The organism is Streptomyces sp. NPDC044044 (assembly GCF_056434405.1).
Genome location: NZ_JBWKFG010000004.1, coordinates 55,732 through 878,766, shown reverse-complemented (window position 1 = coordinate 878,766; position 823,035 = coordinate 55,732). Strand labels below are relative to the sequence as shown.

Annotated in this window: 685 protein-coding genes, 15 tRNA genes, 1 rRNA gene, 1 other RNA gene, 6 pseudogenes and 4 riboswitches (1 of these 712 only partly in view); of the genes and pseudogenes, 385 read left to right on the top strand and 323 right to left on the bottom strand. The window is 70.8% G+C overall.

The genetic code is table 11. The features are described from left to right. Nucleotides 1-164: 164 nt before the first annotated feature. Nucleotides 165-281 (top strand): 5S ribosomal RNA (gene rrf / locus AC07AG_RS19530). Nucleotides 282-369: 88 nt separating this feature from the next. On the opposite strand, the gene AC07AG_RS19525 is transcribed toward rrf, so the two are convergent. From AC07AG_RS19525 to AC07AG_RS19505, 5 genes are all read right to left on the bottom strand, one after another. Beyond that, a complete protein-coding gene (locus AC07AG_RS19525) occupies nucleotides 370-1,680 on the bottom strand; it encodes a DUF58 domain-containing protein (RefSeq protein WP_478756278.1) in 1,311 nt (436 codons plus the stop codon). Beyond that, complete coding sequence (locus tag AC07AG_RS19520) at nucleotides 1,680-2,672, bottom strand: AAA family ATPase (protein WP_478756277.1); 993 nt, start codon at nucleotides 2,670-2,672, stop codon at nucleotides 1,680-1,682. The genes AC07AG_RS19525 and AC07AG_RS19520 overlap by 1 nt, the downstream gene beginning before the upstream one ends. Next, nucleotides 2,669-3,778 (bottom strand): DUF4350 domain-containing protein, encoded by a 1,110-nt coding sequence (locus AC07AG_RS19515; protein WP_478756276.1) that lies wholly within the window; start codon nucleotides 3,776-3,778, stop codon nucleotides 2,669-2,671. The genes AC07AG_RS19520 and AC07AG_RS19515 overlap by 4 nt, the downstream gene beginning before the upstream one ends. Nucleotides 3,779-4,179: 401 nt before the next feature. Next, nucleotides 4,180-4,878, bottom strand: a complete 699-nt coding sequence (locus AC07AG_RS19510; RefSeq protein ID WP_478756275.1) for a DUF4129 domain-containing protein — start codon at nucleotides 4,876-4,878, stop codon at nucleotides 4,180-4,182. Between the two features lie 4 nt (nucleotides 4,879-4,882). After that, a complete protein-coding gene (locus AC07AG_RS19505; RefSeq protein WP_478756274.1) occupies nucleotides 4,883-6,190 on the bottom strand; it encodes a DUF7847 domain-containing protein in 1,308 nt (435 codons plus the stop codon). 140 nt (nucleotides 6,191-6,330) lie between these two features. Here AC07AG_RS19505 and mtnA point away from each other — a divergent pair, with 140 nt between their 5' ends. The 7 genes from mtnA (at nucleotide 6,331) to AC07AG_RS19470 (ending at nucleotide 15,435) form a co-directional block, all read left to right on the top strand. Then, a complete protein-coding gene (gene mtnA / locus AC07AG_RS19500) occupies nucleotides 6,331-7,512 on the top strand; it encodes an S-methyl-5-thioribose-1-phosphate isomerase (protein WP_478756273.1) in 1,182 nt (393 codons plus the stop codon). A gap of 404 nt (nucleotides 7,513-7,916) precedes the next feature. After that, a complete protein-coding gene (mtrA, locus tag AC07AG_RS19495; protein ID WP_202121190.1) occupies nucleotides 7,917-8,606 on the top strand; it encodes a two-component system response regulator MtrA in 690 nt (229 codons plus the stop codon). 1 nt (nucleotide 8,607) lies between these two features. Further along, nucleotides 8,608-10,746 carry an MtrAB system histidine kinase MtrB gene (gene mtrB, locus AC07AG_RS19490; protein WP_478756272.1) on the top strand — a complete coding sequence of 713 codons (2,139 nt, stop codon included), beginning with the start codon at nucleotides 8,608-8,610 and terminating at the stop codon, nucleotides 10,744-10,746. Beyond that, the gene (locus tag AC07AG_RS19485; RefSeq protein WP_478756271.1) at nucleotides 10,736-12,583 is read left to right on the top strand and encodes an LpqB family beta-propeller domain-containing protein; all 1,848 of its coding nucleotides are present in this window, start codon (nucleotides 10,736-10,738) and stop codon (nucleotides 12,581-12,583) included. Before mtrB ends, AC07AG_RS19485 begins: the two co-directional genes overlap by 11 nt. A gap of 136 nt (nucleotides 12,584-12,719) precedes the next feature. Next, nucleotides 12,720-13,487, top strand: coding sequence for a ComF family protein (locus tag AC07AG_RS19480; protein WP_478756270.1), 768 nt, complete (start codon nucleotides 12,720-12,722; stop codon nucleotides 13,485-13,487). Between the two features lie 315 nt (nucleotides 13,488-13,802). Next, complete coding sequence (gene hpf, locus AC07AG_RS19475; RefSeq protein WP_478756269.1) at nucleotides 13,803-14,495, top strand: ribosome hibernation-promoting factor, HPF/YfiA family; 693 nt, start codon at nucleotides 13,803-13,805, stop codon at nucleotides 14,493-14,495. A gap of 196 nt (nucleotides 14,496-14,691) precedes the next feature. Beyond that, complete coding sequence (locus AC07AG_RS19470; RefSeq protein WP_361047432.1) at nucleotides 14,692-15,435, top strand: response regulator transcription factor; 744 nt, start codon at nucleotides 14,692-14,694, stop codon at nucleotides 15,433-15,435. Between the two features lie 22 nt (nucleotides 15,436-15,457). On the opposite strand, the gene AC07AG_RS19465 is transcribed toward AC07AG_RS19470, so the two are convergent. Both AC07AG_RS19465 and AC07AG_RS19460 read right to left on the bottom strand, forming a co-directional pair. Continuing rightward, nucleotides 15,458-16,648 carry a winged helix-turn-helix domain-containing protein gene (locus tag AC07AG_RS19465; protein ID WP_478756268.1) on the bottom strand — a complete coding sequence of 397 codons (1,191 nt, stop codon included), beginning with the start codon at nucleotides 16,646-16,648 and terminating at the stop codon, nucleotides 15,458-15,460. Between the two features lie 111 nt (nucleotides 16,649-16,759). Beyond that, nucleotides 16,760-17,341, bottom strand: coding sequence for a GNAT family N-acetyltransferase (locus AC07AG_RS19460; RefSeq protein ID WP_478756267.1), 582 nt, complete (start codon nucleotides 17,339-17,341; stop codon nucleotides 16,760-16,762). A gap of 223 nt (nucleotides 17,342-17,564) precedes the next feature. On the opposite strand from AC07AG_RS19460, the gene secA reads away from it, so the two are divergent. Continuing rightward, on the top strand, nucleotides 17,565-20,405 hold the full coding sequence (gene secA, locus AC07AG_RS19455; RefSeq protein ID WP_478756266.1) for a preprotein translocase subunit SecA: 2,841 nt from the start codon (nucleotides 17,565-17,567) through the stop codon (nucleotides 20,403-20,405). A gap of 68 nt (nucleotides 20,406-20,473) precedes the next feature. Here the strand turns inward: secA and AC07AG_RS19450 are convergent, their stop codons facing one another. Further along, nucleotides 20,474-20,917: an Rv3235 family protein gene (locus AC07AG_RS19450; RefSeq protein ID WP_478756265.1), complete on the bottom strand. Its 444-nt coding sequence runs from the start codon at nucleotides 20,915-20,917 to the stop codon at nucleotides 20,474-20,476. Between the two features lie 377 nt (nucleotides 20,918-21,294). On the opposite strand from AC07AG_RS19450, the gene AC07AG_RS19445 reads away from it, so the two are divergent. Further along, on the top strand, nucleotides 21,295-21,792 hold the full coding sequence (locus tag AC07AG_RS19445) for a DUF6912 family protein (protein WP_478756264.1): 498 nt from the start codon (nucleotides 21,295-21,297) through the stop codon (nucleotides 21,790-21,792). 348 nt (nucleotides 21,793-22,140) lie between these two features. Beyond that, complete coding sequence (locus tag AC07AG_RS19440; RefSeq protein ID WP_478756263.1) at nucleotides 22,141-22,818, top strand: HAD family hydrolase; 678 nt, start codon at nucleotides 22,141-22,143, stop codon at nucleotides 22,816-22,818. Nucleotides 22,819-22,970: 152 nt separating this feature from the next. Here AC07AG_RS19440 and AC07AG_RS19435 read toward each other — a convergent pair whose 3' ends face one another. Continuing rightward, complete coding sequence (locus AC07AG_RS19435; protein WP_249589579.1) at nucleotides 22,971-23,537, bottom strand: DJ-1/PfpI family protein; 567 nt, start codon at nucleotides 23,535-23,537, stop codon at nucleotides 22,971-22,973. A gap of 519 nt (nucleotides 23,538-24,056) precedes the next feature. Between AC07AG_RS19435 and AC07AG_RS19430 the strand changes: the two genes are divergently transcribed. From AC07AG_RS19430 to AC07AG_RS19420, 3 genes are all read left to right on the top strand, one after another. After that, nucleotides 24,057-29,003 (top strand): NAD-glutamate dehydrogenase, encoded by a 4,947-nt coding sequence (locus AC07AG_RS19430; protein ID WP_478756262.1) that lies wholly within the window; start codon nucleotides 24,057-24,059, stop codon nucleotides 29,001-29,003. Nucleotides 29,004-29,156: 153 nt separating this feature from the next. Continuing rightward, the gene (locus tag AC07AG_RS19425) at nucleotides 29,157-32,051 is read left to right on the top strand and encodes a bifunctional glycosyltransferase/CDP-glycerol:glycerophosphate glycerophosphotransferase (RefSeq protein ID WP_478756261.1); all 2,895 of its coding nucleotides are present in this window, start codon (nucleotides 29,157-29,159) and stop codon (nucleotides 32,049-32,051) included. Then, a complete protein-coding gene (locus AC07AG_RS19420) occupies nucleotides 32,048-33,190 on the top strand; it encodes a glycosyltransferase (protein WP_478756260.1) in 1,143 nt (380 codons plus the stop codon). The genes AC07AG_RS19425 and AC07AG_RS19420 overlap by 4 nt, the downstream gene beginning before the upstream one ends. A 43-nt stretch (nucleotides 33,191-33,233) precedes the next feature. Here the strand turns inward: AC07AG_RS19420 and AC07AG_RS19415 are convergent, their stop codons facing one another. Both AC07AG_RS19415 and AC07AG_RS19410 read right to left on the bottom strand, forming a co-directional pair. After that, nucleotides 33,234-33,995 carry an ABC transporter ATP-binding protein gene (locus tag AC07AG_RS19415; RefSeq protein WP_478756327.1) on the bottom strand — a complete coding sequence of 254 codons (762 nt, stop codon included), beginning with the start codon at nucleotides 33,993-33,995 and terminating at the stop codon, nucleotides 33,234-33,236. Nucleotides 33,996-34,077: 82 nt separating this feature from the next. Next, nucleotides 34,078-35,016: an ABC transporter permease gene (locus AC07AG_RS19410; protein WP_478756259.1), complete on the bottom strand. Its 939-nt coding sequence runs from the start codon at nucleotides 35,014-35,016 to the stop codon at nucleotides 34,078-34,080. A gap of 129 nt (nucleotides 35,017-35,145) precedes the next feature. On the opposite strand from AC07AG_RS19410, the gene AC07AG_RS19405 reads away from it, so the two are divergent. Continuing rightward, on the top strand, nucleotides 35,146-35,766 hold the full coding sequence (locus tag AC07AG_RS19405; protein WP_478756258.1) for a TetR/AcrR family transcriptional regulator: 621 nt from the start codon (nucleotides 35,146-35,148) through the stop codon (nucleotides 35,764-35,766). 41 nt (nucleotides 35,767-35,807) lie between these two features. On the opposite strand, the gene AC07AG_RS19400 is transcribed toward AC07AG_RS19405, so the two are convergent. Next, nucleotides 35,808-35,978, bottom strand: a complete 171-nt coding sequence (locus AC07AG_RS19400; protein ID WP_478756257.1) for a hypothetical protein — start codon at nucleotides 35,976-35,978, stop codon at nucleotides 35,808-35,810. 181 nt (nucleotides 35,979-36,159) lie between these two features. Here AC07AG_RS19400 and AC07AG_RS19395 point away from each other — a divergent pair, with 181 nt between their 5' ends. Further along, nucleotides 36,160-37,365: a sensor histidine kinase gene (locus AC07AG_RS19395; RefSeq protein WP_478756256.1), complete on the top strand. Its 1,206-nt coding sequence runs from the start codon at nucleotides 36,160-36,162 to the stop codon at nucleotides 37,363-37,365. Then, complete coding sequence (locus AC07AG_RS19390; RefSeq protein WP_361047395.1) at nucleotides 37,353-37,997, top strand: response regulator transcription factor; 645 nt, start codon at nucleotides 37,353-37,355, stop codon at nucleotides 37,995-37,997. The genes AC07AG_RS19395 and AC07AG_RS19390 overlap by 13 nt, the downstream gene beginning before the upstream one ends. A 50-nt stretch (nucleotides 37,998-38,047) precedes the next feature. Here the strand turns inward: AC07AG_RS19390 and AC07AG_RS19385 are convergent, their stop codons facing one another. The 4 genes from AC07AG_RS19385 to AC07AG_RS19370 all read right to left on the bottom strand — a co-directional run bounded on the left by AC07AG_RS19385 (nucleotide 38,048) and on the right by AC07AG_RS19370 (nucleotide 42,707). Next, entirely contained in the window at nucleotides 38,048-38,215 is a 168-nt protein-coding gene (locus AC07AG_RS19385; RefSeq protein ID WP_478756255.1) for a hypothetical protein, read from the bottom strand. Between the two features lie 274 nt (nucleotides 38,216-38,489). After that, complete coding sequence (locus AC07AG_RS19380; protein ID WP_478756254.1) at nucleotides 38,490-41,066, bottom strand: ABC transporter permease; 2,577 nt, start codon at nucleotides 41,064-41,066, stop codon at nucleotides 38,490-38,492. Then, nucleotides 41,063-41,842, bottom strand: coding sequence for an ABC transporter ATP-binding protein (locus tag AC07AG_RS19375; RefSeq protein ID WP_478756253.1), 780 nt, complete (start codon nucleotides 41,840-41,842; stop codon nucleotides 41,063-41,065). Before AC07AG_RS19375 ends, AC07AG_RS19380 begins: the two co-directional genes overlap by 4 nt. A gap of 157 nt (nucleotides 41,843-41,999) precedes the next feature. After that, the gene (locus AC07AG_RS19370) at nucleotides 42,000-42,707 is read right to left on the bottom strand and encodes an NAD(P)-dependent oxidoreductase (protein ID WP_478756252.1); all 708 of its coding nucleotides are present in this window, start codon (nucleotides 42,705-42,707) and stop codon (nucleotides 42,000-42,002) included. A 119-nt stretch (nucleotides 42,708-42,826) separates the two neighbouring features. Here AC07AG_RS19370 and AC07AG_RS19365 point away from each other — a divergent pair, with 119 nt between their 5' ends. Further along, complete coding sequence (locus AC07AG_RS19365; RefSeq protein ID WP_478756251.1) at nucleotides 42,827-43,582, top strand: TetR/AcrR family transcriptional regulator; 756 nt, start codon at nucleotides 42,827-42,829, stop codon at nucleotides 43,580-43,582. A 36-nt stretch (nucleotides 43,583-43,618) separates the two neighbouring features. On the opposite strand, the gene galE is transcribed toward AC07AG_RS19365, so the two are convergent. From galE to AC07AG_RS19345, 4 genes are all read right to left on the bottom strand, one after another. Continuing rightward, nucleotides 43,619-44,602 (bottom strand): UDP-glucose 4-epimerase GalE, encoded by a 984-nt coding sequence (gene galE, locus AC07AG_RS19360; protein WP_478756250.1) that lies wholly within the window; start codon nucleotides 44,600-44,602, stop codon nucleotides 43,619-43,621. Between the two features lie 101 nt (nucleotides 44,603-44,703). After that, nucleotides 44,704-46,365: a glycosyltransferase gene (locus tag AC07AG_RS19355; protein ID WP_478756249.1), complete on the bottom strand. Its 1,662-nt coding sequence runs from the start codon at nucleotides 46,363-46,365 to the stop codon at nucleotides 44,704-44,706. 47 nt (nucleotides 46,366-46,412) lie between these two features. Continuing rightward, a complete protein-coding gene (locus tag AC07AG_RS19350; protein WP_478756326.1) occupies nucleotides 46,413-48,038 on the bottom strand; it encodes a hypothetical protein in 1,626 nt (541 codons plus the stop codon). A gap of 2 nt (nucleotides 48,039-48,040) precedes the next feature. Continuing rightward, nucleotides 48,041-51,664: a bifunctional glycosyltransferase/CDP-glycerol:glycerophosphate glycerophosphotransferase gene (locus AC07AG_RS19345; RefSeq protein ID WP_478756248.1), complete on the bottom strand. Its 3,624-nt coding sequence runs from the start codon at nucleotides 51,662-51,664 to the stop codon at nucleotides 48,041-48,043. Between the two features lie 169 nt (nucleotides 51,665-51,833). On the opposite strand from AC07AG_RS19345, the gene AC07AG_RS19340 reads away from it, so the two are divergent. Next, nucleotides 51,834-53,930, top strand: a complete 2,097-nt coding sequence (locus tag AC07AG_RS19340) for a bifunctional glycosyltransferase/CDP-glycerol:glycerophosphate glycerophosphotransferase (protein WP_478756247.1) — start codon at nucleotides 51,834-51,836, stop codon at nucleotides 53,928-53,930. A gap of 24 nt (nucleotides 53,931-53,954) precedes the next feature. Here the strand turns inward: AC07AG_RS19340 and AC07AG_RS19335 are convergent, their stop codons facing one another. Together AC07AG_RS19335 and AC07AG_RS19330 are read right to left on the bottom strand one after the other, a co-directional pair. After that, nucleotides 53,955-56,789 carry a stealth conserved region 3 domain-containing protein gene (locus tag AC07AG_RS19335; protein WP_478756246.1) on the bottom strand — a complete coding sequence of 945 codons (2,835 nt, stop codon included), beginning with the start codon at nucleotides 56,787-56,789 and terminating at the stop codon, nucleotides 53,955-53,957. Then, nucleotides 56,786-57,784, bottom strand: a complete 999-nt coding sequence (locus AC07AG_RS19330) for a hypothetical protein (RefSeq protein ID WP_478756245.1) — start codon at nucleotides 57,782-57,784, stop codon at nucleotides 56,786-56,788. Before AC07AG_RS19330 ends, AC07AG_RS19335 begins: the two co-directional genes overlap by 4 nt. A gap of 281 nt (nucleotides 57,785-58,065) precedes the next feature. On the opposite strand from AC07AG_RS19330, the gene AC07AG_RS19325 reads away from it, so the two are divergent. The 7 genes from AC07AG_RS19325 (at nucleotide 58,066) to AC07AG_RS19295 (ending at nucleotide 70,292) form a co-directional block, all read left to right on the top strand. Beyond that, complete coding sequence (locus AC07AG_RS19325; protein WP_478756244.1) at nucleotides 58,066-59,676, top strand: hypothetical protein; 1,611 nt, start codon at nucleotides 58,066-58,068, stop codon at nucleotides 59,674-59,676. Further along, the gene (locus AC07AG_RS19320; protein WP_478756243.1) at nucleotides 59,673-60,845 is read left to right on the top strand and encodes an acyltransferase family protein; all 1,173 of its coding nucleotides are present in this window, start codon (nucleotides 59,673-59,675) and stop codon (nucleotides 60,843-60,845) included. Before AC07AG_RS19325 ends, AC07AG_RS19320 begins: the two co-directional genes overlap by 4 nt. Before the next feature lie 80 nt (nucleotides 60,846-60,925). Beyond that, complete coding sequence (locus tag AC07AG_RS19315; protein ID WP_478756325.1) at nucleotides 60,926-61,666, top strand: methyltransferase domain-containing protein; 741 nt, start codon at nucleotides 60,926-60,928, stop codon at nucleotides 61,664-61,666. A gap of 65 nt (nucleotides 61,667-61,731) precedes the next feature. Further along, entirely contained in the window at nucleotides 61,732-62,556 is an 825-nt protein-coding gene (locus AC07AG_RS19310) for a TylF/MycF/NovP-related O-methyltransferase (protein ID WP_478756242.1), read from the top strand. A gap of 217 nt (nucleotides 62,557-62,773) precedes the next feature. After that, nucleotides 62,774-66,268, top strand: coding sequence for a bifunctional glycosyltransferase/CDP-glycerol:glycerophosphate glycerophosphotransferase (locus AC07AG_RS19305; protein ID WP_478756241.1), 3,495 nt, complete (start codon nucleotides 62,774-62,776; stop codon nucleotides 66,266-66,268). Further along, a complete protein-coding gene (locus AC07AG_RS19300) occupies nucleotides 66,265-69,126 on the top strand; it encodes a bifunctional glycosyltransferase/CDP-glycerol:glycerophosphate glycerophosphotransferase (protein ID WP_478756240.1) in 2,862 nt (953 codons plus the stop codon). Before AC07AG_RS19305 ends, AC07AG_RS19300 begins: the two co-directional genes overlap by 4 nt. Next, complete coding sequence (locus tag AC07AG_RS19295) at nucleotides 69,123-70,292, top strand: glycosyltransferase (RefSeq protein ID WP_478756239.1); 1,170 nt, start codon at nucleotides 69,123-69,125, stop codon at nucleotides 70,290-70,292. Before AC07AG_RS19300 ends, AC07AG_RS19295 begins: the two co-directional genes overlap by 4 nt. A 37-nt stretch (nucleotides 70,293-70,329) precedes the next feature. On the opposite strand, the gene AC07AG_RS19290 is transcribed toward AC07AG_RS19295, so the two are convergent. From AC07AG_RS19290 to AC07AG_RS19265, 6 genes are all read right to left on the bottom strand, one after another. Then, a complete protein-coding gene (locus AC07AG_RS19290; protein WP_478756238.1) occupies nucleotides 70,330-71,247 on the bottom strand; it encodes a class I SAM-dependent methyltransferase in 918 nt (305 codons plus the stop codon). Nucleotides 71,248-71,320: 73 nt separating this feature from the next. After that, the gene (locus AC07AG_RS19285) at nucleotides 71,321-73,576 is read right to left on the bottom strand and encodes a bifunctional glycosyltransferase/CDP-glycerol:glycerophosphate glycerophosphotransferase (RefSeq protein ID WP_478756237.1); all 2,256 of its coding nucleotides are present in this window, start codon (nucleotides 73,574-73,576) and stop codon (nucleotides 71,321-71,323) included. Nucleotides 73,577-73,736: 160 nt separating this feature from the next. Then, complete coding sequence (locus tag AC07AG_RS19280; protein WP_478756236.1) at nucleotides 73,737-74,618, bottom strand: carbohydrate ABC transporter permease; 882 nt, start codon at nucleotides 74,616-74,618, stop codon at nucleotides 73,737-73,739. Continuing rightward, nucleotides 74,615-75,895 (bottom strand): carbohydrate ABC transporter permease, encoded by a 1,281-nt coding sequence (locus tag AC07AG_RS19275; protein WP_478756324.1) that lies wholly within the window; start codon nucleotides 75,893-75,895, stop codon nucleotides 74,615-74,617. The genes AC07AG_RS19280 and AC07AG_RS19275 overlap by 4 nt, the downstream gene beginning before the upstream one ends. A 73-nt stretch (nucleotides 75,896-75,968) precedes the next feature. Next, the gene (locus AC07AG_RS19270; protein ID WP_478756235.1) at nucleotides 75,969-77,363 is read right to left on the bottom strand and encodes an ABC transporter substrate-binding protein; all 1,395 of its coding nucleotides are present in this window, start codon (nucleotides 77,361-77,363) and stop codon (nucleotides 75,969-75,971) included. Between the two features lie 164 nt (nucleotides 77,364-77,527). After that, a complete protein-coding gene (locus tag AC07AG_RS19265; protein WP_478756234.1) occupies nucleotides 77,528-80,734 on the bottom strand; it encodes an FHA domain-containing protein in 3,207 nt (1,068 codons plus the stop codon). Between the two features lie 417 nt (nucleotides 80,735-81,151). Between AC07AG_RS19265 and AC07AG_RS19260 the strand changes: the two genes are divergently transcribed. From AC07AG_RS19260 to AC07AG_RS19245, 4 genes are all read left to right on the top strand, one after another. After that, nucleotides 81,152-82,789 carry a serine/threonine-protein kinase gene (locus tag AC07AG_RS19260; RefSeq protein ID WP_478756233.1) on the top strand — a complete coding sequence of 546 codons (1,638 nt, stop codon included), beginning with the start codon at nucleotides 81,152-81,154 and terminating at the stop codon, nucleotides 82,787-82,789. Nucleotides 82,790-82,931: 142 nt separating this feature from the next. Continuing rightward, nucleotides 82,932-84,170 carry a serine/threonine-protein kinase gene (locus AC07AG_RS19255; RefSeq protein WP_478756232.1) on the top strand — a complete coding sequence of 413 codons (1,239 nt, stop codon included), beginning with the start codon at nucleotides 82,932-82,934 and terminating at the stop codon, nucleotides 84,168-84,170. Between the two features lie 1,257 nt (nucleotides 84,171-85,427). Further along, on the top strand, nucleotides 85,428-86,534 hold the full coding sequence (gene prfB, locus AC07AG_RS19250) for a peptide chain release factor 2 (protein ID WP_249589604.1): 1,107 nt from the start codon (nucleotides 85,428-85,430) through the stop codon (nucleotides 86,532-86,534). Nucleotides 86,535-86,805: 271 nt separating this feature from the next. Next, the gene (locus AC07AG_RS19245; protein ID WP_478756231.1) at nucleotides 86,806-87,459 is read left to right on the top strand and encodes a hypothetical protein; all 654 of its coding nucleotides are present in this window, start codon (nucleotides 86,806-86,808) and stop codon (nucleotides 87,457-87,459) included. A gap of 126 nt (nucleotides 87,460-87,585) precedes the next feature. Here AC07AG_RS19245 and AC07AG_RS19240 read toward each other — a convergent pair whose 3' ends face one another. Further along, nucleotides 87,586-87,777, bottom strand: a complete 192-nt coding sequence (locus tag AC07AG_RS19240; RefSeq protein ID WP_160505338.1) for a hypothetical protein — start codon at nucleotides 87,775-87,777, stop codon at nucleotides 87,586-87,588. A gap of 240 nt (nucleotides 87,778-88,017) precedes the next feature. On the opposite strand from AC07AG_RS19240, the gene ftsE reads away from it, so the two are divergent. From ftsE to dacB, 8 genes are all read left to right on the top strand, one after another. After that, nucleotides 88,018-88,707 (top strand): cell division ATP-binding protein FtsE, encoded by a 690-nt coding sequence (gene ftsE, locus AC07AG_RS19235; protein ID WP_030788113.1) that lies wholly within the window; start codon nucleotides 88,018-88,020, stop codon nucleotides 88,705-88,707. 43 nt (nucleotides 88,708-88,750) lie between these two features. After that, the gene (ftsX, locus tag AC07AG_RS19230; protein WP_249589606.1) at nucleotides 88,751-89,668 is read left to right on the top strand and encodes a permease-like cell division protein FtsX; all 918 of its coding nucleotides are present in this window, start codon (nucleotides 88,751-88,753) and stop codon (nucleotides 89,666-89,668) included. A gap of 78 nt (nucleotides 89,669-89,746) precedes the next feature. Beyond that, the gene (locus AC07AG_RS19225; protein ID WP_478756230.1) at nucleotides 89,747-90,928 is read left to right on the top strand and encodes a S41 family peptidase; all 1,182 of its coding nucleotides are present in this window, start codon (nucleotides 89,747-89,749) and stop codon (nucleotides 90,926-90,928) included. Between the two features lie 18 nt (nucleotides 90,929-90,946). Then, nucleotides 90,947-91,468: an SsrA-binding protein SmpB gene (smpB, locus tag AC07AG_RS19220; protein ID WP_478756229.1), complete on the top strand. Its 522-nt coding sequence runs from the start codon at nucleotides 90,947-90,949 to the stop codon at nucleotides 91,466-91,468. A gap of 119 nt (nucleotides 91,469-91,587) precedes the next feature. Further along, nucleotides 91,588-91,976, top strand: a transfer-messenger RNA (tmRNA) gene (gene ssrA, locus AC07AG_RS19215). 179 nt (nucleotides 91,977-92,155) lie between these two features. Continuing rightward, entirely contained in the window at nucleotides 92,156-92,428 is a 273-nt protein-coding gene (locus AC07AG_RS19210; protein WP_478756228.1) for a hypothetical protein, read from the top strand. Further along, a complete protein-coding gene (locus tag AC07AG_RS19205) occupies nucleotides 92,425-93,240 on the top strand; it encodes a collagen-like domain-containing protein (RefSeq protein WP_478756227.1) in 816 nt (271 codons plus the stop codon). The genes AC07AG_RS19210 and AC07AG_RS19205 overlap by 4 nt, the downstream gene beginning before the upstream one ends. A gap of 105 nt (nucleotides 93,241-93,345) precedes the next feature. After that, nucleotides 93,346-94,938 carry a D-alanyl-D-alanine carboxypeptidase/D-alanyl-D-alanine endopeptidase gene (dacB, locus tag AC07AG_RS19200; protein ID WP_478756226.1) on the top strand — a complete coding sequence of 531 codons (1,593 nt, stop codon included), beginning with the start codon at nucleotides 93,346-93,348 and terminating at the stop codon, nucleotides 94,936-94,938. On the opposite strand, the gene AC07AG_RS19195 is transcribed toward dacB, so the two are convergent. Then, complete coding sequence (locus tag AC07AG_RS19195; protein WP_478756225.1) at nucleotides 94,862-96,124, bottom strand: MFS transporter; 1,263 nt, start codon at nucleotides 96,122-96,124, stop codon at nucleotides 94,862-94,864. The genes dacB and AC07AG_RS19195 overlap by 77 nt on opposite strands. An 83-nt stretch (nucleotides 96,125-96,207) precedes the next feature. On the opposite strand from AC07AG_RS19195, the gene AC07AG_RS19190 reads away from it, so the two are divergent. The 5 genes from AC07AG_RS19190 (at nucleotide 96,208) to AC07AG_RS19170 (ending at nucleotide 103,505) form a co-directional block, all read left to right on the top strand. Continuing rightward, nucleotides 96,208-97,212, top strand: a complete 1,005-nt coding sequence (locus AC07AG_RS19190; protein WP_478756224.1) for a LysR family transcriptional regulator — start codon at nucleotides 96,208-96,210, stop codon at nucleotides 97,210-97,212. 229 nt (nucleotides 97,213-97,441) lie between these two features. Next, nucleotides 97,442-98,143 (top strand): hypothetical protein, encoded by a 702-nt coding sequence (locus AC07AG_RS19185; RefSeq protein WP_478756223.1) that lies wholly within the window; start codon nucleotides 97,442-97,444, stop codon nucleotides 98,141-98,143. Continuing rightward, nucleotides 98,140-100,383 carry a bifunctional polysaccharide deacetylase/glycosyltransferase family 2 protein gene (locus AC07AG_RS19180; RefSeq protein WP_478756222.1) on the top strand — a complete coding sequence of 748 codons (2,244 nt, stop codon included), beginning with the start codon at nucleotides 98,140-98,142 and terminating at the stop codon, nucleotides 100,381-100,383. Before AC07AG_RS19185 ends, AC07AG_RS19180 begins: the two co-directional genes overlap by 4 nt. Continuing rightward, nucleotides 100,380-101,771 (top strand): acyltransferase family protein, encoded by a 1,392-nt coding sequence (locus AC07AG_RS19175; protein WP_478756221.1) that lies wholly within the window; start codon nucleotides 100,380-100,382, stop codon nucleotides 101,769-101,771. Before AC07AG_RS19180 ends, AC07AG_RS19175 begins: the two co-directional genes overlap by 4 nt. 273 nt (nucleotides 101,772-102,044) lie before the next feature. Further along, on the top strand, nucleotides 102,045-103,505 hold the full coding sequence (locus tag AC07AG_RS19170) for an RICIN domain-containing protein (RefSeq protein WP_478756220.1): 1,461 nt from the start codon (nucleotides 102,045-102,047) through the stop codon (nucleotides 103,503-103,505). Here the strand turns inward: AC07AG_RS19170 and AC07AG_RS19165 are convergent. Continuing rightward, nucleotides 103,489-104,136 carry an NAD(P)-dependent oxidoreductase gene (locus AC07AG_RS19165; RefSeq protein ID WP_478756219.1) on the bottom strand — a complete coding sequence of 216 codons (648 nt, stop codon included), beginning with the start codon at nucleotides 104,134-104,136 and terminating at the stop codon, nucleotides 103,489-103,491. The genes AC07AG_RS19170 and AC07AG_RS19165 overlap by 17 nt on opposite strands. Before the next feature lie 67 nt (nucleotides 104,137-104,203). Continuing rightward, complete coding sequence (locus AC07AG_RS19160) at nucleotides 104,204-105,145, bottom strand: EamA family transporter (RefSeq protein ID WP_478756218.1); 942 nt, start codon at nucleotides 105,143-105,145, stop codon at nucleotides 104,204-104,206. Between the two features lie 138 nt (nucleotides 105,146-105,283). Between AC07AG_RS19160 and AC07AG_RS19155 the strand changes: the two genes are divergently transcribed. The 3 genes from AC07AG_RS19155 to AC07AG_RS19145 all read left to right on the top strand — a co-directional run bounded on the left by AC07AG_RS19155 (nucleotide 105,284) and on the right by AC07AG_RS19145 (nucleotide 107,799). Continuing rightward, a complete protein-coding gene (locus AC07AG_RS19155; protein WP_478756217.1) occupies nucleotides 105,284-105,847 on the top strand; it encodes a MarR family winged helix-turn-helix transcriptional regulator in 564 nt (187 codons plus the stop codon). 264 nt (nucleotides 105,848-106,111) lie between these two features. After that, nucleotides 106,112-106,774: a hypothetical protein gene (locus tag AC07AG_RS19150; protein WP_478756216.1), complete on the top strand. Its 663-nt coding sequence runs from the start codon at nucleotides 106,112-106,114 to the stop codon at nucleotides 106,772-106,774. A 53-nt stretch (nucleotides 106,775-106,827) separates the two neighbouring features. Then, nucleotides 106,828-107,799 carry a hypothetical protein gene (locus tag AC07AG_RS19145; RefSeq protein WP_478756215.1) on the top strand — a complete coding sequence of 324 codons (972 nt, stop codon included), beginning with the start codon at nucleotides 106,828-106,830 and terminating at the stop codon, nucleotides 107,797-107,799. Between the two features lie 44 nt (nucleotides 107,800-107,843). On the opposite strand, the gene AC07AG_RS19140 is transcribed toward AC07AG_RS19145, so the two are convergent. Next, a complete protein-coding gene (locus tag AC07AG_RS19140) occupies nucleotides 107,844-108,329 on the bottom strand; it encodes a cupin domain-containing protein (protein ID WP_478756214.1) in 486 nt (161 codons plus the stop codon). Between the two features lie 203 nt (nucleotides 108,330-108,532). Between AC07AG_RS19140 and AC07AG_RS19135 the strand changes: the two genes are divergently transcribed. The 3 genes from AC07AG_RS19135 to AC07AG_RS19125 all read left to right on the top strand — a co-directional run bounded on the left by AC07AG_RS19135 (nucleotide 108,533) and on the right by AC07AG_RS19125 (nucleotide 112,372). Continuing rightward, the gene (locus tag AC07AG_RS19135) at nucleotides 108,533-109,480 is read left to right on the top strand and encodes a hypothetical protein (RefSeq protein ID WP_478756213.1); all 948 of its coding nucleotides are present in this window, start codon (nucleotides 108,533-108,535) and stop codon (nucleotides 109,478-109,480) included. 222 nt (nucleotides 109,481-109,702) lie between these two features. Next, nucleotides 109,703-111,064, top strand: coding sequence for a nitrate/nitrite transporter (locus AC07AG_RS19130; protein WP_478756212.1), 1,362 nt, complete (start codon nucleotides 109,703-109,705; stop codon nucleotides 111,062-111,064). A 132-nt stretch (nucleotides 111,065-111,196) separates the two neighbouring features. Then, nucleotides 111,197-112,372, top strand: coding sequence for a uroporphyrinogen-III synthase (locus AC07AG_RS19125; RefSeq protein WP_478756211.1), 1,176 nt, complete (start codon nucleotides 111,197-111,199; stop codon nucleotides 112,370-112,372). Here AC07AG_RS19125 and AC07AG_RS19120 read toward each other — a convergent pair. Beyond that, the gene (locus AC07AG_RS19120) at nucleotides 112,324-112,899 is read right to left on the bottom strand and encodes an anthrone oxygenase family protein (protein WP_478756210.1); all 576 of its coding nucleotides are present in this window, start codon (nucleotides 112,897-112,899) and stop codon (nucleotides 112,324-112,326) included. The genes AC07AG_RS19125 and AC07AG_RS19120 overlap by 49 nt on opposite strands. 167 nt (nucleotides 112,900-113,066) lie before the next feature. Here AC07AG_RS19120 and AC07AG_RS19115 point away from each other — a divergent pair, with 167 nt between their 5' ends. The 6 genes from AC07AG_RS19115 (at nucleotide 113,067) to AC07AG_RS19090 (ending at nucleotide 119,980) form a co-directional block, all read left to right on the top strand. Then, nucleotides 113,067-113,654 (top strand): CGNR zinc finger domain-containing protein, encoded by a 588-nt coding sequence (locus AC07AG_RS19115; RefSeq protein ID WP_478756209.1) that lies wholly within the window; start codon nucleotides 113,067-113,069, stop codon nucleotides 113,652-113,654. A 95-nt stretch (nucleotides 113,655-113,749) separates the two neighbouring features. Next, nucleotides 113,750-114,334 carry a sigma-70 family RNA polymerase sigma factor gene (locus tag AC07AG_RS19110; RefSeq protein WP_478756208.1) on the top strand — a complete coding sequence of 195 codons (585 nt, stop codon included), beginning with the start codon at nucleotides 113,750-113,752 and terminating at the stop codon, nucleotides 114,332-114,334. Continuing rightward, nucleotides 114,331-115,143 (top strand): anti-sigma factor family protein, encoded by an 813-nt coding sequence (locus AC07AG_RS19105; protein ID WP_249589627.1) that lies wholly within the window; start codon nucleotides 114,331-114,333, stop codon nucleotides 115,141-115,143. The genes AC07AG_RS19110 and AC07AG_RS19105 overlap by 4 nt, the downstream gene beginning before the upstream one ends. 82 nt (nucleotides 115,144-115,225) lie before the next feature. Beyond that, nucleotides 115,226-117,592: a HelD family protein gene (locus tag AC07AG_RS19100; RefSeq protein ID WP_478756207.1), complete on the top strand. Its 2,367-nt coding sequence runs from the start codon at nucleotides 115,226-115,228 to the stop codon at nucleotides 117,590-117,592. Nucleotides 117,593-117,969: 377 nt separating this feature from the next. Then, nucleotides 117,970-119,403 (top strand): NAD-dependent malic enzyme, encoded by a 1,434-nt coding sequence (locus tag AC07AG_RS19095; protein WP_478756206.1) that lies wholly within the window; start codon nucleotides 117,970-117,972, stop codon nucleotides 119,401-119,403. A gap of 295 nt (nucleotides 119,404-119,698) precedes the next feature. After that, nucleotides 119,699-119,980, top strand: a complete 282-nt coding sequence (locus AC07AG_RS19090; RefSeq protein ID WP_016645140.1) for an HU family DNA-binding protein — start codon at nucleotides 119,699-119,701, stop codon at nucleotides 119,978-119,980. A 71-nt stretch (nucleotides 119,981-120,051) separates the two neighbouring features. Here AC07AG_RS19090 and murA read toward each other — a convergent pair whose 3' ends face one another. Continuing rightward, nucleotides 120,052-121,395, bottom strand: a complete 1,344-nt coding sequence (gene murA / locus AC07AG_RS19085) for a UDP-N-acetylglucosamine 1-carboxyvinyltransferase (RefSeq protein ID WP_478756205.1) — start codon at nucleotides 121,393-121,395, stop codon at nucleotides 120,052-120,054. 245 nt (nucleotides 121,396-121,640) lie between these two features. Here murA and AC07AG_RS19080 point away from each other — a divergent pair, with 245 nt between their 5' ends. The 12 genes from AC07AG_RS19080 (at nucleotide 121,641) to AC07AG_RS19025 (ending at nucleotide 133,721) form a co-directional block, all read left to right on the top strand. Further along, on the top strand, nucleotides 121,641-122,249 hold the full coding sequence (locus AC07AG_RS19080; protein ID WP_478756204.1) for a YqgE/AlgH family protein: 609 nt from the start codon (nucleotides 121,641-121,643) through the stop codon (nucleotides 122,247-122,249). A 166-nt stretch (nucleotides 122,250-122,415) separates the two neighbouring features. Next, entirely contained in the window at nucleotides 122,416-122,730 is a 315-nt protein-coding gene (locus AC07AG_RS19075) for a hypothetical protein (protein WP_249589637.1), read from the top strand. Next, on the top strand, nucleotides 122,727-124,025 hold the full coding sequence (locus AC07AG_RS19070) for a putative T7SS-secreted protein (RefSeq protein ID WP_478756203.1): 1,299 nt from the start codon (nucleotides 122,727-122,729) through the stop codon (nucleotides 124,023-124,025). Before AC07AG_RS19075 ends, AC07AG_RS19070 begins: the two co-directional genes overlap by 4 nt. A 12-nt stretch (nucleotides 124,026-124,037) precedes the next feature. Further along, the gene (locus AC07AG_RS19065; RefSeq protein WP_478756202.1) at nucleotides 124,038-124,619 is read left to right on the top strand and encodes a hypothetical protein; all 582 of its coding nucleotides are present in this window, start codon (nucleotides 124,038-124,040) and stop codon (nucleotides 124,617-124,619) included. Then, nucleotides 124,616-125,380, top strand: a complete 765-nt coding sequence (locus AC07AG_RS19060) for a hypothetical protein (protein WP_478756201.1) — start codon at nucleotides 124,616-124,618, stop codon at nucleotides 125,378-125,380. Before AC07AG_RS19065 ends, AC07AG_RS19060 begins: the two co-directional genes overlap by 4 nt. Continuing rightward, nucleotides 125,377-125,928 (top strand): hypothetical protein, encoded by a 552-nt coding sequence (locus tag AC07AG_RS19055; protein WP_478756200.1) that lies wholly within the window; start codon nucleotides 125,377-125,379, stop codon nucleotides 125,926-125,928. Before AC07AG_RS19060 ends, AC07AG_RS19055 begins: the two co-directional genes overlap by 4 nt. Before the next feature lie 91 nt (nucleotides 125,929-126,019). Then, entirely contained in the window at nucleotides 126,020-126,328 is a 309-nt protein-coding gene (locus tag AC07AG_RS19050; RefSeq protein WP_249589642.1) for a DUF3039 domain-containing protein, read from the top strand. 130 nt (nucleotides 126,329-126,458) lie between these two features. After that, on the top strand, nucleotides 126,459-128,084 hold the full coding sequence (locus tag AC07AG_RS19045; RefSeq protein ID WP_478756199.1) for a beta-N-acetylhexosaminidase: 1,626 nt from the start codon (nucleotides 126,459-126,461) through the stop codon (nucleotides 128,082-128,084). A 297-nt stretch (nucleotides 128,085-128,381) separates the two neighbouring features. Beyond that, a complete protein-coding gene (locus AC07AG_RS19040) occupies nucleotides 128,382-129,284 on the top strand; it encodes an FAD binding domain-containing protein (protein ID WP_478756198.1) in 903 nt (300 codons plus the stop codon). Then, nucleotides 129,281-130,876 carry a (2Fe-2S)-binding protein gene (locus AC07AG_RS19035; protein WP_478756197.1) on the top strand — a complete coding sequence of 532 codons (1,596 nt, stop codon included), beginning with the start codon at nucleotides 129,281-129,283 and terminating at the stop codon, nucleotides 130,874-130,876. The genes AC07AG_RS19040 and AC07AG_RS19035 overlap by 4 nt, the downstream gene beginning before the upstream one ends. After that, the gene (locus tag AC07AG_RS19030; protein WP_478756196.1) at nucleotides 130,873-133,185 is read left to right on the top strand and encodes a xanthine dehydrogenase family protein molybdopterin-binding subunit; all 2,313 of its coding nucleotides are present in this window, start codon (nucleotides 130,873-130,875) and stop codon (nucleotides 133,183-133,185) included. The genes AC07AG_RS19035 and AC07AG_RS19030 overlap by 4 nt, the downstream gene beginning before the upstream one ends. 2 nt (nucleotides 133,186-133,187) lie before the next feature. Beyond that, nucleotides 133,188-133,721: an AAA family ATPase gene (locus tag AC07AG_RS19025; protein ID WP_478756323.1), complete on the top strand. Its 534-nt coding sequence runs from the start codon at nucleotides 133,188-133,190 to the stop codon at nucleotides 133,719-133,721. Between the two features lie 65 nt (nucleotides 133,722-133,786). On the opposite strand, the gene AC07AG_RS19020 is transcribed toward AC07AG_RS19025, so the two are convergent. Both AC07AG_RS19020 and AC07AG_RS19015 read right to left on the bottom strand, forming a co-directional pair. Then, complete coding sequence (locus AC07AG_RS19020) at nucleotides 133,787-133,960, bottom strand: hypothetical protein (RefSeq protein ID WP_478756195.1); 174 nt, start codon at nucleotides 133,958-133,960, stop codon at nucleotides 133,787-133,789. Between the two features lie 77 nt (nucleotides 133,961-134,037). After that, nucleotides 134,038-134,109: transfer RNA gene (locus AC07AG_RS19015), tRNA-Cys, on the bottom strand. A gap of 185 nt (nucleotides 134,110-134,294) precedes the next feature. On the opposite strand from AC07AG_RS19015, the gene AC07AG_RS19010 reads away from it, so the two are divergent. From AC07AG_RS19010 to AC07AG_RS18995, 4 genes are all read left to right on the top strand, one after another. Further along, on the top strand, nucleotides 134,295-135,764 hold the full coding sequence (locus tag AC07AG_RS19010; RefSeq protein ID WP_478756194.1) for an MFS transporter: 1,470 nt from the start codon (nucleotides 134,295-134,297) through the stop codon (nucleotides 135,762-135,764). Nucleotides 135,765-135,875: 111 nt separating this feature from the next. Next, a complete protein-coding gene (locus tag AC07AG_RS19005; RefSeq protein WP_478756193.1) occupies nucleotides 135,876-137,672 on the top strand; it encodes a DEAD/DEAH box helicase in 1,797 nt (598 codons plus the stop codon). Between the two features lie 347 nt (nucleotides 137,673-138,019). Then, nucleotides 138,020-138,661, top strand: a complete 642-nt coding sequence (locus AC07AG_RS19000) for an IclR family transcriptional regulator (protein ID WP_190080202.1) — start codon at nucleotides 138,020-138,022, stop codon at nucleotides 138,659-138,661. Between the two features lie 37 nt (nucleotides 138,662-138,698). Next, on the top strand, nucleotides 138,699-139,505 hold the full coding sequence (locus AC07AG_RS18995) for a S16 family serine protease (protein ID WP_478756192.1): 807 nt from the start codon (nucleotides 138,699-138,701) through the stop codon (nucleotides 139,503-139,505). Nucleotides 139,506-139,650: 145 nt separating this feature from the next. On the opposite strand, the gene AC07AG_RS18990 is transcribed toward AC07AG_RS18995, so the two are convergent. The 6 genes from AC07AG_RS18990 to AC07AG_RS18965 all read right to left on the bottom strand — a co-directional run bounded on the left by AC07AG_RS18990 (nucleotide 139,651) and on the right by AC07AG_RS18965 (nucleotide 144,763). After that, on the bottom strand, nucleotides 139,651-140,250 hold the full coding sequence (locus AC07AG_RS18990; protein ID WP_478756191.1) for an ArsR/SmtB family transcription factor: 600 nt from the start codon (nucleotides 140,248-140,250) through the stop codon (nucleotides 139,651-139,653). A gap of 101 nt (nucleotides 140,251-140,351) precedes the next feature. Beyond that, complete coding sequence (locus tag AC07AG_RS18985; RefSeq protein ID WP_478756190.1) at nucleotides 140,352-141,323, bottom strand: glycine betaine ABC transporter substrate-binding protein; 972 nt, start codon at nucleotides 141,321-141,323, stop codon at nucleotides 140,352-140,354. Continuing rightward, complete coding sequence (locus AC07AG_RS18980; protein WP_478756322.1) at nucleotides 141,320-142,228, bottom strand: ABC transporter permease; 909 nt, start codon at nucleotides 142,226-142,228, stop codon at nucleotides 141,320-141,322. Before AC07AG_RS18980 ends, AC07AG_RS18985 begins: the two co-directional genes overlap by 4 nt. Before the next feature lie 5 nt (nucleotides 142,229-142,233). Continuing rightward, nucleotides 142,234-143,523, bottom strand: a complete 1,290-nt coding sequence (locus AC07AG_RS18975; RefSeq protein WP_478756189.1) for a betaine/proline/choline family ABC transporter ATP-binding protein — start codon at nucleotides 143,521-143,523, stop codon at nucleotides 142,234-142,236. Next, entirely contained in the window at nucleotides 143,516-144,163 is a 648-nt protein-coding gene (locus tag AC07AG_RS18970) for an ABC transporter permease (protein WP_478756188.1), read from the bottom strand. Before AC07AG_RS18970 ends, AC07AG_RS18975 begins: the two co-directional genes overlap by 8 nt. Before the next feature lie 129 nt (nucleotides 144,164-144,292). Beyond that, nucleotides 144,293-144,763 (bottom strand): Lrp/AsnC family transcriptional regulator, encoded by a 471-nt coding sequence (locus AC07AG_RS18965; protein WP_160505290.1) that lies wholly within the window; start codon nucleotides 144,761-144,763, stop codon nucleotides 144,293-144,295. A 133-nt stretch (nucleotides 144,764-144,896) separates the two neighbouring features. Between AC07AG_RS18965 and hppD the strand changes: the two genes are divergently transcribed. The 4 genes from hppD to nthA all read left to right on the top strand — a co-directional run bounded on the left by hppD (nucleotide 144,897) and on the right by nthA (nucleotide 147,349). Next, entirely contained in the window at nucleotides 144,897-146,066 is a 1,170-nt protein-coding gene (gene hppD / locus AC07AG_RS18960) for a 4-hydroxyphenylpyruvate dioxygenase (protein ID WP_478756187.1), read from the top strand. An 83-nt stretch (nucleotides 146,067-146,149) separates the two neighbouring features. Next, on the top strand, nucleotides 146,150-146,491 hold the full coding sequence (locus tag AC07AG_RS18955; protein ID WP_478756186.1) for a hypothetical protein: 342 nt from the start codon (nucleotides 146,150-146,152) through the stop codon (nucleotides 146,489-146,491). After that, nucleotides 146,484-146,762, top strand: a complete 279-nt coding sequence (locus AC07AG_RS18950) for an SH3-like domain-containing protein (RefSeq protein WP_283779111.1) — start codon at nucleotides 146,484-146,486, stop codon at nucleotides 146,760-146,762. Before AC07AG_RS18955 ends, AC07AG_RS18950 begins: the two co-directional genes overlap by 8 nt. Further along, a complete protein-coding gene (nthA, locus tag AC07AG_RS18945; protein WP_478756185.1) occupies nucleotides 146,762-147,349 on the top strand; it encodes a nitrile hydratase subunit alpha in 588 nt (195 codons plus the stop codon). The genes AC07AG_RS18950 and nthA overlap by 1 nt, the downstream gene beginning before the upstream one ends. A gap of 614 nt (nucleotides 147,350-147,963) precedes the next feature. Here the strand turns inward: nthA and AC07AG_RS18940 are convergent. Continuing rightward, on the bottom strand, nucleotides 147,964-149,514 hold the full coding sequence (locus AC07AG_RS18940) for a tetratricopeptide repeat protein (protein ID WP_478756184.1): 1,551 nt from the start codon (nucleotides 149,512-149,514) through the stop codon (nucleotides 147,964-147,966). Nucleotides 149,515-149,612: 98 nt separating this feature from the next. Between AC07AG_RS18940 and AC07AG_RS18935 the strand changes: the two genes are divergently transcribed. After that, complete coding sequence (locus AC07AG_RS18935; protein WP_478756183.1) at nucleotides 149,613-150,983, top strand: FAD-binding oxidoreductase; 1,371 nt, start codon at nucleotides 149,613-149,615, stop codon at nucleotides 150,981-150,983. A gap of 46 nt (nucleotides 150,984-151,029) precedes the next feature. Here AC07AG_RS18935 and AC07AG_RS18930 read toward each other — a convergent pair whose 3' ends face one another. Beyond that, nucleotides 151,030-151,509 carry an SsgA family sporulation/cell division regulator gene (locus AC07AG_RS18930; protein WP_249589665.1) on the bottom strand — a complete coding sequence of 160 codons (480 nt, stop codon included), beginning with the start codon at nucleotides 151,507-151,509 and terminating at the stop codon, nucleotides 151,030-151,032. A gap of 231 nt (nucleotides 151,510-151,740) precedes the next feature. Between AC07AG_RS18930 and AC07AG_RS18925 the strand changes: the two genes are divergently transcribed. Then, entirely contained in the window at nucleotides 151,741-153,309 is a 1,569-nt protein-coding gene (locus AC07AG_RS18925; protein ID WP_478756182.1) for an RDD family protein, read from the top strand. Nucleotides 153,310-153,568: 259 nt separating this feature from the next. After that, complete coding sequence (locus AC07AG_RS18920; RefSeq protein WP_478756181.1) at nucleotides 153,569-154,225, top strand: RDD family protein; 657 nt, start codon at nucleotides 153,569-153,571, stop codon at nucleotides 154,223-154,225. A 98-nt stretch (nucleotides 154,226-154,323) separates the two neighbouring features. On the opposite strand, the gene AC07AG_RS18915 is transcribed toward AC07AG_RS18920, so the two are convergent. Then, nucleotides 154,324-154,617: a hypothetical protein gene (locus tag AC07AG_RS18915; protein WP_478756321.1), complete on the bottom strand. Its 294-nt coding sequence runs from the start codon at nucleotides 154,615-154,617 to the stop codon at nucleotides 154,324-154,326. A gap of 474 nt (nucleotides 154,618-155,091) precedes the next feature. On the opposite strand from AC07AG_RS18915, the gene AC07AG_RS18910 reads away from it, so the two are divergent. Together AC07AG_RS18910 and AC07AG_RS18905 are read left to right on the top strand one after the other, a co-directional pair. Then, on the top strand, nucleotides 155,092-157,506 hold the full coding sequence (locus AC07AG_RS18910; RefSeq protein ID WP_478756180.1) for an immune inhibitor A domain-containing protein: 2,415 nt from the start codon (nucleotides 155,092-155,094) through the stop codon (nucleotides 157,504-157,506). A gap of 157 nt (nucleotides 157,507-157,663) precedes the next feature. Next, the gene (locus AC07AG_RS18905; RefSeq protein WP_478756179.1) at nucleotides 157,664-158,056 is read left to right on the top strand and encodes a hypothetical protein; all 393 of its coding nucleotides are present in this window, start codon (nucleotides 157,664-157,666) and stop codon (nucleotides 158,054-158,056) included. Here the strand turns inward: AC07AG_RS18905 and AC07AG_RS18900 are convergent. Continuing rightward, nucleotides 158,053-158,637, bottom strand: a complete 585-nt coding sequence (locus AC07AG_RS18900; protein WP_478756178.1) for a nicotinamidase — start codon at nucleotides 158,635-158,637, stop codon at nucleotides 158,053-158,055. The genes AC07AG_RS18905 and AC07AG_RS18900 overlap by 4 nt on opposite strands. 135 nt (nucleotides 158,638-158,772) lie before the next feature. Then, a complete protein-coding gene (locus AC07AG_RS18895; RefSeq protein ID WP_478756177.1) occupies nucleotides 158,773-160,101 on the bottom strand; it encodes a nicotinate phosphoribosyltransferase in 1,329 nt (442 codons plus the stop codon). An 80-nt stretch (nucleotides 160,102-160,181) separates the two neighbouring features. Here AC07AG_RS18895 and clpS point away from each other — a divergent pair, with 80 nt between their 5' ends. From clpS to AC07AG_RS18845, 10 genes are all read left to right on the top strand, one after another. Next, complete coding sequence (gene clpS / locus AC07AG_RS18890) at nucleotides 160,182-160,496, top strand: ATP-dependent Clp protease adapter ClpS (RefSeq protein WP_160505277.1); 315 nt, start codon at nucleotides 160,182-160,184, stop codon at nucleotides 160,494-160,496. 11 nt (nucleotides 160,497-160,507) lie between these two features. Next, nucleotides 160,508-161,104 (top strand): DUF2017 domain-containing protein, encoded by a 597-nt coding sequence (locus tag AC07AG_RS18885; RefSeq protein ID WP_478756176.1) that lies wholly within the window; start codon nucleotides 160,508-160,510, stop codon nucleotides 161,102-161,104. Nucleotides 161,105-161,456: 352 nt separating this feature from the next. Continuing rightward, nucleotides 161,457-162,929 (top strand): amino acid permease, encoded by a 1,473-nt coding sequence (locus AC07AG_RS18880; RefSeq protein WP_478756175.1) that lies wholly within the window; start codon nucleotides 161,457-161,459, stop codon nucleotides 162,927-162,929. 123 nt (nucleotides 162,930-163,052) lie between these two features. Then, nucleotides 163,053-163,475 carry a M67 family metallopeptidase gene (locus AC07AG_RS18875; RefSeq protein WP_478756174.1) on the top strand — a complete coding sequence of 141 codons (423 nt, stop codon included), beginning with the start codon at nucleotides 163,053-163,055 and terminating at the stop codon, nucleotides 163,473-163,475. 1 nt (nucleotide 163,476) lies between these two features. Beyond that, nucleotides 163,477-163,594: riboswitch (cobalamin riboswitch) on the top strand. A gap of 43 nt (nucleotides 163,595-163,637) precedes the next feature. After that, nucleotides 163,638-164,618 carry an ABC transporter substrate-binding protein gene (locus tag AC07AG_RS18870; protein WP_478756173.1) on the top strand — a complete coding sequence of 327 codons (981 nt, stop codon included), beginning with the start codon at nucleotides 163,638-163,640 and terminating at the stop codon, nucleotides 164,616-164,618. Beyond that, on the top strand, nucleotides 164,615-165,670 hold the full coding sequence (locus AC07AG_RS18865) for a FecCD family ABC transporter permease (protein ID WP_478756172.1): 1,056 nt from the start codon (nucleotides 164,615-164,617) through the stop codon (nucleotides 165,668-165,670). The genes AC07AG_RS18870 and AC07AG_RS18865 overlap by 4 nt, the downstream gene beginning before the upstream one ends. After that, the gene (locus AC07AG_RS18860) at nucleotides 165,667-166,449 is read left to right on the top strand and encodes an ABC transporter ATP-binding protein (RefSeq protein WP_478756171.1); all 783 of its coding nucleotides are present in this window, start codon (nucleotides 165,667-165,669) and stop codon (nucleotides 166,447-166,449) included. The genes AC07AG_RS18865 and AC07AG_RS18860 overlap by 4 nt, the downstream gene beginning before the upstream one ends. 69 nt (nucleotides 166,450-166,518) lie before the next feature. Beyond that, nucleotides 166,519-166,620 (top strand): putative leader peptide, encoded by a 102-nt coding sequence (locus AC07AG_RS18855; protein WP_336605789.1) that lies wholly within the window; start codon nucleotides 166,519-166,521, stop codon nucleotides 166,618-166,620. 138 nt (nucleotides 166,621-166,758) lie between these two features. Beyond that, the gene (locus AC07AG_RS18850; protein WP_478756170.1) at nucleotides 166,759-167,037 is read left to right on the top strand and encodes a MoaD/ThiS family protein; all 279 of its coding nucleotides are present in this window, start codon (nucleotides 166,759-166,761) and stop codon (nucleotides 167,035-167,037) included. 6 nt (nucleotides 167,038-167,043) lie between these two features. Further along, nucleotides 167,044-168,006 (top strand): PLP-dependent cysteine synthase family protein, encoded by a 963-nt coding sequence (locus tag AC07AG_RS18845; protein ID WP_478756169.1) that lies wholly within the window; start codon nucleotides 167,044-167,046, stop codon nucleotides 168,004-168,006. Between the two features lie 95 nt (nucleotides 168,007-168,101). Here the strand turns inward: AC07AG_RS18845 and AC07AG_RS18840 are convergent, their stop codons facing one another. After that, entirely contained in the window at nucleotides 168,102-168,563 is a 462-nt protein-coding gene (locus AC07AG_RS18840) for a type II toxin-antitoxin system PemK/MazF family toxin (protein ID WP_478756168.1), read from the bottom strand. A 226-nt stretch (nucleotides 168,564-168,789) separates the two neighbouring features. On the opposite strand from AC07AG_RS18840, the gene AC07AG_RS18835 reads away from it, so the two are divergent. Further along, complete coding sequence (locus AC07AG_RS18835) at nucleotides 168,790-169,542, top strand: MBL fold metallo-hydrolase (RefSeq protein WP_478756167.1); 753 nt, start codon at nucleotides 168,790-168,792, stop codon at nucleotides 169,540-169,542. A gap of 12 nt (nucleotides 169,543-169,554) precedes the next feature. Here the strand turns inward: AC07AG_RS18835 and AC07AG_RS18830 are convergent, their stop codons facing one another. The 3 genes from AC07AG_RS18830 to AC07AG_RS18820 all read right to left on the bottom strand — a co-directional run bounded on the left by AC07AG_RS18830 (nucleotide 169,555) and on the right by AC07AG_RS18820 (nucleotide 173,404). Then, a complete protein-coding gene (locus tag AC07AG_RS18830; RefSeq protein WP_478756166.1) occupies nucleotides 169,555-170,469 on the bottom strand; it encodes a DUF7916 family protein in 915 nt (304 codons plus the stop codon). Between the two features lie 89 nt (nucleotides 170,470-170,558). Continuing rightward, the gene (locus AC07AG_RS18825) at nucleotides 170,559-171,824 is read right to left on the bottom strand and encodes a PTS transporter subunit EIIC (RefSeq protein WP_160505266.1); all 1,266 of its coding nucleotides are present in this window, start codon (nucleotides 171,822-171,824) and stop codon (nucleotides 170,559-170,561) included. Between the two features lie 266 nt (nucleotides 171,825-172,090). Next, complete coding sequence (locus tag AC07AG_RS18820) at nucleotides 172,091-173,404, bottom strand: PTS transporter subunit EIIC (protein WP_478756165.1); 1,314 nt, start codon at nucleotides 173,402-173,404, stop codon at nucleotides 172,091-172,093. 154 nt (nucleotides 173,405-173,558) lie between these two features. Here AC07AG_RS18820 and AC07AG_RS18815 point away from each other — a divergent pair, with 154 nt between their 5' ends. The 5 genes from AC07AG_RS18815 (at nucleotide 173,559) to rdgB (ending at nucleotide 176,437) form a co-directional block, all read left to right on the top strand. Beyond that, entirely contained in the window at nucleotides 173,559-173,861 is a 303-nt protein-coding gene (locus AC07AG_RS18815) for a PTS sugar transporter subunit IIB (RefSeq protein WP_478756164.1), read from the top strand. A gap of 105 nt (nucleotides 173,862-173,966) precedes the next feature. Then, on the top strand, nucleotides 173,967-174,716 hold the full coding sequence (gene rph / locus AC07AG_RS18810) for a ribonuclease PH (RefSeq protein ID WP_478756163.1): 750 nt from the start codon (nucleotides 173,967-173,969) through the stop codon (nucleotides 174,714-174,716). 132 nt (nucleotides 174,717-174,848) lie between these two features. Then, complete coding sequence (locus AC07AG_RS18805) at nucleotides 174,849-175,241, top strand: hypothetical protein (protein ID WP_478756162.1); 393 nt, start codon at nucleotides 174,849-174,851, stop codon at nucleotides 175,239-175,241. A gap of 165 nt (nucleotides 175,242-175,406) precedes the next feature. Then, on the top strand, nucleotides 175,407-175,802 hold the full coding sequence (locus tag AC07AG_RS18800; protein ID WP_478756161.1) for a hypothetical protein: 396 nt from the start codon (nucleotides 175,407-175,409) through the stop codon (nucleotides 175,800-175,802). A gap of 29 nt (nucleotides 175,803-175,831) precedes the next feature. After that, nucleotides 175,832-176,437 carry an RdgB/HAM1 family non-canonical purine NTP pyrophosphatase gene (gene rdgB, locus AC07AG_RS18795; RefSeq protein ID WP_478756160.1) on the top strand — a complete coding sequence of 202 codons (606 nt, stop codon included), beginning with the start codon at nucleotides 175,832-175,834 and terminating at the stop codon, nucleotides 176,435-176,437. 62 nt (nucleotides 176,438-176,499) lie between these two features. Here rdgB and AC07AG_RS18790 read toward each other — a convergent pair. The 5 genes from AC07AG_RS18790 to bcp all read right to left on the bottom strand — a co-directional run bounded on the left by AC07AG_RS18790 (nucleotide 176,500) and on the right by bcp (nucleotide 180,158). Then, nucleotides 176,500-176,583: transfer RNA gene (locus AC07AG_RS18790), tRNA-Leu, on the bottom strand. 20 nt (nucleotides 176,584-176,603) lie between these two features. After that, on the bottom strand, nucleotides 176,604-177,284 hold the full coding sequence (locus tag AC07AG_RS18785) for an HNH endonuclease (protein ID WP_478756159.1): 681 nt from the start codon (nucleotides 177,282-177,284) through the stop codon (nucleotides 176,604-176,606). A 2-nt stretch (nucleotides 177,285-177,286) separates the two neighbouring features. After that, entirely contained in the window at nucleotides 177,287-177,922 is a 636-nt protein-coding gene (locus AC07AG_RS18780) for an HNH endonuclease signature motif containing protein (RefSeq protein ID WP_478756158.1), read from the bottom strand. A gap of 148 nt (nucleotides 177,923-178,070) precedes the next feature. Then, nucleotides 178,071-179,567 (bottom strand): glycine betaine/L-proline transporter ProP, encoded by a 1,497-nt coding sequence (gene proP, locus AC07AG_RS18775; protein ID WP_478756157.1) that lies wholly within the window; start codon nucleotides 179,565-179,567, stop codon nucleotides 178,071-178,073. A gap of 123 nt (nucleotides 179,568-179,690) precedes the next feature. Then, nucleotides 179,691-180,158, bottom strand: coding sequence for a thioredoxin-dependent thiol peroxidase (gene bcp, locus AC07AG_RS18770; RefSeq protein ID WP_478756156.1), 468 nt, complete (start codon nucleotides 180,156-180,158; stop codon nucleotides 179,691-179,693). Nucleotides 180,159-180,312: 154 nt separating this feature from the next. Between bcp and AC07AG_RS18765 the strand changes: the two genes are divergently transcribed. The 3 genes from AC07AG_RS18765 (at nucleotide 180,313) to AC07AG_RS18755 (ending at nucleotide 181,559) form a co-directional block, all read left to right on the top strand. Further along, complete coding sequence (locus AC07AG_RS18765) at nucleotides 180,313-180,642, top strand: DUF3618 domain-containing protein (RefSeq protein WP_478756155.1); 330 nt, start codon at nucleotides 180,313-180,315, stop codon at nucleotides 180,640-180,642. Nucleotides 180,643-180,739: 97 nt separating this feature from the next. Next, nucleotides 180,740-181,042: a GroES family chaperonin gene (locus AC07AG_RS18760; RefSeq protein WP_107101836.1), complete on the top strand. Its 303-nt coding sequence runs from the start codon at nucleotides 180,740-180,742 to the stop codon at nucleotides 181,040-181,042. Nucleotides 181,043-181,119: 77 nt separating this feature from the next. Then, nucleotides 181,120-181,189, top strand: a riboswitch (guanidine-III (ykkC-III) riboswitch). Nucleotides 181,190-181,238: 49 nt separating this feature from the next. Continuing rightward, a complete protein-coding gene (locus tag AC07AG_RS18755) occupies nucleotides 181,239-181,559 on the top strand; it encodes a DMT family transporter (protein WP_160505255.1) in 321 nt (106 codons plus the stop codon). Between the two features lie 9 nt (nucleotides 181,560-181,568). Here AC07AG_RS18755 and AC07AG_RS18750 read toward each other — a convergent pair whose 3' ends face one another. Next, complete coding sequence (locus AC07AG_RS18750) at nucleotides 181,569-184,109, bottom strand: transglycosylase domain-containing protein (RefSeq protein WP_478756154.1); 2,541 nt, start codon at nucleotides 184,107-184,109, stop codon at nucleotides 181,569-181,571. A 202-nt stretch (nucleotides 184,110-184,311) separates the two neighbouring features. Here AC07AG_RS18750 and AC07AG_RS18745 point away from each other — a divergent pair, with 202 nt between their 5' ends. The 4 genes from AC07AG_RS18745 to AC07AG_RS18730 are packed head-to-tail and all read left to right on the top strand — an operon-like array spanning nucleotide 184,312 to nucleotide 187,672. Further along, nucleotides 184,312-185,133 carry an ABC transporter permease gene (locus AC07AG_RS18745; protein ID WP_478756153.1) on the top strand — a complete coding sequence of 274 codons (822 nt, stop codon included), beginning with the start codon at nucleotides 184,312-184,314 and terminating at the stop codon, nucleotides 185,131-185,133. Nucleotides 185,134-185,143: 10 nt separating this feature from the next. After that, complete coding sequence (locus tag AC07AG_RS18740; protein WP_478756320.1) at nucleotides 185,144-185,968, top strand: ABC transporter permease; 825 nt, start codon at nucleotides 185,144-185,146, stop codon at nucleotides 185,966-185,968. Between the two features lie 6 nt (nucleotides 185,969-185,974). Beyond that, nucleotides 185,975-186,940, top strand: coding sequence for an ABC transporter ATP-binding protein (locus tag AC07AG_RS18735; protein WP_478756152.1), 966 nt, complete (start codon nucleotides 185,975-185,977; stop codon nucleotides 186,938-186,940). 9 nt (nucleotides 186,941-186,949) lie between these two features. Then, complete coding sequence (locus AC07AG_RS18730) at nucleotides 186,950-187,672, top strand: DUF1707 SHOCT-like domain-containing protein (RefSeq protein WP_478756151.1); 723 nt, start codon at nucleotides 186,950-186,952, stop codon at nucleotides 187,670-187,672. 77 nt (nucleotides 187,673-187,749) lie between these two features. Here the strand turns inward: AC07AG_RS18730 and AC07AG_RS18725 are convergent, their stop codons facing one another. Beyond that, nucleotides 187,750-189,069, bottom strand: a complete 1,320-nt coding sequence (locus AC07AG_RS18725; RefSeq protein ID WP_478756150.1) for an SGNH/GDSL hydrolase family protein — start codon at nucleotides 189,067-189,069, stop codon at nucleotides 187,750-187,752. A 223-nt stretch (nucleotides 189,070-189,292) separates the two neighbouring features. Between AC07AG_RS18725 and AC07AG_RS18720 the strand changes: the two genes are divergently transcribed. The 3 genes from AC07AG_RS18720 to AC07AG_RS18710 all read left to right on the top strand — a co-directional run bounded on the left by AC07AG_RS18720 (nucleotide 189,293) and on the right by AC07AG_RS18710 (nucleotide 192,348). Continuing rightward, nucleotides 189,293-190,711 carry a DUF445 domain-containing protein gene (locus AC07AG_RS18720; RefSeq protein WP_478756149.1) on the top strand — a complete coding sequence of 473 codons (1,419 nt, stop codon included), beginning with the start codon at nucleotides 189,293-189,295 and terminating at the stop codon, nucleotides 190,709-190,711. Continuing rightward, complete coding sequence (locus tag AC07AG_RS18715) at nucleotides 190,695-191,687, top strand: GlxA family transcriptional regulator (protein WP_478756148.1); 993 nt, start codon at nucleotides 190,695-190,697, stop codon at nucleotides 191,685-191,687. Before AC07AG_RS18720 ends, AC07AG_RS18715 begins: the two co-directional genes overlap by 17 nt. 148 nt (nucleotides 191,688-191,835) lie before the next feature. Continuing rightward, nucleotides 191,836-192,348, top strand: coding sequence for a hypothetical protein (locus AC07AG_RS18710; protein WP_478756147.1), 513 nt, complete (start codon nucleotides 191,836-191,838; stop codon nucleotides 192,346-192,348). Between the two features lie 77 nt (nucleotides 192,349-192,425). Here AC07AG_RS18710 and AC07AG_RS18705 read toward each other — a convergent pair whose 3' ends face one another. Beyond that, entirely contained in the window at nucleotides 192,426-192,728 is a 303-nt protein-coding gene (locus tag AC07AG_RS18705) for a hypothetical protein (protein WP_478756146.1), read from the bottom strand. A gap of 177 nt (nucleotides 192,729-192,905) precedes the next feature. Here AC07AG_RS18705 and AC07AG_RS18700 point away from each other — a divergent pair, with 177 nt between their 5' ends. Together AC07AG_RS18700 and AC07AG_RS18695 are read left to right on the top strand one after the other, a co-directional pair. Continuing rightward, entirely contained in the window at nucleotides 192,906-194,168 is a 1,263-nt protein-coding gene (locus tag AC07AG_RS18700) for an FAD-dependent oxidoreductase (RefSeq protein WP_478756145.1), read from the top strand. 156 nt (nucleotides 194,169-194,324) lie between these two features. Next, nucleotides 194,325-194,618: a hypothetical protein gene (locus tag AC07AG_RS18695; protein ID WP_478756144.1), complete on the top strand. Its 294-nt coding sequence runs from the start codon at nucleotides 194,325-194,327 to the stop codon at nucleotides 194,616-194,618. A 316-nt stretch (nucleotides 194,619-194,934) separates the two neighbouring features. On the opposite strand, the gene AC07AG_RS18690 is transcribed toward AC07AG_RS18695, so the two are convergent. The 4 genes from AC07AG_RS18690 to AC07AG_RS18675 form a co-directional block, all read right to left on the bottom strand. Beyond that, complete coding sequence (locus tag AC07AG_RS18690; RefSeq protein WP_478756143.1) at nucleotides 194,935-195,426, bottom strand: hypothetical protein; 492 nt, start codon at nucleotides 195,424-195,426, stop codon at nucleotides 194,935-194,937. Next, entirely contained in the window at nucleotides 195,423-197,615 is a 2,193-nt protein-coding gene (locus tag AC07AG_RS18685; RefSeq protein ID WP_478756142.1) for an RNase A-like domain-containing protein, read from the bottom strand. Before AC07AG_RS18685 ends, AC07AG_RS18690 begins: the two co-directional genes overlap by 4 nt. A 191-nt stretch (nucleotides 197,616-197,806) precedes the next feature. Beyond that, nucleotides 197,807-198,028, bottom strand: coding sequence for a DUF397 domain-containing protein (locus AC07AG_RS18680; RefSeq protein WP_478756141.1), 222 nt, complete (start codon nucleotides 198,026-198,028; stop codon nucleotides 197,807-197,809). Further along, complete coding sequence (locus AC07AG_RS18675; protein ID WP_478756140.1) at nucleotides 198,028-198,873, bottom strand: helix-turn-helix domain-containing protein; 846 nt, start codon at nucleotides 198,871-198,873, stop codon at nucleotides 198,028-198,030. Before AC07AG_RS18675 ends, AC07AG_RS18680 begins: the two co-directional genes overlap by 1 nt. A gap of 217 nt (nucleotides 198,874-199,090) precedes the next feature. Here AC07AG_RS18675 and AC07AG_RS18670 point away from each other — a divergent pair, with 217 nt between their 5' ends. Together AC07AG_RS18670 and AC07AG_RS18665 are read left to right on the top strand one after the other, a co-directional pair. Next, nucleotides 199,091-199,714, top strand: coding sequence for an ATP-binding protein (locus AC07AG_RS18670; RefSeq protein ID WP_478756319.1), 624 nt, complete (start codon nucleotides 199,091-199,093; stop codon nucleotides 199,712-199,714). A 107-nt stretch (nucleotides 199,715-199,821) separates the two neighbouring features. Further along, nucleotides 199,822-200,745, top strand: coding sequence for a YDG/SRA domain-containing protein (locus tag AC07AG_RS18665; protein ID WP_478756139.1), 924 nt, complete (start codon nucleotides 199,822-199,824; stop codon nucleotides 200,743-200,745). A 74-nt stretch (nucleotides 200,746-200,819) separates the two neighbouring features. Here AC07AG_RS18665 and AC07AG_RS18660 read toward each other — a convergent pair whose 3' ends face one another. After that, nucleotides 200,820-201,842 carry an SEC-C metal-binding domain-containing protein gene (locus AC07AG_RS18660; RefSeq protein ID WP_478756138.1) on the bottom strand — a complete coding sequence of 341 codons (1,023 nt, stop codon included), beginning with the start codon at nucleotides 201,840-201,842 and terminating at the stop codon, nucleotides 200,820-200,822. Between the two features lie 243 nt (nucleotides 201,843-202,085). Here AC07AG_RS18660 and AC07AG_RS18655 point away from each other — a divergent pair, with 243 nt between their 5' ends. From AC07AG_RS18655 to AC07AG_RS18640, 4 genes are all read left to right on the top strand, one after another. Beyond that, nucleotides 202,086-202,877 carry a class E sortase gene (locus AC07AG_RS18655; protein WP_478756137.1) on the top strand — a complete coding sequence of 264 codons (792 nt, stop codon included), beginning with the start codon at nucleotides 202,086-202,088 and terminating at the stop codon, nucleotides 202,875-202,877. Nucleotides 202,878-202,970: 93 nt separating this feature from the next. Next, the gene (locus AC07AG_RS18650; RefSeq protein WP_478756136.1) at nucleotides 202,971-203,291 is read left to right on the top strand and encodes a DUF6412 domain-containing protein; all 321 of its coding nucleotides are present in this window, start codon (nucleotides 202,971-202,973) and stop codon (nucleotides 203,289-203,291) included. Nucleotides 203,292-203,476: 185 nt separating this feature from the next. Beyond that, on the top strand, nucleotides 203,477-204,256 hold the full coding sequence (locus tag AC07AG_RS18645) for a YidC/Oxa1 family membrane protein insertase (protein ID WP_478756318.1): 780 nt from the start codon (nucleotides 203,477-203,479) through the stop codon (nucleotides 204,254-204,256). 141 nt (nucleotides 204,257-204,397) lie between these two features. Continuing rightward, on the top strand, nucleotides 204,398-205,255 hold the full coding sequence (locus AC07AG_RS18640; RefSeq protein ID WP_478756135.1) for a fumarylacetoacetate hydrolase family protein: 858 nt from the start codon (nucleotides 204,398-204,400) through the stop codon (nucleotides 205,253-205,255). 50 nt (nucleotides 205,256-205,305) lie between these two features. Here AC07AG_RS18640 and AC07AG_RS18635 read toward each other — a convergent pair whose 3' ends face one another. Together AC07AG_RS18635 and AC07AG_RS18630 are read right to left on the bottom strand one after the other, a co-directional pair. Then, entirely contained in the window at nucleotides 205,306-205,773 is a 468-nt protein-coding gene (locus tag AC07AG_RS18635) for a heme-degrading domain-containing protein (protein ID WP_478756134.1), read from the bottom strand. Continuing rightward, nucleotides 205,770-206,852 carry a Gfo/Idh/MocA family oxidoreductase gene (locus AC07AG_RS18630; protein ID WP_478756133.1) on the bottom strand — a complete coding sequence of 361 codons (1,083 nt, stop codon included), beginning with the start codon at nucleotides 206,850-206,852 and terminating at the stop codon, nucleotides 205,770-205,772. The genes AC07AG_RS18635 and AC07AG_RS18630 overlap by 4 nt, the downstream gene beginning before the upstream one ends. 56 nt (nucleotides 206,853-206,908) lie before the next feature. On the opposite strand from AC07AG_RS18630, the gene AC07AG_RS18625 reads away from it, so the two are divergent. The 14 genes from AC07AG_RS18625 to AC07AG_RS18560 all read left to right on the top strand — a co-directional run bounded on the left by AC07AG_RS18625 (nucleotide 206,909) and on the right by AC07AG_RS18560 (nucleotide 220,915). Continuing rightward, a complete protein-coding gene (locus tag AC07AG_RS18625) occupies nucleotides 206,909-208,123 on the top strand; it encodes an ROK family transcriptional regulator (RefSeq protein ID WP_478756132.1) in 1,215 nt (404 codons plus the stop codon). A gap of 151 nt (nucleotides 208,124-208,274) precedes the next feature. After that, a complete protein-coding gene (locus AC07AG_RS18620) occupies nucleotides 208,275-209,039 on the top strand; it encodes a MerR family transcriptional regulator (protein ID WP_478756317.1) in 765 nt (254 codons plus the stop codon). Nucleotides 209,040-209,333: 294 nt separating this feature from the next. After that, on the top strand, nucleotides 209,334-210,134 hold the full coding sequence (locus AC07AG_RS18615) for a hypothetical protein (protein ID WP_478756131.1): 801 nt from the start codon (nucleotides 209,334-209,336) through the stop codon (nucleotides 210,132-210,134). Between the two features lie 124 nt (nucleotides 210,135-210,258). After that, complete coding sequence (locus AC07AG_RS18610) at nucleotides 210,259-211,053, top strand: GntR family transcriptional regulator (RefSeq protein WP_478756130.1); 795 nt, start codon at nucleotides 210,259-210,261, stop codon at nucleotides 211,051-211,053. A gap of 148 nt (nucleotides 211,054-211,201) precedes the next feature. Beyond that, nucleotides 211,202-212,326: a TIGR03364 family FAD-dependent oxidoreductase gene (locus AC07AG_RS18605; protein ID WP_478756129.1), complete on the top strand. Its 1,125-nt coding sequence runs from the start codon at nucleotides 211,202-211,204 to the stop codon at nucleotides 212,324-212,326. Nucleotides 212,327-212,343: 17 nt separating this feature from the next. Further along, complete coding sequence (locus AC07AG_RS18600; RefSeq protein WP_478756128.1) at nucleotides 212,344-213,078, top strand: phosphonatase-like hydrolase; 735 nt, start codon at nucleotides 212,344-212,346, stop codon at nucleotides 213,076-213,078. Continuing rightward, complete coding sequence (locus tag AC07AG_RS18595; protein ID WP_478756127.1) at nucleotides 213,075-214,181, top strand: ABC transporter ATP-binding protein; 1,107 nt, start codon at nucleotides 213,075-213,077, stop codon at nucleotides 214,179-214,181. The genes AC07AG_RS18600 and AC07AG_RS18595 overlap by 4 nt, the downstream gene beginning before the upstream one ends. A gap of 106 nt (nucleotides 214,182-214,287) precedes the next feature. Continuing rightward, the gene (locus tag AC07AG_RS18590) at nucleotides 214,288-215,160 is read left to right on the top strand and encodes a 2-aminoethylphosphonate ABC transporter permease subunit (protein ID WP_478756126.1); all 873 of its coding nucleotides are present in this window, start codon (nucleotides 214,288-214,290) and stop codon (nucleotides 215,158-215,160) included. Continuing rightward, on the top strand, nucleotides 215,147-215,944 hold the full coding sequence (locus AC07AG_RS18585) for an ABC transporter permease (RefSeq protein WP_478756125.1): 798 nt from the start codon (nucleotides 215,147-215,149) through the stop codon (nucleotides 215,942-215,944). The genes AC07AG_RS18590 and AC07AG_RS18585 overlap by 14 nt, the downstream gene beginning before the upstream one ends. A gap of 32 nt (nucleotides 215,945-215,976) precedes the next feature. Further along, a complete protein-coding gene (locus AC07AG_RS18580) occupies nucleotides 215,977-217,053 on the top strand; it encodes a 2-aminoethylphosphonate ABC transporter substrate-binding protein (RefSeq protein WP_478756124.1) in 1,077 nt (358 codons plus the stop codon). Between the two features lie 194 nt (nucleotides 217,054-217,247). Further along, nucleotides 217,248-218,744, top strand: coding sequence for an alkaline phosphatase family protein (locus AC07AG_RS18575; protein WP_478756123.1), 1,497 nt, complete (start codon nucleotides 217,248-217,250; stop codon nucleotides 218,742-218,744). A gap of 81 nt (nucleotides 218,745-218,825) precedes the next feature. Further along, nucleotides 218,826-219,605 (top strand): HAD-IIA family hydrolase, encoded by a 780-nt coding sequence (locus AC07AG_RS18570; RefSeq protein ID WP_249589729.1) that lies wholly within the window; start codon nucleotides 218,826-218,828, stop codon nucleotides 219,603-219,605. Nucleotides 219,606-219,682: 77 nt separating this feature from the next. After that, nucleotides 219,683-220,222, top strand: a complete 540-nt coding sequence (locus AC07AG_RS18565; protein ID WP_478756122.1) for a hypothetical protein — start codon at nucleotides 219,683-219,685, stop codon at nucleotides 220,220-220,222. Nucleotides 220,223-220,237: 15 nt separating this feature from the next. After that, entirely contained in the window at nucleotides 220,238-220,915 is a 678-nt protein-coding gene (locus AC07AG_RS18560) for a class F sortase (protein ID WP_478756121.1), read from the top strand. Here AC07AG_RS18560 and AC07AG_RS18555 read toward each other — a convergent pair. From AC07AG_RS18555 to AC07AG_RS18545, 3 genes are all read right to left on the bottom strand, one after another. Continuing rightward, entirely contained in the window at nucleotides 220,896-221,732 is an 837-nt protein-coding gene (locus tag AC07AG_RS18555) for a CbtA family protein (RefSeq protein WP_478756120.1), read from the bottom strand. The two genes, AC07AG_RS18560 and AC07AG_RS18555, sit on opposite strands and share 20 nt — an antisense overlap. Before the next feature lie 20 nt (nucleotides 221,733-221,752). Next, nucleotides 221,753-221,974: a CbtB domain-containing protein gene (locus AC07AG_RS18550; RefSeq protein ID WP_478756119.1), complete on the bottom strand. Its 222-nt coding sequence runs from the start codon at nucleotides 221,972-221,974 to the stop codon at nucleotides 221,753-221,755. 31 nt (nucleotides 221,975-222,005) lie between these two features. Next, nucleotides 222,006-222,127, bottom strand: a riboswitch (cobalamin riboswitch). Between the two features lie 335 nt (nucleotides 222,128-222,462). Continuing rightward, nucleotides 222,463-223,218, bottom strand: coding sequence for an ANTAR domain-containing protein (locus AC07AG_RS18545; protein WP_478756118.1), 756 nt, complete (start codon nucleotides 223,216-223,218; stop codon nucleotides 222,463-222,465). A 161-nt stretch (nucleotides 223,219-223,379) separates the two neighbouring features. On the opposite strand from AC07AG_RS18545, the gene AC07AG_RS18540 reads away from it, so the two are divergent. Next, a complete protein-coding gene (locus tag AC07AG_RS18540; RefSeq protein WP_478756117.1) occupies nucleotides 223,380-224,414 on the top strand; it encodes a glycoside hydrolase family 6 protein in 1,035 nt (344 codons plus the stop codon). Between the two features lie 103 nt (nucleotides 224,415-224,517). On the opposite strand, the gene glxA is transcribed toward AC07AG_RS18540, so the two are convergent. From glxA to AC07AG_RS18520, 4 genes are all read right to left on the bottom strand, one after another. Next, nucleotides 224,518-226,458 (bottom strand): radical copper oxidase GlxA, encoded by a 1,941-nt coding sequence (gene glxA / locus AC07AG_RS18535; RefSeq protein WP_478756116.1) that lies wholly within the window; start codon nucleotides 226,456-226,458, stop codon nucleotides 224,518-224,520. Further along, nucleotides 226,455-228,446: a glycosyltransferase family 2 protein gene (locus AC07AG_RS18530; protein WP_478756115.1), complete on the bottom strand. Its 1,992-nt coding sequence runs from the start codon at nucleotides 228,444-228,446 to the stop codon at nucleotides 226,455-226,457. Before AC07AG_RS18530 ends, glxA begins: the two co-directional genes overlap by 4 nt. Before the next feature lie 304 nt (nucleotides 228,447-228,750). Then, entirely contained in the window at nucleotides 228,751-229,482 is a 732-nt protein-coding gene (locus tag AC07AG_RS18525) for a FadR/GntR family transcriptional regulator (RefSeq protein WP_249589738.1), read from the bottom strand. 78 nt (nucleotides 229,483-229,560) lie between these two features. Further along, a tRNA-Lys gene (locus tag AC07AG_RS18520) sits at nucleotides 229,561-229,634 on the bottom strand. Nucleotides 229,635-229,889: 255 nt separating this feature from the next. Between AC07AG_RS18520 and AC07AG_RS18515 the strand changes: the two genes are divergently transcribed. The 9 genes from AC07AG_RS18515 to AC07AG_RS18475 all read left to right on the top strand — a co-directional run bounded on the left by AC07AG_RS18515 (nucleotide 229,890) and on the right by AC07AG_RS18475 (nucleotide 238,884). Continuing rightward, nucleotides 229,890-231,215 (top strand): peptidoglycan-binding protein, encoded by a 1,326-nt coding sequence (locus tag AC07AG_RS18515; RefSeq protein WP_478756114.1) that lies wholly within the window; start codon nucleotides 229,890-229,892, stop codon nucleotides 231,213-231,215. A 224-nt stretch (nucleotides 231,216-231,439) separates the two neighbouring features. Next, nucleotides 231,440-232,618 (top strand): SPFH domain-containing protein, encoded by a 1,179-nt coding sequence (locus AC07AG_RS18510; protein WP_478756113.1) that lies wholly within the window; start codon nucleotides 231,440-231,442, stop codon nucleotides 232,616-232,618. Continuing rightward, on the top strand, nucleotides 232,605-233,294 hold the full coding sequence (locus tag AC07AG_RS18505) for a nucleoside/nucleotide kinase family protein (protein ID WP_478756112.1): 690 nt from the start codon (nucleotides 232,605-232,607) through the stop codon (nucleotides 233,292-233,294). Before AC07AG_RS18510 ends, AC07AG_RS18505 begins: the two co-directional genes overlap by 14 nt. 115 nt (nucleotides 233,295-233,409) lie before the next feature. Then, nucleotides 233,410-234,012: a lytic polysaccharide monooxygenase auxiliary activity family 9 protein gene (locus AC07AG_RS18500; RefSeq protein ID WP_478756111.1), complete on the top strand. Its 603-nt coding sequence runs from the start codon at nucleotides 233,410-233,412 to the stop codon at nucleotides 234,010-234,012. A gap of 163 nt (nucleotides 234,013-234,175) precedes the next feature. Beyond that, complete coding sequence (locus AC07AG_RS18495; RefSeq protein ID WP_478756110.1) at nucleotides 234,176-234,631, top strand: hypothetical protein; 456 nt, start codon at nucleotides 234,176-234,178, stop codon at nucleotides 234,629-234,631. 43 nt (nucleotides 234,632-234,674) lie between these two features. Continuing rightward, nucleotides 234,675-236,369, top strand: coding sequence for an AMP-binding protein (locus AC07AG_RS18490; protein WP_478756109.1), 1,695 nt, complete (start codon nucleotides 234,675-234,677; stop codon nucleotides 236,367-236,369). Between the two features lie 180 nt (nucleotides 236,370-236,549). Beyond that, entirely contained in the window at nucleotides 236,550-237,851 is a 1,302-nt protein-coding gene (locus AC07AG_RS18485; protein ID WP_478756108.1) for a sensor histidine kinase, read from the top strand. After that, nucleotides 237,812-238,489 carry a response regulator gene (locus AC07AG_RS18480; RefSeq protein ID WP_478756107.1) on the top strand — a complete coding sequence of 226 codons (678 nt, stop codon included), beginning with the start codon at nucleotides 237,812-237,814 and terminating at the stop codon, nucleotides 238,487-238,489. The genes AC07AG_RS18485 and AC07AG_RS18480 overlap by 40 nt, the downstream gene beginning before the upstream one ends. Nucleotides 238,490-238,602: 113 nt before the next feature. After that, entirely contained in the window at nucleotides 238,603-238,884 is a 282-nt protein-coding gene (locus AC07AG_RS18475) for a hypothetical protein (protein WP_361047002.1), read from the top strand. Here AC07AG_RS18475 and AC07AG_RS18470 read toward each other — a convergent pair. The 12 genes from AC07AG_RS18470 to ehuB form a co-directional block, all read right to left on the bottom strand. Beyond that, complete coding sequence (locus AC07AG_RS18470; protein ID WP_478756106.1) at nucleotides 238,859-241,048, bottom strand: MMPL family transporter; 2,190 nt, start codon at nucleotides 241,046-241,048, stop codon at nucleotides 238,859-238,861. The genes AC07AG_RS18475 and AC07AG_RS18470 overlap by 26 nt on opposite strands. Nucleotides 241,049-241,292: 244 nt before the next feature. After that, on the bottom strand, nucleotides 241,293-241,964 hold the full coding sequence (locus AC07AG_RS18465; protein ID WP_478756105.1) for a response regulator: 672 nt from the start codon (nucleotides 241,962-241,964) through the stop codon (nucleotides 241,293-241,295). Continuing rightward, entirely contained in the window at nucleotides 241,897-243,138 is a 1,242-nt protein-coding gene (locus tag AC07AG_RS18460; protein WP_478756104.1) for a sensor histidine kinase, read from the bottom strand. Before AC07AG_RS18460 ends, AC07AG_RS18465 begins: the two co-directional genes overlap by 68 nt. 190 nt (nucleotides 243,139-243,328) lie before the next feature. Next, nucleotides 243,329-243,973, bottom strand: coding sequence for a response regulator transcription factor (locus AC07AG_RS18455; protein WP_478756103.1), 645 nt, complete (start codon nucleotides 243,971-243,973; stop codon nucleotides 243,329-243,331). Then, on the bottom strand, nucleotides 243,925-245,097 hold the full coding sequence (locus AC07AG_RS18450) for a sensor histidine kinase (RefSeq protein WP_478756102.1): 1,173 nt from the start codon (nucleotides 245,095-245,097) through the stop codon (nucleotides 243,925-243,927). The genes AC07AG_RS18455 and AC07AG_RS18450 overlap by 49 nt, the downstream gene beginning before the upstream one ends. A 29-nt stretch (nucleotides 245,098-245,126) precedes the next feature. Then, nucleotides 245,127-245,801, bottom strand: a complete 675-nt coding sequence (locus AC07AG_RS18445; protein ID WP_478756101.1) for a DedA family protein — start codon at nucleotides 245,799-245,801, stop codon at nucleotides 245,127-245,129. Nucleotides 245,802-246,042: 241 nt separating this feature from the next. Then, a tRNA-Lys gene (locus AC07AG_RS18440) sits at nucleotides 246,043-246,116 on the bottom strand. A 49-nt stretch (nucleotides 246,117-246,165) separates the two neighbouring features. After that, nucleotides 246,166-246,924 (bottom strand): IclR family transcriptional regulator, encoded by a 759-nt coding sequence (locus tag AC07AG_RS18435; protein ID WP_478756100.1) that lies wholly within the window; start codon nucleotides 246,922-246,924, stop codon nucleotides 246,166-246,168. A gap of 187 nt (nucleotides 246,925-247,111) precedes the next feature. Continuing rightward, nucleotides 247,112-247,882, bottom strand: coding sequence for an ectoine/hydroxyectoine ABC transporter ATP-binding protein EhuA (gene ehuA, locus AC07AG_RS18430; protein WP_478756316.1), 771 nt, complete (start codon nucleotides 247,880-247,882; stop codon nucleotides 247,112-247,114). Nucleotides 247,883-247,913: 31 nt separating this feature from the next. After that, a complete protein-coding gene (gene ehuD / locus AC07AG_RS18425; RefSeq protein ID WP_249593012.1) occupies nucleotides 247,914-248,531 on the bottom strand; it encodes an ectoine/hydroxyectoine ABC transporter permease subunit EhuD in 618 nt (205 codons plus the stop codon). 44 nt (nucleotides 248,532-248,575) lie between these two features. Continuing rightward, a complete protein-coding gene (gene ehuC / locus AC07AG_RS18420) occupies nucleotides 248,576-249,322 on the bottom strand; it encodes an ectoine/hydroxyectoine ABC transporter permease subunit EhuC (protein WP_478756099.1) in 747 nt (248 codons plus the stop codon). Beyond that, nucleotides 249,319-250,269, bottom strand: coding sequence for an ectoine/hydroxyectoine ABC transporter substrate-binding protein EhuB (gene ehuB / locus AC07AG_RS18415; protein WP_478756098.1), 951 nt, complete (start codon nucleotides 250,267-250,269; stop codon nucleotides 249,319-249,321). The genes ehuC and ehuB overlap by 4 nt, the downstream gene beginning before the upstream one ends. Nucleotides 250,270-250,366: 97 nt before the next feature. Between ehuB and AC07AG_RS18410 the strand changes: the two genes are divergently transcribed. Continuing rightward, nucleotides 250,367-250,867 (top strand): DUF3830 family protein, encoded by a 501-nt coding sequence (locus AC07AG_RS18410; protein ID WP_249589757.1) that lies wholly within the window; start codon nucleotides 250,367-250,369, stop codon nucleotides 250,865-250,867. Between the two features lie 25 nt (nucleotides 250,868-250,892). Here the strand turns inward: AC07AG_RS18410 and AC07AG_RS18405 are convergent, their stop codons facing one another. Together AC07AG_RS18405 and AC07AG_RS18400 are read right to left on the bottom strand one after the other, a co-directional pair. Continuing rightward, nucleotides 250,893-252,296: an amidase gene (locus AC07AG_RS18405; protein WP_478756097.1), complete on the bottom strand. Its 1,404-nt coding sequence runs from the start codon at nucleotides 252,294-252,296 to the stop codon at nucleotides 250,893-250,895. 82 nt (nucleotides 252,297-252,378) lie between these two features. Beyond that, on the bottom strand, nucleotides 252,379-253,335 hold the full coding sequence (locus AC07AG_RS18400) for a D-2-hydroxyacid dehydrogenase (protein WP_478756096.1): 957 nt from the start codon (nucleotides 253,333-253,335) through the stop codon (nucleotides 252,379-252,381). Between the two features lie 343 nt (nucleotides 253,336-253,678). On the opposite strand from AC07AG_RS18400, the gene AC07AG_RS18395 reads away from it, so the two are divergent. The 3 genes from AC07AG_RS18395 (at nucleotide 253,679) to AC07AG_RS18385 (ending at nucleotide 257,304) form a co-directional block, all read left to right on the top strand. Further along, nucleotides 253,679-254,515: a maleate cis-trans isomerase family protein gene (locus AC07AG_RS18395; RefSeq protein ID WP_478756095.1), complete on the top strand. Its 837-nt coding sequence runs from the start codon at nucleotides 253,679-253,681 to the stop codon at nucleotides 254,513-254,515. Between the two features lie 12 nt (nucleotides 254,516-254,527). Next, nucleotides 254,528-255,265, top strand: coding sequence for a maleate cis-trans isomerase family protein (locus AC07AG_RS18390; protein WP_478756094.1), 738 nt, complete (start codon nucleotides 254,528-254,530; stop codon nucleotides 255,263-255,265). 941 nt (nucleotides 255,266-256,206) lie between these two features. Beyond that, on the top strand, nucleotides 256,207-257,304 hold the full coding sequence (locus AC07AG_RS18385; RefSeq protein ID WP_478756093.1) for an LLM class flavin-dependent oxidoreductase: 1,098 nt from the start codon (nucleotides 256,207-256,209) through the stop codon (nucleotides 257,302-257,304). A gap of 3 nt (nucleotides 257,305-257,307) precedes the next feature. On the opposite strand, the gene AC07AG_RS18380 is transcribed toward AC07AG_RS18385, so the two are convergent. Then, the gene (locus tag AC07AG_RS18380; RefSeq protein WP_478756092.1) at nucleotides 257,308-259,119 is read right to left on the bottom strand and encodes a putative bifunctional diguanylate cyclase/phosphodiesterase; all 1,812 of its coding nucleotides are present in this window, start codon (nucleotides 259,117-259,119) and stop codon (nucleotides 257,308-257,310) included. Nucleotides 259,120-259,446: 327 nt separating this feature from the next. Between AC07AG_RS18380 and AC07AG_RS18375 the strand changes: the two genes are divergently transcribed. Beyond that, nucleotides 259,447-260,727 (top strand): M6 family metalloprotease domain-containing protein, encoded by a 1,281-nt coding sequence (locus tag AC07AG_RS18375; RefSeq protein ID WP_478756091.1) that lies wholly within the window; start codon nucleotides 259,447-259,449, stop codon nucleotides 260,725-260,727. Between the two features lie 89 nt (nucleotides 260,728-260,816). Here AC07AG_RS18375 and AC07AG_RS18370 read toward each other — a convergent pair. The 7 genes from AC07AG_RS18370 to AC07AG_RS18340 all read right to left on the bottom strand — a co-directional run bounded on the left by AC07AG_RS18370 (nucleotide 260,817) and on the right by AC07AG_RS18340 (nucleotide 267,451). Next, a tRNA-Lys gene (locus tag AC07AG_RS18370) sits at nucleotides 260,817-260,890 on the bottom strand. Further along, nucleotides 260,881-261,513 (bottom strand): bifunctional DNA primase/polymerase, encoded by a 633-nt coding sequence (locus AC07AG_RS18365; protein WP_478756090.1) that lies wholly within the window; start codon nucleotides 261,511-261,513, stop codon nucleotides 260,881-260,883. The genes AC07AG_RS18370 and AC07AG_RS18365 overlap by 10 nt, the downstream gene beginning before the upstream one ends. 305 nt (nucleotides 261,514-261,818) lie before the next feature. Beyond that, nucleotides 261,819-262,184, bottom strand: coding sequence for a hypothetical protein (locus AC07AG_RS18360; protein ID WP_249589766.1), 366 nt, complete (start codon nucleotides 262,182-262,184; stop codon nucleotides 261,819-261,821). Nucleotides 262,185-262,305: 121 nt separating this feature from the next. Next, entirely contained in the window at nucleotides 262,306-263,661 is a 1,356-nt protein-coding gene (locus tag AC07AG_RS18355) for an AAA domain-containing protein (protein ID WP_478756089.1), read from the bottom strand. Further along, nucleotides 263,658-265,253: a hypothetical protein gene (locus AC07AG_RS18350; protein WP_478756088.1), complete on the bottom strand. Its 1,596-nt coding sequence runs from the start codon at nucleotides 265,251-265,253 to the stop codon at nucleotides 263,658-263,660. The genes AC07AG_RS18355 and AC07AG_RS18350 overlap by 4 nt, the downstream gene beginning before the upstream one ends. Before the next feature lie 94 nt (nucleotides 265,254-265,347). Beyond that, nucleotides 265,348-266,472: a hypothetical protein gene (locus tag AC07AG_RS18345; protein ID WP_478756315.1), complete on the bottom strand. Its 1,125-nt coding sequence runs from the start codon at nucleotides 266,470-266,472 to the stop codon at nucleotides 265,348-265,350. Then, complete coding sequence (locus AC07AG_RS18340) at nucleotides 266,423-267,451, bottom strand: phosphatase PAP2 family protein (RefSeq protein WP_478756314.1); 1,029 nt, start codon at nucleotides 267,449-267,451, stop codon at nucleotides 266,423-266,425. Before AC07AG_RS18340 ends, AC07AG_RS18345 begins: the two co-directional genes overlap by 50 nt. Nucleotides 267,452-267,716: 265 nt before the next feature. Between AC07AG_RS18340 and AC07AG_RS18335 the strand changes: the two genes are divergently transcribed. Further along, the gene (locus AC07AG_RS18335) at nucleotides 267,717-268,310 is read left to right on the top strand and encodes a histidine phosphatase family protein (RefSeq protein WP_478756313.1); all 594 of its coding nucleotides are present in this window, start codon (nucleotides 267,717-267,719) and stop codon (nucleotides 268,308-268,310) included. Between the two features lie 72 nt (nucleotides 268,311-268,382). On the opposite strand, the gene AC07AG_RS18330 is transcribed toward AC07AG_RS18335, so the two are convergent. After that, nucleotides 268,383-269,828: a tetratricopeptide repeat protein gene (locus tag AC07AG_RS18330; RefSeq protein ID WP_478756087.1), complete on the bottom strand. Its 1,446-nt coding sequence runs from the start codon at nucleotides 269,826-269,828 to the stop codon at nucleotides 268,383-268,385. Between the two features lie 270 nt (nucleotides 269,829-270,098). Between AC07AG_RS18330 and AC07AG_RS18325 the strand changes: the two genes are divergently transcribed. After that, nucleotides 270,099-270,590: a hypothetical protein gene (locus AC07AG_RS18325; protein WP_478756312.1), complete on the top strand. Its 492-nt coding sequence runs from the start codon at nucleotides 270,099-270,101 to the stop codon at nucleotides 270,588-270,590. Between the two features lie 66 nt (nucleotides 270,591-270,656). Next, nucleotides 270,657-271,517 carry a spermidine synthase gene (locus tag AC07AG_RS18320; RefSeq protein WP_478756086.1) on the top strand — a complete coding sequence of 287 codons (861 nt, stop codon included), beginning with the start codon at nucleotides 270,657-270,659 and terminating at the stop codon, nucleotides 271,515-271,517. A gap of 24 nt (nucleotides 271,518-271,541) precedes the next feature. Here the strand turns inward: AC07AG_RS18320 and AC07AG_RS18315 are convergent, their stop codons facing one another. Beyond that, entirely contained in the window at nucleotides 271,542-272,084 is a 543-nt protein-coding gene (locus AC07AG_RS18315) for a hypothetical protein (protein WP_478756085.1), read from the bottom strand. Nucleotides 272,085-272,171: 87 nt separating this feature from the next. Between AC07AG_RS18315 and AC07AG_RS18310 the strand changes: the two genes are divergently transcribed. The 3 genes and pseudogenes from AC07AG_RS18310 to AC07AG_RS18300 all read left to right on the top strand — a co-directional run. Beyond that, nucleotides 272,172-272,861 carry a response regulator transcription factor gene (locus AC07AG_RS18310; protein ID WP_249589774.1) on the top strand — a complete coding sequence of 230 codons (690 nt, stop codon included), beginning with the start codon at nucleotides 272,172-272,174 and terminating at the stop codon, nucleotides 272,859-272,861. Further along, nucleotides 272,858-274,243: a sensor histidine kinase gene (locus AC07AG_RS18305; protein ID WP_478756084.1), complete on the top strand. Its 1,386-nt coding sequence runs from the start codon at nucleotides 272,858-272,860 to the stop codon at nucleotides 274,241-274,243. Before AC07AG_RS18310 ends, AC07AG_RS18305 begins: the two co-directional genes overlap by 4 nt. Nucleotides 274,244-274,616: 373 nt before the next feature. After that, a pseudogene (locus AC07AG_RS18300) lies at nucleotides 274,617-275,507 on the top strand (chitinase); the annotation flags it as partial. 89 nt (nucleotides 275,508-275,596) lie between these two features. Here the strand turns inward: AC07AG_RS18300 and AC07AG_RS18295 are convergent. The 7 genes from AC07AG_RS18295 to AC07AG_RS18265 form a co-directional block, all read right to left on the bottom strand. Then, nucleotides 275,597-277,246 carry a bifunctional aspartate transaminase/aspartate 4-decarboxylase gene (locus AC07AG_RS18295; RefSeq protein ID WP_478756083.1) on the bottom strand — a complete coding sequence of 550 codons (1,650 nt, stop codon included), beginning with the start codon at nucleotides 277,244-277,246 and terminating at the stop codon, nucleotides 275,597-275,599. A 51-nt stretch (nucleotides 277,247-277,297) separates the two neighbouring features. Next, nucleotides 277,298-279,001, bottom strand: coding sequence for an aspartate-alanine antiporter (gene aspT, locus AC07AG_RS18290; protein ID WP_478756082.1), 1,704 nt, complete (start codon nucleotides 278,999-279,001; stop codon nucleotides 277,298-277,300). A gap of 24 nt (nucleotides 279,002-279,025) precedes the next feature. Further along, nucleotides 279,026-280,705, bottom strand: coding sequence for an aspartate-alanine antiporter (gene aspT, locus AC07AG_RS18285; RefSeq protein ID WP_478756081.1), 1,680 nt, complete (start codon nucleotides 280,703-280,705; stop codon nucleotides 279,026-279,028). A gap of 111 nt (nucleotides 280,706-280,816) precedes the next feature. Then, complete coding sequence (locus AC07AG_RS18280; protein ID WP_478756080.1) at nucleotides 280,817-282,238, bottom strand: GH1 family beta-glucosidase; 1,422 nt, start codon at nucleotides 282,236-282,238, stop codon at nucleotides 280,817-280,819. Between the two features lie 122 nt (nucleotides 282,239-282,360). Then, nucleotides 282,361-283,245 carry a carbohydrate ABC transporter permease gene (locus AC07AG_RS18275; protein WP_478756311.1) on the bottom strand — a complete coding sequence of 295 codons (885 nt, stop codon included), beginning with the start codon at nucleotides 283,243-283,245 and terminating at the stop codon, nucleotides 282,361-282,363. Between the two features lie 11 nt (nucleotides 283,246-283,256). Next, entirely contained in the window at nucleotides 283,257-284,261 is a 1,005-nt protein-coding gene (locus tag AC07AG_RS18270) for a carbohydrate ABC transporter permease (RefSeq protein ID WP_478756079.1), read from the bottom strand. A 5-nt stretch (nucleotides 284,262-284,266) separates the two neighbouring features. Continuing rightward, nucleotides 284,267-285,580, bottom strand: a complete 1,314-nt coding sequence (locus tag AC07AG_RS18265) for an ABC transporter substrate-binding protein (protein WP_478756078.1) — start codon at nucleotides 285,578-285,580, stop codon at nucleotides 284,267-284,269. 337 nt (nucleotides 285,581-285,917) lie between these two features. Between AC07AG_RS18265 and AC07AG_RS18260 the strand changes: the two genes are divergently transcribed. Continuing rightward, the gene (locus AC07AG_RS18260; protein ID WP_478756077.1) at nucleotides 285,918-286,973 is read left to right on the top strand and encodes a LacI family DNA-binding transcriptional regulator; all 1,056 of its coding nucleotides are present in this window, start codon (nucleotides 285,918-285,920) and stop codon (nucleotides 286,971-286,973) included. 264 nt (nucleotides 286,974-287,237) lie between these two features. On the opposite strand, the gene AC07AG_RS18255 is transcribed toward AC07AG_RS18260, so the two are convergent. From AC07AG_RS18255 to AC07AG_RS18240, 4 genes are all read right to left on the bottom strand, one after another. Further along, nucleotides 287,238-287,310, bottom strand: a tRNA-His gene (locus tag AC07AG_RS18255). A 247-nt stretch (nucleotides 287,311-287,557) separates the two neighbouring features. Beyond that, complete coding sequence (gene orn, locus AC07AG_RS18250; protein ID WP_478756076.1) at nucleotides 287,558-288,160, bottom strand: oligoribonuclease; 603 nt, start codon at nucleotides 288,158-288,160, stop codon at nucleotides 287,558-287,560. 10 nt (nucleotides 288,161-288,170) lie between these two features. After that, nucleotides 288,171-289,406, bottom strand: coding sequence for a GlxA family transcriptional regulator (locus tag AC07AG_RS18245; RefSeq protein ID WP_478756075.1), 1,236 nt, complete (start codon nucleotides 289,404-289,406; stop codon nucleotides 288,171-288,173). Nucleotides 289,407-289,856: 450 nt separating this feature from the next. Then, a complete protein-coding gene (locus AC07AG_RS18240; protein ID WP_478756074.1) occupies nucleotides 289,857-290,156 on the bottom strand; it encodes a hypothetical protein in 300 nt (99 codons plus the stop codon). 522 nt (nucleotides 290,157-290,678) lie between these two features. Between AC07AG_RS18240 and AC07AG_RS18235 the strand changes: the two genes are divergently transcribed. Together AC07AG_RS18235 and AC07AG_RS18230 are read left to right on the top strand one after the other, a co-directional pair. Beyond that, on the top strand, nucleotides 290,679-291,203 hold the full coding sequence (locus AC07AG_RS18235; protein WP_135333169.1) for a universal stress protein: 525 nt from the start codon (nucleotides 290,679-290,681) through the stop codon (nucleotides 291,201-291,203). Nucleotides 291,204-291,356: 153 nt separating this feature from the next. Beyond that, the gene (locus AC07AG_RS18230) at nucleotides 291,357-291,926 is read left to right on the top strand and encodes a GPR1/FUN34/YaaH family transporter (RefSeq protein ID WP_478756073.1); all 570 of its coding nucleotides are present in this window, start codon (nucleotides 291,357-291,359) and stop codon (nucleotides 291,924-291,926) included. A 106-nt stretch (nucleotides 291,927-292,032) separates the two neighbouring features. Here AC07AG_RS18230 and glmS read toward each other — a convergent pair whose 3' ends face one another. The 3 genes from glmS to AC07AG_RS18215 form a co-directional block, all read right to left on the bottom strand. Further along, nucleotides 292,033-293,850, bottom strand: a complete 1,818-nt coding sequence (glmS, locus tag AC07AG_RS18225; RefSeq protein ID WP_478756072.1) for a glutamine--fructose-6-phosphate transaminase (isomerizing) — start codon at nucleotides 293,848-293,850, stop codon at nucleotides 292,033-292,035. A gap of 10 nt (nucleotides 293,851-293,860) precedes the next feature. Next, nucleotides 293,861-294,118: a hypothetical protein gene (locus tag AC07AG_RS18220; protein WP_249589789.1), complete on the bottom strand. Its 258-nt coding sequence runs from the start codon at nucleotides 294,116-294,118 to the stop codon at nucleotides 293,861-293,863. Between the two features lie 87 nt (nucleotides 294,119-294,205). After that, nucleotides 294,206-295,093 carry a DUF4429 domain-containing protein gene (locus AC07AG_RS18215; RefSeq protein WP_478756071.1) on the bottom strand — a complete coding sequence of 296 codons (888 nt, stop codon included), beginning with the start codon at nucleotides 295,091-295,093 and terminating at the stop codon, nucleotides 294,206-294,208. A gap of 130 nt (nucleotides 295,094-295,223) precedes the next feature. Between AC07AG_RS18215 and AC07AG_RS18210 the strand changes: the two genes are divergently transcribed. Continuing rightward, entirely contained in the window at nucleotides 295,224-296,849 is a 1,626-nt protein-coding gene (locus AC07AG_RS18210; protein ID WP_478756070.1) for a beta-N-acetylhexosaminidase, read from the top strand. 75 nt (nucleotides 296,850-296,924) lie between these two features. Here AC07AG_RS18210 and AC07AG_RS18205 read toward each other — a convergent pair whose 3' ends face one another. The 9 genes from AC07AG_RS18205 to AC07AG_RS18165 all read right to left on the bottom strand — a co-directional run bounded on the left by AC07AG_RS18205 (nucleotide 296,925) and on the right by AC07AG_RS18165 (nucleotide 309,025). Beyond that, nucleotides 296,925-298,691: an IucA/IucC family protein gene (locus tag AC07AG_RS18205; RefSeq protein WP_478756069.1), complete on the bottom strand. Its 1,767-nt coding sequence runs from the start codon at nucleotides 298,689-298,691 to the stop codon at nucleotides 296,925-296,927. Further along, entirely contained in the window at nucleotides 298,688-299,239 is a 552-nt protein-coding gene (locus AC07AG_RS18200) for a GNAT family N-acetyltransferase (RefSeq protein WP_478756068.1), read from the bottom strand. Before AC07AG_RS18200 ends, AC07AG_RS18205 begins: the two co-directional genes overlap by 4 nt. After that, nucleotides 299,236-300,510, bottom strand: coding sequence for a lysine N(6)-hydroxylase/L-ornithine N(5)-oxygenase family protein (locus AC07AG_RS18195; RefSeq protein ID WP_478756067.1), 1,275 nt, complete (start codon nucleotides 300,508-300,510; stop codon nucleotides 299,236-299,238). The genes AC07AG_RS18200 and AC07AG_RS18195 overlap by 4 nt, the downstream gene beginning before the upstream one ends. Continuing rightward, nucleotides 300,494-301,942, bottom strand: coding sequence for a pyridoxal phosphate-dependent decarboxylase family protein (locus AC07AG_RS18190; RefSeq protein ID WP_478756066.1), 1,449 nt, complete (start codon nucleotides 301,940-301,942; stop codon nucleotides 300,494-300,496). Before AC07AG_RS18190 ends, AC07AG_RS18195 begins: the two co-directional genes overlap by 17 nt. 180 nt (nucleotides 301,943-302,122) lie before the next feature. Then, a complete protein-coding gene (locus tag AC07AG_RS18185) occupies nucleotides 302,123-303,160 on the bottom strand; it encodes an ABC transporter substrate-binding protein (protein ID WP_478756065.1) in 1,038 nt (345 codons plus the stop codon). 123 nt (nucleotides 303,161-303,283) lie between these two features. Further along, the gene (locus AC07AG_RS18180) at nucleotides 303,284-304,438 is read right to left on the bottom strand and encodes an acyl-CoA dehydrogenase family protein (protein WP_478756064.1); all 1,155 of its coding nucleotides are present in this window, start codon (nucleotides 304,436-304,438) and stop codon (nucleotides 303,284-303,286) included. Between the two features lie 6 nt (nucleotides 304,439-304,444). Then, entirely contained in the window at nucleotides 304,445-305,398 is a 954-nt protein-coding gene (locus tag AC07AG_RS18175) for a hydroxymethylglutaryl-CoA lyase (RefSeq protein WP_478756063.1), read from the bottom strand. Beyond that, complete coding sequence (locus tag AC07AG_RS18170; RefSeq protein ID WP_478756062.1) at nucleotides 305,395-307,341, bottom strand: acetyl/propionyl/methylcrotonyl-CoA carboxylase subunit alpha; 1,947 nt, start codon at nucleotides 307,339-307,341, stop codon at nucleotides 305,395-305,397. The genes AC07AG_RS18175 and AC07AG_RS18170 overlap by 4 nt, the downstream gene beginning before the upstream one ends. Before the next feature lie 67 nt (nucleotides 307,342-307,408). After that, complete coding sequence (locus AC07AG_RS18165) at nucleotides 307,409-309,025, bottom strand: carboxyl transferase domain-containing protein (RefSeq protein ID WP_478756061.1); 1,617 nt, start codon at nucleotides 309,023-309,025, stop codon at nucleotides 307,409-307,411. 87 nt (nucleotides 309,026-309,112) lie between these two features. Here AC07AG_RS18165 and AC07AG_RS18160 point away from each other — a divergent pair, with 87 nt between their 5' ends. The 4 genes from AC07AG_RS18160 to AC07AG_RS18145 all read left to right on the top strand — a co-directional run bounded on the left by AC07AG_RS18160 (nucleotide 309,113) and on the right by AC07AG_RS18145 (nucleotide 312,961). Next, entirely contained in the window at nucleotides 309,113-309,703 is a 591-nt protein-coding gene (locus AC07AG_RS18160; RefSeq protein ID WP_478756060.1) for an SACE_7040 family transcriptional regulator, read from the top strand. 128 nt (nucleotides 309,704-309,831) lie between these two features. Further along, nucleotides 309,832-310,989: an acyl-CoA dehydrogenase family protein gene (locus tag AC07AG_RS18155; protein ID WP_249589800.1), complete on the top strand. Its 1,158-nt coding sequence runs from the start codon at nucleotides 309,832-309,834 to the stop codon at nucleotides 310,987-310,989. Between the two features lie 54 nt (nucleotides 310,990-311,043). Beyond that, nucleotides 311,044-311,913 carry an acyl-CoA thioesterase gene (locus AC07AG_RS18150; RefSeq protein ID WP_361046876.1) on the top strand — a complete coding sequence of 290 codons (870 nt, stop codon included), beginning with the start codon at nucleotides 311,044-311,046 and terminating at the stop codon, nucleotides 311,911-311,913. A gap of 58 nt (nucleotides 311,914-311,971) precedes the next feature. Beyond that, nucleotides 311,972-312,961 (top strand): cation diffusion facilitator family transporter, encoded by a 990-nt coding sequence (locus AC07AG_RS18145; protein WP_478756059.1) that lies wholly within the window; start codon nucleotides 311,972-311,974, stop codon nucleotides 312,959-312,961. Nucleotide 312,962: 1 nt separating this feature from the next. On the opposite strand, the gene AC07AG_RS18140 is transcribed toward AC07AG_RS18145, so the two are convergent. Together AC07AG_RS18140 and AC07AG_RS18135 are read right to left on the bottom strand one after the other, a co-directional pair. Beyond that, the gene (locus AC07AG_RS18140; protein ID WP_478756058.1) at nucleotides 312,963-313,751 is read right to left on the bottom strand and encodes a phosphatase; all 789 of its coding nucleotides are present in this window, start codon (nucleotides 313,749-313,751) and stop codon (nucleotides 312,963-312,965) included. A 164-nt stretch (nucleotides 313,752-313,915) separates the two neighbouring features. Then, entirely contained in the window at nucleotides 313,916-315,445 is a 1,530-nt protein-coding gene (locus AC07AG_RS18135; protein WP_478756057.1) for a PucR family transcriptional regulator, read from the bottom strand. A 168-nt stretch (nucleotides 315,446-315,613) separates the two neighbouring features. On the opposite strand from AC07AG_RS18135, the gene AC07AG_RS18130 reads away from it, so the two are divergent. The 7 genes from AC07AG_RS18130 (at nucleotide 315,614) to AC07AG_RS18100 (ending at nucleotide 326,991) form a co-directional block, all read left to right on the top strand. After that, complete coding sequence (locus tag AC07AG_RS18130) at nucleotides 315,614-317,080, top strand: sodium:solute symporter family protein (RefSeq protein ID WP_478756056.1); 1,467 nt, start codon at nucleotides 315,614-315,616, stop codon at nucleotides 317,078-317,080. A gap of 87 nt (nucleotides 317,081-317,167) precedes the next feature. Further along, nucleotides 317,168-318,166 carry an agmatinase gene (gene speB / locus AC07AG_RS18125; protein WP_249589806.1) on the top strand — a complete coding sequence of 333 codons (999 nt, stop codon included), beginning with the start codon at nucleotides 317,168-317,170 and terminating at the stop codon, nucleotides 318,164-318,166. After that, the gene (locus AC07AG_RS18120) at nucleotides 318,163-319,848 is read left to right on the top strand and encodes a thiamine pyrophosphate-binding protein (protein WP_478756055.1); all 1,686 of its coding nucleotides are present in this window, start codon (nucleotides 318,163-318,165) and stop codon (nucleotides 319,846-319,848) included. Before speB ends, AC07AG_RS18120 begins: the two co-directional genes overlap by 4 nt. A 225-nt stretch (nucleotides 319,849-320,073) precedes the next feature. Beyond that, nucleotides 320,074-321,012 carry a serine hydrolase gene (locus AC07AG_RS18115; RefSeq protein WP_478756054.1) on the top strand — a complete coding sequence of 313 codons (939 nt, stop codon included), beginning with the start codon at nucleotides 320,074-320,076 and terminating at the stop codon, nucleotides 321,010-321,012. Between the two features lie 100 nt (nucleotides 321,013-321,112). Further along, nucleotides 321,113-324,886, top strand: a complete 3,774-nt coding sequence (locus AC07AG_RS18110; protein WP_478756053.1) for an ABC transporter ATP-binding protein — start codon at nucleotides 321,113-321,115, stop codon at nucleotides 324,884-324,886. A gap of 96 nt (nucleotides 324,887-324,982) precedes the next feature. Next, nucleotides 324,983-325,378 carry a hypothetical protein gene (locus tag AC07AG_RS18105; protein ID WP_478756052.1) on the top strand — a complete coding sequence of 132 codons (396 nt, stop codon included), beginning with the start codon at nucleotides 324,983-324,985 and terminating at the stop codon, nucleotides 325,376-325,378. Nucleotides 325,379-325,563: 185 nt separating this feature from the next. Continuing rightward, complete coding sequence (locus AC07AG_RS18100; RefSeq protein ID WP_478756051.1) at nucleotides 325,564-326,991, top strand: S28 family serine protease; 1,428 nt, start codon at nucleotides 325,564-325,566, stop codon at nucleotides 326,989-326,991. A gap of 89 nt (nucleotides 326,992-327,080) precedes the next feature. Here the strand turns inward: AC07AG_RS18100 and AC07AG_RS18095 are convergent, their stop codons facing one another. From AC07AG_RS18095 to AC07AG_RS18085, 3 genes are all read right to left on the bottom strand, one after another. Continuing rightward, nucleotides 327,081-327,692, bottom strand: coding sequence for a hypothetical protein (locus tag AC07AG_RS18095; protein ID WP_478756050.1), 612 nt, complete (start codon nucleotides 327,690-327,692; stop codon nucleotides 327,081-327,083). Between the two features lie 122 nt (nucleotides 327,693-327,814). Next, entirely contained in the window at nucleotides 327,815-329,653 is a 1,839-nt protein-coding gene (locus AC07AG_RS18090; RefSeq protein ID WP_478756049.1) for a glycoside hydrolase family 3 protein, read from the bottom strand. A 389-nt stretch (nucleotides 329,654-330,042) separates the two neighbouring features. Beyond that, a complete protein-coding gene (locus AC07AG_RS18085) occupies nucleotides 330,043-331,053 on the bottom strand; it encodes a LysR family transcriptional regulator (protein ID WP_478756048.1) in 1,011 nt (336 codons plus the stop codon). A 124-nt stretch (nucleotides 331,054-331,177) separates the two neighbouring features. Between AC07AG_RS18085 and AC07AG_RS18080 the strand changes: the two genes are divergently transcribed. After that, nucleotides 331,178-332,161 carry an EamA family transporter gene (locus AC07AG_RS18080; protein ID WP_478756047.1) on the top strand — a complete coding sequence of 328 codons (984 nt, stop codon included), beginning with the start codon at nucleotides 331,178-331,180 and terminating at the stop codon, nucleotides 332,159-332,161. On the opposite strand, the pseudogene AC07AG_RS18075 reads toward AC07AG_RS18080, so the two are convergent. From AC07AG_RS18075 to AC07AG_RS18060, 4 genes and pseudogenes are all read right to left on the bottom strand, one after another. Beyond that, a pseudogene (locus AC07AG_RS18075) lies at nucleotides 332,115-332,831 on the bottom strand (sugar phosphate isomerase/epimerase family protein); the annotation flags it as partial. The gene AC07AG_RS18080 and the pseudogene AC07AG_RS18075 overlap by 47 nt on opposite strands. After that, on the bottom strand, nucleotides 332,828-333,778 hold the full coding sequence (locus AC07AG_RS18070; RefSeq protein WP_478756046.1) for a bifunctional helix-turn-helix transcriptional regulator/GNAT family N-acetyltransferase: 951 nt from the start codon (nucleotides 333,776-333,778) through the stop codon (nucleotides 332,828-332,830). The gene AC07AG_RS18070 and the pseudogene AC07AG_RS18075, both read right to left, overlap by 4 nt. An 86-nt stretch (nucleotides 333,779-333,864) precedes the next feature. Further along, on the bottom strand, nucleotides 333,865-334,437 hold the full coding sequence (locus AC07AG_RS18065; protein ID WP_478756045.1) for a Uma2 family endonuclease: 573 nt from the start codon (nucleotides 334,435-334,437) through the stop codon (nucleotides 333,865-333,867). 41 nt (nucleotides 334,438-334,478) lie between these two features. Then, nucleotides 334,479-335,555: a LacI family DNA-binding transcriptional regulator gene (locus tag AC07AG_RS18060; protein WP_478756044.1), complete on the bottom strand. Its 1,077-nt coding sequence runs from the start codon at nucleotides 335,553-335,555 to the stop codon at nucleotides 334,479-334,481. A gap of 121 nt (nucleotides 335,556-335,676) precedes the next feature. On the opposite strand from AC07AG_RS18060, the gene AC07AG_RS18055 reads away from it, so the two are divergent. From AC07AG_RS18055 to AC07AG_RS18045, 3 genes are read left to right on the top strand one after another with little or no spacing between them, the layout of a single operon-like run. Further along, complete coding sequence (locus tag AC07AG_RS18055) at nucleotides 335,677-336,843, top strand: Gfo/Idh/MocA family protein (protein WP_478756043.1); 1,167 nt, start codon at nucleotides 335,677-335,679, stop codon at nucleotides 336,841-336,843. Further along, nucleotides 336,840-338,000: a dihydrodipicolinate synthase family protein gene (locus tag AC07AG_RS18050; protein WP_478756042.1), complete on the top strand. Its 1,161-nt coding sequence runs from the start codon at nucleotides 336,840-336,842 to the stop codon at nucleotides 337,998-338,000. The genes AC07AG_RS18055 and AC07AG_RS18050 overlap by 4 nt, the downstream gene beginning before the upstream one ends. After that, nucleotides 337,997-338,833: a sugar phosphate isomerase/epimerase family protein gene (locus tag AC07AG_RS18045; RefSeq protein ID WP_478756041.1), complete on the top strand. Its 837-nt coding sequence runs from the start codon at nucleotides 337,997-337,999 to the stop codon at nucleotides 338,831-338,833. The genes AC07AG_RS18050 and AC07AG_RS18045 overlap by 4 nt, the downstream gene beginning before the upstream one ends. Before the next feature lie 253 nt (nucleotides 338,834-339,086). Here the strand turns inward: AC07AG_RS18045 and AC07AG_RS18040 are convergent, their stop codons facing one another. Then, nucleotides 339,087-339,626, bottom strand: a complete 540-nt coding sequence (locus AC07AG_RS18040) for a DUF937 domain-containing protein (protein ID WP_478756040.1) — start codon at nucleotides 339,624-339,626, stop codon at nucleotides 339,087-339,089. A 337-nt stretch (nucleotides 339,627-339,963) separates the two neighbouring features. Between AC07AG_RS18040 and recD2 the strand changes: the two genes are divergently transcribed. Together recD2 and AC07AG_RS18030 are read left to right on the top strand one after the other, a co-directional pair. Further along, complete coding sequence (gene recD2, locus AC07AG_RS18035) at nucleotides 339,964-342,267, top strand: SF1B family DNA helicase RecD2 (protein WP_478756039.1); 2,304 nt, start codon at nucleotides 339,964-339,966, stop codon at nucleotides 342,265-342,267. A gap of 124 nt (nucleotides 342,268-342,391) precedes the next feature. Further along, complete coding sequence (locus AC07AG_RS18030) at nucleotides 342,392-343,738, top strand: citrate synthase (RefSeq protein WP_249589823.1); 1,347 nt, start codon at nucleotides 342,392-342,394, stop codon at nucleotides 343,736-343,738. A 455-nt stretch (nucleotides 343,739-344,193) separates the two neighbouring features. Here AC07AG_RS18030 and AC07AG_RS18025 read toward each other — a convergent pair whose 3' ends face one another. The 5 genes from AC07AG_RS18025 to AC07AG_RS18005 form a co-directional block, all read right to left on the bottom strand. Beyond that, on the bottom strand, nucleotides 344,194-346,431 hold the full coding sequence (locus AC07AG_RS18025; RefSeq protein WP_478756038.1) for a heavy metal translocating P-type ATPase: 2,238 nt from the start codon (nucleotides 346,429-346,431) through the stop codon (nucleotides 344,194-344,196). An 82-nt stretch (nucleotides 346,432-346,513) separates the two neighbouring features. After that, the gene (locus AC07AG_RS18020; RefSeq protein ID WP_478756037.1) at nucleotides 346,514-346,834 is read right to left on the bottom strand and encodes a heavy-metal-associated domain-containing protein; all 321 of its coding nucleotides are present in this window, start codon (nucleotides 346,832-346,834) and stop codon (nucleotides 346,514-346,516) included. 180 nt (nucleotides 346,835-347,014) lie between these two features. After that, the gene (locus AC07AG_RS18015; protein WP_361046820.1) at nucleotides 347,015-347,212 is read right to left on the bottom strand and encodes a helix-turn-helix transcriptional regulator; all 198 of its coding nucleotides are present in this window, start codon (nucleotides 347,210-347,212) and stop codon (nucleotides 347,015-347,017) included. A gap of 481 nt (nucleotides 347,213-347,693) precedes the next feature. Next, nucleotides 347,694-348,653 (bottom strand): helix-turn-helix domain-containing protein, encoded by a 960-nt coding sequence (locus AC07AG_RS18010; protein WP_478756036.1) that lies wholly within the window; start codon nucleotides 348,651-348,653, stop codon nucleotides 347,694-347,696. Between the two features lie 4 nt (nucleotides 348,654-348,657). After that, on the bottom strand, nucleotides 348,658-349,557 hold the full coding sequence (locus AC07AG_RS18005; protein WP_478756035.1) for a sugar phosphate isomerase/epimerase family protein: 900 nt from the start codon (nucleotides 349,555-349,557) through the stop codon (nucleotides 348,658-348,660). A gap of 136 nt (nucleotides 349,558-349,693) precedes the next feature. On the opposite strand from AC07AG_RS18005, the gene iolC reads away from it, so the two are divergent. The 9 genes from iolC (at nucleotide 349,694) to AC07AG_RS17960 (ending at nucleotide 362,615) form a co-directional block, all read left to right on the top strand. After that, nucleotides 349,694-350,692, top strand: coding sequence for a 5-dehydro-2-deoxygluconokinase (gene iolC / locus AC07AG_RS18000; protein WP_478756034.1), 999 nt, complete (start codon nucleotides 349,694-349,696; stop codon nucleotides 350,690-350,692). Beyond that, on the top strand, nucleotides 350,685-351,566 hold the full coding sequence (locus tag AC07AG_RS17995) for a Cgl0159 family (beta/alpha)8-fold protein (protein ID WP_478756033.1): 882 nt from the start codon (nucleotides 350,685-350,687) through the stop codon (nucleotides 351,564-351,566). The genes iolC and AC07AG_RS17995 overlap by 8 nt, the downstream gene beginning before the upstream one ends. A 9-nt stretch (nucleotides 351,567-351,575) precedes the next feature. Further along, the gene (gene iolB, locus AC07AG_RS17990) at nucleotides 351,576-352,391 is read left to right on the top strand and encodes a 5-deoxy-glucuronate isomerase (RefSeq protein ID WP_478756032.1); all 816 of its coding nucleotides are present in this window, start codon (nucleotides 351,576-351,578) and stop codon (nucleotides 352,389-352,391) included. Continuing rightward, nucleotides 352,388-354,262 carry a 3D-(3,5/4)-trihydroxycyclohexane-1,2-dione acylhydrolase (decyclizing) gene (gene iolD, locus AC07AG_RS17985; protein ID WP_478756031.1) on the top strand — a complete coding sequence of 625 codons (1,875 nt, stop codon included), beginning with the start codon at nucleotides 352,388-352,390 and terminating at the stop codon, nucleotides 354,260-354,262. The genes iolB and iolD overlap by 4 nt, the downstream gene beginning before the upstream one ends. A gap of 17 nt (nucleotides 354,263-354,279) precedes the next feature. Beyond that, the gene (gene mmsA / locus AC07AG_RS17980) at nucleotides 354,280-355,782 is read left to right on the top strand and encodes a CoA-acylating methylmalonate-semialdehyde dehydrogenase (RefSeq protein WP_478756030.1); all 1,503 of its coding nucleotides are present in this window, start codon (nucleotides 354,280-354,282) and stop codon (nucleotides 355,780-355,782) included. Between the two features lie 253 nt (nucleotides 355,783-356,035). Next, nucleotides 356,036-358,690 carry an alpha/beta fold hydrolase gene (locus tag AC07AG_RS17975; RefSeq protein ID WP_478756029.1) on the top strand — a complete coding sequence of 885 codons (2,655 nt, stop codon included), beginning with the start codon at nucleotides 356,036-356,038 and terminating at the stop codon, nucleotides 358,688-358,690. Continuing rightward, on the top strand, nucleotides 358,687-359,562 hold the full coding sequence (locus AC07AG_RS17970; RefSeq protein WP_361046795.1) for an ABC transporter permease: 876 nt from the start codon (nucleotides 358,687-358,689) through the stop codon (nucleotides 359,560-359,562). Before AC07AG_RS17975 ends, AC07AG_RS17970 begins: the two co-directional genes overlap by 4 nt. Before the next feature lie 95 nt (nucleotides 359,563-359,657). Further along, the gene (locus AC07AG_RS17965) at nucleotides 359,658-360,809 is read left to right on the top strand and encodes a pentapeptide repeat-containing protein (RefSeq protein ID WP_478756028.1); all 1,152 of its coding nucleotides are present in this window, start codon (nucleotides 359,658-359,660) and stop codon (nucleotides 360,807-360,809) included. 93 nt (nucleotides 360,810-360,902) lie between these two features. Beyond that, a complete protein-coding gene (locus AC07AG_RS17960) occupies nucleotides 360,903-362,615 on the top strand; it encodes a vWA domain-containing protein (protein WP_478756027.1) in 1,713 nt (570 codons plus the stop codon). Here the strand turns inward: AC07AG_RS17960 and AC07AG_RS17955 are convergent. The 3 genes from AC07AG_RS17955 to AC07AG_RS17945 all read right to left on the bottom strand — a co-directional run bounded on the left by AC07AG_RS17955 (nucleotide 362,602) and on the right by AC07AG_RS17945 (nucleotide 366,182). Next, entirely contained in the window at nucleotides 362,602-364,326 is a 1,725-nt protein-coding gene (locus AC07AG_RS17955; protein WP_478756026.1) for an arabinofuranosyltransferase AftB family protein, read from the bottom strand. The genes AC07AG_RS17960 and AC07AG_RS17955 overlap by 14 nt on opposite strands. A gap of 128 nt (nucleotides 364,327-364,454) precedes the next feature. Next, nucleotides 364,455-365,678, bottom strand: coding sequence for an acyl-CoA dehydrogenase family protein (locus AC07AG_RS17950; protein ID WP_478756025.1), 1,224 nt, complete (start codon nucleotides 365,676-365,678; stop codon nucleotides 364,455-364,457). Between the two features lie 33 nt (nucleotides 365,679-365,711). Then, entirely contained in the window at nucleotides 365,712-366,182 is a 471-nt protein-coding gene (locus AC07AG_RS17945) for an SCP2 sterol-binding domain-containing protein (RefSeq protein ID WP_478756024.1), read from the bottom strand. 69 nt (nucleotides 366,183-366,251) lie between these two features. Between AC07AG_RS17945 and AC07AG_RS17940 the strand changes: the two genes are divergently transcribed. The 3 genes from AC07AG_RS17940 to AC07AG_RS17930 all read left to right on the top strand — a co-directional run bounded on the left by AC07AG_RS17940 (nucleotide 366,252) and on the right by AC07AG_RS17930 (nucleotide 369,920). Then, the gene (locus AC07AG_RS17940; RefSeq protein WP_478756023.1) at nucleotides 366,252-366,914 is read left to right on the top strand and encodes a TetR/AcrR family transcriptional regulator; all 663 of its coding nucleotides are present in this window, start codon (nucleotides 366,252-366,254) and stop codon (nucleotides 366,912-366,914) included. 261 nt (nucleotides 366,915-367,175) lie between these two features. Further along, nucleotides 367,176-369,095 carry an AMP-dependent synthetase/ligase gene (locus AC07AG_RS17935; RefSeq protein ID WP_478756022.1) on the top strand — a complete coding sequence of 640 codons (1,920 nt, stop codon included), beginning with the start codon at nucleotides 367,176-367,178 and terminating at the stop codon, nucleotides 369,093-369,095. Nucleotides 369,096-369,479: 384 nt separating this feature from the next. After that, entirely contained in the window at nucleotides 369,480-369,920 is a 441-nt protein-coding gene (locus tag AC07AG_RS17930) for a VOC family protein (RefSeq protein WP_478756021.1), read from the top strand. Nucleotides 369,921-370,108: 188 nt separating this feature from the next. Here AC07AG_RS17930 and AC07AG_RS17925 read toward each other — a convergent pair. Next, nucleotides 370,109-370,181 (bottom strand) — tRNA-Arg (locus tag AC07AG_RS17925). Between the two features lie 268 nt (nucleotides 370,182-370,449). Between AC07AG_RS17925 and AC07AG_RS17920 the strand changes: the two genes are divergently transcribed. The 7 genes from AC07AG_RS17920 (at nucleotide 370,450) to AC07AG_RS17890 (ending at nucleotide 379,664) form a co-directional block, all read left to right on the top strand. After that, nucleotides 370,450-372,138: a GTPase domain-containing protein gene (locus AC07AG_RS17920; protein WP_478756020.1), complete on the top strand. Its 1,689-nt coding sequence runs from the start codon at nucleotides 370,450-370,452 to the stop codon at nucleotides 372,136-372,138. Nucleotides 372,139-372,143: 5 nt separating this feature from the next. Continuing rightward, nucleotides 372,144-374,144, top strand: a complete 2,001-nt coding sequence (locus tag AC07AG_RS17915) for a YfjP family GTPase (protein WP_478756019.1) — start codon at nucleotides 372,144-372,146, stop codon at nucleotides 374,142-374,144. Nucleotides 374,145-374,394: 250 nt separating this feature from the next. After that, nucleotides 374,395-374,814: a single-stranded DNA-binding protein gene (locus AC07AG_RS17910; RefSeq protein ID WP_478756018.1), complete on the top strand. Its 420-nt coding sequence runs from the start codon at nucleotides 374,395-374,397 to the stop codon at nucleotides 374,812-374,814. A gap of 389 nt (nucleotides 374,815-375,203) precedes the next feature. Then, entirely contained in the window at nucleotides 375,204-376,658 is a 1,455-nt protein-coding gene (locus AC07AG_RS17905; RefSeq protein ID WP_478756017.1) for a Cys-Gln thioester bond-forming surface protein, read from the top strand. A 204-nt stretch (nucleotides 376,659-376,862) separates the two neighbouring features. Continuing rightward, on the top strand, nucleotides 376,863-378,527 hold the full coding sequence (gene ettA / locus AC07AG_RS17900; protein WP_478756016.1) for an energy-dependent translational throttle protein EttA: 1,665 nt from the start codon (nucleotides 376,863-376,865) through the stop codon (nucleotides 378,525-378,527). 7 nt (nucleotides 378,528-378,534) lie between these two features. After that, a complete protein-coding gene (locus AC07AG_RS17895) occupies nucleotides 378,535-378,981 on the top strand; it encodes an acyl-CoA thioesterase (protein ID WP_478756015.1) in 447 nt (148 codons plus the stop codon). Further along, entirely contained in the window at nucleotides 378,978-379,664 is a 687-nt protein-coding gene (locus tag AC07AG_RS17890; RefSeq protein WP_478756014.1) for a DUF8185 domain-containing protein, read from the top strand. Before AC07AG_RS17895 ends, AC07AG_RS17890 begins: the two co-directional genes overlap by 4 nt. 124 nt (nucleotides 379,665-379,788) lie before the next feature. Here AC07AG_RS17890 and AC07AG_RS17885 read toward each other — a convergent pair whose 3' ends face one another. The 4 genes from AC07AG_RS17885 to AC07AG_RS17870 all read right to left on the bottom strand — a co-directional run bounded on the left by AC07AG_RS17885 (nucleotide 379,789) and on the right by AC07AG_RS17870 (nucleotide 386,869). Then, nucleotides 379,789-380,763, bottom strand: a complete 975-nt coding sequence (locus AC07AG_RS17885) for an ABC transporter ATP-binding protein (protein ID WP_478756013.1) — start codon at nucleotides 380,761-380,763, stop codon at nucleotides 379,789-379,791. Nucleotides 380,764-380,841: 78 nt separating this feature from the next. Beyond that, nucleotides 380,842-383,601 carry an ABC transporter permease gene (locus tag AC07AG_RS17880; RefSeq protein WP_478756012.1) on the bottom strand — a complete coding sequence of 920 codons (2,760 nt, stop codon included), beginning with the start codon at nucleotides 383,599-383,601 and terminating at the stop codon, nucleotides 380,842-380,844. A gap of 1 nt (nucleotide 383,602) precedes the next feature. After that, the gene (locus AC07AG_RS17875) at nucleotides 383,603-386,329 is read right to left on the bottom strand and encodes an FtsX-like permease family protein (RefSeq protein WP_478756011.1); all 2,727 of its coding nucleotides are present in this window, start codon (nucleotides 386,327-386,329) and stop codon (nucleotides 383,603-383,605) included. Nucleotides 386,330-386,455: 126 nt separating this feature from the next. Next, nucleotides 386,456-386,869, bottom strand: coding sequence for a globin (locus AC07AG_RS17870; protein WP_249589865.1), 414 nt, complete (start codon nucleotides 386,867-386,869; stop codon nucleotides 386,456-386,458). 168 nt (nucleotides 386,870-387,037) lie between these two features. Between AC07AG_RS17870 and AC07AG_RS17865 the strand changes: the two genes are divergently transcribed. Continuing rightward, nucleotides 387,038-388,012, top strand: coding sequence for a methyltransferase domain-containing protein (locus tag AC07AG_RS17865; protein WP_478756010.1), 975 nt, complete (start codon nucleotides 387,038-387,040; stop codon nucleotides 388,010-388,012). An 18-nt stretch (nucleotides 388,013-388,030) separates the two neighbouring features. On the opposite strand, the gene AC07AG_RS17860 is transcribed toward AC07AG_RS17865, so the two are convergent. The 13 genes from AC07AG_RS17860 to AC07AG_RS17800 all read right to left on the bottom strand — a co-directional run bounded on the left by AC07AG_RS17860 (nucleotide 388,031) and on the right by AC07AG_RS17800 (nucleotide 405,728). Continuing rightward, entirely contained in the window at nucleotides 388,031-389,347 is a 1,317-nt protein-coding gene (locus AC07AG_RS17860) for an FHA domain-containing protein (protein WP_478756009.1), read from the bottom strand. An 82-nt stretch (nucleotides 389,348-389,429) separates the two neighbouring features. Next, a complete protein-coding gene (locus AC07AG_RS17855) occupies nucleotides 389,430-390,773 on the bottom strand; it encodes a VWA domain-containing protein (protein WP_478756008.1) in 1,344 nt (447 codons plus the stop codon). 92 nt (nucleotides 390,774-390,865) lie between these two features. After that, nucleotides 390,866-392,239 (bottom strand): protein phosphatase 2C domain-containing protein, encoded by a 1,374-nt coding sequence (locus AC07AG_RS17850; RefSeq protein WP_478756007.1) that lies wholly within the window; start codon nucleotides 392,237-392,239, stop codon nucleotides 390,866-390,868. Between the two features lie 2 nt (nucleotides 392,240-392,241). Next, nucleotides 392,242-394,839, bottom strand: coding sequence for a serine/threonine-protein kinase (locus AC07AG_RS17845; protein WP_478756006.1), 2,598 nt, complete (start codon nucleotides 394,837-394,839; stop codon nucleotides 392,242-392,244). Beyond that, the gene (locus tag AC07AG_RS17840; protein ID WP_478756005.1) at nucleotides 394,836-396,155 is read right to left on the bottom strand and encodes a coiled-coil domain-containing protein; all 1,320 of its coding nucleotides are present in this window, start codon (nucleotides 396,153-396,155) and stop codon (nucleotides 394,836-394,838) included. Before AC07AG_RS17840 ends, AC07AG_RS17845 begins: the two co-directional genes overlap by 4 nt. A 39-nt stretch (nucleotides 396,156-396,194) precedes the next feature. Next, nucleotides 396,195-397,205: a glutamate ABC transporter substrate-binding protein gene (locus AC07AG_RS17835; RefSeq protein WP_478756004.1), complete on the bottom strand. Its 1,011-nt coding sequence runs from the start codon at nucleotides 397,203-397,205 to the stop codon at nucleotides 396,195-396,197. Nucleotides 397,206-397,222: 17 nt separating this feature from the next. Further along, the gene (locus AC07AG_RS17830; RefSeq protein ID WP_478756310.1) at nucleotides 397,223-398,686 is read right to left on the bottom strand and encodes a hypothetical protein; all 1,464 of its coding nucleotides are present in this window, start codon (nucleotides 398,684-398,686) and stop codon (nucleotides 397,223-397,225) included. Between the two features lie 328 nt (nucleotides 398,687-399,014). Further along, on the bottom strand, nucleotides 399,015-399,989 hold the full coding sequence (locus tag AC07AG_RS17825) for an N-acetylglucosamine kinase (protein ID WP_478756309.1): 975 nt from the start codon (nucleotides 399,987-399,989) through the stop codon (nucleotides 399,015-399,017). 2 nt (nucleotides 399,990-399,991) lie between these two features. Then, nucleotides 399,992-401,257, bottom strand: a complete 1,266-nt coding sequence (locus tag AC07AG_RS17820; RefSeq protein WP_478756003.1) for a 6-phospho-beta-glucosidase — start codon at nucleotides 401,255-401,257, stop codon at nucleotides 399,992-399,994. Between the two features lie 8 nt (nucleotides 401,258-401,265). After that, on the bottom strand, nucleotides 401,266-402,174 hold the full coding sequence (locus AC07AG_RS17815) for a carbohydrate ABC transporter permease (protein ID WP_478756002.1): 909 nt from the start codon (nucleotides 402,172-402,174) through the stop codon (nucleotides 401,266-401,268). Nucleotides 402,175-402,182: 8 nt separating this feature from the next. After that, nucleotides 402,183-403,118: a carbohydrate ABC transporter permease gene (locus AC07AG_RS17810; protein ID WP_478756001.1), complete on the bottom strand. Its 936-nt coding sequence runs from the start codon at nucleotides 403,116-403,118 to the stop codon at nucleotides 402,183-402,185. A gap of 15 nt (nucleotides 403,119-403,133) precedes the next feature. After that, nucleotides 403,134-404,474, bottom strand: a complete 1,341-nt coding sequence (locus AC07AG_RS17805; protein ID WP_478756000.1) for an ABC transporter substrate-binding protein — start codon at nucleotides 404,472-404,474, stop codon at nucleotides 403,134-403,136. An 81-nt stretch (nucleotides 404,475-404,555) separates the two neighbouring features. After that, entirely contained in the window at nucleotides 404,556-405,728 is a 1,173-nt protein-coding gene (locus AC07AG_RS17800; protein ID WP_478755999.1) for an ROK family transcriptional regulator, read from the bottom strand. A gap of 298 nt (nucleotides 405,729-406,026) precedes the next feature. Between AC07AG_RS17800 and AC07AG_RS17795 the strand changes: the two genes are divergently transcribed. Then, a complete protein-coding gene (locus AC07AG_RS17795) occupies nucleotides 406,027-408,027 on the top strand; it encodes a serine/threonine-protein kinase (RefSeq protein ID WP_478755998.1) in 2,001 nt (666 codons plus the stop codon). Between the two features lie 23 nt (nucleotides 408,028-408,050). On the opposite strand, the gene AC07AG_RS17790 is transcribed toward AC07AG_RS17795, so the two are convergent. Then, a complete protein-coding gene (locus AC07AG_RS17790) occupies nucleotides 408,051-409,133 on the bottom strand; it encodes a mechanosensitive ion channel family protein (RefSeq protein ID WP_361046703.1) in 1,083 nt (360 codons plus the stop codon). 266 nt (nucleotides 409,134-409,399) lie between these two features. Between AC07AG_RS17790 and AC07AG_RS17785 the strand changes: the two genes are divergently transcribed. Next, complete coding sequence (locus AC07AG_RS17785) at nucleotides 409,400-409,936, top strand: HNH endonuclease (protein WP_190080400.1); 537 nt, start codon at nucleotides 409,400-409,402, stop codon at nucleotides 409,934-409,936. 66 nt (nucleotides 409,937-410,002) lie between these two features. Here AC07AG_RS17785 and AC07AG_RS17780 read toward each other — a convergent pair whose 3' ends face one another. Beyond that, nucleotides 410,003-412,963 carry a beta-N-acetylglucosaminidase domain-containing protein gene (locus AC07AG_RS17780; RefSeq protein ID WP_478756308.1) on the bottom strand — a complete coding sequence of 987 codons (2,961 nt, stop codon included), beginning with the start codon at nucleotides 412,961-412,963 and terminating at the stop codon, nucleotides 410,003-410,005. A gap of 372 nt (nucleotides 412,964-413,335) precedes the next feature. Between AC07AG_RS17780 and AC07AG_RS17775 the strand changes: the two genes are divergently transcribed. From AC07AG_RS17775 to AC07AG_RS17765, 3 genes are all read left to right on the top strand, one after another. After that, complete coding sequence (locus AC07AG_RS17775) at nucleotides 413,336-413,572, top strand: hypothetical protein (RefSeq protein ID WP_249589883.1); 237 nt, start codon at nucleotides 413,336-413,338, stop codon at nucleotides 413,570-413,572. A gap of 102 nt (nucleotides 413,573-413,674) precedes the next feature. Continuing rightward, nucleotides 413,675-415,813 carry a 4-alpha-glucanotransferase gene (gene malQ, locus AC07AG_RS17770; RefSeq protein ID WP_478756307.1) on the top strand — a complete coding sequence of 713 codons (2,139 nt, stop codon included), beginning with the start codon at nucleotides 413,675-413,677 and terminating at the stop codon, nucleotides 415,811-415,813. Nucleotides 415,814-415,833: 20 nt separating this feature from the next. Further along, on the top strand, nucleotides 415,834-416,073 hold the full coding sequence (locus tag AC07AG_RS17765) for a hypothetical protein (RefSeq protein WP_160505069.1): 240 nt from the start codon (nucleotides 415,834-415,836) through the stop codon (nucleotides 416,071-416,073). A gap of 152 nt (nucleotides 416,074-416,225) precedes the next feature. Here the strand turns inward: AC07AG_RS17765 and AC07AG_RS17760 are convergent, their stop codons facing one another. Continuing rightward, complete coding sequence (locus tag AC07AG_RS17760) at nucleotides 416,226-416,837, bottom strand: TetR/AcrR family transcriptional regulator (protein WP_478755997.1); 612 nt, start codon at nucleotides 416,835-416,837, stop codon at nucleotides 416,226-416,228. A gap of 134 nt (nucleotides 416,838-416,971) precedes the next feature. Between AC07AG_RS17760 and AC07AG_RS17755 the strand changes: the two genes are divergently transcribed. The 3 genes from AC07AG_RS17755 (at nucleotide 416,972) to AC07AG_RS17745 (ending at nucleotide 420,552) form a co-directional block, all read left to right on the top strand. Further along, a complete protein-coding gene (locus AC07AG_RS17755; protein ID WP_478755996.1) occupies nucleotides 416,972-418,435 on the top strand; it encodes an FAD-dependent monooxygenase in 1,464 nt (487 codons plus the stop codon). Nucleotides 418,436-418,621: 186 nt separating this feature from the next. Continuing rightward, nucleotides 418,622-419,578: a DMT family transporter gene (locus AC07AG_RS17750; RefSeq protein ID WP_478755995.1), complete on the top strand. Its 957-nt coding sequence runs from the start codon at nucleotides 418,622-418,624 to the stop codon at nucleotides 419,576-419,578. Between the two features lie 53 nt (nucleotides 419,579-419,631). Further along, on the top strand, nucleotides 419,632-420,552 hold the full coding sequence (locus AC07AG_RS17745) for a LysR family transcriptional regulator (RefSeq protein ID WP_478755994.1): 921 nt from the start codon (nucleotides 419,632-419,634) through the stop codon (nucleotides 420,550-420,552). A gap of 613 nt (nucleotides 420,553-421,165) precedes the next feature. On the opposite strand, the gene pepN (AC07AG_RS17740) is transcribed toward AC07AG_RS17745, so the two are convergent. Next, nucleotides 421,166-423,733, bottom strand: coding sequence for an aminopeptidase N (gene pepN / locus AC07AG_RS17740; protein WP_478755993.1), 2,568 nt, complete (start codon nucleotides 423,731-423,733; stop codon nucleotides 421,166-421,168). A gap of 282 nt (nucleotides 423,734-424,015) precedes the next feature. Here pepN (AC07AG_RS17740) and AC07AG_RS17735 point away from each other — a divergent pair, with 282 nt between their 5' ends. Beyond that, entirely contained in the window at nucleotides 424,016-425,263 is a 1,248-nt protein-coding gene (locus AC07AG_RS17735) for a flavin-dependent oxidoreductase (protein WP_478755992.1), read from the top strand. A gap of 239 nt (nucleotides 425,264-425,502) precedes the next feature. Further along, the gene (locus AC07AG_RS17730) at nucleotides 425,503-426,015 is read left to right on the top strand and encodes a DUF1203 domain-containing protein (RefSeq protein ID WP_478755991.1); all 513 of its coding nucleotides are present in this window, start codon (nucleotides 425,503-425,505) and stop codon (nucleotides 426,013-426,015) included. Between the two features lie 10 nt (nucleotides 426,016-426,025). Here the strand turns inward: AC07AG_RS17730 and AC07AG_RS17725 are convergent, their stop codons facing one another. Then, nucleotides 426,026-426,892: a LysR family transcriptional regulator gene (locus AC07AG_RS17725; protein ID WP_478755990.1), complete on the bottom strand. Its 867-nt coding sequence runs from the start codon at nucleotides 426,890-426,892 to the stop codon at nucleotides 426,026-426,028. A gap of 94 nt (nucleotides 426,893-426,986) precedes the next feature. Between AC07AG_RS17725 and AC07AG_RS17720 the strand changes: the two genes are divergently transcribed. Continuing rightward, nucleotides 426,987-428,246, top strand: coding sequence for an MFS transporter (locus AC07AG_RS17720; RefSeq protein WP_478755989.1), 1,260 nt, complete (start codon nucleotides 426,987-426,989; stop codon nucleotides 428,244-428,246). A gap of 52 nt (nucleotides 428,247-428,298) precedes the next feature. On the opposite strand, the gene AC07AG_RS17715 is transcribed toward AC07AG_RS17720, so the two are convergent. Then, a complete protein-coding gene (locus AC07AG_RS17715; RefSeq protein WP_478755988.1) occupies nucleotides 428,299-429,315 on the bottom strand; it encodes an aspartate-semialdehyde dehydrogenase in 1,017 nt (338 codons plus the stop codon). A gap of 197 nt (nucleotides 429,316-429,512) precedes the next feature. On the opposite strand from AC07AG_RS17715, the gene AC07AG_RS17710 reads away from it, so the two are divergent. The 3 genes from AC07AG_RS17710 to AC07AG_RS17700 all read left to right on the top strand — a co-directional run bounded on the left by AC07AG_RS17710 (nucleotide 429,513) and on the right by AC07AG_RS17700 (nucleotide 431,942). Further along, on the top strand, nucleotides 429,513-430,067 hold the full coding sequence (locus AC07AG_RS17710; protein ID WP_478755987.1) for a sigma-70 family RNA polymerase sigma factor: 555 nt from the start codon (nucleotides 429,513-429,515) through the stop codon (nucleotides 430,065-430,067). A gap of 2 nt (nucleotides 430,068-430,069) precedes the next feature. After that, nucleotides 430,070-430,921 (top strand): hypothetical protein, encoded by an 852-nt coding sequence (locus tag AC07AG_RS17705; RefSeq protein WP_478755986.1) that lies wholly within the window; start codon nucleotides 430,070-430,072, stop codon nucleotides 430,919-430,921. A gap of 76 nt (nucleotides 430,922-430,997) precedes the next feature. Further along, nucleotides 430,998-431,942: a molybdopterin-dependent oxidoreductase gene (locus tag AC07AG_RS17700; protein WP_478755985.1), complete on the top strand. Its 945-nt coding sequence runs from the start codon at nucleotides 430,998-431,000 to the stop codon at nucleotides 431,940-431,942. 160 nt (nucleotides 431,943-432,102) lie between these two features. On the opposite strand, the gene AC07AG_RS17695 is transcribed toward AC07AG_RS17700, so the two are convergent. After that, entirely contained in the window at nucleotides 432,103-435,405 is a 3,303-nt protein-coding gene (locus AC07AG_RS17695; RefSeq protein WP_478755984.1) for a S8 family serine peptidase, read from the bottom strand. Between the two features lie 205 nt (nucleotides 435,406-435,610). Then, nucleotides 435,611-436,159, bottom strand: a complete 549-nt coding sequence (locus AC07AG_RS17690) for a CGNR zinc finger domain-containing protein (RefSeq protein ID WP_478755983.1) — start codon at nucleotides 436,157-436,159, stop codon at nucleotides 435,611-435,613. Nucleotides 436,160-436,284: 125 nt separating this feature from the next. Here AC07AG_RS17690 and AC07AG_RS17685 point away from each other — a divergent pair, with 125 nt between their 5' ends. The 5 genes from AC07AG_RS17685 (at nucleotide 436,285) to AC07AG_RS17665 (ending at nucleotide 441,506) form a co-directional block, all read left to right on the top strand. Continuing rightward, entirely contained in the window at nucleotides 436,285-436,743 is a 459-nt protein-coding gene (locus AC07AG_RS17685; protein WP_478755982.1) for a VOC family protein, read from the top strand. A 99-nt stretch (nucleotides 436,744-436,842) separates the two neighbouring features. Next, entirely contained in the window at nucleotides 436,843-437,736 is an 894-nt protein-coding gene (locus AC07AG_RS17680; protein ID WP_478755981.1) for a pyridoxamine 5'-phosphate oxidase family protein, read from the top strand. Nucleotides 437,737-437,745: 9 nt separating this feature from the next. After that, nucleotides 437,746-438,201 (top strand): NUDIX hydrolase, encoded by a 456-nt coding sequence (locus tag AC07AG_RS17675; RefSeq protein WP_478755980.1) that lies wholly within the window; start codon nucleotides 437,746-437,748, stop codon nucleotides 438,199-438,201. 248 nt (nucleotides 438,202-438,449) lie between these two features. Beyond that, nucleotides 438,450-440,240 (top strand): TIGR03767 family metallophosphoesterase, encoded by a 1,791-nt coding sequence (locus AC07AG_RS17670; RefSeq protein WP_478755979.1) that lies wholly within the window; start codon nucleotides 438,450-438,452, stop codon nucleotides 440,238-440,240. Between the two features lie 90 nt (nucleotides 440,241-440,330). Further along, the gene (locus tag AC07AG_RS17665; protein WP_478755978.1) at nucleotides 440,331-441,506 is read left to right on the top strand and encodes a serine hydrolase domain-containing protein; all 1,176 of its coding nucleotides are present in this window, start codon (nucleotides 440,331-440,333) and stop codon (nucleotides 441,504-441,506) included. A 51-nt stretch (nucleotides 441,507-441,557) separates the two neighbouring features. On the opposite strand, the gene AC07AG_RS17660 is transcribed toward AC07AG_RS17665, so the two are convergent. Both AC07AG_RS17660 and pepN (AC07AG_RS17655) read right to left on the bottom strand, forming a co-directional pair. Next, on the bottom strand, nucleotides 441,558-442,613 hold the full coding sequence (locus AC07AG_RS17660) for a hypothetical protein (protein ID WP_478755977.1): 1,056 nt from the start codon (nucleotides 442,611-442,613) through the stop codon (nucleotides 441,558-441,560). Between the two features lie 191 nt (nucleotides 442,614-442,804). After that, entirely contained in the window at nucleotides 442,805-445,381 is a 2,577-nt protein-coding gene (gene pepN, locus AC07AG_RS17655) for an aminopeptidase N (RefSeq protein WP_478755976.1), read from the bottom strand. A 163-nt stretch (nucleotides 445,382-445,544) separates the two neighbouring features. On the opposite strand from pepN (AC07AG_RS17655), the gene AC07AG_RS17650 reads away from it, so the two are divergent. After that, nucleotides 445,545-446,183, top strand: coding sequence for a mycothiol-dependent nitroreductase Rv2466c family protein (locus tag AC07AG_RS17650; protein ID WP_478755975.1), 639 nt, complete (start codon nucleotides 445,545-445,547; stop codon nucleotides 446,181-446,183). Between the two features lies 1 nt (nucleotide 446,184). Here AC07AG_RS17650 and AC07AG_RS17645 read toward each other — a convergent pair whose 3' ends face one another. The 4 genes from AC07AG_RS17645 to AC07AG_RS17630 all read right to left on the bottom strand — a co-directional run bounded on the left by AC07AG_RS17645 (nucleotide 446,185) and on the right by AC07AG_RS17630 (nucleotide 450,367). Next, a complete protein-coding gene (locus tag AC07AG_RS17645; RefSeq protein WP_478755974.1) occupies nucleotides 446,185-446,394 on the bottom strand; it encodes a hypothetical protein in 210 nt (69 codons plus the stop codon). A gap of 142 nt (nucleotides 446,395-446,536) precedes the next feature. Then, nucleotides 446,537-447,187 carry a superoxide dismutase gene (locus AC07AG_RS17640; RefSeq protein ID WP_344519972.1) on the bottom strand — a complete coding sequence of 217 codons (651 nt, stop codon included), beginning with the start codon at nucleotides 447,185-447,187 and terminating at the stop codon, nucleotides 446,537-446,539. A 189-nt stretch (nucleotides 447,188-447,376) separates the two neighbouring features. Continuing rightward, nucleotides 447,377-448,813, bottom strand: a complete 1,437-nt coding sequence (locus AC07AG_RS17635) for an amino acid permease (protein ID WP_478755973.1) — start codon at nucleotides 448,811-448,813, stop codon at nucleotides 447,377-447,379. Nucleotides 448,814-448,948: 135 nt separating this feature from the next. Continuing rightward, entirely contained in the window at nucleotides 448,949-450,367 is a 1,419-nt protein-coding gene (locus AC07AG_RS17630; RefSeq protein ID WP_478755972.1) for an amino acid permease, read from the bottom strand. A 265-nt stretch (nucleotides 450,368-450,632) separates the two neighbouring features. Here AC07AG_RS17630 and AC07AG_RS17625 point away from each other — a divergent pair, with 265 nt between their 5' ends. Continuing rightward, entirely contained in the window at nucleotides 450,633-451,211 is a 579-nt protein-coding gene (locus AC07AG_RS17625; protein WP_478755971.1) for a biotin transporter BioY, read from the top strand. On the opposite strand, the gene AC07AG_RS17620 is transcribed toward AC07AG_RS17625, so the two are convergent. Then, nucleotides 451,201-452,556 carry an FAD-binding oxidoreductase gene (locus tag AC07AG_RS17620; RefSeq protein WP_478755970.1) on the bottom strand — a complete coding sequence of 452 codons (1,356 nt, stop codon included), beginning with the start codon at nucleotides 452,554-452,556 and terminating at the stop codon, nucleotides 451,201-451,203. The genes AC07AG_RS17625 and AC07AG_RS17620 overlap by 11 nt on opposite strands. A 143-nt stretch (nucleotides 452,557-452,699) precedes the next feature. On the opposite strand from AC07AG_RS17620, the gene AC07AG_RS17615 reads away from it, so the two are divergent. Continuing rightward, a complete protein-coding gene (locus tag AC07AG_RS17615) occupies nucleotides 452,700-453,749 on the top strand; it encodes a serine/threonine-protein kinase (protein ID WP_478755969.1) in 1,050 nt (349 codons plus the stop codon). Here the strand turns inward: AC07AG_RS17615 and AC07AG_RS17610 are convergent. Then, the gene (locus AC07AG_RS17610) at nucleotides 453,746-455,227 is read right to left on the bottom strand and encodes an amino acid permease (RefSeq protein WP_478755968.1); all 1,482 of its coding nucleotides are present in this window, start codon (nucleotides 455,225-455,227) and stop codon (nucleotides 453,746-453,748) included. The two genes, AC07AG_RS17615 and AC07AG_RS17610, sit on opposite strands and share 4 nt — an antisense overlap. Before the next feature lie 174 nt (nucleotides 455,228-455,401). Here AC07AG_RS17610 and AC07AG_RS17605 point away from each other — a divergent pair, with 174 nt between their 5' ends. From AC07AG_RS17605 to AC07AG_RS17595, 3 genes are all read left to right on the top strand, one after another. Further along, on the top strand, nucleotides 455,402-455,887 hold the full coding sequence (locus tag AC07AG_RS17605) for a ribose-5-phosphate isomerase (protein ID WP_478755967.1): 486 nt from the start codon (nucleotides 455,402-455,404) through the stop codon (nucleotides 455,885-455,887). A gap of 141 nt (nucleotides 455,888-456,028) precedes the next feature. Next, a complete protein-coding gene (locus tag AC07AG_RS17600; RefSeq protein WP_478755966.1) occupies nucleotides 456,029-456,868 on the top strand; it encodes an Fpg/Nei family DNA glycosylase in 840 nt (279 codons plus the stop codon). A 69-nt stretch (nucleotides 456,869-456,937) separates the two neighbouring features. Continuing rightward, a complete protein-coding gene (locus AC07AG_RS17595; protein WP_478755965.1) occupies nucleotides 456,938-457,159 on the top strand; it encodes a superinfection immunity protein in 222 nt (73 codons plus the stop codon). Between the two features lie 7 nt (nucleotides 457,160-457,166). On the opposite strand, the gene AC07AG_RS17590 is transcribed toward AC07AG_RS17595, so the two are convergent. Beyond that, on the bottom strand, nucleotides 457,167-458,396 hold the full coding sequence (locus AC07AG_RS17590) for a GNAT family N-acetyltransferase (protein ID WP_478755964.1): 1,230 nt from the start codon (nucleotides 458,394-458,396) through the stop codon (nucleotides 457,167-457,169). A 129-nt stretch (nucleotides 458,397-458,525) separates the two neighbouring features. Here AC07AG_RS17590 and AC07AG_RS17585 point away from each other — a divergent pair, with 129 nt between their 5' ends. Then, nucleotides 458,526-459,686, top strand: a complete 1,161-nt coding sequence (locus tag AC07AG_RS17585; protein WP_478755963.1) for a SpoIIE family protein phosphatase — start codon at nucleotides 458,526-458,528, stop codon at nucleotides 459,684-459,686. Here the strand turns inward: AC07AG_RS17585 and AC07AG_RS17580 are convergent. Continuing rightward, the gene (locus tag AC07AG_RS17580; RefSeq protein WP_478755962.1) at nucleotides 459,672-460,853 is read right to left on the bottom strand and encodes a cation:proton antiporter; all 1,182 of its coding nucleotides are present in this window, start codon (nucleotides 460,851-460,853) and stop codon (nucleotides 459,672-459,674) included. The two genes, AC07AG_RS17585 and AC07AG_RS17580, sit on opposite strands and share 15 nt — an antisense overlap. A 260-nt stretch (nucleotides 460,854-461,113) precedes the next feature. Between AC07AG_RS17580 and AC07AG_RS17575 the strand changes: the two genes are divergently transcribed. The 3 genes from AC07AG_RS17575 to AC07AG_RS17565 are packed head-to-tail and all read left to right on the top strand — an operon-like array spanning nucleotide 461,114 to nucleotide 464,981. Further along, on the top strand, nucleotides 461,114-461,998 hold the full coding sequence (locus AC07AG_RS17575) for an ABC transporter ATP-binding protein (RefSeq protein ID WP_478755961.1): 885 nt from the start codon (nucleotides 461,114-461,116) through the stop codon (nucleotides 461,996-461,998). A 44-nt stretch (nucleotides 461,999-462,042) separates the two neighbouring features. Beyond that, nucleotides 462,043-464,517, top strand: coding sequence for an FtsX-like permease family protein (locus AC07AG_RS17570; RefSeq protein WP_478755960.1), 2,475 nt, complete (start codon nucleotides 462,043-462,045; stop codon nucleotides 464,515-464,517). A 14-nt stretch (nucleotides 464,518-464,531) separates the two neighbouring features. Continuing rightward, nucleotides 464,532-464,981, top strand: coding sequence for an HD domain-containing protein (locus AC07AG_RS17565; protein WP_478755959.1), 450 nt, complete (start codon nucleotides 464,532-464,534; stop codon nucleotides 464,979-464,981). Nucleotides 464,982-464,990: 9 nt separating this feature from the next. Here AC07AG_RS17565 and AC07AG_RS17560 read toward each other — a convergent pair whose 3' ends face one another. Then, nucleotides 464,991-466,253: an acyltransferase family protein gene (locus AC07AG_RS17560; RefSeq protein WP_478755958.1), complete on the bottom strand. Its 1,263-nt coding sequence runs from the start codon at nucleotides 466,251-466,253 to the stop codon at nucleotides 464,991-464,993. 630 nt (nucleotides 466,254-466,883) lie between these two features. On the opposite strand from AC07AG_RS17560, the gene AC07AG_RS17555 reads away from it, so the two are divergent. Continuing rightward, complete coding sequence (locus tag AC07AG_RS17555; RefSeq protein WP_160505028.1) at nucleotides 466,884-467,078, top strand: hypothetical protein; 195 nt, start codon at nucleotides 466,884-466,886, stop codon at nucleotides 467,076-467,078. Between the two features lie 163 nt (nucleotides 467,079-467,241). On the opposite strand, the gene AC07AG_RS17550 is transcribed toward AC07AG_RS17555, so the two are convergent. After that, nucleotides 467,242-467,312: transfer RNA gene (locus tag AC07AG_RS17550), tRNA-Gly, on the bottom strand. Nucleotides 467,313-467,462: 150 nt separating this feature from the next. Between AC07AG_RS17550 and AC07AG_RS17545 the strand changes: the two genes are divergently transcribed. The 5 genes from AC07AG_RS17545 (at nucleotide 467,463) to clpX (ending at nucleotide 472,271) form a co-directional block, all read left to right on the top strand. Continuing rightward, nucleotides 467,463-467,539: transfer RNA gene (locus AC07AG_RS17545), tRNA-Pro, on the top strand. 126 nt (nucleotides 467,540-467,665) lie between these two features. Continuing rightward, nucleotides 467,666-469,060, top strand: coding sequence for a trigger factor (gene tig, locus AC07AG_RS17540; protein ID WP_478755957.1), 1,395 nt, complete (start codon nucleotides 467,666-467,668; stop codon nucleotides 469,058-469,060). Nucleotides 469,061-469,480: 420 nt separating this feature from the next. Beyond that, nucleotides 469,481-470,086: an ATP-dependent Clp protease proteolytic subunit gene (locus tag AC07AG_RS17535; protein WP_249593023.1), complete on the top strand. Its 606-nt coding sequence runs from the start codon at nucleotides 469,481-469,483 to the stop codon at nucleotides 470,084-470,086. 62 nt (nucleotides 470,087-470,148) lie between these two features. Then, nucleotides 470,149-470,829, top strand: a complete 681-nt coding sequence (locus AC07AG_RS17530) for an ATP-dependent Clp protease proteolytic subunit (protein ID WP_478755956.1) — start codon at nucleotides 470,149-470,151, stop codon at nucleotides 470,827-470,829. A gap of 155 nt (nucleotides 470,830-470,984) precedes the next feature. After that, the gene (gene clpX / locus AC07AG_RS17525) at nucleotides 470,985-472,271 is read left to right on the top strand and encodes an ATP-dependent Clp protease ATP-binding subunit ClpX (RefSeq protein ID WP_361046605.1); all 1,287 of its coding nucleotides are present in this window, start codon (nucleotides 470,985-470,987) and stop codon (nucleotides 472,269-472,271) included. A 90-nt stretch (nucleotides 472,272-472,361) separates the two neighbouring features. On the opposite strand, the gene AC07AG_RS17520 is transcribed toward clpX, so the two are convergent. The 3 genes from AC07AG_RS17520 to AC07AG_RS17510 form a co-directional block, all read right to left on the bottom strand. Beyond that, a complete protein-coding gene (locus tag AC07AG_RS17520) occupies nucleotides 472,362-473,231 on the bottom strand; it encodes a hypothetical protein (RefSeq protein ID WP_478755955.1) in 870 nt (289 codons plus the stop codon). A 98-nt stretch (nucleotides 473,232-473,329) separates the two neighbouring features. After that, nucleotides 473,330-474,316: a hypothetical protein gene (locus AC07AG_RS17515; protein WP_478755954.1), complete on the bottom strand. Its 987-nt coding sequence runs from the start codon at nucleotides 474,314-474,316 to the stop codon at nucleotides 473,330-473,332. 107 nt (nucleotides 474,317-474,423) lie between these two features. Beyond that, a complete protein-coding gene (locus tag AC07AG_RS17510) occupies nucleotides 474,424-475,359 on the bottom strand; it encodes a hypothetical protein (protein ID WP_478755953.1) in 936 nt (311 codons plus the stop codon). Between the two features lie 137 nt (nucleotides 475,360-475,496). On the opposite strand from AC07AG_RS17510, the gene AC07AG_RS17505 reads away from it, so the two are divergent. Then, a complete protein-coding gene (locus AC07AG_RS17505) occupies nucleotides 475,497-478,121 on the top strand; it encodes a valine--tRNA ligase (protein ID WP_478755952.1) in 2,625 nt (874 codons plus the stop codon). Nucleotides 478,122-478,145: 24 nt separating this feature from the next. On the opposite strand, the gene AC07AG_RS17500 is transcribed toward AC07AG_RS17505, so the two are convergent. Further along, complete coding sequence (locus AC07AG_RS17500) at nucleotides 478,146-478,823, bottom strand: hypothetical protein (protein WP_478755951.1); 678 nt, start codon at nucleotides 478,821-478,823, stop codon at nucleotides 478,146-478,148. Nucleotides 478,824-478,943: 120 nt separating this feature from the next. Here AC07AG_RS17500 and AC07AG_RS17495 point away from each other — a divergent pair, with 120 nt between their 5' ends. Beyond that, complete coding sequence (locus tag AC07AG_RS17495) at nucleotides 478,944-480,104, top strand: sensor histidine kinase (protein WP_478755950.1); 1,161 nt, start codon at nucleotides 478,944-478,946, stop codon at nucleotides 480,102-480,104. A 224-nt stretch (nucleotides 480,105-480,328) separates the two neighbouring features. Here the strand turns inward: AC07AG_RS17495 and AC07AG_RS17490 are convergent, their stop codons facing one another. Then, on the bottom strand, nucleotides 480,329-481,336 hold the full coding sequence (locus AC07AG_RS17490) for a rod shape-determining protein (RefSeq protein WP_478755949.1): 1,008 nt from the start codon (nucleotides 481,334-481,336) through the stop codon (nucleotides 480,329-480,331). 132 nt (nucleotides 481,337-481,468) lie between these two features. On the opposite strand from AC07AG_RS17490, the gene folC reads away from it, so the two are divergent. The 18 genes from folC to obgE all read left to right on the top strand — a co-directional run bounded on the left by folC (nucleotide 481,469) and on the right by obgE (nucleotide 505,057). After that, complete coding sequence (folC, locus tag AC07AG_RS17485) at nucleotides 481,469-483,013, top strand: bifunctional tetrahydrofolate synthase/dihydrofolate synthase (RefSeq protein ID WP_478755948.1); 1,545 nt, start codon at nucleotides 481,469-481,471, stop codon at nucleotides 483,011-483,013. A 5-nt stretch (nucleotides 483,014-483,018) separates the two neighbouring features. Continuing rightward, entirely contained in the window at nucleotides 483,019-483,369 is a 351-nt protein-coding gene (locus AC07AG_RS17480) for a DUF4233 domain-containing protein (RefSeq protein ID WP_478755947.1), read from the top strand. Between the two features lie 99 nt (nucleotides 483,370-483,468). Beyond that, nucleotides 483,469-483,882 carry a nucleoside-diphosphate kinase gene (gene ndk, locus AC07AG_RS17475; protein ID WP_249589932.1) on the top strand — a complete coding sequence of 138 codons (414 nt, stop codon included), beginning with the start codon at nucleotides 483,469-483,471 and terminating at the stop codon, nucleotides 483,880-483,882. Nucleotides 483,883-484,207: 325 nt separating this feature from the next. After that, on the top strand, nucleotides 484,208-485,227 hold the full coding sequence (locus tag AC07AG_RS17470; RefSeq protein WP_160505014.1) for a rod shape-determining protein: 1,020 nt from the start codon (nucleotides 484,208-484,210) through the stop codon (nucleotides 485,225-485,227). Nucleotides 485,228-485,457: 230 nt separating this feature from the next. Continuing rightward, nucleotides 485,458-486,411: a rod shape-determining protein MreC gene (mreC, locus tag AC07AG_RS17465; protein WP_478755946.1), complete on the top strand. Its 954-nt coding sequence runs from the start codon at nucleotides 485,458-485,460 to the stop codon at nucleotides 486,409-486,411. A gap of 13 nt (nucleotides 486,412-486,424) precedes the next feature. Beyond that, complete coding sequence (gene mreD, locus AC07AG_RS17460) at nucleotides 486,425-487,096, top strand: rod shape-determining protein MreD (protein WP_478755945.1); 672 nt, start codon at nucleotides 486,425-486,427, stop codon at nucleotides 487,094-487,096. 97 nt (nucleotides 487,097-487,193) lie between these two features. After that, nucleotides 487,194-489,368 (top strand): penicillin-binding protein 2, encoded by a 2,175-nt coding sequence (gene mrdA / locus AC07AG_RS17455; protein ID WP_478755944.1) that lies wholly within the window; start codon nucleotides 487,194-487,196, stop codon nucleotides 489,366-489,368. Next, a complete protein-coding gene (gene rodA, locus AC07AG_RS17450; RefSeq protein ID WP_249589936.1) occupies nucleotides 489,368-490,570 on the top strand; it encodes a rod shape-determining protein RodA in 1,203 nt (400 codons plus the stop codon). Before mrdA ends, rodA begins: the two co-directional genes overlap by 1 nt. Nucleotides 490,571-490,619: 49 nt before the next feature. Beyond that, nucleotides 490,620-492,230: a CYTH and CHAD domain-containing protein gene (locus tag AC07AG_RS17445; RefSeq protein WP_478755943.1), complete on the top strand. Its 1,611-nt coding sequence runs from the start codon at nucleotides 490,620-490,622 to the stop codon at nucleotides 492,228-492,230. Nucleotides 492,231-492,294: 64 nt separating this feature from the next. Further along, entirely contained in the window at nucleotides 492,295-494,217 is a 1,923-nt protein-coding gene (locus tag AC07AG_RS17440; protein WP_478755942.1) for a TIGR03960 family B12-binding radical SAM protein, read from the top strand. Nucleotides 494,218-494,223: 6 nt separating this feature from the next. Next, a complete protein-coding gene (locus AC07AG_RS17435) occupies nucleotides 494,224-494,799 on the top strand; it encodes a GNAT family N-acetyltransferase (RefSeq protein ID WP_478755941.1) in 576 nt (191 codons plus the stop codon). Between the two features lie 37 nt (nucleotides 494,800-494,836). Further along, entirely contained in the window at nucleotides 494,837-496,228 is a 1,392-nt protein-coding gene (locus tag AC07AG_RS17430; protein ID WP_478755940.1) for a hypothetical protein, read from the top strand. Nucleotides 496,229-496,274: 46 nt separating this feature from the next. Beyond that, a complete protein-coding gene (locus tag AC07AG_RS17425; RefSeq protein WP_478755939.1) occupies nucleotides 496,275-497,078 on the top strand; it encodes a TIGR03936 family radical SAM-associated protein in 804 nt (267 codons plus the stop codon). A gap of 236 nt (nucleotides 497,079-497,314) precedes the next feature. Beyond that, nucleotides 497,315-501,199: an Rne/Rng family ribonuclease gene (locus AC07AG_RS17420; protein ID WP_478755938.1), complete on the top strand. Its 3,885-nt coding sequence runs from the start codon at nucleotides 497,315-497,317 to the stop codon at nucleotides 501,197-501,199. A 182-nt stretch (nucleotides 501,200-501,381) separates the two neighbouring features. Then, nucleotides 501,382-502,731, top strand: a complete 1,350-nt coding sequence (locus tag AC07AG_RS17415) for a phospholipase D-like domain-containing protein (RefSeq protein ID WP_478755937.1) — start codon at nucleotides 501,382-501,384, stop codon at nucleotides 502,729-502,731. Nucleotides 502,732-502,895: 164 nt separating this feature from the next. Next, nucleotides 502,896-503,216: a 50S ribosomal protein L21 gene (rplU, locus tag AC07AG_RS17410; RefSeq protein ID WP_160505004.1), complete on the top strand. Its 321-nt coding sequence runs from the start codon at nucleotides 502,896-502,898 to the stop codon at nucleotides 503,214-503,216. 14 nt (nucleotides 503,217-503,230) lie between these two features. After that, nucleotides 503,231-503,485 (top strand): 50S ribosomal protein L27, encoded by a 255-nt coding sequence (gene rpmA / locus AC07AG_RS17405; RefSeq protein WP_160505003.1) that lies wholly within the window; start codon nucleotides 503,231-503,233, stop codon nucleotides 503,483-503,485. Nucleotides 503,486-503,617: 132 nt separating this feature from the next. Next, nucleotides 503,618-505,057, top strand: coding sequence for a GTPase ObgE (gene obgE, locus AC07AG_RS17400; protein ID WP_478755936.1), 1,440 nt, complete (start codon nucleotides 503,618-503,620; stop codon nucleotides 505,055-505,057). A 134-nt stretch (nucleotides 505,058-505,191) separates the two neighbouring features. On the opposite strand, the gene AC07AG_RS17395 is transcribed toward obgE, so the two are convergent. Next, on the bottom strand, nucleotides 505,192-507,282 hold the full coding sequence (locus AC07AG_RS17395) for a hypothetical protein (RefSeq protein WP_478755935.1): 2,091 nt from the start codon (nucleotides 507,280-507,282) through the stop codon (nucleotides 505,192-505,194). A 283-nt stretch (nucleotides 507,283-507,565) separates the two neighbouring features. On the opposite strand from AC07AG_RS17395, the gene proB reads away from it, so the two are divergent. The 5 genes from proB (at nucleotide 507,566) to AC07AG_RS17370 (ending at nucleotide 512,571) form a co-directional block, all read left to right on the top strand. After that, nucleotides 507,566-508,693: a glutamate 5-kinase gene (gene proB / locus AC07AG_RS17390; RefSeq protein ID WP_478755934.1), complete on the top strand. Its 1,128-nt coding sequence runs from the start codon at nucleotides 507,566-507,568 to the stop codon at nucleotides 508,691-508,693. A 242-nt stretch (nucleotides 508,694-508,935) separates the two neighbouring features. Continuing rightward, nucleotides 508,936-509,415, top strand: coding sequence for a hypothetical protein (locus tag AC07AG_RS17385; RefSeq protein ID WP_478755933.1), 480 nt, complete (start codon nucleotides 508,936-508,938; stop codon nucleotides 509,413-509,415). A gap of 74 nt (nucleotides 509,416-509,489) precedes the next feature. Further along, nucleotides 509,490-510,791 carry a glutamate-5-semialdehyde dehydrogenase gene (locus AC07AG_RS17380; RefSeq protein WP_478755932.1) on the top strand — a complete coding sequence of 434 codons (1,302 nt, stop codon included), beginning with the start codon at nucleotides 509,490-509,492 and terminating at the stop codon, nucleotides 510,789-510,791. A gap of 67 nt (nucleotides 510,792-510,858) precedes the next feature. After that, nucleotides 510,859-511,437: an SCO2584 family spore wall biosynthesis protein gene (locus AC07AG_RS17375; RefSeq protein ID WP_478755931.1), complete on the top strand. Its 579-nt coding sequence runs from the start codon at nucleotides 510,859-510,861 to the stop codon at nucleotides 511,435-511,437. Between the two features lie 66 nt (nucleotides 511,438-511,503). Further along, a complete protein-coding gene (locus AC07AG_RS17370) occupies nucleotides 511,504-512,571 on the top strand; it encodes an SCO2583 family membrane protein (protein ID WP_478755930.1) in 1,068 nt (355 codons plus the stop codon). Between the two features lie 47 nt (nucleotides 512,572-512,618). Here AC07AG_RS17370 and AC07AG_RS17365 read toward each other — a convergent pair whose 3' ends face one another. After that, the gene (locus AC07AG_RS17365; RefSeq protein WP_478755929.1) at nucleotides 512,619-513,746 is read right to left on the bottom strand and encodes a M48 family metallopeptidase; all 1,128 of its coding nucleotides are present in this window, start codon (nucleotides 513,744-513,746) and stop codon (nucleotides 512,619-512,621) included. A gap of 99 nt (nucleotides 513,747-513,845) precedes the next feature. On the opposite strand from AC07AG_RS17365, the gene AC07AG_RS17360 reads away from it, so the two are divergent. The 7 genes from AC07AG_RS17360 (at nucleotide 513,846) to AC07AG_RS17330 (ending at nucleotide 518,357) form a co-directional block, all read left to right on the top strand. Then, nucleotides 513,846-514,136 (top strand): hypothetical protein, encoded by a 291-nt coding sequence (locus AC07AG_RS17360; protein WP_478756328.1) that lies wholly within the window; start codon nucleotides 513,846-513,848, stop codon nucleotides 514,134-514,136. An 84-nt stretch (nucleotides 514,137-514,220) separates the two neighbouring features. Further along, entirely contained in the window at nucleotides 514,221-514,382 is a 162-nt protein-coding gene (locus tag AC07AG_RS17355) for a hypothetical protein (RefSeq protein WP_202121161.1), read from the top strand. Between the two features lie 63 nt (nucleotides 514,383-514,445). Beyond that, nucleotides 514,446-515,084, top strand: coding sequence for a nicotinate-nucleotide adenylyltransferase (gene nadD, locus AC07AG_RS17350; protein WP_478755928.1), 639 nt, complete (start codon nucleotides 514,446-514,448; stop codon nucleotides 515,082-515,084). 16 nt (nucleotides 515,085-515,100) lie between these two features. Beyond that, nucleotides 515,101-516,861 (top strand): LCP family protein, encoded by a 1,761-nt coding sequence (locus tag AC07AG_RS17345; RefSeq protein ID WP_478755927.1) that lies wholly within the window; start codon nucleotides 515,101-515,103, stop codon nucleotides 516,859-516,861. A gap of 210 nt (nucleotides 516,862-517,071) precedes the next feature. Next, complete coding sequence (gene rsfS / locus AC07AG_RS17340; protein ID WP_249589951.1) at nucleotides 517,072-517,518, top strand: ribosome silencing factor; 447 nt, start codon at nucleotides 517,072-517,074, stop codon at nucleotides 517,516-517,518. Continuing rightward, nucleotides 517,515-518,156: a histidine phosphatase family protein gene (locus AC07AG_RS17335; RefSeq protein WP_478755926.1), complete on the top strand. Its 642-nt coding sequence runs from the start codon at nucleotides 517,515-517,517 to the stop codon at nucleotides 518,154-518,156. The genes rsfS and AC07AG_RS17335 overlap by 4 nt, the downstream gene beginning before the upstream one ends. A gap of 128 nt (nucleotides 518,157-518,284) precedes the next feature. Next, nucleotides 518,285-518,357 (top strand) — tRNA-Ala (locus AC07AG_RS17330). A gap of 3 nt (nucleotides 518,358-518,360) precedes the next feature. On the opposite strand, the gene AC07AG_RS17325 is transcribed toward AC07AG_RS17330, so the two are convergent. Then, entirely contained in the window at nucleotides 518,361-519,314 is a 954-nt protein-coding gene (locus tag AC07AG_RS17325; RefSeq protein ID WP_478755925.1) for a helix-turn-helix transcriptional regulator, read from the bottom strand. Nucleotides 519,315-519,408: 94 nt separating this feature from the next. Between AC07AG_RS17325 and AC07AG_RS17320 the strand changes: the two genes are divergently transcribed. The 3 genes from AC07AG_RS17320 (at nucleotide 519,409) to AC07AG_RS17310 (ending at nucleotide 521,402) form a co-directional block, all read left to right on the top strand. After that, nucleotides 519,409-520,887 (top strand): MFS transporter, encoded by a 1,479-nt coding sequence (locus tag AC07AG_RS17320; protein ID WP_478755924.1) that lies wholly within the window; start codon nucleotides 519,409-519,411, stop codon nucleotides 520,885-520,887. 86 nt (nucleotides 520,888-520,973) lie between these two features. Then, nucleotides 520,974-521,165, top strand: coding sequence for a hypothetical protein (locus AC07AG_RS17315; RefSeq protein WP_478755923.1), 192 nt, complete (start codon nucleotides 520,974-520,976; stop codon nucleotides 521,163-521,165). Between the two features lie 3 nt (nucleotides 521,166-521,168). Further along, complete coding sequence (locus tag AC07AG_RS17310) at nucleotides 521,169-521,402, top strand: hypothetical protein (RefSeq protein WP_016643127.1); 234 nt, start codon at nucleotides 521,169-521,171, stop codon at nucleotides 521,400-521,402. Here the strand turns inward: AC07AG_RS17310 and AC07AG_RS17305 are convergent. Beyond that, on the bottom strand, nucleotides 521,381-522,640 hold the full coding sequence (locus tag AC07AG_RS17305; protein ID WP_478756306.1) for a glycosyltransferase 87 family protein: 1,260 nt from the start codon (nucleotides 522,638-522,640) through the stop codon (nucleotides 521,381-521,383). The genes AC07AG_RS17310 and AC07AG_RS17305 overlap by 22 nt on opposite strands. A 120-nt stretch (nucleotides 522,641-522,760) precedes the next feature. Between AC07AG_RS17305 and AC07AG_RS17300 the strand changes: the two genes are divergently transcribed. Continuing rightward, nucleotides 522,761-522,833, top strand: a tRNA-Ala gene (locus AC07AG_RS17300). A gap of 104 nt (nucleotides 522,834-522,937) precedes the next feature. Here the strand turns inward: AC07AG_RS17300 and AC07AG_RS17295 are convergent. Together AC07AG_RS17295 and AC07AG_RS17290 are read right to left on the bottom strand one after the other, a co-directional pair. Continuing rightward, nucleotides 522,938-524,533 (bottom strand): NADH-ubiquinone oxidoreductase-F iron-sulfur binding region domain-containing protein, encoded by a 1,596-nt coding sequence (locus AC07AG_RS17295; protein ID WP_478755922.1) that lies wholly within the window; start codon nucleotides 524,531-524,533, stop codon nucleotides 522,938-522,940. Beyond that, on the bottom strand, nucleotides 524,530-525,756 hold the full coding sequence (locus tag AC07AG_RS17290) for a ferric reductase-like transmembrane domain-containing protein (RefSeq protein WP_478755921.1): 1,227 nt from the start codon (nucleotides 525,754-525,756) through the stop codon (nucleotides 524,530-524,532). Before AC07AG_RS17290 ends, AC07AG_RS17295 begins: the two co-directional genes overlap by 4 nt. A 414-nt stretch (nucleotides 525,757-526,170) precedes the next feature. Between AC07AG_RS17290 and leuS the strand changes: the two genes are divergently transcribed. The 6 genes from leuS to AC07AG_RS17260 all read left to right on the top strand — a co-directional run bounded on the left by leuS (nucleotide 526,171) and on the right by AC07AG_RS17260 (nucleotide 537,205). Further along, nucleotides 526,171-529,080 (top strand): leucine--tRNA ligase, encoded by a 2,910-nt coding sequence (gene leuS / locus AC07AG_RS17285; protein ID WP_478755920.1) that lies wholly within the window; start codon nucleotides 526,171-526,173, stop codon nucleotides 529,078-529,080. 141 nt (nucleotides 529,081-529,221) lie between these two features. Next, nucleotides 529,222-529,995, top strand: a complete 774-nt coding sequence (locus tag AC07AG_RS17280) for a hypothetical protein (RefSeq protein ID WP_478755919.1) — start codon at nucleotides 529,222-529,224, stop codon at nucleotides 529,993-529,995. A gap of 99 nt (nucleotides 529,996-530,094) precedes the next feature. Then, nucleotides 530,095-530,940, top strand: coding sequence for a DegV family protein (locus AC07AG_RS17275; protein WP_478755918.1), 846 nt, complete (start codon nucleotides 530,095-530,097; stop codon nucleotides 530,938-530,940). Between the two features lie 1,374 nt (nucleotides 530,941-532,314). Further along, a complete protein-coding gene (locus AC07AG_RS17270) occupies nucleotides 532,315-533,163 on the top strand; it encodes a ComEA family DNA-binding protein (RefSeq protein WP_478756305.1) in 849 nt (282 codons plus the stop codon). Nucleotides 533,164-533,201: 38 nt separating this feature from the next. After that, entirely contained in the window at nucleotides 533,202-535,973 is a 2,772-nt protein-coding gene (locus tag AC07AG_RS17265; RefSeq protein ID WP_478755917.1) for a ComEC/Rec2 family competence protein, read from the top strand. A gap of 266 nt (nucleotides 535,974-536,239) precedes the next feature. Further along, nucleotides 536,240-537,205 carry a YceI family protein gene (locus AC07AG_RS17260; RefSeq protein WP_478756304.1) on the top strand — a complete coding sequence of 322 codons (966 nt, stop codon included), beginning with the start codon at nucleotides 536,240-536,242 and terminating at the stop codon, nucleotides 537,203-537,205. A 46-nt stretch (nucleotides 537,206-537,251) separates the two neighbouring features. Here the strand turns inward: AC07AG_RS17260 and AC07AG_RS17255 are convergent, their stop codons facing one another. Further along, a complete protein-coding gene (locus AC07AG_RS17255) occupies nucleotides 537,252-537,497 on the bottom strand; it encodes a hypothetical protein (protein WP_160504983.1) in 246 nt (81 codons plus the stop codon). Nucleotides 537,498-537,583: 86 nt separating this feature from the next. On the opposite strand from AC07AG_RS17255, the gene holA reads away from it, so the two are divergent. Beyond that, nucleotides 537,584-538,567 carry a DNA polymerase III subunit delta gene (gene holA / locus AC07AG_RS17250; protein ID WP_478755916.1) on the top strand — a complete coding sequence of 328 codons (984 nt, stop codon included), beginning with the start codon at nucleotides 537,584-537,586 and terminating at the stop codon, nucleotides 538,565-538,567. Between the two features lie 310 nt (nucleotides 538,568-538,877). Here holA and rpsT read toward each other — a convergent pair whose 3' ends face one another. Further along, a complete protein-coding gene (gene rpsT / locus AC07AG_RS17245; RefSeq protein ID WP_249589965.1) occupies nucleotides 538,878-539,144 on the bottom strand; it encodes a 30S ribosomal protein S20 in 267 nt (88 codons plus the stop codon). A 290-nt stretch (nucleotides 539,145-539,434) separates the two neighbouring features. On the opposite strand from rpsT, the gene lepA reads away from it, so the two are divergent. Together lepA and AC07AG_RS17235 are read left to right on the top strand one after the other, a co-directional pair. Then, nucleotides 539,435-541,306 (top strand): translation elongation factor 4, encoded by a 1,872-nt coding sequence (gene lepA / locus AC07AG_RS17240; RefSeq protein WP_249589966.1) that lies wholly within the window; start codon nucleotides 539,435-539,437, stop codon nucleotides 541,304-541,306. Nucleotides 541,307-541,536: 230 nt separating this feature from the next. Beyond that, nucleotides 541,537-543,426 (top strand): AMP-dependent synthetase/ligase, encoded by a 1,890-nt coding sequence (locus AC07AG_RS17235; RefSeq protein WP_478755915.1) that lies wholly within the window; start codon nucleotides 541,537-541,539, stop codon nucleotides 543,424-543,426. Between the two features lie 66 nt (nucleotides 543,427-543,492). Here AC07AG_RS17235 and AC07AG_RS17230 read toward each other — a convergent pair whose 3' ends face one another. Both AC07AG_RS17230 and AC07AG_RS17225 read right to left on the bottom strand, forming a co-directional pair. Then, nucleotides 543,493-544,077 carry a response regulator gene (locus AC07AG_RS17230; RefSeq protein ID WP_249593029.1) on the bottom strand — a complete coding sequence of 195 codons (585 nt, stop codon included), beginning with the start codon at nucleotides 544,075-544,077 and terminating at the stop codon, nucleotides 543,493-543,495. A 12-nt stretch (nucleotides 544,078-544,089) separates the two neighbouring features. Next, nucleotides 544,090-548,181, bottom strand: a complete 4,092-nt coding sequence (locus AC07AG_RS17225) for a HAMP domain-containing protein (protein WP_478755914.1) — start codon at nucleotides 548,179-548,181, stop codon at nucleotides 544,090-544,092. A 270-nt stretch (nucleotides 548,182-548,451) separates the two neighbouring features. Between AC07AG_RS17225 and AC07AG_RS17220 the strand changes: the two genes are divergently transcribed. Both AC07AG_RS17220 and hemW read left to right on the top strand, forming a co-directional pair. Next, the gene (locus tag AC07AG_RS17220) at nucleotides 548,452-550,374 is read left to right on the top strand and encodes a SpoIIE family protein phosphatase (RefSeq protein WP_478755913.1); all 1,923 of its coding nucleotides are present in this window, start codon (nucleotides 548,452-548,454) and stop codon (nucleotides 550,372-550,374) included. An 87-nt stretch (nucleotides 550,375-550,461) separates the two neighbouring features. After that, complete coding sequence (hemW, locus tag AC07AG_RS17215) at nucleotides 550,462-551,694, top strand: radical SAM family heme chaperone HemW (protein WP_478755912.1); 1,233 nt, start codon at nucleotides 550,462-550,464, stop codon at nucleotides 551,692-551,694. Nucleotides 551,695-551,839: 145 nt separating this feature from the next. On the opposite strand, the gene AC07AG_RS17210 is transcribed toward hemW, so the two are convergent. Both AC07AG_RS17210 and AC07AG_RS17205 read right to left on the bottom strand, forming a co-directional pair. Next, the gene (locus AC07AG_RS17210) at nucleotides 551,840-552,664 is read right to left on the bottom strand and encodes a DUF3097 domain-containing protein (RefSeq protein ID WP_478755911.1); all 825 of its coding nucleotides are present in this window, start codon (nucleotides 552,662-552,664) and stop codon (nucleotides 551,840-551,842) included. A 34-nt stretch (nucleotides 552,665-552,698) separates the two neighbouring features. After that, on the bottom strand, nucleotides 552,699-553,442 hold the full coding sequence (locus AC07AG_RS17205; protein WP_478755910.1) for an MBL fold metallo-hydrolase: 744 nt from the start codon (nucleotides 553,440-553,442) through the stop codon (nucleotides 552,699-552,701). Nucleotides 553,443-553,642: 200 nt separating this feature from the next. Here AC07AG_RS17205 and hrcA point away from each other — a divergent pair, with 200 nt between their 5' ends. From hrcA to AC07AG_RS17125, 16 genes are all read left to right on the top strand, one after another. Next, nucleotides 553,643-554,659: a heat-inducible transcriptional repressor HrcA gene (hrcA, locus tag AC07AG_RS17200; protein ID WP_249589973.1), complete on the top strand. Its 1,017-nt coding sequence runs from the start codon at nucleotides 553,643-553,645 to the stop codon at nucleotides 554,657-554,659. After that, the gene (dnaJ, locus tag AC07AG_RS17195; RefSeq protein WP_249589974.1) at nucleotides 554,660-555,796 is read left to right on the top strand and encodes a molecular chaperone DnaJ; all 1,137 of its coding nucleotides are present in this window, start codon (nucleotides 554,660-554,662) and stop codon (nucleotides 555,794-555,796) included. Nucleotides 555,797-555,955: 159 nt separating this feature from the next. Then, nucleotides 555,956-557,053 (top strand): nitronate monooxygenase, encoded by a 1,098-nt coding sequence (locus AC07AG_RS17190; protein WP_478755909.1) that lies wholly within the window; start codon nucleotides 555,956-555,958, stop codon nucleotides 557,051-557,053. Next, the gene (locus tag AC07AG_RS17185; RefSeq protein ID WP_478755908.1) at nucleotides 557,050-557,799 is read left to right on the top strand and encodes a 16S rRNA (uracil(1498)-N(3))-methyltransferase; all 750 of its coding nucleotides are present in this window, start codon (nucleotides 557,050-557,052) and stop codon (nucleotides 557,797-557,799) included. The genes AC07AG_RS17190 and AC07AG_RS17185 overlap by 4 nt, the downstream gene beginning before the upstream one ends. A 27-nt stretch (nucleotides 557,800-557,826) precedes the next feature. Next, nucleotides 557,827-558,219, top strand: a complete 393-nt coding sequence (locus AC07AG_RS17180) for a VOC family protein (RefSeq protein ID WP_478755907.1) — start codon at nucleotides 557,827-557,829, stop codon at nucleotides 558,217-558,219. Nucleotides 558,220-558,376: 157 nt separating this feature from the next. Continuing rightward, on the top strand, nucleotides 558,377-558,949 hold the full coding sequence (locus AC07AG_RS17175; protein ID WP_478755906.1) for a hypothetical protein: 573 nt from the start codon (nucleotides 558,377-558,379) through the stop codon (nucleotides 558,947-558,949). A gap of 45 nt (nucleotides 558,950-558,994) precedes the next feature. After that, nucleotides 558,995-562,273 (top strand): S41 family peptidase, encoded by a 3,279-nt coding sequence (locus tag AC07AG_RS17170; protein ID WP_478755905.1) that lies wholly within the window; start codon nucleotides 558,995-558,997, stop codon nucleotides 562,271-562,273. Nucleotides 562,274-562,737: 464 nt separating this feature from the next. Beyond that, the gene (locus AC07AG_RS17165) at nucleotides 562,738-563,091 is read left to right on the top strand and encodes a histidine triad nucleotide-binding protein (protein WP_478755904.1); all 354 of its coding nucleotides are present in this window, start codon (nucleotides 562,738-562,740) and stop codon (nucleotides 563,089-563,091) included. 6 nt (nucleotides 563,092-563,097) lie between these two features. Next, entirely contained in the window at nucleotides 563,098-564,006 is a 909-nt protein-coding gene (locus tag AC07AG_RS17160) for a ribonuclease Z (RefSeq protein WP_478755903.1), read from the top strand. A gap of 13 nt (nucleotides 564,007-564,019) precedes the next feature. Next, a complete protein-coding gene (locus AC07AG_RS17155; protein ID WP_478755902.1) occupies nucleotides 564,020-565,021 on the top strand; it encodes an adenosine deaminase in 1,002 nt (333 codons plus the stop codon). A 158-nt stretch (nucleotides 565,022-565,179) separates the two neighbouring features. Next, nucleotides 565,180-566,370: a macrolide family glycosyltransferase gene (locus tag AC07AG_RS17150; protein WP_478755901.1), complete on the top strand. Its 1,191-nt coding sequence runs from the start codon at nucleotides 565,180-565,182 to the stop codon at nucleotides 566,368-566,370. Between the two features lie 89 nt (nucleotides 566,371-566,459). Beyond that, a complete protein-coding gene (locus AC07AG_RS17145; RefSeq protein ID WP_478755900.1) occupies nucleotides 566,460-567,563 on the top strand; it encodes a carbohydrate kinase family protein in 1,104 nt (367 codons plus the stop codon). A gap of 151 nt (nucleotides 567,564-567,714) precedes the next feature. Then, on the top strand, nucleotides 567,715-568,749 hold the full coding sequence (locus tag AC07AG_RS17140; RefSeq protein ID WP_249589984.1) for a PhoH family protein: 1,035 nt from the start codon (nucleotides 567,715-567,717) through the stop codon (nucleotides 568,747-568,749). A 13-nt stretch (nucleotides 568,750-568,762) separates the two neighbouring features. Beyond that, nucleotides 568,763-569,260 carry an rRNA maturation RNase YbeY gene (ybeY, locus tag AC07AG_RS17135; RefSeq protein WP_249589985.1) on the top strand — a complete coding sequence of 166 codons (498 nt, stop codon included), beginning with the start codon at nucleotides 568,763-568,765 and terminating at the stop codon, nucleotides 569,258-569,260. A gap of 4 nt (nucleotides 569,261-569,264) precedes the next feature. Further along, entirely contained in the window at nucleotides 569,265-570,566 is a 1,302-nt protein-coding gene (locus AC07AG_RS17130) for a hemolysin family protein (RefSeq protein ID WP_478755899.1), read from the top strand. Continuing rightward, nucleotides 570,563-570,919 (top strand): MmcQ/YjbR family DNA-binding protein, encoded by a 357-nt coding sequence (locus tag AC07AG_RS17125; RefSeq protein WP_478755898.1) that lies wholly within the window; start codon nucleotides 570,563-570,565, stop codon nucleotides 570,917-570,919. The genes AC07AG_RS17130 and AC07AG_RS17125 overlap by 4 nt, the downstream gene beginning before the upstream one ends. Nucleotides 570,920-570,923: 4 nt before the next feature. On the opposite strand, the gene AC07AG_RS17120 is transcribed toward AC07AG_RS17125, so the two are convergent. Then, nucleotides 570,924-572,348 carry an MFS transporter gene (locus AC07AG_RS17120; RefSeq protein ID WP_478755897.1) on the bottom strand — a complete coding sequence of 475 codons (1,425 nt, stop codon included), beginning with the start codon at nucleotides 572,346-572,348 and terminating at the stop codon, nucleotides 570,924-570,926. 180 nt (nucleotides 572,349-572,528) lie between these two features. Between AC07AG_RS17120 and AC07AG_RS17115 the strand changes: the two genes are divergently transcribed. After that, a complete protein-coding gene (locus AC07AG_RS17115; protein WP_478756303.1) occupies nucleotides 572,529-573,353 on the top strand; it encodes a helix-turn-helix transcriptional regulator in 825 nt (274 codons plus the stop codon). A gap of 26 nt (nucleotides 573,354-573,379) precedes the next feature. Continuing rightward, nucleotides 573,380-573,733, top strand: a complete 354-nt coding sequence (locus tag AC07AG_RS17110) for a cytidine deaminase (protein WP_478755896.1) — start codon at nucleotides 573,380-573,382, stop codon at nucleotides 573,731-573,733. Nucleotides 573,734-573,882: 149 nt separating this feature from the next. Here AC07AG_RS17110 and AC07AG_RS17105 read toward each other — a convergent pair whose 3' ends face one another. Together AC07AG_RS17105 and AC07AG_RS17100 are read right to left on the bottom strand one after the other, a co-directional pair. Further along, nucleotides 573,883-574,221, bottom strand: coding sequence for a P-II family nitrogen regulator (locus tag AC07AG_RS17105; RefSeq protein WP_478755895.1), 339 nt, complete (start codon nucleotides 574,219-574,221; stop codon nucleotides 573,883-573,885). Further along, nucleotides 574,218-575,531 carry an ammonium transporter gene (locus tag AC07AG_RS17100; protein ID WP_478755894.1) on the bottom strand — a complete coding sequence of 438 codons (1,314 nt, stop codon included), beginning with the start codon at nucleotides 575,529-575,531 and terminating at the stop codon, nucleotides 574,218-574,220. Before AC07AG_RS17100 ends, AC07AG_RS17105 begins: the two co-directional genes overlap by 4 nt. A gap of 169 nt (nucleotides 575,532-575,700) precedes the next feature. On the opposite strand from AC07AG_RS17100, the gene era reads away from it, so the two are divergent. After that, nucleotides 575,701-576,660, top strand: a complete 960-nt coding sequence (era, locus tag AC07AG_RS17095; protein WP_425575203.1) for a GTPase Era — start codon at nucleotides 575,701-575,703, stop codon at nucleotides 576,658-576,660. 6 nt (nucleotides 576,661-576,666) lie between these two features. Here era and AC07AG_RS17090 read toward each other — a convergent pair whose 3' ends face one another. From AC07AG_RS17090 to AC07AG_RS17075, 4 genes are all read right to left on the bottom strand, one after another. After that, on the bottom strand, nucleotides 576,667-577,905 hold the full coding sequence (locus tag AC07AG_RS17090; RefSeq protein WP_478755893.1) for an MFS transporter: 1,239 nt from the start codon (nucleotides 577,903-577,905) through the stop codon (nucleotides 576,667-576,669). Beyond that, nucleotides 577,902-579,278, bottom strand: a complete 1,377-nt coding sequence (locus AC07AG_RS17085) for a GH1 family beta-glucosidase (protein ID WP_478755892.1) — start codon at nucleotides 579,276-579,278, stop codon at nucleotides 577,902-577,904. Before AC07AG_RS17085 ends, AC07AG_RS17090 begins: the two co-directional genes overlap by 4 nt. Before the next feature lie 113 nt (nucleotides 579,279-579,391). Continuing rightward, nucleotides 579,392-579,658, bottom strand: coding sequence for a protealysin inhibitor emfourin (locus AC07AG_RS17080; protein WP_478755891.1), 267 nt, complete (start codon nucleotides 579,656-579,658; stop codon nucleotides 579,392-579,394). Nucleotides 579,659-579,702: 44 nt separating this feature from the next. Beyond that, entirely contained in the window at nucleotides 579,703-580,776 is a 1,074-nt protein-coding gene (locus tag AC07AG_RS17075) for a M4 family metallopeptidase (protein ID WP_478755890.1), read from the bottom strand. Between the two features lie 298 nt (nucleotides 580,777-581,074). On the opposite strand from AC07AG_RS17075, the gene leuA reads away from it, so the two are divergent. From leuA to AC07AG_RS17050, 5 genes are all read left to right on the top strand, one after another. Continuing rightward, the gene (gene leuA / locus AC07AG_RS17070; protein WP_478755889.1) at nucleotides 581,075-582,802 is read left to right on the top strand and encodes a 2-isopropylmalate synthase; all 1,728 of its coding nucleotides are present in this window, start codon (nucleotides 581,075-581,077) and stop codon (nucleotides 582,800-582,802) included. A gap of 196 nt (nucleotides 582,803-582,998) precedes the next feature. Continuing rightward, nucleotides 582,999-583,733, top strand: coding sequence for a TerB family tellurite resistance protein (locus AC07AG_RS17065; protein WP_478755888.1), 735 nt, complete (start codon nucleotides 582,999-583,001; stop codon nucleotides 583,731-583,733). Nucleotides 583,734-583,966: 233 nt separating this feature from the next. After that, entirely contained in the window at nucleotides 583,967-586,057 is a 2,091-nt protein-coding gene (locus tag AC07AG_RS17060) for an MMPL family transporter (protein WP_478755887.1), read from the top strand. A 74-nt stretch (nucleotides 586,058-586,131) separates the two neighbouring features. Next, nucleotides 586,132-587,355, top strand: coding sequence for a sensor histidine kinase (locus AC07AG_RS17055; RefSeq protein WP_478756302.1), 1,224 nt, complete (start codon nucleotides 586,132-586,134; stop codon nucleotides 587,353-587,355). Further along, entirely contained in the window at nucleotides 587,352-588,020 is a 669-nt protein-coding gene (locus tag AC07AG_RS17050) for a response regulator (RefSeq protein ID WP_478755886.1), read from the top strand. Before AC07AG_RS17055 ends, AC07AG_RS17050 begins: the two co-directional genes overlap by 4 nt. Nucleotides 588,021-588,168: 148 nt before the next feature. On the opposite strand, the gene AC07AG_RS17045 is transcribed toward AC07AG_RS17050, so the two are convergent. Genes AC07AG_RS17045 through AC07AG_RS17025 form a run of 5 tightly spaced genes read right to left on the bottom strand, consistent with a single transcriptional unit; the run spans nucleotide 588,169 to nucleotide 594,769 of the window. Continuing rightward, nucleotides 588,169-589,104, bottom strand: a complete 936-nt coding sequence (locus AC07AG_RS17045; RefSeq protein WP_478755885.1) for a dihydrodipicolinate synthase family protein — start codon at nucleotides 589,102-589,104, stop codon at nucleotides 588,169-588,171. Beyond that, nucleotides 589,101-590,150 carry an oligopeptide/dipeptide ABC transporter ATP-binding protein gene (locus tag AC07AG_RS17040; RefSeq protein WP_478755884.1) on the bottom strand — a complete coding sequence of 350 codons (1,050 nt, stop codon included), beginning with the start codon at nucleotides 590,148-590,150 and terminating at the stop codon, nucleotides 589,101-589,103. The genes AC07AG_RS17045 and AC07AG_RS17040 overlap by 4 nt, the downstream gene beginning before the upstream one ends. Continuing rightward, a complete protein-coding gene (locus AC07AG_RS17035; protein ID WP_478755883.1) occupies nucleotides 590,147-592,138 on the bottom strand; it encodes a dipeptide/oligopeptide/nickel ABC transporter permease/ATP-binding protein in 1,992 nt (663 codons plus the stop codon). The genes AC07AG_RS17040 and AC07AG_RS17035 overlap by 4 nt, the downstream gene beginning before the upstream one ends. Beyond that, on the bottom strand, nucleotides 592,138-593,097 hold the full coding sequence (locus tag AC07AG_RS17030) for an ABC transporter permease (protein ID WP_478755882.1): 960 nt from the start codon (nucleotides 593,095-593,097) through the stop codon (nucleotides 592,138-592,140). The genes AC07AG_RS17035 and AC07AG_RS17030 overlap by 1 nt, the downstream gene beginning before the upstream one ends. Nucleotides 593,098-593,131: 34 nt before the next feature. Continuing rightward, the gene (locus AC07AG_RS17025; protein WP_478756301.1) at nucleotides 593,132-594,769 is read right to left on the bottom strand and encodes an ABC transporter substrate-binding protein; all 1,638 of its coding nucleotides are present in this window, start codon (nucleotides 594,767-594,769) and stop codon (nucleotides 593,132-593,134) included. Nucleotides 594,770-594,977: 208 nt separating this feature from the next. Here AC07AG_RS17025 and AC07AG_RS17020 point away from each other — a divergent pair, with 208 nt between their 5' ends. Both AC07AG_RS17020 and AC07AG_RS17015 read left to right on the top strand, forming a co-directional pair. Beyond that, on the top strand, nucleotides 594,978-595,706 hold the full coding sequence (locus AC07AG_RS17020; RefSeq protein WP_478756300.1) for a FadR/GntR family transcriptional regulator: 729 nt from the start codon (nucleotides 594,978-594,980) through the stop codon (nucleotides 595,704-595,706). A 38-nt stretch (nucleotides 595,707-595,744) separates the two neighbouring features. Then, complete coding sequence (locus AC07AG_RS17015) at nucleotides 595,745-597,625, top strand: beta-galactosidase (protein WP_478755881.1); 1,881 nt, start codon at nucleotides 595,745-595,747, stop codon at nucleotides 597,623-597,625. Nucleotides 597,626-597,683: 58 nt separating this feature from the next. Here AC07AG_RS17015 and AC07AG_RS17010 read toward each other — a convergent pair. After that, nucleotides 597,684-597,851: pseudogene (locus tag AC07AG_RS17010) on the bottom strand (GNAT family N-acetyltransferase); the annotation flags it as partial. 61 nt (nucleotides 597,852-597,912) lie between these two features. Then, entirely contained in the window at nucleotides 597,913-598,515 is a 603-nt protein-coding gene (locus AC07AG_RS17005; protein WP_478755880.1) for a hypothetical protein, read from the bottom strand. A 130-nt stretch (nucleotides 598,516-598,645) separates the two neighbouring features. Here AC07AG_RS17005 and AC07AG_RS17000 point away from each other — a divergent pair, with 130 nt between their 5' ends. Further along, nucleotides 598,646-599,158, top strand: coding sequence for a GNAT family N-acetyltransferase (locus AC07AG_RS17000; protein ID WP_478755879.1), 513 nt, complete (start codon nucleotides 598,646-598,648; stop codon nucleotides 599,156-599,158). A gap of 51 nt (nucleotides 599,159-599,209) precedes the next feature. On the opposite strand, the gene AC07AG_RS16995 is transcribed toward AC07AG_RS17000, so the two are convergent. After that, nucleotides 599,210-599,485 carry a DUF397 domain-containing protein gene (locus AC07AG_RS16995; protein WP_478755878.1) on the bottom strand — a complete coding sequence of 92 codons (276 nt, stop codon included), beginning with the start codon at nucleotides 599,483-599,485 and terminating at the stop codon, nucleotides 599,210-599,212. Next, nucleotides 599,467-600,300, bottom strand: coding sequence for a helix-turn-helix domain-containing protein (locus AC07AG_RS16990; RefSeq protein WP_478755877.1), 834 nt, complete (start codon nucleotides 600,298-600,300; stop codon nucleotides 599,467-599,469). The genes AC07AG_RS16995 and AC07AG_RS16990 overlap by 19 nt, the downstream gene beginning before the upstream one ends. 118 nt (nucleotides 600,301-600,418) lie before the next feature. On the opposite strand from AC07AG_RS16990, the gene AC07AG_RS16985 reads away from it, so the two are divergent. From AC07AG_RS16985 to AC07AG_RS16975, 3 genes are read left to right on the top strand one after another with little or no spacing between them, the layout of a single operon-like run. Then, complete coding sequence (locus tag AC07AG_RS16985) at nucleotides 600,419-600,655, top strand: hypothetical protein (protein WP_478755876.1); 237 nt, start codon at nucleotides 600,419-600,421, stop codon at nucleotides 600,653-600,655. After that, nucleotides 600,652-600,873 carry a hypothetical protein gene (locus tag AC07AG_RS16980; protein ID WP_478755875.1) on the top strand — a complete coding sequence of 74 codons (222 nt, stop codon included), beginning with the start codon at nucleotides 600,652-600,654 and terminating at the stop codon, nucleotides 600,871-600,873. Before AC07AG_RS16985 ends, AC07AG_RS16980 begins: the two co-directional genes overlap by 4 nt. A 16-nt stretch (nucleotides 600,874-600,889) precedes the next feature. Next, nucleotides 600,890-601,513: a DUF1266 domain-containing protein gene (locus AC07AG_RS16975; RefSeq protein WP_478755874.1), complete on the top strand. Its 624-nt coding sequence runs from the start codon at nucleotides 600,890-600,892 to the stop codon at nucleotides 601,511-601,513. A 28-nt stretch (nucleotides 601,514-601,541) separates the two neighbouring features. Here AC07AG_RS16975 and AC07AG_RS16970 read toward each other — a convergent pair whose 3' ends face one another. Beyond that, a complete protein-coding gene (locus tag AC07AG_RS16970; protein ID WP_478755873.1) occupies nucleotides 601,542-602,219 on the bottom strand; it encodes an AIM24 family protein in 678 nt (225 codons plus the stop codon). Between the two features lie 105 nt (nucleotides 602,220-602,324). Between AC07AG_RS16970 and AC07AG_RS16965 the strand changes: the two genes are divergently transcribed. From AC07AG_RS16965 to AC07AG_RS16955, 3 genes are all read left to right on the top strand, one after another. Continuing rightward, nucleotides 602,325-603,797, top strand: a complete 1,473-nt coding sequence (locus AC07AG_RS16965; protein WP_478755872.1) for a membrane-associated oxidoreductase — start codon at nucleotides 602,325-602,327, stop codon at nucleotides 603,795-603,797. Nucleotides 603,798-603,861: 64 nt separating this feature from the next. Beyond that, nucleotides 603,862-604,614 (top strand): DNA repair protein RecO, encoded by a 753-nt coding sequence (recO, locus tag AC07AG_RS16960; protein WP_361057986.1) that lies wholly within the window; start codon nucleotides 603,862-603,864, stop codon nucleotides 604,612-604,614. A 35-nt stretch (nucleotides 604,615-604,649) separates the two neighbouring features. Then, complete coding sequence (locus AC07AG_RS16955) at nucleotides 604,650-605,471, top strand: isoprenyl transferase (protein ID WP_478755871.1); 822 nt, start codon at nucleotides 604,650-604,652, stop codon at nucleotides 605,469-605,471. 65 nt (nucleotides 605,472-605,536) lie between these two features. Here the strand turns inward: AC07AG_RS16955 and AC07AG_RS16950 are convergent, their stop codons facing one another. The 4 genes from AC07AG_RS16950 to AC07AG_RS16935 are packed head-to-tail and all read right to left on the bottom strand — an operon-like array spanning nucleotide 605,537 to nucleotide 608,733. Continuing rightward, nucleotides 605,537-605,995, bottom strand: coding sequence for a Fur family transcriptional regulator (locus AC07AG_RS16950; protein WP_478755870.1), 459 nt, complete (start codon nucleotides 605,993-605,995; stop codon nucleotides 605,537-605,539). A gap of 37 nt (nucleotides 605,996-606,032) precedes the next feature. Then, nucleotides 606,033-606,926: a metal ABC transporter permease gene (locus AC07AG_RS16945; protein ID WP_478755869.1), complete on the bottom strand. Its 894-nt coding sequence runs from the start codon at nucleotides 606,924-606,926 to the stop codon at nucleotides 606,033-606,035. A gap of 2 nt (nucleotides 606,927-606,928) precedes the next feature. Then, nucleotides 606,929-607,738, bottom strand: coding sequence for a metal ABC transporter ATP-binding protein (locus AC07AG_RS16940; protein WP_478755868.1), 810 nt, complete (start codon nucleotides 607,736-607,738; stop codon nucleotides 606,929-606,931). 32 nt (nucleotides 607,739-607,770) lie between these two features. Next, nucleotides 607,771-608,733, bottom strand: coding sequence for a metal ABC transporter substrate-binding protein (locus AC07AG_RS16935; RefSeq protein WP_478755867.1), 963 nt, complete (start codon nucleotides 608,731-608,733; stop codon nucleotides 607,771-607,773). Nucleotides 608,734-608,910: 177 nt separating this feature from the next. Here AC07AG_RS16935 and AC07AG_RS16930 point away from each other — a divergent pair, with 177 nt between their 5' ends. Both AC07AG_RS16930 and AC07AG_RS16925 read left to right on the top strand, forming a co-directional pair. Continuing rightward, nucleotides 608,911-610,290, top strand: coding sequence for a glycine--tRNA ligase (locus AC07AG_RS16930; RefSeq protein WP_249590017.1), 1,380 nt, complete (start codon nucleotides 608,911-608,913; stop codon nucleotides 610,288-610,290). A gap of 94 nt (nucleotides 610,291-610,384) precedes the next feature. Further along, nucleotides 610,385-610,591: a hypothetical protein gene (locus AC07AG_RS16925; RefSeq protein ID WP_478755866.1), complete on the top strand. Its 207-nt coding sequence runs from the start codon at nucleotides 610,385-610,387 to the stop codon at nucleotides 610,589-610,591. A gap of 22 nt (nucleotides 610,592-610,613) precedes the next feature. On the opposite strand, the gene AC07AG_RS16920 is transcribed toward AC07AG_RS16925, so the two are convergent. The 5 genes from AC07AG_RS16920 to AC07AG_RS16900 all read right to left on the bottom strand — a co-directional run bounded on the left by AC07AG_RS16920 (nucleotide 610,614) and on the right by AC07AG_RS16900 (nucleotide 616,059). Continuing rightward, nucleotides 610,614-611,195 carry a TetR/AcrR family transcriptional regulator gene (locus tag AC07AG_RS16920; protein WP_478755865.1) on the bottom strand — a complete coding sequence of 194 codons (582 nt, stop codon included), beginning with the start codon at nucleotides 611,193-611,195 and terminating at the stop codon, nucleotides 610,614-610,616. Nucleotides 611,196-611,219: 24 nt separating this feature from the next. Beyond that, nucleotides 611,220-612,236, bottom strand: coding sequence for an aldo/keto reductase (locus AC07AG_RS16915; protein WP_478755864.1), 1,017 nt, complete (start codon nucleotides 612,234-612,236; stop codon nucleotides 611,220-611,222). Between the two features lie 93 nt (nucleotides 612,237-612,329). Next, nucleotides 612,330-612,764 carry a protein-tyrosine phosphatase family protein gene (locus AC07AG_RS16910; protein WP_478755863.1) on the bottom strand — a complete coding sequence of 145 codons (435 nt, stop codon included), beginning with the start codon at nucleotides 612,762-612,764 and terminating at the stop codon, nucleotides 612,330-612,332. A gap of 162 nt (nucleotides 612,765-612,926) precedes the next feature. Beyond that, the gene (locus tag AC07AG_RS16905; RefSeq protein WP_478755862.1) at nucleotides 612,927-614,408 is read right to left on the bottom strand and encodes an MFS transporter; all 1,482 of its coding nucleotides are present in this window, start codon (nucleotides 614,406-614,408) and stop codon (nucleotides 612,927-612,929) included. Between the two features lie 100 nt (nucleotides 614,409-614,508). Then, entirely contained in the window at nucleotides 614,509-616,059 is a 1,551-nt protein-coding gene (locus tag AC07AG_RS16900; RefSeq protein WP_478755861.1) for an MFS transporter, read from the bottom strand. A gap of 101 nt (nucleotides 616,060-616,160) precedes the next feature. Here AC07AG_RS16900 and AC07AG_RS16895 point away from each other — a divergent pair, with 101 nt between their 5' ends. Continuing rightward, nucleotides 616,161-617,084 (top strand): helix-turn-helix transcriptional regulator, encoded by a 924-nt coding sequence (locus tag AC07AG_RS16895; RefSeq protein ID WP_478755860.1) that lies wholly within the window; start codon nucleotides 616,161-616,163, stop codon nucleotides 617,082-617,084. Nucleotides 617,085-617,132: 48 nt separating this feature from the next. After that, the gene (gene dusB, locus AC07AG_RS16890; RefSeq protein WP_478755859.1) at nucleotides 617,133-618,263 is read left to right on the top strand and encodes a tRNA dihydrouridine synthase DusB; all 1,131 of its coding nucleotides are present in this window, start codon (nucleotides 617,133-617,135) and stop codon (nucleotides 618,261-618,263) included. An 87-nt stretch (nucleotides 618,264-618,350) separates the two neighbouring features. On the opposite strand, the gene AC07AG_RS16885 is transcribed toward dusB, so the two are convergent. Further along, a complete protein-coding gene (locus AC07AG_RS16885) occupies nucleotides 618,351-619,625 on the bottom strand; it encodes a cytochrome P450 (protein WP_478755858.1) in 1,275 nt (424 codons plus the stop codon). 84 nt (nucleotides 619,626-619,709) lie between these two features. Next, nucleotides 619,710-621,008 carry a glutamine synthetase family protein gene (locus AC07AG_RS16880; protein ID WP_478755857.1) on the bottom strand — a complete coding sequence of 433 codons (1,299 nt, stop codon included), beginning with the start codon at nucleotides 621,006-621,008 and terminating at the stop codon, nucleotides 619,710-619,712. An 864-nt stretch (nucleotides 621,009-621,872) separates the two neighbouring features. On the opposite strand from AC07AG_RS16880, the gene AC07AG_RS16875 reads away from it, so the two are divergent. Continuing rightward, complete coding sequence (locus AC07AG_RS16875; RefSeq protein ID WP_478755856.1) at nucleotides 621,873-622,664, top strand: acetoacetate decarboxylase family protein; 792 nt, start codon at nucleotides 621,873-621,875, stop codon at nucleotides 622,662-622,664. A gap of 34 nt (nucleotides 622,665-622,698) precedes the next feature. On the opposite strand, the gene AC07AG_RS16870 is transcribed toward AC07AG_RS16875, so the two are convergent. Beyond that, entirely contained in the window at nucleotides 622,699-624,282 is a 1,584-nt protein-coding gene (locus tag AC07AG_RS16870) for an APC family permease (protein WP_478755855.1), read from the bottom strand. Between the two features lie 235 nt (nucleotides 624,283-624,517). Between AC07AG_RS16870 and AC07AG_RS16865 the strand changes: the two genes are divergently transcribed. Beyond that, nucleotides 624,518-625,090, top strand: a complete 573-nt coding sequence (locus tag AC07AG_RS16865) for a MarR family winged helix-turn-helix transcriptional regulator (RefSeq protein ID WP_361057949.1) — start codon at nucleotides 624,518-624,520, stop codon at nucleotides 625,088-625,090. Between the two features lie 71 nt (nucleotides 625,091-625,161). Here the strand turns inward: AC07AG_RS16865 and AC07AG_RS16860 are convergent, their stop codons facing one another. Further along, nucleotides 625,162-625,995 carry a gamma-glutamyl-gamma-aminobutyrate hydrolase family protein gene (locus tag AC07AG_RS16860; RefSeq protein WP_478755854.1) on the bottom strand — a complete coding sequence of 278 codons (834 nt, stop codon included), beginning with the start codon at nucleotides 625,993-625,995 and terminating at the stop codon, nucleotides 625,162-625,164. Between the two features lie 160 nt (nucleotides 625,996-626,155). On the opposite strand from AC07AG_RS16860, the gene AC07AG_RS16855 reads away from it, so the two are divergent. From AC07AG_RS16855 to AC07AG_RS16835, 5 genes are read left to right on the top strand one after another with little or no spacing between them, the layout of a single operon-like run. Beyond that, on the top strand, nucleotides 626,156-627,745 hold the full coding sequence (locus AC07AG_RS16855; protein ID WP_478755853.1) for an aldehyde dehydrogenase: 1,590 nt from the start codon (nucleotides 626,156-626,158) through the stop codon (nucleotides 627,743-627,745). Beyond that, nucleotides 627,738-628,655, top strand: a complete 918-nt coding sequence (locus AC07AG_RS16850; protein WP_478755852.1) for a DODA-type extradiol aromatic ring-opening family dioxygenase — start codon at nucleotides 627,738-627,740, stop codon at nucleotides 628,653-628,655. The genes AC07AG_RS16855 and AC07AG_RS16850 overlap by 8 nt, the downstream gene beginning before the upstream one ends. Next, nucleotides 628,652-629,506: a fumarylacetoacetate hydrolase family protein gene (locus AC07AG_RS16845; RefSeq protein ID WP_478755851.1), complete on the top strand. Its 855-nt coding sequence runs from the start codon at nucleotides 628,652-628,654 to the stop codon at nucleotides 629,504-629,506. The genes AC07AG_RS16850 and AC07AG_RS16845 overlap by 4 nt, the downstream gene beginning before the upstream one ends. Before the next feature lie 26 nt (nucleotides 629,507-629,532). Then, complete coding sequence (locus tag AC07AG_RS16840) at nucleotides 629,533-629,724, top strand: ferredoxin (protein WP_478755850.1); 192 nt, start codon at nucleotides 629,533-629,535, stop codon at nucleotides 629,722-629,724. A gap of 6 nt (nucleotides 629,725-629,730) precedes the next feature. Beyond that, nucleotides 629,731-630,948, top strand: a complete 1,218-nt coding sequence (locus tag AC07AG_RS16835) for an NAD(P)/FAD-dependent oxidoreductase (protein WP_478755849.1) — start codon at nucleotides 629,731-629,733, stop codon at nucleotides 630,946-630,948. Nucleotides 630,949-631,393: 445 nt separating this feature from the next. On the opposite strand, the gene AC07AG_RS16830 is transcribed toward AC07AG_RS16835, so the two are convergent. Then, the gene (locus AC07AG_RS16830; protein ID WP_478755848.1) at nucleotides 631,394-633,358 is read right to left on the bottom strand and encodes an amylo-alpha-1,6-glucosidase; all 1,965 of its coding nucleotides are present in this window, start codon (nucleotides 633,356-633,358) and stop codon (nucleotides 631,394-631,396) included. Next, a complete protein-coding gene (locus AC07AG_RS16825) occupies nucleotides 633,351-634,781 on the bottom strand; it encodes an MGH1-like glycoside hydrolase domain-containing protein (protein WP_478756299.1) in 1,431 nt (476 codons plus the stop codon). The genes AC07AG_RS16830 and AC07AG_RS16825 overlap by 8 nt, the downstream gene beginning before the upstream one ends. Before the next feature lie 137 nt (nucleotides 634,782-634,918). Between AC07AG_RS16825 and AC07AG_RS16820 the strand changes: the two genes are divergently transcribed. Together AC07AG_RS16820 and ppdK are read left to right on the top strand one after the other, a co-directional pair. Continuing rightward, entirely contained in the window at nucleotides 634,919-636,175 is a 1,257-nt protein-coding gene (locus AC07AG_RS16820; RefSeq protein ID WP_478755847.1) for an ROK family protein, read from the top strand. Nucleotides 636,176-636,580: 405 nt separating this feature from the next. Further along, the gene (gene ppdK / locus AC07AG_RS16815) at nucleotides 636,581-639,316 is read left to right on the top strand and encodes a pyruvate, phosphate dikinase (protein WP_361057931.1); all 2,736 of its coding nucleotides are present in this window, start codon (nucleotides 636,581-636,583) and stop codon (nucleotides 639,314-639,316) included. A gap of 178 nt (nucleotides 639,317-639,494) precedes the next feature. Here ppdK and AC07AG_RS16810 read toward each other — a convergent pair whose 3' ends face one another. The 4 genes from AC07AG_RS16810 to AC07AG_RS16795 all read right to left on the bottom strand — a co-directional run bounded on the left by AC07AG_RS16810 (nucleotide 639,495) and on the right by AC07AG_RS16795 (nucleotide 645,804). Beyond that, nucleotides 639,495-640,049, bottom strand: a complete 555-nt coding sequence (locus AC07AG_RS16810) for a hypothetical protein (RefSeq protein WP_478755846.1) — start codon at nucleotides 640,047-640,049, stop codon at nucleotides 639,495-639,497. Between the two features lie 10 nt (nucleotides 640,050-640,059). Next, nucleotides 640,060-644,583, bottom strand: coding sequence for an RHS repeat-associated core domain-containing protein (locus tag AC07AG_RS16805; RefSeq protein WP_478755845.1), 4,524 nt, complete (start codon nucleotides 644,581-644,583; stop codon nucleotides 640,060-640,062). A 146-nt stretch (nucleotides 644,584-644,729) separates the two neighbouring features. Further along, on the bottom strand, nucleotides 644,730-645,236 hold the full coding sequence (locus AC07AG_RS16800; protein WP_478755844.1) for a response regulator: 507 nt from the start codon (nucleotides 645,234-645,236) through the stop codon (nucleotides 644,730-644,732). Between the two features lie 202 nt (nucleotides 645,237-645,438). Continuing rightward, on the bottom strand, nucleotides 645,439-645,804 hold the full coding sequence (locus AC07AG_RS16795; RefSeq protein ID WP_478755843.1) for a cupin domain-containing protein: 366 nt from the start codon (nucleotides 645,802-645,804) through the stop codon (nucleotides 645,439-645,441). Nucleotides 645,805-646,026: 222 nt separating this feature from the next. On the opposite strand from AC07AG_RS16795, the gene AC07AG_RS16790 reads away from it, so the two are divergent. Next, nucleotides 646,027-648,396, top strand: a complete 2,370-nt coding sequence (locus AC07AG_RS16790; RefSeq protein ID WP_478755842.1) for a discoidin domain-containing protein — start codon at nucleotides 646,027-646,029, stop codon at nucleotides 648,394-648,396. Between the two features lie 6 nt (nucleotides 648,397-648,402). Here AC07AG_RS16790 and AC07AG_RS16785 read toward each other — a convergent pair whose 3' ends face one another. Both AC07AG_RS16785 and AC07AG_RS16780 read right to left on the bottom strand, forming a co-directional pair. After that, a complete protein-coding gene (locus AC07AG_RS16785) occupies nucleotides 648,403-648,996 on the bottom strand; it encodes a hypothetical protein (protein ID WP_478755841.1) in 594 nt (197 codons plus the stop codon). Nucleotides 648,997-649,006: 10 nt separating this feature from the next. After that, entirely contained in the window at nucleotides 649,007-650,875 is a 1,869-nt protein-coding gene (locus AC07AG_RS16780) for an APC family permease (protein WP_478755840.1), read from the bottom strand. A gap of 202 nt (nucleotides 650,876-651,077) precedes the next feature. On the opposite strand from AC07AG_RS16780, the gene AC07AG_RS16775 reads away from it, so the two are divergent. Continuing rightward, nucleotides 651,078-651,632, top strand: coding sequence for a hypothetical protein (locus AC07AG_RS16775; protein ID WP_478755839.1), 555 nt, complete (start codon nucleotides 651,078-651,080; stop codon nucleotides 651,630-651,632). A gap of 117 nt (nucleotides 651,633-651,749) precedes the next feature. Here AC07AG_RS16775 and AC07AG_RS16770 read toward each other — a convergent pair whose 3' ends face one another. The 5 genes from AC07AG_RS16770 to AC07AG_RS16750 form a co-directional block, all read right to left on the bottom strand. Further along, nucleotides 651,750-652,526, bottom strand: coding sequence for an SDR family NAD(P)-dependent oxidoreductase (locus AC07AG_RS16770; RefSeq protein ID WP_478755838.1), 777 nt, complete (start codon nucleotides 652,524-652,526; stop codon nucleotides 651,750-651,752). A 122-nt stretch (nucleotides 652,527-652,648) separates the two neighbouring features. Beyond that, nucleotides 652,649-653,233: a TetR/AcrR family transcriptional regulator gene (locus AC07AG_RS16765; protein ID WP_478755837.1), complete on the bottom strand. Its 585-nt coding sequence runs from the start codon at nucleotides 653,231-653,233 to the stop codon at nucleotides 652,649-652,651. 49 nt (nucleotides 653,234-653,282) lie between these two features. Next, the gene (gene nirD / locus AC07AG_RS16760) at nucleotides 653,283-653,606 is read right to left on the bottom strand and encodes a nitrite reductase small subunit NirD (protein WP_478755836.1); all 324 of its coding nucleotides are present in this window, start codon (nucleotides 653,604-653,606) and stop codon (nucleotides 653,283-653,285) included. Beyond that, the gene (nirB, locus tag AC07AG_RS16755; RefSeq protein ID WP_478755835.1) at nucleotides 653,603-656,212 is read right to left on the bottom strand and encodes a nitrite reductase large subunit NirB; all 2,610 of its coding nucleotides are present in this window, start codon (nucleotides 656,210-656,212) and stop codon (nucleotides 653,603-653,605) included. Before nirB ends, nirD begins: the two co-directional genes overlap by 4 nt. A 1-nt stretch (nucleotide 656,213) precedes the next feature. Then, a complete protein-coding gene (locus AC07AG_RS16750; protein WP_478755834.1) occupies nucleotides 656,214-657,431 on the bottom strand; it encodes an NAD(P)/FAD-dependent oxidoreductase in 1,218 nt (405 codons plus the stop codon). A 612-nt stretch (nucleotides 657,432-658,043) separates the two neighbouring features. On the opposite strand from AC07AG_RS16750, the gene AC07AG_RS16745 reads away from it, so the two are divergent. The 3 genes from AC07AG_RS16745 (at nucleotide 658,044) to AC07AG_RS16735 (ending at nucleotide 660,590) form a co-directional block, all read left to right on the top strand. After that, nucleotides 658,044-659,510, top strand: a complete 1,467-nt coding sequence (locus AC07AG_RS16745; RefSeq protein ID WP_478755833.1) for a ferredoxin reductase family protein — start codon at nucleotides 658,044-658,046, stop codon at nucleotides 659,508-659,510. 19 nt (nucleotides 659,511-659,529) lie between these two features. Then, nucleotides 659,530-659,721 (top strand): hypothetical protein, encoded by a 192-nt coding sequence (locus AC07AG_RS16740; protein ID WP_478755832.1) that lies wholly within the window; start codon nucleotides 659,530-659,532, stop codon nucleotides 659,719-659,721. Nucleotides 659,722-659,807: 86 nt separating this feature from the next. Then, nucleotides 659,808-660,590, top strand: a complete 783-nt coding sequence (locus AC07AG_RS16735) for a sulfite exporter TauE/SafE family protein (protein WP_478755831.1) — start codon at nucleotides 659,808-659,810, stop codon at nucleotides 660,588-660,590. Between the two features lie 72 nt (nucleotides 660,591-660,662). Here AC07AG_RS16735 and AC07AG_RS16730 read toward each other — a convergent pair whose 3' ends face one another. The 3 genes from AC07AG_RS16730 to AC07AG_RS16720 form a co-directional block, all read right to left on the bottom strand. Beyond that, the gene (locus tag AC07AG_RS16730) at nucleotides 660,663-661,265 is read right to left on the bottom strand and encodes a class F sortase (protein WP_478756298.1); all 603 of its coding nucleotides are present in this window, start codon (nucleotides 661,263-661,265) and stop codon (nucleotides 660,663-660,665) included. A 318-nt stretch (nucleotides 661,266-661,583) separates the two neighbouring features. Next, nucleotides 661,584-662,144, bottom strand: a complete 561-nt coding sequence (locus tag AC07AG_RS16725) for a hypothetical protein (protein WP_478755830.1) — start codon at nucleotides 662,142-662,144, stop codon at nucleotides 661,584-661,586. A gap of 360 nt (nucleotides 662,145-662,504) precedes the next feature. Then, the gene (locus tag AC07AG_RS16720; protein ID WP_478755829.1) at nucleotides 662,505-663,290 is read right to left on the bottom strand and encodes an aminotransferase class IV family protein; all 786 of its coding nucleotides are present in this window, start codon (nucleotides 663,288-663,290) and stop codon (nucleotides 662,505-662,507) included. A gap of 222 nt (nucleotides 663,291-663,512) precedes the next feature. Here AC07AG_RS16720 and AC07AG_RS16715 point away from each other — a divergent pair, with 222 nt between their 5' ends. Next, on the top strand, nucleotides 663,513-664,181 hold the full coding sequence (locus AC07AG_RS16715; protein WP_478755828.1) for an NADPH-dependent FMN reductase: 669 nt from the start codon (nucleotides 663,513-663,515) through the stop codon (nucleotides 664,179-664,181). Nucleotides 664,182-664,202: 21 nt separating this feature from the next. On the opposite strand, the gene AC07AG_RS16710 is transcribed toward AC07AG_RS16715, so the two are convergent. Next, the gene (locus tag AC07AG_RS16710; RefSeq protein WP_478755827.1) at nucleotides 664,203-665,498 is read right to left on the bottom strand and encodes a sensor histidine kinase; all 1,296 of its coding nucleotides are present in this window, start codon (nucleotides 665,496-665,498) and stop codon (nucleotides 664,203-664,205) included. Next, on the bottom strand, nucleotides 665,495-666,238 hold the full coding sequence (locus tag AC07AG_RS16705) for a hypothetical protein (protein ID WP_478755826.1): 744 nt from the start codon (nucleotides 666,236-666,238) through the stop codon (nucleotides 665,495-665,497). The genes AC07AG_RS16710 and AC07AG_RS16705 overlap by 4 nt, the downstream gene beginning before the upstream one ends. A gap of 154 nt (nucleotides 666,239-666,392) precedes the next feature. Here AC07AG_RS16705 and AC07AG_RS16700 point away from each other — a divergent pair. Both AC07AG_RS16700 and AC07AG_RS16695 read left to right on the top strand, forming a co-directional pair. Further along, nucleotides 666,393-666,834: pseudogene (locus tag AC07AG_RS16700) on the top strand (gamma-glutamylcyclotransferase family protein). Nucleotides 666,835-667,044: 210 nt separating this feature from the next. Continuing rightward, nucleotides 667,045-667,341 carry a DUF6355 family natural product biosynthesis protein gene (locus AC07AG_RS16695; RefSeq protein ID WP_478755825.1) on the top strand — a complete coding sequence of 99 codons (297 nt, stop codon included), beginning with the start codon at nucleotides 667,045-667,047 and terminating at the stop codon, nucleotides 667,339-667,341. A gap of 66 nt (nucleotides 667,342-667,407) precedes the next feature. Here AC07AG_RS16695 and AC07AG_RS16690 read toward each other — a convergent pair whose 3' ends face one another. Both AC07AG_RS16690 and AC07AG_RS16685 read right to left on the bottom strand, forming a co-directional pair. Then, nucleotides 667,408-669,501: a molybdopterin oxidoreductase family protein gene (locus AC07AG_RS16690; RefSeq protein WP_478755824.1), complete on the bottom strand. Its 2,094-nt coding sequence runs from the start codon at nucleotides 669,499-669,501 to the stop codon at nucleotides 667,408-667,410. A gap of 344 nt (nucleotides 669,502-669,845) precedes the next feature. Next, complete coding sequence (locus tag AC07AG_RS16685; RefSeq protein WP_478756297.1) at nucleotides 669,846-670,463, bottom strand: SanA/YdcF family protein; 618 nt, start codon at nucleotides 670,461-670,463, stop codon at nucleotides 669,846-669,848. 307 nt (nucleotides 670,464-670,770) lie between these two features. On the opposite strand from AC07AG_RS16685, the gene AC07AG_RS16680 reads away from it, so the two are divergent. The 5 genes from AC07AG_RS16680 to AC07AG_RS16660 all read left to right on the top strand — a co-directional run bounded on the left by AC07AG_RS16680 (nucleotide 670,771) and on the right by AC07AG_RS16660 (nucleotide 677,938). Beyond that, nucleotides 670,771-671,682: a sirohydrochlorin chelatase gene (locus tag AC07AG_RS16680; RefSeq protein ID WP_478755823.1), complete on the top strand. Its 912-nt coding sequence runs from the start codon at nucleotides 670,771-670,773 to the stop codon at nucleotides 671,680-671,682. A gap of 93 nt (nucleotides 671,683-671,775) precedes the next feature. Beyond that, a complete protein-coding gene (locus AC07AG_RS16675) occupies nucleotides 671,776-673,089 on the top strand; it encodes a deoxyguanosinetriphosphate triphosphohydrolase (protein WP_478755822.1) in 1,314 nt (437 codons plus the stop codon). Between the two features lie 129 nt (nucleotides 673,090-673,218). Next, nucleotides 673,219-674,481 carry an NAD(P)/FAD-dependent oxidoreductase gene (locus tag AC07AG_RS16670; protein WP_478755821.1) on the top strand — a complete coding sequence of 421 codons (1,263 nt, stop codon included), beginning with the start codon at nucleotides 673,219-673,221 and terminating at the stop codon, nucleotides 674,479-674,481. Nucleotides 674,482-674,525: 44 nt separating this feature from the next. Beyond that, nucleotides 674,526-676,433 carry a DNA primase gene (gene dnaG, locus AC07AG_RS16665; RefSeq protein ID WP_478755820.1) on the top strand — a complete coding sequence of 636 codons (1,908 nt, stop codon included), beginning with the start codon at nucleotides 674,526-674,528 and terminating at the stop codon, nucleotides 676,431-676,433. A 185-nt stretch (nucleotides 676,434-676,618) separates the two neighbouring features. After that, nucleotides 676,619-677,938, top strand: a complete 1,320-nt coding sequence (locus AC07AG_RS16660; RefSeq protein WP_478755819.1) for an RNA polymerase sigma factor — start codon at nucleotides 676,619-676,621, stop codon at nucleotides 677,936-677,938. 14 nt (nucleotides 677,939-677,952) lie between these two features. Here the strand turns inward: AC07AG_RS16660 and AC07AG_RS16655 are convergent, their stop codons facing one another. The 4 genes from AC07AG_RS16655 to AC07AG_RS16640 all read right to left on the bottom strand — a co-directional run bounded on the left by AC07AG_RS16655 (nucleotide 677,953) and on the right by AC07AG_RS16640 (nucleotide 683,526). Next, nucleotides 677,953-679,878, bottom strand: coding sequence for an ABC transporter ATP-binding protein (locus AC07AG_RS16655; protein ID WP_478755818.1), 1,926 nt, complete (start codon nucleotides 679,876-679,878; stop codon nucleotides 677,953-677,955). After that, nucleotides 679,878-681,611, bottom strand: a complete 1,734-nt coding sequence (locus tag AC07AG_RS16650; RefSeq protein ID WP_478755817.1) for an ABC transporter ATP-binding protein — start codon at nucleotides 681,609-681,611, stop codon at nucleotides 679,878-679,880. Before AC07AG_RS16650 ends, AC07AG_RS16655 begins: the two co-directional genes overlap by 1 nt. A 116-nt stretch (nucleotides 681,612-681,727) precedes the next feature. Further along, nucleotides 681,728-683,161, bottom strand: a complete 1,434-nt coding sequence (locus tag AC07AG_RS16645) for a xylulokinase (RefSeq protein WP_478755816.1) — start codon at nucleotides 683,159-683,161, stop codon at nucleotides 681,728-681,730. Nucleotides 683,162-683,223: 62 nt separating this feature from the next. Beyond that, the gene (locus AC07AG_RS16640; protein ID WP_478755815.1) at nucleotides 683,224-683,526 is read right to left on the bottom strand and encodes a YtxH domain-containing protein; all 303 of its coding nucleotides are present in this window, start codon (nucleotides 683,524-683,526) and stop codon (nucleotides 683,224-683,226) included. A gap of 180 nt (nucleotides 683,527-683,706) precedes the next feature. On the opposite strand from AC07AG_RS16640, the gene AC07AG_RS16635 reads away from it, so the two are divergent. The 4 genes from AC07AG_RS16635 (at nucleotide 683,707) to AC07AG_RS16620 (ending at nucleotide 684,527) form a co-directional block, all read left to right on the top strand. Next, nucleotides 683,707-683,779, top strand: a tRNA-Asn gene (locus tag AC07AG_RS16635). A gap of 5 nt (nucleotides 683,780-683,784) precedes the next feature. After that, a tRNA-Asn gene (locus AC07AG_RS16630) sits at nucleotides 683,785-683,857 on the top strand. 175 nt (nucleotides 683,858-684,032) lie between these two features. Continuing rightward, nucleotides 684,033-684,106 (top strand) — tRNA-Ile (locus AC07AG_RS16625). 187 nt (nucleotides 684,107-684,293) lie between these two features. Then, a complete protein-coding gene (locus tag AC07AG_RS16620; protein WP_478755814.1) occupies nucleotides 684,294-684,527 on the top strand; it encodes a hypothetical protein in 234 nt (77 codons plus the stop codon). Between the two features lie 6 nt (nucleotides 684,528-684,533). Here the strand turns inward: AC07AG_RS16620 and AC07AG_RS16615 are convergent, their stop codons facing one another. From AC07AG_RS16615 to AC07AG_RS16605, 3 genes are read right to left on the bottom strand one after another with little or no spacing between them, the layout of a single operon-like run. After that, entirely contained in the window at nucleotides 684,534-686,132 is a 1,599-nt protein-coding gene (locus AC07AG_RS16615; protein ID WP_478755813.1) for a GAF domain-containing protein, read from the bottom strand. Beyond that, nucleotides 686,129-686,389, bottom strand: coding sequence for a CBU_0592 family membrane protein (locus AC07AG_RS16610; protein ID WP_478755812.1), 261 nt, complete (start codon nucleotides 686,387-686,389; stop codon nucleotides 686,129-686,131). The genes AC07AG_RS16615 and AC07AG_RS16610 overlap by 4 nt, the downstream gene beginning before the upstream one ends. Before the next feature lie 57 nt (nucleotides 686,390-686,446). Beyond that, nucleotides 686,447-687,484 carry a rod shape-determining protein gene (locus AC07AG_RS16605; protein WP_249590079.1) on the bottom strand — a complete coding sequence of 346 codons (1,038 nt, stop codon included), beginning with the start codon at nucleotides 687,482-687,484 and terminating at the stop codon, nucleotides 686,447-686,449. A gap of 250 nt (nucleotides 687,485-687,734) precedes the next feature. On the opposite strand from AC07AG_RS16605, the gene AC07AG_RS16600 reads away from it, so the two are divergent. After that, the gene (locus tag AC07AG_RS16600) at nucleotides 687,735-688,997 is read left to right on the top strand and encodes an MFS transporter (RefSeq protein WP_478755811.1); all 1,263 of its coding nucleotides are present in this window, start codon (nucleotides 687,735-687,737) and stop codon (nucleotides 688,995-688,997) included. 12 nt (nucleotides 688,998-689,009) lie between these two features. Here AC07AG_RS16600 and AC07AG_RS16595 read toward each other — a convergent pair whose 3' ends face one another. The 4 genes from AC07AG_RS16595 to AC07AG_RS16580 all read right to left on the bottom strand — a co-directional run bounded on the left by AC07AG_RS16595 (nucleotide 689,010) and on the right by AC07AG_RS16580 (nucleotide 696,390). Next, entirely contained in the window at nucleotides 689,010-693,155 is a 4,146-nt protein-coding gene (locus AC07AG_RS16595) for an SAV_2336 N-terminal domain-related protein (RefSeq protein ID WP_478755810.1), read from the bottom strand. Beyond that, nucleotides 693,145-694,161, bottom strand: a complete 1,017-nt coding sequence (locus AC07AG_RS16590; protein WP_478755809.1) for an AAA family ATPase — start codon at nucleotides 694,159-694,161, stop codon at nucleotides 693,145-693,147. The genes AC07AG_RS16595 and AC07AG_RS16590 overlap by 11 nt, the downstream gene beginning before the upstream one ends. An 85-nt stretch (nucleotides 694,162-694,246) precedes the next feature. Further along, nucleotides 694,247-696,028, bottom strand: a complete 1,782-nt coding sequence (locus tag AC07AG_RS16585) for a VMAP-C domain-containing protein (RefSeq protein WP_478755808.1) — start codon at nucleotides 696,026-696,028, stop codon at nucleotides 694,247-694,249. Then, on the bottom strand, nucleotides 696,025-696,390 hold the full coding sequence (locus AC07AG_RS16580; protein WP_478755807.1) for a CU044_2847 family protein: 366 nt from the start codon (nucleotides 696,388-696,390) through the stop codon (nucleotides 696,025-696,027). The genes AC07AG_RS16585 and AC07AG_RS16580 overlap by 4 nt, the downstream gene beginning before the upstream one ends. 233 nt (nucleotides 696,391-696,623) lie before the next feature. Here AC07AG_RS16580 and AC07AG_RS16575 point away from each other — a divergent pair, with 233 nt between their 5' ends. From AC07AG_RS16575 to AC07AG_RS16560, 4 genes are all read left to right on the top strand, one after another. Then, entirely contained in the window at nucleotides 696,624-700,343 is a 3,720-nt protein-coding gene (locus AC07AG_RS16575; protein ID WP_478755806.1) for a S8 family serine peptidase, read from the top strand. Between the two features lie 200 nt (nucleotides 700,344-700,543). Then, on the top strand, nucleotides 700,544-702,928 hold the full coding sequence (locus AC07AG_RS16570; RefSeq protein WP_478755805.1) for a glycosyltransferase: 2,385 nt from the start codon (nucleotides 700,544-700,546) through the stop codon (nucleotides 702,926-702,928). Then, nucleotides 702,925-704,151, top strand: coding sequence for an acyltransferase family protein (locus tag AC07AG_RS16565; RefSeq protein WP_478755804.1), 1,227 nt, complete (start codon nucleotides 702,925-702,927; stop codon nucleotides 704,149-704,151). The genes AC07AG_RS16570 and AC07AG_RS16565 overlap by 4 nt, the downstream gene beginning before the upstream one ends. A 386-nt stretch (nucleotides 704,152-704,537) precedes the next feature. Then, the gene (locus tag AC07AG_RS16560) at nucleotides 704,538-704,915 is read left to right on the top strand and encodes a DUF488 domain-containing protein (RefSeq protein WP_478755803.1); all 378 of its coding nucleotides are present in this window, start codon (nucleotides 704,538-704,540) and stop codon (nucleotides 704,913-704,915) included. 6 nt (nucleotides 704,916-704,921) lie between these two features. On the opposite strand, the gene AC07AG_RS16555 is transcribed toward AC07AG_RS16560, so the two are convergent. Next, nucleotides 704,922-706,619 (bottom strand): serine/threonine-protein kinase, encoded by a 1,698-nt coding sequence (locus tag AC07AG_RS16555; RefSeq protein ID WP_478755802.1) that lies wholly within the window; start codon nucleotides 706,617-706,619, stop codon nucleotides 704,922-704,924. Nucleotides 706,620-706,838: 219 nt separating this feature from the next. Between AC07AG_RS16555 and AC07AG_RS16550 the strand changes: the two genes are divergently transcribed. From AC07AG_RS16550 to AC07AG_RS16525, 6 genes are all read left to right on the top strand, one after another. Next, nucleotides 706,839-707,135 (top strand): hypothetical protein, encoded by a 297-nt coding sequence (locus AC07AG_RS16550; RefSeq protein ID WP_478755801.1) that lies wholly within the window; start codon nucleotides 706,839-706,841, stop codon nucleotides 707,133-707,135. Between the two features lie 143 nt (nucleotides 707,136-707,278). Continuing rightward, the gene (locus AC07AG_RS16545; protein WP_478755800.1) at nucleotides 707,279-707,623 is read left to right on the top strand and encodes a hypothetical protein; all 345 of its coding nucleotides are present in this window, start codon (nucleotides 707,279-707,281) and stop codon (nucleotides 707,621-707,623) included. A 21-nt stretch (nucleotides 707,624-707,644) separates the two neighbouring features. Continuing rightward, entirely contained in the window at nucleotides 707,645-707,863 is a 219-nt protein-coding gene (locus AC07AG_RS16540; protein ID WP_478755799.1) for an HAD family hydrolase, read from the top strand. Continuing rightward, nucleotides 707,842-708,000, top strand: coding sequence for a hypothetical protein (locus tag AC07AG_RS16535; protein ID WP_478755798.1), 159 nt, complete (start codon nucleotides 707,842-707,844; stop codon nucleotides 707,998-708,000). Before AC07AG_RS16540 ends, AC07AG_RS16535 begins: the two co-directional genes overlap by 22 nt. A 103-nt stretch (nucleotides 708,001-708,103) precedes the next feature. Continuing rightward, nucleotides 708,104-708,988: an ATP-grasp domain-containing protein gene (locus AC07AG_RS16530; RefSeq protein ID WP_478755797.1), complete on the top strand. Its 885-nt coding sequence runs from the start codon at nucleotides 708,104-708,106 to the stop codon at nucleotides 708,986-708,988. 219 nt (nucleotides 708,989-709,207) lie between these two features. After that, a complete protein-coding gene (locus tag AC07AG_RS16525) occupies nucleotides 709,208-710,422 on the top strand; it encodes a Cmx/CmrA family chloramphenicol efflux MFS transporter (RefSeq protein ID WP_478755796.1) in 1,215 nt (404 codons plus the stop codon). Here the strand turns inward: AC07AG_RS16525 and AC07AG_RS16520 are convergent. From AC07AG_RS16520 to pgfA, 11 genes and pseudogenes are all read right to left on the bottom strand, one after another. Further along, the gene (locus AC07AG_RS16520) at nucleotides 710,341-710,967 is read right to left on the bottom strand and encodes a hypothetical protein (protein WP_478755795.1); all 627 of its coding nucleotides are present in this window, start codon (nucleotides 710,965-710,967) and stop codon (nucleotides 710,341-710,343) included. The genes AC07AG_RS16525 and AC07AG_RS16520 overlap by 82 nt on opposite strands. Then, the gene (locus AC07AG_RS16515; RefSeq protein ID WP_478755794.1) at nucleotides 710,948-711,787 is read right to left on the bottom strand and encodes an FkbM family methyltransferase; all 840 of its coding nucleotides are present in this window, start codon (nucleotides 711,785-711,787) and stop codon (nucleotides 710,948-710,950) included. Before AC07AG_RS16515 ends, AC07AG_RS16520 begins: the two co-directional genes overlap by 20 nt. Beyond that, entirely contained in the window at nucleotides 711,784-712,011 is a 228-nt protein-coding gene (locus AC07AG_RS16510; RefSeq protein ID WP_478755793.1) for a Trm112 family protein, read from the bottom strand. Before AC07AG_RS16510 ends, AC07AG_RS16515 begins: the two co-directional genes overlap by 4 nt. Continuing rightward, complete coding sequence (locus AC07AG_RS16505) at nucleotides 712,011-712,916, bottom strand: hypothetical protein (protein ID WP_478756296.1); 906 nt, start codon at nucleotides 712,914-712,916, stop codon at nucleotides 712,011-712,013. Before AC07AG_RS16505 ends, AC07AG_RS16510 begins: the two co-directional genes overlap by 1 nt. A gap of 15 nt (nucleotides 712,917-712,931) precedes the next feature. Continuing rightward, complete coding sequence (locus tag AC07AG_RS16500; RefSeq protein WP_478755792.1) at nucleotides 712,932-713,684, bottom strand: class I SAM-dependent methyltransferase; 753 nt, start codon at nucleotides 713,682-713,684, stop codon at nucleotides 712,932-712,934. Beyond that, nucleotides 713,681-714,622 (bottom strand): annotated as a pseudogene (locus tag AC07AG_RS16495) (condensation protein); the annotation flags it as partial. The pseudogene AC07AG_RS16495 and the gene AC07AG_RS16500, both read right to left, overlap by 4 nt. Before the next feature lie 851 nt (nucleotides 714,623-715,473). Then, a pseudogene (locus AC07AG_RS16490) lies at nucleotides 715,474-715,876 on the bottom strand (condensation protein); the annotation flags it as partial. Beyond that, nucleotides 715,873-720,447 (bottom strand): DUF3367 domain-containing protein, encoded by a 4,575-nt coding sequence (locus tag AC07AG_RS16485; protein ID WP_478755791.1) that lies wholly within the window; start codon nucleotides 720,445-720,447, stop codon nucleotides 715,873-715,875. The pseudogene AC07AG_RS16490 and the gene AC07AG_RS16485, both read right to left, overlap by 4 nt. Next, entirely contained in the window at nucleotides 720,444-721,163 is a 720-nt protein-coding gene (locus AC07AG_RS16480; protein WP_361057822.1) for a class I SAM-dependent methyltransferase, read from the bottom strand. Before AC07AG_RS16480 ends, AC07AG_RS16485 begins: the two co-directional genes overlap by 4 nt. Continuing rightward, nucleotides 721,160-722,326, bottom strand: a complete 1,167-nt coding sequence (locus AC07AG_RS16475; protein WP_478755790.1) for a glycosyltransferase family 4 protein — start codon at nucleotides 722,324-722,326, stop codon at nucleotides 721,160-721,162. The genes AC07AG_RS16480 and AC07AG_RS16475 overlap by 4 nt, the downstream gene beginning before the upstream one ends. Before the next feature lie 209 nt (nucleotides 722,327-722,535). Beyond that, nucleotides 722,536-723,570 (bottom strand): cell envelope lipid trafficking protein PgfA, encoded by a 1,035-nt coding sequence (pgfA, locus tag AC07AG_RS16470; protein ID WP_478755789.1) that lies wholly within the window; start codon nucleotides 723,568-723,570, stop codon nucleotides 722,536-722,538. 191 nt (nucleotides 723,571-723,761) lie between these two features. Between pgfA and AC07AG_RS16465 the strand changes: the two genes are divergently transcribed. The 4 genes from AC07AG_RS16465 to AC07AG_RS16450 all read left to right on the top strand — a co-directional run bounded on the left by AC07AG_RS16465 (nucleotide 723,762) and on the right by AC07AG_RS16450 (nucleotide 727,005). After that, on the top strand, nucleotides 723,762-723,914 hold the full coding sequence (locus AC07AG_RS16465; RefSeq protein WP_478755788.1) for a hypothetical protein: 153 nt from the start codon (nucleotides 723,762-723,764) through the stop codon (nucleotides 723,912-723,914). Nucleotides 723,915-723,983: 69 nt separating this feature from the next. Further along, complete coding sequence (locus tag AC07AG_RS16460; protein ID WP_478756295.1) at nucleotides 723,984-725,246, top strand: PucR-like N-terminal domain-containing protein; 1,263 nt, start codon at nucleotides 723,984-723,986, stop codon at nucleotides 725,244-725,246. 39 nt (nucleotides 725,247-725,285) lie between these two features. Continuing rightward, complete coding sequence (locus AC07AG_RS16455; RefSeq protein WP_478755787.1) at nucleotides 725,286-726,134, top strand: SMP-30/gluconolactonase/LRE family protein; 849 nt, start codon at nucleotides 725,286-725,288, stop codon at nucleotides 726,132-726,134. Between the two features lie 172 nt (nucleotides 726,135-726,306). Beyond that, nucleotides 726,307-727,005, top strand: coding sequence for an SCO2400 family protein (locus AC07AG_RS16450; protein WP_478755786.1), 699 nt, complete (start codon nucleotides 726,307-726,309; stop codon nucleotides 727,003-727,005). A gap of 25 nt (nucleotides 727,006-727,030) precedes the next feature. On the opposite strand, the gene AC07AG_RS16445 is transcribed toward AC07AG_RS16450, so the two are convergent. Beyond that, complete coding sequence (locus tag AC07AG_RS16445; RefSeq protein ID WP_478755785.1) at nucleotides 727,031-727,480, bottom strand: MarR family winged helix-turn-helix transcriptional regulator; 450 nt, start codon at nucleotides 727,478-727,480, stop codon at nucleotides 727,031-727,033. Nucleotides 727,481-727,608: 128 nt separating this feature from the next. On the opposite strand from AC07AG_RS16445, the gene AC07AG_RS16440 reads away from it, so the two are divergent. Together AC07AG_RS16440 and AC07AG_RS16435 are read left to right on the top strand one after the other, a co-directional pair. Beyond that, nucleotides 727,609-728,655: an NADP-dependent oxidoreductase gene (locus AC07AG_RS16440; RefSeq protein WP_478755784.1), complete on the top strand. Its 1,047-nt coding sequence runs from the start codon at nucleotides 727,609-727,611 to the stop codon at nucleotides 728,653-728,655. Nucleotides 728,656-728,770: 115 nt separating this feature from the next. Next, nucleotides 728,771-729,199, top strand: coding sequence for an organic hydroperoxide resistance protein (locus AC07AG_RS16435; protein WP_361057810.1), 429 nt, complete (start codon nucleotides 728,771-728,773; stop codon nucleotides 729,197-729,199). Nucleotides 729,200-729,274: 75 nt separating this feature from the next. Here AC07AG_RS16435 and AC07AG_RS16430 read toward each other — a convergent pair whose 3' ends face one another. Together AC07AG_RS16430 and AC07AG_RS16425 are read right to left on the bottom strand one after the other, a co-directional pair. Continuing rightward, nucleotides 729,275-730,456, bottom strand: a complete 1,182-nt coding sequence (locus tag AC07AG_RS16430; protein ID WP_478755783.1) for a serine hydrolase domain-containing protein — start codon at nucleotides 730,454-730,456, stop codon at nucleotides 729,275-729,277. 234 nt (nucleotides 730,457-730,690) lie between these two features. After that, on the bottom strand, nucleotides 730,691-733,306 hold the full coding sequence (locus AC07AG_RS16425; RefSeq protein ID WP_478755782.1) for a M14 family zinc carboxypeptidase: 2,616 nt from the start codon (nucleotides 733,304-733,306) through the stop codon (nucleotides 730,691-730,693). Between the two features lie 155 nt (nucleotides 733,307-733,461). On the opposite strand from AC07AG_RS16425, the gene AC07AG_RS16420 reads away from it, so the two are divergent. Next, nucleotides 733,462-734,292 (top strand): EI24 domain-containing protein, encoded by an 831-nt coding sequence (locus AC07AG_RS16420; protein WP_478755781.1) that lies wholly within the window; start codon nucleotides 733,462-733,464, stop codon nucleotides 734,290-734,292. Here the strand turns inward: AC07AG_RS16420 and AC07AG_RS16415 are convergent. From AC07AG_RS16415 to AC07AG_RS16405, 3 genes are all read right to left on the bottom strand, one after another. Next, entirely contained in the window at nucleotides 734,273-735,559 is a 1,287-nt protein-coding gene (locus AC07AG_RS16415) for a pyroglutamyl-peptidase I (RefSeq protein ID WP_478755780.1), read from the bottom strand. The two genes, AC07AG_RS16420 and AC07AG_RS16415, sit on opposite strands and share 20 nt — an antisense overlap. 60 nt (nucleotides 735,560-735,619) lie before the next feature. Then, complete coding sequence (locus AC07AG_RS16410; protein ID WP_478755779.1) at nucleotides 735,620-736,522, bottom strand: aminoglycoside phosphotransferase family protein; 903 nt, start codon at nucleotides 736,520-736,522, stop codon at nucleotides 735,620-735,622. A gap of 103 nt (nucleotides 736,523-736,625) precedes the next feature. Further along, nucleotides 736,626-737,258 (bottom strand): TetR/AcrR family transcriptional regulator, encoded by a 633-nt coding sequence (locus tag AC07AG_RS16405; protein ID WP_478755778.1) that lies wholly within the window; start codon nucleotides 737,256-737,258, stop codon nucleotides 736,626-736,628. 158 nt (nucleotides 737,259-737,416) lie between these two features. Here AC07AG_RS16405 and AC07AG_RS16400 point away from each other — a divergent pair, with 158 nt between their 5' ends. After that, nucleotides 737,417-739,873, top strand: a complete 2,457-nt coding sequence (locus AC07AG_RS16400; RefSeq protein ID WP_478755777.1) for a glycoside hydrolase family 3 protein — start codon at nucleotides 737,417-737,419, stop codon at nucleotides 739,871-739,873. A 69-nt stretch (nucleotides 739,874-739,942) separates the two neighbouring features. Here AC07AG_RS16400 and AC07AG_RS16395 read toward each other — a convergent pair whose 3' ends face one another. After that, nucleotides 739,943-740,929, bottom strand: coding sequence for an aldose epimerase family protein (locus tag AC07AG_RS16395; protein ID WP_478755776.1), 987 nt, complete (start codon nucleotides 740,927-740,929; stop codon nucleotides 739,943-739,945). 31 nt (nucleotides 740,930-740,960) lie between these two features. After that, nucleotides 740,961-741,881: an SGNH/GDSL hydrolase family protein gene (locus tag AC07AG_RS16390; protein ID WP_478755775.1), complete on the bottom strand. Its 921-nt coding sequence runs from the start codon at nucleotides 741,879-741,881 to the stop codon at nucleotides 740,961-740,963. 293 nt (nucleotides 741,882-742,174) lie between these two features. On the opposite strand from AC07AG_RS16390, the gene AC07AG_RS16385 reads away from it, so the two are divergent. Further along, nucleotides 742,175-742,669, top strand: coding sequence for a DUF3145 domain-containing protein (locus tag AC07AG_RS16385; protein ID WP_478755774.1), 495 nt, complete (start codon nucleotides 742,175-742,177; stop codon nucleotides 742,667-742,669). 60 nt (nucleotides 742,670-742,729) lie between these two features. Here the strand turns inward: AC07AG_RS16385 and fabF are convergent, their stop codons facing one another. The 5 genes from fabF to fasR all read right to left on the bottom strand — a co-directional run bounded on the left by fabF (nucleotide 742,730) and on the right by fasR (nucleotide 747,637). After that, the gene (fabF, locus tag AC07AG_RS16380; protein WP_249590116.1) at nucleotides 742,730-743,992 is read right to left on the bottom strand and encodes a beta-ketoacyl-ACP synthase II; all 1,263 of its coding nucleotides are present in this window, start codon (nucleotides 743,990-743,992) and stop codon (nucleotides 742,730-742,732) included. Between the two features lie 70 nt (nucleotides 743,993-744,062). Next, a complete protein-coding gene (locus tag AC07AG_RS16375) occupies nucleotides 744,063-744,314 on the bottom strand; it encodes an acyl carrier protein (protein WP_190139683.1) in 252 nt (83 codons plus the stop codon). Nucleotides 744,315-744,411: 97 nt separating this feature from the next. Then, a complete protein-coding gene (locus AC07AG_RS16370; protein WP_478755773.1) occupies nucleotides 744,412-745,443 on the bottom strand; it encodes a beta-ketoacyl-ACP synthase 3 in 1,032 nt (343 codons plus the stop codon). A 17-nt stretch (nucleotides 745,444-745,460) separates the two neighbouring features. Beyond that, on the bottom strand, nucleotides 745,461-746,408 hold the full coding sequence (locus AC07AG_RS16365) for an ACP S-malonyltransferase (RefSeq protein WP_478755772.1): 948 nt from the start codon (nucleotides 746,406-746,408) through the stop codon (nucleotides 745,461-745,463). A gap of 89 nt (nucleotides 746,409-746,497) precedes the next feature. Next, the gene (fasR, locus tag AC07AG_RS16360; RefSeq protein ID WP_478756294.1) at nucleotides 746,498-747,637 is read right to left on the bottom strand and encodes a fatty acid biosynthesis transcriptional regulator FasR; all 1,140 of its coding nucleotides are present in this window, start codon (nucleotides 747,635-747,637) and stop codon (nucleotides 746,498-746,500) included. Between the two features lie 185 nt (nucleotides 747,638-747,822). On the opposite strand from fasR, the gene AC07AG_RS16355 reads away from it, so the two are divergent. Further along, nucleotides 747,823-748,485, top strand: coding sequence for a pirin family protein (locus AC07AG_RS16355; RefSeq protein ID WP_478755771.1), 663 nt, complete (start codon nucleotides 747,823-747,825; stop codon nucleotides 748,483-748,485). Between the two features lie 42 nt (nucleotides 748,486-748,527). Here the strand turns inward: AC07AG_RS16355 and AC07AG_RS16350 are convergent, their stop codons facing one another. Beyond that, on the bottom strand, nucleotides 748,528-749,343 hold the full coding sequence (locus AC07AG_RS16350) for a serine hydrolase domain-containing protein (RefSeq protein WP_478755770.1): 816 nt from the start codon (nucleotides 749,341-749,343) through the stop codon (nucleotides 748,528-748,530). 19 nt (nucleotides 749,344-749,362) lie between these two features. Continuing rightward, a complete protein-coding gene (locus AC07AG_RS16345; RefSeq protein WP_478755769.1) occupies nucleotides 749,363-749,851 on the bottom strand; it encodes a GNAT family N-acetyltransferase in 489 nt (162 codons plus the stop codon). A gap of 124 nt (nucleotides 749,852-749,975) precedes the next feature. Here AC07AG_RS16345 and AC07AG_RS16340 point away from each other — a divergent pair, with 124 nt between their 5' ends. After that, nucleotides 749,976-750,533, top strand: a complete 558-nt coding sequence (locus AC07AG_RS16340; protein ID WP_478755768.1) for a MerR family transcriptional regulator — start codon at nucleotides 749,976-749,978, stop codon at nucleotides 750,531-750,533. Nucleotides 750,534-750,688: 155 nt separating this feature from the next. Further along, nucleotides 750,689-751,630 (top strand): aldo/keto reductase, encoded by a 942-nt coding sequence (locus tag AC07AG_RS16335; protein WP_478756293.1) that lies wholly within the window; start codon nucleotides 750,689-750,691, stop codon nucleotides 751,628-751,630. A gap of 110 nt (nucleotides 751,631-751,740) precedes the next feature. Here AC07AG_RS16335 and AC07AG_RS16330 read toward each other — a convergent pair whose 3' ends face one another. From AC07AG_RS16330 to AC07AG_RS16300, 7 genes are all read right to left on the bottom strand, one after another. Then, on the bottom strand, nucleotides 751,741-752,970 hold the full coding sequence (locus AC07AG_RS16330) for an acyltransferase family protein (RefSeq protein WP_478755767.1): 1,230 nt from the start codon (nucleotides 752,968-752,970) through the stop codon (nucleotides 751,741-751,743). Beyond that, entirely contained in the window at nucleotides 752,967-754,184 is a 1,218-nt protein-coding gene (locus tag AC07AG_RS16325) for an alpha/beta hydrolase (protein ID WP_478755766.1), read from the bottom strand. Before AC07AG_RS16325 ends, AC07AG_RS16330 begins: the two co-directional genes overlap by 4 nt. A gap of 175 nt (nucleotides 754,185-754,359) precedes the next feature. Continuing rightward, a complete protein-coding gene (locus tag AC07AG_RS16320; protein ID WP_478755765.1) occupies nucleotides 754,360-755,031 on the bottom strand; it encodes a response regulator in 672 nt (223 codons plus the stop codon). Then, the gene (locus AC07AG_RS16315; protein ID WP_478755764.1) at nucleotides 755,028-756,392 is read right to left on the bottom strand and encodes a sensor histidine kinase; all 1,365 of its coding nucleotides are present in this window, start codon (nucleotides 756,390-756,392) and stop codon (nucleotides 755,028-755,030) included. The genes AC07AG_RS16320 and AC07AG_RS16315 overlap by 4 nt, the downstream gene beginning before the upstream one ends. A 311-nt stretch (nucleotides 756,393-756,703) precedes the next feature. Beyond that, nucleotides 756,704-757,585, bottom strand: coding sequence for a DUF4429 domain-containing protein (locus AC07AG_RS16310; protein WP_478756292.1), 882 nt, complete (start codon nucleotides 757,583-757,585; stop codon nucleotides 756,704-756,706). A 66-nt stretch (nucleotides 757,586-757,651) separates the two neighbouring features. After that, complete coding sequence (locus AC07AG_RS16305) at nucleotides 757,652-758,863, bottom strand: alpha/beta hydrolase (RefSeq protein WP_478755763.1); 1,212 nt, start codon at nucleotides 758,861-758,863, stop codon at nucleotides 757,652-757,654. Nucleotides 758,864-759,108: 245 nt separating this feature from the next. Then, entirely contained in the window at nucleotides 759,109-759,753 is a 645-nt protein-coding gene (locus tag AC07AG_RS16300) for a TetR/AcrR family transcriptional regulator (protein WP_478756291.1), read from the bottom strand. Nucleotides 759,754-759,928: 175 nt separating this feature from the next. Here AC07AG_RS16300 and AC07AG_RS16295 point away from each other — a divergent pair, with 175 nt between their 5' ends. Together AC07AG_RS16295 and AC07AG_RS16290 are read left to right on the top strand one after the other, a co-directional pair. Further along, on the top strand, nucleotides 759,929-761,539 hold the full coding sequence (locus AC07AG_RS16295) for an MFS transporter (RefSeq protein WP_478755762.1): 1,611 nt from the start codon (nucleotides 759,929-759,931) through the stop codon (nucleotides 761,537-761,539). A gap of 260 nt (nucleotides 761,540-761,799) precedes the next feature. Then, nucleotides 761,800-762,216: a peptidase inhibitor family I36 protein gene (locus AC07AG_RS16290; protein WP_478756290.1), complete on the top strand. Its 417-nt coding sequence runs from the start codon at nucleotides 761,800-761,802 to the stop codon at nucleotides 762,214-762,216. On the opposite strand, the gene AC07AG_RS16285 is transcribed toward AC07AG_RS16290, so the two are convergent. Both AC07AG_RS16285 and aceE read right to left on the bottom strand, forming a co-directional pair. Then, complete coding sequence (locus AC07AG_RS16285; RefSeq protein ID WP_478755761.1) at nucleotides 762,197-763,093, bottom strand: potassium channel family protein; 897 nt, start codon at nucleotides 763,091-763,093, stop codon at nucleotides 762,197-762,199. The genes AC07AG_RS16290 and AC07AG_RS16285 overlap by 20 nt on opposite strands. Nucleotides 763,094-763,196: 103 nt before the next feature. Further along, complete coding sequence (aceE, locus tag AC07AG_RS16280; RefSeq protein WP_361046210.1) at nucleotides 763,197-765,929, bottom strand: pyruvate dehydrogenase (acetyl-transferring), homodimeric type; 2,733 nt, start codon at nucleotides 765,927-765,929, stop codon at nucleotides 763,197-763,199. A 413-nt stretch (nucleotides 765,930-766,342) separates the two neighbouring features. Between aceE and AC07AG_RS16275 the strand changes: the two genes are divergently transcribed. The 6 genes from AC07AG_RS16275 (at nucleotide 766,343) to AC07AG_RS16250 (ending at nucleotide 770,974) form a co-directional block, all read left to right on the top strand. Further along, complete coding sequence (locus AC07AG_RS16275; protein WP_478755760.1) at nucleotides 766,343-766,780, top strand: DUF3052 domain-containing protein; 438 nt, start codon at nucleotides 766,343-766,345, stop codon at nucleotides 766,778-766,780. 190 nt (nucleotides 766,781-766,970) lie between these two features. Further along, entirely contained in the window at nucleotides 766,971-767,429 is a 459-nt protein-coding gene (locus AC07AG_RS16270; protein ID WP_478755759.1) for a peroxiredoxin, read from the top strand. 140 nt (nucleotides 767,430-767,569) lie between these two features. After that, the gene (locus AC07AG_RS16265; protein WP_249593057.1) at nucleotides 767,570-768,145 is read left to right on the top strand and encodes a TerD family protein; all 576 of its coding nucleotides are present in this window, start codon (nucleotides 767,570-767,572) and stop codon (nucleotides 768,143-768,145) included. Nucleotides 768,146-768,291: 146 nt separating this feature from the next. Beyond that, nucleotides 768,292-768,867, top strand: a complete 576-nt coding sequence (locus tag AC07AG_RS16260; RefSeq protein ID WP_451203292.1) for a TerD family protein — start codon at nucleotides 768,292-768,294, stop codon at nucleotides 768,865-768,867. A 64-nt stretch (nucleotides 768,868-768,931) separates the two neighbouring features. Beyond that, the gene (locus AC07AG_RS16255; RefSeq protein WP_478755758.1) at nucleotides 768,932-770,083 is read left to right on the top strand and encodes a DUF475 domain-containing protein; all 1,152 of its coding nucleotides are present in this window, start codon (nucleotides 768,932-768,934) and stop codon (nucleotides 770,081-770,083) included. A gap of 147 nt (nucleotides 770,084-770,230) precedes the next feature. Next, nucleotides 770,231-770,974: a TerD family protein gene (locus AC07AG_RS16250; protein WP_478755757.1), complete on the top strand. Its 744-nt coding sequence runs from the start codon at nucleotides 770,231-770,233 to the stop codon at nucleotides 770,972-770,974. 102 nt (nucleotides 770,975-771,076) lie between these two features. Here the strand turns inward: AC07AG_RS16250 and AC07AG_RS16245 are convergent, their stop codons facing one another. Beyond that, nucleotides 771,077-771,979 (bottom strand): TerD family protein, encoded by a 903-nt coding sequence (locus tag AC07AG_RS16245; protein ID WP_478755756.1) that lies wholly within the window; start codon nucleotides 771,977-771,979, stop codon nucleotides 771,077-771,079. A 181-nt stretch (nucleotides 771,980-772,160) separates the two neighbouring features. Between AC07AG_RS16245 and AC07AG_RS16240 the strand changes: the two genes are divergently transcribed. The 4 genes from AC07AG_RS16240 to AC07AG_RS16225 all read left to right on the top strand — a co-directional run bounded on the left by AC07AG_RS16240 (nucleotide 772,161) and on the right by AC07AG_RS16225 (nucleotide 777,064). Further along, nucleotides 772,161-773,327 (top strand): HpcH/HpaI aldolase/citrate lyase family protein, encoded by a 1,167-nt coding sequence (locus tag AC07AG_RS16240; protein WP_478755755.1) that lies wholly within the window; start codon nucleotides 772,161-772,163, stop codon nucleotides 773,325-773,327. Nucleotides 773,328-773,395: 68 nt separating this feature from the next. Further along, a complete protein-coding gene (locus AC07AG_RS16235; protein WP_478755754.1) occupies nucleotides 773,396-775,927 on the top strand; it encodes a phosphoribosyltransferase in 2,532 nt (843 codons plus the stop codon). Nucleotides 775,928-775,938: 11 nt separating this feature from the next. Then, nucleotides 775,939-776,811 carry an HAD family hydrolase gene (locus AC07AG_RS16230; RefSeq protein WP_478756289.1) on the top strand — a complete coding sequence of 291 codons (873 nt, stop codon included), beginning with the start codon at nucleotides 775,939-775,941 and terminating at the stop codon, nucleotides 776,809-776,811. 34 nt (nucleotides 776,812-776,845) lie between these two features. Continuing rightward, nucleotides 776,846-777,064 (top strand): FmdB family zinc ribbon protein, encoded by a 219-nt coding sequence (locus AC07AG_RS16225; RefSeq protein ID WP_478755753.1) that lies wholly within the window; start codon nucleotides 776,846-776,848, stop codon nucleotides 777,062-777,064. Between the two features lie 29 nt (nucleotides 777,065-777,093). On the opposite strand, the gene AC07AG_RS16220 is transcribed toward AC07AG_RS16225, so the two are convergent. The 5 genes from AC07AG_RS16220 to AC07AG_RS16200 all read right to left on the bottom strand — a co-directional run bounded on the left by AC07AG_RS16220 (nucleotide 777,094) and on the right by AC07AG_RS16200 (nucleotide 781,239). After that, complete coding sequence (locus AC07AG_RS16220) at nucleotides 777,094-778,074, bottom strand: sugar kinase (RefSeq protein ID WP_478755752.1); 981 nt, start codon at nucleotides 778,072-778,074, stop codon at nucleotides 777,094-777,096. Then, a complete protein-coding gene (locus AC07AG_RS16215) occupies nucleotides 778,071-778,733 on the bottom strand; it encodes a bifunctional 4-hydroxy-2-oxoglutarate aldolase/2-dehydro-3-deoxy-phosphogluconate aldolase (protein WP_478755751.1) in 663 nt (220 codons plus the stop codon). Before AC07AG_RS16215 ends, AC07AG_RS16220 begins: the two co-directional genes overlap by 4 nt. A gap of 36 nt (nucleotides 778,734-778,769) precedes the next feature. Beyond that, nucleotides 778,770-779,366, bottom strand: a complete 597-nt coding sequence (locus AC07AG_RS16210; protein WP_478755750.1) for a DUF4383 domain-containing protein — start codon at nucleotides 779,364-779,366, stop codon at nucleotides 778,770-778,772. 97 nt (nucleotides 779,367-779,463) lie between these two features. After that, on the bottom strand, nucleotides 779,464-780,936 hold the full coding sequence (locus AC07AG_RS16205) for a hypothetical protein (protein ID WP_478755749.1): 1,473 nt from the start codon (nucleotides 780,934-780,936) through the stop codon (nucleotides 779,464-779,466). 231 nt (nucleotides 780,937-781,167) lie between these two features. Continuing rightward, nucleotides 781,168-781,239, bottom strand: a tRNA-Val gene (locus AC07AG_RS16200). A gap of 246 nt (nucleotides 781,240-781,485) precedes the next feature. On the opposite strand from AC07AG_RS16200, the gene AC07AG_RS16195 reads away from it, so the two are divergent. Next, entirely contained in the window at nucleotides 781,486-781,776 is a 291-nt protein-coding gene (locus AC07AG_RS16195) for a hypothetical protein (protein ID WP_478755748.1), read from the top strand. Nucleotides 781,777-781,852: 76 nt separating this feature from the next. On the opposite strand, the gene AC07AG_RS16190 is transcribed toward AC07AG_RS16195, so the two are convergent. From AC07AG_RS16190 to AC07AG_RS16170, 5 genes are all read right to left on the bottom strand, one after another. Continuing rightward, on the bottom strand, nucleotides 781,853-782,236 hold the full coding sequence (locus AC07AG_RS16190; RefSeq protein ID WP_478755747.1) for a peptidase inhibitor family I36 protein: 384 nt from the start codon (nucleotides 782,234-782,236) through the stop codon (nucleotides 781,853-781,855). Next, complete coding sequence (locus AC07AG_RS16185) at nucleotides 782,233-782,826, bottom strand: hypothetical protein (protein ID WP_478755746.1); 594 nt, start codon at nucleotides 782,824-782,826, stop codon at nucleotides 782,233-782,235. The genes AC07AG_RS16190 and AC07AG_RS16185 overlap by 4 nt, the downstream gene beginning before the upstream one ends. A 9-nt stretch (nucleotides 782,827-782,835) precedes the next feature. Beyond that, nucleotides 782,836-783,222 (bottom strand): hypothetical protein, encoded by a 387-nt coding sequence (locus AC07AG_RS16180; protein WP_478755745.1) that lies wholly within the window; start codon nucleotides 783,220-783,222, stop codon nucleotides 782,836-782,838. 138 nt (nucleotides 783,223-783,360) lie between these two features. Further along, nucleotides 783,361-783,678, bottom strand: a complete 318-nt coding sequence (locus tag AC07AG_RS16175; protein ID WP_478755744.1) for a hypothetical protein — start codon at nucleotides 783,676-783,678, stop codon at nucleotides 783,361-783,363. A gap of 40 nt (nucleotides 783,679-783,718) precedes the next feature. Next, nucleotides 783,719-784,066 (bottom strand): hypothetical protein, encoded by a 348-nt coding sequence (locus AC07AG_RS16170; protein WP_478755743.1) that lies wholly within the window; start codon nucleotides 784,064-784,066, stop codon nucleotides 783,719-783,721. Nucleotides 784,067-784,258: 192 nt separating this feature from the next. Here AC07AG_RS16170 and AC07AG_RS16165 point away from each other — a divergent pair, with 192 nt between their 5' ends. Continuing rightward, nucleotides 784,259-784,528, top strand: coding sequence for a DUF2277 domain-containing protein (locus tag AC07AG_RS16165; protein ID WP_478755742.1), 270 nt, complete (start codon nucleotides 784,259-784,261; stop codon nucleotides 784,526-784,528). Here AC07AG_RS16165 and AC07AG_RS16160 read toward each other — a convergent pair. Next, a complete protein-coding gene (locus AC07AG_RS16160) occupies nucleotides 784,525-785,187 on the bottom strand; it encodes a DedA family protein (protein WP_478755741.1) in 663 nt (220 codons plus the stop codon). The genes AC07AG_RS16165 and AC07AG_RS16160 overlap by 4 nt on opposite strands. A gap of 236 nt (nucleotides 785,188-785,423) precedes the next feature. Here AC07AG_RS16160 and AC07AG_RS16155 point away from each other — a divergent pair, with 236 nt between their 5' ends. After that, the gene (locus AC07AG_RS16155; RefSeq protein ID WP_478755740.1) at nucleotides 785,424-785,981 is read left to right on the top strand and encodes a superoxide dismutase family protein; all 558 of its coding nucleotides are present in this window, start codon (nucleotides 785,424-785,426) and stop codon (nucleotides 785,979-785,981) included. Nucleotides 785,982-786,075: 94 nt separating this feature from the next. Here AC07AG_RS16155 and AC07AG_RS16150 read toward each other — a convergent pair whose 3' ends face one another. The 4 genes from AC07AG_RS16150 to AC07AG_RS16135 all read right to left on the bottom strand — a co-directional run bounded on the left by AC07AG_RS16150 (nucleotide 786,076) and on the right by AC07AG_RS16135 (nucleotide 791,183). After that, on the bottom strand, nucleotides 786,076-786,525 hold the full coding sequence (locus AC07AG_RS16150) for a DoxX family protein (protein ID WP_478755739.1): 450 nt from the start codon (nucleotides 786,523-786,525) through the stop codon (nucleotides 786,076-786,078). A gap of 61 nt (nucleotides 786,526-786,586) precedes the next feature. Then, the gene (locus tag AC07AG_RS16145) at nucleotides 786,587-788,611 is read right to left on the bottom strand and encodes an FAD/NAD(P)-binding protein (protein WP_478756288.1); all 2,025 of its coding nucleotides are present in this window, start codon (nucleotides 788,609-788,611) and stop codon (nucleotides 786,587-786,589) included. Nucleotides 788,612-788,752: 141 nt separating this feature from the next. Then, complete coding sequence (locus AC07AG_RS16140; protein WP_478755738.1) at nucleotides 788,753-790,414, bottom strand: alkaline phosphatase D family protein; 1,662 nt, start codon at nucleotides 790,412-790,414, stop codon at nucleotides 788,753-788,755. A 121-nt stretch (nucleotides 790,415-790,535) separates the two neighbouring features. Then, nucleotides 790,536-791,183 carry an HNH endonuclease family protein gene (locus AC07AG_RS16135; protein ID WP_478755736.1) on the bottom strand — a complete coding sequence of 216 codons (648 nt, stop codon included), beginning with the start codon at nucleotides 791,181-791,183 and terminating at the stop codon, nucleotides 790,536-790,538. A 512-nt stretch (nucleotides 791,184-791,695) separates the two neighbouring features. Between AC07AG_RS16135 and AC07AG_RS16130 the strand changes: the two genes are divergently transcribed. Further along, nucleotides 791,696-792,274 (top strand): TMEM165/GDT1 family protein, encoded by a 579-nt coding sequence (locus AC07AG_RS16130; protein WP_478755734.1) that lies wholly within the window; start codon nucleotides 791,696-791,698, stop codon nucleotides 792,272-792,274. A gap of 217 nt (nucleotides 792,275-792,491) precedes the next feature. Next, a complete protein-coding gene (locus tag AC07AG_RS16125) occupies nucleotides 792,492-793,157 on the top strand; it encodes an HAD-IA family hydrolase (protein WP_478755732.1) in 666 nt (221 codons plus the stop codon). Between the two features lie 92 nt (nucleotides 793,158-793,249). Here the strand turns inward: AC07AG_RS16125 and AC07AG_RS16120 are convergent, their stop codons facing one another. Then, the gene (locus tag AC07AG_RS16120) at nucleotides 793,250-794,266 is read right to left on the bottom strand and encodes a peptidoglycan-binding domain-containing protein (RefSeq protein ID WP_478755730.1); all 1,017 of its coding nucleotides are present in this window, start codon (nucleotides 794,264-794,266) and stop codon (nucleotides 793,250-793,252) included. A 133-nt stretch (nucleotides 794,267-794,399) separates the two neighbouring features. Here AC07AG_RS16120 and AC07AG_RS16115 point away from each other — a divergent pair, with 133 nt between their 5' ends. Beyond that, nucleotides 794,400-796,469, top strand: coding sequence for a DHA2 family efflux MFS transporter permease subunit (locus AC07AG_RS16115; RefSeq protein ID WP_478755728.1), 2,070 nt, complete (start codon nucleotides 794,400-794,402; stop codon nucleotides 796,467-796,469). 40 nt (nucleotides 796,470-796,509) lie between these two features. On the opposite strand, the gene AC07AG_RS16110 is transcribed toward AC07AG_RS16115, so the two are convergent. The 4 genes from AC07AG_RS16110 to AC07AG_RS16095 all read right to left on the bottom strand — a co-directional run bounded on the left by AC07AG_RS16110 (nucleotide 796,510) and on the right by AC07AG_RS16095 (nucleotide 798,679). Further along, entirely contained in the window at nucleotides 796,510-797,076 is a 567-nt protein-coding gene (locus AC07AG_RS16110; RefSeq protein WP_478756287.1) for a GNAT family N-acetyltransferase, read from the bottom strand. Between the two features lie 95 nt (nucleotides 797,077-797,171). Continuing rightward, on the bottom strand, nucleotides 797,172-797,810 hold the full coding sequence (locus tag AC07AG_RS16105; RefSeq protein ID WP_478756286.1) for a LysE family translocator: 639 nt from the start codon (nucleotides 797,808-797,810) through the stop codon (nucleotides 797,172-797,174). 103 nt (nucleotides 797,811-797,913) lie between these two features. Then, nucleotides 797,914-798,240, bottom strand: a complete 327-nt coding sequence (locus AC07AG_RS16100; RefSeq protein WP_478755726.1) for an antibiotic biosynthesis monooxygenase family protein — start codon at nucleotides 798,238-798,240, stop codon at nucleotides 797,914-797,916. A gap of 31 nt (nucleotides 798,241-798,271) precedes the next feature. Continuing rightward, nucleotides 798,272-798,679: a DnaJ family domain-containing protein gene (locus AC07AG_RS16095; RefSeq protein ID WP_478755724.1), complete on the bottom strand. Its 408-nt coding sequence runs from the start codon at nucleotides 798,677-798,679 to the stop codon at nucleotides 798,272-798,274. Nucleotides 798,680-798,804: 125 nt separating this feature from the next. Here AC07AG_RS16095 and AC07AG_RS16090 point away from each other — a divergent pair, with 125 nt between their 5' ends. Further along, nucleotides 798,805-799,197, top strand: a complete 393-nt coding sequence (locus AC07AG_RS16090) for an FHA domain-containing protein (protein WP_478755722.1) — start codon at nucleotides 798,805-798,807, stop codon at nucleotides 799,195-799,197. Nucleotides 799,198-799,221: 24 nt separating this feature from the next. On the opposite strand, the gene AC07AG_RS16085 is transcribed toward AC07AG_RS16090, so the two are convergent. Next, nucleotides 799,222-799,890 (bottom strand): O-methyltransferase, encoded by a 669-nt coding sequence (locus tag AC07AG_RS16085; protein WP_478755720.1) that lies wholly within the window; start codon nucleotides 799,888-799,890, stop codon nucleotides 799,222-799,224. Between the two features lie 135 nt (nucleotides 799,891-800,025). Here AC07AG_RS16085 and AC07AG_RS16080 point away from each other — a divergent pair, with 135 nt between their 5' ends. Further along, nucleotides 800,026-801,177, top strand: a complete 1,152-nt coding sequence (locus tag AC07AG_RS16080) for a serpin family protein (RefSeq protein ID WP_478755718.1) — start codon at nucleotides 800,026-800,028, stop codon at nucleotides 801,175-801,177. Between the two features lie 98 nt (nucleotides 801,178-801,275). Here the strand turns inward: AC07AG_RS16080 and proP (AC07AG_RS16075) are convergent, their stop codons facing one another. After that, complete coding sequence (gene proP, locus AC07AG_RS16075) at nucleotides 801,276-802,634, bottom strand: glycine betaine/L-proline transporter ProP (protein WP_478755716.1); 1,359 nt, start codon at nucleotides 802,632-802,634, stop codon at nucleotides 801,276-801,278. A gap of 609 nt (nucleotides 802,635-803,243) precedes the next feature. Here proP (AC07AG_RS16075) and AC07AG_RS16070 point away from each other — a divergent pair. Further along, complete coding sequence (locus AC07AG_RS16070; protein ID WP_478755714.1) at nucleotides 803,244-805,304, top strand: bifunctional glycosyltransferase 87/phosphatase PAP2 family protein; 2,061 nt, start codon at nucleotides 803,244-803,246, stop codon at nucleotides 805,302-805,304. On the opposite strand, the gene AC07AG_RS16065 is transcribed toward AC07AG_RS16070, so the two are convergent. Further along, nucleotides 805,258-806,880 (bottom strand): glycosyltransferase family 87 protein, encoded by a 1,623-nt coding sequence (locus AC07AG_RS16065; protein ID WP_478755712.1) that lies wholly within the window; start codon nucleotides 806,878-806,880, stop codon nucleotides 805,258-805,260. The two genes, AC07AG_RS16070 and AC07AG_RS16065, sit on opposite strands and share 47 nt — an antisense overlap. 226 nt (nucleotides 806,881-807,106) lie before the next feature. Continuing rightward, nucleotides 807,107-808,351, bottom strand: a complete 1,245-nt coding sequence (locus AC07AG_RS16060) for a cytochrome P450 (protein WP_478755710.1) — start codon at nucleotides 808,349-808,351, stop codon at nucleotides 807,107-807,109. Between the two features lie 282 nt (nucleotides 808,352-808,633). Here AC07AG_RS16060 and AC07AG_RS16055 point away from each other — a divergent pair, with 282 nt between their 5' ends. Continuing rightward, on the top strand, nucleotides 808,634-809,803 hold the full coding sequence (locus AC07AG_RS16055; protein WP_478755708.1) for a steroid 3-ketoacyl-CoA thiolase: 1,170 nt from the start codon (nucleotides 808,634-808,636) through the stop codon (nucleotides 809,801-809,803). Between the two features lie 128 nt (nucleotides 809,804-809,931). Here the strand turns inward: AC07AG_RS16055 and AC07AG_RS16050 are convergent, their stop codons facing one another. The 7 genes from AC07AG_RS16050 to AC07AG_RS16020 all read right to left on the bottom strand — a co-directional run bounded on the left by AC07AG_RS16050 (nucleotide 809,932) and on the right by AC07AG_RS16020 (nucleotide 817,713). Beyond that, nucleotides 809,932-810,411, bottom strand: coding sequence for an aggregation-promoting factor C-terminal-like domain-containing protein (locus AC07AG_RS16050; protein ID WP_425575082.1), 480 nt, complete (start codon nucleotides 810,409-810,411; stop codon nucleotides 809,932-809,934). Between the two features lie 323 nt (nucleotides 810,412-810,734). Further along, nucleotides 810,735-811,589 (bottom strand): ECF transporter S component, encoded by an 855-nt coding sequence (locus AC07AG_RS16045; RefSeq protein ID WP_478755706.1) that lies wholly within the window; start codon nucleotides 811,587-811,589, stop codon nucleotides 810,735-810,737. Continuing rightward, nucleotides 811,586-813,280 carry an ABC transporter ATP-binding protein gene (locus tag AC07AG_RS16040; RefSeq protein WP_478755704.1) on the bottom strand — a complete coding sequence of 565 codons (1,695 nt, stop codon included), beginning with the start codon at nucleotides 813,278-813,280 and terminating at the stop codon, nucleotides 811,586-811,588. Before AC07AG_RS16040 ends, AC07AG_RS16045 begins: the two co-directional genes overlap by 4 nt. Next, complete coding sequence (locus tag AC07AG_RS16035; protein WP_478755702.1) at nucleotides 813,277-814,458, bottom strand: energy-coupling factor transporter transmembrane component T; 1,182 nt, start codon at nucleotides 814,456-814,458, stop codon at nucleotides 813,277-813,279. Before AC07AG_RS16035 ends, AC07AG_RS16040 begins: the two co-directional genes overlap by 4 nt. A gap of 8 nt (nucleotides 814,459-814,466) precedes the next feature. Next, on the bottom strand, nucleotides 814,467-815,153 hold the full coding sequence (locus tag AC07AG_RS16030; protein WP_478755700.1) for an SCO2322 family protein: 687 nt from the start codon (nucleotides 815,151-815,153) through the stop codon (nucleotides 814,467-814,469). Next, nucleotides 815,150-816,370 carry a prenyltransferase/squalene oxidase repeat-containing protein gene (locus tag AC07AG_RS16025; protein WP_478755698.1) on the bottom strand — a complete coding sequence of 407 codons (1,221 nt, stop codon included), beginning with the start codon at nucleotides 816,368-816,370 and terminating at the stop codon, nucleotides 815,150-815,152. Before AC07AG_RS16025 ends, AC07AG_RS16030 begins: the two co-directional genes overlap by 4 nt. 143 nt (nucleotides 816,371-816,513) lie before the next feature. After that, nucleotides 816,514-816,583, bottom strand: a riboswitch (cobalamin riboswitch). Between the two features lie 80 nt (nucleotides 816,584-816,663). After that, nucleotides 816,664-817,713: an MBL fold metallo-hydrolase gene (locus AC07AG_RS16020; RefSeq protein ID WP_478755696.1), complete on the bottom strand. Its 1,050-nt coding sequence runs from the start codon at nucleotides 817,711-817,713 to the stop codon at nucleotides 816,664-816,666. 213 nt (nucleotides 817,714-817,926) lie between these two features. On the opposite strand from AC07AG_RS16020, the gene AC07AG_RS16015 reads away from it, so the two are divergent. The 5 genes from AC07AG_RS16015 to AC07AG_RS15995 all read left to right on the top strand — a co-directional run. After that, entirely contained in the window at nucleotides 817,927-819,393 is a 1,467-nt protein-coding gene (locus AC07AG_RS16015) for an aldehyde dehydrogenase (RefSeq protein ID WP_478755694.1), read from the top strand. Continuing rightward, on the top strand, nucleotides 819,393-819,626 hold the full coding sequence (locus AC07AG_RS16010; RefSeq protein WP_249590179.1) for a ferredoxin: 234 nt from the start codon (nucleotides 819,393-819,395) through the stop codon (nucleotides 819,624-819,626). The genes AC07AG_RS16015 and AC07AG_RS16010 overlap by 1 nt, the downstream gene beginning before the upstream one ends. A 205-nt stretch (nucleotides 819,627-819,831) precedes the next feature. Then, nucleotides 819,832-822,519, top strand: coding sequence for a class III lanthionine synthetase LanKC (gene lanKC, locus AC07AG_RS16005; protein ID WP_478755691.1), 2,688 nt, complete (start codon nucleotides 819,832-819,834; stop codon nucleotides 822,517-822,519). Between the two features lie 45 nt (nucleotides 822,520-822,564). Next, a complete protein-coding gene (locus AC07AG_RS16000; RefSeq protein WP_249590181.1) occupies nucleotides 822,565-822,693 on the top strand; it encodes a SapB/AmfS family lanthipeptide in 129 nt (42 codons plus the stop codon). 138 nt (nucleotides 822,694-822,831) lie between these two features. Continuing rightward, nucleotides 822,832-823,035, top strand: the 5' end (the start) of a protein-coding gene (locus AC07AG_RS15995) for an ABC transporter ATP-binding protein (RefSeq protein WP_478755689.1). 1,530 nt of this gene lie beyond the right edge of the window; 204 of the gene's 1,734 nt are visible here — the first part of the coding sequence; the start codon lies at nucleotides 822,832-822,834; the stop codon falls past the right edge of the window.

Below are 823,035 nucleotides of genomic sequence, written 5' to 3'. Positions count from 1 at the left end.
GTTGATAGGCCAGATCTGGAAGCCCGGCAACGGGTGGAGGTGACTGGTACTAATAGGCCGAGGGCTTGTCCTCAGTTGCTCGCGTCCACTGTGTTGGTTCTGAAACCACGAACAACCCCGTATGTCGGGCCACGACTACGGTGCGGTTGACAGTTTCATAGTGTTTCGGTGGTCATAGCGTGAGGGAAACGCCCGGTTACATTCCGAACCCGGAAGCTAAGCCTCACAGCGCCGATGGTACTGCAGGGGGGACCCTGTGGGAGAGTAGGACGCCGCCGAACTATTATTAACGGGAAACCCCCGCACCCTCTGGGTGCGGGGGTTTTCTGCGTTCACCGCATATAGGCCCTTCAAGGGCCTATTTCTGTTTCAGAGGCGGCCGGCCGCCTTCAAGGACAGGTATGCGTCTGCCAAGGCGGGGGCCAGGTCGGTGGGGGTCGCGTCCACGACTGTGACGCCATGACGGATGAGTTGTTCTGCCGTGCGATGGCGTTCCGCGTGGGCCTGGGCAGCGGCTGCCGCGTCGTACACGGCCTCCGTTGTTCCGCGGGCCTTGGCCATCTGCTCTATGTGGGGGTCGGCCACTGATGCCAGCAGGACCGTGTGGCGCTGGGTGAGTCGGGAGAGTACGGGGAGCAGGCCCTCTTCGATGGGGGCTGCGTCGAGGCTGGTGAGCAGCACGATCAGCGAGCTGCGCCTCGCTGTGCGGAGGGCCGTTGAGGTCAGTCCTCTGGCGTCCGTTTCGACGAGTTCCGGTTCGAGTGTGGCCAGGGCGTTGACCACGGAGGGGAGTACCTCGCCTGCCGCCTTGCCCTGGACCAGGGCGCGTACCCGGCGGTCGTATGCGAGGAGGTCCACCCGGTCGCCCGCTCGGGAGGCCAGGGCCGCGAGGAGCAGGGCCGCGTCCATCGAGGCGTCGAGGCGCGGGGCGTCGCCGACGCGGCCCGCCGAGGTGCGGCCGGTGTCGAGGACCAGGAGGATGTGGCGGTCGCGTTCCGGGCGCCAGGTGCGGATGGCGACGGTGGACTGGCGGGCGGTGGCGCGCCAGTCGATGGAGCGGGTGTCGTCGCCGGGGACGTAGTCGCGGAGGCTGTCGAACTCTGTGCCCTGGCCGCGGGTCAGGACGCTGGTGCGGCCGTCGAGTTCGCGCAGGCGGGCCAGCTTGGACGGGAGGTGCTTGCGGCTGGTGAAGGGGGGCAGGACCCGGAGCGTCCACGGGACCTTGTGGCTGCCCTGGCGGGTGAGGAGGCCCAGGGGGCCGTACGAGCGGATGGTGACGCGGTCCGCCCTGTGGTCGCCGCGGCGGGTGGGGCGCAGGCGGGTGGTGAGGCGACGGCGTTCGCCGGGAGGGATCGTCAACCGGTTGCGGGATGCCTCGACTTCGGTGCCGGGCTGCCAGCTGCTGGGGGGCCAGGCGTCGCGGAGCTGGGCGCGCAGGGGGCGGCCGGAGGGGTTGGTGACGGTCAGCTCGACGTCGGCGGATTCCCCGAGGCGTACGGAGGTGTCGCCTGCGCGGGTCAGGCCGAGGCGGCGTACGGGGGCGGCCAGGGCGAAGTCGCAGGCGCAGGCCAGGGCCAGCGGGGCGTTCACGGCGAGGATGCCTGTCCAGCTGGGGTCCCAGATGCCCACGGGGAGGCTGCCCAGGGCCGCCAGGAGGGCTGTGCGGCCGGTGAGGGCCATCAGCGGGGGACCGGGACGTGGGCGAGGATCGCGTTGATGACGGAGTCGGCCGTCACGCCCTCCATCTCGGCCTCCGGGCGGAGTTGCACGCGGTGGCGGAGGGTGGGCAGGGCGAGGGCCTTCACGTCGTCGGGGATGACATAGTCGCGGCCCGTCAGCCAGGCCCAGGCGCGGGCCGTCGAGAGGAGCGCCGTGGCGCCTCGGGGGGAGGCGCCGAGTGTGAAGGACGGGGATTCGCGCGTGGCGCGGCAGATGTCGACCACGTAGGCGGTGATCTCGGGGGAGATCGACGTCTTGGCGACCGCTGCGCGGGCTGCTTCCAGGTCGGCGGGGCCTGCCACGGGGCGGATGCCGGCGGCGTGGAGGTCGCGGGGGTTGAAGCCTTGCGCGTGCCGGGTGAGGACGTCGATCTCGTCCTGGCGGGAGGGGAGGGGGACGGTGAGCTTGAGGAGGAAACGGTCCAGCTGGGCTTCGGGGAGCGGGTACGTGCCTTCGTACTCGACCGGGTTCTGGGTCGCTGCGACGAGGAAGGGCTCGGGGAGCGGGCGGGGGGTGCCGTCGACCGTGACCTGGCGCTCCTCCATCGCTTCGAGGAGGGAGGACTGGGTCTTGGGAGGGGTGCGGTTGATCTCGTCGGCGAGGAGGAGGTTGGTGAAGACCGGGCCCGGCTGGAAGGAGAACTCGGTGGTGCGGGCGTCGTAGATGAGGGAGCCCGTGACATCGCTCGGCATCAGGTCCGGGGTGAACTGGACGCGCTTGGTGTCGAGTTCGAGGGATGCGGCGAGGGCGCGGACGAGGAGAGTCTTCGCCACTCCGGGTACGCCTTCGAGCAGGACGTGACCGCGGCAGAGCAGGGCCACGACGAGGCCTGTCACCGCGGGGTCCTGGCCGACCACGGCCTTGGAGATCTCGGTGCGCAGGGACTCCAGGGAGGAGCGGGCGCTACCGGAGCTTCCGGAGTTCTCGGCGTTGTCAGTGGTCGGGTCCATCATGAAGTACGTACCTCTTTTTCGAGGGCGTCGAGTTGGTCGGCGAGGTTGATGAGGGCTGCGTCGTTGCCGGGCGGCGGGCCGAAGAGGAGGGGGTGCAGGTCCTGGCCCGGGGTGCGGAGCCTGGCGGTCAGGGCGGGGAGCAGGGTCTCGGGCGCGTGCGCCTGGCCGGGGGATACGCCGATGAGGGGGGCGATGCGGGTGCGGGTGGTCGAGCGGAGGGCGGCGGCCGCGCGGTCGCGGGCGTTCGCCTTGCGGTAGAGGCGGGCTCGGCCTTCGACGGTTTCCGAGGCGCGGATGGCCACGGGGAGGCGTTCGGGGACCAGCGGGCCGAGGCGGCGGGCGCGCCACAGGGCGGCGAGTGCGGCGGCGATGGTGAGTTGGAGGGTGGCCCAGAGCCAGCCGTCGGGGATCAGGTCGAAGAAGTCGCGGTCGGCGGAGTCGTCGGACGCCGCGTCGTCGGCGGGTGAGGGGAGGTACCAGACCAAGTGGGGGCGGGAGCCGAGGAGTTGCAGGGCCAGTGAGGCGTTGCCCTGCTCGTCGACGCGGTCGTTGAAGAGGATGTCGGGGGCGCCGAGCACGACGGTGTCGCCGGCTCCGTCGGCCGCCGGGAGGTGCAGGAGGCTGGGCAGACCGTCGCTGAGGTAGCAGGACTCGGCGTCCGGGGCGAGGGTGTCGTAGCGGAGGCCGCCCACGTCGGCGGAGCCTGCGCGCTGGGCGGCGGGCAGGGAGCAGCGAGGGGAGAGCGTCGAGTCGATGCTGGGGGTGGCATCCGCGGTGACCCCTGGTGCGAGGGTGCTGATCGACGGGGTTCCGGGGGCGAGGAGGACGGTGCGGCCTCGGGAGTCCTCGGTGGCCGTGCGGAGGCGTGACTGCTGGCGCTCGGTGAGCCGGTCGGGGGAGGCCACCAGGAGCGTGGTGTCCGGGCCTGCCGCGGACCTGGCCTCTTCGGAGGTGGTGACCACGCGGGTGGATACGCCGCGGTCGGCGAGGAGTTCGGCTACCGCACGGCTGCCGTAAGGGTCGGCCGAGCGGGGGTCGAGGCGGCCGTGCTGGGCACTGGAGCGGACGGTCGCGATGGCGATGGCGGCTGCCAGGAGTACGACCACGGCGAGGAGGATGCCGCGGGTTCGGGTCCAGAGTTGGCGGGGGGTGGGGGCGGAGGAAGTGGGGGCGGGGGCGAGAGTGAGGGCGGGGTTGTCGGCGTTGGCATTGGCGCTGGCGCTGGTTGGGGTGTCTGGGGTGCCGGTGCCGGTGCTCGTCGAGCCTCCGGAGTTGCCGGGGCTGCTTGGGCCGCCGGTGTTGGCTTCTGGTGTTGTTCCGCTCTCGGTTCCGGATCCGGCCCCGGAACCGAGAGTGGCCCCGGCCCCGGCTTCGGGCTTGGGTCCGGCCTCGGTCCTGGCTTCGGGCTCGGCTTCGGTCCCGATCCCGGTCCCGGGGCTCGTTCCGCTGGCTTCCCCTGGTGCGTTGTCAGCCTTGGGGGAGGTGTCCGTGGGGTCCTGGGGGGCCGTCAATTGGGGGCTCCCTCTTGGGTGCTGAGGGTTGGCCTTGTTTGGGTCAGGGCCTTGTCCAGGGTGGTCAGGCGGCGGTACGTCGGTTCTGTGGCTGTGCGGCCGCCGTACGTGATGGCGTCGAACGACTGGGCTGCCGCGTGGAGTTCCGTGGCGTGTGCCGGGAGGGTGGCGGAGGCCTCCGCGGCTGCTTCGTCCGCGGTGCGGCCGGGGCGGGGGTCCAGGAGGGCGCGTTCCTCCAGGGAGCGGACCAGCGCCCGCATGCGCTCCTGGACGGCTTGGTTCCAGTGGCCCTGGGCGGCGTGTGCCTCGGCGGCGGCGCGGTGTTCCGCGGCGGTGCGCGGGCGGTCGTCGAAGAGGGCGGGGGACGACGTGGGAGCGCGGTGCGGGGTCCCGAGGCGCCACCACAGGGCCGCCATGACGGCGACCACTGCGATGACGATGACCAGGAGGCCAAGGGCGCCGCCCGGGGTTGCCCCCGAGGCGGCGGTGAACAGGTCGTCGACCCATTCCCAGAAGCGGTTCAGGGCGCGCTGCAGGAGGCTCGGGTCGTTCTCGTGGTACGCGGGGTCGGACAGCTCGCGCTCGGCCGCCTCCCTTGCGGGGTCGCGCGGGATCGTCACCGGTGGGTCGTCGTCGCCGGTGCGCGTCAGGAGCGGTGCGAGCGCCCTTGTTCCGTGCAGTACTGCCCCCGTCACCGCATCAGCTCCCGGGGGTTCCGGGGGCGTTGGAGCCGTTGTCGCCCTGGAGGCCCGCGGCGCGCGCGAGTTCGAGGTCGAGCGCCTCGCGGCGGATCCGCTGGTCGATGTAGAGGAGGACCGTGACGCCGGCGGTGATCGGGAACGTCAGCATCGAACCGATGACCGAGCCGACGCCGCTGACGATCAGGAAGGTCCAGCCGAGATCGCCGGTGCCGCTGTCGAGGAAGCCGGTGACGCCGTCGCCGCTCAGCGCGCCCGCGATGAGGGTGAAGGGGATGACGATGATCGACGCCACTACGTTGGCGATGATCGCGGCGAGCAGCTGGATGCCGAACACCCGCCACCAGGAGCCGCGGACCAGCTTCACCGAGCGGGTCAGCGACTTCTTCACGCCCTGCTTCTCCAGCATCAGGGCGGGCGAGGCGAGCGAGAAGCGGACGAGCAGCCAGGTGGCGACGACCAGGGCGGCGAACCCGCCGAGCACGGCGAGGCTGATGCCCGCGTCGGACGCCCCGGCCACCGCGATCAGCACACCGGGCAAGGAACCCGCGGCGACGACCGCCATGCCGATGAGCGGGAGCAGCAGCGTCAGGCCGATCAGTCTCGGCAGCTGTGGCTTGGCGTCCTGCCAGGCCTCCGCCGTGGTGACCGACTTACCGAGGACCGCGCGACTGGTGACCATCGTGAGCAGGGCGGTGGCGACGATCGTGCCGAGCAGGGTGATCAGCAGGATCACGCCGGAGTTCAGCAGGGTGTCGCCCAGGGCGCGGGTCAGTTCGCCGACGGTCGCGCTCGGGTCGTCGAGGACGTCCGTGGTCTCGCTGTCGTCGAGGACGAGCCCCTGCAGCAGGATGACGACGATCTCCGTGAACACGGCCACGGCAAGGGAGATGCCGAGCACCGTGCGCCAGTACGTACGCATCGTGGAGACCGCGCCGTCCAGGATCTCGCCGACGCCGAGCGGCCGCAGCGGGATGACGCCGGGCTTGGCGGCGGGCGGCGGGCCCTGCCATGCGCCCCAGCCCGGGTAGCCGCCGGGACCGCCAGGTCCACCGGGGCCGGGGCCGCCCGGACGTCCGCCGCCCCAGCCACCGCCGGGCGGAGGCGCGGGGGGAGGCGGGGTCTGGCCGGGCGTCGGCGGGCTGGGGGCGGACCACTGGGCGGGCGGCGGCTGCTCCTTGGACCACTTCGAGCCCGGACCGTTCGGCTGGTCCGAGGGCTCGGCGGGCTCGGCAGGTCCGGTCGTGCCGGAGTCCTGTCCGTCGGAGGGGGCAGATCCGGGCGAAGCCCAGCCCGGAGTGTCGTTCATCGTCGCTCCTTCACGGTGCCCGTCCGCGGTCGCGGCGGCCGGTTGGCAGCCATCGTGCCACGGCACACCCTTGCGGTGACCGGGCAGCGTATGGGCTGCACACCTTCAATTGTCCGTCAGGTACGGGGCAGACTGGACGGATGGCTGATCAGTACGCGCAATCCGGCGAGGACGCACGGCCGACCGAGACCCCGATGAGCTCAGCGCACCCAGTGGACGTGAAGACCCCGGCGATCCCCGTGATCCGCTGGGCCGAGCCACCGGAGGGCCCCGTACTGGTCCTCCTCGACCAGACCAGGCTGCCCGGCGAGGAGACCGAGCTGGTGTGCACGGACGCGCCCGCCCTGGTGCAGGCGATCCGCACGCTGGCCGTCCGCGGGGCGCCGCTCCTTGGCATCGCCGGGGCGTACGGCGTCGCGCTGGCCGCCGTACGCGGCTTCGACGTGGACGAGGCCGCGGGCGCGATCGCGGGGGCCAGGCCCACCGCGGTCAATCTCGGGTACGGCGTCCGCAGGGCCCTGACGGCCTACCGCTCGGCCGTCGCGGGCGGGGCCGGCCAGGAGCTCGCGGGCGCCGCGGCGCTCGATGCCGCGCGGGCGCTGCACCGGGAGGACGCCGAGGCGAGCGCCAGGATGGCGGTGAACGGTCTGGCACTGCTCGACGAGATGCTGCCCGGCGGCTGGCACCGGATCCTCACGCACTGCAACACGGGGGCGCTGGTCTCCGGCGGTGAGGGCACGGCGTTCGCGGTGGCCCTCGCCGCGCACCGGAAGGGGCGGCTGCGCAGGCTGTGGGTGGACGAGACGCGCCCCCTGCTGCAGGGTTCGCGGCTGACCGCGTACGAGGCGGCGCGGGCCGGAATGGCGTACACCTTGCTCACGGACAACGCGGCGGGGTCGCTGTTCGCGGCGGGGGAGGTGGATGCCGTACTGATCGGCGCCGACCGCATCGCGGCCGACGGTTCGGTGGCCAACAAGGTGGGGAGCTATCCGCTCGCGGTGCTCGCCCGCTACCACCACGTTCCGTTCATCGTGGTGGCTCCGGTCACGACCGTGGACCCGGACACCCCGGACGGAGCGGCCATCGAGGTGGAGCAGCGGGGGAGTCATGAAGTGACGGAGGTCACGGCGTCCTATGGGCCGATGTCCGGCTTTGAGTCGGGAGGCGGGATCGCGGTGGCCCCTCTGGGGACCCAGGCGTACAACCCCGCGTTCGACGTGACGCCACCGGAGCTGGTGACGGCGATCGTCACCGAGCAGGGTGTCGTGTCGCCCGTGACGGCGGCGGGCCTGGAGGAGCTGAGGTCGGCTCCACAGCTCTAGGCGCTCCGGGCAGTCGTCCCCGGCGGCTCCTGCGCGAAGCCGCCGGGCCGGGCGCGATGTACGGTGCGGCGAGCGCAGGGGGAGCGGTGCGGAGCGATGCGGGACTGGGATGACGGCACCGAGTACCGCGACGCGGTCGGCTGTGGGGCCGACTCATGATCGTGATTGCTCTCGCCTGTATGGCGGTAGTCATCGGTCTGGCGTCGTCGGGCTGTCCGGCGTCTTCGGGGTGACGGAAATGCCGTCGGTCCTATCGGACTGACGCCCGCCGCCGCGCCCGCCCCGACCTTCGTGGCCGATATCGACGGTGGCGGGCGACGGCAGACAGTAGTGACCTCGTACGACTATCGTCACAGGCCAGTGACCTACCTCACCAGCGCCCCGGTCACAGTTACGAGAATGGGATGATGTCAGGCATGAAGGGACGAGTCCTTGTCGTCGACGACGACACCGCACTGGCCGAGATGCTCGGGATTGTGCTGCGTGGAGAAGGTTTTGAGCCGTCGTTCGTAGCTGATGGCGACAAGGCGCTGGCCGCTTTCAGGGAGGCAAAGCCGGATCTTGTACTGCTGGATTTGATGTTGCCGGGCCGCGACGGCATCGAGGTGTGCCGCCTGATCAGGGCGGAGTCCGGGGTGCCGATCGTCATGCTCACGGCGAAGAGCGACACCGTGGACGTCGTGGTCGGCCTTGAGTCCGGCGCCGACGACTACATCGTGAAGCCCTTCAAGCCGAAGGAGCTCGTCGCCCGCATCAGGGCGCGGCTGCGGAGGTCCGAGGAGCCCGCGCCGGAGCAGCTGACCATCGGTGACCTGGTCATCGACGTGGCGGGGCACTCCGTGAAGCGCGAGGGGCAGTCGATCGCGCTGACGCCGCTGGAGTTCGACCTCCTGGTCGCGCTGGCCCGCAAGCCGTGGCAGGTGTTCACGCGTGAGGTGCTCCTCGAGCAGGTCTGGGGCTACCGCCACGCGGCCGACACCCGTCTGGTGAACGTGCACGTCCAGCGGCTGCGCTCGAAGGTCGAGAGGGACCCCGAGCGTCCGGAGATCGTGGTGACCGTCCGTGGTGTCGGTTACAAGGCAGGACCGAGCTGACGTGACCCGGGACAGTTCCCCCGTACCGCCCGGGGCTCCGGGCGGCCGTTCGGGGCGGACTGGAGGGGCCAAGGCCAAGGGACCGGCGCGGCGTGGCTCCACGTTCGGGCGGCTCCTCGACGGCGGTCTGCTGCTGCAGGACGGGGTGCAGGGCAGCCCTGTCCTGAGGCTCTTCGTGCGCTGGGTGCGGCGTCCGCTGCTGCCCGCGCTGCGGCTGTGGCGGCGCAACATCCAGCTGAAGGTCGTCGTCACGACGCTGCTCATGTCGCTCGGGGTCGTGCTGATGCTCGGCTTCGCCGTCATGAGCTCCGTGAACAACGGCCTGCTCAAGGCCAAGGTCAAGGCCTCGCAGAGCCAGGCCGACGGTGGATTCAGGGCCGCTCAGGACGAGGCGAACTCGGCCCGGCCGCGCTCCGGGCAGGACAGCGGCGGCACGTCCGGCGGCGGAGCCACACCGCCCACCGCCGTGTGGATGTCCGACCTGGTGGAGCAGCTCTCCAGTGGCGGCCAGAGCGCGTTCAACGTGGTGACGCTGAGCCCGACGTCCACGTCCGACGGCGCCAGCGTGCGCGGGCCGCGTGCCTCCGGGGGCGTCGACCCGATCCAGAGCGTGCCCGAGGCGCTGCGCAGCAGCGTCGACAAGGGCACCAGGGCGTATCAGAGCAATACGCGGATCGTCTTCAACGACGGCCGCGACGCACAGCCGGGCCTGGTCATCGGCAAGCGCCTGAACGACCTGAACGGCAACCCCTACCAGCTCTACTACCTCTTCCCGCTGACCCAGGAGGAGGAGTCCCTCGGCGTCGTCAGGACGACGCTCGCCACCGCGGGCCTGTTCGTCGTGGTGCTCCTCGGTGCCATCGCCTGGCTGGTGGTGCGCCAGGTCGTCACGCCGGTGCGGATGGCCGCGGGCATCGCCGAGCGGCTGTCCGCCGGGCGCCTTCAGGAACGTATGAAGGTCACCGGAGAGGACGACATCGCGCGGCTCGGCGAGGCCTTCAACAAGATGGCGCAGAACCTCCAGCTGAAGATCCAGCAGCTCGAGGAGCTCTCGCGAATGCAGCGGCGCTTCGTCTCGGACGTCTCGCACGAGCTGCGTACGCCGCTGACGACCGTGCGGATGGCGGCCGATGTCATCCATGACGCGCGCGTGGACTTCGATCCGGTGACGGCGCGGTCGGCCGAGCTGCTCGCCGATCAGCTGGACCGGTTCGAGACGCTGCTCGCGGACCTCCTCGAGATCAGCCGGTTCGACGCGGGCGCGGCGGCCCTGGAGGCCGAGCCGATAGACCTGCGTGAGGTCGTACGACGGGTCGTGGGCGGCGCCGAGCCGCTCGCGGACCGCAAGGGGACCCACATCCGGATCATCGGGGACCAGCAGCCCGTGGTCGCCGAGGCCGACGCGCGCCGTGTGGAGCGGGTCCTTCGCAACCTCGTGGTCAACGCCGTGGAGCACGGCGAGGGCCAGGACGTCGTGGTGCGGCTCGCGGTGGCGGGCGGCGCGGTGGCGGTCGCGGTGCGGGACTACGGAGTGGGGCTCAAGCCCGGCGAGGCGACCCGGGTGTTCAGCCGCTTCTGGCGGGCCGACCCGGCACGCGCGCGTACCACCGGTGGTACGGGCCTCGGGCTCTCCATCGCACTCGAGGACGCGCGGCTGCACGGCGGCTGGCTGCAGGCGTGGGGCGAGCCGGGCGGCGGTTCGCAGTTCCGTCTGACGCTGCCGCGCACGGCGGACGAGCCGCTGCGGGGCTCGCCGATACCGCTGGAGCCCGACGACTCGCGGCGCCACCGCGGCCTGAACGACGCGGGCCTTCCGCTCGGCGGCGGGAACAAGCTCGCCACGGTGCCGGTGCAGCCGTCGGCGGCGGAGCGGGTGCCGCCGCCCGTCCCGCCGAGGGCGCCGGTGGCGCCGCGGCTCGCGCAGTCGGGCGCGACGGCGGACCCGACGGCGTTGCCGGGAAGCGGTGCGCGCGTCGTGCCGCGGCGGCCGATGGACGACGACATGCCGCGCGGCGGGGAGCCCGAGGGGCCCGCGTCCGGGGCGGACCGGAGCACCGGTGAGCCGGCGAAGGAAGCGGACCGAGTGAGCGACACGGAAGCTGATCCCGCCAGGGAAGGGGAGGCCTCTCGTGGGCGCTGACCACGATCGCCGCGCGCACCGGCGCGCACTGCGGGCCGGTCTGCTGTTCGGCTCCTGCGGGGTGCTGCTCGCGGGCTGTGCCTCGATGCCCGACAGCGGCAATCTGAAGGCGGTCGACGCCTCCCAGCGCCCGGACTCGCAGTCCCAGGTCCGTGTCTACGCGATGCCGCCGGGTGAGGACGCGGGTCCTCTTGAGATAGTCCAGGGCTTCCTTGAGGCGCTGACCAGCGACGACCCGGACTTCGCGATGGCGCGCAAGTATCTGACCAAGGAAGCCTCCAAGGGCTGGGACCCGGATGTGCAGACCACGGTGCTCGAGAACGGGCCGAGCGCGGGGTCGGGCAGTGTCGAGGACGGCGGTGACACCGGCCGTTCGTTCCCGCTGACCGGGCGCACGGTCGCCACGGTCGACAAGGAGCACGCGTACCAGCTCGACAACGCCGCCTACAACCAGGTCGTCCACCTCTCCCAGCAGGACGGACCCAACGGCAAGGAGTGGCGGATCGACCGGGTGCCGCCGGGGGTCGTGCTCGGGCAGTCCGACTTCCAGCGGATCTACTGGTCCGTCAACAAGTACTACTTCGCGACGCGTTCGACCGGTGCGGCCGGTGGCGGCCAGGAAGGGCTCGTCGCCGACCCCGTCTACATACGTCAGCGAATAGACCCCGTGACGGAGTCCGTCAAGGCGCTGCTCGACGGGCCGACCACCTGGCTCAAGCAGGTGGTGGGCACGCGCTTCCCGACCGATACGCGGCTCAAGGCGGGCACCAGGACGCTGGCGCCCGACGACCAGGGCAAGCTGACGGTGCCGCTGAACGCGAAGGCCGATCCCATAGGCCAGGAGCGGTGCACCGAGATGGCCGCCCAGATGCTCTTCACGCTCCAGGACCTGACGTCGTCCGGCGTCCAGGAGGTGGAGCTGCAGCGCCGCAACGGCTCGCAGCTGTGCGTCCTGAGCAAGGAACGCGCCGAGTCCGTCGTCGCGCGCCGCACCGCCGATCACCCCGACTACCAGTACCTCATCGACGCCAAGCGGCGCCTGGTGCAGATGCCGGCCGCCCGCAAGGACGATCCGGTGCCGGTGCGGGGGAAGCTGGGCAGTGGCGAGCAGCCGCTGCGGTCCGCCGCCGTGTCGCGGGACGAGGAGCGGGCGGCCGGGGTGTCGCTCGACGGGCGCTCGCTGTACATGGGGTCGCTGGTCTCCGACGGCCCGCTCGGCAAACCCGAGGTGCGCAGCAAGGCCAAGTCGGAGGAGGACGGTCTCTCCACGCCCAGTTGGGACGGCCGCGGCGACCTCTGGGTGGCCGACCGCGACCCGAAGCGGCCGCGCCTGCTCTGGCTTGAGCAGGGCGCGGGAGAGCCGCTGCCGGTCAAGATCGCGAACCTCGACGGACGGATCGAGGCGGTGCGGGTGTCGGCCGACGGCGTACGGATCGCGCTCCTCGTGAAGAAGGACGGCAAGACGTCCCTGCAGATCGGCCGCGTCGAGCGGACGGGCGCCAAGGGTGAGCAGCCGGTCATCTCGGTGGACGGACTGCGCCGGGCGGCACCGCAGATGGAGGAGGTCACCGCCATGTCGTGGGCGGGTGGCAGCCGTCTCGTGGTGGTCGGGCGCGAGTCCGGCGGTGTGCAGCAGATGCGGTACGTCCAGTGCGACGGCTCGGTCCCCGCGGGCGCGACGCTTCCCGGCCTCACCGGCGTGAAGGAGATCGCGGCGTCCGAGGACGAGCGGCAGCCGCTGGTGGCGCACTCGGACGACGGGATCGTACGGCTGCCGACGGGTGCGCAGTGGCAGACGGTGGTCAAGGAGGGGGCGGCGCCGGTCTATCCGGGGTGACGCCTTCCGAAGGGCGGGACAGCCCTTCCCGAGCAACAGCTTTCCCGCGCCGTGGAGTTGTATCAGCAGGCGGTTGTCCACAGGCGGTTGTCCACAGGGGTGGCAGGGCCGTGCGCGCCTTGGCACAGTGGTGGGCATGCCGGGGTGGTGGCGGGACCTCACCGATCTGGTGCTGCCGGCCGAGTGCGGAGGCTGCGGCAGCCCTCGTACGGCGCTCTGCGCGCGGTGCCGCGACGCCCTGTGCGGGGTCGCGCCGTGCCGGGTGAGCCCCGATCCCCGGCCGGCCGGACTGCCGGTGGTGCATGCGGCGGCGCCCTACGCAGACGCGGTGCGGGCGCTGCTGCTCGCGCACAAGGAGCGGGGCGCTCTGGGGCTCGCGGGGCCGCTGGGCGCGGGACTCGCCGGGGCCGTGCGTGCGGGGCTGAGGGGCCCCGGAGCGGGGGATGGTGACGCTCCGGTACTGCTCGTGCCCGTGCCGTCGGCTCGCGCGGCCGTGCGGTCGCGTGGGCACGATCCGATGCGGCGGATCGCGCTGGCCGCCGCGGGTGAGCTGCGGCGGGGCGGGACGCGGGCCCGGGTGCTCTGCGTGCTGCGTCAGCGGCGTGCCGTGGCCGACCAGGCGGGGCTCAACTCCCGGCAGCGGCAGGCGAATCTGCGGGGCGCCCTGGAGGTGACGGCGGGTGGCGGGCGGCTCCTCGCCGACGGTGGCCGGGTCGTGGTCGTGGACGACCTGATGACCACGGGCGCGTCGTTGGCGGAGGCGGCCCGCGCAATACGTGACGTACACACGGAAAGTAAAGGGCGGGCCGCGGTGGTAACAGCCCGTGAAATGCCGTGCGAGAACGCGATCATCGCAGCTGTTGTCGCCTCCTCGCCGGATTCTTTCGGAATAAACCGGAACTGACTGGGAAGTTGCATCGTTGCAGGTAGTGAGAGTGCCAATACACCTGAATGGAGGTATGCGGCGGTAGAGGGTGACGACATCCGTCCGGGCGAGATATGTTCGGTTGTGAGGAATGGCGGACGCCGTCCCTCGCATATCGGAATGCCGGCCGCTGGGTTTTCTGCAATCACCCGGGCCGGTCGGGGTGGAGATCTTGTTCGCGGGGGAGGAGGAGGTGGAAGTCACCGAGTCCGAGGCTCCGGGAGTCACCGGGGCCTGGTGCAAAAGGGAGATGCTCCGCCGCCGAAGCGGGGCGATCCGGGAACGGAGTTCTGCGTGGACATCGTCGTCAAGGGCCGCAAGACCGAAGTAACAGAGCGGTTCCGCAAGCACGTGGCCGAGAAGCTGAATCTGGAGAAGATCCAGAAGCTCGACGGCAAGGTGATCAGCCTGGACGTCGAGGTGTCCAAGGAGGCCAACCCGCGTCAGGCCGACCGTTCCGACCGCGTGGAGATCACACTCCGCGGGCGTGGACCCGTGATCCGCGCGGAGGCCTCGGCAACCGATCCGTACGGTGCGCTGGACCTGGCCACGGCAAAGCTGGACGCACGACTGCGCAAGCAGCACGAGAAGCGCCACAACCGGCGCGGCAACGGCAGGCTCTCCGCCGCCGAGGTTGCCGAGCGGGTGCCGGACGCGGCGACTCTCAACGGAGACGGCACCGTCGCACGTGAGGAAGAGCCGGACGGCGTGCCCGTCAAGAGGATCGGCTCGCTGGAGATCCAGGGCGAAGGCCCGCTCGTGGTCCGCGAGAAGACCCACGTGGCGGCGCCGATGTCGCTCGACCAGGCGCTCTACGAGATGGAACTCGTCGGGCACGACTTCTACTTGTTCGTCGACTCGGAGTCGAAGGAACCCAGTGTCGTCTACCGCCGGCACGCCTACGACTACGGAGTCATCCGTCTGAACACCGACCCCATGGTCGCGCGGGCCGAGTCCGCCGGCGGGGGCGGTGCGCTCGGCGGCTGACCACGGTCGGCCGAGGGCTGAGTTGGTGCCCCTGGAGCGCGTTTGCGCCCCCAGGGGCATCATCATGCGACCCCTGCGCGCACCGCGCGGCCGTCCGGGCATGAAATCATGGGCGGAGCCGGCCAACCGGCGTGCTGTTGCCTCGGGTTGGCGGCAGCCAACGCACAACGGGCCATGGCCTTCAGGGGGAGGAACGATGGCGGACAGCTTCGGACCGATGCGGCACCAGGATGCCGACCAGGGCATCGGCATCGGCACGGACGCGGGCGCACCGCGCAAGGAGCCCATCAGGGTCCTTGTGGTGGACGACCACGCGCTCTTCCGCCGGGGCCTGGAGATCGTCCTCGCCGCCGAGGAGGACATCCAGGTCGTCGGTGAGGCGGGCGACGGCGCCGAGGCGGTGGACAAGGCCGCTGACCTGCTGCCGGACATCATCCTGATGGACGTGCGCATGCCCAAGCGCGGCGGTATCGAGGCGTGCACCTCCATCAAGGAAGTCGCGCCGAGCGCCAAGATCATCATGCTGACGATCAGCGACGAGGAGGCCGACCTCTACGACGCGATCAAGGCGGGCGCCACGGGCTATCTCCTCAAGGAGATCTCCACGGACGAGGTGGCCACGGCGATCCGCGCGGTCGCCGACGGGCAGTCGCAGATCAGCCCGTCCATGGCGTCGAAACTGCTCACCGAGTTCAAGTCGATGATCCAGCGCACCGACGAGCGCAGGCTGGTGCCCGCGCCGCGCCTGACCGAGCGCGAGCTGGAAGTCCTGAAGCTGGTGGCCACGGGGATGAACAACCGCGACATCGCGAAGGAATTGTTCATCTCCGAGAACACCGTGAAGAACCACGTGCGCAACATCCTGGAGAAGCTGCAGCTGCACTCCAGGATGGAAGCGGTCGTCTACGCGATGCGGGAGAAGATCCTCGAGATCAGGTGAGGGCGGCGGTCAGTGACGACGGTCAGGTGAGAGCGCGGACCAGCTCGGCGGTCAGCTCGGGGCGGTTCACCCGCTCCACCCGTACGGAGTCGCAGTTCACCCAGGACGCCGCCTCACGCAGCGCCTGAGCGACCGCGGGCACGGACTTGGGGCTGTCCAGCGACACCTGCTTGGCGACCAGCGTGCTGCCCTCGCGGGCGGGGTCCACGCGGCCGACCAGGTGGCCCCCGGCAAGGACCGGCATCGCGAAGTACCCGTGGATCCGCTTCGGCTTGGGGACGTACGCCTCAAGGCGGTGGGTGAAGCCGAAGATCCGCTCCGTGCGGGCCCGCTCCCAGATCAGGGAGTCGAAGGGCGAGAGGAGCGTCGTGCGGTGGCGGCCGCGCGGGGCCGTCTCCAGGGCCGCCGGGTCGGCCCAGGCGGGCTTGTCCCAGCCCTCCACCGTCACCGGCACCAGGCCCGAGTCCGCGACCACCGCGTCGAACTGCTCGCCCTTGAGGCGGTGATAGTCCGCGATGTCCGCGCGCGTGCCGACGCCCAGCGACTGTCCCGCGAGACGGACCAGGCGGCGCAGGCACTCCGCGTCGTCCAGGTCGTCATGGAGCAGCGTGTCCGGGATGGCGCGCTCCGCGAGGTCGTACACCCGCTTCCAGCTGCGGCGCTCGGTGCAGACCACCTCGCCGTACATCAGCGCGCGCTCGACGGCGACCTTCGCGTCCGACCAGTCCCACCACTCGCCCTTGTTCTTCGCGCCGCCCAACTCCGTCGCCGTGAGCGGGCCTTCGGCGGTGAGCTGCTTGATGACCGTGTCGTACGCCCCGTCCGGCAGGTCGTGGTGCCAGTGCGGGCGGGTGCGATACGCGCGGCGGCGGAAGGCGAAGTGCGGCCACTCCTCGATGGGCAGGATGCACGCGGCGTGCGACCAGTACTCGAAGGCGTGCGGCCGGGCCGGGCCCGCGCCCGCCGACGCCCCGTCCCAGTACGCCGCCTCGATCCTGTCGCGGCCGACCGCGCCGAGACGGGCGTACGGAATGAGCTCGTGGGAGCGGGCCAGGACCGAGATCGTGTCCAGCTGGACCGCGCCGAGATGTCGCAGCACGCCCCGCACACCGGACCTGCGGTCCGGGGCGCCCATGAAGCCCTGGGCGCGGAGCGCGATGCGGCGGGCCTCGTCGGCGGAGAGGGCGGTGGCGGGGCTCGGCAGGCTCGTCATGCCGGAAACGATAGGCGGCGGCACTGACAACGCCTGCGGCCTGCCGGAACGCGTCGGTGGCCGGGGCGGGCCTCGGTCTCGGGCCTCAATTCCGGGCCTTGGTCCAGGGCGTCAGTCCCGGGCGTCCCTGGCCGGCAGGTACGGCTGGCTCGACGACAGGCCGAGGTCGCTGGGGAGCAGGGCGCCCACCCAGCAGTCACGGAGCGTGGACTTGTTCAGGAGGGCGCCGCGGAGGGTGCCCTCGACGGTGAAGCCCGTCTTCTCCACCACCGCGCGCGATCCCGCGTTGCCGACCTCGGCGCGCCACTCCAGGCGGGTGCAGCCCAGGTCGGTGAAGGCCCACCTGGCCAGGGCGAGGACGATCTCCGTCATGTAGCCGCTGCCCCGGTGCTCCTTCGCCGTCCAGAAGCCGACCTCCCAGGCGCCCGAGCGCGGGTGGTGCAGGCTGGCGGCTGCGATCAGCGGGCCGCCGCCCCGGGGACGTACGGCAAAGGTGTACTCCGTGTCGTAGCGCCAGCCGTCCGGCACCATGCGCGTGATGAAACCCTCCGCGTCCGAGCGCGCGTACGGCGAGGGGATCGTGGTCCAGCGCTGGATGTCGGGGTCCTGGCAGGCCGCGTACGTCTCGTCGGTGTCGGCGGGCGTGAAGGTGCGCAGGCTCAGGCGTTCGGTGGTGAGGGTGACGGGCTCCATCCGGTGATTCTGCGGGGGCGAGGGACCCGAGGCCAGTGCTTTTGGCTGACCTTTCACCCGCATTTCGCCGAGCGCTGATCGGCACAACCCGGCACCTTCCAGGCCCCCCGTCCGTTGACGTATCGGCAGACCTCCCGGCGCGGCCCGCTCCTCGCTTACGATGGCCGTTGCCCTATGAGTAAACCGACCATGCCAGGCCCGACCGGCAAGGAGACCAACCCCCGTGTCCGTCCTCTCGAAGATCATGCGTGCAGGCGAAGGCAAGATCCTGCGCAAGCTGCACCGCATCGCGGACCAGGTCAACTCCATCGAAGAGGACTTTGTCAGCCTCTCCGACGCCGAGCTGCGCGCGCTGACCGAGGAGTACAAGGAGCGTTACGCCGACGGCGAGACCCTTGACGACCTCCTCCCCGAAGCCTTTGCCACGGTGCGTGAGGCCGCCAAGCGCGTCCTCGGCCAGCGGCACTACGACGTCCAGATGATGGGCGGCGCCGCGCTGCACCTCGGATATGTGGCCGAGATGAAGACCGGTGAGGGCAAGACGCTCGTCGGTACCCTCCCCGCGTACCTCAACGCCCTGTCGGGCAAGGGCGTGCACCTGATCACGGTCAACGACTATCTCGCCGAGCGCGACTCCGAGATGATGGGCCGCGTCCACAAGTTCCTGGGTCTGTCCGTCGGCTGCATCATCGCCAACATGACGCCGGCCCAGCGCCGCGAGCAGTACGCCAGCGACATCACGTACGGCACGAACAACGAGTTCGGCTTCGACTACCTGCGCGACAACATGGCGTGGGCGAAGGACGAACTGGTCCAGCGCGGCCACAACTTCGCGATCGTCGACGAGGTCGACTCGATCCTGGTGGACGAGGCCCGTACGCCGCTGATCATCTCCGGCCCCGCCGACCAGGCCACCAAGTGGTACGGCGACTTCGCCAAGTTGGTCACCCGCCTCACCAAGGGCGAGGCCGGCAACACCCTCAAGGGCATCGAGGAGACCGGCGACTACGAGGTCGACGAGAAGAAGCGCACCGTCGCCATCCACGAGTCCGGCGTCGCCAAGGTCGAGGACTGGCTGGGCATCGACAACCTGTACGAGTCGGTGAACACCCCGCTCGTGGGTTATCTGAACAACGCCATCAAGGCCAAGGAACTCTTCAAGAAGGACAAGGACTACGTCGTCATCGACGGCGAAGTCATGATCGTCGACGAGCACACCGGCCGTATCCTCGCCGGCCGCCGCTACAACGAGGGCATGCACCAGGCGATCGAGGCGAAGGAAGGGGTGGACATCAAGGACGAGAACCAGACCTTGGCCACGATCACCCTGCAGAACTTCTTCCGCCTCTACAAGCGCCACGACCACGACGGCAAGGAAACCCCCGGCCTCTGCGGCATGACCGGTACGGCCATGACCGAGGCCGCCGAGTTCCACCAGATCTACAAGCTGGGCGTCGTGCCGATCCCGACGAACCGGCCCATGGTCCGCGCCGACCAGTCGGACCTGATCTACCGCACCGAGGTCGCGAAGTTCGCCGCCGTCGTCGACGACATCGCCGAGAAGCACGAGCAGGGCCAGCCGATCCTGGTCGGCACGACCTCCGTGGAGAAGTCGGAGTACCTCTCCCAGCAGCTCTCCAAGCGGGGCGTCCAGCACGAGGTGCTCAACGCCAAGCAGCACGACCGTGAGGCGCCGATCATCGCCCAGGCCGGTCGCAAGGGCGCCGTCACCGTCGCCACGAACATGGCCGGACGAGGCACGGACATCAAGCTCGGCGGCAACCCCGACGACCTCGCCGAGGCGGAGCTGCGCCAGCGCGGTCTCGACCCCGTCGAGCACGTCGAGGAGTGGGCCGCCGCGCTGCCCGCCGCTCTGGAGAAGGCCGAGCGGTCCGTGAAGGCGGAGTTCGAGGAGGTCAAGAGCCTGGGTGGGCTCTACGTCCTCGGCACCGAGCGCCACGAGTCGCGCCGCATCGACAACCAGCTGCGCGGTCGTTCCGGCCGTCAGGGCGACCCCGGCGAGTCCCGCTTCTACCTCTCGCTCGGCGACGACCTGATGCGGCTCTTCAAGGCGCAGATGGTCGAGCGCGTGATGGCCATGGCGAACGTCCCGGACGACGTGCCGATCGAGAACAAGATGGTGACGCGCGCGATCGCGTCCGCCCAGTCCCAGGTCGAGCAGCAGAACTTCGAGACGCGCAAGAACGTCCTGAAGTACGACGAGGTCCTCAACCGCCAGCGCGAGGTCATCTACGGCGAGCGTCGCCGCGTCCTGGAGGGCGAGAACCTCCAGGAGCAGGTCACGCACTTCATGGACGACACGATCGACGCGTACATCTCGGCGGAGACCGCCGAGGGCTTCGCCGAGGAGTGGGACCTGGACCGGCTGTGGGGCGCCTTCAAGCAGCTCTACCCGGTGAAGGTCACCATCGACGAGCTGGAGGAGGACGCGGGTGACCGCGCGGGTCTGACCGCCGAGTTCATCTCCGAGTCCATCAAGGACGACATCCACCAGCAGTACGAGACGCGTGAGGAGCAGCTCGGCTCCGAGATCATGCGTGAGCTCGAGCGGCGCGTGGTTCTCTCGGTGCTCGACCGCAAGTGGCGTGAGCACCTCTACGAGATGGACTATCTCCAGGAGGGCATCGGCCTCCGTGCCATGGCGCAGAAGGACCCGCTGGTCGAGTACCAGCGCGAGGGCTTCGACATGTTCAACGCCATGATGGACGGCATCAAGGAAGAGTCCGTCGGCTACCTGTTCAACCTGGAGGTCCAGGTCGAGCAGCAGGTCGAGGAGGTTCCGGTGTCGGACGCGGCCGAGGGCAGCACGTCGCTGGACAAGAAGGACGCGGTTCCGGCCGGCGGCCGTCCCGAGATCCGCGCCAAGGGGCTCGACGCCCCGCAGCGGCCCGACCGTCTCCACTTCCAGGCGCCGAACGCCGAGGGCGGGGTCGACGAGGGGGACTTCGAGACCGAGGACGCGGGTGTGCGGTCCGAGTCGGACGGGATGACTCGGGCTGAGCGGCGTAAGGCCCAGAAGGGTGGGCGGCGCCGCAAGAAGTAGTGGCGTGACGCTTTAAGCAGTGCTGTGGAGGGCCGGGCGCCGTGAGGTGTCCCGGCCCTCTCGCGTTGTCATGGGGGTGGAGCTCCTACTTCGACCGCCGTGCAGCGCCACCTCTGGTCGTCGCCCAGGTGCAGGCGGAACGCCAGGGCCCTGAGGGCGGAACCCGTGCCGATCCTCGCGAAGACCTCGTAGACCCCGGGGCGGGGTTCGTAGTGGCCGATCCGGTGGACCGTGGGGCGTCGGTTGTTCACGGTGAAGGGTGCGAGTTCGGCGAGGCGGGTCAGGTCGTCGAACGCGGTGTGGGCGATGTGGCGGGCCGCCCAGTGGACCGGCTTCTGGCCGCTGAGCACCAGGAGCAGGCGTTCGGTGAAGAGCTCCGTGGGGTGCGGTGGGGGCTGGGGCGGGGTCCTGAGGGGGCGCGTGGGGGTACGTGGTGCCGCCGAGGGCCTGCGGGGGTCTGTGCGGCCCGGCGGGCGGGTGGTCGTCGCCGGGCGGGGGCGGGGCCTCGTCATTACCTTCTGCATGCCGTGTTGCCTCCGATACCGGGGAGTAACTTTCGTTGGAGATCTTGTACGGGGGCGGAGGCGGGGGTCGCAAGGGGCTGCCGGGTGTGAGGGCGAGGGGTGGAGGAGTCACCTATCAGGGTGATCGGGGGTGCGTTGTTCCTTGGGGGCGCTGGGGTGGGCCGGGTGAAGGGTGGGCGTGGAGGGTGACGTGGGGGGTGGGTGTGGGGCGCAGCTCGAAGGGGGACGCCCGCACGTATTCTGGGGGCCTGTTCTGTGCCTTCGGGTGCTGTCAGGTGCTTGTCAGGTGCTGGCAGGTGTCGTCAGCCTTCAGGTGCCTTCAGTGACTTCAGAAGCTGAGCTTCCGACTGTGAAAGCGGGCCGTCATGCGCGTCTACGTTCCCCTGACCCTGAGCCGTCTCGCCGAGGCGTACAAGGCGGGCGAGCTGGGGCCGGCGCCGCTGACCGCGTTTGCCGTGACGCCGGCTCTGCGCGAGTGGTACGTCTCCGATGACATCGAGGAGCTGGAGTACGCCGCCCTGAACCGGGCCGCGCTTGCTTCTCTGCGGTTGATCGCCGGTGATGCGGGGGCGGCTCGGCGGCGGGTCGTGGTGGCCGTGGATGTGCCGGACGGCGGGCTTGAGCCGGAGCCCGCTTCGGATGCGGCGCTCGGTGAGGTTCGGGTCGCCGGGGTGCTGGGGCTGAAGAAGGTCGCCGCCGTGCATGTGGACGCGGAGGACGCGGAGGGGGATGTCGCTGCGGCGGTGGGGGTGCTGGGGGCTGCGGATCAGGGGGACGATGACGCGCGGTTCACCGTGGACGGGGTCGAGGATCATGAGCTGCTGTGGTTCGCCACGCAGGAGATTCCCGGGTTGATCGGCTGAGGGGCCCTTTCCTGCGGGGCTTGGGCGGGGTGCGGTTGAGGGTTGCGGCTGCGGGCTGCGGGCTGCGACTGCGACTGCGGGCTGGGCTGCGGGGTCGGTCTGGCTGTGGGTGCGGGGCCGTGCCGGTATGTCCGTCCTCGCTATCGTCCGGTGGCCGTGGGGCTGCTGCGCTGCTGGAGCGCAGGGAACCGTGCTCCGGGCGGACATACCGGCACGTCCCCTCGCGTGCGCTCCCGGCTGCGGGTGCCTGCTTGCTCGGGTCAGCGGGTAGACCGGCGGGGAGCGTCCGTCGCGGGGCTGTGGGTGCCGGGGGAGTGGGTTGTCGGTGGGGGCGGGTAGCGTTTCCGTATGGGGAAGCTGCAGCGCGGGGCGCACATCGTGTGGGACTGGAACGGGACACTCCTGCATGACATTCATGCGGTGATCGAGTCGACGAACGCTTCGTTCGCGGAGATCGGGCTCGACCCGATCACGCTCGAGCGCTATCGCGACCTGTACTGCGTGCCTGTCCCGCTCTTCTACGAGCGGCTCATGGGCCGGTTGCCCACGGACGCCGAGTGGGAAGTCATGGACGCCGTTTTCCACAAGCACTACTGGGCTCGGGCCGAGGCGTGCGGGCTCGCCGACGGTGCCGCTGAGCTGCTCGCCGAGCGGCGGGCGGCCGGGCGTACGCAGTCGTTGCTGTCGCTCGCGCCGCACGAACACCTCGTGCCCATCGTGCGGCGGCACGGGATCGAGGAGCACTTCGTGCGCATCGACGGGCGCATGGACGCCTCGCACGCGGGCAAGGCCGAGCGGATGGTGCGGCACCTGGCGGCTCTTGAGGGAGTCGCCGCCGCCGAGCGGGTCGTGGTCATCGGGGACGCCGTCGATGACGCGGTCGCGGCGGCGCATGTGGGCGCGCGGGCCGTGCTCTACACCGGGGGGTCGCACAGCAGGGCCAGTCTGGAGGCCGTGGGGGTGCAGGTTCCCGTGGTCGACAGCCTTGCCGAGGCCGTGGAGGTGGCCGAGCGGCTCGCTGCCTAGGCGAAGTGAAGGGCGTCTCCCTCTGGGTGGCGGGGAAAGCGGCGCAAGGGACAGCTTGGCGGCTCGTGCGTGTGCACTGCATCGGTACCGGCCGGGAGCCCCATACGCATTTCCGGGACCCCGGCTTGATCGGTATACGTACCGACCCTGCTCTACGTCACGGGCGCCTTCGCCCGCAGCACCGTCAGGAACTCCCTCATCCAGCCCGAGTGGTCCGGCCAGGCGCGGGCCGAGACCAGCGTGCCGTCGACCACCACCTCCGCGTCACGGAATGTCGCGCCCGCCGTCTGCATGTCCAGCTCCAGGGCCGGATACGCCGTGACCCTGCGGCCGCTCAGGCCGCCGATCGCCGCCGTCAGGAGCGGGCCGTGGCAGATCTGGGCCACCGGCTTGTCCGAGTCGAAGAAGGACTTGAGGATCTTGCGGAGCTCCGGGTCGTTGCGCAGATACTCGGGGGCCCGGCCGCCCGGAATCACCAGAGCGGCGTACTGGCCGGGATCGACTTCGGAGAAGGCGAGGTCCGCGGGCCAGGTGTAGCCGGGCTTCTCCGTGTACGTGTCGAAGCCGGGCTCGAAGTCGTGCACCACGAACTGCAGCTTCTTGCGGGCGGGGGCGGCGATGTGGACGTCGTACCCCTCCTCGCGCAGCCGCTGGTAGGGGTACAGGACCTCCAGGGACTCCGCCGCGTCGCCGGTCACTATCAGGATCTTGGCTGCCATCGGTGCTCGCTCCCCAAATCGTGGGCGGACCGGGTCCGTCCGTCGCGCGCTGTCCGTCCGTCCCGCTCAACGTGCATCGGCCCGTCCGGTTTGCCAAGAGGGCCCACCGGTTTGCGGGGAGGGTCCATCGCCGACAGATGGCGCGAAAGTCTCTGTGCAGAGTGTCAAAGTTCCACCCCTGCTTTTGTACACATACGGCTCATGACGACTCCCGGGTGGAGGGCGATAGCCTTGTCCCGTGATCAGCGCGATATCCCGCGGGGGCGTGTACGCCCCCGCCCTGCGCCCGGGGAACACGGAGGACATCCGTGCCCGGGGCGTCGCTGACGCTTCTTCGCGGTGCGGCCAGCCAGATCATCCCGGCCATCGGTCAGCGAAACCGCTGAAAATGGCGGATAACCGCCCGCTCATCTCTCACCGCGGCATAACGTCGACTTCGACCGGAGACCCCGCGTCGCGGCGTTACGTCGGATCACTTCCCTACGTCACGCAACGGCGCGCGACAGGAGTCAGAGGACAATGCAGACCAAGCTGGACGAAGCCAAAGCCGAGCTGCTCACAAGGGCGGCCCGGGTAGCTGAGAACAGCCCGGTTGGGGGGCGCCTACCGAATGGGGCACCCACCGGGTCGAAGGGCGACGAGGCCACGCCCGACCAGGACACGGCCCTCGCGTTCCTCCAGCGCTACTACCTGCACACCGCCCCGGAGGACCTTGCCGACCGTGACCCGGTCGACGTCTTCGGCGCAGCCTTCTCCCATTACCGGCTTGCCGAGAACCGCCCGCAGGGCACGGCCAACGTCAGAGTGCACACCCCGACCGTCGAGGAGAACGGCTGGACGTGCAGCCACTCCGTCGTCGAGGTGGTCACCGACGACATGCCCTTCCTGGTCGACTCGGTCACCAATGAGCTCTCGCGGCAGGGGCGCGGCATCCATGTCGTCATCCACCCCCAGGTCGTCGTACGACGGGATCTGACCGGCAAGCTCCTGGAGGTCCTCACCGACCCCGGCACGGAGCGCCCGCACGACGCGGTCACCGAGTCCTGGATCCACGTCGAGATGGACCGCGAGACCGATCGCGCGGACCTCAAGCAGATCAGCGCCGATCTGCTCCGGGTCCTGTCCGACGTACGCGAGACCGTCGAGGACTGGGAGAAGATGCGCGATGCCGCGCTGCGCATCGCCGATGAGCTGCCCTCCGAGCCGACCGCCGACGACCTGCGCGACCAGGAGGTCGACGAGGCCCGCGAGCTCCTTCGCTGGCTCGCCGACAACCACTTCACCTTCCTCGGCTTCCGTGAGTACGTCCTGACGGACGACGACTCGCTCTCCGCGGTGCCCGGCACCGGCCTCGGCATCCTGCGCGCCGACCCGCAGCACGACGGGGAGGAGGACCACCCGGTCAGTCCCTCCTTCAGCAGGCTGCCCGCGGACGCGCGCGCGAAGGCCCGCGAGCACAAGCTCCTGGTGCTCACCAAGGCCAACAGCCGCGCCACCGTGCACCGGCCCAGCTACCTCGACTACGTCGGCGTGAAGCGGTTCGACGCCGAGGGCAACGTCATCGGCGAGCGGCGCTTCCTCGGGCTCTTCTCGTCCGCCGCGTACACCGAGTCCGTGCGCCGTGTGCCGGTCATCCGCCGCAAGGTCCAGGAGGTCCTCAAGGGCGCGGGCTTCTCGCCCAACAGCCACGACGGCCGCGACCTGCTCCAGATCCTGGAGACGTACCCCCGCGACGAGCTCTTCCAGACCCCGCCCGACGAGCTGCGCGCCATCGTCACGTCCGTGCTCTACCTCCAGGAGCGGCGGCGCCTGCGGCTGTACCTGCGCAAGGACGAGTACGGCCGCTACTACTCGGCCCTGGTCTACCTGCCGCGTGACCGCTACACCACCGGCGTGCGCCTGCGGATCATCGACATCCTCAAGGAGGAGCTCGGCGGCGACAGCGTCGACTTCACCGCCTGGAACACCGAGTCGATCCTCTCCCGGCTGCACTTCGTGGTCCGTGTCGCGCCGGGCGGCGGGCTTCCGCAGCTCACCGACGCCGACACCGACCGCATCGAGGCGCGGCTCGTCGAGGCCGCACGCTCCTGGGCCGACGGCTTCGGAGAGGCGCTGACCGCCGAGTGCGGCGAGGAGCGCGCCGCCGAGCTGCTTCGCCGCTACTCGGGCGCCTTCCCCGAGGGCTACAAGGCCGACCACACGCCGCGCGCCGCCGTGGCCGACCTCCAGCACCTGGAGCAGCTCAAGCACGGGCGCGAGGACTTCGCGCTCAGCCTGTACGAGCCGGTGGGCGCGGCCCCCGGCGAGCGCCGCTTCAAGATCTACCGCTCGGGCGGCCAGGTCTCGCTCTCCGCCGTCCTGCCGGTCCTCCAGCGCCTGGGCGTCGAGGTCACCGACGAGCGGCCCTACGAGCTGCGCTGCACGGACCGCACGAACGCCTGGATCTACGACTTCGGCCTGCGCCTGCCCAAGTCCCAGAACGGCAACGGCGACTACCTCGGCGACGACGGCCGCGAGCGCTTCCAGGAGGCCTTCTCGGCCGCCTGGACTGGCGAGGCCGAGGTCGACGGGTTCAACTCGCTCGTCCTGCGGGCCGGGCTCAACTGGCGTCAGGCGATGGTGCTCCGCGCCTACGCCAAGTACCTGCGCCAGGCGGGCTCCACGTTCAGCCAGGACTACATGGAGGACACCCTCCTCAACAACGTCCACACCACCCGGCTGCTCGTCTCGCTCTTCGAGGCGCGGATGTCCCCGGACCGCCAGCGCGCCGGGACCGAGCTGACCGACGGGCTCATGGAGGAGCTGGACGGCGCGCTCGACGAGGTCGCGTCCCTCGACGAGGACCGCATCCTGCGGTCCTTCCTCACCGTCATCAAGGCGACGCTGCGCACGAACTTCTTCCAGGAGGCGGAGGGCGGCAAGCCGCACACCTACGTCTCCATGAAGTTCGACCCGCAGGCCATCCCCGACCTGCCGGCGCCGCGTCCGGCGTACGAGATCTGGGTGTACTCGCCGCGCGTCGAGGGCGTCCACCTGCGCTTCGGCAAGGTCGCGCGCGGTGGTCTTCGCTGGTCCGACCGGCGTGAGGACTTCCGTACCGAGATCCTCGGTCTGGTCAAGGCGCAGATGGTGAAGAACACCGTCATCGTGCCCGTCGGCGCCAAGGGCGGCTTCGTCGCCAAGCAGCTGCCCGACCCGTCCGTGGACCGCGACGCGTGGCTCGCCGAGGGCGTGGCCTGCTACAAGACGTTCATCTCGGCGCTGCTGGACATCACCGACAACCTGGTCGCGGGCGAGGTCGTGCCGCCGGCCGAGGTCGTGCGCCACGACGAGGACGACACGTACCTCGTGGTCGCCGCCGACAAGGGCACCGCGACCTTCTCGGACATCGCGAACGAGGTCGCCCAGTCCTACAACTTCTGGCTCGGTGACGCCTTCGCCTCCGGCGGCTCCGCAGGCTACGACCACAAGGGCATGGGCATCACCGCCCGTGGCGCCTGGGAGTCCGTCAAGCGGCACTTCCGGGAGCTGGGCACCGACACCCAGACCGAGGACTTCACGGTCGTCGGCGTGGGCGACATGTCCGGTGACGTGTTCGGCAACGGCATGCTCCTGAGCGAGCACATCCGACTGGTGGCCGCCTTCGACCACCGGCACATCGTCATCGACCCGAGGCCCGACGCCGCCACCTCGTACGCCGAGCGCCGCCGCCTCTTCGAGCTGCCGCGCAGCTCCTGGGCGGACTACGACAAGGAGCTGCTCTCCGCGGGCGGCGGGATCTTCCCGCGCAGCGCCAAGGCGATCCAGCTGAACGCCCACATCCGCGAGGCACTCGGCATCGAGACGGGCGTCGCGAAGATGACCCCGGCCGACCTGATGAAGGCGATCCTGCAGGCGCCCGTCGACCTGCTGTGGAACGGCGGCATCGGTACGTACGTGAAGTCGTCGGCCGAGTCGAACAGCGATGTCGGCGACAAGGCGAACGACGCGATCCGCGTCGACGGCGCCGACCTGCGCGTCAAGGTCGTCGGCGAGGGCGGCAACCTCGGTCTGACCCAGCTGGGCCGCATCGAGTTCGCGCGCGCGGGCGGGCACATCAACACCGACGCCATCGACAACAGCGCGGGCGTGGACACCTCCGACCACGAGGTGAACATCAAGATCCTGCTCAACGCGGTCGTCGCGAACGGCGACATGACCGTCAAGCAGCGCAACAAGTTCCTCGCCGCGATGACGGACGAGGTCGGGACGCTTGTCCTGCGCAACAACTACGCGCAGAACACCGCCCTGTCGAACGCGGTCGCCCAGTCCCCGTCCCTCCTCCACGCCCACCAGCGCTTCATGCGCCGCCTGGGCCGTGACGGTCACCTGGACCGGGCCCTGGAGTTCCTGCCGAACGACCGGCAGATCCGTGAGCTCCTGAACTCCGGCCGCGGGCTCAGCCAGCCCGAGCTCGCCGTGCTCCTCGCGTACACGAAGATCACGGCGGCCGACGAGCTGATCCAGACCACGCTCCCGGACGACGACTACCTGCGCCGTCTGCTGCACGCGTACTTCCCCCAGGCGCTGCGGGAGAAGTTCCCCGAGCAGATCGACGAGCACGCGCTGCGCCGCGAGATCATCACCACGGTCCTGGTCAACGACACGGTGAACACCGGTGGTTCGACCTTCCTGCACCGCCTCCGCGAGGAGACGGGCGCCTCGCTCGAGGAGATCGTGCGGGCGCAGCTCGCGGCCCGCGAGATCTTCGGTCTGAGCAAGGTCTGGGACGCCGTCGAGGCGCTCGACAACGTGGTGGCGGCCGACGTCCAGACGCGCGTCCGCCTGCACTCGCGCCGTCTGGTCGAGCGCGGCACGCGCTGGCTGCTCAACAACCGGCCGCAGCCGCTCCAGCTCGCCGAGACCATCGACTTCTTCAGCGAGGGAGTCGCCGAGGTCTGGACCGAGCTGCCGAAGCTGCTGCGCGGCTCCGACCAGGAGTGGTACCAGAGCATTCGCGACGAGCTGACGGGCGCGGGCGTCCCCGACGAACTCGCCCAGCGCGTCGCCGGGTTCTCGTCGGCGTTCCCCGCGCTCGACATCGTGGCGATCGCCGACCGCATGGACAAGCAGCCGATGGCCGTCGCCGAGGTCTACTACGACCTCGCGGACCGGCTGCGGATCACCCAGCTCATGGACCGCATCATCGAGCTGCCGCGGGCCGACCGCTGGCAGTCGATGGCGCGTGCGTCGATCCGCGAGGACCTGTACGCGGCGCACGCCGCCCTGACGGCCGACGTCCTTGCCGCCGGGAACGGCGAGGACACTCCCGAGCAGCGCTTCAAGGCCTGGGAGGAGAAGAACGCGGCGATCCTGAGCCGGTCGCGGACGACGCTGGACGAGATCCAGAGCTCGGACGCGTTCGACCTGGCGAACCTGTCGGTCGCCATGCGGACGATGAGGACGCTGCTGCGGACTCACTCGTAATCCGTCGTACGTCGAGGGGGGCGCCCCGGGCCTGATGGCCCGGGGCGCCCCCTTTCGCGTATCAGGACTAGGCCGTTCACACCCCCCTGAAGAGCGCCAATCGGGCATTAGCGATAATTAGTAGGATGAGCTGGCATCTGACTGGAGGGACGCATGGGAGCGATAGGTGAGCGGGGGACGCCGGAGGCGCGACCCGATGTGTCCGTAGTGGTGATCGTCTACAACGACGCCGAGCGGCTGCCGACCGCCGTCCAGTCGGTGCTCGACCAGACGCTGCGCGGCGTCGAGGTCGTCATAGTCGACGACTGCAGCACGGACGGCTCGTACGCGGCGGCGCAGGAGCTGGCCGCCGAGCACCCCGAGCGGGTGCGGGCCTACCAGCTCCCGGAGAACAGCGGCGCGGGCGGTGAGCCCCGCAACGCGGGAATCGGCCACACCGTCGGCCGCCACGTGATGTTCCTCGACAGCGACGACGTCCTGGAGCGCAACGCCTGCCGCAACCTCCTCGAAGCCGCCGAGCGCGACGGCTCCGACATCGTCTCCGGGCTCTGCGTACGGCTGTCCATGGACACCCGCAACAAGAAGCGCGACCAGTGGTACCCCTGGCTCTACGCCACGACGCGCACCCTGGAGTCCGTCACCGAGCTGCCCGACCTGTTCGTCTGGGACACCCTCTCCACGAACAAGCTCTACCGCCGTGACTTCCTCGTCGAGAACGCCCTCCGCTTCCCCAAGGGGATGTTCTACGAGGACCTGATGTTCATCGCCGAGGCCTACCTCGCCGCCGAGCGCATCACCCTCATACCGAACCAGGTCTACTTCTGGCACGTCCACGAGCGCGCCGCCGACGCCGCGAAGTCCGTGACCAACCGGCGCCACGAGATGACCAACTTCCAGCACCGCCTGGAGATCCACCGCCGGATCGACGCGCTGCTCGCGGAGCGCGGCCTCGACGAGCTGCGGCTCGCCAAGGACATCAAGTTCCTCAAGCACGACCTGGTGCTCCACCTGCGCGACCTGCCGTTCCGCGACGCCTCCTTCCGGCGGGAGTTCGCCGGCCTCGCCCGCGGCTATCTCGCCGGGCTCGACCGCGCCGCGTACGCCGAGGTGCAGCCCATCCAGGCCATCTGCGCCTACCTCCTGGAGCAGGGCGACTGGGAGAACCTGCTGCCCGCCGTCGACACCCTCACCAACCGCGACAAGATCTCCTCGCCGCTGGCCGAGCGGGACGGCCACGTGTACTGGTGCGCCGAGCACCTCGACGACCCGTTCGGCCGCCAGGTCCTCGACGTCACCGCGCTCGGCTACCACAGCAAGCGCTTCGACCAGATGTTCCTGCGCAACGTCCTGACGCGGTACGAGGAGTCGGCGGGGACGGTGCGCATGGCGGGCCGCATCACCAACCCGCTCGGCACCGTCGCACCGGACGCCGTGCTCACCGCCGAGCTGGAGTTCAGCGCGCGCCGCCGCAGCCTGCAGTCCTTCCGCTTCCCGGTCTCCGCCGTGCGGTACGAGGGCGACGTCATCACCTGGGAGGCCTCAGCCGACCTCGCCCGGCGCCTTCGCCCGCTCGGCGTCGTCGACGCGGTGTGGGACGTGCGCCTGCACCTCACCGCCGACGGCGTGCGCACCAGGACGCGGCTCACCGCGGGCGACCCGGGGCTCGCCGAGGGGATGCTTCCGGTGCGCCCGAGGCTGACCCGCCTGGTCGCCGACCATCTGGAGCCGGAGGTCTCGCAGCGCGGGCACCTCGCGTTCCGCCTCGTCACGCGGGACGCGGCGGGCGGCCGGATCCAGGACCTGGTGGCGCGTGGCACCCAGGGCGTACCGGGACGGCTCGCCAAGTCCGGCTTCCGCAGGGCGAAGAAGCTGCGGGCGGACCTCACGTCCGGGCAGAGCAAACTGCGCGTGTACGACGAGGTGTTCAGCCGCCTGCCGGTGAAGAAGGGCACGGTCGTCTTCGAGAGCCACCTCGGCAAGCAGTACAGCGACAGCCCCCGGGCGATCTACGAGGAGATGCGGCGCCAGGGGCTCGACTTCGACGCCGTGTGGTCCTACAGCGGCAGCCCTAAGGGCTTCCCCGAGGACGCGACGCTGGTGCGGCGCTGGTCGCTGCCGTACCTGCGTGCCCTGGCGCAGGCCGAGTTCTGGGTCGACAACCAGAGCTACCCGCTCAAGCTCACCAAGCGTCCCGGGACGACGTACATCCAGACCTGGCACGGCTCCGCGCTCAAGCGCATGGGCTTCGACGAGCCCGCATGGAAGCTGCGCAGCAAGCCGCAGCAGGACGAGCAGCAGCGGGTGCTCGACCGCTTCGACCGCTTCCTGGTCCGCTCCGAGCACGACGTGCGGACCCTCGCCAAGGCCCTGCGCCTGAAGGAGAAGGTGCTGCTGCGGGTCGGCTATCCGCGCAACGACGCGCTGGTGCGGTCGAAGAGGCTGGAGGACGCCAGCGGTGTGCGCGAACGCGGGCCGCTGGCAGCGGAATTGGGCATCCCCGAGGACAAGCAGGTGCTGCTCTACGCGCCGACCTTCCGGCGCCACGGCGGTCGGCACGGGCGCTTTGAACTGCCCTTCGACGTGGAGCGGTTCGCCGAGGAGTTCGGCGACCGGTACGTCCTGCTCGTGCGCTCGCACTACCTCAACCACGTGGTGCTTCCGCCGTCCGTGCGGGGCCGCGTCATCGACGTCTCTGCGCACCACGACGTCACACCGCTCTATCAGCTCGCCGACGCGATGATCACCGACTACTCGTCCGTGATGTTCGACTACGCGCTCCTCGTCCGGCCGATGCTGTTCTTCACGTACGACTACGAGGAGTACGTGCACGAGGGCCGCGGAACCTACTTCGACCTGCGGGAACGGGCCCCCGGACCGGTGGTCGACACCGAGGACGAGCTGTTCGGGGCGCTGAAGGCGCTCGACGAGCAGGCCCTTGGGTACGCGGCGGCGCGGACGGCGTTCGTGGCCGAGTTCGGGGAGTACGACCGGGGCGATGCCGCAAAGAGCGTCGTCGATCAGTTCTTCTCGCACTGGAGCGGCAAGTGAACCGGGACATCTTCTTCGTCTCCAACAGCGTCAACGAACTGGGCGGGATCACCAGTTGGTCCCATCAGATGGCCCGCCTCTTCGTCGAGCGCGGCCACCGCGTGCACGTCATCGGCATCACGGACCCCGGAGTGCCGCAGGACGTCGGCACGGACCTGCCGTACCCCACCACGACGCTGTACGACGAGCATCCGCCGCGCGTCGGACCGGTGCGCGGCATCAAGGGGCGGCTCAACGTGGCCGAGCACCGGCTGCGCGCCCGGCGCCAGGAGGGCATGCACGAGCAGGCCGCCAAGATGACCGCGCTCTTCGCGCAGGCCGGGCCGGGAGCCGTCGTCATCGTCACGCAGGTGTGGGCGATGGAGTGGGTCGAACTCGCCGACACCAGCGGCATGTCGGTCATCGGCATGAGCCATGAGTCGTACGCCTACTCGCGGGCGTCCTCGCGCGGCAACCGTGTGCGCAAGCACTACAAGGACGTCGACCGGATGCTCGCGCTCACCCGCGAGGACGCCGACCTGTGGATCAGGCAGGGCCTGGACAACGCGTCCTTCATGCCGAACCCGCTGCCCTTCATGCCCGATGTGCCATCGCAGCGCACGGAGAAGGTCGTCACCAGCATCGGCAGGCTGCACGACCAGAAGGGCATCGACATGCTCCTCGACACCTGGGCGGAGGTCGCGCCGCTGCACCCGGACTGGAAGCTGCGGATCTACGGCTCGGGCGAGGACGAGGAGATCCTCAAGAAGCAGTGCACGTCCCTGGGCCTCGACGGCTCCGTGGAGTGGATGGGGCGGACGAGCGATGTGCCGGGCGCGCTGCGGGGCGGTTCGGTGTTCGTGCAGTCGTCGCGCGGCGAGGGCTTCCCGCTCGCGCTGATGGAGGCGATGGCCACGGCTGTTCCGTGCGCCGCATTCGACTGCGCGCCGGGCGTGCACGAGATCGTGCGGGACGGTGTGGACGGGCTGCTCGCGCGGCTCGGGAACACCGGTGAACTGGCGCGCAGGCTGGACACGTTGATGTCCGACAAGGAGCTGCGGGACCGGATGGGGGAGCTGGCCAGGGTGAACATCCAGCGCTACACGACGGATGAAGTCGTGCGGCGCTGGGAGGAGTTGTTCCTGTTCCTGGAGCGCTAGGGAGGGGCGGGTGGCCCCCCGGGACGGCGGTCCCGGGGGCTCGCTACTTCTTGCCGCCCGTGAACCGCTCGTACTCCTTCAGGACGTCCTGAGTCGGGCCGTCCATGCGCAGCTCGCCGTGCTCCAGCCAGAGCACGCGCTCGCAGGTGTCGCGGATCGACTTGTTGTTGTGGCTGACGAGGAAGACCGTGCCCGCGCGCTTGCGCAGCTCGCGGATGCGGGCCTCCGAGCGCTTCTGGAAGGAGCGGTCGCCGGTCGCCAGGGCCTCGTCGATGAGCAGGACGTCGTGGTCCTTGGCGGAGCCGATGGAGAAGCGCAGGCGGGCCGCCATGCCGGAGGAGTACGTCCGCATGGGGAGCGTGATGAAGTCGCCCTTTTCGTTGATCCCGGAGAAGTCGACGATGTCCTGGTAGCGCTCCTGGATCTGCTCGCGGCTCATGCCCATGGCCAGGCCGCCGAGGCGGACGTTGCGCTCGCCGGTGAGGTCGTTCATCAGCGCCGCGTTCACGCCGAGGAGCGAGGGCTGGCCGTCGGTGAAGATGCGGCCGTTCTCGACGGGCAGGAGCCCCGCGACCGCCTTCAGGAGGGTCGACTTGCCCGAGCCGTTCGTGCCGATCAGGCCGATGGCCTCGCCCTTGCGGGCGGTGAAGGAGACACCCCTGACGGCGTGCACCTTGCGTACGCCGGACTCCTCGCGGCCCTTGCCCCGCTTGAGGATGCGGCCCAGGGCGGCGGTCGCGCTGCCCCGGCCGGAGGGGGAACCGGCGCCGTGCACCCGGTAGACGATGTCGACCTGGTCGACGATGACCGTGGGCGCGGGGGCCGGTGCGGGTGCCGGTGCGGAGGTGTGGGTGGGGAGATCTGCCCTTGGGGGAGTTGCTGTCTTCTCAGCCACGGCCGTACGTCTCCTCTGCCTTCCAGAAGTAGATGAACCCGCCGACCCCGGCGAGCAGTGCCCAGCCGACGGCCCACGCCCAGACGTGGTGCGGGAGCTGGTCCGCGTGGAAGCTGTCGATGAGCGCGAACCGCATCAGGTCGATGTAGATGGCGGCCGGATTGCACTCCAGGAGGACCTGGAGCGCGTGCGGCAGGTGCTGGTCCTTGAGGACCGCGTCGATGCTCCACATCACGCCGGACACGTACATCCACGTGCGCAGCACGAACGGCATCAGCTGGGCGATGTCCGGCGTCTTGCTGCCCAGGCGGGCCATCACCAGGGCCAGGCCCGTGTTGAACGTGAACTGCAGGACCAGGACCGGGACCACCAGGAACCAGGACATGCTCGGCGGGACGCCGAAGCAGAGCAGGATCACGACCAGCGCGCCCATGGAGAACAGGAGCTGCTGGAGCTGCTGGAGGCTGAAGGAGACCGGCAGCGCGGCCCGCGGGAAGTGCAGGGCGCGCACCAGGCCGAGGTTGCCGGCGATGGCGCGGGTGCCCGCCATCACCGAGCTCTGCGTGAACGTGAAGATGAAGACGCCGGTGACCAGGAACGGGACGTAGTCCGGGACGTCGTGCTTGGTGTTCATCAGCACGCCGAAGATGAAGTAGTACACCGCCGCGTTCAGGAGCGGCGTCATCACCTGCCAGACCTGGCCGAGCTTCGCCTGGCTGTACTGGGCGGTGAGCTTGGCGGTCGCGAAGGCGGTGATGAAGTGGCGCCGCTGCCAGAGCTGCCGGACGTACGCCGGGAGCGTGGGGCGGGCGCCGCTGACGGTCAGGCCGTGCCGGGCTGCGAGCTCGGCGGGGTCGACGGCGTCGAGGGCGGGGCCGGGTGCGCCGGCCGCGTCCGCGGGGCGGGATGGAGCGTCCAGGACCTGACTCACGTCCGCTGCTTTCACTCGGGAGCCATGGGGCGCGTACGTCGGGACGGGCCCGTATCGTCGCAACGTCGAGAGTAGGACCATGCGACGTCGGAACGCAACCGTATCGTCGTCACGTTCTATGCTGTCCGCATGAAGACGAGCAGGCCAGGAGATGAACAGCCGCGCCGCAGGGCGCCCGCGGGGGCCGCGGTGCTCCGTGAGGATGTGACCGAGGCCATCAGGGCCGCCGTCTTCGAGGAGCTCGCGGCGGTCGGGTACGCGCGCATGTCCATCGAGGGCATCGCGCGCCGCGCGGGCGTCGGCAAGACCGCCGTGTACCGCCGCTGGCGCTCCAAGCTGCATCTGGTGCTCGACCTGGTGTCGGCGATAGCGGTCCAGGGTCTGCCGATGCCGGACAGCGGCTCCCTGGAGGGCGATCTGCGGCTGCTGTACGAGGTGACGTCGCGCGCCCTGCGGCATCCCGTGGCCTCGCAGGTGATCCCCGATCTGCAGGCGGAGGCGGCACGCAACCCGGAGATCGCGGAGGCCATGCAGAAGGCCTTGCGGGAGGGGCAGCACGGGGTGGCGAACGGCATCGTGCGGGCCGCCGTGGCGCGGGGCGAGGTGCGGGACGGGGTCGACGAGGACCTCGCCCTCGACCTGGTGTCGGGGCCGCTCTACTGGCGGTCCGTGGTGGTGCGGGCCGAGCTGCCCAAGGGGTATCTGGGCAGCCTCGCCACGGCTACGGCGGCGGCGCTTCGGGCGTTGTGAGTTCCGGGCGTCGTGAGTTCCGGGCGTCGTGAGTTCCGGGCTCAGGCCTGGGGGTGCCTTTCGCGCATCAGGAACAGGGCCACGCCCGAACCGAGTGTGGCGACGCCGGTGCAGACGCTGATCAGGACCTGCTGCACCCCGTCGAAGGCGAAGCTGGTGGAGACGTTGGCGACCAGGGCGATCGCGAGGACGAGCCAGAGCAGGGCCTTCATGGCGGGGCCTTTCAAGTCGGGTGCGGACAGCGGGGTGTGTCCCGCTGCGAGATCAACTCTGCCGGGGCGCGGGCCGCGTGACGATGGTGTGCTCTCCCGGACCGGGGGTGTAGCGCGCTACACCTTCCCCCGGGGAGCACTCTCGCCCGCGTGTGCGAGTGGGGTCGCATAGCCTCTGACCATGCGGGAGACACTGCGGCGTACGGAGCGGGCCCTGGAGCAGCTGGGCGTCGCGGCGCTGCTCTCCCTGGCGTCGTACCTCTTCATCGGGGTCATCCTGCTCACCCTCGTCACCACGCTCATCGTCGTGGGCGCGGGCGTTCTGCCCGAGACGGTCCTGATGCTGCGCAGGATGGCCGGCTTCAAGCGGCGGCGCGTCGCCGTGTGGACGGGCAAGGAGATCCCCGAGGCGTACGTGCCGCTGGTCGGCACGCTCGGCCGGCGGGTGCGCGCGGGGGTCACGGATCCGGCGACGTACCGCGATCTGCGGTGGCTGGGCCTGCATTTCTTCTATGGATGGTTGTTGCTGTACATCGCGCTTCCGGTGTTCATCGTCGGGATGCTGGTCGACGGTGTGTGGTGCGGGCTGCTCGGCCGCCGTGCCGTGGTGCTGCCGCTGGTGGCGCGCATCGCCGATCTGGAGGCCGCCTGGTCGGGGGCGCTGCTCAAGGCGTCGCCGGAGGCGGAGCGGGCCGCGCGGCTCACCGAGCGGGTCGAGGAACTGACCGTCACGCGGGCCGGCGCGGTCGCCGCGCACGGTGCCGAACTGCGGCGCATCGAGCGGGACTTGCACGACGGGACGCAGGCGCGGCTGGTGTCGATGTCGATGCGGGTGGGGCTCGCGAGGCGTGCCTTCGACAAGGATCCCGAAGCGGCTCGCAAGCTGCTCGCCGATGCGCAGGACCAGGCGGAGGAGGCGCTGACCGAGCTGCGGCACGTCGTGCGCGGCATCCATCCGCCGATCCTGACGGACCGGGGTCTGGTGGGGGCGGTGCGGGCGCTTGCCGCGAGCAGCGGGCTTGATGTGGCGGTGCGTGCCGAGGGTGTCGAAGATGTGTCGGGGGATGCGGTGCGGGCTCCGGCCGCGGTGGAGGCCGCCGCGTACTTCGTCGTGGCGGAGGCGCTGACGAACGCCGCCAAGCACAGCGGTTCGGAGCGGGCCTCCGTGGAACTTGCGCGGGTGGGCGGGGTGTTGAGGATCTCGGTACGTGACGAGGGGCGGGGCGGGGCCGATGACGCGGGTGGTAGTGGGAGCAGTGGTGGCAGTGGGGGTAGTGGGCTGCTCGGGATGCGGCGTCGGGTCGCTGCGCTCGATGGGACCGTGGAAGTGGTGAGCCCCGTCGGGGGGCCGACCGTGATCGAAGTGGAGCTGCCGTGCGCGTGGTGATCGCCGAGGACAATGCCCTGTTGCGGGAGGGGATGGTGCTGTTGCTGTCTTCCGCCGGGCATGAGGTGGTGGCGGTGGCCGCGAGCGGGCCGGAGGTGCTTCCGGCGCTCCTGGAACACCGGCCGGACGTCGCCGTCCTGGACGTGCGGATGCCGCCGGGGTTCCGGGACGAGGGACTGCGGGCCGCGCTCGCGGCGCGGGTGGAGATTCCCGGGCTTCCGGTGCTCGTGCTGTCGCAGTACGTCGAGGAGACGTACGCCGCCGAGCTGTTGGGCGGGGGCGCGAGCGGCGTCGGGTACCTGTTGAAGGACCGGGTGGGGCGGGTCGACGAGTTCCTTGACGCGTTGGAGCGGGTGGCGGGGGGCGGGACCGCGCTGGACCCGGAGGTGGTCACGGAGCTGCTGACGCGGCGGCGCGACGACCCGCTGGACTCGCTGACGCCTCGGGAGCGGGAGGTGCTCCAGCTGATGGCGGAGGGGCGGGACAACGGGACGATCGCGTCGGCGCTCGTGGTGTCGGACCGGGCGGTGAGCAAGCACATCGGGAACGTGTTCCTGAAGCTGGGGCTGCCGCCGAGCGACAGCGGGCATCGGCGGGTGCTCGCAGTGCTGGCCTATCTCAACAGGGGCTGAGCTCTGGACGGAGGCTGAGCTCTGGACAGGGGCTGAGCTCTGGCGTCAGGTCAGGACCGCTTCTCCCGCTTGACGAACAGGGTCACGCCGCAGGCGAGGGCCAGGACGCCGGTGGCCACGCTGACGAGGGCCTGCCGTGTGTTGTCGTCGATGACGAAGCTGGACGAGATGTTGACGACGAGGGCGACGGCGAGCACGAGCCAGAGAAAGATCTTCATGGGGTCAAGTGTGCCGGTGGGGCGGGGGCGGTCTGTCTTGGGGTGCGGGTCCCGTCTGCGGGTGCGTGTGGGCTGCGGGGTCGGTCTGCTTTGGGGGCGGGGCCGTGCCGGTATGTCCGTCCTCGCTATCGTCCGGTGGCCGTGGGGCTGCTTCGCTGCTGGAGTGCCGGGAACCGTGCTCCGGGCGGACATACCGGCCCGTCCCCTCGCGAGCGTCGCCGACTGCGGGGTCACGGGCGGATGGGCGGGGAGTGGCCGCCCATCCGCAGTGCCGTCAGCGCCCCTGCGAGGGGTAGCGTCCCCGCAGCGCCCGCCAGGCCGGCGGCAGCGTCCCCGCGGCTGTCGTCGCGGCGACCACCAGAGCGATCGACGCCACCTGCGCAACCGCAACGTACGGCAAGGAACGCGCCATCGCCGCCCCGAAGGCGAGCAGCGGGACCGCGGCCACCGCCGTGCCGACCGCGAGGCCGGTCAGCGCCGTGGCCGCCGCCTCCAGGCGCAGCATGCGGCGCAGTTGACCCCGGCCCGCCCCGGCGAGGCGGAGGAGGGACAGCTCGGGGCGCCGTCCGATGGTGATGAGGCACAGCGTGCTCAGGACGGCGATGACGGTGAAGCCGCCGATCGCGCCTACCGCCGCCACGGTCACCACCTCACCCAGCGCCCGGTCCTCCGGTTCGAGCCGCTCGGGCGCGGGGTCCGCCGTCACCTTCGCCCCGGGGGCAGCCGCCCGCAGGGCGCCGGCGGTGGTGCCGGGCGCGGCGACCAGGATCCGGTCCGCCCCCGGCACCGACGTGTGACGGAGCAGTTGTTCCCGGGAGAAGAGGAAGGCGCCGAGCGCCAGTTCGCGGTCGTACGTCGCCACCACCTCGAAGCGTGACTCCACACCGTCCCCGAAGCGCAGCGTCACCGTCGAGCCGGGACGCGCGTCCAGGGCGCGGGCCTGGTCCCGGCCCACCGCCACCGTGCCGGGGCGCAGTTCGCCGATGTCGCCCTGCCGCACGCCGGGGTCCAGGGTCCGTGCCAGGCCGCCGGGGGTGACGCCGAGCACCGGGAGGCGGTCCAGGCGGGGCGAGCCCGTCTCCCGGCGGGCCAGGACCACCGTGCTCTGTGTGATGCCGGTCGCGGACCGCACGCCGGGCACCTCCCGGATCCGCTCCAGCGTGCCCTCGGGCAGGCCGCCCTCCGCCGTCACCGCGAAGTCCGCCCGCGCCGCACCCTGCGACTGCGCCCCCGCGGCCTGCGTCATCGTCGCGCCCGCGGAGAGCTGGACCAGGACGAATGCCGTCACCAGGATGATCGGTGTGATGGCCGCTCCCAACCGGCGTGCTGATGCGATGCAGTTGGCTGCCGCCAGGTGGCCCGCCGCGCCGCCGAAGCGCCGCATCGGCGCCCCGAGCACCCGCATCGCGCCCTCGGCGATCCACGGGCCGAGCAGCGCGCAGCCGATGACCAGGACCACCGCCGCCGCACCGGCGGCCGCCGCCGCGGCCTCCCCGTGCTGGAGCGTGGCGGTGCCCGCCGAGCTCACGCCCAGGAAAAGCAGCACGAGGCCGGTGATCTGGCGGCCCCTGCCCGGCGCCGCCTCGCGCAACGCCTCGGCGGGGCGCACCTTCGCCGTCCTCGCGCACGCGATCAGCGCGGCCAGGCGGGCGGCGAGCAGCGTCAGGCCCGCGGTGACGAGTGGGGTCGGCAACAGCCAGGGAGGGAAGGGGAGTTCCAGACCCGGCGGCAGTGCGTCGCGCGCGTCGAGCAGTGCGCGGAGACCGAAGTACGCAGGGATCGCCCCGACCGCTCCGACCAGCGCCGCCACCGTCGCGACCCGGCCGACCTCCCGGCCCACCGCGCCCCGCAGCTGCCGTGGCGTCGCGCCGACCGCCCGCAACAGGGCCAGTTCGCGGGAGCGTTGCTGGAGTGCCTGCACGATCGTCGACGACACGACGAGCAGCGCGATCAGTACGACGGTGCCGGCCACGGAGCCGAGCAGCGCGAGCATGCCCGCGCGGGCCGGAGCGACCTGGAGGAACTCGGCGCCGCCGCGCCCGTCCCCGGTCAGGACGCGGAGCCCGGCGCCGTCCCCGTCCGCCCGGTGCCCGACGCTCTTGAGGCCCGCTGTGTCCAGGGCGTGCCGCACGCGCGCGTGGAGGGCCGACGTGCTCGTGCCGGGGTCGGCCGTGACGCCGATGGCCGCCACCGATCCGGGGTGACCGGCCAGGCGGCGGGCCTCGGGGGAGGTGAAGTAGACGGCGGCGCTCGGGCCTTCGGCGATCCCGGTGACCTTGTACGTGGCGTCGATGCCGGACGCGCGGACAGTGATCCGGTCGCCGACGCGGGCCGTTCCCTCGCCCACGACGACCTCGCGTCCGCGCCTCGGGGCGCCCCCGTCCCGTAGAGCCTGAGGCGCCAACTGGGCGGCGCTCCATGGCCGTCCGGTGGCCGCGCCTCCCCGCACGCCTCCCCGCACGCCCACCTGGAAGACCTCGTCGGCGATCGCCGCGCGGACCCCGGGGACCTCGCGCACGGCCTTCAGCGCCGCCCGCGGGACCCGCACGCGTTCGGTGAGACCGGCCGTCGCCGTCTCGGGGTCGCTGCCCCACGGCTTGGCCGTGAATCGGGTGCTCTGGTCACCGGTGACGACGAGGTCGGCCCCGTCGTAGCGCTCCACGCGCGCGTGCCCGAGCCCGGCCGACGCGAGCGCAAGGCCGAAGGCGCCGAGGAGGAGCGAGGTGAGGGCGAGCGCGGCGAAGACCGCGGCCCACGCCTTGCGGTGCATGCGGGCCGCGCGCGAGGCGAGAAGCCGGGTGACGTTCGGGGGCGTACTCGTCCGGTGCGTGCTCGTCCGGTGTGTACTCATACTGTCGTCCGCCCCAAGTCCCGCATGATGGAGTGCACTTGGGCGCTGTCCGGCCGGAGGAGCCGGGTGACCACGTGGCCGTCGGCGAGGAAGAGTGCTTCGTCGGCCCAGGCTGCGGCCGCCGGGTCGTGCGTCACCATCACCACGGTGTGGCCGTCCTGGTCGACGGCCTGACGCAGCAGCGCGAGCACGCCGTGCGCGGTGACGGGGTCCAGGGCGCCGGTGGGCTCGTCGGCGAAGACGACTTCCGGGCGGGTGACGAGGGCGCGGGCGATGGCCACGCGTTGCTGCTGCCCGCCGGAGAGTTCGGTGGGGCGGTCGTCGCCCCGGCCGCCGAGCCCGACCTCGGCGAGGCCGAGCGAGACGCGTCCTTCGTCGGGCTCGCCGCCGAGGAGCAGCGGCAGGGCGACGTTCTCGGCGACGCTGAGCGAGGGCACGAGGTTGTGCGCCTGGAACACGAACCCGACACGTTCACGTCGAAGGCGGGTGAGGGCGGCTTCCTTGAGGGAGCCGATGTCCACGCCCCCGATGCGTACGGTCCCCGCGCTGGGCCGGTCGAGTCCGGCGGCGCACTGCAGGAGGGTCGACTTGCCGGACCCGGAAGGACCCATGACGGCGAGGAACCGGCCACGGGGGAGCGTGAGTCGGAGGGGTTCGAGCGCGGCACGGCCGCCGCGCCGATAGGTCCGGGTCACCCCGTCGAGACAGAGCGCGTCGCCCCCGCCCGACGGACCGCCCTCCAGGGTCCCCACCGCGGAACCTTGCCGCCTGAACATCGCTGAACGCTCCCTCTCGCCCGACCGCCACTGCCACCGGAAACGCTAGGCAGCGGGGCCGACGGGAACGAGGGAGCACGGTCCCGGAGCGGGGGTGTAGCTGGCTCCACCAGAGCCAGGAGCCCCGGGACCAGGAGCCTCAGAGCCAGGAGCCCGCTCAGTACCCCACGGTGAACCGCCGCTGCACGAACCGCGGGAGCTCCGTCTCGTCCAGCAGCGCCACCGCCGCGTCCTCCATCGAGATGCGGCTGCGGCCCGTCGCGTCCAGGACCGGCTGGTCGCCGCCCACCCGGAAGCGGCCCGTGCGTTCACCCGGGGCGATGTCCTCGGCGGGGCTGAAGTAGGTCCACAGGCGGTTGGACGTGCGCAGGGTGTCGAGGGCTTCGCGGTGGCCGCGTACCGCCGCGGCGTACTCCCTCGGCAGGCCCAGCGAGTCGAGCGTCCCGTGCAGGTCCTCGTCCGAGTCGGCGCGGACGCGACCCGGCTCGGTCTCCAGGCTGCCCGCGCCGCCGACCACGATGAGCCGGACCCTGGGGCGGCTCTCCAGCGCCTTCAGGAGGGCCTTGGCCGCGATTACGTAGACCGTGGGGTCGGCGATCGAGCGGCGTACCGTGTCGTTGAAATCCTTCGCCGCATTTCCCGGCTGGAAAGCACTGATCATTACGTCGAGGCCCCGGACCGCCACCGCGTCCGCCACGCTGTCGGTGTCCAGGACGTCGAGTGTCCTCCAGGTGATCCCCTCCCTCTTTTCGCTGATGAGGGACGCATCGCGAGTGAAAGCCGTGACCTTGTGGTCGCGGGCCAGCGCCTCGGTGACCACGCGTCGGCCGATATTTCCAGTGGCTCCAATTACCCCTATGTGCATGACTCTCCCCTTGTCCTGCCACGTGTTCTGTCGCGCGTTGAATTCCGCGAACGAGGCGTGACTATACGGTGTGAAGTTTTGATACGGCAAGCAGTGAAGTGACGCTGTAGAGTCGTCGCGTGACAGCAGGCGAGGCAGTGGAGAGCGGCGGCAAAACCGGTACGCGCGGGCGTCGCGCTCGCCTTCGGGCCGAGACCACCGCCGAGATCAAAGAAGTCGCCCTGGGGCTCATGGCGTCCGGCGGGCCCGACGCCATCGCCCTGCGCGCCATCGCCCGCGAGATGGGCATGACGGCCAACGCCATCTACGGGTACTTCGCCACCCGGGACGACCTCATCACCGCGCTCATCGGCGACGTGTACGCCTCGCTCGCCGATGCGGTGGATTCCGCGTGGAGGGCCGTGCCGGGCGAGGACCCGGCCGGTCGCATCCTCGCCTGGGCCTGCGCCTTCCGGGACTGGGCGCTCGCCGACTCCGGTGGTTTCAGGCTCATCTACGGGGCGCCGGTGTCCGGCTACCGTCCACCCGCCGAGGGCGCCGCGCCGGATGCCGAGCACCGGGTCTGCGCCGGGCTCACGCGCCTGGCCGCCGACGCCTGGCCGAAGGCCGAACCGCTGCACGCGGGCGGTGACTTCCGGTGGTCCGACTTCGACCCGAAGCTGGCGGGCGAGGTGCGCGAGGAGTTCCCGGGCCTGCCGCCCGCCGCCGTGGCCGTCGCGCTGCGCATCTGGGGTCATCTGCACGGCCTGGTCTCGCTGGAGATCTACGGCCATCTGCTCAGCCAGACGGTCTCCCCGGACAAGCTCTACCGCGAGGAGATCGCCCAGCTGATCCGTTCGCTCGGGCTCAACCCCGCGGCGGATTCCGGTCGTTGACCGCCCCGGGCCCTGGCCCGAGGCCTTGCGCGCGCTCTACTTCCGCCCCGCCCCCGGATGCAGCCGCACCCACCCGGCCCACGCCGAAGCCACCATCTCGCGTACGTCCCGCTTGGCCGACCAGCCGAGTTCGGCGGCGATGCGGTCCGCCGAGGCCACCACGCGGGCCGGGTCGCCGGGGCGGCGCGGGGCTACCGTGGGCGGCAGGTCGTAACCCGTGACCTCGTTGATGAGGGTGGCCATCTCCAGGACCGAGACGCCCTCGCCGCGGCCGATGTTGAGGGTCAGGTCGGTGCCGCGCGGCGCCGTGGCCAGCCTGCGGGCCGTCGCCACATGGGCCTCCGCCAGGTCGGCCACGTGGATGTAGTCGCGTACGCACGTGCCGTCCGGTGTCGGGTAGTCCGCGCCGAAGACGCGCGGGGCCTGCCCTTCCGTGAGCTTCTCGAAGACCATCGGGACCAGGTTGTGGACGCCCGTGTCGGCCAGCTCGGGGCTCGCCGCGCCCGCCACGTTGAAGTACCGCAGCGACGCCGTCGACAGGCCGTGCGCCCGGCCCGTCGCGCGGACCAGCCACTCGCCCGCCAGCTTCGTCTCGCCGTACGGACTCATCGGGAGGCAGGGGGTCTCCTCCGTCACCAGGTCCACGTCGGGCATGCCGTACACCGCCGCCGAGGACGAGAGGACGAAGGAACCGACGCCCGCATCCGTCACCGCCGAGAGCAGGACCCGAAGGCCCTCCACGTTCTCGTGGTAGTACCGCAGCGGCTGCTCGACCGACTCGCCCACCTGCTTCTTCGCCGCCAGGTGCACGACCCCCGTGACGGCGTGCTCCGTCAGCGTGCGGGACAGCAGGTCCGCGTCCAGCGTCGAGCCGGTCACCAGCGGCACGCCGTCGGGGACGCGCTCGGCGATGCCCGAGGACAGGTCGTCGTAGACCACGGCCCGCTCGCCCGCCTCCGTCATGGCGCGGACCACGTGAGCCCCGATGTAGCCGGCGCCGCCGGTGATCAGCCAGGTCATCGTCAGTGAGCCTTCCGTGTCGTCCTGTGTTGTCTCGTGTCGTCGCGCGTGTCGTCGGCGTTCGGACGTGAAGTGTCGCAGAGCCGCACGTACGGGCGGCGTCAGCGCCCGCCGCCGCCCACCCACCGCGCGAGCCGCCTGCGCGCCACCCCCGCCACACCCCGCATCCCCGGCGCGAGCCGCACCGCCAGGTTCCCCGCCTGCGTCGCGTACGGCTGGGCGAGGAGCAGCCCCCGGCGCGAAGGCAGCGCCGTGCGCCGCAGCAGTCCCGGGCCCGCGACCGCACGCGCCGTCGTCTCGCGCGCCGTCCCGTCGTCGAAGTGGAGGCGCAGCCGCAGGTCCCACACGCCGCCGCCGAGCGAACCCAGGTCGAGGACGACCTCGGTCAGCCAGGTGTCCCCGCCCTTCGTGTCCCCGCCCTCGGTGTCCGCGGGCTCGAACGCCGCCGTGCGGCGCAGCGACGGGCCCTCGCCGTTCCTCGGCGCGAGCTCCACGTCGACCGTCGTCGGGCCCGCGTCCGCCACCCGTCCGTACAGCTCGTGCAGCCGCAGCGTCAGGCGGCTGCGGTGCGCGCGGGGGCGCAGCTCGGCGTCCACCGCGAGGGGGAGGAGGCGGATGGGGCGGACGAGGAGGTGGTCCAGGGTCACCTGGGGGAGGTCCGGGGACCAGATGGGTGTGACGCCGTCCGGCGCCAGCGGATAGGGAGGCGAGAGGCGCGCCGGGCGGGCCGCGACCTCCTGGAGGCGGGGCAGGTCGCGCGGCTCGGGGGACGCCTGGATCACGCGGGCGATGACCCGGCCCGGCGCGGGCGCCGCGTCCAGGTCGGCCGTGTCGAAGGTCGCGAGGTACGCGCGCGTGGCCGTCCACCACTCCTGCCGGTACTCCGGGCTCCGCGTGGTGAGCTCACGCGCGTACATCCGCAGGCTGTGGTCGATGAACTTGGCCCGCGCCGCCCGTGCGAGCCGCTTGCCCGCGGTCCCACTCGCGCTCGGCGCCTCACGGAGGATCTCGACCGACTGGCGGTGGGCCTCCACGCGGGCCTGCCAGTTGGCGATGCCCGAGCGGTCGAGGGAGATCGACAGCTTGGCCGCCGTGCGGCGCACGTTCCACACGTAGACGGGGTCCGTGATCAGCGCGATGCGCGGGCCCGCCGCCAGGACGCGGGCCGTGAAGACGAAGTCCTCGTACGTGAAGCGGCCCTCGGGGAAGCGCAGGGCGTGCCGGCGCAGGAAGTCGGTGCGGTAGAGCTTGTTGACGCAGAGGGTGTCGTGGACCAGGCGGGTGCGCAGCTCCGGGCGGGCGATGAGGCGGGCCTTCTTGTAGAGCATGGGCTGCCAGGGGGTCTCGCGTCCGGAGGGCAGCTCGCGGCGTACGCACAGGCCCGTGACCACCTCGGCGTCGTGCCGCGCGGCGGCCTTGAGGAGGGCGTCCACCGCGCCGGGCGGCAGCACGTCGTCGCTGTCGAGGAACATCACGTACGCGGAGGTCGTGGCCTCGATCCCGTCGTTGCGGGGAGTGCCGCAGCCGCCGCTGTTGGCGGCGCGGCGGATGGGTTTGACGCGCGGGTCCTCCTGCGCGAGCGCCGCGAGCAGCTCACCGCTGCCGTCCGTCGAGCCGTCGTCGACGGCGATCACCTCGCGGACGGCGGGTCCCTGGGCGAGCGCCGAGCGCACCGCGTCCGCGACGTGCGCCGCGTCGTTGTAGCCGATCACGACGACACAGACCTGAGGCGGCGGGGGCGAGAGAGACAGAGAGAGGTCCACGGGGGAAATTTTAGAGGTTGCCAGTAATTATCCGATTAGGGGGTCTTTTACTGGTTCGTGTTGCCCGTCTCCCGTCGGTTCGTGGTCCCGCCACTCGCCTTCGCGTTCCCGCCGCTCGCCTCCGCATTCCCGCCGCTCACCCGCGCGAGCACCTCGCCCGTCCGCGGTCCCCACGCCACCACGACCGCCTCCTTGGGCACCTTCTGGTCGGGCGAGAGCAGCAGCCAGCGCACGTGGTGGCGGCGCACGATCCGCGTGCGTTCGGCGCGGGTCGAATCGGGGGAGAGGTAGTCGCGCACCTCCTGGAGCCGGCGGTTGCGCGTGTCCTCGGCGAGGGAGGCGTCCGGCCAGGCGGGGGCGACGAGGTTGGCGCCGTACGCGGGAACGGACCGGGTGGGGTAGTAGCCGTTGGTCAGGACGACGTCGCCCTTGCGCATCTGGCTCACCGCCCAGCCGTAGCCGGGCCAGCGCGGCGGCTGGTCGAAGCCCACCGGGTCGAGGGCGCGCGGCACGACCGCGCCCGCCTGGAGCGTGAAGAAGCCGATGGCCGCTCCGGTGGCCGCCGCGCCCCCCATCGCCATGCGCCACCGGCGCCAGGGGCGGGGCGCCGCGAGTTCGATGGCGAGGGCGAACTGGAGGGGGACGAGGGTCAGGCCCAGGATGCGGCCGTAGGTGTAGTGGCCGCTGAGCCAGCCGTAGGCCACGACCGCGCAGTCCAGGGCGAACATCAGGGCCAGCGGATCGCGGCGGTTCCTCCGGAACCTCAGCGCGAGCGCGGGCAGGCCGAGCAGCGCGAGCCAGAACCGCTGCGGCATCTCGGTGTAGAGCTGCCGGTGGATCCAGTCGACGCTCTCGTCACCGACGAGGGAGAAGACCGAGTAGTAGGGCCAGCTCGCCGCGGCCACCGCCGCCGTCACGGCGGTCACCGCCCACTTCCACAGCGCGGGGAAGGGGCGCTTGGCCGAGGCCGCGAACGCCACCACTCCGATCACCGCCGCCACGGACGAGATGGGGTGGACGAGCAGGATCACCCCGCACAGCGCCCCGAGACCCACGTACGCCCCGAGACCCGCGTACGCCCCGACACCGCGAGGCGACTTCGCGAGCGAACCCGCCCAGGCCCACGCCCAGAACGCCAGGCCGATCGCGAACGTCGACGGGTAGGCGAGGTTCCCCGTCATCGACATCAGACCGAGGTAGCCGCTCCACCACGCCATCCGCGTGCCCCAGAGCACCACCATCGCGAACAGGGCCAGGACCGGCGCCCATTGACGTGGTGTCAGGACCTTCACGAACCGGCCGAGGCCCGTGAGCAGCACGAGCAGGTTCAGCGGCCCCGCCAGCTTCACGACCTCCCAGCCCGCGAGCCCGGTCGCCCGCGCGAAGACGCCCTGCGCCACCGCGTACGGCGAGTAGTACGGACTGCCCGCGCCCGGCAGGTCCGCCATCGGGTGGCGCGGGTGCAGCAGGTCGTCCTTGAGCCGCTCCACGACCGCCGCGTGCTGCCCGAAGTCGCAGCACATCGGCACCCGCCAGAAGGCGAGCGACATGACGATCCAGAACAGACCGCCGAACACGACGTACGGGCTCGGCCGCCACCGGCCGCGCCCGTGCAGGGCCGTCGCGCCGTGGACCTCGCGGCGCGTGAGGAGGCCCGCTCCCCGCGTGGCCATGCTCATCGCATGAGCCTCTCCGCGACGCGGGCCGAGGCCCGGCCGTCGTCCAGGTCGCAGTAGGCCTCGCGGAACGCCGCGTACGCCTCCGCGTGCCGGGCCGTGATGGAGTCCAGGTCGCGCAGCGCCTCGACGACCTCGCCGGTGGAGGCGAGCAGCGGTCCCGGCGCGCTGGTCTCGAAGTCGAGATAGAAGCCGCGGACCGTGTCGCGGTAGTGCTCAAGGTCGTAGGCGTGGAAGAGCATCGGACGCCCCGTGTGCGCGAAGTCGAACATCAGGGAGGAGTAGTCCGTCACCAACACGTCCGAGATCAGCAGGAGTTCGGTCGTGCGGGGGTGGGACGACACATCGCGTACGAAGGGCGCGCAGGCCCCGGGCAGGCGGCCCGCCGTCAGCGGATGCTTGCGCACGAGCAGGACGTGGTCGTCGCCGAGTACGTCCCGCGCCGCGGCGAGGTCGAGCGCGGGTTCGTAGCGGAAGCGGCCGGGGGAGTAGGCCAGGTGGTCCCGGTAGGTCGGCGCGTACAGGATGACCCGCTTGTCGGGGGCGATGTCCAGCTCGCGGCGCACGCGTTCGGCGACCTTGCCGCGGTCCTCGGAGAAGAGGACGTCGTTGCGGGGCGAGCCCGCTTCCATCACCTCGCCCTCGTAGGCCAGGGCGCGCCCCAGATGAGGTGTCGAGAAACGGTTCGGCGACACGAGCACGTCCCACTGGCGGGAGAGCTTCGGCAGGACGTCGAGGTGGCCGTGGTCGGCGTAGAGGGTGTCCGTGAGGTCGGTGCCGATGCGCTTGAGGGGCGCTCCGTTCCAGGTCTGTACGACGGTCTGCCCGTCCCGCCGCTCGAAGAAGTCGGGCAGATGGCCCGCGGTCACGATGCGCCGGCAGCGGGCGAGCGCCTCGTACCAGGCGGCGCTGTGCTCCTCCACGCCCTTCGCCCCGTCGGGCACCTTCGTCTGCTGGTCCTGCGTCACCCACAGGTGCTCGACCTCGGCGCCGCGCCGCACCAGCTCCTCGTGGACCGCGCGCGGCGAGTCGCCGTCGAAGTAGAGCACCGCGTCCCGCAGCGGCTGTGTGCGCCTGTTCGGATAGTGCGCGGTGCGCAGCCGATGCCGCCGGTAGGCCCCTCGCTCACCGCGGGCGAGCACGGACCCCGCTTCGAGCAGCAGCCGGTCCCCGAACCGCCGGTCGACGGTGAACTCCCGCCCCTCCACGGTCCGGTGGAGCGGAAAGGCGGCGGATACGGAGGCGAGCAGCCGCACGGGCATGCCGTCCTCGCCGTGGGCGGCATGAGCGGCGTGGGACCCGCCTCCGTCCCGCAGACCACCGCGCGCCGCCGCACCCTTGCCAGCGCCGGCGCCGGCGCCGGCGCCGGCGCCGGCGTCCCCGCGCACCGTCCCGCCTCGCCCCGGCGCCGTACCCGCGCGTGACTCGCCGTGCCCTGCGTCCCCGGTCTCGCGCAGGAACGCGTACCACCGCCCCTCCCGCAGCACCCCGCCCCCGGGCGCCACCACTCCCCGGAAGCGCCCGGCGGTGCGCTCCACCGGCACCGTCAGCTCCTCGTCCCTGCCGCTGTGCCGGAGCACCAGCTCCGCCGCGTCCCAGCTCGCGTCGGACACCGTGCCCTCGATCGTCAGCGTGCCGTCCGTGCTCCACGCCACCCGGTCGGCGATCGGCTGCCGGGTCAGTTCGATGACGAGCTGGCCCTGGTCGTTCGCCGACGCGCACAGCTCCCGGCCGCCCTCGCGCGACGCGTAGCGGCCCGGCGGCAGGTCGAGGACCGCCGCGAGGGACTTCAGCTTGCCGTCCGGCAGGACCAGGTTGGCCTGCCAGCGGTCGCCGTGCGGGGGCTCGACCTCCTTGGGGGCCAGGTGCGGTGTCGGCGCGATGTCCTCCAGGTCCGCGAGGCGCACGCGCACGTCGAAGCGGTCGTCGCCGGGCAGCGCCACGGGGTAGTCGAACTCCGCCGACGAGTGCTTGTGCGTCAGGCGCAGGGCGGTCGGGCGCAGATGGCTCGGCAGGTGGCCGCCGAGGACCATCTCGTCGCCGTCCCGGTGATGGGCGTCGACCCGTGCCACGTAGTCCTGGATCTTCAGCACCAGGCGGCCCTTGCTGTAGCCGAGCACCAGGCGGAGCCCGTCGCCCAGTTCGCGTACGACGGACTGGGTGGACGACCCGTCCAGGGGGCGCACGGCGGCCCGGCGCACGGAACCGTGGCCCGCGACGACCACGCCGAGCAGCCAGTTGCCCGGCCTCCAGCGGCCGCCGGTCTTCAGCTGCTCGGGGTCGATGGTCAGCTCGAACCCGGAGAGGTCGTAGCAGTGCAGCTGCTGCTGGGAGTTCTCGGTGGCCTGCGGTGCGGCGACGGTCCGGGTGGCGATTTTCCTCAACTGCGCCCTGCTGTGAGCGGACTTGAGGATGGCCGCCTTGATGGAGTGGCCGGGCCGCGTCGCCTCCAGGTTGCGCACGTACGCGTATCCGCTGATCCGCAGCAGCCCGTCAGCGCCCCAACTGGCCTCCCGCACCCGCGAGATGACCGGAAGCTCGCCCCGCCCGAGCCGGGCCAGCTCCTGCGGGACGCGGATGTGACCGCCCGAGCTCCGCGGGTAGGTGGCGCTGCGCCGCACCACCCCGCGGACCTGGAAGGCGTTCTTGTTGCGCTGCTCGAAGGTGAGCAGGTCGATCAGGTCGGCGGTGCGCCCCTCGCGTACGAGATGCCATTTCACGCGCAGGGACACCGGAAGCCCGGCGACGACGCCCGGATCCGCGCGGCGCAGGAACGCGGCGGCGCCCTTCATGAACGTCGCGCGGTACTCGGGCCCGCCCATCGGCAGGCCCTCCAGGAAGTACACGAAGTCGTCGCGCAGGCAGGACGTGTCGTACGTCCCCCGCATCTCGGGCGCGTGCTCGGCGAGGAACGCGCTGACGTGCGCGCACGCCGCGATCCGGTCGCGCACGCCCTTGACGTCCGTGCGGCGCCGGGTGATCGAGCCCTCGCGCACCCGCCAGTAGTAGACGTGGTCGCTGAGCACGTCCACGGAACCCGCGAGGAAGTGCGCCGGGATCATGACGGGCGTGTCCTCGTAGAGCTTGCCCTCGGGGAAGGTGAAGCCGTGCCGGTCCCAGAAGGCGCGCCGGAAGACCTTGTTCCAGGCGACGCGGTCGGCGAGCAGCTCCAGGTCGCGGCTGATGTGGGTGCGCGAGCGCGGCTCGGTGAGCCACTTGTACTGCCAGGCCTGCTGGCGGCCGCGCTCGTTCAGGCGCCAGACGTTGCCGCTCGCGAAGTCGGATCCGGTCGAGTCCAGGCTCGCGGTCATCCGTGCGTACGCGTCGTGCGGCACGACGTCGTCGCTGTCGACGAAGGTCAGGTACTCGGCGGTCGGGGTCGCGTGCCGCACCCCGGTGTTGCGGGCCGCGCTGAGCCCCGCGTTCGGCTGGCGCACATAGACGAACCTCGGATCCTTCGCCGCGAACTCACGTGCGATCCGCGGACTGCCGTCCGTCGAGCCGTCGTCGACGAGCACGGCCTCCAGGTCGGCCATGGTCTGCCCGGCGATCGACTCCAGGCACTCCTCCAGAAACTCTTCGACGTTGTAGATGGGCACGACGACGCTGAGACGGGGCTGCACGGCGACCGGCCTTTCGTACGCTCCCAGTCATGGGAGTGGGGAGAATCATGGGAGTACGGGCTTATTCATCCCTTTTGCCCCTTCCGGTCAATTTCTTTGCCTCGCTTCATCCCAATGAGTGAGGCGCGGTCTTCGACAGGGCGTGCCCGGCTGGCTACGGTCGGTGTTCATGTCGCGCTTCTCGGTTGTCGTCCCCGCCCATCGCGTCCAGGGCTACCTGAGGGAATGCCTGGACTCCGTGCTCGACCAGAGCCGCGCCGATCTGGAGCTGATCGTCGTGGACGACGCGTCGCCCGACGCGTCCGCCGCGATCGCCGCGGAGTGTGCGGAGCGCGACCCACGCGTGCAACTCGTCCGCGTCCCCGCGCACGCGGGTACGGGTCCCGCCCGCAACATCGGCGCGGACCGCGCCACCGGCAGCTACCTCCTCTTCCTCGACGGCGACGACCTGCTCCTGCCGGGCGCCCTGGAGGCGATCGCGCAGGCCCTCGACGCCGCGGACGACCCGGACGTCCTGGTCTTCGGCCACGACCGCGTCGACTGGTGGGAGAGCGTGCGTACGGGCGGCGACGACCTGGCGGGGGACCAGCTGGCCGTCACCGTCGCCGCCTGGAACCGCGTCTTCAGGCGCGGCTTCTGGCAGGAGCGCCGCCTCGCGTTCAGCGACGGTGCCTACGAGGACGTGGTGCCGGTGCGGCGCGCCACCCTGACGCCCGGCGCGCGCACCGCCGTCCTCGACAAGGCCTGCGTCCGCTGGCGCGAGCGGCGCGGCGGCAGCTTCGCCACCTCGCCGGGCCGCGAGCACTTCGCCGTCATCGGGCGGTACGAGGAGCTGCTCGCCGGCGCGGACCCGGCCGACCGCGCCCGGCTCGTCCCGCACGCGGCCGCGCATCTGCTCGCGGTGCTCGACGACCCCGGGCGCATCGCGCCGCGCGACCGGCGTGACTTCTTCCGCGGGGCGGCCCGCCTCTACCGGACGTACGGACCTGCGGGCCCGGCGCCCACTCCGGGGGCCAAGGCCCTCGCCACCGCCTCGTACGCCGCCTATGAAGCGCAGCGCAAGAGCCGGTCCCGCAGGACGGGCGTCACCCGCAGGCTCAAGGAACAGAAGAAGAAGCTGCGCGCCCGCGCCATGCGCGTCGCCTACCGCGCCGACCTGCGCCGCCCCCTCGACCCCCACCTCGCGGTCTACGGCGCCTACTGGAACCGCGGGATCTCCTGCAACCCGGCCGCCATCCACGCCAAGGCCCGCGAACTCGCCCCGCACATCCGGGGCGTGTGGGTGGTCTCCTCACGGCACAAGCACCGCGTACCGGCCGGGGTCGAGTACGTCGTCGAGGGCTCGCGGCGCTACTGGCAGGCGATGGCCAGGGCGACGTACCTGATCAACAACTCCAGCTTCCCCGGCGGCTTCACCAAGCGCCCCGGCCAGGTCTACCTCCAGACCCACCACGGAACCCCGCTCAAGAAGATGGGCCTCGACCAGCGCCGCTACCCCGCAGGCACGCACGGCATCAGCTTCCAGAAGGTCCTGGACCACACCGACCAGTGGGACCTCAGCCTCTCCGCGAACCCGCACTCCACGGAGGTCTGGGAGCGGGTCTACCCCTCGACGGCCTACCAGGCCCTGGAGGCGGGCTACCCGCGCAACGACGTCTACTTCACGGCGGGCGAAGCGGAAGTGCGCAAGATCCGCGAGGAGTTGGGGGTGGCGGACGGCCGGACGGTCCTGCTCTACGCGCCCACCCACCGCGACTACCAGAAGGGCTTCCTGCCCCGCGTGGACCTGGAGCGCTTCGTGCGCGCACTGGGCCCTTCGTACGTCGTGCTCGTGCGCGCCCACTACTTCTACGGCGCCGACGCGGGCCTGCGCGCCCACCCGCAGCTCGTCGACGTCACCGGTCACGCGCGCGTGGAGGACCTCTGCCTGGCCGCCGACGCCCTCGTCACCGACTACTCGTCGCTGATGTTCGACTACGCCTGCCTTGACCGCCCGATCGTGACGTACGCCCCCGACTGGCAGGCCTACCGCATGGCCCGTGGGACGTACTTCGACCTGCTCTCCGGGCGGCCGGGAGAGACGCCGGGGGCCGTGGCCACCACCGAGGACGAGCTCGCCGGGCTCTTCCTCGGCGGGGAGTGGGACACGGCCGGTGCGGCGGACCTGCGCAAGGCCTTCCGGGCCCGGTTCTGTCCCTACGACGACGGGGGCGCCGCCGAGCGGGTGGTGCGGCGGCTCTTCCTGGACGGTCAGCCCCGCGCGTAGCCGGTCAGCCCAGCTCGTAGCCCGTCAGCCCCGCTCGTAGGGGGAGCGGACCGGGAAGTACGCCGCCAGGAACGAGCGGATGGCCAGCGCCATCTCCTCGTCGGCAAGCTCGCTGTCGGGGGACTCGCCGATGCAGAACGCCGTCTTGTTGCGGCCCTGGAGCAGCTGGCCCAGGCGGGCGTGGTCCTCGCGGCTCCCGATGTCCACGAAGTCGTACGCGATGCCCGCCGGCACGGCGCGCCCCGTGAGGTACGCGTAGTGGTGGTGCAGGGACGACACCAGGGCGAGGTCGCCGTTCGAGCGGAAGCGGCTGCGGGCGGTGGCCTCCAGCTCTTCGGGGAACCGCTCGGTGAGCTCCGCGAGGACGCTGCGGTGCAGGGCGTAAGGGGCGTGGAAGAAGCTGTGCGTCGTCGTCCTGCCGAACTCCCGCTGGAGCAGGGCGCGGTTGTTCTTCGCCGCGGCCAGATAGCCCTCGTCGTCCGGTGAGACGGGCAGCGCGGGCACGGACGCCGACGACCAGAAGAAGCGCGAGATGCCCGAGCTGTGGAAGAACGTGTCCGGGGTGGTGGGGCGGCCGAGGAACATGTCGTCGTTGAGGTAGAGGAAGTGCTCCGACAGGCCCTCGATGCGGTGCAGTTGGCTCTCGATGGAGTGGGAGTTGAAGGTGGGGAGCGCGGCGTCCGGGTCGGCGAAGAGGTCGCGGTGGTCGATCACCGTGACGTCCGGGTGGGCCGCGTTGAGCCAGGAGGGGGTCTGGCCCGCCGTGACGAGGTAGATGTGCCGGATCCAGGGCGCGTACATCGCGAGCGAGCGCATCGAGTAGCGCAGCTCGTCGCGGTTGCGGAAGCGTACGGCGCCGTGGTCGGGCGAGGTGTCGTCGTCGGGGCCGCCGAGGGCCGCCGCGCGGCGTGCGCGCCACTCGGGGTCGGAGTCGTCGACCCAGGTGTAGACCGCGTCGATGGGGAAGTCCACGTCGCCGACGAGGAGTTGGGCGAAGACGTCGAGCGTCGGGTACGTGCGGTCGGCGATGCGGAGGGTCGCCGTGGGGGAGAGGGAGGGGAGCTCGGATCCGGCGAGGGTGGTGCCGAAGGGCGCGCGCCGGGCGTCGCTCCCGCCGGCCCCGTCGTCTGTGACCCGCGGCCAGAACGCCACCGTGCAGGACTGTCCGACGCCGTGCCGCAGGGAGAGCGTCGTCGTGGTCACCGGCTTGAAGATCTTGACGCCCGCGACCTCGCCGATGCCGTCGAGCCGCTCGGCGAGCACGACCCCGGGGGCGGCGTCCCGCGGATGGACCAGCTCGGCGTAGACGGGCTGCCCGTGCAGGGACTCGGCGAGCGCCTTGAGCGCCCCGTCGCGCTCGTCGTCGGCCACGGCGAGGGTGTGCGTGGTGCCGGACGTGCGGACCAGGACGTAGGGAATGTCCTCCGACTCCAGTGCCGTGGCGGTGAGTTCGAGGTTCCAGTCGGTCATGTCGGGCGCGAGGACGTCGTCCCGGCGCTCGGCGAGCCGGCCCACCGAGCGGATGACGAGGCCGCTGGTGTCGGCGGCGGCGATCTCGTCCTCGCGGGCGCGCTCATCGGCGGCGGGCTCGGCATTCAGGGTGTACGGCGTGGTCGGGCGGAACCCGCTGCCGCCGGACGCGACGCCGAGCGCCACCCGGTCCGCGCGGTCGTCGAGCCGCTCGGGGGCGTCGCGCCGGGCAAGGAGCCGGGAGTACAGCTCCTGCCAGCGGGCGGTGACGTCGGTGGAGGAGAAGCGGGCGTAGACGCCTTCGCGGGCGGCGTGCGCGTAGCCGCGCCGCGTCTCGGGGTCGCCCATCAACTCGCTCATGGCGGCGGCCAGTTCATGGATCTCGCCGGGCGGTACGAGCAGTCCGTCGACGCGGTGCCTGACGATCTCGGCGGGCCCGGTCAGGACGTCGTACGCGACGACGGGCACACCCGCGGCGAGCGCTTCGAGCAGCACGAGCGGGAACGCCTCGTTGTGCCCCGCGGTCATCAGGGTGAGCCCCGCCTTGGCCCACTCGGCGGCCATGTCCTGGCAGGGGCCGAGGAGTTCGACGCGGTCCTGCAGCCCGAAGCCGTCGACCAGGCGGCGCAGATGCTGCTCGCGGTGGCCGCCGCCGAAGACGCGCAGGGTCCAGTCGGGATAGGCGTCGGCGACTTCGGCGAAGGCCCGCACGGCGTGGTCGACGCGCTTCTCGCCCGTGAGGCGCGCGGCCATGACGATGACCTTGCTCTCGCCGTCGGCGCGCGGCCGGAAGCCGTCGGGCACGGCGTTCGGGATGACCGCGAGCTCGGGGGCGGTGGCGCCGAGGGACTCCGCGATCCAGTCGCGGGTGCGCTCGGTGAGGGTGACCAGGGCGTCCAGGCGCGGCGCGTGCAGGAGCAGGGGCTCGCCGGAGGGGCCGCGGCGCTGCGTGGGGCGGTGCTCCTGGTGCACGGTGACGACCCTGGCCGGGACGAGATCGACGGCGGCGGCCATCAGGGCGGGCGTCGTGGTGACCAGGACGTCGGTGTCCAGGGTGGTCAGGGCGGCGGCCATCTCGACGTCGGAGAGCCGGTCGAAGGCGGACTCCCAGGCGGGCTTGATCAGTTCGCTGGGCAGCGCGGCGAGGGTGCGGCAGGCGGCCTCGTCCAGGCGCGATGCGCGCACCGGGCGCTCGGGCGAGGCCGTGCGGTCGACGAGATAGCGGACGGGGAGGCTGCGGGCCTCGGGGAAGAAGGGCTCGGGCCGGGTCCTGAAGACGGAGATGACCTCGACGTCGTGCCGGTCCGCGAGGTGCTGCGCCTGGGTGTAGGTGGCCAGCTCGGTGCCGCCCATCTCGTCGCCCCAGCCGAGGAGGTACGTGATCTTCATGAGGTCTCCTTCGAGATGTCCCAGCAGGTCAGCGCGAAGCCACCGGACTTGGTGAAGTGGGCGTGGGCCCGGACCAGGGCGCCGCTCGGCAGGGCGAAGACGCGGAAGGGGGTGGGGTAGGCGGCCGAGGGGTCGCGCACGTCGGAGAGCCAGCGGCCGAGGGGGAGCGTGACGGCATGGCTGTCCGCCTCCACGTGGAAGTCCCACACCCACTGGCCGGGGCTAGCTCCCGCCATCTCCGCGAGGGGCAGCCGGAAGCTGAACTCGGGGCCCTCCCACACCGCCCCGACGGGCACGGTGACCCCGTCCCTGCGCCGTACGGCCTTGGCCCGCCACCGCCGCCGGGCGCCCGTCATGACGAGCCGCCCGTGCACGGTGATGCCGTCGCCGCCGGGCACGAACCGGGTGAGCTCGGCGCGGGGCCTTGACCGCGTCACCTGGAGCACCGCGCGCCCGCTGCGGCACCGGACGACGCGGATGAGGGTGCCGGTGCGGGGGTCGGGGGCGTGGTGGAGGGTGGGCGTGGGCGGCGGTTCGGTGTCCCCCTCGATGCCGATGCCGCGCCTCAGGACGCGTCCGCGGGCGTCGGCGGTGACGACCGTGAGCCGCCAGACGCCCTCGCCCAGGCGGGGGCGGGCAGGGGTGTTCGGCTCGTCGCGTACGTCCGGTACGTCGGGCACATCGCGTACGTCGCGCAAGGTGGCGGTCCCGGACAGGAGCAGTCCGCCGTGGGCGTGCTGCTCGAAGGCGAGCGGGATCCGGAACCGGCGGTGGCCGCGCGAGACGAGCAGATGGGCCCGCTCGACCTGCTCGTCGGCGACGGCGGCGAATGCGACGTTGAGCGTCCGGCTGTCCCGGATCGACAGATGCACGGGCGCCAGGAGCGTCTGCGCCCCACCGCCGACCCGGCCGGCGGCGGCGCGTTCCGCGCGGAAGCGGGTGGTCCTGACGGTGGCGAGGAGCCGCCGGGCGGCGGGCGGCAGGGCCGGGGTCATGGCGTGAACCCAATGTGGTGCATTGGGCCACTTTGCCTGTTGTTCGTTCCCGCGCGGCCTGTTGTTCGCTCCGCCGGGGGGTGTGGCCGCGCCCGGGTCACCCGCCTGGCGGACGGGAGCGTGACCTTGGGCGGTATATGGCGGTTAGCCCCTTAATGATCATTTCTCTCGCGCAGTTCCAGCGCCGTAAGGAATCATCCGCACCACCGGCCGAAGCCCCCTCTTCGGCCCCTACCCCGGGCGCCCTGGCCCGGTGCCGCCGCTGGGCCGACCCGGCGGCCGTGGCCCTCGCGACCGTCCTGATCGCCTGGCGCGCGAGCACGCTGGGCCAGTGGATCGTCGACGACGCCGCCATCACCTTCGCCTACGCCCGCAGCATCGACGAGGGCCTCGGCCCCGTCCAGCAGCCGGGCGCCGACCCCGTCGAGGGCTACTCCAACCCCTCCTGGCTCGCCCTGCTCGTCGTCGGCCGCAGGCTCGGCCTCTTCGACCACGGCGCACTCCTCGGCGTCAGCGACCTGGTGCTCTACCCCAAGGCCCTCGCGCTGCTCTGCACGGCGGGCGTGCTCGCCTGCGTGGCCGCGGCGGCGCGTGCCGTGCTGCCGGGGCGGGCCTGGGCGGTGACCCTGCTGACCGGCGCCGTCCTCGCCGGGAACCTGTCGTACGTGGCGTGGTCCTTCTCGGGCCTGGAGAACCCGCTGTACGCGCTGACCGCCGCCGCGACCGGAGCGCTGCTCGTCCGGGGAGCCGTGCGCGGCGCCCTGCTGCGGCCCGCCCTCGCCGCGAGCACGGGAGTCATCGCCCTGCTCGCCGCGCTGACCCGGCCGGACGGCGCGGTGCTCGCGGCGGCCTACCCGGTGACCGTGCTGCTCTTCCTGCGCCGGGACGGCATCGCGCGGGCCGTGCGGGCGGCGGCGCTGAGCTGCGGCGCGTTCGCGCTGCCGTACGCGGCGTTCCTGCTGTGGCGCCACGCGACCTTCGGGCTCTGGGTCCCGAACACCGCGGTGGCCAAGGCCCAGAAGCCACCGGGCCTCGCCCAACTGTCCTCGGCGGGCGAGCTGTTGAGCTACGGAGGCTGGGCGCTCGCCCTGATCGGCGCGGCCTGCGTCGGCACCGCGATCGCCCGCCGGGGACCGGCCCGCGGAGCCCTGGCCGCGCTGCTCGTCCCGCTGGCCCTGACCCTCCTCGCGTACGGCGTGCTCGGCCGGGACTGGATGGCCCTGTACCGCTTCGCGACCCCCGTGTGGGTGCTCGCCGCGACGGCACTCTCCCTGGCCGCGGTCGCCGTGTGGCAGGCCGAACGCCCTCGCGCGCGTGTCCTCATCGGCTGCGCTCTCGCGGGCGCCCTGCTGCTCTCGGTCACCGGACAGGCCGCGCAGAACGGCAGGTTCGTCCAGCGCCCGACCCTGTCCATGTGCTTCGTGGCCGAGCGCTACGGCCACACCTTCAACGCGTACGCCGGATATCTCGGCCTGCGTGACGCCACCGTCGCCCTGCCCGACCTGGGCGGCACCCTGCTCACCTCGCGGCTGCGCGTCGTGGACGTCGCGGGCCTGACCGACCGCCGCGTGGCCGACGCGTACGCGGCCGCCGACACGGCGGTCCTGCGCGACTACGTACTGAACGAGGTGCGCCCCGAACTGCTCCACGTGCACGCCGCCTGGACGCGCAAGACGGGCCTGACCGTCCCCCGCCTGGCTGCCGCCGGTTATGTCCCTCTCTACCGCGAGGGCGACGGCGGCGACTTCGTCCGGGCCGACGCCGTAGGGAACCCGGCCCGGATCACCGCACTGCGCGAGCGGGTGCGACCGGCCCTGGACGCCATGGTCGCCGCGATGCGCCCGGCGGGCTGCGGCCCGGCGCTGCGCGCGGGAGAGGGGTCCCCGGCATGACGACGGCTCTCCCGCGCCAGACACGCACCCGCCCCGGACTCCCCACCGGCGCCGACACCGCGCCCCGCGTCGACTCCCTCACCGGGATGCGCTTCCTCGCCGCCTTCGCGGTGTTCGTGCACCACTTCACCGGTCTCAGCGCGCAGGGCGGCGTCGCCCACGCGCCGGTGCTCTTCCCGTACTCGACGCTCGGCGCGAACGGCGTGGGGTTCTTCTTCGTGCTCTCCGGGTTCCTGCTCACCTGGGGGCACCGCCCCGGCACCCTCGCCCGCCTCTTCTACTGGCGCAGGTTCGGCCGCATCTGGCCCGCCCACCTGGTCGCGACCCTGCCCTGCATCTGGGTCTTCTACCTCTGGGCCGGTGTGCCGACGGACACCTTCAGCTTCGTCACCTCGCTGCTCCTCGTGCAGACGTGGTTCCCCGGCGTCGTCCCGATGTTCCCCGGCAACGGCGTCGCCTGGACGCTCAGCGTCGAGGCCTTCTTCTACCTCCTCTTCCCGTTCGCCATCCGCGGCGCCCTGCGGCTGCGCACCCGCACCCTGGCCCTGCTCGCCGCCGCCGGACTCGTCGCCATGTGGCTGCTCAAGTGGTGGACGGCCACCCACCTCTCGCCCTTCGCCACCGAGTGGATCATGCGCAACCCGGTGAGCCGGCTCCCCGAGTTCGGCGTGGGGATGGTCTGCGCGCTCGCCCTGCGCCGGGGGTACCGCTTCCCCATCGGTCCGCCGACGGTGCTCGCCTGCTTCGTCGCGTACGCCGTCCTCTACTGCCACCGCACCGCCTGGTTCGGCCCGCACATCGCCGACCAACTCGCCTGGACCCTGCGCCCGTTCGCCGCCCTCTTCTCCGTCCTCTTCATCGCCGCGTACGTCCAGCGCGAGCTGACCGGCCACCGGGGCTGGCTCTGCTCGCGCCCCATGGTGCTGCTCGGGCTCTGGTCGTACGCCTTCTATCTGCTGCACCAGACCCTCAACCGGCTGATCCTCGACACCTGGGGCCGCCCGCAGCCCGGCAACGAAGCGGTGTTCACGCTCCTGGGGGTCGCGGTCGCCGTGGTCGTCCTGTCCTGGGCGCTGTTCACGTACGTCGAGGAACCGGCGAGGAAGTGGTGCGCGCGGCGCACTCCGCGCAGGTGGAGCCGTAAAAGCGCGTCGGTGGAGGCGAGTTGAGCGCGTGACCCTTTGTGTCGATACACGTTGAACGCGAGCAACGCGTGGAAGAGCCTGTGTTGGATGTGTTGGAGGAGAACGTGCACCAGTCCGCGTACGAACAGATGGAACTCTGCGTCGAGCAGTACATGCCCACGGGCAGGCGCCACCGGGTGGTCGATCTCGGCGCCCGGGTCTCCGACGGGCAGAGCCGCACCCACAAGGCCCTGCTCGAAGGGCGCGACACGGAGTACGTGGGCGTCGACGTGCTCGACGGGCGCAACGTCGACGCGGTGATGAAGAAGCCCTACCGCATCCCCGTGAAGTCCTGCAGCGCCGACTTCGTCATCTCCGGCCAGGCGTTCGAGCACATCCCCTTCTTCTGGGCGACGATGCTGGACATCGCCCGCGTCCTGAAGCCGCAGGGCATCGCCTTCGTGACGGCGCCCTCGCGCGGCCACGTGCACGACGCCCAGGACTGCTGGCGCTACTACCCCGACGGGTTCCGCGCCCTGGCCGCGTACACCCGGCTCGAACTCCGCGAGGCCTACACGGACTTCCCGCCCATGAAGGGCATCCGCCACGCCTACGGCCAGATCGACGCCAAGCACGCCTACTGGGGAGATTCCGTCGGCGTGTTCCAGCGCCCCAAGAACTATCCGAGGCTCACCATGGCCCTGGTGCGCTCCACGACCACGTGGTGGGCGAACAGGATCGGTGGGGTCGACGGCGTCCCGCTGCCCGAGCCCGTCGAGGGCCGCGCGCTGTGCGGCAGGCCGAAGGTGGTGGCGCCGCGCACGGTGGACGAGCGGCCCGCCGAGGCACCAAGTAGCGCCAAGTAACGCCAAATGAACCTATGTTGACGAAATGTGACATCAGGGATGAGTTGCGCGTACTGTCCGCTTCCATGGCATGGCGACGCGCTGTGAATGGCGCATTGAAGCAACTGACCGGATATCAGCTGACGCGCAAACCGCTGCCGGCCCAGCGCGCGGCGGCGGCCCCCGCGCCGAAGCCCGCCCCGGCATCGAAGCCGAAGCCCAAGCCCAAAGCCCTGAATCTCCCCGCCGACTACGACGACGAGGCGAAGGAGATCATCCGTGCGGTGAAGCCGTACACGATGACCTCTCCCGAACGGCTGAACGCCTTCATCCTGGCGACCCGGCACGTCGTGCGGCACGGCATCCCCGGCGACATCGTCGAGTGCGGTGTGTGGCGCGGCGGTTCGATGCAGGCCTGCGCCAAGGCGCTGATCTCCGCGGGTGACACCGAGCGCGACCTGTACCTCTTCGACACCTACGAGGGCATGACCCCGCCCACCGAAGAGGACCTGCGCCGGGACGGCAAGTCCGCCGAGGAACTGCTCAAGCTGCAGGGCAAGGACCGTCCGATCTGGGCGGTCGCCTCCCTCGACGACGTCAAGTCGGGCTTCGAGAAGGTGCCCTACCCCAAGGAGCGCGTGCACTACGTCCAGGGAATGGTCGAGGAGACCGTCCCGCGCGAGGCGCCCGAGCAGATCTCCATCCTGCGCCTCGACACCGACTGGTACGCATCGACCAAGCACGAACTCCAGGAGCTGTACTCGCGGTTGGTCAGCGGCGGCGTCCTGCTCATCGACGACTACGGCTACTGGCAGGGATCGCGCCAGGCCGTCGACGAGTTCCTGGATAAGACCGGCGAGCGGCTGCTGCTCCTGCGCATGGACGAGGGACGCATCGCCGTCAAGCCCTGACCGCGCCGGGCGGCCGATCCAACCAACTGAAGACAGCGGGCGTTTGGGCGGGCCCTGTGTCCGGCGGCTTCGAGCCGCCGGACACAGGGCCCGCCCACGTGATCACTCGAATGGCTCTGCGCGGGTGACCCGGAAGGGCGGCGGTTGTTAACCAAGTGGCCCCCAGCAGGACGCGCAGCCGTGCCCGTCAGTTCTCCGGAAGGAATGTGCGCAGCGCATGACACCCCGACTTGCCGTCGTCGTCCCCGTCTACAACGTCGAGGAGTTTCTCGGCCCTTGCCTCCGGTCACTGGCCGAGCAGACCATGCCGGACCTCGAAGTCGTCATGGTGAACGACGGTTCCACCGACGGGAGCCCGCGCATCGCCCGCGAGTTCGCCGCCGATGACGCGAGATTCCGGCTGGTCGAGCAGGAGAACGCGGGGCTCGGGGCGGCCCGCAACGCGGGGGTGCGCGAGGCGCGGGGGACATACCTGACGTTCGTCGACAGCGACGACGTCGTCCCGCGTGACGCGTACGAGCGGATGCTGGCTTCGCTTGAGGAGTCCGGCTCCGACTTCGTCACCGGCAACGTCCACCGGCTGCGCTCCGCAGGCAGGAGCGAGCAGTCGCCGATGTTCCGCAAGGTGATGGAGAAGAACCGCAGCGCCACGCACGTCACGCGCGACTGGGAGCTGCTCGGCGACCGCATCGCCTGCAACAAGGTCTTCCGCAGGGACTTCTGGGACCGGCACGCCTTCGCCTTCCCGGAGGGCGTGCTCTTCGAGGACACCCCCGTCACGATCCCCGCCCACTTCCTGGCCGCGTCCGTCGACGTACTGAAGGATCCCGTCTACCTCTGGCGCGACCGCGACGGCTCCATCACCAGCCGCCGCGCCAAGCCCCGCGCCGTCCGCGACCGCACGGCCGCCGTCCTCTCGGCCAGCGGATTCCTCGCCGAGAAGGCCGCCGGGGCGGCGGGCACACCACAGGCGGAGGTCTTCGCCGATGCCAAGCGACGCTACGACACGACGGTGTTCTCCGGGGACCTGTGGCTGTTCATGGAGGCCCTGCCGCACGGCGACGCCGCGTACCACGACGTCTTCATGGAGCAGGCCAACACCTTCCTCGACACCGTCGACCCCGCGGTCGTCGCCGCACTGCCGCTCGCGCTGCGCGTGCGCTGGCAGCTCATCCGCCAGCGCCGCGTCACCGACCTGATCGCCTTCATGGCGTACGAGAAGTCCCACCCCGAAGCCTTCCGGGTCCGCGGCCTGCGCAGGCGCCGGGCCGACTTCCCCGGGATCGGCGGCCTGCCGCGCGAGACCGTCGCCCTGAAACGTTCCGACCTGCCGCTGACCGCGCAGCTCACCCACGCCGCCTGGGACGAGCAGGGCAGGCTCCGGCTCAAGGGCTACGCCTACATCCCCAACCTGCCCGCCGGGCGGCTCGGGGCGCGCGCCAGGGTCGCCTGGCTGCGGGCCGGGCGGCGGCGGGTCCTTCCGCTGAAGCTGCGCACCGTGCGGGCGCGCGAGGCGACGTACCGCTCCAAGCAGGGCCTGCACAGCTACGACCGGTCGGGATTCGAGACGGTCATCGACCCCCGCAGGACCGTCACCAAGCGGCGCAGCACCACCTGGAACGTGGAGATGGGCGTGGTCAGCGGGCTGCTGCCGCGCACCGGGCCGGTGCGGATGAGCGGCGCGCCGCGGCTTCCCGTGCGGTATCTGGAGGAGTTCCTGCGCGTGGCCGTCACGCTCAGCAAGGGGCGGCTGCGGCTGCGCACGGAGCGGGTGGCGGGGCGGCTCGTCGCGCACGAGGGGTGCGGTGGCGTCATCCGGCTGCACGGCAGGCTCGCGCCGGGGGAGTCGCAGGCCGTCGACGCGCTGCGGGTCGAGAACTGGCACACCAAGGAGGCGCACTACGTCCCCGCCCTGGTCAACGGCCGTGACTTCAGCGCGGACGTGCCGCTCGCCCTCTTCCACGCCGGTGAGGACGAGCGCACCGGCACACCGCGCAAGGCCGACCCGTGGGGCGTCGCCCTGGTCCGCGAGGGCGGGGGCCGCACACCGCTCGCCGCCTGCCCCGATGTGCCGCCGGGGAGGTACGGACTGCTGCCGGGGCGTGAACTCCTCGTCCTCGCCAACGCGGCGGGGAACCTGGAGCTGCGCGACCAGACCGTGCGGCCGCTCGTCTCCAGCGTGACCTGGGACGACGAGCTGCTCATCGAGGGCAGCCACCCCGACGCCGCCGCCCGCGCGGGGGAGCTGGTCCTCGTGCACGCGGGCCACGGCGACGAGGCCGTGGTGCCGGTGCGGATCGAGGGCGGGCGGTTCGCCGCCGCGCTGCGCCCCGAGGCCCTGCCAGGCCCCGGAGGCACCCTGCCGCTCGCCGAAGGACGCTGGAACCTCTTCCTGCGCGAGCCCGGCCGGAGCGACCCCGAGCAGTACACCCCGGTGTGCGTGGCGCCGGGCAAGGACCGCGGACTCCCGCTCGTGCGCACCAGATCCGGCCGTGACATCAGCCTCAAGCGCCACGCCCACGACGGCCTCCACCTGCGCTCGGGCTCCGCGGTGCCCATGACCGACCGGGGCGGCCCGCGCCAGCGCAGGCTGCGCGAGGTGTACGCGGCGCGGCGCGGCGAGCCGCTGCGCGACGCCGTCCTGTACTGCAGCTTCGACGGACGGCAGTACTCGGACTCGCCGCGCGCCGTGCACGAGGAACTGGTCGGCAGAGGCGTCGAGCTGGAGCACCTGTGGGTGGTGCGCGACCAGCAGGTCGCGCTGCCCGAGAGCGCCACGCCCCTCGCCCTGTGGAGCGCCGAGTGGTACGAGGCCCTGGCCCGCTGCCGCTACATCGTCACCAACACCCAGCTGCCCGCCTGGTTCGAGCGCGCCGAAGGACAGTACGTCGTGCAGACCTGGCACGGCACCCCGCTCAAGCGCATCGGCCGCGACCTCGCGGGCCACGCCTCCGGCGACCGCGCCTACATGGCGACGCTGCCGGGACGCGCCGACCAGTGGAGTGTCCTGGTCTCCCCGAACCGCTTCTCGACGCCCCTGCTGCGCGGCGCCTTCGGCTACACCGGCGAAGTCCTCGAACGCGGCTATCCCCGCAACGACCTGCTGCACGCCGCGGACCGCGCGAAGGTCGCCGCATCCGTGCGCGAGCGGCTCGGCATCCCCGAGGGCAAGCGCGTCGTCCTGTACGCGCCCACCTGGCGCGAGAACCAGCCCAAGCAGGGCGGCCGCTACGGCCTCGACCTCCAGCTGGACCTCGACGCCGCGCGGCGCGCCATCGGCGACGACCAGGTGCTCCTGGTCCGCAGGCACTACCTCGTCGGCGGCACCGTCCCCGGCTCGGACTTCGTCCGTGACGTCACGCGCTACCCCGACGTCAGCGAACTGCTCCTGATCAGCGACGTCCTGGTCACCGACTACTCGTCCCTGATGTTCGACTTCGCGCAGACCGGGCGCCCGATGCTCTTCCACACCTACGACCTCGACCACTACCGCGACACCCTGCGCGGCTTCTACTTCGACTTCGAGGCCCAGGCGCCGGGCCCGCTGCTCACCACGGGCGACGAGGTCATCGAGGCGCTGCGCGACCCGGCGGCCGCCACCGCCGCCTACGCCGACGCGTACGACAGATTCCGCGAGGTCTTCTGCGATCTGGACGACGGGAACGCGGCCGCCGGTGTCGCGGACGCCATGCTCGAAGGGGGCCACGCATGAGCACGCCGGAACTGCACGACGTCAGCTGTGTCGTGGTGGCGGGCACGGACGTCGAGGCCCTGCGGGAGTCGGTGCGGTCCGTGCTCGACCAGACGATGGCCAATGTGGAGGCGGTCGTCGTCGACCCCGGGGCGGACGGCCCCGCCCGCGACGCCGCGCGGGAGCTCGCCGCCGATCAGCCGCACCGGGTGCGCCTGGTCCGGGCGGAGCGCGTCATGTCCGTGGCCGCGTCGCGGAACCTCGGGCTCGACGCGGCGCGCGGCCGGTACGTCATCGTGCTCGACGAGGGCGAACTCCTGGAGCGGCACGCCTGCCGGAACCTCTTCGACGCCGCACGCACCTCCGGGGCCGACCTGGTGGCGGGGCGCTGGACGCGGCTCACGGGCAGCGGAAGGAAGGAGCGGGGCCCGAGCTGGCAGGCTCGACTGCACGCGCGGACCAGGGAGATCGAGAACCTCTCCGACGCCCCCGAACTCGTCACCAGGGACTCCCTGATCACCGGGTTCTGCGTCCGCCGTGACGTCCTGGACGGCGCGCGACTGCGGTACGCCGAGGACCTCGACCACAGCGAGGTCCTCTTCGGCGTCGAAGCGGCCCTCGGCGTCCGCGGCATCACCCTCGTGCCGAACCTGATCACCACCCGCCGCGCGGCACCCGCCCCCGCCCGCGAGACCCCCGCCCTCGCCGAGGCCAACGACCGCGTCGCCGGGCTCCTCGTGAGCCTGGGCCGCCTCGACCTGTGCGACCGGCGCGAGCGCGCCTTCCTCACCGACCACGTGCTGCCCTGCGCCCGTACGTTCCCGCAGCTCACCAATGAGGAACGGCGCCGGGCCACGGCCGGGCTCGCCCCGCACCTGGCGGGCCGCGTGGACGCGCGCGCCCTGGACGCGCTCGAACCCGTGGAGCGGGTGTGCGTGCGACTGCTCGCCGAGGGTGACACGGACGGCGTCCTCGCCGCCGCGTACGCGCTGGGGCGGCCGGGGACCGTCGTCTCGGAGCTGACCGAGCGGGAGGGCACGGTCTACTGGCGCGCGGACGGGCTCGACGACCCGCGCGTACGTGAAGTGCTCGACGTCAGCGAACTCGGCCATCAGTACCGGCAGTTGGGCGACGTGCGGCTCCTGAACCGCCTCACCAGGTGCGCCGTCGACGGCGGCAAGGCGGTCCTCGAAGGGCGGGTCGTGCTCCCCGGCCGGCTGGTGCCCGACCGGCCGCCGCTCACGGCCTGGCTGGACGTGCGGGCGCGCGGCGCGGGGCGGCGCGGCTTCCGCGTACCCGTGGAGGAGGCGCACTACGACGGCGGCGCCGTCGTCTGGCGGGCCACGGTGGGCCTCACCGCCGGTCTGCGGGACCTCGGCATCCGCGACCGCACCTGGGAGCCACGGCTGGAACTGACCGCGGGCGACCAGGAGTTGACCACCGAGCTCGTCGCCGAGGCGGAGACCGTGGGGGAGAGCAAGAGCGCCATCGTCACCGGCGCGAACAGGCTGGAGCTGCGCCTGACACCCCGCCACCGCGCCGCGGGCACCCTGCGCGCGGCCCTGCACTACGCCACGCACTTCCGCCCCGCACGCAAGCTCAGGCTCCGGCTGCGGGCCCTGCGCAAGAGGTGGGACAGGCTCAGCGCCCAGCCGTACAAGCTGCGCGTCTACCGCCGTGTGCTGCGGCGGCTGCCCGTCAGCAAGGGCTCGGTGGTCTTCGAGAGCCACATGGGCAGGTGCTACGGCGACAGCCCGCGCGCCGTCCACCAGGAGATCGTCGACCGTGGCCTGCGGCTGCGCTGCACCTGGTCGTACGCCGCCTCGGCCGACGGATTCCCCGACTCGTCCCGCCTGGTGCGCCGTTGGTCCTGGCGCTATCTGTGGGCGCTGGGCCGCGCCGAGTTCTGGATCGACAACCAGGGCTTCCCGCACGCACTGCCCAAGCCACGCCACACCACGTACCTGCAGACCTGGCACGGCTCCGCGTACAAGCGCATGGGCTTCGACGAGGCGCGCCTGAAGACGCAGAACGCCCCGCAGCGCGAGTGGCTCCAGCGGGCCGTCGACCGCTTCGACCACTTCCTGGTCCGCTCCGAGCACGACGTGAACACCCTGGCCCGCGCCTACAACATCCCCGATGAGCGGCTGCTGCGCTGCGGCTACCCGCGCAACGACCGCCTGGTCGCCGCGCGCGCCAGGGACGAGGCGTCGGGCCGCTTCCCGCGACCGGCCGTGGCCGCGGACCTCGGCATCCCCGACCACAAGACGGTGGTGCTCTACGCGCCGACGTTCCGCGGTCTGCCCAAGAACAACAAGGCGGTCCGACTGCCCCTGGACGTCGCCACGTTCGCGGACCGCTTCGGCGACACCCACGTCCTCCTCGTGCGCGCCCACTACATGGAGGCGGCGAGCCTCCCGGTGTGCCCGCCCGGCACCGTCGTCGACGTGTCGGCCCACCACGACGTGAGCGAGCTGCTCTGCCTCGCCGACGTGCTGGTGACCGACTACTCGTCGATCATGTTCGACTTCGCGCTCCTGGACCGGCCGCTGGTGCACTTCGCCCCTGACCTCGACGCGTACGCGGCCGAGCGGGGCAGCTACTTCGCGCTGCGGGACGACGCGGGTGGGCCCGTCGTCGAGACGGAGGAGGAACTGCTGCGCGTGCTCGCCACGCTGAAGCAGGCCGACGGGGCGTGGGCCGAGGCCCGGCAGGCGTTCGCGGCGCGGTTCGGCGCGTACGACCAGGGGCGGGCCGCGGCCCAAGTGGTGGACACGCTCTTCGGGGAGCGGTTCGGGAACACGCAGAAGGCCGCGAGCACGGAGAAGTCCGGGAGCGCGGAGAAGTCCGGGAACACGGAGAAGAGGGACGGCGCATGACCACGACGAAGCTCGCGACCGCGACGAAGAGCCGTGACCTCTTCCTCGTCGCGAACACCGTCGACGAACTCGGCGGCGTCACCGCCTGGGCCCACCAGATGGCCCGGCTCTTCCAGGGCAACGGCCACCGGGTGCACGTCATCGGCGTCCACGAGGCCGAGCTGAAGCTGGTGCTCCCCGACGACCTCGGCTACCCCGTGACCAGCCTCTACCGCGAGCACCCGCAGACCCCGCGCCCGGCGCGGGGCCTCGGCCGCCTCAACGTGGTGGCGCGGCGCCGCGAATCGGTACGGGTCGCCGCCAAGCGCCGCACCGTCGACCGGCTCTCGGAGCTCTTCCGCGCCGCACGCCCCGGCGCGGTCGCCATCGTCACGCAGGTCTGGCCGATGGAGTGGATCAGGGAGGCGGACACCGCGGGCCTGCGCATCATCGGCATGAGCCACGAGTCGTACGCCTACACCCGCGCCTGCCACCGCTACCGCGCGGTCAGGCGCAGCTACCCCTCCGTGGACCGCTGGCTCGCGCTCACCCAGGAGGACGCCGACGACTGGATCGCCGACGGCATGCACAACGTCGGCGCGATGCCCAACGCCCTTGCCCACCTCCCCGCGGTGCCCTCGCCCCGCGACCGGAAGGTGGTGTGCAGCATCGGCAGGCTCGCCGACCAGAAGGGCGTCGACATGCTCGTCGACACCTGGGCGCTCGTGGCACCGCAGCGCCCCGACTGGACGCTGCGGATCTACGGAGCGGGCGCGGACGAGGCCGACCTCAAGCGGCAGTGCACGCGCCTGGGTCTTGACCGTTCGGTCCAGTGGCGGGGGCGCACCAGCGATGTGCCGGGTGTGCTCGCCGAGAGCTCCCTGTTCGTGCAGTCCTCGCGCGGCGAGGGCTTCCCGCTCGCCCTGATGGAAGCCATGGCGAGCGCGGTGCCGTGCGCGGCCTTCGACTGCGCACCCGGCGTACGCGAGATCGTGCGCCACGGCGAGGACGGACTGCTCGCCCCCGCCGGCGACATCGAGGCCCTCGCCGACCGCCTCCTGCGCCTCACCGGCAACCCCCGGCTGCGGGACGCGATGGGGGAGCGGGCCCGGATGAACGTGCAGCGGTTCTCCGAGGCGCGGGTTCTGGAGCGCTGGGAAGCGCTGTTCGAGCTGCTCGAACGCTGAGCGCGGACGGGGCCGCCCACAGCGGCCCCGTCCGACGTCAGGAACGTCCCGAGCGCGCGAGAAGCGACGACAGCAGGCCCCTGGCCCGGCTTCCGGCTCCGGCGCCGGCAGGTGGCGCGGAGGGGGCGGTCGGCCGAGGGGAGGCCTCGTCCGCGTGCCGTGACACCGGCTGCTCCGGCGACTTCGCCTTCTTGCCGCTGATCCTGATCATCGGGAAGCCCGCGACCTCCTCGGCGCCGTGCCACATGTCGTCGCGCCCCTTGAGGAACGCGGCGAGATCGGCGTGGACCGCGTCGTAGTCGCCCCACGTCCCGTAGAACTTGGTGGCCGTGATGCACAGCGGTTTGAGCCCGCTCGCCACCGCGCCCCAGGTCGCCGCGGCCACGCCCGGACAGTGCTCGGCCCGGAAGTCGTCGAGCACGACGATCCCGTCCTGCCCGAGCACCTCACGGGCGGCGGCGATGTCCGCGTGCACGTGCTCGTACAGGTGCGAGGCGTCGATGTGCACGAAGCGGCAGCTGTCCGCCCCCACGTGCGCGGTGATCCCGGACGACGGCTCCTGGACGATCTGCGGCAGACCGTCGTGGAAGGAGCGGTAGTTGGCCTCGAAGGCACGGCGCGTGAGCGTGGCGTACGAGCGGCCCATCTCGGCGGAGTTGGCCTCGTCGGGGGCGGGCGAGTCGAAGAGGTCGCAGACCGTGAAGGTCTCCTCCCCGCGCAGATACGCGCCCATGAAGATGGCGCTCTTGCCCAGATACGCGCCGAGCTCGAGCAGATCACCCCGCTGGCCCCGCTCCAGCTGCCGGCTCAGGATCCAGTCGAACAGCACCTGGTCGACCGGGTGGAACCACCCCTTCACATCGGAGAGCCTGCCCGGCCGCGGCAGCTGACCGGAGTCCTGGCCGGTGGCGGGCGCGGTGGCGGTCGCGGACGTGGTGGCTGAAGCGTTCTGCATATCTGGTCCCGGGGATGGGGGAAGGAGGACAGCGCGGCGGACGCGCAGGGCCGTCAGAAGCACGGTTCGTTCGCTAGAAGCGGGGAGTGGGCCGGGAGGCGTCGGCCCGCGGCAGCGGCTCATCGGCCACCCCCGCGGCCGGCGCCGGGTGCCGGTCCGCCAGTGGCGCCACAGACGGTAGACCCCCTGTCTCACCGAGCACCACATGCCTCACAACTCGTTCAGCGGCCCGCCCGTCGTCGTACACGCAGAAGCGGTCTCGGAACGCGGCGCGCAGCTGCGCCGAGCGTGAGCCGCGCCAGTGGCCGGTGGCGAAGATGTCGGTGAGCTCGTCCTCGCTGCGCGCCACCGCGCCCGGCGGGAACTCGCGCACGTCGAAATAGGTGCCGCGGGCCGCCTCGTACGCCTCCCAGTCGTCGGCGTGCAGGACGACGGGGCGGTCGAGGTTGGCGTAGTCGAACATCAGCGACGAGTAGTCCGTGACCAGGGCGTCCGATGCCAGGCAGAGGGACTCGACGCTCGTGTGGTCCGAGACGTCGATCAGGCGGTCGGTCGAGGACACCAGAGGCGCCCCGTACGAGTGATGGGCGCGGGTCAGGACGACGAAGCGGGGGCCGAGGTTGTGCAGCATCCGCTCCAGGTCCAGGGAGCGCAGCTGCGAGTGGCGGTAGTCGCGGTGGGTGGGCGCGTAGAGGATGGCGATGGCGCCCTTGGGGACGCCGAGGGACTCGCGGAGGCGGGCCACGTCGGCCGAGCTCGCCCGCTGGTAGATGTCGTTGCGCGGGTAGCCGTACTCGAGGGTCGTGAACGAGGCGGGGAACACGCGCTCCCACACCAGGGTCGAGTGCCGGTTCGCCGACAGGACGTAGTCCCATTTGTCGGCGTTGCGCATGAGGACGGCGAAGTCCATGTCCCGCGCGGCGGCCGGGCGGTCCTGGAGGTCGAGGCCCATCAGCTTCAGGGGCGTGCCGTGCTGGGTCTGGATCATGATCTGGCCGCGGCGTTTGACGAGCCTGCGGTCGAAGTTCACGTTGTTCACGAGGTACTTGGAGCGGGCGAGTGCACTCCAGTACGCCGCCGTGCCGGTGCGCAGCCTGCGGGTCGCCGTCGGCAGGGTGTGGTGGTGGGCCGGGTCGGCGACCCACGCGGTGCGGATGTGCGGGGCGTGCTCGCGCAGCGCGGCCTCCAGGGCGCCGGGGTTGCAGCCGTAGCCGCGCCCCCAGTACGAGGAGAAGACCGCGCGGTCGGCGCGCAGCGGCAGGCGCAGCTGGATCCGGTAGTGCAGCTGAAGGACGGCGCCCTTGGCGCGGCGCCGCGCGGTGGCCGCGTACCGCCTGGCCCTCGACCGCACCCGCAGCGCCGTCCACAGGGTGCGATAGGTGCGGTGCGTGCCCAGGCGCACCAGGCCGTGCCGCAGCCGGGTGCGGGCGCGGGTGCCGGGGCGGGCGCCGGGGACGCGGTAGCGGCGGTAGTGGGTGCGGGCCTTGCGCAGGAACTCGGGGCGGCTGCCGCGCGGGAGGCGGTCCCGCTTGGTGAAGACCGTCGAGAGGTGGTCGACCATCCGCCGGAAGAGGAGGGGCCGCCAGGCCGCCGACAGCTCCGGGTGCTCGTCGAGGAACGCGAAGACCCGCTCGTACTGGTCGAAGATCTCGAAGTGCCTGCGGGTCGTGGTGCGCAGGATGCTGCCCCGGCGGCGCTGGAGGTAGTGCACGCAGACCCGGTCGAGGGTGGCGATGGAGCCCGCCTTCATCAGGACCGGGTACGTCCAGGGCGTGTCCTCGTAGAGGCCGGGCGGGAAGGTGAAGTTCTCGCGCTCGATGAAGTCGCGGCGGTAGGCCTTGTTCCAGGCGACCATCAGGAGCCTGAGCAGGCCGGGCCGGTCGCCGAGGCGGAAGGGGACGTTGCCGTCCTCCTTGAGGAGGCTCGCGAACTGGTTGCGCACGGCTTCGCCGGACCAGAACGTGCGCGCGTAGTCATAGATCAGGACGTCCGGCTCGTCCGTCTCCTTGAGGCGGTCGGAGATCGCGTGCAGGGAGTCCGGGGTGAGGGTGTCGTCGCTGTCCAGGAAGACGAGGTAGTCGCCGTCCGCGTGCTCCATGCCGGCGTTGCGGGCCCGGCCGAGGCCGACGTTCTCCTTGAGATGGACGGCTTTCACCCGGGTGTCACGGGCCGCGCATTCGTCGATGAGGGCGCCGCACGCATCCGGTGAGCAGTCGTCGACCACGATCAGTTCGAGGTCCGTGAACGATTGGCTCAGGACGGATTCGAGGCATGCGTGCAGATACGCCTGCACCTTGTACACGGGCACGATGACACTGAACCGGGGCAAGGCACATCCATGGGTCGGCGCGGGCTACTGCCCGGCAACGCCCCGGCGGCCGGTCGAGTTACGCCATATGCGGCATACGGGGGATGGACGCGAGTGAGGCGGCCCAGGTGGCGGGCCGCCTCACTCACCGAACATATGCGCCTGTGCCGTGGACGGCCGGCTACTTGACCGCGCCCGCCATCACGCCGGACACGAACTGCCGCTGGAACGCGAAGAACACGGCCAGCGGGATCACCATCGAGATGAACGCGCCGGGCGCCAGGATCTGCACGTTGTCACCGAAGGACCGCACCTGCTGCTGGAGAGCGACCGTGATCGGCGGGCTCTCGGAGTCGGCGAAGATCAGCGCGATCAGCATGTCGTTCCAGACCCAGAGGAACTGGAAGATGCCGAGCGAGGCGATCGCGGGCGCGCCGAGCGGCATCACGACCCGGAAGAAGAGCCGCAGTTCACCGGCCCCGTCCAGGCGTGCCGCCTCCAGGAGTTCACGGGGGATCTCCGCGAAGAAGTTCCGCAGGAGGAAGATCGCGAACGGCAGGCCGAAGGCCACGTGGAAGACGACCACACCGGCCGTCGTCTCGAAGATCCCGATCGCGCCGAAGATCTTCGACACCGGAAGCAGCGCCACCTGCACGGGCACGACGAGCAGCCCGACGACGCCGATGAACCACCAGTCGCGGCCCGGGAACTCCATCCACGCGAAGGCGTATCCGGCGAGGGACCCGATGATCACGACGAGCAGTGTCGCCGGGACGGTGATCATGATGCTGGACAGGATCGAGTCGGTGATCGTCTCGTCCTTGAGCAGGTTCGTGTAGTTGTCCAGCGTCATCTGCGACGGCGTGGAGAAGACCTTCCACCAGCCGCTCTCCGCCATGTCGGCCGAGCTGCGCAGCGAGCCGAGCAGCAGACCGACCGTCGGCACCAGCCAGAAGAGCGCGACGACGGCGAGGAGGGCGCGTACCAGGCTGCCGCTGAGGACGGAGGCGATCCGCCCGCCGAGCGACTGCTTCGCCTTCACCACTTCGACTTGGGTGGTCATCGCCGAGCCTCCCGCCGAAGTCGCCGCACGTTGAAGAGCATCACCGGGATCACGAGAAGGAAGAGCAGCACGGCGATCGCGCTCGCCACGCCCGAATCCTTGTCGAGGAACGCGGAGTTGTAGAGCTGGAGCGCCAGGACGTTCGCGTCGTCCTTCGAGGAGTTCGGCGCGATGATGAAGATCAGGTCGAAGATCTTCAGTACGTTGATCATGAGCGTGACCGCCACCACCGCGAGTACCGGCGCGAGGATCGGCACCGTGATCCTGCGGAACACCTGCCACTCGTTGGCGCCGTCCACGCGGGCGGCCTCCAGGAGTTCACGCGGCACGCTGGCCAGGCCGGCCGCGATCAGGACCATCGCGAAGCCCACCCAGATCCACAGGTACGAGCCGATGACCGCGGGCGTGATGAGGGAGGGGCCCAGCCAGTCCACGCCGTTGTACGGCTCGCGGAAGTTCGATGCGGGGAAGCGTAGTTGAGCCCCGTCCGCCTCCTTGGGGAGTACGAAGGTGCCGTCGCCCGCGGCCTTGGCCGATGCCACGACCTTGCCGTCCTTGACGGCCTCGACCGTGATCCCGGCATAGCCGAACTCCGCCTTGTCCGGGGCGTTGATCTCGCCCCGGCCCTTGCCGCGGGTGAAGTCCTGCCAGGCCGTGCCGGTGACCTTGCCGGGTTCCGGCTTCGCGGCCGTGGCGGACTCGGCGTCGCCCGGCATGTTGTCCGGCGCGACACCGGTCAGCGGCAGGGCCACCGGAGTGCCCGCGCTCACCGCCTTGCGCGTGATGAAGGCGCCGCCGCCCGCCGACTTCAGCGGCGACTCCGTGCTGGGATGCGCCTGCGGGAAGGCGGACGACTCGGCGAAGGTGTCGTGCACCCCCACGAAGACGGCGTTGGCCACACCCCGTTCGGGGTCCGACTCGTACACGAGCCGGAAGATGATGCCGGCCGCGAGCATCGAGATCGCCATCGGCATGAAGATGACCAGCTTGAACGCCGTGCCCCAGCGGATGCGTTCGGTGAGCACGGCGAAGATCAGGCCGAGACCGGTCGCGACCGTCGGGGCGACCACCACCCAGATCGCGTTGTTCTTGATCGCGGTGAGGATGGTGTCGTCCGTGAACAGGGTCTTGTAGTTGCCGAACGCCGTGAAGTCGCCCGACTTGTCGAAGAAGCTGCGGAAGACGGAGTACCCGATGGGGTAGAGGACGAGCGCGCCGAGCAGCACCAGGGCGGGCGCCAGAAAGAGCACCGCCACGGATTTGCGCGTACCTGTCACGCTCTTGCGCGGTTTCGGATCCGGGGGCAGCGCCACGTTCGGCGTGCCCCCGGCGTTCGCGGACGCCACCGCGTCAGTCCTTGTAGGCCTTGGCGGCGGCCGTCTCCAGCGCCTTCTGCGTGCCCGCCACGTCCTTCGGGTTCTTCAGGAAGTCCTGCAGCGCCTTCCACTCACCCTTGCCCGGCGTGCCGCCGAAGGCCTGCGGGGCCTGGTCGGACATGTCGTAGCGGATGTCGTCGCCCGCCGCGATCAGCGCCTTGGCGATGCCCCGCTGCACGTCGTTCGGGTACGCCGCCAGATCGAGGCTCTTGTTCGGCGAGACGAAGCCGCCCGCCTCCGCCCAGATCTTGGCCGAGTCCGGCGACGCGAGGAAGGTGAGGAGTGCCTGGGCGCCCTTGCTGTCCTTCAGCGCCACCGCGGCGTCACCGCCGACGACCGCGGGGGACTCACTGCCTACCGCCGGGAACGGGAAGACCTTGGCGTCCGTGCCGATCTCGGCCTTCGTCTCCGATATCGGCAGCGAGACCATGTCGCCCTCGAAGACCATGCCCGCCTTGGGCTGGTCGCCGCCGGTGAAGGTCTGCTTCACGGAGGCGGGGAACTCGGTCTGCAGCGCGCCGTCCGCGCCGCCCGCGACGAAGCCCTTCTTGCCGAAGACCTCCCCGAGCGTGGTCAGCGCCTCCTTCACGGAGGGGTCCGTCCACTTGATCTCGTGCTCGGCGAGGTCGTCGTACTTCTCCGGGCCCGCCTGCGAGAGATAGATGTTCTCGAACCAGTCGGTGAGGGTCCAGCCGTCGGCGCCCGCGACCGAGATCGGCGGTACGCCGGAGTCGTACACGGTCTGGGCCGTCTTCGTGAAGTCGTCCCAGGTCTTGGGCGCCTTGGCGCCCGCGTTGTCGAAGACCTGGGTGTTGTACCAGATCAGGGACTTGTTGGCGGCCTTGAAGTACACGCCGTACTGCTTGTCGTCGACGGCCCCGAGGTCCTGCCAGCCCTGCGAGTAGTTCTTGTCGAGCTGCTTCTGCGCCTCCGGTCCGACCGGCTTGGCCCACTTGTTCTCCACGGCCTGCTCGATCGCGCCGACCTGCGGAAGCATCGCGACGTCCGGCGGCTGGCCGCCCGCGACCTTCGACTCCAGGAAGCTGATGATCGGGTCCTGGGCCGGTACGAAGGTGACCTTGGCCCCGGTCCGCTTCTCGAACTCGTCGAGAACCTTGAGGAAGACCTTCCGCTCCGAGCCGCCCCATACGGCGGCGACGGAGACCGTCTGCCCGTCCAGCTTGGGCAGTTGAACGGCGGCGGCGCTCTCCTTGCCGCCGTCCTTGTCCCCGCCGTCCTTGTCGTCGCCGTCGTCACCGCCGCATGCGGTGACGGTGAGCGCGAGCGCGCCCGCGACGAATGCCGCGGCGAATTTGGCTGTGGTACGCCGGTGTTGCGGTGCCTTGCGTGTTCGAAGACTGCTGCGCATCACTGCCCCGTTTCTCTGCCCCGACGTGTCCCGTGCGGCCTGTCTACGCCCGCGTGGGGAGGGGCGGCAAGAGCGCCAACCATGACAACTGGGTGATCGTGATGGCGTTGTGACGTGCCGTCATGAGCTGCGGCGTCATGTCCGGCAACGGCAGGGCACGGGGTTCACAGCAGGGACGGCACCTGATCCGCCGAGACGGACCGCGCGGCCCGCTCCAGCGCACTGGCGAGCAGGGCCAAGTCCGTGGGCCCGTTGCCGAGTTCCCGCACGGGCCGCCGCGCGGGCGGATCCCCCATCCGCTCCCACTCCAGAGGAACAACCGTGGGCCGCACCGTGGACGTACGAGGAATGCGCCCGGTGACCCGCCCCGCCTGGAAGGGGCTCACCCGCCCCTCGGCCGTACGCAGCTCCCCCCGCCCGGGAGCGGGCTCCTCCGGCCCGGGAGCAACGGCGTCCAGCACGACCCGCAGCGCGGCCCGCCGCCCCAGCTCCGTCTCCGGGGTCCGCTCGCTGCGCGCCGTGGTGGCCACCAGATGCACCCCGAGCCGCTCCCCGTCCCGGGCCACAGCTTCGAGCGCCCGCACGACGGACCCCGCGGCAGGCCGCCCCGGTGACCCCAGCGCAGGCGAGAGCAGCGCGTCGAAGTCATCGACGAGCACGACGAGCCGGGGCAACGGCGGCCCAGGCTCCGCTCCCTTGCGGGCGGCAGCGACGGGCCGCAGCCGCATCGTGGAGCTCGGTGGCGGATCAAGATCGCCCCCGCCGCCTCCACCGGTCCCACCGGCCCCGCCACCCCCGCCGGCCGGAGGCGCCTGCGCATGCCACTCCGTGAACCCGAGCCGCCCCAGCAACTCGGCCCGCCGCTTCAGCTCGGCGGTCAGGGACTGGGCGAACTCCCGCATCCGGACAGGGTCGTTGGCGGCGAGATGCGTCGTGACGTGCGGCAGGTCCATGCAGACCGCGAGACCCTCGACGAGCCGGACGTTCCCCCCGTTCGTCCCGCTGCCGCCGCTCCCCGTGGTGTCCCGTCCGTCGATCAGGACCATGCCGAGCCGGTCCGGCCGCTCCGCCGCGGCCAGCGAGGCGGCGATGGAGCGCAACAGCTCCGTACGCCCACTGCCCGAAGGGCCCTCGGCGAGCACATGCGGGCCCTCGGCGGCGAGGTCCACCACCACGGGACCCCGCGGCCCCGCCCCGAGCACCGCCCAGGCCCGCCCGCCCGACGCCTCGGGATCGTCGGCAGCCGCGGCCCACCGCGCCATCAGGGAGGCGGGGGTGGCCCGTGCGAGACCCAACTCGTCCAGGAGTCGTGCCATTTGGGGCAAGGGGGCAGACACGCGCGCGTGGCCGTCGCCGGGCGCCCCGTCCGTACGGAAAGGCGCGAGGGCGCGGGCGAACCGCTCGGCCCAGGCCTGCGACACCGCGTCCACCGCGGCGACGGTGCCGTGCCCCGCGGGGCGCCCGTCCACGGTCCGCAGCAGCCGCAGCGCGGTGGCCACGTCGCCGCTGAGCAGCGCGACGGCGCCGCACGCGCGGAAGGCGGGCGACACGGAGCAGGCCGCTTCGTACGTGGCGGACACCGGCGATGCGGGCGACGCGGCGGGGGTCTCCGCCAGGCAGACGACATGGATCCCGGCGGTGTCCCCTTCGCGCGCGAGGCGCACCACGGCTTCGCGCAGCCCGGCGGAACCGGGGTCGCCGTCCACCACGACGACGGTGCGGGGTCCGGTGTCCGGAGAGATGTCGGCAGAGCCGTCGGCGGCCACGGCCGTTTCCCTGTCCGCCACGTGATCATCGAGGCGCCGCAGCAGCTCTCCCGTGCGCGCGGCCGCCTGCTCGCGGTCGTAGGCGAGGAGGAGGCGGCAGTCCTGGCCGTGCGTGGGCCGCAGGTGGGGGAGCCAGCCGAGCCAGGACCACTCGGCGGCGCGCTCCGGTGTGGGCCGTGCGCGGTCCGTGCTGAGCAGCACGATCTCCAGGGCGTCGGGGGAGTGCAGCGCCGCGAGCTGGGCGACGACGGCACGGGCGAGCCCCGTGAGCCGTTCGCGCGGTCCGGCGAGGCCGAGCGCGCCCGCCTCGCGCAGGCTGACCGTCACGGGGACGGCGGGCAGCAGGCCGCGCTCGTCCGGGGCCGCGCGGTCGACCGTGCCGAGCCGGACCGCGAGCGCCTCGGCGTGGCCCGGGCCCCGCTCCCAGAGCCGGGGGCCGGGACCGAGCGCCGTGAGCAGCAGGGCCGCGGGGTCGGGCCAGGACTCCGGGGTGCGTGCGGCGGCGGCCACCGCGAGGTCCTCGGGGGTGGGGCCCGCCGGCTGCGGGGGCGCGGCCTCGCTCCCCGTGCCGTACACGTCGTCCTCGTGGTCTGCCAGGCCGTGCTCGTCGTCACGGGCGCCCGTGAGCCGCCGGGCCCAGGCCGAGAGGCCGCTTCGCTTGCGCAGGCCGCGCGGCACGGTCGTCCCGCGCGCGGGGGTGCCGGTGCGGGTGCTCTCGGCGTCCGGGGCGCCGCCCTGCTGCGGCACGAGCGGCACGTCGGTGAGGGGCGTCCGGCCGTACGCAGCCGCCTGGCCGCCTTCGCCCGCGGCGCCCCAGCCTGCCGATCCGTACGCATGGTGGGTGCCATCGGAGGGCGTCGTGCGGCCCGCTTCCGGGGGAGCGCTCCTGGGGTCGTTCCGGGCGGCTTCCTGGGCGGTGTCCTGGGGGGCGTCGCCGCTCGCGGTGACCCGCACGCGCACGTGGCCCTCGCCGTCCGGAGCCGTCGGCAGCGCGCCGCCCGTCCCGTCCCCCGCGGTGAGCCGCAGGGCGGACTCGCCGAGCCGCAGCAGGGAGCCGGGCGCCAGTCGCACCGGGCGGTCGGTGATCTCGCGGCCGTCCACCGTCGTGCCGTTCGTGGACCCCAGGTCCGTGACGGTGACCTGGCCGTCCGGGGCGAGCGTCACCGCGCAGTGCAGCCGCGAGACATCCGGGTCGTCCAGCGGGACGTCCGCGTCCGCCGAGCGGCCCACGCGGATCTGGCCGCCGTGCAGGAGGTGCACACCGCCGGCGTCGGGGCCCGCGACCACGTGCAACTGGGCCGCGGCTCCCGCGAGTTCGGGTCCCGGCTCGGCGGGCGAGCCGAGCGAGAGCACCGCGCCGTCGATCAGCGGGGGCTCCCCGAGGGTGCAGCGCTGGGCGTCGAGCCGCTCCGACTCCGCATACAGGACGACGGGTCCGTCGCCGCCCGCGACGGCGGCCGCCAGGCCTGAGGCGACCGTGGCGAGCGCCGTGCCCGCAGGGGCGGTGACCAGCACGTCACAGGCGCCGCGCGGCACGACAGGACGGCCTTGGGGCTCGGCGGTCTGGCCGCTGCGCGGCCCGAGGACGGTCAGCCGGATCTGCATCGCCGTCAGCGGTCCCTTCTGCCCTTGCCGCAGGGCACGGGGACTCGCGCTGTGATTCCCCCCACCGCACACGGCCACGTCGGCCAGTAACAGATAGGCATCTTCGCACCTGCCGCTGACAACACGCCCGGCGGCCACCGGTAAGTGATCTTGATTGGTCGGCTCTGCTCGGAAAAGTGCCTGCTTGGACCGTTGCGATCGCCGGTCTCCGGGGGGTGACGAAGGTCAATTCGCCGTCCATCGGCAACCAACGGCCCCAGCGGGGCGTCTTTCCACCGAACAGCAGTCCGGTCACCCGGCGGCCGGCACGGAATGTGACCGGCCGGTGCCCCGTTCGGCGGCACTACAGTGGGTCGGAACACCTTCCGGCGGGTAGCCGGGTCCGGACAGACCAGCCAGATCAGCAGGGAGCATGACGTGCGGCCGGTAGGCAGCAAGTACCTGCTCGAGGAGCCGCTCGGGCGCGGCGCCACGGGCACCGTCTGGCGAGCCCGCCAGCGTGAGACCGCGGGTGCCGAGGCGGCCGTTCCCGGCCAGCCGGGCGAGACCGTCGCGATCAAGGTCCTCAAGGAGGAGCTCGCCAACGACGCGGACATCGTGATGCGCTTCCTGCGCGAGCGCTCCGTCCTGCTCAGGCTCACGCACCCGAACATCGTGCGGACCCGTGACCTGGTCGTCGAGGGTGAGCTCCTGGCTCTCGTCATGGACCTGGTCGAGGGCCCCGACCTGCACCGCTATCTCCGCGAGAACGGCCCGTTCTCGCCGGTCGGGGCGGCCCTCCTGACCGCCCAGATCGCCGACGCCCTCGCCGCGAGCCACGCGGACGGCGTCGTGCACCGCGACCTGAAGCCCGCGAACGTCCTGCTCAAGCAGGACGCGGACGGCTCGATGCACCCGATGCTCACCGACTTCGGCATCGCGCGCCTCGCCGACTCCCCGGGCCTGACCCGCACCCACGAATTCGTCGGCACGCCCGCGTACGTGGCGCCCGAGTCCGCCGAGGGCCGCCCGCAGACCAGCGCGGTCGACATCTACGGCGCGGGCATCCTCCTGTACGAGCTCGTCACCGGCAGCCCGCCCTTCGGCGGCGGCTCGGCCCTCGAAGTCCTGCACCAGCACCTGAGCGCCGAACCGCGCCGCCCCTCCACGGTCCCGGACCCCCTGTGGACGGTCATAGAGCGCTGCCTCAGCAAGAACCCCGACCACCGCCCCAGCGCCGAGAACCTCGCGCGCGGCCTGCGGGCCGTCGCGGACGGCGTGGGCGTGCACGCGTCCAGCGCGCAGATCGCAGCGGCGGAGGGCGTCGGCGCCCTCCTTATGCCCGACCCGGCGCCCGCCACGGTCCCGGGGACGGCCGGCGCCGCCGACCCCACCCAGGTCCTGCCGAGCAACGCGGGGTCGTACGACCCGAACGCGGCGACGAGCGTCATGCAGAGCACCGGCTCCGGTCCCGGCGCGGCAGACGCGGGCGGGAACCGAGGCGCGGCCGACCCGACGGCCGTCATGCCGCCGGTGCCGCCGAACCAGCCCGGCGCCGACCCGAACGACCCGCACCCCTGGCAGAACCAGATGCGGGCGGCCCGCGACCGCAACGAACAGACGCAGGTCCAGTCGTATCTCGACCCCAACGACGACCCGCTGCGCCGTCGCCGCCCCCAGCGCCAGGTCCAGCAGCCGCAGCCGCAGCAGCGCCCCCAGCAGTACGCGCCGCAGCAGCAGCGTCAGCAGCCCCAGCAGCAGTACGCCCCGCAGCCCCAGCAGCAGCCGCGCCAGTACGCGCCGCCGCAGCAGACGCCGCCCCAGCAGCCGCCCGCAGGACGGCCGCCGCGCGAGCCGAGGCAGCGCGGCTCGAACCCGAACCGGATGAAGATCCCGGGGCTCGGCTGCCTCAAGGGATGCCTCTTCACGCTCGTCATCCTCTTCGTGGCGAGCTGGCTCGTCTGGGAGCTGAGCCCGCTCCAGGATTGGATCGGCACGACGAAGGGCTACTGGGAGCAGCTGACGGACTGGTACGACACCGCCTCCGGCTGGATAGGGAAACTGAGCGGCAATTAGCGGTCCCGCGGTCAGTGATGGGCGAATCCCCTCCCGACTCTGGGGATTTGTCGACACCTGCGGGGTGATTTCTGCTCCTGGAGTGAAGGTTGGCGTCGAGGCCGCGTAGCTTTGTCGCCAACACGCATCCGTAGGAGCAGTCTTGGCACGCAAGATCGGCAGCCGGTACACCGCCCACCAGATCCTTGGTCGGGGCAGCGCCGGCACGGTGTGGCTGGGCGAGGGACCCGAGGGTCCCGTCGCCATCAAGCTGCTGCGCGAGGACCTGGCGTCCGACCAGGAACTCGTCGGCCGCTTCGTCCAGGAGCGCACGGCTCTGCTCAGCCTCGACCACGCGCGCGTGGTGGGCGTCCACGACCTGGTGGTCGACGGCAACGACCTCGCCCTGGTCATGGACCTCGTCCGGGGCACGGACCTGCGCACCCGCCTCGACCGTGAGCGGCGCCTCGCCCCGGAGGCGGCGGTGGCGATCGTGGCGGACGTGGCGGACGGCCTCGCGGCGGCGCACGCGGCGGGGATCGTGCACCGTGACGTGAAGCCGGAGAACGTACTCCTCGACATGCAGGGCCCGCTCGGCCCCGGCGGCTCGCACCCCGCCCTCCTCACGGACTTCGGCGTCGCCAAGCTGATCGACTCCCCGCGCCGCACCCGCGCGACGAAGATCATCGGTACGCCGGACTACCTCGCCCCCGAGATCATCGAGGGCCTGCCACCGCGCGCGGCGGTGGACATCTACGCCCTCGCGACGGTCCTGTACGAACTCCTCGCGGGCTTCACCCCGTTCGGCGGCGGCCACCCCGGGGCGGTCCTGCGCCGCCACGTGACGGAGACCGTCGTCCCCCTCCCCGGCATCCCGGACGAGCTCTGGCAGCTGATGGTCCAGTGCCTGGCGAAGGCCCCGGCGTCGCGCCTGCGGGCCTCGGAGCTCGCGGCACGGCTGCGGGAGCTGCAGTCGCTGGTGGCGGGGATGCCGCCGCTGGACGTGGACGAGCCGGACACGGAGCCGCCGGCGGAGGAGGCGGAGGAGGAGCCCGCGCCGGAGCCGGCGCCGGGTGCTCCGCGCCGTGGCGCCGTCCCTTTGGTCCCCGGCGCGACCACGCCCGACTCGAACCGTGACACCCACACCTCCATGCGTGTCCCGGGCCCCGACGAGCTCGCCGGGGGCGCCCGGGGCACGGCCCGCGCCCCCCGCGCCTCGGGTGCGGCCCGCCCCGGCTCGGCCCGCCACCGCGCATCGGCCCGCCGCCGCAGGATCACGCTCGGTGTGGCGGGGGCGGTCCTGGTGGCCGCGGCAGGCATCGGCACCTGGGCCGCCACGAACGGCGACGACGCGGACGCAACGCCCCAGGACACGAAGAACTCGGCCCCTTCGGCGCCGTGACCCTGCGGGTGGCTGGGGACTGACGCGCCTTGCCCACCACGGGCGCAGCGGACCACCTGTCCCGCCGCTTCGCGCCGGATCCCGCCCGCCCGATTGCCCGATTACCCCGGGTCGAGGGGTGACCCGCCCCTGCGGGGCGGGTTGGTCGTGGCTGCTCGCACCGTGCGCCTAGGAACCCCGTCCCGCCGCTTCGCGCCGGATCCTTCCCACCCGCCCGCCCGATTGCCCCGGGTCAAGGGGCGACCGGCCCCCACTGGGGCGGGTTGGCCGTTGCCGCCCGCGCCGTGCCCCTCGGAACCCTGTCCCGCCGCTTCGCGCCGGATCCCTCCCGCCCACCCGCCCGATTACCCCGGGTCGAGGGGTGACCGGCCCCTGCGGGTGCGGGTTGGTCGTTGCTGTCCGCGCCGTGCGTCTCGGAACCCTGTCCCGCCGCTTCGCGGCGGATTTTCCCCGCCCACCCACCCGATCACCCCGGGTCAACGGGTGGGTGCGGAACAGGGCGGCTGTGGTGGAGCGGCTTCGGCCGGGCGATCGGCGGGTGGCCTGCTCCTACGGTTTCTGGCCGGTGCTGGGTGATCGGGTGGGTGGGCGGGAGAGTTCCGGGGGCAGGGCAGGCTGGGCGGCAGTGGCGCAGGGGCCTCGGCTGGGCGATCGGCGGGCCTGCTCCTACGGTCTTTGGCTGGTGCTGGGTGATCGGGTGGGTGGGTGGGAGAGATCCGGCGCGGAGCGCCGGGACCAGTCGGCAAGGGTCCCAAGCCCGGCCCGCAGAGCCAGGGCGGAACAAGGCGGGGCGGCGCCGACCGGGCGGAGGCGACGAGTCCGTGGGCGTGGCGACCGGGCGGAGGCGACGAGTCCGTGGGCGTGGCGACCGGGCGGAGGCGACGAGTCCGTGGGCGTGGTGACCGGGCGGAGGCGACGAGTCCGTGGGCGTGGCGACCGGGCGTCGTGGTGACTGGGCGGTGGCCGCGATCCGTGGCCGTGGTGACGGGGACGGTGGCCGCGATCCGTGGCTGTGGTGACCGGGCGGAGGCGACGAGTCCGTGGTCGTGGGGACCGGGCGGAGGCGACGAGTCCGTGGGCGTGGTGGCCGGGCGGAGGCGACGAGTCCGTGGGCGTGGCGACCGGGCGGAGGCGACGAGTCCGTGGTCGTGGTGACGGGGGCGGTGGCCGCGATCCGTGGTCGTGGTGGCGCGGCGGTGATCATGGGCCCGTGACCGGGATGGATGACCGCTTGCCCTCAGCCGTTAGGCTGGACCCGTGGCAGTCGTCGATGTATCCGAAGAGCTCAAGTCCCTCTCCTCGACCATGGAGTCGATCGAGGCCGTCCTGGACCTCGACAAGCTGAGGGCAGACATCGCCGTGCTCGAGGAGCAGGCGGCCGCGCCGTCCCTGTGGGACGACCCGGAAGCGGCACAGAAGATCACCAGCAAGCTGAGCCACCTCCAGGCGGAGGTAAGGAAGGCCGAGGCCCTGCGCGGGCGTATCGACGACCTCAGCGTGCTCTTCGAGATGGCCGAGGAGGAGGACGACCCGGACACCCGCGCCGAGGCCGAGACCGAGCTCACGGCCGTCAAGAAGGCGCTGGACGAGATGGAGGTCCGCACCCTCCTCTCCGGTGAGTACGACGCCCGCGAGGCGCTCGTCACCATCCGCGCGGAGGCCGGCGGCGTCGACGCCTCCGACTTCGCCGAGAAGCTGCAGCGCATGTACCTGCGCTGGGCCGAGCGCCACGGCTACAAGACGGAGCTCTACGAGACGTCGTACGCGGAAGAGGCCGGCATCAAGTCGACCACCTTCGCCGTCCAGGTCCCGTACGCCTACGGAACGCTCTCGGTCGAGCAGGGCACCCACCGCCTCGTGCGCATCTCGCCCTTCGACAACCAGGGGCGCCGCCAGACCTCCTTCGCGGGCGTCGAGATCCTCCCGGTCGTCGAGCAGACGGACCACATCGAGATCGACGAGTCCGAGCTGCGCATCGACGTCTACCGTTCGTCGGGCCCCGGCGGCCAGGGCGTGAACACGACCGACTCCGCGGTCCGCTTGACGCACCTGCCCACCGGCATCGTCGTCTCCTGTCAGAACGAGCGCTCGCAGATCCAGAACAAGGCGAGCGCGATGAACGTCCTCCAGGCCAAGCTCCTCGAGCGCCGCCGCCAGGAGGAGCAGGCGAAGATGAACGCCCTCAAGGGTGACGGCGGCAACTCCTGGGGCAACCAGATGCGTTCGTACGTCCTGCACCCCTACCAGATGGTGAAGGACCTGCGCACGGAGTTCGAAGTGGGCAACCCCGAGTCCGTGTTCAACGGCGAGATCGACGGTTTCCTCGAAGCGGGAATTCGCTGGCGCAAGCAGCAGGAGAAGTAAGCGCCGCTTTATCGACAAGGCAACTGCCGCCCATGAGGCGGCAGTTGCCTTTTACGTCACAGTCACATCTCCGTAGGCCGGTCAACTCCTGCTATTTCAGACATCGCGCACGCAACGACCTTGACGTGTCTGGGGAAACTGGAAAGGCTAGCGAGCGGCATGCGTATCTCTGGGGCGCGTGTGATCTGTGGGGGCGGATTCAGCGCTCCTGACGAAACGCAGTCCCGGGCGCTGCCTCACTGACGATTCAGCTACTGGGGGTAGCAGCCAGATGACCAAGAAGACGCGGATCCGCGTGGCACGCATAGCGGCCGGAGCGGTGATCGCCGCCGGTGCTTCGCTGACCGCCGCCGGTGCCGCCTCGGCCCTCGACGTCGGTGTCGACCTCGGTGGTGCGAAGGCCAGCGCCAGCGCCGACGAGAACGGCATCGGTGTCGACGTCGGCATCGGCGCCGACGAGACCGAGGAGCCCACCGAGGAGCCCACGGAGATTCCGACGGAGCCCACCGAGGAGCCGACGGAGCCGACCGAGGAGCCCACGGAGCCCACCGAGGAGCCGACGGAGCCGACCGAGGAGCCCACGGAGCCCACCGAGGACCCGACGGAGCCCACCACGGACCCGACGGACCCGAGCGAGCCCACCGAGGGCCCGAGCGACCCCGGTAACGGCAACGGCACCGGCGGCAACGACAACGACCCCGACGGCGGCTCCAACCCCGTCGAGCAGGGCAAGGGCAAGGACAGCCTGACCGACACCGGCTCCACCCCGGTCGAGCAGGGTGACAAGGCCGACAAGGGCGAGCTCGCCGAGACGGGCGCCGCCGAGACCACGTTCCTGCTGATCGGCGCCGCGACGATGATCGCAGGCGGCATCGGCTTCCGCATTCTGCCGCGCTTCGTCGGCAACCGCGGCGCAGCTGCCTGATCAGCGGTCGCTGACACGAGGGCAGGCGGCGCGGCACGGAGACGTACGCGGCGCATGACATGACAGAAGGGCCCGGAGCAGCCAGCTCCGGGCCCTTCTGGTGTCCTGGCGCGCGCCTCGGGCGCGCTAAGCGGTCTGGTGCGCCAGCAGGGCCACCGCCGCGATCAGCACCACGAGCACCCCTATCAGGGCCGCGGGGCTGAGACCGCCGAACGGTCCCTCCTGCTGCAAGCGCTCACGGCTGGCCCGGCACACGGGGCAGCGGCCCTCACTCACGGGCCCCGCGCAGTTCGCGCACACCAACCTGTCATGGGTCATGCGCTTCTCCTCCCGCACAGTTACAGCCTGCCCAACGCTAGGGGGAACGCAACCGTTCCCCCTACCACTGTGCCAGCTTCCACGAATTTCGGCGCGGCCCGCCCGTCCTCGTCGGTTTCCGACTGTTACGTTCCGTGGTATATCCGCGACAATTCGCGCAACTCAGGACGCTGACTGCGCTCGCGTACCGGCTTCGCGTATGGTCACGCTCACCTACCCCCGGCGACCCGTGGTGCATCCGTGATCCGATTCGACAACGTCTCCAAGGCCTACCCCAAGCAGACCCGGCCCGCCCTCCGGGATGTCTCTCTGGAGATCGAGAAGGGCGAGTTCGTCTTCCTGGTGGGCTCCTCCGGCTCCGGAAAGTCCACCTTCCTGCGTCTTGTCCTCCGCGAGGAGCGCACCAGCCACGGCCAGGTGCACGTCCTCGGCAAGGATCTCGCCCGCCTCTCCAACTTCAAGGTGCCGCACATGCGACGCCAGTTGGGCACCGTCTTCCAGGACTTCCGGCTCCTTCCGAACAAGACCGTCGGCGAGAACGTCGCCTTCGCGCAGGAAGTCATCGGCAAGTCCCGCGGCGAGATCCGCAAGTCCGTGCCCCAGGTCCTCGACCTCGTCGGTCTCGGCGGCAAGGAGGACCGGATGCCCGGCGAGCTCTCCGGTGGTGAGCAGCAGCGTGTGGCGATCGCGCGGGCGTTCGTCAACCGCCCGAAGCTCCTGATCGCCGACGAGCCGACCGGCAACCTCGACCCGCAGACCTCGGTCGGCATCATGAAGCTGCTCGACCGGATCAACCGGACCGGCACGACCGTCGTCATGGCGACCCACGACCAGCAGATCGTGGACCAGATGCGCAAGCGGGTCATCGAGCTGGAGAAGGGCCGTCTCGTCCGCGACCAGTCGCGCGGCGTCTACGGCTACCAGCACTGACGACCCGTACTGATCCACTGCACTGATCCACTGAAAGGGAGCCATGCGCGCCCAGTTCGTCCTGTCGGAGATCGGCGTCGGTCTCCGCCGTAATCTCACGATGACCTTCGCGGTCATCGTCTCCGTGGCCCTCTCGCTCGCCCTGTTCGGCGGCTCGTTGCTCATGCGCGACCAGGTGAGCACGATGAAGGGCTTCTGGTACGACAAGGTCAACGTCTCGATCTTCCTCTGCAACAAGGCCGATGCGGAGCAGGACCCGAAGTGCGCCAAGGGCGCGGTCACGAACGAGCAGAAGGACCAGGTCAAGACGGACCTGGAGAAGATGCCCGTCGTGGACAAGGTCGAGTACGAATCGTCCGACGAGGCGTACAAGCACTACAAGGAGCAGTTCGGCGACTCCCCGCTGTCCAGCTCCCTCACGCCGGACCAGATGCAGGAGTCGTACCGCATCAAGCTGAAGGACCCGGAGAAGTACCAGGTGGTCGCGACCGCCTTCTCCGGGCGTGACGGCGTGCAGTCCGTGCAGGACCAGAAGGGCATTCTGGAGAACCTCTTCGAGCTGCTCAACGGCATGAACTGGGCCGCGCTCGCGGTGATGGCGCTGATGCTCGTCGTCGCGCTGATGCTGATCGTCAACACGGTGCGTGTCTCCGCGTTCAGCCGGAGACGTGAAACCGGGATCATGCGGCTCGTCGGCGCGTCCAGCTTCTACATCCAGATGCCATTCATCATGGAGGCCGCCGTCGCGGGTCTCATCGGCGGCGGTGTCGCCTGCGGAATGCTTCTCGTGGGCCGCTACTTCCTGATCGACCACGGCCTCGCGCTCTCCGAGAAGCTGAGCCTGATCAACTTCATCGGGTGGGACGCGGTCCTGACCAAGCTGCCGCTGGTGCTCGCCATCAGCCTGCTGATGCCCGCGCTGGCGGCGTTCTTCGCGTTGCGCAAGTACCTCAAGGTGTGACAAGACCCGCCTGTGAGGAAGGGCGCTGTACGGTTCAACCGACCGTACGGCGCCCTTCGTTGTCCTAGACTCACCGGCATGTCAGGCCCCGACCGGTTCTGCGACCGGCTCTCCCGGCCCCGCCGTATTCGCCGCGGGGCGACCCTGACATTGGTCTTCGCGAGTGTGCTCGCCACCGGCGCGGCCACCGGCTCCTGGAGCGAGGTGGCCGAAGCGGGCCGGAAGTCGCCCGCTCCCTCCACCCGTTCCGTCGCCGCGTCCGGTGACGCCGCGGACGAAGCCGCCGATGCCGCGGCCGAGGCGATGGCCGACGGCAAGTCCGGCAAGAAGGCCGCGGAGGACGCCGTGAGCCGCAGCGGCGACCGCTGGGGTTCGGTGTACTCCCCCGGGGAGTACCAGGAGTTCGAGCAGGCCCTCGACGGCGCGTACACCGGCGTCGGCCTCTGGGCCAGGCGCGCGGCCGACGGGCGCATCGAGGTGTCCCGGGTCCAGCGCGGCGGCCCCGCGGACCAGGCCGGCATCCGCGAGGGCGATCAGCTCAGGAGCGTCGACGGCAAGCGCGTGGCGGGTCTGCCCGTCACCGAGGTCGTGTCCCTGCTGCGCGGTGCCCGCGCGGGCACCCCGGTCGAGCTCGGCCTGGAGCGGGGCACGCGCGCGTGGAGCGAGACACTGCACCGGGCCCGCCTGTCCACGGACTCCGTCACGGTCACGCAGCTCGCGGGCGGCGCCGTCATGATCAAGGTCGATTCCTTCACCAAGGGCACGGGCGAGCGCGTGCGCTCCGCGGTGCGTGACGCCCCCGAGGGCGCCGGGATCCTGCTCGACCTGCGCGGCAACTCCGGGGGCCTGGTGTCGGAGGCGGTCACGGCCGCCTCGGGGCTCGTGGACGGCGGCCTCGTGGCGACGTACGACGTACGCGGCCGGCAGAAGGCCCTGCACGCCGAGCGCGGCGGCGACACCACCAGACCCGTGGTCGCGCTGGTCGACGGCGGCACGATGAGCGCGGCCGAGCTGCTCACGGGCGCCCTCCAGGACCGTGGCCGCGCGGTCGTGGTGGGCTCGAAGACCTTCGGCAAGGGCTCGGTCCAGATGCCGAGCCGGCTGCCCGACGGCTCGGTGGCCGAGCTGACGGTCGGGCACTACCGCACGCCTTCGGGCCAGGCGGTCGACGGCCGGGGCATCACGCCGGACCTGGAGGTCGAGGACGGCGCCGAGACGCGGGCCGAGACAGTATTGACTGGCCTCGGACCCCCCTCGTAGTGCGAAAATGGCCTGACTATGGCCAAGGAAAAGGTAAAGCGCAAGGCCGCGAAGGCCGCTGAGAAGGCACCCGCCCGCAAGATGGTCGCGCAGAACAAGAAGGCGCGGCACGACTACCACATCATCGACACGTACGAGTGCGGCCTCGTCCTGATGGGCACCGAGGTCAAGTCGCTGCGGATGGGCAGGGCCTCCCTGGTGGACGGCTTCGTGCACATCGACAACGGCGAGGCGTGGCTGCACAACATCCACGTCCCGGAGTACGTGCAGGGCACGTGGACCAACCACTCCGCCACCCGCAAGCGCAAGCTCCTGATGCACCGCGCGGAGATCGACAAGCTGGAGTCCAAGTCGCAGGAGGCGGGTCACACGATCGTGCCCCTGGCCCTGTACTTCAAGGACAGCCGGGTCAAGGTCGAGATCGCGCTGGCCAAGGGCAAGAAGGAGTACGACAAGCGCCAGACGCTCAAGGAGAAGCAGGACCTGCGCGAGACGAACCGCGCGATCGAGGCCGCCAAGCGGCGCCAGCGCAGCGCCTAGCCCGCGGGTCCCCGTGGGCCTTGGCGGGCCGCGCGGGAATTGGCTGGCCCCGGCGTGCGTTGGTCACGTACGATGGGCACTGCCCCGCACAGCCGGGGCGCAGATTGAAAAAACAACATGGGGATGATCGGTTTCGACAGCGGATGTCGAAGCAGGGGAAGCGAGCCGAGGAAGCGACAATGATCTCGTAAACCACCTGTCGCAACCAATAATCGCCAATTCCAAGAGCGATTCCCAGTCCTTCGCCCTCGCTGCCTAATAAGCAGTGAGTGAAGGACCCTTAATGGGTGTCAGCCCGGGGGTGTTCCCGACCCGGACCCTGGCATAATTTAGGGAACTAAACCGTCGAGCCCGGTCACGGGGTTCGACGGGAAATCAAACAGTGACTGGGCCCGTCGGAGACTTGTTCGCGAGATCACCGGGGCCGAGAAAATCGAAGCGAACTGCGCTCGGAGAAGCCCTCCTTTTGCACCGTTGGACGCGGGTTCGATTCCCGCCATCTCCACAATTCCCATGTGAGGTCAAAGCCTCCTGGCCATCGGCCAGGGGGCTTTTTCCGTGTGCGGGGCACCAAGCGTCCGGGCACATCCTCTGGGCATGTGACTCGTTACTGCATCCGAGTGCAGGTTCCCAACGGCCGGGCGGAACAGCAGCCCGGCTGAGTACGCAAGTGCAGGAGGCAGTCGCTTGGATGCCACCGTCACTCTCTTAGGTTCTCTTCTCGCCAGCCTCGGTGTTCTTGGTGCGGCAGTGGCGGCTTATCTCGGCAAGCGCGGTGAGAACGCGCTTACCGGCTACTCCAGCCTCACGGAGAAGCTCCAGACCGAGCGTGACCGACTGGAGCGCCAGGTCGCCGAACGCGACACGAAACTCGCCGAGTTGAACGCTCTGCACGTCCATGACCAGAGCGAGATCGCCCGGCTGCTCATCGACAATCAACGGCTCGGAGGCACTCCGTGATCAAGCTAGAGCGTCTCCTGGCCCGCCGTTGGCGCAGCGTGTTCCTCGTCTGCGTGCTGGTCGCGCTCTGCGGAGTGGCCGCGCTCCTCTGGGCCCGCATCGACGCAGGCGACCGCCGCGCCGACACGCTCGCCACGGAGGCGGACCGGCGGGGCGAGGCCGTGTCCACGCTGGCCCGGGACGTACGGACCCTGCGCGCGCAGGTCCGCTCCCACGGCGACACCCCTGCCGCGCCCGACCCCTCCGACGCCGTCGACGACCTGCTGAACCGGGTGCGGGTGCCCTCGGGGGAGCCCGGTTCGCCCGGTGCCACCGGGTCGCGGGGCGAGGACGGGAAGCCGGGCGAGAAGGGGACGCCGGGGGCGGGCGGCCGGAAGGGGGACTCCGGCGACGCGGGGGAGCCCGGGAAACCGGGAGCGCCCGGCGACGCGGGGGAGCCCGGAGCCGCGGGCGCGGACGGTGCGGACGGTGCGGACGGACAACAGGGCCCGGAAGGACCCGCCGGGGCGGCCGGCCCCCCGGGCGCCGACGGTGCCGACGGCTCCAACGGGTCCGACGGCGCGGGCGGCGCATCGGGCCCTGAAGGCCCCGCGGGCCCGCGTGGTGAGCGCGGCGAGCGCGGGCCCAAGGGCGAGGCGGGCGACGCGGGCCCCAACTGCCCCGACGGCTACAGCCTCCAGCAGCCCTCAGGTGACCCCGACGCCCTGGTCTGCCGCCGGAACGGCGTGACACCCGCCGACCCCGCCCCGGCCGTCCTGCTCCTCGCCTCGCTGCTGCCCCGGTGCCGCCGCACGCCCGACGCACCGGACTGACGGCGGACCGCGGCGCCCCCGGCGGGCCATCCACCCGGCGGCATTACGCGCGTGTCCGGAGTGGGGTCTGTCGCGGGGCGCCGGAGTCCGGGATGCTCCTGGGTCATGAGTAGACCCGTGAGACGCGTCAACGCCCGTATGCGCCACTGGATCTGGCCCGCCGTGCTCGGTGTCGCGGCGGCCACCCTCTCCGCAGGATCGCCCGCCGGGGCCGACTCCGACCGCAGCGGCCTGCCCGAAGCCATCGACACCATCCTCGGCGACCCCCGGATGGAGGGCGGCGCGGCGAGCGTCGTCGTCGCCGACGCCGCGTCCGGTGACGTGCTCTACCAGCACCTGCCCAGCGGGCGCCTGATGCCCGCCTCCAACACCAAGCTGCTCACGTCGACGGCGGCCATGGAGCAGCTCGGCCCCGACCACCGCTTCACCACCGATGTGCTCACCGACGGCAAGCAGCACGGCCGCGTGCTCTCCGGTGATCTCTATCTGCGCGGCACCGGCGACCCGACGACGCTGGCCAAGGACTACGACCAACTCGCCGCGAAGATCGCCGACTCGGGCGTCCGGCGGGTCTCGGGGCGGCTGGTCGCGGACGACACCCGGTTCGACGCCAAGCGCATCGGCGACACCTGGGCCGGGGACGACGAGTTCGCGTACTACGCCGCACAGATCTCCGCGCTGAGCGTCGCCCCGGACACCGACTACGACACCGGGACGGTCATCGTCGAGGCCACGCCCGGCGCGCAGGCCGGGGACAGGCCGAAGGTGACGGTGTCCCCGAAGACGGACTACGTGGACGTCGACATCAGTGCGAAGACCGTCGCCGCGGGCGGCGAGGACACGCTCACCATCGAGCGCGAGCACGGCACCAACACGATCACCGTCACCGGCACCGTCCCCGTCGGGGGTGACGCCACCAAGGAGTGGATCACCGTCTGGGAGCCGACCGGGTACGCGGCCGCGATCTTCCGGGACGCCCTGAAGGCGCACGGCGTGAAGGTGAGCGGGCCGACCAGGGCCGGGCTCGCCACCCCCAAGGGCGCGCGGCAGCTCGCGTCGCACGACTCCATGCCGTTGAGGGAGCTGATGATCCCCTTCATGAAGCTCTCCAACAACATGCACGCGGAGAACCTCACCAAGGCGATGGGCCACAAGGCGACGGGACGGCCGGGCAACTGGACGGACGGTCTCGCGGCCGTCAGCGCCTACTTGAAGACGGCCGGTGTCGATCCCGGCAAGCTGCGCCAGGTCGACGGCTCCGGACTCTCGCGCAAGGACAACGTCCCGGCCGACCAGCTGATCAAGCTGCTGCTGTCGGCGAAGGGCGAGCCCTGGTACGCCGACTGGTACAAGTCCCTTCCGGTGGCCTGCGACCCCGACAAGTTCGTCGGCGGCACACTGCGCACGCGGATGTGCGGGACTCCGGCGGCCCTCAACGTACGGGCGAAGACCGGGTCGTTGACCGGGGCGTCCGCTCTTTCGGGGTACGTGAAGGACGCGGGCGGGCGTGAGCTGGTGTTCAGCATCATCCTGAACAACTACCTGCCCTCTTCGGTGAAGGCCCTGGAGGACGCGATCGTCGTGACGCTCGCCAAGTCGACCAAGGACAAGGCCGTCCTGGTCAAGCCGCGTTCGCAGCGTGGGGCCGAGCCGGGCGGGGACCTGGAGTGCTCGTGGCGCAAGCCTGCGCGATGCTGAGCAGCAGGGCGCAGCACGCGGCGGTGACCGGGACCGCGTAGCCCTGGGTGGCGCCGATGTGCTCCACCACCCAGCCGCCGCCCGAGGCGCCGCACGCGATGCCCCCGAGGAGACCGGTGACGGCGAGGGTCATGCCCTCGTTCAACCGGCCCTCGGGGGTGCGCTGTTGGACCAGGGTCATGCCGGTGACCATGGTGGGGGCCGTCGCCATGCCGGCGACAAGGAGAGCCCCGGCGAGCACCAGGAGCGAGCTGGTGAGCGCGGCGGCCAGGAGCGGCAGCGTCATCAGGGCCGCCATCGCGGTGGCGCACAGGACGTGGCGGCGGTGAAGGGGCCCGCTCGGCCTGACCGTTCCGTAGAGGAGGCCCGCCGCGCAGGAGCCCGCGGCCTGGAGCGCCAGGATCGCACCCGCGGCCGCCTTGTGCCCTTGTGCGTCCGCGTAGGCGATCGTCACGACCTCCATCGAGCCGAACACGGCGCCGGTGGCGAGGAAGGCGGCGAGCAGCACGGGCATCCCGCGCGCGTGGAGGGGTGATTTCTCCTTCGTGGTCGTACGTCCCCGGGGCGGCGGTTCCGTCGAGCGCTGGGCGGCGAGGACCAGGACGCCGGTCAGGAGCAGCACGACCCCGATGAGGGTGCCCGCCTCCGGGAAGAGCGCCCCGCACAGGAACGCCGCGAGGACGGGGCCGAGCATGAAGCACAGCTCGTCCGCCGCCTGCTCGAAGGAGTTGGCGGTGTGCGCGGCCCGTTCGTCGCCCTTCAGGAGGTGGGCCCAGCGGGCGCGGGACATGCCGCCGGTGTTGGGGGTCGTGGCCGTCGCGGCGTACGAGGCGAACAGGGTCCAGTCGGGCGCTCCGTGGTGCACGCACAGGAGCAGCGAGAGCGAGCCGAGCGCGGCGATCGCGGTGGCGGGGACGGCGATCCGCGCCTGGCCGTGCCGGTCCACGAGGCGGGCCGTCCAGGGCGCCACGACGGCGGTCGCGGCGAGGCCCGTCGCGGTGACGGCGCCGGCGAGCGCGTACGAACCGCGCGCCCCGGCGATCATGATGACGGCGCTCACGCTGAACATGCCCATGGGGAGGCGGGCGATGAGGTTGCCGATGGTGAAGGCGGTGGCTCCGGGTATCCGGAAGAGGCGGGCGTAGGGGTTGCGGCGGTGGGGCGTACGGGGTTCGGCGGGCGGCATGGGATCACCCTCACCGGGGCGTGGGCACGGGGTCCAACACCTTCTGGGGCCCGACTCACGCACCTGCGTTGTAAGTTCCCGGGATGACCGCCGAGCCCCGCATACCGACGCGCGACCTGGACCCCCGCCTCCTGCGCGCCTTCGTGGCCGTCTCCGAAGAGCTGCACTTCACCCGGGCCGCCGCCAGGCTGTACGTCGCCCAGCAGGCGCTCAGCCGTGATGTGCGGCGCCTGGAGAGGGAGTTGGGGGCCGAGCTGTTCGTGCGGACCACCCGGCAGGTCACGCCGACGGCCGAGGGCGAGCGGCTGCTGCCGTACGCGCGGCGGGTCCTTGAGGCGCAGGACGACCTGACGGCCGCCTTCACGCGGGGCAGGGGCTCCGGCGGCGCGGCCCGCCCGCTGCTCGTGGACCTGAACAGCCCGGGGCTCATCTGCGGGCGCATCCTGGAGCGGGCCCGCGAACTCGCCCCGGAATGCGAGCTGATGGCCCGCTTCGAGAGCGGGCTCACCCGGGCCGCGGCCGAGATCCTCGCGGGGCGGCTCGACGTCTCCTTCGGGCGGTACGCGGGGCTCGAACCGGCGCTGCGGTCGCGGCTCGCCCAGCAGCCCGTGCGGTACGAGCCGATGGCGGTGCTGCTGCCGCTGGGGCACCCCTTGGCCGAGCTCGACGCGGTGCCGCTCGGCGCGCTCGCGGGGGAGAGCGTGTACGCGGGGGCGGGAAACCCCCGGACGCTGGAGTGGACCGACCTGGCGCACCGCCTTTTCGAGGGACGCGGGATCGCGGTGGCGCCGCCCGCGCCCCTGGCGGTGGGCGTCGAGGAGTTCGGGCGGATCATGGCCAAGAACAGGACCCCCGTGCTCGTCGTGGTGGACTTTCCGGCCATGCCCGAGTCGGTCCTGCGGCCCTTGATCGACCCCGTGCCCCTGTCGCCTGTGTCGTTGGTGTGGAGAAAGGGGCTCGTGCACCCGGGTGTCGACGCTCTGCGTGCGGCGGCGGCCGAGCTCTCTGCCGCCGAGGGATGGCTGCGCAGGCCCGAAGGCGGGTGGGTTCCGGCCACAGATGCACTCATCATGATGAGCCTGGACTGAAGGATTAGTACGACTGTCACCCTCGTGCGCTACATTCATGGTCCGGGCGCAGTGTGATAGGGGGGCGCTCGGATCGGGTGGGGGCCCGGTCCGACGGCAAGTTGTCCGGAGTCGTGCGCGCCCGATTCAGGTTATGTGGGGGTTGTGCGTACGCATGGACAATTGGCGAGAAGATGCCCTACCGGAACACACCCATGATCCGAACGAGGTCACCGTTCAGATCGACGGGGTGGGGCGACAGCTGGCGGATCTTGCCGCCGAGAGTGACCAGGATGCGCCTGACGGGCCGGTTTTCGTCGACGAGACGGGCCGCCGCAGCAGGAGATACCGCCGGATAGGCGTGCTCGTCGGCATAGCCTGCGCCGTGTACGCGGTGATGATCGTGGGCACCCTGCTCTCGGGCAACTCCAGCGCACCCTGGCTGCCGATCGGTCCCAAGGACGAGAAGCCGGCGAGCAAGGTGGACACACCGGACCGTCCCGCCGACTCCCTCGACCCCTCGGCCTCGCCCGGCACGACACCGTCTCCCGGAGCGTCGGAGAGCGGCACCACCGCTCCCGCGACCGGTGACGACGGCACCGCCGACCCGGCAGACCCGGACGACGGCAAGGACAAGCCCGGCCAGACGACCGACCCCGACCCCACGGGCGGCGGCGGCAACCCCGACCCGGACCCGACGGACGACGGCGGCGACCCGGACCCGACCGACGACCCCACGAAGCCCGATCCGGACCCGGACCCGACGGACGACCCCACCACGCCCGACCCGGACCCGTCGACCGAGACCCCGGGCGGCGCGGCCGGAGGCGGCGGCGAAGTCCCCGCGGTGCAGCCCGCCGCCGACACACAGTCCCCGCATGGCGCCCAGGCGGTCAGCAACCTGTCTCCGCAAAGCGCTGGCCAGCAGCCCTCGGAGGGCGCACAGCGATGAACTCCCGCACCAACAGGGGCCGGTCAGCCGGCTCCAGGAACAGTCACGCCCAGCCCCGGGGCGGTGGCGGCCGACGCCGCGCGCAGCCGGCCCGCGGCGCCAAGCGGCGCAGGGTCCCCCTGCGCTATCTCCTGCCCCTGCTGCTCCTGGTCGCCCTGATGGCGATGCTCATGCTGCGCGGCTACACCCACAGCGAGATCCTCGCCGACCACCGCGTGCGCCCGCCCGCGGGCACCGGCCAGGTCCCGGAGAAGGTCCTCGAAGGCGGCCCGGTCATCGACACCCGAGGCGGCCACGAGGAGACGCTGAGCGTCCCCCGCCACCGGCTCGTGCTGACCTTCGACGACGGACCGGACCCGGAGTGGACCCCCAAGGTCCTCGACGTACTGAAGAAGCACCACGCGCACGGCGTCTTCTTCGTCACCGGCACGATGGCATCGCGCTACCCCGACCTGGTCGAGCGCATGGTGGACGAGGGCCACGAGGTCGGCCTGCACACGTTCAACCACCCCGACCTCTCGTACCAGTCCTCCAGCCGCATCGACTGGGAGCTTTCGCAGAACCAGCTCGCCCTCGCGGGCGCCGCGGGCATCCGTACCTCCCTCTTCCGCCCGCCCTACTCGTCGTTCTCCGACGCCATGGACAACAAGTCCTGGCCGGTCACGAAGTACATCGGCAGCCGCGGGTACCTCACGGTCGTCAACAACACCGACAGCGAGGACTGGAAGCGCCCCGGCGTCGCCGAGATCATCCGCCGCGCCACGCCCAAGAACGGCAACGGCGCCGTGGTCCTGATGCACGACTCCGGAGGCGACCGCTCGCAGACCGTCGCCGCGCTCGACACCTTCCTGCCCGATCTGCAGGACAAGGGCTACCGCTTCACGAACCTCACCGAGGCCCTGGACTCGCCCAGCGCGCACGCCCCCGTCACCGGCATAGATCTCTGGAAGGGCAAGGCCTGGGTCTTCCTGGTCGGCGCATCGGAGAACGTCACCGGCGTACTCGTCGTCGCCCTCGCCGTGATCGGCTTCCTGGTCCTGCTCCGCTTCGGCCTGATGCTGCTGCTCTCCGCGGTGCACGCGCGCAAGGTGCGCAAGAAGGGCTTCCGCTGGGGCCCCGACATCACCGAACCGGTGTCGGTCCTCGTGCCCGCCTACAACGAGGCCAAGTGCATCGAGGCCACGGTCCGTTCGCTCATGACGAGCGACCATCCCATCGAGATCATCGTCATCGACGACGGCTCGACGGACGGCACCGCGCTCATCGTCGAGGGCCTTCGCCTGCCGAACGTACGCGTCGTGCGCCAGCAGAACGCGGGCAAGCCCGCCGCGCTCAACCGCGGTATAGCCAACGCCCGTTTCGACCTCATCGTGATGATGGACGGCGACACGGTCTTCGAGCGGTCCACCGTGCGCGAGCTGGTGCAGCCGTTCGGCGACCCGCGCGTGGGCGCCGTCGCGGGCAACGCGAAGGTCGGCAACAGGGACTCGCTGATCGGCGCCTGGCAGCACATCGAGTACGTGATGGGCTTCAACCTCGACCGCCGGATGTACGACATGCTCGGCTGCATGCCGACCATCCCCGGCGCCGTGGGAGCCTTCCGGCGCTCGGCCCTTGAGCGGGTCGGCGGCATGAGCGACGACACGCTCGCCGAGGACACCGACATCACGATGGCGATGCACCGGGACGGCTGGCGGGTCGTGTACGCCGAGAAGGCGCGCGCGTGGACCGAGGCGCCGGAGACGGTGCAGCAGCTGTGGTCGCAGCGCTACCGCTGGTCGTACGGCACGATGCAGGCGATCTGGAAGCACCGCCGCTCGGTGATCGAGTCGGGCCCTTCGGGCCGCTTCGGCCGGGTGGGCATGCCGCTGGTGTCGCTCTTCATGGTCCTCGCGCCGCTGCTCGCGCCCCTGATCGACGTGTTCCTGCTGTACGGCCTGGTCTTCGGCCCCACCCAGAAGACGGTCATCGCGTGGCTCGGCGTGCTCGCCGTCCAGGCGGTGTGCGCGGCGTACGCCTTCCGGCTCGACCGCGAGCGCATGACCCACCTGATCTCGCTGCCCCTCCAGCAGATTCTCTACCGGCAGCTGATGTACGTCGTGCTGCTCCAGTCCTGGATCACCGCCCTGACCGGAGGCCGCCTTCGCTGGCAGAAGCTCCGGCGCACGGGGGTCCTTGGATCGCCGCCCTCGATTCCGCAGCAGCGGACGGGCAGCCCTGACCGGAGGCCCGTCGCATGACCTATCCCACGCAGCCCGTGCATCCCACGCAGCCTGCGCACCCGACGCAGCCCGTGCACCCCACGCAGCAGCTGCCGCAGGTGCCGCCGCCTCCCGGCCTCGCGGTGACCCCGATCGGCCCCGCGCCTGTCCCCGCCCCCGCTGCCCCCGCCGCGCCCAAGAAGCCGGGCCGCGACCGCTACTTCGACGTGCTGCGGTCGCTCGCCCTGGTCCGCGTTGTCATCTACCACCTGTTCGGCTGGGCCTGGCTGACGATCCTCTTCCCCTCCATGGGCGTGATGTTCGCCCTGGCGGGCGCGCTGATGGCCCGCTCCCTGAAGCGCCCGGCGTGGGGCGTGATCAGGGGCCGAATACGCCGACTGCTCCCGCCCATGTGGGCGTTCAGCGCGGTCGCGCTGTTCCTCCTCTTCTACGGCGGCTGGAACGTCACCAAGGACCCGGACCACGGCGACACGTGGGGCCTGGTCAGCATGGTCAACTACGTCTTCCCGATCGGCGCCCCGCCCTTCCCCTGGCACATCGGGGACAAGGCGGGCCTCCTGGAGGACACCTGGCCTGCCCAGGCCGCGGGCCCGCTCTGGTACATCCGCGCGTACCTCTGGTTCGTGATCGCCTCGCCGCTGCTGCTGTGGGCGTTCCGCAAGGTGCCGTGGGCGACGCTGTTCGCTCCGCTCGCCCTGACGGCGGTGCTCGCCACGGAGATCGTCAAGATCCCCGGTGAGACGGGCAACGCGGTCTCGGACTTCGCGGTGTACGGCAGTTGCTGGGTCCTCGGCATCGCCCACCAGGAGGGCGTCCTCGCCCGCGTCCCGCGCTACCTGGCGGTGTCGGTCTCGGCGCTGATCATGGCCTTCGGCCTGTGGTGGGCCTCGGGCCATCTGGGCCCCGACGGCTGGGACCTGAACGACATTCCCCTCGCCCAGGCGGCGTGGTCCTTCGGCTTCGTCGTCATCCTCTTCCAGTACTCGCCGTCGTGGCAGGAGCTGCCGGGCCGCCTGAAGCGCTGGGACAAGCTCATCACCCTGTCCAACAACCGGGCGGTGACGATCTATCTCTGGCACAACCTGCTGATCATGGCCACGGTGCCGATCATCGACATGGCATACGACCTGCCGTTCATGGAGGACGAGCGCTGGAGCTCGGCGCTGGACTCCACGTACATGCTGTGGATGACGGTCCTGGTCTGGCCGTTGATCGGCCTGATGGTGATGGCCGTGGGCTGGATCGAGGACTTCGCGGCGAAGCGCAGTCCGAGGCTGTGGCCGAACGGGGCGAAGTCGCGGCGCTCGGCGGCGGCGCCTTCGCGGGGCGGTTCGAGGGGCGGTTCGCGAGGCGGTTCGAGGGGCGGTTCGCGAGGCGGTTCGAGGGGCGGTTCGCACCGGGGCTGAGACTCCCGGGCTGAGCGTTTCGCAGAGGGCTGACCACCAGGACGACCGGTGGTCAGCCCTCTGCGTTGGGGGTCGGTGCCGTCGTTGTTCCTGGCTGCTGGGGACGTGTGAATCAGTCAACTACCCAATCTTGCGATCGGTGTTGACGTAAACATCGGCCACATCTACGGTCCCTCAACAGACATCAACACGAAACAACAATTAGAAACGCCGGAGAGGCCCGGAGGGCACCTCCACCCGCGTCCACCCCCACCTTCGAAGAAGGGACCTTCGATGTTCCGACGCGCCCGCAGACCTTTACTGGCCGCCATCCTGAGCGTGCTGTGGCTGGTTGCCGCCGGCCTCCCCGCGCATGCCGCACCGGCCACCGTCACCAACGGGACCCAGTTCACGGACACCACGGGAGCCGGAGTCCACGCCCACGGCGGCGGAGCCGTCAAAGTGGGTGACTTCTACTACTGGTTCGGCGAGAACCGTCACGCGGACAACACCTTCAAGGCCGTCTCGGTCTACCGCTCCTCCGACCTGAAGACGTGGGAGTTCAGGAAGAACGTCCTGACGCAGGAGAGCGATCCGGAGCTCTCCGTCGCCAACATCGAGCGCCCCAAGGTCATTTACAACAGTGAGACCCGCAAGTTCGTCATGTGGATGCACAAGGAGAACGGCAAGGACTACACCGAGTCCCGCACCGCCGTCGCCGTCTCCGACACGGTCGACGGCGACTACAGCTGGAAGGGCAGCTTCCGGCCGCCGAGCGGGACCACGTCCCGTGACATGACGCTCTTCAAGGACGACGACGGCACCGCGTACCAGATCTCGTCCGGCAGCGAGAACGCCGACCTCTTCATCTACAAGCTGACGGCCGACTACACGGCCTTCGACAAGGAGGTCGCCAACCCCTGGCCGGCCCACCACCGCGAGTCCCCGGCGCTGTTCAAGCGCGACGGCGTCTACTTCATGCTGACCTCGGGCACCAGCGGCTGGTATCCCAACCAGCAGCAGTACGCGACCGCCACCAGCATCACCGGTCCCTGGTCGGAGATGAAGGAGGTCGGCGACGCGACCGCGTACGGCTCCCAGACCGCGTACGTCCTTCCTGTGCAGGGCAGTTCGGGCACCTCCTACCTCTACATGGGAGACCGCTGGGGCAACTCGATGGGCGGCACGGTCAACGACTCCCAGTACGTCTGGGCGCCGCTGGCCTTCCCGACCAGGACCACCATGAGCCTGCCGTGGTACCCGCAGCTCTCCGTCGACACCGCCGCCGGAACCGTCAAGGGGGTGGGAGGCGGCCCCCACTACAGCCTCGCTGCCAAGCACAGCGGCAAGTGTCTCGACGTCTCCGACGACTCCTCCACGGACGGCGCGGCCGTCACGCAGTACTCCTGCGACGGCGGTCTCAACCAGCAGTGGCGCCTGGAGGACGCGGGCGACGGATACGTACGGGTCCTCGCGCAGCACAGCGGCAAGTGCCTGGACGTGGCGGACGAGTCCACCGGGGACGGGGCCTTCGTGAACCAGTACCGATGCGGCTCCGGCGCGCACCAGCAGTGGCGCTTCGAGGACCGCGGGGACGGTTCGGGAGAGGACACCTACCGGCTCGTCTCCCGGCACAGCGGCAAGTGCCTCGACGTCGCGGACGACTCCACGGCCGACGGCGCCCGCCTGGTCCAGTGGACCTGTGGCACGGGCGCCAATCAGCAGTTCGAGCGGGCGGTCAGTACCCCGCGGTGAAGCGGGTGCGGTGGTGCTTGGGGCGTTCGGCCTCGTCCATGAGCGCCACCGCCAGGTCCTCCATGGAGATGGCGGAACTGCCCTCGGCGTCGACGATCAGCTCGTCGGCGCCGAGCCGGTAGGTGCCGGTGCGCACGCCCGGTTCGAGCAGGGCGGACGGGCTCAGATACGTCCAGTCGACCTCGGTGTCGGCGGCGCGGACGGCGTCGAACTGGTCGTTGGAGGCCTGGGCGATGTGCCGCCAGGCGGTGGGCACGTAGTCGGGATCATCGATGGCGAGGACGCCTCCCTTGCCCGGCACGGTCAGGCTCCCGGCCCCACCGACGATCATCAGGCGTACGCCGTCGACGCGGGCGAGTCCGGCGAGCAACGCCCGGCTGATGGCGGCGTGTTCGGCCTCGCGGCCCGGGGCGGGTCTGGTGGCGTTCACCACGAGGTCCTGCCCGGCGCTCAACTCGGCGACGTGCTCGGGGACTCCGGCGTCGCCGGTGCGGTGGGTGGCGGCGGGGTGAAGCTCGCCGAAGCGTGCGGGGTCGCGGACGACGGCGGTGACCTCGTGGCCGCGGGTGAGGGCTTCGGTGACGACGCGGCTGCCGACGTTTCCGGCTGCTCCGAAGACGGTGATGCGCATGGTGGTTGCTCCTTGGGGTGTGGGGTGTGGGGCGCAGGTTGATGGGTTGACGGGCTGATGGGTTTATCTACGGGTGCTTGCGGGCGGTGCGGCGGCCTTGTCCGACGAAGACGCTCGCCAGGACGAGGACAAGCCCGCCCACCTGCCAGAGGGTGAGGGTCTGCCCCAGGAGGAGCAGTCCGGCGAGGGTGGCGACGACGGGGTTGGTGAGCCCGAGGAACGACACGGACGAGGCGGGCAGCCGCTCGATGCCGCGGAACCAGAGGGCGTAGGCGATCGCGGTGCCGATGATGCCGAGGTAGGCGTATCCGGCGAGGTTGGCGCCGGTGAAGTGGTCGGGGAGGCCTTCGAAGCCGAGGGCGATGGGCGCCAACACGAGGCCACCGGCGGTGAGTTGCCACCCGGTCAGGGCGAGCAGGGAGACACCTTCGGGCCGTCCCCAGCGCTTGCTGAGTACGACGGCGAGGGCCATCAGGGTGGTGGCGGTCAGCATGGCCACGATCCCCGCGAGGTCGACGGAGGCGCTGCCGCGCAGCACGAGAAGCGCGACGCCGACGACCCCGACGAGCCCGGCGGCCAAGGTCCGGCGCGTGGGCCGCACCTTCAGCACGCCGACCCCGAAGCCGGCGACGAGCAGCGGCATGACGGCGCTGACGGTCGAGGCGACGCCGCCGGGAAGGTGGTAGGCGCCGAAGAAGAGGAGGGGGAAGAAGGCCCCGAAGTTGAGCAGCCCGAGAACCCCCGCCTTCCACCACCAGTCACCGGTGGGCAGCCGCCGGGTGAGGGCGAGCAGGATGAGCCCGGCGGGCAGCGCGCGCAGGGCCGCGGCGAGGAGGGGGCGGTCCGGGGGCAGCAGTTCGGTGGTCGTGACGTAAGTGGTGCCCCAGGTGGCGGGCCCGATGGCGGCGAGTCCTGCGGCGGCGAGGGCGCGGCTTCGCGGCGCGGGGCCGGGGTGGCTCTGGCTGCTGGGCCGGTGTGTGGTGCGAACGCGCGGGCTGGTGATGGACATGATGCTGCTCCCCCTCGGTTTCCCCTGAACGCTGTTATTCTCAACGTTGAGATAAATATGGACCCTGGGTCCGCGAACGTCAAGTATCTGAACATTGAGATATCTGGCCGGGCGGGCTGTTGAGAGAGGAGCGTAGGAATGACCGACCCTGAGGTGGTGCCGACGGCGGCTGCGACGGCGGCGACTGCTGCGGACGCCGACGCCATCGACGAGCTGCGCGCCCAGTGGCACCGCGAGCGCCCGGACATGGACGCGGCGGGCCTGGACGCGATGGCCCTGGTGGGCCGCATCAAACGGGCGGACCACCTGCTGAGCAAGGGAATGAAGCCGATCTTCGCCGAACACGGCCTGGAATTTGCGGAGTTCGACGTGCTGGCGACGCTGCGGAGGGTGGGCGCCCCGCACGAACTGACGGCGGGCGGCCTTCTGAAGTCGGCGATGGTGACGTCAGGCGCGATCACCAACCGCCTGGACAAGCTGGAACGCAAGGGCTTCATCGAACGCCACCCGGACCCGGCGGACCGCCGGGCGATCAAGGTCCGCCTGACGGAGGCGGGTCTGGAGCTGGTGGACCGGGCGGTGGTGGATCACGTGGCGAACGAGGAGCGGATGGTGTCCGCTTTGACGGCCGAGGAACGGCTGGCGCTGGATGGGGCGTTGCGGCGGTTGTTGGTTTCGTTGGGGGATACGCATCTGGGGTGAGCCCGGGGCTGCGCGGGCACCTGCCGGCCAAGTGTCCGGCGGCTTCGCGGATTCAAAGGGCGAAGAGGGTGAAGAGGCGTCATGGCCCATGCCTGTTGGTGAGGGTCGGGATGCGCTGAGCGATCAATATGCGCCAACGGTAGTGAGGTGTGGACGCTATGCCCTTCTATGTCCGGCCGGTCGTGACCCTCGACGTGACGTCGCCCTTCCCTCATCGATAGCTTGGTTCACTCCAGGGAACCCTCGTCTCATCAGGAGCTGACCGTGAATCGCCGACCCACCCTGCTCGCAGCGGCCACCCTTACTGCTGCCGCAGTTCTTTCGCTTTCTGCTTGCGGAGGGGGCGATGGCGACTCCAAGGAGAACGACAAGATCGCGGGTGCGGAGTCCGGTGGCGAGAAGAGAGAGTCGCCGTCTCCGACGGCGTCCGACGACGGGATCGATCGGCCGGAGATCAAGCTGCCGAAGGACGTGAAGAACGTCTTCGAGGATGGCAAGACGGGGGACGCGAAGAAGGATGCGGTGTTGGCGGACAACGAGCGGCGGATCACTTCGCTGACAGAGGCTGCCACCGTCGACGCGAAGGAGCACCCGGCGCTGAAGTTCTATTCGACCGGCGACGCATTGCTGTCGGCGGCGGACTACGCCCAGGGCTACTACAAGAAGGGCAAGTCCTTCGTCGGGACCACCCGGTATTACGACCGCGAGGTCACGTTCCTCAAGGATGGCGCAGCCGTGGTGACGTACTGCAAGGACGCCACCAAGACGTACCCCAAGGATCGCAAGACCGGCGCGGTCGACAGGTCGATCCCGGCGTCCGACCAGGATTACTCCTTCTACAACACCCGGCTGGAGGAGAACGAGGACGGCGTCTGGCAGACGGCAACAGTGTTGACCACGACGAAGGCGAAGCGGTGCATGCCGTGAACCAGGGCAGGCTGAGTCGTCGGTACGTTCCTCTTGTCGCGTTGGCCGTCGCCATGGTGCCGAGTACAGCCCATGCCGGTGGTGGTGACGGAGCGGAAGTAGGCGCTCCACAGGCCAAGGCCGGACGTCAGGACCAGAACCTCAGCGTCGAGACAAAGATTCAGACGACGGTCAACGGCGCTCAGGAAACCGCCAAGACGGGCACACTCACACCTGCCAACAGCAACTGGGACCCGCCGGCCTGCTGGTACGAGCCCGCCTACTCCCCGAAGCAGATCCAGGCCACGGTCAAAGCGATCCGGGGGATGAAGGTATTCGGGATCGGCGACGCCGTGGGCGGCGTGTTCGACATGTACTTCAAGGAAGGCCGCCCCTACAAGAACTACAACCTCGACAAGCAGGGTGAGGGACAGTTCTGGGCGGCGGCCATCAACGAAAAGCGCAAGGACGACCCCGAGGCCAACTCCTGCAAGAGGATGCCCTTCTGGGTGCCCACGGGCGACACGCCCAAGGAGCCGCTCGCGGTCTCGCCCAAGATCCTCGCCGAGTACGCCTACGACGAACTGCCCGTCCCCAGTACCGAGATCACGATGGCACCCGAGGGAACGACGAAGGTCAATCTCCCGACCTGGGTCTGGTTGGACAAGGCGAAGTTCAAGAAGGTCTCCGTCACCGCGAGCATCCCGGGCTCGGGGCTTTCCGCGACTGCGACCGCTGAGCCCATGTCCCTCTCCATCAAGCCGGGGACAGCGGACGCCGAGACCTACCCCGCATCGGGAGAGTGCCCCATCGAGGACGGCAAGATCGGCGAGCCCCGCGCCAAGGGCACCCCCGGGGACACGCAACCGCCGTGCGGCGTGCAGTACCTGCGGTCCTCCGGTGACGACTCGTACAACCTCCAGGCAACCGTCACCTGGAAGATCAGCTGGACCAGCACCAACGGCGAGGGCGGCGACCTCCCCGAGGGCGAGTTCGGCGCGGATCAGCCAGTCGTGGTGGAAGAGGTCCAGTCGATCAACCGGTGACCCCTACGGCACGCCGTGGCCTTGCAGCGGTTCGAGGTGCAGCTCTAGAAGATCAGCCCGTGTTTCGTCACGAGCGCCATGGTTGCTTCCATGTCCGTCGAGCAGCCGTAGAGCCCCGCCTTCCGTTGAATGGCCTCCGGGCTCAGCTCCTCGCTCTGCTGGTCAAGCCACCGGAACAGCTCCTCCAGACCGCCTGGAGAGATGATCTCCAGCAACCGGGCCGGGGTGTCACCCGCGTTCCAGAACGTGTGCCACTCGTCGCGCGGCTTGAACACGAGGTCGCCGGGCCCGGCCACGACTTCCTCGTCACCGAACCTCGCGCCGACCGAGCCTTCGAGGATGAAGCTGAACTCGTCCTCGCGGGAGTGCTTGTGCACCGGTGCGGCGAGAACCTTCGGCGGCAGACGGTGCTCGACGAGGGCGAAGCGGCCACCCTGCTCACGGCTGTCGATCAGGAACCGGTCCCCGCACGCCTGCTCGGGCTGATGGAGCTCGCCGTCTTCCGGCCCCAATATCCGATGCTCGCTCACTGGGCGCACCGCCCTCCGAGAGGACTCGACAGACCACCTACGTTCGACGATACGCGTGCGAACTGCCTCGCTCCAGGCGTCCCGGCCGCCGATGGTGGCCCTTGTGCCCCCGATGCCGCGTGGTGGATGTTGGGGGTGGGCGGGGGCAGGGGGTTTCCGCTGGGCTCTGTGAGGAGCCGGACAGTGAGGGGATCCGAACCCATATGACTCAGCCTCCCGGTCAGCCGCCGCAGGATGGGGCCCACGGACCCCAGGACGGATTCGGGCCTCCGCAGCAGCCCCAGCCGCCCATACCGGGGCCGCCCCCGGGTCCTTACGGCGCCCCGCCGCCCCCGCCGCAGCAGCCCGATGGGCAGAACCCGACCCCGAACCCGTATGCGTCGCAGGGGACGCCGCCTGCCCAACCTCCGTACGGCCAGCCCCACCCGGGTCCCTACGGGCAGCAATCCCAGCAGCCCTACGGACAGCAGCCCTACGGACAGCAGCCCTACGGACAGCAGCCCTTCGGCCAGCCCGACCCCCAGTACGCCGGCTACCCGCCGCCCCCTCCGCCCGGCGGCGCCCCCGGCAAGAACAAGGTCGCCCTCATCGTCGGCTCGGTCGTCGTCATCGCCGCGCTCATCGGCGGCGGCATCTTCCTCGCCACCAGCGGCGACAGCGGCGACGACCAGAAGCCGAAGGCCGACAAGGCCGACAAGAGTGTCTCGGCCAGTCCCTCCGCCCCCGAGTCCGAAGTGCCCACCGAAGCGCCCACCGACGCGCCCTCACCGGATCCCGCCACCGAGGATCCCCTCGACGACCCGACCGACGCCGATCCCGATTCCGACGCCGAGCGGCCCGCCGGAGACACCGGCTACCAAGGTCAGTGGCAGAACGACGAGGCCAAGACCCTCACCATCGGCGCCAAGCTCACCTCGGGGCAGGGCAAGGGCAAGCACTCGGTCTCGTACATCGACGCGGGTGGCGACGGGCTCTGCATGGGGCTCGGGCAGGAGCAGGGCAGCAACGGATTCCGCGTCGCCCTCAAGTGCGGCACCGGCGACGACGAGAAGTACATCTCGGCCGACCTCACCCAGGCCAACGACGAGGTGACCCTCAAGTGGGACAAGGGCGGCGGCAGTGACGTACTCCCGTGGGTGAACAAGGCCTGACCTGCGCAGAGCCTCGCGCAGAGCTCCCCCAGAACCCGTTCAGCGCCCGCCCAGATCCCGCGCACACCCCCGCGCACAACCCCCGCCGACGCCTCCCCGCGAAGGGCCCTCACCGTCCCCCCGCCCCCCAGGTGAGAGCAAAGTTCCCCGCCGGTCACCGCGTGCCACAGGACGGAAACCCGCCCTCCCTACGTTCGGGGCCATCAGTCGCCGGCTGTGGAGATGCGGAGGTCTGTCATGTGGATCCAACGGTGGGACCCGGAAGACGTGAAGTTCTGGGAGGAGGAGGGAGGCGAGCGGGTCGCCCGGCGGAATCTGGTGTTCTCGATCCTCTCGGAGCACATCGGGTTCTCCATCTGGACCCTGTGGTCCGTGATGGTGCTCTTCATGGGGCCCGAGTACGGGATCGATCCCGCCGGGAAGTTCTTCCTCGTGTCGATGGCCACCCTCGTCGGCGCCGTCGCCCGCGTCCCGTACACCTTCGCCGTCGCCCGCTTCGGCGGGCGCAACTGGACGATCATCGCCGCCGGCGTGCTCCTCGCCCCGACCATCGCGGCCTTCGTCGTCATGGAGCCCGGGACCTCCTACACCACCTTCATGGTGTGCGCCCTCCTCACCGGCGTCGGCGGCGGCAACTTCGCCTCCAGCATGACCAACATCAATTCCTTCTTCCCCTTGAGGAAGAAAGGGTGGGCGCTCGGGCTCAACGCCGGTGGCGGCAACATCGGCGTACCCGTCGTGCAGCTCGCCGGGCTCGCGGTCATCGGGGCCGGGGGAGGGCCACGTGTGCTGCTCGGGATCTACATCCCCCTCATCTTCGTCTCCGCCCTCTGCGCCGCCCTCTTCATGGACAACCTCGCCACCGTCAAGAACGACACCGGCGCCGCGAAGGAGGCCGTGCGGGACGCCCATACCTGGATCATGGCTTTCCTGTATGTGGGGACCTTCGGGTCCTTCATCGGGTACAGCTTCGCGTTCGGGCTCGTGCTGCAGACCCAGTTCGGCCGTACGCCGCTGCAGGCCGCAGCCGTCACCTTCATCGGGCCGCTGCTCGGCTCGCTGATCAGGCCCGTCGGCGGGCGGCTCGCCGACCGGTTCGGCGGGGCCCGCATCACGCTGTGGAACTTCGTGGGGATGGGCGCGGCCACCGCCGTGGTCGTCGTCGCCTCCATGCGGGAGTCGCTCGCCCTCTTCGTCGCCGCCTTCGTCGTGCTGTTCGTGCTCACCGGGCTCGGCAACGGGTCCACGTACAAGATGATCCCCGGGATCTTCCAGGCCAAGGCCCTCCAGAAGGGGCTCAGCGGGGAAGCCGCCGCGGCCTACGGGCGGCGGCTGTCCGGGGCGTCCATGGGGCTCATCGGCGCCGTCGGCGCGCTCGGCGGGCTCGGGATCAATCTCGCCTTCCGGCAGTCCTTCCAGACCGTGGGGTCGGGGACCGGTGCCTTCGTCGCCTTCCTGGCCTTCTACGCGGCGTGCTTCTGCGTCACGTGGGTCGTATACCTTCGCCGCCCCGCGGCCGTCCCGGACTCCGGGCGGAACCAGGACGCGGAGGCGAAGCCCCAGCTCACGTACGCGGAGGTGTGAGGAAGGGGCGGTCGTACGCTGGTGTAACACGTACGACATCGTGATGATCCGGGGTTGTCATGGGCCGTTGGCAGGCTCGTTCAACCCCGGACCACACCATCGCGCAGTACTAGCGGGACGAGAGCAGCTGCCATGCACGCGACCCCTCAGAACGGTCAGCAGAACGGTCACCGGCACGGTGACCAGAAGGCCCCCCTCGCCGGGTTCACCGTCGGCGTCACCGCCGCCCGGCGCGCGGACGAGCTCGGTGCGCTGCTCCAGAGGCGTGGCGCCACCGTCCTGCACGCACCCGCGCTGCGCATCGTCCCGCTCGCCGACGACAGCGAACTGCTCTCCGCTACCAAGGAGTTGATCGACCACGCGCCCGATGTGGTGATCGCCACCACCGCGATCGGGTTCCGCGGGTGGGTCGAGGCCGCCGACGGGTGGGGGTTCGGCGACGCGCTGCTGCGGTGTCTGCGGGGAGTCGAGCTGCTCGCCCGCGGGCCGAAGGTCAAGGGCGCCATCCGGGCCGCCGGGCTCACCGAGGAGTGGTCGCCCTCGTCCGAGTCCATGGCGGAGGTGCTCGACCGGCTGCTCGACGAAGGGGTCGAGGGCAAGCGCATCGCGCTCCAGCTGCACGGCGAACCGCTGCCCGGCTTCGTCGAGTCGCTGCGCGCCGCGGGAGCGGAGGTCGTCGGCGTGCCCGTCTACCGGTGGATGCCGCCCGAGGACCTGGCGCCCGTCGACCGGCTCCTGGACGCCACCGTCGCCCGCGCCGTCGACGCGCTGACCTTCACCAGCGCGCCCGCCGCCGCGTCCTTCCTGGCCCGCGCCGAGGAGCGCGGCATGGCCATCGAGCTCTTCGCCGCCCTCCAGCACGACGTCCTGACCGCCTGCGTGGGCCCGGTCACCGCGCTGCCGCTGCAGGCCCGCGGCGTCGACACGGTGCAGCCCGAACGCTTCCGGCTCGGCCCCCTCGTACAGATCCTGTGCCAGGAACTGCCCTCCCGCGCCCGTACGTTGCCCATCGCGGGGCACCGCGTCGAGATCCGCGGCCACGCCGTCCTGGTCGACGACGAGCTGCGGCCCGTGCCGCCCGCGGGGATGTCGCTGCTGGGGGCGCTCGCGCGGCGCCCGGGGTGGGTGGTCTCCCGCGCCGAACTCCTGCGCGCGCTGCCCGGTACGGGGCGCGACGAGCACGCCGTGGAGACCGCGATGGCCCGGCTGCGTACGGCACTTGGGGCTCCGAAGCTCGTCCAGACGGTGGTCAAGCGGGGCTACCGGCTCGCGCTCGATCCGGCCGCCGGGTCGAAGTACTCGGACTGACGGCGGGCCTTGTCGTCCCGTCCCCGCAGCACCAGGGCCCGCGCGAGCAGGCCGATCGCGGCGGTGGAGAGCAGGGTCCGCACGACGTTCCAGGCCAGCCACGTGTCCTCGAACTTCTCGCGCACGGCCGCCGGATCGGAGATCTTCGCCGGGTCGCCCGCGTCCGCGAGCTCGTCGTTCAGCGGCACGTTCACGACCGACGTGATCGCGAAGGCCAGAAGATAGACGACGAGCGCCGCGAGCACCCACCGGTAGGAGCTCGTCCCGCGCAGCTGCCACGCCGAGACCGCGGTGAAGATCAGCGCCCCGAAGAAGCTCGCGAAGAAGACCGGATTGTTGAACGCGTCGTTCATGTTCTGCATGACCTCGATGAAGACGCGGTCGTCGCTGCGTGCGAGGCCGGGCATGACGCCGCAGGAGAAGATGTAGAAGGTCCCGGAGATCAGGCCCATGGTCACTACGGCCGCTCCCAGAACGGCCCCGGCGCTGCCCTGTCCCCGCTGGTTCGTCCCTCGGTTGTCTCTCATGGGTCCGAGTCAACCGCCCGAACGGGCCCCGGACCATGGTTCCGAAGCGCACCCCCATAAGCGCGCGTCTCACGTCATGCGCGGTGGCAGGGGTTCCGCGCCCGCCCAAGGCGAGGCACTGTAAGGGGGAGCACTCACCGGTAACCCCACAAGGCGGTGACAGGCGCATGGCACTGGGCATGGACCCGGCCACGTACGAGCTGCGATTCGACTCCGGGCGGAGCTGTCTGGACCTCGTGGCGACGAACCATCCCGTGGAACGGCTCGACTCCGTGGACCGGCTGCTCGCCTGGCTCGCGGGCGCCGGGCTGATCCCGGATCACACGGCCCTGCCGGGAGCGAGGCCGGTCTGGCTCGTCGCCTTCCGTGAACTGCGCGCGCATGTCGGGCAGTTGGTGCTCGACGAACTCGAAGGGCGGTCCGCCGACGCCGCGTTGGCCAGGGTCAACGCCCTCGCCGCGACGGCGCCACCGGCCCCGCGCGCCGTACGGCACCCCGACGGCAGCCTCGTCCGCGCCCTGGACGGCGACCTGGGCTGCGCGGCCCTGCTCGCCGTGGTGGCACGCGATGCCGTCGACCTGCTCACCGATCCCGTCGCCCGCGCCCTGCTGCGCCAGTGCGAGGGCGACAACTGCCCCATCGTGTACCTGGACACCTCACGTGGACGCCGCCGCCGCTGGTGCTCCAGCGAGGTGTGCGGCAACCGCGAGCGGGTGGCCAGACACCGGCGCAGGGCGGCACTCGCGCGGGCCTGATCGAAAACTTTCCGGCACGGCTGAACACAGCCGCTCCCGTGTACGTACATCCCCGGTGAGCCAGCCAAGACGAAGAGCGGACACCGGAGGCAGACGTGCGCAAGGATTCCGCCGTGGCCGATGAGCGCCCGCAGGAACGCCCGCACCGACATCGCCTGGTCCCCCAACGCAACGGACCGGACGAGGAGTTGATGCGCGCCCTCTATCGCGAGCACGCGGGTCCACTTCTGGCCTATGTGCTCCGGCTTGTGGCGGGAGACCGGCAGCGCGCCGAAGATGTCGTACAGGAAACGCTCATCCGTGCCTGGAAGAACGCCGGTCAGCTCAATCGTGCGACCGGTTCGGTACGCCCCTGGCTGGTGACGGTCGCCCGGCGCATCGTCATCGACGGCCACCGCAGCCGGCAGGCCCGGCCGCAGGAGGTCGATCCGTCGCCGCTGGAGGTCATCCCCGCGGAGGACGAGATCGATAAGGCGCTGTGGCTGATGACTCTTTCGGACGCGCTCGACGACCTGACTCCCGCGCACCGGGAGGTACTTGTCGAGACCTATTTCAAGGGGCGTACGGTCAATGAGGCGGCCGCGACACTGGGTATACCCAGTGGGACGGTGCGTTCGCGGGTCTTCTACGCGCTTCGCTCGATGAAGCTGGCGCTCGAGGAGCGGGGGGTGACGGCATGAACGAGTCCTACGGACATGACGCGCGGGGCCATGCGGAAGCGGGCGACGTGCACGAGACCGTCGGCGCCTACGCCCTCGGCATCCTGGACGACGCGGAGGCGACCGCCTTCGAGGCCCATCTGGCGGGCTGCGCGTTCTGCGCGCACCAGCTGGAGGAGTTCTCCGGCATGGAGCCGATGCTGGCCGCGCTCGCGGACTTCCCGGACGCGCGCGGGGTACCGCGCGGCGTACCGGAGATCGGTGAGCAGCTCGCCGCGCGGCCGAGCCCGCGGCTCGCGGACCGGCTCGTGGACGAGGTCTCCGTGAAGCGCGCGCAGAAGCGCAGGCGCGGCATGTATCTCGTGGCCGCGGCGGCGGCGCTGATCGTCGGCGGGCCGCTCACGGTCCTCGCGGTGAGCGACGGCGGCGGTACGACGGACGTGGCGGGCGAGCCGCATCCCACGAGCCCCGCCGAGGACGCCTTCTTCAACCACATGGACGACAAGATCAAGGCCACGGACCCCAAGACCAAGGTCAGCGCCACGGTCGGCACGGAGAAGAAGGCCTGGGGCACGCACACGGTCCTTGAGCTGAAGAACGTGAAGGGCCCGCTCAAGTGCTCCCTGGTCGCGGTCGGCAAGGACGGCGAGAAGGAGACGGTGACCACCTGGTCCGTCCCGAAGTGGGGATACGGCATCGAGGACAGCCCGAACAAATGGGCCCGCAGCCCCCTGTATGTCCACGGGGGAGCCGCGATGGACCGCAACGACATCGACCACTTCGAGGTGACCACCTTCGACGGCGACCGCCTGGTGGAGGTCGACGCGTAGGAGAAGTGCACAGAGGGGTCCCCTTTCGCGTACGGTAGACGGCTGCTCAATAGGGCAGCTGCACGTCCGGAAAGGGGCCTCGGTGGCCGACGTACGCGACCGTGAGATCAGCGTCGAACAAGAACATCTCGACCAGGTCTACCGGCGTCTCGAGGAGAAGATCCACGAGGCCGAGTTCCTCATGACCGACGCGGCCAAGCGCTCCCAGGTCGGCACGCCCGGCGCGCTCGCCGAGCGGGACGCGCAGGTGTTCCGCGCGGGGGTGCATCTCAACCGGCTCAACAGCGAGTTCGAGGACTTCCTCTTCGGGAGGATCGACCTGCTGCTCGGCAAGGACGGCAAGAAGGGCCCGGACGGCGCGTACACGTCGGTCGAGCCCGCCGAGGACGCGGTGAGCGAGAACAACACCGCCCAGATCGCCGAGACCCTGCACATCGGCCGCATCGGCGTCCTGGACGCGGACTACTCCCCGCTCGTCATCGACTGGCGGGCCCCGGCCGCGGCGCCCTTCTACCGCTCGACGCCGGTCGACCCCGGCCGTGTCGTGCGCCGCCGGGTCATCCGCTCCAAGGGCCGCAAGGTCCTGGGCGTCGAGGACGACCTGATGCGCCCGGAGCTCACGGCGACCCTGAACGGCGAGAGCCTGCCCGTCATCGGCGACGGCGCCCTGATGGCGGCGCTCGGCCAGGCCCGCAGCCACACCATGCGGGACATCGTGGCGTCGATCCAGGCCGAGCAGGACATGGTCATCCGTGCGCCCGCCGCATCGGTGACGTACGTCGAGGGCGGCCCCGGCACCGGCAAGACCGCCGTGGCGCTGCACCGCGCGGCCTACCTGCTCTACCAGGACCGCCGCCGGTACGCGGGCGGCATCCTCATCGTCTCGCCGACCCCGCTGCTCGTGGCCTACACGGAGGGCGTGCTGCCCTCGCTCGGCGAGGAGGGCCAGGTCGCGATCCGCGCGGTGGGCGCGCTGGCCGACGACGCGTCCGGCGCGGTGGAGGCCACGGTCTACGACTCGCCCGCGGTGGCCCGGGTCAAGGGCTCGTCCCGGATGCTGCACGTCCTGCGGAAGGCGGCACGTGGCGCCCTGGAGAGCGGGCCGGGGACGGTGGCGAAGGCTCCCGCACAGGACGGCCAGCTGTCCTTCGGGGACTTCGGCGACGAGGACGACGACGAGGGGCCCCGGACCCCCGCCGAGACCCCCACACGGCTGCGTGTGGTCGCCTTCGGCCGCCGCCTGGAGCTTGAGGCCGACGCCCTGGGCCGCATCCGGCGCAACGCGCTCAGCGGCACGGCCCCCGTCAACCTCCTGCGCCCGCGCGCCCGCAAGCTCCTCCTGGACGCCCTGTGGTCGCAGTCCGGCTCCGCCGGGCGGCACAGCGACCCGGAGCTCGCCGCCGAGCTGCGCTCGTCGTTCGACGAGGACATCACCTCCGAGGACGACTTCATCCGCTTCCTCGACGCCTGGTGGCCCGAACTCACCCCGCGCTCGGTGCTCTCCGCGATGGGCGACGAGCGGCGCCTGGGGCGCTGGGCGCGCCGCGTCCTGAACCCGGGCGAGGTCCGCAAGGTCGCCCGCTCGCTCAAGCGCGACGCCCTGTCGGTGCACGACGTGGCGCTCATCGACGAGCTCCAGTCGATTCTCGGTACGCCGCCCAAGCCCCGCAAGAAGAAGGATCTCGACCCCCTCGACCTGCTCACGGGCCTCGACGAACTGATGCCGCAGCGCGAGGAGTCGCAGCGCGAGCGCGCCGAGCGGCTCGCGGCGGAGCGCACCGAGTACGCCCACGTGATCGTCGACGAGGCGCAGGACCTGACCCCCATGCAGTGGCGCATGGTCGGCCGCAGGGGCCGGCACGCGACGTGGACGATCGTCGGCGACCCCGCGCAGTCCTCCTGGTCCGACCCGGACGAGGCGGCGGCCGCCCGTGACGAGGCCCTGGGCAGCCGCCCGCGCCGCCGCTTCACCCTCACCGTCAACTACCGCAACCCCGCCGAGATCGCCGACCTCGCCGCCAAGGTGCTCGCGCTCGCGATGCCCGGCTCCGAGTCGCCGTCGGCCGTCCGGTCCACGGGAGTGAAGCCCCGCTTCGCCGTCGTACGCGACAAGGACCTGGGTGCGTCGGTGCGCGAGGAGGCGGCGCGGCTCCTGGAGCAGGTGGACGGCACCGTCGGTGTCGTCGTGGCGATGAACCGCCGTGAGCAGGCGGCCAAATGGCTCGACGGGCTCGGCGGCCGGGTCGTCGCGCTCGGCAGCCTGGAGGCCAAGGGCCTGGAGTACGACGCGACGGTCGTCGTCTCGCCCGCGGAGATCGCGGACGAGTCCCCCGCGGGCCTGCGGGTCCTGTACGTGGCGCTGACGCGTGCCACGCAGCAGCTGACGGTCCTGTCCGGCGAGCGCGACGACCCGGACGGGGACGGGGTGCCGGACCTGCTCCGAGAATGACTTCAGAGACTTGTCGGGACGGGAATTGCCTTACGGGGATCGTTTGTTACCGTTGATGTGGCACCGGCCCGATCCAAGCCCCCGGGCCCAACCTTCGTCGCTACGAGCGACCACTTGCCGCGAGGCGAGCATGGCGGGTCGGTGTCATCAACGTAGGGAGAGGCCCTCGTCACCACGTGACGAGGGCCTCTTTCGGTTTCAACCACCGGTTTCCGCTTCCCCCTACCGGCGTCCCCCAACTTCTCGTATGGTGGAAACTAGTTTCCGAAAAGCCGGTGAACGAAAAGTTCGCAATCCGAGGCGGCTACCACGTACTCAGTGGTAGGTGCGACGATCGGACGGCAAGAGCAACACGGTGAAAGCAGAGGAAGTCGGCCATGGCAACGGCGCCCAGCGTCTCCTACTCGAACACGGTCCGGTTGGAGGTGCCCGCGAGCGGCACCGCGGTCTCCCAGATCACCACGGCCGTCGAGTCCCACGGAGGCTCGGTGACCGGCCTCGACGTCACGGCCTCCGGCCATGAGGCGCTCCGGATCGACGTCACGATCGCGGCGACCTCCACGACGCACGGCGACGAGATCGTCGCGCAGCTGCGCACCATCGAGGGCGTCACCGTCGGCAAGGTCTCCGACCGTACGTTCCTGATGCACCTCGGCGGCAAGATCGAGATGCAGTCGAAGCACCCCATCAGGAACCGTGACGACCTCTCCATGATCTACACCCCGGGCGTGGCCCGCGTGTGCATGGCGATCGCCGAGAACCCCGAGGACGCGCGCCGCCTCACCATCAAGCGCAACTCCGTTGCGGTCGTAACGGACGGTTCGGCCGTTCTCGGCCTCGGGAACATCGGCCCGAAGGCCGCCCTTCCCGTCATGGAGGGCAAGGCGGCCCTCTTCAAGCGCTTCGCGGGGATCGACGCCTGGCCGCTGTGCCTGGACACCCAGGACACGGACGCGATCGTCGAGATCGTGAAGGCGATCGCCCCCGGCTTCGCGGGCATCAACCTCGAGGACATCTCGGCGCCGCGCTGCTTCGAGATCGAGGCCCGCCTGCGCGAGGCCCTGGACATCCCCGTCTTCCACGACGACCAGCACGGCACCGCGATCGTCGTACTCGCCGCGCTGACCAACGCACTTCGCGTGGTGGGCAAGGGTGTCGGCGACGTACGCGTCGTCATGTCCGGTGCGGGCGCGGCCGGTACGGCCATCCTCAAGCTGCTCATCGCGGCGGGCGTCAAGCACGCCGTCGTGGCCGACATCCACGGTGTCGTGCACGCGGACCGCGAGGACCTCGTGGACGCCGCGCCGGACTCGCCGCTGCGCTGGATCGCCGACAACACCAACCCCGAGGGCGCCCGCGGCACCCTCAAGGAAGCGGTCGTCGGCGCCGACGTCTTCATCGGCGTCTCGGCCCCGAACGTCCTGAACGGCGACGACGTCGCGGCCATGGCGGAAGGCGCCATCGTGTTCGCGCTCGCGAACCCGGACCCCGAGGTCGAGCCCACGGTCGCCCGCCAGACGGCGGCGGTCGTGGCCACGGGCCGCTCGGACTTCCCGAACCAGATCAACAACGTCCTGGTCTTCCCCGGTGTCTTCCGCGGTCTGCTCGACGCCCAGTCGCGCACCGTCAACACGGAGATGATGCTGGCGGCGGCAGGCGCCCTCGCGGACGTCGTCGCCGAGGACGAGCTCAACCCGAACTACATCATCCCCAGCGTCTTCAACGACAAGGTCGCGGGCGCGGTCGCCGATGCGGTGCGCAACGCGGCGAAGGCGGCTGGGGTGGCTGTGACAGGCGCCACGGCCCAGTAGTACGGCGCGTCGCGGAACGCAGGGGTCCTCAAGGCCCTCTAGGGTGGCGTGGAAGCGCGCCCCCGACTGCCACCTTCCAGGGGCGGTGAAGCTTTTCGTGTGACCCCCAGGGGCCCCGGATTGGCTTTCCCGCCGCAGGTGGGGGCAGGATGCCTTTCTGGGCGCGAGGGTCCGGATGACGGACCCGGGTCCGGGGCCTGACCGAGGACCCTGGCAGCATCGGCTTCGCTGTGCCCATCATGCGGCTCCGCCGCGTGGCACGCCTCAACGGCAAGAAGAACACGGGAGTACAAACATGAACCGCAGTGAGCTGGTGGCCGCGCTGGCCGACCGCGCCGAGGTGACCCGCAAGGACGCCGACGCCGTGCTGGCCGCGTTCGCCGAGACCGTCGGCGAGATCGTTGCCAAGGGCGACGAGAAGGTCACCATCCCCGGCTTCCTGACCTTCGAGCGCACCCACCGTGCCGCTCGCACCGCCCGGAACCCGCAGACCGGCGAGCCGATCAACATCCCGGCCGGCTACAGCGTCAAGGTTTCGGCGGGCTCCAAGCTCAAGGAAGCCGCCAAGGGCAAGTAGCCTCAGGCAGTACATAGAAGGGGCGGTCACCCACCGGGTGACCGCCCCTTCTGCGTGCGTGCGAGGCCGCGTCAGCCGAGCGTGGCCCTGCCCGGCAGCTCCACCTTCGCGCCGAGCTCCACGAGCTTGTCCATGAAGTTCTCGTAGCCGCGGTTGATCAGGTCGATGCCGTGGACGCGGGACGTCCCCTGCGCCGCCAGGGCCGCGATCAGGTACGAGAAGCCGCCGCGCAGGTCGGGAATGACCAGATCGGCGCCCTGGAGCTTCGTGGGGCCGCTGACGACCGCCGAGTGGAGGAAGTTGCGCTGCCCGAATCGGCAGTGCGAGCCACCCAGGCACTCGCGGTAGAGCTGGATGTGTGCGCCCATCTGGTTGAGCGCGGAGGTGAATCCGAGCCGGGACTCGTAGACCGTCTCGTGGACGATGGAGAGGCCCGCGGCCTGCGTCAGGGCGACGACCAGGGGCTGCTGCCAGTCCGTCTGGAAGCCGGGGTGCACGTCCGTCTCCAGGGCGATCGCGTTGAGCGAGCCGCCCGGGTGCCAGAAGCGGATGCCCTCGTCGTCGATCTCGAAGGCACCGCCCACCTTCCGGTAGGTGTTCAGGAACGTCATCATCGAGCGCTGCTGGGCGCCGCGGACGTAGATGTTGCCTTCGGTCGCCAGGGCCGCGGAAGCCCAGGAGGCGGCCTCCAGGCGGTCCGAGAGGGCGGAGTGGTCGTAGCCGCCCAGGCTGTCGACACCGGTGACCCTTATGGTCCGGTCGGTGTCCATCGCGATGATCGCGCCCATCTTCTGCAGGACGCAGATGAGGTCTTCGATCTCAGGTTCGACGGCGGCGTTCGAGAGCTCGGTGACGCCTTCCGCCAGTACGGCGGTCAGCAGGACCTGCTCGGTGGCGCCCACGGACGGGTACGGCAGCTGGATCTTCGTGCCGCGCAGCCGCTGCGGGGCCTCCAGATACTGGCCGCCCTCGCGCTTCTCGATGGTGGCGCCGAACTGGCGGAGCACCTCGAAGTGGAAGTCGATCGGCCGGCCGCCGATGTCGCAGCCGCCGAGGCCGGGGATGAAGGCGTGGCCGAGGCGGTGCAGGAGCGGCCCGCAGAACAGGATCGGGATCCGCGAGGAGCCCGCGTGCGCGTCGATGTCCGCGACGTTGGCGCTCTCCACGTGCGAGGGGTCCATGACCAGCTCGCCCGGCTCCTCACCGGGGCGGACCGTGACGCCATGCAGCTGCAGGAGTCCGCGTACGACGCGGACGTCGCGGATGTCGGGGACATTGCGCAGCCTGCTCGGAGCGCTGCCGAGCAGCGCGGCGACCATGGCCTTGGGCACGAGGTTCTTCGCGCCGCGGACACGGATCTCGCCCTCCAGCGGGGTTCCGCCGTGGACAAGCAGTACATCGTCGGTGACGGTCATGAATCTCGCGTTCCGATTGGATGGACGGGTGGACCAAAGGGCAAGCGTAATGGGCGCGTACCCCCCTTCCGTAAGGCTGAGGACGCGCAAACCGCGTCAGGAGTTCGCGACAACACGAACCGTTCGGAACCGGACACTCCGGGTCACCGGCGAAAGTGTGCGCTCCAGACGCGCCTGTGCGCCCCTGAGCTGCATTCACTCCTGTACGGGCATTGCCTCCCCCCGCGGGGCAAAGATGCGGGATCATGTCGTTCATGACCGAGGTGTCCTCGCTCACAGGGCGGCTGCTCGTGGCCACGCCTGCCCTGGCGGACCCGAACTTCGACCGCGCGGTGGTGCTGCTCCTCGACCACGACGAGGAGGGCTCGCTCGGCGTGGTCCTCAACCGGCCCACGCCGGTGGACGTCGCGGACATCCTGGAGGGCTGGGGTGATCTGGCCGGGGCGCCGGGAGTCGTCTTCCAGGGCGGCCCCGTCTCGCTCGACTCGGCGCTCGGCGTGGCGGTGATCCCCGGCGAGGAGGGCGCGTCCCCCGCATCCCGGCCGCGCCCGTCCAGAGGAGAACCGATCGGCTGGCGCCGCGTGCACGGCGCGATCGGCCTGGTCGACCTGGACACACCCCCCGAACTCCTGGCCCCCGCGCTCGGCTCCCTGCGGATCTTCGCCGGGTACGCGGGCTGGGGTCCGGGCCAGCTGGAGGACGAACTCGTCGAGGGCGCCTGGTACGTGGTGGAGTCCGAGCCGGGCGACGTGTCGTCCCCGGATCCGGAGCGACTGTGGCGCGCGGTGCTGCGGAGGCAGCGGAGCGAGCTGGCGATGGTGGCGACGTATCCGGATGATCCATCCCTTAACTGACAGGTCAGCGCCCCAAGACGGTTCCCAGTAGCGCAACCACGAGTCACACGGATAGCGTCCTGACGCGTACTTGACGTCTTGCATACGGGGGTTGACCGTGAAGCGCCGCAATCCGCCCAAGTTGCCTGCCCTCGTGGCGGCTTCGTTCGCGCGGGGGGTCTGAGTCGTGTCGGACAGAACCAGATACGACCTCGACCTCATCAAGGATTGCTCGGAGTCGCTCTACCGCATCCACCGTGAGTTCAAGGAGAACGGCGACCCCTCCGACGGCTACGAGAAGGACTTGGGCAGCGACAAGCTGCGCGAGATCTTCGACGACTTCTCCAGCACCTGGAAGAAGACGCGCAAGAAGCTGAACAAGGACATCGAGAACCTCGCCAAGATCACCGCCGATGCGGCCAAGGCGTACGAGGACATCGACCACGAGCTCGCCAACGCGCTCCGGGACGCGAAGAAGAGCGACAAGAAGGGTGCGAAGTGAGCGGGCGGCCGAGCGACTGGACTCCTCTCTACGACTCCGATCCCGTGCCGGGCGACCCGTACGAGGTCGCGCGCCTGGGCAAGAAGCTGCGCGGCATGGCCGAGGAGATCGACAAGCAGGCGCGGAACATCAAGGCGCTGGCGTCGGTCGAGAGCTGGGACAGCGACGCCGGGCGCGCCTTCCACGAGGTCGCGGGCGACACGGCGGGGCGCCTGAAGAAGGCGTTCGACCGCTATGACGAGGCCGCCGACGCCCTGGGCACCAAGGTCAGGGAAGGCGAGTCCAAGGAGTACGCCAGCGAGCTGCACCGCGCGCAGCGCATGGCGGACAAGGCCCTTGAGGAGTTCCGCAAGGCGGAGGTCGAGCAGAAGGCCGCGCTCAAGGAGCTGGACAAGACCGAGGGGACGGTGCCCTCCTCCAAGGAGGACTCGGTCGACCGGACGAAGCAGCAGAAGAAGCGCGACGACGCCACGACGATCATGGCTCAGCACCGCGGCAAGATCATGGAAGCGGTCGAGATCCGTGACGACGCCGCGAGCGCGGCGGCCAAGAAGATCAAGAACGTGATCCACCACGACGGGGTGCGCGACCCCGGCGGGTTCATGAACTGGATCGCGGATCACGCCGATTGGTTCACGGCCGCGGCCACGGTCCTCGCGGTGGCGGCGCTCGTCGCGGCGATCGTCCTGTCGGGCGGCACCCTGGCGATCGTCCTGGTCGGTGTCGGGGCCGCGATGAGTGCCACGGCCCTGTCCGGCCGGTTGTACGACGTCTTCGCGCGCGGCGGGAAACTCGACCTGCTGGCGATCGGCATCGACGTCCTCGGCATCATCCCCGGGCTCGGCGCCCTGAAGGGGCTCACCGCGGCCGCCAAGGGCGCCCGCCTCGCCGGCGCGGGCAAGGGTGTCTGGGGCGCGTTCACCAACGGCTTCGCCGTGAAGAACATCAACAAGGGCGTCGGCTTCGCCTCCAAGATGCTCGCCAAGCGCGGCATCACCACGCCCAAGCTGCCGGCCGGGGGCTGGAACCCGGAGGTCGTCACCCGCTACATCAAGGGTGCCGCCCTGGGGAACCTGTACGTGAAGTCCATCCTCCGGATGAAGGAGGCCATGGGCCCGGACGACGGCAAGACCCACCCCATCACCCCGCACCCGGGTCCCGGACCGAGGCCGAGCGCCCCGCCGACCACGCCGTCGACACCGGGCACGCCCACGCCCACGCCTTCCCCGAGGCCGGGTCCCAGCCCGAGCCCCTCCTCGTCGTCGTTCCACTCCTCGCTGGCCCCGGCCGGGTAAGGAGCGGGGCGGATGATCGACTACCACGCCCTGGGGCGCGGCACGTTCGTCGACGACAGCGGGACCGAGCACGAGCTGGTTCCGTCGTCGGTCATCTCCGCCGTGCCCGCGGCACGGGAGGCGGCCGAGGCGTACGGGCGTGCCGTGCGGTTCGACTTCCTCGACGACCGGGCCGTGCACCGGCTGATGTTCCAGCGGCGGCGGGACACGGAGAAGGGGAGCCTTGTCGGCTGTTTCCTCGCCGTGCCGCTGCTCGTCTTCGGGGTCGGCGCGTGGCCGTTCTGGGATCTCGTCGCGTCCCTGAGGCCCAGGCCCTTCCAGATCGCCTTCTTCTGCGTGGACGCACTGCTCCTGCTGGCTTCGATCGGCGTGGCCTACCGCCTGCGCGGCCCCGATGCGGCCGATCCGGCCCTGCGGAACATGCGCTGCAGGGTCCGCCTCTACCGGAAGATCGTCGGCATCGCCCGCAGGGGCGGCGCCGACATCCCCGGCCTCTACCCCTACTACGGCATGTACGCCACCTCCCGGAAGTTCTTCCCCGAGGCCCCCGAACTCCCCATACCACCGCTCCCGGAAAGCAACGGCGCCAAGTGACCACGCAATCCCCAGCAGCCACGACGTCCCCGGCGGCCCCTCCCTACGAGCCGTTGCGGTTCGAGGCGACGATCCCTGCGCAGAACTCCGGTCCCGATGCCGAGGCCGGTGCCCGCATCGACTCCGACGGCATCCACGTCCGCTGGGTGATGCCGGAGATCTTCCACGACCTCCCCCTCCACGAGGAGGACGAGGACGAAGGGGCCCGGCTCCTGGAGGAGCTCGCGGCGAAGGCGCTGCCCGGCGCCGAGGACGAGGACATGCTCAAGCTCGCGGTCATCTGCGCGCTCGGCATCGACGACCTGCTGGAGGCCGGGGCCGAGTACGCGGCCATCGCCGTGGGCGCCGTCGGCGACGACCCGTGCAGCGCCACGGTCTACGCGGCCCTGGTCGACAGCCCCGAGGACGAGGACGCGGACCCCCTCGCGGCGATCGCGTCCAGCCTGCGCCGTGACGACGCGGGCGAGGTCAGGGAGATCCTGCTGCCGTGCGGCCCCGCGGTGTCCTGCGTGGGTACGCGCGTCGACAAGGTCACCGGTGAGCTGACCGAGTCCCCGGACGGCATCAGGATCCCGACGTCGTTCATCCGCGTCTATGTCCCGCTGCCGAACGGGACGACCCTGGTGATGGAGCTGGGGACGCCCACGCAGGTCGGCTGGGACGAGTTCTCGACGATGTTCGGGAACATAGTGAGCAGCATCCGCCTGTTCGAGGCGGACGGCGAGCCGCTGATCATCCCGGACCGGGACACGGACGCGTGAGCGACACCGTGGCGCCGCCGTCGGACTACCGGATCCTCGTGCCGCGCGACTGGTTCCGCGTCGACCTGACGCAGGAGCGGTGGCGCGGCCAGCTGAAGACCTTCGTGGACCGCGAGTCCGGGAGCGGGAGCGCGCCCGAAGAGGTGCGGCGGTCCCTGTGGACGACCCTGCGCAACATCGCCGAACGCGGCGCGGCGGACGGCGCGTTGGAGTTCTACCTCAAGACCGAGACGCCCGAGGGCACGGCCTACCCCGCCTCGCTCATGGTCTCGCTGCTGCCCACGCCTCCCGGGCTCGCCCCGGAAGTGGGGGAGTTGGCCCGGACCCTCGCGCGGCGCAGGGGGGACGCCTCGCGGGTCGAGGCGGTGGAGCTGCCCGCGGGCGATGCGGTCCGTGCGACGACGGACACGACGCTGGACTTCCACGTGCGGATGCCGGGCGGTGTGGGCTATCTGCTGCTCGCGTTCTCCGTGCCGCTGAGCGGCACGGAGGGGCCCATGGGGGATCTGTGCGAGGCGATCGCGTACTCCCTGCGGTGGGTGGAGTGACCGGGGCGGGCTGATCCGGGTGGGCGTTCCGCGGGGGCGCCGGGTCCCGGGCGATGCCCGTAACCGTCGGGCGTAGGTACCCTTGGATGCCATGAGCACTCTTGAGCCCGAGCCCGAGCGCGGGGCAGGTACGGGGACCCTCGTAGAGCCGACGCCACAGGTGTCGCACGGTGACGGCGACCACGAGCGCTATGCGCACTATGTCCAGAAGGACAAGATCATGGCGAGCGCGCTCGACGGTACGCCCGTCGTCGCGCTCTGCGGCAAGGTGTGGGTGCCGGGTCGCGACCCGAAGAAGTACCCCGTCTGTCCCATGTGCAAGGAGATCTACGAGTCCATGAGCGCCGGTGGCGACAAGGACAAGGGCGGCAAGGACGGCAAGGGCGGCGGCAAGAAGTAGCCTTCCGCGTCGGCCTCTCGCGCCGACCTGCCACGCCTTCCGGCGCGGTCGACGACCCTCTTCGCGAAGGGGCGTTGCGTGTACCGCAACGCCCCTTTTGCGTTGTGCAATCGCGTGGCAGATTCGCCGCATGACCTTTGAGCAGCTCATCCCCGCGCCCGCCCGCGCCGAAGGACCGCACACCGAAGGCTTTCTCCTCGACCCGTCGACCGTGCTGCGCGCGGCCCCCGGCACCGAGTCCACCGAACGCTGGCTGCGCTCCACCCTCGGCGCGGCGCTCGGCCTGCCCCTGGCGCCCGGCGGGGGCACCGACGCCGGCGCCGTCTCGCTGGAGATCGACGACTCCCTCGCGCCCGAGGCGTACCGCCTCACCGTGGGGGAGCGCGGCGTCGGCATCGTCGGCGGCGCCGCCCCCGGCGTCTTCTGGGGTGCGCAGACCCTGCGCCAGCTCATCGGGCCCGAGGCCTTCCGCCGCGCCCCCCTGCGGCCGGGTGTCCCGATCGCCGTCCCGGGGTGCCTGATCGAGGACAGCCCCCGCTTCCGGTGGCGCGGCATGATGCTCGACGTGGCCCGGCACTTCATGCCCAAGGACGGCGTCCTGCGCTATCTCGACCTCCTCGCCGCCCACAAGCTGAACGTCTTCCACTTCCACCTCAGCGACGACCAGGGCTGGCGCATCGAGATCAAGCGCCACCCGAAGCTGACGGAGGCCGGTTCGTGGCGGCCGCGCTCGAAGTGGGGCCACCGCGCGTCCGAGCTGTGGAACGACACCCCGCACGGCGGCTTCTACACGCAGGACGACATCCGCGAGATCGTCGCGTACGCCCATGAGCGGCACATCGCCGTCGTACCCGAGATCGACATCCCCGGGCACTCGCAGGCCGCCATCCACGCCTATCCGGAGCTCGGGAACACCGATGTCGTCGACACCTCGTCGCTGGGCGTCTGGGACACCTGGGGCGTCAACCCCAATGTCCTCGCCCCGACCGAGAACACCCTGCGCTTCTACGAGGGGGTGTTCGAGGAGGTGCTCGAGCTCTTTCCCTCCACCTTCATCCACGTCGGGGGAGACGAATGTCCCAAGGACCAGTGGAAGGCGTCGCCCACCGCGCAGGCCCGCATCAAGGAGCTGGGGGTCGGTGACGAGGACGGGCTGCAGAGCTGGTTCATCCGGCACTTCGACACCTGGCTGACCGCGCGCGGGCGCCGGCTCATCGGCTGGGACGAGATCCTGGAGGGCGGTCTCGCCGAGGGGGCCACCGTGTCCTCCTGGCGCGGGTACGGGGGTGGCATCGCGGCGGCCAAGGCAGGTCACGACGTCGTCATGTGTCCCGAGCAGCAGGTGTACTTGGACCACCGCCAGGACGGCGGCCCCGACGAGCCCGCGCCCATCGGCTTCGTCCGCACCCTTGAGGACGTCTACCGCTTCGAGCCGGTGCCCCCGCAGCTGACCGAGGACGAGGCGCGGCACGTGCTCGGCACCCAGGCCAACGTCTGGACCGAGGTGATGGAGTACCACGCACGTGTGGACTACCAGGTGTTCCCGCGCCTCGCGGCCTTCGCCGAGGTCGCCTGGAGCACGCTCCCGGCACCCGCCGAGCGCGACTTCGCGGACTTCGAGCGGCGAATGACCCCGCACTACGCGCGACTTGACGCACTCGGCGTCGACTACCGCCCGCCCGGCGGCCCGTTGCCGTGGCAGAAGCGGCCGGGTGTGCTCGGACGCCCGATCGACGGGGCGCCCCCGAACGTGTGAGGCGCACCCGGTCGTCCGTGTGTCGGGCTGCCCGTGCCGGGAGCGTGGGCAGCCGGACGAAAGTCGTACAAGGGTCACCGAAGAGTGGCAATTCCCGCTGACCGCCGAGGGCGTGTGAAAACGGCACATCCCCCAGCTCTGGGGACGAATGGCTCCTAGCGGACCCCCGCGCCGGGGGCCGGGGAAGATGTGCCAGAGTTGCCACGTCCGGGCTGTGAGCACGTACCGTACGGCGGAACAGGCGTAACGGTGAGAACGGCGAGAAAGCCGCCGGGCATCGGGAAGGGGCAGCCGGTTTTGACCACGCACGCACCGCAGGCGGCGCAGACCGCGCAGACGGCGAAGCTGCCTGGGACGTTGGACGAGGCCGTGGAGGCACTCGCCGCGATGCCCGCCGCCGTGCCCGTAGCCGGCGGCACCGACCTCATGACCTCGGTCAACGCGGGCCTCCTGCGCCCCGCCGCGCTCGTCGGCCTCGGCCGCATCAGCGAGATCCGCGGCTGGCAGTACCAGGACGGTCACGCGCTGCTCGGCGCCGGTCTCACCCACGCGCGCGTCGGGCGGCCCGACTTCGCCGCCCTGATCCCCGCGCTCGCCGCGGCCGCGCGCGCCGCGGGACCCCCGCAGATCCGCAACGCGGGCACACTCGGCGGCAACATCGCCACGGCGGGGCCGACCGGTGACACCCTGCCCGTCCTTGCCGCGCTCGAAGCCGTCCTCATCATCGCGGGCCCCGGCGGCGCACGCCGCGAGGTCCCCGTCTCGCACCTGCTCGCGGGGATGGACATGCTCCGCCCCGGCGAGCTCATCGGCTTCGTACGGCTGCCGCTCCTGCACGCCCCGCAGGTCTTCCTGAAGGCGACAGGGCGCACGGGCCCCGGCCGCGCACTCGCCTCCGTCGCGCTCGTCCTCGACCCGGCGCGGCGCGGTGTGCGCTGCGCGGTCGGTGCCGTCGCGCCGATGCCGCTGCGGCCCCTGGAGGCCGAGCAGTGGGTCGCCTCGCTGATCGACTGGGACGGCGGGCGGACGATCGTGCCCGAGGCGCTCACCGCCTTCGGCGAGTACGTCGCCGCCGCGTGCATCCCCGACCAGCCTCCGGCGCAGGACGGCTCCCCGCAGCCGCTGTCGCCCGCCGTACTGCACCTGCGGCGCACCGTCGCCGCGCTGGCCCGACGAGCACTGGGGAGGGCGCTGTCGTGAGCGACGACCAGAACAACAACAACGGCGGCTGGCAGCCGCATCCGCAGGGCGAGTACGACTCGGATGCCACGGCCTTCGTGCAGCTGCCGGAAGGCGCACTCGACTCCTTCGACCACTCGCCGCTCGCCGCGCCCGGCCACGGTTACGTGCCGCCGCAGATAACGGTCACCCCGACGACGGCCGACGCCACGGACCCGGCGGCCACGGGCGTCTGGGCGATGCCGCCCGAGGTGACCGGCATGGGCACCGGCGTCCAGAACGTGCAGTGGCCCGCCGCGGGCGGCGTGCCCGATCCGTCGGTCCACGAGACCCCGGAGGCCCAGGGAGGCCACGGGGGCCAGGAGCACGCGTACGACCCCCGGGCCACCGGGCAGTGGAGCTTCCACGAGGCGGAGGGCCACGCGCCCGCCGCCCCGGCCCCCGCCGATGTCACGGGGGAGTGGTCGATCCCCGTCGCCAATGGTGATCTTCCGGATGAATCGGGCGAGTTCACCACGTCCTCGCTCGCCGCGCAGTGGGGCGGTACGCCGCCCGCGACGCTGCCGGGCGGCGCCGCGGCGCCCTGGGCGACCGGTGGTGCGGGCGCGGGTGCGCCGTGGGCGGAGCCGGCGCAGCAGCCGCACGCCGACCCGTACGCCCCCTTCGAGCCGCAGCCACAGCCGCACGTCGAGCCGCAGCACCACGAGCCCGTCACGCCCCCGGAGGCGTTCGTCCCCGAGCCGCCGGTCGCTCCGGAGATGCATGTGGTGCCCGAGGAGCCCATGGCCCCGGAGGCGCCCGAGGTCCCTGCTGAGCCGGAGCCGGAAGCCGAGGTCGAGGTCGAGGCCGACGCCGTCACCGCGGACCCCGAAGCCGAGGTCGAAGCGGACGCAGAAGCCGACGCCGACGCCGACGCCGAAGCCGACGCCGACGGCGAGACCGACCCCGAGGAGGAGGCGGCCACCGCCACCGCCCTCCCCGACGAACACCCCCTCTGCTCCTACGTCCTGCGCGTCAACGGCGCCGACCGCCCCGTCACCGATGCCTGGATCGGCGAGTCCCTCCTCTACGTCCTGCGCGAGCGCCTCGGCCTCGCGGGCGCCAAGGACGGCTGCTCGCAGGGCGAGTGCGGTGCCTGCAACGTCCAGGTCGACGGCCGTCTCGTCGCCTCCTGCCTGGTGCCCGCGGCCACCGCCGCCGGAAGCGAGGTGCGCACCGTCGAGGGCCTCGCCGTCGACGGCAGACCCTCCGACGTGCAGCGGGCGCTCGCCGCCTGCGGTGCCGTCCAGTGCGGCTTCTGCGTACCGGGCATGGCGATGACCCTGCACGACCTGCTCGAAGGCAACCCCGCCCCGTCCGACCTGGAGACCCGCCGCGCCCTGTGCGGCAACCTCTGCCGCTGCTCCGGCTACCGCGGCGTGCTCGACGCCGTGCAGGAAGTGGTCGCCGAGCGCGAGGCGTCCGCGGCCGCAGCCGAGCCGTCGGCCCAGGGCGACCAGCCGGGCGAGCCGCGCATTCCGCACCAGGCGGGGCCCGGCGCCGGAGGAGTCAACCCGACGGCGCAGGACGGAACGTACGAAGGACCGTACGGCCAGGACGGAGGCCAGGCGTGAGCAACGAAGCCGCGGGGAGCACGAACACCGCGACCGCAGTGGAGTCGCAGCCGGGCCCGGAGCCGCTGCCGCACGGCATCGGCACGTCGCTGCCGTCCGCCGAGGCCCGCGCGAAGACGGAGGGCACGTTCCCCTACGCGTCCGACCTGTGGGCGGAGGGGCTGCTCTGGGCGGCCGTCCTGCGCTCGCCGCACGCGCACGCGCGCATCCTCTCGATCGACACGTCCCAGGCGCGCGAGATGCCGGGCGTGCGGTCCGTCGTCACGCACGAGGACGTGCCGGGCGAGGCACTGCACGGCCGCAAGACCGCGGACCGCCCGGTCTTCGCCTCCGACGTCGTACGCCACCACGGCGAGCCCATCGCCGCCGTGGCCGCCGACCATCCCGACACGGCGCGGATGGCCGCCGCGGCCATCTTCGTCGAGTACGAGGTCATGGAGCCGGTCACCGACCCGGAGAAGGCCTTCGCGGCCGAACCCCTGCATCCCGACGGCAACTTGATCCGGCACATCCCGCTGCGGCACGGCGACCCGGAGGCGGCGGGCGAACTCGTCGTCGAGGGTCTGTACCGCATCGGGCGCCAGGACCCGGCGCCGATCGGTGCGGAGGCGGGGCTCGCGGTACCGCGTCCCGATGGGGGCGTGGAGCTGTACATCGCCTCCACCGACCCGCACACCGACCGCGACATGGCCGCGTCCTGCTACGGCATCGACCCGGAGATCGTGAAGGTCGTCGTGACCGGCGTCCCCGGCGCGACCGCCGACCGCGAGGACGCCAGCTTCCACCTGCCGCTCGGCCTGCTCGCCCTGACCACCGGCTGCCCGGTGAAGCTGACGGCGACCCGCGAGGAGTCCTTCCTCGGCCACGCCCACCGCCACCCGACGCTCCTTCGCTACCGCCATCACGCGGACGCCGAGGGCAAGTTGGTGAAGGTGGAGGCGCAGGTCCTGCTCGACGCGGGCGCGTACGCGGACACCTCGTCGGACGCGCTGGCCGCGGCCGTCTCCTTCGCCTGCGGTCCCTACGTCGTCCCGAACGCCTTCATCGAGGGCTGGGCGGTCCGCACGAACAACCCGCCGTCCGGGCATGTCCGGGGCGAGGGTGCCATGCAGGTGTGCGCGGCGTACGAAGCCCAAATGGACAAGATCGCGAAGAAGTTGGGCATCGACCCGGCGGAGCTGCGGCTGCGCAACGCGATGGCCACGGGTGACATCCTGCCCACGGGGCAGACGGTGACCTGCCCGGCCCCGGTGGCCGAACTCCTCGCCGCTGTACGGGACTTCCCGCTGCCCGAGCTGCCCAAGGACACGCCCGAGGACGAGTGGCTGCTGCCCGGCGGACCCGAGGGCGCGGGCGAGCCCGCAGCGGTGCGCCGGGGCGTCGGCTACGGCCTCGGCATGGTCCAACTCCTGGGCGCCGAGGGCACGGACGAGGTCTCCACGGCCACGGTGAAGGTGCACGACGGCGTCGCGACGGTGATCTGCGCGGCGGTCGAGACGGGCCAGGGCTTCACCACGCTCGCCCGCCAGATCGTCCAGGAGACCCTCGGCATCGACGACGTCCGCGTGGCCCCGGTCGACACGGACCAGCCGCCCGCAGGGCCCAGCTGCCACGGCCGCCACACGTGGGTGTCGGGCGGTGCGGTGGAGCGTGCGGCGAAGATGGTCCGCACGCAGCTTCTCCAGCCGCTGGCCCACAAGTTCGGCATGTCGACCGAGCTGCTCCAGATCACCGACGGCAAGATCACCTCGTACGACGGGGTGCTGAGCACGACCGTCACCGAGGCGATGGACGGCAAGGAGCTCTGGGCGACGGCCCAGTGCCGCCCGCACCCGACCGAGCCCCTCGACGAGGCGGGCCAGGGCGATGCCTTCGTGGGCATGGCGTTCTGCGCGATCCGCGCGGTCGTGGACGTGGACATCGAGATCGGTTCGGTACGGGTCGTGGAGCTCGCGGTCGCCCAGGACGTGGGCCGCATCCTGAACCCGACCCAGCTGAAGGTGCGTATCGAGGCGGGCGTCACGCAGGGCGTCGGCGCCGCGCTGACGGAGAACCTCCGCACGCCGCGCGGCCTGGTCCGCCACCCGGACCTGACCGGTTACGCCCTGCCGACCGCCCTGGACACCCCCGACATCCGCATCGTGAAGCTGGTGGAGGAGCGGGACGTGGTGGCGCCCTTCGGCGCGAAGGCGGCGAGCGCGGTGCCGGTCGTGACGACTCCGGCGGCGGTGGCGTCAGCGGTGCGTGCGGCCACCGGGCGGCCGGTGAACAGGCTGCCGATCCGCCCGCAGGCGGCGGTGGCGACGTGACGGTGCCGGAGGTCAGCGGGGTCGTCGTCATCACCGGCATCATGGCCGCGGGCAAGTCCACGGTGGCGCAGGCCCTGGCCGAGCGCCTTCCGCGGGCGGCGCATGTGCGGGGTGATGTCTTCCGCCGCATGATCGTGTCGGGCGGCCAGGAGTACGAGCCCGGGGCCTCGGACGAGGCGGCGGCCCAACTCCGGCTGCGGTACGGCCTTTCGGCGTCCACGGCCGACGCGTACGCCGCCGCGGGCTTCGTCGCGGTGGTCCAGGATGTCATCCTGGGCGAGGAGTTGAAGACGTACGTGGGTCTGCTGCGTACGCGCCCGGTGCACGTGGTCGTCCTGGCCCCGCGCCCGGAGGCCGTGGCCGCGCGTGAGGCCGGGCGGGGCAAGACCGGCTACGGCGCGTGGACCGTGGAGGACCTGGACACGGGCCTGCGGTCCACGACCCCGAGGATCGGGCTCTGGCTCGACAGCTCCGATCTGACGGTCGAGGAGACGGTGGACGCGATTCTCGCGGGGCTCGACGAGGCGCGGGTCTAGGCCTCCACGACCTGGCGGCCCACCGGAACGGAGCGTCCCGGCGAGCCGCTCGGCCGTACTGCCTTCTACCTTCCGAAGTACGCGTCGTAGATCGACAGCGTGGACTTGTTGTCGTCCTTGTCCGTGATCTTGGCGCGGAACGAGACGCCCTTGCCCGCGGCCGGGGTCTCGACCGAGATCTTCCCGTCCGTGACCGTGGCCCTCTTCCAGCTCTGCCCGTGGTCATAGGACACGTACACGGCAAGGGACTTGAGGTTCCCCGCACCCGCGGCCGCATCAAGGGGCGGCCCCGGACGGGACCACCCCTTGATCGCTGAGGCCGTGGCGGGAATCGAACCCGCGTTACTGGCTTTGCAGGCCAGCCCCTAAGCCACTCGGGCACACGGCCGAGCTGAACTCGACCCCTTGAACCTAGGCGCCCGGAACCGGCCCCTCAAGAGATCGGGCCCGGCCGCAACAGGACTGCCACGCCCCGTTCATGAACCGGCGTGGGTGGTCGTACGACCAAGGGACCAGGGCTCTCCGGTCTCCGGACAGGGGTCATAGCCCACCACGCCCCTTACGCTGGCCGTCATGAGCGCCCTGGAACCCCGCGACACCGGCGTCGCAGCCGCCCCGATACTCCCGCCGTCCGAGCTCAAGGGCGGAGTGCTGCGCCCGCCCTATCGCGCGCTCAGCCTCGGCATCGTCTCCGTGGTCCTGCTCATCGCCTTCGAGGCGACCGCCGTCGGGACCGCGATGCCGGTGGCCGCCCGTGAGCTCGACGGCGTCTCCCTCTACGCCTTCGCCTTCTCCGCGTACTTCACGACCAGCCTCTTCGGCATGGTGCTCGCCGGGCAGTGGGCCGACCGGCGCGGGCCGCTCGGGCCGCTGGCCACCGGGATCGCCGCCTTCGCGGCGGGGCTGCTGCTCTCCGGGACCGCGGGGGCCATGTGGATGTTCATCCTCGGCCGCGCGGTGCAGGGGCTCGGCGGCGGTCTCGTCATCGTCGCGCTGTACGTGGTCGTCAGCCGGGCCTACCCGGAGCACCTGCGTCCGTCCATCCTCGCGGCGTTCGCGGCCAGCTGGGTCGTGCCGTCCGTGGTGGGGCCGCTGGTCTCCGGGACGGTCACCGAGCACCTCGGCTGGCGATGGGTCTTCGTCGGGATCCCCGTCCTGGTCCTCGCGCCGCTCGCCCTCGCGCTGCCCGCGATCCGGCGCACCGCCTCCGGGCCCGTCGACCCCTCGGCGCCCGTCGAGGCCTTCGACCGCCGCCGCATCCGCCTCGCGCTCGGGATCTCGCTGGGGGCCGGACTTCTCCAGTACGCGGGGCAGGACCTGCGCTGGCTCTCGCTGCTGCCCGCCGTGCTCGGCGCGGTCGTGCTGGTGCCCGCCGTGCTCGGCCTGCTGCCGCGCGGCACCTACCGGGCCGTGCGGGGCCTGCCCTCCGTCGTCCTGCTCCGGGGCATCGCCGCGGGATCCTTCATCGCCGCCGAGTCCTTCGTGCCGCTGATGCTGGTCGCCGAGCGCGGACTCACCCCGACCATGGCGGGGCTCTCGCTCGCCGTGGGCGGTGCGACCTGGGCGCTCGGTTCCTACGTACAGTCGCGGCCCCGCATGGAGCCCCACCGCAGCAAGCTGATGCTGGTCGGCATGGTGCTCGTCGCCGCCGCCATCGCCGCGGCGCCCAGCGTCCTGATCCACGCCGTGCCGGTGTGGACCGTCGCCGTCGCCTGGGCCTTCGGCTGCTTCGGCATGGGCATGGTCATCGCGTCCACGAGCGTGCTGCTCCTGCGCCTGTCGCCCCCGAAGGACGCGGGCTCGAACTCCGCCGCCCTGCAGATCTCCGACGGCCTCTCCAACGCCCTGCTCCTGGCCGTCGGCGGCGCCGCCTTCGCCGCGCTCGGCGGCGGCATGGTGGGCGCGACGCACGGCGCGGGCGAGGCGAGCGGTTCGCATCCGGGGGCCTTCGTCGCCGTGTTCCTGCCGATGGCGGCGGTCGCCCTGGTGGGGGCGTGGGTGGGGACGCGCCTGAAGGAACGCACGGACCGGGACGCCGTGTGACACCCGTCGCACCCGCCCCTGACCCCGCATTGTCATCAGCCCCGCGTCAACACATCACCGGTAGGGTGGCCCGGTTGTCGTACGTACCCGAGCTGCCAAAAACCGGAGACCGTGACTACCACCGCCGCCAACTCCGCCTCCCACCACCTCTCTCCCGCCTTCCCCGGCCGCGCCCCCTGGGGCACCGCCAACAAGCTGCGTGCCTGGCAGCAGGGCGCGATGGAGCGGTACCTCCAGGAGCAGCCACGTGACTTCCTCGCCGTCGCGACACCCGGCGCCGGCAAGACGACGTTCGCGCTGACGCTCGCCTCCTGGCTGCTGCACCACCATGTCGTGCAGCAGGTGACGGTGGTCGCGCCGACCGAGCACCTGAAGAAGCAGTGGGCGGAGGCCGCGGCCCGCATAGGGATCAAGCTGGACCCGGAGTACAGCGCGGGGCCGCTCAGCAAGGAGTACCAGGGCGTCGCCATCACGTACGCCGGTGTCGGTGTGCGGCCCATGCTGCACCGCAACCGCGTCGAGCAGCGCAAGACCCTCGTGATCCTCGACGAGATCCACCACGCCGGTGACTCGAAGTCGTGGGGCGAGGCCTGCCTCGAAGCCTTCGAGCCCGCGACCCGGCGGCTCGCGCTCACCGGTACGCCCTTCCGGTCCGACACGAACCCGATCCCCTTCGTCGCGTACGAAGAGGGGAACGACGGCATCCGGCGGTCGGCCGCCGACTACACGTACGGCTACGGGAGCGCGCTCGGCGACGGCGTCGTCCGTCCCGTCATCTTCCTCTCCTACTCCGGCAACATGCGGTGGCGGACCAAGGCCGGTGACGAGATCGCGGCCAGGCTCGGCGAGCCGATGACCAAGGACGCCATCTCGCAGGCCTGGCGCACCGCGCTCGACGCGCGCGGCGAGTGGATGCCGAACGTCCTCAAGGCCGCCGACCAGCGCCTCACCGAGGTCAGGAAGGCCATCCCGGACGCCGGTGGCCTCGTCATCGCCTCCGACCAGGACTCCGCCCGCTCGTACGCCAAGCTGATCCGCGAGCTCACCGGGGAGAAGGCCACGGTCGTCCTCTCCGACGACACCGGTGCCTCGAAGCGGATCGACGACTTCACCGTGAGCAACGACCGGTGGATGGTCGCGGTCCGCATGGTGTCCGAGGGCGTCGACGTGCCGCGCCTCGCGGTGGGCGTGTACGCGACCACCATTTCCACCCCCCTCTTCTTCGCGCAGGCCGTCGGGCGTTTCGTACGGTCCCGGCGGCGCGGCGAGACCGCGTCCGTGTTCCTGCCCACCGTCCCCGACCTCCTCGGCCACGCGAACGAGATGGAGGTCGAGCGCGACCACGTGCTCGACAAGCCGAAGAAGGAGGGGGAGGAGGACCCCTACGCCGAGTCCGAGGCGGAGATGGACGAGGCGAACAAGGAGGAGGACGAGGACACCGGCGAGCAGGAGCAGTTCTCCTTCGAGGCGCTGGAGTCCGACGCCGTCTTCGACCGGGTGCTCTTCGACGGCGCCGAGTTCGGCATGCAGGCCCACCCGGGGAGCGAGGAGGAGCAGGACTATCTCGGCATCCCCGGTCTCCTCGAACCCGACCAGGTGCAGATGCTGCTCCAGAAGCGGCAGGCCCGGCAGATCGCGCACAGCAAGAAGCGGCCCGACGAGGAGGCGGACCTTCTCGAACTGCCCGCCGAGCGGCGGCCCGTGGTCTCCCACAAGGAGATGCTCGAACTGCGCAAGCAGCTCAACACGATGGTCGGCGCGTACTCCCATCAGAGCGGGAAGCCGCACGGCGTGATCCACACCGAGCTGCGGCGCACGTGTGGCGGTCCGCCCAGCGCGGAGGCCACCGCCGGGCAGCTGCGGCAGCGGATCGCGAAGGTCGGGGAGTGGGCCACCCGCATGAAGTAGGGCGCGCCACCTCCCGCAGCTCCGGCGGGCTCTCCGGCACCGGGGAGGAGGGGTGCGTTCCAAGTACGGATGCCGTGTGCGGGAGTCGTGCACACCCCTGCCCACGTGCCCCGCGTATGGGGCATTGCGCCCCTAACAACCGGCCTCGTGCCCGGATTCTGGACGGAGTCTTCCGCTGAGCGGGACGGCCTCGCTACTGTCCCCGCAACGTACACGCCCCGTGGCAGCGCCGCCGCGGAGCGCAGCCGGAGTTCCGACCGGCGGCCTCTGACGCGCGTCGCCCACGGGACCGGCGACGCAACCGCCGCGTCAAGGGGCCGTCGACCCTCACCTAAGGAGTGGGCGTCGTGACCGCGGAGACTTCCCAGACGCTCGACCGAGGACTGCGTGTCCTCAAGCTGTTGGCCGACACCGACCACGGGCTCACCGTCACCGAGCTCTCGAACAAGCTCGGTGTGAACCGCACCGTGGTGTACCGCCTGCTCGCCACGCTGGAGCAGCACGCCCTGGTCCGCCGTGACCTGGGCGGCCGGGCCAGGGTCGGCCTCGGGGTGCTCCGCCTCGGCCGCCAGGTGCATCCGCTGGTGCGCGAGGCCGCGCTGCCCGCTCTTCGCTCCCTCGCCGAGGACATAGGCGCGACGGCGCATCTGACGCTGGTCGACGGCACCGAGGCACTCGCCGTCGCCGTCGTCGAGCCGACCTGGACGGATTACCACGTGGCCTACCGCACCGGCTTCCGGCACCCCCTGGACCGGGGCGCCGCGGGCCGCGCGATCCTCGCAGCCCGGCAGGGACTCGCCACCGACCCCGGCTACGCGCTGACGCACGGCGAGCTGGAGGCCGGCGCGAGCGGGGCCGCGGCGCCGCTGGTCGGCGTGACCGGGATAGAGGGGAGCGTGGGTGTCGTCATGCTGTCGGACTCCGTGCCGGAGCGGGTGGGGCCACGGGTGGTGGACGCGGCCCGTGAGGTCGCGGATGCGCTGAGGTAAGGCCTGAGCTCTTATCCGGTCACGTTAGATTGATCCCGTGTTCTCCCTCTCTCGCCTCACGCGCCCCAAGGCCCTCGCCGTCTGTGCCGCCCCCGTGGTCGCCCTGCTCGCCGTCACGGCCCTTGCGCCGCTGCCGTTCGCCGTGGCCCAGCCGGGGTCGACGGCGAACGTACTCGGCGAGAGCGAGGGCAAGCGGGTCATCACGATCACCGGTGCGCCCACCCGCGAGACGAGCGGGCAGCTGCGGATGACGACGATCGTGGCCACGGGGCCCGACATGGACGTGAGCCTGAGCGACGTGGTGGACGGCTGGTTCCGCACGGACCGTTCCGTGATGCCCAAGGACTCGGTGTACCCCACCGGCGACAACGTGAAGGAAGTCGAGAAGCACAACCTCGGCGACATGAAGAAGTCGCAGGACACGGCCACGCGGTCCGCCCTTGCCTACCTCGAGGCCAACGGCGTGGACGGCACGGACAAGGTGAAGGTCAAGGTCGACCTCGGCAAGATCGGAGGCCCCAGCGCGGGCCTCTTCCTCTCGCTCGGCATCGTCGACCTCCTCGACGGCAACGGCAGCGGAGGGGACCTGACGGGCGGCCGGAACATCGCGGGCACCGGCACGATCACCGCCGACGGCAAGGTCGGCCCGGTCGGTGGTGTCTCGATGAAGACGCAGGCCGCGAAGCGCGACGGCGCGAGCGTCTTCCTGGTCCCGGAGGCCGAGTGCTCGGACGCTCAGGCAGAGCTGCCCAAGGGCCTGCGGCTGATCCCGGTCACGACACTGAAGGGCACGATCGACTCGCTGCGGGCACTGGAAAAGGGCGGGAAGGTTCCGAGCTGCTGACCAGGAGCAGCCCCAACTCCACCAGGGTCCAGCCGAGTTGAGTACGCAGGCGGGGGTGCGGCGGGCGGTTCGGTGCCTCGTGCAGCTCGGTGGCGCGGGTGTGGTGCAGGAGCAGATGTATGTCGGAGTGCATGGCTGAGGCCTCTCACTCGGTGTAGTGCGTCGGGAAGACGTGGGTGTGCAGGCGCACCCTGGCGGAGCCCGGAGTGTCCTGGCCGACCGCCAACGGGCGGTAGCTCTCGATGAGTTCATTGATCTTGGCGCCCAGTTCGGCGGTGATCTCGGGCGTCAGGCGCAGGGTGTAGTCGCTGAGGTCCGAGCTGTCCGACCACTTCTTCGGCCAGTCGTGCTGCGTGCCGATCCAGGTGGAGACCTCCGCGGCGTGGAACGTCGCGACCTCGTGGAGGTAGACGCTGACCGCGCCGCGCACCGTCGGGTCCGGGTCGTTCATGAGCGTCTCGTCGAGACGCGTCCCCTGGTGCGCCGACTGCCACCACCGCTCGCGGCCCTTGCCCCGCTCGGGGGCGTCCTCGACGAAGCCGTGCGCCGCCAGCTGGCGCAGGTGATAGCTGGTCGCGCCGCTGGACTCCCCCAGGCGGTCCGCCAGTTGGGAGGCCGTCGCGGGGCCGTCCCGCCGCAGCGCGATGAGCAACTGCATGCGCAGCGGATGCGCGATGCCCCGCAGCGAGCGGGGGGTGAGGGTGTGGATCTTCCGGGCCTCGGGCTCTGGCGTGCCGTCCGTCATACCGTCAGCGTAGACATGCAAAGACTCCGTTGCAACGGTTTCTCTGCAACGGAGTCTTTGCAACTTTCGGGTGGTCCGGAAGACGGTCCGGACGGAGCGGGCTACCCCTCCTTCACGAACCCCTCCTGCACCATCCACTCCAGCGCCACCTCATGCGGATCCTGACCCTGCACGTCCACCTTGGAGTTGAGCTCCTGGGCCACCGTGTTGTTCAGCTTCTTCGTGATCGGTTCCAGGACCTCCGCCATCTCCGGGAACTCCTTCAACGCCTTGCTGTTGATCTCCGGCGCGGCGTTGTAGTTGGGGAAGAAGTGCTTGTCGTCCTCCATCACCGACAGGTCCATCGCCTTGATGCGGCCGTCGGTGGTGAAGACCTCGCCGAACGTGCACGACCCCTTGGAGACCTGGGTGTAGATGATCCCGGTGTCCATCTTGGTGATGTTGGAGTTGGGGATCTTCATCCCGTACTCCTTCTGCATGCCCGGCAGCCCGTCCTCGCGCGAGGAGAACTCGCTCTCCACGCACAGCGTGACCGCCTTCGGGTCCTTCTTCGAAAGGGCCGCCACGTCCGAGAGGGTCTTCGGCTTGTACTTGGCCTCGTTCTTCTGGTTGATCGCGAGCGCGTAGGTGTTGTTGAGCTCGGCGGGCGGCAGCCACGTGACGCCGTTCTTCTTGTCCGCGTCCTTCACCGCCTGCCACTGCTTCTGCGGGTCGTCGATGGGATCGGAGTTGCCGAGATACGTGATCCAGGCGGTGCCCGTGTACTCGTACATGGCGTCCGCGTCGCCGCCCTTGACGGCCTCGCGTGCGCCGATCGAGCCCTGGATGCCCGTCCGGTCCAGGACGTCCGCGCCGGCCGCCTGGAAGGCGATGCCCATGATCGCGCCGAGGATCAGCTGCTCGGTGAACTCCTTGGACGTGACCGTGAGGTCGGCGCCCTTCAGGGGGAGACCCTTGCCGATCGTGCCCGGCTTGACGTCGTCCACCATCGGGCTGCCGCTGGTGAGCCCGCAGCTCACCAGCAGGGCCCCGCCCACGACACCGACGGCCGCCGTACGCAACGTGACCCTCATGACCCGACCTCCAACCCGCGCGGACGAAGGACCAGTTCGGCAAGTGATGCCAGCCAGTCCACAAGCAGCGCGAGCGCGATCGTCAGGATCGAGCCGAGCATGAGCACCGGCATGCGCTGATTGGTGATCCCGGTGGTGATCAGGTCGCCGAGCCCGCCGCCACCGCCGAAGGTGGCGAGCGTCGCCGTGCCGACGTTCAGGACGAGCGCGGTGCGCACGCCCGCGAGGATCAGCGGCACGGCCAGCGGGAGTTCGACCTTGCCGAGGACTCCCCACGTCGACATGCCGATGCCTCTCGCGGCCTCCAGGAGGGTCGGGTCGTTGGCGTTCAGGCCCGCGATCGTGTTCGAGAGGACCGGCAGGACGGCGTAGATGATGATGCCGATCAGGGCCGCCTTCTCGCCGATGCCGATCCAGATCACCAGGAGGGCGAGGAGGCCGATCGCCGGTGTCGCCTGGCCGATGTTGGCCAGGGCCATCGCCGCCGGCGCGCCCTTGCGGAGCTTCTTGCGGGTCAGCAGGATGCCCAGCGGGATCGCGATGATCAGCACGAAGAAGGTGGAGATCGCCGTCAGCTGGATGTGCTGGCGGAGCCTGAGCCACACATTGCCGTCCGCCAGGGCGTTCTTCGAGATCGCGTCCAGGTCGGCCTGCTCGAACCACCACCAGGTCAGCAGCAGGATGAGCGCGAGGAACGCGGGCAGGACGGTCAGCTTCGGCCAGCCGATCCGGCGCGCACGGCCCGTGGCCGCCGTGGCCGCCGCCGAGGGCGGGGACTCCGGCTCGGCCTCGCCCGTGTCACGGAAGTGATGGCCCTTGACCTCGTGCTCGCCGTCCGGCCTGGGGTCGGGTCCGTCGTCGGGCGACGGCTTGTGGTCGGGGATCCGGGGGTTGCTCCCGGGGATGCCGCTCACGCCTTCGCCGCCCCTCCGTCGCCCTCCTGCTCGTGGTGGGTCACCAGGGCGCGCTGTTCCTGCAGTTCGTGCTGATGCTCCACGGCGTCGAGCCGGTCGGCCTCCAGCATCTCGTGCACGGAGTTCATCAGCGTCTGCATGTCCACGACGCCGGTGAACTCGCCGCGCCGCCCGGTGACCGCGACCCGCCCCGCGTTGTCCGTGAGGACCGCTTCGAGCGCGTCGCGCAGGGTGGCGTCCCGGGTGACCGTGTCGTGGACGAGGGTGCCCGCGCGGGCCAGCGAACCTTGGGCGCGCATCAGATCGCCGCGCCGCAGCCACTTGTAGGGGCGGCGGCGTTTGTCGAGGAGCAGGAGTTCGTTCGTGCCGCTGGAGCGCAGCTTGTCGAAGATGTCCTGCAGCGGGTCGTCGACGGTCACCGTCGCGAAGTCGGCGATCTCCACGTCGCGTACGCGGGTGAGGTTGAGCCGCTTCAGGGCCGCGCCCGCGCCCACGAAACCGGAGACGAAGTCGTCGGCGGGGTTGGTGAGGATGGCCTCGGGGGTGTCGAACTGCGCGATGTGCGAGCGCTCCCGGAGCACCGCGATGCGGTCGCCCAGCTTGATGGCCTCGTCGAAGTCGTGCGTGACGAAGACGATCGTCTTGTGCAGCTCGTGCTGGAGCCTGATCAGCTCGTCCTGGAGGTGGTCGCGGGTGATCGGGTCGACCGCGCCGAACGGCTCGTCCATCAGCAGGACGGGCGGATCGGCCGCCAACGCCCGTGCCACGCCCACGCGTTGCTGCTGACCGCCGGAGAGCTGGCGCGGATAGCGGCCGTGGAACTCGGCCGGGTCGAGCCCGACGAGGTCGAGCATCTCCTCGACCCGGTTCTTGATCTTCGACTTGCCCCAGCCGATCATCTTCGGCACGAGGGCGATGTTCTGGGCGACCGTCATGTGCGGGAAGAGCCCGGACGACTGGATCGCGTAGCCGATCTTGCGGCGCAGCTTCACCGGGTCCATGTCGGTGACGTCCTCGCCGCCGATGCGGATGCGGCCGCTGGTCGGCTCGATGAGCCGGTTGATCATCTTCAGCGTGGTCGACTTACCACAGCCCGAGGGGCCGACGAGGATGACGATCTCGCCCGCCTTGATCTCCATGTTGACGGCGTCCACCGCCGGGTCGCCGCTGCCCGCGTACCGCTTGGTGAGGTTCTCCAGCTCGATCGTCGCGCCCGTGGTGGCGTTCGGGGCCGCCGCGCCCTGCTCCGTCGCCCCGTCGTTGGAAGTCGCGGTGGTCTCAGACACGGATACCCCTCGAAATGGTCAGGCGGCCGATCAGGACGTACACGGCGTCGAAGAGCAGCGCCAGGATGATGATCCCGAGCGTGCCCGCGAGCACCTGGTTGAGCGCGTTCTTGCTGCCGAGCGAGGCGATGCCGCGGAAGATCTCGTTGCCGAGGCCGGGGCCCGACGCGTACGCGGCGATGGCCGCGATGCCCATCAGCATCTGCGTGGAGACGCGGATGCCGGTCAGGATCGGCGGCCAGGCGATCGGCAGCTCCACCTTGAGGAGCCGGGCGGCGCGCGACATCCCGATGCCCTTCGCCGCGTCGACCAGCGAGGGATCCACGCCGCGCAGGCCGACGATGGCGTTGCGCACGATGGGGAGCAGGCCGTAGAGGGTCAGCGCGATGACCGTCGGTGCGACGCCGAGGCCGACGACGGGGATCAGCAGACCGATCATGGCGAGCGACGGGATGGTCAGGAGGGTGGAGGTCGCGGTCGTGGCCAGATTGCCCGCCCACTCGCTGCGGTACGTGATGACGCCGATCAGTACTCCGATGACGGTCGCCACGACCATGCACTGGAAGACTGCGCTGGCGTGCTGGTAGGCATCCGTCAGCAACTGCTGGTGGCGGTTGCCGAGGTAGTCCCAGAAGTTCACTGAACTGCTCACCTCGCCCGGGCGCGGTTCAGACGGCGCCGGGAGTCTCCCGGCGCCCGCGTGCTGCGTACGTCGTGGGGCCGTACTGCGCTGTGTCTGTTCGTCTGTTCGCTTTCCTACCTACCCGCATCAGGTGTCTTCTGACGCCTGTTCGACCAGCGGGATGATCCGCAGCGGAACAGGGTTCTCCATGACGATCGCCGTGGAGGCCCGGACGATGCCATCAAAACCCACCACACGGTCGATCACACGTTGGAGATCGGCGTTCGAACGGGCCACGAGACGGCAGAGCATGTCGCCGTGGCCGGTGATGGTGTGCAGTTCGAGCACCTCGGCGACGGTGGCCAAATGTGCTCGTACGTCGGCGCCCTGGCCTTGTTTGATCTCCAGCGTGGCGAAGGCGGTGACGGGGTAGCCGAGGGCCGCCGGGTCGACCTCCGGGCCGAAGCCGCGGATGACTCCGTTCGACTGAAGGCGGTCCATCCGGGCCTGTACGGTTCCGCGCGCGACGCCGAGGCGGCGGGACGCCTCCAGGACGCCGATGCGGGGCTCGCGGGCGAGCAGCACGATGAGCCTGCCGTCCAGATGATCGATCGTCATGGTGTGCTCTTCTCCGCTCCTGGGGTGGTCATCATGTACAGATAGCCCGCCCATCCTGGCCCCCCACTGGGCAGATTGCCCAATGAATACACGAACTATTGCGCATCTTGCGATACGGCGGGAGCCTGCGGACATGGCAGCTACCGCGAACACCCAGCACACGTCGGCTCCCTCTGGCACCCCCCACACCGCGCGCGAGGCCGATCCCTTCCCGGTCAAGGGAATGGACGCCGTCGTCTTCGCCGTGGGCAACGCCAAGCAGGCCGCGCACTACTACTCCACGGCCTTCGGCATGAAACTCGTGGCGTACGCGGGCCCGGAGACCGGAAGCCGCGAGACCGCTTCCTACGTCCTCACGAACGGCGCGGCCCGCTTCGTCCTCACCTCCGTCATCAAGGCCTCGACGGACTGGGGCCACTTCATCGAGGGCCACGTCGCCGAGCACGGCGACGGAGTCGTCGACCTCGCCATCGAGGTGCCGGACGCGCGCGCCGCGTACGCGTACGCCGTCGAGCACGGCGCCCGCGGCCTCACCGAGCCGTACGAGGTCAAGGACGAGAACGGCACGGTCGTCCTCGCCGCCATCGCGACGTACGGCAAGACCCGCCACACCCTTGTCGACCGCAGCGGCTACGACGGCCCCTACCTGCCCGGCTTCCAGGCCGCGTCCCCGATCGTCGAGCCGCCGGCCAAGCGGACCTTCCAGGCGATCGACCACTGCGTCGGCAACGTCGAGCTCGGCAAGATGAACGAGTGGGTCGCCTTCTACAACAAGGTCATGGGCTTCACGAACATGAAGGAGTTCGTGGGCGACGACATCGCGACCGAGTACAGCGCGCTGATGTCGAAGGTGGTCGCGGACGGCACCCTGAAGGTGAAGTTCCCCATCAACGAGCCCGCCATCGCCAAGAAGAAGTCCCAGATCGACGAGTACCTCGAGTTCTACGGCGGCGCGGGCGTCCAGCACATCGCGCTCGCCACGAACGACATCGTGGAGTCCGTACGCACCATGCGCGCGGCCGGGGTCAAGTTCCTCGACACCCCGGACTCGTACTACGACACCCTCGGCGAGTGGGCGGGCGAGACGCGCGTCCCCGTCGACACCCTGCGCGAGCTGAAGATCCTCGTCGACCGCGACGAGGACGGCTACCTCCTGCAGATCTTCACCAAGCCGGTCCAGGACCGCCCGACGGTCTTCTTCGAGATGATCGAGCGGCACGGCTCGATGGGCTTCGGCAAGGGCAACTTCAAGGCGCTGTTCGAGGCGATCGAGCGGGAGCAGGAGAAGCGCGGCAATCTCTAGGGAACGTCTAGGGAGCCGCTGGGGAACCTCTAGCGAACCTCTATGGGGGCGCGGCCTGGAGGGCTGCTGGCTAGAGTGCGGGAATGGCCAGGATCAACGACGTCGGCGGGATGACGGGCTTCGGGCCCATCGACACCACCGACGACACGGAGCCCTTCCACGCGGACTGGGAGGCGCGGGTGTTCGCGCTCAACAGTGCGCTGGTGCGCGAAGGCGTCTACAACCTGGACGAGTTCAGGGACGCGGTCGAGACGATGCCACCGGCGGAGTACCTGGCGGCTTCGTACTACGAGCGGTGGTTCCACGCGATCCGGGTGCTGCTGGTGCGCAAGGGCGTGGTGACGGCGGCGGAGCTGGACGCCCGGTTGAACGGTGATGGCGGCAGCGGCGGTGGCGGTGGCGGTGGCGGTGAGTCGGATGGCTGACCGTTTCGCCGCGGGTGCCCGCGTCCGCACCGTCCACCACGACCCGACCCACCACACCCGCCTGCCGCGGTACGCCCGGGGCAAGCGGGGCGTGGTGATCGAGCCCGAGGGCAGGCACCCGCTGGCGGACGTCAGCGCGCAGGGGCGCGGGGACGCGCCGGTGGAGCAGGTGTACGCCGTGCGGTTCGCCGCGCGGGAGCTGTGGGGCGAGGGGGAGCACGGGGTGGTGCTCGACCTGTGGGAGAGCCACTTGGAACCGGAGGGCGACTGATGTCCGGTACGCACGCGGATGCGCTGATCTCCCGTCAGATGCGCAACCTGGAAACCCTGTTGGAAGAACGGGGGATCGTGGCCGGTGCCACCCTGGACGAGGCCCTCGACGCGTTCCTCGCCGGGTCGTCGCCGCTGAACGGGGCGCGGGTGGTGGCTCGGGCGTGGACGGACCCGGAGTTCAAGGAACGCCTCCTTGCGGACGGTACGTCGGCGGTGGCGGAGCTCGGTTACGCGGCGGGCGGGGTCCAGCCGCAGCGGCTCCGGGTGGTGGAGAACACCGCCCACTCCCACAACGTCATCGTCTGCACCCTCTGCTCCTGCTATCCGGTACGGCTGCTCGGTCCGTCCCCCAGCTGGTACAAGAGCGAGGCGTACCGCTCGCGGGTGGTGCGGGAACCGCGGGCGGTGCTTGCGGAGTTCGGCTTCGCGGTGCCCCTCGACACGGAGATCACGGTCTGGGACTCCAGCGCGGAGACCCGCTACATGGTCCTGCCCCGCCGCCCTCCGGGAACGGAATCGCTCCCGGAACGGGCGCTGACGGACCTGGTCACGCGAAACGCCCTGATCGGCACGGCCCCGCTGTAACTGGCCGTGGGCCTTGGCCGCTTCCCCCTCCGGCCCGCCACGGCTTCGCGAGGGGTGCCCGTACCCATCCGTGAGCGTGTACTCCTGCGACTGGTGGGCCGACACCCCTGTCCCGCCGCTTCGCGCCGGATACTCCCCACCCACCCACCCGATTACCCCGCGGCGCGGACTGGTGCGGCGGCCCCCTGCCCTGCCGCTTCGCGCCGGATACTCCCCACCCACCCACCCGTTTACCCCGCGGCGCGGACTGGTGCGGCGGCCCCCTGCCCTGCCGCTTCGCGGCGGATACTCCCCGCCCGCCCACCCGTTTACCCCGCGGCGCGGACTGGTGCGGCGGCCCTCTGCCCTGCCGCTTCGCGGTGGGTGTTCCCCGCCCGCCCATCCGATGGCCTGCGGGGTAATGGGTGGGTGGGCGGGAGACATCCGGCGCGGAGCGCCGGGGCAGGGTGTGAGCGGCCCGCAGGCGAAGGGGGCAAGCTGGGCGCTGGTTGCCGACAGGCAGGGGCGGGAGGTCCGTGCCGGTTGGCGTCAGCCGGAGCGAGGCCGGAGCGAGGCCGGAGCGGGGGTCGGAGCAGGGCCGCAGGCGTAGTTCCGCCGCCGACCGTAGGTCAAGATCAGCCCTGCTGGGTCGGCTTCGTCGGCCTGGGGCGGGGCGAGGCCGGGGGTGCTGCCTGGGGTGGCGGGGCCGGGGCGTACATCTGGGCCGGGCCGCCCTCCGGGGGGTCGCCCAGGGACTCCAGCGCCTCCCGCGCGGCAGGAGCCAGCAGCGGAGAGAAGGAGGGGTTGAGGCGCAGCGCCTCGCCGATGTGCCGCCGCGCCGCCCCGTAACGGCCCAGCTCCCGCTCGATCTCCCCCCGGTGGTAGGAGAGCACCGCGCTCCGCGGCCCCTTGTCCGTCGCCCGCGTCGCGTACTTCAGCCCCTCCTCGCTCTCACCGGCCCGATGCAACGCCCAGCCCAGCGCATCCGCCACCTCCGGACTGCCGTGCCGCTTGAACTCCTTGCGCAGGCGCTCCACCGCCGCGTCCGCGTCCCCGTGGTCCGCCTCGAACAGGCCGAGGATCCGCTCGTCGTTGACGCCGTTGACCCCCTCCTGCTTCACCCGGGCCCGCAGCACGTCGTACTGCGCCCGGGCGGCAGGGGCCAGCTTCAGCGACTCGTACAACTCGCCCAGCGCCAGGGCGTACTCCGGAGCAGGCTGCCTCACCAGCGCGTTCTGATAGGAACGCAGCGCCTCCGACGTACGGCCGAGAGCCGCGAGCGCACGGCCCTTCCCGGCGAGGGAAGGGTGGTGGTCGGGGTCCGAGCGCAGCGCCGCCTCGTAGTAGCGCAGGGCCTCCGCCGGCTCGCCCCGCTCCCATGCCAGCTCGCCCACCCGGTACAGGCACACCGCCTTCTCCGCGGAACCCTCCGCCAGCGCCGCCGCGTCCATCAGCTTCGAGGCCGCGTCCTCGCGCCAGCCGCGGTCGCGGTAGACCTGTCCGGAACGGGCCATCACGGCGGGTGCGCCCGAGTTCAGCTCCTGGAGCGTCTCCAGGGCCCTCCCCACTCCCTTGGCGTCGCCCAGACCGCTGTACGCGTCGATCAGGGCGGGATACGTCGACCACCGCTTCGGAGACAGCCTCACGGCGCTCTCGGCCCACTTCTTCGCGCCGCGGAAATCGTGCCGCGCGTTCGCGAGCACCGCCATGCCCGTCAGGGCGTCCGCGTTCCCCTCAGGCCGTGTCTTCAGGGACGTACGGAGAGCCTCCTCGGCCTTGGGGTAGTACGCGGAGTCCGCGGTCCGCAGGCCACGCTCGACGTAGGCGGCCCCGAGCACCGCCCACGACTGGTCGTCCCCGGGATGCTTGCGCACGTGCGCCTCCCGCTCCCCGATCAGGACGGTGAGGTCCGGCAGCGCCGCGGGAGCCCCGGCCCCCGCCGCCGCCATCGCCCGCCCGGCGGGACCGAGGGCGGGCGGCGCCGCCTTGCCGCCCGAGCCGGGCCGCAGCACCAGGACCCCGCCGAGCACCACGCACCCGGCGACCGAGGCGATCAGCACCCGGCGCACGACGGGGGAGCGGCGCGAGCCCCGCGGCGACTCGCTCCACACGGCGGGCGCGGTCGGCGGACGCTGGTCCTTCTGGTCCTTCTGGGTCACGGACTCGGACCCGGTCTCGATCTCCATGCCGCTCACTGTGCGTCAATATGAAGAGCACATCCCGGTACGCGGACCGGCGTCGCACACGGGTTCACACCGATGGCCCCGGGTGCGAGGCTGTGATCATGAGCCGCACACTCATCGAACTCCTCCACGAGGGCCTGCCCGCCGAGGCCGTCCTCACGGACCCCGACATCACGGCCTCGTACGCGAACGACATGGCGAGCTTCTGCGACGCGGGCACCCCGGCCGTCGTCGTCCTGCCGCGCTCCGTCGAACAGGTCCAGCACGTCATGCGCACGGCGACCGAGCTACGGCTCCCGGTGGTCCCGCAGGGCGCCCGCACGGGCCTCTCGGGCGGCGCGAACGCCAGCGAGGGCTGCATCGTGCTGTCCCTGGTCAAGATGGACCGCATCCTGGAGATCAACCCCGTCGACCGGATCGCGGTCGTCGAACCCGGCGTCGTCAACGCCACGCTCTCCCGCGCCGTGAACGAACACGGTCTCTACTACCCGCCGGACCCGTCGAGTTGGGAGACCTGCACCATCGGCGGCAACATCGGCACCGCATCGGGCGGCCTGTGCTGCGTGAAGTACGGGGTGACGGCGGAGTACGTCCTGGGACTCGACGTCGTCCTCGCCGACGGGCGTCTCATGAGCACCGGACGGCGCACGGCCAAGGGCGTCGCGGGCTACGACCTCACGCGCCTCTTCGTCGGCTCCGAGGGCAGCCTCGGCATCGTGGTCCGCGCGACCCTCGCCCTGAAGCCGCAGCCGCCCCAACAGCTGGTCCTGGCCGCCGAGTTCGGCTCGGCCAAGGACGCCTGCGACGCCGTATGCAAGATCATGGAAGGGGGGCACGTCCCCTCGCTCCTGGAGCTGATGGACCGTACGACCATCAGGGCCGTGAACGCGCTGGCCCACATGGGCCTCCCCGAGACCACCGAAGCGCTGCTCCTCGCCGCCTTCGACACCTCGGACCCCGCCGCGGACCTCGCGGCCGTCGGCGCGCTCTGCGAGGCCGCCGGTGCCACCCAGGTGGTCCCCGCCGAGGACGCCGCGGAGTCCGAACTGCTGCTCCAGGCCCGGCGGTTGTCGCTCACCGCGCTCGAAGCCGTCAAGGGCACGACGATGATCGACGACGTGTGCGTGCCGCGCTCGAAGCTCGCCGACATGCTCGAAGGCGTCGACCGCATCGCCGACAAGTACAGCCTCACGATCGGGGTCTGCGCGCACGCGGGCGACGGCAACACCCACCCCACCGTCTGCTTCGACGCGGCAGATCTCGACGAGGGCCGCCGTGCCCGCGAGTCCTTCGACGAGATCATGGCCCTCGGCCTCGAACTCGGCGGCACGATCACCGGCGAACACGGTGTGGGCGTCCTCAAGAAGGAGTGGCTGGCGCGCGAGATCGGCCCGGTGGGCGTGGAGATGCAGCGCGCCATCAAGGCGGCCTTCGACCCGCTCTCCCTCCTCAATCCCGGCAAGCTGTTCTGACACCGGCTCACGTGCGGCTCCGCTCTCGCCCCCGTGGCGGCGGAGCTCACTCACCGTCCTTGGACTCGTCCGAGGGCCAGGGGTCGCGCAGCCAGAGCTCGTCGACGCGGCCCGTGGTCGGCGTGAGCAGCTCGGCGAGGCCGTCGTCGATGCCGAGCCGCTCAGCCTCAGAGCCCGGAGGGACCACCCGCAGCGTGCGCTCGAGCCAGGCGGAAACGGCGGGCGCGGGCGCCTCCAGCAGGGCGTCACCGTCGGGTGAACTCAGCGCCATCAGGACGACGCTGCGGCCCTCGACCTTGGTCGGCCAGACGCGGACGTCGCCGTGGCCGCAGGGCCTGAACACCCCCTCGACCAGAAGTTCGCGGGCGAACGTCCAGTTCACGGGGTGCTCGGTGCCGATGTGGAAGGCGATGTGGACGGCGTAGGGGTCGTCGGTGCGGTAGGTGAGCCGGGCCGGGACGGGGATGGCGCGTTCCGGCGAGAGGACGAGTTTGAGCTCAAGCTCGCGTTCCACCACGGTGTGCATGTCGGTGCGTTCCTTCCTTGTTCGGAGCCCTGGAGCGGGCCCGTGCAAGGAGAGAGCACGGTGGGCGCGGAGCATTACGCGGGTTCCGGAAACTTTTTCCGCACGTAGTCGATACGTAGTTGAACTGTGCCCGGAAAGTGGTCTGTAGGGCAGGAGACGCACAGGGGGACGCAGAGGTCTGATAGATGTGGAACCTCTAAAAGACCCCCGAGCAGATACGGGACGACGGACATGAGCGCCCCAACTCCGGCCCCAGGCGACGACAGGCCCCGCGAAGGCTACTACCCCGATCCGTCCATTCCCGGATATGTCCGGTACTGGAACGGCGCGGCCTGGGTGCCCGGGACCAGCCGTCCCGCACCGACCGACGGCGAATCGCTCCCCGCGCCTCCGGGGGCGGGCCCCGCGTCCGCCTCCGCGCCCGCGGCGGAGGAGACGGGACCGCACTTCTTCGACGAGGAGCCCATGCCGTCGGCGCCGGAGGCGTCGGGCGGTGCGAGCGGTGGCGGCGGTGCGGTCGGTGCGGGTGACGCCGAGGCATCGCAGCACGGGAGCAGGCCCGAACCCGCCTCCGCGTGGCAGGCCGACGCGGCCCGGCAGAAGGGGCTCGGGGGCGAGCAGGAGCGTCGGGTCTCGTGGGGCGGGGATCCGCGTGACCCTCGGGTGCCGAGCGACTCGGCCCCCGGGGACACTCCGTCCGCTTCCGCGTCTGCCTCCCCGGCCGCTTCCCCCGCGCCCGCTCCCACGTCCCCGACTCCGGGGGCGAACGGACCCGGCACGGTGCAGATCCGGGCGATCAAGCCGGGCGGGTCGGGCGGACCGGGCGGGACAGGCGCGCCTCGTACGCCAGGGACTCCGGGGACGTCGGGTACGCCTGCCGCGCCGACGGGGCAGCAGCAGCCCCCGGCCGAGGGCGCGGTGACGTTCCGCAGGCCCGCGGGGCCGGTGCGGCCCGCCGCTGTTGCGCCCGCCACCGAAGGCACCATGGCGATCCGGGCGCTCCGCCCGAAGTCGTCCTCCGGCACGGCGGCGCAGGCTCCGGCGCCTCCGCGGGCCGCCGTGCCTCCCCAGGCCGCCGCTCCCGCCCCCGCATCCGCCCCTGCGCCCGCGCCTGCGCCCGCTCAGCCGGCCGTTCCGCAGCAGGGCGGTGCGCCGGGTGGCGCGGCCTCGCCCGTGACCGCGGGGCCCGGTGGCGGCTCGCCCTCGTGGGCGCAGCAGGTGCACCAGCTCGCCGAGGGCGACGGTCAGCAGCAGCCCGTCGTGCCGTGGAAGCCGGTGGCCAACGACCCCTTCCTGGCGATGGCGCAGAACCAGGCCGCGGGGCGGCCCGCCGGGCTCGGCAGGCGTCTGGCCGCGCGGCTCATCGACACGGTCGTCCTCGTGGCCGTGACCGGGGCCGCGGCGCTCCCGCTCGGCACGAAGGCCGCCGACCACGTGGACAGCAAGATCGACGCGGCGAAGTTGTCCGGCGAGAAGGTCACCGTCTGGCTGCTCGACGGCACCACGGCGGGGTACCTGGGCATGGTCCTGGCCGTGCTGCTTCTCTTCGGCGTCCTCTATGAGGTGCTGCCCACGGCCAAGTGGGGGCGGACGCTGGGCAAGAAGGTCCTCGGACTTCAGGTGCGGGACATGGAGGAGCACGAGACGCCGACGTTCGGGTCGGCGTTGAAGCGGTGGCTGGTCTATGTGGTGCCGGGCGTCCTGGTGATCGGGGTCGTCGGCGTCCTGTGGTGCGTGTTCGACCGTCCGTGGCGCCAGTGCTGGCACGACAAGGCTGCGGGAACGTTTGTGGCGGGTTAGCTTTCTCTGCGTTTCGCGAGCGCGGCCGGGCTGGAGCCATCCAGTCCGGCCGGAAGCGTCCAGCCCGTCCCGCGCCTGACGTCCGGCCCGTCCGGCGTCCGACGTCCAGCCCGTCCGACGTCCGGCCCGTCCGGCGTCCGAGGACGAACTCGGCGGAGCCGGTGATGACGGCAGCCAGGGCCCCCGCGCCGGGAACCGCCTTAACCCAGACAGCCGCTCGCCGGATGCGAACCCGGCCCCCTCGCGGTCGACTCGCCCCATGAGTACCGAACCGCCGCAATACCCGCCGCCCCCCGACGACGACAACGACCCGTTCAGGAAGCAGCCCCCGCAGCCCCCACAGGACAGCGGCTCGGGCTCCCCTTACGGCACGCCCCCGCCACCCCCGCCGTACGGCGGAGGCGGAGACCCTTACGGCGGCGGCGGAGGCGGAGACCCCTACGGCGGAGCCGGTGACCCCCTGGCCGGCATGCCGCCCCTGGCGGAGAGCGGCAAGCGCACACTCGCCCGCATCCTGGACATGATCATCGTCGGCGTGGTCGTCTGGCTGCTCTCCTGGGCCTTCGGCACGAACGAGTTCGACGTGGACCCGGACCAGGTCGAGTACGGAAAGAGCTTCGGCCAGTCCCTGCTCGCCGCCGTGCTCTACATCGCGTACGACACCTTCATGATCTCCAGGACGGGCCAGACCCTGGGCAAGAAGTGGCTGGGTCTTCGGGTCGCGAACCTCAACGACGGTGCGACGCCCACCCTGCAGACCGCGCTCGTCCGCGCGGCTGTTCTGTGGCTGCCGTTCGCCTTCTGCTGTGCCTGCATCTGGACAGCGATCTGTGGCGGCTGGAGCTTCTTCGACAGGCCCTACAAGCAGGGCCTGCACGACAAGGCGGCCAAGACGGTGGTGGTCAGCACCGGCTGACCAGGGCCGACGACGGCTACGACAGATGGCGATGGAAGACCGCTGCTGTGGCGGCAGCAGCGAGAGCGACAGCGGCAGATCCGGCGGGCTCGTGATCCTTACGGGCCCGCCGGTTCGCGTACGGACTCGGCCATCAGGGGAGTGGCGGCGCGCTGGGCCGGGACGCGGCCGTCGGCCGTGCGGGCGGCGGGGGTGACGCGTGCGGCCGGTGAGGCCGCGGGTTTTGGCTGGGGGACCGTCATCGCGACGAGTAAGCCGAGGCCGAGCGCGGCGGCGGCTATCACCGCGACACCGATCCCCGAACTCGTCTGGGAGAGCAGCAGCATGGCGAGCGTCGAGCAGACGACCGTCAGCGTGCCGTAGGTGATCTGGGCGGGGGTCGGACGAGGCAGCGGCATGGGACGAGGCATGGCGTAATCCGTCCTCGGGACAGCGGATGCGGGGGTGGTCGAGCCCAATGTGAAGCTGTATACGAATCAAAGGGTGCTCGGTGGCGCCGACTTGAGAAGTGTCGCCGCGCCCTGTAGCGCACCGTCGATTGACTCTATTCCGCTGCATGCCCGACGGGAACGGGCGGTAAGCGTGACCTAACCCACGGTGCCGCAGCACAGGGGGCGCACGGGTTCATGACGTCCATCAAGTGGACGGTGCAACGCGCCTGTTGACCATGCCGACGGGCGGGCGCGCACGTCCGGATAGCGGATCCGCGGGCCTGCATAGTGTACTTGGCCTGTTCAAGTCAAGGTCTGTCTTTTCTTCCGTATCTCCGGTCCAATGTCGTCACTTGTGACGCGTATCGCGCGCGGACCTCCTCCGACCGGGACCTCGGCCCGCCTTCGCGCGGACGCGGGGGAGGACAGCATCAAGTGACAGTCAGAAGACGGACGTTCAGAGCCACCGCGGCTGCCGTGGCGATGGCCGCGGCAGCCGCCACGTTCTCGGCAGCCACCGCATCGGCAAAGGACAGCGGGCCGACCGGAGCTCCCGCCATCGACCGGCAGGACCCGAGCAGGGCCAAGGCGCAGGTCGACCACGACCTCGACGGGCCCTTCAGCAAGCAGCAGGCCCAGCAGCGCAAGGCGGCCCTTCAGCAGGTCGTCGCGGGCGACGCCAAGGTGCAAAAGCGCGGCGGCTCCCAGGTCGTGAAGCTCGACGACAAGAAGTACGTCGAGCTGGGCCGGGAGAAGACCGACAAGATCTTCACGATCCTGGTGGAGTTCGGGGACAAGGTGGACGACACCACCATGTTCGACCCGGACGGTCCGGACGGCCCCGAGGCGCCGGTCAAGAAGTACGGCGGCAAGCCCGGCCCCGCGCACAACAAGATAGCCAAGCCGGACCGTGCGAAGGACAACAGCACGGCCTGGCAGAAGGACTACAACCAGAAGCACTTCCAGGACCTCTACTTCGGTGAGGGCAAGGACGCCAAGGGCAAGACCAAGCACTCCCTGAAGACCTACTACGAGAAGACCTCGTCGGGCCGCTACTCGGTCGACGGTGAAGTCTCCGACTGGGTCAAGGTCGACTACAACGAGGCGCGGTACGGCTCCAACTACTGCGGCGACACCAACTGCGCCAACGTCTGGGACGCGGTGAAGGACGGCGTCACCGCCTGGACCGCCGACCAGAAGGCCCAGGGCCGCACGGATGCCCAGATCAAGGCGGACCTCGCCAAGTACGACCTCTGGGACCGCTACGACTTCGACGGCGACGGCAACTTCAACGAGCCCGACGGGTACATCGACCACTTCCAGCTCGTGCACGCGGGCGAGGACGAGTCGGCCGGCGGCGGTGCCGAGGGCGAGAACGCCCTGTGGGCGCACCGCTGGTACGCGTACGGCAGCGACGCGGGCAAGACCGGTCCCGGCGAGAACAAGGCGGGCGGCACGCAGATCGGCGACTCGGGCATCTGGGTCGGCGACTACACGATGCAGCCGGAGAACGGCGGCCTCGGCGTCTTCGCCCACGAGTACGGCCACGACCTCGGTCTGCCCGACCTGTACGACACCACGGGCAAGGGCGAGAACTCGGTCGGCTTCTGGTCGCTGATGTCGGCCGGATCCTGGCTCGGCACCGGCAAGGACGCCATCGGCGACCTGCCCGGCGACATGACCGCCTGGGACAAGTTCCAGCTGGGCTGGCTCGACTACGCCAAGGCCAAGGCCGCGACGACCTCCGAGCACAAGCTGGGCGTCTCGGAGTACAACACCCGCCACCGCCAGGCGCTCGTCGTCGACCTCCCCAAGAAGGCCGTCACCACCACGGTGACCAAGCCGACCGAGGGCTCCAAGCAGTGGTGGAGCGACCAGGGCGACGACCTCAAGAACACCCTGACGCGCCCGGTCGACCTGACCGGCAAGTCCAAGGCCGAGCTGAGCCTTGACGGTTGGTGGGACATCGAGGCCAACTACGACTGGCTCTACACCGAGGTCTCGACCGACGGCGGCGCCAACTGGACGCCCGTGGACGGCACCGCGGACGGCAAGGCCATCCCGCGCGACGCCGGTGACAAGCCCGCGTTGACCGGTGCCTCGGGCGCGTACAAGAAGCTCGCGTTCCCGCTCGACGCGTACGCCGGCAAGAAGATCGACGTCCGCTTCCGTTACTCCACGGACGGCGGCGCGGGCGGCAAGGGCTTCGCGGCCGACCAGCTCGCGGTCACCGCGGACGGCGCCAAGCTCTTCGAGGACGGCGCCGAGGGCGACGACAACGGCTGGACGGCGAAGGGCTTTTCGCGCATCGGCGAGTCCTTCACCAAGAACTACGACCAGTACTACCTCGCCGAGAACCGGCAGTACGTGTCGTACGACAAGACCCTGAAGGTCGGCCCGTACAACTTCGGCTTCTCCAAGTCCCGTCCGGACTGGGTGGAGCACTACGCGTACCAGACCGGCCTCATGGTCTGGCAGTGGGACACCTCGCAGAAGGACAACAACACCAGCGCGCACCCCGGCGAGGGACTGATCCTGCCGGTGGACGCGCACGCCAAGCCGCTCAAGTGGGCGGACGGCACCCTGCTGCGGAACAAGATCCAGCCGTTCGACGCGCCCTTCAGCAAGTTCGCGACCGGCAAGTTCACGCTCCACAACGCGGACGTCGCGCTGAAGATCAAGTCCCAGAAGGGCGTCCCGGTCTTCGACGACCACAAGGGCACCTACTGGTACAAGGAGAACGGCACGGGAAGTGTCAAGGTCACTGACACCAACACTCAGATCAAGATCGTCAAGCAGCCGAAGGATGGCTCCTCGATCACGGTCCAGGTGGGCCCCTCCAAGAAGTAACTAGCGTTTTCGCAGGTCAAGCCATGATCGGCCGTCGCCCTCTAGCGGGCGGCGGCCGATCGTGTTTAGGTGCGTCCTGTGGATTTCTTATTGACACGGGGTCCGGCTGTATCGGACGAGGGACCCCGTGCGACGTCTCACGGGGGTGTGACCAACCATGTCCGCAGGAGGTTTCAGCAAGCTGCCGAACGGCAGTGTGGTGGTGGCCTTGACCCTGCCGAGCCCGGCCACGGGCGGCGGCAATGTCCGGATGATCGTCCACGCGGTGAACCGCGCGAGGGCGCTGACGCGCCTGCGGAACCTCGGCATGCGCGCCGTCTATCTCCGGGGCAACGCGGAGCCGCCGACGCCGGACGAGATCACGGCGGTCCTGCATCACCCGGACGGGCTGATATGGCGCACGGCGCCGGACGCCGCCGCTGAGCTCTGGCATCCCATCCGAGCCCTGAAGCGGCAGGCGCTGCAGGGCCAGAGACCGCTCCCCGCGCCCCTCACGGGGCACAGGGGCACAGCCCCGGCCGGCGCCCCATACGGGCACGGCCCCGGCTAGACCACCGGCTTGCCCGTCAGCTCCACGCCCGCCGCCCGCAGCTCCTCCAGGGCCCGCTCCGTCGTCTCCTTGGAGACGCCCGCGGTCAGGTCGAGCAGGACCACCGTGCCGAATCCCTCCCGCACCGCGTCCAGGGCCGTGGCGCGCACGCAGTGGTCCGTGGCGATGCCGACGACGTCCACGTCGGTGATCTTCCGGGCCCGCAGCCACTCCGCCAGCGGGACGTCGTTCTCGTCCACCCCCTCGAAGCCGCTGTAGGCGGCCGAGTAGGCACCCTTGTCGAAGACCGTGTCGATGGCGCCGGACGCGACGACCGGCGCGAAGTTCGGGTGGAACCCGATGCCCTCCGTGCCCGCCACGCAGTGCGGGGGCCAGGAGTGGGCGAAGTCCGGGTGGTCCGAGAAGTGGTCGCCCGGGTCGATGTGGTGATCGCGGGTGGCCACCACGTGCCGGTAGCCCGCGGGCGCCTGCCCGATGAGCTCGGTGATCGCGGCGGCCACGTCCGACCCTCCGGCCACCGCGAGGCTGCCGCCCTCGCAGAAGTCGTTCTGCACATCGACGACGATCAGAGCGCGGCGCATCGGGTGTCCTTCGGCTAGGCAAGACTCGTAGGCGTTGGGGGAGAGGGGGACTCGGCCGGATGAACCGAGCGTAGAGACTTCGGCCGAGTTGCGGGAGAGGGCGTTCGAACGCCCCCTCCTTCACTCCGGCGCACCTCAGACGTATTCCGTCGGAATGACGGCCTCGCCCTTCGAAAGCTGCGTAGCCGAGAGCGGGAGCCGCTCCCGCGCCGCCGCGTGCCGGTCGCGCACGGTGTCGAGCGGTTCGCGCGCCACCACCTCACCGCCCTTGATCAGCTCGACGAGGAGCTGGTGGTCGGCGAGCTCCACCGGTACGGCGCCCGTTCCGATCACCTCGGCCTCGGCCACACCGTGCTCGTCGGGCCGCCGCGCGGCCCACTTGCGGCCGCCCACCGAGGACTTGGCGCCGAGCGACTTCTTGGCCACGGGCTCCAGCGGAGCCTTCACGTCCGCCGAGTGGGCGCGGGCCACGAGCTTGTAGACCATCGAGCAGGTCGGGTGCCCCGACCCGGTGACGAGCTGCGTGCCCACGCCGTACGCGTCCACGGGCGCCGCGGCGAGCGAGGCGATGGCGTACTCGTCGAGGTCGGAGGTCACGACGATCTTCGTATTCGTCGCCCCGAGCTCGTCCAGCTGCTGGCGCACCCGGTGCGCGACCAGGAGCAGGTCCCCGGAGTCGATGCGCACGGCGCCGAGACCGGGCCCCGCGACCTCGACGGCGGTGCGGACGGCCTCGGTCACGTCGTACGTGTCGACGAGCAGCGTGGTGCCGGGGCCCAGGGAGTCCACCTGGGCCTGGAACGCGTCGCGCTCGTTGTCGTGCAGGAGGGTGAAGGCGTGGGCCGAGGTGCCGACCGTGGGGATGTCGTAGCGGAACCCGGCCGCGAGGTCGGACGTCGTGGTGAAGCCGCCCACGTACGCGGCGCGCGAGGCGGCGACGGCCGCGAGCTCGTGCGTACGCCGTGCGCCCATCTCGATCAGCGGGCGCTCACCGGCGGCCGATGCCATCCGGGACGCGGCGGCCGCGATCGCCGAGTCGTGGTTGAGGATGGAGAGGATCACCGTCTCCAGGAGCACGCACTCCGCGAAGGAGCCCTCGACGCGCAGGATCGGCGAGCCGGGGAAGTAGACCTCGCCCTCGGGGTAGCCCCAGACGTCACCGCTGAAGCGGTACGAGGAGAGCCACTCCAAGGTCGCCTCGTCGACGACACGGCGCTCGCGCAGGAATCCGATGACATCGGCGTCGAAGCGGAAGTTCTCGACGGCGTCCAGGACCCGGCCGGTTCCGGCCACCACTCCATAGCGGCGCCCCTCGGGCAGTCTGCGCGTGAAGACCTCGAAGACGGAGCGCCGGTCGGCGGTGCCGGCCTTCAGCGCGGCCTGCAGCATCGTGAGCTCGTAGTGATCCGTGAAGAGCGCTGTCGACGGAACATCCACCGGCAGCCCAAGGTCCGCTGTGTTCATACGAAGGATGCTACCCCGCATCTCGTCACTCTGACGATTTCGTGAGCCCATTTGTGCGAGGCCCCCCTGCGGGTGGCAGCATGGGACAAGTGAGTACGGCTCCCGCAGAGATCACCCGCCCGGAATCGGACGAAGAGACGTTCGCCGTCCCGGAGCCCGACGTCCCCTGGATCACGCTCGTCCACAACGACCCGGTCAATTTGATGAGTTACGTGACCTATGTGTTCCAGTCCTACTTCGGGTACTCGAAGGAGAAGGCCACGAAGCTGATGATGGACGTGCATCACAAGGGCCGCGCCGTCGTCTCCACCGGCTCCCGCGAGGAGATGGAGCGCGACGTACAGGCCATGCACGGGTACGGGCTGTGGGCCACCCTCCAGCAGGACCGGAAGTAGCGACGCATCTGATGCCAGGACAATTCGAAGCCATTCCCGGGGGCGGCGCCGCCGTCGCGCTCGACGAGGTCGAGATCTCGATCATCCGCTCCCTCGCCGTGCAGCTCCTGGAGCTGATCGGGCCGGGCCCGGCCGAGGACGCGTCCGACGACCCCCTCGCGGAGCTGTTCGCGGAGGGCCCGAGCGAGCCGCCCGCCGACCCGGTCCTCAAGCGGCTGCTTCCCGACGCGTACGGCGGACCCGGCAGCGAGAAGGCCGACGAGGACGAACTGCGCGCGTACTCGTCGGAGTTCAGGCGCTTCACCGAGAACGACCTGCGGGCCAAGAAGCGCGACGACGCCCTGGTGGTGATCCGCTGCCTCGACGCCATGACGTCGAAGGGCGAGGGCGGCGCCGTCCTGAAGCTGTCGGCCGACGAGTCGCGGCACTGGCTCGGCGCGCTCAACGACCTGCGCCTGGCGATCGGCGCGCGCCTCGAAGTGACCGACGAGGACGACACGGACGTGCTCTTCCAGCTGCCGGACTCGGACCCCCGCAAGCCGATGGTGATGGCCTACCTCTGGCTGGGCGGCCTGCAGGAGACGCTGGTCGGCACGCTCATCGGTTAGAAGTCACACCCGGGCCGCGCAAAGTCGTTGTATGTAGCATCGGTTACCGTCCGTTCGCTCATCGGACGCTCAAATCCGGATAACGATCGTGTTACTCGGCTGCCCGCCTTTGATGCGGCGAGGGAATTTTGTCCGGTTCTTCTCGTGGCATGGGCCACACGCGGCTCAGCCGATCACTGTTGCGGCCGTGATAAATCTTCACGACCACTCGGTGACGCCACCCATGTCACCGGTGGCGCTCGGGCCGGCAGACCGCCGGTAGCACTCCATCCATATCCGGGGGGATCAGGACCTGATCCGTGGCCATTACGCAGACTGCGGGCACGGATCTAGCGTGGAGAAAGGCGTCACCATGACCTCAGTGCAGGTCGAAGAGCACCACGACGGCAATGAGGCCGACGGAGCGGGCGGCTCGTCCGGTTCGTCAGGCGAGGGTTATCAGCGCGGGCTCGGTGCCCGGCAGATCCAGATGATCGCGATCGGCGGTGCCATCGGCACCGGCCTGTTCCTCGGTGCGGGCAAGGCCATTCACAAGGCCGGCCCGAGCCTCATCCTGGCGTACGCCATCGCCGGCCTCGTCATCTTCTTCATCATGCGGGCCCTGGGCGAGCTGCTCATGTACCGCGCCGTGTCGGGCTCCTTCTCGGAGTACGCACGTGAATTCATCGGCCCGTTCTTCGGGTACGTGACCGGCTGGACGTACTGGCTCTTCTGGGTCGTCACCGGCATCACGGAAGTCACGGCGGCGGCCCAGTACATGCAGTACTGGACGCACGACTCCATTCCACAATGGGCCTACGCGCTGATCTTCACGGTCATCCTGTACGGCGCCAACCTGATCTCCGTGAAGCTCTTCGGCGAGCTCGAGTTCTGGTTCTCGATGGTCAAGGTCACCGCGATCATCGGCATGATCCTGATCTGCCTCGGCATCCTCACCATCGGCTTCTCCGACGCCGGTGACACCGCTTCCGTGACCCACCTGTGGGACCAGGGCGGCTTCTTCCCGAACGGCATCGGCTCCACGCTGATGACGCTGCAGATCGTGATGTTCGCCTTCCTGGCCGTCGAGCTCGTCGGCGTCACCGCGGGCGAGTCCAAGGACCCGAAGACCGTCCTGCCCAAGGCGATCAACACCGTGCCGTGGCGCATCGCCGTCTTCTACGTCGGCGCGCTCATCATGATCCTCTCGGTCGTGCCGTGGACGGAGTTCGTGCCGGGCGTCTCGCCGTTCGTCGCCGCCTTCGACAAGATGGGCCTCGGCGTCGGCGCCGCGATCGTCAACTTCGTCGTGCTGACGGCCGCGCTCTCCTCCTGCAACTCCGGCATGTACTCCACCGGCCGCATGCTGCGCGACCTGGCGCTCAACGGCCAGGGCCCGAAGTTCTTCACCAAGCTGACGAAGAACGGCCTGCCGCTGGTCGGCACCACCTTCTCCGCCGCGCTGATGCTGGTCGGCGTCTGGATCAACTACCAGTGGCCGGGCGAGGCGTTCAACTACGTCGTCTCCTTCGCGACCATCTCCGGCATGTGGGCCTGGATCATGATCCTGGTCTGCCAGATCAAGTACCGCCGCAAGGCCGACCGCGGCGAGCTCCCGCAGTCCACCTTCCGGGCGCCGGGTGCCCCGTACACCAGCTGGTTCGCGCTGGCGTTCATCGGCATGGTCATCGTGATGATGGGCGTCGACAAGGACGCGCGGATCTCGCTGTACGCGGCTCCGGTCTGGGCCCTGATCCTCGGCGTCGGCTACCTGGTCATGCAGAAGCGCAATGCGCAGCCGACGGGCGGCGGCGAGGCGGGACCGAAGGACGCGGTCAAGTCCTGACCACCGTCTGAGCACCGCCTCAGCGCTGCCTGAGCACCTCGGGATCATCGGCTGATCCCAGCATGTGGGCCGGTCCGTACCACTCTTCGGTACGGGTCGGCCCTTCTGCTTATCCTGGCTGCCATGCTGACCCTCACCCAGGCCCTCCACGACCAGATCGTCGCGCACGCGCGCCAGGACCACCCCGACGAGGCCTGCGGTGTGGTCGCGGGCCCGGAGGGCACCGGCCGCCCGGAACGCTTCATCCCGATGCTGAACGCGGCCCGCTCGCCCACGTTCTACGAGTTCGACTCGGGCGACCTCCTCAAGCTCTACCGCGAGATGGACGACCGCGACGAGGAGCCGGTGATCGTCTACCACTCGCACACGGCCACCGAGGCGTACCCCTCGCGCACGGACATCACGTACGCGAACGAGCCGGGCGCCCACTACGTCCTGGTCTCCACGGCCGACACCGACGACGCGGGCGAGTTCCAGTTCCGCTCCTACCGCATCGTCGATGGCGAGGTCACCGAGGAAGAGGTCGAGATCGTCCAGGCATACTGAGCTTCACCTTGAGGCGGCAGGACCCAGGAAGCCGGTGCGAATCCGGCACGGTCCCGCCACTGTGACCCCACCCCTTGCGGGCGGGGCAGTCAGGAACTGACCTGCCGCCTTCTTCTCCCACGACGCAGGGGACGCGGAATCCCCTGGAGGAGGCGCTCAGCCATGCCACGCCCCATACGCACGCACACGCACCTGCGCGCGCTCATAGCCGCGGCCCTGCTTGTCCCGCTCGCCGCGTGTTCGTCCTCCTCCGGCGGCTCGGAGTCGAAGCCGGAGTCCAAGGCGCCGGGCTTCCCCTACACGGTCACGAACTGCGGCGTGAAGACGACGTACGAAGCACCCCCGAAGCGCGCCGTGACGATGAACCAGCACGCGACGGAAGTGATGCTTGAGCTGGGCCTCAAGGACCGCATCGCGGGCACGGCGTACCTGGACGACAAGGTCCTGCCGAAGTACGCGAAGGCATACGCGGACACCCCGGTCCTCGCCAAGGAGTACCCCTCCTACGAAAAGCTCCTGTCCGCCAACCCCGATTACGTCTACGGCGGCTACGCGAGCGCCTTCCTGGCGGGCGAGGGCCGCAGCCGCGGGGCCCTGGCGAAGTCCGGCATCGAGAGCCGCCTCAACGTCGAGGGCTGCGCGAAGCGTGCGGTGTCGATGGACGACGTCTACAAGGAGGTCCGTGAGGTCGGCAGCACCTTCGGGGTGCGGCCGCGGGCGGACAAGTGGGTGGACGAGGCGAAGGGCCAATTGGCCGCCACCGCGCAGAAGCTGAAGTCCAGGAAGCCCCTGCCCGTCTTCGTCTACGACAGCGGCGACAAGACCGCGTTCACGGCCGGCGGCCGGGGCATCGGCAACGACATCATCGAGCGTGCGGGCGGCCGCAACGTCTTCGCCGACCTGGACAAGTCCTTCGGCGACGCGTCCTGGGAGTCGGTGGTCGACCGCAAGCCCGAGGTGATCGTGATCCTCGACTACGGCGGCACGACGGTCGCCCAGAAGAAGAAGCGTCTCCTCGACGACCCGGTCCTCGCGGACGTCCCCGCCGTCAAGCACAAGCGCTTCGCGGTGCTTCCGCTGTCGGACGCGGTGGTGGGGGTGCGGGCACCAGGGGCGGTGAGCAAGCTGGCGGACCAGCTGTGAGGGGGCCGCTCCCGCGGCCGCGCACACGACGGCGCTACGCCGTCGTGTGCGCGGCACTTCTCGCGGCCCTCGCGGCGGCGGTCGTGGCAGGCCTGGTCCTGGGCTCGGTCCGGATACCCCCGGCCGACGTCCTGGAGATCCTCACCGGAGGTGCAAAACCCTCTCCGTTCCGCACGATCGTGCTGGACGTCCGCCTGCCCCGGGTCCTGCTCGGCGCAGCCGTCGGCGCGGGGCTCGCCGTCATCGGCACCGTCCTCCAGGCCCTGGTGAGAAACCCGCTGGCCGACCCGTTCCTCCTCGGCGTCTCCTCCGGAGCATCCGCGGGAGCCGTCGCCGTCATCGTCCTCGGCAGCGCCTTCGGTATCGGCGCGGGCGTGTCCATCACCGTCACCATCCCGGCCGCGGCCTTCGTCGGCGCCCTGCTCTCCCTGCTCGTCGTCTACACCCTGGCCAGGTCCGGCGGGGGCGGGTTCGCCACCGGCCGCCTGATCCTGGCCGGAGTGGCCGTCTCGTACATCCTCTCGGCCCTGACCAGCCTGATCCTGATCATGGCCGACAGCGCGGACCACCTGAAGGAAGTCCTGTACTGGACGCTCGGCGGCCTCGGCAGCGCCCGCTGGGACATGCTCGCCCTGCCCGGCGCCGCCCTGGTCGTGGGCACGGCGCTGCTCGTCGCCCTGGCCCGCCCCCTCGACCTGCTCCTGGTCGGCGAGGAGGGCGCCACGGTCCTCGGCCTGGACACGGCACGCTTCCGCGCCGCCGTCTTCGTCCTCGCCTCGCTCCTGACCGGCGTACTCGTCGCGTACAGCGGAGCCATCGGCTTCGTCGGCCTGATGGTGCCGCACGCGGCCCGGATGCTGGTCGGCGCCGCGCACCGGGCGCTGCTGCCGGTGGTGGCCCTGATGGGCGCGGTGTTCCTGGTGACCGCCGACCTCGCCGCGCGCACGGTCGCGGCGCCGCAGGACATCCCGGTCGGCGTCCTGACGGCGCTGACGGGCGGCCCGTTCTTCCTGTGGATGCTGCGAAGGAACCGTACGGAGGCCACCGCATGAGCGACCCGGCGGTGCTGCGCACCGAATCCCTCTCCTACCGCACAGGTGACAAGACCCTCGTCGACGACGTCACCCTGCACGCCGCCCGAGGCGAGACCGTCGGCCTCGTCGGCCCCAACGGCAGCGGCAAGACCACCCTCCTGCGCTGCGTCTACGGCACCCTCACGCCCACCGGCGGCCGCGTGCTCCTGGACGGCGAGGACCTCGCGGCCCGCTCGGCCAAGGACCGCGCCCGCCGCATCGCCACGGTCCCGCAGGACGGGCACACCGGCTTCGAGCTCACCGTCCGGCAGATCGTCGCCATGGGCCGCTCCCCGCACAAGCGCTTCTGGGAGGCCGACAGCGCGCGGGACGCCGTCCTCGTGGGCGAGGCCCTTGAGCGGGTCGGCGCGGCGGACCTCGCCCACCGCGCCTTCGCCGGGCTCTCCGGCGGCGAGCGCCAGCGCGCGCTCGTGGCGAGGGCGCTGGTGCAGGAGCCCGGGGTCCTCGTCCTCGACGAACCGACCAACCACCTGGACATCCGCTACCAGCTGGAGATCCTCTCCCTGGTCCGCACCCTCGGCACGACGAATCTCCTGGCCCTGCACGATCTGAATCTGGCCGCGTACTACTGCGACCGTCTGTACGTGCTCGACGGGGGCCGCCTCGTCGCGTCGGGAGCGCCGAAGGAAGTCCTCACCAGCGAGCTCCTCGCCGATGTGTACGGGGTCACGGCAGAGGTCTCGGTGCACCCCGCGACCGGGGCACCGACGGTCACGTATCTCCCCTCATCCACGTGATGGACGCATTCCATCCACCATGTGAGATCACATTCCAGAACCCGGACCGGGAATCGATACGATGACCGCATGGTTCCCCACGACGTGAGCGACAAGATGCCGGGCATGCTGCTCGTTGCGCGTCTGCACGTCGATTTGTGCAGGCTCTCCAGCGCGATCTGTTCGCGCTGACAGCCGCCGCCGTACGGCCGTGAGCCGCGGCGCCACCTCCGCGTAACGCCTCTGCCTACGCACTCGAACTGACGCACCCGCACGACCGGGCCGCCGCGCGCCCACCCACGTGACTTCTCCCGACAGGAGCCCCCAGCCATGGCCATCGAGGTCCGCATCCCGACCATCCTCCGCACCTACACCGACGGCGCCAAGGCCGTCGAGGGCAGCGGGGACACCCTCGCCGAGCTCTTCTCCGACCTCGACTCGCGGCACGCGGGCATCGCCGAGCGCATCGTGGACGGCGACAAGCTGCGCCGCTTCGTGAACGTGTACCTGAACGACGAGGACGTCCGCTTCCTGGACGGCATCACCACCAAGCTCACGGACGGCGACAACGTCACGATCCTCCCGGCCGTGGCCGGCGGCATGGTCTGATCGCGGATGCCTCGCTACGACTCCCCGCTGGCGGCCGTGGGCAACACGCCCCTCGTCCGCCTGCCGCGCCTCGCAGAGCTCTATCTGTCCGACGACGTCCGCATCTGGGCGAAGCTGGAGGACCGCAACCCGACCGGTTCCATCAAGGACCGCCCGGCACTGCACATGGTCGAACAGGCGGAGAAGGACGGGCGGTTGACGCCCGGCTGCACGATCCTGGAGCCGACGTCCGGCAACACGGGCATCTCGCTCGCGATGGCGGCCAAGCTCAAGGGCTACCGCATCGTGTGCGTCATGCCGGAGAACACCTCGCAGGAGCGGCGTGAGCTCCTCGCCATGTGGGGCGCGGAGATCATCCCGTCCCCGGCGGCGGGCGGCTCCAACACGGCCGTACGCGTCGCCAAGGAGCTGGCGGCCGAGCACCCGGACTGGGTGATGCTCTACCAGTACGGCAACCCGGACAACGCGGGCGCGCACTACGCGAGCACCGGCCCGGAGATCCTCGCGGACCTGCCCTCCGTCACCCACTTCGTGGCGGGCCTCGGCACCACGGGCACGCTCATGGGCGTGGGCCGCTTCCTGCGCGAGCAGAAGCCGGACATCAAGATCGTCGCCGCGGAGCCCCGCTACGACGACCTCGTGTACGGCCTGCGCAACCTCGACGAGGGCTTCGTCCCCGAGCTGTACGACGCGTCCGTCCTGACCACCCGCTTCTCCGTCGGCTCGGCGGACGCGGTGACGCGCACCCGCGAGCTCCTCAAGGAGGAGGGCATCTTCGCCGGGGTCTCCACCGGGGCCGCGCTGCACGCGGCGATCGGCGTGGGCAAGAAGGCGGTGGCGGCGGGGGAGTCCGCCGACATCGTGTTCGTCGTGGCGGACGGCGGGTGGAAGTACCTCTCGACGGGCGTCTACACCGCCGAGACGACCGAGGCGGCCATCGAGACACTGCAGGGCCAGCTGTGGGCCTAGGCGCCCCGCGGTACCGGACGATCACCGGCTTCGCCGCGTGCGTCCGCACACGCCGGACGGACTGAATTCGTTCAGTCCGTCCGGCGTTTTGCTGCTCAACCCGCCAAGTACCGCACCTGGTCCCACAGCGCCGGATCCACGACCCCCGCCCGCCTGCGGAACTCCCACACCGGAACGTCCCGCAGCTCGTCCGTCTCCAGGAAGCTGGGCCGCCCCCGCGCGTCGCCCACCGAACCGGGCGGCAGCGGGATCACCCCGGCCCGCTCGTCGCGGTACCTGCTGGTGATCTTCGCGACGACCGCGCTCTCGCCCCGCACCGAAAGCACGAGACACGGCCGGTCCTTCTCGCCGGGACCGTCCTCGTAGGGCACCTTCGCCCACCAGATCTCCGCCGGTTTGGGCGCGGGCAGCCTGCGCCGAGGCCCGCGCGGACGGCCCGGCGGCCGGGTGGTCCGACCGCGGGGTCCGCGGTCGCTGCGCCCCCGGCCGTCCACCACGGCGGCGACCATCGCGAGCACCACCACAGCGGCCAGCGCGAGCCACCACGACGTATCCATAGCGCAGACGGTACCGGCGCGCACCCCGCCCCGCGCGCCCCCCGAACCGGTGACACCGCAGGTGAGTTCTCCCACAACGGCCCACGACGGAGGAGCGACCGGACCTTTTGCGCCTTACGCTCGACGGATCGCAGAACTCCTCGAAGAGCCTCTCGCAGGCCTCTTCGCGAGCCCCCCCGCAAGGCCCCCGCACAACCCCCGTTTCGCCCCCGGAGGTTTCCGCTCCATGAAGCTCACCGTCGTCGGCTGCTCGGGGTCGTTTCCGTCCGCGGACTCGGCCTGTTCGAGCTACCTCGTCGAGGCCGACGGCTTCCGGCTGCTTCTCGACATGGGCAATGGTGCCCTCGGCGAGCTGCAGCGCCATGTCGGTCTCTATGACATCGACGCGATTTTCCTCAGCCATCTCCACGCCGATCACTGCATCGACATGTGCGCCTATTTCGTGGCGCGCTACTACCGGCACGACGGCGGCCGCTGCGCCCCCATCCCGGTCTACGGACCCGAGGGCACGGAACAGCGCCTCACGACCGCGTACGCCGACACCCCTTCGGCCTCATCGATGAGCGAGGTCTTCGACTTCCACACCGTCAAGCCCGCCTCGTTCGACATCGGCCCCTTCTCGGTCCGCACGGAGAAGATGCGCCACCCCGTCGAGGCGTACGCCATCCGCGTCGAGCACGGGGGCACGTCCCTCACGTACTCGGGAGACACCGGCGTGTGCGGCGCGCTCGACGAACTGGCCGCCGACACCGACCTGTTCCTCTGCGAGGCGGCCTTCACCGCAGGCAAGGAGAACATCCCCGACCTGCACCTCAACGGCCGTGAGGCGGGCGAGTCCGCCCGGCGCGCGAAGGCGGCGCGGCTCGTCCTCACCCACATCCCGCCGTGGACCGACCCCCAGGTGAACCTGGCGGACGCGCGGACGGCGTACGAAGGACCGGTCGAACTCGCGACGCCCGGCCGGAGCTACGAGATCTAGCGGTCCAAGGGCCTAGCGCCTGGTTCCGCGGCCGCCCAGCGCCATCCTGTTCCAGGTGTGGCGGCGGCCGCGGATCGCGACCGAGTAGGCGTACATGACCTCCGGGTCGCACATGCCCGGCAGGTAGGAGTCCCCGAAGTGGTGCGCGTCGACGCCCACTTCCTTCGCGTTCAGGGCCAGCTGCGGCACGACGTTCGCGTGGCTGCCCTCCTGGCTGGTGCCGATCGCCCCCATCACGACCGCCCCCGCGTCCTGCACCGCGGCCACGGCCTCGGCGGCCAGCTCCTTGGTGACGCCCGGCAGCGTCCCGGGCAGCGGCATCACGACGCCGTCCGCGCCCGCGTCCACGAGCGAGGTGAGCCGGGCGGCGGTGACCCGCTCCGGGTGACCCGCGTGGTGCATCTTGCCGCTCCAGAGCGCGACGTCGTCACCGAGGCCCTGCCTCAGCTCCTCCGTGACCCGAGCCAGACCCTCGTACGAACCGCCCGTCCCCGGATTCGCCGTCAGGCAGAGCATCGCCGCACCCATGTCGATCAGCCGCCTGGCGTACTCGGGCTTGGCGCGGCGGATCTCCGGGACGTCGCCGGGCTCCAGATTGATGCCGATCGGCCGCCCGATGAAGGCGGCGAGCTCGGCGATGGAGGCGAAGGCGCCAAGGCCCGGCAGGTCGAGCCGCTCGCCGTCCCAGGCCCGCTCGATCAGGTTCAGTACGACGATGTCGGCGCCGAAGGCCGCGACGAGCTCGGCGTTGTGCACACCGGGCATGCCGGGCATCGGGACGAGCGCCGCCCGGTCGGCGAAGACCTCGCCGACCATGGTGCGGCCCTCGGCGGCGGCGACCGATGCGGTCAGGGCGCGGCCGCGGAGGGCGGAGAGGCGGTCGCGGTCGAGGTCGAGGATGCGGGGGGTCTCGGGGGGCGTCGTCATGTATCCGACCGTAAGCCGCGGAACATGACGAAGCCCCGCACCGTTGGTCGCAACGGTGCGGGGCTTACGTCCCGAAGTGCGGCGGGAGGCTACTTGGCCTCGGCCTTCTGGAGCTCGGCGAGCTCCTCGTCGGACTCGCGGCCCGGCGTCGGGAGGTTCCACTTGGTGATCGCGAAGCGGAAGATCGCGTAGTAGACCGCGGCGAAGCAGAGGCCGACGAGCACGAGCATCCAGGGCTTGGTCGCGATGCCCAGGTTGAGGAAGAAGTCGATCGCACCGGCCGAGAAGCCGAAGCCGTCCTTCATGCCGAGCGCCCAGGTCAGCGCCATGGAGACGCCGGTGAGGACCGCGTGGATCGCGTAGAGCACCGGGGCGATGAACATGAACGTGAACTCGATCGGCTCGGTCACGCCGGTGACGAACGCGGTGAGCGCGAGGGAGAACATCATGCCGCCGACGACCTTGCGGCGCTCGGGGCGCGCGCAGTGGACGATCGCGAGGCAGGCCGCGGGGAGGGCGAACATCATGATCGGGAAGAAGCCGGTCATGAACTGTCCGGCGGACGGGTCGCCCTGGAGGAAGCGGGCGATGTCGCCGCTCTTGCCCTCGTACGAACCGGCCTGGAACCACGGGAAGGAGTTCAGGAGGTGGTGCATGCCGACGGGGATCAGCGCACGGTTGACGACACCGAAGATGCCCGCGCCGACCGCGCCCGAACCGACCAGCCACTCACCGAAGTTGTGCAGGCCCGTGCCGAGGACCGGCCAGATGTAGCCGAAGATGATGCCGATGAACAGACCCGCGAAGGCGGAGAGGATCGGGACCAGGCGGCGGCCACCGAAGAAGCCCGCCCAGTCGGGCAGCTTCGTCCGGTAGAACTTCTGGTAGAGCAGGGCCACGACTATGCCCATGACCACACCGCCGAGGACCTTGGCGTCCACGGGCGCGTCCACCATGACGACCTTGCCGTCGACGGCCGTGGCGACCTTCGGCAGGTTCTTGTCCGTGAAGGTGCCGAGCACCTTCTGGAAGACCAGGTAGCCGGTGACGGCCGCGAGAGCGGTCGAGCCGTCCGACTTCTTGGCGAAGCCGATCGCGATGCCGACGGCGAACAGGAGCGCCATGTTGTCGATGATCGCGCTGCCGCCGGCCGCCATGAACGTGGCGATCTTGGTGATGAACTCGGGGAAGGACTCGCGGCCCAGCATGTCGGGCTGGCCGAGGCGGATGAGCAGGGCGCCTGCGGGCAGCACGGCGACCGGCAGCATGAGGCTGCGGCCGATGCGCTGCATGACAGCCATCGCGCCTGCGCCCTTCTTCTTGTCGGCCGCGGGGGCGGCACTGGCCGTGGACACAACTTCCTCCAGTGGGCAAGGCGCCGCCAAGGACATGGAAGAGGGGGACGGCGGCGTCTCCGGGGGTCCCGCGGCGAGAGCCGCGTGGTCTACACCAATTAGTGGTGTAGACCTGTTGTAGCACGGTGAAGGTGACGTAAGGAACCCACGAGTTTTGTGGGGTCGGCCATAACGCGAAATGAACGGCAAAAGACCCCCGGACCAGAGGTCCGAGGGCCCTTCCGTATGCGGCTGTGTGCGGGGGTGGGGTGCAGCCCTTGCTGGAGCTAAGCCTTGGTCTGCTCCGCGTCCAGTGCTTCCGCTTCCTCTTCCGGTTCTCGTCCGGGCGTCGGCAGGTCGAACTTGCGGATCACGAAGCTGAACAGGACGTAGTACACCGCCGCGAAGACAAGGCCGATCGGGATGATCAGCCAGGGTTTGGTCGCCAGACTCCAGTTGATGACGTAGTCGATCAGACCCGCCGAGAAGCTGAAGCCGTCCTTGACCCCCAGGCCCCACGTCACCGCCATCGAGACACCGGTGAGGATCGCGTGGATCGCGTACAGGGCCGGGGCGATGAACAGGAACGAGTACTCGATCGGTTCGGTGATGCCGGTGACGAACGACGTCAGGCCGACCGACAGCATCAGCCCGCCGACCACCTTGCGGCGCTCGGGACGGGCCGCGTGCGTGATCGCCAGGGCCGCCGCGGGGAGCGCGAACATCATGATCGGGAAGAAGCCCGACGTGAACTGACCCGCCGTCGGGTCGCCCGCGAGGAAGCGGTTGATGTCACCGTGCACGATCGTGCCGTCCGGCTTGGTGAAGTCGCCGAACTGGAACCAGACGAACGTGTTCAGGAACTGGTGCAGGCCGATGGTGAGCAGCGCGCGGTTGGCCACGCCGAAGATTCCGGAGCCCAGCCAGCCGAGGTCCACGAGCCACTTGGAGAAGCTGGTCAGCGCGTCGCCGACGGGCGGCCAGATCCACACGCACAGACCCGCGAAGACCAGACCGACGAAGGCCATGATGATCGGCACGAGGCGGCGGCCGTTGAAGAAGCCGAGCCAGTCGACCAGCTTCACGCGGTGGTAGCGCTGCCAGAACCACGCGGCGAGCAGGCCCATCACGATGCCGCCGAAGACCCCTGGGTTCTGGTAATCGGCCTGCGCGGGCGTTCCGTCCTCCGCGATGCAGACCCCGCCCCACATCCCCGCGGCGCCGAAGGTGGTGTCAGCGGGGCAGTCGTCGGGGAAGGCGCGCAGGACCGCGTAGTACACGAGGAATCCGGTGACCGCCGCGAGGGCGGTGGAGCCGTCCGACTTCTTGGCCATGCCGATCGCGACGCCGATGCAGAACAGCAGGGGCAGACCGAGGGTGGAGTCCAGGAGCGAACCGCCCGCCGCCGCGAAGACCTTGGCGACGTTGTCCCAGCCGAGGCCGTCGGCGCCGAAGACGTCCGGCTGGCCGAGGCGGTTGAGGATGCCGGCGGCAGGCAGGACGGCGATGGGGAGCTGGAGGCTGCGGCCCATCTTCTGCAGGCCCTGGAAAAGACCGCCCCACCACTTCTTCTGCGGCACCGCTGCTGCTTCGGAACTCATCGGCGTCCCCTCCGGAACAAGCCAGGTTTGGCGGTCGTTGAAAACTGGTGTAGACCAGTTGCGGAACGGGTGCGGTGCCGTCCCGACAGGGATGACACCTTGATCGTCATCATTGGGTACGAGTGCCGTAACCGCCCGCGAAGATGCTCCAACCGTGAGTTACCGTGACAAAGCGGACCCACGGTGTGGTGAGGCCGCGTCCTTTAAGAACAGGGAGAACACCATGGCCAGCAAGGCTGAGAAGATCGTTGCCGGGCTCGGCGGCATCGACAACATCGAAGAGGTCGAGGGCTGCATCACCCGCCTCCGCACCGAGGTCAAGGACCCGGGCCTGGTCGACGACGCCGCGCTGAAGGCCGCAGGCGCCCACGGCGTCGTCAAGATGGGCACCGCGATCCAGGTCGTCATCGGCACCGACGCGGACCCGATCGCCGCGGACATCGAAGACATGATGTGAGTCGCTGAACGCACCGGTGAGGGACCCTGCCCAGCAATGGGGAAGGGTCCCTCACCCATGTGGTGGGGACGGGCCGCTCACCCATGTGCGGATAGGCTCAGCCGCATGTCCTCACAGCCCCGCATCGACGGCCGCACCCCCGAACAGCTCCGCCCGATCACCATCGAACGCGGCTGGAGCAAGCACGCCGAGGGTTCGGTCCTCATCTCCTTCGGAGACACCAAGGTCTTCTGCACCGCCTCCGTCACCGAGGGCGTCCCGCGCTGGCGCAAGGGCAGCGGCGAAGGCTGGGTCACGGCCGAGTACTCGATGCTGCCGCGCTCCACCAACACCCGCGGCGACCGCGAATCCGTACGCGGCAAGATCGGCGGCCGCACGCACGAGATCTCCCGCCTCATCGGCCGCAGCCTGCGCGCAGTCATCGACTACAAGGCGCTCGGCGAGAACACCATCGTCCTCGACTGCGACGTCCTCCAGGCCGACGGCGGCACCCGCACCGCCGCCATCACCGGCGCGTACGTGGCCCTCGCCGACGCCGTCGCCTGGGCCCAGGGCAAGAAGCTCATCAAGGCCGGCCGCAAGCCCCTCACCGACACCGTCTCCGCCGTCTCCGTCGGCATCGTCGGCGGCGTACCGCTCCTCGACCTGCGCTACGAGGAGGACGTGAAGGCCGACACCGACATGAACGTCGTCTGCACCGGCGACGGCCGCTTCGTCGAGGTCCAGGGCACCGCCGAGGCCGAGCCCTTCGACCGCAAGGAACTCAACGCGCTGCTCGACCTCGCGGTCGGCGGCTGCGAGGACCTGGCCGCCCTGCAGCGCCAGGCCTTGGAATCCACGGTCCAGAACGGCTGAATTACGCGGTACACGGCGGCAGTTGGGCGGAAGACCAGTCAACCACCGGCCACCCCAAGGGCGTTGTTACGAATACGACGGGCGCGCGGACAAGGCCGCGCGCCCGGCTGTATGCCGGGGAGGGCTTCATCCATGGCCGTGCGTCACCGCCGTCTCGTCACCGCCACCGCCATCACCTTGCTCGTCGTCCCGGGAGTGCTCGGCCTGGCCGCCTGCGACCCGAAGGACGCCGTGGACTGCTTACGCGCGGCCGACGCGGTCTCCGACAGCGCCGACGCGCTGCGCAAGGCCGCCCAGGAGGCGGCCCTCTACCCGGACAAGGCCGACGATTCCTTCGACAACATCGAGTCCGACCTCGACGAGATCCGCGCCAAGAACGACGACGGGGACGTGCGCGAGGCCGTCGACAAGATGAAGGAAGCCGTCGACAACGTCGAGGCGGCGGTCGAGGACGGCGACAAAACACCCGACCTCCGCCCCGTCCTGGACGCGGGCGGCAAGGTCACCAAGGCCTGCACCCCGTAAGGACACCGGCGTACGCGGGCCCGACACCGGAGGCCGCCCCGCCTCTCCTCGGCCAAGCCGAGCCACGCAACAGGCAACCATCAGCCCCCTTGAGGGCGTTCTAACGGGTACGGGCGCGCGGGCCAAGCCGTGCGCCCGTCCGTACCCCTGGGGAGGGACCGAAACATGGCCGCGCGCCACCGCCGTATCGCCACCGCAGTCACCGCCGTCCTGCTCGCCGTGCCGGCGGGCATCGGCCTTGTCGGTTGCGACGCCGTCAACAAGGCGCTCGACTGCGTCCAGACCGCCGACGCCATCGCCGACAGCGTCACCGACCTCCAGCAGGCCGTCGAGAAGGCCGGTGACGACCCCACGCAGGCGGACGAGGCACTCGACAAGATCGACAAGAACATCGACGACATCGGCGACAAGACCGACAACACCGACGTGAACAAGGCGGTCGACGACCTCGACAAGGCCGTCGGCAACGTCCGCACGTCCATCGACAACGGCGACGCGACCCCCGACCTCAGCCCGATCACGGACGCGGCCGGCGAACTGACCAAGGTCTGCACGCCGTAGCACCCGGGGCAGGCCGGATACTGGTGGGCATGACCCGCCTCATCCTCGCCACCCGCAACAACGGCAAGATCACGGAACTCAAGGCGATCCTCGCCGACGCAGGCCTCACCCATGACCTCGTCGGCGCGGACGCCTACCCCGAGATCCCCGACGTCAGGGAAACCGGCGTCACCTTCGCCGAGAACGCCCTCCTCAAGGCCCACGCCCTCGCCCAGGCCACCGGCCTGCCCGCGGTCGCCGACGACTCCGGCCTCTGCGTCGACGTCCTCGGCGGCGCCCCCGGCATCTTCTCCGCCCGCTGGGCGGGCCGCCACGGCGACGACACCGCGAACCTGAACCTGCTCCTGGCCCAACTCGGCGACATCGACGCGGACACCCACCGAGGAGCCCACTTCGCCTGCGCGGCGGCCCTGGCCCTGCCGGACGGCACGGAGAGGGTGGTGGAGGGCCAGCTGAGAGGAGTACTCCGCCACGCGCCCGCGGGCTCGGGCGGCTTCGGCTACGACCCGATCCTCCAGCCGGAGGGCGAGACCCGCACGTGCGCGGAGCTCTCCGCCGCCGAGAAGAACGCGATCAGCCATCGGGGGAAGGCGTTTCGGGCGTTGGTGCCTGTGGTGCGGGAGCTGCTGGGCTGACGCTGCGGACGACGAAGGCCCGGCTCGCGGGGTGCGCGAGCCGGGCCTTGGAAACGAAGGCGTGCGGCCGGAGGGACTCGAACCCTCAAGGGATTTCTCCCACAACATCCTAAGTGTTGCGCGTAGGCCAGTTCCGCCACGGCCGCATGGCCAGTCATGTTACCGGTCAGGCGGTGCTTAGTCTCGGGACCCCAATGGGTGCACGGCGGCCTCCGCGACACCAGGTACTGGTGATCGCATGGCAGTTGGGACAGAGCAGCCGCAGATTCTCGCGCCGGTCGTCGTTCCAATCGCCGTTGATGTGGTCGACCTCCAGCGTCAGGGGCTTGCCGTTCCACTCGGGCGGGGTCCCACACCCGTCGCAAAGTTCCGGGACGCCGATCTCGCGCAGCGCTCGACGCAGGAAGACGGTTCTGGTGCGGCGCTGACGGTCGTGCTTGACGAGCACGTCCGCCGCCGTCTTCAGGGGTGTCGTTCCTGGCTTGCCCCGTTGGTGCGCCTGACCGAGAAAGTGGGAGGTGTCCAGTCCGTCCTCTTCCACCCAGCGATGGAACAGTGCGTATGGCTGGCCGTTCGCTCTCTCCCCCAGCATGCGCAGTGCTCCTGCGATGGATGTGGACTGCGAGACCACCTGCCGAAGTTCCTCGGGGGAAGGCCTGGTGTGCCCTCGCCGTGGACGCGGAAAGTGGGAGACATCGATTCCGAAGTGGTCGAACCGCTTGAACAGATGAGGGCGGAGGTTCCCGTAAGGGCGCGTGCCCAGAAAGGCGATGACTTCGTCGATGCTGGAACAGCTCTCGGCGGCCTGTGCCAGCAGTTCCCGCGTGTAGCGGGCCGGCTCGCTCATGATCATCGCCCCTTGGCCCGGCCCCGGTAAGTATCTGTGGTCGCGTGGCAGTTGGGGCACAGCAGTCGCAGGTTCTCCATCCGGTTGTTGCGCCAGTCACCGTCGATGTGGTCCACCTCCAGCGCCAGGGGATGTCCTCGCCACAGCGGATCCGTTCCGCACATCGCGCACCGCTCGACGGCGCCGAGTTCGGTCATGGCCCGCTTGAGCCGGTCACTCTGCATGCGCCGGGCCGTCGTCGGCTCTTGTTCGACCAGGATCTGATGCGGCGTGCGGCGCTGCTTGGGGACGCCGGTCCGGGACGGCTGCTGGAAGTGCGACGTATCGATGCCATACGCCTTGATGCGGCGCGCGATGTGCGTGTGGTGGCCACCCACGACCTCGATCCCCAGGTACCGCAACACGTCGTTCACGCTCTTCGACGCGGCCACAGCAGGCTTGAGGACCTCCCTGGTCCACCGAACCCCGTCCCGCTCGAAGTGGGATGTATCTACCCCCAGCTTCTTCATCCGCTGGTGGATGTACCGCCGCGTCGAACTCTTCGGGTCCACCCCCAATCTGCCCAGTGCCTCGGACAACGTCCGCGATGACTTGGCCGCCTCCTCCAGTCGCTCCCTGGTGTACGGACTGACCGGCATGATTCCCCTCCCCATCCGGCCGCCTGTTCGCAGCCTCGTACGGGCTAACGAACCGACAATCGGACCGTCACGTCCGGAATGCGGAACGGCCCGCCTCACTTTCGAGTGGGGCGGGCCGTTCCGGGATGTGGGTGAGGAGGGGGAGGGGTCAGAACTTTGGGGTCGGGGCTGCCGCCTCCACCAGTTCCGCCGCCTCCTGCTTCGTCTCCACCGACGGGGGCGAGCCCGACAGCGGCTTCTGGGCCGTTTCCTTCATGCAGGCCACCGCCACTATGCCGACCAGCGCCGCCGCCATCGAGTAGTACGCCGGGATCATGTCCGTCCCCGTGATGCTGATCAGGGAGGTGATGACCAGGGGCGCCGTGCCGCCGAAGAGGGAGGCGGAGATGTTGTAGCCGACCGACAGGGAGCCGTAGCGGACCGAGGTCGGGAACAGGGCCGGGAGCGTTGCCGACATCGTGCCCAGGAGGCAGACCAGGGAGAGGCCGAGCAGGAGCATGCCGCCGGAGACCGCCACCAGGCTGCCCTGCTTGATCAGGAGGAACGCCGGGATGGAGAGCACGAAGAAGCTGACCATGCCCGTCATCAGGAGCGGCTTGCGGCCGAAGCGGTCGGAGAGCTTGCCGACCTGGCTGATGATCAGCATCAGGACGATCATCGTGCCGATGAGGATCAGCAGGCCGTGCGAGTCGTCGTAGCCCAGTTCGTCCGAGAGGTACGTCGGCATGTACGACAGGAGCATGTAGTCGGTGACGTTGTACGCGCCGACCAGGGCGATGCACAGGATCAGCGTGGGCCAGTAGTTGGTGAAGATCTTCGCCAGGTCGCCCTTGGCGGTGGTCTCCACGGTGGAGGCGCCCTCGGAGGCCGAGTGGAAGGTGGCGTCCTCCATCTTCTGGAACGCCGGCGTCTCGTCCAGCTTCAGCCGGAGGTAGAGGCCCACGAGGCCCAGCGGGCCCGCGACGAGGAACGGGACGCGCCAGCCCCACGACTCCATGGCCGCCGAGCCGAGTGCCGTGTTGAGGATGAGGACCAGGCCGGCCGCGCCCGTGTAGCCGGCGAGGGTGCCGAGCTCCAGGAAGCTGCCGAAGTAGCCGCGGCGCTTGTCGGGGGCGTACTCGGCGATGAAGGTGGAGGCGCCGCCGTACTCACCGCCCGTCGAGAAGCCCTGCACGAGGCGGAAGAAGATCAGCAGGACCGGGGCCCAGAAGCCGATCGTGGCGTAGGACGGGATCAGGCCGATGGCGAGGGTGCCGATCGCCATCATGATCATCGTCAGCGCGAGGACCTTCTTGCGGCCGATCTTGTCGCCCATCGGGCCGAAGACCATGCCGCCGATGGGCCGCACGAGGAAGGACACCGCGAAGGTCGCGAAGGAGGAGATCAGCTGGACCGTGTCGTTCCCGGAAGGGAAGAAGACGTGGCCGATGGTGACGGCCAGGTAGCTGTAGATGCCGAAGTCGAACCACTCCATGGCGTTTCCGAGCGAGGCCGCTTTGACCGCCCGTTTGACCGCGGCATCGTCCGTGACCGTGATGTCCGTGCGGCGCAGCGGTGGATTCGCGCGCCGTTTGGCGGCTCGGAAGAGGGTGCGGTGGCGCTTCACAGCCTCTGTATCGGCCTCTGCCTCGTCGTGGGCCGCCATGGGTAGTCCTTCCGTTCTGCGAACAATCCTCCTGGCATCACTTGCTCGAACATCTCCGACGCAAACGAACGCCCCCATGAAGGGGGCGTTCGTCACAGTGTGAGTGGGGCGGTAAGGCGCGGGTCAGATGCCCAGGTCCTTGATGATCTTGGCCACGTGGCCGGTCGCCTTGACGTTGTAGAACGCGTGCTCGACCTTGCCCGCCTCGTCGACCACGATCGTGGAGCGGATGACGCCGGTCACGGTCTTGCCGTACAGCTTCTTCTCGCCGAAGGCGCCGTACGCCTCCAGGGTCTCCTTGGAGGGGTCGCCGACCAGGGTGACCTTGAGGTTCTCCTGCTCGCGGAACTTCGCCAGCTTCTCCGGCTTGTCCGGGGACACGCCGATGACGTCGTAGCCCGCGGTCGCGAGGGCGTCGAGGTTGTCGGTGAAGTCGCAGGCCTGCTTGGTGCAGCCGGGGGTGAGGGCGGCCGGGTAGAAGTAGACGATGACCTTGCGGCCCTTGTGGTCGGCCAGGGAGACCTCTTTGCCGTCAGCGTCCGGCAGGGTGAAGGCCGGGGCCGTCTCGCCGGGGGTGAGTCGCTCGCTCATCTTCGGTCTCCTCGCACAGGGTGCTCGTAAAACGTGTGGTGACGGAGTCGAGGGTAATAGGGGTGCCGTGGGGTGCGGTGCGCCCGGAGCTGACAGACTGTCGGCGATACGTACAGAAGAACAGACAGCCGGACACGACCACGGAGGCAGCGCGGTGTCGGACACGTCGGATATCAGGACCCCGGCGCAGATCGAGGCGGACATCAAGCGCCGTCGCGAGACGCTCGCCGAGACGCTCGACGAGATCGGGGTGCGGGTCCACCCGAAGACGATCGTCGGTGACGCGAAGGCCAAGGTCGTCGCGGGCTTCGACAACTCCCTCGGCCGGGTGTACGTCGGTGCCAACCGCGTCATCTCGGACGTGCGGGGCCAGCTGGTGACCGAGGACGGTGCGCCGCGTCTGGAGCGCGTCGTGCCGGTGGCACTGGTGGTCGTGGGGCTCGTGGGGCTGCTCACGGTGAGCTCGCGCCGCCGCAACCGCTGACCCGGCATCGTACGGGCGTGCCGTTGGCAGGTAGGTTCGGGGCGTGAGCGCCAAGAGCCAGGGACACAGCACCCACGACGACAAGCTGCCCATCCGCATGCTGCACGACCGCGTGCTGGTGCGGCAGGACACAGGTGAGGGCGAGCGCAGGTCGGGCGGCGGCATCCTGATCCCCGCGACCGCCGCGGTCGGCAGGCGTCTGGCCTGGGCCGAGGTCGTCGCCGTCGGGCAGAACGTGCGCGCGGTGGAGCCGGGCGACCGGGTCCTGTACGACCCCGAGGACCGGGCCGAGGTGGAGGTGCGGGGCGTGGCGTACGTGCTGATGCGCGAGCGCGATCTGCATGCCGTGGCCGCCGACCGGTTCGAGGGCTCCGAGGACTCGACCGGGCTGTATCTGTAGCGGTCCGCAGACGGAATCCGTAGCGGTCCACAGATGGGGAAAAGGGGCTGGTGACCATCGTCACCAGCCCCTTTTGCGCGTTCTTTGCTACCTTTTAAGGACCCCGACGAGACGCGCCGTACCGGGTTTCCGCAAAGACGACGCACCCCCATTCAAGTGACGCGATCTCGCGTCTCTACGTGTCGGAGGTGCCGTCGTGGCCTGGGTTCTGTTGATCGTCGCCGGTCTGCTCGAAGTGGGCTGGTCGATCGGGATGAAGTTCACCGAGGGGTTCACCCGGCTGTGGCCGAGCGTGTTCACCGGCCTCGGGATCGTCGCGAGCATGATGCTGCTCTCCCATGCCGCCAAGACGCTGCCCATCGGTACGGCGTACGGCGTGTGGGTCGGCATCGGCGCTGCCGGTGCGGCGGTGGTCGGGATGATGGTGCTCGGTGAGCCCGCCACCGCCGCCCGGATCTTCTTCGTCGTGCTGCTGCTCGTGGCCGTCGTGGGTCTGAAGGCGACCTCGGGGCACTAGCCCCACCGGCTACTGGGCGGGTTCGCCCCGCCTTCTGGTGGCCGAATTGTCCGTCAGGCCGCCCAGGGCCCCACCGTCGTCGCCCGTACCGCCGTCGGCGGTGGAGCCGTCGGTCTGCCCCTGGGCGGCACCCGGATCGGCGGTGGTGCCTCCGTCGGCCGCTCCGCCGTCGACCGTGGCGCCGCCGTCCGTCTGGCCCTGCGTCTGCCCCTGATCCTGCCCCTGGGTCTGCCCCTGGTCCTGGCCCTGCGTCTGCCCTTGGTCCTGGCCCTGCGTCTGGCCCTGGTCCTGACCCTGGGTCTGGCCCTGGTCCTGGCCCTGCGTGTCGTCGTCACCGCCGGTGGCCGCGCCGCCGGTCGCCGGGTCGGGCTCGACGTCCGTGGGGTCGGGGATCTCGGGCACGTCGGCGCCCTCCTCCAGCTCCAGGTCGAAGTCCCGCACCGGCTCGCCCTCCAGGGCGTCCCTGGTGAACTGCGCCCAGATCTGGGCGGGATAGGCGCCGCCGTTGATGCGGGGCTGGCCGAGCGCCCCGTACAGCGGCGTGTGCGCGCCGGTGTCCGGGTCCTGGCCCATCACGGAGACCACCGTGGCGAGTTCGGGGGTGTAGCCCGCGAACCAGGCGGCCTGGTCCTCCTCCGCGGTGCCGGTCTTGCCCGCCGCCGGGCGGCCCGCGGCCTGCGCCGCCGTGCCCGTGCCGCCGTCGACGACGCTCTGCAGGATGGACGTGGTGGTGTCGGCGGCCTCGCGGCTGACGGCCTGCGCGGTCTTCTTCTCCGGCAGTTCGATCTCCTGGCCGTCCTTGGTGACCCTCTCGACCATCGTGTACGTGCCGTGCTTGCCGTGGTTGGCGAGCGTCGCGTACGCCTCCGTCATGTCCAGGACGGAGGCCGTGGACGGGCCGAGCGCGATGGAGGGGGACGCGGTCAGGTCGGGGGTGGACTCCGGGACGCCGAGGGCGATCGCCGTGTCCTTGACCTTGTCCGAGCCGACGTCGACGGCCATCTGCGCGTAGACGGAGTTGACGGACTTGTCGGTGGCGGCGCGGACGGTGATGTTGCCGTAGTTGACGTCGTCCTCGTTCTCGGGGGCGTACGTCCCGCCGTCCCAGCCCTGCACCGGGCGCTTGTTGGTGCCGTCGTAGATCGTGTTCGGGGTGATCGTGCGGCCGTCCTGGGTGACCGAGCCGTTCTCCACGGCCGAGGTGAAGACGAACGGCTTGAAGGTGGAGCCCACTTGGTAGTCGCGGCGCGTGGCGTTGTTGACGTACTGCTTGGTGTAGTCGATGCCGCCGTACATCGCGACGACCTTGCCGGTGTCCGGGTCGATCGAGGCGCCGCCCGCGCGCACATTGCGGTCGACCTTGCGGGCGTCCTTGTCGACCTTGGACATCACCTGGTCGTCGACGGCCTCCTTGAAGGCGTCCTGGCGGTCCTTCTGGAGGGTGGTGGTGATGCGGTAGCCGCCCTTGGCCAGGGTGTCCTCGTCGACGATGTCGTTGGACGTCAGGTAGTCCTCGACGGCCTGCACGAGGTAACCGCGCTGACCGGAGAGGCCGGAGGCGCCCTTGGCCTCCTTCGGCGTCGGGAACTTGGTCTTCGCGCGTTCGGCGGCGCTGAGCCACCCCTCCTTGACCATGCCGTCCAGGACGTAGTTCCAGCGGCCCTCGGCGCGCTGCTTGTTCTCCGGGTGGGTCGCCACGTCGTACGCGTTGGGGGAGTTGAGGAGGGTCGCCAGATAGGCGCCCTGCGCGGTGTCCAGGTCCTTGACGTCCTGGCCGAAGTAGGCCTGGGACGCGGCCTGCACGCCGTACGCGTTGCGTCCGAAGTAGCTGGTGTTCAGATACCCGGCGAGGATGTCGTTCTTGCTCACCTCGCGGTCCAGCTTGATGGAGATGAAGAATTCCTTCGCCTTGCGGGTGACCGTCTGCTCCTGGCCCAGGTAGTAGTTCTTCACGAACTGCTGGGTGATCGTCGAGCCGGACTGCTTGCCCTTGCCGGTGACGGTGTTCCAGGCGGCGCGGATCATCGCCTTGGGGTCGACCGCGGACTCGCTGTAGAAGTCCCGGTCCTCGGCGGCGAGCGCGGCGTGCTGGACCTTCTTGGGGATCTGGCTCAGCGGTACGTTCTCGCGGTTGACCTCGCCGTCGCGGGCCAGCTGGCTGCCGTCGGCGTAGAGGTAGACGTTGCTCTGCGCGGTGGCCGCCGCGTTGGCCGGCGGGATGTCGACGATCATGTAGCCCGCGACGAAGCCGCCGACGCAGAGCAGGATCAGCAGGATGAACCCGCCGAGCACCATGCGCCAGGTGGGGAAGATCCGCCGCCATCCCTTGCGCTTGGGGCGCTTCTTCTTGCCCTTGACCTTGCCCTTGTCGTCGTCCGCGTCCGCGTCCGGCACGTCCGCCGCGCCCTCAGGGGCACTGGCGACCTCAGGCGGCGTACTGGCGGCGTCGGGGGTGCTCGCTGATGTGCCGGCCGGGGGGTCCACGGGTTCGCGGGGCGCCCAGCCCTCTGGTCCCTTGGCGCCCTGCTGCTGCGGCTCGTCGCTGCTCATGTCTCGTGGAACTCCCGTTTCGCGTCGTACGTCACGTACGCCTCGTACGACCCATTGCACACTGTCGCTTCATGCGTTCCCTGCCAGGCACGCGCCGTGCGCCGAAAATGCCTGGCACGGGCGATGACGACCGCACTAGGCTCCGTCCCTTTGGCCCGGAACGGGCAAGGCTTTCGTCAGGTCAAGACTCTCGTTAAAGGGGATGCGTGTGCGTACAGGACGGTTCCGCTTGTACGCGGCCGTCGCCCGCGGAGGCTTCAGGCGGTACGCGACCTATCGGACGGCCACGCTGGCGGGGGTGTTCACCAACACCGTCTTCGGGCTGATTCTCGCCTACACCTACATCGCGCTCTGGGACGAGCGGCCCGGCCTCGGCGGCTACGACCAGTCGCAGGCCCTGACGTTCGTCTGGCTGGGGCAGGCGCTGCTCACGGTGATGGCGCTGATGGGCGGCGGCTTCGAGGGCGAGCTGATCGAGCGGATCCGCACCGGGGACATCGCCGTCGACCTGTACCGGCCCGCCGACCTGCAGCTCTGGTGGCTCGCGACCGACCTGGGACGGGCCCTGTTCCAGCTCCTTGGGCGCGGTGTCGTGCCGATGGTGGTCGGCGCCCTCGTCTTCGATCTGGCCCTGCCCACCGAGCCGTTGCTCTGGCCGGCGTTCCTGCTCGCCGTGTTCCTCGGCGCGCTTGTCAGCTTCGCGCTGCGCTTCCTGGTGGCGCTCTCCGCGTTCTGGCTGATGGACGGCGCGGGCACCACCCAGGTGGCGATGCTCGCGGGCACCTTCTTCTCCGGGATGCTGCTCCCGCTGAACGTCTTCCCCGGCGCGCTCGGCGAGATCGCCCGCGCCCTGCCCTGGTCGGCGCTGCTCCAGGTGCCCGCCGATGTGTTCCTCGGCAAGCACACGGGCGTGGACCTGCTGTGGACGTACGCCTTCCAGATCGGCTGGGCCGCGGCGCTGCTCACCGCCGGGCGGCTGCTGCAGGCCGTGGCCACGCGACGGGTGGTGGTCCAGGGTGGCTGACCTGACACGGATGCGGGACGGGCTCACGCAGGTGCGGGACGGGCTGCGCGCCTACCGGCTGATCTCCGCCATGTGGATCCGCTCCCTCATGGCCTACCGCCTCTCCTTCGCGATGACGGCGCTCGGCAACTTCGCGGTGACCGCCTTCGACTTCGCGGCGATCCTGCTGATGTTCTCCCAGGTGGACCGGCTCGGCGGCTACTCGCTGTCCGAGATCGCCTTCCTGTACGGCGCCACCTGCACCTCGTTCGGGTTCGCCGACCTGGCCCTTGGGTCCATGGACCGGCTCGGCAAGCGGGTGCGCGACGGCACGCTCGACACGCTCCTGGTGCGGCCCGCCCCGGTGATCGCGCAGGTCGCCGCCGACCGCTTCGGTCTGCACCGGATCGGGAGACTCCTGCAGGGCGCGTTCGTCCTGGTGTACGCGCTCGTGGTCCTGGACATCGCCTGGACCCCGCTGAAGGTCCTGATGGTCCCGCTGATGCTGCTCTGCGGCGCGGGCATCTTCGCGGCCGTGTTCGTGGCGGGCGCGGCCTTCCAGTTCGTGGCGCAGGACGCGGCCGAGGTGCAGAACGCCTTCACGTACGGCGGCACCACGCTGCTCCAGTTCCCGCCGACCGTCTTCGCCAAGGACCTGGTGCGCGGCGCCACGTTCATCCTGCCGCTGGCCTTCGTGAACTGGATCCCCGCGCTGTACGTCCTCGGCCGCCCCTATCCGCTCGACCTGCCGACGTGGGTGGCGTTCACGCCGCCGCTCGTGGCCGCCGTCCTTCTCGCACTCGCGGGCCTCGCCTGGCGCACGGGCCTTCGTTCGTACCGCAGCACAGGGAGCTGAACTGCCGTGGAATCAGACCTCATTGAGCTCGACGGCGTCGAGAAGGTCTTCGACGTACGTAAGAAGACCGGCTTCCTGCGGCGCGAGAAGCACGAGGTGCGTGCCGTCGACGGCATCAGCTTCACCGTGCCGCGCGGCGAGATGGTCGGCTACATCGGGCCGAACGGCGCGGGCAAGTCGACGACGATCAAGATGCTGACCGGCATCCTGACGCCCAGCGGAGGGCGGCTGCGTGTGGCGGGCATCGACCCGTCCCGCGAGCGCACCCGCCTGGCGCGGCGCATCGGCGTGGTCTTCGGCCAGCGCACCACCCTGTGGTGGGACCTGCCGCTGATCGACTCGTACCGCCTGATGCACCGCATGTACCGGATCCCGGACGCCCGCTTCCAGGAGAACCTCGACCGCTGCGTCGAACTCCTGGAGCTGGGCGCCCTGTTGGACGTCCCCGTGCGTCAGCTCTCGCTCGGCCAGCGGATGCGCGGCGACATCGCGGCGGCGCTGCTCCACGATCCCGAGGTGCTGTACCTGGACGAGCCGACGATCGGCCTCGACGTGATCAGCAAGGCCAAAGTGCGGGAGTTCCTGCGGGACTTGAACGCGGATGCGGGCACGACGGTCCTGCTCACCACGCACGACCTCACCGACATCGAGCAGCTCTGCAAGCGCGTGATGGTGATCGACCACGGCCGTCTGATGTACGACGGTGCGCTCGCGGGGCTGCACGAGGTGGGGGAGAGTGAGCGGACCCTGGTCGTGGACCTGGAGCGCGAACTTCCGCCCATCGACGTGGAGTCGGCGCGGGTGGTGAAGGTGGAGGGCCCGCGCCAGTGGCTGGCCTTCCCGGCGTCGGAGTCGGCAGCTCCGCTTGTCGCCCGGGTAGCGGAGCGGTATCCGATGGTCGACCTCTCGGTCAGGGAACCCGACATCGAGGCGGTCATCGCCAAGATGTACGCGGAGAAGGCGACCTCGTAGGCTGCTCGCATGACCGACGAGCAGCCTCATCTCCCGGACCTCAGGGCCGCCGACGCCGACCGCGAACGCGTCGCCGAACGACTGCGTGACGCCGTGGCCGAGGGCCGCCTCGACATGGAGGAGTTCGAGGAGCGCCTGGACGCGACGTACAAGGCACGTACGTACGGCGAGCTTGAGCCGATCACCCGGGATCTGCCGGACGTGGGCGCCAAGATCTCCATGGTGAAGGGTCCGGCGAGCCACGACCCCGACGCCATCGACTGGTCCGAACGGATGGTGAGCGGCGAACCGACGTCGAAGCTCGGCTTCGCCTTCTGGGGCGGGTTCAGCCGCAAGGGCGGCTGGGTGATCGGCCGGCAGTTCGACGGGATCGCGATCTGGGGCGGCGGCGAGATCGACCTGCGCGAGGCGCGGTTCACGGAGCGGGACGTGGAGATCCGCTGCTGGACCCTCATGGGCGGCATGCAGGTCATCGTGCCGCCGGAGATGAACGTCCTGGTCAAGGGCTTCGGCTTCATGGGCGGCTTCGACGACAAGGCGACCGGCGAGGGTACCCCCGGCTCGCCCCGCGTGGTCGTCAAGGGCTTCGCCCTGATGGGCGGCGTCGGCGTGGACCGCAAGATCCGCAGGGCCGAGAAGCTGCGCCTGAAGGAGGAGCGCCGCCGCGAGCGCCTGGAGCGGCGCGAGGGGCGGCACGAGCTGCACTCGCGCAGGCGCGAGGAGCGGGACTGAGCCTCCCCGCCCCAGGGAGCCCCTCCCGAGGGAGCCCCTCCCGGCGAGGGAGGGGACTGCCGCGGCGCGGCTGCCGGCTACAGCTCGGCGGCCGCGGATCCCCGCAGGTGCGTCAGGTTGAACGTCTCCGCCATCTTGCGGTAGCCCGAGTCGCTCGGGTGCAGGTGGTCGCCCGAGTCGTACTCGGCGCGCAGCTTGCGGGGGTCGTACGGATCGCGCAGTGCCCGGTCGAAGTCGACGAACTCGTCGAAGACCTTGCCGTCACGGATCTGCTCGTTCACGCCCTGGCGTACGTTCTCCAGCGCAGGCTCGTACCCCCGGTGGCCGCCGAACGGCATCAGGGTCGCCCCGACGACCCGCAGCCCGCGCGTGTGCGCCTGCCGCGTCAGCTCCCGCAGGCCCTCGACGATGCGGTCGGGGTTGTTCTGGTGCGGGTTGCGCAGGATGTCGTTGACGCCGAGCGCGACGACGACGGCCTTGATGCCCGACCGGTCGAGCACGTCGCGGTCGAAGCGCGAGAGGCCGCTCGGGTTGTCCGCGGGCGTTCCGTTGCCGTCCGAGAGGACGCGGTTGCCGCTGATGCCCTCGTTCACGACGCCGTAGCGCGGGGCGCCCGACTCGCCGCGGAGGCGGTCGGCGAGGGTGTCGGTCCAGCGGGCGTTGGCGCCCATGGTCGAGGAGATGCCGTCGGTGAGCGAGTCACCGAAGACGACGACGGTGCCGTTCGACTCGTTGCTCAGGACGTCCACGGCCGAGAGGTAGCGCCAGGAGGTGCTCTGCTGGGTGTACGCGGCGCCGTTCGGGTCCTCCGTACGGTCGCCCTCGGCGATGTAGCTGACCTGGCGGGCGTGCGGGTGGAAGGTGACCGGGCCCGACGGGGTCGGCGAGAACGTCGTGACCAGGAGGTCGGCGTCGTGCGGCACGCGAAGGCGGACCGCGTCGCTCGTCACCTGCTGGCCCGCGGGGATCACCACGGACGTGTTGCCGTTGAAGGCCAGGCGGCGCAGGGTGCCCGGCGCCGCGGCCGGGTTGTTCGACCCGACGGCCACGGCGATCGAGGCGTGGGTGATGCTCAGCGGCTGCTGTCCGTACAGGTTCGACAGGGTGATGCGGGCGCTGTCGCCGCCGACGCTGGTGTGCACGACGTTACGGATGGAGCGGCCCGCGAAGCCGTTGCGGTGCGTGTTTGGTTCGGCTGCCGCGGGGGATGCGGCCCACGTACCGACCCAGGTACCCGCAGAGGCGGGCGCCGCGGAGTTGCGCGGGCTGCGGGGCCCCGCGCTGATGGTGTCCTGAGATCCGTCGTCGGTGGATACACCGAGGTATATGGCGGCGGAAATCACCACTATTACCGCGAGGACCGCGGCAAGCAGGGCATAACCGTGACGCTTGGTCATGCGGGCTGTGTCTCCTCGAGCAGGGGGAGCCTGATCGAGGCTCCGATGTGATCACCCCATGATGCGTCATGGGCCGTGAGGCGGCCGACACTGCCCCCCTCCGACCATTCAGACGCCGGGAACTTGTGGTCCGTTCCAGGAGTCGGTCAGGAAGGGGCGCAGAGAGACGGGGACAATACGGATGAGGATGCCGCGAACCACGCGAACGGGTCAGGTGGAGTGAGTGGAACGCACGAATCGATCAATTCCGGAGGATGCGGCGGAAGCGGGTGCTGCCGGGCAGCATGCCCGTGAGCTCGCCTCTTCAAGCGGCGTCGCACCAGGGTCCGGAACGGACGGCTCCGGCGCGGGGAGAGGCGGCTCCGCTCCGGGCGGCGGCGGTTTCACGTACAGCCCCGCCGACGAGGAGAAGCGGCGCGGCGTCCGCCGGATGAAGATCACCGCGACGGGCCTGCTCGTCTTCGTCGCACTCGTCTACGTCCTGGCCAAATGGGCGCAGAACTCCGGCGCCGGAGCCTGGGCGGGCTATGTCGCCGCGGCGGCCGAGGCCGGCATGGTCGGCGCGCTCGCCGACTGGTTCGCCGTGACGGCGCTCTTCCGCCACCCCCTCGGCCTGCCCATCCCGCACACGGCGATCATCCCGAACAAGAAGGACCAACTGGGCGCATCGCTCGGCGACTTCGTGGGCGAGAACTTCCTCTCCTCCGATGTCGTACGGGGCAGACTGCGCGCGGTGGGCATCGGCAGCCGCCTCGGCACCTGGCTGGCGGATCCCGAACACGCCGACCGGGTGACGGCCGAACTGGCCACGGCCCTGCGCGGCGCCCTGACGGTCCTGCGCGACTCGGACGTCCAGGCGGTCGTGGGCGAGGCCATCACGCGCCGTGCGGACGCCCAGGAGATCGCGCCAGGCATCGGGAAGATGCTGGAGAAGGTCGTCGCGGACGGCGGCCACAAGCGGGTCGTGGACCTGGTCTGCGTACGCGCCCACGACTGGCTGGTCGAGCACGACGAGTCGGTCATGGACGCCGTCCAGGGCGGCGCCCCCGGCTGGACCCCGCGGTTCGTCGACAAGAAGGTCGGCGAGCGCGTCTACAAGGAGCTGCTGCGCTTCCTCGCCGAGATGCGGGACATGCCCGAGCACCCCGCGCGCGGCGCCGTCGACCGCTTCCTCGCCGACTTCGCCGCCGACCTGCAGTCCGACTCCGACACCCGCGAGCGCGTGGAGCGCCTCAAGCGGGAGGTGCTCGGCCGCGGCGAGGTGCAGGACCTGATCGCCTCCGCCTGGTCGGCGGTGCGCCAGATGATCGTGGCTGCCGCCGAGGACGAGCGCAGCGAGCTGCGCCTGCGGGTGCGGGCCGCGCTGCTCTCGCTGGGCACGCGGATGTCGACGGACGGCCGGCTGCAGCAGAAGGTCGACGGCTGGGTCGAGGGCGCCGCGGTGTACGTGGTGACGACGTACCGGGACGAGATCACCTCCCTGATCACCGACACGGTCGCGGGCTGGGACGCCGAGCACACGTCGAAGAAGATCGAGGCCCACATCGGCCGCGACCTGCAGTTCATCCGGATCAACGGCACGGTGGTGGGGGCGTTGGCCGGGCTCGCGATCTATGCGGTGTCGCATGCGCTCTGGGCGTAGCGGGCCGGACGCACCCCACCGGGTCGCGGTCCTGGTCAGGGACGGCGTACTCCCGATGGAGCTCGGCCTGGTCCACCAGCTGTTCGGCAACGCGCGCCTGCCCTCCGGAGAGCCGCTCTACGACCTGCGCACCTGCGCCCTGACCCCCGGAAAGATCCGCACGGACGCGGACTTCCCCGTCTACGCGGAACACGGCCCGGAGGCCGTCGCGTCCGCGGGCACAGTGATCGTCCCGGCGTCGCACGAACAGGACGAGTCGCTGACGCCGGGCGGGCTCCCGCCCTCCCTCGCCGCGACGCTCAGGTCCGCCACAGGCGCCCGTATCGCCTCCATCTGCACCGGCGCCTTCGTCCTGGCGGCGGCAGGCCTCCTGGACGGCCGCAGAGCGACGACCCACTGGCTCTCGACGGACCTCTTCGCCCGTACGTTCCCGGGTGTGACGGTCGATCCGGACGTCCTGTACGTGGACGAGGGCGCGGTCCTCACGTCCGCGGGCGAGGCCGCGGGCATCGACCTCTGCCTGCACATGATCCGCCGCGACCACGGCGCCGCGGTGGCGGCGGAGGTGGCCCGCCGCACCGTCGTACCCCCGCACCGCGAGGGTGGCCAGGCCCAGTACATCCGGCGCCCGGTGGCGGAGCCGCGCGTGACGTCGACGAGCCGGGCGAGGGAATGGGCGCAGGAGCGTCTGGAGGAGCCCCTGACGCTGGCCGGGATGGCCGAGCAGGAGTCCATGAGCGTGCGCACCTTCAGCCGCCGTTTCCGCGAGGAGACGGGCCTGACGCCGATGCAGTGGCTGACGCAGCGCCGCGTGGACCGGGCCCGCGAGCTCCTGGAGGAGACGGACCGCACGGTCGACCGCATCGCGGCGGAGGCGGGCTTCGGCACGGGCGCGTCGCTGAGGCAGCACTTCCAGGCGGGGCTCGGGGTGTCGCCGGGGGCGTACCGGATGACGTTCCGGGGGCGTGCCGGATGAAGTTCAAGGGGAGTGCCGGATGACGTTCAGGGGGAGTACCGGATGACGTTCAGGGGGACGGGAGGCTGACAGCCTTGCCCTTGAGGACGCCCGGTCTGAGTACGCGTACTCTGTCGCGCCCCATGGCGAGGTCGGCAGGCTCGTCCCCATGACGGCAAAGTCGATGAACATGAGCCTGCGGATGGGGAAGCGCATAGGCCGGCGCACGAGCCCGCGCCACGAACCGAGCCCCATGAGTGCGCGGAACCTGCTGACGCCCCTGCCGGGCAGCCCACCCCTGCGACGCTGGGTGACGCGCGCCCTGGGCGCCGCCCTCGCGGCGGCGGCGTACCTCCTCTGCCTCCCCTGGGACCTGCGCAACCGCCCCGAGACACCGGGCGCGATCAACGAGACGTCACCGGTGACGGCGCTGGGAATCACCTTCCTGGCCGTCTCGATGCTGTCCCTGGCGGCCTACTTCGGTTTCCGCGACCGCCTGGGCCTGGCGCTGCTGCTGGTGGCGGGCCCGCCGGCGACGCTGATGTACGTCTCCTTCGACAGCCACCCGGAGCCGGACGCGGCGGTGTGGCCGCTGGCGTGGGGGTTCTTCGTGCTGGTGATGGGGGCGGGGGTGCTCGCGGTGGCGGGTTTCGCGCGCTTGTTCAGGGACAGTGAGGGCTGAGCTGTCGCTGGGGCCGGCGGGGTTGGTTCAGCCCCGGCGAGGCGGCCTGAAATGCTGCCGGGCCCAGCAAAGCTGGTTCAGCCCCGGCGATCGGCGAGCGCCCAGGACGCGAGCCCCACGCCACCCGCGACACCGAGGACCGCGGGCCAGGCCCCGACCTTCTTGGCGAGCGGATGAGACGCGGCGAAGGCGGCGACGTACGTGGCGCTGAGCGCGGCGGCGGTCTTGGCGCCCGCGCTCTGCCGCCACTGCTGAGCGGCAGCGGCTCCCGCGGCAGCGAGGACGACGCCGCCAAGGGCCCGCTTCTTGCTCCACCGGGCGACGGCGTACCCACCGACGATCCCCGTGGCGGCCACTGCTGCTGCCGGTACCTTCGCCATGCCTGCCTCGCTTCCACGGCTTCCAGCCGATACGTCCTCAATGCGCCTTGGGCCCGAGGCTAACGCGCAGGGAAAGCCTTGCGGCGAGGGGGTCTGCGCCACGTAGGTTGGTGAGGGTGTGCGCTGCGCATCCGCGGCGCGCTCGAAGGCGCAGCCGACGAGGGACCGATAGTAGAGATGACCGCGCGAACCACTGCCTCCAGCATCCGAACCGCCCTGGTCATCGGGGGTGGAGTCGCAGGCCTGGTGGCGGCGATGGCGTTGCGCAAGGCGGGCATCGAGGCACGGGTGTACGAGGCGTACGACGACTCCGCGCCCAACGGCCGGGGTTCCCGCTTCGGCGGGGCGATGACGATCGCACCGAACGGCCAGCAGGCGCTGGAGGCGATCGACGCGGCGGAGACGGTGAGCGCCATCGGCACCCCGGTGACCGCCCTGGGCCTGCGCAGCTGGACGGGCAGACACCTGGCCCGGCTCGCCCCGCCCGCCGACCTCCCCACCACGCGCTTCGTCTGGCGCACGGAGCTGCACGAGTCGATCGAGGCGGAGGTCTCGAGCCGCGGGATCCCCGTCCACAAGGGCAAGCGCCTGCTGGACGCGACGGACACGGGCACGGGCGTGACGGCGCGCTTCTCGGACGGCTCGCAGGCGAAGGCGGACATCCTGATCGGCGCGGACGGCCTGCGCTCGACGGTGCGTTCATTGATCGACCCGTCGGCCCCGAAGCCGCATTACGCCGGAACGCTGACGTTCACGGCACGCGTACCGAAGACCGAACTGCCCTCCACGGAGGGCGTGTTGTACATGTGCTACGGAAAGCGGGCGTACTTCGCCTACCAGATCTTCGACGACGCGACGGCGGCCTGGTCCGTGAACCTGCCGCACCGCGAGCCGCTGACACAGGCGGAGGCGCAGGCGGTGGGCGCGGGGGAGTGGCTGAAGCGCCTGTCCGAGGCCTTCACGGACGACCGCACGCCCGCCCCCGACCTCCTGGCGGCCACGCCCCCGGAGGACGTACTGATCACGGGCCCCACAGAAACGATGCCTCCCGTCCAGACCTGGAGCAGGGGCCGCATGATCCTGATCGGAGACGCGGCGCACGCGATGTCCCCGACGTCGGGCCAGGGCGCGTCGCTGGCCTCGGAGGGCGCGGTAGAACTGGCCCGCTGCTTGCGGGACTTGCCGGTGGGCAAGGCATTCAAGGCCTACGAGGCGCTGCGCCGCCCCCGGGTGGACCGCATCCTGAAACACACGACGGCAACGGCGACGGCCACGTCAGCCGCGGCCCGCACGGCTACGCCGAAGCCGGCGGGGCCACTGAGCCGCACCCTGCGGGACGCGCTGCTGCCGGTGGCTACGAAGGTGGGTGGGGCGGGGGGAGCGGTCTGGGGGGCTTGGCAGTTCGATCACCGGATCGACTGGGACGAGCGGGTCGGATAGGTCGGGTAGTACCGAGATGGGCCAATTGCGGACAGTAACGGATGATCACGGACGGTCACGGCTGTCCGAGTGAAATGCGGCGGGGCACGTCTGTGCGGTCGGGGAAGAGGGGAGGACCTCGACACACCCCAAGATCACCAACCCGAAAGGGACCCCATGCGTATTCGTACGGTTCTGGCCTCCACCGCCCTCGCTGCCGCCGCCGTCCTGGGCGCCGGCGGCACCGCCCTCGCCAACGACGAAGGCGGCATGCAGGGCAGCTTCACCTTCGAGAACCTCGGCGGCGCGGCCGGCATCACCGAGGGCGCGGGCCACGGCGAAGGCGGCTACGACAAGGGCATGCAGGGCGGCGGCTTCGCCTTTGAGAACCTCGGCGGCCCCGCGGGCATCACCAAGGGCGCGGGCTACCACGCGGGCGGCTTCGACGGTCAGTTCAACGGCAACTACTGAGCACCGGGCACCACGCTGAAGGGGGCCCGCCAGGAGCGGGCCCTCTTTTCGTTGCCTGTATCCGGCTGAGCGCCGGGCGCGCGGCTCCGGCTCCGACCGGCGTCCTCGCAGGCCCCGATCGGGATGAGCGGGTCGGGTAGCGGGGTCTGCTGCCGCGGTGAGCCCGACGCAGGGGGCTGTCCGACTACTGAAGGCCGATGGGGGCGCGAACCTTCAACTCCCTTACGGCTTCGGGGTACTCATGACTCGTGCGTTCGGCAGTTGGCGGCGTGGATTGCTCCGCCGCCCGGCGTGAACTTCTAGTGGCCTCTATTGTTCACCGGTCGCGCCGGATCAGGGAGTCGTAGGCGCCGAATTGAGGGATGGGCTCCCAATTGCTGCTCATGTCAACGTTTCGGCGGCTCTCGCTGGAGACCTCGTCTCCGACCTCGACCTCCTGTACCGCAACTCCGTCCGGAGTGAATTCGTACGACTCCATGCGCCAGACGTCTGCATAGCCGCCGCGCTCCTCGGAGTCTCCGTAATCGTAGATCCTCACCGTTTTCAGGAAGAGCGCGCCGTTCATCACGGTGAAGCTGTAGCGCAATTCATCGCGTCCGAGGTTGTCCATGAAAACGACGGCCGTGAACCCTGTCTCCAGGCGAACCTCCACGCGGAGTTCGGGCGAGGGGGTTCCGGGGGTGAGCGGGACAGCCGTGTACAAATCCCCTGAGGTGTGCCGAGCGTAAGCTTGCTCAGGCGTCAGAGGATCCATGGGCTCCTCGGCGAGGTTGTTCCACTCCTCGCAGTAGGTCCAGTTGATGGTCACTTTCCTGAGCCCTTCGGGAGTTTGTACACGTGGCCGTTCACGTCTCGGATGATCACCTTACTGCTTTGGGCTTCCTTCAGCGCCCAGTCCGGCACCGGAGTCTTCTGGACAGGGACTTCGAGGAAGTACCGGCCATCCAGTTCCGTGTTGATGAGTTTCGGGAATTTGGACCTCGCCTTGCGGGTGTCCGCAATTTTCGTGCCCACCTTGTACTTCTGCCTGAACTCACCCATGTATTTCTGGAAGGTTCCGCGCTTGATCTTTGATATCTGTGTGAGCTTGCGCGAGACGATCTCTTTACCGGGTCGGTACGAGTCCAGGCGCTTGCCGTTCTGGAGCGTGATCTCGTTCTGGGGATAGCGATGCCAGTTGTCCTTGTTGAACTGCTCGCCTTTCCTCCAGCGATCTCGCAGCCACGGTGGAGCCCCGCCGCCCTTGCCAGTGCCGCTGCCACTGGGCTGTGACGATGCGTTGCCGCCGCTACCGCTGTTCTGGCTTCCCATCGCCATGAGGCCGACGCCTGCCACACCCAGGGCGCTGATCTCGGCGACTCCCAGTGTTCCTGCAGCACCTGCGGCCACTCCGCCACCGGCCAGGGCAAGCCCGGCGGGCGGGAAGAGCATGAGGAGGCCGAAGAGCGCGAGGATGGTGAAAGCGATCCCCAGATAGAGATCGAGATCCTGCAGGAATGCCAGAAGCATCGCGGCCGGACCGGTCGCGCCCCCGTCCAGCGGCTCACCCTGACCGTAGTGAACGAACATCAGGAGACCCCCGGTCACGAGGGAACCGGCTGCTGCCCACACGCGCAGGCGTATCAACGCGAGGATCTCGGCGAGCGGCTGTTGCCTCGCCTTCCGCCAGGAGCGAAGCAGGAGCACCAACTGCAGCGCTGTCCAGACCAGGGCTGCGACACCGAACCAGAGAAGGATCCGGGGGCCGTTGCCGGTGGTGAACCACTCCTGGAGTGCCTTCGTGGACGTGAACGAGCCCACCCCGAGGAAGAGTAGCGACGGCAGCATCAGGATCAGGGGTATGACCAGCAACGGCCAACGGCGCCGCCAAGGGCTCAGGTGGCGGGCCGACTTGAGCAGGCTGCGTACCCGGGCCGTCTCCCAGGCGCCCTGGTGGTTGGAGGCATTCATCCGTGCCGCGGTGTTAGCCACCGCGGCGTGCAGCCCCTGCAAGCGGTCAGGCGGGACGCGCCCGGCGGCGTAGCAAAGAGATCTGCGCATGCGGGCGAACCGCAGCGCGATCAGCAGACTCCACGGCACGCGCCAGGCCGCAAAGGCGCCCAGTGCAGCAAGGCCGGTGCGGCCCTCGACGCTTTCGGCGTCCAGCAGGATGGCGGGCATGGCGTTCCGGCCCCGGCGTATCGCGGCGTAGTCCAGGGCCATGGCGAGCGCCAGACAGATCAGGGGCGCCCATTCCAGGACGGCATCGGGAAACTTGAACAGGGTCTTGGCCCAACCGGTGCCGCCCGCGCCGCCGCCGGTGTAGTTGAACAGGGCATGGTGCCCGATCGCGTACGCCATCGGCAGCAGGCCCAACAGCTTCCGCCAGCCACGGGACCGGAGCAGTATCGCCGCCCCCAGCCCATCGATGGCTCCCCAGACAAGGTGCAGGTTGATGCCCAGGCTTGTCTCCGTGAAGCTGAAGTCCAGGGTGCCCAGGGAGTTGGGCAGCCACGTGCTCAGCACGGTCGACCAGTCGGGAATGTATGGGGAGCCCTCGCCGATGCTGCCGATGCCGCCCGACAGCATCCAGCCCCCGCCGCCGGGAAGTGGAAAGGCCCGCTGTGCGTCCAGCAGATGTGAGAGCAGGACCTCCAGGAGGCCGAGCCCGGCGCCGGTCGCAGCACCCAGCATGACGAAGTCGGCGTAGCCCAGCTGGGAGCGGATTTTCAGGTTCACCCCCGCCAATACCAGCGGTGCGATCTGCGCAAGCTCCTCCACCACCGGGACGAGAGTGTAGGAGCCGTGCCCCATCGCCTCGGTCAGTGACTGGCCCTGATGGGAAACGGCGGCGCGCGCGTAGAAGTACTCGATGAGCGTCGCCATGACGCCGCTGCCGTACACACCCACGGCGACCGTCACCAGTACCGTGGAGAGTTTCAAGGACCGCACCGGCGAGGCCAGCAAGGCCAATTGCAGGACGCCATATATCGCCGCGGCCGCCATTATGAGCGTCACGCACAAACCCCCGAGACCCAACTACCGGCACAAGCCCCAAGAGGCTAACAGTCGGCCTCGCGGGCGCGAATGGCTGGCCTGGGGCCCATTGGGAACGCACGGGATGACGCGGGACGAATCTTCACTACGCGGGCGCGTATGCGGAGGGTGATCGCATTGGGTAAATTTCCTTTCCTGTCCTACTAACTGAGCTAATTCTGCTCGGCAACTGCGTGCTGCATGGCAGCGAGGAACCCACGCCAAGTGCACGGCTGGACGGCGAGCAGTGAACCTTCAGGGCGCTTTGAATCGCGTACGACGACTGCGTGTCCGATGGCAGCTACCTCAACGCATTCGCCTCCGGATCCGTTGCTGTAGCTGCTCTTGCGCCACTGTGCGGTCAAAGGGACGCTGGAACCTTTTGCGGGGATCATCAGGAGTACTCCTCAAGCACCTTCTCAATCAACAAGGCGGAGCGGACCGGGCTCGAAGCAGAGGCCCGAAGGGTGTCGAAGGCCTTCGTGTACTGGTCCACGTCCGAGGGAGCTTCCAGGTAGACCGCATCAGTGATCCCATCCCGATACACCACATCAGGGTCTCCCCGCTCAGGGAAGCCGAGGATGGTGTACGCGCCGGTGGCGGGATATGTGCCCGCGTCAAAGGGCAGGACCTGAAGGGTCACGTTCGGCAACTTCCCCATAGCCAGCATATGTTCGAGCTGCTGTTTCATGACGTCGCGGTCGCCGACAACGTGACGGAGGACTGTCTCGTGGATGACGGCCCAGAGCTCCGTCGGATTCTCCCGGGTGAGGACCTGCTTCCTCTCCATCCGTACGTGGATGGCACGCTCCAGCTGCTGCTCACTGATGTGGCCGGTGGCGCGGTGAAGTTCCGTGGCATATGCGGCTGTTTGTAGAAGCCCCGGCGTGAACTCGCACTGGTACTGGCGCAGGCTGGCCGCCTCTTGTTCCAGCCCAACGTAGACAGAGAACCAAGACGGGATCGCCGCAGCGTGGGCATGCCACCACCCGCGTAGCTTCGACTCTTTGGCAAGGGCCTTGAGGAACTCGCGCAGCTCAGAGGAGGTCTCGTAGAGGCGGCACAGCGCTTCGACATCCGATGGTTGGACGCGTCCGGTGCCTGTTTCCATGCGGTTGACCTTGGACCCGCTCCAGTCGAGCTCCTTGCCCACTTGGTAGCACGTGAGGTTGTGCTCCTCACGGAGCTTCTTGAGTTCGATCGCCAGCCGGCGGCGTCGGGCAGTGGGCGAGCCGGTCATTCCAACTCCCTGTCATCTAGCGGAGGTTCCATCTCACCGGAAGCCCCTAGAAAGGCCAATCACTCTATGGAGGGAATCCCTTCGTGCACATTGCACGGCGGGATGTGCTGCTGCCATGCTCACATGCACCGCTATGTTGGGTCCATGAGTGATGACTACTGGTTATCGATCTGATGGGCCTCTGACTGAGAGGTGAGGCGTGAGCGTTCATGAGTGCATGACGAGGAAGCCGTGGGAGATCCCGTTCCTCGCTGAGCCTGAGGAAGTGGCGGCGCTGCGCCGCATCATGAGGATGCACCTCAACCTGTGGGGTCTGCCTGAACTGATCGATGTGGCACAGCTGTGCGTCACCGAACTCGTGACCAACGTCATCACACATGTCGGTCCGGGAACGCCCACCGCACTAGCGGTCTCCATGAGCGGGCAGCGTCTCCGTCTCGAGGTTCATGACCCGGACACGCGTGTACTGCCGACGCTTCTCTCTCCGGAGACGGACGCGGAAACAGGCCGAGGCGTGGCACTGATTGACGCGGTGGCGGACCGCTGGGGAGTGATTCTGCGTCCGGACGTAAAGGTCACGTGGTGCGAGCTAGTTGCCGGACTGGGGCGTCCTGATGGCCAGGTCGGGAGGCCGCCGGTAGCTAGAGCGGAGGCAGTGCTCTGCCTGTATGACCCCTTGCGACTTCCGTGTGCGGATGCGGGGAGCAAGCTGACGCATGGAGCAGTGGAGGAGGCGGCGGTGAGGGTGGTCGTAGATGTTCTTCACTGGCTTCGTGCGCATGGGTGGGATGCGGAGGAAGTGTTGGATCGGGCGCAGGTGCACTTCGAGGCAGAGGTGTAGGCGTATGGCGGCCGCTCTGAGCCACTGATGGGCGCTATCCAGCCACTGCTGAAGTGTGATGTGCCAGTTCTGGCCGCACCTGATCGTTCAGTCGGCAGCATAGGTGGATGCCTACGTACAGAGCTGTCTTCGGACATGTGGGGGAGACGCTTCCCGGATCCCGCTTCGACTCCCGAATCAAGGTCAAGGCCGCCAAGCTCCATAAAGAGCAGCAGGCGGGCATCTCTTGGGGGCGGGATGACGAGGGGGAGCGAGCAGCTGATGCGATTGTGCTCAGCAATGGCTACGAGGATGACCGAGACGAGTGGAACGAAATCGTCTATACGGGGGCTGGTGGGCGTGATGCGAACAGCGGTCGACAGGTTGCCGATCAGGACTGGGAGAACCAAGGGAACGCTGGCCTGAGGCGAAGTCGCATCAAGGGGTACCCGGTTCGGGTCATACGCGGGAGCGAGGGTGATGCGCCTTACTCGCCGGAGACTGGGTATCGCTATGACGGGCTGTACAAGGTCGTGGAGGAGTGGGAAGAGAGAGGGATATCGGGGTTCCAGATATGCAGGTTCAAGCTTCTTCGAATGGACGATGAGAAGCAGGAGTTGACGCCCGTTGAGCGGCAGGTCAGGGATCTGCTTGAGGGTGCTCCGGTGCGGCGAGCGACGGCCACGGTGCAGCGGATAATCCGCGATACTCGGGTGGCTCGTCGCGTCAAGGAGTGGCACCAAAACCGTTGCCAAGTCTGCAGGCTAGACGTGTTGGTAGGGCCGGACGGCCTGAGTTACGCCGAGGGTGCACACATAGATGCGCTTGGCGCGCCGAGTGGTGGTCCGGACATTGAGGCTAACGTCTTGTGTCTCTGCCCGAACTGCCACATCAAGTTCGACCGCGGGGCGATCTATCTGACGGACGAACTCGAGGTCGTAGACCGATACGCCGACGGTGCAAGCTCGAAGGTTGTCCGGCTGGCGACCGTCGAAGAGCATCAAATACACAAGAGGTTCGTCCGGGCACATCGTCGCCGCTGGGGTGTGTAGGGGAGGCGATTACGGATAGCCCCCGGGACGCTCCCCAGCAGAGAGCGGCCCGGGCTCGGCTCTCGTGACGTGCCTCAGTCAGTACCCCCGTGACACTCCCCATAAGTCCGCCCCGACCCACACCAACACCCCGCCCCCGCCTCCGGCGGCCACCCCACAGCCCTGCCCCGCGCGGCCAGCGTCGTCGCGTACTGCGGCAGTAGTGACACCTCCGTCGGCTGCGCGCCCTCCGATGCCGCGAAGGCCTCGTACGACGGGACCGTGCCCGTCACGATGCCCAGGTTTGGCGTGCCGGAGGCCGAGAGTTCCCTCAGTGAGGACTCTATGGTCGACAAGTGCGCCTCGTGGGACGGGTATTCGGATTCCAGGGACGGGTACGCCGTCAGGAGTTCTTCCAGTTCCGTCGACGGCCAGTGCAGGACCGCCACCGGGAAGGGGCGCGAGAGTGCCTCCCTGTACGAGCCCAACTCCGCCTGGATACGGGAGATTTCCGCGCGGAGTTCCGCGGGGTTGTCCGAGCCGAGGGACCAGATTCGCTTCGGGTCGTGCAGTTCGTCCAGGGGGACGGGGGACGTCGAGACCTCGTCCGCCATCGCGTCCCACGCGTCGTGCTCCGCGCCCAGCAAGCGGCGCACCCTGTGGCGGCCGAACAGGAGGGGGCGTTGTTCGTAGGACGGGGCGCCCGCGGAGCCGCCGGGCGGGAGTAGGAGTTCCAGGGCCTCTGTGAACGTTTCCTGCGCTTGCGTCAGCTCGTCGTGCGATTCCAGTGACTCCGCCACGATCACCCACGGCGCCGGGTCGCGCGGCGTCGCCGCCCGTACGCCGTCGATGATCGCCCTTGCCTCCGCCTCGTGGCCGTACTCCCAGAGGTTCGAGGCCTTCAGGGCGCGGATGAGGGTCGGGGCCGACGCCGGGTGCGGGGCGTCGGGGGCCAGCAGGCGGTCGTAGAGCGTGGTCGCGCGGTCGCGTTCGCCCGCCAGCTCCAGGTGGGCCGCGGCCTGGAGCAGCAGGTGCTCGGTGTCCTCGGGGTACAAGCCGGCGGTCCGCTCCAGGCGCTCGGCTTCGGCGATGTGGTCGGCAGGCGTGTCGGGGCGCATACGGGACACCGTACTGCCGAGTGGGGGCGTTGCAGCAGGGTTGCCGTGCAGATCAGGGCAGCCACACTTTCGTGGGGGCATTCCGCACTCGCACCAGCTCCCCGTGCGGGCGCCATGGCTACTTGGCGGGCTACGGCTTAACCTGCCGCCCTCTCGGAGGGGAGGTGCCGCGGCGTGCGGGAGCGGGTGGGGCGGGTGGAGCGGGCGAGGCGGGTGGAGCGGGCGAGGCGGGTTCCTGTTGTCGTGCAGGGGCAGCGTGCGCGCCGGGGGCGCGCTGCCCGGCTCATCTGGGGCGGCGCCGAAGCCGCCGTCACCTGCGGGCTCGTCCTGCTGCTTCTCGTCGCCCATCAGCTCTGGTGGACCAATCGGCAGGCCCGCGAAGGTGCCGAGCGCAAGGTCCAGGCCCTTGAGCGGGAGTGGGGGAGCAGCCCTTCCTTGGGCCCGTCCGATGCCGACGGGCCCGACCTCGACCCCGAGTCCCGCCCCCAGCCGGGTGCCTCGGACGCCGGTACCGGCACCGGCGGCGGTGAAGCCTCCGGGCAGACCCAGCGGCAGCGACCCATCACCGCCCCCACCCCCGACTTGGACCAGGCCTACGCCGTCCTCCGCATCCCGCGCATCGGGATCCGGGTGCCCGTCGCCGAAGGCGTCAGCAAGAGCGCCGTACTGAACAAGGGGTACGTCGGGCACTACCCGCGCACCGCCCAGCCCGGTCAGGGCGGGAACTTCGCGCTCGCCGGGCACCGCAACACCCACGGTGAGCCCTTCCGCCGCATCAACCGGCTCGGGGACGGGGACCAGCTCGTCGTCGAGACCCGGAAGGCCATCTACACCTACGTCGTCGACAAGACCCTCGCCCAGACCTCCGCCCGTGACAGCGGTGTCATCCGTCCCGTCCCGCGCAGCCTGGTGAAGGCCGGGCGCGGGTACAGCTCCCCCGGCTACTACATCACCCTCACCACCTGCACCCCCGAGTACACCTCCAAGTACCGGCTGATCGTCTGGGGCAAGCTGCAGTCCATGCGGCCCCGGTAGGGCGACCCTTACGGTCGGCGAGACCGATCCTGTATAACGGGCGGTAGCCGACACGACGACTGACGAGAGAGCAATGAGAGGGGGGAACCGGAGATGCAGGACATGATCCGCAGCTGGAAAGCCGCCCTCCGTCCCACCGGCCTTCTCCTCTTCCTCCTCGTCGAGGTCGTCCTCCTCGACGCGAGCAGCCTCACCGCAGCCGTCGCGCTCGCCGCGACCGCCGCCGCGAGCTCCGCGCTCGCCGTCTGTTCCCTGATCGCCGCGCGCTGCGCCCCCGCCGTGCCCCGCACCCGGGTGCGTACGGCCATGCGCGACCGCGAGAAGCGCACGGCATTCCTGCCGCAGCGCGATCCCGACGCCGCCGGGCGCAGGCGACCCCGAGCACCGGGTCGTCTCGTCATGACGGCCGCGTAGGGAAAGCTCGTAGGGAAAGCGCGTAGGAAAAGCTCGTAGGGGACAGCTCCACCGTTCCCCGGCTCCACAGCTCCCTCCCTCCAGCGACACCTTGAGACCCCTCGTGGGCCGTCACGCCGAAAAGAGCACCAGCCCCTTTTCCCCGGCACGACGAGACCCCGGAGGGTTTCCCCATGTTCGGCTTCCTGTCCGACTTCATGTCCGTGTTCGCCGATCTGGTCGGCTCCATCGCCGATCTGCTCGAACCGGTCTTCCACGGCTCCGCGATGGCCGCCGCCATCGTCCTGTTCACCGCGTGCGTACGCCTCCTCGTCCACCCCCTGTCGCGGGCCTCGGCCCGTGGCCAGAAGGCGCGCGCCAAGCTGTCGCCGCAGATCGCCGAGTTGCGCAAGAAGCACTCCAAGAACCCCGAGAAGCTGCAGAAGGCAGTGCTTGAGCTGCACCGCGCTGAGAAGGTCTCCCCGCTCTCCGGGTGCCTGCCCAGCCTCTTCCAGCTCCCGGCGTTCTTCCTCCTCTACCACCTGTTCTCCAACAGCAGCATCGGCGGCGAGGCCAACGCGCTGCTCGGGCACGAGCTGTTCGAGGCGCCCCTCGGCGGGCGGTGGGCTGACGCGCTCGCCGACGGCGGGGTCTTCGGGGCGCAGGGGCTCGTCTATCTCGGGCTCTTCGCGATCGTGGCCGCCGTCGCGACCTTCAATTTCCGGCGTACGAAGAAGCAGATGGCCCTGGCGGTGCCCGCCGCCGGAGGTGCCGGTGACGCCCAGCAGATGCCCGGTATGGGCGCGATGACCAAGGTCATGCCGTTCATGTCGTTCATGACGCTGTTCACCGTGGCCTTCGTGCCGCTGGCCGCCGCGCTGTACGTCGTCACCAGCACGACCTGGAGCGCGGTCGAGCGTGCCGTGCTCTACCGCGACATGCCGTACGGGGCCGCCGGGGCGGGCGCGCTGGCTACCGCTGGGTAACGGTCCGGTCCGTGAACAGGGTCTTGCGGGATGGACGGCGAGATTGGAGGATCTTCCAAACCTCCGATGGCCGCAACCCATCGGCCGGGCCACGCGAACGGTCAGGACGGACCGGTCGCGCTCGACCAAGGGAGATTGACGATGAAGCTGCTGCGAGTCGGTACGGCGGGGGCCGAGCGCCCGGCGCTGCTCGATGCCGAAGGCACGTTGCGGGACCTGTCAGGGACCGTCACGGACATCGACGGCGCGCTGCTCGCCGACACGGACGCCCTCGACCGGATCCGGTCCGCCGCGCAGGCGGGCGAGCTGCCCGTGCTCGACGCGGCGGGGCTGCGGGTCGGGCCGCCGGTGGGCCGGATCGGCAAGGTCGTGTGCATCGGGCTCAACTACCACGACCACGCGCAGGAGACCGGGGCCACGCCGCCCGCCGAGCCCGTCATCTTCTTCAAGGCGGCGGACACGGTGGTCGGTCCCGACGACACCGTGCTCGTGCCGCGCAAGTCGGTCAAGACCGACTGGGAGGTCGAGCTCGCGATCGTCATCGGCCGCACCGCTCGCTACCTGGAGTCCGACGAGGAGGCGCTCGCGCACATCGCCGGGTACGCGGTGTCGCACGACGTCTCGGAGCGCGAGTTCCAGATCGAGCGCGGCGGCACCTGGGACAAGGGCAAGAACTGCGAGACGTTCAACCCGCTCGGCCCGTGGCTGGTGACGACGGACGAGGTCCCCGACCCGCAGGCGCTGTCCCTGAAGCTCTGGGTCAACGGCGAGCTGAAGCAGGACGGGACCACGGCTCAGCAGATCTTCCCGGTGGCCGAAGTGGTGCGCTACGTGAGCCAGTTCATGACGCTGTACCCCGGTGACGTCATCAACACCGGTACGCCGGCGGGCGTGGCCATGGGGCACCCCGAGCCGAAGCCGTACCTGCGGGCCGGTGACGTGGTGGAGCTGGAGATCGAAGGGCTCGGCAGGCAGCGCCAGGAGCTGAAGGACGCGTAACTCGTGGGGATGGGGGCGCCGTTCACGCAGCGGCGCCCCACCCAGGAGGTTCAGACGAACCGCTCCAGCGCCTCGACGACCATCGCGTGGTCCGCGGCCTGTGGAAGGCCCGAGACCACCACCGTGCCGATCACGCCCGCTCCCCGCACCGCGATCGGGAACGCGCCGCCGTGCGCCGCGTACACGTCCGGGTCCAGGCGTGAGGACTCCTCGAACGTCGTCCCCTTGGCGCGAAAGCGCGTGCCGACCAGGAACGACGAGCAGCCGTAGCGTTCGACGACGCGGCGCTTGCGGGCGATCCAGGCGTCGTTGTCCGGGGTCGATCCGGGCAGGGCCGCGTGGAAGAGCTGCTGGCCGCCGCGGGTGATGTCGATGGCCACCGGTGCCTGGCGTTCGCGGGCCAGGTCGACCAGGAGGGTGCCCAGCGCCCAGGCGTCCTCGTACGTGAAGTGGGGGAGTACCAGGCGCAGTTCCTGCGTCTCCAGCTCTTCCACTGTCGGTGCGGTGGGCGTCGTCATACGACCACCGTCGCACCGTCGCGGGCCGAGCGGCGCGCCGCCTCCAGGACGTCCAGGGCCGATGCGGCCTCGTACGCGGAGACGGGGTTCTCGCCGGTGCCGCGCAGGGCGGCGGCGATCGCCGCGTAGTACGCGGGGTAGTCGCCCGGCAGCGTCTCGACCGGGGTGCCGCCGCCGGTCAGCGGGGACTCGCCGGAGCCGACGCGGCCCCACATGCACTCCAGCTCCTCGCCCCAACTCTCCTCGTCCTTGGGGCGCTTGCCGTCGCGCAGTGCGGCTTCCTGCGGGTCGAGGCCGTACTTCACGTAGCCCGCCGTCGAGCCGAGCGCGCGGAAGCGCGGGCCGAGCTGGGCGGTGGTGGCGCTGACGTACAGGTGTGAGCGGACGCCGCCCCGGTGCGTGATCGCGATGAACGTGTCGTCGTCGGCCTCGGCGCCGGGGCGGCGGACGTCGGACTCGGCGTACACGGACTGCGCGGGGCCGAAGAGCACGAGGGCCTGGTCGACGACGTGGGACCCGAGGTCGTAGAGAAGACCTCCGATCTCTTCGGGGTTCCCGGACTCGCGCCAGCCGCCCTTGGGCTGCGGACGCCACCGCTCGAAGCGGGACTCGAAGCGCCAGACGTCGCCGAGTTCGCCGTCGGCGACGAGCTTCTGGAGCGTGCGGAAGTCGTTGTCCCAGCGGCGGTTCTGGAAGACGGAGAGGAGCAGCCCGCGCTCGTCCGCGAGCGCGGCGAGCTCGCGGGCCTCGGCGGCCGTGCCCGCGATCGGCTTGTCCACGACGACCGGGAGGCCCGCCTTGAGGGCGGCGGTCGCGAGTGCGACGTGCGTCTTGTTCGGGGACGCGATCACCACCAGGTCGAGCTCGTCGGCGCGGGCCCAGAGCTCGTCCGCCGACGCGGCGAAACGCAGCCCGTCACCGAACTCGGTGCGGGCCTGGGCCTGCCGCTCGGGGCTCGACGTGACGACCGTGTCGAGGACGAGGCCCTCGGTGGCGGCGATCAGCGGGGCGTGGAAGACGGAGCCCGCGAGGCCGTATCCGATGAGGGCGACGCGTAGAGGAGAGCCTGTACCAGTCATGCGTTCCACTTAAGCAACGCTGTTGCCAAAGCGCAAGCGCGAGCGACAATGGGGGTGTGAACAGCACTGATACGGCGAGGGAAGCCGGTGGCGGCAGCAGCGGCGGCAAGGGAGGCGGCAGCAGCAGCGGCAGGGGAGTCGGCGGCAGGCCGGGCGCCGGGGTGAACCTGCCGGCGCTGCGCGGGCACAACGCCGCCCTCGTGCTCGACCTGCTGCGCACGGCGGGCGAGGCCGGCATAAGCCGCCTGGAACTGGCCGAGCGCACCGGGCTCACACCGCAGGCCGTCAGCAAGATCACCGCGCGGCTGCGTACGGAGGGGCTGGCGGCGGAGGCGGGCCGCCGCGCGTCCACGGGCGGCAAGCCGCGCACGCTGCTGCGGCTCGTCCCGGACGCCGGACACGCGGTCGGCCTCCACCTGGACCGCGACGAACTGACGGCGGTCCTCGCCGACCTGACGGGCCGTGTGGTCGCGGAACGCCGGGCGCCGCTGGAGTTCGGGGAGGGCGCGGAGGCGGTGGTCGACGTGGCGGTGGGGGTGGTGCGTGAGCTGGTCGGGGTGCCGGGGGGCGATGGGGCCCCGGTGGATGCGGGGCTGCTCGGCGTCGGGGTCGCGCTGCCGGGCCCGCTCGACCACTCCGACGGGGTCCTGCACCGCGTGACCGGGTTTCCCGCGTGGGACGGCTTCCCGCTGCGGGACGCGTTCGCCGGGCGCCTGGGGCTGCCGGTCGTCGTGGACAAGGACACGAACGCCGCCGCGCTGGGGCTCGCGCTCGGCGGGGTGGCGGATTCCTTCGCGTATCTGCATCTGGGGACGGGACTGGGCGCGGGCCTGGTGCTCGGCGGGGGTCTCTACCGCGGGGAGCGCACCGGAGCGGGCGAGTTCGGCCACCAGGTGATCCAGCTGGACGGCCCGGAGTGCGGGTGCGGGGACCGCGGCTGCATCGAGGCGCTGTGCCTGGCCGCGGTCGCGCGGGGGGATCTGGACGAGGCGGCGCGGGTCCTGGGGGCGGGGGCGGGCAACCTGGTCAGCCTGCTCGACATCGATCTCGTACTGCTCGGCGGGCGGGCCGTCCTCGCGGACGAGGAGCGCTTCGTACGAGGAGTGGGAGCCGTCGTCTCCGCACGCGCCCGGCGGGGCGGCGGCGACACGGAGGTCCCGGTCGCCGTCGCGTCCGGGGGCGAGAGGGGCGTCGCGGAGGGCGCCGCGCAACTGGTGCTCGCGCCGCTGTTCGGGCGGGCGGACGTGGCGTTTCCGGCGGGGCGGGGTTAGGGCCTGTCCGACGGGTCAGGCCCTGGTGCCTTTCGGCGGGGCAGGCCTGGTGCCTGACCGACAGGACTCTGGGCTTGCGCTTGCCGTTGCGGCAACTTCTACCGTCATGTGTGTGGCCGGAGAGACCGGCCCGGCGAGGGAGGCACCGGTCATGGCCTGGTCGATCGCGGAGGTGGCGCGGATGTCCAGGGTGACTTCGCGGACGCTGCGGCACTACGACGAGATCGGCCTGCTGCCGCCCGCGTGGATCGGGAGCAACGGGCACCGGCACTACGAGGAGGCCGATCTGCTGCGGTTGCAGCAGATCCTGCTGATGCGGGAGCTGGGCCTGGGGCTTCGCGAGATCCAGGCGGTCCTGGACAGCCGGCTCGACCAGGTGGCCGTGCTCCGTGAGCACCACCAACGGCTGCTCGCGGAACGGGACCGGCTGGAGACGCTGGCCCGTACGGTCGGCCGCACCATCGCCGAACTGGAAGAAGGCAAGGACAAGGGTCACATGACGAAGATCAACAAGCCGGAGAACCTGTTCGACGGGTTCCAGCCCCCCTCCGAGGCCGAGGCCGAGGTGCGGGAGCGGTGGCCGCAGGCGTGGGAGCAGTCCCGGCGGGCCGTCGACGCGATGACCTCCGAGGACACGGAGCGCTGGCAGCGTGAGGTGACGGCGCAGATGATCCGCATGGCGGAGTTCATGGTGGCCGGCACGCCGGTGTCCGACCCCGCGGTACAGGCCGAGGTGCACGCCAACTACCAGGGCATCTGCCGGTTCTGGACCCCGAATGCGGCCGCGTACAAGGGGGTGGGCCAGACCTATGTCGACGACCCGCGGATGCGGGCCAACTTCGACAAGATCGCCGACGGTCTCGCCGTCTACCAGCGCGATGCGATGACCGTCTACGCCGATGCCCGGCTGAGCTGATCGCGCGCTTCTGCTCAGCGGCAGCCCCCGGCAACCGCAATTAACGGAAAGTCGGCTGATAGGGGGGACTTGCGCGGTCCAGTCGGCGGTACGGGGTTGTGGCGGGCCCGGTGGGCCTGGGGGTGCGTGGCATGGTCGCGGCCCATGCCCACTGTCTTACGGCCCCCGCTCAAGCTCCCGCCCCTCCGCGCTCAGCAAAGGCCCTCCATGCGACTTTGCCGCTCTCTCGCCTCCGGTGTCACCGCCGTTGCCGCAGCTGCCGCCCTCGCGCCCGTCGCGACAGCCGCGGGAGGGATGCCCACGGGCGACGCGGCGGGCGCGGCGGCGATCGTGCAGCGGCCGCAATCGGCGCAGCCCCCCACCTGCTCCGCCCCCAACGGCGGCGGCTTCCCCATCGGGACGCGGATCAAGGGCGGGCCCCCCACCTACGAGGCCGGGGGCGGCTACCGGAGCTGGTCCGTCGAGTTGGCCAACACCACCCGCGGCACCTGCGGCAACATCCACCCGGTCGTCGTCATCGTCGACAAGGAGCGCGAGCTGCGCCCCCGGGAGATCCAGCTGGAGTTCCGCGACGGCACCCGCTGGCGTCCCGTGGAGTTCGAGCGGACCGACCGGGACGAGAACGTCGGCGTCTTCGACGACGGATTCCCCGGGTTCACGGTCAAGGCGGGGCGGACCCGCGCCGTCAAGGTGCGCCTCTCCTTCACCTCGGAGGCCCGCTCCGAGCATGCCGTCATCTCCGCCGCCGTCGTCCAGCGCCGTGACGACGACGGCGACTGGGTGGGCGAGTCGGACGACTATCCGTTCGACATCAATGTCGATGTCGATGCCGATGAGGACGCCGACAGCGACACCGACACCGACAGTGGATCCGACGGAACCGCGGACAGCGGGCGGGACGGAGGCGACGCCGACGGCGGCAGCGGCGGAGGGCGTGAGCGCCACGACGCCGGAGGGTCTTCGTACGCCGATGAACTCGCCGCCACGGGACCCCGCGCCCTGCTCGGCGTCAGTGCCGTCGCCGGTGCGCTGTTCGCCGGGGGCTGGGCGCTTCTCGTAGGGACCAGGCGGGTGCGAGCCGCGCGGAGGCGTTGAGCCGGGCACGCATCCTCGGCCCTCTCGGCCCCCCTCGTCCCCCTCGGTCACCGGCCCGCCCGCCCCGCCCGCACGGCACCCTCCGTTCACCTACCTGTTCACGTACGTCTGCGAACATCCCTGCGTGGACAACCCGAACTCCCCGCACCCTCCCGCGCACCTGCTCGACCAGGCCCCCGGCGCCCCCATCCGCTCCGGCATCCCCGAGCACGGCCGCATCCCGAAGTACTACGCGGTGAAGGCCAGGATCGCCGACCTGATAGAGGAGTTGGGGGACGGGCAGACGCTGCCGACCGAGCGGGATCTCGCCGTGCGGTACGAGGTCGCGCGGGAGACCGTGCGGCAGGCGCTGCGTGAGCTGCTGCTCGAAGGGCGGCTGCGCAGGCAGGGGCGCGGCACCGTCGTCGCGGGCCCCAAGCTGGAGCAGCCGCTGTCCCTCGCGAGCTATACGGAGGGTGTGCGGCGGCAGGGGCGTACCCCCGGGCGGCATCTCATCTCCCTCGACCGGTTCCCCGCCCCCGAAGTCCTCGCCGCCGAGATCGGGGTAAAGCAGGGGGAGCCCGTCTGGCACATGGAGCGTGTGCTGCTCGCCGACGACGAGCGGGTGGGGCTGGAGAGTACGTACGTCTCCGTGGCCCGCGTGCCCGCGCTCGACCGGGAGTTCGAGCCCGACTCCTCCTTCTACGCCTACCTCCGCGATCGGCTCGGCATCTCCTTCGGCGACGCCGACGAACGCATCGAGACCGTCCTCGCCACGCCCCGCGAGGCCCTCCTGATCGGCACCCCGCCCGCGCTGCCCATGCTCCTGATCCACCGCGTCTCACGGGACACCTCCGGGCACCCGCTGGAGCGGGTCCGCACCCTCTACCGGGGCGACCGGTTCTCCTTCACCACCCACCTGGGCAACGGCGGAACCTGAACTCCCCTCCCTCGTACGGCAATCGGGGCAGAACGACCCACGTTGATAACGAGAACGTAACGGGTCTAGGCCAACCTTGGGTGGCAGTTCACCGTCCCGTTGCCGACAGGACGACAGCGGGTCACTCGTCCCCAGGAGCGTTGCCGCCGTGAGAGTCATCGTCGTAGGAGCCGGCGTGGTGGGAACCATGCACGCCTGGCACGCAGTGGAACGCGGCCACGAGGTCGTACAGATCGAGCGCGAGAGCGAGGCCCGCGGGGCCTCGCTGCGCAACTTCGGGCAGATATGGGTGAGCGGCCGCGCCGGTGGCGAGGAGCTGGACACCGCCCTGCGGGCCCGCGAGCTGTGGGAGGAGATAGGCGCGAGGGTGGAGGGCATCGGCTTCCGGGCCAATGGCTCCCTCACCCTCGTGCGCAACGAACGCGAGCGCGCGGTCGCCGAGGCCGCCCTGACCCGGCCCGACGCGGCGGCCCGCGGCTACAAGCTGCTCGGTGCCGACGAGGCCCGCGCCCTCAACCCGGCCCTGCGGGGTGACTTCATCGCGGGGCTGTGGTGCGAGCGCGACGCGGCGGTGGAGCCGCGCGTCGCTCAACTGCGGCTGAGGGAAGCGCTGTTGGCGTCGCCCCGCTACACCTTCCTGCCCGGCCGCGAGGTCCGCGAAGTCGTCGGCGAGAACGCGGTGCGGGACGACCACGGTGACGTACACACCGGTGACGTCGTCGTGCTCGCCACCGGTGCCTGGCTCGGCGGGCTCGTGCGGGAGCTGGCCGGGCCCGACCTGCCGGTGCGGCGCGTGCGGCTGCAGATGATGCAGACGGAGCCCCTCGGTGAGGCGCTCACCACCTCCGTCGCCGACGCGGACAGCTTCCGTTACTACCCCGCGTACATGTCGGACGCCCTCGACGCGCTCAACGCCGGACAGGCGCAGACGCCGACCGCCGCCGCGCACAAGATGCAGCTCCTGATGGTGCAGCGCAAGGACGGCGGCCTGACCATCGGCGACACCCACGAGTACGAGCACCCCTTCGCCTTCGACACCCTCGAAGACCCCTACGACCACCTCACCGAGGTCGTCGAGGGCTTCCTGGGCCGCCCGCTACCGAAGATCAAACGGCGCTGGGCCGGGGTGTACGCGCAGTGCGTCGACACGACCCGTGTCGTGCACCGGCAGCAGGTGCGCGAGGGCGTGTGGCTGGTCACCGGGCCCGGCGGGCGCGGCATGACGTGCTCGCCCGCGATCGCGGAGAAGACCGCCGACGAGTTGGGATGGTGAGGGAGTTGACCCAGAAGGTGACCGCAAAGCTGACCGCGGAGTCGACCGCAAAGCCGACCGCACGCGGCGGCGTGGGCCTCGTGGTGCTGGACATGGCCGGGACCACCGTCGCCGACGGGGGCCTCGTCGAGCAGGCCTTCTCCGCCGCCGCGCGGGAACTCGGCGTCGAGCCGGACTCGGCCGACCACGCGGAGAAGCTGGACTACGTACGCGCCACCATGGGCGAGTCCAAGATCTCCGTCTTCCGGCATCTCTTCGGTGACGAGGTGCTCGCCCAGCGGGGCAACGTGGCCTTCGAGAAGGCGTACGGGGAGCTGGTCGACGGGGGTCTGATCGCACCGATCCCCGGCGCGCGGGAAGCCGTCGAAGAGCTCAAGTCGGCCGGTCTGACCGTGGTGTTGACCACCGGGTTCGCCCGGGTCACGCAGGACGCCATCCTGGGCGCGCTGGGCTGGCGTGACCTGGTCGGACTGACCTTGTGCCCCGCCGACGCGGGCGGTCGCGGGCGGCCCTACCCGGACATGGTGCTGAGCGCCTTCCTGCGGACGGGCGCGGTGGACGGCGTCCAGCAGATCGCCGTCGTGGGCGACACGGCGTACGACATGAAGAGCGGGGTGCGGGCCGGGGCCGATGTGGTCGCCGGTGTGCTCACCGGGGCGCATGACGCCGAGGCGCTGCGCGGGGCGGGGGCCACCCATGTGCTCGGGTCGGTCGCCGAACTGCCCGGTCTGCTCAGGGGTGTTGACGAGTGAGCGGCGCCGCCCCCACCTCCGCCCCCGCCTCTGCCCCCGCCTCCGCGCGCGTGCGCAGCGGTATCCGCTTCGAGGACGTCTCGGTCGCCTACGGCAGGAACACCGTCCTTGACTCGCTCGACCTGACCGTCGAGCCCGGCGAGGTCATGGCCCTGCTCGGCCCGTCGGGCTCGGGCAAGACGACCGCGCTGCGGGCCGTCGCCGGGTTCGTGCGGCCCGCGTCAGGGCGGGTGTACATCGGGGAGCGCGATGTCACCGGCCTTCCTCCGCATCAGCGGGGGATCGGGATGGTCGTCCAGCAGTACGCGCTCTTCCCGCACATGCGGGTCGAGGACAACGTCGCCTTCGGCATGAAGGCGCAGAAGGTCGCCAAGTCCGAGATTCCGGGGCGGGTCGCCGAGGCGCTGGACATGACGGGGATGGCTTCGTACGCCAAGCGCTTCCCCCGGGAGCTCTCCGGCGGGCAGCAGCAGCGGGTGGCCATCGCGCGGGCGCTGGCCATCCGGCCGGGGGTGCTGTTGCTGGACGAGCCGCTCTCCGCGCTCGACGCGCAGCTGCGGTCGGGGATGCTGGGTGAACTCGCCCGCCTGCACCGGGAGTTGCCCGACGTCTCCATTCTGTACGTCACCCATGACCAGGTGGAGGCCTTGACCCTGGCGGACCGGATCGCCGTCATGGACAAGGCGCGGCTGCGGGACTGCGGGACTCCGCAGGAGCTTTACCGCTCGCCTCGCACCGAGTTCACGGCTTCTTTCGTGGGGAACGCGAATCTGCTGCCGGTGCGGGTGGGGTCCGGCACCGTCTCGCTCGGGGGCGCCGACCTGAAGGTCGACACCGGGGAGCTGGCCGCCGGGGTGACGGCCACCCTGTGCGTGCGGCCGCATCTGGTGGGCCTCGGGGACGGTCCCAACGCCCTGACGGGCAGTGTCGCCGAGGTGCAGTGGCGGGGGGCCACCCATCGGCTGTACGTGGATGTCGGCGGGCAGCGGGTCAAGGCGGACCTCCGGGAGCTTCGGACGCCGCCCTCGATCGGTGACGAGGTCACGCTGCACTTCGCACCGGAGGACGCGGTGCTGCTGGGTGCGGGGGTGACCGATGGATAGCTCCGGTGGACGCCTGGTGAAGAGTGGCCCTGCATCGGGGGCTGTGCCCACCCGTTCCGCCGTGCGGAACGCCTGCCCACAGCAGGGACGGCCTGGGCAGCAGGGGTTGCCGGGACGGCCGGACGCGGTGGGCGGGGGCGGCAGCCCCTCGCCCAAGCGGCAGATACCCCGCTTCGTCTGGGCCCTGCCCCCCATCGCTCTCCTCGCCCTCTTCTTCCTCTACCCCCTCGCCCTGGTCGTCCAGCAGTCCGTCCAGCCCGACACCGGCGGGACCTCCCTCCAGCCCTACTCCGACGTCTTCGGGTCCGAAGCGTTCCGGGAGGCGCTGGGGACCACCGTGTGGCTGGCCGTCGGGTCCACCGTCGGGTGTCTGGTGCTCGGGTTCGCGCTCGCGCTGATCATCGCCTTTGTGCCGTTCCCTGGAGGGAAAGCCGTCGCCAGGTTCATCGACGTCTTTCTCTCCTTTCCGTCCTTCCTCATCACCCTCGCCCTGCTGTTCATCTACGGCACCAAGGGCATGGCGAACGGAATGTGGACGGACGCGACAGGCGCCGCCGAGGGACCGTTCCAGTTCCTGACCACTCCGTGGGGCGTTCTCCTCGCCGAGATCACGTACTTCACGCCCTTCGTGATGCGCCCGCTGCTCGCCGCGTTCTCACAGATCGACACAGCGCAGCTGGAAGTCGCGTCGAGCCTCGGCGCCAAGCCCGGCCGCATCATCCGGCGGGTCATCCTGCCCGAGGCGCTTCCCGCCCTCGCCGCGGGCGGCAGCCTCGTACTCGTCATGTGTCTGAACGAATTCGGGATTGTTCTGTTCACCGGAGCGAAGGGGGTCACGACCCTTCCCATGCTCGTGTACAGCAAGGCCATTCTCGAATCGGACTATCCGGCGGCCTGTGTCGTCGCCGTCGTCAACATCGCGATCTCCGTTGGTCTTTACAGCCTCTACCGGGTGGTGAGCCGTCGTGTTGGTGCATAGCCGCAAGGGGAAGTGGGCCACCTGGGCTGTCTTCTTCGTCTTCTTCCTGCCTCTTTTCGCGCTGCCTCTCCTCGTGATCCTGGCCGCCTCGTTCTCCTCGCACTGGTCCGGCGCCTTTCCCTCCGGATTCACCGCGGGGCACTACGAGTCAGCCACCCGCGGGGACTCGCTCAAGGCGCTCACCACCAGCCTGGTCACCGCCGTCGGCGCAAGCCTGCTCGCGCTGGCCGTCGGGTCCTGGGCCGCGCTCGCCGCGGCCTCGCTGAAGAAGGGCGGCAAGCGCGTCCTCGACACCCTCTTCATGCTGCCCGTCGCCGTGCCCTCCGTCGTCGTCGGGCTCGCGATCCTCGTCGCGTTCAGCAAGCCGCCGATGATCCTCAACGGCACCCGCTGGATCGTGATCCTCGCGCACACCATTCTTGTCACGGCGTTCGCCTACCAGTCGGTTTCGGCTGCCATCGTCCGTCTCGACCCGGCGTACGAACAGGCCGCCGCATCGCTCGGTGCCCGGCCCTCGTACGTCCTGTGGAAGGTGAAGCTGCCGCTTCTGCTGCCGTCGCTCACCGCGGCAGCGGGCCTCTGCTTCGCGCTCTCCATGGGCGAGTTGAGCGCCACGATGATGCTCTACCCGCCGGACTGGATGCCGCTTCCCGTGCAGATCTACGCGGCCACCGACCGAGGCTCGCTGTTCACCGGTGCCGCCGTCGCGGTGGTCCTGATGGCGGCGACGCTGCTCGTCCTCTTCGGCGTCTCCCGCATCCGCACCCGCGCCTCCTACCGCTGAGCCCGAACCTCCCCGAAGGAGCACGAAACGTCATGTCCCGTCACACCCGTACCCGCACCCGCACGCTCGCCGCCGTCTCCGGCAGCCTCGTCCTGGCGGGATCCCTCACCGCCTGCGGCGGCGACTCCTCCGCGTCCGACGCGAAGGAGGTCACCGTCTACAGCGCCGACGGCCTCAAGGGCGAGAACGGCGACGGCTGGTACGACCAGGTCTTCAAGGACTTCGAGAAGAAGACCGGCATCAAGGTGAACTACGTCGAGGGCGGCTCCGGCGAGATGGTGCAGCGTGCCGTCCGCGAGAAGTCCAACACGCAGGCCGACGTCCTCATCACCCTGCCGCCGTTCATCCAGCAGGCCGACGAGAAGGGCCTGCTGCAGGCCTACAAGCCCAAGGGTTCCGACCAGGTCGACGGCGCCGACAAGGCCACCGACGGCAAGTGGACCTCCGTCGTGAACAACTACTTCGGCTTCATCTACAACAAGAAGGAGCTCGGCGGCTCCAAGGCGCCCCAGACATGGGAGGACCTCACCGAGTCCTCGTACAAGGACAAGGTCCAGTACTCCACGCCCGGCGTCGCGGGCGACGGCACCGCCGTGCTCATCAAGGCCATGCACGACTTCGGCGGCAAGAAGCCCGCCATGGAATACCTGAAGAAGCTCCAGACGAACAATGTCGGTCCTTCCGCCTCCACCGGCAAGCTCGCGCCCAAGGTCGACAAGGGCGAACTCCTCGCCGCCAACGGTGACGTGCAGATGAACTACGCCCAGTCCAAGGACATGCCCAACCTCGGCATCTGGTTCCCGGCCAAGGAGGGCGGCAGGCCCACCACCTTCGCGCTGCCCTACGCGGCCGGCCTGGTCAACAAGGCCCCGCACTCCGCCAACGCCAAGAAGTTCCTCGACTACCTGCTCAGCCAGAAGGCCCAGCAGCAGGTCAGCGAGATCGGCGGCGGCTTCGCGGCGCGCAAGGACATCAAGGCCACCGATGCCAACGCGGTCGCGCTCGACAAGATCGTCGACGGGGTCGAGGTCTTCGAGCCGGACTGGTCCGACATCTCCGAGAACCTCCAGACGTACGTCGAGGACTGGAAGTCGGCGACCGGAAGCTGACGACCGTAAGTTGACGACCGTAAGTTGACGGCCGCGTGCCTCAAGTTCACCTGGTTCCACGAGAGTTCACCGCCGACCCCTGGCCCCGGGGTGTCCGGTAGCGAAAAGATAACGGGTATGGACCCAACGCCCCTGGTTCTCCGGGGGCGTTGGCGTGCGCCTGCCCTCACCACACCCCCCATCAGGAGGACCACGTGTCGTCGCACGGCATATCCCGCCGCTCGCTCCTCGTCTCCACCGCAGCCCTCGCGGTGGCCGCAGGGCCTCTCGCCGCCGTCGCCAAGGCCGCGGCCAAGACCCCGAAGGTCCTGGTGATCGGCCTGGACGGCGCCCTGCTCAGCAGAGTCAAGGACGCCGACGCGCCCGCGCTCAAGGGTCTGATGAGCGCCGGCCTGACCGCGCCGAGCAGCATCTACGCCAACCCGCTCGCGCCCACCTCGTCGGGCCCCGGCTGGTCGACGCTCATCACGGGCGTCTGGCCCGACAAGCACAAGGTCGTGAACAACGAGTTCACCGGCCACGACCTCGCCGCGTACCCGGACTTCATGACCCGGATCGAGGCCGCGAAGCCGAACCTGCGGACGTACGCCGTCTCGTCCTGGGCGCCGATCACCGACATCATCTTCTCCGCGAAGGTCGACACCCGGGTCTCCACGCCCGGCGCCGAGTACGACGCGGGGACCACCACCCGCGCCGTCGCCGAGGTCAAGAGCGGCAACCCCGACGCGGTCTTCGTCCAGCTCGACAACATCGACCACGCGGGCCACGACAGCGGCGCCGCGAGCCAGGCCTATCTCGACGCGATCCACGGCGCCGACGCCCAGGTCGGACAGATCGTCGCCGCGGTCAAGTCCCGCGCCACGTACGGCTCCGAGGACTGGCTCATCATGATCACCGCCGACCACGGGCACACCGACCCCGGCGGCCACGGCGGCTCCAGCTGGGCCGAGCGCCAGACCTTCATGATCGCCACCGGCGGCACGGTCACGGCGGGTTCGGTCCGCCACGACGTCCGCATGCCCGACATCGCCGCGAGCGCGCTCGCCCACCTCGGCATCGCGATCGACCCGGCCTGGGGTCTGGACGGCCGCCCGGTCCAGCAGCCGAAGCCGGACGCGTTCGACGCCCTGCGCCCGAAGCTGACCGGACCCGTCGACGAGACCGGCATCGGCTCCGGCGTCATCGGCTTCACGCACACACCGCCGGGCGGCTGGAGCGTCGACAACGCGAAGATGGGCACGGGCGGCATCACCGAGTGGCGCGGCTGGTCCTTCACCACCGACGAGTTCTGGACGAAGGCCGAGCGCGACCAGCAGCGCGAACTCAACATCCGCGCCCGGAACGTCTTCGCGGTCGCGGACGGCGACGAGTGGACCGACAAGACCTTCTCCGGAACCTTCGACTCGACGCTGGTCAGCCCGTCGTACGAGGTGCGGGGCGGCGCACGGGCCACCCTCACGTACACGACGTACTACCGCCAGGAGGCCCCCCAGAAGGGCGAGGTGCTCGTCTCGTACGACGGCGGGGCCCCGGTCGCGGTGAAGACGTACACCGCGGACACCCCTTCCGTCGTCGAGAACATCGCCCTCCAGGTGCCCGCGGGAGCCAAGAAGGCGCAGGTCCGCTTCCGGTACACCGGCGGCAACAACTGGTACTGGGTGATCGACGGGGTCACGATCACCGCTTCCTGATTAGGCTGTGGGGCGTCGGCACAGAGCTGTCCCGGCGCCCCCCAGCTACGTTGCTCAACGGAGACCGCAGGAGTGCACCCCATGGCAGAGCGCAAGCCCATCGAATCGTGGCTCACCGACATGGACGGCGTACTCATCCACGAGGGTGTTCCGATCCCCGGCGCCGACGCCTTCATCAAGAGGCTCCGGGAGTCCGGGAAGCCCTTCCTGGTCCTGACGAACAACTCGATCTACACCGCGCGCGACCTCCAGGCCCGCCTGAACCGCATGGGTCTCGAAGTGCCCGTGGAGAACATCTGGACCTCGGCGCTCGCCACCGCGAAGTTCCTGGACGACCAGCGGCCCGGCGGCACGGCGTACGTCATCGGCGAGGCGGGGCTCACCACCGCCCTGCACGACATCGGGTACGTCCTGACGGACCACGACCCGGACTACGTGGTGCTCGGCGAGACCCGTACGTACTCCTTCGAGGCCATGACCAAGGCCGTACGCCTCATCAACGGCGGGGCCCGCTTCATCTGCACGAACCCGGACGAGACCGGGCCCTCCACGGAGGGACCCCTGCCCGCGACCGGGGCCGTCGCCGCGCTGATCACCAAGGCCACCGGGCGCAACCCCTACTTCGCGGGCAAGCCGAACCCCTTGATGATGCGCACGGGCCTGAACGCCATCGGCGCGCACTCGGAGACCAGCGCCATGATCGGCGACCGCATGGACACGGACGTCCTCGCCGGTCTCGAGGCCGGGATGGAGACCTTCCTGGTCCTCACCGGTCTGACCTCCCGCAAGGACATCGATCAGCACCCGTTCCGGCCCTCGAACGTCGTGGACTCCATCGCCGATCTCGTCGACCGGGTCTGACGCGCGCGCCACCCGTTTGCCGCACACGGGAGGCGTGGGACGGCGGCGCGCGTGAACCTCGAAACAGGAGGTTCACGATGCGTAGAGGAACACTCACCCTGCGTGGCATAGCCGGGGCGGCTGTCCTCGCCGCGCTCCCCGTCGTCGTCACCACGCCCGCGCTCGCCCATGACGAGGGCAAAGTGCATGCCACGGTCACCCCGTCCAGCGCGGACCCCGGGGCCAAGGTGGAGATCAGCGTCTCGGGCTGTGACGGGACGACCGGGTCCGCCGGGTCCGGCGCGTTCACGGGGGACGCGAAGCTCACCGGCAGGGACGGCGACAAGTACTCGCTGAACGGCTCCGCCACGATCCGGGACGGCGTCGAGGGTTCGTACGACGTGACCGTCATCTGCGACGGCCACCCCCACCAGGGCGTGGGCACCGTGCAGGTCGGCCGGCACCAGCAGGAGCCCGTCTCGCCGGTCCGCGCGGGCGGCGGCGGCACCGCGCAGCTTGCCGCGCACGCCCAGGAGGCGGGGCCCGGCACCCGGCACGCGGTCATCGGCCTGGTGCTCGCCGGGGTGGCGGCCGTGGCCGTGGCGTTCCGCACCGTCCGCCGGCGTCGCTCCGAGTGACGGGTGGCGGCCGACGTGTCGGGCCATGAGAAGCCGGCGGGGCAGCCGGCCGGGCACGGGCGATTCCTCACCGGGGTCGCCTGGGCGCTGCTGCTCGTGGGGCTCTGGCTGTGGGGCAGCGAGATCACCGACGTACGCGGCGGTGTCTCGGAGCCCACGACCGGTGACGTCGCCGCGGTGGGCCGGCCGTTCGGTGTCGAACTCCCGGACGCGCACAAGCCGTTGGGCGCCGCCAGGCCGCAGCGCGTGGATGTCCCCTCGCTGAAGGTGCGGGCACCCGTGGTCGTCCGCGGGCTCGACCAGGACGGCGCCATCGATCCGCCGCCGTTCGAGGAGGCGGGCTCCGTCGGCTGGTACGGCGGCGGCACGCGCCCCGGCGCCGCGGGCACCTCCCTGTTCGTGGGCCACGTCGACACCGAGACGCGCCCCGCGGTCTTCTACGACCTCAGCGCCATGCGGCCGGGCGAGAAGATCCGGGTGGCCCGCGACGACGGCTCGGTCGCGGAGTTCACCGTGGACGACGTCCAGGTCCTCAGCCGGGACCGCTTCGACGCGAAGAAGGCGTACGGCCCCCACGAGGAGGGCCGCGCCGAACTCCGCCTGATCACGTGCGGCGGCACGTTCGACCGGGCGAGCAAGACGTACTCCGCGAACGTGGTGGTGTCCGCCTACCTCACCGGGGTGGGGCCGTAGGGGTGGCGCCGGGGCGCGAGGGCACTCCCGCCGCGCTCGCGCCCACGGTGGCACCCCTGGCGGCCCCTTCCCGGACGGCCCGCAGGCCAAGGCCTCCGAAGACGGCCGCGAACACGGCCCACAACAGGGCGTGCGAGGCGACCGAGAGGACGCGGAAGTCCCACAGGAGCGTCGCGTCCACCGGGACCGGGTCGGGGTTGTCCGGGAGCAGGAAGAGCGCGGCGAGGACGGCGACCGTCGTGAGGGCCGCCGCGATCTGCCGCACCGGTACGGATCTGGCCGCCAGGCGTACGTACACCTGCCGGGCCAGGAACATGCCGAGGACGCCGATCGCGAGGGAGGCCAGCCACAGCGCCTGGCGCTCGCCGACCGTGCCCGAGTCGCCGACGCCCGGCGGGTTCGCCGGGTAGCGCAGACCGGGCAGCAGGGAGACGGCGAGGAACGCGGCTCCCGCGAAGGCGAGGGCCCGCGGCCACGGGGCCGCGTGCGGGTCGCGGCGGTGCACCAGGGCGTACGCAACGGCGAAGAGGACGCCGATGGCCAGACCGGCGACGACCGCGGAGAGCACGAGCCCCGCGTGCTGGGTGGAGCGCGTGAACAGCTCCTCGTGGTGCTGTGCGGCCTGAGCGGCGCCGTGCGCGTGTTCCTCGGCCGCCGCGCGCTTCTCCTCGGCGCGGATCGCCCGGTCCATCAGCGGCTCGGCGAGGAGCAGGGAGAAGAGACCGGCCGCGAGGCCCGCCGCGCCTCCCGCCACCAGACCCCGGCCGAGCAGGGGCAGGACGGATGAGGACGGGGGAGAGGACGCAGGGGTTGGCATGGCGCCGTGTCCGTCCCCGGTCAGTGGCACGGGGCACCGAAGAGGTGCCTGCCGTCGTGGGCGAACTCGTGGAGGTAGCTGCCGGTCGCGGAGATCAGCGAGCCGTTGTCGAAGAAGACCGCGTAGAGCGCGATCAGCGCGATGAGGACCGCGGCCGATGCGATGAGCCAGTCGCGGGTGTGGACCGTGGCGGCCTGGACCGCCGTGCTCTCGGTGCCCGATGCCGCGGTGTGCAGTGACATGTCGAAGGCCTCCTCTGGGGTTTCCACGCCCCGAAGCAGGAGTACGACGGCTCAGTTCCTGACTTCCGCACGCCAGGCGGGCGTCCGGTCACAGTGGCGGGCCCGCCCCGGAATCGCACCGGGTTCCTGTCAACCATCGCCTCGATGTATGGACTTGTCGCCCGGAGAGTCCCAGTTGGTCATGGATGCTGTCAATGGAACCTGTATCAGGACAACCCGGCCCGGTCGGCGGCCCGCTCCCCCCGGAGCCGTCGACCGGGCTGGTCCTCGACCGCGCGCGCACGAGCTGCGGGAGTAACCCGGCGCCGGCGCGGGAGGTTCGGTGGCCAACCCCGCATGTGCGGGATGGACGATCAGGCCGGGGGCTTGGGCCGTTGTGACGACTCTAGAACGGATGAGCGCTGCAGCCTAGGGGTGGATTGACGCCAAGTCGTGATCCGCTTCCTCTCTGTGATCATCGCAGGTGATGTTGGTTCTCGGGACGGCCGTCAGGAAGGTTCGGACCAACTGCCGCGCAGCGCGGTGTCGTCGAGCGATCCCTTGATCACCTCGGTGGCCACCACCTCCATGACCAGCCGTTCTCTGCGCGCGTACCGCCGCAGGGCGTCGAAGGCCTCGTCGACGCCCGTGTGCCAGCGTTCGGCGAGTATGCCCTTGGCCTGTTCAATGCGTATACGGCTGGTCAGGGCGCCCTGGAGCTGTGTGGCGAGGACCCGGTACGCCGTGTAGGCGCGGTGATTGTGCAGACCGACCGCGGCGGCGTCGGCGATCGCCTGCGCCAGACGCAACTCCCCCTCGGCGTGGCGGGTCCGGGGGTTCTCCGGCACGAAGATGTTCAGCGCGCCGAGCAGCGTCTCGCGCTGCCGCAGCGGAACCGCGTAGGTCATCCCGATGCCGCGGCGGCGGGCCAGCGCCGTGAACTCCGGCCAGCGGTCGGCGGGTTCGTCCGCCGTGAGCCGCACGGGCGGCACCGCGACGCCCGTGCCGAGGCTCTCCACGCAGGGCCCACCGCCCTGTTGGGCCCCGAGCAGGTCGAGCGCCAGGTCCCGGGGATGCCCTCCGGCGGCCACCCCCGGCGTGCCGTTGCCGTCGAAGATGACTCCGGCGGCGGTGGCGTCGAGCAGCTCCACGCAGTGTCCTGCCACCCGGCTCAGGTAGCGCTCCGGGTCGAAGTCGTCGTCCAGCGTGTTGGTGGTCTCCACCAGGACTTCGGCCAGCCGTAGTTCAGAGGCGTGATCCCGCATGATCTCCTCCCCATGAGCGCCACCCCGCGCACTGCGCCTACCCCCGGGCGCGGGGCTGTAACAGGTATCCAACAGCTCTCCGCAGCGGACGGGCGGGCCTCGTGAGCCGGGAGTGCGTATGTCAGGATTGAGAATCGGACAGTGCACCCAAGGGGGAGTGGATGTACCACAAAGGCCACGGCCGCGGTCATCGGATCGCGGCCCGGGGGGTGAAGGCTGTGGCGGCGTTTGCGGGGGCTGCGCTGCTGCTGTCGGGGTGCTCCTCCGATGACGGTTCGGGCAACGAGGAGTCGTCGGGGAACCCGGTCGAGCAACAGCCGAAGGGCACCGACCCGTACTGGGTCAACCCGGACGGGAACGCGGCCAAGCAGGTCGCCACGTACGAGAAGGACGGCAAGAAGGACGACGCCGAGCTGATCCGCAAGATCGCCGAACAGCCCGTCGCGGAGTGGATCATCCCGGAGAACGCGGAGGACCAGGCGCGCGGCTTCACCGAGGCCGCGCAGAAGGCCGACCGGGACGCCCTGTTGGTCCTCTACAACATCCCGCACCGCGACTGCGGCCAGTACTCGGGCGGCGGCGCGGCCGACGGCAACGCCTACCGCACCTTCATCGACCAGGTGGCGAAGGGCATCGGTGACCGCAACGCCACGGTCATCCTGGAGCCGGACGCGGTGCTCCACATGGTCGACAACTGCACGCCGGAGGAGTTTCACGAGGAGCGGTACGACCTCCTCAAGGGCGCCATCGAGAAGCTCAAGTCCCTGAAGAACACCAAGGTGTACCTGGACGCGGGCAACGCGGGCTGGAAGAACCCCGACTCGCTCTGGGAGCCCCTGAAGTGGTCGGGCGTCGAGCAGGCCGACGGCTTCTCGGTGAACGTCTCGAACTTCCAGACGACCGAGGCCAGCACGGAGTTCGGCAAGAAGCTGTCGGCGAAGATCGGCAACAAGCCGTTCGTCATCGACACCGCGCGCAACGGCAACGGCGCGTACACCAAGGGCAAGGACACCTGGTGCAACCCGCCGGGCCGCGCGCTGGGCGAGGCGCCCACCACCAAGACCGGTGACCCGCTCGTCGACGCCTACCTCTGGGTCAAGCGGCCCGGTGAGTCCGACGGCACGTGTCGGGGTGGCCCCAAGGCGGGGGCCTGGTGGCCCGAGTACGCGCTGAAGCTGGCGGAGGGCGCCAAGTAGCGTCCCGTCAGGGTCGCGGGGAACGGCGCGAGCAACCACGAAAAAGCCGCAGTCGCGTCTGCTCGGAAACTCAGCAGACGCGACTGCGGCTTTTTCGTGGTTGCTACGGAATGTGGACCCACTGAGCCTTGCTCGGAGTCCCCTGGTCATCCGTCACGAACAGCATGTACCAGCCGGACTCCACCAGGCTCCGCTCCTTGGGGATCGTCACCGTGACGCCGTCCGCCGACTTCTTCAGGTCGAGGGCGACGGACGTCTGGTCGATGTCGGTGACGTGCGTCGAGGCGCTCGGCCTGATCAGGCGGGCCGTCTTGATGGACGAGGCGTGCTGGGTTTTGAAGGTCCCCGAACCGCCCCGCTTGATCTCCTCTGGACCGCCGGAGAGCGTGGGCTGCGAGCCCTGGTAGAGGTAGGGCGGGGTGTAGATCTCGATGCGCTGCTCGAACTCTCCGGGCTTGGTGTTGGCCTTGTCGGAGTAGAGCGAGTCGGAGCCGAAGAACATCACGCGGCCGTCGGGCAGCAGGATCGAGCCCGAGTGGTAGTTGCGGCCGACCTCCGGGTCCGCGACCCGCCGCATGTTGCCGGTCTTGGCGTCGTAGATCCGCGCCTGCTTGATGTTCGAGTCACCGCGGCCGCGGTAGTCCTCGGAGCCGCCGGATATGAGCACCGTGTCGTCGGGCAGGGTCGAGGCCTGCGGGTAACGGGTGCCCTTCTCCAGCTCGGGACCGTCCTCGAACTTCGGGTCGTCGTCCAGGAGGTCGACGATGCGGGTCTTCTTGCTGGACTTCTTGGACTCGCCGACACCGCCGCCGCCGACCACCATGTACTTCTGGTCCTGCGCGGGCGGCAGCTCCACCGTGTTGGAGGTCTCCAGGAGGTTCGGGTCGCTCATCCCCGGGATCCCCTTCCAGCTGCCCTTGGTCTCCAGGTCCCAGGTGCCGGGCTTGCGGCCGACGTCGTCAGGGCCGTACCCCGCGTTCGAGCCCGAGTAGAAGAGCCTGCCGCTCTGCAGCTGGAAGACCGCCGGGTAGGTCGGGAACTGGCGGACCTGCTTGGTGTAGGTCCACTTCTTGGTCTTGGGGTCGTAGAGCTCGTTCTTGCCCGGGACCAGCTGGCCGATCTCGTCGAGGCCGGAGAGGCTCAGCACCTTGCCGTCCGAGAGCGTGGTCAGCGTGGGGTACCAGCGGGCCTCGTTCATCGGGTCGACCTTGATGTACTTCTCGGCGACCGGGTCGAACTCGAAGGCGTCCTTGATCCCCTGGAAGTCCTTCTTGTCCAGGGCGAGCTTCTGCGCGATGCCGTACGTGTTGCGGGTGGCGGCGCCCTTGAGGCCCTGCACGCGGTAGTTGTCCTGCGTGCCGGTCTCGTGCTTCGTGCCGCTCTGCTGCGCCTCCACGTACACCCGGCCGAGGCCCGGTTCGTTGCGCACGAACGCGCCGGTCTGCTTGTCGAAGACCTTCTTCGCGCGCTCGACGACGACGGGGTCCTTGGAGACGAACGTCTTGCCGTTCTTCTTGCCGGTGAACTTCGTGCCCGCCGGCAGCGTGATCGGATTGTCCGGGTCTTCGTTGTGCACCACCATCAGGCCGCCGGCCTTGGTGATGTCGCCCTTGAGCTTCTCGTAGCGCTGGGTGCCGCCGGCTATCAGGAGGTTGCCGTTGGCGAGCTGGGTGTGGCCGGTGCAGAAGAGGTCGACGGGCGTCTTGATCTTCTTGATCGTGTTCTTGACCGGGTCCCACAGGCGGGTGTCGAACTTCTTGGCGTCGAAGTTCTTCTGGTTGTTGCCGGAGCCGGCGACCAGGAGGATCTTGCCGGTGTGCAGGAGCGCCGCGTGGATGGTGTTCTGGCGGTACTCCTCGGGGAAGTTCACGACCTGCCAGTGGCCGTTGTCGGCCTTGTACTCCGGCTTGTTGATCTTGTAGTCGTGGTACTTCTCCGAACCCACGCGCCACAGCCACGGGCCGTTCATCCCGGCCAGCGCTATGACCACCGCCGCGCCTATCGCGATGCGGCGGGCGCGGCGGCGGCTGGAGCGGTCCTTCATTTCTTACGTCCCCCAAGGGCGATCTGCATGGTCTGGTCGTTCGCCGCCCAGCTGGGCTTCTGCTGCGGGGCGTGCGGTGCCTGCGGAGGCTGCTGCGCCTGCGGCAGCTGTGCTGTGGCATCCTCGCCGTCGCGCTGCTGCGGCACCGTCGGGCCCCCGCCTGTCGGCGGCCCCGAAGGTCCACCCCCGTGCCGCGACCTGCTCTTCTTCTTGTCCTGCCGCATGCCCCAGCGCCAGGCGAAGATCGGCGCGGCGGTGATCAGGAGGGCGAACGTGGCCCAGATGATCATCGCCGGGTGGACGTGGTCGAACACGAACGCGGCGGCCATCGAACCGGCGAAGACCAGGATGAAGAACAGGTGGATCCGGAAGGTGCCGAACAGGGTGTCCGGGCTGGCCGAATCGCCCTTGGGCGTCACCACGAACTTGCTCTTGCGGCGCAGCACGGCGTCCAGGAGGGAGCGTGCGTAGACCGGTGCGGACAGGGCCGACATCACCATGCCCGCGATACCGCCGGAGCCCTCGGGCTCGTGCGGCGAGACGTTGTGGCGGCGGTTCCAGATGTAGAGGCCGATCTGCAGCGCCGACGCGTTGCCGTACAGCATCAGCCAGATCGTCGGGTCGATGTTCACGCCGGATGCGCCCATGCCCAGGAACAGCGCGCAGGAGAGCGCGGCCAGGATCCAGTTCATGGCGGACATCGGGTAGAAGATGACCATCATCGTGTAGTTGAAGAGCCGGCCGGGCGGCAGCGAGAACGGCGCCTTCCAGAACTGCTTGAGGATGGTCTCGTACGTTCCGCGCGACCACCGCAGCTGCTGCGTGAAGAAGTCCGTCCAGGCGTTGGGGCCCTCACCGACCGCGAGCACGTCCGGGGTGTAGACCGACTTCCACTTCTTGCCGGTCCTCGGGTTCGTGGCCCGGTGGATCTCGAAGCCGGTCGCCATGTCCTCGGTGATCGAGTCGTACAGACCGCCGATCTGCTTCAGGGCGCTGATGCGTACGGCGTTGCTCGTGCCGACGAACATAGGGGAGCCGTACGCGTTGCCCGCGCGCTGGATGAGGGCGTGGAAGAGGAACTGCTGGGACTCGGCGGCCTTGGTGATGAAGTTGTCGTAGTTGCCGTAGACCTGCGGGCCGATGACGAAGCCGACGTTCTCGTCACGGAAGAAGCCGAGCATCCGCTCGAGGTAGTTGGGCATCGGGACGTGGTCGGTGTCGACCGATGCGAAGTAGTCGTAGTCGTCGCCGTGCGCGTCCAGCCAGGCGTTGTAGTTGCCGTGCTTGGTCTTGGCGCGGTGCGGGCCCTTGCTCATGTTCCACTTCGCGACGCCCTTGCGGGAGAAGTGGTGCACGCCGAGCCGCTGGCAGACCTCCTTGACGGCGGGGTCGTCGCCCTCGTCGAGGAGCCAGACGTGCATGAGGCCGCGGTGGCGGATCTTGACGGCCGCCTCAAGCGTCTTCGTCACCATCTCAAGGGGCTCCTTGCCGGGCACGAAGGAGGTGAGGAAGGCGACGCGGGTGCCGGTCTCGGGCACCACGGGTATCGGGTCACGGGCGACGAGCGTGGCGTGCGCGTTCGAGAGCACGTTCATACAGCGGAAGAACTCGATCAGACCGATCGAGACGAGCATGACGATGTCGAGCGTGGGCAGCCAGTCGTTGGCGACGTAGTCGCGCTTCGTCCAGTGCGTCGGCTGCAGCAGCCAGGCGAGCAGCACGAGCGAGAGCAGCGGCGCGGCCCCCAGCATCAGCGCGGCTCTGATCCGGTGCGGCTCCTGCGAGAGCAGGGAGCGGTACTGCACCTTGTACGGCTTGGTGGGATCAGGCTGCGTCAGCGGCCCCGCGAGACGGCTGTAGTGCTCGTAGTCGTACCTCGGCAGAGCCTTCTTGATACGCCGGAAACCACCCGTCCGGTGCGATGGCACACGCAGCTGGGTCGTCTCTGACGGGTCGTTCGGCCCGGCGCCCGTCGGCGTCGACGTCATGAGTCATCCCCCCGCACGCGGTCCCCCGCGTGTTCGTTGGTCCTTCCGCCCGGTCGGATCCCCCTCGACCCGCACGGACGCATCAGTGGCAGGCCACCGTCCCCTTAGACATGGAACAGCTACCTTCCGGTTGCATGATGCCCCCCTCGGCATCCATTCATGAAAGGGACCCCCGTCCCTTCCCCCGTGGGCACCGGTCGGCAGGGCCCCCCAACTGCCCCGCACCGCCTGCCTCATGAGAGCCAGTGGCTCCAGCACAAGGTTCTACGCCCGTTGCCATGATCGCAAGAGCGAAACAAGGTGTTTACCGGTCATACGAGCGATTTGAGTTGCCTGTTGAGGCGGGAGCGGTCAATCGCGTTCGAATATTACCGAAGTGTTCCCGTATCGCCCGCTCGGCCCGCAGTACATCGCCGGATCTGACCGCGTCGAGGATCTCCCGGTGCTGGCGGCAGGTGACCTTGGGGTCGTGCGGAACGTCCACCAGGTCGGTACGCACGTTGTGGAAGGCGTCCCAGAACGCTTCGAGGACCTCGCCGAGCAGCGGATTGCGCAGACAGCGGTAGAGAGTGGCGTGAAATGCGCGGTCGGTTTCGGTGTGAACCGCGCCCGGCCGGCCGTTGTGGCCGTCGTCCGCCGCCGTCTCGCTGTCCATCCGGTCGACGAGGGCGTCCAGTTCGGCCAGATCCGCGTCCGGGATACGGCCGGCGAGGCGCGCGATGAGCCCGGTCTCCACGGCCTCCCGCAGCTCCAGGAGCTGGAGCAGGCTGTCCTCGCCGCGGTAGTGGCCGGCCACCGTCCGGAAGGTGAGGCCCTCGATCATGGGAGCCATCGACATGGGCCCGACATATGTGCCGAAACCGTGCCGGATTTCCACGATGCCCATCGCCTGGAGCGCCTTGAGGGCCTCTCGCACGGAGTTCCGACTGACGCCGAGGCGTTCCATCAGTTCGGGCTCGGTGGGCAGAGAGGCGCCGGAGGGCAGCCGCTGGTCGATGATGAGCTTCTTGATCCGCTCCTGTATGTCGCGCGCCATGGCGCAACGGTAGCGGTACCCGCGCCGGTGACGGCACGACGAAGGCCCCCCGCGTGAACGGGGGGCCTTCGCTGTCTGTGCGCCGTCAGGGACTCGAACCCCGGACCCGCTGATTAAGAGTCAGCTGCTCTAACCAACTGAGCTAACGGCGCGCGCTGACCTGGAGAACTCTACCGGACGCGGGCGGGTGCTCCGAACCATCCGGGAGCTCGCGGGCGCCCGGGGCGACAGGGGGCCGAGCCTCGGGCGGGCTTTCCCCGGTGCGGGTCCGGAGGGCGCCGGGGGCGTGAATGCGGGACGGATCCATCATTCGGACCGTCAACATGCGATATCGCCCGACAGTTGAGAAGCTGACGACTGTGCAGATGCGACGCAGGCATTCTTTCCTGGAGTGTGAGGGGAATCGCATGGAGGTTGCTCCGGTATTCGATGAATTCGATCCCGAGAGCGACTGCGACTGCCCCGGATGCATTCACTGGCGACGAGCCATGACCCACACACTTCCCGTACGAGAAGGCGGCCACCCGGCGGCGCACGGAGCGCGGCGCGCCCTCGTCATCGCCGCGGCCGCGGGCACCGTGCTCGGCGGCGGCCAGGCGCTTCCCGCGGCGGCGGCCCCCGGGACCCCGGGCATTCAGGGGGCTCCGCTGGACGAGGACCCGGGGCCCGGGAGTCCGCAGGGCGACACGGCCGCGCTGCACGGAGCGCCGGGGACGCCGGGGGCCCCGGGCCCCGCGACGTCGGCGGCGCGGACCACGACGCGGGCCGCGATCCTCGCCCGCGCCAAGAAGTGGGTCGCGGCGAAGGTGCCGTACAGCATGGACACGTTCTGGTCCGACGGATACCGCCAGGACTGCTCGGGCTTTGTCTCCATGGCCTGGAATCTCGGCGGCAATGAATGGACGGGCAGCCTCTCCTCGTTCGCGGTGCGCATTACGAAGAGCCAGCTGCAACCGGGCGACATCCTTCTCTTCCATAATCCGGCGAACCCCGAGAAGGGTTCGCACGTGACGATTTTCGGCGGCTGGGCGAACGCGGCGCACACGCAATACATCGCGTACGAACAGGCCCGTCCGAGCGCCCGCAAGCGGACGACTCCCTATGCCTATTGGAGCAATGGGAGCCGCTATCTGGCGTACCGCTACAAGGGGGTGAAGGCGGGAGCTCCCGGTGGCGCGGGGCCGAGTACGCCGAGTACGGGGACGCGCTATCCCGGCGCGGGCTCGTTCGGTCCCGGCGCCGACAACAAGTACGTCACCCAGCTGGGCAAGGCCTTGGTCGGCAGGGGCGGCGCCCGCTTCTACACGTCCGGTCCCGGTCCGCGCTGGAGCGACGCGGACCGCAGGGCCACGCAGGCGTTCCAGCGGGCGCAGGGCTGGACCGGCGGGGACGCGGACGGTCTGCCGGGGCCCGCGACCTGGTCGTACCTGATGACGGGCAAGGGCCGCGACATCCCCCGCGCGGGGTCGGGCGCGGGCGGCGCTCAGGGTAAGGCGCCCGCGTACCCGGGCCGGGGGGTGTTCCGCCCCGGCCAGTCGAGCCCGTCGGTCGAGAAGCTCGGCAGGCAGCTGGTGCAGAAGGGCTTCGGCAAGCACTACGCCAAGGGGCCTGGCCCGCGCTGGAGCGAGAGCGACCGCCGCAACGTCGAGGCGTTCCAGCGGGCGCAGGGCTGGCGAGGGGCGGCGGCGGACGGATATCCGGGGCCGGAGACCTGGCGGCGGTTGTTCGCATGAGCCTCACGACTGGAGCGGCATGAGTGGAGCGGCATGGCGGGAGCGGCGGCGCACATGAGACGCGGGCACGAAGCTGACCGGGTTGCGGGTGTGACCGGGGCACGAGTGAGGTCGGGGCGCAGATGTGACCGGGTTGCTGGTGTGACTGGGGCGCGAGTGAGACCAGGGCACGGATGTGACCGGGTTACGGATGAGATCGAGGCACGTATGAGGCGGAGGCAAGGATGAGTGCGACAGCGGCATCACGGTCACAGACCCCCCAGCCCGAGGAACCGCAGGTCGCCGGCGCCCCGGACTCGACGGCCGCCCGCCCGCCGCGCCTGATCCACAGCGAGGCCACCACCGAGATCCCCATCCACCTGCTCTTCCGTGACGACCCCGGTGAGCCCGGAGTGTCGCTGCCGCCCGCCGTGGTGCGGCGCAGGCAGGGCACGGGGGAGCAGCCGCGCACCGCCCGGCGGCCCGCGCCGCCGGTGGCCCGTCCCCTGCCGGAGGTCGACCCGTCTCTGGGTGAGCGGCCCGCGTCCGTGCTGCCCGGTGCGGTCGGGGTGCTCGGCGGGGCAGCGGGTGTCGCCGGGTGCGCCGCCGCGCTGTGGTGGGCCGGGGTGCTGCCCGAGCCGGTGGCGCAGGCGGCGGGGCTGCCCTGGTCCGACGCGTACGACGCGAACGCCGGGCTCGGCCTCGCGCAGTGGGCCTCGCTCGCCGGGTCGGGCGCGCTCGCGCTGTTCGGGTTCGGGGGGCTTGCCCGGGGCCGGGTCGGCACGGCGTGGGTGCTCACGCTCTTCGGGCGGTACCGCGGCAGCGTCCGCCGCACCGGACTGATGTGGGTCAACCCGCTCCTCCTGCGCCGCCGTGTCGACGTACGCCTGCGGCACTGGCGCAGCGAGCCGATGCCCGCGGTGGACCGGAGCGGGGTCGCGCTGCGGGTCGTCGTCCTCGTCGTCTGGCGGGTCAAGGACGCGGCGCGTGCGACGCTCGGCGTCGCCGACCACCAGGAGTACCTGCGCGAGTGCGTCGAGGCGGCGACGGCCCGCGTCCTGTCCCGGCTGCCCGCCGACGCCTTCCACGACGACACCCCGACCCTGCGCGACGCGGATGCCGTCGGCGACGCGCTGACCCGGATGCTCGCGGTGGAGGCCGAGCCGGTCGGCATCGAGATCTTCTCGGCCCAGCCGACCCGGATCGAGTACGCCCCCGAGATCGCCGACACCATGCGCCTGCGCCGGGTCGCGGCCCTCGACGCACGGCACCGCGACAGCGTGCTCACCTCGGTGGTGGACTCCGTCGAGGACACGGTGACCCGGCTGACCACCCGCGGCCTGGTCGAGCTCGACGACTACGAGCGCAAGGCCTTGGTCAAGGACCTGACGGTGGCGTTCTATACGGGGCATGGAGACCGCTGACCACACCGCCGACCACACCGACGACCACGACACCCCCACCCTCGCGGCCCTCGCCCGGGACGCCTGGAAGCTGACCGCGGACCGGCCCCGCACCCTCCTGGGGATCGCGGGGCCGCCCGGCGCGGGCAAGTCGACGTTCGCGCGGGCGCTGGTGGCGGAGATCGGCGAGGGCGCCGCGTATCTGCCGCTCGACGGTTTCCACCTCTCGAACGACCAGCTGGAGCGCCTCTCCCTCACCTCCCGCAAGGGTTCGGAGCCGAGCTTCGACGTCCGTGGATACGTCGCGCTGCTCACCCGGGTGCTCCAGGACACCGGGCACGACATCTACGTACCCGATTACGACCGCACCCTCCACGAGCCGGTGGCCGCCCGGCACCGCGTGCCGCCGAGCGCCCGTCTCGTCGTCACCGAGGGGAACTACCTGGCCTGCGATCTGCCCGGCTGGCGCGACGCGCGGCGGCTCATGGGGGAGTGCTGGTACGTGGATGCACCTGCGGAGGTACGTCAACTTCGGCTCGTCCAGCGCCAGTTGGCGGGCGGCCGGTCGGCCGACGGGGCGGCCGAGTGGGTGGCGACGAACGACGGTCCCAACGGTGACCTCGTGGAGAGGTCGCGTCGGAGGTGCGATCGGATCGTCTCCACTATTGGTATGGACATGTTCAACTACCGCCCATAATCTGGGCTTGGTCTAGACCGCAGCACTCGCTGCACCCACTGCTCTCACTGCACCCGCAGTGCCGCAGGCGCGCGCACGGTTCACGGAACCCCCACGTTTCCCCTGGAGCGGCAGCATGCGAAACAAGAAGATGTACGCAGCCATGCTCGGCGCCACCACGTTCGGGGCCCTCGCGCTCTCGTCCGGTGGAGCGAGCAGTCACGGCTACACCGACCTGCCTGCAAGCCGCCAGATCAACTGTGCCAACGGCACGGTGAGCGGCTGCGGTTCCATCCAGTACGAACCCCAGAGCGTCGAGGGTCCGAAGGGCTTCCCCGCCTCCGGTCCGGCCGACGGCAAGATCTGCTCGGCGGGCGTCAGCGGCTTCGACACGCTCAACCAGCCGAAGGCGCCGGGCGGCGGTGCCTGGCCGACGACCAGTGTGAGTGCCGGTCAGAACTACACCTTCCGCTGGCAGTTCACGGCGCGCCACCGCACCACCGACTTCAAGTACTACATCACCAAGCAGGGCTGGGACGAGAGCAAGCCGGTGACCCGGGCCGCCCTCGAGACCACCCCGTTCCTCAACGTCCCCTACAACGGGCAGCAGCCGCCCGCCACGCTCTCGCACTCCGGGGCGATTCCCGGTGGCAGGAGCGGACACCACGTGATCGTCGCGGTGTGGACGGTCCACGACACGGCGAACGCGTTCTACGCCTGCTCCGACGTCAAGTTCTGAGCACGTCCGTCAAGTTCTGAGCACGTCAAGTTCTGAGCAGGGCTTGAGGCTCCACGGCACTCCCCGCGGGTAGGTTCTGCGCACGCCGTCCACGACCGGGACGGCGTGCGCGGAACGGCCATGCCCGGCAACGCCCGGCAACACCGACCATCGGGGGACAGTCATGGAGCTCATGTTCGTCGCGGTGCCCGTGTTCATCGCCGCGGTGGTGATCGTGATGGCGGTCAAGGTGGTCAGGCGCGCCCTGGAGCTGAGGCGGGCGTGGGCGAGCGGCCTGACGGCGGAGGCGCGCTGCCTGCGTACGTACACCACGACGAGGCGCCACAGCGACAGCAGCCACACCACCACGACGCTGCACCATGTCTACGAGTTCACGCCATCCGCGGGCATCCCCGTCAGGTTCGAGGAGGAGAACGGCCCCGCGACGACCATCGAGGGCGACTTCGTCACCGTGCACTACGCGGCCGACCGTCCCGATAGGGCGACGGCGCACGCGCCGAGTCACGTCAGGAACGCGGCGAGCACGATCGGCCTGCTCTGCTTCCTCGCCGTCATGCTCGCCTTCTGCGTCTGCTTCACGGTGTCGGCGAACGACCTGTTCGGGTCGGACCTTCCGTAGTCACTCTCCAAATCTGACGGCCCATCAATTATGGTGCGCGGCCATGGAGTCCACCGGGAGTACCGTCGCGGAACTCGTGCAGGCCCGCTGGGGCGACCACCGCCCCGGGCTGCGCTTCGAGCACCAGGAACTCACCCACCACCAGGTCGCGGCGGGCGCGGCGGCGAGGGCGGCGCTCCTCGCCGACCTGCTGCCGAGAGGGGCCGAGCCGCACGTCGGCGTCCTGCTCGACAACACCCCCGAGTACCCGCTGTGGCTGAGTGCGGCGGCGCTCGCGGGCGCCGCGGTGGCGGGCATCAACCCCACGCGCCGGGGTGCGGAACTGGCCCGCGACATCGTGCACACGGACTGCGGGGTCCTCATCACGGAGCGGGCGCACCTCCCGCTCCTGGACGGCCTCCCGCTCCCGGGCGTGCGGATCCTGGTGACGGATACGGCCGCGTACGCCGAGCTGCTCGCGCCCTACGCGCAAGCGCGCCCGGAGATATCGGGGACGGCGACACCGGCGAGCCGCATGCTGCTCTACTTCACCTCCGGTTCGACGGGGGCGCCCAAGGCCGCGATCTGCAGCCAGGGCCGCCTCGCGGCGGCGGGCCAGTCCCTCGTGAGCCACTTCCGGCTCGGTCCTGAGGGCGTCCACTACATCTGCATGCCCATGTTCCACGGCAACGCGGTGATCGCGGACTGGGCGCCCGCGCTGGCGGGCGGGGCGGGGGTGGCGCTGCGGCGCAGGTTCTCGGCCTCGGCGTTCCTGGACGACGTACGGGCTTACGGGGCGACGTACTTCACGTACGTGGGCCGGGCGGTGCAGTACATCCTGGCGACGCCTGAGGGGGCCGACGACACGGATAACCCCCTGCGGATGGGATTCGGCACGGAGGCCGGGGCGGTCGACGCGGCGCGCTTCGAGAAGCGGTTCGGGGTGCGGCTCGTCGAGGGGTACGGCTCTTCGGAGGGCGGCGCGGCGATCCAGCGGACGGCGGGGACGCCGGACGGGGCGATCGGGCGCGGGGCGCCGGGGGACGAGCTGGCGGTGGTGGACCCCGTCACGAGGAAGGAGTGCCCGCCCGCCGTCTTCGCGGCGGACGGCAGGCTGCTGAACGGGGACGAGGCGATAGGGGAGTTGGTGAACAAGGGCCGGACGCCCTTCGAGGGGTACTGGCGCAACGCGGAGGCGGATGCGGCGCGGCTCCGGGACGGGTGGTACTGGACGGGGGATCTCTTCTACCGGGACGGGGAGGGGTTTCTCTACTTCGCGGGGCGCACGGACGACCGGCTCCGGGTGGACAGCGAGAACCTGGCGGCGGCGATGATCGAGGGCATTCTCGCGCGGTGGGAGGGGGTGGCGGCGGTTGCGGTGTACGCGGTGCCGGATCCGGTGGCGGGGGATCAGGTGATGGCCGCGGTGTGTCCGCGGGCGGGGGTGGCGTTCTCCCCGCTGGCCTTCGCTGAATTCCTGCTGTCGCAGCCGGACTTGGGTACGAAGATGGCGCCCCGCTTTGTGCGGGTGGCTCGGGAGATGCCGGTGACGGCGACGAACAAGGTGGCGCGGGCCGCCTTGCGTGGGGAGGGGTTTCGCTGCGGGGATCCTGTGTGGTGGCGTCCTGATCCCGGGGCGGGGGCGTACCGCCGGTTCACCCCGGCGGATGAGTCCGTGCTGCTGGGCCAGTACCGTGCCCAGTCCCGGGAGGGGTTGCTGCCGGGGCCGCATGGACCTCTCCCACCTGCCCGCCCGTAACCCCGCGTCCGACCCGTGTCGAACGGGCCTCTCCCGCCCACCCGCCCGTTCACCCCGCGTCCGACCTGTGCCGAACAGGCCTTTCCCGCCCGCCCGCCCGATTGCCCCGCGTCCGACCCGTGCCGAACAGGCCTTTCCCGGGCACGGCCCCGCCCCGCCCCCCCCGCATACCGTGGCCCCATGGCCAGGGAGAGCGTAAGAGTGGCGTTGGGGCGGCGTGGCTATCTGGGGAGCAGTGCGCCCGGCAGGGCTGTGGCGTACCTCGTCGGGGGTGTGCTGCTCGGCGTGTTCGTTCTCGTGGGTGGGCTGGCCGTAGCCGTCCTCGGCGGGGTGCTCGTCGTCGTACTCGTCGGGATTCCCCTCCTCGGTCTTCTCGCCTTCGCCGGCATCCCCGTCGCCGCCCTCGAACGCCGCCGCCTCACCCTCATCGACCCCGCACCCCCCGCTCCCACCCCCCACCGGACCCCCGAAGTCCCCGGCATCCCCGCCTGGTTCACGCTGCGCGTCAAGGAGCAGGCCACCTGGCGCGAGCTCGCGTACACCGTGCTCCTCGCCCTCGTCCTGTGGCCCCTCGACCTCCTCGTGCTCACCTGCACCCTCGGCGCCCCCGCCCTCCTCATCGGCGCCCCGGCCCAACTCGCCCTAGACGGAGGCGAGATCCGCGCCGCCAAGCTCTGGCTCGTCAGCGACTATCCGCACGCCTTCGCCACCGCCCTCATCGGCGTGGCCCTGCTCGCCCCGCTCCTCTATCCCCTCGGCGCCTACGCCACCGCCCGAGCCGCCCTCGCCCGCCTCCTCCTCGCCCCGCGCGAGGCCGAGCTGACCACCCAGCTGGCAGAAGTGACCCGCTCCCGGGCCCGCCTGGTCGACGCCTTCGAAGCCGAACGGCGGCGGATCGAGCGTGACCTGCACGACGGGGCCCAGCAGCGCCTGGTCGCGCTGACCATGACCCTGGGCCTCGCCCGGCTCGACGTCACCCCCGGCAGCCCCCTCGCCGCCCAGCTCGCCACCGCCCACGACGAGGCCGGGAACGTGCTGACCGAACTGCGCGAGCTCATCCGGGGCATCCACCCCCAGGTCCTGGTCGACTACGGTCTCGCCGCCGCCGTCGAGGACGCGGCCGAACGCTCCCCGATTCCCGTCGACACCGACCTGGACGGCCTGCCCCGCCTCCCCGAACCCGTCGAATCCGCCGGGTACTTCACCATCCGCGAGGCCCTCACCAACATCGCCCGCCACAGCGAAGCCCCCCGCGCGCACATCACCGCCCGCCATGAGCACGAAACCCTCCGCATCGACGTGCGCGACAACGGCAAGGGCGGCGCCGATCCTGCCCGCGGCACCGGCCTCACCGGCCTGGCGGACCGCATCGCGGTGCTCGATGGCACACTGACGGTCGCCAGCCCGCCGGGCGGTCCGACCGTCCTGTCCGTGGAGATCCCGTGCCGATCCCAGCACTCCCAAGCCCTCACCACCGACTGAGGATCGTCGTCGCCGAGGACAGCGTGCTGCTCCGCGAAGGGCTCGTCGGCCTGCTCACCCGCTTCGGCCACGAGGTGCCCGCCGCGCTCGGTGACGCGGAGGGGCTGCGCGCCGCCGTCGATGAGCATGAACCGGACCTCGTCCTCACCGACGTACGCATGCCGCCCACCTTCCAGGACGAAGGCCTGCGCGCCGCCCTCGCCCTGCGTGCCGAACGGCCCGCGCTCCCGGTCCTCGTGCTCAGCCAGTACGTGCAGCGTTCGTACGCCGCCGAGCTCCTGGACACCGGCGAAGGCACCGGCGTCGGCTATCTGCTCAAGGACCGGGTGGGCCAGGTCGAGCAGTTCGCCGACGCGGTGACACAGGTGGCGGCGGGCGGCACGGTCGTGGACCCGGAAGTCGTACGGCAGTTGCTCAGGCGCCGCCGCGACCCCCTCGAACAGCTCACGCCGCGCGAGCGCGAGGTGCTCGGCCTGGTGGCCGAGGGCAGGTCGAACGCGTCGATCGCCGCCGAACTCGTCGTCAGCGAGGCCGCGGTGGGCAAGCACATCGGCAACATCCTGGGAAAGCTCGACCTGCCGCCTGCGGACGGCACCCACCGCAGGGTGCTCGCCGTACTGGCGTACCTGCGGGCCTGAGTCCGGACGGACCGCACAGTCCACAGAGTCCGCGCAGTCCGAACAGCCCGGACAGCCCGAACAGCCCGGAAAGCGTGCACTGGCCACCGGTCTGTCGATTACGATCCTGAACCATGAGCACGTCAGACCAGATACGGGCAGGCCTCACGCCACGCCAGGCCCGGCGCATACGGATCGCCGCGGCCTCGGTGCTGATGGCCGCGGCGGCCGTAGTGCTCGCCGTACGCCTGGCGAGCCGGTCGTCCGTCCTGGTCGTGGGGGTGTACGGGCTGCTGCTCGTCCTCTGCGGCCTGGTGATCGAGCTCAGCAGGCGGGGACGGACCCGGCTCGGCAGCTATCTCCTCGCCGTCGGCCTGGTGGCCGCGCTGCTCATGGACTGGGTGGTGCTTGCCTGACCGGCACGGGAGCGGCGGACGGCGCCTCGCGCAGCCCGTACCGCTGATGGATCCTCCGCAGCGGCGCCGGCGCCCACCAGGCACGGCGGCCGAGCAGCGTCATCGTCGCCGGGACGAGGAACATCCGGACCACGGTCGCGTCGATGAGCACCGCGAGCGTCAGACCGAGCCCGATCTGCAGGATCGGTGAGAAACCACCGGTCATGAAGCCGCCGAAGACGATCGCGAGCAGCAGCGCCGCACAGCTGACGACACGGCCCGAGCGGCGCAGCCCTTCGACGGTGGCGGCCCGGTGGTCGCCGGTCTCCAGCCACGCCTCCCGCATCCGGGACAGGATGAACAGCTCGTAGTCCATGGCGAGTCCGAACGCGATCGCGATGATCAGCGGCGGCGCGGTCAGGCTCAGCGCACCGAGTCCCTCACCGCCGAGCAGCCCGGCGGCATGCCCGTCCTGGAACACCCACACCACGACGCCGAGCGAGGCGCCCAGGCTGAGCAGGGTGGTGGCGAGCGTACGCAGCGGGAGCAGCAGTGAGCCGGTGAAGGCGAAGAGCAGGGCGAACAGGGCGACCAGGACGGTGAGTACGGCCCAGGGCGCGCGCTCGGCGAGCATCGAACGGAAGTCGACGAGGCTCGCGGCGTTGCCGGTGACCCGGACGGGCTCGTCGCCGCGCAGGTCGCGCACCTGCTCCACGAGCCGGGTGGCGGTGGGGCCGTCGACGGAACCGGTCGGCGTCAGTTCGAGCAGGACCGTGCCGTCGGAGAGCCGCTCGCTGTCGGCCGACCTGATCCCGGGCAGGGCCCGGATCCTGTCCTCGCAGTCGGGTTCGGCGCCGGGCCCGATGAGCACCTGGACCGGGTCGGTGTCCGTCCCCGCCGGATAGTGCTCGCGCACGGAGTCGTACAGCTGCCGCGCCTCGGTGTCGTGCGGGAGCTGCCGGGCGTCCCCGATGTTGATGCGCATCCCGAAGGCGGGCAGCGCGAGGAAGGTGAGCACGGCGACGGCGGTGCCCGCCACGGCCAGGGGGCGCCGGGCGGAGAACAGGGCGAGGCGGGCGAAGAAGGCGCCGGGTTCGGGGGCGGGTGCGCCACTGGCCGCCCTTCCTCGACGCCACATTCCCTTCCGCGTAGGGGACTTCGCTCCCGAGGGTGCGATCTTGCCGCCGAACAGGGCGAGCAGCGCCGGAAGGAGTGTCAGCGCCGCCAGCATGTCGACGACGACCACCGCACCGGCCGCAAGGCCCATGCTGCGCAGGAACGGGCTGGGGAACCAGACGAGCCCCGACAGGCTGATGGCCACCGTCAGGCCGGAGAAGAGGACGGTGCGTCCCGCGTGGGCGACGGTCGCGTGCACGGCCTGCGCCACGTCCCGCGTCTTCCCCCGCTCCTGCGTCTTCCCTCGCTCCTCGCGGAAGCGGATCACCATCAGGAGCGCGTAGTCGACGGCGAGACCGAGGCCGAGCATGGTGACGATCTGGACGGCGTAGACGGAGATCTCGGTGAACTGGCTGAAGCCGTAGAGGGTCAGGAAGGCACCGGCCACGCCGCTCACGGTGACCAGGAGGGGGAGCCCGGCGGCCCGCAGCCCGCCGAAGATGAGCAGGAGGACGATCAGCACGGCGGGCAGGGTGATCAACTCGGCCTGTGCTACGTCCTCTTGAGCCCTGCCGCCCATCTGCTCGCCGAGCAGCGGACCGCCGCTCACCGCCACGTCACCGGCGGTGATCTCACGCAGGCGGTCGGCCGCGTCGCCGACGGCCTCCTCCTCGGCGTCGTCGTCGAGGCCGCCCTTGAGGACGACGGGGACGAGCAGGGCCTTGCCGTCCTGGGCGACCAGGCCTCGGGTGGTGTACGGATCGGGCACCTGGGCGATGCCCGGCTGCCTGCGTACGTCGGCCACGGCGTCGCCCACCTGCGCGCGGACCTGTGGGGATTCGACGGTCGGACCCGACACGACGGCGCTGAAGTCCTCGCCGTCCCGGGTCAGTTCGGCCAGGCGTTCCTCGGTGACGACGGACTCGCTGCCGGGGACGTCCTCGACGGACGAGGTCAGGTCGCCGAAGACCCGGGTGCCGAAGCCGAGACCCAGGACGAGGAGAAGAAGCCAGATGAGGACGACGGTTCGGGGGCGTCGGGTCGCTGTGCGGGCGAGGGCGGCCAACATGGCTCTGCCTCCTCCATGGACGGGGGCCGGGTCGCCCTCAGATTCGCCCTCCGCCGCGTGCGGCGGATCGCCGTGGCGGGCGGTCTTGCCGCCTCCCCCGTGCGGGGTAGGTCTCCGCCGGGCGGGGGAGACGACGCCAGGTCGGTGCGGCCTTAGCTCCCCGGAACCACGAGCCCCGTCTCGTACGGCGCAGAGGCTCTAGTCCCCCGGAACCACGAGCCCCGTCTCGTACGGCGCAGAGGCCCTAGCCCCCCGGAACCACGAGCCCCGTCTCGTACGCGCAGATCACCGCCTGCACCCGGTCCCGTAGCCCCAGCTTCGACAGGACGTTGCTGACATGGGTCTTCACGGTGTGGTCACTGACCACGAACGACGCCGCGATCTCCGCGTTCGAAAGCCCCCGGGCCAGCAGCCGCAGCGTCTCCTCCTCACGGGCGGTGAGCACCGCGAGGCGTTCGGCGGGCGACACGGCGGGCGCGTCGGACTCCGTGCGGCGGCGCCGGACCACGTCCGCCACCAGGCGGCGCGTCACCGTGGGCGCGAGCAGGGAGTCCCCGGCCGCCACGACCCGCACCGCGTGCACCAGGTCGTCCCTGCGGACGTCCTTGAGCAGGAAGCCGCTCGCTCCCGCGTACAGCGCCTCGTACACGTACTCGTCGAGGTCGAAGGTGGTCAGCATGACGACCCGGCAGCTGGACTGCGCGCACACCTGGCGGGCCGCCTCGATGCCGTCCATCCCCGGCATGCGGATGTCAAGCAGGATGACGTCCGGGGCGTGCAGGCGCACCGCCGCCACCGCCTCGGCGCCGTCACCCGCCTCCGCCACCACCTCGATGTCGGGCTGTGCCTCAAGGATCATGGAGAAGCCGCTGCGTACCAGCTCCTGATCGTCGGCGACCGCCACCCGGATGCTCATCCCCCAAGAATGCCGTGGGCAGCCGTACGGCGACACGGAATCCACCATCGGGTCCGTTCCCGGCCTCGGCGGTGCCACCGCAGGCGGCGGCGCGCTCCTGGATGCCGACCAGGCCGTGCCCCGCGCCCTGTGCGGGGGAGAGCCCGGCTCCGTCGTCCTGGATCCGCAGCCTCAACTCATCTGCGTACCAGGTCAGTTGAATGGTCGCCGTGGCCGCTCCCGCGTGCTTGACGCAGTTGGTCAGCGCCTCCTGGACGATGCGGTACGCGGCCACCTCGACGTCGGGCGGGAGCGGACGGGGGGCTCCCTCTTCCGTCAACTCCACGCGCAGGCCCGTCTGTTCGACCAGTGAGGCCAGCTCCGGGAGCGCCGCGAGCGTCGGCTGCGGGACCCGTCCGGCGTCCGGCGCCGACGGCTCTCTCAGGACGCCCAGGATCCGCCGCAACTGCACCATCGCGTCGCGCCCCGCGCCGGCGATCGCTTCGAACGCCCCCACCGCACGGTCCGGATCACTGCGGACGACCACGGGCCCCGCCTCGGCCTGGACCACCATCAGGCTCACCGCGTGGGCGAGGATGTCGTGCATGTCGCGGGCGATCCTGGACCGCTCCTGGCCGACCGCACGCGCCGTCTCGGTGGCGCGCTCCCGCTCCAGGCGCCGCGCCCGGTCCTCCAGGGCCGCGGTGTACGCGCGCTGCACGCGGGCGAAGGCACCCAGGGCGTACGCGCTGATGAGGCTGAGCAGGTGGAAGGGGTACTCGTACGGCTCGGAGTGTTCCTTGAAGGCCATGGTGACGGCGGCCCCCGTCAACCACCCGGCGAGCATGACGCGCCGTTTCAGCGGCGTGCTCAGGGCGGCCACGGTGTAGAGGGCGACCATGCCGCCGATGCAGACGTCGGGCGGCGGCCGGTGGTAGAGCGCCATGGCGGGCGTGAAGACGGCGATCACGGCGGCACAGCCGAAGGGCGCGCGGCGCCGCCAGATCAGCGGCGCCGCGGTCCCGGCGCCGAGGACGAACCCGGCCGCGCTCAGCGGGTCGCCGCCCTCGTCGGGGAAGAGGAACTGGAGCGAGACGGCGAAGAGCACCAGGGCGGCGAGCGCGGTGTCCACGACGTAGGGGTGGGTGGTGCGGGTGGTGCGCAACCGGGACAGGGCGAGGAAGGGACGTTGCATCGGCGGGCTCCTCGGGGCAGGAGGCCGTGCCAGTATCGCGGCGGCCCGACGGCGCTGTCCTCACCGGTGCGGGGGATATGTGCGGGGCGAAGCCGTGTGCTGCCGTGGCGCGAACTGCGCGTACTGAGACTGGTGTTGAGACAGCGGGCGGTCCGGCGGTCCGGCGGCTCGGTGCCGGAGCCTGTCGCCGTCAGGACTCCAGGTACCGCAGCACCGCGAGCACCCGGCGGCTGTAGCCGGTGGTGCGCGAGAGGTCGAGCTTGTCGAAGATCGCGTTGAGGTTCTTCTCGACCGAGCTCAGCGAGATGTGCAGCTTCTGCGCGATGGCCGCGTTGGTGTGGCCCTGCGCAAGCACCTCGATGACGCTGCGCTCGCGGGGCGTGAGGCGGGAGAGCGGGTCGGTGTGCGTGGTGCGGATGACCAACTGCCGTACGATTTCAGGGTCGATGGCGGCCCCGCCCGCGTGGATCCGCTCCAGTGAGTCGAGGAACTCGTCGACCTGCGCGACACGGTCCTTGAGGAGATAGCCGACCCGCTCGACGCTCGAAGTGAGCAGCTGCGCCGCGTAGTTGCTCTCCACGTGCTGGGAGAGCACGAGCACGCCGACCCCGGGCCAGCGCTCGCGGATCTCCACCGCGGCGCGCAGCCCCTCGTCGCTGTGGGTCGGTGGCATCCGGATGTCGGTGACCACGATGTCCGGTGTCTGCGCCTCCACCTCACGCAGCAGCGATACGGCGTCACCCACCCCGGCGACGACCTCGTGCCCCTCCTCGGCGAGCAGCCGGATCAGCCCTTCTCGCAGCAGGGTCGAGTCCTCGGCGAGAATGACGCGCACGGCAGCTCCGCGGTGATGGTGGTGGGACCCCCGGAGGGGCTGTGGACGTCCAGTCTGCCGTCGAGCGCGGCCACCCGGACGTGCAGTCCGGTCAGACCGCTGCCCGCCGGGTCGGCGCCGCCGATGCCGCTGTCGCGGACCAGGACGGCGAGGAACGTGTCGTACGCCGTGACGCTGACGAAGATGTCATCGGCGGACGCGTGCTTGGCCGCGTTGGTCACGGCCTCGGACACGACGAAGTAGGCGGCCGTCTCGATGGCCGCGGGCAGCGGCTCGGGAACGTCGTACTCGATCCTCATCGGGATGCCGCACCGCTCGCGGACCCCGCCGAGCGCCTCCTGCAGACCGAGGTTGTCCAGAGCCGACGGATAGACGCGCCAGGCCACTTCACGCAGTTCGGTGAGGACTTCCCGGGACTCCTTGTGCGCCTGCTCCAGGAGGGCGTCCGACTGTTCCGGCGTCTTGCCGCGGCGGGCACGGCCGAGCAGCATGGCCAGCGCCACGAGCCGCTGCTGGACGCCGTCGTGCAGATCGCGCTCGACGCGCCGCCGCTCCGCGTCCACCGCCTGGACCACCGCGGCGCGGCTTGCGGCCAGTTCGTCGATGCGCCGCTCGAGGAGCTCACGCTCGGAGGGCCCGAAGCACGCGCGGGCCAGGCGTGTGTCCAGGGCGGCCAGCGAGCGCAGGCCCTGCACGTCGAGGAAGAGCAGGACGCCGCCGAGCACCACCTGGGTCAGCAGCTCCCGCCAGGTCAGCGTGGACCGTGCGACGCCCGCGGCGAGCAGCCCGGCCAGGACGACCCCGAAGAGGAGCAGCCCGACCACGATGCTGCACAGCAGCCCGGCGTACGTACGGGCCGCGAGGTAGCGCAGCACCTGCTGGTCGGAGGCGTGGTGCTCCGGGAACCTGTCGTGGAAGAAGACCGAGCGCCTCGCGCGTTCGAGGGCGGTGAGCCTGCGGGCCCCCGAGGCGAGCAGGGCGTGGGCCCGGCCGCGGGTGCGCGGCCACAGCAGGAAGGCGCCGAGCAGGGCGCCGGCCAGGATGAAGTACAGCAGGCCCAGGAGGGCGGTGAAGCAGCTGAGCAGCACGCCGGTGACCCTGAGGAGGCGCTGTGCCGGCTTCACCGCTGGGTCCCCCTCCACGCCTGCCGACACTAGCGATGCCGCCCTGACGGGGCAAGATCGCCCGACCGCCTCCTGGACCGGACGCGCCTGATCACGTAGAGGGCGGTGGCGACGAGGACCAGGACGAGGACGGCCTTGGACAGGAATCCGACGTAGGTCTCCACGGCGTCCCACTGGTCGCCCAGCCAGTACCCCGCCATCACGAGGACCGAGTTCCAGACCAGGCTGCCGAGGGTGGTCAGGGACAGGAAGACCGGCAGCGGCATGCGCTCCACACCGGCCGGGACCGAGATGAGGCTGCGGAAGATCGGCACCATGCGGCCGATGAGGACGGCCTTGGTGCCGTGCTTGGCGAACCATCGCTCGGTGCGCTCCAGGTCGGAGCCCTTGACCAGCGGCAGCTTGGCCCAGATGGCGTGCATGCGCTCACGGCCGAACAGCACGCCGATCCAGTACAGGACGGCGGCGCCGACCACCGAGCCGAGCGTGGTCCAGAACAGCGCGGACGCCAGGCTGATCACGCCCTGCCCGGCGGCGAAGCCGGTCAGCGGCAGGATCACCTCGCTGGGCAGCGGAGGGAAGAGGTTCTCCAGGGCGATGGCGAGACCGGCTCCCGGGCCGCCCATGGTGTCCACGAGGTCGGCCGCCCAGCCCGCTATGCCGCCCGCGGGTTCCTGGGGCAGGGCGAGGGTCACGAGGTCCATGCGGTGTCTCCAAGCTGGCGGGGCGGCGGCTGCGGCACAGCCGCCGGGCTTCCTCAGCAACGCTAGAAACCGTGGGGCGGCGGCGGTATGCGGGTTGCCGTCGGTCAGGGTGGGGTTTTCCGCAGGTTTCCGCGGCTGCCGCGGGTTTCCGAAGGATTACGCGGCTTCCGCAGGCTTCCGGGAAACGCGAAAGGGCTTCTCGGAAAACCGAGAAGCCCCAGGTCAGCGACCTAATCGCTAGTGCGCCGCCAGGGACTCGAACCCCGGACCCGCTGATTAAGAGTCAGCTGCTCTAACCAACTGAGCTAGCGGCGCCTGCTGACTCAAAAATAATACCTGGTCCCGGAGGGTGCTCAGGACCGCCCTAGATCGCCAGCGAGAGCAGCACCGGCGCCGCCCCGCGATTGAGCGTCTCGGCCGCTTCCCGCAGCCGGTGCGCGTGCTCCACCGGCAGGGACAGTGCGAGGCAGCCCACCGCGGAGCCCGCGGTGATGGGGACGGCGGCGCAGACCGTGCCCACGGCGTACTCCTGGAGGTCGAGGACCGGGACCGTGGCGGGCTGGGCCGCGAGGTGGCTCAGGAGGACCCGCTCGTTCGTGATCGTCCGCGAGGTGAGGCGGGCCATCTTGTGGCGGGAGAGGTGGTCCCTGCGGCCGTTCAGGTCGAGCTGGGTCAGCAGGCTCTTGCCGACCGCGCTGGCGTGCGCGGAGGAGCGGAAGTCCACCCACTCGTTGACCTTCGGGGTGCGGGGGCCGTCCGCGCAGTCGGTGATCTTGATTTCGCCGTCTTCGTACCGGCTGATGTAGACGGCCGCGCCGATCGAGTCGCGCAGCCCGTCGAGCGTCACCTTGAGCTTGTCCCGCAGCGTCTGGTCGCGGCGCTGGGCCGAGCCGAGGCGGGCGAGGGATTCGCCGGTGACGTACGCGCCGTCGGCGATCTGCTCGATGTATGCCTCGCGGCGCAGCATGCGCAGCAGGGCGGCCAGCTGGGGGGCGGTCAGTTTGATCTGCCGGGCGAGCTCGGCTTCGGTCACACCGGTGTTGTGCCTGGCGACGATTTCGAGCACCCGCAGGGCGCTCTGTACCGAGTGCTGCGGCGTGGTCGGCTCATGCTTCAGCGCCACGGCTTCCCCCTGCGTGGAACGGTTCCGGACAGCTGGGCTCGTCCCACGATAGCCGCCAAGGGCCCCATATGGAGCTGCTGTTGACGAGATTGGTGGCGCGCCCCGGCCCTGTCAGCAGGAACGCGCCACCCTGGCATATGCCAGTGTCACCACCCAAGGCCATGGCCTGGCTGATTGCGGTGCGCGGTCACAGGACCGCGCTGAGGAACTCCCGGGTCCGCTCGTGTTCCGGCTCGGTGAAGATCTTCTCCGGGGTCCCGGACTCGATGACCCGGCCCGAGTCGAACATCAGGACCTGGTCCGAGATGTCACGGGCGAAGTTCATCTCGTGGGTCACGCAGAGCATCGTGATGTCCGTGGTGTGCGCGATGTCCCGCAGGACGTCGAGGACGCCCGCCACCAGCTCGGGGTCGAGCGCGGACGTGACCTCGTCAAGGAGCAGCACCTGCGGGCGCATGGCGAGGGCGCGTGCGATGGCGACGCGCTGCTGCTGGCCGCCGGAGAGCTGGTTGGGGTACTTGTCGATGTGCTCGGTGAGACCGACCAGTTCGAGCAGCTCGCGGGCCCGCTGCTCGGCCTCGTCCTTGGACAGGCCGAGGACGGTGACCGGGGCCTCCGTGATGTTGCGCAGGACCTTCATGTTCGGGAAGAGGTTGAACTGCTGGAACACCATCCCGATGTTCTTGCGGACCTCGCGGATGTACTTCTCGCCCGCCGGCACGAGCTTGCCGTTCTTCTCCTCGTGCGTGAGGTAGCGCCCGCCGACCTTGATGGTGCCCTCCTCGGGCTTCATCAGAGTCATGAGCAGCCGCAGGATCGTGGTCTTGCCGGATCCCGACGGGCCGATCAGCGTGACGTGCTTGCCCGAGTCCACGGAGAAGTCGAGCTCGTCCAGAACGGTGTTCGAGCCGAACCTCTTGGTGACCTTGTCGAAGCGGATCAGCTCGCTGCCGTCCACCGCCGGATTGGTCGTTTCCTTGGGGGTGCTTTCAGACGACAAGACGACGCTCCAGAGCTCGGAGGAGGAGGGAGGACGGGTAGGCGATGACGATGAAGGCGATACCGACGACGGTCAGGGCCTCGGTGTACTGGAACGTCTCCGCCGCCTGGAGGCGCGAGCGCTGCAGCAGTTCGAGGACGCCGATGCTGGCGAGCAGAGGGGTGTCCTTCAGCATCGCGATGACGTAGTTGCCCAGCGCGGGGATCACACGCCGGATGGCCTGCGGCAGGATCACCGCGGTCCACGTGTGGCGGTAGGGCAGGCTCAGCGCCGTGGCCGCCTCCCACTGCCCCTCGGGCACGGCCTCGATGCCCGCGCGGTAGACCTGCGCGGTGTACGTCGAGTAGTGCAGGCCGATCGCGATGGTGCCGGTCGTCAGCGCGGAGAACTGGATGCCCCAGTCCGGCAGCACGAAGAAGAAGAAGAACAGCTGCACGAGCAGCGGGGTGTTGCGGATGAACTCGGTGACGATGCCGACCGGCCAGCGCACGAAACGGCTCGGCGCGCGGAACAGGAGCGCCCACACCAGGCCGAGCGAGAACGAGATCAGCGAGCCGAGTGCGAGCACCTGCAGGGTGACCAGGACACCGTCCCAGAAGTGCGGCATGAAGTCGGAGACCGCACCCCAGTCCCACTTGTCGGTTCCGTTGTTCACGCGCCACCGCCCCCTGAGCTCTTCGGGATCTGAGAAGTCGCCAGCTGCTGGCGGAAGTTGAGCTTGCCCATCAGGCCGCCGCGCGGCTCGGGGCTCTGTCCGATCCCGGCCTTGGTCTTACGCTCCAGCGAACGCATCCCGCGGGTCAGCAGGAACGCGATCACGAAGTAGATGACCAGGGTGATCGTGTAGATCTCGGCGCTCTCCGTGGTCGCGAGGCGCACCAGGTTCGCGGCGAAGGACACGTCGCCGATGCCGAGCAGCGAGACCAGGGCGGTGCCCTTGAGGAGCTCGACCAGCAGGTTCGAGAACGGCGGGATCATCTCCGGGATGGCCTGCGGCAACAGGATCAGCCGCATCCGCTGCCACGGGCTGAAGCTCAACGCGACCCCCGCCTCGCGCTGTGCCGGTGTCACCGAATTGAGCGAGCCACGCACGATCTCGGCGCCGTACGCGCCGTAGGAGAGTCCGAGGGCGAGCACGGCCGCCCACATCGGGACCAGGGCCCAGCCGATGAGCTGCGGCAGGACGAAGAAGATCCAGAACATCAGCACCAGCGAAGAGGTGCCGCGGAAGACCTCGGTGTAGAACCCGGCCAGGAAGCGCACGGTGCGCGACCGGTGGGTACGGGCCATGCCGATGCCGAAGGCGACGGCGGCCGCGAGGGCCGCGCTGTAGATCGTCAGCTGGATGGTGATCCAGATGCCGGGCAGAACCCAGTGTTCCCACAGTCCCGCTGTCATTTGCACAGCTCCTCTGCGGTCAGCGTGGTCATCTCGTCCTTGGTGAAGCCGAACGGCTTCAGGATGCGGAAGAGCTCGCCGCTCTTCTTCATCTTGTGGATCTCCACGTTGAAGGCGTCGCGCAGCTTCGTGTCGGTGGGCCGGAAGGTGAAGCCGCCGCCGTCGATCTGCTTCTCGCCGTCGACGATGGGGGCGAAGGCGTCGGTGGCCTCCGCCTTCGTGCTCTTGCGGACCACTTCACGGCCGGTCAGGGCGGTGCCCGCGAAGAAGTCGATGCGGCCGGACTCGACGGCGTTCATGCCCGCGACCGGGTCCGGGAAGATCGAGATGTCCCCCCGCTTGTAGCCCGCGGCGATCCCGTAGTCGATCTCCGCGTACGCGGGTCCCGTGCCCATCTTCGCCTTCGCCTTGAAGGCGTCCTGGTAGTTGAAGAGCTTCTTCGGGTTGCCCTTGCGGACGATGAAGGAGTCCAGCATCTGGTACTCGGGGTCGGAGAAGATGACCTGCTGACAGCGGTCCTTGTTGATGTACATCCCGGCCGAGACCACATCGAACTGCTGCGTGTTCAGGCCAGGGATGAGCGAGCCGAACTCGGTCGCCACAGGCTGCACCTTGGGGACACCCAGGCGCTCGAAGATCGTTTTCGCGAGCTTCACCGCCTCGCCGGTGAACGCCCCGTCCTCGTCGATGTATCCGTACGGCGCCTCTCCCGCGATCCCAAGCCGTACGGTCCCCTGCGACTTCAGGCGCGCCAGCGTGTCCCCCGTGGGGACCTTGCTGCAGCCCGCGGCGCCGAGCGCGCCCACCGCACCTACCGCGGCCGCGCCGAACAGGAGTGATCGTCGGCGGACCCCGGTGTTCCGGGGCACCGCACTCGGTCCCGTGCCGTGGGCACGGGCGCTCTCTGTCTCATTGCTCTCTGGGTCGTTCCAAAGTGGTGGAGCCATGGGCGCGCGGCTACCCGACTCGACGCAAGATATGCGGGCCAATTTCAGCCCCTGATGCAATCGTTGTGGTCTTGACCCAGGGAGGAGCATGGGACACATGGCAGACCGATTCATCGAAGTCTCCCTCGCCAAGCGGGGAGTTCAGTGCACGGCAAAGCTGCTCGACGACCGGGCCCCGTTGACCTGCGCGGCGGTGTGGGAGGCGCTTCCGCTCAGCGAGGACGTCTATCACGCGAAGTACGCCCGCAATGAGATCTACGCCCTCTTTCCGGCTTTCGCGGACCGCGAGCCGCCTCTGGAGAATCCGACAGTCACCCCCATTCCCGGCGACCTCTGCTATTTCTCCTTCAACGGGACGCAGCTGGGCACGCAGGCCTATGGGTACGAACCGGCCGCGGACGTCAAGGCGGGCGCCACGGTCGTGGACCTCGCCCTCTTCTACGAGCGCAACAACCTGCTGCTCAACGGAGACGTCGGCTGGGTTCCCGGCATCGTCTGGGGCCAGGTGGTCGAAGGCCTCGACCAGATGGCCGAGGCCTGCAACGACCTGTGGCGCGCGGGTGCGCAGGGCGAGACGCTGAATTTCCGCAGAGCGTAGGTCCCGCCCGCGGGTCCGCGCGGGTTCAGTCAGTGGCGGGCGGCGCGATCCTCGCGCCGCCCGCTTCGTACAGCGCGTGCGCGGCCCGCAGGACGAGCGCGTCGGCGTGTCGCGCCGCCACGATCTGCACACCGATGGGCAGCCCCTCCCGGTCCACCCCGCAGGGGACGGTCGCGGCCGGCTGCTGCGTCATGTTGAAGGGGTACGTGAACGGCGTCCACCCCGTCCACCGGCGATGGCCGGAACCTTTCGGTACCTCCGCTCCCGCCTCGAACGCGGTGATCGGCAACGTCGGTGTGATCAGGAGGTCGTACGTCTGGTGGAAGCGGCCCATGCGACGGCCGAGCTCCATGCGTACGTCAACTGCGGCAAGGTAGTCGAGCGCGCTGGACCGGGCGCCCTGCGCACAGATCTCCCGCAGCCCCGGGTCGAGCAACTCCCGCCGGTCGGGCGGCAGGTGTTGGATCACCCGGGCCGCGCCGCTGAACCACAGCGTGTGGAACGCCTCCACCGGATCCGTGAAGTCCGGGTCGGTCTCCTCCACGTACGCACCCTGCGCGGCAAGGGACTCCACCGCCTGCCGCACCGCGGCGGCGACCGCGGGCCGCACCGCGACCTGACCGCCGAGCGAGGGTGAGTAGGCGATGCGCAGACCGCGTACGCCGCCTTCGATACCCGCGCGGAAGCTGCCCGCCACCGGGCCGAGCTGTGACCAGTCGCGCCAGTCGGGGCCGCTGATGACGTCCATCAGGAGCGCCGCGTCCGCCGCGTCCCGTGTCATCGGACCGACGTGCGCCAGCGTGCCGAACGCGGACGCGGGATAGATCGGCACCCGTCCGTACGTCGGCTTCAGCGCGAAGATCCCGCAGAAGGAGCCCGGGATCCGCACCGAGCCGCCGCCGTCCGTGCCGAGGGAGACGGGCGCCGCGCCCAGCGCCACGGCGGCCGCGCTGCCGCCGCTGGAGCCGCCCGTGGTGCGCGAAGGGTCGTACGGATTGCGCGTGACCCCGCTCTGCGGGCTGTCCGTGACGCCCTTCCAGCCGAACTCGGGCGTCGTCGTCTTGCCGATGAACACCGCGCCGTGCTCGCGAAGGCGCGCCACCGACGGCGCGTCCTCCTCCCAACTCCCCGCCGCACGAACGGTTTTCGAGCCCCGCAGCGTCGGCCCGCCGCGCTGCAGCAGGATGTCCTTGACCGAGACCGGGACACCGTCGAGCAGCCCTCGCGGCTCACCGCGCCGCCACCGCTCGGCGCTCGACTCGGCCTGCGCGAGGGCCTCGTCGGCATCGATGCGCACGAAGGCGTTCACCGCGGGCTGCACTTCCTCGGCCCTGCGCAGGGCCGCCCGTGTCGCGTCGACCGGACTGAATTCGCCCTTGTGATAGGCGTCGACGAGTTGTACCGCGGTGAGATTCGTGAGCTCGGTCATGCACGCTCCTCAGGGGGGAGGGAAGTGGCTCGCCTCAAGGGGGTGGAGTGGCTCGGGGAGTGATCAGCGCTGCCCGGGTAGATCAATTCCCGGGTACATACCCACGTTTCTTGTCGACCACGTTGGACAGAGGCCTCCCGGCCGCCCACTCCTCGTACAACTCGACGAACTGGGTGCCCAGTTCGTCGCGCCAGCCGACCGTGTCGCCGCTCATGTGCGGGGAGACGATCAGCCCCGGCGCCGTCCACAGCGGGCTGTCCGCGGGCAGCGGCTCGTGCTCGAAGACGTCGAGCGCCGCGCCCGCGATCCACCGCTTCGACAGGGCGGCCGCGAGAGCGTCCTCCACGACGAGCGCGCCGCGCCCGATGTTGATGAAGCGCGCGGAGGGCTGCATCATCCCGAAGCGCCGCTCGTCGAACATGCCGCGCGTGTCGTCCGTGAGCGGCGCCGCGCACACCACCCAGTCGGCGCGCGCCATGAGCCGGTCGAGTTCGTCGGGACCGTGGACGCCCTGGCGGGCGCTGCGGCCCACCAGTGCCGTGATGATCCCGAGCCCCTTCAGCATGCGCACGATGGCGTGCCCGATCGGCCCCGAACCCACGACGCACGCGCGCGTGCGGGCGACCCGCTGGGTCTCGCGGTGCTGCCAGGTGCGCTCGCCCTGGAACTGGAGGGTGCGCGGCAGATCCTTGGCCATGGCGAGGACGAGGGCGGCCACGTACTCGGCGATGGGCTGGTCGAAGACGCCGCGGGCGTTCGTGACCAGCGTGTCGGAGGCGGCGAGCTCGGGGCACATGAGGCGGTCGACGCCCGCGCTCGCGGTGTGCACCCAGCGGGGCCTTCGCCCCTCGCCGGGCCAGGCGAGGCGCACCGCGTCCGAGAGGAAGTCCCACACCAGGAGCACATCGGCCTGGGGGAGTTGGGCCGCCAGGGTGTCCGCGTCCGCGTGCAGGATCCGGGCGCGTCCCGTGAGGCTGCCGAGGCGGGGCGGCGGGGCGGGGGACGGGGCGTCGAGGACCAGAACGGTTGTATCGGGCATCGGATCAGACATCCGATCAGGCGTTGGATCAGACATTGATTCGGACATCGAGGAGAAACCGTTTCGCAATGAGAGTCCGCTTCCCTGAGATTCGTGTCGGCCAGAGCCGTCTGAGATGCGCGGATTGACCACGCTCGCACCTGAAACTACCTTCGTCAACAGAGGTGCTCTATCACAAGCACCCCACGACTGAGTACTCTCCGTACGAGGCCGTAGCACTCTCTGTAGCGCTTTCTTGGCGCCTTCTGCCCCGTCCCGACGTCCCGGCGCGTCGCCGGCTACGCATCTCCCGGCCCCCGGCCGGTCCCTCCATTGCACGCACGCACGAACTTGGGGCCTGCTCATGGACGTCTCTTTCCTCGGCGGACCACACCCTCAACGCGGTGTAGGTGTCGTCGCTCCTTTTGACTTCGCCCTCGACCGAGAGCTCTGGCGCTGGGTGCCGGACGAGGTCTCCCTTCACCTGACACGGACTCCGTACGTGCCCGTCGAGGTAAGCCTTGACCTGGCACGACTCGTCAGCGAGCACGAAACGCTGGCCGAGGCGGTGCGCGCGCTGAGCGCCGCCGAGCCCGAAGTTCTGGCGTACGCCTGTACGTCGGGCAGCTTCGTCGGCGGCATCGCGGGCGAGCGCGCGATGTGCGAGGCCATGCACCGCGAAGGCGCGGTCTCCGCCGTCACCACGTCGGGCGCGCTGCTCGAGGCGCTCGAAGATCTGGGCGCGCGGCGCATCGCGCTCGTCACGCCCTACACCTGGTCGGTGACGCAGTCGCTGGAGGAGTATCTGGCCGAATCCGGTGTGTCGGTCACCGGTCGCGCCTATCTGGGCCTGACCCGGCACATCTGGAAGGTGCCGTACAAGGACGTGGCGGACATGGCGCGGCGGGCGGTGCTCGGCGGGGCCGACGCGCTCTTCATCAGCTGCACCAACCTCGCGACGTACGACGTCATTCCGCAGCTGGAGGCCGAGCTGCGGATGCCGGTGATCTCCGCGAACCAGGTGACGATGTGGTCCGCCCTGCGCCGTCTGGGTACCCATGCCGTAGGGCCCTACCAGGCGCTGATCAATCCGAGTGCCAGGCCGGGCGCGGGCCCGGTCACCGGGCCGGGCGAGCTGCCCGGTGTGGTACCGCTCGATCCGCCCCAGGGCCTGCCCGAAGGACCACCACCGCTGCCTTGAAGGAGGCTGGAAGTGACCGCACTTGGTTTCCTCTATCCGGGTCACTCGGCTGAGGACGACTACCCGCGCATGGAGCAGATGCTGGGGAGTGACGTCCGGCTGCAGGTCGTCCACACCGACATCGGCGAGGACGCGCACCGGGTCGACGCGCTCCTGGAGATGGGATCGGCGAAACGGCTCGCCGCCGGGGTCGAGGAGTTGCGTCTGGCCGGGGCGGAGGCGGTGGTGTGGGCCTGCACCAGCGCGAGCTTCGTCTTCGGCTGGGAGGGCGCGCACGACCAGGTTCGCACCCTGGCCCGGACGGCGGGCCTGCCGGCGTCCAGTACGTCCTTCGCGTTCGCTCACGCGGTACGTGAGGTGGGCGCGGGGCGGGTCGCTGTGGCGGCGACGTACCCGGAGGACGTCGCTTCCCTCTTCGCCTCGTTCCTCAAGGCGTCCGGCGCGGAGGTCGTGTCGACGCGGGGGAGCGGGATCATCACGGCGGCGGAGGTGGGTACGTGGGGCTGGGAGGAGGTCAGGGCCATGGCCCACGCGGGCGACCACCCCGACGCGGAGGCGATCCTGCTCCCTGACACGGCTCTGCACACGGCGGCGTACGTCCAGGACCTGGAGCGGGACCTGGGCAAGCCGATCCTGACGGCGAACCAGGTGACGGTCTGGGAGGCACTACGCCTGGCGGCCCGCCGCGTGAACGCGCCGTCGCTGGGGGCGCTGTTCACGAAGGAGCCGGTGGTGCAGGTTCGGGAGTAGGTGCGGCTGGGCGGGGGCGGGCGCGGCTGCGGGCGTCGTGGATGCGGGCTGCAGTGCTGCTCCGTCTTGGGGGAGGGGCCGTCTGCGGGTGCGTGGGGGCTGCTGCGGTGCTGCTCCGTCTTGTGGGCGGGGCCGTGCCGGTATGTCCGTCCTCGCTATCGTCCGGTGGCCGCGTTGCTACTTCGCCACCGGAGCGCGGGGAGCCGTGCTCCGGGCGGACATACCGGCCCGTCCCCTCGGGTGTGCTGCCGTCTGCGGGTGCACTCGTGCTGCGGGGCTGGTCCGTCCTTGTGGGCGGGGCCGTGCCGGTATGTCCGTCCTCGCTATCGTCCGGTGGCCGTGGGGCTACTTCGCTGCTGGAGCGCAGGGAACCGTGCTCCGGGCGGACATACCGGCCCGTCCCCTCAGGAGCGCTGCCGACTGCGGGCGCGTGAGGGCGGATCGCCCCCACCTCCTCCTGCCGCTGTTGCACGTGCTCTGCACCGACCCCGACTGCTGCCCCGCTGTGGTGCGTGTCTCCGGCCCCGGCTGCTGGTCCCGCCCAACCCTGCTGTCGTACGTGCGCCCGCCCAACCCTGCTGTCATACGTGCGCCCGCCCACCCCCGCTGCTGTTCGCGATCCCCCGCTCATCCCGGCTGCTCTTCGCATTCCCCGCCCGCCCCTACCCCCACCCCGCATCTACTCCGACCCCGCCCACCCCGGTCAGTCAAAGCGCCCCCACCCGCCCCTGTCACCGCGGGGCAATCGGGCGGGTGGGAAAGGCTTGTTCGTGTGGGGTGTTTGCGGGGTGATCGGGCGGGTGGGAGGGAGAGGTTTGGGCGGTTGCGGGAAGCACGGGGTGAGGAGGCGGGTGGGTGGGAATAAAGCGGAGTGCCCCTCCTGTTGGCCCTGCGGAGCAGGAAATACCGCACAAGCACCGCGCAGCAGGAGGCAGCACCCCGTGACAGTGGACCCGAGCGACGACATCCGCGGCGAGCGGCACGGCAGCGCGCCGGTCCCGCTCTCCGTACTGGACCTGGTGACCGTGGGCGCGGGGCGCACCGCCACCGACGCCCTGAAGAAGAGCGTGGACATCGCCAAGCTGGCCGAAGGGCGCGGATACCACCGCTACTGGGTGGCCGAGCACCACTCCATGCCGGGAGTGGCCTCCTCCTCACCCGCGGTCATCCTCGCCCACCTCGCCGCCCACACCGACCGCATCCGGCTGGGCTCCGGCGGCGTCATGCTGCCGAATCATGCTCCTCTCGTCATCGCGGAGCAGTTCGGGACGCTTGAGGCGATGGCTCCGGGCCGTGTCGACCTGGGGCTCGGGCGTGCGCCGGGCACGGACGGCGCGACCGCCGCCGCCCTGCGCAGGACGGACCGCCTCAACGAAGGCGCCGACGACTTCCCTCAGCAGCTCGCCGAGCTGACACGTTTTCTCGATGACGATTTTCCCGACGGCCACCCGTACAGCCGTATCCACGCCGTCCCCGGCCCGATCCAGGCCACCTCGCCCGGCGGCGTCCAGTCCCCGCACCGCCCGCCCCTGTGGCTGCTCGGCTCCTCCGGGTTCAGCGCCCGCCTCGCCGGAGTCCTCGGTCTGCCCTTCGCCTTCGCGCACCACTTCTCCGCGCAGAACACGATCCCGGCGCTCGACCTCTACCGCGAGTCGTTCAAGCCCTCCGCCGTCCTCGACGCCCCGTACGCCCTCATCGGTGTGTCCGCCCTGGCCACCGAAGACGAGAAGGAAGCCCGGCGGCAGGTTCTTGCCGCCGCCCTGAACATGGTCCGGCTGCGCACCGGGAAGCCGGGGCTCGTCCCGACTCCGGAAGAGGCCGAGGCGTACGAATTCAGTGACATGGAGCGGGAGTTCGTCAACAGCTGGAACTCCAACGTCATTTACGGCACCGCCGACCAGGTCCGCACCGGCCTCGACGACCTCGCCAAGCGCACCGGCGCCGACGAGCTGATGATCACGGCCAACGCGCACAGCGGTGATGTGCGGCTGCGCTCCTATGAGTTGATCGCCGACTCCTACGGGCTGCCGCGCGCGTAACCGTCAACCGGCAGCGAGCAGTGCGGAGATACGATCCGGCGCCACCGGGCGGGAGTACAGCCACCCCTGCCCGGTGTCGCACCCGATCCGCCGCAGCCGCGCGGCCTGGGACGTGGTCTCCACGCACTCCGCGGTGACGGTCAGGCCGAGCCGGTGGGCGAGTTGCACCAGGGCCTCGACGATGACCTCGTCGGCGGGGTTGATGTGCGCCTCGCCCGCCTCCGCGTCGTACTGGAAGCCTCGGACGAAGGATCCGTCCAGTTTGAGGACGGACACCGGAAGCCTGCTCAGGTACGCCAGGTTCGAGTAGCCCGTGCCGAAGTCGTCGATGGCGATGCGCACGCCCATGTCGCTGAGCGACTGCAGCGCCTGCAGCGGGCGGCCCGCCGAGCCCATCACCGCCGACTCCGTCAGCTCCAACTGGAGCAGTTCGGGGGAGAGTCCGGTCTCGGCGAGGATGTCCGCGACGTCGGCCACCAGGTCCGAGTCCCAGACCTGGCGCACCGCGACGTTGACGCTCACGAAGACCGGCGGCCGGCCGGGGTTCTCCAGCTGCCACTGCCGGGCTTGGCGGCACGCCGTCCGCAGCACCCAGCGGCCGAGCTGCACGATGGAGCCGTCCTCCTCCGCCAGTCCGATGAACCGATTCGGCGTCAGCAGGCCGAAGTGCGGATGCTGCCACCGCACCAGCGCCTCGACCCCGCGCACGCCACCGTCCTCAAGGCGCACCAACGGCTGGTAGTCCAGGACGAATTCACCGCGTTCGACGGCCGGGCGCAGTGAACTCGACAGCGACTGGCGGGTCATGCGGTGGGCGTTGCGCTCGGGGTCGAAGAGCGTCCAGCGGGCCTTGCCGTCCGACTTCGCCCAGTAGAGCGTCGTGTCGGCGGCCTGCATGAGGCAGGTCGTGGTGGTCCCCGCCGCGCGTCGCTCCACGACGCCGATCGACGCCGATACGGAGAGCCGCTGGCCGGAGAGGTCGAAAGGCTCCTGCAGCGCCTTGAGCGCCGCGTCGGCGAGGTCGGCCAGCTGGTCCGTGCCCGTCGAGTCCTCCACGAGCAGCGCGAACTCGTCGCCGCCGAGCCGCGCGACCAGCGGCGCGGCCGCCCTGCCCTGGCCGGCCTCGTCGGCGCACCGCGTGAGCCGTTCCGCGACGGCCGTGAGCAGCCGGTCGCCGACCCGGTGGCCCAGCGTGTCGTTGACCGCCTTGAACCCGTCGAGGTCCAGATAGCAGAGGCCGATCCGGCCGGTGCCCGTGTCGTCGTACGCACCCGCTTCGAGCGCGGCGGCGAGACGTTCGAAGAACAGGCTGCGGTTGGGCAGCCGTGTCACCGGGTCGTGCATCTGCAGATGCCGGAGCCGGGCCTGCAGCTCGCGGCGTGCGCTGATGTCGGTGGCGGCGAGCAGCACCGTGCGGTCGTGGGCGCCGGGCATCGGCGAGACGGTGATCTGCACCCACAGCGAGTGCCCGTCGGGGTGCTTCAGGCGCCGGGTGCAGCGCAGCTTCGCCTGGCGCCCGCGCAGCACCTCGCGGTACGCGTGCCAGGTGCGGGCGTCCGACGCCAGGTCCACCAGATCGGCGGCGAGGAGCCCCGTCAGCTCGCCGGGGGCCGCGCCGAGCAGCTCGGCGAGCGCGTCGTTGGCGTCGACGACGAGGCCTTCGCCGTCCACGACGCCGAGGGCGAGGGGGGCGGCGGCGAAAGCGGCCCGGTGATCGGGCAGCTGCCCCGGATTGCGACGCTCCGTAGTGGGCGCCCTGGCGAGGTCGGGTGCTGTGACCGCTGTGGGCGCTTGGCCTTCAGACGTTCCGTTCACCACTTGCTCCCGCAGTGCAGTTGTTCGGCGAGGCCGGGCCCGCGCAGGAAAGTGTGCCGATCATAGGGGCTGGCCCGATGGTGCATCCAGCCACAGCGCGGTGTCGCGTGGCGGCCTTGTGCGGCATAGGACAGGTGCATGCCCGGCATGGGTTTGGCATCCGGCCGACGGCAGATCGTTTCTGCTCAAGCCAGTACCGCTTCCTTTGCCCTTCAACCTTCCCGGCGACCACTTGTGACGTTCCGTGAGTAATCCGGGAGCCGCTCGTCACCCGACCGGGTCAGGCGAACAGGGCATATTTGAATAAATCAACACAGGGTGGGTGGGATGCCCCGTAATCCGCACCCGGAGGTCGACGTGCCGCGTCAGCTACCCCCCTGGGGACTCACCCGTGGAGGGGAGAGACCCCGGTTGCGCAGGGCGGCCGCCGCACTCACGTCCCTGACCGCACTCGCCGCCACGGGGCTCGTCGCGGGCCCCGCCATCGCCCAGAGCTCGGGGGTGCCCTGCGCGCTCCAGCGCACACCGGCGCATCACTCGGAGGGCCTGGACACCTGGAACGGCGCCTATCCGCGCCCGGACCGGGCCCTCGACGCGGTGATGGTCTTCCTCTCCTTCCCCGACTCCCCGCCCCTGAGCGCCCCCGAGGAACTGGCGGCGGACTACTTCCCCGCCACCAGCCAGTTCTTCGACCGCGCCTCGTACGGCAAGTTCGCGCTGCGCCCGCACCCGCAGCGCAAATGGGTCGAGATGCCGGACCACTCCACCTCGTACGCCATACAGCGCGACTGGAACCCGGCCCGGCGCAGCGCCTATCTGCGGGACGCGGTGGCAGCCGCCGATCCGCACGTCGACTTCTCGCGGTACGACGTCGTCTACTTCGTCGCCGACCCGGACGCGCCGGGCGTCGACTCGGACGCGACGAAGGTCGTCAACTTCGACCGTCCGATGCGGGCCGACGGCGCGGACATCAAGCGCATCGTCACGGTCTTCGAGCGCCATCCGCCGGACCGCAACGTCCTCGCCCACGAGACCGGCCACGTCTTCGACCTGCCCGACCTCTACCACCGGCCGACGGAGGGCAAGGGCGACTGGGACACGCACGTCGGCGACTGGGATGTCATGGGCAGCCAGTTCGGGCTCTCTCCCGATCTCTTCGGCTGGCACAAGTGGAAGCTCGGCTGGCTCGACGAGCGGCACGTGGTGTGTGTGGAGGGCGGGGCCCGGCGGCTGACCCTGGAGCCGCTGGCGGTGCGTCCCGCGCGCGGGGGCGTCGGCGGCACCAAGCTGGCGGTCGTCCGCACGGGCCGCGGCACCGCCATCGCCATCGAGGCGCGCAGCGCGGCGGGCAACGACCACGCGACCTGCAGCGAGGGGGTGCTCGCCTACCGCGTACGCAATGAGGCGCCGTCCGGCGGCGGCCCGGTGGAGGTCATCGACGCCCACCCGGATTCGGAGGCGTGCTGGGGCGAGTCGGTGTATCCGGCGCTCGCGGACGCGCCGGTGGGGGCGGGGGAGAGCTTCACGGTGCCGGACGAGGGCGTACGCATCGAGGTCGAGGGGCGTACGGCGACGGGGGCGTGGACGGTGAAGGTGTCGGTGGGGTGAGGCGGCGCCGCACCCGTGCTTCATGAGTGCTGATGAGTGCAGGACATGAAAGAAGCCCCTCGCTTCCGCGAGGGGCTTCTTTCTGTCTGTGCGCCGCCAGGGACTCGAACCCCGGACCCGCTGATTAAGAGTCAGCTGCTCTAACCAACTGAGCTAGCGGCGCCTGCTGACGTCGTAGACCTTAGCACTCTGATCGCCGCCAGGAAAAATCGATATACGGACCGCGGAGCCCGCCGCCGCACGGGCCGCGCGGACACAGGCCCAGAGCGCCACCTCGGGCCCCGGAAGCCAGGGATGCCGGGCGTCGGGGGCGACCAGCCAGCGTGATTCGAGGTGCCCTTCGAGGCGGCCGGGCCGCAGAGTGTCCCGGTGTTCCGGGGTGATCGGCGGCACGGTCACGGCGTCCCCCGTGCCGTGGCAGAGCACGCTCGGCACGGCGCTGCCCCACTCCTCCCACTCGAGGAGCGAGGGCAGCCGCTGGGCGGTGCCGGGGGCGGTGAAGAGGAGCATGCGGCCGCGGTGCGTCGCGACGGGGCCCGAGCCGGGGCCCTCGTCCCATAACTGGTCGAGCATCCGCCGGCCGAAGACCGCGGGGACGCTCACCACGTCGAACACGGAGCCGCAGGGGAGTACGGCAGGGGCGGTGGGCCGGCTGCGCCAGTGGGCGAGGGCGCTGCGCGGATACGTTTCCGCGGAGGCGAGCCAGGCGGCTCCCTCGGTGGTGACGTCGGAGATGTCCTGGACGTCGGCGGGGGCGGGATCCGGGTGGAGGCGCGTGCTGCTCATGGCAACTACATCTACCGGTAGTGAAGGTTCCATTTCTGAGAGTTGCCAGAAATGGCGGCAACAGGGGGCGGGAGGGAGTACCTTGCCCTCTCGGCATATGCCCCGTGATCTTTTGCGGGGCAGGTGGGGCAGGTGGGGCAGGTGGGGCAGGTGGGGCAGGTGGGGTAGGAGGGGCCGAGGTGCAGGAGGAGCAGGAGTGGCCTCGTGCGATGCCTCTCAGGCCTCAGGCCTCAGACCTCAGGCCTCAGACCTCAGGCCTCAGGCCTCAGGCCTCAGCCTCAGGCCTCAGCCTCAGGTCCCAGACCTCAGGCCTCCGGACCGCCGCCGCCCGCACCGGCCCCGCGCAGCAGATCCCGGCCGAACTCGACCATCTTCTTCGCGTAGTCCTCGGTCCACTGCGCGCGCTCGGCGATCGCCGCGGGCGTCAGCCGGTCGAAGCGCCGGGGGTCGGCCAGCTGGGCGGCCGCGATCGCCTGGAACTCCACCGCCCGGTCCGTCGCGGCGCGGAAGGCGTGGGTCAGCTCGGTGGCGCGGGCCAGGAGCTCCCGAGGGTCCTCCATCGACTCCAGGTCGAAGAAGTGCTCCGGGTCGGCGACGGCTTCCGCGGGCTCGAAGAGCAGGGGCGCGGGTCGCAGACGCTGCTCGGTCCGGGGCCGCTCGGGCTCCGCCATGGTTCTTCCTCCTCGTACGGTTTCCGGCCGTGGGGCCGTCTTCCATTCTCCCTTGCCGCGCAAGGGGGCCGTGGGCCTTGGGCTGCGGGGGTTCCTGGATTTCCGTGTGCCCGCGCCCGGCCTAGGGCCGCCACGCCACGCGGTGTTCCGCCAGGCGGGCCAGCACCGCGTGGTTCGCCTCCCAGCCGTCCGGGAACTTCACCGTGACGCCCAGCTGGACCGGTTCCGTCGACGGGTGGTCGTCCAGGAGTTCGCTGACGCCCGCGCGGCAGACCACGATGCACGCGTGGCGGTGGCGGGACGCCAGGACGCACAGGCGGCCCGTCTCCAGGTGGAACGCGGTGGCGTCCGGGCGGCCGGAGAGCGGGTGCAGGACCACCGTCACGTCGAACTCGCGGCCCTGGAGACGGTTCGCGGTGTCCACCGTGACGTCCCTGACGCCCATCTCAGCGAGGATCGCCCGCACCGCTGCCGCCTGGTCGCGGTGGGCGGTGCCGACGGCGATGCGGTCGGCCGTCAGGGGAGTGGGGTCCGGACCGCGCTCCGAGACGGCCGCGCCGCCGCGGTCCAGGAGCCGCCGGACGACCTGCGCCACCGCGCGTACGGCCTCGGGGTCGGTCCGTGGTGTGTTCCGTGCGGGCAGTTCCAGCAGGCCCCAGCCCGACTCCGCCGCCTCGTCGATCACCCGGTCGGGGCCCGAACCGTCCGACGGGACACCGAAGCTGAGCTTCCGGTCGCCGTGGTCCGTGCCGCTGCGGAAGGGTGTGTACGGATAGAACGCCGCCGAGACCAGCGGTGCCGCCGACGCCGGGAGCCGCCAGGACACCGGCAGGCGGTGCTGCGGCAGTTCGGGGTTGTGTGCGAGCAGGGTCGTCACGGCGCTCGCCGAAGGGTCGTACGCGAGACCGGCCCACTGCTCGGCGCCCACGATCGAGAACGGGTCCAACTGGCCCGGGTCGCCCACGAACAGGGCCCGCTCGAAGAGCCCGGCCACGGCGAGCAGCGCGTCCGAGCGCATTTGATACGCCTCGTCCACGATGGCGTGCCGCCAGGGCTCCACGTCCTTGACGTGCGCCCACTTCGCCGCCGTCGACACGACGACGTCGAGCCCGGCGAGGTCGGCGGCCTTCGTGGACGTACGGACGAAGGGCAGGTCGTCCAGGGCCTTGTCGTACGCGTCCGGGTCGCTGCTGTGCAGTCGGCCCACCGGCAGCTCGGGGTCCTTCTCGGCGAGGCGCAGCACCAGGTCGTCGACCTGGGCGTTCGTCTGCGCGATCACCATCAACGGACGCCCCGCTGCGGCCAGTTCGCGGGCCGCGCGGACGACCAGGGTCGACTTGCCCGCGCCGGGCGGCGAGTCGACGACGACGCCGCGGTGCGCGCCGTGCAGCGTGTCGTGCAGGATCGCGTCCGTGGCGCGGGTGGCCGCGGCGCCGGGGTCGAAGGAGGCGCGGTCGAAGGGGGCGGTCGGACTCACAGGGTGTCCTCCGGCGTCACGGGGTCAGGGCGCTCGGCTGCCTCGCCCGGCGGGCCGCCGTGGGTCCAGGGAGTCGCCTCGGGTTCGGGCAGTTTGGGGCCGCCGCGCTGCTCGTGCTCGAAGAGCGTCCAGCAGATCCGGTCGCCCTTCTCCGGCAGGGAGCCGGGCTCGGGCTCCTTGCCGCGGCCCATCTTGTCGGTGATGCGCAGGACGACGGAAGCGCCGCTGCCTTCGCCCTCGTACGTGACGAACTCGGCCGTCTGCGGCTTGCCTTGGAGCGAGCGGTACACCTTCGCGCGCTCGGCCAGGTGCGGGTGGTCGTCCGTGCGGACCGTGACCAGGGGGCGCGGCCTCGGGCTCTTGCCCTCGCTGTACGCCATCACCACCTCGGTCACCTCGCCGGCGAAGGCCTCGCCCGCGAGCCGGCGGCCGGCCATCACCAGGGGGTCGTCGAGCGCCTCCTGGGCCTCCAGCCTGGCCTGCTCGCGCTCGCGCGTGGCGAGCTTGTTCGCCGCCGTCACCGCGTCGTCGACGCGGGGCTGCGGGGGTTCGCCCGCCGTCACGCGGTCCCGGTGGCCGGTGAACGACCAGCGGTCGCGGGTCCAGCGGTCGGCGGCGTGCGGGGCCTCGGGAAGCGTGCAGAGCACGTCGAGGCCGCGCCACACCGCGTCCCAGGTGGGGCGGGTCCTGCTCTCGATCAGGGAGCGGATCTCCCGCTCGGCCGCGGCCAGTTCGGCGAGGCGGGCGTCCGCCTGGATGCCGTCCTCGGCGGTGGCGAGGGTGCCGCGCGCGCGGTCGTAGCGCTCGATGGCCGGGGCGAGGAGGCGGTTGTCGAACGCCGGGTCGGTGGCGGGCCCCGCGGGCGGGCAGAGCAGCTGGCCGTCCTTGTCCCGCGCCAGCTCGGCGTGGAGCGCGGCGTCGGCTCCGGATGTGCCTTCCGGGGCCTCGATCCAGGCGAGCAGGGCGCCCAGGTGCTGGTCCTCCAGGCTGCTCTGCCCCGTGGCCCAGTGCCGGGAGAGCAGCTCGGTCATGGCGACGAGGAGGGAGGAGCCGGGGACACGGGCCCGCTCCCCGAAGTGGGTCAGCCAGCGGCCGAGGAGGGGGACGCGGGGCGGGGCGGGATACGGCGTCTCCGGGTCCTGCTCGGCCGTGCGGCGGAAGCGCGTGGAGCGTCCGATGAGCCGTACGAAGTCGATGCCTGCGCGGCTCGGGACGATCAACTGCGGTGCGTCCGAGCAGAGTTCGACCTCCACCTTGACGCGCTTCCCGGTCTCCGGGTCGGTCTCGTTGCGCTCCGCCGCTTCGACGTCGTCCGCGAAGGAGTCGACGTACTCCAGGACGGTGTCCGCGAGTTGGGCGAGGAAGGTGAAGCGGAGGTCGCGGTCGCGGGGCTGCGGGACGAAGAGGACGCGGGGCGAGGTCCGCTCGGTCCCGACGAGGGCGCCGAGCGGCGCGCCTGCCTCACCGGCGGTGGTGAGGGGGACGAGGACGAGGGGCCGCTGGGAGAGGTGGCGGTGCCGGGTCGTTGCTCTTGGCCGGGCGCGGCCCGTGGCCACCGCCTCCAGGCGCGCGAGGTTGTCGATCAGCGGCATCGGGCCGTCCTCCCCTGCGGGCCGTCGCCGGTTGCCCCGCCGCTTCGCGGCGGGATGTCCCCAGCCGCCCACCGGATCACCCGGCGCCGGCCGCTCACGAGACACCCCCGCCGGACAGCGCCTCTTGCCTCAGCGCCGCCGCCCGCCTCAGTGCCGCCACGGCTGGGTCCGCCGGGTCGCCCGATGTGCCGTTCGCCGCCGACAGGACCCCGGCGACCGTCGTCAGGCCGCCCAGTTCGCCCCGCACGGAGCGGCCCAGGGAGGTCACCGCGCCCTCCTCGCGGGAGCGTTCGCGGCAGTGGAAGGCCAGTTCGCAGGCGGCCAGGCACTCGGGGGCGTACGTCGCCGGGACCGATTCGACCGCTGCCGTCAGGTCGGCGGCGGGGCGGGAGACGTCGAACGTCGTGCCCTCCGGCAGCGCCGCCGCGATGTCCTCGATGCGGGTCAGGCGGCCCAGCTGGCGCCTCGTCACCGAGAGCTGTTTGCGGACGTCGATCGCCGATGCCGTGGGGAGGTTCGAGAAGTCCTTGGGGCAGACCAGGAGCACGTGGTGGCGGACCCGGGGTGCCGGGTCCATGTGCGCCGCGACCCGCTCCAGCGCGAGGGCGTACACCGCGGCCTGGCGCGCCGCCGCGCCCACCTTCGCAGCGTCCGCCGAACCGTCGATCATCGGGAAGGACTTGATCTCGACGACCGTCCAGGTGCCGTCGGGGTGGACCACCACCGCGTCCGGTTCGAGGAAGGCGGGGGTCCCGGCGACGTCGAGGGCCAGCATGGGGTGGTCCAGGAGGGTCCAGCCCTCCGTCGGCGTCGCCTCGCGCAGGGCGAGGGAGGTGCGGGCCGCGCGGCCTTCCGGGCCCACCGCGGAGAGGTCCGGGACGGACGACTCGCCCGGCACCGGCTCAGGGCCGCCCCCGAGCCGTCCGTGCACCAGACGCAGCAGCTCCGCGCCGCCGTCCGCCTTGACCTTCGCCTCGAAGGCATTGCCCCGCATGAACGCGAACTGCGACTGCCCGAAGGAGGCGGGCGAACCGAGCGACTGCGCGAGCGTCGCCTTGTCCACGCCCGCGCCGTCGAGCAGCGCCCGCCGCTGGCACCCCGGATTCGCGGCGAGGGCCGCGAGCGCGCGGGCGTCCAGCGGCTGCGCGGGGACGTCAGGGCCGCGCAGCTCAGCGAGCCGCTGTCGGAGTGCTGTCCCCCGCTTCGGCGGGTCGGGCACTCGGCTCGGCGCCTGGCTCGGCGGGCCGCTTGCGCGGCCGGGGAATTCGCTCACCCGCCGAAGTCTGGCACCCGCCACTGACAATTGAGGACTCTGGGGCGGACGAGGCCGACGGCGCGCCCACGAGCGACGGCGCGTGCGCCCCGGCAGCCGGCGCGTTCGCCCCGGCCACCACCCCGGTCGACGGCCGCGCGGCGGTGAGCGGCAGTCCCACCCTCGCCTTCACCCGGTCCGCGAGCCGCAGCACCGGCCGTACGAGAAGCAGCCCGACGCCCATCACCACGGCGCCCGCGACGGCGTCGAGGAAGTAGTGGTTCGCGGTGCCCATCACGACGATCGTGGTGATCAGCGGATAGCCGACCGCCGCGACCCTGGTCAGCGGCGAACGGCCGTGACGCCACAGCATCACCCCGCACCACAGCGCCCACCCCACGTGCAGGCTCGGCATCGCCGCGTACTGGTTGGTCATGCCGCCGAGCCCGCGCGGCGCGCTCGCCTCGCCGCCCCACCAGCCGAAGTCGCTGTACTGCGCCATGGTGTCGACGAAGCCGTACCCCTCGCTCAGCAGGCGGGGCGGGCAGGTCGGCAGGAGCGTGAAGCCGACCAGGCCGATCAGGGTGGAGGTCATCAGCCACGTGCGTGCGGCGCGGTAGTGGACCGCGCGGCTGCGGAAGAGCCAGACGAGGATCAGGGGCGTCACCAGATAGTGCAGCGACGCGTACCAGAAGTCCGCGGGGACACCTATCCAGGACTGGGCGGTGAAGAGACGGTTCAGCGGGTGCTCGGCGTTGATGCGCAGGAACTGCTCGACGCGGAGTATGCCGACTCCGTGGTCGACGGCGGCGGCCACGTCGCCGCGCGCCAGCAGTCGCCCCGCCGAATACGCGGCGTACACCAGCACGATCAGCGGCAGCTCCGTCCACCAGCGAAGCCGAAGCCCGTTGATGCCCCCAGTGCCCGGAGTGTCGGTCTGCGGCATCCGGTCGGTCCCCCATCCGTTTTTGGTCATGCGGTGTTCGCCGCCGCCTCACTTTACGGCGTACGCGAGAGCGCGCTGCGGCGGTCCCCGGTCGTCTTAGACGCAGAGATCGACGAGCGGGTTGCTCCTTGTGGGCACGAGTGATCGCGACATGGCGGGTGAGTGATGATGGAGGGTACGGACAGCTGTCTGTCCACAGAATTCGCTCTATGACAGCTGATGGTCTCGACCGATGACGACGACCGTCGGCCCGGAAAGGCTCGACATGGCACCGCGCATCCTGCTGGCCCGACACGGACAGACGGAGTGGTCCCTGTCCGGCAAACACACCGGCAGGACGGACGTCCCGCTCCTCGAAGAGGGCCGCAACGGCGCGAAGCTCCTGGGGGAGCGTCTGCACCGAGCCCCCTTCGACGGCCTCCCGGACGCCGAGGTGCGCACGAGCCCCCTGTCCCGCGCGCGGGAGACCTGCGAGATCGCCGGCTTCGGGGACCGTGCCACCACCTGGGACGCGCTCATGGAGTGGGACTACGGCTCCTACGAGGGGATGACCCCGGCCGACATCCAGGGCGTACGCCCCGGCTGGTTCATCTGGCGCGACGGCGTCCCCCGGGGCGAGACCCTGGAGCAGATCACGGCCCGCGCGGACGAGGTGGTGGCCTGGGCCCGCAGCGCGGACCGCGACGTCCTGGTCTTCGCGCACGGACACATCCTGCGGTCCATCGGCGCACGCTGGCTCGGCCTGGGCGTCGACTTCGCCGCCCGCATCCGCCTCAACCCGACCTCGGTCTCCACCCTCGGCTGGGCCTACGGAGAACCGGCCATCGAGTCGTGGAACGACACCGGGCACCTGGCATAGGAGCTACGGAGCCACCGGATTCACGGAGCCAGCGGAGCCACGGATTCACGGATTCACGGAGCGTACGGCTGACTACACGGCCCGCGGCAGCGAAGCATGCCGCTCCAGGAAGCCGCACACCCCCGAAGCCCGCCGGTGCGGAAGCAGCACCCGGGCCGTCGTGGCGAGCATCGACTGGATGCGCGACGACTGCACCTCGTCCAGGAGCCCGAGCACCCGGAGCCCCGCCGTCGCCGCCTCGTCGGGGCGGCCCGCGCGGGCCAGGTCGTCGGCGAGCTCCGCGGTGTAGAGGGCGATGTTCCGGGTGAACTGCGGGGTCTGGGCCGATGCCACGGCCGCCGCGCGCCGTGCGTGCCGGGCCGCACGCTCCCAGTCGCCGAGCGCCGACCAGCACTGCGCCTCAAGGCCTTCCAGCTCGGCGGGGCCGTAGAAGGTCATCCACTCCGGGTCGGCGTCCGAAGGGCCACGGTCGAAGAGGGCGTGCGCGCGGGTCAGCGCCTGCTCGCAGCCCGCCTTGTCGCCGAGCCCCGCCCAGCCCCCGGCCTCGCGCAGCGCGAGGAGCGAGAGCAGCAGGGGCGACGAGAGATGCCGGGCGGCCCGCGTGGCCGCCTGGGACGCCCGCACCGCCTCCCGGGGCCGTCCGGAGTCGCGCGCCAGGAAGGCCGTATTGCAGAAGGCGTGTGCCTCAAGGGCCGGATCGGAGGCCATCCGGGCCGTCGCGAGAGCCTCCGCGTAATGCGAGCGAGCGTCGTCGAAGCGGCCGGAGTCGTGCGCCAACCAGCCCACGGAGATCGCCAGTTCACCGGCGCCCGCGTGCAGCCGGTCCGCCGTCGACTGACGGGTGGTGCCCGCGTCGAGCAGGGCGTACGCGGTCCGCAGCGGGGCGCCGGCGCGGCGGTAGAGGCCGTCGGCGCCGTGCCGGTCGTCGAGCAGCCTGATCTTCCGTACGGCCTCCTCGACCGCGCTCACCTCGGCCTCGCCCGCCCGGCCGCCGCGCTGTGCGGTGGCCGCGGCCGGGCTCTGGGCGGCGAGCCCGAAGGGCCCCAGAGAGGCGGCGGCCATGGTGGCCGTGCCGCTCATGAATGCGCGACGCCGCACGTCGCTCTCCTCGTGGCTCTGGATCTCGTACGGGTCGCACTCGTGCGTTTCGGGGCCCGATGGCCCGGACGGAGAAGACTCATACAGCTGGATCGTGGTGTGTGACACGGGCGCTCCGGACCCGGCGCGCGCCCCTCGCCCGCGCACTGCGGAGCGGGGTGCGAACCCGAGATCCGTCAGCGTCCGGCCGGGGAACATGTGCAGGAACACCCGCTCGTACGCGTAGTTGGGACAGCGGATCTCGCCCGCCTCGACGCGTCCGATGTAACGGGCGTCGCAGCTGACGCGCTCACCGATCTCGCGAGCGGCCCGGCGGATCACGGCGGCGAACTCGCCCGGCGAGCGCTGTCCGCGCAGGTGACGGAAGAGAAGATTCGGTCGTGGGGACGGAGTTGACGATGCCATCGGTGACGACGCCATGGCCTGACCCTCTCGTACGGATCGTGCCGGAGTGCGCCGCATCCTGTGGATCCGGCGATGCTGCCCCTGTTCCGGCGGAGCACGAACGTACCCGCTGTGATGGGGACGGCACGCGGAGTTTGGCTACAAACGGGATATCTCACCCATGATCTGCCATGAAGTGCCATCCTTTGCGGCGGCATTACGCCGTAGCTGTTGACGCCGTCCCGCGTTGAACCATGAGGAGAGGGAGCGACGCGGCTTCCGCTCTTGCGAGGAGGGGTCCCCTTGTTGGAGATCGGCGTGGAGAACGGCGAATCGCGGGCGTCGCTGACGACGGCACGGCACCTGCCGACCCAGGACCGTAGCGCACCACCACAGCACGGCGTCCGGCCCGTCGAGCCCTCCGAGCCCCCCGGCTTCTGCGATCTCGTCACGGTCCCGGCCCGCCAGGGCCTGGAGGCGGTCGACATCCTGCGCCGCGGGGCGGGCGACGCCGTCGGCCCCGTCCTGCACGACGGGAGCTGCGACACCCTCGGCTTCCTGGTGCCGCCCGGCACCGCCGACGCCTGGGACCTGCCGGGCAGCGCGTGTACGCAGACCTTCGGCCGCGGCATGCGGCTGCACGCCGAGCCCGAGCCCGTCCCGCCGCCGCCCCCGGTCGCGGGGACCGGCTGGCTGCTGCCCCCCGACGAGACCGATCCGGTCACCGACCCCGCCGTCCTGCGCGCGGCGCTCGGCCAGGCGGCCCGCACGATCGAGGCCGCCGACAACTGCCGCTGAGCCCGAGGCGGGGCGGTGCTCCAAGGTCATCGGGCCGCGCCGTCCGCGTACGCCGATAATGGTCCGATGGCAAGGAACAGGCGATCCCGGGAAGAGACGCAAGCCGTCGTCGAGACGGTGGACGGCGGGCTCGCCGAGCTGATGCCCGACCGGGACAGGGCGCGCGCGTGGACACTGCTCGTGGACGGCGCCCCGCAGTCCCATGTCGACCTCGACGACCCGGCGTATCTCGACTTCGAGTACCAGCGCAGGCTCGGCCACGTCGCCGACCTGGTCGCGCCGCCCGGCAAGCCGATCCAGGCCCTGCACCTCGGCGGCGGCGCCTTCACCCTCGCCCGTTACATAGCCGCGACACGGCCCCGCTCCACCCAGCAGGTCATCGAGCGCGACACCGCGCTCATCCAACTCGTCCGCCGCGAGCTGCCGTTGGACCCGCAGGCGCGGGTGCGCGTGCGCGGCACGGATGCCCGCGAAGGGCTCGCGAAGATCGCGGACGGCTGGGCGGATCTCGTCATCGCCGACGTCTTCAGCGGCGCGCGCACCCCCGCTCACCTCACCAGCGCCGAGTTCCTCGGTGACGTACGCAGGGTCCTGAAGCCCGGCGGCTTCTACGCCGCGAATCTCGCCGACGGGCCGCCGCTCGCGCATCTGCGCGGCCAGCTCGCCACCGCCGCCACGCTCTTCCCCGAGCTCGCGCTCATCGCCGACCCGGCCGTGCTGCGCGGCAAGCGCTTCGGCAACGCGGTGCTCGTCGGCTCGGACAAGGCGCTGCCGATCGCGGAGCTGACCCGGCGCAGCGCGGGGGACTCGCATCCGGCGCGGGTCGAGCACGGCCGGGCGCTCATCGACTTCAGCGGGGGAGCGGCTGCGGTCACGGACGCGAGCGCGGTGGCGTCGCCCGCGCCGCCGCCTTCGGTGTTCCGCTGAGCGGGGTCCGGCCCGCCTCGCCGGTCAGTACTCGTTGATCTCGACCGCCGGGGCGTGGTCGTGCCAGGTGCAGAAGACCGAGACCTTCTCGGCGCCCGCCGTGAACTCCACCCGGATCCAGGTGTCCTGCTTCCACACCTGCACCGACCAGCCCGCCGCCGGGGTCGCCGAGACCAGGGTCGCGGAGTCCTTGCCGAGGTCGAAGACGACCCGCCCGCCGTCGGAGGAGTAGCTCTTCACGTTGCCCGGTGTGGAGGCGGGTGTGGAGGCGGGTGTGGAGGGGGTGCCCGGTTTGCTCGTCTTCGTCTTCGAAGGTTCGCTCTCGGGGGGTTCGGCCGCCTTCGAGGGCTTCCTCGACTTCGACGGCGAGGGGGTGGGCGTCGGATCGGGGCGGTGCGTGGAGGACGAGAGCGGCTCCGCGCGGTCGCCGTCGGCGGCCAGCGGAACGGCGCGCGGCGGGTCGTAGGCGGTGCCCGCCATCACCGTGTGGACACCCCACCAGGAGAGCGTGACCGCCGCGCCCGTGGCGAGCGACCAGGCCATTGCGTGTATGAGTCCTCTGCGCATCGCGAGCCATACTGCACCACCGGGCACGCCGGTGTCGCCGGTCTCCCGGGAGGACCGTGGTCACTCATATGGCGTACGGTGCCGCCCATGGCAAGTGTGCTCGTCGTCGAGGATGACCAGTTCGTACGCTCCGCTCTCATCCGGCATCTGACCGAGGCATCGCACACCGTGCGCAGCGTCGGCACGGCCCTTGAGGCGCTGCGCGAGGTGGCCCATTTCCGTTTCGACGTGGTGATCCTGGACCTCGGTCTGCCCGATCTGGACGGTTCCGAGGCGCTGAAGATGCTGCGCGGGATCACCGACGTCCCCGTGATCATCGCCACCGCGCGTGACGACGAGACCGAGATCGTCAGGCTCCTGAACGACGGCGCCGACGACTACCTGACCAAGCCGTTCTCCGTCGAGCACCTGTCGGCCCGGATGGCCGCCGTCCTGCGCCGCTCGCGCGTGACGGCGGGCGAGGCTCCGCCGAGCCGGGAGATTCGGGTCGGAGGGCTCGCCATCGACCCGCTGCGCCGCCAGGCGGAGCTGGACGGTGCGCGGCTCGATCTGACGCGGCGCGAGTTCGACCTGCTGGCCTTTCTCGCCGGGCGTCCCGGCGTCGTCGTACCCCGTAAGGAGCTGCTCGCCGAGGTGTGGCAGCAGAGCTACGGGGACGACCAGACCATCGACGTACATCTGTCGTGGCTGCGCAGGAAGTTGGGCGAAACGGCCGCGCGGCCGCGCTATCTGCACACGCTGCGGGGTGTCGGCGTCAAGCTGGAGCCACCGCTGTGAGGTGGGCACTCGTCAAGGTGTGCCTGGCCGTCACGACGATGGTCGTGGTGGCCTTCGCGGTGCCGCTCGGGCTCGTCATCCAGGAGATGGCGCGGGACCGGGCCTTCTCGAACGCCGAGCGGCACGCGGCCGGCATGGGCCCCACGCTCTCCATCACCACCGACCGCGACCAGCTGACGCGGGCCGTCGCCACGTCCGAGGCGGGCGGTGAGGGGCGGATGGCCGTGTACGTACCGGCCGTCGACAAGGCACCTGCCCTGGAGATCGGCGACCGGCGGGCGGACGCGCACGCGGTGGAGACCACGCGCAAGGAGGGCCGGGCCCGGACGGCCACGGTCGACGGCGGCTTCGCGCTGCTCCAGCCGATGGCCCTGAGCTCCACCCAGATCGCCGTGGTCGAGATCTTCGTGCCCGAGGACGCGGTCAGCAACGGAGTGACCACGGCGTGGCTGGTGCTCGCGGGCGTCGGCGTCGCGCTGATCATCGGGTCCGTGGCGGTCGCGGACCGTCTGGGCGTACGCATGGTGCAGCCCGCCAAGCGGCTCGTGGGCGCGGCGCAGTCCCTGGGGGAGGGGAAGCTGGGGGCGCGGGTGCCGGAGGAAGGGCCGACGGAGCTGCGCCTGGCCGCGGTGGCGTTCAACTCCATGGCGGACCAGGTGGTGCAACTCCTCGCGAACGAGAGGGAGCTGGCGGCCGACCTGTCGCACCGCCTGCGTACGCCGCTGACGGTGCTGCGGCTCAACGCGGCCTCGCTGGGGGACGGACCCGCGGCCGAGCAGACGCGGATCGCGGTGGAGAAGCTGGAGCGCGAGGTCGACACGATCATCCGCACGGCGCGGGACGCCAAGCCGCAGACCGCCGCGGTCGGTCCCGGCGCGGGCTGTGACGCCTCCGAGGTGATCCAGGAGCGCATGGCCTTCTGGTCGGCGCTCGCGGAGGACGAGGGGCGTGAGGTGCGGGTCGCGGGGGTGGAGCGGCCGGTGTGGATACCGGTGGCGCGCCCCGAACTGGTCGCCTCCCTCGACGCGTTGCTGGGCAATGTCTTCCGGCACACGCGGGAGGGGGCGGCGTTCGCGGTGGACGTGCACAGCGGCGAGGACGCGGTGATCGTGCTGGTGTCGGACGCGGGGGCGGGCATCGCCGATCCCGAGGCGGCGTTGGCGCGGGGCGCGGGGTCGGGGGCGGACGGGTCGACGGGGCTCGGCCTGGACATCGTGCGGCAGCTCGCGGAGTCCACGGGCGGCGATGTCCGCATCGGGCGCTCGGTGCTCGGCGGGACCGAGGTCCGGGTGTGGATCCAACTGGACGGCAGGCGTCCGGTGCCGGGGGCCAGGGGGCACCGAGGCTCGGTACGCCGCCGGAGGCGAGCCACCACGGGGTAGGGGCGGGCAGCCGGGGACCCCCGCGCGGAGCTCGGAGAACCACCCACGACGCGCACCCGGGAGCGAACCATAACCACCCCCGATCGCTCCCTTAAGCCCGCCCTAAGATCCAGTGCAGAGTCCCAATTAGCCGAAATGTCGTGCCCCCGCGGGGCTAAGTTGCTGACGCACCCCCACACCCCCCCCACCCCCGCACAGCTAAGGCAGGCACGCGATGAGCAGCACGCATCGGCGCACGGTGAGCACCAAGTCCAAGGTCATAGGCGGCATCGCGGCCGCCGCCCTCGTCGGCGGCGGCGCCTTCGCCTTCTCCGGGACGGCGCTTGCCAGCAAGGCGCCCGCCGAGCCCGCCGCGAAGGCCGAGGCCGAGGCCGGCGCCAAGTTCGCCCCGTTCGTGGACACTTCGCTCGCCCCCGCGTACGACCTCGTCGACACCGCCGACAAGACCGGCGTCAAGGAGTTCACCCTCGCCTTCATCACCTCGGGCGGCAGCTGCGAGCCCCTGTGGGGCGGTGTCACCGGCCTCGACGACGACAAGGTCGCCTCGCAGATCGAGGCCCTGCGGGCCAAGGGCGGCGACGTACGCGTGTCCTTCGGTGGCGCGGCGGGCTCCGAGCTGGGCCTCAAGTGCGACAGCGCCGCCGAGCTGGCCACGGCGTACGGCAGGGTCATCGACAAGTACAAGCTGACGAAGGTCGACTTCGACATCGAGGGCGCCGCGCTCCCCGAGACCGCCGCCAACACCCGCCGCGCACAGGCCATCGCGCAGCTGCAGAAGGACCACGAGGGCCTGGACGTCTCGTTCACGCTGCCCGTCATGCCCGAGGGCCTCACCCAGCCGGGCGTCGACCTCGTCGCCGACGCCAAGAAGAACGGCGTGCAGGTCTCCGCCGTCAACATCATGGCGATGGACTACGGGCCGTCCTACAGCGGTGACATGGGCCAGTACGCCATCGACGCCGCGACCGCCACGCAGAAGCAGATCAAGGGCGCACTCGACCTCTCCGACGAGGCCGCCTGGAAGGCCGTCGCGGTCACCCCGATGATCGGCGTGAACGACGTCACCACCGAGATCTTCAAGGTCGACGACGCCACGCAGCTGGTGGAGTTCGCCGAGGAGAAGGGTCTCGGCTGGCTGGCCATGTGGTCCTCGACCCGCGACAAGGCCTGCGAGGGCGGCGCCAACAACGGTGCGCAGCCCACCTGTTCGTCCATCGAGCAGGAGCCGCTCGCCTTCACGAAGGCGTTCGCCGCCTACAAGTAGCCCCCCCGGAACCACCGGACCGCCACAACCACCGCCCCCCACGGCGCCTCGACCGGCATCCCCCCACCCGGTCGGGGCGCCACTCATGCTCAGGCCTTGCTCGCCTGCCACTCCGACGCGTAGTCGTTGAAGATCGCCCTCAGGTGATGGCCGATCTTCAGGTAGTCGAGGTCGTCCAGATTCGCCAGTGACACCCGCACCGACCACTCGGGCCCCTCGAACCCGCCCCCGTTCAGGAGCACCACGTGCGTCTGCTCGGCGAGGCGGAACAGCGGGTCGACCGGCTCGTAGTTCTTCTCCAGGAAGTCGGCGAAGTCCTTGCCGTGGACGCGTTCCGCCTCGGCGAGCAGGTCGAGCTCGATGTAGTAGGCCGCCCGCTTGGGGTCGTCCGAGATTCTCATCTCGGCTCCCTCCAGGAGGAGTTCCAGCCGCTGCTGCACGATCGCGCGGATCCGCCGCTTGTACGCCTGGCCCTCCTCCTGCATGTCGAAGAGGGAGAAGAGGACCATGACCATCTGCTGGGGGAGCGAGAGCCCCGATGTGTGGTTCAGGGCCACCTGCCGGGAGTCCGCGACCAGGCGGTCGATGAACCTGATCTTCTCCGGCTCCAGCGTCAGCGTCCCGTACCGCTTGGCGAGCCGGTCCTTCTCGGCCTGCGGAAGGGCCGCGATCAGCTCGTCGATGACGTTGTCGTCGTGCAGCCCGATCACGCCGAGCCGCCAGCCGGTGGCGCCGTAGTGCTTGGAGTACGAGTAGACGAGCAGGGTGTTGCGCGGCAGGTCGGCGGCGATGGAGCGGAAGCCCTCGACGAACGTCCCGTACACGTCGTCCGTGACGATCAGGAGGTTCGGGTTCGACGTGGCGACGATGTCCTTGATCTGGTTCGCCACCCGCTGACTCAGCGCGAGCGAGGGCGGGTTGGAGGGGTTGACCAGGCAGACCATCTTGATGGCGGGGTCCGCGAGCTTGGCCACCTCCTCCTCCGGGTAGCGCCACTCCCGCACGCCCGCCTCGGCGAACTTGCTGGCCTGGACGTACGTCACGTCGAACTCGTACGTGTCGAGCTCGGGAATCTCGATGTACGGCGTGAACACCGGCACCATCAGGGCGATCTTGTCGCCCTTGTGCAGGATGCCGTTCTTCATGAGCGAGTCGAAGATGTAGCACATCGCGGCCGTGCCGCCCTCGGTGGCGAACAGGCTCAGGTTGTCCGCCGGCGGCTTCTTGTCGAACATCTCGTCGGCGATGTAGCCGCGCACGATCTGCTCCGCGTGCTTCAGCATCCGGTCCGGGACGGGGTAGTTGTCGCCGACCGAGCTGTCCGTCAGCTCGTGGACGAAGTCGTCCCTGTCGAAGCCGAAGCGCTCGATGGCGTACTCGACGCACTTCTGGAGCAGCTCGATGCCGGGCAGGTCCGGGTGCCGGCGCACGAAGGTGTCGAAGCGCGCGCCCGATCCGGCCTTCTCCGGCATGCCGCCGAGGTCGTCGGCGGTCCAGACGCGGCGGGACTCGGCCAGGGCGAAGTAGCCGAGCGCGTAGAACGCCTCGCGGGGGCCTGTGGCGATCCAGTTCGGGTTGCCGCGGCCCGCGTTGAGCATCTGCGGGATGGACTTCTCCTTCTGGCCCGGCTTGTCGGCCTGCACGGCCTGGGCGATCTGGATGAACTTGTCCTTCAGCTCGAAGGGGCTGAGCTGGGCGAACGACTGGATTTCCTCGCGGGTGAAGGTGGTCTTGGGCACGGCTCATTCCTCACATGCGTACGGACGTACGGGATCAGGGGCGGGGGAGCATCAGTGGTGGAGGAGGACGATGACTGCGCCCCAGATGGTCAGGAGCACGTTTCCGACGGCATAGGGGATCGTGTAGCCGAGCGTCGGGATCTGGGACCTGGACGTTTCGTTGATCGCGCCGATCGCCGCGGTGGTCGTCTGGCCGCCCGCGAGCACTCCCATCAGGATCGGGAAGCGGATCTTCTGGACGTAGTGCCCGAAGAGGAAACCGACGATCAGCGGGATGAGCGTGGCGATCGCGCCGAACAGGAGCAGGCCCCAGCCCGCCGTCGACAGGCCCGAGGTGAAGCTCGGCCCGGCATTGATGCCGACGACCGCGACGAAGAGGCAGAGCCCGAGGGTGTCCATGAACCACTGGGCGCCCGGCGGCACGTTCCCGTACGTCGGGTACTTGCCGCGGATCCATCCGAAGACCAGGCCCATGATGAGCGCGCCGCCGGACGTGGAGAGCGAGATCGGCACGCCGCCCGCGGTCAGCGCGGGGATGCCGATGCAGCCGCCGAGGAAGATGCCGAGGCCCACCCAGAGCATGTCGGTGGCGAAGGATGTCGGCACGGGCTTGCCGAGTTCCTTGCCCGCCGGGTCCACCAGGCGCTTGGGTCCGGTGAGGATCAGGGTGTCGCCGCGCTCCAGCTTCGTGGAGAGGCGGTAGGGGAACTCGGCGCCCGAGCGGTACAGCTTGGCCACGTACACACCGACCATGAACGGCTCACGGCGCAAGTCGCCGATGCTCTTGCCGAGTTGGGCCTTCTCGGAGGCGACGACGTGCAGTGACTCGGTCTGGTAGCCGAGGAGTTCGACGTCGTCGGTCTCGGAGCCGATGTGCGTACGGGGATCGAAATCGACGAGCGAGCCGCGCAGCGCGCTCAGCGCGACGACGTCCCCTTCGCGCAGGGTCGTCCGCTGGTCGTGGTCGAGGATGTTCCCTTCCCTGCGTACGCGGGTGATGTAGACCCGGCGGCCCAGCTCGCGCTGCTGGTTCTCGAAGTCCTCGATGGTGCGTCCCGCGAGGTCGGGGCGCTGGAGGGTGTAGGCGCGCAGGACGACCTCGTAGTAGCCATCGGCCAGGTCGGGGTTGTCGCCGGGGGCGTCCAGCTCCTTGGCCAGGGCGGCCGATTCGGCGGCAAGGTCGCGTCGGTAGAGCTTGGGCAGGACGTTGGCGAGCAGCATCGCGCAGAGGATCGTGCCCAGGGGGTAGGTCACCGCGTACCCGATGGCGACGAGGTTCGACTCGCTCTTGACCTGCGCGGAGCTGAGGCCCGGCAGATTGGAGATCGCGTCGCCCGCGACACCGATGACGGCGGACTGGGTGAGCGCCCCGCCGAGCAGCCCCGCCGAGAGCCCGGGGCCGTAGCCGAGCATCGCGGCGAAGCCCCAGCAGACGAGCAAGCCGGTCACACAGACCACGACCGCGTTGAGGACCTGCGGAAGGCCGTCCTTCTTCAGGCCCCGGAAGAACTGCGGGCCGACCTTGTAGCCGAGGGCGAAGAGGAACATCGTGAAGAAGAGGTTCTTCACCGTCCCGTCGATCTCCACCTTGAACTGCGCCCCGAGCAGCAGACCCGCGATGAGACAGCCGGTGACCGCGCCGAGCCCGATGGCCTTGTAGCGCAGCTTCCCGAAGAGGAAGCCGACGGCCACGGTGATGAAGACGAGCAGCTCGGGATGGGGCTGGAAGATGTTCCGGTTGAGGAAGTCGATCATTTTCTACCCTCCGGGTGCGCCGTCTCAGGAGCCGAGTACGCCGACGAGGATCGGCCCGGTCAGGGGGAGCAGGAAGTTCGAGAGGGCGTAGGTGATCGTGTAGCCGAGCAGCGGGACCGAGCTCTGGGCCACCTGGGTGACGGAGGTGATCGCCGGGGTCGAGCATTGCTGGCCCGCGATGGCTCCGATCAGGAGTGGTTTCTCGATCTTCAGGAGCTTGCGGCCGACGACGAGCGAGATCGTCGCGGGTACGAGGACCATCGCGATCCCGGCGAACGGGAGCAGCGCCCCGTACTCCTTGAGCAGCGGCCAGGCCTGCGGCCCCGAGACGAGCCCCGTACAGGCGATGAAGATCGCCAGGCCCATGTCCTTGAGGGTGTTGGCGGCCTGCGGCGGGAACGCCCCGAAGGTCTGCTTGCGGGAGCGGAACCAGCCGAAGAGCAGCCCGGAGATCAGACAGCCGCCGCCCGTGCCGAGCGACATGGGCACGTCGCCGAAGTGCACGACGACCTGGCCGAGCAGGGAGCCCGCCGCGATGCCGAGGCCCAGATAGATGAAGTCGGTGGCGTCGTTCTTGACGACGGCGCCGATCCTGGCGACCAGCTTGTTCAGGCCGGAGCGCGCGCCCACCAGGGTGAGCACGTCACCGCGGCGCACGGTGGTGTGGCCGGCCGCGGGCAGATGCTGATCACCGCGCAGTACGTCGGTGACGTACACGCCGTCCTTGATGAACTCGGGATGGGCGCGCTGCAGCTCGTCCACGCTCAGGCCGTCCGACGACTTCTCGGTGACGGCGACCTGGGCGGTGGCAAGGGGGGTGTCGACGCCGGGGATGCCGGGGGTCTCGGGGCCGATGAGGTGCCCGGACTCGATGACGTTGGCGCGTCGGCCGACCACAAGGACCAGGTCGGAGAGGGTGAGCGCGAGACCGGGCGCGGGCGTGAGCTGCTTGCTGCCGCGCTTGACGGCCTCGACGGTGACCCGGCCGTCGAGCTCGGACTCCAGGTCGCCGACGGTCCTGCCGTCGCCCGTGGTCACCAGATAGGTGCGGCCGACCATGCCCGGCAGCGCCTGGCGCTCGTCGGACTCCAGGCCGCCGCCCGCGCCGCGCATCTTCTCCCACAGCTCGCGCGAGGCGTCCCGCAGGTTGATGCGCAGCATCATCGGCATGATCTGGCTGGTGTAGAGCACGATGGTGATCAGGCCGAAGAGGTAGCAGACCGTGTACGCGGTGGCGACGTGCCCCTGGTACTGGGTGATCTGGTCCGGGGTGAGCCCGTCGAGCTTGCCGATGGCCTCGGTCGCCGTACCGACGACGGCCGACTCGGTGGCCGCGCCGGCCAGGATGCCCGACGCGGTGCCGACGTCCAGGTCGAAGGCCTTGGCGAGGCCGAGCGCGATGCCCAGGACGCAGACGAGCTCGATCCCGCAGAGCGCGAAGAAGCGCAGGCTCTCGCGGTTGAGATTGGAGAAGAACTGGGGGCCCGCGAGATAGCCGAGGGCGAAGATGAAGAGCGCGAAGAAGATCGTCTTGACGTCGTCGGAGACGACGACCTTGGCCCAGGCGCCGAGCAGCAGGGAGACGATCAGCGTGCCGCAGATGCCGCCCAGGGTGATGGGGCCGACGCGCACCTTGCCCACGAGGTAGCCCAGGGCGAGGCAGATGAACAGCGCGAACTCGGGGTGATCACGGAGTACGCCCACCGGCGCTCACCGTGCCTGATCTATGGCGAAATGTGGCATACGGGAAACCTAAGGAGCCGAGTGACGGGGTGCCACTCGGCTCCTGGCCCGTTCCGCCTGGTGCCCGCGGGGTCAGCCCACGGCGCCCTCCAGCGGCAGCTCACCGGCGGCCGCGACCGCCGCGTACCAGTGGGCGCTGGACTTCGGGACGCGGGCCTGCGTCTCGTAGTCGACGTACACCGCGCCGAAGCGCTTCCCGTAGCCGTACGACCATTCGAAGTTGTCCATCAGGGACCAGAGGTAGTAGCCGCGGACGTCGGCGCCGTCCGTGATGGCCCGGCGCACGGCGGCCAGGTGGCCGTGGAGGTAGGCGATGCGCTCCGGGTCGTGGACGCGGCCTTCCGCGTCCGGCTTGTCGTCGTAGGCCGCGCCGTTCTCGGTGACGTACAGCGGAAGGCCCGGTGCCTCCCGTGTGTAGCGCATGATCAGCTCGTGCAGCCCCGTCGGGTCGATGGTCCAGCCCATCTCGGTCCGGTCGCCCGGCGTCTGGTGGAAGGCCACGTCGTCGGAGCCCGGCCACGGGGAGTGCTCGCTCGCGCCGTGCCCGTCGGCGCGCGGGCTGCCCGGGTCGTCGTGCGCGGCCGAGACCAGCGCGGGCGTGTAGTAGTTCAGGCCGAGCGCGTCCAGCGGCTGGTGGGCGGCGGCCAGGTCGCCGTCGTGCACGAAGGACCAGTCGGTGACCCGGGCCGTGTCGGTGAGCAGGTCCGCGGGATAGGCGCCGTGCAGCATCGGGCCGTGGAAGACGCCGTTGGCGAGGTTGTCGATGCGGCGGCGGGCGTCCAGGTCCGCGGGGCTCTCCGAAACCGCCCTGACCACCGAGGAGTTGAGGCTCACCGCGACCCGGGCGCGGGCGGGCAGGGCCGCGCGCAGCGCCTGCGCGCCCAGGCCGTGCGCGAGGTTGAGGTGGTGCGCGGCCTGCAGTGCGGCCGCCGGGTCGGTGCGGCCGGGGGCGTGCACGCCGGATCCGTAGCCCAGAAAGGCGCTGCACCAGGGTTCGTTGAGCGTGATCCACGACTCGACGCGGTCCCCGAGCGCCTCGGCGACGAAGCCCGCGTACTCGGCGAACCGGTAGGCGGTCTCCCGCGCCGGCCAGCCGCCCGCGTCCTCCAACTCCTGCGGCAGATCCCAGTGGTAGAGCGTCAGGGCGGGCTTGATGCCCTTGCCGAGCAGCTCGTCGACGAGCCGCCGGTAGAAGTCGAGTCCGCGCTGGACGGCGGGGCCGCGCCCGGTGGGCTGCACCCGCGACCAGGAGACGGAGAACCGGTAGGCGTTCAGACCGAGGTCCGCCATGAGCGCCACGTCGTCGCGGTAGCGGTGGTAGTGCTCGACGGCCACGTCACCGGTGTCGCCGTCGGCCGTCCTGCCGGGCGTGTGGCTGAAGGTGTCCCAGATGGAGGGGGTGCGGCCGTCTTCGCGTACGGCGCCCTCGATCTGGTACGCCGACGTGGCCGCGCCCCAGAGGAAGTCGGCCGGAAAGGTGAGGGATTCAGGCATGGAAGCGCTCCCATGGAAGGGGGGAAGAGGACAAGGAAGAGCGGGCTGGTGGCCAGGGCCGAGGTGGCGGCGACTCGGCCCTGGCGGGAGGGAGATGCGAGCTGAGGCAGGCGGAGAGGGACTCAGCCCTTGACCGCGCCCTGCATGATGCCGCTCACGATCTGCTTGCCGAAGAGGATGAACGCCAGGAGCAGCGGCAGCGTGCCGAGCAGGGCGCCCGCCATGATCACCGCTCTGTCCGGGATGTAGCCCGTGCCGAGCGAGTTGAGCGCCACCTGCACGGTGGGGTTCGACTGGTTCAGCGCGATGATCGGCCAGAGGAAGTCGTTCCAGGCCATGACGAACGTAAGGAGGCCGAGGACCGCCATCGCGGGCCGCGCCGCCGGGAACACCACGTGCCAGATGATCCGCAGGCTGCTGGCCCCGTCCATCCGGGCCGCCTCGATGAGCTCGCCGGGCAGCGCCTGAAGGAGGTACTGCCGCATGAAGAACACCCCGAAGGCGCTCACGAACGTCGGCAGGATCACCGCCTGGAGCTGGTTGGTCCACTGCAGGTCCGCGATCCACAGATAGAGCGGTACGACGCTGAGCTGCGGCGGCACCATCATCGTGCCGATCGTCAGCAGGAGCAGCAGTCCGCTGAACCTGAACTTCAGCTTGGCGAAGGCGAATCCGGCGATCGTGGAGAACAGGACGGTGCCGATCGTGATGCTGCCCGCCACGATCGTGGTGTTGAGCATCGCGTCGCCCAGGCTCGCCTCGGTCCAGGCCCGCTCCAGGTTCTTGAACAGATTCCCGCCGAACCACAGCGGCGGCGGGGTCTGGGCGAGCCGCCCGCTCGTGCGCGAGGCCGCGATCGCCGTCCAGATCAGCGGCGCGAGCGAGACGGCCGTGAACAGCGCCAGGACGACGTAGGTCACGGGCCCCGCGTGCATCGTGCGGCCGGCCTTCGGACCCAGGGGACGCCCGGCCTTGGGGGCCACGGGACGCCGGTCCTCGGGGGCCATGGTGCCGGACTTCATTGGGCCTTCCTCAGACGTCGGGCGATCAGCAGATTGACCGCGGCGATGAGCAGCAGGATCACGAGCATCAGCCAGGCGACGGCCGAGGCGCGCCCCAGATGGCCGTTGATCCAGCCCTGGTCGTACAGATAGAGACCCAGCGTCTGGAACTGGTGGTCCGCGCCGCCCTTGGACCCGGCCGTGCCGCCGAACAGCAGCGGCTCACCGAAGAGTTGGGTCGCCCCGATGGTCGAGACGACGACCGTGAACAGGATCGTCGGCCGCAGCATCGGGATCGTCACGTGCCGGAACTGCTGCCAGCGCGAGGCGCCGTCGAGCGAGGCCGACTCGTACAGGTCGTGCGGCACGGCCTGCATCGCCGCCAGATAGATCAGCGCGTTGTAGCCGGTCCACCGCCAGATGACGATCGACGACACCGCGAACTGCGAACCCCACGACGATTCACGCCAGTTGACGGGATCGATGCCGACGGATCCGATCACCCAGTTGACCATGCCGCCGTCCCAGGCGAACAGCAGCGTGAAGACCAGCGAGGCGCTGGCCACCGACGTGGCGTACGGAGCGAGCATGGCCACACGCCACAGGGTGGAGCCGCGCAGTTTGTAGTTGAGCAGATGCGCGATGCCGAGCGCGACGGCGAGCTGGGGGACGGTGGAGATGATGCCGATGGTGAAGGTGTTGCCGAGCGCGTTCCAGAAGTAGTCGCTCTGCAGCAGGTTGGTGTAGTTCTCCAGGCCGAGCCAGGTGCTGTCGTCGAGGTTGGTCAGCTCCAGACGGTGCAGTGATGCCCAGCCGGTGTAGAGCAGCGGGAACAGGCCGAAGGCGCCGAAGAAGAGGAAGAACGGGGCGACGAAGACGTACGGCGACGCCTTTATGTCCCAGCGGTACAGGCGGCTGCGCCACGAGGACGTGGGGGAGGCCTTGCGGCTCCCGGACGCGGCCGGGGCCGCGTCCCCCTCACCGGGGGACGCGGTCTCGGCGTACTCAGCGGTCTCGGACATGCGCGTCACTGTCCCAGAACATCCTTGATCTCCTCCTGCGCCGCCTTCCAGCCCTGCGCCGGAGACTTGCCCTGTTGCTCCACCTGGAGGACACCGATGTCCGTGATGGACTGGCCGATCTGGGCGTCCTTGACGCCGTAGACGGCGGCCGGGGTGTTCTCCGCGATGTCGGCGAAGATCTCCGTGATGGGCGCGTCGTTGAAGTACGCCTTGGTGGCGGGCGAGGGCTTCAGCGTGTCGTACGCCGACGGGGTGGACGGGAAGCTGGCCTGCTTGGCGAAGACCTTCGCGAGCTGCTCGGGCTGGGTCAGCCAGACGGCGAGCTCGGTCGCCTCCTTCTTGTGCTTGCCCGCGCTCGGCACGCCGAGGAACGTTCCGCCCCAGTTGCCGTCCGTGGGCGCCTTGGCCATGTCCCACTGGCCCTTGCCGCTCGCGCCGGTCTTCTCCTGGATGTAGCCGGCCATCCACGCGGGGCAGGCCACGGTGGCGAACTTGGCGTTGGCGAAGCCCTGGTCCCACGTCGGGTCGAACTGCTTGAGCTTGGAGGACATGTCGCCCTCGGCGACCTTCATCGCCGCGTCCCAGGCGTCCTTGCGGCCCTGGCTGTCCTCGTAGATCTCCTTGCCGCCCTTGTCGTAGTACCGCTCTTTCGCACCGGCGAAGACGGCGTTGTAGACACTGGAGGCGGAGTCGACGAACTTGGTCTCGCCGGGGGCCTTCTTCATGTACTTCTCGCCGAGCGCGACGTACTTGTCCCAGTCGCCCGCCCACTCCTTGGCGAGCTCCTCGCGGTCGGTGGGAAGACCGGCCTTCTTGAAGAGGTCCTTGCGGTAACAGAGCGCCGTCGGGCCGATGTCGACGCCGAGGCCGACCGTCTTGCCGTCCTCGGTCGTGGCCTGCTTCCACTTCCAGTCGAGATACGTGGCCTTGTCCACGCCCTTCGCCTTGCTCAGGTCCTCGAACTTGGCGCCCTGGGTCTGCACGACCTCGGTGATGTTGCTGACCTCTATGGCCGCGACGTCGTTGACACCGGCGCCCGACTGGAGCTGGGTCAGGAGCTTGGGGTAGTAGGCGTCGTTCCGCTCGATGACGTTCTCTTTGATCTTGATGTTCGGGTGCGACTTCTCGTACTCGGCGTAGAGACCTGCCTGCTTCAGGCCCAGCACGCCGAACGTGCCCACATTGAGCGTGACCTTGCCGTCACTGCCCTCCGAGCCGCTGTCGTCGTCGCTGGAACAACCGGCCAGCAGGCTCGTGGCCAGCGCGGTCACGGCCGCGAAAGCCACCAGACGGTGTGGTCGGCGGGAACTCGTGCTCATTGCGTCCTCCTGTTGCCTGACGTGCCGACCCCCCGGCCAACTGCGCTTCTTGCCCCGTTGTTTGACTCTTCGGCTCGGGCGGGGAACGTGCGGGTTGTGTACGTGTCAGGTAGTGTGGGAGCGCTCCCACAAGTGATGAGTTGAAGAGTCGTGGCTGGGGGCGGGGGTGTCAAGGGACCGGACATAGAGATATGTCTTCAGTTATCGGGCTGTTACTCGGGCCGACACTCGGGTCGCGGTGAGGGTGCTCGCGCGTTCGGCCCAGCCGCCCGGTGATGATCAGGCTGTTACATTCCTCTACATTCCTCGCCGGGGGAAGTGCGACGGGAGGCGGACAATGGCAGCTCACGGTGCGCGCGGCCGCAGTGGCGGGCGACCGACCCTGGAGGAGGTCGCCGCAAGGGCAGGGGTGGGCCGCGGGACGGTCTCCCGGGTGATCAACGGCTCGCCGCGGGTGAGCGAGGCGACCAGGACGGCCGTCGAGGCCGCCGTCGCGGAGCTCGGTTACGTCCCGAACACGGCGGCCCGTGCCCTCGCCGCCAACCGCACGGACGCCATCGCCCTGGTCGTGCCCGAGCCCGAGACCCGTTTCTTCGCCGAGCCGTACTTCTCCGACGTCCTGCGCGGGGTCGGGGCGGAGCTCGGCGAGACGGAGATGCAGCTCCTGCTGATCTTCGCCGGGAACGACCGCAGGCGTCAGCGCCTGGCCCAGTATCTGGCGGCCCACCGCGTCGACGGCGTCCTGCTGGTCTCCGTCCACGCCGACGACCCGCTGCCGGACCTCCTCGCCCAGCTGGAGATCCCCGCGGTGATCAGCGGCCGCCGCTCGGCCGACGAGGCGCTGCCCTCGGTGGACTCCGACAACTTCGCGGGCGCGCACTCGGCGGTGGAGCACCTCCTGGCGCGCGGCCGCACGTCCATAGCCACCATCACCGGCCGCCTGGACGTCTACGGCGCCCAGCGCCGCCTGGACGGCTACCGCGCCGCACTGTCGGACGCCGGCCGTCCCGTGGACGAGCGCCTGATCGCACCCGGCGACTTCACCGAAGAGGGCGGCCGCCGGGCGATGGCGGAGCTCCTGGAGGCCCGCCCCGGCATCGACGCGGTGTTCGCGGGCTCGGACGTGATGGCCGCGGGCGCGCGCCAGGTCCTCCGGGAGGCAGGGCGCCGGATACCCGACGACGTGGCCCTCGTCGGCTTCGACGACTCGGCCATCGCCCGCCACATGGACCCGCCGCTGACGAGCGTGCGCCAGCCGATCGAGGAGATGGGCCGGGCGATGATCGATCTCCTGCTCGCCGAGATCGCGGACGACCGCCCGGCATCCGCCCGGCGCCTGGAACACCGTCAACTGGTGCTGCCGACGGAACTGGTGGAGCGGGCGTCGTCCTGAGGCTTGTGCGGGCCGCCGACGCGGGAGGCAACCGACGGCCCTTGCGCCCCGGCGTCCCGTACCGACACGGGCCGCACGAAGCGCCACACGCACTCTGCACGGACCTCGCGGGAGTGGGAAGGGTGTGCGCGCGGCGGACGCGGGGGCGGCTTTCGCGCCCCGTGTGATCCACGCCCCGCGCGGACCGGACACGGCGCCATCTTGTGAATGCGGGGCGGCATGCGAAAGGGCCCCGGTTCCTGAGAACCGGGGCCCTTTCTTCAGGGTGAGTGACGGGACTTGAACCCGCGGCCACCTGGACCACAACCAGGTGCTCTACCAACTGAGCTACACCCACCATGTCCGGTCGTTTTTCTTTCTTCCGACCGGCCGAGAAAAAGTGTACAGGGTCCGAAGGGGTGCTCGCGCACGCGTTTTCCGGACCCCGTACGAGGGGTGGCTGTCGGGGTGGACGTCACACGGATTCCCGTGCGGCTGAGCCCCGGAGTGCTGTCGGCTTCCGTACGGCTGTCTGCGGCTGGGGGTCCGGGGGTCGCCCCCCGGGAGATGCGGCCCGGACCCCGTACAGAGGGGTTCCGCGGAGGCTAATCCGCGGGCAGCACGTACTTGGCCGCGATGGTTTTCGCGGTGTCCGAGTCCGGTCCGGGCTGCGGCACGAAGACCGCCTCGCGGTAGTAGCGCAGCTCGGCGATGGACTCGCGGATGTCGGCAAGCGCCCGGTGGTTGCCGTTCTTGTCCGGGCTGTTGAAGTACGCCCGGGGGTACCACCGCCGGGCGAGTTCCTTGATGGAGGAGACGTCGACGATGCGGTAGTGGAGAAACTCCTCCAGGGTCCGCATGTCGCGCAGCAGGAAGCCGCGGTCGGTGCCGACCGAGTTCCCGCAGAGCGGAGCCTTGCGCGGCTCCTTGACGTGCTCACGTACGTACGCCAGGACCTGCTCCTCGGCGTCGGCCAGCGTCGTGCCCGAGGCCAGTTCGTCGAGGAGCCCCGAGGTGGTGTGCATTTTGCGCACCACCTCGGGCATGGTCTCCAGCGCCGCGTCCGGCGGGCGGATCACGATGTCCACACCTTCGCCGAGCACGTTCAGTTCCGAGTCGGTGACCAGTGCGGCCACCTCGATAAGTGCGTCATCCGTCAGCGAGAGCCCGGTCATCTCGCAGTCGATCCACACCATGCGATCGTTCATGCGTCTTACCCTACGGCGCACTCCTCTGGCCGGGCAGTGGCGGACGGCCTGGCGCGTACACATCCGAGCTCGGCTTTCCCGGATCCGCGGACAGCGACGCCGACGGGCCGAAGGCGCTCGCGGCAGCCGTACGCCGTGTCTGGGACGGAACAGGGCCGCTCTCCGTGTTCACCGTCGCCGTGCTGGGAACGGGCGCCGGGGATTCCAGCAAGGCCCGCTCACCCCCCTGCGGCCTGCGGGCGCGGTAAGCGGCCCGGTAGGCAGCGGGCGATGAGCCCAGCTGGCGGCGGAAGTGGCCGCGCAGGGCCACGGGCGAGCGGAAGCCGCAGCGGCCCGCGACCTCGTCGACGGAGTAGTCGGAGGTCTCGAGCAGCCGCTGTGCCTGCAGTACGCGCTGAGTGATCAGCCACTGCAGGGGAGCGCTCCCGGTGAGCGAGCGGAACCTGCGGTCGAAGGTCCGCCTGCTCATGTAGGCGCGCGCGGCCAGGGTCTCCACGTCGAACTGCTCGTGGAGATGTTCCAGCGCCCAGGCGACGACCTCGGCGAGCGGGTCGGCGCCGATCTCCTCTGGTAAAGACCTGTCGAGATAGCGCTCCTGGCCGCCCGCCCTGCGCGGAGGCACGACGAGCCTGCGGGCGAGCGCGCCCGCCGCCTCGTTGCCGTGGTCGGTGCGCACGATGTGCAGGCACAGATCAATTCCGGCCGCGGTCCCCGCGCTCGTGAGCACGTCCCCGTCGTCGACGAAGAGCTCACGCGGGTCCACATGGACGGACGGATACCGCTTGGCCAGCGTCGGTGCGTACATCCAGTGTGTGGTCGCGGGCCTGCCGTCGAGCAGGCCGGCTGCCGCGAGCACGAAGGCCCCGGTGCACAGGCCCACGATGCGGGCACCCTCTTCGTGCGCGCGGCGCAGCGCGTCGAGCGCCTCCGGCGGCGGCGGTGATGTGATCGACCGCCAGGCCGGCACCACGACGGTGCCCGCACGCCCTATGGCCTCCAGGCCATGTGGCGCGGTGAGTTCGAGCCCCCCGGTCGTACGCAGCGGACCATCTTCACCGGCGCACACCAGCAACCGGTAACGGGGGACCCCGGCGTCCTGCCGATCGATCCCGAACACGGAGAGCGGTATGGAACTCTCGAAGATGGGGCCACCGCTGAACAGCAGCACCGCGACAATCTCCCTGCGGCGGCGTCCGGAAAGCTTCCGCGACGCGGCTTCTTGCACGGCAGTGGAGTCGTGGCTCATGGCGCTAAGCCCCCCTCGGTCGTCGCGGCTCCCTGTGCTTGGCCAGCTCTGTTTTCTCTGCGTTTTCTGCGGTCCCTGCGTTCCCGGCGCTCTTGGCGTTCCTGTCGGACCTGTCGCTCCTGCACGTTTCCCCTCGGTCCTCCACCAGTCCCCCGCCGTAATACAGTCATGATCGAATCTACTGCGTCCCGTGCTGCCGGGGTGACCAGTTAAGGACCCGGCACTATGTCGACATGGCAACTTGGCGTGAAGCAGTCGATCACGAAGCGTTGCACTCACGGGCGTTGCTGGGAAGTGCGCCTCAGCTCCGTGGCCGGTCCCCGTAGGGTTCAGGCGGCTTCCGCATGCCTTTCAGCCCTGGTGGGACCGGGGTTGAGTACCCCTTCGGCCAAGGAATGCATGGCCATAGGAAGTTGGCTGAAAAGCTACGGGTGAGTGCGCGCGAATCGGTCAGTCCTCCGGCGCCGACCCACCAGCATGCCGACCGCCCCGGTGCGCCCCCGCGCCCGCCCTTCCGTGCCGCCCGCGGCGCTCGCGGCTCTGCTCCTCGACCAGCCGCGCCGCGCCCCGCTCGGACTGCCGCAGAAGCAGTCGGCACACCCCTGTCACGGCCACGAGTCCGAGGGCCGACCCCGCGGCTCCGGCCAGCGATGTCCCGTACCCCACGAGGACGACGGGAACCAGGACACAGCTGAACGCGGCCCACCGGACGACATCGCTCGCCGATTCCTGGGCGGGGGCGGGCGGCATCTCCTCGGCGCGTGGCGCGGGGACACCGCCGCGCGGGCGCTCGTGCGCCCCCTCCGGTGGGCGTCGGCGGCTCTGCGTCGTGACTCGTGAGGACGTCGTGACTTGTGAGGACACGGACGGCGGTCCAGGCACGGCGGGCTCCCTGTGGCGGTGGCGTACCGAAGTTCAACGCGTGGTCGCTCGGCCGGTCACTGGCGTGAACCTTGTGGCCGATCACAGCCCACGCGGGTGGGTGCCCAAACCGCCTGTACGGGGCAGCAACCATTGCCATACGGGCGCTGCTCATGCATGCTCCGGTGAACGCCGTGAGGCTCCCGCAGGGCCGGTAACAAGCTCTGGGCAGGAGAGGAGTGTCGCCGTACCCTTGGGGGTATGGGGTTGGGAAGATGATTCCCGGACACAGCTCCGGTGGTCGCCGCTCCTTCTCGCCCCTGCCCGATCCTGTCCGTTCTGCTCCATACTGCGCCGTACGACCCGAACAAAGTCGACCCTCCCACAGAGGACTCCTTCGCCGAGACACCCATGGCCGGTCACGAATTCTCCGAACCAGCGGACCGCAAGCGGCAGGTCGCCGATCCCACGGCGACCCCCCAGGCGGCGGAAGAACCACGCCATTCCTGCGATCCGGCCTTCCGGCACGGGGTCGTCGTCGGTTTCGACGGCTCGACCTCAAGTGAGCGGGCTCTCTCGTACGCGATCGGGATGGCCCATCGCTCGGGCTCCGGCCTGATCATCGTGCACGTCGCGAACAGACTCCCCACCACGGTGTGGGCGGGCTGCGAGCCGCCGGTCTTCGTCGACGTGCCGGACCACCGCACGGAAGTGCTCGGGCTCGAGCTTGCCTGTGCGGACTATCTGGCCGAGGTGCCCTGGATCCTCGTCGAGCGCGGCGGCGACATCTGCCACGAACTCGAAGAGGTCGGCCGGGAGTACTCGGCGGACGCGATCGTCGTCGGATCGACGCACGGGATTGTGGGGCGCATCTTCGGCTCGGTCGCGGGCCGGCTCGCGCGCCGTGCGCAACGCCCCGTCGTCGTCATTCCGTAACGTCCCTTCGTCCCAGGTGGGATGAGGGCGTTCCGGGGTCAACTTCCTTCCCGTGTAGATAAATCTACTCGTGCGTAGAGGTGGTTTGTGCCCTTGTGAAGGGTACGTACTGGTGGCACAACAACTGCACACCGCACATGAAGGGAGCCCGCCGTGGACAATGGAGTCTCTGCGGGAAGCACCACCTCGACTCTCGGCCATCTCGCCCTGGGGCTCACGCTGTTGGCCTTCGGGATCGGTCACACCGAAGTGATCGACGGAGTGACGGCGGCGGATGCCGCCACCCTCGCGACGTATCTGGGAGGCGTCGCCCTGTTCGTCGCCGGTCTCTTCGCGTTCCGCGACAGCGACGCGTTCACCGGCACGGCGTTCACCGCGCTCGGCGCGCTCTGGTTCACCTGGGGTGTCTCGGCCGATGCGCAGGTCTCGGCCAACGCGGCGGGTCTCTTCCTGCTCCTGTTCGCGCTCGTCACGCTCAGCCTCGCCCTGGGGGCGTCCGGCGGCAGCGCGCTCGCGCGGGGGACGTACGGACTGCTCTTCGTGTCCCTCGTCCTGATCGCCGTCGCGCTGTTCGGTGACAGCGCCGGGCTCGCGAAGGCGGGCGGCTGGTTCGCCGCGGTCGCGGGCCTGCTCGCCTGGTACGCGGCGACGGCAGCCCTGGCCCACTGGCCCACGGCCCTCCCCGGGCGCCCTGCCGGCCGGGGAGTGACGGCCACCGGCTGAGGCAGGCGCGGGTCGGGGGAATGGGCGCCCCCGGCCCCTGAAGAACGACTCTCCGCGCGCTTGGTGGCACGCGCGGAGGGTCGTTCACTTCTGTGGTGCGCAGTGCCTACTCGACGGTGACCGACTTGGCCAGGTTGCGGGGCTTGTCGATGTCGCGGCCCAGGGCCAACGCCGTGTGGTAGGCGAGGAGTTGGAGCGGGATGCCCATCAGGATCGGGTCCAGCTCGTTCTCGTTCTTCGGGACCAGGATGGTCTGGTCGGCCTTTTCCTGCTCCTGGTGCGCGACCGCGAGGATCTTGCCGCTGCGGGCCTTGATCTCCTCCAGGGCGGCGCGGTTCTTCTCCAGGAGGTCGTCGTCCGGGACGATCGCGACCGTCGGAAGCGCGGGCTCGATGAGCGCGAGCGGGCCGTGCTTGAGCTCGGAGGCGGGGTAGGCCTCGGCGTGGATGTACGAGACCTCCTTGAGCTTCAGGGAGGCCTCGCGGGCCACGGGGTAGCCGCGCACGCGCCCGATGAAGAGCATCGAGCGGGCCTCCGCGTAGTCCCTGGCGATCTTCTTGATCTCGTCCTCCTGCTTGAGGATCTCCGAGATCTGGCCGGGCAGCTTGCGCAGGCCCTCGATGATCCGCTTGCCGTCGGAGACCGACAGGTCACGGATGCGGCCCAGGTGTAGGGCGAGCAGGCCGAAGGCGACCGTGGTGTTCGTGAAGCACTTGGTCGACACGACGCAGACCTCGGGGCCCGCGTGGACGTACACGCCCGCGTCCGCCTCACGGGCGATGGCGGAGCCGACGACGTTCACGACGCCCAGGACGCGGGCGCCCTTGCGCTTGAGCTCCTGGACGGCGGCCAGGACGTCGTAGGTCTCGCCGGACTGGGAGACGGCGATGTAGAGGGTGTCGGGGTCCACGACCGGGTTGCGGTAGCGGAACTCGGACGCCGGCTCCGCGTCCGCGGGGATGCGGGCCAGCTCCTCGATCATCTGGGCGCCGATCATGCCCGCGTGGTACGAGGTGCCGCAGCCGAGGATCTTGACGCGGCGCACCTTGCGGGCGTCGTGCGCGTCGAGGTTCAGGCCGCCCAGGTGCACGGTGGAGAAGCGGTCGTCGATGCGGCCGCGCAGGACGCGGTCCACGGCGTCGGGCTGCTCGAAGATCTCCTTGTGCATGTACGTGTCGTGGCCGCCCATGTCGTACGACTCGGCCTCCCACTCCACGGTGGTCGGCGAGGCGGTCGTGCGGGAGCCCTCGGTCGTGTACGTGCGGTAGTCGTCGGCCTTGATGGTGGCCATCTCGCCGTCGTCGAGGGTGACGACCTGGCGGGTGTGCGAGACGAGCGCGGCGACGTCCGAGGCGACGAACATCTCCTTCTCGCCGATGCCGAGGACGACGGGGGAGCCGTTGCGGGCGACGACGATGCGGTCGTTGAAGTCGGCGTGCAGGACGGCGATGCCGTACGTGCCCTCGACGTGGCGCAGGGCCTCGCGGACCTTGTCCTCCAGCTTGTCCGCCTGGGCGCGGGCGATGAGGTGGGTGAGGACCTCGGTGTCCGTCTCGGAGAGGAACTCGACGCCGTCGGCGGTGAGCTTGGCGCGCAGCTCGGACGCGTTGTCGATGATGCCGTTGTGGACGACGGCGACCTTGTCGTCGCCCGACATGTGCGGGTGCGCGTTCTCGTCGGACGGGGCGCCGTGCGTGGCCCAGCGGGTGTGGGCGATGCCGGTGGTGCCCTTGAAGCGGGCGGGCACCTTGGCCTCCAGGTCGCGGACGCGGCCCTTCGCCTTGACCATCTTCAGGCCCGCGGCCTTGGGGCTGGTGATGACGACGCCCGCGGAGTCGTAGCCGCGGTACTCCAGGCGCTGAAGGCCTTCGAGGAGCAGGGGGGCCACGTCACGCTTGCCGATATAACCGACGATTCCACACATAGAGGGTGTCCTAGCCGTAGATGATGCGACGCAGCTGCCGGAGGGTGAGCTCGGGCGGCGCGACCGCGCGGTAATGGAGATCCGCCGAGATCTGTTCGAAGATCGCCGCGTTCAGCAGGCCCTGACCTTGCAGTTCGCGGTGGCGGCGACGGACGAATTCCTCGGTCGTCTCGTCGAAGTAGGCGAGCACGTCCTGGATGACCCGCAGAGCTTCGCCCCGCTGGAGCGGGGTGCTGCGGGTCAGGTGGTCCACCAGGTCGTCGTGCATTCGTTGATCCTGGAGGAACAGCCCTCTGAGTGCAACAATCCTGCCCGGAATCGGGCAGGGGCGTGGCGAAAACCGGCCCCGAAGGGCCTAGAGACGCTTCAGTACGGCCTGCTTGGCGGCCGTGAACTCCTCATCGGTGAGTATTCCGGACTGGTGCAGTTCCCCCAGTTCCCGCAGCCGCCGCAGCAAGGCGTCATGATCGTCCTCGGCGGGCGCGGGCGCGGCAGCCGCCGGCAGCGCGGCCGGAGCCTCCGCGGACTCCACGGCGGCCGACCCCGCGGGATGCGGCAACCGCACCTGCACGGCAGCGGCCACCAGCGCCATCAGCGGATCCTTCTTGAAGCCCCACAGCTCGACCGAGTTCGGGTCGTACTTCGGAGGGGCCTTGGTGGGGGAGTGCCGCACGGTGAAGCGGAGGTAGCCGTTCTCCAGGCCCACGGCGGGCTGCCACTCCACCCCGGCCACATCCGCGAGCGCCAGCGACCGCGTACCTGCCGCCGACTTCGCCTCCTCCGTCTTCCAGTTCCACTCCAGGCGGATGTGCTCGCCGTCGAAGCTCGCCGTGCCGTCCCCCGCCGACACCGAGAGCGGCACCGGGGGACCGGGCAGCAGATAGCTGTCGCAGGACGCGGCAGGCACCTGTTCGATGAGGAGCGCGTTGCGGACCTCGTCCACGACGTACTCCGCGACCCCGTAGCGGTCCGAATCCACCGTCAGCTGGTAGGGATCGGCGGCATCCCCGAGCTTGCCCCCTGCGGCCTGCAGCAACGGATCCGCGCCGTCCCGCAGCCGCAGCCTCAGTCGCCCCGACTTCTTGCCCTGTTCGAAGGCGATCCCGGCCAACGCGCCCAGCGGCACGGCCAGTTCCCCCAGCGACCTGCGCAGCAGAGACACGTTCTTGTCGCGTCCCGGCACGAGCCGCAGCGTCTCTCCGTCGAAGGTCCAGGTTCCGTCGCGCTGGATGATTTCCGCCATGGGGGCGATTCTTCCATCGGCGGGCGGCCGAAGTGGTCTACACCCTTGACCCGCCACGGGGTGCGAGGGTCCCATGGTGAGCGTTCGATTGAGATGCACCACAGTGATGGCCCGTCGAAGGGACCCGCTCGTGAGACAGCACCACAGATCGACCCGCCTGTTCGGCTCGTTGCTGCTTGTGGCCGCGGCCGGATTCTCGTCCGTGGCCGCTGTGCCGGGCGGCGACGGCGGAGCCAAGGAGGCAGCCACGGCCACCACCCCGACCCCGCTCGGACAGATCGTCCCGGCCCCCGCGTCCGTCGACCCGGGCGGATCCCCGTACGAGATCAATTCCAGGACCCGCATCCGGGTCGACGACGACTCGCGCGACGCGCACAGGATCGGCAGCTATCTGGCGGGCGTCCTGCGCCCCTCCACCGGCTACCCCTTGAAGGTCACCGACGACGAGGGCCGCGACGGCATCCGGCTGCGGCTCGACTCCAAGGCCATCTCCCTGGGGAGCGAGGGCTACCGCCTGGAGTCCAGGCGCGGTTCCGTCACCATCACGGCCCGCAAGGCCGCCGGACTCTTCTACGGCGTCCAGACGCTGCGGCAGCAACTGCCCGCGGCCGCCGAGAAGAAGTCCCAGCAGAAGGGCCCCTGGCTGGTCGCGGGCGGCACCATCAAGGACTCGCCCCGCTATGAACACCGTGGCGCCATGCTCGACGTGTCGCGGCACTTCTTCTCGGTCGACAAGGTCAAGCGCTACATCGACCAGATGTCGCTCTACAAGGTCAACAAGCTGCACCTGCACCTGAGCGACGACCAGGGCTGGCGCATCGCCATCGACTCCTGGCCCAAGCTCGCCACGTACGGCGGCTCCACGCAGGTCGGCGGCGGCAAGGGTGGCTATTACACGAAGGCCCAGTACAAGGACATCGTCCGGTACGCGGCATCGCGGCAGCTCGAAGTCATTCCCGAGATCGACATGCCGGGCCACACGAACGCCGCGCTCGCCTCGTACGCCGACCTGAACTGCGACGGCGTCGCGCCCCCGCTCTACACCGGCACCGAGGTCGGCTTCAGCTCGCTGTGCGTGAAGAAGGACATCACGTACGACTTCGTGGACGACGTCATCCGTGAGATCGCCGCGATGACGCCCGGCAAGTACATCCACATCGGCGGCGACGAGGCGCACTCCACCAGCCACGAGGACTATGTGGCGTTCATGGACAAGGTGCAGCCGGTGGTCGCCAAGTACGGCAAGACCGCGATCGGCTGGCACCAGCTGACCGGCGGCACGCCCGCCAAGGGCGCCCTGGCGCAGTACTGGGGCTACGACGCCACCAGCGCCGCCGAGCGCGCGCAGGTCGTGAACGCGGCGAAGAAGGGCACCAAGCTGGTCCTCTCGCCCGCGGACCGCGCCTACCTCGACATGAAGTACGACAAGGACACCCCGCTCGGCCTCTCCTGGGCGGGCTACGTCTCGGTGCAGCGCAGCTACGACTGGGACCCGGGGACGTATCTGGCGGGCGCGCCCGCGGAGTCGATCCAGGGTGTCGAGGCGCCGCTGTGGTCGGAGACGCTCTCGACCTCCGCGCACATCGAGTACATGGCGTTCCCGCGGCTGCCCGGCATCGCCGAGCTCGGCTGGTCGCCCGCGTCGACGCACGACTGGGACACGTACAAGACGCGTCTCGCCGAACAGGGCCCGCGCTGGGACGCGTTGGGCATCGGCTACTACAAGTCGCCCGAGGTGCCCTGGCCCGGCAAGTAGGCCGTCAGCAGGGCAGCGCGTACGAAGGTGGGGCCCGGGAGGACCGTCTCCCGGGCCCCACCTGGTTCGTGGGCCCTACGCGATCGGGTTCTTCAGCGTCCCGACCAGCTGCAGCGCGCCCGCCGGATCGGCGAGGTCCACCATCTGTTCGTTGTCCCGCAGCTGCAGCCTGTTCAGGCAGGAGCGCGCGAACTCGGGGGCGAACATGTCGAACTGCTTGAACTTGTCGGCCAGTTGGGGCGTGGCCTCCTGGTAGGCGGTGACGCACTCGGCGACGGCGCCCCAGAACGTCTCCTCGTCCACCAGGCCCTCGGTGACGAGGTTCGCGGACAGGAAGCGGAAGAAGCAGTCGAAGACGTCCGTGAAGATGGACAGGAGCTTCTGGTCGTCGGGGACCTCGACCCGCAGCCGCTCCACCGTCGGCGGGAGCACCGCGTCCGGGTCCATGACCGCGATCTCCTCGGCGATGTCCTTGAAGATCGCCCGCTGCACGACGCCGTCCTTGAGGACCAGGATGACGTTCTCGCCGTGCGGCATGAAGACGAGGTCGTACATGTAGAAGCTGTGCAGCAGCGGCGTCAGGTAGGCGTGCAGGTAGCCACGCAGCCACTCGGCGGGGGTGAGCCCGGAGCGCTCGATGAGGGCGCCCGCGAAGGACGCGCCGTCGAGGTCGGTGTGCAGCAGCGAGGCCATCGTGGCCAGCTGCTCGCCCTCGGCCAGGGTCGGGACGGGGCTCTCGCGCCACAGGGCCGCGAGCATTTTGCGGTACGGGGAGTAGCGGTCGGTGGCGGCCTCGTACTCCAGGTGGCGATAGCCGACGGCCGCGCGCTCACGGATGATCGTCAGGCCCGTCGACTTCAGGGTCTCGTCGGTGTCGATGAGGTTCGCGAGCCAGTTGTTGATCGCCGGCGTCGCCTCCATGTACGCGGCCGAAAGTCCGCGCATGAAGCCCATGTTGATGACCGAGAGGGCCGTTTTGACGTAGTGCTTGGCCGGGTCGCTCGTGTTGAAGAACGTACGGATCGACTGCTGGGCGAGGTACTCGTCGTCGCCCTCGCCCAGGCAGACCAGGTGCCGCTGGGCGACCTCGGCCGCGAAGGTCACCGACAGCTTGTTCCACCACTGCCAGGGGTGGGCCGGGATCAGGAGGTAGTCGTCCGGGTTCAGGCCCTGGTCGCGGAGTTTGCGGTCGAAGCGCTCCAGGGTCTCCTGGCCCAGCTCGGCCCGGAAGAACGACTCGTAGTCGATTCCGGCGCCCGCGGTGAACGCGGCGCGCTCCTTGCTGGCCGCAAGCCACACGAGACGTACGGGGCTCGCGGTCTCGGGGGCGTACGAGAGGTACTCGTGCACGCCGAAGCCGAGCCTGCCGTTGTTGGCGACGAAGCAGGGGTGGCCCTCGGTCATGCCCGTCTCGATCTCCTGGAAGCCGGAGCGGGAGAGCTCGGCGGAGGGGATCGCGGGCTTGGTCAGTTTGTAGCAGGTGCCCGAGAGCGTGGAGGAGATCTCCTCCAGGTAGACCGGCAGGATCTCGTCGCTCAGGCCCAGCGCCGTGCGCAGCTCGATGAAGAAGTCGAGGGCGTTGAGCGGCAGTTCGGTGCCGTCGCGGTGCCGCGAGATCGAGTCGGCGTCGACCTGCCAGTGGTCCAGCCGCAGCCGCTTGGCGGTGAAGCGGTAGCGGGTCAGGGCGTCGTCGCTGCGGATGACGTATTTGTCGTCGCCCAGTGGCTCCGGCGTGAACAGCCGTTCGTGGGCGAACTCGGCGATGGCCTTGCGGATGAGGAGGCGGTTGGCCTGCTCCCAGCGCTCGGGGGAGAGGTGCGCCGTGGCGTCGGACAGGGTCATATCGCCGATTCCCTTTCGCGTACTGCTGTTTCGAACTGTTCGCGGGTGCAGAAGCTCAGCAGAGCTTTCTTCTCCGGCTTCTGGATGACTTCGGCCGTGCGGAACCCGACGGCTTCGTTGAGGGCGTGCACGGCCGTGTTGTCGACGTCGGGCTCGACCACCACGCGCTCGGTCGCCGGGTCGGCGAAGAGCGTCTCCATGACCTTGGTGATCACGTCACGGGTGAAGCCGGGGATGCGGACGTCGGACGGCGCGGTGAGGAAGTGCATGCCCACGTCGCCGGGCTGCGGCTCGTAGAGGCCGACGAGCTCGACGTACCGGGGGTCGTAGCGCTCCATCAGGAAGGCGGGGACGCCTTGGTGCAGGCCGATGAACGCGTCGTGGTGCTCGTGGGCGGCGATCGCCATGTACTCGCGCTCGACGTCCGGCAGCGTCGCGTCCTGCATCATCCAGAACGAGGCCTTGGGGTGGGTGACCCAGCCGTGCAGGAGCTCGGAGTCCTTCAGGGGGTCGAGGGGGCGCAGGGTCAGGTCTGCGGTGTTGCTCATACGGCGAACTCCTGGAACGCGATGGACTTCTCGACGGGGTAGTACTCGGAGCCGAGGAGCTCACCGATGATGTACGCGTTGCGGTACGGGCCCATGCCCAGGTCGGGGCTGGTCAGGGAGTGGGTGTGCACGGCGCCGTTCTGCAGGAAGATGCCGCGGCCCGTGGTGTCGATCGAGTAGTTGCGGGCGACCTCGAAGCGGCCGCGGCCGTCCCAGCGGATCCTCTCGCGCACCGGCTCCAGGAAGTCGGGCGTGACGTACTGGTAGCCGGTGGCCAGGATGAGGCCCTCGGAGCTGAGCTCGAAGTCCTTGCCCTGCTCGTCCTGGCGCAGGCCCAGGGTGTAGCTGCCGTTCTCGTGACGCGCGCTCTGCAGCGAGGAGTTGGTGAGCAGACGCGTCGGGACCGGGCCGCCGAGGTTCTTCTGGTAGAGCAGGTCGAAGATCTCGTTGATCAGGTCGCCGTCGATGCCCTTGAAGAGCGTCTTCTGCTGATCCTGCAGGCGGTAGCGGGTCGCTTCCGGCAGCGCGTGGAAGTAGTCGACGTACTCCGGAGAGGTCATCTCCAGGGTCAGCTTGGTGTACTCCAGGGGGAAGAAGCGCGGGGAGCGCGTGACCCAGTTGAGCTTGTAGCCGTGGACGTCGATCTCGCTCAGGAGGTCGTAGTAGATCTCGGCGGCGGACTGGCCGCTGCCGACGAGCGTGATCGACTCCTTCTTCTGGAGCTCCTGCTTGGACTGCAGATAGCGGGAGTTGTGGATGAAGTCCCCGCCGAGGTCCGCGCACGACTCGGGGATGTGCGGCGGAGTGCCGGTCCCCAGGACGAGATGGCGGGCGCGGAAGGTGTCGCCTGAGGTGGTGTGGACGACGTACAGATCATCCGCGTACGTCACCTCGGTCACCGTCGTGCTGAAGCGGATGGAGGAGAGCTTCGCGGCGGCCCAGCGGCAGTAGTCGTTGTACTCGGTGCGCAGCGGATAGAAGTTCTCGCGGATGTAGAACGAGTACAGCCGCCCCGCTTCCTTCAGGTAGTTGAGGAAGGAGTAGGGGGACGTCGGGTCCGCGAGGGTGACGAGGTCGGACATGAACGGGGTCTGGAGGTGAGCGCCCTCCAGGAACATGCCCGAGTGCCACTCGAAGTCCGGCTTGGACTCCAGGAAGAGGCCGCTCAGCTCTTCGATGGGTTCGGTCAGACAGGCGAGGCCGAGGTTGAAGGGGCCCAGTCCGATACCGATGAAGTCCAGGGGTTCTCGGTGATCAGGAAGCGCGGTCAAGGGTCTCTCCCAGGTACTGCTCGGCGTGGCCGGCGATCAGATCGAGGACGGCCGTGATGTCGGCGACCGTGGTCTCGGGATTGAGCAGGGTGAACTTGAGGTACTGGCGCTCGCCGACCTTGGTGCCCGCGACGACGGCGTCACCGGAGGCGAACAGGGCCTTGCGGGCGTACAGGTTGGCGCGGTCGATCGCGGTCGGGTCGCAGATCGACTCGGGGATGTAGCGGAAGACGAGCGTCGAGAGCTGCGGCTCCACGACGACGTCGTAGCGGGGGTCGGCGGCGAGCAGCCGCCAGCCGTCGTCCGCCATGTCGCAGACGGAGTCGAAGAGCTCGCCGATGGCGTCGGCGCCCATCACGCGCAGGGTCATCCAGAGCTTGAGGGCGTCGAAGCGCCGCGTCGTCTGGAGGGACTTGTCGACCTGGTTGGGGATGCGCTCCTGCACCATGCGGCGCGGGTTGAGGTACTCCGCGTGGTACGTCGCGTGGCTCAGCGTGGAGCGGTCACGGACCAGGACGGCGGAGGAACTCACCGGCTGGAAGAAGGACTTGTGGTAGTCGACGGTGACGGAGTCGGCGCGCTCGATGCCGTCGATGAGGTGGCGGTTCTTGAGCGAGGCGAGCAGACCGCAGCCGTAGGCCGCGTCGACGTGCATCCAGGTGCCGTACTGCTCGCACAGTTCGGCGATCTCGGGGAGCGGGTCGATGGAGCCGAAGTCGGTGGTGCCCGCCGTGGCGACGACCGCCATGGGGGTGAGGTCGTCGGCGCGGCAGCGCTCCAGCTCGCGGGCGAGTGCCACGGTCTGCATGCGCTTGTTGTGATCGGTGGGGATGACGATCACGGCGTCCTCGCCGAGGCCGAGCAGCGTCGCGGCCTTCTGGATGCTGAAGTGGCCGACCTCCGAGGCGAAGATGCGCAGCTGCGAGGCCTGCTTGCCCGCCTTGGCGGCCTCCTCGCGGGCGAGCAGCATGGCCTGGAGGTTGGACTGCGAGCCGCCGCTCGTGAACACACCGTCGGCGGCCGGGCCGAGCCCGATGCGTTCGGCCGTCCAGTCGATGAGACGGCGCTCGATCAGTGTGCCGCCGGCGGACTGATCCCACGTGTCGAGGGAAGAGTTGACGGCGGAGAGCACGGCCTCGCCGAGCACGGCCGGAATGACGACCGGGCAGTTGAGGTGCGCGAGGTAGCGGGGATGGTGGAAGTACACGGCGTCGCGCAGGTAGAGCTCGTCGAGCTCGTCCAGGGCGGCGATGGTGTCGTGCAGGGGCTCGTCCAGGTCGACGGCCTCGATGCGGGGCGCGAGGTCGTCGACGGATATGCCGGTGAAAGGACGGGAGGTGGTGGCGATCCTGGCCGCCACCCGCTCGACTCCTTCGGTCACGGAACTGCGGTAACGCTCCGCGGTGGTGTCGTTGAGCAGGTGCGAGCGCATGAACTTCCTCTGGGTGAGGGGACTTGGGGGAAGTGAGGTAAGCCTAACCTAACTCCCCCTCGGGTTAAACCCAGGGGGTCCCTGTGGTCACCGGGAGGCACAAAAACGGAACAGCCCTCTCCGGAATGCGGAGAGGGCTGCTCTGTGTGCGACGCGGGGCCTCTGTGTGCGACGCGGGGTTCAGCTGACCTTCTTGGCCTTCTCGATCGCGTCGGCGAGGTCCTCGAGGATCGGGGCGCACTTGTCGTACGAGTAAATGGGCTCGGTGACGCGGGGGATGACCTGCCCGGCCTTGACCGCGGGCAGCTTCGCCCAGGTCGGCTTCTCGATGTCGGCGGGCTGGATCGTGGCCGTGCGGTTGTCCATCATGATGACGTCCGCGGCGTGCTTGTTGACGTTCTCCCAGCTCAGGTTCTCGAACCAGCCGCCGCTCGCCTTCTTGGCGGCCTCGGACGGCTCGACGATGTTCACGCCGAGGGCCTTGAAGTACTCCAGGTCGGCGGAGAGGTTCGTGCCGGAGACGTAGAAGATGTCCTGGCTCGCCGAGCCGACGAGGACCTTGATGTCCTTGTTCGCCTTGGCGACCTTGCGCAGCCGCTCGGCGGCGGCCTCGAAGCGCTTCTTCGCCTTGACGACCTTGTCGGCCTTCACGTCCGCGCCGAGCGACTCGGCGAGCGCGAGGAGGCGCTGGAGGGGCTGGGTCATCTGGCGGTCGTAGACGCTGATGCCGACGCTCGGGGCGAGCCCCAGGATCTTGTCCTTGCTGTCCTCGGGGACGGACCACAGGGTGCCCGCGTCGTCGAACATCGTGGAGACGAGGAGGTCGGGGGCGAGACTCGCGTACTTCTCGATGTTGAACTTCCCCCATTCGTTGCCCAGGATCGTCAGCTTGCTGATGTCCATGTCGCCGGCCTGGACGTCGGCCTTGCCGCCCTTGGCCTTGGTCGGGCCGAAGACGCCCTTGACCTCGATGCCGTAGTCGAAGAGGGCGGCGGCGACGCCGGTGAAGGCGACGATGTTCTTCGGGGTCCCCTTGCTCTTCGCGGTCGTGCCGCGGTCGTCCTTGAAGCTCCAGGGGCCGGAGTCGCCGGCGTCCGACTTGCCCGAGCCGCTCTTCTTCTCGTCACCGCAGGCTGCCAGCAGGGCCGTGAGGCCGAGGGCGCCGCCGGCGGCGAGGATGCCGCGGCGGGAAGGCTGAGGGAAGCGGGCGTGGGACATATGAGGGTCTCTGCTTTCGTGAGGACGGCGGCGGGGCCACTGGCCGGAACTAGCGCTTAGGTTAACCTAACCTAATGTGAAGTCCAGTGGCCCCCGCGGTCGCCTTCCCCGGGGTGCGGGTGGTTATCCCGCGAATCCCAGCTCCCTGGCGATCAGCATGCGCTGCACCTCGCTGGTGCCCTCGCCGATCTCCAGGATCTTGGAGTCCCGCCACATCCGGGCCACTGGATATTCGTTCATGAAGCCGTACCCGCCGTGGATCTGGGTGGCCTCGCGGGCGTTGTCGACGGCGACCGTGGAGGAGTAGAGCTTCGCGATCGCCGCCTCCTTCTTGAAGGGCTCCCCGCCGACGAGGCGCGACGCCGCGTCCCGCCAGCCGACCCGGGCCATGTGCGCCCGCATCTCCATGTCGGCGATCTTGAACTGGATGGCTTGATTGGCCCCGATGGGCTTGCCGAAGGCGTGCCGCTCCTTGGCGTACTTCACGGACTCGTCGACGCAGCCCTGCGCGAGGCCCGTCGCGAGCGCGGAGATCGCGACCCGGCCCTCGTCCAGGATCCGCAGGAACTGGGCATAGCCGCGCCCCTCTTCGCCCAGGAGGTTCGCCAGCGGGACCCGCACGTCCGAGAAGGCCAGCTCGCGGGTGTCCGAGGCGTTCCAGCCGACCTTCGAGTACGGAGCCGCGACCGTGAAGCCGGGCGTCCCGGACGGCACGATGATCGAGGAGATCAGCGGACGGCCGTCCTCCTTGCGGCCGGTGACGGCGGTGACCGTGACCAGGCCCGTGATGTCCGTGCCGGAGTTGGTGATGAAGCACTTGGAGCCGTTGATCACCCACTCGTCGCCGTCCCGCACCGCGGTCGTGCGGGTGCCGCCCGCGTCCGAGCCGCCGTCCGGCTCGGTCAGGCCGAAGGCGCCCAGGAGTTCACCGGAGCAGAGCCGGGGCAGCCACTCGCGCTTCTGCTCGTCCGTGCCGAAGAGGTGGATCGGCATCGCGCCGAGCGAGACACCCGCCTCCAGGGTGATCGCCACCGAGGAGTCGACCCGCGCCAGCTCTTCGAGCGCGATGCCGAGGGCGAGATAGTCGCCGCCCATGCCGCCGTACTCCTCGGGGAAGGGCAGGCCGAACAGGCCCATGCGGCCCATCTCGCGCACGATCTCGTAAGGGAACTCGTGGCGTTCGTACAGGTCGCCGATCTTGGGGGCGACGACGTCGTGCGCGAACTCCTCGACCGTGCGGCGGAGTTCCTCGTGCTCGGGGGACAGACGGTGGTCCATCGTTCTTCACTGCTCCTGGTGGGAGGTGCCCGTCAGGGCACGGACGGTGCGGGAGGGGCTGGGTCGGCCCAGTTGTTCGGCCATCCACGCGCTGGTGGCGGTGAGGCGGCCGAGGTCGACGCCGGTCTCGATGCCGAGGCCGTCGAGCATCCATACGAGGTCTTCGGTGGCGAGATTGCCGGTGGCGCTCTTCGCGTACGGACAGCCGCCGAGGCCGCCCGCCGACGCGTCGACCGTGCTGACTCCGTGCTGCAGGGCGGCGAGGGTGTTGGCGAGCGCCTGGCCGTACGTGTCGTGGAAGTGCACGCCGATGCGGTCCGTCGGCACGCCCTCTTCGTTCAACTCGGCGAGCAGGGCCAGGACATGGCCCGGCGTGGCCACGCCGATGGTGTCGCCCAGGCTCAGCTCCTCGCAGCCCATGTCCATCAGGGCCTTCGCGGTGCGGACGACCTGGGCGATGGGCACGGGGCCCTCCCACGGGTCGCCGAAGCACATGGAGAGATAGCCCCGCACATGCACCTTCTGCTCGCGGGCGCGGGCCACGACCGGCTCCGACATCGCGAGGGCCTCGTCCATCGTGCGGTTGAGGTTGGCCTTGGCGAAGGACTCCGTGGTGCTGACGAAGACGGCGACGCTGCGGGCGCCGAGCGCCAGGGCGCGGTCCAGGCCCCGGTCGTTGGGCACCAGGACGGGGAGCTTGGCCCTCCCGTCCTGTGCGAGGTCCCGCACGAGGGGGAACAGCTGCTCGGAGTCGGCCAGTTGGGGCACCCACTTGGGGTGCACGAAGCTGGTCGCCTCGACGGTCGTGAGGCCCGCGGCGGCCAGGCGGTGGATGAACTCCGCCTTGATCTGCGTGGGGACGACCGCCTTCTCGTTCTGCAGGCCGTCGCGTGCTCCCACCTCGTAGATCCGGACGCGGGGCGGGAGGTCCTGGGTGGGGACGACCATGGGGAGTGTCATTTCTCCTCCTGCGGGGCCTCGTCGGGGATCACCACGGCCAGGATCTGGTCCATGGCGACGGTCGAGCCCGCTGAGACGTCCAGTTCGCTGACGGTGCCCGCGTGCGGGGCGGAGATGACGTGCTCCATCTTCATGGCCTCCACCACGAGGAGGCTCTGCCCCTGGGTCACTCGGTCGCCGGTGGACACCTTGACGACCGTGACGGTGCCGGGCATGGGAGCGGTGAGGGCGTCGGCACCGCTGTGGGCTGCGCCGGTGAGGCTCGCCGCCACGGGGTCGAAGTCCTGGACGTGCCAGGCGTCGCCGTCCCTGCCGAGCCAGTCGGCCGCGCGGTGGAAGGTGTGGGTGAGACCGTCCACGTGGACCGTGACGCGGCCGGGCTCCACGGTGCGCGGGCCCTCGCCCGCGATGTGCGCGACAGGCTCGTGTCCCGGTACGCGCAGATGGTGCGTCAGCGGGGCAGGGGTGCCGCCCAGGCGCCAGCCCTTCGGCACCGAGAACGGGTCCCGCCAGCCGTCACCGGTGGGTTCGAGGGCGGCGGTGCGCAGGGCCGCCGCGGCTTCGTACACCTCGTCGGGCACGCCCTGGGGGACCAGGCCCTCCGCCTCGCGCTCGACCAGACCCGTGTCCAACTCCCCGGAGACCACAGCCGGGTGGGCGAGCAGCCGCCGCAGGAACCCCGCGTTCGTCGGCACCCCCAGCGTGACCGTCTCCGCGAGGGCGGCCCGCAGCTTGCGCAGTGCGGTGGGGCGGTCCGGGCCGTACGCGATGACCTTCGACAGCATCGGGTCGTACAGACTGCCGACCTCCGTGCCCTCGCTCAGGCCGGAGTCGGTCCGCACGCCGTCGCCCTGCGGCTCGTGCAGGGCGAGGACGGTCCCGCCGGACGGCAGGAACCCGCGGGAGGGGTCCTCCGCGCAGACGCGGGCCTCGATCGCGTGGCCCGTGAGCGTGATGTCCTGCTGGCCGCAGGGGAGTTCCTCGCCGGCGGCGACCCGCAGCTGCCACTCCACCAGGTCGATGCCGGTGATGAGCTCCGTGACCGGGTGCTCCACCTGGAGCCGGGTGTTCATCTCCATGAAGTAGTACGAAGCGGGGTCCTTGCCCGGCACGATGAACTCCACCGTGCCCGCGCCCGCGTACCCGCAGGAGCGCGCGGCCTGGACCGCGGCCTCGCCCATCGACGCGCGCGTGGCCTCGTCGAGCAGGACGCTCGGGGCCTCCTCGATGATCTTCTGGTGGCGGCGCTGGAGCGAGCACTCGCGCTCGCCGAGGTGGACCACATGGCCGTGGCCGTCCGCGAGGACCTGGATCTCGATGTGCCGGGGGCGGTCGATCCACCGCTCCACCAGCAGTGTGTCGTCACCGAAGGAGGACCGCGCCTCGCGCCGCGCGGCGGCGATCTCGTCCGCGAGCAGGGAAGCGTCCCGCACCAGACGCATGCCCTTGCCGCCGCCGCCCGCCGAGGGCTTGAGCAGCACCGGCATGCCGATCTCGCGTGCGGCGTCGGCCAGTTGGGCGTCGGTCAGGCCGCTGCCCGACGATCCGGGGACCACCGGGACCCCGGCCGCCGCGACCGTCTCCTTGGCGCGGATCTTGTCGCCCATCAGGTCGATCGCCGATGCGGGCGGCCCGATGAAGACCAGACCGGCCTCCGCGCAGGCCCGCGCGAACTCCGCGTTCTCCGCGAGGAAGCCATACCCCGGGTGGACGGCCTGGGCGCCGCTGCGGGCCGCCGCATCGAGCAGCCGCTCGGCCGAGAGATAGCTCTCGGCGGCCGGTGCGGGGCCAAGGCGCACGGCCGTGTCCGCCTCCCGCACGTGCCGGGCGTCCGCGTCCGCGTCGCTGAACACGGCGACCGAGCGCACGCCGAGCGCCCGCAGCGTCCGGATGACGCGGACCGCGATCTCGCCCCTGTTGGCGACCAGCACCGTGTCGAACATCGTCCCTCTCCTGGAACTGCTTGAACTCCTGGAACCCGTGGCACTCCTGGACCCGGTCATGGCCGCCTCACATCCGGAAGACGCCGAAGCCGGGCTCGCCCAGCGGGGCCTCGGCGCACGCGGTCAGGGCGAGGCCGAGGACCTGCCGGGTCTCCATGGGGTCGATCACGCCGTCGTCCCACAGCCGCGCGGTGGCGTAATAGGCGTTGCCCTGCGCTTCGTACTGGGCGCGGACCGGGTCCTTGAAGGCCTGCTCGTCCGCGTCCGACCACTGTTCGCCCCGCGCCTCCAGCTGGTCGCGCTTGACGGTCGCGAGGACCGACGCGGCCTGCTCGCCGCCCATCACGGAGATCTTGGCGTTCGGCCACATCCACAGGAAGCGGGGGGAGTAGGCACGGCCGCACATCGAGTAGTTCCCCGCGCCGTACGAACCGCCGATCACGACCGTCAGCTTCGGCACGCGCGTGCAGGCCACCGCCGTGACCATCTTGGCGCCGTGCTTGGCGATGCCGCCCGCCTCGTAGTCCCGGCCGACCATGAAGCCGGAGATGTTCTGCAGGAAGACGAGGGGGATGCCGCGCTGGTCGCACAGCTCGATGAAGTGGGCGCCCTTCTGGGCGGACTCGGAGAACAGGATGCCGTTGTTCGCGATGATGCCGACCGGGTGGCCGTGGAGGTGGGCGAAGCCCGTGACCAGCGTCTGGCCGTACTCCGCCTTGAACTCGGCGAAGCGCGAGCCGTCGACCACGCGCGCGATGACCTCGCGGACGTCATAGGGGGTGCGGGAGTCCGTCGGCACCGCTCCATAGAGCCCGGCAGGATCGACGTTCGGCTCCTCGACCGGGCGCACGGACCAGGGGAGTTCGGCGCGGTCGGGGAGCGTGGAGACGATCGTCCGCACGATCCGCAGCGCGTGCGCGTCGTCCTCCGCGAGGTGGTCCGTCACTCCGGAGACCCGGGAGTGGACCTCGCCGCCGCCCAGCTCCTCGGCCGTCACGACCTCGCCGGTCGCGGCCTTCACCAGGGGCGGGCCGCCGAGGAAGATCGTCCCCTGATTGCGGACGATCACCGCTTCGTCGCTCATCGCGGGGACGTACGCCCCGCCCGCCGTGCACGAGCCGAGGACGGCCGCGATCTGCGGGACGCCCGCACCGGACATCCGCGCCTGGTTGTAGAAGATCCGCCCGAAGTGCTCGCGGTCCGGGAAGACGTCGTCCTGCATGGGCAGGAAGGCGCCGCCCGAGTCCACCAGATACAGACAGGGGAGGCGGTTCTCCAGCGCGACCTCCTGGGCGCGCAGGTGCTTCTTCACCGTCATGGGGTAATACGTGCCGCCCTTGACGGTGGCGTCATTGGCGACGATCACGCACGTGCGCCCGGAGACCCGGCCGATGCCCGCGATGACTCCGGCGGCCGGTGCGTCCCCGCCGTACAGCCCGTCGGCCGCGAGTGGGGCCAGCTCCAGGAAGGGCGAGCCGGGGTCGAGCAGGGCGTCCACGCGGTCGCGGGGCAGCAGCTTGCCGCGCGCGACATGGCGGGCCCGGGACCGCTCGCCGCCGCCGAGCCTGGCCGCCGCGAGCCTGGCCCGCAGGTCGTCGACGAGGGCGTGGTGCGCCTTCTCGTTCGTCCGCCATGCCTCGGACGCGGGATCAGCCGCGGTCGCCAGCACTGGTGCCTGCAGCATCAGTCGAGCCCCCTTGCTCGGTTAATGAGCGTTAACGCGTTTCCATCAGGTTAACGAGCGCTAACCGCCCTGTCTAGAATTGATTCCATGGCCACCAGAACCGACGCCCCCACCCGTCGCGAGCAGATCCTCAAGGAAGCGGCCCGGCTCTTCGCCGAGCGCGGCTTCCACGGCGTAGGAGTGGACGAGATAGGGGCGGCCGTCGGCATCAGCGGGCCCGGTCTCTACCGCCACTTCCCGGGCAAGGACGCGATGCTCGCCGAGCTGCTCGTCGGCATCAGCGGGCAGCTCCTGACCGGCGGCAAGCGGTGTGTGGCCGAGGCGGACGGGTCGCCGGAGCAGACGCTCGACTCGCTCATCGAGGGGCACATCGACTTCGCCCTGGACGACCGCTCCCTGATCACGCTGCACGACCGCGAGCTCGACCGGCTGCGGGACACCGACCGCAAGCTGGTGCGCCAGCTCCAGCGGCAGTACGTGGAGATCTGGGTGGACGTCGTGCGCAAGGTCTATCCGGACCTCGCCGAGAACGCCGCCCGCGTCTCCGTGCACGCGGTCTTCGGGCTGCTCAACTCCACGCCGCACCTCAGCCGGCGCGACGCGCTGCCCAGCCGCGGCGCCATGGCCCAGCTGCTGCACAGCCTCGCGCGCGGGGCGTTCGCGGCGACGGCGGCGTGACGGCGGCGTGACGGGAGCGACAGGGCTTCTCTCTGGACGGTCCGGTGACCGGCGGGTAACGTCTGTCTGAGCAAGCGCTTAGTCGTGTGCGCTTGGCCGAGCCTGGTGCCGTATCGAAGGAGTTCTCCGTGCGCCGTACCGTTTTCAATGAGGACCACGAGGCGTTCCGGGAGACCCTGCGCGCCTTCATCGAGGCCGAGGTCGTCCCGGTCCACGAGGAGTGGTTCGCCGCGGGTCAGGTGCCGCGCGAGTTCTACTACAAGCTCGCCGAGCTCGGTCTCTTCGGCATCAGCGTCCCCGAGGAGTTCGGCGGCGCGGGCATCGACTCGCACAAGTTCGAGGCCATCCAGTACGAGGAGACGGCCCGCGCGGGCGTCAGCTTCGGCGGCTCCGGTGTGCACGTGCTGCTCGCCCTGCCGTACATCAAGGCGCTCGGCACCGACGAGCAGAAGAAGCGCTACCTCGAGAAGTTCGTCTCCGCCGAGGAGATGTGGGCCCTCGCGATGACCGAGCCGGGCACCGGCTCCGACCTCGCGGGCATGAAGACCACGGCCAAGCTCTCCGAGGACGGCACGCACTACGTCCTCAACGGCTCCAAGACCTTCATCACCGGCGGTGTGCACGCCGACCGTGTGATCGTCTGCGCCCGCACCTCCGCGCCCACCGCCGAGGACCGCCGCTTCGGCATCTCCCTCTTCGCGGTCGACACCAAGTCCGAGGGCTACTCCATCGGCCGCAAGCTCGACAAGCTCGGCCTGAAGACCTCCGACACCGCCGAGCTCGCGTTCGTCGACGTCAAGGTCCCCGTCGAGGACCTCCTCGGCGAGGAGAACAAGGGCTTCTACTACCTCGGAAGCAACCTCCCCTCCGAGCGCTGGGGCATCGCCTACGGCGCGTACGCGCAGGCCAAGGCCGCCGTCCGGTTCGCCAAGGAGTACGTCCAGGACCGCACGGTCTTCGGCAAGACGGTCGCCTCCTTCCAGAACACCAAGTTCGAGCTCGCCGCCTGCCAGGCCGAGGTGGACGCCGCCGAGGCCGTCGCCGACCGCGCCCTGGAGGCCCTGGACGCGGGCGAGCTGACCGCGGCCGAGGCTGCGTCCGCGAAGCTGTTCAACACCGAGGTCGCGCACCGCGTCATCGACAAGTGCCTCCAGCTGCACGGCGGCTACGGCTTCATGAACGAGTACCCCATCGCCCGCCTGTACGCGGACAACCGCGTCAACCGCATCTACGGCGGCACCAGCGAGGTCATGAAGATGATCATCGCCAAGAACATGGGCCTGTAGGACAGCGGTCCGTATGGACATGGGCTGTAACGACCGCCCTGTAGAACTGGATTCATGAACAAGGCACTTGAGTCACTCCTCGATCTGCTCGACCTGGAGCAGATCGAGGAGGACATATTCCGGGGCGTGAGCCGTTCGGCGCTCGTCCCGCGCGTCTTCGGCGGCCAGGTGGCCGCCCAGGCGCTGGTGGCGGCGGGACGCACGGTCCCCGCCGACCGGCCCGCCCACTCCCTGCACGCGTACTTCCTGCGTGCCGGGGACCCGGGCGCGCCCATCGTCTACACCGTCGACCGCATCCGGGACGGCCGCTCCTTCACCACGCGCCGGGTCGTCGCCGTGCAGCACGGGCAGCCGATATTCCACCTCTCCGCGTCCTTCCAGACGGACGAGGAGGGCCTGGAGCACCAGACGGGGATGCCGTCCGCGCCGGACCCCGAGACGCTGCCGACGGCCGCCGAGATGCTGCCGCAGCACCTGCCCGCACACGTCGCCGAGCGTCTGATCGAGGCCCGCGCGGCCGTCGACCTGCGCTATGTGGACGCACCGCCCTGGGCCTCCGTCGGACAGCCCCGCGAGCCGCGCTCGCAGGTGTGGTTCCGCACGAACGGCAAGCTCGACGGCGGCATCGACGCTTCGTTGCTGCACGTCTGCCTCGCCACGTACGTCTCCGACATGACGCTGCTCGACTCGGTGCTGCTCGCGCACGGCCGGGGCGGCTGGGCGGTCGGTGACGTCGTCGGCGCCTCGCTCGACCACGCCATGTGGTTCCACCGCCCCTTCAGGGCAGACGAATGGCTCCTGTACGACCAGGAGTCGCCCTCCGCGTCCGGCGGGCGCGGCCTCGGCCAGGCCCGGATCTGGACGCAGGACGGGCAGCTCGCGGTGACGGTCATTCAGGAGGGCGTGGTCCGCGTCCCGCGCTGACCGGCTTCTTCGGGGGCGTCGTTCGCGTCCCGCGCTGATCGGACATACGGTCCGATACATGAGTGAGCCGGTCGACAGCAGCAAGCCCGAGCCGCCCGAGGGCGGCGGCGAGAGCACCTTCACCGTCATCGTCGCCGCCGTCGCCAACCTCGGGATCGCCGTCGCCAAGGCCGTCGCCGGTCTCATCAGCGGGTCGAGCGCGATGCTCTCCGAAGCGGCGCACTCGGTGGCCGACACCGTCACCGAGGTGCTGCTCCTCACCGCCCTGAAGCGGAGCGAGAAGCCCGCCGACGAGGACCACCCGCTGGGCTACGGACCCGAGCGCTACATCTGGGCGATGCTCGCGGCCGTCGCCACCTTCGTCGGCGGCGCCGTCTTCTCGATCTACGACGGCATCCACACGCTGGTGGCGGGCGAGGAGCTCGGCGACCCGCTCATCTCGTACATCGTGCTCGCCGTCGCCTTCCTCCTGGAGGGCTATTCGCTGCGCACCGGGGTCAAGCAGGCACGCGGTGAGGCGGCGCGCTTCGGGGCGTCGTTCGGGCGCTATCTGCGCCACACACCCGACACCGCGGTCAAGGCGGTCGTCCTGGAGGACTCCGCCGCGCTCGCCGGCCTCGTGCTCGCCGCCGGCGGACTGCTCGGCGGGCAGCTCACCGGGTCGGGCGTGTGGGACGGCGTGGCCTCGCTCTGCATCGGCGCGCTTCTTCTGTACGTCGCCTGGGTGCTGGGCCGCAGCAACGCCCAGCTCCTCATCGGCCGGCCGCTGCCGAAGTCGATGCGCCAGGAGATTCGCGACGAGCTCCTCGCCTCCGAGCACATCGAGGCCGTGCTCGAACTGACGACGCTGCTGCAAGGGCCGCGCGAGGCGCTGGTCGCCGCCAAGGTCGACTTCCGCGACGCCTCCACGGCGGCACAGATCGAGTGGGCCTGCGAACAGGCCGAGCGACGCCTTCGGGAGCGGTTCCCCGGCGTACGACGGGTCTATCTGGACCCCACGCCGGGGTTCTCCCAGCGGCGCGCGGAAGGACTCAACCCGTGGCCGTGACTCAGGCCTCCGGCGTGAGGCCCGCGGCGTCCAGGAGGTAGGCCGTCATCGGGTCGTAGAAGCGCGGGCTCGTGACGTGGTCGTCCAGCGGGATCGTCACCTGGAGGGTGCCCTCGGCCTCGCCGATGAACAGCGCGGGGTCGTTGCAGTCCGCGTACCCGATGGAGTCGATGCCGCGCTGGCCCGCCCGTCCGGCCCAGCCGTGGTCCGCGACCACCAGGTCCGGCAGCGGACGGCCCTCGCGCTCAAGGCCGTCCAGGATCGCGTTCATCGGCTCGGGGGAGTGCGTGTGCCACAGGGTCGCGCCGCGCTCCAGCATCGCCACGTCCGCGAACTGGAAGACCATGCCCTCGTCGGCCGTGAGGCCCTCCGGGATCACGACGATCTCGCAGCCCGCGGAGCGCAGGGCGGCCGCGGTCGCGCGGTGCACGTCGAGCAGCCCTCCGGGGTGGCCGGTGGCGAAAAGGACCCTCTCCTTGCCGGCCGCGGCCTTACGGAGCCGCGCCGCCATCCGCTCAAGGGCGTCGACCGTCAGCTCCGGGTCGATGGTGTCCTGCCCGTGCCGGAACTCGGCGTCGTCGATCACGCCGCACCGCTCGGCCATCACCGCGAGGACGTCCTGCTCGTCGGTCCAGCGGTCGCCGAGCTCCAGGCCGAGCCAGTAGTGGCGGTCGCCGTTCGCGAGCTTCCTGTAGTGGCTGAGGTTGTTCTCGCGGGGCGTGGCGACGTCGCCGGCGATGCGGGAGCGTACGAGGTGGTCGACGAGCGCGGGACGACTGGGTATCGGCATGGGTCCCATTGTGCCGTCGCTCGGGCCGCGGGGCCGGGGCGTTTCGAAGCCTGGGCCTGTGAGGTGCGCAATGCGCGTGGCGTGCACGAGGGCGGGTTCGCTCTTCGGCCACGGGTCCGTCGTGGCTGGGCGCGCAGTTCCCCGCGCCCCTGACGGGGCGCTCCTCAGCTGTTCCGCCCCAGTGCGAACCACAGCTCCATCCGTACATCGGGGTCGTCCAAGTCCGCGCCCAGGAGCGTCGCGCACCGGGTGACGCGCTGCCGGACCGTGTTGCGGTGCACCCCCAGCGCCGTTGCCGTGCGGTCCCAACTGCCGTGCAGGGAGAGCCAGGTGCGCAGGGTCTCCGTGAGCGCCTCGCTGCCGCCGAGCGGGGCGAGCAGCACGCGCGCGTGGGCGGCGGCCTCGGCGGGCGCGACCAGAGCGGCGATGCCCGCCTCGCGGTGCCGGACGAGCGGCGCCCGGGTGGCCTCGGCGCGGCGCAGGGCGCGGTCCGCCTGGGCGTCGGCGGCCGGCAGGTCGCCGGGGGACGCGGGGGCGGAGACGCCGAGGGTCCAGCCGGGCTGCCCGGTGAGCTCGCGGTCGGCCGGGAGCAGGAGGCGCACGAGGTCCTGCCCGGCGTCCGCGTCGGCCAGGCCGCTGCCCAGTGCGGCCGCGAGCGCGGAGGCGGCGACCGCATGGGCCACCGGGTCGTCACCGGCATCCCCGCGCGCGTGCACCACGGTCCACTCCTCGGCCCCCAGGAGCGGCGCGACATCGCCCACCGCCGAGCCCAGGAGCAGCCGCACGAGCGCCGCCGACCGCACGGAGTCGGCGGCGCCCTGGTGCTTGCCGGTCAGGAGCGAGAGGAGGACGACGGCGACCCCGGTGATGGTGTGGTCCCCGGGCTCGCGCTGCTCGGCGGCGACCCCGAGTGCGAACCCCTGGCCGCCGCCGAGCGCGTACGCGGCCAGGTGGGCGCCGCCCACGGAGTCGGTGGCCGATGCGGGGGCGGGGCCGGGCCGTCCCGAAGGGCGTACGACTTCGGAGAGGTCGTGCACCGCCTGCCGCACCCCCGACCCCGGAGCCGTCCCCGCCGTGTGGAGCACCGCGCCGTCCGGTGCGTAGAGCGCCGCCCAGCCGCCCAGGCGCGCCGCGAGCTGGCGAAGGACCGCGGGCACCGGGTCCGGGCGTGCGGCGGCCGTGGCAAGGCCCTGCTGGGCCTCCGTCACGCGGCGCAGCTCCGCGTGCCTGGCCTCGGCCACCAGCTGCCACACCGCGCGGGCGACCCCGCTGAACGTCGTGCGCGGCGGCACCTCAAGGAGCGGAAGCCCGTAGTGGTCGCAGGCCGTCACCAGGGCGCGCGGCACCGTGTCGTGCACGGGCGCGACTCCGAAGCCGAGGGCCGAGCCGCCCGCCTCGACGATCCGCGCCACGTAGTCGTCGAGGTAGACGCCCGCGCCCACGGGATCCGTGATGTGCACACCCGCCGTCAGCAGGAGCTCGCCGCCCAGGAGGTACGGATAGGGGTCCGCCATCTCCGAGGTGTGCACCCACTGGACGGCGGCCCCGCTCTCCCCGGCGTCGGGGCCCGCGATCTGGCGCAGGCCCAGATCCTCCCGGGCCAGGAGCGCGGTGAGCGGAACCGGCGGGGTGGGGGGCGGCGCGGAGGGGACTGACGGGGTGGCGGGGTCCGGCACGGTGGATGTTCCATCCATATCGATCACGGGAAGTGGATGAAACGTACACTTCAGCGTTGCTTTCCGGCCACCTAAGGTCGTGCCGACCCCAGGCCGCGGGTACGGGCGGATGTCCCCGCGGCTGGTTGCCACCCCCCCCACCCCCATCTGCACGACACGCCACCGAGGTGCGCGAAGGAGGGCCCTATGGCCGTCGACTACACAGTGATCGTCGTCTATCTCGCCGGCATGCTCGCCATGGGCTGGTGGGGCATGCGCCGCGCCAAGTCCAAGAGCGAGTTCCTGGTCGCGGGACGCCGCCTCGGACCGTGGATGTACTCCGGGACCATGGCCGCCATCGTCCTCGGCGGCGCGTCCACCATCGGCGGCGTCGGCCTCGGCTACCAGTACGGGCTCTCCGGTGCCTGGATGGTCTTCACGATCGGCCTCGGCCTGCTCGCCCTGAGCGTCTTCTTCTCGGCGCGCATCGCCCGCCTGAAGGTCTACACGGTCTCCGAGATGCTCGACCTCCGCTACGGCGGGCGCGCGGGCGTCATCTCCGGAGTCGTCATGTGGGCGTACACGCTGATGCTCGCGGTCACGTCGACCATCGCGTACGCCACGATCTTCGACGTCATCTTCGACATGAACCGCACCCTGGCGATCATCCTCGGCGGCTCGATCGTCGTCGCGTACTCGACGCTCGGCGGCATGTGGTCCATCACGCTCACCGACATGGTGCAGTTCGTGGTGAAGACCATCGGCGTGCTGCTCCTGCTGCTGCCCATCGCGGTCGTCAAGGCAGGTGGCTTCAGCGAGATGAAGGCCAAGCTGCCCACCGAGTACTTCGACCCGCTGGGCATCGGCGGCGAGACGATCTTCACGTACGTCCTGATCTATACGTTCGGCATGCTCATCGGGCAGGACATCTGGCAGCGCGTCTTCACCGCGCGCAGCGACAAGGTCGCCCGCTACGGCGGCACCGTCGCCGGTACGTACTGCCTGGTCTACGCGCTCGCGGGCGCCGTCATCGGTACGGCCGCCAAGGTCATGTACCCGAAGCTGCCGAGCGCCGACGCGGCCTTCGCGACCATGGTCAAGGACGAACTGCCCATGGGCGTACGGGGCCTCGTGCTCGCCGCGGCGCTCGCCGCCGTGATGTCCACGTCCTCCGGGGCACTCATCGCCTGCGCGACCGTCGCCAACAACGACATCTGGTCGCGGCTGCGCGGCGCCGTCACGCCGAAGGCGGAGGGCGAGGCGCACGACGAGGTGAAGGGCAACCGCCTCTTCATCCTGATCATGGGCATCGGGGTCGTCTGCATCGCCATCGCCCTCAACGACGTGGTCCAGGCGCTCACCGTCGCCTACAACCTCCTCGTTGCCGGGCTCCTCGTGCCGATCCTCGGCGGGCTCCTGTGGAAGCGCGGCACCGCCGAGGGCGCGCTCGCGGCCATCGTCGCCGGTGGTCTCTCCGTCATCGGGCTCATGTGGGGGTACGGAATCCTCGCCAACGAGCCCATCTACTACGGCCTGCTGATCTCCCTCGGCGTGTACGTCGTCGTCTCCCTCGCCACGAAGCCGACCGACGCGACGATCCTCGCGGCCTGGCGCGAGCGGCTCGCGGGCCGGGGGTCCGAGGAGGCGGAGCCGCAGGCTCCGGCCGTCGTCTAGTTTCTCCGCGCGGCCCACTGTCGGTGGGCCGCGCGACACTTGTCCCAGCAGCAACGCAGCACTCGTACCAGCAGGAGGAAACCGACCATGAGCAGCGCCGAGACCCCGACCCCCCGCGGCCCGGTCGATTCCTCCCGCGTCCCGCGGTACGCGGGCCCGGCGACCTACGCCCGGCTGCCCCGCCTCGACGAGGTGGGCGGCAAGACGGACATCGCCGTGGTCGGCGTGCCCTTCGACACCGGTGTCTCGTACCGCCCCGGCGCCCGCTTCGGCGGCAACGCGATCCGTGAGGCCTCGCGGCTGCTCCGTCCGTACAACCCCGCGCAGGACGCCTCTCCCTTCGCGCTCGCCCAGGTCGCGGACGCCGGTGACATAGCCGCCAACCCGTTCAACATCAACGAAGCGGTGGAGACGATCGAGGCCGCCGCGGACGACCTCCTCGGCTCCGGCGCCCGCATGATGACGCTCGGCGGCGACCACACCATCGCCCTGCCGCTGCTCCGCTCGGTCGCCAAGAAGCACGGCCCGGTCGCCCTGCTGCACTTCGACGCGCACCTGGACACCTGGGACACGTACTTCGGCGCCGAGTACACCCACGGCACGCCGTTCCGCCGGGCCGTCGAGGAGGGCATCCTCGACACCGAGGCGCTCTCCCACGTCGGCACGCGCGGCCCGCTGTACGGCAAGCAGGACCTGACCGACGACGAGAAGATGGGCTTCGGCATCGTCACATCGGCGGACATCTACCGCCGCGGCGCCGACGAGGTCGCCGACCAGCTGCGCCAGCGCATCGGCGACCGCCCGCTGTACATCTCCATCGACATCGACTGCCTGGACCCGGCCCACGCGCCCGGCACCGGCACCCCGGAGGCGGGCGGCATGACGTCGCGCGAGCTCCTGGAGATCCTGCGGGGGCTCTCCTCCTGCAACCTCGTCTCGGCCGACGTCGTCGAGGTCGCCCCCGCGTACGACCACGCGGAGATCACCGCGGTCGCCGCCTCGCACACCGCGTACGAGCTGACGACGATCATGTCCCGCCAGATCGCGGAGGCCCGCCGGACCACCGAGGGGAGCGCGGCCAAGTGACGCACGACCACGACGTAGTCCTGCGGCCCACGGACGCGCAGACGTCCGCGGCCCTGAACCCGCCCGCCGGGCGCAACGGCGGCGACCTCGTCGTCGAGACCCTCCAGGGCCTCGGCGCGACGACGGTCTTCGGCCTCCCCGGCCAGCACGCGCTCGGCATGTTCGACGCCCTGCGGCGCTCTTCCCTGTCGTACGTGGGGATGCGCGTCGAGAACAACACGGGCTTCGCGGCGGACGCGTACGGCCGGATCACCGGCGAGGTGGCCCCGCTGCTCCTGTCCACCGGGCCCGGCGCGCTGACCTCGCTCGCCGCGCTCCAGGAGGCGGCGGCCGGTTCCTCGCCCGTGCTCGCGATCGGCAGCCAGATCCCGGTGGCGGGACTCGGCGGCGGCCGGCACGGCTACCTCCACGAGCTGCGCGACCAGCAGGCGTCCTTCCGCGACATCGTGAAGTCCGTCCACACGGTGCGCACGGCCTCGCAGATCCCCTCCGCGATCGCGGCGGCCTGGGAGTCGGCGCTCACCGCGCCGCACGGCCCGGTCTGGGTGGAGATCCCGCAGGACGTGCTGCTCGCGGAGACGACCCTGCCCGTCGTCACGGCCATGGACGCGACCCCGGACGAGGTCGTCCCGCGCCCCGAGCTGACCGCGGTGGCGGCCGACCTGCTCATCCACGCCGAGCGCCCGGCGATCATCGCGGGCGGCGGAGTCGTGCGTTCGGATGCCTCCGGCAAGCTGCTCGCGCTCGCCGAGCTGGTGAACGCGCCCGTCGTCACGACCTTCGGCGGCAAGGGGGCCTTCCCCTGGGAGCACCCGCTGTCGCTCCAGTCGTGGCTGGAGGACCGGTACACCACGGACTTCCTGGAGGACGCGGACGTCCTTCTGGTGGTCGGCTCCGGCCTCGGCGAGCTCTCGTCGAACTACCACACGTTCAAGCCGCGTGGCCGGGTCGTCCAGATCGAGGCGGACGCCGGAAAGCTGGAGTCCAACCACCCGGCGCTCGGCATCCACGCGGACGCGCGGCTCGCGCTCTCCGCGCTCCTGGAGACGATCGACGCCCCGCGCGAGGACCCCTCGGCCCCCGAGCGGGTGCGGACGGTCCTGGCCAAGGTCAAGGACCGCATCGCCGCCCAGGAGCTCACCCTGGAGCAGCAGGTCCTCGCGTCGGTGCGCGACGCCCTGCCGGACGCGGCGCCGTCCTTCTGGGACATGACGATCCTCGCGTACTGGGCCTGGTCGGCCTTCGACGCGCGGCGCCCGAACACGATGCACTCCGCCCAGGGCGCGGGCGGCCTCGGTTACGGCTTCCCGGCCGCCATCGGAGCGGCTGCCGCCGATCCCTCGAAGCCGGTCCTCGCCGTCTCGGGCGACGGCGGCGCGATGTACTCGATCGCGGAGCTGGCGTCGGCCAAGCAGCACGACCTGCCGGTCACCTGGCTGATCGTGGACGACGGGGGCTACGGAATCCTCCGGGAGTACATGTCCGAGGCCTTCGGTGAGCCCACGGCGACGGAGCTCTCCCGGCCCGACTTCGTCGCGCTCGCGGAGTCCTTCGGCGTACCGGGCGTCCGGACGACCCCGGAGAACCTGAAGGACGACCTGGCGAAGGCGCTCGCGGCGCCGGGCCCCTCGGTGGTCGTGCTCCCGGCGGTGCTGCGGATGTTCGAGCCGACGCACCTCTGAGCCGGCGCTGGTTGCGCAAGGGTCCCGGTGTCACACGCTTTTCGCGCTGCGACACCGGGACCTCCTCGCGTCCGGAGGCCACGCGCTCATCACGGATCGGTCATCTGTTCCCTGTTCGTGCAACCTCGCGAGGTATCGGTGAGTCAAGAGGGGTGAGCGTGCCGGGGGGCGCGCTTGTACGGGCCCCGAGGGTCTTGTACGGACCCAAGGGGATGGGAAGACTCCATGACGCACCCGGTATCCGGGATATCCAGGCGTGCCCGCGTGCTCTCGGCGGGCCTCGCCGCCGGAGTGCTCGTGCCGCTCGGCACCGCAGCGACCGCCACGCCCGCCGTCGCCGCGGCGGCACCGCAGGTGACCTGCACCTCCGCGCAGGCCGGCCTGGCCGCCAAGCTGACGAAGGACATCACGGCGGCGCTGAAGAACCGCAAGGGCACGGTCGCGGTCGGCCTCCACGACCGCACCACCAAGACCACCTGCACCCTGCGCCCGACCACCTCGTTCGACTCGGCGAGCGTCGTCAAGACGACCGTCCTCGCGACGCTGCTGTGGGACGCGAAGAAGACCGACCGGAAGCTGTCGGCCCGTGAGTCGGACCTCGCGTACGCCATGATCACCAAGTCGGACAACGCGGCGACCAGCAAGCTCTGGAGCCAGCTCGGCACGGCCAAGGTGAAGGGCTTCCTCAGGGCAGCCAAGATGACCAAGACGGTGCCGGGATCCGGCGGCTACTGGGGCCTGACCCGGATCAACGCGGCCGACGAGCAGAAGCTCCTCGCCCTGATCACCGCCAAGAACTCCGTCCTGAGCGACAACGCGCGCGCCTACATCCTCAAGCTCATGGGCAAGGTCGTCTCCTCGCAGCGCTGGGGCACCCCGGCGGGCGCGCCGTCCGGCGTCAAGATCCACGTCAAGAACGGCTGGCTGCAGCGGTCGACGCACGGCTGGCGGGTGCACAGCATCGGCGCGTTCAAGGGCGGCGGCCACGACTACACGATCTCCGTGCTCACCCACGGCAACAGCACCATGAACTACGGCGTCGCCACCATCCAGGGCGTGGCCAAGGCGGTCCACAAGGACCTGACGCCCAGGACCGCCGCGTCCCAGCGCTACACCCCGACGGACACGCCGCGAGAGGCGTTCGTGGCGGTTCCCGGCAGCTGACGGGGTCCTAGGACCTCAGACCCCACTTTGTTGCGGCGGGATGAAATCCGCATCCCGCCGCGTTGGGCCTCTCGGCAGGTCAGGTCGACGGGTCGACGGGATGAGGCAGCACGTGGTGGAGCAACGGGGCGGGGTCGAGCCGGAGAAATCCGGTGGGGCCGAGGCGGAGAAATCCGGCTGGGCGAAACGGCTGACCGGGTACGCCTGGCGCTACCCCAAGGACGTCGTGCTCGCGCTCGGGGCCTCGCTCGGCGGCATGGCCGTCATGGCGCTCGTACCGCTCATCACCAAGGTGATCATCGACGACGTCATCGGGGACAAGACCCGGTCCATGGGGCCCTGGGTCGGCGCCCTCCTCGGCGCCGCCGTCCTCGTCTACGTCTTCACCTACATCCGCCGCTACTACGGCGGCCGCCTCGCCCTCGACGTCCAGCACGACCTGCGGACCGAGATGTACGGCACGATCACGAAGCTCGACGGCCGGCGGCAGGACGAGCTGTCCACCGGGCAGGTCGTCGGACGCGCCACCAGCGACCTCCAGCTCATCCAGGGCCTGCTCTTCATGCTGCCGATGACCATCGGCAACATCCTGCTCTTCGTCATGTCCCTCGTGATCATGGCGTGGCTCTCCATCCCGCTGACCCTCGTCGCGCTCGCCGTCGCCCCCGCCCTCTGGTTCATCGCCAAGCGCAGCCGGGGCCGCCTGCACCCCTCCACCTGGTACGCGCAGGCCCAGGCCGCCGCCGTCGCCGGAGTCGTGGACGGCTCCGTCTCCGGCGTACGCGTCGTGAAGGGCTTCGGCCAGGAGGAGCAGGAGACCGGGAAGATCCGGGAGGTCAGCCGCAAGCTCTTCGCGGGGCGCCTTCGGACCATCCGGCTCAACTCCAAGTACACGCCCGCCCTGCAGGCCGTGCCCGCGCTCGGGCAGGTCGCGATGCTCGCGCTCGGCGGCTGGCTCGCGGTGCGCGGGCAGATCACCCTCGGCACGTTCGTCGCCTTCTCCAGCTATCTCGCCCAGCTCGTCGGGCCCGTGCGCATGCTCGCCATGGTCCTCACCGTCGGCCAGCAGGCCCGCGCGGGCGCCGAGCGCGTCCTGGAGCTCATCGACACCGAGCCGACCCTGAAGGACGGCACGAAGGAGCTGCCCGCCGACGCCCCGGCCACCGTCGAGTTCGACGACGTCTCCTTCGCCTACGAGGACAGCCGCCCCGTCCTCGACGGGCTCTCCTTCGAGATCCGGCCCGGCGAGACCCTCGCCGTCGTCGGCACATCGGGCAGCGGCAAGTCCACCGTCTCGCTCCTGATGCCCCGCTTCTACGACGTGACGCACGGCGCCGTCCTCATCGGCGGCCACGACGTGCGCGAGCTGACCACCGACTCGCTGCGGGCCGCCATCGGGCTCGTACCCGAGGACTCCTTCCTCTTCTCCGACACCATCCGCGCCAACATCGCGTACGGAAAGCCGGACGCCACCCAGGAGGAGATCGAGACCGCGGCCCGCGCCGCCCAGGCCGACCGCTTCATAACCGAGCTGCCCGACGGGTACGACACCACCGTCGGCGAGCACGGACTCACCCTCTCCGGCGGCCAGCGCCAGCGCGTGGCCCTCGCCCGCGCCATCCTCACCGACCCCCGCCTGCTCGTCCTGGACGACGCGACATCCGCGGTGGACGCGCGCGTCGAGCACGAGATCCACGAGGCCCTGCGCGGCGTCATGGCGGGCCGCACGACCCTCCTCATCGCGCACCGCCGCTCCACCCTGAACCTCGCCGACCGCATCGCCGTGCTCGACGGCGGAAAGCTCGCCGCGATCGGCACGCACGAGGAGCTGACCGAGCGATCGGCGCTCTACCGGCGCCTGTTGACCGACCCCGACGAGCTCGGCGGCGTCTCGCCCGGCCACGCGGTCCCGGTCGAGTTCCCCGAGGACACCTCCCTGCGCGAGGAGCTCGACGCCGAGTTCGACGCCGAGCGCGGCATCACCCCGCAGCTCTGGGTCGGCGACCGCGAGCCCAAGGACACCGCGATGTCCGGGATGCCCGCGACACCCGAACTCCTCGCGCAGGTCGACGCGTTGCCCCCGGCCACCGACACCCCCGGCATCGACGAGGCGCGCGCGGTCAGCACGGAGGAGTCGTACGGGCTGCGCCGTTTGCTCGCCGGGTTCGGCAGGCCCCTGCTGCTCGCCCTGCTCCTCGTCGCCATCGACGCGGGCATGGGCCTGCTGCTTCCCGTGCTGATCCGGCACGGCATCGACGAGGGCGTCTCGCAGCTCGCGCTGGGCGCCGTGTGGGCGGCCTCCGGGCTCGCGCTGCTGACCGTGCTCATCCAGTGGACGGCGCAGATCGGCGAGACGCGGACGACCGGACGGACGGGCGAGCGGGTGCTCTACTCCCTCCGTCTGAAGATCTTCGCCCAGCTCCAGCGGCTCGGACTCGACTACTACGAGCGGGAGTTGACCGGGCGCATCATGACCCGGATGACCACGGACGTGGACGCGCTCTCCACCTTCCTGCAGACGGGTCTGGTCACCGCCTTCGTCTCCGTCGTCACCTTCTTCGGCATCATGGGCGCGCTCCTGGTCATCGACGTGCAGCTCGCCCTCGTCGTCTTCGCGACGCTGCCGCCGCTGATCATCGGCACGTTCTTCTTCCGCCGCTCCAGCGTCAAGGCGTACGAGCTGGCGCGTGAGCGCGTCTCGGTGGTCAACGCCGACCTCCAGGAGTCCGTCGCGGGCCTTCGCATCGTGCAGGCCTTCCGGCGCGAGCGCTCGGGCGGAAGGAAGTTCGCGCAGGCCAGCGCCGACTACCGCAGCGCCCGCATCCGCGGCCAGTGGCTGATCTCCATCTACTTCCCGTTCGTGCAGCTGCTCTCGGCGGTCGCGGCGGCCGCGGTCCTGATGGTCGGCGCGGGACGCGTGGAGGCGGGGACGCTGACGACCGGCGCCCTGGTCGCCTACCTCCTCTACATCGACCTGTTCTTCGCGCCCGTCCAGCAGCTCTCCCAGGTCTTCGACGGATACCAGCAGGCCACCGTCTCGCTGGGCCGCATCCAGGAACTGCTCCAGGAGCCGACCTCGACCAAGGCCGCGGACGAGCCGCTCGACGTCCTGTCCCTGCGCGGGGAGATCGCCTTCGAGGACGTGGACTTCGCGTACGGCTCCGACGACGAACCGGAGGAAGCCCTCAGCGGGGTGCGCCTGCACATCCCGGAGGGCCAGACCGTCGCCTTCGTCGGCGAGACCGGCGCGGGCAAGTCGACGCTGGTCAAGCTCGTCGCCCGGTTCTACGACCCGACCGGTGGCCGCGTGACGGTGGACGGCACGGACCTGCGGTCCCTGGACCTCACCTCCTACCGCCACCGCCTCGGCGTCGTCCCGCAGGAGGCCTACCTCTTCGCGGGCACCGTGCGCGACGCGATCGCCTACGGGCGGCCCGACTCCACGGACGCCCAGGTGGAGGCCGCGGCCCGCGCGGTCGGCGCGCACGACATGATCGCCACCCTGGACGGCGGCTACCTCCACGAGGTCGCCGAGCGCGGCCGCAACCTCTCCGCCGGGCAGCGCCAGCTGATCGCCCTGGCCCGCGCGGAGCTCGTCGACCCGGACATCCTGCTCCTCGACGAGGCCACCGCTGCCCTCGACCTCGCCACGGAGGCGCAGGTCAACCAGGCCACCGACCGTATCGCGGGCAAGCGCACCACGCTGGTGGTCGCCCACCGCCTGACCACGGCGGCCCGCGCGGACCGCGTGATCCTGATGGACCACGGCCGGGTCGCGGAGGACGGCACGCACGAGGAGCTGCTCGCCCTCGACGGGCGGTACGCGACGCTGTGGCGGACGTTCGTGGGGGAGGCCGAGCCGTCGGCCGCGTAGCCGCGGAACGAATCCGTCGGGTCGCGCAACCGGACACACCGCGGTCCGCGTCCGTACATCAGTACGCTGATGCGGAAGTGTCGGGAGGGGAAACTGGTGAGCAGTGGTCGGATACGGCGGAGCCTTGCGCTCGGTGCCGTCGTCCTTGCGGCAGCCGTCCTGCTCGGTGTCGCGGGCGCCGGCGCGGCGCAGGCGCAGGCGTCGGCCGGACGATGCGCCGGGCACAAGGTGCGCACCCTCTCCTTCAGCACGGGCAAGGTCGTCATCTACAAGCAGCGCGGCTTCGTCTGCGCCGTCACCATCGCCAAGCGCCCCGGCGCCCGCAAGACGATGCTGGTGAGCGTCCAGGCCCGCGGCAACCGCCCGGCCAGGGACAAGGGCAGCTACACGCATCACGCGGGCCCGGTGACGGTGCACGCGGGGCATCGGTGTGTGTGGGTGAAGGGGAAGGTCGGCGGGGGGAGCGTCAGCTCCGGCTGGATCCTGTGCTGAGCGCGATCCGGGTCCTGCGCCGAGAGTGATCCGGGTCCCGCGCCGAGAGCGATCCGGGTCCCGTGCTGAGAGTGATGTCGCCTTTGTGACGTACTGCGTCCTGGTGTGACGCAAGAGCCCCTAGTAGTGAGCGAGTTGCTCCGATAAGTTCCGGCGGACGCAACCGCGAACTTAGGGGAGAGTGCATGCGCAAGGCGCTCAGATGGCTGCTGTCGCTTGTGGTGCTGATAGGCACCGCGGGGACAGTGGGCACGGCAGGGGCGGCCACCGCCGCCGAGCCGCGGGCCATCGACACACAGGCCACGGACATCAAGGACCGGCTCCTCGCGATACCGGGCATGAGCCTGATCGAGGAGAAGCCGTACACCGGCTACCGCTACTTCGTCCTCAACTACACCCAGCCGATTGACCACCGGCACCCCTCCAAGGGCACCTTCAAGCAGCGCCTGACGGTCCTGCACAAGGACACCGCCCGCCCCACGGCCTTCTTCACCAGCGGCTACGGCGTCTCGACGAATCCCAGCCGCAGCGAGCCGACGCGGATCATCGACGGCAACCAGATCTCGCTGGAGTACCGCTACTTCACGCCGTCCCGCCCCCAGCCCGCCGACTGGTCCAAGCTGGACATCTGGCAGGCCGCGAGCGACCAGCACCGCATCTTCAAGGCGCTCAAGCCCATCTACGACAAGAAGTGGGTGGCGACCGGCGGCTCGAAGGGCGGCATGACCGCCACGTACTACGAGCGCTTCTACCCCCGTGACATGGACGGCGTCGTCGCGTACGTCGCCCCGAACGACGTGGTGAACAAGGAGGACTCGCGCTACGACGAGTTCTTCGAGACGGTCGGCACCAAGGAGTGCCGGGCCAAGCTGGAGGCCGTGCAGCGCGAGGCGCTCGTGCGCCGCGAGCCGCTGGAGAAGAAGTACGCCGCGTTCGCCGAGGCCGGCAACTACACCTTCAAGACGGTCGGGAACCTGGACAAGGCGTACGAGGCCGTCGTCCTCGACCTGGTGTGGGGCTTCTGGCAGTACCAGCCGGAGTCCGCGTGCGCGGATGTCCCCGACGCATCGACCGCATCGGACCAGGTGATCTTCGACTACGTCGACGCGGTGGGCGGCTGGACCTCCTACACGGACCAGGGCCTGACCCCGTACACGCCGTACTACTACCAGGCCGGTACGCAGCTGGGCTCGCCCGACATCAAGCAGCCCTGGCTCGGCGACCTGAGCCGCTACGGCTACCAGCCGCCGCGGAACTTCGTGCCGCGTGACATCCCGATGAAGTTCCAGTCGGGCGCCATGAAGGACGTGGACCGCTGGGTGCGGCACAACGCGCAGCGGATGATGTACGTCTACGGCGAGAACGACCCGTGGGGCGCGGAGCCGTTCCGCCCCGCCAAGGGCGCGAAGCACGACTCCCACGTCTTCACCGCGCCGGGCGCCAACCACGGCGCGAACGTGGCCGGCCTCGTCCCGGCGGACAAGGCGAAGGCGACGGAGCGGATCCAGGCGTGGGCCGGGGTCTCCACACCGGCCGCCGCGAAGCCGCTCGCCCCGTACGACGCGAAGCTGGACCGCAAGGACCAGCAGAAGGAGCTGACTCTGCGCCCGTAGTGATCGCACCGTCGATCACCGGCTCCGCCGAGTTCGTCCTCGGACGCCGGACGGGCTGGATACTCGGCCCGTCCGGCGTTCGTGACCGCTCACACCCGCACCGCGCACCCCACCGGCTTCCCGCCCCCCAGCGACACATAGAGCTCCGTCGCCGCGGGGCACAGGGCCCGCTCCGGGACGGCCACCGTCACGCGGTACTCCGGGGGCTTCGGCCCGGACCCGTCGCACGCGGTCTCCCGGACCTGCCCCTCCCGGGCGCTGTAGACGCAGTCACCCACCACGGTCCGAGGCCCGCCCCCGCCCCCGGGATCCCCGGGATGCGGCTCCTCCAGGTTCCGCATGCAGGCGTAGCCCCGTGGAACCTTCCCGTTCCCGTCCTCGTCCACCGACGGCCTGTCCTCGCTGATGTGGAGCACGAAGTCCGTGCGGGCGGGGCACGCAGGGCCCTCCGCGACCTTGCCGTCGTAGCGGGCGATGACCCGCGCCGCCGCCCGCTCACTCGTGCACGGCACCTCCGTGAACGTCTCGCGCCCCCGCGAACTGCACTCGTCCACGGCGAGGAAGACGGCCCCGTGTCCGGACGACACCGACGAGGACGGCTGCCGCCCCGACGCATCCGATCCCGGGTCCGAGGACTTCTGACAGCCGGTCACGCCGGCGAACACCACCAGCAGCGCCCCCGCGCACCTCAAGCCAAGCATGGCAAGCATGGCGATCCCCCCGACCTGTGCACCCAGCGTGACCCGCGCGGGCGGGCGCACGCCAGGTGCATGGGGTGCTTTGGGTCAGGTGGAGGTGGCGCGCCGGTGGCGCTGCGTACGGATCAGTACGTCAGGCCGTACCCGACCGGATACAGCACCTGCCCCGGATCATCCGCCCGCTGCACCGGCACGGGCAGCTTCCCCCGCGGCTCGACGCGCCCCGCCACCACCCGTACCGCGGCGCGCAGTTCGACGTCCGTCCAGCAGTACGCGGCCAGCGAAGCGCCCACGGACGGCAGCCGCGCCACGTCGTACGGATTGCGGATCGCCACGGCGACGACCGGGACGCCCGTCGCCACCAGCGCCTCCACCAGCGCGATCTGTGCGCTCCCCGCCCCCACGTTGTACGTGCCCACGAGCACGGCGTCCTTGCCCGCGGCCGCCGCCACCGCCTCGGCGATCTTCGCGGCGGAGGGGGCCGTGCCCGTCGGAAGGACCGTCGGCGAGAAGCCGAGCTCCGTCAGCTCGCGCCCGAGCACGGTGGTCGGCGGACCCGTCGTCCCCGAGGGCGACGCCGGGTCCGCGCCCACCACGAGCACCTTCCGCCGCGTGCGCCGCGACAGCGGGAGCAGACCGTCCTTGTTGAGCAGCAGCGTCGTCGTCTCGTCGGCGATCCGGTCAGCGGCGGAGAGATGCGCGCGCGTGCCGACCGCACGGTCGACGCCGCGCGAGGAGACGTACGGGTCGGAGAACAGGTCGAGTTTCGACTTCAGGCGCAGGACGCGCAGGATCGATTCATCGAGGCGTTCCTCGGTCAACTCGCCCTCGCGCACCGCCTGGAGCACCGCGTTCCAGGCGATCTCCGGCTTCGGCGGGTTCAGGAGCTGGTCGACGCCCGCCTTCAGGGCGAGCACCGGCACGCGGTCGTCGCCGTACTTCGTGCGGACGCCCTGCATGCCGAGCGAGTCCGTCACCACGACGCCGTCGTAGCCCAGTTCCTCGCGCAGGATGCCGGTGAGGATGGGGCGCGAGAGCGTGGCCGGGTCCTCGGCCGGGTCCAGGGCGGGGACCACGATGTGCGCGGTCATGATCGAGTCGATGCCCGCTTCCACCGCGGCCCGGAACGGCGGGGCGTCCAGCGTCTCCCACTGCTCACGGGTGTGGTGGATGTACGGCAGCTTCGAGTGGCTGTCGTCCTTGGTGTCGCCGTGCCCGGGGAAGTGCTTGGACGTCGACGCGATGTCCGCGCCCTGGTAGCCCTTGACCTGGGCCGCGACCAGACCGGCGACCGCTTCGGGGTCCGAGCCGAAGGAGCGTACGGCGATGACGGGGTTGGCGGGATTGACGTTCACGTCGGCGACCGGCGCGTAGTTCTGCCGGATGCCGAGCGCGCGGAGCTCGGTGCCCGCAATGCGGGCCGCCTTGCGCGCGGTGGAGCGCGAGCCCGCGGCGCCCAGGGCCATCGCGCCGGGCAGGAGCGTGGCGGGGATGCCCACGCGGGCCACGGCGCCGTGCTCCTGGTCGGTGGAGATGAGCAGCGGGATGCGGGCGGTGGGGGACTGCTCCGGGGCGTCGGGGGTGAGGGCCGCGCGCTGGATGCCGTTCGAGAGGGCGGCGATCTGGTGCGGGTCACGGGTGTTGTGGGCCCAGCCGAAGTAGATGATGCCGCCGAGGTGGTACTTGGCGACCGCCTCCGCGGCGGTGCGGACGCCGAGCTCCTTGAGGTTGGAGTCGATGTCCGCCTGGTCGGGCTCCGTGGCGGAGTGGCCGTACACATGCATCACGAAGAGCTGGCCGACCTTCTCCTCAAGGCTCATGCGGGAGATGAGCTCCCGCAGCTTCCGGTCACGGCCTCGGTCGCCGCTGCCCGCCGCATGGGCGGCGGAGGGCGCGGCAAGAGCCGTCGCGGCGACGGCCGTGGCGGTGAGCAGAGTGCGTCTGGAGGCGTTGCGGTGGGACATGTGCGCTCCTTCGGGGACGTCCTTCGGGGGACGGAAGCCGGACCGGGTGCCGGGCTGGGAAAACCGGCTGAAGGAAACTTTCCGAGAGTCACGGATATCCCGAAGATTTCTGCCGGTCAAGGGCGTCGGCAGCCGAAGTCGGCAGTCACTGTGCAGGAGAGGGGCCGTCACCGGCGCTGTTGAAGGGGGCGCACCGGTGACGGCATGCTGCCGGCCGCGGGCGGCAGAGAGGGTGGTCAGCGTTCGCAGCCAGCAGCGATGCCGACACCGCCGCGCGGAGACTCATCCGGCAGCACGGCGGTTGGACGGGGGCGCCTTCGCGTGGGTTCCCGGCAGAGGGCGTTTTCCGGAAAGTGGTGCGGGCGGGAGCAATGAGTTTCAGGGGGCGGTCATTCCGCCATTCCGGCGGCTTCGGGGACGGGCTCGGGGGCGGGTTCAGCAATCAGCTCGGGGTCGGGCTCCGGGACGGCTTCGGCGACGGCCTCGGGAGCGGTCTCGGGCGCCACATCGAGCCAGTGTCCCTGCAGGGTGCGTACCGTCTCCGCGATCGCGGGGCGCCGCGACGCCCCCTCCCGCCACAGTGCGTACAGCCGTCGCACCGGCAGCGGATCGAGCCGCACCGTGACCGCGCCGTCCGGCACCGGGCCGCGGCCCAGGCGAGGGATCAGGGCGATGCCGAGCCCCGCCGCGACCAGCGCGACCAGGGTGGGGTTCTCCTCCGCCGTGTGCGCGATGTCCGGCTCGCAGCCCGCCTCGCGCAGGGTGCGCACCAGCCACTCGTGGCAGACGAGGCCCGGCGGCTGGGTGATCCACCGCTCGCCCTTCAGGTCCTCGCGGCGCACGGAGCCGCGCCCCGCGAGCCGGTGGCCCGCGGGCACCACGAGGTCGCAGTAGTCGTCGCCGATGACGGCCTGCTCGACGCCGGGCGGTGTCGGCAGCGGTGCGACGTCCCAGTCGTGCACGACCGCCATGTCCACCGCGCCCTTGGCCACCAGGCCCACCGAGAGATGCGGGTCGATCTCCGACATCCGGGCGTCGAGCGCGGGGTGCCGCAGGGCGAGGTCCGCGAGGGAGGCGGGCAGCAGGCCGCGCGCCGCCGAGGCGAACGCGGCGATGGTCAGACGCCCCGCTGGCAGCCCGCGCCGCTCCTCCAGCTCGGTCTCGGCGCGCTCCACGATCGCCATCAACTCCTGCGCCGTGGAAGCGAGATGACGTGCCTCCTCGGTGAGCGCGACGCCCCTGCCCTGCCGCTCGAGGAGGGTGGTGCGGGTCTCGCGCTCCAGCTTGGCTATCTGCTGGGACACGGCGGACGGGGTGTAGCCGAGCGCGGTGGCGGCGGCGCCGACGGTGCCGTGCACGGAGACGGCGTGCAGGGCGCGGAGCCGAGCGAGATCGAGCACGAAGAGCCCTCCCCTTGTGGTCGGCGGCACCTGTCGGCGTCGCCCGATCCGTAAGCGTTGCTTCATCCCATCATGCAGAGATCCGCGCTGGTCCTACATGGTCGCGGCGGGTGATCCTCGACGCATGCGACCCGCACATGTCCTTCTGGCCGTCCTCGTCACCGCCGTATGGGGCGTCAATTTCGTCGTCATCGAGGTGGGCCTCGACCACTTCCCGCCGCTGCTCTTCTCCGCCCTGCGCTTCCTGGTGGCGGCGCTGCCCGCGGTCTTCTTCGTGGGGCCGCCGAAGGTCGCCTGGAAGTGGATCGTGGGGGTCGGACTCGTCCTGGGGGTCGCCAAGTTCGGCCTGCTGTTCATCGGCATGGACGCGGGGATGCCGGCCGGGATGTCCTCCCTCGTCCTCCAGATCCAGGCGGTGTTCACGGCCCTCTTCGCCTTCGTGGCCCTCGGTGAACGCCCCGGCCGCGTACGCCTGTTGGGCATGGTGATCGCCCTCGCGGGCATCGGCGTCGCGGCGGTCGACGAGGGGGAGGCGGGTCCGCTCACGGCCTTCGCGCTGCTGATCGGCGCCGCGGCCTGCTGGGGCGCGTCGAACGTCCTGACCCGCAAGGCGTCCCCGCCCGACTCGCTGAACTTCATGGTGTGGGTGAGCACGGTCCCGGTCCTGCCGCTCCTGGCGCTCTCGCTCCTCTTCGAGGGCCCGTCGGCCGACCGGGCCGCCCTGGCCTCACTGGACTGGCAGGGCGCGGGCATCATCGTCTACGTCGCGTGGATCACGACGGTCTTCGGCTTCGGCGCCTGGGGCTACCTGCTGCGCCGCCACCCCGCCTCGACCGTGGCCCCCTTCTCGCTCCTGGTCCCGGTGTTCGGGATGTCCGCGGCCGGGCTCGTCCTCGACGAGTCGGTGAGCGGACTCGGCTGGTGCGCGGCGGCGCTCCTGGTCGGCGGGGTGGCTCTGGCCTCCCTGGCCGGGGTCAGGCGTGGCGGTTCAGGAGCCGCGACAGGAAGTCCCGCCCCGGGCCCAGGAGTTCGGGCAGCGGTGCCGCATCCTCGTACCATCGCTTCTCGTACTCCCAGCACAGCCAGCCGTCCCGGTACTCCCCGCTGAGCAGCGCGTCCACGGTCTCGGCCAGCGGCAGGACGCCCTCGCCCAGGCCGAGGGGCGTCGTGTCCTCGGTCGACGCGATGTCCTTCACCTGTACGTAGCCGAGGTACGGGGAGAGCGCCGCGAGGCTCTCGGCGGGGGACTCGCCGCCGAGCCAGGTGTGCATCACGTCCCACAGGGCGCCCGCGTGACGGTGGCCGACCGCGCCGAGCACGCGGGTCGCCGCGGCGCCCGTGCGGTGCGAGTCGTGAGTCTCCAGGAGGATGCGTACGCCGAAGTCCGCGGCGTACTCGGCCGCGGTGCCGAGCCGTCGGGCGGCCGTCGCGTCGGCCTCTTCCACGCTCTGTTCGGTGCCGCCGCCGGGGAAGACGCGGATGAAGGGGGCGCCCAGGTCGCGGGCGAGGGTGAGCAGGGACCGTATGTCGTCGAGCACGGGCTCGTCGTCGCCGGGCGCTGCCACGCGCGCGTACCCGGAGATTCCGAGGATCTCGATGCCCGCGGTCTTGAACTGGGCGGCCACATCAGCCCGTTCGGTGAGGCCGATCCCCGGGTGGACCGGCTCCTCGGGGTGCGCGCGCAGTTCGATGCCGTGATAGCCGTGGGTGGTGGCCAGGTTCAGCACGTCGGCGACGGGGAGTCCGGGGAGGCCGAGGGTGGAGAAGGCGAGTTTCATGACGCCGACCCTAGGTGCAGTTGCCAGTCCTGCCCCAGCAGGTCGACGCCGAACGAACGGTGCGGCTTCTCGTCGACCAGGACGAATCCGTGCCGGAGGTAGATGGCGCGGGCGGCGCCGAGGATGTCATTGGTCCACAGGGTCATCTCGCGGTAACCGACACCGCGCGCGAACTCGACGCAGGCGCCCACCAGTTGATCCCCGATGCCGTGCCCGCGGGCGTCCGGCTCGACGAGCAGGAGCCGCAGCCGTGCGGTGCCCGGCGCCTCGTCGCGCACGCACATCACGCACCCCACGGGCCGCCCTTCGAGCTCGGCGATCCACACCCGCTCCAGGTGCGGATCGTGATCCTCCGCGAAGTCGGCGACGATGCGGGCGACCAGGCCTTCGTAGTCGGCGTTGAACCCGAACTCGGCCGCGTACAGGGCGGCGTTGCGCTGCACGATCCACCCGAGATCACCCGGACCGGGCTCGCGGAGAAGAGGCCGCGAAGCCCCTGAGCCCTCCTTGCCGCCGCTCAGAATCTCCCGCACGGTGCGCAGCGCGGTCGCGAGGCGTGGCCGCTCGGCGGCCGGGACTGCCGAGAGCAGCGAGCCGACGGCCTCGCTGGACCGCTCGTCCAGCAGCCCGGCGGTCTCGCGCCCCCGCGCGGTGAGCGTGATGCGCTGACGCCGCGGATCACGCTCGGACGGTGCGCGCTCGACGATCCCGCCCTTCTCGAACTTGCCGAGCAGTCGGCTCAAGTACCCGGCGTCCAGGGAGAGTTCGGCGCGCAGATCGGCGGCGTCGAGATGCGGGGCGTGCGCGAGCTCGTACAGGACGCGGGCCTCGGTGAGGGTGTACGGGACGTAGAGCTGGCGGCTGTAGTCGAGGGCGCCGATGAGATTTGTGTAGAAGCGGTTGAAGGCGCGGATCTCTTGGACGGGCGTGGCGGAGGCGTGCGGCACGGCGGCTCACTCCAGGGGGGGGATCGAGGCGAATCACCCTTGACTGAGTCAACGGTACGCCGCGTCGCCCCTGATCGCCATGCCTTTCAGTCCAGATCTCCTGCCTTCGGGAAGCCGTCGGTGGTGATGGTGATGTCGCGTCCCTGGAGGGGCAGGACGAGGTCCTGGCCGAAGGGGATCTTGGCCTCGTCCTCGTAGCTCCCGGTCCTGGTCGGTCCGCGGTGGACGGTGCAGACGCCGTCCTCGGGGTCGATCACCACGTAAACCGGGATGCCGCACTCAGCGTAGAGGTGGAACTTCTTGGCGAAGTCGTTGTCCCGGCTGCTCCGCGAGACGACCTCGATGACCGCCTCCAGGCTGTGCCACTCGAAGCGGCCACGGCTGTTGCGCTCGGATCCGGGGGCGACGATCGCGAGGTCGGGCGCGTAGCCGTACTGGCTGGAGGGGAAGTCGATCATGACGTCCGAGAGGATGTCGCCATGGGCGGCGAGCTGCTGCTCAATCTGGGGGGCCGCTTTCAGGATGACCTTCCACTGGTACTCACCTTGCGGCGTCATGATGATCTTCCCCTCCGTGATTTCGACGCGGTAGCCGCGGGGAAGGTTGACGCCGTCCAGTACGTCCCAGGCGCTGGGTGCATCCATGACCATGACTGACATATGAGCCTCCTTATCCCGGTGATGTCAACGACATCGAGGGCTCAGCGGCACGGCGGCGCCGTGGACCCCCGCACCATCAGCTCCGCCCCGATCGTCGCCACGCCCCCGGGCGGCGCCTCCTCCGCGCCCGTGGCGAGGCGGCCCGCGCGGGCGCCCGCCTCGTACAGCGGGAGTCGTACGGTCGTCAGGGCGGGGACGGCGTCCACCGAGAACGGCAGGTCGTCGAAGCCCGCCACCGAGATGTCCTGCGGGATGCGCAGGCCGCGCTCGCGCAGGGCGGCGGACGCGCCAAGGGCCACCGTGTCGTTGGCGGCCACGATGGCCGTCAAGTCCTGGGCACGGCGCAGGAGTTCGAGCGTGGCCTCGTAGCCGGAGCGGCGGGTGTAGGGGCCGTGGACGGTCAGTTCGTCCTGGTCGGCGCTCTCGGCGTGCCCCGCGTTCCCGGCGCCGGACGCGGCGAGCGCGTCCCGGTGTCCTTCGAGGCGGTGCCGGGTGGTGGTCCGCTCCAGCGGGCCCGCCACGTACCCGATCCTGCGGTGCCCCAGCGTCAGGAGATGCTCGGTGAGCCGCCGCCCGCCGTTGCGGTTGTCGAAGGTGAGGGTGGCCACCGCCGCGTCCGAGTCCTCCAGCGGCGGGCGCCCGCAGAGCACGATCCGGGTGCCCGCGTCCGCCAGGCGTGCCAGCTTCGCGGACATCGCGGCGGCGTGGGCGGGGTCCTCCAGGGCGCCGCCGGTCAGGACGACCGCGGCGGCACGCTGCCGCTGGAGCAGGGTCAGATAGGTGAGCTCGCGCTCCGGGGAGCCGCCCGTGTTGCAGACCACGGCCATCCGCTCACCGCCGGCGCGCCCGCCGGGGCCGCCGATCTCGGACTGGACGGCGCCCGCCATGATCCCGAAGAAGGGGTCGGCGATGTCGTTCACGAGGATGCCGACCAGATCGGACGTGGCCGCGGCGAGCGAGCTCGCGGGCCCGTTCAGGACGTAGTCGAGGTCGTCCACGGCCCGCAGGACACGCTCCCGGGTGGCCGCGGCGACGGGGTAGTTGCCGTTCAGTACGCGGGAGACGGTAGCGGGGGAGACCTGGGCGCGTGCCGCCACGTCCGCCAGGGTCACGGTCATCTCGTCGTCCTCCGGTCACGGCTCTGGTCCGAAGCTCTTGTCCGAACCTTGTCCGGCAGGCTAGCTTCTTCTTGGATAGAAAGCGCTTGCTATACGCTTACCTGCGTACGGAGGGACCCCTGTGACTCGCAAGACGGTGCGCATCGCCATGAACGGTGTGACGGGACGGATGGGCTACCGACAGCACCTCGTCCGCTCACTGCTCGCCCTGCGCGAGCAGGGCGGACTGGCCCTGGGCGACGCCGACGGCACGGTGCTGTGGCCCGAGCCGGTCCTGGTGGGCCGCAGGGAGAACGCCCTGCGGGAGATCGCGGAGCGCCACGGACTCGACGCGGAAACGAGCGTCTCGACCGACCTGGACGCCGTCCTCGCCGACCCCACGATCGACATCTACTTCGACGCCCAGGTCACGTCCGCGCGCGAGGAGGCCATCAAGCGGGCCATCGCGGCGGGCAAGCACATCTACACGGAGAAGCCGTCCGCGACAGGCCTCGCGGGCGCCCTGGAACTGGCGAGCCTGGCCAAGGCGGCCGGCATCAAGCACGGCGTGGTCCAGGACAAGCTCTTTCTGCCGGGGCTCCTGAAGCTGAAGCGCCTGATCGAAGGCGGCTTCTTCGGCAAGATCCTCTCCATCAGGGGCGAGTTCGGCTACTGGGTCTTCGAGGGCGACTGGCAGGACGCGCAGCGCCCCTCCTGGAACTACCGCGCGGAGGACGGCGGCGGCATCGTGGTCGACATGTTCCCGCACTGGGAGTACGTCCTGCACGAGCTGTTCGGCCGCGTACGCAGCGTCCAGGCGCTGGCCGCGACGCACGTACCGCAGCGCTGGGACGAGCAGAGCAAGCCCTACGACGCGACGGCGGACGACGCCGCGTACGGCATCTTCGAGCTCGAAGGCGGTGCGATCGCGCAGATCAACTCCTCCTGGACGGTCCGCGTGAACCGCGACGAGCTGGTCGAGTTCCAGGTGGACGGCACGGAGGGCTCCGCAGTGGCGGGCCTGCGCAACTGCCGCGTACAGCACCGCAGTTCGACTCCCAAGCCCATCTGGAACCCGGACCTGCCCGTCACCCACTCCTTCCGGGACCAGTGGCAGGAGATCCCCGACAACCAGGAGTTCGACAACGGCTTCAAGGCCCAGTGGGAGCTTTTCCTGCGGCACGTGTACGCGGACGCGCCCTACCACTGGGACCTGCACGCGGGCGCGCGCGGCGTGCAGCTCGCGGAACTGGGTCTGAAGTCATCGGCCGAGGGCCGCCGCATCGAGGTGCCGGAGATCGCCCAGTGACGCTCCTGCTGCCGCGCGCGGACGGCACCACGCGCCCGTACGAGCCCCGCCGGGCGCCCTCGCGAGTGGCACCCGGGGGCGGCTCGCCCCTCACCTCCCGCACGGTCTTCTCGGCGGCACACGTGGTGGCGGACCCCTTCGCCGATGTCTCCCCGGACTCCCCGGCGGCCGTCGACTGGGACGCGACCCTCGCCTTCCGCCGCCACCTGTGGGCGCAGGGCCTGGGGGTGGCCGAGGCGATGGACACGGCGCAACGCGGCATGGGCCTGGACTGGAAGGGCGCGGCGGAGCTGATCACGCGGTCCGCGGCGGAGGCGAGGTCGGTGGGCGGCGCGATCGCCTGCGGCGCGGGGACGGACCAACTGACGTCCCCCGCCGACCTGCCGGCGGTCCGCTCCGCATACGAGGAGCAGCTGACCCTGGTCGAGTCGAGCGGCGCACAGGTGATCCTGATGGCGTCCAGGGCGCTCGCCTCGGCGGCGAAGTCGCCGGACGACTACCTGGAGACGTACGGACACCTCCTGCGCCAGGCGAGCGAGCCGGTGATCCTGCACTGGCTCGGCCCGATGTTCGACCCGGCGCTCACCGGCTACTGGGGCAGCGAGGACCTGGACGCGGCGACCGAGACGTTCCTCGAGGTCATCACCGCGCACCCGGACAAGGTCGACGGCATCAAGATCTCCCTCCTCGACCCGGGGCGCGAGATCGCACTGCGCCGCCGCCTCCCGGACGGCGTCCGCTGCTACACCGGCGACGACTTCAACTACCCCGAGCTGATCGCGGGCGACGACCAGGGCTTCAGCCACGCACTCCTGGGCATCTTCGACCCGCTGGCTCCGCTGGCGGCCCAGGCGGTGCGCGCGCTGGACACCGGTGACACCAAGGCGTTCCGCGCCCGCCTCGACCCCACGGTCGAACTCTCCCGCCACCTGTTCCAGCCCCCCACCCGCTTCTACAAGACGGGAGTGGTGTTCCTGGCCTGGCTGGCAGGCCACCAGCGCCACTTCACGATGGTGGGCGGCCTCCAGTCGGCACGTTCGCTGCCGCATCTGGCCCGTGCCTACGAACTGGCGGACGGGCTCGGCCTTTTCCCGGACCCGACCCTGGCGGAGACCCGCATGAAATCCCTTCTCGCCACGTACGGAGTGGACCAATGAGCGAGAGCGAGGCCCTGGCGCGCTTCTCCATCAACCAGATGACGGTGAAGCAGCTGTCACTGCCCGAACTGGCAGCGGCATGCGCGGACTTGGGCGTCCGGGGGGTCGGCCTCTGGCGGGAGCCGGTCCAGTCCTACGGCCTGGAGCGGACCGCCAAGCTGATGCGCGACGCGGGCCTGACGGTCACCACGCTCTGCAGGGGCGGCTTCCTCACGGCGATCGACCCGCACGCGCGCGTGCGGGCCATCGACGACAATCGGGCGGCGATCGACGAGGCGGCGGCGCTGGGCACGGAGACGCTGGTCCTGGTGTCCGGCGGCCTGCCTGCCGGCAGCAAGGACCTGGTGGGCGCACGCTCCCGGATCGCCGAAGCGTTGGCGGAGCTCGCTCCTTACGCGGAGTCCCGGGGTGTGCGCCTGGCCATCGAACCTCTCCACCCCATGTTCGCGTCGGACCGCTGCGTGGTCTCCACGCTGACCCAGGCCCTGGACCTGGCGGAGCGCTTTCCCGCTGCGCAGGTCGGGGTCTGCGTGGACACGTACCACGTGTGGTGGGACGACCAGGCGCCCGCGCAGATCGCCCGCGCGGGCCGGGCCGGCCGCCTGCACGCCTTCCAACTGGCGGACTGGATCACTCCGTTGCCGGAGGGCGTCCTGAACGGGAGGGGCCAGCTGGGGGAGGGCTCGATCGACCTGCGGTCGTGGCGTGCCTTGGTGGAGGAGGCGGGCTACGGGGGCCCGATAGAGGTAGAACTCTTCAACGAGGACCTGTGGTCGGGCAACGGCAGGGAACTCCTGTCCACCACGGCCCAAAGCTACGTGCGGCACGCGTGACGTAACCGAGCCCGGGCCGGTATGTCCGCCCGGAGCACGGTTCGCGGTGCTCCAGTAGCGCAGTAGCCCTGCGGTCACTGGACGATAGCGAGGACGGACATACCGGCGCGGCCCCGCACCCGAGGATGGAGCAGCACCGCAGTGTGCTCGCGCCTGCAGTCGGCCACGCTCGTGAGGGGACGGGCCGGTATGTCCGCCCGGAGCACGGTTCCCTGCGCTCCAGTAGCGCAGCAGCCTTGGCCCCGCCCCCCGGCTACTTCCTCTTGCCGCCGCCCAGGATCTGGCCCAGCAAGTCTCCTAGCCCCCCACCCCCACCCCCCGCCGCCTTCGAAGCCGACGCACGCTTCGTCAGTACCGTCAGCAGCACCGGGATCAGCAGCTCGATCACCCGGGTCACGGACGCCGCCGGCAGGCCCGTTTTCTTCGCCACCGCATTCGCCACCGGCCTGCTCATCTTCGCCAGCACCCCGGACAGCATCCCGCCCGCCGCAAGCCCCCCGAACCCCCCGAACCCGGCGATCCCCTGCGGAGCCGGAGCCGGAGCCGGAGCCGGAGTCGGAGGCGCCGCCTCGGCCAAGGCCTGTTGGACCTCCGCCGCCTCCGCCGGGTCCTCCGCCCTCTCCTGCAGGTTCCCCGAAAGGGCAGTCACCGTAGTCCCCACCACGTCCTGCGCCCCCGCAGCATCCGTTCCCAGAAGCCCCGCGATCTCCTGAAGCCTGTCGTCGCCGAGTTCGTCGAGGACATCCTTCTCCAGCGAGGTCCCGGGCGTAGTTTCGGAAGATTCTTCGCTCATGGGTCAAAAGTTACGTCTGCACCACTTCGTCGGCACCCCGAAAACTCGTCGCCTTGCCCGTGCAACCCTTCCCGCCCGACGCGGGTCGTACTTTGCGTCGGGACTTCTGGGGGGAGATCTGGGGGGATCGCGGGGTACCGACAGGGGAGGGGAGACCCGAGGGGGCCCGGTCACAGACCGGGCCCCCTCGAAGCTTTCCCCGGCTACGCCCAACGCCCAACGCCCAACGCTCTCCCTGGCTACGCCCAACGCCCATCCACGCTCTCCCCGGCTGCCCCCAACCCCGAGTTATCCACAGGCGTCCCGCACTGTCAGCGCCGACCGATAGCGTCAGCTCATGTCGAGTCCAGCAGCAGCGGCAGCCAGCAGCGCAGCGACAGCCGCAGTGGTCGAAGGGGTCCTGGAGCGGATCACGTACGCCAACGAGGAGAACGGGTACACCGTCGCCCGCGTGGACACCGGCCGAGGCGGCGGCGACCTCCTCACCGTCGTCGGCGCACTGCTGGGCGCGCAGGTGGGAGAGTCCCTCCGCATGGAGGGCCGCTGGGGCTCCCACGCCCAGTACGGCAAGCAGTTCACGGTGGAGAACTACACCACCATCCTCCCCGCCACCATCCAAGGCATCCGCCGCTACCTCGGCTCAGGCCTCATCAAGGGCATCGGCCCCGTCATGGCCGACCGCATCACCACCCACTTCGGCGTGGACACCCTCGACATCATCGAGCAGGAGCCCAAGCGCCTCGTCGAGGTCCCCGGCCTGGGCCCCAAGCGCACCAAGATGATCGCCGCGGCCTGGGAGGAACAGAAGGCCATCAAGGAGGTGATGGTCTTCCTGCAGGGCGTGGGCGTCTCCACGTCCATCGCCGTCCGCATCTACAAGAAGTACGCGGACGCCTCCATCTCCATAGTGAAGAACGAGCCCTACCGTCTCGCCGCCGACGTCTGGGGCATCGGCTTCCTCACCGCGGACCGCATCGCCCAGTCCGTCGGCATCCCCCACGACAGCCCGGAACGCGTCAAGGCAGGCCTGCAGTACGCACTCTCCCAGTCCACCGACCAGGGCAACTGCTATCTCCCGGAGGAGCGCCTCATCGCGGACGCGGTGAAGCTGCTCCAGGTGGACACGGGCCTGGTCATCGACTGCCTCGCGGACCTCGCCACGGAAGACGAAGGCGTCGTACGCGAGACCGTCCCCGGCCCCACCGGGGAAGAGGACGTCACCGCCGTCTACCTCGTCCCCTTCCACCGCGCGGAACTCTCCCTCTCCGCCCAGCTCCTGCGCCTCCTCAGAACCCCCGAGGACCGCATGCCCGCCTTTCAGGACGTCGCCTGGGACAAGGCCCTGTCCTGGCTGGCCACCCGCACCGGCGCCGACCTCGCCCCCGAGCAGGAGGCGGCGGTCAGGCTCGCCCTGACGCAGAAGGTCGCCGTCCTCACCGGAGGCCCCGGCTGCGGAAAGTCCTTCACGGTCCGGTCCATCGTCGAGCTGGCCCGCGCCAAGAAGGCCAAGGTCGTCCTTGCCGCCCCCACGGGCCGCGCCGCCAAGCGCCTCGCCGAGCTCACCGGAGCGGAGGCCTCCACCGTCCACCGCCTCCTGGAGCTCAAGCCGGGAGGAGACGCCGCGTACGACAAGGACCGCCCGCTCGACGCCGACCTCGTCGTGGTCGACGAGGCGTCCATGCTGGACCTGCTCCTGGCCAACAAGCTGGTGAAGGCCGTGGCCCCCGGCGCCCACCTCCTGTTCGTCGGAGACGTGGACCAGCTGCCGAGCGTCGGCGCCGGCGAGGTCCTGCGCGACATGCTCAGCGAGCAGAGCCCCGTCCCCGCCGTCCGGCTCACCCACATCTTCCGCCAGGCCAAGCAGTCCGGCGTCGTCACGAACGCCCACCGGATCAACTCCGGGGTGCTGCCCATCACTCAGGGCCTCAGCGACTTCTTCCTCTTCGTGGAGGACGAGACCGAGGACGCGGGCCGGGTCACGGTGGACGTGGCCGCGCACCGCATCCCGGCGAAGTTCGGCCTCGACCCGCGCCGCGACGTCCAGGTGCTCGCGCCCATGCACCGCGGCCCGGCGGGCGCGGGCAACCTGAACGGCCTGCTCCAGCAGGCCATCACCCCCAGCAGGCCGGACGTACCGGAGAAGCGCTTCGGCGGCCGGGTGTTCCGCGTCGGCGACAAGGTCACCCAGATCCGCAACAACTACGAGAAGGGGCAGAACGGCGTCTTCAATGGCACCGTCGGAGTAGTCACCTCGCTCGATTCCGACGAGCAGCGGCTCACGGTCCTTACGGACGAGGACGAGGAGATTCCGTACGATTTCGACGAACTGGACGAACTGGCCCATGCGTACGCGGTCACCATCCACCGGTCCCAGGGCAGCGAGTATCCGGCGGTGGTGATCCCCGTGACCACGGGGGCATGGATGATGCTGCAACGAAATCTGCTCTATACGGCGGTCACGCGCGCCAAGAAGCTGGTCGTCCTGGTCGGTTCGCGCAAGGCTCTGGGACAAGCGGTGCGCACGGTCTCCGCGGGCAGACGCTGTACGGCCCTGGACTTCCGGCTCGCCGGAGGCCGTGGTTCCACCCCAGGAACCACCCCCGGATCAACCCCCCGAAATTTTGATCGATCAAACGAGTAGGAAAGGTCACACACCACTTCCGCAACCGGGCACTGGGGGGCAGGATGAGTAAGTTGGCGGCACTCAGTGCCGCCAATAGGCCCAATGGTCGACCCCGAGTGCACTCTCCAGGGCCAAATGGGGGATGGTAGAGACAGTCAGGGCACCTCGAAGAAGAGGCACAACGTCGGTGAGGGATGACGTGAGCGACAACTCTGTAGTACTGCGGTACGGCGATGGCGAGTACACCTACCCGGTGATCGATTCGACTGTCGGCGACAAGGGCTTCGACATCGGGAAGCTCCGCGCCCAAACCGGTCTGGTGACCCTGGACAGCGGCTATGGCAACACCGCCGCGTATAAATCCGCCATCACCTACCTCGACGGCGAGCAGGGCATCCTGCGGTACCGCGGCTATCCGATCGAGCAGCTGGCCGAGCGCTCCACCTTCACCGAGGTGGCGTACCTGCTGATCAACGGCGAACTGCCGAAGGTCGACGAGCTCGCCAGCTTCAAGAACGAGATCACGCAGCACACGCTGCTGCACGAGGACGTCAAGCGGTTCTACGACGGCTTCCCGCGTGACGCCCACCCGATGGCGATGCTGTCGTCCGTGGTCAGCGCGCTGTCGACGTTCTACCAGGACAGCCACAACCCGTTCGACGAGGAGCAGCGCGACCTCTCGACGATCCGCCTGCTCGCCAAGCTTCCGACGATCGCGGCGTACGCCTACAAGAAGTCCGTGGGCCACCCGGTCGTCTACCCGCGCAACGACCTCGGCTACGTCGAGAACTTCCTGCGCATGACCTTCTCGGTGCCGGCCGCCGAGTACGACCTGGACCCGGTCGTCGTCTCCGCGCTCGACAAGCTCCTGATCCTGCACGCGGACCACGAGCAGAACTGTTCGACCTCCACCGTGCGTCTGGTGGGCTCGTCGCAGGCGAACATGTTCGCCTCGATCTCCGCCGGAATCTCGGCCCTCTGGGGCCCGCTGCACGGTGGCGCCAACCAGTCCGTCCTGGAGATGCTCGAGGGCATCAAGCAGGACGGCGGCGACGTCGACAACTTCATCCGCAAGGTGAAGAACAAGGAAGACGGCGTGAAGCTCATGGGCTTCGGGCACCGCGTCTACAAGAACTTCGACCCCCGGGCGAAGATCATCAAGGCGGCGGCGCACGACGTCCTCTCGGCTCTCGGCAAGGACGACGAGCTGCTGGACATCGCGCTGAAGCTCGAGGAGCACGCGCTGGCCGACGACTACTTCGTCGAGCGCAAGCTCTACCCCAACGTGGACTTCTACACGGGCCTCATCTACCGCGCGATGGGCTTCCCGACCGAGATGTTCACCGTGCTGTTCGCGCTCGGCCGTCTTCCGGGCTGGATCGCGCAGTGGCACGAGATGATCAAGGAGCCGGGATCCCGCATCGGGCGCCCGCGCCAGATCTACACCGGTGAGGTTCTCCGGGACTTCGTCCCGGTCGAGGGTCGCTGACCCGCACGCCGCAGGCGCGCGCGACAGAGCACGCCAAGCGAAAAGCGCCCCGCCGCCGATCCCCCCACGGGTCGGCGGTCGGGGCGCTTTCCTGTTTCCCGGTGCGGATTCCCCCCACGGGATCCGGCCGGGCGTCTGTGGTGGCAGCGCGCCAGTCGTGCTGTTCGTCCTGCGATCTGCCGGGACGCGTACGTACCAGGAGGGCCGCTCAAGCTCCCCGGTGCACGTGTCCCGGCCAACGCATTCCTAGGAACATCCCCCAAGATGTCCCCGATGTCTAGAGACGTCCCCCAAGACGTCTCCAGCATCGCCTCTTAGACTCACGAGCCCCCCGAATGGTTACGTTGGGATCGCTGTGATCTGCGTCTCCTGCATATGTCCTGTACATGCGCAAGAGTTCCGATATGCCGATCAAGACTCGGACGTGAGAATGCTGCAACCAGTATGTGAAGAGACTATGTGAAAGTCCTGAGACGGAGGCTGTTGGTGACGACAAAGACTGAAGAAAAAGCCATCGCCGCCCCCGCGATCATCGGGTTCAGGAGTCCGGCCGCGGCCAGCGGCAGCGCGGCCACGTTGTAGCCGAAGGCCCAGAAGAGATTGCCCTTGATCGTGGCGAGGGTCTTACGGGAGAGCCTGATCGCGTCGGCGGCCCCGCGCAAGTCCCCGCGCACCAGCGTCAGATCGCTCGCCTCGATGGCCGCGTCCGTGCCCGTGCCCATCGCAAGGCCCAGATCGGCGGTGGCGAGCGCGGCGGCGTCGTTGACCCCGTCCCCGACCATCGCGACGACCTTGCCCTCGCCCCGCAGCCGCCGTACGACATCGACCTTGTCCTCGGGCAGGACCTCGGCGTAGACGGCCTCCGCCCCGATGCCGACGGCCTTCGCCACCGCCTGGGCGACGGCTTCGTTGTCCCCGGTGAGCAGCACCGGCGTCAGACCCAGCGTGCGCAGCTCGCGCACCGCTTCGGCGCTGGTGTCCTTGACCGTGTCGGCGACGGTGAGGACACCGCGTGCCACGCCGTCCCAGGCGACCAGGACGGCCGTACGTCCCGCCGTCTCGGCCTTCGCCCTGAGCGCGGCCACCGAGGCGAGTCCATCGACGCCCGCCTCCGCGAGCAGCCGCTCACGCCCCACGAGGACCGCGTGGCCTTCGACCGTGCCGCGCACGCCGGACCCGGTGACGTTCTCGAACCCCTCCACGGAGGGCAGAGCGCCCGTCTCCAGCCCCAACTCCGCGGCGGCGCCCGCCGCGACCGCCCGTGCCACCGGGTGCTCGGAGGCGTGCTCCAGGGCCCCCGCGAGCCGCAGCAGCTGCTTCTCCTCGGTCTCCCCGGCCGCGTACACGTCCCGCAGCGTCATGCGTCCCGTCGTCACTGTCCCGGTCTTGTCCAGGACGACGGTGTCCACCCGGCGGGTGGATTCGAGGACTTCGGGGCCCTTGATGAGGATGCCGAGCTGCGCGCCGCGCCCCGTGCCGACCATCAGGGCGGTCGGCGTCGCCAGGCCGAGGGCGCACGGGCAGGCGATGATCAGGACGGCGACGGCCGCCGTGAAGGCGGCGGTCGCGTCGCCGGTGGCGCCGAGCCAGCCGCCGAGCGTGGCGGTGGCGATCATCAGGACGACCGGCACGAAGATCCCGGCGATCCGGTCGGCCAGGCGCTGCACCTGGGCCTTGCCGGTCTGGGCGTCCTCGACGAGCCTGGCCATCCTGGCCAGTTGGGTGTCGGCGCCGACGCGCGTGGCCTCGACGACGATCCGCCCCGAGACGTTCGTGGTCGCCCCGGTCACCGCGTCGCCCGCGGACACGTCCACCGGGACGGACTCACCGGTCAGCATCGAGACGTCGACCGCGGACGCGCCGTCGACGACGGTGCCGTCGGTCGCGACGGTCTCTCCGGGGCGTACGACGAAACGGTCGCCGACCACGAGCCGCGCGACCGGGACCCGGACCTCGGCGCCGTCCCGCAGCACGGCCGCGTCCTTGGCGCCCAGTTCGAGCAGGGCCCGCAGGGCCGCACCCGCCTTCCGCTTCGCGCGGGCCTCCAGCCAGCGCCCGAGCAGGATGAAGGTGATGACGCCCGCGGCGACCTCGAGGTAGAGCGTCGAGGACGCGTCGGCGCGCGACACCGTGAACGCGAAGCCGTGCCGCATCCCCGGTATCCCCGCGTCCCCCAGGAAGAGCGCCCACAGCGACCAGCCGAACGCGGCGAGCGTGCCCACCGACACCAGCGTGTCCATGGTCGCGGCGCCGTGCCGCAGGTTCGTGAACGCCGCCTTGTGGAAGGGGAACCCGCCCCAGACGACGACGGGCGCGGCCAGGGTCAGCGAGAGCCACTGCCAGTTGTCGAACTGCAGCGCGGGGATCATCGCCAGGAGGACGACGGGCAGGGACAGGAGCGCCGAGCCGATGAGCCGCCCGCGCAGGGTGTCGGGCTCGGTGATGTCGGCGGTGGTGGCGGGCGCCTCCGGCTCATCGGGGGCCGGGACGATCTCCTGCGCGGTGTAGCCGAGCTTCTCGACCGTCGCGATCAGCTGCCCGACCTCGACCCCTTCCGCGTACGAGACCTTCGCCTTCTCCGTGGCGAGGTTGACCGACGCGGTCACGCCCTCCACGCGGTTCAGCTTCTTCTCGATGCGGGCGGAGCATGAGGCGCAGGTCATTCCGCCGACGGCGAGTTCGACTTCGTTCATGGCTCTTTCGTACGTCTGGGGTGAAGCGGCTGCGGGCCCTGTGACGGTGTCACAGGGCCCGGGGTACCCGGCAAGGGGAGGGTCAGGCCTTGCTGACACCGGCGAGTTCGTAGCCCGCCTCGTCGACCGCGGCGCGGACCGCGGCCTCGTCGAGCGGGGCCTCGGAGACCACGGTCACCTGGCCGGTGGCGGCCACCGCCTTGACCGAGCTGACGCCGGCGATCTCGGAGATCTCGCTGGAGACGGCACCCTCGCAGTGGCCACAGGTCATGCCGGTCACCTCGTACACGGTCGTCACGGCACCCTGCGGCGTCCCGGCGGCGCCGTCGGAGTGGCAGGAACCGCTGGGGGAGCAGCAGGAGCCGGAGGTCTCGGCCTGCGGGAGCTCGGTCTGGGCGCTCATGTCGTTCTCCTCGGTGATCGGTGAGGGTGCGGCGTGTGTGCGTGCGTATGCGTCGTAATGTGCAGGAGTGGTCCCGGTGTTCCCGGAGGCCCCCTGACACTCACCACACTATACCCCTAGGGGGTACACCTCAACGGGGTGGCCACCGCGGAGGGCCAGGGTGGTGTCCCACGGGGGCGTTCAGTCTCTGCGTCCGCGGTTGCGCGGCCTCGCGGCGACCCAGGCGCGGATGGTGTCCGCGTACCAGTAGGGCTTCCCGGACTCCACGTGGTCGGGTTCGGGGAGCAGGCCGTGCTTGCGATAGGAGCGCACGGTGTCCGGCTGCACCCGGATGTGTGCGGCGATGTCCTTGTAGGACCAGAGCCTTCGGTCGGTCATCAGTGGCACCTCCCTGCGGGCGCCACAGGGGCGGCTCGGGGGGAGCCGTCGGGGGAGCTGCGGCGCGACGCTGGCGATCACTCAGCCTGTGCCCGGTGAACGACGCCGAGTTGAGGCAGGAGGGCGGCTGTCGACTGGCTGTGACGGAAGACCCGCGTAGGCGGGACATGTGTGACAGGAAGAGGTTGTTTGTGACGCTTGTGATGCATCCGGGGGGCGCGGTGGTGCGGCGCACGACAGGCGCACGGATGCGGAGAGTGAGGCGGAGAGTGAGGCGGAGAACGGAAGCGGGGTGGACCGGGCCCGCTGCGCCGGGCCCGGTCCACCGGCTTCCTTGCATCCCCCGTGCCGTGACGGCGACGAAGGTTCCCCGTGTCACATGGCTCGAAGGCAACAGACTGCCTCCGGCGGGGCCCGGCGTATTGGAAAAAACCGCACCGCGCGGCAGTCGGTGGCGCGCGGCAGTCGACACCGCACGGCCTCAGGCCAGGATCAGGCTCGTCGGCTCGTCCGTGAGCCGGTCGGCCGACAGCGGTCCGCCGCCCGGCGTCCGGAGCGCACGCCGCATCGCGGCGAACTCGCGCGGTGTGCAGCCCGTCATGGCCCTGAACTCGCCGCTCAGATGCGCCTGGTCGTAGAAGCCGCAGAGCGCGGCCGTCTCCGCCTGGGTGCGCCCCGCCACCAGCATCCGCCGCGCCCGCTGCAGCCGCAGGACCCGCCCCGCGGCCTTGGGCCCGATGCCGATCTGCTCCCGGAAGCGGTTCTCCAACTGGCGTACGCTCCAGCCGACCTCCTCGGCGATGTGCGCCACGGGAGCGGCGCCCCGGGCGCGCACCAGCTCGCTCCACGCCCGCACCGTGCGCTCGCAGGACGGCGGCCCGGCCTCGGACCAGCGGGCGAAGACGTCGTCAAGGAGGGCGAAACGCTCGCGCCACGAGGGCAGTGCGCCGAGCGCCGCCGCGAGTTCCGCCACGCTGCTCCAGCGGCCGGGGCCGGGCCGGACGCCGAGCGCGTCCGGGTCGAGGTTCCGGTCCGCCACCTCGTGCAGGGCGGTGCCGAAGAGGGTGAACGCGGCCCAGGGGGCGAGCAGCACCTCGATGCCCGCGAGCCGGCCGTCGTGCTCGCCGACCACCGGTGTCGTGCCGAGCCCCGAGAGCACCGAGACCAGTGTCACGGGCTCCTGCCCCGGCTGCCGCGCAGGCCGCGCATGCCGCGCATGCCGCGACTGTCCCGAACGCCCTGACTGCCCCGGCCGCCCCGAACCCGCGAGGCCGGATATCCGCACCGGATGCTCGAAGCCGAGCATCAGTGTCACCGCGCCGATCGGCACTTCGAGCCTGCGCCGCGGCCGTCCGAGCGCGAGCCGAAAGCCGCGGTAGACGATGATCCCCGGCCGCAGCCGGGGGTGGGGTGACGCGAGCGCGACCTCCCAGCCGTCCACCGGACTAGGCGCCGCAGGAGCGCAGATACGAGCGGGTGCGGCGGGCGATGGGCAGCGGCTTGTCCGGCGGGCACGGGTACATGTCCTGCTCGACGATGGCGAACAGCTCGACGCCCAGCTTCTGGGCCGCCGCGAGGACCGGCTCGATGGCGGGCACCCCGGTCGGCGGCTCGCACATCACACCGCGGGCCACGGCGGGCCCGAACGGCATCTCCTGCGCGCGCACTTCGGCAAGGACAGCCGGGTCGACCTGCTTGAGGTGCAGATAGCCGATGCGCTCGCCGTACGTCTCGATCAGCTTGACGTTGTCGCCGCCGCAGTAGGCGTAGTGGCCCGTGTCCAGGCAGAGCGAGACGAGGTCGGAGTCCGTCGCGTCGAGGAAGCGGGTGACGTTCTTCTCGTCGTCGATGTGCGTGTCGGCGTGCGGATGGACGACCACGCGCAGGCCGTAGCGCTCGCGCACCTCGTACGCCAACCGCTCGGTCTGCAGCGTGAGCTGACGCCACTGCTCCGGGGTGAGCGTGCGGTCCTCCAGGACCTCGCCGGTCTTGTCGTCGCGCCAGAAGGACGGGATCACGACGAGGTGCTCGGCGCCCATCGCCTGCGCGAGCGCGGCGTTGTCGGCCACATGGGCCCATGTCCTGTCCCATACGGAGGGTCCGTGGTGCAGGCCCGTGAAGACCGTTCCCGCCGACACCTTCAGGCCGCGCTTGTGGGTCTCGGCGGTCAGTACGGCCGGATCCGTGGGCAGATAGCCGTACGGGCCGAGCTCGATCCACTCGTATCCGGAGTCCGCCACCTCGTCGAGGAATCGGCTCCAGGGCACCTGGCCCGGATCCTCGGGGAACCACACCCCCCACGAGTCGGGGGCCGATCCGATCCGGATGCGTGACAGCGTCGTCATGTCCGCCAGCTTTCAGGGCGCCGCGGAACGGTGTCAAGGAGTGGTCCGAATGTAAGGACAATGTGTTGACAGGGTTCGTGGGGCGGAATAGACCTAGGGGAGGCCTCAAGGGGGCGATGCCGAAAGGGAGTGCAGGGTGACCGATCCGAACGACGTCGTCGATCAGCATGACGTCATCGATCCGTACGACGTCATCACGATGGGCCGGATCGGGGTGGATCTCTATCCCCTGCAGGCCGGGGTGCCGCTCGCCGATGTCAGCACGTTCGGCAAGTTCCTGGGCGGCTCGGCGTCGAACGTCGCCGTCGCCGCCGCGCGGCTCGGCCGCCGTACCGCCGTCGTCACCCGCACCGGCGAGGACCCCTTCGGGGACTATCTGCACCGGGAGCTGCGGGAGTTCGGGGTCGACGACCGGTGGGTGAGCGGGGTCGCGGGCCTGCCGACCCCGGTGACCTTCTGCGAGGTCTTCCCGCCGGACGACTTCCCGCTCTACTTCTACCGGCAGCCGAAGGCGCCCGATCTGGAGATGTACGAGAAGGAGCTCGACCTCGGCGCGATCGCCTCCGCGCGGGTGTTCTGGATGACGGGGACGGGCCTTTGCGCGGAGCCCAGCCGGTCGGCGACGCTGGCCGCGCTCCGGCATCGGGCGAAGGCCGGGCTCACCGTCTTCGACCTCGACTGGCGGCCGATGTTCTGGGAGCGGGCGGATGAGGCCCGTGGCTTCTACGCGCAGGCGCTCGCGCGGGCCACCGTCGCGGTGGGCAACATCGACGAGGTCGAGATCGCCACCGGAGTGCGCGAACCGCTCGCCTCCGCCTGCGCGTTGCTGGAGGCCGGTGTCGAACTCGCCGTGGTCAAGCAGGGCCCCAAGGGGGTGCTCGCCATGAACAGCTCGGGCGATGCCGTGGAGGTGCCGCCGCTGCCCGTGACGGTGCTCAACGGCCTCGGGGCCGGGGACGCCTTCGGCGGGGCGCTGTGCCACGGGCTGCTCGCCGGCTGGGAACTGGAGCGGATCATGCGGTACGCCAACGCGGCGGGGGCGATCGTCGCGTCCCGCCTGGAGTGTTCGTCCGCGATGCCGTTCCCGGACGAGGTCGAGGCGGCGCTCGCCGCGGGAGCCGTGACGCATGATTGACCTCGCCGAACTCGTCAGGACCCGGGCCCAGCACCCCGAGGCCATCGCGGAGGCCGCGGCCCGGCGCTCCCGGCGTCCGCTCCTCGGTGACAGCGGGCGGCTGATGATCATCGCTGCCGACCACCCCGCACGGGGCGCACTCTCCGTCGGCGGGGACAAGCTGGCCATGGCCAACCGCGGTGACCTCCTCGAGCGGCTCTGCCTCGCGCTCTCGCGCCCCCGCGTGGACGGCGTGCTGGCCACCGCCGACATCCTCGAAGACCTCCTGCTGCTCGGCGCCCTCGACGGCAAGGTCGTCATGGGGTCGATGAACCGGGGCGGGCTCGCGGGCGCCGCGTTCGAGCTGGACGACCGGTTCACCGGCCACCGGGCCGAGGACATCGACCGGCTCGGCTTCGACGCGGGCAAGCTCCTGCTGCGCGTCGACCACGAGGACCCCGGCTCCCTGGCCACCCTGTACTCCAGCGCCCGCGCGATCGACGCCATGGCCGCCCGGAAGCTGCCCGTCTTCGTCGAGCCGTTCCTGTGCCGCCGCGCCCCCGACGGCGGTCCGCCGCGCAACGACCTGAGCGCCGAGGCCGTCACCACGTCCATCGCCATCGCTTCGGGGCTCGCCGGGACATCGGCGTACACCTGGCTGAAGGTCCCCGTGACCGAGAATCCGGACGACATGGCGCGCGTCATGGAGGCCTCGACCCTGCCCGCCGTCCTCCTCGGGGGCGACCTCGGTGACGACAGCGACGCCGCGTACGAGAAGTGGCGCGGCGCGCTCCAACTGCCGACCGTGCACGGGCTCGTGGCCGGGCGCACGCTGCTGTACCCGGCCGACGGCGACGTGGCGGGCGCCGTCGACACCGCTGTCGGACTGCTGTAGGAGGGCCCCATGACGTACGTACCGAAGGGCAGCGCGGCCGAAGGGCCCTACGCCCTCGAACTCGACCCCAAGCGGTCCGGTCTGGTCTATTCCGCGCTGCGCGTGGTCGACATCGAACCGGGCGCCACACACTCCTTCGCCACCGGGGAGAGTGAATGGATCGTGCTCCCGCTGACCGGCGGCTGTACGGTGCACGCGGAAGACGAGATCATCGAACTGCTGGGCCGGGACAGCGTGTTCAGCGGAGTGAGCGACTTCGCCTACGTGCCCCGTGACGCCCACATCCAGATCGCCTCCGGCGCGGGAGGCCGCTTCGCCCTGGCAGGAGCGAAGTGCGAGCGTCGACTCCCCGCCCGCTACGGCTCCGCGCCGGAGGTTTCCGTCGAGCACCGCGGCAGCGGCACCTGCGCCCGCGAGGTCCGCAACTTCGCGTCCGCCGACGCCTTCGACTGCGACCGCCTCATCGCGGTCGAGGTGATCACGCCCGGCGGCAACTGGTCCTCGTACCCGCCGCACAAGCACGACGAGCACCGTCCGGGCGTCGAGGCCGATCTCGAAGAGATCTACTACTTCGAGATCGAGACCGGCGACGGAGGGCAGGAGGGCTTCGGCTACCAGCGGGTCTTCCCGTCACGCCCCGGCGGCACCGACGTCCTCGCCGAGGTCCGGACGGGCGACGCCGTGCTCGTGCCCGACGGCTGGCACGGCCCGTCGATCGCCCAGCCGGGGCACAGCATGTACTACCTGAACGTGATGGCAGGACCCGGCGACGAGCGGGAGTGGAAGATCTGCTTCCATCCCGATCACACGGAGGGATACCGATGACCTCGATCAGGCTGACCACCGCGCAGGCCCTCGTCCGCTTCCTGTCCCGGCAGTTCACCGAGCGCGACGGCGAGCGGCAGCGGCTCATCGGCGCCACCTGGGGCATCTTCGGGCACGGGAACGTGGCGGGCATCGGCCAGGCGCTCGTCGAGTACGGCGATGCCATGCCCTTCCACCAGGGCCGCAACGAACAGGCCATGGTGCACGCCGCCGTCGGGTACGCCCGCCAGTCGGGCCGCCTGTCCACACACGCCGTCACCACCTCCATCGGTCCCGGCGCGACCAACCTCGTCACCGGCGCCGCGCTCGCGACGATCAACCACCTCCCGGTGCTCCTGCTGCCGGGCGACACCTTCGCGACCCGCCCCGCCGACCCGGTGCTCCAGCAGCTCGAAGTCCCGTACGCGGGCGACGTGTCGGTCAACGACTGTCTGCGCCCGGTGTCGAAGTACTTCGACCGGATCACCCGGCCCGAGGCCCTGATCCCCGCCGCGCTCGCCGCGATGCGCGTGCTCACCGACCCGGCGGACACCGGCGCCGTCACGCTCGCGCTCCCGCAGGACGTGCAGGCGGAGGCCTTCGACTGGCCGGAGGAGTTCTTCGCGCAGAGGGTGTGGGGCGTACGCCGCCAGGCGCCCGACCCGGATGAACTGGCCGCCGCCGCGCGGGCCGTGCGCGAGGCGAGGCGCCCGCTGATCGTCGCGGGCGGCGGGGTCCACCACAGCGCGGCCGAGGACGCGCTGCGGGAGTTCGCGGACGCGACCGGGATCCCCGTCGCCTCCACCCAGGCGGGCAAGGGGTCCCTGCGGTTCGACCACCCGGCGGACGTCGGCGGCATCGGGCACACCGGCACGGCCACCGCCGACGAACTGGCCTGCACCGCCGACCTGGTGATCGGCGTCGGCACCCGCTACAGCGACTTCACCACCGCGTCCGGCACGCTCTTCGCGACGCCGGACGTCCGCTTCCTGAACCTCAACATCACCGCGTTCGACGGCCACAAGATGGCGGGCGCGCCCCTGGTCGCGGACGCGCGGGCGGGCCTCGAAGCCCTGACCGGCGCCCTGGACGGGTGGCGCGTGCCGCCCGCGTACGTCGCCGAGTACACCGAGGACAAGGTGCGCTGGGAGCAGCGCGTCGACGCTGCGTACGCGGCCGACGAGCCCGACGTACGCCCCACACAGCTCCAAGTCCTCGGCCTGCTCGATCAGTTGGTCACGGACGAGGACGTGGTCATCAACGCGGCCGGATCGCTCCCCGGCGATCTCCACAAGCTGTGGAGGGCCCGCTCGCCCCGGCAGTACCACGTCGAGTACGGCTACTCCTGCATGGGATACGAGATCCCCGCGTCGATCGGCGTGGCGATGGCGGCACCGGACCGTCCCGTCTGGGCGCTGGTGGGCGACGGGACGTATCTGATGATGCCCACCGAGATCGTCACGGCCGTCCAGGAGAACATCCCGGTCAAGGTCGTGATCCTGCAGAACCACGGGTACGCGTCCATCGGCGGGCTCTCCGAGTCCGTGGGCGGCGAGCGGTTCGGCACCGCCTACCGCTTCCGGGAGCCGGACGGGACGTACACCGGCGCCCCGCTGCCCGTCGATCTCGCCGCCAACGCGGCCTCCCTCGGGATGCACGTGATCCGCGCCAAAACAGTCGTTGACCTGCGCGATGCCCTCGCCGAGGCGCGCGCGGCCGACCGCCCCACATGTGTCTACGTGGAGACGGAAACGGCAGACACAGTGTCGCCCCCGCCCCCGGCGCAGGCGTGGTGGGATGTGCCCGTGGCCGAGACCGCGGACCGACCGTCGGCGATCAAGGCCAGGAAAGAGTACGACCGGCACGTCTCAGCCCGACGCCGCCACCTGTGAGAGTAGGGATGCTTGTCATGACGAAGACCGTCAATCACTGGATCGGTGGGAAGACCGTCGAAGGAGCGTCGGGTACGTACGGTCCGGTGACCGACCCGGCGACCGGCGCCGTCACCACGCAGGTCGCCTTCGCTTCCGTGGACGAGGTCGACGCCGCCGTCGCCTCCGCGCGTGAGGCGTACGCCACGTGGGGCAAGTCGTCCCTGGCCAAGCGCACCTCGGTCCTCTTCGCCTTCCGCGCGCTGCTCGACGCCAACCGTGACGCCATCGCCGAGCTGATCACCGCCGAGCACGGCAAGGTGCACTCGGACGCGCTCGGCGAGGTCGCCCGCGGCCTGGAGATCGTGGACCTCGCCTGCGGGATCACGGTCCAGCTGAAGGGCGAGCTGTCGACCGAGGTGGCTTCGCGCGTGGACGTCTCGTCCATCCGCCAGCCGCTCGGCGTCGTCGCGGGCATCACGCCGTTCAACTTCCCGGCCATGGTGCCGATGTGGATGTTCCCGCTGGCCATCGCGTGCGGCAACACGTTCGTCCTGAAGCCGTCGGAGAAGGACCCCTCGGCCGCGATGAAGATCGCGGAGCTGCTCTCCGAGGCCGGGCTCCCCGACGGCGTCTTCAACGTCCTGCACGGCGACAAGGTGGCCGTCGACCGCCTCCTGGAGCACCCGGACGTAGCGGCCGTCTCCTTCGTCGGCTCCACGCCGATCGCCCGCCACATCCACACCACCGCGACCGCCAACGGCAAGCGCGTCCAGGCGCTGGGCGGCGCCAAGAACCACATGCTGGTCCTGCCGGACGCGGACCTCGACGCGGCGGCGGACGCGGCCGTGTCGGCGGCGTACGGCTCGGCGGGCGAGCGCTGCATGGCGATCTCGGCCGTGGTCGCGGTCGGTGTGATCGGCGACGAGCTCGTCGCGAAGATCAAGGAGCGGGCCGAGAAGATCAAGATCGGCCCCGGCAACGACCCGACGTCGGAGATGGGCCCGCTGATCACCGCGGCGCACCGCGACAAGGTCGCCTCGTACGTCACCGGCGCGGCGGCCGAGGGCTGCGAGGTCGTCCTGGACGGCACAGGACACACGGTCGACGGCTTCGAGGACGGCCACTGGATCGGCCTCTCGCTCCTGGACCGCGTACCGGTGACGGCGAACGCGTACAAGGACGAGATCTTCGGCCCCGTGCTGTGCGTGCTGCGGGTCGACACGTACGAGGAGGGCGTGGCGCTGATGAACGCGTCGCCCTTCGGCAACGGCACCGCGATCTTCACGCGTGACGGCGGCGCCGCGCGGCGCTTCCAGCTGGAGATCGAGGCCGGGATGGTGGGCGTGAACGTCCCGATCCCGGTGCCGGTCGGCTACCACTCCTTCGGTGGCTGGAAGGACTCGCTCTTCGGCGATCACCACATCTACGGAAATGACGGGACGCACTTCTACACCCGGGGCAAGGTGGTCACCACCCGCTGGCCCGACCCGTCGGACGCCCCCGAGGGCGTGGACCTCGGGTTCCCGCGCAATCACTGAGAGCGGCTGCACGCCGGGCGGGCCGGAAATCCAGCCCGCCCGCGTTTGAAGACATCTGTCCGGCCTGCCTGGGGCAGCGCCCCAGGCAGGCCCCCGCGCCGGAGCGGGTTTTCGGGAAGGGGCGGGGTCGGGGAGAATTCCCGGCCGTACCGCAGCCGTCGTACGCAGGCCCCTTCGCCTACTCCCCAGGGATGTAAGCGGGTTCAACCCACCGGCTGCCTCGGTTGTCGGACCTCGCCCGTACGGTTGACGCATGGATCTACGACTGCCCAAGCTGCCAGGGCGCAGACTGCTCGCCGCGGTGGCCGCCGTCGCGCTGCTCGCGGGTGCGGGCACCTGGACGGCGGTGGCCTCGGACGACGGGCCCGCCGTGCACCGCGAGGACCGCATGATGCGGATGCCGGGCGTGGGCGGCGCGAAGATCGACACTTCGTACTTCACCGCGGGCGACCCGACGGCGAAGCGCCCCGCCGTCCTCATCGGCCACGGCTTCGGCGGCAGCAAGGACGACCTGACCGCCCAGGCCGAGGGCCTGGCCGAGAAGGGGTACGCGGTCCTGACGTGGACTGCCCGCGGCTTCGGCAAGTCCACCGGCAAGATCGGGCTCAACGACCCGAAGGGCGAGGTCAACGACGCCACGCACCTGATCGACTGGCTGGCGAAGCGGCCCGAGGTGCAGCTGGACAAGAAGGGCGACCCCCGCGTCGGCATGACCGGCGCCTCGTACGGAGGGGCGGTCTCCCTCCTCACTGCCGGGTACGACCAGCGCGTGGACTCCGTCGCCACCCAGATCACGTACTGGAACCTCAGCGACGCCCTCTTCCCGAACGGCGTGTTCAAGAAGCTCTGGGCCGGCCTGTTCATCAACACCGGCGGCGGCTGCGAGCGCTTCGAGAAGCGGCTCTGTGAGATGTACAACCGCGTCGCGGTGAACGGGAAGCCGGACGCCGAGGCCCGCAAGCTCCTCGCCGAGCGCAGCCCCGAGGCCGTCGGCGACCGCATCAAGGTGCCCACCCTGCTCATGCAGGGCCAGACCGACTCCCTCTTCCCGCTCGGCCATGCCGACGCCACGGCCAAGGCGATCCGGGGGAACCACGCCCCCGTCTCCGTCGACTGGATCTCGGGCGGCCACGACGGCGGCGACCGCGAGACCGGGCGGGTCAACGCCCGCGTCGGAGCGTGGTTCGACCGCTATCTCAAGGACGACAAGAGCGCGGACACCGGCCCCGCCTTCCGCGTCACGCGCACCGGAGGCATCGACTCCACCGACGGCGCGGCGCAGCTGCGCGGCGCGAGCGGCGCTCAGTACCCCGGCCTGGAGAGCGGGCAGCGGGACATCGCGCTCAGCGGGCGCGACCCGCAGCGCGTCGAGAACCCCGCGGGCGCCGCACCGCCCGCCATCTCCGCGCTCCCGGGCGCGGGCGGCGGCGGACTGGGCCAGCTCTCCTCGCTGGGCGTCGGCGTCTCCCTCGACTTCCCCGGCCAGCACGCCGCGTTCCAGTCGGCGCCGCTCAAGGACGACCTGCGGATCACCGGATCACCGAAGGTGCGGGTGCACGTCAAGTCCACCAGCGAGGACGCCGTGCTCTTCGGGAAGGTGTACGACGTGGGGCCCGGCGGCGGTCAGAAGGTGCTGCCCTCGCAGCTCGTCTCGCCGATCCGGGTGGAGGGCGCGAAGGCGGGCAAGGACGTCACCCTCACCCTGCCCGCCGTCGACCACGACGTGCAGAAGGGCCACCGCCTTCGCCTGGTCCTCGCCTCGACGGACCTGGGCTACGCCTCTCCGACGCAGCCCGCCACGTACACGGTGTCCGCGAAGGGCGACCTGTCGGTCCCCACGGCGCCCGGCGTGAAGACGGCCGCGACGCCGCTGCCCGCCTGGGTGTGGTGGCTCCCGGCGTCCGGAGCGGTCATCGCGGTGCTCCTCCTGCTCACCGCGCGGCGGCGGACGGCGGCGCCCGCGCCGGACCCGGAGCTCGCGGAAGTACCGCTGAAGATCACGGACTTGAGCAAGCGGTACGCGAAGTCGGTGGACCGTTACGCGGTGCGTGACGTCTCCTTCAGCGTCGAGAAGGGGCAGGTGCTCGGCCTCCTGGGCCCGAACGGCGCGGGCAAGACGACGACCCTGCGCATGCTCATGGGCCTCATCCGGCCCGATGCGGGCGAGATCCGCGTCTTCGGGCAGGCGATCAGGCCCGGCGCTCCGGTCCTCTCCCGGGTCGGCGCGTTCGTGGAGGGCGCGGGCTTTCTGCCGCACCTCTCCGGCCGCGAGAACCTGGAGCTGTACTGGAAGGCCACCGGCCGTCCCGCCGAAGACGCCCGCATGGACGAGGCGTTGGAGATCGCCGGGCTCGGCGACGCGCTGGCCCGCGCGGTGCGGACGTACTCGCAGGGCATGCGGCAGCGGCTCGCCATCGCCCAGGCGATGCTCGGCATGCCGGACCTGCTGATCCTCGACGAACCGACGAACGGCCTCGACCCGCCACAGATCCGCGAGATGCGCGAGGTGATGATCCGGTACGCGGCGGGCGGCCGCACGGTCATCGTCTCCAGCCACCTCCTCGCCGAGGTCGAGCAGTCCTGCACGCACCTGGTGGTCATGGACCGCGGCCGGCTGATCCAGGCGGGCCCGGTCTCCGAGATCGTCGGCTCCGGCGACACGCTCCTGGTGGGTCTCGCGGACGACATCGCCGACCCCATGGTCGACAAGGTGGCCGCGCTGCCCGGCGTCGCGTCGGCGGTCCGTGCGGACGGCGGCCTCCTGGTGCGCCTCGACGGCACGGACGGCGCGAGCGCGGCACGGCTGCTTCCCGAACTGGTGCGCCTGGAGCTGCCCGTGGAGTCCATGGGCCCGCACCGCCGCCTCGAGGACGCGTTCCTGACCCTGATCGACGGAGGCACCGCATGAGCGCCACAGCCACCGAGCCGGGCACGGAACGCGCCACGGCTCCCGGATACCGCCCCGGCCGTACGCTGCCGCTGCGCGTCGAGGCCGTCCGCCAGCTGAAGCGGCGCCGGACCCTGGTGATGGCCGGGGTGATGGGCCTGCTGCCCTTCGTCCTGGTCCTCGCGTTCACCATCGCCGGGTCTCCGGAGTCCCGCAGCGGCCGGGTGACCCTGATGGACACGGCCACGGCGTCCGGCGGCAACTTCGCGGCGACGTGCCTGTTCGTTTCGGCGGGCTTCCTCCTGGTCATCCCCGTCGCGCTGTTCTGCGGCGACACGGTCGCATCGGAGGCCAGCTGGTCGTCCCTGCGCTACCTCCTGGCGGCTCCCGTCCCACGGGCCCGCCTCCTGTGGTCGAAGCTGGCCGTGGCGCTCGGCCTCAGCGCGGCGGCCATGGTGCTGCTCCCGCTGATCGCCCTGGCGGTCGGAACAGTGGCGTACGGCTGGGGCCCCCTGCAGATCCCGACCGGCGGCGCCCTGCCCGCGGGGACGGCGGCGCAGCGCCTGGTGATCGTCGTGGCGTACATCTTCGTCTCCCAACTGGTCACGGCGGCGCTCGCGTTCTGGCTCTCGACCAAGACGGACGCGCCGCTGGGAGCGGTGGGCGGCGCGGTGGGCCTGACCATCGTCGGCAACGTCCTGGACGCGGTGACGGCACTGGGCAGCTGGCGCGACTTCCTGCCCGCGCACTGGCAGTTCGCGTGGGCGGACGCGATCCAGCCGAGGATGGAGTGGGGCGGAATGATCCAGGGCTCGGCGGTCTCGGTGACGTACGCGCTTGTGCTGTTCGCGTTGGCGTTCCGGGGGTTCGCGCGCAAGGACGTCGTCAGCTGAGGTTCTTGGCGCGGCATCGGCCGAGGCCCCTGTCGCGGCGTCCGTTGCGCGGCTGCGGGGTTTGAGGCGCATCGCGGGGACGCAACCTCTTGGGGATGGCGGGTACGAGGAGAAGGCCCCAGGTCCTGCCCGGACACCGGGTGCGGGAGGTGCCGCGCCCCGCCGAGCACGACTCGGACCGATCGTGGCTGCTGGGCGTCGGCGTGGCCGTCGTGAGCGTGACCCTCGTCGTGCTGATCGTCGTCGTGGCGCCGCGCCATCTGCTGGACTGGGACACTTCCGGAGCTCGTGTCCCGGACCGGGCGAAGGCGATCAACGACATACGGGCCACGCTGCTTCAGGGGCTGGCCGGGCTGGCCCTGCTGGTGGGCGCGTTCTTCACCTGGCGGCAGCTGCAGGTGAGTCGCCATGGGCAGCTGACCGGCCGATTCGCCGCCGCGGTCGAGCAGTTGGGTCATTCGAGCGTGGGCGTGCGCATCGGCGCGATCTTCGCGCTGGAGCGAATCGCCGTCGACTCCCGGGACGACCGCGGCGCCGTCGTCGAGGTGCTCTGCCTCTTCGCGCAGCGCAACGCGCTCGCCCTGACGCTCGACGCCCGTCCGTCCCCCCGCGCCATCGCGCACAGCCAAGAAGTCGCCCTGGCACACGCGGGAGAGACCTTGCTGGTCATACGCTCCCCGGACGTGCACGCGGCGGTCACCGTGCTCGGACGCGCGCCGCGACCCAAGGGTCTTGAACTGCGTCTTCAGCGAGTGGACCTACGGCGCACGATGCTCGATTTCGCGAATCTCGAGGACGCGGACCTGCACTATGCCGATCTGACGAATGTGCACCTGCGGGGTGCCAATCTGAAGCGGGTCGACCTGTCCGGGACGTGGCTGGTCAGAGCCGTACTCATGGACGCCGACATGCGGCAGGCCTCCCTGCGGTCCGTACTGCTGTGCTACGCCCGGCTCGACGGCGCCGACCTGCGCGCGACGGACCTCAGCAACGCCGACCTGACGGCGGCGGTCGTCGAGGGCGCGCGATTCGAGCTGGCCGATCTGCGCGGTGCCGTTCTGACGGACACCAACCTGGCCGAGGCCACGCTCACCGGAGCTGTGGCCGACGACACGACGGTCTGGCCCCGCGGATTCGACCCGGCAGCCGCGGGAGTGCTGCCCGCGCACGACGCGCCGCCGCTGCAACCCCTGAGTCTCTTCCCGCAGGACCCTCCCAGCGGGAGTGCGCGCGGCGTTTCGCCGTAGCCGCATCGAGACTCTTCCGCAACGTCCCCGAGCGATCGCTCGGGCCACCTCGCGCGTCACAGTCAGGAAAGCCGACGAGCCGAGGGGGCACACATGGGGACCCGGAAGATACGGCAGGGGTTGCTGGCCGTGGTCATGGCGGGCGGGGTGCTGCTCACCGGGTGCAGCTCCGGTGGCGGTGGGAACACGGACCGGGCCGTCGACGGCAGCGGCAAGGAACGGCGTGGCACCGCCCCGATGCCCGCGCCGCCCGCCCCCGACGGGCAGCGGGACGACAGCCAACAGGACGGCAAGGAGCGCGACTTCGCGCCGCCCGCGGACTACCTCTCCACCTTCGCCCTGGACGTGGACACCGCCTCGTACGGCTTCGCCCGCCGCACCCTCGCGGAGGGCAGGCTGCCGGACCCGGCGACCGTACGGCCCGAAGAGTTCGTCAACAGCTTCCGCCAGGACTACCCGCGGCCCGAGGGCGACGGCTTCTCGGTGAACGTGGACGGCGCCCGCACCGACGAACGCGGCTGGTCCCTGATGCGGGTGGGGCTCGCGACCCGCGCGGACGGCTCCGGCGGCGAACGCCCGCCCGCCGCCCTCACCTTCGTGATCGACGTCTCCGGTTCGATGGCGGAGCCCGGCCGCCTCGACCTGGTCAAGGAGTCGCTCGGGATCATGACCGACAAGCTGCGCGACGACGACTCCATCGCGCTCGTCACCTTCAGCGACAGCGCGGAGAAGGTGCTGCCCATGACCCGCCTCGGTGACCACCGCGGCAAGGTGCACTCGGCCATCGACGCCATGGAGCCCACCCAGTCCACCAACCTGGAAGCGGGCATCCGCACGGGGTACGACACGGCGGTGAGCGGCCGGCGCGACGGCTCGACCAACCGCGTCGTGCTCCTCTCCGATGCCCTCGCCAACACCGGCGAGACCAGCGCCGACGGCATCCTGGAGCGCATCTCCGACGCCCGCCGCGAACACGGCATCACCCTCTTCGGGGTGGGCGTCGGCAGCGACTACGGGGACGCGCTGATGGAGCGCCTCGCCGACAAGGGCGACGGCCACACCACCTATGTGTCGGACGTCGAGGAGGCCAGGAAGGTCTTCTGCGAGCAGCTCCCGGCCAACATCGAGCTGCGCGCCCGCGACGCCAAGGCGCAGGTCGCCTTCGACCCGCGGACCGTCAAGCAGTTCAGGCTCATCGGGTACGAGAACCGCGAGGTCGCCGACGACGACTTCCGCGACGACAGCGTGGACGGCGGCGAGGTCGGGCCGGGACACACCGTGACCGCGCTGTATGCCGTACGGATGAGGCCCGCCACGAGCGGGCACGTGGCCACGGCCGGCGTCCGCTGGCTCGACCCCGAGAGCCGCGTCCCGCACGAGGAGTCGAACGAGATCGAGTCGAGTGACCTGGACAGCGGCCTGTGGGATGCGGGCCGCGGGCTGCGGACCGCGGCGGTCGCCGCGTACTTCGCGGACGCGCTGCGGCAGGGGACCTACGCGCGGAGCGAGCCCGGCGACCCGGCGGTGCGGCCCGGCACCGGCACCGGCACGACGAGCAACGCCCCCGCGCCGATGTCCACCTCCGACGGGTCCAACGGGTCGACAGGGTCCACCGCCTGGCAGCCCCTCCCCGGCGCCCCCTCGCTGGCCGATCTGGCAAGGAGCGCCGAGGAGTTGTCGTCGGACGAGGAGGACAAGTCCCTGCGCGACCTCGCGACCGCCGTCCGGCAGGCGGACCGCCTGACCGGCGGGTACGGGGACGGCGGAGGCGGGGGAGAGGACGAGGGCGAGATCAGGACGGGCTGAGCGCCTTCGGCTGCCGGTCGCCGCACAGCTCCCGCTCGGCCCGCACCGGATCGTTCGGGAAGCGGAACGACGTCCGCTCCCACGCCCCGGTGACATTGCGCAGGAACCTGCCCGGCGTCATCGGATCCCGCGTCGCCGCCCGCAGCTCGGCCAGCGGCCCGCAGTCGAGCGCCCGGCGCGCGGCGGCGACGCCCGCCGGGTCGAGGCCGTCGGGGAGAGGGCCGTGGCCCCGGTCGGCGAAGATCCAGGTGTCCGGGAGCCGCTTGTCGTGGCCCACACGGCCGTCGGCGATGCGCTCGGAGTGGGCGGCCAGCGGGTAGGCGAGGCCGATCGGGTCAAGGGCGGCTCCGTCCAGGGGGACCACCGTGCCGCTGAAGCCGAGGGTGCTGTAGACGCCGGTGACGGTGGGGGAGTTGGCGCCGGCCGGGGTCCTGGCGAGGAACAGGCTCGGTTCGTCCGCACGGTCGGCTTCGCGTACGAGACGTGCGTAGGCGACGTTGCTCGGGTAGCCCGCGAAGTCGTGGTGGAGGGGGTGGGGGGCCGCGTTCTGCTGGACGTACACCCCGCGCTCGTCCGCGACGCCGCCGGGCCCGATCCGCCCCTCGTAGGGGATCCGCAGCCAGCTCGCGCAGGCCAGGGCCCAGACTCCGACGCCGACCGCCGCGATGGCCCACGCGCGCGTGAGCGGCACCAGGAAGACCGGCAGGAGCATGAGGAGGAGACCCGGCAGGAACATCCGGCCGTGCATGAAGTCGCCGCCCACCTTGATGACGTAGACCCAGCACAGGAGCCCCGCGACGAAGGGCGCGAGCGCCGGGACCAGGGGAGCGGCGGCCCGCCGCCCCGCCGCCGACGGCAGCAGGGCCGTGAGCAGGAACAGCGCGGGCACCCAGAGGAAATAGGGCCCGGCGAAGTCCGTGAGGTAGTCGAGGCCGCGCTCCCACAGGCTCTGCGAGGCCTCCTTGGTCACACCGGGCAGCGGCATCAGCTGTCCGTAGTACCCGACCCGGAAGATCTCGTACGCGACCGGCAGCGCGACGGCGGCCCCGAGCCCGCCGAGAGCGGCCCGCCGCGAGGGCCTCACCATCAGCCACTGGGCGCCGAGGAAGACGGCGGACACCAGCGCCAGGTCGGGCCGGACGAGAGGGCCGAGCCCGATGACCACACACGTGGAGAGCGAGGGCGCCCGCGTCACGAGCAGCAGCCAGGCCCCCGCGATCCAGCACGTGGCGAGGCCGGTCTCCAGGCCGGAGGTGGCGAAGTCCCAGACGGGCGGCAGCGCGAGCAGCACGAGACAGCCGAGGGGCAGGACGGCCTTGTCCGCGTACAGCCGCAGCGCCCCGAGCGAGGCGAGGGCGAACCCGGCGGCGGTGAGCAGCAGCCCGCCGTACATCGCCGCCCTCGCGATGTCGATGCCCGGCAGCCCCGCGAGCACGAGCAGCCACTGCCAGAGGGTGCCGGTGGACGACTCGGCGCGCTCGCCCGCGTTGAAGACGGGGCCGTTGCCGGCCAGGATCTGCCGGACCGTGCGGACGTAGATGTGCCCGTCGTCGGACATCCAGCGGCGGTGGAACCCGGCGACGGCGATGGCGACGGCCGGGAGCAGACAGAGGACGCCGCGCCGAAGGCTTCGTCCGGCGCCGCGTCGGCTGTTGAGCAGCCCGAGGACGGCGTCGTCGGGCTCGCGGAGGGAGAGGTGCGTCGACGTCATGATCTTTTCATCGGCGCGGGTCAGGCGTGGCTTGAGAGCGGTGGAGTTCTGGACCGGGGCCCTGGCCGGCGCCCATCACCGGCTTCGCCGAGTCCGTCCTCGATCGCCGGACGGCTCCACCCTCCCCCTCAGCGAATCTGCCGCCCCGAGATGGCCCTGGCGATCACCAGCCGCTGGATCTCACTCGTCCCCTCGAAGATCGTGTAGATCTTCGCGTCCCGGTACATCCGCTCCACCGGATGCTCCCTGCTGTACCCCGCACCGCCCAGCACCTGCACCGCCTTCTCGGTCGCCGAAACAGCCAGCTCTCCGGCCCGCAGCTTCGACATCGAGCCCTGCCCCGCGTCGAACGCCTTGTCGTTCCGCGCCATCCACGACGCTTGCCAGATCAGCAGCCGCACCGCCTCGATCTCGGTGCGCAGATCGGCCAGCGCGAAGGCGATGGACTGGTTCTCGATGATGGGGCGGCCGAAGGCGACCCGGGAGCCCGCGTAGTCGAGCGCGTACTCGTACGCGGCCCGCGCGATGCCGAGGGCCTGCGCCCCCACGGTCGGCCGGCTCACCTCGAAGGTCGCCATCGCCGCCTGCCCGCGGCCTCCGGAACCGGCCTTCGTCCCCTCGCGGGCCCGCGCGAGCCGGGCGTCGAGCCGCTCCTTGCCGCCGAGCAGGCAGTGCCCCGGCACGCGTACGTCGTCCAGGAACACATCCGCGGTGTGCGAGGCCCGCAGCCCCAACTTCTTTATCTTCCGGGCGCCTTCGAGGCCCCGCGTGCCGGGCGGCACGATGAACGCAGCCTGCCCGCGCGAGCCGAGGGCCGGGTCGACGGACGCGACCACCACATGGATATCGGCGATGCCGCCGTTCGTGATCCACGCCTTCTGGCCGGACAGGGTCCACTCGTCGCGCGCCTCGTCGTACGTCGCGCGGGTCCGCATCGCCGACACGTCCGAGCCCGCCTCGGGCTCGGAGACGCAGAACGCCGCGACCTTGGGCTCGTCCTCGTCGCCGAAGCACTGCGGCACCCACTCGGCGAGCTGGTCGGGCGTGCCCGCGGAGAAGATCCCGGCCACCGCGAGCGACGTGCCGAACAGGGCCATCCCGATGCCCGCGTCGCCCCAGAACAGCTCTTCGTTGGCGATCTGGAGCGAGAGTCCTGTCGGGTCGCCGAAGAGGTCGGCCAGGGACTCGAATCCGTACAGGCCGATCTTGGCGGCCTCCTGGATGACGGGCCAGGGAGTCTCCTCGCGCTCGTCCCACTCGGCGGCAGCGGGCCGCACCACGTCGGCGGCGAAGCCGTGCACCCAGCCGCGCAGGTCCCGCTGTTCCTCGGTCAGTTCGAGGGAGAAGGCCACGGTGTGTTCCCTTTCTGCAGTCGGTGGGCCGGGTCAGGCCTTCGGGATGTCGAAGTAGCGGGTGAGACCGGCGGCGAACGCCACGTCGCCGACGATCTTGATCTTGCGCATCATGAACAGCGTCACGGGGCTCGCGTTGCCGGAGACCAGCTTGAGGAACTCGGCGTCGGCCATGACGAGCGTGACGCGCGGCTCGGCGTCCGAGCGGCCCTCGCGGACGGCGCAGGTGCCCTCCTGGATGTCCGTCTCGTAGACCGCCTCGTCGATGCCCGTGATCTTCCAGCGGATCAGGGCCTTGACCGTGCCCGCGGACTCCGGCTTGAACTGGCGGCCCATGCGCCCGAACACCTCCCCGAGGACGCGGGCGCGCAGCTCGCCGTCCTGGGCGATCTCGGTGATCTCCTTGCCGGACAGGCCCTTCACGATCTTCGCGAACTCCTCGGGAGTGACGCTCGCGAAGTCCAGACCGGCCACACCTTCCGCACCGCCGACACCGTCCGCCATGGCAATCTCCTTACTCAACAGTAAACTTACTAAGGGGTAAGGTAGCCCCGAGTCTGGGAGGCTGCAAGGGTGACGGTCAACGGGAGAACTGAGGGACGGCGGCGGCGCGTTCCGCGCCAGGAGCGCGAGCAGCAGATCATCGACGTGGCGGTGACGGTCTTCGCCAAGCGCGGCTACCACGCCGCGTCCGTGGACGAGATCGCCGAGCTTGCCGGGATTTCCAAGCCGATGGTCTATCTCTACCTGGACTCCAAGGAGGGGCTCTTCCTGGCCTGCCTGCGGCGCGAGGCCGACCGCCTGGTCGCCGCCTTCCAGGGCGCCGCGCAGTCCGGAGGCGGTGCGCCCGAACTGCGCCTGCACGCGGGACTCTCGGCGTTCTTCGCCTTCGTCGCCGAGCACCGCGACAGCTGGATCGTCCTGCACCGCCAGGCGTCGGAGCTGAGCGAGGCGATCGCGTCCGCCGTCGCCGACGCCCGGCGCGCGGTGATGGCACAGGTCGCGGGCCTGGTCTGGGACGGCATCGCGGAGAGCGGGGGCGGCAGCCAACTCGACGACGAGGACGCCGACTTCGTCGCGCACGCGCTGGTCGGGGCCGCGGACTCGCTCACGGACTGGATGGGCGGCCATCCGGGCCAGTCGCCCGAGGGCGTCACGCTGCGGCTGATGAACATGGTGTGGGTGGGGATGGGGCGCGTACTGGAGGGGGAGGTCTGGGTGCCGTCGCCCGAGTGAGTGCCCCGTTGCCATCGGGGTCATCAGGGTGAGCCTGCCCCACTGCCATCAGGGTGAGCCCGCCCCGCCGTCGTCAGGGTGAGCCCGCCCCGCTGTCAATCAGGGTGAGTCCGCCCCTCTGACTTCTTCGCTGCACGCCCCATTGAACTTTCCCTTGAACTTTCCCTACGCTTGAGTAAGTTGACCTCCCAGTAAGTACGCACCGCATCACCTCTGCACGATCTCCGCACGTCAGCTGGTAGCCGGGAGCCGGGAGCCGTCATGGGCGTACGCAAGGATCTGAAACGGGCGCAACGCCACAGCGAGCTGGCGGACCGCGCCGCCGTGGAGCTCGTCCGGGACGAGCACGGCACCGTGCGCGAGGCACGTACGCCCCGGCTCGCGGCGAAGGCCACCGCGGGCAGCACCGCCGACATCCCCTTCGCCAACGCCGCCGAGGCGCCCGACGCGGTGGTCCTGCGCCGCAAGCAGGGCGGCCAGTGGCGTCCGGTCACCGCGGCGGCCTTCGCGCGTGAAGTCACGGCCACGGCAAAGGGGTTGATCGCCGCCGGGCTCGAACCGGGCGGCCGGGTCGCGCTGATGTCCCGTACGCGGTACGAGTGGGCCGTACTGGACTTCGCGATCTGGGCGGCGGGCGGGCAGACCGTGCCCGTGTACGCGACGTCGGCGGCGGAACAGATCGAGTGGATCGTGCGGGACTCCGGCGCGACGCTGCTGATCGCGGAGACGGCGGAGAACGTCACGACGGCCGGGACGGCGGTCGGGGAGCTCGCCGCACCGCCGCGCGTCCTGTGCGTGGACGACGGCGCACTGTCTGAACTCGCCTCCCTTGGTGCTGAGTTGTCCGACGAGGAGGTGACCAAGCGGAGGTCCGCCCTCACCCCGGAATCCATCGCCACCATCTGCTACACGTCGGGCACGACCGGCAAGCCCAAGGGCTGCGTCCTCACCCACGGCAATCTGCACGCCGAGGCCGCGAACACGGTCGACCTGCTGCACCCGATCTTCAAGGAGATCACGGGTCAGGTCGCCTCCACGCTGCTCTTCCTGCCGCTCGCCCACATCCTGGGCCGCACCATCCAGATCGCCTGCATGCTCGCCCGGATCGAACTCGGCCACTGCCCGAGCATCAAGCCGGACGAGCTGCGCCCCGAACTGCGCTCGTTCAGGCCGACGTTCGTGGTCGGCGTCCCGTACCTCTTCGAGAAGATCCACGACACGGGGCGCGCGACCGCGGAGAAGATCGGGCGTGGCGCGTCCTTCGACCGGGCCGAGGGCATCGCGGTGCGGTTCGGAGAGGCGTATCTGAACAAGTTCCTCGACCGAGGCCCCGGCCCGTCCATCGGCCTCCACCTCGGCTGGGCGCTGTACGAACTGCTCGTCTACCGCCGCATCCGCAAGGAGGTCGGCGGCAGACTGCGCTACGCGATCAGCGGCGGCTCGCCCCTCGACCGGCGCCTCAACCTCTTCTTCTACGCCGCCGGGATCATCATCTACGAGGGGTACGGCCTGACGGAGACGACGGCCGCGGCGACCATCACGCCGCCGCTGAAGCCCCGCCCCGGCACGGTGGGTCTCCCGGTGCCGGGCACGGCCGTGCGCATCGCGGACGACGGCGAGGTGCTCATCAAGGGCGGCATCGTCTTCGGCTCGTACTGGAACAACCCGGCCGCGACGGACGCCGTGCTGCGGGACGAGTGGTTCGCGACCGGTGACCTGGGGGCGCTCGACGCCGACGGCTATCTCAGCATCACCGGACGCAAGAAGGACATCATCGTCACGTCCGGGGGCAAGAACGTCTCCCCGGCGATCCTGGAGGACCGGCTGCGCAGCCGTGCGCCGGTCGGTCAGTGCATCGTCGTCGGCGACAACCGTTCGTACGTCGGGGCGCTCATCACCCTGGACCCGGAGGCCGTCGAGCACTGGCTGACCGTGCGCAAGCGCCCGAAGGACACCCCGCTCGCCGAGCTGTGCCGCGACCCGAAGATGATCGCGGAGATCCAGAAGGCCGTGGACTACGCCAACTCGGCGGTCTCGCGGGCCGAGTCCATCCGCAAATTCTCCCTGATCGAGGGCGAGTTCACCGAGGACAACGGCCTGCTCACCTCGTCACTGAAGATCAAGCGGCATGCGGTGGCGGCGGCGTACGAGCGCGAGATCGAGGCGCTCTACGGCGAGTGAGGGGGCTCTGCTCGCCGGGCGCCTGGTCGACGGCGCGGTCCTGACGGCGGCGCGGTCCTGACGACGGCGCCTCCCGCGTCGACCGGGACCGCCGCCGGGTTCCTCGACACCTTGCGCCTGGGCGGCGAGGCCGTGGTGACGACGGACCCGATCAGTTCCCCGCGTACAAGGGCGAGTCCGGCGAGTCGGCCGGCAGCGGGGTGCCCTGGCCGACGACGGTCGGCGGGTTGGTGCATCCGGATGAATCTCGGCTGAGGCGCGATCCGGATTCTTTCGGAATTCGGCGGCCCGGGGATGTCGAGAACGTGTCACCGGCTCCGTCCCAGGGGTATCAGCGGCCACCACCGGCCGCGCGAGGCAGAAGAGGCAGAAGGAGAAGCCAGCATGGCCATTCAGCGGATGGACAACGTCGGCATCGTCGTCGAGGACATGGACGCCGCCATCGCGTTCTTCGTGGAACTCGGTATGGAGCTGGAGGGCAGGGCGGAGGTCAAGGGCCTCGTCGCCGACCAGTGCACCGGGCTCGACGGCGTCCACTGCGACATCGCGATGGTCCGGACCCCGGACGGCCACAGCCGGCTGGAGCTGTCGAAGTACCGCAGCCCTGCGGCGACCAGCGAGGGCCCGCGCAACAAGCCGCACAACATCCTGGGCACGCACCGCGTCATGTTCGCCGTAGACGACATCGAGGACACCGCTGCCCGCCTGCGCCCCCACGGCGCGGAACTGGTCGGCGAGATGGCCCGGTTCGAGGACAGCTATCTGCTCTGCTACGTCCGCGGCCCGGAGGGCATCATCGTCGGCCTGGCCCAGCAGCTGGGCTGACCCTGGGCGCGGAAGCCCCGTGGACGCCCCGCGGAAACCCCGGCAACGGCCGGGACGGCGCCGGACCGCCCCCACGCTGACCTGGGGCCGGTCCGGCGCTTATGTGCCCGCTACCGGCCGCCCGCTACGTTGCCCGCACCAGCAAAAAGGCCCTCCCGGAGGGAGTGCCGAACAGGGATCGTATGAAGCGCCCCCGGCAGGACTCGAACCTGCGGCCAAGCGCTTAGAAGGCGCCTGCTCTATCCACTGAGCTACGGGGGCCGGATGGTGGCCGGTGGCCTGGAGCCCGGGTGGGGACGAGCCGTGACCTTGCCGGGGACAAGGATAGGGCTCCCGGGTCCTTGTCCCTGGTGCTTCGCCTCCGAGGCGCTATGTGGAGGTTCAGTGAAGCGGTCCTGATAATCGCAGGCAGGTGCGAATCCCGCATCGCTTTTGGCGTCTCACGCCCCGGGTGTTGTGCACTCGTTATGCCTGCGCCCCAGTCGCCCCTTCCGTCCCGAGTGTCCGATCGGCGCGCAGGGGTGCCCATATGCTTCAGAAAGCCATCAAAATTGGGCATTCTTCGCATGTGGTGACCTTGGACGTACGGCCTCAACTGCTCGACGCACTCTCCGCCCTGCGCGAGCGTGTCGCCGCCGCACGCTTTCCGCTCCCCCTGGCGGGGGCGCCACGCGCGCGTGCCAACCGGGACGAGCTCCTCGCCCAGCTCGACGACTACTTGGTGCCCCGCCTGCGCGCCCCCGAAGCGCCGCTGCTCGCCGTGATCGGGGGATCCACCGGGGCGGGCAAGTCCACCCTGGTGAACTCCCTCGTGGGGCGGCAGGTCAGCGAGGCGGGGGTGCTGCGGCCGACGACCCGGACGCCGGTCCTTGTGTGCCATCCGGAGGATCATCACTGGTTCGCCGGAATGCGCGTACTGCCCGACCTCACGCGCGTGTGGGTGCCTCGTCCCGAGCCCCTGGACGAGGAGGACGGCGAGGGCGGCGACGGGTGCGAGGACCTGCTGGCCATCGGGCCCGACGGCGAGCGCGCGCTGCGTATCGAGACCGCGGAGACCCTGCCGCAGGGGCTCGCGCTCCTGGACGCCCCCGATGTCGACTCGCTCGTCTCGGACAACCGGATCCTCGCCGCCGAGCTGATCTCCGCCGCCGACGTCTGGGTCATGGTGACCACCGCGTCCCGGTACGCGGACGCCGTGCCCTGGCATCTGCTGCGTACCGCCAAGGAGCACGACGCCACCCTCGTCACCGTCCTCGACCGGGTGCCGCACCAGTTGGTGGCCGAGGTGTCGCGGCAGTACGGAGCGCTGCTCGCCAAGGCGGGCCTGGGCGATGTGCCGCGCTTCACGGTGCCCGAGCTGCCCGAGTCCGCGGGCGGCGGCGGGCTGCTTCCCTCGACCGCCGTCGCGCCGCTGCGGGCCTGGCTCACCCACCGGTCCCAGGAGCCCCATGCGCGCGCGCAGGCCATCGCGCGGACGGCGCTCGGCGTCATCCAGTCCCTCAACGTGCGGGTCCCGGAGCTCGCGGGCGCCGTCGCCACGCAGTACGCGGCCGCACTGCGGCTCACCTCCGCCGTGGACGAGGCGTACGGACACGAGCACGCGCGCGTGCGGGAGCGCCTGCAGGACGGGGCCGTCCTCGCGGGTGACGCGCTGAAGCGGTGGCGCAGCTACCCGCTGGACTGCGGCGCCGGCGAGCTCCTCGACGCCGTCTCCGAGAGCCTGGAGGCGCTGCTGCTGTGCGCGGTGACCGCCGCCGACGAGCGGATCGACGAGGCGTGGCGGCGCGAGCCCGCCGCGGCAGCCCCCGGCCTCGGCGACCGCGACCGGGACGCCGAGAGCGCCGAGCACCGCATCGGGATGGCGGTACGGCGCTGGCGGCGCGTCCTGGAGGAGTACGCCGAGGACGAGGTCAGCGGGCTCGACAGGATCGACAAGAACTTCGTGCCCGACCCCGAGGTCGTCTCCGCCCTGCTCGCCACGGCCCTGCTCGGCGGAGCCCGCGGACGTTCGGCGGGCGAGACGCTGGCCGAGCGGATCGGCGCCCAGGGCGCGCTCCGGCTGCGGGACCGGGGCGGACGCCTTCTCACCACCTACCTGGACAACGTCCTGGGCGCTGAGCGCGAGCGGCGCCTCGCCCCCCTCGACGTCCTCGACGTGAACCCCGAACCCCAGGCCGATCTGATCGCCGCGCTGTCCGTACTGCAGAAGGAGAGGTGACCGCGGTGACTGCCGTCACTGATCACACCGAGCACGAGCACGAGCGTGAGCGCGAGCATGGGCGTAAGCACGAGCGCGATCACGGGCGTGAGCGCGATCACGAGCGTGAGCGCGATGAGCTTTCCGACGGGACGCCGAAGGCGCCCGGGAGCGCTGCCGCGGACGACGGCGCCCGTAGCGGCTCCGAGAGCGTCTGGGACGACGGGCTGATCGCGCGTCGGGGCGGTGCCGGTGCCGGGCGCGGTGGGGCGACCGAGGGGCCAGGGGGCGGCGCCGACGCGTATGCCCCGGCGGGGGCGCCGTCCGAGGCGCCGTCCAGTACGCCATCCGGTGCTCCCTCCGGTACCTCATCAGGTACCTCGTCCGGTGCTTCGTCCTCGTCCGGTGTCTCCACCGCGTACGAAGGGCCCCTGCGCGCCCGTCTCGACGCCCTGCGCGAGCTCGTGGGGCTCTCCCGCACCCGGCTCGACAGCGCCACGCTCGCCGAGGCGGGGCGGGTGCTCGACGAGGCCGCGGCCCGGCGCAGGCTCTCCGGCAGGCACACCGTCATCGCCATCGCGGGCGCCACGGGGAGCGGCAAGTCGACGCTGTTCAACGCCCTGGCCGGGGTGACGATCTCGGAGACCGGCGTGCGCAGGCCGACCACGGCGGCCCCCATCGGCTGCAGCTGGACCGACGGCGCCGCCGGGCTCCTTGACCGGCTCGGCATCCCCGGACGGCTGCGCAGGCGCCCTCTCCAGGGCCCGGACGCGGCCACCCTGGAGGGGCTCGTCCTGATCGACCTGCCCGACCACGACTCGGCGGTCGGTGAGCACCGCGCGCACGTGGACCGGATCCTCGAACTCGTCGACGCGGTCATCTGGGTCGTCGACCCCGAGAAGTACGCCGACGCGATGCTGCACGAGCGCTATCTGCGGCCGATGGCGGGCCACGCAGAGGTCACGTTCGTCGTGCTCAACCAGGTGGACCGGCTCCCGGGCGACGCCGCCGACCAGGTGCTCGACGATCTGCGGCGGCTGCTCGACGAGGACGGCATCGCTCTTGGCGAGCACGGCGAGCCCGGTGCCACCGTGCTCGCCCTCTCCGCGCTGACCGGCGACGGAGTCGGTGAACTCCGCGATTCGCTCGGCCAGTTCACCAAGGAACGGGGCGCCGCCGCCCGGCGGATCGCGGCCGACCTGGATGCCGCCGCCGACCGGCTGTGGCCCGTGTACGCGGCCGGGGCCGGGGCGAACGGGGGCCGGGGCGGGGCGCGGATCGGGCTCAGCGAAGAGGCGCGCGAGGAGTTCGCCGACCGGCTCGCGGACGCGGTGGGCGCGGCGGCCGCGGGTCAGGCCGCCGAGCGGGCCTGGCGGCGCCACGCGGGCAAGGCGTGCGGGACTCCCTGGCTACGGCTGTGGCGGTGGTACGAGGCCAAGCGCGGACCGCAGAACTTCGGCTGGCCCGTGCCGCAGGCCCCGGCGGACGAGGAGGCAACGGCCCGGCAGCGCGTCGAGCACGCGGTGCGCACGGTGGCCGACGAGGCTGCTTCCGGGCTGCCCCAGCCCTGGGGGCAGGCCGTGCGGGAGGCGGCGGTGCGCGGCGCGGAGGGGCTGCCCGAGGCGCTCGACCAGCTGACGGCGCGGGCCGGGGTGCCGGAAGGCAGGCCGCCGCGTCCCGGGTGGTGGCCGGTCGCGGTCCTCGCCCAGGCGGCGATGACGATGCTCCAAATCGTGGGCGGGCTCTGGCTGGTGGCACAGATCGTCGGCATCGCGGTGCCGAACCTCGGTGTGCCGGTGCTGCTGATGCTGGCGGGCATCGTGGGCGGTCCCTGCGTGGAGTGGGGGAGCCGGATGGCGGCACGGGGGCCGGCGCGGCGCTACGGCCTGGACGCGGAACGGCGGCTGCGGGAAGCGGCTGCCGGGTGCGGGCGGGCGAGGGTGCTTGATCCGGTGGCGGCGGAGTTGCTGCGGTACCGGGAGGTTCGGGAGCAGTACGTGAGGGTGACGGGGGCGGCGGTGGGCTGAACGGGGCGTGGCGTGGCGGCCCTGTTCGCGCGGGCAGGGCGCCCCGTGCGGGTGGGTCGGCGCCACGCTCGCGTGGGTCGGCGCTCCGTGCGGGTGGGTCTGCGCCCTGTTCGGGTGAGGGAGTTTTCCACAACTGCCCGGTAGACCACAGGACTCAGCGGGATTCCTCCGGCCGGTCCACTCTGAGATCGACGCCGCGGGACCGACCGCCGCGGCAGCGGAAGCGGAGTGGACGAGGGAGGGGTTCGGCATGAACGAGACCTTGGTGACGGTGGTGGGGAACGTCGCGACGACGCCGGTGTTCCGGGAGCTGCCCTCGGGGCCGGTGGCACGGTTCCGGCTCGCGGTGACGGCGCGGTATTACGACGCGGTGCAGAACGTCTGGGCGGACGGGCACACCAACTTCTTCACGGTGTGGGCGAGGCGGGCGCTCGGCTCGAATGTGCAGGGTTCCCTGACGATCGGTGAACCCGTCATCGTGCAGGGGAAGTTGAAGGTGCGTGACGAGGAGCGGGGTGGCCAGCACTGGACGTCGGCGGACATCGACGCGATCACTGTCGGCCACGACCTCTCGCGCGGGACGGCGGCGTTCCGGCGCGTGCTCAAGGCGAACGCGGCGCTGACGGAGCCGTCGGCGGTGCGTGATCCGGAGCCCGAACCGGTGGGGTGATGGTCCGTCAGGCGCACGGTGAGCGGCGTGCCAGTGGCTGGCTGCGGGCGGGCTGCGGGCGGGCCGCGGGCGGCGGCGGGCCTCGGCGACCGAAGTGCGGCTTATCGGGGAGTGGATGCCCGAATGGGTTCCGTTGATTTGTCGATAAGCCCAGCTCGGAAAGGTTGTTGGCGATAACGATTCCGAGTCGGATCGGTTATCGAACGGTAGGACTGGGGACCGTGGTCTGCCGCGTCCCTAGGATGCCGAACGTAGCTAACGGGGCAGTTGGTAGTGGATGCCACGCAGGTGGCAGGTGATTCTGCCCCTTTCAATCTGCTGGCGGGATCACCCCCCTCGAAGTGAACGGGTCCCGTCCGGAGGGGAATTCTGTGTCTTTTGCGCGTTCTGTGTTCGATGCGTTCTCTGCTCTCTCCGGGGGCCGCGCGTGCTCTGCGCCGTCCCGGCGGAGACGGGGCGCCGCGCGCCTCGCCGCGGTGACGCTGGCGACCGGGGCCGTCGCCGCGGGGGCGATAGCCACCGCGGGTCCTGCCGTGGCGGAAGAGGTTCCGCAGCACCGGGGCGGAGCCGTCGCGACGCTGGGCGGGCTGCAGACGTACGACCAGGCCGTCATCCGTGACAACGGGACGAGCCAGCAGGTGCCCGCCGGACTCTTCGAGATGTCCGTGGACGGCGGCGGCACCCTGCAGACGTACTGCATCGACATCCAGAACCCCACGCAGAAGGACGCGAAGTACCAGGAGACCCCCTGGAGCGGCACTTCGCTGAACGGCAACAGGAACGCGGGGAAGATCCGCTGGATCCTCCAGCACTCCTACCCCCAGGTGAACGACCTCGCCGCGCTGGCCGGCAAGGCGGGCGCGCGGGCACTGACCGAGCAGGAAGCCGCGGCCGGCACACAGGTGGCGATCTGGCGGTACTCGGACGGCGCCGACGTGGCGGCGGTCAACCCGCAGGCCGAGAAGCTCGCGGACTACCTCTACGAGAACGCACGCGGCTCGGCGGAGCCCAGGGCCTCGCTGACCCTCGACCCGCCCGCGGTCTCCGGGCGCGCGGGGGAGCGGCTCGGTCCGGTCACCGTGCGGACGGACGCGGACGCGGTGTCGGTGACGCCTCCCGCGGACTCGGCGACGAGCGGTGTGAAGGTGGTCGGCAAGGACGGCAAGCCCGTCACCTCGGCGGTCAATGGCAGCCAGCTGTTCTTCGACGTCCCCAAGGATTCCGCGGACGGCTCGGCGGCACTCGCCGTCCAGGCGTCGACGACGGTGCCGGTGGGCAGGGCCTTCGCCTCCGAGACGCGGAGCCAGACGCAGATCCTCGCGGGCTCCAGTGAGTCCACGGTCTCCGCGACGGCGAGCGCCACCTGGGCCAAGAAGGGTGCGATACCGGCGCTGTCCGCGGAGAAGAACTGCGCCAAGAGCGGCGTGGACATCACGGCGAGCAACCCGGGCGACCGGCCGTTCACGTTCCGCCTCATGGGCCTCAAGCACACCATCGATGCAGGCACGTCGCGGACGGTGACGATCCCGCTGCAGGAGGACCAGCCCTACGACTTCACGATCAAGGGACCGAACGGCTTCGAGAAGCGGTTCAAGGGCGTGCTCGACTGCCAGACCGAGGGCAGCACGATCGGCAACAAGGCGGAACCCGTGGCGGACCCGAGCCCCGCATCGGCGGGCGGCACCGGCACGGGCGGCGGCGACCTCGCGGAAACGGGCGGCTCCAGCGCGACACCGATGATCGCGGCCATAGCGGTCCTCATGGTGGTGCTCGGCGCGGCGGCGATGTTCCTGCTGCGCAAGAAGAAGGACCCGACGGCCACGGACGCACCGACGGAGGACTGACCAGCCCCGGCCGGACCCCCTGCGAACGCGACTGCGAGGTCGCTCGACAGCGCCCCATACTGACAGCCGGTAGCGGGTCAACTACCCAAGTGGCCGGTGAACGTCCAGGTCATGGCCCCCCGGCCATACTGGTTTCCCCCGGTAGGTGGCCGTCAGGCAAGATGGGGTGTATCTGCCCACTCACTGATTGCCGGACGGTTTCTCTTGGCTGAGTACATCTACACCATGCGCAAGACGCGCAAGGCGCACGGCGACAAGGTGATTCTTGATGACGTCACCCTGAGCTTCCTTCCTGGCGCCAAGATCGGTGTCGTGGGTCCCAACGGCGCCGGTAAGTCCACGGTGCTGAAGATCATGGCCGGGCTCGAGCAGCCGTCCAACGGTGACGCGTTCCTCGCTCCCGGGTTCAGTGTCGGCATCCTCATGCAGGAGCCCCAGCTCGACGAGACGAAGACCGTTCTGGAGAACGTCCAGGACGGCGCCGCCGAGGTCATGGGCAAGCTCAAGCGCTTCAACGAGGTCGCCGAGCTCATGGCGACGGACTACTCCGACGCGCTGATGGACGAGATGGGCAAGCTCCAGGAGGACCTGGACCACGCCAACGCGTGGGACCTCGACGCCCAGCTCGAGCAGGCCATGGACGCGCTCGGCTGCCCGCCCGGCGACTGGCCCGTCACCACCCTCTCCGGTGGTGAGAAGCGCCGCGTCGCGCTCTGCAAGCTCCTCATCGAGGCGCCCGACCTGCTGCTCCTCGACGAGCCCACCAACCATCTCGACGCCGAGTCGGTGAACTGGCTGGAGCAGCACCTCTCCCAGTACGCCGGCGCAGTCGTCGCGGTCACCCACGACCGGTACTTCCTCGACAACGTCGCCCAGTGGATCCTGGAGCTCGACCGCGGTCGCGCCCACCCCTACGAGGGCAACTACTCCACGTACCTGGAGAAGAAGGCCACCCGCCTCAAGGTCGAGGGCCGCAAGGACGAGAAGCGCGCCAAGCGCCTCAAGGAAGAGCTGGAGTGGGTGCGGTCCAACGCCAAGGGGCGTCAGGCCAAGTCCAAGGCGCGTCTGGCTCGCTACGAGGAGATGGCCGCCGAGGCGGACAAGATGCGGAAGCTGGACTTCGAGGAGATCCAGATTCCGCCGGGCCCGCGGCTCGGTTCCATCGTCGTCGAGGTCGAGAATCTGTCGAAGGCCTTCGGCGACAAGGTACTTGTCGATGATCTGAGCTTCTCGCTGCCGCGCAACGGCATCGTCGGCATCATCGGTCCGAACGGCGCGGGCAAGACCACGCTGTTCAAGATGATCCAGGGTCTGGAGCAGCCGGACTCCGGCAGCATCAAGATCGGTGACACGGTCAAGGTCAGCTACGTCGACCAGGGCCGCGCCAACATCGACCCCAAGAAGACGCTGTGGGCCGTCGTCTCCGACGAGCTCGACTACATCAACGTCGGCCAGGTCGAGATGCCCTCGCGGGCGTACGTCTCCGCCTTCGGGTTCAAGGGTCCGGACCAGCAGAAGCCGGCCGGCGTGCTCTCCGGTGGTGAGCGCAACCGCCTCAACCTGGCGCTGACCCTCAAGGAGGGCGGCAACCTGCTCCTCCTCGACGAACCGACGAACGACCTGGACGTCGAGACCCTGTCCTCCCTCGAGAACGCGCTCCTGGAGTTCCCGGGTGCGGCCGTGGTCATTTCCCACGACCGGTGGTTCCTTGACCGCGTGGCCACGCACATCCTCGCCTACGAGGGTGAGTCCACCTGGTACTGGTTCGAGGGCAACTTCGAGTCCTACGAGAAGAACAAGGTGGAGCGGCTCGGCGCCGACGCGACCCGTCCGCACCGCGCCACCTACAAGAAGCTCACCCGGGGCTGAGACTGACATGAGTCGGCATATCTACAGCTGCCCCCTCCGGTGGTCGGACATGGATGCCTTCGGGCACGTCAACAACGCCGTCTTCCTGCGGTACTTGGAAGAGGCGCGGATCGACTTCATGTTCCGGCTCGCACCGGGGGACGGCAGCCCGTCGTTCTCGGGCGGGTCCGTCGTGGCCCGCCATGAGATCGACTACGTACGGCCGTTGGTCCACCGGCACTCGCCGGTGACCATCGAGTCGTGGGTGACGAAGATAAGCGCTGCCTCGCTCACCATCTCGTACGAGGTCAAGGACCCGGAGCAGGTCTATGTGCGGGCCACGACGGTCGTCGTCCCGTTCAACCTGGAGGCGCAGCGGCCGCGGCGGATCACCGCCGAGGAGAAGGCCGTGCTCCTGACCTACATGGACGACGACGGCGATGTCGCCGGGGGCTCGGAGGCGCTCGTCGCATGACGGCGCAGCTGCACTTCGCCGACGCCGGGGAGGCGGGGGATCTCGCCGCCTTCCTGGCCCGGCTCATCCACTACGACAAGGCAGCCGCGGTCCGTCTGCAGGCGGCGGGCGACACGCTCGCCGTGTTCGGCCGGCCGCCGTCGTTCGAAGTGCTCGCCATCCGTACGGCGCGGCTCGCGAAGCCGTACGAGTACGGGATCGAATCCCTGCTCGATGTCACCGTCTCCGCCGGTGAACTCCTCGAATTCGTGGGGGAGTCGGCCCAGTCCGTCGAGTCGGCCGGGGTGGCCTCCGTGCCGCAGGCCGTCACCGGCCCGCCGTGGGCCGGGGTTCTGCCGCCCCGGGGCGGCTGGCAGCCTGAGCAGGGGCTTCCGTCGGTGGACGCCGTGCGGGGGCTCGTGGCGGCCGCGGTCGCCGAATTCAAGTCCCGGGTCGAGGAGTTGCCGCAGGAGCGGCGGATCCGGGCGGAACTCGACCAGCTGGGCCGGGAGATCTGGTCCCGCACCATCGGGGACACGGGCCTGCCCGTGCGGGCCGCGCATGCCGCGCAGGCCCTGGGATTCCTGCGGGGGGACTCGCTCGACCTGCTGTCGTCCGGGCCGTGGCTGCGGCTGCGCACGAACTACGGATCGATCGCCGTGCGCCGGGCCGGCGTCGGAGGGCTCTCCGTCACGCCTGCGTGAGCGGTACGTCTGCGTGAGCGATGCGCCCGCCTGCGTGAGCGGTACGCCTGTGTGAGCGATGCGCCCGCCTGCGTGAGCGACATGCGCGCGTGAGCGACATGCGCGCGTGAGCGACATGCGCGCGTCAGTTCTCGTCGTCCGGCCACACCCCGATGTGATCCCGTTCGAGTTCGAGCGCCACCCTGTCCCGCATCTCCAGCGCCGCCGTGTACTCGGCGGGCAGCTGGAGACGTCCCGCGCGGTCCAGCATCGCGTACTCGCGTGAGGTCACGGACTCCTGGCCCGTCGACGCGTCCACCTCCGTGCGGCGCAGGACCTCCGTCGAGGTGCGGCCGTCGCGGATGGCGACCGTGCGGCGGACCTCCGAGGCGACCGCCTGGTCGTGGGTGACGATGACGATGGTGGTGCCGAGCTCCTCGTTCGCTGTGCGGAACGCGGCGAAGATCTGCTCGGCGGTGTGCGAGTCCAGCTCGCCGGTGGGTTCGTCGGCCAGCAGGACCGACGGGTTGTTGGCGAGGGCCACCGCGATGGCGACACGCTGCTGCTGACCGCCGGAGAGCTGCTGCGGGCGTCGGTCGCGGACGTCGGACACCGCCATCAACTCCAGGAGTTCCGCAGCGTGTTCGGCCTTCCGTGCGCGTGACTCGCGGCGGCCTCCCTTCAACTGCATGGGCAGCGCCACATTCTGTGCGGCCGTCAGATACGGCAGCAGATTGCGTGCCGTCTGCTGCCAGACGAAGCCGACGACCTCCCTGCGGTAGCGCAGCCGCTCCTTCGCTCCCATCGCCAGGAGATCGCGGCCCGCCACCCGGGCCGAGCCCGCGGTCGGCTCGTCGAGCCCGGCGAGGATGTTCATCAGGGTCGACTTGCCGCTGCCCGATGCGCCGACAAGAGCCATCAACTCGCCCTCACGGACCAGGAGATCGAGCCCCTGGAGCGCCTGCACCTCGACGCCGTCCGTGGAGAAGATGCGGACCAGGCGGTCGCAGGTGATCAGCGCGTCGTGACCGTAGGCGGGGCGGTCGCGGTGGGCGGTGGCCCGTGCTTCGAGATCCGCGAGCGAGGACATGGTGGCGGTGCGGGTCGTGTCGGGCGTCATCCGGTTCTCCTGTCTCCTGTCTTCACCGCGTCAACGCACAAACGTGTCGACGCACAAACACGTCGACGCACAAACACGTCAACGCGTCAGCTCGGTCGCGGCCGTGCGCCGCGCGGTCCACCACGCCTGTACGAAGGCGACCCCGGCCGTGAGGATCACCACGCCCGCGGCGGGCAGCAGCAAGGACCAGGGATCGGCCCGCAGCGTCACGTCGCCGAGCCCCGCGAGGGCGCCGCGTGTCGCGAGGGCGACATGGGCCAGGTCGACGCCGGGCGCGAGCAGCGCGATGGCCGCCCAGCTCGCCAACGCCCCGCCGCACGCCGCGAGCAGCGCCTGCGGCAGCGACTCCAGGACCAGCAGGCGACGGCCCTGGCTCCTGCTCAGGCCCAGGGTGCGCAGCCTGGCCAGGAGCGCGGCCCGCTGCGGGGCGGAGTGCAGGAGGGCCAGCAGGACGGCCAGTACGGCATATCCGGCGCCTGCCGCGACCGCCGCCGTGTAGATGCGCTCGGCGCCCGACTGGAGCGCGGAATCGGTCAGCGAGGCGCGCTCGGCGGCGCGGAACGTCGCGTCGACATCGGCGCCCGCGGACCGCGTGGCCCGGGTCAGGGCCGCCGTGTCGATCCGTTGCCCCGGGGCGCCGGTGGCCAGGAGCGCGGTGTCCGCGGGACGGTCGAGCCGGCCGCGGTCGATCAGGAGGAACGCGCTGCCCGTGGGGAGGGCCGGGGTGCTGTCCCGGACGGCCCGGACCGCTGCCTTGAAGGACCCGGTGGGGGTACGGAAGCTGTGCGCGCCCTTGCCGAGCCGCCGGGCCACGTCCGGCGACGCCACGGCCGGAAGGGTGGCCCGGCGGTCGTCGCCCGCCGCCAACTGGTCGTCCCCGAAGGGTCCGAGGCCGGTCGCGCGGGTGAGCCGCGCGTACACCGCCGGGTCGACCGCGACCAAGGGGACGGTCGTCCGGTCGGGCAGCCGCAGGTACCAGTCGATGTGGACGGCCGCCACCTCCCGTATGCCCGGCGTCCCGCGGATCTCGGCGGCGAGCGCGGCGGGCAGGGTGCCGTTGGCTCGGTCCACGCGGACGTCCGCGCCCACCGCCAGGAGCGCCGTGCGGTCGCGGGCGTCGGCGATTCCGGTCAGCACGGAGCCGCCGAACGCCGCCGTCGTCAGGGCGAGCAGCAGGCCGAGCAGGGGCAGCGCCTGGGCGGCGGACGCGCGGCCCGCGCTCGCCGTCGACAGGAACCCGAGGGCGCCGCGGCGGCGGGCGAGCGGGCGCGCGAAGAGGCGCAGGGGCAGCGGATAGAGCCGTACGAGAAGGAGCGCGGCGATACCGCCGACGAGGAGAGGCGCGGCGCTGACCAGCCACCCCGCCGAGCCGCCCCCGCCGCCCGGCTCACCGGAGTCCCCGAGCCCGCCTCGCCGCAGCGTCGCCACCGCCCCCACCGCCAGGACCAGCAGCACCAGTTCGGCCACCGTGCGGCGCCGCGAGGGGCGTGCCGTCACCAGATCGTCGCGGCCCTCGTGCGCCCGCTGCCCGCGGTGGGCGAACGCGGCACGGACCGGGAGCGCGGCGCAGGCGAGTACGCACACCCCGGCCGCCGCGAGGATCGAGGGCCACACGCGCGCGTGCGGCACGACCAGGAACGCGAGCAGCAGCCCCAGGGCGGCGGCGGGCACCGCCACCACCGACGTCTCGGCGAGCAGCCGCACCGCCACACCGCGCACCGACGCACCGCGCGCCCGGAGCAGCGCCAGTTCGCTCCGCCGTCGTACGGCGGTGAGTGAGCAGGTCATCAGGAGGACGACGACGGCGACTCCGCCGATGCCGTACGCGGCCACCGCGACGATCGGTGTCACGGCGTCGCGCAGCCCTTCGTACCCGGCGAGAACCTTGTCGAGCTCGGTGGAGACCATCGCGTCGTCGTGCGTGAAGCCGCGCAACTCGGTGCGCAGCGGCCCGCCTTCGAGCGAGGTGATGTGCTGCTGCAGGGCGGGGACGTCGCCTGCGGTCAGGGCGCCCGGGTCGGGGGCGAGACGCCAGTACCGCTGCGGGTTCTGGTCGACGGCGGGCAGGAACGACCCCGCATCGGGCGCGAGGAGCAGAGCGGCATGCCAACGCCTCTTCGGCTCCTGGGCGTTGTTGCCCGGCACGTCGATCAGCGAAGGGGTGCGCAGGATCGGGTCGTACGACCAGTAGGCACCCTTGGGGCGCAGCGGTTCGACGATCCCGGTGATCCGTACGGTGACGCGCTCGCCGAGCACGGTGTCCACATGGACGGCGGAGCCGGCCCGGAGCTTCATGGCGCGGGCGGTCTCCACGGTCACCGCGGCCTCGACCCGGCGGCTGTCCGAGGTCAGCCCCTCGCTCTCGGGGAGCCGCCCGTCGCGCACGTGCGCGTGGGCGTCGACACCCGCCTGCGCGGCCAGGGTGAACTGCGGGTCGATCAAGTCGGGGCGGGGCAGCCAACGGTCGAGCCCCGCGGGCGGTTCGAGGGTCTGCGCGCCGTACGCGGACTGCGCGCGGTCGACGCGGAGGGGCCGGGGCATGGCCGCGACGACCTGGCGGTACCGCTCGCGCAGAGCCGTGCCCCGCAGCGCGTCCTCCCGCTCCCGCTGGTCCACTTCGAGCCCGGGGGCGGGTGCGCCGAGCTCGATCCCGGTGCGCGCGGCCCCGGCTCCGGCGACCGCGTCGCGCACCCCTTCGCCCTCGTACGCGTCGACCGCGCGCGGGAAGACGGCGGCGAGGAAGGCGGTGGCGAGCACGAGCAGCGCGAGCGCGATGGCGGGCAGCGGCGCGGCGCGCAGGCGGGTGCGGGTCCAGGGCGCAACGGGGTTGGGGCGCACGTCAGTTGCCTCCCTCGTGCCGCAGGGACACCGTCGGGTCTCCCCGGCGCAGGGCGAGGGCCATGATGATCAGGAGAGGGACGGCCGCCGTCGCCGCGAGGAGCGTGGCCACGTGGGGGAGCGGCAGCTCCACCAGGACCGGCGGGACCGGCTGGGTGGCCTCGCCGGTGAGGACGATCAAGGGGACGACCGCACGGGTCAGGACCGCGCCGAGAGCCATGCCCACCAGCAGGGCGAGGCCGAGCAGGAAGCCCTGCTCGGCGGCGATCAGGCGGGCCAGTTGACGGCGCGGGGCGCCCAGCGCGCGCAGCACCGCGAACTCCGCCGAGCGTTCCCGCAGCGAACCCGCCGCGCTCACGGCGAAGCCCACGGCGGCGAGCGCGGCGGCCGCCACCGCCACGGCGAGCAGCGCGGACTGCGGTCCCGCGCCCAGCGGGTCGTCGCGCAGCTGGGCGGCGATCTCGTCCCGGACCAGGACCTGTTCGGGGTCGATGTCGGGGCGGGCCCGCAGGGCGGCCGCTGCCTGGGTGGCGGCGCCGGGGCGGGTGGTGAGCCACCATTCGGTGGGGGACAGGGGCCGCTCGCCGCCCCTCTTGAGCAGCGTGTTCACGGCAGGCAGGTCGAGCAGCAGAGCCCCGCCGTCCGACGCGTCCGCATCCTCGGCCCCGTCGGCGGCCCCCGTGGTCGGCAGTTCCGCCACGGCCTTGACGACGGTCACCCGCAACGAGCCGCCGCCCAGCGGCACATCGATCCGGGAGCCCACGTCGGCCCCGCTGGAGCGCAGGAACCGCTCGGTGACGACCGCCCCGGGCTTCGGTGACCTCAAGGCCTCGGCCATCGCCGCCCGTTCCCCGCGGTCCTCGCGGATCAGCAGCCCCGGCACCGCCCGCGCGCCGTCCAGGGCGAGCACCGTCGCCTGGCGGTTGCCCGAGAGGTCCATCGTGGAGCGCGCGACGGGCGCGGCCTTCCGCACGCCCGGCAGGGACGCGTAGACCTCGGGCTGCCGCTGCTCGGGGACCCGGCCGCCGAGCACCCTGATCTGCGTACCGGCCCTGAAGTCGGCCTGGTCCTCCTGCGAGCGGTCCCAGGACGCGCTCTGCCCGATCGCCAGCATGCCCATCGCCACGGCGAGCACGAGCAGCAGGACGGGCCCCGCGCCCTGCAGCGGACGGCGGCTCAGCTGCCAGCCCGCGAGCGCGCCGGGAAGACCGCGCCCCCGCGCGGCCTGCCGCTCGGCGATGCGCGCGGCGGGCGGCAGCAGGCGCAGCGTCACGACCGTGCCCGCGAGGAGCGCGAGGGCGGGCGCGGCCACCAGGAGCGGGTCGATGCCCAGAGCCCCCGCGCCGTCGTCGCTCAGCGCCCCCGAGCCGGACGTCCTGCCGTCCAGCTGCCAGTACGCCACCGCCGCGATCACCAGGAGGCCCACGTCGGCGCCCGCCCGCAGCGGTGCGGGCAGCGCGGACGCCCGCGTCCGCCGGAGCGACCCGGTGTTCGCCGAGAGCGCGGGCGCGACCACCGCGAGCGCGCAGCCGAGGGCCGCGACCACGCCGATCAGCCACACGTCCGCGCCCGCCGTCCCCTCAAGCCGCACCCCCGTCCTGGCCAGCGCTCCCTGCCCCGCGAGCAGCCGGGTCAGCGGGCCCGCGAGCAGGGGCGCGAGCAGTGCGGCGGGCAGCGCGAGCAGCAGGGCCTCGACCGTGGCGAGCCAGACCACCCGGCCGCGCGAGCCGCCGCGCGCCAGGAGCAGGCCCGTCTCGCCGCCGCGCTCCCCGCTGAGCAGCCGGGCGACGAGCAGCAGCGCGTAACCGGCGAGCATGATCAGCTGAAGGGCGACGATCAGCAGCGTCGAACGGGACACCAGGAGCGCGCGCTCGGCCCGGTCCAGGACATCGGGCAGTGCGGTGCTCGCGCTCGGACTGCCGCCCAGGGAAGGGGACTTCACCAGCGCGGCCGGTCCGCTCTTCGCCGCCGCGCGCAGTGCGGCGACGCGGTCCGTGGTCATGGCGGAGAAGTCCGCCGTGGCCAGCCACTGCGTACGGTCCGCCGAGACGTGCCCCAGGGCCGAGGGGTCGGCGAGCAGCGGCCCGTACGTCAGAAAGACGCTCTCGCGCACGCCGCGGCCACCGAGGTCGTCCAGCTGCCAGTAGGGCTCGGTGCGGTCGGCGGGGCGGTACACGCCCGTCACCCGGACGGTGACCTCCGGTCCGGTGAGCCGGTCGGTGAGGGTGATCGGGGCGGAGCCGGGGCCGAGCTTCAGACGGGCGGCGGCCGCCTCGGGGAGGGCGACCTCGACCTCTTTCCCCGCGCCACGCGACTTCTCGTACGGAGAGGGCCAACTGCCCTTGGTCAGACGGATCCTGGACCGGTCGAGCGCCGCGAGGTGAGTGAGGTCGGGATCGGCGCCCGCACGTGCGCCGGGCAGGGCATAGGGCCCCGAACGGGACAGCGACCGCAGCCCCACCGGCAGCCCGTCGAACGTGCGCCGCGCGGCCTGACGCACCGCACGGTCCGCCGACTCCTGTGCGCCGGGCGGCACTTGGGCCCGCACGACGAGCGAGGCCGGCGCCGCCGAGCGCGTCCGCAGACTGTGCCGCAGCGCCACGTCGCCGATGGAGCCGGAGAACGCCGTGAGCGTGGCCAGGACCGCCGTGGTGAGCAGGACGGCGAGGAGCGCGGCGGCAAGGAGCAGCCGATGCGCGCGCACGCGCAGAAAAAGGAACCCCGTCACAGCCCCCGCGACCCCCCGTGCCCGTGCCGTACGCTTTCGCCCCCGAAAGTCTGTACGGATGCTTTCAGAGTGCAGGCAGTTCGGGAAGGGGGATGGGCAGGGGGATGGGCAGGGCGCGGAGAGCTGTCAGCCCTCGGAGTTGACCATGGACGCCGCCGCGTACGTCAGGTAGTTCCACAGCGTCCGCTCGTGCTCCTCGGAGAGCTTGAGCTCCTCGACGGCGGCCCGCATGTGCTTCAGCCAGGCGTCGTGCGCGGCCCTGTCGACGGTGAACGGCGCATGGCGCATGCGCAGCCGGGGGTGGCCGCGGTTGTCGCTGTACGTGCGGGGGCCGCCCCAGTACTGCATGAGGAAGAGCGCGAGGCGCTCCTCGGCAGGACCCAGGTCCTCCTCCGGGTACATCGGCCGCAGCAGCGGGTCCTCCGCGACCCCTTGGTAGAAGAAGTGCACCAAGCGCCTGAAGGTCTCCTCGCCGCCGACCTGTTCGTAGAAGGTCTGCTCCTGAAGCGTGCCGCGCGGGATCTCTTTCACACCGTCCATGGTCTCAGACGGGGCGACCGAGGACGGAAGACTTAGGACCCCCGGCCTCCGGACCGGCGCTCACACCCTCCGGACCGGTACTCACGCCCTCCGGACAGGGACCGATCTCCTCCGGATCTGTACGTCCTGCCGCTCGCATCGCGGGCCATACCGCAGCACAGTGGCTATATGGGACCCACAGTCGACCCCCTTCTCGCCGCGGAGGCCGGATCCGCCCTGGTCCGGGAGATCGAGGCCAGCGGTGCCTGGGAGCGGGACCCCGAGCTGCGTGCGGCGTTCGAACATGTCCCGCGGCACCTGTTCGTGCCGTACTACTACGTCACATTGTCGGGCGGCGGCCACGAGCGCCTCTGGGGCGAGGATCCCGACCCCGCACGCCGGGCACGCTGGCTGCACGGCGCCTACGCGGACGCCCCGCTCGCCACCCGCGTACGCGACGGAGAGCTGCTCTCGTCCAGCAGCCAGCCCTCCCTGATGGCGAAGATGCTCCAGGAGCTGGATCTGCGCGACGGCGACTGCGACGTCCTGGAGATCGGCGCGGGCACCGGCTACAACGCGGCCCTGCTCGCCCACCGGCTCGGCGAGGAGCACGTCACCACCGTCGACCTGGACCCGGAGATCACCGAGTCCGCGCGGCGGCATCTCACGGCCGCGGGGTACCACCCGGCCGTCGTCACCGGCGACGGCACCGCGGGGTGCCCCGAGCGCGCTCCGTACGACCGGATCATCGCGACCTGCACCCTGACCTCCGTGCCGCGCCCCTGGCTGGCCCAGTGCCGCCCCGGCGCCCGCATCCTGGCCCCGCTGGCCACCGGCCTGATCACGCTTACGGTGCGGGACGGCGAGCACGCCGAGGGCCGCTTCCTGCACACGCCCGCGTACTTCGTTCCGCTGCGGGGCGGCAGCGGAAGGGCCCCGCACGAGCAGCACCTCGGGGGGCTGCCCCGCAGGGCCCTGCAGAACGAACTCTTCCGTTTTCTGCTCGAACTGACGGCCGGGAGCCTCGATCCCTACGAGGCCCTCGCCCTGTGGCAGCGCGAGAACCGGCCGGTGCGCGAGCGGTTCGGGGTCACCGTCCGCGGGCCGCACGAGTGGGCCTGGCTGGACGACCCCGAAGGGCCGTACGCCTGGCCACTCGCGTGAGCCCGGGGGCCGCGGCCCTCAGCTGTGCCGGATGGTGATCGTCGTCCAGGCGCCCACGTGCACCCGGTCGCCGTCCTGCAGCGGCACGGGGACGAACGGCTGGATGGGCTCCTCGCCGTTGTTGACCGTGGTGCCGTTGGTCGAGTTCTGGTCGACGACCGCCCAGCTGCCGTCCGGCTGCTGGACCAGGACCGCGTGCTGGTGCGAGACCCCGGGGTCCTCCGGCGGCACCGACAGGTCGATGTCCGGGGTGTCACCGGTGGAGTGCCTGCGGCGGCCGATGGTGATCTGGTTGCCGGCCAGCGGGCGCTGCTGCTCGGGCGAGTACGCGGGCAGGTTCAGGCCCGACGCCTCGGGACCGCTGCGGTGCATCATCGCCATGAAGTACTCACGGTCCGGACCGATCGTCGCCGACCAGGTGACCGTGCCGGTGCTGGGACCGGGCACCGCCTGGTAGCCCGGAGGGCCCTGCGGGGCCTGGGTCTGCTGCGGCTGCTGGCGGCCCGGCTGCGGCTGGCCCCACTCGCCCTGCTCGGGAGCCTGCGGAGCGCCGGGACCCGGAGTGGGCTGCGAGGGCGGCGGAAGCATCCAGTCGTCGTCGCCGCCGAAGGACGGACCGCCGGGGCCGGGCTGCTGCGGAGGCGGCGGAGTGCCCGTCTCCTGCGGGAACGCGGGCGGCGCAGGCGGACCCTGCTGCTGGAACCCCTGCGGGGGCTGGCCCGACTGGTCACCGCTGCCGTAGGGCGGCGGGGGCGCCTCGCCGCCGTACGGCGGGGGCACCTGACCGGGAGGACCGGACGGGTTGCCGTTGCCGCCGTTGCCGAACGGCGGGATCGGCTCGGCGGGCCGGTTCATCTGCGAGGGCCGCGAGCCCTGGTACCCGAACGGGTCCTGGCCCGGCTGGGTGCCGGGGGGCTGCTGGCCATGCGGCTGCTGGAACTGCTGCGCCGGGTTCGGCGCGGGCGGGTGCGGGGCGGCCGGGGTGTACGAGGTCGCCGTGTTCGTCAGGAAGTTCCAGCGGCACTCCTCGCAGAACGGCGCGTTGGCCTCGCGGGGCGTGCGGCACTGCGGGCAGAGCTCGGCCTCGGCGGCCTGGTCCGGCACGGCCGACAGGTGCGGGCGGCCGGGGGCCTGCTGGGGGTATCCGTACCCGCCGTCCTGGCCGGGGGGCGGCGGATACCCGGGGTCCTGGCCGGGGCCCGGCGGCGGGTAGCCGTAGCCGGGAGCGGCCGGGGGCGGCGGCGGGGGCGGCGGTACGGCACCGGCCATGCGGTGACCGCAGACCTCGCACCAGTCGTCGGAACCCGACTGGTGTCCGTTCGGGCAGGTCGGCATGTCGGCGCTTCCCCCTCTCCTTCTCCGGCCCTGTGCGGGCCGTACGTGCTGCTGGTGGGGCTACTGATGGGTATGGGTGGTGCTACTTCTTCACGCGAACAGTCTTCGTGGACCGCGTCTCGAGAGTCATCTCGTCGGCCTCGGCGACCCTCGCCTTCAATCGAACAGTACCTGCCACGGCATCGACCACGTCGACCACCTTCGAAAGCAGCTTCGCGGTGTCCTCGTTGCCCGATGCACTGGCGAGCTGAACGGCGCGGCCCAGTTTGGCCGTTGCTCCGTCCATATCGCCCGACTTGCGCGCATCGAGGCCCTGCTGGATCACCTGGGCCAGTTCCGCCTGGCCCGTGTAGTGCGCCACCTGCGGATTGATCGACGTCGAAGCGGCCATGTCGTCCGTCCACACGGCCCGCACCAGGCCCTGGGAGAGCGTCTGGGCGCTGCCGTCCGGCTGCGGCACGATCAGTGAGACGCGGGCCGCGAGCATCTCCTGGCCGAGCTCGGCGTTCGGTACCTCGACACAGATGTGGTAGTCGCGGGACTCGTCGCCCCAGGACCCGGTGGGGTAGTCGCCGGCGCGCGGTCCCGCCTCCGTGCGTCGGTCGGTCAACTCCACGACCGTGGGCGCCACTTGCTTGACGAACTTGATCTCCGCGCCCATCGGCGTCCACACCCGCAGACTGACGTCGGCGACCTCCTTGCCCATCGCCGCCTCCATCATCTGCGTGAAGTCGGCGGACAGGCCGGCGGGGTCGGCGACGATGTCGGCGGTGCCCAGGAGCGCGGACGCGATGCCGGTGACCTCCTTGACCTCCCAGTCCGTGCCGACACCGCGGGCGTCGCAGGTGAAGCGGCCCGCGCAGGCGTCGAGCGAGGCCTGCAGGTCCTCGGGTGACTCGTGTTCATTGCGGCCGTCCGTCAGCACGATTCCGTGCCGGATCGAGACGTCGGCCGACGACAGGAGCCGGTCGGCCAGGCGCAGCCAGGTGCCGATCGCCGTGCCGCCGCCCGCGCTGAGCTTGCGCAGGGCCTGCTTGGCCTGCCCCCGGGTCTGCGCGTCCGCGACCGCCAGGCGGCCGTTGCCCGGATAGACCTCCTTGGCGACATGGGTGCCGCCGATCACCGCGAAGTGGACTCCGTCACGTACGGCGTCGATCGCGGCGGACGTGGCGTCGCGGGCGCCGCGCATCTTCGTCGGCGGGTAGTCCATCGAGCCGGAACAGTCGACCATGATCGCCACGGCCGCGTCCGGGGTCTGCCCCACCGAGTAGAGGTGCGGGGCGCTGACCGCGGACCCCACCGTGCCGCCGCCGGTCGAGGTGACCGTGGCGATCGCGTTGACCTCGCGTGCGCCCTCCGCCATGTACTCGTTCTGGTACACGTCGACCGTGAACTGCGGCACGTTCGACTTCGAGAAGTTGGCCATGGATCCCTGCTCCCCCTAGACGTTCCCACCGGCTTCCCCAAGCCGGTGGGTGACAAGTGCGCGTGGCAGGCCCCCCGTTGCCGGGGCCGCCGCTAGGCCGATCCTGCCCCTTGCGGCACGACACGGAACGGCAGAATCGCCACTGTTACGTTGTCGTGGCCCCCGCCGTCCAGGGCGTGGCCGACCAGGACCTGGGCGCTGTGCAGCGGGCGCAGGGCGGAATCGACGGGCACGGCCCGTGCCATTTCCTCCACCGCTTCCGCGTAGTTCCACAGTCCGTCCGTGCATACGACCACTACACCCGCACGGTCCGGCTTGAAGGAAGCGGTGTGCGGCTCCAGTTCGTACGCGTCCGCGCCGAGCCAGCCCGTGATGGCGTGCGCGCGCTCGTCCGCGTACGCCTCCGCCTCGTTCATCAGACCCGCCGCCACCATCTGCGCGGCCCACGAGTCGTCCTCGGTGAGCCGGACGGTCGGGCCGCTGCGGTCGTCGGGGACCCAGTACGCGCGGCTGTCGCCGACCCAGCCGACGACCAGGAGGCCACCGGCGATGATCGAGCCGACGAGCGTGCACGCGGGCGCGTTCTGGTGCGGGGAGTGCTCCCTCGCCCCGGTGGGCTCCGCGGCCAGGGCGTTGACGGCGTCGGACGCCGACAGGATCGCGTCGTGCATCGCCTGCTGCGGGTGCGTGCCGCGCGGCAGGGCGGCCAGCAGTGATTCGTTGGCCGCGCGTGACGCGGCGAGGGATGCCTCGTCGGGGCGGGTCGCGGACGAGACACCGTCGCAGACGATCGCGACGACGGCGGGGGATCCGTCCGGCAGTGCGGCCGACGAGATCGCGAACGCGTCCTCGTTGCGGTGGTGGCGCAGGCCCCGGTCGCTGACCGCGGCGACCGCGTCGAGCTCCTGCTCCATGTGGTCGCGCTCGCGCGGCTGGGCGTGCCCGCAGTTCTCGCAGTAGCCGTCCGGGTCCACGCGGCCCGAACGGCACGCCACGCAGAGCTTGGTGCCCGCGGGCGGCGTGGGGTCGGCCAGGACCGCCCGGGGGTCGGCGGGCTCGGGCTCCGGCGGGGCGCCGGGCGCGGGCAGGGGGTACTCGTCCGGCTCGGCGGGCCGCGGGACGGGGGCGTCCGTGCGGATGTCTCCCGCGCCCGGCGCCGCCCCCGCGTTCGGGGAGAGCTCACCGCCCGACGACTCCGTGACCGGCAGGTCGGTGGGCAGGTGCGCGGGCACCGGCATGTCTGAGCTGTCCACGTCCGGGGCGATGGGCCACTGCGACGACGCGTCCGGCGGCGGCGCGGACGACGAGCCGTTCATCGCGACGGTGGGGCGGTCGTCCGACCCGGCCGGCAGCGCCGACAGGTCGTACCCGCACGCGCCGCAGAACAGGTCACCCGCGTCCAGCGGCTCTTCGCAGCCGGGGCACGTGGAACCCGCCCCGGCAGTCTGCTGGTGCATCTGCGACATCTTCACACCCACGTCCGAGGGCGGAAACGGTTGGCCCGTTCCACCAGTTCGATCCTCTCCTCGCCACCCTGTGCGAGCCGGGCCAGCGTGCGGTACGAGCGCTCCAGGCCGAACCGGAGGCCGCGCTCGTCCAGCTCGCTGCCGAGCAGCACGGTCCGCGAGCCGCCCGCCGGTGCAGCGGGTGCTGCCGGTGGAGCGGAGGCGTGACCAGAGTGCCTACCGGAGAGTACCCAGTCCAACGCGGTGCCGAGGACCTCGGTGGAGAGCCGCTCACGGCGTACGGCGTCCAGGCCGAAGCCCGCGAGGGCGTCCACCTGCCCTGCCGCCGCCGTCAGGTCGTCGAGGAAAAGGGCGCCGGGGGACGGCGTGGTGGCCAACGTCATACGGTGGCGCAGCCTCGCCCGCACCGCGGCCACGCGGGCCGCGGTGTAGTGGATCGAGGCCTCGGGAACCGACTCCAGGGTCTGCACGGCACCGCGCCGGTCGTCCGCGGCGAGCTGCACGCGCGCCAGGCCGAACGCCGCGCTGACATAGCTCGGGTCGGTGGCCCATACGAGGCGGTAGTACTCGGCCGCGTTGTCCAGCTGCTCAAGGACCTCCGCGCAGACGCCCAGGGCCAGCTTGGGCGCGGGCTCGCCGGGGAACGCGTCGTACACGGCGTCGAAGGACAGCGCCGCGTTCTCGTGGTCGCCGGTCGCCAGGGAGGCCACGCCGCGGTACCAGACCACCCGCCAGTCGTCCGGATGCTGTATCTCCAGCTCGGTCAACGCCTGCGCCGCCGAATCCGGTTCACCCATGGCAAGGCGGGCCCGCAGCCCGCGCAGCCGCAGCTCCACGGAGTCGGCGGGCGCGGCCCGCAGGGCGGTGATCAGCTCGGCGGGCGCGGAGGCCATCAGGCCCGCGAGGAACCCGGCGTTCGGGTCGTTCGGGTCGACGCGCGGCACCGGCAGCGCGAGCGCCGTCGCGGGGGCGTCCAGCGCGCGGACGATCCGGGCCGGCGCGGCGGCCGGGGGCACGGGCGGCGACGCGATCGCCGGAGCGCCGCCCGCCTGGCCGTTGCCCTCGCCCGCCGTCAGCTCGGGTCGGCCCTTGCGCCGCCCCTGGGGCAGCACGCGCACCCCGAACTGCGAGACGTCGCCGGTCAGTTCGGCGAACAGCTCCGTGTCCGTGACCTTCACCTCGGGCCCGAACAGCGTGGAGAGCGCGGGGCGCGGCCGGCCCGTCTGGAGGGCCACGACCTCCCTCAGGACGCCCGTGAGCTGCTCCGCCATCTCCTGCGCCGATGCGAACCTGCGGGCCGGGTCCGGGTCGGTGGCGCGCACGAGGAGGCGGTAGAACGACTCGTACGTGCGGAAGACCTCGATGTTGTCGGGGTCCGGCAGGGAGTCCACGAAGACGTTCGTGTAGCCCTGGAAGTCGAAGGTGAGCACCGCGAGGGTGCGCGCCACCGTGTACAGGTCGGAGGCCACCGACGGGCCGAGCTCGGCGACTTCGGGGCCTTGATAGCCGACCGTTCCGTAGATCGCCGACTCGTCGTCGTCCATGCGGCGGACCGCGCCCATGTCGATCAGCTTGAGCTGGTCCTCGGTCTGGATGGCGTTGTCGACCTTGAAGTCGCAGTACAGGAGATTGCGGCTGTGCAGATGGCCGAGTGCCTCAAGGGCCTCGATGCCGAACGCGCAGGCCTGCTCGACGGGCAGCGGGTCGCGCTTGCCCTGCGCCGTGCGGCGTTCGTTGGCGATCTCCTTGAGTGACTTGCCGCCGACGTACTCCATGACGATGTAGCCGTCCATGGAGCCCGTGCGCTGGTCGAGGTGCTCGACGAAGTTGTAGATCCGCACGATGTTGCTGTGTTCGATCTCGGCGAGGAAGCGGCGCTCGGAGATCGCGGCGGCCATCGCGTCCTGGTCGCCCGTGTCGAGCAGGCCCTTGAGGACCACCCAGCGGTCGGACACCGCGCGGTCGACGGCGAGATAGACCCAGCCGAGCCCGCCGTGCGCCAGACAGCCCACGACCTCGTACTGACCGTGCACGATGTCGCCGCTGTTCAGCTTCGGCACGAACGAGTACGGGTGGCCGCACTTGGTGCAGAACCCCTCCGTGCGGCCGGGCCGTTCACCGCGCGCACGGCCCACCGGCGCCCCGCAGTCGGAGCGCGAGCAGAAGCGCTTGCGCTCGGGAACCTCGGGGTTCTCCTGCACGGCCTGGCGGGGATCGGGGCGCGGCACCTCGGGCACGAGCACCAGGCCCACGCCCAGCCTGCTGCGGGCCGACGAACCCGCCCCCGAGCCCGAACTGCGCACCGAGACCGAGCGGGACGTCGTGCTGCCGGACAGCGAGCGCGAGAGCCGCCCCGACACCGAACGGCGCGAGGACTGGGACCGGGACGACGAGCGCGACGAGGCGCGCGAGCTGGACCGGGAGCTGCTGCTGCCCGACCCCTTGCCGCCGCCGGTGATGCCGGTCGGGGGCGAGGACACCATGCCCGTCGGCGAGACGACCGGGGCGAGGCCGCAGGTGTCGCAGTACAGCTCGCCGCCGCCCACGTCCTCGTACGACCCTGTGCATCCGGGTCGCTGGCACTTCCGCTGCTCACTCATGCTTCCCCCCTCCGGTCGGTGGGACCGCCCTGTTGCGGCACCCTCGGTGCAAGGACTTCGGCGGCCGCGTGCTGATAACGAAGCACCGCCTGTTCGGCGACGCGCAGATCGCAGGGAGCGCTCCACAGCATCCGGCGCGCCGCGTCGTACTTCTCGACCAGGAGCGGGTCCTCGGCGTGGCCGAGCCGGGCGACCTTCGCCTTGTACGCGTCCAGGCGGCCGCGCAGCTCCGCGCGTATCGCCAGGGGCTGGGTGACCGCGGTCAACGACTCGCGGGCGCGCATCAGTTCGTCCTCGGCCTTCTCCTCCAGGGACTCGAGGAGCGGGGAGAGCCGGTGCCACTGGGCGTGCCTTCGGTAGTCGGAGGCCATGGCCAGCTGTTCCTGCAGCGCGGTCGAAGGACCGCTGACGGCGGGCACTTCGGAGGCGGCGATCTTGGCGAGGACCTCGCCGCGCGCGGAGCGTGCCTCGGCGAGGGTGCGGTCGGCGCGCGAGAGCACGTCACGCAGCCTGCCGAGCCGCAGCTCCGCGTCCTGCCGGACGGTGAGCACCGCGTCGATCTCCCGGCGTACGTCCTCCAGGGCGCGGGCCTCGCGGTCGTACCGCTCGGTGTGCGGGCGGCCGCCTCCGGGGGCCGAACTGCCCTGTGCGGGCTGCCAGAAGGCCAGCGGATCGGAGATCACCTGCTCGCGCAGGTGTGTCAGCTCCGCCGTGATCCGCTCCAGGTCGTCGCCCGCGGGGTGCTCACCCGGGCGTACTCCCACGGAGTGCGCGAGCTGGCGGGTGCGGTGCAGCTCGGCGGCCAGGAGGTCTATCCGGGCGGGCAGCGCGGACCAGACCGCGTCGGCGGCGACGACCATGTCGAGCGAGTGCGCGTACAGGTCGTTCATCCGTGCGACGAGTTCGATGAGCGTGAAGCGTTCGGTGAGTTTGGCCGGTCCGGTGATCGAGGCCGACGGCGCGGGGGCGGCGCCGCCGGCGACGGTGACGCTCTCACCGCGCAGCAGCTCGGTCAGCTCCACCAGGTCGTCCCTGTTGGGCCAGCGTCTGCGGGCCCTCGTCTCGTGCGCCGTGCGCAGGGCGGCGGCGTACGCGTCGAAGTACGCCCACAGGAGGGTGATCTGCTGCTCGGTGGACTGCCAGCGCTCCTGTGTGGTGCCGGTGAGACCGGCACCTTCGAGGAGTCGGCGGCCCGCGTGATCCTGAAGGGCGAGGAGCGAGGTCTCGATCGCCTCGTGCTCGGCGTCGAGCCGCGCCAGCGCACGGTCCACCTCGTCCCGGTCCATCACCGGACCGGGGGGTCCCGCGACGCTCATCGATCACCTCTCCGCTCTGCGTTGCTGTGCACGTCCGGCTCAGTCGCCGTACTTCGGTGCGGGCGGTCCCGCCGATTCGCCGAGTGCCGGCTTCAGCCACTTGTCGTAGCTCTTCTGCCAGCCGCTCTTGCGGTAGTCCTCAAGGACTTGGTTGACCCGGCGCACCAGGTCGTCCTCGCCCTTCTCCGGCTTCTTCATCGCCACGCCGTAGTACTCGGTGTTGAGCGGCGCGTCGCCCTTGAGCTCGACCGTCGGGTCCTGCGCGGCCTGGCTCGCGGCGAGCGCGCTGTCGGTCACGACGGCGTCCACCTCACCGAGCTGGAGCCTTACCAGGCAGTCGAGTTGATTGGGGACCGTGGTCCCGATGTCGGCATCGAGACCCTTCTTCTTGAGCTCGCCCAGCTTGGTGAGTGCCGTGGAACCCTTCGCCGAGCAGACCTTCTTGCCGTCCAGTGTGTCGTCGAACCCGGTGATCTTCGACGACTTGGGGGCGAGGACCTGCTGGCCCGTCTTGAAGTAGGCGGTGGAGAAGGAGACGTCCTTCTCGCGCTCGCAGGTGATCGTCATGGTCCGTACGACCATGTCGACCTGCCCGGTCTGTATCGCCTTGACGCGCTGGTTGGTGGGGATGGCGCGGAAGAGCACGGCGTCGCGGTCGCCGAGGATCTCCTCGGCGATCTTGTGCGCGAGGTCGATGTCGAAGCCTTCGAGCGTCGCCGTCGCCTTGTTCGGGTCGCGATACCCCCAGCGGTAGCTGTTCTGGTCGACGCCGACGATGAGCTTCTTGACCTTGCGGTCGCGGATGGCCTCGATCGTCGGGCCGTCCTTGTCGTCGGGGGAGAGGCTCGCCTCCGGGCTCTCGCACTCCTCGGCGCGCGCGGGAGCGGCCTTGGCGGAACCCGAGGACGCCTGGTCCGCGCCCTTGTCGGACCTGACCGCGCTGCCGGCCTCCGGCAGCACCAGCATGAGGGAGCCCGTGAGCGCGCAGGCCACCGCCATGGCGGCAGCTCCGCCCCAGCCGCGCAGCCTCGCCAGTCCTCGCGTACGCATCGTCCGCTCGCCCCCTCTCACCTGTACTCCGACAGCCTGCGCCCGACGCCGAGCACGGCGCCGGCGGCGGCGAGCACCGCGAGCACGGCGGCGCCCACCGGGAGCCCGGCCATCGCTCCCTTGCCGTCCTTGGCCGCCTGCTCGAATTCGTTGCGCTCGTGCGTCAGGGCGACTTCGAGCGCCTCGTCGACGTTGTCGAAGCACTCGCCGGTGGGCTCGTCGTCCTTGTCGCCGACGACCTTGGCGAGCGCTCCCTTGTAGTCGCCCGCGTCGTCGCTGTCCCGCGCGGTCTTGTGGCGGTCCTTCCAGACCCCCACGTTCTTCGCGGCCTCCTCGACGGGGTTCTTGCCCGCGTCGTTGTCGGCCACGGCCACGGCCTGGCCGAGCAGCCCGCTGTCCGCGCTGCCGAGCTGCTTCATCTGCGCCTGGTAGGCGACGTCGAACTTGTCCTTGATGTCCTTCTTCGCGCCGACCTCGACGGTCTCGGCGCCGCGGCTGACCAGCGTGAGGTTTTCGTTGCTGCGGGCCTTGAGCGAGCTGATGCGGGCGTCGTTCAGGACGTTCAGGGACTTCACGCCGTGGTCGTACGAGTCGCCGAGGCCCGAGCGCGCGAAGCTGTGCCCGCCGACCAGCCAGAGCAGCACGATCGCGGATGCCGCGGTGGCGGCGACCAGACCGTGGTTCAACACGCGGTTCGTCCGGCGGTAGTTGCGGCGCTGGGCCCAGAACAGGGCGCCGAGCGCGAGCAGGCCCAGGGCGATGGCGAACCAGGGATACGGCTTCGCGTCGTCGTAGTCCGCGTTCAGCCGCTCCTTCTCCACGGTGTAGAGCTGCTCTGCGGCAGGGAGCATCTGGGTCTGCATCTTGTCGTTCGCGTACCGCAGATAGGCGCCGCCCAGCGGGAGGCCCTGGCGGTTGCTCGCACGGGCCCGCTCGATCAGGCCGGTGTACTCCGGGAGCAGCTTGTTCAGCTTGCTCACCGAGTCGGCGGCCGATGAGCCCGAGCCCGCGTTCGACGCGGCGTTCGCCAGCTTCTCGGAGGCCCGCTCGATGTCGTCCTTGTACCGCTTGCGCACGTCGGCCGGTTCCTGGCCGCCCGCGAGGAAGCCGCTGGACGCGGCGGTGTTGGCGTCGGCGAGGGAGCGGTAGATGGCCGCCGCGTCGTCGCTCAGCGGCTGGCTGCGGTTCAGGACGCTGTTCGCGGCGTCCGAACGCTCCGACATCTGCCAGGTGGTGACCGCGCCGAACGCCACGACGAGCAGCGCGAGGACGGCGCCGATGATCCGCAGCTTGCCGGGCTCCGTGGTCGCCGCCGCGCGCAGCCGGTCCCGGCCCTCGACCCACGCGGGGCGGCGGGGCGGCGCGCTCTGCACGGTCTGTGCGGGTACCGCGGAGCCCGGTCCTGCCTGAGGCGGAACGGTGGGCATCGTCGGTGCGGCCTGTCCCGGCGGCGCGGCGCTGCCGCTTGGCGGGTATGTCACCTCGACCTCGACCTCCCCCTTGGTCATCGGACGTTCACTTCCGCCCGGCGTGCGCGGTGCGGGAAGAAGTGCACGGGCGCAAGTATCGCCGCAGGGAGTGACATCCGCACAGGCATTGACTGGATCTTGTTCTGATCATCGTGCCTGGATCATGTCTCGGTCATCGTTCTGGACCACCCTGTCCCCGGCTCACGCGAAGATCGCACACCACCCCTGCCCTTGAATACGCGTTTCGGTGCGGTTCGGTTCCCTTTCGCGTGGGACGAGATGAGCCGCGCCGGGCGGACGGCCCGGCGCGGCTCAGAAGAACACCCCTGTCGACAGGGGCTCAACTCCCGCTCTCGTACTGCCCCCGCACGCGCGCGTGCACCTCGGTGGGCGCTCCCACCTGGTCGAGGCCGAGCAGGGCTGCGCCGAGCACGGGTCGGGCGACGACCACGCGGGCCACCGCCTTGGGCGCCCGGTCGGCGAGCAAGGCCCGGATACGGTCGTCCAGTTGCGGGTGGCGCGCGGCCAGGACGCTGCCGCCGAGCAACACGGGGGTCACCTCGCCGAGCAGGTCGAGGCGGTCCAGGGCCACCGTCGACATGGCGACGACCTCGTCGGCCATCCGGTCCACCAGCGAGCGCGCCACCGTGTCGCCCGCCGCCGCCGTGGCGAAGAGCACCGGCGTCAGCTCGTGCCGCCGCACAGGGGCGATCGCGCCCAGGTGCAGCGCCTCGATCAGCGCGTACATGGAGGACAGGCCGAAGTGCGCGGGCAGCGTCTCGCGCAGGGCGGTCGCGTCACCGCGGCCGTCCTCGGCCCGCGCCGCGTGCCAGAGCGCCTCCTCGGCGAGGCCGCCCCCGCCGCCCCAGTCGCCGGAGATCCGGCCGATGGCGGGGAAGCGCGCGGTGCGCCCGTCGGGCAGCATCCCCACGCAGTTGATGCCCGCGCCGCACACCACGGCGACGCCCCGCGGCTCGGCGTCCTCCAGGAGGCCGGCCCGCAGGATGGCGAAGGTGTCGTTGCGCACGTCGACCGAAGGCCCCCACGCGCGCCTGCGCAGGGCGGCGGCCAACTCCCGCTCCTCGACGGGCAGATCGGCATTGGCCAGACACGCGGACACATGGCCCACGGAGTCGACGCCCGCCTCGGCCAGGGCCCGCGTCACCGCCTCTTGCAGGATGTCCACCGCGGTCTCGACGCCGACCTGGGGCGGCTGGAACCCGCCGCCGCGTGCCGAGCCGACGACCTCGCCGTCGGCCGCGACCACCGCGACGTCGGTCTTGCTGTTGCCCGCGTCGATCGCGAGCACGCTCATGCCTACGCCCACGCCAGGTGCTCCCGGTTGTGCGCGATCAGCCGGTCGGTGAGCTGCTCCGCGTACGCGTACTGGCCCACCAGCGGGTGGGCGAGCAGCGCCTTGAAGACCCGCTCGCGCCCGCCGTGCAGGGCCGCCTGGAGGGCCAGGTCCTCGTACCCGGTGACGTTCGCGATCAGCCCGGCGTACAGCGGGTCGAGCTTCGGCACGGACAGCGGCTTCGCGCCCTTGCCGTCGACCGTGGCCTGCACCTCGATGACGGCGTCGTCCGGCAGGAACGGCAGCGTCCCGTTGTTGAGGGTGTTCACCACCTGGTAGGGGCTGCCTCCGTTGCCGAGCAGCGAAGCGGCGAGGTCCACGGCCGCCTCCGAGTAGAAGGCGCCGCCGCGCTTGGCGAGCAGCTCCGGCTTCTCGTCGAGCGTCGGGTCGCCGTACATCTCCAGCAACTCCCGCTCCATCTGCGCCACTTCGGCGGCGCGCGACGGCTTGGTCCGCAGCTCTTCGACCACCGCGTCGTGCTGGTAGAAGTAGCGCAGGTAGTACGAGGGGACGACGCCGAGCCGGTCGACGATCTCGCGCGGCATGCGCAGGTCGGCGGCGACCGCGTCCCCGTGCTCGGCGAGCAGCCCGGGCAGGATGTCGTCGCCGCCGGGGCCCCCGAGACGTACGCCCGTCTCCCACGTCAGGTGGTTGAGCCCCACGTGATCGAGGTGCACCTCGCCCGGCGCGACGTCGAGCAGCTTCGCGAACTTGCGCTGGAAGCCGATCGCCACGTTGCACAGGCCGACGGCCTTGTGCCCGGCCTGGAGCAGCGCCCGGGTGACGATGCCCACCGGGTTGGTGAAGTCGATGATCCAGGCGTTCGGGTTCGTGCGCCGTACGCGCTCGGCGATGTCGAGGACGACGGGCACGGTGCGCAGCGCCTTGGCGAGGCCGCCCGCGCCGGTGGTCTCCTGGCCGACGCAGCCGCACTCCAGGGGCCACGTCTCGTCCTGCTGCCTGGCCGCCTGCCCGCCGACGCGCAGCTGGAGCAGGACCGCGTCGGCGTCCGCGACGCCCGCGTCCACGTCGGACGTGGTGACGATGCGGCCGGGGTGGCCCTGCTTGGCGAAGATGCGCCGTGCGAGCCCGCCGACGAGTTCGAGACGGTCGGCGGCCGGGTCGACGAGGACGAGTTCCTCGATCGGCAGGCTGTCCCTCAACCGCGCGAATCCGTCGATGAGTTCGGGTGTGTAGGTCGACCCTCCGCCGACCACTGCGAGCTTCATATCGGTTCTCAGCCCTTTACTCCGGTGAGGGTGACGCCTTCGACGAAGGCCTTCTGTGCGAAGAAGAAAACGAGGATGACGGGCGCCATGACGAGCAGCGTCGCGGCCATCGTCATGTTCCAGTTGACGGCGTGGGCGCTCTTGAAGGATTCGAGGCCGTAACTCAGTGTCCAGGCGCCGGGGTTCTGGGCGGCGTAGATCTGCGGTCCGAAGTAGTCGTTCCAGCAGTAGAAGAACTGGAAGAGCGCGATGGCGGTGATGCCGGGCTTGGCCATCGGCACCACGATCTTGATCATGGTGCGGAACTCCCCGCAGCCGTCGACCTTCGCCGACTCGATGTACTCCTTGGGGATCGTCAGGAGGAACTGGCGGAGCAGGAAGATCGAGTAGGCGTCGCCGAACGCCATCGGGATGATCAGCGGCCACAGGGTGCCCGACAGGTGGAACTGCTGGGCCCACACCAGGTACATCGGGATCACGATGACCTGCGGCGGCAGCATCATCGTCGAGATGACCAGCAGCATCGCGGTGCGCCGGCCGCGGAAGCGGAACTTGGCGAGCGCGTACGCGACGGGGATCGCCGAGCAGACGGTGAACAGGGTGCCCAGGCCCGCGTACATCAGCGAGTTGCGCCACCAGTCGAGGAAGCCGGGCGTCTCGAACACTTCCCTGTAGTTCGACCAGTGCCAGGAATCGGGCCACAGGTCGCCGCTCATGGCCTGCGAGTCGCTCATCACCGACGTCAGGAAGACGAAGACGAACGGCAGGACGAAGAGCAGCGCGACGCCTATCGCCACGCTGTGCACGGCGATCCAGTGCAGGACGCGCTTGCGGCGGGCGCGGGCGGCGGCGGGGCCCCGTGCCGGGGCGGTGCGTTCGGGCGCCGGAGCGGGCGCGCCGAGAGTCGTGGAAGTCATCGGAATCCTCAGTCCTCCGCCGCGAGCAGCCCGGAGCGCTTGCGCATCAGGAGCAGCGTGACGGCCATGGCGATGGCGAAGAGCACGAGCGAGAGCACGCACGCGGCACCGGTGTTGAAGTTCTGGAAGCCCATCTGGTAGACGAGCTGGGGGACCGTGAGGGTCGAGTGGTCCGGGTAGCCGGGCTGGATCACCGAGCCGGGGCCGATGTTGACGCCGGACGCCACCTTCCCCGCGACCAGGGCCTGCGTGTAGTACTGCATGGTCTGCACGACGCCCGTGACCACCGCGAACATCACGATCGGGGTGATCGCGGGCCAGGTGACGTAGCGGAACTTGGACCACGCGCCCGCGCCGTCGAGCTCGGCGGCCTCGTACTGCTCCTTGGGCACGTCGAGCAGCGACGCCATGAAGATCACCATCAGGTCGCCGATGCCCCACAGGGAGAGCAGCACCAGCGAGGGCTTGGCGGTGTCCGGGTCGTTGAACCAGTTGGGCCCGGAGATCCCGACCGCGTCGAGGATCTCGTTCACCGGACCCGTGCCGGGGTTGAGCAGGAAGACGAAGGCGACGGTGGCGGCCACCGGCGGGGCGAGGTAGGGGATGTAGAAGGCGGTGCGGAAGAACCCGGCGCCCGTCTTGATCTTCGTGATGAGCAGCCCGAGCGAGAGCCCGAAGACCACCCGCACGGCCACCATGATCACGACCAGCCAGAGGGTGTTCCACAGGGCCGGGCCGAACAGGGGCATCTGGTCGAACACGTACTTCCAGTTCCGCAGGCCCACGAAGGTGGGTTCCTTGATCTGGTTGTAGTGCATGAACGAGAAGTAGACGGTGGCGATCAGCGGATACGCGAAGAAGACGCTGAAGCCGACCAGCCAGGGGGAGAGGAATCCGAGCGTGCGCAGTCTGCGGCGCGCGGGGTTGGAGAGGGAGAGTGCCATGGCGGGGTCCTCAGCTCAGCTCTTCGACTGGAGGGTGTCGGCGTCGATCTGCTCGTCGAGCTTCTTCAGGCCCTTGCGCAGATCGGGGACGCGCCCGGCCTCGACGCCGTAGGAGAAGTCGCCGAGCGAGACGACGTACGCGCCGCCGTTGACGGAGGGCGGCAGGGCCTTGCTGTGCTTGTTCTCCAGGATGTCGAAGAAGGTCCGGAAGGTCGGATCGGCGTCCAGGTCGGGGGACTTGAGCGCCGCGAACGTGGAGGGCACGTTGTGGATGGCGTTCGCGAACTTCACGACCTGCTTGGTGTCCGCCGTCAGGAACCGCACCAGCTCCCACGCGGCGTTCTGGTGCTTGCTGCTGTGCGCGATCCCGGCGACGGTGCCGGTGATGAAGCCGCGGCCGTAGGTGTCGGCCTGGTCGTCGGGGACGGGCAGCGGCGCCACGCCCCAGTCGAACTTCGCCTTCGCCTCGTCGAGCATGAGGCCGCGCCACTCGCCGTCCAGGTGCATGGCGACCTTGCCGGTCAGGAAGGCGTTCTGGTTGGACATCTCGTCGCCGAAGGCCAGCCGGAACCGCTCCAGGTCGTCGAACCCGCCCTGAGCGGCGGCGAGCTGGCGGGCGGTCTTGAAGAACTGGTACGTCTTCGGGTCGTCGGCGAGGCGCGCATCGCCCTCGGCGTCGAAGTACTGGGGGCCCCACTGCGCGAAGAGGCGGTCGGGACTGTTCTGGTAGAAGCGGAAGTTGGGGAGAAACCCGACCTGCTTGTACGAGTTCCTGCCGCTGCGCACGGTCAGCTTCTTGGCGGTCTTCTCGAACTCGGACATCGTGCGCGGCGGGCGCTTGATCCCCGCCTTCTTGTAGGCGTCCTTGTTGTAGTACATCCCGAAGGCGTCGGCGAGCAGCGGCAGGGCGCACTGGTTGCCGCGGTAACTCGTGTAGTCGAGCAGCGTCTTGGGGAAGATCTTGCGCTTGTCGAGGCCGGTCTTCTTCATGAACGGATCGAGGTCCGCCCACATCCCGGAGTCGCAGTACTGGCCGACGTTGTTGGTGGTGAAGGACGACACCACGTCCGGGGCCTTGTCGCCGCCCGCCCGCAGGGCCTGGTTGACGGTCTCGTCGGAGACGTTCCCGGTGGCCTTCACCTTGATGTTCGGGTGCAGCTTCTCGAAGCGGTCGATGCTGTCGTTGACGGCCTTGACCTCGCCGGGCGTCGACCAGCCGTGCCAGAACTTCAGGGTGACCGGCTTGGTCGGGTCGTCGTTCGCGCTGCCGACGCTCGGGTTGGCGCAGCCGGAGAGCAAGAGGCCGGCTGCGGCGAGCGCCGCGGACGCGCAGGTGGGCATGCGCCATCGCGGCATGGCGGACTTCCTTTACGGGGGAGGGGAGTTGAAGGTGCGGGGAGGTGCGGGGAGGTGCTGGCGAGGGGCGGGCAGTCCTGCTCAGGCCGTGTTGAAGACCTGGTCGCGGGCCTGGGTGAGGGCCGAGCGCAGGGCGCCGGTGAGGATCGGGTCGCCGTCGAGTTCGCTGATCCGGATCTGCGGGCGGGGCAGGGCGAGCCCGGTCAGCTCCTCCTCGACCCTGGCGCGCAGCTTGTCGCCGCCCGCCTGGGCCACCGAGCCGGAGAGCACGACGAGTTCGGGGTCGACGACGGCGACGACCGCTGCGATGCCGGTGGCGATCCGCCGTGCGACCTCGTCGAGCGCGGCGTCGTCGGCCATGACCTCCGCCAACGTCGCCCCGCCGCCGGTGAGTTCGCGCACGACGTACGCGGAGACGAGGCTCTCGAAGCCGCCGGTCCCGCCCCCGTGGTCCTCCGGTCCCGTGCGCACCAGGGGGGCGCCGGGCTGCGGCATGTAGCCGATCTCGCCCGCGCCGCCGGTCGCGCCGCGCAGCAGGGTGCCGCCGAGCACGATGGCGGCGCCTACGCCTTCGTCGAGCCAGGTGAGGACGTAGTTGTCGTTGTCCTGCGCCGCGCCCTCGTACTGCTCGGCGACGGCGGCCAGATTCACGTCGTTCTCGATGTCGACCGGCGTGCCGAGGACGGCGGCGAGGTCGTCGCGCAGCGTCCGCGAGTGCCAGCCCGGCAGGTGCGGGGCGTACCGCAGCGCACCGGTGTGCGGGTCGATGGCGCCGGGGGTGCCGATCACCGCGGCCCGCAGGTCGTCGTGGCCCAGGCCCGCCTGGCGCAGCGCCTCGTCGACGGCCTCGGTGACCAGCTGGGCGGTGCGGTGGCGCACGTCCTCGGCGACGGCGACGGCCTCGACGCGCGCCTGGCCGAGCACGGTGCCGGTGATGTCGGCGACGAGCGCGGTGATCCCGGTGGGGTTCGCGGACAGCGCGGCGACATGACCGGCGCCCGGGTCGATCTCGTACAGCAGGGCGTTGGGTCCCGGCCGTCCGCTGAGGCTGCCCGTGGTGTGCACGAGACCGGCGGCCTCCAGACGCCCGAGCAGCTGCGAGGTGGTGGGCTTGGAGAGCCCGGTCAGCTCACCGATGCGGGTGCGGGTGAGCGGGCCGTGCGCGACGAGCAGGTCGAGCACCGCCCGGTCGTTCATGGCGCGCAGGACGCTCGGCGTGCCCGGGGTCCCCGGAGTGCTGCCTGCTGCTGCCATCACGACACCTGCCCTTGCTGCAACTGTTAGGAAACTTTCCAATTCGTGAGGACCGTACGGCTGGCGTGAATGAGGCGTCAATAGCGGATGCTCCCGCGGCAACCAAGTCGTTACCTGGTGGGGCGGGCGTTGCACAGGGTGCACGCGGGACGCTCGGCCAGGGGAACTGTGGCGGGCCGGGAACTCCTCCTGACCGCCGTCCAGTTGCACGGCACCGCGCTTCACCGGAGAGATCCCCGGCGCATATCCTCACGTCTGTTCGACCGACCAGGCAGGACAACCGGGGGACAAGACCACCATGACCAGTGCGACCGGCGGGGGCCACGCCGACGAGGGTGCCGAGGGTGCCAAGGGCGCGGAGGGCGCCGAGAGGGCGGATGAGGGTGCCGGGGGAGGCATCAAGCCGCTCACGGCGGGCGATCCGCCCCGGATAGGGCCCTATCTCCTGCTCGGGAGGCTGGGGGCGGGCGGCATGGGCCGGGTCTACCTCGCACGCTCCGAGAGCGGCCGCACCGTCGCGGTGAAGGTCGTCCACGAAGAGCACGTCACGAACGCGCAGTTCAGGGCCCGCTTCCGCCGGGAGATCGACGCCGCGCGGCGCGTCGGCGAGCGCTACACCGCGCCCGTGCTCGACTCGGACCCGGACGCCGAGCACCCCTGGGTGGCCACGGGGTACGTCCCCGGACTCTCCCTCGAACAGGTCGTACGCGGCCACGGCCCGCTCCCGGCGAAGTCCGTCCACGCGCTCGCCGACGGCCTGCTGCACGCGCTCCAGGACATCCACACGGCCGGGATCATCCACCGCGACCTCAAGCCGTCCAACGTGATGCTCACCGTGGACGGCCCCCGCGTCATCGACTTCGGCATCGCCCGCGCCATGCGGACCTCGTCCGTCGAGTCACTCCTCACCAGCACCGGCATGGTCATCGGCTCGCCCGGCTTCATGGCACCCGAGCAGATCCGCGGCCAGAGCGCGGGCCCCAAGAGCGACGTGTTCACGCTGGGCTGCGTCCTGACGTACGCGGCCACAGGCGTCCTGCCTTTCGGGCACGGGGTCACCAACCAGCACGCCGTGATGTACCAGATCGTCGAGGCCGAACCCGGTCTCGACAAGGTGCGCGACGACGGACTGCGTACGCTCATCGCCCGCTGCCTGGCCAAGAACCCCGACGAACGTCCCACCGTGGACGAGCTGTTGGCGGACCCGGAGCGGACCCGCCCCCTGACGTCGTCGGCCGCTTGGCTGCCCGCCGAGGTCGTGATGCACCTCGCCCAGCAGGCGGCCAGGCTCCTGGACGCGGAGGCGGCGGAGCCGGTGCGCGAGGAGGCGCCGCCCGCCGCGGCCGAGGTCCCCGACCGGGAGACGGCGCGGCTGCGCCAGGAGCCGGGCGTCCCGGAACCGGGCGTCCCGGAACCGGGCATTCCCGAGGTCGTGGCGGTGGCCGCGTCCGGTGCCGCACCGGCGGACACCTCCGCCCGGGAGCGGAAGCGGGCCCGGCGCCGCCGCCCGCTGGTGATCGGGCTCCCGGTGGTCGCCGTGCTCGCCGTGGGAGGCGGCACGTTCGTGGTGATGCAGCCGTTCGGCGGCGACAGCGGCGACCAGGCTTCGCCCCCCTCCAGCAGCTCCCCGGCGGCGCCGGGCCAGGACGAGTCCTCCCCCAGCGGCTCACCGTCCAAGGACGGCAAGGGCGACAAGGGCGACAAGGGCGCGGACGACGAGAAGGGAAAGAAGGACAAGAACGGCGAGGACGGGGCGGACGGCAAGGACGGGGAGAGCGCGGCCGACGGCCGAGGCGGAGAGGACTCCAAGGGCTCCGCAGGCTCCTCGGACGGTGACGCGAGCTCCGACGGTGGCGGCGGCACGTCACCCGGCGGCTCGTCCGGCAGCGACTCCGATGCGGGCTCGTCCAGCGGCGCGGGCTCCGGCGACGGCTCGGGCGACCCCGGCTCCGGCGGTGGCGGCTCGGGCGGCGGAGGCGGGGTCCCTTCGTTCTTCGCCGACACCTGGACGTTCGGCGGCGACTACAACATCGGTCAGCCGGACACGGTGACCATCTCCGCGAGCGGCTCCGTCCGCCTGTCCCTCGACCAGCAGACCGAGTGCACGTACGCCGCGAAGGTGACGTCGACGACGAGCCAGGGCAGCCGCATCAACGTCGGGACGGCCAGCTTCGTCGGGAGCAGGCCCGCCTATTGCCACCCGACCCTGGACCCGTCGTACTTCACCGTCAACGGCAGCGGAATCCAGCACAACGTGGGCCCCTCCCACGGCGAGGGGTACTACTACAAGCGGGCCTGAGGCCCCGCGCCGCGCCGCCGCCGCTACTTCGCCAGGTTCGGCGGCGGCGCTATGGGGGAGGCAGCGAGCGACTGCGGCGAGGTCGCGGATGCGTACGCGGACGGCGCCGCGACACCCGCGGACGGGTCGGCGGCCGCCTCCTCCGTCGCCTGGAGCGGCAGGCCGCCCACGATGCGGATGCCCGCCTCGTCGAAGGCCCGCTTGATGCGCCAGCGCAGCTCGCGCTCCACACCGAGGGCATTGCCCGGCATGGTCTTCGCGGAGACCCGCACGACCATCGACTCGAGCAGCACGCTGTCCAGGCCGAGCACCTCGACCGGGCCCCACAGGCGCTCGTTCCACGGCTCGTCCTTGGCCATGGACTCGCCGACCTCGAGCAGCGTCGCCTGGACCTTCTCCAGGTCCTCGTCCGGGCGGACGGTGACGTCGACGCCCGCCGTGGACCAGCCCTGGCTGAGGTTGCCGATGCGCTTGACCTCGCCGTTGCGGACGTACCAGATCTCGCCGTTGTCGCCGCGCAGCTTGGTGACCCGCAGACCGACCTCGATGACCTCGCCGGATGCCACGCCCGCGTCGATGGAGTCGCCCACGCCGTACTGGTCCTCAAGGATCATGAAGACGCCGGAGAGGAAGTCCGTGACGAGGTTGCGGGCGCCGAAACCGATCGCCACACCCGCGACACCCGCCGAGGCGAGCAGCGGGGCGAGGTTGATCTGGAATGTGCCCAGGATCATCAGCGCGGCCGTGCCCAGGATCAGGAACGACGCCACCGAGCGCAGCACCGAGCCGATGGCCTGCGAGCGCTGGCGGCGGCGCTCCACGTTCACGAGGAGGCCGCCGAGCGCGGTGCCGTTCACGGACTGCGCCGTGCGGTTCATGCGGTCTATGAGCTTGGTGATCGAGCGCCGGATGACCACGCGAAGGACGACGGCGACCGCGACGATCAGCAGGATGCGGAGACCGATGCCCAGCCACGCCGACCAGTTCTGCTCGACCCAGCTCGCGGCGTTCGTCGCGCTCTCCTGGGCGTCCTCGAGGGTCGGGGACTTCGGCGTCGTCTTGTCGTCCGGGTCCGTTCCGGCTGCTGACAGGACGGACAGGAACACGGCAGGTACCTCCAGGCATAGCGGCCTGCCCAGGAGATGCACCGGGCAGAGTCACCACACTAACGGGGCATTGTGTGTGGATCGTTGTCATCTTCGAGGGAGAGACAGTGCTCACTTGGGGAAGATGAGGGTGTCGCAGTGGTGTGGTCGAAAACACTCCGAGCCCGTTACCAGCGGATGGTGGCGCTTGGACCAGGCATGAGGGGAGACTGGCTACAGATCGTCCCGGCGCGAGCCACGCGCCGCCGGCGTAATAGGAGGCATCCGTGCCGCACGTCCTGGTCCTCAATGCGTCGTACGAGCCTCTCGGCGTCGTACCGCTCCGCCGCGCGCTCGTCCTCGTCCTGGAGAACAAGGCTCTCTGCCTCGAGGAATCCGGCGCCTTCATGCACAGCGCAACGCGCACTGTCCCCGCACCCAGCGTGGTCCGCCTCAAGCGGTTCGTCCGGGTCCCTTACAGGGGGCCCGTTCCTCTGACCAGGCGGGCGCTCTTCGCCCGCGACGGCGGTCGGTGCATGTACTGCGGTGGCGTCGCAACCAGCGTCGACCACGTCATTCCGAAGAGCCGTGGCGGTCAGCACGCCTGGGAGAACGTGGTGGCTTCATGCCGCCGCTGCAACCACACCAAGGCGGACCGCCATCTCCTGGAGCTGGGGTGGCGCCTGCGTCACAAGCCCGCGCCGCCCTCGGGGCTCGCGTGGCGCATCATCGGGACCGGGCACAGGGATCCGCGCTGGCTGCCGTACTTGCAGCCGTTCGGCGCGGACGACGCGATGGCCCGGATCGATGGCATTTCCGCCTAGAAATCGATCCGGGCTCTGTTGTACGCGGCCGCCTGCGCGGGGCCTGTACGTGGCTGTCGGCCGCCGTCACTCGTGGGCGGCCGCGGCCGCGGCCACGGCGTACGCCTCGACCGACCACAGCGAGTAGCCGAACCGCGTGGCCCGCTTGTCGCCCTGCACCCGGATGTAACGAGTGTCACGGGCGTCCATGCGGACCGCCTCGCGGCCGCCCTTGCCGTCCTTCACGGTCGCCGCCGTGCGCCAGGTCTTGCCGTCGGCGGAGGTCTGCACGCGGTAGCCCGCCGCGTACGCGTCCTGCCAGCGCAGGACCACCTGGCCGAGCCTGACCGGCTCCGCGAGCTCCAGCTGCCACCAGGCGCCGTCCTCGGCCGGCGAGGACCAGCGGGTCGCGGGGTCGCCGTCATTGGCGCCGGACGCCGGGAAGTCCTTCGTCTCGTCGCCCGACGACGAGGCCTTCGCGCCGCGCGCCAGGTCGCGCCCTTCGGTGCGCGGGTAGGCGCGGACCGAGACCGTCCTGGTCTGGCCGTCGAAGGTGACCGGGAGCTCGTACGTCCCCGAGCGCGTGCCCGCCGGGACGGTGACGTCGACCGGGACGTCCACCTGCGTGCCGCGCGGCAGCGTGGACTTCTCAGGGGTGCGCACCTCGATGCCCTTGGGGGCCTTCGCCGTGACCTTGCCCTCCACGTCGCCGGGGCGCAGGGACGTCAGCTTCGCCGTGACCCGCTGCGGGCCGCCGCCGATCTCCACGTCGGCCTCGGTGCGGCCCAGGGAGAAGCGGGCGTCGGGGGAGTCGGCGTACCAGGGGACCACGTGGCGGACGGTGCCCTCGGTGACCGTGACGCGGACGGCGTCGGCGCGCGGGGCGGTGTCCTTGGGGCCCACGGGCTTGGCCTCGGTGAAGCCCGTGCCGGACAGGGCGCCGATGCGGCGCCAGCCCTCGCCCGGGACGTGGGCCTCGACGCTGCCCTTGGTGCCGGGGTCGGTCAGTGCCGTCACCGCCGTGAGAGGGCGGGCGCGCGGGACGCGGACCGTCGCGCGGTCCGACGCCTGCTCGCTGTCGAGCCCCGCCCACGTGCCGTACGCCTTCTGCGACCGCGTCAGGAAGGGGGCGAGGACGCCCTTGCCGACGGTCACCCTGCCCGCCTTCAGGTCCTTCTGCAGCCCGGTCAGGGTGCGCGAGGCGCGCCACGCGGCGGCGCCGTCGCCGGTGGACTGCGCGCGCAGCATGTCGACCGCCGTCTCGCCGGCCTCCCCATAGCGCGCCAGCTGCTCGACCCAGGGACGCACCTCGGTGTCGATGTCGCTGTCGGCGAGCCGCCGCGGCGCCTCCTTCATGACGGTGAAGGCGTCCCGCAGGGCCTTGGCGGACTTCTCGATGCGGGCGCGGTCCGTCGTGGTGCGCGCACGCCAGAAGTCGTCCATGAGCGGGCGCAGGTACGCCGATTCGTCGGCGCCGAGCACGGAGGACGCGTCATTGCCCGCGAGCGCCCGCAGAGCGCCGCGCGCCTTCGCGTCGCCGCCCGAGAGGTCGTCGATCGCGGCGAGCCAGGACTCGTGCGGGCGGTAGGCGCGGGGGTTCCAGGCGTAGTCGGCGGCCGTGAACAGGGGGATGCGGGACGCGGAGGGCTGCTCCATGGCGTTGCCGAGCAGCGCCGCCGAGCCGGTGGCCACGGCGGGCTCGCGGCCCGTGTAGGGGCCGAGGAAGATACGGTCCTGCGCGAAGTCGTTGACGGGGTAGTTGTCCATCGTCACCAGCGGATGCGAGCCGAACGCCTTGCGGGCGCCCGCAAGTTCACGCCCGGTGATGGTCTTGGGGACCACGCCCACGCCGGTCCACGCCACCTCGATGCCCTCGTCGAGGCGGTCCGCGATGGCGTCGCGGTACTCGGTGGAGCCGTCCTGGTAGTACTCCGTGGGCATCAGCGAGAGCGGCTTCGCGCCGGGGTGGCGCTCGGCCAGATGCGCGGCGACGGCGTTGGCGACGCGGGACTGCGCCTTCGCGGCGGCATCGGGCCCCGAACCGAAGGCGTCGGCGTCCGCGTCGCAGTGCCACTCGCTGTAGCTGACGTCCTGGAACTGCAGCTGGAAGGCGCGCACGCCCAGGGCCCACATCGCGTCGATCTTGCGGTTCAGGGCCTTGATGTCCTGGTCGGACGACATGCACATGGCCTGGCCGGGGGCGACGGCCCAGGCGAGGGTCACGTGGTTGGCCCTGGCCCGCTCGGCGAGCGCGCGGAAGTCGGCGCGCTGCTCCGCGGGGTACGGCTCGCGCCAGCGTGCCTGGCGGTAGAGGTCGTCGCCGGGGGCGTAGAGGTAGCGGTTCTGCTTCGTGCGGCCCATGAAGTCCAGCTGGTCCAGGCGCTGCTCACGGGTCCACGGGGTGCCGTAGAAGCCCTCCGTCATACCGCGGACCGCGGTGCCGGGCCAGTCGCGGATCTGGACGCCGGGGACGGTGCTCCCGGCGCCGCCCTTGGTGACCAGCTGGCGCAGGGTCTGCACGCCGTGGAAGAGACCGTCCTCTCCCGCGCCCGCGAGGGCGACGGTGTCCTGGCCGCCGATCCGGCCCACCGCGAGGCGGTAGCCACCGGAGGGCAGGTCGCCGCGGGCGCGGGCGCCGAGGGCGCGCAGGGCCTGGTCGGCTCCCGTGCCGTCGGCGCGGACGACGAGCTTCCCGCCGCCCGCGGGCAGCTGGTCGCCGTCCTTGACCTCAGTGATCTCGCGGGCGCCCGCGTCACGCAGGAGGGCACGCAGGGCGTCCATGGCGTACGGGTCCGGGTTCCGGCCGGTGGCCAGGACGACCTCGTCGGTGACGGTGACCTGGGTGCCTGCCGTGGTCATCGACTGGGGGCGGGGCCAGACCGGCGGGAGGGTGCCGTCGCTCTCCCGGTCGTCGTCGGGGGACGTGGCCGGGGTGCCGGGCTTTCCGGGGAGGCCGGGGGCGGCGACGGCGCCGGGGGCACCGGTGAGGGCGCCTGCGATGACGGCGACGGCGATGGCCGCCGCGCCCTTCCTGCGCCGCAGTTGCACGGCCCTCTCCTCGTTGTCCCTCGTCCCGGTGATCACGGGTGGTGCGTCGGTTGTCTCAGGGTGTCACTGAGCCCACCACTCGCGTGGCGGGGGTGTCAACGGGCGTGGGTGTTGTGGGGGTTTTCTTCCCTGTGACATTGCCGGGCCAAGGCCGGTGTCATGGCCGGGTTCGCTCAAAAGTGCTGGAGGGGCTTGGAATGACTCCTCCGGATCGGGGCAGGGACGGGAGCGGGGGAAAGGAAGATCTTGCGTCCGGACCCCCACTCAGAGAAACGAATGTGAGTACGCGCACGTTCATACAACGGATATGTCTGCGATCCCGCGCACTGGGTAGGTCTGCCGAAGACCTGCCCCCTGACATTGGAGCCTTACGTGCCCGCTTCCGCGAATCTCCTCCTCGACGCTCTCTCCAAACAGGTGTCCGGTCCCGACTCGGGACTCGACGGATCCTGCGCCTGCGGCTGCCTGGAGCCGCCCCTGACCAGCGAGCCCCCGCTGGCCGACGCCGCACCCCTGACCAGCGAGCCGCCGCTCGCCGACGCCGCCCCGCTGACCAGCGAGCCCACCTCCACCGGCACCGCGTCGGGTCTGGCCTACATGGGGGTCTAAGTGGCCCCACCCGGAGCGACCGGACCCACGACCGGCTCCACCGCCGGGCCCACCGGCCCCACCGGCCCCACCGGACTTTCCCGCCTTGCCGACCTGCACGGCGTGGCGACTTCTTACTCCCCGTCCCCGGACCGAACGGTTCCGGCCACCGACGCCGCGGTGATCGCGGCCCTGGCCGCCCTCGACGTGGACGCGAGCACCCCCGATGCGCTGCGGCGCGCCCTCACGGCCCGCGAGGCCGAGCTGGCCGCCCGCCTCCTTCCGCCGACGGTCGTGGTGTGGCAGGGAGCTTCTGAGGCACCCCCGCCCTGGGCCGGGCTGCCGCCGGGCACGCGGGTGTGGGTGGAGACGGAGCAGGGGGAGCGGGTCCAGTTCCCGGAGATCGCGCCGCGGGGCCATCGGGTGGCCGGGCAGGAAGCACCGTCGCGAAGCGGCGCACAGGCGGAGCCCCGAGGGGCACCCGACCTGCCGCTGGGCGTCCACCGCCTCCGAGCCACGACCCCGGACGGCCGGATAGCCACCGCCCACCTCGTGGTCGCCCCGCAACGCCTGCCGCCCCCGCGCGAGAAGACGTACGGCATTCTCGTCCAGCTCTACTCCCTCCTCTCCCGCCGCTCCTGGGGCATGGGTGACCTCGGGGACCTGGCCGAGCTCGCCGCCTGGTCGGGGCGGGCCATCGGTGCGGGATTCGTGCAGGTCAACCCCTTGCACGCGGCGGTACCGAAGCCCCAGGACGGGGCGTCCGACCCCTCTCCGTACCGCCCGTCGTCGCGCCGCTTCCCCGACCCCGTCCACCTGCGGGTCGAGGACATTCCCGAGTACGCCCACCTGGAGGGCGAGGCCCGCGATCTGGCCGCGCATCTCACGCGCAGAGCCGCCGCGCTACGCGAATCCGTGCTCCAGCAGGGCCAGTTGATCGACCGGGACGCGGTCTGGGCGCTCAAGCTCAAGGCCCTGGAGCTGATCCGCGAGGTCCCGCTCGGACCCGGACGGCGCGCCGCCTACAACGACTTCCTCGCCGAGCACGGCGAAGCCCTTGAGGACCACGCCACTTGGTACGCGCTCGCCGAGCGGCACGGCCCCGACTGGCACACCTGGCCCGAGGCCCTGCGCGACCCCGCATCACCCCGGACCGCCCGCGCGCGCGGCGAGTTGATGGACCGCGTGGACTTCCACTGCCGTCTCGCCTGGCTCACCGACGCCCAGCTCGGCGCCGCGCAGCGCTCCGCGCGCGACGCCGGCATGGGCATCGGCCTCGTGCACGACCTCGCGGTCGGTGTGCACCCGGCGGGAGCCGACGCCTGGGCGCAGCGGCGGCACTTCGCCGCGGGCATGTCGGCGGGCGCCCCGCCGGACGCGTTCAACGCGCGCGGCCAGGACTGGGGCCTCCCGCCCTGGCGCCCCGACCGCCTCGCCGAGTCCGGGTACGCCCCCTACCGCGCTCTCCTGCGCGCACTGCTGCGCAATGCGGGCGCGATCCGCATCGACCACGTGATGGGGCTCTTCCGGCTCTGGTGGGTCCCGGAGGGCCGCGCGCCCACCGAGGGAACGTATGTCCGGTACGACGCCGATGCGATGCTCGCCGTCCTGGTCCTGGAGGCGCACCGCGCGGGCGCCCTCGTCATCGGCGAGGACCTCGGCACCGTGGAGCCGGGCGTCCGCGAGGCCCTGCAGCGCCGCGGCGTGCTCGGCACCTCCGTGCTCTGGTTCGAGCGGGACTGGACCGGCACGGGACGGCCCGTGCCGCCCGAGCGGTGGCGCGCGGACTGCCTGGCCACCGCCACCACCCACGACCTGCCGTCCACCGCGGCCCGCATCACCGGTGAGCACGTCCAACTCCGTGACCGGCTGGGCCTGTTGGTCCGCCCCGTGGCCGTCGAGCAGGCCGAGGCCGCGGCGGACGTGTCGGAGTGGCTCGCGCTGCTCGCCCGTCTCGGGATGCTGCCCGGCGGCGGTGGCCACGAGGAGGAGGAGATCCGCGCCGTCCACCGCTTCCTGCTCGCCACCCCGGCCCGCATGATCGGCGTATGGCTGCCGGACGCGGTCGGCGACCGCCGCCCGCAGAACCTCCCGGGCACCTGGGACCAGTACCCCAACTGGCGGCTGCCGGTCGCCGACGCCGATGGCCGCCCCGTCACCCTGGAGGAACTCGCCGCCTCACCCCGCGTGCACGCGTTCATGGACGTGTTCCGCACCCGCGAGGAGCCCCGTACGGCACCCCCGGGCGCGCGGCCCGTTTAGCAGTTCGCTACGTTGGCACCGTGGACAAGAAGAACGCCCTGCGCGCCGGCGCCCTGGCTTCCGGTACGACGCTGATGATGCTGCTCATGTCGTCTCCCGCGCTCGCGCTCACACGCGACGACGGTGACGACCCGGGTCCCGGCCTGAGTGTGATCGACACGCTCGGCCTCTATGTCGTGGCGCCCATCGTGCTGTTCCTGGTGATCGCGGGCCTGGTCATGGTCGGTGACAAGTCCCGCAAGCAGGAGAAGCAGGGCTGACGCCACTTCGCTTCCAGAGTTCTCCGTAGGGGCTCTTCGCCGACGTACGCACGCGTGCTCACGTCGGCGAAGAGCCCCTACGCGTGTGTCACACGGCCGGGCGCGTCAGGCCGCGTACGTCTCGGGCCGCGTGCATCTCGGCCGCGTACGTCTCAGGGCCGCTCGGCCGTGAGGTAGCGCTGGACCGTCGGTCCGACCCAGTCCACGACCTCGTCGCCGGACAGTGCGACCACCGGCGGAAACCGCAGCACATAGCGGGTCAGCGCCATGCCGAGGATCTGCGAGGCGCAGAGCCCGGCCCGCGCGGGGGCGTCGGCGGGGTCGGGGCAGACGTGGCGCGCGACCGGCAGCAGCTGGTCCCTGAAGATGCCCTGCATGCGCTCGGCGCCCGCCTCGTTCGTGATGCCGACGCGGAGCATGGCGGTCAGCACCCCGTCGTTCTCCCACACGTCGAGGAAGTGCCTCACCAGGGCCCGTCCGACGTTCTCACGCGGCACCGCGGTGAGATCGGGCAGCCGCAGGTCGATGGAGCAGGCCGCGGCGAACAGGCCCTCCTTGTTGCCGTAGTAGCGCATCACCATCGACGGATCGATGCGCGCGTCCTTGGCGATGGCGCGGATGGTGGCCCGTTCATAGCCGTCGGCGGCGAACCGCTCACGGGCGGCGGTGAGGATCGCGCCGCGGGTCGCATCGGAGCGGCGGGGTGGTGCCGCGGGTGTCTCGGTGGCTGTCCGAGTCGCTGAATCGGGTGCACTTTCGGTCATGCCAACAAGCGTAGGCCAACATGTGTTGACAGTCCAGGACTGCGGCCCTACGTTGGCCAACAAGCGTTGACCAACAGTTGTTGGCGTGAGGCGCAAGACGTAAGGCGCAAGACACAAGGCGCGAGGAGGCTGCCATGAACGGAACCCAGGACACGCCCGGCACCGTGGACCCTGCCGTGATCGTCGTCGGCTCCGGACCCACCGGGCTGCTGCTCGCCGGGGACCTGGCCGCCGCGGGCGTCCCCGTCACCCTGCTCGAGAAGCGGCCGCACGGGATCAGCAACCTCTCGCGCGCCCTGGTGCTGCACGCCCGCACCCTCGAACAGCTCGACGCGCGGGGCCTCGCCGACGAGTTGGAGGCCAAGGGCAAGGCCCTCGACAGCCTGCGCCTCTTCGCCCGCCTCGAAGTGGGCCTCGACAAGCTGCCCTCGCGCTACAACCACCTCCTGGTCCTTCCGCAGTACGAGGTGGAGCGGGTCCTGGAGCGGCGGGCGATCGAGGCCGGCGTCGACTTCCGGTACGAGAGCGAGGTCACCGGGCTCACTCAGGACGCGGACGGGGTGACGCTCGAAGTCCGGGGCCCGGGTGGGGAGTCGAGCACGCGAAGGGCCGCGTACGTCGTCGGCGCCGACGGACTGCACAGTCCGGTCCGCAAGGCCATCGGCCTGCCCTTCCCTGGGAAGTCCGCCATCCGCTCCCTCGTCCTCGCCGACGTGAAGCTCGCGGAGAAGCCCGCGTCGGTCCTCACGGTGAACGCCGCCGGTGACGCCTTCGCCTTCATCGCGCCCTTCGCGGACGGCTATTACCGCGTCATCGGCTGGAACCGCGCCCGCAACGTCCCCGACACCGACCCCCTCGACCTCGAGGAGGTCAAGGAGATCACCCGCCTCGCGCTCGGCCGCGACTACGGCATGCACGACGCCCGCTGGATGTCCCGCTTCCACAGCGACGAGCGCCAGGCGCCCGAGTACCGGGTCGGCCGGGTCTTCCTCGCCGGGGACGCCGCGCACGTCCACACTCCGGCGGGCGCGCAGGGCATGAACACCGGCCTGCAGGACGCCGTGAACCTGAGCTGGAAGCTGGCGGCGGCGGTCGAGGGCCGCGCGCCCGAAGGCCTCCTCGACACCTACCAGTCGGAGCGGCACCCCATCGGCAAGGCGGTCCTGCGCAGCAGCGGCGGGATCGTACGGCTCGCGATGGCCAAGCGCCCGTGGTCGATCGCGGCCCGCGCCGTGCTCGCGTCCTTCGTCAACGCCGTGCGCCCGGTCCGCGAGAAGGCGATCGGCCAGATCACCGGCATCGGCTACCGCTACCCCGCCCCGAAGGGAGCCCACCGCCTGACCGGGCGCCGCGCTCCGGACGTCGCGCTCAAGGAGGGGCGGCTGTACGAGGCCCTGCGCGAGGGCGAGTTCGTACTGATCGCCCCGGTGGGCGCCGAGTACGACGCGGGTCGTGCGGTCGTGCGGCACTGGGCGAGCGACCGGCGCGACCGGCGTACGGCCGTCCTGGTCCGGCCCGACGGGTACGTGGCGTGGGCGGCGGACGAGGCGGACGCGGGACAGGTTCGGGCGGCGCTGGGGGAGTGGGGTGCCGCGTAGAACCCAACTGTTCAGTTCTGCTTCAAAGAAGTCTCGAAAAGATTCGATGGACCTGATGGGTGTGGGGGTGCGACGGTAGTCCCGCGACCAACCAAGAGATCAGCCAAGAGATCCCCGCCGGGTGGTGCCCACCTCGGCGGGGTTCATGTTTTCCCGGGACGACCGGGAGAGAGACAAGGGATATCAGTGACTGTCCTGGACCGGACGACCCCCCTGCACAGCGAGCCGACGGAGACCGTCACGTCGGCGGCGAGCAAGGCGCAGCGGGCCGCGGGCCCCATCGGCCTCGGCCTCGCCCTGGCGGCGCTCGCCACGGTCGTCTGGTCGGGCAGCTTCGTCACCTCGCGCGCCCTGGCCGACAGCGTGCCGCCCATCCAGCACGCGTTCTGGCGGTGGATCATCGCGATCGCGGCGGTGGCGCCGTTCGCCGCGCGCCAGACATGGCGTCAGCGGGCCCTGCTCCGCAAGCATCTGCGCTTTCTGCTCCTGGCCGCCCTTCTCGGCGTCACCATCTACAACACCCTGGTCAACCAGGCGGGCGTCACCACCACCGCGGGCAACATGGGCATGATCATGGCGGCGTCGCCGGTCCTGATGGCGGTGTACGAGAGGCTCGGCGGCGCGAGGCTCGGCGTGCGCCGCGTGACCGGCATGCTGATCGCCTGCGCGGGCGTCCTGGTCCTGGTGTCCGGGGGGTCGCTCTCCATGGACTTCGCGGTGGGCGACCTGTGGGTGATCGCGGGGGCCGTCTCCTTCGGCTCGTACAGCGCGCTGCTCAAGCGCAAGCCCGCGGAGATCGGCGGACTGCCGTTCCTCTTCGCGACGTTCACGCTGGGCGCGCTGATGCTGCTCCCGGTGTTCGTGGTCAGCCTCGTCGTGCAGGGCGGCTTCGAGCCGACCGTCGGGACGGTCTCCCCGCTCCTGTACGTCGGTGTCGTCTCCTCCGCGATCGCCTTCTTCGCCTGGAACAAGGCGATCTCGATCATCGGCGCCGCGCGTGCCGGGGTCATCTACTACCTCCAGCCGGTGTGCGTCGCCCTGCTCTCCTTCGCGGTGCTCGGCGAGGCGATGGGGTGGCTGCAGGTGATGTGCATGGGGCTGATCCTGGGCGGGGTCGTCCTCGGCTCGGCGCGCACGAAGTAAGGGGAGCGCGTCCCGTGGGATCACCTCTCCTGACCAGTCGGTACGTTGACTCCATGAGCGAGTGGGACATCAAGAAACTGCAGATCCTGCGTACGTTGAGCGAGCGGGGCACGGTCACGGCGACGGCGCAGGCGCTGCGGATGACGCCGTCGGCGGTGTCCCAGCAGCTGTCCAACCTCGCGAAGCAGCTGGGGGTGCCGCTCCTGGAGGCGCACGGGCGGCGGGTCCGCCTGACGGACGCGGCGCACCTCGTGCTGCGGCACGCGGAGGCGGTCTTCGCCCAACTGGAGCTGGCCGACGCCGAGTTGGCGGCCTACGCGCAGGGTGAGGCGGGCGAGGTGCGGGTCGGCGCCTTCTCGACCGCGGTGCCCGCGCTGGTGGTCCCCGCGGTGCGGGAGCTGAGGGCGGCGGCGCCGGGCATCTCGGTGCGGGTCCGTGAGGTGGAGGCGGCGGAGGCGTACGAGCTGCTGGCCGCGGGGGAGGTGGACGTGGCCCTATCCTTGGCGGTGACGGCGCCTGCCGCGGCGGACGCGGACACGCGCTTCACGCGGGAGTCACTGCTGGCGGATCCGCTGGACGTGGCGCTTCCGGGGGATCACGCGCTGGCGGATGCGGAGGGGCTGAGGCTCGCGGACCTGGCGGCGGAGCCGTGGATCTTCGGGGGCAGCGGCCCCTGGTCGGAGATCACGCGGGCGGCGTGCGAGGGGGCCGGTTTCACACCTGAGCAGGCGCATTCCGCTTCCGGCTGGACGGCGATCCTGGCGATGGTGGAGGCGGGGATGGGGGTGGCCCTGGTCCCGCGGATGGCGGCGGTCCGCCGTGACGGAGTGGTGATGCGGTCCCTGTCCGCGGACCGGCCCCGCCGCCATGTGGTGGCGGCGGTTCGCCGCGGGGCCGCGGGGGGAGCGGCGGTCAGCAGGGTCTTGTCGGCACTCCGCTCCGCGGTTCCCCTGCGGGGGGCGGAGCCGGAGTAGACCTGCACCGGGGGGCGCGCCACAGCTCGGGTCCCGCCCGAGTTCTGCGCCTGCGGGCCGCCACCGGGCTTACCGCGCTCCGCGCGGATCTTTCCCGCCCACCCGCCCGGTACCCCGCAGTGTGGGCCTGTCCGGGTTCTGCGTCTGCGGGTCGCCACCGGACTTCCCGCGCTGCGCGCGGATCTTCCCCACCCGCCCACCCGATACCCCGTGGCCGACGCGTGACCTCCCGCGCTCCGCGCGGGTCTTTCCCGCCCGCCCACCCGATACTCCGTGGCTGACGCCTGGCTTCCCGCGCTTCGCGCAAATGCTCCCCGCCCGCCCACCCACCCGATCACCCCGTAGCTGCGGGGCAAACGGGTGGGTGGGCGGGAAAGATCCGCGCGCAGCGCGGGAAGGTGCGCTGTGGCACCCAGGCGACAGTCCCGATAACCCCCTGTGGCTGCGGGGCAATCGGGCGGGTGGGTGGGGGCATCCGCGCGCAGCGCGGGAAGGGTGGATACGGCCGGTAGGCGGGGTGCCGACCACCGGCTTGACGCGGCAGGGCAATCGGGCCCGGCCCCGAGGCCGGCGGGGGATGGGGAAGGGGGGTGCGCCGGCCTCGGGGGTGGGGTTAGGCGTCTGCTGACTGGGCTCGTAGGGCCCTTTCCACGCCCGCCCTGGACTCCGTGATCAGACGGCGCAGTGCCGCCGACGGGGACGCCGAGGCCAGCCACGCGTCCGTCGCGTCCAGCGTGGCCTGGGACACCTGGAGCGACGGGTACAGGCCCACCGCGATCTGCTGCGCCATCTCGTGCGAGCGCGAGTCCCACGCCCCCTTGACCGCAGCGAAGAACTTCTCCGTGTACGGGGCGAGGAGTTCGCGCTGGTCCGTCTGGACGAAGCCGCCGATCACGGACTCCTGGATCGCGTTCGGCAGCTTGTCGGACTCGACGACCGAGGCCCAGGCCTCCGCCTTCGCCTCCGGCGTGGGCCGCGCCGCCCGCGCCGACGCGGCGTGCCGCTCGCCCGCGGCCGTCTTGTCGCGGTCCAGCTCCGCCGTGATCCCGGCCTCGTCGAGCCGCCCCGTCGCCGCGAGCCGGTGCACGAACGCCCAGCGCAGCTCCGTGTCCACCGCGAGACCCGGGACCGACTGCTTGCCCGACACCAGCTCCTCCAGGAGCATCAGCTGCTCCTCCGTACGCGCCGTCGCCGCGAACGCCCGTGCCCACGCGAGCTGGTGGTCACTGCCCGGCTCCGCCGAGCGCAGGTGCGAGAGCGTCGCCTCGGTCCAGCGGGCGAGCGCCTCGTCGCGCCCGGCAGGAGCCGCGTACAGCTCAAGGGCCATCTTCACCTGGCGGTGCAGGGACTGCACGACCCCGATGTCCGACTCCTTGGCGATGCCGGAGAGGACCAGGGAGAGGTACTCCCGCGTCGGGAGTTCCGCGTCCCGCGTCATGTCCCACGCCGACGCCCACGACAGCGCACGCGGCAGCGACGCCTCGAAGTCGCCGATGTGCTCGGTCACGAAGGCGAGCGACTCCGTGTCCATGCGGACCTTCGCGTACGACAGGTCGTCGTCGTTCAGGAGGATCACCGCCGGGCGCCTGCGGCCCACCAGCTCGTCCACCGCCGTGAGTTCGCCGTCCACGTCCAGCTCCACGCGGTCCGTGCGCAGCAGCTTGCCGCTCTCGTCGTCGAGGTCGTAGAAGCCGATCGCGATCCGGTGGGGGCGCAGCGTCGGCTCGCCCTTGGCGCCCGCCGGGAGCGCCGGGGCCTCCTGCTTGACCGCGAACGACGTGATCCTGCCGGACGTGTCGACGTCCACCACCGGACGCAGGACGTTGATGCCGGCCGTCTCCAGCCACTTCTTCGACCACGTCTTCAGGTCGCGCCCGCTGGTCTCCTCAAGCGCGCCGAGCAGATCGGACAGGCGCGTGTTGCCGAACGCGTGCGCCTTGAAGTACGCCTGCACGCCCCGGAAGAACTCGTCCATCCCGACGTACGCGACCAGCTGCTTCAGGACGCTCGCGCCCTTGGCGTACGTGATGCCGTCGAAGTTGACCAGGACGTCGTCGAGGTCCTGGATGTCGGCCATGATCGGGTGCGTGGAGGGAAGCTGGTCCTGGCGGTAGGCCCACGTCTTCATGGAGTTGGCGAACGTCGTCCAGGAGTGCGGCCAGCGCGAGTTCTCCGCGTACGCCTGGCAGGCGATGGACGTGTACGTCGCGAATGACTCGTTCAGCCAGAGGTCGTTCCACCACTCCATCGTCACCAGGTCGCCGAACCACATGTGGGCCAGCTCGTGGAGGATGGTTTCCGCGCGCGTCTCGTACGCCGCGTCCGTCACCTTCGAACGGAACACGTACTGGTCGCGGATGGTCACCGCGCCCGCGTTCTCCATCGCGCCCGCGTTGAACTCCGGCACGAAGAGCTGGTCGTACTTGGCGAAGGGGTAGGCGTAGTCGAACTTCTCCTGGAACCAGTCGAAGCCCTGCCGGGTGACCTCGAAGATCGCGTCCGAGTCGAGGAACTCGGCGAGCGAGGGACGGCAATAGATGCCGAGCGGAACCGACTGGCCGCCAGGACCCTCGTACGAGCTGTGGACCGAGTGATACGGACCGACGATGAGCGCCGTGATGTACGTCGACATCCGCGGCGTGGGCTCGAAGACCCAGACATCACCGCTGGGCTCGGGCGTCGGCGAATTCGAGACGACCGTCCAGCCGGACGGCGCCTTCACGGTGAACTGGAACGTCGCCTTGAGATCGGGCTGCTCGAAGGAGGCGAAGACGCGGCGCGCGTCCGGGACCTCGAACTGCGTGTAGAGGTAGGCCTGCTGGTCGACCGGGTCGACGAACCGGTGCAGCCCCTCACCCGTGTTGGTGTAGTCGCAGTCGGCGACCACCTTCAGCTCGTTCGGCCCCGCCTCCAGGTGCTTCAGCGCGATGCGCGAGTCACGGAAGACGGCGGCCACGTCCAGCGAGTGTCCGTTCAGGACGGCCTCGTAGACCGCGGGGGCGACCAGATCGATGAAGGTCTCGGCGCCCGCCTCGGCGGAGTCGAAGCGCACCGTGGTCACCGACCGGTAGGTGCCGCCCTCTTGCGCGCCGGAGAGGTCGAGATCGATCTCGTACGAGTCAACGGTGAGCAGCTTCGCCCGCTGCTGCGCCTCTTCGCGGGTCAGATTGGTGCCGGGCACGCGGTCATCTCCTCAGGAACGTCAGGTACGACTTGTGGCGTTTCCGGCCATCCTTCCACGTGGGTCGGCGGGAGTGCCCGGCCATTGTCCGGCGGCCGCCGTGCGGCATTGTTCGCGGGCTGCCGTGCCGCTAGCATCCGCGCGTCGACTCACGCCCCGGGGGGGAGCGTTCATGGGACTCCGACGGTCACTGCGATTACCGAGCCTGACGCGATTACCGGGCTCACGCCGGTCACCGGGATCACGCCGATCAACGCGCTCGCGTGGCGCGAGGTGCGCCACATGATCGACGTTCTCGTCGTGGGAGCCGGGATCGGCGGGCTCACCACCGCGCTCAGCCTGCACGCGGCGGGCATCGGGGTACGGGTCGTCGACGCGGTGGACGAGCTGCGGCCCGTCGGGGTCGGCATCAACCTTCTCCCGCACGCCGTCCAGGTGTTGACGGAGCTCGGCCTCGGCGCCGAACTGGCCGCCACGGCCGTGCCGACCGCCGAGACCGTCCACTTCGACCGGCACGGCAACCACATCTGGGGCGAGCCGCTCGGCTTCGCGCGCGGCCACCACTGGCCGCAGTACTCCCTGCACCGCGGCGCCCTGCAGCTGATCCTCCTGGACGCGGTGCGCGACCGCCTCGGTGACAACGCTGTCCAGACCGGTACGGCCTTCGTGCGGTACGCCGAGCCTGAGGGGTCAGGGGCGCTGCGGGTGACCCTGCGGGACGTGCGGCGCGGACGGGAGTTCGCGGTGCCGGTGCGGGCCCTGATCGGGGCCGACGGGCTGTACTCGGCGGTGCGGGCCCGGCTGCATCCCGGGGAGGGCCCGCCGCTGTGGAACGGCATCCGGATGTGGCGGGGCGTCGCCGAGTGGGATCCGGTGCTCGGCGGCCGGACGATGGCGTTCGCGGGCAGCAACGCGGCCGCGAAGCTCGTCGTCTACCCGATCTCGCGGGAGGCGGAGACGCGGGGCCGCGCGCTGCTCAACTGGGTGGCGGAGGTGCGCTTTCCGCGGCATCACCACGGGGCGCCGGGCCCGGTGGACTGGAACCGCTCGGGCCGCCTCTCCGATGTCCTTCCCCACTTCTCGGGCTGGCGGATCGGGGACCTGGACGTGCCCGCGCTCCTTGCCGCGACCGGCGCGACGAGCCGGATCCTGGAGTACCCGATGGTGGACAGGGACCCCCTGCCGTGGTGGGGCCGCGGCCCCGTGACGCTCCTGGGCGACGCGGCCCATCCGATGTACCCCGTGGGGTCGAGCGGCGGCTCGGAGGCGGTGCTCGACGCGTGGGTGCTCGCGCAGTGCGTGGCCCTTGCCGGGGTGGACCGGGTGAGTGGCCTGCGGGCCTACGAGGCGCAGCGGTGGGGCCCCGCCAACGCCGTGGCCCTGGCCAACCGGGCGATGCCGGTGGATGCGGTGCTGCGGACCGTGGCGGAGAGGGCGCCAGAGGGGTTCGTGCGGGTGGAGGACGTGTTGACGGAGGAGGAGTTGGCGGGGCTGGGGGAGGGGTATCGGCGTATGCGGGGGTGTTGGTAGCGGCTGTCCGCCCCCCTGGGCCCCAACAGATGGCCGAAATCGCCGGACGTGCTGAGAGTCTCAGCCCGTCCGGCGTTTGAGGACGAACTCGGCGGAGCCGGTGATGACGGCCACCAAGGCCCCGCGCCGAGCGGCCCGCGGCGGAGCCGCCATGTCACGGCCGGGATGGGGCGGGTTGGGGAAAATCAACGTCTGAAATCCGCCAGCCCTCATCCACCCCCACGCGCGACCCTCGGCACATGAACACAACCACCGCCTACGCCCCTCGCCCCATAACTCCCCTCGCCCTCAAGCAACTCCGCGTGACCGACGACGCAGGCCGCCCCTGCAACCCCTACGTGGACACGGAAGGCGGCGACCCCCTCCGCTGCTGCCTCCGCCCCATCGCCCCCGGAGAACGCGTCGCCCTCGTCTCGTACGCCCCCCTCCGCCGCTGGGCCGAGGAGACCGGCGCCACCCCCGGCGCCTACGACGAGCAGGGCCCCGTCTTCATCCACGCGCAGGACTGCGAGGGCCCGGCGCCCAGCGGCGACGGCGCGTACCCCTTCGCCCGCCCCGGCTCCCTCCGTACCCTCCGCCGCTACAACGCCGAAGGCCACATCGTCGGTGGCCGCCTCCTGGAGATCCCGGACCCCGCGACGGAAGGCTTCGACGCCGCCTTCGCGGAGGCCTTCGCCGACCCGCGGGTAGCCCTCGTGCACGTCAGGGCCGTGGAGTACGGCTGCTTCCACTTCGAGGTGCGCCGCCCCTGAAGAACCGCTCCTACGAGACCGCCTCCACCGCCCGCGCGAACTCCCGCACCCGCTCCGTCTCCCCGTCCCGGCGCCACACCATCCCGAGCACCGAGTCCGGCACCCCCTCCACCGGCACGAACGTGACGTCACTGCGCCCGTGGTACTCCGCCGTGGGGCGGCACAGCAGCATCGCCCCGCGCTCGGCCGCGACCAGCGTCAGCCCCTCCTGGAGGGTGCGCACCTCCGGCGCGGGGGCGGGGGACGGCGCCTGCGCCGCGCGCCAGTAGGCCGGTGCCGGCGCCGTCGCGGAGATCAGCGGCGTACCCGTCAGCTCGTCCGCGCGCAGCGACGCACGGCCCGCGAAGGGATGGCGTACCGACACCGCGACCGTCTGCTGCTGGCGGGAGAAGAGCGGGCCGAGCACCAGGTCCGGCTCCTCGACGGGAAGGAGCACGATCGCCGTGTCCACGTCCCCGTGCCGCACCGCCCCGAAGGGATCCGCGAACGGCACCTCCACGATCTCCGTCACGCAGCCAGGATGCCGCTCCTGGAAGCCGGTGATCGCCCCCATCAGACGCGCGTCCGCCGTCCCCTGGAAGCCGATCCGCAGCCGCCCCGTGACGCCCCGCGCGGACTCCCGTGCCGCGTCCACCGTGGCGCTCAACACCTCGTACGCGGGGCGCAGTTCGGCCAGGAAGTGCTCGCCCGCCGGAGTCAGCCGCACCCGTCGGCTCGACCGCTCCACGAGCCGTGTGCCGATCCGCCGCTCCAGGTTCCGCAGCAGCTGGCTGACGCGGCTCTGCGAGACGTAGAGCCGCTCGCCCGCGCGGCCGAAGTGCAGCTCGTCGGCGAGCGCCATGAAGCACTCCAGCTCCCGTATCTCAAGCCCGCTCAAGCGGTACACCCCCTTCGCATCCATGAGCCACGCTCATTCAAGGATGAGATCTTCGCCGTTGTTCCCGGCAGGCGTCCGACGAAGGCTTGACCCCATGAAAGCCACCCCGGACACACCCCCCGAACTCCCCGAACTCGCCGAGCCGCAGCGCTCCCTGCCTCTGTCCCTGCCCCTGTCCGTCCTCACCGTCGCCGCCACCACCTTCTCCGTCGTCACCACGGAAATGCTGCCGGTCGGCCTCCTCACCTCCCTCTCCTCCGGGCTCGGTGTGTCCGACGGGACCGCGGGCCTGACGGTCACGCTGCCCGGCGTGGTCGCGGCGCTCGCCGCCCTGCTCCTCCCGGTCGCCGTGCGGCGGGCCGACCGGCGGACGGTGCTGTGCGCGCTGATGGCCCTGCTCGCCGCCGCCAACCTCCTCTCCGCGCTCGCGCCCGCCTTCGGCGTGCTGCTCGCCGCGCGGGTGCTCGTGGGGGTCTGCATCGGGGGAGTGTGGGCGATCGCGGCCGGGCTCGGCGTACGGCTCGTGCGCGAGGAGTCCGCGGGGCGGGCCACCACGGTGATCTTCAGCGGGATCGCGGTGGCGTCCGTGCTCGGCGTCCCCGCCGGTACGTTCCTCGGTGAACTCGCGGGCTGGCGCTGGGCGTTCGCGGTGATGGGCGCGTTCGCGCTCGCGGTGGCCGGGCTGCTCGCGGCGACGCTTCCGCCACTGCCGTCCTCGGCGCCGGTACGGCTCGGCACCTTCCCCGGGCTGCTGCGGGGCGCGCGGCTGCGGGCCGGGCTCCTGGTGGTGCTGCTCCTGGTGACCGGGCACTTCGCCGCGTACACCTACGTACGCCCCGTACTGGAGCGGGTGCCCGACCTGGGCGCCGGACTGATCAGCGGGCTGCTCCTCGCGTACGGGGTCGCGGGCATCGTCGGCAACTTCGCGGGCGGCGCGCTCGCGGCCCGCGACCCGCGCCGGGCGCTGCTCGCCATCAGCGCGGGACTTGCCGCCGTGGTCCTGCTCCTTGGCCCCGCGGGCGGCTCGCTCCTCGCGTCGGTGGCGCTCCTGGTCGCGTGGGGGCTGGCCTACGGCGGGGTCTCGGTCTCCACCCAGCAGTGGGTGCTCGCCGCGGCGCCCCACGCCCGTGAGGCGGCGTCGGCGCTCTTCGCCGGGGTGTTCAACGCGGCGATCGCCCTGGGCGCGCTGACCGGGGGCCTGGTCGCGGACGGCTTCGGGACGACGGACGTGCTGTGGCTCGGGGGCGGCCTCGCAGCGCTGGCCCTGCTTGTCGCGGCGTACGCGAAGGGGGCGGACGCCGGGCACGCGAAGAGGGCGGCCACCGGGCACGCGAAGGGGGCGGACGCCGGATGAAGACCGGTGTCCGCCCCCTTCGGCGTACGGATGACGAGGTGGGGCCTGGGACCTAGCCCTTGAGCTCGGCCGCTACCAGCTCCGCGATCTGCACCGCGTTCAGCGCGGCACCCTTGCGGAGGTTGTCGTCGGAGATGAAGAAGGCCAGGCCGTTCTCCGCCGTCTCGTCGGTGCGGATGCGGCCGACGAAGGCGTCGTCCTTGCCCGCGGCGACCAGCGGGGTCGGGACGTCCGTGAGGACGACGCCCTCGGCCGAGCCAAGGATCTCGGTGGCGCGCTCGGCGCTCAGCGGACGCTCGAAACGGGCGTTGACCTGCAGCGAGTGACCGGTGAAGACCGGCACGCGGACACAGGTGCCGGAGACCTTGAGGGCCGGGATCTCCAGGATCTTGCGGGATTCGTTGCGGAGCTTCTGCTCCTCGTCGGTCTCGTTCAGACCGTCGTCGACGATGGAGCCCGCCATCGGCAGGACGTTGTACGCGATCGGCGCGACGTACTTGTTCGGCGCGGGGAACTCCGTCGCCGAGCCGTCGTGCGTGAGCTTGGGGCCGTCGTCGCCGACCTTCTTGACCTGCTCGAAGAGCTCGTCGACACCGGCGAGACCCGAGCCGGACACGGCCTGGTACGTCGCCACGACGAGCGCGGTGAGCCCGGCCTCCTTGTGCAGCGGCTTCAGGACCGGCATGGCGGCCATCGTCGTGCAGTTCGGGTTGGCGATGATGCCCTTGGGGCGGTTCGCGATCGCGTGCGGGTTGACCTCGGAGACGACGAGGGGGACCTCGGGGTCCATCCGCCAGGCCGAGGAGTTGTCGATCACGACGGGGCCCTGCGAGGCGACCTTCTCGGCCAGCGCCTTCGAGGTGGCGCCGCCCGCCGAGAACAGGACGATGTCGAGGCCGCTGTAGTCGGCCGTCGAGGCGTCCTCGACCGTCACACCGTCGAGGACCGAGCCGGCCGAGCGGGCCGAGGCGAACAGGCGCAGCTCGTCCACCGGGAAGTCCCGCTCGACGAGGATCTTGCGCATGACCGTGCCGACCTGACCGGTGGCTCCGACGATTCCGACCTTCACAGGGACATCCTCCGTATGTGCATGGGCACAGGCTTTGGCCTGCGCCGGTTCCATGATGCGTCTGTCCACGGGCGCCTTGTCCAATCCATTGTCCGAAGTTCGGGATGTCACATTCCCGTGGACCGCACCTGGACCCGGACCGAACGTTTCGGGCGCTCCCGGCGTCCTAGGGGAAACGCGGGGACGGGAGGGGTGTCTTGCTGCGCGGAAGAATGCGACGGGACCGGCGGGACCGGCGGGACCGGAAGGACCGGAAGGAATGGTCGGATCCGCTCGACGCGGCCCAGGAGGACCGGGTGCGGGCGGTGCTCGCGCTCGGCGGGGTCCCGCACGTCGATCTGCCCGACGGCGTCCAGCAGGTCAGGCTCAAGCTCCTCGAGCGGGCGGCGGACGGGCGCGAGGCGCCGCGTGACGTGTCCGCGTGGGCGGCGGTCGTCGCCTCCAACCTCGCCATGGACTGGCACCGGGCGCGCCGCAGGCAGGAGCGGCTCGGGGAGCGGCTCGCCGTGCTGTGGCGGGAGGCGACGGACGAGGACGGGGCGGAGTCACGGGCGCTCTCGATGGCCGTCACCCAGGGGCTGGACGCGCTGCCCGACACGCAGCGGCAGGTCGTCGTCCTGCGCTTCTACGCCGATCTGCCGGTACGGGCGATAGCCGACGAGCTGGGCATTCCGGAGGGCACGGTCAAAAGCAGGCTGCATACGGCGGTACGGGTGCTGCGGACGCGGCTGCACGAGGGCGAGGTGGTGTGACGGTGGACAGGGACGAGTGTGAGTACGACCACTCCTACGACCATTCCGACGACCGCTCCTGCGACCGCTCCTACGACCACGACGCGCTGATGCTCGCTCTCGCGGGCGATCCGCTGCCCGAGGCCTCCGGGCGGGATCCGGAGCTCGTGGCGGAGCATGCCGATGCCGTGGCGGATGTCGCACTGCTTCGGGAGCACATCGGGGTGGTGGGCCGGGCTCTGGCGGCCCCGGAGCCGATTCCGGAGCCGATTCCGGAGCCGACGCGCGGGCCGGTGGCTGTGCCGAAGCCGGTCGGCGGTGTGGGTCCCGCCCGGGTACGTCCCGCCCGCGTACGTCCCGCCGGTGTCCGGCGGCGGCGTCTGACGCTGGCGCTCGGGGTGGCGGCGGCCACAGCAGCCGCCTCGCTGGTGGGCGGGCTCGCCTGGCTCGCGGTGGAGAGCGGGGGCGGGATCACCGAGCGCTCCGACTCCGACGCGGCGAAGGGGGCGGCTCCGGGGGACGACAAGGGGAACGGCGGGGGAGCCGCCGAGGACCTCTCGCCCGAGGGGTACGTGGCGTGCGCGCGGCTCATCGTGGAGGGCACGGTGAACCGGGTCGAGCCGATTCCCGGAGCGACGCAGGAGCGGATCGTCCTGGACGTCTCCCGCTACTACAAGCCCGTCAGCGGCGAGAAACAGATCACGTTCGTGATGGACGTGGACGTGGACCCGCGGCTGCGGCCGGGCGACCGGACGCTGATCGGCATCGACCGCGGCGAGGCGTCGCCGACCGTCTGGTCCACGGGCAAGGCCGTGGCCAAGGACAGGGCATGGATCGAGCGGGCGCTGCCCAAGGCGAAGGGGCTCACGTGTTAGACCGTGCCGTGCCGTGTCGGACAGCCTTCGGCACGGGTTCCGCGTGTAAGGACTGAAAGGGCTCTACGATTACTACATGATGACGCAAGTACCCGCGCCCGGACCCGACTTCACGCCGACCGACGACGTCTTCGTCAGGAAGCACCTGGGCGTGCCCGGCATCGACGTCGCGGACTGGACCCTGGTGGTGGAGGGCCTGGTCGAGCGCCCTCTGCGCCTGGACATGGACGCCGTCCTCGCGCTCGGGACGCAGCGGCTGCCCGCCTTCCACGAGTGCTTCGGGAGCCCGTTCGCGCCGGACGTGCCGACGCGGGCGGTGGCGCAGGTGGAGTGGGCGGGGGTGCCGCTCGCCGCGCTCCTGGACCGGGCGGTGCCGCTGGCCGCGGCGCGGCACGTCTGGTTCGAGGGCGCGGACACGGGGTCGTTCCAGGGCCAGGACGGGCTCACGTACGTCAAGGACCTGCCCCTGTCGGTGGCCCGCGGCGATGTCTTCCTCGCGCACCGGATGAACGGGGAGCCGCTCAGTGCCGAGCACGGGTTTCCGCTGCGGGCGGTGGTGCCGCGGATGTTCGGCACGAACTCGGTGAAGTGGCTGACCCGGATCGTCCTGGCGGACCGCAGGGCGGAGGGGATGTTCACCACGCAGCTGTACAACCGCGTCCTGCCGGGGGACTCGGGGCCGAGTCCGGTGCGGGAGGTCGACGTGAGCAGCAAGTTGTTCTCGCCGGGGGACGGTGAGCAACTGCGCGCTGGGGCCGTGGACTTGAGTGGCCGCGCATGGAGCACGACGGAGATCGTGGGCGTCGATGTCTCGGTCGACGAGGGTGCCTGGGAGGCTGCTGAGGTGGACCCGCCTGGCTCCGGCCCGACGTGGCAACGCTTCTCCCTGGAACGGGAGTTGGCGCCGGGTGAGCATCGGATCCGCTGCCGGGCGAGGGATCTCGCGGGGCGCGTACAGCCGCTCGCGGGGGCGCGTAATGCGGTGCACGAGGTGGGAGTCGAGGTGGTGGAGAGGGGCTAATTCCCCAACCCCGCCCCTTCCCGAAACCATGGGGCTCCGCCCCCTGGACCCCCGACAAGATGGCCTCAAACGCCGGCCGGGCTGGATTTCCAGCCCGTCCGGCGCTTGAGGACGAACTCGGCGAAGCCGGTGATCGACCCCGCCCAAGGCTCCGAGCCAGTTAAGGCGCGGTCACCTTCTCGATCAGGACGCTGCCGGTCCCGGCAACCGTGCCCCGCCCGTTCAGCAGAGACACCTCACCGAACAGCTGACGTCCCTCGGCTGCGGGCGCATCCGCCGCGACCTGGGCGGAGACCTCCGCGGAGGCCCCGTTCGCCAGCTTCACCGGCGCCGACTCGTCCACCTTCACCGAGCCGAGCGCGCCCGAGAAGAACACATCCCGGTAGTCGTACGCCGTGGCGCCGGACGGAATCGAGTAGCCCGCCACCTCGATCTCGTACGTACCCGCCGCGGGCTTCGTGAGGCTGACCGACTCCTCCGAGTCGCCGTCCGCCGACGAGCCGACGACCGCGCCGTCCTTCGAGACCGACAGGTCGAGGTCCGCGGCGGTGTCCGCCGTCGAACCGATCGCGACGTCGAGCCGCTCCGCGCCCTCGGGCACGACCACGGTCGTGGTCTGCGTCTCACCCTGCTTGATCGAGGGCTTCGCGGCCTTCGCCGAGCCGAGCGGGCCGCCCTTCAACTTGCCGTCCACCGCGGCGAAGTTGTTGGTGACCTTCCAGGAGACGGGCGCCGGAGTACCGACCTTCGCCTCCGGCACCGTCTGCACGGCGGGGTCGAAGGCGACACCCAGAGCCGAGACGTCCAGCTTGTAGGGGTTGTCCAGGAGCGGCGACGTCCTGCGCGACTCGACCTCGATCTCCCACACGCCCGCCTGCGGCTCGGGGTACGAACGCAGGTCGGGGCGGCAGGTGTTGGCCGGGTTGTCGTAGTTCGCGTAGCAGGTCAGCGACGACGTCGAGTCGACCGGGACGCCGTACGGGTGCACCGCGATGAACCGCGTCTGGCTCTTGTCCTTCAGCCCGCCGAGCGCCACCTCCAGGGACTTGGCGCCCTTGGGGACCGTCACGAAGTAGGACTTGGTGCTGTTGCGCTGCACCTCGCCGGACCCCGAGAACGTGTACGCGGGCTTCGCGAGCGGCGTCGAGACGACGACCGTCGACATGATCTGCTGGTCGATGCCCTCGCTGCGCTCGTCGTCGACGGTCAGGATCGCGCTGTGCAGACCGGCCGACTTGGCCTTCGCCTGCACCTTGACCGTGACCGGCTTGTTCAGCGGCAGCGTCACGGCGCCCTTGCCGAGAAGCTTGAACGTGCCCTCGTGGTTGTTGACCAGGTCCAGCTCGTGGCGGATGCCGCGGTCCGGGCCCGAGGTGCGGGTGACCGTGACGTCGTACGTCCGCTTCTGGCCGGTCTTCAGGCCGCCCTCACGGTCGTAGATGCCGGTGCCGGGCTTCTTGAGCTCCTGCTCCAGGGCGGTGTCGACCGGGGCCTTCACCGTGTACGTGTGGGCCTTCGCGTGGTCCTCGATCGCGTTCCAGGCGTCGACCACGTTGATCCGGCCGGTGCCCTGCGCGTACGCCTGCTCGCCGGGGATGCGGTCCGCGGTCGAGGTGAGCGCCGTGCGCAGCTTCGCCGGGGTCAGGTCGACGTCCTCGCGCTCGGCGGCGGACAGGAGCAGCGCCGATGCGCCCGCGGCCTGCGGGGACGCCATCGACGTACCCTGCAACATCGAGTAACCGGCGGGCAGTTGGTAGCCCGCCTCGGCGACCGGGGAGCCCGGAAGCCAGGTCTGCGTCGTGTTGATGGCCGAGCCCGGCGCGGAGATGATCGGCGCGAAGCCGCCGTCCTCACGCGGGCCGCGCGAGGAGAACGGCATCATCGCGTACGACTTCTTCACGGCCGAGCCGTAGTTGGCGGCCCAGGTCTCCTTGGAGATGGAGGCGCCGACGGAGATGACCTTGTCCGCGAGGCCGGGGTCGCCGATGGTGTTCGCGCCGGGGCCCGAGTTGCCCGCGGAGATCACCAGCTGGACGCCGTACTCGTCGATGAGGCGCTTGTAGAGCTCGGCGCGCGCGTTGTTGCCGTCGTTCAGGGCGGGGAGGCCGCCGATCGACATGTTCACGATGTCGACGCCGCGCTTCGTGACGAGGTCGATCATGCCCTCGGTGAGCGCGACGTTCGTGCAGCCGCCGGTCCAGGTGCAGGCGCGCGAGGAGACGAGCTTGGCGCCGGGGGCGGCGCCGTTCATCTTGCCGCCGAACAGGCCGTTGGCCGCGGTGATGCCCGCGACGTGCGTGCCGTGCTCGGACTCGATGACGCCGATGTTGACGAAGTCGGCCTTCTTGCCGACCCAGTCGCCGCCGTACGGGTCGGTCGGCACGTCCTTGCGGATCTCGACGACGAAGGGGACGCGCTCGACGACGTCGGTCGCCGGGTCGTCCTTGCCGAAGTAGGCGACCTGGTGGCCGTCCTTGTACGGCTTCATCGTCTCGTCGTCGGTGAAGTCGTTGTTGTCGTTCAGGTCGACACGGACGGTGCCCGCGGCCGGGTCGTAGAGCACGCCCCAGCTGTCGGTGGTGTCGCCGTCGCGGTTGATGTCGCCCTTGGCGTCGCCGCCGGTGGTGGCCGACTCGCGGAAGCGGTTGACCTGGAAGGAGCCCGCAGGGGCCTTCCACGTCTCGCTGTCCCAGGTGAAGACGGGGCCCGTGACGGGGTTGGTCATCCGGCGCCAGGTGCCGTCCGCGTCCACGATCGGGTCGGTCGCTGTCACCCAGTCGGTGATCTTGCGCTCGCCCGTGGTGGTCTTCTGGAGCGCGGGGTGCCCCAGGTCGACGCCGGAGTCGAGGATGCCGATGGTGGTGCCGCGGCCGTCCGCCTTCGGGTGCTTCTTCACGAAGTCGACGGCGCCCGTCTCGAAGGACGGGTTGTACGGGTTCTTCGCCGGGGTGTTCTTGCCGGGTCCGGCGTACGTCCCCTCGGCCGCCGTCTTCGCGCCCTTGGCGCGGTCGGCGGCGGGCGTCGGGTCGTCGAGCTCGATCTCGTGCCGCAGGTCGATGCCGTGCACGGACGACAGCTTCCCCGCCGCCTCGATGGCGGCGTCCGCCTTCGCGGTGGGCACGGTGGCGCGTACGTAGCCGAGCTTGTCGTACGTCCGGCCGACCGAACCGCCCTTGACGGCGTCGAGCTGGCCCGCGACCTGCTCGGTGGCGCCGGGAGCGGTGGCGACCATCATCGTGACGGTCTTCTCGCCGTCCGCCTTCGCGTCCGCGAGGAGATCGGCGTCGGCCGAACCGAGCTTCTTCTCGGCGGACTTGGGGATGGTCTGGCCCCCGGGGCCACCCGGGTCCCCGTCGGCCGCGAGAGCCATGGGTATGGGCCCGGCGGCGGAGAGCGCGGCGGTCAGGCCGACGGCTATCGCGAGACGGGTCGTGCGTCTAGCACTGGATCTGTGCATCAGCATCCCTGTACGTAAAGGTCGAAAAGGTCCGGAATCCGGAACCGGATGACCGCTCAGCCTTACGTAAGTGACTGCTGTTTGGGGAGAGTTGTCCGGAGAGGATCAGAGGGTGGCGTAATCCCGCCATGCGCCATCGGTGACATAGCGGATGATTACGGCTCTGCGCCTCTGCGCCTCTGCGTCTCTGCCCCTCTATGCCTCTGCCCCTCTACGCCTCGCGCACCCGCGCGTAGTGCCGCGACGCCTTGGCCCGGTTGCCGCACCCGGCCATGGAGCACCAGCGCCGGGTCCCGTTCCGCGAGGTGTCGAAGAAGTGCAGGATGCAGGCCTCGTGCGCGCAGGGGCGGATCCGGTCCGGCGCGGTGGCGAGGAGCGTCAGGTAGTCGCGGGCCGCAAGCCACGCCGCGCCCCACGTCGCGTCCTTGAACTCGGGCTCCTCGCCCGGTCCTTGCGCGGTCAGGGTCGCCCGGATGCGCCCGTGCCCGAGGATCTTGTCGACGCGGGCGATCCCGGCGGGGTCGTCGGGGCTGTCCACGGCGGACGCGAGCGCGTCGCGCGCCCGCAGCACGTGCTCCAGCGTCGCCTCGTCCGCGTCGAACCGGCCGTCGAGCCTCTGGGCGGCGAGCCAGACGGCGAGTCCGTCGACATCGGCCAGCAGATCCTGGCGCGCGCCGTCCGCCATCCAGCGGGTGTTGAGCAGGTCGAGGGAGAGCGGCTCGCCGACGAGCGGGCGCGGATCGCGGGGTGCGGCGGACATGGGGGCTCCCTTCAAGACTAACCAGCAAAGAGTACGTGACTGGTTGACGCTCTCTGCTTCTAACCTCTAAAGTCACATTCATAGGTTAGTTCGCTGACAATTAGTTCACTGACAAGGGGAGAGTCATGACCGCGACCAGCACACTCCGCACCGGCCACATCGGCCTGAACGTCACGGACATCGAGCGCTCACTCGCCTTCTACCGCGACGTCATCGGTTACGGAGTGATCAGCGAGGGCAAGGAGGAGGGCCGCAGGTTCGCCTTCCTGGGCGAGGGCGGGAGCCCCGCGCTCACACTCTGGCAGCAGGCGGACGGGGCGTACGCGGCTTCGAACGCGGGCCTGCACCACCTGGCGCTCGAGGTGGACACCATCGAGGAGGTCCGCGCGTACGAGAGTGCTCTGCGCGCGTACGGAGTGGAGTTCGCCTACGAGGGAGTCGTCCCGCACGGCGAGGGTGCCGCCTCCGGCGGGATCTTCTTCCACGACCCGGACGGCACGCGCCTTGAGATCTACGCGGGGTCTGGCGTGGGCGCCTCGGACCGTGCCCCGGTGGCCGCCGCGCCTACCTGTGGGTTCTTCTGAGCCCCCCTGCCCCCCTGCCCCGCTGGCCCGACTGACCCGCCGCTTCGCGGCGGAGTTCCCCCACCCGCCCACCTGCCCACCCGTTTGCCCGGGAGTGACATGACCCCGCACGACCCGTACCACCACGGTTCCCGCGCCGTTCAGGACCTCGTCGGCGTGCGGGAAACGGCCGATCACGTGGGCCGGTCCATCGGCGGCGGCATCCGCCCCGTCGCCGCCGCCTTCCTGGAGATCCAGCCCATGCTGGTGATCGGCGGCGCGGACCCGGCGGGCGCCGTCTGGGCCTCGCTGCTCACCGGTGAACCGGGGTTCGTGCGCGCCACGGGGCCGCAGCAGATATCGGTCGTGGGCGGCCTGCGCCGAGCCGACCCCCTCGCGCAGGCCCTCGCCCAGGAGGGCACCCCCGTGGGCACCATCGCCCTGGACCCCCGCACCCGCCGCCGCATGCGCCTGAACGGACGGGCGCGGCCGACCCCCCGGGGTCTGGCGATCGAGGCCGATCAGGTCTTCTCGAACTGCCCCAAGTACATCCAGAAGCGTGAGCTCCCGCCGGGCGCCATGGCGGGCCGCCCGTCCGCGCCCCGCCACGGAGTGAAGCTGACCGGCGACCAGCGTGCGTTCATTGCCGAGGCGGACACCTTCTTCCTCGCCACCGTCCACGCGGAAGGCGCCGACGCCAGTCACCGGGGCGGCAACCCCGGCTTCGTCCAGGTCCCTTCCCCCTATGAACTCGTGTGGCGGGACTACCCCGGCAACTCCATGTTCCTGTCCCTCGGCAACCTCACCACCGACCCCCGCGCCGGCCTCCTCTTCCTCGACTGGGTGACCGGCATGACCCTCCAGCTCACCGGCACGGCCCGCACCGAGTACGCGGACGACGGGTCCCGCACGGTCCGCTTCACCCTCACCGAGGCGGTGGAGACCTTCGGCGCGAGCCCCTGGAGCTGGACCGCTCCGGAGTACTCCCCTGCCAATCCGGGCCAGGGGGACTAGCGTCACTCTGTGAACAAAGAGCTCCGGGTGGCGGCCTACGCCGTATGCGTACAGGACGGGCAGCTGCTGCTCGCCCGCTGGGTGGCGGGCGACGGCAGCAAGCGCTGGACGCTGCCCGGCGGCGGGATGGACCACGGGGAGGACCCGTACGACACGGTGATCCGCGAGGCCGACGAGGAGACGGGGTATCGCATCGAGCCCGTCGTGCTGCTCGGTGTCGACTCCCTGCGCCGCCGCTATCCGCGCAAGCTCGGCGCCGTCGCCGACTTCCACGGCCTGCGCATCGTCTACGAGGCGCGCATCACCGGCGGCGAGCTGCGGCACGAGCGGGACGGTTCGACCGATCTCGCGGCCTGGCACACGCTGGACGCCGTCGCCGGCCTCGACCGGGTCGGACTCGTCGACATCGGGCTCGACCTGTGGCGCACCCGCCCCGACGACGGACACCTGGCGGTCCCCTCCTGAGCCTCCGCTGGACCTTCCCTTCCCCGGAAGATGAACGTGGAGTGACCGCCTCCTCTCCGCCCGGAGAGGGGTTCATGACTGCACAGGGTGCCTGATGATCCACGTACGGTGATCGGCGTTGCCCGTTGCGGTCTCGTTAACGTGCAGGTCATCCCGGATGTCAACGATCCAGTACGAGCGGGAATTTCGCCCACTGCGGAGCTGCCCGCGACCACTGCCGACGCGTTTGCAATCGGGGAGACCGCGCCATGTCGCGCACACGCTCTGTCGCCACCGCCGCCCAGTCCGCCACCCACGCCGCCGCGCGTGCCGCTTCCTCCGTGGATCGCCGGGCCTTCCTCGCGACCACCGGGGCCGTCTCCCTCTCCGCGGGTATCGGCTACGCCCTGCGGCCCGCCACCAGCCACGCCGCCGCCAGCGGGCCCGCGCCCGTCGCGCTCTCCCGGCAGGCGCCCGCCGCGCCCCTGATGCCCTACCGGGGCGGCACCACGCTCGGTACCGTCGCCGCCCCGCGCGGCGCCTCCGGCTACCGGCGTCTGGGGGACGGGCCCGCCTGGGACCGGGTGGTCCGCGGCGACCTCGCCGAGCCCAAGAGCGGCCGAGAGGGGCGGCGCACCCCGCTCGCCGCGTTCGTCCAGTTCACCGACCTGCACCTGGTCGACGTGCAGCATCCGCTGCGGTACGAGTATCTGCGCTCCCAGACCGCGAGCGCCTGGCGCCCGCAGGAGGCCCTCTCGGTGGCCGGCGCGGTCGCGCTCGTCGAGCGGGTCAACGCGCTGCGCGGCGCGCCCGCCACCGGATCGCCGCTGCACTGCGTGGTGACGACGGGCGACAACACGGACAACAACTCACGCTCCGAGCTCGACTGGTTCCTCAAGACCATGAGCGGCGGGCGCATCAACCCCAACACCGGTGACCCGCGCCGCTACGAAGGCGTCCAGGACAGCGGCCTGAAGCTGTACTGGCACCCGGACGACGACCTCCGCGACTCCGACAAGGCCCTCGGCTTCCCGCGGGTCGACGGCTTCCTCGACGCGGCGCTCCGCGAGGTCAACAGCCCCGGTCTCGGCCTTCCTTGGTACTCGACCGTCGGCAACCACGACGCGCTGCCCGGCGGCTGCTGGGGACCCGGGGACTCGTACTTCTCCGAATTCGCCGTCGGCGGGCGGAAGTTGATGTCCCTCGACGAGTCGCGCGGCGCCGCCCTGTGGAAGGCCGTCAAGAAGGGCCGCGACCCCAAGGGCGCGCACTTCAAGGAGCTCCTGAAGAGCGAGGCGCGGCGGATGCGCTCGGTCACCCCGGACGAGAGCCGCGCGCCCTTCACCCCCGCCGAGTACGTCAAGGCCCACCTCGACCCGGCGTACAAGGGCCACGGTCCCGCGGGCCACGGCTACACGCAGGAGAACCTCGACTCCGGCACCCAGTACTACTCCTTCCGCATCAGCGACGACGTGCTCGGCATCAGCCTGGACTCGACGGACCCCGGCGGCCACTATGAAGGCTCGCTCGGCACGGCCCAGCTGGACTGGCTGGAGCGGGAGTTGAAGGCCAACGAGGCGAAGGACGGCGGCGGTTCGTACGTCGTCGTGTTCAGCCACCACACCAGCAGGACGATGCGCAATCTGCGCCAGGATCCGGAGCGTCCGCGCGAGGCCCGGCACGGGGGCGACGAGATCGTCTCCCTGCTGGGCCGCCACTCCTCCGTCCTCGCCTGGGTGAACGGGCACAGCCACAAGAACGCCATCACCGCGCACCAGACCCCGCGCGGTGCGTTCTGGGAGGTCTCCACGGCCTCGCACATCGACTTCCCGCAGCTGGCCCGCGTGGTGGAGCTGAGCGACAACCACGACGGCACGATCTCCCTGTTCACCACCCTCATCGAGTCGTCGGCCCCGCACCGCACGGACTACGCGGACCTCTCCCAGACCGGCCTCGCCGCGCTCTACCGCGAACTGTCCTTCAACGCCCCCGGCGCCAAGCCCGCGCTGGGCGGCGAACCGGGCGACCGGAACACGGAACTGATCCTCAGGAAAGGCTGAAAACCGCTCAACCCGCACGCGGCTGTCAACCTCCTCACCAGGCCCACGAGTCCCTCCCGCCGACAGCACGTGATGAGCGGAGGGGGAGACATGTCAGTACGCGGAAGAGGCCTGGCGGGCGTGGCCGCAGCGGTGGCCATGACGGTGGCGGCGGGGGCGCTCGCGGCGCCGGCGCTCGCAGGGGAGCCCGGTGGTGGCGGACACGGACACGGACACGGCGACCGGCACCGGGCGACACAGAAGGCGATGGAGGCCGCGGTCAACGAGGACGCCCCCGGCGTCACCGCCCAGGCCAGGGACAAGCACGGGACCTGGAACTCCGCCGCGGGCATCGGCGACCTCGAACGGCAGACCCCGCGCGGCGCCCACGACCGCTACCGCGTCGGCAGCATCACCAAGACCTTCGTCTCGACGGTGATACTCCAGCTGGTGGCCGAGGGCGAGCTGAGCCTCGACGACAGGGTGGGCCGGTGGCTGCCGGGCGTGGTCGAGGGCAACGGCCACGACGGCGACGCCATCACGGTGCGCCAGATCCTCAACCACACGAGCGGCATCTACGACGTCCTGAGCGACCCCGGCTACCAGGAGAAGATGTTCACCGAGAAGTTCCTCGCGCACCGCTACGACACCTGGACCCCCGAGCAGCAGGTCGCCATCGCCATGCGCCACGAACCGGACTTCGACCCCGGTGAGAGCTGGCACTACTCCAACACCAACTACCTCCTCGCAGGCATGATCATCAAGAAGGTGACGGGGGAGTCGTACGCGGACGAGATCAAGCGCCGCATCATCGAGCCGCTCGGCCTGGACGCCACCAGCGTGCCGGAGACGGACTCCTCGATGCCGGAGCCGAGTTCACGTGCGTACATGAAGCTGTCCAAGGCCCCGGACGCCACGTTCCACGACGTCACGGAGCTCAATCCGTCCATGGCCGGCTCGTCGGGCGGGATGATCTCCGACGCGGCGGACCTGAACCGCTTCTACACGGCCCTGCTGCGCGGCAAGCTCCTGCCCAGGAAGCAGCTCGCCGAGATGAAGAAGACCGTCGTGCAGGACCCGGCCAAGCCCAACGAGGGGTACGGGCTAGGCCTGGTGAGGCGCGAGACCTCCTGCTCCACCGTCGTCTGGGGAAACGGCGGCGACATCCAGGGCTCGACGTCGATGACCCTGGCGACCGAGCGCGGCGGCCATGCGATCTCCGCGAACTTCAACACCCTGGACGGCGACCTGAACGTGATCCGGGACGCGGAGTTCTGCGGGAAGTGACGTGGCCGGCGGGGCCCGACGTGCGGGTCCCGCCCCCCTCTCCTGCGGCGGCTATCGCGGCAGCACCACCACATACGCGGCCGGATCGCGGTCGGCCGATGCCATCAGGGCGGTCCGGACGACCGTCGCCTGCTGTTCGAGCGACTCGCGCAGCTTCTTGGGCGTCAGATGGACGACGGTGATGCCGAGCCGCTCCAAGTGCTCGCGCTTGCGGGCGTATTCGGACCACAGCGCGTCGTCGTCCTGGCGGAATCCCTGCCGTGGCGCCCGCGTGTCCAGCTCGACGGCGACGGCCAGATCGGGCCAGTAGGCATCGACGCCTCCCAGGTGCGGCCCGCCGGGCAAGCGCAGGTCGACGTTCCACAGGGGGTCGGGCAGGCCGTGCTCGGCGACCATCTGGTAGATCCGGTTCTCGGCGATGGCCCGCCCCTCGGCGAGCAGCGAGTCCACCGCGTCCACGACATGGGGGCGGGTGAGGAGGCGTGCCTGGTTCAACTCCCTCACGATGGCGGCCGGTTCGCAGTGTCCGCCGCGCACCGCCTCGGTGAGCAGTCTGCGCACGGCGCCCGCATCGGTGAGGCCCGCCACGGCGTCGGCGAGCGCGCGCGGCACCGGGGCCACCGGAACTCCGCCGATCTGCACGGCGGTCGGCAGCGCCTGGGCCCGCACGAGCCGGATGAAGCCGGTGGAGCGCAGCCGCCGGGTGCGCGGGACGAGGACGTCGATGCGGTCCAGGGAGAGCAGCGGGGGAGCCGACGAGAAGCGGTGCAGGGTGAGCGCCGCGAGTCCCGTGATCAGGGCGTCGGCGTACGGGGCGTGGGGCTCGCCCGCTCCGGGCTGCGCGGGCACGGTCTTCGCGGCCTTGGCCGGCGGCCGCCCCGCGAACAACAGGGCGCCGTGCAGGCGCTCTTCACTGGTCGGCGGCCCCGGGTGCAGCAGGCAGACCCCCGGGAGCAGCTGCTGCCAGGGCCCTTCCGGGCGGCAGTGGGCGGAGACGTCGGCGGGGGAGACGCCGTGGGCGCGGAGCTGGGCGGTGCTCATGACGCGTCGCTGGACGTCGGCGAGGTGGCGGAGGGGGCGGGGGGAGAGCGGGGTGTTGTGGTTCATGACCGGGCCATTCCCGCTGCCGATCCGCCCCCTAACCGCTGTTACACGCCCGTCGACATAACTGGACAACCCCGCACTAAAGTGCAGACGTTCGACTGCCGAAAAGGTCCGTTTGTGCGCGGTACGTTCCGTGGTGGGTGTCCCGCCGAAGCTGCCGAGCAGCGTTCGGCGGGACACCCGCCCCGGTTCGCCTAGGAAACGGCAGCCGCGTCGCAGGCCTGCGCCCGCAGCGACCGCGCGAGGTCGTCCCGGGCCTCGAGCACGAGCCGTCGCAGCGCCGGTGCGGCCGACTCGTGCGAGGCGAGCCACAGATCGGCCGCGTCCAACGTCCCCTGGTCGTCCTGGAGGTGAGGGAACAGCCCCTTCACCACGTCCATCCCGATCTGGATGGACCGCTCGGACCACACCTGCTCGATGGCGGCGAAGTACCTCGCCGCGTAAGGAGCGGTCAGCTCCCGCTGCGACGACTGGGCGAAGCCGGAGATCGTCGCTCCCACCAGCGCGTTGGACAGGGAGTCGGACTCCACCACGGAGGCCCACGCCTGCGCCTTGACCGCCTCGGACGGCCGCGCGGCCAGGCACCGCACCTGGTGCCGCTTGCCCGAAGCCGTGTCGTCCCGGACCAGCTCGGCGGCGAGCATCTGCTCGTCGGCGACGCCGTGCGCGGCCAGCGGACCGAGGAAGGCCCAGCGCAGCTCCTGGTCGACGTCCAGGCCGTCGATCTTCGCCGTCCCTTCGATCAGGGTCCGCAGCAGCTGCAGATCGGCCTCGGAGGAGGCCACCGCGGCGAAGAACCTCGCCCACGTCAGCTGGTTCTGGCTGCCGGGCTCCGCGATCCGCAGCTCCCGCAGCGCGCCCTCGGCGAGCGCGCGCCCGCCCTCCTCGCGCCACCCGGGGGCCGCGTAGTGCGTGAGGGCCGAGTCCGCCCACGTGTGCAGCATCTGCAGGACCCCGATGTCGCTCTCGCGCCCCGCGAACCGCAGCACGAGCCCGATGAAGTCCCGCGCGGGCATGAGCCCGTCCCGGGTGAGGCTCCACAGTGCGGACCAGCACAGCGCGCGGGCCAGCGGGTCGGTGATGTCGCCGAGGTGCGCCCGCAGCGTGTCGAGGGAGGTCTCGTCGAAGCGGATCTTGCAGTACGTCAGGTCGTCGTCGTTGACCAGGACCAGCTCGGGGGCCTCCTCGCCGGACAGCTCGGACACGACCGTGCGGGGCCCTTCGACGTCCACCTCCGCGCGTGCGTACCGCGTCAGCTCGCCCTCGGGCGTACGGCGGTACAGACCCACCGCCACCCGGTGCGGCCGCAGTTCGGGGTGCGACTCGGCTGCCTCCTGCATCACGGAGAGCTCGGTGATCCGGCCCTCCGCGTTCAGAATCACCTGGGGCGTCAGGGAGTTGACGCCCGCCGTCTGCAGCCACGCCTGCGACCAGGACGCCATGTCGCGCCCGGAGGTCTCCTCGAGGACCGAGAGCAGGTCGCCGAGCCGGGTGTTCCCGTACGCGTGCCGCTTGAAGTAGCGCCGGGCGCCTTCGAGGAACGCGTCGCGGCCCGCGTAGGCGACGAGCTGCTTCAGGACCGATGCGCCCTTCGCGTACGTGATCCCGTCGAAGTTGAGCTTGGCGTCCTCCAGGTCGCGGATGTCGGCCGTGACCGGGTGCGTGGAGGGCAGCTGGTCGGCGCGGTAGGCCCACGCCTTGCGGTTGTTGGCGAAGGTGATCCAGCCGTTGGTGAAGCGCGTCGCCTCGACCATCGAGAAGGTGCCCATGAAGTCGGCGAAGGACTCCTTGAGCCACAGGTCGTCCCACCAGCGCATGGTGACCAGGTCGCCGAACCACATGTGCGCCATCTCGTGCAGGATGACGTTGGCCCGGCGCTCGTACGACGCCTGGGTCACCTTGCCGCGGAAGATGAACTCCTCGCGGAAGGTCACACAGCCGGGGTTCTCCATCGCGCCCAGGTTGTACTCGGGGACGAAGGCCTGGTCGTACTTCCCGAAGGGGTAGGGATAGTCGAAGTGGTCGTGGAAGAAGTCGAGCCCCTGCTTGGTGACCAGGAAGACGTCGTCCGCGTCGAAGTGCTTGGCGAGGCCCTTCCTGCACATCGCGCCGAGCGGGATGTCCAGCGTCGTGCCGTCGTCGAACGTGCGGCTGTAGGAATCCGTCACGTAGTGGTACGGGCCCGCGACGACAGCCGTGATGTACGTCGAGATCGGCTTCGTCTCGGCGAACTTCCATACGCCGTCGACCAGTTCACCGGAGCCGTTCGACCAGGCGGTCCAGCCCTCGGGGGCCTGCACCGAGAACCGGAAAGGTGCCTTCAGGTCGGGCTGCTCGAAGTTGGCGAAGACGCGCCGTGAGTCCGCCGGTTCGTACTGCGTGTAGAGATAGACCTCGCCGTCCTCCGGGTCGACGAAGCGGTGCATGCCCTCGCCGGTGCGGCTGTAGGCGCACTGGGCGTCCACCACCAGTTCGTTCTCCGCGGCCAGGTCCTCCAGCGTGATCCGGGTGCCGTCGAAGACCTCGGAGGGGTCCAGGTCCTTGCCGTTGAGGGAGAGTGCCGTGACGCTCGGGGCGATCAGATCGGCGAAGCTCGCGGCGCCGGGTTCGGCGGAGCGGAAGCGGATCGTGGTGACGGAGCGGAACGTGCGCGGCTCCTGGACGCTCTCGCCGATCGCGGAGCGCAGGTCGAGAAAGACCTCGTACCCGTCGACGGACAACAGCGCGGCCCTTTCCTGGGCCTCGTCGCGGGAAAGATTCTCACCGGGCACGGGCGGTACTCCCTTGTACTCGCAGGGGGAAGTCGTGGATCGCACGACCTGTACGAATGTCTACGATCCTCGCATGTGCCCCCAGCGCGCGGTATCCGGGAATGCCCGGCCTGATCACTGACGTTCCCCTGGCCAAGCGCGCACGCATTCCCTAGGGAGAGACATGTCCGAGAACGGCAAGACCCCCGTTGACTTCTGGTTCGACCCGCTGTGCCCGTGGGCCTGGATGACCTCGCGCTGGATGCTCGAGGTGGAGAAGGTCCGCGATGTCGAGGTCCGCTGGCACGTCATGAGCCTCGCCGTGTTGAACGAGGACAGGCTCGACGAGCTGCCCGAGGAGTACCGCGACATGCTGGAGACGAAGGCCTGGGGCCCGGTCCGCGTGGTCATCGCCGCCCAGCAGAAGCACGGCGACGAATACACCGGCAAGCTCTACACCGCCCTTGGCACCCGCTTCCACAACCTCGGCGAGGGCCCGACCCGCGAGGCGGTCGTCTCCGCCCTCAAGGACGTCGGCCTGCCCGAGGAGCTCGCCGACTACGCGGACTCGGACGAGTACGACACCCAGCTGCGCGCCTCCCACCAGGAGGGCATCGACAAGGTCGGCCAGGACGTGGGCACGCCCGTCATCGCGGTCCCCGGTGCGGACGGCGAGCAGGTCGCCTTCTTCGGCCCCGTGGTGACCCCCGCGCCCAAGGGCGAGGCCGCCGCCAGGCTCTGGGACGGCACGCTCCTGGTCGCGTCCACGCCGGGCTTCTACGAGATCAAGCGGACGCGTACGCAGGGACCGATCTTCGACTGAGCTAGCCGAAGGACGGGGGCAGGTCGAAGCCGTCCCGGTAGGCCCAGTAGTTCTGCACCCGCAGGCAGCCCTCGCGACCGCATCGCAGGTATTTGCCCGCGTCGGCGGGTCCCACCCGGGCGATGACGACGTCCAGTGCGGCTCCCGTGGGCCTCCGGAAGTTCTGGGGTTTGTCGCCACAGTTCAGGCAGCGCCTCCATGGATCTGACATGGGCTCACGGTCCCCCGGAACCCCGCATACCGAAAGACCCCCGTGAGTCATGTCCTCACGGGGGCCTTTCGTCCATCCGCCTGCCTCGGCGAAAGTTGAGAAGACGATCACGAGGCAGGGCGTTCTCAGTGGGCGCAGCGCCTCACGGAGCCAGCAGCAGGCTGTTCACGCGCTGCTTCGCGGCGTCGTAACGCTTGGCCACGTCCTGCCAGTTGACGACGGCCCACATGGCGTCGATGAAGTCCACCTTCTGGTTCTTGTACTGCAGGTAGAAGGCGTGCTCCCAGGCGTCGAAGACCAGGATCGGCGTCGAGCCCTGGCCGACGTTGCCCTGGTGGTCGTAGACCTGCTCGACGATGAGGCGGTTGCTGAGCGGCTCGTAGGCGAGCACGCCCCAGCCCGACCCCTGCGTGGTCGCCGAGGCCTTGGTCAGCTGGGCCTTGAACTTGGCGAAGGAGCCGAAGGACTCGGTGATGGCGTCCGCGAGGTCACCGACACCGTCAGCGGCCAGCGGCTCACCGCCGCCACCGTCCTTCGGGCTGTTCATGTTGTGCCAGTAAATGCTGTGCAGGATGTGGCCGGAGAGGTGGAAGGCCAGGTTCTTCTCCAGGCCGTTGATGGCGCCCCACGTCTCCTTGTCGCGCGCCTCCTCCAGCTGCTCAAGGGTGTCGTTCGCGCCCTTCACGTACGCCGCGTGGTGCTTGTCGTGGTGCAGCTCGACGATCTGGGGATTGATGACCGGCTCGAGCGCCGCGTAGTCGTACGGAAGTTCAGGAAGCGTGTAAATGGCCATGTCCGAGCCCTCCGACTGCTGCTCTGCTGTAGTGCAACGCTTATTGCAACCTATATGCAAGTGCAGGCTAGCAGCAGGAGCGGGCCGGAGTTGATCAGCCCTTCGTCCTAGGTCCGGGGTCGGGTCCGGGGAAACGCGAGAGGGCCCCGAGTCCGTCGACCCGGGGCCCTCTCGCGCAAAGGTGTGTCGCTACTCGGCGGCGACCGCCGCCCGCTTCTCCGCCGTCTTCTGGCGCACGAAACCGATCACCGCGAGCACCAGCGTCAGCGTGCCCGTGGCCAGGAGCTGCTTGCGCGTGTCCGGCTGTTCCGTCATCAGGTAGAAGATGTACGCCATCGCGGCGAGCGCCACCCACGTCAGGAACGGGTAGGCCCACATCTTCACGACCAGCTTCTGCGGCTCCTCGCGCTCCGTCCTGCGGCGCAGGATCAGCTGCGAGGCGGCGATGAAGATCCAGACGACCAGGATCATCGCGCCGATCATGTTCAGGAGCCACGGGAAGACGTCGTCCGGGCGCCAGTAGCTGAGCAGGACGCAGACGAAGCCGAAGACCGAGGAGGCGAGCACCGCCAGGCGCGGGACGCCGCTGTGGACGCGGCCGAGCACCTTGGGGCCCTGGCCGCGCGCGATCAGGGAGTACGACATGCGCGACGCGCCGTAGATGTTGGCGTTCATCGCGGAGAGCAGGGCGATCAGGACGATGACGTTCATGATCTGGCCGGCGCCGGGGATGCCCAGGTGGTCGAGCGTGGCGACGTACGGGCCCTTCGCGACGACCTCCTTGTTGTCCCACGGGAGCAGCGTGACCACGACGAGCATCGAGCCGACGTAGAAGAGGGCGATGCGCCACATCGCCGTGCGCACGGCCTTGGCGACGGACTGGACCGGGTTCTCGGACTCAGCGGCCGCGATCGTGACGGTCTCCAGACCGCCGTACGCGAAGACGGACGCGAGGAGGCCGATGATCAGGCCGTCCGTGCCGTTCGGCATGAACCCGCCCACGCCGGTGAGGTTGTCCGTGCCGGGGGCGGAGACGTCCGAGCCGGGCAGGATGCCCAGGATCGCCAGGACGCCGATGCCCAGGAAGAGCGCGATCGCGCCGACCTTCAGCGCGGCGAACCAGAACTCGAACTCGCCGAAGTTCTTCACGGCCGTCAGGTTGGCCCCGCAGAAGACCAGCATGAAGAGGGCGACCCAGGCCCACTCGGGGCTGTCGGGGAACCAGCCCACCATGATCTTCGCGGCGCCGATGCCTTCGAGGCCGACGGCGACGCAGAGCAGGAACCAGAAGCCCCAGCCCGCGGTGAAGCCCGCCCAGGGCCCGATCGCACGCTCGGCGTGGACCGAGAAGGAGCCGGACGCCGGGTTCGCCGCCGACATCTCACCGAGCATGCGCATCACGAGCATGACGAGCGCGCCGGATATCGCGTAGGCGAGGACGATCGAGGGTCCTGCCGCGGCGATGCCCGCTCCGGAGCCCACGAAGAGACCGGCGCCGATGACGCCGCCGAGGGCGATCATCGAGAGATGCCGCTGCTTGAGGCCGTGGACGAGCGGTGAATCGACCTTGGGGGCCTCGGGGGCCTCGTCGGGTGATGCGTCCTGGGGGGTGGACGTCCGAGACATGGGCGTGCCCTGTTCAGTAGCTGAGACGGGGGAGCGAGCGGCCCACAGTCTGAAGTCCGGTACCGCTGACAGGGAACACCTGACCGCTATACGGACACGACGCTCACACGTTGTGAAGATGTGGACACGAGATGTTCACTCCCGTTTCATGTGCGCCGCGCGCCACTCCCGCAGCCCCGCGACGGCGAGGACCAGGCCCGTCGCACCCGCCGACCACAGCAGCTGCGGCCGTGCCGCGTCATCGGTCAGCATCAGCCCGAGAACGGCCGCCATCGCCGCGAGCGCGGCCCACGTCAGGTAGGGGAACGCCCACATCCGCAGGACGAGCCGCTCCGGCGCCTCGCGCTCGATGCGGCGGCGCAGGCGCAGCTGCGAGACCGCGATCAGCGCCCACACGAAGAGGAGCACCGCGCCGACCGAGTTGAGCATGTAGAGGAAGACCGAGTCCGGCCACTTCAGATTCAGTACGACGGACACGAAGCCGAAGGCCACCGACGCGAGGACCGCCCGGCGCGGGACCCCGCCGCCCGACACCTTGAGCAGGGCCTTGGGGGCCTCGCCGCGCTCGGCCAGCGAGAAGACCATCCGGGACGAGCCGTAGAGATTGGCGTTCAGCGCCGAGAGCAGCGCCACGAACACCACGATGTTCATGATCGTGCCGGCGGACGGCACCCCGATCGAGTCGAGCACCGTCACATACGGACTGACGCCCGCCTTCTCCGCCGTCCACGGCAGGACCGTCACGATGACCAGCATCGAGCCGACGTAGAAGAAGAGGATGCGGTAGACGGCGCTGCGCACGGCGCGCGCGACCGAGCGCACCGGGTCGTCGGACTCGGCGGCCGCGATCGTCACGACCTCCAGGCCGCCGAAGGCGAAGACGACGGCGAGCACGCCGGACGTCACGCCCTCCCAGCCGTTGGGCAGGAACCCGCCGTGCCCGGTGAGGTTGGTGAGGCCCACCGGATCCGTGTCCGGCAGGATCCCGAAGATCGCGAGCAGCCCGAGGACCAGGAACGCGACGATCGCGAAGACCTTCAGGGCGGCGAACCAGAACTCGAACTCGCCGAAGTTCTTCACGGCGGCGAGGTTGGCCGCCGTGAACACCAGCATGAAGATCAGCACCCAGGCCCACTGAGGAACGCCCGGCGCCCAGCTGTTGGCGATCTGCGCGGCACCGGTCGCCTCCACGGCGAGCACGACGACGAGCAGGAACCAGTAGAGCCACCCGACGCTGAACCCCGCCCAGCGGCCCAGGGCGCGCTCGGCGTGCACGGAGAAGGACCCGGACGCGGGCATCGCGGCCGACATCTCGCCGAGCATCCGCATCACGCACATCGCGAGCGCACCGGCGATGAGGTACGAGACGACGATGCCGGGCCCGGCCACGGCGATCCCGGCCCCGGACCCGACGAAGAGCCCGGCCCCGATGACACCGCCGAGCCCGAGCATGGTCAGATGCCGCTGCTTCAGGCCTCCGCCGAGGGGCTCGGGCTCCGTCCCCGTGGTGCCCACCCTGCTGGGTGCCGATTCATCGGGGGGTGCGTCGTGCATGTGCTCAGGCTGCTCTCGGGCTCACAAGGCTTTGGCGGGAACCTACAGTCTCCCTGGGCAGGAGCCCCCCGCGCAAAACGGGCCCCCATCACGCCCCACCTCAGTGACGAGCATCACGCCCCCCGCAGGGGTACCCCCCGCGCTTTGTGCAGAGCCCACCACCGGGGCACCCGGCACCTTGTCACCCACCACCGGTGAAAGGCGCCCCCGCCTGAGATAGCGTCCTGGGGTCCCATCTGCCCGTCCCAGAACCCGCGGAGTCCCGATGAGCATCGCCGCCGTCTCTTCCCGTCCCGGCCAGGTCCTCGCGGACCTGCTGCCCGCGTCCCGCGTGAAGGACGCGGCCCTCGTCCTCGGCGGCGCCGCCCTGACCGGCATCGCGGCCCAGATCGCCGTGCCCGTCCCGGGCTCGCCCGTGCCGGTGACGGGACAGACCTTCGCCGCCCTCCTCGTCGGCACCGCCCTCGGCGCCCGCCGCGGCTTCCTCTCCCTCGCGGTGTACGCCCTCGTCGGCATGGCCGGCATGCCGTGGTTCGCCGAGGCGGGCTCCGGCGTCGCCGCGCCGTCCCTCGGCTACGTGCTCGGCATGCTGCTCGCCGCCACCGTGGTCGGCGCCCTCGCCCGCCGCGGCGGCGACCGCTCCGTCCTGCGCACCGCGGGCACGATGGTGCTCGGCTCCGCGATCATCTACGCGGTCGGCGTCCCGTACCTCGCCGCGGCGACCGGCATGTCGCTGACCCAGGCCGTCGCCGCCGGGCTCACGCCCTTCCTGATCGGCGACGCCCTGAAGGCCGCGCTCGCGATGGGCGCGCTGCCCACGGCGTGGAAGTTCCTCAACCGCTAGCGGCGACACCGTAGTTGCGCCTGAAGAGGTTCGCCGGGTCGTACGTGGCCTTGAGTCCGGCGAGCCTCTTCTGCGTCCCCGCGTCGTACAGCCCGTCGGGCCGATCCCCCGCGCCGAAGGCGAAGTTGAGCAACCGCCCCGCCGTGTCCGGCGCGAAAAGCCCGAACGCCCGCGCGTGCACGGCCCGCACCGCGTCGAGCTCGGTGGCGTCGGTGCCGTCGGTGGCGTCGAAGGGTGAGAGAACCCGCACCAGCCACCCCGCGTCCCGGTGCGGCACCGCATTCCCCGCGGGCTTCGCCAGCGCCCCGCCCAGCTGGTTGATCTGGACGACGTGCATCTTCTCGGCGGCCGGACCGGTCAGCGCGAGCAGCTCGCACGCCGCCGCGACATCCAGCTCGCGCACCGCCACGCCGTCCCCGTAGTAGGAGTGCGGGAAGTCCGGATCGCTGTGGATCGTGTGGCTGTCGGTGTACGGCATCTCCCGCAGCGAGTCCGACACCACGGGCCCGATCTCCCGCAGCGGCGCCACGAGCCGCTCGCCCGCCGCCTCGGAGCCGGTGTAGGCCACCCGGACCGTCACGAGATAGCGGCCCCGCAGATGGGGCGGCAGCTGCGGCATGTCCGGATAGACGAGCGCGGCCACCGAAGAGGTCAGCTCGTCCGGCACCGTCCGCGTCCACGCCTCGTACGCCCTGAGCACCCGGCCGGGGTCGACCTCGCGCCCGTCGAACTCGATCGCCCCTCCGTACAGCCGCGCCACCGGCACCAGACCGATCTCCAGGGCCGTCACCACCCCGAGGTTCGCGCCTGCGCCGAGCAGCCCCCAGAAGAGGTCGGGCTCGCTCTCGGCCGTGACGTGCCGCAGGGTGCCGTCCGCCGTGACGACGTCGAGGCTGCGCACGTGGTCGGCGGCGTACCCGAACTCCCGCGCCAGGATGCCGAGGCCGCCGCCCAGCGTGTACGAGACGGCTCCCACGCCCGGCGCCGAACCGTTCAGCGGCGCGAGCCCGTGCGCCGCCGCTGCCTCGACGACCTGGCCCCAGCGGACCCCCGCGCCCACGGTGACCGTGCGCGCGTCGGCATCGATCCGGACGGAGTCCATCCGCCGGGTGCTGATCAGTACGCCGCCCTCCGACGACCCCGGCAGTCCGTGCCCGGTGGCCTGCACGCCGATGGGCAGCCCCGCGTCGGCGGCGTACGACACGGCGGCGACGACGTCATCGGCGCTACCGGCCGCGAACACGATCGCGGGCCGCTGCGCGAAACCGGTCTGGAATCCGGCGATCTCCTCGTCGTAGCCGTCGTCGCCGGGCCGGAAGACGAGTCGCTGGTCGGTGAAGTCCACGGTGATCCTCCAAGAAGTGCTGGCTGACGTCTCAGAGCTTCCCCGGAAAACCTGACATCGGCCGTCAAGTTTTCCCGGACGTTTCCGGGCCTCGGGAAACCGCGTGAACTGTGCTGTCATGAAAGGAGGTTGGGGGTGTACCCATGCCGGAGCTTCGCGTGGTCGCGGGCCGCTATCGCCTGCTCGACGTCATCGGCCAGGGCGGCATGGGCCGCGTGTGGCGCGCGGCCGACGAGCTCCTCGACCGCGCTGTCGCGGTCAAGGAGATGCGGATCGACGGAGCCTTCGATGGCCCCGAGACTCAGGACGCCCGCGTCCGCAGAGAACGCGCGCTGCGCGAGGCGCGGGCCATCGCGCGGATCGACCACCCCGGTGTCGTCCGTGTCTATGACGTCGCCGAGGAGGACGGCCGCCTGTGGATCGTCATGGAGCTGGTCGACGCCCGGTCCCTGGCCCGGTACGTCGACGACGAGGGGCCCCTGGACGAGCGCGACGCGGCGCGCGTCGGCCTCGCCCTGGTGGCGGCGCTGCGCCGGGTGCACGGGGCGGGCGTCCTGCACCGTGACATCAAGCCGGAGAACGTCCTGCTCGGCCACGGAGGGCCTGCCGGCCGGGTCGTCCTCACCGACTTCGGCATCGCCGCGCTGCAGGACACGGGCCGCCTCACGCAGACGGGCCAACTGGTGGGCTCGCCCGAGTACATGGCGCCCGAGCGGGTCTCGGGGGCGGAGCAGGGTCCGCCTGCCGACCTCTGGTCCCTGGGGGCGACGCTCTGCACGGCGCTGCGCGGCAGCTCGCCGTTCGCCCGCGAATCGGCGCTGAACACGCTGGTCGCCGTCCTGCACGAGGCGCCCGAACTGCCGCCGGAATCAAGCGGGTTGTATCCGGTGCTCGCCGCGCTCCTGGCCAAGGAACCGGAGCGGCGCCCGGGTCCGGACGAGACGGAGGCGGCCCTGCGGGCGGTGCTCGCGGCACCACCGAGGCCGCCGGAGGCACCCGGGAACCAGCAAGGGGACACCGACTGGCGTCCCCACGTCCTGACCGCCCTGGTCCTGCTGGTCGCGGCCGCCCTGGCGGCCGTCATGTTCTTCACCGCGCGCGATCCCGGCGGCAGTGAGCCGCCGGGACCGGGCACGCCTCCGCCGACGGTGGCGGGTACGTCGACCACGCCACCGCCGGACGGCACCGGCTAGGCGTCGACGGTGTCCGTGTCGACGTCGAGGTCGGCGTCGGCGCTGTCGTCGCGGGGCCGCACCTTGTCCCGTACGAGGGAGAACACGACGACGAACGCCGCGGCGAGCAGCGAGAGCAGCACCTGCTTGCGCCCGGCCTCATCGGTCAGCATGTAGACGAGCACGAACGAGATCATCGCGATCGTGACCCAGGTCAGGTACGGGAAGAGCCACATCTTCACGACCAGCTTCTCCGGCTGCTCGCGCAGGATGATGCCGCGCATCCGCAGCTGCGTGAACGCGATCATCAGCCAGACGAAGAGGGCCACCGCGCCCGACGAGTTCAGGAGGAAGTCGAAGACGGTGTCCTGCCACTGGTAGTTGAACCAGACGGCGATGAAACCGAAGACGACGGACCCGAGGATCGCGGCCTGCGGCACACCGCGCGCGTTGGTGCGCGCGAAGGCCTTGGGCGCGTCACCGCGCTGGCCGAGCGAGAAGGCCATACGGGAAGCGGTGTAGAGCCCGGAGTTGAGACAAGAGAGGACGGCGGTGAGGACGATGACGTTCATGACCTGACCGGCGTGCGGAATGCCGATCGAGTTCAGCGCGGCGACGTACGAACCGTCCTTGACGATCGACTTGTCGTCCCACGGCAGGAGCGTGATGACGACGAAGATCGAGCCCAGGTAGAAGACGCCGATACGCCAGATGACGCTGTTCGTCGCCTTGGTGACGGCGCGCTGCGGGTCCTCGGACTCACCGGCGGCGAGCGTGACGATCTCGGAGCCCATGAAGGAGAAGACGACCATCAGTACGCCGGTGAGGATGGCGCCCGCGCCGTTGGGCATGAATCCGCCCGCGTCGGTGAGGTGCGCGAATCCGGCGCCGGGGTTGTCGGAGCCGGGCAGCACGCCGAAGACGGCGAGCAGACCGATGATCACGAACCCGCCGATGGCGACGACCTTGATACCGGCGAACCAGAACTCGAACTCACCGTAGGAGCCGACCGAGACGAGGTTCGTCGCGGTGAGGACCACCATCACGATGAGCGCCCAGCCCCACTGCGGGACGGCCGGTATCCACCCGTTGAGGATGACGGCACCGGCGGTGGCCTCCACCGCGAGCACCACGACCCAGAAGAACCAGTAGAGCCAGCCGATCGAGAAGCCGGCCCAGCGGCCGAGCGCCTGGTCCGCGTAGGTGGAGAAGGAGCCCGACGTGGGCCGTGCGGCGGCCATCTCGCCGAGCATCCGCATCACGAGGACGACCATCGTGCCGACGAGGGCGTACGAGACGAGGATGGCGGGCCCTGCGGCGGCGATACCGGAGCTGGAGCCGACGAAGAGTCCCGCTCCGATGACGCCACCGATGGCGATCATGGAGAGGTGGCGGTTCTTCAGCCCGGCCTTGAGGCCGTCACCGGTGTCTCCAGACTGCGGATCCCCAGGTTCGTTGGGGCTGCGGTCTGCCTTCGCAAGGGAGGGTTGCGAGGTCATGGACGAATCCTTAAGTTCTCGGGTCACGAGCCCCCGCATTCAAACTCAGGGGTCTACGTGACGGAAGTCCTGACTCCGGATCGTGATATTCCGGCCCAATGGCCCAGACCTGGGTGACCAAGGTCCCGGCCCCGGTCGCCGCTACCCACCCCGCGACGTGCCACACTCAGTCGCATGCGCGTGTACCTCGGCTCGGATCATGCCGGCTACGAACTGAAGAACCACCTGGTCGAGTGGCTCAAGAGCCACGGCCACGAGCCCGTCGACTGCGGGCCCCACATCTATGACGCCCAGGACGACTACCCCCCCTTCTGCCTCCGCGCCGCGGAGAAGACGGCGGCGGACCCCCAGTCGCTCGGCATCGTGATCGGGGGCTCCGGCAACGGAGAGCAGATCGCCGCGAACAAGGTGAAGGGAGTGCGGGCCGCCCTCGCCTGGAGCGAGCAGACGGCCGCGCTCGGGCGTGAGCACAACGACGCGAACGTGGTGTCGATCGGCGGCCGGATGCACACGCAGGAGGAGGCGACGAAGTTCGTCGAGATCTTCCTGGCGACGCCGTACTCGGGTGAGGAGCGCCACACCCGCCGGATCGACATGCTCTCCGCGTACGAGACCACGGGCGAGCTGCCCGAGATCCCGGCGCACCACCCGCAGCCGTAGTTTCCTGGGGCTCCGCCCCGGACCCCGCTCCTCACACGCCGGACGGGCTGAACCTCAGCCCGTCCGGCGTTCGAGGACGAACTCGGCGAAGCCGGTGACCGACGGCCACTCCGACCGACCCGCACCCCCCTGGGAGGCCCCGTGCCGGAGGGGCACACCATTCACCGCCTCGCGGACGACCACCGCGCCCGCTTCGAGGACCGCGGCCCTCTCCGCGTCACCAGCCCCCAGGGCAAGTTCTCCGACAGCGCGGCCCTGCTCGACGGCCAGGAGATGGACACCGCCGAGGCCCACGGCAAGCACCTCTTCCTCGGCTTCGCCGGCACCGGCTGGATCCACATCCACCTGGGCCTCTTCGGCAAGGTCAACTTCGGCACCGCGGCCGCCGCGAACCCGCCCACGGACACCGTCCGCCTCCGCCTGGCCACCCAGGACGCGTACGTGGACCTGCGGGGCCCCACGACCTGCGCCCTCATCACGGACGAGGAGAAGCAGGCGATACACGAGCGGCTCGGCCCGGATCCCCTGCGCCCGCAGGACGACCCGGCCCCCGCCTACGCCCGCATCGCCCGCAGCCGCACCACCATCGCCGCTCTCCTCATGGATCAGAAGGTCATCGCGGGCGTCGGCAACGTCTACCGCGCCGAGGTCCTCTTCCGGCACCGCATCGACCCGTACACCCCGGGCAAGGACATCCGCCCCGCGCAGTGGACGGCGATCTGGGACGATCTGGTGGCCCTGATGCGCGAGGGCGTGCGCCTCAACCGCATCGACACCGTCAGGCCCGAGCACACGCCGGAGGCGATGGGCCGCCCGCCGCGCGTGGACGACCACGGGGGCGAGGTGTACGTGTACCGCAGGGCCACGATGCCCTGCCACATCTGTGGCGGCGAGATCCGCACCGCCGATCTCGCCGCCCGCAATCTCTTCTGGTGCCCGAAGTGCCAGCGCCCCGCCCGTTCCCGCCGCAAGAGCGGCTAGGGCCGGGCGGCCCTCCCGACGCAGGACCCGACACCGACGCAGGACCCGACACCGACACAGGAGCTGTCCATGTTCGGCGACATAGGCTCGACGGCCGCCATCGTGCTCTGGCTGCTCGGCATCATCGTCTACCTCCTGCCGTCCCTCATCGCCTTCAACCGAGGCATCGAGAACCGCTGGCTCGTCCTGGTCGTCAACATCGTCTTCGGCGCCTCGCTCATCGGCTGGCTGATCGCCCTCTACCTGGCGACCCGCAAGCCGAAGACCGCCCCGACGCCCCAGCCCCTCTGAGGTCCGGCTAGAACCCGTGCGGCAGCCAAGGCGCGACGTCCGACCCGAAGGCCAGGGTCGCCTCGGCCAGCGCGCCGGGACGCAGTTCCCGTACCCGGCCCGCGGCGGCCAGTGACGTCAGGGAGACACCGCCGAGGTAGGCCGAGCCCAAGTCCCGTACGGACAGGGCGAGATCGGCGTCGTCGTCGGTGCGCTCGCAGGTCGCGCCCTTCAGGTCGCCCTTGAGTCGCCAACGGCCCGCGTTCCAGGGGCAGAAGTCGTCCTCGACCTCCAACACCAGGTTCACCGGCGCCCGGTAGGTGCGTGCCTCCAGCGCGGCTCCCACGTCCACCAGACGTACGTGGAGCGCGTCCTTCACCTGGACCCTGCAGCGCCGCACGTCCGAGACGAGCTGGAGGATCGCGTCGTCCATCGGGCGGCTGTGCGCGTCGATCACCGACGTCAGGTCGATGCCGAAGAGGAACTGCCACAGCGCCGCGTTCGCCGCCGGGTCGAGCGCCTCCAGGTCGCGCAACTTGACCGTGCCCTTGGGTCCCGCCGCGTCCCAGTCGGGCTTCACGCTGTAGCGCGCGTACCCGACGAGCTCACCGTCGCGCTCGGCGACCACGCACTGCAGCGGTGACGCGCCGTGCCGCTCGCTCTCCGGGTCGAGCAGGCCGAGCCGCTCCCAGCCGGGCTGCCTGGCCAGCATCCCCGGGCGTTCGCTCACCCGTCGTGCGTACAGCGCCTCGCACGCCTCGTGGACGTCGGCGGGCTTGGCGTACCGCAGGCGTACGTCGTCGGTGCCGGCCGGGAGCGACAGGCGCACGCGTGCCGTGTCGATCTCGGCCTTCAGCTGCTGCGTGGCCGCTCCGTACCCGAACCGTCCGTAGATGGCGGGCTCGGAGGCCGTGAGCACGGCCAGGGACTCGCCCTTCGCGCGTACGTCGTCCAGCTGGCGCCGCATCATCGACGTCAGGATGCCCCGCCGCCGGTGCGTCGCCGCGACGCTGACCATCGTCACACCGGCCGCGTCCACCAGGGAGCCGCCCGGCACGGAGAGGCGGAAGCTGAAGGCTCCCGTCGTGCCGACGCAGCTCTCGCCCTCCCAGGTGCCGAAGAAGCGGTCGAACTCGGTCAGTGCGTTCCAGAGCTCGTGCTCCTCCTTGGCCTCGGCGACGCCACCGAAGGCGAGCTCAAGGGTTCCGTAGTACTCGTCCCAGTCTTCCTGGCGCAACTCCCGCAATTCCGTCGTCATATGCCATGCCTACCAGGGTGAAGCGGACAGAGCGACAGGATTTACGCGCGCTGACGGCATGCCCCTGACGGGGGACAACCGGCACCTCCCGTGCGAAGTGCCTGGCACGGTGGATAGGGTCCGGGAGCAATGGCAGGCAGGCGAGCGGAAGCCGAGACGTTTACAGCCCGGATGAAGAAGCGGATCCACCGGGCTCGCATAGGGCTGCGCAAATCCGGGGTGGACTACTTCAGAGGCGACGGCTCGGACTGGATCGCGCTCGCGGGCCTGCTCGTCACCATCCCGGTGATCACCTTCTGCACCATCGTCAACAACGTGTGGTTCGCGCCCTCCGCGCTCGTCCTGCCCATCGTGGCCGGCGGCCTGCTCCTGCGGCCCTCCAGCCTGCTCGGCCTGTACGCGACGGCGGCGGCCGCGCTCATCGTGGAGTCCGTCCGGCTCGGTCCGTACACGGAAGGGAGCTCGCGGGTCACGCCCGGAGTGGTCCTCGTCGTCGCGGCCTGCGGCTTCTTCGGTCTCGTCATCGCGCAGTTCCGCAGCCGGGTCGGCGTGCCGTGGCGCGGTGGCGGAACGATGCTCTTCGACCTGCGCGAACGGATCCGCGTGCAGAGCAAGCTGCCGAAGCTGCCCCGGGGCTGGCACCGCGAGATGGCCCTGCGGCCCGCCGGCGGTCAGTCCTTCTCGGGCGACTTCGTGGTCGCGGCCCGTACGAACGGCGGCCGCACCCTGGAGGTCGTCCTCACGGACGTCTCGGGCAAGGGCATGGACGCGGGCTCCCGCGCCCTGCTCCTGTCGGGTGCCTTCGGCGGCCTGCTGGGTTCGCTCCCGCCGCACGCGTTCCTGACCGCCGCCAACGGCTACCTCCTGCGCCAGGACTGGGACGAGGGCTTCGCGACCTCCATCCACCTGGTCCTCGACCTGGAGACCGGCGACTACGAACTCTTCACGGCGGGCCATCCGCCGGGCCTCCAGCTCAGCGCGGGCAGCGGGCTCTGGGAGGAGAAGGCCGCGGAGGGACCGCTCCTGGGGGTGTACGACGGGGCGCAGTTCGACCCGGTGAAGGGCTCCCTGCGCCCCGGCGACGTGCTGATGCTGTTCACCGACGGCCTCGTGGAGACCTCCGACCGCGACATCAGCGAGGGCATCGACCGCCTCACCGGGGAAGCCGACCGCTATGTGGCGGGCGGCTTCCACGGCGCAGCGTGGCACCTGATCGAGGCGGTCGCGAAGGACGTCAACGACGACCGGGCGCTGCTGCTGATCTGCCGGGAGCCGTCAGCGGGCGCCTGACATCTCGGGCGCCGGCTCCGGCACGGGATCGCGTTTGCCCGGCAGGATCCGGGCCAGCCATTGGGACCGTCCCGCCGCGAGCGGACCGAGCACCGCGAGCAGCAGCACGTAACCCGCGATGAAGGGGGACAGGCGTTCGTCGAGGCCCGCGGTGGCCGCCATCGTCGCCAGGATCAGGGCGAACTCGCCGCGCGCGAGCAGGGTGGTGGAGATGTTCGCCGCGGGTCCTGCCCCGAAGCCGTAGATGCGCGCCGCACCGAGCCCCGCGAGGACGTTCATGAGCAGCGTCACGGCCACGGCCGCGAGCACCGGCCACAGGACGACGGGCAGGTCGCCGGGGTCGATCGAGAGCCCGAACGCGAAGAAGAAGATCGCCCCGAACGCGTCCCGCAGGGGATGCACCAGCTTGCGGACGCGCTCGCCGGACGCCGTGCTGCCCACCATCAGACCGACCATGAACGCGCCGATCGCGTCCGCGACCCCGAACCACTCCGAGACCCCCGCCACGAAGACCGCGGCCCCGAGGAAGGAGATGACGAGCAGCTCGTCGTCACGGGTGTCCATGAGCCGCCCGACGACCTTGGTGCCGAAGCGCGCCACGAGGGCGAGCAGCAGCAGGAAGCCGAAGGCCTTGCCGCCGTCCATGACGGCCGCCGCGAGGCTGTCGGCGCCGGACAGGACGGGCTGCAGGGCCGCCAGATAGAGCGCGAGGAAGATGTCCTCGACGACGATGATGCCGAGGATCGGCTTCGTCTCGGGGTTGCCGAGGCGTCCGGTGTCGACGAGCACCTTCGTGACGATCGCCGACGAGGAGATGCCGAGCACCCCGGCGAGGACCAGCGCCTCGGAGGTGCCCCAGCCGAGGGCGAATCCGAAGCCCAGGCCCGCGCCGACGTTCAGCGCGAGATACGTGCCTCCGGCGAGGGCCATCTTGCGGCCGCCCGTCTTGAGGTCGTCCATGTGGAACTCGAGGCCCAGGTAGAAGAGCAGAAGCACCAGGCCGAGTGCCGAGAGCATCTCCAGGTCGTGGGGGTCGGAGAGCAGGACCACGCCGGGAGTGTGAGGGCCGAGGAGGATCCCGGCCAGGATGAAGAGCGGAATGGTGGGGAGTCCGATGCGGCCCCCCACGCGGGCGAGCACGGCGGCGGCGAGAAAGGCGCCGCCCATGGCTATCAGGGTGTCTGCGTGTCCGATGGGCCCGTTCCTCCTGGTAGTCGGCGACGCACCGCCCGCCACCATTGGCAAAGGGAGCGTCAAGAACGCGTCAATAGTTAGCTTACCAAACGATTTACGCGGCAACTGTGTAGGGCGTACATCCGCTCCCTGCGGGGGCTATCCCCACCCCCGATTCGCCGGGGGACCTCATGGTTCACAGAGCCCCTGAATCCGTACGTTCGAGGCATCACCTACGGAAGACGGAGAGACCCATGGGGCTGCGGCGCAAGAAGCGATCCGAGACGGACGAGCGATCCGAGACGGACGAGCGGTTCGAGGCGCACGAGCGGTTCGCGACGCACGGGGGAGCGCTGCCGCCGATGCCCGGCGGCTCGCCCCGCGGCGCCGACTGGGCCGTCGAACTGCACGGCGTACGCCGGAAGTACGGCAAGGGCTCCGGCGCGGTGCACGCGCTCAGCGGCATCGACCTCGCCCTGGAGCGCGGCAGCTTCACCGCGGTCATGGGCCCATCGGGCTCCGGCAAGTCCACCTTCCTGCAGTGCGCCGCCGGACTCGACCGGCCGAGCCAGGGCACGGTGCACCTGGGCGGCACGGAGATCACCTCCATGAGCGAGAACAAGCTGACCGCCCTGCGCCGCACCCGCCTCGGCTTCGTCTTCCAGGCCTTCAACCTGCTGCCCTCGCTGACCGTCGAGCAGAACGTGGTCCTGCCGATGCGCCTCGCGGGCCACCGCCCCGACCGCCGCAAGGCCGCCGACATGCTCGGCCGCGTCGGCCTCGGCGCCGACAAGCACAAGCGCCGCCCCGGCGAGCTTTCCGGCGGCCAGCAGCAGCGGGTCGCGATCGCCCGCGCCCTGGTCACGAACCCGGACGTGATCTTCGCCGACGAGCCGACCGGCGCCCTGGACACCACCACGGCCTCCGAGATCCTCGGCCTGCTCCGCTCGGCCGTCGACACGATGGGCGCCACGGTCGTCATGGTCACCCACGACCCGGCGGCCGCGGCCTACGCGGACCGGGTCCTCTTCCTCGCCGATGGCGCGATCGTGGACCGCCTGGAGCGCGCGTCGGCGGCGCAGATCGCGGCCCGGATGACGACGCTCACCGCACCGGCGTACGCGACAGCGGCGGCATAGCCCCCGCGCGCCCGCCCCGCCCTCACCAACTCCGGAGAATTCCCGTGCAGTTCCTGCCGAACGGCCTCGCCCGCGCAGCCATCCGCTTCAAACCCTCCGCCTTCGTGGGTACGTTCGTCGCGCTGATGATGGCCGCGATGATCGTGTCCGCGTGCGGCATCCTCCTGGAGACGGGGGTACGCGCATCGGTGCCGCCCACCCGCTACGCGGGCGCTCCCGTGGTGGCCGCCGCCGACCAGCGGGCCCACTTCGTCGCCGGCAGCGGAGACAGCCGGTCCGAGTCCGCCACGCCACTGCCCGACCGGGCCCGCATCGACAACTCCCTGGTGGAGAAGGCGGGTTCGGTGCCCGGCGCGCGCACCGCCGTCGCGGACGTCACCTTCCCCGTGCAGTCCGGCGACAGGAGCGTCACCGCGCACGGCTGGGGCTCCACGTCCTTCACCGGCGAGAAGCTGACCGCGGGCCGCGCACCGCAGCCCGGCGAGGTCGTCCTGGCCGCGCCCGGCGCGTCCGTGGGCGAGCGCACCACGCTGACCACGGCGGAAGGACCGCGCGATTTCCGGGTCTCCGGAACCGTCCGGGCCGCCGACGGCGCACCCACGGCCTGGCTCGCCGACTCCGACGCCGTACGCCTCTCCGGCCACCCCGGCCGCATCGACGCCATCGCCGTGCTGCCCAAGGAAGGCGTCAGCGACGACGCCCTCAAGTCCCAGGTGGCGCACGCCCTGGGCGCCAAGGCCGACGTCCACACCGGCGACGACCGCAGCGAGGCCGAGGGCTCCGAACTCGCCTACGCCCAGGAGATGCTCACCGGCATCGGCGGCTCCTTCGGCGGCATCGCCACCATGGTCGCCATGTTCACCGCGGCGGGCACGGTGGCGCTCTCCGTCGGCCAGCGGGCCCGTGAGTACGCGCTCCTGCGCGCCATCGGCACGACACCCCGCCAGATCCGCCGCACCATCGCCACCGAGGCACTGCTCGTCGCACCCCTCGCGGGAGCGGTCGGCGTACTGCCCGGGATCGCCCTGGCCGGCTGGTGGTTCGGGCAGCTGAAGGACAAGGGCGCGATCCCCGAGGGCCTCGACCTCTCGGTCTCCTTCATCCCCCTCGTCTCGGCCGTCGGCGTCGCGGTGGTCACCGCACTGCTCTCCGGCTACCTGGCGGCCCGCCGCCCCTCCCGCATCAGGCCGGGCCAGGCGCTGAGCGAGTCCTCGGTGGAACGCCTGCGCTTCGGCTGGATCCGTACACCACTCGGCATCGCGGCGGCCGTCGGCGGCTGCGTCCTCGCCGGGATCGCCTCCTCCCTGACGGGTGACGACGCGGCCAACGTGGCGCTCGGCATCGTCATGCTGTTCATGCTCGCCGTGGCCCTGCTCGGCCCGCTGGTCGCCCGCGGCTGTGCGGCCCTGTTCGGACTCCCGCTGCGCGGCGCGGGCGCGTCGGCCTCGCTCGCGGCGGCCAACTCCCGTACGAACGCGCGCCGTCTGGCATCGGCGATCACCCCGATCGTCCTCGCCATGGCGTTCTCGTCGACCCTCGTCTTCATGCACACCAGCGAGGACCGGGTGGCGGCCGACCAGCAGCGCGAGGGCATCACGGCGGACCACATCGTCTCCGCCCCGGGAGCGGGAGTGACCCCCGACGGGGTGACGAAGGCGGCGCGGGCCCCGGGGGTCACCTCGGCCGTGGGCCTCCTCAAGACCTCCGTCCTGGTCCCGGTGGGCTCGGGCGGCGACCGCTGGCTGGAGTCGGCGTCGGCGCAGGGCGTGACGGGCTCGTCCCGTGACCTGGCCAAGGTCCAGGACCTGGACGTCAGGACGGGCACGATGGCCTCGCTCGGCAAGGGCGAGATCGCCGTCGACGCGAAGCTCGCGGACTCCGCGCACGTGAGGACGGGCGAGCGCATCGCGCTGCGCCTGCCCGACGGCACGAAGGCGTCGCCGACGGTGGTGGCAACGTACGGCCGGGGCCTTGGCCTCTCCCAGGTCACGCTCCCCTCAGCGGACTTGAAGCACCACGTGACGTCGTCCTTCTCCTCGGAGATCTGGTCGAAGGGAGCGACCCCGGCGGCCCTCACCTCCCTGGGCACGCTCCAGGACCGCGACGGCTACGCCACCGCCCGGTCCACGGACCGCCAGGTCAACGCCTGGGCGAACACGGTGATGGCGGCGGTACTCGGCGGATTCGCGGCGATCGCGGCCGCCAACACCCTGGTGATGACGGTCCTGGACCGCCGCCGGGAGCTCGGCACACTGCGCCTGATCGGCTCCACCCGGCGCCAGGTGATGCGGATGGTGCGGTGGGAGGCGCTCCTGGTCGCCGGTGCGGGCGTCGTGATCGGCTCGGCGATCGCGCTGGCGACGCTGGTCCCCATGATGAACGGCCTGACGGGCGAGTCCCCGCACATCCCGCCGCTCCTGTACGGCTCCTTCGCGGGCGCGGCCCTGGCCCTGGGCCTGGCGGCAACGGCCTTGCCTGCGAGGGCGGCGCTGAGGGGATCCGGCCCGTCCGGCCGTTGAGGAAGAATCCCCGCATGAACTCCAGCCCCACCCTGTCCCTCGCCGAGGTAGAGACCATCGCCCGCCGGGCCCACGCCACCCAGAAGGACAAAGCGGGCCGCCCCTACGCGGAGCACCTGCAAGCAGTGGCGCACGGAGTCAGGTCCCGAGGCGGCTCGCCGGAACAGATCGCCGCGGCCTGGCTCCACGACGCCATAGAGGACAACGCCCTCACCGAGGAGTGGCTGCGGGACGCCGCACTCACCCCCCGTACGAAGGACATCGTCCGCGCCCTCACCAAGCACCCGGGCGAGTCCCCGGAGGCGTACGCCCGACGGATCCTCGAAACCCCCGGCGCCCGCCTGGTGAAGGAGGCGGACCTGGCCCACAACGCGAATCCGGCCCGCCTAGCAGAGCTAGACGGGCCGACCCGCACTCGCCTCACGGCCAAGTACGCCGACATGCGCGCCCTGTTGGGCCTGTGAACCGAGCGGTCAAGCCGAGGACTTGGCCCGCTCCCGAGCCAACGCCGCGGCATCCCGCTTGAACGCCCACTCCATCTTCGGCTCCATGGCGAAGCGGAACATCCGCTGCACCGGAGGCGTACAGAGAAGCGTCACCACCGCCGCGGCCACCAGTGACACGAGCACCTCGCCGGCAGGCGTGTGCATCCACTGGTAGTCGTCGAACCAGCCCCAGAATCGCGAGCCCTTGGCGAGGAAGCCGTGCAGCAGGTAGCCGTACAGCGTGCCCGCGCCGAGCACCGTGAACCACATCTTCCGGCGCGGAACCCACGCGAAGAAGCACGCGGTCAGGATCGCCGAGCAGCCGAACAGCGCCAGCGTCATCACGACACCGGCCCACCACGGCGCACCCAACTCCTGTGCGCTGTCCCGGCGGTAGAACCACGCGGAGGTCATCCGCGGTCCTGCCCAGTACGCCAGGAGCAGTGCGCTCGCGAAGATCGGGATGGAGAGCAGCCGCACCTCGCGGCGCCGCACCAGCTGGAAGTACTCGGGCTTCATGATCAGGCCGAGCACGAAGAAGGGCAGGAACTGCAGCACGCGCTGCAGATCGAGATCGTCACCGATGTCCGGAGAGATCGTGGCGAGCACGGCGATGGCGAGCGCGAGCGGCAGCGGCCAGCGCACCAGCTTCCACAGCGGGGTCGTCAGACGCCAGACGAAGAGCGCGACCAGGAACCAGGTGAGGTACCAGGGGTCGAGCAGACTGATCGGCTGCGTCGGGTCGTCGTCCGCGTAGCGCTTGAAGAAGGTGTACGCGACTTCGAAGATGACGTACGGCACGGCGACGCCGGTCACCAGGCGCTTGAGCCGGTCGGACCGCATGTCGAAGCTGCGTGAGAAATAGCCGGAGATGAGGATGAACGCCGGCATGTGGAAGGTGTAGACGGTCATGTACAGCGCCTCTGCGGCGCGACTGCCGTCCGTCAACGGCTCCCAGGCGTGCGCCATCGCGACCAGGACGATCGCCAGGTACTTGGCGTTGTCGAAGAAGGAGTCGCGCTGCTTGGCGGGTTGACCCGTGGCGGCGGGTCTGCCCGAGGAGTTGGCGTGGCCCGTGGAGCCTGAGTGGCCCGAGGAGCCGGGTCGAGCGGTGGTGCCGGCCGGGGCGTGGGGAAGGGTCGCGGCCATGGTGGACTGGGGGGCGCGGGGGCCAGGTACTCCGTCCGCCGGCACATGTGCCGGGGGGAGCGGCGCCCGGTGGCGGCCGTGCGGGTGAACCGAGTTCGTCACAGGCCCTCCCACCAAGAGCTCGGTGAGACGATCCGGGACCGCACTGCGCTTGCGGGGATGGTGGCAGCGTGGAACATCTGAGGCACCCTAGCGTCGCTTGCGTGTATTCGTAAAACCCTCAACTCGGCTGTCATCTCAATCACAGACGGTTCGGGGCTAATGGGGTCCGAGTACCCAGGAATCACGGAAGTCGACATGGTGATTCACCTCCTGTCACCTCGTATTACACGCAGTTGAATGTCCCTTACGTCACAACTCATCCCCCTTAAACGCCGCATAACGCCTGCGGGCGACTCTGGCGAAATGTCCGATTGATCGGCCCTTTGCGGCGCCGGTCGTGTGCGCCCGGCAACAATTCGAATTTCTGGCGAACGAGTTGTGTGGCGATGGAAACGATCAAGCCGAATTAGTGGCCGTGCGCGGGCTTCGAATTGCCGTGCGGGAGCGCGGTGTTCATACGCCCCAAGGGCGACCCCGTGCGCCGGACCCGCGCCGGGCACGTGTGGCGTTGGCCGACGATGTGTCACCGGCCGCATACAGAAGGCGCGTTGGTGGCACGATGGTCCTGGCGGGGGTGTGCGGGGTCGTACCCCCCGGGCCGGGGAGAGACCGACCTAGGGTGTGATCAGTGTGGCCATTTCGCTGTCAGTGGTGTTGCTGTTGGCGATCATCCTCATCGTGCTGATCCGCGGGGGATCGATCAAAGCGGGGCCCGCGATCGTCGCGGTGCTCTTCGGGTTCTTCCTCGCCTCAACCGGAATGGCACCCTCCATAAACCGCTTCCTCAATGAAGTGGCCGAGACGATCAACTCGATCAGCTTCTGACCGGCAGCTTCTGGCCTGCGTCCGCGGACCGCTCCGCCCGAGGCCCGGACCCGACGCCCGAACCCGGCGTCCGCGGCCTGCTCCGCCCGGTGGTCCGAAGCCGGAGGCCCGAACGCAGAAAGGCCTCCGGCCCGGTTCCGAGGAACCGGGCCGGAGGCCACCGAGCGGGTGACGGGAATCGAACCCGCGTAGCTAGTTTGGAAGACTAGGGCTCTACCATTGAGCTACACCCGCATGCTTCGCACCACAGGACATCGCTGGTCAGCGACCGCGGCACGGCAAGCATCGTAGCGGGTCGGAGCCCCTCACCGCACACCCCGTACGTACTCGCGATTAAGCGGGCGCCGCACTGCCTGCAGGCATGTACCCTACGTGTCGCACCGACGGGGTGTGGCGCAGCTTGGTAGCGCGTCCGCTTTGGGAGCGGAAGGCCGTGGGTTCAAATCCCGCCACCCCGACCAGCAAGATCTCCTTCACAAGATCGCATTGTGGGTCGGCTCCCGCTTGCCGTTACTATGCAAGCTGTGTGCCCGTGTGTCTCTGAGCCGGGCTCAATCCCAAGAAGTCAGCCCCAAGGAGACCGAACCGTGAAGAGCGCCGTGGAGACCCTGAACCCGACCCGGGTTCGGCTCACTGTTGAGGTGCCCTTCGAGGAGCTCAAGGACAGCCTCGACGCGGCCTACAAGAAGATCAACCAGCAGGTCACGGTGAAGGGCTTCCGCAAGGGCAAGATCCCGGCCCGAGTCATCGACCAGCGGTTCGGCCGCGGCGCCGTCCTCGAAGAGGCCGTCAACGACGCGCTCCCGAAGTTCTACACCGAGGCCGTGAACGAGGCCGAGCTCAACGTCCTGGGCCAGCCCGAGGTGGACATCACCGAGCTGAAGGACAACGAGACCCTCAACTTCACCGCTGAGGTCGACATCCGTCCCGCGATCGAGATTCCGGACTACTCCGGCATCGAGGTCGAGGTGGACGCGGTCGAGGTCAGCGATGAGGACGTCGAGAAGGCCGTCGAGGAGCTCCGTGAGCGCTTCGCGTCCACCTCGCCGGTCGAGCGTGCCGCCGAGGACGGCGACGTCGTGACGATCGATCTGGAGGCCAAGGTCGAGGGCGAGGTCCTGGAGGACGGCGTCGCGTCCGGCGTCTCCTACACGATCGGCTCCGGCGAGCTCCTCGAGGGCATCGACGAGGCCGTCAAGGGCCTGGAGGCCGGTGGCGAGGCCACCTTCACCTCCGAGCTCAAGGGCGGCTCCGCCGCGGGCAAGGAGTCCGAGGTGACCGTCAAGGTCACCCAGGTCGCCGCCCGTGAACTGCCCGACCTGGACGACGACTTCGCGCAGCTCGCGTCGGAGTTCGACACCCTGGACGAGGTCAAGGCGGACAGCCGCAAGCGCCTCGAGAACATGAAGCAGTACGACCAGGCGACGCAGGCCCAGGAGCGTGTCCTGGAGAAGCTGCTCGAGCTGGTCGAGGTCCCCGTCCCCGAGAAGCTCCTCGCGGACGAGATCGAGACCCGCAAGCACAACCTGGTGAACCACCAGCTCGGCCAGATGGGCCTCGACCTCGCGAAGTACCTGGAGATCCAGGGCAAGACCGAGGAAGAGTTCGACGCCGAGACCAAGGAGCAGGCCGAGAAGGGCATCAAGACGCAGTTCGTCCTCGACGAGCTCGTCAACAAGGAGAAGCTGAACGTGAACCAGGAGGAGCTCACCGAGCACCTCATGCGTCGCGCGCAGTCCTCCGGCATGTCCCCCGACCAGTTCGCCCAGGCGGTCGTCGAAGGCGGCCAGGTCCCGATGCTGGTCGGCGAGGTCGCCCGCGGCAAGGCCCTCGCGGTCGTCGTGGAGGCCGCGACGGTCAAGGACACGAACGGCGAGGTCGTGGACCTCGACGACGACGAGGACGAGACCGCCGAGACGGTCGAGGCCTCCTCCGAGGAAGCGGCCGCCGAGCCGGCTGAGGCCGAGGAGAGCAAGGCCTGAGCCTCGCTCTGACGCACGTACGACAAGGCCCCCGGGACTGGATCCCGGGGGCTTCGTCGTGCCCCGTCAGGGGCGCGGGGAACTGCGCGCTCAGCCCCGCAGGGCCGCAGTCGCGTCTGCCGCGCTCCGCACCGCGGCGGGTACGGCCTGTCGGGGGCGGGCCGCGCAGTTCCCCACGCCCCTGACGGGGCGCCCCCGGCGGCTTCTGAGGCGGCCCGCCAGAACCTGCGCTCACAGCGAACAGCCACCTTTGCGGGATTCCCCGGACGGGGCTGAGCGTTAGGGTCCATGAATACGAGGGCAGGGGAGTCCCCGAAGCCGCCCCGGAGCGGCGAGCACGCGGGGTCCCAAGCCTCAGAAGAAGACGTGAGACGGCCCGGCGCCGTCGTAAGACGAGCAGGTGGATACGTGACGAATCTGATGCCCTCCGCCGCCGGCGACCCCTCCATCGGTGGTGGCCTCGGCGACCAGGTCTACAACCGGCTGCTCGGCGAGCGGATCATCTTCCTCGGCCAGGCCGTGGACGACGACATCGCCAACAAGATCACGGCGCAGCTGCTGCTCCTTGCCGCTGAGCCGGACAAGGACATTTTCCTTTACATCAACAGCCCTGGTGGATCCATCACGGCCGGCATGGCGATCTACGACACCATGCAGTACATCCAGAACGACGTGGTGACGATCGCGATGGGCATGGCGGCCTCGATGGGCCAGTTCCTGCTCAGCGCCGGTACGCCCGGCAAGCGCTTCGCGCTGCCGAACGCCGAGATCCTGATCCACCAGCCTTCTGCCGGACTCGCGGGCTCCGCGTCGGACATCAAGATCCACGCCGAGCGTCTTCTCCTCACGAAGAAGAAGATGGCGGACCTCACCGCGTTCCACACGGGTCAGACCGTCGAGCAGGTCACTCGCGACTCGGACCGCGACCGCTGGTTCGACCCGCTGGAGGCCAAGGAGTACGGCCTCATCGACGACATCATGCCCAACGCGGCCAGCATGCCGGGCGGCGGCGGCACCGGAGCCTGAGCCTCACCGCTCAGCCCTTCCGAAGCCGACCTCAGCCCACGCTCCTCAGGAGACCTACAGAGATGAAGAACTACCCCGGCAGCGGCCTCTACGAGCGCGCTCAGGCCGAGTACACCGGCCCCACGGCCGAATCCCGCTACGTCATCCCGCGCTTCGTCGAGCGCACCTCGCAGGGCGTGCGCGAGTACGACCCGTACGCGAAGCTCTTCGAGGAGCGCGTGATCTTCCTCGGGGTGCAGATCGACGACGCGTCCGCCAACGACGTCATGGCGCAGCTCCTGTGCCTGGAGTCGATGGACCCGGACCGTGACATCTCGATCTACATCAACAGCCCCGGCGGCTCCTTCACGGCGCTCACGGCCATCTACGACACGATGCAGTTCGTGAAGCCCGACGTGTCGACGGTCTGCATGGGCCAGGCGGCGTCCGCCGCCGCCGTGCTCCTGGCGGCCGGTACGCCGGGCAAGCGCATGGCGCTCCCGAACGCGCGCGTCCTGATCCACCAGCCCTACAGCGAGACGGGCCGGGGTCAGGTCTCCGACCTGGAGATCGCCGCGAACGAGATCCTCCGGATGCGTGCGCAGCTGGAGGAGATGCTGGCCAAGCACTCCACGACGCCGATCGAGAAGATCCGCGACGACATCGAGCGCGACAAGATCCTCACTGCCGAGGACGCGCTGGCGTACGGCCTGGTCGACCAGATCATCTCCACCCGGAAGATGAACAACTCCTCGGTCGTCTGACGCAGCGCTGTAGCATCTGCCGTTCCTTGGCACGGTTCACCTCGAAGTGAACCGTGCCAAGGGGGGCCCGAACGGGGGGCCGGGCAAGGTACCGTCAGATAGAGGCACCAGGAGTCGCTGAACGTGGCGTCTCCCAGGCGAAGGGGAAGCACCTCGTGGCACGCATCGGTGACGGCGGCGATCTGCTCAAGTGCTCGTTCTGCGGGAAGAGTCAGAAGCAGGTCAAGAAGCTCATCGCAGGTCCCGGTGTGTACATCTGCGATGAGTGCATCGACCTCTGCAACGAGATCATCGAGGAAGAGCTCGCGGAGACGAGCGAGGTGCGGTGGGAGGAACTCCCCAAGCCTCGCGAGATCTACGAATTCCTCGAGGGGTACGTCGTGGGCCAGGAGCCCGCGAAGAAAGCCCTCTCGGTAGCGGTCTACAACCACTACAAGCGGGTCCAGGCCGGTGAGACCGGCGGCGCGCAGGGCCGTGACGACGCGATCGAACTCGCCAAGTCCAACATCCTGCTGCTCGGCCCGACCGGCTCCGGCAAGACGCTGCTCGCGCAGACGCTCGCGCGCATGCTGAACGTCCCGTTCGCCATCGCGGACGCGACGGCGCTCACGGAGGCGGGTTATGTCGGCGAGGACGTCGAGAACATCCTCCTGAAGCTCATCCAGGCCGCTGACTACGACGTCAAGAAGGCCGAGACGGGCATCATCTACATCGACGAGATCGACAAGGTCGCCCGCAAGAGCGAGAACCCGTCGATCACGCGCGATGTCTCGGGCGAGGGCGTCCAGCAGGCCCTGCTCAAGATCCTGGAAGGCACGACGGCCTCGGTCCCCCCGCAGGGCGGCCGCAAGCATCCGCACCAGGAGTTCATCCAGATCGACACGACGAACGTGCTCTTCATCGTGGGCGGCGCCTTTGCCGGCCTCGAGAAGATCATCGAGTCGCGGGCGGGCGCGAAGGGCATCGGCTTCGGCGCCACGATCCACTCCAAGCGCGAGCTGCAGGAGAAGGACCGGTTCGAGGACATCATGCCGGAGGACCTGGTGAAGTTCGGGATGATCCCGGAGTTCATCGGCCGCCTCCCCGTGATCACCTCGGTCCACAACCTGGACCGCGAGGCCCTGCTCCAGATCCTGGTGGAGCCGCGCAACGCTCTCGTGAAGCAGTACCAGCGCCTGTTCGAACTGGACGGCGTGGAGCTGGACTTCGAGCGCGAGGCCCTTGAGGCCATCGCCGACCAGGCGATCCTGCGCCAGACCGGCGCGCGTGGTCTGCGGGCCATCATGGAGGAGGTCCTCCAGTCGGTGATGTACGAGGTTCCGTCCCGCAAGGACGTGGCCCGCGTCGTCATCACGGCGGACGTCGTCCACTCGAATGTGAACCCGACGCTGGTGCCGCGCGACGCGCGGGGTCCGGGCCCGGGGGAGCAGAAGTCGGCGTAGCCGTCTGCAGGTCCACAGGTCTACGTGAAAGGGGCGCCCGGCGATCACTCGCCGGGCGCCCCTTCTCGTTGAACGACCGTGCTCCGTCGCCTACTTGATCTCGACGCGGACGTCGTCGCGCAGGTTGGCCACCAGGCTTGCGACGTCCTCAAGGGCGATGTCGTCGCCGCTCGCGGTGGCGGCGACATCGGAGTACGCCGCGTACGCGACCGTGCTGTGGTCGCCCCATACGCACATCGGCGTCTTGAAGCTGGTCGGGACGCCCTCGTCGTCCGGTCCGACCGCGCCCATCTTGAACTCGGCCTCCTGGCACTTCATGACGCCGTTCTCGAAGCCGTCCGGAGTGAACTCCTCGGGGCTGCCGATGAGTTTCATGCCGCCGGGCGTCTTCGCGTTCTTCTCCATCTCGGCGAACATGGCGTCGACGACCTTCTCCGGGTCGTCGATCTCCCCGTACACACCGGAGTAGTTGAGGGACCTCATGGTCGAGCCCTCACCGCGGTTGTAGGCGGCGAAGACGTCCTGAGGATTGCTGACGCCCTGCTTCTCCAGGTCCTTGAGGTCGCCCGACGACATGCCGCCACCGCTTCCGGCGGACGAGTCGTCCTTCTTGTACTCGCCGCCGAGTACGGACGCGGGCGCCGTCAGCTTGTACGTCTTGCCGTCATCGGCGACGGACCCGCCGTCCTTCCCCGCGGTGAACCACCACACGCCGCCGCCGATCGCGACGAGCGCGACGACCGTGCCGATGACGAGGCCGGTCTTCTTGCCGCTGCCGCCACCCGCGGGCGGAGGCGGCGGAACCTGCCCGTACGGGCCCTGGGACTGCTGGGGGTAGCCATAGCCGGGCTGCGGCGCCGGAGGCTGCTGAGGGGCGCCGTAGGGCCCTTGCCGGCCATAGGGCCCAGGCTGCTGCTGTGGCGGCTGGCCGCCGTACGGGCCCGGCTGGTGGTAGCTCATTACGTGGGTTCCCCTCCGCGTACTTGATGTGACCCCGGCATCCTTACTGATGGGGGTGGGTACGCGGAGGGGAGGGGCGTCGGGGGAGGCGCCCGGTGTCAGAGCTTGACGCGGACTTCCTTGCGGAACTTGGCCGTCTTCTCGGCGGCCTCGTCGAGGTCGGCGCTCTTGCCGGACATCGCGTTCGCCACGTCCGTGGTGATCACGATGCCGAGCGTGCTCTTGTCGCCCCAGATGCAGGTGGCCATCGACATCTCGCTGGGGCCCTGGCTGCTGCCGGCCGACGACGTGCCGAGGTCGACCTTCATCTCCTGGCACTTCAGGAGCGCGCCGTCGAGCCCCGCGGGGCTGTACGCCTTGGGGCTGCCGACGAGCGTCATCTTCTGGCCGCCGCTGCCGCTGCCTTCCTGGGCGTTCTTCTCCGCCTCGCCGAACATGGCGTCGACGACCTTCTCCGGGTCCGCGATGTCGCCGTAGACGCCGTTGAACTGCAGGATCTTCTGCGACAGCGGGTTGTCCTCGTCACCCGCCTGGTACTGCGCCGAGACGTCCTTGGCGTTCTTGACGCCGTGCTTCTCGGCTTCCCTGACGTCACTGGAGGTCATGCCGCTCTCGCCGGCGCCCTCCTCGCCCTTCTTGTACTCGGAGAGGACCGTGGCCGGCGTGATCAGCTTGTGCGGACCGTCGTCCTCGATCCCGGAGCCGCCACCGGCGACGGACGAGGAGCCGCCCTTCTTGCCGCCGTCCTTGTCGTCACCGCCCGCGAGGACGAAGTACCCACCGACGGCGACCGCGGCGACCGCGACCACGGTGGCGATGATGATGCCGGTCTTCTTGCCGCCGCCCTGCGGGGGCGGCGGCGGGACCTGGCCATAGGGGGCCTGCGGCTGCTGGCCGTAGGGGCCCGGCTGCTGGGGCTGGCCGTACGGCTGCTGCGGCGGGACTCCCTGCGGCGCCTGCTGGGGGTAGCCGTAGCCGGGCTGGGGAGCCTGCGGCGGCTGGCCGTAGGGGCCGGGCTGCTGGCCGTACGGGCCGGGCTGCTGGGGCTGCTGGCCGCCGTACGGGCCTGGCTGGTTGTAACTCATGACGTGGGTTCCCCCTGAGCGCGCTTATGTGTTTCGAACATCCTGACGGAAGCAGCCCCGGTCGAAGCGACCGGGGCTGCTGAGTGCGGAGTGACGCCGTCAGGGCATCAGGCCTTGACGCGGACTTCCTTGCGGAGCTTCGTCGTCGTGTCCGCGGCGTCCTCGAGCGAGGCGCTCTTGCCGGTCATGGCGCTCGCCATGTCGACCGGGATCACGATGCCGAGGGTGCTGTTGTCGCCCCAGATGCAGACCGGCATGCGGATCGACTTGGGTCCGGAGCCGCCGCCCTTGATCTCCGTCTCCTGGCACTTGAGGACCGCGCCGTCCGCGTCGAAGCTCTTCGGGCTGCCGATGAGCTTGCCGGTGGAGGAGCTCTCCTTCGTGGACTCCGTCTTCATCTTGTCGAACATTCCGTCGACGACCTTGGACGGGTTGTCGATCTCGCCGTAGACGCCCATGAACTTGATCATCTTCTGGGCCAGCGGGTTGCTCTTGTCGCCGGACTGGTACTCGGCGTCGACGGGCTTGCCGTTCTTGACGCCGTCCTTCTCGGCCCGCTCCATGTCGTCGTCATTGAAGCCGTCGCCGGTCGAGGCCTGCTTCTTGTACTCGGAGAGGACCGTCTCGGGCGTCACCAGCTTGTGCGCGCCGTCGTCCGCCACCGCGGAGTTGCCCGCCGACGAGGAGCTGGCGTCCTTGCCCGCCGTGAACCACCAGATGCCGCCGCCGATCGCGACGAGCGCGACGACCGCGCCGATGATGAGGCCGGTCTTCTTGCCGCTGCCGCCCCCCGCGGGCGGGGGCGGCGGGACCTGCCCGTACGGGCCCTGCTGGTTCTGGTCGTACGGACCCGGCTGCTGCGGCTGGCTGTAGCCGCCCTGCTGCGGGGGGACTCCCTGGGGCGCCTGCTGGGGGTAGCCGTAGCCGGGCTGGGGTGCCTGCGGCTGCTGGCCGTAGGGGCCAGGCTGACCCGGCTGCTGCCCGTAAGGACCGGGCTGCTGGGGCTGCTGCCCGCCGTACGGGCCAGGCTGGTTGTAGCTCATTGCGTGGGTTCCCCTCCGAACGCTTATGTGTTCCCGACATCCTGTACGAAGGCGGAGCCCCCATGTGGCTCCCGGCCGCAACCGTTACTCAAGAATCCGGTTTCGGGACGGGTCTGTGACACCTCTAAACTGGCCCGGTGACCGAGAACACTCAGCAGCAGAATCCAGCGCCCACCACCGAACTGCCGACCCAGTACGCGCCGGCCGAGGTAGAGGGGACGCTGTACGAGCGCTGGGTGGAACGCGGCTACTTCTCCGCCGACGCGGCGAGCGAGAAGCCCCCGTACACCGTCGTCATCCCGCCGCCGAACGTCACCGGCTCCCTGCACCTGGGCCACGCCTTCGAGCACACGCTCATCGACGCCCTCACCCGCCGCAAGCGCATGCAGGGCTTCGAGACGCTGTGGCAGCCGGGCATGGACCACGCCGGCATCGCCACGCAGAACGTCGTGGAGCGTGAGCTCGCCAAGGAGGGCAAGTCCCGCCACGACCTGGGGCGCGAGGAGTTCATCGAGCGCGTCTGGAAGTGGAAGGGCGAGTCCGGCGGCCAGATCTCCGGGCAGATGCGCCGCCTCGGCGACGGCGTCGACTGGGACCGTGAGCGGTTCACCATGGACGAGGGCCTGTCCCAGTCCGTCCAGACCATCTTCAAGAGGCTCTACGACGACGAGCTGATCTACCGCGCCGAGCGCATCATCAACTGGTGCCCGCGCTGTCTGACGGCCATCTCGGACATCGAGGTCGAGTACCAGGACGACGACGGCGAGCTCGTCTCCCTGAAGTACGGCGACGGTGACGAGACCGTCGTCGTCGCCACCACCCGCGCCGAGACGATGCTCGGTGACACCGCCATCGCCGTCCACCCGGACGACGAGCGGTACAAGCACCTCGTCGGCAAGCTCATCAAGCTGCCGCTGACCGACCGCTCGATCCCGGTCGTCGCGGACGAGCACGTCGACCCCGAGTTCGGCACCGGCTGCGTCAAGGTGACCCCGGCGCACGACCCGAACGACTTCGAGATCGGCCAGCGCCACGACCTGCCGAACATCGCGGTCATGGACGAGCACGCCGTCATCACGGTCCCGGGCCCGTTCCAGGGGCTCGACCGCCTCGAGGCCCGCAGCGCCATCGTCGGCGCCCTGCGCGCCGAGGGCCGCATCGTCGCCGAGAAGCGCCCGTACACGCACTCGGTCGGCCACTGCTCGCGCTGCAAGACCACCATCGAGCCGCGCCTGTCGATGCAGTGGTGGGTCAAGGTCGCCCCGCTCGCGAAGGCCGCCGGTGACGCGGTCCGCGACGGCAAGGTCGCGATCCACCCGCAGGAGATGGAGAAGCGCTACTTCGACTGGGTCGACAACCTCCACGACTGGTGCATCTCGCGTCAGCTGTGGTGGGGCCACCGGATCCCGGTCTGGTACGGCCCGAACGGCGAGGTCGTCTGCGTCGGACCCAACGACGAGGCGCCCACCGGCGAGGGCTGGACGCAGGACAGCGACGTCCTCGACACGTGGTTCTCGTCCGGCCTGTGGCCGTTCTCCACGCTCGGCTGGCCCGAGGAGACCGACAGCCTCGCGAAGTTCTATCCGAACTCCGTCCTGGTCACCGGCTACGACATCCTCTTCTTCTGGGTCGCCCGGATGATGATGTTCGGCCTGTACGCGATGGACGGCACCCCGCCGTTCCACACGATCGTGCTGCACGGCATGGTCCGCGACCAGTTCGGCAAGAAGATGTCGAAGTCCTTCGGCAACGCGGTCAACCCGCTCGACTGGATGGACAAGTACGGCTCGGACGCCGTCCGCTTCACGCTGGCCCGCGGCGCCAACCCCGGCGTCGACGTGCCGATCGGCGAGGACTGGGTCCAGGGCTCGCGGAACTTCGCCAACAAGATCTGGAACGCCACGCGCTTCGCGCTGATGAACGGCGCCACGATCGAGGGCGAACTCCCGCCCGTGGAGCAGCAGTCGGCGACGGACCGCTGGATCCTGTCCCGGCTGAACGCGACGGTCGCCGAGGTCGACGCGCTCTACGACGACTACCAGTTCGCCAAGCTGTCGGACGCCCTCTTCCACTTCGCGTGGGACGAGGTCTTCGACTGGTACGTGGAGCTGTCCAAGACCACGTTCATGGCCGGCGGCGACGCGGCAAAGGTCTCGGGCCGTGTCCTGGGCGAGGTCCTCGACGTGACGCTGCGCCTCCTGCACCCGATCGTCCCGTTCGTGACGGAGACGCTCTGGACGACCCTCACCGGCCGCGAGTCCCTCGTGATCGCCGAGTGGCCGTCCGACAGCGGCTTCCGTGACGCCGCGGCCGAGCAGGAGATCGAGACCCTCCAGCAGGTCATCACCGAGGTCCGCCGCTTCCGCGCCGACCAGGGTCTGCAGCCGGGCCAGAAGGTCCCGGCCCGGCTCTCCCTCGACGGCACGACGCTGGCCCGGCACGAGGGGGCCATCCGCCAGCTCCTGCGCCTCCAGCCGGAGGGCGAGGGCTTCGCGGCCACCGCCACGCTGCCGGTCTCGGGCGCCACGGTCGCGCTCGACCTGTCCGGCACGATCGACGTCGCGGCGGAGCGCAAGCGCCTCGCCAAGGACCTCGCGGCGGCCGAGAAGGAGAAGGCGCAGGCCACGGCGAAGCTCGGCAACGAAGCGTTCCTGGCCAAGGCGCCGGACAACGTGGTCGACAAGATCCGCGGCCGCCTCACCAAGGCGGACGCCGACATCAGCCGGCTGCAGGCCCAGCTGGACGGCCTGCCGCAGGCCTAGCTGGACGGCCTGCCGCGGGCCTGGTCAGGCGGTGGAGACAGGGTCCTTGGAACCGCACGGTTCCAGGGGCCCTGTCCCGTTCTCCGGGCCCGTCTCCTCGCCTGTCTCCTGCTCGGGGATGTACAGCTGCTCGGGGATGTGCAGCCCGAGGCGCACCAGTTCCGCCTCGGCGAGCGCGTCGATGATGACGGGGTCGCCGCCGCGCCAGCCCTCGGCGAGGCTGCCCGCGGTGGCGTCGGGGAGCTCGTACGCGGTCCGTGCGACCTCGTCCAGCGGCCTCAGCAGGGCGCGCAGGGCGAGCAGTTCGCGGCCGTCGTCGCTCGCGGCGAGCTCCTGGGCCGCGGCGGCCTGCCGGATCCAGCGCAGGCGCCGCGGGAGCCAGCTGCTGAGCACGAGGCCCACGGGTACGAGGAAGACGACGACGGCGCCCACGATCACCGCCGCGCGGACGGTGACCGGGTCCACAGCTCCGGCGACGTCCGCGGCGGCCCGCAGCGCGGAGTCGACGCGGTCACCGACCAGGGGCAGGCGGGAGGGGGCGCCGAGGGACGGGGCGGGGGCCTCCGGTGCGGGGCGGGTGAGCAGACAGGGCAGCCGGTAGGCGACGACGGCGGCGGCGGTCCACAGCGCGGTCCAGAGCAGGACCGCGCCGTCGCCGAGGAGCTGGCGGGTCCGTCGGCCGGGGTTCTGGGCATACCACATGGTCTGATTTGACCCCCGGAGACGGTCTTTGGGGGACCGCCACGCCGACGTGTCACACTTCACGAAATAAAGGTCATAAGTCTGATGATTCGGGCAGAAAGACCTTGGATGATGGAGGGCATGCGCGACCTGCCCGCCGCCGAGGCGTTCCGCCGGGCGACGGCTCCGGGCCGCCGCCTCGCCGGGCGCTGGGCACGTGCGCCCCGGGTGCAGGACGCTCTCACGGCGCTGAGCTGCCTGGCCCTGATGAGCCTGGACATCCCCGGCCTCGCCGCGGCGGACAACTCCCTCAACGGCCCGCTCGCGGCCCTGGTCCTCGCCTGCGGCGCGGCGTCCCTGCTGCTGCGCAGGACCGCGCCCTGGGTGACGTACGCGGTGGCCCTCGCGCTCATCGGCTGGCTGCACGAGCTGACCCTCGCCCAGTTCGCGCTGTACTCCCTCGGCCGGTACCGGGGCCGTCTCGCCGGCACGGTCGGCGTGATCGGCTACGTGGCTTTCGCGTACGTGATGTTCACTCTGCCCGGCTGGCCGGTGCACCGAGGTGACACCCTGAGCTCCTTCCTCAGCCTGGTCGTGCCGATCGGGGTGCTGGCCGCGGGGGTCGGGGTCGCGGCCAACCGCCAGGACCTGGTCCGTGCGCTGCAGGCGCAGCGGGCGGAGACGGACGCGTTGCACGCGGTGCAGCAGGAGCGGTCCCGTATCGCACGGGACGTGCACGACTTCGTCGGGCGTGAGCTGACGCTGCTGAGCGTGCGCTCGCAGGTGCTTGCGCGCCGTGCGACGGGCGGGGCCTTCGAGGAGGGCTTCGAGGAGCTCTCCGAGACGGCGCGTTCGGCGCACCGGATGCTGAACGAGATCATCGTGCGGCGGGGTGTGGACGGCGCTCCGACGCCCGGCCTCGACGCGCTTCCCGAGCTGGCCGAGCGCAGTGAGCGGGCGGGGACGCCGGTGGACCTCCTGATAGACGGGTCGGCCCATCGCCTCTCGCCCATCCGGCAGGCGGCGGTGCACCGGGTGGTGCAGGAGTGTCTGACGAACGCGGCCAAGCATGCGCCGGGGGAGCGGGTGGATGTGCGGGTGGAGGTCGCCGCCGGGCACCTGCGGGTGAGCGTGCGCAACGCCCTGTCTGCCGCTGTTCCCGCCTCGTCGCCCGTTTCCGCGGGGACCGGTACCGCCGGTATGGCCGAGCGGGTCCACACGGTGGGCGGCAGCTTCTCGGCGGGCCCCTGCCGGGGGGCTTACGAGGTCCTTGCGACGCTTCCCGCGGGGGACTTGGCCTGAGGCTCGACCCTGGACGAACAAGCCTTTCCCGCCCACCCGCCCGTGACCCCGCAGTCGGCGGCGCTCGTGAGGGGACGTGGCGGTATGTCCGCCCGGAGCACGGTTCGCGGCGCTCCAGCAGCGCAGTAGCCCCGCGGCCACCGGACGATAGCGAGACCGGACATACCGGCGCGGCCCCGCCCCCCCCACAGCCGGACCCGCACCGCACCGCCCCGCACAAGCGCCTACGCCGCAGACATCACCCGCTCCAACCCGTCAAAGTCCTCCACGCACTTCCCGCACCCCATCGCCACACTGTCCAGCGGATCATCGGCCACGAACACCGGAATCCCGGTCGCCGAAGCCATCCGCAGGTCGAGGCCCGGCAGGAGTGCGCCTCCGCCCGTCAGTACGATGCCGTGCTCCATGACGTCCCCGGAAAGCTCCGGCGGGCACTCCTCCAGCGTGGTCCGGACCGCGGCGATCACCGCCTCCACCGGCTCGTCGAGCGCGGCCCGTACCTCCCGCACCGTCAGCTCCACCGTCTTGGGAAGCCCCCGCACCTTCTCCCGCCCCCGCACGGTGAACGTCCGGGACTCCAGCTCCTCGTCCCCCGGCACCGGCCACGCCGAGCCGATCGCGACCTTGATGTCTTCCGCCGTCCGTTCGCCGATCAGCAGCCCGTGCTCCTTGCGCACGAAGTTCGTGATCGCCTCGTCCAGACGGTCCCCGCCCACCCGCAGCGACTGCGCCGTGACGATCCCGCCCAGAGAGATGACGGCCACCTCCGTCGTGCCGCCGCCGATGTCGACCACCATCGAGCCCCGCGGCTCCGCCACCGGGAGCCCCGCGCCGATCGCCGCCGCCATCGGTTCCTCCACCAGATGTACCGCCCGCGCCCCCGCCCGCTGCGCCGCGTGCACGATGGCCCGCCGCTCGACCGGCGTGACCCCGCTCGGCACGCACACCACCATCCGCGTACGAGGACGGCGCCCCGGCACCGCCTTGCGCACGAAGTGCCTGATCATCTCCTCGGCGGCTTCGTAGTCGCTGATCACACCGTCCTTCAGGGGGCGGATCGCGGTGATGGAGCCCGGCGTACGGCCGATCGTCTCCTTGGCCTCCGTACCGACGGCGAGAGCCGTCCGCGCGCCCTCCTTGACGGCGACCACGGACGGCTCGTTGAGCACGATCCCCTGACCGCGGACGTAGAGAAGAGTGTTCGCTGTGCCGAGGTCGATGCCTATGTCCATGATCGCCAAGTTTGCCCGGCGAATTCCCGGATCGTCGGGACCAAGGTCCCGAATCACCCGGGACCTTGGTCCCGACAAGAGCTGAGCAGGTCCCGACGGCGACTGTCACACCCCGTCCGTAGACTGGCGTGCGTGAGTGACCTCCCCCCGCCTGACAGCGAGCACCCCGACCGCGACGACCGCGACGGCCGTGACGACAACGACGACCGTTTCGCCGAGATCGTCGAAGCCGAGACCGACCGTGACCCCGACCTCGCCGTGATCGAGGCGGGCAGCCGCACCCTGCGCACCCAGGCGGGCCCGCCCCAGGGCGACATCCCCTCCCGCCCCACCGACCCGGAGGTGGACAAGGCGCTGCGCGAGGTCGAGACAGAGCTCGCGAGCCGCTGGGGCGAGACGAAGCTGGAGCCCTCCGTCAGCCGCATCGCCGCGCTGATGGACGTCCTGGGCGAGCCCCAGCGCGCGTACCCCTCGATCCACATCACCGGCACGAACGGCAAGACGTCCACGGCCCGCATGATCGAGGCCCTGTTCAGCGCCTTCGAGCTGCGCACCGGGCGGTACACCTCGCCGCACGTCCAGTCGATCACCGAGCGGATCAGCCTGGACGGCGCCCCCATCGAGGCCGAGCGCTTCGTGGAGACGTACAACGACATCAAGCCGTACGTGGACATGGTCGACGCCAAGGAGGAGTTCAGGCTCTCCTTCTTCGAGGTGCTCACGGGCATGGCGTACGCCGCCTTCGCCGACGCCCCCGTGGACGTCGCCGTCGTCGAGGTCGGCATGGGCGGCAGCTGGGACGCGACGAACGTGATCGACGGCTCGGTCGCCGTCGTCACGCCCATCGACCTGGACCACACCGACCGCCTCGGCTCCACGCCGGGCGAGATCGCCGGTGAGAAGGCCGGCATCATCAAGCCGGACGCGACGGTGATCCTGGCCCAGCAGCCGGTGGACGCGGCGCAGGTGCTCCTGAAGAAGGCCGTCGAGGTCGACGCGACGGTGGCCCGTGAGGGCCTGGAGTTCGGCATCGTCTCCCGCACGGTGGCGGTCGGCGGCCAGCTCCTGACCCTGCGCGGCCTCGGCGGGGAGTACGAAGAGGTCTTCCTGCCGCTCCACGGCGCCTATCAAGCGCACAACGCCGCCGTCGCGCTCGCCGCGGTGGAGGCGTTCTTCGGCATCGGCTCGCAGCACGCGCGCCCGCTCGACATCGACACCATCCGCAAGGCCTTCGCCTCGGTCTCGTCGCCGGGCCGCCTGGAGGTCGTGCGCACCTCGCCGACCGTCGTCCTGGACGCCGCACACAATCCGGCGGGTGCCCGCGCCACCGCGGAGGCGGTCAGCGAGGTCTTCGACTTCAGCCGCCTGATCGGCGTGGTCGCCGCGAGCGACGGCAAGGACATGAAGGGGCTGCTCGAAGCCTTCGAGCCGATCTTCGCCGAGGTCGTCATCACGCAGAACTCCAGCCACCGCGCGATGGACGCGGACACGCTGGCCGGGCTCGCCGTCGAGGTCTTCGGCGACGAGCGCGTCCAGGTCGAGCCGCGCCTGCCGGACGCCCTGGAAGCCGCGATCACCCTCGCCGAGGAAGAGGGCGAGTACGCGGGCGGCGGCGTCCTGGTCACCGGCTCCGTCATCACCGTCGGCGAGGCCCGACTGCTCCTGGGGAGGGGCTGACTCCTGTGCGTACGCTCTGTGCTTCGACGCTGATCGGCGAGTTCTTCGTCATCGGTTTCGCCGGTCTGGTCGCCATGAAGGACCCGGACCTTTCGATGGGCACGGTCTGGACGGTCAGCGGCATCGCGATGCTGTTCTGCGTCCTGCTGTGCGGAATGATCACCCGGCCCGGCGGGGTGCAGCTGGGCTGGGCGCTGCAGATCGCGCTCATCGCGAGCGGCTTCGTCGTCCCGATCATGTTCTTCATGGGCGCGGTGTTCGCCGCGCTGTGGTGGGCCTCGATCCACTTCGGCCAGAAGATCGACGAGGCGAAGGCTCGGTTCGCGGCGCAGGCCGAGTCGGAGGCCGGGGCCTAGTCGGGCGGGGTCCCGGGGCCGGAGGTAACGCGGTGTAGTGGGTGCCGGTATCGTGCCGGGCAACCCACACGCTCGTAGAAAAACTGCTTGGAGCCGCACATGACCCAGCGCACTCTCGTCCTGCTCAAGCCCGACACCGTCCGTCGTGGCCTGATCGGCGAGATCATCGGCCGCATCGAGCGCAAGGCGGGCTGGACGATCTCCGCGCTCGAGCTGCGTTCGCTCGACCAGGAGACGCTGGAGCAGCACTACGGCGAGCACAAGGGCAAGCCCTTCTACGAGCCGCTGGTCGCCTTCATGTCCTCCGGTCCGGTCGTCGCGCTCGTCGTCGAGGGTGAGCGTGTCATCGAGGGCGTGCGCGCCCTCGCGGGTCCGACCGACCCGATCGCCGCGGCGCCCGGCTCCATCCGGGGCGACTTCGGCTCCATCGTCCGGGAGAACCTGATCCACGCCTCGGACTCCGAGGAGTCCGCCGAGCGCGAGCTGAAGATCTTCTTCCCGGGTGTCGTCTGACCGTCCGCATGGAGAGACGCGGGTAAAGAGTTCCGTAAAGACTTCTGACGCCCAGTCAGCAGGGCGCCGCCCTGACCAGGGGTGGCCGAGAAATCCGGCCGCCCCTTGGCATATGCGCCCCAATTGGGGGAACCCGTGCCTCCGATGGCACGTCTCCAAGAGCGAGGCGGCGCATCATCTGCTGACAATGGCGAAGACCCTAGCGCCGTGATCGTGCAGGCGAGACTACGATGGAAGCCTCCACGCCACACAGCACCCACCTCGCCTACCTAAAAAGCCATCAGAAGCTCCAGGGAAGGCCAGACGCATCCTCATGGGGAACAACATGTCGTTCATCGGCCGTGACATGGCTGTCGACCTCGGGACCGCCAACACGCTGGTGTACGTCAGGGGTCGCGGGATCGTTCTCAACGAACCGTCCGTCGTCGCGATCAACACCAACACCGGTGGCATCCTCGCTGTCGGCGCCGAAGCCAAGAAGATGATCGGTCGCACGCCGGGCAACATCGTTGCCGTGCGACCGCTGAAGGACGGCGTCATCGCCGACTTCGAGATCACCGAGCGGATGCTCCGCTACTTCATCCTGAAGATCCACAAGCGGCGCTACCTCGCCCGCCCGCGCGTGGTCGTCTGCGTGCCGTCCGGCATCACCGGAGTCGAGCGCCGCGCCGTCATCGAGGCCTCCTCGCAGGCCGGCGCCCGCCAGGTGCACATCATCGAGGAGCCCATGGCCGCCGCCATCGGTTCCGGTCTGCCGGTCCACGAGGCCACGGGCAACATGGTGGTCGACATCGGCGGTGGCACCACCGAGGTCGCCGTCATCTCGCTCGGCGGAATCGTCACGGCACAGTCGATCCGTGTCGCGGGCGACGAGCTGGACAACGCGATCATCCAGCACATCAAGAAGGAGTACTCCCTCCTCCTCGGTGAGCGCACGGCCGAGCAGATCAAGATCACCATCGGTTCGGCGTACGACATGGACGCCGACGAGCACACCGAGATCCGCGGCCGGGACCTGGTCTCCGGGCTGCCCAAGACCGTCGTCATCTCCGCCGCCGAGGTCCGCAAGGCCATCGAGGAGCCGGTCAACGCGATCGTGGACGCGGTGAAGACGACCCTCGACAAGTGCCCGCCGGAACTCTCCGGTGACGTGATGGACCGCGGCATCGTTCTCACAGGAGGCGGCGCCCTGCTGCGCGGCCTCGACGAGCGACTGCGTCGCGAGACGGGCATGCCGATCCACATCGCCGAGGACCCGCTGGACAGCGTGGCGCTCGGCTCCGGCAAGTGCGTCGAGGAGTTCGAGGCGCTCCAGCAAGTGCTTGACGCATCACCGCGCCGCTGAGGGTGGCGCGAACCCGCTGAAAGGGTGTCCGCCGTACGAGTGCCTGTCACCTCGTGCGGCGGATCGTTGATATAGAGAGCTCAGAAGACAACACATAAGACGGGCATGGCATAACAATTCCGCGGCGACCGCAGACGCCGCGGAATCGGATTGCGTAGATTTGCTCAGACATACGCACAGTTGCTCAGAATTCCAAGGATTTCCAACTGAGGAAGGCACGGCCGCCGCACGTGAGGGACACACGAGAGAGCCGGCTGCTCCTGGTGCTGCTGATCGCCATCGCGTTCGCTTTGATCACGGTGGACATCCGTGGTGGCGAGGACTCGCCGGTCGACGGTGCCCGCCAGGCCGCCGCCACGGTCTTCGGCCCGGTCGAGGACGGAGTGTCGTCCGCGGTAGACCCGGTCGGCAACGCCATCGGCGCGGTACGGGACTCCGGCGACCGGCATGACCGGATCGCCGAACTCGAGCGTCAGAACGCCGCGTTGAAGGCGAGGCTCGGCAGCGACGACCGCAACCGCAGTCGGGTCAGACAGCTGGACAGCATGCTCAAGAAGGCCGGTGCCGGTCAGTACGGCATCAAGGGCGCCGAGGTCATCGGCATAGGAGCGGCCCAGGGCTTCTCCTGGACCGTCACCATCGACGCCGGCGCCAACGACGGACTCAAGCGCGACATGACCGTCCTGAACGGCGACGGCCTGGTCGGCCGCGTCACCACGGTCGGCCCCAGCACCGCGACCGTCCTGCTCGCCAACGACCCCGACTTCACCGTCGGCACCCGCATGGAGAAGACCGACGAGCTCGGCTTCGCCACCGGACAGGGCGACCGCCCGCTGTCGGTGCAGATGCTCAACGGCAAGGCCAAGGTCAAGAAGGGCGACCGCCTGGTCACCTTCGGCTCGCAGGCCGACAAGCCGTTCGTGCCGGGCGTGCCCGTCGGCGAGGTCGTCCGCGTCGACCCCTCGGGCGGCGACCTGACGCGCAACATCTACATCAAGCCGTACGTCGGCTTCACCAAGCTGGACATCGTCGGCGTCGTCGTCGAGGCGCCCCGCGAGGACCCGCGCGACACGGTCCTGCCGAAGAAGCCCGCCAAGCCGAGGCCGACCCCGACGGTGACCGTCACGGCCACCCCGTCAGGACAGCCCCCGGCCGACGGCGTCGACAACGGCAACGAGCAGTAGGAGCCCCGGACCCATGCGCTTCAACCGAATCCTGCTCTCCACCACCCTGGTCGTCGTCGCCCTGGTCATCCAGGTCAGCGTCCTCGCCCGGCTCCAACTGCCGGGCGCGGTCCCGGACCTGGTGCTGCTCACGGTGCTGGGCCTCGCCCTGGTCTACGGCCACGTGGGCGGCGCCCTCGTCGGCTTCGGCGCCGGACTGCTCGCGGACCTGGCACCGCCGGCCGACCACGCGGCCGGGCGGTACGCCCTGGTCCTGTGCGTCGTCGGCTACCTCGCGGGCCTGGCCAAGCCGGAGACCGGACGGCTCAGGTCCGCCACCGGGCCGCTCGTCGTGGTCGTCGGCGCCGCCATCGGGTCGACCCTCCTGTACGCGGGCGTGGGCGCCCTCGTCGGGGACACCGCCGCCCGCCACGTGGGCCTGGGCGGACTCCTCTTCACGGCCGCCCTGTACGACCTGCTGCTCGCGCCGTTCACGGTGCCGCTGATCATCGCGCTCGCCCGCAGAGCCGAGAACGACCCGCTGGGGGAGAGCTCTCCCGCCAACAAGGCCACGGACGTCTCGTCCGGCTGGCTCTCCTCGGGCACCGGCCTGCGCATCGGCAACCAGCGCGGCGGCCTGCGGATGAAGGCGGCCAAGGCCCGCGTCGCGCGCGCCGGACGCATCAAGGGGGTCAAGCGCCTGTGACCGCGGTGCCGTTGGCCTCGTACCCGACCGGCCGCGCACACAGGTCGGTCGTGTACACGTACCACTCGTACACACTCTGAGAGGGGGAGGAACAGCAGTGACCAACATCCCCGAGACCGGACGGACCCCACGGGTCCAGATCCGTCTCATCGTCATCCAGATCCTCGTGCTCTCCCTCCTCCTCACCCTCGGCGGCCGGCTCTGGTACCTCCAGATCCGCAACGGTGAGGAGTACGCCGAGGAAGCCTCGGGCAACCACGTCCAGCAGGTCGTCGATCCCGCCGTACGCGGCTCGATCCTCGACGCCCGCGGCGTGCCGATCGCCGACAACCAGACCCGTCTCGTCGTCTCCGCGTCCCGCACGGAGCTGATGAAGATGAAGGACGACGGCAAGGCGGCCCTCGCCAAGCTCGCCGACGTCCTCGGCATGAGCGCCAAGGACGTCTCCGACAAGGTCCGTCTCTGCGACTCCAAGACCCCGCAGCCCTGCTGGAACGGCTCGCCCTACCAGCCGATCCCGATCACGGACGAGGCCTCGCCCAAGCAGGCCCTCCAGATCCGCGAGCGCGCCGAGGACTTCCCCGGCATCACCGCCGAGCCCACCGCCGTACGCCGCTATCCCGCGCCCGGCAAGTCCAACACCGCCCAGGTGCTCGGCTACCTCTCGCCCGTCACCGACGAGGAGATCACCAAGGCCGAGCACACGGACTCGCCCTTCCTCCGCTCCGACCAGGTCGGCCGCTCGGGCCTGGAGCGGACGTACGACGCGCAGCTGCGCGGCAAGGCGGGCGTCACCCGCTACGAGGTCGACAACCTCGGCCGCGTCATCGGCAAGGCCAAGGCGGACCCGGCCCAGCCCGGCGCGAACGTCGTCACCAGCATCGACGCACGCGTGCAGGCCCTGTCCGAGTACTGGCTGAACGACGCGATGAAGAAGGCCCGCCAGGAGTTCGACAAGAACACCAACGAGAACTACAAGGCCGACGCGGGCGCCGTCGTCGTCATGGAGAACAAGACCGGACGCATCGTCTCCATGGCGTCCAACCCGAACTACGACCCGAACGCCTGGGTCGGCGGCATCTCCGGCAAGGACTACACGCGCCTCACCGGCAAGAAGTCCAACTACCCGCTCCTGAACCGCGCCATCCAGGGCCAGGCGGCCCCCGGCTCGATCTTCAAGGTCATCCCGACGACCGCCGCGGTCAACGCGGGCTACGAGTTCAACGGGCGCTACCCCTGCCCCAGCTCGTACTCCATCGGCGGCCAGACCTTCAAGAACTTCGAGTCCCAGGGCCACGGCAGCATCACCCTCGGCCAGGCCCTGGAGGTCTCCTGCGACACCGTCTTCTACAAGCTCTCGCACGACCAGTGGGCCAAGGACGGCGGCAACAAGCCGAAGAAGGACGCCAGGGACTGGTTCTACAAGACGGCCCACCAGTTCGGCCTCGGCAAGGAGACCGGCATCGACCTGCCGAACGAGGTCTCCGGCCGTGTCCCGGACCGCCAGTGGAAGAAGGACTACTGGAAGGCCAACAAGGACGGCTGGTGCAAGCAGGGCAAGAAGGGCGGGGACTACGTACAGCAGATCGCGTACGAGAACTGCCTCGAAGGCATGAAGATGCGCGCCGGTGACTCCGTCAACTACTCCATCGGCCAGGGCGACACCCTCGTCACCCCGATCCAGATGGCGACGATCTACTCCGCGATCGCCAACGGCGGCACCCTCTACGACCCCACCGTCGGCAAGGCGATCATCAGCGCCGACGGCAAGCAGGTCCAGGAGCTCAAGCCCAAGTCGCACGGCAAGCTGCCGATGAACGAGAAGACGCGCACCGACATAGACGGTGCCCTCGCCGACGTGGCGACCAAGGGAACGGCCGCCTGGCGGTTCGGCGGCTGGCCGCAGGACAAGATCCCGATGCACGCCAAGACGGGTACGGCGGAGGTCTACGGCAAGCAGACCACCTCGTGGTTCGCGACGTACACCAAGGACTACTCGATCGTGATGACGATCTCCCAGGGCGGTACGGGTTCCGGCGCTTCGGGACCCGCCGTCCGCAAGATCTACGACGGCATCTACGGCCTGGACGACAGCGGCAAGCAGAACCTCAAGAAGGCCCTGCTGCCCCAGCCGCAGAAGAACCTGCCGAAGATCGAGACCGACGGTTCGATCGACTCCCCGAAGATCAAGCCGTTCAAGCCCGAGGCCCCCAAGCCGCCGCAGGAGCAGCAGGAACTTGCGGGCGCGCCCGCGAACGGGAGGCGCGACTAGTGGCCGGCAACAATGGCTTCTCCGTCTCCGGATACGGGCCCGAGCGCTCGTCGATGTCGGCCCGCCTGCTCGCCCGCGACTCGCTGGTGCGCAGGCTGGACTGGCCGATACTGCTCGCGGCGCTCGCCCTCTCCGCGATCGGCTCCGCGCTCGTCTACTCCGCGACGCGCAACCGTACCGAGCTGGTCGGCGACGACCCGTACGCCTTCCTGCTCAAGCACCTCCTGAACACCGGCATCGGCATCGCCCTGATGGCGGGCACGATCTGGCTCGGCCACCGCACGCTGCGCACGGCCGTGCCGATCCTCTACGGCATCTCCGTCTTCCTCGTCCTGCTCGTCCTCACGCCGCTCGGCGCGACGATCAACGGCGCGCACGCGTGGATCGTGATCGGCGGCGGCTTCTCGCTGCAGCCCTCCGAGTTCGTGAAGATCACGATCATCCTGGGCATGGCGATGCTGCTCGCGGCACGGGTGGACGCGGGCGACCGGGTCCACCCCGACCAGCGCACGGTCCTGCAGGCCCTCGGCCTGGCCGCCGTGCCGATACTGATCGTGCTCCTGATGCCCGACCTCGGGTCGGTCATGGTGATGGCGATGATCGTGCTCGGCGTGCTCCTCGCCTCGGGTGCCTCCAACCGCTGGGTCTTCGGACTCCTCGGCACGGGCGCGGCGGGAGCGGTCGCCGTCTGGCAGCTCGGCATCCTCGACGACTACCAGATCGCCCGCTTCGCGGCCTTCGCCAACCCCGCGCTCGACCCGGCGGGCGTCGGCTACAACACCAACCAGGCGCGCATCGCGATCGGCTCCGGCGGCCTGTCGGGCACCGGCCTCTTCAAGGGCTCGCAGACCACCGGGCAGTTCGTGCCCGAGCAGCAGACGGACTTCGTGTTCACCGTCGCGGGCGAGGAGCTCGGCTTCGCGGGCGCGGGCCTCATCCTGGTCCTGCTCGGCATCCTGCTCTGGCGGGCCTGCCGCATCGCGCGCGAGACGACCGAGCTGTACGGCACGATCGTCGCGGCCGGGATCATCGCCTGGTTCGCCTTCCAGTCCTTCGAGAACATCGGCATGACGCTCGGCATCATGCCGGTGGCCGGTCTGCCCCTGCCCTTCGTCTCGTACGGAGGATCATCGATGTTCGCGGTCTGGGTGGCCGTCGGCCTGCTCCAGTCGATCAAGGTGCAACGACCGATGTCCGCGTAGGCCGGTTGCAGGTCTGCCCTTGGCCTGGGATCGCGTCTAGATTCGGTTCATGGCGGAGACACAGCGCGAGATCGAGCGTAAGTACGACGTCGAGGCGGACACGGCGCTGCCTGACCTGACCGGGGTCGCCGGGGTGGCCGACGTCGTCGACAAGGGCGTCGTCGAACTGGACGCCGTCTATCACGACACCACCGACCAGCTCCTGCTCGCCGACTCGATCACGCTGCGCCGCCGCACGGGCGGCGCCGACGAGGGCTGGCACCTGAAGCTGCCGGTGTCCCTCGCGCAGGGCGTGCGGGACGAGATCCGGGCCCCGCTCGCGGACGCGGTGCCGCCCGAGCTCTCCGGGCTCGTGCGGTCCCGCGTGCGCGATGCCGGACTCGTGCCCGTCATGCGCCTGTTGACCGCGCGGGACCTGCACCACCTCCTCGACGCCAAGGGCGCGCTCCTTGCCGAGCTGAGCATCGACCGGGTCAGGGCCGAGCGGCTCACGGAGGGCGGTGGCACCTCCGAGTGGGCCGAGATCGAGGTGGAGCTGGCGGACGGCGCGGACCCCGCGCTGCTCGACCGGATCGAGAAGAAGCTGAAGAAGCTGGGCGTCCAGCGGTCGTCCTCCGCGTCGAAACTGGCCAAGGCACAGGCAGGTACGGCCCTGAGCGAGACCCGGCAGCGGTCGGCGGAGGGCACGCTGAAGCCTGCCGAGTCCAAGAAGGGGAAGGCGGATGAGCAGTACACCGTCATCCATCCGAAGGACTCCGCCGTGCGACCTGACCCCGTCACAGCTGCCGACCACGTCCTCGCCTACGTCCGCACCCAGCGCGACGCCCTGGTCGCCCTCGACCCCGACGTCCGCCGCCACGTGCCGGACTCCGTGCACCAGATGCGGGTCGCCACCCGGCGGATGCGCAGCGCGTTCCGCTCGTACGGGAAGCTGCTCGACCGCTCCGTCACCGACCCGATCGGCGACGAGCTGAAATGGCTCGCGGGCGAGCTCGGCGTCGACCGTGACCAGGAGGTACTCGCCGAGCGGCTCACGCACCGCGTCGAAGCGGTGCCGGGGACCCTGCTCCTGGGTCCGGTGCGGGCCCGCCTGCAGATCTGGGGTGTCGCGGGCGCCGGTGACGCCCGGAGCCGGACCGTCGCCGCGCTCGACGGGCAGCGCTACGTGCAGCTCCTGAACTCCGTCGACGCGCTGCTCGCCGACCCCCCGCTGCGCAAGGCCGCCGCCGCGTCCCCGGGCAAGGCCCTCCCCAAGGCCGTACGGAAGGACTACGCCCGCCTGGAGGCCCGCATCGAGCACGCCCTCGCGCTGGAGCCGGGGGAGGAGCGGGATGTGGCCATGCACGGCGCCCGCAAGGCCGCCAAGCGCGCCCGGTACGCGGGCGAGGCGGCCAGGCCCGCGCTCGGCAAGCCCGCCAAGCGGTTCGCGAAGCGGATGAAGGCCGTCCAGAAGGTTCTCGGCGATCACCAGGACAGCGTCGTGGCCCGTGAGGCGCTGCGGAACCTGGCGATCCAGGCCCATGCGGCGGGCGAGACCGCCTTCACCTGGGGACTTCTGTACGGCCAGGAGGAAGCCACGGCCGCCGAGCGCGAGAACGAACTGCCGGGGGTGTGGCACCGGGCGTCCCGGCCCAAACTGAGGGCGGCATTGAGCAGCTGACTGCCGGGGTACGCTGGATGGTCACCCCTGCCAGATCATGAGAACCCTGCCGAAAGACGCTGTGATGCCTGTCGAGTCCGTCTTCCCACGCCTGGAAGCGCTTCTCCCGCACGTCCAGAAGCCCATCCAGTATGTCGGCGGAGAGCTCAACTCCACCGTCAAGGACTGGGACGCGTGTGATGTCCGCTGGGCACTCATGTACCCCGACGCGTACGAGGTCGGGCTGCCCAACCAGGGCGTCATGATCCTCTACGAAGTACTGAACGAGCGCGAGGGCGTCCTCGCCGAGCGCACGTACAGCGTCTGGCCGGACCTCGAAGAGCTGATGCGGGAGCACAAGGTCCCGCAGTTCACCGTGGACAGCCACCGGCCCGTCGGCGCCTTCGACGTGTTCGGGCTCAGCTTCTCCACCGAGCTCGGCTACACGAACATGCTCACGGCCCTCGACCTGGCCGGGATTCCCCTGGAGTCCAGGAACCGCACGGTCGACGACCCGATCGTCCTCGCCGGAGGCCACGCGGCCTTCAACCCCGAGCCGATCGCGGAGTTCATCGACTGCGCGGTCATCGGCGACGGCGAGCAGGCCGTGCTCGACATGACCGCGATCATCCGTGAGTGGAAGGCCGAGGGCCGCCCCGGCGGCCGCGAGGAAGTCCTCTTCCGCCTCGCGAGGACCGGCAACGTCTACGTCCCCGGGTTCTACGACGTCGAGTACCTCCCGGACGGGCGGATCGGCCGCGTCGTACCGAACAAGTCCGGCGTCCCGTGGCGCGTGTCCAAGCACACCGTCATGGACCTGGACGAGTGGCCCTACCCCAAGCAGCCCCTCGTGCCGCTCGCGGAGACCGTCCACGAGCGCATGTCCGTGGAGATCTTCCGCGGCTGCACCCGTGGCTGCCGCTTCTGCCAGGCCGGCATGATCACGCGCCCCGTGCGGGAGCGAAGCATCACCGGCATCGGCGACATGGTGGAGAAGGGCCTCAAGGCGACCGGCTTCGAAGAGGTCGGCCTGCTCTCCCTCTCCTCCGCGGACCACACGGAGATCGCGGACGTCGCCAAGGGCCTCGCGGACCGGTACGAGGAAGACAAGATCGGCCTCTCCCTGCCCTCGACCCGTGTCGACGCCTTCAACATCGACCTCGCGAACGAGCTGACGAGGAACGGCCGTCGCTCGGGCCTCACTTTCGCCCCCGAGGGCGGCAGCGAGCGGATGCGCAAGGTCATCAACAAGATGGTCTCCGAAGAGGACCTGATCCGCACCGTCGCGACCGCGTACGGCAACGGCTGGCGCCAGGTGAAGCTGTACTTCATGCTCGGCCTGCCCACCGAGACCGACGAGGACGTCCTGCAGATCGCGGACATGGCGGCGAACGTCATCGCCAAGGGCCGCGAGGTCGCGGGCAACGACATCCGCTGCACGGTCTCCATCGGCGGCTTCGTGCCCAAGCCGCACACGCCCTTCCAGTGGGCCCCGCAGCTGTCGGCCGAGGAGACGGACGCCCGCCTCACGAAGCTGCGCGACAAGATCCGCGGCGACAAGAAGTACGGCCGCTCGATCGGCTTCCGCTACCACGACGGCAAGCCCGGCATCGTCGAGGGCCTGCTCTCGCGCGGCGACCGCCGCATCGGCTCGGTCATCCGCGCCGTGTACGAGGACGGCGGCCGCTTCGACGGCTGGCGCGAGCACTTCAGCTACGACCGCTGGATGGCCTGCGCCGAGAAGACGCTGCCCGACTTCGGTGTGGACGTCGACTGGTACACCACGCGTGAGCGCACGTACGAGGAGGTCCTGCCCTGGGACCACCTGGACTCCGGTCTCGACAAGGACTGGCTCTGGGACGACTGGCAGGACTCGCTCGACGAGACCGAGGTCGAGGACTGCCGCTGGACCCCGTGCTTCGACTGCGGCGTGTGCCCGCAGATGCAGACCGAGATCCAGATCGGCCCGACCGGCAAGAAGCTCCTTCCGCTGTCGGTAGTGAAGTAGAAGCACGTGACGCAACCGGGGCCGGTGGACGGGTTCGGGTCGGGTATGCCCCGACTCGGCCCGCCCTCCGGCCTCGTGCACCTCTCCTTCATCGCCGCGATGGAGGAGTTCCGCGCCGAGGGGCGCGGCGGCGATGACGACGACACGACGCTCGGCCGCACCCTGCGCGACTACGGCGACAAGTGGCACGACCCGGTGGTCTTCGAGCGCTACGTCGCCGAGGTCCGCGCCGCCACGTACCCCGCCGAGCCGTTCTCCGTCCCCGTGACGACCCTCTGGTACGCGGACGGAGCCGACTACTTCGGCCGCATCGCCATCCGGCACAGCGTCGCCACGCGCTTCCTGCGCGAGTACGGCGGCCACATCGGCTACGACGTACGCCCCACGGCCCGCCGCCGCGGCCACGCCACGGCGATGCTGATCGATTCCCTTCCGTACGCCCGTGAACTGGGCCTGGAATCCGTCCTGGTCACCTGCGACACCGACAACACCGGTTCGCGCAAGGTGATCGAGGCCGCGGGCGGCGCCTTCGAGGACGAACGCGGCGGAAAGCTGCGCTACTGGATCCCGACCGGCGCCTGACCGAACCGGCACCCACCACTGACGCGTCTAGGACGGCATGGACCTGGAAAAGCGGCCCCCGCTGGACAAGCGCGAGCCGGAGCAGCCGCTCACCGCACCACCCGCACCACAACAGCCGCAGCCGCAACCGCAGGCCGAGGGCTGTCTCGCCGTCGCGATCCGCATTCCGGTGCGGATCGTCGTGCTCGTGCTCGTCGTCCCGGTCCGTCTGGTGTGGGACGCGCTCGCCGCGTGCGGCCGCTTTCTCTACTTCCGGGGGCTGCGGCCCGTGGGACGCGCGTTCGCCTGGCTCGGGCGGGGCATCGGCATCGGTCTGGTGTGGCTGCTCAAGGCGGTGTTCGTGTGGCCGTGGGTGGGGCTGTGGCGGTACGTGGTCGTGCCCGTCGGCAGGGGTCTCGCCTGGCTCGGGCGCGTGCTCGTCGTGGTGCCCGCCGCCTGGCTGTACGGCTCCGTCCTCACGCCGATCGGACACGGCATCGCCTGGCTGTGCAGGGGAGTCGGGCACGGCGCCGCATGGCTGGGGCGGACGCTCGTCGTGATCCCCGCCGTGTGGCTCTACACGGCGGTCCTGACGCCCGTCGGTCACGCGATCGCCTGGCTCGCGCGGGCCGTCGCGACGGGTGCCACGGTGGCCGGGCGGGGCATCGGCGCCGCTCTGGTGTGGCTGCTCAAGGCGGTGTTCGTGTGGCCGTGGGTGGGGCTGTGGCGGTACGTGGTCGTGCCCGTCGGCAAGGGCCTCGCCTGGCTCGGGCGCGTGCTGATCGTGATCCCCGCCGCCTGGCTCTACGCCTCCGTCCTCACGCCCGTCGGGCACGCGATCGCCTGGCTGGCCAAGGGAGTTGGGGCGGGCATCGCCTGGGCCGCGTGGGGGATCGGCGCCGGGGCCGGCTGGCTCCTGCGGGGGATCGGGACGGTGCTCGGCGCCCTGGGCCGCTGGATCTTCGTCGTGCCCGCCGTCGCCCTGTGGCGCTGGGTGCTCGCGCCGATCGGGCGCGGGATCGCAGTCGTCGTACGCGAGATCGGCGCCGCGCTCGGACGCGCCTGGCGCATCGCCGGGTACGTGTCCCTGGCCGTGGGCCGCTTCCTCGGCCGGATCCTGCGGTGGCTCTTCGTCGACCCGGTGCGCTGGGTCTACCGCGCGGTCCTCACCCCCGTCGGTCACGCCGTGCGCGACGGGGTCTGGCGGCCGGCCGCCCAGGCCGTGAAGGACGCGGGCCGCGCCACCCGGCAGGCCCTGGCCGCCGCCCGCCGGAGCGTGCGGGACGCGCGTGCCGACGTACGCCGGATGCTGTTCGGTGCGCCGAAGGAACAGGTCCCCGTGGGGGCCGCCCCGAGGGAGCCCGCGCCGGTGCCGGTGGCCCGGCGGGAACCGGACACGGCCACGGCACGTACTCTAGGTAGCAGTACGACCGCACTCACGAAGGACTAGAACACTGGGCAAGCGACAGCCCGAAGGCCCGCCGCCCGCTCCCGCGGTGCAGCGCATCCGACTGCGCTACACCAAGCGCGGCCGCCTCCGGTTCACCAGCCACCGTGACTTCCAGCGCGCCTTCGAGCGGGCGCTGCGCCGCGCCGAGGTGCCCATGGCGTACTCGGCGGGGTTCACCCCGCACCCGAAGGTGTCGTACGCCAATGCCGCACCCACCGGCACGGGCAGTGAGGCCGAGTACCTGGAGATCGCGCTCACCGAGACGCGTGACCCCGACACACTGCGCGAGCTGCTCAACGAATCGATGCCCAGCGGGCTCGACATCGTGGACGCCGTCGAGTCCCGCACATCGGGGCTCGCCGACCGGCTCACCGGATCCGTCTGGGAGCTGCGCCTGGACGGCGTGGAGCCCGCGGACGCGGAGCGTGCCGCCGAGGCCTTCCGGGCCGCGGAGGTCGTCGAGGTCCAGCGCCGGGCGAAGAACGGCATGCGGACCTTCGACGCCCGTGCGGCCGTCGTGAGCCTTGAGGCAATCGCCTCTGACGAGGCGATCAGCCACGACGCTGATAGGCCGACCGACCAGCCCTGTGCGATACTGCGGCTGGTTGTTCGGCACGTGACACCTGCCGTACGACCCGACGACGTCCTGTCCGGTCTTCGAGCTGTGGCCGACCTGGCGCCGCCGGTCGCCGCAGCGGTGACCAGGCTGGCGCAGGGGCTTCTTGACGACGAGACCGGCACGGTGACCGACCCGCTCGCGCCCGACCGCGAGGCAGCCACGGCCCCACTTGAGAACCAAGGGGTCGCCGCAGCCGCCGCGAAGGTGCCGGCGACGGAAGGTCCCGCGTAGGGACGAACGTCGAAGCGCCGCCCTTGTACTCGGGAGCCACCTGGGTCGGGCAGCGCACTGACCGAGACTTTCGCCAGGCCGTCCGCATTTGGGCGTACGGAACCGGCGAGACAGACACATAGAGCTCCCGTGCGGCGCCCACGCCCCCGGATGGCGGCCCCGCGTAGGTGAGCGAGGGCCGCGGACATCACCGGACCAGGCGCGGCGCCCGGGAGCGTGACGGGAGAACCGCCCGCATGCTTGAGCCGAACGAACCCACTGAGGGCTCGGACAACAACACACCCAGCGACACCCTGCCGCCGCGCCGCAGGCGCCGTGCGGCGTCGCGGCCCGCGGGTCCGCCCGTGGGAGCCACCGAGGGCGCGGCCCCGGCCATACCGGCCACCCCCGCCGCCGAAGTGCCCGCAGAGGCCGTTGCTCCTGAGCCCGTACAGGCCGAGGAAGCCGCTCCCGCTCCGCGCCGTCGCCGTGCCACCCGCCGCGCCTCGGCTCCTGCCGGTGCGCCGCAGGGTGCGCAGGCGCCCGCCGAGACACCGGTCGCCGAGCCCGTGGCCGCCGAGGCCCCGGTCGAGGCGGAGCCCGCCGAGGAAGCCGCTCCCGCCCCGCGCCGTCGCCGCGCCACCCGCCGCGCCTCCGCTCCCGCCGGTGCGCCGCAGGGTGCGCAGACGCCCGCCGAGACGCCTGTGGCCGCCGAGCCCGCCGTCGAGGAGCCCGCCGCCGAGGCCGCGCCCGAGGCGCAGCCGGAGTCCGGCGACGCCGCCCCGCGCCGTGCCCGCCGCCGTGCGACCCGCGGCTCGTCCGCGCCCGCCGCCGAGGCCGCCGCCGCCCCTGAGACCGCCGATGCGCCCAAGGCCGCTGAGCCGAAGGCCGCCGCCGAGCCCGCGCAGACCCCCGAGGCGGAAGCCGCCGAGGACGACGCGCCCCGTGGACGCCGGCCGCGCCGCGCCACCCGCAAGGCCGCCGCCGGATTCTCCGCGCCCGCCCCCGCACGTGCCCGCAAGGCGCGTGGCGGTGACGCCGACGACGACTCCGGGAGCAAGCCCGCGCGCCCCGCCGTCGCCGTCTTCCAGGCGCCGGTGTTCGCCGAGCCGATGTTCCAGACCCCCGAGCGCGCCGCCGCTGCCGCTGCCGCCGCCGAAGCGGCCGACGAGCCCGCCGAAGAGGTCGAGGCCGAGCAGCCCGTGGCCGCCGCACCCGTGGTGGAGGAGGAGACCGGCCCGCGCCGTCGCCGCCGCCGTCGGGCCCAGGACGAGCAGCCCGCCGCCGAGCGCGAGCCCGCCAAGGCCGCTCCGCAGCCCGCCGAGGCCCCCGAGCCCGAAGAGGCCGAGGACACCGCCGCGGACAACGGCAGCGACAACGACAACGACGAGTCCGACGACTCCGGTGAGCGTCACGGCCGCCGTCGCCGTCGTGGTGGCCGTCGCCGCCGCCGCGGTGAGTCCGCCGACGACTCCGGCGACCAGCAGGACTCGGACGCCGACTCCGACACGGACGCCTCTGCCGCCGAGCAGCCGGAGCAGGACGCCGAGGATTCCGCCGAGCAGGCCGAGGACGACTCGGACGACAACGGCTCGGGTGCCGGTTCCAGCAGCAGCCGTCGCCGCCGTCGCCGTCGCCGTCGCGCCGGTGACTCCGGTGAGGGCGAGAACACCGCGGACGGCGACCCGGAGCGCACGGTCGTCAAGGTCCGTGAGCCGCGCAAGAAGGAAGAGCGCGAGCTGGGCACCGGCGTCGACGAGGTCACGTCCATCAAGGGCTCGACCCGCCTGGAGGCCAAGAAGCAGCGCCGCCGCGAAGGCCGCGAGCAGGGCCGCCGCCGCGTCCCGATCATCACCGAGGCCGAGTTCCTGGCGCGCCGCGAGGCCGTCGAGCGCGTGATGGTCGTCCGCCAGAACGGCGAGCGCACCCAGATCGGCGTCCTCGAGGACAACGTGCTCGTCGAGCACTACGTCAACAAGGAGCAGGCCACCTCGTACGTCGGCAACGTCTACCTGGGCAAGGTCCAGAACGTGCTGCCGTCCATGGAGGCCGCCTTCATCGACATCGGCAAGGGCCGCAACGCTGTCCTGTACGCCGGTGAGGTCAACTTCGAGGCGCTCGGGATGGCCAACGGCCCCCGTCGCATCGAGTCGGCCCTCAAGTCGGGCCAGTCGGTCCTCGTGCAGGTCACGAAGGACCCGATCGGCCACAAGGGCGCCCGCCTCACCAGCCAGGTCTCGCTGCCCGGCCGCTACCTGGTCTACGTGCCCGAGGGCTCGATGACCGGCATCAGCCGCAAGCTGCCCGACACCGAGCGCGCGCGTCTGAAGACCATCCTCAAGAAGATCGTCCCCGAGGACGCGGGCGTCATCGTGCGCACCGCGGCCGAGGGCGCGAGCGAGGACGAGCTGCGCCGCGACGTCGAGCGTCTGCAGCAGCAGTGGGAAGAGATCCAGAAGAAGGCGAAGAACGGCGGCGCCGCGCCGACGCTTCTGTACGGCGAGCCGGACATGACCGTCCGTGTCGTCCGCGACATCTTCAACGAGGACTTCTCGAAGGTCATCGTCAGCGGAGAGGAGGCCTGGGACACCATCCACGGGTACGTCTCCCATGTCGCCCCCGACCTGGCCGACCGCCTGCAGCGCTGGACCTCCGAGGTCGACGTCTTCGCGACGTACCGCATCGACGAGCAGCTGATGAAGGCGCTCGACCGCAAGGTCTGGCTGCCCAGCGGCGGCTCGCTGGTGATCGACAAGACCGAGGCGATGATCGTCGTCGACGTCAACACCGGCAAGTTCACCGGGCAGGGCGGCAACCTCGAAGAGACCGTGACGAGGAACAACCTCGAAGCGGCCGAGGAGATCGTGCGCCAGCTGCGCCTGCGTGACCTCGGTGGCATCGTCGTCATCGACTTCATCGACATGGTGCTCGAGTCCAACCGGGACCTGGTCCTGCGCCGACTGCTCGAATGCCTGGGCCGTGACCGCACGAAGCACCAGGTCGCCGAGGTCACCTCGCTGGGCCTGGTCCAGATGACCCGCAAGCGCGTCGGCCAGGGCCTCCTGGAGTCCTTCTCCGAGACCTGCGTCCACTGCAACGGCCGCGGCGTGATCGTGCACATGGAGCAGCCGACCTCCGCCGGTGGCGGCGGCAAGCGCAAGAAGCGCGGCCGTGGCGGCTCCGAGCAGGGTCAGGAGCACACGCACGAGCACGAGGGCCACGAGGCCCACGAGGGCACGGACGAGGTCGAGTCCGAGTCCGAGGCCGAGGTCGCCGCGGAGGCCGCAGCCCCGGTGGCGCTCCCCGAGCCGGAGTTCGTGCCGGACGAGGAGCTCTACAGCAGCGCGTCCGAGGCCGAGGCCGCGGCGTCCCGCGGTGGCCGCTCGCGCCGCAGGGCGACCCGTCGGGCATCGGCTCCGGCCGGCGCACCGAAGGCGGAGAGCGCCCCCAAGGCGGAGAAGCGCTCCAAGTCCCGGCAGGCCGCCACGGCCGAGGCTCCGGCCGCCGAGGACCCGGTCGTCGAGGCTCCGGCCGCACCGGCCCAGGAGGAGGCTGTCCAGCAGCCCGCTCCCGCCGTCGAGGCCGCCCCCGAGGCGCCCGCGGACGACGCAGCCCCCAAGGGGCGTACGCGCCGTCGTGCGACCCGCAAGGCGACGGCGCCCGCCGGTTCGCCGAAGGCCGCCGAGAGCACCGAGCCGGAAGTCGCCGAGGTGATCGTCGCCGAGGTGCCCAAGGCGGAGCCCGTCGTGGCCGAGCCGGTGCCTTCCGCCGAGGCGGCCCCCGCCGACGCGGCCCCGGCCCGTCCGCGCCGCCGTGCGGTCCGCAAGGCCACCGCGCCGACCGCCTCCGAGGATGCGGCCGTCCTGGTCGTCCCGTCGGCGGAGAAGGCCGCTCAGGCCCCGGAGAAGGCCACGGAGAAGCCCGAGGCGGACGCCGAGGAAGCCGCTCCGGCCAAGAAGACGGCGCGTAAGACCGCCGCCAAGAAGGCGCCCGCCAAGAAGGCCGCCGCCAAGAAGACCGCTGCCAAGAAGACGGCCGCCAAGAAGACGACGGCCAAGAAGGCGTCGAAGACGACGAAGAAGACCGCCGCGGCGGAGCAGGCACCGGCCGGTGTCAAGGCCTCCGCGGCAGACGAGGGCTGACCTCGTCCTTCGTAGTCCGTACGTATGACCGGATGCCCCCGGCGTGGTGAATTGGCCACGCCGGGGGCATCCGGCTGTTGGTAGGCGGTGAAGTACCTGTAAAACTCATGCGGTTGATGAACGAACACGCGAGCGTGGCGTTTGGGGAAACGCTCGGCTCGTGTCCGGGGAGGGGATGGACGATGGCGCACGGTCGCCTGAGAGGCACGGGACGTCACCGTGCCGTGAAGCAGGTCAAGGGCGGACGCCAGGCCGTCGCACTGGCCACGGTCCTGTCGGCGGCGGGGATCCAGACGGTCAGCGCGATGGGGACGGCGGCGGCGGACGGGGAGCCGCCACTGGTCGAGGCGCCGATCTTCAACAACCCGCTGGGCACCACCGAGCAGCAGTACGCGATACGCACCCGCCTGATCGAGCTGACGAACGCCGCGGTGCCCGGATCGACCATCAAGGTCGCGGTCTACCACGTGTGGGAGGCGTCGGTCGTGGACGCGCTCGTGGCGGCCAGGAACCGCGGGGTGAACGTCCAGATGCTGCTCGACGAGTCCAGCAGGAGCGACCGCCCCGCGAACACCTCGTACAGCACGCTGGCGACGGCGCTCGGCACCGACAAGAGCAAGCCGTCCTTCGTGGCGCTCTGCCCGACGGGCAAGTCCTGCCTGGGCGACCCGGCGTACGGCAAGTCGATCATGCACAACAAGTTCTGGCTGTTCTCCGAGGTCGAGGGCGCCAAGGACGTCGTCGTGCAGACCACGTCGAACTCGACGCCCTCCGCGCACACGAAGTTCTTCAACGACGCGCTGCAGCTCCCGAACAACCCGACGATGTACGAGGCGTACGCCGACTACTTCGCCGACATGATCCGCAAGGACTGGCGGAACTGGGACTACCGCACGGTCAGCGACGGCCTCTACAAGGCGTACTTCTTCCCGCGCTCCGGCACGGTCAACGAGACCGACACGATGTACTCGGTCCTGAACAACGTCCAGTGCAACTACAAGGACGCGGCGGGGGTGGCCCGGCACACGAACATCCGCGCCTCGATCTTCAAGATCACCCGGAAGCAGATCGCCGACAAGCTCGTCTCGCTCAAGAAGGCGGGCTGCACGGTCAGCATCGTCTACGCCGAGACCGACAGCGCCAAGAGCCAGGGCGGCACCCCCGGCACCTGGGAGGCGCTGCACAAGTCCGGCGGGCCGACCATGCGCTGTTTCAACGACGACAGGGACCCGCTGCACCCCGGCACCAAGCTGGTGACGCCCTACATCATCCACTCGAAGTACCTGCTCATCGACGGCAAGTACGACGGCAAGCAGAACAAGATCTCCTTCACCGGCTCGCAGAACTACACGGCGCCCGCGCTGCGCGAGAACGACGAGGCGATCGTGAAGATCGACGACGACTCCGTGCACGACGCGTACCGCGGACACTTCGACCGCGTACGGGCGATCGCCTGGCCCGGCAAGGCCGACAGCACCGACTTGTGCAAGGGCGTCAAGCCGCTGCCGCCGGACGGTGAGAAGCCGGTTTGACCCGTCCGGCCCAGCCCCGTAATCTTGACCGTCGGCGTGTTACTAGGCACGTCCTACCCCTGTAAACCTGATTTCCCTTCCGGCGCCTGGCGTCCGGGAGAGGCCGACCGTGTCATGCGGGCGGCTGGACTGCGGGGGTCCCGTTCCGAGCGAGAGAGAGATCCGTGTACGCCATCGTGCGCAGCGGTGGTCGCCAGCACAAGGTTGCTGTCGACGACATCGTTGAGGTTGACAAGCTTCCCACCGCCAAGGTTGGCGACACCGTAGAGCTCTCTACGCTGCTCGTTGTCGACGGCGACGCCGTGACGAGCGACCCGTGGGTGCTTGCCGGTATCAAGGTCACGGCCGAGGTCGTGGACCACCACAAGGGTGCCAAGATCGACATCCTTCGCTACAAGAACAAGACCGGCTACCGCCGTCGCCAGGGTCACCGCCAGCAGTACACGGCGATCAAGGTCACCGGTATCCCCACGGCTGCGAAGTAAGGGACTGAGAACACATGGCACACAAGAAGGGCGCATCGTCCACTCGGAACGGGCGCGATTCCAATGCTCAGCGGCTCGGCGTGAAGCGCTTCGGCGGTCAGACCGTCAACGCCGGTGAGATCCTGGTCCGCCAGCGTGGCACCCACTTCCACCCCGGCTCGAGCGTCGGCCGTGGCAAGGACGACACGCTGTTCGCGCTGGCCGCCGGTGCGGTCGAGTTCGGCACGCACCGTGGCCGCAAGGTCGTGAACATCGTTCCGGTCGCCTGAATCAGGCTTCCGTAGAACAGTTCTTCGCGAGGGCGGACCTCACTTCCCTGTCGGGAAGCGGGTCCGCCCTTCGCGTGTTACATCTAGGGGCATTTCGCCCCTGACATTCGTTCGTTTCTGGAGGCACATCCCATGACCACCTTCGTGGACCGCGTCGAGCTGCATGTCGCCGCGGGTAGCGGGGGCCACGGCTGTGCCTCCGTCCACCGTGAGAAGTTCAAGCCGCTCGGCGGCCCTGACGGTGGCAACGGCGGCCGTGGCGGTGACGTGATCCTGGTCGTCGACCAGTCGGTCACGACCCTGCTCGACTACCACCACTCCCCGCACCGCAAGGCGACCAACGGCGCCCCCGGTGCCGGTGACAACCGCTCCGGCAAGGACGGCCAGGACCTCGTCCTGCCCGTGCCGGACGGCACCGTCATCCTCGACAAGGCGGGCAACGTCCTCGCCGACCTGGTCGGCCAGGGCACGACGTACGTCGCGTCGCAGGGCGGCCGCGGCGGCCTCGGCAACGCGGCACTCGCCTCGGCCCGCCGCAAGGCGCCCGGTTTCGCGCTGCTCGGTGAGCCCGGCCAGGACGGCGACGTCGTCCTGGAGCTCAAGACGGTCGCGGACGTCGCACTCGTGGGCTACCCGAGCGCCGGCAAGTCCTCGCTGATCTCGGTTCTGAGCGCCGCCAAGCCGAAGATCGCGGACTACCCCTTCACGACGCTCGTCCCCAACCTCGGTGTGGTGACGGCCGGTTCGACCGTCTACACCATCGCCGACGTCCCCGGCCTGATCCCGGGCGCGAGCCAGGGCAAGGGCCTCGGCCTGGAGTTCCTGCGGCACGTCGAGCGGTGCAGCGTCCTGGTGCACGTCCTGGACACGGCGACCCTCGAGTCCGACCGTGACCCCGTCTCCGACCTCGACATCATCGAGGCCGAGCTGCGGGAGTACGGCGCGGGCCTGGAGAACCGGCCGCGGGTCGTCGTCCTGAACAAGATCGACGTACCGGACGGCCAGGACCTCGCGGACCTGGTCCGGCCCGACCTGGAGGCACGCGGCTACCGCGTCTTCGAGGTGTCGGCCATCGCGCACAAGGGGCTCAAGGAGCTCTCCTTCGCGCTCGCCGAGGTGGTGGGCGCGGCGCGTGCCGCGAAGCCGAAGGAGGAGGCGACCCGGGTCGTCATCCGGCCCAAGGCCGTGGACGACACGGGCTTCACCGTCAAGCTCGGCGACGACGGCATCTACCGCGTGCGCGGCGAGAAGCCGGAGCGCTGGGTGCGCCAGACCGACTTCAACAACGACGAGGCCGTCGGCTACCTCGCGGACCGGCTGAACCGCCTCGGCGTCGAGGAAGCGCTGATGAAGGCGGGCGCGCGTACCGGTGACGGCGTCGCCATCGGCCCGGAGGAGAACGCGGTCGTCTTCGACTGGGAGCCCTCGGTGATGGCCGGTGCGGAGATGCTCGGCCGCCGTGGCGAGGACCACCGCCTGGAGGCGCCCCGTCCCGCGGCCCAGCGCCGCCGGGACCGCGACTCGGAGCGTGACGAGGCGGAGAAGGCGTACGACGACTTCGAACCGTTCTAGGCTTTTGCCTGGCGGGGGCGCCCCTGACTACGCGAAGGCCCCCCGGAGCTTCTGCTCCGGGGGGCCTTCGTCTGTTCGTGCACGGTGCGGGTGCGTCGGGGTTGATCGCGCAGTTCCCCGCGCCCCTTGCGGGGCTACGCCGTGACCGAGTCCTCCGCGCCGTTCTGCTCGGTGGGGTCGGACTCCATCTCCTCTGCCGCGTCCTGCGCCGCGCGCTGGCCGGGGATCTCCGCGTCGATGCGGGTGGCCATGCGGAAGCGGCGCTCGTCGGCCTTGGCCGCGAGGGCGAGGGCCGCTTCGTTGAAGCGGACCAGGGAGGGCGGGTCCGAGGGGCCCAGGAGGTGCTCCTTGAGGGCGGCGCGCGACTCGGCGTGCGTGTCCTTCTCCGGGGAGCGGACGGCCTCCAGGAGGACCGGGAGGTCCTCGGCGGTCGGGGAGAGGATCGTCGCCGCGCTCACCGTCGGGAAGCCCGCGCGGAAGTCCGCCTCGGACATGCCGGACGTGTTGGCGACCGCGTACGGCTTCTCGCTCGTCAGCCAGTCGGAGACGACCGAGGAGACATCGCTGATCAGCAGGTCCGCCTGGTTGAAGCAGGAGAAGATCGCGGGGCGCGCGGTGGTGATGATCTGGTGCTCCCACTCGGGGAACGAAGCCCAGTACGCCGCCTCCCACGCCGCCGTCGCCTCGGCCACGGCCGCCTGCTGGTCGCCGTCCGGCGTGCCCTGGAGCATCATCCGCTCCATCTCGTCCACGCTCTTGCGGAACGCGGTCGAGGTCAGCCGGTCCAACTCGGCGGTGCGGAGCGACAGTTCGGCCAGGGCCTCCTGGCCGGGTCGCTCGCCCGAACGCTTGACCGCGGCCTCGCGGATCATCGCCTTGATGCGCTCGTTGGCCGCGCCGGCGCGGGGGTCCTGCGAACCGGTCATCGGGTGCGGCTTGTAGATGAGCCGCACGCCGGGGTCGGCGAGGAGGTGCCGGACGATGTTCTCGCCCGCGAGGGTCACCGACGTGTTGCCGGGGTTGCCGTCCCAGCCCTCCCAGGTGGGGGCGTACAGAACGGTCGTGAACGGGCCCGTGGGGGCGCCCGTCGAGCGCAGGATCGGGGACAGCTGGGGGCGGCCGACCTCGACCACGTCCTTGTCCTCGACGCCGACGTCGGCCGCTTGGTAGCGGTCGCGCGCGGCGGGGCCCGCCACCCACACCTCGTCGTACGCCTTCGCGTACGGGTTGCAGGAGGACAGCTTGTCGCTCTCGCCGTGGTTGATGAAGGCGTGCTTGATCGTCGGGATGCGCAGGACCTGCGAGGTCTTCGCGGCATTCGCCGGGTGCAGCATCATCTTCAGCGTCGAGGTCTCCAGGGAGAACATCGTCGCGACCTTCGGGAAGCAGATGATCGGGACGTCGGTCGCGTCGATCTTCTGCACCATGAACCGCTCACGCAGCACGATCAGCGGATTGCCGTCGAGCTTGGAGAGCGTGGAGAGCCACATGTTCGCCTGGTACGCGGACGTGGCGCCGCCCGAGAAGTACATCGCGACGGACGGCTGGTACTCGGCCAGCCAGTTGTCCAGCCACTCCATGACCTTCTCGTCGTTCTTCGCGCGCTTCTTGGGGAGCAGCCACGTGGCGAGGTAGATCGCGCCGAGGCCCATCAGGGCGATGGAGATCCCGAGGCCGATGCCGCCCCAGTACGCGTCCGTGGTGGCCGCGGTGACCATCAGGCCGGCCGTGGCGGGGATCGAGAACGTCAGGAGGCGGTGGGCCTGGCGGCGCGAGAGGATCCGCGGCGGGGCCGCGGTCAGGTGCAGCGCGGACGTGTCGATGTTGCGCGTGACGATCGGCAGCTGACGGCGGCGGCGCACCAGTATGGCGGTGGCCTGGCAGCCGAAGTGCAGGAAGTAGAACGCGAGCAGCGAGATGGTCAGCGGCGACTGCTCGGCCAGCGGCTCGATGCCGTCGATGCGCAGCAGGCCGACCAGGATCAGCATGTCGCGCAGGAGCTGCCTGACGGTGACATCGAAACGGATCTTGCCAAGGAGGGAGAGGAGCCCCGGCTGCTTGTACTGCAGATAGACGTCGAGCGCGAGGTTCGCCGCCGATGCGGCGATGAACACCGGTACATACGGGACCAGCGCGCTGACGAGCTGGGCCGTGAAGAGCGCGAACATCGCGAACAGCGCGGAGAGCTGCACGATGCGGCGGGGTGCGAGTCCGGCAGAGGGCACGGGCTTGGGCTCCTGGCGGGGGATCGGGGGGATCGGACGGAGGGAACGCGGGAAGTCGACCACTGACCGTATGACGTGCGGTGGCTCCGTAGCAATCTTCCGTGACGACAATCACCGGATAAAGGGGCAAAGGTACTGAACCTCGAAGGCGGGATTCGCCTCGGGGGAGTCTTCGGTCCCTGCCCCGTCCGCCCCTCGAAATGCGGGGGCAGCCCACCTGGGCACTCGCGTAGATTGGCTGGTCCGGCAGGGAATGGGATCTTCGGGATCATTGGGGAAGCACGTGGCTGGGGCAAGGCAGGGCATCGCAGAGGCCCACAGGGTTGTCGTCAAGGTCGGGTCCTCGTCCCTGACCACCGCGTCGGGAGGCCTGGACGCCGATCGCGTTGACGCACTCGTTGACGTGCTCGCCAAGAGCCGCAGCGGCGGCGAGCGCGAGATCGTGCTCGTCTCGTCCGGTGCCATCGCCGCCGGGCTCTCGCCGCTGGGCCTGCGCAGGCGCCCCAAGGACCTCGCGAGGCAGCAAGCGGCCGCCAGCGTCGGCCAGGGCCTCCTGGTGGCCCGCTACACCGCTTCCTTCGCGCGCTACGGCGTACGCGTCGGGCAGGTGCTCCTCACCTCCGACGACATGGCCCGCCGCGCCCACCACCGCAACGCGTCCCGCACCCTCGACCAGCTCCTCGCGATGGGCGCGCTGCCCGTCGTGAACGAGAACGACACCGTGGCGACGGACGAGATCCGCTTCGGCGACAACGACCGGCTCGCAGCCCTCGTCGCCCACCTCGTCCACGCCGACCTCCTCGTCCTGCTCTCCGACGTGGACGGCCTCTACGACGGCGACCCGGCCAAGCCCGGCACCTCCCGGATCTCCGAGGTGGCGCGCCCCGCCGACATCGAACACGTCCAGATCGGCAGCGCGGGCAAGGCGGGCGTCGGCACCGGCGGCATGGTCACCAAGGTCGAGGCCGCGCGGATCGCGGCGGCAGCCGGGATCCCGGTCGTCCTGACGTCCGCGATCCACGCCGCCGACGCCCTCGCGGGCCGCGACACGGGGACGTACTTCCACCGCACGGGCCGCCGCACCGGCGACCGGCTCCTGTGGCTCCAGCACGCCTCCGAGCCGCAGGGCGCGCTGACGCTCGACGACGGGGCGGTGCGCGCGGTCGTCGAGGGGCGCAAATCGCTGTTGCCCGCCGGGATCGCGTCGGTCGAGGGCGACTTCTCCGCGGGTGACCCGGTCGAGCTGCGGGACACCGCGGGACGTGCCGTGGCGCGCGGCCTGGTGAACTTCGACGCCAAGGAGCTTCCGCAGCTCCTCGGCCGTTCCACGCGGGAGCTCGCGCGGGAGCTCGGACCGGCGTACGAGCGGGAAGTCGTGCACCGCGACGACCTGGCCCTCCTGCACGGTTAGCCCTTCCAGCCCTTCCAGCCCTTCGCGGCCCCCGCGTCCCACGGTTCCGTCGCCACAGGAGTCACAGCCGCCCCAGTGGTCCCCGGCCGAAAACAGGCGCGAACGCCACGTTCCGACCGGCCCCTGCGAGGTGAAACTCCCCAAAACCGCCCCGCGGGGGCGCTTGGCCTGCTCAACTTTGTTCCAGACACTTCCGCACGACCATTGCGTATCCGCACCACCATTGCGTAGAGGAGGCCGTCGTGAGACGAGTGCGCCCGGGAGCGTCGTCCCGCGCGTCGGCTGAGCGGTCCCTGACCAGTGTCGCCGCGGGGGCGACGTACACCGACACGCAAGCGGCCGGTGAGACGGACGAGACGCAGGAGGCCGAGACGGTGGACGCGCCCCGTCTGTGGCACGTCACCCTGAGCGTCTCGGGGGCCAACGCCCCGCTGAACGAGGTCAGGCGAGGCCTCGAACAGCTCGCCCACGACCACCCCTTTCTGCTGACCAGCAGGTATGCCCCCGACCACGCGGAGATCCGGTACTGGGAAGAGGCCCGCGACCTGCACGACGCGGCCGCGGTCGCGCTCCGGCTCTGGGGCGAGCACCGGCAGAGCGCGAAGCTCCCGCCGTGGGAGATCGTGGGGCTTGAAGTGATCGACCGCGACACATACCACCAGCGAATCGCGGAGGGGTACGGTCCGCTCCCGGCGACCCCGGTGGGCGTGCACCCTTTTTGAGCCGTCGTGAGCACACGGGTCTCGGCTGCTGAAACAGCGGGTGGACCTCGGCCGCTCCGCATTACGCTGCGGGCATGACGTCCCTCTCCCCTTCGTTCTCGGGCCTGCCCTACGACAACCTCTCGCCGGTCGCCCAGGCCGCGTACCGCGCCCGCGGTGCCGCCGCGACGCTCGCGCCACTGCCGAGGGCCGTCAAGGACGACGCGCTCCTGGCGATCGCCGACGCCCTCGAGGTGCGCACCGCCGAGATCATCGAGGCCAACGGCAAGGACACCGCACGCGCCCGCGAGGCCGGGACCAGCGAGTCGATCGTCGACCGCCTGACGCTCACCCCGGAGCGGGTCCGCGCCATCGCCGCCGACGTGCGCGACGTGGCGGCGCTGCCCGACCCCGTCGGCGAGGTCGTCCGCGGCTCGACCCTGCCCAACGGCATCGACCTGCGCCAGGTCCGCGTCCCGCTCGGCGTCGTCGGGATCATCTACGAAGCCCGCCCGAACGTCACCGTGGACGCCGCCGCCCTCTGCCTGAAGTCCGGCAACGCGGTGCTCCTGCGGGGTTCGTCATCGGCGTACGAATCGAACACGGCGCTCGTCCGCGTGCTGCGCGACGCCGTCCACGGAGCGGGCCTGCCCGCCGACGCCGTCCAGCTCGTGCCCGGCGAGAACCGCGACTCCGTGCGCGAGCTGATGCGCGCCCGCGGCCTCGTCGACGTCCTCATCCCGCGCGGCGGCGCCTCACTGATCAAGACCGTCGTCGAGGAGTCCACCGTCCCGGTCATCGAGACCGGCACCGGCAACTGCCACGTCTACGTGGACGCCGATACCGACCTGGACATGGCCGTCGACATCCTCATCAACTCCAAGGCCCAGCGCCCCAGCGTCTGCAACGCCGCCGAGACGCTCCTGGTGCACGCGGACATCGCCGACGCCTTCCTGCCGCGCGCCCTGGACGCCCTGGCCGAGGCCGGGGTCACCGTGCACGCCGACGAGCGGGTCATCGCGTACGCCGACGGGTCGAAGGCCACCGTCGTGCCCGCGACCACGGAGGACTGGGAGACCGAGTACCTCTCGTACGACATCGCGGCGGGCATCGTCGACTCCCTGGAGCAGGCCGTCGAGCACATCCGCCTGTGGACCTCCGGGCACACCGAGGCGATCGTCACCACCTCGCAGCAGGCCGCGCGCCGCTTCACCCAGCTCGTGGACTCCACGACGGTCGCCGTGAACGCCTCCACGCGCTTCACGGACGGCGGCCAGTTCGGCTTCGGCGCCGAGATCGGCATCTCCACGCAGAAGCTGCACGCCCGGGGCCCGATGGGGCTGCCCGAGCTGACGTCCACGAAGTACATCGTCACCGGGGACGGCCACATCCGCTGAATTCCCGCTCGGGCCCAATTCTCGTACCGTCTGCCCAGATTGCCCCTTCCGGGTCTACGCTGGAAGGGTGCCGGAGGACGTGGGGGGCACGCCGTCGTTTCCTGACGGCTGGGAGCCCGACGACGACCGCGACCGCGGGGGTGCGGACGAAGAGTTCGCCTCCGTGGTCTTCGACGAGGACTTCATCAAGGCCGCCGAGGTTCATGAACCCACCGCGGTGGAGCGGCTGTTGGCCGCCGCCCAGGCGCGCGCCGAGGCCTCCGAGGCCGAGAACCGCCGGGCCCGCACCCGGGGTTCGGGCCGCGAATCGCCGGAGGACGACCTCTACGACGAGGGCTTCGGCCCCGACGACGGCGGCGAGTTCGGCCACGACCCGGACCTCGACGACGTGTACGACCGCGAGTTCACCGATGACGGGTACGGCCGCCAGAGCGGCTATGGAAGCCGCAACCGCTGGCACCGCCCCGTCGCCTGGATGCTCGCGCTCCTGATGGGCATCGGCATGGTCGCGCTCGCCTTCACCGCGGTCTACCGCGGCGCGTCCACGGGCCGCCAGGACCCGTCCCCGCCGCCGGTCTCCACGGAGCCGTCGGCCTCCGCGGAGTACGACCCGCCCCCCGTGTCCGCGGCGCCCCGCATCCCGTGAGAAGTTGTCAGAACTTGTCGTGTACCAGGGCGTTTACCTGACCGTGCTGAGACCTACCCTGAAGGTATGGGCGGGCCAGGAGAACCACCCGAGGGGACCCCCGAGGGCGCTCCCGCCGGTGGTGAGGACGAGTATCGATCCGTCGTCTTCGACGAGTCGTTCGTCCGCGCCGCACGGCTCCAGGAGTACTCCGCGCAGGAGCGCATGGGCGATCACACCCACGCGGTGCGCCGCCGTCCCGCGCGCCATCGGCACCTGTCCAAACAGGCCGTGATCCTCGTCCTGCTGATCGCCGTCGCCTTCGGCACCGCGATCTACATGGGCGTACGCCATCCGTACCAGACCCCGGCCGCACAGCGCCCCGAGCCCCTGCGGATGACGGTCATACCGCTCGCCCCGCCGGGCCCGGTGCCAGGCGCCGAGAAGCCGTCCGACCTGTTCGCGCACAGCCAGGCCGCGCAGTTCCGGGTGGGCGCGTCGGGCATCAACCTCCCTTCGGCGCACCGCACTTCGCACTTCTCGGACGGCCAGGTGATGGCCGCGCTGACCACCGCCAAGGACTATCTGGTCGAGTCCTCGCTCGACCCGGACGTCCTCACCGGCGGCGCCGTGCGCTCCGCCCGGATCCTGCTCGACCCGCAGCAGCTCGACCAGTTCGACAAGAGCTTCGCGCACCCGGCGGCCGACGGACGGCACGCGCCCACGGGCTGGCTGGTGCGCTTCGACCCGACGAAGACGGCCCTCGCCACGCCCGGCATCCGGGTCCACGGCACGCTGCACGCCACGGAGACGGACAAGAACACCCTCGAGGTGACCTCGGACCACACCTTCGTCTACGCGCTGCGTCCGGCAGGCAAGGGCGAGCACGCCAAGGCCTCGCTGTTCACCGTCCGCCGCGAGCTGCAGTTCCGCTTCGACCGCGACGACCTGCGGATGCGCCAGGCCGAGCTGCTCGTGTCGTACATGCAGGCGGGTCCGCTCGCCTGCTCCGCCGACGCCGCCAACCAGCTGCGGCCGCTGCTCGCCGGGCAGAAGGCGAAGGCGGGCGGCCCCGCCGGCACCGACCCGTACGCGACGGGTGACGCCACGGCGCTGTGCGGCTCGCTCGCGGCCACCGCCCAGCCTTCGCTCTGAGGTGCTCCCTGGGGACTGCCCGGGGGCTGCCCGGGACTGCCCGGAGATTACTTGTCCCCGGTGGCCGGCGGGTCGTCGTTCCGGCCGCCCTGCTGCCCGCTCTGACCGCCTTGGCCTCCTTGGCCGGTGAACTTTCCGCGCAGCTTGCCGCCCAGGTCGCCAGCGCCGCCCGCGATGTCGTTGACCAGCTTCATCAGGGGGTCCTTGCTGTTGCGCATGTCGTCCGCGTAGCTGGACGCCGACTGGCGGAAGGAGTCCGACACCGAGGTGTCCCTGTCCTCGTCGCGGCGGGGGTAGTGGCCGTCCATGATCCGCTGGTAGTCGCGGGTCTCGGCCCACTTCTTCAGCTCGGCGGCGCGCACGGTGGTGAAGGGATGCGTGCGCGGCAGCACGTTCAGGATCTTCAGGACGGAGTCGCGCAGGTCGCCCCCGGCCTCGTACTCCTTGGCCTGCTCCAGGAACGCGTCCACGTTCATCTCGTGCAGGTGGTTGCCGCCCGCGATCTTCATCAGGCCGCGCATCGACGCCTTGAGGTCCTGGCCCACCAGGAGCCCCGCGCGGTCGGCCGACAGCTCGGACTTGCGGAACCACTCGCGCAGGGCGGTCACGATCGCCATGATCGCCATGTTGCCGAGCGGGATCCAGGCGACCTTGAGCGCGAGGTTCGTGAGGAAGAGCAGTATCGTCCGGTACACCGAGTGGCCGGACAGCGCGTGGCCCACCTCGTGGCCGACGACCGCGCGCATCTCCTCCTCGTCGAGCAGCTCGACGAGGCCGGTGGTCACCACGATGATCGGCTCGTCGAGACCGATGCACATCGCGTTCGGGTTCGGGTCCATGTTCACGTACATCGGCGGGACCTTCTCCAGGTCCAGGATGTAACAGGCGTCCCGCAGCATGGTGTTGAGGTGCGAGAACTGCGCGTCGGAGACCCGCACGGAGTCGGAGAGGAACAGGAGCCGCAGGCTCCGCTCGGGGAGCAGCCCGCTGAGTGCCTTGAAGACGGTGTCGAAGCCGCTCAGCTTGCGCAGGGCCACCAGGGCCGAACGGTCCGCCGGGTGTTCGTACGCCCGTGACGAGATGCCGGGAAAGCGCCTGCGCTGCCTGCTCGGCACGTTCTCGTGGCCGCTCCCGTGGCCGCCGCCCTGCCGGCCGTGGTCGTTGTCGTCGGTCATCCGCCATCCCCCATGCTCGTCCAGTCATGCCCCCGAGGTGGGTCCCAGCCTAGGCGGAGATACCGTGACAGGGCAGCACAGCGAATGGAGTCGCCCGTCATGGCCGTCATGGAGCACAGCGCCGCAGCCCACCACTGGGTCACGGAGGCGGCCGCCCTGGCCGCCAAGGAGCAGGGGGCGGGCAATCTGCTCCGCATCGTGCTGATCGTCATGGTCGTCGGCTGCGTGCTCATGGCGTGGTTCCTGCTGCGGGGCTACAAGCAGGGTGCCGACGCCGAGTCCGGGGGCGGGGACGCCGAGCCCCGGGGGTCCGAGGGTGGCGACGCCGAGCGCGGCGAGGACCGTCCCGGCGGGGCGGACAAGGGCGACCGCGCGGACCACAACGGCTGAGTCGGCGTGAGCTCGGCCGGTGCCCCCGCATACGATGGCCCCGAAGTCTTTGTCCCGCCCACCTCCGGATAGGTCCTGCCGACGATGAGCCTCCACAGCACCGCCTCCCAGCTGGTCACTCTCGCCTCCGAGGGCAAGCACGTCGACGAGCACGCAAGCATCAGCCCTCTCGTCACCGGCGGCGGCGCGTTCGTCGCGCTGATGCTGCTCCTGTGGATCACCACGCGCTTCAACCGGGACCGCTGAGCGGTCTCACGGAACGGACGGCTGAAACAGAGCCCGTCGACCGGGCCGGTAGGGTCTGCACGCATGGGAGAGCAGGACATGCCTACCGGTCCCGGTACCGGCCCGGCCAGCAAGGGCAAGCGCCGCCTCGGAGTCATGGGCGGAACGTTTGACCCGATCCACCACGGACACCTGGTGGCGGCCCAGGAGGTCGCCGCGCAGTTCCACCTCGACGAGGTGGTGTTCGTGCCGACCGGGCAGCCGTGGCAGAAGAGCGACTCGGTGGTGTCCCCGGCCGAGGACCGTTATCTGATGACGGTCATCGCGACGGCCGAGAATCCACAGTTCTCGGTGAGCCGCATCGACATCGACCGCGGCGGACCGACCTACACGACGGACACGCTGCGCGATCTGCGCACGCTCAATCCCGACACGGACCTCTTCTTCATCACGGGCGCCGATGCCCTCGGCCAGATCCTCACCTGGCGCTACACCGAAGAGCTGTTCTCCCTGGCGCACTTCATCGGGGTCACCCGGCCCGGCCATACGCTGGCCGACCCGGGCCTGCCGGAGGGCGGCGTCTCGCTGGTGGAGGTCCCGGCCCTCGCCATCTCGTCCACGGACTGCCGTGAGCGGGTCGCCAAGGGGGATCCCGTCTGGTATCTGGTGCCGGACGGTGTGGTGCGTTATATCGACAAGCGCGAGCTGTACCGCGGCGATTGAGCCGAGAGGGGCACCGGTGAACGACCGACAGTACGACCCGTATGCGGGCGGCGACCCGTACGCGGGCGAGTACGCGGCTGACCAGTACCAGGTCGTCGGGTACGACGAGTACGGCCAGCCGGTGTACCAGCAGGTGCAGCCCTCGGCTTCGTACGACCAGTACGGGGCCCAGGCCCAGCAGCAGTCGCAGCAACAGCATCAGCAGCAGCCGCAGGGCTACGGATACGACCCGTACGCGACCGGGCAGCAGCCTCCTGTCCCGCCGTACGACGCCTCGTACGACTCCGGTTCTTACGGGACGTACGACCAGCAGCAGGCTCAGCACCAGACCCACCAGCCGCAGCAGACCCACCAGTCGCAGCGGCAGCCCCAGCAGCCCCAGCAGCAGGCCGCCCAGCAGACGCAGACCGGCTGGATCCCGCAGCAGTCGCGGCAGCCGGAGCCTGAGCCGGACCTGGATCTCGAACCCGAACCCGAATCCGGGCCCCGGCGCGCGCCGGAGCGCGATCCCGCGTACGAGACCCAGCAGTTCTCCTTCATCGAGGAGCCGGACGAAGAGTCCGAAGACGTCATCGACTGGCTGAAGTTCACCGAGAGCCGCACCGAGCGGCGCGAGGAGGCCAAGCGGCGCGGGCGTTCCCGGGTCGTCGCGCTCGTCGTGGTGCTCGCACTCGTGATCGCGGGCGGCGTCGGCTATCTCTGGTACGCGGGCAAGCTGCCCGGCCTCTCGGACGACGCGTCCGGCGACGCCGGCGCGGCGGCCGGACCGCAGAACCGCGACGTGATCGTCGTCCACCTGCACAACACCAAGGGGGGCGGCACCTCCACGGCGCTCCTGGTGAACAACACCACGACCAAGCGGGGCACCACCGTCCTGCTGCCCAACTCCCTCGCCGTGACCGACGACGACGGCGCGGGCACGACGCTCGGCAAGTCGGTCGACGACGACGGCTCGACCGGCACCAGGGAGTCGATCGACAGCCTGCTCGGCACCCAGGTCGAGGGCACCTGGCGGCTCGACACCCCGTACCTGAACAACCTCGTCGAGCTGGTCGGCAACATCGACGTCGACACGAACGCGAATGTGCCCGACCCCAAGGCCAAGAAGGGTCAGGCGCCCCTCGTGAAGAAGGGCGAGCAGCAGACCCTGAGCGGCCCGATGGCCGTCGCGTACGCCACCTACCGCGCGTCCGGCGAGTCCGAGACCGCGCAGCTCGGCCGGTTCGGCCAGGTCATGCAGGGCGTCCTGCGGAAGCTGTCGTCCGACCCGCAGGCCGCGACGACCACCGTCCAGTCGCTGGCCCAGATCCTGGACCCGTCGCTCAAGGAGAAGGACCTCGGCGCCTTCCTCGCCAAGCTCGCCGACCGTGCGAAGGGCGGTGACTACTCCACGGAGCGGCTCCCGGTGCAGCAGGACGGGACGCTCTCGGAGCAGGCCGGCGCGAACGTGGTCAAGGAGGTCCTCGGCGGCGCGGTCAAGAACCCGGACAAGGACGCGGCCGTCCGGGTCGGCGTCAAGAACGCCTCCGGCAGCAAGGGCGCGGGGCAGGACGCGCGGATCTCGCTGGTCAACGGCGGTTACACCTTCGTGGACAGCGGCGCGGGCTCGACGGCCCAGGCGGCATCGCAGGTCACGTACGCCGACGCGGACAAGAAGACGCAGGCCACCGAGGTCGCCAAGACCCTCGGCCTGCCGGACAGCGCGGTCCGCAAGGGCAAGACCGCACCGAACGCGGATGTGTCGGTCGTCCTCGGCCAGGACTACAAGGCGGGATGACGGCACGACGGCATTGACGGCACGACCGTATTGACGGCGCGGCCGTATGGAAGCCACGGACCCCCGGCCGGGAGCCTTTCCCGGTCGGGGGTCCGTGGCTTCCCGGCGCGGGTGACGCAGCAGACAGGGTGATCGAGCGATGGCCGGGAGTGCTGTCGGCGGTCCGTGAGACCCTTGGTGTGTCTTGACCACCTGAAGGAAAGCTCACTAGTGACCGCCACGGACCGCTCCATCGAGCTCATCAAGGCAGCCGCACAGTCGGCCGCCGACAAGCTCGCGCACGACATCATCGCGTACGACGTCAGTGACGTGCTGTCGATCACCGACGCCTTCCTGCTCGCGTCCGCGCCCAACGACCGCCAGGTCAAGTCGATCGTCGACGAGATCGAGGAGCGGCTCAGCAAGGAGCTCGGCGTCAAGCCGGTGCGCCGCGAGGGCGACCGCGAAGCCCGCTGGGTCCTCCTGGACTACGTGGACATCGTGGTGCACGTCCAGCACAGCGAGGAGCGTGTCTTCTACGCCCTCGAGCGCCTGTGGAAGGACTGCCCCGAGATCGAGCTCCCCGCGGACGCCGTCGCGACTCGCGGCAAGGCCGCCGAGCACGCCGAGCAGCGCGCCGCGGAGGAGGCAGCCGATCTGGACGGTGAGCTTCGGTGACCAACCGCGGCTGCCGGATCATCCTGTGGCGGCACGGCCAGACGTCCTGGAACCTGGAGCGCCGCTTCCAGGGCTCCACGGACATCGACCTGACCGACACCGGTGTCTCGCAGGCCAGGCGCGCCGCCCGGCTGCTCGCCTCGCTGAAGCCGGACGCCATCGTGGCGTCCGACCTCAAGCGGGCGGCGGCCACCGCGAGTGAGCTCGCCGCCCTCACCGGCCTGGAGGTCACGCACGAGCAGGCCCTCCAGGAGACGTACGCCGGTGAGTGGCAGGGCCTGACGCACGACGAGATCATCGCGCGCTTCGGCGACCAGTACACCGCGTGGAAGCGCGGCGAATCGGTGCGCCGGGGCGGTGGCGAGCTCGAGACCGAGGTCGCCGACCGGGCCGCGCCGGTCGTGCTGCGCCATGCCGAGAAGCTGCCGGAGAACGGCACGCTCGTGGTGGTCAGCCACGGCGGCACGATCCGTACGACCATCGGCCGCCTCCTCGGCCTGGAGTCCCACCACTGGGAGGGCCTCGGCGGGCTCTCCAACTGCTGCTGGTCCGTGCTCGGCCAGGGCGCGCGGGGCTGGCGCCTGCTGGAGCACAACGCCGGCACGCTGCCGGAGCCGGTGCTCGGCGACGACGATTAGCCCTGGACCGGGCGGGTGCGAGAGCCGCTGGTCGGAGGGCCTGAGAGGGTCCGTCGCCCGGATTTCACATTCCGGCTCGTCGCAGGCTAAAGTTCTTCTTGTTCGCCCGCCGAGCGGGAAGAACACAAGGGGCTATAGCTCAGTTGGTAGAGCGCCTGCATGGCATGCAGGAGGTCAGGAGTTCAATTCTCCTTAGCTCCACAATCAGGATCCCGTCCTCATCAGAGGGCGGGATCCTTTCGTTTCCCCAGCTCCTCCCACTTCCCCGGCTCCTCCCGTTTCCCCAGACCCTTCTGCTTCCGGGGGCCTGAGCTCACGCAGCGCGGCCGACCGCCGGCGGCTCTCCTCGTCGTCCGGTGTGTACGCCACGATCCGGCACTCCGGCATGCCGTTGATGGACAGCGAGACCGACGTCATGCGCAGCTCACCGACCGCATCGTGCCGGAACGTCTTCACGCGCGGTCCCGGCGGTGCCACGTCGCCGCTCTCCCACAGCTCGGCGAAGTGCGCGCTCGCGGCGGACAGGCGGCGTATGAACCCCTCCCAGGCGGGCTCGCCCACATGCCGTCCGTACGAACTGCGCAGCGTCGCCACCATCACCGGCAGCTCCTCGTCGCGGAAGACCAGCGGGCAGACGGGATCGGGCGCGATGAACAGGGTCCACAGCACGTTCGGGACGCCGAAGGCTTCTATCTGCGGGACGAAGAAGAGATCGCGATAGGCGGGGTTGGTGGCGAGGATGTCGTACCGCGCGTTGTAGACCACCGCCGGGCGGGGGTCGAGGGCGTCGATGATGCCCTGGATCTCCGGGCCGACGGCCTCGGGGGAAGGGGCCTTGCGGTCCGGGGCAAACGGCACGTCGGCCAGGTGGTACAGATGCTCGCGCTCCGCCCTGTCGAGGCGGAGCGTGCGCGCCACGGCGTCCAGGACCTGGGCCGACGCGTTGATCGGGCGGCCCTGCTCCAGCCACGTGTACCAGGTGACGCCGACTCCGGAGAGCTGGGCGACCTCCTCGCGGCGCAGGCCCGGCGTGCGGCGGCGCAGGCCCGGGGGCATGCCCACGTCGGCCGGTGTCACCCTGGCCCTGCGGCCGCGCAGGAAGGCGGCGAGCTCCGGCCTGCGTCGCTGAGTCGTCCCCATCGTCGTCACATCCCCCATCGTCGGTCGACGCCCCCGGCCTTGCCAGGTGTTGTCAGTACCAGCATCAGCGGGCTCTCGTTACCCGTACCAACTCGCCGTCAGGCTCGGTGCCATGACAACGACCACCCCGTCCACCGCAGCGGATCCCGCTGGTTCACGTCCTGCATCCAGTAAAGCCCCCGGCACTGACAACCGCCCCGGGCGGCTTCTCGCGGTCGTCATCGCCGCACAGTTCATGGCGCTGCTCGACGTCTTCATCGTCAATGTCGCCGCGCCCACCATCCGCACCGAACTGGGCGCTTCCGGCGCCGGGTTGCAGCTGGTGATCGCCGGATACACCATCACGTACGCCGTGCTCCTGATCACCGGCGCGCGGCTCGGCGACATCCTCGGCCACCGTCGCGTCTACCTCATGGGCCTCGCGGTCTTCACCGTCGCCTCGCTCGCCTGCGGACTCAGCCAGGGCACGGGCGAGTTGATCGCCTTCCGGCTGCTGCAGGGCGCGGGCTCGGCGCTTCTCATCCCGCAGGTGCTCAGCCTGATCCAGCGCAACTTCACCGGTGAGGCGCGCACGAAGGCGCTCGGCGCGTACTCGGCCGTGCTCGCCGTCGGGGCTGCGGCGGGGCAGGTGCTCGGCGGGGTCCTCGTCAGCGCCGATCTGTTCGGCACCAGCTGGCGTCCGGTGTTCCTGGTGAACGTGCCGGTCGGCGTGATTCTGCTGGTCATGGCGCGGCGGGTGCTGCCGCGTGACGCGTCCAGGAAGCCGGGGGAGGGGCAGCGGGCGCGCGGACTCGACCTGCCGGGGCTCGTGCTGCTCGGCGGGGCCGTGTCGTTGCTCACCGTGCCGCTGGTGCTCGGCCAGCAGGAGGGCTGGCCGCTGTGGTCCTGGCTCTCCATGGGCTCGGCCGTGGTGCTCTTCGCGCTCTTCTGCGCGTACGAGTCCCGGCTCGCCCGCAGCGGCGGGGCGCCGCTGATCGCGCCGCGGGTCCTGCGCATCCCAGGCATAGGCCTCGCGGTCTTCCGGATCACCGTGGTGATGGCGGTCAACGCGGGCTTCCTGTTCGTGCTCACACTGCACGTCCAGGGCGGCCTCGGCTACAGCGCGCTGCGCGCGGGTCTGACGTTCGCGCCGACCGCGGCGGTCTTCGGTGCGGTCGGCCTGACCTGGCGCCACTGGCCCGCGTCCGTCCAACGGGCACTGATTCCCGGTGGATTCGCGCTCACCGCGGTGTCGGCGGTGGCGGTGGGGTTGCTGCTGCGGGACGGCGGGGAAGGCGGACTGTGGCTGTATGCGGCCTTCGTGGGCATCGGCGCCGGTCTCTCCCTCGGGTTCAGCCCGACGCTCACCCGGGCGCTCTCCACGGTGCGGCCCGAGGACGCGGCGGACGCCAGCGGACTGCTCTCGACGGTCGCTCAGCTCGGCCAGCTGATCGGTGTCGCGTGCTACGGCGCACTTTTCCTCAACCGGCTTGAGTCGCAAGGGGCTCCGGGGGCGTATTCATCCGCGGACGCGCTCCTGGTGTGCGCATACGCACTGGCAGGGGCGGCCGCACTGGGCGCCGTGTCCGGACTGGTACGACTGCGTCGCTGACCGGGTCGCTCAGGCCGTGGCAGAATCGGACAGCCGGAAGGGGACCGCACCAGACCACCGATTGTGACCCGACGGGAGGGAGAGCGATGCCTGCGAGCATCCTCGATGGGGCCGACCGCCCCATCGCAGTGGCCGCGCCGTGTCGCGCTGCCGCTCCCTTCGCGGCGATCACCCTCCTGACCTGTCCGTCCTGCGGTTCGTCCCATGTCGCCCAAGTACTCGGCGACAACGGCGGTGTCTCGTACGTGTGCACGGCCTGCGGCCGCAGCTGGAGCTGATTGATGGGTGCACACAGGCGGAAGTGCGACTGGTGCGGCAGTGGTACGCCGATCGTCCGCGACATGGAACCCGTCAACCCGGACTATCAGTACTGGTGCGAGGAGTGCGCGCGGGCGCTGATCATAAAGGGCGACCCCATCGAGACGTACCGCGAGCTCGAAGGGGAGCCGATCTATGGCCGGCTGCTCGACGAACACTGCACGCTCAAGCGCTTCTATTCCTTCGCCACGGCCTGATCCACCGGCGGGTCCGACGTCCGAATCCGTCCGGCTCCTTGCAGCAGGAACGCGAAAGCGGTCCCTACGTAGAGGGCGGACAACGTCATCTCGCCATAATTCTGGCCGAGTTCAAGCCGTCCCACGCCGTGCGGAACCCACCACAGGGCGTACGAACAGAAGACGAGGACCACTGCGCCCGTGGCCGCCCACCGAGCCAGGCCGCCCCGGCGCAGCGCGTCCGTCCACACGAGCAGCGCCATCGGCACGCACCACACCCAGTGGTGCGACCACGACACCGGGCTGACCAGGAGCGCCGTCGCCGCGCAGGACACCGCAGCGCGGGCGCGCTCCCCGCGCAGCGCGGCGTGCACCGCGACCGCGAGACCGAGCACGCCGACCGCCGCCGCGGTCAGGGCCCACCGGATGCCGGGCTCATCGGTGTGCAGGAGCCGCGCGATGACCCCGCGCAGCGACTGGTTCGCGGTGTCCTCGGGGAGCCCTACCCGGCCCGCCTCGAAGACCATGCGGGTCCAGAAGCGCCGGGAGTCGTAGGGCAGGACGGCGGCCGCGAGCAGCGTCGCGCCGGCGAACGAGGCGGCCGCCACGCACGCGTGCCGCGCCGGTGCGCGCCAAGGCCCGCGCCGTACGGCCTCGGCGGCGCCGGTGAGCAGCAGGAACACCGCGAAGAGCGCGGGCGTGAGCTTGATCGCCGCCGCGATGCCGATGCCCACGCCGGCCCAGGGGTGGCCTGGGCGCCGTGACAGGTCCCACAGGACCAGGACGGCGAGCAGCAGATTGATCTGGCCGTACCGAAGGGTCGTCCACACCGGCTCGGCCCAGACCGCGAGGGCCGACACCCACAGGGCGGTCTCCACGCGCGCGTGGCCGACGCCCCCCGCGGTCGGTACGGGCCCGACGAGACGGAGGGCGAGATGCGTGAAGGCCACCAGGAGGAGCAGGTTCCCCAGCGTCGCCAGCGTGCGCATGTCCGCCGTGTCCAGGAGTGTCAGCGGCGTGAACAGCAGGGCGGCGAACGGCGGGTAGGTGGTGGGCAGATGGGCCTCGGTGGTGCGCAGCGCGTAGAGGTCGCCGCCCGCGCGCACGGTCTCGCCCTCGGCGCGGTAGACCATCAAGTCGATCATCGAGACGTCCGCGGCGCGCTGCGCGATCCAGAAGGCCGTGAAGGAGAGCAGGCACGCCCCGGCGGCGAGGGGCACTCGGCGGCGGGCGCCGACAAGGGCGCCGACAAGCGCGATCACGGTCACGAAGGCTGACAGTACCGGCCGTATCCGTACAGACCGGAAACGATTTGGTGGAGCACGGGGAGGAGCGTGTAATGTTGGCGGAGCCGCCGGGGGAACCGGGCGGACAGGCAAGGGGCTATAGCTCAGTTGGTAGAGCGCCTGCATGGCATGCAGGAGGTCAGGAGTTCAATTCTCCTTAGCTCCACAGAAGATGAGAGCGGGCCACCCGGATCGGGTGGCCCGCTTTCGTGTGTCCTGCCGGGTGTCTCCTGGCGGGACCCCGATGGGCCCCGCCAGGTCCTCAGTCAGTCATTGCCGTCCGCTGCCGAGCGCCCTGCGGCCCCGGCCACGGCCTGGCGGGAGCGCGAGCGGCAGCGCCGTGCGCGGCGAGGGCGCGGACGGGTCCTCCTCGATGCGCAGCGCGAGCGCGGGGCAGCGGCGTACGGCACGCGTGGCACGCGCTTCGGAGTACCGCGGTACGGGCGCCTCCGCTACGCCGGGGAAGCCGTCGGGGCCCAGCTGGATCAGCTCGGGGATGATGTCCGCGCACAGCCCGTGGCCCTGGCAGAGCGTCCAGTCGACGGCGAGCCTGCGGCCACTGGGGGCCTCGGCCTGCGAGACCTCCTGCTGGAGCGGCAGGACGCCCTCCACGGGGCGGCCGCAGCCGCCGCCCAGGACGTGCGCGGCGAGATCGTCCGTGAACGCCGTGATCGTGGACTCGATGAAGGCCGCCGTGCCGTCGGGGTGTTTGCAGGCGCCGCGCCGCTTCACGGCCCGTGTCACCTCGCGCAGCGCCTCCAGGGCGGTGGGGCCACCGCCGTCCAGGACGTCGGCGAGACCGCGGGCCGCCGCCGGAAGGCCCAGATAGCAGGGGCCGCACTGTCCCGCGCTCTCTGAGGCCAGCCAGTTCGCCACGTGCAGCGCCTCCCCCAGTGGGCAGGTGCCGGGGCCGATCGGCAGGATCGCGCCCGCGCCGAGCGCGCCGCCGCAGGCCTCCAGGGAGGCGCGTGAGACGACCGCGTCATGAGCGGTGATCGCGTCGAGCCACTTGCCGTGATAGCCGCCCGTCAGGACACCCTGGGGGAGCGGCGGCGCACCGGCCAGCTGCAGGACGTACCGCAGGGGCACTCCCGTGGGCACCTCGACCACCATGGGCCGGGCGACGGCTCCGGAGACGGTGAGCAGCACCGTGCCGGGCTCCTCCCGCAGGCCGGTGCGGCAGTAGCGGTCGGCGCCGATCCGGGCGGCGACCGCGAGCTGGGCGAAGGTCTCCGCGTTGGACAGCAGCGTGGGCGCCCCGCCCACTCCGGAGTCGGAGGTGCGCACCTTGCGGCCCGGCGGCATGGGAGGGCCGCCGTCCGCCGAGCGCACCAGGGCCGATGACTCGCCGGTCACCATGCGCACCGGATTGCGCTGCACGCGCGCGCGGATGCTCGATCCGCGCCGGTTGGTCAGGCCGCGCTCGGCGAGCGCCGCGAGCATCGAGGCCTCGGTGGAGTCCCGGGTCACACCCACGACGAGGGTGCGCGCCCCCAGGGCCTCGGCGGCAAGGAGGGCGCCGTCGAGGATGAGGTGCGGTGCGCGGTTGATCAGGACGGTGTCCTTGCGGCAGGCGGGTTCGTCCTCGCTGCCGTTGACGACGACCACGGGGCGCACGCCGCGGCGTATCGCCGCGTCGGCGACCGCGCGCAGCTTCTTGGCGAAGGGGAAGCCGGCGCCGCCCCTGCCGCGCAGCGAGATGGCCTCGGAGAGGCCTGCGAGGGACTCGCCCGCCATGGGTTCGAGCGGGCCGTGCACCTTCAGGTGCATCGCCAGGTCCAGGCGCTCGACCAGGTCGAAGCCCGAGGTCAGGAGCGGAAGCCCGACGACGCGGACTTCGGGGACGTCGGGCAGCGACGCGTTCACTTGGGGCCTCCGGTGGCGGCGTTCCAGGGCTCGCCCGAGCTCGGCGCCTGGAAGGTGTTGGGCAGCGGTTCGGTGGCGGGGCCGCTGTCGTACGGGGCTTGGTACGGCGCCTCGTACGGAGGGTTGTGGGCCGCGTCGTACGGCGGGTCGTACGGCGGCGGGTCGTACGCGGTGTCGTGGGAGCGGTAGGAGGTGTCCTCGAAGCCGTACGCCGTGGAGTGGGTGTCGTACGGCGGGTCGTACGGGATGTGAGGGGCCTCGGCCGGGGGAGGCGGGGACGGGGCCGGCCAGCGGGGCGGCGGGGGGTCGGTGCTGGAGACGACCTCCGTGGGCTGGTTGGTGGAGGCGAGGACGCGGTAGGCCGCGGCGATGCCGACCACCGGGGGCGGGTCGGAGGCGGCTTCGGGGGCGCGGCCAGGAGCGGCGGCCGTGCCGGGGAGCGGGGACTCGGCGGTGTCCCGGCGGGCGGGCTCCCGGTTGCGGGCTCTGCTCTCCGGTTCGAGCAGTACCAGGATCCGGGCGGCCACCTTCCGTTTGATCGGGAGCGGGGCCGCGCGCAACGCGACCGCACCCGCGACGGCGACCAGGCAGAGGCAGTACAGGGCGATCACCCACGGCTTGGGCGCGCGTCCCGCGTACAGGCCGTGGATCAGGGCCGAACACCAGGCGGGGTAGGCGAGCATGTGCAGCGCGCGCCAGCGCGACGCGACCTGGACCGGGGACGCGAACGCGCTGCGCAGGGCCCCGGTGACGCCTGTGACCACCATGAGGAGCCCGGCGAGCGAGCCGAGGCCGATGAGCCCGTCGCTGCCGGAGAAGCCGAGCCCGAAGGGGATCAGGGCCCCGACCGGCGACACGTGGTCGAGCGCGAGTTTGACGCTGACGTGCAGCAGAAGGAAACCGATGGACGCGACGGCTGTGGCCCGGTGCACGGCCTGGGCGAGCAGTCGCTGACGTGAGTGCAGGAAGAGCCGGTCCGAAGCGACCAGGCCCCAGACGACGGCGGCGGTCAGGGAGACCAGGGACAGGACGCCGGTGGTGAAGTCGAGGGCGGCGCGGAAGGCGTCGCTCCCGAGGACGACGAGCAGGGGTATCAGCAGCAGCGCGGCGGTTGTCAGGACTCCGCGCGTGGTTCTGCTCGGTTCGGGGAAGGCTGTGTACGAACGGCTCTTGCGGGTGGAGCGGTTGGTGCGGCTCTTGCGACGCGGATTCAGAGGGTTCATGGGGGCGACTCCGAAATGGCTCGATCGCCGCATGCTAAGTGGCCGCATACCAGTGAGTACGAGGTTTGAGTTATTGCGTTGTTATCTAAACGCGATGCGATCTTGGTGTTGCCCCGATAGAGGTCGGTACGCGGAGTAACCCTTGGCCAAAGGTCGGGTTCCGCGCCTCCGGTGGAGCACGGAGCGGCGCAGTGCGGCGCGGTGGAACCTCGTCGCGAGCCGCGCAAGCCCTGCGGTACCCTGACGCCATGCGTGCCGTACGCCTTCTGCTTAGCGGGCCGCGCTGATCAGTCCCGACCGCCGGAAAATCGCGGTCGGCATCGGCGCGGCGTCCCCTCCTGTGTGAGGGGATTTTTCATTTGGCCGGGACGGTCATTTCCGCAGGCAGAGACGATCGATGGAGCTTTGAGGATCATGAGCGAGACGAATTCTGCTGCCGCCTCCGAGGTGGCCGCACCGCACCGCTACACGGCCGCCCTGGCCGCCGACATCGAGGCACGCTGGCAGGACTTCTGGGACGCGAACGGCACGTACGAGGCGCCGAACCCGAGCGGCGACCTGGCCGTGGCCGCCGACGGGTCGGCCGTGCAGGCCGCGCTGGTCGCCAAGCCCAAGCAGTTCATCATGGACATGTTCCCGTACCCCTCCGGCGCGGGCCTGCACGTCGGCCATCCCCTGGGGTACATCGCCACCGACGTCTACGCGCGCTTCCAGCGCATGACGGGCCACAACGTCCTGCACACCCTGGGCTTCGACGCCTTCGGCCTGCCCGCCGAGCAGTACGCCGTACAGACGGGCACGCACCCCCGGGTCTCCACCGAGGCCAACATCGAGAACATGAAGTCGCAGCTGCGCGGTCTGGGCCTGGGCCACGACAAGCGCCGCTCCTTCGCGACGATCGACCCGGACTACTACAAGTGGACCCAGTGGATCTTCGTCCAGATCTTCAACTCCTGGTACGACGAGGACGCGCAGAAGGCGCGTCCGATCGCCGCCCTGGTCGCCCAGTTCGAGAGCGGTGAGCGTGCCGTACCGAACTCCACGCGCGCGTGGCACCAGCTGACCACCCAGGAGCGCGCCGACCTGCTGAGCGAGTACCGCCTGGCGTACGCCTCCGACGCCCCCGTCAACTGGTGTCCCGGCCTGGGCACCGTCCTGGCGAACGAGGAGGTCACCGCCGACGGCCGCTCCGAGCGAGGCAACTTCCCCGTCTTCAAGGCCAAGCTGCGCCAGTGGAACATGCGCATCACGGCCTACGCGGACCGCCTGCTGGACGACCTGGACGGCCTGGACTGGCCCGAGGCCATCAAGCTGCAGCAGCGCAACTGGATCGGCCGCTCCGAAGGCGCCCGCGTCGACTTCCCGGTCGGCTCCGGCGACGAGGCCATCACCGTCTTCACCACCCGTCAGGACACCCTGTTCGGCGCGACCTACATGGTCCTGGCGCCCGAGCACGAGCTGGTCGACAAGATGACCCCGGCCGCCTGGCCCGAGGGTACCCATGACGTGTGGACCGGCGGGCACGCGACGCCGGCCGAGGCCGTCGCCAAGTACCGCGCGTTCGCCGCCTCCAAGTCCGACGTGGAGCGCCAGGCCGACGCCAAGGAGAAGACCGGCGTCTTCACCGGCGTCTATGCCACCAACCCGGTCAGCGGCGAGCAGGTCCCGGTCTTCATCGCCGACTACGTACTGATGGGCTACGGCACCGGCGCGATCATGGCCGTCCCGGCGCACGACAGCCGTGACTTCGCCTTCGCGCGCGCCTTCGAGCTGCCCATGCGGTGCGTGGTCGAGCCCTCGGACGACCGTGGGACCGACGCCTCCACGTGGGAGGACGCGTTCGGTTCGTACGACGCGAAGCTGGTCAACTCCTCCGGAGAGGGCATCTCCCTGGACGGCCTGGGCGTCGTCGACGCCAAGGCGCGCATCACGGAGTGGATGGCCCGCAAGGGCATCGGCGAGGGCACCGTCAACTTCCGCCTGCGTGACTGGCTGTTCAGCCGCCAGCGCTACTGGGGCGAGCCCTTCCCGATCGTCTACGACGAGGACGGCATCGCCCACTCGCTGCCCGAGTCGATGCTGCCCCTGGAGCTGCCGGAGGTCGACGACTACTCCCCGCGCACCTTCGACCCGGACGACGCGGACACCTCCCCGGAGACGCCGCTGTCCCGCAACGAGGACTGGGTCAACGTCACCCTGGACCTGGGCGACGGACCCAAGAAGTACCGCCGCGAGACCAACACCATGCCCAACTGGGCCGGTTCCTGCTGGTACGAGCTGCGCTACCTGGACCCGCACAACGACCAGAAGCTGGTCGACCCGGCCGTCGAGCAGTACTGGATGGGCCCGCGCGAGGGCCAGCCGACGGGTGGCGTCGACCTGTACGTGGGCGGCGCCGAGCACGCGGTGCTGCACCTGCTGTACGCCCGCTTCTGGTCGAAGATGCTGTTCGACCTGGGGCACATCTCGTCCGCCGAGCCGTTCCACAAGCTGTTCAACCAGGGCATGATCCAGGCCTACGTGTACCGCGACAGCCGCGGTTTCCCGGTCCAGGCCACCGAGGTCGAGGAGCGCGACGGCCAGTACTTCTTCGAGGGCGAGCCGGTCAAGCGCGAGCTGGGCAAGATGGGCAAGTCCCTGAAGAACGCCGTCACTCCGGACGAGATCTGCGAGGAGTACGGCGCGGACACCCTGCGCCTGTACGAGATGGCGATGGGCCCGCTGGACGTCTCGCGCCCGTGGGACACGCGCGCGGTCGTCGGCCAGTACCGCCTGCTGCAGCGCATGTGGCGTCTGATCGTCGACGAGTCGACCGGCGAGGTCACGGTCGCGGACGTCGCGGAGTCCGACGTCGCCGAGGGCACGCTGCGCGCCCTGCACAAGGCGATCGACGGCGTGCGCCAGGACCTGGAAGGCATGCGGTTCAACACCGCCATCGCCAAGATCACCGAGCTGAACAACTACCTGACCAAGGAGGGCGGCACGCTGCCGCGCTCGGTCGCCGAGCGCCTGGTGCTGCTGATCGCCCCGCTGGCCCCGCACGTCGGCGAGGAGCTGTGGCGCAAGCTGGGCCACGGCGATTCGGTCGTCCACCAGGACTTCCCCGTGGCCGACCCGGCGTACGTCGTGGACGAGACCGTGACCTGCGTCGTGCAGATCAAGGGCAAGGTCAGGGCGCGCCTGGAGGTCTCCCCGTCGATCTCGGACGAGGAGCTGGAGAAGGTGGCCCTGGGTGACGAGAGGGTGCTGGCCGCGCTGGACGGCGCCGGGATCCGCAAGGTCATCGTGCGGGCACCGAAGCTGGTGAACATCGTCCCGGCCTAATCGCGGGAGAGTCGCGCGAGGGGGCATGAGGGTAGTCCCCTACGGGCAGGTTGGGGGTTCCGCTGGAACCCTCCGCCTGCCCTTTGCGTTTACCGTTGAAGAGTCGGTGCGGAACCCGCCGCAGGACCTGAGGGGAGCGTCATGGAAGCCGTGGGCGTGATCGTGGCGCTGCTCGTGTTGCTGTTCGTGATCTTTGGTGCGTACATGACGGTGAAGGCGATCGGTGCCGCCAAGCGCGGCGTGGACCGGACGATCTCGCAGGCGCGCCGGTCGGTCGAGGACACGACGCTGCGCGCGAGGAGCTTCGCGCAGGTGGGCACGGCCGCCGAACTGGCCCAGCTGCGGCTCAGGTTGCGTACGTCGATGCGGGCCACGCAGGACGCCCTGCAGGCGGGAGTGGCCGAGGACGCCTCTCTGAAGGAGTCCCTGGGGCTCTTCGAGCGGCTCAGCGCGCACGGCCACGAGCTGGACGACGAGCTGCGACGCCTTGAGCGGGACCCGGACAAGGCGGCCCTCGCCCAGCGGCTCCCCGCGCTGCGGGAGCGTACGGAGCAGATCACCAAGTCGGCGGACTCGCTGCGGTGGTCCGCGCGCGACCGCGCCCACCGGTTCGCGGACGACGACCTGGACTCGCTGAGCACGCAGATCGACCTGGAGGCGGGCGCGCTGCGGCACTGGACGAAGGAGCCTGCGCCCACGCAGACACCCGCCGCGTGGCCCGAGCCCGAGCCGGCGGCGGACGCGGGCAAGGGTGCGGAACAGACGTGGACGGAGCCGTCCGAGCAGCCGGGGCGGCCCGAGCGGCCGAAGCCGTCCGGGTCGGCGGACGAGCCGGAGCGGCCCGCCATCACGCCACCGACGGCGCGGCCCTCATACCCCTGGGAGAAGCAGGCCAGGCCCGAGAGCACGACGTGAGCGGGCGGGTGACCTGGCACGGCCGGGAGCGCGACTGGCAGACTGACCCGCACGGGGTCGGGCTGCCGTCGTCGGGCCCAGGCAGGTAATCTCCACCGCATGTCCCGTCATGTCGCGATCGTCACGGATTCAACGGCCTATCTGCCGCAGCGGACGATGGAGCGGCACGGCATCACGTCGGTACCCCTGACCGTGGTCCTCGGTGACCAGGCACTCGAAGAGGGCACCGAGATCTCCGCCCGCTCCCTCGCTCTGGCGCTGCAGAAACGCCGCTCTGTGACCACATCGCGGCCGAGCCCGGAACTCTTCGCGGAGACCTATCGCAAGGTCGCGGAGTCGGGCGCGACGGCCATCGTCTCGCTGCATCTGTCCGCCGAGTTCTCGGGCACGTACGACGCGGCCGTCCTCGCGGCGAAGGACGCGCCGGTGCCGGTGCGGGTGGTGGACACCGGAATGGTCGCGATGGCCCTTGGCTTCTGCGCGCTCGCGGCGGCGGAGGCCGCCGAGTCCGGAGGCTCGGTGGACGAGGCGGTGACCGCGGCGGAGAAGCGGGCCGCGAACACGTCCGCTTACTTCTACGTCGACACGCTGGACTATCTGCGCCGGGGCGGCCGGATCGGCGCCGCGCAGGCGCTGTTGGGCTCGGCGCTCGCGGTGAAGCCACTGCTCCAGCTGGATGGCGGGCGGATCGAGATGCTGGAGAAGGTGCGGACGGCGTCCAAGGCGATCGCGAGGCTGGAGGAGATCGTGATCGAGCGAGCCGGGACCCACCGCGTCGACATCGCGGTGCATCACCTGGCGGCGCCGGAACGCGCATCGACCCTGGCGGACCGGCTCAGGGACAGGGTGCCGGGCCTTGCGGAGCTGCATGTCAGCGAGGTCGGTGCGGTGATCGGGGCGCATACGGGGCCGGGGTTGTTGGGGGCTGTGGTTTCGCCCTGGTGAGGTGGTGCCGGGTGCCGGGTGCCGGGTGCTGGGTGCGGGGGCAGGGCGGGCTTGTGGGTGACGGAGTTATCCACAACTGGTGGGTAATCCACGGGATTTGACCAAGATCAACATAGTTCTGCCGGGGTCTCTAGCGTCGTCGGCATGGAACTTCGATCACTTTCACGGACACCTGCCGCGACGAGTGGACCCGGGCGAGGCCCCGGATCCGACGGCCGCGCTTCGGGCACTCGCGCTACTGCCGGCCGCGCTCCCGGCGGCTCCTCTCCTGCCGGTCGCGAGCGATACGGCCATGCCCGCAGGCGGGCGCTCCGTCGCGGACACGCTTCGGCGGAGGCACGGGCCAGGGCACAGGCGCTGCGCCAGCGCGCGGAGACGCTGTTCGCCGAGCCTGAACGGCCGGGTGCCGAGAGCGGATTGAGGTCGGGAGCGCCGCCGCCGGATGTGCGAGGTGTGGAGGGCGTGGAGGGCGTCGCGCCGGGGTCCGGAACGGGGACGGCGTCGGCTTCCGGGTCGCAGCCGCTGTCCCAGCCGCAGGCCGCTGTGCAGTCGCAGGGGCAGGCCGTGCGGTGGCGTCCGCCAGTGCCGGATGCTGTGGGGCGCTCTCGGCCGGTGACGCGGCCGCAGGCGGTGCGGCATCCGGAAGTTGCGGGGCGGCCGGAAGTTGTGGGGCAGCCGGAGGTCGCGGGGCAGCGGGAGGTCGTGGGGCGAGCGCAGGCTGTGCTGCAGGACCTGCGGCAGGAGGAGCAGCGGCAGGACGCGCAGTCACCTTGGTCGGATTCGCGACAGTCGGAGATCGCGGGGCGATTGGAGGCTGTGCGACGGCGGGCCGGGCTGAGGCCGCAGCCGCAGGCCGTGCGGCAGTCTGGGCTGGGGGCGCGGTCGGTATCGCGGGCGGAGGTTGCTCCAGCGTCGCCGGAGCGGGAGCCTTTCGTCGCTACGCAGCCGCAGGCCGGGCGGCAATCACGGGTTGTGCGGCGGTCCGGGGTGGGGCCGGGGTCGCGGTCGGTGTCGGAGGCGGGGGCCCTTCCAGTACCGCAGCCGCAGCCGCAGGCTGGGATGGGATCTCAGGCCGTGTTGCAGGGTCGGACTCAGGAGCACTCCCGACCCCAAGCGCAGGCTTGGCCCCCAGCTCAAGCCCAGCCTCAGACCCGGGCCCAAGCTCTGGCTCAGGCCCGGGTGCAGGCCCAGCCTCAGACCCGGGCTCAAGCTCTGCCTCAAGCCCGGGTGCAGGCCCAGCCCCAGGCCCGAGCCCAGCACCAACCCCAGCCCCGAGCCCAGCACCAGCCTCAGGCCCTAGCTCAGCACCGGCCTCAGACGCAGACTCCAGCGCAGCCGCAGCCGCAGCCGCAGCCGCAGCCGCAACCCCGGCCCCTGCCCCAGCCCCTTCCTCAAGCCCAGTCCCAGCAGTCGGGGGCGTCCGCAGGTGGAGCAGGTGGAGCAGGTGGAGCAGGCGGAGTGGGCGGAGGTGCGTTGGTGTCGCCCCTGCGGGGGCGGGTGGGGCTTGCTGTGCGGGAGCGGTTGCCGTTGTGGCTGCAGCTGCGGTGTGGCCTTGAGCGGCGCAGCCTGGTCGCGCTCGCGGTGGTTCTCGTCCTGGCCGCGGTGTTCGCCGCCCAGCACTTCTGGGCGGGGCGGACGCAGCCGGTGCGGGCGCCGGACGTGGTCGGGGCGGCGCCCGATCGGGGCGCTGAGCCGTCTCCGTCCCCGGGATCCCCGCCCCCTCCGGAGGCTGGCGGCCGGCCGGCAGCCGGCACGGGCGGTGCGCCCGGTGCGAGCGCTGGCGGGGTCGTCGTGGACGTCAGCGGGAAGGTCCGCAGCCCTGGAATCCTGCGGCTGCCCGCGGGTTCCCGGGTCGCCGACGCGCTGAAGGCCGCCGGCGGGGTGCGCCCCGGCGCGGACACGGACGGCCTCAACCGGGCCCGCCTGCTCATCGATGGCGAACAGGTGGTGGTCGGCGCACCGGCGGTTCCATCGGCTCCGGCGACGCCTGGCGCCGGCGCGGCCGCAGGGCCGACAGGAGCGAGTCCTGCCGCCCCGGTCGGCCTCAACACGGCCACCGCCGAGCAGCTCGACGAACTGCCGGGTGTGGGCCCCGTGCTGGCCCAGCACATCATCGACTACCGCACGGAACACGGCGGCTTCCGCTCGGTGGATGAGCTGCGCGAGGTCAATGGAATCGGTGACAGGCGCTATGCCGACCTGCAGAATCTCGTGCGGCCATGAGGTCGCGGAGGCAGACGGCCGTGGTGCCCGGAGACTCAATGGGCCCGCCCGACCCCGCCGTTCGCGCCCTGTCCGGGCGTCGACTCGGGGGCGCCCACCCCCGCCAGGAAGGCCCACTGGACCTGCGCCTCGTGCCGCCCGCCCTCGCGGCGTGGGGGACGGCGGCCCTGGCGCTGGATGCCCCGCCCCGGTGGGTGATCGCGGCCGTGGTCGTTTGTGTGGTGGTGGCCGGTGCCCTGTTGGTGGCATGGACGGTGCGGGCGCACCCGGTAGGGACGGTGCGGCCGGTACAGCCGGTGCGGAGGGCGCGGGCGTACCCGGCGGGTGGAGCGCGGCAGGATGCACCTGATCCGGCTCAGCCCCCGGGGTGGCGGCAGCCCTGGCGGCGGGTCTCGGTGGCGGCAGTTCTCCTCTGTTCCGCGGCGGGCGCGGGCTCCGCGGCGCTGCACGGGGCCGACCTGCACCGGGGGCCGGTCCCTGCCCTGGCTCGTCACTATGCCGAAGCGGAGGTCGAGTTGGAGGTCACCTCCGACCCCCGGCTCACCAGGCCCCGGGTCACGGGAGCCCACGCCGTGCCACCCTCCGTCATGTTGGACGCGGAGATCGTCCGGGTCACGTCGGCGGACGGCAGGACCTCCGTGACCCGCACTCCGGTCCTGGTCTTCGCCGGGGAGGGGGAGCGGGAGGACGGGTGGGAGGGGAAGCGGGAGGGGGAGAGGGCGAGTGACGGGAGCGGACGTGAGGGCGGAGCAGGTGGCGTGGATTCCGCAGGACCTTGGTCCAGGGCACGCTGGCTCGCGATCCTGCCCTCGACCCGGCTTCGCCTCCGGGCCGGCCTCGCGCCTCCCTTACCGGAGGGCGACCGCGTAGCGGCAGTGCTCCGAGTGGAGGGAGGGCAGGCGCCGCGGGTGATCGAGGCGCCGTCAGGGCCGCAGCGCCTGGCGGGGCGGCTGCGGGGCGGGTTGCGGGAGGCCACGGACGGGTTGCCGCCCGATGCCAGGGCGCTGTTGCCCGGCCTAGTGGTCGGGGACACCTCCCGCGTGCCGCCCGAGCTGGAGGAGGCGTTCAGGGCGACCGACCTGACGCACCTCCTCGCTGTCAGCGGCGCCAATCTCACCATCGTCCTCGCCCTGCTCATCGGCCCGCCAGGCCTTGCTCAGCGTGCCGAACGGCGTGGTCTCGCCCCACGGTTGGGGATTCCGCTGCGGGCGACCGCGCTGATCGGTGGTGCTCTCACCCTCGGCTTCGTCATCGTCTGCCGACCGGACCCGAGTGTGCTGCGGGCCGCGGCCTGCGGGCTGATCGCGCTGCTCGCCATCGGCACAGGACGGCGCCGTTCGCTGATCCCGGCCCTGGCCGCCGCCGTGCTGCTGCTCGTCCTGTACGACCCGTGGCTGGCCCGCAGCCCCGGCTTTCTGCTCTCTGTGCTCGCCACCGGTGCCCTTCTCACCCTCGCGCCCAGATGGAGCGTCGCCCTGCAAAGACGCCGGGTTCCCCCGCGCCTGGCCGAGGCGCTGGCCGCCGCGGCTGCCGCGCAGGCGGTGTGCGCGCCCGTCGTCGCCGTCCTCGCGGCACGGGTGAGCCTGGTGGCGGTGCCCTGCAACCTCCTCGCGGAGGTGGCCGTCGCGCCCGCCACGGTCCTCGGTTTCGCCACGCTCGCGACGGCACCTTTGGCGATGCCGGTCGCCAAATGCCTTGCCTGGTGTGCGAGTTGGCCCACCTCGTGGATCGCGGACATCGCCCGCACGGGCGCGGCGCTGCCCGGCAGCGGCGTCGACTGGCCCGGCGGCTGGCGTGGCGGTCTGCTGCTCGCCCTCGCCACGGTCGGCGTGGTCCTGGTCGGCCGCAGGCTCGTCAGGTACCCCTGGCTCAGTGCGGCCTGCGCCCTGTTGCTCCTCCTGGCGATCGTGCAACCCCCGCCCCTCACCAGGGTGATCGCGGGTTGGCCGCCGCCGGGCTGGCGGTTCGCGATGTGTGATGTGGGCCAGGGGGATGCCACCGTGCTCGCCGCGGGTGACGGGGCGGGGGTCGTCGTCGACGCGGGGCCCGATCCGGTGCTCGTGGACCGATGTCTGAGTTCGCTCGGCGTGACCCGTGTGCCGCTCGTGCTGCTGACCCACTTCCATGCCGATCATGTGGCGGGGCTGCCGGGTGTGCTGCGGGGGCGTTCGGTCGGGGCGATCCAGACGACGGGCTATCAAGAGCCGTCCGGGCAGGCACGGTTCGTACGAGAACAGGCGGCCGCCCAACGGATTCCGGTGAGCCGGGCCGTGGCGGGGGAGCGGCGCCGTGCGGGTGGTGGCGTACTCGAATGGCAGGTGCTCTGGCCTACGGCGGAGGGCTCGGGCCGGATGCCGACCCCCGATGGTCCGAACGACGCCAGCGTCACCCTGCTCGCACGCGTCCAGGGCGTGACGCTGCTCCTGCTCGGCGATCTCGAACCGCCCGCCCAACGAGCCTTGTTGCGCACACCGGCCGTGGCGGCGCTGCCACCCGTGGACGTCTTGAAGGTCGCCCATCACGGCTCGGCCTATCAGGACCCCGGGCTCCTGCGGCGGACCGCGCCGCGCCTCGCCCTCATCAGTTCGGGAAGAGACAACTCGTACGGGCACCCGGCACCCCGTACGGTCGCGGCGCTGCGGGCCGGGGGAGCGGAGGTGTTCCGGACAGACACGGACGGCTCGATCGCGGTCATCGGACCGACCGGCGGACCGACCGGCGGATCGACTGGCAGGCCGACCGGCGGATCAGCGGCCGAGTCGGCGGACGGGACGGCTCCGGTCCTGGAGGTGGCCACGCGGCCGCCGTAGCGGACGGGCTCGTACCGCCCCCCCCGCCTGATCCCCCGCCCGATCCCTCTCCTGATCCCCCTCCTGTATCCCTCCCCCTGCTCCCTCTGCTCCCCCTGCTTCTCCCTCTCTCGCCCCTCTCGGTGATTAATTCGGGCTACTCGTGACACTTCAAGCGCTAGCGCAGCATTCCAGCGAAGTGGGTTCGTGTTGCATCGAATGCCGCAACGGTGATCGAATGCCTCTTCGGGACAGGAGTTGTCAAGGTGCGCGGGGGTATGTCGCAGATGTTCGGCCGTTGGCTGGGAGACCGTACGAACCGAGCCGGTCGGACGAATCGAGTTGGTGGGGCAGGAAGAGCGGGTGGGGCAGGCCGGGTCGGCCCGGCCGGCAGGGCAGGGCGGGCTGGTCGGGCCGGTGGTCCCTTGTCCGCCGTGGCGGTTCCGCCCAGTGCGGGAGTGCTCAGCTGCCGGGTGCTCGACCCGGTCAATGAGCCCGTGCGGCACGCGGAGTTCGCGGTCAGCGATGCCATGGGGCGCAAGGTCGTCGGTGGGGGCCTTGATCCGTTCGGTTCGTTCGTCGCGACCGTTCCGGCCGGGGACTACCGCCTGGCGGTCTCGGCGGAAGGGTTCACTCCGTACCGGGCGAACGCCACGGTCGGGGAGAGCGCGCACGCCTCGCTCGGTGACGTCATGCTCCAGATCGCCCCGCCCCCGGCGCTGCCGGAGCCCGGTGACTGGGAGATCGACCCCCTGCACTCCTCGGTCGCCTTCACCGCGCGGCACATCGGGCTTGCCCGTATTCACGGCCGGTTCAACAGCTTCGCGGGTGCCATCCGGCTGGGGGAGCGGATGGAGGACTCCGCGATGCATGTCGTCATCGACGCCGCCTCCATCGACACCGCGGTGCAGATGCGCGACGACCACCTGCGGTCCGGCGACTTCCTCGACGTGGGGCGTTTCCCGACGATGGAGTTCTACAGCGACCGCTTCGTGCACAAGGGCGGCAGCCGCTGGGCGATCACGGGCGGTCTGACGCTGCACGGCGTGACGCGCACGGTCACGCTGGAGACGGAGTATCTCGGGGTGGGCCAGGGCCTGGAGGGTGAGACCCGCGTCGCCTGCCGCGCCTCCACCGAGCTGCACCGCGACGACTTCACGATCAACTGGCAGACGATGCTCGCCCGCGGCATCGCGGCGGTCGGACCCAGCATCACGATCGACCTCGACATCCAGGTCCTGCCCAAGAGCTGACCCGCCAGATCCACCTGGCCGACCGGCCCGCCCCGGCCTAGGCGTCCTAGGGAGCCTCCAGCCAGCCCTCGTGCTCCGCGGCCAGTTCGTCCAGCGCGGTGCGGTCGAGGCGTCGTTCGGGGTCCTCGACCACGACCAGCCACTGGGCGTCCTCGGCGTCGTCCTCGCCCGCCAGGGCGTCACGGACGAGTTGAGGCTGCTCGCGCACGCCGAAACGGTCGGGGAGTTCTTCGGCCACTTCCTCCGCGGCATCGCGGTCGGGCAGCACCAGGACATGTCGTACGTCGGTCACCTGCCCATTCTCCGATACGCGGCGAGCCGCCCGGGAACCGGCAGTACGGGACGGGCTGTCAGTGCCGCGTGGGATGCTTGACCGCGATGGCCAGGAAGACAGATACCGCCGACCCGCTCGCTCCTCTCACGCTCGCCGTGGGCCAGGAGGACCTCCTCCTCGACCGCGCCGTGCAGCAGGTGGTCGCGGCCGCCCGTGCCGCCGACGCGGACACGGACGTGCGCGACCTCACGTCCGACCAGCTGCAGCCCGGCACGCTCGCCGAGCTGACCAGCCCCTCGCTCTTCGCCGAGCGCAAGGTCGTGATCGTGCGCAACGCGCAGGATCTGTCGGCCGACACGATCAAGGACGTGAAGGCGTATCTCGGGTCGCCGGCCGAGGAGATCACCCTCGTCCTGCTGCACGCGGGCGGAGCCAAGGGCAAGGGTCTGCTCGACGCCGCCCGCAAGGCGGGTGCCCGTGAGGTCGCCTGCCCCAAGATGACCAAGGCCTCGGACCGGCTGTCGTTCGTGCGCAGCGAGTTCCGCACCCTGGGCCGTTCGGCCACGCCCGAGGCGTGCCAGGCCCTGGTCGACTCGATCGGCAGCGATCTGCGGGAGCTCGCTTCGGCGGTGTCCCAGCTGGTGGCTGACGTCGAGGGCACGATCGACGAGGCGGTCGTCGGCCGCTATTACACGGGCCGTGCCGAGGCCTCCAGCTTCACCGTGGCCGACCGAGCCGTGGAGGGGCGGGCCGCCGAGGCGCTCGAAGCGTTGCGCTGGTCCCTGTCGACCGGCGTCGCCCCCGTCCTGATCACCAGCGCCCTTGCCCAGGCCGTGCGGGCCATCGGGAAGCTCTCCTCCGCGCGTGGCGGTCGGCCCGCCGACCTCGCCCGTGAGCTGGGCATGCCGCCCTGGAAGATCGACCGGGTCCGGCAGCAGATGCGGGGGTGGTCTCCCGACGGGGTGGCGGTGGCTCTGCGGGCCTGCGCCGATGCTGACGCGGGCGTCAAGGGCGGGGGCGACGATCCTGAGTACGCCCTGGAGAAGGCCGTCGTCGCCATCGCCCGCGCGGCGAGGTCGCGTCGCTGAGACTGTGCGGACATGACATCTGCCGCCTGCACGACATCCGCTGCCTGCGCGACACCTGCCGCCTGCGCGACACCCGCCGGTTCTCGATCCGCGGGTCGTCCCTGGCTGGTCGCGCAGTTCCCCGCGCCCCTTAAGGGGCCCACGCGCCCCTGAAGAGAACCGCCCCCGGACACAGCAATGCCCCCGGAGTGGGCCGGGGGCATTGTCGCAGCGTGGCGTACTGCGTGGTCTGTCCGCGATTCGAGGTAGAGGGCTCGAATTACCCTCGCGGGAGGATTGATCAGCGCCCCGGCGAGCCGGGGCAAGGGTTTCAGCCCTGGAGGGTCGCGACCTTCGAAGCAAGCGCCGACTTCTTGTTGGCGGCCTGGTTCTTGTGGATGACACCCTTGGAGACAGCCTTGTCGAGCTGACGCGAAGCCTCACGCGTCGCCTCGATGGCCTTCTGGGAGTCACCAGCGGCAACGGCCTCGCGGGCCTTGCGGATCGCGGTCTTCAGGGAAGACTTGACCGCCTTGTTGCGCTGACGCGCCTTCTCGTTGGTCTTGATCCGCTTGATCTGGGACTTGATGTTCGCCACGAAAGAGCCTTTTCAGGTTCAGGTACTGCAGAGGTACTGCAGATGAGTTTCTTTGACACGTGCCTCAGGGCCATCAGGACCGCGAGGGACCGAGAGGGTCAGGAGACACAGCTGCCCAGATTACCAGCCGCCCTCCGACCGGCCCAATCCGGGCGGCGCTCCCCTCCCTCATGGGGCCGATCCCCGCTCGGACCGGCCCAGACCGGGTCCAGTGCCCCACCCGTGGGACCATGGAACCTACGTATAGATCCGACCCGAGGCGACAGGCGCCTCAAGAGACAGGACCCTGCGTGCCCGCGACCCCTAAAAATGTGCCCGAGCCGAGCCGTACCGACCCGGCTCTGATCCGTAATTTCTGCATCATCGCGCACATCGACCACGGCAAGTCCACGCTCGCCGACCGCATGCTCCAGCTGACCGGCGTGGTCGAGCAGCGGCAGATGCGTGCTCAGTACCTCGACCGCATGGACATCGAGCGCGAGCGCGGCATCACGATCAAGTCCCAGGCGGTGCGTCTGCCCTGGGCCCCCACGGAGGGCCCCGAGCAGAGCAAGACCCACATCCTCAACATGATCGACACCCCGGGTCACGTGGACTTCACGTACGAGGTGTCCCGCTCTCTCGCGGCCTGTGAGGGCACGGTCCTCCTCGTCGACGCCGCGCAGGGCATCGAGGCGCAGACTCTCGCCAACCTCTACTTGGCGATGGAGAACGACCTCAAGATCGTTCCGGTGCTCAACAAGATCGACTTGCCGGCCGCCCAGCCGGAGAAGTTCTCCGAGGAGCTCGCCAACCTCATCGGCTGCGACCCGGCCGACGTGCTGAAGGTCTCCGCGAAGACCGGCATGGGCGTCGAGGCGCTGCTCGACAAGGTCGTCGCCGAGGTCCCGCCGCCGGTCGGCGTCGCGGACGCGCCCGCCCGCGCGATGATCTTCGACTCGGTGTACGACTCCTACCGGGGCGTCGTGACGTACGTCCGTGTCGTCGACGGTCAGCTCAACAAGCGTGAGCGGATCCGGATGATGTCCACCGGTGCCACGCACGAGCTGCTGGAGATCGGGGTGTCGTCCCCCGAGATGACCCCGGCCGACGGCATCGGCGTCGGCGAGGTGGGCTACATCATCACCGGCGTGAAGGACGTCCGTCAGTCCAAGGTCGGTGACACGATCACCTCCCTGCACAAGGGCGCGACCGAGGCACTCGGCGGCTACAAGGACCCCAAGCCGATGGTGTTCTCGGGTCTCTATCCGCTGGACGGCTCGGAGTACCCGGACCTGCGCGAGGCCCTCGACAAGCTGCAGCTCAACGACGCCGCGCTGGTCTACGAGCCGGAGACGTCGGCCGCTCTCGGCTTCGGTTTCCGCGTGGGCTTCCTGGGTCTGCTGCACCTCGACGTGATCCGTGAGCGGCTCGAGCGCGAGTTCGGGCTCGACCTCATCGCCACCGCTCCGAACGTGGTCTACCGCGTGGACATGGAGGACGGCACCGAGCACACGGTCACGAACCCGAGCGAGTTCCCCGAGGGCAAGATCGACAAGGTCTTCGAGCCCGTCGTACGTGCCACGCTTCTCGCGCCCAGCGAGTTCATCGGCGCGATCATGGAGCTCTGCCAGACCCGCCGCGGCACCCTCCTCGGCATGGACTACCTCTCCGAGGACCGGGTGGAGATCCGCTACACCCTCCCCCTCGCCGAGATCGTCTTCGACTTCTTCGACCAGCTGAAGTCCAAGACCCGTGGTTACGCCTCCCTGGACTACGAGCCCACCGGAGAGCAGGCCGCCGATCTGGTGAAGGTCGACATCCTGCTGCACGGCGACCGGGTCGACGCGTTCTCCGCCGTCACCCACAAGGACGCCGCGTACGCGTACGGTGTGCGGCTCGTGGCCAAGCTGCGTGAGCTCATCCCGCGCCAGGCCTTCGAGATCCCCGTCCAGGCGGCCATCGGCTCCCGGGTCATCTCCCGCGAGACCATCCGCGCCATCCGCAAGGACGTCCTCGCAAAGTGCTACGGCGGTGACATCTCGCGTAAGCGCAAGCTGCTCGAGAAGCAGAAGGAGGGCAAGAAGCGCATGAAGATGGTCGGCTCCGTCGAGGTGCCGCAGGAAGCCTTCATCGCGGTGCTCTCCAGTGACGACAGCGGTCCGGGCAAGGCCAAGAAGTAGCCCACACCTCAGCCGCCGTCCCGTCCGTCACGGGCGTCACGCAGGCATCTCAGCGGGTCCGTCGCGCTCTTGCGCGGCGGACCCGTTCTTGTATGAAGTGACAGGCAGAAGCCCCTTACGCACTGGGCTTCAGCGCTCTACTCTGATCACTGCTCGTAGGTTACTCGCAAGTTAAACAAGACCAGCAGCCGCCAGCCAGTCGCCGCCATGTCGCGGGTCCGGAGGATGTCGTGAGCGACACACAGACCTTGATCGAGAACCGTCCGCCGTCCGTGGCGCACCTCTTCCTGGAGCGCGTGGCGGCCACGCCCGATGCCGAGGCCTACCGCTATCCCGTGCCAGCGGCCTCGGGCGAGGGGCCCGACGAGTGGAAGTCGCTGAGCTGGGGGCAGGCCGCCGAGCGCGTCTACGCCATCGCCGCGGGCCTCATCGAGCTCGGCCTCGCCCCCGAGGACCGCGTGGCGCTCGCCTCGTCCACGCGCGTCGAGTGGATCCTCGCCGACCTCGGCATCCTCTGCGCGGGCGCGGCCACCACCACGGTGTATCCGCAGACCAACGCCGAGGAGTCCACCTACATCCTGGCCGACTCCGACAGCCGGGTGCTGATCGCCGAGAACGCCGAGCAGCTCGCCAAGGCGCGTGAGAAGCGCGCCGAGCTGCCCGACCTCCGGCATGTCGTGGTGATCGACGCCGAGGGCGCGGGGCCCGCCGATGGCGACCCCGAGGGCTGGGTGCTCACCCTCGCCGATCTGGAGGCACGCGGCGCCGCCCATCTGGAGAAGAACCCGGAGGCGGTCAAGGAGCGGATCGCGGCGATCACCAAGGACCAGCTCGCCACGATCATCTACACCTCCGGCACCACCGGCCGCCCCAAGGGCGTGCGCCTGCCGCAGGACAACTGGTCGTACATGGCCAAGGCCATCGCCTCGACCGGCCTGCTCGGCCCGGACGACGTGCAGTACCTGTGGCTGCCGCTCGCCCACGTCTTCGGCAAGGTGCTGACCTCCGGGCAGATCGAGCTCGGGCACGTCACCGCGGTCGACGGCCGCGTCGACAAGATCATCGAGAACCTGCCGGTGGTGCAGCCGACGTACATGGCCGCCGTGCCGCGCATCTTCGAGAAGGTCTACAACGGGGTCGCGGCCAAGGCACGCGCAGGCGGCGGCGCCAAGTACAAGATCTTCCTGTGGGCGGCCGAGGTCTCCCGCGAGTACGCGAAGGTCAGCCAGGACAACTTCCGCAGGACCGGCTCCGCATCGGTGCCCTTCGGGCTCGGCGCCAAGCACAAGGTCGCCGACGCGCTCGTCTACTCCAAGCTGCGGGAGGCCTTCGGTGGCCGGCTGCGCGCCGCCGTCTCCGGCTCGGCCGCGCTCGCGCCCGACATCGGCTACTTCTTCGCAGGCGCGGGCATCCACATCCTGGAGGGCTACGGCCTGACGGAGTCCTCGGCAGCGTCCTTCGTCAACCCCGGTGAGGCCTACCGCACCGGCACCGTCGGCAAGCCGCTGCCCGGCACCGAGGTCCGCATCGCCGACGACGGCGAGATCCTGCTGCGCGGCCCCGGCATCATGGAGGGCTACCACGGCCTCGCCGAGAAGACGGCCGAGGTCCTGGAGTCCGACGGGTGGTTCCACACCGGGGACATCGGCGAGCTCTCCGCGGACGGCTATCTGCGGATCACCGACCGCAAGAAGGACCTGATCAAGACATCCGGCGGCAAGTACATCGCGCCCGCCGAGGTCGAGGGCCAGTTCAAGGCCGTCTGCCCGTACGTCTCCAACATCCTGGTGCACGGAGCCGACCGGAACTTCTGCGCCGCCCTGATCGCGCTCGACGAGCCGGCCATCCTGGCCTGGGCCAAGGACCACGGCATGGAGGGCAAGAGCTACGCCGACGTGGTCGCTGCCCCGGCGACCGTCGAGCTCATCGACGGCTATGTGAAGCAGCTCAACGAAGGTCTGCAGCGCTGGCAGACCGTCAAGAAGTTCAAGCTGCTGCCCCGCGACCTGGACATCGAGCACGGCGAACTGACGCCTAGCCTGAAGTTGAAGCGCCCGGTCGTCGAGCGCGAGTACCAGCACCTGATCGACGAGATGTACGCGGGGTCGCGCGAGGCCTGAGCCTCTGCTTTCTTGCGTGTTTGCTTGCGCGTCTACTTGTGCGGGCGGGGTGTTCGGCGCTTCGCGTCAGGCACCCCGCCCGCGCCGCATCTCCTTCACCAGCTCCTCCATGTGCGTCACATGGTGGCGCAGTTCGAGTACGTCGTTCAGACTGCTGGCGGCCATGTGCGCCTCGATCGCCGAGAGGCGGGCCGCCAGTTCGTCGAACTGCTGCTGCTCGCGCGCCAGGATCTTCTCCAACTGCTGGTTCTTGCGGTGCAGTTCGAGGAAGACGGTGACCTTGGCGCGCAGCACCCACGGGTCGAACGGCTTGGTGAGATAGTCCGCGGCGCCCGTCGCATAGCCCCGGAAGGCATAGCCCGCGTCGTTGTCGGTGCCCGTCAGGAAGATGATGGGCACGTCTTTGGTCTGGTCGAGTCGCTTGATGTTCGACGCGGTCTCGAAGCCGTCCATCCCCGGCATGCGGACGTCCAGGAGGATCACGGCGAATCGTTGGCGCAAGAGCGCCTTCATCGCCTCCTCGCCCGAACGGGCGCGTACCAGCGGTTCGTTGAGTGACCCCAGGACGGCTTCCAGCGCCATCAGATTGTCCTCCATGTCATCGACAAGGAGGATGCTCGCGCGGTTGTCGGTCATGACCTCGGTGCTCATGGTGACCATGCCTCACTCGGTCGTCGGCGGAACGGCGGACTCCCCGGGAGGGCCTGTCGGTTCCGCTGCAACGGGTTTCTCTGTGGTGGGCGTGTCCGGCTCCGCCGCGCCGTCGCCCTCGGGGGCCAGGAGGGCGCAGGCGACCGTGAGGAGCTGGTCGACGTCCACGGGCTTGGGTACGTAGTCGCTGGCACCCTGCTCGATGGCCTTCTCGCGGTCGCCGGGCATCGCCTTGGCGGTCAGCGCGATGATGGGAAGGCCCGTCCAGCGGGGGGTCCGGCGGATCGCGGTGATGGTTTCGTAGCCGTCCATCTCCGGCATCATGATGTCCATCAGGATCAGGTCGGTGTCGGGGTTGCGCTCCAGGGTCTCGATTCCTTCGCGGCCGTTCTCCGCGTACAGGACGGGCATGCCGACGCGGCTCAGGACGTGCGTGAGCGCGAAGACGTTGCGGATGTCGTCGTCCACGATCAGGACGCGGCGCCCACGCAATATGCGGCCGGCCGGGCCTTCCCTGTACTCCTCCAGCTTGGTGGGAGTCGGCCAGCTGTCGTTCTGTTCGTGGAAGGTGTGCGGGTTCATCGCGACGCGGTCGTCGTGCGGCTCCGGGGTCGTGAGTGACCTGGTCGCCGCGTACGCGGCGGCGGCCGGGCCGTGTCCGGGGTGCACCACGGGAACGTAGAGCGTGAAGGTGGAGCCCTGGCCCGGGGTGCTCTGTGCGGTGATGCGGCCGCCGAGGAGCCCGGCGATCTCGCGGCTGATGGAGAGGCCGAGGCCGGTGCCGCCGTACTTGCGGTTGGTGGTGCCGTCGGCCTGCTGGAACGCCTCGAAGATGGCGGGGAGCTGGTCGGCCGGGATACCGATGCCGGTGTCCTTGACGGCGAAACAGAGCCGGTCGCCGCCCTCGTGCAGCCGGTCGCCGGTCTTCTTGACGCGGCTCACGCGCAGCTCGACGCCGCCGCTCGCGGTGAACTTGACCGCGTTCGACAGGAGGTTGCGCAGGATCTGCTGGAGCCGCTGCTCGTCCGAGAACATCTCGCGCGGCACGTCCTCGCCGACCGACACCTCGAAGGCGAGCCCGCGGTCGAGGGTGAGCGGGCGGAACGTCGCGTGGACGTAGTCGAGGACCTTGATGAGGGGGAGCTTCTTGGGGCGTACGTCCATCCGGCCCGCCTCGATCTTCGACAGGTCGAGGATGTCGTTGATGAGCTGGAGGAGGTCGGAGCCCGAGCGGTGGATCGTGGTCGCGAACTGCACTTCCTGGTCGGAGAGATGGCTGTCGGGGTTGTCGGAGAGCAGCCGGGCGAGGATGAGCAGGGAGTTCAGCGGGGTGCGCAGCTCGTGCGACATGTTCGCGAGGAACTCCGACTTGTACTGCGACGAGGTGGCCAGGAGCGCCGCCTTCTCCTCCAGTTCCGCGTTCGAACGCTGCAACTCCGCCTGCTGGAGCTGGAGTTCGTCCGAGCGGTCCTGGAGCTGGGTGGCGAGCCGCTGGGACTCGCTGAGCAGGGACTCCGTACGGGAGTTGGCGATGATGGTGTTGATCGCGACGCCGATGGTGCTGACGAACTGGTCGAAGAACGCCAGGTGCACGTCCGAGAAGCGGGAGAACGTGGCCAGCTCGATCACGCCGAGCAGCTTGTCCTCGAAGAGGATGGGGATGATCACCAGGCTGGCCGGTGCGGCGTCCCCGAGCCCCGAAGTGATCTTGATGTAGTCGGGCGGCACCTCGTCGACGAGGATCCGCTTCTTCTCCAGGGCCGCCTGGCGCACCAGGCCGTGCGCGGGCATCGCGCCCGTGTCGACGACCGAGCCCTGCGCGGAGCCGTACCCGGCGATGAAGGCGAGTCCCTTGACCGGGGGAGTCTGCAGCGTCGTGGCGTCCCCGGCCTCCGGGTCGGCCAGGAAGAACGCGCCGTACTGGGCGTTCACCAGCGGGGTCAGCTCGCGCAGGATGAGGTCGGCGACCTCCATCAGGTCACGGTGGCCCTGCATCAGACCCGCGAGACGGGCGAGGTTCGACTCCAGCCAGTCCTTGGCGCGGGTGGTCTCGCGGAGGTTGGAGACCATCACGTTGATGTTGTTCTTCAGCTCGGAGACCTCGCCGCGGGTCTCGACGGTGATGGAGCGGGTCATGTCGCCCTGCGCCACGGCGGATGCGACCTCGGCGATCGCGCGGACCTGCGTGGTGAGGTTCAGGGCGAGTTCGTTCACGTTCGTCGTCAGGCGCTTCCACGTGCCGTAGACACCCTCGACGCGTGCCTGGCCGCCCAGTTGCCCCTCGGAGCCGACCTCGCGGGCCACGCGGGTGACCTCGGAGGAGAAGGAGGACAGCGTGTCCACCATGGTGTTGATGGTGGTCTTCAGCTCCAGGATCTCGCCGCGCGCGTCCACGTCGATCTTCTTGGAGAGATCGCCCTGGGCCACCGCCGTCGCGACCTGCGCGATGTTGCGGACCTGCCCCGTGAGGTTGTCGGCCATGTAGTTGACGTTGTCGGTGAGGTCCTTCCAGACGCCCGACACACCGAGCACCTGGGCACGGCCGCCGAGCCGGCCGTCCGTGCCCACCTCGCGGGCCACGCGGGTCACCTCGTCCGCGAAGGCGCGCAGCTGCTCCACCATCGTGTTGACGGTGTCCTTCAGCTCCAGGATCTCGCCACGCGCCGTCACCGTGATCATCTTGGACAGGTCGCCGTTGGCGACGGCCGTGGTGACCTGGGCGATGTTGCGCACCTGTGAGGTGAGGTTCAGGGCCATGAAGTTGACGTTGTCGGTGAGGTCCTTCCATACGCCGGACACACCGCGCACCTGGGCCTGCCCGCCCAGGTTTCCCTCCGTGCCGACCTCGCGGGCCACGCGGGTGACCTCGTCCGCGAACGCGGAGAGCTGGTCCACCATCGTGTTGATGGTCGACTTCAGTTCGAGGATCTCGCCCTTCGCCTCGACCGTGATCTTCTTGCCGAGGTCGCCCTGGGCGACCGCCGTCGACACGAGGGCGATGTTGCGCACCTGAGAGGTGAGGTTGTCCGCCATGAAGTTGACGTTGTCGGTGAGGTCCTTCCACACGCCGGACACACCGCGCACCTGAGCCCGGCCGCCCAGATTGCCCTCCGTGCCGACCTCGCGGGCCACGCGGGTGACCTCGTCGGCGAACGCGGAGAGCTGGTCCACCATCGTGTTCACCGTCGACTTCAGCTCCAGGATCTCGCCCCGGGCGTCGACGGTGATCTTCTGGCTCAGGTCGCCGTTGGCGACGGCCGTGGTGACCTGGGCGATGTTGCGCACCTGTGAGGTGAGGTTCGACGCCATGAAGTTGACGTTGTCCGTGAGGTCCTTCCAGACCCCCGACACGCCCCGTGCCTGCGCCCGGCCGCCCAACTGACCCTCGGTGCCCACCTCGCGGGCCACACGGGTCACCTCGGCGGCGAACGCGGAGAGCTGCTCGACCATCGTGTTGACGGTCAGCTTCAGTTCGAGCAGTTCGCCCGTCGCCTCGACCGTGACCGTCCGTGTCAGGTCGCCCTGCGCCACCGCCGTCGTCACCAGGGCGATGTCGCGCACCTGGGCGGTGAGCCGGGCGGCCATGGTGTTCACGGCCTCCGTCACGTCACGCCAACTGCCCGAAAGCCCGCGCACCTTGGCGCGCCCACCGAGCCGCCCCTCCGTGCCGACCTCACGGGCGACGCGGGTGACCTCGCCCGTGAAGAGCGACAGCTGGTCGACCATCGTGTTCACCGCACGGCCCAGGCGCCGCAGGTCGCCCCGCAGCTCGCGGGTGCCGTCGTGCAGGTCCACGCGCTGGGTGAGGTCGCCGCCCGCGACCGCGTTCAGGACGCGGGTGGCGTTGGCCGCCGGGGCGACCAGGGAGTCGAGCAGGGAGTTGACGTTGTGGACGCGCGTGGCCCAGCTGCCGTGCCCCGGGCTCGCCGTGAACCGCTCGTTGAGGTGGCCGTGCCGGATGATCTCCCGCCGTACGCGGGCGAGTTCGCCGTCGAAGTGCAGGGAGCGGTCCAGCATTTCGTTGAACACCGAGTGCAGTTCGGCGGTCATGCCGTGGCCGGTCACCGGGACCTTCGTGAAGTCCCCGTCCCGTGCGGCCCGCATGGCGGACAGGAGCGGGCGCAGGTCGGAGATCGCTTCCGGAACGGTCTCCGGGGTGATTTCAGGCGCCGTGTCCGGAGCATGTCCGGATGACGACGCGGGGAGCGGAGCTCGTTTCGGGGCCGGAATCCGACCGTGACCGAGCGCGGGCATAGCACTGTTCTCACTCATAACGGCCCACTTCAGTAACTCGGTGCTTATGGGCGTGGCCAGTCTGTCACTCTGTCCGTGTCGCCTGAGGCGTATTCGACCGAACTGCTCAGGAGCCGAAACGTGGGGTCCATTCCGATGCAACGGGAGACCACTTTCCGTGCGTCCGCCCAACCGGGGCACCAGCCCGGCCCGCCGGCGGTGGTGTGCACATCGCTGCCCGGGAACCCGATGGCGCCCGCCGCCGCACGAAAGTTCGTGCGCGCGGCGCTCGCCGACTGGTCCGAACTGGAGGTGCCCGCCGCGGCGGGCATCACCGACCGTCTGGCGGACGACGCCGTGCTGCTGGTCAGCGAACTCGTCACGAACGCCGTCGTGCACGCGGGCACGACGGTGGAACTGCTGTGCAGGCTCGACGAGGCGGGCCTGGGGGAGAGCTGCGACACCCTGGTCATCGAGGTCTCCGACCACCACCCCGCCCGCGCGGTCCGCAGCGAGCCCATGCCCCAGCCGCCCGGCACTCCCGAGTACGGCAGGGGCCTGCAGCTCGTCGCGACCCTCTCCGACTCCTGGGGCATCACCTACCGCACCGGCACCAAGGCCGTCTGGGCCCGCCTCCCCGTCGGCGGCGTGCAGGCCGTCCAGGAGATCGAGTCGTACGCGAGCGAACAGGCGATGCACCGCGGGATGCGCGCCAGCGAGATCCTCGCGCCGCTGCCGAAGCGGATCACGCACGACACGGAGTGGGTCAACCGCGGCGCGCTCACCTTCCTCGCGGAGGCCTCCGACCTGCTCGCCGGACAGTTCGACGAGGACCTGGTGGCCGCCCTCGCCGGGCAGTTGCTCGTGCCCAGGCTCGCGGACTGGTGCGCGGTGTGGCTCGACGACGAACCGGAGGTCGCGCCTCGCGGCGCCGCGAGCGGGGCCCCGGGATCCCGGCTCGCCCGCGTCTGGCACACCAGCGAGCAGCGGATAGAGGAACTGCGCCGCAGCCTGGAGAAGGACCCGCCCCTGCTGCCCGAAGCGGTCGGCTCCGGCGCCGTCCCCGTGCCGTGGCCCGGCGAGGGCCCGGCCGGTGACGTGACGGGCACGGCCCTCGCGTATCGCCTCATGGCGGGCGGGCGCGCGCTGGGCACGCTCGTCATCGGGCGGGCCGGGATGATGCGCTTCGCGGACGAAGTCACCGGCCTCATCGAGGACTTCAGCCGCCGCGTCGCGCTGGCCATCAGCGCGGCGCGGCGCTATCAGCGGCAGGCCACCATCAGCCAGGTCCTGCAGCGCGGCCTGCTTCCCAGCTCCGTGGCGGAGATCCCCGGAGTGCACAGCGGTGTCGTGTACGAGCCGCGGGACAAGGGCGGCCCCGGCGGCGACTTCTACGACGTCTTCCAGGCGGGCAAGGGCCGCTGGTGCTTCGCGCTCGGCGACGTCCAGGGCAAGGGGGTCGAGGCGGCCGTCGTGATCGGCCTCGCCCGGCCGTGGCTGCGGCTGCTCGCCCGCGAGGGGTACGAGGTCGCGGAAGTCCTCGACCGCCTCAACCAGCTCCTCCTGGACGACGCGACGGAGGCGGCGGACGCGGCGGCGGCGGTGGTCGCGGTCGCGGGCGGCCAGGGCCTGCCGCCCGACGGCGCCACATCCCGCTTCCTCTCCCTCCTCTACGGAGAGCTGGTGCCCATGGACGACGGCGGCGTCCGCTGCACGGTGGCGAGCGCGGGACACCCCCTGCCGCTGCTGCTCTCCCCGGACGGGACGGTCCGGCCCGCGGCCACGCCCCAGCTGCTGCTCGGGGTCGTCGACTACGCCACGTACACGAGCGAAACCTTTGAGCTGCGGACCGGCGACACACTGCTCTGCGTCACGGACGGCGTGACGGAGCGCCGCGCCGGACGGAACATGTTCGACGACGGCGACGGCCTCGCGACGGCGCTCGCGAGCTGTGCGGGGCTTGACGCGAACCTGGTGGCGGAGCGGATCAAGAGGATGGTGCACGCGTTCTCGGAGCGGCCGCCGGACGACGATCTGGCGGTGCTCGTGCTGCAGGCGCAGTAGCGTCCTCGGGCGCGGTGTCGTACGAGGTCTTGTACGGGGTCTCGTGCGCGGCGTCGGGTTCCTTCGTGGTGCGGGACAATCGAAGGTATGCCTTCCGCACTGCCCGATGGTGAGCCCATGCCCGAGGACGGCGCGCTGCCCGCGTCCGCCCTGCAGGGAGCGGGGGCCCGTCCGCTCGGCTTCTACCTCCACGTCCCGTACTGCGCCACGCGCTGCGGCTACTGCGACTTCAACACGTACACGGCGACCGAGCTGCGCGGCTCCGGCGGCGTGCTCGCCTCACGTGACAACTACGCGGACACCCTGATCGACGAGGTGCGGCTCGCGCGGAAGACCCTGGGCGACGACCCGCGTCCGGTGCGGACCGTCTTCGTCGGGGGCGGTACGCCGACGCTCCTCGCCGCCGCCGATCTCGTCCGCATGCTGGGTGCCGTCCGGGAGGAGTTCGGGCTTGCGGACGACGCCGAGATCACCACCGAGGCGAACCCCGACTCCGTCGATCCGGCGTACCTGAGCGAGCTGCGGGCCGGGGGCTTCAACCGCGTCTCCTTCGGGATGCAGAGCGCCAAGCAGCACGTACTGAAGGTGCTCGACCGTACGCACACACCCGGGCGGCCCGAGGCGTGCGTGGCGGAGGCGCGGGCCGCGGGCTTCGATCACGTCAACCTGGACCTCATCTACGGCACGCCGGGAGAGAGCGACGACGACTGGCGGGCCACGCTGGACGCGGCGATCGGCGCCGGGCCCGACCACGTGAGCGCCTACGCGCTGATCGTCGAGGAGGGCACGCAGCTGGCGCGGCGGATCCGGCGCGGCGAGGTCCCGATGACGGACGGCGACGTGCACGCGGACCGGTATCTGATCGCCGACGAGGTGCTCGGCGGTGCGGGATTCTCCTGGTACGAGGTGTCCAACTGGGCCACGTCCGAGGCCGGGCGGTGCCTGCACAACGAGCTGTACTGGCGGGGGGCCGACTGGTGGGGGGCCGGGCCGGGGGCCCACAGCCATGTCGGGGGCGTGCGGTGGTGGAACGTCAAGCATCCCGGGGCGTATGCGGGGGCGCTGGCCGCCGGGCGCTCGCCTGGGGCCGGGCGGGAGGTTCTGGCTGCGGAGGATCGGCGGGTGGAGCGGATCCTGCTTGAGCTGCGGCTGCTTGAGGGGTGTCCGTTGACGCTGCTTCGGCCTGCGGGTCTGGCCGCTGCGGAGCGGGCGCTTTCCGATGGGCTGCTGGAGGCGGGGCCCTACGGGGAGGGGCGGGCGGTTCTTACGCTGCGGGGGCGGTTGCTCGCGGACGCGGTCGTGCGGGACCTGGTGGACTGAGGCTCGGGCGGGCCCCGCGGGGCTTTCCCCAACCCCGCCCGGCTCCGCCGAGTTCGTCCTCAAACGCCGGACGGGATGAGACGCGATGGGCGACCGCGGGGCAATCTGGTGGGTGGGCGGGAAAGATCCGCCGCGCAGCGGCGGCCTAGGACTCGGGTGCCGTGACGAAGTCGATCAGTTCCTCCACGCGGCCCAGCAGCGCCGGCTCAAGATCCCGGTAGCTGCGCACCGAGCCCAGGATCCGCTGCCACGCGGCCCCCGTGTTCAGGGGCCAGCCGAGCGCCTCGCAGACGCCCGTCTTCCAGTCCTGCCCCCGCGGGACACGGGGCCACGCCTCGATGCCCACCGACGACGGCTTCACCGCCTCCCACACGTCGATGTAGGGGTGCCCCACCACCAGGGCCGAGGAGGAGTTGACCTGCGCCGCGATCCTCGACTCCTTGGAGCCGGGGACGAGGTGGTCCACCAGGATGCCCAGGCGCGCGTCGGGGCCGGGGGAGAACTCCTCGACGATGGCCGGGAGGTCGTCGATGCCCTCCAGGTACTCGACGACCACGCCCTCGATCCGCAGGTCGTCGCCCCACACCCGCTCGACGAGCTCCGCGTCGTGCCGCCCCTCGACGTAGATCCGTCCCGCACGGGCGACCCGGGCCCGCGCCCCCGGCACGGCCACCGAACCGGATGCGGTGCGTGTGGGACGTACAAGAGGAGATGCGGCCGACGGGCGGACCAGTGTGACCGTCCGGCCCTCCAGGGCGAAGCCACCGGGAGTCATCGGGAAGACGCGGTGCTTGCCGAAGCGGTCCTCCAGGGTCACCGTCGGACCTTCCGCCGTCTTCTCGCAGCGGATCACCGCCCCGCAGAAGCCGGTGCCGAGCTCCTCCACCACGAGGTCCGCCTCCGCGGCGACCTCCGGCACGGACTTCGGCTTCTTCCACGGCGGTGTGAGGTCTGCGGAGTACTGGCGCATTCGCATGACGATAGGAGAAACGGCGTACGACCGGCTACGACACGCCGAAGCGGGCCGCCAGTGTGGCGCGTTGCGCACGGACAAATGCCGCGTCGACCACCGCACCGTGCCCCGGCACGTACAACGCGTCCTCCCCGCCCAGGTCGAGCAGCCGGTCGAGCGCGGCCGGCCACCGCTGCGGGACCGCGTCGTCCCCCGCCTGCGGTTCGCCCGACTCCTCGACCAGGTCGCCGCAGAAGACGATCTCCGGGGAGCCGTCCGTGCCGCGGACCAGGACCGCCAGGTCGTGGCCCGAGTGGCCGGGACCGACGTTGGCGAGCAGGACCTGTACCCCGCCGCCCAGGTCGAGCGTCCACTCCCCGCACACCAGGTGGTGCGGGCGCACGAGCAGGTCGGTGGCCTCCGCCGCGGCGTCCGCGGCGACCCCGTGCCGGACGGCCGAGTCGCGCAGCTCGTCGCGGCCCTTCGTGAGGAGGGTGTCGATGCCGACCGCGCCGTACACCTCCACGCCCGCGAACGCCGCGGCGCCCAGGACATGGTCGAAGTGCGGGTGCGTCAGGGCGAGGTGGGTGACCCGGCGGCCCCCGCCGAGGATGCCGCGCGCCTGGGTGCGCAGCTGTGCCCCCTCGCGCAGGGTCGCCCCCGCCTCGATCATCAGCGCCGATTCGCCGCCGACGACAAGACCCGCCGTGCAGTCCCACACCGGCAGGCGCCGCCGCCCCACATGCGGCGCGAGCCGCTCCCAACCCGCCTCGTCCCAAGCCAGTGCCACGTCCATACGCCGACGCTAGCCCCGCACGGGCGGCTTGGCAGCCGCTGCCCCACCCGTCGGACTGACACAGGTGGTCCGGCCCTTGCCGGGGTCGTACCTCGCGGCCGTACACTGGGCCCGGTGAAGGCTGGCACTCGCCCCAGGTGAGTGCCAGGCGAGACATCAGGGCAGGCAGGATTCAGGGCAAAAGGTGGAGGTGTGCGCGGATGCTCAATGAACGCAGGCTCGAGGTGCTGCGCGCCATCGTCCACGACTATGTCGGCACCGAGGAGCCCGTCGGCTCCAAGGCGCTCACCGAGCGGCACAGCCTCGGGGTCTCACCGGCCACGGTCCGCAACGACATGGCGGCGCTCGAGGAGGAAGGGTTCATCGCCCAGCCTCATACGAGTGCGGGGCGCATCCCGACGGACAAGGGGTACCGCCTCTTCGTCGACCGGCTCGCGGGCGTCAAGCCGATGGCGGCGCCGGAGCGCAGGGCCATCCAGAACTTCCTCGACGGCGCCGTCGACCTCGACGACGTCGTGGCGCGCACGGTGCGGCTGCTCGCGCAGCTGACCCGGCAGGTCGCGGTCGTGCAGTATCCGTCCCTCACGCGGTCGACGGTGCGGCACGTGGAGCTGCTTTCGCTTGCTCCGGCCCGCCTGATGCTCGTACTGATCACGGACACGGGCCGGGTCGAGCAGCGCATGATCGACTGTCCCGCCCCGTTCGGCGAGACCTCGCTGGCGGACCTGCGGGCGCGGCTCAACAGCCGGGTCGCGGGCCGCCGCTTCGCGGACGTGCCGCAGCTGGTGCAGGACATGACGGAGTCCTTCGACGCGGAGGACCGGGGCACGGTGGCGACGGTGCTCTCCACCCTCCTCGAAACCCTCGTCGAGGAGACCGAAGAGCGGCTGATGATCGGCGGAACGGCCAATCTCACCCGCTTCGGACATGACTTTCCCCTCACCATCAGGCCCGTCCTGGAGGCTCTTGAGGAGCAGGTCGTCCTGCTCAAGTTGCTTGGCGAGGCCACAGATTCGGGCATGACCGTACGGATCGGTCACGAGAACGCCCATGAGGGACTCAGCTCTACGTCCGTGGTCTCCGTCGGCTACGGTTCGGGCAGCGAGGCAGTAGCCAAACTCGGCGTGGTCGGCCCGACCCGCATGGACTATCCGGGAACGATGGGAGCAGTACGCGCAGTGGCACGTTACGTCGGACAGATCCTGGCGGAGTCGTAAGTGGCCACGGACTACTACGCCGTACTAGGCGTGCGCCGCGACGCTTCCCAGGACGAAATCAAGAAGGCCTTCCGAAGGCTGGCGCGTGAGCTTCACCCGGACGTGAATCCGGACCCGAAGACTCAGGAGCGCTTCAAGGAGATCAACGCCGCGTACGAGGTGTTGTCAGACCCGCAGAAGAAGCAGGTCTACGACCTCGGCGGCGACCCGCTGTCCCAGGCGGGCGGCGGCGGTGCGGGCGGTTTCGGGGCCGGTGGCTTCGGCAACTTCTCGGACATCATGGACGCGTTCTTCGGGACGGCGTCGCAGCGTGGCCCCCGGTCGCGCACGCGCCGTGGCCAGGACGCCATGATCCGGCTCGAGATCGACCTGGACGAGGCGGCCTTCGGGACCACCAAGGACATACAGGTCGACACGGCGGTCGTCTGTACGACCTGCAGCGGTGAAGGCGCCGCCCCGGGGACGTCCGCTCAAACGTGTGACATGTGCCGCGGTCGCGGCGAGGTGTCGCAGGTCACGCGGTCCTTCCTCGGCCAGGTCATGACCTCGCGGCCGTGCCCGCAGTGCCAGGGCTTCGGCACGGTCGTGCCCACCCCGTGCCCGGAGTGCGCCGGCGACGGCCGCATCCGGTCGCGGCGGACGCTCACCGTGAAGATCCCCGCCGGTGTCGACAACGGCACGCGGATCCAGCTCGCGGGCGAGGGCGAGGTCGGCCCCGGCGGCGGCCCCGCAGGCGACCTGTACGTGGAGATCCACGAGCTGCCGCACGCCGTGTTCCAGCGGCGCGGGGACGACCTGCACTGCACGGTCACCATCCCCATGACGGCCGCGGCTCTGGGCACCAAGGTGCCCCTGGAGACGCTGGACGGTTTGGAAGAGGTCGACATCCGGCCCGGCACGCAGTCAGGACAGTCGGTGCCGCTGCACGGCAGGGGCATCACGCACCTGCGGGGCGGCGGGCGAGGCGACCTCATCGTGCACGTCGAGGTCCTCACGCCGAGCAAGCTGGACGCGGAGCAGGAGCGGGTCCTGCGGGAGCTGGCGCAGCTGCGCGGTGAGGAGCGGCCCACCGGGCAGTTCCAGCCGGGGCAGCAGGGCCTGTTCTCGCGCCTCAAGGACGCGTTCAACGGGCGGTAGCGCCTGAAGCAGTGGCTTGGTGCCCCCGGTGGCGGACAACCGCCGCCGGGGGCGCTTTGTCATCTTCGGCTGCGGACCGTCCTTGGTCGCTCGCGCAGTTCCTCGCGCCCCTTCGGGGCACGATTCGGCGGCCCGCGCGGGGCATGGCACGATGCGTTCATGTCCTCCGTGCTGACCGGTCTTTCCCGCCTTCCGATCGTGCAGGCCCCCATGGCGGGCGGCGCCTCGTGCCCCCAGCTCGCCGCGGCCGTCTCCGAGGCCGGGGGGCTCGGATATCTCGCCGCCGGGTACAAAACCGCCGACGGGATGTACCAGGAGATCAAACAGCTGCGGGGGCTCACGAGCCGGCCGTTCGGCGTGAATCTCTTCATGCCGCAGCCCGAGTACGCCGATGCCGCCGCCGTCGACGTCTACCGCAACCAGCTCGCCGGTGAGGCCGCCTGGTACGAGACGCAGCTCGGCGATCCGGACAGCGGCCGCGACGACGGCTACGACGCCAAGCTCGCGATCCTCGTCGAGGACCCGGTGCCGCTGGTGTCGTTCACCTTCGGGTGCCCCACCCGCGACGTCTTCGACGCCTTCGCGCGGGTCGGCACGATCACCGTCGCGACCGTGACCACACCCGAAGAGGCGCAGACCGCCCAGTGGTCCGGCGCGGACGCCGTGTGCGTGCAGGGCATCGAGGCCGGCGGCCACCAGGGCACACACCGCGACAACCCCGAGACGGACGGCGCCGGGCTCGGCCTTCTCTCGCTCATCGCGCAGGTGCGCGACACCGTGCAGATCCCGATCGTCGCGGCCGGCGGCCTGATGCGCGGCTCGCAGATCGCCGCGGTGCTCGCGGCGGGCGCCGACGCCGCGCAGCTGGGCACGGCCTTCCTGGTCTGCCCGGAGTCGGGTGCGAACGTCCTGCACAAGCAGGCCATGACCAACCCGCTGTTCACCCGCACCGAACTGACCCGCGCCTTCTCCGGCCGCCCCGCGCGGGGCCTGGTCAACCGCTTCATGCGCGAGCACGGGCCCTACGCCCCCGCCGCCTACCCCCAGATCCACCACCTCACCAGCGGCCTGCGCAAGGCCGCGGCCAAGGCCGGTGACGCGCAGGGCATGGCGCTGTGGGCCGGGCAGGGGCACCGCATGGCGCGGGAGCTCGAGGCCGGGCAGCTCGTGGAGGTCCTGGCGGCCGAACTGGCCGAGGCGAAGGCCGCGCTGGCGGCCGAAGGGCAGCAGGAGACCGAGCCCGGGAGCCAGGTGTGACCGCTCCCGTCTTCGTCGTCGAGACCTTCGAGAACGCTGCCGCGGGCGGCGACGGACGCTACGTGCTCGATGGTCCCGAAGGGCGCCATGCCGTCTCCGTGAAGCGGCTGCACGCCGGTGAGGACGTCGTCCTGACCGACGGGGCCGGGCGCTGGGCCGAGTGCGTCGTCCTGGACACCGAGGGCAAGGACCGGCTGATCCTGCGGATGGACTCCGTGGCGGAAGAGGCGCCGCAGGAGCCCCGGATCACCGTCGTGCAGGCGCTGCCCAAGGGCGACCGCGGTGAACTCGCCGTCGAGACCATGACGGAGACCGGCGTCGACGCGATCGTGCCCTGGTCCGCGTCGCGCTGCATCACGCAGTGGAAGGGCGAGCGCGGGCTCAAGGCGCTCGGCAAGTGGCGCGCCACGGCGCGCGAGGCGGGCAAGCAGTCCCGCCGCGTGCGCTTCCCCGAGGTCGCGGATGCCGCGTCGACCAAGCAGGTCGCGGCGCTGCTCGCGGACGCCGACTTCGCCGCTGTCCTGCACGAGGAGGGCAGCGAACCGCTGGCCACCGCGGAGCTTCCCGCCGCCGGGCACATCGTTCTCGTGGTCGGCCCCGAGGGCGGCGTCTCCCCGGACGAGCTCGCGGCGTTCGCCGACGCGGGAGCCAAGCCGTACCGCCTGGGGCGTAGCGTGTTGCGTACGTCGACCGCGGGGACGGCGGCCACCGCACTGCTCCTGGGACGCACGGGCCGCTGGTCCTGAACCCCCGCGCCCAGCAAGGGGGATGCCGTGGAACTGGCCCAAGTACGCCTGCTCGTATCGGACTTCAGTGCCTGCTACCACTTCTACGCCGACATCCTCGGCCTCAAGCCGCAGTCGGGGGCGGTGGACGGGCCGTACGAGAAATTCAGCCCCGCGACCGGCTCCGCGGGGATCGCGCTCCAGGACCGCTCGATGATGGCTCGGCTCCTCGACGAGCTGGAGGGGTCGGCGACCGGACACCGCTCCCTCGTGGTGCTGCGGGTCGACGACCTCGACGCGTACTGCGGGAAGGTCGTCGAGCGCGGCGGGACCATCGCTCAAGGACCCGCGCCGCTGACGGACCGCATGCGGGTCGCCCATCTCAAGGACCCCGAGGGGAACTTGGTGGAGTTGCAGGAGTGGCTGCTGCTGCGCGGCTAGGGGCGCCGCCTCGCCGACGGGCGGGCGGACGGGGCCGGCCGGAGTTGGACGCAAAGGGGACTGTCGTCAGGCGGCTCGCAGTGGCACTCTGCCGCCTATGGGGGCATTGAGGCGCTTACGTGATCGAGCAGGGGACGTACGTGGTCGGCGCCGACGGGTGCTGTACGCCGTCGGGTTCGCGGGGGCGGCGGTGATCGGGGCCGCCGCGTGCGATCCGGTCGACGGGGACATGAACACCGCGGCCATCGCGATCACCACCGACGAGATGGCGACGAAGGAGCTGGAGCGGCAGCACCTCGACGTGCTGTGGATCAGCTGTACCGCCCGCTTCAAGGACAAGGTCACCCCGTCCAGCGGCGACCCGACACCCGAAACCGTCTCCACCGTGGACTGCCAGGGGCAGGCCAGGAACGGGAAGGGTTCCGACGACACCAGCAACATCACCGTCAAGGGGACGGTGTGGTCGGTCGTCGACGGACACTGCGTACGCGGGAACCTGACCGCCAAGGTCGACGGCAAGGAGTGGTTCCGGGTGGATGTGCTCGGCGACTGCTCCGGCGGTGACGACGGAGGCGGCGACGGCGGCGGCAACGGGGGTGACGACCACGACGGTGACAAGCCGACCCAGCCGCCGGAACAGCCGCCCGGAGCGACGGCCACGGTGACCGTCACGGCCGATCCGCCGCCGCAGGCGCCCGATCCGACATGCTCGTGCTTCAAGGGCAAGTGATCCAAAAGGCTGACCGGCTCCGCCGCGGCTGCTTAGGCTGGCTGAGTGACACTGACTGGGCACCCTGCGTATCTACGGTTTCCGCATCTGCGCGGCGAGTTGGTCGCCTTCACCGCTGAGGACGACGTCTGGGTCGCACCTCTCGACGGCGGCCGGGCATGGCGCGTCAGCGCCGACAACATGCCGGTGAACCATCCCCGCATCTCCCCGGACGGGACGACCGTCGCCTGGACGTCCACGCGTGACGGCGCCCCCGAGGTGCATGTCGCGCCGGTCGACGGCGGTTCCTCCAAACGCCTCACGTACTGGGGCAGTTCACGCACCTCGGTGCGGGGCTGGACCCCGGACGGGCAGGTCCTCGCGGTCAGCACGGCGGGCCAGGCCTCGCTGCGCCGCAGCTGGGCGCGGGCCGTTCCGCTGGACGGCGGGCCCGCGGACACCCTGCCGTACGGCGTCGTGGGCGATGTCGCGCACGGCCCGCAGGACGGCCAAGTCCTGCTGCTCTCCGCGCCGATGGGGCGCGAGGCGGCCTGGTGGAAGCGGTACCGCGGCGGCACGGCGGGCAAGCTCTGGATCCGGGGCGGGGGCGCGGGCGGCGTCGGTGCCGAGGGGGGAGAGGACCGCTTCGTACGTGTCCATGAAGAGCTCGACGGGAACATCGAGTACCCGCTGTGGGTGGGGGAGCGCATCGCTTTCCTCTCCGATCACGAAGGCGTCGGCGCCGTCTACTCCTCGTTGCCGGACGGATCGGATCTGCGCCGGCACACGGGAGTCGACGGTTTCTACGCCCGCCATGCCGCCACCGACGGCACGCGCGTCGTCTACGCGTCCGCGGGTGAACTCTGGCTCCTGGAAGACCTGTTGGAGGCCGAGCCGCGCCGTATCGACGTCCGCCTCGGCGGTCAGCGCACCGACCTCCAGCCGTTCCCGGTGACCGCGGCACGCTGGTTCGGTGCCGCCGCCCCCGATCACACGGGCCGAGGCAGCGCCGTCTCCGTGCGCGGCGGCGTGCACTGGGTGACCCACCGGGAGGGGCCCGCCCGCGCGCTCGCCGCCGAGCACGGGGTGCGCGCACGGCTGCCGCGGACGTTCCGCGTCGACGGCGAGGAGCACGTGGTCTGGGTGACCGACGCGGAGGGCGACGACGCGCTCCAGTTCGCGCCGGCCACGGGGCTCGCGCCCGGGGCGACGCCGCGCAGGATCGCCGTCGGGCAGCTGGGGCGGGTGCTCGCGCTTGCCGTCGCACCCGACGGCAGCAGGGCCGCCGTCGCCTCGCACGACGGGCGGGTGCTCCTGGTGGAGCGGGAGAGCGGGGAGGTGCGGGAGGTCGACCGCGGGGAGCACGGGGACGCCAGTGGGCTCGTCTTCTCGCCGGACTCGGCCTGGCTCGCGTGGTCGCATCCGGGGCCGAGCCCGCTGCGGCAGCTGAAGCTGGCGAACACGGCCGACCTCTCGGTGTCCGAGGCGACCCCGCTGCGGTTCCGTGACTACGCGCCCGCGTTCACGCTGGACGGCAAGCATCTGGCGTTCCTGTCGGCGCGGGCCTTCGACCCCGTCTACGACGAGCACGTCTTCGACCTCGCCTTCGTCGGCGGATCGCGGCCGCACCTCATCACCCTGGCCGCCACCACGCCCTCGCCCTTCGGGCCGCAGCGGCACGGGCGCCCCTTCGAGGCACCCGACAAGGACGAGACCCCGGACAGCGAGGGCTCGCCCGTCACCCGCATCGACCTCGACGGGCTCGCGGACCGCATCGTGCCGTTCCCGGTCGAGGCCGCCCGCTACTCGACCCTGCGGGCCGCCAAGGACGGCGTCCTGTGGCTGCGCCACCCCGTGCGGGGCGTTCTCGGCGCGTCCCGCGCCACGCCGTCGGACCCCGATCCGCGGACCGAGCTGGAGCGGTACGACCTGGTCCAGCAGCGCATCGAGGAACTGGCCTCGGACGCCGACCACTTCGCCGTCAGCGGGGACGGCAAGCGGGTGCTGCTGTGGGCCGACGGGAAGCTGAAGGTCGTGCCGAGCGACCGGCGGGCCTCCGGTGACGAGAACTCCGACTCGAACATCACCGTCGACCTCACGCGGGTCCGCCAGACCGTCGATCCCGCCGCCGAATGGCGCCAGATGTACGACGAGGCCGGGCGCCTCATGCGGGACAACTTCTGGCGGCCCGACCTGGGCGGGGTCGACTGGGACGGCGTGCTCGACCGCTACCGGCCGGTGCTGGGGCGGGTGGCCACGCACGACGACCTCGTGGACCTGCTGTGGGAGGTCGCCGGGGAGCTCGGTACGTCACACGCGTACGTCATGGGGGGCGGGGCCTGGGGGAGTTCGGCGGTGCGGCAGGGGCTGCTCGGGGCGGATGTCTCGCGGGGCGCGGACGGGGCGTGGCGGATCGACCGGATCCTCCCCTCCGAGACGTCGGATCCCGCCGCCAGGTCGCCGCTGGCCGCGCCGGGGGTGGCGGTGCGGGCCGGGGACGCGCTGCTTGCCGTCGCGGGGCGGCCGGTGGATCCGGTGGCGGGTCCGGGGCCGCTCCTCGTGGGTACGGCGGGCAAGCCGGTGGAGCTGACGGTGTCGCCCGCGGGCGGGGGCGATCCGCGGCACGCGGTGGTGATCCCCGTCGACGACGAGGAGCCGTTGCGGTACCACGCCTGGGTGGTGGACCGCCGTGCGTACGTCCATGAGCGGTCGGGGGGACGGCTCGGGTATCTGCACGTGCCGGACATGCAGGCGCCCGGGTGGGCGCAGATCCACCGGGACCTGCGGGTGGAGGTGGCGCGGGACGGTCTCGTCGTGGACGTCCGCGAGAACAGGGGCGGGCACACGTCTCAGCTGGTGGTGGAGAAGCTGGCCCGGAAGATCGTGGGCTGGGACCTGCCGCGGGGTTCGCGGCCGTACAGCTATCCGGCGGACGCGCCGCGGGGGCCTGTGGTCGCCGTCGCCAACGAGTTCTCGGGTTCCGACGGGGACATCGTGAACGCGGCGATCAAGGCGTTGGGGATCGGGCCCGTGGTGGGGACGCGGACGTGGGGCGGGGTGATCGGGATCGACAGCCGGTACCGGTTGGTGGACGGGACGCTGGTGACGCAGCCGAAGTACGCGTTCTGGCTGGAGGGGTATGGCTGGGGCGTCGAGAACTACGGGGTCGATCCGGACGTGGAGGTGGTGACGGCGCCGGAGGACTACGCGGCGGGGCGGGATCCGCAGCTGGACGAGGCGATTCGCTTGGCGCTCGCGGCGTTGGAGGTTGCGCCGCCTAAGACTGCGCCGGGGCTGCCGGGGCTGCCGGGGCTGCCGGAGCTGCCGGAGCTGCCGGGAGTGTGACTGCGGGCTGCGGGTCTGGTCCGTGGGTGGGGGCGGGGCCGCGCCGGTATGTCCGTCCTCGCTATCGTCCGGTGGCCGTCGGGTTGCTTCGGTGCTGGAGTGCCGCGAGCCGTGCTCCGGGCGGACATACCGGCCCGTCCCCTCGGGCGGGCTCCCGGCTGCGGGCACGTGAGCGTCGACCTCCCTGCCTACCTGCCCCTGGGCACCCCACCCCCGGCCCCTTCCGACCCCACCCACCTGCGACGCGAAGCCCCGCCCCACCCACCCATGGCGCTGCGGGGCAATCGGGTGGGTGGGTGGGAAAGCTTGTTCGTTCAGGGGCGGATGCGGGGTGAACGGGTGGGTGGGCGGCAAGGCTTGTTCGGTCAGCTGGGGCCGCCGGGGGTGGAGGGAGGGGCCGAGCTGGGGCGCAGCCCGGATAGCATGCGGGGGCACAGGGAAACCGCGACGACCGGAGGCGCCTTATGGCGGGAGAACCGCAGGCCGACTGCCTGTTCTGCAAGATCGTCGCGGGGGACGTGCCCGCGACCCTGGTCAGGGAGACGGACACGACCGTCGCCTTCCGGGACATCAACCCGCAGGCCCCCACCCACGTCCTGGTCATCCCCAAGGTGCACTACCCGGACGCCGCCTCCCTCGCCGCCGCCGAACCCGCCATCGCCGCCGACGTCCTCCGCGAGGCCGGCGAGGTCGCCCTGGAAGAGAAGGCGGAGAGCTATCGCATCGTCTTCAACACCGGCTCCGGCGCGGGCCAGACCGTCTTCCACGCGCACGCCCACGTCCTCGGCGGACGCGGCCTGCAGTGGCCTCCGGGATAACTCGCCTTGTCCGTACGTGAATTGGTGGTTCTCGGCACCGCGAGCCAGGTTCCCACCCGGCACCGCAACCACAACGGGTACGTCCTGCTCTGGGACGGGCAGGGCATTCTCTTCGACCCCGGCGAGGGCACGCAGCGGCAGATGCTGCGTGCCGGGGTCGCCGCGCACGATCTGCATCGGATCTGTGTCACCCACTTCCATGGTGATCACTCGCTCGGGCTTCCGGGCGTCATCCAGCGCATCAACCTGGACCGGGTTCCGCACGACGTGACCGTGCACTTCCCCCGCTCCGGGCAGCACTTCCTCGACCGGCTGCGGTATGCCACCGCCTACAGGGAGACCGTCTCGCTCGTCGAGGAACCCGTGGTGGCCGATGGGCCGTTGGCCGTCACCCCCTCGTTCACGCTCGACGCCGCCAAGCTCTCCCACCCCGTCGAGTCATTCGGCTACCGCATCACCGAGCCCGACGGGCGGCGGATACTGCCGGAGCTGCTCGCCGCGCACGGCATCGCCGGGCCCGACGTGGGGCGCCTCCAGCGGGAGGGTGAACTGCGGGGCGTCACGCTCGACGACGTGAGCGTGGTGCGGCGGGGGCAGCGGTTCGCCTTCGTGATGGACACCCGGCTGTGCGACGGCGTCCACGCCCTCGCCGACGGCTGCGACATGCTCGTCATCGAGTCCACCTTTCTCGACCAGGACGAGCAACTCGCCCTCGATCACGGGCACTTGACCGCCGGTCAGGCCGCACGCGTGGCCGTGGACCGCGGCGTACGGCATCTCGTACTCACCCATTTCAGCCAGCGCTACCCCGACCCCGGCGCATTCGAGCAGCAGGCCCGGGACGCGGGCTTCGACGGTGAACTCACCGTCGCGCAAGACCTGTTGCGTGTACCTCTGCCCAAACGAACCACCTGAGTGAGCCGCCGCCATGCCCCTTCCCAAAGCCGAACTCCACCTCCACATCGAGGGAACGCTCGAACCCGAGCTGGCCTTCGCCCTCGCCGCCCGCAACGGCGTCACCCTCCCGTACGCGGACACCGAAGCCCTGCGCAAGGCCTATCTCTTCGATGATCTGCAGTCCTTTCTTGATCTCTATTACGGGTTGATGGCCGTTCTGGTTACCGAGGGAGACTTCGAGGAGCTTGCCGACGCCTATCTGGCGCGGGCCGCCCGGCAGGGCGTGCGGCACGCCGAGATCTTCTTCGACCCGCAGGCGCACATGGTGCGCGGCGTCGGCATCGGCACCGTGATGGAGGGGCTCGGGCGCGCCCTGGAGCGGAGCGAGGAGCGGCACGGGATCTCGACCCGGCTCATCATGTGCTTCCTGAGGGACCAGTCCGCCGAGTCGGCTCTGGAGACCTTGGAGGCCGCCGGGCCCCATCTCCACCGCATCGTGGGCGTCGGGCTCGACTCCGCCGAGGTCGGGCATCCGCCCGCCAAGTTCCGCGAGGTGTACGAGGCGGCGGCCGCGCTCGGTCTGCGCCGCGTCGCCCACGCGGGCGAGGAGGGGCCGCCCGCGTACATCACGGAGGCCCTGGACGTCCTGGGCGTCGAACGCATCGACCACGGGCTGCGCTGCATGGAGGACCCGGAGCTCGTGGAGCGGCTCGTGCGGGAGCGGACGCCGCTCACGCTCTGCCCGCTCTCCAATGTGCGGCTGCGCGCCATCGACGTACTGGAGGAGCACCCTCTGGCGCGGATGATGGACGCCGGGCTGCTGTGCACGGTCAACTCCGACGACCCGGCGTACTTCGGCGGATACGTCGACGACACCTTCCACGCGGTGCGGGAGGCGCTGGGTCTCGACCAGGAGCGGCTGCGCGAGCTCGCGCGGAACTCGTTCGAGGCCTCCTTCCTCGACGGGAGCCCGGAGGACGAGGCTCTTCGGGCGCGGTACATCGCCGAGGTCGCGGAATATTCGTTCGACTGATCGTCGGGGGCCGGACTACGGTCCGCCCATGGACTCCTTCATTCAGCTCTACGGCTGACACCGACCTGACAGGCCCGAGCGCCCCGCGATCAGCGGCAGGCGCCGGGCCGTCGTGTCCTCGCCCGTAGGAAGTTGAATCACGCGAAGGAATCTCATCCATGAATCGTCGAACGTCCCGTCGGCCTGCCCATATCGCCATGGTCGGTGTCCCGATGGTCAGCCATGTGCTGCCCAGCCTGGAGATCATCCGCGAACTGGTGGCGCGCGGGCACCGGGTGACGTATGCCAACGACCCGGCGACCCGCGAGCTGATCGAGCCCACCGGCGCCGAACTCGTCCCGTGCACCTCGCTGTTGCCGTTCAAGGACAACATCTGGCCCGAGGACCCGATCGCCGCGAGCGCTCTCTTCCTCGACGACGCGATGGCGGTCCTTCCGCAGTTGCGCTCGTTCTACGGCGACGACCCCGCCGATCTGTATCTGTACGACATCGGCGCGTACGTCGCGCGTGCGCTGGCCGAGGAGCAGGGGCGGCCGTTCGTGCAGCTGTCGCCCACCTTCGTGGCCTGGGAGGGCTATCAGGAGGAGGTCGCGGCGCACATTCAGCAGCTGCCCGGGGCCGCCGAGCTCGAGGCACGGTTCGGGGAGTGGCTCGCGGGGACCGGGGCCACGACCCTGGACGTCGGCGCCTTCTCGGGGACTCCCGACCGCGCCGTCGCGATGATCCCCCGGGCCATGCAGATCTCCGCCGACCGGGTCGATCCGCAGCGGGTCGACTTCGTCGGGCCCTGCTTCGGGGACCGGTCGGGGCAGGGGAGCTGGCAGCGGCCCGGGGGCGCCGAGAAGGTGCTGCTCGTGTCGCTGGGCTCCGCGTACACCCAGCAGCCCGGGTTCTACCGCACCTGCGTGGCCGCGTTCGGCGGGCTCGCGGGGTGGCACGTGGTGCTGCAGATCGGCAAGCACGTGGATCCCGCGGAGCTCGGTGAGGTGCCGGGGAACGTGGAAGTGCGCTCGTGGGTGCCGCAGTTGGCGATCCTGGAGCAGGCCGACGCGTTCGTCACGCACGCGGGCATGGGCAGCAGCAGTGAAGGCCTCTTCACCGGCGTGCCGATGATCGCGGTGCCCCAGGGGGCCGAGCAGCCGATGAACGCGGACCGGCTCGTGGAGCTGGGGGTGGCGCGGCGGATCGACACCGCCGACGCGACCGCCGACACGCTGCGGTCCGCTCTCCTCGAGCTGACGTCCGATCCCGACGTCGCGGCTCGGGCCGCCCGCCTCAAGGCCGATGCGCGCGCCGAGGGCGGCACGGCTCGGGCGGCCGATCTCATCGAGGCGGAGCTCGGCGGCTAGCGGCCAGGACCCCGGAGCGCCGGACGGGCCGAACCCTCGGCCCGTCCGGCATTCGGCCTCCGACGAGCTTCATCCGTTACGTTGCCTGCATGGTCGTACCCCTCAAACCCAGCATCGACCCGCTCAAGGGAGCCCGCAGAGCAGGCGATCCGCCCTGCGACGTCTTCCTCACCGGCACGGTCTTCCTCGACATCATCTTCACCGGACTCGACTCGGCGCCCGTACGCGGCACCGAGTCCTGGGCGCGCGGTATGGGGTCGAGCCCCGGTGGCGTCGCCAACATGGCGACCGCGCTCGCCCGGCTCGGCCTGCGCACCTCGCTCGCGGCGGCGTTCGGGGACGACCACTACGGGGAGTACTGCTGGGACGCGCTCGAACAGGGCGAGAACATCGACCTCGCGACGTCGCGCACCGTGCCCGGCTGGCACTCCCCGGTGACCGTCTCCATGGCGTACGAGGGCGAGCGGACCATGGTCAGCCACGGGCACGAGCCGCCGCCCGACGCGGCGTCCCCGAACGGCGGCGCCCCGGCGTGCCCGCCCCGCGCGCGTGCCGCCGTGGCCTCCCTGACGCCCGGCACCCGCGAGCCGTGGATCGCCGAGGCCGCGCGCACGGGCACCCGGATCTTCGCCGACGTGGGCTGGGACGACACCGGGCGCTGGGATCTGGCGGGGCTCGCCGACCTGGAGCACTGCGAGGCGTTCCTGCCGAACGCGGAGGAGGCCATGCGGTACACGCGGACCCAGTGCCCCCGGGCCGCCGCGCGGGCGCTGACCGAGCACGTTCCGCTCGCCGTGGTGACGCTGGGTGCGGAAGGGGCGTACGCGGTGGACGGGAGGACCGGCGAGACCGCCGAGGTTCCGGCCATCGCGGTTGAGGCCCTCGATCCCACGGGGGCCGGTGATGTCTTCGTGGCGGGCTTCGTGACCGGCACCCTGGCCGGCTGGCCCCTCGCGGACCGGCTCGCCTTCGCGGGGCTCACGGCGGCGCTCTCGGTGCAGGAGTTCGGCGGGTCCCTGTCGGCGCCGGGCTGGGCGGAGGTCGCCACGTGGTGGCGGACCGTGCGGGAGGTCGACGACCAGGACCCCGTGGCGCTGCGGCGGTACGGGTTCCTGGAAGGGCTGCTTCCGGAGGCCACGCGTCCGTGGCCGCTGCGGCGCGCCGTGCCCACGATCGGGTTCAGGTCGGCGTAGACCGGCGCCGGAGTTCGCACAGCCGTGCGTGACCGGAGTGGAAAAGCCCTACGGCAGTGTCAGTGGTGCGTCGTACTCTTGGCAGTGCAAGGCTGTCGAGCGGCCACCAAGCCCCGCATGAGGAGGATGAGCAGGCCTTCAGCGCCGGCCCATGACTCAGACACCCACAGCTCATACCCCTGCCCAGGGTCAGGCCCGAGCCCACTTCACCGTTCCGGCGAACCACCCGATGGTGACGGTGCTCGGCTCCGGAGACGCCCTGTTGCGCGTGATCGAGAAGGCCTTCCCGGCGGCCGACATCCATGTCCGGGGCAATGAGATCAGCGCCGTCGGTGACGCCCATGAAGTCACCCTCATCCAGCGCCTGTTCGACCAGATGATGCTGGTGCTCCGCACCGGTCAGCCGATGACGGAGGACGCCGTGGAACGCTCGATCGCCATGCTCAGGGCGGACGAGGCAGGAGAGGGCGACGGACCGGAGACCCCGGCCGAGGTCCTCACGCAGAACATCCTCTCGTCCCGCGGCCGCACGATCCGCCCCAAGACGCTTAACCAGAAGCGCTATGTCGACGCGATCGACAAGAACACCATCGTCTTCGGCATCGGCCCGGCGGGCACCGGCAAGACGTACCTCGCCATGGCCAAGGCCGTGCAGGCGCTGCAGGCCAAGCAGGTCAACCGCATCATCCTGACCCGCCCCGCCGTCGAGGCAGGCGAGCGTCTCGGCTTCCTGCCGGGCACGCTCTACGAAAAGATCGACCCGTACCTGCGGCCGTTGTACGACGCGCTGCACGACATGCTCGACCCCGACTCGATCCCGCGTCTGATGGCCGCGGGGACCATCGAGGTCGCCCCGCTCGCGTACATGCGGGGCCGCACGCTGAACGACGCGTTCATCATCCTGGACGAGGCACAGAACACCAGCGTCGAGCAGATGAAGATGTTCCTCACCCGCCTCGGCTTCGAGTCGAAGATCGTGATCACGGGCGACGTCACGCAGGTCGACCTGCCGAACGGCACGAAGTCGGGTCTGCGCCAGGTCCAGGACATCCTGGAGGGCATCGACGACGTGCACTTCTCGCGGCTCACGTCCAGCGATGTCGTACGGCACAAGCTGGTCGGCCGTATCGTCGACGCGTACGAGAAGTACGACGACAGTCAGCAGAACAAGAAAAACGGGAAGTAGCGGAAGCCGCACCATGTCGATCGACGTCAACAACGAATCCGGAACCGAGGTCGACGAGCAGGCGATCCTCGACATCGCCCGCTACGCACTCGCGCGGATGCGCATCCACCCGCTCTCCGAGCTCTCGGTGATCGTGCTGGACGCCGACGCCATGGAGCAGCTGCACATCCAGTGGATGGACCTGCCGGGACCGACGGATGTCATGTCCTTCCCGATGGACGAGCTGCGCCCGCCCGCCAAGGACGAGGAGGAGACCCCGCAGGGTCTCCTCGGCGACATCGTGCTCTGCCCCGAGGTGGCGCTCAAGCAGGGCAAGGAAGCGGAGACGGAGCACTCCATGGACGAGGAGCTCCAGCTGCTCACCGTCCATGGAGTCCTGCACCTGCTCGGGTACGACCACGAGGAGCCGGACGAGAAGGCCGAGATGTTCGGCCTCCAGGCGGCCATCGTCGACGGCTGGCGCGCCGAGAACGGCCTGACCGGGCCGTCTCCGGCGCCCACCGTCTCGTAACGCCATGAGCTTCCAGCTGATCGCGGGCGCCGTCGCCCTGGTCGTCGTCGCCTGGCTCGCGGCCTGCGCCGAGGCGGGCATCGCCCGCACCTCCAGCTTCCGTGCGGAGGAAGCGGTCCGCTCCGGGCGGCGCGGCAGCGCCAAGCTCGCACAGGTCGCCGCCGACCCCACCCGCTATCTCAACGTGGCGCTGCTCGTGCGCGTCGCGTGCGAGATGGCCGCGGCGTCCCTGGTGACGTATGCCTGCCTGAACGAATTCGACGAGACCTGGCAGGCGCTCGCCGTCGCAATCGCGGTGATGGTCCTCGTGTCGTACGTGGCCGTGGGCGTCTCGCCGCGCACCATCGGCCGCCAGCACCCGCTCAACACGGCGACGGCCGCGGCGTACGTCCTGCTGCCGCTGGCCCGGATCATGGGCCCGATCCCGCCGCTCCTGATCCTCATCGGCAACGCGCTCACACCCGGCAAGGGCTTCAGGCGCGGCCCGTTCGCCTCCGAGGCCGAGCTGCGGGCGATGGTCGACCTCGCCGAGAAGGAATCCCTCATCGAGGACGACGAGCGCCGCATGGTGCACTCCGTCTTCGAGCTCGGCGACACCCTCGTACGCGAAGTCATGGTGCCCCGGACGGACTTGGTCGCCATCGAGCGCTTCAAGACCATCCGGCAGGCGCTCACCCTCGCGCTGCGGTCCGGCTTCTCGCGGATCCCGGTGACGGGCGAGAGCGAGGACGACGTCGTCGGCATGGTGTATCTCAAGGACCTCGCCCGCAAGACGCACATCAACCGCGACAGCGAGTCGGACCTGGTGTCGACGGCGATGCGCCCGGCGACGTTCGTGCCCGACACGAAGAACGCGGGCGACCTGCTGCGCGAGATGCAGCAGGAGCGCAACCACGTCGCCGTCGTCATCGACGAGTACGGCGGCACGGCCGGCATCGTCACCATCGAGGACATCCTCGAAGAGATCGTCGGCGAGATCACCGACGAGTACGACCGTGAACTGCCGCCCGTCGAGGAGCTCGCGGACGGCTGCTACCGCGTCACCGCGCGCCTGGACATCGGAGACCTCGGCGAGATCTTCGGGCTCGACGAGTTCGACGACGAGGACGTCGAGACGGTCGGCGGCCTGCTGGCCAAGGCGCTCGGCCGGGTGCCGATCGCCGGGGCGTCGGCGGTCGTGCCGCTGCCGGACGGGCGCGAGCTGCGGCTGACCGCGGAGTCCGCCGCGGGGCGGCGGAACAAGATCGTGACGGTGCTCGTGGAGCCGGTCGTGTCCAAGGACGAGGGGGAGGGGACCTCGGGGTGACCCCGCAGGAACTGCGTACGTTCTGCCTGTCGTTCAACGACGCGGCGGAGGAGTTTCCGTTCGGGCCCGAGGCCTCGGTGTTCAAGGTCGCGGGGAAGATGTTCGCGCTGAGCTCGCTGGACGCGAAGCCGCTGACCGTGAACCTCAAGTGCGATCCGGACATGGCGGTCCAGCTGCGGGCCGCGCACCCGGAGATCGTGCCCGGGTGGCACATGAACAAGCGGCACTGGAACACCGTGACGGTGGACGCGAAGCTCCCGGACGCGATGGTCCGGGAGCTGATCGAGGACTCGTACGACCTGGTGGTCGCCGGCCTCCCGAAGGCTGTGCGGCTCCGGCTCGACCGGCCCTGAGCCGTCAGCCGGTGCGCCTGGCGCGCAGGCCCGTCCCCACCAGGGCCGCCGCCACCAGCAGGACCGCCGCGTCGATCAGGAGCACCGTCCGCGTTCCCGCCAGGAGATCCGTGCCGGTGGTCGCGAGGACTCCCAGGAGCGGGATGCCGATCGTGATGCCCACCTGCTGGGTGGACGTCACCAGGCCCGTGGCCAGGCCCTGCTCCTCGTCCGGGACGCCCGACGTGACGGTCACGCCGTACGAGATGATCGCGCCGAGGTGGAACATGCTCGCCACCGAGACGCCCGCCGTGGCCAGCCAGACCGACCGGACGCCGTCGTCGATGCCGAGCAGCGCCGCGATGAACAGGCCCTGGCCGAGGAGCGAGACGACGAGGGTGCGGCGTGCCCCGAAGCGGCTGATGACCTTGGGGGCGTAGATCCCGGCGACCACCGAGAGCACACCCTGCACGCCGAAGACGAGACCCGTCCGGAAGGCGGAGAGCTCCAGGACCTCCTGGAGGTAGAGCGTGAGGACGAAGACGACCGCGGACATCATCGAGAAGGTGACCAGACCGCCCAGGTTGCCCCACGCCACCGTCCGCCGCCGCAGCATCGGCAGCGAGACCAGCGGGGACGCGGCGCGCGACTCGATCCGGCCGAAGGCCGCGAGCAGCAGCACGCCGGCCACCAGCGTGACGATGACGTCCGTGCCGCCGAAGCCGCGTTCGGCCGCCGTGGAGAGCGCGTAGATCAGGGCGAGCAGACCGCCGGTGACGGTGACCGCGCCGGGGATGTCGAGGCGGGGGCGGTCAGGGGTGCGGGACTCGGGCAGGAGGCCCGGCGCGAGCGGCAGCACGATCAGGACGAAGAGGGTCAGCAGACCCATCGTGGAGCGCCAGCCGAGCGTGTCGGTCAGTACGCCGCCCAGGACCATGCCGACCGTGAACCCGAGCGAGAGCAGCGTGCCGGAGATGCCGAGAGCCCGGTCGCGCTGCGGGCCCTCGGGGAAGGTCGTGGTGAGCAGGGACATGCCGGTCGGCACGATGGCCGCCGCGCCCACGCCCTGCAGCGCGCGCCCGGTGAGGAACGACGCCGGGTCCCAGGCGAAGGTCGCGAGCAGCGAGGCGAGGCCGAACAGGGCGAGGCCGCCGAGGAACAGCTTGCGCCGCCCGAACAGGTCGCCGGTGCGGCCGAACAGCAGCAGGAAGCCGCCGGAGGGAAGGGCGAACGCGGTCACCGCCCACTGCAGCGCGGACTGGCTCATGCCCAGGTCGCCGCCGAGCACGGGCAGCGCCACGTTCAGGACGGAGAAGTCGAGCGCGACCATGAACTGGGCGGCGCAGAGCACGAAGAGGACGAGCTTGTCGCGGGGAGAGAGCTTGGGGGCCTGGAGCAGCTCGGGTTCGGGGGCCGCGGTGGACGGGGGAGTGGTGGTGTCGATCGCCATGGGAATGAGCTTCGGGTCTCCGGAATACCCGTGGGGAGCGGGAACTTATGCTGGTGGTCGCAACACCAGGCAGAGGGGGAGCCGCGGATGGCAGGGACGAGCGAGGCGGCGGCCGTTGCGGCTGCCCGGCCCCAGGACGAGTCCAAGGCGCGGCGCCTCGGCGAACTGCGCGAGTTCCTGATGAGCCGCCGCGCCCGGGTCAGCCCCGCGGAGGCGGGACTTCCGGACGGCGGGGCGCGACGGCGTACGCCGGGTCTGCGCCGCGAGGAGGTCGCCGTGCTCGCCGGGGTCGGCGCGTCCTGGTACCAGTGGCTGGAGCAGGGCCGCGACATCTCGGTGTCGCCGCAGGTCCTTGACTCCGTGGGGCGCGTCCTGAAGCTGTCGAGCGCCGAGCGGCGGCACTTGTACGCCCTTGCCGGGCTCAACCCGCCCGCCCCCGAGGTCGAGCAGGGCGACCGGGACATGTGCGACGGGATGCAGCGCCTGATCGACACGTGGATGCCGTACCCGGCGCACATCATGGACCGTTACTACAACTGCGTCATGTACAACGACGCGGCCGGGATGGTCTTCGGGATGCGCCCCGAGATCACCCAGAACTGTCTCGTGGACTTCTTCACCGACCCCATCTACCGCTCCCGGAGCGTGAGTTGGCGGACGAACGCGGAGACGGTCGTCGCGCAGTTCCGCGCCTCGTGCTCGGAGGCCCCGGAGGACGAGGGGTTCCAGACGATCCTCGCCGAGCTGCGGGAATCGGCGGGCGAGGAGTTCACCGAGCTGTGGGAGCGGCGGGACGTGCGGCCCGCCGGGCAGGTCCACAAGGAGCTGACGCATCCGCTGGTGGGGGCGTTGCACGTCGAGTCGACGGCCCTGCGGGTGCCGGCGCGGCCCGACCTGACGATCGTGCTGCACACGCCGCTCGCGGAGGCGGATACGGCGGCGAAACTGGAGTGGCTCGCGTCGCCCGAGGGGCGGCGGGGGTCGATGTACCCGGTGGCCGTGTAGCGCTTCGAGCTCCGTATGCTCGGCTCATGACCGAGAGTGCTGCGCTTGACGCTGAGGACCGGAAGATCGTGACGCTGGCTCGTTCGGCGCGGGCGCGGAACGGGGTGGCCGAGGGGGCCGCTGTGCGGGACGAGACGGGGCGGACTTATGTCGCCGGGACCGTTTCCCTCGACTCCCTGAAGCTTTCCGCGCTTCGGACCGCCGTGGCGATGGCGGTCGCCTCTGGTGCGGAGTCCTTGGAGGCGGCGGCGGTCGTCTCCGGCGCGGAGGCGCTCTCCGCGGAGGATCTTTCCGCTGTCGCGGACCTTGGCGGGGCCGGGACGCCGGTTTTCCTGGCGGGGCCTGATGGTGAGGTCCGGGTGCGGGCTCAGGCCAACTGATCCATTCCCCAACCCCGCCCCTTCCCGAAAACTCGCTGGGCGCGAGGGCCTGGCTGGGGCTCTGCCTCAGACCCCGTACAAGATGGCCTCAAACGCCGGCCGGGCTGAACTTTCAGCCCGGCCGGCGTTTGAGGACGAACTCGCCGGAGTCACACCGCGTCCGGGCCCCGTTCTCCCGTCCGTACCCGCACCACCGTCTCCACCGGGACCGCCCACACCTTCCCGTCGCCGATCTTTCCCGTCGCCGCCGCGCGGACGATCGCGTCGATCGCCGGGTCGGCGTCCATGTCGTCGACGACGACCTCGATCCGCACCTTCGGCACCAGGTCCACCTGGTACTCCGCGCCCCGGTACACCTCCGTGTGCCCCCGCTGGCGTCCGTAGCCGCTCGCCTCGGTGACGGTCAGGCCCTGTACGCCCAGTTCCTGGAGCGCCGTCTTCACCTCGTCGAGGCGGAACGGCTTGATGACCGCGGTAATGAGCTTCATGCGACGTTGCTCCCCTTCATCGGGCCGACCAGGACGCCGTGATCGTAGGCCGTCTCCGCGTGGTGCGTCTGGTCGAGGCCCGTCATCTCGTCGTCGGCGGACGCGCGGAAGCCCATCAGCTTGTCGATCGCCTTGCCGATGCCGTACGTCACGGCGAACGTGTACGCCGCCACGACGAGCACCGCCACCGCCTGCTTGCCCAGCTGGGCGAGCCCGCCCCCGTAGAAGAGGCCCTCCGCGCCGTCCGTCATCGTGGCCGTCGCGAACAGGCCGATCAGGAGCGTGCCGACCACGCCGCCGACCAGGTGGACGCCCACGACGTCGAGGGAGTCGTCGTAGTCGAAGCGGAACTTCCAGGCCACGGCGTACGAGCAGACCACGCCCGCCGCGAGACCGACCACCGCGGCGCCGAGCACCCCGACGACCCCGCACGCGGGGGTGATCGCCACCAGGCCCGCGACCGCGCCCGATGCCGCGCCGAAGGTGGTGGGGTGGCCGTCGCGCTTCTGCTCCACGAAGAGCCAGCCCAGCAGGCCCGTGCAGCCGGCGAGCAGCGTGTTCAGGAGGGATGCCGCGGCGAGGCCGTTCGCGCCGAGGGCCGAGCCGCCGTTGAAGCCGAGCCAGCCGAACCAGAGCAGGCCCGCGCCCATCAGGACCATCGGCAGGTTGTGCGGGCGCATCGCGTCCTTCTTGAAGCCGATGCGCGGGCCGATGACCAGGACGAGCGCGAGGCCGGACGCACCGGACGCGATCTCGACGACCAGGCCGCCCGCGAAGTCCAGGGCGCCGAGTGACGAGGAGATCCAGCCGTCCGGGCCCCAGACCCAGTGCGCCACGGGAACGTATACGAGCAGCGCCCAGAGCGGCACGAAGACGAGCCACGCCGTGAACTTCGCGCGGTCCGCGATCGCGCCGCTGATCAGCGCCGTGGTGAGGATCGCGAAGGTCAGCTGGAAGGTGGTGAACAGGAGGGTCGGGACCGTACCCGTGAGCGTGCTCGGGCCGATGCCCGCCATGCCCAGGTGGTCGACGCCGCCGATCAGTCCTGCGAAGGTGTCGTCGCCGAACGCGAGCGAGTAGCCGGCGAGCAGCCACACCACGGTGACCAGGGCGATCGACACGAAACTCATGAGGAGCATGTTGAGGACGCTCTTCGTGCGGACCATGCCGCCGTAGAAGAGCGCGAGGCCCGGTGTCATCAGCAGGACGAGGGCGGTGGCCGCGAGCAGCCAGGCGGTGTCGCCGGTGTCGGGGCCCTTGGCCGCGGCCAGGGTGGTCGTGAGCGGGTGCGACGCGTACACGGTCTGCACGGGGAATCTCTCCTCCGGGTGGGGGCAGAGGGAGAGCGTCACCGCCCCGGGTTTCGGAACGGACACCCGGGCGTTTCCGCCGTGTTTCGTGTTGCCGGTGAGTTTCAGGGTGCTCACCGGCGGGGAATCGGTGCCTCGGCGTGCTGCGGCCCTCCGGCGATCAGGGAGAATGGGCGCCATGAGCGTTCGTACCGAGTCATCCGAGCCGTCCGAGGCACCCCACCGCGCCGGCTTCGCCTGCTTCGTGGGCCGCCCCAACGCGGGCAAGTCCACCCTCACGAATGCTCTGGTCGGCCAGAAGGTGGCGATCACGGCCAACCAGCCGCAGACCACGCGGCACACGGTGCGCGGCATCGTGCACCGGCCCGACGCCCAGCTGATCCTGGTGGACACCCCCGGGCTCCACAAGCCGCGCACGCTGCTCGGCGAGCGGCTCAACGACGTCGTCCGTACGACGTGGGCCGAGGTCGACGTCATCGGGTTCTGCCTGCCCGCGAACGAGAAGCTCGGCCCCGGCGACCGGTTCATCGCCAAGGAACTGGCCACGATCAAGAAGACGCCGAAGATCGCGGTCGTCACGAAGACCGACCTCGTCGACAGCAAGACGCTCGCCGAGCAGCTCATCGCCATCGACCAGCTCGGCAAGGAGCTCGGCTTCGAGTGGGCGCAGATCGTGCCGGTGTCGGCGGTCGGCGACAAGCAGGTCCAGCTGCTCGCCGACCTGATCGTCCCGATGCTCCCGAAGAGCCCGCCGCTCTACCCCGAGGGCGACCTCACCGACGAGCCCGAGCAGGTCATGGTCGCCGAGCTGATCCGCGAGGCGGCCCTGGAGGGCGTGCGGGACGAGCTGCCGCACTCCATCGCCGTCGTGGTGGAGGAGATGCTGCCGCGCGAGGACCGGCCCGCGGACAAGCCGATGCTCGACATCCACGCGAACGTCTACATCGAGCGCCCCAGCCAGAAGGGCATCATCATCGGCCCGAAGGGCAAGCGGCTCAAGGAGGTCGGGATCAAGTCCCGCCAGCAGATCGAGGCGCTCCTGGGGACGCCGGTCTTCCTGGACCTGCACGTGAAGGTCGCCAAGGACTGGCAGCGCGACCCCAAGCAGCTGCGCAAGCTCGGCTTCTGAGCGGGGTCACTCGACCCCCTTGATCCGCGTCACCAGCAGCGCTCCCGCCAGGCCCACCGCCGCCGCCACCAGGTACAGCACCCGATAGCCGCCCAGATACGTCACGATCGGGGCCGCGATGGCGGGGGCCGCCACCTGGGGCAGGGAGTTGGCGATGTTGATGACGCCCAGGTCCTTGCCGCGGTCCATCGCCTTCGGCAGTACGTCCGTCATCAGGGCGAAGTCCACCGACGTGAAGACCCCGAAGCCGATGCCGAGCAACGCCGCCGCGACGATCGCCCCCGGCCAGGTCTGCCACAGGGCGAGCAGGCCCGTGGCCACCGCCATCAGTGTTCCCGCCCAGATCACGAACGGCTTGCGGCGCCCGACCCGGTCCGACCAGGCGCCGCCCACCACGACCGTGGCGAGCATCGTCACGCCGTTCACGGCCGTCAGGATCAGGACGCCCCCTTCGGGGTCGGAGCGGTGCAGGCGGTCCCGCAGGAAGTAGAGAAGGTAGAGCAGCACCACCGAGTTGCTGACGTTGATCAGGAAGCGGGTCAGCCACGCCCAGGCCAGGTCCGGGTAGCGGCGCGGGCTCAGCCAGAAGGAGCCCGCGAACGACCGCCACACGAACGGCGGCCGGTCGGCGGCGTCGAGGCGCAGGTCCCGATGGCGTACGACATAGGGCAGCACGCCCGCCACCGTGAACACCGCGCAGGCCGCGTACCCCGCGACCGTCCCGCCCGTCACCGTCGCGAGGCCCGTCCCGACGACCACGCCGAGCAGCTGGGCCGCCCCGAGCCAGCCGCCCACCGAGCCGCGCTGGAGCCGCGGCACCCGGTCGGGGACGGCCGCCGTGACCGCGGCGAACGCGGCGTTCAGGGTGAGCTGAACCAGGCACCAGCCCGCCGCCATCCACCAAACCGAGCCCGCTGCCGAGAGCAGCATGAGCGAGGCGGCGCCGCCCGCCGTGCCCGCCACGATCCACGGGGTGCGCCTGCCCCAGCGGGACGTCGTGCGGTCCGAGAGCGCCCCGAAGAGCGGGTTCGCGGCCAGCGACACGACCGCGCCGACCCCCGTGACCCACGCCAGGACGGTCTCCTTCGACGTGCCGGCCGGGGCCAGGTCCTCCGCCTGCAGGGCGAGCAGGATCTGCAGCGGGCCGTACCAGCCCACCCAGATCGCGCCGTTGGCGACCGAAAGGGACGTCGTCCAGCCCCTGCCGACCCGGTCGACCGGCTCCCGCAGGGCGGTGGCGGTCATGCGCGCTGTGCCCGCAGGGCCTCACGCAGCCACGCGTACGACGCCTTCGGGGTGCGCTCAAGCGTGGCCGTGTCCTCGAAGTCGACGTGCACGAGACCGAAGCGCTGCCGGTAGCCCTCCGCCCACTCGAAGTTGTCCATCAGGGACCAGACGAAGTAGCCGCGTACGTCCACGCCCTCCTCCAACGCCCGGTGCAGCGCCCGGAGATGGCCGTCGAGGTAGTCGATCCGCCGCTGGTCGTCGATGCCCTCGTACGAGCAGCCGTTCTCGGTGATCACCAGCGGCGGCAGGCGGTCGCCGTACCGGTCGCGGAAGCCGGTCAGGAGCTCGGTGAGCGACTCCGGGACCACCGGCCAGCCGAAGTCCGTCACCGGACGGCCCTCGATCTCCCGTGGTGCGAAGGGGAGTTCGGGCGGCAGCGTGAGGCCGGAGAATTCCGTCGGTGCCGCCGTCGCCGCCGGGAGCGGCGCGCCCACCTTGGTCGGCTGGTAGAAGTTGATCCCGTACCAGTCGAATGGCTCCGCGATGACCTTCAGATCCGCCTCGATGTCGTCGGCCGGCATCAACTCCGCGATGCCCTCGGGGTATCGGCCCAGGAGCAGCGGGTCCGCGAACAGGCGGTTGAGGAGTACGTCGTAGAAGTCCGCCGCCTCCGTGTCCTCGGGCGAGGCGGACGCAGGCCAGGTGGGGCCGTGCGAGTTGGCGATGCCGATGTCCGTGACACCGGCCGCGCGCAGTGCCCGTACGGCGAGACCGTGCGCGATGAGCTGGTGGTGCGCCACCGGCAGCGCGTCGAACATGAGCTGCTCGCCGGGGGCGTGCTGGCCAAGCGCGTGGCCGAGGAGGGTGTGCTCGGCGGGTTCGTTGAGGGTGATCCACTTCTTGGCGCGGTCGCCGATGCGCCCCGCCACCACGGCCGCGTACTCGGCGAACCGCTCGGCCGTGTCCCGCCGCAGCCAGCCGCCCTTGTCGGCAAGCGCGAGCGGGGTGTCCCAGTGGAAGAGCGTGGGGACGGGGCTGATCCCGGCCGCGCACAGCTCGTCGACCAGGCGGTCGTAGAAGTCCAGGCCCGCGGCGCTCACCTCGCCCGCCCCGCTCGGCAGCACGCGCGGCCACGACACCGAGAAGCGGTACGCGCCGACCCCCAACTCCCGGATGAGAGCGACGTCTTCGCGGTAGCGGTGGTAGTGGTCGCAGGCCACGGCGGCCGTGCTGCCGTCCTTCACCCGGCCCGGCACCGCGGTGAACGCGTCCCAGACCGAGGGGCCGCGCTCGTCGACGGCGCCCTCGATCTGGTGAGCCGATGTGGACACCCCCCACAGGAAGTCGCGGGGGAACTGAGGTAGTGGTTCGCGCGCATCACTCGCTGCCATGGGCGCGATCTTCCGTACGGCCGCGTACGGAAGTCAATGGGCGTGCCTCAGAAAAGGTGAACACCGCTCAAGTTTTACGAGCCGTCCTCAGGAGCCCTCCTCAAGAGCTCTCCTCACGAGCCCTCCTTGAGCACACGAGTGATGAGCTTCCGCTGCGGATCGGTCAGGCGTGGATCCGAGCAGTACACCGTGTGCCCGTCGACGGTGAGCTGGTAGTTGAAGCCGTCCGGCACCCCTATGGGCGGTGTGCCCCGGCCCTCGGTCATGGCCTCCTCGGCCAGGGCCTGCCACTCGTGGGCATCGGGCAGTCCCGAGGTGTCGACCTCGGCGTGCCGCTCGATGCCCGCGAATCCTCCCGTGCGCTTCACCTGGATACGCATGGGTCCTGTCTACTCCACTGGGTGGGCGGTCGGTAGCGCATCCGTCAGTCGGTGGCCGGGACCTTGACCGTGGACCAGGCGTCGATGACGGCCTTGAGCTCGTCGCCGTCGCCGTACTTCTCGCGCGCGGCGGCGACCGTCAGCCTCGCGAAGTCCTGGAAGGACGCGTCCTGCGCGAGCTCGCCGCCGGTCAGGACGGCGTACCAGATCTGCCCCGCCCGCTCCCACGAGTGCCCGCCGAGCGCGTCGGAGACCAGGTAGAAGGCGCGGTTGGGGATGCCGGAGTTGATGTGCACACCGCCGTTGTCGCGGCCCGTGCGGACGTAGTGGTCCATGTCGGCGGGCTGCGGGTCCTTGCCGAGCACGTCGTCGTCGTACGCCGTGCCGGGGTCCTTCATGGAGCGCAGGGCCTTGCCGGTGACGCGCGGGGCGAGCAGGCCCGCACCGATCAGCCAGTCGGCGTCGGCGGAGGTCTGGCCGAGCGTGTACTGCTTGATCATCGAGCCGAAGACGTCCGCCATCGACTCGTTCAGGGCGCCCGGCTGGCCGAAGTACGTGAGGTTCGCCGTGTACTGCACGACGCCGTGGGTGAGCTCGTGGCCGATGACGTCCACGGGGATGGTGAAGTCGAGGAAGATCTCGCCGTCACCGTCGCCGAACACCATCTGCTCGCCGTTCCAGAAGGCGTTTCCGTAGTCCTCGCCGTAGTGGACGGTCGCGTTCAGCGGCAGGCCGCTGCCGTCGATGGAGTTGCGCGCGTACGTCTTCTGGAACAGCTCGAAGGTCGCGCCGAGTCCCGCGTACGCGCGATTGACGGTCGCGTCCTTGCCCGGCTTCTCTCCCTCGCCGCGGACCTTGCGGCCCGGCAGCTCGGTCTTGTGCCTGGCGTCGTAGATCGTGCGGTGGGGCTTGCCGTCCGCCGCTTCCTTGGGGGGCGTGATCGAGGGGGCGCCGAGGACCGTGGTCAGGCGGCGGTGGGTGCGCTCGATCGAGTCGCGCTCAAGGGTGCGGCGAGCGGGACCGGCGAGAGTGGCGTCGTCACTCTGGGCCAGTGTGTCGAGCACGTGAGGCGGAATGATGGTGCAGAAGACAGGCTCGAAGCCTGGATTGGTGGCCATGGCGGCAATGTGGCACTGGGTCATGCCGCTGTCACTACCTGCGACCATGATTACTGAAATGGAGGGATTGATCACCTCTTGGCCGTTACCTGGCGGCGATCCCGCATACTGATACGCATCCGCGCACACCAGCGCGACTCGGCTAGGCTGCGGAGCATCATGCGTTACGGGCTGCTTCTCCTTAGCTGCCGCGGCGAGGGCCTGTAGTCGAGGCCGACCCCCTCCCCGCGGAGTTCGGTGTTGCTCGCGAAGCGACCGTCGGCCGTCCTTCAGGACACTCCCGAGGAGCCCCCGCATCATGGCCATCAAGCCGAATCTGCAGCGCGCCACGTCCATGCCGGTCCACAAGTACGGCCAGTACGACCAGGTCGACATTCCCGACCGCACCTGGCCCGAGAACCGGATCACGGTCGCTCCCCGCTGGCTCTCCACGGACCTGCGTGACGGCAACCAGGCGCTGATCGACCCGATGTCCCCGGCGCGCAAGCGCGAGATGTTCGACCTGCTGGTCCGCATGGGCTACAAGGAGATCGAGGTCGGCTTCCCCTCCTCGGGCCAGACGGACTTCGATTTCGTACGGTCGATCATCGAGGACGGCGCGATCCCGGACGACGTGACGATCTCCGTCCTGACCCAGGCCCGCGAAGAGCTGATCTCCCGCACGGTCGAGTCGCTGGTCGGCGCCAAGCGCGCCACCGTCCACCTGTACAACGCGACCGCGCCCGTCTGGCGCGAGGTCGTCTTCCGTGGCTCGAAGGACGCGGTCAAGCAGATCGCCGTCGACGGCACGCGCCTGGTCATGGAGTACGCCGAGAAGCTGCTGGGCCCCGAGACGGTCTTCGGCTACCAGTACAGCCCCGAGATCTTCACGGACACCGAGCTGGACTTCGCCCTGGAGGTCTGCGAGGCGGTCTGTGACGTGTGGCAGCCCGAAGAGGGCCGCGAGATCATCCTCAACCTGCCCGCCACGGTGGAGCGTTCGACGCCCTCCACCCACGCGGACCGCTTCGAGTGGATGTCCCGCAACCTGTCGCGCCGCGAGCACGTCTGCCTGTCCGTCCACCCGCACAACGACCGCGGCACCGCCGTCGCCGCCGCCGAGCTGGCCATCATGGCCGGCGCCGACCGCATCGAGGGCTGCCTGTTCGGGCAGGGTGAGCGCACCGGCAACGTCGACCTGGTCACGCTGGGCATGAACCTCTTCTCGCAGGGCGTGGACCCGCAGATCGACTTCTCCGACATCGACGAGATCCGCCGCACCGCCGAGTACTGCAACCAGATGGAGGTCCACCCGCGCCACCCGTACGCAGGTGACCTCGTCTACACCGCCTTCTCCGGCTCCCACCAGGACGCCATCAAGAAGGGCTTCGAGGCGATGGGCGTCCGGGCCGAGCAGCAGGGCAAGACGGTCGACGACATCGAGTGGGCCGTCCCGTACCTGCCCATCGACCCCAAGGACGTCGGCCGTTCGTACGAGGCCGTGATCCGCGTCAACTCGCAGTCCGGCAAGGGCGGCATCGCCTACGTCCTGCAGAACGACCACAAGCTGGACCTGCCGCGCCGTATGCAGGTCGAGTTCTCGAAGATCATCCAGACGAAGACCGACACCGACGGCGGCGAGGTCACGCCGGACGCGATCTGGGGCATCTTCCAGGACGAGTACCTGCCCAACCCCGCCAACCCGTGGGGCCGCATCCAGGTCAAGAACGGCCAGACCACCACGGACAAGGACGGCACGGACACGCTGACCGTCGAGGCGACCGTCGACGGCGAGGACACGGTCCTGGCCGGCACCGGCAACGGCCCGATCTCGGCCTTCTTCCACGCGCTGCAGGGCATCGGCATCGACGTACGGCTCCTGGACTACCAGGAGCACACGATGAGCGAGGGAGCCTCCGCGCAGGCCGCGTCGTACATCGAGTGCGCGATCGGCGACAAGGTCCTGTGGGGCATCGGTATCGACGCGAATACGACACGCGCCTCCCTGAAGGCCGCCGTCTCCGCGGTGAACCGCGCGGCTCGCTGACCAGCGCCGCACGCTTTCGCAACACACCGCGCGAGCGCCGGACGGGCTCGAATGGGCCCGTTCGGCGCTTTTGCGTGGGGCCGTGTCCAGGTCGTCTACCGGCCATCTCTCGTACAGGGTGCTGACGCCACATCAACAATGTGGCTAACATCACGCCCAACGCGGCAATGTTGCCGGGGCGTTACGGAGGTGCGCGGTGCTGCCAGATCGGGGACGAATCGGCCGGGAATCCCGCATCTTCGCCACGCCCGTTTCACGCGGGCGGGTTCTGCGCAGGCGCGTGATCGGTGTGCATACGGCCTGGACCACCGTCGGCGACGGCGAGTTCTTCTGTCCGGGCTGCGGCGGTGACCGCAACTACCAGCGCCGCACCGGCCGTCGCCGCTTCGTCCTGCTCGGCGTCCCCGTCCTGCCGCGCGGCACCGTGGGCCCCGTCGTCGAGTGCGCCGCCTGCGGCGACCACTTCGGCACGGACGTCCTCGACCACCCCACGACCACACGCCTGTCGGCCATGGTGCGCGACGCCGTGCACACCGTCGTCCTCGCGATCCTCGCCGCGGGCGGCACCTCGTCGCGCACGACGCTCGACGCGGCCGTCGGCGCACTGCGCGGCGCGGGGTACGACGACTGCTGCGAGGAACAGCTCGTCGCGCTCGTCGAGGCGCTCGCCGCCGACACCGGCCGCGCGACCGTGCCCGACTGCGGGCCCGGTCTGGCCATAGAACTCCACGAGGCGCTCGGCCCGTTGGCCCCGCACCTCGCCCCCGCCGGGCGTGAGGCGCTGCTGATCCAGGGCGCCCGCATCGCACTCGCCGACGGCCCGTACACCCCCGCCGAGCGCGAGGTGCTCGCCACGGCGGGCGACGCGCTGACCATCGGCGCGGACGAGGTGACACGGCTGATGGTGGCGGCGCGGACGACGCACTTCTGATCTCCGCCGGGGCGACGCACTTCTGATCTCCGCCGGGTTCCGTGCGCGGCGGGTCGCATGCCCGTGTTTCCGTGCGTCCGTACTCCCGTGTGTCCGTACTCCCGTGGGAGTAGCGAGGCCCCTCCGCCTCCCTGCGCCGTACGCCCCAACTCACCCTCGTGCCCGACGGATCGCCAGGACCGCTCCGGAAGGGTTGGCACTGAACCTGCCAACCTGCCGGAAGGAGGCCCGTCATGCGGGCCGAACAGACCACCGCACGACGGCGACGAGCCGTGCCCTGGGTGTTCCTCGGGCTGTGGATAGCCGTCATGGCGCTCGCCGGGCCCTTCGCGTCGAAACTGGCCGACAGCCAGCAGGACCGTGTCGTCGACTACCTCCCCGCGAGCGCCGACTCCACCGAAGTCGCCAAGATCCAGGACCAGTTGCCCGGCGGCGAGGCCACCGAGCTGGTGCTCGTCTACCACCGTGACGGCGGCCTGACCTCCGCCGACCGCGAGGCCGCCGCCGCACAGGTCGCCGAGATCGGCCAGGATCACAAGCTGACGGGCACCCCGCGCGCCGTACCGTCCAAGGGCGGCGCCACGCTCATGTACCCCGTGGCGACCACCGAGCCGGGCCAGGACGAGAAGCTCAGGGACGCGCTCGTCGACGACGTACGCGAAGTCGCCCACAGCGAGGGCGGGTTGAGCGTCGACGTGGGCGGCTCGGGGGCGCTCGACACCGACGCGGGCAAGGTCTACGACTCCCTCGGCGGGCCGCTGCTCTACACCACCGCCGGAGTGGTCGCGCTGCTCCTGATCCTCATCTACCGCAGCCCGTTCCTGTGGCTCGTGCCGCTCGCCGTGGCGGGCATCGCGGACTACCTGGCGATGGCCGTCGCGTACGGACTGCACGAAGGCTTCGGGACCTCCGTCACCGGCCAGAGCAGCGGCGTGATGACGATCCTCGTGTTCGGCGCGGGAACGGACTACGCGCTGCTCATCGTCGCCCGCTACCGCGAGGAACTGCGCAGGATCGAGCGCCCCTACGACGCGATGACCGCCGCGCTGAAGGGATGCGGCCCTGCCGTGCTCGCGTCGTCGGGGACGGTCGCGGCCGGGCTCTTCTGCCTGCTCGCCGCCGACCTCAACAGCAGCAGGGGCATGGGCCCGCTGGGCGCGGTCGGCGTGCTGTGCGCGCTCCTCGCGATGCTGACGCTGCTGCCCGCGCTCCTCGTCCTGCTCGGGCGGCGCGTGTTCTGGCCGCTGGTGCCGGCCTTCGGCAGCGAGCCCAAGCGGCGGGGCAGTCTCTTCTCCCTGATGGGGAGCTCGGCGGGGCGCAGGCCCCGCACCGTGCTCGCGGGCGGCGCCGTGCTGCTCGGCGCGCTCGCCCTGGGGGCGCTCAACCTGCCGGGCGCGCTGAAGCAGGAGGACTCCTTCACCAAGACGCCCGACTCCGTCGCCGCCATGGAGACCCTCGCCAGGGCCTATCCCGAGCGCGGCACCCAGCCCATCACCGTGATGGCGCCCGACGACCGCGCCACCGCGGCCCTCGCCGACATCAAGGGCACGAAGGGCGTGGACAGTGCGGTGAAGGGCCGTACGGCGAAGGGCTGGACGGAGATCTCCGTGATCGCGACATCCGCGCCCGAGTCGGCGGGCGAGACGGCGACGATCAAGGCGCTGCGGGCGGATCTGGAGGGCTCGTACGTGGGCGGATCCAGTGCCCAGCAGCTCGACCTGAAGGACACGAACGAGCGTGACCGGCTGATCATCGTGCCGCTGGTCCTCGCGGCGGTGCTGCTGATCCTGGTGGCCCTGCTGCGATCCCTCGTCGCGCCATTGCTGCTCCTGGTCGCCGTGGTCGCGGTGTGGGGGGCCTCGCTGGGCATCGCGGGCCTGGTCTTCGAGCCGCTGTTCGGCTTCGAGGGCACGGACCCGGGGCTCGGGCTGCTCTCCTTTGTCTTCCTGGTCGCGCTGGGCGTCGACTACGGCATCTTCCTGATGCACCGCATGCGGGAGGAGTCCCTCGCCGGCGCCGAGCCGGGGGCCGCCGCGCTGACCGCGCTGCGCACGACGGGCGGCGTCATCGCGTCGGCGGGCCTCGTGCTCGCGGCGACGTTCGCGGTGCTCACCAACATGCCGCTGGTGCAGCTGGTCGAGCTGGGCTTCGTGATCGCGGTGGGGGTCCTCCTCGACACGTTCCTGGTGCGCACGTACCTCGTGACGAGCGCGAGCGTGGCCCTGGGGCGGAAGGTGTGGTGGCCCGGCAGCCTCTCGCGCCCCGCACCGGCCGCGGGGGGCCCGGCCCTGGAACCCGAGCCCCAACGGGTGCCCACCCCCTGACCGTTGACCGCATCGGGGCGCCCCTTCCCTGCCGGAGGGGCGCCCTCGTACGGGAGGATGCAGCTGTGGCGGACATGGCGAAGGTTCAGCAGAGGGCGCCGCGCGGTGTGCTTGCCTTCACGGGGGCCGTGCCCGGCAGCCGGCGCGCCCTGCGCACCGACGCGCTGTTCGCGGCGGCGCTCACGGTGCTTTCCGCCGTGCTCGCCGCGTTCGTCGAGGACGGCCGGCGGCCCGACCTGCTCGGGTGGAGCCTGCTGCTGTGCGCGCACGTGCCTCTGGTGTGGCGACGCAGCCGCCCGCTCCTTGTCCTGCTCGGGGTGATCGCCTTCATCTCTCCGTACCACGCCATCGATTACACGCACATGGCCGCCGTCCCGGTCGGCATGGTCGCGCTCTACACCGTCGCCGTGTCCGGGCGCCCGCGCCGCGCACTGACCACCGGCAGCCTCGTCGTCGGCATCATGCTGACCGTCAACGCGAGCGTGGAACCGCACCAGGTGACCGAGGTGCTCAGGATCTCCGGCTGGATCGTCTCGGTGCTGCTGCTCGGCGTGTACGTGCGCATCCACCGCCAGTACGTCACCTCCGTACTGGAGCGTGCCGAGCGGGCGGAGCGCACGCGTGAGGAGGAGGCGCGGCGGCGGGTCGCCGAGGAGAGGCTGCGGGTCGCCCGGGACCTGCACGACCTGCTCGCGCACAGCATCACTCTGGTCGGCGTCCAGACGTCCGTGGCGGCGCATGTGCTTGCCGCCGATCCGGAGCGGCTCGACCGGGCGGCGGTGGCGAAGGCGCTCGACGACATCGCGGACACCTGCCGTACGGCGCGGGGCGAACTCCGCGCCACACTGGAGGTGTTGAGGGCAGGCTCCGCCGAGGAGTCGCGTGGCCCGCTGCCGGGTCTCGACGGCCTCGCGGATCTGGCGCAGGCGGCGCGGACGTCCGGGGCCGAGGTGGATCTTGCGGTGGCGGCGGCCGAGGCACCGCCCGCCGTGGGCGCGGCGGCCTACCGGATCGTGCAGGAGGCGCTGACCAACGCGGTGCGGCACGGCGGCCCGGGGCTCACCATCCGGGTGGATCTGCGCACGGCGGACGCGGCGCTGCGGGTGACGGTCACGGACGACGGGGACGGGTGGGCCGCCGATGACCCCTCACACACTCCTGGCTTCGGCCTGGTGGGGATGCGGGAGCGGGCCCGGAGCGTGGGCGGCACGTTGGATGCGGGGCCTCGCGAGGGCGGGGGGTTCGGGGTGTCGGCCGTGCTGCCGCTGGTTCCTGTGGGCCTGGGAGGGCTTGGATGACGATTCGTGTGCTGCTCGCCGACGATCAGACGCTGGTACGGGCGGCGTTCGCGATGCTGGTCGAGTCCGCGCCGGACATGGAGGTGGTGGGGCAGGCGGGTACGGGGCGGGCGGCGGTCGACCTGGCCAGGTCGGAGCGGGCGGATCTGATCGTGATGGACATCCGGATGCCGGATCTTGACGGGATCGAGGCGACGCGGCTGCTCGCGGAGGACGAGGATCTGGCCGGGGTGAAGGTGTTGATGCTGACGACGTACGACACGGACGAGCATGTCGTGGAGGCGTTGCGGGCCGGGGCGTCCGGGTTCTTGGTCAAGGACACGAAGCCGGGGGAGTTGCTGGAGGCGATCCGCACGGTGGCGGCGGGGGAGTCCCTGCTGTCGCCGGGCCCGACTTCGCGGTTGATCGCCAGGGTTCTGCGGGCGCCGGCTGAGGTCGCTCTGCCGCAGGCGCTGGCGGGGCAGTTGAGTGAGCGGGAGTGTCAGGTGCTTGCGTTGGTCGCGCGGGGCCTGAACAACTCCGAGATCGCGGAGGCGTTGGGGCTGAGTCCACTGACGGCGAAGACCCATGTCAGCCGGATCATGGGGAAGCTGGGGGTTCGGGACCGGGCGCAGTTGGTGATCGTGGCGTACGAGTCGGGGCTGGTGCGGCCGGGGGTGGAGTGAACCTTCAGCCCGCCGTGGGGTCCCCCTTGCTCTTCAAGAGCTTGGGGGAGTTTGAGGACGGACTCGGCGGAGCCGGTGATGAGGGCGGCCAAGGCCCCCGCGCCAGCGGGTTTTCGGGAAGGGGCGGGGCCGGGGACCAAGAAGACCGCTACAACAACCCCGCCCCCGCCAAGAACTTCCCCACCCGCTCGACCTCCCCGGAGGACAACGGCACCTGCGGCTCCGCAGTGACCGGACAAGCAATCACGCCCCGGAGATGAAGCGCCGCCTTGAAGGAACCCAGCGCCGACGAGCTGCCCCCCATCCGCCCCGCATCCCCCACCCGCACCATCCCGAAGAGCCCGCACAACCGCTCCTGCTCCACCCGCGCCCGCACCCAGTCCCCCTCCCGGCAGTAGCGGTACAGCCGCGCATACCCCTCCGGGTCCACGTTCCCGAGCCCCGGCACCACCCCGTCCGCCCCCATCGCAAGCGCCGCGTCCACCGTCGTCTCCGACCCCGTCAGCACACTGAACCCGGAGACGTCCGCACGGCCCCGCGCCCCGAGCACCACCTCCCGGAAGTTCCCCTCCTGCCCGCTGGAGTCCTTCAGGCCCGCCAGCACCCCCTCCGACGCCAGCTCCAGGACCAGCTCCGCGTCCAGCTTGGAGTGGACCGCCACCGGGAGGTCGTACGCGAAGACCGGCACCGGCGAGCGGGCGGCGATCACGCGGAAGTGGCGTGCCACCTCCGCCGGATGCGTGCGCGTGTAGAAGGGGGCCGTCACCACCACACCGTCCGCCCCCGCCTCCGTCACCGAACGGACGTGGTCCAGGACCCGTGGCGTGGCCATGTCGATCGCCCCCGCGAGGACCGGGAGTTGGCCCCCGACATGCCCCGCCACCGTGTCGATCACGACCCTGCGCTGCGCATCCGTCAGATACGCCGCCTCCGACGACGAGCCGAGGACGAAGAGACCGTCCACGCCCCCCGCCACGAGATGGTCGACCAGTCTCGTCAAGGACGACGTGTCCACCTCGTGGTCCGGTGTCAGGGGCGTGCAGACGGGCGGAACGACACCGGTCAGCGGGGTGGGCATGGTCATGGAGTCTCCCTGGGGCTCGCGTCCGTGGCGGCGGACTGGATCACTAGCTCGTGCGTGGACTGGCCGTCCCGCACGGGGTGGTGGCAGCGGTAGCGGTGCCCGGACCCCTCCGCCGACGCGGAGAGCGCGAAGTCCGGCATGGCGGCGGCGCAGGCGTCGTCCGCCTTCCAGCACCGCGTACGGAACGGGCATCCGCTCGGCGGGTGCGTGGCCGACGGCACCGGGCCGACGAGCGGGATCGGGTCGATGGGGTCCAGGAGGCCGGGGGTCGCCGAGAACAGAGCCCGTGTGTACGGGTGGCGTGCTCTGTCCAGGATCTCTTCCGCCGGTGACTCCTCCACGATCCTGCCCAGGTACATGGTGATGACCCGGTCGCTCATGCGCCGCACCGTCTGGATGTCGTGCGACACGAAGACCAGGGCCAGGCGCAGGCGTTCCTTCAGGTCCAGGAGGAGATTGAGGATCTGGGCGCGCACGGAGACGTCCAGGGCGCTCGTCGGCTCGTCCGCCACCACGAGCTCCGGTTCGAGCGCCAGCGCACGGGCGATCGCCACGCGCTGCCGCTGCCCGCCGGACAGCTGCCCGGGAAGACCGTCCGCCAGCACCTTGGGGAGGCCGACCAGGGACATCAACTCACGGACCCTTGCGTCGCGTTGGGCCGCCGTCCCCATCCTGTGGACGTCCAGCGGGTCCCTGAGGATCTGCCGGACCGTCAGCCTGCGGTTCAGGGCGGTCGACGGGTCCTGGAAGATCATGCCGGTGTTCCTGCCGATCGTGGCCCGCCGCTCGGCGGGCTTCATCGTCCACAGGTCCCGGCCGCGGAACGACACCGTGCCCGCGGTGGGCGGCTGCACCCCCACGAGGACCTTCGCGAGCGTCGACTTGCCGCACCCCGACTCGCCCACGACGCCCACCGTCTCGCCGGGCGCGATGGTCAGGTCGGCGCCGGTCAGGGCGTACACACGGTCACGTGAGAACAGTCCGCCCGAGCGCGCACGGTGCACGACGTGCGCGTCGGAGAGCGTGATCAAGTCTTCGGCGGTCACTTGAGGGCCTCGTTTCCCCTGGGCCGCGGCACCCGCGGCGGCTGCTCCGCCGGGTGGTGGCAGGCGATGGAATGCCGTGCGCCGCCCACGAGTCCGGGCGCCGTCGTGCGGCACACCTCGCTCGCCAGGGGGCAGCGGTCCGCGAACCGGCAGCCCGCGGGGAAGTCGGCGGGCGAGGGGACGACGCCCTTGATCTGGGTCAGGCGTTCCGCCGCCGATTCGAGCGAGAGCACCGAGCCGAGCAGGCCGCGCGTGTAGTGGTGCGACGGTGCCTCGACGAGGTCCGCCGTCACGCCCGTCTCGACGATCTGGCCTCCGTACATCACCACCACCCGGTCGGTGACGTCCGCGACGAGGGCCAGGTCGTGCGAGACGAGGATCAGCGCGAAGCCCAGCTCCTCGCGCAGGCGCAGAAGGAGCTGGATCACCTGGGCCTGCACCGTCACGTCCAGGGCCGTCGTCGGTTCGTCCGCGACGATCAGCTTCGGGTCGCGGGAGAGTGCCATCGCGATCAGGACGCGCTGGCGCTGGCCGCCGGAGAGTTCGTGCGGATAGCTGCGCAGGGTGCGGTCCGGGTCGAGGCCGACCAGTTCGAGGAGTTCCACCGCCGTGCGGCGCCCTCCTCTCCGTACGACCTGTTTGAGCTGGGAGCGGACCGTCATCGCGGGGTTCAGGGAGGACAGCGCGTCCTGGTAGATCATCGCCATGTCGTGGCCGAGCAGCTTTCTGCGGGTGCGCATCGGCATGCCGAGCAACTGCTCCCCGTCGAAGGTGACCTGACCGCTGACGCGCGCCCCCTTCGGCTCCAGGCCCATCACGGTCAGCGCGGTGAGCGACTTGCCGCAGCCCGACTCGCCCACCAGGCCGAGGACTTCACCGGGCCGTACGTGGAAGCTGATGCCGTCGACGATGTCCACGCCGTCGTGGCGCGCGTCGAAGCCGATCGCGAGGTCGGAGACGGTCAGGACCGGGTTCCCCTCCGGCAGGGGGCGTGCGCGCGAGCGCAGGCGCTGGGCCGCTTCCGTCAGGCCCGGCAGCTCAAGGACCTTGCCGCTGCCCGGCTCGGGGGCTTCGATGTGGTCCTCCTTGCGGGCCGCGCCCGGCACGTCGCGCGTCGCGGGCGCGGCCCACGCGTCCGAGACGCCCTCGGAGAGGATGTTCAGGGCCAGGACCGTGATCAGCATCAGGAGGCCGGGGAAGACTGTCGCCCACCAGCCGCCGAGCAGCACCATGTTCTTGCCGTCGGCGATGACGCTGCCCCAGGACGGGTCGGGGGGCCGTACGCCCGCCCCGATGAAGGACAGCGAGGCCTCGAAGACGATGGCCTCGGCGACCTGCACCGTGCAGAACACCAGGATGGGCGCGGCGCAGTTGATGGCCACGTGCTTGACGAGGATGTGCGGGGTGCGGGCGCCGACGATGCGTTCGGCGACGACGTAGTCCTCGCCGTACTGATCCATCACGTTCGCGCGTACGACCCGGGCGATCGGCGGGGTGAACAGGAACGCGATGGCGCAGATCAGGACGAGGATGCCGCCACCGAAGACCGCCACGAGGACGGCGGCGAGCGCGATCCCGGGGAACGCCATGACGACGTCCAGGCACCGCATGAGGGTCTCGTCGACCGCCTTGCGCGAGGTCGCCGCGATCGCGCCGAGCACCGCGCCCACGATCAGGGCGAGCAGCGTCGCCCCGAGCCCGATCGCAAGGGACCAGCGGGCCCCGTACATGAGCCTGCTGAGGATGTCCCTGCCGAGGCTGTCCTGCCCCATCCAGTGGTCGGCCGACGGGTGTCCCGTGCCGTCGACCTGCGGCTGCTGGTCGAGCGGGTCGTGCGGGGCGATCAGCGGCGCGAAGAGCGCCACGAGGACGACCACGCCGACGACGCCCACCGCGATCCGGGAGAGGACCGGCAGCCTGCGCAGAGAGCGCAGGCGGATTCCGGGGCGCGAGAGCCGCTCGGTCAGAGCCTTGCGCGACGTGATCATCAAGCAGTCCCCCTCAGGCGCGGATTGACCAGCAGATGGAGGATGTCGAGGACCAGGTTCACGACCACGAACCCGACGGCCGTCGTGATGACGACCCCCTGCACGACGGCCGGGTCGCCGTTCTTCACGGCGTCGATCATCAGCTTGCCCATGCCGGGCAGCGAGAAGATCGTCTCGATGACGACCGCGCCGCCCAGCAGATAGCCGACGCGCAGGCCGAGCACGGTCAGCGGGTTGATGAGGGCGTTGCGCAGGACGTTGCGGCCGACGACCACGACGGGCGGCAGTCCGCTGCCGATCGCCGTCCGTACGTAGTCCTTGTCGAGTTCCTCGACCACCGCCGTGCGGATGATGCGGGTGAGCCCGGCGGCCACCGGCAGGGACAGCGCGAGGGCGGGGAGCGTCATCGACTTGAGCCAGCCGGTGAAGGAGTCGGCGGGGTTGACGTATCCGCCGGTCGGGAACCAGCCCGCCTCCACCGCCAGATACTGGATCATGAGCAGCGCGAGCCAGAAGCCGGGCGCCGCCACGCCGGTCAGCGAGAGGACGCGGATGAGCTGGTCGGGGAGCCGGTCGCGGTAGATCGCGGCGGTCACGCCGAGCAGCAGCGAGATGACGACCGCGATGCCGAGCCCCATGAAGGTCAGCTGCATGGTGAGCGGAAGCGCGGTGGTGACCTGGTCCACCACCGGCGAGCGGGTGAGCACGCTGATGCCCATGTCGCCCTGGACCAGATCGCCGACGAAGGCGAAGTAGCGCACCGGCAGCGGATCGAGCAGGCCGTTGTCCTCCCGGAACTGCTGCAGTTGCTCCTCGGTCGGATTGGCGCCCTGGTAGAAGGCCGACGCCGGGTCGATGTCCGAGAACCGCATCACGAGGAAGACGAACAGGACGATGCCGAGCAGCAGCGGGATGAGCAGGGCGAGGCGGCGGGCCAGGATTCTGACGATCGCGGTCACGTCTGTGTGACTCCCAACGACGGTACTGAAAGGGCTACTTGGCCCACTTGGCCTGGAGGAGGTTGATGCCGGGGTAGGGCTGGGCCTTGATGCCGGTGAGCTTCTTCGGGTCCCAGGCGGTCATCAGCTCGTTGTGGACGACCGGGTAGATCACCGCCTCTTCGGCGACGATGTCGATGTAGTCCTGGACCATGGCCTTCTTCTTGGTGGCGTCGGGCTCGCGCGTCGCCTGGTCCATGTCCTTGAAGAGCTTCTTGGCGGTGGAGTTGTCCGCCCAGCGGGCGTAGCCCATCCACAGGTTCTCGGGCCCGTAGTTGTAGTGCATGATCAGGTCGGGGTCGATGCCGAACTGGTTGGGGTTCGATGCGGCCGCGACGATCTGGTAGTCCTTCTTCTGGTCCATCTTGGTGAAGACGGCCGTGGTCTCCTGCGGGTCGAGCGTCGTCTTGACGCCGATCGCGTCCCACGAGGCCTTGATGGTGGGAAGACAGTCGACGATCCAACTCACGTTCACCGCCATGAGGTTGATCGACAGATCCTTGACCCCGGCTTCCTTCAGGAGCGCCTTCGCCTTCTTCGGGTCGTACGCGTAGACCGTCTTCGCGGGCCGGTAGGCGGGGTTGGACTCGTTGAGGAACGAGGTCGACGCCTTGCCGTGGCCCTTGAGCGCGACCTCGATCATCTTCTCGGTGTCGATGGCGTAGTGCAGGGCCTGGCGCACGCGTACGTCGTCGAAGGGCTTGTGCGCGGTGTTGAACATCAGGAACAGGTTGTTCATCCCCGCCCCGCCCTCGACGGTGAGCCCGCCCTTCTTGAGCTGCTCGATGTTGGCGTACGGGATGTTGTCCGCGATCTCCGAGTCCGCGCTGCCGCCGGAGATCTTCGCGACGCGGGGCGCCGCGTCCACGATGGTCAGCCAGTTCATCTTCTTGAAGGCGGCCTTGCGCGGGCCGTTGTAGTCGTCGAAGGCCTCGAAGGTGGTGTTGGACTTCGGGGCGTGCGACGCCTGCTTGTACGGTCCCGAGCCCACCGCCTTGCCCTTGGTCGCGTCGTCCCAGGCGCCCGGCCTGGAGAAGACGTGCTTCGGCATGATCTTGGCGAGGGAGAGGCGGGCGAGGCCGTCCGGGAACGGGAACTTCAGGACCAGCTCGACGGAGGTCGCGTCGACCTTCTTGACCTCCTTCAGCCAGCTCTCGAAGAAGCCCTTGGCCAGGGTCTGCGTCTTCGGGTCCAGGATGCGGTCGAAGACGAAGACCACGTCGTCGGCGGTGACGGGCTTCCCGTCGTGCCACTTGGCGCCGGGCCGCAACGTGAACTTCCAGGTGGTGGCCTTGTCGTCGGTGGGGATCTCCGTGGCGAGCGCGGCGTACGGCTCACGGGTGATGGGGTCGGTGTTGAGGAGACCCTCGTAGATGTGTTCGTTGCCGGCCATCGCGAACGCGGACGCGGTCTGCGTCGGGTCCCAACTGCCGTCGTTCCCATAGCCGATGACGGCGGTGAGGGTGGAGTCGCCGCCCTGCCCGCCGCCTCCTCCGGCGTCGTTCGTGGACTCGGGTCCCGACGAGCAGGCGGAGAGCGTGGTGGTGATGGCGGCGGCGGCGCCCAGCGCACCGGTGTACTTGAGGAAGGAGCGGCGGTCCGGTGCGGGTCCGGTGCGTCCGGTGGAGCCGATCGGCCCGAGGGGCCCGGTGGAGCCGGTGCGGGTCTTCTGGTCGCTCACTGTGTCTCCCTTGAGAGATCCCACGTCCTACGTCGTGGTGGCGTGGCGACCATAAGAGCGCCGCGAAGGCCGGTCAAGAGATCGCGCACGGATCCGAATCCGGGCCGTCCCGAACGATGTTGGTCCGGAGGTGGGACGTGGGATGTCATCCGTGCCTACGATGTGCCGCATGCCTCAGGAGCCAGTCCGCGAACGGCGCGTGGGCAGCCAAGTCCAGCGCGCAGTCATGCAGTTGATACTCGATCGCAGGCTCCGGCCGGGCGCGCTGCTGCCCACCGAGGCCGAGCTGATGGAAGAGCTGGGGGTCAGCAGGAACTCGGTGCGCGAGGCGCTCAAGGCGCTCCAGGCCCTGGACATCGTGGAGATCAGACACGGCTACGGAACGTATGTGGGCCAGGCGTCGCTGACCCCGCTGGCCGACGGCCTCACGTTCCGTGCGCTGGTGCAACTGGCGGACGACACCCATGCGTTGGCGGAGATCCTCCAGGTGCGCGAGGTCCTTGAAGAGGGGCTCGTGCGCCGGGTCGCGGTGCTGCTCACGGACGAGGAGCTGAGCCAACTGGAGGCGCTGGTCCGCAAGATGGAGGAGGCGGCGGACGCGGGCGGGGCCTTCCCCGAGCTGGACCGCGAGTTCCACGAGACGCTCTACCGCTCCCTGGGCAACGAGCTGGTACCGCAGCTGCTCGGCGCGTTCTGGAACGTGTTCAACCGGGTGGCGGGAGTGCGGGGGTGGGCCCGCGACCCGGCGCCCGACGTGACGGTGAGCAGACACCGGGACATCGTGACGGCGCTGCGGGCGCGGGACGTGGAGGGGGCTCAGCGGGCGATGGCGGATCACTTCCGGGGGATCGAGGCGCGGTCGGGCCAGGAGTCGAGGGGTGTGGGATGAGGGAGGGCGGGCGCGGGTTGAGAGGGGTCGGGCGCGGGATGAGACTGAGTCACTTCTATGACCGGGTTACGTCGCTGGGTTACGGCGGCGACTACAACCCCGAGCAGTGGGGCCCGGAAGTCCACGCAGAGGACGCCGAGTTGATGCGCGAGGCGGGCGTGAACCTCGTGACGCTCGGGATCTTCTCCTGGGCGAAGACGGAGCCCGCCCCGGGTACGTACGACTTCACCTGGCTGGACGGTCACATGGACCGCTTGGCGCAGACGGGCGTCGCGGTCAGCCTCGCCACGATGACGGCGTCACCGCCGCCATGGCTGACGCGCCTGCACCCGGAGACTCTCCCCATGACGGAGGAGGGTGTCCGCCTGCACCCCGGCTCCCGCCAGCACTGGTGCCCGTCGAGCCCGGTGTACCGCCGATACACCGTGCGCCTGGCGGAACGCCTGGCCACGCGCTACGGCACGCACCCCGCCCTCGCGCTCTGGCACATCGGCAACGAATACGGCTGCCACATCTCGCGCCACTGCCACTGCGAGGTGTCGACGGCGGCGTTCCGCGTGTGGCTGCGCGAGCGCTACGGGACCGTGGCGGCGCTGAACGAGGCGTGGTCGACGGACTTCTGGTCGCAGCGCTACGGCACGTTCGAGGAGATCCACACCCCGCGCAAGGCCCCGTCGTTCCGCAACCCGGCCCAGCAGCTCGACTACCGGCGCTTCTCCTCGGACGAACTCCTCGCGTGCTACCTGGCGGAGAAGGCGGTCCTGACCCGCATCACACCGGACGTACCGGTGACGACGAACTTCGTCCCGGTGGCGAAGACGCTCGACCTGTTCGCGTGGGCCCCGCACCTGGACGTGGTGTCGTACGACTCGTACCCCGACCCGCACGATCCGGACGCGCTCCACCGAACAGCCTTCTCGTACGACGTCATGCGCGGCCTGAAGGGCGGCCGGCCGTGGCTGCTCCTCGAACAGGCGCCGGGCGCGGTGAACTGGCGCGAGCGCAACGGCAGGAAGCCGCCGGGGAGGATGCGCCTGGACAGCTGGCAGGCGGTGGCGCACGGGGCGGACTCGGTGCTGTTCTTCCAGTGGCGGCAGTCGCGCGGGGGAGCGGAGAAGTTCCACTCGGCGATGGTGCCGCACGGGGGCCGGGAGACCCGGATCTTCCGGGAGGTGCGGGACCTGGGCGCGGAACTGTCCCGGCACCCGGACCTGCTGGGCGCACGCCCCGAGCGGGCGGACGCGGCGCTGCTCCTGGACTGGCCGAGCTGGTGGGCCCTGGAACTGGACGCGCACCCGAGCGCGGACGTGACGTTCCTCGACGCGGCCCTGGCCCACCACAAGCCGCTGTACGAGGCGTCGGTGGCCTGCGATGTGGTTCCGGTGGACGGGGACTTGACCGAGTACCGCTTGCTGCTGGTCCCCAATCTTTACTCGGTGTCAAAGGAGACCGCGGAACGAATCTGCGCGTACGTGCGCGCGGGCGGAACCCTGGTCATGTCCTACTTCTCCGGAATCACGGACGAACACGACCGCGTCCACCTCGGCGGCTACCCGGCCCCCTTCCGCGAGCTGCTCGGCCTCCGCGTGGAGGAGTTCGACCCGCGCCCGGACGGCAGCTGGGCGGAGGAGATCCACCTGGAGGGCGCGGAGGCGGTGATCACGTCCCCCGACGGCGGCGGCCCGGCGGTGACGCGCCACGCGTACGGCGAGGGGGTCGCCTGGTACCTGGGCACGCGGCCCGCCCCCAAGGAGATGCGGGAGCTCCTCGACCGGGTGCGGGCGGAGTGCGGGGTGGAGCCGGTTCTCCCGGACCTGCCGGAGGGTGTGCAGGTGCGGACGCGGGTGACGGGGGAGGGGGTGCGGGTGCACGTACGGCTGGATGCCAGGGACAACTCCGTGGCTGTTGTTCGGGGGTGATTCCCCTTGTCTGAGAGGGCGTCAGGTTCCGTGCCAGCCTCTCAGCGAGCCGGGAGTATTCCCGCAGCGTCCCTTCCCGCACGAATCCGATCTTCTCCAGAACGCGGGCAGATGCCACGTTGCGTGTATCGGTCTCGGCCTGGACTCGATTCAGGTCCAGCGTGTCGAATGCCCACTGCAGCAGGGCGTGCGCGGCTTCCGTCGCGTAGCCGTGGCCCCACATCGCAGTAGCGCATCACGTGGGTGCTGCTGTGCAGCGAGGGGTGGCCAAGGCGCAGACGGGGGAGCTACGCGTCGAGGTTCTCGCGGAGCGACTCCACGACGTACTCGGGGGAGAACTCCAGGAGCCAGTCCATGAACCGCAGGCCGTACTCGTCCCGTGCGCGGTCGATGACGGGATCGGGGTCCTCGGGTGCGGTGAGGCCGAAGGTCCGCTCCAGCCAGGCGAGATACTCCTCGTGCCCCGGGCTGTGCTCCTCGCCGACGTCCCACTCGTCCTGGGGGAGGTACCACTCGTGGTCCACGGCCAGCAGGCGCAGCAGGTCCCGCAGGCCGGACGCGACGACGTCGAGGTCGCCCTCGTCGCCGAAGAGGATGACGGGCAGCGTCGCGAGATCGGCACGGTCGTCGCAGCGCCACAGGGCGTAGAACGATCCGGAGCCGGTGGCCTGGGCGAACGGCACGAGCCGATCGAGGCGGGCCCGCAGCTCCGGGGTGTCGGTCATGTCCAGCCACTGGACGAGGCCGGCGTCGCGCCGCCCGTACTCGTACATCTCGAAGCCGTCGGCGAAGCCTGCCTTCCCCGGCCCGTCGTGGAACTCCTTGAGCAGATTCAGTTCGGGTATGGGTGAGTAGGCGTTGCCCATGGTGTCGTCCACGGTGTCTGCCACGGCATCTCCTCGGCGAGGGGCGGTACTGGACGACGGACGCTACCGCCCGGCACTGACAGCGACGGAAACGGCCGCCTGCCCGGACGAAAAGCCGAGGCGGCAACCGGTGGTCCGGGGCTAGGTTTCCGCCATGCCCGAACTCCAGCGCCTGCGCCCCGATCACGCTCCCGCCCTGCTCGCCTTCGAGCGCGAGAACCGCGAGTACTTCGCCCGGTCCGTCCCCGACCGTGGCGACGCCTACTTCGCCGAGTTCGACGCACGGCACGCGGCCCTGCTCGCCGAACAGGCCGCCGGGGCTTGCTACTTCCACGTACTGATCGATGGCGAGGGTGCGGTTCTCGGTCGGGTCAATCTCGTGGACGTCGCGGACGGCGAGGCCGAGCTGGGCTATCGCATCGCCGAGCGGGCCGCGGGGCGTGGCCTGGCCACGGATGCCGTGCGGCGGCTGTGCGGGGTCGCTGCCGCGGAGTACGGGATCACTGCCCTGCGGGCGGCCACCGATGCGGGGAACGCGGGGTCCCGGGCGGTGCTGGTCCGTGCGGGGTTTGTGGTGGTGGGGGAGGCGGACATGGACGGGGGCGGTGTTGAGGTCCGCTACCGCAGGGAGGGGTTGGGGCTGGGGCTGGGGCTGGGGCTGGTCTGAATTCCCTGCGGGTGCGTGGGGGCTGGTCGCGCAGTTCCCCGCGCCCCTGGGCTAGCTGGCGCTGACGCTCGCCACGAACGCGGACCAGGCTTCGGCGTGGACCAGCAGGGCTGGACCCTCGGGGTCCTTGCTGTCCCGTACCGGGACTATGCCGGGGACTCCGTCGGCCACCTCGACGCAGCTGCCGCCCTCGCCGTTGCTGTAGCTGCTCTTGCGCCAGCGGGCGGCGCCTACGAAGTCGTACGCGACCTCCACGCACTCGCCGCCGTTGCCGTCGCTGTAGGTGCTCTTGCGCCACCGAGCAGTGGTCAGGTCGTACTCGTGCATTGTCTGTAATCCTCAGCCGCCGATGCGATCAGGGCGAGGGACGCCTCCGGCGACAATGCGGCGGCCCTGAGCAGATCGTATGTCTCCTGGGCGCGCTTCACCATGACCGGGTCGTCCAGCAGATTCCCCGAAAATACGGCCTCTGTATAGGCCGTTGGCGGCGCGTCATCGAACTCCATGAGCCGCAGCGTCCCGTGGATGGCCGGGTAGGGCCCCGCAGAGAAGGGCAGCACCTGCACGAGCACCCGGCGCGTGCGCATCAGGGTTGCGATGTGCTCGAACTGCATCACCATGTCGGCCGGTTCGCCCACCTGCATGCACAGCACGTGCTCATGCAGGATGACCCAGAGCTTGGGCCTGTCCGGGTCCTGGAGGATGTGAGCCCGTTCCATCCGTGCCAGAACCTTCTCCTCGACGTACTCGTCCGAGGCGTACGGATTTGTGGCCACTGTCAGCGCTCGGGCGTATGGAGCGGTCTGGAGCAGCCCCGGCACCACCGCCGGCGCGAAGTCGCATACTCGCGTAGCCAGCGTCTCCAGCTCTGCGGCCTCCGCGAAATACTCCGCATACCGTGAATCATTGATCAGCTTGCGGCACATCCGCTCGAAAATACCGTCGGATTGCAGGGTTGCATCGATCCGCTGCGCAACATCCAACTGCGGTTTCCGAATAGCCTGTTCGAATTGCCCGATGTAGCCGCCGGAGACGAATACCCGCTCCCCCAGCTCCACCTGCGTCAGCCCCGCGTCCTCGCGCCGCCGCTTCAGCTCTGCCCCGAAGAACTCCCAGGCCGCCTGTCGCGAACCATTGGCCATGGCCAACCACCCTCCGCTGCGCAGCAGTTGTAGCGCACAGACTCCTGCCGAGTGTAGGTCGGACCCGTCACCATCGAGACACGAAGCGTGAAATCCGATGGGAAAGGGGATCCACGTCATGGCTGAAAGCAAGGCGCACTCGGCGCTATGCGTCGAAGAAGCGGAGGAGACCGTGAAAGAATTGCGTGCCGCACTCGCACGGGCCGGAATTATTCTTCCGTCATTGCGGATCGACCCCACATCCTGGGCCCGCGAGGCCCCCTGTCCGCTCATTGAATTGGGGGCGTGTTCCGTCGAGGTGGGCGCACGCCTCCTCGCGGTGCTGCCGCGCGGCGAAGGCGGGGGGTCGGCATGAACCTGTACCTGCCCATCGGCGTCTACGCCGTGGACACCCGCACCGGCCAGGTCGGCAGGGTCATGGGCCACGAAGGGCCCTACATCCAGCTCCGCCCCTTCGGCGGCGGACGGGAGTGGGACTGCGCGCCGGACGCCCTCAGGACCGCCACCGACTCGGAGCGGCTGCGCGCCGCGACCGCCTATGCCAATGCCCGAAGCCGGGGTGAAGTGCCGTGACGTAAGGTGCGGCGCCATGGCCATATGGAAGTGGAGCAAGCCGAGGGTCGAGTCCAAGTACCCGACACCGCTCACCATGCACCAGCTCTGGATGGTGTCGCTGAGCGCGCCGGTCAGCCGGGACAAGGACGCATCCCGGACGACCCTGTATCCGTTCACCCGCGTCGACGACGGCAAGGCCCAGAAGTGGCTGGCCGAGCAGTGGGAGATCACCGCGCCCGAGCAGCTGCTCGGGCGCCTGGGCGGACTGGCGAACACCGGCTACCGCGCCATGGCCCAGCGGCGTCTCGGCGTCGCACCGCTCGCCTGGGACATCGCGCTCTACGTGGACATCGCACGGCGCGGCTTCGCCTGCGGGATGCTGAGCGAGACCGACACCTGGAACCGGCTCAAGAACATCGTGCCGACGGTCGCGGGGACGTACGCCTCCTGGAAGGAGTACGCCGACCACTACCTCCTCGGCAGGCAGGTCTGGAAGGACAGCCTCAGCGGCACCCAGGACGAGAGCTTCCCCGCGCCCCAGGCCGCGTCCGACGCCCACCTCCAGTCGCTCCTGGACCCGGCGAACCGGACGAGCCCCTGGAACCTCGCCCTCTGGGAAGCGATCAGCCACCCCGACCGGGCCCGCCCCGCCCGCTAGAGCGACGTACGAGCTGGTGACGTACGCGCTAGTGCTGCTGCGGCTTCTGCGGGGTCACCTCGCTCGGCCGCACGATGACGTACCCCTCGCCCCGCAGCATCAGCTGCACCGCCTCGCCCGAACCGCCCCTGATCATGGAGCCGATGGACTGCGAGCGGTGCAGCGTGGTGTCCAGGTTCGCGGTCCAGCCGACGACCGCGTCCGTGTCGACGTACACCGGCTGCTGGGGCGAGACCGGGATCACCAGGGGATTGCCCTCGCAGACCAGGCCGAGCTGTCCGGCGCCCGTGAAGACGCTGTTGAACAGCCCGCCGCCGGTGATGCCCGCGCCCTTCACCGTCTTGATCTCGTACGACAGCGACGAGTCGAAGCACAGGACGTTGCGGCCGTTGACGGTGAGGACGTCACCCGGCTCTATGTCGACGATGAAACAGTTCTGCGCCTCGTGCGCGAACCACGCCTCGCCCTGGCCGCGCACCGCCATGAGCGGCAGCCCCTCGCCGGTCATCGCCCGCTTGAGCATGCCGCCGACGCCCTGGCCCTTGCGCTCGAACTGGAGGTCGCCGCGGTAGGCGATCATCGCGCCCTGCCGTGCGTGCATCTCGCCGTTGACCGCGTACTTGATGGACTTGGCGTTCTGCAGGGTCATCCCGGGGACGACGGACTGCTGCGCCATGTGCTCCGTGGAGAACAGCTCACTCTTCATGCGGGCATTTTGACAGGTGTGCGTGGTTCGTCCAGGGGAGTGGCGCAACAGGCGTAAGAGGAAGGTCAGTTGACACCTTCATCGCCCCGCGTCAGCATCGCGCCGATGGAGATCAGTGAGCTGACCCCTGCCGAGCGCCGCGTGTGGGAGGCGTTTCCGTGTGGCCGGACCGTCGACTTCCGGCCGCCGGGCGGGGGTTCCCCCGAGTCCGGGGCGGAGTGGGGGCCCGAGCGGACCGTGCGCGCCGAGGTGCTCCGTGCGCTGCTGCTCGGCGGGGAGCGCCAGGAGGGCGAGACCCCGGTGCTCCGGGTCACCGGGGCGCGGATCAGCGGGCGGCTCGACCTTCAGTACGCGGACGTGGCGGGCCCCGTCCACCTGTGGGCCTGCTACTTCGACGACGTGCCCGACCTGTACGGGGCGCAGCTGAGGCAGCTGTACCTGGGCCGGTCCGTGCTGCCCGGCCTGCACGCCGTCGCCCTGCGCGTCGACGGCTCGTTGCGCATGACCGGGTGCCGGGTCAGAGGGCCCGTCCGGCTCGGCGGGGCGAGGATCTCGGGGGCGGTGTTCTTCGACGGGGCGGAACTGGGGGAGGAGGGCGTGGCCCTCGGTGAGCCCGTCCTCGCGCTCAACCGCGTCACCATCGACGACGACCTCCAGGCCGCGGGAGGCCTCACCGCGCACGGCGTTGTCAGCCTCGCGGGTGCCGTCGTCTCCGGGAGGATCACCTTCGACGACGCGGTCCTCTCCGACCCCGGCGGCACGGCCCTGCACGCGTCGAACCTCAGCGGCGGTAGCGATCTGCACGCCATGCGCCTCACCGCGCACGGACGGGTCAACCTGAGGGGCGTCCGCATGCCGGGGCAGCTCAACTTCACGGGCGCGCGTCTCTCCAACCCCGGTGGCATGGCCCTGCGTGCCAGCAGCCTCGTGGTGGGCGAGTTATGGCTCCGCGACGCCGTCCGCATCGAAGGTTCGGTCAGCCTGCGGCGCTCCCAGCTCGACCTGCTGTACATAGCCCCGGAAGCCTGGCCGGACGAGGTCCACTTCGACGGACTGACGTATGCCATGCTCCACCCGCACGAGTCGGCCGAGCGCAGGCTGCAGGTCCTGGAGCGGGACTTCGACGGCTACGTGCCGTACTCGTACGAGCAGATCGCCGCCGCGTACCGGCGCATCGGCGACGACGCGTCCGCCCGTACGGTCCAGCTCGCCAAGCTGCGCCGCCACCGCCGAACGCTCGCCCGGTGGGCCAGGGCCTGGGGGTACCTCCAGGACGCCACCGTCGGCTACGGCTTCCGCCCCGCGCGCGCGGCCCTGTGGCTGTTCTCCCTGCTGCTCGTGGGTTCCGTGGCGTACGCGGCACACCACCCGCGCGCACTGAAGCCGGACGAAGCACCCGCCTTCGACCCGTTCTTCTACACCCTCGACCTGCTGCTCCCCATCATCGGCTTCGGGCAGGAGCAGGCGTACGCGGCGGAAGGGGCGTACCAGAAGCTCTCGTACGCCCTGATCGTCACCGGCTGGACCCTGGCGACGACGATCGCGGCGGGCATCACGCGGGCCATCAGCCGGCAGTAGAGGCCGACGGGGACGATCGGGCACCCCGGCCACGGGTGTCGGCCCCGTACGCGAGAATGGGCCCATGAGCCTGTTCCGTGATGACGGCGTCGTGCTGCGCACCCAGAAGCTGGGTGAGGCGGACCGCATCATCACGCTGCTCACCCGCAGCCACGGCCGCGTCCGTGCCGTCGCCCGCGGGGTGCGGCGCACCAAGTCCAAGTTCGGGGCGCGGCTCGAACCCTTCTCCCACGTCGACGTGCAGTTCTTCGCGCGCGGCAGCGAACTCATCGGCCGCGGCCTGCCGTTGTGCACACAGAGTGAGACCATCGCTCCGTACGGTGGCGGGATCGTCACGGACTACGCGCGCTACACCGCGGGCACGGCCATGCTGGAGACGGCGGAGCGCTTCACCGACCATGAGGGCGAGCCCGCCGTGCAGCAGTATCTGCTGCTCGTGGGCGGCCTGCGGACCCTCGCCAACGGCGAGCACGAACCGCATCTCATCCTCGACGCGTTCCTGCTCCGCTCCCTCGCCGTGAACGGGTACGCACCCAGCTTCAGCTCCTGCGCGAAGTGCGGAATGCCCGGTCCGAACCGGTTCTTCTCCGTCGCGGCGGGCGGCTCCGTCTGCGTCGACTGCCGGGTGCCCGGCAGCGTCGTACCCTCGTCGGAAGCCCTCGGCCTGCTCGGTGCGCTGCTCACCGGGGACTGGGAGACGGCGGACGCGTGCGAGGCGCGGCATGTCAGGGAGGGCAGCGGGCTCGTTTCCGCCTATCTGCACTGGCACTTGGAGCGCGGACTCCGCTCGCTGCGGTATGTCGAGAAGACCACGTAAATACGTAAGCACAGCTAGGTAGGAGAGAGCCCCCCATGGCACGACGCGGAATCCTCGGACGGTCCCGCCGTGAGTACAAGGTCCCCGAGCGGCACCCCTCGGGCGTCACGCCGCCGAAGATCCCCGGCGAGCTGGTGCCCAAGCACGTGGCGATCGTCATGGACGGCAACGGGCGTTGGGCGAAGGACCGGGGACTGCCGCGCACCGAAGGGCACAAGGTCGGTGCCGAGCGCGTCCTCGACGTGCTCCAGGGCGGCATCGAGATGGGCGTCGGGGCGATCTCGCTCTACGCCTTCTCCACCGAGAACTGGAAGCGTTCCCCGGACGAGGTGAAGTTCCTGATGAACTTCAACCGCGACTTCATCCGCAAGACCCGCGACCAGCTGGACGAGCTCGGCATCCGGGTGCGCTGGGTGGGCCGGATGCCCAAGCTGTGGAAGTCGGTCGCCAAGGAGCTGGAGATCTCCCAGGAGCAGACCAAGGGCAACGACAAGCTCACCCTGTACTTCTGCATGAACTACGGCGGCCGCGCGGAGATCGCGGACGCCGCGCAGGCGCTCGCCGAGGACGTGAAGGCGGGGCGGCTCGACCCCTCCAAGGTCAGCGAGAAGACCTTCGCGAAGTACCTGTACTACGCGGACATGCCGGACGTCGACCTCTTCCTGCGCCCGAGCGGTGAGCAGCGCACCTCCAACTACCTTCTCTGGCAGAGCGCTTACGCCGAGATGGTCTTCCAGGACGTGCTGTGGCCGGACTTCGACCGCCGTGACCTGTGGCGCGCCTGCCTCGAATACGCGTCGCGCGACCGCCGCTTCGGCGGGGCGATCCCGAACGAGCAGCAGATCGCCGACAGTTAGCCGTCCGTACGTGAGGGGCCCCCACCGTCAGCGCGACGGTGGGGGCCCCTCTCACGTACGTATGGCTACTGCTTGCTCGCGCACTCCGCGCACGTGCCGAAGATCTCGACCGTGTGCGCCACGTTCACGTAACCGTGCTCGGAGGCGATGGCCTCGGCCCACTTCTCGACCGCAGGGCCCTCGACCTCGACCGCCTTGCCGCACACCCGGCAGACCAGGTGATGGTGGTGGTCGCCGGTGGAGCAGCGGCGGTAGACCGACTCGCCCTCGTCCGTGCGGAGCACGTCGACCTCGCCTGCGTCGGCGAGGGACTGGAGCGTCCTGTAGACCGTGGTCAGGCCCACCGAATCGCCCTTGTGCTTGAGCATGTCGTGCAGGTCCTGCGCACTGCGGAACTCGTCCACCTCGCCCAGGGCCGCCGCCACAGCGGCGCGCTGCCGGGTGGATCGGCCTCGTACCGGGGGTCCCGCAGCCGTTGTCACAGGTGCCTCCTCAACTGAAAAATCGCACGATCGCCCGCACATCTGTCATATCCCGTCGGGCCATTGTGCCAGCTCGCTCTCAGACGGTGACCTCGTCCGCCGGGCGCCGCGCCTCGGGGACGTCCGCCGTGCAGGTCGCGTCGGCGGCCGTTACGGCCCGTGCGCGCCGGCGCGCCAGGGGCGTCGCGAGCGCCGTCAGGACGACGAAGACGCCGATCGCCATCAGGACGATGGTCGCTCCGGGCGGCACGTCCTGGTAGTACGACGTGGCCGTGCCGGACAGGGTCACGGCGGTGCCGATGACCACCGACAGGATGAACGTCACCTTGAACGAGCGGGTGATCTGCTGGGCCGCCGCGACCGGCACCACCATGAGCGCGCTCACCAGGAGCAGGCCCACGACGCGCATCGCGACGGTGACCGTCACCGCGGCCGTGACGGCGATCAGGAGGTTCAGGGCCCGGACCGGCAGCCCGGTCACGCGCGCGAACTCCTCGTCCTGGCTCACCGCGAACAGCTGCTTGCGCAGGCCGACCGTGACCAGGACCACAAAGGCCGCGAGCAGGCAGATCGCCGTGACGTCGGAGTCCGAGACCGTCGAGAGCGAGCCGAAGAGGTACGAGGAGAGGTTCGCGTTCGAGCCGGTGTCCGAGAGGTTGATCAGCAGGACACCGCCCGCCATGCCGCCGTAGAAGAGCATCGCGAGCGCGATGTCGCCGCGCGTCTTGCCGTACGCCCTGATCAGCTCCATCGTCACCGCGCCGACGACGGCGATCAGCGTCGCCATCCACACGGGGCTGGAGTTGAGCAGGAAGCCGAGGCCGACACCCGTCATGGCGATGTGGCCGATGCCGTCGCCCATCAGGGCCTGGCGGCGCTGGACGAGGTAGATGCCGATGGCGGGGGCCGTGATGCCGACGAGGACGGCGGCGATCAGCGCCCGCTGCATGAATTCGGTCTGGAGGATTTCCATGATCAGGTCAGCAGTCCCGTGCGGATCGGCTCGTGCTCGTCGGCCGAGTGCGGATGTACGTGGTCGTGGCCGGGCAGCGCGTGCTGTCCCGTGGCCTTGGGCGGCGGACCGTCGTGCGTCACGCAGCCGTCGCGCAGGACGACCGCGCGGTCGATCAGCGGCTCAAGGGCGCCGAGCTCGTGCAGGACGAGCAGGACGGTCGTGCCGGCCGCGACCTGCTCGCGCAGGGTCTGGGCGAGGATCTCCTGGCTCGCCAGGTCGACGCCCGCCATCGGCTCGTCCATGATCAGCAGCTCGGGCTCGGAGGCGAGCGCGCGGGCGATGAGCACGCGCTGGTGCTGGCCGCCGGAGAGTGCGCTCACGGAGTCCTTGGCGCGGTCGCCGAGGCCGACGAGCCCGATGGCCCGGTCGACCGCCGCGCGGTCCGCCTTGGTCGCCCAGCCCAGCTTCGACAGCTTCGTACGCGAGAGACGCCCGGCCGACACGACCTCGCGGATCGTCGCGGGCACGCCGCTCGCGGCCGTCGTGCGCTGCGGTACGTAGCCGATGCGGGCCCACTGCCTGAAGCGCTTGAGGGGGGTGCCGAAGAGGCTGATGTCGCCGCCGGTGAGGGGGACTTGGCCGATCACGGAGCGGACGGCGGTGGATTTGCCCGAGCCGTTCGCGCCGAGCAGGGCGACGACCTCACCGCGCTTGACGGTGAGGTCGATGCCGCGCAGCACCGGGCGCGCGCCGAGGGTGGCTGTGGCCGCCCTCACGGATATGACGGGCGGGACGGACCCGGGGTCGTCCGTGGCTTCCATGGCTCCCATGGCGTGCGCCTCCGATGCTGCTAGCCGTGCGTTCACTTCGCGCCGAGGGCCTTCTCGAGCGCGGCGAGGTTGGACTCCATGACCCCTACGTAGTCATCGCCCTTGGACTTGTCCGTGATTCCCTCCAGGGGATCGAGGACGTCCGTCGTGAGGTTCGCGTCGGTGGCGAGCGTCTTGGCGGTCTTGTCGCTGGCGAGGGTCTCGAAGAACACCGTGGAGACGTCGTCCTTCTTCGCGATGTCCTGAAGTTCCTTGATGCGGGCGGGGCTCGGGTCCGACTCGGGGTCGACGCCGGCGATGCCCTCCTGGTCCAGGCCGTAGCGCTCGGCGAGGTAGCCGAAGGCGGAGTGCGTGGTGATGAAGGTCTTGGTCTTGGTGTCCTTCAGGCCGTCCTCGAACTTCGTGTTCAGCGCGTCCAGCTTCTTGACCAGGGCCTTGGTGTTCTTCTTGTACGCCGCCGCGTGGTCGGGGTCGGCCTTCTCCATCGCCTTGCCGACGCCCTCGGCGACCTCGGCGTACTTCACCGGGTCGAGCCAGATGTGCGGGTCGGCACCGGCTTCGCCCTCTTCGGAGTGCTCTTCGTCCTCGTGGCCGTGGTCGTGGCCGACCCCGGTGCCGTGCTTCTCCAGCTTGGTGAGCTTCGCCGCATCCACGGTGTTCTTCACGCCGGACTGGCCGATGGCGTCGTCGACGGCGGGCTGGATGCCCTTGAGGTAGAGGATGAAGTCCGATTCGCCGAGCGTGGCGGTCTGCTTCGGGCTGAGCTCCAGGTCGTGCGGCTCGACACCCGGCTTGGTCAGGGTGTCCACGGAGACGTGGTCGCCGCCGATCTCCTGGGCCAGGTACTGCATGGGGTAGAACGACGCCGTCACGTTCAGCTTGCCGTCGCCGTTCTTGTCCGCCGCGCTGGAGGGCGAGCAGGCGGACAGGGCCGTGAGGCCGAGAACCGTGGCGGTGGCGACGGCGGCGGTGGGTATCAGGCGACGTACGTTCATGACACTCATTTTCAACAAATCTGGAAACGATTGTCAACTAGCCGTCCGATCTGTGCTGGATGTGCGGTGGATGCACCGCGGAACCGGGGTGGACCGGCAACCGATTTGATTAGGGGGGTAAGGCCGCCGGTAACCTGAAGCATTCGCTTCGCCCACCGTCGTAATGAAGAGAGCACCGTGGCCGCCGACAAGATCGACAGCATCGTCAGCCTGAGCAAGCGCCGTGGCTTTGTTTACCCGTGCAGTGAGATCTACGGCGGCCAGCGTGCCGCCTGGGATTACGGGCCGCTCGGCGTCGAGCTCAAGGAGAACCTCAAGCGCCAATGGTGGCGCTACATGGTCACTTCGCGTGAGGACGTCGTCGGCATCGACTCGTCGGTGATCCTGGCCACGGAGGTCTGGCAGGCCTCGGGTCACGTCGCGACGTTCTCCGACCCGCTGACCGAGTGCCTCTCCTGCCACAAGCGCCACCGCGCCGACCACCTGGAAGAGGCGTACGAGGCCAAGCACAACCGTCCGCCGGAGAGCCTGGCCGACGTCAACTGCCCGAACTGTGGCACCAAGGGCCAGTTCACCGAGCCCAAGCAGTTCTCCGGCATGCTCTCCACGCACCTCGGCCCCACGCAGGACAGCGGCTCCATCGCCTACCTGCGCCCCGAGACCGCGCAGGGCATCTTCACCAACTTCGGCCAGGTCCAGCAGACTTCGCGCAAGAAGCCGCCGTTCGGCATCGCGCAGATGGGCAAGTCCTTCCGCAACGAGATCACGCCCGGCAACTTCATCTTCCGGACCCGCGAGTTCGAGCAGATGGAGATGGAGTTCTTCGTCAAGCCGGGCGAGGACGAGAAGTGGCAGGAGTACTGGATGGAGCAGCGCTGGAACTGGTACACCGGCCTGGGCCTGCGCGAGGAGAACATGCGGTGGTTCGAGCACCCGAAGGAGAAGCTCTCCCACTACTCGAAGCGCACCGCTGACATCGAGTACCGCTTCCGCTTCGGCGGCAGCGAGTGGGGCGAGCTGGAGGGCGTCGCCAACCGCACGGACTACGACCTCTCCGCGCACTCCAAGGCCTCGGGCCAGGACCTGTCCTACTTCGACCAGGAGGCCGGCGAGCGCTGGACTCCGTACGTCATCGAGCCCGCGGCGGGCGTCGGCCGCACCATGCTCGCCTTCCTCCTCGACTCCTACATCGAGGACGAGGCCCCGAACGCCAAGGGCAAGCTGGAGAAGCGGACGGTCATGCGCTTCGACCACCGCATCGCGCCGGTGAAGGTCGCGGTCCTGCCCCTTTCGAGGAACCCGGAGCTGTCGCCCAAGGCCAAGGGCCTCGCGACCGCCCTGCGCCAGAACTGGAACATCGACTTCGACGACGCCGGTGCCATCGGCCGCCGCTACCGCCGCCAGGACGAGATCGGCACGCCGTACTGCGTGACGGTCGACTTCGACACCCTGGACGACAACGCGGTCACGGTGCGCGAGCGTGACTCGATGAAGCAGGAGCGGGTCTCCCTCGACCAGATCGAGGGCTACCTCGCCTCGCGCCTGGTGGGCTGCTGATCGCTGCCCCCGCTCGGCGTTGGCTGAGTGAAGCTTGAAAGAAGGCCCCGGTTCCGCATAGGGAACCGGGGCCTTCTGCTGCACACTGTTCGCCATGCCTTCGATGACCACGAGCAAGGTCTGCAGATGGGACCAGCACGGGCGCGAGCATGTCGTGCACGTGCAGAAGTCAGGTGTGCAGCGGCAGTTGAGCTGCGACACGTGCGGATGGGGGAAGCGGGTGCAGTTCCTGCCGTGGCTGAAGGCGGAGGAGCATCTCGCCGATGAGCACCAGGCGACGGTGGATCCTTCGGTGCCCTGAGGCCTGGGCTCGGTGGCTTTTCCTAGCGGCGCAGGCCGCGTACGACCAGGTCGACCACTGCCGTGAAGGCGGATTCGATGCCGGGCTTCGACCACTCGCCCGCGTAGGCCGGGTCGTGGAAGCGGTTGGTGGCGTCGAAGACGGCGCGGGCGGTGGATGTGGCGTCGCTTGCCGTGAACGCGCCCTGGGTGACGCCCTCTTGGATGATCGTGGCGAGCTGGTCGGTGAGGTCCGTGATGTGGCGGTCCACCACTCCGCTGTTCTCGCCCGTCAACACCGTGTACGTGGCGAACAGTTCGGGGTCGTCGCCCGCCTTGTGCTGCTTGGCGGCGAACAGGCCCGCCAGCCACTGGCGCAGTTTCGTCTCGGGGGGCTCGGCGGCGGACACGATGCCCGACAGGGACTCGGAGGTGCGGTCCAGCCAGCGCTTCGTGACCGCCTCGCGCAGTTCCGCCTTCGTACGGAAGTGGCGGTAGACCGTGCCATGGCTGACCCCGAGCGCGCGGGCCACGTCCACCACGGTGGCCTTCGCCGCGCCGTGGCGGCGCAGCATGTCCTCTGTGGCTTCGAGGATGCGCTCGGGGGTCAGGGTGCCGGTTGCCATGACAGTGACCGTACCCGGGGGCGATCAGTGCTCGCTGTCGAGGTGCGCCATCTGTGCCTCGGGGTAGCGCGCGCCCGCCACGGCGTCCGCGGGCACCGCCTGCTCGATCGCGGCGAGGTCGGCCTCGTCCAGCGTCACGTCGAGGGCGCCGAGCGCCTCGGTGAGGCGGTCGCGGCGGCGGGCTCCGACGAGCGGGACGATCGCGGCGTCGTGCCGGGGGCCCTGCGCGAGGACCCAGGCGATGGCCGTCTGCGCGACGCTGACGCCCTTCTGCTCGGCGACCTTGCGCAGGGCGTCGACGAGGTCGAGGTTCCGGTCGAGGTTCTCGCCCTGGAAGCGGGGACTCATCGCCCGGAAGTCTCCCGCTCCCAGCTTGCGGTCCCGGGTGAAGTGGCCGGAGATGAGGCCGCGGGAGAGCACTCCGTAGGCCGTGATCCCGATGCCGAGCTCGCTGACGGTCGCCAGGATCTGCTCCTCGATGCCGCGTGAGATGAGGGAGTACTCGATCTGCACGTCGGAGATGGGGGCGGTGGCCGCGGCGCGGCGGATGGTGTCGGCGCCGACCTCCGAGAGCCCGATGTGGCGGACGTGCCCCTTCTCGACCAGCTCGGCGATCGCGCCGACGGTCTCCTCGACGGGGACGTCGGGGTCGAGGCGGGCGATCCGATAGACGTCGATGTGGTCGACGCCGAGCCGCTGGAGCGAGTACGCGGCGAAGTTCTTGACGGCCGCGGGCCGCCCGTCGTACCCGGACCAGCCGCCGTCCGGGTCGCGCAGGGCGCCGAACTTGACGCTGGTGAGCGCCTGTTCGCGGCGCGCGGCGGGGGCGGAGCGGAGGGCTTCGCCGATCAGCATTTCGTTGTGACCCATGGCGTAGAAATCGCCGGTGTCGATGAGCGTGACGCCCGCTTCGAGGGCGGCGTGGACGGTCGCGATGGACTCCGCGCGGTCGGCTTCGCCGTAGAGCGCGGACATGCCCATGGCGCCGAGGCCGAGGGCGGAGGACTGGGGGCCGGTGGTTCCGAGGGTGAGAGTACGCATGCGTTCACCATGCCATGACAAATGACAGATTTCAATATCTGTCATTTGTCATCCGTCACCTGTCACTCGTCCGTAGAGCCGACATTCCTTGCCCTACGACGGCCCGAACCGCCGCACGAACCTCTTCTGCCACGGTGTCTCCACCGCCCGTGGCGCATAGTGCTCCCGCACGTACGCGACCGCCTCCGTGCTCGGCACCCCGTCCAGTACCGCGATGCACGCCAGTGCCGTCCCCGTGCGTCCCAGGCCGCCGCCGCACGCGACCTCGACCCGCTCCTTCCCCGCCCGCTCCAGCGCCTCGCGCAGGGCCGCGGTCGTCGCCGGGCGGTCTGTGGGGAGGCGGAAGTCCGGCCAGTGGACCCAGTGGGACTGCCACTCGACGGCGGGTGGTTCCTTGCCCAGGAGGTACAGGGCGAAGTCGGGGGCCGGGCCTTCCGGGAGGGGGTGGCGGAGGCCTCGGCCGCGGATGAGACGGCCCGAGGGGAGCCGTAGTACGCCTGATGCGGTGGGGTCCCAAGTCGCGGTCATGGCGTGAGGGTAGTTTCCGGCGGCGGGCAGGCACCGCCCGTTCTCAAGGGCGGCTCAAGGCCGCGCTCAAGGACGTACCTAAGGCTGCGCTCAAGGCCGCGCTCAAGGCCGCGCTCAAGGCCGCGCTCAAGGACGTACCTAAGGCTGCGCTCAAGGCCGCGCTCAAGGCCGTGCCGAGCGCCGATCCGGGCGGGCCGTGTCCGTGAGCGGTCCCTGCGGCATGGCCTCCAGGCGTTCCGCCGTCCGCCGTGCCGTCTCCCTCGCCCAGTGGCCGCTGGTCAGGGCCCCGAGGAGCAGGACCGCGAGGCCGCAGCCCGCGATGATCCACCAGGCGGGGCGGCTCGCCTCGGTGAAGACGGCCGCGTACGACGAAGTGCCCACCCCCGATGCCAGGACCGCGCCGATGACCGCGACGCCCAGGGTCTGGCCGATCTGGCGGCTCGTGGAGGCGACGGCGGCGGCGACGCCCGCCTGGGAGCGGGGCATTCCGGAGACGGCGGTGTTGGTGATGGGGGCGTTCACGAAGCCGAAGCCGAGGCCGAACAGGACGTAGCCGAGGAAGAGCGTCGCGTTCGTCGTCTCCGCGTCGAAGGCGGCGAAGAGAACCCCGGACGCCGTCATCGCGACCCCCGCGACCAGGAGCGGAACGCGCGGGCCCCGGCTGCCCACCAGGCGGCCCGACAGCGGGGCACAGATCAGCGTCATCGCGGCCATCGGCAGCATCCATACGCCCGCGTGCAGGGCGTTCAGACCCCTTACGTTCTGGAGGTAGAGCGTGGAGAGGAAGAGGAAACCGCCCAGCGCGGCGAAGGCGCTGATCGCGATCACCGTCGCGCCGCTGAACGGCGCCGAGCCGAAGAAGCGCAGGTCGATGAGGGGGTCGGTGCGGCGCGGCTCGTAGGCGAGGAGGCCGAGCAGGGCCAGGAGCGCCGCCGCCGCGAACGTGATGGTCAGCGGGGACGTCCAGCCCGCCGTCGGGGCCTCGATGATCGCGTACGTCAGGGCGCCGAGCAGCACCATGACCAGGAGCTGGCCCACGGGGTCAGGGCGGCGCGGCTTGGGGGCGCGGGACTCGGGGACGTACCGGATGGTGAGGAGCAGTGCCGCGACGCCGACCGGCAGGTTGATCCAGAAGATGGACCGCCAGCCGACGGTGTCCACCAGGAGGCCGCCCACCAGCGGGCCCGCAGCCATGGAGATGCCGACCACCCCGCCCCAGACACCGATGGCGCGGGCCCGTTCGGCGGGCTCGGTGAACGTGTTGGTGATGATCGACATCGCGACCGGGTTGAGCATGGAGCCGCCGACCGCCTGAAGCATGCGGAAGGCCACGAGGGACTCCAGGTTGGGCGCGAGGGAACAGGCCACCGAGGCGACCGTGAAGATCACCAGGCCCACCTTGAAGATCTTCCGGCGCCCCACACGGTCCGCCGTCGACCCCGCGAGCATGAGGAGCGCGGCGAGGACGAGGGTGTAGGCGTCGATCGTCCACTGCATGCCCGCGATGCTGGTGTCGAACTCCCGCGCCATGGAGGGCAGGGCGACGTTCAGGACGGTGTTGTCGAGGCTGACGATGAGCAGGCTCATGCAGCAGATCGCGAGGACGAGCATGCGTCGGCGGTGCGTCAGCTCTGGCGGGGGCATGGGTTCGACGGTATCCCGGCCAGCTGTACGTCGCTCCTGTGGGCCGTGGGCCGTGGGCCGTGGGTCGTACGGCGGCTCTCCCGTGGTCGCCCCACCCCCCTCAGCCGAGCCTGCGCGGCAGCCGCAGGCTCAGCAGTGCGAGCCCGACGAGCCCGGTCAGTTGCACCGCGAGGACGATCGCGAACGCGTTGCGCATGCCCAGGCCCGGCACCATGGCAAGGAAGAGCGAGCCGAGCGTGGCGACGCCCATGGCCAGGCAGGACTGCTGGACCGTCGCCGCAAGACCGCTGCCCGCGCCCGCCTTCGCGGCCGGCACCGCGGCGAGCACGATGCGGAAGTAGAGGGCGAGCTGCACACCCTGGCCGAGCCCGCACAGGGCGAGTCCGGGGGCGAGGACGAGCGGGCTCAGCGCCGACCACGGCGTCCACAGCACCGTGAGCGCGAGGATCGCCAGGCCGACGGCGTGCACCAGGGCGCAGGCCGTCAGCGCACGGCTGCCGAGCCGTGTGACCAGTCGCGGGGCGAGCATCGACGCCGCGAACTGCGCGACACCCATGGGGATCAGGGTCAGCCCGGACTTCAAGGGGCCGAATCCCAGCCACTGCTGGAGCGTCACCGCGCTGACGAACATCCAGCCCGCGAAGCCGGTGAAGATGGGCAGACCGATGGTGAGCCCCCTGCGCACGCCGGGTTCGCGCAGCAGCGACGGAGGCAGCAGCGGGCTGCCGCCGGTGCGTTCGGCGCGCAGCTCGACGCGGACGAACGCCCAGGCCAGGAACGGTGAGGCGACCAGGAGCAGCACCGACCACAGGGGCCAGCCCGCCGCCCGTCCCTCGGTCAGGGGCAGCAGCAGCGCGATGAGGGACGCGGCGAGCAGGAGCGTGCCGCCGATGTCGCTGCGGCCCGGCTGCTCGGCCCGGCTGTCCGGCACGGAGCGCACGGCGCAGAGCAGGGCGGCGACGGCGACGGGCGCGTTCACCAGGAACACCGCGCGCCAGCCGGTGCCCGCGAGGTCGGCGGAGACGAGGACGCCGCCGAGCACCTGGCCGAGGATGATGGAGATGCCGCCCACCGAGCCGTAGAGGGCGACCGCCTTCGTCCGCCGCTCGCCCCGCGTCGTCGCGTGGATGGTGGCGAGCACCTGCGGCAGCATCAGCGCCGATGCCGCGCCCTGGGCGATGCGCGCCCCCACCAGCCACCAGGCGCCGGGCGCAAGCCCGCAGGCCAGCGAGGTCACGCCGAAGGCGGCGACGCCCCAGAGGAAGAGCCTGCGGCGTCCGTACGTGTCGCCGAGCCGCCCGCCCAGTACGAGCAGCACGGCGTACGCGACGGCGTAGCCCGCGACGACCATCTCCAGGGTGGCGGGGGCGGCGCGCAGGTCGTGTTCGATGCTGGGCAGGGCGACGTTGACGATGAAGAAGTCGATCATCGGGAGCGCGGCGCCGAGCAGGATGGTGACGAGGCCGAGCGGGGTCAGGGCGGCAGGGACCGGGGGACCGGACCCGGCCCCGGACCCGGCCCCGGACCCGGACCCGGAACCGGCCCCGGTGTCCGCCGTGCCCGACGTGTCCGCCGTGGCGGATGTGGGCGATGCGGTCGATGTGGGCGACGTGGGCTTGAGGACGTGGGCCGTGGAGTTCGTGAGGTTCACGAGTACGACGTTCGTCGAACCATCAGCCAGGTACCAGAGTCTGCTTATCCTGGTACCCGTACTACCTGGAAACAGGCTCGGGGTACGGGCAAGCTGGTTCCATGGACACCGCAGCGCCGGCGAAGACCGACCGTATCCGACGCAGTGAGCTCGCCGACTTCCTGCGCAGCCGCCGCGAGCGCATCACGCCGGAGCAGGCGGGCCTGCCCCGCGGCCCGCGCCGCCGCACGCCCGGCCTGCGCCGCGAGGAGGTCGCGCATCTCTCGACGGTCGGCGTCACCTGGTACACGTGGTTGGAGCAGGGCCGCGCCATCCACGTCTCGGCCCAGGTGCTCGACGCGCTCTGCCGCGCCCTGATGCTGGACGCCGGTGAGCGCGCCCACCTCTTCCAGCTCGCGGGCACCGCCGACCCCTCACCGGCCGCCGAGATCGCGTCCGTCCCGCAGGGCCTCCTGCGGATCGTCACCCAGCTCGAGCCGTACCCGGCGTGCGTGCAGAACTCCCGCTACGACGTCCTCGCCTACAACGCGACGTACGGCAACCTCCTCACCGACCTCGACGTGCTGCCGCCCGAGGACCGCAACTGCATGTGGCTGACCTTCACGCACCCCGCCTGGCAGGCCGCCATGGAGGACCGCGAGGAGACGATGCGCCGAATGGTCGCGAGGTTCCGGGCGCGGATGGCCGGGCATCTCGCGGACCCGGCGTGGAAGACGCTGCTCAGGAGGATGCGCAAGGCGTCGCCCACCTTCTGCGAACTGTGGGAGCGGCACGAGGTGATGCAGGCGGTGGATCAGTCGAAGCGGTTCAACAATTCGCTCGTGGGCCCGCTGCATTTCACGTACCACGGGCTGTGGCTCGGCCCGGCCGAGGGCCCGCGCCTGGGTACGTACGTCCCGGCGGACGCGCGCTCGCAGGCGGCCACGGAGGAGCTGCACCGCCTGGTGAAGGCCGGGCGCGTGGGCAGTCGCATGGACGAGGGACGAACCGGGCGCGTGGGCAGTCGCGCGGATGAGGGACAATAGGAGGTCTGCCCCCGCCCCACCCCGCTCGTCCCGGAGGAACCCCGCGCCATGGAGCCTCAGCTGCAGATCGGCCCGCACGCCGTGCGGCCACCCGTCGTGCTCGCCCCCATGGCGGGCATCACGAACGCGCCGTTCCGCACCCTGTGCAGGGAGTTCTCCGGCGGCAAGGGCCTCTTCGTCAGCGAGATGATCACGACGCGCGCCCTGGTCGAGCGCAACGAGAAGACCATGCAGCTGATCCACTTCGACGAGACCGAGAAGCCCCGGTCCATCCAGCTGTACGGCGTCGACCCCGCGACGGTCGGCAAGGCGGTCCGCATGATTGCCGAGGAGAACCTCGCCGACCACATCGACCTGAACTTCGGCTGCCCCGTACCCAAGGTCACCCGCAAGGGCGGCGGCTCCGCGCTCCCGTACAAGAGGCCCCTGCTGCGCGCGATCCTGCGCGAGGCGGTCGCCGGGGCCGGTGACCTGCCGGTCACGATGAAGATGCGCAAGGGCATCAACGACGAGCACATCACCTTCCTCGACGCCGGCCGCATCGCCGTCGAGGAGGGGGTCACGGCGATCGCGCTGCACGGCCGCACCGCCGCCCAGCACTACGGCGGCACCGCCGACTGGGACGCCATCGCCCGCCTCAAGGAGCACGTCCCCGAGATCCCGGTGCTCGGCAACGGCGACATCTGGTCGGCGGCCGACGCGGTCCGCATGATGAAGGAGACCGGCTGCGACGGAGTCGTCGTGGGCCGCGGCTGCCTCGGCCGCCCCTGGCTCTTCGGCGACCTGGTGGCCGCCTTCGAGGGCACGGGCGCGCCCAAGGCACCGGACCTGCGCGAGGTCTCGAAGGTCATGCTCCGCCACGCGGCACTGCTCGGCGAGTGGATCGGCGACGAGGCGCGCGGTGTCATCGACTTCCGCAAGCACGTGGCCTGGTACCTCAAGGGTTTCGCGGTCGGCTCGGAGATGCGCAAGCGCCTCGCGATCACCTCGTCCCTGGCCGAACTTGAGGACGGGCTCGGCGAGTTGGACCTCGACCAGGGGTGGCCGACGGGCGCGGACGGACCGCGCGGCCGTACGTCGGGCAACAACCGCGTCGTCCTGCCGGACGGCTGGCTGAAGGACCCCTACGACTGTGCGGGCATCAGCGAGGACGCGGAGCTGGACACCTCCGGCGGCTGACCTTCACCGCGGCGTCACGGTGAGTCGACCTTCACCGCAGCATCACGGTGAGTCCACCTTCACCGCAGCGTCACGGTGAGTCCACCTTCACCGCAGCTTCACGGTGACCGGCAGCTCCTTGATCCCGTTCACGAAGTTCGACCGCACGCGCCGCACCTCGCCGGTCACCCGTATGTCCGCGAGCCGCGGCAGCAGCTCCTCGAACATGATCCGCATTTCCAGGCGGGCCAGGGAGTTGCCCAGGCAGAAGTGCGGGCTGCCCTTGCCGAAGGTGACGTGGTCGATGTTCTCGCGCGCCACGTCGAAGCGGTACGGATCCGGGAACACATCCGCGTCCCGATTCCCCGAGGCGAACCACAGCACCACCTTGTCGCCCTCCCTGATCAGCTTGCCGCCGAGCGATACGTCACGGGTCGCCGTGCGCCGGAAGTGGTAGACGGGCGAGGCCCAGCGCAGACACTCCTCGACTCCGCCCGGGATGAGCGAGGGGTCGGCGGTGAGCCTGGCGCGCTCGTCCGGGTGGTCGATCAGCGCGAGCATGGAGTGCGAAATGGCGTGCCGTGTGGTCTCGTTGCCCGCGACGACGAGCAACAGGAAGTAGTTGTCGAAGTCGGTGTCGGAGAGCGGGACACCGTCCTTGGGCGAGCTGTTGACCAACGTACTCACGAGATCGGTCCCGCCGCCCCCGCGCCGCTTGGCGGCCAACTTCCTTCCGTACTCGAAGACTTCGAGCGCGGCGGGCGAACGGAACGGCAGATCGCGATACTGCTCGCTCTCCGCGCTCTCGAGGAGCACATCGGCGTAGTCGGGATCCGTGTTGCCGATGATGCGGTTGCCCCAGTCGATGAGCTGCTGGGTGTCCTCCTCGGGGACGTCGAGCATCCGGGCGAGCACATTGATGGGGAAGTCCGCCGAGACCTCCTTCACGAAATCGAAGGTCCCCTTGGGGAGCGCCGCGTCGAGGGTGCGGGCCGTGAGCCCGCGCAGGAACGTCTCGTACGTCGCGACCGCGCGCGGAGTGAACTGCTTCTGCAGGATCAGCCGCATCGCCCGATGCCGCATGCCGTCGGTCTCCAGGAGGGAGCGGCGCAGGGCGATGTAGTCCTCGTCGACCTCTTCGAGATTCGTGAACCGCATCGAGGTGAAGGTCTCCGGGTCGCGGTCCACACGCACGATGTCCTCGTGCCGGGTGACCGCCCAGAAGCCGGAGTTGGGCGCGGGCTCGGGCTGCCAGTGGACGGGGTCCTCCCGGCGCAGCACGTCGAACATCCGCCAGGGCAGTGTGCCGTCGGTGAACTTGTCGTTGTCGGCGAGGTCGACGTCGGCGAGGGGGAGGGCCGCGGGGCCCGTGACCGTACTCATGGGACGTACTCCTACTCGGATCTCGGGCGGGCGGGCGGGCGACGCGGTCGGGCGAGGAACGGGGATGAGGCTTCGGCTGAGGCATCAAATAAGAAAGGCGTACTCCGTGAACTCCCAGTCGGTGACGTGCTGTTGGAAGCGTTCGATCTCATTGCGCTTGTATGTGAGGAAGGCGTCGGTGAACGCCGCGCCCAGGAGCCCGGTCAGTGCTTCGTCGGCTTCCAGGGCGTCGAGCGCGGCGCCGAGTGTGACGGGGAGGCGGGGCGCGGAGTCCTCCTGGTAGCCGTAGCCCTCCAGCGGGGCGGGCGGCTTCGACTTGTCGCGGATGCCGAGGAGCAGGGCGGCGACGGTACCGGCGATGACGAGGTAGGGATTGGCGGAGGCGTCGCCGAGCCGCAGTTCGAGCCGGGTCCCGGCTCCCCTCTCGGGCGGTATCCGGAGCATGGCGCTGCGGTTGTCGAGCCCCCAGTCGATCAGCCAGGGGGCGAGGGTGTCGGGGCCGAAGCGCTTGTAGGAGTTGATGGTGGGGTTGAGCAGGGCGCTGAGCGCGGGCGCGTGCCGCAGGAGTCCGGCGATGGCGTGCCGGGCGGTCGCGGAGAGGCCGTCGGATGCCGCAGGGTCCTCGAACACGTTGCGCCCGGCGTCGTCGACCAGCGAGAGGTGCAGATGGAAGCCGGATCCGCCGAGCCCGTTGAACGGCTTGGCCATGAAGGTCGCGAGCCGACCCTCGCGGCGGGTGGTCTCCTTGACGGCGGCCTTGAAGCGGAAGGCGCGGTCGGCGGCGTCCAGGGCGTCGGAGTGGCCGAGGTTGATCTCGAACTGCCCGCCGTCGAACTCGTGGTTGCCCGCGATGACGCCGATGCCGAGGCCGTCGAGACTGCGCAGGGTGTGCAGGAGGTGGCCGTCCGGGTCCCCGCGCCGGCCCGCGCTGTATACGTTGCCGGTGGCGCCGCCGTACGCGGACCACCCCGAGGGGGTGGCGGGGTCGGCCTCGCACAGAAAGTATTCGAGCTCGGGGCCGACGACAGGGGTGACGGGGCTGCCGGTGTGCTCCTCGGCGCGCTCAAGTACCCGCCGCAGCAGGGCGCGTGGCGACTCCGGGGCGGGCTCGCCGGTGGTGGGATCGAAGGTGTCCCCGAGGCACCAGGCGACGCCGGGCTCCCAGGGCAGGGCCTGCAGGGTGGACAGGTCGGGCCGTACGGAGACGTCGGGGAGCCCGGCGTCGAGCCCGCCTGCGACGGGGACCACGTCGCCCTGGGGGCTGGTGTGGTAGACGGCGCGGCAGAAGGAGAGGCCGTGGGTGCAGGCGCTCGGCAGGTGTCCTACGAGGATGTCCCTGCCGCGGTCGGCCCCGATGAGGTCGGGGTAGATGACGCGGACCACGTCGATGCCTTTGGTTCGCAGGGCTTCGACTGTCTCTGGGGCTTGGTCTTTCCTCGGGGTTGCGCTTGCTTCAGTCACCCGGGTTCCAGCCTTTCCGCGGGGCGGATCGGGGTTATCGTTTGAGACCAAACGATAGGAAGCTCTCGGGGGCTGCGCAAGCCCTCCCGGGGGGTTTGGGGGGTAACTGGCTTGGTGCCGCCGGGCCTTGACTCCCGCAGGGACCTCTCCCGCCCACCCGCCCGTCACCCCGCAGCCTCACCTGCACCGAACGGGCCTTCCCGCCCACCCGCCCGTCACCCCGCAGCCTCGCCTGCGCCGAACGGGCCTTCCCGCCCACCCGCCCGATTGCCCCGCGGTGCCAAGGGGGGGTGGGTGAGGAATGCGCAGACGGGGCTGGGTGAGGAATGCGCAGGCGGGGCTGGGCGGGGAATGTGCAGGCGGGGCTGGGTGGGGGAGCGTGTGACGGCAGGGGGCGGGGGGCGTGCAGGGACGGCAACGTACGGCGCGGTCGCCGTACCCCAGCCCGGAGAGATCGGCCCTCACGCACCCGCAGCCGGGAGCGCGCGTGAGGGGACGGGCCGGTATGTCCGCCCGGAGCACGGCTCGCGGCGCTCCAGCAGCGCAGCAGCTACGCGGCCACCGGACGATAGCGAGGACGGACATACCGGCTCGGCCCCGCCCCCACACACGAACCAGCCCCGCCCTGCCCCGCACTGCCCCGCCCTGCCCCGCCCTGCCCCGCACTGCGCCGCCCCGCACCGCACCGCCCCGCCCCGGCCCGTAGCGGTCCCGCCGTGTGGGGCATATCGTACGGACCCAAACGAAAGAAGAGGCAGAGTCGCCCGCCGCCGAAGGAGTCAGTCCATGACCGGAGTTCAAGGATTCTTCCCGCCCAAGACCGCGACGGGACGCTCCTCCCTCATCCCGGCCCCGCCCTGGCACTACTCCGGCGACCTGCTCACCATCGAGTACCGCACCGACCCCGCCCGCGTACGCGAACTCCTCCCCGCACCGCTCGACTTGGCCCCCGACGACCCCGGCGCCGTCGCCCTCATCTGGGCCGACTGGCAGTCCTGCTCGGGCAGCAAGGCCGAGCTGCTCGACCCTGTCCGGGCCCAGTACAAGGAGTGCTTCGCCGTCGTGCGGTGCGGTCACCGTGGCCGTACCTACTCGCGTTGCGTCTACATCTGGGTCGACAAGGACTTCGCCATCGCCCGCGGCAACCACCAGGGCTACCCGAAGAAGCTCGGCTCGATCCACCTGACCCGCCCGCACCCCTTCGGCCCCGCCCCCCGCATCGAGGCGGGCGCGGTCTTCGGTGCCACCCTCGCCGCCGCCGACCGCCGCCTCGCCCAGGCGGTGGTGACCCTGCGCGAACCCTCCGAGACGAACGGCTTCGTCAACGCCCACCCCATGGCCCACCATCGTCAACTCCCCTCCATCGAGGGCAAGGGCCTGGCCCTCGACGAGCTCATCGCGTCCGGTGCGGCCTCCTTCGAGGGAGGTCAGGCCTGGTCGGGCGAGGCCGACCTCGACCTCTTCGACGCACCCACGGAAGAGCTGGCAACGCTGACGATCGAGGAGCCGATCGGCGCGTACTACCGCCAGGTGGGCGTGTCTTGGAACGGTGGGACCCTTCTGGAGACGGGCCTGTAGGGGCGGGGTGCAGAGGGGCGCGGCCAACTCGCGGCTAACTCCTCCCCGCCGCCGACCCGGCCCCCGCCGCCGACCCAGCCCCCGCCGCCGCCCCGATCCCCGCATAGACCTCCGGCCGAGCCCTCCGCAGCCAAAGCCCCCACACCACACCCGCCGCAGCGGCGATGAGGATGAGGCAAGGCAGCACCCACCGCAGCGGATTCCCCTCCGAAACCCCCAACTGCACGCTGAAGTTGGTCAGCGCCAGCCAGAAGAAGACCGCGAGCGCGATGCCCGAGAGGAGCGGCGCGATCAGCCGGTGCCATACCGGTTCGACCGGCGCGACCGCCTCCCCGTCCCCCTCACCGCGCCGCGCGAAGTAGGCGATGACCGACGCCGACGTGGCGAGCAGGAGCAGGATCACGCCCAGCGCCCCGAGGTTGGTCAGCCAGGTGAAGACGTCCATCACCGGATCGCGCCCCGCCAGCGCGAAGACCCCGATGACGACGACGCTGACCAGCGTCTGGAGCAGCGAGCCCCGATACGGCGACCCGTACCGCGGGTGGAGTGCCCCGAGTCCGCGTGGAAGGACACCCTCCCGGCCCAGTGAACGGACGTACCGCGCAACGGCGTTGTGGAAGGAGAGCAGCGCCGCCAGCAGGCTGGTGATGAGGAAGAGCTGGGCGAAGTCGGAGAAAGCCGTCCCCAGGCCACTGCTCCGGTCACTGAGGAAGAACAGCATCTCCGGCCCCTGCTCGGCAGCGACCCGCGTGGCCCGCCCCGTCCCGGCACCGCTGATCATCGCCCACGCGGTGACCGCGTAGAAGACACCGATGAGCCCGACGGCGATGTAGGTGGCGCGCGCCACGGTACGGCGCGGATCCCGGCACTCCTCGCTGTAGAGCGCCGCCGACTCGAAGCCCATGTACGCGGCGAACACGCAGCACAGCGCGACCCCGAGCGAGCCGTCCGTGGCGGCGCCCCAGGTCAGCGGAGTGGTGGAGATGCCCTGCGGGGCGTCGGCGAACTGGCCGATGTCGAAGACGAGTACGGTGCCGAATTCCAGCACGAGCAGCACGGCGAGCACCTTCACGCCCAGGTCCACGCGCAGATAGCCGAGCACGCCCACGACGGCCGTGCACGCGAACACGAGCGCCCACCAGGGGATGTCGACGCCGGTCTTGGACTCGATGAACTGCGCGGTCGTCGCCCCGAAGAGCCCGGCGATGCCGATCTGCATGGCGTTGTACGCGAGCAGCGCGACGAAGGCCGCACCGACACCGGCGGTACGGCCGAGCCCCTGCGCGGTGTACGCGTAGAACGCCCCGGCCCCGGTGATGTGCCGGCTCATCGCCGCGTACCCCGCGCTGAAGAGCGCGAGGACGACGCCGACGAGGAGGTAGAGGAGGGGTATCCCGAGGATTCCCGTGACGCCGAGGGACTGCGGTATGCCACCGGCGGCCACGGTCAGCGGGGCCGATGCCGCGACGACGAAGAAGACGATGCCGGTGACGCCGATGCGGCGCTCGGGCGCGGCAGCGGAGGGGAGGGGCGTCGCGGGAGTGGGGGTGGGGGAGGGAGCGGGAGTGGGCTCGGGACTGGGCGCGGGCGCGGGCGTGCCGGGGCGGTCGATGGTCATGCCGGGACTCCGGGGAGGGAAGGGCGTATCCACTGGAAACGCGTTATCGTTTGAGCCCGTACGAAATTCGAGTGGCGCTGATGGTACGGACGTGCATGCGCCCCGGCAAGAGGTCTTGGGAGACTGGGGCGCACGGGCCCCCACGGCACTCCAGGGGGCCTCAGGGCGCTACCGCGCTACGCGCTACCGGCGCTACCGGGCGTCAACGGCACCACAGGGACGAGGAGACACGGACGTGACGGGCTACCGCTCCATCCGCGAGACCGAGAAGGCGGTCCGGGCCAAGCTCGGCGGCACCCCCGTCAAGTACGAGCAGATGGCCGCCGTCTCGAACATCTACCGCGCGGCGTCCGCCGTCCGGCAGCACTTCGAGAACTCCGTGCTGCGCGGGGCCGAGCTGACGTGGACGTCGTTCGTGGTCCTTTACGTGGTCTGGATCTGGGGAGAGATGGAGACGCGGTACGTCGCCGAGGAGGCGGGCATCTCCAAGGGCACGCTGACCGGGGTCGCGCGGACGCTGGCGGGCCGGGGCCTGCTGGAGCGGCGCGGCCACCCGGACGACGGGCGGCTCGCGCTGCTGCGTCTGACGGGGGAGGGGGAGCGGCTGATGGAGAAGGTGTTCCCCGCCTTCAACGCGGAAGAGGCGTTCGTCGCCGACGGGCTGACGGACGAGGAGTGCCGGACGCTGGCCGATCTCCTGCGGAAGATCGTGGTACAGACGGAGGAGAAGGGTGAGGAGCGGAGGGTCGAGCTCCTGGACGGTGCCGAGCCTGCTCCTCGCCGGAGTGGCAGGCGGGCCAAGGGGTGAGAGCGGCGAGTCGGGGCCTTGGGTCCCGTTGATCACCGGCTCCGCCGAGTTCGTCCTCACCCCCCCAAGCCCTAAGGGGCGGGGAGGGACCCCCGCGACGGGCTGAATTCCCTCGGCTGCGCCGCCCGAACCAGCGCACCGAACAGCCCCTGCTGGCCCGCATCCGAGCCTGCCGTATCCGAGCCCGCCGTATCCTCCGGATGCCACTGCACAGCCGCGAACCACCCGCCCCCGCCCGGCAGTTCGAGCGCCTCCACCGTCCCGTCGTCCTCGGCCCAACCCGTGGCCACGAGCCCCTGCCCGAGCCGCTCCACGCACTGGTGGTGGAAGCAGGAGACGGACGTCGAATCCGCGCCCAGCGCGCGGGCCACCACGGAGCCGGGGTCCAACCGCACCCGGTGCACCTTGTGACGGTGCTCCGACTCCGGCCCGCCCATGTCCTGCCGGAGCGACCCGCCCAGCGCGACGTTCACCACCTGCAGCCCCCGGCACACCGCGAGCAGCGGCAGCCCCCGTCCCACGGCGCACCGCGCGAGGGCGAGGTCGAACGTGTCCTGGGCGTCATCCACGTCGTACACGGACCCGTGCACCTCGGAGCCGTCCCCCGCGTACCGCCAGGGCGCCAGGTCGCCGCCCCCGGGCAGCAGCAGCCCGTCGCACCGCGCCAGCCGCGCCGCGGCCTCACCGGCCGGGCCCGGCAGCATCATGAACGGCTCTCCGCCCGCACGGAACACCGCCTCCGCCAACGCACGGGCCGTCACCACGGCTTCGTACCGAAGAGCGGAGGTCGTCGCCGAGTACCGCTGCGGCAGACCGATGAGCGGGCGCCGACTTCCCGAGCCGCTTCCCCCACCGGGAAGCACGCGCGACCGCCGGGCCCTTGCGGCCAGGGCGTCGTCCGGCATGGATGCCTCCCGGGTGGCTCGGCGGGGCGCGCGCGGCGGCACGCCCGGCTGCTTCGTTTGAGTTCAAACGGTAGCCGAACGGGGCGTCCCCATCGAGGGGTTGACCCCGTCGCCCCGTCGCTCATAATGTTGTTTGGGTTCAAACGAACTGGAGGACGTCATGGCTTCCCCCGACCCCGCGCCCCCGTCGCATCCCCCGCACACCGCGACCGTCGCCGGTGTCCCCGTCGACACCCGGCACTGGATCGGCGGAGAGCGCATCGCTTCCGCCGCTTCCCCCGCGTCGGCGACCGCTGTTCCCCCCGCGTCGGCGACCGCCGCTTCCTCTGCGCCGGTGACCGCCGCCACCTTCACCGACCACTCGCCCCTCGACGGCACCCCGCTCGCCGAGATCGCCCGCGGCGGCGCCGCGGAGGCGCGGGCGGCCGTTGCCGCGGCGCGCGCGGCCTTTCCCGCCTGGGCCGCCACCCCGCCCGCCGAGCGCGCCCGGCTCCTGCACGCCGTCGCCGACGGGGTCGAGGCCCGCATCGAGGACCTCGCCGCCGTCGAGACCGCCGACAACGGCGCACTCCTGCGCTCCCACCGCCGCGGCGTCATGCCCCGCGTCGCCCACAACCTCCGCTACTTCGCCGACCGCCTTCTCGCCCTCGCCCACGACGACTTCGAGACCCGCGGCCACACGAACCACGTGAGCTGGGACCCGGCGGGACCTGCCGTCCTCATCACGCCGTGGAACGCGCCCCTGATGCTGGCCAGTTGGAAGATCGCACCCGCGCTGGCCGCCGGGAGCACCGTCGTCCTCAAGCCCGCCGAGTGGACCCCGCTGACCGCGTCGCTCTTCGCGGACATCGCGCACGAGGCGGGGCTCCCTGCCGGGGTCCTCAACGTGGTGCAGGGGTACGGGGCGGAGGCGGGCGAGCCGCTTGTCGCCGACCCCGATGTGCGCCGGATCAGCTTCACCGGGTCCGTGCCCACCGCGCGGCGGATCGCCGCGACCGCGGGCGCGCACCTCGTGCCGTGCAGCTTCGAACTGGGCGGCAAGTCCCCGCTGCTCGTCTTCGCCGACGCCGATCCGGAGCTGGCGGCCGACCTCGCCGTCGAGCAGTTCGACAACGCGGGGCAGGTCTGCCTGGCCGCCACCCGCATCCTGGTCGAGGAGTCCGCGCGGGAAGCCTTCCTGGGTCACGTTCTTGACCGGGTAACGAAGTTGACCCAGGGAGATCCGCGCGACGAAGCCACCGACGTCGGGCCCAGCATCCACCCCCGGCACGTCGAGCGCGTCGACGGATTCGTGCGGCGCGCCCTGGACGCGGGCGCCAAGGCGATCACCGGCGGCGGCCCCAACACCGAACTCGCCGGGCTCGGCGGCAGCTACTACCTCCCCACCCTCCTCACCGACGTCGCCCAGGACTCCGAGATCGTCCAGGAGGAGGTCTTCGGACCCGTCCTCACCCTCCAGACCTTCCCCGACGGCGACGAGGACGAGGCCGTGCGCCTCGCCAACGACACCCGCTTCGGCCTCGCCGCGACCCTCGCCACCGGCGACCGCGAGCGCGCCGACCGGGTCGCCGCACGGCTCGTCGCCGGCACCGTCTGGGTCAACTGCTTCTTCGTACGCGACCTTTCGGCGCCCTTCGGCGGCTCCCGCGCGTCCGGCATCGGCCGCGAGGGCGGCGACTGGTCCTTCGACTTCTACTGCGACCTGAAGAACACCGTGACCGCGCCGAAGGGATGGGCCCGCCATGGGTGAGATCGTCGGGGCGGGGCTCCTCGCCCACGTGCCCACCATCGTGCTGCCCGAGGAGACCCGCAAAGAGCTCAACGAAGGCCGCGAGATCAGTCTGGTCCCCGGGCTGCGGCGGCTGCGCGAAGAGATCTTCGAGACCCTCGACCACGACACCGTCGTCGTCCTCGACTCGCACTGGGCCACCACGGTCGAGTTCGTCGTCTCCGCACACGCGCGCCGCGCCGGACTCTTCACGTCGGAGGAGCTGCCGCGCGGCATGTGCCGGATGCCGTACGACTACCCGGGCGATCCCGAACTCGCCGCCTCCATCGCGCGGTTCGCCGACCGGCACAGCACATGGATCACCCCGGTCGACGACCCGTACCTGCCGGTCCACTACGCCACGATCAACCTCTGGAAGTACCTGGGGGAAGGCCTCCGGGACAAGAAGTGGCTCTCGATCGGCGTCTGCCAGACCGGCGACACCGAGGACCACCTGCGGCTCGGCCGCGCGCTCGCCGACGGGATCGCCGCACTGCCCGACCGCAAGGTCGTCCTCGTCGCGTCCGGCGCGCTCTCGCACACCTTCTGGCCGCTGCGGCAGCTGCGCGCCCACGAGTCGAGCGAGCCGTCCCACATCCGTACGCCCGAGGCGCGGGCCGCGGACGAGCAGTGCGTCGAGCGGCTCGAACGCGGGGATCACGCCGAAGTCCTGCGCACGATGCCGGAGTTCCTCACCCACAAGCCCGAGGCGCGCTTCGGCCACTATCTGATGATGATCGGTGCTCTCGGAGAAGAGCGGTGCTCCGCGCCGGGGCGCGCCTACAGCTCGTACGAGAACTCGGTCGGCACCGGCCAGATGCACCTGTGGTTCGACCGCCCCGCCGATGGCTGGACCGCCACGTCCGACAAGAGTGAGGCCTCCCGCGCATGACATCCACCGTCGAGTACCGCCGCATCCTCCTCGAAGGCGCCGCAGTCCAGGTCGTGCGGGAGGGGGACGAGCTCGTCGCCGCGGACGGACGCCGCGTGAAGGCGGCGGAGGCGAGCCATCTCCCTCCCGTACGGCCTTCCAAGGTGATCGCCGTCCACCTCAACCACCGCAGCAGAGTGGCGGAGTTCGGTGTCTCCCTGCCGCCCGCGCCCACCTACTTCCACAAGCCGGTCTCGGCGCTGAACGCGCACGGCGGTGCGGTCGTCCGCCCCGAGGGCTGCAAGTACCTCAACTACGAGGGCGAGATCGGCATCGTCATCGGCCGGACCTGCCGCAACATCGCCCCGGCCGATGCCGCCGCGTACATCGCGGGCCACACCGTCGCCAACGACTACGGCCTGCACGACTTCCGCGACACCGACGCCGGTTCGATGCTCCGGGTCAAGGGCTCCGACACGCTCTGCCCGCTGGGTCCCGGCCTCGTGACCGGGTGGGACTTCCACTCCAAGTACCTGCGGACGTACGTCAACGGGGAGCTGGTGCAGGACGGTTCGACGGACGAGATGGAGTGGGACATGCACTATCTCGTCGCCGACATCGCCCGCACGATCACCTTGGAGCCCGGCGACGTACTCCTCTCCGGAACACCCGCGGGCTCCCGTCCCGTCCGTCCGGGAGACGTCGTCGAGGTCGAGGCCGAGGGCCTCGGCCGCCTCACGAACCACATCGTCACAGGACCGACGGCCATCCGCTCCGACGTCGGGGCGCAGCCCACGGAGTCGGAGGAGGTCGTCTCGACGGCGCTCGGGGGCGACTGGGAGTTCCGCGGAGTCCGGGCGCCACGCCGCTAAATCCCCAACCTTGCATGGGAGTTCATATGCTCAAGGTCACCGTCGACCTGGACGTCTGCCAGGACCACGGGCAGTGTGTCTTCGCCGCGCCGGACGTCTTCACGCTCGACGACCACGGCCGTCTCGCCTACGTCGAATCGCCCGACGAGGCCCTGCGCGCCGACGCGGAGGACGCCGCCGACGTCTGCCCGCTGCAGGCCATCCGGGTCGAGGGCTGACCGGCCGTGGCCTCGGCGGGGATCGCCGTCGTTGGAGCGTCGCTCGGCGGGCTGCGGGCGGCCGAGCAGTTGCGGGCTGCGGGCTGGGAGGGGCCGATCACGCTGTACGGGGATGAGGCCCATCTCCCTTACAACCGCCCGCCGTTGTCCAAGGAGGTGCTCGCGGGCGAGGCGCCTCCCGCCGCCACGGCGCTGCGCCACCGCCCCAGCATCGACGACGTCACTTGGCGGCTCGGCACGGCGGTCGCATCCGCCGACCTGACCGCACGCACGCTGACGCTCGCCGACGGTACGGTCCACGCGTACGAGGGTTTGGTGGCCGCTACAGGGGTGCGGCCACGCAGGCTTCCGCTGACAGGGGGGCCGCCACGGCATGTCGTACGGACGCTGGATGACTCGATGGCGCTGCGGGCCGAACTGGGCGACGGCGTACGGGTGTTGGTGATCGGCTCGGGCTTCGTCGGCTGCGAGGTGGCGGCCACGGCCCGCACGGCGGGCTGCGAGGTCACGGTCGTCGCACCGGAGGCCGAGCCGATGATGCTCGCGGTGGGGGAGGAACTGGGGAGCGTGCTGCGGGGGCGGCACGAGGGGCGGGGGGTGCGGTTCCGGATGGGACGGCTCGTGTCCGAACTGTCCGAGGAAGGCGCGGTGTTGGACGACGGTTCCCGCATCGCCGCCGACGTGCTCGTCGAAGCCGTCGGCTCGGTCCCCAACACCGAATGGCTGACGGCCACCGAAGGCCTCGATCTCACGGACGGCATCCTCTGCGACGCGCATCTGCGCATCGGGGGGCTTCCGCACGCGGTGGCCGTGGGGGACGTGGCGCGCTTTCCGAACCCCCGCTACGGGGCGATCGCGCGGCGGGTCGAGCACTGGTCGATGCCGGCGGACTGCGCGAAGCATGCGGCGCGGGTGCTGGTGGCGGGGTTGCGAGGCACGACGCCGCCGCACGGCCCGGCGCCGTTCGCGCCGCTGCCGTCCTTCTGGAGCGATCAGTTCGATGTGCGGGTGCAGTCGTTCGGGCTGCCGGGGGTGGGGGAGGAGGTCCGGCTCCTGGAGGGTGAGCAGGGTTCGAGGGGCGGGGATGTGGTGTACGGGTACTACTCGGGGGAGCGGCTGGTGGGGGTTGTGGCGCTGGGCGGATCCAAGGCGGTGGCTCTGGCGGGCCGCTATCGGGGGGAGCTGATGGCGCTGCCGCTGCCGGAGGGGGAGCGGGTGCTGTAGGGCCGGACGAGCTGGCTCGTTCCGGCCGGTGAGGGCGAACTCGGCGGAGCCAGTGATGACGGCACCCAAGTCCCCCGCACCGAGCGGCCCGTGTCGATCCGTCTGTGTCGAGCGGCCCGTGTCGAGCCCGCTCGTGTCGATCCGTCTGTGTCGAGCGGCCCGTGTCGAGCCCGCTCGTGTCGATCCGTCCGTGTCGAGCGGCCCACGCCGAGCGGCCCGTGTCGAGCCGTCCGTGTCGAGCGGCCCACGCCGAGCGGCCCACGCCGAGCCGCCCGTGCCGAGCGACCCGCGTCGAGCCGCTCGCGTCGATCCCGCCCGTGTCGATCCGCCGGTGTCGAGCCGTCCGCGCCGATCCGCCCGCGCCGAGCCGCCCGCCCCGAGCGGCCCGCGCCAAGCCCCCCCGCCAAGTCCCCCCGCCGATCCACCCGCGGCGGAGCCGAGAGGGCTACCCGCCCACGGCGGTCAGCAATGCCAGTGGTGCCGCTGCCGAGCGGGATTCCCGTACGCACGCGTGCGGGTAGGGGACGGGGCCCGGGTAGGAGTCCCGTCCGTACCCCGCAAGCACCTCCGGCAAGCGATCACCGCTTCGCGACGCCGCCCCCACGAGCCCCCGCGCCACCGCCCTGGCCTCGTCGTGCAGGCCGTAGCGCGCGAGGCCCAGGGTGATCAGGGCGTTGTCGTGCGGCCACACCGAGCCCCGGTGGTAGGAGAGCGGGTGGTACGCGGGCTGGCCCGCGGCCAGGGTGCGGACTCCCCAGCCCGAGAAGAAGTCCGGTTCCAGGAGACGCCGGCCCACCGTCTCCCCGTACTCCTTGTCCAGGAGCCCGGACCACAGCAGGTGACCCGCGTCCGAGGCGAGCGCGTCGACCTGGTGGCCGTTGCCGTCGAGGGCCAGCGCGGGGAAGCCCCGTGACGGCATCCAGAAGTCCCGCTGGAAGCGGTCCCGCAGGTCGGCCGCCGCCTGTGTCAGGAGGTCCGCGTACACCGTGTCGTCCCAGACCGTGCGCGCCAGCCACGCCGTACGGCCAAGGGCGTCGTACGCGTAGCCCTGCGCGCCCGCCGCCATCACCGGGCCCGTGGCGCGGCTGCCGTCGGCGGAGCAGATCGCGCCGGGGGAGTCCTTCCAGTTCTGGTTGGCGAGGCCGCCCTCGTCGGCGCGGTAGACGAGATAGCCGCGCGAGGTGAGGCCGCCGTGGTCGAGGATCCAGCCGACGGCGGCCCGCGCGTGCGGTTCGAGGCGGCGGGCCAGGGCCGTGTCGCCGGTCTGCTCCGTGTACGCGCCGAGCAGGACGAGGAAGAGCGGGGTCGCGTCGACCGAGCCGTAGTAGCGCCCGTACGGCACCTGCTCGAAGTGGGCGAGCTCCCCGTGCCGCACCTCGTGCACGATCTTGCCCGGCTGGGCGACCGCCCCCTCGGTGGCCTCCGTCGCCTGGGCGGCGGCGAGTGCGGGCAGCGTCGCCGCGGCCAGGCGTGGCAGGTAGGGCAGGGCGAAGAGAGAGGTCAGGAGGGCGTCGCGGCCCAGGAGCGTCACGAACCAGGGGACTCCCGCCGCGGGGACGCTCAGCTGCTCGCCGTCCGGCCCGGTCGCGGGCACCTGGAGCACGGCGAGGTCCGCGAGGCCCCGCTCGCACGCCGCCGCGAGCTCGGGCCAGCCGCCGGGGATCTCGACGCCCGATGCGAACTCGCTCGCCAGGTCCGTCAGTTGAGCGGCCGCCTCCGCCGGGCCCGCCGGCACCCGTGGCTCCGGCGCGCCGTGCGGGTGCGCCGCGACACGCAGTGCCACCTCCGCCGTGCCGTGCGCGTCGAGGTCGAGGGTCCAGACGAGCCGCCGCGCCCCTGTCCCGGTCTCCTCGACCGCGTCCGGGGCGGGCTCCGCGGTCACGGTCGTGCGCGAACACCACTCACGGCGCCGGTAGGCGAACTCGATGCCCCGGATCGCCTCGCCCTCACCGCCGCCGATGACCTTGCGCGACCTGACGGCGCCCGTCTTCGCATACGTACGGTGGTCGGAGCGCAGCTCGAACTGGTCGGTGAAGTCGGCGTCCACGGTCAGCGCGAGGAGCACGGTCGTCGGCACCGCGCGATTGCACGTGACGCGCAGCGACTCCACGAACGCGCCCTCCGTGACGGCCTGTTCGCGAAAGAGCGTGCAGGATGCGGGCTCCTGCCTGCCGCCGCGCGGGACGAGCACGCACCGGGCCACGCCCGCGTCCGCGTCGGCGTCCGACACCGGCGCCAGGATCTCGGGCACGGCCCCGTCGATCGTCAGCTGCCAGCGGCTCAGGTGCCGTGCGTCGCGCACGAACAGGCCGTACGGGGCCGTGCCGCCCCGCACCCCGCTGATGTCGCCGCCCGAGCCGAGCGCCGCGAACGTACCGCCCCGCACCAGTGGTTGACGCCGATCAGTCATCCCTGAACCCCTCCCTCGTCACCGCCACGGAAGGCACGTCAGCGGGCCTTCCGTGCGACTCCTCGTCACGCCCGGCGGGATCGTCGAGCAGCAGATCCAGGGCGAGCGCCGCGCTCCAGCCGAAGCCGCGCGCACCGCAGCCCCGCCCCGTGTACGGGTCCACGTACTCCGCGAACCCGGAATCCCCGGCCACATCGAGCAGCGCTCGCCGCAGACCGTCCGCCCGCGCGCGCTCGCCGTGCAGCCGAAGCCCCCGCTCGAGCAGCCAGTTGGTGTTGAACCACGCCGGTCCGCGCCAGTACCGGCGGGGGTCGAAAGCGCTTCCCGTGAGGTCGTAGCTCGGCACGAGCCGGGCGGGGCCACCGAGGCCGAAGTGCGGTCCGCACGCGGTCCGTACGAGCGCGGCGGCGACGTGACGTGGCAGCGCGGGCAGGACGAGCGGGACGAGGCCGCCGACCCCGCGCTCCGGCACCAGCTCCCCGTCTCCGTGCCCGGAGCGCAGGTCACGGCAGAAGAAGAGCCCCTCCGCCGGGTCCCACAGGCGCTCCACGAGGGTCCACGTCAGCGCCTGCGCCCGGGCTTCCCGGGTCCTTGATGCCTCGTGCAGGCCCAACTCGGCCTCGATACGGGCCAGTGCGTACTCGGAGGAGATCAGGAGCGCGTTGAAGGAGGGGTCCTCGACGGCGAACTCGCCCGCCCCGTCGGCGTACCGACGATCGCGGTAGTCAGCGGCGAGGCGTACATATCTGCCGTAGTCGAGATCGGTCGGCCGGTCCTCCGGGGCGCCGTGGTCCAGGTCGGCGCGGCGGTACGCGGCCGGGTCCGCCGGGCTCACGCGGCTCAACGGGGCGTCCCAGCAAGGGCTGTTGTCCATGCCCTGCTCCCAGGGGTGGACGACGGAGACGAGCCCCGCGCCGCCCGCGTCCCTGCGGTCCAGCAGATAGTGGTGCCAGGCGAGGAGACGCGGGTGGGCGCGGGCCAGGAACGAACGGGCGCGGGAGAGGCCCGGGTCGGCGCGGTGGACCAGCCAGACGGCGAGCGCGTGGACCGGTGGCTGCACGATGCCGGAGGTCTGCACGGCACCGGGTGCCCCGGCCGCGCGGCCTGCCGTGGTGGAGCGCCAGAAGTCGGGGCTGGGAAAGTAGGCGTCCAGGGGGACGGAAGGGTTGAACACGATGTGCGGGACGCGGCCGTCGCCCCACTGGGCACCGAACAGCGTCTCCAGCTCCAACTGCGCCCGTAAGGGGGAGAGATGACGCAGTCCGATCGCGATGAAAGCGGAGTCCCAGGACCACTGGTGCGGATAGAGCTGCCGGGAAGGGACCGTCGACGTGCCCGTCCAGTTGGCCCGCAGGGCCTCGGCGGCACGCTCGCGCAGCGAGGTCGTGACGCGGCGGGCGGTCAGCTGGGCTGTGCGGCCCACGTTCGTGCGGTCCACGCGGTTCTCCCCGAGGGCCTCGACGCCCTGTCAGTTCGGTGCTATCCACCTTAGGGTTACGCCTGCTTAACAAGCAAAACTCAATATGTAACGTGGAGTTGATGAGCGCAAGGGGAGAGTGGATGCCGGACCGAATGGATCGTGACGAGCAGGCGACGGGCGGGCGCGGGGGCGGGCCGCACGCCGGTGCCGGCGACCTGCTCCAGCTGGTGCGCAGCGGGCGGGCCACCACGCGCGGCGCCCTGCAGCAGGTCACCGGTCTCTCCCGTGCCACGGTCGGCCAGCGCCTCGACCGGCTCTTCCGCGCGGGCTGGCTGCGGGAGGGCGCGGGAGGCGCCCCCGACAAGGCGGGTTCGCCGCTCGGCGGGCGCCCGGCCATCCGCCTGGAGTTCGACGACGCCCACGCGGTCGTCCTCGCCGCCGACCTGGAGACCCGGCACGCCCGCACCGCCCTGCTCGGCCTCACCGGCGAGATCGTCGCCGAGCACGAGGGCCCCCTGGCGATCGAGGAGGGGCCGGACGCGGTCATCGGCGAACTGGGTGTCCGCTTCGCCGAGCTGCTGCGCAAGGCCGACCGCGCCCCCGCCTCGGTCTGCGGCATCGGGCTCGCGGTGCCGGGCCCCGTGGACAGCGAGACAGGCCGCGTCGTCCAGCCGCCGATCATGCCGGGCTGGGACGGCTACGACATAAGAGGCCGCCTGCGCCGCGCCTTCGCCGAGCAGACGGGCGGCCCCACCGGCATCCCGGTCCTGGTGGACAACGACGCGAACCTCATGGCGTACGGCGAACAGCGCGTCTCGTACCCCCAGTGCTCGGCCTTCGCCCTGGTCAAGGTCTCCACCGGCATCGGCGCCGGCGTCGTGGTCGACGGCGCGGTCTACCGCGGCATCGACGGCGGCGCGGGGGACATCGGCCACATCAGGGTGCCGGAGGGCGCGGATGCTCTGTGCAAGTGCGGTTCCTACGGCTGTCTTGCCGCCGTGGCCAGCGGCCGTGCGGTGGCCCGCCGGCTGACGGACGCGGGCGTCCCCGCGGCGTCGGGGACGGATGTGCGGCGGCTCCTGGAGGCGGGGAACCCCGATGCGATGGGCTTTGCCCGCGAGGCGGGGCGACACGTCGGCGAGGTACTCGCCACCGTCGTCACGCTCCTGAATCCGGGCGTTCTCATGATCGCCGGAGATCTGGCCGGAACACCGTTCCTCACCGGGGTGCGCGAGCTGCTCTATCAGCGGGCCCTGCCCCGCTCCACCGCTCATCTGGAGGTCGTCACGTCGCGCCTCGGCGAGCGCGCGGCCCTCATGGGTGCGGGAGCGCTCGTGGTGGAGCACCTGTACGCCCCCGAGCGGGCGGAGGAGCGGCTCGCCGCGCTCGGCGTGTGACGGGCGTGCGACCGTCTCGTCGCGCGTCCGGATGCTGACATCCGGCCGCTTCAAACGGCGTGATTCTCGCCACCCCTGATAGGGGTTGCGCTCAGATGAGCGGTTCGAGAGCGACTGCACTTCTCCAAGGGGTGGCACTCAGTGCCACTGCTCGATCATTCATGAGGTGAACTCACATCTGAGTATAGGCCGCTCATTCGAGCGAATCGGCGGGTCTACGGGGGTTGAGTCTTCAAGAGTTGAACGCATGGCCTCGCGTCGAGCTACCGCCGAGTTACTTTCGATCTACTGGCGGACGGGTGGTTACAGCCGTATGACGCACAAGTGGACGTACCCAGGTGCCTTCGATCTGGGTATGTTCCTCGCCGTCAGGGCAGCCACCGAGTCCTCGAGGAGTCGAGACCCGTGTCGGAAAACAAAGATCCCCACGTAGCGCAGAGCGATGCGGCCGTGAAGTTCGTCTACGACTTCACCGAGGGCAACAGGGACCTCAAGGACCTTCTCGGCGGGAAGGGCGCGAACCTCGCCGAGATGACCAACCTCGGGCTGCCCGTCCCTCCGGGCTTCACGATCACCACAGAGGCCTGCAAGACCTACCTCGCCAGCGGCGAGGAGCCGGTCGAGCTCCGCGACGAGGTCAGTGCGCACCTCGACGCCCTCGAGCAGAAGATGGGCAAGAAGCTCGGTCAGGCCAATGACCCGCTGCTCGTCTCGGTCCGCTCGGGCGCCAAGTTCTCGATGCCCGGGATGATGGACACCGTCCTGAACATCGGGCTCTCCGACAAGTCGGTGACGGGCCTGGCCAAGCAGTCCGGTGACGACCGCTTCGCGTGGGACTCCTACCGCCGCCTCATCCAGATGTTCGGCAAGACCGTCATGGACGTCGACGGCGAGCTCTTCGAGGACGCCCTGGAGGCCGCCAAGGCCGCCAAGAAGGTCACGGTCGACACCGACCTGGAGGCCGCGGACCTCAAGAAGCTGGTCACGAAGTTCAAGAAGATCGTCAAGACCGAGGCGGGCCGCGACTTCCCGCAGGACCCGCGCGAGCAGATGGACCTCGCGATCCGCTCGGTCTTCGAGTCGTGGAACACCGACCGCGCCAAGCTCTACCGCCGCCAGGAGCGCATCCCCGGCGACCTGGGCACCGCGGTCAACATCTGCTCGATGGTCTTCGGCAACCTCGGCCCGGACTCCGGCACGGGCGTCGCGTTCACCCGCGACCCGGCCAGCGGCCACCAGGGCGTGTACGGCGACTACCTGCAGAACGCGCAGGGCGAGGACGTGGTGGCGGGCATCCGCAACACCGTCCCGCTCGCCGAGCTCGAGCAGATCGACAAGAAGTCGTACGACCAGCTCATGCAGATCATGGAGACCCTTGAGACGCACTACAAGGACCTCTGTGACATCGAGTTCACCATCGAGCGCGGCCAGCTGTGGATGCTGCAGACCCGCGTCGGCAAGCGCACCGCGGGTGCCGCCTTCCGCATCGCGACGCAGCTCGTCGACCAGGGCCTGATCGACGAGGCCGAGGCGCTGCAGCGCGTCAACGGCGCCCAGCTCGCCCAGCTGATGTTCCCGCGCTTCGACGAGGACGCGAAGGTGACGCAGCTCGGCCGCGGCATCGCCGCGTCACCCGGTGCCGCGGTCGGCAAGGCGGTCTTCGACTCGTACACCGCCATCAAGTGGTCGCGCTCCGGCGAGAAGGTCATCCTCATCCGCCGTGAGACCAACCCCGACGACCTCGACGGCATGATCGCCTGCGAGGGCATCCTCACCTCCCGCGGCGGCAAGACCTCGCACGCCGCCGTCGTCGCCCGCGGCATGGGCAAGACCTGTGTCTGCGGCGCCGAGGACCTGGAGGTCGACACCAAGCGGCGCCGCATGACCGTGGGCGGCACCGTCGTCGAGGAGGGCGACGTCGTCTCCATCGACGGCTCGACCGGCAAGGTCTACCTGGGCGAGGTGCCCGTGGTCCCCTCGCCGGTCGTCGAGTACTTCGAGGGCCGCATGCACGCGGGCGCCGACGACGCCGACGAGCTGGTCGGCGCCGTGCACCGGATCATGGCGTACGCGGACCGGGTGCGCCGCCTGCGGGTCCGCGCCAACGCGGACAACGCCGAGGACGCCCTGCGCGCCCGCCGCTTCGGCGCCCAGGGCATCGGCCTGTGCCGCACCGAGCACATGTTCCTCGGTGAGCGCCGCGAGATGGTCGAGCGCCTGATCCTCGCCGACGCGGACGAGGCACGCGAGGAGGCCCTGAAGGAGCTGCTCCCGCTCCAGAAGCGCGACTTCGTGGAGCTCTTCGAGGCCATGGACGGCCTCCCGGTGACGGTCCGCCTCCTGGACCCGCCGCTGCACGAGTTCCTCCCGGACATCACGGAGCTGTCGGTCCGCGTGGCCCTCGCGGAGTCCCGCAAGGACTCCAACGAGAACGACCTGCGCCTGCTCCAGGCCGTGCACCGCCTGCACGAGCAGAACCCGATGCTGGGTCTGCGCGGCGTACGCCTCGGACTGGTCATCCCGGGCCTGTTCACCATGCAGGTACGGGCGATCGCCGAGGCCGCGGCCGAGCGCAAGAACGCCAAGGGCGACCCGCGCGCGGAGATCATGATTCCGCTCGTCGGCACCGTCCAGGAGCTGGAGATCGTCCGCGAGGAGGCCGAGCAGGTCATCGCGGAGGTCGAGGCGACGACCGGCGTGGCGCTGAAGCTGGCGCTCGGCACCATGATCGAGCTGCCGCGCGCCGCCCTCACGGCGGACCAGATCGCGGAGGCCGCCGAGTTCTTCTCCTTCGGCACGAACGACCTCACGCAGACCGTCTGGGGCTTCTCGCGGGACGACGTGGAGGCGAGCTTCTTCACTGCGTACCTGGAGAAGGGCATCTTCGGGGTCTCGCCCTTCGAGACCATCGACAAGGACGGCGTGGGCAAGCTGGTCAAGGACGCGGTCAAGGCCGGCCGCGCCACCCGCCCCGACCTGAAGCTCGGCGTCTGCGGCGAGCACGGCGGCGACCCGGAGTCCGTCCACTTCTTCCACGAAGTGGGCCTGGACTACGTCTCCTGCTCCCCGTTCCGGATCCCGGTGGCCCGCCTGGAGGCAGGCCGCGCGGCATCCGAGTCGGCGGGCAGCGACCACCGGTAGGTCTTCACGGCCACCGGTAGAACTCCGGAGCCGACGCCGTGTCCCCGACCCTCACCGATGCGGCATCGGCTCCGGTTCACCAAGAAGGGGCAGCTCCCTGTGCGGGGGAGCTGCCCCTTCGGGTTTCTCTGCGAAGACGGGTGAGGCAGTCGGCGCGCCTGCCCTTGCCGCTACCGACTCATTCCGTTCTCAGCTCGCGGCTGCCGGCTCGGTTCTTCGCGATGTTCCGTGTCTTCTTGGTGCGGGCCGACTCGGCGACGACGGCGAGTACGGCCGGAGACCTCGACGACTCGGCGAGGTGGCGCTGCATCCAGTCCGTGACCTCCGCCAACTCGGCCGGTGTCGGCACATGGCCGTCCTCGACGGACAGGTAGAACAGCCAGTCGTGGATGCGGCGGCGGATGAACTCGCGGAATGCCTCCACCTTCAGCCGGTCGATCTCCGGCAGCAGTTCGGCCGACCACCGCCGGAACTCGGCAGGACCGGTCACCTTGCCCGCGATCTCGTCCACGAGGGCGACCACCGCCGTCTTGGCCCCCGACTCGTCGGGGTCACGCAGGATCGTGGCCACGATCGCGCGGTCCCGGTCGCGGCTCCGCGAGGAAGCGATCACCGAGACGACGCGCAGGTACGCGGACGTTCGGGCGTGGTCGTCCGCGACGGCCTCGTCGACGTCCACGTCGATGATGCCGGCCTCCGCCAGCAACTCGGCCACATCGGAATGCAATGTCATTGCTTCATCCCTACTTGCAGGGTTTCTTGCCGGTCTCGGCGGCCTCGCGCTGCGCCTTCGCAGCCCGCTCCTCCGCCTGACTCCGCTTGCCGAGCTTCCTGACGGCGGTCCTGATCTGCGGCTTGAAATGCTCCACCGCTTGTCGCTGCTTGCTCGAAAGTTCCGGTTGGTTGTGGAGGGGTTTGCCGTTCGGTCCGATCCTGACCTCGCGGCCCCCGCCGCCGGTGACATGAGCGTGCGCCGGCTTGTCGACGTCGTACTCGTGCACGACGATTTTCACGCCGTTCTTGCTGACGTCGAGGAGGGACAGGCCGAGAGGGTCGATCCACATGAACGGGTTGGGGACGTAACTGTGCGGCGCGAAGCCACCGGCGAGACCGATCGGGTCCGAGGTCAGGTAGCGGGCGGTCTCGGGGTCGTAGTGCCGGAAGTAGTTGTAGTGCAGCCCCGTCTCGGGGTCGTAGTACTGGCCGGGGAAACGCAGGGGGGTGTAGGCGGTGGCGCCCCGGTTCCAGACCGTGGTGCCCCACAGGGTGGTTCTGGAACGCCAGGCGATGTCGCCTTGTTCGTCGAGGAGTTCGGTCGGGGTGCCGACGAGGTCGGTGACGATGGCGTAGAAGCGGGCGTCCACTTCTTCGTCGGTGAGGTGTTTGCGCTCTGTCTGGGCCAGCGGGCACAGGCCGTCGTGGTCCCAGGTGAGGGTCACTGATTCCGGTGTGCCCGGGGCGCGGCTCGTCTGTTCGCAGAGGGTCATGTCGTCCCAGGTGAAGTCGACCTGCTCCGCCACTCCCTCTTCCGCCGCCCCTTGTTCCGCCATGCGCTGTTTGGATATTCGGCGGCCCAGGGGGTCGTAGAGGTAGCGCCACCTCGTGCCGTCGGGGGTCACCACGGACGTGAGGCGGTCTTCCGCGTCCCATTCGTAGTGCCAGGTGTCGGGTTTGCGGGACAGGCGGGTCTTCTGGCGCAGGGTGGTGCGGCCCGCAGCGTCGTATTCGTAGCGGACGCTGCCTGCTGCGGTGATACGGGTGCCGGCGTACGCGCGGGGCCCCGTTGCCTCTTGGCCCGGCATGCTGGCCGGCCAGGAGGCGTCGGTCTGGTTGCCCGCCGAGTCGTAGGCGTAGGTCTCCGACCAGCTCGCCGCGTGGACCGCCGTGACGCGGCCTGCCGCGTCCAGGTCGAAGTTCCGAGTGCCGTTGAGCTGGTCCTCCATGCCGGTCAGATGGTCGTCCGCACGGTAGGTGTACACACGGTGCTGGACACGCGTGTGGGCCGGGCCCATCAGTTCCTGTTTCGACAGGCGGCCCACGACGTCGTACACGTTCGTCAGTGTCAGGGCCTCGCCGACCGTGCGGGTGAGTTCCCGGCCCGCCCCGTCGTGCGTGAACGCCAACCTGCTGCCGGACGAGATCAGTTCGGTGCGGTGGCCTGCCGCGTCGTACGCCCAGGTGCTCGTCGCTCCGGACGGTGTGGTGCGGGCGGTACGGCGGCCCAGTTCGTCGTAGGTATGGGTCAGCGTGCGGCCGTTGACCGTCTCCGAGAGCAGACGGCCTGACCTGTCCCTGGCCAGGGACAGGGTCACGTCCGGCCCCACCGCCTCGGTGAGGGCGCCTGTCGCGTCGTAGGTGTAGCGCGTGATCGCGGCGCCTGCCACGTTCTGCGTGACCGTCCGGCCCAGCGCGTCCCGTTCGTAGGTGATCTCGTCGCCCGCGGCCGTCGTACGGGTCACCAACTGGCCCGCCGCGTCGTGGGCGTACGTCAGTGTGTGGTCGTCGAAGTCCGTCTCCGCCACCAGGCGGCCTGCCGGGTCGTACTCGTAACTCCAGGCCAGACCCTGTGGGTTGGTGACCTTGCGGAGCTGGAGCTGGGTGTCGTGGTCGAACTCGTAGCGGACGCCGTCGGGGTCCGTGCGGGCCGCGATCAGGTCGAAGTGCGTGTACTCGTGCGTCGAGGTCGCGCCCATCGCGTCCGTGTGCGAGGTGCAGTTGCCCTCGCCGTCGTACGTCCACGACTCCGATGAGCCGTTCGCCTCCGTACGCCGCGCCAGCTTGCCCTCCACCGTCCACTCAAGGCGTGTGGTCGCGCCCGTCGGGTCCGTGATCGTGCTCGCGCGGCCGAAGGCGTCGAGTTCGTAGCGGGTCACCGCGCCCAGCGGGTCCGTGACCTCCAGCGGCAGGCCCGCCGCGTTGCAGCGCAGCTCGGTGGTGTGGCCGAGGGGGTCCGTGATGGTGGACACCGCTCCGGTGGCGTCGTGGGTGAAGTGGTGAGTCATGCCGTCGGCGGCGGTCATGCTGGTGCGGTTGCCGTGCTCGTCCCATGCCTGGAGCAGGACGGCGCCGTCCGGGCCGACGATCTCGACCGGCAGGTTGAGGTCGTCGTACACCGCACTGGCGAACGTGCCGTCCGGAGCACGTGTCGCGGTCAGATTGCCGCGCTCGTCCCAGGTGTTCTCGGTGCGGTGCCCCAGCGCGTCGGTGCGGGCGAGCAGGTTGTTCCAGCTGTCCCACTCGGTGTGGACGGCGCCGCCCAGCGGGTCCGTCTCGGACAGGAGCTGGCTGAGGTCGTTGTAGCGGTAGACGGTGATGTGGCCGAGTGCGTCGGTGTAGCGGGTTTCCTGCTCATCGGGGCGGTACTCGATGGTGCAGGCCAGGTGGCCCGCGGTGCTCTCGCCGCGGACGCAGCGGTCCTCGTCGTCGTAGGTGAAGCGGTACCAGGTGTCGTTGCTGTCGGTCCAGGACGTGATGCGGGCCCGGTCGTCGTAGTCCAGACGCAGCACCAGGCCGGTCGAGTTGTGGACCTCGGCCAGATTGCCGACCTCGTCGTAGCCGTACGCGGCCACCAGCGTGGCGCCGGGGGTGTGGGCGTCCTCGGTGCTGGGGGTGCCGGGGGTGCCGGGGGTGAGCAGACGCAGCGCGGTGACGCGGTGGTCGTCGGTGTCCACCTTCAGGTGGTAGCCGCCGGTGTGGCGTATCGTCGTGGGTGCGCCGGTGGGGTCGTGGTCGATGTCGATGCGGTTGCCGTTGCGGTCGGTGATGGCTCGCAGTGGCAGGGTTTCGTGCCGTTCCTCGGGTGTGGGTTCCTTGTCCGTCGCGTCCGCCGTGTCGGGCGTGACCGGGAGGAAGTGGCGGACGCGGCCGGTGTGCGGGTCGGTGGCCGTGACCGTGCCCGCGTCGTCGATGCTCAGCGGCCAGCGGGGGCCGTGGGCGGGCAGTACTGGTTCACCGCCGGGTTCGGGGTGGGGGTAGGACAGCAGCTGGCCGTCCTCGGTGACGTAGATCAGACCCTTGTCGTCGATCACGACCCGCTCGTCCAGCGTCGAGGCCCATGAGTCGCCGTACCAGTGGCCCCAGCGGTACGTGGACAGGTGCGTGCGCTGGAGGACGAGCGGGAGCAGGCCCGGCAGGGCGACGTCGGTCCACTCCATGAGCATTTCGCCGGAGATCATGTCGATGGGGTCGCCGTTCTTGCAGCGGCCCTTGCTCGGCTTGCCCTTGCCCGCCACCTTCTTCATGCCGCCCGAAAGGGCCTTGCGGAGTCCCCCTGCCCCGGAGCGCAGTCCGCGTGCGGCGGACTTGAGGCCCTTCATGCCCTTGGCGAGGCCGCGGAGGCTGGTCAGGGCCTTCATGCCGGGGATGCAGTCGAGGGCGGCGAACGCGACGTCGAGGAGGCCTGCTTCCCCGTTGGCGTATTTGTGGAGGGTGTCGGCGAGGACGACGAGGGCGGCGATGAGGACGATCGCGCCGAGGATCGGGCCGCCGATGATCAGCGCGATGACGCCGAGTACGGCGACGACGACTTTGCAGACGGCGACGATGGTGTCCCAGTTGTCGGTGACCCAGTCCCCGACCTCCTCCCACCACTTGCGGTTCTGGATGCCAGCGTCGGAGGCGTCTTCCAGCTTCTTCTTCGCCGTCCCGGCGGCGTCCTCGCGCATCTTGCGCGCGTCCTCGGCCATCTTCTTCGCGGCGTCGAGGTTGCTCTTCGCGGCGGACACATCCGACTTGGCGGCGCTCTGGGCCTTCTCGGCGGAGTTCGCGTTGCGGGTGGCGGCCTTGACCTTGTCGGGGTCGGGCTTCGGAACGTCCTTGCCGGAGTCTTTGTCGTCCTTGTACTTGTCGGCTTCCTTGCCCGCCTTGTCCATCCAGGAGTCGGCCGAGGTCAGTCGGGTCTGGGCGCTGCTCAAGTCCCCTTGCGCTTCACGGCCCTTGACCAGGGCCTTGTCCGCAAGGGCCTGGGCGCGCTCCAGCTCCGGCCAGTACGTAGACAGGGCGTCCCCGGCCATCTCGTAGCTCTTCTTGAGCTTCTTCAACTTGCCCGGCGCGTCCTCGAACTCCGCCGTGAAGGACTCCGCCGTCTTGCCCGCCCAGGTGAGGATCGCGTCCTCGCCCGCCATCCCCTTGATGTCCCGCAGGACCTTCGAGACATCGTCGGCGAAGTCGTGCAAGTTCTTCGCCAGGTTCCTCACCCGGTCCGGATCACCGGGCGTCGGGTCCTTGTCCAAGTCCAGTACATGCCAATCCGCCGGACGGTTCGACACCGTAACTTTCCCCCGTTTTGTCGTTTACGTGCGTCCCGAGACACACCAGAAGCTCATCTCACCACAGGAGACATGCCTAAGTGGCCTGATAGTGCCCTCGGGCAACAGGCTCTCTTCGGGCTTGAGCAGGGACTTCGTCCAGGCGACTAGGGGTGGCCGCGCCGGTCGCGCGTGCGTTGCGGGGCTGGAAGTCTGCTGTTCATGGGGGCGGCGGGGCCGCCCTTCAGCTGGGCGCGCAATTCGTCGATCTCCTGCTGCATCGACTGCAGTCGCTGATGGGTCTCGAAGAGGTAGCGAACCTTGGTACGTAAGGTCAGCGGGTCGATGGGCTTCAGGACTACGTCGGCCACCCCGAGCAGAAAGGCCGTGGTGGCCAACTCTCGGCTGACGTCGTATCCGGTCAGCAGGACGATGGGGATGGAACGTGTTTGGTCCAGGCCGCGCATGTAGCGCGCGACGTCCAGGCCGCTGACGTCCGGCATGCGTAAATCCAGCAGGACGAGCCCGACTTGCCCGCGCAGTATCTGCTTCAGGGCGTCGTCACCGCTGGTCGCGGATGCCAGTGGGTAGCCGAGAGGGGTCAGTGCGCTCTCCAGGGCGAAGAGGGTGTCCTCATGGTCGTCGACGACCAGGATCTTGGAGTTCGACGGCATGGCATCGTGCCCCCCTGCATGGGTGAACCAGGCTATTTCTATGCCGAGTTGGAGAATACGTCCAGCACCCCGAAGCTGATGCGTTACTCCGACAGCCCGTCGCCCGTCACTCACTCGGCTGCCCGTCGCCCGTCACTCACTCACTCGACCGTCCGTCACCCGTCACCCCTCGCCCTGTGGCCCGTCGGACCCGAGCGGTCGGTCATCCCTTCGCCGCCTTCGCGTACTCCTGCGCCATGCCGCCCGCGAAGTCGTACACGACGACCGGCTCGTCACCCACGACCCAGGCGTCATGTCCGGGCGGGCACACGAACACGTCGCCCGGTCCGACTTCGGACTCGGCGCCGTCGTCCATGCGGATGTGCATCCGTCCCTCGGCGACATAGCCGTTGTGGTGGATCTGACAGCTCTCGGTCCCCGCGAGCGGGGCCACGGACTCGGACCAGCGCCAGCCGGGCTCGAACGTGCCCACGGCGAAGTCCAGCCCCGTGAGATGGACGGCGTCGAGGTGACCACGGGGGAAATCGCGTCGTTCGTCCGGCTTCTCGACCGCCTTGACCTCGATCATGACGACTTCCTCCGTCCGGGCCATGCCCACGAACTCGGAGTCAGTTGTGTCGCCGCCGCGGGGTCCACGGCCGACGTCATCACCAGCCGACCCCTTCACTCCATCGTCTGCCTGCCGACCGGTGTGCGCCACTCGGGGGAGAGTCGTCGGAGTCCGGAGTCATCGGGTGATTCTGTTGATTCTCTTGTGAAGTTGGGGAGTCGAGTGGTGTAGTCCACTGCCATGACGAACCTCTCCCGTCGCACTCTCATCACCGCGACAGCTGTCGCGGGAGCCGCCGTCGCCCTGCCGTTGCGCTTGCCGTCGGCCGCCCATGCGGCTGCCCATGAGGACACCCTCGGCAACCCGCGCCCCACCGTCATCCCCGCCCTCCAGGAGTGGGAAGGCGGCGACGGGGCGTACCGGCTCACCCAGGACTCGCGTGTCGTCGTCCCGGCCCGGGATGCCGATCAACTCATGCCTCTTGCCCGGCAGTTGACCCGTGACCTCGCCGATGTCACCGGAGTGACGGTCGCCCCGCCCCGCGCCACCCGGCGCTCCCGGGCCGCCCGGGGCGAGATCCTGCTGCGGCTCGACCCGGCCGCCCGGCACGGCGAGGGCGGTGCGCTCTACGTCCGCGAGGGGTACCAGCTCGCCGTCACGGGCGCGTCCGTGACCGTCACCGCGCCCGCCTACAGCGGCGTCTACTACGGGACCCGTTCCCTCCTCCAGATCCTCCTCCACGACGAGCAGCGCTCCCGCGTACCGTCCGGGACGGCCCAGGACTGGCCCAACTACCGTCTGCGCGGCTTCATGCTGGACGTCGGGCGGCGCTTCTTCACGCCCGGGTTCGTGCGGGACTACCTCCGCGTCATGGGGTGGTTCAAGCTCAATGATCTCCAGCTGCACCTCAACGACAACGAGATCAAGGCCCCGGACGGCGACTGGAGCAAGGCCTACGACGCCTTCCGGCTGCGGAGCGACGCCCCCGAGTGGGCGGGGCTCGCCGCACCCGACGGGTCGTACTCCCGCGCCGACTGGGACTCCTTCGAGGACACCGCCGCCCTGCACGCCGTCCAGCTCACCCCCGAGATCGACGCCCCGGCGCACTCGCGCTCCTTCGTGCGCTTCCGCCCCTCCCTCGGGCTCGACGGCGGCAACTCCGACCACCTCGACCTCGCCAAGCCCGAGACGACGGCCTTCATGAAGGAGGTCTTCGCGGAGTTCGTGCCGTGGTTCCGCAGCCCCGAGGTGCACTACGGGGCCGACGAGTACACCGGGCCCGAGGCCCAGTACCGCGCCTACTTCAACGACATGGCCGCCCATGTGCGCTCGCTCGGCAAGCATCCGCGCGCCTGGGGAAGCCTGACCGAGATGGCCGGCTCGGCCGATGGGTACGACCGGGACGTCACCGTCCACAGCTGGAACAACGGCTGGTACGGGCCGCAGGCCGCCAAGGCCGACGGGTACGAGATCGTCAACACGAACGACGGGCTCCTGTACGTCGTCCCGTTCGCCGACTACTACCACGGTCACGGGCTCGACGGCCGCTATCTGTACGACAGTTGGGAGCCGCACGTCTTCCCGGGAAAGGAGAGCCTCGCTCCCGGGGATCCCGCCCTGCGCGGCGCGATGTCCGCCGTCTGGAACGACCTCGTCCACGCCACGTACACCCAGCAGGACGTCCACGGGCTCATCGAGAAGACGTACGGCACGCTCGCCCAGAAGATGTGGAGCGGCGCCGGACAGGGCCTGGCGTACGGGGAGTTCACCGCGCTGCTGCGACGCGGCTCGCTGGGGCCCGGCCTGACGACGGTCACGCCCACCCTCGCCGAGCCCGACCAGCTCGCCTTCGGCGCCCCCGCCACCGCGTCCTCCGGCGCGCACGCCTCGTACGCATCCGACGGAAACCCCGTCACCGCCTGGACCAGCGGCCTCGAACGGGGCGGACCCTGGCTGCGGGTCGACCTCGGGGAGGTGCGGGATGTGGCGCGGGTGCGGCTCGACTGGGGCCGTGAGCACGGGCGTTCGTACGACATCGAGGTGTCGCAGGACGGGGATTCGGGCTGGCGGAGGGTCGCGTCCCGACGTGGACGCACCCAACCGGGCTGGGACGAGCTGGAGTTCGGCGCCGCGAAGGCGCGGTACGTGCGGGTGCGCGGGCGGGAGAGCGAGCGCGTTCGGTGGACGCTGTGGTCGGCGCAGGTCTTCGACGCCCCCGATCTGGCGCGGGGCAGGAAGGCGACGGCATCTTCCGCGGAGACCGCGTCCTTGGGCCCCGAGAACGCCGTCGACGGGGATCCGGCGACCCGATGGGCCTCGAAGTACACCGACGGCGAGTGGCTGGCCGTCGACCTGGGGGAGGCGCGCACCGTACGGCGCGTGGTCCTCGACTGGGAGGCAGCGGCAGGGCGCGACTACGACATCCAGGTCACCGAGGCCGCGGACGGCGCGTCGGGCTGGCGCACGGTCGCCGAACGCAGGGGGCGGACCACGCCAGGCGTCGACTCCGTCGTCGTCGAACCGGTCGCGGCGCGGCACGTGCGCATGCAGGGGGTGAAGCGGCAGACGACGTACGGGTATTCGCTCCACCGGTTCGAGGTGCGGGCGTAGGGGCCCTCAGACGCCGGACGGTCCTGAACGCTCCAGGAGCGACTTGAGCTCGGCCAGGCGTTCCCGCCAGAACACCTTGTACGCCGCGACCTCCGCCGCGTCCCGCAGCTTCTCGTGGCCGACGCCCACCGCCGTCTTCTCCGGGCCCTTGACCGTGAGGGTCACGGAGATGCGGGTGGTGGCGCCGGTCGCGTCCTTGAAGTCGGCCGTCACCGATTTCGCGGGACGGTGCGTGCGCAGGGTGAAGTCGACGCCGGGGAGCCGGCGCCGGCGCACGTCGTCGTCCGCGAAGGCCTCGATGACCCGCGCCGCCGTGGCCCCGATGGTCTTGCTGCCGCTGGTCCGCCAGGCGCCCGTACTGCTCTGGCCGACCTCGCGCAGGCCGCGCTCCTGTTCATAGCCGACGGCCACGGACTGGGCGTACCAGCCGTCGACGGCGTGGTCCTCGCGGACGTGGCGGGCGATCTCCGTGTGGTTCCGGGACATGGCACCCCAGGCGTCGAGCACCGCGAACCACTGCGGCCAGTCCTTGCCCGTCGCCTCGCGCAGCGCCTCGTCCGACAGCTTCTCGGTGATCCTCCTGCCCGTGCTTCCGCTCATGGCGCCGACGCTAGGACCGGCTCCGCCCCGCCGCAAGGCGGAACCGCAGGCGGCAGATCACCGCGTCCGTGTCCCGGCGCACGGCGTGTGCGAGGACCGAGCCGCGCTGGTTCTGGAGCAGGCGCTGCCAGACGTGGGCGGGCTCCACCTCGGGGATCAGGACGGTGACGCGGGTGGCCGGGTGGTACGTGTAGATCTTCCGCACGTACTCCGCCACCGGCCGCCCGACCGTGCGCGTCAGCGAGGGCAGCTCCACCAGGTCGACGCCCGGGTTCCACAGCTCCCAGTCGCGGCGCAGCGCCTCCGACGCGCGCCGGTCGTCGGCGTCCTGGTGGGTGACCGTCACCGCGCGGACCTCGTCGCCGAGGGAGACGGCCGCGTTCAGGGCCTCGCAGGTCAGGCGGGACAGGTTCGACACCGGGACGATCACCAGGGAGTGGTCGCGGTGCGGGGGCTCCGGGACGCGGCCGAGGCCCAGGTCGTCGCCGATCCGCCGGTAGGCGCGGTGCACGGCCTCGAAACAGAGCACGATCGCGGGCAGCGCGAGCACGATGAGCCAGGCGCCCTCGGTGAACTTGGTGGCCGTGACGACCACCGCCGAGATGCCGGTCAGGAGCGCGCCGAAGCCGTTGAGGAGTGCCTTCGCGGGTCTGCCCGCCGCGCGCCAGTGGAGCACCATCCCCGTCTGGCAGAGCGTGAAGCCGACGAAGACGCCGATCGCGAAGAGCGGCACGAGCGTGTTGGTGTCGCCGCCGGAGAAGACGAGCAGCGCGGCCGATACGGCGGCAAGCGCGAGGACGCCGTGCCGGTGGACCTGGCGGTCGGCCTTCAGGGCGAAGACGTGGGGCAGGTAGTTGTCCCGGGCCAGCAGGCCCATGAGGACGGGCAGACCGCCGAAGGACGTGTTCGCGGAGAGGGCGAGGAGGATCATCGTCGCGAACTGCACCACGTAGAAAGCCCAGTTGTGGCCGAGTGACGCGTCCGCCAGCTGTGCGAGGACGGTGACGCCCTCGACCGGCTGGAGCCCGAAGCGGGAGATCAGCACGGACAGGCCGATCAGCATCACACCCAGCAGCGCGCCGAGCGCGACCTCCGCGTGCTGGGCGCGCTTGACGCGCGGGGCGCGGAACGACGGCACGGCGTTGGCGATGGCCTCGACGCCGGTGAGGGCGGAGCAGCCGGACGCGAACGCCTTCAGGAGGAGCAGCGCGCCGACGGAAGTGGCATTGGAGGCGAGGACCGACGCGTGGCCCTCGGCGGCGGCCGTGCTGACAGGGCCCTCGCGGAACAGACCGACCACGATCATGGTCAGGATCGCGCCGACGAATATCGCGGTCGGGGCGATGAAGACGCGCGCCGAGTCGACGATGCCGCGCAGATTGACGGCCGTGACGAGGACGAGGACGGCCAGGCATATCCACACCCGGTCGCCGTACAGCTCCGGGAAGGCGGAGGTGAGCGCCGCGACGCCCGCGGTGACGGCGACGGCGACGTTCAGGACGTAGTCGAGGACGAGCGAGGCCGCTGCGACCAGGCCCGCGCGGCGGCCCAGGTGGGTCTTGGCGGCGGCGTAGCTGCCGCCGCCGTCGGGGAAGGCGGCGATGACCTGGCGGTAGGAGGCGACGAGCACGGCGAGCAGCGCGGCGATGCCCAGGGTCACCGGCAGCGTGAAGCCGAGCCCGTACCCGCCCGCCGCCGCGAGGACCAGGACGATGGCCTCGGGGCCGTAGGCGACCGAGGCCATCGCGTCGAGGGAGAGCGCGGCGAGGCCCTGGAGGGCGGTGAGCCGGTGGCGGTCCTCGGGGCCTGCCGCGCCTTCGGTATCCGGGGGTTCCTCGGCGGCGACCGGGCTGTCCGGGGTCTCGGAGACGGTGGTCATGGGTGGGCCCCTCCAGGCGGGTTCGTTCGCTTGAGCGATGCCCAGCGTGGTGCCCAGCGTGGGTGTGCCCCGAGCCGGCCGCGCGCCCTTTTGGCGGCTCCTTGGCGCCTGGGGTGCGGATCTTCACGCTTCTTTGACGTGGGGCGTCAGCGGTACGTCAACGGTGCTGACTCCGCGGCGAGTCCGTCCTACGGTGCCGCACATGCGACATGACAGGGATGGTGGTGACGTCCTGCGGGGCGCGGCAGGGGGCCGGGGCGGTGTTGTGTCCGACCGGCGCTGGGCGGCGGATGTGCGGGCCGCCGCATTCTGCGCTCTCGCGCTGTTCGCGCTGGTCGTCCTGATCGACCTGGCCAACGGCACGTTGGACGTGCTGCGGGGCGGGCTGTGGGCGGGGCTTTCGGGGCTGCTCCATCTGATCCTGCATCCGGTGCGGGTGACGGTGGGCCCGGGGTGGCTCGGCGTGCGGGGGCTGCTGCGGCATCGGCACGTCTGTACAGGGCTGTTGACCGTCGTGCGGTACAGCGAGGGGGTCGCGGCGCGGCTCGTGCTGTGTGACTCGCTCGGGAATCGGGTGGAGGTCGATGCCCAGGTGCTCGTGGAGAATCCGCTGCTGTTGCATCGGCTGGAGGCGGGGGCGCGGGACGCGGTGGCGTGCGGGCTGCTGCGGACCGGCGCTGAGGTCCTTGGCCGGATCTCGGCTCGGCTCGACGGGGATGTGGCGAAGGGGGTCTTCGAGGTGTCGGGGCTGCGGTAGGGGTGGGGCTGTCCTTGCGGACGGGCTGGAAGATCCAGCCCACCCCACCCCACCCCACCCCCGTCAACTCCTGCGAGCCTCCCAAAGCAGTAGGGGGCGCGGGCCCAGGGCAGAGCGTCAGGCCGCGGCACCCCCGTCGATCACCAGGTCCGCGCCGACCACCGACGCCGATTCGTCCGACGCGAGGTAGAGCACGGCGGCCGCGACCTCCGACGTCGTCGAGACCCGGCCGAGCGGCGTCGAGGTCTTCATGCGCTCCGCGCGCTCGGCCAGGCTCTCGCCCTGGCGCAGCGACATGCTGGTGTCGGATGAGCCGGGGCTCACGGCGTTGATCCGTATCCCCTCCCCGATGTACTCGGCGGCGGCCCCCTTGGTCAGCGCGGAGACGGCCGCCTTGGTGGCGCCGTAGCCGATGGTGCCCGGAACGCTGATGTGGGCGCCCAGCGTGGAGGAGATGTTGACGATGGCCCCGCCGCCGGGCTGCGTGCGCATCTGCTGCACCTCGGCCTGGAGGGCGAGCAGTACGCCGGTGACGTTGATGTCGAGCATCGTGCGCCACTCCTCCTCGGGCAGCTCCGCGACCGGCTGCCCGGCGCGCAGGACGCCCGCGTTGTTGACGGCCACGTCCAGGGAGCCGAACCGCTCGACGGTGGCGTCGACGAGCGTCGTGAGGTCGGCGGAGCGCGAGACGTCGGCGGTGACGGCGAGCGCCGTGCCGCCTGCGTCCTCGATGAGCCCCACGGTCTCCTTGAGCGGGCCTTCGGTGCGCCCGGCGACGACGACGTTCGCGCCCTCCGCGGCGAAGGCGAGCGCCATGGCACGGCCGAGGCCGGAGCCGCCGCCGGTGACGAGGGCCGTGCGGCCGGCGAAACGGGTGCGCGGTGCTGAAGTCATGACAGAGCTCTTTTCTTGAACGATCGGTTCAGTATGAGGATATGCGTGAGGGCGTGTGTGAGGGCATGAAAGAAGGGCCAGGGGTGGAGACAGGAGAGCGGCGAGGGGTGTGCGTCGGGACCTCAGTCGAGCAGGCTCAGCGCCTGCTCCGTCGCGTCCCGCACCCGCGCCGGATCCTTCGACGCCTTGCCGACCACGCGCAGCCCCTGCATCAGGGTCAGGAGCATCCGCGCGAGGGCGAGCGGATCACGGCCCTCCGGGAGCTCGCCCTGTGCCTGGGCGCGGACGAGCGCGGAGTGCAGCAGCGTCTCGATGTGTTCCCAGCTGCGCTCGACGCAACGGGCGGCCGACTCGTCGTGGGGCCCCAGTTCGGCCGCCGTGTTGGTGATGAAACAGCCGTTCAGGCGCGCTTCCTCGGAGGAGGACTCGCCCCCGAAGCGGCGCACCACCGCGCGGACGGCGGGCAGTGCGGGGCCCGGCTGGGAGAGCTCGGCGAGCAGGCGCGGGTTCTGGGACTCGGCGTACCGCTCCAGGGCCTTCAGGTACAGGTCGTGCTTGTTGCCGAACGTCGCGTAGATGCTGGCCCGTCCGATGCCGAGAGCCTCGACGAGGTCCGCCATCGACGTCGCCTCGTAGCCGCGCCGCCAGAACAGCTCTAGGGCCGACTGGAGCGCGGCGTCCGGATCGAATTCCTTGGTCCTGGCCACGAAGAGAGATTAAGCAATACTGGAACGGTCGGTCAAGTAGCGGCTCCCGTTAAGCGAGGCGGACCGTGTGCGTCTGAACCGTCACCGAATCGTCGTCGAGGCACCGCCCCGTCTCCAGGTCGAAGCGCTGCTTCAGGAGCGGCGAGGCGACGAACGGCCGACCGGCCGCCGCGCCGAGCAGGCCGCGCGAGAGCACCGCCGCGCCCGTGAACGGGTCGCGGTTGTCGATCGCGTACGCGCGGCCCGCGCGGTCGATGAAGAGTGCGGCCTGGCGGCCGTCGGGGAGCAGCGCGGCGATGCCGCGTCCCGGCTGGAGGTGTGCGCGGTCGCAGACCTCGAACCAGTCGTCTTCCAGGCGGAGTTGAATGCTCATCGGGATGCGGCACCTTCCAGGTCGCGGGGGCGGGAGCCGATGGTGAGGAGGGGCAGGTCCGGCTTGATCTGGTCCCGCTCCGGGACGAAGCTCACGGTCGGGTCGGGGACGTCCGGCGCGTTCACGAAGGACACGAACCGGGCCAGGCGCTCGGGGTCGTTGATGGTCTCGGACCACTCGTCGCGGTAGTGCGCGACGTGGTCGGCCATCAGGGCCTCCAGCTCGGCGCAGAGCCCGAGCGAGTCGTGGACGACCACATCGCGTACGTGGTCCAGGCCGCCCTCGATCCGCTCCAGCCAGGTCGACGTGCGCTCCAGGCGGTCGGCCGTACGGATGTAGAACATGAGGAACCGGTCGATGAGGCGCACCAGTTCGGCGTCGGACAGGTCCTGCGCCAGCAGGTCCGCGTGGCGCGGCGTCGCGCCGCCGTTGCCGCCCACGTACAGGTTCCAGCCGCTGGACGTGGCGATCACACCGAAGTCCTTGGACTGGGCCTCCGCGCACTCGCGGGCGCAGCCGGAGACGGCCGACTTCAGCTTGTGCGGGGAGCGCAGGCCCCGGTAGCGCAGCTCCAGGTCGATCGCCATCCGGACCGAGTCCTGCACGCCGTAACGGCACCAGGTCTGCCCGACGCACGACTTCACCGTCCGCAGCGACTTCCCGTACGCGTGACCCGACTCGAAGCCCGCGTCCACCAACCGCGTCCAGATCAGCGGCAGTTGTTCGACGCGCGCGCCGAACATGTCGATGCGCTGGCCGCCCGTGATCTTCGTGTAGAGGCCGAAGTCCCGTGCCACCTCCCCGATCACGATCAGCTTGTCCGGGGTGATCTCGCCGCCGGGGATGCGCGGGACGACCGAATAGGAGCCGTTCTTCTGGAGGTTGGCCAGGAAGTGGTCGTTCGTGTCCTGGAGCGATGCCTGCTCGCCTTCGAGCACGTACCCGTCGGCGCCGATCGTCGGGGCCAGCGAGGCGATGATCGAACCGACCGTCGGCTTGCAGGTCTCGCAGCCCTCGGTGCCGCGCGCCGCCTCGCGGCCGTGGCTGTCCAGGAGCTGCCGGTAGGAGGTGATGCCCAGGGTGTGGACGATCTCGTACAGCTCCTGGCGGGTCTGGCCGAAGCAGCCGCACAGGCCCTTGTCGACCTCGACGCCCGACGCCTCCAGCTCGTCGTTGACCAGCTGGCCGAGCACCTTCACACAACTGCCGCAGCCCGTACCGGCCTTGGTGCACTTCTTGACCTCGGGCACGGTCGTGCAGCTGTGCTCGGTCACGGCGCCGCGGATCGAGCCCTTGGTGACGTTGTGGCAGGAGCAGATGACCGCGGAGTCCGGCAGCGAGGACGGGCCGATCGACACCGGGCCGCCCGCGCCCGCGGGAAGGACCAGCTGCTCGGGCGAGACCGGAGGCACGCTCCCGGTCATCGGCCGCAGCACGCCGTACGCCTCCGCGTCGCCGACCAGGACGCCGCCGAGCAGCTCACCGCCCGCGCCGATGACCAGCTTCTTGTACGTCCCCGAGCGCGAGTCGGAGTAGACGACGTCCAGGCAGTCCGGGGTCGCGCCGTGCGCGTCGCCGAAGGAGGCGACGTCCACGCCCAGGAGCTTCAGCTTGGTCGACATGTCGGCGCCGGTGAAGCTCGACTCCTCCGTGGCGATCGCGGCGGCCACGGTCTCGGCCATGTCATAGCCGGGCGCGACCAGCCCGTACACCCGGCCGTCCGACGCCTGCGCGCACTCGCCGATCGCGTACACGGCCGGGTCGCTGGTGCGGCACTGCTCGTCGACGGTGATGCCGCCGCGCTCACCCACCGAAAGGCCGCTCTCGCGAGCGAGTTGATCGCGGGGCCGCACGCCCGCCGAGAACACCACCAGATCGGTGGCGAGTTCACTGCCGTCCGACAGCTTCATCCCGCTGACGGCGCCGTCCGTGCCGACGATCTCCTGGGTGCCGACGCCCGTGTGCACGGTCAGGCCCATGCCGGTGATGGTGCGCAGGAGCGCCGCGCCGCCGCCCTCGTCGACCTGCACCGGCATCAGCCGCGGCGCGAACTCGACCACATGCGTGGCGAGTCCGAGCCCGCGCAGCGCGCCCGCCGCCTCAAGGCCGAGCAGCCCGCCGCCGACGACGGCGCCGGTCGTGGCGTACGTCTTCGCGTACTCCTCGATGGCGAGCAGGTCCTCGATCGTGCGGTAGACGAAACAGCCGGTGGTGTCCTTGCCGGGCACCGGCGGCACGAAGGGGAAGGACCCTGTCGCCAGGACGAGGGTGTCGTAGGCGAAGGTCTGCCCGGAGCGCGCGGTGACGGTCCTCGCGTCACGGTCGACGGCCTCGGCGGGATCGCCGACGTACAGCTCGATGCCATGGTCCCGGATGAACTCCGGGTCCGTCAGGGAGAGTTCGTCGGGCGTGCGGCCCGAGAAGTACGAGGTGAGCTGGACGCGGTCGTAGGCGGGCCGGGGCTCCTCGCACAGGACGACCACACGGTGCGTTTCGGTGAGGCCGCGTGCGGCGATGGCCTCCAGGAAGCGCTGGCCGACCATGCCGTGCCCGACCAGCACGATGGTGTTGTCGCGCGCGCCGTGGCGGGGGGTGTCCGTGGGCATCTCAGAGGCCTCCGTCGTAGGTGAGCAGGTGGAGCAGGGGGCTGCCGTCGTCGGGCAGCGGGTCGTCGTCCTCCCAGGCGCGGGCGAGCGCGCCCACGGCGGTGAGCTCACCGAGCAGCACGCCGCCGACGAGCCGGTCGCCGCGCACGACGACCTTGCGGTACGTGCCACGGGTGGCGTCCGCGAGCTGGACGACGTCGTCGTCGGGCCGGTGCTCGGGGTCGCCGAAGGCCGCCAGGTCCAGGGGAGCGGAGCCGGGCTGTCCGTTGTGCAGGGTGAGGCGGGTGAGGGCACGGGTGCCGGAGTAGGGGCGCGCGTCCTGCGGGGAGATCAGGGCATCGGCGAGCGCGTCGGCCTGTTCGAGCGCGGGCGCGGCGAGGCAGCGGGCCTCGCCGGAGTGTTCGGCGCAGTCGCCGATGGCGCGGATGTGCGGGTCGGATGTGCGCAGCTCGTCGTCGACGACGATGCCGCGGCGTACGTCGATGCCCGCGGCCTGCGCGAGTCCCGTGCGGGGGCGTACGCCGCAGGCGAGAACGGTGAGATCGGTGCCCAGGACGTACCCGTCGGCGAGCTCCACCGAGCGGATGGTGCCGTCTACCTGCCGTACGCCGCGCACCCGGCACTCGGTGTGCACCTCGACGCCGAGCTCGGTGAGATGCCGGTGGACCAGCGCGCCGGCCGCCGGGTCGAGCTGGTGCTCCATGAGCCGGTCGCCCTGCTGGGTGAGGACGACCTGGGCGCCGCGTACGGCGAGCGCGCGGGCGGCGGATACGCCGAGCAGCCCGCCGCCGATGACGACGACACGGGTGCCCGGCCGTACGGCCTCGGACAGGGCGAGACAGTCGTCCATGGTCCGAAAGGCGTGCACGCCGCGGGGCAGGTCTGTGGCACCGGGCTCGAAGAGACCGCGCAGGGGCGGGAGCACGGGGTTCGAGCCGGTCGCGAGGACGAGGGTGCCGTACGGGACGACGCTGCCGTCCGCGCAGTGCACGATCCGGTCGGCGCGGTCCACGCGGACGGCGCGGGTGCGGAGGTACTCGCCGGGTACGGGCGGAAGCCCGATGACGTCGGGCCCGAGCCGTCCGGAGAGCACGTCGGCGAGGAGCACGCGGTTGTACGGCGCGTGCGGCTCCTCTCCGATGAGTACGGCGCCGGGGGCGCCCCCTTCCCCGAGCCGCTGGGCGAGCCGGACGCCGGCGAGGCCGCTGCCGATCACCACTACGGGTGAGGGCGAGCTCGGGGAGCTGTGGGAGCTCGGGCGGCTCGCGCGGCTCGGGGAGCTCGGGGAGCTCCGGTGGCTCGGGGGCGAAGGGGTCATGTACTGCAGAGTGCGGGGGTGGTGTTACCCGTCCGCATCCTGACTGTTTCCCGGCGGGAACGCTGCCCTCAGCGGGGGGTGGGGCGGGGTGTGAGGGGGCTGGCCGGGGGCCTTGTGTGGTTGTGTCCTCTCACCCGGCGTCCGGCTCTGGTCGAACGGGCCTTTCCCGCCCGTGCCCGGCGTCCGGCTCTGGTCGAACGGGCCTCTCCCGCCCACCCGCCCGTTTGCCCCGCGTCCGCCTCTGGTCGAGCAGGCCTCCCCGCCCACCCGCCCGTTTGCCCCGCATCCGCCTCTCGTCGAACGGGCCTTCCCGCCCGCCCGTTTGCCCCGCATCCGCCTCTGGCCGAGCAGGCCTTTCCCGCCCGCCCGCCCGATTGCCCCGCATCCCCCCGAACCGCGCTGGCTCCGTCCGGACTTAACCCCCGTTGAGCCGATCCTCAAGCCCACCTTAAGGATCAGCATCAACCCCCTGACCAGCTACTTCTGCCCCCGCCCCGCGCCTAGTCTGCGGCGGTGACCACCGAGGTAGCCGACTCCCGACTTGCCGCGTACCCCGCGCTCTCCGCATACCTGCGTCAGACAGAGGGGCCGAACGTTCCGCCGATGCCAGAGGTGCCCCCACGGGTCGCCGGACGGGTGCGTCGGCCGCCGCGTGCCGCCACTCCCGTTCCCCCGATCCGCGTCACCCCCACTGCCCTGCACGCCGGAATCCTCGCCACGGCCCTCGCCGTCACCGCGCTCTGGGCCGTGCAGGCCGAACCCTCGGCCCGGCTCGACGTGCTCTTCGCGACCGGCGCCCACCTCACCGGACTGCTCGCCGGGTACGGCGTTCTCGTCATGCTCTTCCTGATGGCCCGCGTCCCCGCGGTCGAGCACGGCGTAGGCGCCGACCGGCTCGCGCGGCTGCACGCCCTCGGCGGCCGCTACGTCCTCACCCTGTGCCTGGGCCACGCCCTGCTCGCCCTGTGCGGATACGCCGCCCACGCCGACACCGACCTCCTCAGCGCCACCCTCGACCTGCTCGGCTATCCGGGGCTCGCCCTCGCCGTCGTCGGCACCTTCCTGTTCATGGCCGTCGGCGTCACATCGGCCCGCGCGATGCGGCGCCGCGTCCCGCACGAGACATGGCGGGCCGTGCATCTGCTGACCTACCTCGCCGCGGCGCTCGCCTTCGTGCACCAGCTCGCCGGTCCTGACGTGGCGGGCAGCATCCTGACGGTCTGGGTGTGGTCGATGCTGCACGCCACGGTGGCGGTCCTGCTCGTCTGGTACCGCGTCGTCGTACCCGTGCGGCAGGCGCTGAAGCACAGCCTGCGCGTCATCGACGTACGCGACGAGGGGCCCGGTGTCGTGTCGGTCGTGATGCAGGGCATCGGGCTCGACGAGCTGCGGGCCGAGCCCGGACAGTTCTTCCGCTGGCGCTTCCTGCGCCGCAGGCTCTGGCGCACCGCGCTGCCGTTCTCGCTGTCCGCGCCCGTGCGCGACGACACCCTGCGGATCACCGTGAAGGCCATCGGCGATCACACACGCCGGATGCGGCGCCTGAAGCGGGGGACGCGCGTGCTCGCCACCGGGCCCTTCGGGGCGCTCACCGCTCATCGCCGTACGAAGAGGAAGGTGCTGCTGCTCGCGGGCGGCGTCGGGATCACTCCGATGCGGGCGCTGTTCGAGACGCTGCCCGGCGGACCGGGGGACATCACCCTGCTCTACCGGGCAGGCAGCGCCGAACAGCTCGTGCTGCGCGAGGAGCTGGAGGAGATCGCCCGGAGCAGGGGAGCGGGGCTGCACTATCTGCTCGGGCGGTCCGACGCCTCCTTCGACCCGCTCGCCCCGCAGGCCCTGCGCAACCTCATCCCCGACCTCGCCGAGCACGACGTGTATCTGTGCGGGCCGCCCGGGATGACCGCATCCGCCACCGCCGCGCTCGTACGGGCCGGGGTGCCCGATGAGCGCATCCACGCCGAGTGCTTCACCTTCTGAGAGGGGCTTACAGGCCGACATGGGACGTCACCGCAAACCCGTAGGCCCGGCCCAGGGCCCCACCCTGCAGGCCCGCCGCAAGCTGGCGACGGGCCTCGCCGGAGCGAGCGCGCTGGTCGCCACGGTCCTCGCCTTCACGGTCGACCCGGCGTCACCGCCGGCCCCCGACCGCGTACCGGCGGGAGTCCCGGCACCTCAGGCGGCGCCCTGAGCAGCGAATCCCAGGAACCTCTGAAGACCCTCAACTCTCCCGGATTTCATGGACGTCATGATCAGCCCCTCCATAGGGTCATGACCATGCCCGACATATCGCTGACCACCGTCGTCGTCCTGTGCGTCGCCGCCCTCGCGGCCGGCTGGATCGACGCGGTGGTGGGCGGCGGCGGCCTGCTCCTCCTGCCCGCCCTGCTGCTCGGGCTTCCCGGCTCGACCCCGGCCGCGCACGCCCTCGGGACGAACAAGGCCGTCGCCATCGTCGGCACGACCGGCGCCGCGGTGACGTACGTGAGGAAGACGCCCGTCGACGTGCCCACCGCCGTACGGATCGGGCTGGCCGCGCTCGCCGGGTCGATGGGCGGTGCCTTCTTCGCCGCCGGGATGAGCACCGAGGTGCTCAAGCCCGTGATCATGGTGGTGCTGCTCGGGGTCGGCGCCTTCGTCATCTTCAGGCCGGCCTTCGGCACCGCACCCTCCGCCAAGCCCGCATCGCCCAAGCGCATCCTCGCGGCCATCGGCCTCGCGGGTCTCGGCATCGGGTTCTACGACGGCCTCATCGGGCCCGGCACCGGCACCTTCCTGGTCCTCGCGCTGACCGCCGTACTCCACCTCGACCTGGTGTCCGCCTCCGCGACGGCCAAGATCGTCAACTGCTGCACGAACGCGGGCGCCCTGGCGATGTTCGCCTGGCAGGGCGCGGTCCTGTGGCAACTGGCCGCTCTGATGGCCGTCTTCAACCTTGCGGGCGGCATGTTCGGCGCACACACCGCCCTGAAGAAGGGCAGCGGATTCGTCCGCATCGTGCTGCTCACGACCGTGTTCGCCCTCGTCGCCAAGATGGCGTACGAGCAGTGGCTCGCCTGAGCCCCGAATCCCTCGTCCGTCCGCAGCCGTCCGCCCCGGCAGCCCCCTCCGGCAGTCCCCCGCCGCCAGGCGTCACCGCACGCTCGTCAGGTGCGCGAACACCACCACATTGCCCTGGTAGCCCGTCTTCCTCGAATAGCTGCCGCCGCACGTGATCACGCGCAGCTCCGGCCGGTCCGCCGCCCCGTACACCTTCTCGTCCGGGAAGTCCTTCGCGTCGTAGACCTCGTTCGCGTCGACCGTGAACACGGCCACGCTGCCGTCCCTGCGCTCGATCTCGATGGTGCGGCCCCGGGTCAGGCCGCCCAGGTCGTAGAAGACGGACGGCCCGTCGGCGTTGTCGACGTGCCCCGCCACGATGGCGGTGCCGCGCTCGCCCGGCGTCGTCCCCGACTCGTACCAGCCCGCGAGGTTCGTCCTCTTCGGAGGCGGTACGTCGAGACTGCCCTGCCGCGTGAGTCCGAGCCCCATGAGGGGCACGTCGACCCGGATCGCGGGGATCCGGATCCGGTCGGGCGGGGACGGCGGGAGCGCCGCGGCGGCCGACGCGCGGCCGGAGGGTGGATGCGCCGACGCGGCCTGCGCGGCGGACGGCTGGGGCGGGGGACGGGACGCGGTTCCGTTGTGCAGCAGCCATGCCCCGGAGCACAGGGCAAGGACGGTGACCGCGCCTATGGCGGAGTTGACGGCCTTCCTCCGGGCGGGGTTCCTGCGAGGCTTTCCCGCGTCAGGGTTCCCGGCGTCAGGGTTCCCGGCGTCAGGGTTCCCCGACTCAGGGTTCCCCGACTCAGGGTTCCCCGACTCAGGCCTCCCCGACTCAGGGTTCCCCGCGTCAGGACTCTTCCCGCTCGGGCTCTTCCTGCGCATCACTCGACTCGTCCCCCTCAGGGTTCGGGGAGGCCGGTCCCCGCATCCCTCTCCGGATCCACGAGGGACAGGCGGACCCGGAGAGAGAGGGGGCTGGCGGTACCGGTGGACAGCGGAGGGTGTCCGTCAGATCCTGTCGCCTCTCGCCCGGCGATGCAGGAGCCAGGTACCGCCCGCGGCGGCGACGGCAAGCGCCGCCACACCCGCCGCGGTCTGCACGGGATCGGGGCCCAGAGCGCCGCCGACCCCCGTCTTCACATGTCCCTTCGGAGTCACCTGCTGCTGCTCACGGGCGGCGGCCGTGGAGGTGATCGTCACGGCCAGATCGCCCGCCACCTGCTTGCCGTCCGTGCCGGAACCGGAGCACTTCGCGACGATCTCGTAGGTGCCGGGCTGAGCCGATGGCGGCACCTTGAACTGACCGGTCGCGTTCTGCTCGTGGTCCTCGTGCGTGCTCGGCGCGAGCGTGAACGTGCCCGCGCCCACCGCGCTGGCGTCGCCCGAAGCGGTTCCCCCGTCGCCGCACGCGGAGGTGGTCACGGTGACCGTGGAGCCCGGCATCACCGTGGCGGGATGGATCTCCAGGCCTCCTCCGGCGGCGAACGCCGCGGCTGTCGCGGGGGGCGACAGGAGGCCCGCCGATGCGACGGCGAGCGCGGCAGTGGTCAGCAGGCGGGCTTTGCGCATCGTGCTTGCTCCTCCGAGGGACCTTCAGAGGGCACGGCCCGCGGCACCCCCAAGTGCCGCTGCGTCGGTCGAACCCCGCTCTACCGAGGTAAGTGGCACTCGGCGGCGCACGCCTCCTGAGGGTCTGTCAGAAACTCTGTGGTGGAGCGGCTCCTGACGCTTCGACGGGAACATTCCAGCAGGTCACCCGGCGTGTCGCCGAGAAGTATCCGAAGGGGGTGCGCGGCGCCTGTGAATGGGTGACCCGCGATCCCGGCGGGGCCTCTTCCGGGCCTTTCCCGGGCGCCTTTCCTGGGCCTTTCCCGCCCCCCCGGCCCTCTCGCTGGACCCCGCCGGACCCCGCCGAGACCTGAGTCCGTCTCAGACCGCGTCCCACGGAACGTCGGCGTAGAGCCCCGCCAGCGTCCCCATCAGCTTCTCGTCGACCGCGAACTCCGTGGCATCGATCCGACGCACCGGCGCGATGCCCCGCGCGTTCGTGACGAAGGCCGCCGCGTACGACGAGAGGCCCGCGAGTGTGACCGGGGCCCGGCGCGTGGGCAGCCCGGCGGCCGCGAGCCGCGGTTCGAGCAGCTGCATCGTGATGCCGGTCAGGCAGGGCGCGTCGGGCCAGACGATCCCGGAGCCGTCGTAGAAGGCGATGTTCGTGACGGCGCCCTCGCTGATCGTCCCGTCGGGCCCGGTGAGCAGGGCGTCGTCGAAGCCCGCGCGCCGTGCGAGCTCTCCGTGGCGGGCCTGCCCGAAGCCGCCCAGGTGCTTGATGTGCGGGAAGGGCCGCTGATAGGGGACGGACTGCAGGGCCTGCGCGCTCTCGGACACCCCGCCCGGCGCCCGGACGGTGACCGTCACGGACGGCTCGCCCTCAGGGGCGTGGACGTGGACACGTACGGAAGCGTCGGCGATGTCGTCGCGGAGTACGTGCCGGATGAGCTCGCGGACGTGTTCGCCGTCGAGATCCCGGTCGAAGAGCTCGCGCGTGGCCGCGTCGAGCCGGGCCAGGTGCAGCGCGAGCCCGCGTGTCGCGCCGCCCCTGACCTGCATCGCGGTGAAGTGCCCGACCCCGCCGAGAGCGGGCCACAGCAGTCGGTCGGCGGTGGCGGCCCGGCCGTCGATCTCAAGGCGCTGCAGAGGCGCGGGAGTTGTCATGGGCTTCACGGTACGACGTGGCGTGAACCTGGAGTGAGGGCTGGCGAGGACCGGAGAGGGACCGGAGAGGACCGGACGGAGGGGGTGCGAGCAGCCGCGCGCCGAACGTGCCGAACGCACCGCACTCGCCGCACTCGCCGAACGCGTCGCACTCCCCAAGTCGCCGAACGCATCGAAAGAGCCGCTTGACCTCAACCTAGGTTGAGCAACGAGGCTCTCCCCATGACCCAGAACACGACTGCCACTGATTCCCCGTCCACCGTCCCGTCCGCCACCCCGTCCACGGCCCCGTTCGCCACGTCGGCCACGCCCGCCACACCCCTTCGCGTCGCCGTCATCATCGGAAGCAACCGCGAGGGCCGTTTCGGACCGATCGTCGCCGAGTGGCTCCTTGCCCGGATCCGCGAGCACGCGGACTTCGAGGTGGACGTCATCGACCTCGCCGAGTCCCATCTGCCGACCGCGCTCTCCTTCAACCCGTCGCCCGAGACGCTCGCCGAGCTCGGCAAGGTCACCCCGAAGCTGGCCGCCGCCGACGCCTTCGTGGTCCTCACCCCCGAGTACAACCACTCCTACCCCGCGTCCCTCAAGAGCCTCATCGACTGGCACAACGCCGAATGGCAGGCCAAGCCCCTCGCCTTCGTCTCCTACGGAGGCCTCTCCGGCGGTCTGCGCGCGGTCGAGCACCTGCGTCCGGTCTTCGCCGAGCTGCACACCATGACGATCCGCGACACCGTCTCCTTCCACAACGCGGGCGGGCTCTTCGCCGACGACGGGACCCACAAGGACCCGACGGCCGCGAACGCCGCGGCCAAGTCGATGCTCGACCAGCTCCACTGGTGGGCGTGGGCGCTGCGCGGCGCCAAGGAAGTCCGCCCTTACGGCAGTTGAGATCAGTCGCGGCGCGCGGGGCTAGGCCTCCGGCAGGCGCACCGACGCCACGGCCCCGCCGTCGTCCGCGTTGCTCAGCTCCACCCGCGCGCCGATGACCTGCGCCTGGCCGAACGCGATCGTCAGGCCGAGGCCTGTGCCCTGGCCGCGCTCACGGGCGCCGGTCTGGAAGCGCTGCGGGCCGTCCTTCAGGAGGTGCTCGGGGAAGCCGGGCCCCTGGTCGCTGACCGTGACCACGGGTCCGGCCACCCGCACGTCGACCGAACCGGCGCCGTGCCTGCGGGCGTTGGCGACGAGGTTGGCGATGATCCGCTCCAGGCGGCGCGCGTCGGTGCGTACGAGCGTGTCGTCAAGGCCGCACGCGGCCACGAACCGCACCGGGCACCCCGACCGCTGCACGATCCCCTCGGTCAGCGTGCCGAGGGGATGCGCGTCCAGGTCGGGCCGCTCCACCTCCGCGTCGAGCCGCGCCACTTCCAGCAGATCCTCGGTGAGGGTGCGCAGGGCGAGGACCCGGTCGCGCACGAGTTCCGTGGGGCGGCTCTGCGGAAGGAGCTCGGCCGCGGTGTGCAGACCGGTGAGCGGCGTGCGCAGCTCATGGGCGACGTCCGCGGTGAAGCGCTGCTCGGCCTCGATGCGCTGCTGCAGGGACGCGGCCATCGTGTCGACGGCGGCGGCCAGTTCGGCCACCTCGTCCTTTCCGCGCCTGCCGTCGCGGCCGCCCGGCGGTCGCGGATGGTCGATACGGGCGTCCAGATCGCCCTGGCTGATGCGGCGCGCGGTGGCCGCAGCGGTCCGCAGCTCGCGGCTGAGACGGCTGGCGAGCGCGGCGCCGCCGAGCGCCGCGAGGATGACGACGACGGCGCCCGAGACCATCAGCTGCTGGTCGAACTCGGCCATCTCGGCGGCCTGTTCGGCCAGCGGCTCGCGGACGGAGAGCACATGGTCGCCGACCGGGCGCGCCGCCCACACGACGGGATCGGCGGCGCCCATGTCGAGGTACGTGGTCCGCTCCCCGTCCAGGGCGGCGGCCCGCAGCGACGCGGGCAGGTCGGGCGCGTCGATGGCGGCCTCCGTACCGTCGTCGCCGGCGGTGTCGACCTGCCCCGTCAGCTCGTACAGCTGGCGCACCCGCACCAACTGGGCGGTGGCCCCGGACCTGGCGCCCGCGGAGACCTGCTCCAGGCGTGCCTGGTGGACGAGGATCCCGATGGCGACCGCGACGACCGCGCAGCCCAGGGCGAGCAGCGCGGCGATCTTCCAGCGCAGACCGAGGGCGTTGAGCGCGCCGCGGGCCCGCCGGGCAACGCCCTTCACCTGTGTCCGTCCACGCCGCCCGAGGGCTCCGTGGTGGGCCGCGGTGACGGCGAGCTCTCGGCGCCCGGCGTCTTCTTGTCGTTCTTGTAGTCCTTGTAGTTCTTGTAGTTCTTGATGTCGCTCACCGTGGACATCCGTACGCCGTCCCAGTGGAACCGCACGGCCTGGTCGCCGCCGTCCGCGCAGGGGCTGCGCACCAGCAGATCCGGGCCGAGCCGCTCGATGGTCATGCGCTTCCCGGAGGTGAAAAGGACCGGGAAGACGCGGCCGTCGTGCTCCCGGTAGACGGTGAGGACGCTCCGTCCGCTCTCCGTGTCGGCGGCCACGAGCAGCTCGGGCCGCCCGTCGCCCGTCAGGTCCGTCAGGAGCGGCGGCCTGAGCCCGGCCCGGCCGGGGCGGTCGATCTCGCCGCGGTCGGCGAGCGGCTTCATCCGCGGGTCGGCCCGCAGGACCGCACGGAAGTCCTCCTTGCCGAGCCCGCCCCTGCCCAGCTTCGGCAGCCCCTCCAGGGGCTCCGGCGGCGGCTGGCGGGTGGCGGCGTCGGCGCCGGGCGCCTTGGACGACGTGCTGGACCAGGCGGGCCAGAGCGGTTCGGGGCGCGGCTGCACGGACACGGACGGCGCGGGCTCACCGGCGCCGAGCCCGTCCACGCTGCCGCATCCGGCCAGCACGACGGCCGCCGTGGCGGTGAGGACGGCGGCGCGGCGCAGGAGGCGGCGGTGGGGGCAGGTGACGTTCATGGCTCTGCCGACGGTAGGAAGCGTCCATCACAGAAAGCGGGATGTTGTGTAACAGCCAGGGGCGAGCAGGGTGGAAACGCCGAGATCGGGACCTTCGGCCTGTCCGGTGGCCCCTCTCCGCCCCGCCCCCGGCGGGTCCGGCGAGAATCGGTGCATGACGTCGACGTACGAGGCCCGGCTGCCGTTCTTCGTGTACGGAACGCTGCGGCCGGGGGAGCCGAACCACGACGTCTTCCTGCGCGGCAGCGTCACGACGGAGGAGCCCGCCCGGCTCGCGGGGGCGGTCCTCTACGAAGGGCCCGGCTACCCGTACCTGGTGGAGGAGCCCGAAGGCGGCCCGGTGCACGGCGAGTTGATCACCGCCAGGCCGTCCGCGTACGAGCGGCTCGTCGCCGATCTCGACGTGCTGGAGGAGTACGCGCCGGGCGACCCCCCGCAACCTGTACGAGCGCGTGGTGCGCGAGGTGACCCTCCTGGACGGGGCGACGGCGCGGGCCTGGGTGTACGTGGCGGCGCCCCGGGTGGCGGCGAGGCTGCGCGCTTCGGGGACGGCGATCGGGGGAGGGGACTGGGCGTCGTTCAGGCCGCGGCGGTGAGGGGGCGGGGGCGGGCGCCGAGAGCCTGGCCGTGGCGCGGATTTCGCAGCTCAAACGCCCGCGCACTCGATCCGGTGGACTCCGTCACCCGTGCGAGCGACGCACACGCATCGCATGATCGCGGAGAGTGGCGACTGTGGCACTCTCCGTGTGCACCAGTCGGTGCGCGAGTCGGTGCGTGAGCACCACGTCCTCAGCAGGAGTTGCCCCATGAGCTTTCGCCGTTCGCTGCCGGCCCTCGTCGGCGCCGTAGCCCTCACCCTCGGCCTCCCCGTGGCGGCCGCCGCGTCCGCTCACGCCCCGACCGCCGTCATGAACCCCTGCGGGTTCTACGAGACCGGCAGCGACGCCTTCTACAACCACTGCACGAGCGACGGCTCGAACGTGGTCATCCAGGTGCGGGTCGCCCTCGCCCCCGACTACGAGCGCTGTGTGGGTCCGGGCAACCACTGGCTGGGTTCGGCGAGCAAGATCCAGGGCGCGCACTACGTCGGACGCACCTGCTGATTCCTGTACGCGCATGACCGCGGGCCGGGGGCGAAACCCCCGGCCCGCAGCCATGTCCGGCTGCCGCTAGGCCCGCTCCAGCCGCACCGCGCACACCTTGAACTCCGGCATCCGCGACACCGGGTCAAGTGCCGGATTGGTCAGGGAGTTGGCCCGGCCCTCGCCCGGCCAGTGGAACGGCATGAAGACGGTGTCGGAGCGGATCGTGCTGGTGATCCGCGCCGGGGCGACGGCCCGGCCCCGCCGCGAGACGACCGTCACCGGCTCGCCGTCGCCGACCTCAAGGCGTGCGGCGAGCCGCGGATGCAGCTCCACGAAGGGCCCGGGGGCGGCGGAGTTGAGCTCGTCGACACGGCGCGTCTGGGCCCCCGACTGGTACTGCGCGAGGACCCGCCCTGTGGTCAGGAGCACGGGATACTCCGCGTCCGGCTCCTCGGCCGCGCTCCGGTGCACCACCGGCACGAACCGCGCCCGCCCGTCCTCGGTGGCGAACCGGTCGAGGAAGAGGCGGGGCGTGCCGGGGTGCGCGGGCTCCGCCTCGTCGTCCTGCGCGGGGCAGGGCCAGAACACCCCCTCGCCGTTCCCCTCCTTCAGCCGCGCGTACGAGATCCCCGAGTAGTCCGCGGCCCCGCCCGCGCTCGCCCGGCGCAGCTCGTCGAAGACCTCCTCCGGGTCCGTCGGGAAGCCCTTGCCGTGGCCGAGCAGGGAGGCGAGACCGTGGAGCACGTCCAGATCGCTCCGGACGCCGTCGGGTGCGCTCACCGCCCGGCGGCGCAGCAGCACCCGGCCCTCCAGGTTGGTCACCGTCCCCGTCTCCTCGGCCCACTGCGTCACCGGCAGGACGACATCGGCCAGTCGGGCGGTCTCCGAAAGCACCACATCCGCGACCGCCAGGAAGTCGAGCGAGCGCAGCCGCTCCTCCACGTGCGCGGCGCGCGGCGCCGAGACGACCGGGTTGGAGCCCATCAGGAGCAGGGCCTTGATGTCCCCGCCGAGCGCGTCGAGCAGCTCGTACGCGGAGCGCCCGGGGCCGGGGAGCGAGTCGGGGTCCACGCCCCACACCCCCGCCACATGCGCCCGCGCCGCCGGATCCGTCAGCTTGCGGTAGCCGGGCAACTGGTCGGCTTTCTGGCCGTGTTCCCGTCCGCCCTGTCCGTTGCCCTGCCCGGTCAGGCAGCCGTACCCGGCGAGGGGGCGGCCCGCGTTGCCCGTCGCGAGGCAGAGGTTGATCCAGGCGCCCACTGTGTCCGTCCCCTTGGACTGCTGCTCGGGCCCGCGCGCGGTGAGCACCATGGCGGTCTCGGCGTCGCAGAACATCCGCATCGCATCACGGAGTTGGGGCACGGGAACGCCGCTGATCCGCTCCACGTACTCCGGCCAGTGCGCCATCGCCGCCGCCCGCGCCTCCTGCCAGCCGCTGGTGCGCTCCTCGATGAACGCCTCGTCCGTCCGCCCCTCGGCCACTACCAGGTGCAGCAGGCCGAGCGCGAGGGCGAGGTCCGTGCCGGGGCGCGGCGCCAGATGGAGATCGGCCTGCTCGGCGGTGCGGGTCCTGCGCGGGTCGATGACGATCAGCTTCCCGCCGTTCGCCTTCAGCTCCGTCAGGTACCGCAGCGCGGGCGGCATCGTCTCGGCGAGGTTCGAGCCGACGAGGATCACACAGCCGGTGCGCGGGATGTCCTCAAGGGGGAACGGCAGGCCGCGGTCGAGCCCGAAGGCCCGCTGACCCGCCGCTGCCGCCGACGACATGCAGAACCGGCCGTTGTAGTCGATCTGCGACGTGCCGAGCGCCACCCGCGCGAACTTCCCCAGGGCGTACGCCTTCTCGTTGGTCAGACCCCCGCCGCCGAACACCCCGCAGGCGTCCGCGCCATGGTCGCTGCGCGTGCGGGAGAGACCCTCGGCGACGCGGCCGATCGCCTCCTCCCAGGTGGCCGGTTCGAGCCGGCCCGTGGCGTGGGATCGGATGAGTGGCTCGGTCAGGCGCACCCGGGAGGAGAGCACAGCGGGCGCTGTGCGGCCCTTGCCGCACAGCGCGCCCCCGTTGACGGGGAACTCGGGACGCTCCACGACCTCCACCCCGCCGGGGCCGGTGGCCAGGCCCATCCCGCATTGCAGCGCGCAGTACGGACAGTGGGTCGGTGTCGCCTCGGTGTGCATGCGGCCCAGCTTCCGCCGGACTTGTTACGCCCCCCGACGCGATCGCGTTACACACGCGGTAAGCCGACCTCAGCACCCCCCACACTCGACTGTGAGCCCCGCCAGCGAGCCGGACCTCAGCGAGGATCGCGCCCCGTCAGGGGCGCGGGGAACGGCGCGAGGCCGGACCACGACCGGCACCCGGCGGCCGACGGCAAGCAGGCAGACGCGCCCCTGCTCAAGGCCCAGGGGCCAGGCTGGGCTTCAGCGAGGGTCGCGCCCCGTCAGGGGCGCGGGGAACGGCGCGAGGAGCGACCACGACCCGCACCCGGCAGCCGACGGCAAGAACGCAGACGCACCCCCGCTCAAGGCCCAGGGGCCAGACTCAACGCATGGTCCACGCCCGGCTCCCGAGGCCCCAGGAACCGCGGATCCGGTTGAAACGCCGCGTCGAGCGCCGCCTTGCCCGCGGCGAACACCTCCCGCGCGCCGCCGTAGTACCAGGTCGCGTCGTGCTTGGCGTCGACCCCGACGCCGTACGACGAGACGCCCGCCGCGCGGCAGAGCGCGACGGCCCTGCGTATGTGGAAGCCCTGGCTGATCAGCACCGCCCGGTCGACGCCGAACACCTTCTTGGCGCGCACGCAGGAGTCCCACGTGTCGAAGCCCGCGTAGTCACTGACGATCCGCCGGTCCGGCACGCCGCGCTCGGTGAGATAGGTGCGCATGGCGTCCGGCTCGTCGTACTCCTTGCGGCTGTTGTCGCCCGTGACGAGCACGACCTCGATCCGCCCCGCCTCGTACAGCTCGGCCGCCGCGTCGAGGCGGTGCGCGAGATACGGCGACGGCTCGCCCTTCCACAGCCCGGCGCCGAAGACGACGGCGACCCGCGTGCGCGGCACGTCAGCCGTCGTGTGCAGCCGGCCGCCCGTCGTCACGAACAGCCAGGTCGCGGGCAGCAGCGCCACCACGCAGACGGCCATGAAGATCTGCACGGCCCGCCGCTGTCCCCGCCGCGTCCGCGGCAGCCGCAGCCGGCCGAGCCGGGCCACGCCTCTGCGGACCCAGCCACGCACTCCGGACGGCCCGCTCGCCCCCGACCGCCGCATCCACCCCGGCCGCTCCATCCCGTTCCCCCGTGCCCCGATGCCGGATCCCCCCGATCCGATCACTGTGGACAACGGTAAGCGACCGCACTGACAACGCCGGGCCGCCGCCCGTGAGCCAGGCCGAAAGGGCCCGTCACCGGCGCGCAACGCGACGGCAACGTGGCGCGGCCATCCTCGGTCCATGACGCCGTCGAACCCTCTTCGCGACGAGTCCGGCAGCACCCCTCTCGAAAGTACGGCGCAAATCATGGACCGGATCACCAGCCAGCTCGGCAGCCAGCTCACCCTCGTGTCGCTCGACGGCAGGCGCCGCACCGCACCCCGCACCGCACCTGGCACCGCACCGGCGCCCGCCCTCGTCGTGGTCGGCCACGGCAGCCGCGACCCCCGCGCTCTCGCCACCGTCACGGCGCTCATCGAGCGGGTCCGCGAGCTGCGTCCCGGGCTCACCGTGCGCCTCGGCCACATCGAGCTGAACGAGCCGCTGCTCACCGACACCCTCGCGGAGGCGACCGGCTCCGCCGTCCTCGTGCCGCTGCTGCTCGGCCGCGGCTACCACGTCAAGCACGACATCCCCGAGGCCGCCGCCGGCGCGCCGCACCTCGACACGCGCGTCGCCGCCCCGCTCGGCCCCCACCCTCTGCTCGTCGACGCGCTGCACGACCGGCTCGTCGAAGCGGGCTGGCCCGCCCGGCTCGGCCAGGCGGACCGGCGCACCGCCGGAGTGGTCCTCGCCGCCGCGGGCTCCCGCGACCCGGACTCCGCCACGGACACCCGGCGTACGGCGGACCTCCTCGCCCGGCGGCTCGGCGTACCGGTGGTGCCCGCGTACGCATCGACGACCACGGCCTCCGCGCCGAGCGTGCCCGCGGCGGTGCACGCCCTCGCCGCCCGCGGCCGCCACCGCACCGCCGTGGCCTCCTACTTCACGGCACCCGGCCGCTTCGCCACGCAGTGCGCCGACGCCGCCCCCTGGATCGCGGCGGCCCCGCTCGGCGCCCACCAGGCGATGGCCCGCCTCCTCCTGCACCGCTACGACCAGGCCCGCGCGACCGCCACGCAGGTTCTGCCCCGTCAGCTGACGTCCGCGTGACCTCCGCCCGACAGTTGTCCGTCGGCAGTCGTCCGTCGGCCACCGAGGGCCCCTGAAGCCCTCTTTGTCACTGCTTGCGTTTACTGTCGGTGCATGGAAGGCACTGCACCGCACGCGTACGACCACGAGGCGGCCTATGACAAGGCCGCCGTCGAGCGATGGGCCACCGAGCCGGACAAACGGCCGGGGCGCACCGCCTTCCAGCGGGACCGCGCGCGCGTCCTGCACTCCTCCGCGCTGCGCCGCCTCGCAGGCAAGACCCAGGTGGTCACGCCCGGCACGCGCAGCAACGAAGCGTGGGACGCCAGCGCACGCACCCGTCTGACGCACTCCCTGGAGTGCGCCCAGGTCGGCCGCGAGCTCGGCGCCGCCCTCGGCTGCGACCCCGACCTGGTCGAGACCGCCTGCCTCTCCCACGACATGGGCCACCCGCCCTTCGGGCACAACGGCGAGCAGGCGCTGAACGAAGTCGCAGAGAGCTGCGGCGGTTTCGAGGGCAACGCCCAGTCCCTGCGCCTCCTCACCCGCATCGAACCGAAGCGGTTCGTCCGGAGCGAGGAGACGGACGAACTGGTCAGCGTGGGGCTCAATCTGACCCGTGCCGCCCTGGACGCGGCCACCAAGTACCCCTGGCCGCGCGGCGCGCACCCCACCGACCCCGATTCCCCCAAGTTCGGGGTGTACGAGGACGACCGACCGGTCTTCGACTGGGTCCGCAGCCAGGCCCCCAGCCGCCGCATCTGCTTCGAGGCCCAGGTCATGGACTGGTCGGACGACGTCGCGTACTCGGTGCACGACATCGAGGACGGCCTGCACGCCGGGCACCTCGACCCGAACCTGCTGCACGCCGAGCCCGAGCGCCAGGACATCTTCGCCGTCGCCATCGGCCGTTATGTACCGGCGGACACCGACCCCGAAGAGCTCTCCGAGGCCCTCGACCGCCTCCTGGAACAGGAGTGGTGGCCACATGGGTACGACGGATCCGCGATCGCCCAGGGCCGCCTGAAGGACGCCACCAGCCAGCTCATCGGCCACTTCTGCCTCGCCGCCGAGACCGCCACGCGCCTGCGGTACGGCAAGGGCCCCCTCACGAGGTACGCCGCCGAGCTCGTCGTCCCGCGCGAGGCCCGCCACGAGTGCGCGGTCCTCAAGGCCGTCGCCGACCGGTACGTGATGCAGCGCCCCGCCCAGGAGCGGCTCCGCGCCGACCAGCGGATCATCGTCGCCGAGCTGGCCGAGGCGCTCACGGCCCGCGCCCCCGAAGGGCTCGACCCGCAGTTCCGCGCGCTCTACGACACCGCGCCCGACGACCGCGCCGCGCTGCGCGTGGTCGTCGACCAGATCGCGTCGCTCACGGACGCCGCCGCCCGTTCCCTGCACGCGCGGCTCACGGCACGACACCCCTGACATATGCGGAATGAGCCGATCGACCACGGGGCGTGACGAAAACTGGCCGGATCGGTTCGCAACCCCTTCCCCCATCACGCTGCGTGCGGGACGCTCCCCCCTGACGGCAAGGCTTTGAGGAGGCATCAAGTGGTCGACGCGGATCAGACGTTCGTCATTGTCGGAGGAGGTCTCGCGGGCGCGAAAGCGGCCGAGACACTCCGGTCCGAGGGCTTCACCGGCCGGGTGATCCTCATCGGTGACGAACGCGATCACCCGTACGAGCGCCCACCCCTGTCGAAGGGATATCTCCTGGGCAAGGAGGAGCGCGACAGCGTCTTCGTCCACGAACCCGCCTGGTACGCACAGGCCGACGTGGAGCTGCATCTCGGCCAGACCGTCGTCTCCATCGACCGCGCGGCCAAGGCCGTCCACCTCGGGGACCGCGCCGTCATCCACTACGACAAGCTCCTCCTGGCCACCGGCGCCGAGCCGCGCCGCCTGGACGTCCCCGGCACCGGCCTGGTGGGCGTGCACCACCTGCGCCGCCTCGCGCACGCCGACCGGCTGCGTCAGGTTCTCGCCACTCTCGGCCGTGACAACGGCCACCTGGTGATCGCCGGAGCGGGCTGGATCGGCCTGGAGGTCGCCGCGGCCGCGCGCACGTACGGCGCGGAGGTCACCGTCGTGGAGCCCCAGGCCACCCCGCTGCACGCGGTCCTCGGCCCCGAGATCGGCCAGATGTTCACCGACCTGCACGCCGAGCACGGCGTGCGCTTCCACTTCGGCGCCACGCTCACCGAGATCGCGGGCCAGGACGGCCTGGTCCTCGCCGCCCGCACGGACGACGGCGAGGAGCACCCCGCGCACGACGTCCTCGCCGCTATCGGCGCCGCACCGCGCACCGCGCTCGCCGAGTCCGCGGGGCTGGAGATCGCCGACCGCGCGCACGGCGGCGGTGTCGTGGTCGACGCCTCCCTGCGGACCTCGGACCCGGACATCTTCGCGGCGGGCGACGTGGCCGCGGTCCACCACCCGCTCTTCGACACGAGGCTGCGCGTGGAGCACTGGGCGAACGCCCTGAACGGCGGCCCGGCCGCGGCCCGCGCGATGCTCGGCCAGGACGTGGCGTACGACCGGGTGCCCTACTTCTTCTCGGACCAGTACGACGTGGGTCTGGAGTACTCGGGATGGGCGCCCCCGGGGTCGTACGACCAGGTCGTGGTCCGAGGCGACGCGGGGAAGCGGGAGTTCGTCGCCTTCTGGCTGAGCGAGGGCCGTGTGCTCGCCGGGATGAACGTCAATGTGTGGGACGTCACGGACACCATCCAGAAGCTGATCCGCACGGGCGCCCGGCCGCCCGCCGAGTCCCTCTCGGACCCGTCCGTCCCCCTGGAGTCGCTGCTCGGGTGAAGGGGCAGGGCGGGAGTGTCACAGCCGGGCCGTAGTATTCCTACGTGGCAGGCAGGATCAATGACGAGGACGTGAAGGCGGTTCGGGACGCGGTCCCGATCGACGCCGTGGTCTCCGACTACCTCCAGCTGCGGAACGCGGGCGGAGGCAACCTCAAGGGCCTGTGCCCCTTCCACGACGAGAAGTCACCGTCCTTCCAGGTCAGCCCGAGCAAGGGTCTTTTCCACTGCTTCGGCTGCCAGGAAGGCGGCGACACGATCGCCTTCGTGATGAAGATCGACCACCTCACCTTCTCGGAGACGGTCGAGCGCCTCGCCGCCCAGGCGGGCATCACGCTGCGGTACGAAGAGGGCGGGTACAACCCCTCGAACCAGCGCGGGGAGCGCATCCGCCTCGTCGAGGCCCACAAGATCGCCGCGCAGTTCTACATCGACCAGCTGGAGAGCCCCGAGGCGGAGATCGGCCGGAAGTTCCTGGCCGAGCGCGGCTTCGACCAGGCCGCCGCCGCGCACTTCGGCGTGGGCTACAGCCCGGCGGGCTGGGACCACCTCACCCGGTTCCTGCGCGGCAAGGGCTTCAGCGACAAGGAGCTCACCCTCTCCGGCATCTCCCAGGAGGGCCGCCGCGGTCCCATCGACCGCTTCCGCGGCCGGCTGATGTGGCCGATCCGCGACATCAGCGGCGAGGTCGTCGGCTTCGGCGCGCGCCGCCTGCGCGAGGACGACAACGGCCCGAAGTACCTCAACACCCCCGAGACGCCGATCTACAAAAAGGGCCAGGTGCTCTACGGCGTCGACCTCGCCAAGAAGGAGATCGCCAAGACCTCCCGCGCGGTCGTCGTCGAGGGGTACACGGACGTCATGGCCTGCCACCTCGCCGGTGTCACCACCGCCATCGCGACCTGCGGCACCGCCTTCGGCGGCGACCACATCAAGATCCTGCGCCGCCTCCTGATGGACAACGGCTCGGCGCGGGTGATCTTCACCTTCGACGGCGACGCGGCAGGCCAGAAGGCCGCCCTGCGCGCCTTCGAGGACGACCAGAAGTTCGCCGCCGAGACGTACATCGCCATCGCGCCCGAGGGCATGGACCCCTGCGAGCTGCGCCTGGCCAAGGGGGACGCGGCGGTCGCCGACCTCGTCGAACCCCGCACGCCGCTCTTCGAGTTCGCACTGCGTCAGATCGTCGGGCGGTACGACCTGGAGACCCCCGCGGGCCGCGCCGCGGCCCTGGACGAGGCGGCGCCGGTCGTGGCCCGCATCAAGAACAGCGGCGCACAGCACGAAGTGGCCGTCCAGCTCGCCGGGATGCTCGGCATCATGGACACCCAGTTCGTGGTCAAGCGTGTCGCCCAGCTGGCGCGCTGGGCCCGCGACCGCGGCGGCAGGGGCCCGGCCCCGCAGCAGCAGCGCACGCGCCAGGACCAGCAGTACGCGGCCACGGCGCCGTCCGCGCCATCGGGCCCCGCGCTCACCCTGCGCAGCCCCGCCCACCGCACCGAGCGCGAGCTGCTCAAACTGGCCCTCCAGCGCCCGGAGTTGGTCTCCCCGGCCTTCGACGCGTACGGAGTGGACGAGTTCACCGCGCCGCCGTACGCGGCGGTGCGCCAGTGCGTCGAGGAGGCGGGCGGCGCCGAGGCGGGCATCCCCGAGCCGCAGACCTACCTCGCCCGCGTCCTGGACGCGGCGCCGGACGACACGGTCCGCGCGATGGTCACCGAGCTGGCCGTCGAGGCGATCCTGCGCAGATCGGTGGACGAGATCTATGCGGGCACCCAGCTCGTCCAGGTCCGGCTGCGCGCCGTCGACCGCCGCATCCGCGACGTCCAGGGCAGCCTCGCCCGCCTGAGCGCACAGGGGGACCCCGCACAACTGGCGGCCGTCCAGAACGAATTGTGGGTCCTCCAGCAGTACGGCAGGGCGTTGCGCGAGCGCGGCGCCGACGCGCTCTGAGCTCCCGTCGGGAAGGCGGCCGAGCCACCGCCCGGCAGGGACCGGGCCACGTCCGTGGCGAGATCTGAGGTTCGCGTGCGCCCGGCTGGTTACCCGTCGGGTAACCACGCGGTCACGGACCGGACTCAAAAAGTCACCGCACGCCCCTCGTGGCGGCCGTGTGTCGTGCCCCACACTGGGTTGCGGTGCCTGAGTCCTCGGAGCGCGGCCGGCCCGCAGACAGCGGATGCGGATCCGGTACACCCGCGATTCCACACATCGTGTTCGGGACGGACAGCGGCGAGGCCGTCGAAGCCGATCCCGCTGAACCGCTGCCGCACGCCTCAGCAGCGATCATCATGGAGGTCGCCCCCGTGCAGACCCAGACCCTCACCCAGACCGAGACCGCCGTTGCCGCGGAAGCGGAGGCGGCGGTGGATGCGGATGTCATCGCGGCCGTGCCACCGCAGGGCCGCGCCGCACGGCACCCGGAGGCGGGCCCCGAGAGCCCCGAAGCGGAAGCGGTCCCCGAACCCCCGGACGCACCGGAGGCGCTCGAACCGGACAGCAGCGAGCTGCCCCAGCCCGCCCCCCGCGGCCGCACCGAAACCGGCGGCCCGTCGTCCGACCTGTTCCGCCAGTACCTGCGCGAGATAGGCCGGATCCCCCTGCTCACGGCGGCGGAGGAAGTGGAGCTCGCGCGCGGCGTCGAGGCCGGTCTCTTCGCCGAGGAGAAGCTGCGCCTCGCCTCCGATCTTGACTCCCAACTCGCCCTCGACCTGGACAAGTTGGTCGTGGTGGGCCGGATGGCCAAGCGCCGCCTGATCGAGGCCAACCTCCGCCTGGTCGTCTCCGTCGCCAAGCGGTACGTAGGCCGCGGGCTGACGATGCTCGACCTCGTCCAGGAGGGAAACCTGGGCCTGATCAGGGCGGTCGAGAAGTTCGACTACGCACGCGGCTACAAATTCTCCACGTACGCGACCTGGTGGATCCGCCAGGCGATGTCGCGGGCCCTCGCCGACCAGGCCCGCACCATCCGCGTCCCCGTGCACGTCGTCGAGCTGATCAACCGCGTCGTCCGCGTCCAGCGCCGCATGCTCCAGGAGCGGGGCTACGAACCGACCCCCGAAGAGGTCGCCGCCCACCTGGACCTGGCGCCCGAACGGGTCAGCGAAGTCCTGCGCCTGGCCCAGGAACCGGTGTCGCTGCACGCGCCCGTGGGCGAGGAGGACGACGTCGCGCTCGGCGACCTCATCGAGGACGGCGACGCGACGAGCCCGGTGGAGTCGGCGGCCTTCCTCCTCCTGCGCGAGCACCTGGAGGCGGTCCTCTCCACGCTCGGCGAGCGCGAACGCAAGGTGGTCCAGCTGCGCTACGGCCTCGCGGACGGCAGGCCCCGCACCCTGGAGGAGATAGGCCGGATCTTCGGCGTGACCCGCGAACGCATCCGCCAGATCGAGTCCAAGACCCTCAACAAGCTGCGGGACCACGCCTTCGCGGACCAGCTGCGGGGCTACCTCGACTAGTCCGCCCGGTCCGCCTAGTCGACCTCCGCCACGGCCTCGGCGAACTGGGCCTTGTACAGCCGCTCGTAGGCCCCGCCGGCGGCCCGCAGCGCGTCGTGCGTGCCCTGCTCGACGATGGAGCCGTCCTCCATCACCAGGATGGTGTCCGCGTCCCGGATCGTGGAGAGCCGGTGCGCGATGACGAACGAGGTCCGCCCGTGGGCGAGCCGCGCCATCGCCTTCTGGATGAGCACCTCCGTGCGGGTGTCGACCGAGCTCGTCGCCTCGTCGAGGACCAGGATCACCGGGTCGGACAGGAACGCCCGCGCGATCGTGATCAGCTGCTTCTCGCCCGCGCTCACCCCCGTGCCGTCGTCGTCGATCACCGTGTCGTACCCGTCGGGCAGCGTGCGGCAGAAGCGGTCGGCGTGGGCCGCCCGCGCCGCCTCCTCGATCTCCTCGCGCGTGACGTCCTTGGCCGCTCCGTACGCGATGTTCTCCGCGATGGTGCCGCCGAACAGCCAGGTGTCCTGGAGCACCATGCCGATGCCGGACCGCAGTTCGTCGCGCGACATCTTCGCGATGTCGACCCCGTCGAGCGTGATGCGCCCGCCGGTGACCTCGTAGAACCGCATCAGCAGATTGACCAGCGTGGTCTTGCCCGCGCCGGTCGGCCCGACGATCGCCACCGTGTGACCGGGCTCGACCTTCAGGGACAGGTCCTCGATGAGCGGCTTGTCCTTCTCGTAGCGGAAGGACACGTCGTCCATCTCGACCCGGCCGCGCAGCTGGTCGGGACGCAGCCCCGGCACCGGGTCGGCCTCCTGCTCCTCCGCGTCGAGCAGCTCGAAGATCCGCTCGGCGGACGCGACACCGGACTGCACCAGGTTCGCCATCGACGCGACCTGCGTGAGCGGCATCGAGAACTGCCGCGAGTACTGGATGAAGGCCTGCACGTCACCGATCGACAGCGCACCGGACGCGACCCGCAGGCCACCCACCACGGCCACGAGGACGTAGTTGAGGTTCGACATGAAGAACATCAGCGGCTGCATGGCCCCGCTGTTGAACTGCGCCTTGAACCCGGCCTCGTACAGCGCGTCGTTCTGCTCGGCGAAGGCCTTCGCCGACTCCTCCTGGCGCCCGAAGACCTTCACCAGGTTGTGCCCGGTGTACATCTCCTCGATGTGCGCGTTGAGCTTGCCGGTGGACTTCCACTGCTGCACGAACTGCGGCTGCGAGCGCTTGCCGACCTTCGTCGCCACGAAGAACGAAAGCGGCACGGTCACCAGCGCCACCAGGGCGAGCAGCGGCGAGACGTAGAACATCATCACCAGTACGCCGACGATGGTGAGCAGCGAGTTCACCAGCTGGCCCATGGTCTGCTGCAGGGTCTGGCCGATGTTGTCGAGGTCGTTCGTCGCCCGGCTGAGCACCTCGCCGCGCTGCCGCTTGTCGAAGTACGACAGCGGAAGCCGCGACAGCTTCTCCTGCACGTCGCCGCGCATCTTGAAGACGGTCTTGTTGATGGCGCGGTTGGAAAGACGCGTCGCCACCGCCATCAGCAGACCCGCGATCAGGAAGACCCCGAGCGCGAGCAGAAGCACCTCGCCCACGGCGCCGAAGTCGATGCCCTCGCCCGGCGTGAAGTCGACCCCGGAGAGCATGTCGGCCATGCCGCCGTCGCCCTTGTCGCGCAGGCTCTCGATGGCCTGGTCCTTGGTGACGCCGTCCGGCATGTCACGGCCGACGATGCCCGCGAAGAGCAGGTCGGTCGCCTTGCCGAGTATCTTCGGGCCGAGCACGGTGAGCGCCACGCTGAACAACCCGGCGGCGAGCATCCCGTACATCGTGGCGCGCTCGGGCTTGAACTGGGCAAGGAGCCGCTTGCCGGACCCCTTGAAGTCCATGGACCGGGCGTCCGGTCCCGTCATCATCATCCGTCCGCCCGGACCGGCCATTACGCGGCCTCCGCTTCCGTCAGCTGGGAGAGCACGATCTCCCGGTAGGTCTCATTGCTCTCCATCAGCTCGTGATGGCGTCCCGTCCCCACGACCCGGCCCTCGTCGAGGACGACGATGCGGTCGGCGTCCCTGATCGTCGAGACGCGCTGGGCGACGATCACGACGGTCGCCTCGGCGGTCTCACGGCCGAGCGCGGTCCGCAGGGCGGCGTCGGTCGCGTAGTCCAGGGCCGAGAAGGAGTCGTCGAAGAGATAGATCTCGGGGCGCTGCACCAGCGTCCGCGCGATCGCGAGCCGCTGGCGCTGACCGCCGGAGACGTTCGAGCCGCCCTGCGAGATGGGCGCGTCGAGGCCCTCCTCCAGGCTCTCGACGAAGCCCTTGGCCTGGGCGACGTCGAGCGCGTGCCAGAGCTCGTCGTCCGTCGCGTCCGGGTTTCCGTAGCGGAGATTGGTGGCGACCGTGCCGGCGAAGAGGTAGGGCTTCTGCGGCACCAGGCCCACGGTCCTCGCGAGCAGCGCGGGCTCGATGGTGTGCACCGGCACGTCGTCCACCAGGACCTCGCCCTCGGTGGTGTCCATGAGCCGCGGAACCAGGCTGAGCAGCGTCGACTTGCCGCTGCCGGTCGACCCGATGACGGCGGTCGTCTCGCCGGGCCGTGCGACCAGGCCGACGGCCTTCAGGACGGGCTCCTCGGCGCCGGGGTAGCGGAAGCCCGCGTCGCGGATCTCCAGGTGGCCGTGGCGCCGCAGCTCCCTGACGGGGGAGGCCGGGGGCACCACGCTGCTCTCGGTGTCCAGGACCTCCTCGATGCGCTCGGCACAGACCTCGGCGCGCGGCACCATCATGAACATGAAGGTGGCCATCATCACGGACATCACGATCTGCATCAGATACGCGAGGAACGCGGTGAGCGCCCCGATCTGCATGCCGCCGCTGTCGATGCGGTGCGCGCCGAACCAGACCACGGCGATCGACGAGATGTTCACGACGGTCGTGACGATCGGGAACATCAGGGCGAGCAGCTTGCCGGTGCCGAGCGACACCTCGGTCAGCTCGGCGTTGGCCTGCCGGAAGCGGGTCTTCTCGTACTCGTCGCGGACGAAGGCGCGGATGACGCGGTTGCCGGTGATCTGCTCGCGCAGCACGCGGTTCACGGTGTCCAGGCGCACCTGCATGGTGCGGAAGAGCGGCCGCATCCGCTTCACGATCAGGCTCACGCAGATCGCGAGGACGGGCACGACGGCGATCAGGACGCCCGAGAGCGGCACGTCGAGGCCGAGAGCCATGACGATGCCGCCGACGCACATGATCGGCGCCGACACCATCAGCGTGAACGACATCAGGACCAGCATCTGCACCTGCTGGACGTCGTTCGTGGTCCGGGTGATCAGGGAAGGAGCGCCGAACTGCCCCAACTCCCGTGCGGAGAAGGACTGCACGCGGTCGAAGACGGCGGCCCGCACGTCGCGGCCGAGAGCGGATGCGGTGCGGGCGCCGTAGTAGACGGCACCTACGTTGCAGACCACCTGGGCGACGGTGACAGCGATCATGACGCCGCCGAACGACAGGATGTAGCCCGTGTCGCCCTTCACGACGCCCTCGTCGATGATGTCGGCGTTGAGCGTGGGCAAGTAGAGGGAGGCGCAGGTCTGCAGGAACTGCAGCAGCACCAGCAAGGCGATGGGCTTCTTGTACGGACCCAGATGGGCCCGCAGGAGTCGTATGAGCACGAGGTCTCTCGAGAGGCGTGGGCGGGGCTTCTGGCGTGGGCGCCCTCCATACTCCGATACCGCACCCTGGCGCACGCAACCGATTAAGCCATGACCGGGTAAAAAAATTGCCTGGGTCAAGAACCCGAGAGCGCCCCGGGATGCGCCTGTTCCCGCACGGTCCGGTACTGCTGCCGCACCGCCTGCCCCACGGCCTGCTCGTCACCCGGCTCGAAGACCTGCGCGGACGCCCCCTGCCAGTAAGGCAGTTGACCGTTCAGCGCCCAGGCTGCCTGGCGCGCCGCGCCGATCGCCGCGTAGTCCGCGGGCTGCGGCACCACGACCTGCGTGCCGAACAGCATCGGCGCCGCCGTCTGCACCGCGGGCAGCTCCGCCGCCGCACCGAGCAGGAAGACCCGGCGCACGTCCACGCCACGGCCCCGCAGCACGTCGAGCGCGTCCCCGAGCCCGCACAGCATGCCCTCGAAGGCCGCCCGCGCCAGATGCTCGGGCCGCATCGACTCGCGCCGGAGCCCGGTCAGGGTGCCCGCGGCGTGCGGCAGATTCGGCGTCTTCTCACCCTCCAGATACGGCAGGAGTACGAGCCCGTGCGCGCCCGGCGTCGACTTCATGGCCAGATCGGAGAGCCCTTCGAGGTCGGAGACCCCGAGCATCTCGGCGACGCCGCGCAGTACGCGCACCGCGTTCAGCGTGTGCACCACCGGCAGATGCATGCCCGTGGCGTCCGCGAGCGAGGTGATCGTCCCGCTCGGGTCGACGAGCGCCTCGTGGTGCACGGCCATCACGGACCCCGAAGCCCCCAACGAGACGACCGCGTCGCCCTGCTGGACCCCGAGCCCGAACGCCGCCGCCATCGTCTCGCCGGTCCCCGCGGAGATCAGCAGCCCCTCGGGCGTCGTCCCGGCGGCCTCGGCGGGGCCGATCACCTCGGGCAGCATCGTCTGGTGCCCGAGCGCGAGCTCGACCAGATCGGGGCGGTACGAACCCGTCGCCGCCGACCAGTAGCCGGTCCCGGAGGCCCCGCCGCGGTCGGTCGTGCGCCGCGCGGGCCGGCCGAGGAGCTGCCACACCAGCCAGTCGTGCGCCTGCATGAGGGAGGCGACGCGATGGGCCGACTCCGGCTCGCTCTTCGCCAGCCAGCGCAGCTTCGTCACGGGGTGCGCGGCCTGCGGGACGCAGCCCACGGCCTGCGCCCAGGCCTCGCGGCTGCCGAGCCCGTCGATCAGGTCGGCCGCGGCGACCTGCGCCCGCCGGTCGTTGCCGACGAGCGCGGGCCGCACGGTGTTGCCGTGCTGGTCCAGGGGGATGACCGCGTTCTGCTGCGCGGAGACGCCGATGGCCTGCACGCCTTCGAGCAGCCCGCCGCCCGCCGCCTCGCCGAGCGAGAGCAGCCAGGCCTGCGGATCCACGTCGGACGGACGGCCCGCTCCATCGGGGCCCTCCGTCGGATGCGGGGCATAGCCCTGCTTGAGTACGGCGCCCGTGTCCGCGTCACAGACCACGATGCGCGTGAAATCGGGCGAACTGTCCAACCCTGCGACTATCCCCATGCCGGGAATTCTGCCGCACCGCGCGACGTCTGCCGTACCTCAGCTCCCTGGAGCGGTCCCGGCTACGTGTTACTGGTGCCCCAGTCGTCCTCGCCGCCGCCCTGGCCGCGCTCGCGCAGCGAGCGCACCCGGTCGGCCACCGAGTCGGGAACCCGGTCCCCCACCTTCTCGGACATGGAGTGGAAGGCCTTGCCCGCCACGTCGCGTCCCTGCTGCGTCGCGGACTCCACGGTGTTGCGCACGGCCGGGTTCTGCGCGAACTCACGAGCGGACTTCTTCAGCTTCTCGTAGCGCTCACGTCCGGCCCGCGTACCGAGCACGTACCCGAGAGCCACTCCAGCCACGAATGTGAGCCGGTAGCGCATGGCTGCCACCCTTCCCTTGCGTCGGCGTTCGGGCGTCTGTCGCCCGTCTGCTGCTCTGCGTCGGCGGTGGGGGGATACCGATTGGCGGAGCACCCCCCTGCTTGCGCTAATGTATGTGTCGCAGCGACCGCCCGCCGCCTGGAGAGTTCCCAGGTAGCTGCGTTCGATGCAACGAGACGATCCCCTGTAGCTCAATTGGCAGAGCAGCCGGCTGTTAACCGGCAGGTTACTGGTTCGAGTCCAGTCGGGGGAGCTCGGTCTCCTGTAGCTCAATTGGCAGAGCAGCCGGCTGTTAACCGGCAGGTTACTGGTTCGAGTCCAGTCGGGAGAGCTGTGAGAAGGACCCTTGAGATTGCTCTCAAGGGTCCTTTTTCGTGCCTGGTGGAACCATGAGGGCAGCCTTGCGGTCCTCATGGTCGAGCGATGCCGACCATCCGAAGCAGGAGATCGTATGAGCGGCTATGCTGCGGCAGACGGCGCGCACAAATGTGCGCGACGCGCCGTTAGGGGCGGTAGCTCAGCCGGTTAGAGCAGCGGACTCATAATCCGTCGGCCGTGGGTTCGAGTCCCACCCGCCCCACCGAAGCGCTGGGGCGCAGGAACGATTCCACCTGCGTCAACAGCGCAAACCTCCCCGACCGCCTCTTTACGGCGACATGCGAGCTTCAGCTCCGGGATCCGGGGCAGCAGGGCCTCATGAAGATATTGATCGTCCTGGTGGTCATCGGCCTAGCCGCAGCTTGGTACATGCAGTCACGGAAGCGCCGTTGAGCGCGCAGCCCGGGTCCACGGCTGCCGCGCCCGTGGTCGTGCATCCGCCGTCGGGCACCGGAGGCCGCCGTGTGACGGTCCGCGGACAGATCTTCGGCCTCGCCCACTCGGACGCGGACGTGGTCGAGTTCCTGCGGCAGGCGGGGCTGCCGGATGCCGAGGGGCTCCTCGACGATCCGGCGTGGGTGATGTGGCGCGGTGGGCGGGCACACCAGTACGAGGCGGCCTAGGGCGGTCTAGAGAGGGGCCTGCCAGGTGGTGGTCGTGCCCGCTCCGACGCCGTCCGTCGTGCCGTCGTCGTAGACCGTCAGACGCACCCCCGTCCGGCCGTCCGGCAGCGTCGCCCGTGCGTCCACCGCCACCTCGATGCGGGTGACGTCGGGGCGGCGTGACGCGGTGGCCAGCGCGCGGCGCAGGGCGGCGAGGAGGTGGCCCTGCGCCGGGTCCGTGACGCGGGTGTCGACGGCGCCCGTGAAGTGCACCGAGGGCTGTACGCCGACGACCGCCGCAGCCCCCGCCGTCTCGCGCAGCACCTTGCCGCGGAACGTGGTCGGGGCGTCGGCGGGCGGCTGCTGGAGCGCGAAGATCGCCGTACGGACCTCCTGGATGGTGGACTCCAGCTCGTCCACGGCCTGGTCGAGCGTGGACTCGACCTGGGGCGAGTGGTCCCTGCTCCGCGTCGACTCCAGCATCATTCCGGTGGCGAAGAGCCGCTGGACGACGAGGTCGTGCAGGTCGCGGGCGATGCGGTCGCGGTCCTCGAACACCGCGAGGCGCTGCCGACTCTGCTGGGCGTCCGCCAGGACGAGGGCGAGGGCGGCCTGCGAGGCGAACTGGGTGGCGAGCAGCCGCTCCACGGAGGTGTAGGCGCGCTCGCCCCTGCGGCGCGGCAGCGCGAGCGTCCCGATGAGCCGTCCGCCCGCCTGCAGCGGCAGCATCAGGCTCGGCCCGAAGTTGGACCGTACATGCGTGGTCATCCGGGGATCGGTCGCGGAGTCCTCGATGAACACCGGCTCACCCCCGAGCAGTTGCTCGAGCACCGCGCTGCCCGGCTCGATGGTGGTGCCGATGAGGTCGTTCTGGAGGTCGTGCGGGTGGGCCGGGGCCTCGCTCGCCGGCTCGGCGGCCTCCTCCTCGGTCGCCGCCGCGACGATCCGCATGCCGCCCTGCTCCGTGGGCTGCAGGATCACCCCCGCGGAGGCGTTCGCGAGGATCCGGGCCTGCTCGGCGACCGTCATCAGGGCGTCGGCCGCCGGTTCGCCGGTGAGCAGGGCCGTGGTGACCGCCGCCGCGCCGTCGATCCACCGCTCCCGCTGCCTGGCCGCCTCGTACAGGCGGGCGTTGCCGATCGCGATGCCCGCCTGGCTCGCGAGGATGCGGAGCAGTTGCAGGTCCTCGTCCGTGAAGCGGCCCTCGCGCTTCTCGGTGAGGTAGAGATTGCCGAACGCCTCGTCGTGGACGTGTACGGGGACGCCCAGGAAGCTGTGCATCTCGGGGTGCCCCGGCGGCACGCCGCACGAGCGCGGGTCCGTGGTGAGGTCGTCGAGGAGCAGCGGCTCCGGCTCGCGGATCAGGGTGCCGAGGAGCCCCGAGTGGCCGTCGGGCAGCGGGCCGATGCGGTCACGCTCGGCCTGGGTCAGGCCCGCCGTGAACAGGTCGGTCAGCTTGCCGTGCCCGGGGTCGATGACGCCGAGCGCGCCGTACCGCGCGCCCGTCAGCTCGGCCGCGCTCTGAACGATGTGCTGGAGCGTCGCGTGCAGTTCGAGGTCCGAGCCGACACCGAGCACCGCGTCCAGGAGGGGGACGAGGGGGAGGGGCAGGTCGTCGCCGTTCATCGCGCCGCGCCGCCCGTGGCCCTGCCGAGGCCGCCGCCCCGCGCCTTCTTGACCAGGCTCAGTAACGAGACCACCATCCACGCACCCTCCAGAAGCAGAAATCCCCACTGCCGTTCGTAGAGAGCATCGCCCGCGGTGAGCCCCGACCCGACGAAGTTCAGCCAGAGATAGGACCAGGTGCCCGTGCCGAGCCTGCCCGCCTGGGCGAGGACGAAGGCGAGCAGGATCAGCGCGGAGCCGATCAGCTGCACGGTCATCGACATACGGTCGCTCTTCCGCGGGGTGGTGCGGGGGTCAGCGGGGGAGGGCCGGGATCAGCCGGACAGCGGGTCGAGGACCAGGGGCTGGATCTTGCCCTCCAGCATCGCCCCGAGCCCGAGCACGGCACACACGTCGGGCCGCTCCGCGATCGCCACCGGCATCCCCGTCGCGTCCCGCAGCATCTGGTCGAGCCCCGGGAGCAGCGCGCTGCCGCCGACCATCATGATCCCGCGATCGGCCAGGTCGGCCACCAGATCGGGCGGGCAGTCCCGCAGCACCTTGCCGATGCCGTCGAGCACGGCGGTGAGCGGGGTGTGGATCGCGTCGCGGACGGCGGCGGTGTCGACGTGCACCGAGCGGGCGAGCCCCGTGGCGACGTCACGGCCGTGGATCTCGGTCGACTCGGGCCCGTGCGGAGTGAGGCCGTTGCCGCGCAGGGCCAGCTGGAGGGGGCGTACCGACTGGCTCGGCAGCATCAGCTCGTGGTGGTGGCGCAGGTGCTGGACGATCGCGTGGTCGATGGCCTCGCCGCCGACCGGGATCCGCTGGGCGGTGACGATCGAACCGAGCGACAACACCGCGACCTGCGTCGTCGCGGCACCGCACACCAGGATCATGGTCGCCTCCGGCCGCTCCACGGGAAGCCCGCAGCCGACCGCGGCCGCGATCAGCGTGTCCACCAGCTCGACCCTGCGCGCCCCGAGCCCGACCATCGTCTCGACGGCGGCGCGCTGGGCCAGGGGATCCGCGTCGTGCGGGGTGCAGGCGGCGGCGCGAAGCCGCGGCTTGCGGCGCAGGGTGCGGCGGAGCTTCTCGCCCAGGAGGTGGCGCAGCATGCGCTGGGCCATCTCGATGTCGACGACGGTGCCGCCGGAGACCGGCCGTACGACCCGGATGTAGCCCGGCGTACGTCCCGTCATCTGCTCGGCGAACTGGCCGACCGCGATGAGCGCGCCCGTCCGCGTGTTCACGGCGGCGGCACTCGGTTCGTCGACGACGAGACCCGCGCCCTTCACGAACACCCGGGTCCTCGCGGCCCCCAGGTCGACGGCGATGTGGCAGCGACGCAACTGCTCCAGACTGACGGTCATGGCAGATCCTCCCGAGAGCGCAGACCGTACGGACCGTCGGACGACGGTCCTGTCTCGCATCGTGCGGTGGCCGCGGGCGGCGCGCGCGCTGGGCTGAGCCGGGCGGGGTGCCGCCGCACGGGTGGTCTTGATCGCATCTCGGTCGGCGCAGTTAGCATCCCGTGTGACGCATACGCCCCCGGAAGAAGACGAAGCCGACGGCCCCCGGATACCCGAAGCCGCCGGCGACCCCCCGCTGTCCCCGCTACCAGTGGAGCCCCGGGGGCCCGTCACGAAAAGGCGGATACTCGCCGATCTGACGCCTTTGCGTACGTCCGTCGACTACCGCCGTCTGTGGGTCGGCAACACGATCTCCTGGACCGGCCAGGCGATGACCGCCCTCGCGGTCTCCCTCCAGGTCTACGACATCACGCACTCCAGCTTCTCCGTCGGCCTGGTGGGGCTCTTCTCCCTGGTCCCTCTCGTGGTCTTCGGCCTGTACGGGGGCGCGATCGCGGACACGGTGGACCGGCGGAAGCTGGGCCTCTACTCGTCGGTCGGCTCGTGCGGGCTCTCCGTCGCGCTCGCGGCGGTCGCCTTCGCGGGCTTCCGCCACGTGTGGTTCCTGTACTCCGTGGTCGTGCTGCAGGCGGTCTGCGGGGCGCTGAACTCGCCGGCGCGCTCGTCGATGATTCCGCGGCTCCTGCCGCCGGAGCAGCTGCCCGCGGCCAACGCCCTGTCGTCGATCACGACGACGGGCGGCACGATGCTCGGACCCATGCTGGGCGGACTCGTCGTCGGCCTGTGGGGCTATCAGGCGGCGTACACCGTGGACGCGGTGGCCTTCAGCGCGGCGCTGTACGCGATGTGGCGGCTGCCGGCGATGCGGCCCGAGGGGGCGGAGGAAGGCGTTCGCAGGAAGCGGGCTTCGGTGCTCGAAGGGCTGCGGTTCCTGGCCACGCGGCCGAACCTGCGGATGACCTTCTTCACGGACATGTGCGCGATGGTGCTCGCGCACCCCAGGGCGCTGTTCCCCGCGGTGGCGGTGGTGTGGTTCGGGGGCGACGCGAAGGCGGTGGGTCTGCTGGTCGCGGCTCCCGCGGTGGGGGCGCTGCTTGGCAGCGTGTTCTCCGGGTGGCTGGGGCGGATCAGGCGGCACGGCCTCGCGATCCTCCTCGCGGTCGCCGGCTGGGGCACGGCCATCGCCGTCTTCGGCCTCACACGGAACCTGTGGCTCGGGCTGTTCTTCCTCGCGCTCGCGGGCTGTGCGGACACCATCTCGATGGTGTTCCGGAGCACGATGCTGCAGGCGGCCGTGCCGGACGAGATGCGGGGGCGGCTGCAGGGGGTCTTCATCGTGGTGGTGGCGGGCGGGCCGCGCCTCGGGGACTTCGTCGCGGGGTCGGTGGGGGACCTGGGGACGCCCGCGCTCGCGGTGGTGGGGGGCGGGGTCGCGTGTGTCGTCGCCGTGGGGCTTCTGGCGCTCAAGTGGCGGAGGTTCGCCCGGTACGACGCGCGGGCGCCGGAGGCGTAGCCGCGCGGGAGTTCACCGGTCGTGGAGCAGGTCGACCAGCAGGGACAGATCGCTCACTGTCGTACGCGCCCCGGCGGCGGCGAGGCGCTCGCGGGCCGTGCGGCTCGGTGCGTACCCGATGAAGGCGATGCGCAGGCTCCGGGCGGCGGCCGCCTCCGCCGGCGAGGAACCGACCATGACGCACCGGTCCGCCCGGGTGCCCAGCTGCTCCACCGCGCGGCGCGGGCAGTCGGGGTCGGGCATGAGGCGGGTGAGATCCGGCGTACGGCCGTGGATCCCCGCTCCGGGGAGGTGGAGCCCCTTGGCGCCCAGGTACGCCGTCACGGCGCGCGGCGATGTGTCGGTGACGATGGCCAGGCGGAGGGTCTCCTCGGGCCGGGCCAGGGTGTGCAGGAGGTTCGCGACGTGGGGCGAGGGCTTCGCGGTGAGCGCGGCCTGCATCTCGATCTCCTCCAGACGCGCGTGCAGCTCCTGGGAGAGCGTGCGGTGCCCGGCGAAGGCGCGGAGCACGTCCATGGGGTGGATGCGGTCCCCCGTGCCGCCCGCCGGGCGGGGCCCGGGCAGCAGGGGGGTGCCTGCCAGCGCGGCTTCGGGGTCCCGCTGATCGGCGATCACGGCGGTGAGGGCGCCGGCGGCGTGGCGGGCGGACTGCGCCGAGTAGAGCTGGGCGAGGGTTCCGTCGAAGCAGAGGAGGACGGATTCGACGGCGCCGGGCACCGGGGCGGGGGGCGGCTCGGTGGTGACCTCGCAGTACCAGTCGTCGGACTGCGGCACCGCCTGGAACCGGTGTCGCAGGTGGCCCGAGCGGTTGAGCCGCTCGTACAGGTCGCTGGAGACGATCACGGCGGCGCGCCTGCTGTCGCGCCCGAGCAGATGGCGCAGCCCGGAGGGGAACGTGGGCGCCGAGACCGTCGGGTCCGGCTCGTGGGTGAGGGTGACCCCGAGCCCGAGCACGGGGAAGGCGTCGAGGGCGGCCGGGAGTTCGTCGACCGTCGCGGTCAGCACGTGCAGGACGTGCACATCGGGGGCCACGATCACCTCCCAGCCGCGCGGACCGGCCCGCATCTCGAACCGGTCGGGGCCGATGCCGCCCCGGATGAGGAGGTGGGAGATCTCCCGGCCCAGTTGCTGGCGTACGTCCTCCTGGCGTCCCGCCGGGCGGGCGAGGTACTCGAAGGTGATGCTGGTCGACGGGGTGACCGGCTGGTCGTCCGCGGTCTCCCGGTGGACACCGAGGTCGTCGAGCTGGTCGCTGGGAAGTTCCTCGTGGGGGACCAGCACCTCGTCCTCGGTGTGGGGGAACTCGCGGAGCAGCTCGCCGAGTTCGGCCTGCTCCTGTTCGGTCGCGCCGAGCTCGCGGTTCAGCTCCAGCTGCGTATGGAGCAGGGACTGCCGCAGGTCGCTGATGGTGGCGCGGGTGGCGCGGGCCGCCGGGCCGGGGACGCCGTCCAGGGGGGTGCCGCGCCACAGGTCCAGGGCGGAGCGGACCAGTTCCTGGGCGCGGGCGAAGTCTCCGGCGAAGCGGGCGTCGCGGGCGTCGGCGGCGAGTCTTTGACAGTGGAACAGGTCGACGACGTCGGGGCCCGTCGGGAGGACCAGTGAGTACGCGTCCCTCGCGGTCACCACGGAGTCGGGGCCCAGCGCGTTGCGGATGCGGGAGGCGTAAGTGCCCAGGATCCGGGCGGCGTTGGCGGGCGCGGCGCCTGCCTCCCACAGGCCCTCGATCAGCTCGTCCCGGGTCACACCCCGGCCTCGCCTGAGCAACAGCATGCAGAGCATGGCTTGCTCCCCGGGGCCTCCGGTGGTGCGCGGGAGGCCGTCCTGGGTGACGCGGAGGGTGCCGAGCAGGGAGTACGCGCGCTCGCTCGCCGAGGGCGTGTCGAGCTGCGTGAGACGGCGCAGACCGATGCTCCGGTGCTCCGGGTCTCGTGAGTCGAGCTGCTGGGCGGCCGACCGGAGCGTGTCCCGCAGTCCCGCCGGTGTGCGAGCCTCCGGGGAGTCGGCTGCCCGCTCATCGGTGGCTGCTCCGGTTCCGGCGTACATGGCGTGCACGAGGTGGCCGAGCGCACGGAGGTCCGTCGCCCGGTGCATCTCGCTGTACGGGACGAGGGTGAATCCGCACAGCACCGGCCCCCGCCGCGCCGGGAGCCTCACGTACGTGGACGAGAGGGCGCCGTGAGCCAGCCCTTCGGCGTGCAGGGCGTCCACCGCGCGGGCGAGGCGGGGGACCAGGTGGAGAAGGTGTTGGGTGGAGAGCCCGTTCGGGTGGTCCAGGAGCAATTCATCCAGGTTGCGTCCCTCCACGAACTCCATGACCAGGTAGGGGACTTCGCCATTGCGGTAGTCCCGCACCGCAGCCACCTGCGGGTGCCGGAGCCGTGACAGCTGCCGCGCGGTCCGTGTGAAGTCGAGCCGCAGCCACTGCGGCGCCTGCGGGTAGCGCTGCACCACAACTTGCTCGCCGTTTCGCGTGTCGTCCGCGAGCCACACGCGGCGTCTCCGTCCGATCTGCCGCACCAGGCGGTAGCGGTCGCCGAGAAGGCTCGCGTCCCGCCCCCCGCCCAACTGCCGCGCACTCTCCCGCGTGACCGTCGCGAACGGTTCGCTCACCGGGGCTTGAGGGCCCGCGCCCTCGCCGGAGGGAGCCACCGCCCGCAGTACCCCCGGCGTCACCCCCGCCCGCTCGTCGATCAGCCCGCCCACCCGGGCGAGCAGCTCCCGCGTACGCCCCCGCGCGGTACGCGGCAGCGTGCGCAGCAGCAACTCCCTGACTCCGGAACGGAATTGATACGCCCCGGCGACCCCGCCCGAAGCCAGCATCCCGCTCAGGATCACCTCCGCCAGATGCTGCGGCCGCGGACGCTCCTCCACCGCCGCCTGCACCAGCCGCATCACCGGCAACTGCGGCTCGCCCACCGCCAGATGGCCCGCCAGGCGGAAGGCCTCGGGGGAGGCCGTGGAGCGGAAGCGGAGTACGAGGTCCTCGGGGGTGAGGTCCGTGATGTCCGAGGCGTCGGCTTCGGGGGCCGGGGGAGGCGGGCCGTGGTCCAGCCACCCCACCGCCCCCGGCAGCAGCCCCCCACCCGCGTCCGCCACCAGCGCCGCCCAGTGCGAAAGCCACGTCCCCGAGGGTTCGAGGACCGGGACCGGTACCGCCCCGGCGGGCGGCGGCACATCGGCGGCGTACGGAGTGAAGGTGAGGGCGCTCGAAGGGGCCGCCGGGTGCGGGGAGGAGAGGGTCCCCGGAGTCGTGGGCAGGGCCGTGGTGCGCCAGAGGCGTTCCGGGAGTGGCTGGATCACGGCCACCGGCATCTGTGCCGCCCAGCGGCGCAGCGTGCGGTACCAGCGGGTGCCCGCGTCGCCCTGCCGCCACTGCGGGCCCATGCAGTCGCTGATCACGAGGGTGACCGTGCGGCCCGTGGCGGGCGCGTGGGCCGCCTGGGGCGGGACCGTGCCGTCCGGCTCCGCGCGGTGCAGCTCCACCGTGCGGAAGATGCCGGACTGGGCGAGCGCCGTGTGGAGTTCGTGGACCAGGGGGTGCCAGATCGGCATGGTCGGGCCCGTGTCGTGCACCAGGCACAGGCGCAGCCAGCGCTCATCGGCGGGGCGCAGGACCGGCAGCCAGCCTTGCGGATGGCCGCCCAGGCGGGCGATGCGGTGGGCCGTGGCCTCCTCGTCGATGACCTGGCCCACCGGGGAGGGGACGCGGCGCTTCAGGGGGCGCAGAGCGCGCTGCAGGGTGAGGGGGTGCGTCACCATCGGCGGGACGGGGACCCGGACAGGGGTGTGGCCGGGCGCGGTGCGTGAGTCGGGGGTGCTCGGCGGGCTCCCCGGTCCGGCCGACGCCGTCGAGGCGCCCGCGTCCGCGTTCACGCCCGCCGGAGCCGGCAGCCGCAGCTCCACCCGGTCGTCCGGCGGGGGCGGATGAGCCGGTCCGGCCGCGGGGTCCGGCGGTGACCGGCGCACCGGCGGCGGTGCGGGTGGCGTCAGAGGTTCGGCGGCGGAGGCTTCCCGCGGTGCCGGTGCGTCACCGCCCATCTGGCCTGCGAGCCACAGCAGTTCGGCCAGCTCGATCGATGTCGGGCGTGAGCCGTCCGCCGCCTCCGCCAGGAGATCGGCGAGCCGCGCGACAGGGCCCCGGGGTGCGTCAGAGTGCATCGGGGCCCGGATCCGCAGCCTGCGTCAGGTACGGCATCAGCTGCCGCGCGAGCTCGTCCCGCGAGGCCGTGTCGATGCCCGCCGCGCCGGTCAGGTAGATCGCGTTCAGGAGCTGGTCCGTGGCGAGTTCGCCGCCCGTGCCGCGTTCCAGGAAGCGGGCGATGAGAGTGCGGGCGTAGGCGTCGGGCTCGCCGAGGTGGGCCCTGACGATCTCCTCCAGGTGCTCGTCGCGCGGCTGGCGAAGGCGCAGCGTGACACAGCGGCGCAGGAACGCGGGCGGGAACTCGCGCTCGCCGTTGCTGGTGAGGACGACGAAGGGGAAGGCCCGGCAGCGCACCCGGCCGCGCTCGACCGTCACCGGGTCGTCCGAACCGTCGGCCAGGAGGTCCGCCCTGGGGGTGTGCTTGGCGATCCGTACCAGCTCGGGGATCTCGTACTGGCCCTCCTCCAGGATGTTCAGGAGGTCGTTGGGCAGGTCGAGGTCGCTCTTGTCGATCTCGTCGATGAGGAGGGCGCGGGGGCGGTCGTAGGGGAGGAGCGCGGTGCCCAGTGGGCCGAGGCGGAGGTGGTCCTCGACGCCCGCGCCGTCCCGCGAGGTCTTCGCCCTCGGGGAGCGCCCCGCCGCGTACAGGCGCGACAGCGGGTCGTACTGGTAGAGGCCGTCGTGCAGGGCGCTGCGGCTCGTGATGTTCCAGCGCAGGACCGGACCGAGTCCCAACTCCCGTGCCACCGCGTACGCGAGGCTCGACTTGCCGCTTCCCGGAGGGCCCGTCACCAGGAGCGGGCGCCGCAAGTACAGGGCTGCGTTGACCAGTTGGACGCAGGTCTCCGTGGCCCGGTAGGTGTGCGCCCGGTGCACGCGGTCCGGGGAGGTCGCCGAGCCGTCGTCCGTGGGGGTCTCCAGGACCGGGCCGCCGTCGAAGGCGCGCCAGGGCGGGGGCGGAGGCAGTCGGGTGATCCCGTCGTGGGGCTCGTTCGTGCCGGTGTAGACGGGCCACAGGGACATGGTCGGGGCTCTCCGTTTCCGTACGTCGGTCTCGTGTGCCGGTCTCGAAAGGTCGGTGTCGGTGTCGGGTGGGCGTACGCCGGGCTCAGGCGACGGGGGAGTGGCGGTGGGCCGCGGGTGCGTCGGGGAAACAGCGCGGGTCGTCCCAGAGGAGCTGCACGTCCCTCGCCCAGTGCGTGTCCGGTTCGTCCGAGGCCTCGGCGCTCTCCCTCAACGTCAGGATGGTGCGGGGCAGTTCGGCCGGCGGGTGGCCGTCGACGTGGGCGGCGATGCGGTCGAGGAAGTCGGAGCCCGCGCAGCCCTTGTCGGTGTGGTGCTCGGAGTCCTCGCAGCCCGTGCGCGGCCACAGGAGCACCGGCACCGGCGCGGTGAGCGAGACGTCGAAGTGCGTCACGTCGGCGTCGGGCCCGGTGCGCCCGGCGCGTGGCGGCGCCGCGAACCCCGCCAGATCCGCGCCGTCACGCCGCAGCCGGAACCTCAGCTTGTTCGGCTTCTCCTGGGTGCCGCACTCGATGCGGTGCAGGACGGTCGTGGGGCGCTCGTCCAGGTGCTCCCACTGTCGGGCGAGGCGGTGGCGCAGACCGCCCTTGCGGCGCGACCGGTCGGTCACGACCAGGGGGTACGAGCAGCCGAGCGGGGTCGGGTCGTCCGCACCGCACTCCCACTGGGCCACCGGCAAGTTGAGCAGCGCGCGGGGCAGCACGAAGGCCAGCAACTCGTCCGTGCCGGGGGTGAGATGGGAGAAGGCGTCGTCGACGCGCTCCTGGACGTAACGGCGGACGTGTCCGGCGGCCACGGTGTGCGAGCCGACGGGGTGGCGCAGGCCCTCGCGGTACGCGGACACCTCGACCAGGAGCTGGTCGTCGCCCGCGCCGCTGTGGTCGATCTCGATGAGGATGGGGGACCAGACGGGCAACTCCCGGCTCTCACCGGGTTCACCGCGCTCGCCGCGCTCGCCGCGTTCACCGGGCGCTCTGGGTTCACCGCGCTCGCCGGGCGGCGGCGGGGCGAGAGCCGTGGGCGCTTCGAGCAGGCCCGCGAGGCGGTCGGCGAGGCGCGTCACCGCGTCCGGTTCCTCGACCTCCGAGAGCACGTACCAGGCCGCCGACCAGAGCGAGCCGAAGCCCTCCGGCGGCACGGGTGGGCCGAGCGGGCCCACCGCGTCGCGGTACAGCCGCTCCGGGTCGCGGGCGACGCCGGTGCCTGCCGCCCGGTCCACCAGGGCCCGCAGCCGTTCCTTCGCCGCCCGGTGGTGGCCGGGGGTGGGGACCAGGTCGCCGAGCGGGGGCCAGTAGCGGGCCATGACGGAGGTGGGCAGCATCCGTCCGTTGCGTACGCCGCTGGACGCGCGGGTGGCCGCCGACACCATGCCCACGACCCGGTTGCTGTCCGCGAGGGTGACCGCCGCGCCGCTGAACCCCGGAGCCAGGGGCTGCCCGTGGGCGCTCCACGCCTCCAGCTGGACCCACTCGTCGGCGATCCGCTGGGCGGCGGTGGCGCGGTACTCGGCGAGGGTGCCCTCGCGGTACCCCTTGGGGAATCCGTACACCAGGAGCCGGGGACGCGGTTCGGCGTACGCGTCCTCCGGCGCCGCGAACTCGGCGGGCCGCACCGGCACCGCGTGCTCCAGCTCCAGGACGGCGAGATCACCGAGGTCGTCACCGCGCCCGTCCCAGCCGCCGTGCGCGCCGACGGCGGCGGTCACCTCGCCGAGGTCGTCGCGGTGCGGGAAGGAGACGGTGACGGGCGCGGTGCCGCTGCCCCGGACGACGTGCGCACAGGTGAGGACGTGCCGCTCGGACACCAGGAACCCGGCGCCGACCTCGCCGCCGCACCCGATGCGGGCATGCCACGATGCGCTGTTCATGGGGTGGGGGTGGCCTCCGGCGGGGGTGCGACGGTGGTGGCTGCGGGCCCTTGAGGGGTCCACGCGAGGCGTACCACCAAGTGGCCCTCCGCCGTGCCCTTCACGATCACCGCGCCGGCCTCCGCCGACATCCGCACGCCGAACTCGATCTCCACCGAGTCCGGGCGCAGGCTGCCGTCACGGAACACCCGCAGCGCCGACTCGGCGGCGGCGCGTGCCCCGGCGAGTGACTCCTCGAAGGTGCGGACCGCACGGGCGGGGCCTTCGCCGCGGGAGATGAGGCGGGAGCCGTGCATGTCCTCCACGTCGGCCATGACGACGTGCGCGCCGTCGTCGGTCGTGAACTCCACCAGATCGTCCATCAACGCCCCCGTCGTACCTGTGCCCCACCGCCTGCCAACTGCATTGTTGCGGAAGATCCTTGCGCCTGTCAGCCAAGTCCGGGGCAACGCAGCCGTGCGCGGGGTGCTGGCGGGAAGGTGCCCTGGCGGCTTCCCGCCAGCACCCGTCAACACCCCGGCAACACAAGCCCCCCGACACTCTTCGCAGCACCCGGGAACCACCCCCGCCCGGGTCCGACGAAGAGAGGGCACCCATGACCCGATCACCCGCGTGGCGAAGAGCGAGGCTGCTCCCGGCCGTCGGCCTCGCGTGCGCGCTCCTTCCGGCAGGGCAGGCCGCCCACGCGGCTCCTTCCGACGCGCCGCAGGCCACCCCCGCGGCCCGCGCCGCCCACACGGTCACCCTGGTGACGGGCGACAAGGTCACCGTCACGGAACTCGGCGGCGGCAAGAAGACCGTCACCGTCGACCGGCCCGCCGGGGCTACCGGAGCCGTACGGAGCGAGATCGCGGGCGACCGCATCACCGTCGTACCGGACGAGGCGCGGCCCTATCTGAGCGCGGGCACCCTCGACAAGCGGCTCTTCGACGTGACGGAGCTGATGCGCCAGGGGCTCGGGGGCAAGAAGGGCGGCGCGCTGCCGCTCATCGTCACGTACGAGAAGAGCGCGCGCCGCGACGCGGGCGCGGCGACGCCCCGTGGCGCCGACAAGGTGCGCGCGCTGCCGAGCGTGGGCGGTGTGGCGGTGAAGGCCGACGGGCCCGGGGCCTTCTGGCGGGACGTCACGTCAGGGTCCTCCAAGTCGTCGCGTGCTGCGGCTGGTTCGGGCAACGGTCGTCTGGCCGACGGCATCGACAAGATCTGGCTCGACGGCCGTGTCGAGGCGGACATGGCGCAGAGCAACGAACAGATCGGCACCCCCAAGGCCTGGGAGGCCGGGCTCACCGGCAAGGGTGTGAAGGTCGCCGTCCTCGACACGGGTGTCGATCTCACTCACCCCGGTCTCAAGGACCGCGTGGACGCCACGAAGAGCTTCATCCCGGGCGAGGAGGTCGCCGACCGCAACGGCCACGGCACCCATGTGACCTCGACCGTCGGCGGCAGCGGCGCCGAGTCCGAGGCCGACAAGGAGAAGGGCGTGGCCCCCGGCGCCGCGCTCTCCGTCGGCAAGGTGCTCAGCGACGAGGGCTCCGGCAGCGAGTCGCAGATCATCGCCGGAATGGAGTGGGCGGCCAAGGACGTCGGCGCCAAGGTCGTGTCGATGAGCCTCGGTTCGCAGGAGGCGAGCGACGGCACCGACCCGATGGCCGCCGCCGTCAACACCCTCTCGAAGGACACCGGAGCCCTCTTCGTCATCGCCGCGGGCAACACCGGCGCCCCCTCCTCGATCGGCTCGCCCGGCGCCGCGGACTCCGCGCTGACCATCGGCGCGGTCGACTCCGCCGACCGGGCCGCGTACTTCACCAGCCAGGGCCCGCGCAGCGGGGACCAGGCGCTCAAGCCCGACCTGTCGGCACCGGGCGTGGACATCCTCGCCGCCCGCTCGCAGCTCGTCGGTGGCGAGGGCTTCTACGCCGAGATGAGCGGTACGTCGATGGCGACCCCGCACGTCGCGGGCGTCGCCGCCCTGCTCGCCGAGAAGCACCCGGACTGGAGCGGTGCGCGCCTCAAGGACGCGCTGATGTCGACCTCGGCGCAACTGGACGCTTCCGCGTATGAGTTGGGTGCCGGTCGCGTCAGTGTGCCCGACGCCGTCGACGCGCAGGTCACCGCGAGCGGGAGCGCCGACCTCGGCTTCTACTCCTGGCCGTACGGGGACAACAAGCCCGTGACGAGGACGGTGACCTACACCAACTCTTCCGACGCGGCGGTGGAGTTGAGCCTCGCCGCCGAAGGCGCGGCGGAAGGCGTCGCCACCCTCGCCGACAAGACGCTCACCGTGCCCGCGCACGGCACGGCGTCGACAAAGGTGACCGGTGACGGCGCGAAGGCGCCCGTCGGCAACACCAGTGGCCGCATCGTCGCGAGCGCCGCCGGGAAGCCGGTCGCGCACACCGCGTTCGGCCTGGTCAAGGAGGAGGAGCGGTACACGCTCACCGTCCACGTAAAGGACCGTGACGGCGCGGCGACCGGAGCCGGTCTGGTGCTCCAGCGGCTCGCCGAGCAGGTCGACCCCGTCCAGGCGGAGGTCGGCGAATCCGGCACTCTTGAGCTGCGCCTGAAGCCCGGGACGTACGCCCTGTCCTCCTTCCTCGACGTGCGCGGCAGCAAGGGCAAGGACTCCCTGGGCCTCGGCTTCCTCGCCGCGCCCGAGATCGTCCTCGACCAGGACCGCGAAGTCACCCTGGACGGACGCAAGTTGCGCGAGGTCGGGGTGGACGTCGGCAAGCGGACGGAGACCCGCCAGCTCCTGATGGAGTACGACCGGAAGGCGAACGGCGCCGAGCTGATGGGCGCGGTCCAGGTGCCCGTCAAGTACGACAGCATCTTCGCCGCACCCACCGCCGAGGTGGCCGACGGCAGCTTCGAGTACCGCACCGTCTGGCGCCTGGGCAAGCCGGCCCTGGACGTGAAGGGCCTCGACCGGGTGGTCGCGCAGCCCGGCGGCACGGTGACCGACGGCAGGAGCAGGCTGCGGATCGTGGACGTGGGCGGCGGCACGGCGGCCGACTACGCGGGCAAGGACGTGAAGGGCAAGGCCGTCATCGTGCGGCGGTCGGCCGATGCCGATGTGACCCCTGCCGCGCTCGGCCAGGCGGCCCAGGACGCGGGCGTCAAGGCCCTGTTCGTGACCGATGACGTGCCGGGGCGGCTCAACGCGTGGTTCGGCACGGACGACAACGCGGACCGGCCGCTGCAGATCGGCACGGTCGACGCGGCGGACGGCGCGCGGCTGCGCGCGGCGGCGAAGGCGGGGAAGTCGGTGGAGACCACCGCGACATCGCGCACGCCGTACGTCTACGACGTGTCGGAGGGCCACAAGGGTGCGGTGCCCCGGGATCTGACCTACGAGCCGTCGAAGCGTGAACTCGCGGTCCTGGACACGAAGTTCCACGCGGTGAAGCCGGTGGCGGGCGGCGAGTTCCGCTACTCGCTGACAGACACCTTCGCCGTCGGGATCGGATTCCAGGAGAAGATCGACTACCCGGTCGAGCGGACGGACTACGCGTCCACGGGCGCGGGCCAGCTGTGGCACGAGTCGGTGTCGGTCGGGCCGGGCGCCCTGGAGGAGCGGAGCGGACTGGTCCGCTACCGGGGCGGCAAGCACGGCGAGCTGAACTGGTTCAAGCCCGTGTGGCACCCGTGGCTGGGGACGGGCCTCGGCTGGGGGCAGCAGCGGTACGGGAACACGCTGGAGTTCAACGTGCCCGGGTGGGGTGACTCCGGTCCCGATCACACGGGGTTCGGTGACGTGTGGAACGACGACTCGATGACGCAGTTCACCGAGGTGTACGCGGACGGCGAGCTGGTCGACCGGCGGCAGAGTTCCGGTGCCTACGTGTGGGACGCGAATCCGGCGCTGACGACGTACAAGGTCGTGACGGACACGACGCTGGATCCCGAGCGGTGGCGGCTCGCCACGAAGGGCCACTCGGAGTGGACCTTCAAGTCGAAGGAGACGGCGGGTGACCGGAAGGCCTTCCTGCCCATGCTGAACCTCGGGTTCGACGTGGACACCGACCTCGCGGGCGATGTCCGTGGCGGGCGTTCCGTGGACGTCGGGATCTTCTCCGAGTACGTCGAGGGAGCCGTGGACACGGGGGCCGTCGGGGGCGGCAAGCTGGAGGTCTCGTACGACGACGGGAAGAGCTGGAAGGGCGTCGGCCTTGACCGGGACGGCCGCAAGGCCGCGTGGGACGGGAAGCTGAAGGTGCCTGCCTCCGCCGAGTTCATCTCGCTGCGGGCCTCGGCCAGTGACGACCGGGGCGGGACGGTGACGCAGGAGATCGTGCGGGCGGTGGGGGTGCGGTAGAGGACCCGCTCTGCTCGCTCCCCACCTCTACACGGGGACGTAATCAGAGCGTTACGCCAGTGAAGGTGCGGTGTCACAGTGATCGTTGAGGCTGATGTGACCGATTGGCCCCTGTTTCAGGGCCAGTTGGCGGCTCAACGAGAACCATCGAAAACCAAGCGGTCCTCCCCCCACAATCCGAACAGGATGGGACCACATAGATGCCCGTCACACCGGTGCTGACACCGCACCCTTCTCCCACACCACCGCCCCCTTCCTCCACACCACCGGCCGGCGGCCACATCCTGGCCGTCGGCTCACCGGGCCCGAGCCGTGAACTGCTCACCCGGACCCTGAGACTCACCGGGTACGACGTCACCCACGCCGTCCCCGGCGACGTGCACCGCCAGGTCAGGCAGGCGCCACCGGACGCGATCGTGGCCCTCGACGACGGCCCCGACGGCCGGGGCCAGGGCCTCGACGTCATACGCGAGGTCCGCGCCGACCCGGCAGGGCAGGCGCTTCCGCTGCTCATGGTCACGGCGGCCAGGACCCCCGCCCCCGCCACCGTCGCCGATCTGCTGCGGCACGGCGCCGACGACTGCCTGCCGGAGGCCTGTGACCCGCGTGAGCTGTCGGCGCGGATAGCGGCCAAGCTGCACCGCGTCCCGGTCCCCGTGGAGAACCTGCTGCGCGATCCGCGCACCGGCCTCTACTCGGGCCCTCACTTCATGGACGAACTCGACCGCGAGCTCGGCCGTCCGTCCGCCGCCCGGCGCGGCGGCGTCCTCGCCGTCGTCGGCGTCGCCGAGATGGCGGCCCTGGAGACGCGGCTCGGGCCGCGTGTGCGGCGCGAGGTGGCCGAGCGGCTCGCCGGGGTCGCGGAACGCCTGGGCGGCGTGTGCGACCGGCTCGGCTGGGACGAGGCCGGGCAGCTCCTCGTGCTCATGCCGGGTATCGACGAGGAGACCGCCACGCGGAGCCTGCGGGAGTTCGCGGTGTCCGTGGCCGGGACGCGCTTCGTCGTCGCCGACGAGAACGTCCGGCTCACCCCGGCCGTCGGCTGGACCCCGCTCGCCGATTACGCCGACCACACCCGGGCGGCCGAGCACGCGCGGGACGCGGTGTCCGAGGCCGTGCGCCACCGGGACCTGCGCCCCGTCCGCTACGAGCCGTGGATGCGCACGAGCGCCCCGCACGGCCACCGACGGGCCCGCGCAGGGCTGCGGGCGCTGCTCACCTGGGCGACCCGGCTGCTGTCCCCGGTGCTTCCGCTGGTGCTCGGCGTGGGCGTGCCGTTCGTGCTCTACCAGCAGGCGTACGAACTGGGCTGGGACGCGGCCGGGTTCGCGTACTGGGTGGTCGTGGCGGGGCTCGTGCTCTCCGCACTGCTCATCATGCTGGAGTGCCTGTTCTCGCTGGACGCGACGCCCAGGCCGCAGCGGCCTGGCCAGCCCTATCCGTCCGCGAGCGCCGTCATCGCCGCGTACCTGCCGAACGAGGCCGCGACGATCGTCGACACCGTCGAGTCGTTCCTGCGGCTCGACTACCCGGGCGACCTGGAGATCGTCCTCGCCTACAACACCCCGCACCCGCTGCCCGTCGAGGACACCCTGCGCGCCATGGCGGACCGCGATCCGCGCCTCGTGCTGCTCCCGGTGGCAGGGAGCACGTCCAAGGCGCAGAACATCAACGCGGCGGTCACACGGGTGCACGGCGAGTTCGTCGGCATCTTCGACGCCGACCACCACCCCGCCCCGAACGCCTTCCGGCACGCGTGGGACTGGCTGTCCAACGGCTACGACGTCGTCCAGGGCCACTGCGTGATCCGCAACGGCGACAGCTCGTGGGTCGCGAGGACGGTCGGCGTCGAGTTCGAGACGATCTACGCGGTCAGCCATCCCGGACGGACCAGGATGTACGGCTTCGGGGTCTTCGGCGGTTCGAACGGCTTCTGGCGCACGGATCTGCTCGCCAGGACCCGGATGCACGGCTCGATGCTGACCGAGGACATCGACTCCACCCTGCGTGCCCTGAACGAAGGCGCGCGGTTCGCCATGGACCGCACGCTCATCTCGCGCGAGCTGGCGCCGACGCTGCTGCGCCCGCTGTGGAACCAGCGCTCGCGCTGGGCGCAGGGCTGGCTCCAGGTCTCGCTGCGGCACCTGTGGGGCGCGCTGCGCTCCCCGGTGTACTCGCGCAGGCAGAAGGCGGGCCTCTTCATGCTGCTCGGCTGGCGCGAGGTCCAGCCGTGGCTCACGCTCCAGATCCTGCCGATCCTGGCGCACGCGGCCTGGCGCGCGGGCGGCGCCGACCGGCTGGACTGGGCGGTGCCCGTCTGCCTGACGGCGGCGGCGTTCACCATGTCGGCAGGGGTGGCACAGGCGGCCTTCGCGTGGCGGCTCGCGGTGCCCGAACTGCGGCGCCGCAAGGCGTGGTTCTGGCGCTATCTGTTCGTGTCGACGTTCTTCTACACCCACTTCAAGAACATGGTGGCGCGCCAGGCGCATCTGAAGGAGGCGCTCGGCGACCGGCAGTGGCGGGTCACGCCGCGCGCCGCCGTTCCCGAGGCGGAGGCGGTCGCGGAGCCGGCGGTGCGGGCATGAGCACGCTGACCGCGCCGCGGCCCCCCGGCGTGGTGGCCCCCGCTCCTCCCGCCTCCCGCGGGCGCGCGCTCGAACTCCAGGGATTCCGCGGCCTCGCCGCCCTGAGCACGGTCCTCTTCCACGTGTGGCAGGAGTACTACACGTACGACGCCGCGGGGGCGCACCCACCGGTCGAGAGCCCGTGGGTCGGCGCGCTGGTCTCGCTGGAGGTGATCGACCTCTTCTTCGTGATGTCCGCGTATCTGCTCACGCTGTCGTACGCCCGCGCGGCCATCGACGGAGGCTCGATCCGCACGGGCAGGGCCTTCCTCTTCCGGCGGGCGGTCCGGATCCTGCCGCTGTACTTCCTGGCGGTGCTCGTCGTCTGGGCGAGCCGCAACCCGACGCTGCCGGGCGACTGGCGCGACCTGGTCGGGCACCTCACCTTCACGCACGTCTTCGACCAGGAGCGGATCTTCTACACCCTGGGGCCCACCTGGTCCCTCTCCCTTGAGGTCGCCTTCTATCTGGCGCTCGTGGCGCTCGGGCCGCTCGCGGTGCGGGTGTGCCAGCGGCTCGCGACGCGGCGGGCGCGGGTCGCCGTATGCCTGTCGGGGTGCGCGGCGCTCTTCGTACTGCCGCTGGTCTGGATCTCCGTCGCGCACTACGCCGTCGGGGTGCCGCACACCGACTGGCCGGTGTACTTCGGTCCGCAGGCCCGCTTCGGGGGCTTCGCGGCGGGCATGGCGCTCGCGGTGCTGCTCGTGGCGCTCGGGGAGCGGGGCAAGCTGAGCGCGCGGGCGACGGTGCCCCTCGCGGTGGCGGCGCTCGCGGGGCTCTACGCCCTGTCGTACCTCGCCGAGCCGGAGAACTTCGCCCACACCTTCTACCACCCGATCGCTGCCCTGCTGTGGTTCGCGCTGCTCTACGCCACGCTGCACGTCCGCCCGCATGAACAGGTGCGCCGGCACGTCCTGTTGAGGGCGCGCTGGGTGACGGCGGTCGGGCTGATCAGCTACAGCCTCTACATCTGGCACGAGCCGGTGATGCTCCAGCTCATCAAGTCCGGCCTCGTGCCGACCGGTCGGGCGGGCTTCCCGTTCGCCGCGCTGATCGTCCTCGCCGTCGCCCTGGCGGTCGGGACGGCGAGCTACTGGCTCGTGGAGTATCCGGGGAGCCTGCTCGGCAAGGCGAAGGACGGCAAGGGAGCGGCGCGGGACTTCTATCCGGATCCGACGCGCTGACCTTCTCCCCGGGCGTGCCCCGACGCGGCGACGCCGCCTCCCGTGGGACGGGGGAGGCGGCGTCGCTGCGGGAACTACGGGTGACGTCAGACCAGCCAGCCGAGGAAGTGGGCGATACCGGCGACGACGTCAGTGATGATGTTCATGGTGGTGCTTCTCCTTGTGGGACGTGCTCAGGATCTTTCAACTGCCGGTCCTCGTATGGGACATGGACCGGGAACGCGGCAACTACGGTCTGCAGCCCGTTGCTTGCGTTCCGTAATCATCGTCAATCACATGCGTCACATGCAATCCCTGGCGCGACGATCACCTGTTCCAGGGAACAACTGCTCCCCTGTTCGCATTTTCGAGATGCGAAGGGCCGGGAGGGGCGCGACGATGGGCACATGAAGGCCGTCGAGACGTTCCCCGTGCGCCGTGTGCACGATCCGCCGGGCGAGGCGGACGGCGTGCGCGTCCTGGTCGACCGGCTCTGGCCGCGCGGCGTCTCCAAGGAGCGGGCGGCCGTCGACGAATGGCTCAAGGAGGTCACGCCCTCAGGCGAGCTGCGGACCTGGTTCCATCAACACCGCGACCAGTACGAGGAGTTCGGGCGCCGCTACCGCGCCGAGCTCGCGGGGCCGGAGCAGCAGGACGCCATCGAGCACCTGCGTGAACTGGCGGCGGACGGGCCGGTCACCCTGGTCACCGCCGTGAAGGACGTGGAGCACGGCCATCTGCCCACGCTGCGTGCCGAGTTGATGCGCGGGGCGAGCGGCGCCTGAGGGCCGTCAGCCCGTCCGCGTGAAGGACCGGTGCGCCTCGACGAAGTGACGCTCGCCCTTCGCCGCCTGACCGGCGGGCGCGGAGACCCACAGGTCGTACATCTTGCCGCCCTCGTCCCAGCTCAGGTCGAAGGTGCGGCGCGGCCCGCCGTCCCCGGAGCCGCCGTCCCAGGTGAACTCCCAGACGGCCGCGGGGTGGCCGTTGTGCGTGGTCTCCCGGACCGAACCGTCGCGGTAGCCGGGGTAGTCCGACGGGCCGTCCTTGTGTGCCTGCCGCATCACCGCGAGCGGTCCTTCCGGGGCCAGGGGCTGGGGGTGGACGCCGATGCGGAAGGCGTTGTCCGCCGAGTTGTAGAAGACGCGGGGAGGTTCGGACGAGCGGGCGAAGCCGGTGGGCGTCACCATCTTGAAGCCGGTCGGGTCGGAGACCGTCCGGTAGCCCGCGGGGGCCGGGTCGTCGGCGGGCTCGTCAGGATCGGCGGGGGCGGCCGTGCCGGCCGGGGTGGCCTTGCCGGTGCCTTCGGGGGAGGGCTTGGGGGCGGCGGGGCTCTTCTTGCCGTTCTTGCCGGGGTTCTTCGGCTTGTCGGCGCTCTTGGACGGCTTCTTGCCCGGCTCCTTGGTCTCCTGCTTCTCGCGCACCTCGTCCGCGGCGCCCCCGCTTCCCTTCGCCTCCGACCTCGTGCCGGAGTCGTCCCGGGTCAGGAGCCAGGTGCCGGTGCCGCCCGCCGCGAGCGCGGCGACCAGTGCGCCGGCCAGGAGTGCCGTACGGATCCGGGGGCGCGCGGCCGGCGCGGGGACGGAGCCGAGCACGATCGCTTCGTCGGGCGGTGACGGCCGCGCGGGCTCGGCGGGCACCGGCGTGCGGGGCACGGTGGGCATCCGCTCCTCCACCAGGAAGCCGCGCAGCGCCTGCTCGGCCTCGTCGGCGCCGAGCCGCCGCTCGGGATCCCGTTCGAGGAGGCCGCGTACGACGGGAGTCAGCGGTCCCGCCGAGTCCGGGATCCTGATCTCGTCCATGACGACGGCGTGCAGGACCCCCGCCACCGAGTCGCGGTGGAACGGTGACTCGCCCTCCACGGCGGCGCAGAGCAGCACACCGAGCGACCACAGATCGGACTCGGGGCCGGTGCGCTTGCCCGACATGCGCTCCGGGGCGGTGTACTCGGGCGAGCCGACGAACGCGCCCGTCTCGGTGAGCGTCGTCTGCCCGGCCACCTGCGCGATCCCGAAGTCGGAGAGCACCGCGCGCTCCGTGCCCGCCTCCAGGAGCACGTTCGCGGGCTTGAGGTCGCGGTGCAGCACCCCGGCCGTGTGCGCGGCGCGCAGCGCGGCGATCAGGGCGAGGCCGATGCGGGCGGCCTCGGCGGGCGGGACCGGGCCCTCCAGGGCCATCCGGTCGGCGAGCGAGCGGCCGTCGATCAGCTCCATCACCAGCCAGGGCTGATCGGCGTGCTGGACGACGTCGTGCAGGACCAGGATGCCGGGGTGCTTCACCTGCGCGACCGAGCGCGCCTCGCGCAGCGTGCGTTCGCGCAGGGCCGCCGCGTCGGCGGCCGACCGTCCCGCGTCGACGTGCAGCTCCTTCACCGCGACGGCGCGGCCCAGGAGATCGTCCTCCGCCCGCCAGACCGTGCCCATGCCGCCGCGCCCGAGCGGCGTCGTGATGCGGTAGCGCCCCGCTATGAGATCCCCGTGACTTGCCATGGCCGCATCATACGAACTCGCGTTGTAAATGGCCCAGTTGGGCCGATTGGTGACCGTGGTGCGCGAGTGGCGTGACCGAGCGGTGAAGGGAAGTGAACGGCGCACGTGTCAGTGGCAGATGCCTCCACGCGCCGGATACGAAGAGTGTCTGATCCAATACTGTAGGTGACCCAGCGGGTCGCGTCGGGAGCGGTCCGCACGGTGGATGGAGATCTCACCATGATGCGACGACGCATGGCCGTGGCCCTGGGGGCGCTCGCGGCCGCCGCGAGCCTGGCGGTGGCGGTGCCGGGATCGGCGTACGCGGCGGAGGGCGTCCTGATCGTCAACGGCCAGGCGCACGAGGATCCGAGCGGCTGCTACCCCATCGACTGGTTCCCGTCCTCGGTGACCAACCACACCGACGCGATCGCGGAGGTGCACTCCGGCCCCGGCTGCACGGGCCAGGTCGAGTGGCTCGTCCACCCGGGCGAGACGTACCACACGGAGACGGCCCAGAGCGTCTTCATCCTCTGAGGCCTGTGCCTCGACCGAGTCCTCCGCGTCCTCCCCGGGCGGATGCGGCACCGGCGCCCCGCTCCAGCGGGGCGCCGCGTGTTCGAGGTCGCGCCGCGCGGATCCTCATCGCGGCTTTACGCGGCGGCCGATAGGGAGATCCCATGCCAACTCCCCAGCTCCCGCCCGTCTGTGGCCCCGAGGGCCCGCTCCGCGCCGTGGCCCCCGCCCCGGTGACGCGCCCCAGGGCAGTGCTCTTCGACTTCTCCGGGACGCTGTTCCAGGTCCGGTCGTACGAGGACCGCATCCGCGCCGCACTGCCCGACCCGGTGGGCGAGCGGGAGATGGACGCCATCCTCACCTCGCTCGCCGCGGGCCTCTCGGACCCCGCCGTGATCGAGGCCCAGCACGCACGCGACGTGTCGTCCAAGGCCCACCGCCACGCGTTCACCACGTGGTACGCCTCGGCTCCCGCTCTCGCCCCCTTCGCCGGGGTTCTCTACGATTAACTCCGTTCTCCCGAGCACTGGTTGCCGTACGCGGACGCCGAGCGCACCCTGGCCGAGCTCGACGCGCGCGGCATCGAGCTCGGGGTGGTCAGTGACGTCGGCTGGGATCTGCGGCCGACGTTCGCCCGGCACGGCCTCGACCGCTGGTTCGGCAGCTGGGTCCACTCGTACGAACACGACATCCGCGGCTCTTCGGCCACGCCTGCGCGGAGTTGGGCGTGGCTCCTGCCGACACCCTGATGGTCGGCGACCACCCCGCCAAGGACGGCGGGGCCGCGGGCGCCGGGCTGCGGGCCTATGTACTGCCGGGGGGTGCGGTGCCGGGTGCGGTGCGGGGGCTCAGGGCCGTGCTGCGGCTCGTCGAGGGGCCCCACTGATCGCGGCGCCGCACCGCCGCGCTGACCTGGGCAAGGGCCTTGTCGGGAGCACGTCGAGAAGTTGTTAGCCTGCGGGGCGGATCATCGAACCCTGGAGGCCTCCGTGTCACCCGACCGCCCCACGATCGCCCTGGTCACCAGCAGGCCCCAGCTGGAGACCGGCCTCGACCGTGACCTCCCCGAGCTGGCACGTTCGCTCGGCGCGGCGGGCGCGGAAGTCGCCACCGTGTCCTGGGACGACCCAAGGGTCGACTGGGAGGGCTTCGACCTCGTCGTCATCCGGTCCGCCTGGGACTACAGCGAGCGCGTCACCGAGTTCGTGGCCTGGGCGGGCCGTGTCGCGCGGCTCACCGTCCTGGCCAATCCGGCGTCCGTGGTGCGGTGGAACACCGACAAGCGGTACCTGGAGGATCTCGCGACGGCCGGGATTCCCGTCGTGCCGACCCGCTATCTGGCACCCGGCGACACCGTGGAGATACCGGACGACGGCGAGTTCGTCGTCAAGCCCACGTCCGGCGCGGGCGCGCGCTACGCCGCCCGCTACGAGAAGGGCGCGTACGAGGCCGCCGCGGCGCACATCGAGCGCATGCACGGCGAAGGCCTCACCGCGATGGTGCAGCCCTACATGCCGCGCATCGACGAGACCGGCGAACGCGCGCTCGTCTACGTCGGCGGGCGGTTCCTGCACGCCATACAGAAGGGCGCGGTGCTCGCGCCCGGCACGGCGTACGACGACGAGAAGATGCCGCACCCCGACCTGCGCCCATGGCAGCCGACCCCGGCCGAACTCGACCTCGCCGAGCGGGCGTTGGCCGCCGTCCCGGGCTCGCCCGAGCTGCTGTACGCGCGCGTGGACCTCGTCGACGACGCGGAGGATGGCGCGCCCTGCGTCATGGAGCTCGAACTCGTCGAGCCGAACCTCTTCCTCTTCCTGCACCAGGACTCGTCGGCCGCCGTGACCGAGGAGATCCTGACCGCCGCGAGTTAACCGGGTGGACGTGGTGCGTGGGGCCTGATTAGCCTGCGGCCATGTCCAGTCCCGAGTCCGACAGACTCTAGCCACCGGCCGGCATGTCCGGTGGCCCTCTCTCACGTCACCGGATCCATCGCCGAAGCGCGGACCGACATCCCCTTTTCTCCTTGGCGCGGCAGCCGCACGGCTGAGCCGCCGCCTTGTCGACCCCTGACGTGGGTGCGGAGTCCTCTCATGCCCTTTGCTCTCTACATGCTCGGCCTTGCCGTCTTCGCGCAAGGCACATCCGAGTTCATGCTCTCCGGTCTCGGCCCCGACATCGCCGCCGACCTCGACGTGTCCCTCTCGACCGCGGGCACCCTGACCTCGGCCTTCGCCGTGGGAATGATCATCGGTGCGCCGGTGATGGCCCTCATCGGCCGCCGGTGGCCGCACAGGACCGCGCTGCTTGCCCTCCTGGCCGTCTTCCTGCTCGTCCATGCCGTCGGAGCGCTGACCGGCAGCTTCGCCGTGCTGCTCGCGACCCGGGTCGTCGGCGCCCTCGCCAACGCCGGGTTCCTCGCGGTGGCCCTGGTCGCCGCCGTCGGCATGGTCGAACCGAACGCCAAGGGGCGGGCCACGTCCGTGCTGCTCGGCGGCGTCACCCTCGCCTGTGTCGCGGGCGTGCCCGGCGGCGCGCTGCTCGGGCAGTTCTGGGGGTGGCGGTCCGCCTTCTGGGCGGTGGCCCTGGTGTCGGTGCCCGCCCTCCTCGCCATCCTGCGGTCCGTGCCCGCCGGTGCGCCCGACAGCAAGGGGGCCGGCGCGCGCGGGGAGCTGCGGTCGCTGCGTGCGCCGCGCCTCCTGGTGACCCTGCTCCTGGGGGCGCTGGTGAACGGCGCGACCTTCTGCACGTTCACCTATCTCTCGCCGGTGATCACCAACGTCACCGGTTTCTCGGAGAGCTGGGTGCCCGCGCTGCTCGCGCTCTTCGGCCTGGGGTCGTTCGTCGGGGTCACGGCCTCGGGGCGGTTCGCCGACGCGCGGCCCGTGCCGTTCCTGCTCACGGGCGCGGTGGCGCTGCTCGCCGGATGGGTGCTGTTCGCGCTGACCGCCGGGAATCCGGTGGCGGCCGTCGTACTCGTCCTCGTCCAGGGCGCGCTGTCCTTCGGCGTCGGCTCCGCGCTGATCACCCAGGCGCTGTACGCGGCGACCGGCGCCCCCACGCTCGCGGGCGGCTTCGCCACGGCCGCGCTGAACGTGGGCGCCGCGATCGGTCCCGTGGGCGGCGGCATCGCCCTCTCGGCGGGGCTCGGCCACCGCTCGCCGCTGTGGGTGAGCGCGCTCCTGGTGACCCTGGCGCTGATGGTGGGGGCGGTGGCCCTGAGGCGTCAGCCGCCGTCGGGGGAGTCCGGCAGCGAGAGCCGCTGCAGCAGCCCCCAGGTGAACTCCGCGACGCAGCGCCGCGGCTGACCGGCCCCGTCCGGCGCGGTGAAGGCGAGCCGCCAGCGCGTGGGCGCCGTGCCCTCCATCGGGCGGGCCGGGGCGAACGCGCGGGCGGCCTCGTCCACCGTGCACGACCAGGGGGTGAGGTCGTCCAGCGTATGGAGCGTCGGCCCCGGGGCGCCGGGCGCACGGATCAGCCACTCGTTCCACACCGCGCCGTTCGGTGCGCGCAGGACCTCGAAGCGCAGGTCCGGCCAGAGCGGCACCGGCCACAGCAGGGCCTCGCACTCCAGGTCGCCGATCCGGCGGGGCACGGTGGCCTCGGGGGCGCCGAGCACCGAGCGGTAGCGGGAGACCGCCCCGCGCGAGCCGGCCGAGCGGCTCATCGCCTGCCAGCGGCGGTTGGCCTCGCGCATCTGCGCGATGGAGACGCCGAGCTCGTGGCGGGCCGCCTCCACCAGGTCCGGATTGTGGTCGGCCATGCGGCGCAACAGGACCAGCTGGAAGTCGAGAGGGGTGAACGGGCCCGATGAGGTGGGGCCGTGGGCGGAGCTAGCGGACATGCGCTCCATGGTCGCGCACCACCGCGGCTCCCGGGCGGCGCCCGTCGGGAAGGAAGAGCACCGAGTTGACGTACCGGGGCCTGCGCGGCGTGAGCACCCTGCGCAGCAGCCCTTGCGACACGACGTACGACGTGTCGTTCTGGTGCGCCTCCAGGTCGAAGCCGACCAGCGGCAGCCACGTGTCGTGGGGCAGGACCCAGCCCTGGTAGCCGTGGTGCCGGGTGAGCAGCTCGATGATCGGTTTGATCGGCTGGATACGGGACTCCAGCTCGATGAAGAGGGCCGGGCGGTCACGCGTGAGCAGATCGTGGGCGCCGTGCAGGACCGGCAGTTCGTTGCCGTCCACGTCGATCTTGATGAAGTCGACGTCGCGCAGGCCGAGCCCGTCCAGGGTGAGGCAGGGCACCTCGACCGCCTTGGCGTGGATGTCCCTGCGGATGAGCGAGGAGACCCCGCGGTCCCCACGGTCGCCCTGCGGCAGCCAGAGCCTGGCCGTGCCGGGGCGGTCGGTGGCGGCGGCCTGGATCACCCGGACGTTGGCGGGCGTTGAGGTCTCCAGGAGCCTTGCCAGATGCGGGACGGGCTCCACGGTCACCACGCGGCGCGCACGCGAGGCCAGGCGGCGCGACCAGGGGCCGTACCAGCCGCCGACGTCCACCGCCGTGGAGCAGCCGCGCGGGCAGAGGTCGGAGAGGCGGGCCAGCTCCGGTTCGAAGCGGGGGTAGACGAGGCGGGCCAGGGAGGCGATCAGCCGGGCGGGGAGGTGCGGGGCGAGGCGGGCGGCCACGGTCTTGTGGGGCTTGGCCGCGGACCTTTCGGGCCCCGTCACGGGGAGATCCGCTTCAGGAGCTGCTCGTGCTCGTCCTCCGACATCTGCTCTCCCGACGAGGGCAGCAGCTGCGGTATGCCGTCGATGATCGGGTAGCGGCGGCGCAGGCGCGGGTTGTAGAGGACCTCGTGCGGCACGAGGGGTTCCGCGGGCTCCAGGAGATGCAGCGGCCCCTTGTCCAGCGGACAGGCCAGGATCTTCAGAAGCGGGTCTTCGGGGTTCATCAGCTCGTCAACTCCTTGGTCGGGGGCGTCGGTTGAGGCGGGGGTGCGTCGTGCTTGGGCATGGCGAGGAGCACGGACACCGCGAGCGCCGTGCCCGCGATCCGCAGGGCGAGCCGCAGCGGCTCCTCGGGCAGCGGCTCGCCGAACGCCAGGGTCCCGAGTACCGCGGTGAAGAGCGCGGTAACCGTCGTGCACACGGGGACTATGAGAGAGGCCCGGCAGCGCTGCAGCGCCGCCTGCGACATGACCAGGCCGAACGCGCCGGTGAACAGCAGGAGATACGGATACGGGGAGCGCAGCAGGTCGAGCAGCGCGGAGCCCAGATCCTGCGTGGTCAGATAGCTGGACACGCCCTTGATGGCGAGCGAGCTCACGCCGTAGAGGAGCCCGACGGCGACGCCGTACTCGACCCCGGTCGTCGGGAGCCGGTGCCGGTGCTTGGCCCGCCGCTCGGCCGATCCGTAGAGCAGGACTCCCGCCGCGAGCGAGGGCAGACAGACCGTGAGGACGAGCGGTACGGGCGCGCTGCGGCTCACGGTGTCCGCGTCCTCGCTCAGCGAGAGGACGACCATGAGCAGCGCGAGGAGGATGGCCCCGACGGCGTACCGCTCGCGCCCCGACGTCTGCTCCCCGAGCAGCACGGAGGAGAGCAGCAGCAGGAGCACGAGCCCGGAGACGAAGATGCCCTGCGCGGCGGCGATCGGCAGCGTCCGGTAGACGGCGAGCTGCGCGCCGAACCCGGCGGCGAGCGCGAGCGATCCGCCGATCCACAGCGGGCTGGAGACGACCTGCCGCAGCAGCCGTGCCGGACTGCGCACGCTGACGGACGGCATCGCGGTGAGGGCACGTTTCTCCAGGACGAACCCGGTGCTGTAGAGGACGTTCGCAAGGAGGGCCGCGGCCACACCCCACCACATGCCTTACGTCCTTCGGGCGTGCAGCAGCAGGATCGACGAGGCGCTCGGCACGGCGCAGGCGAGCCGGTCCAGGGCGCGCAGCGGACGCGGTACGCCGTGGAAGGGCGCACCGGCGACCCGCACCACGTCGAAGCCGGACGCGGCGACGAACTCCCGCAGCGCGCGGGCGGTGTAGAGCCGCAGATGCCCCACGACTTCGCTCCCCGGCCTCCCGTGGATGCCGCGCAGACTGACCTCGGAGAAGACGGGCTGCACGCCTGCGAGCAGGAGCCCGCGGTTGTACCAGGCGGCGAGGTTGGGTGTGGACAGCATCAGATGCCCCCCTGGCCTGAGCACTCTCCGCAGTTCGTCGAGAGCGCTGTCGGGATCGACGAGATGCTCGATGACCTCGCTGAAGAGGACGGCGTCGGCGGAACCGTCGCCGAACGGGAGCCCTCCGTCGGTGAGTTCACCGCGTACGACGTACGGAAGATGTGCGTGCGCCCGCTTGAGGGCGTCCTGGGACCAGTCGACGCCGACGACGCGATGGCCCGCGAGGAACGGGGCGGCGGCCGCCGCCGCGGTGCCGTCGCCGCAGCCGATGTCGAGGACGACACAGGTGCGGGCGGTGGCGGGGCCGATGGCGTCGGCGAGCATCCGGGCCTGGCGCAGGCTGCGGGCGTCGCCGGACGCGACGGGGACGGAGGGGTCCTCGTAGAAGTCCCGCAGGTCGCGGGGCGCGGTGCTCGTGCTGGTCCTGGTGCTGGTACTGGTCACGGCGTGGTCCCCTCCTCCGTGTGCTCCGTGTGCTCCGTGGCGTGGAGGTAGTGCTCGAAGAGGTCGCGCAGATGGGCTCCGTCGCCGCTGCTGAGCAGGGACTTCGACCAGCGAAGGGCGACGTGCAGGCGTCCCGCGGTGGACGCCGTGGTCACGGTCAGGCCGCGCGGCAGGCGGGCGGGGGCGGAGAACCAGACGGCGTGCGCGCGTCCCGCGTCACCGAAGTCGAGGGAGTACGGAACGCGCCCGATGTTGCTGAGCAGTGTGGTGGAGGTCCAGGGCGCCGCGGCTCTGCGCAGGCCGCGCGTGACGGCGGCCCTGAGGGCGACGGGCAGGACGGGCGAGGTCAGGAGGGCCGCGCCGCGGCCGAGTTGGGGCCGGGGGAGGGCCTTGAGGGCGCGGGTGCGGTCGGCGGTGCGGCGCAGGAGGGCGCCGATGTCCTTCGGCCCCCAGTCCTCGGAGGTCAATTCATCGGCACTGAACGGCACTTCGACGAGCCGCGTGCCGTTCCCGATGGGCATGTCCATGTCCCGGGTCCGGTCGTCGACGGGCATGGTGATCCGGAACGGCTTCGGCCGGGCCCCGTGCTCCCGGTTCCAGTGGGCGATCATCAGCGCGGTCGCCACCATGAGCTGATCGTTCACGGTGAACGGAGCCCCCTTGGGCCGCCGCGGCACGGACAGCTCGGCGACGAGCATGCCGTTGCCGGGGGAGGGCTCGGGGGTGCCGCGCTGGACGCGGGCGGGAGGAGCCCAGCCGGAGGGCGGGTCGCCGACGTCCGCGGCACTCTCGGGAGCGGAGGACGAGGGCGTACGCAGCGGGGGCGCGGCGGGGGAGTTGTCCTGCCCGCCGTACAGCTCGGCGGCGGTCGCGAGAACGCGGAGGCAGGCGGGGCCGTCGAGGGCGGTGTGATTGATGGTGAGGAAGAGAACACTGCCACTGACGGGCCGCCCGGAACCACCTGCCGCGCCACCTGCACCGGCGGGACGCCCTGAGCCGGGAGGGGTGCCTTCGGGGCGGGTGATTCGCGGGGTGCCGGATGCGGCGGCGTCCGCCGTGCTGCTTGCACTCGCCGTGCCGCTTGCACCGGCCGTGTCGCCCGCACCCGTCGTGTCGCCCGCACCGGCCGTGTCGCCCGCGCTGCCGGGGGCGGCAGGCGGGGTGCCTTCGGGGCGGGTGATTCGCGGGGTGCCGGATGCGGCGGCGTCCGCCGTGCCGCCTGCACTCGCCGTGTCGCCCGCACCGGGCGTGCTGCCTGCACTCGCTGTGTCGCCTGCACCCGTCGTGCCGCCTGCGCTGCCGGGGGCGGCAGGCGGGGTGCCTTCGGGGAGGGTGATTCCCGGGGCGCCGGATGCGGCGGCGTCCGCCGTGCTGCCTGCACTCGCCGTGCCTCCTGCACCGGGCGTGCTGCCTGCACTCGCCGTGTCGCCTGCACCGGCTGTGCTGCCTGCACTCGCCGCGCTGCCTGCACCGGCCGTGCTGCCCGCGCTGCCGGGGGTGGCAGGCGGGGTGCCTTCGGGGAGGGTGATTCCCGGGGCGCCGGGGCTGGTGGAGTCGGGCGCGTCCGTCTCCGCGCTTGCGGTGGCTGTGCCCGGCTCGGCGGCCGCCGGGTTGTTGTCCGAGGTGCGTGCGCCGTTCGACGTGGCCGCGTCGCCCGCGCCGGTCTCCCCGCCGGGCGAGGCCGGGGCGCCTCCCTGGGCGGCGCCCGGCGTGACGCTCCCGCCGGGGGCATTCGCACTGCCCCCGCCGGAGGTGTCCCCGGTGCCCCGACCGTCACTCCCGCCGGAGGCGGCGATCACCTCCAGGCGGATCGGGGGTGAAGCCGAGAGTGGTGGGGCTTCGGACAGGGAGCGGACGCGGGCCTTCTTCAGGGCGTCCCGTTCCGGGGACGGGAACGTCACCACCTCCACGTCCGGCTCCGCCGTCAGTTCCCATTCGTAGCGGCGGCGGTACCAAGGCCCCCGCGCCTCCCGCATCAGGATGCGCGGGTGGCGGCGCAGGGCCTCGTTGAACGCGGCTTTCAGGCGGGCCGGGTCCGGGGTGCCCGGCAGGTGGACCTCGATGTGTACCGTCTCCGGCTCCTCCTCCTGGAGGCAGTGCCTGGCGACCTCGTCGACGACGGGGAACGGCACGCGCTCCGGGGGCCGTTCGGGTCCGTCCGCGTGACGTGCCGGGTGATCGAGTGCGGTCATCGTTCTGTGTCCTCCCCGGGGGCGGAGGGCGCCGCGGCTCCCGCGAGCCCCTCCGCCGACCTTGGCCTGCGCCGCCTGAAGCGCGTGGTCCGCGTGGTCCGCGTGCCCGACGGCGTCGGTTCGGGCTGGGCGGAGGCGGGGCCCCTGGCGGAGATGGTGGAGCTGGTGGCCGCCTGCGGTGCGCCACCGGCATCCTGGCTGCCGCTCGCACCGCCGCCCCCACTGCCGCCGGCACCGGAGCCCGGTCCGTTCTCGCCGCGCGTCCTGCGCGGCAGCGGCGTCGTGCCCAGATCCCGGTCAGGACCCAGCGGCTGAGGCGCCACCGGGGGAGCCGCGGGCGGTGGTGGCTGGTGGGGAGGCGGACTCCACGGAGCTGCCTCGCCACCTCCGCCCGTGTCCCCGGACTCGGACCCGGGTCCGTACGCTGCCGGCGCCTCCGCGGCGCTGCCCCGCACACTGACCAGTGCCGCGAACAGCGCGATGAGCGCCAGGAGTTGGGCGGCCGGGCTGAACGCACCCGCGTCCGACGTCGTCGGCTCACCGGCTCCCACCGCCGCCACGATCCCCGCCCCCGCCATCGCCACGAAGGCGAGCGGGACGAGCAGCGCGTGACGGCGCCACGCGAGGAGGGCGAGCGCGGGCACGAGCAGCGCGAACCAGCCCGCGATCACCGCGGCCACCAGCGTCAGCGCCACCGTGCCCAGGATCAGACCGGGTGCGGGCGGCGCCAGGTCGGGACCGTCCGGGTTCGGCTCGCGGCGCCGGATCAGGACCAGGGCGAGCAGGGCCAGGACGGCGACACCGCCGCCGATCAGGCCGATCTCGTAGATCCGCGACGGCTCGTAACTCAGCTTGACCGTGCCGCCCTCGCCCTTGGGGACCAGGAAGCCCTGCTGCCAGCCGTCGAGGCGTACGGACGACAGCTCCTTGCCGTTGAGCGTCGCCTTCCAGCCGTCGTTGATGTTCTCGTACGTCGAGAGATAGGAGGCCGCGCCCGCGCCCACCGCGATCTCGCGCCGGTCGCCAAGCCAGTCCTTGATGTTCAGGGAGCGGGACTCCTCGTCGATCGCGCCCGGCGTCCCCTGCGTCAGCGAGACGTCCATGAGGGTGAGCGGACCCGCGTCCCCGGCCTCGACGGTGTGCTCGCCGGAGCCGAGAGAGACCTTCGTGTTCTCCGTGCCGCGCGAGCAGAGCGTCACCTCGATGGGCCGCCGCTCGACCAGATCCCGTACGGAACCCTTGGCGCTCGTCGCGTACAGCTTGCCGTCGATCGCGAGCTCCGGGCCCTGACCGCAGGCGAGTTCGAACTTCTCCGAGGCCGCGGGCTGCTTCGTGCGGTACTTGTCCAGGGCCGGGACGTAGACCTCGGTGAGGCCCACCGGCAGCTGCAGGTCGTCGTCCGCCACCGGGTTGTGGACCGTCAGCGGCGCGGTCTCGGTGATCGTGATCGTCAGCTCGTCCGTGGTGATCGGCGAGAACCGGGCGTTGCCGTTCTCGTCGACCCCGGCGATCGCCGCGCCGTCCGGCGAGCTGATCTCGATCTTCTCGGGCCGCGTCGAGAGCCCGCCCGCCGCCGGAAGGACGATCTCCCCGATCGGCTGCTTGCCCTTCCACTTCAGATGGACCACCGGACTGTCACCGGCGATCCAGGCCGTCGTCAGATCGCCGTCCGTGAGGTTGCGCGGCGACAGGCTGCCGCCGAGCTTCGACGTCGAGTCGGCGCTCGCGACGATCTGGTCCTTCTGCTCCGGAGCCACCTTGTAGAGCAGCTTGTCCAGCTCGGACCCCGGCACGGCGACCGCGCTCGCACTCACCTCGTACTCGCCCTCGGCCGGAGTCTCGAAGCGGCGGTGCAGCCCCGCCTCGGAGTTGACCGGCGACAGCGCGCTCGGGTCGGAGGAACGGTGCATCGAGTACGTCGTCGCGTCGGCGCCCGCGGCGCCCTCACGACTGGCGTCGGCCCCGGTGTCCTTGGGCAGCTGGAGCAGCTTCGTCACGCGCACACCCGGAACGGTGATCTCCGAGAACCCCGCGCCCGTCAGGCCCTCGTGGCCGATCTGCGCGTCGAGGATGGTGACCTTCAGCCAGCTCGAATCACCGGCGGGGGCCTTGATGCTCTGCCGCATGCCGTTGGGCTGCAGCGAACTCGTGCGGCTGCCCTGCTCCGTCTCCACCTTCACCCGCGTCGGCGCGGCCCGCACGCCCTCCTGCGGCAGCGGGATGACCCGGATCGAGGAGGGAATCGACTCCTTCGACCGGAACTCCGCCTTGATCCAGGCACCCTTCGGCTTTCCGGGGCTGCCCTCGGCCCACGAGGTGGCGGGGTTGCCGTCGAAGGCGTTCACGGGGTCGTACTGCGGCAGGTGGAAGAGCCAGTTGCCGTAGCTCGACGCCGTCACGGACTTCGCGCCGCGCAGCACCGCCGTCGTCTGGTGCTCGATCCCCTTGGTGGGCAGGATCTGGTGCGGCTTCTTGCCCGGCTCCTGGAGCGCGTCGCTCGCGTTGCGTTCGCCCGGTGTGTACGTATAGGAGGTGTTGGAGTTGACCAGGCCGAAGCGCGTGTCCGCGCGGCGCAGACCGTCACCGACCGCCTGCAGACCGGGAGTTCCGACGCCCGGGTGGTTGTCGCCCGTCAGGACGGAGGGGCGGTCGCGCATCGAGGGGTCGGCGGACAGCTGGAGCAGCGACTCGGGGCCGCCGCTCACCACGGCCGTGTTGGAGACCGGCTTGATCCCGGCCTGCCCGGGCCGCTCGGCGCCCGAGCTCGGGGCGTAGATCTCCACCGCGCGCTCGCGCGGGTAGAGGCCCTCGACCTGGAGGGGCGTGTCCTCGGGGATCGTCCCGCCGGTCTCCGTCGGACCGAAGCCCTTCACGCGGTCGAAGCCCGACTCCTCCAGGGTCCGCTTCACGGTCGCGGTCGGCACGTTCCCGATCTGGTCGGGGTCGAGGTCATTGCGTACGACGACGTAGTACAGGCCCGCGCGCGTCAGATAGTCGCGCAGACCGGGGACCGCGCCGCCCGTCGCGAGCGACTGCTCCACCGCGTCCATCGCGCGCCGGTTGCCGGGCGTGCCGAACGGGACGTAGTCCCGCTGCGCCCAGCGCGACTCGGCGAGCACGTCGAGGGGCTGGTCGATGGGCGAGCCCCAGGTGTAGATGCCGTGCGCGGTGGCGGGCACCACGAGCGCGCGGGAGTCGGGGGAGTACTTCTTCAGCCAGTCGCCCGTCGCCTCCCAGTAGTTGGGCAGCTTCTGGAACGAACCCGGCTGGAGGATCGAGCCGTTCAGGTAGGGGAAGGCGAGCCCAGGAAGCACCAGCAGGGCGGCGATCAGCGGGGCGAACTTGCGCCCCCGCACCGGCCGGGCCCCGCGCGACTGCGCGGCCACGCCCACGAGATGCATCAGGCCGAGGACAAGGGCGAGCGCGAGGCCCGTCTGGAACTTGTAGATGTTGCGGAAGGGGACGAGCCCGCCGTTCAGCCAGGACTGCACCGTCTCGTGGAAGGGCGCCCCGAACGCGCCGCCGTACCCGGCGAGCGTGACGAGCACGACCGAGAGCACGGTCAGGACCAGCCAGCGCCGCTCGGGCAGATCGCGCCGCGCGAGCCCGGCGAGGCCGAGCGCCGCGGCGAGCGCCGAGCAGACCACGACGACCACGGACGTCGCGACGGTCCAGCCCGCGGGCAGCCATGCCTCGCCGAAGTGCAGGTACGCGACCCAGTTGCCGGCGCCGCGCAGGGTCTCCGTGGCCGACATCGTGCCGGTCGTGGTGGCCGAATTCTCCACGTAGGGAAGGAAGTTCTCGCCGTAGATGCCGAGCATCAACAGCGGCACCACCCACCAGGCGGTGGCGAGCAGGACGCCGGGCACCCACCAGGTGATCAGCTTCCGCTTGCGCGGGCCGTTCGGTCTCGACAGGAGGTACAGGCCCACCGGCAGCAGGGACGCCAGCGTCGCCGCCGCGTTCACGCCGCCCATGAAGGGGATGACGAGCGCGGACCGCAGGGCCGCCGACCGTGCGCTGATCCGGTCGTTCGTCAGCGGGAGCAGCACCCAGGGCAGCAGAGCGCCGGGCAGCGCCGCCGCCGACGTCGACCCGACGACGACCGTGAACGTCGGCCACAGGGCGTACGCCACCGCGCCGATCAGGCGGCTCGAACTGCTGCCGATCCGCAGCCGCTCGGCCAGCCGCAGCGCACCCCAGAAAGCGGTGGCCACGATCAGCGAGAGCCAGAGCCGCTCCGCGAGCCACACCGGGAGCTGGACGAGGTCCGCGAGGCCGTAGAACGGCAGCATCGGCCACGTATAGCCGACGTACTGGTCCTGGATCCCGCCGAACCCGCCCCGGTCGTGCCACAGCTGGCCCAGGTCGGAGAGGAACTGCCAGGGGTCGACGGCGACCCCCAGCTTGGTGTCGAACGTCATCCGCCCCGGCTTCACGGCCAGGAAGAGGACGAAGACCACGGCCCAGAACCCGAGGAGCCAGCGCTTGGAGCGCGGCCCTCTGCCGGGTTCGGGGGCGTCAGCCGTTGGACGGACTGCCGCCGGGGGTGGGGCCTGGACCGTGGTCATGGACACCGCCTGAGGATGAGGAGGAGATTCCAGGTGGCGAACTCGCGTACACCCGGCACTTTGGTGATGCCACCGGCCAGGAACGGCCAGTAGCGGGACCGTGCGGACACGACGGACACGTCTTCCCTCGCCCGCACTTGGCGCAGGGTCGGGCCGACGTGGTGAGCGAAGAGGTTCTCGCCGAGCGTGTGTTTGGCTGTCTTTCCGGTACGTCGTTCATAGCGGGCCCGCGCGCGGGCGCCGCCGAGGTAGTGCCAGGGCGCCCACTCGTGCCCGCCCCACGGCGAGTACCAGTTGGTGAAGGAGACATAGATCAGGCCGCCCGGCCTGGTCACCCGCACCATCTCGCTGAGGAACGTCTGCGGATCGTCCACGTGCTCAAGGACGTTGGAGGAGAAGGTGACATCGGCGACGCCGTCCGCCAGCGGCAGCAGGTAACCGTCGGCGACGACCGACCCCTCCGGCGGCTTGGCGCCCAGCTCGGCCGGATCCGGCTCGAAGAGGAAACTCTGCGCGCCGCGCCGCCGGAACTCCTCGGTGAAGTAACCGCCGCCGCCGCCGACATCGACGACGACGCGGTCCCTGACCGGTCCATAGGCCTCGACCTGGTCGGCGGCGTCACGGGCGAGCAGGGTGTAACACCGCTCGGGCTCTTGCTGCTCGCGCAGGAAGGCCCGGAAGAGGGTGACGGAACGGCGCAGGGACGGGTCCTTCACACGGACCCCTGGGATGTCCGGTGGGTGACGATCGCCTCGGAGGCCACCGCCTGGAACTCGCGCACGGAATTGGCCCACCGGTAGCTGGTGGCCCGCTCACCTGCGGCCTTGCCGAACGCCCTGCGGCGCTCGGAGCTCAGCGCCAGGGTGCACCAGGCGGCGGCGAAGGAACTCTCGCCCCGGGCGAGCAGCCCGGTCACGCCGTCCTCGATGGAGTCACGCACGCCCGGTACGTCGAAGCCGATCGCCGGGGTCGAGCGGGTCGCCGCCTCGGTGATGACAAGGCCCCAGCCCTCCACGGCCGAGGGATGCAGGAGCATCCACGCCTCGCAGAGCAGCCGGTGCTTCTCCGCCTCGGAGACATGGCCCTTGAACTCCACGCCGGGACCGGCGAGTTGCCGCAGCCGCTCCAGCTCGGGCCCGTCGCCCACGATCACCAGACGTCCTCCGGTGACGGGTCTGACGCGCTCCCAGAGGCGAAGGAGCAGATCGATGCGCTTGTACTCGACGAGCCGTCCCATCGCCAGGAACATCGGCTCGTCCGAGCGGGGATGGAGCGGACCCGGCTCCTCGACCCCGTTGTGGACTATGCGTATTCGCTCACGCTCCACGCCTATCGCGCGCAGGGCGGTGGCCGTCGACGGCGAGACGGCCACCAGGAGATTGCCCCGCTGGGCACCGGAGAGCGACCAGTGTTCGAGTCTTCGTCCGAGCCGGGCCGCGGGGGCGAGCGCACCCTGGAAGCGCATCCCCCACAGATCGGTGTGGACGTGGTTGACCAGGCACAGCGTGGGCCCGCGGTGCCACAGCGGCGCCAGGTACGGCATGCCGTTGCAGACCTCGACCAGCAGGTCGCAGTCGCCGACCTGCCGGGTGAAGGCGGAGCGCGAGCGCAGATAGTGCCCGAGGTCCCCGCCGGCCGACACGACGCGGTAGTCGCGGAAGGCGGCCGGTCCCCCGCACAGGAGGGTGACCTCGTGGCCGAGTTTGCTCAGTCCGTCGGCCAGCCGGTCGACGAGCAGTTCGGATCCGCCCGCGGCCGGGTTTCCGAGGTCGCGCCGGGCGAGAAAAACGATCCGGCTCGGCTGCGGGGGAGGTGCCGGAAGCCGTTGCGCGACCCGAGGGGCGGCGTCGCGCAGCGGAGAAGGCACGTGCTGGGGCATGCGTGCTCCAACTCGTCAGGGTGCGGAACCGTGAGGTCGCTATGGGGGGTTGCACCGTTCGGGGGTCGCTTGCGGAGGTGCTGTGCTCGGACTGTGCGAGGGCGGTGCGGGGACTGTGCTCGGGGTGGGGTGGTTAGTTTTCGCCGCCGTGTTCGGCGCGGCTACTCACCGAAGTGACAAGTTCGGGGGTTTCAACAGCTGACGTCTCATCACATCGTGGTGGGTTGCAGGGCGGTTGGGGACGTATCGCCATTCGGACGGTTCGGCTCCGCTGCGGAACCGGGCCCACCGGACCCGTCGGCCCCACTGTCGGACCGCCGTCCGCGTACGACGAGAACGCCTCCCGCGATCGTCAGGAGCGCACCCAGCGCACCCGCCCCCACCGGCAGCGTCCGGCCCACCAGCTTCAGACGGCTGCTGTCGTCGTCCGCGAGCCCGACCTGGGTCTTCTGGGTCTTCGTCGTGAACGCGATGCGCTCGCTGTCGAGCAGCACCGTCGCGTCCTTGTCCGAGCCGGGCGCGCGCAGTGTTTTGCGCGGGCCGATCGCCGCGTAGATGATCCGGCCCGTGCGCTTGTCGGCGACCAGCTCGACGCCGTGGTTGGAGTACCACTCCTCGGCGAGCACGTTGCTGCGCTTGGGCTGGCCCACCAGACGGCCCGGCACCAGGCGCGTCCCGGTCTTGGCGGGCTTCACCTTGGCGGTGAAGCGGTAGCCCTCGTAGCCCTGGATCTTCTTCGTGCCGCGGAAGGTCAGCGGGACGGTCGCGCCCAGGGTGTTGTCCCACCAGACGTAGGAGCGTTTCTCCACGTCGAAGGGGAACTTGAGGTAGGCCTCGCCCTCGAAGTACGGCTTCTCGTCGCAGCAGTGCACCGGCTTGTTCGTCTCGCGGTCGGTGACCCAGCGCTCCGTCGTGAACTGGAGCGAATCGTGCGGGTCGGCGGCCGGCAGGGACTTGTCCGGGTCGACGGACGTGACCACGTCCCAGACCGCGTGCTCGTCGGTGCTGTCGTCCACGTCGCCGCGGACCTGGCGGGTGATCGTGAGGTTCTTGTCGTGCACCGTCTTGATCTTCTCGGTGTCGAAATAGCTGCCTTTGCCCTTGAAAACGGTGATGGTGTCGATGTCGACGGGCGTGCGTTTCGCGCGTGGCTCGACGTACCACGCGAGCATCGGGGCCAGGACGAGCAGAAAGACGCCGAATCCGAGGAGGATCAGCGAGAGGGGCGAGGCTGTGCGGCGCATCCGGCACTCCTGGGGGCGGGTGAGAAGTGTTACCGAGCCGTATGAGGCCGGAACGCTAGGCGGACCCTTGACTAAGTGTCAATGCATTGATGACACTGTGCACTTGCCGGGCGGGGCCGGTACGGGACTGTGCGCACGACATCCGCGCGACCTGGGTGGGGACGACCTCCAGCAGAGAGGCTGACCCTGACATGCATCGATTGCTCGCCGCCGGTCTGACCGTCGCAGCAGCCGCGGTACTCGCCGTGGCCGCCGCGTTCGGCGTCGTCGCGCTCCTGAACGCGACCCCGGAGCAACCCAACACACCCCTTGTGCACTACGAGACTGCCCCTCGGGGACAGTGAGTGGCCGTGCCCGTGACCGAGAGCCAGGGTTCGCTGTCCGTCCGCTCGGCCTGGTGCGACGTACCGCCCATGCAGGTGCGGCAGTTCGCCGCGCTCGCCCTGGACGAAGTGCCCGCCCTCGCCCAGGACATCCTGCGGGAGATCCGCGCCGAGTACCCCGGGCTGCCCGTCGTCCTCGACGACTCGGGCGAACCCATGGCACTCATCGGCATACGCCGCGCCCTGGAGGGTTTCGTCCAGCAGATCGCGGCCGCCGAGGGCGGACGGCCCTGCTATCCCCTTGAGGTCTTCCAGGAGTTCGGCAGGGGAGAGGGCCTGCACGGCCGCAGCCTCGACTCGCTCCAGGCGATCTACCGCCTCGGCGTACGGCTCGCCTGGCGCCGCCTGGCCGAGATCGGCCAGCAGATCCAGATCCCGCCACCGGCCATGTACGAACTCGCCGAGTCGGGCTTCGAGTACCTGGACGGCCTGGTCGACCAGTCCGTCCGCGGATACGCCGAGGCGGCGGCCCGGCAGGCCGGTGAACGGCTGCGCCTGCAGCGGAAGTTGATGGAACTGCTGCTCTCCGAGCGGCGCGGGGAGTCCGGGGCGGGAGCACCGGCGGATTCCGGTTCCGGTTCGGGTTCCGGTTCTGGTTCCGGCTCGCACTCCGGGGCCCGGCAGCCCGCCGCCCACAGCGCGCTCGACGAACGGGCCGCACGCGTCGGCTGGCAGCTGCCCGAGCGGGTCGCCGTCGGCGTGCTCCTTCGCCCCGCGCGGGAAGCCGTGGCGCCCGCCGTCGGCCAGGGCGTCCTGCTCGACATGGAGACCGAGCAGCCCCGCATGGTCGTCCCCGACCCGGACGCCGCCGGCCGCCCCGAACTCCTGCGGCGCGCCATGGCGGGCTGGTCCGGCGCGATCGGCCCGCCCGTACCGCTCGCCGACGCCGCGAAGTCACTGCGCTGGGCGGAGGCCGCCGTCCGTCTGATGGAACGCGGCCTTCTCCCCTCCGGCGAGGTCCTGCACTGCACCGAGCACACCGAGGCCCTGGTCCTGCTCCAACCCGAGGAGCTCATCGAGGACTTGGCCCGCCGCTGCCTCGCCCCGCTCGCGCACTGCGGACCGGCGCACGGCCGCCGCCTGGCCGAGACCCTGCTCGCCTGGCTGGAGACGCGGGGCGGGGCGCCGGAGGTGGCGGCCCGCCTCGGGGTGCATCCGCAGACGGTGCGCTACCGCCTGCGGCAGATCAGGGAGCTGTGGGGCGACGAGGTCGACGACCCGGACCGCCGCTTCGAGCTGGAACTGGTGCTCAGGGCGAGGCGGTTGCGAGGGGAGCTCGGACGGGCGGGCTGACCGCGGACGTTCGGACAGCCGTACGGGTAGCCTGCCGCAATGGACATAGCGGTACGCGCGCAGGCAGCACTCGGCGAGGGTCCCACCTGGGATGTCGCCGCCCAGCGGCTCATCTGGGTCGACATCCTGAGCTCACGCGTCCACACGTACGACCCGTCGACCGGGCACCGCTCGGTCCTGGCCACCGAGCAGCACGTCGGCGCCGCGAAGCCGCGCGCGGGCGGCGGCCTCGTGGTGAACCTCCGGGACGGCGTGGGCCTCTACGACTCCGTGGCCGAAGGCGGCGCCTTCCGCTGGCTGCACCGCGAGGTCGTACCGGGCCGCCGGGGCAACGACGCGGCGGTCGCCCCCGACGGCGCCCTCTGGGCGGGCACGATGCGCTACGACGAAGGGGTCGGCGGCGGCAACCTGCTCCGGCTGACCGGCGACGGCACCGCGACCGAGGTGTACGACGACGTGTCCGTCAGCAACGGCGCGGGGTGGAGCCCCGACGGCCGCTCCATGTACTACGTCGACACCCTGACCCGGCGCATCGACGTACTGGAACTGGGCGACGACCAACTCCCCCTCTCCAGGCGCCCCTTGGCGACGGTCGAGGACGGCGCCGGATATCCCGACGGGCTCACCGTCGACGCCGACGGCTGCGTCTGGGTCGCGCTGTGGGACGGCGCCGCCGTCCGCCGCTACACCCCCTCCGGCGCCCTTGACCGGGTGATCGAGCTCCCCGTGGTCCGCCCGACCGCGTGCGCCTTCGGCGGCGCCGGGCTGCGTGACCTCTACATCACCTCCGCTTCCACGGGACTTGAGGCGCCGCACCCCTTGTCCGGCTCCGTGCTCGTGGTGCGGGACGCCGGACAGGGCTTGGAGCAGGCGGCGTTCGCCGGTTAGGCCGCCGGTTAGGCCGCCTGTTATGGGAGCGGGCCGAGGCCCCTGCCCCGGCGCGGATCAGGCGGTTTGCCCCATAGGGGAAGCCGGCGCGGCTGGAACACTCGATTCCGCACACAACCTTCACGGCAGCCGCTTCCTCTGTTCCCCGAGGCTCACTTAGCCTCCATGCCTCATGGACTACTGCCACCCGTGCCACAGGCACCTCAACGGCGCCCTGGCCTGCCCGGGGTGCGGAACTCCGGCCGAAGCCTGCCGTGAGTACGCGGAGGCGGTCGCCGCACAGGACGAGCCGGAGGGTGCGCAGCGGGCGTACGACGACGTGGCGCCGCGCGGCAGGGGCCGCCGCCGGGAGCGTGGCCGCCGGGCCCACCGGCGCAGGCGCCGCAAGGTCCTGCTGATCACCGCGGGGCTCGCGCTCGCGGCCGGTGGCCTGAGCCTGGCCGAGCTCGGCATCGAGGGCCCGTCGGACGAACCGACGGCGGCGTCGTCGCCGGACGGGGGAGCGGGCGGCCCCGCGTCACGCAGGCCCACCGACCCGGACAGTGCCCCGGTGACGGACGCCGAGTCCTCCGCGGCCACGTCGGCGGCGCCTTCGGCATCGGCGTCGAAGTCCGCGAAGGACAAGGCGGCCAAGGCGGCCAAGGAGGCGAAGAAGGCCAGGGACGCGGAGAAGACGGACGCGGCCGACAGTGACCCCGATTCCGCGGCCCCGGCCACGACCTCGGCGCCGGACACCCCGGAAGGGCCGGATGCTCCTGACACCCCCGGGACCCCACGCCCCACGCCCCCGCCGAGCACGCAGCAGCCGGATCCGACGCCTGAGCCTGAGCCCTCGCAGACGTGCGACCGCTTCCTGTGGTGGTGCACCTAGCTGTCGCCGGGCGGTGGGGCGAGGGTCAGCCCGCGTCCTCGCCGATCATCCTGCGCAGCAGCCCGCGCAGCGCGAGCCGCTCGTCGCGGGAGAGCTCGGCCAGCGGCTCCCGCGCGAAGTCCAGCGAATCGCGCAGACTGCGGGCGACCGTCAGGCCCTCGTCGGTCGGCGCCGCGAGCTTCACACGGCGGTCGGCCGGGTCGGGCCGCCGCTCGACCAGCCCGCGTGACTCAAGACGGTCGATGATCCCGGTGATGTTCGACGGCTCACACTTCAGCTTCTGCGCTATGCGCCGCATGGGCAGCGGTTCCAGGGAGAGCAGCCCCAGGACGCGTGCCTGCGCACCCGTGAGGGCGTGCTTGCCCGCCGCGGCGTCGTACTCCTCGTAGTAACGCGCGACGACCGTGCCGATGAGCTCGACGACTTCGAGCGTCAGGGGATCGGTGCGCGGGGTGCGGGAGCTGGTGGTGGCCATGCGTTCCAGGCTACCCCGATACTTGACATCATGAAATATGTAGGAGCATGGTTGTTTCACAACATGAAGCATTTTCGCCACAGCAGCCCGCTGGAGACAGCGGCCTGAAGCAGCAGGAGGACGACCGCATGTCCGTCACCCCCGAGGCCCCCGGGTCCCAGCAGCTCCCCGCCGTCAGCCGCGAATGGCACCTCGTGCGCCGCCCGCACGGCTGGCCGGTCCCGGAGGACTTCGCGCTGCGCGAGGCCCCGGTCGCCGCACCGGCCGACGGCCAGATCCTGGTCCGGAACCTGCACTTCTCCGTGGACCCGTACATGCGCGGCCGGATGAACGACGTGAAGTCGTACACCCCGCCCTTCCAGCTCGACCAGCCCATGCAGGGCGGCGCGGTCGGCGAGGTCATCGCCTCGAACGCCGAGGGCCTCGCGGTGGGCGACCACGTCCTGCACTTCGCCGGCTGGCGCGAGTACGCGACCCTCCCCGCCAAGCACGCCACCAAGGTGGACGGCGAGGCCGCGCCTCTCTCGGCGTACCTCGGCGTGCTCGGCATGACGGGTCTGACGGCGTACGCGGGCCTCTTCGAGGTCGCCTCCTTCAAGGAGGGCGACGCGGTCTTCGTCTCCGGCGCCGCGGGTGCCGTCGGCGCCCAGGTCGGCCAGATGGCCAAGCTCAAGGGTGCCTCGCGCGTCATCGGCTCCGCGGGCTCGGACGAGAAGGTCAAGCTCCTCGTCGAGGAGTACGGCTTCGACGCCGCGTTCAACTACAAGGACCCGCGCCCGGTCGTGGAGCAGCTGAAGGAGGCGGCCCCCGACGGCATCGACGTCTACTTCGACAACGTGGGCGGCGAGCACCTCGAAGCCGCCATCAGCCGCATGAACGTGCACGGCCGCGCCACCATCTGCGGCATGATCGCGGGCTACAACGACACCGAGCCGACGCCGGGCCCGCGCAACATGGCCATGATCATCGGCAAGCGCCTGCGCCTGCAGGGCGTTCTCGTCGGCGACCACGAGGCGCTTCAGCCGCAGTTCGTGGCCGAGGTCGGCGCGTGGATCCGCTCCGGTGAGCTCAAGTACAACGAGACGTTCGTCGAGGGCGTCGAGAACGGCGTCGAGGCGTTCCTCGGCATGCTGCGCGGCGAGAACACGGGAAAGATGATCGTTTCCCTGGTCTGAGGCGCGGGCATACGAGGCTCAGCGCCGGATGGTTTTCCGGCATCCGATAAAGTGATTCCACATTGTCGCGACTGTGGGCGCGCATCGCGGAACATCTCAGGAGGAACCGGCACTTATGTCCATCCAGCAGATCGACGTCAAGTACACCGCCGTCGCCACCGCCGAGAACGGCCGTGACGGCCGCGTCGCCACCGATGACGGCAAGCTCGACGTCGTCGTCAACCCGCCGAAGGAGATGGGCGGCAGCGGCGCCGGCACCAACCCCGAGCAGCTCTTCGCGGCCGGCTACAGCGCCTGCTTCCAGGGCGCGCTCGGCGTGGTCGCCCGCAAGGAGAACGCCGACATCTCCGGGTCGACCGTCACCGCCAAGGTCGGCATAGGCCAGACCGAGGCCGGCGGCTTCGGCCTGGAGGTCGCGATCACCGCCTCCATCCCGAACGTGGACGCGGCCACCGCGCAGGCCCTGATCGAGAAGGCGCACCAGGTGTGCCCGTACTCGAGCGCCACGCGCGGCAACATCAAGGTGGAGCTCGCGGTCGCCTGACCAGGGTGTTCGTGCACGTGACGGAGGGCCGCACCCCGGAAAGGGGTGCGGCCCTCCGTCATGAGGTCAGGCAGTTCAGCGGCTCACGGCGGCCGTGTGGACGGCTGTGTGGATGGCCGTGTGGATGGCCCGCACGAGAGGCTCGTCCTCCGGGGGCGGTCCGCCGGGGAAGGGGAACCGGCGCCGCGTATAGCCATAGGCGAGTCCGCTGCGCGGATCCGCGAACGCCTGCGAGCCGCCCACACCCTTGTGCCCGATGGACCCCGCGCCGAGGAACGGATACCCGGCTTCGGCGGTGCTCTGGAACCCCACCCCGAACGACTTGTGGGCCTGCGTCACCAGGTCGTACCCGTTGGAATGGATCTGCCCGAACTCGGCCACGATGTCCGCCTTCAGGAGCGGCTCCCGCCCGTCGAGCCCGCTGACCGCCGCCGCGTACATCCCGGCGAGACCGCGCGCGGAGGCGACACCGCCGACGGAGGCGGGCCCCTTGGCGCGCACCAGGCGGGAGTTGGGGAGCGCCTGCAGGTCGGTGGGGTGGGCGCCGTTGCGGTTGAAGGCGATGGAGTTCAAGGTGTGCGGCTGCGGCGGCTGCGCGTCGAGGAAGGCCTGCTCCGTGGGGGACGGGATCATCGGCAGTACGGAGCGGAAGCGGGGTTCGAGCGCTTCGGGGAGCCCGAGGTGGAAGTCGAGGCCGTACGGGGCGCGGACCCGCTCCTCGTACACCTCCTGAAGTGTCCGTCCCGTGGTCCGCACCACGACCTCACCGGCCAGTGCTCCGATGGAGATGGCGTGGTAGCCGAAGGCGGTGCCGGGGCGCCAGTAAGGCCGCTGGGTCGCGAGGCGGGCGGCGATGGCACGGTCGTCGGCGACCTCCTCGGGGCTGAAGCCGCTGTCGGCGCCGACGATGCCGGCGCGGTGCGAGAGGAGCTCCCGCAGGGTGATGCCTCCCTTGCCCTCGGCGGCGAACTCCGGCCAGTAGTGAGCTACTTCGCGATCCAGATCCAGGGTGCCGTCCTGGACGAGCAGGGCCATGACGAGGTGGGCGGCGCCCTTCGTGGACGAGTACACCCCGAAGAGGGTGGAGCCGTCGGTGTCCGGCCCCACCCACAGGTCGACGACCTGCTTTCCCCGTACGTACGCGGCGAGTTGGGCCGCATGATCGGGCTTCTCACCGGCGAGCAGGCCGGTGAACGCGTCCCGCACGGCTTCGTATCCGGCTGCGGTGGTGCCTTGGACTCTGATCTCACGGGTCATGTGGATTCGTTGCCTCCCTGAGGCCTGAGGCCTGAGGCCTGAGGCCTGAGGCCTGAGGCCTGTAACTGCGCGTCAGGCGATGGGAATTGGTTACCGGCCGGGCTGGAAACCCAGCCCGGCCGGCGTTGAGGCCATCTTTTACGGAGTCTGGGGCGGAGCCCCCGGTAGGCCCGGGGCGCAGGCACGGTTTTCGGGAAGGGGCGGGGTTGGGGAAGACCCACCCCGCCCCCACCCTCAGCTCACACTCAACAAAGCCCGCCCCACCTGCGGGAAAACCCCCTTGGGATGATCCCGGAAAAGGGGCTCCGTGCCGAACAGGACGACACGCGACCCCGCAGCTGCCCCGCTGACCACGGAAGGCTGCCCCGCAGCATCAGAGGGCCCACCAGTGCCGCCCTCCCCGGGGCGCCAGTGCCCGGACAGCAACGGATTCCCGCCCCCATAGGCCTGCTCCACCCGCACACCGCTCCCAAGTCCCTTGAACCACATGGGCGCGTACACGAACGAATGCGAAGGCGCACCCCCGGTAACAGGACCGCCGGAATTCACGACCCGCACCACACCATTCGCATCCCCGTTCCCGGAGACCGCCTCGACGGAAAGCAACTTCGCGTCGGAATTCAACGCGGCCCCCTCCGCGCCACGCCCGACAAGGCCACCCCCACCCGCGAGGAAGTCGTCGAGGCCGGTTCGAGCCCCGGCATTCAGTTCCCCGTACGAAAGTCCCGCCGACACGAACAGCGCGTCCACGCCCGACTTCTTCCAGTCGAAACCGCCGTTGAGGACATCCGTCGAAACCGGCACCACGTCGAAGTTCATCTCCCGCAGGGCGAACAGTTCACCGGGAGTGACAGCCGCCGCGACCCGCGTGGGACGCACGGCAGCGCCGCCCTTCGCCTTGGTCGCGTCGAAGGCGACGTCGTACTTCTTCGCCGCGGCGACCGCCACACCCCGCGCCGACGACGGCAGGATCACGCTCCCGTCGTCAGCCCGCCGCACAGAAGTCCCGCGCGCCAGCAGCCAGTTGAGAGCCGAAACCTCGCGCGCGTCGTCGAGCCGCAGCCGAAGATCCCCGCGCGACGCGACATGGCCGACTCGCGACGCGCTGTCCACGACGCGCGTCCGCACGCCGGACAGCGAACCGCCCTTCACCTGGTCCACCGTCGCGCCCCACAGCCGCCCGAGGCTCCACCCCGAGATGTCGTACATGGTGGACACCTTGTCGCTGATGTCGCGGCCGTCGGCGAGCATCACATTGGCGATCCCGCGCTTGGGCTGACGCATGTCGATGACGTACGAACCCTCGGCGTACGAGGTTCCGCCAAGTCGGAAGTCCCGTGTCGCACGCCGCACTTGGACGTCGTTGTCGAGCAGATGCTCCACGAGCCGCGAGGCCGCCGCGGCCGAGCGCTGGCCGCGCTCGCCCTTCTCCTTGCCGCGCGGAATCACGTACGCACGGGGGAAGTCGGTCGTGTAGACGTCCTCCGGGCCGATGCCCGGCACCCCGGGCACGGTCTCCGCCGATACCGGTACCTGCGCGGCGCCCGTCGCGCCCCGCCGGAACGTCTCGATCTGATCGGCGATCACCGAAGTCCGGTGTTCCTGCGTGTACTTGAGCGTCGCCGACATCGCCGCTCCCGCGATGTCCACGTTGATCGCGGACCGCCGCCGCAGCTCCGTCACCGGGAGGTCGTCGTACTCGTCGTTGTTGACCGTCATCGGGAACTCGATGGTGTGCGCGGCGACCGCGCCGTGGAACGGCATGTACTGCGGGGTGAAGATCGGCGGCCAGTCGTCCCAGCCCTCTTCCTGGTCGCGGAAGGGGATGATCGCGGGCTCGACGCCGTCCTTCTCGGGGGTGTAGCCGAGGCCGTTGACCGCGGCTTCCATGCCGAGGGCGTTGGCGTAGGTGTTCTTGAGGAAGAGGTCGTACTCGTAGTTCTCGCCGTGCGGGGGAGTCGTCGGCTCGATCAGCGTGCCGTTGACGTACCCGTGCAGGTCGATCATGACCGCGGGCTGCTTGTCGATGGCGACCTGCCGCATCGCGCGGACCTCGGGCTGCGATGCGGTGATGAAGTCGCGGTTGAGGTCGAAGCCGTTGGCGTTCTCGCGGGTGCCTGCGATGCGGCCGTCGGGGTTGGCCGTGACGTTGAAGTACAGCCGGTTGTGGGCCAGCAGGTCCCGCGTCTCGCCGTCCTTGGCCTTCGCGAGCTTCTCGATGAGCTTCAGGGCGGCGTCCGTGCCCTCCCACTCGTTGCCGTGGATGTTGTTGTTGATGAAGACCGGCGTCTTGTACGAGGACTTGACCGCCGGATCCTTCGCGGCCGCGCCCGGCGCGTTCTCGATGAGGTCGCGCATCCGCTCCTGGCGCGCGGTCTCCTTGGCGGACTCGGGAGCGGTGACCGTCACCAGATAGAGCTGGTGTCCGCCCGCGGAACGGCCCGCGATCTCCACGCTGACGCGGTCGCCGATGCCCTGGATGTCATTCAGCTCGGGGGCTATGGAGTGATAGGGGGCCAGGCCCAGCTTTATCGACTTGTCGTCAGGATTGGCGGGGGGCGGGGTCAGCTTCTGTTCGCGGGGATAGCCACGGTCCTTGCCGCGACCGGCGTCTGGGCCGGAGTCGGGACCGGGGCTGTCCGCGGCTCCCAGGGCCCGGTCCGCGGCGCTCTCTGGGGCCTTCGCGGCCCGTTCCGTACTGCTGAGGGGCGAGCCCTCGCGGAGGATGTCGCGGCCGCCCGGACTCGGGTCGGCGGTCGCGCTGCCGGGCGCGAGAGCGGTGAGGACAAGGGCACCCGCCGAGACGAGGGTGGTGAGCAGAACGGGTCTGGATGGCCGGGATATGCCCATACGTACCTCCGGAAGAAAGCTGAGGAGAGCTGAGGAGAGCTGGAGAGAAGTCAGTACGCGTGGTCTACCGGTTCAACCCCCGCGCAACAAGAGGGCCTTCGGCCCCACGCGTCCCACGGACCGCAGCGTCACGACCGGCGGATAGGCTGTGCGGCATGCGTGATCTGGGACGAGGCTTCGGCTACTTGATGAAGGGCCAGCGCTGGGTCGCCCAGCACGGCAAGCAGTACGGAGTCGGCCTGCTGCCCGGCCTCATCACCCTGCTTCTCTACGCGGCCGCGCTCGTCGCGCTCGCCCTGTGGGGCACGGACTTCGTCGGCTGGGCCACGCCGTTCGCCGACGACTGGTCCTCTCCGTGGAGCGGCCTGTTCCGCGGCTTCCTCACGGCGCTGCTCTTCGCGCTCGCGCTCCTCCTCTCGGTGATCACCTTCACGGCGGTGACGCTCCTGGTGGGCCAGCCCTTCTACGAGTCGCTGTCGGAGAAGGTCGACATCTCCGTCGCCGGGTTCGCCCCCGAGTCGGGCCTGCCGCTCTGGCGCGAACTGTGGATCTCCGCACGCGACAGCCTCCGCATCGTCCTGCGGGCCGCCGTCTGGGGCATCCTGCTCTTCGCCCTCGGCTTCATCCCGGTCGTCGGCCAGACCGTGGTCCCGGTGGTCGGCTTCTGCGTGACGGGCTTCTTCCTCGTCGAGGAGCTGACGGCGGTGGCGCTGCAGCGCCGTGGCGTCGAGGCCCGCGAACGGCTGGCGCTGCTGCGCGGCCGCAGGCAGCTGGCGTGGGGCTTCGGCACCCCGCTCGCCGTGGCCTTCCTGGTCCCGTTCGTCGCGGTGTTCCTGATGCCGGGGGCGGTCGCGGGCGCGACGCTGATGGCGCGGGAACTGCTGGGCGAGGACGGGCCGGACGACGACCCGCGGGGACCGGTGGCCGGTTCGGCCGATGCCTCCGGTCCCGGCGGACAGGCGTCCGCTACCGGCGGGCGTCCATAGCCGTCGTCAGGATCTTCTTCACCTGCGCGATGATGTCGAGCCGGTTGCGCACGAACTCCGGATCGGTGATCTTCCCCGTGGCCGGGTCCGTGTTGCCCGCCCCGAACTGCAGGATCGGCGTGTGCACATGGCCGCCGGGCAGCCGGTCGTGCAGCCCCAGGCGGTCGCGAAGCAGCGTCGCCCGGTAGGCGATCTCGTTCGACAGGTAGTTGCCGCCGCCGCCCTCGCGGGCCGTCGACCCCGCGGTGGGACCGTCGGGACGCACCACGGGAGCGCTCTGACCCGCCGGGATCTCGGTCACCGAGGTGTTGTCGTACACCGGGAAGCGGCCCGTCCGGGCGCTCACGATCTCCTTGTACGGGAGGGTCGTGGACGTCCACTGGGGCTGCGTGGCCGGGTCGGCGACCGGGACGGTCTCCGTACGCGAGAGGTTCTCGTTGTCGGGGAAGCCGCCCCGCCAGGCCCCGTTGGTCCGCTCGATGTCGAAGCGGCCCGCGCGGCCCTGACTGATGGTGGTGAAGAGGTCGACGCGGGGGAGGTGGGCGCGCAGGGTGCGCTCGACCGTCCCCTGCGCGAAGTCCTCCCAGCGGACGGGGAAGACGGCGGTCTCCACGCGGGCGGGCCCGTCGGCGGTCTCGATGACGGTGCCGTCGAGCGCGAGTGCGGTGGCGCCGGACGGGTTGCTGATGCGGACGTCCCGGTCGAGCGTGAACGGGTCGAAGCCGGTGACGAGGATGCGCTTGAGGTGGTGGCCCGCGCGGTCCTTCTTCGGGTAGCGGATGGAGTCGTGCCCGCGCGATGCGTCCTCCAACGCCCGTATGAGACGGCTGTGCCGGGCCTCGCTCACCCCGAAACGGGTCGGCTCCCACTGCCGGAGCTCGCGCGTCATGCCGAGCCGGGCCCAGTACAGCGGCCGGTCGTCGTCCCGGCTCAGTTCGTCGCCGTTCCCGGCTGCGGGACCCCGACCCTGAGCCCGGTCGACGGCACGCCGCCACAGCGCCTCTCCCTGCCGTTCGACGATGCGCTTGGCCTCGCCGTACGAGTGGGCGCGTTCGAGGGCCCGCGCGAACTCCGGGGCCACGGTGTCGAATCCGCTGCGCCGCAGGATCTCCTGCGGCGCGGCCCGGTCGAGTCGCTGCTCCTCGGTGGTGGCGGCCGGTGCGTCGGCCGGTGTGGAGGCCGCCGACGCGGGCACGGCGGCGAGGGACAGCAGGAGGGTGACGCCGAGCGCGGTGAGCCGAGTGGGTCCATGGGACTTGAGTGACACGGGAGTCCTTCCGTGGCCGGTGGGGGTGATCGCAGTATTCCGGCAGGAAGGCGGCGCCCGCTAGCGTTCCACGGCCGCGTGATCCGCGAGGACCTCGCCGATCACGTGGCGCGCGATCCTCGCGATGGTGGCGTTCCTCGTCCGGTAGTACGGCAGCTCGATGAGCGCGATGGAAAGGGCCCAGCCGCGCCCTCGTGCCCATGTCGCGTCGTCGACGCCCAGGGCGGCGCGGAAGGTCTCCCGCGCGTCGGCCGTCAGGAGGCTCCACGCGGTCATCAGGTCGACGGCGGGTTCGCCGTGCCCCATGCACCCGAAGTCGATGACGGCGCTGAGCCGTCCGTCGGCGGTGAGCAGGTTCCCGGGCTGCAGGTCGGCGTGGACCCACACCGGCGGCCCGTCCCAGCGGGGCGCGCGCAGGGCGGCGTTCCAGGCGGCGGTGGCGGCATCGGTGTCGATGACGCCGTGGAGCCGCGCGATGGCCTCGCGGGTATCGGCGTCCCGGGACGCGAGGGGCCCGCTGCGGTACGCGCGAGGCGCGTCGGCGGGATCGACGCGCTGCAGGGCCATGATGAACTCCGCCAGGTCGGCGGCGAACAGGCCGGGTTCGTCCAGGCCGCCGACGACCGGGTTCTCGCCCTCCAGCCAGCGGTAGACGTACCAGGGCCACGGGAACCCCTCACCGGGCTCGCCCTCTCCCAGCGGCGCGGGAATGACGACGGGCAGCGAGGGCGCGAGCCGCGGCAGAAGAAGCACCTCGCGCTGGATGTCCTCGACGCCGCCCTCAAGTCGGGGGAGCCGGACGGCCATGTCGTCGCCGAGACGGAAGATGGCGTTGACGGTGCCGTTCGAGTCGACGGGCTCGACCTCGAGACCGGCCCACTCGGGGAACTGCGCGGCGAGCAGCCGGCGTACGAGGGGCGTGTCGATGTCGGCTTCGTCGGCGTGCATCTTGGCGGGGGACATACGGGCCTTCCGGGGCGGCGGGGAAGCGAGGGCCGACGCCGATCGAAACTGGCGGGGATGCGTCAGGTCAACCGGATTCCGAGCGACCGTCCGGGCCGCCTGATCACTCGCCGCTGCCGCTGCCGCTGCCGCCGCTGTCACTGGACTTGTCACCCAGCAGCCCCAGGAAGTCCCTGAACGCCCCCGCCATGTCCACCGATCCGGGGTCCAGGAGCCACTGGTACTGGAGCCCGTCCATCACCGCGACGAGCAGCGGCGCCGCCGCCTCCGGAGTGAGGCCACCGGGAAGCCGGTCCCCGTACTCCACGCGCAGGACCGCCGCGAACTTCTCCCGCACCGATCCGTACCGCTCGGTGAAGTATCCGCGCGCCGGGTGTCCGTCCGTGACGCTCTCGCCGAGCAGCGCGGAGAAGGTCTGGATGATGCCGGGGCGCATCGCGTTGTACTCGACGAGCGAGCCGAGCAGGTCGAGGCGGATCTCGTTCGTGGGTACGGCGTCCCACTGGTCGCGGGCCTCCAGGACGGCGACGAGGAGCGCCTCCTTGGTGGGGAAGTAGTGCAGCAGGCCCTGCTGGGTGAGGCCGACCCGCTCGGCGACGGCGCCCAGGCTCGCGCCCCGGTAGCCGCGCTCGGCGATCACCTCAAGGGCGGCCCGGAGGATCTCCGCGCGCCGTTCCTCGCTCCTGGCCCTGCTCGTGGCCTTGGCCTTGGTCGTGGTCCTGGCCTTGGGCGCCATCGCGTCTGCCCCTTCACGTTCTCGGTCCTGCCCGCGGGACGACCGTACGTCATGCTCCTACCAATATAACGTCCAGATCACGAAACCTACCGGTCTACAGGTAGCCGAGGCAGGATGGAGGGAACGTACGGAACGGACTTCAACGAGGAGGTACCGCCATGGCGGGAACCCAGGGCCCCGGAGCCACGCAGGCCGACCAGGCGCGCGAGGCGGTCGTGGAGACCGCGCTCGCCGCGCTCGATCTGGACGCCAAGGCCCGGCTGCTCGGCGGGCGCGACATGTGGTCGCTGCACGCCCTGCCCGAGATCGGCCTCGCGCCCCTGGTGATGTCGGACGGCCCGATCGGCGTGCGCGGCACCCGCTGGACCGCCGACGACCCCTCCATCGCCCTGCCGTCCCCGACCGCGCTCGCCGCCACCTGGGACCAGGACCTCGCCCGCCGCGCGGGCACCCTCCTCGCCCAGGAGGCGCGCCGCAAGGGCGTCCACGTCCTCCTCGCGCCCACCGTCAACCTGCACCGCTCGCCCCTGGGCGGCCGGCACTTCGAGGCGTACAGCGAGGACCCGTATCTCACCGGCGTCATCGGCACCGGCTACGTCCAGGGCGTGCAGTCGGGCGGTGTCGGCACGACCGTCAAGCACTTCGTCGCGAACGACGCCGAGACCGACCGCTTCACCGTGGACAACAAGGTCGGCGCGCGTGCCCTGCGCGAGCTGTACCTCGCGCCCTTCGAGGCCATCGTCGCCAATGCCCACCCCTGGGGCATCATGACCGCGTACAACCAGGTCAACGGCTCGACCATGACCGAGCACCGCTACCTGGTGAACGAAGTCCTGCGTGGCGAATGGGGCTTCGACGGCTTCAACGTCTCCGACTGGATGGCCGCCCGCTCCACCACCGGCACCATCGAGGGCGGCCTCGACGCCGCCATGCCGGGACCGCGGACGGTGTACGGCCAGGCGCTCGCCGAAGCGGTGCGCGCCGGCCAGGTCAAGGAGTCGACGGTCGACGACGCCGTGCGCAACGTCCTGCGTCTGGCCGCCCGCGTCGGCATCCTCGAAGGCGCCGAGCCCGTGGTCGCCGACGTCCCCGCCGAGATCGACGGCGAGGCACTCGCCCGCGAGATCGCCCGCCGCGCCTTCGTCCTCGTGCGCAACGAGAACGACGTGCTGCCGCTGGGCCCCGCCGCCTCCGTCGCCCTCATCGGCGCCGCCGCGCGCGACGCCCGCGTCCTGGGCGGCGGCTCCGCCACCGTCTTCCCCGCGCGCGTGATCTCCCCGCTCGACGGCCTGACGGCGGCGCTCGGCGAGGACACCCTGACGTACGCCGTCGGCGCCGATCCGAGCGACGAACTGGCCCCCGCGGACAAGGGGTTCGCGCTGCGCGCCGTCTGCCGCGACGACGACGGCAACGTCCTGGGCGAGGGCAACCTCCCCTCCGGCCAGGTCCAGTGGATCGGCGACGACCTGCCCGAGGGCGTCACCCACGAGACGATGGCCTCCATCGAGGTCGTCGGCACGTTCACACCGCGCGAGAGCGGCGAGCACTCCTTCGGCACGCGCGGTCTGGGCGACTTCACGCTCACCGTCGCCGGCGAGGTCGTCTTCGACGGGTCCGAGGTGATGGGCGCCGGGTCCGACCCCTTCGAGGCGTTCTTCGGCTCACCGGTCGAGCGCGCCAAGGTGCGTCTGACGGCGGGCGAGACCGTCGAGGTCTCCCTGCGCCACCCGCTCGACAAGACGTACGAGGCCCCGCTGCCCGGCGTCGTGTTCTCCTTCGTGCACCTGGGGCCGCGGCGTGACCCCGACGAGCTGATCGCGGAGGCCGTCGAGGCGGCGCGGGGCGCCGACACGGCGGTCGTGGTCGTCGCCACCACCGAGCGGGTCGAGTCCGAGGGCTTCGACCGGCAGGACCTGCGGCTCCCGGGCCGCCAGGACGAGCTGGTGCGAGCGGTCGCCGCGGCCAATCCCCGTACGGTCGTGGTCGTCAACTCCGGCTCCCCGGTGGAGCTTCCGTGGCGCGAGGACGTCGCGGCGGTGCTGCTCGGCTGGTTCCCCGGGCAGGAGGGCGGCGCGGCGCTCGCCGACGTGCTGCTCGGCGCGCGGGAGCCGGGAGGGCGGCTGCCCACGACCTGGGGTGCCTTCGCGGACGCCCCGGTCACCCGGGTCGGCCCGACCGACGGTGAACTCGCCTACACCGAAGGCGTGTTCATCGGCTACCGCGCCTGGGAGAAGGCACAGGCCACCCCCGCCTACGCCTTCGGCCACGGCCTCGGCTACACCGACTGGACGTACGAGTCCCTCGTCGTGGAGGGCACGACGGCCACGGTCCGCGTGCGCAACTCCGGCCCCCGCGCGGGCCGCGAGGTCGTCCAGGTCTATCTCGCCCCGGCCGCGCACGACGTCGAACGCCCGGCTCGCTGGCTCGCCGGATTCGCGGGCGTCGAGGCCGCCCCCGGAGAGAGCGCGGAGGTGCGGATCGAACTCCCGCGCCGCGCCTTCGAGATCTGGGACGAGTCCGCCAACGCCTGGGCGTACCAAGCCGGTTCGTACGAGGTGCAGGCGGGCCGCTCCATCGCCGACCGGCGGCTGAGCGAGACGATCGTCGCCTCGTAGAGGGCGCGGGGAACTGCGGGCCGGTCCCCACCGGCCCGCAGCTGATCTCACCGCACTCCCAGCGGAGCGCTAACGCACCGAGAAGCCGTACACCGTCTCCGACGCGTACACCCCACCCGGCCGCAGCACCGTGCTGGGAAACTCCGGCCGGTTGGGGGAGTCGGGGAAGTGCTGCGTCTCCAGGGCGATCCCGTCACCGGGGCCGAACGGCAGCGGCTCCTCGAAGTGGTCCGCCGTGTACAGCTGGAGGCCCGGCTCCGTCGTGGCGACGGTCAGCACCCGTCCGGATGCCGGGTCGCTCAGCTCCGCCACCTCGACCGGCCGCGCGGTGGCGCCCTTGTCCAGCACGTAGTTGTGGTCGATCCCGGCCCCGACCTTCCGCGAGGACCGGAAGTCGAAGCGCGTCCCGGCGACCTCCTCGTACGCCCCCGTGGGAATCTGCGCCCCGTCCGTCGGCGTGAGACGCTCCGCGTCGATCCGCAGCTCGTGCCCGCCGGCACCGCCGCTCCCGGCCCCGGCGAGGTTCCAGTACGTGTGGTTGGTGAGGTTCACGACCGTCGGCGCGTCGGTCGTCGCCTCGTACGCGATCCGCAGCGCCCCCGCCTCGTCCAGCGTGTACGTCGCCGACACCGCGAGCCGTCCGGGGTACCCCTCCTCGCCGTCCGGGCTCACCCGGGACAGCCGCACCCCGTGCTCGACCTCCGCCGCATCCCACACCCGCTTGTCGAATCCGGCCGCACCGCCGTGCAGCGCGTTCGGCTCGTTGTTCCGCGCCAGGCGGTGGGCCGTGCCGTCCAGCGTGAACGCGCCGCCCGCGATCCGGTTCGCGTACCGGCCCACCAGCGCCCCGAAGTACGGACCGGGATGATCGAGGTAGCCCTGGAGGTCGTCGAAGCCGAGAGCCACAGGATCGCGCCGTCCCGACCGGTCAGGAACTTCCGCCGACTGGATGATGCCGCCGTACGTCAGGACGCGTACGCGCACCCCGCCCCTTTCCAGGGTCCAGCGATGGACGGGCGTGCCGTCGGGGAGCGTCCCGAAGAGTTCACTGCGCATGATCGCGACCCTACGCCGGGCCGCCCGGACCTCAGGCCCCGGGATCCTTGGGATTCTTGGCCTTCACCTGCCGGTAGGCCAGCTCCGCGAGCCGCGACTGGCCGTTCTTGCTGGGGTGGAACCAGTCCCAGTGGCTCAACTGGTCGCCGTCGAAGCGGTAGTCGAAGACCGCCCCGCCGTCGTACCTGCAGCGCAGGTCCTTCGCGCACACGTCCTTGAGCACGTCGTTGTACGCGACCACGCGGCTTTGCACCGTGGCACGCCGCTGCGTCGCCGATGCGTCCAGGTCGTCCGGGTCCGCCAGCATCGAGGCACAGATGCCCAGCTTCCAGATCTGCTTGCCCAGCGCGTTGGTGCGCCCCTGGGACCAGAGCCGCTTCAGGTCCGGCACGGAGGTGACGTACACCTGGGTCTTGGGGAGCTCGCGCCGCAGCGTGCGCATCGCGTCCTCGAAGTCGGCGCGGAACTCGGCGACCGGGGTCATGGAATCCGCCGAGGGGCGGCAGGCGTCGTTCGCGCCCGCCATCACCGTGATGAGCTCGGGGCGCTTGAGCGCGGCCTGCTCGACCTGCCCGGGGAGATCCGTCATGCGGGCGCCGGTCTTCGCGTAGTTCCAGCTGTGCGTGGCGGCCCGCTCCTTGCCGAGCAGGCGCGTGGCGAGGCTGCGCACCTCGGAATCCGTGCCGGTCGCCCAGGACGCCTCGGGGCAGTCGGCCAGGACCGAGCAGGCGTCGAAGCCGCGGGTGATGGAGTCGCCGACGGCCGCCAGGGAGTTCGGGCTCGTGTCCCAGGTCGGGGTGGGCTTGGGGGACGGCTTGTCGTGCGCCGATGGTCCCTTGGGTGCGGGGGAGTCGCCGCCGGATGCGTCGCACGCGGTGAGCGCGGTGGCGCCGAGAAGAACCGCCGTCGCGGTGGCGACGGCGGCACGCGCGCGGTGCCTTCGGTTCCGCATCCCCAGGTCCCCTCTGTTGTCGTAGCCCGTCCTAGGCCGACCGCGCCGTTTCGGCGCCCCTGCGAGTGAATGGTGGGTGATTCCTGGCCTTGGGACCGACGGTACGTCACACTCCTTGTTCCGCCGCACGGTAGCCTCGCCACCCAGTGGCACCCTGCTCTTTCGGTTCCGCTAAATTACATCACGTCACATCTGTCCCGTTTTCGGGAGTTTCCCGAATTCGGGGCCACAACGCTCGGCACGGGCGCGAGGCCGCTGGGGAAGGCGAACCTCGACCCACACTGGAGGTCCCGGTGACGACACGTGGAGTTCTGTACGTGCACTCCGCACCGCGCGCGCTGTGCCCGCACGTCGAATGGGCAGTCGCGGGCGTACTCGGCGCGCGCGTCAACCTCGACTGGATCAGACAGCCCGCGGCACCCGGCAGCTGGAGATCCGAGTTCTCCTGGCGCGGTTCGGTGGGCACCGCGTCCAAGCTCGCCTCCGCCCTGCGCGGCTGGCAGCTGCTGCGCTTCGAGGTCACGTCGGAGCCGTGCTCCACGGCCGAGGGCGAGCGGTACAGCGCCACGCCCGAGCTCGGCATCTTCCACGCGGTCACCGGTATCCACGGCGACATCCTGATCCCGGAGGACCGCCTGCGCGCCGCCCTGGCCCGCTCCCAGCGGGGCGAGAGCAACCTGGAGGCCGAGCTGGCCAAGCTGCTCGGCAAGCCCTGGGACGACGAGCTGGAGCCTTTCCGGTACGCCGGTGAGGGCGCTCCGGTGCGGTGGTTGCACCAGGTCGTGTGATGCGTACGCGAAGGGGCCCCCACCAGGCGGTGGGGGCCCCTTCGGTTACGTACGGCCGGTTCAGACGGTCCTGAACGCCAGGACGACGTTGTGGCCGCCGAAGCCGAACGAGTCGTTCAGCGCCGCGATCCTGCCCTCGGGCAGTGCGCGGGCCTCGTCGCGGATGACGTCCGCGTCGACCTCGGGGTCGAGGTTCTCGATGTTGATCGTCGGCGGGGCGATGCGGTTCTTCAGCGCGAGGACCGTGGCCACGGTCTCCACGCCGCCCGCGCCACCGAGCAGGTGACCGGTCATCGACTTCGTGCTGGAGATCGCCATGTGGTCGACGTCGTGGCCGAACGCCTTGCGCAGCGCCTTGATCTCGGCGACGTCACCCTGCGGCGTCGAGGTCGCGTGCGCGTTCACGTGCACGATCTCGGCGGGCTTGAGGTCCGTCGTGTCGATGAGGTTCTGCAGCGCCGCCGCGATGCCGTTGCCGGACGGCTCGGGCTGCGTGATGTGGTGGGCGTCGGCCGAGATGCCCTGGCCGACGGCCTCCGCGTAGATCTTCGCGCCGCGGGCCTTGGCGTGCTCCTCGGACTCGAGGACGATCACGCCGGCGCCCTCGCCGAGCACGAAGCCGTTGCGGTCGACGTCGTAGGGGCGCGAGGCGCCCTGCGGGTCGTCGTTGTTCTTGGACATCGCCATCATGTTGCCGAACGCGACGATCGGCAGCGGGTGGATCGCCGCCTCCGTGCCACCCGCGACGACGACGTCGGCGCGGCCGGTGCGGATCATCTCGATCGCGTAGCCGATGGCCTCGGCGCCCGAGGCGCACGCCGAGACGGGGGTGTGCACGCCCGCGTGGGCGCCCAGCTCGATGCCGACGTTGGCCGCCGGGGAGTTGGGCATCAGCATCGGCACGGTGTGCGGGGAGACGCGGCGTACGCCCTTCTCCTTGAGCACGTCGTACTGGTCGAGCAGGGTGGTCACGCCGCCGATGCCGGAGGCGATGACCGCGCCGAGACGGTCGGGGTCCACGGACGTGTCCTCGCCCGCCTTCGCGGTGTACCCCGCGTCGGCCCAGGCCTCCTTGGCCGCGATCAGCGCGAACTGCGCCGAACGGTCAAGCTTGCGGGCCTGCGGACGCGGAATGACCTCGCCGGGCTCGACCGCGATCTGGCCCGCGATGCGGACCGGAAGCTCGGCCGCCCAGTCCTGTTCGAGAAGACTGACACCGGAACGGCCCGCGAGCAGGCCTTCCCAGGTCGAGGCTGCGTCGCCACCCAGCGGTGTGGTTGCGCCGATACCGGTGACGACCACGGTGCGATTGGTCGAGTTCACAGGAAAATTCTCCACGGTGTTGAGGGGATCAGCGGCGCCACCGCCGGGTGGCGACAGCAGAGCAGCCTGGTCAGGCGGCCTGGTGCTCGAGGATGTACTTGGTCGCGTCGCCGACCGTCTTGAGGTTCTTGACGTCGTCGTCCGGGATCTTGACGTCGAAGCGCTCTTCGGCGGCGACGACGACCTCGACCATGGACAGCGAGTCGACGTCCAGGTCGTCGGTGAAGGACTTGTCCAGCTGGACGTCCTCGACCGGGATGCCGGCGATCTCGTTCACGATCTCGGCGAGACCGGCGACGATCTCTTCCTGAGTGGCGGCCATGTTGGCGCTCCTTCTATGTATCCAGAGGGTGTGGCGCCCGCCGCGGCAGCGGCAGGTTGGTTAAAGCCGTACGGATCGGGTGATCCGTACGTGATGCCTAGGGGAGGGTAACGACCGTGGCGGCGTACACGAGGCCCGCCCCGAAGCCGATGACGAGCGCGGTGTCGCCGCTCTTCGCCTCGCCGGTCGCCAGAAGCCGCTCCATCGCGAGCGGAATCGAGGCTGCCGACGTGTTGCCGGTGGTGCGCACGTCACGGGCGACCGTGACGTGTTCCGGCAGTTTCAGAGTCTTCACCATCGAGTCGATGATCCGCTCGTTGGCCTGATGCGGAATGAAGACATCCAGGTCGTCCGCGGTGATCCCGGCCGCGTCCAGCGCCTGCTGGGCGACCTTCGCCATCTCGAACACGGCCCAGCGGAAGACCGCCTGGCCTTCCTGCGTGATCGCAGGGAACTTGATGTTGCCCTCGCTGTCGAGCGGCAGCTTCGAGACATCGCCGACGTGGAACTCGTTCCACGCCACCGTCTGCTTGATGGTCTCGGACTTGTCGCCCTCGCTGCCCCAGATCGTGGGGCCGATCTGCGGCTCCTGGGACGGGCCGACGATCACGGCGCCCGCGCCGTCACCGAACAGGAAGGCCGTCGCGCGGTCCTCCAGGTCGGTGAGGTCGCTCAGCCGCTCGACGCCGATGACCAGGACGTACTCCGCGCTGCCCTCGACGATCATGCCCTTGGCGAGCGTCAGGCCGTAGCCGAAGCCCGCGCAGCCGGCGGAGATGTCGAACGCGGCGGGCTTGCCCGCGCCGATCTTGTCCGCGATCTCGGTCGCGATGGCGGGGGTCTGCTTGAAGTGCGAGACGGTCGACACGACGACCGCGCCGATCTGCTCCGGGGTGATGCCCGCGTCGGCGATCGCCTTGCCGGACGCCTCGACGGACATCGCGGCCACGGTCTCCTCGTCGGAGGCCCAGTGGCGGGTCGCGATGCCGGAGCGGGAGCGGATCCACTCGTCGGACGAGTCGATCGTCTCGAGGATCACCTCGTTGGGCACGACACGAGTCGGGCGGTAGCCGCCGACACCCATGATGCGCGCGTACGGGGCGCCCTTACTGGGCTTGATCTTCGGCATGCTCTCCTGGCTCCTTCTCAGGCACCCGCCGCGTCGGCGGCGGATGCGGTGTCGGCGATGAGCTCACGAGCGGCTTCGAGGTCGTCGGGTGTCTTGAGGGCCACCGTCCGGACACCGGGCAGGGCGCGCTTGGCGAGACCGGTCAGTGTGCCACCGGGGCACAGCTCGATCATCGCCGTGGCACCGAGTTCCTTGAACGTCTCCATGCACAGGTCCCAGCGCACCGGGTTGGCCACCTGGCCGACCAGGCGGGCCAGGACGTCCGTGCCGGTCGCCACGGCCTGGCCGTCGCGGTTCGAGACGTACGTCAGCTTCGGGTCGGCCGGGTCGAGGGCCTTGGCGGCCTCCTCGAGCGTGGCGACCGCGGGAGCCATGTGGTGCGTGTGGAACGCGCCCGCGACCTTCAGCGGCACGACGCGACGGACGCCCTCGGGCTTGTCGTCGGCGAGCGCCGCGATCTGCTCCGCGGTGCCCGCGGCGACGATCTGCCCCGCGCCGTTCACGTTCGCCGGCGTCAGGCCGAGCTTCTCCAGGTGCGGGATGGTGACCTCGGGGTCGCCGCCGAGCAGCGCCGCCATGCCGGTCTCCGTGACCGCGGCGGCGTCGGCCATGGCCAGACCCCGGGTGCGGACGAGACGGAGCGCGGCGTCGTCGCTGAGCACACCGGCATAGGCGGCTGCGGTGATCTCGCCGACGCTGTGTCCCGCGACCGCGCCGGGCTTGTTCGCGGCCAGGGCGTCACTGAGTGCCGCGGCGGAGAGCAGACCGGCGGCCACCAGCAGGGGCTGGGCCACGGCGGTGTCGCGGATCGCGTCCGCGTCGGCCTGCGTGCCGTAGTGGGCAAGGTCCAGGCCGATGGCGTCCGACCAAGCCCCGAGGCGGTCGGCCGCGCCGGGGAGTTCGAGCCAGGGAGTCAGGAAGCCGGGCGTCTGAGCGCCTTGGCCGGGAGCGACGAGTACGAGCACTCTCACACTCTCTCTTGTGGGCGGTGCATGCCGCCCGTGGGGACAGGGACGAAGAACCGCTGGGGGAATTGTAGGGGGTCGACAAAATCCTACGGTTGGAGATCTCCGTCGGCCAGACGCCCCAGGATCAGCGCGATCCGCAGCGTGAATGCGGAGCGTACGTCCGATGGCGACCAGCCGGTGACGTCAGTCACACGTCGCAGCCGGTAGCGCACGGTGTTGGGGTGCACGAAGAGCATCCGGGCGGCGCCTTCGAGGCTACTGGCCTGCTCCAGATAGACGCTGAGAGTCTCCAGGAGCGCGGAGCCCGCTACCTCCAGTGGTCTGTAGATCTCCTCCACCAACTGGTCGCGCGCGGCCGGATCGCTCGCGATCGCGCGCTCCGGCAGGAGATCGTCCGCGAGGACGGGACGCGGGGCGTCCTGCCAGGCGGCGCACGCCTTGAGCCCGGCGGCCGCGGCCTGCGCGGACCGGGTGGCGGCGAGCAGGTCGGGGACGATGGGCCCGGCGACGACGGGACCGGCCGCGTACGGACCGATCAGACCCTTCGCGACCTGCAGCGGATTGTCGCTGCCGCCCGCGATGACGACCAGGCGGTCGCCGAGCACCCCGGTCAGGACCTGGAGCTTGGCGTGCCGGGCGGCGCGGCGGATGGCTTCGACGGTGAGCTCGCTGTCGCCGTCGGGTGCCGTGCCCAGGACGACGCAGACGTGCTCGGGGGAGTTCCAGCCGAGCGCGGCGGCCCGGCTCACCGCCCCTTCGTCGGCTTCGCCGGAGAGCACGGCGTTCACGACGAGCGACTCGAGGCGGGCGTCCCAGGCACCGCGTGCCTCGGCGGCCTGCGCGTAGACCTGCGCGGTGGCGAAGGCGATCTCGCGGGCGTAGACGAGGAGCGCCTCGCGGAGGATGGACTCGTCGCCGGGGGCCGCGACCTCGTCGATCGCGGACTCCATCACCTCGATCGTCGTACGCACCATCTCGACGGTCTGGCGCAGGGTGATCGCCCTGGTCAGCTCGCGCGGGGCGGTGCCGAAGACGTCGGTGGAGATGGCCTGGGGGGCGTCGGGGTGGCGGAACCACTCGGTGAAGGCGGCGATGCCGGCCTGCGCCACCAGGCCGATCCAGGAGCGGTTCTCCGGAGGCATCGCCCGGTACCAGGACAGCGTCTCGTCCATGCGCGCGATGGCCTGCGCCGCGAGGCTGCCGGCCGACTGCTCCAGGCGCTTCAGCGTGGCTGAGTGCGCGTGGGCCTTCCGGTGCGCGTCCTGACGGGCGGCCTCCTCGTGGCGCGCGGCTTCCTCGTGGGCTGCCTGATGGGCGTCCGGGCGGGCTTCGTTCGCAGAGGGTTCGGGCACGGGGACAAGACTGCCTTATCGGGACGGGGGCGTGCGGTGCCGGGTCTAACGTGGGGTGTGTGATTGATGTACGGCGCTCCGGCGATCGGTACCGCGGCGGGGAGCCCGGTGCCGGTATCGAGACCTTCCACGCCTTCTCCTTCGGGCCGCACTACGACCCGGACAACCTCCGCTTCGGCGCGGTCCTGGCCTGCAACGAAGAGCGTCTCGCACCGGGCGCGGGCTTCGACGAACACCCGCACAGCCACACCGAGATCGTGACCTGGGTGGCGCAGGGCGAGCTGACCCACCGCGACTCGGCCGGGCACGCGTCGGTCGTGGGCCCCGGGGACGTCCAGCACCTGAGCGCGGCCGGCGGTGTCCGCCATGTGGAACGCAACGACGGCGAGGCCCCCTTGATCTTCGTCCAGATGTGGCTGTCCCCCCTGAAGCCCGGCGGCGAACCGTCCTACGAGGTGGTCCACGGCATCGCGGACTCGACTCCGTACGCGGTCCCCGCGGCGGGCGCGCTCCTGCACGTCCGGCGACTCGGCGCGGGCGAGCGCACCGCGATCCCGGACGCCCCCTTCGCGTACGTCCACGTGGTACGCGGCGAAGTCCACCTGGGCGGCGAGCAGTTGGCCGCGGGGGACGCGGCGCGGATCACGGCCGCGGAGGACTTGGAGGCGGTGGCCACGCGGGAGGGTGCGGCGGAGATGCTGGTGTGGGAGATGGCCGGGTGAGCGTGAAGCCAGGGTCGCCACAAGGCCCCCGGCCTTGTCCCCTCAGATCTCGGCAAGCACCGCGTCGGTGAACGGGGGCCACGCCTCGACGGCCCACGGCCCGAACGCCCGGTCCGCCAGAGCGACACACGCCGCCCCCGCGTCGGGATCGACCCAGAGGAACGTCCCGGCCTGCCCGAAGTGTCCGAACGTCCGAGGTGACGAGGAACTCCCCGTCCAGTGCGGCGACTTGGAGTCCCGAATCTCGAACCCGAGCCCCCAGTCGTTGGGACTCTGATGCCCGTACCCGGGAAGCACACCCTTGAGCCCCGGATGCACCACGGACATAGCCTCCGCCACCGTCCGCGGATCGAGCAACCGCGGCGCCTGCACCTCGGCGGCGAACTTCACCAGGTCATCGACCGTGGAGACCCCGTCCTTGGCGGGCGAAGCGTCCCCGTCGAGCGAGGTGGCCCCCATCCCCAACGGCTCGAGCACGGCCTGTCGCAGATACTCCCCGAAGGGAATGTCCGTCGCCTTGGCGACGTGATCCCCGAGCACCTCGAACCCCGCGTTCGAGTACAGCCGCCGCGTCCCGGCAGGCGCCGTCACCCGGTGCTCGTCGAACGCCAGCCCGCTGGTGTGCGCAAGGAGGTGCCGCACGGTCGACCCCTCGGGCCCGGCGGGCTCATCGAGCTCGACGGCCCCCTCTTCGTACGCCACGAGCACCGCGTACGCCGCCAGCGGCTTGGTCACCGAAGCGAGCGCGAAACGGTGCCCGGTGGGCCCGTGCGCCCCGACGACCGTGCCGTCCGCGCGGACGACGGCGGCGGCAGCGGTGGGGACCGGCCAGTTCTCGATCAACGCCAGGCTCTGCATACGTACGAGCCTAAGCGCCCTACAGGCTCAACCGCATCGAGGGGTCGGGCTTGCGCACAAAGCCGAGCGAGGCGTACAACGGCTCCGCCTCCGCCGACGCATTGAGATCGACGCTCCCCGCACCATGCTCCCGGAACCAGTCGAGGAGCACCTCCATGCAGGCCCGCGCATACCCACGCCGCCGCTGATCCGGATCGGTGGCGACGCTGAACACGCAGCCCATGACGCCCCGCGGATTGCCCGCCCGCCCGATGCGGTACTCCAGCGTCCCCACCACAAGCGCCGCGAGCTTCCCGGGGCGGCCGGGACGGTCGACGACGAAGGCGGCGAAGTTGCCCTCCGGATCGGCCAGTTTGTCCCGCAGGACAGGAAGGGACTCGGCATGCCAGCTGGTGTCGGACTCGGTGGCGGCCGCCGAGCCGGTGGCGAACATCGAGTCGATCATCACCTGCCGCAGCCTGATCAGTTCCTCGACATCGTCCGGCGTGGCGCGACGCACAACACTCATGATCGGCACCGTAGTCACCACGCGAAGCGTCGTCCTCCGATTTTCCCAGGGTTTGCTTCCGTCACATTATTTCCTCCCGGTTCTGCTTGCTTAGAGCGCACTCCAAGGTTCTAGCTTGGTGGTCATGACGGTGATGGAGACCGAGACCACCCGCACACAGGACCCCGCACGGGCCGTGCCCGCAGTACCGGGGGGTACTGCCGGTGCTGCCGGCGTTGCCGAGAGCACCGACAGCACCGACGGCGCCGACACCAAGGCGGACGCCTGCGCCTCGGCACCCACCGCGCACCCCCGCCCGAGCGGACAGGACCACTACACGATCAGCGAGGTCGTCGCCTTCATCGGCCTGACCGCACACACCCTGCGCTGGTACGAGCGAATCGGCCTGATGCCCCACATCGACCGCTCCCACACGGGCCAGCGCCGCTACCGCAACCGCGATCTGGACTGGCTCACCTTCGTCGGCAAGCTCCGCCTGACCGGCATGCCGGTCGCGGACATGGTCCGCTACGCCGAGCTGGTGCGCGAGGGCGACCACACCTTCACCGAGCGCCATGAACTCCTCGAACAGACCCGCCGCGACGTCTGCACCCGCATAACGGAGCTCCAGGACACGCTCGCCGTGCTCGACTACAAGATCAACTTTTACGCTGACGCCCGCCCGGCGTCGGAGAGGCCCTGAAACCGATGACCGCAGAGACGCCCAAGACCTCCCAGACCCTCCAGACCCCCGAGCCGGCTGCGACGACCGGCACCGCCGGCACGACTCCCGACCCGATCGCGAAGGTGCAGCTCGGGACGGACGGCCCGGAGGTCGGCGTCCAGGGACTCGGCTGCATGGGCATGAGCTTCGCCTACGGCCCCACCGACGCCGAAGAGGCCAGGGCGACCCTGGAGCGAGCCCTCGACCTGGGCGTCACCTTCTACGACACCGCCGACGCCTACGCCGCCGGTGAGAACGAGAAGTTCCTCTCTCCCTTCCTCAAGGCACACCGTGACGAGGTCGTCCTCGCCACCAAGTTCGCCCTGGCCATCGACCCGAACGACTCGACCAAGCGGATCATCAACAACGACCCCGCGTACATCCGCGCCTGCATCGACGCCAGCCTCCAGCGCCTCGGCGTGGACGTCATCGACCTCTACTACATGCACCGCCGCAGCCCGGAGGTGCCGATCGAGGAAACCGTCGGTGTGATGGCCGAGCTGGTCGCCGCGGGCAAGGTCAAGCACCTCGGCCTCAGCGAGGTCACCGGCCCCGAACTCCGCGCCGCCCACGCTGTCCACCCCATCGCCGCCCTCCAGTCGGAGTGGTCGCTCTTCAGCCGTGACATCGAGCAGGGCGTGGTCCCCGTCGCCGCCGAACTCGGCGTCGCCCTCGTCCCCTACTCCCCGCTCGGCCGCGGCTTCCTCACCGGCTCGTTCGTCAGCGCCGACAAGGAGCTCGGCGAGGGCGACTTCCGCCGCCAGCAGCCCCGCTTCACCGGCGACAACGCCGCCGCCAACGCTGCCCTCCTCGAGCCCGTCCGCACGGTCGCCGACGCCCATGGAGCGAGCCTCGGCCAGGTCGCCCTCGCCTGGGTCCAACAGCAGGCCCAGGCCCACGGACTGGCCGTCGTCCCCATCCCCGGCACCCGCAAGCGCACCCGCGTCGAGGAGAACACCGCGGCCACCCGCCTCGAACTCACCTCCTCCGAACTCGCCCTGCTGGACCCCATAGCCGCCCAGGTCGCAGGCGACCGCTACGCCGACATGACCTTCACTTCGGCGGGCCGCGAGTAACGAGTAGCGGGCAGCGGGCAGTGAGCAGCGGGCTGTCGGCTCCGCAGGGTGGGGGCGTGGGGGAGTGGGGGCATGGGGGCATGGGGGAGGTGCCCACGCGCTCCCGCTGGTCACGCCAGCCCCAGCGCGAAGACCGCGAACCCGGCCGCCAGGAGCCCGGTGAGCGCCCGGCGCGCGTACGTGGCCCGCTTCCACGGAGCCTCGAAGCCGCGGGTGTAGCGGCCTATCAGCAGCAGGAGCGCCCCGAAGACCGGAAGCCAGGCGATCCGGGCGGCTATCCAGCCCCAGGTGTCCGGGCCCGCCGTCAACCCTGGCACCGTGCCGCCGAGGAACGAGCCGGGCATGGCCGCTGCGAGCATCGCCGTCTGGTGCCAGCACAGGATCGTCATCGCCGACAGGTTGATCACGACGACCGGCGCCCACAGGGCAGGCCTGCGCAGCAACTTGCCGATCCGCTCGCGCAACAGGATCGCCGCACCGCTCTGCGCGGCGGCCAGCGCCAGGACCAGCAGCGACGGGGGATGCGAATTCGTCCGCGCCTCACCAGGGACGCCGACCATCGATGCCGGATAGTGAAGGACGAGCAGCAGCGCGGCGAAGAGGGCTGTCCCTCCGACGAGCAGCAGCCACGCACCGCGCCTGCCCAGCTTCTTCTCGCCCCAGCTGACGCCCAGTTGATAGGCGAACATCCAGCCGGGCAGCAGATTCAACAGGCTCAGCCAGGACGGCATGGCGTCCCCGAACGGGCCGTAGCGCAGGAAGTCGACGACTGCGACCGAGCCGAGCAGTGGCGCCGCGGCCCAGGCACCGAGCCGCTCGGCCGCCCTGATGCACCATGGGGTGAGCGCGGTGATCACCGCATAGATCCCGACGAACCACAGCGGCTGAATCACCAGCGTGGAGCCCGTACGCAGTGTCGTGCCCGGCACTCCCATCGCGTACAGCACCGGGATCAACGCGGCCCAGACGGCCGTCACTCCGAGGACCGGACGACCGAGCCGCGCCACCCGCCCGCGAAGCCAACGCCCGGTCGACTCGCCGCGCGCCGCAGCCCGGCGATACGAAAGGACGGAGGCATAGCCGCCGACCAGGAAGAAGATGCCCAGCATCTGCAGCACCCAGCTGAGCGGCGCGAAGAATCCGAACGAAGCCAGAGGACTGGCATTGTGCAGCGCGCCGCCCGCGTCGAGGGTGAATCCGCCGAGCAGCCAGTGCCCGGTCGGCACGGCGAGCAGGGCGAGCGCACGCAGCCCGTCTATGGCCCGGTCACGATGGGCGGGGGTCTTGGCGTCGATCGCCGACGCCGTTCTGCGCAGGGTGGTCAGTGGGGTGAGGCTCATGGCCGCTCTCCGATCGGGCGGGCGTCGGCGGCAGGCGCAGTCGCGGCGGTGCCGTTGTCCGGCGTGCCGTGGGCAGTGCTCTCCGCGATGGAGGCGAAGGCCTTGAGGGAATCGGTCCCCGGGGCGAAGTAGCCGGTGTGGCCCTCGGCTCGCTCCGCGGGAACCCGTCGGGCGCCGAATCCCGGGTCGGCCGGGTCCTCGCCATGGCCGAGGCCGAACAGCTCGACGTTCGGCACGTCACCGATCCAGTCGCTGTCGTCCTTGGCCGCCCAGACGCGGGCGGAGGTGTGCAGATCGGCCACGCTGTCCGCACGCATGCCGGGGGAGCCGAGCACCACCAGGTCGGACGCCGTCAGTCGTGGAGCCGCCAAGCCGCACACCACGGAGCCGTAGCTGTGGCAGAACACCGCGGGGCGTGGGGCGCCCGAGGCTGTCAGGCCCTGCACGAACCGCGCGAGCCGGGGCGCGCCGGCCTCCGCGAGCCGTCCCGTCGCGGCGTCGGGGCCGAGGCCGACCGGAGTGGTGTACCCGACCCAGGCCACCACGGCTGTGTCGTTGCCCGCCGCGGCGTGCAGGGAGCGAGCCATCCCGGCCGGAGTGCCGTACTCGTCGTTCGAGCGGTCGAAGGTGCTCAGATCTATGTCGGATCCCGGCACGACAACGGACACGTGCTTGGCGCTCGCCAAGTCGCCGTAGACCGCGGCCACTTGTCCTCTGCCGCGCGGATCGAAGGCGAGTATCTGGCGATCGGGGCTCAGGAGCTGTTCGTAACGTGCGACGAGGGACCGGGCCCGCTCGTGGTCCTGCAGGGTGAGGCTGGGGTCGCTCACGCGGGCCCGCTCGCGGGCGCGCTCGGCTTTCAGGTAAAGGGAGTTGGCCTCGAACCGCAGGGCGGTCGGGGCGCCGTCCAGATTGCCGACGACCGAGGGGTGCCGAGTGACCAGACCGTGCTGCTGCGCCTCGCTCAACGAGTCGAAGAACGCGGCGACTCGGGCGGGGGACGCGGTCGCCGGATCCGGCAGCCGAACCCCCCACGTATGGTCCGCGCGCCAGGCCTGCGTGCCCGGTGGCGGGCCCGTGAGCGGCTGCTGTTCATTGCCGACGGCCCAACCGGCCGTGCCGGCCACGATCGTCGTCGTGAGCGCCGCGGCGATCAGCGTCCGCTTGCTGCGGGTCTTCCAGCCCCCGCGGGCTTTCCAAGAACGAAGGCGCATGGCCCGTCTCCCTCCCCATCTCGTGGCACGCTCCGGCGTGACGAGGGGAAAAGTAGGGAGACGGTGCCCCGCGGCACCTCACACTGGGGAGCCAACTCGCAGGTGATACCGGGGTATGTGGAGTTCATACCGCGGTATGGGAGTGAGGGCGGGCGAGAGGGCTTGGGCGAGAGGTCTACTGCTCTCCGGGCGTGATCAGGCCGGACTCATAGGCGAAGATCACGGCCTGTGCGCGGTCCCGCAGGTCCAACTTCGAGAGGACCTTGCCGATATGGGTCTTCACCGTCTGCTCGGCGAGGACCAGATGTTCGGCGATCTCCTGGTTGGACAGGCCGCGCGCGATGAGCACCAGTACCTCGGTCTCACGCGGAGTCAGGCCGTTCAGCCGCAGCGACTGGTCATTGCGTGGCCGCTGCTTGGCGAAGTCCGTGATCAGGCGGCGCGTCACCGACGGAGCGAGCAGAGCGTCGCCCGCCGCCACCACGCGTACCGCCGAGATCAGATCGGCGGGCGGGGCGTCCTTGAGGAGGAAGCCCGAGGCTCCGGCGCGCAGCGCCTCGTACACATAGTCGTCCACGTCGAAGGTGGTGAGCATCAGCACCTTCGGCACGTGCACCACCCCGGGCGGCGGGTCCAACAGGGCGCGCGCCGCGACGAGTCCGTCCATCTCCGGCATCCGGACGTCCATCAGGACGACATCGGGATGGGTCTTGCGGCTCACCTTGACTCCGACCTTGCCGTTCGGAGCCTCGCCCACGACGTCGATGTCGCTCTGGGCCGCAAGGAGTGCGGCGAACCCGGCCCGCACCATGTTCTGGTCATCGACGATGATCACGCGGATGGTCATGCGGATCCGGAGTCCTTTTTCAGGAGGGGGAGTTGGGCCGCCACACGGAAGCCACCGTCGGGCAGCGGCCCGGCGTCGACCGTGCCGCCGACCAACCGTACGCGTTCGCGCATGCCGACGAGTCCGTGACCTGTTCCGCTGTGCTCCAATGAGTCGGGTGTCTCGGTGGGTGGGCCGTTGACCACGAGAATCAGCAGATGCTCCTCGTCCAGGGTCACGGTGATGGTGGTGTGCGCTCCCGGCGCGTGCCGCATCACGTTCGACAGGGCTTCCTGGACGATGCGGTATGCGGAAAGGTCGACGGCCGGTGTGACGTCGGCCAGCTGCGTGAGCACCGACAGTTCAGGGCGGGACAGATCGATCGGTATGCCGGCGCGCACCGTCGCTTCCACCAGATGCGGCAGCCTGCTGAGCCCGGGCTGCGGGGACCGCTCACCCGGTGTGCCCTCACTGCGCAGCACCGCGAGCAGCCGTCGCATCTCGGTGAGGGATTCACGGGCGCTGGCTGCGATGCTCCCGAACTCCTCACGTGCCGCGTCCGGAAGGCCGTCGAGGCGGTAGGGCGCGGAGTCGGCCTGGACCGTGATCACCGACATGTGGTGGGCAACGACATCGTGCAACTCCCGGGCGATGCGGGCCCGTTCCTCGAGGAGGGTGCGCTGGGCGCGCTCGGCCTCGCTGATGGTCTCCTGCTCGACGAGTCTGCGCTGTGCGTCGCCACGCTCACGGAGCAAGGCGCCGAGCAGCAGCGCGACACCGCTCAGCACGATCAGCAGCACGCTGGTGTCCTGGCCGCCGTCGTCGCGGAACGCACCGAGGACGAGGCTCACGACGACGGTGACGAGCCAGATGCCCAGGAGTGTGCGGCGGCTCTCGCGCAGGGACAGCAGGAGACACACGACCACGTAACCCACGATGATCATGGCCGTCCAGGGAGCGGGCCGGTCGTGGCCCACGGACAGTGTCACGATCGCCCCGAAGACATCCGCGACGATCATGATGCACCAGGCGGCCAGCGGACGGCTGACCGCCAGCAGCAGCGGTGCGGCCTGGGCGACACCCAAGGCGCCCGCCAGGCCGCCGTTCACCCCGTAGTCGTTCGTCAGTACCTGGGTGGTGACGGGGATGAGTGCCGCGACGAAGGCCAGCGCGGCGATCATGGGCAGCAGCCGCATCCAGCGCTTGGGCGCCCGGGCGAGGAGGGGCTCGGTCCGCCCCGCGGGCGTCGAGAGGAAGGCCCCTGTCCTGCCGAGCCCTTCGCGGACGCCCGCGGTCGCACGCTGAAGGGTGACCCCACGCCTGTCCGGCTCGGCGGCCGGTGTGCGGGGATCCTGGTCCGGTGGTGTCGATGAGCTGCTCATGGCCTGATCAGCGTAGACATGGCGCACGCCGTACGCCGTCGTACCGCGGAGCTGACCTGCACCTCATACCCGGGTAGGAACCCGGCTTCTCGCGATACCCAGGTATGACCCACGACCCGTAACCCCATGACTCACAGCTCGTGACCCACGACCCGTAACTCCAAGACTCACAGCTCATGACCCACGACCCGTAACCCGATGACCCGCGGACCACGATTCTCCAGCCCAGCCCAGCCCAGCCCAGCCCCCAGGCCCAGCCCGACTCCGCCCAGCCCGACCCCGCCCGGCCAGGCAGCGCCCCCCCGGCCGGGTCACAGCTCCGCCAGCAGCTCAGCCTTCTTCGTGGTGAATTCCTCGTCGGTGAGCAGACCCGCCTGGTGCAGCTCACCGAGGTGCCGGATGCGTTCCGCGATGTCCGCCGGGTCGCGGCGGGTCACCGGGGCGGTGCCCGGGACCGTGCCGGGCGTCAGGGCCGGACCCGATGCCCGCACCGCGGCGAGGACCGACGCCGCGAACGGCAGCGATTCGTGAACCGGGCCGTATCCGAGGCCGAAGACGACGGCCGCGGGGTCCTGGTCCGCCTGCGCGGGCTGGGCGAGCGGGGTCTCACGGCGCAGCAGCCGGAGATGCCCCTCGAAGACCTCGGGGGAGCGCCACTCGACGCCGCTCAGGTCCGTGACCAGGAAGCTCTGGTCGCCGGCTTTCCACTTCGCGGACGAGGCGCCCGTCCAGAACCACCGGAAGGCCACCGACTTGCCGTCGAAGGACGCCTTCCCGTCGTACGCCTTGAACTGCAGCGGAATCTCCGGTGCGGCGACCAGGTAGCGGTCCGGCGGCCCGCAGTCACCCTGATTGATCTGCGCCCGCAGCTCGTCCGCGTAGTACTCGGCCAGCGTCTCGCGCTCAGCGGGCAGCACGAGCCGATACGGGTCGCAGCCGTCCTTGAGCTGGCCCGCGGCCGCCTCCATCAGGGGATCCGCCCCCGGTCTCGGCACGGCGTGCAGGACGACCGTCCCTCGCTTGCCGGGAGTAAGAGTCACCGCCGCGATCGCCTCGTGCGGGATGCGGCGTTCGCCGAGCGCCTGAAGGAGCTTCGGCGTGCGGATCCCCCGTTCGAAGCGGATGAGCACGGAGTCGGACTCGAACTCCCAGGCGGCATGAAATCCGGCCAGTACGTCACCCATGCGGCTCATCGTAGGCGGCACGCGCGCCTCCGTCCCTCCTGCGGCGTGCCGCTGTTTTGTCGATTTCTACGCGCGTCAGGCCACTGTCGTGGCGGAAAATTCCTTCCGGCACGCGTCATCCCCGCTCGCACACCGCACTGAGCGGTACGAACCGATGCCGATGTCGGCGAAGTTGCTGAGGCTCTCCGTACCCGGCTCGAAATAGCCGGTGTGGCCGATCGCGCCCCGCGCGGACAGCACCCGCGCGCCGAAGTCCCGGGAGACGGGGTCGGCACCGTGGCCGAGCCCGCCGACCTCCATGTTTGGCACATCCTGGATCCAGTCGTCGCCGTCCCTGGTGGCCCAGATCCGGGCACCCGTGCCCAGCTGCGACGCCGTGTCGGCGCGCATGCCGGGGCTGCCCGCGACCGCGATGTCGGAGACGCGGGAGGGCAGCTGTCGTGCCGCGACCCCACACACCACGGAGCCGTAGCTGTGGCAGTACAGCGCGACAGGCGAGTGCCCGGGAAGCCCGCGCACCAATGAATTGAGCCGGATCGCGCCTTCGTCCGCGCGCATGGACGTGGCCGCGTCCACACCGAGGCCGATGGGCGCGGTGTAGTCGGCCCAGGCGATCACGGCGGTACGCGCGCGTGGGCTCGCCGAGTGCTCCGCGCGGTACAGCGCCTTGGCCATGCCGACGGGCGCCGAGTACTTGCGGTTCGTCCGCTCGAAGGTCAGCAGGTTCGTGTCCACCCCGGGCACGACGACCGACACCCGGGACGCCTGGTCGAGGTTTCCGAAGACCTCGGCGATACGACCCGACCCCATGGGGTCGAAGGCCAGGACCTGCCGACCCGGATGCATCATCACGCCGAAGCGCTTCATTCTGCGCTCCGCCTCCTGTTGCCCGAGAGGGGAGAGCCGGTTGTCGTGCATGCGCTGTCGCTCGGTCTTGCGCGCCTGGTCAAGGGCGATGTGGTTCGCGCGATATCGCAGCTCTACGGGGGCACCGTTCATGTTGCCGACCGCAAGGGGATAGCGGGTGGCGAGTCGGGTGCGCTGTTGCGCGCTGAGCGAGGCGAAGAAATGAGCGAGCTTGCCGGCCGGGGCACTGGCGTCGGGCAGGGCCCGTCCGTTGATGTGCCCGTGCTCCCAAGCGGAGAGCGAGGCCGCGAGCGGCGATGCGGCGTCCTTGTGGTGGCGCACCGCGGTCCAGCCCGTGGTTGCCAGCATGACGAACACCACGGCGAGCGCAAGCAGTGCGCGCCAGGCGCTGAGTTGAGGGGAGGAGTCGAAGGAAGTCACTACGGAACACCCTAGGAGAATCGTGATGCCTACCGTGCACCGGGTGAGGCAGATCACGTTTCCTGTGGGGTAATTGAGGCATAGCGGGCGCACTCTGAGCACTTTCGTCACACTCCGTAGGCGGCGCATGTGCGCGGCGCACTCGGAGCGCGTCGTTACTGACGGCGCATCAATCAGTCACTCAGCGTGTTGATTTGTTCGATGGGTTGCTCTGCTCGGCAACACGACACGGAGTGCGCGAGCAGTCACTCTGCGCGCCAGTTCTCCGTCAACGCGGGCCCCAGATGGTCGAGATACATCTCGGTGATCGCGCGGATCGACTCCACGCTCGAGTCCTCGCCCGCGCCCCAGAGTCGCCCGGTCACGCGCATCACTCCGCTGAACGCGGCCACCACCACGCGTGGTCGCGGATCTGTGTCCAGGTCGAGCCCCTCACGCTCGGCGATCACTCGCGCGATCTCTTCCTCCATCTCGATGGAGCGGCGCAGGTGGGCGGCGAGCAGGGAAGGGGTGGACTCGATCATCTGATAGGTGCGCATGTGGAGTTCGACGGGGACCACCTCTTCGATGGACCGCCCCATCGCGTCCCAGGCGCCGATGACGGCTCCGCGCAGGGCGACGAACGGCGTTTCGTCGGCGGGGCGTTCGCGCAGCGTCTCCACGAACCGCTGCTCCACCATCTCCTGTACGGCGAAGGCGGTCTCCTGCTTGTTGGTGAAGTACCGGAAGAACGTGCGCTGGGAGACGTCGACGGCTTCGGCGATCTCGTCGACCGTCGTCTCCTCGTACCCCTTGGTCGTGAAGAGCTCGAGCGCCGCACGCAGCAGGGCGTCACGGGTGCGCTGCTTCTTGCGCTCGCGCAGTCCGGGCCGGGAGGGCTCGCCGGAGATGTCCCCGGAGGCCTCGGCCCGCGGCTTCGCGGAGTCCGCCGCTCGCTGCTCGGTCCTCACGCCATGCCCCTCTGTCGACCGTTTGACCAGCTCACCTTATCTGTGAGCTACGTGACAGTTACCGACTTGTGAAATGGTTTGTCAACTGTCAGCGACTGACACTAGCCTCGAACGCATGACTAGTCAGATCACCGTCGACAAGGCGGACAAGGCGCCGGAGCCATCGTCCGCTCCGACCCGGGCCAAGGGGCTCCGTGGCCACCCTTGGCTGACGCTCTTCTCCGTCGCGATCGGCGTGATGATGGTCGCGCTGGACGGCACGATCGTGGCGATCGCCAACCCGGCCATCGCGAAGGACCTCGGCACCACGATGTCCGGTGTCCAGTGGATCACCAACGGCTACCTCCTCGCGCTCGCCGTCGCGCTGATCACCGCCGGCAAGCTCGGTGACCGGTTCGGCCACCGGCAGACCTTCCTGATCGGCGTGGCGGGCTTCGCCGTGGCCTCCGGCGCGATCGGGTTCTCCAGCAGCGTCGGTCTGGTCGTCGCCTTCCGCGTGCTCCAGGGCCTCTTCGGGGCCCTCCTGATGCCGGCCGCGCTCGGCCTGCTGCGCGCCACCTTCCCCGCCGAGAAGCTGAACATGGCGATCGGCATCTGGGGCATGGTCATCGGCGCATCGACCGCGGGTGGCCCCATCGTCGGCGGCCTGCTCGTCGAGCACGTCAGCTGGCAGTCGGTGTTCTTCATCAACGTGCCCGTCGGCGTCATCGCTCTCGTCCTCGGCCTGGTGATCCTCAAGGACCACCGCGCGGAGAACGCGCCGAAGTCCTTCGACATCCCGGGCATCTTCCTGCTGTCGGGCGGCATGTTCGCGCTGATCCTGGCCCTCATCAAGGGTTCGGAGTGGGGCTGGGGCGGGACGAGGACGCTGCTGTTCCTCGCGGGCGCGGTGGTGCTCTTCGCGCTCTTCGCCTTCTGGGAGACGAAGGTCAAGGAACCGCTCATCCCGCTGGGCATGTTCAGGTCCGTCCCGCTGTCCGCGGGCACGGTCCTGATGGTCCTCATGGCCTTCGCCTTCATGGGCGGGCTGTTCTTCGTCACGTTCTATCTGCAGAACGTGCATGGGATGAGTCCGGTCGACAGCGGACTGCACCTCCTGCCGCTGACGGCCATGATGATCGTCTCCTCGCCGATCGCCGGTGCGCTCATCACCAAGTTCGGCCCGCGCGTCCCGCTCGTCGGCGGCATGGTGGCCACCGCCATCGCGATGTTCGGCATGTCCACGATGACGACGGACACCGCGACGCTGCCGATGTCGCTCTGGCTCGGCATGATGGGCCTCGGCCTCGCGCCCGTGATGGTGGGAGCCACCGAGGTCATCGTCGGCAACGCCCCGTTGGAGCTGTCCGGCGTGGCGGGCGGTCTCCAGCAGGCCGGCATGCAGGTCGGCGGCGCTCTCGGCACGGCGGTTCTCGGCGCGGTGATGGCCGCCCGGGTCGACAACGACCTTCCCGCGAACTGGGCCGACGCCAAGCTCCCGCCCATGACGCCGGAGCAGCTCGACCAGGCGTCCGCCGCGGTCCAGATGGGCGGGGCGCCGGTCCCGCCGAAGACGCCGGAGCCGGTCGCCGAGGTGATCACCTCCGTCGCGCACGACACGTTCGTGTCCGGCATGGGTCTGGCCTTCACCGTCGCCGGTGCCGTCGCGGTCGTCGCTGCCCTCGTCGCCACGTTGACCAAGCGGGGCGCCAATGCCGAGGCGGGCGCCGGAGTCGGGCACATCTAGCCGGAAGCGTTCTGGACTCCGGTTGCGCCAAGTTCATCTGCTCCGGGCGCCGGAGACATTCCGGACATGATCAAGGCGTACGTCGAGCAAGCATCTGCCTGGCGCGCACGCATCAGGGAAAGCCCCTCAGGGTCCAACTGGGGGGCTTTCGCCTATCTGGGTGACGCACATCCGTACCCCTTCCGACGGAGCTAGCGAGTGGGTCACAGTTCTGACAAGTGATCGACACGACACGGGAGTTGAAGCAGATGCGTATGACCATGCCCACGACCTTCGCCGCAGCCGCGCTCGCCACGGTGATCCTTACCCCCGTACAGGCAGGAGCCACGGCACCGTCCGCCCAGGGAGATTCCGGCGCGCCCGCCAGGCACGCGGGGGCGGCGGAGCCACCCAAGCTCGCCGGTTGCGGGCCGGGGGAGCTCTGCCTATGGGAGAAGGCGAATTTCAGAGGCGCCCGACAGACGTATGAGCTGTCCGAGATCGACATCGAGAGCTGTGTAGCGCTGCCGGAGGGGGGCAGCGCTCAAGCCCTCGCCAACCGCACGGGCCGGCCGGTCACCACGTATCAATCCGCGGAGTGCGGCGAGACCGGCGAGTTCGACACCTATCCAGGGGGTGGCACCTGGCTCCCCGAATCGCCTTATCGCGTGCGGGCGTTCAAGGTCTGGGAGAACTGACCGGAGGCACATGAGGAGCGTCCGCGGCCGGCGCCGGTCGCGGAACCTCCTCCGACGTCGGCCGCGGAACCTCCGTCGGCGCCGACCGAGGAGCCTCGGCCGGCCCCGACGGAGGAACCTCAGCCGGAGCCGACGGAGGCGCCCCGCCCGACAGCGCCGTCACCTGGGCCCGCAGCGCTCGGACCTCCGTCGTCAGCGCCTCGATCGCCGCGGTCTGGCGCCGCTCCTCGACGTCGTCCCGGTCGAAGCGCGAGATGAACCAGGCCGCGATATTGGCGGTGACCACACCAAGCAGTGCGATGCCCGAGAGCATCAGGCCGACCGCGAGTATGCGGCCGAGCCCGGTCGTCGGCGCGTGATCGCCGTAGCCGACGGTGGTCATCGTGGTGAAGGACCACCACACCGCGTCGCCAAGGGTCTTGATATTGCCGTTCGGTGACTCCCGCTCCACCGAAAGGACAGCCAGCGAACCGAACATGAGGAGGCCCACGACAGCACCGGCGACATAGGTCGTCAGCTGAATCTGGGACGCCATCCGGGCCCGGCGCCCCACCAGCATCAGAGTCGAGACGAGTCGCAGCAACCGCAGCGGCTGCAGCATGGGGAGGAGGACAGCGCAGAGGTCGAGCCAGTGCGAGCGGACGAACTGCTTGCGGTGGTCGGTGAGATAGAGGCGTATGAGGTAGTCCGCGGCGAACGAGGCCCAGACGATCCACTCCACCGCCGTGCAGGTGGTCGCGACGCTCTTGCTCGCGTCGGGCACCACGATGGGCACGGCGTAGGCGACGGCGAAGGCCACCGCGAGCACGAGGAGCGGACGTTGGGTGCGTCGCTCCCAACGGAGCTGTGCCGGTAGGTGCTTTATGGGCGCTTCCATGCGCGCATCGTAGGAAACGCCGGAGGGCGGCGGGAGCCACCGCCCCACCGCCCTCCGAACGACCTACGTGCTACGGGTATCGCTCATGCCCGCCCCGTAGGGACTAGGCGTCGCCCCCAGCGGCGCCCGGGTCGGCCGCCGTGACGTCGAGCAGCTGGTAGCGGTCGATGGCCTGCTTCAGTACGGAGCGGTCGACCTTGCCCTCGCGGGCCAGCTCGGTCAGCACGCCGACCACGATCGACTGCGCGTCGATGTGGAAGAAACGGCGGGCAGCGCCGCGGGTGTCCGCGAAGCCGAAGCCGTCGGCGCCCAGGGACTGGTACGTGCCGGGGACCCAGCGGGAGATCTGGTCGGGGACGCTCCGCATCCAGTCGGAGACGGCCACGAACGGGCCCTCGGCACCGGAGAGCTTCTGCGTCACGTACGGGACGCGCTGCTCCTCCTCGGGGTGCAGGAGGTTGTGGCGCTCCACGTCGACCGCCTCGCGGCGCAGTTCGTTCCAGGAGGTCGCCGACCAGACGTCCGCCTTGACGTTCCACTCCGAAGCGAGGATCTGCTGGGCCTCGACCGCCCACGGGACCGCGACACCGGAGGCGAGGATCTGCGCCGGGATGGCGCCCTGCTCGCCCGCCTTGAAGCGGTGGATGCCCTTGAGGATGCCGTCGACGTCCACATCGGCGGGCTCGGCCGGGTGCTGGATCGGCTCGTTGTAGACGGTGAGGTAGTAGAAGACGTCCTCGCTGTCGGGGCCGTACATCCGGCGCAGGCCGTCCTTGACGATGTGCGCGATCTCGTAACCGAAGGCCGGGTCGTAGGCGACGCAGCCCGGGTTGGTCGAGGCGAGCAGCTGCGAGTGGCCGTCCGCGTGCTGGAGGCCCTCGCCGGTCAGGGTCGTGCGGCCGGCGGTGGCGCCCAGGACGAAGCCGCGGGCCAGCTGGTCGGCCATCTGCCAGAACTGGTCGCCGGTGCGCTGGAAACCGAACATCGAGTAGAAGACGTATACGGGGATCAGCGGTTCGCCGTGGGTGGCGTAGGCCGAGCCCGCGGCGATCAGCGAGGCCGTGCAGCCGGCCTCGGAGATGCCGTCGTGCAGCATCTGGCCGGTCGGGGACTCCTTGTAGGCCAGGAGCAGCTCGCGGTCGACGGCCTCGTACTGCTGGCCGAGCGGGTTGTAGATCTTCGCGCTCGGGAAGAAGGCGTCCATGCCGAAGGTGCGGTACTCGTCGGGGGCGATCAGCACGAAGCGCTTGCCGATCTCCTTGTCCCGCATGAGGTCCTTCAGGATGCGGACGAACGCCATGGTGGTGGCGATCGACTGCTGGCCCGAGCCCTTCTTCGCGGTCGCGTACGTCTTGTCCTCGGGAAGCTGGAGGGGCTTCGAGCGGACCACCCGGGTCGGGACGTAACCGCCGAGGCCCTGGCGGCGGTCGTGCATGTACTGGATCTCTTCCGAGTCACGGCCGGGGTGGTAGTACGGCGGGGCGCCGCCCTCCAGCTCCTTGTCCGTGATCGGGATGTGCAGACGGTCGCGGAAGCCCTTGAGGTCGTCGGCCGTCAGCTTCTTCATCTGGTGGGTGGCGTTGCGGCCCTCGAAGTTCGGGCCGAGGGTCCAGCCCTTGACCGTCTGCGCCAGGATGACGGTCGGCTGGCCCTTGTGGGCCTTGGCGGCCGCGTACGCCGCGTAGACCTTCTTGTGGTCGTGGCCGCCGCGGCCCAGGTGCAGGATCTGCTCGTCGGTCATGTTCTCGACCATGGAGCGCAGGCGGTGGTCGTCGCCGAAGAAGTGCTCGCGGATGTACGAGCCGGTCTCGGTCGCGTACGTCTGGAACTGGCCGTCGGGCGTCGTGTTGAGCCGGTTGACCAGGACGCCGTCGCGGTCCTGCGCGAGCAGCGGGTCCCAGCTGCGGTCCCAGACCAGCTTGATGACGTTCCAGCCGGCGCCGCGGAACTGCGACTCCAGCTCCTGGATGATCTTGCCGTTGCCGCGCACCGGGCCGTCGAGGCGCTGGAGGTTGCAGTTGACGACGAAGGTCAGGTTGTCCAGGCCCTCGCGGGCGGCGATGGAGAGCTGGCCGAGCGACTCGGGCTCGTCCATCTCGCCGTCGCCGAGGTAGGCCCAGACGTGCGACTTGGAGGTGTCGGCGATGCCGCGCGCCTCCATGTAGCGGTTCATCCGCGCCTGGAAGATCGCGCCGAGCGGGCCGAGGCCCATGGAGACGGTCGGGAACTCCCAGAAGTCCGGCATCAGACGCGGGTGCGGGTAGGACGAGAGCCCGTTCGGGGCCTTCGACTTCTCCTGTCGGAACGCGTCGAGCTGCTGCTCGGAGAGCCGGTCGAGGAGGAAGGCGCGGGCGTAGATACCGGGGGACGCGTGCCCCTGGAAGAAGATCTGGTCGCCGCCGTCGCCCTCGTCCTTGCCGCGGAAGAAGTGGTTGAAGCCCACGTCGTAGAGCGAGGCCGACGAGGCGAAGGTGGCGATGTGACCGCCGACCCCGATGCCGGGGCGCTGGGCGCGCGACACCATCACCGCGGCGTTCCAGCGGGTCGCGTTCAGGACCTTGCGCTCGATCTCCTCGTTGCCGGGGAAGAACGGCTCGTCCTTGGTGGCGATCGTGTTGACGTAGTCCGTGCTGCGCATCTCGGGCACAGCCACGCGCTTCTCGCGCGCACGTTCGATGAGCCGGAGCATCAGGTAGCGGGCCCGCTCGCGGCCGCGTTCGTCGACCGCGGCATCGAGGGAGTCGAGCCACTCCTGGGTCTCTTCGGGATCGAAGTCCGGGACCTGACTCGGCAGGCCGCCAATGATGATCGGGTTGCGATCGGATCCGGAAGCCACGCTGTTCCTTCGCTGTTGGGGCTTTCGCCTGGGTTCTGCCTGGCTGTGAGACGTTCCCCATCGTGTACCGCGTGGGCGGAATCGTCATCTCTACTGAGAGGTAACCAAGGCCTCCGCCCGGCGGCCCTGGGGTAGGCTCGACCAAATCGCAACGATACGCCCATCCTGCCTAGCCGGTTCGTAAGGCCGTTCGGACCTCAGTTCCGTTCGGCGTCGTACGAGCGAAGTGCGAGCGGAGAAAGTTCTGGCAGGTGGGCCTTGAGTTGCGGCGACACGGCCGGGAACGTCACCGTTTCAGCGGTCTTGACGGCCGGGTACTTGCGCGATCCGGTCCGCCCGTGTGGACTACCGCCAATGTCCCGCGCACGCGCGTGGGTGAAGGCATTCCCGAAAACATGATCAGGAGGCAAGCCGTGAGCGCGACCGCGGACCACGCGGAGGAGCGGACCAACCCTGCCGCGAGGCTGGGTTTCCAGCCCGAGCAGGTGGTCCAGGAGATCGGCTACGACGACGATGTCGATCAGGAGCTCCGCGAGGCCATTGAAGGGGTGATCGGCAGCGAGCTCGTCGACGAGGAATACGACGACACTGCTGACGCTGTAGTGCTGTGGTTCCGCGAGGACGACGGCGACCTGACGGATGCGCTGGTTGACGCCACCCAGCTGATCGAAGAAGGCGGCGACCTCTGGCTGATGACGCCCAAGACGGGCCGTGACGGCTACGTCGAGGCGAGCGACATCAACGAAGCGGCCCAGACCGCAGGGCTCGCTCAGACCAAGAGCATCAACGCGGGCAAGGACTGGACGGGCAGCCGTCTGGTCACGCCGAAGGCGGCAGGCAAGAAGCGGTGAAGCTGCCGCTCAGGCAGCAGGAAGTCGACTGAGCAATCGCTGTGAGCCCCCATCGACGCATGCCGTCGGTGGGGGCTCACGCGTGCGCGCGGGCCGCGGGGAAAGTCCCGCCCTGCGGGGTGATCGCACGAAACGCCCGTTGCGTAGGGTGGTCGTCACCCGAACAGCCCCATCGAAGGGATGCGTACTCATGGCGATCGTGGTCGGCACCAAAGCGCCGGACTTCGAGCTGAAGGACAACCACGGCCGTGCCGTGAAGCTGTCGGACTTCCGCGGCAAGAAGAACGTGGTGCTGCTCTTCTATCCGTTCGCGTTCACCGGCGTGTGCACGGGCGAGCTCTGCGCGCTGCGCGACGAACTGCCCAAGTTCGTCAACGACGACACGCAGCTCCTCGCGGTCTCCAACGACTCCATGCACACGCTGCGCGTCTTCGCCGAGCAGGAGGGCCTCGAGTACCCGCTGCTCTCCGATTTCTGGCCGCACGGTGAGGCGTCGCGCGCGTACGGGGTCTTCGATGAGGAGAAGGGCTGCGCGGTGCGCGGCACCTTCATCATCGACAAGGAGGGCGTCGTGCGCTGGACCGTCGTCAACGGTCTGCCGGACGCCCGCGACCTCAACGAGTACGTCAAGGCACTCGACACCCTGTGATTCCTCAGGGGTGACACCCTGTGATTCTTCAGGTGCAGAGCCTGTGGCGGCCGGGAACCGGTCACTAGGATCCACTCGTTGATCCGATGGCAAAGCACGACTGGGGCTCCCCGCCCCTGGACATCAATTTGGGAGGACTTGTGGGAGTCAGCCTCAGCAAGGGCGGCAACGTATCGCTGAGCAAGGAGGCCCCCGGCCTGACCGCGGTTCTGGTCGGCCTGGGCTGGGATGTCCGTACCACCACCGGTACGGACTTCGACCTCGACGCCAGCGCCATCCTGACCAACGCCGAGGGCAAGGTCAGCAGCGACGGCAACTTCGTGTTCTTCAACAACCTGAAGAGCCCGGACGGATCCGTCGAGCACACCGGTGACAACACCACCGGTGAGGGCGAGGGTGACGACGAGGCGATCAAGGTCAACCTGGCGACCGTCCCGGCCGACGTGGACAAGATCGTTTTCCCGGTCTCGATCTACGACGCCGAGACCCGCCAGCAGTCGTTCGGCCAGGTCCGCAACGCGTTCATCCGCGTCGTGAACCAGGCGGGCGGCGCGGAGATCGCGCGGTACGACCTCTCCGAGGACGCCTCGACGGAGACGGCGATGGTCTTCGGTGAGCTGTACCGCAACGGAGCGGAGTGGAAGTTCCGCGCCGTCGGCCAGGGTTACGCCTCGGGCCTGCGCGGCATCGCGCAGGACTTCGGCGTCAACGTCTGAGCCGAGTAACGCCCTCCGTCTTGTCGTCCGGCGCCGCACACCACGAGTGCGGCGCCGGACGCGCTCAAACTCTTGCTCCCGGACACGCTCCCGACCCAGGGGAGCGCAGGGATTTCTTGCTCTCGAACCACGGGGAGGACCACATCATGGGCGTCACGCTCGCCAAGGGAGGCAATGTCTCCCTCTCCAAGGCCGCACCGAACCTCACACAGGTCCTGATCGGCCTCGGCTGGGACGCGCGCTCCACCACCGGAGCCCCCTTCGACCTCGACGCCAGCGCGCTGATGTGCAACTCGGGCCGGGTGATCGGCGACGAGTGGTTCGTGTTCTACAACAACCTCAAGAGCCCGGACGGCTCCGTCGAACACACCGGCGACAACCTCACGGGTGAGGGTGACGGGGACGACGAGTCGCTCCTGATCGACCTCTCCAAGGTTCCCGTCAACTGCGACAAGATCGTCTTCCCTGTCTCGATCCATGACGCGGACAATCGCGGCCAGACGTTCGGCCAGGTCAGCAACGCTTTCATCCGCGTGGTCAACCAAGCCGACCACCAGGAGCTCGCGCGCTACGACCTCTCCGAGGACGCCTCCACGGAGACCGCGATGATCTTCGGAGAGGTGTATCGCTACGGAGGGGAATGGAAGTTCCGTGCCGTTGGGCAGGGGTACGCGTCTGGACTGCGGGGCATCGCTCTAGACTTCGGGGTCAATGTTTCGTAAAGCTGGGGACCGGCGCGGGGGAGACCGCTACACGGGAGCCCGTACACACACGATTGGGTAGCCAGTGCTTCTGAAAACCTTCGGCTGGTCGTTCGCGGTTACCGCGCTCGGCCTGGTCGCGGCGGTGTTCTACGGGGGGTGGACAGGTTTCGGGATCGTGGCGATCCTGTCCATCCTCGAGATCTCGCTGTCCTTCGACAACGCGGTGGTCAACGCCGGGATCCTGAAGAAGATGAGTGCCTTCTGGCAGAAAATCTTCCTCACCATCGGTGTGCTGATCGCCGTCTTCGGCATGCGGCTCGTTTTCCCCGTCGCGATCGTGGCCATCAGCGCCAAGATCGGCCCCATCGAGGCCGTGCGGCTCGCGCTCAACGACAAGGACCGTTACCAGCAGCTGGTGACCGACGCTCACCCGTCGATCGCCGCGTTCGGTGGCATGTTCCTGTTGATGATCTTCCTCGACTTCATTTTCGAGGACCGTGACATCAAGTGGCTCGGCTGGCTCGAGCGCCCGCTCGCCAAGCTCGGCAAGATCGACATGCTGTCGGCCTGCATCGCGCTCATCGTGCTGATGATCTCCGCGATGACCGTCGCCACCCAGGCCCACCAGCACGGTGGCGCGCATGTGAACAAGGCCGAGACGGTGCTTCTCTCCGGCGTCGCCGGCCTCATCACCTATCTGGTGGTGGGCGGTCTGTCGGGCTTCTTCGAGAACAAACTCGAGGAAGAGGAAGAACGCGAGCACGAGCAGGAGGAAGAGGCCAGGAAGAGCGGCAAGAAGGTTCCTGCCGTCGTCATGGCCGGCAAGGCCGCGTTCTTCATGTTCCTCTACCTCGAGGTCCTGGACGCGTCGTTCTCCTTCGACGGCGTCATCGGCGCCTTCGCCATCACCAACGACATCGTCCTGATGGCGCTCGGCCTCGGTATCGGCGCGATGTACGTCAGGTCGCTCACCGTCTACCTGGTCCGCCAGGGCACCCTCGACGACTACGTCTACCTGGAGCACGGCGCGCACTACGCGATCGGCGCCCTCGCCGTGATCCTGCTCGTCACGATCCAGTACGAGATCCACGAGGTCATCACCGGTCTCGTCGGCGTCGTCCTGATCGCCTGGTCCTTCTGGTCGTCCGTGCGCCGCAACAAGGCGCTGGCACGTGCCGAAGGAAACGACTCGGGCTCATCGGGTGAGAAGACCGAGGTCTCTTCCGGCGTGTGACTTCGGGTCTGACGCGTTCCCGGCGTGTGACCCGGGGCCGAGTGAGGAACGCTTCTGAACGGGGCGGCCAACGAGGACGAGTCCTCCTGGCCGCCCCGTGGCATTCGTAACGGGCCCATGGGGCTCCGGCATTCATTGGGGGCGGCGATGTCCTTCTGGGACGGTCTTTGGCGTGGGCGCACGATGGACTACGAGTCGGGCAGCGCCGCGACCAACTCCATCGAACTCACCAAGCGGCACCCGACGGTCTCGCTCAACAAACAGGGCGCGGCCACCGGCAACCTCCGGGTCAACCTCTCCTGGCAGATGCGTACGTCCGACATCATCGGCAAGCCCAAGGGCGGCGGCCTGCTGCGGCACCCGTTCAAGATGTTCCAGCCGGACGTGGTGCAGGCGCACACCCAGGGCGTGGTCAACGTGGACCTCGACCTCGGCTGTCTGTACGAGACGGTGGAGGGCACCAAGGGCGTCGTGCAGCCGCTCGGCAGCTTCTTCGGGGACCTGAACGCCCCGCCGTTCGTGAAGCTCAGCGGCGACGACCGGTTCGGTTCGCCGTCGGGCGAGACGATCTACGTGAACCTCGACCACCGCGAGTCGATCAAGCGGCTGCTGTTCTTCGCCTACATCTACGACCAGACGCCGGCCTTCGACCGTACGCACGCCAAGGTGACGCTCTACCCCAGCAACGGCCCGCGGATCGAGATCGACCTGGACGAGCGCCAGCCGCAGGCCCGCTCCTGCGCGATATTCACGCTGGAGAACGTCAAGGACGAGCTGATCGTGCGCCGCGAGGTGAAGTTCGTGTACGGCTTCCAGGCCGAACTCGACCGGCTGTACGGCTGGGGACTGCAGTGGGGCCGTGGCTACAAGTCGAAGGTGGGCGGCACCTGAGCGGGCCGCGCGGTGTCCTCACTCCAGAACCGCCACGGGCCCGGCCCTGGCCCCGGCCTCGGGACCGGCCTCGTAGGGACGACCGGCCTCGGCCCCGCGCCCTCAGCGTGCGAGGAACTGCGGCCCCTGGGGCGGCAGCCGGAAGTTCGGGTCGGGCATCGCGGCCACGGGCTGCGGATAGCCGTACGAGGGCTGCGGGACCGGCGCCGCCTGGGCGGGCGCGTGCTGCGGGTAGCCGTAGGACGGCTGCGGGGCGGGCTGGTGGCGCGGGGGCTCGGGAGGATAGCCGTACGAAGGCTGAGGGGCCGGTGCGGGGAACGGCTGCGGAGCCGGGGCCTGCGTGACCGGAGTCTGCGTGACCTGGGCCTGCGTGACCGCTTCGGGCAGCGGCTGACGCTGGGGATACGGCTGCGGGAGCGAGGCCTCGTTCGTCGGCTCGGGCACCGCCTCCGACTCGTCCACGGAGATGCCGAAGTCGCCGGCGAGACCCTCCAGGCCGTTCAGATATCCCTCGCCCAGGGCGCGGAACTTCCAGACGTCGCCGCGTCGGTAGAGCTCACCGCAGATCAGGGAGGTCTCGGCGCCCGTCTGCGGGGTGATGTCGAAGTACGCAAGCGGTTCGGCATCGCCCGCTCCGGCGTCGTACAGCAGGATGCGCAGCGCGCGTACGTTCTCGAAGGCGACGTTGTCGGCGGAGGCGACCAGCAGGACGCGGCTCACGGCGGGATCCAGGCCCGCGAGATCCGTCTGGATCGTGTCGGTCAGGCCCTCGGAGAGCCCCTGGGAGACGCGCTTCTTGCCGAGCCGCCAGACCTTGCCGGACGGGTGGCGCGGCTGGTTGTAGAAGACGAAGTCCTCGTCGGACCGCACGCGGCCGTCGGCGCCGAGGAGCAGAGCCGACGCGTCGACGTCCGGGACACCCTGCCCGGGGGTCCAGCGCAGCACTGCGCGGACGGCCGTGGCTTCGAGCGGGACGTTCGACCCCTTCAACATCGCGTGCGTCATGCGGTCATCCTGCCTTCCCGGTCCTGGACGGGACAACGCGGGGGTGACGGTGTGTGGCCTGTGTGTCTGACATGGCCGGGTTACCTGAATTTCATGCCCATGGGGAACCCTTGACACCCGTCCCTACGTACTATTACCGGCCACATCACGTCGGATCGCGCCGACGAGTACAGGGGAAATCATGCGTCATTTCGGGCATATAGCCCCAGAGGTGCGACAGCGTCTCTTCCATCGGGAGCCGTGCACCTTCACTGCGGACTCCTCCCCGCGCCTGCTCGCCGCCGCCCTCGGGGCCACGCTCTACAGCCCCGCCACGCGCCCCCGCCTCGCCGACGACATCCTGAAACAGGCAGGGCGTGGCGTGATCTCGATGGTGCTCTGCCTCGAGGACTCGATCGACGACTCGGAGGTCATCGGTGCCGAGGAGAACCTGGTCAGGCAGTTCGCCGACCTGGCGGAGCGGGACGGCGCACAGCCGCCGCTCCTGTTCATCCGGGTCCGGGCCCCCGAGCAGATAGCCGACCTGGTCGACCGCCTCGGACCCAGCATCCGGCTGTTGTCCGGATTCGTACTGCCCAAGTTCACCGAGGAGCGCGGCGTCGCCTTCCTGGAGTCGCTCGCCGCGGCGGAGGCCACCAGCGGCCGGCGGCTCTTCGCGATGCCCGTCCTCGAATCGCCCGAGCTGCTGCACCTGGAGAGCCGCGCGGAGACCCTCGCCGGGATCGCCCGCACCGTCGACAAGTACCGCGAGCGGGTGCTCGCGCTGCGGCTCGGCGTCACCGACTTCTGCTCGGCGTACGGACTGCGCAGGCCGCCGCACATGACGGCGTACGACGTACACATCGTGGCCTCGGTCATCGCCGACGTGGTCAATCACCTCGGCAGGGCCGACGGCACGGGCTTCACCGTGACCGGTCCCGTGTGGGAGTACTTCCGCGTCCAGGAGAGGATGTTCAAGCCGCAGCTGCGCCGGAGCCCCTTCCTGGAGGGCAGGGCGGAGGAGCTGCGGCAGGCGCTCATCGAGCACGACATCGACGGGCTGCTCCGCGAGATCGAGCTCGACCGGGCCAACGGCCTGCTCGGCAAGACCTGCATCCACCCCTCGCACGTCCTGCCCGTGCACGCGCTCTCCGTCGTCAGCCACGAGGAGTTCAGCGACGCCGAGGACATCCTGCGCCCGGAGCGGGGCGGCGGCGGGGTCATGCGCTCGGCGTACACGAACAAGATGAACGAGGTGAAGCCGCACCGCGCGTGGGCCGAGCGGACCCTCCAGCGCGCCGAGGTCTTCGGCGTCGCGCGCGAGGACATCGGCTTCGTGGAGCTGCTCACGGCCGGGATCTCCGGCTGACCACCGCCTCGCCGGGCTCTCCGGCCGACGGCGAAGGACGTAAGGAACCTAAGGACTGTGCGAGGACTGTGAACGACGACGTGGTGTGGTCAGGGACGTGGGTCGCCGAGCGGCTCGGCGTGGAGTTGGCCGGAGACGCGGGGCTGAGCGACCTGCTCGGCCTCGCCCTGCGCCGCAACCCGAAGCGGGCGCACCTCCTGGTGTCGAACGTCCTCGGCAAGCATGTGCCGCAGCGCCCCTCCGTCGTGTACGCGGCCGGGCACGACCTCGGCGTGCGGGCGCGCGCGCTCCTGGGCGACGCTCAGGCCCGGCGCGCGGTCGTCCTCGGGTACGCGGAGACGGCGACCGGCCTCGGCCACTGCGTCGCGGACGGCATCGGCCTCGCGCCCTACCTCCACTCCACGCGCCGCCCGGTCGACGGGGTGCGCAGCGCGGGCGGCTTCGAGGAGTCCCACTCGCACGCGACCTCGCACCTGCTGCTCCCGGAGGACTCCCGGCTGCTCACCAGCGACGGCCCGCTGGTCCTCGTCGACGACGAGTTCTCCACCGGGAACACGGTCCTCAACACCATCCGCGCCCTGCACGAGCTGTTCCCGCGCGAGCGGTACGTCATCGTGGCGCTCGTCGACATGCGCTCCCCGCAGGACCAGGGCCGTCTGGCCGACTTCGCGCGGGAGATCGGCGCGCGGGTCGACCTGATCACGATGGCGTCCGGCACGGTGAGCCTGCCGGACGGCGTCCTGGAGAAGGGGCAGGCGCTGGTCGAGGAGTACGAGGCCTCGGCGCTCCCCGCCCCGCGCCGCGAGGGCGGCTCGGTCACCCGGGTCGACCTCGCCTGGCCCGCGGGCGTCCCGGACGGTGGCCGCCACGGGTTCACCCCCGAGCACCGGACGGCGCTGGACACCGCGCTGCCCGGGATGGCGGAGCGGATCGCGCAGGCGCTGCTTTTGGACGCACAGGGACCGGCCCCGGCTCCGGCCCCCGCCCGCGTTCTCGTACTCGGCTTCGAGGAGTTGATGTACGCGCCGCTCGCCCTCGGGGCGGCCCTGGAGGAGAGGCTCGGCGGCGATACCGAGGTCCGCTACTCCACCACCACCCGCTCGCCGGTCCTCGCCGTCGACGACCCCGGGTACGCCATCCGCAGCCGCCTCGTCTTCCCCGCGCACGACGCCCCTGCCGACGGACCCGGCGAGCGGTACGCGTACAACGTCGCGGGCGGCGGCTTCGACGCGATCGTCGCCGTGGTCGACTCCGTGGGCGACCGGCCCGAACTCCACGCCACCGAAGGGCTGTTGGCGCAGCTCGCCGCGCACGCCCCGCAGGTGCTGCTCGCCGTCGTGCCCTCGTACGTCCCCGAGCAGGCCCCCGAGTCGGCCCCCGGGCGGACCTCTGAGCAGGCCCCCGAGCACGTCCCTCAGCACGACCCCGAAAGGCCCTCCATGCTGCCCGAGCCCCTCCGCGGCCCCGCCTTCTCCTCGTACGCGGCCGAAGACGTCGGCTGGCTGCTCCAGGATCTCTCGGACGTGCGGCTCGAGGCGCCCACCGAGGAGCGCGAGGAGGCGATACAGAGCGGTGGCGCGCACTACGCCGAGTCGCTGCCGGTCGAGTACCAGCCGAGCCCGCAGTACCAAGAGCTGTTCCGCGCGGCCCTCGGCACCTCCGCCGCGCGGATCGCGCGGGCCGTCGGCACCGTCACCGAGACCGTGCTCGCCGAGCGGTCGCCACGCCCGATCCTCGTCTCGCTCGCCCGCGCGGGCACGCCCGTCGGCGTGCTGATGCGGCGCTGGGCGCAGCACCGGCACGGCCTCGACCTGCCGCACTACGCCGTGTCGATCGTGCGCGGCCGCGGCATCGACGCCAACGCGCTGCGCTGGCTCGCCGCCCACCACGACACGGCCGACGTCGTCTTCGTCGACGGCTGGACGGGCAAGGGGGCGATCACGCGTGAACTCGCCGACGCCGTGCGGGAGTTCGAGGAGGCCGGTGGCCCCGCGGGCTTCAACCCGGAGATCGCCGTGCTCGCCGACCCCGGCTCGTGCGTGCGCACCTACGGCACCCGCGAGGACTTCCTCATCCCCTCGGCCTGCCTCAACTCGACCGTGTCCGGCCTGATTTCGCGCACCGTGCTGCGAGCGGACCTGGTCGGACCCGACGACTTCCACGGCGCGAAGTTCTACCGCGAGCTCGCCGACGGCGACGTCTCCCTCGACTTCCTCGACGCCGTCGCGGCCCGCTTCGACGAGGTGGCCGACGCCGTCGACGCCCAGGCCAAGGAGCTGCTCTCGGCGGACCGGGCCCCGACCTGGGAGGGCTGGGCCGCCGTCGAGCGGATCAGCGAGGAGTACGGGATCCACGACGTGAACCTGGTCAAGCCGGGCGTCGGCGAGACGACGCGCGTGCTGCTGCGGCGCGTCCCGTGGAAGATCCTGGCGCGCGCGGGAGCGGGGGCCGACCTCGATCACGTACGACTCCTCGCGGAGCAGCGCGGCGTACCGGTCGAGGAAGTGGACGAACTCCCTTACACCTGCGTCGGACTGATCCACCCTCAGTTCACGCGCGGAGCCACCGGCACGGACGGCAAGGCGGTGGCCGCCAAGTGAGCACCTCCCGGATGCCGCTGGTCGCCAGCGACCTCGACCGCACCCTCATCTACTCCGCCGCCGCCCTCGGCCTGACCATGCCCGACGCCGACGCGCCGCGCCTGCTCTGCGTCGAGGTGTACGAGAGCAAGCCGCTTTCGTACGTCACCGAGACCGCCGCCGGGCTGCTCGACGAGGTGGGGCGCGCGACGGTCTTCGTGCCGACGACCACCCGTACGCGCGAACAGTACGGCCGCATCCATCTGCCCGGCCCCGCACCGAAGTTCGCGATCTGTGCCAACGGCGGGCACCTGCTGGTGGACGGGGTGTCCGACCCCGAGTGGCGTGCGGGCGTCGGCCGCCGCCTCGCCGCCGAGTGCGCATCGCTCGACGAGGTCCGCGCACACATGGTGCGCACCGCCGACCCGGCCTGGCTCCTCAAGGAGCGGGTCGCCGAGGATCTCTTCGCCTATCTGGTCGTCGAGCGCTCCCTGCTCCCGGAAGGGTGGGTCAAGGAGCTCGCCGAGTGGGCGCAGGGCCGCGGCTGGACCGTCTCGCTGCAGGGCCGCAAGATCTACGCCGTGCCGAAGCCGCTGACCAAGAGCGCGGCGGTGCGCGAGGTGGCACGCCGTATCGACGCGGACGAGATCCTCGCCGCTGGCGACTCGCTCCTCGACGCCGATCTGCTGCTCGCCGCCGACCGCTCGTGGCGGCCGGGGCACGGTGAACTGGCCGACACCGGCTGGACGGCTCCTGGGCTCACGGTCCTTCCGGAGCGAGGGGTCGCGGCGGGGGAGGAGATCCTGCGGGGGTTCCTCAGCCATGGCCAGGAGTCCCTCAGCAATGGCCAGGAGCCCCTTCGCCATGGCCGGGGATCCCTTCGCCATGGTTCTGCCAACGGCTGACCACTGGCCGGTCCGCTGCCGTTAGCCTTGGCCCATGCCCCGATACGAGTACCGCTGCCGTTCCTGTGGCGACACCTTTGAGCTGAGCCGCCCGATGGCCGAGTCCGCCGCACCCGCCTCCTGCCCCGCCGGGCACGAGGACACGGTGAAGCTGCTGTCGACGGTGGCCGTCGGCGGCTCGGCCTCGGCGTCCGCCCCCGCCCCGGGTGGCGGCGGCGGAGGCGGCTGCTGTGGCGGCGGCTGCTGCGGCTAGCGGACCACGGTCCCGGGCCCCGCCAGCGGCTAGCGGACCACGGTCCCGGGCCCCGCTCCCAGCAGCCCGAGCTCGGCCCGCGTGGGGGCCCCTTCCCAGTCCCCGTGCGACGCCACGGCGAAGGCCCCCGTCGTCACGGCCCGGTCGAGGCGCCCTGCCACGTCGTCCCCGTCGAGCAGCGCCGACAGGTACCCGGCGACGAACGCGTCCCCCGCGCCCACGGCGTCCACGGCCCGCACCGGGCGCGCCGGAGCATAGAGTTCGCCGTCGCCGGTGTACGCGGTGGCACCGTCGGCGCCGAGCTTGACCACGACCTCGTGGACGCCCTGCGCGCGGAGCTCCTCGGCCAGGGCGGAGGCCTCACCGGCGGCCGCCGTCTCCGGTACGCACAGCGGCAGTTCGTCGTCCGACGCGATGAGGACATCGACGTACGGAATCCAGGAGCGCATCACCGCGGCGGACTCCTTGTCGCTCCACAGCCGTGAGCGGAAGTTGACGTCGAGGCAGACCGTCGTGCCGTGCTCCCGGGCCAGTTCGAGCGCGCGGCGGCACGCGTCGAGGGCGGACGGGCCGAGGGCCGGGGTGATGCCGGTGAGGTGCAGGACGCGGGGTGCGCCGCCGGGAGCGGTGAAGGCGCGCTCGACCGCGGCCGCCGTGAGGCGTGAACCGGCGGAACCCGCACGGTAGTAGTGCACGCGGGTCACCTCGGGCAGCCGGGGCTCGAAGAGGATCAGACCCGTGGGCGCGTCCGGATCGCGGGTCGCGCCGCCGACGTCGACCCCCTCGGCGCGCAGCGTGCGAAGCACCAGCTCGCCCGCCTCGTCGTCGCCGACGGCACCCGCCCATCGCGTCGCGTGGCCGAGCCGCGCCAGGCCGATGGCCACGTTCGACTCGGCGCCCGCGATGGACACGTCCATCGAACCGCCCAGCTTGAGCGGGCCGCTGCCGCGCAGGGCGACCATGGTCTCGCCCAGGGTCAGGACATCGGCGGCGCCGCTGGCGCCGCTCATCGACCGGCCCCCGCGACCGCCACGAACTCCGCCGCGCGCCCCCGCAGCGCGTCCAGGTCCCCGCCGTCCGCCGCGTCCCCGATGAGCGGGGAGCCGACGCCCACGGCGACCGCGCCGAGCGCCAGATACTCCTCGGCGGCGGCTGCGTCCACGCCGCCCACCGGTACGAAGGGCAGGTCGGGGAAGGGGGCCCGCAGCGCCTTCAGATACGCGGGACCGCCCATCGCCGATGCGGGGAAGATCTTCAGCGCGGTCGCGCCGGCCGCGCTCGCCGCGATCACGTCGGTGGGGGTCAACACCCCGGCAGCGACGGGAAGTTCACGGCGCAGAGCCTCGTCCACCCCGGCGCCGAGGCCCGGCGTCACGATGAGGTTGGCACCCGCGTCCGCGGCTCGCCGCGCGTCGTCCGTGGTGAGGACCGTGCCCGCGCCGAGCCAGGCCCCCTCGCCCAGCTCGGAGCGCGCCCGGCGCAGCACACCCAGTGCGTCGGCGCCGCTGAGGGAGACCTCGACGAGCGGGACACCGGACTCGACGAGTGTCATGACGGTCCGGAAGGACGCCTCCGCGTCCGTGCCGCGCACGATGGCGACCAGGCGCCGGGTCCGCAGGGCCGTACTGAAGGCAGTGGTGAGGGCTGTGGCTGTGGTGGGGTCGGACATGCCCCAAGGCTCGCACAGGGGGTTCGGCGTGCCCGCTCAGGGTTGCGCCCGCTCAGGGCCCTGGGCCCGCTCCGGCGGGTGAGCTCTGCGGCCCCGCCCGTGCCCTGCGTGCCGCACCTGCTCGTGCTCGGGGTGGCGCGCCCGCCAGTAGGGGTTGTCGTGCGGCAGGGCCGAGCCGACCCTCCCGTACATCCCGAAGATCATCAGCAGGACGCCCACCACAAAGCTGAACAGGACGTTCGGGATGCGGAAGGCGAGGAAGTTGAGGCCGGTGTCCAGGAGGGCGAGGTTGACGAAGCCGCTGAGGATGAAGGCGCAGCCCAGGACCATGTTGAGCGTCGAGGCGAAGTTGCCGCCGATCACCATGCCGACGAACAGGAGCAGCCCCACGCAGATGGACAGGACGCTGAGCGCGCCGTTCGTGTTCAGACCGGCGACCTTGTCGCCCCCGGTGTCGAAGAAGCCGACCTTGTCGATCAGGCCGAGAATGCCGAACGCGAGCAGGACGAGCCCCATGAGACCCGCGCCGACGCGGTAGACCGTGCTGAGGCGGTGGTCCACGGGCAGGTGCTCGTTCAGTGTGACGCGCCGCCTGGGCCGCTTCGCCCCTGGGTGAAGTACATGCGTGGCCATGTCCGCCTCCCTTGGTGCGCGCGGAGGCCGCTTCTGTACGTAACTCCAGGATCCGCCCGCGGGCCGCGGACCGCATTCCAGGACCGGCCCGGGGCACTCAGGCCCCCTGCCCCCGCTCCTCCCGGATCTGGGTGACCACGCGCCCCACCGCCTGCCGCACGGCTTCGGTCTCGGTCAGGAAGTGCCAGTAATCCGGGTGGCGTCCCTCCAGGGAGGACACCGCGCGGTCCAGGCGGGCCACGGACTCGTCCAGCGGGCGTGCGTGCCGCTGCTCCGGGGTCTGGCGCCCCGCCATGGCCAGGCGCTGGGCGTCGCGGATCGCGAAGCGGGTGCGCTCGATCTCGTGCTGGGGGTCCTTCGCCACCGCGTTCAGCCGCTGCAGCCGGTCGCCGGCGGCCGAGACCGCCTCGTCCGTCGAGTTCAGCAGGGCGCGAACCGTCGAGAGCAGCGATGTGGCGTCCGGCCAGCGCTGCTCCTCGCGCGCCTGCTTGGCCTCCTTGAGCTTGGTCTCCGCCTGCCGTACGTTCTCCGCGGCCTGGTCGGGGACGCGCTGCAGGTCCTGCCAGCAGGCGGCCGTGAAGCGCCGCCGCAGTTCGCTGAGGACCGGGTCGACCTGTCCGCTGCGGGTGGTCAGGGCCTGGGCGCGCGTACGCAGCGTCACCAGTCGGCGGTCTATCTCGGCGGCCCGCTCGGGCAGCCGCTCGGCCTCGGCGCGGACGGCTTCGGCATCACGCAGGACGCGGTCGGCGCGCTGCAGCGTCTCCGGCACGCCGTGCTGCCCCGCTCCTTGATTGAGCTTGGTCAGCTCGGGCCCGAGGGCGGCGAGGCGGGCGGCCAGGTCATCGGCCTTGAGCCCGGCGCCCCGAACGGCATCGAGGGCGTTGCTGGCGGCGAGGAGGGTCTGCCGGGCGCGCTCGACGGCCGGGGCGAGGCGGGCGAGCTGCGTCTCCGCCTTGTCGAGCAGCGGCCCGAGCCCCTGCTGGAACCGGTCCAGGTCCTGCTTGGCCTTGTCCAGCTCGCCCTTGGCCTCGGTGAGCTCCGTGCGCGCGCGGGCGGCGACGGACGCCTCCAGGTCGTCGCGGTCGAGGTCGTGCGCGTCGACGGCGCTGATGTACTGATGGCTGGCCTCGTCGATCCGCCGGCCGATGGCCTCGAAGTCCGAGACGGCCCGCTGCGCGGCGGGTGTGGAGTCGACGGCGACGATGGTCTCGATGGAGATCCGCAGATCCCGCTGGGCGGTGTCCAATTCGTAGAACGCAGCCGCCGCCGCGTCCTTCGCGGCCTGGGCGTCGGCCCGCACGCTCTCCCCGCGCCCCCCGAACCACCGCCGGGTGCCGCCGCCGGCGAAGGCGGCGGGCAGGGCGAGGGCGAGAAGGGGGAGGGGCAGGAGGGTGAGCGCCACGGCATCACGGAGGGCGGTCCTGCGATGCCGCCGGCCGTCGCGGCGGCCGGGACTGCCGTCCGGGCGGGGAAGCGGCCGCACGCTCCCGCAGCGACGTACATCCTCGTCCGGCATGACTGGCTTGCTCGACGTGTCCGGTGTGTACGGCTGCGAAGGTGTCGCCGTCACTATCCCTCTCCCGTGCTGTCATCCGCCTTGCCCGGTGTCACATTCTCCCACCGGTTAATGACGAACACACGGGCCGGTTAGTTCGCGCTGCGCACCGTGACTTCGCCGTCTTCGCTGCGGGCGGACACGAGGTGCGGACTACCACGGTCGCGGGCGACGGAAACATCCACGGCCCCGTCGGCCACACGCCGAAGACCCCCGGCCATGATCGGCCGGGGGTCTTCGTCCGGGTGGGCGCGGACGGTTTCGAACCGCCGACATCTGCCTTGTAAGGGCAGCGCTCTACCACTGAGCTACGCGCCCGGGATGTTTCGACAGCCTACCTTGCCTGTGGCCCCGCCCGGCAAACCCATATGAGGCAGGCCTCGGGGCCGGGTTCCGGGTCCGGCTCGGAGATCTTCCGTGACCGATCGGGTGGTCGGGCAGAACCTTGGGGATCGCGGGGGAGTTGGGGAATCCGGTGAGGGCCGTGTGGGTGTCCGGTCCGTGGATGCTCCGGGCGTACGACCGTCGTGCTGCCGTCGGGCCCCGCCGGAAGGGATTCTTCTCGTGAAGATCGTCAAGGCTGCCGCTGGTGTCGTCGGTGTCGGGCTCGCTCTGGGGGCCGTGTCTCCCGCGTTCGCCGCGCCGCAGCCGCCCGCCGGTGGGGAGACGCAGATGCTCGACTCCGCCGCGAAGACGACGCAGGACCTGAAGAACCCCCTCAGCGATGTCGACGTCGACGCGGCTCACGGCGAGCTGAGGGGTGACCCCGCGGCTGCCACGGCCAAGGTCGACCACGCGGTGCAGGGGCCGGCCTCGATGCTCGGGGGGCTTCCCGCGGGGTTGCCGATCGGCTGATTCGGCGCGGTGGTTTTCGGGGGGCGGTGCACCCCGTGGCGGGGGCAGGGGTGCACCGGGGGTGATGGGGCGGCAGTCAGCACTCCATCTTCCATGTGTGGGAGTCGCCGCTGTCGTTGGCCCAGCCGCTCGGGCTCGCGATCTCCTGGCCGGGGGCCAGGCAGACCGTGCCGAAGCCGGCGAGGCCCGGGTTCTCGTAGACCTGGACGTGGTCCTTGATGCCGGGGCCCGAGATGCCGTGGTTGGCCCAGGAGGAGTCCGCGTCCTGGATGGGGTCCTCCCAATCGTGGTCGTCGCCGAACCAGTTGGTGCGCTGGCCGCCGAAGTCCGCGTCCGTCCAGGCGCAGAACTGGCCGCTCGGGCACGAGGCCGCCTGGGCCGCGGCCGACGTGGTCACCGCGGTGCCGACCGCCAGGAGCGTGGCGGCGAGCAGGGCCGTGGACTTGTGCTTGATGGTCATGGCGCGTGCTTCTCTTTCTGTGGGTGGGCGCCCAGTTGGGTCTGGTGGCGGGCGCCGAGTTGTGTCTTGGCGTGGTGCAGGGCCCGTGCGCGCAGGGTTCGCCAGTCGGCGAGTTCCTCGCGGTGCTCGGCGCGGACCGACGCCAGGGTGCGGTGGCGGTATGTCGCCTCCGGCTTGAGGTTGTTGGCGATCGTCGAGACCCGGAACCAGCGCCGTTGATCGCCGTAGAGCGTGCGTTGGGCCGCGGCGAGGCAGCCGTCCGTGTGGGCGCGCACGGTGTAGCCGGTGGGGAGTTCGAAGGAGAGTTCCGTGCGGCCCGTGCCGAACAGGGCCGCCGCCGTGCGCTCTTGGGTCGCGCGGACCGAGGCGTCGCCCGCGCCGGGTTCGGCTCCGGCGCCGTTGTACGGGCGTGGTGGCGTCAGGCCCTGCCTCTTCAAGCAGCCGTCCGTCAGCTGTTGTTGGGCCGACCTGATGATGTCGTCCGGTGGGAGTTCGCGGGGCGTGGGCGCATGGCCGCACGCGGTCAGGAGGAGGCCGGAGGCAAGGAGCAGTGCGGCGGCGGGGAGCCGGCGGCGGGTGCGGTGGGGCATGTGCCTACGTCAGCCCTGCTCGCAGCCCATGGTGGTGTCGCTGACGCCGTCCAGCTTTTTGGCCCAGGCCGTCCAGTTCTCGTCGTAGTCGTCCTTGCGGATCTCCCGGTAGAAGCAGCCGCTTCCGGGGCCGTAACTGATGGCGTACACGCTGCCGTTGACGCGCGACTCGAAGGAGTAGGCGTGGCGCTGTGTGCCATTCTCGGCCTCCGCGTAACCGGGCGGGCCGTAGCACCAGGCGTGGCCCATCATCCCGGGCTCGGACCAGAAGCAGACCTGGCCGGGGGCCGCCGCGGCGCGCGGCTCAGTGGTGTGGGGCTCGGCGGTGGCCGAGGGGGCGGCCGCGGTCAGGAGGGCCGCGAAGGCGGCGGTGACTGCGGCGGTTCTGAAGCGCATGCGCGTGGGCTCCCGGGGGTGGTCGATGCGTTGTGCATGACCTCAATCCCCAGCGTTTGCGCAGGTAAGCGCCTTGTCACCCGGAATGGTGACTAGTCCTACCGGAGGGATGCGGCCGCCCGAAGGCGGCCGCATCGCTCAGCGTCCCGAACCCGGGTGTGTGCGCTTGTACCTGCGGTCCCAGCGCTCCTGGCGTTCCTTGCGGATGCGGTAGTCGCGGTAGGTCTTGGGGAAGCCGCCTCCGCCGCCCCCGCCCCCACCGCCGCCTCCGGCACCCGCGCTCGCGCCCGCGCCACTTCCGCCCGTGCTGCTTTTGCTGCTGCTCTTTCCCGAGCCCCCGCGGTCGTACTGCTGGACCATGAAGAAGACGAGCGCCGCTGCGGCCAGCCACAGAAGTGGCTGGCTGAAACCCAGGCCGACCAGTGCAAGGAGCAGGACGACCAAGAGAACATTCATGGCAGCACCTCCTTGGCGTAGCTGGAGTCAACGCCCGCTGTCACCCGGTGTCAATGGCTTTCTCATGGATGTGTTTGAGCCGTGCGCGGGCCGCCACGGCGTCCGGGCCCGTCACCTGTTCCCAGAAGCGATGGCACGTGACAAATACCGCCAACTCCCTTTCCCTCGCGCGGAGTTTCTCCACTTCCGCTTGCTCGTCCGGGGTCCAGCCGGGGGAGGCGGGTCGCTCCACCTTGCGCCAGCCGTGGTCGTCGCTGAAGCCGTCCAGGGGCGTGACCGACCAGGGGAGCCGCTTGAGGAGGGCCAGGAGTTCGGCCCGGACCTGGTGCAGTTCCTCCTGACCCGCGAGGAGGTCGTCAGGGAAGTCGTATGCAGGGGTTGCAGGCACCCGCTAATGGTACTCCTGTTCGAATTTCGAGGGCGAGAGCCGCCACGCGTGATGTGGGGTGAACATCGGGGGACTCCGGAGGCGCCGGGACTCCCGCCGGGGGAGGCGCCGGGACCCCCGCCGGGGAGGTGCGAGGACTCCCGCCGGGCGTACGACTTCACGCCCGCGCCTCACTCGCGGCAAGCTGTAAGCATGTGCCGCAGCATCAAGACCCTCCGTCCGCCCGCCATCCCCGAGGACGCCACCGAGGAGGAGATCCGGGCCGCCGCGCTCCAGTACGTGCGCAAGGTCTCGGGGTTCCGTGCCCCGGCAGCGCACAACCGCGAGGTCTTCGACCGCGCCGTGGACGCGGTCGCCGAAGCCACCGCCGAACTGCTCGCCGGGATCGAGGTGCGGGGCGCCAGGCCGCGCGCAGCAGAGCCCGAAGCCGAGCAGACGGCCGCGGAGGCCCCGGCCGCCTAGCTCGTCGCCGCTGCTGTCGCTGCCGCCGCCGGTGACGCCGGCGTCGTACGCGGCCGTCGCACCAGGAACGCCGCGCCCGCGCCCGCCGCGAACAGCGCGAGCAGCGAGACGCCCGTGGCGAGCCACGACGCGCCGAGCCACTGTCCGCCGAAGTAGCCGAGCGCGACGCTGTATCCGGCCCAGGCCACGCCCGCGAGTGCCGACCAGGGCAGGAACTCGCGCACCTTGCGGTGGGCCGCACCCGCCGCGAGCGAGACGATCGAGCGGCCCGCGGGCGCGAAGCGGGCGATGACGACCAGGACGCCGCCGCCCCGGGCGAGCGCCGTGCCGAGTCGTTCCTGCGCGGTGGTCAGGCGGCGCGAGCGGGCGATGGCGCGGTCCAGGCGCTCGCCGCCGCGCCAGGCGAGGCGGTAGACGGCCAGGTCGCCGAGGACCGACGCGGTGGCCGCGCACAGCATGAGGATCAGGATGTCGGGGACCTCGTGCGCGACGTTCCCCGCGCCCGTGCCCGCCGTGCCTGCCGCGGCCGCCGCGGTGGCCGCCGTGATGACGAGGACCCCGCTGGGCAGTACGGGCACGACGATGTCGAAGAGCACCGACAGTGCCACTACCGCGTAGATCCATGGGCTGCTGGTCAGTGAGCCCAGACTCTCAAGCACCGAAATTCCCCGAACTCCCCGGTCGACGACGTGACTGCCGCGACGTCGCGGGGGAGCGGCAGGGGCGGCTTGGTGACAGCTGTACAGCGTACGCCGCGCTCTTCGCCGGAGATCCACGGGGGGCTCATATGTTCGCTACATCACGTTCACCCGGCTGCCGCTCCCGATGGGGCGTATGGAGCCGATGTCCCGTACCAACAGAGACATCAGACGGACGGTACGGAAGGAGCGGGGCGATGGTGGCAGGAATGCTCGCCGGGGCCGTTGCGACGGCGGTGCTCGCAGCGGGCGGTGGCGTGACCGGCGGGGACGAGCCGCCTTGTTACGAGATGCGGGTCGGGGCGCGGTTCGCGCCGCCCACGGCCTTCATCCCCTCGTCGGCGATCACGTACGACATGAAGCTCGTGCCCGCCGGTTCCTCGATCGAGGTCGAGCAGCGCGGCAGGCCGGGCGACATGCGGGTCAAGGTGCGGGTGAAGGGGATGAAGCCGGGTCACGCGTACGGCGCGCATGTGCACCAGAAGCCGTGCGGCGCCGATCCGGCCGCGGCCGGCGGGCACTACCAGCACCGCGTGGACCCGGTCCAGCCCTCGGAGGACCCTGCCTACGTCACCCCGGAGAACGAGGTCTGGCTGGACTTCACCGCGGGCGGGGGCGGCTCGGGCGCGGCGTCCTCCCGTCATGACTGGGAGTTCCGTCCGGGCGGGGCCGGATCCGTCGTCCTGCATCGCGAGCAGGGCGGCGCGGGTGACCGGGTGGCGTGCTTCACGGTGCCGTTCGCTCCCGTCGGCTGAAACACGTGAACGTGACGGCGCCCCCTTCCTCGTACGCGTACGAGGAAGGGGGCGCCGTCACATGGAACAGGGCGCGTGCGCGCACGCCGGTGCGTCAGGCGGCCACCGGCGTCCGCTCCGAGGCCGCCTTGTCCTCGCGCTCGCCGCGCGAGGCGAAGAGGCGGTCGAGGCCGAGCGCGCCCGAGCCGGTGAAGACGAGCAGGAGCATGGCCCAGCAGAAGATCGCGGAGGCCTCTCCACCGTTCTGCAGCGGCCACAGGGCCTCCGGCTGGTGCACCTTGAAGTAGGCGTACGCCATCGAGCCCGACGAGATGAACGCCGCGGCGCGGGTGCCGAGGCCGAGGGCGACCAGGCCACCGCCGACCAGCTGGATGACGGCCGCGTACCAGCCGGGCCAGGTGCCGGCGTCGACCGTGCCGCCGCCCATCGCGCCGCCGAGCACGCCGAAGAGCGAGGCGGCGCCGTGGCAGGCGAAGAGCAGGCCGATGACTATGCGGAAAAGCCCGAGGGCGTAGGGCTGGGCGTTGTTGAGACGTCCAGTCATGGGGGGTCTCCTTCGGTTTTTCGGGGACGGTAACCGAGCGGAGGCCCAAGGTTAGGGGAACCTAATCAATGCTTGCAAGTTCAACATCTGGCCATTCGGGCGATTCCGTTTCCCCCGCGGACCGGGCCACTCCCCTCGGGGAGGGGATCTCCGTCGCCCCCGCGGCCGTCCGCAGCACGGCCCGCGCCACCGCGTCCGCGTCCGACAGGGTCACCGAATCGACGCCCGGCCTGGCCCCCGCCGCCGTCACCCAGTGCACGCCCTCCGTGGGCACTCCGAACCCGAACCTCCTTGCGTGGTAACGACCTTGACGGTCGATCAGGTGATAGGGGCGGGGTGTCACGTCGAGGCCCCCGGTTTCATAGCCGTCGACGACATGGGCGCGGCACTGGCCCGTCCGCAGGAGCCGCCCGAGCAGTTCGTCCGCGGTGCGCCGCACATCCGGTTCGGGGAGCCGGGCCTCGATGACTGTGGTGACGGACACATCCGATCCCGGTACGTCGGGTGAGTGCGCCAGATACGTCCCGTCGGGGCCGGGCCGCACGTCGAGCCGCGGACCGAGCACCTCGACGACCCCCGCCTCGATCAGGGCCGTCAACTCCTCGACGCGGCGCCGGGGCGGGCCGATCGAGAGGAAGGCGTTGAGAGGTGTGTACCAGCGGTCCAGGTGCTCGCGGCGGGACGAGCCGGTCAGGCCGCCATGGTCGAGGATCAGGCGGAGTTCGTTGCGCAGGTCGCGCAGCACGTCCAGGGCGGACTTCAGCGGGCTCGCGACGTTGCCGAGCGCGGCCTGCGCGGTGTCCTCGCGCAGATAGGCGGTCAGCCAGGCACGGAAGTCGTCCCGGGAGCGGAAGGAATGGCCGGAGTACGGCCGCGCGAGCCGGTCCCAGGACCAGTGTGCGGCCTCGGTGATCCCGAACTCAGCCAGGACCAGGGCCTCTTGGGAGCCGCGATGCGGCGCCGCGAGGAAGGCGCCCCGGAACTCCGTTGCCCGCGCGGCGGGTTGGACGAGGGCCGCGTAGTAGACCGTCTCCACCTCTTTCGCGACCAGCGGCCATATCTCGTCGAGGAAGTCCGGTGCGTCACCGCTGTCCGCGCGTTTGCGGAAGCGGGAAATGACGTCGGGGGTGAGGACGAGCGGCTCGTGCCGCCCGTACGCGCCCTTCGCGTTGTCGCCGCGCGCCTGGTAGGGGATGCCGCGCCGCGAACCCGCGTACAGCCTCGGCTCGTGCCCCGATGGCTGATACCGCAGACCGCCCCCCGGTGCCGGGGTGAAGCGTCCGCCCCGGCCCTGTGTCAGGAGCGCCATGTGGTCGAAGAAGTTCAGGCCCAGTCCGCGCAGCAGGACGCGCTCGCCGGGCGCGATGGCCGAAAGGTCGACGTCGGCGGGGTTGGCCGGAGGTATGTGGCGCAGGCCGTGCAACGCGGCGTGCGCGGCGAGGTGTTCCTGCCGCTGGTCGTCCACCGTGGGGAGGTGGCCCTGCGCGAGGACGACGGCACCGAGCCCGGAGAGCTCACGGCCGTCGTCCAGTACGAGGGACTGGGCGCCGCCGCCCGTGCCGTCCGCGGAGTCGAGGCGCACGGCGCGCGCCGCGTGCACCTCGACCCGGACCGTTCCGGGGGCCCGGTGCAGGACCTCGGCGAAGACCCACTCCAGATAGCGGCCGTAACAGGCGCGGGTCGGGTAGTCGTCCGGGCCGAGCCCCGGCGCGTGCCCTGCGGCGGCCCACGCGTACAGGCTCGGCCCCGGACGGATCGGCCCGGCGCAGTCGACGCTCTCGTCGGTGAAGAGGGTCACCTGTGAGGCGACCGTGTTCATGAGCAGCTCGGCCGGCTGGGCGGTCCGCCAGACGCGTCCGGGACCCGGGGGAGAGGGATCGACGACGTGGACCGTGAGCCGGGCCCCCGGCGGCAGGAGTTCGGCTGCCGAGGCACAGAGGCGTTCCAGGACACTCGTGCCGCGGGGCCCCGCGCCGACGACGGCGACAGCAACGTCATGTTCCGGTGCGGTCGCTGCGGATGGTGCGGACAAAGGCGTGACTCCCGGGCATCGGAGGGGGCGATGGAAGCGGACGGTCCGCCTCATCATGCCGCCGGAAGCCCCGAAGTCGAACCCCGGAACAGAGGATCGTCAGACGGGTGTGGTCTGTGTCACGTGGCTTGATCCGGACGCCGGTCGCCTTTGCGCGGCTATGGGAGCTAAGGGGGTCATGCGAGGGCTGCGGGGCTATGAGAGCCGCGACTCCTGTGTCGTCCGCAGCCGTACGCCCACGCCCTTCACCACCTGCGCCTGATCCAGCCGCACCTGCGCCGAACGGCCCCGCAGCGTCAGCGTCATGAGCTGGTTGCCGAACCAGGGCCCGCCTGTCTTGCGCCAGTTGATGGCGGCCCGCTCCGTGCGTCCGTGCCGCGCGAAACGGCGGCCGAGGGCCCGGCCCACCCTGCTCCAGCCGAAGTGGAAGCCCAGCTTTATCGACGCGGGAATGGAGTTGTGGATGGGGGAGCACGTCAGCTGCAGGACGCGGGCGTCAAGGCCGTCGCCGCCCGGCCAGGTCGGTTCCGCGATGTACGCGTGGTGGACGTCGCCGGAGAGCACGCACACCGTCGCGGGGGCGCCCGCGCCCGTGCCCACCTCGGCGATCAGGGAGGTCAGCGCGTCGAAGGACGAGGGGAACGCGGCCCAGTGCTCCAGGTCCGAGCGCCTGCGCAGGTTCTCGCCGAAGCGGGCCCAGCGCTCGCCGCGCTCGCCACGGCACAGCGCGGCGTTCCAGCCCTCGGCGTCATGGATGAGGTGCGGAAGCAGCCAGGGCAGCGACGTGCCGATCAGGAGGTGGTCGCAACCGCCCGCGCCGCCCGCCCCGTCCGTGCCGTCGATGGCTTGCTCGCGCAGCCAGCGGGCCTCCTCCGGGTCGATCATCGCGCGGTTCTGCTCGTCCAGGACGCGGGCCGCCCGGGTGTCGACCATGAGCAGGCGTACGCGGCCGAAGTCCCGGCGGTAGCTCCACCGGGTCGCCGTGGGATCGGCGTCCGACGCGGACGCGAAGGCGCGCAACTCGTCCGTGCCGTCCGGCGTCGTGCGCAGCGAGGCGTAGAGCTCGTCGCGCTCGAGATCGGCGGGCGACAGATTGCCGAGGTGCTGGTAGACCCAGTACGACATCAGGCCGCTCAGCACGCGCTCGCGCCACCAGGGCGTCGCGCGCATCTCGGCGAGCCAGGCCGCGCTGGTGTTCCAGTCGTCGATGACGTCGTGGTCGTCGAAGATCATGCAGCTGGGCACGGTGGAGAGCAGCCACCGCACCTCGGGGTCGAGCCACGATTCGTAGTAGAGGTGGGTGTACTCCTCGTAGTCCGCGACCTGGTCGCCCGGAGGGTCGTTCAGGTTCCGGCGGGCCGCGAGCCAGCGGCGCGTGGCCTCGGAGGTGTTGTCCGCGTACACCTGGTCGCCCAGGAGCAGCAGCACGTCCGGGCGGTCGGCCGCCGTGCCGGTGGCGATCCTGGCGGCGAGGGTGTCCAGGGCGTCGGGCCCGACGGGGTCGTGCTCCCCGCTCGGCGGCGCCGCCCAGCGGCAGGACCCGAAGGTGACACGGAGCTCCTCGTCCGCGCCCTCGCCCGGCGTGCGGATGGTGCTCGGCGGGAAGGGGGAGTCCGGCAGCGGCCACACGGGGCCGTCGCCGAGCCGCACCTCGTACGCGGTCTCGGAGCCCGGACGCAGCCCGGTGACCGGGATGAGCGCGTAGTGATGGCCCGCGATCTGGAACGTGTTCGCCGTGCCCTTGGCGCCGTCGGCGCACCGCACTTCGGCGGTGCACGGGCGGTCGGCCTCGACCCAGACCGTCGCCGTCGAACCGTCGACATACCTCAGCACTGGACCCAGGCGCAGCCGTGCCACGATGATCACTCTCCTCCGTCGCCCCGTACGGTACGGAACGACGGAGGCCGGTGGGGAGGTTCCGGGGATTCCCGCTGGTTACAGGCCCGTGACCTCGGCAGCCGTGGAGGATCCGGTGACCTCAGCAGCCGCTGAGGACCGAGGACAGCTTGGTCTTCTCCTCCGGGTTCACCGTCATGTTGTAGTGGTGCTTCACGTCCACCCACATCCGGGCGTAGTAGCAGTGGTACGACGCGGTGGGCGGCATCCACTCGGCCGGGTCCTGGTCGCCCTTGCTCTGGTTGACGTTGTCGGTGACCGCGATCAGCTGGGGGCGGGTCAGGTCGTTGGCGAAACCTTCCTGCTGGGCGGTGGTCCAGCCGCTCGCGCCGGACTTCCAGGCCTCGGAGAGCGGGACGACGTGGTCGATGTCGACGTCCGAAGCGGCGGTCCAGGTGCCGCCGTCGTACGGGGACTTCCAGGTGCCCGATGTGGCCGCGCAGCTGGAGTCCTGCTGGACGTTCGTGCCGTCGCGCTTGAGGACGACCTCGCGGGTGTTGCAGGCGCCGGACTGGGTGCTCCAGTGCGGGAACTTCTCGCGGCTGTAGCCGTCGGACGAGCCCTCGGCCTTCTCGGTGAGCTGACCCAGGTAGGTGCGGGCGGTGGCGGCGGAGACCGGGGCCGGGGGAGCGGCCTGGGCGGGGGCGCCGGTGAGGAGGGCCGCCGCGGAGGCGAGGGCGGTCAGGGCGGTGAGAGTGGCGAGGCGTCGACGCGCGTAGACAGCGGACATACGAACTCCCTTGTCGTGGGGGGATGTTGACCGTTGGGGCGGCCATGCTGACGCGGTGGGGTTTCCTGCGGATGTGCGTCAGGTGACAGGGTCGCGTCAATCGGGTGGTCAGTTCAAGAGTTCTGGCGCTGTGTCATGTCAGGTCATCTGTGCGGAAGTTGGCCGAGCGGGCCCGCAGGGGCGCGGGCGAGCGCCGACGGGCGGCTCCGGACTGTGGCCCGGATCACTTTCCGGGAGGTCGAAAGGCCCTGGTCCGGGGTGCGCGGACGTCCCGTACGATGGATGGCGCAGAAGGGGAGTAGCTCTTCGCCGGACCGTCGACATACTGCTCAGCTCGCCTGAGCCGGCGCCCGGAGGCGGACCCCGTCATCGACGTGGTCGGCCAGCGAGACCTTCGGCAAGCAGTGCCCGACGTACATGACCGTGTACGTCTGTGTGCGCTGCCGTGCCGAGGTGTCGTACGTGATGTACAGATTGCTCTCGGTGGGGCAGCCCCGACCGATTGAGGAACCTTGATCAGCATCAGCGTGATGGCGCTCGTATTCGGCGTCGTCTTCCTTGCCGAACTCCCGGACAAGACAGCGCTGGCCGGGCTCGTCCTCGGGACGCGCTACCGCGCCTCGTACGTATTCGCCGGGGTCGCCGCCGCCTTCGTCGTCCATGTCGTGCTCGCCGTGGCGGCCGGCAGCGTACTGACGCTCCTGCCGCAGCAACTGCTGCACGCGATCACCGGTGTGCTCTTCCTCGGCGGTGCGGCGATGCTCCTCCTGAAGGGCGGCGACGACGAGGAAGAGGTCCGCGAGCCCAAGGACCAGAGCTTCTGGAAGGTGTCCGGGGCGGGCTTCATGCTGATCCTGGTCGCGGAGTTCGGCGACCTGACGCAGATCATGACCGCGAACCTGGCCGCGCGGTACGACGACCCGCTCTCCGTGGGTCTGGGCGCGGTGCTCGCGCTGTGGGCGGTCGCCGGGCTCGGCATCGTCGGCGGAAAGGCGCTGATGAAGCGCGTGCCGCTCTCGCTCATCACCAAGATCGCGGCGCTGCTGATGTTGGGGCTCGGCGTGTGGAGCCTGTACGAGGCGATTGCCTGAGTGTTCTGAGGCGTCTGGCCGGGGTCCTGTTGGGGGGTCCCGTTGGGGGCCCTGTTGAGGGCGTGACCTGCGGTGCTGGCGTCTGGTGTCCCCTTTTTGTATCGTGGAGGAACAAAGTGGCTCCGCCCGTGTTCCCTGACCGGCGGGCGGAGCTGCCTTGATCTTTCCTCCGCGAGTTTTCCTCCGCGGATCTCCCTCTGTGTTCTGGAGTACGTCGATGACGGCTGAGACCGCCTCTGTTCTGACCGCCCGGGCCCTCCTCCTGGACATGGACGGAACGCTCGTCAACTCCGACGCGGTGGTCGAGCGCTGCTGGCGGCGCTGGTCCGAGCGGTACGGGCTCGACTTCGACGAGGTCATCAAGGTCGTCCACGGACGGCAGGGGTACGCGTCGATGGCGGTGCTGCTGCCGGAGCGGTCCATGGAGGAGAACTACGCGGAGAACCGCGAGATGCTGGCCGCCGAGACCGCGGACATGGAGGGTGTCGTCCCCGTGCCCGGGGCCGCCGCTTTCCTGGCGTCCATAGAAGGGCTGCCGCATGCGCTCGTGACGTCCGCCGATGTGCCGCTGTCCACGGGGCGAATGGCTGCGGCCGGGCTGCCGCTGCCCGCTGTGCGGGTCACCGCGGAGAATGTCGGGGCGAGCAAGCCCGATCCCGAGGGGTTCCTCAAGGGGGCCGCCGAGCTGGGGTTCGACCCTGCCGACTGCGTCGTCTTCGAGGACTCCGGGGCTGGGATCGCCGCGGGGCGCGCGGCCGGTATGCGGGTCGTCGGGGTCGGCCCCCGGGCCGGGGAGTTCGGGCCCACGGTGCAGGTCGATGACTTGACGCAGGTTCGGGTGGAGCCGGTGGCCGGTGGGGGGCTCCGGCTCACGTTCGGCTGATCTGCCCTGCGGGGCCGCTACGGCTCACGTTCGGCTGACACCCTTCTGGCTCTCCTGGCTCTCTGGCCCTCCCGACCCGTCCTGCGGGGTCGCTACGGCTCCGAGGTTTCCCTCTCCAGTGCCGCCCGGGTTTCCTTCCCGTAGACCCCCTGCCCGTCCTCCTGGGTCCCCCGGGCGTACTGGAAGCGGGTCACCGCGTCGGCGACCTGGGTGTCGTACTTGCCGTTGGGCTCGCCCATGTACAGGTACAGCTGGTGCAGGCGGTGCTGGAGTTCCTTGACCTCCGGGCCCCTGTCACCGCGGCTGAGGACGCCGTCGGCCGACGGCGGGGCCGGTTCCACCGAACCCGTTGCCCGTGCCGTCGAGCGGCTCGGCGGCGGGGTCGTCCTCGGCTTGGCCGACGCGGACGCCGTGCGGGACGCGGACGGGGACGGAGGCGCGGACGGGGTCGGGCTCGCCGTGTCCGTCGCGGACCGGGAGCGTGAGGGGGAAGCCGTCCTCGGCGTCGACTCCGTGGCGGAGTCGGACGGGGCGTCCACCGCACGCGTCGGCACGTCCGGCAGCGCCTGATCCCGTTGCGGCTTGTCGGGCGCGAGCAGGAACGCGGCGAGTACCGCGACGGCCACCACGGCCACCGCCGCGCCCACGCCCGCGTACAGGCCCTTACGGCCGCGCCGCGGTTCCGGTTCGTCGTCGTACCGCAAAGAGGGCGGGGGCGGGCCCTCCTGCGACGCGTCGCCCGCCGTGAAGAGCCCCACGTCCGCCGACCGCGGTGGGGCCGCCGCCTCCGGCGGCAGAACGCCCGCGGGAGCCGGTCCCGGTCCGGGCGCAGGCCCCTCCGAAGGCCCCGGCTCCTCCGAAGGCCCCGGCTCCGGCAGCGTCACGTACGGCTCCGACAGCGTCACATACGGACGTATCCGGAGCGGATCGAAGTCCTCCGCGGCAGCCGCGTCCGCGGACCTCGCGTCCCGCGCCGCGTCGGCCGCCCGCTCCGTACAGCCGCAGGCAGGCGCGCTGCCCGGCTCCCGCGACGTACCGCATTCGGGACATCGCTGACCGTCCCGGCCGCTGCCGACGCCGTCCGGACGTCTTTCCTCCGCGCTGCTCACTCTTCGTACCCCACCCCTAGAGAACTCCAGCGATTATGCAGATCGCGGCTTCAACAGGCCATAACGGGTCGCACGGACCAGGATGGAGAGGGAGAGGCCCCGCGGGACACGCGGGAGCTCTCAGGAGGTGTCCATGACGCAGGACGTCAGCGCCCGCCCCGCGGGGCCGGAGCCAGATCCCGTCCCCGGGCCACCGGACGAGCACGCGCACGGCGGCGTACTGGTGTCCATCGGTGCGCTGCTGCTCGGCATGCTGCTCGCCGCCCTCGACCAGACCATCGTCTCGACCGCGCTGCCCACCATCGTCAGCGAGCTCGGCGGCATGGAGCACCTGTCGTGGGTCGTCACGGCGTATCTGCTCGCCGCGACGGCGGCCACGCCGCTCTGGGGCAAGCTCGGCGACCAGTACGGCCGCAAGAAGCTGTTCCAGCTGGCCATCGTGATCTTCCTGGTCAGCTCGGCCCTGTGCGGCATGGCGCAGAACATGCCGCAGCTCATCGGCTTCCGCGCGCTGCAGGGCATCGGCGGCGGCGGTCTGATGGTCCTGTCGATGGCGATCGTCGGAGACATCGTCTCGCCGCGCGAACGAGGCAAGTACCAGGGCCTGTTCGGCGCGGTCTTCGGTGTGACGAGCGTGCTCGGGCCGCTGCTCGGCGGCCTGTTCACCGAGCACCTCAGCTGGCGCTGGGTCTTCTACATCAACCTGCCCATCGGCATCGTCGCGCTCGTCGTCATCGCCGCGGCCCTGCACATCCCGGTGCGCTCGCAGAAGCACACCATCGACTACCTCGGCACCTTCCTGATCGCGGCCGTCGCCACCTGCCTCGTCCTCGTCGCCTCGCTCGGCGGCACCACCTGGGACTGGGGATCGCCGCAGATCGCCGGCCTCGCGGTGCTCGGCGTCGTGCTCGCGGTGGCCTTCGTGTCCGTCGAGCGCAAGGCGGCCGAACCCGTCATCCCGATGAAGCTGTTCCGGGTCAGGACGTTCACGCTTTCCGCGATCATCAGCTTCGTGGTCGGCTTCGCGATGTTCGGCGCGATGACCTATCTGCCGACGTTCCTGCAGGTCGTCCAGGGCGTCTCGCCGACCATGTCGGGTGTGCACATGCTGCCGATGGTGATCGGCATGCTGATCTCGTCGACCGCGTCCGGCCAGATCGTCAGCCGCACGGGCCGCTGGAAGGTGTTCCCGGTCGCGGGCACCGGCGTCACGGCGCTCGGCCTGCTCCTGCTCCACCAGCTCGACGAGAACAGCAGCACGGGCGAGATGAGCGCCTACTTCTTCGTCTTCGGCTTCGGGCTCGGCCTGGTCATGCAGGTCCTGGTGCTCATCGTGCAGAACGCGGTGCCGTACGGGGACCTGGGCGTCGCCACGTCCGGCGCGACGTTCTTCCGCTCCATCGGAGCCTCGTTCGGCGTCGCCATCTTCGGCACGATCTTCGCCAACCGCCTCGTCACCAAGCTCTCCGACGCCGTCGCGGGACAGCAGCTGCCGCCCGGCATCAGCACGGACTCCCTCAAGGCCGACCCGCGGGGCATCGCCGAACTCCCCGCGACGCTGCGGCCCGGCGTCGTGCACGCCTACGCCTCGTCCATCACGGACGTCTTCCTGTACGCGGCGCCGGTGGCCCTCGTCGCCTTCGTCCTCGCCTGGTTCCTGCGCGAGGACAAGCTGCGGGGCTCGGTCACGGCGCCCGACACGACGCAGACGCTCGCCAGCAACCCCGTGGAGCGTTCGTCGTACGACGAAGTGGCGAGGGCGCTCTCGGTGCTCGGCACGCGGGAGGGCCGCCGCGAGATCTACGTGCGCATCACCGAGCGCGCGGGCTACGACCTGCTGCCCGCCGCCAGCTGGCTCCTGCTGCGGATCCACCGCCACGGCCATGTCGAACCGGCGACGCTCGCCGAGCGCAGCGCCGTCCCGCTGTCCGTGATCACGGCGGCGTCCCGCCAGGTCGAGGAGCGCCATCTCGCCCGGCGCGAGGGCATGGGCCTGACCCTGACCGACGAGGGCCGTGCGGCGGTCGCCAAGCTGGCCAGGGCCCGTGAGGAGTCCCTGTCCGAGCTGCTCGGCGACTGGTGGGGTCCCGACCGGCCCACCGACCTGGTCAAGCTCGTGGAGGAACTGGGCGCCGAGATGTGCGGCTCGGACGCCGAACGGCCGCACAACGGCAGGCCTCCTCAGCGCGGCGTTGCGGCCTGAGCGGCGCCGCAACGCCGCTCGGGCGAGGGAGTGTCCGGCCTCAACCGGCCGCGGGGACCAGCCTCTTGGCGTACCAGCACTCGGCGTACATCCGCTCGGTGAGCGGCTCGCTCTCCTCGTAACCGTGCCGTGCGTAGAGCGCCCTGGCCTCGACCAGATCGAGGCGTGTGTCGAGGATGAGCTGCCCGGCGCCGAGCGCGCGGGCCGCGTCCTCGGCGGCGGCGAGGAGAAGCGCGGCGCCGCCCTTGCCGCGCATGTCCTCGCGGAGGAAGACGCGCTTGAGCTCGGCGGTACTCGTCCCCTTCATGTCGCCCATGAGCCGCACCCCGGCGGTCCCCGCGGGCTCGCCTCCATACCGGGCGACAAGGAGTACGCCGTTGGGCGGCCGGAGGTCGTCGCCGGTCTCCGCCGCGATCTCGCGCTCCAGCTCCTCGGGCGCGGTCCTGCGCTTCTCGTGGAGGAGGTAGTACCGGTCGCTGACCTCGGTGTAGTACGCGCGCCAGAGCGCCGCGGCGACAGGGGAGTCGACGGCTTCGGGGGCGACGGTCCAGGAGGCGGTCTCCGCGGCGCTGTTCTCGACGTGACTCGTGTGACCCGTGTGACCCATGTGACTACTCATGGAGGCCATTCTCGGGACGCGACTGCCGTTCCCCGCAAGCGAATTAAGCCCCGGATCAAGCCCTGGGGGCCTTCCTTCCGAGCTCAGTCCTTGCGCCCGGTGGCGGCGACACTGACGCCGAGCCCGATCATGGTGAGCCCGCCGACCCCGCCGATCATCGAAAGGCGCCGCGGCGAGTGCGCGAACCAGCCGCGCGCGGTGGACGCGACCAGGCCCCACACGCTGTCGCAGGTCACGGCGATGGCGTTGAAGACGAGGCCGAGCACCAGCATCTGCAGCATGACGTGCCCCTGCTCGCGGTCGACGAACTGCGGCAGCACGGCGGCGAAGAAGACGATGGTCTTGGGGTTGGCCACACCGACCGCGAACCCCTCCCACAACGTACGCAGCCCGCTGTGCGCAGGGCCTTCACCGGTGAACGCGGCGTGCAGCGAGGCGCGTTGGCGCACCGCCTTGACCCCGAGGTAAACGAGATAGGCGGCGCCGAGCAGCTTCAGGGCGGTGAAGACGACGACCGAGCGCTCGACGACGGACCCGACCCCGAGGGCCACGGCCACGACGAGCACATACGCGCCGATCGTGTTCCCCACGACGGTGGTCAACGCGGCACGACGCCCCTGCGCCAGCGCCCGCCCGATCACGAACAGGACGCTGGGCCCGGGGACCACGATCAACAGGAACGACATGGCCGCGAAGGCGAGTATCCGGTCGGTGGACATCATGGGGCTCATGGCACCACGGGAGCGCGCCGCACCGGTATCGCTTTTCCGGGCCCGGCCCAGCCGCTCCACGGGCTCTCGGCCCGGGTGAGCCCGGGTGAGGCTCTCAGCTCTTGGGCGCGGCCTGCTGCACGACCTCGAACGACCACACCGCGGCGCTGCTCGAAGCGGGCTTCGGCCGCTCGCCACCGGCCGCGCCGCCGCCCTGGTGCGCCGACTTCATCGGGCCCTCCATCCACGCCTTGAACGACTCCTCGTCACGCCAGCGCGTGTAGACCAGGTAGTCATCCGTGCCCTCGATGGGGCGCAGGAGCTCGAACCACTCGAAGCCGTCCGAGTTCTCCACGGCGCCGGCGCGGGAGGCGAAGCGCTTCTCCAGGACCTCTCGCTGCTCGGCGGGCACAGTCAGGACGTTGATTTTCACGATGCTCATGCGCCCATCCTCGCGCATGCCCCCGACGGCCTCAGTCCGGGTGGCGTTCGCGCCAGGTGCGGGCCGCCTCGTCGACGTCGAAGGGCTTCAGGCCCAGGGGCGGGCCCGGTGGCGGCATCCGCAGGGACTCGCGGATCTTGGCGTTGAGGTCCGTCACCATCTGGCGGGCCGCTCGCTCGGACGGGGCGTCGGGCGCGGCGGCGAGTACGTCCTCGGCCTCCTTGCGCAGGGCCAGGGTCGGAGGGAGGTGGGAGAGGCCCTCGCGGGCCATCTTCTGCTTGATCCACCACTGCTCGTCGTACGAGGAGTCTGCGAGGCCGTCCGGGAGGGGCTTGCCGCGGCCCTTCAGGGTGGCGAAGTCGCCGCGCTCCTCCGCCTCACGGATCTGTTTGTCGATCCATGACTCGAAGTTGATTCCAGGTGGCTTCCGCTCGGTCATGAGTCCATTGTTCCAAGGCCCCGTGCTTTCGCGCGAGGGGCGATTTAGGATGCGGCGGCGCGGTGTGGTGCGGGGTGAGGTGTGCTCCGGGAGCGCGTTCGGTCGTCGGGAGTGGGGGAGCGTACGTGCTGGAGCTGACCATGGCCTTGTTGTCCGGGGCGGATGAGGGGGCGACGGCGGGCATGCTCATGGCCGACGCCCCGAGCGCACCGGGTTCCGTGCTGCGGGTGGGGCGTGACCCCGGCCGGTGCCGCCTTGTGCCGCCCGATGACTGGCTGTTCGTCTCGCGCACCCATCTGGAGTTCCGCTGCGGGACCGACGGGCGCTGGACCGTCACCTGGCTGCGCGGGTCGCATCCCCAGCCCGCGTCGGAGGTGCGGCTGACGGTGGACGGGGTGGCGGCGCCTCTTGAGTACGGCGGAACGGCGCCGCTGGCCCGGGGCGGGTCCGGTGACGTCGTCGTCCAGGACCGGGCCGGGCCTCGCAGCGTCACCGTCGGCTTCTATGTGGAGAGTTGAGGAGGACTCCCACCCTTCTCGGTCTCAGTCCAGTACGCGGGCCAGTGCCAGGCCGTCGTAGCCCTTCGTGCCCACCGTCTGCAGCGCCGTCCCGCTCAACTTCGGGTGCCCGGCGATGATGTCGAGTGCGGCGCGGGTGCCGAGCACGCCGGGGTCGGTGCTGTCGGCGTCGGCCACCTCGCCGCTTCGTACGACGTTGTCGATGATGATGAGGCTGCCGGGGCGGGTGAGCTTGAGCGACCACTCCACGTAGTGCGGGTTGTTGGCCTTGTCCGCGTCGATGAAGACCAGGTCGAAGGGGGCCGCTTCCTCGGCCACCAGCGCGGCGAGCGAGTCGAGGGCCGGGCCCACCCGGACCTCGGTGAGCTTGTCGAGGCCGGCGCGGGCGAGGTTGCCGCGGGCCACGTCGGCGTGGACCGGGGAGTACTCCAGGGTGATCAGGCGGCCGTCCGCGGGCAGGGCGCGGGCCAGCCAGATCGTGCTGTAGCCGCCGAGCGTGCCGATCTCCAGGATGCGGTGCGCTCCCTGGAGCTGGGCGAGGAGCTGCAGCAGCTTGCCCTGGTTGGCCGCGACGCTGATCTGCGGCAGACCGGCCGCGTCGCTGTCGTGCAGGGCCGCGGTCAGGGCCTCGTCGGCGGGGGTGAGCAGGTTGGTGAAGTAGGTGTCGACCGCGGTCCATTGCTGCTGGGTCATGGGGGCCTTTCCAAGGGTTCGTTAGGTTCCCTAACGATGTTAGTGGGGTCGGGGTCGATTGTCAGTGGGGACTCGCATACTGGGGTGGTCGGCCTGTGTTGGCGGGACGCGGGCTGTGGGCTGCGGGGGGTTGAGATGACGTACGGGACCGGGCAGGTGTTGCCCGCGGTGGCGATCCGGGGGCTTGCCGATCGGTGGCTGCCGCTGATGGCTTCGCCGGGACAGGGGCAGGGACTGGGGCTGGGAGAGGGGCAGGGGCAAGGTCCGCGGGGTGACGCGGGTGCGGGGGACTTCGCCTGCTCGCCCGCCGGGCTGTGGCTCGCGCTGGCCGCCGTCGCGGTGGGCGCGCGGGAGGAAACCGCCGGGGAGCTGCGGGAGTTGCTCGGCGTCGCGGGTGAGGAGGCTGCCGGTGTGGTCACGGAGACCGCGCGGGCGCTGGCCGGCACGGACGCGGTGGCCGTCGCCACCCGGGTGTGGAGCCGGGTTCCGGTGTACCGCGCCTATCGGGAGGCGCTGCCGGACGTGGGGTTCGGGCCGATGGATCCGGACGGCATCGACGCGTGGGTGCGGGAGGCGACGGGCGGTCTGATCGAGCGGCTGCCGGTGGTGATCACTCCGGATGTGCTGCTTCTCCTTGTCAACGCGCTTGCGCTCAAGGCGCGTTGGGAGATCCCCTTCGAGGGGGCGGGCACGCGGGACCAGGACTTCACGGACGCGCTCGGCGTGCGGCACCGGGTGGCCACGATGCACCGGCCCGTTCCGCTGAACTGCGCCTGGACGGTGGGTGGCGCGAGCGTAGTCGAGCTGAAGTGCCGGGCGGAGGGCGGGCGGGCCCCTGCGCGGGTGCGGTTCGTGCTGGGCGAACCGGGGGCGGGGGCCGCCGAGGTGCTGCCGCTCGCCTGGGCGCCGGAGGGGCGGTGGACCGGGATCGACGCCGAGCAGATCAACATGGCGGTGCCGCGGATGTCCTTGCGTACGCGGATCGACGCGACGGAGCAGTTGGCCGCGCTGGGGGTGCGGTGGGCCATGAGCGAGGGGGCCGACTTCTCCGGGATGTCGCCGGAGCGGCTCGCGATATCGCAGGTGGTGCAGGAGGCGGTGGTGAAGGTCGCGGAGGAGGGGGTCGAGGCGGCGGCGGTTACTGCCGTGCCGATGGCGCCCGGCGGTGCGTATGTCCCTCGACGGATCGAGTGGATCGCCTTTAACCGGCCGTTCGGGGTTGTGGTGCTTGATGGGGTGGGGGAGGTGCCCTTGTTTACTGCTTGGCAGGCGGGGGTGCCGGGGTAGGGGGCGGGGTTTTCTTTCCCCAACCCCGCCCCTTCCCACAAACCCGCTCGGCGCGGGGGCCTTGGTTGCCGTCATCACCGGCTTCGCCGAGTTCGTCCTCAAACGCCGGACGGGCTGGGTGATCCCGCCGGGTGGGCAGAGGCTGCCTCCACTGCGGGCGGTGATCCCGGCAGGGGCTGGCCCGCGCTCTCCCTCATGAACCACACCGCGACGCCACCCACGACGGCCGCCGCCATCATGTAGTACGCGGGCATCATCATGTTGCCCGTCGCCCCGATCAGTGCCGTCACGACCAGCGGCGTCGTGCCTCCGAAGATCGACACGGAGATGTTGAAGCCTATGGAGAGCGAGCCGTAGCGGACCTTGGTCGGGAAGAGGGCGGGGAGTGTCGACGGCATCGAGGCCGTGAAGCAGACCAGGAGCAGGCCGAGCGCCGCCATGCCCAGGCCGATCGCCCAGAGCGAGCCCTGGCGGATCAGGAGCAGGGCGGGGACGGAGAGGAGCAGGAAGCCCGCGCAGCCCGCCGCGATCACCGGGCGGCGGCCCACCCGGTCGGTCAGCGCGCCCGCGAACGGCTGGGCGCACATCATCAGCGCCATCACGGCGAGGATGACCAGGAGGCCGTGCGTCTCGTCGTACTTGAGCTCGCTCGTCAGGTAGCTCGGCATGTATGACAGCAGCATGTAGTCCGTGACGTTGAAGACCAGGACCAGGCCCATGCACAGGAGCAGCGACTTCCACTGGCCCGTGACCATCTCGCGCAGGCGTACCTTCGGGCGGGACTGCTCGTCCTTGTGCGCCTTCTTGAGCTCCGCCGCGAACGCCGGGGTCTCCTCCAGCTTCATCCGCAGGTAGAGGCCGATCAGACCCATCGGGCCCGCGATCAGGAACGGGATGCGCCAGCCCCAGGAGAGCAGGTCGTCCGTGGACAGGAGCGCCGTCATCAGCGTGACCAGGCCCGCGCCGCCGATGTAACCGGCCAGCGTGCCGAACTCCAGCCAGCTGCCGAGGAAGCCCCGCTTCTTGTCGGGGGCGTACTCGGCGATGAAGGTGGACGCGCCCGCGTACTCACCGCCGGTCGAGAAGCCCTGCACCAGGCGCGCGACCAGGAGCAGGATCGGGGCGCCCACGCCGATGGAGGCGTAGGAGGGGATCAGGCCGATCGCGAACGTGCCCGCCGCCATCATGATCATGGTGAGGGCGAGGATCTTCTGGCGGCCCATGCGGTCGCCGAGCGGGCCGAAGACCATGCCGCCGAGCGGACGGATCAGGAACGCCGCCGCGAAGGCGCCGAAGGTGGAGAGAAGCTGGGCCGTGGGGTTGCCCGAGGGGAAGAAGACCTTGCCCAGCGTCACGGCGATGTAGCTGTAGACGCCGAAGTCGAACCACTCCATCGCGTTGCCGAGTGCGGCCGCCTTCACCGCCCGCTTCACCAGCGCCGGGTCGACGACGGTCACGTCCGCCGAGGTGTGCGCGGACGGAGGGGCCTGGGTCCGCGGAGCTACGGGTGCGACGGGTGCGGCTGCCGGCAAGGGTTCGCTCGCCTGCCTCTCGGTTGACGACAAGGACAGAGCCGCCCAGCGAGGGGCGGCCCGCGAACGACCATAGGTGTAGGTGGCACCGTTACGTACGGTGTCGGGTCAATCGCGCTACGTTCGTAAAGTGCCGCTATCCAGGGCAAATGGTTCCGCTTGTGACGGTGGCGAGAAGGTGCCCTTGTGATCTATGTCGCGCCTGGTCCGGGGAACCGCGGCAGGGGGTCCGGGCGCTCATCTCATGGACGGGTGGTGGACGGTTCGTGGAGAGCGGGCGGTGTCCGGGACGAATCCGGCGGTTAGGAAGTCTGCGCAAAAGCCGGTAGAAAGCGGTGTGGCTGCCAGGTGAAATGAGGGTTGCGCGCGTCTCATCAGAGGGCGCGGGCCTCGCCTGAGGGCGCGAGCCCTCAGGAGCCGACTGCACCTCTCGGAGCAGCCGACTGCAGTTCGGGGCCGAAGGAGAACTCCCGGAGCCGACCGGACGTTGGGACCGAGCAGAGACGACGAGCGGGGCGGGAGGGCCGACGGCGAGTGGCGAACATTGAGCACGGAGGACCGGGAAATGCCTTTGGGACCGGGACGACCGGCACACCGAAGGCGCGGATCGGGGCGGTCCGTGTCGCCCTCTGGCTGATCGCCGCCGTACTCGCGGTACGGCAAGCGGCCGTCGTCCTGCGTACACCGAAGGGTGAGCGGCTCACCGACCTGGAGACCTGGATCGGCCCGGACGGCGTCCTGCATGTGAACGGCTCCTTCTACGACGCGGACAAGTTCACCGGCACCCCATTCGCCGGACTCGTGCTCAAGCCGTTCTCCCGCGCGGCCGAACAGGCGCTCGGCTGGGGCTGGACGTTCGGCACGCTGATCCTGGTCGTGATCCTCGGTCTGGTCGCCGCCCGCGCCCTGCCGCAGCCCGTGTCCCGGCGCACCTCGCTGCTCGCCGCGCCCGTCGCGATCTGCCTCCTGATGCTGTCGCTCCCGGTGCGCAACACGCTGTATCTCGGTCAGACCAGCATCATTCCCGTGCTGCTCGTCCTGCTCGGGTGCTTCGCGGTCCGCGGCGAGCGGGCCAGCGGCATCCTCATCGGCATCGGGGCCGCGCTGCAGCCCACCATCCTGCTCTTCGCCGCCCTGTTCTGGTTCACCGGACGCAGGCGCGCGGCGGCCTCCACCGGCGCCACCTTCCTCGCCGTCACCGCCCTCTCCTGGGCCGCGATGCCGCACGACTCCTGGGCGTACTGGGTGCACCACCTGGCGGGCGCGGGCCTCGGCGCGAGCCCGGACGGTGTCGCCAACCAGTCGCTGCACGGCGCGCTGCTCCGGTTCGGCCTCGAAGGGCCGCTGGAGATCGGCCTCTTCGTCGTCCTGAGCGCGGCCGTCGTCTGGCTCGGCCTGCGCCGCGCCGTCCACTACGCCAAGGACGGGCAGCTCCTGCTCGCCGTCGCCATCACCGGCTGTGTCGCGGTCGTGGTGTCGCCGACGACCTGGCAGCACCAGCTCCTGTGGGTGCTGCTCGCGGTGGTCGGCCGGGCAGGCAAGAAGCAGTCCGACCGGTACATGTGGCCGGTCGCGGTCGTCCTGGTGTCGACGCTTCCGGCCAAGATGATGTTGCCGAACATGCCGGTCGTGGAGCCCATCCGCGACAACATCGTGCTGATCGCCGCGCTCGCCGCGGCGACCGTCGTGCCGTTCCTCTCCCGCGCGGCCCCGCAGTACCAGGAGCCCATCCCCACCGACTACGCCGCACCCGTGCCCGCGCGCTGGAGCTGGGTGCCGCTGCTCCCGTTCTGGCGGCGCGTCACGACCCGGCCGAACCTGCTCCTCGAACTGCTCCTGATCCGCGTCGGCTACTCCGCCTACCAGCAGGCGCGGCTCGCCGCGACGGGCGGCACCAACTCGGGCGGGCGGGCCACAGCCGAGCAGCACGGCGAGCAGGTCTACGCGATCGAGCAGTTCCTGCACATCGACATCGAGCACTGGGTCAACCACGCGGTGGTGAAGGTCGACTGGCTGGAGGAGTTCTTCAACTTCTACTACACGTCGTTCCACTTCGTGGTGCCGCTGACCGTCCTCGGAGTGCTCTACGCCCGGCGTCCCGCCGACTACCGCTGGGCACGCTCCGCGCTCGGCTTCGCGACGCTCCTCGCGCTCGTCGGCTTCTGGCTCTACCCCCTTGCCCCGCCCCGCCTGATGCCCGACCTCGGCTTCATCGACACGGTCCACGGCGTACAGGACTTCACCCAGCCCGACTACGGCACGCTGACCGCGCTCACCAACCAGTACGCGGCGATGCCCTCGCTGCACTTCGGCTGGTCGCTGTGGTGCGGAGTGGTGATCGTGGCCCTCGCGCCGAAGTGGTGGATGAAGGCGCTCGGCCTGCTGCACCCGCTGTTCACGGTCTCCGCGATCGTCGCCACCGGGAACCACTGGGTCCTGGACGCGGTGGGCGGCGCGACCGTCGTCGGCGCGGGCTTCGGCATCGGCTACCTCCTGGCCGGGCCCCGGGTGGGCAGGACCCTGAAGGTGGCGACGGGCTCGGAGCCGGTCATCGACATGACGAAGGACCCGGCGAAGGACCGTACCCCGAGCTGATCCTGTACGTCCCCGGGGTGGACACCGTGAGCCGGGTGAAGTCGCCCTGCCGCTTCAGGCAGGCCCCCTCCGCCCGGAGCCACGGCGAGTACACCAGGCGCAGCGTCACCGGCTCGCTCGTGGGGACGCGGACCACCATGGCCGAGCCGGTGGAGCGGACGACGGACGCGGGCCTGGAGACCATCGGCACCGGGTCCTTCACCCGGAACACCCGCCAGTGCGCGTCCCGCCACACCGGCTCCAGCCACTGAGGACCGCTCGCCACGAGCTCCGCCTCGTCCTCGGCGAACCCGTCCGGCTTGCCCGAGGGCAGCACCACATAGCCGACCGCCCACTTGTCCAGCCACGCCCGGTAGGTGGCGGCCGAGAAGGACCCGTCGTAGAAGAGCCGGCCGCGCTCGATGTCGAGCTGCCTGTTCCAGCCGCGCGCCATGTTCACGTACGGGGCCAGCGCCGTGGCCTCGCGGTGATTGCGGGCCGGGACCACCTCCACGCGCCCCCGGTCGGCGCCGAGACGCTCCAGCTCGCGCACCACGCCCTGGGTGTCGGCGGCCCACTTCGGCACGGTCGTCGACACCGTCAGATCGTCCGCGGTCTTCTGTGTCACCCAGGCCGTGGACAGCACGAGCGCGACGACGAGCACGACCTTGCGTACGCGGGTCAGCGCGGGCATCAGCAGCGCGCCGAGCAGTGCCGCGGGCGCGAGCAGCTCGGCCAGGCGCTCCACGTTCGTGCCGATCGGCGACGGGATCAGATACGTCAGGACCGTCCCCGCCGCGTACACACCGGCCCCCCACCGCAGCACCCGCCACTCGCGCGGCGCCGCCACGATGAGCGCAAGGCTGAACACCACGGGCGGGAAGATCCGGTCGAACGGCATCAACTGCTCGCCGGTGAACGGGAAAAGGACGGTGGTCGCGCCCACGACAAGCACCGGCGGCGCGATCAGCGCAGCGGCCCGCCCCCAGTCGCGTACGAGGAAATAGGCGGCGCCCGCCACCACGAGGAAGAGTCCCGCCACCGGGCTGGACATGGCGGCCAGGGCCCCGCACACCACGGCGGCCCCCACGCGCCGCTCCCGCACGAGCATCAGGCACGCGGCGAACCCGAAGGCGATGCCGAGCGCGAACGTCGTGCGCCCCGACGCGACGTTGCACCACACCGCGAGCGAGGCGAGCACCGCGGGCCACAGCGGGCGCCGTATCCCGGTGCGTTCGATCAGCGCGGCGACCAGCCAGGCTCCGGCGACGCCCGACACCACCGTCACCGTCTTCACGCCCACGGCGGCCATCAAGTAGGGCGAGATCAGGGAGTAGTTGGCGGTGTGCATGCCGCCGTACCAGAACAGGCCGTACGCGGATGCGCCGTGCTCGGCGGCGAAGCGGGCCCAGGCGTACTGCGCGGCCAGGTCGCCGCCGCCGGTGGCGAGCCACGCCGCCCACACCGCGTACAGCGGAAGCGTGGGCAGGGTGGCGAGGAGCGGGATCCGGTGGCGGCGGCAGAAGTCGCGGAAGGAGGTCTTCCGCTCCGTGGGTGTGCTGCCCGATGGCGCGAGAGAGAAACCGGCGGAGACCACGGCACCGTTTCCGTTCGAAGTCTTGGAGAGGCAACGTTTGCTTCTCAAGACGCGTAACGCAACGGAAACGTTGGCTTTGGACCGCACCTGGCCGGATATGCCACCTGGATGCCACCGCCCGGGTGCCGACAGGGTGCCGCCCGGGTGCCGACAGGGTGCGCCGAGAGCCAGGGGGAGGCAGGGGCAGGGCGTAGGGGGGAGTCGCCCCTGCCTCCCTGGCGGCAGGTCAGCCCGTGCTGACCTGCAGTTCCTTGACGCCGTTCAGCCAGGCCGAGCGGAGCCTGCGGGGGTCGGAGACCAGCCGCAGATCGGGCAGGGCGTCCGCGATCGCGTTGAAGATGAGGTTGATCTCCAGGACCGCGAGCGACTTGCCGAGGCAGAAGTGCGGGCCTCCGCCGCCGAAGCCCAGGTGCGGGTTGGGATCGCGGGTGATGTCGAACTTCCCTGGCTCGTCGAAGACTTCGGGGTCGTTGTTGGCCGAGGAGTAGAAGATCCCGACGCGGTCGCCCTTCCTGATCGTCACGTCCCCGAGCTCGGTGTCCTGGGTCGCGGTGCGCTGGAAGGAGACCACAGGGGTCGCCCAGCGCACGATCTCCTCCGCGGTGGTCCCGGGGCGCTCGCGCTTGAAGAGCTCCCACTGCTCGGGGTGGGTGAGGAAGGCGTGCATGCCGTGGGTGATGGCGTTGCGGGTCGTCTCGTTTCCGGCCACCGCGAGCAGGATGACGAAGAAGCCGAACTCGTCGGAGGAGAGGTTGCCCTCGTCCTCGGCGGCCACCAACTGGCTGACGATGTCCTTGGCCGGGCACTCCTTGCGGGCGGCGGCGAGGTTCATCGCGTACGAGACGATCTCCATGGCCGCCTCGGCGCCGACCTCCTCGGTGATCGCGTACTCCGGATCGTCGTAGGCCGCCATCTTGTTGGACCAGTCGAAGATCTTCGTCCGGTCGTCCTGGGGCACGCCGATGAGCTCGGCGATGGCCTGCAGGGGGAGTTCGACGGCGACGTTCGTGACGAAGTCGAAGGAGCCGTCGGCGGCGGCGTTCGCCAGGGCCGTCTCGACGATGGAGCCCGCGCGGTCGCGCAGGGCGTCCTCCAGGGAGCGTATGGCGCGGGGCGTGAAGCCGCGCTGCACGATCTGGCGGACCCGGGTGTGCTCGGGCGGGTCCATGTTCAGCATGATCATCTTCTGGACCTCGATCTGGTCCCGACTGATCGTCTCGTTGAACCGGATGACCGCGGTGTTGAGGTTCGAGGAGAACAACTCCGGGTGTGTGGAGACGTACTTGACGTCCGCGTGCCGCGTGACGGCCCAGTAGCCGGAGTCGTCGAAGCCGGAGATGCGCGGCGGCTGGGCGATCCAGCGCACCGGTTCCGTCTGCCGCAGCTGGGCGAACTCCGGGAGGGGTACGCGCTCTTGGAGCAGGTCGGGGTCGGTGAAGTCGAACCCGTCGGGCAGCGCTGGACAGGGCATCGGCAACTCCAGGAGTTCAGTTCCGGTAGTGAGTCGTGGTGCTGAGTCGTGGCTCTGAGTTCTGACGGTCCATCAGGAGATGCCCCGCAAGGTAGTAACGGGTTCTACAAGTGGCAAGGCCCGCGACGGGTCCGCTTTCGTGCAGGTCGTGCGCAAGGTGCGTGCAAGCCCCTTGCGGCGGTGGGGTCGGGCTCAGCAGACTGCATGCAGAACTAGAACGCGTACTAGTTCTCCGCGCGGGTGCCGGGACACTCCCGCGGGATGTGGATGGAGAGGACGCCCATGGCCGCGGAACCTGTCATCGTCGAAGCCGTACGCACCCCCATAGGTAAGCGCGGCGGCGCGCTCGCCAATCTCCACCCCGCCTATCTGCTCGGCGAGACCTACCGCGAGCTCCTCGGCCGCACGGGCATCCACGCCGACTGCGTCGAACAGATCGTGGGCGGCACGGTGACGCACGCCGGTGAGCAGTCCATGAACCCCGCGCGCACGGCCTGGCTGACGATGGGCCTTCCGTACGAGACCGCGGCGACGACGGTCGACTGTCAGTGCGGCTCCTCGCAGCAGGCGAGCCACATGGTCGCCAACATGGTCGCGGCCGGCGTCATCGACGTCGGCATCAGCTGCGGCGTCGAGGCGATGTCGCGCGTGCCGCTGGGGTCGGGCTCCAAGCACGGGCCCGGGAAGCCCTTCCCCGAGGAGTGGAACGTCGACCTGCCCAACCAGTTCGAGGCGGCCGAGCGGATCGCCCGCAACCGGGGCCTCACGCGGGAGAACGTGGACTCGCTCGGCCTCATCTCGCAGGAGCGCGCCGCCACCGCCTGGGCCGAGGAGCGCTTCAAACGCGAGACGTTCGCCGTCCAGGTCCCCACGACGGAGGAGGAGCAGGCCGCCGGACAGGGCATGTGGCGGCTCGTCGACCGGGACGAGGGGCTGCGGGACACCACGATGGAGGGCCTTGAGCGGCTCAAGCCGGTGATGCCGACCGCCGTGCACACCGCGGGCAACTCCTCGCAGATCTCGGACGGCGCGGCGGCGATCATGTGGGCGTCGAAGCGGATGGCGCGGGCGCTGAAGCTGAAACCGCGCGCGCGGATCGTGGCGCAGGCCCTCGTGGGCGCCGATCCTCACTTCCACCTGGACGGGCCGATCGACGCGACGCGGGCGGTCCTGGGCAAGGCGGGGATGTCCCTGAAGGACATCGACCTCGTGGAGATCAACGAAGCCTTCGCCTCGGTGGTCCTGAGCTGGGCGCAGGTCTTCGAGCAGGACCTGGAGAAGGTGAACGTGAACGGGGGCGCGATCGCCATCGGCCACCCGGTCGGGGCGACCGGGGCGCGGCTGATCGCCACCGCCCTGCATGAGCTGGAGCGCCGCGACAAGGAGTTCGCGCTGATCACGATGTGCGCGGGTGGGGCCGTGGCCACGGGGACGATCATTCAGCGGCTGTAGGTCGCTGCGGAAGCCGAAAACGCCGGACGGGCTGGAGAGTTCCAGCCCGTCCGGCGTTTGAGGACGAACTCGGCGAAGCCGGTGATCACCGGTGCGCCAGGCTTCCGTTCAGGCGGCAGAGCCGAGGCTCAGTACCACCCGTTGGCCTGCCAGTGGGCCCAGGCGCCCGTCGGGCTGCCGTAGCGGTCGTTCATGTAGTCGAGGCCCCACTTGATCTGGGTCTCGGGGTTGGTCTTCCAGTCCGAGCCCGCCGAAGCCATCTTCGAGGCAGGCAGGGCCTGGACCAGGCCGTAGGCGCCGGAGGAGGAGTTCGTCGCCTTGTGGTTCCAGTGGCTCTCGTGCTCGACGATCTTGCTGAACGCCTGGTACTGCGCGGCGTCCGGGATCATCTTCTTCGCGATCGCCTGGGCCGAGGAAGGAGCCGCGGCGGGAGCGGCGGCCGGAGCGGCCGCCTTCGCCTCGGTCGGGGCGGCGGCCTGGGCCGGACCCGCCATGAGCACCATGCCGGTCGTGGCGGCTGCCAGGGCGGCACCGGTGAGGGCCTTCTTCGGGGTGGCGATGCGGCTCAGGAGCGTGGCGGACAAAGCGTGACCTTCCGTGGGGGACATGGTGTCGCGGGCACGCCGTGGGCCACGGGAGTGTGGCGGGGGGAATGCGTCGGCGCCCTGGGCCTTGAGGCCGTCGGCGCCGTGCGACTCGATCCAGAGAAACAGGGCTGCCGCGTCTCCGCAATGACCCCTTTTACTAGTGGATGTCGCATGTGTGCGGAAAGGCCTTCGTGTGACGTGGCTCTCAATGCCCAGGTCAGCGCGCATATTGGCGCGTCCGCGTCAAGACGAATGATCTACGGCCCCACCTAGTAGAGGACCAAGGTCCTGTGGGCCGCCTCACCGTGAAGGGACCCTTTCGGTGACGGAGAGCCGACGGCCGGCTACGCCTTCGGCCCCTCGAATGTGACCTGGGCCTCGAAGGCGGCCCGTCGCGTGGCCCGGCGCAGCGCCTTCAGGACGGCGGGTCCGAGCGCGAGGCTCAGCAGGACGGTGACCACGGCTCGGGGCAGGTCCCAGCCGAGCGAGGTCGCCAGGCAGTACGCGATGAAGCGGCCGAGGTTCTCGCCGACGGGGTCGCCGGGCACGAAGGAGACGCCGGTCGCGAGGCCGCCGATGTAGGGCCAGCCCTGCAGGTTCATGACGGTGCCGTACAGGACGGACGAGACGGCCCCGTAGGCGGCGAGGAGCCACAGTTCGCCGCGCCCGCGCAGGGTGTCCGGGCCCGGCAGCAGCCCCGCGCCCATGCAGACCCACCCCATGGAAAGCATCTGGAACGGCATCCACGGCCCGACACCGCCGGTGAGCAGCGCCGAGGCGAACATCGACACCGCACCGAGCACGAACCCGAACCCGGGTCCGAGCACGCGCCCGCTGAGCACCATGAGGAAGAACATCGGCTCGATCCCGGCCGTCCCCGCCCCCAGCGGCCGCAGTGCGGCCCCGGCGGCGGCGAGCACCCCGAGCATCGCGATGGCCTTCGCGTCGAGCCCGACATCGGCGATGGTCGCCACGACCACGGCCAGCAGCAGCGGCAGCAGCGCCGCGAACAGCCAGGGCGCGTCCTGCGCGTGCGCGCTCAGGCCCGATTCCCCGCCCGCCATGAGCGGCCACCCGAAGGCCACGACACCGACCGCACTGACGAGCGCGAGGGCGCCGATGGAGCGCGGACCCAGGCGGATGGGCCGGGCCTGCCGGGCGGCAGGAGAAACAGGAGAAACAGAAGAAGAGGGGCTCATGCGCTGCCGCCCTCCGCGCGCAACGCCTCCCGTACCTCCGTGACCGTCAGCCACTGCTGCGGGGCCAGGATCTTGGTGGTCTGCGGGGCGAAGGAGGGGGACGAGACGACGATCTCCGGGGTCGGGCCGTCCGCGACGATCTCGCCGTCGGCGAGGATCGCCACCCGGTGGGCCAGTTCCGCCGCCAGTTCCACGTCGTGCGTGGCCAGGACGATCGCGTGGCCCTCGGCGGCGAGGCCGCGCAGGAGCGTGACCAGACGGGCCTTGGCCGCGTAGTCGAGGCCACGCGTCGGCTCGTCCAGGAGGAGAAGGGGAGGGCGGGCCGTCAGGACGATCGCCAGGGCCAGTGTGAGGCGCTGGCCCTCCGAGAGGTCGCGGGGGTGGGTGTCGTCCGCGATGCCGGGGAGCAGCTCCGTGACCAGCGCGCGGCAGGTGCCGGGCGCCGCCGACGCGTCGTGGTCGGCCGCCGCACACTCGGCGGCCACGGTGTCCGCGTACAGGAGGTCGCGCGGCTCCTGGGGGACCAGGCCCACATGGCGGATCAGCTCGCGCGGGCCCGTGCGGTGCGGGATCGCGCCGCCGACGCGGACCGATCCCGTCGCCGGTTCGAGCAGCCCCACCAGGGTCGACAGGAGCGTGGACTTCCCGGCGCCGTTGCGGCCCATCAGGGCCACCGTCTCGCCCGCGCGGACGGTGAGGTCCACGCGGCGCAGGGCCTCCACCCGGCCCCGGCGGACGCCAAGACCGGACACGCTCGCGGCGGCCGCCTCCGGGGCATCGGTCTTCGTACGCCGGCGCAGGACGGGCCGACGTGCGGCGGGGTCCGCGACGGGAGGTGCGGCCGCAGTGGCTTCTTCGCGCGGTCCGGCTCCGGCGAGAGCCAGCCGCTCCCGCAGCGCGCCCGCCCTGCGCCGCGCGTCCCGCACCGTCAGTGGAAGGGGAGACCAGCCGGCGAGGCGGCCGAGGCCCACCACCGGCGGATAGACCGGCGAGAGAGCCATCAGCTCGGCGGGATCCCCGAGCACGGGAGCCTCGCCCGGCGCCGCCAGCAGCAGCACCTGGTCGGCGTACTGCACGACCCGCTCCAGGCGGTGCTCGGCCATCAGGACCGTCGTGCCCAGGTCGTGGACCAGCCGCTGCAGTACGGCGAGGACCTCCTCGGCGGCGGCCGGGTCCAGGGCCGACGTCGGTTCGTCGAGGACGAGGACCTGGGGGTGCGGCGTCAGCACCGAGCCGATGGCGACGCGCTGCTGCTGACCGCCGGAGAGCGTGGCGATGGGGCGGTCGCGCAGATCGGCCAGTCCCAGCAGGTCGAGGGTCTCCTCGACCCGGCGGCGCATCACTTCGGGGGCGAGCCCGAGCGACTCCATCCCGTACGCGAGCTCGTCCTCGACCGTGTCCGTCACGAAGTGCGAGAGCGGATCCTGGCCCACCGTGCCGACCACATCGGCGAGTTCGCGCGGCTTGTGCGTACGGGTGTCGCGCCCCGCCACGGTGACACGCCCCCGCAGCGTGCCCCCGGTGAAGTGCGGCACGAGCCCGCTCACCGTGCCGAGCAGCGTCGACTTGCCGACCCCGGAAGGGCCGACGAGAAGCACCAACTCGCCCTCGGGAACGGCGAGATCGACCCCGCGCACGGTGGGCTCCGCGGCCCCTTCGTACGTCACGGAGACATCCTCGAAGCGGATCATGAGGGCTCCTTGGTGCTGGCGGAGGTGCGAGCGGAGGTGCGGACGGGGGCGGCGGAATCGGCGGGCACCGGCGCCACGAAGGCGGGCAGCAGGCCCATGAGGATCGCCGCCGCGGGCCACAGCGGCAGCGTCGGCGCCGTCAGGGGGACGACTCCGGGGTGCAGGGCGGACGCGTCGTACGAGGCGGCCCAGATCATCAGGCCCGCCACCGCGATCCCCGACCCGGCGACGAGCCAGGCGCGCACGCCCCAGGGGTCGGGGCGGTAGCGGGTGCGCACGGAGCGCCGCCCGCCCAGGCGCAGCCCCGCGAGGGAGGCGACGAGCCCGGCGGCCAGGACCGGCAGACCGTAGCCCGTGCCTCCCTCGGAGAGCAGGCCGTACGTTCCCGCGCAGACGCCCATCAGACCGCCGAGGGTCAGGGCCGCCGTGGTCCTGCGCACCCCGGCGGGCACGGGCGCGCTGCGGCCGAAGCCGCGCGCGTCCATCGCGGCGGCCAGGGCGACCGACCGTTCCAACGCGCCCTCCAGGACCGGGAGCCCGACCTGGAGCAGCCCCCGGATGCCCTTGTCGGCGCGCCCGCGAAGGCGCCGCGCGGCACGAAGCCGCTGCACGTCCATGATCAGGTTCGGTGCGAACGTCATCGCGACGACGATGGCGACCCCCACCTCGTACAGCGCGCCCGGCAGCGACTTGAGCAGCCGGGACGGGCTGGCAAGGGCGTTGGCGGCGCCGACGCAGATGAGGAGACCGGCGAGGCGCACCCCGTCGTAGAGCGCGAAGAGCAGCCCCTCGGCCGTCACCCGGCCCCCGATCCGCACGCCCTTCGCCCAGTCGGGCAGCGGCACTTCGGGGAGCGTCACGATGACGTGCGAACCGGGGATGGGGGAGCCGAGGACGACGGCGAAGACGAGCCGGATCGCGATCACGAAGAGGCCGAGCTTCACGAACGCGCCGTACGACTTGGCCCACGGGGCGGACGTCCTGCGCGCCGCGACGACATAGCCCGCGACCCCGATGAGCAGACCGAGCAGCAGGGGATTGGTGGTGCGGGACGCCGCGACCCCGAGGCCGAGCGCCCACACCCACCAGGCGCCCGGGTGCAGCGCGTTGCTCCGGTGCGCTTGGGGGGCCAGACGCCTTTGCAGCGCACCGGGAGCGGCGCTCGGGTGATCGTTCATCGTGCGGGTCAGCCGCGTCGGCGGCGGGCCTGCCAGACGGCGGCACCGCCGAGCAGGGCGATGGCGGCCACGCCCGCGATCAGGCCGACGGAGGGACCACCGGAGTCGTCCTTCCCGGCCTTCTCGCCGGACTCGCTCGCGGTCGGCTCCTTCTCCGCCTTCTCGGACCGCCCGTTGCCCGCGACCTGCTCACCGCAGCCCGACTTCGGGTAGTCGGCGATGGCGCAGAGCAGGGCGTTGCTGTCGTAGCGCAGCGGCTTGGCGACCGCGGCGAGCGCGTCCGCGCTGGTCGCGTCCTCCGTGACCTGCGCGCAGGCGGTACGCGGCTTCGGCGGGGTCTCGCCGTCGGGGGCGTCACCCGGGGTGCCGAAGTCGATGAGCAGGGCGATCCGCTTGTGGTCGTCCTTGGCGGGGGTCTTGGCGCAGATGGTGTCGAAGTCCGCGGCGCCGCGGGGCTTCGCGGCGTCCTTCGAGTCCTCGGACACGGAGAACCGGAAGCCCTGGACGGCACCGTCGTCGGGGCGGGCGGTGCTCGGCCCCTGGCTCGCATACGCCCACTTCGCGCCGTCCCGGTCCCAGAAGGACCAGTAGCGGTAGCCGGCGGCCTGGGCGGGGGCGGCGGCGAGGACGCCGAGCAGGGCGGCGAGAAGCGCCCCGATCACCAGGCGTCCGCACCGCGCGCGACCCCGCGTCACAGCTGCTGCTTCTTCTTGTTGCCGCTGTACAGGAAGCCGATGCCGATACCGGCGACCAGGCCGACGCCGATGATCCACCAGATGCTCACGCCGCTGCCGTCGTCGCTGTCCTTCTTCTCGTCGGCGGCCTCCTCGGTCGCCTGCGGGGCCGGACCCTGCGCGTTGAGCTGCTTGACCAGGTCGGCGCCGCCGAAGTCGCGCGGGTCCATGCCCGATGCGTGGGCGGCGAAGATCAGCTGGGCGTAGGCGGCGGGTCCTGACTTCTTGGCCCACTCGGCCGAGTTCTTCGACAGCCACGTGGCCGACTTCTCGGCCTGCTCCTGCTGGCCGGCCGCGGCGAGCGCGAGCACGGAGTCAGCGGTGTTGCCCAGGTCGGGCATGTTCTTGGCGCCGGGCATCGACGACATCAGGTGGTCGTCGCCCTTGGCGAGCGTCTTGAGGAGGTAGCCCGTGCCGTTCGACGCCGCCTGCTCGGCGGTGTCCGCCTTCGTGCACTTGGGGGCGGCGGCCGTCTTCTTGGCGGGCTCCACGACCAGGCCCTTGCCGTGGCCGCCCAGGACGCCGGCCGCCGTCGCGTCCGCGTTCGGCGAGAGCTTGCCGGACTTGACGTCCGCGAGGCCGAAGGCGCCGCCGTCCTTGTCACAGCTCATCGAGAGGGCGGGCAGCGCGTCGTAGGGGGACTTGCCGTCCTGGTTCTTCACCGACTGCGGCTTCTCGCCCGCCGCGGTGAGCGCGCCGATCACGATGCCGGTGGAGTTGGCGTCGGAGTCCATGCCGGGGCTGTAGCCCCAGCCGCCGTCCGTGTTCTGCACCGACTTCAGCCAGCCGACGCTCTTCTTGACGGCCTTGTCCTGACCGCCGAGCGCGGCGAGCGCCTGCACGGCGGATGCCGTCGCGTTGCTGTCGAACATCGTCTTGGAGTCGCACGGCTCGGCCGCGTCGGCGCGGTAGGCGGCGAAGCCACCGCTCGCGCAGCTCTGTCCCGTGAGCCAGTCGACGGACTTCGCGGCGGGCTTCACACCCGCCGAGTCCTGGGCGAGCAGGGCGTACGACTGCCGGAACACCCCGTCGAACTTGGGGTCCGCGTCGCCGTACAGACCGGAAGGAAGGGCGGCGGAAGGCGACGGTGACGCACTCTCCGCGAAAGCGGCCGGGGCGGCGGCCGAACCGAACACGGCGACGGCGGCCAGGACCGCTGCGCTGCGGCGAACGTTCATGATGCGGCGGGTGCCTCTCCCTGCGGGGAGCGGGGCAGCACGGGCGCGTGAGGGCACGGGCACCGGGCGGCTCCGGCTCCATATACCTCGACGGTGCCGGTCGCCGGAGGTTCCGACGACGCGAGCCGGTCACGCTTCGTACCGGGCATTCCGGCTCACCGCTCGACGCGGTATACGGCTGCGGGTCAGCGCCGGATTCGCACCGGCTTCCCCCCGTACGGGCATGATGACGACGGGGCCACTCTACCGGCCCGTAGGGGGAGCGGCCCGGGGCGCCCGCCCCCGGCCGGAGGTCACACCGCCCGGTACCGCACCGGATCGTTGCCCACGGCCTCCGCGCGCCCCAGCTTCACCAGGCGCCGCACATGGGCCTCGGCCTCGGAGACCGCGATGTTCCGTGAGCCGTAGCGGATCTCGGCCCAGGGGCGGTTCCACTCCATCTGCTCGGCGAGCTGCCAGGGCGTGAGGGGCTCGGCCAGGAGCGCGAGCAGGTCCGTCAGGCGCTCCTCGTGGTGCGCCAGGATCTCCCGCACGCGGGCCGGGGCGTCCGTGAACGCGTACTGGTGGGCGGGCAGCACCTCGGCGACGCCCAGGCGGCCGATGCGCTCCAGGGAGTCGATGTAGTCGCCCAGCGGATCGGTGACCGTCTCGTCGTCCGGGTCCTCGTACAGGCCGATGTGCGGGGTGATCCCGGGGAGCAGATGGTCGCCGGAGAACAGGCGGCCGTGTCCGGGCAGTCGCGCCGGGTGCTCCTCCTCCAGGTGCAGGCAGACGTGGCCCGGGGTGTGGCCGGGCGTCCAGATCGCGCGGAGCCTGCGCCCCGGCAGTTCGAGCAGCTCGCCCGGCGTGATGTCGCGGTCGGGGAGCGCGGCGGCCAGGCCGGGGAGGCGGGGCGCGCGGCCCGCGTCACGGGCGGCGACGAGGGGGCCCAGGTGGTCGGCGGGGGCGCCCGCGGCCGTCAGCTTCTCCACCATGTAGTCGAACCAGCGCGCGGGCGGGCCCGTCCGGGTGCGGCGTACGACCGACGCGTCCGCCTCGTGCATCGCGATCCACGCGCCCGACGCCTCGCGGACCTTGGCCGACAGGCCGTGGTGGTCGGGGTGGTGGTGGGTGATGACGACGCCGTGCACCGCGTCGGGGGACGTGCCGCAGGCGGCGAGGCCGGTGGCGAGCGCGTCCCAGGACGTGGGGTCGTCCCAGCCCGTGTCGACGAGGACGGGACCTGCGTCGGTGTCCAGGAGGTGGACGAGCGTGAAGCCCAGGGGGTTGTCCGGGATCGGGACCTTGATGCTCCACACGCCCCCGCCGTGCTCGGTCACCTGCTGGTCGGTCACCTGCGTCATCGGGAGCCCTCATCTCTCGTCGGCTGCGCGGCCACGACCACGGCCCCCACCACCATAACTAGAACTAGTTCCAATGATCGCCCAAGTCGACTGTTTCGACAGGCTACTTGCACCTTGCCCTCCGTGGACTACTGGAACTAGAACTGGTATCAGTTCTGAAACAGTGTCAGAAAGCGTGCCGCGCAGGCGGAATCCCGCAGGAGGCAGTCAGCCATGACCGAGCTCGTGGAACACGGACAGCTTTTCATCGGCGGGGAGCTGGTGGACCCCCACGGCAAGGACGTCATCGAGGTGATCTCGCCGCACACCGGCCAGGTCTTCGCGCGGGTGCCGCACGCCGCGCCCGCCGATGTCGACCGGGCCGTCGCCACCGCGCGCAAGGCGTTCGACGAGGGGCCCTGGCCCCGGATGACGCTCGACGAGCGGATCGAGGTCATCGCCAGGATCAAGGACGCGATCGCCGTACGGCACGAGGAGATCGCCCGCGTCATCAGCTCCGAGAACGGCACCCCGTACACCTCCAGCATCATGGTGCAGGCCCTCGCCGCGATGATGGTCTGGGACTCGGCGCTCACGGTCGCGCGCGACTTCACCTACGAGGAGGAGCGCGCCGGAGCGCTCGGCAGGATCCTCGTGCGGCGTGAGCCGGTCGGCGTCGTGGCGGCCGTCGTCCCGTGGAACGTCCCGCAGTTCACCGCGGCGGCCAAGCTCGCGCCCGCGCTGCTCGCCGGGTGCCCGGTGATCCTCAAGACCTCGCCCGAGGCGCCGCTCGACGCGTACATACTCGCCGACATCGCCACCGAGGCGGGGCTGCCGAAGGGTGTCCTCTCGATCATCTCGGCGGACCGCGAGGTGAGCGAGTACCTCGTCGGGCACCCCGGCGTCGACAAGGTGTCCTTCACCGGCTCCGTCGGCGCGGGCAAGCGCGTCATGGAGGTCGCGGCCCGCAATCTCACGCGCGTGACACTGGAGTTGGGCGGCAAGTCGGCTGCGGTGATCCTGCCGGACGCGGACGCGGCGGCCGCGGTCGCCGGCATCGTCCCCTTCGCCTGGATGATCAACGGCCAGGCCTGCGTGGCCCAGACCCGCATCCTCGTGCCCCGCTCCCGCTACGACGAGTTCGCCGAGGCCTTCGCCGCCGCGGCCTCCGCGCTCAAGATCGGCGACCCGCTCGACCCGGAGACCGAACTCGGCCCGCTCGTCGCCCAGCGCCAGCAGCAGCGCTCGCTCGACTACATCCGCATCGGCCAGGAGGAAGGCGCCAAGATCCTGACGGGCGGCGGCCGTCCTGCCGGGCTCGACGACGGCTGGTACGTCGAGCCGACGCTCCTGGGAAGCGTGGACAACTCGATGCGCGTCGCCCGCGAGGAGATCTTCGGCCCGGTCATCTGCCTTCTTCCGTACGGCAACGAGAGCGAGGCAGTCAAGATCGCCAACGACTCGGACTACGGGCTCAGCGGCAGCGTCTGGACGGCGGACGTGGAGCGCGGCATCGACATCGCGCGGCGGGTGCGCACCGGGACGTACTCCGTGAACACCTTCAGCCTCGACATGCTCGGCCCGTTCGGCGGCTACAAGAACTCCGGTCTCGGGCGGGAGTTCGGGCCCGAGGGGTACGGCGAGTACTTCGAGCACAAGATGATCCACCTGCCGGCCGGGTACGAGGGGACGGGTGCCTGATGGGTGACCGCTGGCACGTCGAGGTGGACCGGTCGGTCTGCATCGGCTCCGGGATGTGCGTGATCACGGCGCCGGGCGGCTTCGCGCTCGACTCCGCCCGCCAGTCGCACCCCGCGGACCCCGAGACCGACGCCAACGAGAAGGTGCTCGAAGCGGCCGAGGGGTGCCCGGTCGAGGCGATCACCATCACGTTGTCCGGCAGCGGGGAGGTCGTTTTTCCGCCGGAGGAGTAGCGGAGTTCGCTCCGGCAACGGGCTTTACTCCCGTGACGCCGTCCGCACCGATTTGTGTGGGTCCTGTGTTCATTATGTGCGCTCGAACGTGTGCGAACAGGACTTTACCCATGCGTTCCGCATGCCCGATCGATGACATCCGTGACTGTCCGTCCCCTTTGCGGCCTGGAACTGTCTGTCCCAGACGACATGGGGAGGGGACGCCGTGGACAAGCGGTACGAGGTCTACTGTCTGGCCGACAGGTTCTTCTACGAGACTCCGGACCGCTTGTCCGTGGGCACCGCCGCCGCTGCCCCGTTCACGACGGCGGAGCGCGCCGTCCCGGACGGCTGGCGCTCGGTGCGTGCGGGGGACTGGCTCTCGATCGTCCCGGTCGACGCCGACGGGGAGGCGCGCCCCGCCCCTCAGCAGGGCTGGAAGGTCCACGCCTCCGCGACCCTGGGCAACGCCGACCGCATCGGCGCGATCATCTGGGACTACTGCGTGGAGCGCTCCGTCCCCTTCAAGTTCGTGCCCGCCGCCCACCTCCTGCACCTGCGCAACAGCAAGTACGCGGGTCGCGACAACAGCGGCAAGTTCGCCACGATCTACCCGGCCGACGAGGAGCAACTGCGCACTGTCCTGAATGAGTTGGGCAAGCTGCTCGAAGGTTTCGAGGGTCCCTACATCCTGACCGACCTGCGCTGGGAACAGGGACCGCTCTACGTCAGGTACGGGGCCTTCACGCGGCGCATGTGCGACAACGGCAAGGGCACGCTCGTGCCCGCCATCGAGGACGCCCGGGGCGTGCTCGTGCCCGACTCCCGCGACCCGGCCTTCCGGGTGCCCGAGTGGGTGACGCTGCCCGCGTTCCTCGAACCCCAGCTGGCCGCCCGCAACACGACGACCGTCGGCGACCTGCCGTACCGCATCGAGAAGGCCCTGCACTTCTCCAACGGCGGCGGCGTCTACGCGGGAACCGATACCCGCGACGGCCGCAAGGTCGTCCTGAAGGAAGGCCGGCCGCACGCGGGCCTCGCCGCCGACGGAGCCGATGCCGTCGCCCGGCTCGAACGCGAGAAGACCGCCCTCGACAAGCTGTCGGGCCTCGGTGTCGCTCCCGAGGTCCGCGACTGGTTCCTGCTCGGCGACCACCGCTTCCTGGTCATGGACTTCATCGAGGGCACCACCCTCAACTCCTTCTTCGCCCACCGGCATCCGCTCCTGGTCAGCAGGCCCGACCCCAAGGACATCGCCGACTACACGGCCTGGGCGCTGGGCATGCACCGCCGCGTCGAGGAGGCCGTCGCCGCGGTGCACGAGCGCGGTGTCGTCTTCAACGACCTCCACCTCTTCAACATCATGGTCGCGCCCGACGAACAGACCGTGGCCCTCCTCGACTTCGAGGCGGCGGGATCCGTGGGCGACTCGGGGCGCCAGGTCATGGCGCACCCCGGATTCGTCGCACCGCCGGACCGCAGCGGCACAGGCGTCGATCGCTACGCCCTGGCGTGCCTGCGGCTGGCGCTCTTCCTGCCGGTCACCTCGCTGCTCGCCGTCGACCGGGGCAAGGCCGCGCATCTGGCCCAGATGATCGCCGTCGAATTCCCGGACGTGCCCGCGGAGTTCCTGGCCGACGCGGTGGCGGAGATCGAGCGCGCCGGCACCGATGAGCAGGCGCCGGTCCTCGACGCGGGAGCGCCGACGGACCTGGACGGGGGAGGTCTGAAGCGGAGCGGGACCGGCGCCACCAAGGCGGCGAGCATGTCCACGGTGTTCGTCGACCCGGCCGACTGGCCCTACAGCCGCGACTCGATGGTCAAGGCGATCCTCGCCTCGGCCACCCCGGAGCGCGACGACCGCCTCTTCCCCGGCGACATCGCCCAGTTCGCCGACGGCGGCGGGCTCGGCCTCGCGCACGGCGCGGCCGGAGTGCTCCTCGCCCTCGACGAGAGCGGCGCCGAGCGCTACGAAGAGGGCGAGCGCTGGCTCCTGAAGCACACCGGGCGCATCCGCCCCGGCACCCCGCTGGGGCTGCACGACGGCCTCGCGGGCGTCGCCCACGTACTCGGCAGGCTCGGGCACCGCGACCGTGCCCTTGACCTGATGGAGCTCGTCCTTCAGGAGAACTGGCAGCGGCTCTCCTCCGACCTCCAGGGTGGCCTCGCCGGACTCGGCCTCGCCCTCGACGCTCTCGCCGACACCACCGGCGAGGAGGGGCTCGCCCAACACGCGCTCAAGGCAGCGGAGTTGCTCGGTGAGCGGCTCGCCGTCGAAAGCCCTCCTGGCGGGCGGCCGCGGGCCGGGCTGCTGCACGGGGCCACCGGCCCCGCACTCCTCTTCCTGCGGCTCCACGAGCGAAACGGCGACCCCGCGCTCCTCGACCTCGCGGCACGGGCCCTGCGCGCGGATCTGGCCCGGTGCGTGGCGCGCCCGGACGGCAGCCTCGGCGTGGACGAGGGGTGGCGCACGATGCCGTACCTCGGCGACGGCAGCGTCGGCATCGGGATGGTCATCGACGACTACCTCGCGCACCGGGACGACGCCGAGTTCGAGGCGGCACGGCCCGGCATCCTGGCCGCCGCGCGCTCACGCTTCTGCGTGCAGCCGGGCCTCTACCAGGGGCGGGCCGGACTCCTGCTCCACCTCAACCGGACCACCGCGCCGGGCGTCGAGCCCGAGGACATCGCCGAGCAGATCGCGGCGCTCGGCTGGTTCTCCATGTCGTACGAGGGCCAACTCGCCTTCCCCGGCAATCAGATGATGCGCCTCTCCATGGACCTGAACACCGGCACGGCGGGCGCTCTTGTCGCCCTGTCGGCCGCGCTCGGTGACGGCGAAGCGCACATCCCCTTCCTGCCGCCGCCCCGGCGGCAGCCCCAGAGCCGGCCCCGCCACGCAGCGGGGTCGTGACACCACCCATAAGGACAACTACGTCCCCAAATGAGAGGGAAGATCATGGCGCTTCTCGACCTGCAGAGCATGGAGTCCGACGAGATGACCGGTGGCGGCGGCGGTGGCGGCGGCCAGAGCACGGCCAGCCTGCTGCTGTGCTGGAGCGAGGTCAGCCTGGTCATCTGTCTGTGACGCGCTTGCGCGCATAGCGGTACGGCATCGGACGGCCCGGGCGGCGCCTCTTGAGGGGCCCGCCCGGGTCCGCCGGCGTCGGCCGCCCCGTCATGGACATCCGGCCACGGACACGAGGACTGCGAGGACCCGGACCGCATGGCGACCACCACCCACCGTCTCCGTCCTCCGCCACCCGCATCCGACGCGGGCCTGCTGCGCGCGGCGACCCGCTACAGCGCCGCCCGCTGCACGGCCCTGGTGCTGTGCGCCGCCGGTGGCGCGGGAGGGAGCCTGCTCCTGCCGCTCGCGATAGGCCGCGCCCTGGACGCCGTCCTGACCGGCCACGCGACCGGCCAAGGC

Excerpts from the sequence above, each read along its gene's own strand:
- AC07AG_RS19525 (WP_478756278.1), bottom strand. The coding sequence starts at position 1,680 with ATGGCCCTCACCGGCCGCACAGCCCTCCTGGCGGCCCTGGGCAGCCTC.
- AC07AG_RS19520 (WP_478756277.1), bottom strand. The coding sequence starts at position 2,672 with ATGATGGACCCGACCACTGACAACGCCGAGAACTCCGGAAGCTCCGGT.
- AC07AG_RS19505 (WP_478756274.1), bottom strand. The coding sequence starts at position 6,190 with ATGAACGACACTCCGGGCTGGGCTTCGCCCGGATCTGCCCCCTCCGAC.
- mtnA (WP_478756273.1), top strand. The coding sequence starts at position 6,331 with ATGGCTGATCAGTACGCGCAATCCGGCGAGGACGCACGGCCGACCGAG.
- mtrA (WP_202121190.1), top strand. The coding sequence starts at position 7,917 with ATGATGTCAGGCATGAAGGGACGAGTCCTTGTCGTCGACGACGACACC.
- AC07AG_RS19480 (WP_478756270.1), top strand. The coding sequence starts at position 12,720 with ATGCCGGGGTGGTGGCGGGACCTCACCGATCTGGTGCTGCCGGCCGAG.
- AC07AG_RS19470 (WP_361047432.1), top strand. The coding sequence starts at position 14,692 with ATGGCGGACAGCTTCGGACCGATGCGGCACCAGGATGCCGACCAGGGC.
- AC07AG_RS19465 (WP_478756268.1), bottom strand. The coding sequence starts at position 16,648 with ATGACGAGCCTGCCGAGCCCCGCCACCGCCCTCTCCGCCGACGAGGCC.
- AC07AG_RS19460 (WP_478756267.1), bottom strand. The coding sequence starts at position 17,341 with ATGGAGCCCGTCACCCTCACCACCGAACGCCTGAGCCTGCGCACCTTC.
- AC07AG_RS19450 (WP_478756265.1), bottom strand. The coding sequence starts at position 20,917 with ATGACGAGGCCCCGCCCCCGCCCGGCGACGACCACCCGCCCGCCGGGC.
- AC07AG_RS19445 (WP_478756264.1), top strand. The coding sequence starts at position 21,295 with ATGCGCGTCTACGTTCCCCTGACCCTGAGCCGTCTCGCCGAGGCGTAC.
- AC07AG_RS19440 (WP_478756263.1), top strand. The coding sequence starts at position 22,141 with ATGGGGAAGCTGCAGCGCGGGGCGCACATCGTGTGGGACTGGAACGGG.
- AC07AG_RS19435 (WP_249589579.1), bottom strand. The coding sequence starts at position 23,537 with ATGGCAGCCAAGATCCTGATAGTGACCGGCGACGCGGCGGAGTCCCTG.
- AC07AG_RS19430 (WP_478756262.1), top strand. The coding sequence starts at position 24,057 with ATGCAGACCAAGCTGGACGAAGCCAAAGCCGAGCTGCTCACAAGGGCG.
- AC07AG_RS19425 (WP_478756261.1), top strand. The coding sequence starts at position 29,157 with ATGGGAGCGATAGGTGAGCGGGGGACGCCGGAGGCGCGACCCGATGTG.
- AC07AG_RS19405 (WP_478756258.1), top strand. The coding sequence starts at position 35,146 with ATGAAGACGAGCAGGCCAGGAGATGAACAGCCGCGCCGCAGGGCGCCC.
- AC07AG_RS19400 (WP_478756257.1), bottom strand. The coding sequence starts at position 35,978 with ATGAAGGCCCTGCTCTGGCTCGTCCTCGCGATCGCCCTGGTCGCCAAC.
- AC07AG_RS19395 (WP_478756256.1), top strand. The coding sequence starts at position 36,160 with ATGCGGGAGACACTGCGGCGTACGGAGCGGGCCCTGGAGCAGCTGGGC.
- AC07AG_RS19385 (WP_478756255.1), bottom strand. The coding sequence starts at position 38,215 with ATGAAGATCTTTCTCTGGCTCGTGCTCGCCGTCGCCCTCGTCGTCAAC.
- AC07AG_RS19380 (WP_478756254.1), bottom strand. The coding sequence starts at position 41,066 with ATGAGTACACACCGGACGAGCACGCACCGGACGAGTACGCCCCCGAAC.
- AC07AG_RS19375 (WP_478756253.1), bottom strand. The coding sequence starts at position 41,842 with ATGTTCAGGCGGCAAGGTTCCGCGGTGGGGACCCTGGAGGGCGGTCCG.
- AC07AG_RS19370 (WP_478756252.1), bottom strand. The coding sequence starts at position 42,707 with ATGCACATAGGGGTAATTGGAGCCACTGGAAATATCGGCCGACGCGTG.
- galE (WP_478756250.1), bottom strand. The coding sequence starts at position 44,602 with ATGACCTGGCTGATCACCGGCGGCGCCGGCTACATCGGGGCTCACGTG.
- AC07AG_RS19350 (WP_478756326.1), bottom strand. The coding sequence starts at position 48,038 with ATGGCCACGCGGGGAGCGGGCCTCCTCACGCGCCGCGAGGTCCACGGC.
- AC07AG_RS19340 (WP_478756247.1), top strand. The coding sequence starts at position 51,834 with ATGTCGCGCTTCTCGGTTGTCGTCCCCGCCCATCGCGTCCAGGGCTAC.
- AC07AG_RS19335 (WP_478756246.1), bottom strand. The coding sequence starts at position 56,789 with ATGAAGATCACGTACCTCCTCGGCTGGGGCGACGAGATGGGCGGCACC.
- AC07AG_RS19330 (WP_478756245.1), bottom strand. The coding sequence starts at position 57,784 with ATGACCCCGGCCCTGCCGCCCGCCGCCCGGCGGCTCCTCGCCACCGTC.
- AC07AG_RS19320 (WP_478756243.1), top strand. The coding sequence starts at position 59,673 with ATGACGACGGCTCTCCCGCGCCAGACACGCACCCGCCCCGGACTCCCC.
- AC07AG_RS19310 (WP_478756242.1), top strand. The coding sequence starts at position 61,732 with ATGGCATGGCGACGCGCTGTGAATGGCGCATTGAAGCAACTGACCGGA.
- AC07AG_RS19305 (WP_478756241.1), top strand. The coding sequence starts at position 62,774 with ATGACACCCCGACTTGCCGTCGTCGTCCCCGTCTACAACGTCGAGGAG.
- AC07AG_RS19300 (WP_478756240.1), top strand. The coding sequence starts at position 66,265 with ATGAGCACGCCGGAACTGCACGACGTCAGCTGTGTCGTGGTGGCGGGC.
- AC07AG_RS19295 (WP_478756239.1), top strand. The coding sequence starts at position 69,123 with ATGACCACGACGAAGCTCGCGACCGCGACGAAGAGCCGTGACCTCTTC.
- AC07AG_RS19290 (WP_478756238.1), bottom strand. The coding sequence starts at position 71,247 with ATGCAGAACGCTTCAGCCACCACGTCCGCGACCGCCACCGCGCCCGCC.
- AC07AG_RS19280 (WP_478756236.1), bottom strand. The coding sequence starts at position 74,618 with ATGACCACCCAAGTCGAAGTGGTGAAGGCGAAGCAGTCGCTCGGCGGG.
- AC07AG_RS19270 (WP_478756235.1), bottom strand. The coding sequence starts at position 77,363 with ATGCGCAGCAGTCTTCGAACACGCAAGGCACCGCAACACCGGCGTACC.
- AC07AG_RS19265 (WP_478756234.1), bottom strand. The coding sequence starts at position 80,734 with ATGCAGATCCGGCTGACCGTCCTCGGGCCGCGCAGCGGCCAGACCGCC.
- AC07AG_RS19245 (WP_478756231.1), top strand. The coding sequence starts at position 86,806 with ATGACCAAGAAGACGCGGATCCGCGTGGCACGCATAGCGGCCGGAGCG.
- AC07AG_RS19240 (WP_160505338.1), bottom strand. The coding sequence starts at position 87,777 with ATGACCCATGACAGGTTGGTGTGCGCGAACTGCGCGGGGCCCGTGAGT.
- ftsX (WP_249589606.1), top strand. The coding sequence starts at position 88,751 with ATGCGCGCCCAGTTCGTCCTGTCGGAGATCGGCGTCGGTCTCCGCCGT.
- AC07AG_RS19225 (WP_478756230.1), top strand. The coding sequence starts at position 89,747 with ATGTCAGGCCCCGACCGGTTCTGCGACCGGCTCTCCCGGCCCCGCCGT.
- smpB (WP_478756229.1), top strand. The coding sequence starts at position 90,947 with ATGGCCAAGGAAAAGGTAAAGCGCAAGGCCGCGAAGGCCGCTGAGAAG.
- dacB (WP_478756226.1), top strand. The coding sequence starts at position 93,346 with ATGAGTAGACCCGTGAGACGCGTCAACGCCCGTATGCGCCACTGGATC.
- AC07AG_RS19195 (WP_478756225.1), bottom strand. The coding sequence starts at position 96,124 with ATGCCGCCCGCCGAACCCCGTACGCCCCACCGCCGCAACCCCTACGCC.
- AC07AG_RS19190 (WP_478756224.1), top strand. The coding sequence starts at position 96,208 with ATGACCGCCGAGCCCCGCATACCGACGCGCGACCTGGACCCCCGCCTC.
- AC07AG_RS19180 (WP_478756222.1), top strand. The coding sequence starts at position 98,140 with ATGAACTCCCGCACCAACAGGGGCCGGTCAGCCGGCTCCAGGAACAGT.
- AC07AG_RS19175 (WP_478756221.1), top strand. The coding sequence starts at position 100,380 with ATGACCTATCCCACGCAGCCCGTGCATCCCACGCAGCCTGCGCACCCG.
- AC07AG_RS19170 (WP_478756220.1), top strand. The coding sequence starts at position 102,045 with ATGTTCCGACGCGCCCGCAGACCTTTACTGGCCGCCATCCTGAGCGTG.
- AC07AG_RS19165 (WP_478756219.1), bottom strand. The coding sequence starts at position 104,136 with ATGCGCATCACCGTCTTCGGAGCAGCCGGAAACGTCGGCAGCCGCGTC.
- AC07AG_RS19160 (WP_478756218.1), bottom strand. The coding sequence starts at position 105,145 with ATGTCCATCACCAGCCCGCGCGTTCGCACCACACACCGGCCCAGCAGC.
- AC07AG_RS19155 (WP_478756217.1), top strand. The coding sequence starts at position 105,284 with ATGACCGACCCTGAGGTGGTGCCGACGGCGGCTGCGACGGCGGCGACT.
- AC07AG_RS19145 (WP_478756215.1), top strand. The coding sequence starts at position 106,828 with ATGGTGCCGAGTACAGCCCATGCCGGTGGTGGTGACGGAGCGGAAGTA.
- AC07AG_RS19135 (WP_478756213.1), top strand. The coding sequence starts at position 108,533 with ATGACTCAGCCTCCCGGTCAGCCGCCGCAGGATGGGGCCCACGGACCC.
- AC07AG_RS19130 (WP_478756212.1), top strand. The coding sequence starts at position 109,703 with ATGCGGAGGTCTGTCATGTGGATCCAACGGTGGGACCCGGAAGACGTG.
- AC07AG_RS19125 (WP_478756211.1), top strand. The coding sequence starts at position 111,197 with ATGCACGCGACCCCTCAGAACGGTCAGCAGAACGGTCACCGGCACGGT.
- AC07AG_RS19120 (WP_478756210.1), bottom strand. The coding sequence starts at position 112,899 with ATGAGAGACAACCGAGGGACGAACCAGCGGGGACAGGGCAGCGCCGGG.
- AC07AG_RS19115 (WP_478756209.1), top strand. The coding sequence starts at position 113,067 with ATGGCACTGGGCATGGACCCGGCCACGTACGAGCTGCGATTCGACTCC.
- AC07AG_RS19105 (WP_249589627.1), top strand. The coding sequence starts at position 114,331 with ATGAACGAGTCCTACGGACATGACGCGCGGGGCCATGCGGAAGCGGGC.
- AC07AG_RS19095 (WP_478756206.1), top strand. The coding sequence starts at position 117,970 with ATGGCAACGGCGCCCAGCGTCTCCTACTCGAACACGGTCCGGTTGGAG.
- AC07AG_RS19090 (WP_016645140.1), top strand. The coding sequence starts at position 119,699 with ATGAACCGCAGTGAGCTGGTGGCCGCGCTGGCCGACCGCGCCGAGGTG.
- murA (WP_478756205.1), bottom strand. The coding sequence starts at position 121,395 with ATGACCGTCACCGACGATGTACTGCTTGTCCACGGCGGAACCCCGCTG.
- AC07AG_RS19080 (WP_478756204.1), top strand. The coding sequence starts at position 121,641 with ATGTCGTTCATGACCGAGGTGTCCTCGCTCACAGGGCGGCTGCTCGTG.
- AC07AG_RS19065 (WP_478756202.1), top strand. The coding sequence starts at position 124,038 with ATGATCGACTACCACGCCCTGGGGCGCGGCACGTTCGTCGACGACAGC.
- AC07AG_RS19050 (WP_249589642.1), top strand. The coding sequence starts at position 126,020 with ATGAGCACTCTTGAGCCCGAGCCCGAGCGCGGGGCAGGTACGGGGACC.
- AC07AG_RS19045 (WP_478756199.1), top strand. The coding sequence starts at position 126,459 with ATGACCTTTGAGCAGCTCATCCCCGCGCCCGCCCGCGCCGAAGGACCG.
- AC07AG_RS19010 (WP_478756194.1), top strand. The coding sequence starts at position 134,295 with ATGAGCGCCCTGGAACCCCGCGACACCGGCGTCGCAGCCGCCCCGATA.
- AC07AG_RS18990 (WP_478756191.1), bottom strand. The coding sequence starts at position 140,250 with ATGACGGACGGCACGCCAGAGCCCGAGGCCCGGAAGATCCACACCCTC.
- AC07AG_RS18985 (WP_478756190.1), bottom strand. The coding sequence starts at position 141,323 with ATGAGGGTCACGTTGCGTACGGCGGCCGTCGGTGTCGTGGGCGGGGCC.
- AC07AG_RS18965 (WP_160505290.1), bottom strand. The coding sequence starts at position 144,763 with ATGACGATCGATCATCTGGACGGCAGGCTCATCGTGCTGCTCGCCCGC.
- hppD (WP_478756187.1), top strand. The coding sequence starts at position 144,897 with ATGGCAGCTACCGCGAACACCCAGCACACGTCGGCTCCCTCTGGCACC.
- AC07AG_RS18955 (WP_478756186.1), top strand. The coding sequence starts at position 146,150 with ATGGCCAGGATCAACGACGTCGGCGGGATGACGGGCTTCGGGCCCATC.
- AC07AG_RS18950 (WP_283779111.1), top strand. The coding sequence starts at position 146,484 with ATGGCTGACCGTTTCGCCGCGGGTGCCCGCGTCCGCACCGTCCACCAC.
- nthA (WP_478756185.1), top strand. The coding sequence starts at position 146,762 with ATGTCCGGTACGCACGCGGATGCGCTGATCTCCCGTCAGATGCGCAAC.
- AC07AG_RS18940 (WP_478756184.1), bottom strand. The coding sequence starts at position 149,514 with ATGGAGATCGAGACCGGGTCCGAGTCCGTGACCCAGAAGGACCAGAAG.
- AC07AG_RS18935 (WP_478756183.1), top strand. The coding sequence starts at position 149,613 with ATGAGCCGCACACTCATCGAACTCCTCCACGAGGGCCTGCCCGCCGAG.
- AC07AG_RS18930 (WP_249589665.1), bottom strand. The coding sequence starts at position 151,509 with ATGCACACCGTGGTGGAACGCGAGCTTGAGCTCAAACTCGTCCTCTCG.
- AC07AG_RS18925 (WP_478756182.1), top strand. The coding sequence starts at position 151,741 with ATGAGCGCCCCAACTCCGGCCCCAGGCGACGACAGGCCCCGCGAAGGC.
- AC07AG_RS18920 (WP_478756181.1), top strand. The coding sequence starts at position 153,569 with ATGAGTACCGAACCGCCGCAATACCCGCCGCCCCCCGACGACGACAAC.
- AC07AG_RS18905 (WP_478756179.1), top strand. The coding sequence starts at position 157,664 with ATGTCCGCAGGAGGTTTCAGCAAGCTGCCGAACGGCAGTGTGGTGGTG.
- AC07AG_RS18900 (WP_478756178.1), bottom strand. The coding sequence starts at position 158,637 with ATGCGCCGCGCTCTGATCGTCGTCGATGTGCAGAACGACTTCTGCGAG.
- AC07AG_RS18895 (WP_478756177.1), bottom strand. The coding sequence starts at position 160,101 with ATGAACACAGCGGACCTTGGGCTGCCGGTGGATGTTCCGTCGACAGCG.
- clpS (WP_160505277.1), top strand. The coding sequence starts at position 160,182 with ATGGGACAAGTGAGTACGGCTCCCGCAGAGATCACCCGCCCGGAATCG.
- AC07AG_RS18885 (WP_478756176.1), top strand. The coding sequence starts at position 160,508 with ATGCCAGGACAATTCGAAGCCATTCCCGGGGGCGGCGCCGCCGTCGCG.
- AC07AG_RS18880 (WP_478756175.1), top strand. The coding sequence starts at position 161,457 with ATGACCTCAGTGCAGGTCGAAGAGCACCACGACGGCAATGAGGCCGAC.
- AC07AG_RS18875 (WP_478756174.1), top strand. The coding sequence starts at position 163,053 with ATGCTGACCCTCACCCAGGCCCTCCACGACCAGATCGTCGCGCACGCG.
- AC07AG_RS18870 (WP_478756173.1), top strand. The coding sequence starts at position 163,638 with ATGCCACGCCCCATACGCACGCACACGCACCTGCGCGCGCTCATAGCC.
- AC07AG_RS18860 (WP_478756171.1), top strand. The coding sequence starts at position 165,667 with ATGAGCGACCCGGCGGTGCTGCGCACCGAATCCCTCTCCTACCGCACA.
- AC07AG_RS18855 (WP_336605789.1), top strand. The coding sequence starts at position 166,519 with ATGGTTCCCCACGACGTGAGCGACAAGATGCCGGGCATGCTGCTCGTT.
- AC07AG_RS18850 (WP_478756170.1), top strand. The coding sequence starts at position 166,759 with ATGGCCATCGAGGTCCGCATCCCGACCATCCTCCGCACCTACACCGAC.
- AC07AG_RS18845 (WP_478756169.1), top strand. The coding sequence starts at position 167,044 with ATGCCTCGCTACGACTCCCCGCTGGCGGCCGTGGGCAACACGCCCCTC.
- AC07AG_RS18840 (WP_478756168.1), bottom strand. The coding sequence starts at position 168,563 with ATGGATACGTCGTGGTGGCTCGCGCTGGCCGCTGTGGTGGTGCTCGCG.
- AC07AG_RS18835 (WP_478756167.1), top strand. The coding sequence starts at position 168,790 with ATGAAGCTCACCGTCGTCGGCTGCTCGGGGTCGTTTCCGTCCGCGGAC.
- AC07AG_RS18830 (WP_478756166.1), bottom strand. The coding sequence starts at position 170,469 with ATGACGACGCCCCCCGAGACCCCCCGCATCCTCGACCTCGACCGCGAC.
- AC07AG_RS18820 (WP_478756165.1), bottom strand. The coding sequence starts at position 173,404 with ATGAGTTCCGAAGCAGCAGCGGTGCCGCAGAAGAAGTGGTGGGGCGGT.
- rph (WP_478756163.1), top strand. The coding sequence starts at position 173,967 with ATGTCCTCACAGCCCCGCATCGACGGCCGCACCCCCGAACAGCTCCGC.
- AC07AG_RS18805 (WP_478756162.1), top strand. The coding sequence starts at position 174,849 with ATGGCCGTGCGTCACCGCCGTCTCGTCACCGCCACCGCCATCACCTTG.
- AC07AG_RS18800 (WP_478756161.1), top strand. The coding sequence starts at position 175,407 with ATGGCCGCGCGCCACCGCCGTATCGCCACCGCAGTCACCGCCGTCCTG.
- rdgB (WP_478756160.1), top strand. The coding sequence starts at position 175,832 with ATGACCCGCCTCATCCTCGCCACCCGCAACAACGGCAAGATCACGGAA.
- AC07AG_RS18785 (WP_478756159.1), bottom strand. The coding sequence starts at position 177,284 with ATGAGCGAGCCGGCCCGCTACACGCGGGAACTGCTGGCACAGGCCGCC.
- AC07AG_RS18780 (WP_478756158.1), bottom strand. The coding sequence starts at position 177,922 with ATGCCGGTCAGTCCGTACACCAGGGAGCGACTGGAGGAGGCGGCCAAG.
- proP (WP_478756157.1), bottom strand. The coding sequence starts at position 179,567 with ATGGCGGCCCACGACGAGGCAGAGGCCGATACAGAGGCTGTGAAGCGC.
- bcp (WP_478756156.1), bottom strand. The coding sequence starts at position 180,158 with ATGAGCGAGCGACTCACCCCCGGCGAGACGGCCCCGGCCTTCACCCTG.
- AC07AG_RS18760 (WP_107101836.1), top strand. The coding sequence starts at position 180,740 with ATGCTGCACGACCGCGTGCTGGTGCGGCAGGACACAGGTGAGGGCGAG.
- AC07AG_RS18750 (WP_478756154.1), bottom strand. The coding sequence starts at position 184,109 with ATGAGCAGCGACGAGCCGCAGCAGCAGGGCGCCAAGGGACCAGAGGGC.
- AC07AG_RS18745 (WP_478756153.1), top strand. The coding sequence starts at position 184,312 with ATGCGTGTGCGTACAGGACGGTTCCGCTTGTACGCGGCCGTCGCCCGC.
- AC07AG_RS18740 (WP_478756320.1), top strand. The coding sequence starts at position 185,144 with ATGCGGGACGGGCTCACGCAGGTGCGGGACGGGCTGCGCGCCTACCGG.
- AC07AG_RS18730 (WP_478756151.1), top strand. The coding sequence starts at position 186,950 with ATGACCGACGAGCAGCCTCATCTCCCGGACCTCAGGGCCGCCGACGCC.
- AC07AG_RS18725 (WP_478756150.1), bottom strand. The coding sequence starts at position 189,069 with ATGACCAAGCGTCACGGTTATGCCCTGCTTGCCGCGGTCCTCGCGGTA.
- AC07AG_RS18715 (WP_478756148.1), top strand. The coding sequence starts at position 190,695 with ATGCGCTCTGGGCGTAGCGGGCCGGACGCACCCCACCGGGTCGCGGTC.
- AC07AG_RS18710 (WP_478756147.1), top strand. The coding sequence starts at position 191,836 with ATGACGGCAAAGTCGATGAACATGAGCCTGCGGATGGGGAAGCGCATA.
- AC07AG_RS18705 (WP_478756146.1), bottom strand. The coding sequence starts at position 192,728 with ATGGCGAAGGTACCGGCAGCAGCAGTGGCCGCCACGGGGATCGTCGGT.
- AC07AG_RS18700 (WP_478756145.1), top strand. The coding sequence starts at position 192,906 with ATGACCGCGCGAACCACTGCCTCCAGCATCCGAACCGCCCTGGTCATC.
- AC07AG_RS18695 (WP_478756144.1), top strand. The coding sequence starts at position 194,325 with ATGCGTATTCGTACGGTTCTGGCCTCCACCGCCCTCGCTGCCGCCGCC.
- AC07AG_RS18680 (WP_478756141.1), bottom strand. The coding sequence starts at position 198,028 with ATGATCCCCGCAAAAGGTTCCAGCGTCCCTTTGACCGCACAGTGGCGC.
- AC07AG_RS18675 (WP_478756140.1), bottom strand. The coding sequence starts at position 198,873 with ATGACCGGCTCGCCCACTGCCCGACGCCGCCGGCTGGCGATCGAACTC.
- AC07AG_RS18670 (WP_478756319.1), top strand. The coding sequence starts at position 199,091 with ATGACGAGGAAGCCGTGGGAGATCCCGTTCCTCGCTGAGCCTGAGGAA.
- AC07AG_RS18665 (WP_478756139.1), top strand. The coding sequence starts at position 199,822 with ATGCCTACGTACAGAGCTGTCTTCGGACATGTGGGGGAGACGCTTCCC.
- AC07AG_RS18660 (WP_478756138.1), bottom strand. The coding sequence starts at position 201,842 with ATGCGCCCCGACACGCCTGCCGACCACATCGCCGAAGCCGAGCGCCTG.
- AC07AG_RS18650 (WP_478756136.1), top strand. The coding sequence starts at position 202,971 with ATGCAGGACATGATCCGCAGCTGGAAAGCCGCCCTCCGTCCCACCGGC.
- AC07AG_RS18640 (WP_478756135.1), top strand. The coding sequence starts at position 204,398 with ATGAAGCTGCTGCGAGTCGGTACGGCGGGGGCCGAGCGCCCGGCGCTG.
- AC07AG_RS18635 (WP_478756134.1), bottom strand. The coding sequence starts at position 205,773 with ATGACGACGCCCACCGCACCGACAGTGGAAGAGCTGGAGACGCAGGAA.
- AC07AG_RS18630 (WP_478756133.1), bottom strand. The coding sequence starts at position 206,852 with ATGACTGGTACAGGCTCTCCTCTACGCGTCGCCCTCATCGGATACGGC.
- AC07AG_RS18620 (WP_478756317.1), top strand. The coding sequence starts at position 208,275 with ATGGCCTGGTCGATCGCGGAGGTGGCGCGGATGTCCAGGGTGACTTCG.
- AC07AG_RS18615 (WP_478756131.1), top strand. The coding sequence starts at position 209,334 with ATGCCCACGGGCGACGCGGCGGGCGCGGCGGCGATCGTGCAGCGGCCG.
- AC07AG_RS18580 (WP_478756124.1), top strand. The coding sequence starts at position 215,977 with ATGTCCCGTCACACCCGTACCCGCACCCGCACGCTCGCCGCCGTCTCC.
- AC07AG_RS18570 (WP_249589729.1), top strand. The coding sequence starts at position 218,826 with ATGGCAGAGCGCAAGCCCATCGAATCGTGGCTCACCGACATGGACGGC.
- AC07AG_RS18565 (WP_478756122.1), top strand. The coding sequence starts at position 219,683 with ATGCGTAGAGGAACACTCACCCTGCGTGGCATAGCCGGGGCGGCTGTC.
- AC07AG_RS18555 (WP_478756120.1), bottom strand. The coding sequence starts at position 221,732 with ATGCCAACCCCTGCGTCCTCTCCCCCGTCCTCATCCGTCCTGCCCCTG.
- AC07AG_RS18550 (WP_478756119.1), bottom strand. The coding sequence starts at position 221,974 with ATGTCACTGCACACCGCGGCATCGGGCACCGAGAGCACGGCGGTCCAG.
- AC07AG_RS18545 (WP_478756118.1), bottom strand. The coding sequence starts at position 223,218 with ATGCGGGATCACGCCTCTGAACTACGGCTGGCCGAAGTCCTGGTGGAG.
- AC07AG_RS18540 (WP_478756117.1), top strand. The coding sequence starts at position 223,380 with ATGTACCACAAAGGCCACGGCCGCGGTCATCGGATCGCGGCCCGGGGG.
- glxA (WP_478756116.1), bottom strand. The coding sequence starts at position 226,458 with ATGAAGGACCGCTCCAGCCGCCGCCGCGCCCGCCGCATCGCGATAGGC.
- AC07AG_RS18530 (WP_478756115.1), bottom strand. The coding sequence starts at position 228,446 with ATGACGTCGACGCCGACGGGCGCCGGGCCGAACGACCCGTCAGAGACG.
- AC07AG_RS18525 (WP_249589738.1), bottom strand. The coding sequence starts at position 229,482 with ATGGCGCGCGACATACAGGAGCGGATCAAGAAGCTCATCATCGACCAG.
- AC07AG_RS18515 (WP_478756114.1), top strand. The coding sequence starts at position 229,890 with ATGGAGGTTGCTCCGGTATTCGATGAATTCGATCCCGAGAGCGACTGC.
- AC07AG_RS18510 (WP_478756113.1), top strand. The coding sequence starts at position 231,440 with ATGAGTGCGACAGCGGCATCACGGTCACAGACCCCCCAGCCCGAGGAA.
- AC07AG_RS18505 (WP_478756112.1), top strand. The coding sequence starts at position 232,605 with ATGGAGACCGCTGACCACACCGCCGACCACACCGACGACCACGACACC.
- AC07AG_RS18500 (WP_478756111.1), top strand. The coding sequence starts at position 233,410 with ATGCGAAACAAGAAGATGTACGCAGCCATGCTCGGCGCCACCACGTTC.
- AC07AG_RS18495 (WP_478756110.1), top strand. The coding sequence starts at position 234,176 with ATGGAGCTCATGTTCGTCGCGGTGCCCGTGTTCATCGCCGCGGTGGTG.
- AC07AG_RS18490 (WP_478756109.1), top strand. The coding sequence starts at position 234,675 with ATGGAGTCCACCGGGAGTACCGTCGCGGAACTCGTGCAGGCCCGCTGG.
- AC07AG_RS18485 (WP_478756108.1), top strand. The coding sequence starts at position 236,550 with ATGGCCAGGGAGAGCGTAAGAGTGGCGTTGGGGCGGCGTGGCTATCTG.
- AC07AG_RS18475 (WP_361047002.1), top strand. The coding sequence starts at position 238,603 with ATGAGCACGTCAGACCAGATACGGGCAGGCCTCACGCCACGCCAGGCC.
- AC07AG_RS18470 (WP_478756106.1), bottom strand. The coding sequence starts at position 241,048 with ATGTTGGCCGCCCTCGCCCGCACAGCGACCCGACGCCCCCGAACCGTC.
- AC07AG_RS18465 (WP_478756105.1), bottom strand. The coding sequence starts at position 241,964 with ATGAGCATCCGGGTGGCGGTCGCCGACGATCAGGAGCTGGTACGCAGC.
- AC07AG_RS18460 (WP_478756104.1), bottom strand. The coding sequence starts at position 243,138 with ATGCAACGTCCCTTCCTCGCCCTGTCCCGGTTGCGCACCACCCGCACC.
- AC07AG_RS18445 (WP_478756101.1), bottom strand. The coding sequence starts at position 245,801 with ATGGACCTCGTGACCCTCGCCCTGCCCCAGGAACCCGCGGGCGGCATA.
- ehuD (WP_249593012.1), bottom strand. The coding sequence starts at position 248,531 with ATGCCGCACTTCTGGGACGGTGTCCTGGTCACCCTGCAGGTGCTCGCA.
- ehuC (WP_478756099.1), bottom strand. The coding sequence starts at position 249,322 with ATGACAGCGGGACTGTGGGAACACTGGGTTCTGCCCGGCATCTGGATC.
- ehuB (WP_478756098.1), bottom strand. The coding sequence starts at position 250,269 with ATGGCTCCACCACTTTGGAACGACCCAGAGAGCAATGAGACAGAGAGC.
- AC07AG_RS18410 (WP_249589757.1), top strand. The coding sequence starts at position 250,367 with ATGGCAGACCGATTCATCGAAGTCTCCCTCGCCAAGCGGGGAGTTCAG.
- AC07AG_RS18405 (WP_478756097.1), bottom strand. The coding sequence starts at position 252,296 with ATGACCGAGCTCACGAATCTCACCGCGGTACAACTCGTCGACGCCTAT.
- AC07AG_RS18400 (WP_478756096.1), bottom strand. The coding sequence starts at position 253,335 with ATGCCCGATACAACCGTTCTGGTCCTCGACGCCCCGTCCCCCGCCCCG.
- AC07AG_RS18395 (WP_478756095.1), top strand. The coding sequence starts at position 253,679 with ATGGACGTCTCTTTCCTCGGCGGACCACACCCTCAACGCGGTGTAGGT.
- AC07AG_RS18375 (WP_478756091.1), top strand. The coding sequence starts at position 259,447 with ATGCCCCGTAATCCGCACCCGGAGGTCGACGTGCCGCGTCAGCTACCC.
- AC07AG_RS18365 (WP_478756090.1), bottom strand. The coding sequence starts at position 261,513 with ATGAGCAGCACGCGCCTCCACCCGGATCCCGCCCCCGCCGACGTCCAG.
- AC07AG_RS18360 (WP_249589766.1), bottom strand. The coding sequence starts at position 262,184 with ATGGCGGAGCCCGAGCGGCCCCGGACCGAGCAGCGTCTGCGACCCGCG.
- AC07AG_RS18350 (WP_478756088.1), bottom strand. The coding sequence starts at position 265,253 with ATGCCGCTGATCGACAACCTCGCGCGCCTGGAGGCGGTGGCCACGGGC.
- AC07AG_RS18340 (WP_478756314.1), bottom strand. The coding sequence starts at position 267,451 with ATGCCGCAGACCGACACTCCGGGCACTGGGGGCATCAACGGGCTTCGG.
- AC07AG_RS18335 (WP_478756313.1), top strand. The coding sequence starts at position 267,717 with ATGGCACCGCGCATCCTGCTGGCCCGACACGGACAGACGGAGTGGTCC.
- AC07AG_RS18330 (WP_478756087.1), bottom strand. The coding sequence starts at position 269,828 with ATGGCGTCGTCACCGATGGCATCGTCAACTCCGTCCCCACGACCGAAT.
- AC07AG_RS18320 (WP_478756086.1), top strand. The coding sequence starts at position 270,657 with ATGGCAAGGAACAGGCGATCCCGGGAAGAGACGCAAGCCGTCGTCGAG.
- AC07AG_RS18315 (WP_478756085.1), bottom strand. The coding sequence starts at position 272,084 with ATGCGCAGAGGACTCATACACGCAATGGCCTGGTCGCTCGCCACGGGC.
- AC07AG_RS18310 (WP_249589774.1), top strand. The coding sequence starts at position 272,172 with ATGGCAAGTGTGCTCGTCGTCGAGGATGACCAGTTCGTACGCTCCGCT.
- aspT (WP_478756082.1), bottom strand. The coding sequence starts at position 279,001 with ATGATCGACTTCCTCAACCGGAACATCTTCCAGCCCCATCCCGAGCTG.
- AC07AG_RS18280 (WP_478756080.1), bottom strand. The coding sequence starts at position 282,238 with ATGCCTGAATCCCTCACCTTTCCGGCCGACTTCCTCTGGGGCGCGGCC.
- AC07AG_RS18275 (WP_478756311.1), bottom strand. The coding sequence starts at position 283,245 with ATGGCCCCCGAGGACCGGCGTCCCGTGGCCCCCAAGGCCGGGCGTCCC.
- AC07AG_RS18270 (WP_478756079.1), bottom strand. The coding sequence starts at position 284,261 with ATGTCCGAGACCGCTGAGTACGCCGAGACCGCGTCCCCCGGTGAGGGG.
- AC07AG_RS18265 (WP_478756078.1), bottom strand. The coding sequence starts at position 285,580 with ATGAGCACGAGTTCCCGCCGACCACACCGTCTGGTGGCTTTCGCGGCC.
- AC07AG_RS18260 (WP_478756077.1), top strand. The coding sequence starts at position 285,918 with ATGGCAGCTCACGGTGCGCGCGGCCGCAGTGGCGGGCGACCGACCCTG.
- orn (WP_478756076.1), bottom strand. The coding sequence starts at position 288,160 with ATGAACGATCGCATGGTGTGGATCGACTGCGAGATGACCGGGCTCTCG.
- AC07AG_RS18245 (WP_478756075.1), bottom strand. The coding sequence starts at position 289,406 with ATGAGCCACGACTCCACTGCCGTGCAAGAAGCCGCGTCGCGGAAGCTT.
- AC07AG_RS18240 (WP_478756074.1), bottom strand. The coding sequence starts at position 290,156 with ATGCCGCCCGCCCCCGCCCAGGAATCGGCGAGCGATGTCGTCCGGTGG.
- AC07AG_RS18235 (WP_135333169.1), top strand. The coding sequence starts at position 290,679 with ATGGCCGGTCACGAATTCTCCGAACCAGCGGACCGCAAGCGGCAGGTC.
- glmS (WP_478756072.1), bottom strand. The coding sequence starts at position 293,850 with ATGTGTGGAATCGTCGGTTATATCGGCAAGCGTGACGTGGCCCCCCTG.
- AC07AG_RS18220 (WP_249589789.1), bottom strand. The coding sequence starts at position 294,118 with ATGCACGACGACCTGGTGGACCACCTGACCCGCAGCACCCCGCTCCAG.
- AC07AG_RS18215 (WP_478756071.1), bottom strand. The coding sequence starts at position 295,093 with ATGGCGGAAATCATCCAGCGCGACGGAACCTGGACCTTCGACGGAGAG.
- AC07AG_RS18205 (WP_478756069.1), bottom strand. The coding sequence starts at position 298,691 with ATGACCCTGTCCGACGCCACGGCGCACCTCTCCCCCGAGCGCTGGGAG.
- AC07AG_RS18200 (WP_478756068.1), bottom strand. The coding sequence starts at position 299,239 with ATGAGCAACACCGCAGACCTGACCCTGCGCCCCCTCGACCCCCTGAAG.
- AC07AG_RS18190 (WP_478756066.1), bottom strand. The coding sequence starts at position 301,942 with ATGCGCTCGCACCTGCTCAACGACACCACCGCGGAGCGTTACCGCAGT.
- AC07AG_RS18185 (WP_478756065.1), bottom strand. The coding sequence starts at position 303,160 with ATGTCCCACGCCCGCTTCCCTCAGCCTTCCCGCCGCGGCATCCTCGCC.
- AC07AG_RS18180 (WP_478756064.1), bottom strand. The coding sequence starts at position 304,438 with ATGGACCACCGTCTGTCCCCCGAGCACGAGGAACTCCGCCGCACGGTC.
- AC07AG_RS18175 (WP_478756063.1), bottom strand. The coding sequence starts at position 305,398 with ATGACACTCCCCATGGTCGTCCCCACCCAGGACCTCCCGCCCCGCGTC.
- AC07AG_RS18170 (WP_478756062.1), bottom strand. The coding sequence starts at position 307,341 with ATGTTCGACACGGTGCTGGTCGCCAACAGGGGCGAGATCGCGGTCCGC.
- AC07AG_RS18165 (WP_478756061.1), bottom strand. The coding sequence starts at position 309,025 with ATGCTGCAGGCACCAGTGCTGGCGACCGCGGCTGATCCCGCGTCCGAG.
- AC07AG_RS18160 (WP_478756060.1), top strand. The coding sequence starts at position 309,113 with ATGGCCACCAGAACCGACGCCCCCACCCGTCGCGAGCAGATCCTCAAG.
- AC07AG_RS18150 (WP_361046876.1), top strand. The coding sequence starts at position 311,044 with ATGAACAAGGCACTTGAGTCACTCCTCGATCTGCTCGACCTGGAGCAG.
- AC07AG_RS18145 (WP_478756059.1), top strand. The coding sequence starts at position 311,972 with ATGAGTGAGCCGGTCGACAGCAGCAAGCCCGAGCCGCCCGAGGGCGGC.
- AC07AG_RS18140 (WP_478756058.1), bottom strand. The coding sequence starts at position 313,751 with ATGCCGATACCCAGTCGTCCCGCGCTCGTCGACCACCTCGTACGCTCC.
- AC07AG_RS18135 (WP_478756057.1), bottom strand. The coding sequence starts at position 315,445 with ATGGATGGAACATCCACCGTGCCGGACCCCGCCACCCCGTCAGTCCCC.
- AC07AG_RS18130 (WP_478756056.1), top strand. The coding sequence starts at position 315,614 with ATGGCCGTCGACTACACAGTGATCGTCGTCTATCTCGCCGGCATGCTC.
- speB (WP_249589806.1), top strand. The coding sequence starts at position 317,168 with ATGAGCAGCGCCGAGACCCCGACCCCCCGCGGCCCGGTCGATTCCTCC.
- AC07AG_RS18115 (WP_478756054.1), top strand. The coding sequence starts at position 320,074 with ATGACGCACCCGGTATCCGGGATATCCAGGCGTGCCCGCGTGCTCTCG.
- AC07AG_RS18110 (WP_478756053.1), top strand. The coding sequence starts at position 321,113 with ATGAGGCAGCACGTGGTGGAGCAACGGGGCGGGGTCGAGCCGGAGAAA.
- AC07AG_RS18100 (WP_478756051.1), top strand. The coding sequence starts at position 325,564 with ATGCGCAAGGCGCTCAGATGGCTGCTGTCGCTTGTGGTGCTGATAGGC.
- AC07AG_RS18095 (WP_478756050.1), bottom strand. The coding sequence starts at position 327,692 with ATGCTTGGCTTGAGGTGCGCGGGGGCGCTGCTGGTGGTGTTCGCCGGC.
- AC07AG_RS18090 (WP_478756049.1), bottom strand. The coding sequence starts at position 329,653 with ATGTCCCACCGCAACGCCTCCAGACGCACTCTGCTCACCGCCACGGCC.
- AC07AG_RS18080 (WP_478756047.1), top strand. The coding sequence starts at position 331,178 with ATGCGACCCGCACATGTCCTTCTGGCCGTCCTCGTCACCGCCGTATGG.
- AC07AG_RS18065 (WP_478756045.1), bottom strand. The coding sequence starts at position 334,437 with ATGTCAGTCATGGTCATGGATGCACCCAGCGCCTGGGACGTACTGGAC.
- AC07AG_RS18060 (WP_478756044.1), bottom strand. The coding sequence starts at position 335,555 with ATGACCGTGACCCTGGCGGACGTGGCGGCACGCGCCCAGGTCTCCCCC.
- AC07AG_RS18045 (WP_478756041.1), top strand. The coding sequence starts at position 337,997 with ATGAGCGAGAGCGAGGCCCTGGCGCGCTTCTCCATCAACCAGATGACG.
- AC07AG_RS18040 (WP_478756040.1), bottom strand. The coding sequence starts at position 339,626 with ATGAGCGAAGAATCTTCCGAAACTACGCCCGGGACCTCGCTGGAGAAG.
- recD2 (WP_478756039.1), top strand. The coding sequence starts at position 339,964 with ATGTCGAGTCCAGCAGCAGCGGCAGCCAGCAGCGCAGCGACAGCCGCA.
- AC07AG_RS18030 (WP_249589823.1), top strand. The coding sequence starts at position 342,392 with ATGGTAGAGACAGTCAGGGCACCTCGAAGAAGAGGCACAACGTCGGTG.
- AC07AG_RS18025 (WP_478756038.1), bottom strand. The coding sequence starts at position 346,431 with ATGAACGAAGTCGAACTCGCCGTCGGCGGAATGACCTGCGCCTCATGC.
- AC07AG_RS18020 (WP_478756037.1), bottom strand. The coding sequence starts at position 346,834 with ATGAGCGCCCAGACCGAGCTCCCGCAGGCCGAGACCTCCGGCTCCTGC.
- AC07AG_RS18015 (WP_361046820.1), bottom strand. The coding sequence starts at position 347,212 with ATGACCGACCGAAGGCTCTGGTCCTACAAGGACATCGCCGCACACATC.
- AC07AG_RS18005 (WP_478756035.1), bottom strand. The coding sequence starts at position 349,557 with ATGACGACGCTGTCACGCATCCGGATCGGATCGGCCCCCGACTCGTGG.
- AC07AG_RS17995 (WP_478756033.1), top strand. The coding sequence starts at position 350,685 with ATGATTGACCTCGCCGAACTCGTCAGGACCCGGGCCCAGCACCCCGAG.
- iolB (WP_478756032.1), top strand. The coding sequence starts at position 351,576 with ATGACGTACGTACCGAAGGGCAGCGCGGCCGAAGGGCCCTACGCCCTC.
- iolD (WP_478756031.1), top strand. The coding sequence starts at position 352,388 with ATGACCTCGATCAGGCTGACCACCGCGCAGGCCCTCGTCCGCTTCCTG.
- mmsA (WP_478756030.1), top strand. The coding sequence starts at position 354,280 with ATGACGAAGACCGTCAATCACTGGATCGGTGGGAAGACCGTCGAAGGA.
- AC07AG_RS17975 (WP_478756029.1), top strand. The coding sequence starts at position 356,036 with ATGGATCTACGACTGCCCAAGCTGCCAGGGCGCAGACTGCTCGCCGCG.
- AC07AG_RS17970 (WP_361046795.1), top strand. The coding sequence starts at position 358,687 with ATGAGCGCCACAGCCACCGAGCCGGGCACGGAACGCGCCACGGCTCCC.
- AC07AG_RS17965 (WP_478756028.1), top strand. The coding sequence starts at position 359,658 with ATGGCGGGTACGAGGAGAAGGCCCCAGGTCCTGCCCGGACACCGGGTG.
- AC07AG_RS17960 (WP_478756027.1), top strand. The coding sequence starts at position 360,903 with ATGGGGACCCGGAAGATACGGCAGGGGTTGCTGGCCGTGGTCATGGCG.
- AC07AG_RS17955 (WP_478756026.1), bottom strand. The coding sequence starts at position 364,326 with ATGACGTCGACGCACCTCTCCCTCCGCGAGCCCGACGACGCCGTCCTC.
- AC07AG_RS17945 (WP_478756024.1), bottom strand. The coding sequence starts at position 366,182 with ATGGCGGACGGTGTCGGCGGTGCGGAAGGTGTGGCCGGTCTGGACTTC.
- AC07AG_RS17935 (WP_478756022.1), top strand. The coding sequence starts at position 367,176 with ATGGGCGTACGCAAGGATCTGAAACGGGCGCAACGCCACAGCGAGCTG.
- AC07AG_RS17930 (WP_478756021.1), top strand. The coding sequence starts at position 369,480 with ATGGCCATTCAGCGGATGGACAACGTCGGCATCGTCGTCGAGGACATG.
- AC07AG_RS17920 (WP_478756020.1), top strand. The coding sequence starts at position 370,450 with ATGCTTCAGAAAGCCATCAAAATTGGGCATTCTTCGCATGTGGTGACC.
- AC07AG_RS17910 (WP_478756018.1), top strand. The coding sequence starts at position 374,395 with ATGAACGAGACCTTGGTGACGGTGGTGGGGAACGTCGCGACGACGCCG.
- AC07AG_RS17895 (WP_478756015.1), top strand. The coding sequence starts at position 378,535 with ATGAGTCGGCATATCTACAGCTGCCCCCTCCGGTGGTCGGACATGGAT.
- AC07AG_RS17890 (WP_478756014.1), top strand. The coding sequence starts at position 378,978 with ATGACGGCGCAGCTGCACTTCGCCGACGCCGGGGAGGCGGGGGATCTC.
- AC07AG_RS17885 (WP_478756013.1), bottom strand. The coding sequence starts at position 380,763 with ATGACGCCCGACACGACCCGCACCGCCACCATGTCCTCGCTCGCGGAT.
- AC07AG_RS17870 (WP_249589865.1), bottom strand. The coding sequence starts at position 386,869 with ATGGACGGTGTGAAAGAGATCCCGCGCGGCACGCTTCAGGAGCAGACC.
- AC07AG_RS17865 (WP_478756010.1), top strand. The coding sequence starts at position 387,038 with ATGGGACCCACAGTCGACCCCCTTCTCGCCGCGGAGGCCGGATCCGCC.
- AC07AG_RS17860 (WP_478756009.1), bottom strand. The coding sequence starts at position 389,347 with ATGCCGACCTGCCCGAACGGACACCAGTCGGGTTCCGACGACTGGTGC.
- AC07AG_RS17855 (WP_478756008.1), bottom strand. The coding sequence starts at position 390,773 with ATGGCCAACTTCTCGAAGTCGAACGTGCCGCAGTTCACGGTCGACGTG.
- AC07AG_RS17850 (WP_478756007.1), bottom strand. The coding sequence starts at position 392,239 with ATGTCGCAGATGCACCAGCAGACTGCCGGGGCGGGTTCCACGTGCCCC.
- AC07AG_RS17845 (WP_478756006.1), bottom strand. The coding sequence starts at position 394,839 with ATGAGTGAGCAGCGGAAGTGCCAGCGACCCGGATGCACAGGGTCGTAC.
- AC07AG_RS17840 (WP_478756005.1), bottom strand. The coding sequence starts at position 396,155 with ATGAGCGTCGCGGGACCCCCCGGTCCGGTGATGGACCGGGACGAGGTG.
- AC07AG_RS17835 (WP_478756004.1), bottom strand. The coding sequence starts at position 397,205 with ATGCGTACGCGAGGACTGGCGAGGCTGCGCGGCTGGGGCGGAGCTGCC.
- AC07AG_RS17825 (WP_478756309.1), bottom strand. The coding sequence starts at position 399,989 with ATGAGCGTGCTCGCGATCGACGCGGGCAACAGCAAGACCGACGTCGCG.
- AC07AG_RS17820 (WP_478756003.1), bottom strand. The coding sequence starts at position 401,257 with ATGAAGCTCGCAGTGGTCGGCGGAGGGTCGACCTACACACCCGAACTC.
- AC07AG_RS17815 (WP_478756002.1), bottom strand. The coding sequence starts at position 402,174 with ATGACTTCCACGACTCTCGGCGCGCCCGCTCCGGCGCCCGAACGCACC.
- AC07AG_RS17810 (WP_478756001.1), bottom strand. The coding sequence starts at position 403,118 with ATGGCACTCTCCCTCTCCAACCCCGCGCGCCGCAGACTGCGCACGCTC.
- AC07AG_RS17805 (WP_478756000.1), bottom strand. The coding sequence starts at position 404,474 with ATGCCGCGATGGCGCATGCCCACCTGCGCGTCCGCGGCGCTCGCCGCA.
- AC07AG_RS17800 (WP_478755999.1), bottom strand. The coding sequence starts at position 405,728 with ATGGCAGCAGCAGGCAGCACTCCGGGGACCCCGGGCACGCCGAGCGTC.
- AC07AG_RS17795 (WP_478755998.1), top strand. The coding sequence starts at position 406,027 with ATGACCAGTGCGACCGGCGGGGGCCACGCCGACGAGGGTGCCGAGGGT.
- AC07AG_RS17760 (WP_478755997.1), bottom strand. The coding sequence starts at position 416,837 with ATGACCGAAAGTGCACCCGATTCAGCGACTCGGACAGCCACCGAGACA.
- AC07AG_RS17755 (WP_478755996.1), top strand. The coding sequence starts at position 416,972 with ATGAACGGAACCCAGGACACGCCCGGCACCGTGGACCCTGCCGTGATC.
- AC07AG_RS17745 (WP_478755994.1), top strand. The coding sequence starts at position 419,632 with ATGAGCGAGTGGGACATCAAGAAACTGCAGATCCTGCGTACGTTGAGC.
- AC07AG_RS17735 (WP_478755992.1), top strand. The coding sequence starts at position 424,016 with ATGATCGACGTTCTCGTCGTGGGAGCCGGGATCGGCGGGCTCACCACC.
- AC07AG_RS17730 (WP_478755991.1), top strand. The coding sequence starts at position 425,503 with ATGAACACAACCACCGCCTACGCCCCTCGCCCCATAACTCCCCTCGCC.
- AC07AG_RS17720 (WP_478755989.1), top strand. The coding sequence starts at position 426,987 with ATGAAAGCCACCCCGGACACACCCCCCGAACTCCCCGAACTCGCCGAG.
- AC07AG_RS17700 (WP_478755985.1), top strand. The coding sequence starts at position 430,998 with ATGATGACGCAAGTACCCGCGCCCGGACCCGACTTCACGCCGACCGAC.
- AC07AG_RS17695 (WP_478755984.1), bottom strand. The coding sequence starts at position 435,405 with ATGCTGATGCACAGATCCAGTGCTAGACGCACGACCCGTCTCGCGATA.
- AC07AG_RS17690 (WP_478755983.1), bottom strand. The coding sequence starts at position 436,159 with ATGTCCGCCGCACCCCGCGATCCGCGCCCGCTCGTCGGCGAGCCGCTC.
- AC07AG_RS17685 (WP_478755982.1), top strand. The coding sequence starts at position 436,285 with ATGACCGCGACCAGCACACTCCGCACCGGCCACATCGGCCTGAACGTC.
- AC07AG_RS17680 (WP_478755981.1), top strand. The coding sequence starts at position 436,843 with ATGACCCCGCACGACCCGTACCACCACGGTTCCCGCGCCGTTCAGGAC.
- AC07AG_RS17670 (WP_478755979.1), top strand. The coding sequence starts at position 438,450 with ATGTCGCGCACACGCTCTGTCGCCACCGCCGCCCAGTCCGCCACCCAC.
- AC07AG_RS17665 (WP_478755978.1), top strand. The coding sequence starts at position 440,331 with ATGTCAGTACGCGGAAGAGGCCTGGCGGGCGTGGCCGCAGCGGTGGCC.
- AC07AG_RS17660 (WP_478755977.1), bottom strand. The coding sequence starts at position 442,613 with ATGAACCACAACACCCCGCTCTCCCCCCGCCCCCTCCGCCACCTCGCC.
- AC07AG_RS17650 (WP_478755975.1), top strand. The coding sequence starts at position 445,545 with ATGTCCGAGAACGGCAAGACCCCCGTTGACTTCTGGTTCGACCCGCTG.
- AC07AG_RS17645 (WP_478755974.1), bottom strand. The coding sequence starts at position 446,394 with ATGTCAGATCCATGGAGGCGCTGCCTGAACTGTGGCGACAAACCCCAG.
- AC07AG_RS17640 (WP_344519972.1), bottom strand. The coding sequence starts at position 447,187 with ATGGCCATTTACACGCTTCCTGAACTTCCGTACGACTACGCGGCGCTC.
- AC07AG_RS17635 (WP_478755973.1), bottom strand. The coding sequence starts at position 448,813 with ATGTCTCGGACGTCCACCCCCCAGGACGCATCACCCGACGAGGCCCCC.
- AC07AG_RS17630 (WP_478755972.1), bottom strand. The coding sequence starts at position 450,367 with ATGCACGACGCACCCCCCGATGAATCGGCACCCAGCAGGGTGGGCACC.
- AC07AG_RS17625 (WP_478755971.1), top strand. The coding sequence starts at position 450,633 with ATGAGCATCGCCGCCGTCTCTTCCCGTCCCGGCCAGGTCCTCGCGGAC.
- AC07AG_RS17615 (WP_478755969.1), top strand. The coding sequence starts at position 452,700 with ATGCCGGAGCTTCGCGTGGTCGCGGGCCGCTATCGCCTGCTCGACGTC.
- AC07AG_RS17610 (WP_478755968.1), bottom strand. The coding sequence starts at position 455,227 with ATGACCTCGCAACCCTCCCTTGCGAAGGCAGACCGCAGCCCCAACGAA.
- AC07AG_RS17605 (WP_478755967.1), top strand. The coding sequence starts at position 455,402 with ATGCGCGTGTACCTCGGCTCGGATCATGCCGGCTACGAACTGAAGAAC.
- AC07AG_RS17595 (WP_478755965.1), top strand. The coding sequence starts at position 456,938 with ATGTTCGGCGACATAGGCTCGACGGCCGCCATCGTGCTCTGGCTGCTC.
- AC07AG_RS17590 (WP_478755964.1), bottom strand. The coding sequence starts at position 458,396 with ATGACGACGGAATTGCGGGAGTTGCGCCAGGAAGACTGGGACGAGTAC.
- AC07AG_RS17585 (WP_478755963.1), top strand. The coding sequence starts at position 458,526 with ATGGCAGGCAGGCGAGCGGAAGCCGAGACGTTTACAGCCCGGATGAAG.
- AC07AG_RS17580 (WP_478755962.1), bottom strand. The coding sequence starts at position 460,853 with ATGGGCGGCGCCTTTCTCGCCGCCGCCGTGCTCGCCCGCGTGGGGGGC.
- AC07AG_RS17575 (WP_478755961.1), top strand. The coding sequence starts at position 461,114 with ATGGGGCTGCGGCGCAAGAAGCGATCCGAGACGGACGAGCGATCCGAG.
- AC07AG_RS17565 (WP_478755959.1), top strand. The coding sequence starts at position 464,532 with ATGAACTCCAGCCCCACCCTGTCCCTCGCCGAGGTAGAGACCATCGCC.
- AC07AG_RS17535 (WP_249593023.1), top strand. The coding sequence starts at position 469,481 with ATGCCCTCCGCCGCCGGCGACCCCTCCATCGGTGGTGGCCTCGGCGAC.
- AC07AG_RS17530 (WP_478755956.1), top strand. The coding sequence starts at position 470,149 with ATGAAGAACTACCCCGGCAGCGGCCTCTACGAGCGCGCTCAGGCCGAG.
- AC07AG_RS17520 (WP_478755955.1), bottom strand. The coding sequence starts at position 473,231 with ATGAGCTACCACCAGCCGGGCCCGTACGGCGGCCAGCCGCCACAGCAG.
- AC07AG_RS17515 (WP_478755954.1), bottom strand. The coding sequence starts at position 474,316 with ATGAGTTACAACCAGCCAGGCCCGTACGGCGGCCAGCAGCCCCAGCAG.
- AC07AG_RS17510 (WP_478755953.1), bottom strand. The coding sequence starts at position 475,359 with ATGAGCTACAACCAGCCTGGCCCGTACGGCGGGCAGCAGCCCCAGCAG.
- AC07AG_RS17500 (WP_478755951.1), bottom strand. The coding sequence starts at position 478,823 with ATGTGGTATGCCCAGAACCCCGGCCGACGGACCCGCCAGCTCCTCGGC.
- AC07AG_RS17495 (WP_478755950.1), top strand. The coding sequence starts at position 478,944 with ATGCGCGACCTGCCCGCCGCCGAGGCGTTCCGCCGGGCGACGGCTCCG.
- AC07AG_RS17490 (WP_478755949.1), bottom strand. The coding sequence starts at position 481,336 with ATGGACATAGGCATCGACCTCGGCACAGCGAACACTCTTCTCTACGTC.
- ndk (WP_249589932.1), top strand. The coding sequence starts at position 483,469 with ATGACCCAGCGCACTCTCGTCCTGCTCAAGCCCGACACCGTCCGTCGT.
- AC07AG_RS17470 (WP_160505014.1), top strand. The coding sequence starts at position 484,208 with ATGTCGTTCATCGGCCGTGACATGGCTGTCGACCTCGGGACCGCCAAC.
- mreD (WP_478755945.1), top strand. The coding sequence starts at position 486,425 with ATGCGCTTCAACCGAATCCTGCTCTCCACCACCCTGGTCGTCGTCGCC.
- AC07AG_RS17445 (WP_478755943.1), top strand. The coding sequence starts at position 490,620 with ATGGCGGAGACACAGCGCGAGATCGAGCGTAAGTACGACGTCGAGGCG.
- AC07AG_RS17440 (WP_478755942.1), top strand. The coding sequence starts at position 492,295 with ATGCCTGTCGAGTCCGTCTTCCCACGCCTGGAAGCGCTTCTCCCGCAC.
- AC07AG_RS17430 (WP_478755940.1), top strand. The coding sequence starts at position 494,837 with ATGGACCTGGAAAAGCGGCCCCCGCTGGACAAGCGCGAGCCGGAGCAG.
- AC07AG_RS17420 (WP_478755938.1), top strand. The coding sequence starts at position 497,315 with ATGCTTGAGCCGAACGAACCCACTGAGGGCTCGGACAACAACACACCC.
- AC07AG_RS17415 (WP_478755937.1), top strand. The coding sequence starts at position 501,382 with ATGGCGCACGGTCGCCTGAGAGGCACGGGACGTCACCGTGCCGTGAAG.
- rpmA (WP_160505003.1), top strand. The coding sequence starts at position 503,231 with ATGGCACACAAGAAGGGCGCATCGTCCACTCGGAACGGGCGCGATTCC.
- obgE (WP_478755936.1), top strand. The coding sequence starts at position 503,618 with ATGACCACCTTCGTGGACCGCGTCGAGCTGCATGTCGCCGCGGGTAGC.
- AC07AG_RS17380 (WP_478755932.1), top strand. The coding sequence starts at position 509,490 with ATGACGTCCCTCTCCCCTTCGTTCTCGGGCCTGCCCTACGACAACCTC.
- AC07AG_RS17370 (WP_478755930.1), top strand. The coding sequence starts at position 511,504 with ATGGGCGGGCCAGGAGAACCACCCGAGGGGACCCCCGAGGGCGCTCCC.
- AC07AG_RS17365 (WP_478755929.1), bottom strand. The coding sequence starts at position 513,746 with ATGACCGACGACAACGACCACGGCCGGCAGGGCGGCGGCCACGGGAGC.
- AC07AG_RS17360 (WP_478756328.1), top strand. The coding sequence starts at position 513,846 with ATGGCCGTCATGGAGCACAGCGCCGCAGCCCACCACTGGGTCACGGAG.
- AC07AG_RS17355 (WP_202121161.1), top strand. The coding sequence starts at position 514,221 with ATGAGCCTCCACAGCACCGCCTCCCAGCTGGTCACTCTCGCCTCCGAG.
- nadD (WP_478755928.1), top strand. The coding sequence starts at position 514,446 with ATGGGAGAGCAGGACATGCCTACCGGTCCCGGTACCGGCCCGGCCAGC.
- AC07AG_RS17325 (WP_478755925.1), bottom strand. The coding sequence starts at position 519,314 with ATGGGGGATGTGACGACGATGGGGACGACTCAGCGACGCAGGCCGGAG.
- AC07AG_RS17320 (WP_478755924.1), top strand. The coding sequence starts at position 519,409 with ATGACAACGACCACCCCGTCCACCGCAGCGGATCCCGCTGGTTCACGT.
- AC07AG_RS17315 (WP_478755923.1), top strand. The coding sequence starts at position 520,974 with ATGCCTGCGAGCATCCTCGATGGGGCCGACCGCCCCATCGCAGTGGCC.
- AC07AG_RS17310 (WP_016643127.1), top strand. The coding sequence starts at position 521,169 with ATGGGTGCACACAGGCGGAAGTGCGACTGGTGCGGCAGTGGTACGCCG.
- AC07AG_RS17290 (WP_478755921.1), bottom strand. The coding sequence starts at position 525,756 with ATGAACCCTCTGAATCCGCGTCGCAAGAGCCGCACCAACCGCTCCACC.
- leuS (WP_478755920.1), top strand. The coding sequence starts at position 526,171 with ATGAGCGAGACGAATTCTGCTGCCGCCTCCGAGGTGGCCGCACCGCAC.
- AC07AG_RS17280 (WP_478755919.1), top strand. The coding sequence starts at position 529,222 with ATGGAAGCCGTGGGCGTGATCGTGGCGCTGCTCGTGTTGCTGTTCGTG.
- AC07AG_RS17275 (WP_478755918.1), top strand. The coding sequence starts at position 530,095 with ATGTCCCGTCATGTCGCGATCGTCACGGATTCAACGGCCTATCTGCCG.
- AC07AG_RS17265 (WP_478755917.1), top strand. The coding sequence starts at position 533,202 with ATGGGCCCGCCCGACCCCGCCGTTCGCGCCCTGTCCGGGCGTCGACTC.
- AC07AG_RS17260 (WP_478756304.1), top strand. The coding sequence starts at position 536,240 with ATGTTCGGCCGTTGGCTGGGAGACCGTACGAACCGAGCCGGTCGGACG.
- holA (WP_478755916.1), top strand. The coding sequence starts at position 537,584 with ATGGCCAGGAAGACAGATACCGCCGACCCGCTCGCTCCTCTCACGCTC.
- AC07AG_RS17230 (WP_249593029.1), bottom strand. The coding sequence starts at position 544,077 with ATGAGCACCGAGGTCATGACCGACAACCGCGCGAGCATCCTCCTTGTC.
- AC07AG_RS17225 (WP_478755914.1), bottom strand. The coding sequence starts at position 548,181 with ATGCGGGCCGCACGGGACGGGGACTTCACGAAGGTCCCGGTGACCGGC.
- hemW (WP_478755912.1), top strand. The coding sequence starts at position 550,462 with ATGCCTTCCGCACTGCCCGATGGTGAGCCCATGCCCGAGGACGGCGCG.
- AC07AG_RS17210 (WP_478755911.1), bottom strand. The coding sequence starts at position 552,664 with ATGCGCCAGTACTCCGCAGACCTCACACCGCCGTGGAAGAAGCCGAAG.
- AC07AG_RS17205 (WP_478755910.1), bottom strand. The coding sequence starts at position 553,442 with ATGGACGTGGCACTGGCTTGGGACGAGGCGGGTTGGGAGCGGCTCGCG.
- hrcA (WP_249589973.1), top strand. The coding sequence starts at position 553,643 with ATGCTCAATGAACGCAGGCTCGAGGTGCTGCGCGCCATCGTCCACGAC.
- AC07AG_RS17190 (WP_478755909.1), top strand. The coding sequence starts at position 555,956 with ATGTCCTCCGTGCTGACCGGTCTTTCCCGCCTTCCGATCGTGCAGGCC.
- AC07AG_RS17165 (WP_478755904.1), top strand. The coding sequence starts at position 562,738 with ATGGCGGGAGAACCGCAGGCCGACTGCCTGTTCTGCAAGATCGTCGCG.
- AC07AG_RS17155 (WP_478755902.1), top strand. The coding sequence starts at position 564,020 with ATGCCCCTTCCCAAAGCCGAACTCCACCTCCACATCGAGGGAACGCTC.
- AC07AG_RS17150 (WP_478755901.1), top strand. The coding sequence starts at position 565,180 with ATGAATCGTCGAACGTCCCGTCGGCCTGCCCATATCGCCATGGTCGGT.
- AC07AG_RS17145 (WP_478755900.1), top strand. The coding sequence starts at position 566,460 with ATGGTCGTACCCCTCAAACCCAGCATCGACCCGCTCAAGGGAGCCCGC.
- AC07AG_RS17140 (WP_249589984.1), top strand. The coding sequence starts at position 567,715 with ATGACTCAGACACCCACAGCTCATACCCCTGCCCAGGGTCAGGCCCGA.
- ybeY (WP_249589985.1), top strand. The coding sequence starts at position 568,763 with ATGTCGATCGACGTCAACAACGAATCCGGAACCGAGGTCGACGAGCAG.
- AC07AG_RS17130 (WP_478755899.1), top strand. The coding sequence starts at position 569,265 with ATGAGCTTCCAGCTGATCGCGGGCGCCGTCGCCCTGGTCGTCGTCGCC.
- AC07AG_RS17120 (WP_478755897.1), bottom strand. The coding sequence starts at position 572,348 with ATGGCGATCGACACCACCACTCCCCCGTCCACCGCGGCCCCCGAACCC.
- AC07AG_RS17115 (WP_478756303.1), top strand. The coding sequence starts at position 572,529 with ATGAGCCGCCGCGCCCGGGTCAGCCCCGCGGAGGCGGGACTTCCGGAC.
- AC07AG_RS17110 (WP_478755896.1), top strand. The coding sequence starts at position 573,380 with ATGACCGAGAGTGCTGCGCTTGACGCTGAGGACCGGAAGATCGTGACG.
- AC07AG_RS17105 (WP_478755895.1), bottom strand. The coding sequence starts at position 574,221 with ATGAAGCTCATTACCGCGGTCATCAAGCCGTTCCGCCTCGACGAGGTG.
- era (WP_425575203.1), top strand. The coding sequence starts at position 575,701 with ATGGGCGCCATGAGCGTTCGTACCGAGTCATCCGAGCCGTCCGAGGCA.
- AC07AG_RS17090 (WP_478755893.1), bottom strand. The coding sequence starts at position 577,905 with ATGACCGCCACCGCCCTGCGGGAGCCGGTCGACCGGGTCGGCAGGGGC.
- AC07AG_RS17085 (WP_478755892.1), bottom strand. The coding sequence starts at position 579,278 with ATGGCAGCGAGTGATGCGCGCGAACCACTACCTCAGTTCCCCCGCGAC.
- AC07AG_RS17080 (WP_478755891.1), bottom strand. The coding sequence starts at position 579,658 with ATGCGTATCCAGGTGAAGCGCACGGGAGGATTCGCGGGCATCGAGCGG.
- AC07AG_RS17075 (WP_478755890.1), bottom strand. The coding sequence starts at position 580,776 with ATGGCCACCAATCCAGGCTTCGAGCCTGTCTTCTGCACCATCATTCCG.
- leuA (WP_478755889.1), top strand. The coding sequence starts at position 581,075 with ATGGCCATCAAGCCGAATCTGCAGCGCGCCACGTCCATGCCGGTCCAC.
- AC07AG_RS17060 (WP_478755887.1), top strand. The coding sequence starts at position 583,967 with ATGCGGGCCGAACAGACCACCGCACGACGGCGACGAGCCGTGCCCTGG.
- AC07AG_RS17055 (WP_478756302.1), top strand. The coding sequence starts at position 586,132 with ATGGCGAAGGTTCAGCAGAGGGCGCCGCGCGGTGTGCTTGCCTTCACG.
- AC07AG_RS17050 (WP_478755886.1), top strand. The coding sequence starts at position 587,352 with ATGACGATTCGTGTGCTGCTCGCCGACGATCAGACGCTGGTACGGGCG.
- AC07AG_RS17045 (WP_478755885.1), bottom strand. The coding sequence starts at position 589,104 with ATGACCATGCCCACCCCGCTGACCGGTGTCGTTCCGCCCGTCTGCACG.
- AC07AG_RS17035 (WP_478755883.1), bottom strand. The coding sequence starts at position 592,138 with ATGATCACGTCGCGCAAGGCTCTGACCGAGCGGCTCTCGCGCCCCGGA.
- AC07AG_RS17020 (WP_478756300.1), top strand. The coding sequence starts at position 594,978 with ATGTGCCGCATGCCTCAGGAGCCAGTCCGCGAACGGCGCGTGGGCAGC.
- AC07AG_RS17015 (WP_478755881.1), top strand. The coding sequence starts at position 595,745 with ATGAGACTGAGTCACTTCTATGACCGGGTTACGTCGCTGGGTTACGGC.
- AC07AG_RS17000 (WP_478755879.1), top strand. The coding sequence starts at position 598,646 with ATGCCCGAACTCCAGCGCCTGCGCCCCGATCACGCTCCCGCCCTGCTC.
- AC07AG_RS16995 (WP_478755878.1), bottom strand. The coding sequence starts at position 599,485 with ATGCACGAGTACGACCTGACCACTGCTCGGTGGCGCAAGAGCACCTAC.
- AC07AG_RS16990 (WP_478755877.1), bottom strand. The coding sequence starts at position 600,300 with ATGGCCAATGGTTCGCGACAGGCGGCCTGGGAGTTCTTCGGGGCAGAG.
- AC07AG_RS16985 (WP_478755876.1), top strand. The coding sequence starts at position 600,419 with ATGGCTGAAAGCAAGGCGCACTCGGCGCTATGCGTCGAAGAAGCGGAG.
- AC07AG_RS16980 (WP_478755875.1), top strand. The coding sequence starts at position 600,652 with ATGAACCTGTACCTGCCCATCGGCGTCTACGCCGTGGACACCCGCACC.
- AC07AG_RS16975 (WP_478755874.1), top strand. The coding sequence starts at position 600,890 with ATGGCCATATGGAAGTGGAGCAAGCCGAGGGTCGAGTCCAAGTACCCG.
- AC07AG_RS16970 (WP_478755873.1), bottom strand. The coding sequence starts at position 602,219 with ATGAAGAGTGAGCTGTTCTCCACGGAGCACATGGCGCAGCAGTCCGTC.
- AC07AG_RS16965 (WP_478755872.1), top strand. The coding sequence starts at position 602,325 with ATGGAGATCAGTGAGCTGACCCCTGCCGAGCGCCGCGTGTGGGAGGCG.
- recO (WP_361057986.1), top strand. The coding sequence starts at position 603,862 with ATGAGCCTGTTCCGTGATGACGGCGTCGTGCTGCGCACCCAGAAGCTG.
- AC07AG_RS16955 (WP_478755871.1), top strand. The coding sequence starts at position 604,650 with ATGGCACGACGCGGAATCCTCGGACGGTCCCGCCGTGAGTACAAGGTC.
- AC07AG_RS16950 (WP_478755870.1), bottom strand. The coding sequence starts at position 605,995 with ATGTGCGGGCGATCGTGCGATTTTTCAGTTGAGGAGGCACCTGTGACA.
- AC07AG_RS16945 (WP_478755869.1), bottom strand. The coding sequence starts at position 606,926 with ATGGAAATCCTCCAGACCGAATTCATGCAGCGGGCGCTGATCGCCGCC.
- AC07AG_RS16940 (WP_478755868.1), bottom strand. The coding sequence starts at position 607,738 with ATGGGAGCCATGGAAGCCACGGACGACCCCGGGTCCGTCCCGCCCGTC.
- AC07AG_RS16935 (WP_478755867.1), bottom strand. The coding sequence starts at position 608,733 with ATGAACGTACGTCGCCTGATACCCACCGCCGCCGTCGCCACCGCCACG.
- AC07AG_RS16925 (WP_478755866.1), top strand. The coding sequence starts at position 610,385 with ATGCCTTCGATGACCACGAGCAAGGTCTGCAGATGGGACCAGCACGGG.
- AC07AG_RS16920 (WP_478755865.1), bottom strand. The coding sequence starts at position 611,195 with ATGGCAACCGGCACCCTGACCCCCGAGCGCATCCTCGAAGCCACAGAG.
- AC07AG_RS16915 (WP_478755864.1), bottom strand. The coding sequence starts at position 612,236 with ATGCGTACTCTCACCCTCGGAACCACCGGCCCCCAGTCCTCCGCCCTC.
- AC07AG_RS16910 (WP_478755863.1), bottom strand. The coding sequence starts at position 612,764 with ATGACCGCGACTTGGGACCCCACCGCATCAGGCGTACTACGGCTCCCC.
- AC07AG_RS16905 (WP_478755862.1), bottom strand. The coding sequence starts at position 614,408 with ATGCCCCCGCCAGAGCTGACGCACCGCCGACGCATGCTCGTCCTCGCG.
- AC07AG_RS16895 (WP_478755860.1), top strand. The coding sequence starts at position 616,161 with ATGGACACCGCAGCGCCGGCGAAGACCGACCGTATCCGACGCAGTGAG.
- dusB (WP_478755859.1), top strand. The coding sequence starts at position 617,133 with ATGGAGCCTCAGCTGCAGATCGGCCCGCACGCCGTGCGGCCACCCGTC.
- AC07AG_RS16885 (WP_478755858.1), bottom strand. The coding sequence starts at position 619,625 with ATGAGTACGGTCACGGGCCCCGCGGCCCTCCCCCTCGCCGACGTCGAC.
- AC07AG_RS16875 (WP_478755856.1), top strand. The coding sequence starts at position 621,873 with ATGACCGGAGTTCAAGGATTCTTCCCGCCCAAGACCGCGACGGGACGC.
- AC07AG_RS16870 (WP_478755855.1), bottom strand. The coding sequence starts at position 624,282 with ATGACCATCGACCGCCCCGGCACGCCCGCGCCCGCGCCCAGTCCCGAG.
- AC07AG_RS16860 (WP_478755854.1), bottom strand. The coding sequence starts at position 625,995 with ATGCCGGACGACGCCCTGGCCGCAAGGGCCCGGCGGTCGCGCGTGCTT.
- AC07AG_RS16855 (WP_478755853.1), top strand. The coding sequence starts at position 626,156 with ATGGCTTCCCCCGACCCCGCGCCCCCGTCGCATCCCCCGCACACCGCG.
- AC07AG_RS16850 (WP_478755852.1), top strand. The coding sequence starts at position 627,738 with ATGGGTGAGATCGTCGGGGCGGGGCTCCTCGCCCACGTGCCCACCATC.
- AC07AG_RS16845 (WP_478755851.1), top strand. The coding sequence starts at position 628,652 with ATGACATCCACCGTCGAGTACCGCCGCATCCTCCTCGAAGGCGCCGCA.
- AC07AG_RS16840 (WP_478755850.1), top strand. The coding sequence starts at position 629,533 with ATGCTCAAGGTCACCGTCGACCTGGACGTCTGCCAGGACCACGGGCAG.
- AC07AG_RS16830 (WP_478755848.1), bottom strand. The coding sequence starts at position 633,358 with ATGACTGATCGGCGTCAACCACTGGTGCGGGGCGGTACGTTCGCGGCG.
- AC07AG_RS16820 (WP_478755847.1), top strand. The coding sequence starts at position 634,919 with ATGCCGGACCGAATGGATCGTGACGAGCAGGCGACGGGCGGGCGCGGG.
- AC07AG_RS16810 (WP_478755846.1), bottom strand. The coding sequence starts at position 640,049 with ATGACATTGCATTCCGATGTGGCCGAGTTGCTGGCGGAGGCCGGCATC.
- AC07AG_RS16800 (WP_478755844.1), bottom strand. The coding sequence starts at position 645,236 with ATGCCGTCGAACTCCAAGATCCTGGTCGTCGACGACCATGAGGACACC.
- AC07AG_RS16795 (WP_478755843.1), bottom strand. The coding sequence starts at position 645,804 with ATGATCGAGGTCAAGGCGGTCGAGAAGCCGGACGAACGACGCGATTTC.
- AC07AG_RS16790 (WP_478755842.1), top strand. The coding sequence starts at position 646,027 with ATGACGAACCTCTCCCGTCGCACTCTCATCACCGCGACAGCTGTCGCG.
- AC07AG_RS16785 (WP_478755841.1), bottom strand. The coding sequence starts at position 648,996 with ATGAGCGGAAGCACGGGCAGGAGGATCACCGAGAAGCTGTCGGACGAG.
- AC07AG_RS16780 (WP_478755840.1), bottom strand. The coding sequence starts at position 650,875 with ATGACCACCGTCTCCGAGACCCCGGACAGCCCGGTCGCCGCCGAGGAA.
- AC07AG_RS16775 (WP_478755839.1), top strand. The coding sequence starts at position 651,078 with ATGCGACATGACAGGGATGGTGGTGACGTCCTGCGGGGCGCGGCAGGG.
- AC07AG_RS16770 (WP_478755838.1), bottom strand. The coding sequence starts at position 652,526 with ATGACTTCAGCACCGCGCACCCGTTTCGCCGGCCGCACGGCCCTCGTC.
- nirD (WP_478755836.1), bottom strand. The coding sequence starts at position 653,606 with ATGAGCATTCAACTCCGCCTGGAAGACGACTGGTTCGAGGTCTGCGAC.
- nirB (WP_478755835.1), bottom strand. The coding sequence starts at position 656,212 with ATGCCCACGGACACCCCCCGCCACGGCGCGCGCGACAACACCATCGTG.
- AC07AG_RS16740 (WP_478755832.1), top strand. The coding sequence starts at position 659,530 with ATGGGACGTCACCGCAAACCCGTAGGCCCGGCCCAGGGCCCCACCCTG.
- AC07AG_RS16735 (WP_478755831.1), top strand. The coding sequence starts at position 659,808 with ATGCCCGACATATCGCTGACCACCGTCGTCGTCCTGTGCGTCGCCGCC.
- AC07AG_RS16725 (WP_478755830.1), bottom strand. The coding sequence starts at position 662,144 with ATGCGCAAAGCCCGCCTGCTGACCACTGCCGCGCTCGCCGTCGCATCG.
- AC07AG_RS16720 (WP_478755829.1), bottom strand. The coding sequence starts at position 663,290 with ATGACAACTCCCGCGCCTCTGCAGCGCCTTGAGATCGACGGCCGGGCC.
- AC07AG_RS16715 (WP_478755828.1), top strand. The coding sequence starts at position 663,513 with ATGACCCAGAACACGACTGCCACTGATTCCCCGTCCACCGTCCCGTCC.
- AC07AG_RS16705 (WP_478755826.1), bottom strand. The coding sequence starts at position 666,238 with ATGAACGTCACCTGCCCCCACCGCCGCCTCCTGCGCCGCGCCGCCGTC.
- AC07AG_RS16695 (WP_478755825.1), top strand. The coding sequence starts at position 667,045 with ATGAGCTTTCGCCGTTCGCTGCCGGCCCTCGTCGGCGCCGTAGCCCTC.
- AC07AG_RS16690 (WP_478755824.1), bottom strand. The coding sequence starts at position 669,501 with ATGCACACCGAGGCGACACCGACCCACTGTCCGTACTGCGCGCTGCAA.
- AC07AG_RS16685 (WP_478756297.1), bottom strand. The coding sequence starts at position 670,463 with ATGGCCGTCTGCGTGGTGGCGCTGCTGCCCGCGACCTGGCTGTTCGTG.
- AC07AG_RS16680 (WP_478755823.1), top strand. The coding sequence starts at position 670,771 with ATGACGCCGTCGAACCCTCTTCGCGACGAGTCCGGCAGCACCCCTCTC.
- AC07AG_RS16675 (WP_478755822.1), top strand. The coding sequence starts at position 671,776 with ATGGAAGGCACTGCACCGCACGCGTACGACCACGAGGCGGCCTATGAC.
- AC07AG_RS16655 (WP_478755818.1), bottom strand. The coding sequence starts at position 679,878 with ATGGCCGGTCCGGGCGGACGGATGATGATGACGGGACCGGACGCCCGG.
- AC07AG_RS16645 (WP_478755816.1), bottom strand. The coding sequence starts at position 683,161 with ATGGGGATAGTCGCAGGGTTGGACAGTTCGCCCGATTTCACGCGCATC.
- AC07AG_RS16640 (WP_478755815.1), bottom strand. The coding sequence starts at position 683,526 with ATGCGCTACCGGCTCACATTCGTGGCTGGAGTGGCTCTCGGGTACGTG.
- AC07AG_RS16615 (WP_478755813.1), bottom strand. The coding sequence starts at position 686,132 with ATGAACGGCGACGACCTGCCCCTCCCCCTCGTCCCCCTCCTGGACGCG.
- AC07AG_RS16610 (WP_478755812.1), bottom strand. The coding sequence starts at position 686,389 with ATGACCGTGCAGCTGATCGGCTCCGCGCTGATCCTGCTCGCCTTCGTC.
- AC07AG_RS16605 (WP_249590079.1), bottom strand. The coding sequence starts at position 687,484 with ATGACCGTCAGTCTGGAGCAGTTGCGTCGCTGCCACATCGCCGTCGAC.
- AC07AG_RS16595 (WP_478755810.1), bottom strand. The coding sequence starts at position 693,155 with ATGCACTCTGACGCACCCCGGGGCCCTGTCGCGCGGCTCGCCGATCTC.
- AC07AG_RS16590 (WP_478755809.1), bottom strand. The coding sequence starts at position 694,161 with ATGTCCCTGTGGCCCGTCTACACCGGCACGAACGAGCCCCACGACGGG.
- AC07AG_RS16585 (WP_478755808.1), bottom strand. The coding sequence starts at position 696,028 with ATGAACAGCGCATCGTGGCATGCCCGCATCGGGTGCGGCGGCGAGGTC.
- AC07AG_RS16580 (WP_478755807.1), bottom strand. The coding sequence starts at position 696,390 with ATGGACGATCTGGTGGAGTTCACGACCGACGACGGCGCGCACGTCGTC.
- AC07AG_RS16575 (WP_478755806.1), top strand. The coding sequence starts at position 696,624 with ATGACCCGATCACCCGCGTGGCGAAGAGCGAGGCTGCTCCCGGCCGTC.
- AC07AG_RS16570 (WP_478755805.1), top strand. The coding sequence starts at position 700,544 with ATGCCCGTCACACCGGTGCTGACACCGCACCCTTCTCCCACACCACCG.
- AC07AG_RS16565 (WP_478755804.1), top strand. The coding sequence starts at position 702,925 with ATGAGCACGCTGACCGCGCCGCGGCCCCCCGGCGTGGTGGCCCCCGCT.
- AC07AG_RS16560 (WP_478755803.1), top strand. The coding sequence starts at position 704,538 with ATGAAGGCCGTCGAGACGTTCCCCGTGCGCCGTGTGCACGATCCGCCG.
- AC07AG_RS16555 (WP_478755802.1), bottom strand. The coding sequence starts at position 706,619 with ATGGCAAGTCACGGGGATCTCATAGCGGGGCGCTACCGCATCACGACG.
- AC07AG_RS16550 (WP_478755801.1), top strand. The coding sequence starts at position 706,839 with ATGATGCGACGACGCATGGCCGTGGCCCTGGGGGCGCTCGCGGCCGCC.
- AC07AG_RS16545 (WP_478755800.1), top strand. The coding sequence starts at position 707,279 with ATGCCAACTCCCCAGCTCCCGCCCGTCTGTGGCCCCGAGGGCCCGCTC.
- AC07AG_RS16525 (WP_478755796.1), top strand. The coding sequence starts at position 709,208 with ATGCCCTTTGCTCTCTACATGCTCGGCCTTGCCGTCTTCGCGCAAGGC.
- AC07AG_RS16520 (WP_478755795.1), bottom strand. The coding sequence starts at position 710,967 with ATGGAGCGCATGTCCGCTAGCTCCGCCCACGGCCCCACCTCATCGGGC.
- AC07AG_RS16510 (WP_478755793.1), bottom strand. The coding sequence starts at position 712,011 with ATGAACCCCGAAGACCCGCTTCTGAAGATCCTGGCCTGTCCGCTGGAC.
- AC07AG_RS16485 (WP_478755791.1), bottom strand. The coding sequence starts at position 720,447 with ATGACCACGGTCCAGGCCCCACCCCCGGCGGCAGTCCGTCCAACGGCT.
- AC07AG_RS16475 (WP_478755790.1), bottom strand. The coding sequence starts at position 722,326 with ATGCCCCAGCACGTGCCTTCTCCGCTGCGCGACGCCGCCCCTCGGGTC.
- pgfA (WP_478755789.1), bottom strand. The coding sequence starts at position 723,570 with ATGCGCCGCACAGCCTCGCCCCTCTCGCTGATCCTCCTCGGATTCGGC.
- AC07AG_RS16465 (WP_478755788.1), top strand. The coding sequence starts at position 723,762 with ATGCATCGATTGCTCGCCGCCGGTCTGACCGTCGCAGCAGCCGCGGTA.
- AC07AG_RS16460 (WP_478756295.1), top strand. The coding sequence starts at position 723,984 with ATGCAGGTGCGGCAGTTCGCCGCGCTCGCCCTGGACGAAGTGCCCGCC.
- AC07AG_RS16455 (WP_478755787.1), top strand. The coding sequence starts at position 725,286 with ATGGACATAGCGGTACGCGCGCAGGCAGCACTCGGCGAGGGTCCCACC.
- AC07AG_RS16450 (WP_478755786.1), top strand. The coding sequence starts at position 726,307 with ATGGACTACTGCCACCCGTGCCACAGGCACCTCAACGGCGCCCTGGCC.
- AC07AG_RS16445 (WP_478755785.1), bottom strand. The coding sequence starts at position 727,480 with ATGGCCACCACCAGCTCCCGCACCCCGCGCACCGATCCCCTGACGCTC.
- AC07AG_RS16440 (WP_478755784.1), top strand. The coding sequence starts at position 727,609 with ATGTCCGTCACCCCCGAGGCCCCCGGGTCCCAGCAGCTCCCCGCCGTC.
- AC07AG_RS16435 (WP_361057810.1), top strand. The coding sequence starts at position 728,771 with ATGTCCATCCAGCAGATCGACGTCAAGTACACCGCCGTCGCCACCGCC.
- AC07AG_RS16430 (WP_478755783.1), bottom strand. The coding sequence starts at position 730,456 with ATGACCCGTGAGATCAGAGTCCAAGGCACCACCGCAGCCGGATACGAA.
- AC07AG_RS16425 (WP_478755782.1), bottom strand. The coding sequence starts at position 733,306 with ATGGGCATATCCCGGCCATCCAGACCCGTTCTGCTCACCACCCTCGTC.
- AC07AG_RS16420 (WP_478755781.1), top strand. The coding sequence starts at position 733,462 with ATGCGTGATCTGGGACGAGGCTTCGGCTACTTGATGAAGGGCCAGCGC.
- AC07AG_RS16410 (WP_478755779.1), bottom strand. The coding sequence starts at position 736,522 with ATGTCCCCCGCCAAGATGCACGCCGACGAAGCCGACATCGACACGCCC.
- AC07AG_RS16405 (WP_478755778.1), bottom strand. The coding sequence starts at position 737,258 with ATGGCGCCCAAGGCCAGGACCACGACCAAGGCCAAGGCCACGAGCAGG.
- AC07AG_RS16400 (WP_478755777.1), top strand. The coding sequence starts at position 737,417 with ATGGCGGGAACCCAGGGCCCCGGAGCCACGCAGGCCGACCAGGCGCGC.
- AC07AG_RS16395 (WP_478755776.1), bottom strand. The coding sequence starts at position 740,929 with ATGCGCAGTGAACTCTTCGGGACGCTCCCCGACGGCACGCCCGTCCAT.
- AC07AG_RS16390 (WP_478755775.1), bottom strand. The coding sequence starts at position 741,881 with ATGCGGAACCGAAGGCACCGCGCGCGTGCCGCCGTCGCCACCGCGACG.
- AC07AG_RS16375 (WP_190139683.1), bottom strand. The coding sequence starts at position 744,314 with ATGGCCGCCACTCAGGAAGAGATCGTCGCCGGTCTCGCCGAGATCGTG.
- AC07AG_RS16370 (WP_478755773.1), bottom strand. The coding sequence starts at position 745,443 with ATGCCGAAGATCAAGCCCAGTAAGGGCGCCCCGTACGCGCGCATCATG.
- AC07AG_RS16350 (WP_478755770.1), bottom strand. The coding sequence starts at position 749,343 with ATGCAGAGCCTGGCGTTGATCGAGAACTGGCCGGTCCCCACCGCTGCC.
- AC07AG_RS16345 (WP_478755769.1), bottom strand. The coding sequence starts at position 749,851 with ATGAGTGTTGTGCGTCGCGCCACGCCGGACGATGTCGAGGAACTGATC.
- AC07AG_RS16340 (WP_478755768.1), top strand. The coding sequence starts at position 749,976 with ATGACGGTGATGGAGACCGAGACCACCCGCACACAGGACCCCGCACGG.
- AC07AG_RS16335 (WP_478756293.1), top strand. The coding sequence starts at position 750,689 with ATGGGCATGAGCTTCGCCTACGGCCCCACCGACGCCGAAGAGGCCAGG.
- AC07AG_RS16330 (WP_478755767.1), bottom strand. The coding sequence starts at position 752,970 with ATGAGCCTCACCCCACTGACCACCCTGCGCAGAACGGCGTCGGCGATC.
- AC07AG_RS16325 (WP_478755766.1), bottom strand. The coding sequence starts at position 754,184 with ATGCGCCTTCGTTCTTGGAAAGCCCGCGGGGGCTGGAAGACCCGCAGC.
- AC07AG_RS16320 (WP_478755765.1), bottom strand. The coding sequence starts at position 755,031 with ATGACCATCCGCGTGATCATCGTCGATGACCAGAACATGGTGCGGGCC.
- AC07AG_RS16315 (WP_478755764.1), bottom strand. The coding sequence starts at position 756,392 with ATGAGCAGCTCATCGACACCACCGGACCAGGATCCCCGCACACCGGCC.
- AC07AG_RS16310 (WP_478756292.1), bottom strand. The coding sequence starts at position 757,585 with ATGAGCCGCATGGGTGACGTACTGGCCGGATTTCATGCCGCCTGGGAG.
- AC07AG_RS16295 (WP_478755762.1), top strand. The coding sequence starts at position 759,929 with ATGACTAGTCAGATCACCGTCGACAAGGCGGACAAGGCGCCGGAGCCA.
- AC07AG_RS16290 (WP_478756290.1), top strand. The coding sequence starts at position 761,800 with ATGCCCACGACCTTCGCCGCAGCCGCGCTCGCCACGGTGATCCTTACC.
- AC07AG_RS16285 (WP_478755761.1), bottom strand. The coding sequence starts at position 763,093 with ATGGAAGCGCCCATAAAGCACCTACCGGCACAGCTCCGTTGGGAGCGA.
- AC07AG_RS16270 (WP_478755759.1), top strand. The coding sequence starts at position 766,971 with ATGGCGATCGTGGTCGGCACCAAAGCGCCGGACTTCGAGCTGAAGGAC.
- AC07AG_RS16260 (WP_451203292.1), top strand. The coding sequence starts at position 768,292 with ATGGGCGTCACGCTCGCCAAGGGAGGCAATGTCTCCCTCTCCAAGGCC.
- AC07AG_RS16250 (WP_478755757.1), top strand. The coding sequence starts at position 770,231 with ATGTCCTTCTGGGACGGTCTTTGGCGTGGGCGCACGATGGACTACGAG.
- AC07AG_RS16245 (WP_478755756.1), bottom strand. The coding sequence starts at position 771,979 with ATGACGCACGCGATGTTGAAGGGGTCGAACGTCCCGCTCGAAGCCACG.
- AC07AG_RS16240 (WP_478755755.1), top strand. The coding sequence starts at position 772,161 with ATGCGTCATTTCGGGCATATAGCCCCAGAGGTGCGACAGCGTCTCTTC.
- AC07AG_RS16230 (WP_478756289.1), top strand. The coding sequence starts at position 775,939 with ATGCCGCTGGTCGCCAGCGACCTCGACCGCACCCTCATCTACTCCGCC.
- AC07AG_RS16225 (WP_478755753.1), top strand. The coding sequence starts at position 776,846 with ATGCCCCGATACGAGTACCGCTGCCGTTCCTGTGGCGACACCTTTGAG.
- AC07AG_RS16220 (WP_478755752.1), bottom strand. The coding sequence starts at position 778,074 with ATGAGCGGCGCCAGCGGCGCCGCCGATGTCCTGACCCTGGGCGAGACC.
- AC07AG_RS16215 (WP_478755751.1), bottom strand. The coding sequence starts at position 778,733 with ATGTCCGACCCCACCACAGCCACAGCCCTCACCACTGCCTTCAGTACG.
- AC07AG_RS16210 (WP_478755750.1), bottom strand. The coding sequence starts at position 779,366 with ATGGCCACGCATGTACTTCACCCAGGGGCGAAGCGGCCCAGGCGGCGC.
- AC07AG_RS16190 (WP_478755747.1), bottom strand. The coding sequence starts at position 782,236 with ATGACCATCAAGCACAAGTCCACGGCCCTGCTCGCCGCCACGCTCCTG.
- AC07AG_RS16185 (WP_478755746.1), bottom strand. The coding sequence starts at position 782,826 with ATGCCCCACCGCACCCGCCGCCGGCTCCCCGCCGCCGCACTGCTCCTT.
- AC07AG_RS16180 (WP_478755745.1), bottom strand. The coding sequence starts at position 783,222 with ATGCGCTTCAGAACCGCCGCAGTCACCGCCGCCTTCGCGGCCCTCCTG.
- AC07AG_RS16175 (WP_478755744.1), bottom strand. The coding sequence starts at position 783,678 with ATGAATGTTCTCTTGGTCGTCCTGCTCCTTGCACTGGTCGGCCTGGGT.
- AC07AG_RS16165 (WP_478755742.1), top strand. The coding sequence starts at position 784,259 with ATGTGCCGCAGCATCAAGACCCTCCGTCCGCCCGCCATCCCCGAGGAC.
- AC07AG_RS16155 (WP_478755740.1), top strand. The coding sequence starts at position 785,424 with ATGGTGGCAGGAATGCTCGCCGGGGCCGTTGCGACGGCGGTGCTCGCA.
- AC07AG_RS16150 (WP_478755739.1), bottom strand. The coding sequence starts at position 786,525 with ATGACTGGACGTCTCAACAACGCCCAGCCCTACGCCCTCGGGCTTTTC.
- AC07AG_RS16145 (WP_478756288.1), bottom strand. The coding sequence starts at position 788,611 with ATGAGGCGGACCGTCCGCTTCCATCGCCCCCTCCGATGCCCGGGAGTC.
- AC07AG_RS16135 (WP_478755736.1), bottom strand. The coding sequence starts at position 791,183 with ATGTCCGCTGTCTACGCGCGTCGACGCCTCGCCACTCTCACCGCCCTG.
- AC07AG_RS16125 (WP_478755732.1), top strand. The coding sequence starts at position 792,492 with ATGACGGCTGAGACCGCCTCTGTTCTGACCGCCCGGGCCCTCCTCCTG.
- AC07AG_RS16115 (WP_478755728.1), top strand. The coding sequence starts at position 794,400 with ATGACGCAGGACGTCAGCGCCCGCCCCGCGGGGCCGGAGCCAGATCCC.
- AC07AG_RS16110 (WP_478756287.1), bottom strand. The coding sequence starts at position 797,076 with ATGGGTCACACGGGTCACACGAGTCACGTCGAGAACAGCGCCGCGGAG.
- AC07AG_RS16105 (WP_478756286.1), bottom strand. The coding sequence starts at position 797,810 with ATGATGTCCACCGACCGGATACTCGCCTTCGCGGCCATGTCGTTCCTG.
- AC07AG_RS16100 (WP_478755726.1), bottom strand. The coding sequence starts at position 798,240 with ATGAGCATCGTGAAAATCAACGTCCTGACTGTGCCCGCCGAGCAGCGA.
- AC07AG_RS16095 (WP_478755724.1), bottom strand. The coding sequence starts at position 798,679 with ATGACCGAGCGGAAGCCACCTGGAATCAACTTCGAGTCATGGATCGAC.
- AC07AG_RS16085 (WP_478755720.1), bottom strand. The coding sequence starts at position 799,890 with ATGACCCAGCAGCAATGGACCGCGGTCGACACCTACTTCACCAACCTG.
- AC07AG_RS16080 (WP_478755718.1), top strand. The coding sequence starts at position 800,026 with ATGACGTACGGGACCGGGCAGGTGTTGCCCGCGGTGGCGATCCGGGGG.
- AC07AG_RS16060 (WP_478755710.1), bottom strand. The coding sequence starts at position 808,351 with ATGCCCTGTCCAGCGCTGCCCGACGGGTTCGACTTCACCGACCCCGAC.
- AC07AG_RS16055 (WP_478755708.1), top strand. The coding sequence starts at position 808,634 with ATGGCCGCGGAACCTGTCATCGTCGAAGCCGTACGCACCCCCATAGGT.
- AC07AG_RS16050 (WP_425575082.1), bottom strand. The coding sequence starts at position 810,411 with ATGTCCCCCACGGAAGGTCACGCTTTGTCCGCCACGCTCCTGAGCCGC.
- AC07AG_RS16045 (WP_478755706.1), bottom strand. The coding sequence starts at position 811,589 with ATGAGCCCCTCTTCTTCTGTTTCTCCTGTTTCTCCTGCCGCCCGGCAG.
- AC07AG_RS16040 (WP_478755704.1), bottom strand. The coding sequence starts at position 813,280 with ATGATCCGCTTCGAGGATGTCTCCGTGACGTACGAAGGGGCCGCGGAG.
- AC07AG_RS16035 (WP_478755702.1), bottom strand. The coding sequence starts at position 814,458 with ATGAACGATCACCCGAGCGCCGCTCCCGGTGCGCTGCAAAGGCGTCTG.
- AC07AG_RS16025 (WP_478755698.1), bottom strand. The coding sequence starts at position 816,370 with ATGAACGTTCGCCGCAGCGCAGCGGTCCTGGCCGCCGTCGCCGTGTTC.
- AC07AG_RS16020 (WP_478755696.1), bottom strand. The coding sequence starts at position 817,713 with ATGACGCAGGTGACCGACCAGCAGGTGACCGAGCACGGCGGGGGCGTG.
- AC07AG_RS16015 (WP_478755694.1), top strand. The coding sequence starts at position 817,927 with ATGACCGAGCTCGTGGAACACGGACAGCTTTTCATCGGCGGGGAGCTG.
- AC07AG_RS16010 (WP_249590179.1), top strand. The coding sequence starts at position 819,393 with ATGGGTGACCGCTGGCACGTCGAGGTGGACCGGTCGGTCTGCATCGGC.
- AC07AG_RS16000 (WP_249590181.1), top strand. The coding sequence starts at position 822,565 with ATGGCGCTTCTCGACCTGCAGAGCATGGAGTCCGACGAGATGACCGGT.